Below are 922,746 nucleotides of genomic sequence, written 5' to 3'. Positions count from 1 at the left end.
CTTGAGGTTGTTCTGCTGCGCGTCGAAGATCACATTCTTGGCGCCCGCCAAGTCCAGTTTCAGGTTGCGTGGCTCGGAATGCCGGCATTCGTCGGCCAGGGCCAGGGCCGGTACCAGCAGCAGCGCGGACATCAGCAAGGTCTTGCGCATCATCGTGAACTCCATATGCAAAGAGGGAATCGGGAAAGGGAGAACGGTGCGGATCAGGCTTCGTCGCGCCAGCGGCGCAGATAGATCGCTGCGACGATGAAGGCCACGCCGATCGCCGCGCCGATCCAGATGTCGGCGCTCTGGAAGATGCGCCAGGCGTCGCTGAGTTGGATTGCGTTGGCCAAGTCCTGGGCACCGTCGATCTGCATCGGCGGCGCGCTCTCGCTGAGCACCGGCAGCCAGGTGCCCGGCAGCACGCTCAGCAGGCCGCGGTAGACCACCGTGTACCAGATCGCGTTGTGGTTCACGTGCAGCATCGGCAAGATGCCCATCATGCTCGCCATCACGCAGCCCAGGACCGGGATCAGCACCGCCCACAGGAACGGCTTGGTGCGCGCCCAGGCCGAGCAGAACATCAGCCAGCCGATGGTCGGCAGCGACCACATCACGTAGATCGGCAGGTTCGACAACACCCCGCCGATGATGCGCAGCGGATGCGAGTGGGTGAACACCGCGCTGCTCTGGGTGATGCCGTTGACCGAGATGGTCAGTGCGGTGATCACCCACAGGGCGACGCCGATCAGCAGACCGATGCCGATCGCCACGATCGGCGCCAGCAGCAGCGCCCAGACGGCCTTGGACAGCACCGTGCTCAGGTCCGACAGCGGCAGCGACTTCCAAAACAGCACGCTGCGGTCGCGGCGGTCGTCGTACAGCGAGCCCAGCGCGTAGAAGAACACCACGAAGCCAAGCACGATGCAGGCGATGACCACGCCGGCCAGCATGGTGCCGTCGCCGACCGCACCGACGATCTCGTGCAGCTTCTCCGGCCCGCCGTCGACGTTGATGCCGTTGCTGTCGTTGCCGTGGCCGGCGATGGTGCCGATCAGCGCCAGCACCGCGTACATCACGGTGACCACCGCACCGGCGATGACCGGCGCCCACAGGAAACCGCCGCGGTGTTCCCAGAATTCGCGCTTCAGCAGCCACTTGAAGGTGGACAGCGGCGAGATGGACTTGGCGGGTGCGTTCATGCGTAGGTCCCCTTCATGATGGCGACGAACAGGTCGGCGAGGCCGGGGTTGCGGGTTTCGCCCAGCGCGGCCAGCTGTGCCTGCGGCACGCCGTCGTACAGGAACACGGTCTTGCCGAACGGCAGGCCACGCTCGTCGATCGGCTGCAGCGCGCGCGCCGCGTCGATGCGCTCGGCCGGCACCAGCAGTTCGGTGTAGCGCGTGGCCATATGCTCCATGTCGGCGCTGAGCACGATGCGGCCGTCGCGGATGAACAGCACGTCGGTGAGGATGTGCTCGATCTCCTCGACCTGGTGGGTGGTGATGATGATGGTCTTCTGTTCGTCGAAGTAGTCTTCCAGCAGGCGCTGGTAGAACTCCTTGCGGTACAGGATGTCCAGGCCCAGGGTGGGCTCGTCGAGCACCAGCAGGCGCGCGTCGATGGCCATCACCAGCGCCAGGTGCAGCTGCACGATCATGCCCTTGGACATTTCGCGCACGCGCAGCTTCGGCGTGAGCTTGGTGTTGGCCAGGAAACGCTCGCACTTGGCGCGGTCGAAGCGCGGATGCACGCCGGCGACGAAGTCGATCGCCTCGCGTACCCGCATCCAGCGCGGCAGCACCGCCACGTCGGCGATGAAGCACACGTCGTTCATCAGCTCGTTGCGCTGCTTGCGCGGGTCCATGCCCAGCACGCGCAGTTCGCCCTCGACCGCGGTCAGGCCGAGCACCGCTTTCAAGGCGGTGGTCTTGCCGGCGCCGTTGGGGCCGATCAGGCCGACGATGCGGCCCGGCGCGATCGCGAACGAGGTATCGGCCAGCGCCGGCTTGTGGTTGTAGGTCTTGCGCAGCGAGCGCGCGGAGACGACGGATTCGGATGCGGCGACAGCGGCAGTCATGGTGTTTTCCCCGGTGGCAACAAGTCTTCCAGTGTCAGGCCCAGGCGCTGGATCCGTTCCAGCACCAGAGGCCACTCTTCGTTGAGAAAGCGGTCGCGTTCGCTGCCGCGCAGCTTCTTGGCCGCTTCCTCGGTCATGAACATGCCCAGCCCGCGGCGCTTCTCGACCAGGGCCTCGTCGGCCAGTTCCTGGTAGGCACGCGAAACGGTGATCGGGTTGAGCTGGTATTCGGCGGCGACCTGGCGCACCGAGGGCAGCGCATCGCCGGGCTTGATGATTCCATCCAGCATCATCGCGATCACGCGATCCTTCAGCTGGCGGTAGATCGGAGCGCCATCGCTCCAGTGGATATCGCTCATGGTCAGCTCCGTGGACGCAGCGTGTGCGCGAAGGAGAAATAGGGCATCGACAGCGATGCGCGCATCCGCCGTACCGGCGCGGGCGCGGCGGGAGGGGCGCGGCTGTCTTCCTGCGGCTCGCTGGCGCCATAATCGGGCGACCGTCCCTGGCTACCTTGGGCGCCGACCCAGCTCACCGAGAACAGGGCGCCGACGATGACCATGGCCGGAAGGCTGCGCTGCATGCGTTGGAGGTTCATCGTTTCCCCTGCTCTGGATGAGTGGTGTTGTATTTAACTATAACACCGTCACACGTCATGTCAACACAGCGACCACCCCAACTCATGGCCTAGTGCCTGCGCGTTTCCCTTTCTCCTTACGGTGCCCAGATGAAACTATCCAAACGCTTGTTTTTCCTCGCGATCCTGGCCGCTGCCGGCACCGTTGGCAGTGCCTGGGCGGCGTCGCTGCTGGACCAGGACTACCGTCCGCTGGCCGGCAAGGACAAGGTGAATCTGAACAAGACCTACGGCGGCAAGGTGCTGCTGGTGGTCAATACCGCCAGCAAGTGCGGCTTCACCCCGCAATACGACGGCCTGGAGCAGCTGCAGCAGCGCTACGCCGCGCAGGGCTTCAGCGTGCTCGGTTTCCCGTCCAACGACTTCAAGGGGCAGGAGCCCGGTTCGGAGAAGCAGATCCAGGAATTCTGCACGCTGACCTACGGGGTCAAGTTCCCGATGTTCGAGAAGGTGCATGTGCTCGGCACCGAGGCGACGCCGCTGTACCAGCAACTGACCAAGGCCACCGGCGTGGCGCCAGGCTGGAACTTCCACAAGTATCTGATCGCGCGCGACGGACGCGTGGTCGCGCAGTTCCCCAGCAAGATCGCGCCGGACGATCCGGCCCTGCGTGCGGCCATCGAACGCGAACTGAAAGCGCAGTCGGGATCACATTGAATCCGGGTCGATATCGTTGCCGCGCATGCGACAATGCGGCCTCTGCGCCATGGCGGCGCCTCTAATTCACTTCCAGGAAAGTAGCGAATGAAGATGGGAATGCGCGGCGCCGTGGCGTCGCTGTTGATGGGGATGGCGGTGGTGGCGGGCAGCGCGTCCGCGCAGGCGCCGGCTGCGGCCAAGCCGGCGGCGCTGAGCAGCGAGAAGCAGAAGGTCAGCTATGCGATCGGCATGGACGTGGCGCGCTCGTTCGAGCCCATCGCCCAGGACATCGATCTGGACGCCATGCAGCGCGCGATCGAGAACGCGTTCAAGGGCGGCAAGCCGTTGTTGTCCGACGAGCAGGCGCAGGCCACCGATACCGCATTGCGTACGCAGATGGCCGCGCGCGCCGGGCAGCCGATCCCGGGCATGGCGCCGGGCAGCCAGCCGCCGCCGGTGTCCAAGCAGAACGTGGGCCTGATGCTCGGCGATCGCGCGGTCGGCCCGTCGCTGGCGCGGATCCAGAACGAGATCGATCTGGGCATCTTGATGGGCGCGGTACGCACCGTGTTCGCCAAGGGCGACACCGCGATGACCCAGGAGCAGGCGGCCGCCACGCTGCAGGCCTACAGCGCCTCCAAGCAGGCCGCCGCGTCGACCGAGAACCGCGAGAAGGGCAACGCCTTCCTGGCCCAGAACAAGACCCAGAAGGGCGTGGTCACCACGCCGTCGGGCCTGCAGTACATGGTGCTGCGCCAGGGCAGCGGCGAACGGCCGATGCCGACCAGCAAGGTGCGGGTGAACTACGAAGGCAAGCTGCTCAATGGCGAAGTGTTCGACAGCTCGTACAAGACCGGGCAGCCGGCCGAGTTCTCGCTCAGCCAGGTGGTGCCGGGCTGGAGCGAGGGCGTGGCGCTGATGCCGGTCGGCTCCAAGTACCGTTTCTGGATTCCGTCGAACCTGGGCTACGGCCCGCAGGGCACGCCGGGCGGCCCGATCGGCCCGGATTCCATGCTCACCTTCGACGTTGAACTGTTGGGCATCCTTCAATAACCGAAAGGAGATTACATGCGCGTAGCGATATTCGGCACCGGCTATGTCGGGCTTGTCACCGGAACCTGTCTGGCCGAGGTAGGCCATCACGTGGTGTGCGTGGACATCGACCAAGCCAAAGTGGATGGGCTCAACAAGGGCGTGGTCCCGATCTACGAGCCTGGCCTCTCGCCGATGGTCAAGGCCAATCACGCCGCACGGAGGCTGTTCTTCACCACCGACGCGGCCAGCGCCATCGCGCATGGAGATATCGTGTTCATCGCCGTCGGCACGCCGCCGGACGAGGACGGTAGCGCCGATCTGCAGTACGTCCTCGCAGTGGCCCGCACCATCGGCCAGCACATCCAGGGACCGACCGTGGTGGTCAACAAGTCGACGGTGCCGGTCGGGACCGCCGACAAGGTGCGCGCGGCGATCGCCGCCGAGCTGGACAAGCGCGGCGAGACGATCGAGTTCGACGTGGTGTCCAATCCGGAATTCCTGAAGGAAGGCGACGCCGTCGCCGACTGCATGCGTCCGGACCGCATCGTGATCGGCAGCAGCAAGCCGGGCACCGCCGCGCGCCTGCGCCGCCTGTACGCGCCGTTCAACCGCAACCACGACCGCATCGTGGAGATGGACGTGCGTTCGGCCGAACTGACCAAGTACGCGGCCAACGCGATGCTGGCGACCAAGATCAGTTTCATGAACGAGATCGCCAACATCGCCGAGCGGGTCGGCGCCGACGTGGAGAAGGTGCGCCAGGGCATCGGCTCGGATCCGCGCATTGGCTGGCACTTCATCTACCCGGGCGCCGGCTACGGCGGCTCGTGCTTCCCCAAGGACGTGCAGGCGTTGGCGCGCACCGCGCAGCAGTACGGCCACGAGGCCAAGCTGCTGGACGCGGTGGAAGCGGTCAACGAGGCGCAGAAGGGCCATCTGTACGAGCTGATCCAGCGCCACTACGGCGGCCAGAGCGTGGCCGGCAAGACCTTCGCGGTGTGGGGCCTGGCGTTCAAGCCCAATACCGACGACATGCGCGCCGCGTCCAGCCGCCGCCTGCTGGCGCAGCTGTGGGAGGCCGGGGCGACGGTGCGTGCCTACGATCCGGAGGCGACCGAGGAAGCCAAGCGCATCTTCGGCGAACGCGGCGACCTGAGCTTCTGCGAGGATGCCTTCGCGGCGCTGGAAGGCGCCGACGCGCTGGTCGTGGTCACCGAATGGAAGCAGTTCCGCAGCCCGGATTTCACCCGGATGAAGGAACTGCTCGGCGACGCGGTGGTGTTCGACGGCCGCAATCTCTACGATCCGCAGGAAATCGAGACCTTCGGTCTCGCTTACTATGGCATCGGCCGCGGGCGTTCGATCAGTGAAGCATGATTTCTCCACCCAGGATCGACTACTGGAGAACCGGTTGATCGAGCTGGAGACGCGCCTGTCCTTCCAGGAACAGGCGCTGTCCGAGGTCAGCGATGCGTTGGCCGAGGCACGTGCCGAAAGCCAACGCAATGCCACGCTGCTGCGCCATCTGCTCGAAGACCTGGGCAAGGTGCGCAGCACGCTGTATGCCGACGCCGCCGACGAACCACCCCCTCCGCATTATTGATACCGATCCGATCCTGCCACGATGAGCGATACCCTCCGCGACCAGCTGCTGGGCCTGGGCTTCAAGCCTGTGCCGAAACCCGAACGCCCAGAGCGCAACGCCACGCCCGCGCAGCCGTCGCGCGGGCGGCCCGGCCAGCATCCGGCGCATGGCCACAAGCCGTCAGGCGCGCGTGGCGAACGCCCGCACGCCGCCGGCAAGCCTGGTGGCGCGCGCGCGCATGACGGCGCCGGCCGTCCGCGTGGCGACGGTGCCGCTCGTCCGCATCCTGCAGGCGACGGCCGTGGCCGTCCGCAGGGTGCGGGCAGGCCGCAGGGCGCGCCTGGCCAGCAGCCGGCGCGGCCGCACGCCGCACGGCCGCCGCGCACGCGCGAGGACATCGATCTGGCCAAGGCCTATGCGATCCGTGCGCAGCGCGAGAAGGACGAGCGCATCGAGGCCGAACGGCTCAAGCAGGAACAGGCGCGGCTGCGCCGCGAGGCGCGGGCCAAGCTCGACGACCTGCTCAAGGACCAGGCGCTGAATCACGCCGAGGCCGACATCGCCCGCCATTTCCCCTATGGCGGCAAGATCAAGCGCATCTACGTCACCGCCGAGCAGCTCAAGGCGCTCAATGGCGGCGAGCTGGGCGTGCTGCAGCAGAACGGCCGCTACCTGCTGGTGACGGCGGCGCTGCTGGATCAGGCCGAGGCGATCTTCCCGGCGTCGGTGGCGCTGCGGGTCGATCCCAACGCCACGGCCGAAGAAGATCCCTACGCCGATCCGAAGTACCAGATCCCCGACGATCTGGTCTGGTAAGCATGGCTTTCCCAGGGATGGGGAGCGCAGGGAGCGAGCGCCTGCGCCCGTCATCGCCCGCCCACGCGGCGGGCGGCTATCTGCCGTATATCGACGGACTGCGCGCGCTCGCGGTGCTGGCGGTCATTGCCTACCACCTAGATCCGGCCTGGCTGCCGGGCGGGTTCACCGGCGTCGACGTGTTCTTCGTGATCTCCGGCTTCGTGGTCAGCGCCTCGCTGCAGCGCTTGCCCGCGGCCGGCAGTTGGAGTGTGTTCGCGCAGTTCTATGCGCGGCGCATGCGCCGCATCGCGCCGGCACTGGTGGCGTGCCTGCTGGCGACCGCGCTGGCCAGTGGCCTGTTCATTCCCGACTCCTGGTTGAGCGAGACCAGCGCCAAGACCGGGCGCATGGCCTTCGTCGGCCTCAGCAACTGGGTGCTGGCTGCGACCGGCAACGATTATTTCTCGCCGAAGGCCGAGTTCAATCCGTACACGCATACCTGGTCGCTGGGCGTGGAAGAGCAGTTCTATCTGCTGTTCCCGTTGCTGTTCCTGGCCTGGAACCGTGGCGGCCGCGGCCGCGTGTGGTCGACGCTGCTGGTGGCGCTGGCCTCGGCCGGCTCGCTGGCGTATGCGCTGCTGCGCAGCCGCGGTGGCGGCGAGGCCGGCGATGCGTTCTACCTGACCACCGCGCGCTTCTGGCAACTGGGCAGCGGCGTGCTGCTGTACCAGGCGCTGGCGCTGAGCGGGCGCTTCGATGCCGGCGCCGCGCCAGCGCCGCGTGCGGCCTGGAACTGGCGTTCGCCGCTGTTGGCGCTGGCGCTGGGGGCGGTCGGTTACGGATTGTGGCGTGCGCGCCCCGGGTACTCGCCATGGCCCGATGGCCTGTGGCCGGTGTTGGGCACTCTGGGATTGCTGGGATTGCTGCACGGCGCGCCCGCCGGCTGGATCAAGCGGGCGCTGTCGCAGCGCGCGGTGGTGGCGATCGGCCGCGTTTCCTATTCGCTGTACCTGTGGCATTGGCCGGTCTTCGTGCTGTTCCGCTGGACCGTGGGCCTGGAGTCGGCGCTGGCCAAGGCGCTGGCGTTGCTGCTGGTGGCGGTGCTGGCGATCGCGTCGTACCGCTGGGTGGAACTGCCGTGGCGCAGCGGCCGCATCGGCAGGATGCGCACCCCTGCACGCACCATCGCCGCCGGGCTGGGCCTGATCCTGCTCGCCGCCGGCGCGCATGCTTTGTTGCTGGATACGCAGCGCTATTACTCGCTGAGCACGGTGAGCCGGCATCCGCTGGACTGGTACGCGTATGCCAAGGGCATGCGCAAGGAGTTCCCGCACTGCACGCTGAAGACCGGACGCGCGGATCTGCAGGTCGGCAGCGCCAAGCTGTTCGAGCGCGGCGATTGCGACTTGCATAACCGCGATGGCGGGCAGCTGTTCGTCGCCGGCGATTCGCATGCGCTGGCCTACAACGAACTGCTGCGCCGCTTCGCGCTACAGAGCGGCGTGGTGGTGCGCCTGTACGGCGTCGGCGGCTGTCCGATCGTCGGCCTGCAGGCCTGGCAGGCGACGCATGCCGGTTGCCAGGCCTACGAGCGCAGCACCCTGGCCGACGTGCAGGCGCAGGCACGCGACGGCGATGTGCTGTTCCTGCCCGCGCTGCGGCTGCTGCGCCTGGCCGAGCAGACCGAGCTGTTCGACGAGGCGGCGGTGATGGCCGAGCAGGACAGCGCGCAGGCGCAGGCGGTACGCGCCGCCGGCGAGGAGGCGGCGGTCGCGCTGCTGCAGCCGCTGGCGCAGCGCGGCGTGCGCATCGTGTTCGAAGCGCCCAAGCCGTTGCTGCGCGCGCCGCCGTACCGCTGTTCCGACTGGTTCAACCGCGGCAACGCGATCTGCGCGCGCGGCACGCAGATCCAGCGCGACACGATGGAACGCTACCGTGCGCCGGTGCTGCAGAGCCTGCAACGGATCGCCGCGCGGTTGCCGCATGCGTCGGTCTGGGACCCGTTGCCGGTGCTGTGCGAGCCGCAGCGTTGCGCCGGCATGCGCGACGGACACCCGCTGTTCTTCGATGCCGATCACCTCAGCGGCTACGGCAATCGGCTGCTGTTGCCGAGCTTCACGGCGCACTTCAAGGCAGTGCAGGCAGAATCGGGCACGACGCCGTGAGCGGCGGCGTCGCCCAAGGTTCCGGAGGCAAACAGCCCATGAGTACAGGCATTCCCGCCGCGCGGATGCGCGCGTGCGTTCGTATCCACGGCGTGTACGCGAGGCGTCGTGCGGCGGCGCTGATCCGTTGCGCGCCGGTCCTGCTCGGCGGCCTGGGTGCAACAGGCGTCGCCCATGCCGACGATGCGCCGGCATTCGACCGCCCCGGCATCGGCTTCGCATCGCAGACCCTGCCGGCCGGCGGCGTCGCCTGGGAGCAGGCGCTGTCGGACGTGAGCTACGACCGCAGCGGCGGTGTGCGCAGTACCGAATATGTGGCCGACAGCCGGCTGCGGATCGGCCTGAGCGCGCAGGCGGAACTGCAATTGGCCATTGACAGCCAGGTCTGGCAGCGCGTGCGCGGCACCGGCCAGGATTTCCGCGGGCATGGCGGCGGCGATGCCAGCGTCGGGTTGAAATGGGCCTTGCCGAGCACGCGCGACACGTTTTCCTGGGCCGTGCTCGGCACCGCCGCCGTGCCGGTGGGACGCGCGCCGTACGGCGACGACGGGCATCGCTACGACCTCGGCGTCAGCGCCGGCTGGGACCTGGACGGCGGCCGCAATGTCGCGCTGTACGCCAACCTCAGCGACAGCGACGACGGCCACGGCTGGACCGTGTCGCCGAGCTACACGTTCTACGCGCAGGGCAACCTCAGCGCCTATGCCGAAGCCGGCATCGGCGGCGGCGAGGACGAGATGCGCGCGCTCGGCACCGGGCTGACCTGGCTGATCGCCCAGCGCGTGCAACTGGACCTGTCGGTGCTGCGCGGCTTGTCCGCGCCGACCTCGGATTGGCAGGGCGGACTCGGCGTATCGGTGCTGCTGCGCTGAGCGCAGTTAGCCCCTGTCCCTGCGGGAGAGGGGTTGGGGTGAGGGTGCGGCGCGCAGCGTCTCGCTGAGTTTAGGTATGCGAGGCTGCGCCCGCGAAGCGTCTCGCTGAGTTGGGTATGCGAGGCTGCGCCCGTACCCTCATCCGCCCCTTCGGGCCACCTTCTCCCGATGGGAGAAGGAACAGCCGCTGCCCCTCTCCCGTCGGGAGAGGGGTTGGGGTGAGGGTGCGGCGCGCAGCGTCTCGCTGAGTTTGGGTACGCGAGGCTTCGCCCGTACCCTCATCCGCCCCGGCGGGCCACCTTCTCCTGATGGGAGAAGGAAACACTGCGTGGCATGCGTCCCGGTGGGAGAGGGACCTACGCCCCTCACTCCGGATCGTAGTCCAGGTTCGAGGCTAGCCAGCGCTCGGCCTGCAGCAGCGGCACGCCCTTGCGCCGTGCGTAGTCGGCGACCTGTTCCTTGGTCAGCCGCCCGACCACGAAATACTGGCTCTGCGGGTGGCTGAAGTAGTAGCCGGACACCGCCGCGGTCGGCAGCATCGCGAAGCTTTCGGTCAGCGACATGCCAGCATGGCGTTCTGCGTCGAGCAGCGCGAACAGGGTCTTCTTCTCGCTGTGCTCGGGGCAGGCCGGATAGCCGGGGGCAGGGCGGATGCCGCGGTACTTCTCGGCGATCAGCGCCTCGTTGTCCAGCGCCTCGTCGGCGACATAGCCCCAGAATTCGCGGCGCACGCGCTGGTGCAGGCGCTCGGCCAGGGCCTCGGCCAGGCGATCGGCCAGCGCCTTGAGCAGGATCGCGTTGTAGTCGTCGTGCTCGGCCTCGAAGCGCGCCACGTGCGGCTCGATGCCGATGCCCGCGGTGACCGCGAACGCCCCGATCCAGTCCTGCTTGCCGCTGTCCCTGGGCGCGATGAAATCGGCCAGGCAGAAATCGGGGCGCTCGACGGGTTTGTCGACTTGTTGGCGGAGGAAATGCAGGGAATGGGGAATGGAGAATCGGGAATGGTCGAAAGCCGGAGCGTCGTCGCCCGATTCCCCATTCCCGGTTCCCGATTCCCGGTCCGTCAGGACCACGACATCATCTCCCACCGCATTCGCCGGCCACAGCCCGAACACCGCCTTGGCGGTCAGCCACTTCTCGGCGACGATGCGCTTGAGCATCGCGCGCGCGTCGCGGTACAGCTCGCTGGCCTGGCTGCCGACGACCGCGTCGCTGAGGATCGCCGGAAACTTGCCGGCCAGTTCCCAGGCCTGGAAGAACGGGGTCCAGTCGATCAGCTCGATCAGCTCGGGCAGCGGATAGTCGTCGAACACGTGCAGGCCCGGCTGCTTCGGCACCGGCGGCGTGTAGGTGTCCCAGCCGCCGTCGAAGCGCTGCGCGCGCGCCTTCTCCAGCGACACCAGGCGCTTGGCGTCGCCACGGTTCTTGTGACGCTGGCGGATCTCGGCGTAGTCGGCGTCGTTGGCGGCGACGAACGCGGCGCGCAGATCCTTGGAGATCAGCGACTGGGCCACGCCGACCGCGCGCGAGGCGTCCTTGACCCACACCGTCGGCGCGCCGTAGTGCGGGTCGATCTTCAGCGCGGTGTGCGCGCGCGAGGTGGTGGCGCCGCCGATCAGCAGCGGCATCGAGAAGCCCTGCCGCTGCATCTCGCGGGCGACGTGGCTCATCTCCTCCAGCGACGGGGTGATCAGCCCGGACAGGCCGATGATGTCGGCGTTCTCGGCGCGCGCACGGTCGAGGATGGTCTGGGTCGGCACCATCACCCCCAGGTCGATCACGTCGAAGTTGTTGCAGGCCAGGACCACGCCGACGATGTTCTTGCCGATGTCGTGCACGTCGCCCTTGACCGTGGCCATGATGATCTTGCCGTTGGACTTGCCGGTGTCGCCGGTGCGCAGCTTTTCCGCCTCGATGTACGGCAGCAGGTAGGCCACCGCCTTCTTCATCACCCGTGCCGACTTGACCACCTGCGGCAGGAACATCTTGCCGGCGCCGAACAGGTCGCCGACCACGTTCATGCCGTCCATCAGCGGGCCTTCGATCACGTCCAGCGGACGCGTGGACAGCTGCCGCGCTTCCTCGGTATCGAGTTCCACGTAGGCGTCCACGCCGTGCACCAGCGCGTGCGCCAGCCGCGCGCGCACCGGCTTTTCGCGCCATGCCAGGTCCTCGACGCTGCTCTGGCCCTTCTTGCCCTTGTAGCGCTCGGCGATCTCCAGCAGGCGCTCGGTGCCGTCGCGGCGGCGGTTGAGGATCACGTCCTCCACGCGCTCGCGCAGGTCGGGGTCCAGGTCGTCGTAGATCGGCATGCCGCCGGCGTTGACGATGCCCATGTCCATGCCCGCGGCGATCGCGTGGTACAGGAACACCGAGTGGATCGCCTGGCGCACGGTCTCGTTGCCGCGGAACGAGAACGACACGTTGGACACGCCGCCGGACACATGGCAATGCGGCAGGGTCTTGCGGATGATGCGGGTGGCCTCGATGAAGTCCACCGCGTAGTTGTCGTGCTCCTCGATGCCGGTGGCCACGGCGAAGATGTTCGGGTCGAAGATGATGTCTTCCGGCGGGAAACCGACCTGCTCGGTCAGCACCTTGTACGCACGGCTGCAGATCTCGACCTTGCGCGCGCAGGTGTCGGCCTGGCCCTGCTCGTCGAACGCCATCACTACTGCGGCGGCGCCGTAGCGCAGCACCTTGCGCGCGTGCTCGATGAACACCGCCTCGCCTTCCTTCAGCGAGATCGAGTTGACCACGCTCTTGCCCTGCAAACATTTCAGTCCGGCCTCGATTACGCTCCACTTGGAGGAGTCGACCATGATCGGGATGCGCGCGATGTCCGGCTCGGACATGATCAGGTTGAGAAAGCGGGTCATCGCTTTTTCCGAATCGATCAGGCCCTCGTCCATGTTGACGTCGAGGATCTGCGCGCCGCTGGCGACCTGCTGGCGCGCCACCTCCACCGCCTCCTCGTAGCGCTCTTCCTTGACCAGCTTGCGGAACTGCGCGCTGCCGGTGACGTTGGTGCGCTCGCCGATGTTGACGAACAGCAGGTCCGGGGTCAGCAGCAGCGGCTCGAGGCCGGACAGGCGGGTAATGCGGACGGACATGGTCAGTCTTCCAGGATCGTTGCAGTGGGCGCGCAGGCGCGGCCGGCGGGCGCAGCGCACGCTATGCGGCGCGCCTGCGCTGCGAATGCGTAAAGGGGCAGGGAATGCGCGCGCATCTCAGGCCGCCTGTGCCTGCGCCGCCAGCGGCGTGCGCGGACGCAGCCCGCGCACCGCCTCGGCGATCGCCTGGATATGCGCCGGGGTGGTGCCGCAGCAGCCGCCGACCAGGTTGAGCAGGCCGGATTCGGCGAACTCCTTCAGCGTCGCCGCCATTTCCTCAGGGGTCTCGTCGTACTCGCCGAAGGCGTTGGGCAGGCCGGCGTTGGGGTGCGCGCTGACGTAGCCGTCGGCGATCCGCGCCAGGGTCTCCACGTGCGGGCGCAGGTCGCTGGCGCCGAGCGCGCAGTTCAGCCCCACCGACAGCGGCCGGCCGTGCGCGACCGAGGCGTAGAACGCTTCGGCGGTCTGCCCGGACAGGGTGCGCCCGGAGGCGTCGGTGATGGTGCCGGAGATCATCACCGGCAGGCGCCCGCCGCGCGCGTCGAACACTTCCTCGATCGCGTACAGCGCCGCCTTGGCGTTGAGCGTGTCGAAGATGGTTTCCACCATCAGCGTGTCGGCGCCGCCGTCGATCAGGCCTTCGACCGCTTCGCGATAGGTGCCGCGCAGCTCGTCGAAGCTGGTGTTGCGGAAGCCGGGATCGTTGACGTCGGGGCTGATCGAGGCGGTGCGGCTGGTCGGGCCGAGCACGCCGATGACGAAGCGCGGCTTGTCCGGGGTGAGTGCCTCGACCGCGTCGCAGCAGTCGCGCGCGACCTGCGCGCCGGCCTTGTTCAATTCGTAGACCAGGTGTTCCAGGTGGTAGTCGGCCTGGCTGATCGAGGTGGCGTTGAAGGTGTTGGTTTCCAGCAGGTCGGCGCCGGCGTCGAGATAGGCGCGATGGATGCCGGCGATGACTTCCGGCCGCGACAGCAGCAACAGGTCGTTGTTGCCCTTCAGATCATGGCCCTGCGGCGCGTGGTCGCAGCCGGGTCCGTGCACGTGCGCGCCGTCGTAGCCGTCGGCGAAACGCTCGCCGCGGTAGTCGGCCTCCTGCAGGTCGTGGCGCTGGATCATGGTGCCCATCGCGCCATCGATGATCAGGATGCGTTCGGACAGCGCCTGCAACAGCTTTTGCGTGCGCTGCGGATGCAGCCAGGGAATCTGGGACTGAGAAGAACCGTAAGAGATGCTCATTCGCTTGCTCCTGCTTTTGCCTTTGCGATTTCCGAATCCCCATTCCCGAATCCCGGCTTCACCGCAATCAACGAAATCACCTCGAAGTGCGGCGGCCGCTTTTCGCGGGTCACGGTTTCCAGGCTGGACACGTCCAGTCCGGCCTTGTCGACGAACTTGCGCAGCTCCTTGGAGGCGAAGCCCAGGTTGACGTGGCCGTAGGCCTGCACCGCGGCCTTGTGTTCGTGGCGGGCGAGGCTGCACAGCAGCAGGCGCCCGCCGGGGCGCAGCACCCGCGCCGACTCGGCCACCGCCTGCGCCGGCTTGGCCGCGTAGGTCAGCGCGTGCATCATCACCACCAGGTCGAAGCTGGCATCGGCGAACGGCAGCGCGTGCATGTCGCCTTCGCGTACTTCCACGTTGCTCAGGCGGCGCAGGCGTTCGCTGGCCGCGGCCACCACCCGTGCGCTGGTGTCGATGCACACGTAGCGGCGCGCATGCGGGGCCACCAGTTCGGCCAGCACGCCGTCGCCGGAGGCGATGTCGAGCACATCGCCGGTTTCCAGCAGCGGCAACGCGGTGCGTGCCAGCGCTTCCCAGGTGCGCCCGGGCGAGTAGTGGCGTTCCATGTCGCCGGCCACCGAATCGGCCCAGTTCTGGTCGGCGGCGCGATTGGCCAGCACCGCGGCCACGCGCTCGGCGTCCTGGCGCAGCAGCGGATCGTCGCTGCCGGTGCTCAGCGCCAGCCACAGCGCGCGCTGCGCCGGGTCCAGCTGCGCCTCGTCGAAGCGGTAGTAGGCCGACACGCCGGCGCGGCGGTCGCGCACCAGCCCGGCCTCCTTCAGCTTGGCCAGGTGGGTGGACACGCGCGGTTGCGCCAGCCGGGTGATCGCCGACAGCTCGGCTACGGTCAGCTCTTCCTGCTCCAGCAATGCCAGCAGGCGCACCCGGGTCGCATCGGCGAACACCTTCAGCCGGGTCGACCAGTCCTCCAGATCCATAATATCTTCCTATCGCGATATAGAGATATTCTGGTCCCGCGGGCCGATCGGGTCAAGTCGTGCACACGCCTGCGTATGGTCTGGGTGGCTACAATGGCGCACCAGACAGCCCGGGAGGGGTTCTACGTGGATTTCAGCTTTACTGAAGAACAATTGATGATCCAGGACGTGGCGCGACGCATCGCCCAGGAACGGATCGCCCCGAGCGCCGAGCATCACGACCGCACCGGCGAGTTCCCGCTGGAGAACATCCGCCTGCTCGGCGAGAACGGCCTGATGGGCATCGAGGTGCCGGAGGAGTACGGCGGTGCCGGCATGGACCCGATCGCCTACGTGCTGGCGATGGTCGAGATCGCCGCCGGCGACGCCGCCCATTCCACCATCGTGTCGGTCAACAACTCGCTGTTCTGCGCCGGCATCCTGAAGAACGGCAACGAGGCGCAGAAGCAGAAGTACGTGCGTGCGATCGCCGACGGCAGCCACATCGGCGCGTTCGCGCTGACCGAGCCGCAGTCCGGCTCCGACGCCACCGCGATGCGGTGCCGGGCGGTGCGCCAGGACGACGGTAGCTTCGTGGTCAACGGCAAGAAGAGCTGGATCACCTCCGGCCCGGTCGCCAAGTACATCGTGCTGTTCGCGGTCACCGATCCGGAGCAGGGTTCGCGCGGCATCACCGCGTTCGTGATCGACACCGACAAGCCCGGCTTCCATCGTGGCAAGACCGAGCCCAAGCTCGGCATCCGCGCTTCGGCCACCTGCGAGATCGAGTTCCAGGATTACGTCGCGACCCCGGACGAGGTGCTGGGCGCGCCGGGCGAGGGCTTCAAGATCGCGATGAGCGTGCTCGACGCCGGCCGCATCGGCATCGCCTCGCAGGCGATCGGCATCGCCCGCGCCGCCTACCAGGCCACCCTGGACTACGTGAAGGAGCGCAAGGCGTTCGGCTCGCCGATCGGCGCGTTCCAGATGACCCAGGCCAAGATCGCCGACATGAAGTGCAAGCTCGACGCGTCGCTGTTGCTGACGCTGCGCGCGGCATGGGTGAAGGGGCAGGGCCAGCGCTTCACCACCGAGGCCTCGGTGGCCAAGCTGACCGCGTCCGAAGCGGCGATGTGGATCACCCACCAGGCGGTGCAGATCCATGGCGGCATGGGCTACTCGAAGGAAATGCCGCTGGAGCGCTATTTCCGCGATGCCAAGATTACCGAGATCTACGAAGGCACGTCTGAAATCCAGCGCTTGGTGATTGCCCGCAACGAGACCGGGTTGCGCTGAGGCCGGGATTGGGGATTCGGGATTGGGGATTCGCCAGTTCCTGATCCGGTGAGGAACACGAAGAAGCGGCCGCAAGGCCGCTTTTTTTGCGGGAGGATAATGGTGGGTTCCAACCGGAGTGCATCGGGGTGGAAGCCCTGTGACGTCGCCAAGGCTTTTCACTAGAGGCTCGCGCCCCGAACCGTCCTGCCGAAATCCGACCAACAAAAAAGCGGCCTTGCGGCCGCTTTTTTGTAGCGATGAAGCGCGGGGTGTGCAAGGCGTGGAGATCCAATCCCGAATCCCCACTCCCCAATCCCGGCTCCTCACCTGTCCGGCTGGTTCCGGTTCTGCCCTTCCTGCTGGATCGCCACGTATTCCTTCGACGGCTCGTCCAGCTTGTCGCCGAGCATGCGCCGCACCACCACGAAGAACAGCGGGATGAACAGCACGCCGAGCAGGGTGGCGAACACCATGCCGCCGATCACGCCGGTGCCGATCGAGTGGCGCGCGTTGGCGCCGGCGCCGGTGGAGATCGCCATCGGCAGCACGCCGAGGATGAACGCGAACGAGGTCATCAGGATCGGACGGAAGCGCAGGTGCGCCGCCTCGGTGGCCGCTTCGCGCAGGGTCTTGCCCGCCGCGCGCTGCTCCACCGCGAACTCCACGATCAGGATCGCGTTCTTCGCCGCCAGGCCGATCACCGTGATCATGCCGATCTTGAAGTAGATATCGTTCGGCAGGCCGCGCAGCAGCGAGAAGGTGATCGCGCCGAGCACGCCGATCGGCACCACCAGCAATACCGAGACCGGGATCGACCAGCTCTCGTACAGCGCCGCCAGGCACAGGAACACCACCACGATCGACAGCACCAGCAGCAGCGTGGCGCTGTTGCCGGCGATGATCTCCTGGTACGACATGCCGCTCCAGTCGAAGCCGAAGCCCGGCGGCAGGTCGTTGTTGACGATCTCCTCCATCGCGCTCATCGCCTGGCCGGAACTGCCGCCCGGGGCCGGGTTGCCGACCACGTTGACCGCCGAGTAGCCGTTGTAGCGGCTCAGCGACGGCGAGCTGTAGATCCAGTTCGACTTCACCACCGTGCTCAACGGGATCATCTGCGGCAGGCCGTCGCTGTCGGTGGCGCTGCTGCTGGGCACGTAGAAGTTGCGCAGCGACTCCGGGCCGGTGCGGAACGGCGCGTCGGCCTGCATGTTGACGCGCTTGATGCGGCCTTCGTAGAAGAAGTCGTTGACGTACACCGGCGCCAGCATCATCTGGATCGACTGGTAGATGTCGCTGACCGACAGGCCCATCGACTGCGCCTGCACCCGGTCCACGCTCAGCTGCAGCTGCGGCGCGTTCTCCAGGCCGTTGGGGCGTACCCCGGCCAGCGCATCCTGGCGCGCGGCGGCCTTGCCGAGCAGGATGTTGCGCGCCTGGGTCAGCGCCTCCTCGCCGGCGCCGGTGCGGTCCTGCAGCCACATGTCGAAGCCGCCGAACTGGCCCAGCCCGTTCACCGTGGGCAGGTTGACCACGAAGATCTGCGCGCCCTTGATGCCGTAGAACATCCCGTTCAACTGCTGGATCAGGTCGGTGGCGGTGACGTCGCGGTCGGCCCACGGCTTGAGCCGGATGAAGCCCATGCCGACGTTCTCGCCGCGGCCCAGGAAGCTGAAGCCGGCCACCTGCAGCATGCCTTCCACGGCCGGCTGCTGCTGCAGCACGCCGCGCATCTGCGCGAACACCTCGTTGGTGCGGCCGACCGTGGCGCCCGGCGGCAACTGCACGATCGCCAGCGCGAAGCCCTGGTCTTCCTCGGGCAGGAAGCTGCCGGGCATGCGCGTGAACAGGAAGCCGCACAGCACCACCAGCAACGCGAACACCGCCATCCAGCGCGGCGCGCGGCGAATGGTGCCGCCGACCGCGCCGACGTAGCGGTTGGCCAGCTTGTCGTAGTACTTGTTGAAGTTGCGGTACACCCAGTTCGGGTTCTCGTTGTGGGTGGCCTTCAGGAACGCCGCGCACAACGCCGGAGTAAAGCTCAGCGCCAGGAACGCCGAGAACCCCATCGCCATGGCGATGGTGATCGCGAACTGCTTGTAGATCGCGCCGGCCGCGCCGGGCTGCATCGCCGAGGGGATGAACACCGCCGCCAGCACCACGGTGATCGCCACCACCGCGCCGGTGATCTGGGTCATCGCCTTCTGCGTGGCCGCCTTCGGCGCCAGGTGCTCTTCGGACATGATGCGTTCGACGTTCTCGATCACCACGATCGCATCGTCGACCACGATGCCGATCGCCAGCACCATCGCGAACAGGGTCAGCTGGTTGATGGTGAAGCCGATCACCCACATGCCCAGGAAGGTGCCCAGCAGCGCCACCGGGATCACCAGGGTAGGGATGATGGTGGCGCGGAAGTTCTGCAGGAACACCAGCATCACCAGGAACACCAGCACGATCGCTTCGGCCAGGGTCTTAACCACTTCCTCGATCGAGATGCGCACGAAGGTGGTGCTTTCGTACGGGGTGAACCAGCTCACGCCCTGCGGGAAGCTCGGCTGCAGCTCGTCCATCTTGGCCTTGACCGCCTCGGACACGCTCAGCGCATTGGCGCCGGGCAGCAGCTGGATCGCGAACGCGCCGGTCGGCTTACCGTTGTACTGGGTGTCGAAGCCGAAGCTGGTCGGGCCGAACGCGACCCGCGCCACGTCCTTCAGGCGCACCACGCTGCCGTTGCCGTCCGCGCGCAGGATGATGTTCTCGAACTGCTCGGGCGAACTGAAGCGGCCTTCGGCGGTGACCGTGGCGGTGAACGACTGCCCGGACGGGGCCGGATCCGAACCGATCGAGCCGGCGGCGAACTGCACGTTCTGCGCGCTGATCGCGTTGTACACCTGGCTCGGCGACAGGTGATAGCCCTGCAGCTTTTCCGGGTTCAGCCAGATGTCCATCGCGTATTCGGCGCCGAACTGCTGGGTGCTGCCGACGCCGGGCACGCGCGAGATCTGCTCCAGCACGCGCGAGCCGACGATGTCGTTGAGCGCGCTGCGGTCGATCGACGGGTTGTCCGAACGCAGCGCGATCACGCTGAGGAAGCCGGCGTTGGCCTTGGCCACCACCACGCCCTGCGCGGTCACTTCCGAGGGCAGGCGCGGCGTCGCCAGCGACACCTTGTTCTGCACCTGCACCTGGGCGATGTCGGCATTGGTGCCGGTCTCGAAGGTCAGGGTGACGGTGGCGGTGCCGCTGGAGGAGGACGAGGAGCTGAAGTACAGCAGGTGATCGATGCCGGTCAGCTGCTGCTCGATCACCTGGGTGACCGAGCGCTCGGTGGTGTCGGCGCTGGCGCCGGGGTAGGTCGCGGTGACGGTGACCTGCGGCGGCGCGATCGAGGGATAGGATTCGACGCCGAGGTTGAGGATGGCGATCACGCCGCTGAGCGAGATCAGGATCGCCACCACCCAGGCGAAGACCGGGTGTTCGATGAAGAACTTAGGCATGGCGGGGGTCCGTTACTGCTGCTCGGGCTTGGAATCGGCCGCGGCGGCCGGCGTGTCGCCGCTCGCTGCGCCCTGCGGTTGGCCGGCGGCCTTGTCCTGCGGCGCGGCGCCAGCGGGCGCCTGGCCCTGCGGCGCGGCGCCGCCCGGGGCCTGGCTCGGAGCGCCCGGGGTCCACGGCGTGGCCTTGGCCGGCGCGCCTTCCTTGGCCTTCTGCAGGCCGGAGACGATGACCTGGTCGCCGGCGGCCAGGCCGGAACCGACGATCCACTTGCCTTCCTGCTGGCCGACCGTGACCACGTCCTTGCGCAGCACCTTGCCGTCCTTGCCGACCACCAGCGCATAGGCGCCCTTGGCGTCGCGCTGGATCGCTTCCTGCGGGATCAGGTAGGCGTTGTTGCGCTGGCCCAGGTTGGCGGCGAAGCTGACGAACGCGCCGGGCAGCAGCACCCGGTCCGGATTGGGCAGCAGGGCGCGCAGGGTCACCGAGCCGGTGCTCGGATCGACCGCGGTATCGGAGAAGTCCAGCGTGCCGGACTGGGCATAGACGCTGCCGTCGCCGAGCTTGACCTGCACGGTCGACTTGCCCTCGTCGTTCAGCGCCACGTTGCCCTGGGTCTGCGCCTGGCGCAGCTGCGCCAGTTCGTCCGAACTCATCGAGAAGTTCACGTACAGCGGGTCGAGCTGGTCGATCGTGGTCAGCAGGGTGGTGTCGCCCTGGCCGACCAGCGCGCCTTCGGTGACCTGCTGCTTGCCGGCGCGGCCGGCGATCGGCGCGGTGACGGTGGCGTAGCCCAGGTTGATGCGTGCGGTGTCCACCGCGGCGCGCGCCTGCTGCACCGACGCGGCCGAGGTGCGTTCGGTGGCCTCGGCGGTGTCCAGGTCGGACTTGGACACGTAGGCCTGCGGCGCCAGGCTGCGCGCGCGGGTGGCGGCGACCTTGGCGTTGGCGTAGGTGGCCTCGGCCGCGGCCAGCTGGCCCTGCGCCGACGCCAGCGAGGCGCGCAGCGGCGCCGGATCGATCTGGAACAGCGGCTGGCCTTCCTTCACGTCGGTGCCTTCGGTGTACAGGCGCTTTTCCAGCACCCCGGCCACGCGGGCGCGCACGTCGGCGCTGCGGTAGGCGGACAGGCGCCCGACCATGTCGCGCTGCAACGGCAGCGTCTGCGGCTTGGCTTCCAACACGCCCACTTCCGGCGGCGGCATGGCCTGCTGTTCTTCTTGTTTCTTGCAGGACGCCAACACCACCACGACGGCGCAGGCCAGGGCGAGAGAACGCAACGGGGAGGTCATCGGGTGGTACTCCGGTCTGGTGTCGAAAACGAAAGGGAAGGGGCAGGGGGCGCGGCGAACGCGCGCAGGAAACCGTCGACGGCGAATTCGGCCCAGGCGCGCTGCGCGGCGGCGTCGCTGCGATGGGCGGTATGGAAGCGTTGGCGCTCGAAATCCATCCCGACGATCATGCTCAACAGCAGTTCGGCCATGAAGTGCGGATCGTCATGGCGCAGCTGGCCGGCGGCCACCGCCAGTTGCAGGCGCTCGCTCAGGCGCTGCATCAGCGCCTCGGCGCTGTCGCGGAACAGCGCGCGGACCTGCTCGGGGAAATGCCGCGATTCGGCCGCGATCAGCTGGCAGCTCTGCAGCACGCTCGGCTCGGACAGCTGCTCCAGGTACTCGCGGGCGAAGCGCAGCAGGCTGCCGCGCAGTTCGCCCTGCGCCGGACCCAGGTGCGTGGCGCTCAGTTCGGTATGGTCCTGCATCACCCGCTGCAGCAAGTCCTGCTTGCTGCGGTAGCGGCTGTACAGGGTCTGCTTGGAGCAGCCGGCGCGGGCGGCCACCGCATCCATGCTCAGGCGCATGCCGGCTTCGGCCAACAGTTCGCGCACGGCGGCGTACACGCGCTGATCGCGCGCCTGAGGCAGGCGGGACGGGGCAGGGGAGGCGGTCATTGAATGTGGACTATACCGTCCAGTTTAGAATTGGAACAGCCTTGACATCGGCGCGCCGATCGCGACAAGTCCGCGGCATCGGCGACGCTCCGCCGTACGAAGTTAGGACAGCGTGACGGCGGTGCGCGCGACTTTGCCCGATATGGCGTGTCGTTTCGTTCCCCGGCCCGGTTTGCGCCATGCAGCAAGGTAGTTGAACGCGCCACCGGTACAATTCTGGCTTTCCCAACGAGCATCGTTGTTGCTCCCCGTCATGAAACCCAAATCAGACGCTTCCCGTTCCAGCACGTCCTCGGCCGGATCCTCCAGCAAGTCCGCGTCCAAGCCCGCTTCCTCCTCGTCCAAGGCATCGGCCAAGCCGTCCGCCAAGCAGGCCAAGGCCGCCCCGGTCGCGAGCAAGCGCGGCGCGGCGCGCGCCACCGCCAATTCGCGGGTGATCGACGCGGTGCCGGCCACCGCCGGCGGCGGCTTCAGCCTGGAGCCGGTGTACGCGGCCCTGCGCCAGCGCTACCCGGGCGGCCGCCAGGCCGAGGCGCAGGCCTTCGCCGAGGAGTTCTACAAGCGCATGGAGGAGGACGAGTTCCCCCACCACAGCGCGCAGGAATGGGCGGCGCTGGCGGCGTCGATGCTGGAGTTCGCGCGCAAGCGCAAGCCGGGCACGTTCAACGTGCGGGTGTTCAATCCGAGCCTGAAGGAAGACGGCTGGGAGTCCTCGCGCACGGTGCTGCAGATCGTCAACGACGACATGCCGTTCCTGGTGGATTCGGTGAGCATGGCGCTGTCGGAGTTGGGCATCGGCGTGCACGTGCTCGGCCATCCGGTGCTGCGCATGAGCCGCGACAAGAGCGGCAAGCTGGAGACGGTCGGCGAGGGCAAGCCGGAATCGCTGATGCTGCTGGAGATCGACCGGCAGCCGCCGGAAGACATGCCGCGGGTGGATGCGGCGATCCAGCGCATTCTCGGCGAAGTGCGCAACATCGTGCGCGACTGGAGCGGCATGCGCGAAAAGATGCTGACCCTGGCCGACGACCTGACCACGCGGCGCCTGCCGGTGGACGACAAGGGCCGGCGCGAAGCGCAGGAGTTCCTGCGCTGGGCCGCGGCCGACCATTTCACCTTCTTCGGCTACCGCGAATACCGGGTCGAGAAGCAGGGCGGCGAAGACGTGCTGGCGCCGCTGGAGGACAGCGGCCTGGGCCTGCTGCGCGGCCACGACAAGTCGCCGTCGCGGCCGGTGCGCACGCTGGCCGCGCACGGCCTCAGCGAATCGGGGATCAAGGAAGCGCTGATCCTGACCAAGACCAATGCGCGCTCGCGGGTGCACCGCAGCGGCTACATGGACTACATCGGCGTGCTGGAATTCGACGCCAAGGGCCGCATCGTCGCCGAGCAGCGTTTCCTCGGCCTGTTCACCTCCAGCGCCTACAACCGCCGCCCGTGGGAGATCCCGCTGGTGCGCGAGCGCCACGACTACGTGATGCGCAAGTCCGGGCTGACCCCGAGCAGCCACAGCGGCAAGGCGCTGCGCCACATCCTGGAGACGCTGCCGCGCGAGGAACTGTTCCAGTCCAACGAGGAAGAGCTGTACCGCACCGCCATGGGCATCCTCGGCCTGCAGGAGCGGGTGCGCAGCCGCCTGTTCCTGCGCCGCGACAAGTACGGCCGCTTCATCTCCGCCTTGGTCTACATCCCGCGCGAGCGCTTCAACACCGATGTGCGCCTGCGCATCGAGGCCTTGCTGAAGGACGCGCTGCACGGCGAATACATCGACTCCAGCGTGGTGCTGGGCGAATCGCCGCTGGCGCAGCTGCACCTGATCGTGCGGCCCAAGCCCGGCGAAGCGCTGGAATTCGATACCACCGAGCTGGAATCGCGCCTGGCGCACCTGCTGCGCAACTGGCAGGACGACCTGCGCGAGGCGCTGGTCGCCAGCCGCGGCGAGCGCGACGGCCTGCGCCTGGCCGCCAACTACGGCCGCGCGCTGCCGGCCGGCTACATCGAGGAATCGACCGCGCAGATCGCCGCGCGCGACGTCGAACGCCTGGCCGCGCTGCGCGGTCCCGACGATCTGCACCTGAGCCTGCAAGCGCTGCGCCGCGATGGCGCCGACAGCCTGCGCCTGAAGCTGTACCGCCAGCGCGACGACCTGCCGCTGTCGGACGTGCTGCCGATGATGGAAAACCTGGGCCTGCGGGTGATTTCCGAACGCCCGTACCGGCTCACCGTGGACGGCACGCTGCTGTACATCCAGGACTTCGAAGTGGAGCCGCTGGCCGGCAGCATCGACGTCGAGCGCGCCGACGCGCCGCTGTGCGAGGCGTTCGTGCGCATCTGGCGCGGCGATGCCGAGAACGACGGCTTCAACCGCCTGATCGTCGGCGCCGGCCTTGGCTGGCGCCAGGTGGCGATCCTGCGCGGCTACTGCAAGTACCTGCTGCAGACCGGCGTGCCGTTCTCGCAGGCCTACGTCGAAGAGACCTGCACGCGTTATCCGCTGCTGGCACGGCTGCTGGTGGAACTGTTCGAGGCGCGCTTCGATCCGGCCACCGGCAGCGAGAGCAAGGCGCAGATCGCCGACGGCCAGGCCGTGCTGGCGGCGCAGCTGACCCTGCTGGCAGGCGGCGACGAAGGCGCGCTGAAGGCGCTGCAGCCGGTGATCGACGCGCGCCGCGGCGATCGCGCCGCGCAGCTGGACGCGGCCAATGCCGCGCTGCTGAAGCTGTTCGACCAGGTCGCCAGCCTCGACGAGGACCGCATCCTGCGCAGTTTCAAGGGCGTGATCGAAGCGACCCTGCGCACCAGCTACTACCAGACCGGCAAGGATGGCGGCCTGGGCCATTGCATCAGCTTCAAGCTCGATTCGGCCAAGGTGCCGGAGCTGCCCAAGCCGCGTCCGTACCGCGAGATCTTCGTGTACGGCCCGCGCGTGGAAGGCGTGCACCTGCGCTTCGGCGCGGTGGCGCGCGGCGGCCTGCGCTGGTCGGACCGGCGCGAGGATTTCCGCACCGAGGTGCTGGGCCTGGTCAAGGCGCAGATGGTCAAGAACACGGTGATCGTGCCGGTCGGCGCCAAGGGCGGCTTCTTCTGCAAGCGCTCGCCGGTCGGCGGCGACCGCGACGCGGTGCTGGCCGAAGGCATCGCCTGCTACAAGCTGTTCATCCAGGGCCTGCTCGACATCACCGACAACATCGTCGGCGGCAAGATCGTGGCGCCGCCGCAGGTGGTGCGCCACGACCAGGACGATCCGTACCTGGTGGTCGCCGCCGACAAGGGCACCGCCACGTTCTCCGACATCGCCAACGGGCTGGCGATCGACCACGGCTTCTGGCTCGGCGACGCGTTCGCCTCCGGCGGCTCGGTCGGCTACGACCACAAGGGCATGGGCATCACCGCGCGCGGCGCCTGGGAGTCGGTCAAGCGCCACTTCCGCGCGCTGGGCCGCGATTGCCAGAGCGAAGACTTCAGCGTGGTCGGCATCGGCGACATGTCCGGCGACGTGTTCGGCAACGGCATGCTGCTGTCGCGGCACATCCGCCTGCTGGCCGCGTTCGACCACCGCCACATCTTCCTGGATCCGACCCCGGATCCGGCTGCCTCGTTCGCCGAGCGCGAACGCCTGTTCAAGCTGCCGCGCTCCAGCTGGGCCGACTACGACGCCAAGCTGATCAGCGCCGGCGGCGGCCTCTATCCGCGCACGCTGAAATCGATCGAGATCAGCGCGCCGGTGCGCGAGGCGCTGGGCCTGGAGACGGGCGTCAAGCAGCTCTCGCCCAACGAACTGATGAACGCCATCCTCAAGGCGCCGGTCGACCTGTTCTGGAACGGCGGCATCGGCACCTACGTCAAGGCCGCCAGCGAGACCCATGGCGACGTCGGCGACCGCGCCAACAACGGCCTGCGGGTCAACGGCGGCGAGTTGCGCTGCAGGATCGTCGGCGAAGGCGGCAACCTGGGCCTGACCCAGCTCGGCCGCATCGAGGCCGCGCAGGTCGGGGTGCTGCTCAACACCGACTTCATCGACAACTCGGCCGGCGTGGACACCTCCGACCACGAGGTCAACATCAAGATCCTGCTCAACGACGTGGTGCAGGCCAAGAAGCTGACCGTGGCCGCGCGCAACACGCTGCTGGCGTCGATGACCGACGAGGTCGCCGAGCTGGTGCTGTGGGACAACATCCGCCAGAACCAGGCGCTGAGCCTGATGGAGCGGATGAGCGTCAAGCGCCTGGGCTCCAAGCAGCACTTCATCCGCACCCTGGAAGCGCAGGGCCTGCTCGACCGGCAGATCGAATACCTGCCGTCGGACGCGGAGATTTCCGCGCGCAAGGCCCGCGGCCAGGGCCTGACCCGGCCGGAGCTGGCGGTGCTGCTGTCCTACTCCAAGCTGGTCGCGTTCCAGCAGCTGCTGGAATCGGACATCCCCGAGGACCCGTACCTGTCCAAGGAACTGCAGCGCTACTTCCCGCAGCCGCTGCAGAAGAAGTACGCCGATGCGATGGAACGGCACCGGCTGAAGCGCGAGATCATCGCCACCGCGGTCACCAACACCACCATCAACCGCATGGGCGCGACCTTCCTGATGCGCATGCAGGAAGACACCGGTCGCAGCATCGGCGAGGTCGCCAAGGCATACACGATCAGCCGCGAGACGTTGGACGCGCGTGCGCTGTGGACGCAGATCGACGCGCTGGACGGGCAGGTGCCCGAGTCGGTGCAGATCGACGCGCTGGAAGTGATCTGGAAGCTGCAGCGCGCGTTCGTGCGCTGGCTGCTGTTCCGTCCCGGCCCGATGCCCGGCATCACCGCGGCGGTGGACCGCTACCACGAGCCGTTCAACGACATCCGCGTCGCCTCCGGCGTGCTGTCGGATTCGCAGCGTCCGCTGTACGAGGCGCTGGTGCAGGAATGGCAGGACAAGGGCCTGCCGCCGGCGCTGGCGCAGCAGCTGTCGGAATTGCGCTTCCTGGAGCCGGCGTTCGACATCATCGAGATGGCGCGCACCCGCAAGCTCAAGCCGGTGGAGGTATCGAAGGTGCATTTCCGCCTCGGCGAGGCCTTGCAGCTGCCGTGGCTGTTCGAGCAGATCGACGCGCTGGAGGTCAACGGCCGCTGGCATGCGGTGGCTCGCGGCGTGCTGCGCGACGAACTGGCCAAGCACCACAGCGCGTTGGCCGGGCAGGCCCTGGCGTTGCCGGGCGGCAATGCCGAGGCCAAGGTGCAGCAGTGGTTGCAGCGCGACGACAGCAGCCTGCGCTTCACCTTGAACATGCTGCAGGAACTGTCGGCGCAGAAGACGCTGGACTACCCGACGGTGTCGGTGGCGGTGCAGCGGCTGGGCCAGCTGGCGGCGCACGGCGTGTGATCCTCCGTGCGCGGGCCCGCGTTGCGGGCCCGGTGCGGAGGTCGGCAGCGCCGGGCCGTGTGGTCCGGTCGCTGCGGTTGTCGCCATGCCCCTTCCGGCGGAGCGGACATGGCGTCTGCCGCCATGCCGGCGCACCTCGCATGGTGCCGAAGGCCACGCTTGCGGCTGCGGCGCCGTTCGCGCTGGCGCCGGGCTGTTCGCTACCACGCGTGCCGTCCGCCTCGCGTTCCGCGGCTTCGCGCCGGCACAGACCATGATCTACCTTCTCATTCCCGCGTTCGTCGTGCTGCTGCTGGTGCTGCTGGCCCGGCGGCCGTCTTTGGAGGTGCGGCTGCAGCGTGCGCTGCAGGAACAGCGGCAAGGCAACCTGGCACCGCTGCGCGCGCTGTCCAAAGCGTCGTTCGGCGATGCCGCGTATGCGTGGTTCCAGCACCTGGACGCCAGCGGCGAGCAGGCCGCGGCGCTGGCCGCATTGAAGCGCGCGGTCTACGCCCGCACCTGGCTGGGCAATGGCTTCAGCGTCGCCTACCGGGAATACGGCCGCCGCTGTTTTCTGGGCGTGGGCACCGAGCCGGATCATGCCGCGCTGCTGGCGCAATGGGGCGAGCGCGGATGGCGCGAGGGCGCAGGCTGGGAGCCCGAACTGGCCTGGATCCAGGCCCTTGGCCCGCAATCATGCCGGGATGTCGCACGCGCCTGGTACTGGTTGTGTCTGGCCGATGCGCGGCAGAGCGAGGGCATGGGCGACATCAAGTCCGCGCCGCTGGCACAGCAGGTCCGCGAACGCCTGCTCGCCGTCGTGCCGGAGTCGGTGCGCCAGGACATGCAGGAACAGGCTGCGCGCACCGTCTACGACGATTACGCATCCGGACGCTAACGCCGGCGGCGCCTGCGTGGCCGCGCGCGCGTAACGGCGTGCCGGGTATGATCGCGGCATGAACGTTCCCGTCCTGCCGTCTTCTCCCCGCATCTGTTTCCTCGCCAGCACCGCGCCGGCCGCGCTCGCCGCGCGCGATCAGCTGATCGCACGCTATGGCGACCATGCGCCGGCCGACGCCGATGTGCTGTGCGCGCTCGGCGGCGACGGCTTCATGCTGCAGACCCTGCATCGCCACGGCGGCCTGGGCAAACCGGTGTTCGGCATGAAGCTGGGATCGGTCGGTTTCCTGATGAACCAGCATCTGGACGACGACCTGGTGGTACGCCTGGCGCAGGCCGAGCCGGCCAAGCTGCGGCCGCTGGAGATGCTGGCGCAGACCGAGTCCGGCACCACCACCGGCTCGCTGGCCTACAACGAAGTGTCGCTGCTGCGGCAGACCCGCCAGGCCGCGCACGTCAGCATCGACCTCAACGGCCAGACCCGGGTCGACGAACTGATCTGCGACGGGGTGATGGTGGCCACGCCGGCCGGCAGCACCGCCTACAACTCCTCGGCGCACGGGCCGATCCTGCCGCTGGGTTCGCATACCCTGGCGCTGACTCCGATCGCCCCGTACCGGCCGCGGCGCTGGCGCGGCGCGATCCTCAAGGCCGACACCGAAGTGCGCCTGCGCGTGCTCGATCCGTACAAGCGCCCGGTCAGCGTCACCGCCGACTCGCACGAGACCCGCGACGTGGTCGAAGTCACCATCCGCGAATCGCGCGATCGCCTGGTCACCCTGCTGTTCGATCCGGAGCACAACCTGGAGGAGCGGATCTTGAGCGAGCAATTTATGGTTTGAAAGCGGGGATTGGGGAGTCGGGATTGGGGATTCGCAACAGCGGGTCTTCCGCACCGACGCTTTACTCTTTTACGTTCCGATCCAGTACGCCGCTTTTGCCAATCCCGAATCCCCAATCCCGAATTCCTGCTCCCATGTCCGACAACTCCCCCCGCCTGCTAACCGTCGCGATCACCTCGCGTGCCCTGTTCGATCTGGAAGAGGGCCATGCCCTGTTCGAGAAGGAAGGGGTGGAGGCGTACAGCGCGTACCAGCGCGAGCGCGAGGACGATGTGCTGGCGCCGGGCGTGGCGTTTCCGGTGGTGCGCAAGCTGCTGGCGCTGAACCAGGGCACGCCGCCGGAGACGCCGCCGGTGGAGGTGATCCTGCTGTCGCGCAATTCCGCCGACACCGGGCTGCGCATCTTCAATTCGATCCAGCACTACGGGCTGGGCATCGTCCGTGCCACCTTCACCTCCGGCGAGGCCACCTGGCCCTACGTCAAGCCGTTCGGCACCGACCTGTTCCTGTCGGCCAATCCGGAATCGGTGCGGCGCGCGCTCAGCCACGGCATCGCTGCGGCGACGATCCTGCCCAAGCCGCCGGGCGAGCGTGCGCAGGAAGCCGCCGCCGCGGCCGGGGCGATCGATTCGGAGCGGTTGTCCACGCAGCTGCGCATCGCCTTCGACGGCGACGCGGTGATCTTCGGCGACGAAGGCGAGCGCTTCTCGCGCGAGCAGGGCGTGGAAGCGTTCGGCCGCTACGAGCGCGAGAACGCGCGCGAGCCGTTGACCGGCGGTCCGTTCCGCAATTTCCTGTCCGCGCTGCATGCCTTGCAGTCCGCGTTCCCGGCCGGCGAGGCCTCGCCGATCCGCACCGCGCTGGTCACCGCGCGTTCGGCGCCGGCGCACGAGCGGGTGATCCGCACGCTGCGCGAGTGGGGCGTGCGCCTGGACGAGGCGCTGTTCCTCGGCGGCCGCCACAAGGGGCCGTTCCTGCAGGCGTTCGGCGCCGACATCTTCTTCGACGACTCGCAGCACAACATCGACAGCGCCGCACGCGAGCGGGTGGCCGCCGGGCACGTGCCGCACGGCGTGGCCAACGTCATCGCCAAGCCGTGAGCGCGGCCTCCGGCGGCAACCGCGGCGCAGGCGGTCGCTGGGCCACGCTGCGCCAGCTGCTGCGGCCCGACCGTGCGCAGGCGCCGCGTCCGGGGCGGCCGTACGTGGAGCGCGGCTGGCGCTACACCAGCCTGCAGTTCAAGGGCGAGGTGACCCAGAGCCGGATGCTCACCTGGTGGCCGCACCTGCTGGAGGTGGGCTATACCCGCAGCATGCTCGGCGCGTTGCTGCTGCGGCCGGAGCCGCGCTGCATCGGCATCGTCGGCCTGGGCGGCGGCTCGCAGGCCAAGTTCTGTTATCGGCACCTGCCGCAGGCGCGGATCGAGGCGATCGAGGCCGATGCCGACGTGCTGGCGCTGCGCGACGCGTTCCATATCCCGGCCGACGACGCACGCTTCCAGGCGCTGCACGGCGACGGCGCGCACCTGTTGCCGCAGCGCCGCGGCCGCTACGATCTGTTGCTGCTCGACGCCTACGATGCCGACGGCATCCCCGCGGCGATGCGCACGCGCGGTTTCTACGACGATTGCCATGCCGCGCTGACGCCCGGCGGCGTGCTGGCGGTGAACCTGTACGACACCGACACCCGCCAGCACGTGGCGCACCTGCGCAAGATCTTCGACGGCCGCGTGCTGCGCATGGACGAGCCGGAGGGGGACAACCATGTGGTGTTCGCCTGGACCAGCGATGCGCAGGCGCTGGATGCGCGCGCCGCACTGGCGCGGCTGCCGTGGGCGGCGCGCTGGCAGTTGCGGCCGACGATCCGGCGCCTGCAGCGGGCGCTCGAGACGACCGCCTGGCGTCGCTGAGCTGCGCGTCGCTGCGACATGCCGTCCGTCACTGTGGGAGTGGGTTCAGTGGCGACGAGCGGAGGCGGGATACCCCCTCTTGGCTTCGGTACTTTGTCGGACGGATGCATCGAGCAGTCGGGACTGAAGTCCCTCCCACAGTGCAGCCAGCCGGCTTGCCGCAAGTGCTTGTGGGAGCGGCTTCAGTCGCGATGAGCGGAGGCGGGTACTCTCCTGGCTCCGGTACTTGTCGGTGGATGTATCGAGCAGTCGGGACTGAAGTCGCTCCCGCAGTGCACACAGCCAGTCCGCCGCAAGTCTTGTGGGAGCGACTTCAGTCGCGACGGGCGGAGTTGGAAGCCGCTATGGTTTTGGCAATCTGTGGGTGGGTGGGGTGTAAAGCCTGCACCCACCGGGTTGGTCGCAAGCTTCCTGTAGGGACTCCGGGTGGCCTCGTGTCATCAGTCGCGATGATGCTTCTTCCGGCGCCGATGTCGCGGCTGATGGCCCGAGGCCACGTAGAGCCGCTCCTACAACGGCAGCAGGATGTTGCTGAGCTTCCAGCGCAGCCCGTCGCGGGTGAAGACGCAGGGCACCGCGGTGCCGTCGGCGGTGTGGATGGTGGCGACGAAGCGCGAGGTCGATTCGAAGCGGTGTTCGGCCTGCCGCAACGGTTGCGGTGGACGCGGTGCGGCGTAGGTGTCGCCGCCGACGGTGTTGCCGCTGGCGCGCTTCCACAGCGCATCGCCCTGCAGCAAGGCGCCGATCCCGGCCGGGGTGACCATCGCATCCACGCCCATGCCGCTGACGCTGCCGGCCAGCGACAGCAGCGCGCCGCCGAACAGGCCGGCCTGCAGGTCCGGCCCGGCGCGACGCACTAGCGCATCGTCGACCTGCGCCTTCAGGTTGACCCGCAGGGTGGGGAAGTCGACGTAGCGCTCCAGCGCCGCCGCATCGCGCTGTTCCAGCGCCTGGCTGATGCCGCGGATCGCCAGGTAGGGTCCGGCGACGACATAACCGCCGAGGGCGACCAGGGCGAGGAACAGCAAGGCCAGCCATTTTTTCATTGTGTGCCTCGTTGGGTAGCAAGCTTTTGTAGGAGCGGCTTCAGCCGCGACGGCTTTACCGATAATGCCTGTCGCGGCTGAAGCCGCTCCTACAGGAAGCAAGGCCATCCTCAGAATTCCAGATCCAGCGCCGCGCACAGGTAGTCCACAAACGGGGCCAGCGTCTGCAGGTCGGCCGCCACCAGCGAGCGCAGCTTCGGCCCGGTCATGGTGGCGTCGTCGAGCTGGCGCCAGAACACCCAGTTCTTGTGCTTGAGGTCGTCGATGAACTCGAACTCGGCGGGGAAGCCGCGTGGTGGCCGCACCAGCATTTCCGTGGCCTCGAAATCGAAGCGGCGGCGCAGCTTCGGTGCGTGCGCGGCGGCTTTCCAGCTGCCTGGGTTGTCGAAGATGAACTGGCGCACCTTGCGCTGCGTGTCCGGTTCCGGATGCCACAGGCCGGCGCCGACGAAGCTCTCGCCCGGCTGCAGATGGATGTAGAACGACGGCGCCGGCACCTGTTTGCGCCGCTCGTGGAACAGGCGCGCGCCCTGCCAGGTCTTGTACGGCGACTTGTCGTGGGAGAAGCGCGCGTCGCGATGGATGCGGAACAGCGAGCCGCCGACCCCACGCGGGTCGGAGCGGAAATGTTCGCTGACCTCGGCCAGGTCCGGCTGCAGGTCGGTGATCAGGCGCAGGAACGGCTGGCGCACGTGCTCCTCGTACTTGTGCCGGTTGTCGTTGAACCAGGCCTTGTCGTTGTGCCGCGCCAGGGCACGCAGGAACTTGAAGCTGGCGTCACTGAAATAAGGGGTCATAGGGTGCGTTGCAGGTCCTGGCCCCAAGCGGCCAGCTGATCGAGCAGGGCTTGCTTGGTAGCATCATCGGAGTGAGCCAGACGTAAATCGGCGAGCTGCGCGTAGTAGCCGTCGAAGCCCAGTTCCGCCAGGCCGCTGTCGCCGTGCAGGCGCTGGCGCCGGTAGTCGTCCCAGCGGCTCTGTTCGGCGATGGACAGCGTCTGCGGCCAGTTGCGCGCGCGGTAGCGGAACAGCAGTTCGGGCAGGCGCGGATCGCGGAAGCCGGCTTCCAGCGGCGCCAGCTGTGCCGGCGGGGTCGCGCGCACCTGCGCCATCGCGCGCTTGTCGGTGTCGGCCAGGAAGCCGTCGTACAGCGAGGCGTCCACGTCGGCCGGGGCCGATGCGCGCTCGTTGCCGAACACGCGGCGAACCTTTTCGGCCAACTCCGGCCCGGCCTCGCGCAGGCGCGCGGCCTTGGCCAGGATCTGCGCCGGGTCGAGCTGCAGGCGGGCGAAATCCGGATCGCGCAGATGCGACCAGGCGACCAGCGCCGGCGCCTTGTTCAGATGCACTTCCTTCAACGGAATGCGCTGCTCGCCCTCGGGCAGGTCGGCCTGCGGCGTGTACAGGCGGTCGGCGATCTGCTCCGGGGTGTAGCGCAGCAGCGGCTCGACATCGCCTTCCAGGTCGAACACCAGCACCCGGCTGTCGATCCGCGGATGCCGCGCCAGCGGCAGCACCGGCGCCGCGCACAGGCGTGCGGCCGGATAGCGCATCGACACGTGCAGCACCGGCTGCATCGCCACCACGTCGAGCAGGCCGCCGCAGAAGCGCTTGTCGCGCAGTTTCAGCGCGTAGTCCCACAGCCGCGGCTGCCGCTCGCGGAACAGCCGCGCCATGCCGATGGTGGCGTAGACGTCGGACAGCGCCTCGTGCGCGTCGCCGTCGCGCACGCCGTTGGCCAGCGCCAGCTGCTCCAGCTTGAACGAGGTGGCGCCGTCGTCGCGCTGCGGCCAGACCACGCCGTCCGGGCGCAGCGCGTGCATCAGCCGCAGCATGTCCAGCAGGTCCCAGCGCGAATTGCCGCCGCGCCACTCGCGCTCGTACGGATCGTGGAAATTGCGGAACAGGCCGTGGCGCACGAACTCGTCGTCGAAGCGCAGCGAGTTGTAGCCCAGCGTGCAGGTCTGCGGCCGCGCCATCTGCTCGGCGATGCGCGCGAACGCATCGGCCTCGTTGACCCCGTCGCGCAGCGCCTGCTGCGGGGTGATGCCGGTGATCAACGTGGCGATCGGCGAAGGCAGCAGGTCGTCGGCCGGCTGCACGAAGAAGCTTACCGGCTCCTCGACCACGTTCAGCGCCGCATCGGTACGCACCGCCGCGAACTGGGCGATGCGCGTGCGCCGCGGATCGGCACCGAAGGTTTCCAGGTCGTAGAAGAGAAAGCTGTCGGGCATGGGAGATTGGCGGTGTGTGGTGGCAGAGCATCGGCCGCGGCTGCGTCGCCGCTTGCGTTACGCATGGGCCGGCTTGTGTAGGAGCGGTTTTAACCGCGACAGGCTTTATCGGTAATGCCGGTCGCGGCTGAAGCCGCTCCTACAGGGTAAGGCAGATCGCCTCAATGCGCGCCGTCCAGCGGCGTCAGGCGTTCGTGCACCGTGCGTTCCAGCCAGGCCCAGTCGATCCGCGACAGGTCGCTGTGGCCCTGCGTGGCCTGCACCAGGATCTGGCGCTGGATCTCGCTGCGCTCCAACGCCAACGCATACGGCGTGCGCAGGAAGGTGACCATGGTGTAGTGCGGCACGAAGCGGGTCGGGTGGCGCTCCTGCAGCGCCTGCTCCAGCTCGCGCTGCAGCAGGAAGCCGGCATCGCCGACGCGGTCGCGCATCTCGATGTAGTTCTCCAGCGCCATCTGCTGGATCGCGCTGGCATTGGGTTTGCGCTCGGCCTCGAACGCGGCGTAGGCGCGGCCCAGGTCCGGCTCGCGCTGCAGGTGCGCGGCCAGGGCCACGCAATCCTCGAACGCGCAGTTCATGCCCTGGCCGTGGAACGGCACCATCGCATGCGCGGCATCGCCGAGCAGCACCGCGCGCCCGTCCAGGTGCCAGCGTTCCAGGCGCAGCGTGCCGAGCAGGCCCGGCGGGTGCTGTTCCCAATGTTCGGCCAGTTGCGGCATCAGCGGCAGCGCATCGGCGAAGTCGCGTTGGAACAACGCCAGGGCTTCATCGCCGCTGCGGGTGGTGGCGAAACTGGGCTCGCCTTCGTTCGGCAGGAACAGGGTGACGGTGAAGGTGCCTTCGTCGTTGGGCAGGGCGATGCACATGTAGTGCCCGCGCGGCCAGATGTGCAGCGCGTTGGCCTCGATGCGGAAGCTGCCGTCGGCGTTGGGCGGAATCTCCAGTTCCTTGTACGAATGGTCCAGGAACTCGGTGTGCTCGGCCATCGGCGACTTGCGCTGCATCGCCGCGCGCAGCGCCGAGCCGGCGCCGTCGGCGCCGATCATGCTGCGGAAGCGGATGTCGTGCGGCTGGTCGTCGCGGTCGTCGATGAAGCGCGCGTAGCCGGCGTCGAAGTCCACCGTGTGCAGGCGCCGGTAGAAGTGGATCTGCGCGCCGGCCTGTTCGGCCAGCTGCAGCAGGGTGATGTTGAGGTCGTTGCGGTGCACCGACCAGATCACTTCGCTGTCGTCGCGGCCGTAGCGCTGCAGCTGCTGGCGGCCATCGGCGAAATGCACCATGCGCCCGCGCATCATCACCGCCTTGGCCATCACCGCGGCATCGGCGCCGGCCTGGCGCAGCGCATGCAGGCCGCGCTCGGCCAGCGCCAGGTTGATCGAGCGGCCGCGCTCGTAGTCCTGGATGCGCGGATCGCCGCGGCGTTCGTACACGGTGACGCGCCAGCCCTGGCGCGAGAGCAGGATGGCGAGCAGGGAACCGGCCAGGCCGGCGCCGATCAGGGTGATGCTGCGGGGGGAGGCGCTCAAGGAAAAGTCCGGCATGACGCGCGGCCGCGGCCGCGCAGGAGGGGGCGGCTCAGACGCCGGCCCAGGTTTCCGCTTCCTCGACGAAGCGGTAGACATCGCGATAGCGGGTGTACAGCGGTACCGGGCTGATCCGGATCACGTCCGGCTCGCGCCAGTCGCCGAGCACGCCGACCGATTGCAGGTACTCGAACAGCGCACGGCCGCGTTCGCGCCCGCCGATCACGCGCAGCGACAGCTGGCAGCCGCGCTGCGCCGGGTCGGCCGGGGTGACGATCTGCAGGGTCTCGGCCAGGCGCGCGCGGATCAGCGTTTCCAGATAGCCGGTGAGCTGCAGCGACTTGCGCCGCAGCGCCGGCAGCCCGGCGCGTTCGAACAGCTGCAGCGAGGCGCGCAGCGGCGCCATGCTCAGGATCGGCGGATTGCTCAGCTGCCAGCCGTCGGCGCCGGGCGCGGCGACGAACTCCGGGCGCATCTGGAAGCGGGTGCGCTTGTCGTGGCCCCACCAGCCGGCGAAGCGCGGCGTATCGCCGTGGCCGTGGCGCTCGTGCACGAAGGCGCCGGCGACCGCGCCGGGGCCGGCATTGAGGTACTTGTAGTGGCACCACACCGCGAAATCGGGCGCGGTGTCGTGCAGGGTCAACGGGATGTTGCCGACCGCATGCGCCAGATCGAAACCGACCGCGGCGCCGGCCGCGCGCGCCAGCCGCGCCACCGCGTCCAGGTCGAAGGCCTGCCCGGTGCGGTACTGCACGCCCGGCCACAGCACCAGCGCCAGGCGCGGGCCGTGTTCGCCAATGGCGCGCTCGATCGCGGCCAGCGACACGGTGCCGTCGGCGCCGTCGGGCTGCACTTCGATCAGCTCGGTGGCCGGATCGAAGCCATGGAAGCGGATCTGCGAGGCCAGCGCATGCTGGTCGGAGGGGAACGCGCCGGCCTCGATCAGGATCGCCGGGCGCTCGCGGGTGGGGCGGTAGAAGCTGACCATCAGCAGGTGCAGGTTCACCGTCAGCGTGTTCATCGCCACCACTTCGTGCGGCAGCGCGCCGACCAGCTGCGCCAGCGGCGCGGCCAGCAGCTCGTGGTAGGTCATCCACTGCGTGTCGCCGGTGAAGTGGCCTTCCACCGCCAGCGTCGACCATTTGTCCAGCACCTCCTGCACCGCGGCGCGCGCGCCGCGCGGCTGCAGGCCGAGCGAATTGCCGACGAAGTAGGCCTGGTCGGCGCCCTGGTGCTGCGGGAACAGGAATTCGCGGCGCAACTCGCGCAGCGGGTCGGCGGCGTCGAGCGCGGTGGCGTGGTTGCGGGTCAGGATCTCGTTCATCGGCAGTGGGTGACAGGACGAGGGCACAGTCTACCGGTCGCGGCGCAGCGCTTCGTCGGCGACCGTGGCGGTGGCCGGCAGCATGGCGCTGCGCAACAGGTGGGTGAGGGTGCCGACGCTGTCGGCGACGCGGTCGCCGGTGTCGGCCAGCGCGGCCAGCGCCGAGCCGTCGTTGGCCTCCTGCAGATGCGCGGCCAGCGCCTCGGCCAGGCGTCGTTCGTCGTTGCGCAAGGTCGCCTGCGGCGGCGGGGTGCCGCTGCGCAGGCTGTCGGCCAGTTGCGTCAGCGCCGCATGCGCCTGGCCCCGGAACTGTTCCAGCTCCGGCAGCGGCGGCAGCGATGGGCTGTCGCGCAGCACCGCTTCCAGCGCCAGCGAGGCGCGAATCAGGCGGTTGCCGTTGGCCAGCACCGATTCGGCAAGCTTCAGTTCGCGCAGGTTGCGCTTGCGCCGCGGCTCGCCGCGCAGGCGCTCGATCGAGGCCTGCACGTTGGTGCGCGCGGTGCGCGACGCGGCGCGGGTCTCCGGCAGCGCCTGCAGGCGGCCTTCGAGCAGTGCGGCGAGGTGGTCGCGATACGCGAGCAACAGCTGCGCCAGGGTGGCGCGGATATGCCGCCGCTCCCAGGTCGGCCACAGCGCGTAGGCGACCAGCGCCAGCGCGCTGCCGAGCACGGTGGCCTGGATGCGTTCGCCGATCGCCTCGCCCGGGGCCATGCCCTCGAACGACAGCAGCAACACCAGCATGCCGGTCAGCGAGGCCACGCCGAGGCCGTAGTTGACCTGGGTCAGCAGGCGGAAGCCCAGGCAGAACACGGTCAGCAACAGCAGCCGCACCACCACGCCATCCATCGTGAAGTGGGCCAGTACGGTGGCCAGCACCAGTCCGGCGAAGGTGCCGGCCACGCGCAGCGCGCCGAAGCTGAGGGTGCCGCCGAAATCCGGCTTGAGCACGATCGCGGTGGTCATCGGGATCCAGTAGCCGTGCGGGATCGCCTGCCAGCGCTCGAACAGCACCGCCAGGCTCAGGCACACGCCGCAGCGCAAGGCGTGCCGGAACGCGACCGAGGAGAAGCCGAGGTTGGCGCGCAGGGTCTGCAGCGGTGCCAGCGGGCGCAGTGCCGCCGGCAATCTTGCTTCGGCCAGTTCGGCCTGGATCTCGCCGCGGCTGCTGGCCCAGTGGCCGTTGCGCACCAGCGCGCGCAGCTGCCCGCCCAGGCCCTGCGCGCGAGCCGCGGCGATGCGCAGCAGGCGCCGTTCGCGGGTGTCCTGCGCTTGCGCCTGGGCCTGCGCCAGCACCTCGGCCAGATCGTCGAAGCCGGTCATCGATGCCTCCGCCGCGGCCGGATCTTCGGCGTTGTCCAGCGCGTAGGCGAGCTGGTCCAGCACCACCGCGCTGCGTTCCAGGACGCGCTCGATCGGCAACCGCGCGCCGGCGGCTTCGTCCAGGCGCCCGTGCAGGTCGGTCAGGGTCAGCAGTTCCAGCCGCGCGCGTTCGCACAGCTCGGCGATGATCCGGAACGACTGCACCGCCAGCCCGCGCGAACGGTGCTCGCCGTGCAGCATCACCATCGCCTCCAGCACCGCCTCGGTGGCTGGCGGCGCCAACGTCGCGCTCGGCCGCTGGCGGGCGATGCCAGCCAGCTGCCGCATCAGTTCGGCCAGCGCGAACCGCTCCGGGCGGTAGCGCTGCAGCGGCCAGGCGGCCAGCGCCATCAGCATCTGCAGCACGCCGCCGGCGAAGATCAGCGCGGCCACGCCGACGCTCTGCGCCGCCGGCAGGCGCACGTCGGCGCTGACCACCAGCAGGATCATGCTGGTCAGCCCGACCCGCGCCGCGACCGGACCCAGCGCCACCAGCAGGCCGCCGCCCAGGCCCAGCAGCAACGCCGCCAGCGCCAGCGCCGGGGTATGCGCGCCGATCAGCATGCCCAGCAGCGCCGCGCCGCCGGCGGCCAGCGCGGCCATCAGCATGCGCTGCATGCGCGCCCGGTACGGCCCGGGCTGGTCGGAGAACATGGTGTTCAGCGCGCCGGTGGCCATCGCCAGGCCGAGTTCGGCATGGCCGCCGGCCACGCCCACGGCGAGCGGGGCGACCACCGCGAAGGTGTTGCGCAGGGCGACGCGCAGCGGGACGTCGCGCGGCTTCAGCGCGATCAGGCTATGCAGCATCGCAGCCCGGCGCGACGGTCGGCGAGGGCGCGCTCACGGCGCGGCGACGGGCGCCGGCACCGGGTGCACCTGTCCGCAACGGCCGCAGGTGCGCAGCGCCTCGGAGGCGTAGAAGCGCGCGAACACCGGCGGAAAATCGGTCTCGATGTTGCGTAGCGGGAAGTACTCTTCGTACAGCAGGTGGTTGCAGTGTTCGCAATACCACTGCAGGCCGTCGTTTTCGTGCGGCAGGCGGCGGCGCTCGATCACCAGGCCCACCGAATCGGGTCCCCGCTGCGGCGAATGCGGCACCTTCGGCGGCAGCAGGAAGGTCTCGCCGGCGCGGATCGGGATCTCGCGCACCGCGCCGTCTTCCTGGATCCTCAGCACCATCTCGCCTTCGAGCTGGTAGAACCACTCCGGGCCTTCGTCGTAGTGGAAGTCCGAACGCGCGTTCGGCCCGCCGACCGCCATCACGATGAAGTCGCCGGCGTAGATGCACTTGTTGCCCACCGGCGGCTTCAGCAGGTGCCGGTGTTCGTCGATCCAGGCGTGCAGGTTCAGCGGGGCGGGGAGCATGCGGTGTCCTTGGGTGGTCGCGTCGGCGCGGGCGCCGGCACCGGATCAGCGATCCTCGCGGTCCTGGCAGATCCGCGCCAGTGCGGCATCGTAACGCGGCGCCAGGTCCTCGATCCGCTCCAGTCCCATGCCCAGGTCGTGCACGCGGCCGTCGCGCAGGCTGTAGACCCAGCCGTGCACGGTCAGCTCCTGACCGGCGGCCCAGGCGTCGCGCACGATCGAGGTGCGGCTGACGTTGACTACCTGCTCGAGCACGTTGAGTTCGCACAGGCGCGCGTGCTGCAGGCTCAGGTCGCCGGCCTGCTGCAAGCAGCCTTCGTGCTTTTCGGCCACGTCGGTGACGTGGCGGATCCAGTTGTCGACCAGGCCCAGGCGCGCGCGGGTCAGCCCGGCATGCACGCCGCCGCAGCCGTAATGGCCGACCACCAGGATGTGCCGCACCTTCAGCACCTCCACCGCGAACTGGATCACCGACAGGCAGTTGAGGTCGGTGTGCACGACCACGTTGGCGATGTTGCGGTGGACGAACACCTCGCCCGGCGCCATGTCGATGATCTGGTTGGCCGGCACCCGCGAATCCGAGCAGCCGATCCACAGGTATTCCGGAGTCTGCTGCTTGGACAGGCGGCCGAAGAAGTCCGGATCCTCGCGATTGATCCGCTCGGACCAGGCGCGGTTGTTGTGCAGTAGCTGATCGATTTTGCTCATAGCCGCGCATTATTCCAGAAGCCGGCGTGAGGATGCAGCCGCCGTGGCGCGGCCGCGCGCGCCGGTTCATCGGCCAGCCTGACGGGTGCCGGTACACACGCCTGCGTATGGCGGTCGATGCGCTTTTTGCGACGCGCGCAGCTCCGCGTCGTCGTGACGTGCAGCCTCAGTTTCTGTGCGCCGCCGTATCGGGTTTTTGCCGATCCCGCCGCATGCGCCCGCTCGCCACACTTCCTCCAAGCCCGCTGACGGGCGCACTTCCGGAGGATCGCAATGGCCGACTTCAACACGTTTTTTCCCACCTTGCTCAAGCACGAGGGCGGCTTCGTCAACGACCCGGTGGATCCGGGCGGCGCGACCAACAAGGGCATCACCCTGGGCACGTTCCGGCTGTATGCCAAGAGCCTGCTGCAGCTGGAACCGACCCTGGCCAACCTGCGCGCGCTCAGCGACACGCAGGCCGCGGTGATCTACAAGGCCTGCTACTGGAACGCGGTGCATGGCGACGAGATCGCGCTGCAGCCGCTGGCCGACATCCTGTTCGATTTCCAGGTCAACGCCGGCAACAACGCGACCAAGCTGCTGCAGCGCGTGCTCAACGACCAGAAGCCGGCGCTGCAACTGACCGCGGACGGCAAGTTCGGCGCGACCACCCTGGCGGCGCTGCTGGCCGCCGACCAGCGCGACCTGTACGCGCGCTACAAGCAGGGCCGCCGCGACTACTACCGGCGCCTGGTCGATGCCAAGCCCGCACTCGGCAAGTTCCTCAAGGGCTGGCTGGCCAGGGTGGACGCGTTTCCCTACCTGAGCTGAGCCGGCGCCGCCACGCCGCCGCCCGCGCCTGTCGCTGCCGGCGCGGCGGCAGCTGCCCGGGTCCGCCGGGCGACACCGATCCGCTGCCGTCGCCGACGGCATTCCCTTTCTCCAGGAGCGAACATGGCTGGGCAGACCGCATTGAATGACCTGATCGAAGCGTTGGCCGGTGCGGTGATCGAGGCGCAGGACCGCATCGAACAGCACCAGATGGCCAACCTCGGCGACTACTTCGACGAGTTCCATCGGCCCAAGAGCGTGATCATCCGCCTGCCGTCGCAGCACCCGCAGGCCGGCGAGGACGACGAGGATTACTACCGCGCGCCGCTGCTGCCGCTGGTCTCGACCAACGTGCTGCGGATCAAGGACGTGGAGATCAGTTTCGACGCGCAGCTCGGCGACATGGGCGGGCTGCAGTCCAGCGAAGGCTTCTTCGCGCCGCCGCCGGATCCCGCCGCGCCGCAAGGCGCCTGGCAGGCCAAGCGCACCGCGGCCAAGTCCAGCGTGCGCGTGGATACCAGCGCAAGCGCCAAGAGCCAGCGCCAGAGTGCCGTCCACGTGGTGTTGCGCGTGGAGGGGACCGAACCAACTGACGGAGCGGCCAGGCTGATGAATCACCTGGCGCAGACGCAGGGCGTGTTCAAGACGGTCATGGCCGACAGGCCGGCCGCCGCGGGCACGGACGATGTCACCAATCCACCTACCTAAGGAGTTACTGCAATGCCTGACGAACTCGTAAACATCTCCAGTCAGTTCAAGGGTCTGCCGATGGCCGACCTGATCGGCGGCCCGCTGGATGCGGCCTGCAACGCGCAGGTCAAGCTGGCCCGCGCCACCGCCGATTTCATCCGCGTCATCGGCTTCCTGCCGCCGGACGCCGGCAGCGCCGATCCGCAAGCCCTCGGCGCCACCCGCACCGCGAGCTTCCGCTTCAAGCGGCCGGTCGACGACCCGACCACCGCCGGCGGCATCGCCGAAGAAGAAGTGGAGCTGGAAGTGCCGTTGCTGGCGATCGTCAACGTGCCCAGCCTGAGCATCCGCACGGTGGACGTCACCTTCGACATGGAAGTGAAGTCGTCCTTCTCCGAGAAGTCCTCCACCGACGCGTCGGCCTCGCTGTCGGCCGACATGGAATTCGGCTGGGGCATGTTCAAGGCCAAGGTGCACATCCAGGGCTCGGTGGCCACGCACAAGGAAAACGCGCGCAGCTCCGACAACTCGGCCAAGTACCACGTCTCGGTGCACGCCGAGGACCGGGGCATGCCGGAAGGGCTGGCCAGGGTGATGGACATCCTGCAGAGCTCGGTGGCGCCGCGCAAGGTCGGCGCGCCGGTACCGGTCGCCGCGTAAGCCACTAGTTGGACCATCTCGTCGGGGGACTCGTCAACGATGTTCGACCTCACTGAAGTCAAGTTCGTCAAGCGGGTCGTGGTCGGCAGCGACAACCCGACGCAGATGCAAACGCCCGAGCAGGTCGAAGCGGCCCGGGCCTTGCTCAACCGCTGCCTGAGCGATACGCCGAAGGGCGCGATCATCGGCACCGAAAAGAATTTCGCCGTGCTGCAGGTCGGCGAGCACCAGGTGGTGATGCAGTGGCTGTGCTACCACGTGGGATTCCCGCGCAGGCCGGCCTGGCTGAAGGACGAATGATGCGTGCGCTGCGCTGCGATTTCGACCTGCTGCTGCATGGCCTGTCGGCGGCCTTGCTGGATGCGCAACAGCGCTGCCGCGCCCGCCACGACCGGCTGTTGCGGGCCTGCTTCGGCGGCGAAACCACGCTGCCGGTGGCGGCGGCCACGGCCGATGCGCCATCGCTGCAGATCCCGTTGTGGGAACTGCGCGCCTGGCAAACCCCGCAGATCGGGCAGCTGACCCTGGCGTTCGAAGTCGAGCTGGATGTGCTGGATATGCCCGACGAAGCGCCGCGTCTGCTGTTGCGGGTGTTGCCGCGCAAACCGCGGCGGCCCGGCCACCGCCTGCAGATCGTGTTCCAGGGCGCGCACGCGCCGCTGGGCGAAGTGCTGTTCGACGGACAGCTGCTGAAACTCTGGAACCTGCAGCGCCCGCCCGGCACGCAGGAACCGCATACGGAGCCAGACCATGCGTAGACACGGTTTTGTCCTGTCGCGGCGCGACACCGATCAATGGTGCCGGGACCTGCGGATCGACCTGCTGTCGCTGGCCCGCGCGCAGCGCCGGCGGCGGCGCCGGCGCATGGCGTCGGCCTTGCTCGCGGTACTGTCGGCATGCGCCGCGTTGCTGGCCATCGTCTATTTCCTCGAGCTGCCCTGGTGAGCGGCCGCAGATAAGCACCATCCACATCCACATCCAACAGGAGAGTCGCATGCCCATCCGTTCGCAGCGTTTCCCGCGCCCATGCCTGTGGCCGTCGCTCTGCCTGGCGCTGGCGCTACCGCTGACCGCCGCCGCGGCCCCGCCTTCGACCCCGGCCGCGCTGCCGGGCGGCGACTGGCGCGGCAGCCTGGCGCTGGATGCCCGGCGCATCGCCGCGGTGCGTCTGGAGCAAGCCGCCGGCAAGGCCAGCCTGCAGTTCGGCGCGCCACTGAACTGCACGCTGGCGTTGCTGCCGCAGGAGGCCGGCGCCTATCGCCTGGACTCGATCAACGGCGGCATCTATTGCGACCGGTTGCTGGGCCGGCGCCTGACCGCGCAGCGCAGCGCCGCCGACGACCTGCAACTGAGCATCGACGGCACGCCGCTGCCGGTACTGTTGCATACCGCGCTGGGTCCGGTGAGCGCGCTGCAGGGCAACTGGCGCCTGGCAGGCGGCAGCGGCGGCGGCCGCAACCCGGTGGCGTTGACGCTCGCGATCGCCGCCACGCCGCTGTCGCCCGGCGCGCCGCTGGCCAAGCTGCGCTACGGCAGTCCGCGCGATTGCCAGCTCGACGCGCGCTACGCCGGCATGCGCGACACCACGCTGGTGCTGTCGCTGACCGTGAACGACGCCGGCTACTGCGGCCGTCTCAGCGATGGCCAGGCCGAGCTGCAGCCGCAAGCGGACGGCAGCGCCACCCTGCGCATCTTCGACCGCCTCGGCACGCGCGCCGACGCCGGCACCCTGCAGCGCATTCCCTAAGGGCAGCGCCGCCATTTGTGCGGCATCGGCATCGGTGCCGCCGTCGCCATCGTTCGCGTCCAGGAGTGTTGCGATGAATGCAGGGATTCAGGCGCTGGGCACGGCCGTGCGGCGCTGGCTCGCCGGTCCGGGCATCGCGCCACGGCTGCCGCCGCCGGGCATCCTGCCGCAGCTGCGGGTGGAGTGCGAGGCGATGACGCGCTATGCGCTGGAGCAGGGCATGGCGGTGCCGCCGGAGCTGGTCGCGCGCCTGTCGGTGCTGTTGGACGGCAGCGTGCCCGGCGCCGCCGGCAGCGAACACTGTGCGCACGAACTGGCGGTGAGCCATCGCCGCCTGGCGCAACTGATTCGACCGGCGACGCCGCAGGCGGTGTTCCTGCTCGATGCCGAGCGCCGCCGCAGGCACTGGACGACCCTGCTGGGACCGCTGCCGCTGGTGCGCGCGCTGACCGCGACCTCGCTGCTGTTCCTGTTCTCGGTGGTGGCCTCGGCCTTGTCCGATGAGGTCAGCGCGGACAACGTGCGCCTGGGATTCCTGGATTCCTCCGGCAGCGTGCTGCTGTGGAACGCCTTGTTCCTGCTGTCCTGCGCCGGCCTGGGTGCATCGTTCTCGTCCCTGTTCCAGGTGCATCGCTACGTCGCCAATGCCACCTACGATCCCAAGTTCGATGCCTCCTACGGCGCGCGCATGATCCTGGGCCTGATCGCCGGGTTGATCCTGGTCGAAGTGCTGCCCGGCGACCTGTTCGAAAGCGGCGGCATGCGCACCTTCGGCAAGCCGACCCTGGCGATGCTGGGCGGCTTCTCCGCGACCGCGGTGTACCGGCTGCTGCAGCGCCTGGTCGATTCGATGGAGACGCTGGTGCGCGGCGACGCCGCGGCGCAGACCCAGGCGACGCTGGAGGTGCAGCGCGCCGGTAACGATGCCGAACGCATGCGCTGGCAGGGCGAACTGGCCGCGCAGCTGATGGCCCTGCAGCAGTCGATCGACGCCGGCACGCCGCCGGCCGCGGTGCAGCAGCGGCTCGCCGATTTCGCCCGCGCCATGCTGCAGGCCGACAACCCGGCGCTTCCGGCCGCGCCGCCGAAGCCGGACTGATCGCCACTTTCGCCGCGCCGCCGCCGGTGCATGCCGCGGCGTTTGTGGCGTGTTCGCGGGTATGCCGGCGGCGCGGCAGTCAGCGTGTTTTTCTCCGCTGCGCAGCACGCATTGCTCGCCGTTTCTACAGTGCCTGTCTACGCAGCGAGACGAATGCGCGAATCCATGCAAGTTCAGGTATGGCCGCCATCCATATCAGCCTGAGGCCGATGGCTGCGATTGCGCGGCGTGACAAGCTGATTGCGCCACGCAAGTGACGTAACGCTGTCGCATCGGTTCAAAAGGGGCGTGTCGCGCCGCGGGGAATGCGTGTTTCGCGCGGCGGCGAGCGTAGGGAGATCCATGGCGAGGACAACGGGTTGAGAATGAACACACGTATCGTGATTGCCGCCGACCGCAGCATCGTGCTGGAGGGCATGGTCGCCCTGTTGAACAACACGCCCGACATCGACGTGGTCGGCCATGCCGCCGACGGACTGGAATGCGTGCAACTGGTGACCAGGAGACAGCCCGACATCGTGCTGATGGACGTGATGCTGCCGGGCCTGAACGGGATCGAGGCCACGCGCCGGCTGCTGCAGCGCAGCCCGCAGAGCAAGGCGATCTGCATCGCCGCCTCCGATGCCGCAGCCAACGTGCGCGTGGTCATCGATGCCGGCGCCAAGGGCTACCTGGCCCGCAACAGCACCTTCCACGAACTGCTGCGGGCGATCCAGCAGGTCAGCAACGATCAGTTGTACATCAGCCCGGGCCTATCGCAATCGCTGGTCAGCGAGTACCGCCGCCCGCAGGGCGACGCCGTTTCAGCCTATACGCTGCTGACCTCGCGCGAGCGCGAAATCGTGCAGCTGCTGTCCGAAGGCCTGTCCACCAAGGAAATCGCCGCGCGGCTGCATATCAGCGTCAAGACCATCGGCACCCACCGCGAGCACATCATGCTCAAGCTCGGCATGCACGGCATCGCGCAACTGACTCGCTATGCGATCCGCGAAGGCTTGTCGCCGCTGGACGGCGGAATGGCGAACACCCTGCGGGCGGACAGCGAGCGGCAGCGGCTGGTCAGCAATTGCGGTTGAGCGGCGCAATCGGGTGCAGGGGAGGGGTGCTGGCGCCCTCCCTGCGCGCGCAGGCAGGGCGCATGGCGGCGTCGTGGTCGCGTTTCAGTGGACACCGCAAGGGTGGATTCCAGGTGGTCGCGTTCTCATCCTCGGCCGCTGATCGATGGCCGAGCATGCAGTGCAGCTGTTGAGTTGTGGGAACGCCCGCTTCAGCCCCTCTCCCATCGGGAGAGGGGTTGGGGTGAGGGTACGCAGCGAAGCCTTCGCGATGTTCGCTTGCGCGAAGCTGCGCACGTCCCCATCCGCCCCTCTAAAGGGAGCTATGGTCGCGACGGGAGAAGAACGATTGCAGTGTCGTGGACAGCCGCGTGCACCGACGGCAACGCCGCATGCGCAAGGCGCCTGCGCCGCTCAGCCGTGCGGCAGGCGCTCGCGCATCAACGCGGCCACCGCCTGCGCGCCAGGATCGGCCTGCGCCTGCAAGGCCGCGCTTACCGCCGCCACGTTCGCGGGCGGATGGTTCTGGCTGAGCTTGAATTTCAGTTCCACCCGCTCCGGTTCGAAACGGAAGCCGACGATGCCGCGCAACTGGTGCCGGTGCGCATCGTTGTGCGGCTCGTAGCGCCAGTCGCTGCCGAGCGCGCGCTCGTGGCGTTCGCTGAGCCGCGCCACGATGTCGGCCAGCAGCGCTTCGTCGTCGCTGACCTGCAGTTGGCCGTGCAGGTGCGCAGTGGCGTAGTTCCAGGTCGGCACGCGCGCCATCGCCTCCTTGTCCGGATACCAGCTCGGCGACACGTAGGCCTGCGGGCCGTGCACGATCAGCAACGCCGGGCCGGCATGGCGCGACTGTGGATTGGCGCGCGCCCAGTGGCCTTCGATCACGATGCGCGCGCCGTCGCGGCGGTACAGCACCGGCAGCGGCGTGGCGCAGGGCAGGCCGTCGGCGACGGTGACCAGGGTCGCGAACGGGTCGCGCGCGATCAGCGCGTCGAGCGCGCCCAGGTCGGTTTCGGCGAACGCCGACGGGACGTGCATCGGCCGCTCAGGCGCGCGCGCCGAGGGTCTGGGTCATGCGTCCGCGCAGCGCGGCATCGTCGTCGGCCTGCGGCGGCGCCACTTCGTGCAGCGAGAAGCCGCGTGCCAGCGCGTCGTCCTCGTCCAGGCCGTCGAAGGCGACGAATTCGGCGTCGAACAGCGCCGCCTGCGCGGTGTCCTCGCTGTCGTAGCTGAGCGTGTTGCCGTCGCTGTCCAGCACCTCGGCGGTGCCGGCGTCGCGCACGCGCAGGCGCGCCCACACCAGGATGCGGCCGAGGCTGGCCAGGTACCACCGATCGGCGGCGGATGCGTCTGAAGTCATGGAATCACCAGGGAAAGCAGCCAGAGCAGGGCCGCCATGCCCAGGCCGAAGAAGATGGTCAGCAGCGACAGCCAGGCCGGCGTCGCCAGCCCGGACAGCGAGCGGTCGTCGAGCGGGCGGTAGCGCCGCGCCAGCAACCAGCCCAGCGCCACCGGCTTGAGAAACGCGCCGGGGCCGAACACCGCGACCAGCGGCGGATGCCGGTCGCGGATATGCACCAGGGTCAGCGGCCAGAAGATCAGGAACGCGCTGAACCCGGCGATGGCAACGCCGACGAAGCACAGCGCGAAGAACAGGATCATGGCGTGGCCCCGGATTGCATCAGAACTCGGCGCTGCCCGGCGCGCGCGGGTAGGGGATCGCATCGCGGATGTTGCTCAGCCCGCAGATGTAGACCACCAGCCGCTCGAAGCCCAGGCCGAAGCCGGCGTGCGGCACCGTGCCGTAGCGGCGGAAGTCGCGGTACCAGCCGTAGTGCTGCGGGTCCAGGCCGAACTGCACCATGCGCGTGTCCAGCACGTCCAGGCGCTCCTCGCGCTGGCTGCCGCCGATGATCTCGCCGATGCCCGGGGCCAGCACGTCCATCGCCGCCACGGTCTTGCCGTCGTCGTTCAGGCGCATGTAGAAGGCCTTGATGTGCTCGGGGTAGTTGGTCACCACCACCGGGCGGCCGACGTGCTGCTCGGTCAGCCAGCGCTCGTGCTCGGTCTGCAGGTCCAGGCCCCATTCCACCGGGAACTCGAACTTGTGCCCCGACTTCTGCAGCAGCGCGATCGCGTCGCCGTACTCGATGCGCTCGAACGGCGAGTTGATGAACGCCTCCAGCTTGCTGATCGCGGTCTTGTCCACGCGCTCGGCGATGAACCCCAGGTCGTCGCCGCGCTCCTCCAGCACCGCGCGGAACAGGTACTTGAGGAAGTCCTCGGCCACCCGCGCGTCCTCGGCCAGGTCGGCGAAGGCGATCTCCGGCTCGATCATCCAGAACTCGGCCAGGTGGCGGGTGGTGTGGCTGTTCTCGGCGCGGAAGGTCGGGCCGAAGGTGTAGACCTTGCTCAGCGCCAGGCAGTAGGCCTCCACGTTGAGCTGGCCGGACACGGTCAGGAAGGTTTCCTTGCCGAAGAAGTCGCGGCCGAAATCGACCTGGCCCTTGCCGTCGCGCGGCAGGTTGGCCAGGTCCAGGGTCGACACGCGGAACATCTGCCCGGCGCCTTCGGCATCGGAGGTGGTGATGATCGGGGTGCTGATCCAGTTGTAGCCGTTCTGGTGGAAATAGCGGTGCACCGCCTGCGCCAGGCAGTTGCGGATGCGGGTGACCGCGCCGAACAGGTTGGTGCGCGGACGCAGGTGCGCGACCTCGCGCAGGAATTCCAGCGAATGCGCCTTGGGCTGGATCGGGTAGGTCTCCGGGTCCTCGACCCAGCCCACCACCTCGATCGCCTCGGCCTGGATCTCGAAGCTCTGGCCCTGGCCCTGCGAGGCGACCAGGCGCCCGCGCGCGATCACCGCGCAACCGGCGGTCAGCCGTTTCACTTCCGTCTCGTAGTTGGGCAGCTCGGCCGGCGCCACCACCTGGATCGGTGCGAAGCAGGAGCCGTCGCTGACGTTGACGAAGGACAGCCCCGCCTTGGAATCGCGCCGGGTGCGGACCCAGCCGCGTACCGTCACTTCGCCGCCCGCCGGGATCTTCCCGGCCAGCGCATGCTCAACGCTCACCACCGTCATGACTTGAATCCTCGCCGCAGCGACTCGATATGGAACGGGCAAGTGTACTGGCTGAACCGCAGCGCTTGCGAGGCGTGGCGCGCATCCGCCGCCGCGCTTCCTCCCTATAATGACCGTTCGCTGTTCCCGGAGTCGTTCGCCATGGCCATCCATCTCACTCCCGTCGCCTTCGAGCGCGTGCAGCGCTTCGTCGCCCAGACCCCTGGCGCGCTGGGCCTGCGCTTCGGCGTCGAACGCACCGGTTGCTCGGGCTGGGGCCACGTCACCGACCTGGCGCGCGAGGCGCACCCGGACGATGCGGTGTTCGAGCAGGATGGGGTGCGCATCTACGTCAACGCCGCCAGCCTGCCGCTGGTCGACGGCACCGAGATCGATTTCGCCAAGCAGGGCCTGGGCGAGACCTTCATCTTTCGCAATCCCAATGCCACCGCCGAATGCGGCTGCGGCGAGAGCTTCACCACCGACGCCGAGCATGCGGCGGCCGCCGCGCGCTGAGCGCCGGCGCCGCGCTCACCACGCGTAGTGGGTCAGCACCAGTTGCGAATCCAGGTCCAGGCGCGCGAAGCCGATCTCGCAGACTTGTCCTTCGGCGAACTGCGCGCATAGCGTCTCGGTAAGCCGTAGGCGCAGTTGCTGTCGCGCCAGGTCCACCCCGCACACGCGCGCCGCTTCGAAATCGAAGTAACGCCCGACCGCTCCGAACGCGGCCTTGAACAGACTCTCCTTGGCCGAGAACAGCGCGGTCAGCAGCGCATCGTGCGACCACTGCGGATCGGCCGCGGCGGCCAGCAGATCGGCCTCTTGCGCATCGATCGCCATGCTCAGCACGGCCTCGCGCGCGGCGGGCGCGAGCAGCCGTTCCAGGTCGATGCCGATGCCATTGGCCTGGCCGGTCGGCAGCGCCACTGCCGCCGCGCAGCCGCCGCTATGGGAAATGCTGCCCAGGCTGCCGGCCGGCCAGCGCGGCTCGCGCGCCGTACCGATCGCGATCTCCGCCTGCGCCTGCGCCGGGCCGAGCGCCTCGCCCAGCGCCAGCCGCGCGGCCAGGCGCCCGAACAGGAATTCCGCCTGGCGCTTGCGCACGCTGCGCGCGACGCTGTCCGGGCAGGCGATCGCCGCCGCGGCGAAGGCCTGCGGCTGGAAGCGTTCAGCGTCGAAGGCTAGCGCGTACAGCGGCGTGCCGTCGTCCAGCAGGTAGTGGCGTGCGCTGCGCAGCGCGGTGGCGACTGCCGGTGGCAGGTCCAACTGCAACGACTGGCCGGCGCTCAGGGCAGGGCTGGCGTGCAGGTGGGCGCTCAATGCGTGTCCCCGGTCGCCAAGCCGCAGATGCGGCAAGGGCGCGCGGCGCCGCGTACTCGCGCTGGCCCGGCTGCAAGCTCACGGCCTGGGGCAGCGGCCAGGCCGGGCCACCGCGCGGAAAGTGGCGTGGCTTCGGTAGCTGGGAGTGCGGGCTGTCTGCGGTTCATCCGGCGAGTGTCGCAAACCGGCGCCCATGCGGCGACAGCCTGGGCCGCCGCATTGTCTGCAGCAGGTGGTGCCCGCCATACATGCGCGTACGGCCGCCAACTTGCGGTGCGGCCCCTGCGCTGCCATACTTTCCGGCTTCCTGCGCCCGTCGTGGCGGGATCCCTTGCCCCACCGCACCCGTTTTGGGCCTCGCGGGGGGCTGTCCGGCCCTCGGGCCACATCCGAAAGGTATAACCACATGAGTCGTCATTACGAAATCGTGTTCCTGGTCCATCCGGACCAGAGCGAGCAGGTCCCGGCCATGATCGAGCGCTACAAGTCGCTGGTCGAGAACGGCAGCGGCACCATCCACCGTCTGGAAGACTGGGGCCGCCGCCAGCTGGCGTACCCGATCCAGAATCTGGTGAAGGCGCACTACGTCATGCTCAACATCGAAGTGGACCAGGCCATCCTCGCCGAACTGGTCGAGAGCTTCCGCTTCAACGACGCCGTGCTGCGCCACCTGGTGATCAAGCGCGACGGCCCGGACACCGAGCAGTCGCTGATCATGAAGAGCAAGGACGAGAAGGGCGACAAGCCCGAGCGTAGCGAGCGCCGTCGCCGCGACGACGAGGAAGGCGATGCGCCTGCCGCCGCCACCGAAACCGACGGCGACGCCGCCGAAGCCGCCTAAGGAGCACTGCCATGTCCAAGTTCTTCCGTCGCCGAAAGTTCTGCAAGTTCACCGCCGAGGGCGTCAAAGAGATCGACTACAAGGATCTCAACACCCTGCGCCAGTACCTCACCGAGAACGGCAAGATCGTGCCGAGCCGCGTGACCGGCACCAAGTCCAAGTACCAGCGCCAGCTGGCCACGGCGGTCAAGCGCTCGCGTTTCCTGGCGTTGATCCCGTACACGGACAACCACGATATTTGATGTGACCGCTCCGGAAGGACCCGCACGTCTGTGCGGGTCCTTCCGAGCGACAGCCCGCACATCCATGCGCGGGTTATTCAATAGAAGTCTGGCGATCGAAGAGTGCGGTGTTGGTTGGGGGTTTTGCGATTCCCGATTCCCGATTCCCGATTCCCGGCTTTTCCTATTCGGACAGCAAGCGTTGCGGGCGCCTTCGGGCGTGCGCTAACGAATAACGGAGCAACACCATGCAACTGATTCTTCTGCAGAAAGTGACCAACCTGGGCGGCCTCGGCGACAAGGTCGACGTCAAGCCGGGCTATGGCCGCAACTTCCTGGTGCCGCAGGGCAAGGCCGTGCCGGCCACCGCCGCCAACATCGCCGAGTTCGAAGCCAAGCGTGCCGACTACGAAGCCAAGGCGCAGTCGATCCACGCCGACGCCGAGGCCCGTGCGGCCAAGCTGGAAGGCGCCAGCGTGACGGTCAAGGCCAATGCGTCCACCGAAGGCAAGCTGTACGGCTCGGTCGGCCCGCGCGACATCGCCGAGGCGTTCACCGCCGCCGGCCTGCCGCTGGAAAAGGGCGAAGTGGTGCTGGGCGAAGGCGCGTTCCGCAACATCGGCGAGTACGAGGTGCTGGTGCGCCTGCACGCCGACGTCGAGACCACGGTCAAGGTCGTGGTCGAAGCCGAAGCCTGATCCACGGCTTCATGCTGTACCGAAACGGGCACCGCAAGGTGCCCGTTTCGTTTGCGGCCTGCGGCCCCGGCCCCTGCCGGCTGCCGTTATACTCATCGGTTCGTGCCTGTTTCCTGTCCGACGATCGTAGTCGTATCAAGGGCTTGAAAGCGGGACTTCACCTGGATATTCATTAGCGGCAGCGCGTGCCGGCCCGCCGGCCGCCGCCTGCCATGGATTGCCTGCCCCATGCGCCTGTCGACCATCAAGCTGTCCGGCTTCAAGTCCTTCGTCGATCCGACCACGCTGCACCTGCCGACCAACATGACCGGCATCGTCGGTCCGAACGGCTGCGGCAAGTCGAACATCATCGACGCGGTGCGCTGGGTGATGGGCGAAAGCTCGGCCAGCCGCCTGCGCGGCGACTCGCTGACCGACGTGATCTTCTCCGGCTCCTCGGCGCGCAAGCCGGTGTCGCAGGCCACGGTGGAGCTGATCTTCGACAACTCCGACCACACCATCTCCGGCGAGTACGCCTCGTTCAACGAGATCTCGGTCAAGCGCCAGGTCAGCCGCGACGGCAGCAGCAGCTACTACCTCAACGGCACCAAGTGCCGGCGCCGCGACATCACCGACCTGTTCCTGGGCACCGGCCTGGGCCCGCGCAGCTACTCGATCATCGAGCAGGGCATGATCAGCCAGATCATCGAGGCGCGCCCGGAAGACCTGCGCGTGTACCTGGAAGAGGCCGCCGGCATCTCCAAGTACAAGGAGCGGCGCAAGGAGACCGAGACCCGCATCCGCCATACCCGCGAGAACCTGGAGCGGCTGGGCGACCTGCGCGAAGAGATCGGCAAGCAGCTCGAGCACCTCAAGCGCCAGGCGCGTCAGGCCGAGCAGTACCAGGCGCTGCAGGAAGAACGCAAGGTCAAGGACGCGCAGTGGAAGGCGCTGGAATACCGTGGCCTGGACGGCAAGCTGCAGGGCCTGCGCGAGGCGCTGGGCCAGGAAGAGACGCGGCTGCAGCAGTTCATCGCCGAGCAGCGCGAGGCCGAGGCGCGGATCGAGACCGGCCGCGTGCGCCGCGAGGAGGCCGCCGACGCCTTGAGCAAGGCCCAGGCCGAGGTCTACCAGGTCGGCAGCACGCTGGCGCGCATCGAGCAGCAGATCCAGCACCAGCGCGACCTGTCGCAACGCCTGCACAAGGCGCGCGACGAAGCGCAGCTGGCGCTGGCCGAACTCGGCCAGCACATCAGCGGCGATGAGGCCAAGCTGTCGCTGTTGCGCGAGTCGGTGGACATCGCCGGGCCGCAGCTGGAGCAGTTGCAGGAAGACAACGAATACAAGCAGGAAGCCCTGCGCGACGCCGAGGCCAAACTGGCCGACTGGCAGCAGCGTTGGGAAACCCACCAGCGCTATACCGCCGAGGCCTCGCGCGCCGGCGAAGTCGAGCGCACCCGCGTCGATTATCTGGACCGGCAATCGCTGGAAGCCGAGCGCCGCCGCGAAGCGCTGGCCGCCGAGCGCGCCGGGCTGGACCTGGACGCGCTGGCCGCCGCCTTCGAACAGGTGGAGCTGCAGCACGAGACGCAGCGCGCCGCGCTGGACGGGCTCAACGAACAGGTCGAAACCCGCAAGCAGGCGCTGACCGCGCTGCAGGAACAGCAGCGCGGCGCGCAGGCCGAGCTGGCCGAGGTGCGCAAGCAGGCGCAGGCCGCGCGCGGCCGGCTGTCGTCGCTGGAAACCCTGCAACAGGCCGCGCTCGGCCAGGAGCAGGGCGCCGCGGTGGCCTGGCTGAAGGCGCGCGGACTGGATTCGGCGGCGCGCGTGGGCGAGCGCATCAGCGTCGAAAGCGGCTGGGAAAACGCGGTCGAAGGCGCGCTCGGGCAATTGATCGAAGGCGTGCTGGTCGATGCGCCGGAGACCCTGGTCGATGCGCTGGGCGAACTCGGCGAAGGCCGCATCGCGCTGGTCAGCAGCGACGAGGAGGCCGGCCACTTCGCGCCGACCTCGCTTGCCGCCAAGGTGCAGGGCCCGATCGCGATCCGCCGCCTGCTGTCGCGGCTGCACGCGGCCGAGGACCTCGCCGCCGCACGCGCCTTGCTGCCGCAGCTGGGCGAGGGCGACTCGATCATCACCCGCGACGGCGCGCGCCTGGGCGAAGGTTGGCTGCGCGTGTCGCGCTCCGGTGCGGCCAAGCAGGGCGCGTTGCTGCGCGAGCGCGAGATCCAGTCCTTGCGCGGCCAGATCGATACCCTGCAGGACCGCGAAGCGGAACTGGACCAGCGCCTGGCGAGCCTGCGCGAGCAGTCGCTGGCCGCCGAGCAGCAGCGCGAGGAAGCGCAGCGCCAGCTGTACCAGGCGCACCGCAGTGTGTCCGAACTGGCCGGGCAACTGCAGAGCCAGCAGGGCAAGGTGGACGCCGCGCGCACCCGCATCGAGCGCATCGAGACGGAGATCGCGCAGCTGCTGGAAACCCTGGACAGCAGCCGCGAGCAGGCGCGCGAGGCGCGTTCCAAGCTGGAAGACGCGGTCACCAGCATGGGCGACCTGGAAAGCACCCGGCACATGCTGGAGAGCGAGCGCCGCCAGCTCACCGAAGCGCGCGACCTGGCCCGCGATGCCGCGCGCCGGGTGCGCGAGGCCTCGCATGCGCTGGCCCTGACCCTGGAATCGCAACGCACCCAGATCGCCTCGCTGAGCCAGGCGCTGGAGCGCATGGGCAACCAGCGCGGGCAACTGGATTCGCGCCTGGGCGAACTCAGCGCGCAGCTGAGCGAAGGCGATTCGCCGGTGCATGCGCTGGAAGCCGAGCACCAGGCCGCACTCAGCGAACGCGTGCGCACCGACCGCGCGCTCGGCGAGGCGCGCGCGTTGCTGGACGGCATCGACAACGAATTGCGCGGCCTGGAACAGACCCGCCAGCAGCGCGACGAACAGGCCCTGGCGCAGCGCGAGCGCATCGCCCAGCGCCGTCTCGACCAGCAGGCGCTGGTACTCAGCGCCGAGCAGCTGTCGGCGGCGGTGGTCAAGGCCGGTTTCGTGCTCGAGGACGTGATCAACGGCCTGCCCGAACAGGCCGATCCGGCCGAATGGGAGCAGGCGGTGCAACAGATCGACGGACGCATGCGTCGCCTGGAGCCGGTCAACCTGGCCGCGATCAGCGAATACGGCGAAGCCGCGCAGCGCTCTGAGTATCTGGAAGCGCAGGACATCGACCTGAACACCGCGCTGGAAACCCTGGAGGACGCGATCCGCAAGATCGACCGCGAGACCCGCGGCCGCTTCAAGGACACCTTCGACCGGGTCAATTCCGGCGTGCAGGCGCTGTATCCGCGCCTGTTCGGCGGCGGCCACGCCTATCTGGAACTGACCGGCGAAGATCTGCTCGACACCGGCGTGGCGATCATGGCGCGCCCGCCGGGCAAGCGCGTGTCCAGCATCTCGCTGCTGTCCGGCGGCGAGAAGGCGATGACCGCGGTGGCGCTGGTGTTCGCGATCTTCCAACTCAACCCGGCGCCGTTCTGCCTGCTCGACGAGGTCGACGCGCCGCTGGACGAAGCCAACGTCGGCCGCCTGGCGGCGATGGTCAAGGAAATGAGCGAGAAAGTGCAGTTCCTGTTCGTCAGCCACAACAAGGCCACGATGGAAGCGGCGCACCAGCTCAGCGGCGTCACCATGCGCGAGCCGGGCGTCAGCCGCCTGGTCAGCGTGGACCTCGAGGAAGCCGCGCGTTTGGCGGGCGCGGCCTGACGTGACATGCTAAATACCTTGTCTTCCCCCTACGCACCCCTGCCGGAGTAACCCCCGAATGTCCGACATGGCAATGCTGCGCATCGGCATCCTCGCCGCCGGTCTGTTGTTGATCGCGGCGATCTTCCTGTTCGGCCGCCCGAAGAAACCGACCCAGGGTCGGCGCGTGGAGCCGGCCGACCCGGCCGCGCCGCGGCGCGAGCCCTCGCTCGGCGATGCCGCGGTGGCTGCCGACGGCGACGCGATCGCCGTGCCCGACCAGGACGGCGCCCTCGGCCAGCCCGAGCTGGGCCTGTCCGCCGCCGAAGCGGCCAATGCCGACCTCGGCAAGCGGCCGAGCCAGGACTTCGACAAGATCGTTTCGCTGTACGTCGCCGCGCGCGCCGGGCAGGTGCTGCGCGGCGAGGACATCGTCGTCGCGGCCGAGAAGACCGGGCTGGTGTTCGGCCACATGAGCGTGTTCCACCGCCTGGTCGAAGGCCATCCCGAGCGCGGCCCGATCTTCAGCATGGCCAGCATCATGAAGCCGGGTAGTTTCGACATGGCCCACATCCGCGAGATGGAGACCCCGGCGATCGCGTTCTTCCTGACCCTGCCGGCGCCGCTGACCGCGCTCGACGCCTGGGAAAAGATGCTGCCGACCGTGCAGCGCATGGGCGAACTGCTCGACGGCGTGGTCCTGGACGACAGCCGCAACGCCCTCGGCCGCCAGCGCATCGCCCACATCCGCGACGAACTGCGCGCCTACGACCGCCAGCATCAGGCGCCGCCGTTGACGAAAGCCCCACGCTGGTAAGCGTGGGGCCGGGATTGGGGAGTCGGGATTGGGGATTCGTAAAAGCTGGCCCCCCTTCTCCCATCGGGAGAAGGTGCCCCGAAGGGGCGGATGAGGGTACGGGGGCCGATGAGGTTATGGGCCGATGAGATAAGCGGCGAAGCCAGCTTTTACGAATCCCCAATCCCGACTCCCCAATCCCAAAGCGCGCTACTTGCGCGCTTTCAACACCGCCTCACGAAACCGCAGCATCTCCGCTTCGGTGCCGACGGTGACCCGCACCAGCTTCGGCCAGATCGGCCAGCTGCGGCCGATCATCACCCCTTGCTTGGCCATCGCCGCGGCGAACGCCTTGCCGTCGCGCTTGACGTCGACCATGAAGCAGTTGGCCTGCGACGGCAGGCACTTGTAGCCCTTGCTCTGCAGCCAGGCGATGGTTTCGTTGCGGATCCGCGCGTTCTCCGCGCGCCGTGCCGGCACCAATTGCACGTCGCGCAGGCTGGCGATGCCGGCGGCCACCGCGGTGATCGCCGCCGGGTTCTCGCCGAACGCCGCCAGCTTGGTCAGCAGCCCCGGCGAGGCCACCGCCAGGCCCAGGCGCAGCCCGGCCATGCCGTACAGCTTGGAGAAGGTGCGCAGCACCAGCAGGTCCTGGCGCTGGCCGATCAAATCGATCACCGAGGGCTGCTCGCTGTAGTGGATATAGGCCTCGTCGACCAGCAGCACGCTGGAGGCGGGCTTGTTGGCCAGTAGCCATTCGATGTCGGCGCGTGCGGTGATCGAACCGGTCGGATTGTTCGGGTTGCACAGATAGATCAGCCCGGCGTTCGGATCGGCACTGGCCATCGCCTTGACGTCGTGCCCGCCGTCGGCGCGCAGCGGCACCCGCCGCACCGGCGCACCGTGCGCGGCGGCGACATCGGCCACCGCTTCGAAGGTCGGATCGGCCACCACCACGCCGGCGCGGGCCGAGGTGAACGCGCGCGCGGCGCGGTTGAGCGGGTCGCTGGAGCCGGGATACACCGCGACGTGGTCGCTGGGCAGCTGATGCTCGCCGGCGAACAGCGCGATCAGGTCGTTCTGCAGGTCGAACAGGTAACGGCCGGCGCGCGGCAGGATCGCCTGCGCCGCGTCCAGCGCGGCCGGTGCCGGACCCAGCGGACATTCGTTGAAGTTCAGATAGACCGGGCCGGCCGCCGGCGCCACGCCGGGTGCCGCGACCGCCGCCGCCTTGCGCTTTGCCGCCTCCGCAGCGGGCGCCAGGCCCAGTGCACCGACCGCCAGGCCCGAGGTGGCGAGGGAAAGGAAGGAACGGCGCGAAACCGGTAGCGACACGGGCACTCTCCAGCGAAACGTCAGGGCAGGGAGGCAAACCTAATGTTTCCTTAACGTTTCGGCAAGTTTTCTGAATCGGGTTCGAACAGGGGAATGGGGAAAGGAGAATGGGGAATCGGAAATGCGCCGCGCCGCGATCGGAGCGTCCGCTTAAGCCCCTCTCCCCCCGGGAGAGGGGTTGGGGTGAGGGTACGGCGCGCCGCGCTACCGGTCCCCCATCTTCAGAGCCCTAATCCGAATCCCCAATCCCCAATCCCGGCCTCACCCGCATTTCCCCTTGCCAGGCACCCAGTTACTATCGCCCCTCTTTCCGTCACCGGACTCTGGCTGCCGCGCATGACCGCTCCATCCGATCTCCAGCGGCGCGTCGCCGAACTGCGCCAACGCATCGAAGACGCCAACGACCGCTACTACGTGCACGACGATCCGTCGATCACCGATGCCGAGTACGACGCGTTGATGCGCGAACTGGAAGCGCTGGAAGCCGAGCACCCGCAGTTGGCGCGCGACGACTCGCCGACCCGCACCGTCGGCGCGCGGCCCGACGGCGGCTTCCCGGAAGTGCGGCACGCGATCCCGATGCTGTCGCTGGCCAACGCGTTCGAGACGCCGGGCGTGGCCGAGGATGCCGACGACCGCGAACGCTTCGCCGAAGTCGCGGATTTCGAGCGGCGCATCGAACGCGCGCTGGACCTGGCCGCGCCGATGTTCTCGGTCGAGCCGAAACTGGACGGCCTGGCGATCAGCCTGCGCTACGAGGACGGCGTATTCGTGCAAGGTGCCACCCGCGGCGACGGCAGCACTGGCGAGGATGTCACCGCCAACCTGCGCCAGGTGCGCTCGGTGCCGCTGAAGCTGCGCGACCTGGGCACGCCGTTTCCGGCCGTGCTCGAGGTGCGCGGCGAGATCTACATGCCGCGCGCGGCCTTCGCCGATTGGAACGCCAAGGCGCTGGAGCGCAACGAGAAACTGCTCGCCAATCCGCGCAACGGTGCCGCCGGTTCGCTGCGCCAGCTCGATCCGGCAGTCACCCGGCGGCGGCCGCTGGCGTTCTTCGCCTATTCGGTCGGCGAGGTGCGCGGCCTGGAACTGCCCGAGACCCATTCGCAGACCTTGGCGCTGCTGCGCCGCTACGGCTTCCCGGTGGCGCCGGAAGTTGCGACGGCGACCGGTTTCGATGGCCTGATCGCGTATTTCCGCCGTATCGGCGCGAGGCGCGACGCGCTGCCGTACGACATCGACGGCGTGGTCTACAAGCTCGACGACTACGACCAGCAGGCGGCGATGGGCTTCGTCTCGCGCGCGCCGCGCTGGGCGCTGGCGCACAAGTTCCCGGCGCAGGAGCAGTCCACCGTGCTGCGCGCGATCGAAGTGCAGATCGGCCGCACCGGTGCGGTCACGCCGGTGGCGCGGCTGGAGCCGGTGCAGGTCGCCGGCGTCACAGTCACCAACGCGACCCTGCACAACGCCGACCAGATCGCGCGACTGGACGCGCGCGAAGGCGACACCGTGATCGTGCGCCGCGCCGGCGATGTGATTCCCGAAGTGGTGCGGGTCATCGAAGAACGCCGTCCCGCCGGCACGCGGCCGTGGACGATGCCGGCCACGTGCCCGGTGTGCGGCTCCGACATCGTGCGCGAAGAGGACGCTGTGGCCTGGCGCTGCAGCGGCGGTCTGGCCTGCGCGGCGCAGCGCAAGGAAGCCGTGCGCCATTTCGCCTCGCGCCGGGCCATGGACATCGAGGGCCTGGGCGATCGCCAGGCCGATGCCCTGGTCGAATTCGGTTTCGTGCATTCGCTGGCCGATCTGTACGCGTTGAGCGTCGAAGACCTGGTGCGGATGAAAGCGGCGCTGGACGCGGCCACGGCCGCCGACCTGGTGCAGGCCGTGAACGACAGCAAGGGCGCGCTGACGCTCGATGCGCAAGCGCAGCCGCTGCTGGCGCAGGAATCCCCGGACTGGAAGCGCGCCGACTTCCTGCGCGCGCATCTGGCCGTGGATCTGGGCGGCAAGCTGGCCACGAAATGGGCGGAGAACCTGGTCGCCGGCATCGCCGCCAGCCGCAACACCACCTTGCCGCGTTTCCTGTTCGCGCTCGGCATCCCGCACCTGGGCGAGACCACCGCCAAGGCGCTCGCGCACTGGCTGGGAGCGCTGGACTTCGTGCGCAGCACGCCGGCGGTGCTGCTGCAGGCGCTGCCCGATATCGGCGGCGAGGTGGCGCGTTCGATCGCGACGTTCTTCGAACAACCCGGCAACGCCGCGGTGGTCGATGCGCTGATCGAGGCGGGCATCCGCTTCGCCGACGAGGGCGCGCCGCCGGCGGAACTGCGCGAGCGGCTCGACCTGGCGCACCTGCTGACCACGCTGCCGGTGGACAAGCTCGGTGGCAAGAGCGCGCAACGGCTGGCCGCGACCTACGGCACGCTCGATGCGCTGCTGCGCGCCAACGAAAGCGGCTGGACCGGCGCCGGGCTGTCGACGGCGGGCGCGGCCAATCTCGCCGCCTATCTGGCCGATGACGCGCAGCTGCAGGCCTTGCGCGCCGCCGACGCGGCGATGCGGCGCCTGCTCGACGCGGCGCCGGCGCAGGCCGAGCGCCGCGCCGCGCCGCTGGACGGGCAGACCGTGGTGCTGACCGGCACGTTGCAGCAACTCAGCCGCGACGCGGCCAAGGCGCGGCTGGAAGCGCTGGGCGCGAAGGTCGCCGGCAGCGTGTCGAAGAAGACCAGCTTCGTCGTCGCCGGCGCCGAGGCCGGTTCCAAGCTGGACAAGGCACAGGAGCTGGGCGTTGCGGTCTGGGACGAGGCGCAGTTGCTGGCCTTGCTCGGCGAGCACGAGGGGAAGGGGTGAGCCGGCTTCCGGGCGCGACGCACCCGATCGGATCGCCGCGATGAGCGACGCCGTGGACATCGCAGCGCTGCGCCTGCGCGCCGCGCTCAACGCGCGCATCCGCGCCTTCTTCGCCGCGCGCGACGTGCTCGAGGTGGAGACGCCGATGCTGTCGGCGGCCGGCAACACCGAACCCAACATCGACAGTTTCCAGACCCGCTTCAGCGGCCACGTCGATGCCGGCCCGGCGCTGCGCTGGCTGCGCACCTCGCCCGAGTACCCGCTCAAACGCCTGCTGGCCGCCGGCGTCGGCGATTGCTACGAACTCGGCCGGGTGTTCCGCAATGGCGAGGCCGGCGGCCGCCACAATCCCGAATTCACCATGCTCGAGTGGTACCGGGTCGGCTGGAATCACCTGCAACTGGTGGACGAGACCGTGGCGCTGGTGCGCGAGGCGCTGGCGCTGGTCGCGCGCACGGCGACGCTGCATGTGGTCACCTATCGGCAACTGTTCCTGGATACGCTGGGCATCGATCCATTGCTGGCGCCGCTGGATGAGTTGCAGCAGCCATTGCGCGATATCCGCATCGACGCTGCAGGGCTGACCCGCGACGACTGGCTCGACCTGGTGATTACCCATCGCCTGCAATCCGTATTCCCGGCCGACCGCATCACCGTGGTCCACGACTGGCCGGCTTCGCAGTGCGCGCTGGCGCGCATCCGCGACGTGCAGCCGCCGGTGGCCGAGCGTTTCGAGCTGTACCTGGGCAGCTACGAGCTGGCCAACGGCTACCACGAACTCAACGATGCGGCCGAGCAGCGGCGCCGCTTCCTGCGCGATCACGCGCTGCGCCGCGAGCGCGGCGCGCAACTGCCGCCGCTGGACGAGCGTTTGCTGCAGGCCTTGCCGGCGCTGCCCGATTGCGCCGGCGTGGCGGTCGGCGTGGATCGCCTGCTGATGGCGATGCGCGGCACCGCGTCGATCGGCGATGTGCTCGCCTACGATTTCGCGCGAGCCTGAACCGTGCGCCGTTCATGTAGCATCTTCTTGCTTTGTCGACATCGATGATGGTTTGATCCAGCCCTGCATGCGGTCGATGCGCGATATCGGTGGAGTGGTCTTCGTTGTTCAGGTTCCACGCATAGGGGCAGAGCCAAGCATGAAGTGGTCGTACGGGCTCGGGAGCTGGTGTTGGTTGGGGTTGGCGGTATCCGCGTGTCCGGCGAAGGCGTTTGCGCAGGCGCCGGACGGCTATGACGCCGCGGTGGTGCGTTGCGAATCGCGCGACATGAGCTGGGTGCATTGCCCGATGCCGACCGAACAGGGCGTGGAATTGATCCGCCAATTGTCCGACAACGACTGCATCCGCGGCAGCGAATGGGGCTCGGACGGCACCGGGGTGTGGGTGACGCTGGGTTGCCGCGCCGAGTTCCGCTCCAATCCGCCGCAGCCCACGCGCAGCGCGATGCGCCGCGTGTTGCGCTGCGAATCCGACGGCCGGGTCGAAAGCTGCCCGGTGATGCTGCGCGGCGCGCCGGTACGGCTGATGCGCCAGCTGTCCTCGGTGCCGTGCCGCGAGGAGCGCAGCTGGGGCGTGCGCCGCAACGAGATCTGGGTGTCGCGTGGTTGCCGTGGCGAATTCGAGATCGGCGCCAGCGACGGGTCCGGCTTTCCGGTCGGCGCGCGTCCGGTGCTGTGCGAATCCAAGGGCCGCTCGCGGCGCCGCTGCGGGGTCAGCATCCACAGCAGCGTGCAGCTGCGCCGGCAGCTGTCCGGCACCGCCTGCGTGCAGGACGACAGCTGGGGCTGGGACCGCGACGGCATCTGGGTGGACAAGGGCTGCCGCGCGGAATTCAGCGTCAACTGAGCGGCCCCGTCGCTGCGCACACGCCAGGCCGCGCGCCCATGGCCACCGCCGCACCGCTTCTGCTAATCCCCAATCCCCAATCCCCAATCCCGGCCGTTAAAATATCCGGATGAACGCCGACCTAGATATCGATTACGCCCGCTACGACCATATCCGTCCGATCCTGTGGACCGGCGAGGCGCTGGAACTTCTCGACCAGCGCAAGCTGCCGTTCGTGGTCGAGCACGTGCAGTGCACCGACAGCGACCAGGTCGCCGATGCGATCCACACCCTGGCGGTGCGCGGTGCGCCGGCGATCGGCATCGCCGCCGGCTGGGGCGTGGTGCTGGCTGCGCGCGACGTGCAGGCCGACGACGGCGCCCAGGCGCTGGCCAAGCTGGAACCGGCGCTGCAACGGCTCAATGCGGCGCGGCCGACCGCGGTGAACCTGGCCTGGGCGCTGATGCGCATGCGCACCGCGCTGGCTGCGGCCGGCGCCGACTGGCGCCAGGCGATCGCCCGCGAAGCGCAGGCCATCGCCGAGGAAGACCTGGCCGCCAACCGCCACATGGGCGCGCTCGGCGCGGGCCTGATCGCGCCCGGCAGCGGCGTGCTGACCCACTGCAATACCGGGTCGCTGGCCACTGCCGGCTTCGGTACCGCGCTGGGCGTGATCCGCGCCGGCATGGCCCAGGGCCGCATCGCCAAGGTGTTCGCCGGCGAGACCCGGCCGTGGCTGCAGGGTGCGCGGCTGACCGTGTGGGAACTGCAGCAGGACGGCATCGACGCGACCCTGATCGCCGATTCGGCGGCGGCGCACCTGATGAAGACCGGCGCGGTGCAATGGGTGATCGTTGGCGCCGACCGCATCTGCGCCAATGGCGACACCGCCAACAAGATCGGCACCTACCAGCTGGCCATCGCCGCACGCCACCACGGCGTCAGGTTCATGGTGGTGGCGCCGTGGTCCACCGTGGACATGGACACCGCCGACGGTGCGCAGATCGAGATCGAGCAGCGCGACCCGGGCGAGCTGTTCGGGGTGGGCGGGGTGCGTACCGTGGCCGAGGGCATCGCTGCCTGGAACCCGGTGTTCGACGTGACCCCGGCCGAGTTGATCGATGCCATCGTCACCGAACGCGGGGTGATCGAACGGCCGGATCCCGAGCGCATGCGCGCCGCGTTCGGCGGCTGAGCCGCGGCAACCGCGCCAGACCCCCTGCACGGCCCCGCAAATCCACGCAAGTGCTTGTTCGGGCCGGCAAAAACCGGGCATTCGCGCGCCTGTCATGATAGAATCCGGCGGTTCGATCGACCGCTGTGCGCCGTAGATTTTCGGTGCCGGCAGGCCCGCTTGCCGCGGGCCGGCGTCCTGGTCGATTAGCCACCAGACTTACGGAACCCGAATGGCAGAATCCGCCAAGGAAATCATCCAGGTCAACCTGGAAGACGAGATGCGCAAGAGCTACCTCGATTACGCGATGAGCGTGATCGTGGGGCGTGCCCTCCCGGATGCGCGCGACGGCCTCAAGCCGGTGCATCGCCGCGTGTTGTTCGCGATGAACGAGCTGGGCGCGCACAGCAACAAGCCCTACTACAAGTCGGCGCGTATCGTCGGCGACGTCATCGGCAAGTACCACCCGCACGGCGACCAGTCGGTGTACGACACGCTGGTGCGCATGGCGCAGCCGTTCTCGCTGCGCTACCTGATGGTGGACGGGCAGGGCAACTTCGGCTCGGTCGACGGCGACTCCGCGGCGGCGATGCGCTACACCGAGGCGCGCATGTCGCGCCTGGCCCACGAAATGATGGCCGACATCGACAAGGAAACCGTCGATTTCCAGCCCAACTACGACGAGAAGGAACTGGAGCCGACGGTCATGCCGACCCGGTTCCCGAGCCTGCTGGTCAACGGTTCGGCCGGCATCGCGGTGGGCATGGCGACCAACATCCCGCCGCACAACCTGACCGAATCGATCAATGCCTGCCTGGCGCTGATCGACAATCCGCAGATCGACGTCGACGGGCTGATGGAATACATCCCCGGCCCGGATTTCCCCACCGCCGGCATCGTCAACGGCACCAGCGGCATCGTCGCCGGCTACCGCACCGGCCGCGGCCGCGTGCGCATGCGCGCCAAGGCCGAGATCGAGATCCAGGACAACGGCCGCGAAGCGATCGTGGTCAACGAGATCCCGTACCAGGTCAACAAGGCGCGGCTGATCGAGAAGATCGCCGAGCTGGTCAAGGAAAAGAAGCTCGAAGGCATCAGCGAACTGCGCGACGAGTCCGACAAGGACGGCATGCGCATCTACATCGAGATCAAGCGCGGCGAAGCCGCCGATGTGGTGCTGAACAACCTGTACCAGCAGACCCAGATGGAGTCGGTGTTCGGCATCAACATGGTGGCGCTGGTCGATGGCCGCCCGCAGCTGATGAACCTCAAGCAGATGCTGGAGGCGTTCATCCGCCACCGCCGCGAAGTGGTCACCCGCCGCACCATCTTCGAACTGCGCAAGGCGCGCGCCCGCGCGCACATCCTCGAAGGCCTGACCGTCGCGCTCGCCAACATCGACGAGATGATCGAGCTGATCAAGACCTCGGCCAACCCGACCGAGGCGCGCGAGCGCATGCTGGCCAGGCGCTGGGACGCGGGCCTGGTCGGCGCGCTGCTCGGCGCCGCCGGCGCCGATGCCTCGCAGCCGGAAGACCTGCCGGCCGGCGTCGGCCTGCTCGCCGACGGCTACCAGCTGACCGAAGTGCAGGCCTCGCAGATCCTGGAAATGCGCCTGCACCGCCTGACCGGGCTGGAGCAGGAGCGCCTGACCGAGGAATACAAGCAACTGCTGGAGGCGATCGCCGGGCTGATCCGGATCCTGGAAAACCCCGACGTGCTGCTGCAGGTGATCCGCGAGGAGCTCATCAGCATCCGCGAGGAATACGGCGATGCGCGCCGCACCGAGATCCGCCACAGCGAGGAAGACCTCGACATCCTCGACCTGATCGCGCCGGAAGACGTGGTGGTGACGCTGTCGCATGCCGGCTACGCCAAGCGCCAGCCGGTCAGCGCCTACCGCGCGCAGCGCCGCGGCGGCCGCGGCCGCAGCGCGGCGGCGACCAAGGAAGAGGATTTCATCGACCAGCTGTGGCTGGTCAACACCCACGACACGCTGCTGACCTTCACCAGCAGCGGCAAGGTGTTCGCGCTGCCGGTGTACCAGTTGCCGGAGGCCGGCCCGAACGCGCGCGGCCGCCCGATCATCAACTGGATCCCGCTGGAGAACGGCGAGCGCGTGCAGGCGGTGTTGCCGGTGCGCGACTATGCCGGCGGCCGCTACGTGTTCTTCGCCACCCGCAACGGCATGGTCAAGAAGACCCCGCTCAGCGACTTCGCGTTCCAGCGCAAGGCCGGCAAGATCGCGATCAACCTCGACGAGGGCGACGCCCTGGTCGGCGTGGGCCTGACCGACGGCGAGCGCGATGTGCTGCTGTTCGCCTCCAACGGCAAGACCGTGCGCTTCTCCGAACGGCCCAAGGACGACGAAGCCGAGGACGGCGCCCTCGACGAGGGCACGGGCGAGGACAACGGCGACGATGAGGTCGCGCTGGCCGAGGCCGTCGAGGACGGCGACGACGCGCGCAGCCCGCGCCGCAAGAGCCGCGGCGGGGTCAAGCCGACCGGCCGCAGCAGCCGCGGCGTGCGCGGCATCCGCCTGGCCAAGAGCGAATACGTGGTCAGCCTGATCGTGGCCGAGCCGGCCGAGGGCCAGGACGAGGATGCCGAGGACATCGAGACGGCGCCGGAGACGGATGCCGACGTCGATGCCGAGGCTGTGGTGCGCAACGGCGACGAGCCCGATGCCTACATCCTCACCGCCACCGAGAACGGCTACGGCAAGCGCACCCCGCTGGCCGAGTACCCGCGCAAGGGCCGCGGCACGCAGGGCGTGATCGGCATCCAGACCAGCGAGCGCAACGGCAAGCTGGTCGGCGCGGTGCTGCTGAGCACCAAGGACGAGGTGCTGTTGATCTCCGATGGCGGCACCCTGGTGCGCACCCGCGCCTCGGAAATCTCCCGCGTCGGCCGCAACACCCAGGGCGTGACCCTGATCCGCCTGTCCAAGGGCGAGAAGCTGCAGGCAGTGGAGCGCCTGGACGGTTCGCTGGTCGAGGAAGAGCCGGTGGAGCCGATCGGGGGCGAGGACGGCAGCGCCGAGATCGCCAGCGAGCTGCCGCCGGAAAGCTGATCGCGCGAGCAAGCGGTATACGACGACGCCGGCGCAATGCCGGCGTCGTCGTTTCTGCAGATGGCGACACCGCCGGGCGCTGCGGCAGCATCATGCAGAAGCGGACGCGTTGCGGCCTGACGCATGTGTGCCGGCATATCCCTGATGGAACGCAGCATGTCGCCTTCTGTGCCGCGATAGAACGCGCAGCGTTCACTTCCCGCTTGGGATAACGGTCCGCGGCGCGATCGCGCCCCATGCCGCGGCGGATGTTCCGCGCGGTGCTTTCCTGCGAGGAATTTTTCCATGAACGATCTTGATCAAACGCAGCGCCGCGGCGGTTGGCCGCTGCTGCTGCTGGGCGGCGCATGCGCGCTGATCGGCCTGGTGCTGGCGGCCGGCGGCGCGTGGCTGCTGGCGCTGGGCGGCTCCTGGTACTACCTGTTCGGCGGCTTGGGCCTGCTGTTGTCGGGCGTGCTGCTGGCGCGCGGACGGCGCAGCGGTGCGCTGTGGTTCGCGGCGACCTTCGCGCTGTCGCTGCTATGGGCGGCGTGGGAGTCCGGCGCCGATTACTGGCGCTGGGTGCCGCGCATGGGCCTGATGGTGTTCCTGGGCCTGCTGCTGGCGCTGGCGTTGCCGCGCCTGGACCGTCCGTTCTCGCGCAGCGTGTCGCGCGGCCTGGCCGGCGCACTGGCGCTGGTGTTCGTGGGCGCCTTCGCGCTGGCCTTCGTGCCGTACGGCGTGACCGAGGCCGACGGCATGCTCGCACACGCCGCCGGCATGGCGGCGGCGATGACCGTGCCGCGCGCCGGTGCGCAGCCGGCCGAGGCCCCGGCCGACGCCGACTGGGCCGCCTACGGCCGCGATAACGCCGGCAGCCGCTACAGTCCGCTGCGCCAGATCACCCCCGGCAACGTGGCGCAGTTGCGGACCGCATGGACCTTCCGCACCGGCGACCTGCCGGCCAAGCGCTGGGGCGCGGAGACCACGCCGCTGAAGATCGGCGACAGCCTGTACCTGTGCACCGCGCGCAACCAGCTGATCGCACTGGACGCCGCCACCGGCAAGCAGCGCTGGCGCTACGATCCAAAGGTCGCGGACAAGGCGATCCCGTACACCGCCGCCTGCCGCGGGGTCAGCTATTACGAGGTCCCAGAGGCGACGAATGCGCCGCCGACGCCTGCGCCGGGCGGCGGCGTGGCGCCGGTTGCGCTGGCAGACCAGCCGCGCGCCTGCCGCAGCCGCATCATCGAGGGCACGCTGGACGGCCGCCTGATCGCGGTCGACGCCGCCAGCGGCAAGCCCTGCGAGGACTTCGGCACCCATGGCCAGGTCGACATCACCGTTGGCATGGGCGACACGCCGCCGGGCTATGTGTCGATCAATTCGCCGCCGACCATCGTGCGCGGCGTGCTCGTCACCGGCCACCAGGTGCTGGACGGGCAGCAGCGCTACGAGCCGTCGGGCGTGATCCAGGGCTTCGATGCGGTGACCGGTGAGCTGCGCTGGGCCTGGGACATGACCCACCCGGAATGGAACGGCGCACCGCCGCCGGGCCAGAGCTGGACCCGCGGCACGCCGAACATGTGGACCTCCGCGGCCGGCGACGAGCAACTCGGCTATGTCTACCTGCCGATGGGCAACTCCGCCGCCGACTACTGGAGCAGCTCGCGTACCGCGCCCGAGGACCAGTACGCGACCTCGCTGGTGGCGCTGGACGTGACCACCGGCAAGCCGGTGTGGAACTTCCAGACCACGCACATCGACGTCTGGGACTACGACCTGGGGTCGCAGCCGACGCTGGTGGATTTTCCGCACGACGGCGGCAAGGTGCCGGCGGTGATCCTGCCGAGCAAGCAGGGCGAAATCTACGTGCTGGATCGGCGCAGCGGCAAGCCGTTGGTCGGCGTCGAGCAACGCGCGGTGCCCGGCGGCGGGGTGGAGCCGCAGCGCCGCGCCAAGACCCAGCCGTTCTCGCTGTACCACACGCTGCGCAAGCCGGACCTGACCGAACGCGACATGTGGGGCATCACCCCGATCGACCAACTGGTGTGCCGCATCCAGTTCCGCAGCGCCAGCTACAAGGGCATCTACACGCCGCCCGAAGCCGATCGCCATTCGATCGAATATCCGGGCTACAACGGCGGCTCGGACTGGGGCAGCGTGGCGGTGGATCCGCAGCGCGGGGTGATCGTCGCCAACTACAACGACATGCCCAATTACAACCGACTGGTGCCGCGGGCCAAGGCCGACAAGTTGGGCTGGGCGCCGCGCGACCAGGTGCGCGGCGACGCCGGCGGCGCCGAAGGCGCGGGCGATCCGCAGGCGGGCACGCCGTACGCGATCAACGTCAACGCCGGCTGGCGCCTGCCGTTCACTGGCCTGCTGTGCAAGCAACCGCCGTACGGCGGCATCCGCGCGATCGACCTGGCCAGCGGCAAGACCCTGTGGGACCGCCCGCTGGGCAGCGCCCGCGGCAACGGCCCGTTCGGCATCCACTCCGGCCTGCCGATCGAGATCGGCACGCCCAACAACGGCGGCGCGGTGGTCAGCGCCAGCGGCCTGATCTTCATCGCCGCGACCACAGACGACATGATCCGTGCAATCGACCTGGCCACCGGCAAGCGCGTCTGGGAGGCCAAGCTGCCGGCCGGCGGCCAAGCCACGCCGATGCTCTACGCGGTCGACGGCCGCGAATACCTGGTGATCGTGGCCGGCGGCCATCACTTCATGGAGACCAAGAAGGGCGACTACGTGATCGCCTACGCGCTGCCGGCGTCATAGCCTGCGCCAAGGCAGCGTTGTGCGGCGTGCGGGATTCGTCCTGCCGTGCGGTGATGTGCGGTGCGCCATGTGCGGCAGAGACGTTGCCGCGCATGGTGCGCGTCGCATGCGGGCGCGGCAAAACGAAGAGACGGCAAAACCGTGTCGATGCCGCAGGAGAACGCGAGTCAGCGTGCGCCGTGACAGCGTCTCGATCGGAGAGTCACGGTAAGCGACAGCGTTGTGGGAGCGACTTCAGTCGCGACGGGCTCTACCGGTAGCGCCTGTCGCGACTGAAGTCGCTCCCACAGGTGGGCCTGCACGCGAACTGTGGCGGCACGTGTTAAGCGCCGCGCTACTCCAACTGCTCGCGCGCGAACGCCGCGTCCAGCGCTTCCATTGCGTCGCGCGGCTTGAGCTTGGCCGCCTTTTCGAATGCGCCGGCGGCGGCGTCCTCGCGCTTGTCGCCATGCAGCAGCAACAGCACGTTGGCGTATTCGACATGCGCGATCGGCGCATCCGGGGTCAGCTTCAGCGCTTGCTGGATATGCTGCTCGGCGGTCGCGGCCTTGGCGCCGTAGGTGAGTCCGCCGATCATCGCGCCGACCTTGCCGATGATCTCGGCGTGGTACAGCGCCAGCGCCATGTGCGCCTCGGCGTGCTTGGGCTCCAATTCCAGCGTGGCCTCCAGCGATTGCCGCACCTTGCCGGCGATGCCTTGCTTGAGCGCCTTGACGATGCTCAGCCCCTGGCTGTAACGGCCCAGCGCGAACGCGTGGCGATAATGGCTGTTGGCCTCGTCAGGCAGCGCGGCGATCGCCGCTTCGGCCAGTGTCGCGGCCTGCTGCAGGCGCTGCAGTTTTTCCTTGTCGTCGTCGACCAAGTAGCCGGCGTGGATGCCCAGCGCCTTGACCGCGACCGAAGCGCCGAATACGCCCAAGGCCTGTCCGGCGCTATAGGCCTGCTGGAACTGGCCCTGGTGGAAGGCGCGCCAGGCCTCGATCAGCGCCGCCGACAGCGTCTGCGCATCGTGGCCCTTGCCGGCCTTGCCGGCGGCGGCGAGCAGCGCCTGCGCGCGCGCCAGGTCCGGGTACGGCTCGCGGTCGCCGGCGTGCAGCTTGGGCCAGGCTTTCTTCAGCGCCTCGCCTGGGTAGGCGTAGGCGGTGGCGTCGTACGGAAACGGCGCCCATGCGGTCGGTTTTGCTGCCATGCCTGGCCTCCCTGGAGTTCGCGCCGAGCATGGCGCCGCGATGGCTGGCTGGCAAGCTGCACTGCGGATAGTGTGTTTGCTCAAGCCGCTGCCGCCAGCATGCGTCGCATCGGTGCCGCTGTCGGCACCCAAGGAGAGCTGCGATGGCGACCAAGAAGCGTTCCACCTCCGCCCCCCGGCCCGAAACCCTGGCGCCGCGGCACCTGTGGCTGGCCGGCCTGGGCCTGGTGTCGTTGACCCGCAAGCGTGCGCTGGCCGCGGCCGCCGATGCCGCCAGCGGCGCGAACACGTTGAAGGCGCTGGTGGCGCAACTGGCCGACGACGCTGAAAGCAGCGTGCGCGAAGGCGCTGCGGCGCTGCGCGGCCAGGTGCAACCGTTGAGCGCGGAGGTCGAGGCGCGGCTGCAGCCGGTGCTGGTCAAGCTCGGCCTGCAGCCCAAACCGCGTGCCACGCCGCGCAAACGGCCGGCGGCGACCAAGACCGCCAAGCGGGCGACCAAGAAGACCGCTGCGCCGCGCCGCGCGGCGAAGCGCAGCGCACGCTCGCAGTAACAGCGAACGGCACTGTTGCCGGATGTGGGATCGCTTCGGATGCGGTCACCGCGATCGGAGTGCCGCGTGCTGGATTCTGTCGCGGCTGAAGCCGCTCCTACAGGGGCTTGCGGCAAGCTTGCCGGTGCGCTGTGGGAGGGGCCTCAGTCCCGACTTTGACCGGAAAGGTGTTCGTCATCGCGACGGAAATTCCGCAGGCGCTGGCAGACGGGCAGCTGTTCCCGTCTCCCATCGGGAGAAGGTGGCCCGCAGGGCCGGATGAGGGTACGGGCGCAGCCTCGTGCATTCAATCGAACATCGTGCCGCTGCGCTGGCCGCGGCTGACGTCGCGTTTGAAAAGACGGTTGCCTGCAGGGTAGAAGACGATATCTACAGATGAGTTGCCGCGGGCTTGCCGGACGCGTTGCGGGAGGAATAAGCCTACTCGGTCGATCCGCCAATGCGCCGATGGATGCGGTCTACAACGTCGACGAGCTAGCGTGGTGTCCTGACCATGCGCTCAAGCAGATGCTCGACCACGCGCTCGGGCTGGTCGGTGCGGCCGACGTGCGCCGAGGACATCTGGATGATCGAGCTGCGCCGCGCGGTCAGCCAGTGGAAGCGCGCGCGCGGCGGCAGCAGTGCGATCGGGCCGGCATCGGCGTCGCCGCGGCAGATCGCCGGGATCGCATCCAGGTAGGGGCGCAGGCGTTCGATGTCCAGGGTCGGGTCCAGCGCGTGCAGCCGCGCCGGCTGCAGTTCGATCGCCGCATGCAGCAGCTTGGAGGTCGGGCACGACACGATCACCCCGACGTTGACGAACTCCTCGCGCTCCACCCGCGGCACCACGCGGATCACCGCGTAGTCATACGTGTGCAGCGTGGGCATGGAGCGCCTCCTCGACGAATGCGGCGCGCAGCGCCAGCCGCCGTTTCAGGTAGTCGGCATAGGCCTGGCGATGCGCGTCCACGTGCTCGAAGCTGGCCTCGGCCTGCAGCCAGGCGTCCGGGATCTGCGCGACGATGGCGTCGATGACCGCATCGGTCAGCCGTGGCGCCAGCGCCGCGTCGGCCTCGGCGATGGTGCTGGCATAGGGCAGCAGCACGTGGTCGCGGATGCGCGCGAACGGCGAGGCGCAGGCGCTGCCGGCATGCTCCCAGTCGTGGTGAAAATACAGCGCCGCGCCGTGGTCGATCAGCATCAGCTTGCCGTGCCAGACCATCAGGTTGGTGTTGCGCGCGGTGCGATCGACATTGGTGACGAAGGCGTCGAACCAGACGATCGCCGAGGCCAGCGCCGGGTCCGGACGCAACGCGGCCGGGTCGTAGTTGATCGCGCCGGGCAGGTAGTCCAGCGCCAGGTTCAGGCCCTCGCTGGCGCGGATCAGATCCTGGATTTCCGGATCCGGCTCGGTGCGCGCGAACTCGCGGTCGAGCAGCACGAACACCAGTTCCGGCATCGGCAGGCCCAGCGCGCGCGCCAGTTCGCCGCCCAGCAGTTCGGCGATCAACGCCTTCGGGCCTTGTCCGGCACCGCGGAACTTCAGCACGTACATGCCGTCGTCGTCGGCCTCGACCACCGCGGGCAGCGAGCCGCCTTCGCGCAGCGGGGTCACGTAGCGGGTGGCGACGACGGTTCTCACGCGGATTCCGGGCGGCGAGGGCAGGGCGGCAAGCCTAGCCGATGCCGGCGGCGCTTGGCGAATCGATACGTACGGCGCACTAGGCATCCAGCGTCGTTGCCTACCGGGGACGCGTCCCCGCGCTCAGTCCAGATAGGCCTGCATCAGCGTGGCCAGGTGCGTGCGCTCGGCCTCGCGCAGGAACGGGCTGATCAGCAGCATCACCTGCACGATGCCGTGGCGGATCGCCAGTTGTTCGTCCTTCTCGCCACGGGCGGCGGCGTAGTTGAGCCAGAACGTGGCCACCACCAGCACGTTGGTGGCGATGCCGCCCAGCTCCTGTGCGGTGGCGCGCATCGCTCCGGCCTGCGCCAGCCCCTGGAACACCGCCTGGGTGCTGTCGTCGGCGCGGCGCAGGATGCGCGCGAAACGCAGGCGCAGGCGCCGGCTGCGGCTGAGGATCTCGATCAGGTCGCGGTACAGGAAGCGGTAGTCCCAGATGCACTCGAACACCAGGTGCAGCTGCAGCCAGATGTCCTCCAGCCCGGGCAGACGCGCGCTCGGCAACTCCAGCGCCGCGTCCATGCGCTCCTCGTAGCGCGCGAACAGGTGCTCGATGATGTCGTCCTTGTTGCGGAAGTGGTAGTACAGATTGCCCGGGCTGATCTCCAGCTCGTCGGCGATATGGTTGGTGGTGACGTGCGGCTCGCCCTGCGCGTTGAACATCGCCAGGGCCGTGTCGAGAATGCGCCGGCGGGTGTCGCGCGCCATCAGGCCAGCAGCTTCTTCACCAGGTCCACGTACTTCTTCTGCGCCTCGGCCTGCGGCATGCCCTTGAGCTTGGCCCAGGCCTCGTACTTGGCGGTGCCGACGAAGTCGAAGAACCCCGGCTTGGCGCCGGCGACGTCGCCTTCCGCGCCCTGTTTGTACAGCGCGTACAGGCGCAGCAAGGTGTCGTTGTCGGGACGCTCCTCGCGCTGCTTGATGTCCTTGGCCGCTTTTTCGAAGGCCGCCTTGATGTCTGCCATGTCGCTGCTCCCGCCCTGATCGGGACGCATCACAGCACGCGCGACCGGTCCGGTCAACGCGGGCGCCGGGCTCGCCAGCCCGCCCGAGCGTGGTGTTTCAGGCGACCGGCGCCGCCTGCAGCTGCGCGCTGGCCTGCGTCTGCGTCTGCGTCTGCGCCTGTCGCGCCAGCGAGGCCTTGGCGGCGATCGAGCGGATGGCGTCGGTCACATCGGCGAGCGGGACGTGGCTGCTCAGCCGCTGGAACGTGTCGCGGCTGTTGTAGCCGGAGCCGTCCTTCAGATATTGCTCGTACATCGACAGCAGCTCGGTGCAGGCGGCGGTCAGGGTGTCCACGTTGCCCCTGGCCAGGGCGTGGCCGATCTGATCCAGGCTGTGCAGGCAGTCGGAGAGCCAATGCAGGTCGTAGCGCGCGCTGCTCAGCTCCGGCGCGTTGTGGCCGCGGCTGTAGGCGCTGTAGCGGCGGATGCTCCTGGCCACCCGCGCCACGTGCGCGAGCAGCGTGCCGATCTCCGCGGAAATGTCCAGGCGTTCCATCACCAGGATCGGCACCGGTGGCCGCTCCACCGCCTGCTCGGCCGGCAAGGCTTCCTGCGTCTGCAGGTCCAGCGTCTGCCGCAGGCTGGCGTAGGCCTGTTGCAGCGCCTCCAACTCCCGCGCGCTGACGACTGCACGCGCCTTCATCTGCGACAGCGCGGCCTGGTGGCGGGCGAGGCTGTCCTGCACGCTCGCCTGTTGCCCTTGCTCGCGGCGCATGCGGCCGAAGAAGATCCAGGCAAGAACGGTGGCGGTGATCGCCCAGAGCACGACGGCGGGAGTCAGGTAGATCAGGATGCCCATGAAGGCTCCTCGAAACGTTGCATCTCTTGTCGGCGTCGGTTCGACGATCTTGAGCCCGACTGTCGCGATGCGTGACGGCGGTCCGGCTACGCGCCAGTCGGCGCGCGTTTCATTGCGTTTGCGCTCGCTCGAATGCGTGGACCGGCATGCAACGCATCCGGCGCAGATCTGGTCCGTTGCGGGCGGCTGTCGAGCGAGCTCGATGCTACGGAACGGGCTTCGACAGCGCCTTCGACTTCGCGTACAGCGCCTTGGCGATCTCGGCATCGCCCAGCGCAGCGTGGCATTCGGCCAGGCTGTCCCAGGCGTTGCCCGAGTCCGGATACAGCTCGGTATTGAGGGTGAATACCTTCAGCGCCCTGCCTGCACCGAGACTCTCGCGGATGGCGTAGCCGCTGGCATTGATCGCGCGTTCCCGTTCATTGGCGGGGACGCCGTCGCCGTCGCGCAGCCACGCACGCATGGCGTCCGCAGCTGCGGCGCTTGCGTCCATCGCATAGGCGATCAGGCGTTCGGCGAGAACCGCATGCGGGAACTCCTTCGGTGCGACCTGCGCCATCGTGCTTTCCACCAGCGTGCTGGACCAGACATTGCGGGCGCTGCCGTTGGTGAAGTACACGAATACCCAGTAGCCGCTGGCCAGGGTGCCCTTGTAGGCCAGTCTCGCGCGCACGCGGGTGCCGCCATCGTGGCCGACCTGGGTGTAGCCATCGCTGCGGGTGGTATCCCAACCGGTGGAGAAGAAGTTGTTGCCGCCGCCGCTCAGCGTCTGCGGTTGCCACAGTCTTTCCAGGGTTGCCGTGCGCACCAGCTTGCCGTTGGCCAGCGCCTGCAGGAAGCGGTTGATGTCGCCGACGGTGGTCTGCAGATCGGCGTGGCCCCAGCCGTAGTTCGGCCAGGGGTCTTCATCGGCCGGCTGCAGCGTGCCGTCCTTGCCGATGTACGGCACGGCCGCGCGATCCGGCGGGACGCTGGCCAGACCCCACGACGTGCTGCGCATCTTCAGTGGCTGCAGGATGCGTTCGCGTGCGATGGCCGGGTAGGGCTTGCGGTAATGCGCTTCCAGCAGGGCAGTCAGCACCAGGTAGTTGGCCTGCGTGTACTGCGCACGGCTGCCGGGGGCGAACTGCATCGGTGCCGCGCCGGCAACCTTCAGCGCAGCGGCGAGGTCGGGCGCCACGCCGGGGTAGCCCTTGCTCACCCAACGGTCGTCCACACGGGCGTAGTACTCGGCAATGCCGGAACTGTGATTGAGGAAATCGCGCACGTGGATCGCCTGCCACGCGGCCGGCAGGTCCGGCACGTAGCGGCTGGCTGGGGCATCCAGATCCACCTTGCCCTGATCCACCAGTTGCATCACCAGCGTGCTGGTCAACAGCTTGGCCATCGACTGCGCGGCGAAGATGGAATCGACGGTGGCTGGCGCGTGGGTGGCCGGATCGCGTTCGCCGCTGGCGCCCTGGTAGAGCACCTGGCCGTTGTGTGCGACCAGCACCGCCTGACCGGCGATGCCATAGCGTTCGCGGTTGGCCTGCAGTTGGGCGTCCAACTGCGAGGCGAGGTTGAGCGGCGTATCCCGGGCCGACGCAGGCAGGCTGCCAAGCAGGGTGCAGAGCAGTGTGGCAGCAAGGACGCGATACATCGCGGTGATCCGTCAGTGGCGATGGCGCATCATCTTCACGACAGGGGACAGGGTCAAGCGTGTGTAGCCGAGCCTTTGCTCGGCTGCTCTTGCATCAGATACCGTGCACCTGGACACATAGAGCCGAGCATGCTCGGCTCTACAGAAAGCAGGCGGTTGCCGGCCAGTGACCTGCAACCGCCCGGCGGCACGCGATCAGCCCAGAATCCCCGGCAGATCCAGTCCCTTCTCCTTCGCGCATTCCACCGCGATCTCATACCCCGCATCCGCATGGCGCATCACACCCGTCGCGGGGTCGTTCCACAACACGCGCGCGATGCGCTTGGCCGCCGCCTCGCTGCCGTCGCAGACGATGACCATGCCGGCATGCTGGGAGAAGCCCATGCCGACGCCGCCGCCGTGGTGCAGCGAGACCCAGGTGGCGCCGCTGGCGGTGTTGAGCAGGGCGTTGAGCAGCGGCCAGTCGGAGACCGCGTCGGAGCCGTCGGCCATGGCCTCGGTCTCGCGGTTGGGCGAGGCGACGCTGCCGGAATCCAGGTGGTCGCGGCCGATCACCACCGGCGCCTTCAGCTCGCCGCTTGCCACCATTTCATTGAACGCCAGGCCGAGCCGGTCGCGATCGCCCAGGCCGACCCAGCAGATGCGCGCCGGCAGGCCCTGGAACTTGATCTTCTCGGCGGCCATGTCCAGCCAGCGGTGCAGGTGCGGGTTGTCCGGGATCAGTTCCTTGACCTTGGCGTCGGTCTTGGCGATGTCCTCCGGATCGCCGCTCAGCGCCGCCCAGCGGAACGGGCCGATGCCGCGGCAGAACAGCGGGCGGATGTAGGCGGGCACGAAGCCGGGGAAGTCGAAGGCATTCTCGACCCCTTCTTCCAGCGCCATCTGCCGCAGATTGTTGCCGTAGTCCACGGTCGGCACGCCGAGCGCGTGGAAGGCGAGCATGGCGCGGATGTGGTTGGCCATCGAGTCGCGCGCGGCCGCTTCCACTTCCTTCGGTGCGCTCGCGCGCTTTGCGTCCCACTGCTCGACGCTCCAGCCCTGCGGCAGGTAGCCGTTGACCGGGTCGTGCGCGGAGGTCTGGTCGGTCAGCAGGTCCGGCTTGACCCCGCGGACCAGCAGCTCGTCCAGCACGTCGGCGACATTGCCGAGCAGGCCGACCGACAGCGGCTTCTTCGCCGTGCACGATTCCTCGATCAGGCGCAGCGCTTCGTCCAGGTCGTCGGTCCAGGTGTCGAGATAGCCGGTGCGCAGGCGCATGTCGATGCTGCTCTTGCGGCATTCCACCGCCAGGCACGAGGCGCCGGCCATCACCGCGGCCAGCGGCTGTGCGCCGCCCATGCCGCCGAGGCCGCCGGTGAACAGCCACTTGCCGGCCAGGCTGCCGGCGTAGTGCTGGCGGCCCATCTCGACGAAGGTCTCGTAGGTGCCCTGGACGATGCCTTGCGCGCCGATGTAGATCCAGCTGCCGGCGGTCATCTGCCCGTACATGGCCAGACCCTTTTTATCCAACTCGTTGAAGTGGTCCCAGGTGGCCCAGCGCGGCACCAGATTGGAATTGGCGATCAGCACGCGCGGCGCGTCGGCGTGGGTGCGGAACACGCCGACCGGCTTGCCGGACTGCACCAGCAGGGTCTGGTCGTCATCCAGGCGCCTGAGCGCGGCCACGATCGCGTCGAAGGATTCCCAGTCGCGCGCGGCGCGGCCGATGCCGCCGTACACCACCAGTTCCTGCGGGCGCTCGGCCACGTCCGGGTGCAGGTTGTTCATCAGCATGCGCAGCGGCGCTTCGGTCATCCAGCTCTTGCAGGTGAGGGTGCTGCCGGTGGGCGCTTGGATCGTGCGAGTGGGGTCGAGGCGGGTCATGCGGCGCTCCGGGAGTGGGCGAATTCAAGGCAGGACGCGAGCACCTGCTGCAGCGTGCGGCGCAGCGGTGCGGCGTGGTCGGGGTCCAGCGGCGTGGGCCAGCTGTGTTCGTCCACGCACGCGGGTTCGTGCATGTAGCCGCGGCAGGCCAGTTCCATCTGCAGCGTGTGCACGCCGCCGGGAATGTCGCTGTAGTGGCGGGTGATGTAGCCGCCCTTGAAGCGTCCATTGCGCACGTGGCGCATGCCGCTCGCCGCGCATACGGTCTCGACCGCGTCGGTGAGCGCGTTGTCGCAACTGGTGTCGGGCGCACCGGACGCGCCGGCGCTGCCGATGTTGAACTGCGGCAGCTCGCCCGCGAACAGGTGCGGGATGTGCGAGCGGATCGAGTGTGCGTCGTACACCACCACGGTGCCGTGGATCGCGTGCAGGCGGGCGATCTGCGCGGCCAGTGCGGCGTGGTAGGGCGCGAACCAGGTGTCGCGGCGGCGTGCGATCTCCTCCGCATCCGGGCCATGTCCGTCGCGGTACAGCGGCTGGTTGTCGAAGGTGGTCAGCGGGCACAGGCCGGTGGTGTTCTGGCCCGGGTACAGCGAGACGCCGCTCGGGTCGCGGTTGAGATCGATCACCGAGCGCGACACCGCCGAACGCAGCGTGGTGGCGCCCATGTCGCGGGCGAACGCGTACAGCTCATGCACCCACCAGTCGGCATCGCGCCGTGCCAACCAGGGGGAGACGAAGCGATCGGCTAGCGCTTCCGGCAGCTCGGTGCCGGTATGCGGAAAGCTGACGATCAGCGGCGCGTCGCCGCGGTGGAGAGTGAGCCAGTCGGGGAGGGTGGTCATGCAGGGCCTCGCTTTTTTGTAGGAGCGGCTTCAGCCGCGACCGGATGTCACTGGTGACGCCCGGTCGCGGCTGAAGCCGCTCCTACTGGGGTCATGATCCGGACGCTGCATCGGGGAGGGATACGTCGACAGCCGCCGCCAGCGTGCCATCGCGCACCAGCGCCGTGGCGGCCAGCATGTCCGGATGGAAATAGCGGTCGTCCTGCAGCGCCGGCACCTGTGCGCGCAGCAGCGCGCGCGCCGCTTCCAGCGCGGCGCTGGAGGTCAGCGGCGCATGGAAGTCGCAGCCCTGCGCGGCGGCGAGCAGTTCGATGCCGACCACGTTGGCCGCGTTCTCGGCCATCGCCAGCAGCCGTCGCGCGCCGTGCGCGGCCATCGACACGTGGTCTTCCTGGTTGGCCGAGGTCGGGATCGAATCGACGCTGGCCGGATAGGCGCGCTGCTTGTTCTCCGATACCAGTGCCGCGGCGGTGACCTGCGGGATCATGAAGCCGGAGTTGAGCCCGGGCTTCGGAGTCAGGAACGCCGGCAGCCCGGACAGCGCCGGATCCACCAGCATCGCCACGCGGCGTTCGCTGATCGAGCCGATCTCGCACACCGCCAGCGCCAGCATGTCGGCGGCGAAGGCCACCGGCTCGGCATGGAAGTTGCCGCCGGACAGCGCCTCGCCGGTCTCGCTGAACACCAGCGGATTGTCGGACACGCCGTTGGCCTCGATCGCCAGCGTGGTCGCGGCCTGGCGCATCACGTCCAGCGCCGCGCCCATCACCTGCGGCTGGCAGCGCAGGCAGTACGGATCCTGCACGCGCACGTCGTTGTCGCGGTGCGAGTCGCGGATCGCCGAGCCGTGCATCAGCGCGCGCAGCGCGGCGGCGGTGGCGATCTGCCCGTGCTGGCCGCGCAAGGCGTGGATGCGCGGATCGAACGGGGTGTCCGAGCCCTTCGCCGCCTCGGTGGACAGCGCGCCGGCGACCAGCGCGGCATGGAACACGCGCTCGATCTCGAACAGCCCGGCCAACGCGTAGGCGGTAGAGAACTGGGTGCCGTTGAGCAGCGCCAGGCCTTCCTTCGCGCCCAGCGCCAGCGGCTGCAGCCCGGCCTGCGCCAAGGCCTGCGCGGCCGGCAGGCGCTCGCCGCCGACGAAGGCTTCGCCGACGCCGATCATCACCGTGGCCAGATGCGCCAGCGGCGCCAGGTCGCCGGAGGCGCCGACCGAGCCCTGGCACGGCACCACCGGGATCACGTCGTGCTGCAACAGCGCTTCCAGCAGCGCCAGCGTCGCCGGCCGCACGCCGGAGGCACCTTGCGCCAGGCTGGCCAGCTTCAGCGCCAGCATCAGCCGCACCACCGGCACCGGCATCGGCTCGCCGACCCCGGCCGCATGCGACAGCACGATATTGCGCTGCAGGGTGTCCAGGTCCTCGCGCTCGATGCGCACGCTGGCCAGCTTGCCGAAGCCGGTGTTGATGCCATATACCGGCGCGCCCTTGGCGACGATCGCCTCCACCGTCTGCGCGCTGCGCAGCACCGCCTCGGCGCAGCCGGAATTCAGGCGCACGCCGGCGCCGCTGTACACGGCGCGCCACTGCGCCAGGCTCACTGCGCCCGGGCGCAGCACGATCTCGTTGTTCATTGTCCCCTCCAGATGCGCGCATGCAGCGGGTTGAAGCCCATGCGGTAGACCAGTTCGGCCGGTTGTTCGATGTCCCAGATCGCCAGGTCGCACTGCAGCCCGGCGCGCAGCCGGCCGACCTGTTCGTAGCGTCCGAGCGCGCGTGCCGCCTCGCGGGTGAAGCCGGCGATGCATTCGGCCACGCTCATGCGGAACAGCGTCGCCGCCAAATTCATCGCCAGCAGCGGGCTGGTCAGCGGCGAGGTGCCGGGATTGCAGTCGGTGGCCAGCGCGCGCGGCACGCCGGCGGCGCGCAGCGCGGCGATCGGCGGCAGTTGCGTGTCGCGGGTGAAATAGAACGCGCCCGGCAGCAGCACCGCGACCGTGCCGGCGGCGGCCATCGCGGCGACGCCGGCGTCGTCCAGGTACTCGACATGGTCGGCCGAGCGCGCACCGTAGCGCGCCGCCAGCGCCGCGCCGCCCTGGTTGGACAGCTGCTCGGCATGGATCTTCAGCGCCAGGCCATGCCGCTGCGCGGCCTGGAACACCTGCTCGGTCTGCGCCGGGGTGAAGGCCAGGTGCTCGCAGAACACGTCCACCGCATCGGCCAGGCCTTGCGCGGCGACGGCGGGAATCATTTGTTCGCAGACTTCGTCGATGTAGGCCTGCGCCTCGGCGCCGGGCGGCACCGCGTGCGCGCCGAGGAAGGTGGGCGACACCGCGACCGGGCGCAGTTCGCCCAGTCGCCGCGCCACGCGCAGCATGCGCAGTTCGTCGTCCAGGGTCAGTCCGTAGCCCGACTTGATCTCCACCGTGGTCACGCCTTCGGCGAGCAGCGCGTCCAGCCGCGGCAGGCTGGCGGCGAGCAGCGCGGCTTCGTCGGCGGCGCGGGTGGCGCGCACGGTGGCGACGATGCCGCCGCCGGCGCGGGCGATGTCGGCGTAGCTGGCGCCGAGCAGGCGCTGCTCGAACTCGCCGGCGCGGTTGCCGGCGTAGACCAGGTGGGTATGGCAGTCGATCAGGCCCGGGCCGATCCAGCGCCCGCCGCAATCGACGCTATGCAGCGCGGCCAGCGGTGCCGGCAGCGCCGCGGCGGCGCCGGCATAGACGATGCGCCCGTCGCGGCAGGCGACCACGCCGTCGCGGACCAAGCCCAGCCCGCCGTCGTCGGCGTCCAGGGTCATCAGGTGAGCGTTGTGCCAGAGCGTGTCGCAGGGCATGGTCACGGGCGGGCTCGTCGGTTATTTTGTATATACAATATTGTGGTCGACGGAGGGTGTCCAGTGCAGACCCTGGCGCAGCAGCAGGTGGGCGGGAACGAGGCAACCAGCGCTTTCTGGTGCGCGCAGGCGCTGTTGCCGGAAGGCTGGGCGCGCTACGTGCGGATCGAGGTCCGCGGCGGGCGCATCGCCGCGCTGCAGTCCGGCGTGGCCGCGGCGTCCGGCGACCAGACGCTGGCGATCGCGGTGCCCGGGCTGGGCAACCTGCACAGCCACGCCTTCCAGCGCGGCATGGCCGGGCTGACCGAAGTCGGCGGCCGCAGCGGCGACAGTTTCTGGAGCTGGCGCGAGCTGATGTACCGCTTCCTGCAGCGGCTGGACCCGGACAGCATGCAGGCCATCGCCGAACAGGCCTACGTGGAGATGCTCGAGGCCGGCTTCACCCGCGTCGGCGAATTCCATTACCTGCACCACGCCGCCGATGGCCGGCCGTATGCCGACCGCGCGGAGATGGCGCAGCGCCTGGCTGCCGCCGCCGATACCAGCGGCATCGGCCTGACCCTGCTGCCGGTGTTCTATGCGCACGCCGACTTCGGCGGCGCCGCGCCGAATCCGGCGCAGCAGCGGCTGATCCACGACCTGGACGGCTACGCCGAACTGCTCGACGGCAGCCGCCGCGCATTGCGCGGCCTCGACGATGCGGTACTTGGCATCGCCCCGCACAGCCTGCGCGCGGTGACCCCGGACGAACTGGTCGCGCTGCTGCCGCTGTGCGACGGGCCGGTGCACATCCACATCGCCGAGCAGACCCGCGAGGTCGAGGCCTGCCTGGCCTGGAGCGGGCAGCGGCCGGTGCAGTGGCTGCTCGCGCATGCGCCGGTGGATGCGCGCTGGTGCCTGGTGCATGCCACCCACGTCGATGCCGACGAAGTGGGGGCCATCGCCGCCAGCGGCGCGGTGGTCGGCCTGTGCCCGATCACCGAGGCCAATTTGGGCGACGGGCTGTTCCCGATGCGCGCATTCGTCGATGCCGGCGGGCGTTTCGGCGTCGGCTCCGATTCCAACGTGCTGATCGACGCGGCCGAGGAGTTGCGCCTGCTCGAATACGGCCAGCGCCTGCAGCTGCGCGGGCGCAACGTGCTTGCCGGCGACGCCGCGCAATCCAGCGGCCGCTTCCTGTTCCAGTCTGCGGCGCAGGGCGCGGCGCAGGCGCTGGGCGTGACGCAGGGCCTGCAGGTGGGCGCGCCGGCCGATCTGGTCGAACTGGATCCGGCGCATCCGGCACTGTGCGCGCGCAACGGCGACGCCTTGCTCGATAGCTGGATCTTCGCCGCACGGCGCGGCGCGGTGCGTTCGGTCTGGCGCAACGGCCGCGCGCTGGTGCGCGATGGCCGCCATCATCGCCGCGATGCGGTCGCCGCGGCCTATACGCGAGCGCTGACCGCGCTGCTGGAAGCATGATCCGCCATCGTCTGCGGCACGCTGCCGCGCGGCAGCGCCGATGAGCCAGTCCCCGCGCGCGGCGACGCTCAACCACCGTATCCGCAGCGATATCGAAGGCCGCATCCGCAGCGGCGAATGGCCGCCGGGCCATCGCATTCCGTTCGAGCACGAGCTGATGGCGCAGTACGCCTGCTCGCGGATGACGGTCAACAAGGTGCTGGCGATGCTGGCCGACGCCGGCATGATCGAGCGCCGCCGCCGCGCCGGTTCGTTCGTGGCGCGGCCGCATCCGCACATGGAGCAGGTGGCGCTGGAGATCCCCGACATTCCGGTCGAGGTCGCCGCGCGCGGCCATGCCTATCGCTTCGAACTGCTGGAACGGAGCCAGCGTGCGCCGCGCGCCGAACTGCCGCAGGAGGCCGAGGTCGCCGCCGCCGGCACGCTGCTGTCGCTGCACTGCCTGCATTTCGCCGACGGGCGCCCGTTCGCGTTGGAGGAGCGGGTGATCAATCCGGTGGCGGTACCGGAAGCGCTGCAGATGGATTTCGCGGTCGTCGTGCCCGGCAGCTGGCTGCTGCAGCACGTGCCGTGGACCCGCGCCGAGCATCGCATCAGCGCGGTCGGCGCCAACCCCGCGCAGGCGGCGCGGCTGCAGGTGGCGGCCGGCACCGCCTGCCTGCTGATCGACCGCCAGACCTGGCGCGGCGAACAGGCCGTCACCTTCGTGCGCCAGGTGTTCCTCGGCGACACCTACGACCTGGTCGCGCGCTTCTCGCCAGGCGCGCGTTGAGCGCCACGCGGCAGGCGAAAACCGCCGTGTCGCGGGCCGCCGATGCTGCGTTGCCGCACGCTGCGCGCAGCCGCCGTACCCCTGCGTGCGTTTGTCCTGCCTGCCGCACTCTGGCAAGTTAGCGGCCAGGGACGGGGCGAGGGGCCGCGGCCGCAGCACGAGGAATGGTTCGGCATGACGTATTTCGTTACGGGCGCCACCGGTTTCATTGGCCGTTATCTGATGGCCAACCTGATGCGGCGCAAAGGCCTCATCCACGTCCTGGTGCGCAAGGAGTCGCAACGCAAGTTCGATGCGCTGGTGCGCGAGCAGGGCTGGGACGCCAAGCGCCTGGTCGTGTTGCACGGCGACGTCGGCGCCGACTGTTGCGGCCTGGACGAGGCGCAACGCAAGGCGCTGCACGGCAAGGTCAAGCACTTCTTCCATCTTGCCGCGCTGTACGACCTCACCGCCAAGGCCGAGGCGCAGCGCGTGGCCAATCTCGATGGCACCCGCAACGCGCTGGAGCTGGCGGCGCAGATCGGCGCCGGCATCTTCCACCACACCAGCTCGATCGCGGTGGCCGGGCTGTACCCGGGCATCTTCCGCGAGGACATGTTCGAAGAGGCCGAAGGCCTGGACGATCCCTACCTGCGCACCAAGCACGATGCCGAGGCGCTGGTGCGCGCGGAAACCCGGATCAAGTGGCGCATCTATCGCCCCGGCATGGTGGTCGGCGATTCGCGTACCGGCGCGATCGACAAGATCGATGGGCCGTACTACTTCTTCCCGCTGATCAAGAAGCTGCGCCAGCTGCTGCCGCCATGGGCGCCGATGCTGGGCATCGAGGGCGGACGCATCAACCTGGTGCCGGTGGATTTCGTCGCCGATGCGATGGACCATATCGCGCACAAGCCCAAGCTCGACGGCCACACCTTCCACCTCACCGATCCGGAACCGCTGCGCGTGGGCGAGGTGCTCAACGTGTTCTGCCGCGCCGGCCATGCGCCGGAGATGACCTTGCGGGTGGACGCGCGGATGTTCGCGTTCGTGCCGGCGGGCATCCGTGCCGCGGTCGGCGGGCTGCCGCCGATCCGCCGCTTCACCGGCATGCTGCTGCGCGATTTCCGCATCCCGCGCGAGGTGCTGAAGTTCATCACCTATCCCACGCGCTTCGACAGCCGCGAGACCGAGCGCGCGCTGAAGGGCAGCGGCATCGCCGTGCCGCGGCTGGAAGACTACGCCTGGCGCCTGTGGGACCACTGGGAACGGCACCTGGATCCGGACCTGTTCGTGGACCGCACGCTGAAGGGCAAGGTGCGCGGCAAGGTGGTGCTGATCACCGGCGGCTCCTCGGGCATTGGCCTGGCCACCGCGCAGCGCGTGGCCGAAGCCGGCGCCACCACCATCATCGTCGCCCGCGGCGAGCAGGAGCTGTTCGCCGCGCGCGATGCGATGAACGCCAAGGGCGGCAAGGTGTTCGCCTATACCGCCGACCTGTCCGACTTGGCCGGCTGCGATGCGCTGCTCAAGACCGTGCTCGACGCGCATGGCCACGTCGACGTGCTGATCAACAACGCCGGCCGCTCGATCCGCCGCTCGATCGAACTCAGCTACGACCGCTTCCACGATTTCGAGCGCACCATGCAGCTGAACTACTTCGGCAGCCTGCGCCTGATCATGGGTGTGCTGCCGGGCATGACCGGGCGGCGCAAGGGCCACATCATTAACGTCAGCTCGATCGGCGTGCTGGCCAATTCGCCGCGCTTCTCCGCCTACGTGGCCTCCAAGGCGGCGCTGGACGCATGGAGCCGCTGCGCGCAGGGCGAGCTGTCCGGCAAGGGCATCAGCTTCACCACGGTCAACATGCCGCTGGTGAAGACGCCGATGATCGCGCCGACCAAGATGTACGACAGCGTGCCGACGCTGAGCGTGGAGGAAGCCGCCGACCTGATGGTCAAGGCGATCATCGAGCGCCCGAGCCGGGTGGCGACGCGGCTGGGCATCTTCGCCGCGCTGGTCAACGCGGTGGCGCCGAAGGCCTACGAGGTGGTGATGAACACCGCCTTCGAACTGTTCCCGGATTCGGCCGCGGCCAAGGGCGACCGCAAGGCGCTACGCGAGGCCAAGCCCAGCCAGGAGCAGATCGCGTTCGCGGCGTTGATGCGTGGAGTCCATTGGTGATGAGCCGGGATTGGGGATTTGGGATTCGGGATTCGTAAAAGCGGATTTGCCGCGCCGGATGCAAACAGCGGGACGATGGACTCGCAGCTGCCAACGCTCTTGCGAATCCCCAATCCCGAATCCCTAATCCCGGCTCAAAACGTCCTACATTGCCGCCAGCGCACCGGCTCGTCGTGGTCGGGGCGCGGGTTGAGCTGGATGCGCACGGTGCGCAGCGAGGGATAGCGCTCCACTTCCTTGCAGATCCGTGGCCAGACCTGCGCATCGTCGCCGCTGCGGTCGATCACCAGCGTCAGCTGGGTCTGCCAGATGCCGCGGATCACGCCGGGCGTCTTGGCCAGGGCCTTGGACACCGACTGGCGATAGTCGGCTTCGGTGGCGGCGTCGGGCGCTGCGCTGGCCGGTTCGGCCTCGGCCACAGGCACGGTTGCCGGCGCTGTCGCGGCGGCGGGTGGGGTGTTCAGCGCGGGCGGCGCTGCTGCCGGCTTGGGTTGAGCGGGGACGGGGAGCGCCGCGACGGATGTCGCGTCGTTGCTGCGCTGCTGCAGCGCCAGCCCGCCCAGTCCCACCAGCAGGCCCAGGGTCACGGCGGCCAATGCTGCGATCGCGGTATGCCGCTGTGCGCGCCGGCGGCTGGCACCGATCACACCGTCTTCCAATTCGCTGGGCAGGTAGCGCTTGAGCATCGGCCAGATGCGGCGGCCGTCGAGGATCTCCACCGACTGCTTGTCGGCCGCGGCGATGCCATCGCGCTGCACCTTGCCCTCGGTGACCAGGATGCCGCCCTGCGCGCCCATCAGCCGTGCCGCTGCGCCCAGTTCGTTGACCGCGGCCGAGCCGATCCGGTAGGCGCGGCCGTGCTTGCACGACAACAGCCAGCGCGCGTCGCCGCGGGTCATCACGAAATCGCTTTGCGGTTCCTGGGAAACGTCCTCGTCGGCGACCACGTCGTGCAGGTCGCGTTGCTCGCGCATCGCGCGCCGCACCATGCGCGAGAAATCGCGCCAATGCAGTCCGGCCAGGGCATGCAGCCCGGCGGTGGTCTCGTTCTCGCGGCGCCGGACCACCCACAGGTAGAGCGTGGCAGCGAGCCATGCTCCAACTGCCAAGACCGTTGCCGCTATCCAGGAAAACATGCTCGCACCCGCGTAACGCTATTCGATGACGCCAGTTTATCGCCAGCGTGTCACAGCGCCGGCAAGGCGACAGCGGGGAACGGCGGACAGGAGAAGACCCGCCAGTCCGAAGCCGAGAGGGGAGGGGAGCAAACGGTCTTCAGATGGACTGGCGGGTCCGTCCCGATTGTCGGAAAAAATCTGCTGCTTTGCAACAAAGTGTCATTCAGCTGCTGCCGGCGCCGCTGCGCGCTTGCGGCTGGCGCGTTTCGGCGCGGGCGTGGCGCTGGCCACCACCGGACCGGCACGGCGCCGGGCCGGCGCTGCCTGCTTGGCCGGGCGGGATTTGGGCGCGGCGGTCTTTGCCGCCTTCTTGGCTGCTGGTGCCTTGGCCGGCGCCTGGCGTGCGCGGCGGCCGCTGCCCAGGTTACGCAGTTCGGCATTCAAAGCGTCTACGCGATCGACCAGGGTGCCGAGGTCTTCGCGGCTGGGCACTTCCAGTCTGCGCAACGCGCGCTGCACCCGGTCCTCGAACACTTTCTCAAGCCGGTCCCAGGTATCGGCGGCGCGTTCGCGCGCCTGGCCGACCCGGTTCTCCACCACGTCGCGCACCGCCTCGACGCCGCCGCCGGCCAACTTGCGCGTGCTCTGCTCCAGGGTCAGGCCTTCCTTGACCAGGGTTTCGAACAGCTTGCCGCCTTCGGCCTGGGCGCGGCCGAACGCGCCGACCCCGGCCAGCCACACCTGCTGCGCGGATTCGCCCAGGCGCTTGGACAGCTTTTCCGCCTGCGCCTGCAGGCCCTCGTCGGCGGCGGCAGTCTTCTTCTTGCGTGCGGATTTTTTCAGGGTGGCCATGACGGTGCGGTTCCTTCGGCGGTTGGGTGGCTGGATTCGAGACTCACGGCGTTGGTTAGAGTAATCACACCAGCGTCGGCGTCTCAGTCGGCGGAAAGCGGCGGCGCGCGCCGCGTGCGGCGGGTGGCGCGGCGCCGGGCGATGACCTGGTCGACGTCGTCGAGCGCGCGGCGCAGGCGTGCGGTGGCTTCGGTGGTGCGCCCCGGCTGCACGTCCACGCCGTCGATGAAGGTGCGCTTGCGATCGTTGAGGATCTGGTGACGCAGGGCGATGCCATGCGCGGCCAGCATCGGCTCCAGCACTTCGGCGTTGCGGCGCAGGTCGGCCAGGGTGTTGCGATAGGCCATTTGGCAGACGCGGTGGCGCGCGGCATAGCTGAACAGATTGGTGAAGAACAGTTCGCTGTTGTCGGCGTTGGGCTCGAACACCAACTGGTCCACCCGCGGGTATTGCCGCGCGTACTTCTCCAGCCCGACCTGCATGCGCGACTGCAGCAGGGTGCGGAAGGTCTGCGACAGCACCGCCGGCAGGCCGCCGCTGAGCAGCCGCGCACGGTCGATCTGGCCGTTGCGGCGCGGTGCGTGGGTGGCGTCGTACGGCACCAGCGGGTTGATCCCGATCATCAGGTCGATGCCGCGCTCCAGCAGGGTGGAGGCGTGCATCGTGCGCCGCAGCGCGCCGTCGACGTAGTGGCGGCCGTCGATCTCCACCGGCGGATACAGTCCCGGCAGCGCCGCGCTGGCCTGCACCGCCAGCGAGATCGGCACCTGGTCCATGCCCGGTTCGCCGAAACGCACGGTGCGGCCGCTGTCCAGGTCCACCGCGACCACGAACAGGTCGGTGTCCAGCGCGCGGAAATCGTTGCTGCGGCCGCGCCGGCTGAACACGTCCTGCATGAAACGCTCGACCCCGGCGTTGTCGAACAGGCCGCTGGGCACCAGCCCGCCGAAGCGGGTGATCAGGTCCGACCAGCGGGTCTTGCGCGGCTCGGTCAGCAGGTCGTGCCACCAGCCGTAGGCGAGCTTGGGCAGGGTCGCGGCGCGGCGCAGGTATTCGTAGACGTTGGGGCGCAGGAAATCCTCGGGCCGGAAGTGCGCATCGTCGCTGTTGCCGGTGACGAAGATCCGGCAGATCTCCGCGCTGCTGATGCGGTTGGCCAGGCCGGCGGTCAGGAACGCGCCGGAACTGACGCCGACGTAGCAATCCAGCCGGGTCAGGTCGAGCCCATCCAGGGCCTCGTCCAGCGCGCGCAGAGCGCCGAGTCCGTACATGCCGCCGATCGGGCCGCCGCCGGCGATGGCCAGGCCGATACGGCCGTGGGAACGGGGGCGTGGCGAGGCGCTGTGGAGGGAAAGCATGCGCGGTCCGCGAAGGGCGTTGGCCGGAGTGTAGCCGAGCGGCATGATGCTTGCGGTCACGCCCGGCGACCAGCATCATCGGCGCCCATGGCGCGCAGCAATCCCGTCCTGGAACGACTCGGCCGCCGACTGGCGTGGCATCAGGCCGTGCACGATCCGGCGCACGAGCCGCGCAATGCGCTGCGCTGGCTGCAGGAACTGCGGCGCTGGCAGACGCAGCGGCTGGAGCGCAGCTTCGAGCACTTCCTGGAGGACCCGCAGCGGCGCCCGGCGGCGATGTTCTTCCTGACCGACGTCTATGGCGACCGCGATTTCAGCCGGCGCGATGCCGACATCGTCAAGGTGCTGCCGATGATGCAGCGGCTGATGCCGGCCACGCTGCTGGACACGGTCGCCGACGGCATCGAGCTGGGCGTGCTGACCCATGCGCTGGACCTGCGCATGGCCGAGGCGCTGCAGGCGCTGGCGCCGCGCCGCAAGCGCCTGGACGACGAGCTGTACGCCGAGGCTTATCGGCACACCGGCCTGCGCCGCCTGCGCCTGCATCAGATCGACCTGATCGCCAGCGTCGGCCTGGGCCTGGCCGCCGCGGTGCACACCCCGGGCGTACGCATGCTGCTGCGCTTCGCCCGCGGCCCGGCCAAGGCGGCGGGGCTGTCGGAGCTGCAGGGGTTCCTGGAACGCGGTTTCGACGCGTTCTCCAAACTCGGCGATGCCGAAGGTTTCATCGGCGACATCGAGACCACCGAGCGCGAAGTCTCGCGGCGCCTGTTCGCCGGACACCCGCAGCCGTTCGCCTTCGACTGAGCGGGCCGCGGCTGTTCCTTCTCCCGCCGGGAGAAGGTGGCGCGCAGCGCACCCAAACTCTGCGAGACGCTTTCGCGCCGTACCCTCACCCCAACCCCTCTCCCGGTGGGAGAGGGGCTATGGCTGTTCCCTTCTCCCGTCGGGAGAAGGTGCCCCGCAGGGGCGGATGAGGGTACGGGCGCGGCCTCGCGCACCCAACTCCACGAGTCGCTGCGCGCCGTACCCTCACCCAAACCCTTCTCCCGAGGGGAGAGGGGTTATTGCTGCTCAGGCCAGCTTTTCCGCCAGTACGCGGCGGATCTCGCTTTCCACCGTGCCCTTCAGTGCCGACAGCAGGAAGCCCAGTTCGGCGGTGACGTGCACCTGCTTGGGCAGCAGTTCGATGCGCCCGTCCACGCCGGAGCGCGAGAACAGCAGCGCATCGCCGTCCCAGCGCGATTCCAGGTCGAAACGTTCGGACAGTTTCTTGGCGGCGTCTTCGATCGCCTTGCGCGCCTGTGCGGGGGTCTTGCCGTGGTCGTGGCGGATGTCGATGCTGGACATGCTGGCTCCTGTGCGGGCGTGCGGCCCGCGGAAAAGATCAGGCATTGTGCGTATGCGCGGAGTGTTGTCCAGCCGCGGCGCGCTTCTTCAAGCGCGGGCAACCTGCTAGGCTCCCCGCCGTGCCCGACCTGCAAGTCCATTTCAGCAACCGCCAGCAACCCGACCGGCCCCTGCGCGCGGGCGTGCACCGCATCGTGCGGCAGGCGTCCGGGCATGTGCGCGTGGTCGAGGATACCCAGGGCGCCTTGCTGCTGGCGCAGTTCTGCCTGGACCGGCGCGGGCTGTGGCTGCAGGTGGCCAACGGCGCCCGCGGCATCCACGTGAACGGGCGTCCGGTGCGGCGCATGGCGCTGCTGCGCGCCGGCGATGCGGTCTATGCCGACGGTGTGGAAATGCTGGTGCTGGGCGTGTGCGAGCCGCTGCAGCGCCTGCCAGATGTGGCGGAAGGCGAGGGCGACGATCCGCGGCTGGTGCTGCGCGGCGTCGGCGGCCAGCACCATGGCCGCAGCTACACCCTGGACCGGGTGCGCAGCATCGGCCGCCTGCGCGACTGCGACATCTGCATCGACGACCCCGCCTTCGCCGAACGCCACGCGCGGCTGGAGCGGCATGGCGAACGCGTGCTGCTGCGCGGGCTCGGCGATGCGCAGACCCAGGTCAACGGCCATGCGGTACGCGATTGCTGGCTGCAGCCTGGCGACCAGCTGGTGTTCGACACGCAGCACCGCTTCGTGCTGGAAGTGCCGCAGGCCGCGCCCGGCGAGCCGCTGAAGCACGATCCGGCCAGCGTCCCGCTCGCCGCCGCAGCGGAGCCCGCACCGCGCCCGGCCACCGCGCTGCGCTGGCCGTGGCTGCTGCTCAGCGCCTTGCTGCTGGCGGCCGCGCTCAGCGGGCTGCTGTGGTTCGGCGCGCGCTGAGCGCCCGCCAGCCGCGCCAGCCCAGCAGCAACGCCAGGATCGCCGCGTACAGCAGCGGTTCGCGGATGTCCGATTTCACCAGCCACCAGAAGTGCAGCACCGCCAGCACGCCGATCGCGTAGATCGCCTTGTGCAGCTTGCCCCAGTTGCGCTTGAGCCGGCGCATCCAGCCCTGGGTGGAGGTGACCGCCAGCGGGATCAGCAGCAGCCAGGCGATGAAGCCGACGGTGATGTAGGGACGTTTGACGATGTCCTCGAAGATCTGCGTCCAGTAGCCGCGCAGATCCAGGCCCAGGTACATGCCCAGGTGCACGCAGGCGTAGAAGAACGCGTACAGCCCGAGCATGCGCCGGAACCGCAGCAGCACCGATTGCCCGCTCAGCTGCCGCAGCGGGGTGATCGCCAGCGTCAGCAACAGCAGGCGCAACGCCCACAGCCCGGTGCGGTGCTCGATCTCGGCCACCGGATCGGCGCCGAGCGCATCGCTGCCGCTCTGCCACACCTGCCAGAACTGCCAACCCAGATAGGCCAACGGCGCCAGCGCGAGCGCATGCACCAGCGTCTTGACCGCGATCAACGAAGCGGATGTCTTAGCCATGCGGTCTCGGTAGGTTAGCAGCGGCGAGGCAGATCGGACGCGAGTTCGAAGGCCGCACAGCAGCCGTGCGCTCCCAATCCCGAATCCCGAATCTCCAATCCCGGCTCAATACCATTTCTTCAGATCCATCCCCGCATACATCCCCGCGACCTGCTCGGCATAGCCGTTGAACGGGCGGGTCGGGATGCGTTCGGCGAACAGCTTGCTGGCCTTGCCGGCGATGCGGCGTTCGGTCTTCTGGCTCCAGCGCGGATGGTCCACCGCCGGATTGACGTTGGAGAAGAAGCCGTACTCGGAGGCCTGCAGCTCGTGCCAGGCGGTTTCCGGCATGCGCTCGACGAAGCGGATCTCGACGATCGACTTGATGCTCTTGAAGCCGTATTTCCACGGCACCACCAGCCGCAGCGGCGCGCCGTTCTGCTGCGGCAGCGGCTTGCCGTACAGGCCGGTGGCGAGCAAGGTCAACGGGTTCATCGCCTCGTCGATGCGCAGGCCTTCCTTGTACGGCCAGTCGATCGAGCGGTAGCGGATGCCGGGCATCTGCTGCGGATCGGCCAGCGTGGTGAAGGCGACGTACTTGGCCTTGGAGGTCGGTGCGAAGCGCTTGAGCACCGCGGCCAGCGGTACCCCCAGCCACGGGATCACCATCGACCAGCCTTCGACGCAGCGCAGTCGGTAGATGCGTTCCTCCGGCGTGTTGCCCTTGAGCAGGTCGTCCAGCGCCAGCGTGCCGGGCTTATCGCATTCGCCGGACACCTTCACCGACCATGGCGCGGTGCGCAGGGTCTTGGCCGCCTTCGATGGATCGGTCTTGTCGGTGCCGAATTCGTAGAAGTTGTTGTAGCTGGTCACGTCCTCGTAGCGGGTCAGTTCTTCGCTGGTGCGAAAACCGCTGCGCGCCTGTTCCGGCGTCACCACGGTCTTCGGCGGGGCCGGCGGCTCGGCCTCGGCGCAGCCGACCAGGCCCATCGCCGGCGCCAGCGCCAGGGCCTGCAGCAGGCGCCGCCGGTCGCGGTAGACCGCCTCGTCGGTGATCTCGCGGCTGGGAATGTTGAGTGCATCGCGCAATGACATGGCTGACTCCTGGGGGGCGGGCGACCGCTGGCGGCTTCTTGGCAAAGACTACGCTTGCGCCGGGCCAATGGATGCAAATGCAACCTAAATTGCCCGGGCCGCAAGCTGGTGCGCTGCGGCATACTAGGCGTCTTGTCCGATAGGTGCCCCATGACACGCGCGTTCAATTTCAGTGCCGGCCCCGCTGCATTGCCGGAATCGGTCCTGCGCCAGGCGCAGGCGGAGATGTTGGAGTGGAACGGCGTGGGCGCCTCGATCGTGGAGTTGAGCCACCGCGGCGCCGAGTTCATGGCGGTGGCGGCCGAGGCCGAAGCCGACCTGCGGCGCCTGATCGGCATCTCCGACGACTACGCGGTGCTGTTCCTGTCCGGCGGCGCCACCACCCAGCAGGCGCTGCTGGCGCTGAATTTCGCCGCGCCCGGGCAGACCGTGGACTACGTGGTGACCGGGCACTGGGGCAAGACCGCGATCAAGCAGGTCGCCCCGTACGCCAACGTGCATGTCGCCGCCAGCAGCGAGGCCGGCGGCTTCCATGACATCCCGCCGCGCGCGAGCTGGCAGCTCAGCGCCGATGCCGCCTACGTGCACATCACCGCCAACGAGACCATCCACGGCGTGGAGTTCCGCGACGCGCCGGACGTGGGCGCGGTGCCGCTGTTCGCCGACTTCAGTTCCAGCATCGCCGCCGAGCCGATCGACGTGTCCAAGTACGCGGTGATCTACGCCGGCGCGCAGAAGAACCTGGGGCCGGTCGGGGTGGCGGTGGTCATCATCCGCAAGGACCTGCTGCAGCGCAGCGGCCAGCCGCGCGCCGACATCTTCGACTACCGCTCGCACGCCGCGCGCGATTCCATGCTCAACACGCCGCCGACCTGGAACTGGTACCTGGCCGGGCTGGTGTTCAAGTGGATGCTGGCCGAGGGCGGGGTGGAAGAGTTCGCGCGCCGCAACCAGGCCAAGTCGGCACTGGTGTACGCGGCGATCGACGGCTCCGGCGGCTTCTATCGCAACGCCGTGGTGGCAGATGCGCGCTCGCGGATGAACATCCCGTTCTTCCTGCCGGACGAGACCCTCACCGCGCGCTTCGTCGCCGAATCCAAGGCCGCCGGATTGCTGGCGCTGAAGGGCCACAAGGCGGTCGGCGGCATCCGCGCCTCGCTGTACAACGCGATGCCGGTGGCCGGCGCGCAGGCGCTGGTCGCCTTCATGCGCGACTTCCAGCAACGCAACGGCTGAGTCATCCCCACTGTAGGAGCAGCTTCAGCCGCGACCGGATCGCCCGCAGCACTCCGGAACATCGAGGAACCACGATCCATGGCCGCAAAGCCGAACAAATCCCGAACCGCAGACGCCGAATCGAGCAAGCCGGTCAAGACCAAGCCGGCCGAGCCGAAATCGACCGCCATCGCCAAGCCCGCGGCCGCGGCGCCGGCGCTGGCCGACGTGCGCGCCAAGATCGACCAGATCGACCGCACCATCCAGGCGCTGATCGCCGAGCGCGCGCAGTTCGCGCATCAGGTCGGCAAGGCCAAGGGCAAGCTCGCCGCGGCGGTGGACTACTACCGCCCCGAGCGCGAGGCACAGGTGCTGCGCATGGTGGTGGACCGCAACCAGGGCCCGCTCAGCGACGAAGTGCTGGTGCACGTGTTTCGCGAGATCATGTCTGCCTGCCTGGCGCAGCAGGAGCCGCTGAAGATCGGCTATCTCGGCCCGGAAGGCACCTTCAGCCAGCAGGCGGTGCTCAAGCATTTCGGCCGCTCGGCGGTGGGCCTGCCGATGGCGACGATCGAGGAAGTGTTCCAGGAAGTGGAGAGCGGCAACGCCGATTTCGGCGTGGTGCCGGTCGAGAATTCCGGGCAGGGTACGATCCAGGTCACGCTGGACATGTTCCTGACCTCGAACCTGAAGATCTGCGGCGAGACCGAGCTGCGCGTGCACCAGTATCTGCTGTCGCGCACCGGCCGGCTCGATGCGATCGAGCGCATCTATGCGCATCCGCAGTCGTTCGCGCAGACCGCTGGCTGGCTGCGCGCGCATCTGCCGAAGGTGGAAAAGATCCCGGTGTCGAGCAATGCGGAGGGCGCGCGGCGCGCGCGCAATGCGGAGGATGCGGCGGCGATCGGCGGGGAGAGTGCGGCGCATGTGTACGCGCTGAAGAAGGTGATCATGAAGTCGATCGAGGACGACGACGACAATACGACGCGCTTTCTGGTGATCGGCCGGCAGATCTTTCCGCCGTCGGGGCACGATCGCACGTCGGTGTTGGTGTTCATCCACGACAAGCCGGGTGCGCTGTTCGATGTGCTCAGTCCGTTCGCGCGGCATGGGATCAGCATGAACCGGATCGAGTCGCGGCCTTCGCATCAGGCGAAGTGGGAGTATGGGTTCTTCATCGATCTGGCCGGGCATGTGGAGGACGAGTCGATGAAGCAGGCGCTGGCGGAGTTGAAGGCGCATTCGGCGCAGATCAAGGTGTTGGGGTCTTATCCTGTGGCGGTGCCTTGATCGTTCTGATGCAGCTGGCGTAGCTGCAGAACCGAAGCAAGGGCAATAGCAAGAGCTTTCGCGCGTTGCGCGACTTACTTTTCTTTGTACGGCCAAAGAAAAGTAAGCAAAAGAAAGGCCGCCCCAGTCGGGTCGCCCCGCGCTGCGCGCGGGGTCCGCGAGCAACCTGGGATTTTTCGATGGCACATCCATGTGCCAGCGAAAAACGACGCGCATCCTGCGCGCCGCCCCTGCGGGGTTGTTCCCAGGCTGCTCGCCGACCCTCAATGGGGACCCCTGAAGAGCAAACGGCAACAGCTGCAGCAACGGCAACGTCAAAATCAACGGCAGTAGCAAGATCAACAGCGAGGCCCGCTTGCGGGTGACGACGGCAATCTCAGGAACGGTGATGAGCAACGAGCAGTACTGGATCGCGACGAAGGGCTCTGCTTTGCAGGGGACGTTGAATGTGCCGGGCGATAAGTCGGTCTCGCATCGGGCGGTGATGTTCGCGGCGCTGGCCGATGGGGTGTCGCATATCGATGGGTTCCTGGAGGGCGAGGACACGCGCTCGACCGCGGCGATCTTCGCCAGGCTCGGGGTCAGGATCGAGACGCCGTCGCCGTCGCAGCGGATCGTCCACGGGGTCGGCGTCGATGGCTTGCAGGCGCCGCAGGGCGAACTGGATTGCGGCAATGCCGGCACCGGGATGCGGCTGCTCGCCGGCTTACTGGCCGCGCAGCCGTTCGATAGTGTGCTGGTCGGCGACGCGTCGCTTTCGAAGCGGCCGATGCGCCGGGTGACCGAGCCGTTGGCGCTGATGGGCGCGCGCATCGATACCGATGCCAACGGCGTGCCGCCGCTGCGTATCCATGGCGGGCAGCCTTTGCATGGCATCGAGTTCGTCTCTCCCGTAGCCAGCGCCCAGGTCAAGTCGGCGGTGCTGTTGGCCGGGCTGTATGCCGATGGCGTCACTTCGGTGCAGGAACCGCATCCGACCCGCGACTACACCGAGCGCATGCTGTCCGCGTTCGGCGTGGAGATCGCGTTCGAACCCGGCCACGCGCGCCTGCGCGGCGGCCAGCGGCTGCGCGCCACCGACATCGCGGTGCCGGCCGATTTCTCCTCGGCAGCGTTCTTCATCGTCGCCGCCAGCATCGTTCCCGGTTCGGACATCACCCTGCGCGCGGTCGGCCTCAATCCGCGCCGCACCGGCCTGCTCGCGGCGCTGCGGCTGATGGGCGCGGACATCGTCGAGCACAATCACAGCGAACATGGCGGCGAGCCGGTGGCCGACTTGCGCGTGCGCTACGCGCCGCTGCGCGGGGCACAGATTCCCGAAGCGGTGGTGCCGGACATGATCGACGAGTTCCCGGCGCTGTTCGTCGCCGCGGCCGCCGCGCAGGGCCAGACCTTGGTCACCGGCGCGGCCGAGCTGCGGGTCAAGGAATCCGACCGCTTGGCCGCGATGGCCACCGGCCTGCGTAGCCTGGGCATCGTGGTGGACGAGACGCCCGACGGCGCCACGATCCATGGCGGTCCGCTGGGTGGCGGGGTGATCGAAAGCCATGGCGACCATCGCATCGCGATGGCGTTCGCCATTGCCGGCCAGCTGGCCGATGGCGAGGTGCGGATCAACGATGTGGCCAACGTGGCGACCTCGTTCCCGGGCTTCGACACGCTGGCGCGCAATGCCGGATTCGGGTTGGTCGCTAGCGAGTGAAAAATGGCCGCGGCCTGCAGAGCGCAGGCCGCGGCGCGTAAATCTCACGGAATCGATTGCCAGGCGAATGGCGAAACTAGTGAGTGCGCGGCTACGGAGCGCGCGGCGGATCGTTGGCGGGCGTCGCCGGGGCCGGGGTATTGGCGGGGACCTGGTCTGCGCGATCGCGGCTCAGCCACCAGCCGCCGGCCGTCAGTACCAGCGCGACCACAATGATCCATGCCCAAGGTGAGCCGCGATGGGCATGCGAACGTACCCCGGCATCGGTTTCCCGCGAGCGCGAGTACAACTCCTGGGTATCGTGCGGTCTCGACATAGTCGTGCTCCTGCGTCTTGAGGACGCGACCAGTCTTGCCTCGATCCTGTTCAGGATGTGTCAGCCACCTGTGAACGCGCGGCGCGCGCCACAAGCTTGGTTCAGCTTACTGAGTCGGCTTGAAATCGAACGGAATCTCGAGGCTGCCGGCGACCGCCTGACCCTTCTGCTGCGCCGGGCGGAAGCGCCAACGGCGCACGGCTTCCATCGCCGCGCGATCCAGTTCGCGCGAACCGCTGCGCTTGACCAGGGCTACGCCACCGGGGGTGCCGCTGGCGTCCACCTCTACCCGCACCACCACCGTACCGCTGTCGCCACGGCGCAAGGCCGCCGACGGATAGCGCGGCGGCGGTTGCCCTTCCAGCGGCACCGGACGATCGCCCGGCGCCAGCGCGGTGCCGTTCGTCCCCGCAGCAGCGCCTTCGGTGCCGCCCGGCACCGGCGCCATCGCATCGGCGGGAGGCGGGGCAGGCGGCGCGGTCTCGACCAGTTTCGGCGCATCTTCCGCTGCCGGCGGCTTGGCCTGCGGCATGTCGCTGGCGCCGCTGCCGGCGGGCAGGGGTTCGGGCAGCGGCTTGATCTCCGCCGCATCCTGCTGCACCTGCGCCGGCTGCGGCTTGTAGAAGTCGTTGTCCTTGCGCCCGACCAGCCATACCGCCAGGAACAGCAGCAACCCTGCGCAGAAGGCGATGCCGACGATCACGAGGAGGCGGCGCGGCACGCGCAGCACGATGCCGGTGTTGGAGGACGGAGGCGACGTGGACATGGGACTCACCGTAGGGAACCGCTGGATTCTGGCATAGCCGCGGTTAATCGGGTGCGCAGCGGGGCGCGGCCTCCTTAGTTTCGGCAAAAGCGCGGCCGACAGGCGATAATGCGCGGCTCCGATCCATCCACGTGCCGCGCCCATGCTCGATCCCGTCCTGCTCCGCCAACAGCCCGCCGACCTCGCCGAGCGCCTGCGCACCAGCCGCGGCTATGCGCTGGACGTGGCCGTCCTGGAAGCCCTGGAGGCCGACCGCAAGCGCATCCAGGTGCGGACCCAGGAACTGCAGAGCCTGCGCAACAGCCGTTCCAAGGCGATCGGCCAGGCCAAGGCCAAGGGCGAGGACGTGGCCGCACTGATGGCCGAAGTCGCCGGATTCGGCGACGAACTGAAGGCCTCCGAACAGCGCCTGGACGAGATCCGCGCGCAGTTGGACACGCTGGCGCTGGAGATTCCCAACCTGCCGCAGGCCGACGTGCCGGCCGGCAAGGACGAGGCCGACAACGTCGAGGTACAGCGCTGGGGCACGCCGCGCACCTTCGATTTCGAAGTCAAGGATCATGTGGAACTGGGCGCGCGCCACGCCTGGCTGGACGGCGAGACCGCGGCCAAGCTGTCGGGCGCGCGTTTCACTGTGCTGCGCGGACCGATCGCGCGCCTGCACCGCGCGCTGGCGCAGTTCATGCTCGACCTGCATACCGGTCCGCACGAATACCAGGAAACCAACGTGCCGGTGATCGTCAACGCCGACAGCCTGTACGGCACCGGCCAGTTGCCCAAGTTCGAAGAGGACATGTTCGCCACCCAGTTAGGCGAGCAGAAGCGCTACCTGATCTCCACCTCGGAAATCTCGCTGACCAACCTGGTCCGCGACGAGATCGTCGAGGCCGAACGCCTGCCGCTGCGCATGACCGCGCACTCGCTGTGCTTCCGCTCCGAGGCCGGCAGCGGCGGCCGCGACACCCGCGGCATGATCCGCCAGCACCAGTTCGAGAAGGTGGAACTGGTCAGCATCTGTCGCCCCGAGGACAGCGCCGCCGAGCACGAGCGCATGACCCGCTGCGCCGAGGTGGTGCTGGAGACGCTGGGGCTGCCGTACCGCAAGGTGCTGCTGTGCACCGGCGACATGGGCTTCGCCGCGACCAAGACCTACGACCTGGAAGTCTGGCTACCGTCGCAGCAGACCTACCGCGAGATTTCCTCGTGCTCCAACTGCGGCGACTTCCAGGCGCGGCGCATGCAGGCGCGCTGGCGCAATCCCGCCACCGGCAAGCCGGAACTGCTGCACACGCTCAACGGCTCCGGCACCGCGGTCGGCCGCGCGATGATCGCGGTGATGGAGAACTACCAGAACGCTGACGGCTCGATCGACGTGCCCGACGCGCTGCGTCCGTACATGGGCGGTATCGACCGCATCGGTTGAGCCGCAGGCCCTGCGCACGCTGCGCAGCGGCCGGTCTTGCAGCAAAGTATCCGGCGGTATCTGTGGGAGCGACTTCAGTCGCGACGGGCATTACCGAGAAAGCCTGTCGCGGCTGAAGTCGCTCCCACAGTCGTTGCCAGTTGACGAAAACCGCTTCGGCTCGGCATCCCGTGCTCGGCCGCTGCGCCGATGCCGTGGCTGCGCATTAGCTCATCCCCAGGCTAGATTTCCATCCGACCTGCCATCTCCGGCACTTCGATCGTCTGCGTCCGGGGCCAGGCGCGTTCGATCGTATCGGCGCACCGGCAACCAAGACGCCGTTGCCGCTCCATGCTTGAATCGCTGCGAACGGACCTAGCAGCCAAAGAACAGGCCGGGGCAGGGCACTCACGCGATCGCGCTGTCGCGAAGCGGGAGGCCGCTGCGTCGTTGCTGCCGGAACGGGCCCACGGCTGCGCCTGCGAACGTGCCATGCCAGTCCGGTCCGATTGCACAGCCTTGATCGTTGTGGGAGTAGAATGACCCCAACGCGATTTCATCCATCGTTCTAAATATCGAAAGAACATGCACGATCTCAACGACCTGTACTACTTCGCGATGGTGGTCGATCACGGCGGTTTCGCCGCCGCCGAGCGCGCCCTGGGCATTCCCAAGTCGCGCCTGAGCCGCCGCATCAGCCAACTGGAAACCGATCTGGGCGTGCGCCTGCTGCAGCGCTCCACACGCCGCTTCGCGGTCACCGACCTGGGCATGAGCGTGCATCGCCACGCGCAGACGATGCTGGCCGAGGCGCAGGCCGCGCGCGAGGTGGTGGACCGGCTCAGCGCCGAGCCACGCGGCCTGGTGCGGGTCAGCGTGCCGGTGTCGCTGGCGCAGATGCAGCTGCCCAAGCTGCTGCCGATGTTCCTCGACCAATACCCGAAAGTGCGCCTGCAGCTGAACATCAGCAACCGCCGCGTGGACATCATCAACGAAGGCTACGATGTCGCGCTGCGCGTGCGCTCGCGCCTGGACGACGACGGCAGCCTGGTGATGCGCAGCTTCGGCCAGGTGCAGGAACTGCTGGTCGCCAGTCCCAAGTACCTTGACCGCGCCGGCCGTCCGAAGGATCCGGAAGAACTGGCTTCGCACGTGACCTTGAGCATCAGCGAGGACGAGGCAAGGCAGCGCTGGGAACTGCACGGACCGGCCGGCGAAGTGCGCCGCGTCGACCTGCAGCCACGCGTGGCCGGCTTCGACTTCCCGCTGTTGCAGTCGATGGTCAAGGACGGCTTCGGCATCACCCTGCTGCCGGAAACGGTCTGCGCCGACGCCGTGCGCAACGGCGAACTGGAAGTGGTGCTGCCGGAATGGTCGCTGCCGCAGGGCATCTGCCACGCCGTGTTCGCCTCGCGCCGCGGCCTGCTGCCGGCGGTACGCGTGTTCATCGACTTCCTCGCCGAGCACCTGCCGCGCCAGATCGAGGCCTCGCGCCTGGACTGCAGCGGCTGCCCGGAACGGATCAAGGTCAAGCATTCGACCCTGGGCGCGATGGCGGTCGAGGCCGGCTGAGCAAAACCGGCGCGGCCGTGCGAAAATGCGCGGCCGCACGCTGGCGCAGCATCGCGATGTCTTTGGCGATGCGGCCGCCAACGTTGCACGATGATGTTGCGGCTGAAAGAGCAGGGCACGGGCACTATCCTGCATGCGTTCGTCCAGCGTGACGCAGTCTGGTTGCAATCGGAGAGATGGCCGAGCGGTTTAAGGCACCGGTCTTGAAAACCGGCGAAGGGTCAAACCTTCCGTGGGTTCGAATCCCACTCTCTCCGCCAATAATAATCTATAAGTAATTGATTTATAAAGAAAAACGGCCAGATTAATCTGGCCGTTTCCGTGTCTGTTTCCGTGTTTTATTGGACGGGTGTTACGGAGTCCACCCACGCTTCAACCTCGGCGCGCCGCCAGCTGACCCGCCCGCCTCGCCGCACAGGCAGGGGGAAGCGCCCAGCCGCCATTGCGCGGTAGAGCGCGCCGACGGACAGGCCGGTACGCTGGATGACCTCAGGCAGCTTCACGGGCGGTGACCTGAGCTTGGCACAGGGCGAGACGCGGCTCGCCAGCTGTGATGTTGCGGACCTGACGCTCGGTAATGTCGTGCATCCATGCCACCCAGCGAGCGCTTAGCGTGGAGTTGCGCCAGTAGTCACGGACGCTGGCATCACGTACCCGGTTTACAAGGGCAGCGCACGCCCCAAAGCGCAGTTCGCTGCCACCCAGGGCATGAACCAGCGCGCGTGCTGATTCTTCGCCGACAATGCTCGACAGGCGGTCGAAATTTCGCCCGCGCGGCGAAGCAGGTATGTACACGCGTCCGTGGCGGCCGTTGCGCTTGCCATCCGCGCAACGGTCCCTGCTATGGAAAACCTCGCCAGCAAGCAGCAGCGCCAGGTGGCGGCCGATCACGGTCGCTACCTCCCGGACTGATTGCGGAAGAAGAAATTCCGATGCCGGCTCAATCATGCCGAGCCGTCCACGGCGAGCGAAAACGTCACCGTGGTGACGCCGACCGAACCGGAAGATACCCGCTTGATTCGGATCGTGATCGACGTGACCGAGTCGCGCGAACCGGCACTACTGCCATACGGGCCGAGCGCCGCAGTGATTGCACGTGCGGTTGTCAGCGCCTGGTATGCAGATGCTTCGTTCGTGATGGTCGCTGCTGTGCCTGAAGCGGCTGTGGCTTCGAACTGAATCTGAAAGTCGCTTGCGCTACTCCCAGATGGAAGCCACGATCCTGTAGTGACGGCGCCGTTGCCGCCGTGGCTGCGCACCGGGGTCACCGCGAAGGTGCCATCCGGATTTGCGCGGAAAGTGATTGCGCAGCTGCCTGTTGCCAGGTTCGGAACTGTCTCGCCAATTGAGAAGTTCTGCCCGTTGATCGGCAGCGATCCGACACCCGCGCCCTTCGGTAACCATAGGTTTGACACGTCAGACCCGTTGTAGCGGTAGCCGACATCGGGGCGCTTTGCGCTGCTGCCGAGCGCCGCGTACCGAAGCGGAACGCCCCCGGATCGCGCGCTAGGGACGGCGGTGCCACTAGTCCCGGCTTCGAACAGGTCGTCGAAGTCCACTCCACCGCTGCGATATCCGGAGGCCATTAGCGAACCTCCCTCAACGCGGCAAGAGACAGTTGACCGATGCTCACGGTTCCAGGCTTCCGCCGAACGCGCAGTTTCGCCTGTGCGGCAGATGGTTTCCGGGGAGCTGGCTGGGATAAGCCAAGCGCCTTGCGCACAGGACCGGTGACCGCTTCCGCCAATCGGGCCAGTTCATCGACAAGCGCACCAGCAGCTTTAGCTGTGATATCGGGATTCGCCTTTCGGACGCGGAGTAGCGCACGGTTTGGCGAGAACGTCCAAGCCTTCCGGCCGATGCCGATCACGACAGCACGGACCTTACCGCGTGGTTGTAGCTGGGCTACGACGATGTAGTTCACCGGGCACCCCACATACGCAGTTCCCACGCCAGATTCATTGCCGCCCAAGCGATATAGACGATCATCGTGCGGCCTCCGCGTCGTGAGCGTCGAAGCGCCAGTCGTTGACCCAACCACGCGGGCGATGGCTCTGCTGGTCGTCGCCACGCGACGGCCGCAGCAACGCGGCGTGCACACGTGCATCGATATGCGCCAGCACGCGCTGGACTTCGGACTTGGGAAGTTCGGGCCACGCAGCGCGAATGCGGCGCTCCATTTCGGCGCGCGCTTCGGTGTCCTGGCGCCACATCAAGGAGGCATTGCCGCCCAGGTGGAAAGCGACACGCGGACCCTCTTCATCGTCGGCCAAGCGGGACACGGTTGCGCCGGCTATTGCACTGTGCGCGAACGCTGCCACGCTGCGTGCATCAACCTCGCCGCCGCCCAGGAAGGCGCGGCGGGCCGCGTCCAGGCGCTGAAGCAAAGTGCGGCTCATGCCGCCACCCGCCAGAACTGCGCCGGGTCAGGCACCAGGCCCACGGCCGACGTGAATACGCTGACCTGCATGTCACCGGCAAGACCAACTTTTTCGGCGGAAACATGGACCTCGCGGTCGAAAAGCACACCGCAATTCCGGAAGTCGCCTGCGAACGTCTCTGCGCCGGCATCGCTGAGTTCGGCGGGCACGCCGGACGCGCGCAGTACGCCGTCGGCACCGACCGCCGCACCAGTTGCCGCGGTGCCAACCACTGCGCGGAGGTCGCCGAACGTAGCGCCTGCGGAGGCAGCGGCGGGGAGGCTGAAGCTGCCGAGGTTCGCTGCTGCCAGCGCGCGCATGATCGCCTGATCGGCGACGCGGCCGAGGCCTGCAACGATGGCGGCTCCCAGAATTTCGGCTAGCGTGCCTTCCAGCAGCCGCTGGCGGAAATCCGCGCGCGAAATCCGAAGGTAGCTCGCATACGACGGCGCCAAGGTCGCGTCGGACCAGTCCGCCAGGGCGGTGACAACGGGCAATTCGCTTGTGGTCGGGGTTTCGGTGCCATCGGCAACGATTTCGAGCTTCAGCGGCCGGATCATGCTCAGGCCGGAGGTTTCAGCAGACAGCGCGCCGAGGCCCTGAACGCCGACGCCTGGCGGCGCAATCGGCGGTTCGCGCAGCAGCAGCTGGGCACCGAAAGCGGCCAGACGTGAGTGCGCGCGCGCGGCGGCCAGCACGTCGATGCCGGCCACGCCGTAGCTGTTGCTGCGACCCGCAGGGATGCGGCGCAGACGGCCTTCGGAGTCAAAGTAGGCGGTCAGCAGCGGCAGCGGCGCGCCGAGGTCGATGGCGGTCGAGCGGGTTCGGGAAACGGTTTCCACGAACGTGGGTTCAGTGGCGCCGACCGGCAGATGCGTGCGCGTGCCGGTTGCTTCGCGTGCAGCTGCGAAAAGACTTTCGATAATATCCATTTTTCTGCGGGTTCTCGGGTAAAAGGGAATTGCCGACATTTTGTCGACGCGTCCAGTTTCCGATTCGCAGGGCATCGTTTCCACTTGCGGAATTTCCGCGGCGCGATCCATGCTAGATGCAAGCGAAAGATGGTGGATGTAAAGCAGTCTTTACACCGCGGGGCGTGGTAAGTGAGGAAAAACGCCTTGAGCTATTCCATTCTTTAATTCACGGTGTAATGAGAAAGACAGTTTCGGAATGGCACGCAGATTTAAGATTCCGCGGTGTCGGCGACCCCGCAGGCCGTACCCCTCTAGGAAGGACCCACGAAAAAGCGCCCGAACACATGGGCGCTAGATGTTGCTCTATCATTTGCTAGGTTGCGAGACAACCCTGGCGAGTAACAAGGATGAAGTTCCTGTCGCTTTGCGAATTAATATATTAAAGTTCTTAAATACAACTTCGGCCCGCTTCGCCGAGGCGATTTGCTGTCCTGAAAACAGGAAGAATTTATATCTACCTTCAATCTCTGCAACTATTGCCGGCCCTTTTTCAGTGACCACCACACTTAGATGGCTTAATTTCTTCCATTTCTTATCAGGAAAATCTGCGTCAGGCTCCCATACATAGTCATCGGCTATCGTGAGGCAAATGTCCGTCGAGTCATCGTGGGCAGTCCATAGTGGAGAATCGAAGCTACCCGTCAGGTTGAGTAGATATCTTCCTTCGTTTGGAATTTCCACTTTTATATGCCAGTGATCTTCAATGAATAACAGACTCCCATTAGCGGCTGCGCCAATGGTTATTGTCTTGAATGCATGCAATTCCATTTTTTGACTCCCTTGCGCCTAGGTATAACGCTCGCTGAATCTAACTCATGCCGCCAGTGGTAGCCATTCAGGCGCGTAGACACCTCGCAGCCAGAATGCCGTGGACCGCGCCCCGAAGGTACGCCCCAGTCCGGCCCGCTGCGCCGTACAGGCCGGCTGCGCTCGGCAATGCTCCACGATCAACCGCGCCGCCTCATCGCCGCTCAGACGCCGGCCGATGATGTCCCGGCGGACGGCAAGCCAGTACCGGTCATCCGCGGTTTCGCACGCAACCCTGTCCAGCACCCGTCGTGTATTGCGGCGCGCAGCAAGCTCGGCTGTTCGGGACCAGGACTCGGTCGTGACCTCGTACCACCGATTTCGCTCCAATCCACCCCCAAAAGTGGCGTAACAACCTAAGGTGTTTGGACCACTTTTGGGGGTGGGCGTTCCCTCCCGGCGCCGCAGTTCCAGGCCGAGACGTGCGAACAGATCGGTAACCGCCCGAGTGGCCGCATTACCGGCCGGCGACGCGAATCGCTCCCCGGCCCATTTGGCGGGAACGATATGCAGCACCGCCAGCAACTGCCGCCGAGCGAATGCCCGCTGCACTAGCACTTGCGCGACTTCAGCGGTCACCCGGAACCCCGGCCCCAGCCGGAACCCGGCGAACAGATCCGCGTACGCGCCGACCCGCGCCCGAGCGAACCGACGCCGAGTCAGGTCGGCAACTCCCGGTTCCATGCTTGCATCCGCAAGGCCGGCCGTGGCCGCCGTGAACCGGTCCCACGCGCGTGGCCCGCGCCCACTGTCCCAAGCGTCAAGGTCGGCGTAGCACGGCCCTTCCTGCAAACCCAGGTCGCGCACGATCCGATGCCGCAGCAGCGCCGCACGGTCTGCCTCGCTGATCGCTGGACGCTCGCGTAGGCGGCGGGCTTCGAAATCGGAGAGGTCACGCGCCCCAAGGATCGCGTCGCGCTGTTCGCGATCAATCTCGGCGCGAAGGAGCGTCAGCCCTTCGGCTGACACCTCGCCGTCGCCCGCGATAACCATCGGATGAACCTGGTAGCCAGCTTCCTGCGCAAGCCACCAAAGCCCGCCAGCGAAATCCGCCCGCTGTCGCGCGTCGCCGGCCTCGATGTCGGCAACGATGCCGTCTAGGTCACTAGGAAGCGTGGCGCGGCCTTCCAGTTCGGCGGCCTGCGACAGACCAATCAGGATCGCGTCGGCGTAATCAATTTCAGAACGGCTCGACGGCGTGACCACCGCAGTCAGCCGGCGCACGTAGCGCACGCGCCGGGCCATCTGCATTGCATCCGAGGGGACCACAGTCGCGCCCGACGCAACCACGAACACGCGGTCGAACCACGGCATGCCGCGATGCTCAACGGACACACCCGACGAAATCACCGGACTGGCGACCACCGCGTCGTACAAGCGGCTCATGCGATCAGGCTCGGCCAGGAACGCGGCTTGCTCGCGATTGCCGCTGTTGTCGGAATGGACCAGCATCACCCGACGCCCCGAAGACTCAAGCAGTCGCGCGCACTCGATTGCGCGGGACTTCTCACCGCACGCGACCCACAGTCGGCGAGCGTCAGCGAGTTCCGCGAGCATTTCGCCGTAAACGTGGCGCAGCGCATCCGGTCCGAATCCGAAGTCGCAACGCAACGGTTCGGCCCGTAGCGCATCCACGTCGATCATGCGGAAGTGCTCGCCGGGGCGGCAGGATTCCAGGAAGCGAATTGTTCGGTCGTCGATGCCGGCATCCGCCACGATCACGCATTCGGCGCGTGAAACAAGTTCGCGCAGCGCGGCCAGGACATCCGCCATGGTCTTGCGGTCGGCGACAGTGACGCGTGCCGCGAGGCTGCGCACGACCTGACTGATTTCGTCGACGAACACCCAGCGCGTTTCGCGAAAAATCTGTGCGTGGTCGGCCTTGGCGATGCTGGGCAGGCAGGTAGCCAAAGAATCAACGTGCACGGCGTCATCGCCTGCTATGCGCTGGTAGTGGTCGCACCCCAAGCGGGTCGCAAGCTCCGCGATGAGGCTTTGGCGGTGTGCGAGCGCCACGAAGCGCCCGTCCTGCCGCCTGGCCCATTCCGAGAACGGAATGCCGACGCGCTGGGTTTTGCCTGAACCCATCGGGGCGCGCACGACAATCACGCCGCGATAGTCTCCCGCGCCGAGGTCGGGCAGGGTCGGGAAGTGCTGCACGTCGTGGCCTGCCAGGGCGGCAGCGGACGGGCGCACCGCAGCCAGCGCCGAAGACCGCCGACGCTCAGCGATCCAACGCAGCGCGCTAGCGAACGCATCAACGGTGTCGCCTGCCAGCACATGGCGCGGCAGCACATCGCGCAAGGTGGCCGCAACGGATTCGACCGTCTCGCCGCGCGCAGGAATAGCCAGCGCCAGTCGCTTTGCCAATGCCCACGCGAAGGCGGCGGCGTCAGTTGGGTCGGTGATTCGCCCGAGCGCGCGCAGTGCGTCAGCGCGGCACGCCGGGACTTCAACAGGCGACAGATCGAACGGCCGCACGAACGCAGGCGCTTCGGGCAGCGGCGGCAGGCGCAGGTTCATCAGGGCCGCGCGCACGGCGTCGATGCTTTCGCGCTGGTGCAGGTCGTTGAAGTCGTCGCCAGCCTGCGGCGGCAACGCCCAGGGAAGCCCGGTTGCTTCTGCCGCCCGCTGGCCTGCGCCATTGGTATCGTGGTCGGCGGCGACGATATCGGCCAGACCGACACAGTGCGCCATGTTGCCGGCATCGAACGCCACGACGACAGCTTCACCCGTGGCGGCGTGCACGCTGGCGCCGGTTGCCGCGCCCTCGCAAAGCCAGGTGCGGCCAGTGCCCTCGATACGGAAGAACGTTCCTCGCTTCTGGCCGCCGCGCAGAAATAGCTTTCGACCGCCCGCGTCGATGCGCTGCACATTGACCAAGCGCCCGTCTGGCAGGTGCATCGGCACCAGCAGATCGCCGCCACGCACGACGATGGCGTCATCGATCCAGCGGCCGCGCTCCACGTCCCAAAGCCGCGCGCGCAGGGTTTCGCTCGCGATGCGCAGGCCGTAGGAGCGCACGCCCTTGCTTTTGAGGTACGGGTGCGAGTCGTTGGCCGGCGCAGCAGCGTCCCACGCAGCGCGCGCGGCATCGACAGCGGCGGTGCGGCCTAGTTCGTCAGCGGCGGCGCGTTCTACGGCGCGCTGCTGCGCAAGGTCACGTGCCTGACGGGCGCGCTCGGCGTACCGCGTAAGTTGTGCGCCGTCCAGGCCAGCTGCGGCATCGCCCGCGCTCCGGAACAGCTGCCATGCGGCATCGCGTGGTTTCCAGAAAGCGAACGCGCCGCCGTGTTTAAACGATTTGAAAGTTAGCGCGGGCCACACCGTGCCGTCTGGATCAGTGGTCGCAGATGCGATTACGAACTGTCGCTTGTCACGGCGTCCGCTAAGGGCAGGCAGGTAATTGCGCGCACCATCAAGCGCGGGAAAGTCCGTCAGCAATACGCCAATTTCAGCTGCGGCCGCTTGCGCATCGCCGAAGAACTCGGCAAGCGCATCCTCGGGCGTCGGCCAGCGTGCGGCCACGAAGTCGCAGAAACGAATTGCAGGCATCGTCTGGACTCAACCCCACATGATGTGCGCAGCCGCACTGCAAAGCTCGCGAACATCCTTAGCCCGGAACCGGACGCGCAGCCCGCTTGTCGCGATGGCTGACGCAAACATAGCTTGGCCGTACTCAACGAAGTGCGAGCCGATGCCGCGTGTGTAGCAGGCCCACCGGATAGCCCAGGCCCGCAGATGGTGCTTCAGTTCACCGACGCTGCGCGCGTGGTGCGCGCGATCCAGGTGCCACGCCGCCGAACGTTTGAAAACGTCAGGCGGAAAATGCGCAAGGTGTTCTTGGGCAGCGAGCGATGCATTCTGTTCGTGAGCTTCTTCGCGGTGGCTCGGGTTTTCGGGATTACTAGACGCCACGGCCGCCTCGCCGTGGCGTTTTTTTTGTGCGCTCATCGGGAGGATGCCTCCGCGGTTTCAAAGCGCGCAGCAATCCATCGATCAACGGCGCTGGGGTCCCAGCCTATAGCGCGCGGGCCGATCTTAGAGGGGGCGGGGAATCGGCCTTCCGCGATATCGCGATAGAGGCTTGCGCGGCTGCGGCCGACGCGCGCCAGGACCGATGGGAGGCGTTCAACTTGAAGGCGGTGTTCTGACATGTGCTAGATGCTCCATTTATCGCCCAAGTCGTCTCAGGCGTGGCAGCATCATTGCGCGGGGGTTCCCGCTTGAGAAGTATTCACATTAGGGAATGGTCTTTCAGATCAACAGGTTAGATGGGGGTATTCACATGGCGATTTTGCATGTGAATACCTGTGTTACGCCGATGGCGACGCGAAAGCGCACCAGTCTTCCATAAGAACACGCCGCTTCCTCAGTAGATCGCCACGGGCGTAAGCGGCTTCGGCCTTGTCTTTCAGTTGGTGAGCGAGGGCATGCTCGATAACCTCGCGCGGATGATGAGTCTCTTGGCCCGCCCAATCACGGAAGGAACTGCGGAATCCGTGTGTCGTCAGATCAGTTCGCCCCATACGCTTCAGGGCTGACAGCATCGCCATGTTCGACAGCGACGCACCTGGCTTCGCGCCAGGAAACACGAAGCTCGCGGCGTCATTTGAAGTGAATTCCTGCATCTGCGTAAGCACTGCCATAGCCTGCCGTGACAGTGGGACACGATGTTCCTTGCCCGCCTTCATGCGCTCAGCGGGGATGACCCAGGTTCGTTCCTGTAGATCGAATTCGCCCCAGCAAGCCCCTAGCACTTCGCTAGTGCGTGTGGCCGTCAGGATAGCGAATCGAAGTGCTGCCGCGCCTATGCCAACCTGCTGTGCAAGGTCGGCCATGAATTGCGGCATGTCGCTGTAGGGCAGGGCGGCATGGTGCTGAACCCGCTTGGCCTGCGCTGGGGCTGCGAGGGCTTCTGAGAGATGCCCGCGCCACCGAGCGGGGTTTTCGCCTGAGCGATGCTTGTTCACCGTTGCCCAGGCGAGAACCCGTTCGATCCGACCGCGCACACGGCTGGCTGTCTCGTTCTTAGTGAGCCAAATCGGCTCCAACGCAGCCAGGATATGCGGGGTGTCGATCTGCTTTACATCGAGCGCACCGAAGACCGGATGAGCATATGTCTCAAGAGTGTTTCGCCACTGCGCCTTGTGCTTGTCGTTCTTGAAAGCAGCAACCTTGCTGGCAAGGTACTTTTCAGTGGCCTGCTCAAAGGTCAGGCCAATAGATGCCTGGCTCCTGGCGCGCGCGGTAGTGGGCATGATGCCTGCCGCCAGGTCTACCCGGAACTGCGCTGCGCGGGCGCGCGCCTCGGCTAGCCCTACGATGCCGGCTGACCCGAGGCCCAACTCGCGGCGCTTACCTGCACGCACGAATTCAAATGTCCAGGAGACGGCGCCGCCTGCCCCGACACGTAGGGCGAGATTGCCGCCGTCTGCGTAGCGGCCAGGCTTTGCGGTTCCTTTAATGGCCGACCTAACGAAGGTGGCGGAGAGGCGATGCAGGGTTCGGGCCACGTCTCGTTCCGTGAATTTTCCGTGTTTTATGGCGCGATGCTATCAGCTTTTCAGGGGCGCCGTGAGACGATTTCGGAAAATTTATGCAAGTAATATCATGTATTTACGTGAGTATTGATGTTCGAGCATGATCCGGCGTTAACTGCGTCCGGCGGCCACTCTCTCCGCCACTTTGGGAAGCCAGAAGTAAATCGGGAAACGAGCCGATGCATCTTCGCTTGCCTTCCCGGCTGTGCGTCTTCCAGTTGAAAACCGCCGAAGTCCCTCAGCGCTCCGGATCCACGGAGAAGTAGTCGCTCGGCGAACGTCCAAGCGAGCGCCGGAACGCTGCGGAAAATGCGCTCGGGCTGTCGTAACCGCATTCGAGCGCGATGCCGAGGATGCCGCGTCCGTCGGCCAGTAGGGTCAGGGCATGCAGCATGCGCGCCTGTTGTCGCCAGCGGCCGAAGCTCATGCCGGTCTCGCGCTGGAACGCGCGGATGAAGGTGGCCCGGCTCATGTTGAGCGTGGCCGCAGCCTCCACGATGCTCATCTCGCCCGACGGATCGCCGCGCACGCCTTCGCACAGTCGCGTCAGTCCCGGGTGCCTCGGCGCAGGCAGGTTGAGTGCCTGCGCCGGCAGGAACGACAGTTCCATGAGCAGCAAGCGGATCACGGCCACCGCCATGTCGTTGCTAGCGTGCTTGCCGGCGAGCTCGGCGAGCTTCAGGATCAATTCGCGCAACAGCGGCGTGACCTCGACAACCATGCATTCGTCGGGAAGCCCTGCGATATCCTTGCCGCCGATCAGCAGCGAGCGGAAGCGGATCCCCGAATGCGTGGCAGTCGTGTGCTCCATGTGCGGCGGCAGCCACACGGCGCGGCTGGGCGGCACCACCCAGGTTCCGCGCTCCGTCGTTACCGAGATGACGCCGCTGATCGCATAGAGCAGTTGCGCCTGGGCGTGGCGATGCTTCCCGCTCGTGTAGCGGGGGCCGTCATGGGCGATGACCGCGATTGCGTCGGTGACGTTGACGCCGTCTTTCACGCTGTGATCCTTTTGCGATGATCGTTGATCTTAGCGCGAAGGAATATCAGGCGCGCAGCCAATAGAGTGGTTTCTCCTCGAAAGCACGAGGTCTCGCTGGTGGTCGTAGCAACGCACTGCTTCGATAAGTTTGGGACGTCGCGTCTTGCGGTACCGCCGGCCGTGCCGTGGTCGCGCGTTCCACTTCCTGCATACGCTGCGACGTTGGCTTCGGTCGTCGGGAAATGACCGTTACTCAACGCGCGCCCGTTCGCAGCGTGCCTGCATTCCGCCATTTGCATTTGCCAAGCGACCGATCACGCCATGTTGAACAATCCTGAAGCCAAGTATCGTCCCTTCGTCTCGACCATCGAGCTGCCCGACCGCACATGGCCGGCGCGGACGTTGACGCAGGCGCCGCGCTGGCTGTCCACGGATCTGCGCGATGGCAACCAGTCGCTGGCCAATCCGATGGATGTCGAGCGCAAGCTGCGTTTCTACACGCTATTGCTCGACGCGGGCTTCAAGGAAATCGAGGTCGCGTTTCCATCTGCTTCGCAGACGGATTTCGATTTCGTACGGACGTTGATCGAACAGGACCGCATTCCCGACGATGTGAGCATCCAGGTGTTGACGCAAGCGCGCGCCGATCTGATCGCGCGCACCTTCGCGTCGCTAGCGGGCGCGAAACGGGCGATCGTCCACCTCTATAACGCGACCGCGCCGCTGTTCCGGCGCGTGGTGTTCGGCATGCAACGGCATCAGATCGTCGATCTCGCCGTAAGCGGCGTCACCGCCATGCTGGAAGAGAGCCTGCGGCGACCGCAAACCGAGTGGACGTTCGAATATTCGCCGGAAACGTTCTGCTTCACCGAGCCGGAGTTCGCGCTGGAGATCTGCGAACGGGTGCTCGACGTATGGCAGCCGACAAGGGAGCGCCCGGCGATCCTCAATCTGCCGGCGACGGTGGAAGTGGCGATGCCGAACGTCTATGCCGACCAGATCGAGTGGTTCTGCCGGCATATTTCCCGGCGCGATGCGGTAATCATCAGCGTGCATCCGCACAACGACCGCGGAACCGCGGTGGCCGCCGCGGAACAGGCGATGCTCGCCGGTGCGCAGCGTGTCGAAGGATGCCTGTTCGGCAATGGCGAACGCACCGGCAACGTCGATCTGGTCACCCTGGCGCTGAACCTTTACACCCAAGGCATCGATCCCAAGTTGCATTTCCCGTCGATCCGGAAGGTGGTGGAGACAGTGGAATATTGCAACGGATTGCCGGTGCATCCGCGTCACCCCTATGTCGGCGAACTGGTCCACACCGCGTTCTCCGGCTCGCATCAGGACGCGATCAGGAAAGGCTTCGCCGCACGCGAAGGCCGCGTCGATGGCGTGTGGGAAATGCCTTATCTGCCGATCGATCCTGCCGACATCGGCGAGAGCTACGAGGCGGTGATCCGCGTCAACAGCCAGTCCGGCAAGGGCGGCGTCGCCTGGGTCATCGAGCAGGACAAGGGCCTGCGGCTTCCGCGCGCAATGCAAATCGATCTGAGCAAGCGCGTGCAATCGCTCGCCGAGCGCATGAATCGGGAATTGTCGGTCGAAGACATCTGGGCCGAGTTCGTGCGCGCTTACCATCTGGACGATGCCGACACGTATCAGCTCGTCGACGAACAAAGTGGGCAGAACGCAGATTCCGGTCCGGAGCGGATGTTCTCCGGTCGCATCCGCCATCGCCATCGCGGTCGCGATATCCGCGTCACCGGATGCGGCAACGGTCTCTTCCCGTCGATGCTCTCCTCGCTCGCAGAAGCGTTCGGCATCGCGCTCGACGTGGTGGATCACCAGGAGCATGCGCTGCGGCGTGGTGGGGATGCACAGACGGTGGCGTATCTGCAGTGCGTGCGCCCCGACGGTGGCCATGTGTTCGGCATCGGGATCGATGCCGATGCCGCAACAGCAAGGGTGAGGGCAGTGCTCAGCGCCGCGAGCGCAGCGGCATGAACCGACTGCGCGTCGGAATTTCCTTGCGCGTAGCGCACAAGTTCGTCCGAATCGAAATAGTCCACGCTTGAACGGCTGTGCCGCCCCAGCGTTCCGCATGCTGGAAACGTTCGCATGTCGAGGGCCGCCACGCTGCCGGCGACCATGCGTGTGGGAGTGTCGGGCGCAACGCGCGGCGCGGAGTCGGAAAATGCCGGTCCAGCGTGCCGCGCGACTGCTGTATCTCCATTCGGATTTGGCGTCGAGCGAGGTCAGGGAAATCTGACCCGACATCAGGCTTTGTCCTGATAACGTTGTCGCCGGCTGATCCGGATACTGTGCCTGCCTGACGCAGGTACCGCCGCGCTTTCCTAGAGGAGCGAACAGGCTGGTCACTCGCCCTGCGTGCCGCGCCTTGAGTAAGCGCGGTGTGGTGTTTTTTTCAGCATGATGACAAGACCGCACGTCTAGCTGAGCAGGCTGTGAAGGTTGGATGATTTGTCTACAAATTTTTGTTGCCCTGAACAATTCACGCCGCTAGTCTGACTTTGCGGCGTTCGCTGCGTTGGGGTTATACGAGATGGCCATTAGAGTTTTTTTGGTCGACGATCACGCTCTTGTCCGTACCGGCATGAAGCTGATCCTTTCGAATCAGACCGATATCGAGATCGTCGGTGAGGCCGAGAGCGGCGAGGCCGCGATGCCGCAGATCCGCCAGCTCAAGCCGGACATCGTGCTCTGCGATCTGCACATGCCTGGCGTCAGCGGGCTCGAGGTCACCGAGCGCATCGTCAAGGGCGACCACGGCACCAAGGTCATCATCGTGTCGGTGCTGGAAGACGGCCCGCTGCCCAAGCGCCTGCTCGAGGCCGGCGCGTCAGGTTATGTGGGCAAGGCGGGTGACGCACAGGAGCTGCTGCGCGCGGTGCGCGACGTGGCGATGGGCAAGCGCTATCTCGGTGCCAACATCGCGCAGAATCTGGCGCTGGCCAATCTTGAAGGCGGCGGTTCGCCATTCGATTCGCTGTCTCCGCGTGAGCTGGAAGTCGCATTGCTGCTGACCCGCGGGCTGCGCCAGGAAGACATCGCCAAGCGTTTGAGCCTCAGCGCCAAGACGGTCAACACGCACAAGGCGCGGTTGTTCGAGAAGGTCGGCATCCACGACAACATCGCGCTGGCACGGCTGGCGACGCAGTACGGTCTGCTGGATCCGGCGCATCCGCTGTAGCGACAGGATTTTCCTTGCGCAAAGGAAAGCGACCTGACAGGTCGCTTTTTTTTGTGCCCGTCGTGTGCCTGCGGTGCCGTCGGACGTCGCCAGTTTGCAGGGTTTGCTTCGGGTGTCCGCCCGCGCCATCATCCGCGGCATGCAAACTGTTGCCTCCATCCTGTGGCGCAGGCTCGACGCACCGGGCCATGATGCTTGCCGGCTCCAGCGCAACGCTAGCGCATGGCAGCTCGACGGCGCCGCCGTGTTCCGCCTCGAACACGGCGGCATCGGCCAGTTGCAGTACCGCGTGCAATGCGACCTGCACTGGCACACACAATGGGGCACTGTGCGCGGCTGGCTCGGCGGCGGGACGGTCGACCTGGCGATCGCGCGCGATGCGCGTGGCCACTGGAAGCTCAACGGCCGGCCGGTGGCCGACCTGTCGCACTGCATCGACCTCGACCTCGGCTTCACGCCGGCCACCAACCTGCTGCAACTGCGCCGGCTCCGCCTGGCCGTGGGCGAGGGCGCCGACGCCCCGGCCGCCTGGGTCGACCTCGACGGCGGCGGCACGCTCAGCGAGCTCATGCAGCGCTACGAGCGCACCGCCGACGATGCCTACGCCTACCAGGCGAAGCGCTTCGGTTATGCGGCGACGCTGTGTGCGACCGGCGAGGGCTTCGTGCGCGATTATCCGGGGCTCTGGACCGCAGAGGCCTGAGCGGTCGCTCCAACTGCGAGCGTCTCCCCCCAGCAGTTCCCGATTCCGTTTTCGGCCCGCGCCGGCAGCGTGCGCCCATGCTGCCCACGGCCCGGATGTGGTGCGCGAATAGAGATGGATCCACGCCCAGACAAAAAAAGCGGCCCGAAGGCCGCTTTTTTTTGCTGCGAAGGACGGCGCCGGATCAGCTGGCGCGGTCCTTGTGCTCCTTGTCGTCGCTTTCGCTTTCGCCGGACTTGCTGGCATGCGGCTGGTGCTGGGCGACGCTGACCGGAGCGTCTGCCGGAGCGGCGGGCGGCGCATCGAACAGGCCGTTGCCAGCGGCAGCGGCAGCTGCAGGTGCCGGTTCGGCATCGCCGACGTGGCGGCTTTCGGCGCTGTCCGACACAGGCGCGGCAGCGACCGGCGTGTGCACCGGCGTCGGTGCGACCGCAGCGGCCGGCTGCTCTTCATGGAAGACGTCCAGCAGCGTGGTCTGCACCGGCACGTAGGCCGGCTTGCTGGGCGCTTCTTCTTCGGCGAGCGGTTGCTGCGTCGTCGTGGCGTCCTGTTGCGGCTTGCTGTCCGTCGTGGATGCCGTGACCGGCTCCTCGATCGGCGCGGCCGACGCTGCAACGGTTTCCATTCCGGCGTCGCGCTTGGTCGTGGCGACCGGGACGGGCTGCTCGACGATCGGCGCCGGTGTCGGCTGCAGCGCGTCCTCGATGGTCTCCGGCGGTGCCGCTTCGGAAGCGGCCGACTCGGTGACGATCGACGCAGCAGGCTCCGCGGCAGGCACTGCCTCGGAACGCGCCGCTGGCGCCTCGGCGACGGGCGGCAGCGGTGCTGCCACTACCGGCGCCACCGTTTCCGCCTGCGCGGTGGCGACCGGTGCCGCGTCGACCGCTGCCGTTTCGGCAACGGAAGGCGCGGTTGCGATCGCTGCGGCTGCGGCCACCGGCGCGGCCTGCACTTGCGCAGTGCCATCCTCGGTCTGCGGCGCTGCGGTTGCGGCTACCGGTGCGGCCTGCTGCGCCGGCAAGGCCTCGCTCTCGGCCTGCGGCACCACGCTTGCAGCTGCGACGACCGGCGTCGGGGCGTTAGCGGTCTGCTCGTGCCGCGGCTGGCGCGGCTCGCGCTTCTCCCGCGGCGGACGCGGCGCTTGCTGCGGCTTGGCCTCGGCGGCCTCGGCGGGCGCTGCGTCGTCGTCGAAGTCGAACTCCGGCTGACTGCGGCTCGGCGCCGGCGCGGTTTCGCCGTCGCTGTCGCTGTCGCCGGCATCCAGGTCGTTGTCGTCGAACGCTGCACCCTCGCTGCCGCTGCCGGCTTCGCCATTGCCGCGACGACGGCGACGGCCGCCACGACGGCCACGACGGCGGCGGCCACCGGCCTCGCCATTGGCGTCGTCGGCGTCGCCGTTCTCGCCGACCGGCACCGCCTGCGCGGTTTCCGCGGCGCTCTCGCGCTCATCGACGTCTGCCGGTGCCGGGTTCGGTTGCGCCGCAACCGGGGCCGAGGCCGTGGTGTTGGCCTCGCTGGCCGGCGCATCGCCGCTCAGCGCGACGGCACCGCTGGCCACGGCAGCGGCCGCGATCGTGGTGGCGTCCTGCGTCGCAGCGGCAGGTGCGGTGACGGGCTTGGCCGCGACCTCGTCCTGGCGCGGTTGACGCTGCGGCTTGTCGCCCTGCAGCGCGGCCTGGGCCGGGTCCTGCTGCGGCTTGGGCTGACGCGGCGGGTTCTGCGGCTGCTGCTGCTTCGGTGCCTTCGGCTGCTGCTGCGGGTTCTGCTGCTGCGGCTTGGCCTGCTGCGGCGCCTGCTCGTTGCGCGGCGGCTTGGGCGCGAGGTTCTGCTGGCCGCCCTGCGCGTTGCCGCCGCCGTTGCCCGGACGGCGCTCGTCGCGGCGCACGTTGCCGCCGTTGCCACGTGCGGCATTGCCGCCCTGGCCGCCGTTGCGGTTGCCGTCGCGACGCGCGTTGCGGTCGCCGCGGTCGTTGCGATTGCGGTTGCCGTCATGGGCGCGTTGACGCTGCGCCGGTTCGTTCGCGGTCGGCGCCGGGGCCGGGCTTTCGCCAGCACCGAAGATCCGCTTCAGCCAGCCGACCACGCCGGTGGCCGGAGCCGCGACCGGGGCGGCGGCCGGGGCCTGGACCTGCACGGGTGCAGCGACCGGTTCGGGCGTCTCGACCACTTCGCGCACCGGGGCCGGCTGCGAGTGCTTCACGTTGGTCACCGCCGGCGCCGGAATGTTCAGCTGCGCCTTGGTCAGCGCATGCACCGGCAGCTTGCGCGGGGTATTGCGCTGGTAGCTGGGCTTGGCGCTTTCCTCGCCGAGCTCGTTCTCGCGCAGGCGGGTCACTTCGTAGTGCGGGGTGTGCAGCTGCTCGTCGGCGACGATGACGATTGGCGCGTCGTGGCGCTTCTCGATCTCGCTGAGCGCGCGGCGCTTCTCGTTGAGCAGGTAGTTGGCGATCTCCACCGGGGCCTGCACCAGCACCTGTCCGGTGTTCTCCTTCATCGCATGCTCTTCGGCGACGCGGATGATCGACAGCGACATCGACTCGACGCTGCGCATCCGGCCATGGCCGTCGCAACGCGGGCAGACGATCTGGCTGGACTCGCCCAGCGACGGACGCAGGCGCTGGCGGCTCATCTCGAGCAGGCCGAAGCGCGAGATGCGGCCGATCTGCACCCGCGCGCGATCGTACTTGAGCGCGTTCTGCAGGCGGTTCTCGACTTCGCGCTGGTGCTTGTTGGAGGCCATGTCGATGAAGTCGATGACCACCAGGCCGCCGAGGTCGCGCAGGCGCAGCTGGCGGGCGACCTCTTCGGCCGCCTCCAGGTTGGTCTGGAACGCGGTGTCCTCGATGTCGCTACCCTTGGTCGCGCGCGAGGAGTTGACGTCCACCGCGGTCAGCGCTTCGGTCTGGTCGACCACGATCGAGCCGCCGGACGGCAGGCGCACGCTGCGCTCGTAGGCCGCCTCGATCTGCGATTCGATCTGGAAGCGGTTGAACAGCGGGATGTCGTCGGTGTAGTGCTTGAGCTTGCGCAGGCTCTGCGGCATCACCTGCTGCATGAACTCCTGGGCATCGCCGTACATCTCGGGGGTGTCGACCAGGATCTCGCCGATGTCGGCGCGCAGGTAGTCGCGCAGGGCGCGGATGATCAGCCGCGATTCCTGGTAGATCAGGAACGGCGCCGGCTTGGCCAGCGCGGCCTCGGCGATCGACTTCCACACCTGAAGCAGGTAGTCCAGGTCCCACTGCAGCTCTTCGGCATCGCGGCCGACGCCGGCAGTGCGGATGATCACGCCCATGTCGTCGGGGATGTTCAGCTTGTCCAGCGCTTCCTTCAGCGCGGCGCGGTCCTCGCCCTCGATCCGGCGCGAGACGCCGCCGGCGCTGGGCGAGTTCGGCATCAGCACCATGTAGCGGCCGGCCAGCGAGATGAACGTGGTCAGCGCGGCGCCCTTGTTGCCGCGTTCTTCCTTGTCCACCTGGACAACGACCTCCTGGCCCTCGCGCAGCAGTTCGCGGATCGTCGCCTTGTTGTGGTCGACGCCGGCCTGGAAGTAGTCGCGGGAGATTTCCTTCAGCGGCAGGAAGCCGTGGCGCTCGCCGCCGTATTCGACGAAGGCGGCTTCGAGCGAGGGTTCGAGCCGCGTGATCCGGCCCTTGTAGATGTTGGACTTCTTCTGTTCCTTGGACGGCTGCTCGATGTCGATGTCGTACAGGGTCTGGCCGTCCACGATGGCCACACGCAGTTCTTCCGCCTGCGTGGCGTTGATCAGCATTCGCTTCATTGTTGCGTTCCTCGCGCTGCTACCGCGCGGAACGCCATGGGGTTTCGCTTCTGGTCACGCTTCGCCGCCCATCGCGCAGGCGCGGGGAGGGCGGCTTGGGTTTCCAGCGCTACGACACCACGGCGAGCCGCGGGAGCGCTTCTTTCTTTTAGGTGGTTCAGGACCGGCGGCGACTCCAGCCAGGCTGGGCGCCGCACGGGGCATGTTCAGCGCGGATGCTTGTGGCATCCGGCGATGGCCGGGTAGGCCGGTGAGCCGCTAACATGGCCGCCCCGGGGGCGGTGGTCGCGCACTGTGCCGGAATCGTCGCAAGCCGGGCTTCTGGCCCTGAGCTAACTTCCAACGAAATCAAACCCTTATCTCGCCCCCCGAGTGTAACAGAATAAACTGCCTGATGACTTCCTCCCCGATCCCTCCCAAGCCGCGCGACGTCGCGACCAGCGCGGTGCGCATTCTCAAGGTCCCGGAAGACAGGGCTGGACAGCGCGTAGACAATTTCCTGCTCGGCCAGCTCAAGGGCGCGCCGCGCAGCCTGATCTACAAGCTGATGCGCAGCGGCCAGGTCCGGGTCAACGGTGGCCGTACCAAGGCCGAGCGCAAGCTGGAGGCGGGCGACGAGGTGCGCATCCCGCCGGTGAAACTGCACGAGGAGGGCGAGAAGACCGCGCCGCCGGACGCGTTCATGGCCCGGCTCGAGGCGGCGATCGTCTACGAGGACGCGCGGTTGCTGGCGCTGAACAAGCCGTCCGGGGTCGCCAGCCATGGCGGCAGCGGGATCAGCTTCGGCGTGATCGAGACCTTGCGCGCCCTGCGCCCGAACCAGACCCTGGAACTGGTGCACCGGCTCGACCGCGATACCTCCGGGCTGCTGATCGTGGCCAAGAAGCGCTCGGCGCTGACCGAGATGCAGGCGCTGATGCGCGAGGACGACCGGGTCGAGGGCCGCGGCATCAGCAAGCGCTACCTGACCCTGCTGGTCGGGCGCATGCCGGACGGAGTGATGAGCGTGGATGCGCCGCTGCATATCGGCCTGCGCCAGGGCGGCGAGCGCCATGTGCAGGTGAACGCGTCCGGCAAGGCCTCGCTGAGCCATTTCCGGGTGCTGGAACGGCGCGGCGGGCATTCCTATTGCGAGGTGCGGATCGAGACCGGCCGTACCCACCAGATCCGCGTGCATGCCCAGCACCTGGGGCATGCGGTCGCCGGCGACGACAAGTACGGCGATCCGGCAGTCAACAAGCGCCTGCGCGAGCAGATCGGGCTCAAGCGCCTGTTCCTGCACGCCGCGTCGCTGGAATTCACCCTCGATGGCGGCAAGACCCCATATCTGCTGAATGCGCCGCTGGCCGACGAGCTGGCCGAGGCGCTGAGCCGCCTGAGCGGCTGAACCACGCGCGGCGGGGCGGGGCGGTGTCGTCCGCCGCCGCCCCGCCGGTGCCGTCTATCCGTTGTGCTTGTCGTGGTCGTGCGCGTGGTGCGGCTCGGAATGCGCTTGCTGTGGACGCGGAGCGGGGCGCGGCTCGGCCGCGTGCATCGGCTGCGGCCGCTCGATCCGCGCCATGCGCTGTTCCTGCATCTGCGGCCGCTGCTGTTCCTGTCGCGGCATGGCCTGAACGCGCTCAGGGAACTCCCGCATCGGCGCCTCCCGGTGCGCGGGGGGCGGCTGTTGGGCAGTGAAGGCGGCGACCTGGTGCGGCGCCGGCCGCGACGGCTCGGGCTGGGCGAATCGGGCCTGCTGCGCACGCGGATCCTCGCGGTGCGGTGCCGGCATGGACATCGCCCGCGGCTGTGCTGCATGCGCCATCTGCACGTTCCCCATCGGCATCGGCGCGTTGGCGCGCGGCGCCTGCGGCATCTCGTGCCGCTGCATTGCGGCAGCGTTGGCCACCGGCATGGCGTGGCGGGGATCGGCCGCGGACATCGGCATCGGCGCGTGCGGCGATTGCGCGAATGGCGGCTGCGCACGCGGATCGCGTGCAGCACCCGTTGCGTTCGGGCCGTTCAGCCCGGGCAGCGGCGGCCGCTGCGCCGCGTTCGCCACGACCGGACGGCCCGGCTGCAGCATCCGTTCGTTGAAATGCGGCGTGGACAGCTGTGCATAGTCGACTGGGTGGCGCGGCGCCGCCGCCGGGGCGAACTGCGGCGCGGGGCCGTGCGGGTTCTGGGCCAGACGCGGCGCCAGCGCGGCAGCGGCCGCCGCCGTAGGCATCGCCGCCAGCGCCGCCCGCTGCGCAAAGCCGCGGTTGTCGTTGTGCACGAAGCTGCGCGCGTCGATCCGGTTGTTGCTGATGTTGTTGGTGATGTTGTTGTTGATGATGGTGGTGCGCGGCGCGTAGACGCGGTTCTGGTAGACCACGTAGTGCGGTGCCGAGGGTGGGGCGTTCCAGTTCATGCCCCAGCTGTTCCAACCCCAGCGGTGCCAGGCCGGTTCCGGCTGCAGCCAGCCCAGCGGGCCGTGGTGGTGGTGTTCCAGCGCGTCGCCGACCAGCACGCCGACGCCGAAGGAGATGATGCCGGCGGTCACCAGGTCGCCTTCGCTGTAGTAGCGCGGGTGGTAGCGGTACTCGCGGTACACGTCGACCGGTGCGCCGTAGACCACGTCCGGATCGTAGCGCGGCACATAGACGACATCCGGTTGCGCCGGCTCGATGACGATGGTCTGGCGCGGCGGCGGGATCCGGTCGTCTGCGTAGGCCGGCTCCACCACGGTGCGTTGCACCACCTGCACCCGTTGCTGTGGCGTGCTGCGCAGATGGCCCTGCGCCTGCGCGCGCCCGCGCATGACCTGGATCGCGTCGAGCACCTCGTTGGGATCGTGCGCATAGGCATCGCCGAGTGCGCGGGTCCAGTCGCCGTTGCCGGCCAACTGCTCGACCACGTCGGGAAAGGCGATCAGCGCCTTGACGCTGGGATCCCATGGTTGCGCAGCCGCCGCCTGCAGACGGTCCGCCGCGGCCAGGCCGCTGTTGCTGTGCAGCCAGCCCTGGGCATCGCCGACCTGGTCCGGATACACCGAGGCAGCCAGGGTCTGCGCGAGCAGCTTGTCGGGAAACAGCGCGATCGGCGCGACCAGCTTGTACAGCTGATCGGCGCTGGGCGGCACGTAGGGCGCGGGTGCGGGTTCGGCGGCTGTCGCCGCGGCCGGCGCCGGTGCAGACGTCGGTTGCTGTTGGCACGCACTCAGCGCCAGCACGCTCACGGCGGTGACCAGCGCCAGCGTCAACTTCGTTGATGGCAGGGAGCGGATATCCATGCTGCACCTTTTCCACGTGGCGTTCGGAAGTTGCGCGCAGGATGCTCTGTGTTGCATGTCTGCAAGCTTTCTGCGAAGCGCCGCAACACGCTAGCGCCAGCGTCCGTTCAGCCGGGGCGCCGCCTCAGCTCAGGGCGTGGTGGACAGGCGGAACAGCACCAGGCTCAGCGCCAGCGTGGCCATGCCGGCGACCAGCCCGTACACGGTTTCGTGGCCCTTGGCGTAGCGCTTGGCCGCCGGCAGCAATTCGTCCAGGGCCAGGAACACCATCACCCCGGCAATGACCCCGAACACCGAGCCGAAGATCGCCTCGGACAGGAATCGCGACAGCGCCACGTAGCCGATGATCGCGCCGATCGGCTCGGCCAGGCCCGACAGCAGGCTGGCGGCGAAGGCATAGGATTTGCGCCCGGTGGCGTAGTGCACCGGCACCGCGATGGCGATGCCTTCGGGGATGTTGTGCACGGCGATCGCGAACGCCAGCGGCATGCCCACGGTGGGGCTTTCCAGGGTGGCGAAGAAGGTCGCCAGGCCTTCCGGAAAGTTGTGCGCGGTGATCGCCACCGCGGTCAACAGGCCGACGCGCTTGACGTAGGCGCGGTTGTCGGCGCGGAACAACGGGTCCTGGGCATTGAGGCTTTCGTGTGGGTTAGGCACCAGCCGGTCGATCACCACGATCAGCGCCATGCCGGCCAGGAACGCCAGCGTGGCATAGGCGTAGCCCAGGCGCGGATCGAACGCCTGGCTGAAGGAGGCGACCGACTTGCCGAGGATCTCTGTCAGCGATACGTACACCATCGCGCCGCCGGCGAAGGCCAGGCCGAAGGCGAGCACGCGCGGATTGGGGCCTTTGGTGAACAGCACCAGCACGCTGCCCAGGCCGGTGGCCAGACCGGCGGCCAGGGTCACCGCCAAGGCGACCCAAACGTTGTGCGACGGAATATCCAGCATGCGCCAGGCGGCTCCTGTGTCGAGACGGCAGATGAAAGCGGGCGCGAGGCTGGCGGAGTGTGAAGGCGGCGCAGCGCCGCGGTCGGCGCTGCGCGCGCAAGCGGCCGGTGGGCCGCGCTCAGCTGGAGCGGTGCGCCTGCGCGTCGAGCGCGAAGCAGCGGTCCGGCCGCGGTTGCGGCGGATTGAAGTTGACCGGCACCTGGATCGTGCGCGGCACCGCCTTGCCGTCGCGCGTGGCGGGATTGAAGATCCACTCGCGCACGCGCTGCTGCGCCGACGCGTCGAGCTTGGGCTGGCCGCTGCTGCTGACCAGCTGCACGTCGGTGGGCTTGCCCTGCACGCCGACCACCACGCTCAGCACGGCCTTGCCGCCGAGTCCGGCGCAGGCCAGTTCGATCGGGTAGTCCGGCGGCGGGGTCTGCACCGCGGCGACTTCGGTCGGCGCGGCGGCCACGCGCTGGGTCTGCGATTGCCCGGACTTGCCGCAGCCGCCGAGCAACAGGACGGCGGCGAGCGGCAGGCAGGCGGCGGCGAGGATGGAACGGCGGGATGCGGCTGGCATGGGGGTCATTCCGGTAGGGCCGAGGCTTTGGCGGCGCAGATGAAGTCGTTTTCGCTGAGGCCACCGACGTCGTGGGTGGAATAGCGCACCACCACGCGGTCGTAGTGCACGCCCAGGTCGGGGTGGTGGTCTTCGCGGTGCGCGATCCAGGCCAGCGCATTCACGAACGCCAGCGTGCGGTAGTAGTCGGGGAAGCGGAACGTGCGGCTGATCGCCATGCCGTGTTCGACCAGCTCCCAGCCGGGCACCTGCGGCAGCAATTCGGTCAGGCGCGCCTGAGTGAGCTTGTATTCGCTGCCCTTGCAGGGCGAGCAATGGGCCTGTGCTAGCGGGATCAGGTCGTTCATTCTTGGAGCCTCCGCGGCAGGCTGGCTGAACGCGCCGCCGATGGGAAAAGTTCGCGATGAGCCGGTCGCGTGGAAGCGCTAGAATAACCGCATGATCCAGATCTCCGACAACGCGCAGACCCATTTCCGCAAACTGCTCGAACGCGAGGCCGTGCCCGGCATGGGCGTGCGCCTGAGCGCGGTCGACCCCGGTACCGCACGCGCCGATGCGCGGCTGGAGTTCGCCGAACCGGCGGACCTGGCCGGCGACGAATGGGCGATCGATTGCGCCGGTTTCACCTTGTACGTGGCCGCCGACAGCGTCGGCTGGCTGGACGGCGCCGAGATCGACTACGTCACCCAGGGCACCGGCCAGCAGTTGACGATCAAGGCGCCGAAGATCAAGGGCGAGGCGCCGGGCGAGGCCGCCTCCTTGGTCGAGCGGGTGCGCTGGGTGGTCGAGAACGAGGTCAATCCGCAGCTGGCCCAGCACGGCGGCCGCGTGGCAGTGCAGGAAGTGTCGGCCGAGGGTGTGGTGCTGCTGCGCTTCGGCGGCGGTTGCCACGGCTGCGGCATGGCCGACGTGACCCTGAAGCAGGGCATCGAGAAGACGCTGATGGGGCGCGTGCCGGGCATCACCGCCGTGCGCGACGCCACCGACCACGACAGCGGCAGCGCCCCGTACATCCCGCGCGATTCCGCGGCCTGATTCCTCCGCTACGCCGGTGACGCGCGCCGCCGACATCCTCGCCGCGCTGTTGGCGCGCTCGCCGCGCAAGCTGCTGCGCGATCGCCGCACCGGCTTGCCGTACGGCTGGGCGCACTGGATTTCCTCGCAGCCGGCAAAGCCGCGCCCGTTCGTCTCCTCCGAGTTGATCGCGGCGCTGCCGCAGCCGCTGCCGGCGCCGACCTCGCGCCTGCCCGCGCTGAGCCCATGGCAGGCGTTCCGCCGCCTGTGGTGGCAGGACTGGGACCCGGCCCCGTACGACCAACGCTGGTGGCGGCGGATCGCGGCGCTGGTCAGCCTGGCCTTGCATCTGCTGTTCGCGCTGTTTCTGCTGTGGGTCGCCTTCGTGCGCCTGCTGCCGCCGAGTCCGGATGCGAGCGAGGCCGGGCGCGTGCAGGTGGAATTCGTCGGCCGCGGCACCCCGGCCGAAACCGGTGGCGGCGCGGCCGCGCAAGATGCGGCCGCCGCTGCCGCCGCTGCCGCCGCGCAGCAAGCCGCAGCGGCAAGCGCGCAGCGGGCCGCGGCGGCGACTGCCGCGACGCAGCCTAAGACCGCAGCCGCGGCGCCGGCCGCCTCCGCCACGCCAGCGGCGAGCACCGCGCAGACGGTGACCAGTCCACCGCCGCCGCCGCCGGATCAGCCCCTGCAGGTCACCGAGACCGCGCAGCCGAGCAGCGATTTCGTGCTGCCGCCGCCCAGCGTGCGCGAACCGACCCTGACCCTGCGCGAGATCGCGCCGCCGAGCGTGCAGGTGCCAGAGCGCGAAGTCGAAGTGGTCACCGAGGTTCCGACGGTGGCGCAGATCCGTCCGCGCGAAGTGCCGGTGCCGCGCCCGTCCGAGCCACAGTTGCAGGTACGCGAGCGCGAAGTGCCCGAGCCGCTGCCGCAGGTCCAGGTGCAGATGCCGCAGATCCGCGCGCGCGATCCCGCACCGACGCTGCGCACGCCGGAGGCGCCGCAGGTGCGGCAGATCGAACTGCCGACGCCCGCCACGGCGGCGACGCCGACGCCTGTAGCCACCGCGCAGCCCGAGGCGCCGGCAAGCGCGCCGGCGGCTGGCGCGGCCTCGGCGCAGGCGACGGCTGAGACCAGCGCCGCGGCGCAAGGCAAGGCCGAGACCCGAACGCCAGCTGGCAGCGGTGCCGCACCGCCCGGCAGCCAGGCGGCCGCGCCGGGCAGCGGTCCGGCGGTCGCGCACGACGGCGGCTGGGCGACGCCGCAGCGCGGCGACGACTGGGGCGCATCGGCGCGCAACCGCGCCGGAGATGCCGGTGCCGGCGCCAGCCAGCGCAATGGCATGTTCAACGGCGATGGCAGCGTGCGCGTGCCTGGCGGCGAAGGGCAGGGTAAGGCGCCGCCGCGTGGCGCGCCCGGCAGCGAGACCGACAGCTGGTCGCGCGACCAGATCGCCAATGCCGGGCAGTGGCTCAAGCGTCCGCCGTACGACTACAAGCCGACCTCGTTCGACAAGTACTGGTTGCCGAACGCGACGCTGCTGGAAGAGTGGGTGCGTCGCGGCATCAAGACCGTCAACATCCCGATTCCCGGCACCAGCAGCAGCATTTCCTGCGTGGTCTCGATCCTGCAGCTGGGCGGCGGCTGCGGCATCACCGATCCGAACCTCAACGACCAGCCCGCCGGCGCGCGGCCGCCGCCGGCGGTGCCGTTCAAGCCGGGCCTGCAGGAAGACAACGGCAGCGTGAAGTAAGCGCCGGCAGTTCGCGCATCTGCGCTGTGGCGTCCAGCCAGCGGTGATTGCGGCATGCATGCGGCAGCGATCCGCCAACGTGCAGACGCCCGCATTGTAGGAGCGGCTTCAGCCGCGACAGGTGTTACCGGTAGATTCTGTCGCGGCTGAAGCCGCTCCTACAGGATTCGCGGCCGACGCGTTGATTGCACTGTAGGAGCGGCTTCAGCCGCGACCGATCGCCGAAACCGGCGCAATGCCGAATTGCGTTCGTTGCGCCCAACGGACTGGCTGTGGGAACCGGCGCCGGCTAGATGCCGGCGCGCCTGTCAATTCGGGTTGTGCAGGTCGTGCAGCTGGGTGGCGCGCGATCCGAAATACGCCGCCAGGTCGGCGATGTCCTGGTCGCTGAGCGGCGCCGCCTGCGGGGTCATCAGCGGATGCTGGCGATCGCCGGCGCGGTACGCCTGCAGGGCATGCGCGACATAGTCGCCGTACTGGCCGCCGAGCTTAGGGTAGCTCGGGTCGATCGGCGCGTTGCCGTCGGCGCCGTGGCAGTCGATGCAGCTCTGCCCGGTGGCCTTGCCCTTGGCATGGGCCAGTTTCTCGCCGGCGGCGGCACGCCCGCTCGGCAGGCCGGCGGACGAGCCGGACCCATGTTCGCCACTGGCGTGGCCGGGGTCGCCGGCGGACTGACTGGTGGATTCCACCTGCGATTGCGAACACGCCCCCAGGCACAGGGCAGCAAGCAGGACGATGGCGGGACGCAATGCGTGCGCGGCTTTCGGCATGGGATGGCTACTTGAGGGTGGTCAGGTAAGCGGCGATGTCGGCGATGTCCTGGTCGGAGAAGCTCTCCGCCTGGGCCTGCATGGTCGGATGCTTGCGCTTGCCGAGCCGGTATTCGGTCAGCGCCTGGGTCAGGTACTGCGCCGACTGGCCGCCGATCTTGGGAACGCGGTAGCTCGGATAGGCATTCTTGTAGCCGGTGATGCCGTGGCAGCCCTGGCAGGTATAGGTCAGCGTTCTGCCGTTGTCGGCATGGCCGACGGCGGCAGCGGGCGCTTCCGGGGTAGCGGCCGGGGCGGGGGCGGTGGGCGCCGGCGCGGTCTGCGCCACTGCCGGGGCGACCCCGAGAGAAACAAGTACGGCCAAAGCAAAACAAGCGGCTAGCGGCTGCGTGCGCATGGTTTCGTGGTCCGGAGGACGGGACTGGGCGTTCCGGCGTGGGGGAACACGGAACGACCCGAGTATAGCCTGGCCTTTCGCGGCTCCGAAACAGGCCTTGGCAATCGCCACGCTGCGCCACGCGGCGGACCATGACCTTTGGCTCATTCACCTGAGCGTCATCAGGTGATCTACTTACCTACAACACCATTCACGCCATCCACCAGGGACACGACGATGACGCGATATTCCACGCGCCGACGCACCGCCAGCTGCGCCGCCGCGCTGTTGATCACCTCCACACTGCTGCTCGGCGGCTGCAAGCCGGCGGCCGGCGACGCGCAGGCCAAGGCCAAGGAAGCCGAGAAGGCGCCCGACGCGGTGCCGGTCGAGGTGGCCAAGGCCAGCCGGCGCGCCGTGGCGGCCAGCTACAGCGGCACCGCGGCGCTGGAGGCGCGCGCCGAATCGCAGGTGGTGGCCAAGACCTCCGGGGTGGCGCTGGCGGTGCTGGCCGAGGAGGGCCAGCAGGTCCGCGCCGGGCAGCCGCTGGTGCGGCTGGACCCAGACCGCGCGCGGCTGGCGGTGGCGCAGAGCGAGGCGCAGCTGCGCAAGCTGGAGAACAACTACCGGCGCTCGGAACAACTGGTCGGCCAGCAACTGGTCAGCGCCGCCGACGTCGATCAGATCAAGTACGACCTGGCCAACGTGCGCGCGCAGCACCAACTGGCGTCGCTGGAACTGTCCTACGCCACGGTGGTCGCGCCGATCTCCGGGGTGATCGCGTCGCGCTCGATCAAGACCGGCAACTTCGTGCAGATCAATACGCCGATCTTCCGCATCGTCGACGACTCGCGCCTGGAAGCCACGCTCAACGTGCCCGAGCGCGAGCTGGCCACGCTCAAGGCCGGACAGCCGGTGACGCTGCTGGCCGATGCGCTGCCGGGCAAGCAGTACCTGGGCAAGGTCGATCGCATCGCGCCGGTGGTGGATTCGGGCAGCGGTACGTTCCGCGTGGTGTGCGCGTTCGAGGAAGGCGCCGAAGCCTTGCAACCGGGCATGTTCGGACGCATCCGCATCGACTACGACCAGCGCGCCGATGCGCTGGTGGTGCCGCGCCTGGCGCTGCTCGACGACGGCGAGCCGGCGGTGTTTCGGGTCAATGCCGGCAAGGTGACGCGGGTGCCGGTCAAGCTGGGCTATTCCGAAGGCCCGTGGGTGGAAATCCGCGACGGCCTGCAGCCCGGCGACCAGGTGGTCACCGCCGGCAAGGTCGCCCTGCGCGACGGCAGCCGCGTGCAGGTGATCGCGCCGCAACGCGAGGTCGCCGAGATCGGCGGCGGCGCCGCGGTCGGAGCGCACTGATGACCAGCGCCGGTTCCGATCACGGCAGCGATCCGCACGAACACGCGCCGCCCGGCGTGCGCGGCGGCGGGCTGGTCGAATTCGCCACACGCCGCCGCGTCACCATCGCGATGGCCACGGTGACGTTGCTGCTGTTCGGCGTGATCGCGCTGAACAGCCTCAAGGTCAACCTGTTGCCCGACCTGAGCTATCCGACCCTGACCGTGCGCACCGAATACACCGGCGCGGCGCCGTCGGAGATCGAGACGCTGGTGACCGAGCCGGTCGAGGAAGCGGTCGGCGTGGTCAAGAACCTGCGCAAGCTCAAGTCGGTGTCGCGCACCGGGCAGAGCGACGTGGTGCTGGAGTTCGCCTGGGGCACCAACATGGACCAGGCCAGCCTGGAGGTGCGCGACAAGATGGAGGCGCTGGAGCTGCCGCTGGAAGCCAAGGCGCCGGTGCTGCTGCGCTTCAATCCGTCCACCGAACCGATCATGCGTCTGGTGCTGGCGAGCAAGGCGACGCCGGCCAGTGATGCCGATGCGGTGCGCGCGCTGACCCAGTTGCGCCGCTATGCCGACGAGGATCTGAAGAAGAAACTGGAACCGGTGGCCGGCGTGGCCGCGGTCAAGGTCGGCGGCGGGCTGGAAGACGAGATCCAGGTCGACATCGACCAGCAGCGGCTGGCGCAGCTGAGCCTGCCGATCGACAACGTCATCACCCGGCTCAAGGAAGAGAACATCAACATCTCCGGCGGGCGCCTGGAACAGGGCTCGCAGCGCTACCTGGTGCGCACGGTCAACCAGTTCGCCGACCTGGACGAGATCCGCAATCTGCTGCTGACCACCCAGGGCGCGGGCAGCAGCGCCGCCGACTCGGCGATGCAGCAGATGTACGCGATCGCCGCCTCGACCGGTTCGGAAGCGGCGCTGGCCGCGGCCTCGGCGGCGCAGAGCGCCTCGTCCAGTTCCACCACTACCATCGCCAACGGCATGCCGGTGCGGCTCAAGGACGTGGCCGAGGTGCGGCAGGGCTACAAGGAGCGCGAGGCGATCATCCGCCTGGGCGGCAAGGAAGCGGTGGAACTGGCGATCTACAAGGAAGGCGACGCCAACACCGTGTCCACCGCGGCGGCGCTGCGCAAGCGCCTGGAACAGCTGAAGACGCAGATCCCGCCGGACGTGGAATTGACCACGCTGGAAGACCAGTCGCGCTTCATCGAGCACGCCATCGGCGACGTCAAGAAGGACGCGGTGATCGGCGGCCTGCTGGCGATCCTGATCATCTTCCTGTTCCTGCGCGATGGCTGGAGCACGTTCGTGATCAGCCTGTCGCTGCCGGTGTCGATCGTGGCCACGTTCTTCTTCATGGGCCAGCTGGGCTTGAGCTTGAACGTGATGTCGCTGGGCGGCCTGGCACTGGCCACCGGCCTGGTGGTGGACGATTCGATCGTGGTGCTGGAGAGCATCGCCAAGGCGCGCGAGCGCGGCCTGAGCATCCTCGATGCGGCGATCGCCGGCACCCGCGAGGTGAGCATGGCGGTGGTCGCCTCGACCCTGACCACGATCGCGGTGTTCCTGCCGCTGGTGTTCGTCGAGGGCGTGGCCGGGCAGCTGTTCCGCGACCAGGCCTTGACCGTGGCGATCGCCATCGCGATCTCGCTGGTGGTGTCGATGACCCTCATCCCGATGCTCAGTTCGCTGAAGGGACGCCCGCCGATGGCGTTCCCGCCCGAGCCCGAGCAGCCGCAATGGCAGCCGCAGCGCGGTTGGCTGAAGCCGGTGGCGTGGGGCCGGCGCGGTGCCGCCGCGGCGGTGCGCGGCGGTTTCTTCGGCGCGGCATGGTTGGTGGTGCGGCTGTGGCGCGGTGGCGTGGCGGTGGTCGCGCCGGTGATGCGCAAGGCCAGCGACCTGGCGATGGCGCCGTATGCGCGTGCCGAACGCGGCTATCTGCGGTTGCTGCCGGGCGCGCTGGCGCGGCCGTGGCAGGTGCTGGGCCTGGCCGCGCTGGCGTTCGCGGCGACGCTGGCGGTGGTGCCGATGCTCGGCGCCGACCTGATCCCGCAGTTGGCCCAGGACCGCTTCGAGATGACGGTGAAACTGCCGGCCGGCACGCCGTTGCGGCAGACCGATGCGCTGGTGCGCGAACTGCAGGAAACCCACGGCAAGGACGCCGGCGTGCAGGCGCTGTACGGCGTCAGCGGCAGCGGCACCCGGCTCGACGCCAGTCCCACCGAAAGCGGCGAGAACATCGGCAAGCTGACCATCGCCATGGCTGGCGGCGGCAGCGCGCAGTTCGAGGCGCAGCAGAGCGACCGCATGCGCGCGACGATGCACAGGCATCCGGGCGTGCAGGTCGGTTTCAGCCGCCCTGAGCTCTTCAGCTTCTCCACGCCGCTGGAAATCGAGCTGCGCGGCCAGGACCTGGAGACCATTCAGCACGCCGGGCAGAAGCTGACCGCGATGTTGCGCGGCAACGGCCACTACGCCGACGTGAAATCGACGGTGGAAGAGGGCTTCCCGGAAATCCAGATCCGCTTCGACCAGGAGCGCGCCGGTGCGCTGGGCCTGACCACGCGGCAGATCGCCGACGTGGTGGTGAAGAAGGTGCGCGGCGACGTCGCCACCCGCTACAGCTTCCGCGACCGCAAGATCGACGTGCTGGTGCGCGCGCAGCAGAGCGACCGCGCCAGCGTCGACAGCATCCGCCGGCTGATCGTCAATCCCGGCAGCAGCAAGCCGGTGACGCTGGATGCGGTCGCCGACGTGGTCGCCACCACCGGGCCCAGCGAGATCCATCGCGCCGACCAGATCCGCGTGGCGATCGTGTCGGCCAACCTGCGCGACATCGACCTGGGCGGCGCGGTGAGCGAGGTGCAGGACATGGTCGCGCGCGAGCCGCTCGGCGCCGGCGTCGGCATGCACATCGGCGGGCAGGGCGAGGAACTGGCGCAGTCGGCCAAGTCGCTGTTGTTCGCGTTCGGCCTGGCGATCTTCCTGGTGTACCTGGTGATGGCTTCGCAGTTCGAATCGCTGTTGCACCCGTTCGTGATCCTGTTCACCATCCCGCTGGCGATGGTGGGCGCGGTGCTGGCCCTGCTGCTGAGCGGCAAGCCGGTGTCGGTGGTGGTGTTCATCGGCCTGATCCTGCTGGTCGGGCTGGTGACCAAGAACGCGATCATCCTGATCGACAAGGTCAACCAGCTGCGCGAGGAAGGCGTGGCCAAGCGCGAGGCGCTGATCGAAGGCGCACGCTCGCGGCTGCGCCCGATCATCATGACCACGCTGTGCACGCTGTTCGGCTTCCTGCCGCTGGCGGTGGCGTCGGGCGAGGGCGCCGAAGTGCGCGCGCCGATGGCGATCACCGTGATCGGCGGCCTGCTGGTGTCCACGCTGCTCACGCTGGTGGTGATCCCGGTGGTCTACGACCGCCTGGATCGCCGCGCCGACGGCTATTACGCCGAGCGCGGGCAGCGCGCGCGGCGGCGTCTTGAAGGGCTCGGCCACGGCACTGGCACGGGTGAGCCGGCATGAGCGTCGCCGAGTTCAGCATCCGCCGTCCGATCACCACCATCATGTGCTTCGTGTCGCTTGTGGTGGTCGGCTTGATCGCGGCGTTCCGGCTGCCGCTGGAGGCGTTGCCGGACATCTCCGCGCCGTTCCTGTTCGTGCAGTTGCCGTACAGCGGCTCGACCCCCGACGAGGTCGAGCGCAACCTGGTGCGGCCGACCGAGGAAGCGCTGGCGACGATGACCGGGATCAAGCGCATGCGCTCGACCGCGACTGCCGACGGCGCCAACATCTTCATCGAGTTCTCCGATTGGGACCGCGACATCGCCATCGCCGCCTCCGACGCGCGCGAGCGCATCGACGCGATCCGCGCCGACCTGCCCGACGACCTGCAGCGCTACCACGTGTTCAAGTGGTCCAGCAGCGACGAGCCGGTGCTGAAGGTACGCCTGGCCGGCGCGGCCGACCTGACCGGCGCCTACGACATGCTAGACCGCGAGTTCAAGCGGCGCCTGGAACGCATCCCCGGCGTGGCCAAGGTGGAGGTGTCCGGCGCGCCGCCGAACGAAGTGGAGATCGCGATCGCGCCGGACCGGCTCAGCGCGCACAACCTCAGCCTCAACGATCTCACCGATCGCCTGGGCAAGCTCAATTTCTCGCTGTCGGCCGGGCAGATCGACGACCACGGCCAGCGCCTGCGGGTGCAGCCGGTCGGCGAATTGCGCGACCTGCAGGAATTGCGCGATCTGGTCATCGACGCCAAGGGCCTGCGCCTGGGTGACATCGCCGACATACGCCTGAAGCCGACCCGGATGAACTATGGCCGGCGCCTGGACGGGCGCCCGGCGGTGGGCCTGGACGTGTACAAGGAGCGCAGCGCCAACCTGGTCGAGGTGTCGCGCGCGGTCCTGGCCGACGTGGAGCAGATCCGCAAGCAACCGGCGCTCAGCGACGTGCAGGTCAAGGTCATCGACAACCAGGGCAAGGCGGTGACCTCGTCGCTGACCGAACTGGCCGAAGCCGGCGGGGTCGGCCTGCTGCTGTCGGTGACGGTGCTGTTCTTCTTCCTGCGCCACTGGCCGTCGACGCTGATGGTGACTCTGGCGATCCCGATCTGCTTCACCATCACCCTGGGTTTCATGTATTTCGCCGGGGTGACCCTCAACATCCTGACCATGATGGGCCTACTGCTGGCGGTGGGCATGCTGGTGGACAACGCGGTGGTGGTGGTGGAGAGCATCTACCAGGAACGCGAACGCATGCCGGACCAGCCGCAGCTGGCCTCGATCATCGGCACCCGCAACGTGGCCATCGCGCTGTCGGCCGGCACCCTGTGCCACTGCATCGTATTCGTGCCGAACCTGTTCGGCGAAACCAACAACATCAGCATCTTCATGGCGCAGATCGCTATCACCATTTCGGTGTCGCTGCTGGCCTCGTGGCTGGTGGCGGTGAGTCTGATTCCGATGCTGTCCGCGCGCATGCGCACGCCGGCGCTGGTCCGCTCCGAGCGCGGGCTGATCCCGCGCCTGCAGCGCCGCTACGCGCGCGTGCTCAGCTGGTCGTTGGCCCACCGCGGCTGGAGCGTCGCCGCGATCGCGCTGATCACCGCGCTCAGCGTGATCCCGATGCTGCAGACCAAGAAGGACATGTTCGGCGGCGACGGCGGCGAACAGATCTTCATCGGCTACCAGTGGAAGGGCTCGTATACGCGCGAGCAGCTGTCCACCGAGGTCGCCAAGCTCGAACGCTTCATCGACGCGCGCCGCCAGCGCTACCACGTCACCCAGGTGTATTCGTGGTTCAGCGAAGTGGAAGGCAGCAGCACCACGCTGACCGTGGACCTCAAGCAGGTGCGCGACATGCAGGCGCTGATCGAACAGATCCGCAAGGATCTGCCGCGTTCGGCGCTGGCCGACTACAGCGTCGGCAGCAATGGCAACGGCAACGGGCAGGGCAGCGGTGCGCAGAGCGTGCAGGTGCAACTGGTCGGCGATTCCACCCAGACCCTGCGCGCGATCGCCGACGACGTGGTGCCGCTGCTGGCGCGGCGCAAGGAATTGCGCGACGTGCGCGTGGACACCGGCGACCGCACCACCGAGCTGGCGGTGCGGGTGGATCGCGAGCGCGCATCGGCGTTCGGCTTCAATGCCGAGCAGGTCGCCAGCTTCGTCGGCCTGGCGCTGCGCGGCGCCTCGCTGCGCGAGTTCCGCCGCGGCGACAACGAGGTGCCGGTGTGGGTCCGCTTCGCCGGCGCCGAGGAAACCACGCCCGAAGACCTGGACAGCTTCAACGTGCGCACCAAGGACGGGCGCAGCGTGCCGTTGCTGAGCCTGGTCGACGTGCAGACGCGGCCGGCGGCGACCCAGATCGGGCGCACCAACCGCCAGACCACGCTGACCATCACCGCCAACCTCGGGGTCAAGGTCACCCCGGCCGAGGCCAAGCAGGCAATGGAGGACACGCTGAAGGGCGTCAGCTTCCCGGCCGGCTACCACTACAGTTTCGACGGTGCCGATGGCCAGGACGACGACAAGGCCGGCCAGCAGATGATGTTCAACCTGCTGATCGCGCTGCTGATGATCTACGTGGTGATGGCCGCGGTATTCGAATCGCTGCTGTTCCCGGCGGCGATCATGAGCGGCGTGCTGTTCTCGATCTTCGGGGTGTTCTGGCTGTTCTGGATCACCGGCACCAACTTCGGGATCATGGCCTTCATCGGCATCCTGGTGCTGATGGGCGTGGTGGTGAACAACGGCATCGTGATGATCGAGCACATCAACAACCTGCGCCGGCGCGGCCTGGCCCGGACCGAAGCGCTGGTGGAAGGGTCGCGCGAGCGCTTGCGGCCGATCATGATGACCATGGGTACCGCGATCCTGGCGATGGTGCCGATCTCGCTGACCACCACGCAGATGTTCGGCGACGGCCCGGCCTACTACCCGATGGCGCGCGCGATCGCCGGCGGCCTGGCGTTCTCCACCGTGGTCAGCCTGCTGTTCCTGCCGACCATCTACGCGATCCTCGACGATCTCAGCGGCGGCGTGGCGCAGCTGGTGCGGCGTGCCCGCGGCGGCCGCGGTGTGCCGGCGCCGCAGGTGTCCTGACCAGGGGCGCGGTGTCGCGCGCCGAATGGCTGGCGCGCGCTTGTCTCGCTTGCTGCATCGCGTGGAAAAAGTTGTGGGAGGGGCTTCAGTCCCGACGCCTTTACCGACAAGGCGTCGGGGCTGAAGCCCCTCCCACACTGTTTTACGACACGGTGATCATGCGATGGGGCAGGGCGCATGGCCCTGCCGCCGCGTTGCGCTCAACCGGCCAGCTTGCCGAAGATGCGGAATCCCGCCAGCCACACGCCGATCATGCTGCCGAGGTTGGTCAGCAGGAAGGTCAGCACCACCCGCGAGACGCGGTTGCGGTACCAGCCGCGCAGGTTCTGCGCGTCGTCGCGCAGCGCCAGGAAGTCGCCGTAGGCCGGCTTGCGCATGTGCACCTCGACCAGCGCGCTGAACGCGCCGGCCGGCACGCCGGGCCGGAACGGTTTCAGCGGCGCGGCGATGGCGCCGGCGATGATGCTCAGCGGATGGCCGCCGGCCAGCAGGCAGCCCAACCCGGCCAGGCCGCCGGTGAACAGCACCCACTGCAGCAGCAGGTCGGTGCCCAGCGCGAAGCCGCCACGCCAGTAGCCCCAGGCGACGCCGCCCAGCACCAGAGCGGTCAGGGTCAGGGTGATCCACGGCACCTTTTTCTTGGTCGGCACGTCTTCCAGCGACTTGCGCAACGTGGCCGGATCGTCCTGATCGTCCTGCAGGTGCCTGGCCAGGCCGGCCAGATGGCCGGCACCGACCACCGCCAGCACGTCGCGGATGCCCTCGGCGCGTGCGCTATCCAGATAGTCCGGGGTGGCGATCGGCGTCTGGCTGGGCACGGCCCGCTGCGCATGTTCCTCGCGCAGGCGGGTGGCCATGTAGCGGTCGCGCTCGGCGATGATGGTGTCGTACAGCGCCGGGCTTTCGCTGGCGAAGTCGCCGAAGCTGGCCTCGAGCATGTCGCCCTGCTTGAGCTTCTCGATCTCCGCCTCGCCGACCTCGTCGGAGGCGAACAGGCCGCCGAGCAGGCCGCTGCCGAGCTTGAGCTTGCCGAAGAAGCCGAGCCGGCCGGAGGCGCGCTTGAAGGTCAGCCCGACCTCGCGGTCGATCAGGTACACCGGCAGCTGCCGCTCGCGCGCCAGCAGCACCGCGCGCTTGAGTTCGGCGCCGGGTTCGATACCCAACTGCTCGGCTAGGCGCCGCTGGTAGGCGGCCAGCGCCAGGTTTGCTGCGAACAGCGCCACCCGGCCCTTGCGGATCACCTGCACCAGGTCCAGCTTGGTCAGCGCATCCGGGTCGGTCAGCGCCTGCAGCCGTTGCGGGTCCAGCTCCACCGCGACCGCATCGAAGCGGCCGCTGTCGATCGCCCGTTCCACGGCGGCGACGCTGGCCAGCGACACATGCGCGGTGCCGAGCAGGGTGTAGCGCACGCCATCGCGCTCGACGATGCGGTACGGCTGGCCGGCGAACAGGGCGTCGTCGCCGGCCTGGGAAAGTTCGTTCATTCCATCACTCATCGGAGGGCGCCTCGTCGGCGCCGGAGCCCAGAGGGCGTTGCATCTGTAGTGTGTCCAGCCAGCGGCCATGCTTGCGGCCGAGCCCAGTGAATACGCCGACCTGGATGAAGCCATGGCGTTCGTGCAGGCGGATCGAGGCCTGGTTGGTCGAGTCGCCGATCACCGCCACCATCTGCCGGAAGCCGTGCGCCTCGCAGTCCGCGATCAGCGCCTGCAGCAGCGCGGAACCGATCCCGCGGCCGTGTAGCGCCGGGGCCACGTAGATCGTGTCCTCCACGGTCCAGCGGTAGCCGATGCGAGCACGGTAGCCGCTCGCGTAGGCATAGCCGGCGAGGCCGCCGTCGGCGGTCTGCGCGATCAGATAGGGGTAGCCGCGTGCGACGACGTCCTGCATCCGCCGCAGCATTTCCGCCTGGTCCGGCGCATCGTACTCGTAGGTATTGACGTTGCAGCGCACCTCGTCGGCGTACAGCGCGGCGATCGCGGCAATGTCGGCGGCCTCGGCGGCACGCAGCTGCAGGTCGTCCAAGAGGCGGCTCAATCGATGTAGCGCTTCAGCAGATCGCCATAGGCATCGATGCGGCGGTCGCGCAGGAACGGCCAGATCCGCCGCACGTGCTCGCTGCGCTGCAGGTCCACGTCGCAGACCAGCACGGTCGGTTCGGCGCCGGCTTCGGCGACGAACTCGCCCTGCGGGCCGAGCACGTGGCTGTTGCCCCAGAACTGGATGCCGGCCGCGCCCACCACGCCATCGGCGGCCAGCGGCGAGGCTTCGTGGCCGACCCGGTTGCAGCTGAGCACCGGCACGCCGTTGGCCACGGCATGGCCGCGATGGCTGAGGATCCAGGCGTCGCGCTGGCGCTCCTGCTCGGCCTGCTCGTCGCTGGGATCCCAGCCGATCGCGGTCGGATACAGCAGCAGTTCGGCGCCGGCCAGCGCCATCAGCCGCGCCGCTTCCGGATACCACTGGTCCCAGCACACCAACACGCCGAGGCGGCCGACCGAGGTCTGGATCGGGGTGAAGCCGAGATCGCCCGGGGTGAAGTAGAACTTCTCGTAGAAGCCCGGATCGTCCGGAATATGCATCTTGCGGTACTTGCCGAGCAGGCTGCCGTCCTTCTCGAACACCACCGCGGTGTTGTGGTACAGGCCGGCGGCGCGGCGCTCGAACAGTGACGCGACCAGCACCACGCCATGGCGCTTGGCTAGCGCGCCGAGGCGCTCGGTGCTGGGACCGGGAATCGGCTCGGCCAGATCGAATTCGTCCACCGACTCGTGCTGACAGAAGTAGGCGCCGTTGTGCAGTTCCTGCAGCAGCACCAACTGCGCGCCCTGCGCCGCGGCCTCGGCCACGCGCGATTCGATGACCGCCAGATTCGCCGCGGCATCGCCATGGTTGCGCTCCTGGATCAGCGCGACGGAAAGAGTGTTTCGGCTCATTGCGGAAGGATGGTCGGCGAAAGCGCGCATGGTAACGCGGATGGCGCCGCGGCAGGTTCCCGGCAGATGAATGCCGCCCGGCGCGGCGTGGGCATGTTCCGGTGGCTCGGTGTTGAAGGCGCCAGCGCCGCGCGACGCCGAATGCGGTGCGCTGCCCGAGTTCCACAGAGGGATCGGAATCCCGGCGTTCTGCCGCCATCGCCGCCTCGGGAGCGGAGTTCTCCGGCGGCGCGTATGGCGATTCCTGCGGGGCGGTGCGACCCGGCGAAAGCCTGCAGTCGATCCTATGCTTATGCGCCTTCGATCAGCGAACGCGGATCAGGCGGCCAGTACCAGTACGCCCTCGGGCAACTGCATGGTGATGCAGTGCAGGCTGCCGTTCTGCCAGATCAGCGCGCGGCACGGAATCGGCACGATGTCGTGCTGCGGGAACGCCTGCGCCATCACCGCCTGCGCCTGCGCATCGGCCGCATCGCCATAGGCCGGCATCAGCACCGCACCGTTGACGATCAGGAAGTTGGCGTAGGACGCGGCCAGGCGCCGGCCGTGGTCGAGCACCGGCTGCGCCCACGGCAGCGGGAAAAGCTGGTACGGGCGACCGTCGGCGGTGCGCAACGCGGCCAGTTCTGCGCCCATCGCCTGCAGCTCGGCGTAGTGCGAATCGCCGGCGTCGTCGCAGGCCTGATAGACGATCGCGTCTTCGCTGGCGAAGCGGGCTAGGGTATCGATATGCGCGTCGGTATCGTCGCCTTCCAGGTAGCCGTGGTCCAGCCACAGCACGCGCTGTTGCGCCAGCCAGTCGGCCAGGTCGTGGCTCAGCGATTCGCGCGAGCGCTGCGGATGGCGTTCGTGCAGGCACTGCCAGGTGGTCAGCAGGGTGCCGGCGCCGTCGCTGTCGATCGCTCCGCCTTCCAGCGCGAAATCGATGCTGCGCACATCGCTGCCGGCGAACAGCTGCTGCGCCGCAAGCGCGCTCACCAACTGGTCGTCGCGGCTGGCCTGGAACTTGCCGCCCCAGCCGGTGAAGCGGAAGTCCAGCAACTGGAAACCGCCGCCGGCCCGGGCCAGGGTGATCGGGCCGGAATCGCGCAGCCAGGTGTCGTCGTACTCGGCCTCGACGAACCGCACGCGCTGCATGTCCACCCGCGCCGAGCGCAGCCGCGCCTCGGCGTAGATCTGCAGGTCGGCATCGGCGACGCAGATCAGCACGCGCTGGTAGCGCACGATCGCCGCGACCAGCGCGATATAGGTCTCCTCGACCTCGGCCAGGCGCTCGGCCCAGTCGGTACCGGCATGCGGCCAGGCGATCAGGATGGCGGACTGGGGCTCCCATTCCGCGGGAAGGCGAAGGCGATCAGTCATTGCGACCACTACTCACGTCGTGCCCAAGCCGAAGCTCAGGCTTTTCATTTGATCCCCGCACATGGATGTGCGGGCTCTTGCGAAGGGACTCGCATAAAAACTCTTGCGAGGGACTCGCATACCGACTCGCATCACCGAATCGCAGGCTTGGGTCCAACCTCGTTGGCATCGGCCTTGTTGGCGACCACGTCCACCACCTTGTGCTTCTCGAAGTACACAGTGAAGGCCGGATACACCCAGCGGTTGATCGTCGGCCACTGCCGCTTCTGTCCGCCGCGCGGTTCCAGCTTCGACTGCGGGGCGCCGTAGCGCGCCTCGACCTCGCCCATGCTCAGCCCGCGCGCCGGCATCGCCGCCACGGGTTCCTGCTTGACCCGCTCGACCAGCAGGGTCTCGGCGTGGGCGCCCCCGGCCAGGCCCAGGACGACCAGCAGCGGCAGTACGGACAGACGGTGCTTCATCACGGTGTGCTCCCCAGAGGACGAACGGCGATTACAGCAAATTTCGGCAACAAAAAACCGCCCGAAGGCGGCTTTCGTCGATGACCCGCAACCGTGCGCGCGGTGCCGCAGGGCGGGCCGTCGTCGGATCAGCGCTGGCGAGCCTTGAAACGCGGGTTCGACTTGCAGATCACGAAAACCTTGCCGCGGCGGCGGACCACCTTGCAGTCGCGGTGACGGGTCTTCGCCGACTTCAGGGAGGACAGGACTTTCATGGCACACCTCGGCGTAAACTTGTGGATTAGAGAAGGGTACGGCGTGGCGAAACCACGTCGCTGGATCAGTAAGCCGGCGAGTATAGCCTGGTTTTCTTCATGGTTTCAACTGCTTGCGCCAGCCCGGCCGGCGCCGGGGCTACAATGCGCCGCCCCCCGTCCGAGGAACCGCATGAACGACCCCGCTCCCGTCCTGACCATCGATGGCCCTTCCGGGGCCGGCAAAGGCACCGTCAGCCGCATCGTCGCCGGCAAGCTGGGCTGGCATTACCTGGATTCGGGCGCACTGTACCGGGCGGTCGGCGTGGCCGCCAGCTGGGCCAACCTGGACATTTCCGACGCCGCGGCGCTGGTGCGCTGCACCTTCGATACCCATGTCACCTTCGAGGACGTGGCCGGCGGCGGCCTGCGGGTCAGGATCAACGAGGTCGACGCCACCGACGAGCTGCGGCTGGAAACCACCGGCGCGGTGGCCTCGGCGATCGCCGCGATTCCGGAGGTGCGCGCGGCGCTGAAGCAGCGCCAGCGCGCCTTCCGGCGCCTGCCGGGGCTGGTCGCCGACGGCCGCGACATGGGTACGGTGATTTTCCCGGATGCCCCGTACAAGGTGTTCCTGACCGCCAGTGCCGAGGAGCGCGCCATGCGCCGGCATAACCAGTTGAAGGAAAAAGGAGTTTCCGTTATATTCGACGACCTGCTGCGCGAGATCATGGCCCGCGACGCACGCGATGCCCAACGTTCGGTGGCGCCCCTGAAGCCGGCAGACGATGCCGTCCTCCTGGATACCACCGGCATGGACATCGAACAGGTGGTCGGCCGCGTCCTGGAATTGCTGCCCACCTGAGGGCCGCGCCGGGAGTAGGGCAGCAGCATGGCGCCGCTTCGGTGGCATCCAGGCGATGTATCCGCAATCCGCTTCACACGTAACGCCGCACTACCGTTGTTCCACGCTCCGCCGCGCAATGTCGCGCTGCGGTTTTTCCCATTTCACACCCGGCCGCGGTTTTGGGCCGACTAACCAGGTGGGCAGTTCGCCGTTTCCAGAAGAAACGCACTGTCCGTGTGTCCACGAGAGTAATTTCAATGACCGAATCATTTGCCGAACTGTTCGAAGCCAGTCAAACCAATCTGGCCAAGCTGAAGCCGGGCTCCATCGTCACCGGTATCGTCGTGGAAGTCCGCGGCGACGTGGTGGTGATCAACGCCGGCCTGAAGTCCGAAGGCATCGTGCCGATCGAACAGTTCCGTAACGACGCTGGCGAGATCGACGTCGCCGAAGGCGACCTGGTCAAGGTCGCCCTCGACTCGCTCGAGAACGGCTTCGGCGAAACCGTGTTGTCGCGCGAGAAGGCCAAGCGCGCGATGGTGTGGGACGAGCTGGAAGAAGCGTTGGAAAAGAACGAGACCATCACCGGCCGCATCAGCGGCAAGGTCAAGGGTGGTTTCACCGTGGACATCAAGGATGTCCGCGCGTTCCTGCCGGGTTCGCTGGTCGATGTGCGCCCCGTGCGCGACCCGGCCTACCTGGAAGGCAAGGAGCTGGAGTTCAAGCTCATCAAGCTGGACCGCAAGCGCAACAACGTGGTGGTCTCGCGTCGTGCCGTGGTCGAGAGCGAGCACTCGGAAGAGCGCGAGCAGCTGATGGACAAGCTGCAGGAAGGCGCGATCCTGAAGGGCGTGGTCAAGAACCTGACCGATTACGGCGCGTTCGTGGACCTGGGCGGCATCGACGGCCTGCTGCACATCACCGACATGGCCTGGAAGCGCGTGCGCCATCCGTCCGAAGTCGTGAACGTCGGCGACGAGCTTGACGTGCGCGTGCTGAAGTTCGACCGCGAGCGCAACCGCGTTTCGCTGGGTCTGAAGCAGCTGGGCGAGGATCCGTGGGACAACATCGCGCGTCGTTACCCGGCCAACAGCCGCGTCTACGGCAAGGTCTCCAACGTCACCGATTACGGCGCGTTCGTCGAGATCGAGCCGGGCGTGGAAGGCCTGGTGCACGTGTCGGAAATGGATTGGACCAACAAGAACGTCAACCCGTCCAAGGTCGTGCAGGTCGGCGACGAGGTCGAGGTCATGGTCCTGGACGTGGACGAGGAGCGTCGCCGCATCTCGCTGGGCATGAAGCAGGTCGCCGCCAATCCGTGGGAAACCTTCGCGGCCACCCACAAGAAGAACGACAAGGTGTCCGGCCAGATCAAGTCGATCACCGACTTCGGCATCTTCATCGGCCTGGACGGCGGCATCGACGGCCTGGTGCACCTGTCGGACATCAGCTGGAACACCACCGGCGAAGACATCGTGCGCAACTTCAAGAAGGGCGACACGCTGGAAGCCGTGGTGCTGGCGGTGGATCCGGAGCGCGAGCGCATCAGCCTGGGCGTCAAGCAGCTGGAGCAGGATCCGTTCGGCCAGTACATGGCGGCCAATCCGAAGGGTTCGAAGGTCGAGGGCGTGGTGCGTGAAGTGGACGCCAAGGGCGCCACCATCGACCTGGCCGACGGCATCGAGGGCTACGTTGCCGCGCGCGACATCGCCAACGAGCGCGTCGACGATGCGACCCAGCACCTGAAGGTCGGCGACAAGATCGAAGCCAAGTTCGTGGGCATGGACCGCAAGGGCCGCACCCTGCAGCTGTCGATCAAGGCCAAGGACGATGCCGAAATGCGCGAAGTGCTGGAGGAATACCAGTCCGCGTCGGGCGGCACCACCCAGCTGGGCGCGCTGCTGCGTGCGCAGTTGAACGGCAACAAGTCCGAGTAATCCGCCACACGCAGCGTTTCTGGCACGGCCCGGTTAATCCGGGCCGTGCCGGGTTGCGACCCCACCGCACGAATCCGAATGACCAAGTCCGAACTGATCGAAATCCTGGCGCGCAAGCAGGCGCATCTGAAGGCGGACGACGTCGATCTGGCGGTGAAATCGCTGTTGGAAATGATGGGCAGCGCGCTGTCCGGCGGAGACCGCATCGAGATCCGCGGTTTCGGCAGTTTTTCCCTGCATTACCGGCCGCCTCGCCTGGGACGCAATCCCAAGACCGGCGAGTCCGTCGCGCTTCCCGGCAAGCACGTGCCGCATTTCAAGCCCGGCAAGGAATTGCGCGAACGCGTCAGCGGCGTCGTTCCGGTCGAGTCCGACACGCCCTGATACGCCCCGAGCCTGCGCCTTCGCGTCCCGGACTTTCCCGGAACCTGCGCCTGTTCGGCTAATCTAGTGTCTCCCGACGCTGGAGAGCTTCATGAAAATTGCCCGTCTGCTGATATTGCTGGTGTTCCTGCTGGCCGGTCTGGTCATCGGATCGCTGAATTCGCAGCAGATCGTCATCAATTTCGGTGTCGCCGGCATCAACACCACCTCCGGTATCGCCATCATCGTTTCGCTGTTCGCCGGCGTGGTGATCGGCGCGGCGCTGGTGCTGGCCACGTTGGTGATCCCGCTGTACGCCAAGCTGCGCCGCGCCAACAAGGCCGCGATCGCCGCTGCCGCGCCGGTCGTCGTACCGGTACCGACCTATACCCCGCCTGTGGACGGACGCTGATCTTCGATGGACTTCCTGACCGAGTGGTTCTGGTTCTTCCTGTTCCTGCCGCTGGCGGCGCTGAGCGGATGGGTGATCGGCCGCCGCGGTGGCCAGCGCCACGGCGACACGCAGGTCAGCCGGCTTTCCAGCACGTATTTCCGCGGCCTGAACTATCTGCTCAACGAAGAGCCGGACAAGGCGATCGAGCTGTTCCTGCACATCGCCGAGCTGGACAAGGAAACCTTCGAGACCCAGGTCGCGCTCGGTCACCTATTCCGCCGCCGCGGTGAAGTCGACCGCGCGATCCGCCTGCACCAAGGCCTGGTGCAGCGCGCCGATCTCAGCGATCCGCAGCGCGTGCAGGCCTTGCTGGCGCTGGGCGAGGACTACATGAAATCCGGCCTGCTGGACCGGGCCGAGACCGTGTTCACCGAGCTGGCGCAGATCGACCAGCGCGCGCCGCAGGCGCTCAAGCACCTGATCGGCATCTACCAAGCCGAGCGCGACTGGGAAAAAGCGATCGACAACGCCACCCGCTACGAAGACGTGACCGGCGAGCCGATGGGCAAGCTGATCGCGCAGTTCGAATGCGAACTGGCCGACCGCTACCGCGCATCCGGCAAGCCCGAGCTGGCGCGCTCGGCGATCGCGCGCGCCTACCAGGCCGACGCCACCTCGGTGCGCGCCGGCATCCTGGAAGGGCGCATCGATGTGGACGACGGCAACGACGAGGCCGCGATCCGCGCCTTCGAACGTGCCGCGCGGCACGATCCGGACTACCTGCCGGAGATCATGCCGGCGCTGATGGATTGCTATCGCCGCCGCGGCAACGATCTCAGCGGCGCGCGCGCCTTCCTGTCGGAAATGACCGAGCACTATCGCGGCATCGCCCCGGTGTTGGCGCTGACCCGGCTGATGGAGTCGCAGGAAGGCGTGTCTGCGGCGCGCGCCTACCTCGGGCGGCAGCTGAAGGATCGGCCGTCGGTGCGCGGTGAGTCGGCGTTGATCGACCTGACCCTGGCCGAGGGCGCCGATTCCACCGCCACCCTGCAGGACCTGAAGCACATCACCGACCAGTTGCTGGTGCGCAATCCCAGCTACCGCTGCACGCGCTGCGGCTTCGGCGCGCGCACCCATCACTGGCAATGCCCGAGTTGCAAGGAGTGGGGCACGGTCAAGCCCTTGCTCAACTACGCGGTGGTGTAGATGCAGGTGGCAGGGTGGGTGCTGCTCGCCGCGCTGGCGACGTTCAGCGCGGTCGGGACCTGGTTGTCGCGCCGCTATGCCCTCAAGCGCAAGCTGATGGACGCGCCCGGCGAGCGGCGCAGCCATACGGTGGCGACGCCGCGCGGCGGCGGTGTGGCGATCGTCGCCGCGGTGCTGGCGGCCTGCGCGTATTCGGCGACGCTGTGGCCGCAGCAGGGCATGGCCATCGCGGCGTTCGCTGGCGGACTGGTGCTGGTCGCCGGCATCGGCTGGTGGGACGATCACCGCCCGCTGTCGGCCGCGCTGCGGCTGCTGGTGCATGCGCTGGCCGCCACGCTGCTGGCCGGACTTGTCTACCGATTGCACCAGAATCCCTGGCTGGCCGCGTTGACCTGGCTGGCGACGATCTCGCTGATCAACATCTGGAACTTCATGGACGGCATCAACGGCTTGGCGACCAGCCAGGCGATGCTGGTGGCGCTGGGTTTCGCCATGTTGCTGCCCGCGCCGCTGCGCTGGCCGTGCTGGGTGCTGATCGTGGCCTGTGCCGGCTTCCTGCCGTTCAACTATCCGCGGGCGCGTATCTTCCTTGGCGACGTCGGCAGTGGCGCGTTGGGGTATCTGGTCGCCGCGCTGTTCGCGCTGGGCAATGTTGCGACCGAGCTCACGCCATGGTTGCTGTTGATACCAATATCCGCGTTCGCCATCGACGCAGGCTTCACGCTGCTGTCGCGCATGCTCGCCGGCGAACGCTGGTGGCAACCGCATGCGCAACATTTTTACCAGCGTTGGGTACATACAGGCAGGAGCCACACGGTTGTGACCTTCGCCTATGCCCTGTTCAGCATTGTCGCGATTACAATCGCCTGGTTCGGTGGAACGTTGCGCACCGGGGGGCAGGTTGGGTTGGCGTTGGCCTGGTACCTATCGGCGAGCGCACTTTGGCTGACTTCACGCAAGGGATTGCGCTGAACTCTCATGGATAACTGATGCTTTCGATTCGCGACCGCTTTACCGAGCTGTTCCCCAAGGCCTCCGTGGTCGTGCACGATCTGGCGATCGTCTGGATCTGCTGGCAGCTGCTGCATGCGGCGCGCTACACGATGCTGCCCGGCGAGCACCCCTTGCCGTTGTGGAACCTCAACACCGCCATCGTGCTGGGGGCGCAGGGCCTGGTGTTCTGGAAGGTGGGCCTGTATCGCGGGTTGTGGCGCTTCGCCAGCGTTCCGGATCTGCTGAACATCTTCAAGGCCAGCTTCTACGGGCTGGTCGCGATCGTGCTGGGGCTGGCATACAGCCGCTTCGATTCCATTCCGCTGTCGGTGCTGATGGTGTATCCGTTCGCGCTGTCGGCGCTGCTCGGCGCGCCGCGACTGCTGTACCGCGCGTGGAAGGACTACCAGATCGCGCATTCGGACGAGACCGCGCGGCGCGTGCTGATCGTAGGCGCCGGCCGTGCGGCCGAGGCGCTGGTGCGCGACCTGCGCCGGTCCGGCGCCTACCATCCGGTCGGCTTCGTCGACGACGCCGGCCATCTGCATGGGGCCAAGCTGCAGGGCCTGCCGATTCTTGGCCGGATCGACGAAGCCGGCGCGATCGCCAAGGAAACCGCGGCCAAGCTGCTGGTCATCGCGATCCCGTCGCTGGATGCGGCCGGCATGCAGCGGGTGGTGGCGATCTGCGAAAGCACCGGGCTGCCGTTCCGCACCGTGCCGCGCCTGCTCGACGTGCTCGAAGGCCACTTTCTGCCGGGCGAACTGAAGGAGGTCGCGATCGAGGACCTGCTCGGGCGCAAGCCGGTGACCCCGGACTGGAAGCTGATCAAGGGCTGGTTATCCGGGCGTACGGTGATGGTGACCGGCGCCGGCGGGTCGATCGGTTCGGAGCTGTGCCGGCAGTGCGCGCGCCATGGCGCGCGCAAGGTGGTGCTGCTTGAGATCGACGAACTGGCGCTGATCACCATCCATGCCGATCTGCATCGCACCTTCCCCGATCTGGAGATCGAGTGCGTGCTCGGCGACTGCGGCGATCCGGCCGTGACCCGCCATGCGATGCGCATCGCCGAGCCGGATGCGGTGTTCCATGCCGCGGCCTACAAGCAGGTGCCACTGCTGGAGCGGCAGTTCCGCGAGGCGGTGCGCAACAACGTGCTGGCCACCGAGAACGTGGCCCGCGCCTGCGTCGCGGCCAAGGTGTCGACCTTCGTGTTCATCTCCACCGACAAGGCAGTGAATCCGGTCAACGTGCTCGGCGCCTCCAAGCGCTATGCGGAGATGGTGTGCCAGTCGCTGGACGACCAGACGGTGGGCACGCGCTTCGTCACCGTGCGCTTCGGCAATGTGCTGGATTCGGCCGGCAGCGTGGTGCCGTTGTTCCGCGAGCAGATCCGCCAGGGCGGCCCGGTCACCGTGACCGATCCGCAGGTGACCCGCTATTTCATGACCATTCCCGAGGCCTGCCAGCTGATCGTGCAGGCCGCCGCGTCGGCCTCGCACGGCGCGATCTACACGCTGGACATGGGCGAGCCGGTGCCGATCCGGCTGCTCGCCGAGCAGATGATCCGCCTGGCCGGCAAGCAGCCCGGGCGCGACATCGCGATCGTCTACACCGGGCTGCGTCCGGGCGAGAAGCTGCACGAGACCTTGTTCTATTCCGACGAGAACTATCGCCCCACCTCGCATCCGAAGATCCTGGAAGCCGGTGCGCGCAGTTTCTCGCGCGAGAACGTGTTGCAGGGTCTGCAGCAGCTGCGCGCGGCGGTGGCCGAATACGACAGCGACGCGATCGAGAAAGTGCTGCGCACCACCATGCCCGAATTCGCGCCGCTGCGACAACAAGCCGGTCAGGATAGCTCCGCTACAATCGTCCCATTCCCCGCACGCGAGGCCAGAAGGCTCTGATGAGCAAGAGAATCCGCAAAGCAGTTTTTCCGGTTGCAGGTCTGGGTACCCGCTTCCTTCCCGCCACCAAGACGGTGCCCAAGGAAATGCTGCCGATCATCGATCGGCCGTTGATCCAGTACGCCGTGGACGAGGCGATCGAGGCCGGTTGCGACACCCTGATCTTCGTCACCAACCGCTACAAGCACGCGGTTGCGGATTACTTCGACAAGGCCTACGAGTTGGAGCAGAAGCTCGAGCGCGCCGGCAAGCTCGAGCAGCTGGAACTGGTACGCCATGTGCTGCCCAACGGCGTGCGCGCGATCTTCGTGACCCAGGCCGAAGCGCTCGGCCTCGGCCATGCGGTGCTGTGCGCCAAGCCGATCATCGGCGATGAGCCCTTCGCGGTGCTGCTGCCCGACGATCTGATCTGGAACCGCGGTCCGGGCGCGCTGGCGCAGATGGCCGACGTGGCCGAGCGCTCCGGCGCCAGCGTGATCGCGGTGCAGGACGTACCGCACGAGAGCACCGGCAGCTACGGCATCGTCGCCACTGAGGCGTTCGACGGCAGCGAAGGCAAGATCACCGCGATCGTCGAGAAGCCCAAGCCGGCCGATGCGCCGAGCGACCTGGCCGTGGTCGGCCGCTATGTGCTCAGTTCCAAGATCTTCGATCTGCTGGAAAAGACCGTGCCGGGCGCCGGCGGCGAGATCCAGCTGACCGATGCGATCGCCGCGCTGATCGAGAGCGATCCGGTGCATGCGTACCGTTTCGAGGGGACCCGCTTCGACTGCGGTACTCATATCGGCCTGATCGAGGCGACCATCCGCTATGCACTGGACCACGAGAAGCTGAGCAAGCCGGCCCAGGACATGATGCGTCGCGCCTTGGCCGACGTGGACGCCGGCAGCAAGTAAAAACGCGGCAACGCTGCCGGAGCGCGCGGGTCCGCCGCGTCGCGTACGGGGTTCGGCAGCGCAAACCGCCGCGCACGAAAAAGGGCAGCCTAGGCTGCCCTTTTTCGTGGTCTAGGCGAGGCGTTCAGAGCGCTTCGATGATGCCCGCCGCACCCATGCCGGTGCCGATGCACATGGTGACCATGCCGTACTTCTGCTGGCGGCGGCGCAGGCCGTGCACCAGCGTGGCGGTGCGGATCGCGCCGGTGGCGCCGAGCGGATGGCCGAGCGCGATCGCGCCGCCGAGCGGATTGACCTTGGACGGATCCAGGCCGCTGTCGCGGATCACCGCCAGCGACTGCGCGGCGAAGGCTTCGTTGAGTTCGATCCAGTCGATCTGGTCCTTGCTCAGCCCGGCCTGCTTGAGTGCCTTGGGGATCGCCGCGATCGGGCCGATGCCCATCACTTCCGGGCGCACGCCGGCGACCGAGAAGCTGACGAAGCGGGCGAGGGGAGTCAACCCGTAGTCCTTGATCGCCTGCTCGGAGGCCAGCAGCACCGCGCCGGCGCCGTCGCTCATCTGCGAGGAGTTGCCGGCAGTCACGCTGCCGCCGAACTGGCCGTTGCGGAACACCGGGCGCAGCTTGGCCAGGCCTTCGATCGAGCTGTCCGGGCGCGGGCCTTCGTCGGTGTCGACCAGGCGCTTGCGCAGCGCGATGACGTTGCCGGCCAGGTCGGGCTGGTGCGACAGGATTTCGTACGGGGTGATCTCGTCGCGGAATTCGCCGGCGGCGATCGCGGCGATGGCCTTCTGGTGCGAGGCGAGCGCGAACGCGTCCTGGTCCTCGCGCGACACCTTCCACTCTTCGGCCACCTTCTCGGCGGTGATGCCCATGCCGTAGGCGATGGCGACGTGATCGTCGGCGAACACGCTCGGCGACAGCGCGACCTTGTTGCCCATCATCGGCACCATCGACATCGACTCGGTGCCGCCGGCCAGCATCAGGTCGGCGTTGCCCAGGCGGATCTGGTCCGCGGCCAATGCCACGGCCTGGATGCCGGAAGAGCAGAAGCGGTTGATGGTCTGCCCGGCGACCGAATTCGGCAGCCCGGCCAGCAGCACGCCGATGCGCGCCACATTCATGCCTTGCTCGCCCTCGGGCATCGCGCAGCCGATGATCGCATCGTCGATGCGCGAGAGATCGATGCCCGGCGCCTGCGCGACCACCGCGCGCAGCACGTGCGCCAGCATGTCGTCCGGACGGGTATTGCGGAACACGCCCTTGGGCGCCTTGCCGACCGGGGTACGGGTGGCGGCGACGATGTAGGCTTCCTGGATCTGTTTGCTCATGGCTTTCTCCGAAAGCCGGGATTGGGGATTCGGGATTGGGGATTCGTCAAAGCGAATCCCGGTGCCCCGAATGTACTTATGCCCGGCGGATGAATTGTTGGAGGGAATCGTTGGAGGATAGGGAGCCGCGGTTGCGAATCCCCAATCCCCAATCCCGAATCTCAGTTCCTCAACGGCTTACCCGTCTTGAGCATGTGCCCAATCCGCGCCTGGGTCTTTTCCTGCTGTGCCAGTTCGACGAAGTGCTTGCGCTCGAGCTTGAGCAGCCATTCCTCGTCCACCAGCGCGCCGCGATCGACTTCGCCGCCGCACAGCACGGTGGCGATGCGGGTGGCGATCTCGTAGTCGTACTCGCTGATGAAGCGGCCTTCCAGCATGTTGACCAGCAGCATCTTGAAGGTGGCGATGCCGACGTCGCCGGCGACCTGGATGCGGCGTGCCGGCAGCGGCGGGCGGTAGCCGCTGTCGGCCAGCGCGCGCGCTTCGGCCTTGGCGATGTACAGCGCCTCGTAGCTGTTGAACACGACCTTGTCGGTGCCGCGCAGCAGGCCCAGTTCCTTGGCGTTGACCGCCGAGGTGGAGACCTTGGCCATCGCCACGGTCTCGAAGGTCTTCTTCAGTTCGGCGAACACGTCGCCGCCCGGACCGGCCGCCTGCGAGGCGCGCACCGCGATCTCCTTCAGGCCGCCGCCGGCCGGCAGCAGGCCGACGCCGGCCTCGACCAGACCGATGTAGCTCTCCAGCGCCGCCACGGTCTTGGCGCTGTGCATCTGGAATTCGCAGCCGCCGCCCAGGGCCAGGCCGCGCACTGCCGCGACCACCGGCACCAGCGAGTACTTGATGCGCTGGCTGGTGGCCTGGAAGTTGGCGACCATCGCTTCGAACGCATCGACCTTGCCCGCCTGCAGCAGGCCCAGCGCGCCAGCCAGATCGGCACCGGCGGAGAAGGGTTCCTTGTGCTGCCAGAGCACCAGGCCCTTGAAGTCCTTCTCGGCGCGGCCGACCGCTTCCTGCAGGCCGTCCAGCACCTGGTCGGACACGGTGTTCATCTTGGTCTTGAAGCTGACCACGGCGATGTCGTCGCCGTCGTGCCACAGGCGCAGGCCGTCGTTTTCGAACACGGTCTCGCCCGGTGCGAACTTCTCGCCGAGCAGCGGATCGGGGAAGCGCTGGCGCTGGTACACCGGCAGCGCCGAGCGCGGCAGCTTGGCGTTGCGCGCCGGGCTGTAGCTGCCTTCGGCGGCATGCACGCCGTCGCGGCCGTCGAACACCCAGTCCGGCAGCGGCGCGCTGGACATGGCCTTGCCGGCCACGATGTCGTCGGCGATCCACTGCGCCACCTGCTTCCAGCCGGCGGCCTGCCAGGTCTCGAACGGGCCCAGCGACCAGCCGTAGCCCCAGCGGATCGCCAGGTCCACGTCGCGCGCGGTTTCGGCGATGTCGGCCAGGTGGTAGGCGCTGTAGTGGAACAGGTCGCGGAACGTCGCCCACAGGAACTGCGCCTGCGGGTGCTGGCTCTCGCGCAGCTTGGCGAACTTCTCCGCCGGGTTCTTGATCTTCAGGATCTCGACCACTTCCGGCGCCGCGCTGCGGTCGGCCGGGCGGTAGTCCTGCTTCTGCAGGTCCAGCACCACGATGTCCTTGCCGACCTTGCGGAAGATGCCGGCGCCAACCTTCTGGCCCAGCGCGCCCTTGGCGATCAGCGCGTCCAGCCACTTCGGCGAGGCGAAGTACTGGTGCCACGGATCGTCGGGCAGGGTGTCGGCCATGGTCTTGATGACGTGGGCCATGGTGTCAAGGCCGACCACGTCGGAGGTGCGGTAGGTCGCCGACTTCGGCCGCCCGACCAGCGGGCCGGTCAGCGCGTCCACTTCGTCGAAGCCCAGGCCGGACTGCGCGGTGTGGTGGATGGTGGACAGGATCGAGAACACGCCGATGCGGTTGCCGATGAAGTTCGGGGTGTCCTTGGCGTAGACCACGCCCTTGCCCAGGGTGGTGACCAGGAACGCTTCCAGGCCTTCCAGCACCGCCGCATCGGTGCCCTTGGCCGGGATCAGCTCGGCCAGGTGCATGTAGCGCGGCGGGTTGAAGAAATGCACGCCGCAGAAGCGGTGGCGCAGCTGCTCGGGCAGCACGTCGGACAGCGCATTGATGCCCAGGCCGGAGGTGTTGGAGGCCAGCACCGCGTGATCGGCCACGAACGGGGCGATCTTCTTGTACAGGTCCTGTTTCCAGTCCATGCGCTCGGCGATGGCTTCGATGATCAGGTCGCAGCCGCGCAGCTGCTCCAGGCCCGATTCGTAGTTGGCCGGGGTGATCGCCTCGGCCAGCGTGGCGCTGGCGAGCGGGGCGGGGCTCAGCTTGGTCAGGTTGGCGATGGCCTTGAGCACGATGCCGTCGGGATGGCCGTCCTTGGCGGGAAGGTCGAACAGGACGGTGTCGACGCCGGCGTTGGTCAGGTGCGCAGCGATCTGCGCGCCCATCACGCCCGCGCCCAGGACGGCGGCACGGCGGACTAGCAGGGGGTTGGACATAGCGATCAGCCTCTGTGGGTCAACGATTGCGGGATATGGACAGAACGGTTCTTGCGCAATTACGGCGCGGAGCGGGCCAGGAAGCCCGCCTCGGCGAAACGGATGAGCTCGCGCGCGGCGTGGGCGCGATGCGCGCCTTCGCTGACGCCGGCGGGGCGCTTGATCAGGCCGAAGTCGGCCATGGCATAGGTCAGGGCGCCGGCCAGGAAGTCCAGGCGCCAGTACAGTTCTTCCTTGCTCAGCTCGGGCACGCAGACGGCGATGGCCTTGCCGAACTCGCGCAGCACGTGGCCGTAGTGGTCGGACAGGAACTGACGCAGGCTGTCGTTCTTCTCGGCATAGGCACGGGCGATCACGCGCACGAAGGCGCCGCCGCTCTGACGGTCCTGGGCCATCGCCAGTGCCGGCTCCACGAACGCCGCCAGCACCGGGCCGAGCTGGCCGGGATGCTGGCGTTGCGCGGCTTCCAGTTGCGACAGGCGCGCGGCGGTCATCTCGTCCATGCGCCGCCGGAACACCTCGTTGACCAGATTTTCCTTGGAGCCGAAGTGGTAGTTCACCGCGGCGATGTTGACGTCGGCCTGGCTGGTGACCTGGCGCAACGACGTGCCGGAAAAGCCGTGCTGGGCGAACAGTTCCTCGGCCGCGCTGAGGATGCGGTCCTTGGTCGAGAAGTGCGCTTGCTTTGCCATGCGGCCGCCAGAATCAATCAAACGATTGTTTGAGTCTAGGCCTGGCGCTCGGGCGCGTCATGTTGCAATGCAGCATGATTCAGCCGGCGGCCGTGCAAAGCCCGCTGCGATTGGATAGAATTGTCCATCGCAATTCTGGCTAAGCCCGCGTTTTGACGCGGGTTTTTTTCATGCTAACCTCGGGCCATCTAGTCTAGTGGCCCGCCCAACGGAGAAATTCCCATGGCGCTGGAGCGCACCCTGTCCATCATCAAGCCCGATGCCGTCGCCAAGAACGTCATCGGCGAGATCTATTCGCGTTTCGAGAAGGCCGGCCTGAAGGTCGTGGCCGCCAAGTACAAGCAGCTGTCGCGCCGCGAGGCCGAGGGCTTCTACGCCGTGCACCGCGAGCGTCCGTTCTTCAACGCGCTGGTCGAGTTCATGATCTCCGGCCCGGTGATGATCCAGGCGCTGGAAGGCGAGAACGCCGTGGCCGCGCACCGCGACCTGCTCGGCGCCACCAACCCGAAGGACGCCGCGCCGGGCACCATCCGCGCCGATTTCGCCGACTCGATCGACGCCAACGCCGCGCACGGTTCCGACTCGGTCGAGAACGCCGCCAACGAAGTGGCGTATTTCTTCGCCGCCACCGAAGTGGTTTCGCGCTAAGAGGTCATCGTGAACGAGGTCGTCCACACTCCGTTGGCGCTCGCCGATCCGATCCGGACCGGCGGCGCGACCAAGCAGAATCTGCTCGACCTCGATCGCGAGGGCCTGGAGCGTTTCTTCGCCGACACGCTCGGCGAAGCGCGCTACCGCGCCCACCAGGTGATGAAGTGGATTCACCATCGCTACGTCACCGACTTCGACCTGATGACCGACCTCGGCAAGGCGCTGCGCGCCAAGCTGCAGCAGCATGCCGAGGTCGTCGTCCCCAACATCGTGTTCGACAAGCCTTCCACCGACGGCACCCACAAGTGGCTGCTGGCCATGGGCACCGACGGCAAGAACGCGATCGAGACCGTGTACATCCCCGACAAGAGCCGCGGCACGCTGTGCGTGTCCTCGCAGGTCGGCTGCGCGCTCAATTGCACGTTCTGCTCCACTGCCACCCAGGGCTTCAACCGCAACCTGTCCACCGCCGAGATCATCGGCCAGGTGTGGGTGGCGGCGCGGCACCTGGGCAACGTGCCGCACCAGCAGCGCCGTCTCACCAATGTGGTGATGATGGGCATGGGCGAGCCGCTGATGAATTTCGACAACGTCGTGCGCGCGATGAGCGTGATGCGCGACGACCTGGGCTACGGCCTGGCCAACAAGCGGGTCACGCTGTCGACCTCCGGCCTGGTGCCGATGATCGATCGCCTGTCCACCGAGAGCGACGTGTCGCTGGCGGTCTCGCTGCATGCGGCCGACGACGCGCTGCGCGAGACGCTGGTGCCGCTGAACAAGAAATACCCGGTCGCCGAGCTGATGGCCGCGTGCGCGCGCTACCTGCGCGCCAACAAGCGCCGCGAGTCGGTGACCTTCGAATACACGCTGATGAAGGGCATCAACGACCAGCCCGAACATGCGCGGCAGCTGGCGCGGCTGATGCGCCAGTTCGACAACGCGGTGCAGGCCTCGAACGCCGGCAAGGTCAATCTGATCCCGTTCAATCCGTTCCCGGGCACGCGCTACGAGCGCTCCGGCGAAACGGAAATCCGCGCGTTCCAGAAGATTCTGCTCGATGCGCAAGTGCTGACCATGGTGCGGCGCACGCGCGGCGACGACATCGACGCGGCCTGCGGCCAGCTCAAGGGGCAGGTGCTGGATCGCACCCGGCGCCAGGCCGACTTCCAGCGCCAGTTGCAGACCCAGGCGGACCGGGATGCCGCGGCCTAAGCATTTTCTTTCCATCGTTGCGTTGGCTGCGGCACTGCTGGCGTTGTCGGCGTGCGCCGGGCACGGCACCACGCCGGGCAAGCTGCGCAACGTCGAGCAGGTGGCACCGGAATACGACTTCCGCGACAGCGGCGAGGTCAAGGCGCGCTACGCGCTGCAGGAACAACTTGGCCTGGCCGGCAACCGGCTCAGCGGCGGCGATCTTGCCGGCGCCGAGGAACATGCGCGCAAGGCGCTGGCGCTTGCTCCGGATTCGGTGCAGGCGCACACGCTGCTGGCGGTGGCCGCTGGCCGCCGTGGCGATACGGCCACGGCCGGCGAGCATTACCGCAAGGCCGCCGAACTGGCGCCGAACCGCGGCGAGTCCTTGAACAACTACGGCGCCTGGCTGTGCGCGAACGGTGCCGCCGCCGACGCGCTGCAGTGGTTCGATCGCGCGCTGCAAGCGCCGGGCTACGCCACGCCGGCGTCGGCCCTGGCCAATGCCGGCGGTTGCGCGTTGCAGATCGGCCAGCGCGAGCGCGGCGTACGCGACCTGCGCAAGGCGCTGGCGCTGGAGCCGGGCAATGCCTACGCGCTGGAAGCGATGGCGCGCGACGAAGCGGCGCAGGCGCGCTTTTTCGAGGCGCGGGCCTTCTCGGAACGGCGTCTGGCGGCTGCGCCGGCCACGGTATCCGTGTTACAACTTGCTATTCAGATTGAACAAGGGCTGGGCGACATGGCTGCTGCCGGCCGTTACCAACAGCGGTTGCGCAAGGAGTTTCCCGATGCCGCGACCACGACTCCCGGGGCTAGTGCATTGTGATCAGTGATTCCAATCCGAACGCTTTCGACGGCGCCAAAGGTTGCGGGCAACAGCTCCGCGAAGCGCGCGAAGCGGCGGGCCTGAGCATCGACGAGGTCGGTGGCCGCTTGCGCATGCCGGTGCGCGTGATCAGCGCGCTGGAAGCGGAGCAGTGGCATAGCCTCGGCGCGCCGGTGTTCGTGCGCGGACAGCTGCGCAGCTACGCGCGCCTGCTCGGGGTGGACCTGGGGCCACTGCTGGAGAGCGCGCAGATCGCGCCGGTGCAGCCGGTGGAGCTGATCAGCCATACGCATACCCCGCCGCTGCGGCGGATGCTCGAGAGCGCGACCCGGCGCATGGTGTACGTGGTGATCACCGCCGGACTGGCAGTGCCGGTCTGGTACGCCACCCGCACCCATTTCGCCGACGACGGCCCGAGCACCGCGTCGCTGGACGTGGTGCCGGCGACTCCGGGCGACGCCGCGCAGCCCGCGACGGCCGGCGCCGGCGGCACCCCGGCCCCGGTCGCCGCGTCGGGCAATCGCCCCGCGCCGCCTGCGGCGCCGTACATCGCCTCGCTGACGCCGCTGCCGCGCGCCTCCAGCGAGGCGGAAAAGCCCGGCCTGAGCCTGTCGTTCCAGGGCGACAGCTGGGTGCAGATCATCGCCCCGGACGGCACGCCGCTGGAAAAGGCGCTGCTGAAAGCCGGCGAAAAGCGCGACTACGCGCCGGGTCAAGTGGGCCGCATCGTGCTCGGCAATGCGTCGGCGGTCCAGGTTCAGCAATCCGGTAGTACCGTGGATCTGACTCCGTACAAGCGCGCGAACGTGGCCCGCTTTGCGGTATCCTCTGACGGTTCCGTGGTGCCAGCGTCCGAGTGACGGCGGCGCGGTTCCTCAATCTCAACATTCCATGTCCCGTCGTTGCGGCGGGGCGAGAGTACGCATGGCGATCGACGACCTGCTCGACGAGCACGAACAAAGCGAACGCGTCCGCACTTGGCTCAGGAAAAACGGCGCCGGCCTGATCGGCGGCATTGCCCTGGGCATCGGCGCGATCATTGGCTGGCAGTGGTGGACCAAGCAGCATTCCAACGATCTGGCGCTGGCCAATTCCCACTACGACGCCGTGCTCAAGAGCATCCAGGCCAAGCAACTGGACAAGGCCAGCAAGGACATGGCGGCGCTGCAGCAGGGCCCGGCCAACATCTATGCCGAACTGGCCGCGCTGCGCCTGGCCAAGGCGCAAGCTGACGACGACAAGTACGACCAGGCCCTGGCGACGCTGCGCGGCCTCAAGGCCGAGGGCGAGCTGAAACTGCTGATCGACCAGCGCGTGGCGCGGTTGCTGATCCAGACCGGCAAGAGCGACGAAGCGCTGAAGCTGCTGGCCTCGGCCGACGACAACCAGAGCCTGGAGATCCGTGGCGATGCGCTGATCGCGCAGGGCAAGCGCGATGCGGCACGCGAAGCGTATGCCAAGTCGTTGACCACCCTGGACGTGGCGGCGCCGCAACGGCGACTGCTGGAAACGAAGTTGATGGATGCGGGCGGCACCGTGCCGAATCCTGCGGAGCCGATCTGATGAAGGTAGTCATGTTCAAGCGCATCGCGACCATCGCGCTGCTGGGTCTGGCGCTGTCCGGTTGCAGCACGGTCAAGGGCTGGTTCGCGGGCAAGGACGCGGCCGCCAAGAAGGCCGCCGAGCCGGCCGAGCTGGTCGATTTCAAGCCGTCGGTGAAGATCGTCAAGCTGTGGTCCACCGATGCCGGCAAGGGCGAGAAGCGGATCGGCGTGCGCCAGCATCCGGCCGTGGCCGACGGCAAGGTGTACCTGGCCGCGGCCTCCGGTTCGGTCTACGCGCTGGACCTGCAGACCGGCAAGACGCTGTGGGAATACGACGCCAAGAAGGCGCGCAAGGAGCGCCTGTCGCAGGTGCAGGAGCAGCCGGAGAGCCAGGTTGAGGGCGAGTCCAGCAAGGGCCTGTCCAAGGACGAGCGCGCCGCCTACAAGCAGCGCCTGCGCAACGAGAAGCAGCAGGCCAAGGAGCGCAAGCGGCTGGAGAAGAACCGTCCGCTGCCGCGCTTCGCCGGCGGTCCTGGCGTAGGCGAGGGCTTGGTCGTCGTCGGTGGCCTGAATGGCGAAGTGATCGCGCTCGACGCCGCCAGCGGCACCGAGAAGTGGCGTGCCAAGGTGCCCAACGAAGTGATCGCCGCGCCGGTGGTCTCGCAGAACATGGTGTTCGTGCGCAGCAACGACGGCCACGTCACAGCATTCGATGCGGGCACCGGGCAGCAGCGTTGGTTCCATGTGCAGGAACTGCCGACCCTGACCGTGCGCGGCAACGCGCCGGTGGTGGCCGGCCCGGGCGTGCTGTTCATCGGCAACGACGACGGCACCCTGGCGGCGCTGGCGATGCAGGACGGGCGTGTGCTGTGGGAGCAGACCATCGGCGTGCCGGAAGGCCGCACCGAACTGGAGCGCATGTCCGACGTGGACGGCGCACCGGTGCTCGACGGCACCACCGTGTACGCGACCAGCTTCAAGAATCAGACCGTGGCGCTGGAAGGCCCGAGCGGGCGTCCGCTGTGGACCCGCGATCATGGCGGCGCCGGCGGTGTCGCGGTCAATTCCGGCAGCGTGGTGGTGGCCGACAATGCCGGCTCGGTGTGGGCGCTGGACAAGGCCTCCGGCTCGGCGACCTGGTCGCAGCCGGCGCTGGCGCGGCGTTCGTTGACCGGCGTGGCGATCCAGGGCGACTACGCCGTGGTCGGCGACTACAAGGGTTATCTGCATTGGTTGAAGCTCGACAACGGCGAGATCGCCGCACGCGAGCGAGTGGGACGCAAGGCGCTGGTAGCGCAGCCGGTGGTAGCCGATGGCATCCTGCTGGTCCAGAACACGAAAGGCGACCTGACCGCGTTCCGGTTGGGTCAATAAAGGAAGGGAATTCGCGATGCTGCCGCTGGTCGCCCTGGTTGGACGGCCGAATGTCGGCAAGTCCACGCTATTCAATGCGCTCACGCGCAGCCGCGACGCGCTGGTCCATGACCAGCCCGGCGTCACCCGCGATCGCAACTATGGGGTCTGCCGGCTGGAGCCGGACACCCCGTTCGTGATCGTCGACACCGGCGGCATTTCCGGCGAGGAAGAAGGCCTGGCCGGCGCGACCGCCGACCAAGCGCGCTCCGCTGCCGGCGAAGCCGATCTGGTGCTGTTCGTGGTCGATGGCCGCGAGGGGTCCTCGTCGCTCGACGACGAGATCCTGGCCTGGCTGCGCAAGCTGGCGCGGCCGACGCTGCTGCTGATCAACAAGATCGACGGTACCGACGAAGACCAGGTGCGCGCCGAGTTCGCGCGCTATGGCCTGGGCGAGGCCATCGCGGTGTCCGCGGCGCATCGCCACGGCATCGACGACCTGCTCGAGGAAGTGCTGTCGCGCTTGCCGGAAGAGGGCGCCGGCGAGACGCTGGACACCGATCCCAAGCGCATGCGCATCGCCTTCGTCGGCCGGCCCAACGTCGGCAAGTCGACGCTGGTCAACCGCTTGCTCGGCGAGGAGCGGATGATCGCCTCCGAAGTGCCGGGCACCACCCGCGATTCGATCGCGGTCGATCTGCAGCGCGAAGACCGCCTGTACCGGCTGATCGACACTGCCGGCCTGCGCCGTCGCGGCCGGGTCGAGGAGGCGGTGGAGAAGTTCAGCGTGTTCAAGACGCTGCAGGCGATCGAGCAATGCGAGGTCGCGGTGCTGCTGCTCGACGCCACCGAAGGCGTCACCGACCAGGACGCCAGCGTGCTCGGCGCGATCCTGGACGCCGGCCGCGCGCTGGTGGTGGCGGTCAACAAGTGGGACGGGCTGACCGACTACCAGCGCGAGCAGGCCGAGGCGCTGCTGTCGCGCAAGCTCGGCTTCGTGCCGTGGGCCGAAGCGGTGCGGATCTCGGCCAAGCACGGCTCCGGCCTGCGCGAGTTGTTCCGCTCGATCCACAGCGCGCATGCCTCGGCGATCCGCGAATTCAGCACCAGCGAAGTCAACCAGGCGCTGGAAGTGGCCTACGAGACCAATCCGCCGCCGAGCATCCGCGGCCACGTCTCCAAGCTGCGCTACGTGCATCCGGGCGGCAGCAATCCGCCGACCTTCATCGTCCACGGCACGCGCCTGAAGGTGCTGCCGGAGTCGTACAAGCGCTATCTGGAGAACTTCTTCCGCAAGCGCTTCAAGCTGGTCGGCACGCCGGTGCGCTTCATGTTCCGCGAAGGCGCCAATCCGTACGAAGGCAAGAAGAACGTGCTGACCGAGCGCCAGATCGCCAAGAAGCGGCGCTTGATGAAACACGTCCGCGGCAAGTAGCCGATGGACGCGCGGCGCGAGGTCACGCTGGGCATCCTCGCCGGCGGCCGCGCGCAACGCCTGGGCGGCTGCGACAAGGCCTGGCTGCAACGCGACGGGCAAGCGCTGGTGCAGCGCCTGGCGCAGGCCTTGGCGCCCGCCGTCGCCGCGGTGCTGGTCAGCGCCAACCGCGACCTGCCGCGCTACGCCGCCGCCGGACTGCACGCGCTGCCCGACCGGATTGCCGCGCCGCCTGGCGCCGAACGCTCGCTGGGGCCGATCGCCGGCCTGGACGCGCTGGCCGCGGCCTGCGCCACGCCGTGGCTGCTGACCCTGCCGGTGGACCTGTGCCGGCTTCCGCCTGCGCTGCTGGACAGGTTGATCGACGCCGGTGGCGATCGCGATGGCGCCTATGCCGAGGACGACGACGGCCTGCAGCCGCTGGTGGCGCTGTACCGCGTCGCCAGCTTGCGTCCCGCGCTGGCCGCGGCGCTGGAGGCCGGACGCTACGCGCCGCGCGCCTTGCAGCGGCAGTTGGCGCTGGCCTGCGTGCCGCTGCCCGGGCTGACCCTGGGCAACCTCAACACGCCGCAGGACCTGCGCGCAGCGGGTATCCTGCCGGCGCCATGAACGACTATCCCTCCCGTATTGCCTATTCCGAGGCGCTGGCCATCGTCGCCGCCGTCGCCCTGTCGCGCCCGTTGCCGGCCGAACGCCTGGCGTTGCCGCGCGCCGACGGCCGCATCCTGCTCGAACCGCTGGACGCGCCGATCGACCTGCCGCCGTTCGCCAACAGCGCGATGGACGGCTTCGCGCTGCGCCACGCCGATCTGAACCCCGATGCGCCGACCATGCTGCGCCTGGCCGGCGAGCAGTTCGCCGGCGAGGACCTGCGGCAGGCGATCGGCGTCGGTGAATGCCTACGCATCACCACCGGTGCGCCGCTGCCGGCGGGTGCCGATACGGTGGTGATCAAGGAAAACGTCATCGAGCGCGACGGCCAGGTACAGGTGCCGGCCGCGCCGGTCGCCGGTGCGCACGTGCGTGCGCGCGGCGAGGACGTGCGCGCCGGCGAGCGCGTGCTCGAAGCGGGCGTGGCGTTGACGCCGTCACGGATCGGCCTGGCCGCCGCGCTCGGCGTGGCGCAGGTGGCGGTGGCATCGCGACCCACCGTGGCGGTGTTCGCCACCGGCGACGAGCTGGTCGAGCCGGGCATGCCGCTCAAGCCCGGGCAGATCTACAACAGCAATCGCGACATGCTGATGGCGCAGCTGCGCCTGCTCGGCCTGGAGCCGACCGCGTGGCCGACGCTGCCCGACGATCCGCTGCGGATCGACAGCATGCTCAGCGATGCGGCCTCGGCGTTCGATGTGGTACTGACCTGCGGCGGCGTCTCCGCCGGCGAGAAGGACTACCTGCCGCGGCTGCTGGCCGAGCGCGGCCGCATCCATTTCTGGAAGGTGCGCATGCGCCCGGGCATGCCGCTGCTGTTCGGCGAACTGGACCGCGCCCTGTTCCTGGGCCTGCCGGGCAATCCCGTGTCGGTGCTGGCCACGTTCATGGCGATCGGACGGCCGCTGCTGGACGCGCTGCAGCAGCGCGCCGAGCCACGCCCGCAATGGCGCGCGCGGCTGGCCTCGGGTTGGGACAAGCGCCACGACCGCCTGGAGTTCCTGCGCGGGCGCATGCGCTGCGACGCGCACGGACAGCTGTGGGTGGAGCCGAACCCGGCCGACGGTTCGCACCGCCTGCGCGGCGCCGCCGACAGCGACGTGCTGCTGCGCCTGGACGAGGGCGCGCGCCGTTTCGATGCAGGCGAGGTGGTCGAGGTGTTTCCGTACTGAGCCGCGCGTGTGCGTTTCTTGGCGAAGGACGCACCACGGGTTTGCGCCGATAATGCACGCATGAGCATTCGAGAACTGACTCCGCAGCAGGCCCGCGCGCGCATCGCTCAGGGCGCGCGGTTGATCGATGTGCGCGAGGAGCACGAGCGCGCCGCCGGCATGGCCGAGGGCGCGCTCGGTGTGGCCCGCGCGCAGCTGCAGGACGATCCGGCCACGCATCTTGGCGCGGCCGATGCCGAGACGATCCTGATCTGCCAGAGCGGCAAGCGCTCGCACGAGGCGGCGCTGTTCCTGCAGCAGGCAGGCTATTCCGCGGTCGCCTCGGTACTGGGCGGCACCACGCGCTGGCAGCGCGACGGACTGCCGCTGCAGCAGCCGGCGCTGGCGCCGGAGCAGCAGGATTTCTTCGAGCGCTATTCGCGCCATCTGCGCCTGCCCGAGGTCGGCGTCGACGGCCAGCGGCGGCTGCAGGCGTCGCGCGTGCTGCTGGTCGGCGCCGGCGGGCTGGGGTCGCCGGCGAGCTTCTACCTGGCCGCGGCCGGGGTCGGCCAGCTGCGCATCGCCGACGACGATATGGTCGATCGCAGCAACTTGCAGCGGCAGATCCTGCATACCGAAGCGCGGGTCGGGCAGCCCAAGGTGGCGTCGGCGGCCGCGGCGCTGGCCGCGCTGAATCCAGGCGTGCAGGTCGAGCCAATACGCGAACGGGTGACCTCGGCCAATGTCGAACGCCTGCTGCAGGACGTGGACGTGGTGCTCGACGGTTCGGACAATTTCCCGGCGCGCTATCTGCTCAACGACGCCTGCGTGAAGCTGGGCAAGCCGCTGGTGTACGGCGCGGTGCAGCGTTTCGAGGGCCAGGTCAGCGTGTTCGACGCCGGCCGCCGGCGCGGGCAGGCGCCGTGCTACCGCTGCCTGTTCCCGGAGCCGCCGCCGCCGGAGTTCGCGCCCAGTTGCGCCGAGGCCGGCGTGCTCGGCGTGCTGCCGGGCATCGTCGGCCTGCTGCAGGCCAACGAGGTGCTGAAACTGCTGCTGGAGATCGGCGAGCCGTTGCGCGGCCGCCTGCTGTATTTCGACGCGCTGGCGATGCGCTTCCGCGAAACCCGCCTGTCTGCCGATCCGCAATGCCCGGTATGCGCGCCCGGGCTCGCCTTTCCCGGCTATATCGACTACGCGAAGTTCTGCGGCGCAGAGCCATAAGCCCCTCTCCCCCCGGGAGAGGGGTTGGGGTGAGGGTACGGAGCGAAGCCCTCGCGCTGTTCGATCGCAGAGCTTCGCCCGTACCCTCATCCGCCCCTGCGGGGCACCTTCTCCCGCAGGGAGAAGGGAGAGTTGTCGGCATGCTGCAGGCCAATGAAGTGCTGAAGCTGCTGCTGGAGATCGGTGAGCCGTTGCGCGGCCGCCTGCTGTATTTCGACTCACTGGCATCGACTACGCAAAGTTCTGCGGCGCAGAGCCATAAGCCCCTCTCCCCTCGGGAGATGGGTTGGGGTGAGGGTCCGGAGCGAAGCTCTCGCGCTGTTCGATCGCGAGGCTTCGCCCGTCCCCTCATCCGCCCCTGCGGGGCACCTTCCCCCGAAAAGGGGGCCATGGTCCCGGTGGGAGAAGGGAAGGGCGATCGCCGCCGTCGTTGGCATCACGGTGCCCTCCATGGCCGTGATGCGTCACGCACTACGGCACGGCATGCACGCGCCGCAGTACTCCGCCCGCCATGCCGCATGCCAATGCATGGGGTCGCCGCGGCCTTGTGCGTAGAATCTGCGCATGACCAGTGCAGCCGACAGCAGTGAATTGATCAAGGTGGTGGCGTTGCTCGGCGCCGCGGTGGTGGCGGTGCCGGTGTTCCGCCGCCTGGGCCTGGGCTCGGTGCTCGGCTACCTGGCCGCGGGCCTGGCGATCGGGCCGTTCGGATTCGGCTGGTTCGCCGATCCGCAGGCGATCCTGCACGTGGCCGAGCTGGGCGTGGTGATGTTCCTGTTCGTGATCGGGCTGGAGATGCGGCCCTCGCACCTGTGGAGCCTGCGCAAGCAGATCTTCGGCCTGGGCACGGCGCAGATCGTGGTGTGCGCGACGGTGCTGACCGGGGTCGGGCTGGCGCTGGGACTGTCCTCGCCAGTGGCGTTCATCGCCGCGTCCGGCTTCGTGCTCACCTCCACCGCGGTGGTGATGCAATTGCTCGGCGAGCGCGGCGACATCGCCTTGCCGGCGGGGCAGAAGATCGTCGCGATCCTGTTGTTCGAGGACCTGCTGATCGTGCCGCTGCTGGCCGTGGTGGCGTGGATGGCGCCGGTGCCGGTTGCCGCCGATGCGCCTTCGCGCTGGATCGGCATCGGCGTCGGCGCGGCGGCGATCGTCGGCCTGCTGGTGGCCGGGCGCTGGCTGCTGAACCCGCTGTTCCGGTTGCTGGCCGCGGCCAAGGCACGCGAAGTGATGACCGCCGCTGCGCTGCTGGTCGTGCTGGGCGCTGCATTGCTGATGCAGCTCGGTGGGCTGTCGATGGCGATGGGCGCGTTCCTGGCCGGGGTGCTGCTGTCCGAATCCACCTTCCGCCATCAGATCGAAGCCGACATCGAGCCGTTCCGCGGCATCCTGCTGGGGCTGTTCTTCCTCGGCGTGGGCATGGCCCTGAACCTGGCGGTGGTGGCGGCGAACTGGACGCTGATCCTCAGCGGCGTGCTCGCGTTCATGGCGGCCAAGGCCGCGTGCATCTACCTGGTCGCGCGGCTCACCGGCAGCGGCCACGCGCAGGCGCTGGACCGCGGCGTGCTGATGGCGCAGGGCGGCGAGTTCGCGTTCGTGCTGTTCGCCGCCGCGGGCGCGGCCGGGGTCATCGACGCGCAGGTCAACGCCAACCTGACCGCGATCGTGGTGCTGTCGATGGCGCTGACCCCGCTGTTCGTGCTGCTGTACCGGCGCTGGGCGCCGGTGGAAGCACCGTCGCTGGACGGCGTGGAGGCCGCCGACGGGCTCACCGGCAGCGTGCTGATCATCGGCTTCGGCCGCTTCGGCCAGGTCGCCAGCCAGTCGCTGCTGGCGCGCGACGTGGACGTGACCATCATCGACAACGACATCGAGATGATCCAGAGCGCGGCCGAGTTCGGCTTCAAGATCTACTACGGCGACGGCACCCGCCTGGACGTGCTGCACGCCTCCGGCGCGCACAGCGTGCGCGCCATCGCGGTGTGCATCGACAACCGCGAGGCGGCCAACCGCATCGTCGAGCTGGCCACGCAGGAATTCCCGCACGCCAAGCTGCTGGTGCGCTCCTACGACCGCGAGCATGCGCTGAAGCTGATCGCCGCCGGCGTGGACTACCAGATCCGCGAGACCTTCGAATCGGCGGTGGAATTCGGCCAGGCCGCGCTGATCGAGCTGGGCATGGCCGAGGACGAGGCCGCGAGCATCGCCCGCGAGATCCGCCGTCGCGACGCCGAGCGCCTGGAGCTGGAGATCGCCGCGGGCGATGTGCGCGCCGGCAGCGGCCTGATGTACGGCAACATCGCCCCGGCGGTACCCAAGCCGACCCCGTTCACCCCGCCGCGGCGCGAGAGCCGCACGCTCAATCCGGAAGCGGTGCCGGCGGCGGAGGCGGTGGACGAGCGTCGTAACGACTGAGGCGCCGCTGATCTGTAGGAGCGGCTCTACGTGGCCTCGGGCCATCAGCCGCGACCTGATCTCTCCGGAAATGTTCCTGTCGCGGCTGAAGCCGCTCCTACAGTGTCCCCGCGGACTGCGAATGTCCGAGTTGAAGCGCTTCAGCGCAAAAACGCCCGCAACGCCTGCGCATAACGTGGGTCGGCGCTGATGTCGTCGTGGCCGGCGCGGGGCATCGCGACCACGGTGGGCGCCTGCGCCAGAGAATCGAGCAGCCGTTGCGTGCTCGCCGCCGGCACCACCTGGTCGCGGCCGGCACGGAGCACCAGCAACGGTCCGCGATAAGCGCGCAGCGCGCTGGCCGAGTCGTAGCGGTCGCGCAGTAGCCAGTGCACCGGCGCCCACGGGTAATGCGCCTGCGCGGCCGAGGCCAGGCTGTCGAACGGAGTCACCAGCACCAGCCGCGCCAGCGGCCGCCGCGCCGCCAGTTGGCTGGCGACGCCACTGCCCAGGCTGCGCCCGAGCACGGCGATCTCGGCCTGCGGCTGCGTGGCACGGACATAGTCGTATAGCGCCAGCGCGTCGCCGATCAGCGCCGCCTCGTTCGGCGTGCCGTCGCTGGCGCCGTAGCCGCGGTAGGCCAGCAGGTACACGCTGTAGTCGGGCAGCAGCGGCGCCAGCTGCGCGCGCGCCTGGCGCAGGTCCTCGGCGTTGCCGCCGAAGTACAGCAACACCTTGTCGCGGCCGGGATTGACCCGCCAGCCGCGCAGGCGCAGCGCCGGGCTGCGCTGCAACGTGAAGTCGGTCTGCGCCGCTTCTACGCGGGTCGCCTGCGGGAAATACAGCAGTTCGCGCTGGCCCAGGTAGAGCAGGGCGCAGACCACCAGATAGGCGACGACCGCGATCGCCGCGACGATGCCCAGGTGACGCAGCATCTATCCGTGCCGGCGTTGCGCGTCGGCGAAGGCCGCCAGTTGTTCCGGCGTTGCGTCGGCCTGGAACTGTGCCTTCCAGTCGGCGAACGGCATGCCGTAGACGCGTTCGCGCGCCTGTTCCTTGCTCAGCGTTTCGCCTTCGGCGGCCGCCGCGTCGCGGTACCAGTCGGCCAGGCAGTTGCGGCAGAAGCCGGCCAGGATCATCAGATCGATGTTCTGCACGTCGCTGCGGTCCTGATTGAGATGCTGCAGCAGCCGCCGGAACGCGGCGGCTTCGATGCGGGTGGTGTCGGTCATGGCGGAATCGGGGACAATAGGGGTCCCCAGACTCTACACCCGCTCGCCTCGATGACCGATTCCGCGCCCGTCTCCCCCGTTCCGGCCCGCATCCTCGACGGGCGGCGCATCGCCGACGAACTGCTCGACCAGCTCAAGCTGCGGGTCGATGCGCGGCTGGCGGCAGGGCAACCGCGGCCGGGCCTGGCGGTGGTGCTGGTCGGCGGCGATCCGGCGTCCACGGTGTACGTGCGCAACAAGCGCCGCGCGGCGGAAAAGGTCGGCATCGAGGCGTTCGACTACGACCTGCCGGGCGGGACCGGCGAAGCCGAACTGCTGGCGCTGATCGACCGCCTCAATGCCGATCCCAAGGTGCACGGCATCCTGGTGCAGCTGCCGCTGCCGGGCATTCCCGACGCCAGCCGGCTGATCCACCGCATCGACCCGCGCAAGGACGTGGACGGTTTCCATCCGGAGAACGTCGGCCACCTGGCGCTGCGCGAATTCGGCCTGCGCCCGTGCACCCCGCGCGGCATCGTCACCCTGCTCGGGCATACCGACCAGCCGGTGCGCGGGCGCAACGCCACCATCGTCGGGGTCAGCAACCACGTCGGCCGGCCGATGGCGCTGGAACTGCTGATCGCTGGCTGCACGGTCAGTTGCTGCCACAAGTTCACCCCACCGGAGGTGCTGCAGGCGCGGGTGCGCGATGCCGACATCCTGGTGGTGGCGGTGGGCCGTCCCGGCCTGATTCCGGGCGAGTGGGTCAAGCCTGGCGCGGTGGTGATCGACGTGGGCATCAACCGCCTCGACGACGGCCGCCTGGTCGGCGACGTCGGCTTCGACGAGGCCGCGCAACGCGCCAGCTGGATCACCCCGGTCCCTGGTGGCGTCGGGCCGATGACCGTGGCCACCCTGATGCAGAACACCATCGAGGCCGCTGATGCGGCTGGGATTCGGGATTCGGAATTCGGGATTCGTTAAAGGCAACGGCAAAGCACGTGCGTCGGTCGATCGCGGTCACTCCGAGATCGGCCGGCCGTTGGCGTCCAGGCAAACATGCAAACGGCCGGCTGCGGAAGGCTTCGCCGTTGCGAATCCCGAATCCCAAATCTCCAATCCCGGCCCCAAATGCGTTAAAATGCCGCGCTTCCCCACATTCGGGTCCGCCGATGCTGCGCATCCAGGCTGAAGCTTTAACCTACGACGACGTTTCGCTCGTCCCCGCCCATTCGATCGTCCTGCCGAAGGACGTCAGCCTGGAAACCCGGCTGACCCGCGACCTGCGCCTGAAACTGCCGCTCCTGTCGGCGGCGATGGACACGGTGACCGAACACCGCCTCGCGGTGGCCATGGCCCAGCTCGGCGGCATCGGCATCATCCACAAGAACCTGACCCCGGAGCAGCAAGCCGCGGAAGTGGCCAAGGTCAAGAAGTTCGAAGCCGGCGTGATCACCGAGCCGTTCACCGTCGGTCCGGAAACGACCATCGGCGAAGTGCTGAAACTGACCCGCGCGCGCAACATCTCCGGCGTGCCGGTGGTCGACGGCAGCGAACTGGTCGGCATCGTCACCAGCCGCGACATGCGCTTCGAGAAGAAGCTCGACGATCCGGTCCGCCACATCATGACCAAGAAGGATCGCCTGATCACCGTGCGCGAAGGCGCCAGCGACGAGGAAGTGCTGCAGCTGCTGCATCGCAACCGCATCGAGAAGATCCTGGTGGTCAACGACAGCTTCGAGCTGCGCGGGCTGATCACAGTCAAGGACATCCAGAAGAAGACCGACAACCCCAACGCCGCCAAGGACGCCGCCACGCGCCTGCTGGTCGGCGCGGCGGTCGGCGTCGGCGGCGATACCGAGCAGCGCATCGAACTGCTGGCCGCGGCGGGCGTGGACGTGGTCATCGTCGATACCGCGCACGGCCACTCGCAGGGCGTGATCGACCGCGTGGCCTGGGTCAAGAAGACCTATCCGCAGCTGCAGGTGATCGGCGGCAACATCGTCACCGGCGATGCCGCGTTGGCGCTGATGGACGCAGGCGCCGACGCGGTCAAGGTCGGCGTGGGTCCCGGCTCGATCTGCACCACGCGCGTGGTCGCCGGTGTCGGCGTGCCGCAGATCACCGCGGTGGACATGGTCGCCGAGGCGCTGCAGGACCGCATCCCGCTGATCGCCGACGGCGGCATCCGCTATTCCGGCGACATCGGCAAGGCGCTGGTCGCCGGCGCCTCCACGGTGATGGTCGGCGGTCTGTTCGCCGGCACCGAGGAAGCCCCGGGCGAGGTCGAGCTGTTCCAGGGCCGCAGCTACAAGAGCTACCGCGGCATGGGCAGCCTGGGCGCGATGGAGAAGGGCAGCAAGGACCGTTACTTCCAGGACGCCTCCGACGCCGACAAGCTGGTGCCGGAAGGTATCGAAGGCCGCGTGCCGTACCGCGGCCCGCTCAGCGGCATCATCCACCAGCTGATCGGCGGCCTGCGCGCCACGATGGGCTACGTGGGCTGCGCGACCATCGAGGAAATGCGCACCAAGCCCAAGTTCGTCACCATCACCGGTGCCGGCCAGCGCGAGAGCCACGTGCACGACGTGCAGATCACCAAGGAACCGCCGAACTACCGCATGGGCTGATGCCCATGCGCGGGAGTGGGGATTCGGGATTGGGGATTCGTAGTAGCCCGCCGCGTCTCCACCGGCAGTGCACATCGCCGCCATCCCGCTGTTGCGAATCCCCAATCCCGCATCCCCAATCCCGGCCCCAATGACCAACATCCACAGCGACAAGATCCTCATCCTCGATTTCGGCGCGCAGTACACGCAGCTGATCGCGCGCCGTATCCGCGAGCTGGGGGTCTACTGCGAGATCTGGGCCTGGGACCACGATCCGGCGCAGATCGCCGGCTTCGGCGCCAAGGGCATCATCCTGTCCGGCGGTCCCGAGTCGACCACGCTGCCGGGCGCGCCGGTCGCGCCGCAGGAAGTGTTCGACAGCGGCCTGCCGGTGTTCGGCATATGCTACGGCATGCAGACCATGGCCGCGCAGCTGGGCGGCGCCACCGAGGCCGCCGACCAGCGCGAGTTCGGCCATGCCGAAGTGGATGTGGTGGCGGCCGATGCCTTGTTCTCCGGGCTGACCGACCATGCCGGCGCCGCGCGTCTGAATGTGTGGATGAGCCATGGCGACCATGTCTCGCAGGTGCCGCCGGGCTTCACCATCAGCGCCGTGACCGAGCGCATCCCGGTCGCGGCGATGGCCAACGAGGCCAAGCGCTGGTACGGCGTGCAGTTCCATCCGGAAGTCACCCACACGCTGCAGGGCCAGACCCTGTTGCGCCGTTTCGTGGTCGACGTCTGCGGCTGCGAGACCCTGTGGACCGCGGCCAACATCATCGACGACCAGATCGCGCGCGTGCGCGCCCAGGTCGGCGAGGACGAGGTGATCCTGGGCCTGTCCGGTGGCGTCGATTCGTCGGTGGTCGCCGCGCTGCTGCACAAGGCGATCGGGGACAAGCTGACCTGCGTGTTCGTCGATACCGGCCTGCTGCGCTGGCAGGAAGGCGATCAGGTGATGGCGATGTTCGCCGAGCACATGGGCGTCAAGGTGATCCGGGTCAATGCTGCCGACCGCTACTTCGACGCATTGGCCGGGGTCAGCGATCCGGAAGCCAAGCGCAAGATCATCGGCAACCTGTTCGTGGAGATCTTCGACGAGGAGTCGAACAAGCTGGCTAACGCCAAGTGGCTGGCGCAGGGCACGATCTATCCGGACGTGATCGAGTCGGCCGGCAGCAAGACCGGCAAGGCGCACGTGATCAAGAGCCACCACAACGTCGGCGGCCTGCCCGAGCACATGAAACTGGGCCTGGTCGAGCCGCTGCGCGAGCTGTTCAAGGACGAAGTGCGGCGCCTGGGCGTGGAGCTCGGCCTGCCGCGCACGATGGTCTACCGCCATCCGTTCCCCGGTCCCGGGCTGGGCGTGCGCATCCTCGGCGAAGTGAAGCGCGAGTACGCCGAGCTGCTGGCCAAGGCCGATGCGATCTTCATCGAAGAGCTGCGCAAGGCCGACCTGTACGACAAGACCAGCCAGGCGTTCGCGGTGTTCCTGCCGGTCAAGTCGGTGGGCGTGGTCGGCGACGCGCGCGCCTACGAATGGGTGATCGCGCTGCGCGCGGTGGAGACCATCGACTTCATGACCGCGCACTGGGCGCACCTGCCGTACGACTTCCTCGGCACCGTGTCCAACCGCATCATCAACGAATTGCGCGGCGTCTCGCGCGTGGTCTACGACATCTCCGGCAAGCCGCCGGCGACGATCGAGTGGGAGTGACCTCGGGTTTTTTGCGGGGAAGGCCGGATCATTTTCGACGCGGCGCCAGCAGCGTCCGCAGTCGATCCGGCCGCCCGGCGATCCGCTCCAGACGCGGGTAGCGCAGCGTTCCGCGGTAATCGAGGATGCGCGTGACGGTGCGGCCGTCCTGCTCGAACGTCATGCCGATCGGCGTTTCTTCTGCATGGCACACCGCTTCGATCAGCGCCTCGCGCGTAAACGGCACGCCGCCGACCGATACGATCTTCGTCCTTGGGCCGATTCCCGCACGGTAGGCCGGGCCACTCCACGCGATCGCACGGACCATTCCGCTGTCGGCCACCGTCAATCCGATCGAATAGGAAAGATCGGTCGCTTCGAGTTCCTTCTCATTCTGGCGGTACGTCGCGGTCGCGGTGTCGGTGTAGACCAGCCGCCATCCCTGTTGCGCGAGACCCTCGGACACGTCGAGATCCTCGTGACCATCGATCCAACGCCGCAGGAAGCCGGCCCAGTCGTATGGCGCGACCGCGTTCAGCGCCTTGGCCACATCGTCGAAGACGTAGGTCCGCGTCGGCGCATCGGGCGCGGCGCCCGCGAAAAAGACTCTCGCAAAATCATCGATCCCGCGCTGTCCGCCGCTCTGCTTGCGCAATAGGGCATCGACGTCGAGCCACAGCAGGACGCCTTCCAGATAATAGTCCCGGCGGCGTTGCCAGTCGCGCCACGGCACCGCCTTGCGCAGCATGAACGCGGGATAGTTGACGTCGTCCGCCAGCGATCGCCAGGCACGGCCCGGCCGGTTGACGATTTCGGCCGCATCGAGCGCCAGCTTGTCGAGGGTCTCCTCGCGCGTGCGCAGCCCCGATCGAGCGGCAAGCACGCGGCCCCAGAACTCCGTCTGGCCTTCGTACACCCAGAGCAGGCTGCCGCCCTGCGGCGCGTTCGGCGTCGGCGCCCACAGATCGGCGGGCGTCCGATACAGGCCGTTCCAGGCATGGACGAATTCGTGCGCGAGGATATCGCGGTTGTTGAGCTGCCACTCCCAGTCGGAAAAGTAGGTCGAGGGCAGGGAAATTTCGCTCGACCTTCGGTGCTCGGTTCCCCCCGCAGATCCGTCGTCCTCCATCCTGGCAAGGAAGGTGTAGCGCTCGAACGGCGCAGCACCGAACACCGCGCCTGCCTGCTCCACCATACGGCTCAGGGCATCGATTCGCTCCGGCGCCACGGCCAGATCGTCGGGCCGGCGCGCGATCAGGTCGATCGAAACCGGTGCCTGTCCCCGCGCGGACAACGGCAGCTGCCGAGCGTAGCGCGCAGCGTAGACCGGCGCGTCGAGCAGGGTTTCGAGCGAGACCGGTGCGAACCGCGATCTGCCGTCGCGGGTGTCGAGCAACGCGAGCGAGGTGATCGGGTGCAGTCCCACCGGGAACGTCACCGTCGGGGCAATGCTCAAGTTGCGCGCGTACCAGCCGGCCGGGTAGAGGATCAGCCGCTGCCAGGGCACGACCACCAGATCCGGCGAGAGCGCATCGTCGGCGCCCACGATCTGAAACCGCACCTCGATCGTCCGCGTGCCAACGGGAAGCTCCAGATCGAAGGCGTGCGGATCGAGCGGGTTGCGGCGCCACGCCAGCGGCTGGCCGTCGGCCTCCACCTTCAGCCCGGCGAGATCGACCACCGACAGGCTCGGTCCATGGCTCGCCGCCTCCCAGCGTGGATAGAGCAGGGTCATGGCGCCCGCCCGCTGTACCGGGATGCGCTCGCGAACGAGGAACAGCTTGTGTGCGACATCGGTCTGTTCGACCTCGAGTTCGATCGTGCCGGCAAAGAGGTGGTCGACTGGCTGCGCAATCGATGGACTCTCCAGCGTCTGCACCGGGAGCGTCGCCGTTTCCCCGGCGGCCGTGGAAACGCCGGCAAGACACGTCGTTCCCGCGACGATCAGCCCCCAAGCGCGTCGCCAAGCGAACGCTGCTGCACTCATGTCATAACTCCTTCGATGATGTACGCCGGCTCGGGTAAGGAAGCCAAGTGCGGTTTCGAATCCGCCGGTCTCGCGCTCGCAGCGCCCGACCTTCCTGGAGCGCGTCCGAGATCAGCGGCTCCAGCCGCAGCGAATTTGCGGCGAACGTTACCGGCGATGCCTTCGGCTTGGGTCGCTGCGGATCGGGACATGCAAATCCCACGGCCAAGACGTCGAATACCGTGCGGTAGCGCGTGCGGGTTTTCGGATCTTCGTCGATCACGGACGAAGATCGCGCGGACCATCCGCAAGCCGAGCGGACCCTCGAGGAGGCCGAGCGCCGATCCGATCAGCGCGCTGGCGTGTCAACACTGTCGCTCGACCGATTCGTCAGGAGGGTGCCGGCGATCATGTCGAAGAGATGGTCGGCCCGCGGCGCGAATCCGGGTTGGCCGACCAGCCAGGCGAGCGCCGACATGAGCGCGAACAGGTCGGTCCCGTCCATGTCGGCACGCGCCGTTCCCTCGGCCTGAGCGCGTAGCAACAGGCGCGCGCCTGCCGCGTGCACCGCCGCGCATGTCGCGTAGAGCGCAGACTCCGGATCCGCGTGGGCGCTCGCCATCAAGGCGACGACGCCGCTGTAGCTATGGGTGAATGCCACCCCTTCGCGAAACCAGGACACGAGCGCTTCGTCGGGTGGGCTCGACGCTTCGAGTTCGCCTGCCTTCTGCGTCAGCGCCTCCAGATTCATGCGCAGCAACGCTTCGAACAAGGCTTCCCGCGTCGGGAAATGACGCAGCAGCGTGGCCAATCCCACCTCGGCGCGACGGGCGATATCGCGCATGGACGCGTCGGCACCATGCTCGGTCACGACGTCCCGCGCGACGGCAAGGAGATGGCTGTAATTTTTTCTGGCGTCGGCGCGCATGGGTTGCCTTGACAAATGGATCAGCGATCCGGAGGATGCGGTCGCATGTGGATCAGTGATCCATAAGATACCGCGCGCTTGTGCAAATTGAAACAAAAGACCCGACGTCGTCTCCCTGCGTTTGACAAACGGATCAGTGATCCATATAGTTGGATCACTGATCCGGATCGAGCGAGCCAGAAGTCCTGGCTCAGCGCACCGCACAGACACAGCGCACTTCTGCCAACCGGGCAGACACGCTGTCCGACACGACAGGAGAAGGTCATGGGAAAGCTTGAAGGTAAGGTTGCAGTCATCACCGGCGGCGCTACGGGCATTGGCCGCGCCGCGGCGAAGCGCTTCGTCGAGGAGGGCGCCTTGGTCTTCCTCTTCGGCCGCCGGCAGGAAGCGCTCGACGCCGCTGTGGCCGAGCTCGGGCCCAATGCCCGCGCGGTGCAGGGCTCGGTTGCGGACGAGGCCGACCTCGATCGGCTCTACGCAGCGGTGAAAGCCGAGCGCGGGACGCTCGACATCGTCTTCGCCAATGCAGGGGCGGGAAGCCAGCTTCGGCTCGGCGAGATCACCGTCGCGCACATCGACGAAACCTTCGACACCAACGTGAAGGGGACGATCTTCACGGTGCAGAAGGCGCTGCCGCTGATGGGCGAGGGCGGTTCGATCATCCTGACCGGATCGAGCGCCGGCACCACGGGCGCCCCGGGAATGAGCGCCTACAGCGCGAGCAAGGCGGCGGTGCGCAACCTCGCGCGGACCTGGGCGGAGGACCTGAAGGGCACCGGGATCCGGGTCAACGTGCTGTCGCCCGGGGCGACGGCGACCGAGCTGGCGAAGGCGGCGCTGGGCGAGGAGGGCCAGAAGGTCTTCGCGGCGATGACGCCGCTGCAGCGCATGGCCGATCCGGCCGAGATCGGCGCCGTGGCCGCCTTTCTCGCGTCGTCGGACAGCAGCTTCATGACCGCCAGCGAGGTCGCCGTCGACGGCGGCCTGGCGCAACTCTGACGCGCTGCGTCCGGCGCTCGCTCCATTCGACAGTCGGAGCCCGCAGGGCGCGGTGAACCAACAGGAGGATCCATGAACTACGCAATCATCGGCTTCGGCAATGTCGGCCAGGCGCTGGCCAAGGCGTTCGCGCGCAACGGCATCGAAGTGTCCATTGCCACCACGCGCGCTCCGGAAAATTTCGCGTCCGCTGCGGCCGCGATCGGCCCCACGATCATCCCCAACACGCTGGCGGAAGCGGTCAAGGCGGACATCGTCTTTTTGGCAGTCCGTTTCGAGTCGCACCCGGATGTCGCCAAAGCCCTCCCCAACTGGCAGGGGAAGACCATCGTCGATGTGACCAATGCCTACGGCGTGCCCACCGAGGAACTGGGGGGACAGCCTTCTTCCAAGGCCGTCGCGCAAGCCTTCTCTGGTGGGCGGCTGGTCAAGGGCTTCAATCATCTGGGCGCCGCGGTCCTCGCCCAGGCCCCCGCGGTACATGGCGGCAGGAGAGTCGTGTTCCTGGCGAGCGACGATGACGCTGCCGCAGCGGAAATCGCTGCGCTTGCGGAAGAACTCGGTTTCTCGCCAGTCAAACTTGGCGGGCTTTCGGAAGGCGGGCTGCTGGTCCAGGCACGCGGGAACAGCTGGGGTCCACTGATCTTCAAGGACTTGGTCACGTTCGACCGATGAACACGGCGTCCCCACCCAGCGGGGCGGGACGCCCGCGGACGGATCGAGCGCGATGCGATCCGGAGCAAAGGAGACATTCCCATGAGTACCGAGAAGAACATCCAGACCGTGAAGGACTTCTTCGCCGCGCTCGGCCGCGGCGACAGGCAGGGTCTGCTGGCGCTGGTCGCCGAAGACATCGAGTGGATCGTCCCGGGCGAAAACTGGCCGCTAGCCGGAACGTATCGCGGACACGCGGGGCTGGCGGATTTGCTTGAGACGGCATCCAGGTCGATGGAAACGTCCACGCAACCCCGCGAGTTCGTAGCGCAAGGCGACCGGGTTCTGGTCGCCGGCTTCGCCAGCGGGAAGATCAAAGCCACCAACAAGACGTTCGAGGACGACTGGATCTTCGCCATCACCGTCCGCGCCGGCAGACTGGCAAGCATCCGCGAATACATCGACACCCAGGCACTGGCGCGGGCCTCGCGGGTGGACGCGTCCGGGCTCGCGTAGCGCCGGCTACGTGCGGCCGCCGGGTCCGGGCAAACGGTGAATCGGCCGTGGATCGCCCACTCGCAGGTCACGCACTGGCCCAGTACCCAACCGTAACGGAGATCGCGATGTACGACCAAGCCAAACTATCCGAGTTGATCCGGTTCGCACGCGTCGATGCAGGCTCCACTGTCATCGACATCTACCCAGGCGACGGCGACTGGACCCGTCTGTTCTCCGACATCGCGGGACCCGCAGGACGGGTCTACAGCGTCGTGCCGGCCGAAGTCGCGCACTTCAGCAACGATCCGGTCGGCCGCATGCGCGCGCTTGCGAAGGAGCCGGGCCGAGACAACGTCGAAGTCGTCTCGGCGGACCTCGTGGCGATGCCGGAGACCATGCAGCCGGCGGATGTGCTGTGGCTGCACCTGTTCTATCACGATCTGCATACCGCATTGATCCAGTCCAGGGGCGCGACCGCGGCGCGCTTCAATCGAGCCGTCTACGCGCGGCTGCGGCCCGGCGGGTCCTACGTCATCGTCGATCATGCCGCCGCCGTCGGTGCGGGTACGCGCGAGGCCTCGTCGCTGCATCGGATCGAGCCTGCATCCGTCCGCGAGGAGGTGGAGGCGGCCGGCTTCGTGCTGGAGGCGGAAACCGGCCTGCTCGCGAACCGCGACGATCCGCACTCGGTCAAAGTGTTCGATCCCCTGGTAAAGGGCGAGACCGATCGCTTCGCCTATCGATTCGTGAAGCCTTGATCAGCGCGAAGGTTCCGGCCTGATCCGGAACCAGATGGAATACATGGCCGGCAGGAACACCAGGGTCAGAACCGTCCCGGCGAAGGTGCCGCCGATCAGCGTGTAGGCGAGGGTGCCCCAGAACACCGAATGGGTCAGCGGGATGAACGCCAGGATCGCGGCCAGCGCGGTCAGGATCACCGGCCGCGCGCGCTGCACGGTGGCTTCGACGACCGCATCGAACGGGCTCAGCCCTTCGCGTTCGTTGTGGTGGATCTGCCCGATCAGGATCAGCGTGTTGCGCATCAGGATGCCCGACAGCGCGATCAGGCCGACCAGGGCATTGATGCCGAAGGGCTGCTGGAAGATGAGCAGCGTCGGTGCGACACCGATCAGGCCGAGCGGACTGGTGGCGAACACCATGACCATGGCCGCGATCGAGCGCACCTGCAGGATGATGATGAGCAGGGTGAGCGCGACCATGATCGGGAACAGCGGCAGCATCGCCTTGGTGGCCTTGCCGGCCTCCTCGATCGAGCCCGCCTGTTCGATCCGGTAACCGGGCGGTAGCGTGGCGATGATCGGCTGCAGCTGGGCCATGATGGCGGTGGAAACGTCCGGAGGCTGCAGGCCTTCGGCGATGTCGCCGCGCACGGTGATGGTCGGCGTGCGATCGCGGCGGCGCAGGATGGGATCCTCCATGCGCACATCGACGCTGCCGGCCTGGGACAGCGGAATGCGCTGGCCTGCCGCCCCGACCAGCGTGAAGCCGGCGATCTTCGCAGGATCGAAACGGATCTCGCCGCCTGCGCGTCCCACTACCTGCACCGAGCGGATGTCCTCGCGCACCTCGGTCAGCGGCACGCCGCTCAGCAGGAACTGCAACTGCGAGGCCACGGCGCTGGAGGTCAGCCCGACGGCCTGGAGCCGGTCCTGGTCGAGGGTGAAGCGCAGGGTGGGGACGCGCGGTCCCCAATCCGTATTGACCGTGCGCATCATCGGGCTGGCATGCATGACATCGGCGACGTCGCTTGCGATCTTGCGCAGCACGTCCGGGTCGGGCCCCATGACGCGATACGCCACCGGAAACGGCGAAGGCGGCCCGAATACGATCTGGGTGGCGCGCACCTGTGCCTCCGGCACCAAGCCATCGGCCACGGCCCGGCGCAGCCTGAACTTGAGCGCTTCGCGTTGCTTGTCGTCGCCGGCGAGCACCACGATCTTGGCGAACGACGGATCGGGCAGTTCGGGCGACATCGCCAGGAAGAACCGTGGCGCGCCCTGGCCGATGTAGGAGGTTACGATCCGCGCCTCCTTCTGTTTCGCCAGCCAGGCTTCGACCTTCGCCGTCGCCGCACTGGTCTGCTCGATCGAGGTGCCGTAGGGCATCTGTACCTCGACCAGCACCTCGGGCCGGTCGGAGGTCGGGAAGAACTGCTTGTTGACCACGCCCATGCCGACGATGGACAGCGCGAACAGCCCGAGCACCGTGCCGGCGACCAGCCATTTGCGCGCGATGACGCGCCCGAGCACCTGCCGGAAGCGGTTGTAGTGGCGGGTGTCGTAGATGGCGGCGTGGCCGCCTTCGATCTTCTTGATGTCCGGCAGCAGCTTCACGCCCAGGTAGGGAGTGAACACCACCGCGACGACCCAGGACGCGATCAGGGCGATGCCGACGATCCAGAACATGTTGCTGGTGTATTCGCCGGCCGTGGAGCGCGCGAATCCGTTGGGCATGAAGCCCACGGCCGTGACCAGCGTGCCGGACAGCATGGGCGCCGCCGTATGGCTCCAGGCATAGGCCGAGGCAGCGACGCGGCTATAGCCTTCCTCCATCTTCACCACCATCATTTCGATGGCGATGATGGCGTCGTCCACCAGCAGGCCCAGCGCCAGGATCAGCGAGCCGAGCGTGATGCGGTCGAAGTTCTTGCCGCTCGCGGCCATGACCACGAATACCGCCGCCAGCGTCAGCGGTACCGCCGCCGCGACCACGAGGCCGACACGCCAGCCCATGCTGACGAAGCACACCACCATCACCACCAGCAGGGCGACGAAGAACTTGACCATGAACTCGTCGACCGCCGAACCGATGTTGACGGCCTGGTCGGTCACCTTGCTCAGCGCCATGCCCAGCGGCAACCCGGCGTTGACCTTGGCCACTTCCGCCTCCAGCGCCTTGCCCAGATCCAGGCCGTTCCAGTCCTCGCGCATCACCACGCCCAGCAGCAGCGCCGGTTCGCCGTTGTTGCGGACCAGGAAGGTGGCGGGATCCTCGTAGCCGCGTTCCACGGTCGCCACATCCGACAGTTTCAGCGTCCGTCCCTGGGCGACGATCGGGGTCTGCCGGATCTTCTCCAGGCTGTCGAACGCGCCATCGACACGGAGGAAGACCTGCGGTCCCTTGGTCTCGATGGAGCCGGCCGGGGTCAGCACGTTCTGGCTGTTGAGCGCGGCGAAGATGTCCTGCGGCGCGACGCCCAGCGTGGCCAGGCGGTCGTGGGAGAAGGAGACGAAGATGCGCTCGGGCTGCTCGCCGATGATGTTGACCTTCTTCACGCCCGGAACGTGCAGCAATTGCTGGCGCAGCGTCTCGGCGTCGCGCACCAGCAGCCGTTGCGGTTCGCCCTTGGCCTTGAGCGCGAACAGCGCGAAGGTCACGTCGGCGTACTCGTCGTTGAGCATGGGGCCGATGACGCCGGCCGGCAGTTTCCTGGCCTCGTCGCCGAGTTTCTTGCGGGCCTGGTAGAACTCCTCCTGCACCTGCGCAGGCGGGGTGCTGTCGAGCAGCGAAATCATGGTGAAGGCCAGGCCTGGACGCGTATAGGTTTCCGCGCGGTCGTACCAGCGCAGTTCCTGCAGGCGTTTTTCCAGCGGTTCGGCGACCTGGTCCTGCATCTCCTGCGCGGTCGCGCCCGGCCAGGCGGTGACCACCGTCATCTGCTTGATCGTGAACGGCGGATCTTCCGCGCGTCCGAGCTGGAAGAACGCGAGCACGCCGGCAACGGAGATCAGGAAGATCAGGAACAGCGTGATCGAACGCTCGCGCACCGCCAGCGCCGACAGGTTGAAACGCCCCTCGCTCATGGACGCGCTCCGCCGGCCAGCGCCTGGCCATCGATCGGCCTGACCAGTTGGCCTTCGCGAAGCAGGTGCGCGCCCAGCGACACGACTTGGTCGCCAGCCTGGAGATTGCCTTTCACCTGCGCCACCTCGTCGGTCAGGCCGAGCACCTGGACCGAGCGCCAGACGGCCTTTGCAGGCTTGCCCTCGACGGCCCATACGCCCGGACCCTTGCCCGGATCGAATACGGCGCCGATCGGGACTTGCAGCGAAGCGGCGGCGTCCGTGCCGGTCGGAATCTCGACGGTGACGGTGGCGCCCAGCGGCGCCCGCGCCAGCGCGCCGTCGAGCACGTACCTGGCCTCGTAGGTGCGGGTCAGCCGATCGGCCGCATCGGACAGCTGCCGCAAGGTCGCCGGCACCGCGGCCTGGCGATCGCCGTACAGCCGGGCATGCGCCAGCGAACCTGCGGCCGGCCGCAGCGTCTCGGGCAATTGCACGATGGCTTCGCGCTGGCCCGCATGCGCCAGGCGCATCACCGGTTGCCCGGCGCCGACTACTTGCCCCGGCTCGGCCAGCGTTTCCACGACCACCCCATCGGCGTCGGCGAGCAGGACGGCATAGCCGGACGCGTTCCTGGCGACGCCGGCTTGCGCCTCTGCCGCCTTGAGTTGCGCCCGCGCCGTGTCGGCGGCGGCCTTGATCTGATCGTAGGCGGATGCCGAGACGGCTCCTTCTGCGACCAGGTCGCGATAGCGCGCCGCATCGTCGGCGGTCTGCGTGGCGCGCGCCCGGGCTGCGGCGACCGTTTCCTGCTGCGCCTGCGCCTGCAGGCCCAGGTCGATCGGGTCCATGCGCATGAGCGCCTGGCCGCGCTTGACGGTCTGGCCGGTATCGACTAGGCGCTCGAGCACCTTGCCCGGCACGCGAAACGCCAGATCGCTTTGAATCCGGGCCGCGACGACCCCGGTGAACGACCGCGGCGCATTGGCACCGCCGTGCACGGCCCCGATCCTGACCAGCGGCGCCTCCGTGCGCGGATCGGCGGCGTGTTCGTTACCGCATGCCGCTAGGACAAGAGGCAACAGGCAGATGGCATACGCAACAAACTGGCGCCGAAGCATGGGAACCCTTCCTGACGGGATAGGGCACCTATTCTATACTTGTGACCAATATGGTCAATAGTCACAAAGAAAGAATCAGGGCGACAGGCTGCGCAGGATCAGGCCGGACAACTGACCCGTCGCCTCGGCGGCGTTGTCCAGGTTGTGCTGCAGCAACAGCGGATTGATGAACGGGCGCATGACCAGGTAGATGGCGCCGGCCGTCTCGTCCAGCGGGGTCTTGCGCTCGAATTCGCCGGCTTCGCGACCGTCGCGCACGATCTGCAGGACCAGGGCCTTGATGTGCTCTTCGTAGGCGCGGGCGGAGGGCCAGGATTCGGCGGCCGAGGTCCTGGCGATGTCGTAGAGCTTGCGATCGTCGAAGAACAGTTCGCTGCCGGACTCCACAAGAGCCTTGAAAACGCGTCTCAAGCGCTCGGAGGCGGAAGGCGCGCCGGCGACGGCTTCGTCGACCGCGGCCATGATCGCGCTGAGGCGATTGGAGCAGATGACCTCGCCGATCGCCTGCTTGGAATCGAAGAACTTGTAGATGTAGGCCTTGGAAAAGCCGATCGCTTTGGCCAGGTCGGAAACTGTCGTCTTGTCGTAGCCGTACAGGCCGAAATATTCGGTCGCCGCCTCGACGATCTGGTCTCGGACATCGTGGTCCGAAGGTCCCCTGGGTTGGGGCGCGGGAGAAGGGGTCTTGGTCATGGCCACAGGGTACCGCGCGGCCCGTGGATTTGACAAAAAGTGACCATTTCGTAATATGGTCACATCAGCCGGCTTTCAGGATCGCCATGCAGTTCCGTCGCTCTCTCTTCCTTTTGCTCTGCGCCGGCGTGACGGCCGGCTGCGCGGTCGGCCCCGACTACCGCCGACCCGAGGCGCCGCTGCCCAGCCACTACGTCGGGCAGACGCAGGCCGGGCAGGCCAGTGGCCCGTCTGCGGTCGACCTGGCGGCATGGTGGCAAGGCTTCGACGACCCGCTGCTGACGCACCTGGTGGCGTCGGCGCTCGAGCAGAACCTGGACCTGGCGCAGGCGGCCGCGCGCGTCGCCCAGGCACGCGCCGGGCTTGGCGCGGCCAACGCGGCCCTGCTCCCGTCGGCAGCCGTCAGCGGTTCGGCGGCGCGCGCGCGCCAGTCGCTGGAAACCCCGTTGGGGCAGGTGCTCGATGCCGCGCCCGGATACGACAGATTGGGAAGCGCCTACGAGTTGGACCTGGAGGCAGGCTGGGAGGCGGACGTGTTCGGCGGCCTGCGGCGCGGCCATGAGGCGGCATTGGCCGACTATCAAGCTTCGCAAGCCGGTGCCGGGGCAGTGCGGCTGGCGGTAGCCGCGCAGACCGCCGACATCTACATCACCATCCGCGGCCTGCAGACGCGCCTCGACATCGCCCGGCACCAGGTAAGGACCCAGCAGGACTTGCTGGCGAAAGTCGGCCTGCTCTACAAAAAGGGACTGGCTGCCGAGTACGAAGTGCGGCAGACGGAAGGCGCGCTGTCGCAAGTGCAGGCGACGGTTCCCGGCCTGCAGACGGGCCTGGATGCGGCGATGAATGCCTTGGATGTGATGCTGGGTGTCCCGCCTGGGACGCATCGCGCCGAACTGGAAGCGGCCGCGCCGATTCCGGCGACGCCAGCAATCGCCGGGATGGGGTCCCCGGCCGACCTGCTGCAACGTCGCCCCGACCTCGTCGTCGCAGAACGCCGGCTCGCGGCGGCCAATGCCCGCATCGGCGAGGCGGTCGCCGAGTATTACCCGAAGTTCTCGTTGAGCGGCTTGCTGGGAAGCGCCACCGCGGTATCCAGCGGCAACCTGTTCACCAGCGGCGCCAGCCAGACGGCAGGTGTGTTGGGACTGCGCTGGCGGCTTTTCGATTTCGGCCGCATCAATGCGCAGATCGATCTGGCCAAGGGTCAGGATGCCGAGGCCTTGGCCGCCTATCGCCAAGCGGTTCTGCGCGCGACCGAGGATGTCGAGAACGCCTTTTCGGCATTGGTCAATCGTCGGGACCAGACCACGATATTGAAGCAAGGCGAGGCATCGCTGACCCGTGCCAGGGGATTGGCGTTTACCGCATACCAGCGCGGGGCCGCGAGCCTGATCGACGTGCTGCATGCCGACGCATCGCTGTTGAACGCGGCCGACGCGAGAGCGCAGGCGCAGACCGAATCGGCGCGAGCCGCCGTCGCCGCGTTCCGCGCGCTCGGTGGCGGCTGGCAACCGATGTCTTCCGACGCGGTAGCGGCTCGTGGACCGTGAGGCACGAATGACTGCTTGACGGTCATGCCATCAAGGCCGATCGCAGGCATGCTGCCTCCGCGGGCCGATGCGATCCCATGGGCCGGGACCGCATGGATGCAGTTGCAACCTTCGGTTGATCGCGCGAGCGCATCGCGTACACTTTTTTCGGAAAGCGAACGCTATGCGCGACGAGGGAGCGGCACATGCGGATAGGGCGACACAGGTTTCTGGCGGCGGCGCTCCTGGCCTTCGGGCTTGCGGTGTCCATTCCGGCATCGCTCGCTGCCGGTGCGAAGCAGGCTGCAAGCGCGACGGAAACCGGCCTGGATGCGCGCGGCCATCTGCGTGCTGTCGCGGCCGGACGCGGCGAGTCGTTCGCGTATACGCGGCTGCAGCAAGGGGTCCAGGTCCGCATCGGCCAGATCGCCAAGAACGTGATCTTCTACGGGCCGCAGACCGTGCGCGTGAACGCGAACCTGGGAGAGAACTACTGGACCGCTCCCAGCCTGGCGGTGATCGGCAAGCCGCAACCCATCCCCTTCGCCACCAGCGAGACTGCGGACACGCTGACGCTCAAAAGCGCCGCGCTGCGCGTTGAAATCAGCAAGAAGACCGGCGCGGTGCGTTTCCTCGACGCTGCGGGCAAGCTCTATACAGAAGAAAAAAGCAACGCGCCGCAGACCTTGAAGAAGGTCGTGGTGTCGGGCGCGCCGACGTTCGAGGCGGCCAACAGTTTCATTTTGCGCCCGGACGAAGCGCTCTACGGCCTGGGTTTCCTCGGCGAGCAGAGCAGCAATCGGCGCGGCAAGGAACTGCTGCTGGTGCAGACCAACGTGGGCATCGTCATCCCCGTGCTCATGTCCTCGCGCCGCTACGGGATCCTGTGGGACACCTACTCGCAGATGCGCTTCAAGGACGATGCGGACGGCGCATCGATGTGGGCCGAAAGCGCGCCCGGCGGCGTCGACTACTATTTCATGGGCGGCGACACCCCGGATGCGGTGGTCGCGGCCTACCGGGCGCTGACCGGCCAGGCGCCGATGTATCCCAAACAGGCGTTCGGCCTGTTCATGAGCAAGGAACGCTACAAGACCCAGGAGCAGCTGCTCGACGTCGCCCGCAGCTTCCGCAACGACGGATTCCCGCTCGACTACATCGTGCAGGACTGGCAGTACTGGGGATCGGACAAGGACGGCAGCTGGAGCGGCATGACCTGGGATCCGGTCCGCTATCCGGATCCTGCCGGCATGGCGCGCCAGGTGCACGACATGCACATGAAGCTGATGGTGTCGATCTGGCCCTCGGTCGGCGACGATACCGCGCTGGCCCACGAACTGGACCAGCACCAGTTGCGTTTCGCGCCGCTGCACTGGATCTCCAAGCACGCGCGCGTGTACGACGCCTACAGTCCGCTGGGGCGGCAGATCTATTTCAAGCACATCAAGTCGGGCCTGCTCGACAAGGGTGTCGATGCGCTGTGGATGGATGGGACCGAGATCGAAGTCAGCAGCGCCATGTGGAACGCGCAGGACAATATCCGCGACACCAAGGCGCTGGGGTCCAATGCGCTGGGCGACTTCACCCGTTACCTCAATCCCTATTCGCTGCTCACCACGCAGGGCACGTACGACGGCCAGCGCGCCACCAGCGACAAGCGCGTGTTCACGCTGACCCGCTCGGCGTGGGCGGGCGCGCAGCGCACCGCGGCGGCGTCCTGGAGCGGCGACATCTACGCCAGTTGGAAGACGCTGCAGCAGCAGGTCGCCGAAGGCGTCAATGTGACGGTGACCGGCAATCCCTACTGGACGCAGGACACGGGCGGCTTCTTCGTCGCCGACTTCCCCGGCGGCGAAGACAACCCGGCCTGGCGCGAGCTCTATGCGCGCTGGCTGCAGTTCTCGGCGTTCAATCCGCTCATGCGCATCCACGGCACCAACGTCGAGCGCGAGCCGTACCGGTTCAAGTCGACGGACCCGGCGGTCTATACCTCGCTGCTCAAGAGCACGCAGCTGCGCTATCGCCTGCTGCCCTACATCTACAGCCTCAGCTGGAAGGTGACCGCAGACGGCTACACGCTGATGCGGCCGCTGATGATGGATTTCCCCGACGACCGCGCCACCGACGCCATTGACGATACCTTCATGTTCGGCGGCGCCTTTCTGGTCCATCCGGTGACGCGGGCGATGTACCACGTCGAGCCGCCGCCGGCGACGACCATCCCGGGCGAGGTGCTGCGCACGCCGGACGGGAAGCAGGGCCTGGCTGGCCAGTATTTCGAAGGCGAGAATTTCCAGACGCCCAAGAGCCGCTTCGTCGATCCGAAGGTGGACCACACCTGGCCCGATCCGCCGCTGGCCGAGGTGCCGGCCGGCCTTTCCGGCCTGAAGCACTTTTCCGCACGTTGGCAGGGCACGCTGACCGCGCCTGAAGAAGGGGAATACGAGATCGGGGTCGAAGGCGACGACGGTTTCCGGCTGATGCTCGACGGCAAGACCGTGGTGCAGGATTGGGACGCCGGCGCTGCGCGCTACAAGGCAACGACGGTCGCGCTGCGCAAGGGCCAGGTGGTCAGGCTCGGACTCGAGTACTACCAGGGCGATGCCGAGCGCACGCTGCGCCTGGCGTGGAGAACGCCGAGCGAGCGGCAGGCGCTGAACGCGCCGCGCGCCGCCCTCGACGACAACGTCGACACCTATCTGCCCAAGGGCGCGGACTGGTACGACTTCTGGACCAACCAACGCTTCGATGGCGGCCGCCACGTCGTCCGGCGCACGCCGCTGGATCTGTTGCCGCTCTACGTGCGGGCCGGATCGATCGTGCCGATGGGGCCGCAGGTGCAATACGCCACGCAAGCACCGGGGGCGCCGTACGAGGTGCGGATCTATCCGGGCGCGAACGCGCGCTTCACCCTGTACGAGGACGACAACGAGACCTATGCCTATGAAAAGGGCGCCCATGCCACCTACGATCTGGTCTGGAACGATGCGGCCAGAACGCTGAGCATCGGCGCGCGGCGAGGCAGCTTTCCCGGCATGACCGCGCAGCGCGAACTCGACGTCGTGTTGGTGGACGGCGCCGCCAGCGGCGGCATGGAGCCGGCAGCGGCCACCAAGCGCATTTCCTACACCGGCGAACCCGTCACCGTCCGGTTCTGACATCTTGCTGCGTCGTTGCCCGGAGGAGTCCGCCGTTGTCGAAACCCGCCATTTTCGCCGCGCTGGTCCTCGCCATCGGCCTGCCGCTGGCGACGGCGCGCGCCGACAACCCCATCGTGCAGACCCGGTTCACGGCGGACCCGGCGCCGCTGGTCCACGACGGCGTCCTGTATCTCTACACCAGCCATGACGAGGACGATGCCGCCGGCTTCAAGATGCTCGACTGGCGGCTGTACCGTTCCACCGACCTGGTCAACTGGACCGACCGCGGCGTGGTCGCCTCGCTCAAGACCTTTCCGTGGGCGGTGCAGAGCAACGATGCATGGGCGCCGCAGGTGGTCGCGCGCGGCGGCAGGTTCTATCTCTATGTGCCGATCAGCGTGGCCGGTTCGCCCAAGAACGTCATCGCGGTCGCCGTGGCCGACACGCCCGACGGGCCGTTCCGCGATGCGCTGGGCAAGCCGCTGATCGCGCCGGCCGAGGGCTTCTTCGACCCGACCGTGTGGATCGACGACGACGGCCAGGCGTACCTGTACTGGGGCAACCCGGAGCTGTGGTACGTCAGGCTCAACCCGGACATGGTGTCCTATTCCGGCCCGATCACCAGAGTGCAGAGCAAGCCGGCGGACTATCAGGAGGGGCCATGGTTCTACAAGCGCGGCGGCCACTACTACATGGCCTACGCGTCGACCTGTTGCCCGGAAGGGATCGGCTATGCGATGAGCGACGGCCCGACCGGTCCGTGGGTGCACAAGGGCAAGATCATGGACCCGAACCAGGGCTCCACCGGCAACCATCCCGGCATCGTCGATTACAAGGGCGGCTCCTATCTGTTCGGCTTCAACTACTGGCTCAACTTCGAAACGACGCCGATCCATCACGAACGCCGCTCGGTCACCGTCACCAGGTTCCAGTACCGGCCAGACGGCAGCATTCCCAAGCAGCCGTGGTGGGACCGCAACGGGGTGGCGCAGCTCGGTACCGTCGATCCGTACGCGCGGGTGGAGGCCGAGACGATCGCCTGGACGTCGCGGCTCAAGCGCGACCGCGACCGGCCGTACGACTGGGCGCCGGGCGTGGACACCGCCGGCGACGCGGCTACCGGTATGTACGTCACGCGCATCGCCGACCGCAGCTACATCAAGGTCGCCGGTGTCGACTTCGGCACGCCGGGCGCCAAGCGTTTTGTCGCCAGCGTGGCCAACGCGGTTGCGCAATCGTCGATCGAACTGCGGCTCGACGGCGTGGACGGTCCGCTGATCGGCACGCTGCAGGTCGGCGCGAGCGATGCCGCGGGTCGCTGGCAGGAACGCACGGCGTCGGTATCCGGCGCTGCCGGCACGCACGATCTGTACATGCTGTTCAAAGGTGGCGCGGAGCCGTCGCTGTTCGATTTCGACTATTGGCGTTTCGCACGTTGAAGCCTCGCCTGCGGCGGCACTGGCGTTGGACGGTCCGCGGCATGTGTGTTGCGGCGCTATCCGACTGGACGCTCGCGCAGCAGTCGCGATCGCTAGCCGCCGCCGCCGGGTACGGGCATCCGAGCCCGGCATCGTCAGCCGAGCCACGCCGTGCGGGTTCCGCAATGACGGAACTGCGGGGCGCAGCGAGGTGGGCGGCGCTACGCAGCGAAAGAGCGGCGCAGTCCACAAAAAACTAACAAATGGCTGGCTATTTTGGGGCGGACTTCACTGCGTCACCTGGCTTGAATGCGCACTCCGCTTGCAACCGAAGCAGACCGTCTGCTCTTGCAGAGCGTGACCGACTACGCGATCTACATGCTCGACCCGGAAGGCTTCATCCTCAGCTGGAACACCGGCGGCCGCCACATCAAGGGCTACGAAGAGGCCGAGATCGTCGGCCAGCACTTTTCCAGGTTCTACACGCCGCAGGACGCCGCCGCCGGCTTGCCGCGCAAGGGGCTGGACGCGGCCAGGCGCGAAGGCCGCTACGAGGCCGAAGGCTGGCGGGTGCGCAAGGACGGTTCGCAGTTCCGTGCCAGCGTGGTCATCGATCCGGTCTGGAAGGACGGCGCGCTGGTCGGCTATGCCAAGGTCACCCGCGACGTCACCGAGAAGTTCAACGCCGCCGAAGACCTGCGCAAGGCCGAACGCGCCCTGGCGCAGGCGCAGAAGGTGCAGGCCATCGGCCGCCTGACGCTGGGCATCGCCCACGATTTCAACAATCTGCTGGCGGTCATCGTCGGCAGCCTGGACCTGCTGGCCAAGACCCAGCACGATGCGCGCAGTCAAGTGCTGATCGGAGCGGCGACCGCTGCGGCGGAGCGGGGCAGCAGGTTGTCGCAGCAGATGCTGGCCTTCGCCCGCGGGCAGGACCTGGTCCCCGAGCCCAACGACGTCAACGCGCTGATCGTCGAGGCCGCCGAGCTGTACCGACGCGTGGCCGGCGACGCCATTACCTGCGAGTTCGCGTTCGCCGATGCGTTGCCGACGGTGGTGGTCGACGCCAGCCAGTTCGAAGCGGCGCTGATGAATCTGGTCGCGAACGCGCGCGACGCGGTACTGCAGGGCCGCATCGTGATCTCCACGCGGCTGTGCCGCTCCGACCTGTCCCTGCACGCCGAAGCCAGGCCCGATCAGGACTACGTGTGCGTGGCGGTGCAGGACGACGGCCCAGGCATGTCAGAGGAGGTGCGGCTGCGCGCCATGGAGCCGTTCTTCACCACCAAGGATGTCGGCAATGGCAGCGGCCTGGGACTGAGCCAGGTGTTTGGATTCGCCGGCCAGTCCGGCGGGTTCGCCACCATCGAAAGCGGGCAGGGGCAGGGCGCCGTGGTCACCATGTACATTCCGGTTGCGACGACGCCATGAGCACGAGAAAGATCCTGTATGTCGAGGACGACGCGCTGCTGCGGATGGTGACGGTCCTGGCCCTGAAGGACGCCGGGTTCGACGTCCTCGAAGCGGCCAACGGCATCCAGGCGCAGGCGGAACTGGCCAGCGGGCGGTTCGATTGCGTGATCAGCGACATCAGCATGCCCGGCGGTGTCAGCGGCATCGAGGTCGTGCGCACCGCGCAGGCGATGAATCCGGCCTGCGTGACGATCCTGCTGTCCGGCTATGCGCTGTCGCAGTTGCCGCCCTTGCCACCCACGGCGCGCTTCCTGTCCAAGCCGTATCGCATGCACGACCTGCTGGGGACGCTGGATCCAGAAGGCCACGCATGACAGGCGCTCGCCGGACGTTCCGGGTCTTGGCGAACCGCAAACCGGCTCGGGCGGATCGGTTTCGCGACCAGGCCACAGGGGAGTATCGGGGCCTGGCCGTTGATCGACGGCGTTCGCGGCCCTGTTTTCCGCACTGCACGGCGCTGGCGGGGACTGGTCCGACACGGGCCGTGTCTACACAAAAGCATCACTTTGCCGAACGTAGTGTGCTTTGGCCTCACCGAATCGTGAGCGTTGCGCCATGCCAAGGTGAGCGAGCGCCGGTCGCGGCATCCATGCAAGGCGTGCTGGCGAAAGGAGGCTGCTGATGCGAGTTGCTGTAAGCGGCCCTTGCAAGACAGCGGCAACACCTTACCTTCGATCCACACGCAACCTTCAAGGACACCTATGATCGCCCACCGGCAATCCGATCACGCGTACGGCGACGACCCGCCGCGCATCTCGACCGGCAGTGCGGGTCTGGACAATATCCTCGGCGGCGGCGTCGACCCCAACCGCCTCTATCTCTACGAAGGCCGCCCCGGCACCGGCAAGACCACGATCGCCCTGCAGTTCCTGCTGGAAGGCGCGCGGCATGGCGAACGCGCGCTCTACATCACCTTGTCCGAGACCCAGCGCGAGCTGAGCCTGGTGGCCGCCCGCCACGGCTGGAGCATGAACCAGATCGATGTGTTCGAACTGGTGCCGCCGGAGATCGTGCTGGATCCGGAGCGCGAGCTCACCGTGTTCCATCCGGCGGAAATGGAGCTGACCGAGACCACCAAGCTGATCTTCGACAAGGTCGAGCAGCTCAACCCGGCGCGTGTGGTGCTGGACAGCCTGTCCGAGTTGCGCCTGCTCGCGCAGAGTCCGCTGCGCTATCGCCGCCAGGTGTTGGCGCTGAAGCATTTCTTCGCCAGCCGGCAGTGCACGGTGATCCTGCTCGACGACCTGTCCTCGCAGCAGAACGACCTGCAGTTGCACTCCATCACCCATGGCGTGGTGTTGCTGGAACAGCTCGCCATCGACTACGGCGCCGAACGCCGGCGCCTGCGCGTGGTCAAGATGCGCGGCATCCAGTTCCGCGGCGGTTTCCACGACTTCACCATCGAGAAGGGCGGCCTGGAAATCTATCCGCGCCTGATCGCCAGCGATTACAAGCACCACCATATCGAGGAGGTCGTCCCCAGCGGCAATGCCGAACTGGACCGGCTGCTCGGTGGCGGGCTGGAGCGCGGCACCAATGCCTTGCTGTTGGGCGCGGCCGGCGTGGGCAAGTCCTCGCTGGCGCTGACCTATGCCATTGCCGCGGCCGAACGTGGCGAACACAGCGTGTTCTTCGCCTTCGACGAGGGGCGCAGCACCGTGGAGGCGCGCTCGCGCACGCTGGGCTTGCCGCTCGACGAAAAGCTCGACAATGGCCTGATCCGTTTTCAGCAGATCGATCCGGCGGAGATGTCGCCGGGCCAGTTCGCCGCCAACGTGCGCCGCAGCGTGGAGGTGGACCATGCGCGGGTCATCGTCATCGACAGCCTCAACGGCTATCTCAATGCGATGCCGGACGAGCGCTTCCTGATCCTGCAGATGCACGAATTGCTCAGCTACCTGGGCCAGCAAGGCGTGCTGACCATCCTGGTCCTGGCGCAACACGGCTTGGTCGGGCCAATGGAAACTCCGCTGGATCTCAGTTATCTCAGCGATTCGGTGCTGATGCTGCGCTATTTCGAGGTGGACGGCACGGTGCGCCGGGCGCTGTCGGTGGTGAAGAAGCGCAGCGGTAGCCACGAGAACACCATCCGCGAGTTCCGGCTCAGCAGCAAAGGACTGGACATCGGTCCGCCGATCACCCAGTTCAGCGCCATCTTCTCCGGAACGCCGCGCTACAGCGGAAACGATCTGCCGTTCACGAGCTCCGTCGCGCATGAGCAGCAGTGACGCCAGCGAAAGCCGGGTCCTCGTCTACGCGCCGATCGGGCGCGACGGCGGGGCCTCGGTGGAACTGCTGCGGCGTGGCGGTGTGGTGGCCTGCAACTGCGTAGATCTGGACAGCGTGGTACGCGAACTGAACATCGGTGCCGCGGCGGTGTTCATCGCCGAAGAAGGCCTGTTCGGGAAGGATGCGAGCGCGCTGTTCGCCTGGGCCGACGCGCAGCCGACTTGGTCCGATCTGCCGTTCGTGGTGTTGACCAGCCATCAGGAGCAACCGTCCGTGGTGACCTGGCGGCGCAAGCTGGTGGCTTCGCTGCGCAACGTCGCCTTGCTCGAGCGGCCAGTGCAGGCCATCACCTTGACCAGCACCATCAAGGCCGCGCTGCGCGCCCGCACCCGTCAGTACGAAGTGCGCTCGCTGTTGCGCGAACAGGCGTCGGCGGCGCAGAAGCTGGAGGCGCAGGTGGTGGCGCGCACGCGCGAACTGGAGCAGGCCAATCGCCTGCTGCGCACGCAGATGGACGAGCGCGCGCGGGTCGAGGAAACCCTGCGCCACGCGCAGAAGATCGAGGCCATCGGGCAATTGACCGGTGGCGTCGCGCACGATTTCAACAATTTGCTGATGGTGATCTCCGGCGGCCTGGCGATGCTCGACACCCAGGCCGATCCGGGCGTGCGCAAGCGGCTGATGGATGGCATGCAGAAGGCCGCGCAGCGCGGCGCCGGGCTGACCCGGCAGTTGCTGGCGTTCTCGCGGCGGCAGGAGCTCAAGCCGGAGCCGGTCGATCTGACCCGGCAGATCGGCGGCATGCGCGAACTGCTGGACCGCAGCCTGCGCGGCGACGTGCACGTGGATTTCGATTTCGCCGACGGCCTGTGGCCGATCGAAGTGGATCCGGGCGAGCTGGAGCTGGTGGTGCTCAATCTGGCGGTCAATGCGCGCGATGCGATGCCCAATGGCGGCACCATCGTGGTGCGGGCGCAGAACATGGCGGGTGCGGGCAAGACCGATCCGGACTTCATCCGCCTGTCGATCATCGACACCGGCGTCGGCATGGCGCCGGAAGTGAAGGCGCGGGTGTTCGAACCGTTCTACACCACCAAGGACATCGGCAAGGGCTCGGGCCTGGGCCTGGCCCAGGTACACGGGTTCGTGCAGCAATCCGGCGGCTCCATCCACATCGACAGCGAACTCGGGCAGGGCACCGCGATCCATCTGCTGCTGCCGCGCTCGTTCCGCGCGCCGGCGCCGGACGAGCGGCATCTGGTGGACCTGCAACAGGTGGCGCGCCGCGCCCCGGGCGAGGCCGGCTACGTGCTGCTGGTCGAGGACGACGACGAAGTCGCCGCCCTGGTCGGCGAAATGCTGCGCCAGCTGGGCTACCAGGTGACCCGCGTGGCCAGCGCGGCCGCGGCGCTGGGCGCGTTGGCCAACGAGCGCGTGGTGGACATTGTGTTCTCCGACATCATGATGCCCGGCGGCATGAACGGCCTGGAGTTGGTCCACGAGATCCGCATGCGGCGCCAGGAACTGCCGATCCTGCTCACCAGCGGCTACGCGGAAGCGGCGAAATCCGCGGCCGAGGCCGAAGGCGTGCAGATCCTGTCCAAGCCCTACCGGCTGGACGAACTGGCCACGGCGTTGCAGCAGGTGCGTGCCAATCCCGGCGCCCAAGACAAACCGGAAGCGGCGCCGCTGTATTCGTGAGCGCAGGCGCCGCTGGCGCCAGCCAGCGCCTGCGTAGAATCGCCCAGCCGCCGCGTCAGCGCGGTGCCTGAGTCTTTGCGCCGGCTCAGTGCAGCAAGGTATCGCCGAGCAGTTTCACGTTCAGCGCCACGATCAGCGCGGCGATGACCCACGACAGCCCGATCAGCCAGCGCGGCGCGACCAGCGCGCCCATCTTGCGTTTGTCGGCGACGAAGCGCACCAGCGGGATCACCGCGAACGGCAGCTGCATCGACAGCAGCACCTGACTCAGCACCAGCAGCTTGGCGGTGCCTTGCTCGCCGTAGAGCCAGGTCACCACCACCACCGGCACGATCGCCAGACCGCGGGTCAGCAGGCGCCGCGCCCAGGCCGGGATGCGCAGGTGCAGGAAGCCCTCCATCACGATCTGCCCGGCCAGCGTCGCGGTCACCGTGGAGTTGATGCCCGAGGCCAGCAGCGCCACCGCGAACAGGGTCGAGGCCAGGCCGACGCCGAGCATCGGCGCCAGCAGCTCGTAGGCCTGCTCGATCTCCTCCACGTCGGTCCGGCCGTGCGCATGGAATACCGCCGCGGCCAGCACCAGGATCGCGGCGTTGACGAATAGCGCCAGGCTCAGCGCGATGGTGCTGTCGGCCAGCGCCCAGCGCAGCGCCGAGCGGCGGCCGTCGTCGCTGCGTTCGTAGGCGCGGGTCTGCACGATCGACGAATGCAGGTACAGGTTGTGCGGCATCACCGTCGCGCCGATGATGCCGATCGCCAGGTACAGCGCGGCCGGATTGGTCACCACTTCGGCGCGCGGAATGAAGCCGGCCAGCACCTCGCGCAGCGGCGGCGCGGCCAGCACGATCTGCACCATGAAGCAGGCGAAGATCACCAGCAGCAGCGCGATCACGAACGCCTCCAGGGTGCGAAAACCGCGCCGCATCAGGTACAGCACCAGCAAGGCGTCGATCGCGGTGATGATCGCGCCCAGGGTCAGCGGGATGCCGAACAGCAGCTTCAGCGCGATCGCGGTGCCGATCACCTCGGCCAGGTCGCAGGCCACGATCGCCGCCTCGCAGGCCAGCCACAGCAGGAAGTTGACCGGCTTGGAATAGTGTTCGCGGCAGGCCTGCGCCAGGTCGCGGCCGGTGGCGATGCCCAGCCGCGCCGCCAGCCCCTGCAGCACGATCGCCATCAGGTTCGACAGCAGGATCACCGACAGCAGCAGGTAGCCGAAGTGCGAGCCGCCGGCAATGTCGGTGGCCCAGTTGCCCGGATCCATGTAGCCCACCGAGACCATGTAGCCCGGCCCCAGGAAGGCCAGGAAGCGGCGCCAGCCGAGCCCGCCGCTGGGCACGGCGACGCTGCCGTTCATGCGCCCCAGGCTGCGCCGCGGTGGCTCGCTGGCCTGCGGCCAGGCGGCGTTGGACTCGGGCAGGGGCAGGGGATCGGCCATGGCGGGAACGTGCGTGGGAGGAGCGCGATCGAGTATATAGCACTTGCTATTCTAGTTAGCATTGGCAAATCGAATCGCTGCGATAGGCGCGATTTCGGCCAGAATAGGCAGCGGCCGGCGTTCGCCGGCACCGGACAAGGGCGTTGCGATGCAGAAAAGCGGGAAGTTGACGGCACCGGGGGCGGTGCTGCTCGACGCCGAAGTGCAGGTCGAGAGCTTCCGCCAGGTGCGCGAGGCGCACCGCCTGGAGCTGATCGAGGACTATGTGGAGCTGATTTCCGACCTGCTGGCCGACGGCGGCGAGGCGCGGCAGGTGGACATCGCCGCGCGCCTGGGCGTGGCCCAGCCGACCGTGGCGAAGATGCTCAAGCGGCTGGTCAAGGGCGGCTGGGTGATCCAGCGGCCGTATCGCGGCGTGTTCCTGACCCCGGACGGCGAAGCGCTGGCGGCGGCCAGCCGGCAGCGGCACCAGACCGTGGAGCAGTTCCTGCTGGCGCTGGGCATCGACGAGGACATCGCGCGGCGCGATGCCGAGGGCATCGAGCACCATGTCAGCGAAGCCACGCTGGCGGTGTTCGCCGAGTTCGTGCGCAAGCACGCCGCGGCGCGATGAACGCCGACAGCGACACCGCCGCGCGCGACGAGCGCTGGATGCTGCACGCGCTGGCGCTGGCCGATCGCGCGGAGCGCGAGTTCGACGAGATTCCCGTCGGTGCGGTGCTGGTCTCGGCCGACGACGAGGTGCTGGGGGAGGGCTGGAACCTCAACATCGCCGAGCACGATCCCAGCGCGCATGCCGAGATCGTGGCGCTGCGCCAGGCCGGGCGCCGGCTCGGCAACCACCGCCTGGTCGGCAGCACCCTGTACGTGACCCTGGAGCCGTGCGCGATGTGCGCGATGGCGGTGGTGCATGCGCGCGTGGCGCAGCTGGTGTTCGCGGCCGCCGATCCGAAGACCGGCGCCTGCGGCAGCGTGTTCGACCTGGTTGCCGATCCACGCCACAACCATCGGGTGCAGGTGCGCGGCGGGGTGCTGGCGGCGCCGGCCGGGCTGCGCCTGACCAACTATTTTCGCGCCAAACGCGGCAAACCGCTGCTCGGCGGTTGAACGCCACGGCGCTGGCCAATGTGAAGCCGCCGGGTCACGCGCGGTATCATGCACGACCGATACGAAACCCCCGCGCCGGCAGCGCCGCCGCGAACGACTGGATGGTGATATGGCGGAACCGCACGTGGACAACGATCGTCTGATCTGGATCGATCTGGAAATGACCGGATTGGATACCGACAAGGATTCGATCATCGAGATCGCCACGGTGGTCACCGACAGCCAGCTCAACGTGCTGGCCGAGGGCCCGGAATTCGCTATCGCGCATCCGCTGCAGACGCTGCAGGCGATGGACGAGTGGAACCGCAACCAGCATCGCCATTCCGGGCTGTGGCAGCGCGTGCTCGACAGCAAGACCACCCTGGGCCAGGCCGAGGCGCAGACCGTTTCATTCCTGGCGCAGTGGTGCAAGCCGGGCGCGTCGCCGATGTGCGGCAACTCGATCTGCCAGGACCGGCGCTTCCTGCACCGGCAGATGCCGCGGCTGGAGCGCTTCTTCCACTACCGCAACCTGGACGTGTCCACGCTGAAGGAACTGGCGCGGCGCTGGGCGCCATCGGTCGCCTCGGGACTGAACAAGACCTCCTCGCACACCGCGCTCAGCGACGTGCACGACTCGATCGATGAACTGCGCTACTACCGCCCGTTCATGGGCGCGCTGAGCGGGCAGGGCAACGGCGCACGCTGAGTCGCGCTGCGCGACACGCAGGCCGCGCCTGTCCGGCGCGGCCTCGCGCAATGATCTGCGTCAACGGGCCAGCGGCGGCCCTTGCTTGGTCTCGCCGTCGTCGGTCACGCCCTTCAGTAGCAGCTCGGCGATCGGACGCCCATCGGCATCGTGGTGGTACACGTGCAGATCGCGCTGCGGATAGGGAATGCTGAGCCCGTTCTCCAGCAACTGGTTGCGGATGTTCTCCAGCGTGCTGCTCTTGGCCGCGCCGAAGTCGCCGTTCCTGGCGTAGGCGAACAGCATCAGGTCCACCGTGCTCTCGCCCAGGTTGGTGACCTGCACGAACGGCGCCGGCGTCTCCAGGATGTTCGGATTGTCCTGCGCGATCTGCAGCAGCAACTGCTGCGCCTTCTTCAGATCGTCGCCATAGCCCACGCCCACCGTGATCTCCAGACGCCGATTGGGCAGGGTGCTGTAGTTGACGATCGGCGCGGTGGTGATGGTGCTGTTGGGCAGAGTGATCATGCGCTCATCGAAGCTGCGGATGCGGGTCTGGAAGATCCGGATCTCGTCGACGATGCCTTCCTGCCCGGCCACCACCACGTGGTCGCCATCGCGCATCGGCCGCAGCACGATCAGCATCACCCCCGAGGCGATGTTGGACAGCGAATCCTTCAGCGCCAGACCGACCGCCAGGCCGGCCGCGCCGAGCACCGCGAACAGCGAGGTCGGCGGCACGCCGATCTTCTGCAGCGCGGTGACGAACACCAGCACCAGCAGCAAGGCATAGGCGACGTTGCGCAGGAAGTTGCTGAGCGTGGTCTCCACCCGCGCGCGAACCAGCGCGCGGTGCAGCCACTGGCTCAGGCGCTTGGCGATCCACATCCCGAGCACCAGGATGACCAGCGCCACGCCCCAGTTGAGCGCGTACTGCGCCCAATCCAGGTCTCGCCAGTTGAACGGCTGCTGTGTCCGTGCCGCCGGTGCGGTGGCGGTCGCCGCCGCGACTGCCGCCAGCAACGTTGCTGCCGTGCCCATCAGCTGGCGGCTTTCAGCTTGGCCAGGCGCAGCCAGGTATCGACCACGGTGTCGGGATTCAGCGACACCGACTCGATGCCTTCCTGCATCAGCCATTCGGCCAGGTCAGGATGGTCCGAAGGACCCTGGCCGCAGATGCCCACGTACTTGCCCTTGGCGCGCGCGGCCTTGATCGCCATCGACAGCAGCTTCTTGACCGCGGCGTTGCGCTCGTCGAACAGGTGCGCCACGATCGACGAATCGCGATCCAGGCCCAGGGTCAGCTGGGTCAGGTCGTTGGAGCCGATCGAGAAGCCGTCGAAGATCTCCAGGAACTCGTCGGCCAGCAGCGCATTGGACGGCAGCTCGCACATCATGATGATCTTCAGGCCGTTCTCGCCCTGCTTGAGCCCGTTCTTCTCCAGCACCTCGATGACCTTGCGGCCTTCTTCCAGGGTGCGCACGAACGGGATCATCACCCACATGTTGTCCAGGCCCATCTCGTTGCGGACCTTGAGCACCGCCTTGCATTCCAGCGCGAACGCGGCCGAGAAGCTCGGATCGACATAGCGGCTGGCGCCGCGGAAGCCGATCATCGGGTTCTCTTCGTGCGGCTCGTAGTTGCTGCCGCCGATCAGGTTGGCGTACTCGTTGGACTTGAAGTCCGACAGGCGCACGATCACCGGGTTCGGCGCCACCGACGCGGTCAGCGTGGCGATGCCTTCGGCCAGGCGGTTGATGTAGAAACTGACCGGGTCCGCGTAGCCGGCGATCTTCTCGTCGATCTTCTTCTTGGTCGCCGCGTCCTGCTTGGCGTATTCCAGCAGCGCATTGGGATGGATGCCGATGTGCGCGGCGATGATCATTTCCAGCCGCGCCAGGCCGATGCCGGCGTTGGGCAACTGGCCGAAGTCGAACGCGCGCTCCGGGTTGGCCACGTTCATCATGATCTTCAGCGGCGCCGGCGGCATGTTGCCCAGATCGGTGGTGGTGCGGTCGAACGGCAGCAGGTCGGCGTAGATGAAGCCGGTGTCGCCTTCGGCGCAGCTCACCGTCACTTCGCGGCCATCCTCGATCAGCTCCATCGCGTTGCCAGTGCCGACCACTGCCGGCACGCCCAGCTCGCGGGCGATGATCGCCGCGTGGCAGGTGCGGCCGCCGCGGTTGGTGACGATCGCCGAGGCGCGCTTCATCACCGGCTCCCAATCCGGATCGGTCATGTCCGCAACCAGCACGTCGCCGGGCTGCACCCGGCTCATGTCGTCCAGGCTGCGCACTACGCGGGCCACGCCGGCGCCGATCTTCTGGCCGATGGCGCGGCCTTCGGCGATCACCGTGCCGCGCTGTTCCAGCGCGAAACGCTCGATCTGGGTGGCATGGCCGCGCGACTTCACCGTCTCCGGGCGCGCCTGCACGATGAACAGCTTGCCGCTGACGCCGTCCTTCGCCCACTCGATGTCCATCGGCCGCTGGTAGTGCTTTTCGATCACCAGCGCCTGCTTGGACAGTTCCTGCACGTCCTCGTCGCTGATCGAGAAGGTGTTGCGCAGCTCGGCGGGGGTGTCTTCGATGCGCACGCGCTCGCCGGGCACGTCCGAATACACCATGCGGATCATCTTGCTGCCCAGCGAGCGGCGCAGGATCGCCGGCTTGCCGGCGGCGAGGGTGGGCTTGTAGACGTAGAACTCGTCGGGATTGACCGCGCCCTGCACGACCATTTCGCCGAGGCCGAAGCTCGAGGTAACGAACACCACGTCGCGGAAACCGGACTCGGTGTCGAGCGTGAACAGCACACCGGCGGCGCCGACGCCCGAGCGCACCATCAACTGTACGCCGGCCGACAGGAACACGTCCTCGTGCTTGAAGCCGTGGTGCACGCGATAGGCGATGGCGCGGTCGTTGTACAGGCTGGCGAAGACTTCCTTGACCTTGTGCAGCACATCGTCGGCGCCGGTCACGTTGAGGAAGGTCTCCTGCTGGCCGGCGAAGCTGGCGTCGGGCAGGTCTTCTGCCGTTGCAGACGAGCGCACTGCCACCGCGACTTCGCCGCCGCCGTTCTCGGCGCATAGCTGCGCGTAAGCCTCGCGGATCGCCTGGTCCAGCTCGGGCTGCAGCGGCGCCTCGGTGACCCAGCCGCGGATTTCCTTGCCGGCCACGGTCAGCGCGCCGACGTCTTCCACGTCCAGCGTCGCCAGCTTGTCGAAAATGCGCTGATAGAGATTGTTGTGGGCGACGAACGCCTTGAACGCTTCGGCGGTGGTGGCGAAGCCGCCGGGTACCGAGACTCCCAAACCTGCCAGGTTGCCGATCATTTCGCCGAGGGAGGAGTTCTTGCCGCCGACGCGGGCCAGGTCGGTCAGGCGCAACTCGTGCAACCAAAGGATGTTCTCGTTCAAGCGCGATGCTCCGTTGGGCCATCGCCCGAGGCGGGCAGAGTGGCCGCGTCCGTGGGGGAAGAAGCCGATATCATGCAGTGCGCACCCGAGTCGGCACAAGCGCGGCCGGGGGCATCCGTTGGGTTTCAGCAAGGAGAATCCAGGCAATGTCGACGATCCGACCGGTGTTCTACGTGTCCGATGGAACCGGTATCACCGCTGAAACCATTGGGCATAGCCTGCTCACCCAGTTCAGCGGTTTCAGCTTCGTCACCGACCGCATGTCGTTCGTAGACGATCCGGAAAAAGCGCGCGAGGCGGCGCAGCGTATCCATGCCGCCGGCGAGCGCTATCAGGTGCGGCCGATCGTGGTCAATTCCTGCGTCGATCCGCAGCTGAGCATGCTGCTGTCGGAAAGCGGGGCCTTGATGCTCGACGTGTTCGCGCCGTTCATCGAGCCGCTGGAGCGCGAGTTGAACGCGCCGCGGCATTCGCGGGTGGGGCAGGCGCACGGCCTGGTCGATTTCGAGACCTATCACCGGCGTATCAACGCGATGAACTTCGCGCTGACCCACGACGACGGCATCGCGATCAACTACGACGAGGCCGACCTGATCCTGGTCGCCGTCTCGCGCGCCGGCAAGACGCCGACCTGCATCTACCTGGCGCTGCACTACGGTGTGCGTGCGGCCAACTATCCGCTGACCGAGGAGGATCTGGAGCACGACCGGCTGCCGCCGCGCTTGCGTCCGTATCGCAGCAAGCTGTTCGGGCTGACCATCGATCCGGATCGGCTGCAGCAGATTCGCCAGGAACGGCGGCCGAATTCGCGCTATTCCAACCTGGAGACGTGTCGGCGCGAGGTGTCCGCGGCCGAGACCATGTTCAGGATGGAGCGGATCCCGACGCTGAGCACCACGCATACCTCGATCGAGGAAATTTCCAGCAAGGTGCTGGCGACGCTGGGGCTGCAGCGCGAGATGTTCTGAGCGCGGCAGCGTGGATCGTGGCGCCTGCGTGAAATCGGCCCATCTGTGAGGCGATCGCGCCTCGGTGCCGAGACTTCCAAGGTAGGCCGGCGCGGGCGATCCGTCAATGCTGCCGCGGCGGCGTTGCAGCGTGTAGCATCGGCTCCATGCAACACGCCCTGACCCGCAGCGAACGCATCCCCCGGCTGAGCCGATTCGGCTGGCTGATGGGGCTGTACGCCGAGAACTTCGTGCACCTGAACCGGCTGTTCGTGCCGTCCGACCTGGCCGTGGGCAGCTACCTGTCCTCGATCGGCGACGGCCTGGACCTGCGCCTGGACGTGATCGAACACCACCGCTACACGGTGGAACTGCGCATCACCTACGACCTGTGCGACCCGCTCACCGGCGAGCCGGATCCGTCGGCCTACGTGCGCCTGTACCGCGACGCGCGCCAGGCCGAGACCACGCATTGCTACGTCGGCCGCCGCTGGCAGGACGTGATGGGGCTGTATCCGCCGCCGGCGGAACTGATCAGCCACCGCATGCGCATGAACACCTTCCTCAGCAAGTGGCTGGAATACCTGGCCGAGCGCGGCCATGGCGTGGCCACGCTGAAGCCGGCCGGGCCGCTGCGGCGCCCGGCCGAGGACACGGCGGCGCCCGCGCCCTGATCGTTGGCCGCGGCGGATGCGGCATACTGCGCGCCCGCCGACTCGCCCGCCTGCCGCATGCCTTACACCCCGATCGTCGCCACGCTGGGCTACGTGCTGTCGCCCGACCGCTCCAAGGTGCTGCTGATCCATCGCAATGCGCGGCCCGGCGACCACCACCTGGGCAAGTACAACGGCCTGGGCGGCAAGGTCGAGGCGGACGAGGACGTGCTGGACGGCATGCGCCGCGAGATCCGCGAAGAAGCCGGCATCGAATGCGATGCGCTGCAACTGCGCGGCACGATCAGCTGGCCCGGTTTCGGTAAGCATGGCGAGGACTGGCTGGGCTTCTTGTTCCTGATCAGCGCCTACAGCGGCGAGCCCTTTACCGAAAACGCCGAGGGCACATTGGCCTGGGTGCCTGTGGCGGAGATGGACGCGCTGCCGCTGTGGGAGGGCGACCGCCACTTCCTGCCGCTGGTGTTCGACGGCGATCCGCGCCCGTTCCACGGGGTGATGCCGTACCGCGACGGGCGCATGCTGTCTTGGCGCTATTCACGGGTCTGAGCGGCATCGCGCCTGCGCCGCGCTTGTCCACAGCGGCTGTGGATCGATCCTGCACAAGCCTGTGGGCAAGCGTGGCAAGTCGCTGAAACTGCTGCCCGATTTTTGTGGGTGGCGAAAATTTCGCCAGTACCGGCTGCGTTTCTCCACAGCGGGTGTGGATGGAACCGGCCAAACGCTGTGGATAAGACTTCGATCGCGTTGCAGCGCAACGCCTGTCGCCAGGCTGGCGAAAAATTCGCCAGCATCGATTGCGGTATCGGCCGGCGTCGGTGTTGCCGCAACGCGGCGCGCCGCTACTGCGCGGTCCAGCCGCCGTCGATGGCGATGGTCTGCGCGGTGATGTTGCGCGCCGCCGGTGAGGCCAGGAACGCGACGCAGCCGGCCAGTTCGTCGTAGTCGATGAACACGCCCTTGGGCATTGGCTTGAGCATCACCTGCGCGATCACATCGGCTTCGGAAATGCCGCGGGTGCGCGCCTGGTCGGCGATCTGCTTGTCCACCAGCGGGGTTTTCACGTAGCTGGGGCACAGCGTGTTGATGGTGATGTCGGTGTCGGCGGTTTCCAGCGCCACGGCCTTGGAGAACCCGACCAGGCCATGCTTGGCGGCGACGTAGGCGCTCTTGTACGGGCTGGCGACCAGCGAATGGATGCTGCCGATGTTGACGATGCGGCCGAAGCCGCGCGCGCGCATGCCCGGCAGCACGGCCTGGGTCAGGCGCGCCACGCCGGTCAGCATCACCTCGATCAGCAGGCCCCACTTGGCCATCGGGAACTCCTGCAGCGGCGCCACGTGCTGCAGCCCGGCGTTGTTGACCAGCACGTCCAGCGGCCGCGAGATCGCCGCCAGCGCCGCGCCGATGCTGGCCTCGCTGGCCACGTCCAGCGCCACCGCCTCGGCCGAGCCGCCGGCCGCGCGCAGTTGCGCGGCCACGGCTTCCGCCGCGCCCGCATCCAGATCGCTGACGACGATGTGGCGGCCGCCGGCGGCCAGTTCGCGGGCGATGCCGGCGCCGATGCCGCTGGCGGCACCGGTGATCAGGACGGTCTGCATGGGAAGCACCTGTCGGGAGGGAAGATGCGCAGCGTAGCAGCGCCGGGCGAGGGCGCCATGGCGCCGGTCCTCGCCAGTGCGGTGGCGCCACGCTACCCTGTGCCGGTCGCACTCTTCTCACGCCGGATCCGCCACGCTATGCCGATGAAACGCCACTTTTCGATGCTGCGCGAATTCCAGTTGGCCGACTGGTTCACCCTGGCCAATGCCTTCTGCGGCACCGGCGCGGTGTTCGCGTCGATGCGCTTCCTGCAGGAGGGCCGGCGCAGCGACCTGCTGATCGGCATGGCGCTGATTCCGCTGGCGTTCGTGTTCGATGCGCTGGACGGGCGCGTGGCGCGCTGGCGCAAGTCCTCGTCCACGCTCGGCCGCGAACTGGATTCGCTGGCCGACGTGATCTCCTTCGGCGTCGCCCCGGCGGCGCTGGCCTATGCCTGCGGCATGCAGGGCGGCTGGGACTGGCTGGTGCTGAGTTTCTTCGTGTGCTGCGGGGTCAGCCGCCTGGCGCGCTACAACGTCACCGCCGAGCAGCTGGCCGGCGACGGCGACAAGGTGCCGTATTTCGAAGGCACGCCGATCCCGAGCAGCCTGGCGCTGGTGATCGTGCTCGCGGTGGCCGCGCACCTGGGTCATCTCGGCGATGCGCTGTGGTGGGGCCAATGGCGGCTGGGGCCGTGGCTGCTGCACCCGCTGGTGCTGCTGTTCGCGCTGTCCGGATCGCTGATGATCAGCAAGACCCTGCGCATTCCCAAGCCTTGAGCGGCGGCAGGTTGCTATCATCCCCGTCTGACCTGGGAGGGTGGCGATGAAGGCTAGCGGCGGCAGCGGTGCCGGCGATTTCGAAGCGTTGGCGCGGCAGTACTGGGGCGCGTGGAGCGACGCGTTGCGCCAGGGCGGCGGCGCGGCCGCGCAAGCGCCCGCCGACGGTGCCGGCCACGGTTCGTGGCGCGAGGCGATCGACACCTGGGCGCAGTGGTTGCCGCGCGGTACCGGCGCGCAGGCCGAGGACGCGGTGTCGCAGTTGCAGCAGCAGGCCGGCGAGTGGTTCGGCGCGATGCAGCAGGTGGCGGCACAGTTCGCCGGGCGCGATGCCAGCAGTGCCGACGTGGCCGACGCCTGGAAACAGCAGGTGCAGGGCCAGCGCGAGCAGATGCTGCAATGGCTGCTCGGCGCGGCGCGCGGCGCCGGCCAGGCCGGCGTGGATCCCTGGTTGCAGCAGGCGGCGCAATGGCTGCAGGGCTGGCAGCGCGACAGCGGGCCGTGGCTGCAGATGCCGGGCTTCGGTCCGGGCCGCAATCACCACGCGCGCTGGCGCGCGCTGGCCAAGGCGCAGCAGGATTACCAGGCGCAGTTGCAGGCCTACCTGGGCCAGTTGCAGGGTGCGATCGACCGCGCCTTCGGCGTGTTCGAGGCCAAGCTGCGCGAGCACGAGGATCCAGGCCGCCAGTTGACCAACGCGCGGGCGATGTTCGACCTGTGGATCGATGCCGCCGAAGAGGCCTACGCCGCGTCCGCGCTGTCGGAAGAATTCCGCGAGGTCTACGCCGGCTTCGCCAATGCGCAGATGCGCCTGCGCGCGCTGCTGCAACGCGAGACCGAGCAGCTGTGCGAACAGTTGGGTCTGCCCACCCGCACCGAGCTGGATGCGGCGCATCGGCATATCGCCGATCTGGAGCGGCGGCTGCGCCGGTTGGAGCGGGGCGCTGCGCCGGCCGCTGCGGCGGCGCCCTCGGAGCCGACCGCGAGCGGCAAGGCCGCACCGCGGCCGCCGTCGCGATCCAGGCCTGCGGCCGCTGCGGCGTCCAAGGCGGCTGGCGCGAGGAGCAAAGCCGCTTCCAAGCCGTCCACTGCGCGTTCTGCTGCCACTCCCAAGCCGCCGATCAAGTCCAAACCTGCCGCGAAGTCGAAGTCCAAGCCTGGTGTGAAGTCCAGGCCTGCCGCGAAACCCAAGCCCGCTGCGGCCAAGCCGGCGCGTGGCAAGTCGGCTGCGGCGCCGCGTAGGAGCCGCGCATGAAAGGGCCGTTGAGCTTCAGCAGCGACGACCTGCTGCAGGAAACCCTGGAGCTGCAGCGCAAGCTCATGGAAGGGCTGCGCGTGCTGCCGGGACTGGACGAAGTGCAGTACGGCGTCACCGAGCGGCAGGAAGTGTGGCGCGACGGCAAGGTGGTGCTGTACCGCTTCGTCGGCGAGCGGCCGCCCACCGCGAAGGTGCCGCTGCTGATCGTGTATGCGCTGGTCAACCGCCCGTACATGGTCGACCTGCAGGCCGACCGCTCGCTGGTCAAGGGCCTGCTGGCGCTGGGCGAGGACGTGTACGTGCTGGACTGGGGCTATCCCGACCGTTCCGAGCGCTACCTGACCCTGGAAGACTATCTGCTGCGCTACATCGACGGCGCGGTCGATCACCTGCGCGACGCGGCTGGCGGTGCACCGATCAACGTGCTCGGCATCTGCCAGGGCGGCACCTTCTCGCTGTGCTATGCGGCGCTGCAGCCGCACAAAGTCCGCAACCTGGTGACGATGGTGACGCCGGTGGATTTCCATACCCCGGACAACATGCTGTCCAGCTGGGCGCGGCAGGTGGACGTGGATCTGTTCGTGGACACGCTGGGCAATGTGCCGGCGGACCTGATGAACGCCAGTTACCTGATGCTCAAACCATTCCGGCTGAACCTGCAGAAGTACGTCGGGCTGCTGGACATCCTCGACGATCCGCGCGCCCTGGAAGATTTCCTGCGCATGGAAAAGTGGATCTTCGATTCGCCCGACCTAGCCGGCGAGACCTTCCGCGAGTTCGTCAAGCAGTTCTACCAGGACAACGCGCTGATGCATGGCCGCGCGCGCATCGGCGAGCACGCGGTGGACCTGGCCAAGGTCGCCATGCCGGTGCTCAACATCTACGCCGAACAGGACCACCTGGTGCCACCGGACGCGTCGCGCGCGCTGCGCGGCCTGGTCGGCAGCGACGACTATGCCGAGCTGAGTTTCCGCGGCGGCCACATCGGCATCTACGTGTCCGGCCGCGCGCAGCGCGAAGTGCCGGCGGCGCTGCACCGCTGGCTGGCCGAGCGCGATGGCGGCGAGTGAACGCGTGATGCGGCGCGCCGTGCGATTCCCGCGCCGGCTCGGTGTGCGCTTGCTGGCGTTCGGCCTGGCCTGCGTCTACACGGTCGCCGCCGCGGCGGCGCCATCGCCGGTCGCCGAGCGCGAAATCGGCGCGCTGCTGGCGGCCTTGCAGGCTTCGCCGTGCCGGTTTCAGCGCAACGGCAACTGGTACCCGGCGGCGGACGCCAAGGCGCATCTGCAGCGCAAGTACGACTACCTGCGCAAGCGCGACCTGGCCGCCAGCGCGGAGCAATTCATCGAGCGCGGCGCCAGCCGCAGCAGTAGCAGCGGGAAGGCCTATCGGGTGGCCTGTCCGGGCCAGCCGGAGCAGGACGCGGCGACCTGGTTCGCGCAGCAACTGGCCGCGCTGCGCCGTCACGCCGCGTCCGCGGCGCCGCGCCCAGACTGAGCGCGCCTTCGCCGCAGGAGCCGCCGCCATGTCCCAGTCCACCCCCACGCTGTCGCGCTCGCTCAACGACCGCATGCTCGCCGGCGTGATCGGCGGCATCGCGCATCGCTTCGGCTGGAGCGCGACGCTGCTGCGCGTGGTCTACGTGGTCGGTTCGATCGCCTCGGCCGCGTTTCCCGGCATCCTGGTCTATCTGATCCTGTGGCTGCTGATTCCCAACGAAGCCGATTGACCCGGCCGGCGCTGGATGCGCTGCGCCTGGCCGGTTTCGCGCTGGGCGCGCTGTGGACCTCGCCCAATACGCTGCTCGGCCTGATCGCCGGATGCGCCGGCATGCCGTTCGGCGCGCGCGCGCGGATCAGTCGGCGCGAACTGGCGCTGGTGTTCGACCGCTTCCCCTGGGGACCGCGCGGGGCGTTGACGCTCGGCAACGTGATCCTGGTCAGTGCCGACGACCTGGATGTGGCGTGCGCCACCTACGAACATGCCGCCGGCCGCTGCTGGCACCCGAACGTGCGCCTGGGCGATCACGAACGCGCCCACGTGCTGCAATACCTGCTGCTCGGCCCTTTGTTCCTGCCGCTGTACTTCGCCTGCGGCGGGGTCGGCGTGCGCAATCCGTTGGAGCGCGCCGCCGACCGCTATGCCTTGCACGGCCACGGCTGGTGGCCGTGGCGGCGCTGACGCTCAGTCCAGCCGCGCGAAACCGAACAGTTGCTTCAATGGATGCGCGCGGCGCTCGATCTGCGCGCGCAGCAGGCCCGCGCCGAGCATGCTGTAGGTGATGCCGTTGCCGCCGTAGGCCATCGCGAACTGCATGCGCGGCCCGTGCTGCGGGTGCGGGCCGAAGAACGGCAGGCCGTCGGCGGTCTCGGCGAAGGTGCCGGCCCAGGCGAAGGTCGGCTGCAGTTCCAGCCCCGGCATCGCCTTGGCGATCTTGCGGCACAGCTTGCGCGCCTTGCTGTCCACCCGCGCGTCGCGGCGCATCGGGATGTCGACGCTGTCGTCCTCGCCGCCGGCGACGATGCGGCCGTTGCCGGTGCTGCGCAGGTATAGATAGGGGCGCGCGCTTTCCCACACCATGGTGTCCTTCAGTACGCCGAGCTGGGCGTCGTCCAGCGGATCGCTGACGAAGGCGTAGCTGCTGCGGTTCTTGGCCACGCGCTGGTCCAGCCAGCCCTGGCTGGCATAGCCGGCCGCCATCACCACGTGGCCGGCGCGCACCTGCATGCCCTGGTCGGTGCGCAGCGTGGCGCCGCGGCCGCTCACCTGGATGTCGGCGATGCGGGTGCGGTCGTAGACGCCGGCGCCACGCTTGTGCGCGCGGCCGAGCAGGCGATAGGTGAGGCGATACGGATCGACCCGCGCGGCCTGGTGGCTGAGGATCGCGCCGTGCGCCTCGACCCCGTACCCGGCGCGCAACGCCTGTGCGTCCAGCCATTCCACTTCCAGGCCGTGTCGCGCGCGCAGCTGCAGTTCCTGCTGCAGCACGCGCACGTGGCGACGGCGGCTGGCGTAGTACAGGCTGTCGTTCCAGCCGAAGTCGACGTCGCGCAGCGGCCGCGCCAGCGCACGCAACTGCTCCAGCGCCTGCGCGCAGGAACGGTAGGCGAGGGCGGCGGCGTCTTCGCCATAGCGCTTGGCCAGGTCGAGCATGTGCGTGTCGATCTCGTATTGCAGCAGCGCGGTGCTGGCCGCGGTGCTGCCCCAGCCGATGTCGCGTTGCTCCAGCACCGCGACGTCATGGCCATGCGCGACCAGTTCGTCGGCGATCAAGGCCGCGGTGATGCCGCCGCCAACGATCGCCACGTCGCAGCGCAGGTCGCTATGCAACTGCGGGAAGCTCTGCATCAGGCCATTGCGCACCGACCAGAAGGGATAGCCGCTCTTGAGATCCATACATGCCGGTTGCCGTGGAGGTGCGCGACTAATGCCTAGATCCGGTTAAGCCGGCGTGAGGCAGGCGCAAGTCATTTGCGGGCAAACAGCCGCGATTAACCTGCGTGGAGAGCGCCCTCACGACGCGCTGTGTAGGCTGCGCGCCAGTTCCACGAATTCCCAGCAGAGGAAGCGTCATGTCGGTCGTTCTGTATATCGGTGGCAGCAAGGATGGCCAGAAGGGCGTGATGCCCTATGGCTTCAGCAAATCGATGAAAGAGACCGACCAGGGGCCGGAGATCTATGTCGAGCGCGTGCTCGCGCTGAGCGATCGCCGGGTCCGGATCATGGCGCTGGAATCGCTGCAGGACGAGATCGTCGTGGAACGCTTGCACCAGTATTATTCGCGTTGACACCGGCATGCGAACCCCGGTGTGGTCGCCCGCCTAGCCGGGCCAGCAGCGGTTCGCATCGATCTCTCCTCGACCATGCCCGCACCCGACTCCAGCAATTCGCGCGTCACCGTCCACGAAAGCACCACCGCCGATCTGTCCGAGCACCGCAGCGATATCTTCTTCGCCGCGGTGGAAACCACGCGGATGCCGATGATCGTCACCGATCCGCGGCAGGCGGACAATCCCATCGTGTTCGTCAACCGCGCGTTCCTGGAAATGACCGGCTACAGCAGCGAAGAGCTGCTCGGCAACAACTGCCGCTTCCTGCAGGGACCGGACACCGATCGCGACACTGTGGATAGCGTGCGCGAGGCGATCGCCGCGCGTAACGAAGTGGCGGTGGAAATCCTCAACTACCGCAAGGACGGTTCCAGTTTCTGGAACGCGCTGTTCATCTCGCCGGTCTACAACGAGCACGGCGAACTGGTCTATTACTTCGGCTCGCAGCTGGACGTCAGCCGCCGCCGCGATACCGAAGACGCGTTGCGCCAAGCGCAGAAGATGGAGGCGCTGGGCCAGCTGACCGGCGGCATCGCGCACGACTTCAACAACCTGCTGCAGGTGATGTCCGGTTACCTGGAACTGATCGAGCATGGCCTGGAACGCGAGCCGCTGGATCCGGCGCGGCTGCGCAAGAGCGTGGAGCGCGCGCGCGACGCGTCCGGCCAGGCCGCGCGGCTGACCCAGCAGCTGCTGGCCTTCGCGCGCAAGCAGAAGCTGGAAGGGCGCGTGCTCAACCTCAACACGTTGGTCGCCGGCATGAGCGACGTGGCCGAGCGCACCTTGGGCGACGGCATCGTGTTCTCGCTGGACCTGGCGCCGGACCTGCGCAACTGCCGGATCGATCCGACCCAGGCCGAAGTGGCGCTGCTGAACATCCTGATCAACGCGCGCGATGCGATGGCCGAGCAGCCCGCACGGCGCCTGGTGATCCAGACCCGCAACGTCTCGATCCGCGCCGACGAACCGACCACCTACGACAATTTGCTGCCCGGCCACTACGTCTGCGTGTCGGTCACCGACAACGGCAGCGGCATGTCCGCGGACGTGCTGGCGCACGTGCTGGATCCGTTCTTCACCACCAAGGACGAGGGCAAGGGCACCGGCCTGGGCCTGTCGATGGTCTACGGCTTCGCCAAGCAGTCCGGCGGCGCGGTGCGGCTGTATTCGGAGGAGGGCCACGGCACCACGGTGCGGCTGTACTTCCCGATCGACGACAACGTCGAGAACCCGGCGCCGCGCGACTCGCGCGCGCGCCGCGCCTCCGACCGGCAGGGCAGCGAGACGATCCTGATCGTGGAGGACCGGCCGGACATCGCCGAACTGGCGCGGCTGTTCCTGGAGGACCAGGGCTACGCCACCCATGTCGTGCACAACGCGCGCGAAGCGCTGGAACTGCTCGACAAGGGCGTGCAAGTGGACCTGCTGTATTCGGACCTGATCATGCCCGGCGGCCTCAACGGGGTGATGCTGGCGCGCGAAGTGCGGCGGCGGCGGCCGAAGATCAAGGTGCTGCTGACCACCGGCTACGCGGAGACCTCGATCGAGCGCACCGACGCCGGCGGCACCGAATTCGACGTGCTGTCCAAGCCCTACAACCGCCAGGAGCTGGTCCGCAAGGTGCGCATCGTGCTGGACGGCCCCACTGGCGTGAGCTGATGCCGACAAGTCGGCCTGCGGCGTGAGCCGACGCCGACAGGTCGGCGCGCCCGTGTCAACGGGTTCCCGGACGGCGCCGGCGCTGCGAAAATGGCGTTTTCCGCAAGGCGGCTTCGGCCGGATGCAATGCACGACACTCAGCTCGCCCAGCAGATCGCCAATACCATCGCCGCCGAGATCGGCGCGCAGCCGGCCCAGGCCCGCGCCGCCATCGCCCTGCTCGACGAAGGCGCCAGCGTTCCGTTCATCGCGCGCTACCGCAAGGAAGTCACCGGCGGCCTCGACGACACCCAGCTGCGCAACCTGGAAACCCGCCTGACCTATCTGCGCGAGCTGGAAGACCGCCGCGCCGCGGTGCTGGCCAGCATCGACGAGCAGGGCAAGCTCAGCGCCGAATTGCGCGCGGAGATCGTCGCCGCCGATACCAAGTCGCGGCTGGAAGATCTGTACCTGCCGTACAAGCCCAAGCGCCGCACCCGCGCGCAGATCGCGCGCGAAGCCGGCCTCGAGCCGCTGGCCGATGGTCTGCTGGCCGATCCGTCGCTGACCCCGGACAGTGTCGCCGCCGGCTTCGTCGATGCCGAGAAGGGCGTGGCCGACGTCAAGGCGGCGCTGGAAGGCGCGCGCGCGATCCTGATGGAGCGCTGGGGCGAGGACGCCGCGCTGGTCGGCGAACTGCGCGGCTGGCTCGCCGACGTCGGTGTGATCCGCGCGCGCGTGGCCGAAGGCAAGGAGCAGGAAGGCGCCAAGTACCGCGACTACTTCGACCACGCCGAGGCGCTGGCCAAGATTCCCTCGCACCGGCTGCTGGCGCTGTTCCGCGCACGCCGCGAGGAAATCGTCTATCTGGAACTGGACCCGGGCAGCGATGCCGAGGCCGGCCACCAGTACGCCGAAGGCCGCGTCGCGGTGCGTGCCGGCATCGCCAACCAGGGCCGTCCCGGCGACCGCTGGCTGCTCGACGCGTGCCGCCTGACCTGGCGCGCCAAGCTGCACATGCACCTGCTGCTGGACCTGTTCAACCAGGCGCGCGAGAAGGCCGAGGCCGAGGCGATCGCGGTGTTCGGCGACAACCTGCAGGACCTGATGCTGGCCGCGCCGGCCGGCGCGCGGGTGACCCTGGGCCTGGATCCGGGCATCCGTACCGGCTGCAAGATCGCGGTGGTCGATGCCACCGGCAAGCTGCTCGCCACCGACACCATCTATCCGCACGAGCCGCGCAAGCAGTGGGACCAGTCGCTGCAAACGCTCCGGCAGTTGTGCGCGCAGCATGGCGTGGAGTTGATCGCGATCGGCAACGGCACCGCCAGCCGTGAGACCGACAAGCTCGCCGCCGACCTGATCAAGCAGAACCCGCAGCTGACGCTGGAGAAGATCGTGGTCAGCGAGGCCGGCGCGTCGGTGTATTCGGCGTCCGAATTCGCGGCCAAGGAATTCCCGCAACTGGACGTGTCGCTGCGCGGCGCGGTGTCGATCGCGCGGCGCCTGCAGGATCCGCTGGCCGAACTGGTCAAGATCGAGCCCAAGGCGATCGGCGTGGGCCAGTACCAGCACGACGTGGACCAGTACCGCCTGGCGCGGGCGCTGGATGCGCGGGTGGAGGACTGCGTCAACGCGGTCGGCGTGCACGTCAACACCGCTTCGGCGGCGCTGCTGTCGCGCGTGTCCGGGCTGTCGGCCAGCGTGGCCGAGAACATCGTCCGCCACCGCGACGACAACGGCCCGTTCAAGCGCCGCAAGGACCTGCTGAAGGTGCCGCGGCTGGGCGACAAGACCTTCGAGCAATGCGCCGGCTTCCTGCGCATCGCCGATGGCGACGAGCCGCTGGACGCCTCGTCGGTGCACCCGGAAGCGTATCCGGTGGTGGAGCGCATCGTCGGCGCCACCGGCAAGCCGATCAAGGCGCTGATCGGCGACGGCGGGTTCCTGCGCGCGCTCAAGCCGGACCAGTTCACCGACGAAAAGTTCGGCGTGCCGACCGTGCGCGACATCCTCAAGGAACTGGAGAAGCCAGGCCGCGATCCACGTCCGGAGTTCAAGGCCGCGCGCTTCGCCGACGGCGTGGAGGACATCAAGGACCTCAAGCCGGGCATGGTGCTCGAAGGCGTGGTCAGCAACGTGGCCGCGTTCGGCGCCTTCGTCGATATCGGCGTGCACCAGGACGGCCTGGTGCACATCTCCGCGTTGTCCGACAGCTACGTCAAGGATCCGCGCGATGTGGTCAAGGCCGGCGATATCGTCAAGGTCAAGGTGCTGGAAGTGGATGTGGCGCGCAAGCGCATCGCGCTGACCCGGCGCCTGGACGATGCGCCTGCACCGGCGTCGGCGCGTAGTGGAGAGCGCGATGGCGGCGCGCGTCCGGCGCCGGGCGCGCCGCGGCGCGAGCGCGATGCGCGCGGCGGCAATGGTGGCAGTGGCAACGGCAAGCCGCGCGCACCGACTGCGCCGCCATTGAACAGCGCCTTGGCCGACGCGTTCGCCCGCGCCAAGCGCAACTAAGCGGCCGCGTGCCGCGGCGGCCGCGGCACGCGTTCGGCGCCGTGGCGCCGCGCCGGCTCAGGCCGGTTCGGCTTGCGCGTTCGGGTCCTGTTCGGTGGCGCTGTGCGGCTGCGCCAGCGAGGCGGCCAGCGCGATCAGTTTGACCGGATCCACCGGCTTGCCCAGATGCGCGTTGAAGCCGGCCTCCAGCGCCAGCGAACGATCCTCGCCGCGCACGTACGCGGTCAGCGCGATCGCCGGAATGCGGCTGACTGCGCCGGCGCCGCGCGCACGCACGCTGCGGATCAGGCTGTGGCCGTCGCGGCGCGGCATGCCCACGTCGCTGACCAGCAGGTCGTACGGACGCTCGCGCAGCAGCGATTCGGCATCGTCGGCGGACACCGCGGCATCGACCACCGCACCGGCTTCCTGCAGAAAACGCTGGGTGACGCCGCGCGAGTCCATGTCGTCGTCGACCACCAGCACGCGCATGCCGTTCAAGCGGATCCCGCCGCGCTGCAACGCGGCGGCGGCGTTCGCCGCGCCGTCGTTGCGTCGCGCCGGATGCAGGCTCTGCGGATCGTTGCGCGGCAGCAGCAGGGTGAAGGTGGCGCCCAGGCCGACGCCTTCGCTGCTCACCGACAGCTGGCCGTGGTGCATTTCGGTCAATTGCTTGGCGATCGCCAGGCCCAGGCCCAGGCCGCCGGCGCTGCGCGTGCTGCTGGCGTCGGCCTGGCGGAAGCGGTCGAACACATGCGGCAGGAACAGCGGATCGATGCCGACGCCGCTGTCGCTGACGCTGATCCGCAGGTGGGTGGCGCTGTTGTCGAGCGTCACCGCGATCTTGCCCGCGCTGGGGGTGAACTTGATCGCATTGCCGATCAGGTTGGTCAGCACCTGCTGCAGGCGCACCGCATCGCCGAGATAGGGCAGGACCGGGGCGTCGCTGCACGGGGTCAGGGCGATGTCGATGCCTTTGCTCTCGGCGCTGGGCCGCGCCGCATCGATCGCTTCGCCGACCAGCGCGCACAGATCCAGTTCGGTGGCTTCCAGCCGCACCTTGCCGGACAGGATGGCGCTCATGTCCAGCAGGTCGTCGATGATCTGCGCCTGCGCATGGGCGCTGCGCTCGATCACTTCCAGGCCCCGGCTCAGGTCCTTTTCGCGTACCGCATCGCCCTGCATCAGCCGCGACCAGCCCAGGATCGCGTTGAGCGGGGTGCGCAGTTCGTGGCTCAGCGTGGCCAGGAATTCGTCCTTCATGCGGCTGGCGCGCTCGGCCTCGCCGCGCGCGCTCTGCTCGGCGGCGAGCAACTGTTGCAGGCGCTGATCGGTTTCGCGGCGTTCGATGATGATGCCGGCCAGGTGCGAGGCCGAGCGCGCCAGGTCCTGCTCGTGCACGGTGGGGTAGTGCACGAACGGGTGGTACAGCGCGACCACGCCCAGCACCTGGCCGTCGCTGGCCAGGATCGGCGTGGAGCAGCAGGCCACGATGTCGGCTTCGGTGGCCGCGACCAGATATTCCTGCCAGTTCGGGTCCACGCGCACGTCGCTGCACAGCACCTGCCGGCGCAGGAACGCGGCGCGCCCGCAACAGCCGCTGCGCTCGCCGATCGGCAGGCGGTGCACCATCTTGCGGAACGCCGCGGGCATGCTCGGCGCGGCGCCTTCCAGCAGGCACTGGCGGTGTTCGTCGACCAGCATGATGGTGCAGCGCAGGCCCGCGTCGCTCTGCGCCTCGATGCCGCGCGCGATCGATTCGAGCACCGCGCCCAGCGGCTTGCCGGTGGTGATCATCTCCAACGCCGCACGCTCGGCGGCGGTGGCGTTCTCGATGCGCTTGCGCTCGGCGATGTCCAGCAGCGAGCCGATGAAGCCGAGGAACTGGCCCGACGAACTGAAGCGCGGCGAGGCGGTATCCACGCACCAGCGGTACTCGCCGTCGTGGCGGCGCAGCCGGTATTCGATGCTGAAGGCGCGGCGATCGGCGGCGGCGCGGGCCAGCGTGCGTCCGACCGCCGCGGCGTCGTCGGGGTGGATCTTCTCCATCCAGCCCGAGCCCATCGCCTCCTGTTCGGTCTGTCCGGTGAACAGGTACCACTGGCGGCTGACGTATTCGCAATCGCCATCGGCGTTGGCCATCCAGATCAGCACCGGCGCGTTGTCGCACAGGTTGCGGAAGCGCAGTTCGCTTTCCTGCAGGCGCTGCTCGACCACACGACGATCGTGGATGTCGGTATTGGTGCCGATCCAGCGCACGATCCGGCCGCCGTCGTCGCGGATCGGAAGCGCGCGGCCCAGGTGCCAGCGATAGCTGCCGTCGTGGCGGCGCAGCGGGTATTCGATTTCGTAGGGCTGGCCGCTGCGCACCGCGTCCGGCCAGGCCTGCATCGCCCGCGCCAGGCCATCCTCGGTATGCACCTTGCGCCAGCTGTCGTAGCTGGCTTCGCCGACCGGCAGGCCGGTGTATTCGTACCAGCGGCGGTTGAAATAGTCGACGTCGCCGTCGGGCGTGGCGGTGAACACGATCTGCGGCATCGCATCGGCCAACTCGCGCAAACGCGCCTCGCTGCGCGCCAGGTCCGATTGCGCGCTGGCGCGCTCCATCGATTCCCAGCAGCGCGCCGCGACCAGCCGCACCAGTTCGATTTCCGCCGAGGTCCAGACCCGCGGCCGCAATTGGTGCACGCCGACCACGGCGACCAGGCGACCGGCCTTGTGCAGGGGCGCGCTCAGCAACGCGCGCATGCCCAGGCGCCGGTAGCCGGCATTGTCGAAGTGCGGCGGCGGCGAATAGGTCTCGCTGTCCTGCACCACCCATGGCCGGTTCTCGCGCATGCATTCCAGCAGGTCGCTGCCGAAGTCGCTGAGGCGCGAGCGCCCGGTCAGATGCGCGGTGCCGTCGGCATAGTCGGCGCGTACGTCGAAGGTATCTTCGTCGGCATCGACGATCGCGTACGCGCAGCGGTTCGCCTGCAGGTGCCGGCCGAGCAGCGCGGCGCCGGTCTCGCAGATGGCCTCGGCGCTGTCGAGGTTCTGCAGCGCATCCTCGAGCATCAACAGGAAGCTGTCGTGGGCCTGCGCGCGCGTCTGCTCGGTGCGGTCGATGCCGTGGACCAGCACCCCGGTGACCTTGCCTTCGGCGTCGCGCATCGGCTGATACACGCATTCCAGCGTGGTTTCCGAGACGGTTTCATGCGGTGTGCGGCGCAGGTTGAAGGTCATCGACTCGCCGGTGAAGGGCAGGCCGCTGGCGCGCACGTTGTCGAGCAGGCGGATGAAGCCCTGCTGCTGGATCTCCGGGATCGCCTCGGCCAGCGGCTTGCCGACCACCTCGCGCGGCCCGACCAGTTGCTGGTAGCGGCGGTTGACGCTTTCGACCACATAGTCCGGGCCGCGCAGGATCGCCAGCGCCGCCGGCGACTGCTCGAACGCATCGGCCATCTGCGTGCGCTGCGCATCCAGCGCCTTCAGCAACGCGTCGCGCTCGCGTTCCAGCTTGATCCGGGCGGTGTCCTCGGTGCACACGCACAGCACGCCGCCGATGCCGCCGTGGTCGTCGAACAGCGGGCTGTAGGAAAAGGTGAAATACACCTCTTCGCTGTAGCCGTTGCGCATCATCACGAATGGGACGTGCTCGTTCCAGGTCGACTCGCCGGTGGCCATCACCTGTTCGGCCTGCGCACCCACCGCCGGCCACACGTCGGGCCACACCTCGGCCGCCGCGCGCCCGAAGGCGAAGGGATGGCGCATCCCCAGGATCGGGATATAGGCGTCGTTGTAGAGATTGATCATCCGCGTGCCCCAGCGGATCACCATCGGGAAGCGCGAGCTCAGGCAGATCGACAGTGCCGAACGCAGACTCTGCGGCCATTCCTGCATCGGTCCCAGCTCATGGCTGGACCAATCGATGGCGCATAGCAAGTCTCCCGTGACGCTGTTGGCAGGTAGCCAGACAGGAGGGGGCGATCGGTTGTGAGCGTTGATGGCGAAATCCCTCGAATCGATCCCTGCGGGGCAGGCTCCCGATCCGGGATTCTCAAGGGCGAGCGGTCATTTTCGCGTGAGCATCGCCCAGCGCCTTGATCAGCTGTTCCGACAGATAGGGCTTGGTCAGCACCACTCCGGCGGCGAAACCGGCAGGAAGCGATTCGGCCGCGACGCCGGTGGCCAGCACATACGGGATCGCACGCTCGGTCAGCATCCGCGCGACCGCCTCGCTGGTCTCGCCGGCGGCCAGGCGGAAATCGAGCACCGCCCGATCCGGCCGCTCCTGGTCGATCAGCACAAGCGCTTCCCGCACCGATTCCGCCGGGCCGATCACGTCGGCGCCGGCTTGGGCAAGCTGCAATTCCAGCAGCGTGGCGTTCATTTCGTCGTTCTCGACCACCAGGATACGCAGGCCCCGCAATGCCGACATCGCTTGCTCGTTAAGGTTTGGGAACGGAAATTATAGCGGCAGCCGCGCTGACCCTGGTTGGATCGCGATCCCAACGAAGATGAAGGATTTACCCCTGTCGCAGCCGGTTGCGGTCGGCTATACTGCGCGGCCGCGCCGAAGTGGCGGAATCGGTAGACGCAGCGGACTCAAAATCCGCCGCCCTTAAAAGCGTGTGGGTTCGAGTCCCACCTTCGGCACCAGGACCTACGGCAGCTTCGGCTGCCGTTTGTTTTTTGCGCGATCGGGTTTGGGACTCCGCACCGGCATGCCGCCGCGCCGCGGTGTCTGGCCGGGAGGATCGCATCTGCACCGAAGCCGGCGTCGATCGCCTGTGCTTGCTGGAGGCGGGCAGGGCATCCCTTTGCTTCCCATCGATGCTTGCCTGCCCGGAACTGGAAGTAATGACCTGTCCCGGTCCACGCTGCGGCGCGGACGAACTGGTGCGGGAAGCCGATAGCGACTTCGCCTTCCTTGGCTATCTATCTATAGGTGATGTGCGATTCGGCCTTTCGCGCTCGGCGCGACTGTCTGGCCCGCACAACGACAGTGGCCAGCTTTCGGCAATCGAATGCGATCGAACGCGATTGCGTCGATGCGATGGATGCAGACGATCGGCGCGTGCGACCGCCGAGCGCCGAATTCGCCTGCGCTGCGTTGTTAAAAAAACTTCAAAAAACGCTTGCGCAGGCAGGGCGCCATCGCTAATATTCCGCTCCTCGCAGCACACGTGGGGCCATAGCTCAGCTGGGAGAGCGCTTGCATGGCATGCAAGAGGTCGCCGGTTCGATCCCGGCTGGCTCCACCAACTTTTTCGGGCACTAGGCCTGTCCGCAGAAGCTACATCGTTATCAGCGTCCCCATCGTCTAGAGGCCTAGGACATCACCCTTTCACGGTGGCGACCGGGGTTCGAATCCCCGTGGGGACGCCATTTTATTTGCAAGAAACCTGAAGTCCGGCACTGCCGGACTTTTTTTGTGCGGGGTTTGTACATGCCGGCAAAATCGAGTAAGATTCCGCTTCTGCCAGTACACGTGGGGCCATAGCTCAGCTGGGAGAGCGCTTGCATGGCATGCAAGAGGTCGCCGGTTCGATCCCGGCTGGCTCCACCAACTTTTTCGGGCACTAGGCCTGTCCGCAAAAGCTACATCGTTATCAGCGTCCCCATCGTCTAGAGGCCTAGGACATCACCCTTTCACGGTGGCGACCGGGGTTCGAATCCCCGTGGGGACGCCATCTACAAGAAGACACCCGGCATTGCCGGGTGTTTTTTTGTCTGCGTTTCGCGCGGCGCTTCGCATCTGGTCCGCAGCTTTGTCGCTTACCGCTGCGCGGTTCAGCGCAGCAGCTTGCGGATCTGCAGGATGGCCTGCGGGGTTTCCTGCACGCTGTGCCCGGAGGTGATCACGGTTTCCGACGCTGCGCCATCCAGGTGCGCGCTCCAGTAGGGCACGAAGCCGTCGTCCGATTGCGCCAGCGGCACGCGCGGAACGCGGCGGGCGATGATCGAGTGATAGGTCACCTGCCGCGCGATCTTCAGCTCCGCTGCGGCCTCGACGAAAGCGTCGTGGTCGTTGAGATTGTCCATGCTGGTCGGCAGCTTGCCGACCAGGCCGGTGCCGGTAATGTCCTGGAATTGGTCGAGAATGCGCGCGGGCAGGCCGATCAGGCCGCCCACCAGGCTGCCGAGCATGCCGGTGGCATGCGGGGTTCCGCGATGCGGCGAGGCCAGGAAGATCGCCTCGGAGACTTCCGGCATCGGTTCGAAGTGCAGCATCGGCGACAGCTTGTCGCGCAGCGTCTGCATCGCCTGCGGCGCGAGCGTCGCGTTGCCGAACAGGCGCTGCCAGAGACGGTCGCCGTCGCTGGAGGACACCATCAAGCGCGCCAGCACGCCGCCCATGCTGTGCCCGACCAGCACCATGTCGTGCGCCGAGGCGCTGCGCCGTTGCGGATCGAAATGGTCCAACGCCTGCTCCAGTCCCTTGCGGATCTGCAGATGGTTGTAGGCGATCGGCAGGTTGGTCGGGTAGTAGACCAGCCAGATCTGATAGCGGGCGCGCAGGTGTTCGTCGCCCAGCAGTTCGTTGGCCAGGTTCACCCAGGCCTCGGGACTGCTGGCCAGGCCGTGCAGCAGCACCAGCACCCGGCGGTTGGGATCGTAGGGCTGGGTCAGGAAGATGTGCGGCCGGTCGATGCCATGGGCCATGCCGAACAGCGTGCGCAGCGATTGCTCGGCGAAACCCGAGCGCGCCATCCACACCCCATAGCCTGCGCTGAAGTCGCCGGCCAACGGTACCGTGTAGCCGCCTAGCGTGGCACGTGCGCTCAGGTAGGGATCGTAGGCTTCCACCCGCACCGCGCGGCTGGCCAGCACCTTGGCCAGCGTGTCGCCATCGAAGCGCAGAAGCACGGTCAGGCTCGGTGTAGGCATTGCGCTGTAGGCCGGGCTTGTCGCGTCCGACTCGCTCGCCTCGTTCTGCAGCGACGTCGCGTTCGGCAGCATCGCGACCATCTCCGAGCCGAACCCGTCGCGCCGGTACACGCTGCGCAGCCCGGTGAAGCGCAGGCCGCTGGCCGGCAACATCGCATCCGGCATCGGCATGTCCTGCAAGGCGCCCAATTGGCTCACGTCCAGCGCGATCTTCCAGCCGGGCAGGGCCGACAGTTCGGCCGCGCTGTCGGCCTGCTGGCCCTGTTGCTGGAAGCGCACGAACAGCGCCGACACCGCTTGTTGCACCGCGTAGTTGTAGTAGTCGCGCACCTGGGTCTGGCGATCTTCGAAGGCGCGCTCGCTGGGTGCGCGCTCGCTGAAGAACAGGTAGGCGTAGGCATAGCGCGCCGTCTCCAGCCAGGCGCTCAATGCGGCGTCGCTGCGCGGCTGGCGCTTGGCCAATTGCAGCGAGGCCTGCAGCCACAGTTCGGCGACGGTCGCCAGCTTGCGTTCCTGGGCCACGCCATCGTTGTCGAGCAGCTGCTTTGCGCAGCGCCGGGTATGGGCGCTGCAGGCGCTTTCGTCCAGGCCGAGCACGGTGAGCGTTTCGATCGCAGCGGTGCTGAGGTGGCCGCTGCCGAGCGGGTCGCCGCGCTTGGCCTGGATGTATTCGGCCGCGCTCACCGGTTTCAGCGTGACAGTGGAGCAGCCGCCAGCGCCCAGCGCCAGGCACAGCATGGCGATCAAGCGCAACGCCAGGCGGCGTCCGCGCTGGCCGATCACGCCGCCGCCTCCGCCGCCTCCGCCGTGTGCGCCTCGCTGCGGCCGTTGCGCAACGAGAACAGCAGGTCGTACAGCACCGGGATCACGCCCAGCGTGACAAGCGTGCCCAGCGCCAGGCCGCCGATCATGGTGATGGCCATGCCGGTCCACAGCGGGCCGGCGAACAGCATCAGCGGGACCAGGCCGACGATGCAGGTCAGTTTGGTCATCACGATCGGGCGCAGGCGCTTGACCGCCGCGGCGATCACCGCGTCGTGCCGGTCCAGGCCGTCCGCCAGTTCGGCATCGATGCGCTCCAGCAACAGCACCGCGTTGTTGACGATGATGCCGGCCAGCGCGAGCAGGCCGAAGGTGGCCATGAAGCCGAACGGGTAGCCGGTGACGAGCAACGCCAGCGCTGCGCCGATCAGCACGAACGGAACGCTGGCGACGACGATGAACAGCTTGCGGAACGAGTTGAATTGCCAGATGAACAACAGCAGGATCGCGCCCAGCGCATGCGGCATGTACTGCAGCAAGGCCTGGTTGGCCTCGGCCGAATCCTCCAGTTCCCCGCCCATCTCGATGCGGTAGCCCGGCGGCAGGCGCAGCGCGGCGACCTTGCCGGCCAGCGCGGTCACCACTTCGTCGGTGGTCATGTTCGGGTTGTGCCCGGTGACGGTGATGGCGCGGCTCAGGTTGCGGCGCTGGATCGCCGACGGCTCCGACGACAGAGCGATCTCGGCGATCGCCGACAACGGCACGGCGGTGCCGCCGGACGCAGGATAGAGCAGGGTGCTGCCCGGATCGCTGGCCGCGGCGCGTTCGTCGGCGCCGCCGCGCAGCACGATCGGCACGTTGACGCTGTCGTCGCGGATCAGCGAGGCGCCGATGCCGCTGTAGCGCAGTTGCAGGGCCTGGGCGATGTCGTCGCTACTGACCCCGGCGCGTCGCGCCTTGACTTGATCGACGCGGACGTCGTAGCGGGGAATGCGGATCTCCCAGTCGTCGCTGACATCGATGGTGCCGGGCAGCTGGCGCAACGCCTGCGCGATCCCGGCGGCGATGCAGCGCAACTGGGTTTCGTCCGACCCGACCACCCGGTAGATCGCCACGCCGGATTCGGTCGAGCCCATCGAGAAGCGCTTGGGCTCGGCGCGCACGGCGGGATAGCTCTGGCGGATATGTTGGCGAACGCGGGCGATGAGTGCGTCGAGGTCGGTGCCGGGGCGCACGCTGACGGTGAAGTAGGCGATGTTGGCGGCGGCCTGCGGCGGATTCAGGCCCAGCACGATGCGCGGTCCGCCGTCGGCCACGTAGCCGATGCTGTCCACGATCTCGGGATTGCGCTTGCGATCGGCCAGCCAGGCGCTGATCGATTGCACGGTGCGCAGGGTCTGGCGCGAATCGCTGCCCGGCTGCAGGGTCACCGGCATCTGGAACTGCAGGCGGTCGGACTTGGGCAGGAAGCTGTAGGGAATCGAGCCCAGGATGGTGGCCGCCCCCGCCAACAGCAGCAGCATGCTGCCCAGGAACAGCGCCTTGTGCCCGAGCAGGGTTTCGATGATGCGCCGGTAGCCGCGGTACAGCCTGGAATCGTAGTGGTCGGCATTTTCGCCAGCGTCGGCATGCGTGGTGCGGTGCGCCCGCGCGAAGTACATGCACAACAGCGGGGTCACGGTGACGCTGAGCAGCCACGAGCCGAGCAGGGTCACCGCCAGCACGATCGCCAGCGAACGCATGTACTCGTTGGTGCTGGTCTGGCCGAAGAAGAACGGCGAGAACGCGAGCACGATGACCAGCGAGGAGGTCAGCAACGGCAGCGCCAGCGTGCGCCCTGCGGCTTCGCAGGCTTGCCTCCGTTCTTCGCCGGCGGCCAGGCGGCGCTCGATGTCTTCGGCGATGACGATGCCGTTGTCCACCAGCAGCCCCAGCGCCAGGATGATCGCGGCGATCGACACCGTCTGCAGTTCCACGCTCAGCGCCCGCATCGCGATCAGCGTGCCGAGGATGGTCAGCGGCACGATCGCGCCGACGATCAGGCCGGTGCGCCAGCCCAGGAACAGCATCACCACCGCCATCACGATGAGCACGGTCTCGCCCATGACGTGGTGCATCTTGCCCATTTCGCGTTCCACCACGTCGGCCTGGAACGTGACCACGTGCTGCGAAAAGCCGACCGGCAGCATCCGCGCGGTCTCGCCGAGCTTCTGCCGCAGCGCCTGGCCGACTTGCGCGATGTTGTAGCCGGGCGCCATCGACACCGCCACCACCACCGCCGGCTGGCCCTGGTAGATCGCGGCGCTGTCCGGCGGATCGGCCGGCATCAGCTCGATGCGCGCCAGCTGCGACAGCGGGATCTGGCGCGCGCCATCGGCACCGGAAACCGAGATCAGCGTGTCGCGCAGTTCGTCCAGGGTGCGGATCTCGCCGGACGTGGTGACGGTCATCGCCAGCCCGGACGCGGCGATCTGGCCGCCGCTGGCGACCACGTTCTGGGTGCGCAGCTGTTGCGCGACCGCGCTGGGCGTCAGCCCGGCCTCGCTCAGCCGGGTCCGCTCGAAGGCGACGTAGATGCGGTCCTCGCGCAGCCCGTGGAAGCTGACGCGTTCCACCCCGGGCACGGTGTACAGCTGCTCGCGCATCTGCCGCAGCGGCGCGCGCATCTCGCTGGTGGCGAAGCCCGGCGCGGTCACCGCGATCGAGGCGATCGCGACGCGGCCGAAATCGTCGTCGACGAACGGCCCCTGCGTGCCCGGCGGCAGTTCGGCGCTGGCATCGGCCGCCTTGGTGCGCACCCGCTGCCACAGCGCGGGCAGGTCGTCGACGTCGTCGCGGGCGGTGAGCTGCACGATTGCGCTGCCCGGCCGCACCGTGGTGACGATCTTCTTGATGCCGGTCAGTTCGCGCAGGTGCTCTTCGAGCGGGCGCGCGATCATGTTCTCGACGCGCTCGCTGGGCATGCCCGGAAACGCGACCTGCACCACCGCATCGCGCACGGTGACGCTGGGTTCTTCCTGCGACGGAAAACCCAGGAAGGTGACGATGCCGCCGATCAGGATCAGCGCGGCGGTGAACAGCGCGAAGCGGCTGGAAGCGAGGGTGGCGCGGGTCAGGTTCATGGCGAGGCGGTGCCGGTCAGGCGCGTAGCGGGATGGAAGGGGACGACGGTCTGTCCGTCGCTGAGGAAGGCCGCGCCGGCGGCGACGATGCGTTCGCCGGCGCGCAGTCCCTGGCGCACCTGCACGCGGTCGCCTTCGGCATTCCCGGTCACGATCTGGCGCCGGCGCACGCTGGCGTTGCTGTCCTGGTAGACGAACACCATCGGCTTGCCGTTGGCCATGCTCGGCACCAATGCGCTGAGCGGGACGCTCAATGGCCGTGTCGCGTCGTGGGGCAGGGCCAGCAGCAGGTTCTCGCCGCTGCGCAAGCCGGCGGCGTCGTCCGCGGTACTTTCGAACAGCGCCTGCACGGTGGCGCCGCCGTCCAGGCGATCGGACACACTGCGCAGCCGCAACGGCAGCGCCTGCTCGGGTACGCCGGCCCGATACGCCGTCGCCGCCTGGCCGGGATTCAGCGACGCTGCCAGCGCCGACGGCAGCGCGACCGTCACCTGTGCACGCCCGCGGCCTTCCAGCTGCAGCACCGGCTGGCCCGCTGCCACGTTGGCGTCGGGCTGCTGCAGCCGAGCCACCACGCTGCCGCCGAACGGCGCACGCAGCTCGGCCTGGCGCAGGCCGCGACGCGCCAGCGCCAGGTCCGACTGCGCGCTGCGCAGGCGTGCCTGTGCGCTGGCGAAGGCGGCCTTGGCGGCGGTCAAGGTGGTGGCCGATGCAGCGCCGTCCTCGAACATAGCCTGCTGCTGGGCCAGTTGAGTCTGTTGCTGTTGCAGGTCGGCGGCGGCGATGTGGACGTTGGCTTCGGCCTGCTCGGCACGCAAGCGCTTCGGTTCCGGATCCAGCCGCGCCAGGATCTGGCCCTGGCGCACGCTGTCGCCGACATCCACCTCGACCGAGGCGATGCGGCCGCCGCCTTCGAAGCCGAGTTCGGCGCGCTGCGCCTGGCGCACCTGGGCCACGAGGCGATCGTTGGTGCCGTCGGTGCTGCCGACGGCCTCCAGCTTCACCGCACGCGGCGCTTCCGCAGTCGGCGTCGCGTCGCGGCTGCAGGCGGTCAACGACACTGCTGCCAGCGGCACGCAGACGCAGAGGAACATCGCAAGACTCGGTTTCATGGGCATTCTATGTGGCGGGTCAGAAGGTGTAGGTCACGGCGCCGATGGCGCTGGCGAAGGCGCGGCGCTGCACGATCGGGCTGCCGTCGGCGTTGTCCACATAGCGCGTGCCGGCGACGGTCAGCGAGGTGCTCCAGTGCCTGGACAGCGCATGGTCCCAGTTGGCGGCGACCGAATAGGCGTACAGCCCGGAGCCGGTGCGGTAGGCGGCAAACCCGCTGCGTGCGCTCTGCGCATCGGTGACCCCGAAATAGGCCTGGTTGTAGCGGCGATCGCCCCAGTGCGCGTCCAGGTTCATGGTCAGCGTGTCGCGGTCGTTCTGCAGCAGGGTGAACTTGGCGCCGGCGCGATAGTTGTTGCGGCGCGCACCGTCCTTCAAGGCGAACTCGGCTTCGGCGTCCAGCATCAGATACGAGGTGAACTGCTGCGCGATCATGCTGCGGCTGGTGATCGACCCGGGCACGTCGCCCATGCCGGCCAGGGTCCTGGAACCCGGGCGCCAGCTGCTGTTGCGGTCCAGTCGGCCCAGGTCGTAGCCGAACGACTGGCTGACGTAGAAGCCGCCATCGCTCTGGAATTGCGCGCCGAGGCCACGCACGCTGTCGAAGAACAGCAGGCCGCTCTGGGCCGCGAGCACGGGGGTGAATTGCACGCGGTCGTCCCTGGAGCCGAAGTAGCGCGGCGCCGCCACTGCGGCGGCGCCGATGCTGAGTTCGGTCTGGTGGCCGAACAGGCGGAAGCCGGAGGCGTCCGCATCGGCGGCGTTGGCCACCAGCGGCGATACGGCGCAGGCCAGGAGCGGGAGCAAGGCGATGGTTTTCATGAGCGGTCTCTTCGACGTGGGGGATCAGGAGGCGTGCAGCAGTTGCACGCCATAGAAAGCGCGGAACAGCGCGATGCGGTTGAGGATCAGCTCCTGGCGGGCCTGCAGGTGATCCAGTGCGGCCTGCTCGGCGGCGATGCGTTCGCCGAGCAGGGCGGGGCGATCCTGCAGGCCCTGCGCGACGCGCCGGTCCATGCGTTGGATGCGTTGCCGTTCGCGTTCACTGTTGGCCCGCTCGCGCTGTTCGCGTTGCAGCAGGGCCGGGCCGGCGTCGAGCGCATCGGCTACCTCGCGGAACGCGGATTCGATCGCCTTCTCGTAGTCGGCGACGCCGGCCTGCTTGCGCAGCTGTGCGATGTCCAGGTTGGCGCGGTTGCGGCCGAAGTCGAAGATCGGCATGGTCAGTTGCGGAACGAAACTCCAGGTGCGGCTGCCGGCGGCGAACAGGCCGCTGAGCACGTCGCTGGCGGTTCCCAGCGAGGTGCTGAGCTTGATCGACGGGAAGAACGCGGCACGCGCGGCGCCGATGTCGGCATTGCGCGCGCGCAACTCGGCTTCGGCCTGCTGGATGTCCGGACGCTGCAGCAACACCGCCGAGTCCAGATCGCGCAGCGCCATACTGCCTGCATCGGCCGGCAGCAACTCTTCGATAGCGCCGGTGCTGGCTGGCGCATCGTAGCCGGCGACCAGTTGTAGCGCGCGGCGCGCGGCGGCATGGTCGCTGGCCGCCTGCAGGGCACGGACCCGGGCCTGGTCGGTCTGATGGCGCTGGCGATCGAGCGCGTCGGTGGAGATCAGCCCGACATCGTGCTGGTCGTCGGCGAATGCCAACAGCGCGCCGCTGTCGTCGGCGATGGCCTGGAAACGCGCCTGCGCCTGGGCGGCGGCGCGTTCCAGCGTATAGGTACGCAGCACCTCGGCGACCAGTGCGCCACGCGCGGCCTGCTGGCCGGCGCTTGATGCAAGGTAGCGCTGCTGCGCGGCAGCGGACAAGGAGGCCAGCTTGCCGAACAGATCAAACTCGAAATCGTCGATGCCGACCGCTGCGGTGACCAGCTTCTGCCCGTAGCGCTCCTGCTGCCGCGGATCGTCGTAGCTCTGCCGGGCCTGCTGCGCATCGATGCCGATCTGCGGCAACTGCTGTGCGCGCTCGATCCGGTACTGCGCGCGGGCCTGCTGCACTTGCAGGACGGTGTTGCGGAAATCCGGATTGTGCGCCAGCGCCTGCTGCAGCAGCGGCGCGAGGTCGTGGTCCGGCGAGAATGCACGCAGGAACCGCTGTTCCTGCTCGGACAGCGCTATCGAGGAAGCCGTGTTCGCCTGCGGCAGCGGCGGCGCCGCTGCGCCGCCCAGCGTGCTCGGCACGGTGGCCTGCGGGCGCTCGTAGACCGGCGCCAGCGAGCAGCCGCCGAGCAGCACCGCCAGCGCGGCGACAAGGAGGCGAGGGCGGTACGGACGCTTGCCTGCGGACGATACAATCATGGGGGTCAGTCGGGGGTGGCCAATCTCGAGTGATAGAGTCGGCCGGCAAGTTCAAGCTGGCTTTTAGGAATCTTCAAGATTTCGTCAAGACGCGCGACAAGGGCGGCACAGGGCATGAGTTCCAAGAAGATTCTTGTCGTCGAGGACGACGCCGACAGCGCCAGCATCCTCGAGGCCTATCTGCGCCGCGACGGATTCGACGTCGCCATCGCCAGCGACGGCGCGCGCGCGATCCAGCTGCACGCGCAGTGGAAACCGGACCTGGTGCTGCTGGACGTGATGCTGCCCAAGCTGAGCGGGACCGAGGTGCTGTCGACGATCCGCCGCAGCAGCGACACGCCGGTGATCATGGTGACCGCGATGGGTGACGAGCCGGAAAAGCTCGGCGCGCTGCGCTACGGTGCCGACGACTACGTGGTCAAACCCTACAGCCCGAAGGAAGTGGTCGCGCGCGTGTACGCGGTGCTGCGCCGCGCCGGGCCGGCCAGGGCGAGCGAGGAGCCGCTGAAGTACGAGCGGCTCACCGTCGACACCAACGCGGTGATGGCCACGGTGCAGGACGCCGACGGCAACGACGTGCCGCTGGATCTGACCCCGACCGAATTCAACATCCTGGCCACCTTGCTGAAGACGCCGTTCAAGGCCTATACGCGCAGCGAGCTGCTGGAAATCTGCCTGCCGGAAAGCGACGCGCTGGAGCGGGTGGTGGACGCCCACGTGCACAACCTGCGCAAGAAACTGGAAGGCGAGCGCATCACCGATGTGCTGGTGACGGTGCGCGCGATCGGCTACCGCTTCCGATGAAATGGCAGTGGCCATTCGCGCGGCGTCACGCGCACGCGCCGCTGTGGCAATGGGTTGGCCTGCGCATGAGTGCGTTGGCGGTGTTCACGGTGCTGGTGATCGCATTCGGCATGTGGCTGCGTTTTGCGATCTGGGATATTGCGACCCTGTACAAGCTGCCGCCGGCGGCGCGACAGGAGATGCTGGCGCTGCGCGAGGACCCGCACAGCAATGCACAGCGCCTGTGGCAACTGTTCGAGCGCTATTACGACGTCGCCGATTTCCTGCCGGGATTGGCCAATCGCGACTGGTTGCTGCTGGCGGCCTTGTTGATTGCCTCGATCCCGGTCATCGTCGTGTGCGGACTGCTCGCGTCGCGGCCGTTGTCGCGCCAGTTCTCCAATGTGGCGGAGGCGGCCCGGCGCATCAGCGATGGCGACTTTTCCGCGCGCGCCAAGGTAATCCCTTCCGCGCCGGACGAACTGGCCAGCTTCGCGATGGACTTCAACAGCATGACCGCGCAGCTGCAGCAATACGAGCGCGAGGTGCGCGATTCCAGCGCGATGCTGGCGCACGAACTGCGCACGCCGTTGAACGCGGCGATGGGCCGGGTGCAGGGCATGCTGGACCAGGTGTTCCCGTGCAGCGACGAGCAACTGCAGATGGTCCATCGGCAACTGGAACAGATCAATCGCCTGGTCGGCGACCTGCATTTGTTGTCGATGGCGCGCGCCAATCAGCTGATGCTGGAGCCGCACACCTTCCCGATCGACGCGCTGATCCGCGAGCGCCTGGCCTGGCTGGCGCAGCCGCTGCAGGCTGCGCAGATGGAGGTGGAATTGCGCGTGCCGGGCGGCGTGTCGATCAGCGCCGACCGCGACCGTCTCGGCCAGGTGCTGTCGGTGCTGATCGACAACGCGTTGCGCTATGCCGCGGCCGGCAAACGCCTGCTGATCGAAGTGAGCACCGGGGCCAGCGAGGTGCTGATCTGCGTCAGCGATCGCGGACCGGGCGTGGCGCCCGAACTGTTGTCGCGGATGGTCGATCGCTTCTGGCGCGCCGAGGACTCGCGTGCCCGGCACTCGGGCGGCAGCGGCCTGGGCCTGTCCATCGCCGCGGCGATCTGCCATGCCCATGGCGGCGCGCTGGAGTTCGGCAACCGCGAGGGCGGCGGCTTGTGCGCGCGGGTGCGGTTGCCGCGGGGGGCATGAATCGGACTCGGCAGCCCCGGACACTGCGGTCGAAAGACCGTTCCAGAGCTACACTTGCCCACCCACCCTAACGCTGTTAGATTTCGCCAACTAACAGCGTTATGGTAGGCATGCGCAAGCCCCTCGGGCGCGAACAGATCGTCCACGCGGCCTTCCAGCTCCTGGACGCAGCCGGCATCGAAGGCGTGAGCCTGCGCAAGGTGGCCTGCCAGTTGGGCATCCGCGCGCCGTCGCTGTATTGGCACTTCAAGAGCAAGCAGGCTTTGGTCGATGCCATGGCCGATGCCTTGATCGAACAGGTCGCCCGCGACATTCCTGCCGATCAACCGTGGCGGGCGACCCTGCTGCAGATCGCACATGAGCTCCGATCCGGTTTCAAGGCGCACCGCGACGGCGCGCGCGTCTATGCGGGCACCTACATCGCGAGCGAGAACGTGCTGCGCCTGGGCGAAGCGATGATCAAGGCATTGGCCGAGGCCGGCGCACCGGTCGGCTTCGCCGCCACTGCGGCGATGGATCTGGCCTATTACGTCATGGGCTTCGTCATCGAGGAACAGGCAATGCCCGACTATCGCCAGCTCGAGGACGTGGGCAAGGCGTTCCTGGCCCTGTCCCAGGCGCGTTTTCCCTACTGCTGGCAGGCCAGGCATCTGATGACCGAGCCGGATTTCGATCGGCGCTTCGAGCAGGGCCTGGGATTGATGCTGGACGGCATCGAGCACTGGCTGGCCCAGGCCGACGCGCAACGCGACCAGCAAGGGGCCCTACCTGCCCAGGCGCGGACCGCCGCTGCGCCATGACCGCCATCGCGTCCCGCTTTCCCTCCCGCCAGCCATCGCCAGCGTCCACTCTTCCAGCGCCCGTTCACTGCGGGCTACAGGCGTCCTCCATGCGTATCCACATCCTGCGTTGTTCTTCCCTGATCCTGATCGGCGCGCTGCTGTCGGCCTGCGGCGGCGCGGACAAGACACCCGATGAGGCGGGCACCGCGTCCGCGCTTGCGGTCACCGTGGCGGCCGCGCAGACGCAGACGCTGGCACGCACGGTGGTCGTGTCCGGCCCGGTCGCGGCCTACGAGGAAATGCAGCTCGGGGTCGAACTGTCGGGCCAGCGGGTGACGGCGTTGAAGGTGGACGTGGGTGAATGGGTCAAGCAGGACCAGGTGTTGCTGGAACTGGACCACCGCACCCTGGACAGCGAACTGGCGCAGGCGGACGCCGCGCTGCACCAGGCGCAGACCGCGCAGGAGCTGGCGCGGCTCAACTACGAGCGCGGCGCGAAACTGGCGGCCGAGCGGCTGGTCAGCGCCAGCAGTCTGGACGAATTGCGCGCCACGCGCGTGGACGCCGAGGCGCAGACCGCCACCGCCCGCGCCAGGCGCCAGGCGGCGCAGCTGCAGCGCGACTTCGCGCAACTGCGCGCGCCCGCCGACGGCGTGATCTCCAAGCGCCTGGTGCAGGCGGGGCAGGTGGTCGCGGCGGGCAACGAACTGCTGCGCTTGATTCGCGATGGCCGGCTGGAATGGCGCGCGGAACTGTCCGAGGCGCAGCTTGCCGGCGTGGCCGTCGGCAACAGCGTCGAACTGCCGTATGCCGGGCAGACCATCGCCGGCCGCATCCGCGCGGTCAGCCCCGGCGTCGATGCGCAGACGCGCACCGGCACGATCTATGCCGATCTGCCCGCGCCCGGCCCGCTCAAGCAGGGCATCTACGTGGAAGGACGCATCGTCACCGGCGATGGCCGGGCGCTGACCATCCCCAGCGCCGCGATCGTGCAGCGCGACGGGCACAGCTACGTGTTCACCGTGGATGCCAAGCAGCACGCGCAGCGCCGGCGCGTGCGCAGCGGCCAGACCGTGCAGGGGCGTACCGAGATCCTGGAAGGATTGAAGGAGGGCGACCGGGTGGTGGTGGACGGCGCCGGTTTCCTGGGCGAGGGCGACCGCGTGCGCGTGGTGGCCGCTGCGAAGGCGGCTGCGCGATGAATATCTCCGCCTGGGCGATCAATCGCCCGCTGCCCGCGATCCTGATCTTCTTCGTGCTGTGCGTGGCCGGCCTGTGGGGCTTCCACCAATTGCCGGTGGCGCGCTTCCCGGACATCGCCTTCCCGATGACCACGGTCACGGTCACCCAGCCGGGCGCCTCGCCCAGCCAGCTGGAGGCCGAGGTCACGCGCAAGATCGAGGATTCCGTGGCCACCGTGACCAACGTCAAGCGGGTGATGTCCACCGTCAGCGAAGGCGTCAGCACCACCACCATCGAATTCCAGCTCGAGGCCGACCTGGCCACCGCACTGGACGACACGCGCGATGCGGTGACGCGCATCCGCACCGACCTGCCGCAAGACATCCAGGAACCGGTGATCTCCAAGGTCGACATCGGCGGCTCGCTGATGACCTACGCATTGGTGGCGCCGCGGATGACGCCCGACGAAGCCAGTTGGTTCGTCGATCGCGAGATCTCGCGCGCCATGTACGGGGTACCGGGCGTGGCCCGGGTCACCCGCGTGGGCGGCGTGCAGCGCCAGGTGCGCGTGGACCTGGATCCCAACGCCTTGCTCGCCTTCGGCATCACTGCCGGCGACGTGTCCAAGCAGCTGGCGCAGATCCAGGTGGAGCGGGCAGGCGGCAAGGCCGAACTCGGCGGTGCGCAGCAGACCATCCGCACCCTGGGCACCGTGGCCGACGCGCAGGCTCTGCGCGATTTCTCGATCAGCCTGCCCGACGGGCGCGCGGCGCGCTTGTCCACGCTGGCGCGGATCACCGACGCCGCCGCCGATCCCGCCGAAGCCGCCTTGCTGGACGGGCGCGACGTGGTCGCCTTCTCGATGTCGCGCACCCGCGGCTCCAGCGAGATCAAGGTGGAGGCGGGCGTGCACAAGGCGCTGGACGAGATCAAGGCCGCGCATCCGGGAATCGATTTCCGCCTGGTCACCACCGCCATCGACGAGACCCACCGCTCCTACGAATCGTCGATGACCATGCTCTACGAGGGCGCCGCGCTGGCGCTGCTGGTGGTGTGGCTGTTCCTGCGCAACTGGCGCGCGACCTGGGTCTCCGCGCTGGCGCTGCCGCTGTCGATCATTCCCACCTTCGCGGTGATGCACCTGTTCGGTTTCACCCTGAACATGATCACCTTGCTGGCGCTGTCGGTGGTGGTCGGCATCCTGGTCGACGACGCCATCGTGGAAATCGAAAACATCGTGCGCCATCTGCGCATGGGCAAGCCGCCGCTGGAAGCGGCGCGCGACGCCGCCGGCGAGATCGGCAACGCGGTGATCGCCACCTCGCTGACCCTGGCCGCGGTGTTCGTGCCGGTCGCGTTCATGCCCGGCATCGCCGGCAAGTTCTTTCGCGAATTCGGCTGGACCGCGGCCACCGCGGTGCTGTTCTCGCTGCTGGTGGCGCGCCTGCTGACGCCGATGATGGCCGCCTACCTGCTCAAGCCGCACGGCGAAGAACAGGTCGATTCGCGGCTGATGCGCTGGTACCTGGGCTGGGTCGACGCGGCGCTGCGCCATCGCGCGCGCACCTTGTGGATCGCCACCGGCCTGTTCGCCGCCTCGCTGGCGCTGGTGCCGCTGATCCCGGCGACCTTCATCCCGCAATCGGACCTGGGCCGCAGCAACTTGAACCTGGAATTGCCGCCCGGCACCCGGCTGCAGGAAACCGTCGCCGTGACCGAGCGCGCGCGCGCCTTGCTCAAGGACATTCCCGAACTCAAGCAGGTCTACACCGCGGTCGGCAGCGTGCTCGACCTCGGCGATCCGAACGCCACCGGCGTGGGCGAGGCGCGCAAGGCCACGCTGGTGCTGGACTGGGGCGTCGCCGACCACCGCGAGCGCGACCAGCGCGTGCTCGAGCGCGATGCGCGCGCGCGCCTGGCCGACATGCCCGGCGTGCGCGTGAGCTACGTGAGTTCGGAACCGGGCAACCTGTTGCAGCTGGTCCTGGCCGGCGACGACCCGCAGCACCTGCAGGACGCCGCCACCGCGCTGGAGCGCGACCTGCGCGGCATCGCCGGACTGGGCAGCGTCACCTCCACCGCGTCGCTGCTGCGGCCGGAGATCCAGATCGTCCCCGATCCCGCGCGGGCCGCGGACATGGGCGTAGCCACGGCCACCATCGCCGAGGCCGCGCGCATCGCCACCGCCGGCGACTACGAGCAGCGCCTGGCCAAGCTCAATCTGCCCGACCGCCAGGTCCCGATCCGGGTCGGCTTCGCCGAATCCACCCTCGCCAATCCGGCGCTGATCGGCCAGTTGCGCGTGCCGGGCCGCTACGGGCCGGTGCCGCTGGCCGCGGTGGCGGAGATCCGCATGGGCAGCGGCCCGTCGCAGATCTCGCGCTACCAGCGCCAGCGCAACGTCACCCTCACTGCCGAGCTCAACGGCCGGCCGCTGGGCGAGGTGATGGACCAGGTGCAGCAGCTGCCCAGCGTGAAGCAGTTGCCGCCGGGGGTGAGCTTCCTCAACACCGGCGACGCCGAAGTGTTCGTGGAGCTGTTCGTCGGCTTCATGCTGGCGATGGCCGCCGGCTTGGTCTGCATCTACATGGTGCTGTTGCTGCTGTTCAACCATGCGCTGATGCCGATCACCATTCTGGTGGCGGTGCCGCTGTGCGCCGGCGGCGCGTTCGGGGCCTTGCTGCTGACCCAGAACATGCTCTCGCTGCCGGCGCTGATCGGCTTGCTGATGCTGATCGGCATCGCCACCAAGAACTCGATCCTGCTGGTGGACTACGCGGTGATGGCCGAGGACGAGCACGGCATGAGCCAGCACGACGCGCTGATCGACGCCTGCCGCAAGCGCGCCCAGCCCATCGTCATGACCACGCTGGCGATGGGCGCGGGCATGATGCCGATCGCGCTGGGCTTCTCCGGCGATTCCAGCTTCCGCGCGCCGATGGCGATCGCGGTGATCGGCGGCCTGATCACGTCCACGCTGCTGAGCCTGATCGTGATCCCGGCCGCGTTCACCCTGGTCGATGACCTGGGCGAGTGGATGTCGCGGCGCTTCCGCCGCCGGTCGTCGCATTCGGCGGCCGGTTGAGCGCGGCGGCCCAGGTGCGCGCTACGTGCTCTCGTGTTCGCGTGGCCGCACAACGTCGGTGCGCGAAGCGGACTTCAACGGCGCCCCGATCGAAGCGGATTTGGCGGTAAAGTTGTGCCTGGCCGATGCAAGCGGCCAACCTGGATTTCCACGACCGGACAAACGCATTGACTGCAAAGCGCCCAGCCGGCCCAGCCGGCCCGACCGGCACGACCCCTTCACAGTGGCAGGCGATCGAGCGAGCCGCGGAAGAGGAACTGCAGCGCCGCACGCGCGAGGCGCATGCGGCGATCCTCGCATTGCTTCAGCGCCATGCCCAGGATTTCAGCCCGCGGCAGATTGCAGGGCTTCAGCGACGCTTGCGCAAAGGGCGTTGAGCGGCAGGAGCGGGCGCACGCATCGATTGGCGCGGAAGCATCGCGCCATGGAGGGATCGTCGGGTCGAAGCGGTGCATCTCGGGCCTGCACCGCCGCCGTGACCCTTTGGCGCGGCATGGAGCTGGACAGCGCCTCAGCCGGTGTCCCGCTGCACGCGCGCCCGGTAAGAGCGCACGTTGCTGCCGCTGATGTACCGGTCCTGCGTGCCCGTCACCGTCCCCACCTTGCTGTCCGAGCCGGTCACCGGCTTGGCCTCGACGCTCGTCTCCCGCTCGAAGGCGTGCGATTTGTCGGTGTTGCGGTAGTACCGGTACAGGGTCCAGTACAACGCGCTCGCGCCGGCCGGACCGGCCAGCAGCAACCAGAGTCCACTGTCGTCGCTCATGAGGTGGTCACCACGATCCAGAGGGCGATGGCTTCGATGACGCTGCCGGCGGTGAGCGCGGCCAGCAGCAGCTTCCACTGCTGCACCGGCACGCTGCCCATGGTCTCGCCGGTGCGGCCGTTCACCGCGATGTAGTGCAGCATGCCGCCGTTGCGGCCGGGCTGGTGGTACGAGTACAGCCACACCGGCAGGTACATCGACACCCAGCGCGTGCCGTGGACCTCGAGCCGTTCGTGCTCCCAGCGCACGCCGCGGTCGTAGCGGTCGACGGAGTCCTCGACCTGGGCGCGGGCGATCGACAGCAACTGGTCCTCCAGCCGCGGACGCAGATGCTCGACGTCGCGGTTGCGCTTTTCCGAGGTGAAACCCGCCAGGTACGACGCGTTCCACTGCACCGCGTTCTTGGTGTCGAACGGCAGGATCGTGTTGATGATGTTGTTGGTGTTGGCCTGGGCGTCCAGGTTGCCGCGTTCGGAAGACGATTCCAGCGGCAGGTCGTCCACGGTGAAGTCCACGTGCCGTTGCACCTGGTAGACGTCGGCGTCGTAGTAGGTGGTCTTGTTCTTCTCGGTGCCGCGCGTGTATTCGCGGGTCATGATCTCGCCCTTGCCGGCCACGCTGGCGCTCACGTTGCCGTCGACGATCATGTAGGGCAGGTAGACGCCGACCACGTTCTCGGGCGTGAACTGCTCCTTGAAGGCCTTCAGCGCGAACAGGCGCCGCTTGTCCACGAACTGGCGGATGCGCGCGACCGCATCCTCCTTCTTGATGTGGAAGGGCAGCACCGCATCGGGCACCGCGCCGTTGGCGATCTGCTCGTTGACCCCGAACACGTGCCGGCACCAGTGGCAGCGTGCGGTCATCGTGCTCTCGGTGTTGACCGTGACTTCGGCGCCGCAGCCGCTGCACTTGAAGCTCATCAGGCTGGCGGCGTCGGCGGCGATGTCGCGCGCGCCCGAGGCGATGACCGTACCGTGCAGCTCGCCGATGCCGGCGCCGAAGCCGAATACCTCCTCGACCCGCGCGCCATGCCATTCGTTGCGGCAGTACTGGCAGACCAGCAGGTCGGTGCCGAGCTTGGGGCGGATGTCGGTGGCGCCGCATTTCGGGCAGCGGTTGAGGCCGTCCTTCAGCTGGTTGGCGGCGGTGTCGATGGCGAGCGGATCCGGCGCCTGCAGTTCGTCGCGGATCGGAGCGGGCAGGGTGGCCGGATCGAGCGGAAAACTGCCCGGCAGGGGCGGCACGTCCTGCGGCGAGCCGGGCCCGGTCACGGCCGCCGCAGGCAAGGGCGGCGGCACCGGCGGCAATGGCGGCGGGGTTCTGGAGTCGGACATGATCGTGGCGTCCGGCAGCTTACAGACCCAGCGCCTTGGCCTTGGCCGCGTCGTAGTCGCTTTGGGTGATCAGGCCCAGGTCCAGCATCTCCTTGGCCTTCTTCAGCTTGGCGACCGCATCGTCGGCGGCCGGCGCGGCAGGTGCGACCGGCTGCTGCAGACTGCCCACGCCGCCGACCATGCCCGTGGCCATACCGACCCCGACCAGGCCCGCGGCGCCGCCATGCTCGCCCGCCGACTGGATGCCCTGGGCGACGCTCGCCTGCAGGTTGGAGTTGCCGCGCGCGCCGGCCAGCGCATCGGCGCGCTGCACGGTCTTGAGCAGTTCCCGGGTATTGGCGTCGTACTCGATCGACACGATCGCGGTCTTGACGATGGCCAGACCGCGCTCGGAGCGCCACTGGTACGCCTGCTCGACCGCATCGGACAGGCTCTTGGCGAAGCCGAGCGAGTCCTGCTGCAGCTTGGTGATGCGGTTGCCCTTGCCCGGGTCGTTCGTGTACAGGCTGAAGGCCGGCGCCAGCGAACCGATCACCTCATTGAACAATTGGTTGGCGGCAGCGTTGTCGAGGTCGGTGAAGTCGAACACCTGGCCCGGCTGCAGATAGCGCGCCGGCAGGAAGTTCTTCACGAACAGGATCGGATCGACGATCTTCAGCGTATACGCGCCGCGCGTCACCGCGCCGACCTGGGTGCCCAGGAAACCGTCGTCCCAGTAGATCTCGGACTGCGTGCCGAAGCGGTTGTCGGGCAGCTCCTTCAGCGACACGAAGAACGCGGCCTGCTGCGACCCCGGCTGGCCGCCGAACTTGAAGCGCTCCCAGCTCTGCCGGATGAGCGGCGCGACCAGGCCGTCGCCGGCGAAGATGGATTGCGAATTCGGATCGTCGGAGCGCCATTCGTAACCGCCCGGCTCGGCGACGAAGCCGGTGATCGCGCCGTCCTGGATCAGCAGCAGCCCGTAGCCCTCGGGCACGACGATCTTCGACCCGTTGCTGATGATGTTCGACGACGCGCCGGTGTTGGAGCCGCGCCCGGCATTGGTGCCGTGCGGCACCGCTGCGAACAGCGCCGCCGTCGCCGGCAGGCCCGTCGGCACGGTGTAGAAGTCCTTCCACTGATCGGCGAGAACGCCGCCGACTGCACCTGACACCGCCTGGACAAGACCCATGACAACTCCGTTTGATTCGTGGACGGGCACCATGCCCATCGTGACCGCCGGACTATATCAGTAGCGGGCGACGGGCGAAGGAGGGGCTGGCCTGGTCCAGGCGTGCGCTGGCCTTGTGCCGAAGCGGCCATCGCGGTATGCCGCACGCCGCACGCCGAAAAACAAAGCCCCGCGGGAGCGGGGCCTTGTTCGGTGAAGGAGTTTCAAGGCGCGGACTGGTGCCGCGCCGGTAGCAGCCTTACGGCAGATTGCACTTGAGCTTGCCGTCCACGTAGTAGGGTTTGGGAACATCCGGGTTCTGGCTGGTCTTCTCGAACACCACCTCGAACGACTCGAGATCCGGCGTGCCTTTGCGCGAGGTGCAGGCGTCCTGCAGCTTCTGCTTCACCGCGGCGATGCCGGCGTCGCGATTGGCGCCATCGGCGCTGTTGGTCAGGTTGACGACCTCGGCGGAGGCCAGCGGGCTCAGGCCGAGCAGGCAACCGGCGAACACGAGTACGTGCAGCTTCTTCATAGAGTCTCCTTTGCGATGTCGATGTCCGTTGGCGGCCGGCGACGTGGCCTGTGCTCCACAGATCTGCGTGAGAGCGTGGCAGGCGTCGTCCGGCGCTTCGGTAGGATAGGGGAAAGGAGTTAAGGCTTCGTGGGGACGGGAAGGCGCTATAGGATTTCCCATTGAGTCGCACGCCAGCTACGCGTATCGGATCAATGAGCGGGATCTGGTGATCGAGTGTGTAGTCAAGCGGGTAGATGCGATCAGGGCGGCGTTATCGCAGTTAGGCACTGCCTGCGGACAGGCAGCGCCACCATCGACCACCGCGCATATGGTGAATGATCGTTCTATTGCTGGTGGTCGCCGCACCGCGCGTTCGCAGCAGCCATCCTTGCAATTCGCTCACTCCCAGACGGTCTGCATGGGAATGAACCAACCAAATGCCGTTGGCCGGGGACGGCCGCATCGTGCATGCGAGCCGGTTCTTCGCACGGTATGTTTTTTCTCCCGCGCTATTTGTCCAGAAAAGAAACGAGCGCAGGAATTGTCTGCTCCGGTGCCTCCTCCATCAGCCAGTGGCCCGAGCCCTTGACGATGACGCCGTCGACATCGGTATCGACCAAACGCGCCTGGTCGATCAGGAACTGGCCACCGGCCTTCTCGCCGGACAGGACCAGCATGGGGACATGGATCGGGGTCCGGGCGAAGTCGGCGAAGTCCTTCGCGTCCTGCTCGAAGTTACGGAAGTATTCGAAGCCGGCGCGCATGCCTCCCGGCTTGGCGTATTGCGCGGCGTAGAACTGCCGGTCCGCTTCGGAGATCGAACGCGCGCGATCGGCAGCGAAGTCGTTCCAGAAATGCTCGAAGTAGATGCGTTCGCGTCCATCGACCAGCTTGAGCGGCACCTCTCCATAGAAGTGGAAGTGCCAGAGGTCGCGCAGCAGCCAGACCTTGGTCCAGTCGCCTACGCCCGGCAGGAAGGCATCCATCAGCACGACACTTTCGACCTGGTCGGGGTACTGGGCTGCGTAGGCGTAGGCGACCATCAGGCCAATGTCGTGGCCGACGATCTTGACCTTGGCATAGCCAAGCGACTGCACCAGCGCATGGATGTCCTGGGCCATGGTCTTCTTGTCGTAGCCGCCTTGCGGTTTCGAGGACGAGCCCGCACCGCGCAGGTCGGGTGCGATCACAACATGGCGATCGCCCAGTTGGCTCATCAGCGGGCGCCACATATGGCTGGTCTCGGCATAGCCGTGCAGCAGCACGACCGGCGTACCGGTGCCATGGCCGGCCTGCAGGTAATGCAGCGTGACGCCATTGGCGTCGGCCATGTGGCTCTGAATGGGATCGTTGGCCGCATAGGCGGTGGATGCGGTGAGGAGCGTCAGCAATGCGATGACGGCATGCCGGAAGGAGCGAAGCAGCGTTTTCATGGGAATTCCTGGTTGGGAGCGTTGCGGGAGGAGGATTTCCTCCCGGTCATGCGGGCGCCGTTGCCGGCGGAGAAGGAACGGGGTCATGGATCGGGGGCGAAGGGCACGCGTGCCAGGAACTCACGCGTCGTCAGCAGCGCATGGGCATAGGTGGGGCCGTTGATTTCGTGCGCGTAGAACATCGCGTCGTGGCTCAAGGCCGCGGTGGCATCGGTGACCAGGGTGACGTGGTAACCCAGCTCGCTGGCGTGGCGGGCGGTGGTTTCGACGCAGAGATTGGCGATCAACCCGACCACGACGACGTGGCTGATGCGCTGTTGCTTGAGCAGCAGATCCAGATCCGTGCTGACGAAGCCGTTAGCGCCCCAGTGTTCCTTGGCCACGGTGTCGCCCGACGCCGGCGTGAAGTCCGGATGCCACTGGCCTCCCCAACTGTTCTTCAGGAATTCCTGCGCTTGCGAGCTTGCCTTTTGGTAGGGGGTGGGGTGCTGCCAAAGGTCGAAGTCGTTGCATTCCGCGCGGTGATGGGGGACGAAGAACAGCGGCCATCGGGCGCAGCGGATCGCCTGCCGGATCCGGCGCAGGTTCTGCAACAGGTCGACGGCCCCGGCAACTTCGGCCAAGCGTGGCCAGAGTTTTCCGCCATCGGACAGCACATCGTTGTAAGGGTCTACCAACAGCAGAGCGGTATGGCCCGGTGGATAGAACGGCCCCAGCGAATCCATGGCAGCTTCTCCGGGCGCGCCGTTGCGCCCACGACGCCAGCATCGGCCGCTCGTCGCATGGGGGCATCGCGGATAACGGTGGCTTGCGCGTCCTCCATTTGGGGGATCCCGCTGTCGCCCCGGGTTTGCTGTACATTGCACCGCGAACGACAGCGGCAGGCGTAGCGGAGCTGGGCATGGCCATCCGGATACTGACCATCGACGATCATCCACTGGTACGGGAAGGCATTTCCGCCATGCTGGAGATCGAGCAGGACCTGATCGTGGTAGGCGAGGCCGGCGATGTCGAAAGCGGCCTGGAAACGTTCCGCCGCCTGCTGCCGGATATCGTGCTCGTGGACCTGCAGATGCCAGGCTGCAACGGCATCGAGTTCATTCGCAGGCTGCGCGGGGAGTTTCCCGCGGCCAGGGCGGCAGTGCTCACGACTTACGGCGGGGATGGCAATGCGCGCGAGGCGATGGCGGCGGGTGCGTACGGCTACCTGCTGAAGAGCTCGTTGAGGGGCGAACTGATCGACGCGCTGCGCAAGATCGCGCAGGGAAAGCGCTGCGTGTCTGCCGAGGTATCGCAGGAGATTTCCCGGCACATCGGCGAGGAGGCGCTGACGGCTCGCGAACTGACGATCCTCACGGCGCTGGCGCGCGGCTGGGAAAACAAGCGGATCGCCAATGAGATGGGAATCTCGGCCGAAACCGTCAAGTCGCACCTGACCCGCATCTTCGAAAAGATCGATGCCAGCAATCGGACCGAGGCATTTCAGATCGCGCTGCGCCGCGGCCTGGTGAGGCTCGACGATTGAACGGTCGCCCCGTACGGACTACGAGGGCGACCGCAGCCTGCGTCTCAAGGTGATTCCTCGTCGCTGATCGCAGGATGCCGATGGACGGCGCGGCTTCCTGGCCTTGGTCGATTGCGACTGGCAGCAGCGTGACCAAGATCGGCCAGCGCTGCCGCGTCAGCGCAGTCTTCCCGCCAGTTCAGACAATGGAACGCACCACGCCACCATCTACGCGCACGGCCGCGCCGGTAGTGGCCGAGGCCTGCTCCGAGGCAAGATAGACGCTGAGATTGGCGACTTCTTCGACCGTTGCGAGGCGTTGAATCAAGGACGTCGGGCGGTGGCTGGCAATGAAGTCCTGTTCGACCTCGGCCTGCGAAATTCCCTTCTCCGCGGCGATTTTCCCGAAGAAATCGCCAACCCCTTCGGATCTGGTGGGGCCCGGCAAAATGGCGTTGACGGTGACCCCAGTGCCGGCCAGCGATTCGGCGAGGCCGCGCGACACGGCGAGCTGCGCGGTTTTGGTCGTGCCGTAATGCACCATCTCCACGGGAATCTGCACGCCTGATTCGCTGGAGATGAATTGGATGCGGCCCCAGCCACGCCGGGCCATTTCCGGGGCGTAATGCCTGGCAAGGCGAACGCCACTCAGCACATTCACTTCGAAGAATCGCATCCAGTCGTCGTCAGGAATATCGAAGAACGCCTTCGGTTCGAAGATGCCCAGGTTGTTGACCAGTATGTCCGTCGCCGATACGGCAGCGATCAGTTCCTGCGCGCCCTTGCTTGTCCCCAGGTCGGCGGCGACGCCCGACACCTCGGCATGCGGAACGTTGTTGGTAATGGCAACGATCGCGGCGTCCACGCGCTGCTGGGTGCGTCCAGTGACAATCACTCGCGCGCCAGCAGCGGCCAGGCCATTGGCGATGGCAAGTCCAATGCCGGCCGTCGAACCCGTGACGATGGCGGTTCTGTTGTTCAAGTCGATCTGCATGGAAATCTCCTCTAGAGGTTTGACAAACGTTGTTCTGGGCTTGCGGTGGCTCATGAAGCTTTGCATTGCAGCGCCGCGGCGTCGAGCGCTCCCTCTGCGGGCACCCGGGGGCGGACTCAGTGCTTGGCTCTCGGAGCATCCACGGGATTCTCGTAGACCGTGTCCGTCGGCCCGAAACCGGTGATGAGCACGGTGACCGCTTCGTCACCGGTTTGCGCGAAATGCGCGGCATTTGCCGGCTCGGTGTAGACCGAACCGGGCGTCAGTGTTTTGAGCTTGCCTGGATCGAACTTCTGTCCGTAACCGAAATGCCACGTGCCCGACAATACCGTCCCGGCGCGGTCGCCCGCATGATGATGCGCGGGAATGGAAGCATGCGGCGCCACGCGAAGCAGTTGGCTGTAAGGGCCGGGCTGCGATGGATCGCCGAGAATGGTCACGACCTGCACTTTCGCATTGCCAGAGCCGCCTGCGCCGCCGGTGGGGGAAATGGCAGAGAGTTCGCTGGGCGTCTTTGCATAGTTGTCCGAGAACGTCGGAACATTCGTCTGCTGCGCATGTGCATCCACGGCAAGCGCAACCAAGAAAGCAATCATCGGCTTGTTCATTTCGTCTCGTCCTTTCGTTGATGTTCGGTTTCTTTGCGCCCGTCATTGGCGACACGGACGCCAAGTGCACGCGGAAGCCTGGCGTACCGTGTCGCGCCGGATCGGGTTCCGCGTGGCACCGTCGGCGGGGCCACGCGCCTACCGACGCCCCGCTTGAGCGGTTGCGTTACTTGCATGAGTCGGCCCGAGGTGACCACCGCTAATCTGGAAGGGCTCTGGGAGAACGCGTGGCCCGGTGAACGGACTGGCCGCAGCGAATCCATGGCAGGTGCTCCAGGCACGTGCCGTGGCGTTCACCACACCAGCATCGGCCGATCGTCGCAGGGCGACATCGCGAGAATCGGTTGGTCGCCCGTCCTCCATTTGGGGGATTCCCCGTGTTGCCCGCGTTCGCCGATCGCCGCTAGCAGGCGGATGCAGCGCTTCACCTGCTGCGCCATACTCCTGAAGTCCATCCGGCGTGGGAGATCGCCGGGCACATCCCTCCGACTGCGACCCACCCATGGCCCTTCTGGTCCCCGTCGTGCCGTCCTTCCGGTTTGGCGAGCCGGGCAGCGTGCGCCGTCTCCTGCATGGCGGCTTCGCCTTGCTCCTGCTCGGCTTGTGCGCAACCGCGCACGCCCTTGCTCCCGATCGCGCCCTGTCGCAGCTGCGGCATGACCGATGGACTCCCGACCAGGGGGCGCCGGCGCAGGTCATGTCGATCGCGCAGACGCCGGATGGCTTCCTCTGGCTGGGATCGCGGCAGGGCTTGTACCGGTTCGATGGGCTGCGCTTCGAGCGGATCACGCAAATCGCAGGCAAGCCCATGAGCGATGACGACATCCTCAACCTGTTCGCCGACGAAGACGGCAGCGTCTGGATCGGCTATGTCAGCGGCGGCATGAGCCGCATGGGCGGACCACGCCCGGCGAACTACGCCTATCAACGCGACGATGTCCCCGTCGGTTCGGTGATCGGATTTGGACGGGACGCAACCGGACGGTTGTGGGCAGCCACGTCGGGCACGATCGTGTACCTGGACCTTGCCACGGATACGTGGAAGGCCTCCGCGGACATGGATTTCGATCCGGCGTGGTCGCCGCGGCGCCTGTTCGTCGATCGCGAGAAGGGCGTGTGGGTGGCCTTTTCGAATGGAGCGCAACACGGTATCGCGCACCTGGCGCCCGGCGCGACGCGGTTCGAGCGCGTGCCGCAGTCCATTGAGACTCCATTTTTCGACCAGGCGCCAAACGGCACGCTCTGGGCGGTGGACGAATGGGGCGTACGTCCGCTTGCGCAGGCGATGCCGCTGCCCGGACGCGCCGGGGCTACTACGGTCAGCTGGCTTGCATCGGATTTCAAGGGCGCCGGCCTTCGCTTCGATCGCGACGGCGTAATGTGGCTCGCCACCGCGGATGGAATCGCGCGCGTACGCGATCCCGCCAAGCTGCATGCGCCGGACAAGACCCATCCCGCGCCGTTGCCGGAATACTTCGGCACCGCGCAGGGACTGACCTCCGAGGTGGTGTGGACGCTGTTCGAGGATCGGGAGGGCAACATCTGGACCGGCACGGCCAACGGTCTGGACCGCTTCCGGGAGAACGCGTTGGCCGCGATCCGCCTGCCGCGGCGCGAGCAGGCATTTTCCGTGGAGGCGGATCGCTCGGGCCGCATCTGGTCGGGCAATCCTGATCAGGGGCCGATGCGCGTCACCCCGGATGCCGACCAAGCTACCGGTGCGCTCGTGCAGGAAATCGGGGGCGCGGACGACGGCGTTACCGCACTGCATCGCGACGGCGCCGGAAACCTCTGGGTCGGAGACGCCGACGGCGGGTTGTGGCGCAGCGACGGGGCAGGGCTCCGGCCTGTCCCGCTGCCGCCGGAGGTCGCCGGTGGCGGCAGGATCGTGACCATGGCCAGCGATCGCGCAGGTGGACTATGGCTGAGCAAGGTCAATGGCGGATTGCTACGGTTCCACGAGGGAAAGTGGGAAGCACAGAACGCCAAGTACGGCATGGACGCGGGGACTGCGCCGCGGGCGCTGGTGGAGGACGCGCAGGGCCGGATCTGGTCCGATGCGGGACAGACGATCCGGGTGTTCGAGCATGGCGGACACCACGATTTCGATGAGGATGGCCCCGGTGTCGGTCGCATCGCGGTGTTGCGCGCCTGGAAGAGCGAGCTCTGGATCGGCGGCGTGCAGGGCGTGGCGGCACGCATCGGCGAGCACTTCCAGCGCCTGCTGGGCCGCGGTGGCGAGACGTTCGAGCGCACCGCCGGGATCGTGATGCTGATCAATGGCGAGGCGTGGTTCATCGGGCGCCCCGGCGTCACCCGGGTGCCCGCGAGTGAGATGGCGCGCTGGCGTGTGCAGCCTTCCTATCGGGTCGCCTTCGATCGATTCGGGGTGTTGGATGGCCTGCGGGGCGCAGCAGAGCAGAGCGGCGCCTCGCCGGTCGCAGTGGCCGACGGTCAGGGCCGGGTATGGTTCGCGACCAGTCGCGGCGTCCACTGGATCGATCCGCGCGAGCTCCAGCGCAGCAATGCAAGTCCAGGTGCCGAGCCCGTCGTGCTGGCCCTGCACGTGGATGAGAAAGAGCTACCGCTCGCATCGTCGCCGACCCTGCCGGCCGGCAGCCGGGACCTGCGGATCGGCTACACGGCGCCATTCCTGCGCAGGCCCGAGCAGGCCCGGTTCCGCTACCGCCTGGATGGACTGGACGATGACTGGCACGACGCCGGCGCCCGACGCCAGGCCTTGTACAGCCGCCTGGCCCCGGGCAGCTATCGGTTCCGGCTCATGGTCAGCGACGGGGCACAAGCCTGGTCCGGACGGGAAGCGGCGTTCACCTTCGAAGTGCTGCCGGCGTTCTGGCAAACCTGGTGGTTCGCACTGGCCTGCCTGGCGGTCACGCTGCTGCTGGTGTGGTGGCTGGTGCGTTGGCGCGTCGCGATCGCGCGCGAAGGCCTGCAGCGGGCGTACCGTGCCCGCATCGGCGAGCGCGAGCGGATCGCACGCGATCTGCACGATACGCTGCTGCAATCGATGCAGGCGCTGGTGTTCCTGGTGGATGCCGCGCGGGGACGGCTCGAACGCGGTGACGGCGAGGCCGCCAAGACCGGGCTTTCCCGCGCGATACGGGAAGCCAATGCCGGGCTGGTGGAAAGCCGTGATCGTATCCGCGACCTGCGGCAGCAGGGCGCGGAACCCCAGGACCTGGAAGCGGCCCTGCGCGACCTGCCGAAGAAACTCGACATGCCGCCGGATTTCGCCTATGAATTCAGTACGCGGGGCAGGCCGGTCCGCTGGCATGCGCCGGAGCAGGACGAGGTGTATCGAATAGTGCGCGAGGCGGTCGCCAACGCGGTGCGCCATGCCGGTGCCAGGCATATCCGCGTGCGCGTGACCGGTGGATGGCTTGGCGTCCTGGTGGAGGTCGAGGACGATGGTTGCGGGATCGAAGCGAACCTCCTGGCACGCGGCAACCGCGATGGCCACTGGGGGCTGACCGGCATGCGCGAACGGGCGAGACTTTTGGGGGCGACGCTATCGGTAACCTCCAGGCCGGCGGAGGGCACTGTGGTGCGGCTGCGGCTGCTACGTTGGCGCGTGGTTAGAGGCATTGGAGTGTAGGTCGGGTTTCGGCTCTATCTACTCAACTAGGGGGCGTCGTCACTAATACCTCCCAACAACCATGAGTCCTGCAGCTGTATCCGACCTCGGCTATCATCCTCCGCAATCTGATGTGAGTACGGATATGGAAGTGCGACTCACGCGCGAGCAGGTGCTCGCGCTTGCGCCCGATGCATCGTCAAGCAAGGCGGCCGGTGGTCTGGCTACAGATGGAAAATGGGGCCTGCTCGGTGCAGATGCCGAAGCCCTATGGGGTGAATGCCAAGGCAGCGGCGCCAAGCCATACCAGACCCAAGTGGAGCTGACCACGCTGGTGAGCCGCTGCTCGTGCCCCAGCCGCAAGTTTCCTTGCAAGCATGGCCTGGCATTGCTGTTGCTGTATGCCGCCGGCAATCCGCGCTGCGTGCCGGGCGCGCGCCCAGCCTGGGTGGAGGAGTGGATGCAGGGCCGCCGCGCCCGCGCGGTCCGGAAGGAGGAAGCCGCTGCCAGCGCATCCCCGCCGGATCCGCAGGTGCAGGCCGCCGCTGCCGCCAAGCGCGAACAGGCGCGCTGGTCGCGCATGGAAACCGGTGCGGCAGAACTGCAGCGCTGGGTGGCCGACCAGTTCCGCCAGGGGCTGGCCAACCTGGGCGCGGGCTTCGAGCAGGAAGCGCAGCGCATGATGGCACGCATGGTGGATGCCCAGGCCCCGGGACTGGCCAGTCGGCTGGAACGAGCGCTGGGCGAGGGCGGGCGCGACCTTGCCCAGCTGGCCGAACTGGGCGAATGCCTGGGGTTGTTGCAACTGCTCACCCAGGCGGTGCCCCGCATGGACAACTTCAGCGCAGCGCGTCAGGCGGACCTGCGCACTGCGCTGGGTTGGCCGATGGAGCGCGAAGCGGTGCAGCGGGAGGGCGAGGCCGTGCGCGACCGTTGGCACGTGCAGGGTCAACACGTGATTGAACAGCCGGGCAACTTGCTCGAGCGCCGCGTGTGGCTGCACGGCCTGGAAAGCGGGCGGGCCGCGCTGTTGCAGGACTACAGCCACGCTGGGCGCGGTTGGGAGCAGCACTGGCGCAACGGCCATGTTCATGCGGGCACGCTGCATTTTCACGCGGGCACGGTACCGCTGCGCGCGGTGCCGGGCGAGGTGGAAGCGGGCATGGACGCCGGTACGGCGCTGCCGCGCGAAGACACGCTGGACGCCGCCGCGCAGGCGTATGCCGTCAACCCATGGCTGCCGCAGGTACCCATGCGCCTTGGGCAGGCGCATGTGGCGCACGATGGCCGCAACGCTTGGGTGCAACACGCCGAGGGCACGCTGCCGCTTCGGCTTCCGACGATGCAGGGCTGGGCGCTGATGGCATTTGCCGGTGGCCACCCGCTGTGCCTGATGGGCGAGTGGGACGGCCAGGCGCTGCTGCCACTGACCGCCTGGAACGCGCCGGGCGAGCGCTGGGAAAGGAGTGGGGCATGAGCGAGGCATGGTTGAAGCCGGCCCTGCTGGGCATAGACCGCCCGCAGGCCATTCCCGCCACAGGCGCGCTCGGCGAAGTGCTCGCCGACGTGGCCACGCAGAAAGATGCAGCGCTGGGCTACAGCCGGCAGGTGGGCGTCTTGGCCGCCTGCCGGCGCGCCGCCTTGCGCATGGTCGCGCCGGTCGCGCTGCCGCCGCCTGCGGAAGTCGATCCTCTGGCGCTGCCCACCGGCCACGCCTGGGCACCGTTGTTGAAGGGGCTATTCGGCAATGCACAGCCGTCGCCGTGGATGAAGCGCGCCCGTTACGAGGCCTGCTTGCAACTGGCCGCACACAACCGGCACCTGCCGGTGGCGGTGCTGCCGCAGGCGCTGGAAGCCGGTGTCCGTCTGAGCGCGTTGCGCCCCGGCCTGCGCCCGGTGCTGGGTGTACGCGGCCGCTGGCTGGCGGCCCGCAATGCAGACTGGGCCTACGCGGCAGATACAGCGGTCGAAGCGGATGCGCCGATGGACATGGAGCAGGTGTGGAACGAAGGCGCGTTCGATGCGCGCCTGCTGGCCTTCCGGCAACTGCGTACGCACAACGCCGAGGACGCCCGCGCGCGTTTGCAGGGCACGCTGAAAGACCTTTCCGCGCGCGAGCGGGTGGACTTCATCATTGCGCTGCAGCCACAGCTGAGCGAGGCCGATGCGCCGCTGCTGCAGCCGCTGTTGAAGGACCGCAGCCGCGAGGTGCGCATGCTGGCGGGTCCGATGCTGGCCCGGCTGCCGTCCACGCCGCACGCGCAATACGTGCAGGCGCAGATGCTCGCCGTGCTGCAGCACCAGCCTGGCGGACTGATGCGCCGTATGACCTGGAAGCTGGAAGCTCCCGCGGCGGCCGATGCCGGATGGGCCGAAGCCGCCATCGACAGCAAGCGCCCCAACAACGATATGTTGGGTGAGCGTGCCTGGTGGCTCTATCAGCTGGCGCGCCAGCTGCCGCTGGCCTGGTGGTGCCATACCCTGGAAAAAGCGCCAGCGCAGGTGCTGGCCTGGGCTCGCGGCACGGACTGGCATGACGCGCTGCTGCGCGCCTGGCTGGAGCGTGTGGACGCCAGCGAACCAGAATGGGTGGAAGCCCTCATCGGTGTGGAGCAACGGCACATGAGCCTGGGCGATCTGCTGGCAATGCTCCCGCCGGCGCAACGCGAACGGCATTGGCCCACCAGTGCGGCCGAACTTCAACAGAAGCGCCTGTTGGGCGAAGTGCTGGACAGCACCGGCCTTGGCCAGACTCTCAGCGCCGCTTACTCGCGGCAACTGGCTGCCGGGCTAGGCGCACTGTTCGGCGAAGCGTCCCTGCGTTATGACTACACCCTGCGCGACGCGCTGCTGGAATTGTTGGCCGTGCTTCACCCCTCCGTGCTGTCGCACGTGCAGGTGGCCGACGCACAGGCCGATGCCACCGAGGCCATGCGCGACTGCGTGCACCAGGCACGCCAACTTCTGGCCTTGCGCCAGACCCTGCATTCCGCTTTCTGATCATCACGCCCTTTCATTGGAGCCAACATGAGCACTGCCGTCCTGCGCCAGCACGCCGAACACCAATACGCAGAAGAGTTGGAAGAACTGCGCCGCCAGGACACCCGCCAGCGCCCGGCCAACTGGATCCTCTCGCCGTGGGCGGTGGTGACCTATCTATTGGGCGGCACGCTGGAAAACGGCTTTGTGGTCAGCCCCAAGTACATCGGCGAACGTCGCCTGATGGAAGTGGCCGTGGCCACCATCGCCACCGATCGCGCCCTGTTGCTGTTCGGGGTGCCGGGCACGGCCAAGTCGTGGGTGTCCGAGCACATGACCGCGGCCATCAGCGGCGATTCCACCCTGCTGGTGCAAGGCACGGCCGGCACCAGCGAAGAGCAGATCCGCTACGGCTGGAACTACGCGCAGTTGTTGGCCCACGGCCCCAGCGAGAAGGCGCTGGTGCCCAGCCCGATGATGAACGCCATGCGCCTGGGCAAGATCGCTCGCATCGAAGAACTCACCCGTATTCCTGCGGATGTGCAGGACGCGCTTATCACCGTGCTTTCCGAAAAGACCCTGCCGGTGCCGGAACTGGGCAGCGAAGTGCAGGCCGTGCGCGGCTTCAGCGTGATTGCCACGGCCAACAATCGCGACAAGGGCGTGAACGAACTTTCCAGCGCGCTAAAGCGCCGCTTCAACACGGTGATCCTGCCGGTGCCCTCCAGCGAAGAAGACGAAGTGGCCATCGTGGTCAAGCGCGTGGCCGAAATGGGCGTAGCGCTGGACCTGCCGGCCGAACCGCCGGCGCTGCAGGAAGTCGCGCGGGTGGTACGCATTTTCCGCGAGCTGCGCAACGGCGTTACCGAAGACGGCAAGGCCAAGCTGAAGAGCCCCAGCGCCACGCTTTCGACCGCCGAGGTCATTTCGGTGATCAACAACGGCATGGCCCTGGCCGGCCACTTCGGCGATGGCGTGCTGCGCCCGAGCGACATGGCCGCCGGCATGATCGGTGCCATCGTCAAGGATCCGGTGCAGGACGCGTTGGTGTGGAAGGAATACCTGGAAACCGTGGTGAAGGAACGCGACGACTGGAAAGACCTGTACCGCGCATTCCGCGAGCACGTCTGAGCGGCCCGCGCCAATGAGCGAAGGCATCTCCCTTTTCGGCATCCGCCACCACGGACCGGGCTGCGCACGCAGCTTGCTGGCTGCGCTGGAGGCGCTGCAGCCGGACTGCGTGTTGATTGAAGGCCCGGCGGGTACCGAGGCGCTGCTGCCGCACGTGTTGGAGGCGGGCATGCAGCCGCCGGTGGCGTTGCTTTCCTATAGCGTGGACGACCCGCAGCTGGCGGTGTTCCATCCCTATGCGCTGTACTCGCCGGAATGGCAGGCGATGAGCTGGGCGCTGCGCAACGGCGTGCCGGTGCGCTTCATGGACGTGCCCCCGGCGCTGACGCTGGAATGGCAGGCGCAGGCCCGCGCGGACCGCCTGGTGCCGGAGGCCGCCGAGGCGCCGGACGCAGCGGATGAAACAGCGGTGCAGCCCCACGGCCACGCCGGATCTGCCGCCGAAGAAGACGCCGAAGCCCGCCCGGCCGACCCACTGGACTGGCTGGCGCGCGCCGCCGGCCACGCCGACGGCGAGGCCTGGTGGAACTACATGGTGGAAGAGCGGGGCAACGGGCAGGGGCTGTTCGACGCCATTGCCGAGGCCATGGCAGCCGTACGCGAGCACACACCGGAATACCCCGGCCTGCGCGGCGAGCACGAGGCCGTGCGCGAGGCGCACATGCGCATCGCATTGCGCAGCACCAGCAAGGAATTCGCGCGCGTTGCCGTCGTGTGCGGGGCCTGGCACGTGCCGGCGCTGCAGCCGGCCGCCCTGATTGCCAACAGCGCCACGGCAGACAACCGCCTGCTCAAGGGCATGCCCAAGCGCAAGACGCAGAGCACCTGGGTGCCGTGGACCTACCGCCATCTGAGTGCCGAAAGCGGATACGGTGCCGGCGTGGAGGCGCCGGGCTGGTACGACCACCTGTGGCGCAACGCCGGCGCGCACGACCAGCGCACCGTGGGCTGGTACGCCCGCGTGGGCCGGTTGCTGCGCGAGCACGGGCTGGACTGCTCCCCGGCCCATCTCATTGAAGCCACGCGCCTGGCCGATACCCTGGCCGCGCTTCGCGGCCATCCTTCGCCGGGGCTGGAAGACATTGCCGAAGCCAGCCGCGCCGTCATCTGCAATGGCGACGACGCGCCCATGCGGCTCATCCGCGAACGCCTCATGGTGGGCGACGCGCTGGGCCAGGTACCCGAAAGCGTGCCGGTGGTACCGCTGCAGCGCGACCTGGAAGCCCAGCAGAAACGCCTGCGCCTGAAACCCGAGGCGCTGGAAAAAACGCTGGATCTGGACCTGCGCAAAGAGAACGACCTGGCGCGAAGCCACTTGCTGCACCGCCTACGGCTGATCGGCATCGAATGGGGTAGGCTTACGCGCACCGGGCATTCGGTGCGCGGCACCTTCCACGAGGTCTGGCAGTTGGCGTGGCAACCGCACTTCCTGGTGGATCTGGTGGAGGCCAGCCGCCACGGGCAGACCCTGCTGGACGCCGCTTCCAGCAAGGCCATCGCGCAGGCGCGCAAGGCCGAAGCGCTGCCCGAGCTTTCCGGACTGGTGGATCAGGTGCTGCTGGCCGATCTGCCGCAGGCGGTGCGCGCCATTGCCGCCGAACTGGAGGCGCGCGCAGCCACGGATGCCGATCCGCTGGCCCTGCTTGGCGCACTGCCGCCGCTGGCCAACGTCCACCGCTACGGCAACGTGCGTCAGACCGAGGGCGTGCAGGTGGCGCACCTGTTCGACAGCATGCTGGAACGCGCGGTCATCGGCCTGACCCTGGCCCTTTCCGGCCTGGACGAAGCGCGCGCCGAACAGGCCCGCACCGTGGTGCTGGATGCCGACCGCGCCATTGGCCTGCGTGACGACGCAGGCGGCAGTGCCGGCTGGCAGCAAGCATTGCAGCGGGTTGCGCTGTCGTCTTCGTGCAGCGCGCTGCTGCGCGGCGTTGCCCTGCGTTTGCTGTTCGACACGCAGGCGGTGGCGGCCGAAACGGTGCACTTACAGCTGCAGCAGCAGCTTTCGCCGGGTGCCGAGCCGCTGCAAGCCGCGCAGTGGCTGGATGGCTTCCTCAACCGAAACGCCACCGTGCTGCTGCACGATGATGCGGTGTGGCGGATGATCGACGAATGGGTGGTGGCGCTGGACGAGGCGCAACTGTTACGCGTTCTGCCGCTGGTGCGGCGGACCTTTGCCGCCTTCGAGGCCGCCGATCGGCGTGACCTGGGCACTCGCGTGAAGCGGGCACCCATGCAGAAACCCGTGGCCGTGCTGGCCCCGGACTGGAACGTGGCACGCGCCGAACGCGCGTTGCCGATGCTGCGCGAACTGCTCGGGCTGCCCGCATGACCGATACCACCGAAGCACTGGACACCCCCACCTCGCGCGAGCAGCGCTGGCGATTGATCCTAGGCCAGGAGGCCGAGCGCAGCTGCGGCGCGTTGCCCAAGAACCTGCAGGGCATCGACAAGGCCCTGGCCGCGCTGTACGAACCTGATGGCCCCGGCGGCCTGGGTCGCCGCGGTGGGCGCGGGGCGTCTTCGCCGAATGTGGCCCGCTGGCTGGGCGACATTCGCCGTTATTTTCCGTCATCCGTGGTCCAGGTGATGCAGCGCGATGCCCTGCAGCGGCTGGACCTCACCCAGATGCTGCTGGAAAAGGAAATGCTGGAGCAGGTGCAGCCCGACGTGCACATGGTGGCCAACCTGATCGGCCTGAGCCGGGTGATTCCGGCGCAGACCAAGGACACCGCACGCATGGTGGTGCGCAAGGTGGTGGACGACCTGCTGCGCCAGCTCGAGGAGCCCATGCGCTCTGCGGTGACCGGCGCACTGGACCGCGCCCGCCGCAACCGCCGCCCACGCCTGGCCGAGATCGACTGGCACCGCACCATCCGCAGCAACCTGCGCCACTGGCAGCCGGAACTGCGCACCGTGGTGCCGCAGGAGTTGGTCGGCTATGGCCGCAAGGCAAGAAAGCCGCAGCGGGAAGTGCTGCTGTGCATCGACCAGAGCGGTTCCATGGCGGCATCGGTGGTGTACTCGAGCATCTTCGGCGCGGTGATGGCCTCGTTGCCGGCGGTGGCCACGCGCCTGGTGGTGTTCGACACCGAAGTGGTGGACATGAGCGAGCAACTGGACGATCCGGTGGATCTGCTGTTCGGCGTGCAGTTGGGCGGCGGCACCGACATCCACCGCGCGGTGAGCTACTGCCAGGGCATCATCCGTGAACCGCACAACGCCATCCTGGTGCTCATCTCCGACCTGTACGAGGGCGGGGTGGAAGACAGCCTGCTGGCCCGCGCCCGCGAGCTGCTGGAGGCTGGCGTGCAGTTCATCGTGCTGTTGGCACTCAGCGACGAAGGCGCGCCGTCCTACGATCGAAGCTTGGCCGGCAAGCTGGCGGCACTGGGCGTACCGTCCTTCGCCTGCACGCCGGATGCATTCCCGGGGCTGATGGCCGCTGCGATCCGCCGCGATGACATCAACCAATGGGCAGGCGGGCAGGGGCTGTTGACGACGCGTTGAGGCCTGCACTGGATCGCGCAGCAAGGGATGGTGCACAGACGGGGCAGGGCAGCGCGAACGCAGTGCGATTAGGGAGGTTTGACGCTGGATGCGCGGAAGGTCGCAGCGTTGCCGACACCGCGCGCCGCAACGCGCTCGCCTTGGTCGACACGTCGGCGGCGCGGAAGCAGGCGATCGACCCGCCGATGCGTTCGGCCGAATTGGATGCAGGCGGGTAGGACCATGCCTGGCAGTGGCAGTACCTCGGCTGGTGGCCGACGGCATTGCGATGACCTCGGTGATTGCACGTTGCGGCGACATCCTGCAAATCGAGGCGGGCGATCACGGCTTGCGCCGTTGAGCGCGCGGGCCGATGGCATGATCGGACGCGCACCGGGCAGACAAACTCTGCTCGAGCCTTGAAAGCACGCGCCTTCAGGGCGACGCCAATGCGCCAGGAACTACTCGGTGCGCGGCGCCTTGTAGTCCTGGCCCGGCTGAAGCGTGGTGACGTAGGGGCCGTTCCAGTCGCGGTCGAAGATGTGCGTCAGCGTCTCGGCCGGGCCCTTGCCCTTGACGAACACCGAGGCGTCCACCGCGGTGTTGAAGTAGCTCCACTCCCAGTTGCCGGTGCCGATGAAGCTGCTGCGATCGTCGGCCACCGCGTACTTGGCGTGCTCGACGCGCGCATACGCAATGAAGCCTTCCGGCGCCGGCGGCAGGCTGCTGAACTTCACCGTGATGTTCGGGAGTACTGCCAGGCTTTTCAGATACGCCTGCATCGGTTCGCGCAGCGCCCAGTCGGCGACGATGATGTGCACCTGCACGCCGCGCGCCGCGGCATCGCGCATGGCGCTGTCGACCGGCGCCCACCAGCCCTCGGGTCCGAAGCTGCGGATCGCCGAGAGCGTCATCACCTGGATGCGTAACGCATGCTGGCTGGAGCGGATCATATCGACCAGGGCCGGCTCCTCGGCGGTGACCCACGCGGGTTGCAGCGTCGGCGGGCTGAAGGCAGGGAAGGCGATCAGCGGCGCGTCGCTGCCGGCATCCAGCAGCACCGGATCGCTGGCGGTGGCCGGGGCGAAGTCCGGCGGCTGCACGCCGCGCGCCTGCGCCTTGGCCAACTTGCCTTCGTCGGCCAGGCGCCAGCTGAAATCGAAGCTGGCGGCGAAGGTTTGGGCGAAGCGTGCATCGTCGATGCGCGCGCCGATCTCGTGGATCTGCTCCAGTGCACGCCAGTCCCAGTTCTGGCTGCCGACGAACACGCTGGCGTCGTCGATGACCATGTACTTGGCGTGCAGCACGCCGCCGGTCAGCGTATCGACCGGCAACACGCGCACCGTGATGCCCGGCACCTTGCCCAGCCAGGCGACGCTGTCCGGGTTCTTGGCCAGGAAGCTGTGGTCGACCAGCAACTGCACCGTCACCCCGGCGCGGGCGCGGGCGGCCAGTGCGTCGAGCACCGGGGTCAGGCCGGTACCGGGTTTTTCGGAGAGATAGAACGCGGCGATGTCGATGCGGCGCTTGGCACCGTTGATCATCGCCAGCCAGGTCTGCTGGGTGCGCGGCACCCCCGGCTCGCCGTAGACGCTTGCTTCGGGCACGCTTTCGACGATCTGGAACTGCGAGGGCTGCGGCCGGGCCTCGATGCCGGTCGCTGCCGACAGCAGCAGGCAGGTCAGGGCGGCGTGCAGGGAGCGGCGCGCGGGACGCGCGCGGACGGGGGACGAAAGAGGCACGTTGGGAGTCCTTGCGATGACGTGGGAAGTGACGCCATGCGGGCGTGCGCTCGCACGCTGCCGGCGTCACGGGTATTGGCCCTATCGCACCGGTGGCTGCAGCGCGTCGGCCAGTGCGGTGGCGTTGTAACGCATGAGTTCCATATAGGTCGGTGCGGGCCCGTCCCCAGCCGACAGCGTATCCGAGCCAGCGCGACCCGCGGCGCGGCGCCCAGCAGCAGCGGGTCGTCGGCGTGCAACGGTTCAGGCGACGGCGCGGTGGCCGCGGGCAGCTAGGGATGGCTCAGGCGCGACCGTCGGCGCGTTCGGCGTGCGCCTGCGCAAACCATTGCAGCACCTGCTGGCGAAGCGGCTCGCCCCAGCAGCGCACGAACTGCTGGGTGTGGTGGTCATTGTGGTCGTTCAGCGCGGCGATGCGTTGCTCGATATAGGCCTGGTGCAGGCTCAGATCGCATTCGACCTCGATGCAGTGGCGCCAGGCGGCGTAGCTGTCGGGGATGACGAGGAGAGACATGGGGATGTCCTTTGCTTACGGCGCCAAACGAGGGCATGTGCCCGCCGTGCTGCGCGGTCTGGTTGTGGCCGGAGGCGAACCGCGGCTGACTGAGTGCAGCGTCAGCTTGCATCACCTGCCTACTTTTCAAGTAATGTAATATTATAACTTAACTTGCGTGGTCCGTATGCGACATCCCATTCCGCTGTTCCTGCTGCTCGCCTCGGCCAGCCTGCCCGTCGCTGCCAACGCGGTCCGTCATCACGGCCCGCACGTGCATGGCCAAGCCAACCTGGATGTCGCCGTGGATGGCACGGCCTTGGAGGTTCAGCTCAGCGCACCGGGCATCGGCATCCTCGATTTCGAGCATCCGGCGCGCGACGCCGACGAGCGCCAGCGCCTGGATGCCGCGGTCGCCACGCTGCGCGGTGCCCGCTGGCTACAGTTTCCGGTCGCTGCGGCCTGTTCGCTGCGCAGTGCGCAGGTGAACACCGAGGGCTATGACGTGGCGATGGCGGACCCGGACGAACCCGGCCATAGCCATGCCGAGTTCCACGCCCATTACGCGTTCCAGTGCGCGCATCCGGCCCGGCTCGATCATCTGCAGGTGCTGCTGCCGCAGCGCTTCGCGGGGCTGCACAAGGTGGTGGTGAACGTCGCCACCGCGGCCGGCCAGGACCGCACCGAGGCGGTGGCCGGGCAGACCCGGGTGAACCTGCCGGGATGAGCCTGCACCACGTCGTCGAAATGAGCGATGTGCGCTTCGGCTATCCCGGCGCCGCCGCACCGGTGCTGGAGATTGCCACGTTCGCGCTGCCGCGCGGGCAGCAGTTGTTGCTGCGCGGCGCCAGCGGATCGGGAAAGAGCACCTTGCTGGCGCTGATCGCCGGCGTGCTGCAGCCCGATGCCGGTTGGGTGCGCGTCGCCGGGCAGGACCTGGCGGCGTTGCGCAAGGCGGCGCGCGACCGTTTCCGTGCCGACCATTGCGGCGTTGTGTTCCAGCAGTTCAACCTGCTGCCGTTCCTGAGCGCGCGCGACAACATCGCACTGGGCCTGCAGTTCTCCGCGCGCCGCGGCCGGCTGGCGACCGGCACGCAGGCGCTGGATGCGGAGATCGAACGGCTGATGGCTGCGCTGGGGCTGGACGTGGCGGCGCTGTGGTCGCGGCCGGCCAGCCGCCTCAGCGTCGGCCAGCAGCAGCGGGTGGCCGCCGCGCGCGCGTTGATCGCGCGGCCGCCGTTGCTGCTCGCCGACGAGCCGACCTCGGCGCTCGACCCGGTCGCGGCGCAGGCCTTTCTGCAGCTGCTGTTCGCCGAATGCCGACATGGCGGCACCAGTTCGATCGTGGTCAGCCACGATCCGTCGATCGCGCCGCTGTTCGACGCCCAGGCCGACCTGGCCACGCTCAACCGCGCCAGCGCCGGAGGTGCGCGATGACCCTGTTGAAGCTGGCCCTGGCCAGCCTGCGCAGCCGGCGCCTGGGCGTGGCGTTGACCGTGCTGGTGATCACCCTGAGCGTGACCCTGCTGCTTGGCGTGGAGCGCATCCGCGCGCAGGCGCACGAGGGCTTCGCCAGCACGGTGTCGGGCACCGACCTGATCGTCGGCGCGCGTTCGGGCCCGGTGAACCTGTTGCTGTATTCGGTGTTCCACATCGGCGACGCCACCAACAACGTGTCGTGGAAGAGCTACCAGGACCTGACCGCGATGCCCGAAGTGAAGTGGGCGGTGCCGCTGTCGCTGGGCGATTCCTACCGTGGCTACCGGGTGGTCGGCACCAGCACCGGATTCTTCGCGCACTACCACTACGGCGCGCGGCATGCGCTGGCGTTCGCGCAGGGCAGGGCGTTCGCCGATCTCTACGATGCGGTGATCGGCGCCGACGTGGCCGCCGCGCTTGGCCGCCACGTCGGCGACGAGATCGTGCTGACACATGGCACCGGACGGATCGGTCTGGCCACCCACGCCGACAAGCCGTTCCGGATCGTCGGTCTCCTGCGCCGCACCGGCACGCCGGTGGACTCCAGCGTGCTGGTGTCGCTGCAGGCGATCGAGGCGATCCATATCGACTGGCATTCCGGCGTCCGCCTGCCAGGCCGGCACGTCAGCGCCGAGCAGGCGCGGACGATGGACCTGACCCCGGACAACATCACCGCCTTCATGCTCGGCCTGAAGACCCGCATCGCCACCTTCTCGGTGCAGCGGCAGATCAACGAATACCCGGAGGAGGCGATGCTGGCGATCATGCCGGGCGTGACCCTGCAGCAGCTGTGGAGCACGCTGGGCACCGCCGAAGGCGCGCTGCGCATGATCGCCTCGCTGGTCGTGCTGCTCGGCCTGGTGTCGATGGTCGCGCTGCTGGTGGCCACGCTGCAGGGGCGCCGGCGCGAGATGGCGATCCTGCGCGCGGTCGGCGCGCGGCCGCGCGACATCGCCTGGCTGCTGCTGTTCGAGGCCGGCCTGGTCACCCTGGTGTCGTGCGCACTGGCGCTGCTGGTGGTGAGCGCGGCCAGCTGGCTGGCGCGCGGCTGGGTGCTCGACCATTTCGGTCTGGCGATCAACCGCATCGCGCCCAGCGCGGTGGAATGGGGCTGGCTTGGCTGCGTGCTGCTGGCCGGCGTACTCGCCGGCATCGTACCGGCCCTGCTGGCCTATCGCCGCACCTTGGCCGATGGCCTGTCGCCGGAGCTGTGACCATGCGCCGCTGGATGCTTCCGATGCTGGCGCTCGCGCTGCTGTGCGGCTGCGGCCGTCAAACCGCCACCCCAAAGGCGCAGGAGGCACCGGCGGCGCAGCCGGCGCCGGTCGCCGACGCGCCGATCGAGCCGCCGCTGGGCGAGCCCGACGCCGACGGCTATCGCGAGCTGGACTGGACCGCGATGCTGCCGCCCGCCGACCTGCAGGCAATGGAAAACGGCGGCGAACCGCAGGTCGACCACAGCGGCAATCATGCGATGCCGCAGACCGGCACCTACCACACGGTGGCGGCGGTGCTGGCGCGCAAGGTGCGGCTGCCGGGCTACGTGGTGCCGCTGGACAGCGACGACGCCGGCCGCGTGCGCGAGTTCCTGTTCGTGCCGTATTACGGCGCCTGCATCCACGTACCACCGCCGCCGCCGAACCAGATCGTGCATGTGCGCCTGGACATCCCGATCGACCCGCCCGACATGTACAGCCCGTTCTATCTGTCCGGCCAGTTGCGTGCCGAGACCCTCCACGGCGAACTCGCCGGCACCGCCTACACGATGGAGCAGGCCCGTCTGCATCCCTATGAAAAAGATTGATCGCCATCTACCGCTGGCCACGGTGCTGTGCCTGCTGGCCGCCTGCCACGGTCACGACGGGAAGCCCGGCACGAGGCCCGAACCGTCGGCGGCAGCGGCGAACGCGACCGCTGCGGCCAGCGGTGTCGCCGACACGGTGGAGCGCTGGGAACAACTGGCGCCGGCCAACGACATCTACCAGCGCCCGCCGCCGCGCATCAGTGCGGGCTGGAGAGGGGATAGCACCGCGATGGATCAGGCGGCCGGCGACGATGGCCCCTCGATGGTCAACGGCATGCCGATCGACCACTCCGGCACCCAGCGCGCCGCGCAGTTCGGTTCGTCGGAAGTGGTGAAGGCGTTGGAAGGCAAACGCTTCGCCCTGGACGGCTACGTGGTGCCGCTGGAAAGCGACGACCAGGGCAAGGTCAGCGAACTGCTGTTCGTGCCGTTCTATGGCGCCTGCATCCACGTGCCGCCGCCGCCACCGAACCAGATCCTGCACGTCGTGCTGCGCACGCCGATCGACGTGCCGGAGCTGTGGGACCCGTTCCATCTGCAGGGGCGGCTGCATCTGGCCAGCTTCAAGGCGCACATCGCCAATGCGACCTATGACGCCGAGGACGCATCGATCACCCCAGTGAAGGGCTGAGGGCTCGGATCGATGCAGCCGACGTCGCCAAGCATGCGTTGGATCGCGCTCGCCGCATGCGCGCTCGCCGTCGCTGGCGGTGTGCTGCTGGCGTTGCGCGCGCACCGGCAAGCGGGACCGACATCGGGCGCGGCGACCGCGGCGGTCCGCACGCCGGTCGCCCTCGCATTCCATGTCGCGCCATTACCCGACGATGCGGCCGGCAAGCGCATCGCCACGCTGCTGCACAGCGATGCCGCGTTCGCCCGCGACGTGGCGTTCCTGCTGACGGCCAGCGTGCGCGAGCGCTGCGCGCCGGCACATGCCGGCGAACTGGCGAAAATGGCCAACCGCGCGCGCCTGCCGGTGTTGGCCGCGACGTCCGAGGTGACTGCGCGCGAGCAGGACCTGGACCAGCCGATCTACCAGGCGATCCAGCGCATCGCCGCCGCCGCACCGTGCGGGCGCACGCTCGACCTGGCGGCGACCGGCCTGCCGCTGCAACTGGACCCGGAGCGCTACTCGGCCGCGTTCCCCGACAGCTATTACCAACCGACGCTGGACACGGTACCGCACGAGTACGCCAGCCAGCCGCTGGGCGCACGCGCCGCGCAGGAATGCCAGTCGATCGCCTATGCGGTGCTGCCGCTGGGCCGCAGTGGCTGGCAGTGCAGGGCGCTCTGGGCCAGCACGCGCCCCCGGATCGTCAAGGCCTGCGAACAGGCGCGCAGCGAAAGCGGGCAGGGGGCTGGCGAAGCGATTCCGGCCGAGGTCGCAAATCGGTTGACGCCGGTGGTGGCCGGCATGCTGGACAGGTTGCCCGACTCCTGCCGCTGAGTGCTGTTGCTGCTGTTTCTGCGAAAGCAGACTATTGCGAATGGCATGGTGTTGGCCAAGACAGAGGCTCGCGGAGCAGTGGATTAGGGATATTTATCGGGGGTAGGGCGAATGTCCGCTTCGGCCGGAAGCTGACATTCACGGCCTTGCCCTGTCAGTAAGGAGACGACGGCGTCAATAATCTTCGTGGGGTATTCGATCTTCCTGGCATCGCCAAATCGTATCCAGGGGGAAATTAGTATCCGTCAACTCCGAATAATTTATCTACCATGTTGTGCGGCCCTACAATATTGATACCTACTCCCCTGCCTGGATTGATATGGTGAAGGAGAACGTCTACGGGTCGGTCAAGAACGTCGGTGTCATCTTCATTCTTGAGATGAGCCTGATACCAACGCATGCATAGACCTGCGACGATATCTGCCAATTGAACTCCATTACTTTCAGGTGACGCCTTGAAAAATAGATCTGAAATTTGCTTGAAATTATAATCGGAGCAGGGCGGCTTGAACTTATCAAATCTGATATTGACTTTCTCGGCTTGACGTTTTGCAGCAGCAATAATTTCATCGAAATGCGTCTGCTCATCATGGAAGATTCTAGTGCCTTCTAAATTTCTCGAAAGAAATAAATTCATGCGAGCATAGATGTTGGTAAAAGAAGAGTAGTTAGGAAGTAACCAGACCTCCTGTTCGCGCTTGCCTATGTCTGGAATGGGGAGAAAGCGCCGGTGTGCTCTACCACCTTCCTGTTCGATCATTATGCGAAAGTCGTCCTTGCTTTCGTCAACCTGAGACACGATGCCTTTGGCTACGTCGTGAGAGTCTTGGCTGACAAATTCTTTGAGAAGGCCAAAATATGCGGCTGTGTTCTCATTAGAAGGAAAGTTCATGCACTGAACAAAAGCAAAGAAAACTTCATTCGAGAGATTTTGATAGAGATAGTCCGCAAAGATGTTCTTGAGCCACACGGTATTTTGTGATTCTTCCGTGTTGAAGTAGGGAGGCCAGATGAATCCGTTGGTGATGCTCGCCGCAAGCTGGTATTTCTTGTCTACAATTTCAACGAAGAATGGGAAATCGTTCTTGACTAGAAGCTCAACTGCATCCAAAGCAAAAGCAGGCTTGCGCTTCAAAATCTTGCTGAGTTTGAGTTCGGCTGCCTGAACGTTGTGCTTCCTCCTTAGCGCAGCTAGTTCTTCTGTGAGAGATTCTTCGTCCTCAAAGCCGATTGCGGCCAAACTGAAAACAGCCTGCCCACCGAAATCAAGGGTTGGGCCTGTTCGTGCCAAGTCGCCCGTGTTGCCGCTCTCGTCTATGTAGAAATCCATGCACTCCCTCATGCTCATGTGTTGTCAAGAATAAATATCGGAAATGATGTTATGGGCAGGAGATGCGCCCAATTCAGCCCACGATTTTAGTCCATATGGAATCAATGCCGAATGGCCACTTATGGACGAAAACAGGCGCTGAACAGGGCAGGGGATTAGCAGGATTTATCGGGGGGGGGTAAGAGTGTAGTTGACGATTAGGAACAAACATCCAGTGGAATGGCGCGCATGGTTGCACATCCCGCCAGCCGCTTGGCGGTGCCCTTGACATACTCATTGATGATGACGATCACGCTGCGCTACACGACATTCCTTTGTCCCCATTCTCTGCAGGAGCTTCGCCAAGCGCTTGTCACTAGAGGATGCTCGGGACGCAAAATTGTTAGCATAAGAGGCATGTTTCAAGAGATCGGTAGCTCCCACGTAGAGGATCGAATCGGGTGCTGGTTCATCGAGGTCCACTCCCATTTTTTCCAGATCGGCACGCCATCCTTAGCTAGTAGCCCCTCAGACAGCTTGTCGTGAACCGCCTTGGTAATCCAGGTAGGACTCTCCGTACTGAGCGTAGTCAGTTTGGCCGCGTAGTTGGCAGCCCGCCCTACCCAGACCAGATCGTTGTCCCCGCGCACGCCCGTCCTAACCGCATGTAGGTCTGAGATATCAATACCTACGGTATGACGGGCTATAAAATCTGTGTTATATCGCGCCTTGATTGCCGGATTTATTATGTTTCGCACTGCCCAATTGATCCGCAATGCGGCTCTGACTGCCGCGTCGCCCCCGTTAGTTTCAAAGAAGATTGCCATGATCCGATCGCCGTCATAGGCGGTGATTACGCCACCCTCCGATTTGACGATTTTGGCCGCTGCATTAAGGAAGTTCTTGTAGACCTCGGCGCTGAACCACCAATATTTGGTGTCTACCATGGCTGTGGACCCGTCAAGATCTGCGTAGAGCACCACCGCTTGCGACAGATTCTTGGCTGCATTACCTAGCCCAATATCTATCGGAGCGGGGACCACGCGCGCGGCGACTACGTCCCATTTGGTGGCATGTACTATCGCGCAGCTGGCAATCAGGTCATCTTTGAGTCCCATCTGTGTTAACCCTCTCGGCGCGGGCCTGTGTTCATGATGTGGTCACGCAGTTCATTGCATGCCGGCGCGATCATGGCCTGCTTGTCTGCGCTGGCCTTGTCGAACCGATAGGTGATGGTCGTGACGCCGGCTAAGTCGCTAGGAAGCTTGACTTTGTTATTGCGTGGCTCGAGTAAGATGGCGCGCTGACGGCCCAGTCGTCCCATGAATAGGCCAAGTTCGAAGATTACATTGTCGCGCGGTGCTGGCCAGTCCTTTTCACAGTACTCGACGATGTCGTCCGCATGAGCGATAGCGATGGCGAAGTCGGCCCTATCGACTTCGTCCTCCAGCGTTTGGAGCGTGTAACCGGTTGCCTTGAAAGCCCCCTCCTGCCAAGGAATAACATCAAAAGCGTCATAGGAAAACGCGTTATGGACGGCACGGGCGATCGGCATGGACTCACGCGAGCTGATCAGAAAGACGCGTATCTTGGAGTGTGTAGCACGCACCCGATCGTTACGCTGCTTCAGCTTCTGGCCCATCAAGACCGCAATGTGCCGAAATACTTCCGGGTGGACGGCGGAAACCTTTGATAAATCCTCTTCTGTCAGCGCGGCGACCAGCCCTTCGGTCACTGCGAATACATCCGCCGTGCGCCGCATTGTTGGGTCGACTGCTGCGATCTCTCCTACCACGTCGTTGATCTTTCTCTGTGCAACTTTTGTGCCTTTCACGACAATGTCGAACGTGCCATCAAGCACGAGGTACAGATCGTTGTCAGCCGCGTTCTCTACGATGAGCGGCTCTCCTGCTTCCAACTGACGTAGTTGGACGAGATCGGCCAGCATCTCAGCCAGCGCCATATTGCCCCCCACCATTTTTTGGTGGATTAGTGCACCGACAAGCAGTCGTCGACCGGCGTCACCTCTAAAACGATCAATCATTTTCATGCATCCCCCTTGAGCTGTAATCCCATAAGTGGCACCGCCACCCAAAGTCGCAGCGCCAATATAGAGTCAAACTACCTGATTAGATGTGCATACTTGAAGCTATCTCATACCTGCAAGCGAGGCTACTTTGGAGGCGGCGGCAGTACGGTGATGAGTGCCATCCATGGAGCTATGGCCACTACAGTGGCGCGATAGGAATACTTTAAAGACTGGAACTTGAGCGAAAGTACCTTGGAGTTCCGCCAGCACTGACCCAGGATGTCGCTCTCAAATTCGCTCAATGTTCTCTTCGAGCACGCCGCTATGAAGTCCGACTCGCTCAGGCGGGCTATTCGAACGAAGTAGATTAGCGAGTCAGATCCACCGCGCATGTCCGGGAAGTATCCCCACCATAGATGCCAGAAGCTTACGGTGAGCGGGGCGAGGAAAAGCACCCCAATGACTGAGATCAGTAACGTTAGCTCATCCACCTTGGGCAGTCGGGTAGCAATCATGGCGAGCATGCCCAAGTTGATGCCAAGCCCAACCGAAAGTTTCGTATCTACGCGCGAGAAGAATCCAAGCACGAGCTGGAGTTGCTGCCATGCAGCGTTAACGCGGTCGCTTTGATTTGGCTGGTGGCAGCCAGTATTTTGAAGTTCTTGCACGCTGAGAGCTCTCTTTTTTTGCGGATGAGGCCTGCTTGCGCCGGATGGCTTTCCGAAGTCCGCATTCTTCAAGCGTGCCACAGCAGATATCACCTGCTGCAGCGCATTGGTCGAGGTAAGCCTTGTCCGCCACCACGCAGCGATGCTGTTCAAGAATGAATGTTGCCAAAGCTTCGGCATGGTCACTGCATGTATCTATTTCGCACTCTGGACTGGACCCACAGGGGCAGGGCAGCCGTTCGGCTAGCAGGGTTTTGCTGCGAAGTGAAACGCGCGCAACCAGCCGATTGGCCCGCCAGAGTTCCAGTCGATGTTTGTTGGGGCGCACATCCTCACGCACCAAAAAGTTACCCATACTGGCCGCAGCCTTGAACTCTGCACCCAGACGTTCTGCTGCTCGCTCGGCAATGGCTTGGTGCTTGGCAGCATCGCCATGAGCTCGACCGTTCTCTGCGCCGGGGAAGACCCCGCGGGCGTTCGCGCTGGCTTGATGGGTCAGGAACTGGTAAACCGTAGCCCACCACTGCCTAGCTGCAACTTCGTCGATGATGCGGCTAGGATTGCCGTCCCCCCAGCCTAGGCAGAAGCTTTGGTCATGGTTGATATGGCGATCAGGGCAGAATTTTGGCAGTAGGTGATGGTCGGGTGCTTCTCGCGCAAACACATGTTCCCCGGCGATTGTGAGGTGGAGCTTGAACGCACGCACTGTTCCGCCTGGGCGGGTGACTGAGATGTCAACCAGCCCGCCTGTTGCGCCAGGATACAGCGTGGCACCGTATTCGGTTGCCACGCTCTGCAGCAGTTCAAATGGCGACGCCATCAACGGGCGACGACGTGGGGGCGAATGGGTTGCGCAAGCGCCGGCGCGACCGCGGGAGCCACCTCAGCATAGTGCGCCGCCAAGGCTTCCTTGGCTACTCGGTCTCCAGAGGCCGCAAGCTCTTCTACGGCCGCAGCGTAGTCGAGGTTGGCCACCTTCCGCTCAGTGGTAAACACCCTACGAACTGCTTCGGTTCCGGCCTTGTAGGCCTTTTCGCCAATAGCGGTCTGCACGCCATCACAGCCCTTCTGTTCGGCCTCCGAAATCAAAACGGCTCGGCCAGTTGCGCAGCGCAAGAGGCTTCCCTTCATGCCCAGTCGGGAAATCGCAAGTGGACCCAGTTCGAAGCCAATGGCCAGACCCAACTCATCAGTTTCCGAGCCTTCCGAATTCAAGTGCTCAATAGCCGCGGAGAAGCTGCTCCGCAGCGCCCCCGCACATTGAACGGCGCTACTGACTGTCGCCTCCGAATCCGTCGCGTGTGCCGTTCCTTCCAATAGAACTCCGTGCAGGCAGTCACCGATGAAGCGAACGCGGCGCCCGCCGAAGTCGGAATGCACTACCGCGTCAAGCTCAGAGCGCAGGACATGCAAGGCGCGAACAAGATGCTCCGGGTCGTCTTCCAAGTGCCTATCCACGAAGTTGGTAAACCCATCAATGTCCGCATACATCGAGACACCATCGAAGCGCTTCGACTTTGCCGCGCTAAGCAGGCTGAATTCCAGATCTGAAAGCGGCGGGGTGGGTCGGCTGAACTCAAACTCACCAATGGGGATGTCCTTTTGCTCATCCTTCCAGAGCTCGATGATGCGCGCCTTGGAAACGCCCAGTGCGGCCCCCTCTACGCAGGCCGCAATCTGTTCCTCGGTGAGCGGGGTGCTGCGGTCTTTGTCTCCGCTCAGAGCCGGCAGTTCCAGCATGGCTCGGGCGCTGTGCGTGAGGTAGATGCCCTCCGTCGTGCCATACCCGGCGCACTTGGCGGCCTGGTTGGCCGGAGAGCCAAGGAAGAGCGGCTCACGACTCGCGCGGCGGCCGTTGTTGACGGCCAGCGCCATCCCGCTGTCAATACCGACGCGAACCTGGGCATTGGCGATGTGCTCATCCGCACTGCCGGTTTCGGCCAGCACGTCGATGGTGAGCTTGGCGATGGCGATGGCGCGCTCGATCCGGGCGCGCTCCTCGGCAGCGCCATAGGGCTTAGTCACCACCGCGTGGAGGCGCTGATTGTGAAAATCGACGCGGACCACCTCGCTCTCGAGGAGGATGCGATGCACGGCCCGGTAATGCTGATTCAGGAAGCGAAGAGCGCGCTTGTGGCAAATCTCGCCCTCGACGCTGGTGCAGTTGAGCATGTCCTGCAGATTGACGATGTCGATATAGACATGCGCGCCGTTAACCCGGTAGGCACGGCTGACGGGGATGTCATCCAGCGAGGTTTCCCGCTTGTAGTCGCGGATGTCCACCTGGCGAACCTCCTCGTAACGAGTTGCGAGGCGCTTCTTGGTGCGATCTTCGTTCCAGCTATGTCCCATCATGGTGCTCCCAGCGGCCAAGTTTAGACCAGGCCGGAGTGGGTCGCGTCGCCCTCAGCCTGTGTGCCAGTCGGAGTTCGGCTGGTTCCTTTTGCCGTATATTGCGACTCACTTCACGCTTTCAAGGGGCGTAGGAGACCTGGCACCCAAGGCCAGGGCAGCCCATTGAGGGGTGAAACTGCACCGCTCTCGACGGCTGAGACAGCGGTCGGCTTGCTGCGCGACAACGCCACGCGCGATGGTATGCGCAATTTCGCATAATGTATATTATGTTAAAATCGCCGTGCAGCTACGTTGCGTTGCTACCGTTCTTGCTGCTCTTGCCCCTGGCAACCCTAAAGTCGGCTCCATCTCGCCTTACAGGTGGATTGATCGCAGGATAAGGAATACACAGTGGCAAGCCCCGCCCCGGTCATCGACCAATGGATATCGCCGGCAGCTCTACCGAGGGTCGACAGCGCAGATAGTTACGCTGCTGATCGAGCGCTTGCTCCCAGCCATTGCCCACTCTGCGGATCACACGGCCCTCGGAACATGAGACGCCGGAAGCCTTGGCTTCAGCGGTACCAAGTGCAGGGATATCGAGAAGAACCGAAGATGGCCGAGGACGTCCCCAGGCGCGGGACATGCCGTCCTGCATCGCGAAGTCGACATGCTCGCAATATGCATGTACCCATGGCCGAGGATCGCTAGCAAGAAGCTTGCGACAATCGAGCTTCGGAACCGCAGTGACATTGCGATTCGGGTTCACACGCTCGATGCCACGGCCAGCGGCTGAGCGCGTCTGCGCAGACAAAGCGGACGCCGAAAGCAACAAGAACAGCCCTAAGACACGAACATCCATGCTCACCCCCCGTGGCAGAGATGATATGTGAGGAGTGAAGCGCACGCTTAGACAGATGCAACGCCCGATGTCAGGCGGCATGTACGGCCATCGTTCGCGCCAGCACCGCAAGCAGCGCCAGATGCCCCACGTAGTAGAAATAGAACGCCCAGCGCGTCCGGGGAATGGGGAAATTGCGGTTCACCAGCAGCGCCATCAATGGCAATGCCAGCAAGGCCCAGCCGTTGCCGTTCCACCAGCACAGCGGTCCGAACGCCACGACGAGTATGGCGATGCGCGCATAGCGGTGTTCGACCACGTAGCGGACGCCGTGCCGCATGGCTTCCTGGCGTGGCGCCTGCGGCACCGCGCGCAAACGGAACACCCACCAGGCTGCCAGCACCAGAATCAGTCCGGCCCAGTTGTAGTCCACCAGCGGCGGCGCCGCCAGGACGCACATGCCGAGCAAGGTCCACTGCCGTTGCTGGATACTCCAGATCGCCGCCGCCGCCAGGGCGAAGCTCAGCAGCACGTTGAACGGCACCCAGTAGCCGAACGCCAGTCCACACGCCGGCTGGGCCAGGATTCCCCACAGCAGCAGCCTGCGCACGGACTTGAGCACGTCGGCGCCAGGCTGGGCCAGGTTGTAGGCCATGACCAGGGCGAACAACGGGAACGCGACACGGCCGAGTTCGGACACGACCGGGAGGTAGCCGTCGTCGAGCACCTTCGCCACGTGATCGCCGGTCATCAGCAGCAAGGCGATCCATTTCAACAGTTCCCGGGCACCGCTGGTCATCGTGTCGTTCAGAACGCCGCTCCTGGCGGCCAGGTGTCCGCCCTGCCCCTACCTTGCGCCATCGCCTGTGATGGGCGATGCGGTGCGTAGGGCGGTGATCCGGCGAGCAGCAGGCGCGCATGCTGTCGAGGCCATGGACGGTAGACGGTTCCGTGCAATGCAGCAATACGGGCCATCGCTTTTCGCAGCGCGGCGCGCCAGCGCGGATCGCGCCCGCATGCGGCGCAGGTCAGAGCGGCTGTTGTGCCATCGGCAGCGGCGCCGATGCCGGGCGCGCCATGTGCAGGCAGCGGTCGGCCACGGCCGACAGGCTGGTCCGGTGCGACACGACGACCAGCGCGGTGCGCGGCAGGCGTTGCCGCAGCGTCGACAGCACATGCTTCTCCGAGACCGCGTCGAGTGCGCTGGTGGCTTCGTCGAGCAAGGCGATCCGCGGCTGCCTGAGGATCACCTGTGCCAGCAGCAAGCGCTGCAGTTCGCCGCCGGAGAGTTTGGCGGCGGCGCTGTTCAAGGTAGTGTCCAGGCCCTGCGCGCCAGCCTGCAGGCGTGCGGCCAGGCTGACGTCGCGCAGCGCCTGCCACATCGCCGCTTCGCTGGCGCCCGGCTCGGCCCAGGCGAGGCAGTCGCGTACCGTGTGCTGCCACGGTCGCACGCTCTGACCGACATAGGCGCCATGCCGGACCAGGGCGCGGTACGCCGCGAAATCCAGCGTTTGCCCATCGCATTGCGCGGCGAACTCGCGCGGTTCGACCATGCCGGCGAGCACGTCCATCAGGCTGCTCTTGCCGGCACCGGAGTGTCCGCAGATCAAGGTCATGCTGCCGGGCGCCAGGATCAGTTCGCCGATCGCGACCGCGGCCAGCGGCGGCGCCAGGCCGATCCGGTGGATCCGCAGCGGGCCATGCATGGGCGCGGCCGCGCGCGGCGTTGCCGGCACCGCCCTCGCCGTCCCCAGGCCCACATAGTGTTGCCATAGCTCCAGCGCCGGTGCTGCCGATCGCAGTTGCTGGAAGCTCTGCCGGGTCGAGACCAGATATGGCAGCAACCGCCCCAACAATAGGCCTACGGTGATCAGCGCGCCGCGGTCGATGCCGTGCCAGAGGCCGGCCAGCAGCATGATCGCGGCGATGGCGGCGACGGCGCTGAGTTCGAGCAGCAGTCGGCCCGAGGCGACCAGTGCCTGTTGCCGCCAGTAGCCATGGCTGAGCCGGCTGGAGATCGCGTCGTAACCGCTTTTCTCCAGGTCTTCGCGTTCGAACGAACGCACGTGGCGCAGGCGCCGCGGGAAATCCTCGCTGAGCCAGAACAGCCGGGTCATGTCGACGACGTACTGGCGGCTGACCCGGGCCTGTTCGTGGCCGGAGATGCGGAACGCGAGCACGGCCAGGCCCAGCAGCGGCGGCAGCGCCAACACCAGGATGGGCGACACCAGAAAGGCGATGCCCAGGCTGACGCCGGCGGTGATAGCGGCTACCAGCAACTGCAGCAAGGCGCTGAAGCCCTGGACGATGATCTCGATGTTGTAGGTGAGGACGTTGGCGATTTCCGCCGAGCTGGCGTCGACCAGCGCCGGCAGCGGCGCGTCGAGCAGGCGCGCGTGCACCATGCGGCGCAGGCGCACCGCATGGCCGCTGGCCAGGTCAGCGGCCAGCCGTGCGCCGGTCCAACGCAGCAGGGCGAAACCGGCGCTGGCGACGACGAAGATTGCCGCCTGGGCCAGGATCCCGTCGGGCAATGCGAGCACGTGGCCGCCGAGGGTCAGTGCATGCCCGGGTTGCACCAGCGGCACCAGGGCGACCGTGGCCACGGCGCCGGCCAGCGCGCAGACCAACGACAGCACGACGTAGAGACAGATGCGCATCCGCTCGCCACGATCCAGGGTGGCGATGAAGGTGCGCAGCAGCGGCGGCGCTTGGTCGGGCGCGGTGGTGCGTGCGGTCATCGGTGACAGCCCGGGGACGTAGCCCGTTCGCCGATCAGCACGGCGCGCTGCGACGCGCCGGGCACGGAAGCAAGCTCCGCGCCTCTCATGCGATCCGAAAGGTAGCGTGCAGGAGGCTTGCCCACCGCCTTGCGGCACCGCGACGTCTCCGTTCTCATGGCCGGCATACGCTCGTCGTCGCCGCACTCATCGCAGCAACTGCAGCACGGCGTCGACCGAAGCATCCGGATGCGTGCCGCGTTGCAGCTCGTACACGCCCAGCCTTTGCAGCTGGCGTGCGAACAGCGACCATCCCGGTTGCGCGGCGGCGTACGGCTGGTCGGCGGTCAGGCGTTCGAGCACCTCGTGTTCGGCGATGGGCCGCAACAGCTGCTGCGGATCCGCGGCAACCGTGCTGGAGACGAACACCGCACCGGCAAGCTGCAACGGCGCGGGCGCCAGGCATGCGCGACCATTGCGGATATCGACTTCGTGCTTGACCGCGCCGCTGCGGCGCCGGATCGTCGGCGCGGCTGCGATCCAGGCGCGGGTCTGCTCGTCGACCAGCCGCAGCAGATCCGGCCGCAGGTGCAGGAAGTTGCCGATGCCGGTGGCGAGCATGCGCTGCGGCTCGACGAACAACGCGTCCTCGGCTAGGAACTCCAGCCCGCGCAGCATGCTGTGCAGGGCCAGCGTGGACTTGCCCGCACCGCTGGCGCCGAGCAGCAACACACCGCGCCCGCCAGCGCCGACACAGGCGCCGTGCAGCGGCACCAGGCGCATCGCGCGCGCCGCCAGCACGAACACCGCGAACTCGATCAGTTCGTAGCGCACATGGTAGGGATGGGCGAGCATGTCTTGCGACACCACCAGCAGCGCCCTGCCCTGGTCCGGCATCAGCACCATGTAGTTGTCGGCGTCGATGACCCCGCACAGCGCGCCCGCGCCGGAATGGGTCTGCACCGGCGGCGGCTGCAGCGCGAACACATAGGGTGCGTCGTGGCGCGCGACCAGGTTCAGCTCGATATGGAAGTCGGCTGCCTCCGGCAGCTGGTGCGGCGGTACGCCGCCGAACGCCGCTTCGACCAACTGCAGCAAGGCCTCGCTATTGCTTTCGAAGCGGAAGCGGCCACCCAGCAGTTGCTTGCTGAGGACGTGGTCGCGCCGCAGCCGGTCGTGAAACGGATCGGCGGCAACCCCAGCCTGGGTTGCGGCAGTGCCGGCCACAGGCTCCCAGCGTTGCGTGCGCACGGTCGAGAGCTGCATCGGGGATGGGTCCGTGGGGTCGATGCGCGTGAGTGCGTGCAGCGGCAGCAAAGGTTGCGCGGGTCGCGCGCCGACGTGCCTGCACAGCGCGCACAACCAAAGACGCCGCCAGCGGCACTTACGGCACGGCCACCTGTGCGCGGCCACTGCTGCATGCGCCGCGGCATCTGTCGCCGGCGCCGAACGAGACCCTTCCGCCGATGCCAAAGATCCAGGTCAGCCACTCCTATTTCCTGCGCTACGATCCCAAGCAATGGGAGCGCGGCAAGCCGTATCCGCCGCTGGCCACGCTGCAGGTGGCCACGCTGCTGCGCCGGCATGGGCACGAGGTGACGCTGTTCGACGCGATGCTGGCCGACGGCGTGGAGGACTACCAGGGCTCGCTGCGCGCCGCGCAGCCGGACCTGGTGGTGTTCTACGAGGACAACTTCAATTTCCTGACCAAGATGTGCCTTAGCCGGATGCGCGAGGCCGCCTGCCGGATGATCGCCGAGGCGCGTGCCGGTGGTAGCCGGGTGATCGTGGCCGGCTCCGACGCGTCGGACCATCCCGAAGCGTTCCTGGCCGCCGGCGCGCACGCGGTGCTGATCGGCGAAGGCATCGCGCCGCTGCTGGAACTGGTCGAGCGGCTGCAGCAAACGCCCGACATCGATGCCGCGGCCTGGGTGGCGGACGTGGCCGATGTCGCCACCGCCGCGCTGCCGCAGCTCAAGCGTGCGCAGATCGGCGCGCGGCCACCGGATCCGCGCCTGTCCGGCCTGGCCGCCTGGGACCTGGTCGATATCGAACGCTACCGGCGCCTGTGGCTGCAGCGGCATGGCTACTTCAGCCTGAACATGGCCGCCTCGCGCGGTTGCCCGTTCCGCTGCAACTGGTGCGCCAAGCCGATCTGGGGCAACCACTACAAGCGCCGCAGCGCGCCGGAAGTGGCCGCGGAAATGATCCACCTCAAGCGCGCCTTCGCCCCCGACCATATCTGGATGGCCGACGACATCTTCGGCTTCCACATCGAATGGGTGGAAGAATTCGCCGCGGTGCTGGCCGCGGCCGATGGCTCGATTCCGTTCACCATCCAGACCCGCGCCGATCTCGGCAGCGAACGCATGGCCGCCGCGCTGGCCCGCGCCGGCTGCGCCGAGGCGTGGATCGGCGCGGAAAGCGGCAGCCAGCGCATCCTCGACAAGATGACCAAGGGCACCGCGGTGGAGGACGTGATCGCCGCGCGCCAGCGTCTGGGCGCGCACGGCATCCGCGTCGGTTTCTTCCTGCAGCTCGGCTACCTGGACGAGCAACTGGACGACATCCTGGCCACCCGTGCGCTGGTGGCGACGGCGCGCCCGGACGACATCGGCGTCAGCGTGTCGTATCCGCTGCCCGGCACCAAGTTCTACCAGCAGGTGAAGAACCAGCTCGGCCGCAAGACCCATTGGCAGGACAGCGACGATCTGGCGATGATGTTCCATGGCGCCTACGACTCGGAGTTCTACCGGCGGGTGCGCGATCTGCTGCACCGGCAGGTGGACCTGCAGCGCACCGAAGCCACGCGGCCGCCGCAGGACTATGCGCAGGACTGGGCGGCACTGGATGCACAGTGGGACGCATTGATCGCCAGCGAAGGCCAGCACCGGACCGACGCCGCCCTGCCGGCCGCAGCCATCGCCTCCGACCGCCGCATCCCGCTGGCGCAACGCCAATGAGCGCGCACGCGCCGCCGCAAGCGCATGCGCCCTCCTCCGCCGATCCCTTCATCGATTCATTTGCCGAGCGCGCGACGCAGCCTGCGTTGAAGCAGGTCGGCCGCGGCTTGCGGCTGGCGACCGAAACCCTGGCGCACGAGCTGGCGCGGCCGGGCAACCCGATGCCGCAGTGGAACCGGCTGCAATGGCAGCTGGCCGCGGCGGCGACCGCCGCGCACGGCATCGGGCCGTTGCTGAGCCGGCTGTCGGTGTGGCCTGATCGCGACTGGAGCGCGTTCCTGGCCGAGCAGCGCGAGCACGTCGCCCACCGCTACCGGCGCATCGCCGCGCTGCTGGAGCGGATCGATACGCTGGCGCAGGCCGCCGGCGTGGCGATCGTGCCGCTGAAGGGCGCGGCCTTGCACGCACAAGGCCTGTACCTGCCTGGCGACCGGCCGATGGCCGACATCGACCTGCTGGTACGCGCCGAAGATGCGGCGCAGGTGGGTGCGTTGCTGGAAGAGCTCGGCTATGTGGCCGAGTTCGCGCAGTGGAAGCACCAGACCTTCCGCCCGGCGCAGGCGCAACCCGTCGCCAGCCTGGGCGAGCATCGCGACACGCCGATCAACATCGAGCTGCACCTGCGCATCCAGGAGCGGTTGCCGCTGGCCACGGTCGATATCAGCGAGCGCATCTTCCCGCGCGACAGCCGCCCGGGGCTGAACCCCTACCCGTCCAATGGCGCGCTGATGAGCCATCTGCTGCTGCACGCGGCCGGCGGCATCTGCAGCCGCAGCCTGCGCTTGATGCATCTGCACGATATCTCGCTGCTGGCCACGCGGATGAGCGGCAAGGACTGGCGGGTGCTGTGCGATGACGCCGATGGCGCGCCGTGGTGGGCGCTGCCGCCGTTGCAGCTGGTGCTGCGCTATTACCGCACGGCGATTCCGAAGCCGGTGCTGGCGCAGTTGCGCGCGCAGTGCCCGCCGCTGCTGCGGCTGGTCTCGCGGCGGCTGGATTTGACCCGCGTCTCGTGCTCGCAGCTGTGGCTGCCGGCGCTGCCCGGGATCGAATGGGCGCGCTCGCCCGGCGAGGTGCTGCGCTATCTGCGGCAGCGGCTGCAGCCTTCGCAGGAAAGCAAGCAGGAGCGCGCCGACATGATCCGCACCCAGCTGTGGCTGCAGGGCCAATCCTGGGTCGCCCTGCCGCAGCGGCGGCGCGTGCTGCTGCGCCTGCTGCGGCCGGTACCGCGCATGGATACGCTGTATGCGGTGCGCAGTGCCTTGCAGGGGTATGCGGCGCCGCGTTGAGTTATGTAGCTCTCTGTAGGAGCGGCTTCAGCCGCGATAGGCATTGCCGGAAGAGCTGTCGCGGCTGAAGCCGCTCCTACAGGGAAAACGTATGTTCACGCGCGCGCCGGGCACAGCCGGCGGTAGATCGCACCGAAGCTGCGCACGGTGTGTTCGGCGTCTTCGCGCACCGCGCGGCATTGCGCGGACCAGGCCAGGCGCAGGCGCAGTTCGTCGTCGGCCAGGACCTGGCGCAAGGCTTCGGCCAGGCCCGCCCAGTCGCCGGTCGGCACCGCCAGCGCAGCCGACGGCGCCCATTCCAGCAGGTGCCCTACCCCGGTGCCGACGGTGGGCACGCCGGCCACCGCCGCTTCCAGCAGTACCATCGGCCCGGCTTCGTGCAGCGACGACAGCACCAGCAGATCGGCGGCCTCCACCAGCGGGCGCAGCTCGCGCTGGGTCTTGAAACCGAGGAAGCGCACTTGCTGCGCCAGCCCGAGCTGCGCGACCAGGCGCTGCATCTCGCCGTCGAGCGTGTCCACGCCGACGATGTCGATGCGGAACGCGACCCCGGCCCGCGCCAGCGCCGCCAGTGCGCGCAGCAGCGTCGGCTGGTCCTTGACCCGGTTGAGGCTGGCCACGTGCAGCAGCTGCGCGGTGCCGCCATCGCGGCGGCGCGGCTCGCGCTGCGGCCAGGCGCGCAGGTCCACGCCCAGCGGCACGCGTTCGGCGGCGATGCCAAGCGCCTGCAGGGCATCGACGATCGGCGCGCTGGCCGCGGTGACCGCGTCCGCCAGCCGCAGCACCAGCGCCTCGCGCAGCCGGCCCTGCCATTTGCGCCGTCCGCCGTAGCCGATGGAATGCAGCGCGACCAGTTCGCCGCCGGCGATGTGCACCAGGCTCGGCCGCCGCAGCAAGCGCGCGGCGGCCACCGCGACCAGGCTGCAGTGGCCGGAGAAGATCGATTGCACCAGGTCGAACGGCGCCAGGCGATGCTCGGCGCGGATCGCGGCGAGCGCACGCAGACGGGTGCGGCCATCTCCGATGTTGTGGATGCGCGCGCCGAGCAACTCCCAGCATGCCGGCGCGGGCTCCTGGTGCAGCACGAACACATGCAGCTCGTGGCTGCGCGCCAGGCGTTCGATCAGGGTCAGCAGCACCGGGATCACCCGGTACTCGCCGCTGCGGTCCACCCCGCCGGGCACCACCAGTGCCAGCTTCATGCCTCGCTCCGCGCGGCTTGCTCCAGCAGTTGCGCATAGGCGCGCGACCAACGCCGGCCCACCGCCGCGAACGACAGCTGCGCATCGAAATGCGCGCGGATCTGCTCTGGCGTCGGCCGTTCGGCGGCGGCATGCACCAGCGCCTCGGCGAGCAGGCCGGCATCGCCGCACGGCCACAGTTCGCCGACGCGGCCGCAATCGGTGAGCGCGCGGAACGACGGGATGTCGGTCAGCACCGGCAGCGTGCCGCAGGCGAAGGCTTCCAGCGCCGCGTAGCCGCAGCTTTCGGCCAGGCTGCCCGACACGAACAGATCCGCCGCGCGCATCAGCGTCTGCACCTGCGCATGGTCGACCTTGCCCAGCAGATGTACGCGCCCGCGCAGACGCGGATCCTGCTGCACGCGTTGCTGGACCACCTCCAGCAACGGCGCGCTGCCGTACGCGCAGAACAGCTGCAGTCCGGGCAACCGCGCGGCGGCGCGGGCCACGCCTTCGAGCACGGTCAACGGATCCTTGCCGGCGCTCAGGTGTCCGACCCACAGCACGCAGGGCGCGCCATGCAGGCCGCTCTCGCGCCGCGCCTGGTCACGATCGCCGGGGGTGAAGCGGCAGCTGGATTCCGGAATCGCAAACAGCCGGGTGGACGGTGCGAACAGCCCGGCATGCACGAACGAGCGCGCCAGATCGAGCGAGGTGAAGGCGATGCCCGCCGCGGCCGCGTACCACTGCCGCCACTGCGAGCGGCGCCACCAGCGCGGCGGGCGATTGGCATGGTCCTGCAGCAGGATCGGCACCTGCGGCAACTGCCGCGCCATCGCGCAGGCCTCGCGCGCGAACTCCAGGCCGTGCACGTGGACCACGTCGGCGCCGATCGCGTGCACGATGCCGGCGATGCGCCGCGCACGGCTGCTGGTGCCGGCATCGCCCGGATCGGTGAAGTGATATTCCACGCCGTTGCGCAGCAACTGCTCCGATGCGTCGGCGGCCTGGATCACCGACACCCGGGTGCCGGCACTGGCCACCGCTTCGGAGATGTCGGCCAGCGACGGCCAGTGCGCGAACACCTGCGCCGGCGCCAGTCCCGGCGGCGTGCGGACGAAATTGATCTGGACGACGTGCATGGGGTTTCCGCGGGGAGGCGACACGCCTAGATGCCCGAGACCTGCGGCCGGCGCAGGCGCACCAGCCAATTGGCCAGGTTCAGTTCCCACGGCCGGTCGTAGCGCCGGTAGCGGTAGCGCCACGCCGCCATCGCGCTCAGGCCGCGCTTGGCCCAGCGCGGCGAGCGCAGGTCCTGCGCTGTGGGATAGCGGCAACCGAGCACGGTGACGAAGTCGCGGATGCGCTGGCGCAGCGCGTCGTCGAGCCAGGGCGCGTCGGCATGGCAGGCGTAGTCCACCCATTGCGGCTGGGTCCACTCCTCCGGGGTGCGCGGGAACTCCACCGGCGCGCCGTGCAGGTCGCGCAGCGGCATCGATGCGCGCTTGCCGCGGTCCTTCTCGTGGCGGCTGGCTTCCGGCAGCGGCGTGTACACGTAGACGATGATTTCCGACTGCGGATTGATCTGCTTGAGCTCGCGAATGAACTCGAAGGTCTGCTCGGTCTCGTGCACGGTGTCCTGCGGCGGCGCGACCATGAACGACAGCTCCGGGATCACCCCGTTGCGCCGGCACAGCTCGGCCACCTCCAGGGTCTGGTCCGGGCGCGTGCCCTTGCGGATTTCCTTGAGCATCGCCCCGCTCGGCGATTCGGCGCCGATATAGGCCATGCGCAGCCGGCTCTTGCGCACCAGCTTCCAGGTGCTCTCGGACAGGTTGAGCAGCGCGTCGGCGCGCGCATAGCACCACCACGGCATCTCCAGCTTGGCCATGACCTCCAGCAGCGGGATCATCTCCGCCTCGCGGTCGAAGAAGTTGTGGTCGAAGAACTGGATAGAATCGGCGCCCAGTTCCTCTTTCAGGTAGCGCAGCTCGCGCTCCAGCCGCGCCGCGGTGGGCAGTGCGGTGGCGCCGCCGAACATCGCCGCCACGCCGCAGAAGGTGCAGCGGAAACGGCAGCCGAGCGCGGCCTGGTGCGAGGCGGTGCGGCGGCCGAGGAAGCTGCGGCCCAGGTACTGGCGCGGATCGCCGAGCTTCGCGTAAGGAAGCGCCGGCGCCGCCTCGCCGCGGCTGAAGCCGCGATTGCGGTTGTGCACGATCGCGCCGTCCTGCTTCCACGACAGTCCGTCGATCTGCGCCAGGCCGGGGCCCTCGCCGCGCAACGCCGCGACCAGTTCCGGCAGCGTGTCCTCGCCCTGCGCGCGGATCGCGTAGTCCACGTACGGCGCGCTCAGCGCGGTGTCGGTGTACAGGGTCGGGAAATAGCCGCCCCAGACGATCGGCATGGCCGGGAAGCGTTCGCGGATCGCCGTGGACAGCGCGATCGAGGGCGCGATCTGCGGCCCACCCATGACGCTGATGCCGACCGCGTCGTAGCGTTGTTCCTGCAACGCCTGCAGCGCGCTGTCGATGAAGCCGCGATCGACGTTGCCGTCGATGATGCGGCTGTCGCCGCTGCGGTCCAGCGCCGCGGCCAGGTTCAGCAGCGCCAGCGGGAAGCGGGCGTTGCCGCGCGAGGTGATGGTCGGATTGACCAGCAGCGTGTTCGGTGTGGAAGGCATGGGAGAAGACCGCAAGGCGAGGCTCACGGCAGGCGCCGCAGCCGGAACACCAGCGCCACCGGAACCTGCAGCGCGGCAGGATCGAAGTGCGCGCCGGCGGGAATGTCGGCAGGGTCGAGCATCGGTTCGCGTACCGCCTCGATCGCCAGCCCGAGCGCGGCGCAGGCCGCATGCCAGTGGCTGTAGAGGTGCTGGGTATGGCGCACGGCGTAGCGCTGGCCAGCGGCCTTGAAATCGCGCTTCCATCCCAGCGCGTGGCCGATCGGGTGCACGTCGCTGCACAGCACGCTGCCGCCCGGGCGGGTGGCGCGGTGCAGTTCGGCCAGCGCCGGCTGCAACTGCGGCAGATGCCCGACGGCCAGGGCGCAGATGCTCAGGTCGGCCTCGGCATCGGCTACCGGCAGCGCGTCCAGGCTGCCTTCGCGCAGCGTGTAGCGATTGCCGGCGCCGGCCGCATCCAGTTCGCGCGCGGCGCGACCGAGCATCTGCGGCGACAGGTCCACGCCAGTGGCGTGCGCGGCGTGGCGCTGCAGCGCATGCAACAGATAGCGTCCGCTGCCGCAGCCGGCATCGAGCACGCGCTGGCCGTGCAGCGCGGGCGGCAGCAGTGCCAGCATGGCGCGCTGCTCGGCCTGCATCACCGGGTTGTGGGCATGCGCCGGATAGCTCGCCGCCCACAGCGCATAGGCCTCGAACGGGTCCAGGATCGGCACGGCGCTCATGCGCGGCGCGCCTGCAGAGCGGACGGCTCGGCCGCACGAAGCGCATCGCCCTGCAGCTCCAGCCCGGGTTCGAGCGCGAGCAGCGCGGGGTCGGCCAGCTCGGCGGCCAGCAGCTTCGGTACGCCGTCCAGCGTGACCGGCACCGCCGCCACGCCGGTGGCCTCGAACCAGTCGGCGAAATCGGGATCGGCGATGCGCGGGCGTCCATCGCGCACCACCGCACGCAGTTCGCTGCGCGCCAGCCCGACCAGGCTATGCGCCGGATCGCCGCCGCGGTCGCCGACGATGAGCAGATCCGCGGCGGTGCCAACCGCGAGACTGCCGCGTCCGGGCAGGCGCAGGATGCGCGCTGCGGCGGTGGTCGCCAGCGCCAGCGCTTGCCCTGCATCCACGCCGTTGGCGGCGGCCACCTGCAGTTCCTCGAGCAGGTCGCGCGCGCCGCTCAGGCGCGAATCGCTGCCCAGCGCCAGGCGCCCGCCCGCGTACAGCCGGCGTGGATCCAGCGTGCGCCCCAGCAGCGCCAGGTTGCTCGACGGGCACCACACCACGGCGGCGCCGCAGGCGAGCACGCGCTCGACGTCGGCCGCGCTCAGGCCCACGCCGTGGATCAGCACGCTGTTGGCGGCCAGGCAGCCGCGCCGGTCCAGTTCGGCCAGTTCGCCGGCGGCGACCGCATCGGTGCCCTCGGCCAGGTGGATCATCCACGGGCGGTCGGCGGCGGTCGCGGCGAAGCTCTGCGCCAGCGGCGGGCCGTAGTCGGGGCCGTGCAAAGCGTAGCTCCAGCCGAACTCGCGCAGCAGCACGACCGGGAAGTCCGCCGCGTCCAGCTCGGCATGCCACGGATCGTGGTGGGCGACGCAGGTGACGCCGGCGAGCAGGTTCTTCAGCGCGCCGTGGCGCAGGCGCAACGCTTTCGGCAGTTGCAGCGCGGCGACGACAGCGGGGTCGCGGAAATGCGCAGCGAATGCCTCGATCCACGCGTAGCTGTTGGCGAACGGCGCGGTCTGCGGCAGCGGCGGCACCGCGTTGACCTGCAGGTGCTCGTGCGCATTGATCAGCCCCGGAAACACCAGGTGCCCGTGCACCGCGATCCGGTACGCCGCGGTGGCCGGCGCGGCGGCGATGCGTGCGCCGCGCAACGCCAGCGAGGCGCGCACCGCGCCGGCCGGCGTGGCCAGGCGCGCGCCGTGCAGGCAGGTCTCGGCGGTGGCGGAAGGCGTGCGCATCGGTCAGCGCTTGCGCATCACGATCAGGAAGTGATCGCCCATGTCGCGCAGCAGCGGCCAGCCGCCGATGCGGTCGTCCAGCCGGCCCAGGCGCTCGCCCCAGCGCGGGTGGCGGCGGTAGTGGTCGACCAGGTACGGCGGCGGCAGGCACAGGCTGAGCGCGCGATAGGATTCCAGTTCGAAATGCGCGGAAAAGGCGCGATAGAACTCGCGCGGCAGGTAGTACCAGGTCCAGATCGTGTGCCCGTTCATGCCCACCGCGGTGACTCCGCGCGCGCCACGCACCGCGGCGCGGCGGAAGCGCCCGCGCAGCGCGTAATGGCCCACTTCCCACGGGCACAGGCGCCCGATCACCGAGAACACCAGGCGCCCGTCGCGGCGCAGCAGGCGCGCGCATTCGGTGGCCACCGCGGGCAGGTCCGGCGCGCAGTTCAGCGGGCCGAAGTTGGAATACATGCCGTCGAACTCGCCATCGAGGCGGTCCAGTTGCTGGATGCCGACGTGCGCCGCGCTGAGCCGCCCCTGCAGCGCCGGGTCCTGCGCACGCTGCCAGGTACGCTCCACCATCTGCGGCGACCAGTCGGTGGCCAGCACCCGGTAGCCGCGCTGCGCGAACTCGTGGGCATCCAGGCCGGTGCCGCAGCCCAGGTCGATCAGCCGCGCGCCGACCGGCAACTGCGCCGCCACCGTGTCCCACAGGGTGGTGCGCATGCGCTGGATCAGTTCGTTGTTGCCGCGCGGGCCGTCGTAGTCGGCGGCGACGCTATCGAAGGCGCGCTGGGTCTCCAGCAGCAGCGCCGGATCGATCGTCGCCGCGCGCGCAGCGGCGCCGGGCTTGCCATTCGCAGTCACATCCACTCTCCACTCGCCTGCCGTCGTCGTCGGGATTGCCGTGCCGTCCGCAAGCGCGGATCGCACGGTATGCCAGTGAGTGCGGGTGGCGGGCGGTTTGGTTGAATCGCCGTGCGCGGCGTCGTGCGTATTGGCGCTTATGCGCCGCTAAGGGCCTGCTGAGGCTGCGGCATGCGTGCGGCCTGCCGGCGCCGCAGCGCGTTGCGGACGATCGCGGCGAACACGCCAAGCCCGGCGCCCAGCATCAGCGCCACCGCCAGCACCAGCACCGGATTGGGAAATGCCGGGCGATCGGGCACGTAGGCCGCCCATGGCGCGGAAGTGTCGTAGGTATAGCGCGCGCCGAGCCGGGCGAGCAGGTCGTCGCGCTCGGACTTCAGGCTGCGGATGGTCGCGTTCTTTTCCGACAGCAGCATGTTGCCGAGCAACTGCTGCTCGACGCTGCCCTTGCCCTCGGCCTGCTGTTGCAGCAGGCGCGCGCGCTCGGCCTGGGTCGTGGCGAGTTCGCTGCCGATGTCCTGCAGGCGTTCGCGCGTCTGCTGCATCGGCACGGCCTGGATGCGCCGGTGCAGCGCTTGCAGCTGCGCCGTCGTCGCCGCGGCCAGGGCGCGCGCCTGCTGCGCCGAATCGGCACGCAGGCTCAACTCGATCAGGTTGGCATAGGGATCCGGGTCCAGCTTCAGGCTGCTGCGGTACAGCGCCGCCTCGCGCCCGTTCAACGGCAGGCCCAGGCTATGCAGCACCTGGTCCTGGAACAGCCGGGTCTTGATCCGCTCGATCACGCGCTGGAACGGCTCCAGCTTGGGATCGCGCCCGGCCGGGGTCGGGCCGAATTCGCCGACCTGCACCCACGCGGTGGCCTGCCACTGGCGCGTGGCCACATGCAGGAAGGCGAACGCCAGCGCCAGCGCGGCGAGCAGCGGCAGCACGCACCATCTCCACTCGCGCCGCAGGATCCGCCACAGGTCGATCAGGTAGATTTCGTCTTCTTTCATGGCAAGGCACTTCCTGGAGAAAAAGGTGGCGGCGCCTGCCCCGCCCTGCCCGGTGCCGCCCGCGTCGCGCGGCGGTTCGGCAACAGCGCGCTGCAGGCGTGCAGGACCAGGCACAACGCGATGAAGCCGGCATTGGTCCAGGTGAAGGCCTGCGGCGCGAACGGCGACATCAGGCAGGCGTAGGCGATGCGCAGGAACACCAGCAGGTTGAACAGCGACACCGTGCTGCCGAGCAGGCGCACGCTCCACAGCAGCGCCGCGTACAGCGCCAGCATCGCGGCCAGCGCGGCGCCGGCGCCGCCGGCGAGCAGGAACGGGAAGAATTCGGTGCCGACGTTGATGTTCGGCGCATCCAGTGGAATGCCGGTGCCGGCGGTGGCGATCGAGCCGCTCAACGGCACCAGCTGGTTGACCAGGAAACTGGCGTTGACGTAGTCCTTGGCCAGCATCGCGCCGAAGTTGTAAGGGCCGGCGCCGATGTACAGCAGCAGCCACTTGATGCCTTGCGGCGCGGCGCGGTACAGCGCGCCGAACGGCAGCGTCACCGAATCCAGCGAGCCCGAGCGCAGCGTGCCCAGCAGCGAGAACGCCGCGCCGCCAGCGACCAGCAACGCCACGATGGCCTTCCACGGCACCGGCCGCGCCGGATCGCGCCGCAACAGCAGGAGCAGTGCGAAGCTGAACAACCCGGCGAAGATGCGGTTGCGGTCGATCACCAGCACCGGGAACACGAAACCGGCGACGATCATCGCGTTGCGCAGCGTCTTGTCGCGCACGCACAGCAGCGCGATCGGCGGCAGGATCCAGCACATGTTGGACAGGTGCCGCACGTGCGAATGCAGCGGCGTCAGGTCGGCATACGCGGATGGATTGGTGAACAGCGGGATCGGGAACAGCGCCAGGTCCAGCACGCAGAACACGCCGACCAGCGCGGCCAGGCACAGCGCGACGAAGGCCTCGCGGGTGCCGGCATAGCGGCGCGCGCGAAACGCGGCCAGCGACGGCAGGCGGATGCCGTGCAGCGCATCCAGCAGCAGCGTGGTTGCGGCCGCGGCGGCCAGCAAGGCGATGCCGTCGGCATAGCCGGGCGGCAGATCGAAACTGAGCAGGGTCAGCGCGCAACTGAACAGCAGCGGCAGGCCGAAATAGCTCGACGGCAGGCGCAGCAGGCGTTTCATGCGCGCTCGGCCAGCGGCGCCGCTGCGGCCGGCCGCAGGCGTGCCAGCAGCGACAGCCAGGCATGCGCCAGCAGGTGCCCGCCCAGCACCGCCGGCTGGCGCCGCAGGAATGCGATCTTGGCCGCGATGTAGTGCGCCTGCGCATGCAGCAGCGTGCGGCACGGCGCATCGAACAGCGCCGCGCGGCGCAGCGCCACCTGTCGCGACTCGGTCAGGTTTGCCAGGCGACTGGGCAGGTGCCGGGTCCTGCTGGCGTTGGCGCCGTGCAGCCGGTACGCGCAGACACCGACGTCGATGAAACCCAACGCGTCGCGCGCGACCAGGCGCAGGAAGAAATCCCAGTCCTCGATGTGCAGCTCTTCGTCCCAGGCCACGCGCGCCTGCAGCGCGCTGCGCCGGACCAGGGCCACCGCCCCGCTCACCGCCCAGTGCCGGATCACCGCGCGACGGATGCCTGCGTCGCTCAGGTACAGGCGTTTGTCCACGCCGTGCAGGTCGCGCATGCTGCTCTGGTGCAACAGGCGCCCGTCCGCATCGACCACCACCGCATCGCCGATCACCGCGGTCTTGCCCGGCGAAGCGCGCAGATAGGCGACCTGCGCGGCCAGGCCGCCCGGCAGCAGGTAGTCGTCGCTGGCGCCCAGGCGCAGGAACTCGCCGCTGGCCATCGCCACCAGATGGTTCAGCGTGGCGGCGATGCCGCGGTTCTCACGCGGCCAGAACCGCACCGGGATGCGCTGCCCATGCAGCGCGATCCACTCGGCGATGCGCGCGGCGGTGGCGTCGCTGGAGCCGTCGTCGACGATCACCAGTTCCTTGTTCGGATACGGATCCTCCAGCACGCTGTCCAGGCAGCGCTGCACGAAGCGTTCGTGGTTGAACGCCGGCACCAGCACCGACACCAGCGGCATGTCGCCGCGCAGTTCGCGTTCATCCATCAGCGCAACCCTCCCAGATAGCGGCGCACCACCACGACGTTGAACGCCAGGTACAGCGCATAGTTGACCGCGAATGCGTATGCCGCCCCGATCAGGCCCATGCGCGCGGTGAACAGATAGACCAGCCCCAGATAGCTTGCCGCGAACGCGCATTCGGAGATCACGAACAGCCGCGTCATCGCCTTGGCCAGCATCAGGTACGAAAGGACGAACGAGGCGATCTTGATCACGTCGCCGACCAGCTGCGGCGCGTACAGCGGCGCGGCGGCGGCGAAGTCGGCGGCGAACAGCAGCCGCGTGATCCAGTCGCGGCACAGATAGATCGCCGCGGCCAATGCGGTCACCGCCGGCAGCACGTAGCGGTAGGCGGTGCGCAACTCCAGCAGCAGCCCGGCGCGATCGCGCAACGCCGCCAGCTTCGGCAAGTAATAGACGTTGATCGCGGTGGTGAAGAACAGCAGATAGGCCTCGGAAACCTTGCTCACCGCCTGCCAGTAGCCGACCTGCTGCCAACCGAAGGTCTCGGCCAGATGGTCGCGCACGCCGATGTTGACCAGCAGCGGCAGCAGCGCCGAGGTCAGGGTCATCACCGAGAACGCGGCTAGCCGCCGGGTCATTTCCGCATCGAAGCGGATGCGCAGCATGTCGCGGCGGAAGTACGGGCTGCGCCGCAGCGCCGGCAGGCCGGCGCACAGCCACAGCACCTGCCCGGCGACCAGGGCCAGCAGCGCGCCGTACAGCTGCAGCCAGCGCGACAGCCACAGCACCACCAGCACGCTGAGCACCGAGCCGGCGACCTGGATGAAGGCCAGCCGGCGCACGTCCATGAAACCGTTGACCACCGCCAGGATGTAGTTGACCAGGGCGATGCCGAACTGGGCCACGGCCAGCACGCAGATCAGGCTCTGGTACTGCGGATCGCCGAGCAGGCGCTGCGCGATCTGGCGGCTGAACAGCATAGCGACCAATCCCATCACGCAGGCGGCGCAGCACGCATAGCCCAGCGCCGCGCCGAGCAGCCGCGCCAGTTTCTGCGCATCGTCGCGGTACTCGGCCACGTACTTGACGATGCCGGCACCGATGCCGCCGCCGGCCAGCACCGCCAGTAGCGACATCAGGCTGGTGAACTGGCCGAGCCGGGCCACGCCGGCAGGCCCGGCATACACCGCGACCAGCTTGAGCACCAGCAACGCGGCCAGCAGCTTGGCCGCGGTGGCCACGCCGCTGTACAGGCCGCTGCGCAGCACGTTCATGCCGCGCTGGCCTCGAACGCCTGGCAGGCGTCGATCACCCGCTGCACCGCGGCTGCATCCAGGGTCGGCCCGATCGGCAGGCTCAGCACCTCGCGATGCAACTGCTCGCACAGCGGCAGGCTGCGTCCGCTCAGCCCGGCATAGGCCGGCTGCCGGTGCGGTGCCACCGGATAGTGCACCAGGCAGTGGATGCCGCTGGCCAGCAGATGGCGCTGCAGCGCGTCGCGCCGTGCGCAGCGCACCACGAACAGATGCCAGGCGTGCGCCGCCTCGTCGGGCACCTGCGGCAACTGCAGCTGCGGATGCACGATGCCGGCGCGGTAGCGCCGCGCCACATCGCGGCGCAGGGCGATGTCGGCATCCAGGTAGTGCAGCTTGACCCGCAACAACGCCGCCTGCATTTCGTCCAGGCGCGAGTTCACGCCCTGCACCAGGTGCCGGTACTTGATGTCCGACCCGTAGTTGCGCAGCATCCGGATCTGCGCGGCCAGCGCGTCGTCGTCGGTCGTCACCGCGCCGCCGTCGCCGAGCGCGCCCAGGTTCTTGCCGGGGAAGAAACTGAAGCCGGCGGCGTCGCCGAAACTGCCGGCGTGGCGTCCGTGCAGGCGCGCGCCGTGCGCCTGCGCCGCGTCCTCGATCAGCAGCAGGCCATGCTGCCGCGCCAGCGTCCGCAGCGCGGCCATGTCCGCCAGTTGGCCGTACAGGTGCACCGCCATGATCGCCCGCGTGCGCGGGCCGATCGCCCGCTCCACGCTGGCCGGATCCAGGTTGAAGCTGACCGGGTCCGGCTCCACCGGCACCGGCAGCAGCCGGTTCTCGCTGATCGCCAGGAAGCTGGCGATGAAGGTGTTGCCCGGTACGATCACCTCGTCGCCGTCGCGTAGCCGGCCCAGTTCGCGGTAGCCGCGCAGGATCAGGGTCAGCGCGTCCATGCCGTTGCCCACGCCGATCGCATGCGCGGTGCCGCAATAGGCAGCGAACTCGCGCTCGAACGCGTCGAGCTCCTCGCCCAGCACGTACCAGCCCGAGTCGATCACCCGCGCCGCCGCGGCCTTCAGTTCGTCGGCATAGCGGGCGTTGAGCGCGCGCAGGTCCAGGAACGGCACGCTCATCGCAGGTCCCAGGCGTAGAAATCGTGGACCACGCCGCGCGCGCCGAAGCGCTCCTTCTGCGTGACCAGACCGTCGTTGAGCACCTGGCCCTGCTGCTCGGTGGAAATGCCGAGGCTGAAGTACTCGCGCTGCGCGTAGCGGTGTTCGATCAGGTCGGCCAGCAGCAGGCTCAGCGCGTCCACGCGCCGGCCCTGCTCGGAACAGGCCAGGTACTGCGTGTGCACCACGCGGCCGAAGTCGTACAGCAGCGTGCCAGCAAGCAGCGCATCGCCGTCGCGCACTTCGTACAGCACCAGCTGTTCCGGGAAGCGCCCGCACAACAGGCGCAGTTCCTGCAGGCTGTGGGTGGGCGTGGCGCCGTGGCGCTGCAGCACCTCGCTCAGCAGCGCATGGAACGGGGCAGGATCGTCGCTGCGCTGCACGCGCAGGCCGGCCTTGCGCGCCTTGCCGATCGAGCGCCGCCGTTCGGCGGCGAAGCGCAGCGGCTCGCGCAAGGCGATGGCCGAGGACAGGTCGCGGCGTTGCAGCCGCGCACCGAGCCGATGCAGGGCGTAGAGATCCTCTTCCGCCGGCGACGCATGGAACAGGTGCGGCACCGCCTTGTACAGCAGCTCGTGCACGCCGAGGGCACGGTAGTGCGCAGCGATCTGTTCGAACACGTCCAGCGTCGCGGCCGCGCGCAGGCCATGCGCGGACAGCAGCCCGGCATAGCTCAGCCCGGCATGGCTGACCACGCGCGCGCCCTCGATGTTGGCCGGGAACACCGCAAGCAGCGCACCGCCGCGTTCGACCAGCAGCGAGGCGTCGACGAAGCGCTCGGCGTGGTAGTCCATGTAGCCGCGCCGGTGCAGCAGGTTGCCGTTGCGGGATTCGGCGATCAACGCGTCCCAGGCCGGCGCGTCGGCGGCGGTATACGGCCTAACCGAAATCATCGCCACTCCCCTCGCCTGCGCCCTGCGCCAGCGGCGCCACCGCCACGCCGAAGCCGTCGCGGCCCATGTCGTTGCCGTTGTAGAACATCAGCACCCGGTCCCGGTGCCGGATCAGCGCCGGATAGCACAGCGTGCGCGCATCCCAGCCGCCGGGCGAAAGCGCCATGCCGAAGGCCTCGTCGCAACGCTGCCAGTGGTGGCCGTCGTCGCTGCGCGCCACGCCGGGGAAATACGCCCCGCCGACATTGCCGCGGGTGAAGTACATCAGGTAACCGCCCTGGTGGCGGTATACGCGCGGGCGGCCGATGCGGTATTCGCTGCCCTGCGGCTGCAGGCACAGGGTGTCCTGGCGCGGGATCGCCTGCAGGTCGTCGGTCTCGGCGTAGCGGATGTGGTAGCGCGGGAACGGCGTGCCGTCGATGTGCTCCCAGTCGTCGCCGACCGCGTACCACAGCCGCCAGCGGCCGTCCTCGTAGCGTGCCGAATGCACCGCGGCGATGGTGCTGCGCCCGGGCGCGCGGTCCAGCAGCGGCGTGTCCTGGCGGCGCTGGAACGTCTCGCCGCCGTCGTTGGACACCGCCAGCCCGGTGAAGGCCAGGAACTTGGCCTTGGCCACGCGCTGGAAGCCGACATAGAACATGTACAGCCCATCCGGCGCGGCGACCACGTCGCCGAGGATCATGCCGTTGTCGTCGAAGCAGCCATCGCGGCCGATGTCCAGCACCGGCGTGGCGCTCACGCGAACCACCCGGGTCGGATCGTCGCCGCGCACGTCGACGTAGCCGATGCGGCTGATCCCGGCATCGTCGCGGAAGCCGGCGTAGACGCGGATCAGCTCGGCGTCCAGGCGATACGGCGTCGGCGTCAACGCCGAATGCCGCATCCAGCCGCCGACGCCGTCGCGTGCGGTGGCGAACGCCAGGCCGCGCTTGCTCCAATCGAACATGGCGTCAGAGCGTCACGTCGAAGCTGGACTTGCCGGCCACCGCGCGCGCCGGCGCACCGACGTAGACCCGGCCCGGTTCGGTGTCGCGGGTGACCAGCGCGCCGGCACCGATCACGTTGTCCGCAGCGACCTTGACCCCGTCGCTGAAGGTGGCATTGACCCCGATGAAACTGCTCTGACCGATCTCGCAATAGCCGGAAATCACCGCATGCGAGGCGACGAACACGTGATCGTGGATCACCGTGCGGTGGCCGATGTGGTTGCCGCTCCACAGGATGCAGTTGTCGCCGATGCGGGTGAACGGCTGCACCACATTGCCTTCGAACACGAAGCAGTTCTCGCCCAGCTGCGCATTACGCCAGACGAAGGCGCGCGAACTGACGTAGCTGGCCAGGCGATAGCCGCGGCGCTTGGCGTCGAGAAAGAAGCGCGTGCGCAGGCGGTTGAGGCCGCTGGCGGGAATCGCCACGAACGCCTCGATCTCGCCAGGCGGGTACAGCCGCTCCAACTCCTCGTACGCCACCACCGGGCGCTCGGCCAGGGTCGGTGCGGCGATATAGTCGCGCTCGGCGCTGAAGGCCAACACTTCGTAGTCGCTGTCGTGGCTGAAGTATTCGCAGGCGATCTGCGCCATTTCGCCCGCGCCGATGATGACCAATGGTTTCGCCATGGCGCTACGCCTCCTGCCGGCGTTCGCCCGCGGCTTCGCGCAGGAAATCGTCGTAGTCGAGGATGTAGTCGGCCGGATCGTAGGCCTGGTCGGCCAGCACCATCAGCACGCAGTCGGCGCTGAAATCGTACAGGTCGCGCCACACCATGCTGCCGAGCAGCAGGCCCTGGGAAGGGTCGTCCAGCACCACCTGCACCGGTCCGCTGCCGTCGTCGAGCAGGAACGACACCGAGCCATGCAGGGCCACCGCCAATTGATTCAGATGGCGGTGCGCGTGCTGCCCGCGGTGCACGCCGTGCTTGGTCGCGAACAGGTAGTACACGCGCCGGATGTCGAAGGGCACGTCGCGTTGCTGCTCCAGGGCCACGAGCAGACCGCGCTCGTCGCCGTGCGTACGCAACTGGATTCGTTCGATTGCCATAGTGTGTCCGACACGGACTCCGACGCGGAGTTACCAGGCTGAGTGCCGCCGGCCGGCGCAAAGGTTGCGCCGTGCCACACGCGGCGCCGCTGCGAAGGCCGCCGCCACGCCGACGCAACCTTTTGCCGCGCCCCCGGCACCCATCTGCGACCACCACTGCGCCGGCCATTGCGCTGCCCGCGGGTGGCGCAGCACGACGCCGCGAACGGCAGCGCGCATTCCATCGACACGACCTGGACAGGGCACGCCACCATGACTTCATCCACGCAGGCCGACGACGGCACCTCTCTCTCCGGCGCACCGGAGCATCCGCCGCGCACATCCGCAGCGGCAGGGTTGCCGCGGCCGATGGTGGTGCTGCACTGGCTCACCGTGCTGTGCCTGGTGCTGGCGGCGAGCCTGATCCTGCTGCGCGAAGAGGTCGAAGGCCGCGCCGTACGCCAATGGTTGCTGGAGGGACATCGGCATTTCGGCCTGTTCGTGCTCGGCCTGTTCTTCCTGCGCGTGGCGCTGCGCCTGCGCCTGGGCAAACGCCACGATCCCGACGCCACCTCGCCGCTGCTGCGGGCGCTGGCCGGGCTCACCCATGTGGTCATGTACGCGCTGCTGCTGACCCTGCCGGTGCTGGGCTGGGCGCTGAGCCAGTCCATGGGCAAGCCGGTGCACCTGTTCGCCGCCACGCTGCCGGAACTGGTCGCCCCCGATCCGGATCTGGCCGACACGCTCGGCGCCTGGCACGTGTATGCCGCCTGGGCGCTGCTCGGCCTGATCCTGCTGCATATCGGTGCCGCGCTATGGCACCACTTCGTGCGCCGCGACGACACCCTGCGGCGAATGCTGCGCTTCCGCCGCGGCTGAGCCGCGCCTTACGCCCTTCCCTCGTCCGCCGCCGCGCCGACCCGCTCAAGGACCCATCGCATGCAGACCACCCCGTCTCCTTCTTCTCTCTTCCGTCCCGGCACGCTGCGCGGCGCCGAGCAGGTCCTGCTGTGGTCCACGCTCGGCTCGCTGTTGCTGCTGGCTAGCCCGCGCGCCGCGGCGGTGCCGGCGTTCGCGCGGCAGACCGGCTCGTCCTGCGCGGACTGCCACATCGGCGCCTATGGCCCGGCGCTGACCCCGTACGGCATGCGCTTCAAGCTCAACGGCTACACCGACAGCGACGGCAACGGGACCAAGATCCCGGCCTCGGCGCAGCTCACCGGTACCCGCAGCGTGCCGGTACGCGGCAAGACCAACAACCAGCTCAGCGAGGGCGACCTGTACCTGGCAGGGCGTGTCACCGACAACATCGGCGGCTACATCAAGGTCTCCAGCACCAATAACGGCAAGGACAAGTTCACCACCAAGCTGGACAACGTGGACCTGCGTTTCGTCGCCAAGACCTTCAAGCTCGGCGGCAAGGACGCCCTGCTCGGGGTCAGCGTCAACAACAACCCGGGCAGCCAGGATCCGATCGGCGTGCTGCCCAACGCCTCCGGCCTGGGGCCGGCCTCGGCCTACGCCAGCTCCACCACCTTGCTCAACCAGTCGTCGCTGTCCAACCGGGTGATCGGCACCAGCGTCTACGGCGTCTACGACCGCAACTGGTACGGCGAGATCGGCACCTACAACGCGCTGCCGGTCTCCACCCAGGACGACCTCGGCTACGCGGTCGGCGGCGACCCGGGCAAGCTCAGCGACACCGGCTACCTGCGCCTGAGCTACATGAAGGACATGAAGAAGCAGTTCTTCTCCGCCGGCGTGGTCGCCCTGACCACCCATCGCCAGCTGCCGCGCGGCACCGGCCCGCGCGACGACTTCACCGACCTGGGCTACGACCTGAACTACCAGTTCCTCGGCACCCGCGAGCACATCCTCAAGCTCGGCTATCTCAACATCTACGAACGCCGCCGCTACGGCAGCGCGCTGATCGACCCGGCCGATCCCAGCGTGGCCGGACTGCGCCGCGGCAGCATCCGCGACCAGTCGATCAACCTCAGCTACACCTACAAGCAGAGCTATGGCCTGCTGCTGGCGCACTTCATCAATACCGGTTCGGACGACGCGTTCCGCTACCGCCCGTACGCCGCCCCGGACACCACCAGCAACCTGATCAGCGCGTCCTGGGCGCCGTTCGGCAAGGACGACTCGTTCACCTCGATCGCCAATATGCGCCTGTCCGCCACCTGGTTCCGTTTCAGCAAGTTCAACGGCACCACCGGCAACGTGTTCGGCGCCCTGCCGGAGACCCGCCCGCACGACCTGAACCAGTTCTCGCTGGCCCTGAGCCTCGCGTTCTGAGCACACCTTTCCCCCCAAGTACGGATCGCCATGAAAGCAGCCAACCCATTTCCCCTGTGGTGCACCCTGATGGCCAGCCTGCTGCCGCTCGGCGCCACGCTCGCGCCCGCCGCGCAGGCCGGCGGCGGCCTGCCCGGCGCCGGCGTGTTCGCCACCGAATGCGCCGAATGCCATAGCGCGGCGCCGGGCAAGAACAAGAAAGGCCCGACCCTGTTCGGCGTGGTCGGACGCAGCGCCGGCAGCGTGCCCGACTACCACTACTCGGACGCGATGAAGAAGACCCAGTGGACCTGGAGCGACGACAAGCTGCGCAGCTACCTGGCCCAGCCCGCGTCCAAGGGCGTGCCCGGCGCCAACATGAAGTACGACGGGCTCGACGACAGCAAGCAACTGGAAGACCTGATCGCCTATCTCAATACCCTGCATTGAAGTCGGCACCCGGCCCCGGCATAGTCGAACCTGAACCCGGCGTCCGCCGCCGGGCGTCCGCCGTGTCGCCGCCAGTGCGCAATGCCGATAATGGCGATCGTCCACGCGGCGGGCGCTCCAGCGTTGCCGCTGGCACGTGCCCCAGCGTCCCCTGCGATCCGACCTGCGACCATCGAGCGCCCGTGCACAACCGCCCTTCTGCCGCCGGCTCCCTGTCCCCGACCGCCCTGCCCGCGACCGCGATGGGCCGCCGCCGCAGATGGGCATCCCGACCGGCATGACCACGGCCGCAGGTGACCTGGCGCAGCGCGTCGCGTGCCTGCGCCCGTTGCCCGGCACGCTGGCGCTGGCGGCGGCGCTGTGCCTGCCGGGCACGGCGTTGGCGGCCAAGCTTGGCGGCGCGGTCGGGCTCAGTTCGCAATTGGTCGATCGCGGCATCGCGGTGACCGCCGACACCCCGTCCCTGCAATTGGCCGGCTACTGGCTGCCGGCGCCGGGCTGGTCGCTCGGCGCGTCCGCCAGTACGGCGCTGGACGCACCGGGCCACCAGTTGCTGACCACGATCGAGCTGTCGCGCAGCTGGACACTGTCCGACAGCTGGCAGATGCAGGCCGGGCTGCTGCGCTACGACTACCCCGGCAACCGCATCAATCGCCTGTTCAACCGCAACGAGGCCAGCCTCGGCTGGTCGTACCGGGACCGGCTGAGCGTGTCGCTGGCCGCGTTCGAGCTGCCCGACAGCTACCGCGGCCGCTGGTACGGCGCCGCCGACCTCACCGTGCACCAGCCGCTGCCGGGGCAGCTGTCGCTGTCGGCCGGGATCGGCATCAGCCAGGCCCCGCCGGCGCTGTACGGGCTGGACTACGCCGACCACTACAGCTACGGCCACGCCGGGCTGATGTGGAACGCCGGCACCTGGAGCGTGGAGGTCGACCGCGTGTTCAGCGACGCGCGCAGCATCTACGCCAGGCGCGGCAACGGCATCTGGCCGTGGGTGGTCACCGTGTCGCGCGCCTTCTGATCCGCACGCAACCTTTTCGTGCCGACCCGGCACATACCGGTGCCCGTTGCCAAGCCAGCCCTCCATGACCGACACCGATCCACTAGGCGATGCCACCGACCGCATGCTGCTCCGGCGCATGGCCGGCGGCGACCGCGATGCGTTGGCCACCCTCTACCGCAACTACCACGGGCGCCTATGCCGGTTCCTGTCGCGGCTGACCCGGCGCCCGGACATCATCGAGGAGGCGATCAACGACTGCTTCTGGATCGCCTGGCAGAAGGCCGGCGATTTCCGCGGCGACTCGCAGGTCTCGACCTGGATCATGGGCATCGCTTACCGCTGCGGGCTCAAGGCGATCCGCCACCACAGCGACGAGGCGATCGAGGACGGGGTGAGCGCCGAAGAGCATTTCGGCTCCTCTTCCGACCCGGACGAGGACCGCGAACTGCGCGACTGGCTGGGCAAGGGCCTGGAGCGGCTGTCGGCCGACCAGCGCCTGGTGGTCGAACTGGTCTATGGCCTGGGCCACAAGCTGGAAGAAGTCGCGGCGATCATGCAGTGCCCGGTGGGCACGATCAAGGCGCGGCTGTTCCATGCCCGGGTCAAGCTGCGCAACGTGCTGCCGGGATTGGCCGGCGGTGCTTCCCCTCTGACGGAGAGCATGTCATGAAGACAGGCTTCAACGAGCCGGGCAACGAGTGCTCGCATGCCTGGGAACTGATGCCGTGGGTGCTGCAGGCCAGCGCCACGGAAGAACAACACGAGTGGCTGATCGCGCATCTGGCCAAGTGCAGCTTCTGCAGCGCCGAGTTCGCGCAGCAGAGCCGGCTGCGCATGGCGATGTCGCTGCCCAGCGACGTGCCGGTGGATGCCGAGGCCGGGCTGCAGCGCCTGCTCGGCCGCCTCGACGCGCCCGAACCGCAGCGCCTGCCGGCGCGCGTGCGCGCCAGCTGGACCACGCGGGCGCTGGTCGCCGCGGCGCTGGTGCAGGCGGTCGGGCTGGGCGTGCTCGGGGTCAGGCTGTCCGCCAGCGACCAGGGGCATGGCAGCGGCTACCGCACCCTCAGCGAGGCCGCGCAGCCGCTGGCGAGCGACGCGATCCGCGTGGTGCCGGACGCGCGCATGACCCTGGCCGACTGGGACGCGGTGCTGCGCAAGCTGCAGCTGCGCGTGGTCGGCGGCCCCAACGGCGCCGGCGCCTACACCGTGGTGCCGGTCCAGGCCGGATCGCCAGCGCAGCCGCAGCGCAGCGTGCAGCAGCTGCGTGCGACGCCCGGCATCCGCCTGGCGGAGCCGATTTCCGCACCATGAGCCTGCGTCGCGCCTGCCTGCTCGTCGCTTGCCTCGCGCTCGGCGCCTGCGCCCATGGCGGGCGCGGTGCCGCCGACGTGCCTTTGGCGGCCGCGGCGACGCCTGCGAAGACGCCGACCCTGGACGCCTCGCCGGCCTTGGACAGTCAGCGCCAGATCGTGCTCGCGGTGGCCAACCCGATGGCCGCGCCGGGCCGGCATGCCGGCTCCAACCTGATCGGCTATGCCTCGTCCAAGTATTACGGTGCCGGCACCCAGGCGGCGGCGACGCTGGACGCGCTGACCCAGCGCTACGGCCTGCGCCAGGTGACCGGCTGGCCGATCAAGCCGCTCGGCGTGTACTGCGTGGTGTTCGAACCGGCGCCGGGCGCGCAGCGCGACGCGCTGCTCGCCGAACTGGCCAAGGACGAACGCGTCGCGCTGTCGCAGCCGCTGCAGGAATTCGCCACCTACGCCGACGCGGCGCCGCCGGCCCAGCCCGCGCAGCCGCTGCGCTACAACGATCCCTACGTGGACATGCAGCGCGGTTTCGCCGCGACCAACGCCGCCACCGCGCAGGTGCTGAGCCAGGGCCAGGGCGTGGGCGTGGCCATCGTCGATACCGGCGTGGACACCGCGCACCCGGACCTGCAGGGCCGGTTGCGCGAGGTGCGCGACATGGTCGGCGCCGACCCCACGGCGTTCAATCGCGACCACCACGGCACCGAAGTGGCCGGGATCATCGCCGCCGGCAGCAACAACCATCTCGGCATCGTCGGCATGGCGCCCAAGGCCATGCTCGACGTGTACAAGGCCTGCTGGTATCCGCAGCGCGCCGGGGCCGGCGCCGGCTGCAACTCTTTCACCCTGGCCAAGGCGCTGGTCGCGATCGGCGACACCCGCGCGCGCATCATCAATCTGAGCCTGGGCGGCCCGGCCGATCCGCTGCTGCGCAAGCTGCTCGAGCAATTGCTGCGGCAGGGCCGCATCGTGGTCGCGGCGATGCCGCCGGACGGCCGCCTGGACGGCTTTCCCGATGCCACCCCGGGGGTGATCGTGGTGCGTACCAGCAGCCCCACGCCGTCGCCGCCGGGCGTGCTCAGCGCGCCGGGCGAGGACATCCTGACCACCCAGCCCAACGGCGGCTACGACTTCACCTCCGGCTCGTCGATGGCCACCGCGCACGTCAGCGGCGTGGTCGCGCTGCTGCTGGCGCTGGCGCCGCAGCTGGACGCGCGCAGCGTGCACGAGCTGCTGCGCCGGACCAGCCGGCAACGCGACGGCTTGCTGCAGGTGGATGCCGCCGCCGCGGTACAGGCGCTGCCGCGCACCGCCGCCACGGCGCGCTGAGCGTTGCGCATGGCCAAGTGGATTCCGCACTGGATGCACCGGCTGGCCTCGCCGCCGACGTTCTACCGCGTCGCCGGCGTGGTCCGGCCGTGGGCGCTGGGCGCGGCGCTGCTGCTCGGCGCGGTCGCGTTCTACGGCGGGCTGGTGCTGGCGCCGCCGGACTACCAGCAGCACGATGCCTACCGGATCATCTTCATCCACGTGCCCAGCGCCTGGATGAGCCTGTTCGTGTATGTCGCGATGGGCGCGGCCGGCTTCGTCGCCCTGGTCTGGCGGCTGAAGCTGGCGGAAGTGGCGTGCATGGCCTCCGCCTCGATCGGCGCCGCGTTCACCTTCATCACCCTGTGCACCGGGTCGCTATGGGGCAAGCCGATGTGGGGCACGTGGTGGACCTGGGACGCGCGGCTGACCTCGGAATTGGTGCTGCTATTCCTGTACCTGGGCGTGATCGGCCTTTACCGCGCGATCGAGGATCCGCGCCAGGGCGCGCGCGCCGCGGCGCTGCTGGCGCTGGTCGGGCTGATCAACCTGCCGATCGTACATTTCTCCGTGGTCTGGTGGAACACCCTGCACCAGGGCTCCACGGTGCGCGTGCTCGGCCCGTCGAAGATGCCGCTGGCGATGCTGTGGCCGCTGCTGACCGCGGTGCTGGCGAGCAAGTGCTACTACCTGGCCAGCCTGCTCGGGCGCATGCGCACCGACCTGCTGGCGCTGGAGCGCGGCAAGGGCTGGGTGCGTGCGCTCGCGCTGGCAGCACCCGCATCCGCGGCGGCGCAGGCGACGACGGCCATGCCGGCGGAACGCGCGGCATGAGCGGCTTCTGGGCGATGGGCGGCTACGCCGCCTACGTATGGACCGCCTACGCGCTGTTCCTGCTGGTGCTGCTGCTGGACACGCTGCTGCCGCGCTGGCGGCAGCGGCGCCTGCTCGCCGAGACGCGCGCGCAAGTGCTGCGCGAACAGGCGCGACGCCAGCGTGGCGCCTCTTCCCGCTTGCCAGGTATCGACCATGAATCCCACCCGTAAGCGCCGCCTGCTGGTCGTGCTGCTGGTGCTGGGCGCCGCCGCGCTCGCCACCGGCCTGTTCGTGCTGGCCCTGCAGCACAACATCAGTTACCTGTTCACGCCGAGCCAGGTGCAGGCCGGCCAAGCCGACGGCTACCGCGTGTTCCGCCTCGGCGGCATGGTCAAGGCCGGCTCGATCCGGCGCAGCGCCGATTCGCTGCGGGTGGAGTTCACCGTGATCGACAAGTCCGGCGCCACCGCGGTCGCCTACACCGGGATCCTGCCCGACCTGTTCCGCGACAACCAGGCGGTGATCGCCACCGGTTCGCTGCATGGCGCCGGTTTCGTCGCCACCGAGGTGCTGGCCAAGCACGACGAGACCTACATGCCGCAGGAACTGAAGGACGCGATGGCGCAGGCCCACGAGGGTCGCACCGCGGCGGCGGTTTCCGCGTCGGCCGCCACGTCCGCGACGCCATGACGCGGATGCTGACCTGCCGCACCGCGCTGCGCTGGCCGCGTTCGGCCGCGCTGCCGCGATGACCGCCGAACTTGCCCAGCTCGCGCTGATCCTGGCCCTGCTGCTGGCGCTGGCGCAGGGCGTGCTGCCGCTGCTCGGCGCCTGGCGCGGCGATCGCGCATTGATGGCGGTGGCGCGGCCGGCGGCCTGCGCGCAGGCGCTGTTCGCCTGGCTGGCCTTCGCCCTGCTCGCGTATGCGCTGCTGCGCCTGGATTTCTCGGTGCGCTACGTGGCCGCCAACGCCAACCTGGCGCAGCCCTGGTACTACCGGCTGGCCGCGGTATGGGGCGCGCACGAAGGCTCGCTGCTGCTGTGGATCGCTATCCTCAATCTGTGGACGGTGCTGCTGGCACGCAGCAGCCGGCACCTGCCGGAGCCGTTCGCCGCGCGCGTGCTCGGCGTGCTCGGCCTGATCGCCGCCGGCTTCCTGGCGTTCGTGCTGTTCACCTCCAACCCGTTCGCGCGGCTGTCGCCGATGCCGCTGGACGGCAACGAACTCAACCCGGTGCTGCAGGATCCGGGCATGGTGTTCCACCCGCCGGTGCTCTACACCGGCTACGTCGGTTTCTCGGTGGCCTTCGCCTTCGCCATCGCCGCCCTGCTCGGCGGCGAACAGCAGCAGGCCTGGGTGCGCTGGGCACGGCCATGGACCAATGTCGCCTGGGGCTTCCTCACCGCCGGCATCGTCGCCGGCAGCTGGTGGGCCTATGCCGAGCTGGGCTGGGGCGGCTGGTGGTTCTGGGATCCGGTGGAGAACGCCAGCTTCATGCCGTGGCTGGTCGGCGCGGCGCTGATCCACACCCAGGCGGTCACCGAAAAACGCGGCGCGCTGGGTGCCTGGACCCTGCTGCTGTCGATCCTCGCCTTCTCGCTGTCGCTGCTGGGTACCTTCCTGGTGCGCTCGGGCGTGCTGACCTCGGTGCACGCCTTCGCCGCCGACCCGCGCCGCGGCCTGTACATCCTCGGCTTCCTGATCGTGGCGGTCGGCGGTGCGTTGCTGCTGTACGCGCTGCGCGCGCCGCGGCTGGCTGCCGGCAAGCCGTTCGCCGCCCTGTCGCGGGAAACCGCGATCCTGGTCGGCAACCTGATGCTGACCGTGGCCGCGGCGATGGTGCTGCTGGGGACGTTGTTCCCGCTGCTCGGCGATGCGCTGCGCTTGGGCAAGGTCTCGGTCGGCCCGCCCTACTTCGGCCTGCTGTTCCCGCTGCTGATGCTGCCGGTGGTGCTGCTGCTGCCGTTCGGCCCGTACCTACGCTGGGGCCGGACCGAACCCGGCGCGCTGCAGGCGGTGGCCGTGCGCGCGGTGCTGGCCGCACTGGCCTGCGCCCTGGTCGCCTTCGTGCTGACCGACGGCTCGGCCCGTGCCGTGGCCGGCGTCGCCGCCGCCACCTGGATCGGTGTCGGTACCGCCTTGTATACGTACAAGCGCCTGCGCGAAGCGCCGTGCGGGCGCCGTTTCCCGGCGGAGCTGGCCGGCATGTTGCTGGCCCATGCCGGCGTGGCGGTGTTCGTGGCCGGCGTGCTGCTGTCGGAAAGCCTGTCGATCGAGCGCGACGTGCGCCTGGCGCCTGGGCAGAGCGAACAGATCGGCGGCTATGCGTTCCGCTTCGACGGCGTGCGCATGATCGACGGCCCCAACTGGAAGGCCGAGCAAGGCACGCTGACGGTGAGCCGCGATGGCACGGCGGTGGCGGTGTTGCATCCGCAGAAACGCCTGTATTCCAGCGAGCGGATCCAGACCGAGGCGGCGATCGATGCCGGCGTCACCCGCGATCTGTACGTCGCGCTGGGCGAGCCGATGGACGACCAGCACATCGAGAACGCCTGGACCCTGCGCCTGTACTACAAACCCTTCATCCGCTGGATCTGGCTGGGCGGCCTGCTGATGATGCTCGGCGGCTTCGTCAGCGCCTGCGCGCGCCGGCTGCGTGCGCCGCATGCGGTCGCGCTCGACCCGGGCCTTGTCGCGCCTGCCGCCCCGGCAACAGCGGGCGTATCGCCATGAGCCGGCTGCTGCCCCTGCTCGGCTTCCTGCTGCTGGCCGCGTTGTTCGGCTTCGGCATCTACTGGAGCCGCGCGCACGACCCGCGCGAAGTGCCCTCGCCGCTGATCGGCAAGCCGGCGCCGGCGTTCTCGCTGCCGCGCCTGGACGATCCCGCGCAGCGCGCCGGCAGCGCCGAATTGCGCGGCCGGCCGTACCTGCTCAACGTGTTCGGCAGCTGGTGCCTGGCCTGCGGCGAAGAGCATCCTGTGCTGCTGGCGCACGCCAACGACCTCGGGGTCGCACTGATCGGCTACGCGTACAAGGACGACCCGCAAGACGCGCGTGCCTGGCTCGCGCAGCGCGGCAATCCTTATGCGCTGGTGGTGGTCGATGAGGACGGACAGCGCGCGATCGACTTCGGCGTCTACGGCGCCCCGGAAACCTTCCTGATCGATGCCCAGGGCGTGATCCGCTACAAGCATGTCGGCGTGCTGACTCCTGCGGTGATCGCCGAAGAACTGCGCCCGGCGATCGCCGCGCTGGACGGAGCGCAGCGATGAACGTGCCCTTTGCACTGACGCTACGCGGCCGGCCATGGACCAGACCGTGGCTGGCGTTGCTGGTTTTGCTGCTGCTCGCCCACGCGTTGCCGGCAGCGGCGCAGGCGGTGGATCCGCTGCCGTTCCAGGACCGGCAGCAGGAACTGCGCTTCCAGCGCCTGACCGCGCAATTGCGCTGCCTGGTCTGCCAGAACGAGAACCTCGCCGACTCCAACGCCACGCTGGCGCGCGACCTGCGCCACCAGGTGTTCGCGCAGTTGCAGGCCGGTCGCAGCGACGCGCAGATCAAGCAGTACATGGTCGATCGCTACTCGCAGTTCGTGCTCTACGACCCGCCGCTGGCGCCGGCGACCTGGCTGCTGTGGTTCGGTCCGCTGCTGTTCCTGCTCGGCGGCGCGGCCATGGTCGTGGTCACGCTGCGGCGCCGGGCCGGCGCCGCGGCGCACGCGCCGCCGGAACAGGAGCCGGAAGAACAATGGTGACCGCCGGCTTCTGCATCGCCGCCGTGCTGATGCTCGGTATCGCGCTGGGCGTGCTGCTGTGGCCGCTGCTGCGTCGGCGTCCGGGCGCGCGCAGGTTGCGGCTTGGCGCCGCGGCGCTGTTGGCCGTGGCGCTGCCGCTGGCCAGCGCCGGCCTGTATCTGCTGGTCGGCGATCCGGCCGCCCTTGCCGGCGTGCCCGTGCAGGCCGCGCCAGCGCCCGACCAGCGCGCGGCGCAGCGGGCGCTGCAGCAATGGCTGGACCAGGCCGCGGCGGCCGTGCAGGCAAAACGCAGTGCCGAAGCGCGCGACGCCTATGCGCAGGCGCTGCGGATCGATCCGGACAACAGCGACGCGCTGCTCGGCTGGGTCGAGGCGGACATGGCCGAGCAAGCCGATTTCGCCGTCGGCACGACCGCGCACGGCATGCTCGAGCGCGTGCTCGCGCAGCAACCGGACAACCAGCGCGCCCTGTGGATGCTCGGTATCGGCGAATTCCAGCAGCGCCGCTACGCCAACGCCGCGGCGCAGTGGCGACACCTGCAAGGCCTGCTGCCCGAGGCTTCCCCGCTGCGCGACGCGGTGGCGCAGAAAATCGCCGCCGCCGAAGCGATGGCCGCGACGCCCACGCCTGCGCCCTCCGCAGCGCGCTGAAGCGCCATTGCTTGCGCGACCTGTCGCACGGTCTCGGCATCCAGATGCCGCCCGCGCTACCCTTCGCCTTTCAACGAGAATGCGAACCGCACTGTGGAGCCCCCTATGCCGGTTTCCGCGACAAACCCGAACAGCCGCATCTATCGGATCAGGCCGACGGCAAGCAAGCTCGGCGCATGCGGCCTCGCGCTGACCGCGTTGCTCGCGAGCGCCATCTGGCCGCGCGACGCGACGGCGGAGGTCGCGATGACGCCGGGCGTCACCGGGCACCTGCTGGTCCCGGTGTTCGTCAACGGCAAGGGACCCTACAAGTTCATGCTCGACACCGGCGCCGACACCAGCGCGGTCTATGCCTGGTTCGCGGCGGAACAGCATCTCCCCTCCGGCAAGACCGCAACCATCAGCGGCGCGACCGGAGATGTGGAGGAAACGACGACGCGGGTAGAGTCGCTCTCCCTCGACGGCAGGGCGATCCAGCATCTCGATGTGGACACCATTCCCGACCGGACCGACGGCGTGAAGATCGCCGGAATCGTCGGCGCCGATTTGCTGATGGACCGCCTCACGGTGATGGATACCGGGTGCCAGACCGTTTCGCTGCTGCCGCGCGGCAAGAATGCAGCACGGCTCGCCGGACGCAGCGCGACCTTGATCGAGGCAGGTTCGATCAAAAACGGCAAGCAATTGACACTGCCGGTCACCGTCAACGGCGTGGCCGGCGTGGCGACGCTCGACAGCGGCGCCCGCTCGTCGATGATCAACACCACCTTCGCCAACGCCGCGCAGATCGATCCCGGCTCGGCAGCGTTCCGCGACGGGCCGCCCGCGCGTGGCGCCGTCCAGACCCCCATCCCTTCGCGTATCGGCCCGATTGGCACAGTGAGCTTTCCGGGATCGACCCAGCGCAACGTCGTGGCGCGCGTCGTCGACCTGCCGGTGTTCGACGATGCCGGGTACTCCAACGGGCACGCATTCAACATCGGCGTGGACATGCTCCAGGCCATGCACATCACGCTCGATTACAGTGCGCGCCGGGTATGGATTGGCCCGTCAAGCTGTGCTGCCAAGTCAGGCAGCCGCTGACTCCCCCTCAGGCCACGCTCTCGATCGATCTTTCAAAAACAGACCAATCCCACCTTCGCCGCGACGTGTCCCAACGCTGGCGCATCGGCCAATCGCCGAAAACCGGTCAGAGCACGGCCTTGATCTTGGCTTGCAGCGTCTCGGCGTTGAAAGGCTTCACGAGGTAGCCGTCCGCCCCCGCATCCTTGAGCGCGATGATGTCGTCCCGACTGTTGTCGGCGAGGACCATGATGAACGGCGTGCTTGCTATCGCGCGGTCCCTGCGGATCTCGCGCAGGAGCTGCAAGCCGGTCATCGGCTGCATGTTCCAGTCGCACAGGACCAGGCCGACCTTGTCCGCACGCAACGTGGCCAGCGCCGACGCGCCGTCGGCGGCCTCGGCCACGTCGTCATAGCCGAGCCGGTTCAACAGGTTCTGGATGACACGCCGCATCGTTCGGTAATCGTCGACGATCAGAATCTTCATCTATCGCGTCTCCGCAGTGGTCTGTCGCCGGCATCCACCGGCCATCGGGCGCATCCGGTGCGGGACTGCGTCGTGACGGGAACGCGGCAACGGCCGCCCTCCCTTGCGCTCCACATCGTTCGCTTGGCCCAATGGTGCCAGCAGTACGGGAAGGATTGCAGCGCCAGAACTTGCCACGAGGCCGTCATTTGCCTCGCGGTGCCGTGGCCTGGACTGCCACGTCTGCTACCTGTGACCACGGCATCAGGTACGCCAGGAATAGTCGACCACCGTCGCCGCCGATCGGCGGCGAGCTTCCTGGCCGACACTGCGGTCGCTACACGCGCTACCGGAGCATTGCGCAGCAAAGATAGGAATGCGTATCATTAACGTTTTCGGCAGGATTCATCGCCGCCACGCTCCCGCCTAGCCCGATGCCAAGCCGGTGCCTTTTCCCGACAGGCTCCCATGCATCCAGTTGCTCCCGCCCCTCTGTCCGATCCCCACGCCTCGCGCACGCCCGCTGCGTCGCGGCGTCCATTGCCGCCCTGGTTGGGCGTGCTGTCGCGCACCCTGGCGGCGATCTTCGGCGGCTATGCGCTGGCCGCGGCGACCTCCGCGCTGTTGCCGCTGCTGTGGCCGACCCTGCGTGCGCAGGCGGTGCTGAGCGGCATGATGCTGGGCATCCTGGTCTGCGCCTGCACCGCGTTATCGGCGTTCGCCACGCGCAGCGCCACCCGCGCGTGGCTGGGGATCGCCGCGCTGCTGGCGCCGATGGCCCTGGCCATCGCCTGGCTGCAGCGGCACGCGCCATGAAGCAGGGATTCCGCCAGTCGATGGCCTGGCTGCACACTTGGACCGGGCTGCTGGTCGGCTGGGTGCTGCTGCTGATCTTCATGGCCGGCACCGCCAGCTATTTCCGCGACGAGATCAGCCGCTGGATGCGCCCGGAACTGCCGCGTGCGCCGCTGAGCACGGATGCCGTCGCCGCGCGCGCGGTCGCGCTGCTGCAGCGCGAAGCGCCGCAGTCGCCGCAATGGACGGTGTCGCTGCCGGGCGCACGTTCCTCGTTCACGCAACTGTTCTGGCGCAATCCGCCGCCGGCCGACGGCAGCGCCCAGAGCCGCAATCAGATGTTCGGCGACGCGCTGCTGGATCCGCTCAGCGGCCAGCCCAGCGCCGCGCGCGACACCCGCGGCGGCGAGTTCTTCTATCGCCTGCACTTCGATCTGCACTACATCCCGGTGCTGTGGGCGCGCTACATCGTCGGCTTCTGCGCGATGTTCATGCTGGTGGCGATCATCAGCGGGGTCATCACCCACAAGAAGATCTTCAAGGACTTCTTCACCTTCCGCCCGGCCAAGGGCCAGCGCTCGTGGCTGGACTTCCACAACGTCAGCGCGGTGCTGGCCCTGCCCTACCACGCGATGATCACCTACACCGGGCTGGTCACGCTGATGCTGATGTACCTGCCGTGGGGCATCAAGGTCGCCTATCCGAATGCGGAAGACGCGTTCTATGCCGAAGCCTTTTCGCAGCCGGAAAACACCCGCGAAGCCAGCGGCCGGCCGGGCACGCGCCTGCCGATCGCGCGCCTGCTGGACGTGGCCCGCGCCGAATGGGGCGCGCAGGCGCCGATCGCCGGGTTCTCGCTGTACAACCCGGACGATGCCGCGGCGGTGATCGAGATCCGCCAGGGCGAGGGCCGGCGCCTGGCCTACGACCCGCCGTCGCTGCTGCTGGATGCCGGCAGCGGACAGGTCCTGGCGCGCAGCGGCAGCCCCGGCGCGGCCGCGCAGACCCGCAGCACGCTGTACGGCCTGCACCTGGCGCACTTCGCCGGATCGGGGTTGCGCTGGCTGTTCTTCGGTTCCGGCCTGCTCGGCTGCCTGATGGTGGCCAGCGGCGTGATCCTGTGGGCGGTCAAGGAACGGCCCAAGCACGCCAAGGCCGGCCGGATCGGCGTCGGCCTGCGCCTGGTCGATGCGCTGAACATCGGCACGGTGGCCGGCTTGCCGATCGCCTTCGCCGCCTACTTCTGGGGCAACCGGCTGATCCCGGTGCAGGTGGCCGAGCGCCCGGAGCAGGAAGCGGCTGCGTTCTTCCTGGCCTGGGCGGCGGCGCTGCTCGCCGCCTTCGCCTGGCCGAAGCGTGCGATGTGGGCCTGGCAGCTGTACCTGGGTGCCGCCCTGTTCGCGCTGCTGCCGCTGCTCAACGTAGCGACCAGCGACGCGCACCTGGGCAACAGCCTCCCGGCGCGGGATTGGGCGCTGGCCGGAGTGGATTTGGTGTGCTTCGGGCTGGGCTGCGTGCTGGCGCTGGCCGCACGGCGCATGCAGCGCTGGCAACCGCCGCTGTCGGCGGCCGAACGCCGCGCACGCGAACGCGCGGCGGCGCAGCCGGTTACCACCGCGGCGCTGGAGACGCCATGAACCTGCTCGGCCTGGGCCTGGCCTTTTCCGGCTTCGTCGCGCTGTGCCTGGCGATGGAGAAACACCAGCTGGAACTGTACGGCGCGCAGCGCGCCGCGCCGGCGCGGATGCGCCAGCTGCGCGTCGCCGGCTGGCTGCTGCTGGCCGCGGCGTTCGCCTGCTGCGTGACAGCGCGGGGCTGGACCATCGGCGCGGTGCTGTGGCTGGGCACGCTCAGCGCCAGCGCCGCGCTGCTGACCTATGGCCTGCTGCCGTACCGGCCGCGCGCCATCGTGCCGCTGGCGCTGGCCGCGCCGCCGTTGGGGCTAGCTGCGGCGCTGCTGTCCTGAGCCGCGCCGGCGCGGTTCAGTTGGCCGCGCTGGCCGACGGCGGGCGCAATTCCGTGGCCACGCGGGCGCCGCCGATCACCAGCAGCAGGCCCGCCGCCAGGGTGATCGCCAGGTACAGCGGCACCATGCCGCCGCGCCCGTTGCGCAGGAACACCAGGCTCTCCATCATCAGCGAGGAAAACGTGGTCAGCCCGCCGAGCAGGCCGACGATCAGCAGCGCCCGCCAGTACGGCGCGCTGGCGCCCTTGCCTTCGATCCAGACCAGCAGGAAACCGCCGAAGAACGCGCCGACCAGGTTCACCGTCAGCGTGCCCCACGGAAAACCGGCCCCGTAGCGCTGCAGCAAGGCGCTGCCGACGGCGAAGCGCAGCCCGGAGCCGACCGCGCCGCCGGCCATCGCCAGCAGCAACTGCTGCCACCACACGGCGAAGTTCATGCGCGGCCCCGCTGCGCGGCGGCGCGGTGGCGTGGGAAAACGAAGTGCGGCATCGTGGTCTCCAGATCGGGCGATGCCGGGGCGCAAGCCTGCCGCCCCGGCGGGGGTTGGGCAGGCATCATCAGCGCGCAGGGACTGCGGGCGGTTCGAGGAGGAATGCCATCTCCTTGCTGCCGATTATGAGCGCGTCGGCTTGGCCTTGTCAGCCCGCGCCTGTTCGCGCGCGGCGCGCAGCCGGTCGAGCTTGTCCTTGAGCTTGATCTCCAGGCCGCGCTCCACCGGCCGGTAGTACACGCGCTCGCCCATCGCATCCGGAAACCCGGTCTGGTCCAGGGCGATGCCGCCCTCGGCGTCGTGGTCGTACTGGTAATGCTCGCCGTAGCCGAGGTTCTTCATCAGCTTGGTCGGCGCGTTGCGCAGATGCAGCGGCACTTCCTCGGTGCCGCTCTCGCGCACTTCGGCCTTTGCCTGGTTGAACGCGGCGTAGCCGGCGTTGGACTTGGCGGTGCTGGCCAGGTACAGCACCAGTTGCGCGAAGGCCAGCTCGCCTTCCGGGCTGCCCAGCCGCTCGTAGATGTCCCAGGCTTCCAGCGCCATCTGCTGGGCGCGCGGATCGGCCAGGCCGATGTCCTCGATCGCCATGCGGGTCAGGCGCCGCGCCAGGTAGGCCGGATCGCAGCCGCCGTCGAGCATGCGCGTCAGCCAGTACAGCGCCGCATCCGGGTTGGAGCTGCGCACCGACTTGTGCAGCGCCGAGATCTGGTCGTAGAACTGCTCGCCGCCCTTGTCGAAGCGGCGGGTGCGGTCGGCCAGCACCTGCAGCAGGGTCTGCGGGGTGATCTCGCCGTCCTCGCCCTGGGCCAGCTCGGCGGCGATCTCCAGCAGGGTCAGCGCGCGCCGCACGTCGCCGTCGGCGGCGCTGGCGATCTCCAGCAGCGCCGCGTCCGAGACCCGGATCGCCTCCTCGCCCAGGCCGCGCTCGCTGTCGTGCAGCGCACGCTGCAGCGCTTCGACGATGTCCTGCGGCGACACCGATTCCAGCACGTGCACGCGACAGCGCGACAGCAGCGCCGAGTTCAGCTCGAACGACGGGTTCTCGGTGGTGGCGCCGACGAACAGGATGGTGCCGCGCTCGATGTGCGGCAGGAACGCGTCCTGCTGCGCCTTGTTGAAACGGTGCACCTCGTCCACGAACAACACCGTGCGGCGCCCGTCGGCGAAGCGCTGCGCGGCCTCGGCCAGCACCAGCCGCACCTCCGGCAGGCCGGACAGCACCGCCGAGATCGCCTTGAATTCGGCCTCGGCGTAATGCGCCAACAGCAGCGCCAGGGTGGTCTTGCCGCAGCCCGGCGGCCCCCACAGGATCATCGAATGCACGCGCCCGGACTCGACCGCGCGGCGCAGCGCGCTGGCCGGCGCCAGCAGGCGTTTCTGCCCGACCATCTCGTCGAGCGTGCGCGGACGCATGCGCTCGGCCAGCGGGCGCATCGCATCGCGATCGACGCTCAGCAGGTCGGGGGTATCGGGGGCGAGGAGTCTGCGCTTGGCCACCTGCGCATTCTATCGCCGGCGTGTGCAGGCCGCGCGTTGCCGGTGGCGCCGGCAGCGCAAATCGGCACCGCGCTGTCGCTACAATCCGTTGCGTTCCCCTGCCCTGCGAGTGTCCCGATGAGCCACCACCGCACGCTGGATGCCTTCACCCACGCGCACGACTTCCTCGGCGATCGCCACGAGCGCAACGCGCGCCGGACCTGGGCGGTGGTCGCGCTGACCGCGGTGATGATGGTCGTGGAAATCGTCGCCGGCTGGTGGACCGGCTCGATGGCGCTGCTCGCCGACGGCATGCACATGGCCACCCACGCCGGGGCGCTGTCGATCGCCGGCTTCGCCTACTGGTTCGCGCGCCGCCACCGGCACGATCCGCGCTTCAGCTTCGGCACCGGCAAAGTCGGCGACCTGGCCGGGTTCTGCAGCGCGCTGATCCTGGCCCTGATCGCGCTCGGCATCGGCGTGGAGTCGGCGCTGCGCCTGGCGCAGCCGGTGCGGATCGCCTACGACGAGGCGATCTGGATCGCCTCCCTGGGCCTGCTGGTGAACCTGGTCAGCGCGTGGATGCTCGGCGCCGACCATCACCATGGTCACGACCATGGCCATGGGCACGCGCATGACGATTCCAGCCACGGTCATGCAGCCGCCGTGCAGTGCCACGCACACCACGACCACGACCACGACCACGACCACGACCACGACGATCATGCCCACGGGCACGCTCATGTCCATGCCCTCGCGCCCGAGCGCACGCATGCCGCCGCGGACCACGCCGCGCACGCGCATACCGACAACAACCTGCGCTCGGCCTACGTGCACATGCTGGCCGACGCGCTGACCTCGGTGCTGGCGATCGTGGCCCTGCTGCTGGCCAAGACCCTGGGCTGGCTATGGATGGACGCGCTGATGGGCATCGTCGGCGCCGTCGTCATCGCGCGCTGGTCGCTGGGCTTGCTGCGCGATACCGGCGCGGTGCTGCTCGACGCGTCGGCGCCGGCCGCGTTGCAGGCGCAGATCAAAGCACGCCTGGAACAGGACGACGAGCGCATCGCCGACCTGCACGTGTGGCGGATCGGCCCCGGCCAGCATGCGGCGATCGTGTCGCTGGTGACCCACCGGCCGCGGCCGGCGGCGTTCTACCACGCGCGCCTGGAGGGCGTGGCGACGCTGGGGCACGTCAGCATCGAAGTGCAGACCTGCCCTGATTGAGCCGGCCCGGCTGAGCCGGCCCGGCGTGGCCGCGGCCGGCGTTCGGCGCCTCAGCGGTCGCCGACCACGTCAACGTCCTTGTCCGGCACGTAGCGGAAGGTGCCCGCGGCGAAGGCCGGGTTGCGCTTCCAGTCGCTGAAGCTGATCTCGGTGCGCTGGCCGACCGCATCGACCACCTCCATCCGCGCCAGGCCGCCGCCATCGAAGCCGAGCTTGGCGATCTGGAAGCTGGCCTCGGTGTCCACCTTCGGCGTCATCGACAGCCACTGCAGGCCGTCGCGCGCCACCGCTTCCTCGCTGACGTCGTACTGGCGGTCCAGCTTGCCCGGGTCGATCAGCGCGGTCAGCGGGCTGTTCTGCTCCTCGGCGCCCTGGGTGCGCACCGTGGCCTGTTTCAGGTCCGGATCGTAGACCCAGACCTTGGCGCCGTCGGCGACGATCAGCTGCGTGTAGGGCTTGCGGTATTCCCAGCGGAACAGGCGCGGCGCCGACAGCGCGACGCGGCCGCTGGCGGTTTCCTTCAGCGCGCCCTTGCCGTCGTAGACCTTCTGCGCGAACTGGCCGTCCAGGCCCTTGAGCCCGCGGGTGAAGGTGTTCAGGTCGTCGCGCGCGCCGGCGAAGGCGCTGCCGGCCAGCAGCGCGCTGGCGAGGACGGTATAGCGGAGTGTGCGAAGCATGCGGATGGAGTTCCGGATGGAGTGTGGGAAGTGTGCCGCGAACAAGCTGAATAGGCGATCAGACGGTGAGGCGCTCAGTGCCCGGTCTGCATGCGGCCGAGGTCGCCGTACAGGATCTGGCTGCGGAAGCCGCGCCGCACCTGCTGGTACAGCTCGCGGAACGCGGCGTAGTCCTGCGGCTGGCACAGCGCCTCAGGGCCATGCACCGCGCGCCGGTGCAGCGTGTGCGTGGCGACCACGGTCTGCCCGTCGCGTACCCAGGTCGCGGCGTATTCGCCGGCGGCGTTGCGGAAATGGGTGTCGGCCGGAATGGCGATGATCGGCACGCTGTCCGGGAAGGTCAGCCGGTAGGTCTCGCTGCGCGCGTTGTCGTTGCAGTAGAACGGGGTCAGGTTGCGCTCGGCCGAGGTGGTCGCATACACCCCGCGCACCGAATCGGCGCCGGGCATCTGCGGCAGGGTCATGCCGCCGACCACGCCGAAGTCGACGTAGTCGCTGGCGCGGAACTTGTAGGCGTAACCGAACGGCCGGCTCAGGTCCTGCGGCGCGCCCTGCAGCTCCAGTTCGCCGCTGCCGTCGAAGCCGGACGCGGCCAGGATCGATTCCTCGATGCGGGTACGGTTCTGCGTATTGAGCTGCACGAACATGGTGCGCAGGCCGATCTCGCCGATCTGGCCGCTGTCCAGCCTGGTGGTGCCGCTCAGGCTGCCGTCGGCGGCGAAGCGGTAGTCGGCCTCGGCCTGGTACAGGTTCACCCGCGCGTCGTTGGCCGGAGTCCGCGCCACGCTGCCGTCCACGGTGTGCAGCACCGGCACGCCGAGATCGCCGGCCGGCAGCTGGCCGAAGCGCGCGTAGGGATTGGTCGAGTCCACGTACAGCTTGAACTCGGGCAGATAGGTGATGGCGTGGTTGAAGCGGCCGAGCACCGGCACCTCGGGCAGGGTCGGCCCGCCTTCGGCGCCGATCAGCACCGGCGTGCTGGCGATGCCCTTTGCCGCCAGCAGCGCCTCCAGCACCACGGTGTGGTCCTTGCAGTCGCCGTAGTGGTTGTCGAGGATGCTGTCGGCGCTGTTCGGCTCCAGCCCGCCATTGCCCAGGTACACCGCCACGTAGCGGATGTTGCGCGCCACCCACTCGTACAGCGCGGCGGCCTGCGCGCGGCGCTCGCCGATACCGGCGGTGATCTGCTCGGCGCGCGCGCGCACCTTCGGCGTGACCTGCGCGGCCACGCCGCTGCTGCGCTGGTAGGCCTCGCCCATCTGCGACCAGCGGCGGAAGCTGCTGGCCATGATGGTCGGGCTGAATTCCCAGGTCGCCGCCGCCCAGTTCTGGCTCTTCATCGGCTCGCGGCGCTGGTAGCGCCACTCCCAGCGCGCCTGCGCGCCGTCGATCTTCGGCTTGTCGGCACCGTCCACGCCGCGCGTGGACACGTGCATCGGCATGCGCCGCGGCGCGACCAGGGTCACCGTGGCGTCGTCGTACTGGGAGAACACGCTGAAGGTCTCCCACAGGCTGAAGTAGCCGGGGAAATACGGCACCGTCTGGGTGCGGCGCACCCGGTACACCAGGCGCGTGCCCGGCATCAGGTTGGGGAACACCACCACCTTGACCTTGCGGTCGGCGTACATCGCCGCCGAGGCGCTGGAATAGCTTTCCTGGGTGTAGATCTTGTCGGCCGGCACGTCGTGGCGCAGCCCGTCCGGGGTGATCGCGTAGGCGGCCAGCACCTCCAGGGTCTCCAGCTTCTCGCTGTAGCTCAGCCGCACCTGGCTGAACTTGTCCACGCCGGCCTTGGTCTTCAGCAGCAGCTCGTACTCGTCGGTCTCCACGCTGCTGGCGTCGTCGCGCACCTCGTAGTCGGCGCGGTAGCGCACGTAGCTGTAGTTGTTGGCGACTTCGGGCGTGGCCGCGGCCGGGCTGGCCGCCGCGGCTGGTGGCGGCGCGGCGGCAGCGGACCCGGCCACGGCCAGGACGGCGCACAGCAACAGGCGCAGGGTGCAGGCGGTTCGGGACATCGGCAACGGCAGCGAGCGGGAACGGCCGCCAGCATCGCATGCGGCGCTGCGCCGGACGGTGCCGGTGGCCGTGAACCGGGATGCGGGCCGCGTCGCGCGTCTCACTTCGGCGGCGGCGGCGCCAGCACGCTGCGGTCGCCGTTGTGTTCGGGCGGGCTGACCACGCCGGCCGCTTCCATCGCCTCGATCAGCCGCGCGGCGCGGTTGTAGCCGATCTTCAGCCGCCGCTGCACGCCGGAGATCGACGCGCGGCGGGTCTCGGTGACGATGCGCAAGGCTTCGTCGTACAGCGGATCGGACTCGTCCCCGCCGCCGCCGCCGCTCTCCGGCAGGCCGGTGGCGCCGACCACGGTGCCATCGCCCATGGTCTGCACCTCGTCCAGTACGCCCTCGATGTAGTCGGCCGGGCCGCTGGCCTTGAGGTGCTCGACCACGCGATGCACTTCCTCGTCGCTGACGAAGGCGCCGTGCACGCGGTCGGGCATCGCCGTGCCCGGCGGCAGGTACAGCATGTCGCCGTGGCCGAGCAGGGTCTCGGCGCCGGACTGGTCGAGGATGGTGCGCGAATCGATCTTGGAACTGACCTGGAACGCGATGCGGGTCGGGATGTTGGCCTTGATCAGGCCGGTGATCACGTCCACCGACGGGCGCTGGGTGGCCAGGATCAGGTGGATGCCGGCCGCACGCGCTTTCTGCGCCAGGCGCGCGATCAGCTCTTCGACCTTCTTGCCGACGATCATCATCATGTCGGCGAATTCGTCGATGAAGATGACGATGAACGGCAGCGTGTCCAGCGGCCGCGGTGCCTCGGCCAGGTCCGGGTTGGGCTTGAACAGCGGGTCCATCATCGGCTGCCCGGCGTCCTGCGCGTCCTTGACCTTCTTGTTGAAGCCGGCCAGGTTGCGCACCCCGACCGTGCTCATCAGCTTGTAGCGGCGTTCCATTTCCGCCACGCACCAGCGCAGGCCGTTGGCGGCCTCCTTCATGTCGGTGACCACCGGCGCCAGCAGGTGCGGGATGCCCTGGTAGACGCTCAGCTCGAGCATCTTCGGGTCGATCATCAGCATCCGCAGTTCCTTGGCCGAGGCCTTGTACAGCAGGCTCAACACCATCGCGTTGACCGCCACCGACTTGCCCGAGCCGGTGGTGCCGGCGACCAGCAGGTGCGGCATGCGCGCCAGGTCGGCCACGGTCGGGCGGCCGGCGATATCCTTGCCCAGCGCCAGGGTCAGCGGGCTGGCCGACTTGTCGTATTCCTTGGAGCGCAGCAGCTCGCTGAGATAGATCATCTCGCGGCTGACGTTGGGGATCTCCAGGCCGACCACCGACTTGCCCGGGATCACGTCGACCACGCGCACCGACTTCACCGACAGGCCGCGCGCGATGTCCTTGTCCAGCGAGCTGATCTGGCTGACCTTGACCCCCGGCGCCGGCTCGATCTCGAAGCGGGTGATCACCGGGCCCGGATAGGCGCCGACCACCTGCGCCTCGATGCGGAAGTCCTTGAGCTTGAACTCGATCTGCCGCGACAGGGTCTCCAGGGTTTCCTCGGAATAGCCCTTGGTCTGCGGCTTGGGATCGTCGAGCAGGGCCAGCGGCGGGATGCCGGACTGGTCGCCGCCGGTGCCGTGGAACAGCGGGATCTGCTGCTCGCGCTTGGCCCGCTCGCTCTTCTCCACCACCGGCGCCGGCGGCGGCTCGATTTTGACCGGCTCGCGCTTGGCGCGCTGCACCGCATCGACCTTGCGCACTTCCTCGCGTTCCTCGCGCATGGCGCGGGTCTGCTGCCATTCGTTGGCCTGCTGGCTGCCGCGCCGCGCCAGCGTCGGCAGGGTCATCACCGCGCGGCCGATGCGCTCCATCACCGCGAACCAGGACAGGCCGGTGGCCAGGGTGATCGATACCAGCAGCAGCACCAGCACGAACAGGTTGCTGCCCAGCGCGCCGAAGCCGGCGGTCAGCGAACTGCCGACCAGCTTGCCGAGGATGCCGCCGGCGCCGGCCACGTCGCCGCTGAACAGGCGCAGGTGCAGCAGCCCGGTGCCTGCGATCAGGAAGCCGACGATGCCGACCAGGCGCAGCGCCGGGCCCAGGTCGGCCTCGCCGTCGCCATCGCTGTCCATGCCGAACAGCGCGATCCAGGACACCGCGCCGATCACCACCGGCAGCAGGAACGCCACGTAGCCGAACAGCTGCAGCAGCACGTCGGCGATCCAGGCGCCGAACTTGCCGCCCATGTTGTGCACCGGCGCGATGACGCTGCCGGTATGCGACCAGCCCGGATCGGTCGCCGAATAGGTGGCCAGGCTGGCCAGCAGGTACAGCAGCAGCGGCGCGATCGCGATCAGCGCCAGGTCGCGCCACAGCTTCTGCCGGCGCGGATTGGCCGCGGCGGCCTGCTTGCGTGCGGCCGCGTTGGCGCCCTGGGATTTGCCGCGTTCCGGAACCTGCTTCGCCACGCTATGACCAGACCTTAGAAATACACCGTTAGTGTTTGATAATAAACGAATCGGATTGGCATTTCAGCAGTCGGCACCGGATCGGCAGGCGAAGCCTGAAGCGTCCAGGGCCCGCTCCTGCCGCGACGCGGCGGCATGGACAACGCGGCTTGCGCAAGGCGGCACGCTGAGCGCAGGCCGCAGCGTTCTCGCCACGCGGCTTGATTCATCCCAGGCCGGCCGCCACTCTATGCGACTAAGCCGGAAGCCGCGCAATGCCGCGAATCCGCCGCCATTTCCACCTCTTCGCGAGTATACATGAGCTCTTCTGTCGCCAATTCCGCCAAGCATTCCCGCCTGCTGATCCTGGGTTCGGGCCCGGCCGGCTGGACCGCCGCGGTCTACGCCGCGCGCGCCAATCTCAAGCCGGTGGTCATCACCGGCCTGCAGCAGGGCGGCCAGCTGATGACCACCACCGAGGTCGACAACTGGCCCGGCGACGCCCATGGCCTGCAAGGCCCCGACCTGATGTCGCGGATGCAGGCGCATGCCGAACGCTTCGACACCGAGGTGATCTTCGACCACATCCATACCGCCGACCTGTCGCAGCGCCCGTTCAAGCTCAGCGGCGACAGCGCCGAGTACACCTGCGACGCGCTGGTCATCGCCACCGGCGCCACCGCCAAGTACCTGGGCATCCCTTCGGAAGAAGCGTTCAAGGGCCGCGGCGTGTCCGCCTGCGCCACCTGCGACGGTTTCTTCTACAAGGACCAGGACGTGGTCGTGGTCGGCGGCGGCAACACCGCCGTGGAAGAGGCGCTGTACCTGTCCAACATCGCCCGCAAGGTCTACCTGGTGCACCGCCGCGACACCTTGCGCGCCGAGAAGATCATGCAGGACAAGCTGTTCGCCAAGGTCGCGGCGGGCAAGATCGAGACTGTCTGGCACCACGCCATCGACGAAGTGCTGGGCAACGAGGCCGGCGTCACCGGGGTGCGGGTCAAGTCCACCCAGGACGGCAGTACCCGCGAGATCGAAGCGCACGGGTTCTTCGTGGCCATCGGCCATCACCCGAACACGCAGCTGTTCGACGGCCAGCTGGCGATGAACAACGGCTACCTGGAGATCCGCTCCGGCCTCGGCGGCGCGGCCACCGAGACCTCGGTGCCGGGCGTGTTCGCCGCCGGCGACGTCGCCGACCAGCACTACCGCCAGGCGATCACCTCGGCCGGCTTCGGCTGCATGGCCGCGCTGGATGCCGAGCGCTATCTGGACAAGGGTGCCTGAGCGCGCAGCCACACGCCCGCTGATGCCATCCGCAACGCACAAGCGCAGGCTGGCATGAGCGGCGTGCGCTGGCTGCACCGGCTCGACGAGGTCGCCGCCGCCGACTGGGACGCCCTGCACGACGGCCGCAACCCGTTCGTCGCGCACGCGTTCCTGGCCGGCCTTGAACGGCACGGCTGCCTGCGCCCGGACTGGGGCTGGAATCCGCTGCATCTGACCCTGTGGGACGGCGACACGCTGGTCGCCGCCGCGCCGGGCTACCTGAAGACCAACTCGCATGGCGAATTCGTGTTCGACCATGCCTGGGCGCATGCCTATGCGCGCTACGGCCAGGACTACTTCCCGAAATGGCTGTGCGCGGTGCCGTATTCGCCGGTGACCGGGCCGCGCCTGCTGGCGCGCGACAGCGCCGGGCGCCAGGCGCTGCTGGCCGCGATGCAGGCGCTGACCGAGGCCAGCGGCCTGTCCTCGGCGCACGTGAACTTCCACAGCGCGGACGATGACGCCGCATTCGGCGACGACTGGCTGGCGCGCTGCGACGTGCAGTACCAGTGGCACAACGAGGCCGGCTGGGCGGATTTCGATGCCTATCTGGCGGCGATGGACCACAAGCGGCGCAAGAACATCCGCCAGGAGCGGGCCAAGGTGCAACGCGCCGGCATCGGCTTCCGCGTCGTGCACGGCGACGAGGCCAGCGCCGCCGACCTGCAGGCGATGTATGGGTTCTACCTACGCACCTTCGACGACTACGGCAACTCGCCGGCGCTGACGCTGGAGTTCTTCTCGCATCTTGCGCGAGAAATGCCGCGTAACTTTCTGATATTCCTGGCAATGATGGATGAAACGCCCGTGGCCGGGGCGCTATGCCTGCGCGGCGGCGACACCTTGTACGGCCGCTACTGGGGTGGCGACACCCTGCCCGGCCTGCACTTCGAGACCTGCTATTACCAGGGCATCGACTACTGCCTGCGCGAAGGCCTGACCCGCTTCGAACCCGGCGCGCAGGGCGAGCACAAGATCGCACGCGGCTTCCTGCCGCGTCTGGTGCGCAGCCGCCACTGGATCGCCGACCCCGGCTTCCGCGCGCCGCTGGCCGACTGGTGCGCGGAGGAAGCGGCCGCGGTGCGCCAGCATGCGGCGACCCTGCTGCGGCACTCGCCGTTCCGCCAGGACTGAGCCGCCCGCCCGATCGGCTACGCTTCGCCGATGCGCCGTCTCCCTGCCCTGCTTGCCACCGATCCGGCCGCCCCGTTCCCGCCCGCGGCGAGCGCGTTGCGCGAACCGGAAGGGCTACTCGCGATCGGCGGCGACCTGACCGCGACGCGCCTGCTCAATGCCTACGCGCACGGCATCTTCCCCTGGTACTCGGACGGCGATCCGATCATGTGGTGGAGCCCGGACCCGCGCACCGTGTTCCGCAGCGACGCGGTGCGGCTGTCCTCGCGCTTCCGCCGCTCGCTGCGCCACTCGCCGTGGCGGGTGCGCGCCGACACCGCGTTCGCGCAGGTGATCGCCGCCTGCGCGCAGGCGCCGCGCCGCGGCCAGGACGGGACCTGGATCACCGCCGAGATGAGCGCCGCCTATGTCGCCCTGCATCGCGCCGGGCACGCGCACTCGGTGGAAGTGTTCGACGGCGAGGCACTGGTCGGCGGCATCTACGGCGTGGCGTGCGGACGCATGTTCTTCGGCGAAAGCATGTTCAGTGCGCGCAGCGGCGGTTCCAAGGTGGCGCTGGCGGCATTGGCCAGGCGCCTGCATGGCTGGGGCTGGCCGCTGATCGATGCCCAGGTCGAGAACGACCACCTGCTGAGCCTCGGCGCGCAGCGCTGGCCGCGCGCGGCGTTCCTCGACGCGGTCGCCACGCTGGTGGCCAAGCCCGCTCCACCTGGCCCGTGGACGCCGCATTTCGGCGAACTGGCGGCCGCGGAACTGGCCTTGCCCTGAGCGGGGTTAACGCAAACTTTGCATGCGGCGGCCGAGGCGAGTAAAATCCCCGCTCTTAAGGCCTTTGGCCGCACGCGAAATCGCACAGGAATACATGTCGAAAGACGACTCCATCGAATTCGAAGGCACCGTCAGCGAGACGTTGCCCAATACCACCTTCCGGGTCAAGCTGGAAAATGGGCACGAGATCATCGCCCACATCTCCGGACGCATGCGCAAGAACTACATCCGCATCCTGACCGGCGACCGGGTGAAGGTCGAGATGACCCCGTACGACCTGACCAAGGGCCGTATCACCTACCGCATGAAGTGACCGCCTCGCAGCGGTCGTGAAAAAGGCGGCCATCGGCCGCCTTTCGCTCGGTGACATCGCAAGGCGACTGCAAGTGCTGCAGCCGCCTTTTGTCGTGCCTGGCGTTCTAGCTAGCCGTCGTCACTCGACGGTCGCCGGCAGCAGGCGCTCCGGCTCGGCCTGGGCATCCACCACCAGCTCGCCCTCGCGCACGTCGATGGTGACGCGGCCGCCGCCGACCAGCTTGCCGAACAGCAGTTCGTCCGCCAGCGGGCGCTTGACCTTGTCCTGGATCACCCGCGCCATCGGCCGCGCGCCCATCAGCGGGTCGAAGCCGTGCTGGGCCAGCCAGTCGCGCGCGGTCGGCGTGGCCGACAGCGACACATGCTTCTCCTGCAGCAGCATCTCCAGTTCGATGATGAACTTGTCGACCACGCGCAGGATGTGGCTGAACGCCAGCGGCTGGAACTGCACCACCGCGTCCAGGCGGTTGCGGAATTCCGGGGTGAAGCTGCGGCGGATGCTCTCCATCGCGTCGGTGGAATGGTCCTGCTTGGTGAAGCCGATCGAGCGCCGCGAGGCCTGGGTGGCACCGGCATTGGTGGTCATCACCAGGATCACGTTCTTGAAGTTGGCTTCGCGCCCGTTGGTGTCGGTCAGCACGCCGCGGTCCATGACCTGCAACAGGATGTTGAAGATGTCCGGATGCGCCTTCTCCACCTCGTCCAGCAGCAGCACGCAGTGCGGGGTCTTGACGATCTTCTCGGTCAGCAGGCCGCCCTGGTCGAAGCCGACATAGCCAGGGGGCGCACCGATCAGGCGGCTGATCGAATGCGGCTCCATGTACTCGGACATGTCGAAGCGCACCAGCTCGATGCCCAGCTGCAGCGCCAGCTGCTTGGTCACCTCGGTCTTGCCGACGCCGGTGGGGCCGGCGAACAGGAAGTTGCCGATCGGCTTCTCCGGATTGGCCAGGCCCGAGCGCGCCAGCTTGATCGACGAGGCCAGCGTCTCGATCGCCGGATCCTGGCCGAAGATCACCATCTTCAGGTTGCGCTCCAGGTGCTGCAGCACGTCCTTATCGGTGGCGCTGACCTGCTTGGCCGGGATCCGCGCCATCTTGGCGACGATGGTCTCGATCTCCTCAATGTCGATCAGTTCCTTGCGCACCCCTTGCGGCAGCAGCCGCTGGCGCGCGCCGGCCTCGTCCATCACGTCGATCGCCTTGTCCGGCAGCAGGCGGTCGCCGATGTGCTTGACCGACAGGTCCACCGCCGCCTGCAGCGCGTCGTCGGCGTAGGTCACGCCGTGGTGCGCCTCGTACTTGGGCTTCAGGCCCTGCAGGATCTCGAAGGTCTCGCCCACGGTCGGCTCGACGATGTCGATCTTCTGGAAGCGCCGCGCCAGCGCGCGGTCCTTCTCGAAGATGCCGCGGTATTCCTGGAACGTGGTCGAGCCGATGCAACGCAGGTCGCCCGACGCCAGCGCCGGCTTGATCAGGTTGGAGGCGTCCATGGTGCCGCCCGACGCCGAACCGGCGCCGATGATGGTGTGGATCTCGTCGATGAACAGCACCGCGTTGGGCACCTTCTTCAGCGAGGTCAGCACGCCCTTCAGGCGCTTTTCGAAGTCGCCGCGGTACTTGGTGCCGGCGACCAGCGCGCCCAGGTCCAGCGAATAGATGACCGCGTCGGCCAGCACCTCGGGCACGCTGCCCTCGACGATGCGCTTGGCCAGGCCCTCGGCGATCGCGGTCTTGCCGACACCGGCCTCGCCCACGTACAGCGGGTTGTTCTTGCGCCGGCGGCACAACACCTGGATGGTGCGCTCGATCTCGTCGGCACGGCCGACCAGCGGGTCGATGCGGCCGTTGCGCGCCTGTTCGTTCAGGTTGCTGGCGTATTCGGCCAGCGCGTCGCCCTTGGCCTCGCCCTCGCCCGCCTCGCCCTTGGCCTCGCCGTCGGACGGCGCCGGGCTTTCGCCCTCTTCGCCGAGCTTGGCGATGCCGTGCGACAGGTAGTTGACGATGTCGAGCCGGGTGATGTCCTGCTGATTCAGGAAATACACGGCATGCGAGTCCTTTTCGCCGAAGATCGCGACCAGCACGTTGGCGCCGGTGACTTCCTTCTTGCCCGAGGACTGCACGTGGTAGACCGCGCGCTGCAGCACCCGCTGGAAGCCCAGCGTGGGTTGCGTGTCGCGGCCGTCGTCTTCGGCCAGGCGCGACACCGAAGCCTCGATGGCTTGCTCCAACTCGCCGCGCAGGCGCTCGGTATCGGCACCGCAGGCTTTCAGCACCGCCTGCGCCGAAGGGTTGTCGAGCAATGCCAACAACAGGTGTTCGACCGTCATGAACTCATGGCGGGCTTCCCGGGCGCGCTTGTAGCACTGGCCGATGGTTTGCTCGAGATCTTTGCTGAACATGGTTCACTCCGACGTCTGTTGCCAACAATATGCGGCTGGAGTTGCGAATTTCCACAACCCTATCGGATCAGTGTGTTCAGACCGCGTTAGTCCGGGCAAACCGGTGACCGACGCTTACCAATATCAGGCTTTTTCCATCGTGCACAACAGGGGATGCTGGTTCATCCGCGAAAACTCGTTCACCTGAGCTACCTTGGATTCAGCCACTTCGCGGGTATACACGCCGCAGACGCCGCGGCCGCGGGTATGCACGTGCAGCATCACCTGCGTGGCCTTCTCCAGGTCCAGCGAGAAAAACTGCTGCAACACGGTCACCACGAAGTCCATCGGGGTGTAGTCGTCGTTCAGCAACAGCACTTGGTACATCGGCGGGCGGGCGACTTCGGGCTTGCCGGTCTCCACCATTACGCCGTGGTCGTGGTCTGAAGAATTCTTGCGAGGCATGTGCCGATTATATACGGCCGCTGTCGGCCCGGATTGGACGATCGCCGATCCTGCCCGCACAATTCCCCTCCTTTGATGGCGCAACGCATGCATTCGACGAATTTCCGCACGGCCGCCCTGCTCGCCGCGCTCCTGGTGGCCTCGCTGCCAGCCGCCGCCGCGCCGGACCAGGCGCTTGGCAAGCGCCTGAAGGCGATGGGCTACGACGTCCAGGCCGATGCCGACGGCGACTACCAGTTGCTGTTCGGGCTTCGCGAACAGGGCCGCGAGCGCCAGCAGCTGATCTACGTGCGCTCGCCGGTGGAAAGCTTCGGCAGCTACCGGATCCGCGAGATCTGGTCGCCGGCCTACCAGGCCAAGGGCGACACCCTGCCCGCCGCGGTCGCCAACCGCCTGCTGGAAGACGCGCAGGCCGACATCCTCGGCGGCTGGGTGCGCCAGGGCGGCACCGCGGTGTTCGTGGTCAAGGTGGCCGCCGATGCCGACGACACCGCCTTGCGCGAGGCGCTGGAAGCGGCGGCGCGCGGCGCCGATGCGATGGATGCCGAACTCAACGCCGGCAAGGACGCGTTCTGATGGCGCTGGCTCCCGGCCCCTGGCAGCCCGATGTGACCGTGGCCACGGTGGTGGTCCGCGACGGCCGTCTGCTGCAGGTGGAGGAATCCATCGCCGGCGCGCTGGTGCTTAACCAGCCGGCCGGGCACCTGGAGCCGGACGAGAGCCTGCTGCAGGCGGCGCTGCGCGAGACGCTGGAGGAAACCGGCTGGCAGGTGCGGCTGACCGCGTTCATCGGCGCCTATCAATGGAAGGCCGACAACGGCCGCCACTACCTGCGCTTCGCCTTCGCCGCCGAGCCGGTCGCGCACGACCCGCAGCGGCCGCTGGACGACGGCATCGTGCGCGCCCTGTGGATGACCCCGGCCGAGCTGGAGGCTGCCGCGCCGCGCTGGCGCAGCCCGCTGGTGTGGCAGGTGGCCGCCGATTTCCTCGCCGGCAAGCGCTATCCGCTGGACCTGGTGCAGCAACTGGCATGAACGGCGCGCGGATCATGGTCGGCGTCTCCGGCGGGGTCGATTCGTCGGTGGCGGCCTGGCAGCTGGTGCAGCAAGGCGCCGACGTGGCCGGCCTGTTCATGCAGAACTGGGCCGACGACGGCAGCGGGGATTGCCGCGCCGAGGACGACCGCCGCGACGCGGTGGCGGTGTGCGGCCTGCTCGGCATGCCGTTCCACTTCCGCGATTTCTCCCAGGAATACTGGCAAGGCGTGTTCGCGCACTTCCTGGCCGAATACGCCGCCGGGCGCACGCCCAACCCGGACGTGCTGTGCAACCGCGAGGTCAAGTTCAAGCATTTCCTGGACGCGGCGCGCGAACTCGGCGCCGAACGCATCGCCACCGGCCACTACGCCCGGGTGGTCTTCGCCGACGGTCGCTGGCGGCTGCTGCGCGGGGTGGACCGCAACAAGGATCAGAGCTATTTCCTGCATCAGCTCGGCCAGGCGCAGTTGGCCGCGACCCTGTTCCCGGTCGGCGAGCTGCCCAAGGAACAGGTACGGCGCATCGCCCGCGAGGCCGGCCTGCCGACCCACGCGAAGAAGGACTCCACCGGCATCTGCTTCATCGGCGAGCGCGACTTCCGCGAATTCCTCGGCCGCTATCTGCCGGCCCGGCGCGGCGAAATCCGCGACCCGCAGGAACAGGTCGTGGCCGAGCATCCGGGGGTGTTCTATTTCACCCTGGGCCAGCGCGAGGGCCTGAACATCGGCGGCGTGCGCGGCCGCGCGGCGGCGCCCTGGTACGTGGTCGGCAAGGACGTGGCGGGCAACGTGCTGTACGTGGACCAGGACCGCGACAGCCCGCATCTGATGTCCACGCAGCTGCAGTCCGAAGCCGCGCACTGGATCGCCGGGTCGGCGCCGGCGCGGCGCTTCGACTGCACCGCGCAGACCCGTTACCGCCAGGCCGATGAGCCGTGCATGGTCGAGGTGGCCGACGACGGCACCCTGGCGGTGCGCTTCGCCCGCCCGCAGCGCGCCGTGACCCCCGGCCAGTCGCTGGTGCTGTACCAGGGCGACGAGTGCCTGGGCGGCGCCGTGATCGCCACCACCGATGCCCCGCTGCAACGCCGTCTGGCGCAGCGCACCGATCTACATGAGGAAACCACCCGATGACCGATTCCATGGACGCGCGCGTGCTGGCGCTGGCCGGCGTCGCCCAGGCCCTGCAGCAGGTGCGGCGCATCGCCGAGACCGGGCAGTCCGAGGCGTCGCTGGTGCGGACCCTGCTGGACAGCGTGTTCCGCACCGACGCCGACACGCCGGAGGCGGTCTATGGCCGGGTCGGCGACGTCGCGCCCGGGCTGCGCCTGCTGCACAACTATTTCCGCAACCAGGGCCAGGACGAGGCGCTGCCGCGGCTGGCGCTGGCGGTGCTGCAGCTGGAACGGCGCTTCGTGCGCGACACCGAGACCAGCGCCAAGGTCACCGCCGGCATCGCCCGGATCGCGCCGATGCTGGGCGAACACGCCGACAGTGCGCATCCGGAGATAATCGGCGCGCTCGGCCAGCTGTATGCGGACACCATCAGCCACCTGCGCCCGCGGGTGATGGTGCAGGGCAATCCGCATTACCTGGGCCAGGCCGGGGTAGTGGCGGAGATCCGCGCGCTGTTGCTGGCCGCGGTGCGCTCGGCGGTGCTGTGGCGGCAGATGGGCGGCAGCCTGTGGGATTTCCTGCTGGCCAAGCGGCGCATGATCGACGCGGTGGACCGCGCGCTGGGCTGAGCGTTGGCTGGCGGGGCGCTGGCGCTGCCGGCAGGGGCTCGATGCAGCGCACGTTTTTTTACCGCGCCGACGCGATCCGCTCCATCTGGCGGCTAAAGACCGAGGGGGTACGGCCGATACAGCAATTGTGAATCTGCCGAGAACGTCCATGTACTCACGCCTCCTAATCCGTCTGGCCGCCCCGCTCGCCCTGACGCTGCTGTTCCCCATCGCCGCCGGTTTCGATTGGCCGGCCCCGGTCCGTTGGGCCATCCTCACCACGATGACGTTGAGTTGGCTGGGCTTCGCCGCCTGGACAGCCTACAGCCAGAGCCGGCGCTCGCCGGAGCAGTCCAAGATCATGCGCGAGCAGGATCAGCTGCTGTCGGAGTTGCGCAACTTCGTCGGCAACGAGATCGAGGGCTCGCGCAGCGAAATCGAACGGGCCCGCGAACTGATCCGTCAGGCGGTCAGCGGCCTGGGCGGCAGCTTCGAGGCGATGAACCGCAAGTCGCGGCAGCAGAGCGTGGCGCTTGCGCGGATCGTGGACCGCGCCGGCGACGACGGCGGTGCCGGGGTCGACGTGGCCCGCTTCGCCCAGCATGCCAGCCACCGCATGGAGCAATTGGTCGAGGCGCTGGAACAGGTCAGCGGCCAGAGCAGCGCCACGGTGCATTACATCGACGACATGTCGCAGCACCTGGACGGCATCTTCGCCCTGCTGGAGGACGTCAAGTCGATCGCCGACCAGACCAATCTGCTGGCGCTGAACGCGGCGATCGAAGCGGCGCGTGCCGGCGAGGCGGGCCGCGGCTTCGCGGTGGTCGCCGACGAGGTGCGCAACCTGTCCGAGCGCTCGACCACCTTCAACGAGCAGATCCGCAAGCTGGCGCACAGCTCCAAGGACGCCATCGCCAAGGTCCGCGAGACGGTTTCGCACATGGCCTCGCGCGACATGGACCGTTCCCGCGAGGCGCGCGCCGAAGCCGCGTCGATGCTGGACAACGTGGCGGCGATCAACAATTCGCTGGGCGAAGGCATGCGCGAGATTTCCGAGTGCGGCCGCGCCATCGACAGCAGCGTCGCCGAAGCGGTGCGTTCCCTGCAGTTCGAGGACATCGCGACCCAGGCCCTGGGTGGCGTGCATACCCACCTGGACCGCCTGACCGCGATCAACCGCGAGGCTGTGGGCCTGCAGGAACTGCTGCATCGCAACGGTGGCGTGTTCGACAACGAACTGGTCGAGGCCCTGCAGCGGGTCGGCACCCGCCTGCGCGAGATGCGCGTGGAGTGGGAGCGTCCGCCGCACAAGGCGGTGGCGCAGCAGAGCATGGGCGCCGGCACCGTCGAGTTGTTCTGACCGATACCGCGTGCACCCCGTCCTACGATGAAACGACCAGTCCCCGGCCCTGTCCGGGGCTTGTCGTGTCTGCCCTCCTCCGACCGTTCGAGCCGATGCCTTTCCAGTCCCAGTCCCGAGTCGAGGCTATGTCCTGCGACGACCTGAGCGCCGAGCACGGCGTCCTGCCCGCTCACGCGCACCCGGCACCGGGTGCGGCCGCCAACGTCACGCCCGTCGTGGCGCGGCGGCAGCCGGGCAGCGCGCTGCGGCAGATGGAAATGCTGGCGCAGGACGAACTGCGGCAGATGCTCGGCGGGCGTGGCCCGACGGCGCAGAGCGATAGCATCGCCGACCTGATCTGGGCCGGACTGGCCTGGGACATGGGCCTGAGCGGCGCCGCCATCGCCGCGGCCGGCACGCCGCAACCGCTGCCGGGCTATGCGGCGCTCGCCGACAACGACTGAAGCGATCTGCGCGGGCTCTGTCCGAGCGCCGCAAAGCCCTGTAGGAGCGGCTTCAGCCGCGACAGAATCTATCGGTAACACCTGTCGCGGCTGAAGCCGCTCCTACATGGGCGCTGTCGCCTTGCGCATCGACGAAGTCAGCTGGGATTCTCCAGCGAGAACAGGTCCGCCTGCTTGTCGTAGGCGAAGTACTCGGCGTAGCGCGCCCAACTGATCACCGCCTGCACGGTTTCGGCCGCATAGTCCTCGGACATGTGGTCTTCCAGTTCGTCGCGGAAACGCCGCGCCGGCGCATGGTGGGTCGGGCGTTCGTCGAGCACGCGGCGGATGTGCGCGGCCAGCGGCACGTAGGTGGCCAGGTGCTGGGCGAACATCTGCTTGCGCGCGTCGGTGCCGAGTTCGGCGAAGCGCTGCCCGGCCGGGGTCAGCTGCAGGTCGCCCTGCTCGAACACAGCGAAGCGCAGCAACTGCAGGGTTTCGGCGATCGGGAACAGTTCGTCCACCTCCAGCTGCAGGCTGGCGGCCAGCGGCGGCAGGTCGGCGCGGCCGTGGTACGGCTCGGCCGCCACCGCCTCGACCAGGCCAGCCAGAAGGTTGCTCGACACCCGCGGCAGCACCATGGCGATGCCGCTGCCGGGGAATACGCCTTCGCGCGCCTGCGGCCGCTGCGGGCTGGCGGTCATGCGTGCGTAGATGTCGTCGACCAGGGCGCGGAACGCTGGCGCCAGGCGGTTGCGCGGCTGCGGCAGGGTGACCTGGATCTCGCCGATCACCCGGCCCGGATTGGCCCCGAAGATCACGATGCGGTCGCACATCAGCACCGCTTCCTCGATGTTGTGGGTGACCATCAGGATCGACTCGATCGGCATGCGCCCTTCTGACCACAGGTCGAGCAGGTCGGTGCGCAGGGTCTCGGCGGTCAGCACGTCCAGCGCCGAGAACGGCTCGTCCATCAGCAGCAGCTTCGGCCGCACCACCAGCGCACGGGCCAGGCCCACGCGCTGGCGCATGCCGCCGGACAATTCCTTCGGATAGGCACCCTCGTAGCCGTCCAGGCCGATCAGGTCGATCGCCGCCAATGCACGCCGGCGGCGTTCGTCGGCCGCCACGCCGCGCGCCTCCAGGCCGACCTCCACGTTCTGCAGCACGGTCAGCCACGGGAACAGCGCGAAGCTCTGGAACACCATCGCGATATCGTCGATCGCCTGGGTCGGGGTGGCGTCGCGGAACACGATGCTGCCGGCGCTGGGCTGCAGCAGCCCGGCGATGGCGCGCAACAGCGTGGACTTGCCGGAGCCGGAGCGTCCGAGCAGGCCGACGATCTGCCCCGAATGCAGGGTCAGGTCGACATCGTCCAGCACCACCAGCGGCGTCGCCCCGCCCTTGTCGTAGCTCTTGCGCACGCCGTGGACGCGGACCAGCGGGGCGCGCTCGGGCGCGCTTGCGGAAAAGGTCATGGTCGGAATCTCCAAGGAGGGTCAGTCGAAGCGCAGGCGGCGTTCGGCGAAGGCATACAAGCGCCGCCACACCGCGCGGTTGAAGACGGTCACGAACAGCGACATCACCGCCACCCCGAGCAACACCCGCGCGCCATCGCCGGCGGCGGTGGCGCGGGCGATGTAGGAGCCGAGCCCGTAGGCCTGCACCTGGGTATCGCCCCAGCTGGCGAGTTCGGCGACGATGCTGGCGTTCCAGGAACCGCCGGAAGCGGTCAGCGCACCGGTGATGTAGTACGGGAAGATGCCCGGCAGGATCACCCGCCGCCACCAGGTCCACGAGCGCAACTGGTAGACCGTGGCCGCCTCGCGCAGGTCGGTGGGAAACGCGCTGGCGCCGGCGATCACGTTGAACAGGATGTACCACTGCGTGCCCAGGATCATCAGCGGCGACAGCCAGATGTTCGGATTGGCGCCGGTGGCCACGATCGCCAGCACCGCGAACGGGAACAGCACGTTGGCCGGAAACGCGGCCAGGAACTGCGCCAGCGGCTGCACCCGCTGCGCGACCTTCGGGCGCAGTCCGATCCACACCCCGATCGGCACCCACACCACGCTGGCCAGCGCGATCAGCACCACCACCCGCAGCAGCGTGGCCAGGCCGCCGCCGAACGCTTCGGCCAGGTCGTGCAGGCCAAGGTGCTGGCGGCCGTAATCGAACGCGAACCAGGCCGCAGCCAGACCGGCGATGGCCAGCGCCGCGCTCCATAGCCGGTCGCCCCAGACGTTGCCGCTGGCGTCGTGCACGGAAGCGGCCGCCGGACGCGGGCGTCGCGGCGCCCAGCGCAGCAGCAAGGTGCGCTGCCAGACCCAGGCCAGCGGCGCGACCAGGCGCTTGGCCAGGCGCGTGCGCCGCAACAGGTCGTACAGCCACGATTGCGGCTTGTCCTGCGAGGCGGTGAGTTCGGCGCGGAACTTGTCCGACCAGGCGACGATGGGACGGAACAGCAACTGGTCGTACAGCACGATCAGCACACCCATCGCCAGCACCGCCCAGCCGACCGCGGCGAAGTTGCGCTGCGCGATCGCCAAGGCGAGATAGGAGCCGATGCCGGGCAGTTCCAGGGTGTGGTCGCCGACCGTGATCGCCTCGGAGGCGACCACGAAGAACCAGCCGCCGGACATCGACATCATCATGTTCCAGATCAGTGCCGGCGTCGCATACGGCGCTTCCAGCCGCCAGAAGCGCTGCCACGAGGACAGGCCGAAACCGCGCGTGACCTCGTCCAGGTCGCGCGGCACGTTGCGCAGCGACTGGTAGAACGAGTAGGCCATGTTCCAGGCCTGGCTGGTGAAGATGGCGAAGATCGAGGCCAGCTCCGCGCCGATCTGGCGGCCAGGAAACAGGCCCAGGAAGAAGGTCACGGTGAAGGTCAGAAAGCCCAGCACCGGCACCGACTGCAGGATGTCCAGCGCCGGCACGATCAGCCGCTCGGCGCGGCGGCTCTTGGCCGCCAGGGTCGCCACGACGAAGGTGAACGCCAACGAGGCGGCCATCGCCGCGAACATGCGCAAGGTGGTGCGCAGGCCATATTCGGGCAGCTGGCGCAGATCCAGCGAGACCGCTTCGGTGCCCGGCGGCGGCAGCGGCGCGCGCATGTCGGCGGCGCCGTGCAACAGCAGCACGCCCAGCGCCAGCAGCAGCGCGAACACCGCCAGATCGTGGAAATTGGGCAGCACGCCGGGGCGTGCGGCGACAGTGCCGGGCGCGTTGCGGTCGCGGGGGAATAGCACCATGGGAAGGTTCCGGCAGGACGGCGGCGCCAGCTGCGGCGCACGGGTTGGGAGGAGTGAGGGAAACAGGCGCAGGACGACCGCTCAGTGTGGCGGGCGAATATGCAAGCCAGGCGTCAGCCGCTGCTTTGCCGCGTTCGTGGTGCGCCGAGAGGCCATCGGCCCGATGCCGGTCGCGGCGTTGATCGCAGTGGGCGCGCCGGCGTCGGCCAGGGCCGCGGCGCGTTCGCGACGGCACGCGCCCAGCCAGCTCGGTTTGCCTTCGACACGACCGGTAGGCGTGCAGTGAGGATCGAGCAGCGGCTGCTGCATGCGCCGCCGCGAACCATGGATCGGTTCCGGCACGCACAGGCGGAACCGGCAGCGACTACACGGCGCATGGCGACAACGACGACAGATGCATGAGCGGCTCCGGAATGCGGAAACGCCAGGGGCCACGCTCGGGGTCCTCGCGGATCGGGCTTGCGTACTGCGGGAGTGTCTTGCCAGCGCCGGTGCGGCGGTGGCGAACGATCCCGTCCTGAGCGGACGGGACCCATCTGGGACGAACCCAGACCTTGGCGGTCCTGTCAGCTCGACAGCTGCAGCGTCGGTCTAGGATGACTGTCCAAGGAAGTGGCCTCTGGCCGGGAACGATGGGCGCGAAGTATAGCCAGCAACCGCGGCGCCGCAACGGCGTGTGGCGAATAGCGGCAACGCGCGTTCACTGACCAGCAAGCACCAGCCGTGGCAGCGTCGCCGGCGTCTCGGCCTGGCGCGCGCGCAGCCAGGCTGCCAGCTCGCGCGGCGGCAGCGGCCGCGAGTGCAGATAGCCCTGGATCTCGTCGCAGCCCTGCTCGCGCAGCAGCGCCTCTTCCTGCGCCGTCTCCACGCCCTCGGCCACCACCTGCATGCCCAGCGCATGGCCGAGCTGCACGATCGCCTGGGTGACCTTGGCGGTACCGGTGTCGATGAGCATGTCCTGCACGAAACTGCGGTCGATCTTCAGCCGCTGCACCGGGAAGCGGTTGAGGTAATGCAGGTTGGAGAAGCCGGTGCCGAAGTCGTCCACCGCCAGCAGCACGCCTTCCTGCTCGAACAGTTCGAAGCAGCGGCGCAGCGATTCGGTGTCGCGGATCAGCGCCGATTCGGTCAGTTCCAGTTCCAGCCGCTTGGGCGACCAGCCGTTGCGCTGGCACAGTTCGATCACCCGTTCGGCGAAGCCGCGGTCGCGCAGCTGCATCGCCGAGACGTTGACCGACACGCGGTCGAAACTCAGCCCCGCCGCATCCCAGGCCGCGGCCTGGCGGCAGGCCTCGTTGATCACCCAGTCGCCCAGGCGCACGATCTCGCCGCATTCCTCGGCGATGGGAATGAACTCGGCCGGGTTGCAATGGCCGTGGCCGGGGCGGTGCCAGCGCAACAGCGCCTCGACCGCCGGCGCGCGTTCGCCGGCCGCGTGCACCAACGGCTGGTACACCAGCGAGAACTCCTCGCGGTCCAGCGCGCCATGCAGCGCATGCTCGATCTCCAGGCGCCGCTGCGCGCGCAGCAGCACGTCCTGGCTGTAGTAGTGGCAGGTGTTGCGGCCGGATTCCTTGGCCGCGTACATCGCCGCATCGGCGGCGCGCAGCAGGCTGTCGAAGTCCTGGCGCCCGTCTTCCATCAAGGCGATGCCGATGCTGGCGCCGATCTTGATCACGTTCTCGCCGTTGTGCAGCGGCTCGGCCAGCGCCGCGATCAGCTTGCGCGCGACATGGCCGGCGTCGCCCGGCTCGGCCAGGTCGCGCAGCACCACCAGGAACTCGTCGCCGCTGAAGCGCCCGAACAGGTCGCTGGTGCGCAGTTGCTGGTGCATGCGCGTGGCCGCCAGTTTCAGCAGCGCATCGCCGGTGGCATGGCCGAAGGAATCGTTGATGCTCTTGAACCCGTCCAGGTCGACGAACAGCATCGCCAGGGTGCTGCCGCGCTCCACCGCGTCGTGCATCGCCGCTTCCGCCTGCTCGCGCAGCAGTTGCCGGTTCGGCAGCCCGGTCAGCAGGTCGTAGTGGGCCAGCAGTTCGATCCGCTCGCTGGCCTCGCGTTCGCGGCTGATGTCGCGGAACAGCACCACGAAGCGCGGCGGCAGGCCGTCGCGGTCGTCCAGTTCGATCAGCACCTGCACCCATACCCGGTGCCCGGAGGGCCGATGGAAGCACAGGTCCAGTTGCTCGGGCAGGCCGCCGTGGGCGATCCGCGCCAGCGCCGTTTCGAACGCGTCGCGCGAATCCAGGGTGTACAGCGCCAGCGCCTGGTCCAGGTCGATGTTTTCCTTGCGCAGGCCGTGGATGCGGTAGCACTCCTCGGTCCATTGCATGCGCCGGGTGCCGACCTCGATCTCGCAGCCGCCGATCTTGCCCAGCGCGGAGACGCGGTTGAGCAGTTCGGTGCGCCAGCGGATCAGCGCGTCGGTCTGGCGCTGCTCGGTGATGTTCTGCACCTGGCCGAGCACGCGCTGCACGCGGCCGTCCGCTTCCAGCTGCGGCTGCGCCCACACCCGCAGGTGCAGCGGCGCCTCGCTGCCGCGCACCAGCTCGACCTCGAAATTGGCCTGCTTGCCGTCGCGCTGCATGCGCCGCCAGGTGGAGATCACCTGCGCCGCCGACTCGCGGCTGAGCAGGCGTAGCCAGCCGCGGCTGCTCGGCACCTGCTCCTCGGTCAGGCCGGTAACGCGCAGGAACTCGCGCGACCACCAGATCCGGTTCTGCAGCGGATCCCACGACCAACTGCCCATGCGGGTCATGCGCTGCGCCTCGCGCAGCAGGGTCTGCTGGTCGCGCAGGCGCTGCTCGAGCAGCTTCTGTTCGTGGATGTCGGTATGCGTGCCGACCATGCGCAATGGGCTGCCATCGGCGGTGCGGGCGACGATGCGGCCGCGGTCCAGGATCCAGCGCCACTGGCCGTCCTGCTGGCGCAGCCTGAATTCGCACACGTAGGTCGCGCTGCGGCCTTCGAAATGGGCGCGGATCGCCTCGCGCAGGCGCGTCTGGTCGTCGTTGTGCACCAACGGCAGCAGCGTGTTGAGTCCGTAGTCCGGCGCGTCGCCCTCGTAGCCGAGCATCTGCTTCCAGCGCTCGGAACGGAAGATCCGGTCGCTGGGGATGTCCCAGTCCCACAGGCCGTGTTCGGCGCTGTCCAGGGCGATTTCCCAGCGCGTGGCGCCGTCGCTGCCGACTGGCTCGGGCACGCTCAGGGTATAGGCCAACAGCGCGCCGGCGTCGTCGCGCACCGCGCGCAGCCACCCGTCCAGGCGCCGCCCGGCGGTGCCGGGCAGCGCGCAGGCGAGCATGCTCTCGCCGTTGAGCAGGCGCTCGCGCACGTCGCGCATCAGCTCGGCATAGGCCTCCACCGTGCGCGGCAGCTCCAGCGCCTGCGCGGCCCGGTTCGCGGCCAGCGGCCGCCCTTCGGCGTCCAACAGGACCACGGCCGAGGTGAGCGGATGCTGCAGCAAGCTTGCGATGACGCCTTGATCCACGCCGAGGTGCTCCGTTTCTGCCGCGCTGGTGCTGGCGGACGAAGGAGATAACGGCACCCGGCGGCATTAATTGAGCGCCGGGCCGGCCGTGGCGCCGGGCGCGCTGGGCCGCAATGGCCGCTTGCCGGTAAGATGGCGGTGGACGAATACCGCCGCATCGGGCTGTCGGGGCATGCAACCACAACGCGATCTCTCCCCGACCTCCCCGTCCGCGGGCATGCGTCTGGCGCAGCGGCTGGACCGGGGAATCTGGCGGACCGCACTGCTGTACCTGCTGATCGGCCTGATCTGGTCGCTGGGCAGCGACCTGCTGCTGGTCCGGTTCGTGAACGACACGCACACCCTGGCCGTGCTGCAACTGGTCAACGATGCGGTGTTCCTGCTGTTGACCGCCATCGCCCTGTACTGCCTGCTGCGCCCGCTGGTGCGCGGCGCCGTTCAGGTGCATGCGCAGCTGGCGCTGTCCGAGGCCGGCTACCGGCAGATGTTCCAGGCCAATCCCAGCCCGATGCTGGTCTACGATCCGGAAACGCTGCGGGTGGTGGACGTCAATCCGGCGGCGATCGCCTTTTTCGGCTGGCCGCACGACAGCTTCGTCGGCCTGGAACTGGGCCGGCTATGGCCGGCCGACGCCGCCGAGCGCATGAGCGAGGTGATCCAGGCGATCCGCGACGCCCCCTCCAAGGTCTGCGTGGTGGCCGAGCCGCTGCGCCTGCGCGACGGCAGCCAGCGCATGGTCGAAGCGCGCAGCACAGGCCTGGACTACCGCGGCCGCGGCGCGCGACTGGTGGTGATCAGCGACCGCAGCGCCGAGCACGAGGCACAGCAGCGACGCGATCAGGCGCTGCTGCGGCTGGAGGAAGCGCAGGCGATCGCCCGCCTCGGCTCCTGGCAACTGGACCCGGGCAGCGGCCTGGGCCGCTATTCCGACCAGGTCTACCGGATGCTCGGCCGGCGCGCGCCGGAGGCGCCGCGCCAGCATCGCCTGGAGGAATTGCTGATCCCCGCCGACCTGGCGTCGCAGGCGCGCATCCAGCGCATGCTCGAGGATCTGTGCGGCGCCGCGCCGGTGCAACTGGACATGCTGCTGCCGGTGCTGGCCGCCGACGGCCAGGCGCGCATGCTGCACCTGCGCGCCGAATCGGCCAGCGACGACGATGGCGCGGCCTGCGTGCGCGGCACCCTGCAGGACGTGACCGAGCACGAACGCTCGCGGCGCCTGCTGCACGAGCGCGAGGAGCAGTTCCGCGAACTGGTGCGGGTGCTGCCCGACGGGGTGGCGATCCTGCACCAGGAGCACGTGCTGTACGCCAATGCCGCCTGCGCCGGGCAGTTCGGCTACGAGGGCGAGAACCTGCTCGGCGAACCGCTGCAGGGCCTGGTCTATCCCAGCGATCTGCAGCAGGTGCGCGAGCAGATGCGCGATGCCGGCGACAAGGGCGAGCGCGGCGCCGCCGCGCGCATGCGCCGGCGCGACGGTTCGCTGTTCCATGCCGGGCTGTCGTTCGGCAAGGTGCGCTACAGCGGCCGCGACTGCAAGCTGCTGATCGTGCGCGACCTCAGCGAGCCCGAGCGCATGCGCGACGCGCTGGCGCTGAGCAACCGCGAGCTGCAGGCGATGGCGCGGCGGCTGTTCTCGCTGCAGGAGGACGAGCGCCGCGCGATCTCGCGCGACCTGCACGACGACATCGGCCAGGCGATCACCGCGATGAAACTGTCCGCGCACGCCGCGCTGGACGAAGCCGATGCCGAGCGCCGCCGCGAAGACCTCAACGAGATCGTGCAGCTGGCCGACAGCAGCATCACCAAGCTGCGCAACCTGTCCACCCTGCTGCGCCCGCCGCAGCTGGACGCGCTCGGCCTGGAGGCGGCGCTGCGCTGGCAGGCCGGCATGCTGTTCCGCGCCTCGCCGGTGCGCCTGCAGCTGGAGATCGCCACCCTGCCCGCGCGGCCCAGCGGCGAGGTCGAGCAGGCCTGCTTCCGCATCGCCCAGGAAAGCCTGACCAACGTGCTGCGCCACGCCTGCGCCGGCGAAGTGCGCATGGCGCTGAGCGACGAGCAGCACCGCCAGCTGCGCCTGGAGGTGGTCGACGACGGCGACGGCTTCGATCCGGCCGGACCGCGCGGACTGGGCCTGATCGTGATGCGCGAGCGCGCGCAGAGCGCAGGCGGTACCCTGCAGATCGACACTGCGCCCGGTGCCGGCACGCGGGTGACGCTGTGCCTGCCCTATACGACGGCGGCGACGCCGACGCACCCACCTGGACCCTGAAACGATGTGGAATCCCGCTGTCCCCGTGCCGCCAGACGACGAACTTCCGTCGCGCCTGGGCGCAGGCCACCCCGCGCTGACCGGCATGATCGCCGAGTCGCTGGCCGGCGGGCCGGGGGTGATGCTGCTGCACATCGACATCGACCACTTCGCCTCGATCAACGAGAACATGAGCGCGGAAGTGGGCGACCACGCGCTGGCGCTGCTGGCGCATCGGTTGCAGGCGCACCTGCGCGGGCGCGGCCTGTTGTGGCGCCACGGCAGCGACGAACTGGTCATGGCGGTGCCGCGCACCGCCGACGTGCCGCCGCCGGAGGCCTTCGCCGAAGAGATCCGGCAGCAGATCGAGCTGCCGCTGTCGGTGCTGCCGTACACCTTGTTCATGACCGGCAAGATCGGCGTGAGCCTGTGCCCGGAACACTCCACGCGCCTGTCCACGCTGCTCGACTACGCCGAGGACGCGGTCTACCAGGCCGCGCGCGAAGGCGGCAACATGGTGCGCCTGTACGCGGCCGACGGCCCGCCCAGCGCGCACAGCGAGAGCATCATCTCGCGGCAGATCGTCGATGCGATCCCCAACGGCGAGCTGCGCCTGCGCTACCAGCCGATGGTCAGCGCCCGCGACGGACGCGTGGTCGGCATGGAATCGCTGCTGCGCTGGCAGTCGCCGACGCTGGGCATCCTGGTGCCGGAACGGTTCATGCGCACCGCCGAGCGGCTGGGCGTGATCGTGCAGATCGGCACCTGGGTGATGGAAGGCGCGCTGCGCCAGGCGCGGCTATGGCGCGACCAGGGCTTCGACGACTTCACCATCGCGGTCAACGTCTCCACCTTGCAGCTGCTGCGCCCGACCTTCTTCAACGAAGTGATGTCGGCGCTGCAGGCGGCCGGCGTGCCGCCGCAGATGATGGTGCTGGAGATCAACGAAAGCGCGCTGACCAACAACGTCAACTTCGTCCACGAGACCCTGGCCAACCTGTGCCGCGAAGGCATCAGCCTGAGCCTGGACAACTTCGGCACCGGCGATTCCAGCCTCAGCGCGCTGGTGCGCTATCCGGTGGACAAGCTGAAGATCGACCGCAGCTTCATCAAGAGCGCGCCGGCCGGCAACCGCGAGGCGGCGATCGCCCGCGCCATCATCGCCATGGGCCACCAGCTGGGCATGGTGGTGATCGCCAACGGCGTCGAATCGCAGGCGCAGCTGGGCTTCCTGCGCCGCAACGACTGCGACATCTTCCAGGGCTACCTGTTCGGCGAACCGATGTCGGCCGAGGCCGCGGGCATGGCGCTGCGGCGCCGCTACCTGCGCCCGGAATCGTTCACCGAGACCCGCCCGGACCGCACCCTGCTGCTGCTCGACGACGAGGAGAACGTGCTGCGCTCGCTGGTGCGCCTGTTCCGCCGCGACGGCTACCGGATCCTGGCCGCCGGCAACGTGCGCGACGCCTTCGACCTGCTAGCCACCAACGACGTGCAGGTGATCCTGTCCGACCAGCGCATGTCCGACATGAGCGGCACCGAGTTCCTGGGCCGGGTGAAGATGCTCTACCCCGACACCATCCGCCTGGTGCTATCCGGCTACACCGACCTGGCCACCGTCACCGACGCGATCAACCGCGGCGCGATCTACCGCTTCCTGACCAAGCCCTGGAACGACGACGAACTGCGCGAACACATCCGCCAGGCGTTCCGCACGCACGACGAACAGCGGCGGGATGCTGGGCCCTGACGGGCCGGGATTGGGGATTCGGGATTGGGGATTCGCAAAAGCAGCGATTCCGGCTTTTCCTCGACACGCACGGACTGGAACAGCAAGCGCAAAACCGCTCTTGCGAATCCCCAATCCCGAATCCCCAATCCCGGCTCCTACTTAGGCTGCCGAACCGGAATCACGATCCGGAAGCTGGAGCCCTCGCCGACGGTGCTGGTCACGTCGATGCGGCCGTGGTGCTTGTTGATGATGCCGTAGGAGATCGACAGGCCTAGGCCGGTGCCGCTGCCGACCGGCTTGGTGGTGAAGAACGGGTCGAAGATGCGCTGCAGCAGGTCCGCCGGAATGCCGGCGCCGGAGTCCTTGAACTCGATCCAGACTTCCTCGCCGTCCTGGCCGGTGCTGACCACGATGGTGCCGCGCTCGCCGATCGCCTGGCCGGCGTTGAGCAGCAGGTTCATGTACACCTGGTTGAGCTCGGACGGCAGGCATTCGACCAGCGGCAGGTTGCCGTAGTGGCGGTCCAGGGTGACCTTGTACTTGAGCTCGTTCCAGATGATGTTGATCGTGGACTCGAGCCCGGAATGCAGGTCCACCAGCTTCCAAGATTCCTCGCGGCCGGAGTACGAGAAATCCTTGAGGTCGCGCACGATCCGCGTCACCCGCTCGATGCCTTCGCGCGACTCGGCCATCAGCTGCGGCAGGTCGCGGCTGATGAAGTCGATGTCGAAGCGGTTGCGGATGTCGTCGATTTCCGGGATCAGCGCCTTCGGATCCGGCGCGCGCAGGGCGCGCTCGTAGGCTTCGATCAGGGTGAACAGGCTGCGCAGGTATTCCTGCAGGCTGCCCAGGTTGGAATGCACGTAGCCGATCGGGTTGTTGATCTCGTGGGCGACGCCGGCGGCGAGCTGGCCGATCGAGGCCATCTTCTCCGACTGCAGCAGCTTTTCCTGCGCGCCGTTGAGGCGCAGATAGGCCTGGCGCAACTCGGCGTGGCGCTGTTGCAGTTCCTGTTCGTAGTCCTGCTGGCCTTCGATGCCCTGGATCAGCACCAGAAAGTGGCCATCGTCGCCGTCGGCATGGAAATACAGATGCGCCAGCACCACGTGTTCTTCGGTCGGCAGGCTGCCGCTCCAGCGGCCGTTGCTGCGCGCCTGCGACAGCGCATCGCTGGGCAGCCACTGCGCCAGGCGTTCGCCCAGGGCGCAGTCGTCGAAGACTTCGGCATTGCACAGGTGGCCGCGGGCGGCACTGTTGGCCAGCAGCAGACGGCCGTCGGCGCGGAACAGCACCAGACCTTCGTCGATCAGTTCGCTCAGCGCGAGCAGGCTCTTGCGCGAAGGCAACGGCACCGTGTCGGTGTAATCGGGATCGGCAAAATTCACGAAAGGCAACGGGTAACGAGCGGACGCTCAATATACGCCGATGCCATCGCCAGGTGCGAAGATGCCGGCACATGGCCGGCGGTGCCGCGATCGGCGTCTCAGGCGATCGCCAGCGGGCGGCTCATCCGCAATGTGCTGGACTGGCCCTTGGCATCGTAGGACGAGGCGCTCTCGCTGCGTCCCAGGTGCCGCAGCGCCCAGTTGACCTCGCGCCGCCGCCGCGACAACAACGCGCCGTTGGCGCGGTTGGCGTCGGCCAACTGGCGCAGCAACGACTCGGCCTCGGCACCGGCCGGCACGTTGGCTTCCAGCGCCCGCAGCGCGGCCAGCTTGTCGCTGGTCGCCTGCATCAGGCCTTCCACGTTGTGATCCAACAACGCCTGCCGTTCGCCGGCGAGCGCGTCGCTGAGCTGCTGCAAGGGGTTGGTCACGGTCGTGTTCATGCGCTGAGCTGCTGATCCATCTCCAGCATGCGGCTGGCGATCGCGTCGGGGTTGATCTTGTAGCTGCCGCTCTGCAGCGCGCTGCGCACCGACTCGACGCGGTTGCTGTCCACTGCCGGCGCCGCCGCCAGCTCGCGCTGCAGGCTTTGCAGCCCGGACGCTTCGCCGGTCAGGCGCAGGCTATCGGTTGCGGCCGTGGCGCCCACCGCACTCGTCTTGCCGTCCTCGGACGCGCCGGAGGCGGCCTTGGTGTTGACGGTCGAAGTACGAAGGGTGGCCTGGGTCGGCGAATTCCCTTCAATTTTCTGGCTCATGACGACATCCTGCTACGGGTTCGGTGTAGGTAACGGCCCTACACCGACGAACTTTAGGCCAGATCTCAACGCGTCACAAAAACGTCGCCATTTTGTGACACGGTTCCCTGAACGACGCGGCGAGACGACAGGTTTTCGACGGTCACCCGCTCGTTCTCGCCGCCGTCGCTGAGCGCGCGGCCCGCCATCCGCACTTCCAGCGCGCCGTTGCGCGCCACCAGCGCCACATTGTCGCCGCGCCGCACCAGCCGCTGCGCGACCAGATCGCTGGCCGACAGCAAAGTGCCTGCCGGCAGGGTCCGCCGCACCACCCTGCCGATCGCCGCGGCCGGATCGGTCATTGCCGCACCGACGATCCGCGCCGCGTCGCGCTTCTCGACGACCATATCGGCGGCACCGACGGTTTCTCCAGCGGCCAGGCCGCGGCCCAGCACCAGCACGTTCTGCAGGCGCCGCACCTTGACCGGCACGAACAGGCGCCAGCCGGCCTCGCGCGGGCAACTCACTTCCACCGTCGTGGTTCCGGTCGGCTGCGCCTGCAACGACACCGGACACAGCGGCACACGCACCGACGGGTCCAGGGTCGCCTCGGCTTCGGCATCGGGGCCAAGGGTGGACAGCGCCGCGGCGCGGATCGACTCCACCGGTTGGAATTCCGCGGCCCAGGCCGGCATCGCCGCCAGCAGGACCACTAACAGGATCAGGCGCATGGCCATCTCTCTAATGAAGGTGTCGCCAGTCCCATGCAAAGCCCGTGCCGCAATTCGCACCCCGCGCGCCGACAGCCCGGCCTCAAGTTCCGCCGCGAAGGCGCCGATATGAACCCCATGTCTCATGACCTGCTCAACCGAATCGACCAGCGCACCCGCTTGGCGGGCCACAATCGGCTTGCCCTGCTGCTGTTCCGGCTGGGCGGCCGTCAGCTTTTTGGCGTGAACGTCTTCAAGGTGCAGGAAGTGCTGCGCCGGCCGGAGCTATTCCAGGTGCCAGGGCTGCCACTGCAATTCTCCGGGGTCGCCGATGTGCGCGGCCGTTCGGTGCCGGTGCTCGACCTGGGCCTGGCGATCGGCCATCCGGAACGCGAGACGCAGGCCGACAAGGCGCCCGGCTACCTGGTGGTCACCGAGTTCAACCGCTCGGTGCAGGGCTTCCTGGTCAGCGGCGTGGAGCGCATCGTCAACATCGCGGTGGAGGACATCCATCCGCCGCCGGAACTGGGTGCCGAATCCAGCTACCTGACCGCGGTGACCCGCTTCCAGGGCGAACTGATCCAGGTCATCGACGTGGAAAGCGTGCTGGCCGACATCGCCCAGAACCGCACCGAGGCGCTGATCGACCCGGCACTGGCGCTCACCGGCTCGCAGCTGCAGGTGCTGGTGGTGGACGACTCGCGTGTGGCGCGGCAACAGATCCGCAGCGTGCTCGACCAGCTCGGGGTCGGCGCCACCCTGCTGTCCGACGGCCGCCAGGCCCTGGACCATCTCTTGCAGATCCATGCGGGCGGCGAGAATCCGGCCGAGCGCTACGCCATGGTGATCTCCGACATCGAGATGCCGGCGATGGACGGCTATACGCTGACGACGGAAATCCGGCGCCACCCCGGCCTGGCCGGCCTGTACGTGCTGCTGCACACCTCGCTGTCGGGGGTGTTCAACAACGCCATGGTCGAGCGTGTCGGCGCCAACGCCTTCGTCGCCAAGTACAGCCCGCACGAACTGGCCGACTACGTGCTGGCGCGGCTGCGGGTGGTCGCCGAGGCCCAGGCCGCCTAGCGTTCCGCGGTGCCCGGCGCGACGCCGGGCACCCAGCAGCACGCCTTCCGCCGCAATGGCGAAGGCCGTTCCCCGCGCCGCACGGCGCGCGCATCCCGGTTCTGGCACAGACCTTGCCTGTACTCCTGCAACGAACCGCGGGAGCGCGCCATGCCCAATCTGATTTCATCCTACCTAGGTGTCCACGGCGACGCCCTGCCGCTGCGCGAGCAACGGATGAAGCTGATCGCCAGCAACCTCAGCAATGTCGACACGCCCGGCTACAAGGCGCAGGACCTGGATTTCGACGCGGCGATGCGCGCCGCGCAGGGCCAGCGCGACGGCAGCCAGATGCAGGTCACCGACGGCCGCCACATCGCGGTCGGCGGCACCGGCAACGGGCTCAATCCGTTCCAGGTCACCCGCGAGGCCAACCAGCCCAGCCTCGACGGCAATACCGTCGATGCGGACACCGAACGCGCCGCCTACGGCCGCGCCGCGCTGGAATACCGCGCCTCGCTGAGCTTCGTCGAATCCAAGGTGCGCAGCATGCTCACCGCGATCACAGGCCAATAAGCATGAGCAATCTGCCGATTTTCGACGTCGCCGGCTCCGCGCTGCAAGCGCAGTCGGTGCGCCTGAGCACCATCGCCAGCAACCTGGCCAACGCCGATTCGGTGGCCGGGTCGGCCGAAGCGGCCTACAAGCCGATCGAGCCGATCTTCCAGGCGGTGCGCAACCCGCACGACAGCAGCCTGACCGCGGTCAACGTCAAGGAAATCACCCAGAGCAAGGATCCGCCGATCAAGCGCTACGAGCCCGGCCATCCGCTCGCCGACGCCGACGGCTACATCTACTCGCCGGACGTGGACCCGGTATCGCAGATGGTCAACCTGATCTCCGCCTCGCGCAATTACCAGGCAGGCGTGGAAGTCCTCAACACCGCCAAGGAACTGGCGTTGGCCACCTTGTCCATGGGCCGCTGAGCCCCCTCTCCCGCCGCCTAACGGCCTAGGACGTACCGATGAGCACCGTTTCCAGCGATATCTATTCCAGCCTCGGATTGACCGGTTCCAGCACCAGCAAGACCACCGACAACAAGTCGTCGTCGCTGAACCAGGCCGACTTCCTGAAGCTGATGACCGAGCAATTGCAGCACCAGGACCCGCTCAAGCCGATGGACAACAGCCAGATGGTCTCGCAGATGGCGCAGCTGTCCACCGTGCAGGGCATCGGCGACCTCAACAAGACCGTGACCGCGCTGTCCAGTTCGATGAGCACCGACCAGATCCTGCGTGGCGCGCAGCTGGTCGGACACAAGGTGCTGGTGCCGTCGGCGACGATGCCGCTGGGCAGCGAAGGCGGCGCCACCGGCGTGATCGCCGCGCCCGGCGCCGGCATCGTCAACCTCACCGTCACCGACGCCAACGGCAACGCGGTCAAGCAGATCAGCGTCAGCGCCAGCAAGGCCGGCGAAGTCAATTTCAGTTGGGATGGCACCAACACCGCCGGCGAGCGCATGCCGGCCGGCGCCTACGGCGTCACCGCCACGCATACCGACAGCAAGGGCACCAACACCGCGCTGTCCACCTACGTCCAGGCCCCGGTCGAGAGCGCCACCATCGGCTCGGACGGCATCTACCTCGACCTGACCGGGCTGGGCACCGCCCCGCTCGCCAACGTGCTCCGCGTCAGCTGAGCCGGCCAATCCACAGGAGTCCACCATGGGTTTCAATACTTCGCTGTCCGGTATCAAAGCGGCCAACTCCGACCTCAACGTCACCGCCAACAACATCGCCAACGTCAACACCACCGGCTTCAAGGAATCGCGCGCCGAGTTCGCCGACCTGTTCTCCGCCACCGGCTACGGCCTGGCGCGCAACGCGATCGGCGCCGGCGTGCGGGTCAGCAACGTCGCCCAGCAGTTCTCGCAGGGCAACGTCGACCCGACCGGGCGCAACCTGGACCTGGCGATCTCCGGCGACGGCTTCTTCACCCTGACCAACAACGGCGCCAAGGTGTATTCGCGCGCCGGCAACTTCCAGACCGACGACAACGGCTACGTGGTCAACCCGCAGGGCGCCAAGCTGCAGGTGTTCCCGCCGGCGGCCAACGGCAACGGCTTCGCGGTCGGCACCCTGACCGACCTGCAGTTGCTGACCACCGACAGCTCGCCCAAGCAGAGCGAGACGGTGAACCTGATGTTCACCCTGCCCGGCAATGCCAGCGCGCCGACCGTGACCACCTTCTCGCCGAGCGACGCCAACAGCTACAACCACTCCACCGGCGGCATCACCGTCTACGACTCGCTGGGCGTCAGCCACACCCAGACCTCGTATTTCGTCAAGACCGGCAACGCCAACGAGTGGCAGGTGCACAACTACGTCGACGGTACCGCGGTCGGCACCCCGACCACGATCCAGTTCGACGGCAACGGCAAGCTCACCACGCCCGCCGACGGCAGGATCGCGCTGAGCACGTTCACCCCCAGCACCGGCGCCGGCACCCTCAACCTGACCCTGGACGTGAGCGGCTCGACCCAGTACGGCGAGGCGTTCGCGTTGCGCGACGCGCGCCAGGACGGTTACGCCAGCGGCAAGCTCAACTCGATCAGCATCGATGCCAACGGCGTGGTCTACGCGCGCTACTCCAACAACGCCGACAAGGCGCTGGGCCAGGTGGCGATGACCAACTTCGTCAATCCGCAGGGGCTGAGCTCGCTCGGCGACAACGTGTGGGCGGAAAGCTCGGCCTCGGGCAACGCGCGCACCGGTGCGCCGGGCACCTCGGATTTCGGCGGCGTCCAGTCCGGCGCGCTGGAAGCCTCGACCGTCGACCTGACCGAGCAGCTGGTCAACATGATCGTCGCGCAGCGCAACTTCCAGGCCAACTCGCAGATGATCTCGACCCAGGATCAGGTCACGCAGACCATCATCAATATCCGTTGATGACCGCCGGGAATCGGGAACAGGGAATCGGGAATCGTAAACGCGGTTCCCGGCGCCGAGCTTCCGCTTTCCTCCATTCCCGATTCTCTATTCCCGGTTCCCATCCATGGACAAAGCACTCTACGTCGCCATGACCGGCGCCCGCGCCTCGCTGCAGGCGCAGGGCACGGTCTCGCACAATCTGGCCAACGTCGATACCGCCGGTTTCAAGGCGGCATTGGCCAATACCGAGGCGTTCCGCATCAAGGGCGCCGGCTATCCGTCGCGGATCGATGCGCTGCACATCGACCAGGGCTTCAATCGCGATGTCGGCGCGCAGCAGGTGACCGGCAATGCGCTGGACGTCTCGCTCAGCGCCGACAACTGGCTGGCGGTGCAGGCCAGCGACGGCAAGGAGGCGTACACACGCGGCGGCGAACTGGCAGTGACCCCGAACGGCCAGCTGGTCACCTCCAGCGGCCGCGCGGTGCTCGACGACCAGGGCAATCCGATGGCGATCCCGCCGCACCAGTCGCTGGAGATCGGCGAGGACGGCTCGGTGTCGATCGTGCCGCTGGGCGAAGGCCCGCAGGCGATGGCCGTGGTCGGCAAGATGAAGGTGGTGCAGGCGCCGGCCGAACGCCTGGAACGCCGCCCCGACGGGCTGATGCGCAACATCAGCGACGATCCGACCCAGGCCTTCGCCCTGGCCACCGGCAGCGCGGTCCACACCGGCGCGCTGGAGGGCAGCAACGTCGATGCGGCCGGCGCGCTGGTGCAGATGATCCAGCTGCAGCGCCAGTTCGAGATGCAGGTGAAGGTGATCAAGCACGGCGACGAGAACGCGCAGTCGGCCAACACCATGCTGCGCCTGAACGGCTAAGCCCGCCACGGGCGCCGCGCCGCTGCCGACGAAAAGCCGGCGCATTTGTGGCACGGCACATGCATCAGTCCCCCTGCCCCTCGCGGATCTGGGGGCCACCATCAGAGGAATCGGGTCATGAATCAGGCTTTGTGGGTCGCCAAGACCGGACTGGATGCGCAGCAGACGCGCATGTCGGTCGTGTCCAACAACCTGGCCAACACCAACACCACCGGCTTCAAGCGCGATCGCGCCAGCTTCGAGGACCTGCTGTACCAACAGGTGCGTCAGCCTGGCGGTGCGACTTCGGCGCAGACGCAGTTGCCCTCGGGCCTGCAGCTGGGTACCGGCGTGCGCGTGGTGTCCACCTCGAAGGATTTCGAGCAGGGCAATCCGCAGCAGACCGGCCGCGCGCTGGACGTGATGGTCAACGGCCGCGGCTTCTTCGAAGTGCAGATGCCCGACGGCACCTCGGCCTACACCCGCGACGGCAGCTTCCAGATCAACTCGCAGGGTGAGCTGGTCACCAACAGCGGCTATGCGATCCAGCCCGGCATCCAAGTCCCGGAAGGCGCGCAGTCGCTGACCATCGGCACCGACGGCACGGTCAGCGTGCAGGTCGCCGGCACCGCCGCGGCGCTGGAGATCGGTTCGTTGACGCTGACCGATTTCATCAATCCCTCGGGCCTGCAGGCCAAGGGCGGAAACCTGTATGCGGAAACCGCCGCCTCCGGCCCGGCGCAGAACGGCACGCCCGGCCTCAATGGCCTCGGCACCACCGTGCAGGCCTCGCTGGAAGGCAGCAACGTCAACGTGGTCGAGGAGCTGGTCAGCATGATCGAGACCCAGCGCGCCTACGAAATGAACGCCAAGGCGATCTCCACCACCGATTCGATGCTCGGCTATCTGAACAACAACGTCTGATCCCGACACTTCTTCTGGAAACCGCCATGTCGCGTCCGTTCTCCTTCTCTCTCATCGCTGCGCTGGTCCTGCCCACGCTGCTCGGCGGCTGCGCCGGCCTGGGCATCGCCGCCGGCGACGTGCGCCCGTACGCGCCGATGGCGCCGATCGTGCCGGTGGTGGCGCAGGCCGCGCAGCCGACCGCCGGGGCCATCTATGCCGCCGGCCCGAGCCTGTCGCTGTATTCGGACCGTCGCGCGCGCGACGTCGGCGACCTGCTGACCATCATCCTGGTCGAAAGCACCAACGCCAGCACCACCGCCAATACCAGCATCACCAAGAAGGACGCGGTGACCATGGCCACGCCGACCCTGCTCGGCGCGCCGCTGACGGTCAACGGCGTCAACGTGCTGAACAATTCCACCAGCGGCGACCGCAGCTTCGCCGGCAAGGGCAACACCGCGCAGAGCAACACCATGCAGGGCAGCATCACCGTGACCGTGATGCAGCGCCTGCCCAACGGCAACCTGGTGATCCAGGGGCAGAAGAACCTGCGCCTGAACCAGGGCGACGAACTGGTGCAGGTGCAAGGCATCGTGCGCGCCGCCGACATCGCACCGGACAACACCATTCCTTCCAGCAAGGTCGCCGACGCGCGCATCGCCTACGGCGGCCGCGGCGCCGTCGCCCAATCCAACGCGATGGGCTGGCTGAGCCGCTTCTTCAACTCGCGCATCTCGCCGTACTGAGGCCTGCCATGAACCTTCTGTCCCTGTCCTGCCGCCTGCTCGCCGCGTTCGCGCTGTGCGCCGGCCTGGCCGCCCCGGCCGCCGCCGAACGCATCAAGGACCTGGCCCAGGTCGGCGGCGTGCGCGGCAACGCGCTGGTCGGCTACGGCCTGGTGGTCGGCCTGGACGGCAGCGGCGACCGCACCAGCCAGGCGCCCTTCACCGTGCAGAGCCTGAAGAACATGCTCGGCGAGTTGGGCGTCAACGTGCCGTCGAACGTCAATCCGCAGCTGAAGAACGTGGCCGCGGTGGCGATCCACGCCGAACTGCCGCCGTTCGCCAAGCCCGGCCAGCCGATCGACATCACCGTGTCCTCGATCGGCAACGCGGTGTCGCTGCGCGGCGGTTCGCTGCTGATGGCGCCGCTGAAGGGCGCCGACGGCCAGGTCTACGCGATCGCCCAGGGCAGCCTGATCGTCGGCGGCTTCGGCGCGCAAGGCAAGGACGGCTCGCGGATCTCGGTCAACGTGCCCAGCGTCGGCCGCATTCCCAACGGCGCCACGGTGGAACGTGCGTTGCCGGACGTGTTCGGCAGCAGCGGCGAGATCACCCTGAACCTGCACCAGAACGATTTCACCACGGTGTCGCGGATGGTCGCGGCGCTGGAGAGCACCTTCGGCCCCGGCAGTGCGCACGCCGTCGACGGCGGCACCGTCGCGGTGCGTTCGCCCACCGACCCGAGCGCGCGCATCGGCCTGCTGGCACGGATCGAGAACGTGGAACTGTCGCCGGGCGCGGCGCCGGCCAAGGTGGTGGTCAATGCCCGCACCGGCACCGTGGTGATCGGCGCGCAGGTGCGGGTCAGCCCGGCGGCGATCTCGCACGGCTCGCTGACCGTCACCATCAGCGAAGGCACCCAGGTCAGCCAGCCCAACGCGCTGAGCAACGGCCAGACCGTGGCCTCGCCGAAATCCACCATCACCGCCACCAACGAAGGCAGCCGCATGTTCAAGTTCGAGGGCGGCACCTCGCTGGACCAGATCGTGCGCGCGGTCAACGAAGTCGGCGCCGCGCCGGGCGACCTGATCGCGATCCTGGAAGCACTGAAGCAGGCCGGCGCGCTGAGCGCGGAGCTAGAGGTCATCTGACATGCGCATCTCGGCCTCCCCCATCGAACTGAACGCGACCACCCAGAACGATCCTGCGCGGATCGACAAGGTGTCGCGCCAGTTGGAAGGACAGTTCGCGAACCTGCTGGTCAAGAGCATGCGCGACGCCAGCTTCGGCGATTCCCTGTTCCCGGGCGAGAACCAGACCTTTCGCGACATGTACGACCAGCAGATGGCCAAGGCGCTGACCGAGGGCAAGGGGCTGGGCCTGGCGGCGATGATCGCCAAGCAACTGGGCGGCGGCAAGAGCGCCGACGCGCCGGCCACCAACACGTCCATCGGTGCCGCCTCGATCGGCGCCGCGCAGGCGGCCAAGGCGTATTCGCTGGTATCCGGCCAGGGCGGCGGCAGCGCCGGCAACAGCGCCAGCGCCGGTGCTTCTGCGCTTGCCGATAGCGGCGCGGTCGCCGGCGTCGGCGCCGCTGCCTGGGGTGGCCTGGACGCCGACGCGCCGCAGCACCAGGTCTCACGCGTGCTCGACCTGATCGCCGGCCGCGAGACCAGCGCCATGCACGAAGCGATCGGCAGCAATCCTGCCGACGGCAGCGCCAGCCTGGCCTGGACCGGTGCGGACGACCGCTGGTCGGATCTGGCGACGACGGCGGCCGACGACAGCGTCGGCATCGATGCCAGCGCCAGCGCCGCCGCCAAGGCGGCCGCGGCCAGCCTCGGCGAGCGCACTCCGGAAGGCTTCGTCGCGCAGATCTGGACCCATGCGCAGAAAGCGGCCAAGGAATTGGGCGTGGATGCGCGGGCGCTGGTCGCGCAGGCCGCGCTGGAGACCGGCTGGGGCCGCCGCGGCATTTCCCGCGGCGACGGCGCCAGCTCCAACAACCTGTTCGGGATCAAGGCCACCGGCTGGAGCGGCGAGCGCGTCACCACCGGCACCCACGAATACGTGGGTGGGGTCAAGCAATCGCAGACCGCCGATTTCCGCGCCTACGCCTCGCCGGCCGAAAGTTTCGCCGACTACGTGCGCCTGTTGAAGACCAATCCGCGCTACCAGCAAGCGCTCAATGCCGGCACCAACATCCATGGTTTCGCCCAGGGCCTGCAGCGTGCCGGCTATGCCACCGATCCGTCCTACGCGGCCAAGATCGCCGCGATCGCCGGCGGCCCGACCATCGGCCGCGCCGTCGCCGCGATCGGCAACGCCGCCGCCAGCGGCATCGAACGCGCGTTCGCCAGCACTTCCGATCCGTCCAACAGCGTCCTGCGCTGAGGTAGCCGCCCATGTCCGTCCTGTCCACCGGCACCAGCGCCCTCATCGCCTTCCAGCGCGCCCTGGCGACCGTGAGCCACAACGTCGCCAACATCAACACCGACGGCTACAGCCGGCAGCGGGTCGCATTCGCGACCACCACGCCGACCCAGTACGGCTCGGACTACATCGGCAACGGCACCAAGATCACCGACATCTCCCGCGTCGCCGACCAGTTGGCGACCTCGCGGCTGCTGGACAGCGGCGGAGAACTGTCGCGGCTGAAGCAGCTGTCGAGCCTGTCCGACCGCGTCGACGGGCTGTTCTCCGACAAGGCCACCAACATCTCCGGGCAGTGGTCGAATTTCTTCGACGCCACCACCGGCCTGTCGTCCAACGCCTCGGCCACCGCCACCCGGCAGAACGTGCTGGACAACGCCGTCTCGCTGGTGACCCGCTTCAAGCAGCTCAACGGGCAGATGGATTCGCTCGGCAACGAGGTCAACAACGGCCTGCTCTCTGCCACCACCGAAGCCAACCGCCTGGCCAGCGAGATCGCCAAGATCAACGGCCAGATCGGCGGCGACTCCAGCTCGGCCGCGCCGGACCTGCTCGACCGGCGCGATGCGCTGATCACCCAGCTGGTCGGCTACACCGGCGGCAACGCGATCCAGCAGGACGGCGGCGCGATCAACGTCTACACCTCCGGCGGCCAGGCGATGGTGGTCGGCACCACCGCCTCGACCCTGACCACGGTCACCGATCCCTACCAGCCCGGGCGCCTGCAGGTCGCGCTGAAGGCGCAAGGCACCACCATCACCCTGGGCGACAGCGCGCTGGGCGGGCAGATCGGCGGCCTGCTCGAGTTCCGCAGCAGCGTGCTGGACCCGACCAAGGCCGAACTGGGGCGCATCGCCACCGGCCTGGCAGTCACCTACAACCAGCAGCACAAGGCCGGCGTGGACCTGTACGGCAACCTGGGCAGCGACTTCTTCTCGCTGTCCGCGCCCAGCGTCAATTCCAATGCCGCCAACACCGGCAACGCCAGCTTCAGCGCCAGCGTCGGCGACCTGAGCAAGCTCGACGGGCAGAACCTGCTGCTGAAGTTCGACGGCAGCACCTGGACCGCCAGCCGCGCCGACACCGGCGCCAGCGTGGCCATGACCGGCACCGGCAGCAGCACCGATCCGTTCGTGGTCAACGGGGTGACGCTGCAGGTGTCCGGCAGCGCCGCCGCCGGCGACAAGTTCCTGCTGCAGCCCACCGCCAACGCGGTGACCGGCCTGGCGGTGGCGATCACCGACCCGTCGCGCATCGCCGCGGCCACGCCGGTCACCGGCAGCGCCGACCTGGACAACCTGGGCACCGGCAAGCTCAGCAACGTGCGCGCCACCAACGCGAGCAACGCCAATCTGCTGACGCCCTCCAGCATCGCCTTCATCGACGCCAACCAATACACCATCGACGGCGCCGGTCCGTTCGCCTATACCGCCGGGCAGACCATCAGCGCCAACGGCTGGAGCATGACCCTGGACGGCGCGCCGGTGGCCGGCGACACCTTCGCGGTCAAACCCACCGGCGCCGGCTCCAGCAACAACGGCAACGCGCTGACCCTGTCCAACCTGGACGATGCCAAGGCGTTCAACGGCGGCACCATCACCCTCAATGGCGCGGTGTCCGGACTCACCACCACGATCGGCTCGGCGGCGCGGCAGGCGAGCTACGCGGCCGACGCGCAGGACGTGATCCACACCAGCGCGCAGGACGCGCGCGATTCGGTCTCCGGCGTCAACCTGGACGAGGAAGCCTCGGACATGTTGCGCCTGCAGCAGGCCTACCAGGCCGCCTCGCAGTTGATCTCCACCGCCGACACGATGTTCCAGTCCATCCTGGGTGCGATCCGATGAGCAACCGTATTTCCACCGGCATGATGTTCAGCCAGTCGGTCAACAACATGCTAGGCAAGCAGGCCAAGATCTCGCATCTGGAACAGCAGCTGGCGACCGGCCAGCGCCTGGTCACCGCCGCCGACGACCCGGTCGCCTCCGGCACCGCGGTCAACCTGGACCGCGCTGTAGCGGAGCTGGAGCGTTTCGGCCAGAACGCCAACAACGTGCAGAACCGCCTGGGCCTGCAGGAGAACGCGCTGTCGCAGGCCGGCGACCTGATGGCGCGGGTCAACGAATTGACCGTGCAAGCCAACAGCTCGGCGTTGACCACCGACAACCGCAAGGCGATCGCCTCCGAACTCAAGTCCTTGCACGCCAGCCTGCTCAGCCTGTCCAACAGCACCGACGGCAGCGGCCGCTACCTGTTCGCCGGTGCCGCCGACGACAAGGCGCCGTTCGCGGTGGTCAACGGCAGCGTGGTCTACAGCGGCGACCAGACCCAGCGCAGCGTGGAGGTGGCGGCCGACACCCAGGTCGCCGATGCCCTGCCCGGCAGCGAGATCTTCATGCGCATCCGCACCGGCGACGGCACCGTCGATGCGCATGCGGCCAGCACCAACACCGGCACCGGGCTGCTGCTGGACTACAGCCGCGACTCCGGCGCCGGCGGCTGGAACGGCGGCAGCTACAGCGTCGCCTTCACCGCCACCGACGCCTACGAAGTGCGCGACGGCACCGGCACCGTGGTCACCACCGGCACCTATGCCGCCGGCGAGACGCTCAGCTTCGGCGGCCTGAAGATGCGCCTGGACGGCGCGCCGGCGGTCGGCGACAGCTTCCAGATCGGCGCCTCCACCAACAAGGACGTGTTCTCCACCATCACCGATCTGGTCAACGTGCTGAACTCGGACCCGCTCACCGCCACCGACAAGGCGGCGATGCAGAACACCTTGCAGTCGTCGATGCGCGACATCAGCCAGGCCTCGGCGAAGATGATCGATGCGCGCGCCGCCGGCGGCGCGCAGCTGGCCGCGCTCGACAGCGCCGCCGAACTGCGCGAATCCAACGAAGTGACGCTGAAGACCACCCTGTCCTCGCTGCGCGACCTGGACTACGCCGATGCGATCGGCCAGTACCAGCTGGAACAGGCCGCGCTCAAGTCGGCGCAGACCATCTTCACCCAGATGCAGTCGATGTCGCTGTTCAACATGATCCGCTGAATCCCGACTCCACTCTATAAGCGAAGGCCCGGAGCGCGGCGATGCCTCCGGGCTTTTGCCGTTATACCGAGTTCGTCATCGCTGCCGGGTCTTGGAAACGTCATCAACGGACCGCTAAAGTTTGGCAAAGCGCGGCCGAAACAAGCTCTTCGCCGCGCGTGCCACAGGCTCCCGGTTCGCCGCATCGCGATAATTTCCGCAGCGAATCGCTAAAGGTTGTTGACATCGCGCCGTTATTTATCTCAGCAGCGGCAACGGCCAATTGATGGCCCCCCTGCGGAGGCTCCAGGCACCGATGGGTTGCCGGATAAATCGCTTAGAGGAGATATCAAAATGGCACAGGTAATCAACACCAACGTAATGTCGCTGAACGCTCAGCGTAATCTCAACAGCACCAGCGCGAGCATGGCGACGACGATTCAGCGTCTGTCCTCCGGCCTGCGCATCAACAGCGCCAAGGACGACGCCGCCGGTCTGGCGATCTCCGAGCGCTTCACCACCCAGATCCGCGGCCTGGACGTCGCCTCGCGCAACGCCAACGACGGCATCTCGCTGGCGCAGACCGCTGAAGGCTCGATGGTTGAAATCGGCAACAACCTGCAGCGTATCCGCGAGCTGTCGGTGCAGTCGGCCAACGCCACCAACTCCGCCACCGACCGCGAGGCGCTGAACTCGGAAGTCAAGCAGCTGACCTCGGAAATCGACCGCGTCGCCAACCAGACCAGCTTCAACGGCACCAAGCTGCTGGACGGCTCGTTCTCCGGCGCGCTGTTCCAGGTCGGCGCCGATGCCGGCCAGACCATCGGCATCAACAGCATCGTCGACGCCAACGTCGATTCGCTGGGCAAGGCCGGTTTCGCCGCCACCCAGACCGGCTCGGCTGCCCTGGCTTCCGGCACCGCGACCGCCAGCGGCAGCTTCTCCGGCATGTCGGTCAACGGCGCCAGCATCGCCTCGGTCGCCGTCGCCGTCGGCGACACCGGCAGCGACATCTCCAAGAAGATCGCCGCCGCGATCAACGACAAGCTGGACCAGACCGGCGTCTATGCCTCGGTCGACAGCACCACCGGCGCACTGAAGCTGGAATCGCTGAAGGCCGGCAAGGACTTCTCCTTCACCGCAGGCTCGGCCACCGGCGCCACCGGCGTCACCTTCAGCAGCGCAGGCATCGCCACCTCGGCCACCGCCGTCGCCGGCACCACCAGCACCCTGGAGGACCTGGACATCTCCACCTTCTCCGGTGCGCAGAAGGCCCTGGAAATCGTCGACAAGGCGCTGACCGCGGTCAACTCCTCGCGCGCCGACATGGGTGCGGTGCAGAACCGCTTCACCTCCACCATCGCCAACCTGAGCTCCACCTCGGAGAACCTGTCGGCCTCGCGTAGCCGCATCCGCGACACCGACTACGCCAAGGAAACCGCCGAACTGACCCGCACGCAGATCCTGCAGCAGGCCGGTACCGCGATGCTGGCGCAGGCCAAGTCGGTCCCGCAGAACGTGCTGAGCCTGCTGCAGTAACAGCCCGCTCGACACCGGCAAGACCAAAAGCCCCTCCGCAAGGAGGGGCTTTTTTGCGTCTGGCCGCCCGCAGGCACAGGATTTGCATGACCTCCCGGGCATCGCCGACGCGTGCGCGGCCTCAAGAACTGTCGTCCGCCGCCGATACCCCTATCTACCGCTGGCCTCCGTGCCCGCTATCGTAAGGAAGCCCACCCATGGCTACTTCATCGCTGTCTTCCGTCGGTTCCGGCATGGACGTCGCCGCAGTCGTCAAAACCTTGGTCGCCGCCCAGCGCGCACCGCAGGAAAACCGGATCAACGCCGACGGCACCGCGTCCAGCGCCCAACTTTCGGCGCTGAGCACGATCAAGGGGGCGCTGTCCAACCTGCAGACCGCAATGAACGCGATCGCCAAGAGCGCCGACAAGAGCGCGGTCAAGGCCACCGTCGCCGACGGCGCCGGCTATACCGCCAGCGTCACCGAGAGCGCCACCGCCGGCAACTACAGCGTGGAAGTGGTGAAGCTGGCCGAACGGCAGAAGCTGACCTCGGCCGCCTATGCCGACGACGCGGTGGTCGGCGACGGCACCTTGACGATCGGCTATGGCGACAAGACGCTGAACGTCACCGTTGCCGAAAACAGCAAGCTCAGCGACATCGCCGCCGCGATCAACAAGGCAGCCGGCGGTAGCGGCGTGACCGCCAGCGTGGTCAGCGCCGACGATGGCGACCACCTGGTGCTCAACGCGGTCGATTCCGGCACCAAGGGCGCGCTGACCATCACCAGTGCCGGCGGCAACGGCGGACTCGCCGCGCTGACCTACAGCAGCGGCAGCAGCGGCGGCCTGACCCAGACCGTGGCCGCGGCCGATGCGGTCGTGCGCGTGGACGGCTTCGAGCGCACTTCCAGCAGCAATGCGATCGCCGACCTCGTGCCCGGCGTCACCTTGAACCTGACCAAGGCCGCGGAAGGCACCAAGTACAGCCTGAGCATCGCCAACGACAGCAGCAGCCTGAAGGCGAACCTCACCGCGTTCGTGACCGCCTACAACACCGCCAACACCTTGCTGAAGTCCTCCAGCGCCTACGACGCAACCAACAAGAAGGCCTCGGCGCTGACCGGCGACTCGATGGTGCGCGGGCTGCAGCAGTCGCTGCGCAAGCAGGTCAGCGACAACACCGTGGATCTAAAGGCGATGGGAGTGACCATCGACAAGAACGGGACGATGAGCTTCGACAGCGCCAAGTTCGACAGCGCCATCGCCAGCGACCCGGCCTCGGCCAAGGCGATGTTCGGCACCGACGGTAGCTTCACCGCCGGTGTGACCACGCTGCTGAACAGCAATCTCGACGTCACCAGCGGCACCATCACCCAGCGCACCGCCACGCTCAACAAGCACATCACCGACCTGACCGACCAGCTCAGCGACCTGGACAAGCGGATGGACACGCTGACCACCAACTACACCGCCAGGTTCACCGCGATGGACACCATCGTCGCGAAGATGCAGACGATCAGCCAAAGCCTCTCCCAGCAGTTCTCTTCGTAGCGGCAACGGCATCGGAATGAAAGACGCTGCCGGCGCTCAAGTCCGACCGGGCAGCGGCCGATATCTTTAGCATCGACAGTCATTCCGGACTGGCAGCACGTACCGCCGCCGCGGCGCCTTCGCCGTCCGGCGCGGCAGCGCGGCACCAGGCCACCCGAGGGAGTTTTCCATGCACGGTTCCAGTCGCCAATACGCCGAGCAATACCGCAAGATGAGCGTGTCCACCAGCATCACCGATGCCGATCCGCACAAGCTGGTGGCGCTGCTGTTCGCCGGCGCGTGCCAGCGCATCCGCCAGGCCCAGGCTTGCCTGGCGCAGGGCGACCAGGCGCGCAAGGGCAAGGCGATAGGCGAGGCCTGCGCCATCGTCGGCCACCTCAACGGCTCGCTGGACCACGAAGCTGGCGGCGAGATCGCCAACAATCTCTCGGCGCTGTACGACTACGTGATGCACCGGCTCACCGAAGCCAACCTGCACAACGACGACAGCGCGCTGGTCGAATCGCTGGAACTGCTCAGCGAGATCGATGCGGCGTGGAACGCCATTCCCGTCCAGCAACGCGAACTCGCCGCGGTCGCCGCCGTATGATCGCGGTCAGCATCGAAGCGCTGCACGCCGAACTGCAGCAGTTGCAGCTGGTGCTGCAGGGCGACGACCACGCGCTGGCCGAGCGCATGGTCGCCGAGCACGACCAGCACCTGCGCGAATACCTGCAGCAGGCCGGCAATGACGTCTCGCGCGAAGGCATCGGCTCGCTGCTGAAACTGCAGCAAGCGGTGATCGCGCAGATGCTGCAGGCGCGCGACGAGGCCGGCAACTGGCTGCGCGCCAACCGCCTGTCCAACAATGCCGCGCGCGCCTATTCGCAGGCCGGATCGCTGAGATGAACAGCGCGTCCGACGGCGCCGTACACCACCCTGCCGAAGCCGAGCTGTTCCACGACACCCTCAGCTGCGAACTGGCGTTGCCGGCCGACTTCAAGCTGGGCAACGGCATCGGCCGCTTCGGCGCCGGCGAAGCCCTGCTGCGCGGCCTGGCCCAGGTCGAAGACCTGCGCAGCGAGGACGGCGGCGAAGAGCGCAGCGACCAGCCGCTGCAACTGCAGCGCATGGACGCCAAGCTCGACCTGATGCTGGTGCTGCTCGGCCGCCTGGCCCGGCAGCACGAGGAAGGCCTGCCGCTGCGCCCCGTGCGCTGGTCGCGCCGCGGCCTGAGATTGGAACTGGGATCGCGCTCGGGCGCGCTGCCGGGCGCGGCCGGCTTGCTGCGCCTGCAGCCCTCGGACTGGCTCCCTGATCACCTGGAACTGCCGGTCCAGGTACTGGCCGAAGCCGCCGCTGGCGGTGGTTTCTATCTCTGGCTACGATTCGAGACACAGCCGCCAGGCCTGGAAGAGGCCCTGGAACGGCACCTGTTCCGCCTGCACCGGCGGCAGATCGCCGACAGCCGGCGCGCGCGCTGAATCGCCCGCGGCCGCCCCGCCGCGGAACCGCGTGGTTGGCGGCGACGGCGCGCTCGGCTAAGGTGCGGTACTAGAGTAGAGAGATCTTCCCACTGTGCGAGTCATCATCGTCGACGATCACACCCTGGTCCGTGCCGGCCTGAGCCGGCTGTTGCAGACGTTCGCGGACATCGACGTGATCGCCGAGGCGAGCAACGCACAGGAAGCGGTGGACCTGGCCAGCCTGCACCGCCCCGATCTGGTGCTGATGGACCTGTCGCTGCCCGGGCGCAGTGGCCTGGACGCCCTGACCGACGTGCTGCACACCTCGCCCAAGACCCGCGTGGTGATGATGTCGATGCACGACGACCCGGTGCATGTGCGCGACGCGCTGGACCGCGGCGCCACCGGCTTCGTGGTCAAGGATGCGGCGCCGCTGGAACTGGAACTGGCGCTGCGCGCAGCCAGCCTCAACCAGGTGTTCCTGAGCCCGCAGATCTCGTCGAAGATGATCGCGCCGATGCTGGGCCGCGAACGCCCGGTCGGCGTCGCCGCGCTGTCGCCGCGGCAGCGCGAGATCCTGCGCCAGATCGGCCGCGGCCAGAGCAACAAGGAAATCGCCTCGGACCTGGGGATCAGCGTCAAGACGGTGGAGACCCACCGCGCACGAATGATGGAATCGCTGGGCTGCCGTCGCGCCAACGATCTGGTCCTGCTGGCCGCGCGCCACCAGAACGAACTGATCTGAGCGCAGCCGGGAACGGGTTCCCGACGCACCGCACTGGCATGCGGCTTGCCTTAACCGCTCAGCTGCCGCCGTGAAACCGTCGAAGCCCGCCAGCGTTGACTCTGCAGCGCCGATCGACCGGCGCCCCCTACGCCGATGTAGGGATTTTCCCCACATGCTGTCGGGAATTTGACTACCCCGCTCAGGAACGCCCTGATTCTGTTACCGTCAGGTGGCAAGCACTATGCATTCCACGGGCGCCAGAGGGTTGGCGCCAAACCGAGGAAGTTCGCATGAAGCCGACCGTCTCCGCCCAGCTTGGCCAGCAACTCCACCTGACCCCGCAATTGCTGCAGTCGATCCGGCTGCTGCAACTGGACGGGATGCAATTGGAAATGGAAATCCGGCGCGCGCTGGAAACCAATCCGTTGCTGGAACTGGAAGAGCCGGAAGGCGTGCTCGAGCCGGTGGTAAACCACGACGACACACTGGAAACCGCCGCGTTCGACGAGTTGCCCGAATCCTCGATGTGGGACATCTCCGCCGCCGGCTGGAGCGAGGGCGAAGACGACCGCATGCAACGCATCGCCGCCGGCGAGTCCACCGATCCGCAGCTGCGCGTGCTGCAGCGCCTGGCGCTGGAACTGGACGAGCGCGACCTGGAAGTGGCCGCGTTCTGGCTGGAGCACAGCGACGATGCCGGCTACCTCGACGGCGCGCTGGACACGCTGACCCTGCTCGCCTGCGCGCGCTTCGACCGCTCCGCCGCGCAGGTGGAAGCGATCCGCCAGCGGCTGCTGCACGGCGACCCCGCCGGCTTGGCCGCCTGCGACCTGCGCGAATGCCTGAGCGTGCAGCTGGCCGCCCTGCCCGGCCGCGTCGCCGGCCGCCATCTGGCCGCACGCGTCCTTGCCGGCGATCTGAACCTGCTCGCCAGCCACGATTACCCGCTGCTGGCGCGCCTTCTGGACGCCGAAGCCGACGACGTGCGCGAAGCGGTGCGGCTGATCCTGTCGCTGCAGCCGCGCCCCGGCGACAGCCTGCTGCCGGAGAACCTGGGCCACGTGATCCCGGACGTGGTCGCCTGGCACAGCGACGGCACCTGGCGGGTGGCACTGAACCCGGCCACCACCCACCGCGTCACCGTCAATCCGATGCACGAGCGCGCCCTGGCCGAGGCCGGCGAGGCGGCGGCGCCGTTGCGCGAGATGCTGCAGGAGGCGCGTTGGCTGACCCGCGGCCTGTCGATGCGCTACGAGACCCTGCTGCGCACCACCCGCACCATCGTCGAACGCCAGGCCGCGTTCCTGGTCAGGGGCGAGGAAGCGATGGCGCCGCTGACCCTGAAGGAAGTGGCCGACGCGATCGGCATGCACGAATCCACCGTGTCGCGCATCACCACCGGCAAGTACCTGCAGACGCCGCGTGGTACCTTCGAACTGAAGCATTTCTTCGCCGTACGCCTGGAAGGCGCCGCGGTTTCGGGACAGGCGGTGCGCGCGATGGTGCGGCGCCTGATCGAATCCGAGCCGTCCGGGCGGCCGCTGGCCGACGAGGCGATCGCCGGCCTGCTGTCGCGCCAGGGCGTGAACGTGGCCAGGCGCACCGTGGCCAAGTACCGTGAACAACTGGATATCGCCCCCGCCCGCGAACGCCGTCGCGCCAAACCGCTGCTGGCCCGCGCGGGCTAAGGAAACAATGCACATGAACAAATTGTCCGTGCTTCTGGTCGACGACCACGAAGGTTTCATCAACGCCGCGATGCGCCACTTCCGCAAGCTGGACTGGATGGAAGTGATCGGCAGCGCCGCCAACGGCCTGGAGGCGATCGAACGCTCCGAGTCGCTGCGCCCGCAGGTGGTGCTGATGGATCTGGCCATGCCCGAAATGGGCGGCCTGCAGGCCACGCGCCTGATCAAGACCCAGGACCAGGCCCCGTACATCGTGATCGCCAGCCATTTCGACGATGCCGAGCACCGCGAGCACGCCATGCGCGCCGGTGCCGACAACTTCGTCAGCAAGCTGTCCTATATCCAGGAAGTGATGCCGATCCTGGAGGGCTTACGCACAGAGGGAGTACCGGCATGAGCGAATCGCGCATCCTGGTGATCGATGACGACGCGGTCCGCGCCGAACGCACGGTAAGCCTGCTCGAATTCATGGACCTCAACCCGCGTTGGGTGACCGACGTGGCCGACGTCAATCCCGGCCGTCACCGGCAGACCGAGTGGATGGCGATCCTGGTCGGCGGACTCGACGACCAAGCCCAGGCCGACGCGTTCTTCGGCTGGGTCGCGCGCAGTCCGCTGCCGCCACCGGTGCTGCTGCTCCACGGCGAGGCGCAGGCGTTCGCGCAGCGCCACGGCCTGCACGAGGCCAACGTATGGCAGCTGGAAGCGCCGCTGCGCCATGCGCAGCTGGAAACCCTGCTGCGCCGCGCCAGCCTCAAGCGCCTGGACGCCGAGCACCAGGCCGGCGCGGTGCAGGACAGCGGCCCGACCGGCAACAGCGCCGCGGTGGTACGGCTGCGGCGGCTGATCGACCAGGTCGCCGCGTTCGACACCACCGTGCTGGTGCTGGGCGAATCCGGGACCGGCAAGGAAGTGGTCGCACGCGCGATCCACCAGCAATCGCCACGCCGCGATGGCCCGTTCGTGGCGATCAACTGCGGCGCGATTCCGCCGGATCTGCTGGAAAGCGAACTGTTCGGCCATGAGAAAGGCTCCTTCACCGGCGCGCTGTCGGCGCGCAAGGGCCGCTTCGAGATGGCCGAGGGCGGCACCCTGCTGCTCGACGAGATCGGCGACATGAGCCTGCCGATGCAGGTCAAGCTGCTGCGCGTGCTGCAGGAGCGCAGCTTCGAGCGGGTCGGCGGCAACGTCACCATCCGCTGCAACGTGCGCGTGATCGCCGCCACCCACCGCAACCTGGAAGAGCGCATCGCCGGCAACCAGTTCCGCGAGGACCTGTTCTACCGGCTCAACGTGTTCCCGATCGAGATGCCGGCGCTGCGCGAGCGCAGCGACGACCTGCCGGCGCTGGTCAACACCATCGCCGCGCAGCTGGCGCGCACCGGACGCGGCGAAGTGCGCTTCTCCGAAGAAGCCCTGCAGGCGCTGCGCGGCTACGACTGGCCGGGCAACGTGCGCGAGCTGACCAACCTGGTCGAACGCCTGGCGGTGCTGCATCCCAGCGGACTGGTGCGGGTGCAGGACCTGCCGGCGCGCTACCGCGGCGACTTCGCCTCCTCGATCGACGTGTCGGCGCCGCTGGCGCCGATCGCCACGCCCGATCCGCGCCGCGTGCCCAACGTGGTCGACCTGCATGTCGGTCCCAAGGCGTTCGCCGATCCGTCCGAAGCGGCCGCGCAGACCGCGTCGACGCTGCCGGAAAGCGGCCTGGACCTGCGCGGGCACATGGCCAACATCGAGTTGGCGCTGATCAACGAAGCGCTGGAGCGCACCCAGGGCGTGGTCGCGCATGCGGCGCAGCTGCTGGGCCTGCGTCGCACCACGCTGGTGGAGAAACTGCGCAAGTACGGCATCGACCGCGACCAGACCGAACTTGCCGGCTGAGCGCGCGTTCGCGATCCGCGTCGTCGCGCGCTTGCTGCGCTACGGAACGACCGCGGCTAGAAACTGAAGTACCCTCCCCTCTACGCATCGCATGCTTTCCGGACGCGCGTCCGGCCGGCCCGATGCGGCTGTGTCGCGAACGATGGGGATCGTCGCGCGCTTCCCGCAGGCGAACGCGGAAGCAGTGGACACGTCTGTTGGCATATGGCTTGCTTTCAGAACAGAACCCCGTCGCAACGATCCGCGCCGCGGATTCTCACACGCACCCACGCAGGCCACCATGCCCATTCCCGTCACCAGTCCGCTGCTGCCTCCCCTGGACGAGTTCGTGCCGTACCTGGAGAAGATCTGGAGCAGCCGCATCCTGACCAACGGCGGCGACATGCACCGGGCGCTGGAAAAGGCGCTGGCGGAGTACCTGGGCGTGGGACACCTGGCCTTGCTGACCAACGGCACGCTGGCCCTGCTCACCGCGCTGCAGGCGCTGCGCGTCACCGGCGAGGTGATCACCACGCCCTACTCGTTCGTGGCCACCGCGCATTCGCTGCTTTGGAAAGGGATCAAGCCGGTGTTCGTGGACATCGACCCGGTCACGCTGAACCTGGATCCGCAGAAGATCGAGGCCGCGATCACCCCGCAGACCACCGCGATCATGCCGGTCCACTGCTACGGCACGCCGTGCGACACCGCCGCGATCGAGCGCATCGCCGACACCTACAACCTCAAGGTCATCTACGACGCCGCGCACGCCTTCGGGGTCAAGGACGACGGCGGCTCGATCCTGCGCCACGGCGACCTCAGCGTGCTCAGCTTCCACGCCACCAAGGTGTTCAACACCTTCGAAGGCGGCGCCATCGTCTGCCCCGACGCAAAGACCTACCAGCGCATCAGCCGGCTGAAGAACTTCGGCTTCGTCGACGAGACCACGGTGGTGGCCACCGGCATCAACGGCAAGATGAGCGAGGTGAACGCCGCCTTCGGCCTGCTGCAACTGCAGCACATCGATCGTGCGCTGGCGCAACGCCGCGAGATCGACGCCGACTACCGGCGGCGCCTGGCGCAGGTCCCCGGCGTGCGTTGCCTGGCGCCGCGCTCGCCGGAACTGGCCAACTACGCCTCGTTCCCGATCCTGATCGAGGACGACTTCCCGCTGAGCCGCGACGGCCTGCATCAGCTGATGCGCGAGCACGAGATCCTGGTGCGCCGCTACTTCTATCCGCTGATCAGCGATTTCCCGATGTACCGCGGCCTGCCCTCGGCCGCGCCGGCCGGGCTTCCGGTGGCGCGGCAGGCATCCGAGCGGGTGCTGTGCCTGCCGATCTATCCCGGCCTGAGCGCCGGCGACGTGGAAACCATCGCCAACCTGATCGCCGGCGCTACTGTGCCAGCCGCTGCAAAAAGCGGTCGCCCTCCGGCGACTGTTCCCTCCTCCGCCCACCCTGTGGAACAAGAATGAGCCAAGCAACGTTTATCGAGAATTTCCTGTCGGCGACCGATTTCCAGACGCCGGTCGAGGTGACAACGGACACCGTGCTGCGCGAGCTTCCCGAATGGGATTCGCTCGCCGCGCTCGGCGTGATCGTGATGTTCGACATGGAATACGGCAAGACCATCACCGGCGAGCACCTGGCCGCCGCTGTCACCGTGGGCGACCTCTACCAGCTGACCGAGGCGTAGCATGCCGACTTCCACGCTGCACAACGTGCGCTTTGCCGGCATGGCGACCTGCGTGCCCAAGCGCATCGTCTCCAACCTGACCGATTGCCGGCCGCAGATCCGTTCCGAGCGCGAGCGGCTGGTGCGCAACATCGGCATCGAGACCCGGCGCATGGCGCAGGAGTGGCAGTGTTTTTCCGACCTGGCGTTCGATGCGGCGCAGGTATTGATCGAACGGCTGCAATGGCAGCGCGAGGAAATCGATGCGCTGATCGTGGTCACCCAGTCGCCGGACTATCCGATCCCCGCGACCGCGATCATCCTGCAGGACCGGCTGGGCCTGTCGCATGCCACCGTCGCCTTCGACGTCAACCTGGGCTGCTCGGCCTATCCGTTCGGCATCAACCTGCTGGGCTCGATGATCGCCGCCGGCGGAGTCAAGAAAGGCCTGCTGCTGGTGGGCGACCGCAGCGCCAACCTGGAGGACCCGATCTTCTCCGATTCCGGCACCGCCACCGCGCTGGAATTCAGCGCCGACGCCGCGCCGATGTATTTCGACCTCAACAGCGACGGCAGCGGCTACAAGGCGATCATCCTGCCGGTGGGCGGCCAGCGCGAGCCGGTCGGCATCCAGCACCTGATGCCGTTCCGCGCCGACGAGAACGATGCCTGGCACCGCGGCATAGACCTGCAGTTGGACGGCGTGGCAGTGCTGAGCTTCTCCACCCAGCGCGTGCCGCCAGCGGTGCAGAAACTGCTCGACTACACAGGCGTGTCCAAGGACGAGATCGACTATTTCGTGTTCCACCAGGCCAACCGGATGATCAACGAAACCATCCGCAAGAAGCTCGGCCTGCCGGTGGAAAAAGTGCCTTCGACCCTGCGCGACTTCGGCAACACCAGCGGCGCCTCGCTGCCGGTGACCATGACCGCACGCATCAACAAGGAACTGGAATCGGGCCGCAAGCGCGTGCTGCTGTGCGGTTTCGGCATCGGCTTGTCGTGGGGTACCTGCCTGATTGATATCGAAGGCGCGGTGTTTCCTGATCTGATCGAGTCGTGACCGTGACCGCCACCATCTCCACCGAGGCCTTCGACCTGACCGGCAAGGTCGTGCTGGTGACCGGAGCGTCCTCGGGCATCGGCGCCGCCACCGCCACGCTTTGCGCCCGACTGGGCGCCAGGCTGGTGCTCAATGGACGCGACCCGGAGCGACTGCAAACGGTGTCCGCCGCGCTGGACGGCAGCGGTCACAGCGTGGTGGCAGGCGATCTGAGCGAGGCGCCGACCCGCCAGCGATTGCTCGATGCCGCCGACGGCTACGATGGCCTGGTCTCCTGTGCCGGCGTGGCAGCGCTGGTGCCGTTCCGAATGGCTGCCGAGAAACACCTGCAGCAGATGCTGGCGATCAATTACCTGGCACCGATCACGCTGACCCAGCAACTGCTGTACAAGCGACGGCTGCGCCAGGGCGCCTCGCTGGTGTTCGTTTCGGCGCTGGCGGCCCGTGCGGCGCCGCAGGCGGCCACCGGCTACGCCGCCGCCAAGGCCGCCCTGGAGGCGGCCGTGCGCACACTGGCACTGGAGCACGGCAGGCAAGGCATCCGCGCCAACTGCATCGCCCCAGGTTATGTCGACACGCCGATGCTCGATGGGTTGCGGCAGGCCGCCAACATGGACACCAATATCGGCCTGACCCCGCTTGGACTCATCGCAGCGGAAGACGTCGCGCAGGCTGCCGTCTACCTGCTGTCCGCCGCGAGCCGTTGGGTCACGCGCAGCACCATGACCATCGACGGCGGACTCTCACTGATGATGCGCCTATGACTGCGGAGACCGACATGACAGCTAGCCACGCCACCGGCACGCTGCTGCGCGAGATGTTCGGGTTGCAGGGCAAGACGGTACTGGTCACCGGCGCTTCGAAAGGAATCGGCGTCGCCGTCGCGCAGACCTGCGCAGCGGCGGGAGCCAGCGTGATCGTCAGCGGACGCGACGCCACACGGCTGACCGCCACGCTGGATTCGCTGGAGGGAGAAGGCCATCGCCTGTTCGTCGGCGATTTGAGCGAGGCAGCCACCCTGCAGCAGTTGGCAGCGCAGTGCGGTGCGATCGATGGGCTGGTGCACAGCGCCGGCATCCGCGGCCTGGCGCCGATGAAGCTTGTCTCCGAGTCCTTCCTCAAAGAAGTAATGGACATCAACTACATCGCGCCGGTGATGCTGACCCGGCACCTGCTCGCGCGTCAGTCCATTCGCCCAAGCGGCTCCATCGTCTTTCTCTCGTCCATCGCGGCGTTGACCGGCACTGTCGGCGTCGGTCCTTATGCCGGTTCGAAGGCCGCACTGCTGGGTACGCTGCGTCCGCTGGCGCTGGAACTGGCGCGCCGCAAGATCCGCGCCAACGCATTGTGTCCCGGACTGGTCGAGACCACGCTGATCACCGAGGACAAGGCCTGGTTCGAGGAGAACCAGAAGCGCTATCCGCTGGGCGTGGGCAAGCCGCAGGACATCGCCCTGGCATGCCTGTATTTTCTTTCCGATGCCAGCAGCAAGATCACCGGGCAGGCCGTCAGCATGGATGGAGGCATCGAATTCGTGTGAGCAGCGGCGTCCACACAACACCCTCGCACGTCGTGATCGTCGGCGCAGGCGGTTTCGGCCGCGGCATCGCGGCCATGGCCTGTCACGACGATCCCGAACATGGGCTGCTCTGGGACATCAAGGGTTTCCTGGATAGCCGCAGCGAGCTTGGCCGGACCACGCGCTGGCCCATCGTTGGGGATCCTGACAGCTACCAGCCCGTTGAGGGCGACATCTTCGTGTGCGCGCTGGGCGATCCTGCCGCGCGCCGCCGCTACAGCCAGCCTCTGATCGCGCGCGGGGCGGACTTCATGGTGCTGCGCCCGCGCCTGCGCGAAGCCTCGGCCACCCCGATCGGGCGCGGCAGTGTGTTCGAAGTCGGCGTCTCGATCGGCGCCGATAGCCGCATCGGCGAATTCGTCACCATCTTGTCCACCACGATCGTCGGTCACGACGTGACGATCGGCGACTACGTGCAGATCGGCAATTTCGTGTTCATCGGCGGCGGCGTCAGCATCGGCAGCGATGTGGTCATCCACCCGCATTCCACGCTGATCCCGGGGATCAGCGTCGGCGATGGCGCGGTGATCGGCGCCGGCAGCGTGGTGGTCAAGGACGTTCCGCCCAACGTCACCGTGGCCGGCAATCCCGCACGCACCATCTTCAGCAGGTAGCAGGACCCGCACCATGACCCGCCACGCACTCGATGCCGAGCACTACATCAGCGAGCACACCCTGCGCCTGGAACAGCAGCGGCTGTTCGGCAAGCTGTGGAATTTCGTCGGCTTTTCCTCGATGGTGCGGGAACGCAACCAGTTCTTCTCGCGCCAGGTGGCAGGCATACCGGTATTGATCCAGCGCACCGACGCCGGTATCCGTGCTTTCCTCAACCAGTGCCCGCACCGTCAGTCGGCGATCCAGATCGAACGCCAGGGCAAGCGTCCGCTGGTCTGCCCCTACCACGCCTGGTCGTTCGGCGCGGAAGGCGAGCTGCGCGGACTGCCCAATTCCGGGCTGTACCAGTTCAGTGCCGAAGAAAAAGCCGGCATTTGCTTGACCCAGTTCCGTCTGGAACAGATCGGCCAGTTACTGTTCGTGAACTTCTCGGACGATCCGCTGCCGCTGCAGGAGCAGTTCTCGCCCGAGTTTCTGGAGGATATCCGCGCAGCGTCGATGCACCTGGATTCGCAGATCATCTACAGCTGCCACCGCGTGCGCTACAACTGGAAGTTGAACATGGAGAACGTCAAGGACTACAACCATGTTCCGTTCGTCCATCCCAAGACGTTCAGCCCGCTGATGGCGGACGCACGTAAGCCTTCCGCTAATGTGGAGCGCCCGGCTAACGTTCCGTCTCACATACAGGAGCTTCTACAATCGCGTATGCGCCCTGCCCTGAGCGAACTGAGCTTCCCCGCAAAAGCGTCGATCACGCCACATGCGAATTGGTATAGCGCGCTTTGCGATGGCTACGGCGAGGAATCGGCCTTCTATAACTGGTTCATTTACCCTAATGTGAACTTTTACAGCGTGCGTGGCGACAGTTTCGTGCTGCAACAATACGATCCAGTGTCCGCGCACGAAACCGACTACCACCTGTGGGTGATGACCGCTCGCCGAAAAAGCGAACGCACGGACTTCACCGCCTTGCTGAGCGCGCTGATTCGCATCGAACACGAGGTCATCGCCGAAGACACCGCGGTACTGGAGCGCATGCAAGCAGTTCTCGGCCCCCATTCCCGGAAGTTCATGCACGGCGATTACGAAACCCAACTGGTGCTGCAGCATCTGTGGTATCGCGCCAACGTGCTGGGAGAGCCGACATGAAGTCGCTCGTATTGCTGGGCGAAGGCGCTGCGCTGGAACAGGCGCAGCGTACCGCGCAGGACTGCGGGCTTGTCCATACGCGTCTAGCGCTGACGTCGGCCGACCACTACAACTTCGATCTTGGCCAACTGCTGGCGCGCTACGTTGCCAGCACCACCGAGGTGTTCATCGCGCTCGACGAACGCGCGGTCAACCATGCGCGGCATAAGTTGCTGGCCGACGTGCGCCTGGCCGGCTATCGCACGATCAATCTTGTCTCGCCGCATGCCCACGTCGATACCGACGTGCGCTTGATGGGCAATGTCTATGTCGGCCCCGGCTGCAACCTGGCTTTCGGCAGCAGCATCGGTCCCGGTAGCTGGCTGGAGCGGCAAGTGATCGTCGAGCAGAACGTGCGCCTGGGTGCTTGCGTCACCTTGCAGGCAGGCGTCCTGCTGGGCCACGACGTGGAGATCGGGCAATGCAGCACCCTGGGCCGGGGCTGCATTGCCCCAGCCAAGGCCAAGATCGGCCGCCATTGCGAGTGGCTGTTGCCTAGCATGCTGCCGGCTGCCCTGCCGGATCGCTGCTTTCATGATGCCTTGATGCCTCAAGGCGCACATATTCTCAACGGCGGACGACCATGACATATACCAGCCAACACGATACAGACTTGCTGGAAGCCTGCATGCGCGCGGAAACGATCGTGTTTCTGGCGCCGAGTTCCACCCTGGGAGATTTCGTCAGTCTCCTCGTGGGGGAACTGCGGAAACGATCCGCAAAGCTCCGCCTGATCGCGGCGGACGACTACCTCCATGCCAATCGCGACAAGGCCCCTGACTTCGACGAGATCCGCACCGTCGCCGCCCACTTCTCAAGCCCGCAGCAGCCGAATTCCATTGCGGTGAACTGCGCCTTCTTGCTGTCGACGTGGCTGTATTTCGATCACCTGGCGCGTACGCTGCCAGGCAGAGTAGTCGATCTGCCAGAACTGCTCTATGCCCTGGACCGGCAGTGGATCTATCAGACGGGAAAGCTCATGCGCGCGCAGACGCAAGAGCACGCAGCCGATTTCGCCGCATTGAGATTGCGTCTGCAAGACGAGCTCAGTCGCGCCACGCTGGACGCGGTACTGCGCCTGCGCATGACCGGCAACAGAGCGGAATTGCTGGATGTGATCTGCCCGATAGAACAGGAATACTTTTCCATGTATTCCTCCAGCGACACGCCGATCGTGCTGCACGACCACGAGCACTACGTCGACATCGGCGCCTACGATGGCGATACGGTCGGCAAGTTCATGACCGCGGCACGCCACCGCTACGCATCGATCCACGCCTACGAACCGGACCCGCGCAACTTCGCCGCCCTGCAACGCCGCCTGCAGTCAACATCCGGCCCGATCTTTCTTCACAACGAGGCCGTGTCCGATTCCAACCAGCCCTTGTCGTTCCTGGCCAGCGGCACCATGGGCAGCCGGGTCGAGGCCGACGGCGATATCCAGGTGCCCAGCGTGCGCCTGGACGACGTGCTGGAGCAGATCACGCTGCTCAAGATGGATGTGGAGGGCTTCGAGCCGCACGTCCTGCGCGGTGCGGCCAAGCTGATCGGCCGCTGCCGCCCGCGGATGGCGATCACCTGTTATCACCATGCGCTGGATCTGCTGGACATCGTGGCCGTGCTCGATGAGATCTATCCGGACGCCCAATTCCGGCTGCGCCACTACTCGATGTATTTCTTCGACACCATTCTCTACGTGGAGTGAGGCCACAGGACACGCGGCCACCATTGGCCGCGGCCGCTCCAGTAGCCAAGCACCAAGGCTTTCGCTCGCCCAACGCTCTGCCGCGGGCATCGCCTCCGGCCACGGCCAGCGGTTGGGCTTGGCGCGGTGTCTCCGGTTGCCGCACCGCTCAGCACCGGCCGCCGCCCGGCTCGAGCAACGCCGACAGTAAACCTGCGCTTAAGCACGCTCTTTTCTGCTTCCTGGACGCTGCGCTCACCGCTGCCGCCACGGCTATAGCATGCCGAATCGGATCAATTTACACGTGTAGAGCACTGGAGAGCCTGCGCACCGACTGGATCGAGGTCGTGTACCGTCGGGACAGCGCACCGACACCGGGCAACCCTGGGCAGGCCACGCGCTAGCGAGATGGAGCCGGTCGCTCGCGCCCCGGCACGCATGTTGCATAGGCATCGGATCGGATGCGGCATCCGCCAGACGCTGGCGCCAGATACCACCGCCGCTGCGGCTTTTCTTCTTCGAGACGGTCAATCCTGCATGAGTTCCCACGCGCTGGTCAGCATCGTCATGCCGACCTACAAGTTCCGGTACTTCGAGCGGACGCTCGACAGCGTGCTGGGCCAGACCTATCCGGCGCTGGAACTGGTGATCTGCGACGACAATCCCGATGGCGCGATCGCCGCGGCGGTGGAGCGCAAGCGCGCAAGCGCGAGCTTCCCGATCCGCTACGAGCGCAACCCGTTCCGTCACGGCGAACTCGGCAGCACCATCAAGGGCATCGGCCTGGCGCAGGGCGAATACGTCAAATTCCTGCACGACGACGACGTGCTGGAACCGGATTGCATCGCCGCGCTGGTGCGGGCCATGCAGGCCAGCCCCAACGTGGTGCTGGCCTCCTCGCGCCGGCAGCGCATCGATGGCGACGATGCGCCGCTGCCGGACATTCACGCCACCAGCTTCCCGTTCGCAGGCGACGTGCTGCTCGACGGCCCCGAACTGCTGTCTTTCCTCGCCGACCACACCATCAACTTCATCGGCGAGCCCAGCTGCGTGCTGTGCCGGCGCCAGGATCTGCTGGAGATCGGCGACCAGCTGATGATGCTCGACGGCAAGGTGATCCATTGGGTCGGCGACCTGGCCCTGTACGCCAAGCTGCTGCACCGCGGCAACCTGGCGCTGCTGGCCAGGCCGCTGACCCGCTTCCGGGTGACGCAGGACCAATTCAGCCAAGCCGGCCGCGACCAGCCGGGGATCGGCGACCAGGGCCACGACGATTTCCGCCGAGGCGTGCGTGCCATGGGCTGGTACCGCGGCGACGGCGACGTGCGCCTGGTCCATGTGACGCCACTGGACGGAGGCAACGCCGAACCGGTCGATCTGCTGCAGGCGATCCAGGCCGCGTATGCGCGCGGCCGCGCCCAGCTGGCGCTGCGCGACTGGCAGGCGCAGCGGCAGCTGCCGCCGGCCAAGCGCGCCCTGTTCGACGCGCGCCTGGCGGAACTGGGCGGCGGCGCGCGGATCGCGGTGCTGCTGGATGCGCGCAACGCCGACGCGGCCGCGCTGCAAGCCAGCCTGCACAGCCTGCTGCTGGACGGCGCCGCCTTCGCCACGCTGAGCGTGGCCGTGCTCGGCGCCGCGACGGCCACGCCGTGGCCGGATCCGCGGGTCCGGCATCTGCCGCTGGCGTCCGCCGACGAGGCCGCCGACCTCAACGCCGCGCTGGCCGAACTCGGCGATGCCGACTGGTTTCTGCGCGTCGTCGCCGGTACCCGTTTCTGCCAGGGCGGCCTGCTGCGGCTGGTGTTGGAACTGGCGCAGCAGCCGCACTGCAGCGCGCTGTATGCCGACGAATGGCTGGCGCTGGACAGCCAGACCTTGGCCCCGGTGCTGCGCCCGGATCCGGATCTGGACCTGTTGCTGGGCAATCCGCTGGCGACCGCCGGGCATTGGGTGTTCCGCCGCGCCCTGGTACAGGAGCTGGGCGGGTTCGATCCCGACCACGATGGCGCGCTGGAACTGGAACTGATCCTGCGCCTGTTCCAGCGCGACGCCGGCGCCAGCCTGGCGCATCTGCCCGAGCCGCTGCTGATCGCGCCACCGGCTGACGCCGCCGCGGGCGCCGAGGCGCGTCAGCGCGCCGTCGCCAGCCACCTGCGCGCACGCGGCTATGCCGACGCCAGGATCGACACGCTGCCCGGCGGACTGCATCGCATCGACTATGGCCATGCGCAGCAGGCGCCGGTCTCGATCGTGACCATCGCCCAGGACAATCTGCCGGCCCTGCAGCGCCTGGTGGTCGGCCTGCTCGAACACACCGCCTACCCGGCCTACGAATTGCTGCTGGTCGACAACGCCAGCGACGCGCCAGCGGTCGGCGAATGGCTGCAGGCGGTGGCCGAACTGGGCAACGGCCGCATCCGCGTGTTCGCGCTGGAGCAGCGCGTGGCCCAGGCCGAGGCGCGCAACCTAGCCGCGACCCAGGCGCATGGCGACTACCTGCTGTTCCTGGACGCCGACAGCGCCGTGGTCCAGGGCCGCTGGCTGCACGAACTGATGAACCATGCGCAGCGCCCGGAGGTCGGTATCGTCGGTCCCAAGGGCGTGTCCGCGGATGCCACCATCACCCATGCGGGTCTGCTGCCCGGGCTGTTGCCCGGCGCCGGCCACGCCTTCGCCGGCGAGCCGATGGCGCAGGCTGGCTACATGGGCCGGCTGCAGGTGGCGCACCGCTACAGCGCCGTGTCCGAGCGCTGCATGCTGGTGCGGCGCGAACTGTTCGAGCGGTTGTCCGGGTTCGACGCGGGCGGCTTCGCCGACGGCGGCGCCGACGTGGACCTGTGCCTGCGCGCCGCGGCGCTGGGCGAATGGACGGTCTGGACGCCGGACGCGCTGCTGCTGCAACCGCCCGCGCCGTCACGGCCGGAAACTGCGGACGACGCGCTGCTGCAACGCTGGCTGCCGGTCATGGCGCACGATCCGGCCTACTCGCCGAGCCTGGGCCTGGAGCAGCCGGGCGGCTTCAAGCTGGGCGAATCCGAGTTCTCCTGGCAGCCGCTGGCGTGGAAGCCGCTGCCGCGGATCCTGGCGCATCCCGGCGACGCGTTCGGCAGCGGCCACTACCGAGTGATCCAGCCGTTCCAGGCGCTGGCCGAGGCCGGGCAGATCGACGGCGTCTACTACGCGCGCCTGCTCGATCCGGTGGAGATGCAGCGCATCGCCCCCGACGCGGTGGTGGTGCAGCGCCGGGTCGGCGACGTCGAACTGGCGAAGATGGAGCGCATGCGCCGCTTCTCCACCGCGTTCAAGGTCTACGAGCTGGACGACTACCTGCCCAACCTGCCGCTGAAGAGCGTGCATCGCGAGCAGATGCCCAAGGACGTGCTGCGCTCGCTGCGCCGCGCCGCGACGCTGGTGGACCGGGTGGTGGTGTCCACCCCTGCCCTGGCCGAGGCCCTGGCCGGCCTGCATGCGGACATCCGCGTGGTCCACAACCGGCTGGATCCGCGCATGTGGGGCGATCTGCCCGCGCCGGCCAGGACCAGCGCCGGCGCCGGCGCCAAGCCGCGGGTCGGCTGGGCCGGCGGCGCCAGCCACACCGGCGACCTGGAACTGATCGCCGACGTGGTGCAGGCGCTAGCCGGCGAGGTGCACTGGGTGTTCATGGGCATGTGCCCGGAGCGGCTGCGCCCGCATGTGGCCGAGGTGCACCCGGGCGTGGATTTCGAACGCTATCCGCAGGCCCTGGCCGCGCTGCGCCTGGACCTGGCACTGGCGCCGCTGGAAGACAACCTGTTCAACCGCTGCAAGAGCAATCTGCGCCTGCTCGAATACGGCGCCTGCGGCTACCCGGTGGTGGCCAGCGACCTGCCGCCCTACCAAAGCGGGTTGCCGGCCACCCTGGTCAAGAACCGCTTCCGCGACTGGGTCAACGCCATCCGCATGCACCTGGCCGATGCCCCCGCCCGTGCCGCAGCCGGCGACGCGCTGCACGCGGCGGTGCGCCGCGACTGGATGCTGGAAGGCGCCAACCTGCAGGCCTGGCGCGCGGCCTGGCTGCCGGACTGAGCGCAGCGGCCGCCGGAACCGGCACCAGGATTGCATCCTGATCCGGGCCAGGACCCACGCCGGCGCGACGCGTCAATCGGCCGACACCGACGGCCGAGACCCTCCGCCGAGCCGCGCCGGGAAGCCGACGCATCCGGCGCCGACCGTCGCACGTACGCGCCCCCCTTCTCCCTGCGGGAGAAGGTGCCCCGAAGGGGCGGATGAGGGTACGGGCGAAGCTCCGTGTCGTTGCGATGCGCCGCGCATTCCGCCGTCCTGCCGCGTAGCAGATCGGCACCCGCCGGATTTCGGCACACCGCTTGCATCCATCCCGGGTAGCCGCCCCGGCATGGACATCCCCGTATGAGCGACTCCATCAGTTCCATCCTCTCGCAGATCCGCAGCTACCAGAGCCAGGTCGGCCAGGCCGCGCCTGCGCAGGTGGCCGATGCCGGGCGCAGCAATGCGATCGAGGGCCTGACCGGGACCCAGGGCACGCAGGCCCCGAGCTTCAGCGAAACCCTGCGCAGCGCGATCAGCGGCGTCAACGAAACCCAGCAGAAGGCCGGCGATCTGGCCAAGGCCTTCGAAATGGGCGACCCCAACGCCGGCCTGGCCAAGGTGATGATGGCCGCGCAACAGTCCCAGGTGGCGTTCCGCGCCACCGTGGAAGTCCGCAACCGACTCGTCCAGGCGTACCAGGACGTGATGAACATGCCGCTGTAAGGTAGACAACGATGGCTCTTGCGCTCAGCAAAGACACTCTCAGCGGCGAAAAGGCAGGCGCCTGGTTCGATCGCCTGCAGAGCCTGCAGATCACCCGCCGCATCGGTCTGATGGCGATGATCGCCGTGGCCGTGGCGGCGGGCCTGTTCGTGTTCTTCTGGTCGCAGAAGCCCGCGTACACCCCGCTCTACACCGGCCTGGACGAAAAGGGCACGGCCGAGGCCACCGACCTGCTGCGCACCGCGCAGATCCCGTTCAAGCTCGACCAGACCACCGGCGCGATCACCGTGCCGGAGGACAAGCTCTACGACGCGCGGCTGAAGCTGGCCGGCTCCGGCCTGACCGAGAACGGCGGCAACATGGGCTTCGAGGTCATGGAGAAGGACCCGGGCTTCGGCGTCAGCCAGTTCGTCGAGAACGCGCGCTACCAGCACGCGCTGGAGACCGAACTGGCGCGCACCATCGCCAGCCTGCGCCCGGTGCGCGAGGCGCGGGTGCACCTGGCCATTCCCAAGCCCAGCGCGTTTACCCGCCAGCGCGACGTGGCCAGCGCCTCGGTGGTGCTGGAACTGCGCGGCGGCACCACCCTGGAACGCAACCAGGTCGATGCGATCGTCAACATGGTCGCCTCCAGCATCCCCGACCTGACCCCGGAGCGGGTCACCGTGGTCGACCAGAGCGGGCGCATGCTGACCATCGCCGACCCGAACAGCGACGCGGCCCTGAACGCGGCCCAGTTCGAGCAGGTGCGGCGCCAGGAAAGCTCCTACAACCAGCGCATCCGCGAACTGCTGGAGCCGATGACCGGCCCCGGCCGGGTCAATCCGGAAGTCAGCGTGGACATGGATTTCTCGGTCACCGAGGAAGCGCGCGAGCTGTACAACGGCGAGCCGCCGAAGCTGCGCAGCGAGCAGGTCAGCGACAGCAGCACCGCCGCGGCCGGCCCGCAGGGCGTGCCCGGCGCGACCAGCAATTCGCCGCCCGGCGCCGCCGCGCCTGGACAGCCTGGCGCCGCCGGCACCCCGGGCGCTACCCCGGCCAACACCCAGCAGGCAGCCGCCGCAACCCCGACCGAAAGCTCCAAGAGCGCCACCCGCAACTACGAGCTGGACCGCACCCTGCAGCACACCCGGCAGCCGCCGGGCCGGATCAAGCGCGTGTCGGTGGCGGTGCTGGTCGACCACGTGCCGCGGCCGGGCGCCAAGGGCAAGATGGTCGAGCAGGCGCTCAGCGCCGCCGAGCTGACCCGCATCGAAGGCCTGGTCAAGCAGGCGGTCGGCTTCAACGCCGAGCGCGGCGACACCGTGTCGGTGATGAACGCCCCGTTCGTGCGCGAAGCGCCGGAAGCGGCGGACAAGCCCGGTTGGTGGGAAGATCCGCGGGTGATGAACGGCCTGCGCCTGCTGCTCGGCGCGGCGGTGGTGCTGGCCCTGCTGTTCGGCGTGCTGCGCCCGGCGCTGCGCCAGATCGCCGGCCCGGCGCCGGCCAAGAATGCCGGCAAGGACAAGTCCGAGCCGCACAATGCCAATGTGTCGATGCTGGACGACGAGGACCCGCTGCTGCCGTCGATGGCCGACGATACCGCCAGCATCGCTGGCGGCAGCCGCCCCGCGATCGCCCTGCCCGACGCCTACGAAGAGCGTCTGCGCCTGGCGCGCGAGGCGGTCAAGCAGGATTCCAAGCGTGTCGCGCAAGTCGTGAAGGGATGGGTCGCCAGTGAAGCCTGATACGTCCGCAATGAACGGAACCCAGCGCGCCGCGGTGCTGTTGCTGTCGCTCGGCGAGAGCGACGCGGCCGAGGTGCTCAAGCACATGGACCCCAAGGAGGTGCAGAAGATCGGCATCGCCATGGCGACCATGAGCGGCATCTCCCGCGACCAGGTCGAGAAGGTCATGGACGAGTTCAACAGCGAACTCGGCAGCAAGACCTCGCTGGGCGTGGGCGCCGACGACTACATCCGCAACGTGCTGGTGCAGGCGCTGGGCGCGGACAAGGCCGGCGGCCTGATCGACCGCATCCTGCTCGGCCGCAACACCACCGGCCTGGACACGCTGAAGTGGATGGACCCGCGCGCGGTCGCCGACCTGGTGCGCAACGAGCACCCGCAGATCATCGCCATCGTCATGGCGCACCTGGACAGCGACCAGGCCGCCGAGGCGCTGAAGCTGCTGCCCGAGCGCGTGCGCGCCGATGTGCTGATGCGCATCGCCACCCTCGACGGCATCCCGCCGAACGCGCTGAACGAACTCAACGAGATCATGGAGCGGCAGTTCTCCGGCAACCAGGGCCTGAAGTCGTCCAACGTCGGCGGGGTCAAGGTCGCCGCCAACATCCTCAACTTCATGGACAGCGGCCAGGACCAGGGCGTGCTGGCGGCGATCGGCAAGATCGACGCCGAGCTCAGCACCCGCATCCAGGACCTGATGTTCGTGTTCGACAACCTGGTCGAACTGGAAGACCGTGCGCTGCAGACCCTGCTGCGCGAAGTCAGCGGCGACCGCCTCGGCCTGGCCCTGCGCGGCGCCGACATCAAGGTGCGCGAGAAGATCACCAAGAACATGTCGCAGCGCGCCGCCGAAATCCTGCTCGAGGACATGGAAGCGCGCGGCCCGGTGCGCCTGGCCGACGTTGAAGGCGCGCAGAAGGAAATCCTCGGCATCGTGCGCCGGCTGGCCGATGAAGGCGTGATCAGCCTCGGCGGCGCCGGTGCGGAGGCGATGGTATGAGCGGCAACGTGGTGCGCTGGTTCGCGCCGGAGCTCAATGCCGCGCCGCTGCCCGAGCCGCAGTTCGAGGAGGCCTTGCCCGAAGAGCCGGTGTTGCGCCCGCCGAGCCTGGAAGACATCCAGGCGATCGAGGCGGCCGCGCAGCTCGAAGGCTTCGAGCGCGGCCACAGCGAGGGCCTGGCCCAGGGCCAGGCCGAGATCCGCCGCCTGACCGCTCAGATCGAAGGCATCCTGGACAACTTCTCGCGGCCGCTGGCGCGGCTGGAAAACGAAGTGGTCGGCGCGCTCGGCGAACTGGCCGTGCGCATCGCCGGCAGCCTGGTCGGCCGCGCCTACGAGGCGGACCCGGCGCTGCTGGCGGACCTGGTCGGCGAAGCGCTGGACGCGGTCGGCGGCGCGCGCCGCGAGGTCGAGGTGCGCCTGCACCCGGACGACATCGCCGCGCTGACCCCGCTGCTGGCCTCGATGGCCGACGGCACCCGGCTGGTGCCGGACCTGACCCTGAGCCGCGGCGACCTGCGCGTGCATGCCGAAGCGGTGCGCATCGACGGCACCCTGGAAGCGCGCCTGCGCGCGGCGCTGGAGACGGTGATGCGCAAGTCCGGAGCGGGCCTGTGAGCGCGCTGTCCGGCACCCATCCGGCCGACTGGCTGGACGCGCGCAACCTGCGCCTGGCCTCGCGCCTGGGCAAGCTCGATCTCGACGCCGCCGCCGGCCGCGGCCTGATCCGTGAAGGCATCCTGCGCCGCGCGGTCGGGCTGACCCTGGAAGCGGTCGGCTGCGAGGCGCCGATGGGCGCCACCTGCAAGGTCGAGGTCGACGGCGGCTGGGTCGATGCCGAAGTGGTCGGCTTCTCCGGCGAACGCACCTCGCTGATGCCCAGCGCTGAAACCCATGGCCTGCTGCCCAACGCGCGGGTGGTGCCGGTGCGCCGCCGCGGCGGCGTGGAAGTGGGCGAAGGCCTGCTCGGCCGGGTCATCGATTCGGACGGCGTGCCGCTGGACGGCAAGGGCCCGATCCGCGCCGAAGGCTCGGTCGGCATGGCCGGCATTTCGATCAACCCGCTGGCGCGCGAGCCGATCACCATGCCGCTGGACGTGGGCGTGCGCGCGATCAACGCGCTGCTGCCGATCGGCCGCGGCCAGCGCGTGGGCCTGTTCGCCGGCTCCGGCGTCGGCAAGTCCACCCTGCTCGGGATGATGACCCGCTACACCGCCGCCGACGTGATCGTGGTCGGGCTGATCGGCGAACGCGGCCGCGAAGTGCGCGATTTCGTCGAGACCACGCTGGGCGAGGAAGGCCTGCGCCGCGCCGTGGTCGTGGCCGCGCCGGCCGACCGCCCGCCGCTGGCGCGCCTGCACGGCGCCTACCGCGCCACCGCCATCGCCGAATGGTTCCGCGACCAGGGCCTGAACGTGCTGCTGCTGATGGATTCGCTGACCCGCTTCGCCCAGGCGCAGCGCGAGATCGGCCTGTCGGTCGGCGAACCGCCGACCACCCGCGGCTACCCGCCGTCGGTGTTCGCCAAGCTGCCGGCGCTGGTCGAGCGCGCCGGCAACGGCGCCAAGGGCCGCGGCTCGATCACCGCCTTCTACACCGTGCTGACCGAAGGCGACGATCCGCAGGATCCGATCGCCGACGCCGCCCGCGCCATCCTCGACGGCCACATCCTGCTGTCGCGGCGCGTCGCCGACAGCGGCCTGTATCCGGCCATCGACGTCGAATCCTCGGTCAGCCGCGTGGTCCAGGACATCGCCGACGAGCCGTGGCGGCTGCGCATCCGTGCGCTGAAGCGGCTGGTCTCGGCGTATTCGTCCAACCGCGACCTGATCACCATCGGCGCCTATCAGCGCGGCAACGATGCGGCCGTGGACGAGGCGCTGGAGCGCTGGCCGGAAATCATGGAATTCCTCGGACAGGATGTCGCCAAGGCCGCAGATCTGCCCCACAGCCAGGCCGCGTTGAAGCGCCTGGTCGAACGTGAGAACTAAGCCATGATGCAATCACAGCGTATCGATCCCCTGCTCCGCCGCGCCCAGCAGCACGAGGACGAGGTCGCCCGCGATCTGGCCGAGCGGCAGCGCGCGCTGGAGACCCACGAGTCGCGGCTGGAAGAACTGCGCCGCTACGCCGAGGAATACGCCAACAGCCAGATGGCCGCGACCAGCCTGGCGCAACTGGCCAACCGCCGCGCATTCCTGGATCGCCTGGAAAGCGCGGTGCAGCAGCAGTGCCAGACCGTGGACCGCAATCGCGAGAAAGTGGAGATGGAGCGCAGCCGGCTGTTGCTGGCCAGCCGCGACAAGCAGGTGCTGGAACAGCTGGCGGCCAGCTACCGCGCCCAGGAACGCAAGGTCGACGACCGCCGCAGCCAGCGCGAGATGGACGACCTCGGCGCGCGCCGGGTGCGCCTGGCGGTGGCCGCAGCCGACAGCGACAACGACAACGGAGACAGCCGATGAGCAACCTACTTTCCGCGCTGGGCGGCAACGCCCGCGCCAGCGCCTCCGGCGGCAGCGCCGACATGCAGGGCCAGGACCGCAGCGGCGGCCAGGACTTCGACAAGCTGCTCGGCAACGACAGCGCGCGCGCCGCGCCCAAGCCGGCGCCGCGGCCCAGCGCCAAGCCGCAGCAGGCATCCGCCGACAAGGACCCGGCGACGAAGCGTCCGGAAGGTTCGGAAGACACCGCCAGCGAGCCGGCGCGTAGCGCGCAGGCCGGCAGCCAGGCCGCGCGCGACACCGAAAAGAGCAGCGAAGACACCAAGGCCCCGAGCAAGGGCAGCAAGGCCGACGCCAAGAAAGGCGAGGACAGCGAGGAAGACGCCGGCTGGCCGCCGGCCGGTCTGGCCGGCATCGGCATGAGCCTGTTGCCGACCCTCGCTGCCGCGCTGCCGGCGGCGAGCGCCGGCCCGCTGGGCGCGGCCGGGCTGGCGATCGGCGTCGCCGGTGCCGCCGCCCAGGGCGTGGCCGCATTGCTCGGCGGCGACACCCTGGCCGCGGCGGCGGGCGCCGACACCGCAGCCGCCGGTGCGGCCGCGACCGCCGCCGCGCCGGCGACCGCCGCGGCCACCACCGGCGCCAGCGCCGCCGGCGGCTTCGGCGGCATGCTGGCGCAGGTCGCCGGGGCCGCGGCGCAGGCCGCCAGCGGCGGCGACGCCAGCGCCCCGGTCGCCGCGCTGGCCGCGCTGGCCACCGCCAGCGACAAGAGCGCCGACAGCGGCAGCGATGTCGCCAGCACCGGCACCGATCCGATCAACCTTTTGGCCACGGCCGGGATCCACTCGCCGGCACGCAGCGCCGACAGCGCCGCGCCGTTCACCGGCTCGCCGACCCCGACTCCGAACCTGCACGGCGACAACTTCGACGACGAACTGGGCACGCGCATGAGCTGGCTGGCGGACCAGAAGATCGGCCACGCGCACATCAAGCTCAGCCCGGCCGAGCTGGGCCCGGTCGAGGTGCGCCTGCATCTGAACGGCGACCAGGTCAACGCCAGCTTCAGCAGCGCCCAGCCGGAAGTGCGCCAGGCGCTGGAGAACAGCCTGCCGCGGCTGCGCGACATGCTCGGCCAGCACGGCTTCCAGCTCGGCCAGGCCGACGTCGGCCAGCAGCAACAGCAGGCCTCGCAGAACGCCCGCCAAGGCGGCGGGCCGAACGGCGGCAATGGCAGCAATGCCGGCGGCGCCGGCGACGAATTGCTGGGCAGCGTCGGGATTCCGTCGGTGGTGCTGCGCCAGCGCGGCCTGCTCGACGCCTACGCGTAACCCAACGGCACCGCCGCGTCTGCGGCGGCGCCAACCGCTCCCTGTGAGAGGAGCTTCAGCCCCGATGGGCGGCAACGAAAACGCCCGCCGGGCCTGAAAGATCCGGTCCGCACAAGGCCGCATGGCGAGCCGCCGCGGCCACCGTCAAATATCCGGCGAGCCCAACCCGCCGTTTCGGCACACCGATTGCATCCTTAGGGGCAGAGACCCCCTTCAAGGAGCCAATCCGTGGCAGCAGCAGCCGACAAATCGAAGAAATCCGCCGACGCCAAAGAGGCCCCCGAGGGCGGCAAGTCGAAGAAGAAGCTGCTGATCATCGTCATCGCCGCGGTGCTGGTGCTGGGCGGCGGCGGCGCCGGCGCCTGGTTCTTCCTGAAGAAGCCCGATGCCGCGCACGGCAAGGCCGCGGCCAAGACCGCCGAGCTGCCCAAGCCGGCCCAGTATTTCGCGATGGACCCGGCGTTCGTGGTCAATCTCAACGGCAGCCCCGACGAGGGCCCGCACTACCTGCAGATGGAAGTGCAGCTGATGACCCGCGACCCGGAAGAACTGAAGCTGATCACCGAGAACGCGCCGGCGATCCGCGCGCACCTGCTGATGCTGTTCTCGCAGGTGCAGGCGCAGGACATCGCCGACATCGCCGGGCGCAAGAAGCTGCAGGCCGCGGCGCTGGCCGACGCGCAGAAGCTGATGACCGCCGAGACCGGCAAGAAGTGCGTGGAAGACCTGCTGTTCACCAGTTTCGTGACCCAGTAAGGCGCCGCCGCGATGACCGACCTGCTTTCCCAAGACGAGATCGATGCGCTATTGCATGGCGTCGATGCCGGTGCGGTGGACACTGGACCGGCGCCGCCGGCTCCCGGCGAAGCGCGCCAGTACGATTTCTCCAGCCAGGACCGGATCATCCGTGGGCGCATGCCGACCCTGGAGATGGTCAACGAGCGCTTCGCGCGGCTGTGGCGGATCGGCCTGTTCAACCTGATCCGGCGCTCGGCCGACCTGTCGGTGCGCGGCATCGACCTGATCAAGTTCAACGACTACATGCACTCGCTGTACGTGCCGAGCAACCTGAACCTGATCAAGTTCAAGCCGCTGCGCGGCACCGGACTGATCGTGTTCGAACCGACCCTGGTGTTCACCGTGGTCGACAATTTCTTCGGCGGCGACGGCCGTTACCCCACCCGCATCGAAGGCCGCGAATTCACCCCGACCGAGATGCGGGTGATCCAGCTGATGCTCAAGCAGACCTTCGCCGACCTGCATGAGGCCTGGGCGCCGGTGATGGAAGTGGACTTCGAGTACATCAATTCCGAGGTCAACCCGCACTTCGCCAACATCGTCACCCCGCGCGAGTACGTGGTGGTCAGCCGCTTCCACGTGGAGCTGGAAGGCGGCGGCGGCGAGATCCACATCACCCTGCCGTACTCGATGCTGGAGCCGATCCGCGAGCTGCTCGACGCCGGCATCCAGAGCGACCGCGTGGACCGCGACGAGAGCTGGAACATCATGCTGCGCGAGCAGCTCAACACCGCCGAGGTCACCATCTCCAGCGTGCTGGCGCAGAAGCAGATGACCCTGCGCGAGCTGACCCGGCTGAAGATCGGCGACGTGCTGCCGATCGAACTGCCCAAGCAAGTGCCGCTGTGCGTGGAGAACATCCCGGTGTTCACCGGCGAGTTCGGCATTTCCCGCGGCCAGAACGCCGTGAAGATCACTTCGACCCAACCCCCGGGCGCGCTGCGCCGCCGCCCCGCCCTTCAGGAAGACGCGTCATGAGCCAGAACGAAATCCCCGAGCCGGTCCCGGCCCAGTTCGACAGCCTGCAGCCGGAATCGGGCAGCGACAGCAACGAGCTGAACCTGGACATGATCCTGGACGTGCCGGTGACGCTGTCGCTGGAAGTCGGGCGCAACCGCATTCCGATCCGCAACCTGCTGCAGCTCAACCAGGGCTCGGTGGTGGAACTGGAGCGTGGCGCCGGCGAACCGCTGGACGTGTACGTCAACGGCACCCTGATCGCGCATGGCGAAGTGGTGACGATCAACGACCGCTTCGGCGTGCGCCTGACCGACGTGGTCAGCCCCAGCGAGCGCATCCGGAGACTGCGGTGAGCCTATTGCTCGCGGCCGCCACCCAGGCGGCCAAGTCCGCCTCGGGCGTCGGCAGCGCCGCGCCCTCGCCGCCCAGCCTGATCGGCGCGGTGTTCGCGCTGCTGCTGGTGCTGGGACTGATCCTGGGCATGGCCTGGGTGCTCAAGCGCCTGCCCGGCAGCGGCTTCCGCCCGGCCGAAGGCCTGCGCGTGGTGGCCAGCCTGGCGGTCGGCGCCAAGGAGCGCGTGGTGGTGCTCGAGGTCAACGGCGAGCAGTTGCTGCTCGGAGTGTCGCCGGGCGGTGGGGTACGCACCTTGCATCGCCTGCCCGAGCCGCTGCCGCAAGCGCCGGCGCCGTCGCTGCCGAACCTCAAGCAGCTGAAGAACCTCCCCGATTTCGCCCAGTTGCTGGCGCAGAAGCTGCGCAAGGACAAATGATCATGCTGCCTCGTTGGAACCGTTATGCGCGCGGCCTGCGCCTGCTGCTGATCCTGCTGACGCTGAGCCTGCTGCCGGCGCTGGGCTGGGCCCAGGCCGCACCGAGCGCGCCCGCCGCGCCGGCCGCGCAGAACGCCGCCCCGACCCTGCCCTCGCTGCCGGAAGTGAACGTCGGCAAGGTCGGCGCGCAGCCGGTGAGCCTGCCGCTGCAGACCCTGCTGCTGATGACCGCGATCACCCTGCTGCCGTCGATGCTGCTGGTGCTGACCGCGTTCACCCGCATCACCATCGTGCTCGGCCTGCTGCGCCAGGCGATGGGCACCGGGCAGACCCCGTCCAACCAGGTGCTGATGGGCCTGGCCCTGTTCCTGACCGCGCTGGTGATGATGCCGGTGTGGGAAAAGGCCTGGGGTCAGGGCATGAGTCCCTATCTCAACGGCCAGATCGACTTCCAGACCGCGTGGACCCTGACCACCCAGCCGCTGCGCGCGTTCATGCTGGCGCAGGTGCGCGAGGCCGACCTGATGACCTTCGCCGGCATGGCCGGCAACGGCACCTACAGCGGCCCCGACGCGATCCCGTTCCCGGTGCTGGTGGCCTCGTTCGTGACCTCGGAGCTGAAGACCGCGTTCGAAATCGGCTTCCTGATCTTCATCCCGTTCGTGATCATCGATCTGGTGGTGGCCAGCGTGCTGATGTCGATGGGCATGATGATGATGTCGCCGATGCTGATCTCGGCACCGTTCAAGATCCTGCTGTTCGTGCTGGTCGACGGCTGGGTGCTGACGGTCGGCACCCTCGCCGCCAGCTTCAACGGAGTCTGAGCCGATGAGTCCCGAACTGGCCCTGACCGAACTGCGCGGCGGCCTGATCACCGTGCTGTGGGTGGCCGGTCCGTTGCTGCTGTCGATGCTGGTGGTGGGCGTGGTGATCGGCGTGTTCCAGGCCGCCACCCAGCTCAACGAACCGACCATCGGCTTCATCGCCAAGGTCATCACCCTGACCGCGATGCTGTTCGCCACCGGCAGCATGCTGCTGGCGCACCTGGTCGAGTACACCACCATGCTGTTCCAGCGCATTCCGCATCTGATCGGCTAGCGGGACAGGAGCCCGACGGCAATGGATTCGGCAACGCAAATGGTCATCGATGGCCAGCAGGCCTTCGCGATGGTCGGCGCGATCCTGTGGACCATGCTGCGCATCGGCGCGATGCTGATGGCGATGCCGCTGGTCGGCACCCGCGCGGTGCCGGCGCGGGTGCGGGTGATGCTGGCGGCGACGCTGGCGATGGCGCTGGCGCCGCTGCTGCCGCCGGTGCCGGACTGGAACGGCTTCGATGCCGCGGTGGTGCTGAGCGTGGCGCGCGAACTGGCGGTCGGCGCGAGCATGGGCTTCATGCTGCGGCTGATCTTCGAAGCCGGCGCGCTGGCCGGCGAACTGGTCTCGCAGAGCACCGGCCTGGGTTTCGCGCAGATGGCCGATCCGCTGCGCGGGGTCACCTCCGGGGTGATCGGGCAATGGTTCTACCTGGCCTTCGGCCTGCTGTTCTTCACCGCCAACGGCCACCTGGCCGTGGTGCAGCTGCTGGTGGACAGCTACAAGGCGCTGCCGATCGGCAACGCGCTGCCGGACGCGCAGGCGATGGCCTCGGTGGCGCCGAATTTCTTCATGAGCATGATGCGCGGCGCGGTGACCCTGGCGCTGCCGGTGATGGTGGCGATGCTGGCGGTGAACCTGGCGTTCGGCGCGCTGGCCAAGGCCGCGCCGGCGCTGAATCCGATCCAGCTCGGCCTGCCGGTGGCGGTGGTGATCGGTCTGGCGCTGCTGGCGGTGCTGGTCGGCGAGATGGGGCCGCCGGTACAGCGCCTGTTCGATGCCGCCTTCGACGCCGCGCGCCAGGTCACCGCCTAGAATCCGCTGGCGCAAGCCCCGGGCCTTGAACCATTCAAGCCTCGGGCGACGGCGCCGATAGTCTCTTCAATGGTGTTGCACGTGCAGCACCCACCATCGCGCAGCGCCTTCCGGGGACGCCAGTCATCGCCGTGCCGAACAGCCACCCGCCGCTGTCGCCCTCCCCGTCGCGCGGCTTCGCATGGCGGCTCGCCGCGCTGCTCGCGCTGTGCGCCTGGGTCGGCGCCGCCGTGGCGCAGGAATACAGTTTCCGCGACTACGCGCAGGCCGACGGCCTGCAGGGCCTGAGCATCAATTGCCTGTACGCCGATCGGCACGGCGTGATCTGGGCCTGCACCGAGTTGGGCCTGCACCGCTACGAGCGCGAACGCTTCGAACAGGTCGGCAGCGATGCCGGCGTCGGCAGTCCGCTGGTCTATGCGATCGCCGAGGATCGCCGGCAGCGCATGTGGGTCGGCGCGTCCAATGCGCTGTACGTCGGCGACGGACGCCGCTTCACCGCCGTGCCCGGCGCCGACGGGCGACGCCTGCGGATCGACCAGGGGCAATCGCTGGCGGCGTTCGGCGACGCCATCGTCGCGCTCAACGACAAGCAGCCGCTGCGGATCTCCGCAGGCGCCGATGGCGGCTGGCAGGTCGCACCGCTGCGCGCGGCCGACGGCGCGCCGCTGGCCGATGTCTCCAGCGTCACCGCAATCGGCGAGGCGCTGTGGCTGGGCTGCGGCCACCAGCTGTGCCGGCTGGACGCGCAAGGCGGCCTGCAGCGGCTCGGCCGTGCCGACGGCGTTCCCGACGACAACTGGCTGGCGCTGCTGCGCGACCGCGACGGCACGCTGTGGGCGCGCGGCATCCATCACGTGCTGGCCTGGCCGGCCGGCGCGGCGGGTTTCGCCGAACGCCCGCCGCCGCCGGGCAGCAGCCTGTCGACCATGGCGGTGGGCATCAACCTGGTCGAGGACGCCGCCGGCCGGGTACTGACCCGCAGCGATACCGGCGTGCTGCGCTGGGAAGCCGGGCACTGGCGCGCGTTCGAGCGCGCGCAGGGGCTGGGCGCGCTGGCGGCCAACATTTCGCCGATGCTCAGCGATCGCCAAGGCCGCCTGTGGATGGGCACCCGCGGCCGCGGCGTGCAGCGCTGGCTGGGCTATGGGCTGATCCAGCATTGGGAAGAACCGCAGGGACTGGCGACCGGGCCGACATGGTCGATCCTGCGCAGCCGCGGCGACGGCCGCCTGTACGTCGGCAGCGAAATGGGCGCCAACGTGCTCGACCCCGACAGCGGCCGCATGCGCCCGCTGACCGACGGCGACGGTCAGGCGCTGCGGCAGACGGTGCAACTGATCGATGCCGCCGACGGCACGCTGTGGCTGGGCCAGTCGTCCGGGCGGGTGTTGCGGCTGGACCGCGGCAGCGGCCGCATGCTCGAGCAGACCAAGGTGCTGTCGGCGATGAAATGCATGTTCTTCGACGATGCCGGCACCCTGTGGATCCTGACCACCCGCGGCCTGTTCCTGCTGCCGGCGGGCGAACGCAGCGCGCAGCCGGCGCGCGACCTGCCGCGCGACCAGTTCGTCGGCGGCGGCTACGATGCGCGCGGCCGCTTGTGGCTGGTCGGCAAGAACGGGCTGTACCTGCGCCAGGCGCAGGGCTGGCAGTCGATCCGCCTGCGCGGCCCCGCCCTGCCGGATGCGGAGCTGGACAAGTTCAGCATCGGCGCCAGCGACGACCTGTGGCTGTCGTTCGGCGATGTCGGGGTCTGGCGCGGGCGTTTCGAGCCGCGCAGCGCCAGCGTGTCGCTGCGCAAGGTCGACGACCCGCTGCTGGCGCGGATCGTGCCCTACGTGTTGCGCCAGGACCGGCAGCAACGGCTGTGGGTCGGCAGCAGCCAGGGCCTGGACCTGTGGTCGGGCGGGCGCTGGATCCGGGTCACCCAGGCCGATGGCCTGCTGTGGGACGACACCTCCGAATCGGCGTTCTTCGAGGACAGCGACGGCTCGGTGTGGATCGGCAACAGCAAGGGCGTCAGCCAGATCCTGGAGCCGGCGCGGCTGTTCGCCGCGCGGCCGCTGCGCCTGCAGTTGCTGCGCGCCACCCGTGCCGGCAAAGCGGTCGTCGCCGGCGCACAGTTGCCGTGGTCGCAGCAGCCGATCGAATTCGCCTTCTCCGCCCCCGGCGCGGTCGGCGGCAGCGACACCATCGGCTTCCGCTACCGCCTCGAGGGCCTGCAGGAGCAATGGGCCAGCACCCAGCAGGCGCATCTGACCTACACCCTGCTCTCGCCCGGCCGCTACGCGCTGGAGGTACAGGCGCTGGACGAACGCCAGCGCGCGCGCAGCAATGTGGTGCGCCTGGAGTTCACCATCCTGCCGCCCTGGTGGCGCAGCCCGCTGGCGTGGATGGCGTATCTGCTGGCGGCGGCATTGCTGCTGACCGTGGTCTGGCGCTGGCGGGTGAAACAGTTGCTGGTGCGCGAGCGCACCCTGGCGCGGCTGGTCGCCGAGCGGACCCAGGAACTGGAGCACGACAAGCGCGAACTGGAGCAGGCGCGCGCCGCGCTGGCGCTGAAGTCGGTGCGCGACGACCTCACCGGCCTGCTCAACCGGGTCGGCATCCTCGACGCGCTGGCGGTGCAGATCCAGCGCTGCCGCAACGACGGCAGCCCGTTGGCGGTGGCGATGATCGACCTGGACCACTTCAAGCAGATCAACGACCAGCACGGCCATCTGATCGGCGATGCGGTGCTGGCACGGGTCGGGCGACGCATGAACGCGAACCTGCGCGGTGCCGACCTGATCGGCCGCTACGGCGGCGAGGAACTGCTGGCGGTGCTGCCGGGCCTGCTGCCGCCGGCGCAGAACCGGCTGCGCGCCCTGCACCAGGTGATCGGCGCCACCCCGTTCCTCACCGACGCCGGCCTGCTCGAGGTCACCGCCTCGATCGGCGTGGCCTGGTACCGCGAGGGCGAGTCGGTGCAACAGTTGCTCAGCCGCGCCGACGACGCCCTGTACCGGGCCAAGCATGGCGGCCGCAACCGGATCGAACTGCACCTGGACCCGGCCCTGGGCGCCAGCATGCCGCGCTGAGCGGCGCCGGCTCAAGCCCGGCCGCCGCGCTGCCGATAACAGACAGTGAGCTACGCGTCCCGCGTGTAGCGCCATGGCCGCCGGCCGCCGCGAACACGGCATGCAACCGTCGCTCTCCTTCTCCACTTCTTGCCCGGTGCCGCACGCGATGTCGGATTTCTTGCCAGTCCCCGCCGATGACTGCCGCGGCGCACGCGGCGGCTGAGGGGGCCGGCATGCGCGCGCGCCGGCGCGGCCTGCAGTCGCTGCAGGCCCTGCTGCTGTGGCTGGCCGTGGAGCTGCTGGCGGCCGGGGTCGCCCGCGCGCAGTCGATTCCCTTGCGCCGCTACGCCCACGACCAGGGCCTGCTCGGCCTGGCCGACACCTGCCTGCTGCAGAGCGGCGACGGCAGCCTGTGGGTGTGTACCGAGAGCGGGCTGTACCGCTTCAATGGCCATCGCTTCGAACAGGTGCCGCTGCAGGGCCAGCGCGGCCATTCCATCAGCGCCGCGAGCGAGGACGCCGAGCACCGGTTGTGGGTGGCCACCTTCGACGCGCTCTACGTCGACGACGGCACCCAGCTGCGTCGGCTGAGCGCGCAGGAGACCGGGCCGCTGCACAAGAACAAGCTGCGCCTGGCCAGCACGCCCTGGGGCATGGTGCTGCTCAGCGGCCAGCAGGCGCTGCGCGCGGTGGCTGGCCACGACGGACGCTGGCAGCTGCGGCCGCTGTTCGACGCGGCGACCCTGGCGCGGCTGCCGCAGCTCGGCAAGCTCGCCGCGGCGCAGAGCGAAGGCGACGATCTTTGGCTGGGCTGCGACCAAGAGCTGTGCCGGGTCGCCGCCGATGGCTCGGTGACGGTCTACGGCCAGGCGCAGGGCCTGCCGCCCGATCGCTGGCGGCATGTCGTGCGCGACCGCGGCGGCGCGCTGTGGCTGCGCGGCGACCAGCACGTGATGCAGTTGCCGGCCGCGGCCGAGCGTTTCGTCGCGCGGCCCCCGCCCGGGGTCGGCCTGCGCCAGGTGGGCGGCCAGATGCAGATCCTGCTCGATCCGCAGGGGCGCGTGCTGATCCGCACCGGTCAGGGCCTGGCGCGCTGGGAACACGACCGCTGGCGCCAGTTCGACCGCGGCAACGGCCTGCCCGACGCCGGCATCCTGGTGCTGCTGTTCGACCGCGCCGGCGACCTGTGGATGACGGTGGACGGCGAAGGCGTGGTGCGTTGGAACGGCTACGGCTGGATCGAGAACTGGGACGTCTCGCAAGGCATGAGCACCGCGCCGACCTGGAGCATCCTGCGCAACGGCGACGGCGCGCTGCTGCTCGGCAACGAAGCCGGCATCAACCGCCAACGCCGTCCCGACCAGCGCTTCCAGCCCTGGCTGGCGGACGCCGGGTTGCAGGTCATCAGCCTGCAGAGCGCGGCGGACGGATCGCTGTGGAGCCTGGGCTCGCTGGGCGAGCTGCGCCACCACGACCGCCAGGGCCGCCTGCTGCGCAGCTATCCGCGCCTGGGCGCCACGATCAGACGGCTGTTTCTGGATGCCGGCGGCCGGATCTGGATCCTCTCCGCGGATGGCCTGTACCTGCTGCAGCGGCCGCAGTCGGACGACCTGCCGCAGCGGGTGCAGGCGCTGCCTGGCGGCGAGTACTCGGACATCCAGCAGCGCCGCGACGGCAGCCTGTGGCTGAGCGGCGCGGCCGGCGTGTTCCGGCTGCGCGGCAACACCTGGACCCCGATCCGGCTGCAGCTGGACGGCAAGCCGGCGCAGCCATGGGTCAGCAAGCTGCTGATCCAGGAAGACGGCCAGGTCTGGGCCGCGCTGTACAACCCGGGCGTGTGGCAGGGCCGGCTCGACGGCGACACCCTGCAGTTGCGGCCGAGCGCGCAGTCCGAACAGCGCGAGCTGCAGATCTACCTGATCCGGCGCACCCGCAACGGCTGGATCTGGATCGGCCACAACCAGGGCGTGGACGTCTACGACGGCCGCCGCTGGTCGCGCCTGACCCAGTCGCAGGGACTGCTGTGGGACGACATCTCCGAATCGGCGTTCTTCGAGGACCACGACGGCTCGGTGTGGATCGGCACCAGCAAGGGCGTCAGCCACATCCTGGCCCCGCAACGCCTGTTCCAGGCCAACGCGCCAGGGGTGACGCTGAGCGAATTCAGCCGCGGCGGCCATCCGATCGCGGCCGGCGCGCGCCTGCCCTGGAATGAGGAGCCGCTGCACATCGAGGCCGGATCGCCGGACCTGTACGACGACCGCAACCGGGTCTCGCTGCGCTACCGCTTCGAAGGCGCGCATACGCAGTGGATCTACACGCCCAACTTCGAGATCGAGCATCCGCCGCTGGCGCCGGGCGACTACAGGTTCGAACTGCAGCTGCTCGACGCCTACCGGAACAGCGCCTCGGCGCCGGTGCGGGTGGCGTTCTCGGTGGCGCCGGTGTGGTGGCGCAGCCAGACCATGCTGGCGCTGTACGCGCTGCTCGGCGGCGGGCTGGCGATCGCCGCGCTGCACTGGCGCGAGCGCCGCCTGCGCCAGCGCGAGCGCCACCTGGCCGAGCTGGTCGCGCTGCGCACCCAGGAACTGGAGCACGACAAGCGCGAACTGGAGATCGCCCGCGCCGCACTGGCGGTGAAGGCCTCGCACGACTCCCTGACCGGCCTGCTCAACCGCGCCGGCATCCTCGATGCGTTGGCCGCGCAAATGCGCCACAGCCTGGCCGAGCAGCAGCCGCTGGCGGTGGCGATGATCGACCTGGACCACTTCAAGCGCATCAACGACACGCACGGCCACCTGATCGGCGACGCGGTCCTGACCAAGGTCGCGCAGCGCCTGAACGCCAATCTGCGCGAATCGGACCAGATCGGCCGCTACGGCGGCGAAGAACTGCTGGGCGTGCTGCCCGGACTGCCGCCCCCCTCCCACGAGCGCTTGCAGAACCTGCGCGTGGCGGTCTGCGGGCATCCGCTGCGGGTCGGCACGCAGCACCTGGCGGTCACCGCCTCGATCGGCGTGGCCTGGTACCGGCACGGCGAGAGCCTGCAGCAATTGCTGGCCCGCGCCGACGAGGCCCTATACCGGGCCAAGCACCTGGGCCGCAACCGCGTGGAACTGCAGCAGGACTAGGCTGCGTCGACGCGGCGGAGCGCGCCGCGGGCCGGCCGTCCGGCGAACGGTACGGTCCTTGCAGGAGGCTGGGTTGAATCCCCTGCCCGGCGCGCCTCACCGTCATGTCCGAAAACGAAGAAGGCACCGAAAAAACCGAACAACCGACCGAAAAACGCCTGCGCGAGGCGCGCGAGCAGGGCAACATCCCGCAGTCGCGCGAACTGGCGACGGCGGCGGTGTTCAGCGCCGGCATCTTCGCCCTGATGGGCATGTCCGGCTCGCTGGCGGCCGGCGCGGCGAACTGGATGAAGGCCGCGCTGCGCCCGGATCCGCGCCTGCACGACAACCCGGACGCGCTGTTCGGCCACTTCGGCGAACTGCTGCTGGGGCTGCTGTGGGTGACCCTGCCGCTGGTCGGCATCTGCGTGGCGGCCGGCTTCGTGGCGCCGATCCTGATGGGCAGCCTGCGCTTCTCCGGCGCGGCGCTGATCCCCAAGTTCGAACGGCTCAACCCGATGGCCGGGCTGTCCCGGCTGTACGGCCCGGAAAGCCTGGCCGAACTGTTCAAGTCGATGCTGCGCATGGGCTTCGTCGGCGGCGCCGCCGCCCTGTGCATCTCCAACAACGTGGACGGCCTGCGCAGCCTGATGCGGCAGCCGCTGGAAACGGCCATCGGCGACGGCCTGGGCTTCACCCTGCACCTGCTGCTGTACACCGCCGGCGCGCTGGCGCTGCTGGCCGCGATCGACGCGCCGTACCAGAAGTGGAACTACACCCGCAAACTGATGATGACCCGCGACGAAGTGCGCCGGGAAATGAAGGAAAGCGAGGGCAGCCCGGAGGTCAAGGGCCGCATCCGGCAGATGCAGATGCAGCTGTCGCAGCGGCGGATGATGGAGGCGGTGCCCAGCGCCGACGTGGTGGTGGTCAACCCCACCCACTACGCGGTGGCGCTGAAATACGAAAGCGGCCGCATGCGCGCCCCGACCGTGGTCGCCAAGGGCGTGGACGAACTGGCCTTCCGCATCCGCGAGATCGGCGAACAGCACCGCGTCGCAGTGGTGTCTGCGCCACCTTTGGCACGCGCCTTGTATAGGGAAGGGCAACTCGGCAAGGAAATTCCCGTGAGACTGTATTCGGCGGTGGCGCAGATCCTCTCCTACGTGTACCAGCTGCGCGCCTGGCGCAGCGGGCCGATGCCGCCGTTGCCGCCGCTGGAGGTCGATGAATTCGCCCCGGGGAGCAAGCCGTGAGCCAGCCCGCCGCGCAAATGAACACGCGCAAGATGATGGACATGATCAAGCACGGCCTCGGCGCGCCGGTGATCGTGATGGCGATGCTGGCGATGGTGGTGGTGCCGCTGGCCGCGCCGGTGCTGGACGCCCTGTTCACCTTCAACATCGCGATCTCGCTGATGGTGCTGCTGGCGGTGGTCTATGTGAAGCGGCCGCTGGAGTTCAGCATCTTCCCGATCGTGCTGCTGATGACCACGATGCTGCGCCTGGCGCTGAACGTGGCCTCCACCCGCGTGATCCTGATCAACGGCCAGGACGGCCACGGCGCCGCCGGCAAGGTGATCGAGGCGTTCGGCCAGTTCGTGATCGGCGGCAACTACGCGGTCGGCATCGTGGTGTTCGCGATCCTGACCATCATCAACTTCGTGGTCATCACCAAGGGCGCCGGGCGCGTGTCGGAAGTGACCGCGCGCTTCATCCTCGACGCCATGCCCGGCAAGCAGATGGCGATCGACGCCGACCTCAACGCCGGCCTGCTGACCCGCGAAGAGGCCAAGGCCCGGCGCGAGGAGGTCCGCGAGGAAGCCGACTTCTACGGCTCGATGGACGGCGCCAGCAAGTTCATCCGCGGCGACGCCATCGCCGGCATCCTGATCCTGTTCATCAACTTGATCGGCGGCATGGCGGTCGGCGTCCTGCAGCACGGCATGCCGGTGGGCCAGGCCGCGTCCACCTATACCCTGCTGTCGATCGGCGACGGCCTGGTGGCGCAGTTGCCGGCGCTGCTGGTGTCCTCGGCGGTGGCGATGCTGGTCACCCGCGCCTCGCGCTCGCAGGACATGGGCGCCTCGATGATGGGCCAGGTATTCGGCCAGCACAAAGCGCTGGCGGTGGCCGCGGCGATCCTGGGCCTGGTCGGCCTGGTCCCGGGCATGCCCAACGTCGCTTTCTTGACGCTGGCGCTGATCCTGGGCCTGCTGGCCTGGAAAATGTGGAAGCGCAGCCTGCTGCCGGAAGAAGCCAAGCCGGATCCGGCGCAGCAGGCGGCCAGCGCCGGCGCGCAGGCCAACGCCGAACTGGGCTGGGACGAACTGCGCCCGATCGATCCGCTGGGGCTGGAGGTCGGCTACCGGCTGATCCCGCTGGTGGACAAGACCCAGGGCGGCGAACTGATGGCGCGGATCAAGGGCGTGCGCCGCAAGCTGACCCAGGACATCGGCTTCCTGATCCCGCCAGTACACATCCGCGACAACCTGGAGCTGCCGGCCAACGCCTACCGCCTGCTGGTGCACGGCGTGCCGGTGGCCACCGCCGACATCCACCCCGATCGCGAACTGGCGCTGGACCCGGGCGGCGCGCTCGGCAAGATCGACGGCATCGCCGGCAAGGACCCCGCGTTCGGCCTGGACGCGATCTGGATCCAGCCGCACCAACGCGCCCAGGCCGAGACCATGGGCTACACCGTGGTCGACCCGGCCACGGTGATCGCCACCCACCTGTCGCACCTGATCCGCGAGCACGCCCCGGAACTGCTCGGCCACGAAGAGGTGCAGCAGCTGCTGGCCACGCTGGCCAAGAGCGCGCCGAAGCTGGTCGAGGACCTCACCCCGAAGGCGTTGCCGCTGTCGGTGGTGGTGCGCGTGCTGCAGAACCTGCTGATCGAGAAGATCCCGGTGCGGCAGCTGCGCAAGATCGTCGAGGCGCTGGTCGAACAGGCCCCGCAGAGTCAAGAACCCGGCGTGCTCACCGCGGCGGTGCGCAACGCGCTGGGCCGGTTCATCGTCCAGGAAATCTCGGGAATGTCCGCCGAACTGCCGGTGTACACCCTGGCCCCGCAATTGGAACGTGTCTTGCAAGACTCTACCCAAGGCAACGGTGCCGCGCTGGAACCCGGCCTGGCCGAGCGACTGCACCAGAGCCTGGCCGAGTGCGTCAGCAAGCAGGAAGCGCGCAACGAACCGGCGGTGGTGCTGGTACCGGCGCAAGTCCGCGCCGCGCTGGCCAGGCTGGTCCGCCACAGCGTCCCCTCGCTGTCGGTGCTGTCCTACAGCGAGGTACCGGAAGACAAGCGGCTGAAGCTGGTGGGAACGATCAGCTGACAGGCAGGGATTGGTGATTTGGGATACGGGATTCGCAACAGCGGACCCCGCGAGCGGAGAGAGACAGCAGTGAAACGATCGAAGACAACCAGAGCAAGGCGACCGGATACCAGCCACGTAACGGCGGCATCCGCGACCAATCCCCAATCCCCACTCCCGAATCCCGGTTTCCACCCATGAAGATCAAACGCTTCGTAGCCCCCGACATGCGCACCGCGTTCCGCATGGTCCGCGACGAGCACGGTCCGGATGCGGTGATCCTGTCCAACCGGCGCACCGACGAAGGCATCGAGATCGTCGCCGCCAGCAACTACGACGAAGCCCTGGTGCAGCAGGCGCTGGACGCGGCGCGTCCGGAAGAGGCGGCGCCGCGGCTGCAGGTGTCGGCGGCCAATCCGGCGCCGCGTGCGGCCAAGGCCGCCGCCAACCCGGCAATGGCGATGATGGCCGCGATCAGCGAGCGCCGTGCCCCGGCCGCCGCCATGGCCAGCGCCGGCAGCGCGAGCGTGGCGCAGGCCGCGCCGGCACGGCCGCTGACCCAGCCCGCCGCGATCGCCGCCTCGGCGATGCCAGCCGGCACCGCGCCGGCGCCGAGCCGTCCCGCCGCCGCGCCGCGGGCCCCTGCCCCGGTCCCCGCCGACGCCCCTTCGCCGAATTCCGCATTCCCGAGGACGTGTTCCGCAACGCACCGATCAGCGTGCCGATGCCCAGCCCGTTCGCCGCCCCGGCCGCCGCCGCCAGCGCCGCCGCGACCGCCGCCGAGGTGCCGGCCTGGCTCGAAGACATCGCCGCCGTGTCGCTGACCCCGGCCGCCGCGACTAGCGCCGCGAACGTCGTGCCGCTGCCGGCCACCGCGCCTGCGGCCAGCGCCGGGATCCCGGCGCCGCCGCCGCTGGCGCCGGTGGCCAACTTCCCCGTCGCGCAGAACGACGAACAATTGACTCAGCTGCGCGACGAACTGGCGCTGATGCGGCAGATGATCGAGCGCGAGATGAACCGGCTCACCGACGAACGCCTGCGCGGCTCGCCGGTACGCGCCCAGGCGCTGGAGCTGATGGACGACTACGGCTTCGACAGCGGCCTGACCCGCGACGTGGTGATGCAGATCCCCGCCGACCTGGAACTGCACCGCGGCCGCGGGCTGATGCTGGGACTGCTGTCCAAGCGCCTGCCGATCGCCCCGCTGGACCCGATCGAGGAAGGCGGCGTGATCGCCCTGATCGGCCCCACCGGCGCCGGCAAGACCACCACCATCGCCAAGCTGGCCTCGCGCTTCCTGGAGCGCCACGCCGCCCGCGACGTGGCCCTGGTCACCACCGACACCATCCGCGTCGGCGGCCGCGAACAGCTGCACAGCTACGGCCGCCAGCTCGGCATCGCCGTGCACGAGGCCGACAGCGACGCCGCCCTGCAGCAGCTGCTGGAGCGCCTGCGCGACTACAAGCTGGTGCTGATCGACACCGCCGGCATGGGCCAGCGCGACCGCGCCCTGGCCGCACAGCTGCACTGGCTGCGCGCCTCGCGAGTGGTCCGGTCCTTGCTAGTACTCCCTGCCAACGCTCATTTCTCCGACCTGGACGAGGTGGTGCGCCGGTTTGCCGGCGCCGATCCGCAGGGGGTGATCTTGACCAAGCTGGATGAAACCGGGCGGTTTGGCAGTGCCCTGTCGGTGGTCGCGGACCACCGGCTTCCCATCACCTGGGTGACCGATGGTCAGCGCGTGCCGGACGACCTGCACCGCGCCAACGCCGCCAGCCTGGTATTGCGCCTTGAAGATTTGCGGCGCGCTGCCGATAAGCCCTGTACTCCGGAGCAGAACCATGCCGTCGCGTGATTACGCCAATCTGACCAATGCCTTCCCCCTGTCGGCAACGCGCAGCGAGCCGCTGGGCCCGGTGCGCACGATCGCCGTGACCGGCGGCAAGGGCGGCGTCGGCAAGACCAACATCTCGGTCAACCTGTCGATGGCGCTGGCCGACATGGGCAAGCGCACCCTGCTGCTGGACGCCGACCTTGGCCTGGCCAACGTCGACGTGCTGCTCGGGCTGACCCCCAAATTCACCCTGGCCGACCTGGTCGCCGGGCGCTGCACCCTGGAAGAGGTGCTGATCGACATGCCCAACGGGCTGATGGTGGTGCCCGCCGCCTCCGGTCGCCGGCACATGGCCGAGCTGCCGCCGGCCCAGCACGTCGGCCTGGTCAACGTGTTCTCCGAGCTCAAGCGCGAGCTGGACGTGATGATCATCGACACCGCCGCCGGCATCACCGACAGCGTGCTGACCTTCTGCCAGGCCGCGCAGGACGCGGTGGTGGTGGTCTGCGACGAACCGGCCTCGATCACCGACGCCTACGCGCTGATCAAGGTGCTGTCGCGCGAACGCGGCGTGGACCGGGTGCAGATCGTGGCCAACATGGTCCGCGACCTCAACGAAGGCCGCCTGCTGTACGACAAGCTGAGCCGGGTGTGCGAAAAGTTCCTCGGCGACGTGTCGCTGAACTACCTGGGCTGCGTGCCGCAGGACGACTGGCTGCGCCTTGCCGTGCAGCGCCAGCAGCCGGTGGTCAAGGCCTACCCGTCCAGCCCGTCGGCGCAGGCGATCGCCGAGATCGCCCGCCGCACCTCGCGCTGGCAGGCGCCGACCGTGCCGCGCGGCAACGTCGAGTTCTTCGTCGAACGGATCATCCAGCGGGGGGTCGCCGCATGAACGCCGCCGCCCAATACCGCGCCGTGCAGCGCAACAGCTCCAACGACTACATCGCCCAGCATTCGGACCTGGTGCGGCGCATCGCCCACCACCTGGCGGCGCGACTGCCGGCCAGCGTCGAGATCGACGACCTGATCCAGGCCGGCATGATCGGCCTGATCGAGGCCTCGCGCAGCTACGACGCCGACCAGGGCGCCTCGTTCGAGACCTACGCCTCGATCCGCATCCGCGGCTCGATGATCGATGAGATCCGCCGCGGCGACTGGGTGCCGCGTTCGGTGCACCGCCGCGCCCGCGACGCCGCCTCGGCGATCCGCAAGATCGAGCAGAGCACCGGCCGCGCCGCCGCCGCCAACGAAGTGGCCGCCGCGATGGACATGCCGCTTCCCGAATACCTGCGATTGATGGAAGATGCCGCGCGCGGCCAGGTGCTGAGCCTGGAATCGCGGGTCGAAGACCACGGCGAACTGGACACCATCGCCAAGGGCGGGCCCAATCCGCAGCAGATGCTCGAGCGCAGCGAGTTCGGGCGCGAACTGGGCAAGGCGATCGCGCTGCTGCCCGAGCGCGAGCAGCTGGTACTGTCGCTGTACTACGAACAAGAATTGAACTTGAAGGAAATCGGCGCGGTGCTCGGTGTCAGCGAGTCGCGCGTCTGCCAGATCCACGGCCAGGCCACGGTACGCTTGCGCGGACGCTTGAAAGCGTTCGAAGCGGCAGACGCCGGCCTGGAAGACGAAGAATAAGACCCAAGGGAGTTAGCGGTGAACAAGAACATGCGGATTTTGATCGTGGACGATTTCTCGACGATGCGGCGCATCGTCAAGAATCTGCTCGGCGATCTGGGCTTCACCAACACTGCAGAGGCCGAAGACGGCAACAGTGCGCTGGCTGCGCTGCGCTCGGCACCGTTCGAGTTCGTGGTCACCGACTGGAACATGCCCGGCATGACCGGCATCGACCTGCTGCGCAACATTCGTGCCGACGACAAGCTCAAGCACCTGCCGGTGCTGATGGTGACCGCCGAGGCCAAGCGCGAGCAGATCATCGAGGCGGCGCAGTGCGGCGTGAACGGCTACATCATCAAGCCGTTCACCGCGCAGACGTTGCAGGAGAAGCTGGGCAAGATCTTCGAACGCCTGGGAGCGACCGCCTGATGCAAGCCACCGCCGAACGCAGCGCCCTGATCGAACGCCTGCAAGGTGCGCTGGACGCACTGGAGCGTGGCGACGAAACCGCCTGGCGCAAGGAAATCGACACGCTCGCCGCCTGGCGCACGCGGCCGATGATGCAGGGCCTGAGCCGGCTGGCGCGCGACCTGGGCCAAGCGCTCGGCGAGCTGCCGGTCATTCCCAGCGAAGCCGGCGAACTGGACGACGCCTGCTCGCGCCTGGACCACGTGGTGGAGATGACCGAGAAGGCCAGCCACCGCACTCTGGACCTGGCCGAGGAATGCCGCGCGCTGGCCGAACAGCTGCGCGCCGGCGGACTGACCGGCGACCAGGGCGAGATCCTCGACAAGATCCGCCACAACCTCACCGAGATGGCCCTGGCGCAGAGCTTCCAGGACCTGACCGGGCAGATCATCCGCCGCGTGGCGACCATCGTGCGCCGCGTGCACGAGGGCTTCGGCGCGCTCGGCCTGCCGCCGAAGGAAGACAAGAAGCCCGACGGCAGCCTGGCCGGCCCGGCGCTGGCCGGACTGGACCGCCACGGCGTGTCGCAGAACGACGCCGACGACCTGCTGTCCGGACTGGGACTGTAATGCCATGAGCGCCGTCCCCGACGACATCGCTGCCGACTTCATCATCGAGGCCCAGGAAATCCTGGACCGGCTCGGCGAGCAGCTGGTGTCGCTGGAGCAGGCGCCCGAGGACAGCGACCAGCTCAACGCGGTATTCCGCGGTTTCCACACGCTCAAGGGCGGCGCCGGCTTTCTGGCGATCAACGCCATGGTCGAGCTGTGCCACGCCGCCGAGGACACCCTGGGCCAGGCCCGCGCCGGCCAGGCCACCTTGCAGGCGCGGCACTTCGACGCCGCGCAGCAGTCGCTGGACTACCTGCAGTCGATGCTCGACGCGTTCGGCAGCGGCAGCGAACCGCCGCGCGCGCCGCAGCAGCTGATCGCGCAGTTCGCCACCAGTGGCGAAGAAACCGCCGCGCCCAGCGCCAAGGCCGCCGTCGCCGCGCCGCTGCCCGCCGCAGGCGGCAACAGCGACATGATCGACGACGACGAATTCGAAGCGTTGCTCGACCAGTTGCACGGCGGCGCCGCGCCGGCCGCGCTGCCGGTACCGGCAGCCGCGCCGCGGCCGGCGCCGAGCGCCAAGCCCGCAGGTGCGCCCGCCAAAGCCGCCGAACCCGAACACACCGTGCGCGTGGACACCAAGCGCCTGGACGCGATCGTCAACCTGATCGGCGAACTGGTGCTGTCGCGCAACCGGCTCAAGACCCTGCGCGTGCGCCTGCGCGACGAAGAACTGGACCGCGCGGTCAGCAGCCTGGACATCGCCACCTCGCGCCTGCAATCGGCGGTGATGCGCACCCGCATGCAGCCGGTCGGCAAGGTGTTCTCGCGCTTCCCCAAGGTGGCGCGCGACGTCGCCCGCTCCCTGAACAAGGAAGTGGACCTGGAACTGATCGGCGCCGACACCGAACTGGACCGCAACCTGGTCGAGGCGCTGGCCGATCCGCTGGTGCACCTGGTGCGCAACGCGATCGACCACGGCATCGAGACGCCGGCGCTGCGCGAAGCCACCGGCAAGCCGCGCGGCGGCCACGTGCGCCTGTCGGCGCAGCAGGAAGGCGACTACGTCAGCATCGAAGTGCAGGACGACGGCGCCGGCATCGACCCCGAACGCCTGCGGCAGAAGGCGCGCGAAAAGGGCCTGATCGATCCGGAAGCCGCCGCGCGCCTGACCACCGAGGAATGCCTGCACCTGGTGTTCCTGCCCGGTTTCTCGACCAAGTCCGAAGTCACCGACATCTCCGGCCGCGGCGTCGGCATGGACGTGGTGCAGTCGCGCATCCGCGAACTCAGCGGGCAGATCCAGATCCAGTCCGAACTGGGCCGCGGCAGCCGCTTCCTGATCCGCGTGCCGCTGACCCTGGCGATCCTGCCGACCCTGCTGGTGCAGGCCGGCGACACCGTCTATGCGCTGCCGCTGGCGCGCGTGGTGGAAGTGCTGCACGCGCCGCGCCGCGCGCTGGGCTGGTTCGACGGCCGCGCCGTGCTCGACCGGCAATCACATACCTTGCCGCTGGTGGACCTGCGCCACTGGTTGAACATCGAAGCGCCGGAACTGCCGCTGCTGACCGTGGTGGTGCTGCAGGCCGGCGAATCGCGCATGGGCCTGGTCGTGGACCAGGTCCGCGGCCGCGAGGAAGTGGTGATCAAGCCGCTGCCGCGCGCACTGCGCGGCCTGCCCGGCTACGCCGGCGCGACCCTGATCGGCGATGGCCGGCTGGCGTTGATCCTGGATGTGGATGGGTTAAAGAGCTGATAGAGCCGGGATTGGGGAGTCGGGATTGGGGATTCGCAAAAGCGGGATCCCGCAGGCCGCCCGTCATCGCATCGCTCCTTGTAGGAGCGGCTTCAGCCGCGACCCGGTGATGCCGGGATTGGGGATTGGGGATTCGCAAAAGCGGCGCCTGTTGCCTTCCGACAGCTTTCTGCATGTCCTGCGGCCACCGCCACGCTGCACCGCGCCCGAAACTGCTGCCACAGCAACCCGACCAAATGTCGGCACCCGCGCTTTTACGAATCCCGAATCCCCAATCCCGGCCCCACCCCCATCAAGTCCCAAGCCCGCTGGCCGATACCTCCTGCATGGACAAACTCAGTCTCATTGGCTTGCTGTTGGCGATCGCCTCGCTGGTCGGCGGCAGCATCCTCAAGGGCGCCGGCGTTTCCGCGCTGTGGTCGCCGGCCGCGTTCGTGATCGTGATCGTCGGCACTGTCGCCGCGATCCTGGTGCATACCCCGCCGGCGGTGTTCAGGCGCGCGTTCCAGATCGCCAAGTGGATCCTGCATCCGCCGGCCAGCGATCGCCAGGCGCTGCTGCAGCAGATCGTGGAGTGGAGCAACATCGCCCGCCGCCAGGGCCTGCTCGGCCTGGAGAACCAGGTGCAGCAGCAGCCCGACCCGTTCGTGCGCAAGGGTTTGCAGATGCTGGTCGACGGGGTGGAGCCGGAATCGATCCGGCACATGCTGGAAATCGACCTGGACGGCCAGGAACACTGCGATCTGGCCGCGGCCAAGGTGTTCGAAGGCATGGGCATCTATGCGCCGACGCTGGGCATCATCGGCGCGGTGCTGGGCCTGATCGCGGTGATGAAGAACCTTGCCGACCCGAGCAAGCTCGGCCACGGCATCGCCGCCGCGTTCACCGCCACCATCTACGGCATCGCCTCGGCCAACCTGCTGTTCCTGCCGATGGCCAGCAAGCTCAAGAGCGTAATCAAGCACAGCAGCGGCGAGCGCGAAATGATCATCGAAGGGCTCATCGCCATCGCCCAGGGCGAGAACCCGCGCAACATCGAATCGAAGCTGGCCGGCTTCTTGCATTGACCCACCACTATGGCCCGCAAGCGTCAGCACGAAGATCACGTCAACCATGAGGCATGGGCCATCCCCTATGCCGATCTGATGACGTTGCTGCTCGCCTTCTTCGTGGTGATGTACGCGCTGTCCACGGTCAACGAGGCCAAGTACCGGGTCATGGCAGACGCGATGAGCACCGCCTTCGGCGGCGCGCCGCGGACGATGAGCCCGGTGCAGGTCGGCGATCACCTGATGCAGGGCCAGGGCGGCGCGCGCCCGACCCCGATCAAGTCCAGCCCGGCGCTGTCCCTGCCCGACCCGAACCGGCTGCCCTCGGCCTCGCCACTGCGCTCGCCCAGCGCGCTGCGCGACGAGGACCAGCTGCGGCGCGCGCAACGCCAGCTCGACGGCATCGCCGACCGGCTTGGCGCCGCCCTGGCGCCGCTGATCCAGAAGAAGCTGATCACCGTGCGCCACGCCGGGCTGTGGATCGAAGTGGAGATCAACAGCGACATCCTGTTCGGCTCCGGCTCCGCGTCGCTGGACCAGAGCGCCCGCGCCACCCTGGCGCAGCTGGCGCAGGTGCTGGTGCCGGTGCCCAACGGCGTGCGCGTGGAGGGTTATACCGACAACAGCCCGATCGCCACCCTGCAGTTCCCGTCGAACTGGGAACTGTCGGCGGCGCGCGCGGCCAGCGTGGTGCACCTGTTCGCCGACCAGGGCCTGCAACCGTCGCGGCTGTCGATGATCGGCTACGGCGAGTTCCGTCCGCGTGCCGACAACGACAGCCAGGCCGGCCGCAACGCCAACCGCCGCGTGGTGCTGGTGATCCTGGCCGACGCCGGCGGTCCCGACAGCGGCAGCGACGCGGCGCCCATCGCCGCCACCGGCACGCCGTCGCCGCAAGACCGATTGACCAATACCGCCGGCGCCGCGCCGGCGACCCCGCTACATGCCGCCGCGGTGGCTGCCGGCCATGCCGGCCAGCCCCGCGCGGTACCTGCCGCCATTGAAGGAGTGAACTGATGCGCATCTGGGCGATTGCCAACCAGAAGGGTGGCGTGGGCAAGACCACCAGCACGCTGGCGCTGGGCCGTGGCCTGGCCATGCTCGGCCACCGCGTGCTGATGCTGGATCTCGATCCGCACGCCTCGCTGACCCGCGCCTTCGACGTGCCGCAGGATCCGCCGCCGAGCGGCGTGCTGGACCTGTTCGCCACGCCGCCGAGCGACCTGGCCGCACTGGCCCGCGACAGCGCCATCGAGCGCCTGAGCTACGTCTGCGGGCAGACCGCGCTGGCCACGCTGGAGCGGCGCAGCGCCAACCAGCCCGGGCTGGGCCTGGCGTTGCAGCAGGCGATGGCACGGCACGCCGGCCAGCACGACTACATCCTGCTCGATTGCCCGCCGACCCTGGGCCTGCTGATGATCAACGCGCTGGCCGCGGCCGACCGGGTGATCATCCCGACCCAGGCCGAGCCGCTGGCGCTGCACGGCCTGGCCAGCATGGTCCGCACCGTGGACATGGTCGAGCGCTCGCGCCGCCGTCCCCTGCCCGCCTCGATCCTGCCGACCCTGTTCGACAAGCGCACCCGCGCCGGCAACGACACCCTCAAGCAGATGCAGGACAGCTACGGCGAGCGGGTCTGGGAAGACGCGATCCCGGTCGACACCAAGATCTGCAACGTCAAGGCATTGACGGTGGCCGGCGTTCCCGGCGACTACCCCGGCCGCGGCCTGGCCGCCTACCGCCGCGCGCTGGAATGGTTGATCGCCAGCGACGCCGTGCCGATGGAGCAGGCCGCATGAACACGCCCGGAGTCATCGACGACTATCTGGAAGGCCTGCTGCACGACGTGATCGCCGAAGAGCGCGACGCCGAACGCCAGGCCACGCTCGCCGCGGCCAGCACCGCACCGGCGCCGGAACCGGCGCGCGCCGTCGAGGCGCCCGCGCCGGTGGTCCCCTCCGCGGAGGAAATCGCTATCGCTGTACTGGCCGAAGCCGATTCCGATCCGGCCCTGGCCGGCATCATGTCGCAGCAGGTCCTGGCGCCCAAACCGGCCGGCCCCACCCCGGAAGAACTCGCCGCCGCGGTCCTGGCCGAAGCCGACGCCGATCCGGCCCTGGCCGGCATCATGTCGCAGCAGGCCCTGGCGCCCAAGCCGGCTGGTCCCACCCCGGAAGAACTTGCCGCCGCAGTCCTGGCCGAAGCCGACGCCGATCCGGCCCTGGCCGGCATCATGTCGCAGCAGGCCCTGGCACCCAAGCCGGCCGGCCCCACCCCGGAAGAACTCGCCGCCGCGGTCCTGGCCGAAGCCGACGCCGATCCGGCCCTGGCCGGCATCATGTCGCAGCAGGCCCTGGCGCCCAGGCCGGCTGGTCCCACCCCGGAAGAACTTGCCGCCGCGGTATTGGCCGAAGCCGACGCCGACCCAGCCCTGGCCGGGATCATGTCGCAGCAGGCCTTGGCGCCCAGGTCGGCTGGTCCCACCCCGGAAGAACTCGCCGCCGCGGTATTGGCCGAAGCCGACGCCGACCCGGCCCTGGCCGGCATCATGTCGCAGCAGGCGCCGTCCGCCGCCGAGCGCGACGCCGATCTGGAGGTGGTCGCGGCGATGGAGATGCAACGCGCCGCCGCACCGCCGCGCGACCTGGCCGCCGAAGACGATGCCGCCTCCGCGCGCGCGACCAAGCGCCCGCCGATGGCAGTGCCGCCGGAACGCCGCGTCGAGGCCGAGCGCGCGCAGGCTGCGGGCGCGCGGCTGCCGCCCAACCTGCAGGCGTTCATGGCCCCGAGCACGCCGCACGAAGCCTCCCCGCACCAGCGCCGCGCGCCGGACCGCAGCACCCGCTGGCTGCGCCTGCGCTGCGGCGAACAGGCCTATGCGCTGGAACTGCTGAAGGTGCAGGAAGTGGTGCTGCCGGTGCCGCTGCTGGCGCTGCGCGGCACCCCGACGGCGATGCTGGGGATCATGAACCTGCGTGGCCAGGTGGTGCCGGTGATCGACCTGGGCATCCACCTGGGCGCCGCGCCGATCGAGATGGACATGCTGACCCGGGTGGTGGTGCTGGAAGAGAACGGCGAGACCCTGGGCCTGCGCGTATCCGCGGTCGAGGACGTGGCCAGCCTCACCGACCAGCAGATCGAGCCGCCGGACAATGCCCGCATCTGCCGCATCTCCAACCACCTGTTCCGCGGCGTGGCGCGGCTGGGGCAGCAGCCGATGATCCTGCTCGACGCCGAGCAACTGCTGCACTGAACGCGTAAGGACCGGCCCGCCTTGCTTGCGCACGTGCGCGGCAAGTCGGGCAGGAAAGGGAGCTTGTGCCAACAAGCGCCTAGCAACGACGCAGTGCCGTACGCGCCCAGGCGCCGCACTGCCAGTGGCCGCGTGCGGCGCGGCCCAATCCGGGGCCCGCGCCAGCGGCGATGCGCCACGGCGGCGGCCCGGCAACTGCCAACCCTGCCGCACTTTCCCGATGCGCCGCTAAAGCTTCCCGCGCATTGGCCGTTATCTGCCCTAGAACCATTCCGTGCGGAGCAATGATGAGCACAGTGACCCTTGGCGAAGATCTCGGCATCGAGACCAGCGCCGACCTGAAACAACGGCTGACCCCGTTCCTGGCGTCGGACGACGAGCTGCAGCTGGACGCCGGCGAGGTCCGCCGTATCCATACCGCATCCGTGCAGGTGCTGTGCGCATTCGTCGATGCACGTCGCAAGGACGGCAAAAGCACCGTGTTCGCAACCTGCAACGACACGTTCCGCGACGCGGCACGTCTGCTAGGGGTCAGCGCATCGCTGGGCCTTCCTGCAACCCCTGACAACCTGAAATCTGTGGAGAACGCCGCATGAGCGCACGTATCTTGGTGGTGGACGATTCGGCGTCGATGCGCCAGATGGTCTCCTTTGCCCTCACTTCGGCCGGTTTCGCGGTCGAGGAAGCCGAAGACGGCCAGGTCGCGCTCGGCCGCGCCCAGGGCCAGCGCTTCAACGCGGTGGTCACCGACGTCAACATGCCGAACATGGACGGCATCTCGCTGATCCGCGCGCTGCGCCAGCTGCCGGACTACAAGTTCACGCCGATGCTGATGCTGACCACCGAGTCGGCGGCGGACAAGAAGTCCGAAGGCAAGGCCGCCGGCGCCACCGGTTGGCTGGTCAAGCCGTTCAACCCGGAACAGCTGATCGCCACCGTCCAGAAAGTCCTGGGCTGATTTCCTCTCCACCCTTTTTCCGGATTCCCCGCCCATGAGCATGGACCTGCAACGTTTCCACGCCACCTTCTTCGAGGAAAGCCGCGAAGGGCTGGACGCGATGGAAGCCGGATTGCTGTCGCTGGAAGAAGGCAACCGCGATCCCGAAGTGATCAACTCGGTGTTCCGCGCCGCGCACTCGATCAAGGGCGGCGCCGCCACCTTCGGCTTCGAGGCGATGGCCGGCCTGACCCACGTGCTGGAGACGCTGCTCGACGAGCTGCGCTCGGGCAAGCGCGAAGTGGAAGCGCACGCGATCGACGCGATCCTGGGGTCGGTGGACGTGCTTCGCGCCTTGCTGCGCGAAGCCGAGCACGGCACCCCGGCCGATCCGGTCGCGGTCAAGGCGGTGCACGACCGCCTGCAGCAGGCCCTCAACGGCAATGCCGCCGCCGCGCCCGTCGCGACCCCGGCCGCCAACCAGCCGGCCGAACCGGAAGCCTGGCAGATCGGTTTCACCCCGGCGCCGTCGCTGTTTATGAGCGGCAACGACCCGCTGCGCATCATCCGCGAACTCGAACACCTCGGCCCGCTGCAGGTCGCCTGCCGCACCGCGCGCCTGCCCGGCTTCAGCGACCTCGACCCGCTCGAGGCCTATCTGGCGTGGGACCTGGGCCTGGTCGCCAAAGTGCCGCGCAGCGCGATCGAAGACACCTTCGCCTGGGTGATCGACGATTGCGAACTGGACATCCGCGCCGTGCCGCCGCCGAGCCTGGCCAACGCGCCCGCCCCGACCCTGGCGCAGCCGCCGGCCAGCGCCACCGCCGCGCCGGCCGCCGCCGTCGCCGCCAATGCGCCGGCCGGCAACGCCGCCGCCGCGCACGAAGCGGAAAGCTCGATCCGGGTCAGCGTCGACAAGGTCGATGCGCTGATCAACCTGGTCGGCGAACTGGTCATCACCCAGGCCATGCTCAAGCAGGTTTCCGGCGACCTCGACCCGGCCCACGCCGAACGCCTGTTCGCCGGCCTGGACCTGCTCGAACGCAATACCCGCGACCTGCAGGAAGCGGTGATCGGCGTGCGCATGCTGCCGGTGGACGCGGTCTTCCGCCGCTTCCCGCGCCTGGTCCGCGACCTGTCCACCCGCCTCGGCAAGCAGGTGCGGCTGCGCACCATCGGCGAAGGCACCGAACTGGACAAGGGCCTGATCGAAAAGATCGCCGATCCGCTGGTGCACCTGGTGCGCAACTCGATCGACCACGGCCTGGAAATGCCGGAAGCGCGCCGCGCCGCCGGCAAGGACGAGACCGGCACCATCACCCTCGCCGCCTCGCACCAGGGCGGGCATATCGTCATCGAAGTCAGCGACGACGGCGCCGGCCTCAACCGCGAACGCATCCTGGCCAAGGCCGCCGAACGCGGCCTGGCGGTCCCGGACAACCCGACCGACGCGCAGGTGTGGGACCTGATCTTCGCCCCCGGCTTCTCCACCGCCGACGCGGTCACCGACCTGTCCGGCCGTGGCGTGGGCATGGACGTGGTCCGCCGCAACATCCAGGGCCTGGGCGGCGAAGTGCAGCTGGAAAGCAACTCCGGCCGCGGCACCCGCGTGCTGATCCGGCTGCCGCTGACCCTGGCGATCCTGGACGGCATGACCGTGTCGGTCGCCGGCGAGACCCTGATCCTGCCGCTGGCCTATGTGCTCGAAGCGCTGCAGCCGCAGCCCGACGACATCCGCAGCATGGCCGGCGAAGGGCGCGTATTGCGGGTCCGCGGCGAATACCTGCCGATCCTCTCGCTCAGCGATTCGTACGGCTACGGCCGCACCGAGCAAGCCGACCCGCTGGTGGTGGTGGTCGAGGCCGATGGCCAGAAGATCGCGCTGGAAGTGGACGAACTGGTCGGCCAGCAGCAGGTGGTGGTCAAGAACATCGAGAACAACTACCGGCGCATCGGTGGTATTTCCGGCGCCACCATCCTCGGCGACGGCCGCGTCGCCCTGATCGTGGACATCGGCGGGCTGGTGCGTTCGCTGAAGGTGCCGCAAGCGGCCTGATTGTTCCTGACGGATCGCCGCGCGCTGCGCGGCCAGCAAGACCCAAGCCCCGGCAGCGATGCCGGGGCTTTTGCGTTTTGGCCACGCCTGCGCGTGCACGCCTGCAACAGCCATCCAGCCAGCAACAGAGAGTGCCGCACATCGCGGAAGCGGCGGACGGCGTCGCCAGGCAGGCGGCACAGCGCGGCCGGATCCCGACATCGGCAACGTGTACCAGATGATCGAGCCGCCTAAAGGTCCAGAGGGCAGCGCCGCTATAAAGTAGACAAAATGCGACTCACTTCGCAATTTCATAAAAATATTATTGCTTAGTGAAAGAAATTTGATTGCCCCTCAAGGAGTCAGCTACATGACCGCATTCCTGCAGCGCTATAGCGTCGGCAATCGACTCTCCACCGCGTTCGGCATCCTGATCCTGATTTCCGGGATGCTGGTTGCCGCCGGCCTGTTCGCGATGTCCGGTGCGCGCAAGCAACTGGATGGCATCGTCAATTCGAACATCCAGAAAATCAACTTGTCCAACAGCATGCTCGATGCGAATTCCGCCATCCTGATCGCGCTGGGCACTTACGCAGCACAGATCGGCGAAAGCGAAGCCGAAAAGTCGCTTGCGCTCATTCTCGCCGAACGCAAGCACTACAACGAAGAGCGCGAAAAGCTCTACGCCATGCCGACCAACGACGCCGGCAAAATCCTGCGTGCCGAAATCGATGCGCTGCTGCAGGTCGCGCGACCGTTGAACGACGAGGTGATGACACTGATCGGAGCAGGCGACTATCCGCAGGCGCAAAAGGTGTTCCACGAGAAATCGCGTCCCGCCATGCTCGCCTGGCAGGCCAAGATCCGGCAAAACGTCATCTTGCAGAACCAACTCAGCCAGCAAGCCTATGCCACCGCGATCGGCCACACCGAGCGCGGCCGCGCGATGCTGATCGGCGGCGGCATCGCCGCGGGGCTGGTCAGCAGCCTGCTGGCCTGGCTGATCACCCGCAGCCTGACCCAGCCGCTGAACCGCGCCACCCGCGCCGCCGAGGCGATCGCCGACGGCCGCCTGGACAACAACGTGCGCACCGAGGCGCGCGACGAACCAGGTCGCCTGCTCAATGCGATGGACAAGATGCAGACGCAGTTGCAGCGCTTCTCCAGCGAGACCGCGCTGATGATCGAACTGCATGCCGACAAGGACATGGCCCATCGCATGCCGCTGGATTTCCCCGGCGTGTACGGCGACCTGAGCAAGGGCATCAACACCATGATGTTCGAGCACCTGGACGCCATCGTCGATGCGATCGCGGTGCTCAACGAATACGCCAACGGCGACCTGCGCCGCGACGCCCGACGCCTGCCCGGCAGCCGCGCGGTGCTGCACCAATCGATGGACGCAGCCAAGGCCAGCCTGTTGGCGATCAACACCGAGATCAAGCGCCTGGCCGCCGCCGCAGCCGCCGGCGACTTCACTGCGCGTGGCGATGCCGAGCACTTCCAGCACGACTTCCAGGCGATGGTGCAAGGCCTCAACGCGATGATGGAGGTCAGCGACCACACCCTCGGCAAGCTGTCGCAGCTGCTGCAGGCCATCGCCGCCGGCGACCTGACCGCACGCATGGATGGCGAGTTCCATGGCGTGTTCGCCAGGATGCGCGACGACGCCAACGCCACCGCCGACCAGTTGACCGGCATCGTCGGCCGCATCCAGACCGCGGCGGTCAGCATCAATGCTGCGGCCACCGAGATCGCCGCCGGCAACGACGACCTGTCGCGGCGCACCGAGCAGCAGGCCGCCAGCCTGGAAGAAACCGCCGCCTCGATGGAAGAATTGACCTCCACCGTCAAGCAAAACGCAGAGCATGCGCGGCAAGCCAATCAGCTTGCGGTCGGTGCTGCCGCGGTCGCCTCGCAAGGTGGCGATGTGGTCGGCCAGGTGGTGACCACGATGAGCGGCATCGAGACCTCCTCGAAGAGGATCGCCGACATCATCAGCGTCATCGATGGCATCGCGTTCCAGACCAACATCCTGGCGTTGAATGCGGCGGTGGAAGCGGCGCGTGCCGGCGAACAGGGCCGCGGTTTCGCGGTGGTCGCCAGCGAAGTGCGCACCCTCGCCCAGCGTTCGGCCGGTGCGGCCAAGGAGATCAAGAGCCTGATCGACGAATCGGTGACCCGCGTCAGCGAAGGCTCGACGCTGGTGCGCCAGGCGGGCCAGACCATGACCGAGATCGTGTCCTCGGTGCAGCGTGTCACCGACATCATGGGCGAGATCTCCGCTGCCTCGCAGGAGCAGTACGCCGGCATCGAACAGGTCAACCAGACCGTCACCCAGATGGACGAAGCGACGCAGCAGAATGCGGCGCTGGTGGAAGAAGCCACCGCGGCAGCGCGCTCGATGGAAGACCAGGCCGGCCAGCTCACCGCAGCCGTGGCCGTGTTCAAGATCGAGGCGGCCAACGCGGCGTCTGCAAACCGCGCCGCCCTGCGCAGCCAGCCGGCACAGCCGGCGCAGTTGCGTCAGGCATAACCGCAAGGGCGCGGGCCACACCGTAATGGCGGCGACCGAAACCCGGCTGCCGCCTGACCGGAGCGCAACGCAACACCAGTCGGCCGCGGAATCCCCGCGGCCGAGTCGCGTTCTGGGATGCAGTGCCAACCATGGCCTGCCGTGATACGTCACACGCGTTTTCTGTGGCACAGACCACAAACGCACCGCATGGCGGGTCTGAACCCGCCAAATCCAAGCCACCGCATAGCAGAACATCCAATAACGATTGACTGAGACTATCTATTGCGGTCGAGAAATCGATTGAACTTGGCCATGGCCCGGCCGTTACAGAGGACATGGATGCGGCGATCGGCATCCGCCGCGCTGCCGTCCTCCTTTCACAGCCCGTTTCATCCTCAATTTCGGGATCCATCGATGAAGACCAAGAATTTGCCCCTGTCGGCCCAACTCGCCATCGGCTTCGGCGCCGTCGTGCTGGTGCTGCTCATCGTTGGCGCGATCGGGCTGCGCAGCCAGTTCAAGCTCAACGACGCTGTCGCGATCAACGAGCACACCTTCAAGGTGCTGGCCACGGGCGAACTGATGCAGGCCAATGTACTGAACGTGCAGACAAGCACCCGCGGCTATCTGCTCTCGAACAACAAGGATTATCTGCAGCCCTTCGCTCTCGGCCAGGCCGGCTTCGACAAGAGCTTCGCCGAGGCCAAGCGCCTGACCGCGGACAATCCGCGGCAGCAGGCGCGCCTGGCGCAGCTGCAGGCCGAGTATCAGGAACTGCTGCAGAGCGAACAGCAGATCATCGCCCTGCGTGCGGCGCCCAACAGCCAGGATCAGGTGCTTTCCGCATTCGGCGAAGGCCGCGACCGCGCCGCGATGGGCAAGATCCGCTCGCTGCTCGGCGCATTCGCCGACGAGGAAAACGGCTTGCTGGTCAAGCGCAGCGAACAGTTGGCCGCGGTGCGCGCGCAGGGCACTTGGTCGGTGCTGCTCGGCAGCCTGGTCGCGATCCTGGTCGCCGTGGGCATGGGCCTGCTGATCCGCCAGCAGATGGTCAAGCGCCTGGGCCAGGCCATCTCGGTCGCCGATGCCATCGCCTCGGGCAAGCTGGACAACCACATCGATACCCAATCGCGCGACGAAACCGGGCGCTTGCTGGCCAGCATGGGCATCATGCAGACCCAGTTGCGCGCAGTGCTCGCCGCGCAGACCGAGATGGCGCAGCGCCACGACGCCGGCCAGATCAGCTATCGCATGGACGAGAGCGCCTTCCCCGGCGACTACGGACGCATGGTCCGCGACAGCAACGGCCTGGTCGCTGCGCATATCGCGGTGAAGATGCGCCTGATCCAGATCATGGGCCGCTATGCGATCGGCGACTTCAGCGAGGACATGGACCGCCTGCCCGGCGAGAAGGCCGTGCTGAGCACGACGATGGACACGGTCAAGCAGAACCTGGGCGCGATGAACCGAGAGATCGGCCAGCTCGCCGATGCCGCGGCGGCCGGCGACTTCAGCGTGCGCGGCGATGCGCAGCGTTTCCAGCACGACTTCCGCGCCATGGTCGACAGCCTCAACCAGCTGATGACCACCGCCGACGGCAACCTCGACGCACTGTCCACGATGCTGCAGTCCATCGCCGCCGGCGACCTCACCGCACGCATGCACGGCGACTTCAGCGGTGTATTCGCCAGGATGCGCGACGACGCCAACGCCACCTCCGAACAGCTGGCCAGCATCGTCGGTGGCATCCAGACCGCCGCGCTCAGCATCAATGCCGCGGCCAGCGAGATCGCCGCCGGCAACGACGATCTGTCGCGGCGCACCGAGCAGCAGGCCGCCAGCCTGGAAGAGACCGCCGCCTCGATGGAAGAGCTGACCTCCACGGTCAAGCAGAATGCCGAGCATGCGCGCCAGGCCAATCAGCTCGCGGTCGGTGCGGCCGCGGTCGCGGCGCAAGGCGGCGACGTGGTCGGTCAGGTGGTGACCACGATGAGCGGGATCGAGGCGTCGTCGAAGAAAATCGCCGACATCATCAGCGTCATCGACGGCATTGCCTTCCAGACCAATATCCTGGCCTTGAATGCGGCGGTGGAAGCGGCGCGCGCCGGCGAACAGGGCCGCGGCTTCGCCGTGGTCGCCAGCGAAGTGCGCACCCTCGCCCAACGCTCGGCCGGTGCCGCCAAGGAGATCAAGAGCCTGATCGACGACTCGGTCAACCAGGTGTCCAACGGCTCGGTACTGGTGCGCCAGGCCGGCCAGACCATGACCGAGATCGTGTCCTCGGTGCAGCGCGTCACCGACATCATGGGCGAGATCTCCGCCGCCTCGCAGGAACAGTACGCCGGCATCGAGCAGGTCAACCAGACCGTCAATCAGATGGACGAAACCACCCAGCAGAACGCCGCCCTGGTCGAGGAAGCCAGCGCCGCCGCCCGGGCGATGGAAGAACAGGCCGGCCAGCTCAGCGGCGCCGTGGCGGTGTTCAAGATCGAGGCCGCCAACGACGCCGTCGCTCCGGCCCGGCCGGTCCTGCGCAGCGCAGCGGCCACGCGTCCGCCGCTGCGCCAGGCGCCGCGGCCGCGTGCGCTGGCCGCGGTGGGCACGGCGACCGAATGGCAGGAGTTCTGAGTCCGGCGGCAGCGAGCGCCGCCGCATGAGGGTCCGATCGGCCGCAGTGTTCCTGCGGCCGATTCAATTTCCGGGACGCAGTGCCGATAAGCATTCGACACAGGATAGTTCCGGGCCGCTCGCGCCGCGTACTCGACGTCGCACCGCAGCGTGGTGAATGGATCGGCATCCGTGTCTTTCTCTATTCCTGCCAGTCGATGAACCCCATGAGCCAGACTCCAGCCCCCCGCTTCACCAGCGTCGCCACCCGCCTGATGCTCGGCGTGGCCGCGATCGCCCTGCTGTGTTTCGGCGTGACCGCCGCGATCATCTACGTGCGCAGCAGCGATGCGCTGCTCGCCTCGGCGAAAGCGGGCATGACCGATGCCGCCCACCTGGAAGCGCAACGTGTTTCCAGCGACATCGGCGCGGCCTTCGTGTCCAACCAGGTCTTCGCCAACAGCCTGCTGGCGCAGCGCAACCAGGACGGCAAGGTGCGCGAGACGTTCAGCGATATCGTGCTGCGCGAATTGCGCCAGCATCCGGACTGGACCGGCCTGGGCACGCTGTGGGAGCCGCAGGCGTTCGACGGCAAGGACAGCGCCTATGCCAACGCCGAGGGCCACGACGCCAGCGGCCGCTACATGGTGTATTGGGCCTGGCAGGGCGACAAGCAGGTGCGCGAGCCGCTGCGCGACTACGAGGTGCCCGGCTCCGGCGACTGGTACCTGAAAGCGCGCCAGCAGCGCCGCCCGACCGTGGTGGAACCCTACGTGTACGAGATCGGCGGCAACAAGGTGCTGATGACCACGCTGACCACGCCGGTGCTCGAGGACGGCAAGTTCCTGGGCGTGGTGACCACCGACTTCGGCCTGGCCAAGCTGCAGGAACGCCTGTCCAAGCTGCGCCCGCTCGGCGCGGGCCGCGTGCGCCTGCTGTCGCCCGGCGGCGCGATCATCGCCGATCGCGACGCGGCCAAGGTCGGCAAGAAGCTGGACGATCCGGCCACGCGCGCCCTGCTGGCCGCCATCGCCAAGGGCGAGAGCGTGACCCGCGAAGTCGCCGATGCGCAGACCGGAGCCACCGACATCGAAGTGTACGTACCGCTGCAGATCGGCCAGGCACAGGAGCGTTTCGCGCTGGGCGTGGCGGTGCCGCGCGCGCTGCTGATGGCTCAGGCGCGCTCGCTGCTGTGGACCATCGTCGCGGTCGGCCTGTGCGCGGCGCTGCTGCTCAGCGCCGGTCTCTACATCCTGCTGCGGCGCCTGGTGGTCACCCCGCTGGCAAATGCCGTCGACGCGTCCGGCGCCGTCGCCGCCGGGCGCCTGGACAGCCGCATCCACTACCAGCGCAACGACGAACTGGGCCGCTTGTTCGGTTCGTTGCAGCGCATGCAGGAACAACTGCGCGCCGTGCTCGATGCGCAGAAGGAAATGGCGCAGCGCCACGACGCCGGCCAGATCAGCTTCCGCATGGACGAGAGCGCCTTCCCCGGCGACTACGGGCGCATGGTCCGCGACAGCAACGCGCTGGCCGCTTCGCACATCGCGGTGAAGCTGCGCCTGACACAAATCATGGGCCGCTACGCGATCGGCGACCTCAGCGAGGACATGGACCGCCTGCCAGGCGAAAAAGCCGTGCTGACCGCGACCATGGACACGGTCAAGCAGAACCTGACCGCGATGAACCGCGAGATCAACCAGCTCGCCTCCGCCGCCGCCGCGGGCGACTTCAGCGTGCGTGGCAACGCCGACAGTTTCCAGTACGACTTCCGCGCCATGGTCGACAGCCTCAACCAGCTGATGGCCACCGCCGACGGCAACCTGGAAGCGCTGTCCACGCTGCTGCAGGCCATCGCCGCCGGCGACCTGAGCGCGCGCATGCACGGCGAGTTCAATGGCGTGTTCGCCAGGATGCGCGACGACGCCAACGCCACCGCCGAACAGCTGGCCGGCATCGTCGGCCGCATCCAGACCGCCGCATTGAGCATCAACAGCGCCTCCAGCGAGATCGCCGCCGGCAACGACGACCTGTCGCGGCGCACCGAGCAGCAAGCCGCCAGCCTGGAAGAAACCGCCGCCTCGATGGAAGAGCTGACCTCCACGGTCAAGCAGAATGCCGAACACGCACGCCAGGCCAATCAACTCGCCGTCGGCGCGGCCGCGGTCGCCTCGCAGGGCGGCGACGTGGTCAGCCAGGTCGTCACCACGATGAACGGCATCGAGACCTCGTCGAAGAAGATCGCCGATATCATTTCGGTGATCGACGGCATCGCCTTCCAGACCAATATCCTCGCGTTGAATGCGGCGGTGGAAGCGGCGCGCGCCGGCGAGCAAGGCCGCGGTTTCGCGGTGGTCGCCAGCGAGGTGCGCACCCTCGCCCAGCGCTCGGCGAGCGCGGCCAAGGAGATCAAGGGCCTGATCGACGACTCGGTGACCCGCGTCGCCGACGGCTCGGTGCTGGTCGATCGCGCCGGGCAGACGATGCAGGAGATCGTGTCTTCGGTGCAGCGCGTCACCGACATCATGGGCGAGATCTCCGCCGCCTCGCAGGAACAGTACGCCGGCATCGAGCAGGTCAACCAGACCGTCACCCAGATGGACGAGGCCACGCAACAGAATGCTGCGCTAGTGGAAGAGGCCACCGCCGCGGCGCGCGCGATGGAAGAACAGGCCGGCCAGCTCACCCAGGCCGTGGCCGTGTTCAAGCTCGACAACGCGGCCGTCTCCACGCCGGTAGTGGCCAGGCCCAGCCTCGCGGTCGCTGCGCCAAGGGCGAAAGCCAAGAACGAGCCGACAAAGCGCAGCAACGTGCCGATCCGCGCGCTGCCAGGCAAGCCGGCGAGCGCCAACGACACGCAGTGGCACGAGTTCTGAGCCGCTGCGGTTCGGCGCATTCCTGCACTGGCCGGGGATGCGCCGGACCGGTCTGGGCGGCTGTGCTTGCCTGCATAGCCCGTCGCCGACCGTCCATCGCGTCGCCATCGGTTGAGCCCCTCCCCCTCCGGCGAGCGAAGCAAGTCCCTGTGGAGAGAGGGTTGAAGTTAAGACGCGACAAGCACGCCAGGCCGACCGCCGTTCCGCTGGCTTTTCGATGGCTTGCGCAAGCCTTCAGTCGGACATGTTTAAAGATACTTGGCGCCCGGCCGTTAGCCTGTATGACATTTGGCTGACCGCGTCTTGGGGGACGCGACAGCCGGTCCAAACGGACCATGCGGCCAGCCCGGGACACCACCGCAGGCGCATGCGTTTCACGGTCGACCGTTCACGGGGAACACAATGAAGCCTATCGTTCTTGCCAGCTGCCTGACCTTGTTCGGCATCGCCAGCCTTGCGCACGCCGAAGAGGAGCCGATCGCCACCGATCGCCCCGACTTCGTCGAATCCAGCCTGACCGTCGGCGACCACCGTCTGCAGGTGGAAACCAGCGTCGCCTGGGAACGCGACGACGGCGTCGACGGCTATGCCACGCCCACCCTGTTCCGCTACGGCCTCGGCCCGACCTGGGAACTGCGCCTGGAAACCGACGGCTGGCAGCACAACGACGTGCCCGGCGGCGATGGCGATATCTCCGGCTTCGCCGACGTCTCGCTCGGGGTCAAGCATCATCTTGCCTCTTCCGACGACGGCGGCGCCTCGCTGGCGTGGCTGCTGCACGTGGACCTGCCCAGCGGCGCGCGCCGCCTGCGCGGCAACGGCGCGCGGCCCTCGTTCCGTCTGGTCGCCGAATGGGAGCTCAGCGACAGCCTCTCCGCCGGGGTGATGCCGGGCGTGATCTGGGACGAGAACGAGGACGGCCACCGCTACGCGGCCGGCATCTTCGGCGTGGTGCTCGGCAAGTCGTGGACCGAACGCAGCCGTTCGTTCGTCGAACTGGCGCTGCCGCAGATCGCCAAAAGCGACGACGGCGGCACCGTCGCCCTGCTCGACGTCGGCTCGGCCTGGCTGCTGAGCAACGACGTGCAACTGGATGTGGCCTACAGCTACGGCCTCAACGAGCGTTCGCCGGATCACGCGCTCGGCGCCGGTTTGTCCTTCCGCTTCTGAACCGAACCAGGCGATACCGATGAAGATCATGCACATGCTCGCGATCCTGGTGCTGGTGGCGGTGCTCGCCCTGCTGGCGCTGGGCGGCGTCGGCTACAGCGCCCAGCAAGGATTGCTCGGCGCGGTCGCCGCGCAGGTCACCTCGTCCGATGCGCTGCGCAACCACATGCAGGCGGACATGATGCACGACGCCTTGCGCGGCGACGTCACCACCGCGCTGCTGGCCGCCTCGCGCCAGGACGATGCCGGGATCAAGGACGCACGCGCCTCGCTGGCCGAGCACGCCGCGGAATTCCGCCAGGCCGTGGCCGACAACCGCAAGCTGCCGCTGGATCCGGCCCTGCGTCGCGAACTGGATACGGTCGCGCCGGCGCTGCAGGGCTACATCGACGCCGCGAGCCAGGTCGTGAGCCTGGTCGAAAAGGGTGCGGACAGCGCCGCCGCCTACGCCGCCTTCACCGAGAAGTTCGAGCAGCTCGAAACCCGCATGGGTTCGATCAGCGACCGCATCGCGGCACTGAACGAGGCCAATCGCAGCGCGGCCGAGCAGTACAGCCGCCGCGTAACCTGGCAACAGTCCGCTGCGGTGGTGCTGGCGATTCTGTGCCTGGGACTGGCCGCCGGCTGGATCCTGCGCTCGGTCTCGCGCCTGCTCGGCGGCGAGCCGCGCGTGGCGATGGCCGCCGCCCAGCACATCGCGGCGGGCCGCCTGGACCAGCCGATCCCGGTCGCCGCCAAGCACGCGAACAGCCTGATGGCCGCGCTGGCGCGGATGCAGCGCGAACTGCGCGAGCGCATCGAACGCGAGCGCAGCGTCGCCGCCGAGAACCTGCGCATCCGCACCGCGCTGGACAACGCCTCGACCGGCATGTACATCGCCGATCCCGACCTGACCATCGTCTATGCCAACGGCGCGCTGCAGAAACTGCTGCACACCTACGCCGACGACATCCACGCCTGCGCGCCGGCCTTCCAGCGTTCCAGCCCCCTGCTCGGCCAGCCGGTGTCGTTGCTGGAAGTGGGCAACTCGCAGGACGCGGAGATCTACCAGCAGCTCGACCGCCAAGGCGTCGCGCAGCGCGAGGTGCGCTATCGCGATGCCTGCATCGCGCAGGAGATCTCCGCGATCCGCAACGAGGTCGGCGCCCACGTCGGTTTCGTCTGCGAATGGCGTGATCGCACCGCCGAGGCCAAGGTCGAAGTGGACGTGGCCGAGGTGGTGCGCAGCGCCGCCGCCGGCGATCTGTCCAAGCGTATCGACAGCGACGGCAAGCAGGGCTTCTTCCTGTTGCTGGCGCAGCAGCTCAACGGCCTGCTCGACGCTAATTCGGTCAGCATCGCCGAAGTGTCGCGCCTGCTCAGCGCATTGGCCGACGGCGACCTGAGTGCGCGCATGCGCGGCGAGTTCCACGGCGTGTTCGCGACCATGCGCGACGATGCCAACGCCACCGCCGAACGGCTGGCCGGCATCGTCGGCCGCATCCAGCAGGCCGCCGGCAACATCAATACCGCCGCCAGCGAGATCGCCGCCGGCAACGACGATCTGTCGCGGCGCACCGAGCAGCAGGCCGCCAGCCTGGAAGAAACCGCCGCTTCGATGGAAGAGCTGACTTCCACGGTCAAGCAGAATGCAGAGCACGCGCGCCAGGCCAACCAGCTCGCGGTCGGCGCCGCGTCCGTCGCCTCGCAGGGCGGCGCCGTGGTCAGCCAGGTAGTGACCACGATGAGCGGCATCGAGACTTCCTCCAAGAAGATCGCCGACATCATCAGCGTCATCGACGGCATCGCCTTCCAGACCAACATCCTGGCGCTCAACGCGGCGGTGGAAGCGGCGCGCGCCGGCGAACAGGGCCGCGGCTTCGCTGTGGTCGCCAGCGAAGTGCGTACCCTCGCCCAGCGCTCGGCCGGTGCGGCGAAGGAGATCAAGGGCCTGATCGACGAGTCGGTGACCCGCGTCGCCGAAGGCTCGGCGCTGGTCGACCAAGCCGGCCGCACCATGCAGGAGATCGTGTCCTCGGTGCAGCGCGTCACCGACATCATGGGCGAGATCTCCGCCGCTTCGCAGGAACAGTCGTCCGGGATCGAGCAGGTCAACCAGACCATCACCCAGATGGACGAGGCCACCCAGCAGAACGCCGCGCTGGTCGAGGAAGCCACCGCCGCGGCGCGCGCGATGGAAGAACAGGCCGGCCAGCTCAGCGAGGTCGTCGCGATCTTCAGGCTCGACGGCAGCGCGACGGGCGCGGCGCTACCGAGCCGACCCGTGGCTGCGGCGCAGACGCAGGCAAAGCGGCCCCAGCCGGCGAGTGGCGCGCGCAAGCCAGCCATTCGCGCGATCCCCGGCAGTCGGGCCGCCGCCAATACCGCGGCCGAGACGGATTGGCAGGAGTTCTGATGCAGATCCAGCCGGACGGTTCGCCCGGCTGCGCCTTCGGTACCGATGTGACGTGAACAACGATGCGCGATGGAGAACTTTCCGCGTGTAGGGAGTAACCCGGCCAAGGTCGGGAATCGCCCTACGCCCATCGTTTCATGGATAAACCGGCTTCCGTGCCGATAGAGCTTTGAGGCGACGGCACGGCAGCCGCACAGCAGTACAACGAAACAGTTCAATTCTCGCTCCACTTGCTTACCGCCACGTCTCGCCGCTCCAGGTTTGTCTTCGGCATGGTCCACGCGTGGGCGTCGCCTAGCGAACCGCGACAGCCAACCTTCGGTAATTCAAAGAGGTCAGCCATGAATTCGTTCCTGCAACGCTACAACGTCGGGCACCGCCTGGGTGGCGCCTTCGGCCTGCTCATCCTGCTCTCCTGCCTGCTGGTGGCCGCCGGACTGATGTCCATGTCGCGCGCCAATCACGAACTCGACAACATCGTCAAGGTCAACGTCGAGAAAGCCAGGATCGGCAACGGCATGCTGGATGCCAACACCAATATCCTGGTCGCGCTGGGCACCCTGTCCATGATCACCAGCGAGGAACTCAATCAGCAGGCGCTGGCCGAGATCAAGAAGCAGCGCCAGCGCTATACGGACCTACGCAAGCAGCTGGACGCGTTTCCGCCAAGCGAGAAGGGCAAGGCGCTTCGTGCCGAGATCGACGCCGCACGCGCCACCGCACGCACCATGAACGATGAAGTCATCGCGCTCGCCACTGCCGGTCGCAACGCCGACGCGCAAACCGCGCTGAGCGAGCGCTCGCGCCCGGCCACCCTCGCCTGGATCGCTAAAATCCGCGAGAACGTAGACCTGCAGGACCAGCAGCTGCAGGCGGCCTATGTCCAGGCGACGCAGGCGATGGCCAACGGCCGCAATATGCTGATCGCCGGCGGCGTGGCCGTGCTGATCGTCAGCAGCCTGCTGGCCTGGGCCATCACCCGCAGCCTGACCCAGCCGCTGAACCGCGCCACCCGCGCCGCCGAGGCGATCGCCAATGGCCGCCTGGACAACGATGTGGGCACCGATGCGCGCGACGAACCCGGCCGCCTGCTCAACGCGATGGACAGGATGCAGACGCAGCTGCAGCGCTTTTCCAGCGAAACTTCGCAGATGATCGAGCTGCATGCCGACAAGGACATGACCCATCGCATGCCGCTGGACTTCCCCGGCGTATACGGCGACCTCAGCAAGGGCATCAACACCATGATGTTCGAGCACCTGGACGCCATCGTCGATGCCATCGCGGTGCTCAACGAATACGCCAACGGCGACCTGCGCCGCGACGCCCGGCGCCTGCCCGGCAGCCGCGCGGTACTGCACGAATCGATGGACGCGGCCAAGGCCAGCCTGTTGGCGATCAACACCGAGATCAAGCGCCTGGCCGCCGCGGCCGCGGCCGGCGACTTCAATGCGCGTGGCGATGCAGAGCACTTCCAGCACGACTTCCAGGCGATGGTGCAAGGCCTCAACGCGATGATGGAGGTCAGTGACCGCAACCTCGGCAAGCTCTCCGCGCTGCTGCAGTCCATCGCCGCCGGCGACCTGACCGCGCGCATGCACGGCGAGTTCCATGGCGTGTTCGCGCGCATGCGCGACGACGCCAATGCCACCGCCGACCAGTTGACCGGCATCGTCGGCCGGATCCAGACCGCGGCGGTCAGCATCAATGCCGCGGCCACCGAGATCGCTGCCGGCAACGACGACCTGTCGCGCCGCACCGAGCAACAGGCCGCCAGCCTGGAAGAAACTGCCGCCTCGATGGAGGAACTGACCTCCACCGTGAAGCAGAACGCCGAGCATGCACGTCAGGCCAACCAGCTCGCAGTCGGTGCGGCTGGCGTCGCCACCCAGGGCGGCGATGTGGTCGGCCAGGTCGTCACCACGATGAGCGGCATCGAAGCCTCGTCCAAGAAGATCGCCGACATCATCTCGGTCATCGACGGCATCGCGTTCCAGACCAACATCCTGGCGTTGAATGCCGCGGTGGAGGCGGCGCGCGCCGGCGAACAGGGTCGCGGCTTCGCGGTGGTCGCCAGCGAGGTACGGACGCTGGCCCAGCGTTCGGCCGGCGCGGCCAAGGAGATCAAGGGCCTGATCGACGAATCGGTGACCCGCGTCAGCGAAGGCTCGGCCCTGGTCGACCAGGCCGGCAAGACCATGCAGGAGATCGTGTCCTCGGTGAAACGCGTCACCGACATCATGGGCGAGATCTCCGCCGCCTCGCAGGAGCAGTACGCCGGCATCGAGCAGGTCAACCAGACCGTGACTCAGATGGACGAGACCACCCAGCAGAACGCCGCGCTGGTGGAGGAAGCCACGGCCGCCGCGCGCTCGATGGAGGAACAGGCGGGGCAGCTCAGCGAAGCGGTGGCCGTGTTCAAGATCGACGAGGTTCCCGCGGCAGCGCGCCGCCGTCCCGCGGTCAGCGCGCCGGAGGTGGCCGCCGTGGTCAAGGCGCAGGTCGCAGCGGCGACGCGTGCGGTGCGCAATGCGCCCAAGCGCGCGGCAGGCGGTGGCGGCGACGCCAGTTGGCAGGAATTCTGAGGCCTCAGCCGCCATGCCGCTGACGCATGGCGGCTGCAGTCCAGGCCGGTCGGCAGGCGTTCTGTCGCACCGGCACTGCGTGATGATCGGCAAGCCCGAATCGCAGGTTCGGGCTTTTCATGTCCGCGGCACGAACGTTCGCCATGCGCGGCGGCAGTCTCGAACAAAGCGACGTTTCATCGCAGTGATCGACGGGCCAGGTAGAGATGCCCCGGATCGTCAAAGGCATCGCACGGCGGCAGCCGCGGCGGCGCGAAGCATGGGAATGATTCTCATGTGGGCAAAAAGGACCCTGATCCAGCCCTCAAGTTTCTGGGATGAGCATCCTGAGCCGAACATTTTTCCGATGGCACCCTAAAGTCCGTCCGGCAAATGCCGTTAAAAGTCTCAATATGAGAATTTGTCTAAAAAATACTACTAAAGTTTTCGCCCTTTCCTGCTAGGGACTGCCGCCGTCCGACAGGCGGACCTCCACGTCTGTGGGCCAGACGAACAGCGCTAACAGCCTCTCCTGCACCCGCGTCACGTCTGCTGAGCTCCGGCACCATGCAGACCGCTCACTCTCCCCTGCCGGGCACATACCTTCGTTCGATCACTCGTTCACCTGACCCGGTAGAGCCACATGACTTCCAAGAATCCATCCATCTCCACTCAGCTCGCCATCGGCTTCGGCGCCGTGGTGCTGGTCATGCTCGTCGTCGGCGGCATCAGCCTGAGCAGCCAGTCCAAATTGAACAGCGCCATGGCGATCAACGAGCACACGTTCAAGGTGTTGGCGACCGGGCAAGAAATGCAGGAGAACGCACTCAATATCGAGACCGGCACCCGCGGCTACCTGCTGTCGGGCGACAAGCAGCATCTGCAGCCCTTCGAGAAGGGCCGGGCCGCGTTCGAAAAGGGCTATGTCGACGCCAAGCAGCTGACCGTGGACAATCCCAAGCAACAGGCGCGCCTGGCCGAGGTGGACAAGGCATACCAGCAATTCCTGGCCGTGGAAAAAGACACCATCGGCATACGCGAAGGGGACAACGGTGCCGAACAGTCCCTGGCCGTGTTCCGCGAGGGACGCGACCGCGTGTCGATGGGCAAGATCCGTCAGCTGCTGAGCGATTTCGCCAACGAAGAGAGCAGCCTGCTGGTCACGCGCAGCGCCGAGCTGGAAGCGGTGCGCACCCGCGGCAAATGGTCGGTGCTGATCGGCAGCCTGATCGCAGTGCTGGTCGCCGTGGGCATGGGCCTGCTGATCCGCCGCCAGTTGGTCAAGCGGATGGGGCAAGCGATCACGGTCGCCGACGCCATCGCCTCGGGCAATCTCGACAATGCCATCGACACCCGCTCGCGCGACGAAACCGGCCGTCTGCTGATCAGCATGAACAAGATGCAGACGCAGCTGCAGTCGGTCCTGGCCGCGCAGACCGAGATGGCGCAGCGCCATGATGCCGGCCAGATCAGCTACCGCATGGACGCCAAGGCGTTCCCGGGGCAATACGGCCGCATGGTGCACGACAGCAACGAACTGGCGGGATCGCATATCGCGGTGAAGCTGCGCCTGGCGCAGATCATGGGCCGCTATGCGATCGGCGACTTCAGCGACGACATGGATCGCCTGCCGGGCGAAAAGGCCGTGCTGACCGAGACCATGGACAAGGTCAAGCAGAACCTGACCGCGATGAATCGCGAGATCAGCCAGCTGGCCACGGCCGCGGCGGCGGGCGACTTCAGCGTGCGCGGCGACGCCGACAGCTTCCAGTACGACTTCCGTGCCATGGTCGACAACCTCAACCAGCTGATGGCCACCGCCGACGGCAACCTGCAGTCCTTGTCCGCGCTGCTGCAGTCGATCGCCGCAGGCGACCTCACCGCACGCATGCACGGCGAATTCCAGGGTGTGTTCGCGCAGATGCGCGACGACGCCAACGCCACCTCCGAGCAGTTGGCCGCCATCGTCGGCCGCATCCAGACCGCCGCGTTGAGCATCAACAGCGCCTCCAGCGAGATCGCCACCGGCAACGACGACCTGTCGCGCCGCACCGAGCAGCAGGCCGCCAGCCTGGAAGAAACCGCCGCCTCGATGGAAGAACTGACTTCCACGGTCAAGCAGAACGCCGAGCACGCGCGCCAGGCCAACCAGCTCGCGGTCGGTGCCGCCGCGGTCGCCTCGCAGGGCGGCGATGTGGTCGGCCAGGTCGTCACCACGATGAGCGGCATCGAGACCTCGTCGAAGAAGATCGCCGACATCATCAGCGTCATCGACGGCATCGCCTTCCAGACCAACATCCTGGCCTTGAATGCCGCGGTGGAAGCAGCGCGTGCCGGCGAACAGGGCCGCGGCTTCGCCGTCGTTGCCAGCGAGGTGCGTACCCTCGCCCAGCGTTCGGCCAACGCCGCCAAGGAGATCAAGAGCCTGATCGACGACTCGGTCAGCCAGGTGTCCAACGGCTCGGCACTGGTGCGCCAGGCCGGCCAGACCATGACCGAGATCGTGTCCTCGGTGCAGCGCGTCACCGACATCATGGGCGAGATCTCCGCCGCCTCGCAGGAGCAGTACGCTGGCATCGAGCAGGTCAACCAGACCGTGACCCAGATGGACGAGGCCACCCAGCAGAATGCGGCGCTGGTGGAAGAAGCCACGGCCGCGGCGCGCTCGATGGAAGAGCAGGCGCGCGAGCTCACCGAAACCGTCGCGGTGTTCAAGATCGACGATGCTCCCGCAACGACGGCACCGGCGAGCCGGCACCAGGCGATCGGCGCACCGGCCGTGACCGCGGTGGTCAAGGCAAAGGTGGCGGCGGCGACGCGCGCCGTGCGCAGCGCGCCCAAGCGCGTGGCGAGCGGTGGCGGCAGCGATACCAGCTGGCACGAGTTCTAAGCAGCACAGCCATCGCCATGCCGCATCCGGCATGGCGATGGCGCTTGCGGAAAGCCGGAAAGACCCTGGTCGCCTGCAAGACATGCATGCGCTACACATTGTCTCCGCGACCGGCGCAACCTGCCCCGATCGCACGGCGCATCGCCAGCGGCGACGGCGCCGCCTGGAGCGCAGTGCAGCTTGCGACGGCCAGCACATCGACACATGCGCAGCAATACGGCAAATCCGCTGCAATCAAATCGTCACGGCAAAGCGACAAAGGTAACGCCACCTGACCCGGATGCTGGCGTCGCTTCAACAATCCGGCCGGTGCGCCGCTAAAGCATCCACTTCCAAACGTATCCGCAGACAGCCATCGCCATGAGGTCTCCCAAATCGCGCTGCACACTGTCTGTACCGCTGCCATTGGCGGCCGTCCTGCAACGGCCGGCAGCGCATGCCAGACGATTGCGGTCGCGGACCGTCTGATCTGTCACCCCCGATGACGCTCAGAGACTTTTCATGACGCTGTCCACCCAGGCCGACGCCGGCCATCCCCTTCCCCCTTCCGGATCGCGCCGACCGCTGCGCGTTTGGCACGATCTCGCCATCGCCAGGAAGCTCAGCATCATCGGCATCCTGGTCCTGCTCGGGCTGGTGATCCCGGTCCTGCTCTACAGCGACAAACTCGACGAAAGCGTCGGCATCAGCCGCAACGAACTGCGCAGCTATGCGCCGCTGCGCGAGATGCTGTCGCTGCTGGGGGCGCTGCAGGCCGAACGCGTCGAAACCGGCGCCGCCGCTGCCGATGCGGCGCGCGCGGCGGACCGGTCCCTGGCCGATCTGCAGCGCACCGTTCCAGCGCTGCCCGGCTTCGAACGTAGCGACAAGGCCTTGGCTGGCTTGCGCAAGGCGCTGGCGAACGGGCGCGGCGACAGCCGCGCGGTCGCCGAACAGGCCGCCGCCGCGCTGGATGCGCTGCGCGACGACAGCCAGCTGGTCTATACCCCGTATGTGGAGAGTTACCACCTGGTGGTGGCCAGCCTGATCTACGGCCCCGATACCAGCGAAGCGCTGACCCGCCTGGATGCGGCAGCGGATCCGTCGCAGGCCGGTGCGGATGCGCCAGTGCTGCGCGAACAGATCGCGCAGATCGCGCGCGACCATGCGCGGCTGCGCAACGAACTGGAAAAGGCGGTCGGCCTGCTCGAGCAACCGGATCCATCGCTGGCCGCGGCCGTGGCGACCGAAGCGGGCCGCGCCGACGAGGCCTTGCAGCAATTGTCCGCCGCACTGGACAGCGGCGCGCCCGACGCCGATCGCCGCTGGAACCGCGCGCTCGACACATGGGGCCATGCGCTGCAAGCGCTGAGCGCGACGTCGTTGCAGGCCCTGCAGCGGCAGTCGGCACGGCATCTGGCCGATGCGCGCGGCGCGATGTGGTGGACGATCGCCGGGCTGAGCCTGCTGACGCTGCTCATCGTCGCCTTGTGCGTCCACACCCTGTCGGTGCTGACCCGCAACGTCCGCAACGCCGCCAGCGTCGCCGCGCAGATCGCGCAGGGCCGCCTGGACACCGCGATCGCGGTCTCCAGCCGCGACGAAAGCGGTCAGTTGCTCGCAAACATGCAGCAGATGCAACAGCAGCTGCAGCGCGTGCTGGCTGCGCAGGTCGAGATGGCGCAGCGCCACGACGCCGGGCAGATCGGCTATCGCATGGACGAAAGCGCCTTCCCCGGCGACTACGGACGCATGGTCCGCGACAGCAACGCGCTGGCCGCGTCGCATATCGCCGTCACCCTGCGCCTGGCGCAGATCATGGGCCGTTACGCGATCGGCGACCTCAGCGAGGACATGGAGCGCCTGCCCGGCGAAAAAGCCGCGCTGACCGCGACCATGGACACGGTCAAGCAGAACCTGACCGCGATGAACCGCGAGATCAATCAGCTCGCCTCCGCCGCCGCGGCCGGCGACTTCAGCGTGCGTGGCGATGCGCAGCGCTTCCAGTACAACTTCCGCGCCATGGTCGACAGCCTCAACCGGCTGATGGCCACCGCCGACGGCAACCTCGAGGCGCTGTCCGCGATGCTGCAAGCCATCGCCGCCGGCGACCTGACCGCACGCATGCACGGCGAGTTCAACGGCGTGTTCGCCAGGATGCGCGACGATGCCAACGCCACCTCCGAGCAGCTGGCCGGCATCGTCGGCCGCATCCAGAGCGCCGCGTCGAGCATCGACAGCGCCTCCAGCGAAATCGCCGCCGGCAACGACGACCTGTCGCGCCGCACCGAGCAGCAGGCGGCCAGCCTGGAGGAAACCGCGGCCTCGATGGAAGAGTTGACCTCCACGGTCAAGCAGAACGCCGAGTACGCGCGCCAGGCCAACCTACTGGCGGTGGGCGCCGCCTCGGTCGCCGCGCAGGGTGGCGACGTGGTCGGCCAGGTGGTGACCACGATGAGCGGCATCGAAACCTCCTCCAAGAAGATCGCCGACATCATCTCGGTCATCGATGGCATCGCGTTCCAGACCAACATCCTCGCGCTCAACGCCGCGGTGGAAGCGGCGCGCGCCGGCGAGCAGGGCCGCGGTTTCGCGGTGGTCGCCAGCGAGGTGCGTACCCTCGCCCAGCGCTCGGCCACCGCCGCCAAGGAAATCAAGGGCCTGATCGACGACTCGGTCGGCCAGGTGGCCAACGGCTCGGCACTGGTGCGCCAGGCCGGCGAGACCATGACCGAGATCGTGTCCTCGGTGCAACGCGTCACCGACATCATGGGCGAGATCTCCGCCGCCTCGCAGCAGCAATACGCCGGCATCGAGCAAGTCAACCAGACCGTCAACCAGATGGACGAGGCGACGCAGCAGAACGCCGCGCTGGTCGAGGAAGCCGCCGCCGCGGCGCGCGCGATGGAAGAACAGGCCGGACAACTCACCGAGACCGTCGCCCTGTTCAAGATCGACGCGTCCCATGCCACGCCATCGCCGAGGTCCCGCTCCGCTATGGCAACCACGGCACCCGAACGCAAGCCGCAGCCAGCGTATGCCAGCCACGGCAGCGCGGCGATGGCAGGGCCGTAACGCCCTTGGTCCAACGGCGCCTGGCCCATGCCATGAGCCGACCCGCATCGGCCGCGGAGCGTCTCCGCGGCCGATGCCGTTTGCGTCGCCACCCGAACGAAGGCGGGCCGGCGGCGAAGGCGTAGCGCAAGCGCCCTTCCCTGCTTCCGGCATCCGAGTCGGCAATCGCCTAAAGCCAGCCCCGTTCCTGTCGATAACGTGAAGAGCCGGTGATTGTCGGCGCAGCGCCCATCGGGAGGCCCATGCACGATGCCACCATCGCCGAGGCGAATCGTCCGCGCCGGCTTGCGCCGTTGCCGGTCGGCCTGCTGTTGCTCGCCGTCTGGGCCGCGTGGTCGGCGGCCGGCCTGGTGTACCTCGCCAAGCCGCCGTCCGGCGCCGACGCCGACGCCGACGTCATCCATCGGCAATTGCTGGCCTTCGCATCCTCCGCGCCACCGCGTGGCCAGGCCGTGGCGTTCCAGTTGCGCGTGGCCGAATGCGGCTGCACGTCTCGCGGCCCCGCGCCTGCGCTGCCTGGCCTGCTCAACATCGATCTGAGCGACCGGCCGGCGCCCGCGGCGCTGCCCTACCCGCTGATCGTGCTCGCTGCCGACGGCCGCCTGCTCTACGCCGGCCCCTCGCGCATCGAGGGCTGCGGCACCGCCATTGCCGCCGCGTCGCTACTGCCGCGCCTGCTCGCGGCCGGCAATGCGCCGCCGCTGATCCTTTTCACCCACTGTGCATGCCCAAAGGAACCATCCGCATGAGCGCCTCCACCACCCAGGGAAGCTTTCTCGTAGGCAACGAACGCTACGTCTATCTGCAAAAACTGGCTGCGGAGGCCGACCGCCTGTTCCTGGTGGTGGCCGCGTTCACCGGCATCGTCAGCCTCGCCGCCGCCTGGCACCAGGGCGTATGGACGCCGTGGCTGGCGGTGGCGCTGCCGACCCTGGCGATCATCGCCCTGCAGGTGAAGCTCTATCCCGGCACGCTGCTGAGCCGCTGCACCGTGGCGCTGGGCCTGATGGTGCTGGCCGCCGTGCTGATCCAGCAGGCCGGCGGCATGGCCGAAGTCCATTTCGGCGTGATCGTGCTGATCGCATTGCTGCTGTACTACCGCGACTGGCGGCCGATCGTGGTCGCCTCCGCCGCCATCGCCGTCCACCACGTGCTGTTCTTCTGGCTGCAGCATCGCGGCGTGCCGCTGCAGGCATTCGCGGCCGACGCCGGGATCGGCATCCTGGCCACCCACGCCGGCTATGTGGTGGCCGAAGCCGGAATCCTGGTGGCGATGGCGGTGCAGATGCGCAAGCAATTGCTGGACGTCGGCCACGACCCGCGCGACCTGGCGCTGCTGGCGCGCGCCATGGCCCGCCAGCAACCGCTGCCGGCCTCGATCCGCGATCTGACCCTGCCGGAAGGCTCGATCGCGCATACCCTGGTGGTGGCCAGCGAGCAGTTGCTGAGCAGCCGCGAACAGGACGCGGAGATCCAGCGCGAGAGCCTGCGCATCCGCACCGCCCTGGACAACGTCACCGCCAACGTGATGATCGCCGACGCCGAGCGCAACATCGTCTACGTCAACAAGCCGCTGGCGCGGATGCTGTCGGCGGCGCAGGACAACATGCGCCGCGAGCTTCCGGGCTTCGATGCGAATGCCCTGCTGGGACGCAACATCGACATCTTCCACAAGCGCCCCGAGCACCAGGCCAAGCTGCTGGCGGCGCTGCAGCAGACCCACACCGCGCAGATCCGGGTGGGTGGGCACACCATGCGCCTGATCATCAATCCGATCGTCAGCAGCGCGTCCGAGCGCCAGGGCTTCGTCGTGGAGTGGGCCGACCGCACCGACGAAATCCAGGTGGAAGAGGAAGTGACCCAGATCGTGCGGGCCGCCGCCGCTGGCGACCTCGACAGCCGCATCGGCCTGCACGGCAAGCAGGGTTTCTACCTGCTGCTGGCGCAGCAGCTCAACACGCTGCTGGACAACAACGCCGACGGCCTGGCGCGCATTTCGCAGCTGCTGTCGGCGCTGTCGCAGGGCGACCTCACCGCGCGCATGGACGGCGATCTGCATGGCGTGTTCGCCCGCATCCGCGACGACGCCAACGCCACCGCGACCCAATTGGCGACGATCGTGCGCCAGATCCAGGGCGCCTCGGATGCGATCAACACCGCCGCCGGCGAGATCGCCGCCGGCAACGTCGACCTGTCGCGGCGCACCGAGCAGCAGGCCGCCAGCCTGGAAGAGACTGCCGCGTCGATGGAAGAACTGACCTCCACCGTGAAGCAGAATGCCGAGTATGCGCGGCAGGCCAACCAGCTCGCGGTCGGTGCCGCGTCCGTCGCCTCGCAAGGCGGCGACGTGGTCGGCCAGGTGGTGAGCACGATGAGCGGCATCGAGACCTCCTCGAAAAAGATCGCCGACATCATCAGCGTCATCGACGGCATCGCCTTCCAGACCAACATCCTGGCGCTCAACGCCGCGGTGGAAGCGGCACGTGCCGGCGAACAAGGCCGCGGTTTCGCCGTGGTCGCCAGTGAAGTACGCACCCTCGCCCAGCGTTCGGCCACCGCCGCCAAGGAGATCAAGGGCCTGATCGACGCCTCGGTCGGCCAGGTCGCCAACGGTTCGGCATTGGTGCGCCAGGCCGGGCAGACCATGAGCGAGATCGTGTCCTCGGTGCAGCGTGTCACCGACATCATGGGCGAGATCTCCGCCGCCTCGCAGGAACAGTCGTCCGGCATCGAGCAGGTCAACCAGACCGTGACCCAGATGGACGAGGCCACCCAGCAGAACGCCGCCTTGGTGGAAGAAGCCAGCGCCGCGGCGCGCACGATGGAGGAACAGGCCGGGCAGCTGGCCGATGCGGTCGCGGCGTTCAAGCTGTCCGACGCGGCAACCACGCCCACGCTCCGCGCGCATCCTGCCGCAGCGTCTCGCCCTGCCATCAAGCCGGCGGCGTTGTCCGCAGTGCGCACTACACCGATCGCCCTCGCCAGGGGCACCGAGTTGCGCGAATTCTGATCCGGCGCAGCGCCGTCGCCCGGCCTGCCGCACACCGACATCCCGCGCTCACCGCAGCGCGGGGACGCATAGCGCTTCGACGCGTATGCGTCCCCATGCGATACGCATTTGCCGCAGGCCGGGTGGCCCGACCGCCTCGCGAATGTCTCGACCCTGTCCTTGAACTGTCCCGAGACAGGCGAAAACGCCGGGAAATAAAGCCATCAATGGCCATCGAACGGTCAATTTTTCGTCACCGCCGCCGATAGGAATTCACGCGCCGCTCACATAGGCGTTCTGTTCCCGCATAGGCGCCCCATGAAAAAGTTCAGCCATCTCTCGGTCGGCACCAAGCTGTCGGCCCTGCTCACCCTTGCGGTCAGCGCCGCGCTGGTATTGCTGGCCACCCTGATCTACCGCCAGTCCGCCACCAGCCATGAGACCCAGGTGCTCAAGGAACTCGAGTCGTCCACCACGCTGATGCAGCAGTCGGTGGCGATGTACGACCGGGTGCTGAGCGAGGAAACCGACCGGATGGGGCAGCTGTTCGCGACCATGCTGCCCGCCGGCGCGCCGCAGCTGGAGCCGGCCAAGACGGTGCAGATCGGCGACGTGCAGACGCCGACGCTGCGCATCGGGCCGCATGTGCTGAATCTCGATTTCGCCTCGGTGGACCATTTCGCCGACGCCAGCGGCGGCGTGGCGACCGTGTTCGTGCGCAGCGGCGACGATCTGGTCCGGATCGCGACCTCGCTGCACGACCAGTCCGGCGCGCGCGTGGTCGGCACCGTACTGGACCATGCGCATCCGGCCTATGCGCTGCTGCTGCAGAACAAGCCCTACACCGGGCCGGCGAATTTGTTCGGCAACGACTACATGACCCATTACCGGCCGCTGCACGACGCGCAGGGCAACCTGGTCGGCGCGCTGTTCGTCGGCCGCAACTACACCCAGGGCCTGGCCGCGCTGCAGGAACGCCTGCGCAGCACGCGCATCGGCGAAGACGGCCACTTCATCGCCGTGGACATGCACCCGGCGCGGCGCGGGCAACTGCTCGCGCACCCGGTCTCCAAGGCCGCCAACGTGGAGGCGCTGGTGGTGGAAGCGGACAAGCCGTTGCTGCAGGCCTTGCTCGAGGGCAAGCAGGCCAGCGCCACGCTGCGGCTCAAGCGCGACGCAACTGCGGACGCGGCGGCCGAGCCGTTCCTGGTCACCGCGCAGGCCTACCGGCCGTGGCAATGGGTGCTGCTCGGCGCACAGCCGCGCAGCGCCATCGAGGCGCCGCTGCAGGCCTTGATGCGCAACATCCTGGCGTTCTCCGCCTTGATGCTGATCGGCTGCGCCGTGCTGGTGTTCGTGCTGGCGCGGCGCATGGTGTCGCGGCCGCTGGCGGTGGTCGAGCAGGTGATCGGCGACATCGCCGCCGGGCGCCTGGAAAGCCATATCGAGGTCGGTCACGGCCAGGACGACGTGAGCCGGCTGCTGCACGGCATGCGCCGCATGCGCGACGATCTGCGCGAGCGGCTGCGCACCGAGCGCGTGGTGGCCGCGGAGAATCTGCGCGTGCGCGTCGCGCTGGACGATGTCAGCACCAACGTGATGATCGCCGACGCCGATCGGCGCATCGTCTACGTCAACCGTCCGCTGGTGAAGATGCTCGGCGACGTGCAGGACGACCTGCGCCGCGACCTGCCGCACTTCGACGTGCAGACGCTGATCGGCAACACCATCGACGTGTTCCATCGCCACCCCGAGCACCAGGCGCGCCTGCTGGCCGAGCTGAAGGGCACCTACCGCGCGCAGATCCGCGTCGGCGGCCACACCATGCGGCTGATCGTGAATCCGGTGATCGACAGCGACGGCAACCGCCTCGGCTTCATCGTCGAATGGGCCGACCGCACCGACGAAGTGGCGGTGGAAGAGGAAATCGCCGGCATCGTGCGCAGCGCGGTCGTCGGCGAACTGGACGGCCGCGTGCGCCTGGACAACAAGCAGGGCTTCCTGCTGTTGCTGGCCGAACAGATCAATGCCCTGCTGGAAGCCAGCGCCTCCGGCCTGGGGCATATCCAGCACATGCTGCAGGCGCTATCCGCGGGCGACCTGTCCACCCGTATCGACGCCGACCTGCAGGGCGTCTACGCCAACATGAAGGACCACGCCAACACCACCGCCGAGCAGTTGGCGACCATCGTGCGCCAGATCCAGGGCGCCTCGGATGCGATCAACACCGCCGCCGGCGAGATCGCCGCCGGCAACGACGACCTGTCGCGCCGCACCGAGCAGCAGGCGGCCAGCCTGGAGGAAACCGCCGCATCGCTGGAAGAGCTGACCTCTACCGTCAGGCAGAACGCCGAGAATGCGCGCCAGGCCAACCAGCTGGCGGTCGGCGCCGCGGCCGTCGCCACCCAGGGCGGCGACGTGGTCGGCCAGGTGGTGACCACGATGAGCGGCATCGAGACTTCCTCCAAGAAGATCGCCGACATCATCAGCGTCATCGACGGCATCGCCTTCCAGACCAATATCCTTGCCTTGAATGCGGCGGTGGAAGCGGCGCGCGCCGGCGAACAAGGCCGCGGCTTCGCGGTGGTCGCCAGCGAGGTGCGCACCCTCGCCCAGCGTTCGGCCAACGCCGCCAAGGAGATCAAGAGCCTGATCGACGACTCGGTCGGCCAGGTGTCCAACGGCTCGGCGCTGGTGCGCCAGGCCGGCCAGACCATGAGCGAGATCGTGTCCTCGGTGCAGCGCGTCACCGACATCATGGGCGAGATCTCCACCGCGTCGCAGGAGCAGTCGGCCGGCATCGAACAGGTCAACCACACCGTGACCCAGATGGACGAAGCCACCCAGCAGAACGCGGCCCTGGTCGAGGAAGCCACCGCCAGTGCCCGCTCCATGGAAAGCCAGGCCGGCGAGCTGGCGCGGGCCGTGGCCTCGTTCACGCTGGACCAGCGCCCGCCGGCCGGCAACATCGCCACATTGCATTCAGGCTACAAAAAAGCCGGACACGGCCGATAGCATCGTGGGACGGGCGGAATGCGCCGCCCCGCCCCATCCACGATCCCGTTGCCCACCCATGGCCGAAGGCATTCCCAGCGACTCCCCCGAACCGTCTGCGCACGAGGCGACGGAACAGGACGACCGCTTCCTGCTGACCAACCCGCGCCAGATCCGGCAGCTGCTGCAATCGCTGATCAACCAGCGCTCGCAGATCAGCGCGCATGTGGGCGGCCGCGACCAGTCGTTCTCGACCGCGCTGCTGGAGCTGGACGAGGACAGCCTGCTGCTGGACCTGAGCATCAACGAGGCCAACAACCGCATCGCCGAGCAGGCCGAGTACCTGTTGTGCTTCGCGCAGCTGGACAAGGTCCGGCTGCGCTTCCGCATCGCCGACCTGGAACGGGTCGACAGCGACGGCACGCCCGGCTTTCGCGCGCCGCTGCCCGATTCGCTGTACTACCTGCAGCGCCGCGAGCACTTCCGCCTGGAGACGCCGATCACCGAATCGCCGATGTGCGTGCTGCGGCTGGACGACGCCAGCCCGCCCACCGAACTGGTACTGCGGGTCATCGACATCAGCGGCGGCGGCGTGGCGGTGGCGCTGGTCCCCGGCCAGCCGGTGCCGGAGCAGCGCCACAGCTACCCGCGCTGCGTGCTGCAGTTGCCCGACGCCGATGCCATCAAGCTGACCCTGCAGGTCTGCAACATGTATCCGCACAAGCTGGCCAACGGCCAGGACACGCTGCGGGTGGGGCTGCGCTTCGCCGACCTGCCGCGCGGCGCCGACGCGGCGATCCAGCGCTACATCTTCCGCATCGAGCGCCAGCGTAGCGCACGCAAGAGCGGCGTGCTGTCCTGAAAGGCACCTCGACCGCACAAAGCCCCCTGTAGGAGCGGCTTCAGCCGCGACCAGGCATTACCAGGAAAACCCCGGTCGCGGCTGAAGCCGCTCCTACAGGTCACGCCATCTTTATCGGATGCCCCATGCCGGCTAAGACGGTTACAGCATCGCTAAAGTTCTGCCCCACCACGCCGATCTAGTGCAAGAGCCGCATGTCCCGCTTCCCGCCATCCCTCCGCAATTCCGTGCGCACCAGGAGCACACGATGAACGACAAGAACACCTCTGCCTCCGGTGCCACCGGCGGCGAATTCCTCAGCTTCACCCTCGGCGAAGAGCATTACGGCGTCGACATCCTGAAGGTGCAGGAAATCCGTGGCTACGACTCGGTCACCCGGGTGCCGGACGCCCCGGAGTACATCAAGGGCGTGATCAACCTGCGCGGCACCATCGTGCCGGTGATCGACCTGCGCCTGAAGCTGCGCCTGAAGGAAGCGCGCTACGACGCCTTCACCGTGATGATCGTGCTCAACGTCGAGGACCGCGTGGTCGGCATCGTCGTGGACAGCGTCTCCGACGTGATCCCGTTGAACGAGGACCAGATCCGGCCGACGCCCGAATTCGGCGCCGCGGTGGACACCCGCTTCATCTCCGGCATCGGCACCCAGGACGACAAGATGCTGATCCTGCTGGACATCGAGACCCTGCTCGACAGCGCCGACCTGAGCCAGCAGGCGCACGTCGACGAAGCCGCCTGAGCCGGCTCGAGCCGCGGCCACGCCGCGGTTTCGCACGCAATTCCCGACCCGCCGTCCATTGGCGGGTTTTTTCTTTCGGAAATGCGAACTGCTTATCACTTGCGCCGATCAAGTTCGTCGTTACCACGCCGATAGCTGATAGGTGGCCCGATCCAGTACCTGGGCCGACCTATTTCGCCCACCCCTAAAGGAGTTTCCCCCTATGAAACCGAGCTTTCCTCTGTTGCTGGTCCTGCTGCTTGCCGCCAGCCCGAGCGCCTTCGCCCAGTCGCAGCAGATGATTCCGCCGGAGATGGCGGCCCGCTTCGTCGGCAAGGACGGCATGGTCTGCGGCAAGGTCGAGAAGGCCAAGTACGCGCAGAACTCCGAAGGCGAGCCGACCTTCCTGTACATGGGCGGCATGTTCCCGCGCCACACCTTCTCCGCGCGCATCGCCGGCGCCGACCGCGGCAAGTTCGGCTTCGCGCCGGAAAGCCTGGAAGGCAAGGACGTGTGCGTGATCGGCAAGATCGAACGCGACAGCTCGCGCGCCGAGATCCAGGTCAGCGCGCCGTCCAGCCTGAAGCTGGCCACGATCAAGTAAGACCACGAAGCGTCGCCGCGCCGGAGCCCATGCGCTCCGGCATGGCGGCGCTTTTGTTTTTCTGATGCTACGCCGCCGTTATCGAACCAAGGGGAAATGCGTTCATGCAGTGGATAAAGAATATGAAGCTGATGCCGAAGCTGATGCTGGCATTCGGTCTCGTGCTCGCCATCATGTTGATACAGGGGCTTGCCGCCTATAACGGGCTGCATTCGATCAACGGCGTGGCCGAAATGGTTTCCAAGAATGTGGTGCCGAGCGTGCGTACCGGTGGCGAGATCCGTGGCATTCTCGGCGAATACCGCAATGCGGCGTACCAGAGCCTGATCCGCAGCAGCGACGCGCTGAAGAAGGAGTCGGAGGCGCGCAGGGTCACGCTGGCCAAGCAACTGGACGAGATCCTGGCCAAATACCCGCCGATGATCGGCAGCGACAACGAGCGCGCGATCTACCAGCGCACGGTCGCCGATTGGAAGAAGGCGAAAGCCTCCTATCAGTCCGTGGACGAAATGGTGCAGCTGGAGCTGCATGACGATGCGATCGATACGTTCACCAGCGAGACGCGCACCCTGCACAACAAGGTCGTCGACGATGTGATCGCGCTGATCGCGGAGAACGATCGCCAGGCCAAGCTGGCCGCGGAAACCGCTGGCAGCACCTACGGCAAGGCGTCGGCCATGCTGCTGGTCTGCCTGCTGATCGGCGTCGGTGGCGCAGTGGGCATGGCCTGGCTGTTCGGACGGATGCTGGCCAACAGCGTGGGCAGCGCGGTCAAGGTGGCCAACGAAGTCGCCAGCGGCAAGCTCGATGGCCATATCGACGCCAGCGGCCAGGACGAGGTCGGCGAACTGCTGCAGGCGCTCAAGCGCATGCAGCAGGACCTGCGCGAGCGCACCGAGCGCGACGCGGCGGTGGCGTCGGAGAACCTGCGCATCCGCACCGCGTTGGACAACTCCTCCACCGGCATGTTCATCGCCGACCTGGACTACACCATCGTCTACGCGAACCCGTCGATGCAGGGCATCGTCGACAAGTATGCCGACCATATCCGCAAGGTCGCCCCCGCGTTCGACTCGAGCATGCCGCTAGTCGGTTCCTCGTTGTCGGTGCTGGAATACGGCAACCAGATCGACACCCGCACCGTCGCCGCGATCGAGAAGCAGGGCGTGACCGAGCGCGAGATGGCCTACGGCCATGCCCGCATCGCCCAGATCGTCTCCAGCATCCGCGACGCGCACGGCAGCCATGTCGGTTTCGTCTGCGAATCGCGCGACCGCACCGTCGAGGCCCAGGTCGAAGAAGAAGTGGCCAAGATCGTGCAGGCCGCCGCCGCCGGCGACCTGTCCGGGCGCGTGGCCACCGACGGCAAGCAGGGCTTCTTCCTGCAGCTGGCGCAGCAGCTCAACGGCCTGCTGCAGGCCAACGGCGACAGCATCGGCGAAGTCTCCAAGCTGCTGACCGCGCTGTCGCAGGGCGACCTGACCGCACGCATGCACGGCGAGTTCGACGGCGTGTTCGCGACCATGCGCGACGACGCCAACGCCACCGCCGAGCAGCTCGCCTCCATCGTCGGCCGCATCCAGACCGCCGCGGTCAGCATCAACGCCGCCGCCGGCGAGATCGCCGCCGGCAACGACGACCTGTCGCGCCGCACCGAGCAGCAAGCGGCGAACCTGGAAGAAACCGCCGCCTCGATGGAAGAATTGACCTCGACGGTCAAGCAGAACGCCGAGCACGCGCGCCAGGCCAACCAGCTGGCGGTCGGCGCCGCGTCCGTCGCCTCGCAGGGCGGCGCCGTGGTCGGCCAGGTGGTGACCACGATGAGCGGCATCGAGACCTCCTCCAAGAAGATCGCCGACATCATCAGCGTCATCGACGGCATCGCGTTCCAGACCAACATCCTGGCGCTCAACGCCGCGGTGGAAGCGGCGCGTGCCGGCGAACAGGGCCGCGGCTTCGCGGTGGTCGCCAGCGAGGTGCGTACCCTCGCCCAGCGCTCGGCCAATGCGGCCAAGGAGATCAAGGGCCTGATCGACGCCTCGGTCAGCCAGGTCGCCAACGGCTCGGCGCTGGTGCGCCAGGCCGGCCAGACCATGAGCGAGATCGTGTCCTCGGTGCAGCGCGTCACCGACATCATGAGCGAGATCGCGGCGGCGTCGCAGGAGCAGTCGTCCGGCATCGAGCAGGTCAACCAGACCGTCACCCAGATGGACGAGACCACCCAGCAGAACGCCGCGCTGGTCGAAGAAGCCACCGCTGCCGCACGCTCGATGGAAGAGCAGGCCGGGCAGCTGACCGAGGCGGTCTCGATCTTCCGCGTGGAACAGTCGCCGGTCAGCGCGCCGGCGCCGGCGCCGCGTCATGCGCAGGTGCACTCGATCCGCACGGTGGCGAAGAAGCCGGTCGTGGTCCCGTCGGGCAAGCCGGCGCTGGCCACCGGCAGCAAGAAGTCCGTACCGGCCCTGGCCGATTCGGACTGGCAGGAGTTCTGACGCGCCGGCGCTCGCGGCATTCAGGCACTTCCCGATCCCCGGCCATGCGCCGGGGATTTTTTTTGCCGGCCATTCCACGGTCGCGACCACGACCGCTCGCTGGGCCAGGCGAGTTTGTCTCAATTTTGTTACAGCCGCGCCGCTAAGACCTTCGAGAACCACTCGAAGGTGCCCATCCAATGTCGTCTCCGTCGCTTATCGCGCGCCTGTCGGATCTGCCGCTGCGTCGCAAGTTCGTCTGGCAAACCCTGCTGCTTGGCGGCGGCATCGTGCTGCTGGCGATCATCGCTGCGCGCATGCAGTACGTGGATATCCGCAACACCCGCGAGCAGGCGCTGAAGAGCCAGATCGAACTGGCGGTCGGCGTGGTGCAGGCCTATGCGGCCAAGGCCGAGGCCGGGCAGATGCCGCTGGCCGACGCGCAGCGCACCGCGCTGGCCACGCTGGAGTCGATGCGCGCACGCGACGGCGTGGACTATTTCTACGTGCACGACATGCATCCGACCATGCTGATGCACCCGACCCGCCACGACCTGGTCGGCAAGGACATCGGCAACGTGCTCAGCGCCGACGGCAAGCCGATCTTCCGCCAGTTCGCCGCCGCTGCCGCGGCTGGCGGCGGCTATGTGGACTATCTGTGGCCAAAGCCCGGCAACGAGGAGCCGGTCGAGAAGGTGTCCTACAACGCACCGTTCAAGCCCTGGAACTGGGTCATCGGCACCGGCGTGTACATGGACGACGTGCAGGCGCAGGCGCTGCTGTTCACCGGCGTGATGACCGTGGCCGGCGGCGTGCTGGTGCTGATCACCTTCGGCATCAACTGGCTGATCGGCAGCTCGGTGCTGGTGCCGGTATCGCGCACGCTGCAGGCGATCCGCGCGGTCTCCCGGGGCGACCTGAGCGTGCGCATCGACAATCCCGGACGCGACGAGACCGGGCAGATGCTGCGCGCCACCGGCGAAATGATCCAGATGCTGGAACGCTTCTCCAGCGAGGCGGCGAAGATGGCGGTACTGCACGCCGACAAGGACATGTCGCACCGCATGCCGCAGGACTTCCCCGGCGTGTACGGCGAGCTCAGCAAAAGCATCAACACGATGATGTTCGAGCACCTGGACGCCATCGTCGATGCGATCGCGGTGCTCAACGAATACGCCAACGGCGACCTGCATCGCGATGCGCGGCGCCTGCCCGGCAGCCGCGCGGTACTGCACCAATCGATGGATGCGGCCAAGGCCAGCCTGCTGGCGATCAACACCGAGATCAAGCGCCTGGCCGCTGCGGCTGCGGCCGGCGACTTCAGCGCACGCGGCGATGCGGCGCACTTCCAGCACGACTTCCGATTGATGGTGCAGGACCTCAACGCGATGATGGAGGTCAGCGACCGCAACCTGGGCCAGCTGTCCACGCTGCTGCAGGCCATCGCCGCCGGCGACCTGAGCGTGCGCATGCAGGGCGAGTTCAACGGCGTGTTCGCGACCATGCGCGACGACGCCAATGCCACCGCCGACCAGTTGGCCGACATCGTCGGCCGCATCCAGAACGCGGCGCTGAGCATCAACACCGCGACCACCGAGATTGCCGCCGGCAACGACGACCTGTCGCGCCGCACCGAGCAGCAGGCCGCCAGCCTGGAAGAGACCGCCGCCTCGATGGAAGAACTGACCTCCACGGTCAAGCAGAACGCCGAGCATGCGCGCCAGGCCAACCAGCTCGCAGTTGGCGCCGCCGCGGTCGCCTCGCAAGGCGGCGACGTGGTCGGCCAGGTCGTGAGCACGATGAGCGGCATCGAGATCTCGTCAAAGAAGATCGCCGACATCATCAGCGTCATCGACGGCATCGCCTTCCAGACCAACATTCTCGCGCTCAACGCGGCGGTGGAAGCGGCGCGCGCCGGCGAACAGGGCCGCGGCTTCGCCGTGGTCGCCAGCGAGGTACGTACCCTCGCCCAGCGTTCGGCCGGTGCGGCCAAGGAGATCAAGGGCCTGATCGACGAATCGGTGACCCGCGTCGCCGAAGGCTCGGCGCTGGTCGACCAGGCCGGCCGCACTATGCAGGAGATCGTGTCCTCGGTGCAGCGCGTCACCGACATCATGGGCGAGATCTCCGCCGCCTCGCAGGAACAATCGTCGGGCATCGAGCAGGTCAATCAGACCGTCACCCAGATGGACGAGGCTACCCAGCAGAACGCAGCCCTGGTCGAGGAAGCCAGCGCATCGGCGCGGGCGCTGGAGGAAGAGGCGCGCAGGCTGAGCGAGGCCGCGGCTGTGTTCCGGCTCGGCACCGGCGGCGGGAGCTCTGCTGCGGCCACGCCCGTTCGCGCCGCCCCCGCGCGCGCACCGTCGCGTCCGGCGACGGCCAAACCGGCTCCGCGCCAGGTGGCGGGCAAGCGCGCGGCAGTGGCCGAAACGGACTGGGCGGAGTTCTGAGCGCAGCGCTGCGGCCGGACACTCAACCGGACTTGCATCACAGTTGCGCCGGTCACGGCACCTGCGGTCTCAAGCGGCAGGCGCGGCAGTCGATATCGGATTAACGAAGCGTGAATGCGATCGCCGCAGCCACCTCGCCATTGCCGCCGCTTCGGGAGCCTGAGATGCCGCGCTACACCGATCTGAAATCGTCTCTGCTCGTGTCGCTGCTGTGCGTGCTCGGCTGCGCCGCGGTGATCGGGGTGGCGCATCTGAGCACCCGCAGCCTCGACGACTCGCGCCAGCACCTGCTGCAGTTGCAGACCCGGCAAGCGCCGTCGGCCATGGCCTTGCGCGAGCTGCGCGCGCAGCTGGCGGAATTGCGTCTGTATCAGTTATCGCTGATCGCCGCGACCGGCAATACCGCGGAAGTGGCCGACTACGACCGGCGCATCGAACGCTCGATGCGCGGCGCGCGCACGCAAGTGGCGCGGTACATCGCCACCGCGCCGAGCGAAGACGAACGCCGCCGCTTCGCCACTGTCCAGGCCGAGCTGGATGCCTACCTGCAGCTGCACCGGCAGATCAGCAGCGCGGTGCATGCCGGCGATCGCGAACGCGCCCGCCAGCTGTCCACGCAACAGGCGCTGCCGCAGCGCCGCGCCCTGTTCGCCGACCTGGAACAACTGAGCCGTATCAACGCCGCGCACGCGCTGCACCCGGACCTCGACGCGCCCACCTACGTCGCCCGCTAGCCCAACTGTCTTACCGCCTCGCCATCGCCCAATCCGTTGCACGGAAACGCCAATGAATGTATTCAAACAACTGAAAATCCGCGACAAGCTGATCTTCGCCTTCGCCCTGACCTCGCTGCTGACGGTGATCCTGGGCGTGTTCACTTATTCGCGCACCACCTTGGCGATGTCCGAGCTCAAGCGCATCGAGCTGGATTGGGTGCCGGCCACGCAGGCGCTGGCCGAAGTACGCGCGCAGCTCGGCGAGTTCCGCACCTACGAACTGGCGCAGATCGCCCGCGCCAACGACCCGGAAGCGATGGCCGACTATTTCAAGCGCATGCAGAAGGTGCGCGCGGAAGTGGCCAAGAACCAGGCCATCATCGAGCGGGTGATGCTGGAAAAGACCCAGCGGCAGATGTATGCCGGGGTCAAGGAAAAACTGGACGCCTACCTGCAGACCAACACGCTGATGGGCGATGCGCTGCGTGCCGGCGACGTCGCCGCCGCGCAGACCATCTCCGACAAGCAATCGCGGCCGCTGCGGCGCGAACTGTTCGAACGGATCGTGGCGCTGACCGACTACAACGTCGCCCAGCTGAACCAGGAAATGGACACCATCAACGCGCAGCTGACGCGCACCAAGCTGCTGATCCTGAGCCTGCTCGCCCTGGCGGTCGCGGCCGCAGCCAGCGTCGGCTGGATGATCTCGCGCGGCATCGCGCGCCAGCTCGACGCGGCACGGCAGCTGTCGCAGGCCATCGCCCGCGGCGAACTGGACAGCAACGTGCGCACACGCTCCAGCGACGAAATCGGTCAGCTGATGGGCGATATGCTGGACATGCGCAGCCGCATCCGCGAGGTGATCGACGCGCAGAACCTGATGGCGCAGCGCCACGAACAGGGCACGATCAGCTACCGCATGGACGCGACCGCCTTCCCCGGCGAGTACGGGTACATGGTCAAGGCCACCAACGACCTGGTCGCCTCGCACGTGGCGGTGAAGCTGCGCCTGGTGCAGATCATCCAGCGCTATGCGATCGGCGACCTGTCCGACGACATGGATCGCTTGCCCGGCGAGAAAGCCGCGCTGACCGACGCGATGGATACCGCCAAGGCCAACCTGAGCGCGATGAACGTACAGGTCAAGCAGCTGGCCGAGGCCGCGGCGGTCGGCGACTTCAGCGCGCGCGGCGACGCCGAGCGCTTCCAGTACGATTTCCGCGCGATGGTGCAGAACCTCAACGCGATGATGGAGGTCAGCGACCACACCCTCGGCAAGCTGTCGCAGCTGCTGCAGGCCATCGCCGCCGGCGACCTGAGCGTGCGCATGCAGGGCGAGTTCCATGGCGTGTTCGCCAAAATGCGCGACGACGCCAATGCCACCGCCGAGCAGTTGGCCGATATCGTCGGCCGCATCCAGAGCGCGGCCGCCAGCATCAACGTCGCCTCCTCGGAAATCGCCGCCGGCAACGACGACCTGTCGCGCCGTACCGAGCAGCAGGCCGCCAGCCTGGAAGAAACCGCCGCCTCGATGGAAGAGCTGACCTCCACCGTGAAGCAGAACGCCGAGCATGCGCGGCAAGCCAATCAGCTTGCGGTCGGTGCGGCCGCCGTCGCCTCGCAGGGCGGCGATGTGGTCAGCCAAGTCGTCACCACGATGAGCGGCATCGAAACCTCGTCGAAGAAGATCGCCGACATCATCTCGGTCATCGACGGCATCGCCTTCCAGACCAACATCCTCGCGCTCAACGCCGCGGTGGAAGCGGCGCGTGCCGGCGAACAGGGCCGTGGTTTCGCGGTGGTCGCCAGCGAGGTGCGTACCCTCGCCCAGCGCTCGGCCGGTGCGGCGAAAGAGATCAAGGGCCTGATCGACGAATCGGTGACCCGCGTCGCCGAAGGTTCGGCCCTGGTCGACCAGGCCGGCCGCACCATGCAGGAGATCGTGTCCTCGGTGCAGCGTGTCACCGACATCATGGGCGAAATCTCCGCCGCCTCGCAGGAGCAGTCGCTGGGCATCGAGCAGGTCAACCAGACCGTGACCCAGATGGACGAGGCCACCCAGCAGAACGCCGCGCTGGTCGAGGAAGCCACCGCCGCTGCGCGCACGCTGCAGACCCAGGCCGGCCAGCTCAGCGCCACCGTCGCCGAGTTCAAGCTGGACCCACAGGCCAGCGCACCGGCGCCGCAGGCCGCGCCGGTCGCAAAGGCCAGGCCGTCCGTGCGCGCCAAGGCCTCGCCGGTGGCGACCGCAGCGCGTGCGCCTGCGCGCATCCGCAGCGCGGCAGGCACGGCGCGCGCCAGCGCCGCCGAAGACCAGTGGCAGGAGTTCTGACGGCACAGCGGCAGCGGCGTAGGCCGCATCTTGTTCCGGCGTCAATTTCGCGCGGCGCCGGCCGATAACCCGATAGACCGATCACCGCTGCGAGCCATGGCCACTCCAACGTCTTCCCTGCCCCACCCCGGTTCCGACAATCGCGACTTCGAATTCAGCGATCGCGATTTCAAGCGGGTCTGCGACCTGATCTACCAGAAGGCGGGCATCGCGCTGGCCCCGGCCAAGCGCGACATGGTCTACGGCCGCCTGTCGCGGCGCCTGCGCACGCTGGGCCTGCGCTCGTTCCGCGAGTACCTGGACTGGTTGGAACGCGACGGCGGCGACGAGTGGGAGGCATTCACCAACGCGCTGACCACCAACCTGACCTCGTTCTTCCGCGAGCCGCACCACTTCGAGCGCCTGCGCGAGGAGCTGCAGAAGCACGCCGCCTCGGCGCCGGTAAAGATCTGGTCGTGCGCCGCCTCCACCGGCGAGGAACCGTATTCGCTGGCGATCACCGCCTGCGAGGCGTTCGGCACGCTGACCCCGCCGGTGCGGATCCTGGCCACCGACGTGGACACCCAGGTGCTGGCGACCGCCTCGCGCGGCGTGTACGCGGTCGATCGCATCTCCAGCCTGGACCCGGCGCTCAAGCGCAAGTACTTCCAGCGCGGCAGCGGCGCCAACGAAGGCCAGTGCCGGGTGGTGCCGGCGCTGCGCGAGCTGCTCGAGTTCCGCCAGCTGAACCTGCTGGAGCCGCGCTACGACGTCAGCGGCCCGTACCTGGCGCTGTTCTGCCGCAACGTGATGATTTATTTCGACAAGCCTACGCAACGTGGCATTCTGTCGCGGCTGATCCCGCATCTGGACGACGAAGGCATGCTCTACACCGGCCATTCGGAAAACTACCTGCATGCGGCCGACCTGATCCAGCCCTGTGGCCGCACGCTGTACCGGCGCGCCACCAAGGCACGCGCATGAGAGCCGCCACGGTGGTCGCGGATCAGGTGATGCGCTACCACGACACCCGCTTCCAGACCATTGCGGCCAAGCTGTTGCCGACCCAGTACCTGGTGGTGGACGACGACACCGCGCTGACCACCATCCTCGGTTCCTGCGTGGCCGCCTGCATCCGCGACCCGCTGCTGAAGATCGGCGGCATGAACCATTTCATGCTGCCCGACGGCCAGGCCGGCGACGGCGCACCGGCGCGCTACGGCAGCTATGCGATGGAAGTGCTGATCAACGACCTGCTCAAGCGCGGCGCCAGCCGCAGCCGCCTGGAAGCCAAGGTGTTCGGCGGCGGCAACGTGCTCAAGGGTTTCACCAACAACCCGGTCGGCACCCGCAACGCCGAGTTCGTGTTGCAGTATCTGAAAGCCGAGCAGATTCCGGTGGTGGCCGAGGACCTGCGCGGCATCCATCCGCGCAAGATCTGGTTCTTCCCCACCACCGGCCGCGTGGTCGTGCAGCGCCTGCCGCATGCGCACGAAGAAGCCGAAGTCGCCGCCGCCGAATCGGCGGTGCGTGCCCGCCTCGCCAAAGCGCCGGTCACCGGCGCCGTGGAGTTGTTCGAATGACCTCAGAAATTCCCTGTCGCGTGCTGATCGTCGACGACTCCGCGGTCGTGCGGCAGATGCTCACCGAGATCCTGTCGCGCGCGCCCGGCATCGAGGTGGTCGGCTCGGCCGCCGATCCGATCCTGGCCCGCGAGAAGATCAAGCGACTCAATCCGGACGTGATCACCCTGGACGTGGAAATGCCGCGCATGGATGGCCTGGCGTTCCTGGAAAACCTGATGCGGCTGCGGCCCACGCCGGTGGTGATGATTTCCTCGCTGACCGAGCGCGGCGCCGACACCACGCTGCAGGCGCTGGCGCTGGGCGCGGTCGATTTCATCTCCAAGCCCAAGCTCGACGTGGCCCGCGGCCTGGAGGAATACGCCGAGGAAATCGTTGGCAAGGTCAAGGCCGCGGCCAAGGCCAAGGTCCGCGCACTCGACCGCCCGGCTGCGCCGCGGCCTGGCGGCAACACCGTGATCACGCCCAGCGCCGCGTCCACGCTGAAATTCCGCACCACCGACCGGCTGATCGCCATCGGCGCCTCCGCCGGCGGCACCGAGGCGCTGCGCGTGGTCCTGGAAGGCATGCCGGCCGATGCGCCGGCGGTGGTGATGACCCAGCATCTGCCGGCCGGCTTCAGCACCGCCTTCGCCGACCGCCTCAACCGGCACTCGGCGATGGCGGTGCGCGAGGCCAGCGAAGGCGAAGCGATCCTGCCCGGCCACGCCTACCTGCCGCCCGGCGGCAAGCACCTGCAGGTGGTCCGCGACGGCGCGCGCTGGCGTTGCAAGATCGACGACGGCCCGCCGGTCAACCGGCACAAGCCGGCGGTGGACGTGCTGTTCCAGTCGGTGGCGCGCAACGCCGGCGCCAACGCGATCGGCGCGGTGCTGACCGGCATGGGCGACGACGGCGCGCGCGGCCTGCTGGAAATGCTGCAGGCCGGCGCCAGCACCCTGGTCCAGGACGAGGCCACCAGCGTGGTCTGGGGCATGCCCGGCACCGCGTTCCGGCTCGGTGCCGCGCAGGAAGTGTTGCCGCTGGACCGGATCGCCGAACGCCTGATCGCCTTGTCCAACCAGGCCCGCTAGCCCCATGCCGCGCCAGCGCGTCCGCACCCCGAACGCGCCTGGCGATGCCGTTGCCGCCACGGTTCCGGGCCTGGCCACGCTGACCGATTCCGAGCAGGCCCTGCTGAGCTGCCTGCAACAGGCGCCCGACGGGGTGGTGGTGATCGACGCGGACGCACGCATCCTCGCCTTCAATCAGACCGCCGAGGCGCTGTGGGGCCTGTCGCAGGCGCAGGTCCTGGGGCGTTCGCTCGGCGAGCTGGTGCCGGACGAGGCGCGCGCGCCGTTCCTGGCCAGGTGCATGCGGCAGCGCACCGACACCCCCGGCGACGGCTACGAACTGCAGTTGCCCGGCAACGACGGCGTGCAGCGCTGGGTGTCGGTCAGCGCGGCCACGGTGCCGCAGCAAACGGCGCCGCTGTACGTGGTGTTCGTGCGCGACATCAGCGCCGAACGCGAGCGCGACGCCAAGATGCGGCTGCTGTCGCTGGCCCTGGACCGCAGCGACAACGCCATCGTGGTCTGCGACCCGCAGCTGGCGATCCTCTACGTCAACGCCGGCTTCGTGCACATGTTCGGCTATACCGCCGAGGAAGTGCGCGGGCTGCTGCCCAGCAGCGTGCTGCCCGGCGTCGGCACCGACATGCAGGCGGTACGGCTGACCCGCGAACGCGTGGTCGGCGGCCTGGGCCACCAGACCGATCTGCTGGTCTACCGCAAGGACGGCTCGCCGCTGTGGACCACGCTGATGGCCAATCCGATCGCCGACGCGGACGGCGGCATCCAGCACTACGTGGTGTCGTTCACCGACATCACCCAGAGCAAGATGCACGAGATCTTGCACAAGAACGTGCTCGACGCGCTGGTCCGCGAACAGCCGCTGGTCGACGTGGCCGCGCTGATCTGCAGCGAAGTCGAGCGCGTCGCCCCGCAGGTGGTGGCCTCGATCATCAGCGTCGATGGCGACGGGCGGCTGCACCCGCTGGCTTCGCCGAGCCTGCCGACCGCCTTCAACGCCGCGGTCGAATGCATGCGCGTGGGTCCCACCGCCGGTGCCTGCGGCGCGGCGATCTGGCGCGGCAAGCAGGTGCTGGTGCGCGATGCCGCCACCGATCCGCTGTTCGCCGAGTACCGGCCGCTGGTGCAGCAGCTCGGCCTGGGCAGCTGCGTGGCCAGCCCGATCAAGTCCAGCGGCGGGCGCGTGCTCGGCAGTTTCGCGCTGTATTACCGCGACGTGTGCGAACCGCAGCCCTGGCACCTGCGGCTGATCGAGCTGTGCCTGCACCTGTGCGCGCTGGCGCTGGAGCGCGAGCAGACCAAGGCGCGCGTGCACCAACTGGCGTTCTACGACTCGCTGACCGGCCTGCCCAACCGGGTCATGTTCAGCGCACGTGCCGAGCAGGCGCTGGCCGCCGCCGAGTACCACGCGTTTCCGGTGGCGATCCTGTTCGTCGACATCGACCGCTTCAAACGCGTCAACGAGACCCAGGGCCACGCCGCCGGCGACGGCATGCTGCGCGACATCGCGCGGCGCCTGGGCGAGACCTTGAGCGCGACCGACCTGATCGGGCGCCAGGCCGGCGACGAGTTCGTGCTGATGCTGCCGCAGTGCGGCGCCGAACAGGCCGCCGGCGTGGCCGAACGGCTGTTGCTGGCGCTGGCCGATCCGCTGGTGGTCGGGCACGTGACCCTGCACCCGGGCGCCAGCATCGGCGTGGCGATGTTCCCCGACGACGGCCGCGACATCGAGACCCTGCTGCGCCACGCCGACCTGGCCATGTACCGGGCCAAGAACGAAGGCGGCGGCAGTTTCCGCTTCTTCAGCGCCGACATGAACCGCATGGCGCAGGAACGCGTGGCGCTGGAGACCGCGCTGCGCGAGGCGTTGCGCCGCGACCAGCTGCAGTTGCACTACCAGCCGCAGTTGCACAGCCAGCCGCCCTACGCGCTGTACGGCGTGGAAGCGCTGCTGCGCTGGCAGCACCCGCATCTGGGCGACATCTCGCCGGCGCGCTTCGTGCCGATGGCCGAGGAATGCGGGCTGATCGACGAACTCGGGCATTGGGTGCTGCGCCAGGCCTGCCGGCAGATGGCCGATTGGCGCCTGCGCGGCGTGCCGGTGCCGCGCGTGGCGGTCAACCTCTCGGCCAGCAACTTCGCCGACGCGCAGTTGCCGGCGCGCGTGGCCAAGAAACTGAGCGCACATGGGCTGGTGCCCAGCGACCTGGCGCTGGAGATGACCGAGAGCGTCATGCTGTCCAACGCACCGGCGGTGCTGGCCAATCTGCGTCAGTTGCAGGCCAGCGGCGTACGCCTGTCGCTGGACGACTTCGGCACCGGCTATTCCAGCCTCAGCCATCTGCATCAGTTGCCGGTCAACGAACTCAAGCTGGACATGAGCTTCGTCCGCGACCTGGAACACAGCGAGACCGCGCGCGCACTGACCACCTCGGTGCTGCGCATCGGCGAGAGCCTGCGCCTGCATACCGTCGCCGAGGGCGTGGAAACCGAGGCGCAGCGGGCGTTCCTGTCGTGGCTCGGCTGCGACGTGCTGCAGGGCTTCCTGTTCTCGCCGGCGCTGCCAGCGACGCAGCTGGAACGCTGGATCGGCGCGCATCAGGCCGACCCGGAGGCGGCCGCGCCGCCCGCAACGTCCGGCGCCGCGCCCCACTAGCCGGTCGCGGCACAATTATTGCTTGATCCGCAGCACGTTTTTTCAGCCCCCGCCTGGCAATGCCGATCCGCTTCCTGTTGTCGCTGCTGCTGTGGTCCGTCAGTGCTGCGCTCGCCGCGCAGACGCTGCGTCCTGCCTATCCGGACGTCGTGCGCCGGTTCTCCACCCACGACGGCCTGCCGCAGAATTCGGTGAACGCGATCGTGCAGGACCGCGACGGTTTCCTGTGGCTGGGCACCTTCGGCGGGCTGGCGCGCTTCGACGGCAGCGAGTTCAGCGTCTACCGCAGCCTGGCCGGCAGCGGTCCGTCCAGCGACCGGATCCTGCAACTGCTGGAAGACGAGCGCGGCCAGCTGTGGATCGGCAGCGAGGACGCCGGCGTCAGCGTCTACCGCGACGGCCGCTTCCTGCGCCTGGACGTGTGCGGCGGCCGCTGCCTGATCCGCCGCTTCGTCGCCGCGGCCGACGGCAGCGTGTGGGTCCTCAGCAGCGCCGGCGCCTACCGGATCGACACGCGCACCCTGCGCACCCTCGAACAGCAGCCGCAGGCGCTGGACATGGCCGCCGCGCTCGGCGGCGACGGGCAACTCTACCTGGGTGGGCAAGGCCTGTGGCGGCTGCGCCACGGACGCCGCGAAGCGGTGCCGTTGCCGGCCGCGGAAACCCGGGTCAGTTCGCTGCACAGCGAAGGCAGCGTGCTGTGGGTCGGCGCCGGCGCGGCCCTGTACCGCTACGACACGCTGCGCCGGCAGTGGCTGCCGACAGCGGCACCGATACGCGGCGCACAGGCGCTGGCGCGCGATGCGCAGCACCGGCTGTGGGCGGTCGATGTCGATGGACAGCTGTTCCGCGACGACGACGATGGCGGCGGGCTACGTCCGTTGGCGACCCCGGCGCTGCCGGCGTCGCGCAGCCTGCTCAGCGACCGCGACGGCAACCTGTGGCTGGGCAGCAACGCGCGCGGCCTGCTGCGCATCGCGCGCTCGCGCATCGGCCTGCTCAACGACCCGCAGCAGGGCATGGACCTGCCCGGGCTGCCGGTGATCGGCGACGGCAGCGGCGGGCTGTGGCTGGGCACCGTGTGCGGCGGCCTGCGGCACTGGGACGCGCCCAGCGGACGCCTGCGCCGCTGGTCGCTGCAATCCGCGCTCGGCAACGAATGCGTGTGGTCGCTGCACCGCGACGAGGCCGGCGGCGTGTGGATCGGCACCGTCGATGGCCGCGTCGGCTATCTGCCGCCCGACGCGCAGGACGACCACGCCGACCGCGACAACGACGCCTACCGCAGCCAGGCGCCGCGGCTGGTCGCGCAGTGGCCGGACCAGTTGCCGATCCGCGCCCTGTACCGCACCGCCAAGCACAAGCTGCTGGTCGCCAGCGGCCACGGCGTGTACGCGATCCCGGTCGGCGCCGGCGGCGAGACCGGCACGCCGCAGCGCCTCCCCGGCCTGCCCGGCAGCGTCACCCTGATCCAGCCGGCGCAGCAGGGCGGCCTGTGGCTGGCCGGCGGCGAAGGCGTGGTGCGCTGGCGGCGGCAACGGGTGGTGGAACGCTGGAACACCGGCAACGGCCTGTCCAGCCGCTTCGTGCGCTCGCTGTACGAACAGCCCGACGGCACGCTGTGGATCGGCACCTATGGCGGCGGCCTCAACCGCATCGGCAACGGCCGCGTGCAGCGTTTCGATCGCGGCAGCGGCCTGTTCGACGACGTGGTCTCGTGCATGGTCGCCGACGCGCGCGGCGGGCTGTGGCTCAGCGGCAACCGCGGCATTTCCCTGCTGCTGCCGGAGGAACTGGCCAAGGCCGCCGCCGGCAGCGAGGAGTTGAGCGCGATCGGCTTTTCCGAAAGCGACGGCCTGGAACCGGCCGAAACCAACGGCGGCGGCCAGCCGGCGTGCCTGCGCGACGCCGCCGGCAAGCTGTGGTTCCCGCTGATTTCCGGCTTCGCCGAGATCGATCCGCTGGCGCTCGGCCAGCGCCGCGTGCAGGCGCCGCCGGTGCGGATCCAGTCGCTCGACGTCGGCGGCCGCAGCGTGCCGCTGGCCACCGAGCTGCGCCTGCCGCCGCACAGCCACGACATCGAAGTGGGCTTCACCGCGATCAACCTTAGTGCGCCGGAGAAGACCCGCTTCCGCTACCGGCTGACCCGCCCGGGACAGGACCCGGCGTGGACCGACATAGGCGCGCAGCGCAGCCTGCACTTTGCGCTGCTGCCGTGGGACGACAGCACCCTTGAAATCATCGCGCGCAGCGATACCGGCGCCTGGTCGACCACGCCGGCGCGGCTGCGCTTCCGGCAGCCGTCGCCGTGGTATCTGTCGCCGCTGAGCTGGGGTGCCGCAGCGGTGGCGCTGATTTCCGCGCTGCTGCTCGGCTGGCGCGTGCACGGCTATCGGCTGCGCCGCCAGCGCGACCTGCTGGCGCAACTGGTGAGCACCCGCACCCAGGAACTGGAGCAGGCCAACCGCCGCCTCGCCGACCAGGCGCAGCGCGACCCGGTCACCGGCATCGCCAACCATCGCCACTTCGTCGAAAGCCAGCAACGGCTGTGGCAACAGATGCAGGCGCAGCAGCGGCCGTTGGCGCTGCTGATGATCGACATCGACGAATTCAAGCGCTTCAACGACCACTACGGGCATCTGGCCGGCGACGACTGCCTGCGCGTGGTGGCCCTGGCGATGGCCGCGCAACTGCGCGAGGACGGCGTGCTGGCGCGCTACGGTGGCGAGGAATTCGTGGCGCTGCTGCCCGGCTGCGACAGCGAGGCGGCGCATGCGGTCGGCGAACGGCTGCGCCAGGCGGTGCTGGGCTGCGCGGTGGCGCACGCCCCGGGCGCACACCATCGGCTGGTGACGGTCAGCATCGGCTGCGCCAGCAAATGGCCGCGGTCCGACCTGTCGAGCACGCGCCTGACCAACCTCGCCGACCAGGCGCTGTACCGGGCCAAGGAACACGGCCGCAACCGGGTGGAAAGCGCCTGAGTGCTTGTCGTTACGCAACCGGTTGCAGTTGAACCTCTCATACAGAGAGCATGCTGGGTGCACTGTAGGAGCGGTTTCAACCGCGACCAACGAAGTCGGAATGCCGGCCAGCGCTGCGATAGATCCAGATGCGAACCGCTCCGGCAGCACGACGCGACCGAACCGAAGGGAGGGATGAGGGTACGCGCGAAGCCTCATGTACCCAAACTCAGCGAGTCGCTTTCGCGCCATACCCTCACCCCAACCCCTTTCCCGAGGGGAGAGGGGCCAAGCGGCTGTTTCCTTCTCCCTTCGGGAGAAGGTGCCCCGAAGGGGCGGATGAGGGTACGGGCGCAGCCTCGTGCACCCAACTCCGCGAGACGCTTCGCGCCGTACCCTCACCCCAACCCCTCTCCCGGGGGGAGAGGGGCTTTGGATCAGCAGGGCGGTGCCGGTGCGACCTTCGGCGTCGGCGCCAGTATTTTCGCCGCATCGGCATGGCCCTGCTGCAGGGCCAAGCGCAAACGAAAAAGCCCGGCATCGCCGGGCTTTTTCGTTACAGCGTTCGAGCGCCTAAATCAGGCGGCGACCGTATCGGCCACGTCCTGGTATTCCTGGATCTGGTCGAAGTTCATGTAGCGGTAGATCTGCTCGCCACTGGTCTTGATCACGCCCACGTCGGCCATGTACTCGTCCTTGGTCGGGATGCGGCCCAGACGCGAACAGATCGCAGCCAGTTCCGCCGAACCCAGGTACACGTTGGTGTTGCGGCCCAGGCGGTTCGGGAAGTTACGCGTGGAGGTGGAGAACACCGTGGCGCCCTCGCGCGCCTGCGCCTGGTTGCCCATGCACAGCGAGCAGCCCGGCATTTCCATGCGCGCGCCGGCCGCACCGAAGGTGCCGTAGTGGCCTTCCTTGGTCAGCTCGGAGGCGTCCATCTTGGTCGGCGGCGCGACCCACAGGCGGGTCGGGATGTCGCGCTTGCCTTCCAGCAGCTTGGCCGCGGCGCGGAAGTGGCCGATGTTGGTCATGCACGAGCCGATGAACACCTCGTCGATCGCCGCGCCGGCGACTTCGGACAGCGTCTTGACGTCGTCCGGGTCGTTCGGGCACGCCACGATCGGCTCATGGATATCGGCCAGATCGATCTCGATCACCGCGGCGTACTCGGCGTCGGCATCGGGCTCGAGCAGCTGCGGATCGGCCAGCCACTCTTCCATCTTCTTGATGCGGCGGCCCAGGGTGCGCGCGTCGGCATAGCCCTCGGCGATCATCCAGCGCAGCAGGGTGATGTTGCTGGTCAGGTATTCGATGATCGGCGCCTTGTCCAGGTGCACAGTGCAGCCGGCCGCCGAACGCTCGGCCGAGGCATCGGACAATTCGAACGCCTGCTCCACCTTCAGGTTCGGCAACCCTTCGATCTCCAGGATGCGGCCGGAGAAGATGTTCTTCTTGCCCTGCTTGGCCACGGTCAGCAGGCCATCCTTGATCGCGTACAGCGGGATCGCGTTGACCAGGTCGCGCAGGGTCACGCCCGGCTGCATCTCGCCCTTGAAGCGCACCAGCACGCTCTCCGGCATGTCCAGCGGCATGACCCCGGTGGCGGCGGCGAACGCGACCAGGCCGGAGCCGGCCGGGAACGAAATGCCGATCGGGAAACGCGTGTGCGAATCGCCGCCGGTGCCGACGGTGTCGGGCAGCAGCATGCGGTTGAGCCAGCTGTGAATCACGCCATCGCCCGGACGCAGCGACACGCCGCCGCGGGTGGAGATGAACTCAGGCAGGGTGTGGTGGGTCTTGACGTCCACCGGCTTCGGATACGCGGCGGTGTGGCAGAACGACTGCATCACCAGGTCGGCGGAGAAGCCCAGGCAGGCCAGGTCCTTCAGCTCGTCGCGGGTCATCGGCCCGGTGGTGTCCTGCGAGCCCACCGAGGTCATCTTCGGCTCGCAATAGGTGCCCGGGCGCATGCCCTCGCCTTCCGGCAGACCACAGGCGCGACCAACCATCTTCTGCGCCAGCGAGAAGCCCTTGCCGGTATCCGGCGGCACCATCGGCAGGCGGAACAGATCCGAGGCCGGCAGGCCCAGGAACTCGCGCGCCTTGGCGGTCAGGCCGCGGCCGACGATCAGCGGAATGCGGCCGCCGGCGCGCACTTCGTCGAACAGCACGTCCGACTTCATCGCGAACTCGGCGATCACCTGCCCGTTCTTCAGCGCCTTGCCGTCGTACGGACGCAGCTCGACCACGTCGCCGTGCTCCATCTGCGACACGTCCAGCTCGATCGGCAGCGCGCCGGCGTCTTCCATGGTGTTGTAGAAGATCGGCGCGATCTTCGAACCCAGGCACACGCCGCCGAAACGCTTGTTCGGAATGAACGGGATGTCCTCGCCGGTCCACCACAGCACCGAATTGGTCGCCGACTTGCGCGAGGAACCGGTACCGACCACGTCGCCGACGTAGGCGACCAGGTGGCCCTTGGCCTTGAGCTCGGCGATCGCCTGGATCGGGCCGCGCTTGCCGTCTTCTTCCGGCACGAACGCGGCGCCGTCGCGCTTGTTCTTCAGCATCGCCAGCGCGTGCATCGGGATGTCCGGACGCGTGGTCGCGTCCGGCGCCGGCGACAGGTCGTCGGTGTTGGTCTCGCCCGGCACCTTGAACACGCTGACGGTCAGGCTCTGCGGCACTTCCGGCTTGCTGGTGAACCACTCCGCGTCGGCCCAGCTCTGCAGCACCGCCTTGGCGTGCGCGTTGCCGGCTTCGGCCTTTTCCTGCACATCGTGGAACGCATCGAAGATCAGCAGCGTGTGCTTGAGGCCTTCGGCGGCGACCGCGCCGAGTTCGGCGTTGTCCAGCAGCTCGATCAGCGGGTGGATGTTGTAGCCGCCGAGCATGGTGCCCAGCAGTTCGGTGGCGCGCTTGGGCGAGATCAGCGCGCACTGCTCGCTGCCGAAGGCGAGCGCGGCCAGGTACGAGGCCTTGACCTTGGCCGCGTCGTCGACGCCGGCGGGCACGCGCTGGCTCAGCAGTTCGACCAGGAACTGCTCTTCGCCGGCGGGCGGCTGCTTCAGCAGCTCGACGACCTCGGCGGTCTGCTGCGCGCTCAGCGGCAGCGGCGGGATACCGAGCGCGGCGCGCTCTGCGACGTGGTGGCGGTAGGCTTCCAACATGCGGGTTCTCCGGAAATTTCGGTAGGGGTGAGCGGTAAGCGGGAAACGAATGGCGGCGTCAGGCGGACGGCTTGGGCACGATGATCTTCAGGCCCTTGAAGTAGTCGCGGAAAAAGCCGTCGTCGCGGGTGATCAGTCCGTCGCATTGCAGCAGCGCGTGGGCACCGATCAGGAAATCGGCCACCACCCGCTCGCGCTGGCCGCCGCGGGCGCGGAAACGGCGCTGCATCTCGCCGGCGCGCAACGCCGACTTGGCCTCCAGCGCATTGAAGCGGATGCTCATGTCCTCCAGCACCGACAGCGCCTCGGCGCCGTCGCGCAACGCGCCGCAGACTTCGGCCAGGACGATGTCGCACACCACCACCGGGCCGGTGCTCAGGCATTGGCGCAGGCAGGCTTCGGCGGCATCGGCCTGCGGGCCGTCGGCCAGCAGGTCCACCAGCACGGACGAGTCGATCGCGATCATGCCTTGGGGTCGGATCCGAACGGATCGCCCGGCGCGCGGCCGCGGATCGCGCGCATCGCCTCGTCGGTGCTGGCGAAGCCGTCCAGCTTGAAGCGGCCGCGGGCGCGCGAGATCGCATCGTCCACGCTCTTGCGCAGGATGATGCGGCCGCCGTCCAGCTCCACCTTCAGGATGGTGCCCTTGCTCAGTCCCAGCGCATCGCGTACGGCCTTGGGCAAGGTGATCTGACCGCGCTCGGCGACGGTGGCTTCCATGGGCGAACTCCGCAAGGTATGCACGAATTTTACATACTTGAAGCGTCATACTCAAGCCCGCATACAGTCCCGGTCACACCCTCCGTACACACTGAATCGGTCAGAATGACCGCAGTCCCTACAGCCGCGACGCCATAGGAGTTCCGTGATGAGCGATTCCTTTTCCACCCGTGCCTCGCTCGAGGTCAACGGCAAACGCTACGCCTACTACAGCCTGCCCAAGCTCGCCGAGCGCTTCGACATCGGCCGCCTGCCCTACTCGCTGAAGATCCTGCTGGAAAACCTGCTGCGCCACGAAGACGGCGGCGTGACCGTGGGCAAGGACCATATCGAGGCGGTGGCGAAGTGGGATCCCAAGGCCGAGCCCGACACCGAGATCGCGTTCATGCCGGCGCGGGTGGTGCTGCAGGACTTCACCGGCGTGCCGTGCGTGGTCGACCTGGCCGCGATGCGCGATGCGGTGGTCAAGCTCGGCGGGCGCCCGGAGCAGATCAATCCGCTGATCCCCTCGGAACTGGTGATCGACCATTCGGTGCAGGTGGACGTGTTCGGCAAGGCCGATGCGCTCGACCTCAACGGTAAGATCGAATTCCAGCGCAACAAGGAACGCTACGGCTTCCTGCGCTGGGGCCAGAAGGCGTTCGACAACTTCAAGGTGGTGCCGCCTAACACCGGCATCGTGCACCAGGTCAACCTCGAGCACCTGGCGCGGGTGGTGATGACCGGCGAGCACGACGGCGAGACGATCGCCTATCCGGACACGGTGTTCGGCACCGACAGCCATACCACCATGATCAACGGCATCGGCGTGCTCGGCTGGGGCGTGGGCGGCATCGAAGCGGAAGCGGCGATGCTCGGCCAGCCCTCGTCGATGCTGATTCCGCAGGTGGTCGGCTTCAAGCTGACCGGCAGGCTGCCCGAAGGCGCCACCGCCACCGACCTGGTGCTGACGGTGACGCAGATGCTGCGCAAGCACGGCGTGGTCGGCAAGTTCGTCGAGTTCTTCGGCGAGGGTCTGCAGCACCTGCCGCTGGCCGACCGCGCCACCATCGGCAACATGGCGCCGGAATACGGCGCCACTTGCGGCATCTTCCCGGTCGATGCCGAATCGCTGACTTACCTGCGCCTGTCCGGGCGCAGCGAGGAGCAGATCGCGCTGGTCGAGGCCTACGCCAAGGCGCAGGGCCTGTGGCACGACGCCGACACCGCGCACGCCGCCTACAGCGCCACGCTGGAACTGGACATGGCCGAGGTCAAGCCGTCGCTGGCCGGGCCCAAGCGGCCGCAGGACCGGGTGCTGCTGGAAGACATGCAGCGCAATTTCCGCGACAACCTGGTGCCCTTCGCCGAAGCGCGCCACAAGCGCCATAGCGACCTCAAGCAGGAAGACCGGCTCAAGAACGAAGGCGGCGGCGGCACCGCGGTCGGCGCCAAGGCCGCGCAGGCCGAGACCGCCGAAGACAGCGGCGCCGGCTGGCAGCTGCGCGACGGCTCGGTGGTGATCGCCGCGATCACCTCCTGCACCAATACCTCCAATCCGGCGGTGATGCTCGGTGCCGGCCTGCTGGCGCGCAACGCCGTGGCCAAGGGCCTGAAGGCGCAGCCGTGGGTCAAGACCTCGCTCGGGCCGGGCTCGCTGGTGGTCACCGATTATTTGAAGAAGGCCGGGGTCATGGACGACCTGGAACGACTTGGTTTCTACGTGGTTGGCTACGGCTGCACCACCTGTATCGGCAATTCCGGCCCGCTGCCGGACGACGTGTCGGCGGCGATCGCCAAGGACGACCTGGTGGTGGCCTCGGTGCTGTCGGGCAACCGCAATTTCGAAGGCCGCGTACACCCGGAAGTGAAGATGAACTACCTGGCCTCGCCGCCGCTGGTGGTCGCCTACGCCATCGCCGGCACCACCGACATCGACCTGAGCCGCGACCCGCTCGGCACCGGCAGCGACGGTGAGCCGGTGTACCTGCGCGACATCTGGCCGAGCAACAAGGAAATCGGCGACACCATCGCCGCCACCGTCGGCCCGGAGATGTTCAAGCAGAACTATGCCGATGTGTTCAAGGGCGACAGCCGCTGGGCCGCGATCGCCTCGCCAGACGGCGAACTGTACGCCTGGGACGCGGCGTCCACCTACATCAAGAACCCGCCCTACTTCGACGGCATGACCATGCAGGTCGGCACTGTCGACGACGTGCACGGCGCGCGCGTGCTCGGCCTGTTCGGCGACTCGATCACCACCGACCACATCTCCCCGGCCGGTAACATCAAGAAGGACTCGCCGGCGGGCCGCTTCCTGCAGGAACGCGGCGTGCAGCCGGCCGACTTCAACAGCTACGGCAGCCGCCGCGGCAACGACGACGTGATGGTGCGCGGCACCTTCGCCAACATCCGCATCAAGAACCTGATGTTCGGCGGCGAAGAAGGCGGCAACACGCTGTACCGCGGACCCGATGGCGCGCAGCCGCAGAAGCTGGCGATCTACGACGCGGCGATGAAGTACAAGGCCAACGGCGTGCCGCTGGTGGTCGTGGCCGGCAAGGAATACGGCACCGGCTCCTCGCGCGACTGGGCGGCCAAGGGCACCAACCTGCTCGGGGTCAAGGCGGTGATCGCCGAGAGCTTCGAGCGCATCCACCGCTCCAACCTGGTCGGCATGGGCGTGCTGCCGCTGCAGTTCCTGGACAACGAGAACGCGCAGTCGCTGGGCCTGGACGGTTCGGAGGTGTTCGACATCACCGGCTTGCAGGACGGCGCCAGCAAGCGTGCCACGGTCGATGCGAAGAAGGCCGACGGCAGCGTCAAGCAGTTCCAGGTCAAGGTGCTGCTGCTGACGCCGAAGGAAGTGGAGTACTTCAAGCACGGCGGCCTGCTGCAGTACGTGCTGCGCCAGCTGGCGGCGCGCAAGGCGGCCTGAGCGGCCATGGCATGCGCGGCGTCCTGCACGGGCGCCGCGCATGCGCGCGCGGGTATGCACTGCCGCTCGCGCGCACGCCCGCTCATCTGCATGGCGTTTGGAAATAACGGGTCTTTGCCCGCCACAACGACAGCATTGAAGGCGCCCCGTTTCCCGAACGGGGCGATTGCGGCTTCGCCCTACCCGCGGCTCGCTACGGCACCGCACTCCAATGCGCATGCCGCAGCCGCCAGCGCCCGTCCTGCTCGCGCCAGCCGGTGACCACTGCGTAGCGCTGCATCCGCTCCGACAGCAAACGCGCGTCGCCGCCGCTGACCACCGCGTCGAACCGCACCGTAGCGTCGTCGCCCTGCAGCGCGATCGACAGCGGTCCGGTGTTCACTCCGATCCGCGCGTTGGCCAGGAATTGCGCGCGCAACAGGTTGTGCAGCGCAGCACGATCCATCCCCGCCTCGCCCGCGAAATCCTCGGCCACCGCGGCCATCGCATCGCGCAGGCGATGTTCCTCCACCGCCTCCTGCATCGCGGCGATGTCCTTGCGCAGCCGCTGTTCCGCCGAATCGCGCTGGCAGCCGGGCAAGGCCAGCAGCAACGCGCATCCCCATCCCCACGCCCATGCCTGTCGCATCGGATTTTCTCCAGGTTTCGCCTTTTCCATGCGGGACGGTATCCTGCCACTCGCCACGCCGCAGCGTTGCGTCGGCGTGCGGCAGCATTCCACACGAGGGGGGAGTACATGAGTCAGGAACGTCCGTGGTTGCAGAGTTATCCGGCCAGCATTCCCGCCGAGATCGACGTCAACGAGTACCGATCCGTCGCCGCCGTCTTCGAAACCTCCGTCGCCAAGTTCGGCGACCGTCCGGCCTACTGCAACTTCGGCAAGACCCTGACCTACCGCGAGGCCGGCGAACTGGCCCGGCACTTCGCCGCCTATCTGCTGGGCGAGTTGCAGCTGAAGAAGGGCGACCGCGTCGCGCTGATGATGCCCAACTGCCTGCAGTACCCGATCGCCACCTTCGGCGTGCTGCTGGCCGGCATGACCGTGGTCAACGTCAATCCGCTGTACACGCCGCGCGAACTGCGCCACCAACTGATCGACTCCGGCGCCAGCGCGATCGTGGTGATCGACAACTTCGCCAAGACCGTGCAGGACGTGCTGGCCGACACGCAGCTCAAGCAGGTCATCACCACCGGCCTGGGCGACATGCTCGGCTTTCCGAAGGGCGCGCTGGTCAACTTCGTGCTCAAGTACGTCAAGAAGCTGGTACCCGACTACGATATCCCCAACGCGGTGCGCTTCCGCGACACGCTGACCCTGGGCCGCCTGCATACGCTGCCGCAACTGGACATCGAACCGGACGACATCGCCTTCCTGCAGTACACCGGCGGCACCACCGGCGTGGCCAAGGGCGCGATGCTGACCCACCGCAACCTGGTCGCCAACATGCTGCAGGCCGGCGCCTGGATCGCGGCGACCGGCAAGCTGGAGGAAGGCAAGGAAGTCATCATCACCGCGCTGCCGCTGTACCACATCTTCGCGCTGACCGCGAACGGCCTGGTGTTCATGAAGCTCGGCGGCCTCAACCACCTGATCAGCAATCCGCGCGACATGCCCGGCTTCGTCAAGGAGTTGCAGAAGACCCGCTTCACCGCCTTCACCGGGGTCAACACGCTGTTCAACGGCCTGCTCAACACGCCCGGCTTCGACAAGGTGGATTTCTCGACGTTGAAGTTCACCCTGGGCGGCGGCATGGCGGTGCAGCGCGCCGTGGCCGAGCGCTGGAAGCAGGTGACCGGGTTGACCCTGGTCGAGGCCTACGGCCTGACCGAGACCTCGCCCGCCGCCTGCATCAACCCGCTGACGCTGCAGGAATACAACGGCGCCATCGGCCTGCCGATCCCGTCCACCGACGCCTGCGTCAAGGACGACCAGGGCCAGATCATGGCGCCCGGCGACGTCGGCGAGCTGTGCATCAAGGGCCCGCAGGTGATGAAGGGCTACTGGCGCCGCCCCGAGGAAACCGCCGGCGCGATCGATGCCGACGGCTGGCTGCACACCGGCGACATGGCACGGATGGATCCGCAGGGCTTCTTCTATATCGTCGACCGCAAGAAGGACATGATCCTGGTCTCCGGCTTCAACGTGTACCCGAACGAGGTCGAGGACGTGATCGCGATGATGCCCGGCGTACTGGAAGTGGCCGCGGTCGGCGTGCCGGACGAGAAATCCGGCGAAGTGGTCAAGGTGGTCATCGTCAAGAAGGACCCCAACCTCACCGCCGAGGACGTCAAGGCCCACGCCCGCGCCAACCTGACCGGCTACAAGCATCCGCGCATCGTCGAGTTCCGCAAGGAACTGCCCAAGACCAACGTCGGCAAGATCCTGCGGCGGGAATTGCGCGACAGCCCGCCGGCCGCCTAGGTCGCCACTGGCGTGGACTCCAGGTCCACGCCGCGCGGCGGGCGCAGGCCAGACACACTCCGCCGTTACCCTCGCTTCTCGGCCCTGCCGCCAAGACGCATGGCTGTGGCCAGCCATGCCCGCCACAAGACGTGAATTTCTCCGTCCAAGGCGCCATCAGTCCTCTGTTTCCGTAGGTGTAGCATCGGCTCGCGCGCCGTCCCCCCGGCGCCGCGCACGCCGTTCCGCTGCCAACCAAAACACCGAGGAAATCCCATGAACGTTGACAAACGCTTCTTCAACCCGAGCTTCCCCACCATCCGCGTCGAGTCGAGCGCGGATGGCAACGCGCATTGGATGTTCATGCACAACGATGCGGCCGTCGGCGCCCGCCCGTGCTTCAGGGACGATCTGCTCGACGACATGTGGAGCTTTACCGATGCGATCACCCTGAGCGGCGGCAATACGCTGCAGCGCGGGCAACTGCGGCACTTCGTATTGGCCTCGGATGCGAACGTGTTCAACCTCGGCGGAGACCTGGAACTGTTTACCCAGCTCATTCGCTTGCGCGACAGGGACAGCTTGCTCGCCTACGCCAAGCGTTGCGTGGAAGGCGTGCATACCCTGCATACCGGCCTCGGCGGCGACGTGCGGACCATCGCGTTGCTGCAGGGCGACGCCCTGGGCGGCGGCCTGGAGATGGCGCTGGCATGCCACACCATCGTGGCGGAGGAAGGCGTCGGCATGGGCTTGCCGGAGGTGATGTTCGGCCTGTTTCCGGGCATGGGCGCCTACTCCTTCCTGTGCCAGCGCGTATCGCCGCAGCTGGCCGAGAAGATCATTCTGGAAGGAACGGTCTACAGCAGCGAGCAGATGCATGCACTCGGCGTGGTCGACATCCTGGTACCCAGGGGCGAGGGAAAGGCGGCGGTCGAGGAACTGATCCGCATCCAGCAGCGCAGCAAGCTGTCCTATCTCGCGATGAACGCGGCGCGCCGCATTTCGCAACACGTGTCGTTGCGGGAACTGATGGCCATCACCGAAGTCTGGGTAGACGCGGCGCTTGCGTTAGACGACAAGTCGCTACGCATGATGGACCGATTGGTGCGGGCCCAGACGCGGCGCGCGCACAACGTCGCCGCGCTCGCCTAGAAGACTCAGACCGGAAGGGGGCCCGGGCCCGGCCGAATGCCGGGCTTTCCCTCAGCGCAGTTCGTTGCCGTCCTGCTGGCTGCTTCGCAGCGCCCGCAGGTCCAGCACCTCCCTGCCCTCGGTCAGGCTGGCATTGAGCGTCGCCAGGCATTGCCGCCACTCGCTGCGCATCTGCCAATCCGCCATGCGCATCAGTTCGCCGCCAAGGTTGGCCATCTTCACCAGCCCCAGGTTGCTCGCCACGCCCTTTACCGCGTGCGCATGTTCGCGCAACCGCTCCCAATTCTCGGACTCGCCCGCCATCTGCATTCCGCCTAGGCAGCCATCGGCATCGTTGAGGCATTGGGAAATGAATTCCCGCTCGAATCCGTCACCCATGCCCAGGCCAGCCAGCTCGTCGAGTACGGACGAATCCAACACCCCCTCCTTGGCAAGCCGCGATTGCGGTTCGGCCGGGCGCAACCTGCCGTCCGTGGCGATATCCGTCAGCGTGTCCAGCAGCCGCGAGGCGACCACCGGCTTGGCCAGGAACGTATGTGCGCCGGCCTGTTCGCAGCGGTGAATCGACTCAGGCGTGACGTCCGCGCTGAGCACCACGACCGGTGTGCGCGAACGGCCGGCCTGCATGATCCGCAAGTGCTTGAGCATGTCCAGGCCACTCATCCCCGGCATGTGCAGATCGACGATGACGGCATCGAAATCGGTCTCGGCAAGCGCATCGAGCACCGCTTCCGCACCATCGAGACAGATCGCGCGATGGCCGGCCTTCTGCAGCAGGCGCTGCAGCACCATGCGGTTGGCCGCATGATCGTCGGCAACCAGGATGCGCATGCTACGCACCCGCGCGCGATGGCGCAGGAACGGATCCGTGAACGCGATGATGTTGCCGCTCGGCGACGGTTCTTCTTCGCTTGCGCCATCCCGAGCGTTGCTGGTCAGCGGCGCGGCGGCTGCGGCCTCGAACGGCAGCTCGAACCAGAAGCGGCTACCGCGCGGAGGACTCTCCTGGTAACCGATGCTGCCGCCCATCGCTTCGACCAGTCCCTTGGCGATCGTGGTTCCCAGGCCGGTGCCTTCGTAACGCCGGGACAGGCCCACGTCCGCCTGTTCGAACGCCTCGAACAGGCGCGGGCGCATCGCGGGCGGCACGCCGATCCCCGTGTCGACGATGTCGAAACTCAACCGGAACGGCTCGCCGGCGTCGTTGCGCTGTATCCGGACACGGATATCCACCCGCCCCATGTTGGTGAACTTGATCGCGTTGCCGGCCAGGTTCAACAGGATCTGCCGCAGGTGCCCCGCGTCGCCACGCACATGGTCGGGCACATCGGCCGCGACCTCCAGGTGGTAGCCGAGCGCCTTGGCGCGCGCCTGCGGCTGCAGGATCAAGCCGATCTGCGCCAGAGTCTCGCGCAGCGAAAAATCATGCTTCTCGGTGCGGATCTTGCCCGCCTCGATGGCGGAAATATCCAACACCTCTTCCACCAGGGACAGCAGACTTCGCGCGGACGCCTGGATGGTGCCCACGCACTCGCGCTGTTCCGCGTCCAGCTTGGTGGTGGCCAGGACTTCGGTCATGCCGGACAAGCCGTTCAACGGGGTCCGGAACTCATGGCTCATGTTGGCAAGGAATCGGCTCTTGGCTTCGCTGGCGCGCCGCGCCTCCGCGGTCGCCTGGGTCAACTGCCGCAGCAGCCCCGACAGATACATGGGAATCGCAATCAGACCGGCCCACAGCCCGGCGCTCAGCGTGACGTTCTCGCGCCAGTAGCCATTGAGCAGGACCACGCAACCGAAACTGATGCAGGCGGATACCACCGCGCCGATCAGATAACGGTTTCCGTAGCGAAGGCCATTGCCGACCGTGACCCACATGATGATGACGTAAAGCCAGGCCAGCGGTTCTCCCTGCAGGATCATCGCCACCGTCATCAGGCCATAGTCGGTCACCATGCCGATGACGCGCCGCACGTTCGACTTGCCTGGCCGCGCCAGAATCGCGGCGAACAGCGCCAGGCCGACAAGAACGCCCACGCCGCTCATCAGCACCGACGTCAGGTACACATCGGGCGCGAGCTGACCCAGCCTTTCGGCGATCGTCATGCAGACGATGACGCACAGGAAGATGCCGACCCGGATCAGCGTCTGCCCGTGTTCGGTATCCGTGCGCTGTCGCAAGCGGGCCCGGATCCATTCCAGCCGCGGTTTCACAGCGCGACCCCCGGCCGGACCGACGCGCTCGAAAACTTCTCGCAGATCAGATGCAGCTGCTCGCGCCCGCGGAACAGCGCGTCCACGCAGCGCGGGTCGAACAGGCGGCCGCGTTGCGCGTAGAGATAGGCGAGGGTCGCATCCATGGTCCAGGCTTCCTTGTAGGGACGCGGCGAGATCAGCGCGTCGAAGACGTCGGCGACCGCCACGATCCGCGCCTCCAGCGGGATCGCTTCGCCGACCAGTCCGTCGGGGTATCCGCTGCCATCGTAACGCTCATGGTGGCGCAGCGCGATCAGCGCGCCGACCTGGATGAAGCGGTTCTGGCTGCCGCTGAGCAGTTCATAGCCGATGCGCGGGTGCATGCGCATCACCGCTATCTCTTCCTCGTTGAGCTTGCCGGGCTTGAGCAGCACCGCATCGGGAATGGCGATCTTGCCCATGTCGTGCAGGCTCGCGGCCATCTCGATGACCCGCACCTCGTCCTCGGACAGGCCCAGCTGCTCGGCGATCAGGCCGGCCACGTGCGCCATCCGCTCCAGGTAGGCGCTGGTGCCGGCGTCGCGGTACTCGATCGCCCGCGCCAGCCGCGACAGGGTCTCGCGCTCGCGTTCCTCGACCTCACGCATGCTGGCCAGCAGGCGTTGCTCCAGCGACATCGCGCGCTGCTTGATGTTCTCGCTCTGCAGCCGCAGCTGCAGCAGGTTGTGGCAGCGCGCGCGCAGTTCGCGCGGGCGGATCGGCTTGACCAGGAAGTCGATGACCCCGGCTTCCAGCGCGGCCTGGCGGATCGGCTCGTCGCCGACCACGGTGATCAGGATGATCGGAATGTCGCGGTGCTTGGGCAGGCGCCGCAGCCGCCGCGCGAATTCCAGCCCGTCCATGCCGGGCATGCGGTAGTCGAGCAGCAACAAATCGACCTTGCCGGCCTCGCACCAGGCCAGTGCGGCCTGCGAGTCGCCGAAGTCGCGCACGGTCAGTTCCGGGGCGATGTCCTCGATCACGTGGCGCAGCATGGTGCGCGCAGACGTCTGATCGTCGACGATGACGATGTTCAAGCGATTGTCCGCCCCCTCCGCCCAGTCCGGGCGGTCGCTGCTGGAGGATACTCCGGACAGGCTCATGCTGGCATCTTGCATCTGCGATCCTCTCGCCCACGGGCTTCGGGCTGCTGAGACAATAACGGGAAACGCTCCGGCGCCGGCTATGCCGACCCAACCGCCTCACTTCCGCTTGCTTGCCAACCGCTTGCTTGCCGACGCCCGATACGAGAACCCCACGCCTACGAGAACCCCACGCCAAGGCTACCGCCGCCTTCGGCTAGATTAAGCCTCCGGGCGCATGTACGGGAACAGCAGCACGTCACGGATCGAATTGCTGCCGGTAAGCAACATTACCAGCCGATCGATGCCCATGCCCATGCCGCCGGTGGGCGGCAGGCCGACCTCCAGCGCACGGATGTAGTCGGCGTCGAAGTGCATGGCCTCGTCGTCGCCGCCCTCCTTCGCCGCCACCTGGGCCTGGAACCGGGCCGCCTGGTCTTCCGGATCGTTGAGCTCGGAGAAGCCGTTGGCGATCTCCTTGCCGTTGATGAACAGCTCGAAGCGGTCGGTATAGCCGGGTTCGGTGTCGCTGGAACGGGCCAGCGGCGACACCTCGACCGGGTGGTCGGTGATGAAGGTCGGCTGGATCAGGGTGTGCTCGACGGTCGCCTCGAAGATCTCCAGCAGCAGCTTGCCCCAGCCGTAGGACGGCTTGGTGCGGATCTTCAGCCGCTCGCAGTGGCGCAGCAGCGCGGCGCGGTCGGTGCAGTCTGCGGCGCTGATCTCGGGGTTGTGGTGACGCACCGCCTCGTCCATGCGCCAGCGGCGGAACGCCGGGGCCAGGTCGATGTCGGCGCCGTCCCAGTGCACCTGGGTGGTGCCGAGCACCTCCTGGGCCACGTCGCGGATCACGCTCTCGGTCAGGTCCATCACCTCGTGGTACGTGGCGTAGGCCTCGTACAGCTCCATCATGGTGAATTCGGGATTGTGCCGGGTGCTGACGCCTTCGTTGCGGAAATTGCGGTTGATTTCGTAGACCCGTTCCAGCCCGCCGACCACCAGCCGCTTCAGGTACAGCTCCGGCGCCACGCGCAGGTACAGGTCCAGGTCCAGCGCGTTGTGGTGGGTGGTGAACGGCTTGGCGGTGGCGCCGCCGGGGATGTAATGCATCATCGGCGTCTCCACTTCCAGGAAACGGCGCGCGTCCAGCCAGGCGCGCATCGCGCGGATAATCTTGGAGCGCTTGACGAACACCTCGCGCGCCTCCGGCGACACGATCAGGTCCACGTAGCGCTGGCGATAGCGCTGCTCCACGTCGGACAGGCCGTGCCACTTGTCCGGCAACGGGCGCAGCGCCTTGGTCAACAGCCGCAGCGCCGTCGCCCGCACCGACAGCTCGCCGGTCTTGGTGCGGGTCAGCCCGCCTTCCACGCCGATGATGTCGCCGATGTCCCAGCCCTTGAACGCGTCGTAGGCCGGGCCCAGCGCGTTGGCCTGCAGGAACAGCTGGATGCGCCCGGACTCGTCCTGCAGCTGCACGAAGCTGGCCTTGCCCATCACCCGCTTGGCCAGCAGGCGCCCGGCCAGGCTTAGGTTGCGGCCCTCGGCCTCCAGCGCCTCGGCGCCCCAGCGCTCGGCATCGGCGAACTCGGCCTGCAGGTCGCCGGCGTAATCGTTGCGGCGGAAATCGTTCGGATAGGCCACGCCCTGCGCGCGCAGCGCTCCCAGCTTGGCGCGGCGTTCGGCGATGAGGCCGTTCTCGTCGACGGGAAGGGACGGCGCGGGGGTCTGCTCGGTCATGGGAATGGGTACGCGGAGAAGAAGGGAGAGGATGCAGCAGATGCGCGGGCTGCGCCGCGGGGCCGGCCTCCGCCACGGTGGGCGCAGGCCGACGGTTCAGGCGTCGCTGCGTTTGGCGCCGACTTCCAGGCCGGATTTGAGGCTGGCCTCGACGAATTCGTCCAGGTCGCCGTCGAGCACCTTCTGCGTGTCGGTGCGTTCGATGCCGGTGCGCAGGTCCTTGATCCGGCTCTGGTCGAGCACGTAGTTGCGGATCTGGCTGCCCCAGCCGATGTCCGACTTGGTCGCCTCGACCGCGTCGCGCTCGGCGTTGCGCTTCTGGATCTCCAACTCGTACAGCTTGGCGGCGAGCATCTTCATCGCGTTGTCGCGGTTCTGGTGCTGGCTGCGCCCGGTCTGGCAGGCCACGACGATGTTGGTCGGGATGTGGGTGATGCGCACCGCCGACTCGGTCTTGTTGACGTGCTGACCGCCGGCGCCGGAGGAGCGATAGACGTCGGTGCGCAGGTCGGCCGGATTGATCTCGATGTCGATGTTGTCGTCCACTTCCGGCGACACGAACACCGAGGTGAAGCTGGTGTGGCGGCGGTTGTCCGAATCGAACGGCGACTTGCGCACCAGCCGGTGCACGCCGGTCTCGGTCTTCAGCCAGCCATAGGCGAAATCGCCTTCCACGCGCACCGTGGCCGACTTGATCCCCGCGACTTCGCCGCCGGAGACTTCCATCAGTTCGGTCTTCCAGCCGCGCGATTCGCACCAGCGCAGGTACATGCGCAGCAGGATCTCGGCCCAGTCCTGGGCCTCGGTGCCGCCGGCGCCGGCCTGGATGTCGACGAAGGCGTTGCTGGCGTCCATCTGCCCGGAGAACATGCGCTGGAATTCCAGCTTCTCCACATGCGCCTGGAAGCGATCGACATCGGCGACCACCGCCAGCGCAGTGTCCTCGTCGTCCTCGCTCTCGGCCAGCTCCAGGAACTCAAGCGCCTCGTTCAGCCCGTCGAGCACGCTGGCGATGCCGCCGACGGTCTTCTCCAGGTTGGAGCGCTCGCGGCCCAGGCCCTGGGCGCGCTCGGGGTCGTTCCACACATCGGGATTTTCCAGCTCCCGGGTGACTTCCTCTAGGCGTTCTTTCTTGACGTCGTAGTCAAAGAAACCCCCGGAGCGACAGCACCCGATCGGACAGATCGGCGATGCGGTGGCGGATGGGATTGAGTTCGATCATGGCGGCATTCCGGCAAACGGCAAACAAGAGCGCGATTCTAGCAATTCCGGCCGCCGCGCCACAGCGCGCGCGCTGCCGCGCCCGGGCCGGGCCGGGCCGGGCCACGATCACTCGGCGATCGCCGCCTCGCCCTCGCCGGCCGCCGTGCGCAGGGCCGCGCGGTAGCGGCGGCTGCACGGCACATGGCTGCCGTCGCGCAGGTGCACGCGCGCTTCGCCGGCCTCCAGCGGCTCGATCGAGACCACGCAGCCCAGGTTGACCATGTAGCTGCGGTGGATGCGCACGAACACGGCCGGGTCGAGCCTGGCCTCGATCGCGGCCATGGTGCTGCGCAGCGGGTAGTCGTGGCCGCGCACGCGCAGGTTGACGTAGTTGCCCGAGGCCTGCAGCCATTCGATATCGGCGGCGGCGACCAGGAAATCGCGGCCGAGCTTGCGCACCAGGAAGCGCTCCGGGCGCTCCAGCGACTCCACCGGCGGGCCTTCGTCGGGCGCGCCGAGCAGGGCCGCCTCGCCCTGCCAGCGGCGCAGCAGGAAGCGATACATCTCCACGCACAGCAGCATCGAGGCCAGGCTGCGCACGTCCTTCAGGTATTCGTAGGCCAGCCCCTGCGGCCACGGGCCGAAGTCGTAGTGCTGGTCCTGCAGCCGGTACACCACGCTGCGGACCGCGACCATGCCCAGCACGTGCAGCACCGACAGCGCGACACTGCCCAGCAGATAGGCCGGCAACCGGCGCCGCCAGTTGTCCCAGTGCAGCGGATAGCGCCGGGTCAACAGCACCACGATCGGCACGATCAGCAGGAACACCAGGCCGCTGGACCATTCCCACAGCGCCGGCTCCCACGCGGCGAAGTGCAGCCCGGTGCGGCGGATGTCGATCAGCACGGTGATGCTGTTGGCGATGCCGTTGACCAGGGTCAGCGCGACCCAGAAGCCGATCTCGAAACTGCGGCGCCACGGCAGGAAACGGGAATAGACGCTGGTGGCTGGCGATTCGGACATGGCGCATTTTAGCGCGCCGGCCATTCGGTAATGGCCGGCGCGCGGACGGCCTCAGCGCACCTCGAACTCGCCGACCAGGATCGTCTCCTTCTGGTCCTTCAGCCGCAGCGTCACCTGCTGGTCGCGCTGCGTGGCGCCGCCCCAGCCGGTGCTCAGCTGCAGGTGCAAGGTGGTGGCGCCGGTGACCAGCGGCTGGCGGTCGCCGAAGAAATTCGCTTCCACCTTGTACTTGCCCGGCTTGGCCCGGCGCAGCGAGAACTCTTCCGGCCCGTAGCCGCCGGTGAAGTCCTGCGACAGCTGCCCGCCCTGGTAGGTCGAGCGGTGCGCGTAATAGCAACGCTCGCCGTTGGGATCGGTCACCCACAGGTCCATGTCGCTGTTGTCGCTGTCCCAGTTCAGTACCACGCGCAAGTCCAGCGGCAGGTTGCGCTGCAGGCGTGGGTCGATGAAGCCGGTCTGCAATGGCTGCTGCGACCGCGCCACGATCGCGTTCAATTCGTTCAAGGCGATCAGCGCCACGCCGTCGAAGCGGCTGTCCCAGTCGCGCGCGACCACCTGGTACAGCTGTTCGATCGCGGCCTGCGCGTCGCCGCGCGCGGCGTAGGCCAGGCCCAGGTCGCGGAAGCTCTGCGGCTCTTCCTCGCCCAGCCGCAGCACCTGCTCGAACACCGGCACCGCCAGGTCCGCCCTGCCCGCCTGCAGCAACCGGTAGCCGAGCACGCGCAGCACATGGCGATTCTCCAGTTGCAGTTCGGCCAGGTTCGACAGCACGCGCAGCGCCAGTTCGTGCTGGCCGCGTTCGAACAGCACGTCGGCCACGTCCAGGTAGAACGCAACGCTGTCGGCGTGCGCGGCGCGCTCGCTCAGGTACAGCGGATAGACCGCTTCCGGCGCGGCGGCGCGCAGGCGCCGGGCGTAGGGCGAATCCGGCTGCCACGGCTGCAATGCCAGGGAAATCGTGGTGGACGCGGGCGCGCCGGCACGCGCATCGGCGTTCGCCTCGGCGTCCGCCGGTGCCGCAACCGCGGCGCTGACGGCCATCGCCTCCAGCTCAGCGGGCTCCGCTGCCGGCATCGGCGCGGCGGGTGCCGGTGGTGGCGCCATGGCCATCACCGGTGCGGGCCGCGAAACCTCATCCCGCCGTTCCCGACGGGCGTCCCCGCCCTCGCCTTGCGGCTTGGGCTGCGGCGGCGCGTTCTTCGGGAACGTGCGCTGCCACCAGGCCACGCGCTGGGCGAAATCCTCGGCGACGCGATCGATGCGCTGCTTGCGCTGCTCGCCCTGCTCTTGCTGGCGCTGCGCCTGCGCGCGTGCCACCGCCTCGCGCAGCGCCGGCGGCGGCGCGATGTCGTAGCGCACGTAGTCGTCCACGTTCTCCAGCACCAGCAACGAAGTGTCGGCGCTGACCAGGCCGAAGCGGCTGGCCAGCTGCTGGCGGCGCGCGGCGTCGCCGAGCGGATCGGCGGCCAGGCGGCGCAGCATGGCTCGCGCCCAGGCGCCTGGCACCAGATCGCCCGGCACCTCGCTGGCGTCGCGCAACGGAAGGCTCAGGCGGCGCGTGCTGGCGGCGGTGGCGATTTCCAGGTGCAGCGTCGCATCGTCCGCGAGCAGGCGCCCGGCGATGCGCAGATAGCCGTCGTCGGCGTAGCGCGAATCTGCGACCAGATCGGCGACGCCCTCGCCCTGCAGCGCCACCAGTTCGCCGCCACGCTGCAGCAGCCGTTCGCTGGCCTGCTGCACGCCCTGCATGCCCTGCAACTCGATCAAGCGGCCACCGCGCGCTTCCGCCGACGATGCCAGACGTGCCGCATCGGCATGGGCGCCAGCTGAATCGATTGCGTACAGGCGCTGGCCCTGCGCCAAGGTCGGCAAGGCCTGCGCGCCGTAGTTGCCGAGGCCATCGCTGAACAACAGATACTCCTGCACGTCCGCTGTCGGCCGCCAATCGCCCAGCGCGCTGGCGCCGTCCGGCTGCAGGCCCTGCAACGTCGCTTTCAACGCGCTCCACTCGCCAGCGCGCACCTGGAAACGGCGCGGCGCCTCGGCGCGGTCGCGCAGCACGATCAGATCGACCTGCGCGTTGCCCAGCGCGGCGAAATAGCGCTGCAGCAAGGCCAGTTCCGCAGGAATATCGCGCTGCCGCGCCGAACCCGATGCATCCCACAGCAGGCCGATGCGCTGCGGCAACGGGCGTGCGCTGTGCAGATCGGCGATCGGCAGCAGCGCCTGGAAGTAGCGTTGGCCGTCGTGGCTGCCGACCGCGACGCGTGGATCGCTGGCCGCGCGCAGCGACAGCGCCAGTTCCCTGGGCAGTTGTGCTGGCGTGCCCGACCACGCCGCCGCGTAACCGCCGGGTGCCGGCGACAGGCGCAGGCCCGCAGGCAACGCCGCGGTGTCCACCGGCGCGGCCTGCGTACTCAACTCCAGGCGCAACGCCTGGGCGCTTGCCGCATACCCCAGCGGCAGCCGCCACTGCCAACCGGCGGCGGTGCGCGGCAGCGACTCGCGATAGACCAGGCGCACGCGGCGGCTGCCGTGCGCGGGAATCGGATAGAGCCGCAGCTGGAACTGGTTGCCGGCGGTCTGCTCGACCAGGCCCGGGTCCACGCCGCGCCGCTCAATCGCCTCGAACACCTGCCGCCCGCGCGCCTTCGGCACCGGTACCGCGTCGCGCATCTGTCCGTCGATGTCCAAGGCGAAGCCGCTGATCTGCTGACCGTCGCGCAGCGGAAACGCCAGTTGCCCTTCCAGCACGCGCGCATTGGGGTTGAAGAACAGCAGGTCCACGGTGGTTTCGGCCAGGCCGGCCGCAGCGTGCGCGCTCACCGTCGCCGAGCGCAGCTCGACCGGGCGCTCGCTGCGATCGGTCTTCAGCAGCGGGGCCAGGAGTTGTCGCTGCGGCGCGATCTGGGCCAAGGCCGGCACGGCGGCGGCCGACAACAGCGAGAACAACAGCAGGCACAGGCCTTTGCGCGCGACGTACGGCATGGATCACTCCTTGATGGGTCGGTACAGCTTGAACGTCCGTTGTGGCGCTGTGGGGTTAGCCAGAATCTTCGTGCGGTGTGCTTGGGTCGCTTAGTCTTGCATCGATGCGGCTGATCCTATCTTCAGCCAACCCGTCTCCCGGGAGAGCGGCTGGCTTGTTCCCTTCTTCCAACGGGAGAAGGTGGCCCGCAGGGCCGGATGAGGGTACGGGCGCAGCCTCGTGCACCCAAACTCAGCGAGTCGCTTTCGCGCCGTACCCTCACCCCAACCCCTCTCCCGGTGGGAGAGGGGCTAATCGGCTGTTCCCTTCTCCCACCGGGAGAAGGTGGCCCGCAGGGCCGGATGAGGGTACGGGCGCAGCCTCGCGCACCCAAACTCAGCGAGTCGCTTTCGCGCCGTACCCTGACCCCTCTCCCGGTGGGAGAGGGGCTAATCGGCCGTTCCCTTCTCCCCTCGGGAGAAGGTGCCCCGCAGGGGCGGATGAGGGTACGAGCGCAGCCTCGTGCACCCAAACTCCGCGAGTCGCTTTCGCGCCGTACCCTCTCCCCAACCCGTCTCCCGGGGGGAGAGGGGCTAATCGGCTGTTCCCTTCTCCCACCGGGAGAAGGTGCCCCGAAGGGGCGGATGAGGGTACGGGCGCAGCCTCGTGCACCCAAACTCAGCGAGACGCTTTCGCGCCGTACCCTCACCCCACCCCCTCTCCCGAGGGGAGAGGGGCTAAGGACGCTGGATCAGCCCGACAGGCTCCGACAGTGCTCCACCACCAGTTGCACCGCTTCGCCGCCGCGATAGTCGTCGGCGACCAGGCGGTAGGCGATGTGCACGCGGCGGCCGGGTTCGTCGCCGTGCCAACCGTTGAAATGGATCGCGTTCAACGGCTCGCCGCGGCCGGCGCAGCGCAGGCTCAGTTTGAGGTGGCGCTCCTTCAGCAGGCGCCACTGCAGCACCTCGAACTCGCCGTCGAACAGCGGCTCGGGGAAGCCTTGCCCCCATGGCCCGGCTAGGCGCAGCGCCTCGGCATGGCGATGGTCCAGCTCATGCGGATCCAGCGCGCCGTCGCTGAGCAGTTCGGCTTGCAGCAGCGCCGCGTCCAGGCTGGCCAGCGCATGCTCGCGGAACAGCTGTTCGAACTCGGCCAACGCGGCGTGCGGCAGGCTCAGGCCCGCGGCCATCGCATGGCCGCCGAACTTGTCCATCAATCCGGGCCGGCGCGCCTCCACTGCGGCCATCGCGTCGCGGATGTGGAAGCCGGGAATGGAGCGCGCCGAGCCGCGCAACTGGTCGCTGCCCGGCTCGGCCGGGGCGAAGGCGATCACCGGGCGGTGCAGGCGGTCCTTCATCTTCGAGGCGACCAGGCCGATCACGCCCGGATGCCAGTCGGCATCGAACAGGCACACCGCCACCGGCGGCGCGTCCGGCGCGGCCAGCAGCGCCTGCGCCACGGTGGCCTCGGCCTCGTCGGTCATCTGCTGCTGCACCGCGCGGCGCTCGCCGTTGATCTGTTCCAGCGTGGCGGCGATCTCGCGCGCCTGCTGCGGGTCCTCGCACAGCAGCAGCTCGATACCCAGCGCCATGTCCTCGAGCCGGCCGGCGGCATTGAGCCGCGGCGCCAGCGCGAAACCGATGTCGCTGGCGCTGAGCCGCGCCGGATCGCGGCCGCTGGCTTCGATCAAGGCGCGCAGGCCGATGCAGCCGTCGCCGCGCTGCAGGCGGCGCAGTCCGGCCGAGACCAGCGCGCGGTTGTTGGTGTCCAGCGGCACCAGGTCGGCGACGGTGCCGACCGCGACCAGGTCCAGCAGCACCGTCAGATCCGGTGGCTGGGTGGCGAACGCGCCGCACTCGCGCAGGTGCCGGCGCAACGCCAGCAGCACGTAGAAGATCACCCCGACGCCGGCCAGCATCTTGCTCGGGAATGCGTCGCCGGCCAGGTTCGGATCGACGATCGCGTCGGCCGGCGGCAACACGCTGCCCGGCAGGTGGTGGTCGGTGACCAGCACCTGCCAGCCCAGTGCCTTGGCCGCGGCGACGCCGGCATGGCAGGCGATGCCGTGGTCGACGGTGACCAGCAGGTCCGGCTGCAGCGGCGCCAGCTCCGCGACCAGCGCCGGCGACAGGCCGTAGCCGTGGACCATGCGGTTCGGCACCGCGTGCAGCACCTGCGCGGCGCCTAGCAGGCGCAGTCCGCGCACCGCGACCGCGCAGGCGGTGGCGCCGTCGCAATCGAAATCGCCGACGACCAGAATCCGTTTGCCGGCAGCGATCGCCGAAGCCAGCAAGGCGACCGCCGCGTCGATGCCGCTCAGCGCATCCGGCGGCAGCAGTTGCGCCAGTTTCGGCTGCGCCAGGCTGGCGTCGTGCGCGCCGCGCGCGGTGTAGATGCGGCGCAGCAGCGGCAGCACGCTCTGCGTCCACGGCCCGCCCTCGGCGGCCGGCCGCCGGGTGATGCGCAGCGGCGGACTCATGCGTCCAGGCGCGCCAGCGGCCGCCGCCAGAAGCGCCAACGCTGCTCGCGCCCGATCCAGAAACGCGTGCCATCCTCGAAATCCAGCAGCAGTTGCTGCAACTCGCCCAGACGCAGCGCTTCGAGCAGCGGCTGCATCACCTCGCCGACGAACTGCTCGGGCGCGCGCAGCTGGCGCAGATCGACCAGCGCATCGACGCGCGGCGTTTGTTCGGCATCGATGCCGGCGGCCTGGGTCAGCGCGCGCAGCAGCGGCTCGCGACTGCGCACCTGCGCATGCGCGGTGCTCACCGTGGCCGGCAACGCGCCGCCGCCCCAGAACCACAGCGAGTTGATCGCCGGCTGTCCGCGCGCGCTGCGTTCGCGGTTCCACGGATGCTGGTGCAGCAGCACCTGCGCCTCGGTCAACAGCGCCCGCCAGCGCCGCCCGCCCTCGCCCTGCGGCAGATGGTCGAACAGATCGGCGCCGAGCACCTGCGCTGGTGCGGCGAACGCGGGCAGCACGCTGTCCGACGCCAGGCGCAGATACCAGCGGGTGGGTTCCGGCGCGTCCAGCACCAGGCCGGACTCGGCGAACAGGTCCTGCAGCGACGGCAGCAGCGCGGCCAGGTCGATGGCGTCGATCGCGAGCATGTCGCCATGCGCCATCAACCGCGCGCCCTGCATGTCCGGCACCACGTAGGCCGGATCGGCACGCAGCCACACCGCGTCGCCGGCGTCGCCGGCGTCCAGCTGCCGGGTCAACGCCGCCACCGGCCATTGCCCGGGCGGCAGCGCGAAATGGCGGCGCAACTGCGCTTCGGAGCCTGGTTCCAGGCGCTCGCGCTCGGCGCGGCCGAACGCCCGCGCCACCTCGCCGGTCAGCGTCGCGGCGGCCAGGCGCGCGCGCTCCGGCAACAACAAGGTGGCGACCGCCACGGCGTCAGCCGACGTATTCGACGCTGACGATCTCGTACTCGCGACGGCCGGCCGGAGCGTCGATGCTGACGCTGTCGCCTTCCAGCTTGCCGATCAGCGCACGCGCCAGCGGCGAGGAGATCGCGATCAGCCCCAGCTTGATGTCCGCTTCCAGATCGCCGACCAGCTGGTAGCGCTTCTCTTCGTCGTTTTCCACGTCGGCCAGGGTCACGGTCGCGCCGAACACCACCTTGCTGCCGACCGCCAGCTTGCTGACGTCGATGATCTCGGCATGCGACAGCTCGCTCTCCAGCTGCTTGATGCGGCCTTCGATGAAGCTCTGCTGCTCGCGCGCGGCGTGGTATTCGGCGTTTTCCTTCAGGTCGCCGTGCGCGCGCGCCTCGGCGATCGCGGCGATGACCTGCGGCCGCTTGACCGACTTCAACTGGTCCAGTTCCTCGCGCAAACGCAGCGCGCCTTGCATGGTGATCGGGGCTCTCACGCTTCCAGCTCCTTGTGCAGTTCCTGCAGCGCCCAGACCGGACCGGTGCCGCGGAATTCCAATGAATGCACCAGCGCGCGGGCGCCGGCGACGGTGGTCGAATAGGTCACGCGATGTTGCAGGGCTTCGCGCCGGATCGAGAACGAATCGGAGATCGCCGCGCGGCCCTCGGTGGTGTTGACGATATACACGATTTCGCCGTTCTTGATCAGATCGACGATATGCGGGCGGCCCTCGGCCACCTTGTTGATCTGGTCGCACTGCAGGCCGTGCTGGCGCAGCCACGCACAGGTGCCGCTGGTGGCCACCAGGGTGTAGCCGCGCTCGACCAGCGCCTGCGCCACCGGCAGCACGCGCTGCTTGTCCGGGTCGCGCACCGACAGGAACGCCTTGCCCAGCGGCGGCGCCTTGATCCCGCCGGCTTCCTGCGCACGCGCGAACGCGGCACCGAAGCTGCGGCCCACGCCCATCACCTCGCCGGTGGAACGCATCTCCGGGCCGAGGATCGGATCCACGCCCTGGAACTTGGCGAACGGGAAGATCGCTTCCTTCACCGAGTAATAGTCGGGCACGATCTCCTTCAGCGCGCCCTGCTCGGCCAGGGTCTTGCCGGCCATGCAGCGCGCGGCGATCTTGGCCAGCGCCATGCCGGTGGCCTTGGACACGAACGGCACGGTGCGCGAGGCGCGCGGGTTCACTTCCAGCAGGAACACGATGTCGTCGCCGGCCTCGTCCACCTGCACCGCGAACTGGGTGTTCATCAGCCCGACCACGTTCAGGCCCTTGGCCAGCATCACCACCTGGCGGCGCAGTTCGGCCTGGGTCTTGGCCGACAGCGAATACGGCGGCAGCGAGCACGAGGAATCGCCCGAATGCACGCCGGCTTCCTCGATGTGCTCCATCACCCCGCCGATCAGCACGTGGCCGTCCTTGTCGGCGATGATGTCAACGTCCACTTCCACCGCGTTGTCGAGGAAGCGGTCGAGCAGCACCGGCGAATCGTTGGAGACCTTGACCGCGTCGCGCACGTAGCGCGCCAGGTCCGATTCGCCGTAGACGATCTCCATCGCGCGGCCGCCGAGCACGTAGCTCGGGCGCACCACCAGCGGATAACCGATCTCGCGCGCCAGCACCAGCGCCTCTTCAGCGTTGCGCGCGATGCGGTTCGGCGGCTGCTTCAGGCCCAGCTTGTCGACCAGCTGCTGGAAGCGCTCGCGGTCCTCGGCCAGGTCGATCGAGTCCGGGCTGGTGCCGATCACCGGCACGCCGTTGGCTTCCAGCGCGCGCGCCAGCTTCAGCGGGGTCTGCCCGCCGTACTGCACGATCACGCCCTTGGGCTGCTCCAGCTCGACGATCTCCAGCACGTCTTCCAGGGTCAGCGGCTCGAAGTACAGGCGGTCGGAGGTGTCGTAGTCGGTGGACACGGTCTCCGGGTTGCAGTTGACCATGATGGTTTCATAGCCATCCTCGCGCAGCGCCAGCGCCGCGTGCACGCAGCAGTAGTCGAACTCGATGCCCTGGCCGATGCGGTTGGGGCCGCCGCCGAGGATCATGATCTTGTCGCGATTGCTCGGCTTGGCCTCGCACTCGTCCTCGTAGGTCGAATACAGGTAGGCGGTGTCGGTGGCGAATTCGGCCGCGCACGAGTCCACCCGCTTGTACACCGGGCGCACCTTGTGCGCGCGGCGCAGCGCGCGCAGCGCCGCCTCGTTGGTGCCGCACAGCTCGGCCAGGCGCGCATCGGAGAAACCGGCGCGCTTGAGCGTGCGCAGGCGCGCGGCGTCCAGCGAACCCAGGCCGTCGGCGGCCAGCTGCTTCTCCTGCGCGATCAGGTCCTCGATCTGGTCCAGGAACCACGGATCGATGAACGACAGCGCATGCACCTGCTCCACGCTCATGCCGGCGCGGAACGCGTCGGCGACGTAGAACAGCCGCTCCGGACCGGGCGCCTTCAGCTCGCGCTTGAGCGCGGCCATGTCGTCTTCGCTGCCCAGGTCCAGCCCGGTCGGGTCGAGCCCGATCTTGCCGGTTTCCAGGCCCCGCAGCGCCTTCTGCAGCGATTCGGAGAAGGTGCGGCCCATCGCCATCACCTCGCCCACCGACTTCATCTGCGTGGTCAGGCGCGCATCGGCCTGCGGGAACTTCTCGAACGCGAAGCGCGGGATCTTGGTCACCACATAATCGATCGACGGCTCGAACGAGGCCGGGGTCAGGCCGCCGGTGATCTCGTTCTTCAGTTCGTCCAGGGTGTAGCCGACCGCCAGCTTGGCCGCGACCTTGGCGATCGGGAAGCCGGTGGCCTTGGAGGCCAGCGCCGAGGAGCGCGACACGCGCGGGTTCATCTCGATGACGACGACGCGGCCGGTCTGCGCGTTGATGCCGAACTGCACGTTGGAGCCGCCGGTGTCCACGCCGATCTTGCGCAGCACCGAGATCGAGGCGTCGCGCAGGCGCTGGTATTCCTTGTCGGTCAGGGTCTGCGCCGGAGCCACGGTGATCGAGTCGCCGGTGTGCACGCCCATCGGGTCCAGGTTCTCGATCGAGCAGACGATGATGCAGTTGTCCGCGGTGTCGCGGACCACTTCCATCTCGAACTCCTTCCAGCCCAGCACCGACTCTTCGACCAGCACTTCGCTGGTCGGCGACAGCTCCAGGCCGCGGCCGACGATCTCGATCAGCTCCTCGCGGTTGTAGGCGATGCCGCCGCCGCTGCCGCCAAGGGTGAAGCTGGGGCGGATGATGGTCGGATAGCCGACCCGGGTCTGGATCTCCAGCGCTTCCTCGAGGGTGTGCGCCACCGCCGCCTTCGGGCATTCCAGGCCGATCTCGCCCATCGCCACGCGGAACAGCTCGCGGTCCTCGGCCATCATGATCGCTTCGCGCTTGGCGCCGATCAGTTCCACGCCGTACTTTTCCAGCACGCCGTGGTCGGCCAGGTCCAGCGCGCAGTTCAGCGCGGTCTGTCCGCCCATGGTCGGCAGCAGCGCATCGGGCTTTTCCTTGGCGATGATCTTCTCGACCGTCTGCCAGTTGATCGGCTCGATGTACACGGCGTCGGCCATGTTCGGGTCGGTCATGATCGTGGCCGGGTTGCTGTTGACCAGCACCACCCGGTAGCCCTCGTCGCGCAGCGCCTTGCACGCCTGCGCGCCGGAGTAGTCGAACTCGCAGGCCTGGCCGATGACGATCGGGCCGGCGCCGATGATGAGGATGGTTTTTAGATCGGTGCGCTTGGGCATTTCTTTCTCGAGGTCTGGACTAGCGGCGCTTTGAGGCGGCACGGCTAAAGTCGTTCAGGAAAAATCACGTTCGGACAATTTGCATCGATGGGAAAGCTCGTCTCCCAGCGACGCCTGCTGCTCTTTAGTCATCGCAGGCGGAGCAAGTGGTGGCGCTGCGCTAAATACCATCCCCGCAGGCGACGACATGAACTCAAGCGTCTGTACGGCCTGGTCTGGCTTCATTCCAAGCAGCAACTCGGACCGGTCGGGCTTAGGTCGATCAAGAAAAACTGCAGTTGCATTGGCAGCCACGTACTGCATATAGCGCTGACCAGCAGGAGTCTTGGAGAAAGCAATCCAGCTTCCGGCTTTAGCGCTATTTCCAAAAATAGTCTTCAGTCGCGCCCTGGTGTTTGAGCCTAAATTTTCTTCCAAAAGCCCTGCGACACAACCTCGTTGATCGGAAGCAAGCTTTTGAAACAGCGGCTGCGCTGCGATCGAATCCACAGAGTAGATAGAGACCGCTTCTTTTAAGCCGAGCAATTCAAAGAGCTGTGAAGCTTGCTCGTCCGATACTTCGGCAGCATTTGCCACTCCACTGAACAGGAGCGCCGCAATCATCGCCAGCTGGCGAACACTCATGCCCCTGCTACCGCCATCGACGCCACAAACCGATCGAACAGCGGCGCCACGTCGCGCGGGCCCGGCGAAGCTTCCGGGTGGCCCTGGAAGCTGAAGGCCGGCGCGTCGGTCAGTTCGATGCCCTGGTTGGTGCCGTCGAACAGCGAGCGGTGGGTCACCCGCACGTTGGCCGGCAGAGACGCTTCGTCGACCGCAAAACCGTGGTTCTGCGAGGTGATCATCACCCGGCCGCTGTCCAGGTCCTGCACCGGATGGTTGGCGCCGTGGTGGCCGTGGCCCATCTTCAGGGTCTGCGCGCCGGCGGCCAGCGCCAGCAGCTGGTGGCCCAGGCAGATGCCGAAGGTCGGGATCTTGCTGGCCACGATTTCCTTGATCGCCGCGATCGCGTAGTCGCACGGCGCCGGATCGCCCGGACCGTTGGACAGGAATACGCCGTCCGGCTTCATCGCCAGCACCTCGGCGGCGGGCGTCTGCGCCGGCACCACGGTGACCTCACAGCCGCGCTCGGCAAGCATGCGCAGGATGTTGAGCTTCACGCCGTAGTCGTAGGCCACCACCTTGTACTTCGGCGCGGCCTGGGCGAACGCGTTGCTGTCCAGGTCGAGCTGGCCGTCGCGCCACGGATAGGCCTTGCCGGTGGAGACCACCTTGGCCAGGTCCATGCCCTTGAGCCCGGGGAACTTGCGCGCCGCTTCCAGCGCGGTGTCCACGTTCACTTCGCCGGCCATCAGCGCGCCGTTCTGCGCTCCCTTCTCGCGCAGGATGCGGGTCAGCTTGCGGGTATCGATGCCGGCGATGGCGACCACGCCGCGCTGGATCAGCCAGTCCGGCAGCGACACCTGACTGCGCCAGTTGCTGGGACGGCGCGGTACGTCGCGCACGATCAGCCCGGCCGACCAGACCTGGGCGGCTTCGTCGTCGTGGTCGGTGCAGCCGGTGTTGCCGATATGCGGGTACGTCAGGGTGACCAGCTGACGGGCGTAGGAGGGATCGGTGAGGATCTCCTGATAGCCGGTCATCGCGGTGTTGAACACCACTTCGCCGACGGACAGGCCGGCGGCGCCTACGGATTCGCCCTCGAACACGGTGCCGTCTTCAAGGACAAGGATTGCGGGTTGAGTCACGGGGTTCGCCTTGGGGAGAGAGGAACCCTGCCCCACCAACTTGCGGCTGCAAGAAACCGCGAACTCGGCGCTTCTCCGGGTCCGTGGCGATGGGTAACAGGCGAGCGAGAATTGTACCGACGCGGACCTGTCCGCGCCAGACGTTTATGTGAAAGCGCCGTTCAGCCGAGCAGATCGCGCAGCCGGTAGGCCCCGGGCGCGCGGCCCGGCAGGCGCGCGGCGGCATGCAGCGCGCCGCGGGCGAAGATGTCGCGGTTGCTGGCGCGGTGCACCAGTTCCACCCGCTCGCCGAGTCCGGCGAACTGCACCAGGTGCTCGCCGACGATGTCGCCGGCGCGCAGGCTGGCATAGCGCGGCTGCGCGCCGCCGTGCGCGGCGGCCTCGCCCAGGGTCAGGGCGGTGCCGGACGGGGCGTCCTGCTTGTGCACGTGGTGCGACTCGACGATGTCGCAGTCCCAGCCCGGCAGCGCCGCCGCAGCGCGTTCCACCAGATCGTTCAGCACCGCTACGCCCAGGCTGAAGTTCGACGCCCAGATCAGCGGGATGCGCGCTGCCGCGTCGGCCAGCGCCTGCCGCTGCGCCTCGTCCAGGCCGGTGGTACCGGACACCAGCGCCGCGCCGCGCGCCACGCACAGCGCCAGCACCGGGTCGAAGCCCTGCGGCAGGCTGAAATCGACCGCCACGTCGAACGCCGGCGCGCCGTTCAGCTCGGCCGCGGCGAAGTACGGCACCCCGTCGACGACCCGCTGCGCCGGCGCCCGCCGGATCACCGCGGCTGCCACCTGCAGCGCGGGGTCCTGCGCGGCCAGGCGCAACAACGCCTGGCCCATGCGGCCGGATGCACCATGAATCAACACACGTACGGGGGAAGTGGTCATCGCCACAAGGTAGCGGTTTGTCGCGATCCGCGACAGGGGTGTGGTGCTGCGGCGGTGGTTAGCGACGGAGGCGGTTTAGGTGTTGACTGCATCCGACAGCGGAAGGTCTGCCGTCCTGTTCGTCGCGACTGAAGTCGCTCCCACAAGGCTCTTGTGGCTCTCTTGCAAGGTGCACTGAGGAGCGGCTTCAGCCGCGACAGACAAGCAAATCGCCAGGCTTCCTGACATCGTTTGTCGCGGCTGAAGCCGCTCCTACAGGGACTTGCGATCAGCGTGCCGGGTGCACTGTAGGAGGGGCTTCAGCCCCGACATCATCCATCCGCAGCCGGAAATTCCACCGTTACGCTGGTCGCGGCTGAAGCCGCTCCTACTAAGGCTCGCGGCCAACCCGTCGGGTGCACTGTGGGAGGGACTTCAGTCCCGACGGCCCAGCGGCCGGAAGGACCATGACCCCTGCTTCGCGGCAAGAAGTCGCGCGCGCCTACTCCGCTGCCGGCTGCCCCAGCAGCCTCTTGTCCCAGCACTCGACCTCGCGCTGGGCCAGGCGCCGCTCGAACAGGACGCGCCAGTTCGGTACCAGCGGCAGCGCCAGCACCTGCTCCAGCTGCGCCAGGTCCACCTCGCGCCGATACAGCAGTTGGATCAGCCGGGCCAGCGACCAGGCCGGATACGGCCGCTCCAGCAGGACCAGCCGGTCGCCGGCGGCGATCTCGCCCGGCTGCAGCACGCGGTAATACCAGCCGGTGCGGCCGCTTTCCTGCACGCGCCGCGCCAGCGCGGCCACGCCGAAACGGTCGGACAACTTCCAGCACGGCTGCCGCGATTGCGAGACCTCGACCAGCGCCGTGCCCAGCCGCAACCGGTCGCCCAGGCACAGGTCGGCCTCGGTGGCGCCGAGCGTGCTGAGGTTCTCGCCGAACGCGCCCGGCGCTTCCAGCAAGGCGTGCGCGCCCAGCTCCTGGCGCCAGGCCGCGTAGTGGTCGCGCGGATAGTGATGCAGCGCCTTGTCCGGACCACCGTGCACGCGGCGGTCGCCCTGCTCGTCCAGTTCCAGGCCTTCGATCCCGATCCGCAACCGCCCGGGCAACGGCCGCTTGTCGATCGCGCTGCGGCTGCCGGGCCGGGTGAAGTCCTGCACGCGGCCAACCAGCACCGCATCCACGCCCAGGTTCAGGTCCAATGCCGCAGCCGCGTGCATGCGCAGGCGCCCGGGTGCCGAATCAGGCCGCCGCGCCGCGATGCGCGGCGATCTCGGCCTGCAGCAGTTCGCCGAGGATGCGCACGCCGCTCTCGATGCGTTCTTCCGGCACGGTCACGAACGACAGGCGCAGGGTATTGCGCTGCGGCTCGACCGCGTAGAACGGCGCGCCCGGCACGAAGGCGACGTTGCGCTCGATCGCCTTGGCCAGCAGCGCGCCGCCGTCCATGCCTGCCGGCAATTCGACCCAGATGAACATGCCGCCGGCAGGACGGTTCCAGCGCACCTGCGACGGAAAGTACTTCTCCAGCGCCGCCAGCATCTGCTGGCAGCGGCTCGCGTACAGGCTGCGGATGCCGGGGATGTGCGCATCCAGGAAGCCGTCCTGCACCGCCTCGTAGACGATGCGCTGGCTGAACGAGGGCGTGTGCAGGTCCGCCGCCTGCTTGGCCTGCACCAGCTTGGCGTGCACCGCCTCCGGCGCCACCACGAAGCCCAGGCGCAGGCCCGGCGCCAGCACCTTGGAGAACGAACCCATGTAGATGGCCGCGTCCGGATTCATCGACAGCAGGCTCGGCAGCGTGTCGCCGCTGTAGCACAGCTCGCCGTAGGGGTCGTCCTCGACGATGGGCACGCCGGCCGCGGCCGCGCGCGCGACCAGCGCCTGCCGCCGGTGCAGCGGCAGGCGCCGCCCGGTCGGGTTCTGGAAATTCGGCAGGCAGTACATGAAGCGCGCGCCGGCCAGTTGCGCATCGTCCAGCGCGTCCACCACCAGCCCGTCGTCGTCCGACTGCATCGCCGCGAACGCCGGCTGGAACAGCGAGAACGCCTGCAGCGCACCGAGATAGCTCGGCGTCTCCACCAGCACCTTGCTGCCTTCGTCGATGAAGACCTTGCCGAGCAGGTCCAGGCCCTGCTGCGAGCCGGTGGTGATCAGCACCTGGCTGGGGCGGATGCTGGCGCCGTCGCGGCTCACGCGCGCCGCCACCCATTCGCGCAATGGCAGATAGCCTTCGGTCGGGCCGTATTGCAGCGCCGCCTGCGGCGCCTCGCGCAGCACCTTGTCGCAGGCGTACTGCATGCGCGCCACCGGGAACGTGTCCGGCGACGGCAGCCCGCCGGCGAAGGAGATCACCTCCGGGCGTTCGGTGACCTTGAGGATTTCGCGGATCGCCGAACTGGTCAGCGCCTGCGCACGGCGGGAGAACTGGAAGGAGGTCGTCATGGCCATAGCATAGCGGCAGCATGGCCGCACTCCACTGTGCGGCGCAGCGCAAGCGACAGCGATGGTCCGCGATAGACCGGGCCGACCCAACCGGCACGGGGATAGGTCGGCCAACGTCGACGCACGATGGTGTTGTGGCTAAGCGTGGTGGTCCGCAGGGCCGAGTGACCAGGGTGCAGCGCGCCTCGACCAGCGCCCAGCACTTGTCCGGCGCGATCCCGGCGCCGAGGATGGTGTGATTGTATGAGTAGAGTTCGCTGCGCCGATCAGCGATTCCCACACATGCTCGGAGCGGTCGCGATCTTGCCGGCCTGGTGGCCGGCTATTGACCCGCGCCGACCACCTGGCCGAACCGCTGACGCTCGGCGCTGGACGCCGAGGGGCGCGCGACGGCGCTGGCGAGCGTGGACCTGAGCGTAGGACTCAGTTGCACGTCGCCGCTGGCGACGGCATCGAGCGTGGTCATCACCAAGGGGCTGGTGGCGCCGCGTGCGATGTAGTTCACCGCCACATCCGCGGCGGCGTCCGGGGCGGAAAGGCGGTAGATCTTCTGCACCGCCATCGCGCGCACCAAGGCGTCGCCGTTGCCCGAGGCCAGCGAGTCCATCTGCGCCACCGCGCTGCGCTTGAGCGCGTCGGCGCCGGGCGCGACGTCGTTCTCGATGGTGCCGATGAAGTTCAGCGCGGCCACTGCGGTGCGCTGGTCGGTGTCGCGTGCGTCCAGGGTCGCCAGGGCATCGGCATAGACCTCGCGCGTTGCCTGGCCAGGCAGGTTGGAATAGGTCTCGTACATTTCTCCGTAGAGTCCCTTGTCCTTGCTGGCCCAGATCTGGTTGGCCTCGTCGAGCACCAGCGCGCGCCCCTGCGGCGAGGGCACCAGCATGCCGCGCAGCATGTCGCGCTCCATCGCCTGGCTTGCCGGCATGGCCCGGTAGGCCTCGGCCACCGCCTGTCTCGCCTCGGCGCTGCCATCGACCGCTGCCAGCAGCCGTGCCGCGAATGCGTCCTGCTCGGCGCGCGACGGCGGCGGGTTGGCGTTCACCCGGGCGAAGAACTCCTGCAAGCGGCGCTGGATCTCGCCAGCCTCGAACGGCATTGCCGCATCGGCGATGCCGGCATGCGTGGGCGCATCCTCGACCACGGGTCGGGTGGGTCGATAAGGATTGGCCGCACTGAGGCCCGTGCCAAACCGATCTGGGACGGAGGCGTCTGCCAGCGCGGCGGTTTCGCTTTCCGCGCCGGACAAGCGCCCGTGCCCACCCTGATAGAAATACAACGCGGCACTGGCGAACAAGCCGCCAACGATCACCAGCGGTAAATACCCTCGATATACGGAACTATTGATCTTCATTGGGATTGCCACGAGCCTGGAAAACAACGACACAACCCCGTGCTTGCCCGAACAAGCGCAAGCACGGGAACCTGCTACCGCAAGGCGCGCTTAGATGCGCTCGTAGTCGCAGGTACTGCCGCGCCATTCCGGCAGATAACCCTGCCGGGAATAAGTGCCGCCGTTATATCGACAGGACCAACCGTAGCCACCTTCCCAGTTCGACTTCCAGCCTGCCGGGCAGGAAGACTGCAAGGTGACGTAATAATTCGGATCGCCACCGACCACATTGACCGTGCCGACACGCTCGCTGAAGATGATCGCAGCGCGGCCTTTCCAGCCGGGTTTCGGCGAACAGGTCACGGTTTCCGAGCGTACGTTGCACGCCGACCACGAGTTGTTGTAGCCGCCGTTGATTTCCATCGAGCCGACCCGGGTGGGAACCGCCCATTTGATACCGATATTGAATCCCCGGGTGACGCAGGAGCTGTGGCCCGTGGTCAGCGCCACCGAACCGCAGGAACCGCCCTGGTTGCTGAAGCAGTAATGCCAGTCCGATCCGTCGATATATTCGGAACGCTGCTGCTTGCCGATCCAGCCACCGAAGGTGGTTTTCAATTGCGTAGACGGATCTGCAGAGGCGACGCCACTGAACAAGAACAGGACCAACGAGAACAAGATGATCCTTAATTTAAATTTCGACATACCACTCTCCCTAATAAATAAGCCAGCCCAAGATGTAGACAAAATAGCGCCACTGCGTCACACACGATCATCCTGGAAAACGCAGCGAAACCTCCGCGCATGGCGTGCGAAGTATCTCGATCGACGTTTACCGAGGAATCCCAGCCGGAGTGACGGTGCGCAGAGCCTACCCAAGCAATGCTACATATTGGTGGCACGCAAAATTAACTAAATGCAGCAAATCAAATTGCATGAATATTATAATATTGAACGAATTTGAAACTTCGGTCGGCCGGCCCCGAGCTTGCGCTGGCAGCGACCGCTGCCCCACCTTCCCGCCAGATCGCATCTGAGCCTTCTACGTTGCTTATCACGCAGGCATGGCAGTAGCACTTCAAAGCAGCGCCAGCGCAGAGCGCATCGTGCGGCCAAGACGCTGCGGCGAGACCGCTACGCGAACCGGTCTCGCGCTCGCGCGGATGCGGGCAGGCTTTTTTGGGCACAACGCGATGTCGGCAACAGCCATCGCCGCAGGCGCAACTGGACGGCGCAGCCTCACGGCAGCAAGTTTCGCCTCACCCATTCCGCCTGCCGGCAAAGTCGATGCCGCCGCGACGGTGACAGGCCTCAGCAGTCGCAGCCGCCACCATGGCGGCCGCCGGACAACGGTCCGCGGGTGCCGGCATCAAGCCTGTGCTGCGACGCCCAACAATTGCCCCAGCGCGGCATGCGTATACAGACGCACATCCGAGATGGCGGGGAGTGTCGCCGCCGCGAACAGCGCCTCGTCCAACTGCAGGATCGGGCCGTAGGCGATCGCGGTCTGCGCACCGATGGAGGACAGGCGGCGCAGCACCGTCAGCCTATAGCCCTGCCCCAGGTAATAGCGGGTGCCGCCGTCGGCCGGCAATGGCGCTTCGGTATCGATGCGTGCGTGCAGCGGCGCGCGGCCAGCCGCGACGGCGCGGAAATCGGCATCGGCCTGGCGCAATGCGTCGCGCTGCGGTGGGGCAAGCGCCTGCAGCTCCAGGCCGAAGAAGGCGCCGGCGTGTGGCGACATGGGGAGCGACAGATCGCTCATGGCAGCCGGTTTCGCCTCATCTTTTCCGCCCGCCGCTTCAGCTCAATGGCGACGCGGCGGTGCCGGACCGCAGTTGTCGCAGCCGCCGCACGCGCCGGCACCGGCGGTGGCCGCAGGCGCGATCTTGCGGCCCATCGCCTGCAGCCAGGGCGCGCGGCCCGGCTTGAGCAGGCGCACGGCGATGGCGCCGCGCAGCTTGCGCGCGGTGCCGGGAAATTGCTTCTTCAGCACCACCCAGGCGCTGAGCAGGACCGCCAGCGCGATCACGAGGTACTGCAGCAGCAGCGACGTGCTCATCTCAGCCGGCTCCCAGCGCCGCCGCGACCTGGTAGGTGACCAGCGAGGCCAGATACGCCAGCGCGAACAGGTAGAACGCGGCGAAGCTCATCTGCTTCCACGAGTTGGTCTCGCGCTTGATCGTGGCCAGGGTGGAAATGCACATCGGCGCATAGATGTACCAGACCAACAGCGACAGCGCGGTGGCCAGCGACCAGCCATTGTGGATCAGCGGCGACAGCGCCTGCGCGGCGGCATCGTCGTCGGCCGCCGCCAGCGCGTACACCGTCGCCAGCGACGCCACCGCCACTTCGCGTGCGGCCAGGCCGGGGATCAGCGCGATGCAGATCTGCCAGTTGAAGCCCAGCGGCGCGAACACCGTGGTCATCGCATGGCCGATGCGGCCGGCGAAGCTGTAGTCGATCGCCGGCAGCGTGGCGTTGGCCGGCGCGGCCGGGAACGACAGCAGGAACCACAGCAGGATGGTCAGCGCCAGGATGATGCCGCCGACGCGCTTGAGGAAGATCGCCGCGCGCTCCCACAGGCCCAGCGCCAGGTCGCGCAGGTGCGGCACGCGGTACGAGGGCAGCTCCAGCAGCAGCGGGTGCTCGCCCTTGTCGCGGCGCCACTTCTTCATCGTCCACGATACCGCCAGCGCGCTAGCGATCGCGGCGAAATACAGCCCGAACAGCACCAGGCCCTGCTGGTTGAACACACCCCAGACCTTTTTCTGCGGGATGAACGCGCCGATCAGCAGCGCGTACACCGGCAAGCGCGCCGAGCAGGTCATCAACGGCGCGACCAGGATCGTGGCCAGGCGGTCGCGCGGATCCTGGATGCTGCGCGTGGACATGATGCCGGGCACCGCGCAGGCGAAGCTGGACAGCAGCGGGATGAACGAACGCCCCGACAGTCCGGCCGCGGCCATCATGCGGTCGAGCAGGAACGCCGCGCGCGGCAGGTAGCCGGATTCCTCCAGCGCCAGGATGAAGGCGAACAGGATCAGGATCTGCGGCAGGAAGATCACCACCCCGCCGAGGCCGGCGATGATGCCGTTGACCAGCAAGCTGTTGAGCGGACCCTCCGGCAAGGTGCTGCCGACCCAGGCGCCGAGCGCCTTGCTGCCGCCGTCGATCAGGTCCATCAACGGCGCCGCCCAGGCGTACACCGCCTGGAAGATCAGGAACATCACCAGCGCCAGGGTCAGCAGCCCGGCAACCGGGTGCAGCAGCCAGCGGTCCAGCGCGTCGTCGATGCGCGAGGTGCGGGTCGGCATCGACACCGCGGCGGCGAGGATGCGCCGCACCTGCTGATGGTAGTCGCCCTGCCCTTCGGCCGGCGCCACCGCCGGCGGCAACGCCGGGGCCAGCGCGTCGAGCCGCTCGACCAGGGCCTTGGCGCCGTTGCGGCGCACCGCCACGGTCTCGATCACCGGCACGCCGAGCGCATCTTCCAGCGCCTGGCGGTCGATCTGGATGCCGCGGCGCTGCGCGGCGTCGACCATGTTCAGCGCCACCAGCATCGGCTTGCCCAGTTCGCGCAGCTCCAGCACGAAACGCAGGTGCAGGCGCAGGTTGGTGGCGTCGACCACGCACACCAGCACGTCCGGCGCCGGCTCGCCCGGATAGAAGCCGCGGCACAGGTCGCGGGTGATCGCCTCGTCCAGGCTGGCCGGCTGCAGGCTGTAGGCGCCCGGCAGGTCGAGCACCGCGAAGTCGCGCCCGGACGGCGCGCGGAAGCGGCCTTCCTTGCGCTCGACGGTCACGCCAGCGTAGTTGGCCACTTTCTGCTTGCTGCCGGTGAGCTGGTTGAACAGCGCGGTCTTGCCGCAGTTCGGATTGCCGACCAGGGCCAGGCGCAGCGGAACGGCCTCCGCGCTCATGACTGCGCCTCGGTGGCGGCAACGACGCTGACCTGCACCCGCGCCGCTTCGCTGCGGCGCAGGGCGAAACGGGTATAGCCGACCTGCACCAGCAACGGCTCGCCGCCGACCGGGCCGCTGGCCAGCACCTGCACCTGCTCACCCGCGACGAAACCCAGCTCGCGCAGGCGGCGCGCGATGGCGTCGTTGGGCTGGCGGTCGTGCACGGTCTCCACGGTGGCGGTGCTGCGCAACGGCATATCGGACAACGTCACGGAACGTTCCGTCGAATAAGAATGGTTATCAATTGTAGCACCGTCGCAGTGCGTCATGGCGTGGCCGGCGCGGCCCGCTATGATTCCCATATGGCTGCCGTTATCCCTCCGTACGAGAACTGCCGATGAGCGATGCATTGCTGCTGGAGCGCTCAGGCAAGGTCCTGACGCTGCGGCTGAACCGACCGGACGTGCGCAACGCGTTCGACGCCGCGCTGATCGCGCGGCTGACCGAAGCGCTGCAGCAGATCGGCGCCGATCCGAAGGTCAAGGTGGTGGTGCTGGCCGGCGCCGGCGCCGCGTTCTCGGCCGGCGCCGACCTGCAATGGATGCGCTCGATGGCCAGCGCCAGCGAGGCGGAGAACCTGGCCGATGCGCTGGCGCTGGCGCAGCTGATGCGCACCCTGGACGAACTGCCCAAGCCGACCGTGGCGCGGGTGCATGGCGCCACGTTCGGCGGCGCGGTCGGCCTGGTCGCCTGCTGCGACATCGCCGTGGCCTCCACCGATGCCCGCTTCGGACTCAGCGAGAGCCGCCTGGGCCTGTTGCCGGCGGTGATTTCGCCATATGTGATCGCCGCGATCGGCGCGCGCCAGGCGCGGCGCTGGTTTGCCAGCGCCGAAGCGTTCGATGCGGCCACCGCCACCCAGATCGGCCTGGTGCACCAGACGGTGGCGCCGACCGCGCTGGACGCGGCGGTGCAGCGCCAGGTGGAGCTGCTCGGCCAGGCCGGCCCGCTCGCCGCCGCCGGGGCCAAGGCACTGGTGCGCCGGGTCGCCGCCGGCGGCGACAACGCCACGCTGGACCGCGACAACGCGGCGCTGATCGCGCGGCTGCGGGTCTCGGCCGAAGGCCAGGAAGGTCTGAGCGCGTTCCTGGACAAGCGCGACCCCAACTGGCTGGGATTCTGGTGAGCCCGCTCGATCACATCGGCCTGCGCTGCGTCGAGCTGGAGCGCAGCCTGGCGTTCTACCGCGCCGCGCTGACCGCGCTCGGGCTGGACATCGTGATGGAGGTGAGCGCCGAGCAGAGCGGCGATCGCCGCCACATCGGTTTCGGCCGCGACGGCAAGCCCAGCGTCTGGCTCACCGATGGCGCCACGGCTACCGGCGGCGGATTGCATCTGGCCTTCGTCGCCGCCGACCGAGCCCAGGTGGATGCCTTCCATCGCGCCGGGCTCGCCGCCGGCGGTCGCGACAATGGCGCGCCCGGGCTGCGGCCGCATTACCACCCCAACTACTACGGCGCCTTCCTGCTGGATCCGGATGGGCACAACATCGAAGCGGTCTGCCAGCGGCCGGCGAGCGCCTGAGCGGCGCCCTGCACTGACGATCGCACTTCGCGCGGGCGGCGGCCTGCGCCGCTCGGCGACGGCGCGCAGCCGTCCACTCCAAGGAATGCATGTGACCGCCAATTCGCCGTTTCCGCCTTGCCCCGCGCGGCCTCTGCCGATCGCGCCCGCTTGCGCGACGCGCTGCAGGTGCCGCCGATGAGCGACTTCGTCCGCCTGGTAGAAGTGGGACCGCGCGACGGCCTGCAGAACGAGAAGGCCTGGGTCGCCACCGCCGACAAGATCGAGCTGATCGCGCGGCTGTCGCGCACCGGCCTGCGCAGCATCGAGGCGACCAGTTTCGTCAGCCCCAAATGGGTGCCGCAGCTGGCCGACGCGGCCGAGGTCTACGCCGGCATCGTGCCGGCGCCGGGCGTGGACTACCCGGTGCTGGTGCCGAACCTGCAGGGCTACGAGCGCGCCGCAGCGGTCGGCGTGCGCGAGATCGCGGTGTTCACCGCCGCCTCGGAAACCTTCAACCGCACCAACACCAATGCCGGCATCGACGAATCGCTGGCGCGCTTCGCGCCGGTGCTGGCGCGCGCGGCGGCGGACGGGATCAAGGTGCGCGGCTACGTCTCCACCGTGCTCGGTTGCCCCTATCAGGGCGCGGTGCCGCTGGCCGATGTGGTGCGGGTGGCGCGGCAGCTGCACGCCATGGGCTGCTACGAGATCTCGCTGGGCGACACCATCGGCGTCGGCACCCCGGGCAAGGCGCGGGCGATGCTGCGCGCGGTCGCCGCCGAACTGCCGATGGCGGCGCTGGCGGTGCATTTCCACGACACCTACGGCCAGGCCCTGGCCAATATCGCCGCGTGCCTGGAGGAAGGCGTGCGCGTGGTCGATGCGGCGGTGTCCGGCGCCGGCGGCTGTCCGTACGCCAGGGGCGCCAGCGGCAACGTGGCCAGCGAGGACGTGGTCTACCTGTTGCACGGCAATGGCGTGGCCACCGGCATCGACCTGCAGGTCTTGGCCGCGACCGGACACTGGCTGGCGCAGAAACTCGGCCGTCGCACCGGCAGCAAGGCCGGCCAGGCGCTGGCGGCGGCGTGAACGCAACGGCCACGCGTGCCGCGAGCGGCGCGGCAGCGGCCAGCCGCACCGCGTCGGTCCTGCCCGCATCGTCCGGCGTCGCTGCAGATCGGCACGATCGCCGGGCGGATTCGCGCGGCGGCTGAACCACCGAAACGCGCGCCTCGGCTAAAATGCGCGCTTTCCTGGGAGGGAACACCATGCAACTTGCCGATATCCGCGCGGTCGTCACCGGCGGCGTTTCCGGCCTCGGCCTGGCGGTCGCGCAGCGCATCGTCGCCGACGGCGGCAAGGTCGCGCTGTTCGACCTCAACGACGACAAGGGCGCGGCCGCGGTCGCCGCGCTCGGCACCGCGCAGGCGCGCTATTTCCGCACCGACGTCAGCGACGAGGCGCAGGTGGCAACGCAGCTCGGCGCGGCGCGCGACTTCCTCGGAGGGCTCAACGCCGCGATCAACTGCGCCGGCATCCTCGGCGCCGGCCGCGTGCTCGGCAAGGAGGCGCCGATGCCGCTGGCCACGTTCCAGGGCACGGTGATGGTCAACCTGGTCGGCAGCTTCAACGTCGCCAAGGCCGCCGCCGACTTGATGCAACACAACCCGCCGGGCGAGGACGGCGAACGCGGCGCGATCGTCAACACCGCCAGCGTCGCCGCCTACGAAGGCCAGATCGGCCAAGCCGCGTATGCCGCGTCCAAGGGCGGCGTGGTGGCGATGACCCTGCCGATTGCACGCGAACTGGCGCGCTTCGGCATCCGCGTCAACACCATCGCCCCGGGCATCTTCTGGACCCCGATGGTGGACGGAATGCCCGAGGCGGTGCAGCAGTCGCTGGCCGCATCGATCCCGTTCCCGCCGCGGCTCGGCCGCCCCGAGGAATTCGCCGACACGGTGATGTTCCTGCTGCGCAACCGCTATCTCAACGGCGAGGTCATCCGCCTCGACGGCGCGGTACGCTTGGCGCCTAAATAGCCGGGATTCGTGATTCGGGATTGGGGATTCGCAAAAGCGCCCCGCCCCCTTCGCTCCCCGCCTGCTCTTTACCAATCCCGAATCTCCAATCCCCAATCCCGGCTCCCAACCCATGAAAGCCAACGAAATCAAGAAAGGCAACGTCGTCGAGTACAACAACGGCGTCTATCAGATCCGCGACATCGAGCGCAGCTCGCCGCAGGGCCGCGGCGGCAATGTGCGCTTCCGTTTCGTGATGTACAGCGTGCCGGGCGGCAACAAGCTCGATGCCAGCTTCGACGGCGACGACGACCTGCGCGAAGTCGAGCTGAGCCGGCACCAGGCCACCTTCTCGTACAAGGACGGCGAGGCGTTCGTGTTCCTGGACGACGAGGACTACACCCCGTACACGCTCGATGCCGACGTGATCGGCGACGACGCCGGCTACATCACCGAGGGCCTGACCGGCATCTACGTGCAGGTCATCGACGACCAGCCGGTGGCGGTGCAGTTGCCGCAGAGCGTGACCCTGGAAGTGATCGAAACCCCGCCGGAGCTGAAAGGCGGCACCGCGACCAAGCGGCCGAAGCCAGCCAAGCTCAATACCGGGCTGGAGATCATGGTGCCGGAGTACATCGGCAACGGCGAGCGCGTGCTGGTCAACACCACCACCGGCGAGTTCGCCGGGCGCGCGGACTGATCCGATGCGTGCGCGCTGCACCCTCGTACTGGCGACGCTGCTGATCCTGCCCGGCCTGGCCGCGGCCAAGCCCGCGGCCGCGGAGCAGGGCGCGGCCGCCTGCACGATCCCGGAGGAGGTGGATCCCGAGCACCACGCCGGCTTCTGCGCGCTGCCGCAGGAGATCCGTGCGTTCGTCGCGCGCCAGGACGTGTGCAACCACTTCGCCGGGGAGGAACCCTACGATGCGGCGCGACGCAGCGAGCTGGACAAGGCGATGGCGAAGTACTGCGACGGCAACGAGGCGACCTGGGCCAGGCTGCGCGCGAAGTATCGGCAGGATCCGGTGCGCGATGCCTGGCTGGATCGCTATGGCGAAGACGTGGGTCTGGATTTGCCGTAGCAGTGGCGGAGTGGCGGCAGCGGGACGCGTGTTACTTGCGCTCCTGAGTCTTCATCGTGGTCGGCTCGCGATGTTCGATTGAACGAGGCTTTGCCCCTACCCTCATCTTTCGCTGCGGCGCCCTCGTGATGTTCGATCGCGCGAGGCTTCGCCCGTACCCTCATCCGCCCCTTCGGGGCACCTTCTCCCGATGGGAGAAGGGAACTGCGCTTTTAGCCCCTCTCCCACCGGGAGAGGGGTTGGGGTGAGGGTCGGGAGCGAAGCGCCTCGTCCAATCAAGACACCAGCGGCTTTTGGTCACGGCTGACAGTTGGCTGCTAGCCGATGTCCTGAATGGCCGCAACTCCGTCATGCAGGAGCGAATTCCATCGCGCGACCTTTTCCAGATGGGCAAGTCCCGCGAATCCGACGCTCAAGCAATTGCTGTCGCGATCGAACCGCCTCCCCATCATTGCTTGCCGGCAGGCTGCAACACTGAAGGCGAAACCAGCTGCAGTCCGCCGCTGTCGCGGTTGAGATCGCGCAGCCGCGCGCCCAGCGTCGCCAGGTTCGCATCGATCTGCTGCAGCTCCGCGCGCAGCGGTGGCGGCAGCAAGGCATGCAGGCGCGCCTGCAGCGCGACGCCGTCGCTGCGCAGTGCGTCGATCCGCGCTTGTCCCTGACGCTGCAACCATGCGCGCTCCTGCGCCTGCGGCAACCCATAGCCGGGCTGGCCCTGCAGCAGCGTCGACGGTTGGCTCAACAGACCTTGCTGCGCCAACATCGCGCGAACTGCGGCAGCGGCATCCTGGGTCTGGGCATCCGTCGCGTCGGCGACCGTGGTGCCATCACCATCACCATCACCGGCATCAGCACCAGCACCAGCGCCAGTACCGGCCCCTGCTCCTGCTCCGGCGTCGACTCCGGAACCGGCATCGGCAGACGCAGGCGCAGACGCAGGCAGATGCGCCCTGGCCAGATAACGCCGCTTCAAGGCATCGCGGCCGCGCTGCTCCTGGCGCCGGCGCGCGGCGTTCTCAAGCAACAAAAGTGCGGCGCTGGCGCGCAGGTCGCCGCGCTGCAGCCAGGGCGCGCGCTGCGCCGCCGGCAGGTCCAGCCAGGTTTCCACGCTGCGCGCCGGCAATGCCAGCTGCGCGCGCGCGACCGCGAACATCGCCGCGTAGTGCGCGCTCGCCGGCGCGAAGTAGTAGCCCTGGCGCGTGGCGGCGTCCGCATCGTCCAGCACCGCGGTGTCGGCGATGCCGGCGCGGGCCAGGCGGCGCAGCAGGCCGGTCGGGCTGATCCCGGCCAGGCGCGCGCCGGCCAGCCGCGGCACGCCGTCGTGCAGCAGCTTGTAGGTTTCCACCGCGCAGTTGTTGCTGAGAAAGTAATAGCGCCCGTCGTAGCTCCAGTGCAGCTGCGCGGCGCGCTCCAGCAGCGCCACGCGCTCGTCCGCGCTCAGCCGCAGCGGAATCGACTGCAGGCCGCGCAGCTGCACCTGGGTGTAGTCGTCCACCACCTGGCGCAGCGGCAGCACGAACAGCCGCGACGGATACGAACCGACCAGGCCGCGCATGTTGGAGATCTGCACGTCGTCGACGAACGCGCGGAACGACAGCACCTTGTGATACGCCAGGTCCAGGCGGCAGTCGGGACCGGGCGCGCGTCCCGGCGCGCAGATCACCAGCCGCAGCATGCTGTGGCCCCAATGGCTCATCGGCTGCGCGTTGCCCTCGGCCAGCAGGTAGTCGATCGCGTAGACCCGCGCCGGATCCAGTTGCAGCAGCGCCGCCTCGTCGGCCAGCGGATCCTGCAGATAGGCCATGCCGGGCGCGCACGCCGTCGCCGGCGGCGACCAGGCCAGGCGCTGCGCGAAATACCGCGCCAGCGCCGGGCGCCGGCACGCGTAGTCGGGATCCAGCAGGAAATGTTCCAGATTGACCGCGACGAATTCCGTCGGCGACTCAAGTTCGTACCGGTCCGGGCTGCGCTCGCTGAAGGCATTGCGACCCACGCGCAGGCCCAGCCGCATCGGACTGACCTGCCAGCCGGCCAGATCCAGCAGGCGCGGATCCGACGATAGCTGGCCCGCCGCGGAGCGGTCGTAGAAATGCGCCAGTTCGTGCAGCAGTGCGGCGACCGCCGGCCGCCTCGCCGGGTCCGCTGCGCCATCGTCGGCGGCACCGGCGGCAGGCTGCGCCATCCACGCGCGCAGCAGGGCCTTGTTCAACAGCAGGTGCCGCGCCTGCGCCCTGCCGTGCACCTGTTCGGGCAGGTCGTCGCGCCATTGCAGCGTCAGCGGCGTCGCGATCGCCGCGCTCCAGGCCGGCGGCAGCTTCGGCAGCGTCGCGTCGAGCAGGGCCTGGCTGGCCGCGCGTTCGGAAGCGCTCAATCCGCCCGCATCGACCTGCAACCGCACTGCCTGCGCAGGCAGTGCGCACGCCAACCCAAGCAGCGCCAGCCACGCCAGCCGGCGCAGCCGCCGGCGCGGCATCACAGCGCCAGGATGGCCTGCGCCAGTTGCAGGTCGCTGGCCTGCTGCGCCTGCGGGTTGCGCTCGCGCAGCACGCGCAGCGCCGCCTCCAGTTGCACGCCGCGGATGCGGCCGGCACTGGCGACGAAACCGGCCGCGTCGTCGCGCGCCTGCAGCACCAGTTTGTCGTCGCCGGAGCTGCTGTCCGAAGACGCGGAACTGCCGGCAGAACCGGCCGAGGCGGAACCGGCGGAACTGCCGGCGAAGCTGGAAGCCTGCGCGAACGCGGGGACGGACAGGATCAACAACAGGGCGCAGCGCGCGGTCACTCGGTTCATCGCATCGGTTCCAACGGGATCGGGAATAGAGAAGCGGCCATGGCCGCGTCGGCATAGCCTAGCCGGCCGCCGCCGCAAGCGCGAGCATCGACGCCGCGCGCATGCCTGCACGGCGTGCGCGCGGCTCAGGGATCGAACAGCTTGCCCGGATTGAGCAGCCCTGCCGGATCGAACACGCGCTTGACCGCGCGCATCAGCGCGATCTCCTCGGCGCTGCGGGTGCTCTCCAGATACGGCTTCTTGACCAGGCCGATGCCGTGTTCGGCGGAGATGCTGCCGCCATGCTCGGCCAGCACCTGCGCCAGCAGCTTGGTGACCTGTTCGCAGGCGGCGATGAAGTCGGCGTCGGCGCTGGCGTCGGGCTTGAGCACATTGATGTGCAGGTTGCCGTCGCCGATATGGCCGAACCAGACCACGTCGAACTGCGGATAGGCTTCGCCGAGCAGGGCCTGGGTCTGCGCCAGGAACGCTGGCATCGCCGAGATCCGCACCGACACGTCGTTCTTATACGGCTTGTAGCGCGCCACCGCCTCGGTGATGCCTTCGCGAAGGCGCCACAGCTGCGCCGCCTGCGCATCGCTCTGGCTGATCACCCCGTCCAGCACCCAGCCCTGCTCCATGCACGCCTCGAACGCGGCCAGCGCCGCGGCTTCCTGCGCCTCGTCGCCGCTGGCGTACTCGGTGACCACGTAATACGGATAGACCGTGTCGAACGGCGCCTGCGCGCCATGCGCCAGCACATGTTCCAGCGCGCGGTCGGTGAAGAATTCGAACGCCTCCAACTGCAGGCGGCCGCGGAACGCGGCGAACACCTGCATCAGCACTTCGAACGACGGCAGCGCCAGCAGCATCACGTTGCTCGGCGGCGGCGGATCGGTCAGCCGCAGCGTGGCCTCCACGACGATGCCGAGGGTGCCTTCGGAGCCGATCAGCAGCTGGCGGAAATCGTAGCCGCTGGAATTCTTGATCAGCCCGCGGTTGAGTTCGAGCAGCTCACCGCTGCCGGTCACCACCTTGAGCCCGGCGATCCATTCGCGGGTATTGCCGTAGCGGATCACGCGGATGCCGCCGGCATTGGTGGCGATGTTGCCGCCGATCGAACACGAGCCGCGCGCGGCAAAATCCACCGGATACACCAGCCCGTGCTCGCGCGCCGCGTTGTGCACGGCCTCCAGCGGCATGCCGGCCTGCACGGTGAGGGTGCGATCGACCGCATCGAACGCCAGCGCCTTGTTCATCCGCTCCAGGCTCAGCACCAGTTCGCCGTGCGCGGCCACCGCGCCGCCGGACAGGCCGGTGCGGCCACCGGAGGGCACCACCGCCACCGCATGGTCGTTGGCCCAGCGCAGCACCGCCTGCACCTCGTCCACCGTGGCCGGCAGCGCGATCGCCAGCGGCGCCGGCGTCCAGCGCCGGGTCCAGTCGCGGCCGTAGTGCTCCAGGTCGGCGGGGTCGGTCTTCAGGCGCAGTCCGGGAACGGAGTGCGTAAGGGCGTCCAGGCGCGGGTCGGTCATCGGCTCAGGGTCGGGGCGAAGGCAAGCGTTCAAGCGTGCCAGCGTTGTGCGGCGGCGTCCAGTTGGGCGCGGAACCAGTGATTGGGGATTGGGATTGGGGGCTGATCCACGAAACGGGCGAACGTCTGGGCGCCATCCCCGAATCTCGAATCCCGAATCCCCGCCCAAACATCGATGCAACTGAAACCTTTGCCGGCGTTGCGTTTGCACGACCCCGGCGTCCTATTGCGACGCACCAAAGCGCGGACGCATCTGGCATAGTGACCGACCCTTTCGCTTCGCCTCGCCGCCGCAATGTCGCCCAAGAAAACCTCGTTTCCGAAGCAGGACATCCGCGTCCTGCTGCTCGAAGGCATCAGCCAGACCGCCATCGACGTGTTCCGCGCCGCCGGCTACTCGCAGATCGAACTGCACGCCAAGTCGCTGCCGGAAGAGGAACTGAAGGCGCGCATCGCCGAGGCGCACATCGTCGGCATCCGCTCGCGCACCCAGCTCAGCGCCGAGGTGCTGGCGCAGGCCAAGCGCCTGATCGCGGTCGGCTGCTTCTGCATCGGCACCAACCAGGTGGACCTGGACGCGGCCGAGCTGGCCGGCATCCCGGTGTTCAACGCGCCCTACTCCAATACCCGCAGCGTCGCCGAGCTGGTCATCGCCGAGGCGATCCTGCTGCTGCGCGGCATTCCGCAGAAGAACGCCGAATGCCACCGCGGCGGCTGGTCGAAATCGGCCACCGGTAGCCACGAGACCCGCGGCAAGGTGCTGGGCATCGTCGGCTACGGGCATATCGGCACCCAGGTCGGCGTGCTGGCCGAATCGCTGGGCATGCAGGTGATCTTCCACGACATCGAGGCCAAGCTGTCGCTGGGCAACGCGCGCGCGGCGACCGACCTGGACGACCTGCTGACGCGCTCGGACGTGGTGACCTTGCATGTGCCGGAAACCGCAGCGACCAAGGACATGATCGGCGCAGCGCAGATCGCGCAGATGAAGCCCGGCGCGCACCTGATCAATGCCTCGCGCGGCACCGTGATCGACATCGCCGCGCTGGACGCGGCATTGACCTCCGGTCACATCGGCGGCGCGGCGGTGGACGTGTTCCCGGTCGAGCCCAAGGGCAACGGCGACGTATTCGAATCGCCGCTGGCCGCGCACGACAACGTGATCCTGACCCCGCACGTGGGCGGCAGCACGCTGGAAGCGCAGGACAACATCGGCGTGGAAGTGGCGGCCAAGCTGGTGCGCTACAGCGACAACGGCAGCACCCTGTCGGCGGTGAACTTCCCCGAGGTCACCCTACCCGAGCACGCCGAGAGCCTGCGCCTGCTGCACATCCACCGCAACGTGCCGGGCGTGCTGTCGCAGATCAACGAACTGTTCTCGCGCCACAACGTCAACATCGACGGCCAGTTCCTGCGCACCGACCCCAAGGTCGGCTACGTGGTGATCGACGTCGCCGCCAGCGAAGAACTGGCGGCGGTGCTGAAGGACGAGCTGGGACAGATCGCCGGCACGCTACGCACGCGCATCCTTTACTGAGCGGAACTCGGGACCGGGGACCCGGAACAGCGGCGGCGCTGGCGAGCCCCTTCTCCGACTGCGATCGGGCTTGGAGTGTTTTGCGGCTACGACGCAAACGCGCGCGGGTGCGAAGGCTTGAATCAAGCGCGGTAAAGTGGATCACGCGGCACACGCTCTTGCGAATCCCCAATCCCAAATCCCGAATCCCCGCCCCTCAGGGCTGCAACTCGCCGCGCAACCCCTCGCTCAACAGATAGTCGTCGGCCTTCAAATACCACCGCTCCGGGCCGGTGGTGACCGCCTCCATGTACAGGCCGTCGCCGTCCTCGCGCGGCGGGCGCTGCAGGCTGACGATCGCCACGCCATGCGGCGGCCCGCTCAACGCCAGCAGCGCCCGTTGCACGGTGCGCGCCAGTTCGGCCGAATCCATCCGGTCGTCGACCGGGCGGAACGCCAGGCGATAGGTGAACGAAGCAGCGGTGCGGGACATGGGCATGGACAGGCAATGGGCGCCCAAGGGTACCCAATCCCGCCATGCCCGCCCAGCCAACGGACGCTCGGCGCCCGCGCAAGCCGGTCCGGCAGCGCCCGGCGCCGGCGCATCAGCTGCCGCCGTGCGCCAGCCACTTGCCGGCCATGCGCCGCAGCGACGGATCCAGGTCCGGTTCGGCCAGCAGTTCGGCGATCGGGCGCCAGGCCAGGGCCAGCGATTCGGCGCTGACCGCGAACGCCTCGTCGGCGCCGGCGCGCACCACGTAGCGCGCGTCGAAATGCCAGTGCCCCGGCACGTCCTGGCGCTCGGGGATCCAGTGCCGGTCCAGGTCGAACAGTACGCCGTCCTCCAGCGCCAGGCCGGGCAGCCCGGATTCCTCCTCGGCTTCTTTCAGCGCCACCAGCGCCAGGTCGCGGTCGCCGTCGGCATGCCCGCCCAGCTGCAGCCAACGCTGCAGCTTGCGGTGGTGGGTCAGCAGGGTGCGGGTGCCGTCGGCGCTGACCAGCCAGGCCGAACCGGTGAAATGGCCATCCAGGCGTTCGCGCACGAACGGGTCCTGCGCATCGTCCAGCAACGCCAGGAATTGCGCGGCAAGCTCGGCCTCCTGCGGCCAACGGGCGGTATAGGCCTGCAACTGGCGGCGCAGGGAAAGGTCCGGCATGGGCGGTTCTCGCAATCAGGGACCGCCATTATCGCCGCCGACGGTGCGGCGCGGCTTGTGGCGGCCGTCCGGCTTTGGCATGGTACGACGCTTGCGTGGCCTGCTTGGGCCTAGCGCACCATCTTTACCGGGGCACGACAGCCCCGCTCGCCACCCAGGGGATCCACCGCATGCTGAAGTCTCTGTTGAGGGTCAAGCCGATCGAACCGGCCGGGCACGTCGATGCCGGCGAACCGTTCGAAGGCAGCCTGGAAGGCGAAGCCACGCTGAAACGGACCCTCACCGCCAAGCATCTGATCATGCTCGGCATCGGTGCGGTGATCGGCGCGGGCATCTTCGTGCTGACCGGCCAGGCCGCGGCCAACCACGCCGGACCGGCGGTGATGCTGTCGTTCGTGTTCGCCGGCATCGCCTGCGCCTTCGCCGGCCTGTGCTACGCCGAGTTCGCGGCGATGATGCCGGTCTCCGGCAGCGCCTATTCCTATTCCTACACCACCCTGGGCGAAGGCGTGGCCTGGTTCATCGGCTGGTGCCTGGTGCTGGAATACCTATTCGCCGGCTCGAGCGTCGCGGTCGGCTGGTCGGCCTACCTGATCAGTTTCCTCACCGGCACCCTGGGGCTGCCGTTCCCGGCCGAACTGGCCGGCGCGCCGCTGGCCTGGACCGGCCACACCTTCGTCGCCTCCGGCAGCATCGTCAATCTGCCGGCGGTGCTGATCGTGGTCGCGGTCAGCGCGCTGTGCTACGTCGGCGTCACCCAGTCGGCGTTCGTCAACGCCATCGTGGTGGCGATCAAGGTGCTGGTGATCTGCCTGTTCGTCGGCTTCGGCGTGTCCCACGTCGATCCGGCCAACTGGCATCCGTTCATTCCCGAGAACACCGGGCCGGGCCAGTTCGGCTGGAGCGGCATCTTCCGCGCCGCCTCGATCGTGTTCTTCTCCTACATCGGCTTCGACGCGGTCTCCACCTCGGCCGGCGAAACCAAGGATCCGCAGCGCAACATGCCGATCGGCATCCTGGTGTCGCTGGCGGTGTGCACGGTCATCTACATCATCGTCTGCGCGGTGCTGACCGGCCTGCTGCCCTACACCCAACTTGGCACCGCCAAGCCGGTGGCCACCGCGCTGGAACACTACCCGAGCCTGGCCTGGCTGAAGACCGCGGTGGAGATCGGCGCGATCGCCGGCCTGTCCTCGGTGGTGCTGGTGATGCTGATGGCGCAGCCGCGCATCTTCTACACCATGTCGCGCGACGGCCTGCTGCCGAAGCTGTTCGGCAAGGTCCACCGCAAGTTCCACACGCCCTACGTCGGCACCATCTTCGTCGGCGTGGTCGCCGCGCTGCTGGCTGGGCTGATCCCGCTGGACGTGCTCGGCGAACTGGTGTCGATGGGCACCCTGCTCGCCTTCGCCACGGTCTGCATCGGGGTGATGGTGCTGCGCTTCACCAAGCCCGACCTGCCGCGCCCGTTCCGCGTGCCGCTGGCGATGGTGATCTGCCCGCTCGGCGCGCTGGCCTGCCTGTTCCTGTTCCTGCAGGCGTTCCAGGAACACTGGAAGGTATTCGTCGGCTGGACGGTGATCGGCCTGTTCATCTATTTCGGCTACGGCATCCGCCACAGCCGCCTGGCCACAAAGGCCTGATTCTCCCCCCGAAGACCGGCGCCCGCGCCGGTCTTCGCGTTCGTTCCTTCTTCCATCGCGCGCAGCGCCAGGCTGGAATCGCTCCATGTTCAAACAACTCTGGGCCACCAAACATCCCCATGCCGCCCACGAGGACGCCGGCGGCCTGGGCCTGCAGCGTGCGCTCGGGCCCTGGGGCCTGACTGCGCTGGGCATCGGCGCGGTGATCGGCGGCGGCATCTTCGTCATCACCGGACAGGCCGCGGCCAACCATGCCGGCCCGGCGATCATGCTGTCGTTCGTGCTGGCCGCGCTGTGCTGCGCGTTCTGCGCGCTGGCCTACGCCGAGTTCGCGGCGATGGTGCCGGTATCCGGCAGCGCCTACACCTACACCTACGCCACCTTCGGCGAGCTGGCGGCGTGGTTCATCGGCTGGATGCTGGTGCTGGAATACGGCGTGTCGGCCTCGGCGGTGGCGGTGAGCTGGACCGGCTATTTCCTCAGCCTGCTCGACCATTTCGGCATCCACCTGCCCGCGGCGCTGGTCAACGCGCCGCTGGACGGCAAGCTGCAGCGCACCGGCGCGATCGCCAACCTGCCCGCCGCCGGCATCGTGCTGCTGCTGACCTGGCTGTGCTACGTCGGCATCCGCAAGTCCTCGGCGATGAACATGGCGATGGTGGTGCTGAAGACCGGGCTGATCCTGCTGGTCATCGCGGTCGGCTGGAAGTACGTGGACACGGCCAACTGGCACCCGTTCATCCCGGCCAACGAAGGCCCCGGCAAGTACGGCATGGACGGCGTGCTGCGCGGCGCGGCGATGGTGTTCTTCGCCTACATCGGCTTCGAGGCGGTGTCGGTGGCGGCGCAGGAATCGCACCGCCCGCAGCGCGACCTGCCGATCGGCATGATCCTGTCGCTGGTGATCTGCACCGTGCTGTACATCGCCATGGCGGCGGTGATGACCGGACTGGTGCCGTACACCCAGTTGGGCACCGACGAGCCGGTGGTGACCGCGGTGGCCGCGCATCCGCAGCTGGCGTGGCTGCGGGTGGTGGTCGAGGTCGGCGCGCTGATCGGCCTGTCCTCGGTGGTGCTGGTGATGATCATCGGCCAGCCGCGGATCTTCATGATCATCGCCCGCGACGGGCTGCTGCCGCCGCTGTTCACCCGGATCCATCCCAAGTACCGCACCCCGCACATCAACACGGTGATCACCGGCATCGGCATCGCGCTGCTGGCGGCGCTGTTCCCGCTGGACGTGCTCGGCGAACTGACCTCGATGGGCACGCTGATCGCCTTCGCCGCGGTCTGCGCCGGAGTGCTGATCCTGCGCCGCACCCAGCCGGACCTGCCGCGCCCGTTCCGCATCCCGTTCGCCTGGCCGATCTGCATCGCCGGGGTGCTCAGCTGCATGGCGCTGCTGTCGGCGATGACCGCGCACAACTGGCTGCTGATGGCCGGCTGGACCGTGCTCGGCCTGCTGATCTATTTCGGCTACGGCTTCCGCCACAGCCGTCTGCGTGCCACACAGGCTCGCTAGAATAGGGGCATGAACGCACAGCCCTACGATACCGAACGCCTGCGCACGCTGGCCCAGCTGCTGATCGGCAACATCCGCGAACTGTCGGCGGCCGGCTGGACTCCGGCCACCAGCAGCAACTTCTCGCACCGGCTCGACGCCGCGCATGCCGCGATCACCGTGTCCGGCCGCGACAAGGGTCGGCTGGTCGAGGCCGACATCATGGTGGTGGACTTCGACGGCAAGGCGGTCGGCAGCGATCACCGGCCCTCGGCCGAGACCCTGCTGCACACCCAGCTGTACCGACGCTTCCCGGAAATCGGCTGCGTGCTGCACACGCACTCGCCGGTGCAGACCATCGCCTCGCGGCTGTACGCCGGCGCCGGCCACGTGCGCCTGGAAGGCTACGAATTGCTGAAGGCGCTGCACGGCAACCAGACCCACGAGACCGCGGTGGAGTTGCCGGTGTTCGCCAACACCCAGGACATGACCGTGCTGGCCGCGCAAGTGGACGCGCTGCTGGACCGCGCGCCGCTGTGGGGCTACCTGATCGACGGCCATGGCCTGTACGCCTGGGGCCGCGACATGGCCGAGGCGCGCCGCCACCTGGAAGCCATCGAGTTCCTGCTGCATTGCGAACTCGAACTGCGCAAACTGCGCGCCACCAGCTGAGCCGCGGCGCACAGCGCCGGCGCGACAGCGTTCCAGCGCCGCAACGGCGGCTTACCCGCCAGCTGCTACCCTTTTCCTCCCCTCCACGACGCCCTCGCCCGCCGCCATGAGCCGACTCCGCATCTTCGCCGAAACCACTCCCGACGCGCCGCTGTTCGACAGCCGCGATGGCGACGCGATCGCCGCCGAACTGCGCAAGATCGGCGTCACCTTCGAGCGCTGGCAGGCCGACCAGCCGATCGAGGCCGGCGCCACCCCGGAAGCGGTGATGACCGCCTACAAGAGCGACATCGACCGCCTGGTGGCCGCGCACGGCTTCAAGACCGTGGACGTGGTCAGCATCGCCCCGGACCATCCGCAGCGCGAGGAGATGCGCAGGAAGTTCCTCGAGGAGCATTTCCACAAGGAAGACGAAGTGCGCTTCTTCGTCGCCGGCTCGGGCCTGTTCACCCTGCACGTGGACGGCAAGGTCTACGAGATCGAATGCGTGCAGAACGATCTGATCGCGGTGCCGGACGGCACCCACCACTGGTTCGACATGGGCCCGGAGCCGCGCTTCATCGCGATCCGCTTCTTCACCGAGCCGGACGGCTGGGTCGGCCATTTCACCGGCACCGACATCGCCCAGCGCTTCCCGCGCTACGAAGCGGCGCTGCGCGGCGAGGCGAACTGAGCGATGGGCAACCCACGCGTGATCCTGACCGACATCGAAGGCACCACCAGCAGCATCTCCTTCGTCAAGGACGTGCTGTTCCCCTACGCGCGTCGCGCCCTGCCCGAGTTCGTGCGCGAACACGGCCAGCAACCGCAGGTGCGGCAGTGGCTGGACGCGGTGGCGACCGAATCCGGCGGCATCTGCACCGATGCGGTGATCGTGGAGACGCTGCAGGGCTGGATCGACCAGGACCGCAAGCACACCGCGCTGAAGGCGTTGCAGGGCATGATCTGGGAGGCCGGCTACCGCGACGCCGACTTCGCCGCGCACATCTACCCCGACGCCGCGCCGGCGCTGCGCCGCTGGCATGCCGACGGCCACCCGCTGTACGTGTACTCGTCCGGCTCGGTGCCGGCGCAGAAACTGTTCTTCGGCCATAGCGACGCCGGCGACCTGACCGGGCTGTTTTCCGGCTGGTTCGACACCGAGGTCGGCGCCAAGCGCGAAGCGGCCAGTTACGTGCGCATCGCCGAGGCGAGCGGCGTGCCGGCCGCGCAGATCGTGTTCCTGTCCGACGTCGTCGCCGAACTCGATGCCGCGCGCGAGGCGGGGCTGGACACGGTGCTGGTCGATCGCCGCGAGGACTATCCCGAACCGCGCCTGGGCGATGCCTGCAACGGCCACCGGCGCGTGGAGAGCTTCGCCGAGCTGGCGCTCTGAGCGCCGCGGCAGCCGCCGCACGCGACCGCCTCCTTTCTCCGCCGCAGCCGCCGCCCATGCCTTCGTTCCTGCGCAGCCTCCGCGTGCCGCACCGCCGCCTGGCCCTGGCCCTGCTGCTGGCGCTGCTGCTGCCCGCCTGCCATCCGGATGCCGGCGCGGCACAGGCGCAGGCCGATGCGGCGGCGCCGGTCGATCCGATCGACCAGGCGCAGCTGCGCAAGGCGCTGGCCGCGCTGCAGCCGCAGCGGCCGGGCACCACCGACCTGTACGTGGTCGGCTTCGCCGGCGACGCCAGCGAGGACGTGTTCCGCAACGAGACCCAGTACCTGCACCAGCTGTTCGCGCAGCGCTTCGACGCGGCGGGACGCATCGTCACCCTGATCAACCACGCCGACAATCTCGGCGCCCAGGCCTACGCGCCGCAGGCCTCGTACGACAACCTGGCCGACACGCTGCAGCGCATCGGCAAGCTGATGGACCGGCGCGAGGACGCGCTGCTGCTGTTCCTGACCAGCCACGGCACCGAGCAGCACGAACTGTATGTGCAGTTCGGCCCCGGCGAGGACGCCGACTACGACACCATCACGCCCAAGGAATTGCGCGGGCTGCTCGACGACGCCGGCATCCGCAACCGGGTGATCGTGCTGTCGGCCTGCTATTCGGGCGGCTTCGTGCCAGAGCTGAAGAGTCCGGACACCCTGATCATCACCGCCGCGCGCCGCGACCGGCCCTCGTTCGGCTGCGGCAACACCGCCAGCGCGACCTATTTCGGCCGCGCCTGGCTGATCGACGCGCTGGCGCGCACCACCGATTTCGTCGAGAGCTATCGCCTGGCCACGGCCGAGATCACCGCGCGCGAACAGGCCGAAGGCGAAGCGCCGTCGTATCCGCAGCTGTACGTCGGCGCGCGCATCGCGCCGCTGCTGCAGCGCTGGCGTGCGCAGCTGCGGCCGGTCGCGGCGCCGGCGTATCCCTATGCGGAACCTGATGCAGAGATGGAGTCGGAGACAACAGCAACGCCGGACACAGCGGCCGGCGGCAAGGCTGGGCAATAGCTAAGCCGGGCAAGACTTCGGATCCGAATGCCGACGACGAAGCCGAGACGGCAGGTTCGGTGCGCGCGCGACAGCATTCGAAAGGATGATGAGGTGACTTCGCCCTGACCCTCAGCTCCGCCCACTCTCCCACGGGGGACTTCCTTCGGTCGCGGGGGAGAGGAGCTTCAGTGTGGTGATCGGCATCGCACTCCGCGGTCGTACCCATCATGGGCGTCGCGCGACGACAGCCGCGCAAGACGATCCGACAAGTACGCAGTGCGGCATCGAGCGCATGTCTTGTGTGCGTCGCCTTGCGTAGATGAGAGTGAGTCGCGTTTGATCGCCGAATCGTGGCACTCGCTAAACTTGGCCTCGCAGCAAGCCCGCCAGCCTCACGCCAGCCAGCTGCGCCCGATCCTTCCGCCCGCTCGCCTTCGCTCGCCAGCCAGGATCACCCGCTTTCGACAGCCTCCCGCGCGGAGGCGTCTTTGTTTTTGGGATTCGGAAAATCCACTTGCTGGTCTTGTGTCTTGGCTCAACGGTGCCGGCAAATCCACGGGCTCTGAAGAGTTTGCTACTCGCGCTCGTCGCGAATGAAGTCGTTCCCACAGGATTTCGCGGCAAGCCAGCCTGGTGAACTGTAGGAGGGGCTTCAGCCCCGGCAGTTCGCTTGCGGAGCCGACCAGTTTGCCGACGCATTCGTCGCGGCTGAAGCCGCTCCTACAAAGGCGCGCAGTAGCGGGCTGGATGCAGTGTGGAGGGACTTCAGTCCCGACAGCTGACGAAGCCACCCATCTCGCTGCCACATTTGTCGTTATCGGGACATCTCCTACAGAAAGCGCAGAAAGCCAGCGTGAGCGCACTGTAAGAGGGGCTTCAGCCCCGACAGTTCGCTTGCAGGGCCGACCAGTTTGCCGGCGCATTCGTCGCGGCTGAAGCCGCTCCTACAAGGGCGCGCAGCAGCGGCCTGGATGCAATGTGGGAGGGACTTCAGTCCCGACGCAGGAAGCCTGACCGTTCGCCGTTCGCCGCTTCTTGCAGCGGCTAGGCGCCCGTTGCATCAACGCGCCGACCCGCGGCGCGTACTCAGGGCGTCGCGTCCTGCAGGCGATAGCCGGTGCTCGCGCGCTGTTCGCCGCGCCAGCGGTCGAAGGCACGGACTTCGATGCGGTGCGCGCCGGCGCCCAGGTCGGTCGGCAAGGCTCCGCGCCACAGGTGCTGCGACGGGGTCGCTTCCGGCGAGCGGTCGTAGCCGCGCAGGGTCTCGGCGGCATCGTCGCGTGCGTTCTCGGCGAGCAGGTCCGGATCAGGCTGCTGCACGCGGGCCATCGGTTTCCACGCGCCATCGTCGATGCGGTATTCCACGCGGCTGTCGTCCTGGCCCATGAACACGTTCGCGTACACCGCCCAGGCCGGATAGGCGCCGCGGCGCAGCGCCTTCGGCGCGTGCAGGGTCATCGGCGCATCGTCGGCCGCGCGCGCGGCGTGGTAAGCCAGCGCGTAGCGGCCATCGCGCTGCAGCGTCAGCAGCGCATAGCCGTTCGGGGTGCCGTCGGCCATCGTCGCGTCGGGAATACCGTCGGCATCCTTGGCCCCGGACCAGAACGCGCCGCAGGCCGCGCCCACGTTGTACTCATGCAGCGGCTGCGCGCCGTGCCAGCCGTCGTCGGCACCATGGTAGTAGTGGCGCTGGGTGTGGCTGTGGCCGCTGAGCACCAGCACGTGCGCGAACGGTTGCAGCAACGCGAACAGGCGCGCGCGTTCGGCATGGCGGAAGGTCTCCTTGCCCGGCGCGGCGTCGAATAGCGGGATATGCATGCCCAGCACCAACAACCGCTCTTTTGGCAGCGTGGCCAGGTAGGCCTGCAGGAACGCGAACTGGTCCTCGCGCAGGCCGCCGATGTAATTGGGTTTCTGCTGCGGCTGGTAGACCACATCGTCGAGGAACACGAAGCTGGCGCCGCCCTCTTCCACCGCGTAAGTATCCGGGCCATAGATCGCGCGCCAGCTGGACAGCGAGCCAGCATCGTCGGCCGCATCGAAATTCAGATCGTGGTTGCCGGGCACATGGAACCACGGCACGTCGAGCTTGGCGGTTTCGGCATTCAGCGCCGGATACAGCGACAGGTCGTCGCTGACCACGTCGCCCAGGGTGGTCCCCAGCCGCGCGCGGGTCTTGCCGAGTAACGGCGCGACGATGTCGCGCGCGTAGTAACCGACATCGGTCGCCGAGGCGGTCTGGGTGTCGGCGAACACCAGCACCTCGGTGCTGGCCGCCGGCGCTTGCGCGCGCAGCGCGAAATCCCAGCCGCTGGTGGCGCCGTGGGTCGGCGCGATGCCCGGATACTTGAGCTTGGGCGATCCCGCCGGCGCGTAATGCCGCCAGTAGGCCGGCAAACCGTTGCCGGCGCTGGCGAAGGCGTAGCCGTCGGGCTTGATCACGAACACCGTGCGCCCCGGCTCCACCGCCAGGCTGTAGCGGCCCTGCGCATCGGTGCGCACGATGTGTACGCCGTCGGAGACCTGCACACCGGCGATGCCGCGCTCGCCGTTGCTGAGGCCCGCGTGGCCGTCGCGCTCCTGGTAGACGCTGCCGCTGATCGTCGCCGGCTGCGCCAGCGCGGGCGCCGCGGCGGTCAACAGGCAGGTAAGCACTACGGCGCGCAGCAGCATGCGGGACATCCGGCAATCGACAGAAGCCGCGATTGTAGCCACCCGCCACGGCACGACGGTGACCGCCGTCGCGTCGGACTACTTGTGCCGCGCCTCCAGCACCGCGACCGCGTCGGCCAGCGCCAGGCCGCGCGCGCGCAACAGCACGGTCAGGTGGTACAGCAGGTCGGCCGATTCGCCGAGCAGCGCTGCATCGTCCTGCGCCACGCCGGCCAAGGCGGTCTCCACGCCTTCCTCGCCGACCTTCTGCGCAATACGCCGGGTGCCCTTCTCGAACAATTGCGTGGTGTAGCTGCCCGGCGGACGCTCGCGTTCGCGTTGTTCGACCAGGCGGTCGAGCGCGCCCAGGAACTGGCCCGGCGCCTGCGGGAAGCAGCTGCTGCGGCCGAGGTGGCAGGTCGGGCCATGCGGATGCGCCAGCACCAGCAGCGTGTCGCGGTCGCAATCGGTCTCGATCGACACCAGGTCCAACGTGTTGCCCGAGCTTTCGCCCTTGGTCCACAGGCGCTGCTTGCTGCGGCTGTAGAAGGTGACCTTGCCGCTGGCGCGGGTCGCGGCCAGGGCATCGGCATTCATGTAGCCGAGCATCAGCACGCGCAGCGTGGCCGCGTCCTGCACCACCACCGGCAGCAGGCCATCGCCCTTGCTCCAGTCCAGCGTGCTCCAATCAAACGTGTCCCAATCAAACGCCGCATCCGCGGGCACGGCGGCGGTTTCGTGCTCATGCGCCATCGCGCACCTCGATCTGTCGTTGGCGCAGGAAGCGCTTGAGGTCGGGAATCGGAATCGCGCCGCTGTGGAACACGCTGGCGGCCAGCGCGCCGTCCACGTCGGCCTGTTCGAACACGTCGGCGAAGTGCTGCATCTCGCCGGCGCCGCCGGAGGCGACCAGCGGCACCTTGCACAGCGAGCGCACCTCGAACAGCTGTGCGATGTCGTAGCCGCGGCGCACGCCGTCGTTGTCCATGCAGTTGAGCACGATCTCGCCGGCGCCGAGTTGCTGCGCCTCCACCACCCAGTCCACGGTGCGCACGCGCAGCGCCTGGGTCTTGTCCGGGTCGCCGGTGAAGCGGCGCACGCGCCACTGGCCGTCGTCCTCGCGGATCGAATCGATGCCGACCACCACGCATTGCACGCCGAACGCTTCGGCCAGTTCGGCGATCAGCGCCGGCCGTTCCAGTGCCGGCGAGTTGATCGAGATCTTGTCGGCGCCGGCATGCAGCACCGCGCGTGCGGTGGCCACGTCGCGGATGCCGCCGGCCACGCAGAACGGGATGTCGATCAGCCGCGCCACCCGTTCCACCCAGGCGTAGTCGACCGAGCGCCCTTCCGGGCTGGCGCCGATGTCGTAGAACACCAGTTCGTCGGCGCCCTGGTCGCGGTAGCGCAAGGCCAGTTCGACGATGTCGCCCATGTCGACGTGGTCGCGGAACTTGACGCCCTTGACCACGCGGCCGTCGCGCACGTCCAGGCACGGGATGATGCGCCGGCTCAACATGCCAGCGCCTCGTCCAGGCGCAATCGCCCTTCCAGCAGCGACTTGCCGAGCACCGCACCGGCGCAGCCGACCTCGCGCGCGGCGCGCACGTCGGCGGCGTCGCGGATGCCGCCGGAGGCCTGCACGTGCACGCCCGGCGCGATCCGGCGCAGGTAGGCATACAGCTCCAGGTTCGGCCCGGACAGCATGCCGTCACGAGCGATGTCGGTGCACAGCAGGTGTTTCAGCCCGGCCGCGGCGTAGTCGACCGCCAGCGCTTCCAGAGTCAACGAGGAGGTCTCGGTCCAGCCCAGCACCGGCAACCGCCACACGCCCTGCGCGTCCTGGCGCGTGTCCAGCGCCACGGTGATGCGCTCGGCGCCGAACTCGGCCAGCCATTCCAGCACCGACTCGCGGTCGCGCACCGCCAGCGAGCCGATCACCACGCGCGCGGCACCGGCGTCGAGGATGCGCTGCACGTCGGCGCGCGAGCGCACGCCGCCGCCGGTCTGCACCTGCAGCCCGGTCTGGGCGCCGATCTGGCTCAACAGCGGCGCCAGGGTGTAGCCGCCGGCGCGCGCCGCATCCAGGTCCACCAGGTGCATCCAGCCTGCGCCGGCGTCGGCGAAGGCCTGCGCGCGCGGCAGCGGATCGTCGCCGTAGTGGGTTTCGCGGGCGTAATCGCCCTGCGCCAGCCGCACCACGCGGCCGTCGCGGATGTCCAGCGCGGGATAGACGATGAAGCTCATGGAAAATCGGTCTCGAGGAAGTTGCGCAGGATGCGCGCGCCGGTGCTGGCCGAGCGCTCGGGATGGAACTGCGCGCCGCAGCGGCGGCCGTGCTGCACCACCGCGGTGAACAGGCCGCCGTGATCGCAGGCGGCCACGGTGTCGGCGGTGACCGGTGCGGCGTAGCCATGCACGAAGTACGCAGTGGCAGTGTCCGGCAGACCCTCAAGCAGCGGCGAGGCACGCATCGGCAGCAGCCGGTTCCAGCCCATGTGCGGGATGCGGATGCCCAGCGCCGGCGGCATGTGCCGGACCACGCCGGTCAGCAGGCCCAGGCAATCGACGTCGCCTTCCTCGGAATGCTCGAACAGCAGCTGCATGCCCAGGCAGATGCCGATCAGCGGCACCTCGAGCGCTCGCAGCGGTTCGATCAGGCCTTGCTCGCGCAGCCGCGCCATCGCATGCGGCGCGGCGCCGACCCCGGGCAGGATCACCCGGTCCGCGCCCTGCAGCCCGGCCGCGTCGCGCACCAGCCTGGCTTCCACGCCCAAACGCTCCAGCGCGTAGCGCACCGAGCCGAGGTTGGCGCCGCCGGCATCGATCAGGGCGACGTCGGTCATCGCACGCTCCCCGCAGAACACGCGCGCATCACAGCACACCCTTGGTCGAAGGCAGCGCGACGCCCTCGCGGCGCAGCGCCTGGCGCAAGGCGCGCGCCAATGCCTTGAAGCAGGCTTCGACCTTGTGGTGGTCGTTGTCGCCGTGCACGCGCAGGTGCAGGTTCAGGCCCGCGGCATCGCACAGCGAACGGAAGAAATGCGGCACCAGTTCGGTCGGCAGGTCGCCGACGCGCTCGCGCTTGAACTCGCCTTCGAAGACGAAGTACGGGCGGCCGCTGAAATCCAGCGCGGCGCTGGCCAGGGTCTCGTCCATCGGCAAGGTGAAGCCGGCGCGGCCAGCGGCGTCGGCGGCCGGCCACGGGCTGTCCGGCGGATCGAAGCCGTAGCGGCCGATGCCGCGCTTGTCGCCCAGCGCCTGGCGCAAGGCCTGGCCCAGCGCCAGGCCGGTGTCCTCGATGGTGTGGTGTTCGTCGATATGCAGGTCGCCCTCGGCGCGCACGTCCAGGGCGAAGCCGCCGTGCTTGCCGATCTGCTCGAGCATGTGGTCGAAGAACGGCAGGCCGGTGGCGCAGTGCGGATCGCGCGCCAGGTCCAGATCGATCTCGACGCGGATCCGGGTTTCCTTGGTATCGCGCTGCACGGTGGCGCGACGCGGCGCGTCGGCCAATTCGTGGGCGATGCCGACCCAGTCCCAGTCGCCGCCGAACTGCTCGGTCTTCAGCTGGAAGCCGCGGATGCGCAGGTTCTCGGCGAACTGGATGTCGGTGAGGCGGTCGCCGACCATCGCCGAACGCACCCAGTCGATGCTGCGGTCCTGCAGGTACGGCAGCATCAGGCCGATGCCGGGCTTGCGCGTGGGCGCGTTGTCGGCCGGCCAGCTGCGGTCGATCAGCACCTCGCGGAAGGCGATGCCCTGGCTGGCGAAGATCTGCAGCATCAGGTCGTTGGGGCCGTCGAACGCGGCCTGCGGATAGGCGTCGCTGCCCAGGCCGTCCTGGTTGGTGACGATGACGAACTGGTAGCCGGCATCGCGCAATTTCAGCATCGCCGGGATCACGCCCTGCACGAAGCGCAGCTTCTCGTAGGCGTCGATCTGGAAATCGGCCGGCTCCTCGATCAGGGTGCCGTCGCGGTCGACGAACAGGATCGGGGTCATGCCGCCGCCCTCCCCGCCTGCAGCGCACCCAACACGCGCTGGTTCTGCTCCGCGGTGCCGAGGGTGATGCGCAGCGCATCGCCCAGGGTCGGCGCGGCGCGCTGGTCGCGCACCACCACGCCAGCGCCGAGCAAGCCGCGGAACGCGGCTTCGGCATCGTCGAAGCGCAGCAGCAGGAAGTTGCCTTGCGAAGGATACACGCGGCGCACGCCGGGCAGCGCGCCCAGCGCGGCGGACATGCGCTCGCGCTCGCGGCGGATCTCGGCCACGCGCGCCGCGGTCTGCCGCAACGGCTCGGCCTGCAGCGCGGCCAACGCCAGCTGCGTGCACGGTGCCGGAATCGGGTACGGCGCCTGGCAGCGGCGCAGCACCGCGATCAGCGCCGGATCGGCGATCACGCAGCCGATCCGCACCGCGGCCAGCGCATGCGCCTTGGACAGCGTGCGCAACACCGCCAGGTTGGGATACCGCGCCAGCAACGTGGTCGCCGACGGCACATCAGAGAATTCGCCGTAGGCCTCATCGACCACCAGCAAGGCGCGCCCATGCAGGCGTTCGGCGGCACGTTCGATGTCGGCCAGCGGGATCGCCGCCCCGCTGGGATTGCCCGGCGAGCACAGGAACACCAGCTTGGCCATCTGGCTCAGCGCCGCATCGACCACCGCATCGACGTCGGTAACCAGTCCGGTCGCATCCTCGCGCAACGGCACGTCGACGATGCGCGCGTTCTGCAGCCGCGCGCACACCGCATACATGCCGAACACCGGCGGGGTGATCACGATCGCGTCGCGGCCCGGCTCGCACAGCGCGCGCAGCAGCAGGTCGATGGCCTCGTCGCTGCCACGGCCGAGCAGCAACTGCTCTGGCGCGCAGGCGTACAGCGACGCCAGCGCCGCTCGCAACGCCGGCGGTTGCGGATCCGGATAGCGGCGGTTGCCGGCGTCGCGGTCGGCGGGGTTGGCCCAGGCCGATTCGTTGGCGTTGAGCCAGACCTCGCCGTGCAGCGCGCTGCTGCGCGCCGAGGAATAGCCGGCGAAGTCGCGCAGGTCGTGGCGGACCAGCGCCAGCATCGATCCCGGCATCTGCGTGTCGTTCGGCGCGCTCATGCCGCCTTCTCCATCCGTAGCGCCACCGCATTGGCATGCGCGTCCAGGCCTTCGGCGCGCGCCATGATCACCGCACAGGCGCCGATCGCGGCGATGCCGGCGCGGCTGGCGCTCTGCACGCTGACGAAGTTCTGGAAGCTGGCGACGCTGACCCCACTGTAGGCGCGCGCCGCGCCGTTGGTCGGCAGCACGTGGTTGGTGCCGCTGCAATAGTCGCCCAGCGCTTCCGGGGTGAAATCGCCGAGGAACACCGAGCCGGCCGCCTCGACCCGCTCCAGCCAGCCGCGCGGCTCGCGCAACGCCAGGATCAGGTGCTCGGGCGCATAGCGGTTGCTGATCGCGAAGGCGTCCTCGAGCGTACCGACCTGGATCAGCCGCGAGGCGGCCAGCGCCTGGCGCGCGATCGCCGCACGCGGCAGCGTCGCCAGCTGGCGCTCGATCTCGTCCTCGACCGCATCGATCAGCTCGGCGCTGTCGGACAGCAGCAGCACCTGCGAGTCCGGGCCGTGCTCGGCCTGCGACAGCAGGTCGGCGGCGACGAACGCGGCGTCGGCGCCGCCATCGGCGATCACCAGCACCTCGGACGGCCCGGCCGGCATGTCGATCGCCGCCGCGCCGGCCTGTGCCACCTGCTGCTTGGCCTCGGTGACGTAGCCGTTGCCCGGCCCGAACAGCTTGTCGCAGGACGGCACCGACTCGGTGCCGAAACCCATCGCCGCGATCGCCTGCGCGCCGCCGAGCTTGAACACGCGATCCACGCCGGTCAGCTTCGCCGCGACCAGCACCGCCGGATCGGCCGAGCCGTCGGCGCGCGGCGGCGTGCACAGCACCACCTCGCGGCAACCGGCCAGCGCCGCCGGCACGCACAGCATCAGCGCGGTGGACGGCAGCGGCGCGCTGCCGGCCGGCACGTACAGGCCGACCCGGCCGATCGGCCGCACTACCCGCTCGCAGACCACGCCCGGCGCGGTTTCCACCGCATAGGGCTGCGCCATGCCGGCGCGATGGAAGGTCTCGATCCGCGCCGCGGCCTGCGCCATCGCCTCGCGCAGCACTGGCGGCACCGCCGCTTCGGCGGCGGCGAACTCGTCGGCACCGACTTCGAAACTCTGCAGCACCACGCCGTCGAAACGCGCGGTGATCTCGCGCAATGCGGCATCGCCGCGGCCGCGCACGTCGTCCAGCAGCTGCGCCACCGCGGCGCGGGTCTGCGCGGCGACAGTCTGCGCCGGCCGGGTCAGGGCCTGCGTGCGCGCCTGCGCGTCGAGCGAATTCCAATCCAGTCGGTTCATGCCAGCGAGCGCTCCACCGTCAACACCATCAGCCCCTGCGCGCCGGCGCGCTCCAGTTCCTCCATGCGCTGCCAGGTGATCGCGCCGTGGCACATGGTCTGCAACTGCAGCGGGCCATCGCCGTCGCCGGGCAGTTGCACCAGCGGGTCGGCATCGGGCAGCAGCCGGGTCAGTTCGGCGACGTGATCGCGCGAGGCGCGGAACATCAGCAGCTTGCTGTCGCGCAGCTTGAGCACGCCGTCGAGCCGGCGCAGCAGCATCGCCGCCAGCGCGGCGCGGGCGTCGCCCGGTTCGCGCACCGGCCCGGCCAGCACCGCCTCGCTTTCCAGCAACGTCTCCACCGGCTTGAGCTGGTTGGCGGCCAGGGTCGCGCCGCTGGACACCAGGTCGCAGATCAGGTCGGCGGTGCCCAGGCGCGGCGCGATTTCCACCGAGCCGGACAGTTCCACCACCTGCGCGTCGAGGCCGCGCGCTTCCAGCCAGTCGGCCAGCACCGCCGGATAGCTGGTGGCGATGCGCTTGCCCTGCAATTGCTCCGAGCCGGTCCACTCCCAGCTGTCGGGCACCGCCAGCATCAGCCGGCACTGGCCGAAGTTCAGTCCGCGCAGCGCGCGGTAGGCTTCCGGCAGGCCGTTGCGGCGGCGCTCGCCGGCCTGCTCTTCCAGCTCGTTGCGGCCGACGATGCCGAAATCGCAGACGCCGTCGGCGATCAGCCCGGGGATGTCGTCGTCGCGCACTAGCAACAGGTCCACCGGCAGCGACTCGCCGTAGCAGAACAACTTGTCGCGGCTCTCGCGCCAGCTCAGCCCGCAGGCGGCCAGCACCGCCCGCGCCGGCTCGGCCAGGCGGCCGCTCTTCTGGATCGCGATACGCAGCCGGTCACGCGCCGGCGCTGCCAGGGAAGCACTCATCAGGACATCTCAATGGGAATCGGAGGGGCGCGCCGCTTGCCGGCGCAGCGCCGTGGCATAGCCGCCGGCGCCGTATTCCAGGGTCCGCGCGACGCGGCCGATGGTGGTCACGCTGACCTGGGTCAGCTCGTGGATCTCGCGGTACGGGACGCCCTTGAGCAGCAGCGGCACCACCCGCCAGCGGTCGGACATCGCCTCCAGCTCGGCCGGCGTGCACAGGTCCTGCAGGAACGCGGCGACCTCCTGCGGCTTGCTCAGGTGGGCCAAGGCGCGCGAAAGCGCCTTGAACGAGGTGTCGCTGTCGCGATCGGGTTGCGTGGCGGGTCGTTGTTTCATTGCGATAATGTAATAGCGTGTTAGTACATTAGCGCGATTGGACAGGCCGGGTCAAGCCGCGGCGTGCAGGGGCGTTGTGTGGATGTGTTCGATCACCGATGAGCGCGAGGGCGCCATGCGATCTGTCGCGGCTGAAGCCGCTCCTACAGGGGGCGGCGTGTGCGCGCTTTCGTGCACTTTGTAGGAGCGGCTTCAGCCGCGACAGGCACTCACACCCACCGCATAGGCCCAAAGGCGCAGGAGCGGCTTCAGTAGCGACAGGCCCTGATCATCCGCGTCGCGACTGAAGTCGCTCCCACAAGGGACATGCGGCGCGACCGTCCCGGTTGCGCCACACCACGCTCGGCAAACCCGCTCAGGGCATGACCTTGGCCTGCTCCAGCTCGACCAGCAGGGCGCTGGCCAGTTCGTCGCGGGCGACCTCGAACTGCTGCTCGCGCACCAGGTCCTTGACCGCAACCACGCCGCGCGCCAGTTCGTCGTCGCCGGCCAGCACCACGAAGCGGATGCCGGCGCGTGCGGCGTACTGGAACTGCTTACCGACCTTCTTCGGCTCCATCTGCACTTCGGTATTGATGCCGCCGACGCGCAGCCGCCGGGCGATGTCCAGCGCGTCGTCCAGCTTGGCCTCGTCCATCAGCGCCACCATCGCCTGCACGCTGCTGGAGGCGATGCCCTCGATCAGCCCGGCCTCGCGCAGTTGCCAGAACAGGCGGGTCAGGCCGATGGAGATGCCCACGCCCGGCAGCTTGGACTTGCTGTAGTGGCTGGCCAGGTCTTCGTAGCGTCCGCCCGAGCAGATCGAGCCGATCTGCGGGTAGTCGGTCAGCAGGGTCTCGTAGACGGTGCCGGTGTAGTAGTCCAGGCCGCGGGCGATGGAGAAGTTCAGGCAGTACGCGGTTTCCGGCACGCCCAGCGCCTTGACCAGGGCCAGCACCTCGCGCAGCTCGGCCACGCCCTCGCGCAGCGTCGCGCTCGAGGCGGCCGCCGCGTCCAGCGCATCCAGCCGTGCCAGCGCGTCGTCGTGGCCGCTGGAGCGCACCGCGACGAAGGCCAGGATCTGCTCGACCTGCTCGGCCGGGATGGCGAAACCCTCCCCGGCCAGCGTCTCGCGCACATAGTCGGCGCCGCGCTTGTCCAGCTTGTCGACCTCGCGCAGCACCGCCAACTGGCGCTCGCCCTCGGCCACGCCCAGGCTCTCGAAGAAGCCGCGCATCAGCTTGCGGTTGTTCAACTGCACCGCGAACGCGCCGATGCCCAGTTCGGCGAACACCGCGTGGATCACCGCCAGCACTTCGGCGTCGTAGCGGATGCTCAGCGCATCCTTGCCGATCACGTCGATGTCGCACTGGTAGAACTCGCGGAAACGGCCGCGCTGGGCGCGCTCGCCGCGGTACACGCGCTGCATCTGGTAGCGGCGGAACGGGAAGCTCAGCTCGTGCTCGTGTTCGGCCACGTAGCGCGCCAGCGGCACGGTCAGGTCGAAGCGCAGCGCCAGTTCCGGCAGCCCGCCCTCGCCGCTGGCCTCGGCATTGGCCAGCGCGCCGGTGGACTGCACGAAATACACCTGGCGCTCGGTCTCCCCGCCGGACTTGGTCAGCAACACGTCGGACAGTTCGAACACCGGCGTCTCCACCGGCAGGAACCCGAACCGCTCGTAGTTGCGGCGGATGACGTCCAGCATGCGCTGGAACGCGATCTGCTCGCGCGGCAGCAATTCCATGATGCCGGGCGGCGTACGGGGCTTGATCACGTGCAAAACTCCTGCGTCTTGGGGGCAAACAGACGCCAATTCTAGCCGTACCGGGGTGCCGGCGAACGTATCGGCGTATCATCCCGGCGTGACCACTCCGCCCGCCAAGCGCATGCACCGGACCGTCCCCGGCTTCGCCCTGCCCTATGCCGAACCCGCCGCGGCCCGCGATCCGAACGCGCACGAATGCATGCATTGCGCCGTGCGCCACCTGGCGATCTGCTCGGCGCTGGCCTGCGACGAAGTGCAGGCGCTGGAGCAGGTGACCACCTCGCTGTCCTACGCCGCCGGCGCCACCCTGGTCCGCACCGGCGAGGCGCGGCAAGCGGTCTATACCGTCACCTCCGGCGCGCTGCGCCTGGTCCGCACCCTGGCCGACGGCCGCCGCCAGGTGGTCGGCTTCGTGCTGCCGGGCGACTACGTGGGCCTGAGCGAATCGGAGAAATACCGCAACGACATCGAAGCGATCGCCGACAGCCGCGTGTGCCGGGTTTCGGTGGCGAATATGCGACTGCTGCGCACGCAGTACCCGCAGCTGGAACGCAAACTGCTGCAGCGCGCCTGCCTGGAACTGGACGCGGCTCAGGATGCGGCGCTGTCGCTGGCGCGCCTGCAACCGATGGAAAAGCTCGCCGACTTCCTGCTGAAGCTGGCGGCGCGCACCGCCAGCCGAGGCGATCCGGGCAACACCGTGACCTTGATGATGGGCCGCGGCGATATCGCCGACCATCTCGGCCTTACCATGGAAACGGTCAGCCGCACCTTCACCAAGCTGCGCCAGCAAGGCCTGATCGCGCTGCCGCAGCTGCACGTGGTCGAGATCCGCGACTTCGCCGCACTGCACCGGCTGGCGTCCGACGAAGCGTGAGCCGATGGACGGCGGCGATTTTTTCGCCAGTCCCTGTCTACGCCTTGCACCACCACGCCCGCACCGACTTATCCACAGGTTTCCAGGGCAACGCTCCACATGCGCTGTGGACAACCCGGCGGGCCGCGACAGCTTTCGAACCGCGGAGCTGGTTGTAGCCTGAGGGCGCGGCCCAAGCGGACCGACGCTCGCGGACCGGTGCAGACCCTGTCCGCCGCCCATCCGTGAATGCTTCAGACCGCGGCCATGCCTTGCCACGCGCCCAGGCATAGACTTGCGCCGCGATACACCTGCGGCGCCGCCGCGGTGCCGGAGGGGGGAACCACTGGGAGGGCAACCATGCTCGTCGCCATCGATGTGCTGCACGACCCACGCGCCTGCGTGGTGCTGGACCGCGAAAGGGAGCTGGATTACTGGAAGGCGCATTTCGCCCAGGCCCCGTTCCACCAGCCCGGGCATACGTTCACCGACTACGAGCCGGCGCTGAAACTGGCCTACGACGCCTACCTGAAGTACCACGGCCAGCGCTTCGAGGATGTCGCCCCGCAGCTGCGCGACGTGTTCCTGCGCGACCACCCGCGCTCGCGCCTGGACTGGCTGCAGGTCCGCAGCGTGGTGCAGGCCGCCTGGTTGCGGCTGCAGCCGCAGGATCAGGACTGACTCTGCGCCGCGGACCGCGCGCCGCCGTGCGCGCGGAGCGCAGGCTGCAGCGCGGCGGCCCGGACAGCGGCGCCGCCGCTGCCGGGTCAGGCGGCAGCGGCCGGTCTCAGCCGGCCAGCAGGCGCGCGCGCAGCGTCGCGTAGTCCGGCGCGATCGGCTCGGCGTGCGCCGGCCGGTGCAACAAGGCGGCCAACGCCGGCGGTACCGGCACCGGCTGGCCGATCAGCGGCTCGACCACCGCCTCGAACTTGGCCGGATGCGCGGTCGCCGCCACCGCCCAATCGCCGGCATCGGCCTCGGCGCCCTCGGCGCGGATCTGCTGCAACACGTGCAACGCGGTGGCGGTATGCGGGCAATGCACTTCGCCGTAGCGGCGGAAGCGCTCGCCGATCAGCTGGCGGATCTGCGCATCGTCCACCGAATAGGACTGGAACTGCGCGCGCAACGCGGCATCGTCGCCGCGGTACAGCCAACGCAGGCGCTCGAAATTGCTCGGCGCGCCGACGTCCATGGCATTGGCGACGGTGGCCACGCTGGGCTGCGGCGCGTAGTCGGCGCCGGCGAAATAGTCCGGCAGCACGTGGTTGGCATTGGTCGCCAGCACGATGCGGCCCAGCGGTACGCCCAGCCCGCGCGCCAGGATCGCCGCCAGCGCATTGCCCAGGTTGCCGGTCGGCACCACCAGGTTCAGCGGCTGCGCACGCCCGGCGTAATGCACCAGCGCGCTATGCGCGTAATAGCTCATCTGCGGCAGCAGCCGGCCCAGGCTGATGCTGTTGGCCGAACTCAGCGGCGCCTGCGCCTGCAGGTCGACATCGTTCAAGGCCTGCTTGACCAGCGCCTGGCAGTCGTCGAACGAGCCGGCCACGCGCAGCGCCTGGATGTTGTCGCCGAAGCAGCCCAACTGGTGCGCCTGCCGCGGCGACACGCGCCCGTCCGGATACAGCACCACCACGCGCAGCCCGGGCTGGCGATGGAAGGCGGCGGCGACCGCGGCGCCGGTATCCCCGGAGGTGGCGACGAGGATGGTCAGCGGCGTGGCGGCATCGCGGCGCAACCGCGCCAGGCAGGCGGCCAGGAAGCGCGCGCCGAAGTCCTTGAACGCGGCGGTCGGCCCATGGAACAGCTCCAGCGCATGGTCGCCGGGCGTGGCCAGCGGCTGCAGCGGCGCATCGAAATCGAAAGCTTCGGCGCAGATCGCCAGCAGCTCGGCGGCGAGCGCGTCGCCGTCGAAGAACGGCGCCAGCAGCGTCGCGGCGGTCTCGGTCAGGCTGGCGCCAGGACGCAGTTCGCGCGCCGGCGGCATGCGCTCGGGCACGTACAGCCCGCCATCGGGCGCCAGGCCGGCGGCGATGGCTTGGCTGAGGCTGGCGGCAGGCGCGGCATTACGGGTGGAAATGAAGTTCATGGTGGTTCCATCGGCAGGGGGAATTCGATCGCACTGTCATCCGTGACTGTGGCACTGCTTGGTTATTGCTCTTGTTGTTGCTCTGCCCTTGCTTCGGCTGTTGCTTTTTTTGCTTTTCGATCTCCCGTGAGGCGCGGCAAGCAGGATGGGTACAACCCCCGAAGGGGGCGACGCGCAGGATGCGCGTCGTTTTCGGCAGGCACATGGATGTGCCTTCCGAAAATTCCCATCCTGCTTGCGCACCCGTAGCGCGCAGCGCGGAGGGCGCGCCGCCCGGGTGTGCTTTCTTTTGGTTACTTTTCTTTGCACAAGCAAAGAAAAGTGACCCGCGTCAGCGGAAGCTTTGCTCTTGCTCTTGCTTTGAATCTTCAGACCAAAGCAAAAGCAGAGGCAAAGGCTTTCGCCTTGCGGCGAGTCACTTTTCTTTGCTCGCGCAAAGAAAAGTAACCAAAAGAAAGCGCGCCCTGCCTAGCGCCCTCCGCGCTGCGCGCTCCGGGTCCGCGTCCATGACGGGGATTCGCGGAAGGGGCATCCTGCCCCTGCCGCGAACGGCGCACATCCATGTGCGCCGCCCCTTCGGGGTTTTTCCCCGCCATGGCCGCCGCTTCGGAAGGGAACCCGGTACGGCAACAGCAAAAGCAACAACAAGAGCAACAGCAAAAACAACCTCGAAAGCAACAGCAACAGCAACAGCGAGCTACGCGCCGCTACAGCAATCGGGCGCCCGGACACTGCAGCGGCGATACCCAATGCTGGCTGTCGAAGCCGGCTGCCGCGAATGCCGTCTGCACCGCCGGCGCGGCCGCCTCGGCCGCCGCGCGCGTCGGGAACCAAGCGAACACGCTAGGGCCGGCGCCGGAAATGCTCGCGCCCATCGCACCCGCCGCCAACGCGGCCTCCTTGGCCGCATCGAAACCGACGATCAACGGCGCACGCCGCGGCTCGATCAGCACGTCGCGCAAGCCCGCGCGCACCAGCGCCTCGTCGCCGGCATGGCAGCCCGCCAGCACCAGCGCCAGATTCGAACTCTGCGCCACGAATTCGCCGAGCCGGTACTCGCCGGCCAGCGCCTCGCGCGCGCGGCGCGTCTCCAGTACCGCATCCGGATGCACCAGCAGACTGTGCCAAGCCGCAGGCACCGGCACCGGCACCATCCGCTGCAGCGTGGACAGCACCAGCCCGCCCAGGAACATCGGGCCGAGGTTGTCGCCGTGGCGGCTGCCGCTGGCCACCGCCTCGCCCTCCAGCGAATACAGATAAAGCTGCTCGCGCGACAACGGCGCATCCAGCAATGCATTGGCCGCCACCAGCGCAGCAACGCACGAGGCCGCCGAACCGCCCATGCCGGAGCTGAGCGGGATGCCCTTGTCGATCTCCAGCTCGAAGCCGAACGGCAGCGCCAATGCCTCGCGCAAGGCGATCAGCGCCGCGCCGGCGGTGTTGCGCGCAGCCTCCAGCGGCAACGCCACCGTGGTGCCGCGGATCGCGGCGATACGCACCTCCGCCGCATCGATGCGGCGCACGCTCACCGTGTCGCCGACACCCTCCACCGCATAGCCCAGCAGATCGAAACCCACCGCCACATTGGCCACCGAGGCCGGCGCGAAGGCGCGCGCCTCGCGCGGCACGGCGCGGGCAGCGGACTGCGGCGCCGGCGAGGTCTGCGCCTGGCTCACAGCCGTGCGCCCTCGCCCGCCGCCACCCGCAGCAGGTCGGCGAACACGCCGGCGGCGGTGACTTCCGGACCAGCACCTGGCCCCTGCACCACCAGCGGATTGTCGCAATAGCGGCGGGTGGTGAACTGCACCACGTTGTCGGTCAGGCGCAGGTTGGCGAAGGCATGCTCGGCCGGCAATTCCACAAGGCCGACGCTGGGCGCGCGGTCCGGCGCCAGCTGCGCCACGTAGCGCAGTACGCAGCCGCGCGCCCTGGCCGCCTGCAGGCGTTGCGCGAACGCCGCATCCACTTCGTGCAGCCGCGCCATGAAATCCTCCACGCTGGCCTGGCGCAGCGCCTCCGGCACCAGGCTCTCCACCGCCACGTCCTCCAGGCTCAGTTCGCGCCCGGCCTCGCGCGCCAGGATCACCAGCTTGCGCGCCACGTCGGTGCCGGACAGGTCGTCGCGCGGATCCGGCTCGGTATAGCCCATGCCGCGCGCGTCGGTGACCAGTTGCGAGAACGGCACGCTGCCGTCGTACTTGTTGAACAGCCAGGCCAGGGTGCCGGAGAAGATGCCCTCGATCGCGGTGACTTCGTCACCGGTATCGACCAGGTCGCGCAGCGTGGTGATCACCGGCAGGCCGGCGCCGACCGTGGCCTCGTAGCGGAAACGCGCACCGCTGCTCTCGGCGGCGGCACGGATCGCATGGAAGCGCGCCAGCGGCCCGGCGCCGGCCTGCTTGTTCGGGGTGACCACATGGATGCCGGCGGCGAGCCAGCCGGCGTAGCGGTCGGCGACGTCAGCGCTGCCGCTGCAATCGATGATGACCGCATGCGGCAGGTGCGCCGACAGCAGGTGCGCGGTGAACGCATCCAGGTCGGTGGGCTGCGGGCCGCTGGCGAAGGCCTGCCGCCAGTCGCCGGTGATCGCGCGGGTTTCCAGGCGCATCGTGCTGCGCGAGGCGATCGCGCGCAGGCGCAGGTCGAGGTTGGCCTTGGCCAACAGTTGCGGCTGCGCGACGCGCAGTTGGTCGAGCAGCGCCGCGCCGACGTTGCCGGGGCCGATCACCCCGACCGAGAAGGTCTGCGGCGACAGCCAGAACCCGGCATGCGCCGCGCGCAGCGCCTTGGTCGCGTGCGCGCTGTCGATCGCCACCGAGATGTTGCGCTCCGACGACCCCTGCGCGATCGCCAGGATGTTGACCTGGGCGCGGCCCAGCGATTCGAACAGGCGCGCGGCCACGCCCGGCTGCCCGGCCATGCCGTCGCCGACCGCGGCCAGCACGCTGATGCCGGTAGTCAGCTGCACGCGCTGCACCTGCCCGACCACCAGCTCGTGCGCGAACGCCGACAGCAGCGCATCGCGCGCGCGTTCGCATTCGTTCTGCCGCACCACGCAGCAGATCGAATGTTCCGAGGAACCCTGCGAGATCATCACCACCGACACCCGCGCGTTGCGCAGCGCGGCGAACACGCGCTCGGCGGTGCCGGGCACGCCGATCAGGCCGGTGCCTTCCAGGTTCAGCACCGCCAGGTCCGGGCTCAGGGTCAGGCCCTTGATCGGGCCGCTGCTGGCGCTGCTGGCGGTGATGCGGGTGCCCGGATGTTCGGGCTGGAAGGTGTTGCGGATGATGATCGGCAGGCCGCGCTCGATCGCCGGCGACATGGTCTGCGGATGCACCACCTTGGCGCCGAAATAGGCCAGCTCGCAGGCCTCGTCGTAGCTCAGCGTTTCCAGTTGCACCGCTTCGGGCACCACCCGCGGGTCGGCCGACAGCACGCCGTCCACGTCGGTCCAGATATGCAGTTCGTCGGCATCGAACAGGGCGGCGAAGATCGCGCCGGAGTAGTCGCTGCCGTTGCGGCCAAGCGTGGTGATGCGGCCCGCGCGGTCGCGGGCGACGAAGCCGGTGACCACGACGCGCTGCTGCGGATGCTGCTCTCGCCACGCCGACAGGCGCGCCGCGCTGGCCTCCCAATCCACGTCCACGCCCAGTTCGCCGCGATCCACCACCAGCACCTCGCGCGCGTCCAGCACCGCGCAATCCTCGCCCAGCGCACGCAGATGCTCGCCCAGCAGTTGCGCCGAGTACACCTCGCCCAGGCCCTGCACCCGGTCCAGCACCTCGCGCGGCAGTTCGCCGATCACCGCCAGCGCGCCGAGGATCTCGGCGAGATGATCGAAGCGCGCATCCAGCCACTCCACGGTGATGCCGGCGTGCTCGCCGAGCAGCGACACCGCCGCGGCGCGGTGCCGCGCGCGGGTCTCGTGCCAGCGTTCGCGCCAGTCGCTGTTCTCGCTGGCGGCCAGTTCGGCCAGCCCGATCAGCGCATCGGTGACGCCCTTCATCGCCGAGACCACGGTGATCTGCAGGGTTTCCGGGCGCGCCAGCAGCAGCTGCGCGACATGGCGATAGCGTTCGGCATCGGCCACCGAGGTGCCGCCGAATTTGTGGACGACGGTGCGCGCGGCGAGCGCGGGGTCTGCGGCGGGAGCGGAAGCGACTGCGGGGGACGGCATGGGAGACCTCGGAGTGGAGGCCCCGCTCGCATCAGGCCGACGGGTTCCCCCGCATCCTGATCCGGGTGCGGGGCCGTGGGTTTCGACAGTTACGCGAAAACGACGGGCCGCACCGGGCGAATGGTGTGGGTGGTAATACCGGTGGTAATGCCCGCGCAGCATGCGGCCGGGCGCCGAAGCGCGGGCGGCACGAAGCTGGTGACGAGGGCGAGAACGTTGGGCATGGGCGCAAGAGGACATCATGCGCCGGGGTGCTGTCAAGCGCTGTCTGCCGCAAGGCGGCATGCGCGTCGCACCCGGATGGATCCGTTGCAAAAGTTACTATCCGACGCCGACGCGGCGGAAGCTTGCTAGCGGCGCTGCGGCGCTCACTGGCGCGGCCGGGCCAGGTGACCGGACTTGCCACGCCGCCAGGTCGATCGTCGCGGCTTCGCCGAATGGCGTAACCATTCCACGATCTTGTCCACCATCCTGGACAGTTCGGACGCGACCAGCGCGACCACTGTCAGGAGCATCATGCCGAGCGCAGCGAATACGGGATTCATGCGTCGCACTGTAGAAACCCGTTTGTGCGGTCTCATGTTCGCACCGACAAAAACGGCGTGCGGTTGCGTTGTGTTCAGTGGCGTGGCTATGCCCTTCGACCGCACGGTTCCGGGTAGCGGACAATGGACGGAAGGCACCCGAGGTCGGAGATCGCGCAAGGCGCGCGGATTCTTCGTCCGCGCGCCTTGCACCTTCGTCAATGCTGCTGATTGTCCGCCGGCGGCTGTTGCTGTTGCTGCGGATCGCTGGTCGGCGACTGCGGATCGGTGGTCGGTGTGGTGGGCGTCGCCGGGGGCGTCCCCTGGCTCGGATCGGTACCGGTCGCCGTGCCGGTCGCGTCGCCGCTGGTAGCGGCCGGCGGCGCGCTGCTGCCGCCCGCCGGGCTACCGTCGGCCGCCGCTGGCGGCGTCGCGGCGTTCTGGTCCTGCGTGTTCTTGTCGCCATCACGATGGCAAGCGGCCAAGGCCGCCAGCATCGAACCGATCAACACAAGCTTCAAGGCTCTATTCATTGGCTTACTCCTGCTTCGCATTCGCGGGTGGGCTTAACACGGCCGCCATCGACGGTCGGAACGAGGTGGAGCCCGCCATCCGGGATGTGGACACGCAACCAGGCCGCATCGTGATGCGGCGCTGCGGCCGATTCAGGCGGCCGCAAGCTGCAACAAGGCAAACCCGTCGTCGCACATCCAGCCATGCAGGAGCCGGCACCGCGTCTGCATCCGCTCCTGCATTGGCGGACATGGTGCAGGTTACGGAGCGAGGCGCTCAGCCGACGTCGACGAGGGGTGTAGACGGTGTTAGGCCAGGACGGCGCCGCATGGGCGGCAGCGGCGTGACGGCCGTTGCCATGTCGCAGCATCGAAGGCAGTGCCTGCATGCACTACCGGCATCGGCGATTCGCCGCGCTTGCGCACATGCCCACTGCGGTGGTGACCCCGGCGCGATTCGAACGCACGACCTGTCCCTTAGGAGGGGACCGCTCTATCCAGCTGAGCTACGGGGCCTTGGCCGGGCGCATTGTCGCACGATCGCCGCGCTTGCCAAGCCCGCCGCGGCGCGCGGCGGATGCGGCCGGGCCCGCCCGGTCTGCTAAAATTGCGGGCTAATCGCGTCCCGCGTCCCCCGCCTGCGGTCGCCCTCCCTGTCGCAACGAACCCCAGGAGATTCCATGTCCGCTGACCTGCTCAAGGCGCTCGGCCTGACCGCGTCCAATTCCGGCACCTATCTCGGCAACGGCGAGTGGTCCACGGCTACCGGCGCCGGCGTGCTGCAGCCGCTGAACCCGTCCAGCAACGAAGTCATCGCCGAAGTGCAGGCGACCACCGTGCAGGACTACGAGACCGTGGTCGCCCGCGCGCAGGCCGCGTTCAAGGTGTGGCGCACCACGCCGGCGCCGCGCCGCGGCGAGGCGGTGCGGCTGTGCGGCGATGCGCTGCGCAAGCACAAGGACGCGCTGGGGTCGCTGGTCGCGCTGGAAATGGGCAAGAGCAAGCCCGAGGGCGACGGAGAAGTGCAGGAGATGATCGACATCGCCGATTTCGCGGTCGGCCAGAGCCGCATGCTATACGGCTACACGCTGCACTCCGAGCGTCCCGGCCACCGCATGTACGAGCAGTACCAGCCGCTGGGCCTGGTCGGCATCATCAGCGCGTTCAACTTCCCGGTCGCGGTGTGGGCGTGGAATGCCTTTCTGGCGGCGATCTGCGGCGACATCTGCCTGTGGAAGCCGTCCAACAAGACGCCGCTGACCGCGATCGCGTCGATGAAGATCTGCAACGAAGCGCTGCGCGACGCCGGCTTCCCGGACATCTTCTTCCTGATCAACGACGCCGGCACCGAACTGGCCGAAACCCTGGTCGAGGACAAGCGCATCGCGCTGATCAGCTTCACCGGCTCGACCCAGGTCGGGCGCAACGTCGCCGAGAAGTGCGCGCGGCGCCTGGGCCGCTGCCTGCTGGAGCTGGGCGGCAACAACGCGATCATCCTCGACGAGAGCGCCGACCTGAAACTGGCGATCCCCGGGATCGTGTTCGGCGCGGTCGGCACCGCCGGCCAGCGCTGTACCACCACGCGCCGGCTGATCGTGCACGAATCGATCTACGACACCGTGCTGGCGACGCTGCTCAAGGCCTACAAGCAGGTCGAAGGCAAGATCGGCGACCCCACCGACCCGGCCAACCTGATGGGGCCGCTGAACAGCCGCGGCGCGGTCGAGCAGTTCCTGGCCTCGATCGAGAAGGCCAAGGCCGCCGGCGGCACCGTCGAGACCGGCGGCACCGCACTGGACCGGCCGGGCAACTTCGTGCTGCCGGCGATCGTCACCGGCCTGCACAACGGCGACGAGGTGGTGCAGCACGAGACCTTCGCGCCGATCCTGTACGTGATGAAGTACAGCAGCCTGGACGAGGCCATCGACCTGCAGAACGGCGTGCCGCAGGGCCTGTCCTCGTCGATCTTCACCCAGAACCTGAAGGCGGCGGAGAAGTTCCTGTCGGCGGCCGGCAGCGACTGCGGCATCGCCAACGTCAACATCGGCACCTCCGGTGCGGAGATCGGCGGTGCGTTCGGCGGCGAGAAGGACACCGGCGGCGGCCGCGAATCCGGCTCGGACGCGTGGAAGGTGTATATGCGCCGGCAGACCAACACGATCAACTACTCCGACTCGCTGCCGCTGGCGCAGGGCATCAAGTTCGACCTGTAAGCGATGCGCCTCGCCGCCCTGTCCGACATCCACGGCAACCTGCCCGCACTGGAGGCGGTGCTTGCGGATATCGGGCGGCGCGGCGTGGAGCGGATCGTCAATCTCGGCGATATCGTGTCCGGTCCGCTGTGGCCGCGCGAAACCGCCGAGCGGCTGCTGCCGCTGGCGCTGCCCACGGTGCGTGGCAACCACGAGCGCCAGCTGCGCGACCTGGTGCCCGCGGCGATGGGCGCCAGCGATGCCTACGCGCATGCGCAGCTGACGCCGGCGCAACGGCACTGGCTGGACGGTCTGCCTGCGACGCTGTCGCTTCCGCAGGCGCTGCTGTGCCATGGCACCCCGCACGACGACCTGTGCTGGCTGCTCGACGAACTGGTCGCACCGCAGCTGCTGCCGGCCAGCGCGCAACGCGTGCGCGAACGGCTCGGTGCCGCACCGCCGGCGCCGCTGGTGCTGTGCGGGCACAGCCATGTACCGCGCACGCTGCGCCTGGACGACGGGCGGCTGCTGTGCAATCCGGGCAGCGTCGGTTTGCCCGCCTACGCCGAGGCGCATCCGCAGCCGTACCGGGTCGAAACCGGCACGCCGCAGGCGCGCTACGCGATCCTGGAACAGCGCAACGGCCGCTGGGATGCGCAGCTGCTAGCGGTCGACTACGACCACGCCAGCGCCGCGCTGCAGTCCGAACGCAACGGCCAGCCGGCGTGGGCACATGCGTTGCGCCATGGCCGCGTGCGCGGATGAACGGCGCACGGCAGGCGCGCTTCTGGGATAATTCGGGCACCGTGCATGCGAGCGAACCCGCTGCCCCCTTCACGAGGATCCGCACATGAGTGGCGTACGCGAAACCAATTCCCTCGCCGTGGTCAGCCTGGTCGCCGGCATCCTCGGCTGGACCCTGATGCCGGTGCTCGGCAGCCTCGGCGCGATCATTACCGGACACTTGGCACGCGCCGAGATCCGCCGCCAGCCGCAGCGCTTCCAGGGCGACGGACTGGCGGTCGGCGGGCTGATCCTGGGCTGGGCCGCGGTGATTATCGCGATCCTGTCGGTGCTGGCGTTCGTGCTGTTCTTCGGCGGGCTGGCCTGGTTCGCCAGCACCCAGGCCTGAGCCGATGGACGCCTCCGCTCCGCGCGAACGCTTCAGCGACCGCGTCGCCGACTACGTCCGCTACCGCCCCGACTATCCGCCGGCGCTGCTGGACTGGGTGCACGGGGAACTCGGCGTGGCGCGCGACGCGCAGGTCGCCGACATCGGCGCCGGCACCGGCATTTCCACCCGCATGTTCCTGCAGGCCGGGCATCCGACGCTGGCGGTGGAGCCGAACGCGGCGATGCGCGCTGCCGCCGAGACTCTGCTGCGCGACCTTCCCGGCTTCACCGCGGTCGACGGCAGCGCCGAGGCCACCACCCTGCCCGCCGCCAGCGTCGACCTGATCAGCGCCGCGCAGGCCTTCCACTGGTTCGACCTGGACGCGGTCCGCCGCGAATGGGCGCGCGTGCTGCGTCCCGGCGGGCTGGCCCTGGTGTACTGGAACTCGCGCCTGCTCGACGGCACCCCGTTCCTGCAGGACTACGAACAATTGCTGCTCGACTACGGCACCGACTACAGCGCGGTGGCCGAGCGCTACCACGACGATGCGACGATGCAGCGCTGGTTCGGTGCCGGGCTGCGCGGCACCGCCCAGTTCCCGAACGTGCAGAAGCTGGACTACGACGGCCTGCGCGGGCGCCTGCTGTCCTCCTCCTATGCGCCGCTGGCCGGGCATCCGCGCCACGCGCCGATGCTGGCCGCGCTGCGCGCGCTGTTCGATCGCCACCAGGTCGATGGCCTGGTCGATGTCCACTACCGTACCCGTGCCTTCGCCGGCACGTTGAACTGAGCTGTGCCCATGTATTCCCTCGCCCGCCCGTTCCTGTTCGCCTTCGACGCCGAGCGCGCCCACGCGCTGGGCCTGCGCGCGATCGAGATGGCCTACCGCACCGGCACCAATCCGCTGCTGGCCAGGGCGATCGCGCCGATGCCCACGCGCGCGTTCGGCCTGGAGTTTCCCAATCCAGTCGGGCTAGCCGCAGGCCTGGACAAGAACGGCGAGCACATCGACGCGCTGCTGGCGCTGGGCTTCGGCTTCGTCGAAATCGGCACCATCACCCCGCGCCCGCAGCAGGGCAATCCGAAGCCGCGCATGTTCCGGCTGCCGCGCGAGCAGGCGGTGATCAACCGCATGGGCTTCAACAACCTCGGCGTGGACGCGCTGGTGCGCAACGTCGAACGCGCGCGCCGCCGCCACGGCCTGCTCGGCATCAACATCGGCAAGAACAAGGACACCCCGAACGAGGACGCCGCGTCGGACTATCTGCATTGCCTGGAAAAGGTCTACCCGCTGGCCGACTACGTGACCGTCAACATCTCCTCGCCGAACACCGCCGGCCTGCGCGAGCTGCAGGAGGAACAGGCGCTGCGGCAGCTGGTGTCGCAGCTGCGCGAGGCGCAGGAAGCGCTGGCCGCGCGCCATGGCAAGCGCGTGCCGATGCTGGTCAAGGTCGCGCCGGATCTGAGCGACAGCGACATCGACGCGGCGGCACGGGTGCTGTCGGACCTGCAGGTGGACGGGGTCATCGCCACCAACACCACCGTCGCCCGCCCCGGCCTGGACCACAACGCGCTGGGCGCCGAAGCCGGCGGCCTGTCCGGCGCGCCGCTGCTTGGCCAGTCCACGCTGGTGCTGCGCCGGCTGCGCGCGCGCCTGCCCGAGGCGATCCCGCTGATCGGGGTCGGCGGCATCCTCTCCGGCGCCGATGCGGTGGCGAAGATGGCCGCCGGCGCGGCGCTGGTGCAGTGCTACAGCGGGCTGGTGTTCCGCGGTCCGGAGCTGATCGGCGAATGCGTCGAGGCGATGCGCCGGCGCCGCGAAGCGCCCAGCCGCGGCGCGGTCGCCGCGCTATGAGCAACGCCTGGTCGCTGACCGCCAATGCGCCGCTGCAGGCGCTGAACACCTTCCATGTCGCCGCGCAGGCACCGTGGCTGCTGCAGATCTTCGCCCCCGAGGCACTGCCCGACGCGCTGCTGGCGCCGCAACTGGCCGGCGCGGCGCTGCTGCCGCTGGGCAGCGGCAGCAACATGCTGTTCGCCGGCGACGCGCCCGGCGTGGTGCTGGCCTTCGCCAACCGCAGCATCGACACGCTCGAACACCGCGCCGACTACGCCATCGTCCGCGCCGGCGCCGGCGTGGGCTGGCACGAACTGGTGATGTGGTCGCTGGCGCAGGGCCTGTCGGGCCTGGAAAACCTGGCGCTGATCCCGGGCACGGTCGGCGCCGCGCCGATCCAGAACATCGGCGCCTATGGCGCGCAGGTCGGCGAATTCGTGCACGTGGTCGAGGCCTACGACCGCGCCGACGCGCGCTTCGTGCGGCTGGACGCGGCCGCCTGCGAGTTCGGCTACCGCGACAGCCTGTTCAAGCGCCAGCCCGACCGCTACCTGATCGCCGCGGTGGAATTCAACCTGCCGCGGCTGCATGCGCTGCGCCTGGACTACGCCGGCATCGGCGAGGAACTGGAAGCGCTCGGCATCGCCATGCCCGGCGCGCCCGACGTGGCGCAGGCGGTGATCAACATCCGCCGCCGCAAGCTGCCCGACCCGGAGGTGCTCGGCAACGCCGGCAGCTTCTTCAAGAATCCGCTGCTGCCGGACGAACAGGCGCAGGCACTGCAGCACGCGTACCCGGCGCTGCCGGTGTTCCCCGGCGACGGCGAGGACCAGCGCAAGCTGTCGGCGGCGTGGCTGATCGAGGCCTGCGGCTGGAAGGGCCACCGCGACGGCGATGCCGGCGTGTCCGCCGCGCACGCGCTGGTGCTGGTCAACCACGGCCAGGCCAGCGGCGCCGAGCTGCTGGCACTGGCGCGGCGCATTTCCGCCTCGGTGCTGGAGCGCTTCGGCGTGATCCTGGAGCCGGAACCGCGCATCGTCGGCGCGTCCTGGTGAAGCAGCCGGTGTCGCTGCGCGCGGCCGCGCTGATGCTGGCCAGCACGCTGTCGTTCGGATTGATGGTGATTGCGATCCGGCTGGCCTCCGCGCACCTGTCCACGGTGGAGATCGCCTTCTTCCGCAACCTGTTCGGCCTGCTGTTCCTGCTGCCGATGCTGCTGCGCCCAGGGCAGTCGCTGCCGCGTACCGCACAGTTGCCGCGCTACCTGCTGCGCACCGCGATCGGCCTGGTGTCGATGCTGGCCGGCTTCTGGGCGATCGGCCATCTGCCGCTGTCGCAGGCGATCGCGCTGTCCTACTCCACGCCGCTGTTCGTGACCCTGGCCGCGGCGTTCTGGCTGGGCGAGAACGTGCGCCTGCGGCGCTGGATTGCGGTGCTGTGCGGCTTCGTCGGCGTGCTGATCATCCTGCGTCCCGGCGCGGCCACGTTCAGCGCCGGCACCCTGATCGCGCTGCTGGCGGCGGTGATGGGTGCGCTGGTGGCGATCCAGATCAAGCAGCTGGCACGGGTCGATTCGGCCAACACCGTGGTGTTCTACACCTATGCGTTCTGGGTGCCGATGTCGCTGCTGCCCGCCCTGTTCGCCTGGACCTGGCCGCACGGCATCGACTGGTTGTGGCTGCTGGCCACCGGCCTGTTCGGCACACTCGGGCAACTGCTGTGGACGCGCGCGCTGCGCATCGGCGAAGTCTCGGCGCTGACCCCGATCAGCTTCATGCAGCTGCCGTTCGTGGCGCTGCTGGGCTGGTGGCTATTCGCCGAGGCGATCGCCCCGCATACCCTGCTCGGCGCGAGCATCATCATCGCCGCCAACGTCTACATCGCCCATCGCGAATCGGTGCTGGCCAGGCGCGCCGCCACGCATGCGCCACTGGAAGGCGCCAAGCCCGGGGAATGAGCGCAGCCGCGCCAGGCCGGGCAGCCGCCATAATGGCCGCACGATCCAACTCGACCCACGCCATGCGCGCCTTCCGCCTGCTTGCCATCGCCACGCTCATCCTGCTGCTGTGGCCGGCGGTTTCCGCGCTCGCCATCGAGATTCCTGCCTACACGCCCGACGTGGTCGATCCCAGCGGCCAGTTGAGCGCATCGGACCGGCAGCGGGTGAATGCGTCCCTGCAGCAGCTGCGCACCGACCAGGGGATCTGGGGCGCGGTCTACATCGTGCCCGCGCTGGACGGCGACAACATCGAGAGCCTGTCCGAGCGCGCGTTCAAGACCTGGCGGCTGGGCCAGAAGGACGTCGACAACGGACTGCTGCTGGTCCTGTCGATGCAGGACCGCCGCTCGCGCTTCGAGGTCGGCTACGGACTGGAAGGCAGCCTGTCCGACGTGGTCAGCAAGCACGCGCTGGACGACTACCTGGCGCCCAGGATGCGCCAGGGCGATACCGCCGGCGCCATCATCGACGCCTTCGGCTTCATGGCGCGCGTCGCCGCGCAGGACCCGACCAGCCTCGAAGAACTGTCGCGGCCGTCGGCCGCGCCCGCTACCGAAGTGCGCCACTGGGAACGCGGCGCGATCGCCTGGGCCGGGCTGGTGGCATTGATCTGGCTGCTGCCGCTGCTGCGCCGGCGCTGGATGCGGCACCTGCGCGCACGGTTGCTGCGCCAGCATCCGCAACTGGCCGGCCAGGCCGAGGACATCGCCGAATCGACCCGCCGCTCGTGGTTCCTCGGGGCGTTCATCAGGCTATTCCTGACCGTCAACCCCGGGGTGTTCGTGCTGGTGCTGTCGGCGCTGTTCCCGCTGGCGTTCGTGCTCTCGCTGGCCATCGAGCTGCTGGTGCTGGGACTGGCGCTGGCGATGGCAGGCCGCCGCTATTCCTCGCCCGAGTATTTCCGCGACTTCCTGCGCGAGCAGGCGAGCGAGCGCCAGGCGTTAATGCGCAAGGGCCACGTGGTCGCCACCGCGTCCGGCGGCTACGCCTATACCCCTGCGTACTACGCCAGCCGCACGTCGACTTCTTCGTCTTCCTCCTCCTCTTCCTCGTCGTCCAGCGGTTCGAGTGGCGGCTCATCCTCCTCCGGCGGCGGCAGCTCCGGCGGCGGCGGCGCCAGTTCGAGTTGGTAGCGCTGCACGCGTCCCGCTGGCGGCGCCTGGTGATGCTCCACCACGGAGAAGGCGTGTTCGCGAAGAAGATCCGTGTGGCCTTGGCTAACGTACGTGCGCTTGCGGGCCGCATGAGCGCAGAGCCAGTGCCGAAGCGAGCGCCGTGACCAACGCGGACTGGCCGTTGCGCGCGCGTATGCTTGCCGTGTGCGCAGCCATTTCGGTTGCCGTCCGGAAAGCGGAATGAAGACCATCGGCCTGATCGGCGGCATGAGTTGGGAATCCACCGTGCCCTACTATCGGCACATCAACGAGACGATCCGCGAGCGGCTGGGCGGGCTGCATTCGGCGAAGATCCTGCTGTACAGCGTGGACTTCCACGAGATCGAGCAGTTGCAGCAGGCCGGCGACTGGGACGCGGCCGGCGCGGCGATGGCCGCCGCGGCGCGCGCGCTGCACGCCGGCGGCGCCGATTTCCTGGTGCTGTGCACGAACACCATGCACTGCGTCGCCGATGCGATCACGGCCACGGTGCCATTGCCGCTGTTGCATATCGCCGATGCCACGGCTGCCGCCCTGCACAGCGCCGGGATCCGCAGGGTGGGCCTGCTGGGCACGCGCTTTACGATGGAACAGGCCTTCTACCGCGAGCGGCTGCAGCGCCACGGCTTCGATGTGCTGGTGCCGGCGGCGGCAGAGCGCGCCGAGGTGCACCGCATCATCTACGAGGAGCTGTGCCAGGGGATGATCCGCGACGCATCGCGGGCGCGCTACCGCGAGGTGATCGGCGCGCTGCAGGCGCAAGGCGCCGAGGCGGTAATCCTGGGCTGTACCGAGATCTCGCTGCTTGTCGGCGCCGCCGACGCGCAGCTGCCGCTGTTCGATACCGCCGCGCTGCATGCGCACGCGGCGGCATTGCACAGCCTGGCGTAGCGACGCGGCAGCATCCGCTCAGGAAGCGCGGCGTTGGCGCCAGCGCGGGCGCCGTTCGCCGCGGAACATCAGCAGGTACAGCCCCAACACCCAGACCAGCGCCGCACACCAGCCGCCGAGGATGTCGGAGGGGTAATGCACGCCCAGGTAGATGCGCGACACGCCGACCAGCAGCGCGAACGTGCTGGCCAGCAGCAGTACCGGCCAGCGCCAGCGGGTCCGCCACGCCAGCGCGATCAGTACCGCGGCCAGGGTCATCGACCCCATCGCGTGGCCGCTGGGGAAACTGAAGGTGTGCTCGGGCGCGATCGACTCCCACAGGCTGGGCCGGTCGCGCTGGAAGAACTGCTTGGCGCTCATGTTCAACAGCGCCGAACCGACGAACGAGAACGCGGCGAACATGGCCTCGCGCCAGCGCCGCAGCGCCAGCAACAGCAGCACGATCAGCGTGTCCAGCGGGATCACCCCGTACTGGTAGCCGGCCTCGGTGACCACGCTGAAAAACCGGTCCCAGCCCGGCGAGGCCAGCCCGCGCATGCTCCACAGCAGCGGCTCGTCGAAGTAGAAGTTCTCCAGCTCGTGGACCTCGTCGGCCAGCGCCACGAACACGCCCATCGGCAGCAGCACGCCGGCGAACAGCAGGCCGATGCGCCAGGCGTTGCGGCGCAACCAGTGGCGCACGCCGGCGGCGCGCTCGGCCGGGGTCTCACCCGGCGCGGCGGACATACTTGGTTTCGACGTAGTCGTCGATCAGCGCGACGAACTCGTGGGCGATGTTCTCGCCGCGCAGGGTGACCGTCTTTTCGCCATCGACGAACACCGGCGCCGACGGCGCCTCGCCGGTCCCCGGCAGCGAGATGCCGATGTTGGCGTGGCGCGATTCGCCCGGCCCGTTGACCACGCAGCCCATCACCGCCAGGGTCATGTTCTCGGCGCCGGGATGGCTCACCTTCCACTCCGGCATCTTCGCGCGGACGTGGTTCTGCACCACCTTGGCCAGTTCCTGGAAGAACTCGGAGGTGGTGCGGCCGCAGCCCGGGCAGGCCGTGACCAGCGGGGTGAAGGCGCGCTGGCCGGTGGTCTGCAGCAGTTCCTGGGCCACGATCACTTCCTGCGTGCGCGACTGTCCCGGCTCGGGGGTCAGCGAGATGCGGATGGTGTCGCCGATGCCTTCCTGCATCAGCACCGCCAGCGCCGCGCTGGAGGCGACGATGCCCTTGCTGCCGATGCCGGCTTCGGTCAGGCCCAGGTGCAGCGCGAAATCCGAGCGCTGCGCCAGGTCGCGGTACACCGCGATCAGTTCCTGCACGCCGCTGACCTTGCAGCTGAGCACGATGCGGTCGCGGCCCAGGCCCAGTTCCACCGCGCGTTCGGCCGAATCCAGCGCCGAGCGGATCAGCGCCTCGCGCAGCACGCGGCCGGCGTCCCACGGCGTCTCGCGGCGCGAATTCTCGTCCATCAACTGCGCCGCCAGGGCCTGGTCCAGCGAGCCCCAGTTGGCGCCGATGCGCACCGGCTTGTCGTACTTCAGCGCGAACTCGATCAGCTGCGCGAACTGGGTGTCCTTCTTCTTGCCGAAACCGACGTTGCCGGGATTGATCCGGTACTTGGCCAGCATCTCGGCGCAGGCCGGTTCGGCGGCCAGCAGCTGGTGCCCGTTGTAATGGAAGTCGCCGATCAGCGGCACCTCGATGCCCATCATCCGCAGCTTGTCGACGATGCGCGGGATCGCCGCGGCCGATTCGGCATTGTTGACGGTCAGCCGCACCAGCTCCGAGCCGGCGCGCCACAACTCGGCCACCTGCTTGACCGAGGAGGCCACGTCGGCGGTGTCGGTGTTGGTCATCGACTGCACCACGATCGGCTGGCCGCCTCCCACGACGACGCCTCCGACGCGGACCGGCTGGGTGGAACGGCGCGCCCAGGGCGCGGCGTCGCTGGGGGGGGTGGGTCGGCTGACGGCGTCGTACATGCGCGCATTTTAGCGTGAGCGGGCGTCCGCGCCCTACTCCGGCGCCGGGGACTGCGACGGTTTGTCGCAGACAGCCATGAGCGCCAGCGCATACGATGCGCCCATGAACTCCACCGATGCCTCGTTCCTGCGCACCCTGTGCAGCCTGCGCTGGCTGGCCACCGCCGGGCAGGCGGCGACGATTCTGGTCGCGACCTGGGCGATGCGCCTGCCGCTGCCGCAGCTGCCGCTGTGGTCCGGCGTGGCCGCGTTGACCCTGTTCAACCTGTATGCGCAGCTGCGCCTGCGCCATGCCGACACCGCCGCCCCGGCCACCGCCTTTGGCCACATCCTGGTCGACGTGACCGTCCTGACCTGGATGGTCGGCTGGAGCGGCGGCATCGGCAACGCCTTCGGCTCGCTGTTCCTGGTGCTGATCGCGCTGGCCGCGCTGGCCCTGCCGCTGCGCTGGGCGCTGGCGGTCGCGGGGGCCTGCGTGGCCGGCTACGCGGTGAGCGCGCTGTTCGGCCTGCCGCTGCCGCGTGGCCCGCACCAGGCCCTGGACCTGCAGCGCTGGGGCATGGCCGCCAACTTCCTGCTGTCCACCATCGTGGTGCTGGTGTTCTCCACCCGCCTGGCGCTGGCGCTGCGCGCGCGCGAACGCGAGCTGGCGCTGCTGCGCGAGCGCTTCACCCGCAACGAAGGCATCGTCGCCCTGGCCACCCACGCCGCCTCGGTCGCGCACGAGCTGAACACGCCGCTGGCGACGATGACCCTGCTCACCGACGACATCGTCGAGCAGAGCGAGCAGCCGGAACTGCGCGAGGACCTGGAAACCCTGCGCGAACTGCTGGTGCAGTGCCGCGAACGGGTGCTGGCGCTGGCCGCGCCGGCGCAGCGCGCCGGCGGCGGCACGGTGTCGCTGGCGCACGTGCTGCACCAGTGGCAACTGGTGCGCCCGACCGTGCAACTGCGCCGCAACGACGACGCGCCGCTGCAACTGCGCCTGGAGAGCGCGATCGGCCACCTGCTGCAGGTGTTGCTGAACAACGCCGCCGACGCCGGCGAACGCGCCGGCCGGCCGCAGGTGGACCTGAGCGTGCGGGTCACCGGCAGCGAACTGATCGGCGAGGTGCGCGACTACGGCGGCGGCTTCGACGCCAACCAGGTCGCGCTGCCGGCCACGCTGTTCCGCAGCGGCAAGCCCGACAGCATGGGCGTGGGCCTTGCCCTGTCGCATGCCACCATCGAACGCCTGGGCGGCGAACTGTGGACCCAGCCGGCGCCGGACCACGGCGCACGGGTCGGTTTCCGCCTGCCGCTGCTCGCCCTGGAGACCCCCGCATGAGCACCGACGCCCCGCTGGGCCTGCTGGTCGACGACGACCCGCTGTACCTGCGTACCCTGCAACGCACCCTCGCCCGCCGCGGGCTGGAGACGCTGACCGCAGACAGCGGCGCTGCGGCGCTGGCCCTGGCCACGGCGACGCCGCCGGACTACGCGCTGATCGACCTCAAGCTGGGCGACGAATCCGGCCTGGCGCTGATCCAGCCGCTGCGCGCGATCCGCGCCGACATGCGCATCCTGCTGGTCACCGGCTACGCCAGCATCGCCACCGCGGTGGAGGCGATCAAGCTCGGCGCCGACGACTACCTGCCCAAGCCCGCCACGGTACAGATGATCCTGCGCGCGTTGAGCCTGGAGGCGGACAGCGCCGAGGACGACGACGCAAGCGAACTGCCGGATGCGATGACCCCGCTGAGCCGGCTGCAGTGGGAACACATCCAGCAGGCCATGCACGAGACCGGCGGCAACGTCTCGGCGGCCGCGCGCCTGCTCGGCATGCACCGCCGTTCGCTGCAGCGCAAACTGGCCAAGCGGCCAAGTCCGCAACGCGAGCCGCCGCGCTGAGCGTGGCGCAGTTGCGCATGCGTCGGCGTCTACCGTCGTACACACAGGCTTCACTTTCCCGACCCGTGGCTGTTCGCCATCGGCGCGCCGCCTCAAGTCGCCCGGGCAGGCGCCGTTAAATTCTGTATGCGCCCTTCTTCTCATCCGCTGCCGCCCGACGAATCGAAGAGGCTGGCCACCCTGCGCCAGCTATGTCTGCTCGACACCCCGGCCGACCGCGTCTTCGACCTGATCACCCAGCTGGCCGCGCGCACCCTGCGCACCCCGATCGCCCTGGTCTCGCTGATCGACGAGCAGCGCCAGTGGTTCAAGTCCCGAGTCGGCCTGGACGCGCCGCAGACGCCGCGCAGCCAGGCCTTCTGCGCGCACGCGATCCATAGCCCCGAGCTGCTGGTGGTGGCCGACGCGCGGCAGGATCCGCGCTTTCGCGACAATCCGCTGGTCACCGGGCCGCCGTTCATCCGCTTCTACGCCGGCGCGCCGCTGATGCTGGCCGACGGCACCGGCCTGGGCACGCTGTGCGTGATCGACAGCGAACCGCGCAGCGAGTTCGACGCCGACTCTCGACGCACCCTGCAGGAGCTGCGCGACCTGCTGCTGCTGCGGATCGAGACCCTGCGCAACACCGGCTACGTCGATGCGCTGACCGGCCTGCCCAACCGCAGCCGCTTCAACGAAGACCTGACCATGTGGCTGTCGCTGCAGAGCGCGGACCACCACGACACCGGCGTGGCGATCGACGTCTGCGGCACCGAATACTTCCGCGACATGGTCAAGGCCCTGGGCTGGGAATACGCCGAGGGCTACCTGCTGGCCGCGCGCGACCGCCTGCTGCAAGCGCTGGATGGGTTGCCGGCCTACCGCATCGACACCACCAGTTTCGCCTTCGTGGTGAAGGGCAACGACCCGGCACAGCTGGCGCAGTGCTGCGAACGCGTATGCAGCGCCTTCGCCGAGGCGATCGAGCACCAGGGCATTCCGCATGCCGCGACCCCGTCGCTCGGCGCGGTGCGCCTGGACGGCGTGCTGAGCGCCAACCACACGCTGCGCTCGCTGACCACCGCGGTGGACATGGCGCGCCAGCGCGGCCTGCCGTGGAGCCTGTACGAGCGCAGCCACGACGCCAGCCAGCGCAACGCATTCCGGATCCTGGCCGCGCTGCCGGAAGCGCTGAGCGCACGCGAACAATTGAGCCTGCACTACCAGCCGCGGGTCAGCCTGCGCAGCGGCGAATGCGTCGGCGTGGAAGCGCTGCTGCGCTGGGAGCACCCGCTGCTCGGCGCGGTCGCGCCCAACGACTTCATCCCGCTGGCGGAAAAGACCGCGCTGATGAGCCGGGTCACCACCTGGGTGCTGCGGACCGGCATCGCCCAGGCCGCGCTGTGGCAGCAGCAGGGGCATCATTTCAGCGTTTCGCTGAACGTGTCGGCGGTGGACCTGGAGCAGGCCGACTTCATCGCCACGCTGCGCGAGTTGCTGGCGCTGCACGCGCTGGAGCCGGGCCGCATCGAGATCGAGTTCACCGAGAGCGCGATGATCCGGCATCCCGAGCGCGTGGCCGAACAGCTGCAGGAGATCAGCGCGCTGGGGGTGAAGATCGCCATCGACGACTTCGGCAGCGGCTACAGCAACCTCAGCTACCTCAAGCGCATTCCCGCCAACGCGCTGAAGATCGACCAGTCGTTCATCCGCTCGCTGCCGGGCAGCCGCAAGGACTGCATGATCGTGCCGTCGATGATCCGGCTCGGCCACGATTTCGGCCAGCAGGTGGTGGCCGAAGGCATCGAGACCGAGCAGATCTACGACATGCTGCGCGACTGGGGCTGCGACGAGGGCCAGGGCTACTGGATCGCGCGGCCGATGCCGGCGGCGGCGCTGGAGGCCTGGCTGGCCACGCCATGGCGCGAAGCCTGAGCGCACGCGACCGAACCCGCAGCGACCGCTAGCGCGCGGCCGCTGCGGCGATGCTCAGGCCGCGCTCACCAGAACACCGTGTACAGCGCGATCAGGATCGCGACCACGCCCACCGCCCCGATCTTGAAGCCGAGCGTGGTGGCGTAGCCGACGTCGTCGGTGCGGATCAGGTCGCGCGCCTGCGTGGCCGGGGTCAGCAGCGACACCACCACCGCCAGCACCAGCGCCGCCACGAACACCACGCCGATGCGGTCCATGAACGGCAGTTCCGGCCAGGCGAACTTGAGCGCGAACGACAGCACCACCGACCCGATCGCCGCGGTCAGCGCGCCGGCTTCGTTGGCCCGCTTCCAGAACAGGCCGAGCATGAAGATCACCACCACGCCCGGGGTGAAGAAGCCGGTGAATTCCTGGATGAACTGGAAGCCCTGGTCGAAGTTGCCGAGCAGCGGCCGCGCGGTGAGGATGCCGATCAGCACCGACGTCACCGCGGCGATGCGGCCCACCCGCACCAGTTGCTTCTGTCCGGTCTGCGGGCGGAACTTGGCGTAGAAGTCCAGGGTGAAGATGGTCGCCACCGAATTGATCTTCGACGCCAGCGAGGCCACGATCGCCGCCACCAGCGCGGCGAACACCAGGCCGAGGATGCCGCTGGGCAGCAGCTGCATCATGGTCGGGTAAGCCTGGTCGGGCTTGGCCAGGTCCGGCGCCAGCACCACCGCGGCGATGCCCGGGACCACGATCACCAACGGCATCAGCAGCTTCAGAAACGCGGCGAACACCATGCCCTTCTGCGCCTCGCCGATGTTCTTGGCGGCCAGCGCGCGCTGGATGATGTATTGGTTGAAGCCCCAGTAGCTGATGTTCATCACCCACAGCCCGCCGAGCAGCACGCTCAGGCCCGGCAGGTCCTTGTAGAACGGGTTGTCCTTGCTCAGGATCATGTGGAAGTGCTCGGGATGCGCATTCCACAGATGCTTGAACCCGGCCAGCACGCCGGCACCGTCGCCGATGCGCGACAGGGTCAGCCCGGCCACCAGCAATCCGCCCAGCACCAGCAGGGTGACCTGCACGATGTCGGTCAGCGCCACCGCCTTGAGCCCGCCGTACAGCTGGTAGATCAGCGCGAACACGCCGATCAGGGCCAGCGCCAGGGTCTGGTCCATGCCGGTGACCTGGCTCACTGCGATCGAACCCAGCCACAGGATCGAGGTCAGGTTGACGAACACGTACAGCAGCAGCCAGAACACCGCCATCAAGGTGCGGATCCACTTGCCGTAACGCTGCTCCAGGAACTGCGGCATGGTGTAGATGCCGTTGCGCAGGAAGATCGGCAGGAAGAACTTGCCGACGATCAGCAGGGTCAGCGCCGCCATCCATTCGTAGGACGCGATCGCCAGGCCGATCGCATAGCCGGAACCGGCCATGCCGATGATCTGCTCGGCGGAGATGTTGGCCGCGATCAGCGACGCGCCGATCGCCCACCACGGCAGGGTCTTGCCGGCCAGGAAGTAGTCCTCGGCGCTCTTGCTGTGCCCGGCCTTTTCCCGCGATACCCACTGCGCGAGCACGAAGATGCCCGTCAGGTAGACCAATACGATCGCAATATCCAACGTCGCCAGACCCACTGCACTTCTCCCACGGGCCGCAGCCCTTTCGCCTGTGTATCGATGCGCCCATCCGCACGGGACGGGTGCTGTCTTTGTATGGCCGAATGCGACCGCGCGCGGCCGCTGCCGCCGTGCCATCGCGCACCGGTCGTCGCGCGAAGCGTTTGTCGCGGCGCGTCCTGTCGCCCGATGCCGCTTCTGCGGCCGCTGCCGCCGCAGCGGCTGGCGCTATCCGCCTTCGCCGCAGCTCTGGCCTCCCGCCCTGCCCCCGCTGTATCGGCGCAGGCGACGCCATCCGGCGACGGCGCCGCTGGCGTTCTGGTCAGGCGCGCATCAGCGCACCGGGCAGTCGACCACGCTCTGCGCGTCGTTGCTGGCGCCCAGCGCGATCCGCGACAGCGCCAGGTCCAGCGTGCCGTCGCTCTCGATCACCGGCAGCCGCTCCAGCTTGGAGACGTCGGCGCCGGCGACGCTGAAGCACTTCAACGGCACGCCCAGCGTGCGCCATTCGCCCTTGGGCAGCGCCGCCAGCGCCTTGCCCAGATCGACCTGTGCCGCCTTGCAGCCGTTACCGCAGGTCACGCCGATGCGGGTATCGCCGCTCGGCGCCGCGTCCACCTTCAAGGTCAGGATCAGCTGCACGTCGCCGTTGCTCTCGCGCGACACGTCCAGCGGCCTGGGCAGCACCAGCGCCATCGCCGCCTTGCCCTTGCCCGACCACTCCAGACGGCGCGCATCCTCCTGCGCCTTGTGGTCGACCGAGGTCATCTTGAGCGACCCGTCGGCCAGCGCCGCCGGTGTCGTCACCGCCGGCAGATTGGCCTGACTGGCGCCTTGCAGGATCATATTGATGCCCGCCGCCGGCTTGCCGCGCTCGAAGTACACCCCGCCCACCGCCTGCGCGCCGGACACGCCGGAGACTTCCGACAGGCGGGCCAGATCGCCCTTGTCGGCGTAGCGCAGGCCATAGCCGAACGCGAACTGCGGGTTGTAGTTCTTCTGCCCGACGTTGTTGGCGTACTGGGTCGCGCTGCGCGGCCAGGAGAAGCTGAGCTTGCCGTGGAAGTCGGACTGGATGCCGCCATCGGGCTTGCGCAGCAGCACGTCGGCGATGCCGCCGCCTTCCGAACCCGGCAGCCACGCGGCGACGAACGCATCGGCGGCATTGATCTCGCGGTTCACCCACAGCGGACGCCCGCTCAGGAACACCGCCACCACCGGAATGCCCTCGGCCTTGAGCTTCTTGATCAGCTGCAGGTCGCTGTCGTCGCCGGGCTTGTACAGCAGCGTGGCGATATCGCCCTGGAACTCGGCGTAGGGATTCTCGCCGAATACCACCACCGCCACGTCCGGCTTGGCCTGGTACTTGCCGTCGATCGCCAGCTCGGCGCTGCCGCCGGCGGCCTTGACCTGCTGCTGCAGGCCTTCCCAGATCGTGTTGCCGTTCGGGTAGTCGGCGCGCTTGGTGCCGGTGCCCTGCCAGTTCAGCGTCCAGCCGCCGGACTGCTTGCCCATGTCGTTGGCGCCGTCGCCGGCGACCAGCACCTTGCTCTGCGGCTTCAGCGGCAGCAGCTGCTTCTGGTTCTTCAGCAGCACCAGCGACTCGCGCACCGCCTGCCGCGCCACCGCGCGGTGCTCGGGCGCGCCGAGCAGTTCGAATTTGCCGCCGAGCGGACGCTGCGACGGCTTGCCGGCCTCGAACAGGCCCAGCCGCAGCTTCACCCGCAGGATCCGCCGCACCGCATCGTCCAGCCGCGTCATCGGGATCTCGCCCGACTTGACCGCCTTCAGAGCGCTCTCGTAATAGCCCTTCCAGCTGTCCGGCGCCATCAGCATGTCCACGCCGGCATTGAACGCGGCCGGGCAGTCGTCGTTGCGGCACCCGGACACCTGGCCATGGCCGTTCCAGTCGCCGACCACGAAGCCGCCGAAATGCATCTGCCCCTTCAGCACGTCGGTCAACATCGGCTTGTTGCCGTGCATCTTCACGCCGTTGAAGCTGTTGAACGAGGCCATCACCGTCTGCGCGCCGGCGGCGATCGCCGGCGGATAGCCGGCGCCATGGATGTCGCGCAACTGCTGCTCGCTGACCCGGGTATCGCCCTGGTCCTTGCCGTCGGTGGTGCCGCCGTCGCCGAGGAAATGCTTGACCGAGGCGATCACGTGCGAGCCGTCGAGGAAGCCGGGCTGCCCGGGCACGCCCTGCAGGCCTTCGACCACCTTGCCGGAGAAGCTGGCGACCACCTCGGGCGATTCGGAATAGCCCTCGTAGGTGCGGCCCCAGCGATCGTCCTGCGGCACCGCCACGGTCGGCGCGAAGGTCCACTCCATGCCGGTGGTACGGGTCTCGGCGGCGGTGACCGCGCCGATCTTGCGCATCAGTTCCGGGTCGCGCGTGGCGCCCAGGCCGATGTTGTGCGGGAACAGCGTGGCGCCGACGATGTTGCTCTGCCCGTGCACCGCATCGATGCCGAAGATGATCGGGATCGCCAGGCCGCCGTTGCCCTTGTCCATCGACGCCGCGTAGTAGGCGTCGGCCAGCTTCAGCCACTCCGCCGGGCTGGCGTCGTACTTGCCGCCGGGATCGGAATTGCCGCCGGCCAGCACCGAACCGATGTGGTACTTGCGCACGTCGTCCGGGGTCATGCTGGCGATGTCGCCCTGCACGATCTGGCCGACCTTCTGCTCCACCGTCATCTGCGCCATCAGCTTGGAAATGCGCGCCTCCAGCGCCGCATCGGCGGCCAGCGGCCAGGCCGGCGACGGCCACAGCTGCGGATGGATCGCCGGCGGCGCGGCGGCGGCGGCCGGAGCCGATTGGCCGGGGCCAGCCGCAGCCAGCGCCAGCAGGCCCAGCGCGGCGGCGGTGGCCAGCGCATTGCGAATCGGCGCGGACACGCCAGCGGACTGTTTTTGCAAGGTCTTCCCTCCCAGGGACGGCAAACGCGCGACATACGGCGGCCACGCTCCCTCCCGAGACACGCGACCGGCGCCTACGCTTCATTAATCGCCCCGATGCTGTCAACCACGCCGCCAGGTATGCCTGACCCTGCTACGGATATCGGATTGCGCTATAGCGATGGAATACCGGCAAGGCCGGCCCGCCGCGTGATCGCAGCATCGTCAGCCGCTGCCATGTTCGCGTCGGCAAACACGCTTGCTGCGCCGCAACACTGCCCTGTCGGAGAACTGCGCAACTCTGCCGCGGGGATGGCGCCCTCTTCGGACAGTCTGCGGCGTCGCGCGACGCAGCGTTTTTAGCGCCGATCCAGTTGGACGATTGCTGTGCGCATCTCCGCTCGTCGCGATTGAAGTCGCTCCCGCAGACTTCTCTCCGCTATCGCGCGTCGGGTCAACCGGCAAGCAATGTGCGTGAGCCCGCTCCGGTTTTTTGAGCGATCAGTCGAAGCATGCTGTGCAGGACGAGTCCGCTCACGGATACCGAAGGCGTAGCGCGCGGCAAAAACGAACGGGGCCCGAAGGCCCCGTTGCATGACACCCGAAAGCGCGCCTCAGCCGCGCAAGCGCGCCAGCACTGCGCGCGTCACCGGGTCGGCGACCTCGGTGGTTTCGCCCTGCAGCGCCGGCAGCAGCTGGCTGGCCAGTTGCTTGCCCAGTTCCACGCCGAACTGGTCGAAGGCGTTGATGCCCCAGATCACCGACTGCACGTAGACGCTGTGCTCGTACATCGCGATCAGCGCGCCCAGCGCCTGCGGGGTCAGCGCGTCGAGCAGGATCAGCGTGCTCGGGCGGCCGCCCGGATAGTCGCGGTGCGGGTCGTCGCTGCCCTGCCCGTTGGCCAGCGCCTCGGTCTGCGCCAGCAGGTTGGCCAGCAGCGCCTGGTGGTTGACCGTGTACGGATCGTCGTTGCGGATGCAGCCGATGAAATCGGCCGGCACCACGCTGGTGCCCTGGTGCAGCGCCTGGAAGAAGCTGTGCTGCACGTCGGTGCCGGCGCCGCCCCACCACACCGGCACGGTATCGGCCTGCACCGGGCTGCCGTCCAGGCGCACGCGCTTGCCCAGGCTCTCCATCACCAGTTGCTGCAGGTAGGCCGGCAGCAGCGCCAGGCGCTGGTCGTAGGTCATCACCGCCTGCGTGGCGTAGCCGAGCACGTTGCGGTTCCACAGCGTGGTCAGCGCGTGCAGCACCGCCACGTTGCGCGGCAGCGGCGCGGTCAGCGCGTGTTCGTCGAACTGCGCGGCACCGGCCAGCAACTGCTCGAAGCCGTCGGCGCCGATCGCCAGCGCGATCGGGAAGCCCACCGCCGACCACAGCGAATAGCGCCCGCCGACCCAGTCCCACATCGGCAGCACGCGGCCGGCGGCGATGTCGAAGGCCTTGGCGGCGCGCTCGGGGTTGGCGCTGACGGCATACAGGCGCTCGCTGCCGCCGAGCCAGTCGCGCAGGATCTGGCCGTTGAGCAGGGTTTCCTGGGTGCCGAAGGTCTTGGAGATCAGCACGCCGGCGGTACGCGCCGGATCCAGCGTGGCCAGCGTGCGCTGCATCGCCGCGCCATCGACGTTGGAGACGAAATGCACGCGGAAGCGCGCGCCTTCGACCGGACGCAACGCGTCGGCGACCAAGCGCGGGCCCAGGTCGGAACCGCCGATGCCGACGCTGACGATGTCGGTGACCTCGGTCTGCGCCAGCGCGTCGATCAGCGCGCGCATGCGCTGCTGCACGTCGCGGGCGCTGGCGTTGGCCTCGGCCGCGACCGGCGCGCCGCTGAGCTCGCCGCGCAATGCGGTGTGCAGCGCGGCGCGGCCTTCGGTGACGTTGACCGTCTCGCCGCGGAACAGCCGCTGGAACGCGCCGGCCACGTCGTGCTCGGCGGCCAGCGCCAGCAGTGCGTCGAGCGCGGCGCGGTCGTATTTCTGCCGCGCGAAGTTGAAGTACAACGGCCCGACCTGCAGCGCCAGGTCTTCGACCCGGCCCGGCTCGGCGGCCAGCAGTTCGGGAAGGCGCGCCCCGCGCAAGCGCTGGGCGTGGGAATGCAGTGCGTCGAAACCGTTGGACTGTGTCATGCGGCCTGCTTCGGGATGCTGTGGTTGGTATGGGTGATCTTGTTGGCGCCGTCCACGTAGACCAGGGTCGGCTGGAAGCGCGCGGCTTCCTCTTCGCTCATGCCGGCGAAGGCGGCGATGATGATCAGGTCGCCGACCTGCACGTGACGCGCGGCGCCGCCGTTGAGCGAGACGATGCCGCTGCCTTCGTCGGCGCGGATCGCGTAGGTGCTGAAGCGTGCGCCGTTGGTGACGTCCCAGATGTGCACCTGCTCGAACTCGCGGATGCCGGTGGCGTCCAGCAGCAGCCCGTCGATGGCGATCGACCCTTCGTAGTTGAGCTCCGAATGGGTGACGGTGGCGCGGTGGATCTTGGTCTTCAACAGGCTCAGTTGCATGCTCGCGGTGCTGCGGTAGGGAAAGACGCGCAGTTTAACAGCCGAGGGGTTAAGCGGCAGTGGCAGCAAGGCTTGGCGGCGTATGCACGGCGTTGTCCGCTGCGCGTCCCGGCGTGCCGAGCGCAGGACAGGACGTGACTGCTCGATGCGGCACTGCGTGGTGCGAGCGACGCCAACCGCGGCCAGCCGCGCGGCGGATCCTGCGGTTGCGGATGGCGTCGCGAAGCGGCAGGCCTGACGGCTTCGGACAGCGTCGGGGCTGAAGCCCCTCCCACAGTGCACCCAGCCGGCTCGCCGCAAGTCCCTGTAGGAGCGGCTTCAGCCGCGACGAACGAAGTGGTGAACCCGACGACTGCAGACACCGGTCGGGACTGAAGCCCCTCCTACAGTGCACCCAGCCGGCTCGCCACAAGCCCTGTAGGAGCGGCTTCAGCCGCGACGAACGAAGCGGCGGGCTCGACAGCCCCTGTGGGAGCGACTTCAGTCGCGACGCGCGAAGCCAACAGGCGATCCGCCACCTCGACGGTATTTGGCACATTGCCGGCGCCGACGCCGCGACAGCCGCAATGCGCTGCCGCGCTCAAAACTCCAGATTGTCGATCAACCGGGTGCGCCCCAGGCGCGCGGCGATCAAGGCCACGCGCGGGCCTTCCTGGTCCTGCGGCTCGCTCAGGTCGGGCAGGCGCAGCACGGTGTAGTCGACCTCGAAGCCGACCTCCTGCAGCTGTCTGGTCGCCGCCGCCTCGATCTCGGCGCGCGGCCGCCCGGCGACATGCCCGTCGCGCATCGCCAGCAAGGTCTGGCGGATCTGCGCCGCGCGCGGCCGCTCTTCGGCCGACAGGTACTGGTTGCGCGAGCTCATCGCCAGGCCGTCGGCCTCGCGCACGATGCCGCCGCCCAGGATCTCGATCGGGAACGCCAGGTCGGCGACCATCTGCCGGATCACCGCCAGTTGCTGGTAGTCCTTCTTGCCGAACGCGGCCAGGTCCGGCTGCACCTGGTTGAACAGGCGCGCGACCACAGTGCACACGCCGTCGAAATGCCCCGGCCGGCAGGCGCCTTCCAGCGCTTCGCTGACGCCGGGCGTGTGCATGCGCAGCGCCAGCTCCACGCCCAGCGGGTACATGCTCTCCACCGTCGGCAGCCACAGCACGTCGCAGCCGGCGCCTTCCAGGCCGCTGGTGTCGGCCTCGGGGGTGCGCGGGTAGCGGGTGAAGTCCTCGTTCGGGCCGAACTGGGTCGGGTTGACGAACACGCTGGACACCACCCGGTCGGCGTACTGCCGGGCGAGCATCACCAGCGAGAAATGCCCGGCATGCAGGTTGCCCATGGTCGGCACGAAGGCCACGCGCAGGCCCTGCCGCTTCCAGCCGGAAACGACGGCGCGCAGCCGGGCCAGGTCGGTGATGGTCTCGATCATTTGGCGTAGGCGTGTTCGGCGTCGGGGAAGGTACCGGCGCGCACCGCGTCGGCGTAGGCGCGCACGGCGCCGGCGATGGAGCCGCCTTCGGCCAGGAAATCCTTGACGAAGCGCGGCCGCCGGTGGCCGCTGTCCAGGCCCAGGAAGTCATGCAGCACCAGCACCTGGCCGTCGCAGTCGGGGCCGGCGCCGATGCCGATGGTGGGGATGTCGATCGCCGCGGTGATCCGCGCGGCCAGCGGCGACGGCACGCATTCGAGCACCAGCAGCGCGGCGCCGGCCGCGGCCACCGCCTTGGCGTCGTCGAGCAATTTGGCCGCGGCGGCCTCCTCGCGGCCCTGGATCTTGTAGCCGCCGAAGGTCAGCACCGACTGCGGGGTCAGGCCCAGGTGCGAACACACCGGGATGTCGCGCTCGCTGAGGAAGCGGATCACCTCCAGCTTGTACCCGGCGCCCTCCAGCTTGACCATCTCCGCGCCGGCCTGCAGCAGCCGGGTCGAGGCGTCCAGCGCGCGCTCGGGGGTGGCGTCGGACTGGAACGGCAGGTCGGCCACCAGCAGCGCGCGCTGCAGCACCCGCGCCACCGCGGCGGTGTGGTAGACGATGTCGTCCACGGTCACCGGCAGGGTCGAGTCGTGGCCCTGCACCACCATGCCCAGCGAATCGCCGATCAGGATCAGGTCCACGCCGTTGGCGTCGAACGCGCGCGCGAAGCCGGCGTCGTAGGCGGTCAGCATCACCAGCTTCTGCTGGCGGCGCTTGGCCTCGGCCAGGGCGGGAACGGTCCAGGGCTTGCTGTCGGCGTGGCTGCTCATAAGCTCATGCGGTGCGGTGATAAGCCGGGCATTATCTACCGATTGCCACGATCCCGTCGGTTTCGATGCGGTCGCGTATGTCACGCACCGTTCCATGGCCGGGGATGGTCGCCTCGGCGGCGATCTCGGCCAGCGGCAGCAAGGCGAAGCCGCGCTGGTGCAGGTGCGGGTGCGGCACCTGCAGCCCGGGCAGGTCGATCACCGCCTCGGCGTACAGCAGCAGGTCCAGGTCCAGGGTGCGCGGACCCCAGCGTTCGCCGGGGGTGCGCTGGCGGCCGTGGCGGCCTTCCAGCGCCAGCAGCGCCTGCAGCAGCTCCAACGCCGGCAGCGCAGTGCTGAGCACGGCCGCGGCGTTGATGAAGTCAGGCTGCGCCTGGTTGCCCCAGGCCGGGCTGCGGTACAGCTGCGAGGCGCGCAGCAGGCGCGTGTGCGGCAGCGTGTCCAGCTCGATGATGGCCGTGCGCAGGGTCGCGACCGCATCGCCGAGGTTGCCGCCCAGGCCGATGCAGGCCTGCACCGGCGCGGGACTAGGCGACACGCTCACTCGGCCGGTGCGGCGGCATCCGGACGCCGGCGCCGGCGCCGGCGGCGCTTGGGGGTTTCCTCGCTGTCGGCCGGGGCCATCGCCACCTCGTCGCCGACGTAGTCGACCTCCGGGTCGAAGCCGCGCGGCGGCGGCGCGTAGCCGGGCTGCTGCTGCAATTCGCGCCAATAGGCGATGTCGGCCTCGTGCTCGGCCGAGGCCGACTGGCGCAGGATCAGGAAATCGAATGCGGCGCGGAAACGTGGATGCGACAGCGTGCGCACCACCCGCTTCTTCTGGCGCGAGGTGAAGCGCGACTGCAGCAGCCAGATTTCCTGCATCGGCAGCGAGAAGCGCCGCGGCAGCGCGACCGTGCTCAGCTGGTGCAGGGTCACCCGGTCGGCGGCGCGGCGCTGCGCCTCCTCCAGCTGCATGCCCTGCTTCTGCAACGCCATCAGCGCGCGGCAGTAGGCCGGCCACAGCAGCAGCGCGAACAGGAACGCCGGCGACACCGGCTCGTCGTTGGCCACGCGCGCATCGGTGTTGCGCAGGCCTTCGATCAGCATCCGCCGCAGCGCGCCGCTGCGGTTGGAATTCAGCGCCGCTGCGCTCTCCGGGAACAGCGCGGCGAGCAGGCCGTAACGCTCCAGGCCTTCGAAGCTGGCCACGCCGTCGCCGGACAGGAACAGCTTCAGCACTTCCTCGAACAGCCGTGCCGGCGCCGCTTCGGCCAGCAGCCCAGCCAGGCGCGGGATCGGCTCGGCGGTGCTCGGCTCGATCTCGAAGTCCAGCTTGGCGGCCAGGCGCACCGCGCGCAGCATGCGCACCGGGTCTTCGCGGTAGCGCTGCTCGGGGTCGCCGATCATGCGCATCAGCCGCGCCTGCACGTCGGCGAAACCGCCGGTGTAGTCGCGTACCGAGAAATCCTCGATCGCGTAGTACAGCGCGTTGCAGGTGAAGTCGCGGCGTACCGCGTCGTCCTCGATGCTGCCGTAGACGTTGTCGCGGACCAGGCGGCCGTTGTCGAGCTCGCGGTCGCCGCTGCCGTCGTCGACGTTGGCGCGGAACGTGGCCACTTCGATGATCTCGCGGCCGTACACCACGTGCGCCAGGCGGAAGCGGCGGCCGATGAGGCGGCAGTTGCGGAACAGCTGCTTGACCTGCTCGGGAGTGGCGTCGGTGGCGACGTCGAAGTCCTTGGGCTGCAGCTCGACCAACAGGTCGCGGACCGCGCCGCCGACCAGGTACGCGCCGAAGCCGGCTTCGCGCAGCCGGTACAGCACGCGCAACGCATTGGGACTGATGTCCTTGCGCGAGACGTTGTGCTGATCGCGCGGGATCAGCTGCAGGGTGAACGGCACAGGAACTGGCGGATTGATGATGGCGCTTCCGTATCGAGTTGCGGGATTGCCGCCGGGCGGCTAGCCCCATATACTAGCGCCCTGCAATCGATGCGACCAACCTGCTCCCTTCGTCTAATGGTTAGGACGTGGCCCTCTCAAGGCTAAAACAGGGGTTCGAGCCCCCTAGGGAGCACCATCGTCGCCTTGCCTGCAGCGAAAACCACAAAAGCCCCGCCCTGGCGGGGCTTTTGCGTTGTGGGGCCGGCCGATGCGGCGGCCTGCCCTGGGCGCAGCCACCGCACGCTGCGCAACGGGCCGTGGCCGCGATCCGCCCCGCCGGCGGCCGTTCGTTCGGCACCGGCGCGGCCTGGACCGCGCCGGCGCGGACTCAGCCCTGCATCTGCTCCAGCTCGCGGCCCTTGGTCTCGTACACGTACTTGAGCACGAAGAACACCGAGATGAACGCGGCCACGGTGTAGATGCCGTAGGCGCCGGCCAGGCCGATGCTGCCCAGCAGGATCGGGAACGAGACGGTGATGGCGAAGTTCGAGGTCCACTGCGCCGCGCCCGCCACCGCCAGGCCGGAGCCGCGGATCTGGTTCGGGAACATCTCGCCCAGCATCACCCACATCACCGGGCCCCAGGACATGTTGAAGAAGATCACGTAGACGTTGGCCGCAACCAGCGCCAAGCGGCCCATGCCCGGCGACATCGCCAGCTTGCCCGCCGCGTCCAGCGAGGCGCTGGCGAAGGCCAGGGTGACCAGCGCCAGCGACACCGCCATGCCGGCCGAGCCGATCCAGAGCAAGGGTTTGCGCCCGATCTTGTCGATCAGCATCACCGTGATCAGGCAGGCGCCGATGCTCAGCGCGCCGGACAGCACGTTGATCAGCAACGAATCGCTTTCGGAGAAGCCCACCGCCTGCCACAGCACCGCGCCGTAGTAGAACACCACGTTGATGCCGACCAGCTGCTGGAAGGTGGCCAGGCCGATGCCGATCCACACGATCGGGCGCACCTTGCCGGTGACCTTGCTGACCAGGTCCGACAGCTTGGGCTTGTGCTGGTCGGCCGCCAGCGAGGCGGAGATCTCGGTGAGCTTGGCCTGCGCCTCGCGCGGGCCGTACAGCCTGGTCAGCACCGCCAGCGCATCCTCGCGACGGCCCTTGACCACCAGGTAGCGCGGGCTTTCCGGGATCGCCAGCAACAGCAGCAGGAACACCAGCGACGGGAATGCCTGCATCCAGAACATCCAGCGCCATGCGGCCTGGCCCAGCCACAGCGGCTCGGTCGAGGCGCTGGCCAGCTTGACCAGCACGTAGTTGCTCAGGAATGCGGTGAACAGGCCGCCGATGATCGCGATCTGCTGCACCGTGGCCAGGCGCCCGCGGTAGCGCGCCGGCGCGACCTCGGCGATGTAGGCCGGCGACATCACGCTGGCCGCGCCGACCGCGAAGCCGCCCATGACCCGCGCGAAAACGAAGAACATCGAACTGTGCGAGGCGCCGGCGCCGAGCGCCGACAGCAGGAACAGCACCGCGGAGATGATCAGCACCGCACGGCGGCCGAGCCGGTCGGCCAGCCAGCCGGCGAAGAACGCGCCGAACGCGCAGCCCAGCAGCATCGAGGCGACCTCGAAGCCGGTGCCGGCGGCGCTGGAATGGAAGGTCTGCTTGAGGCCGTCGACGGTGCCATTGATCACGCCGCTGTCGAAGCCGAACAGGAAGCCGCCGATGGTGGCGACGCAACTGATGAGGATGATGAGGCGCGTGTTCTCGCCTGCGCCATGGGCGCGGTCTAGGGATACGCTGGACATTGAGTCACCTGGTGTCGTGCAGAAAGGAAGGCCGCCATCGGGGAAGGACAGCACGGCCGGCGGCAAGGGTGCCGCCGGCCGTCGCGCGCATCAGCGGATCAGGTACTGGTTGATCAGGTTCTCGTAGGCTTCCTGGCGGCCGCTGACCTGCTTGGGCGCGCCGGCCTTGGCCGCGTGCGCCGCCAGGTCCGCCAGCGTGCTGCTGCCGGCCGCGAACGCCGCGCCGGCGCCGCTGTCGAAGCTGCTGTAACGCTCGGCGCGCCATTGCTCCAGCGGCGAGGACGTCAGCAGCGCATGGGCCACTTCCAGCCCGCGCGCGAACGCGTCCATGCCGCCGATGTGGGCCAGGAACAGATCCTGCGGATCGGACGACTCGCGCCGCACCTTGGCGTCGAAGTTCAAGCCGCCCGGCGCCAGCCCGCCCTGCCGCAGCACCACCAGCATCGCGCCGACCGTGTCGTACAGGTCGGTCGGGAACTGGTCGGTGTCCCAACCGTTCTGCGGGTTGCCGCGGTTGGCGTCGATGCTGCCAAGCAGCCCGGCATCGCTGGCCACCTGCAGGTCGTGCTCGAAGCTGTGGCCCGACAGCGTGGCGTGGTTGGCCTCGATGTTGAGCTTGAAGTCCTTGTCCAGGCCGTGCTGGCGCAGGAAACCGATCACCGTGGCGCTGTCGAAGTCGTACTGGTGCTTCATCGGCTCCATCGGCTTGGGTTCGATCAGGAAGTTGCCGGTGAAGCCGATGCTGCGGCCGTAGTCGCGGGCGATGGTCAAAAAGCGCGCCATGTTGTCCTGCTCGCGCTTCATCTGTGTGTTGTGCAGGCTGGCATAGCCTTCGCGGCCGCCCCAGAACACGTAGTTCTCGCCGCCCAGCTCCACCGTGGCGTCGAGCGCGGCCTTGACCTGCACCGCCGCGCGCGCGACCACGTTGAAATCCGGATTGGTCGAGGCACCGTTCATGTAGCGCGGATGCGAGAACAGGTTGGCGGTGCCCCACAGCAGCTTGATGCCGGTGTCGGCCTGGCGCTGCTTGGCGATGCCGACCATGTGCGTGAGGTTCTTCTCGTACTGGCCGACGTCGTCGGCGTCCGGCGCCAGGTCGATATCGTGGAAGCAGTAGTACGGCACGCCGAGCTTGGTGAAGAACTCGAACGCCGCATCGGCCTTGGCCTCGGCGCGGCCCAGCGCGTCGCTGCCGGCGTCCCACGGATAGGCGCGCGTGCCCGGGCCGAACGGATCGGCGCCGTTGCCGCAGAAGCTGTGCCAGTACGCCACCGCGAAGCGCAGGTGCTCGGCCATGGTCTTGTCGCCGATGCGCTTGGTCGCGTCGTAGACCTTGAAGGCGAGCGGGTTGTCCGAGGCCTTGCCTTCGAACGCGATGCGGCCGATGCCCGGGAAGTATTCCTTGGCGCCGATGTAGACGGAGTTGCTCATGACGAAATCCTGCTGTGCGTTTGCGGGGGAAAAAGTGGATCAGCCGGCGTAGAGCGGGCCAATGGCATGCAAGTGTTTCAAGAAGGTCTGGTAGTGCGCCTGGTACTGCGCACCGCGTTGCGGATCGGGCTGCGCCGACAGCGTCGCTTCGTCCTGCTGGTGCTGCAGCACCACCTCGGCCAGGCTGGCCTGGTCGCCCTGCGCGTGGCCGTCGGCCCACAGCGCCTGCAGCGCGGCGCCGAACGCGGCCCCCTCGGCCTGCGCCGGCACGTGCACCGGCAAGCCGAACAGGTCGGCGATCAGCTGCCGCCAGCCGGCGCTCTTGCTGCCGCCGCCGGTGACGTAGATCGAGTCGAACGCCAGCCCGGCATCGACGAAGGCGTCGAAGCCGTTGCGCAGGCTGTAGCTGGCGCCTTCCATCGCCGCGCGGTAGAAATGCGCCGGGGTGGTGTTGTGGAGGTCCATGCCGGTCATGCAGCCGCGCGCGGCCGGCAGGTTCGGGGTGCGCTCGCCGTTGAAGAACGGCAGCAACACCAGCCCGCCAGCGCCGGGCGCGGTGGCCTCGAGCAAGGCCTCACCCTGCCCGGTCTTGATCCCGAACAGGCGCGAGATGGTCTCGGTGGCCACGGTGCAGTTCATCGTGCAGATCAGCGGCAGCCAGCCGCCGCTGGACGAGCAGAACGCGGCCCAGCGCGCGGCATCGTCCACCACCGGCCGATCGGCGTACGCGAACAGCGTGCCGGACGTGCCCAGGCTCATCGTCAGCCGCCCGGGCACCACGTTGCCGGTGCCGATCGCGGCCATCATGTTGTCGCCGCCGCCGGTGGCCACGCGCACCTCGCGCGGCAGGCCCAGGGTCTGCGCCGCGGCCGCGGACAGGGCGAAGGTGGTTTCGGTCGGCACCAGCGGCGGCAGCGCCGCGGCCAGGTCGCGCTGCGGATCGATCGCCTGCAGCAGCGGCGCCGACCACTGCCGGGTGCGCACGTCCAGCCAGCCGCTGCCGGAGGCGTCGCCGAACTCGGTGTAGCGCTCGCCGGTGAGCCAGAAATTGACGTAGTCGTGCGGCAGCAGCACCGAGGTCATGCTGGCGTACGCGTCGCTGCGGTGCTTGCGCGTCCACGGCAGCTTGGAGGCGGTGTAGCCGGCCAGGATCGGATTTCCGGCCAGCTCCACGCAGCGCTGTTCGCCGCCGGCGGCCTGCATGATCTCCTCGCACTCCAGTTGGGTGCTGGTGTCGCACCACAGCTTGACCGGCGCGGTGACCTGCCCTTGCGCATCCACCGGCACGAAGCCGTGCTGCTGGCCGGAGACCGAAATCGCGCGCACCTGCGCGCGCTGCTCGGCGCTCAGTGCGGCGAAGCAGGCGACGATGCCGTCGATCCACCATTGCGCCTGCTGCTCGCGGGTGCCGTCGTCGCGGCTGATCAGTTCCAGCGCATGGCCGTGCGTGGCGACCACGCGCCGGCTATCCGCATCGTAGGCGAGCAGCTTGACGCTCTGCGTGCCCACGTCCAGGCCGATGTACAGACTCATTGCCGCACCAGCCGATCGTCGTGCAAACCCAGTTCCATCGTCGCTCCAGGAGAAAGATCGGCGGTCAGGGACTGCCCGCCGTAAACCAAAGTGTAGTGCCCGCCACGCTCGCTGCTCAGTCGCGCATGCTGCAGGCGGCCATCGCGCCAGGCCAGATCCACGCCTGCCGCGCCGCGCACGCGCAGACCGCGCACCTGCCCCTGCGGCCAGGCCTGCGGCAGCGCCGGCAACAGCCAGATGCTGTCGCCCCAACTCTGCAGCAGCATTTCGGTGATGCCCGCGGTGCCGCCGAAGTTGCCGTCGATCTGGAACGGCGGATGCGCGTCGAACAGATTCGGATAGGTGCGCTCGGGCGACAGCAGCATCGCCAGAATACGATGCGCATGCTCGCCGTCGCGCAGCCGCGCCCACAGGTTCAGGCGCCAGCCGAGGCCCCAGCCGGTAGCGCTATCACCGCGGAGCTGCAGCGAGCGCCGGGCGGCGGCGGCCAACTCAGGGGTGTCGCGCAAGTTGATCTGGCTGGACGGATGCAGCGCATACAGATGCGAGACGTGGCGATGGTGGATTTCCGGGGCCTGCATGTCCCAGTCCTGCTGCCACTCCTGCAGTTGCCCCGCGCCGCCGATGCGGTCCGGCGGCAGCTGTGCGCGCAGCGCCGCCAGGCGCTCGCCGAAGGCTGCGTCCACGCCCAGCAAGCGGCCCATTTTGATGCACTGCGCAAAAAGATCGCGCAACAATTGCGCGTCCATCGCCGGGCCGGCGCACAGTGCGGCGCCGAACGGATGCCGGTTCTCCGGCGACATCGATGGGTTGGTCACCAACGCGCCGCTCTGCGGATCGCGCACCAGGGTGGCGACGAAGAACTCGGCCGCGCCTTTGAACAACGGATAGATGCGCTGCAGGTAGGCGCGATCGCGGCCGTAGTCCCAGCGGTCCCACAGTTGTTGCAGCAACCAGACGCCGCCCATCGGCCACAGGCTCCACTTCACGCCGTCGACCGGCCCGGCCTGGCGCCACAGGTCGGTGTTGTTGTGCACCACCCAGCCCGGTGCGCCGTACATCGCCCGCGCAGTGCGGGCGCCGGTTTCTGCCAGATCGAACAGCATGGCTTCCAGCGGTTCCACGCACTCGTGCAGGGCGTTGGCCTCGCTGGGCCAGTAGTTCATCTCGGTATTGATGTTGACCGTGTACTTGCTCTCCCACGGCGGCTGCATCAGGTCGTTCCACACGCCTTGCAGGTTGGCCGGCTGGCTGCCCGGCCGCGAACTGCTGATCAGCAGGTAGCGGCCGTACTGGTGGTAAAGCGCGGCCAGCGCCGGATCGTTGCCGTCGGCGTAGCGGCGTACGCGTTCGTCGGTGGGCAGCTGCGCGGCGGCGCTGCTGCCCAGGTCGATCGCGACCCGGCGGAACATGCGTCGGTGTTCGGCCAGATGCCGCTGCAGCAACTGCGCATAGGGCAGCGCCGCCGCCTTGCGCAGCTGCGCGGCGCTGCGCGCGAGCGGATCGCCACCGACGTCGTCGTAGCGCCGGTAGCTGGTGGCGGCGGTCAGCAGCAGCACCACCTCGTCGGCGTTTTCGATGCGGATCCGCCCGCGCTCGATGCGGGTCTGGCCGCCAGTGGCCTGCGGCAGCACGCGCAACGCGAAGCGCAACCCGCCGTCGATGCCGGCGAAACCGGCGTTGCGCCCGGCGAACAGCAACGTACCCTGCTCTTCGGTGACCTCGCCGGCCTGTGGGCTGTCGATGCCGATGCGCAGCGAGATGCGGCCGGGGTGATCGCAGGACAGACGCACCACGATGCACTGTTCGGTTGGCGAGACGAACACCTCGCGGACATGCGTGGCGTCGCCCGAGACAAAGCGGGTGCTGGTCAGCGCGGTGTCCAGATCGAGTTCGCGCCGATAGCCGTCGATGCCATCGGCACGGTCGTAGTCGAGCAGCACATCGGCCAGCGGCTGGTAAGGCATCTGCTTGCGCGGGCGCGACAGCATCTTCGCATCGGCCAATGCCTCAGCTTCGGCATAGCGACCGGCGAAGATCAACGCGCGTACCTGCGGCAACGCCGCCAACGCCTCCGGCGAGGTGGCATCGTGGGGCTGGCCCGCATACAGCGTGTCTTCGTTCAACTGCAGGCGTTCGTGGGCGATGCCGCCCCACACCATCGCACCGAGCCGGCCGTTGCCGACCGGCAGCGCCTCCACCCATTGCGTGGCCGGACGCGGGTACCACAGCTGCAGCGCGGCCGGTTCGGCGGCGGCTGCCGGTACCGGCGCGCGCGCTGTCTCCACATCGGCATCGGCAGCGAGCGCAGCGCCTGGCACCGCGAGACCGGCGACCAGGCCGCCGCCGATCGCCTTGCACAGCTCGCGGCGGGTCAACGCAATGCGCATCTTGCACTCCCGATCGCCTGCGGCGGACGCACGCGCGGCCACGCGCGGCGAGCACAGGCCGCCCGCCCACACCGGCCCCATAGCGAATCCGGGCGCGAAGCGGCACCGCTCGCGCCGCAAACGCGCCGCAACGCCACCCGCGCCACGGCACCGTTCCCGCCCGGGTTGCCGCGTACCGCGGCCATCACTTCGCCTTGCTGCGCTTGGCACCCTTCGCGGCCTTGCGCGCCACGTTCAAGGGCTTGCCGCTGTATTGCACGCTGGCGTCGGCCTTGGGCTCCAGTGCTCCGGTCTCCTCGCGCACGCCATCGACGAAGCGCACGTTGATGGTGCGCTTGGCCAGCATGCCCGGCCAGCTGCCTTCGCGCGCGCCGATGGTCAGCACGCCCTTGGCCTGGTTCCAGCGCAGCGGAATGCGGCTGAACTCGCCCTTCTCGTAGCCATAGCCCTTGCCGTCGTCCTCGTACAGCGAGAACTGGCCGTCGGCGCCGGTATAGACGACCACGGTCAGCGGCGCGTTCGGCACCTCGTCCACGTATTGCTGCACGGTGGTGGTGGGCACGATGGCACCGGCGCGCACGAACAGCGGCATGCGCTGCAGCGGCGCGGCGGCGTCGATGCTCTGGCCGCCGTCGTAGCGCTTGCCGCTGTTGAAGTCGATCCACGAGGTCCCGGCCGGCAGGTAGACCTGGCGCGAGGTGGCGCCGAAACGGGTCACCGGCGCGACCAGGAAGGACGGTCCGAACAGGTACTCGTCGTTGATGTCGGCGACCTTGGGATCATGCGGGAAGTCCATCGGCAGGCCGCGCATCATCACCCCGTCGTGGTGATAGGTGTCGCCGGCGAGCGTGTAAATGTACGGCAGCAGCGCATACCGCAGGCGGCTGTAGTAGGCCATGCTCGCGTAGTACGGCGTGCCTTCCGGGGCGATGTTCCAGATCTCGCGGAACGGGAACTGGCCGTGCGAGCGGAACAGCGGCACGAACGCGCCGAACTGGAACCAGCGCGTGTTGAGCTCGCGCCATTCGCTCTGGTGCGCCGGGTCCTGGTCCTCGTAACGCTTCTCCACCGCGAAGCCGCCGATGTCGAAGGTCCAGTTCGGCAGGCCGGACATGGAGACGTTGACGCCGGCGGAGATCTGGTCGCGCATGTCGTCCCAGCGCGAGACGATGTCGCCGCTCCACACCGCCACCGCATTGCGCTGGGTGCCGGCATAGCCCTTGCGCGAGAGGATGAACACGCGCTTGCCGTCGGCGGCGCGGTCGCCCTCGTACACACCATGCGTGTGCGGCAACGGGTAGGAATTGAAGAACTCGGTGGACGGGCCCAGCGCGGTCGGCGTGGTGCGCGCCTTGCGCTCGCCGATGTCCAGGTTGGAGTGCACGTCCGGCTCGTCGGCGTCCATCCACCACGCATCGAAGCCCTTGCTGTTGAGCTTGTCGTTGATCTGCCGCCAGTAGATCGCCTGCGCATCGGCCGAATACGGGTCGTAGAACGAGTTCTTGTAGCCCTTGCCGATCCAGTCCAGTTCGCCGACTTCGACGTTGCGCCTGTACATGTGCCCGGCGGCGTCGAGTTCCTTGTAGTTGGCGGTGGTCGGATAGAACTTCGGCCAGATCGAGATCATGATCTGCGCGTGCATGTCGTGCACCGACTTGACCATGCCATCCGGATCGGGGAAGTGGGCCTTGTCGAAGTCGTGCGAACCCCAGGCGTTCTCCGGCCAGTACGACCAGTCGAGCACGATGTTGTCGATCGGCAGCTTGCGCTTGCGGTATTCCGCCAGCGCGGCGACCAGTTCGTCCTGGCTCTTGTAGCGCTCGCGGCTCTGCCAGAAACCGTAGGCCCACTTCGGCAGCAGCACCGCCTTGCCGGTCAGTTCGCGGTAGCCGGCGATGACCTGGTCGGCGTCGGCGCCGGCGACGAAGTAGTAGTCGATCATCTGCCCGGCCTCGGACCACAGCGACAGGTCCTTGGCCTCGGCCGCCGGCAGCGGGTCGCGGTGCAGCAGCGCGATGTAGCTCGGGTCGATCAGGTCCCACTCGACCTTGATCTTGTGGCGCTGGCCCGGCTGCAGCGCCAGGGTGAACTCGTTGTGCCACGGGTTCCAGTTCTGGCGCCAGCGGTCGACCACCAGCTTGCCGTCGACCCACAGCTTGGCGTACTCGCTGGAGTACAGCGAGAAGCTGTGCTCGCCGCCGCTCCTGGCCTCGATCTCGCCTTCCCAGCTGACCTGCATGCGGCTCTTGTCGCTGGGCTTGGCCTTGGCCGGGAACTTGGCCAGGTCCTTGATGTACTGGTAGTTGAGCTCCTTCTCGCGGCGCTCGACCACCTGCTTGCCGTTGACCGAATAGCGCGCAGTCAGCGCACCCGGCTTGCCCTTGGCGTCGTACAGCTTCAGCGAGGCCGGCAGCGGCTGCAGGCCGCGCGGGTCGCCCATGCGGGTGATCGAATTGTTGTCCCACAGGATGCCGTAGTTGCGGCTGGACACCAGGTACGGCACCGCCAGGTCGATATTGCTCTGCAGCAGCTCGACATTGCGGCCCTTCTGGTTCATCCAGCCCTGCTGGTGCTGGCCCAAGCCGTAGAAGGCTTCGTCGTCGGGCGAGGCGAAGCGCTGGCGCGTGCTCAGGTAGGAGGTGCCCTCCACCTTCAGCGGCGCGAAGCTGCGCCCGCCCGCCGCTTCGGCCAGCAGCGGCTTGCCGTCGGCATCGGCGAAACTGACATGGCCATCGACCGTGGACACCTGCGCGGTGACCTTGGCGGTCCTGACCCGCACCGTGTCGCCCTGCTCGTCGAACTGGTAGGCGGTGTCGCCCTGCACCGGCACCCGCATCAGGCTCGGGGTGCGCTTGAAATCGCCATCCGGATCGGCGCTGACGCGGATGATGCCGCTGTCCACCACCTGCAGCCGCACCGGCGCGGCGCCCTTGGCGCTGGGGTGCACGGTGACGCCGTCGGCGTCCTTCTTCACTTCCTGCGCGTGGATGCCGGCGGCGAGCAGCGCCAGCGACAAGGCCAGCAGGCGCGGCAGCGGCTTCATCGCCGGGCGGACGGGACGGTTCGCGTTGTACATGTTCACTCCCTCTGTAGCGGGTGACGGCGCCGCACGCTGGCGGCGCCGAGGTGTCAGTAGGTGGCCAGCGTGATCTTCAGCAATTGCGGCACATCGGAGAAATTGACGCCGTAGTCGGTCTGATCGCCGTTCCAGTTGCGCTGGAACCGCCACTGCGTGTCATCGTAGAAGCCTTCCTCGACCCGGTCGTAGACCATGTTCGCGGTCGCGGCGCTGGCCGGGTGCAGGGTCACCCGCACGTGGTAGCCGGTGACCAGGAATTCGTCCGGGCCCAGTTCGGCGATCAGCGCCGCGCCGGTCGGCTCGGGATTGCCGGGCGGCGTGCCCTTGAACCAGAACTGCGGCACGCCGTAGGTGATGGTCGCGCTCCAGCGTTCGTTGAGGCGCAGCTCCTGCACCGGCTGGCCCGGCTCCTCGGCGGTGCCGTGCAGCTTGCCTTCGGCGGCGGCCTTGGCGAACGGACGCATGCCCATGCCCACCGCCTTGAAGCCCAGCGCGAACGGGGCCATGGTCGGCTCGTCGACCACCTTGGCGCCGAGCGGATAGTTGGAATAGCGGGTGTAGTCCATGCCGAACGTGGACCAGCCGATGCCGTCGTGGCCGAGCGCGGCGTACAGGTAGCGCGCGTATTCGGGCCGGTTGCCGGTCTCGGCCACGAACAGCGCGTTGTCCGGCCGCGCGTAGCGCTCCAGCACCGTGGTGTACGTGCGGTACTCGGGCATGTAGATGTCCGGCGCCAGCAGGTCGATGTGCGGCGCAGCGGCCTTCCACACGTCGAGCACGTTATCGGTGGGGCCGCCGCTGGCGTACTGGCCAGGCTGGCCCGGATTGAACGGACCGCGCAGCGCCGCGTTGACGTACATCGGCAGCGGGTACTCGGCCTTGCCGGCCGCGGCCACCTGGTCGATGAAGTGGCCGATATGCCAGGCGTGGAAGAATTCGTCGGCGTCGGCGCCGAACACCTGCGCCCAGCTGCCCGGCGGCTTGCCCAGTTTCTGCAGCAGCGCCTCGGGCACCGGGCCGTCGAAGGCCTGCTGCGCCAATGGCGAGAAATCGCGCACGCTGCCGTAGGTGCCTGGCTCGTTCTCCGGCTGCACCATCAGCACGGTGCGCTGCGGATCGGCCTGCTTGAGGTGCTTCATGAAGGCGACGAAGGCCTTGCGGTCGGCGTCCAGTGTGGCCGGCGCCAGCGGCGACAGCGAACCCAGCGCCTTGCCGTCGCGGGTGACGACCCGCGGGAAGCGCACGTTGTCGGTCTTGACCCAGTGCGGCGTGTAGGCCGGGCCGTTGTTCTTCCAGGTGCCGAACCACAGCAGCACCAGCCGCACCTTGTGGGCGCGCGCCTGCGCCAGCAGCGTGTCGACGAAGGAGAAATCGAACTTGCCCTCCTCCGGTTCCACCTGCTCCCAGGCGATCGGCACCTGCACGGTGTTGGGGCCGAGGAACTGCATCGCCGGCCACACCTTGTCCAGGGCGGCGGGATAGTTGCTGGAATTGTTGACCTGCGCGCCGAGGATCAGGAACGGCGCGCCATCGACCAGCAGCGCATGCTTGCCGTCCTTGCTGAGCAGTTGCGGGATCGGCGCCGGCGCCACGGCCGCTGCGCCAGCAGGCTGGCCCGCGGCGGGTGTGGCAGCATCCGGCTTGGCCGTCCCGGCATCGATGGGCGCCTGCTCAGGCGCGCACGCGGCCAGGCCGAGCGCGAGCGCCGTGGCCAGCAGCGGACGCCAGCGGCGGCGTGCGGGGAGCGTGCGGGAAGCGAGGGAATGCATGCGGATCGGACTCCGTGTCACCAGGTATCGGTTCGGAAGGGGGAAACGGGCAACTGCTCGCGGTTGACCAGGTTGGCCTCGGCCGGGTTTTCGCTCCAGGCATAGCGCACCGCCTGCGGTTGCGCCACCTCGGCACTCTCGACCACGACCCGATCGCCGTCGATGCGCGCCTGCGCCGGATGGAAACGGCGGTCGGCGCCGGCCACGCTGAAGCCCAGCAACGGGCCGCCGCCGCGTACCGCCAGCGCACTGCCCATCGGATCGAAACGCAGCGCGACCGCATGCCCGCCGAACTCGGCCTGCGCGAACACCGGCGCGCTGTAGACCAGCCGTTCGCCATAGGCCACATGCCGCGCGGCCAGCGCCAGGCGGTGGCCGACGTCCTGCTTGTCGGTCGGATGGATGTCGCCGGGCGTACCGATGTCGATGGTCACCGCCTGCGCGGTCGCTGGCAGCGCCAGGGTCCTGGACTGCGATTCGCGCAGCTGCGCCCACGGGCTCAGGTCGCCCTTGTCGGACCCGGCCTGGAAATTGGCCAGTTGCACCCACAGGAACGGCAACCGCGGCTGTGCGCGCTCCTCGCGCCAGCTGCGGATCAGCGTCGCGAACTGCTCCCGGTAGCGCAGCGCGCCGCCTTCGTGGGCATTGCTCTCGCCCTGATACCAGATCACGCCCTTGAGCGGGAACGGCTGCAGCGGATGGATCATGCGGTTGTACAGCAGGGTCGGTTGCTGGTTCCTGCCATCGTCCAGGGTCACGCTCACCTTGGCCGGGCGGAATTTCCATTCCCGCAACGGGCGCTTGGTGCCGTCGCCGAGTTGCACGAAGCGTTCGCTGTCGTCGCCGTGCAGGCCGCCACCGCCGCTGAGGTCGGTCACCTGCACCGCGATGCGGTTGACGCCGGCCGTCAGCGCGGCCGCGGGCACGCGGTACACGCGCGGCAGGTTCCAGCGCTGTTCGGTATGTCCGACCGGCTGGCCGTTGACGTAGGTGACGTCCGAGTCGTCGACCTGGCCGATCCCCAGGGCGATGCCGGCCTTGGCTTCCTCCGCGCTGAGGGTGAAGGCGGTGCGGTACCAGGCGATGCCGTCCATGCCGTCGTAGCCGCTGGCCTCCCAGTTGCGATCGACCGCGATCCGGTCCCAGTCGCTGTCGTCCAGGTCGGCGTCGCGCCATTGCTCGGCGCCATCGGCCACCGCCGGCCAGCGCGCGATGCGCTGCCGCACCGCAGCCAGGGTCTGCGCGTCCTTGGCCTGCAGCGCGGCGATGCTGTGTTCGGTCTGCGCGGCATCCATGCCCAGCGCCGCGGCATCCATCCATGCCTCGATCGCGCTGCCGCCCCAACTGCTGTCGATGATGCCGATCGGCACCCCGGTGCTCCTGCGCAACTCGCGCGCGAAGAAATAGCCCACCGCGGAAAACGCGCCGGCATCCTGCGGTGTGGCGGCTTTCCACTCGCCACCGGCCAGTTGCCGCTGCGGCTGCGGCGACCACGACTTGGGTACCTTGAAATGGCGCAACTGCGGATCGTTCGCCGCGGCCACCTCGCGCGCACCGTCGCGTGCCTGCGCCAGCGGCCACTCCATGTTGGACTGGCCGCTGGCCAGCCACACGTCGCCGACCAGCACGTCGCCGATCCGGCGTTGCGCGCCGTCGCCCTGCACCTCCAAGGCATACGGTCCACCGGCCGCATGCGCCGGCAGCTGCGCCTGCCAGCGCCCGTCCGCGGCGGCGACGGCGGTCGCCGCGGCGCCGTCCAGACGCACCTGGATGCGCGCGCCCGGCGTGGCCCAGCCCCACACGCGCATCGGCACATCGCGTTGCAGCACCGCGCCATCGGCGAACAGCAACGGCAGCTGCAACTCCGCCCAGGCCGATGCGGGCAACGCCGCCAGTGCCACTACGGCCAGCCATCGCAGACAACGGGTCGGGCGTGCGTTCATCGGATCGATCCTGGGTTGTTGGGTGCGGCCGGCGTCGGTGCGCACGGCGAGACAGACCATGGCACAGCGCCGCCTGCGCGTGCCGGCGCAAGGACGCGGACGCTGCGTTGGCCGCAAGGATTACGGTGCATCGCCATAGAAAATGCCTCGACCGCCGGTGGCGAAGTAGACGCGGCCGACCACGCGCGGATCGCCGGTGACGGCGTAGGGGCGGCCGAAACGGTGCGCGTCGTCGTCGATCCGCTGCCAGTGCCTGCCCTCGTCTTCGGAACGGAACAGCCCGCCGACGCCGTCCACGCTGCCGGCGAGGAACAGCATCGGCGCGGCGCCATCGCGCGGCGCCCGGCCCAGGCCCAGCGACCGCGCCTCGTCCACCTTCGACAGCACGGTCAGACGGCCGTCCTGCCAGCGCATCACGCCGTGGCTGGGACTGGCCAGGTAGACCACGCCGGCACGCGCCGGATCCGGGCGCAACTGCGGGCGGGTGCGCTCGGCAGCGGACGGCGCGCCGACCTCGACGCCGCTGTCGCGGAACCGGCGGCCGCCGTCCTCGCTGAGAGAAAAACGGCCGCCGGCCGCATCCACCGCGTACCAGCGTTGCGGATCGACCCGGTCGGCCTCGATCAGCAGGCTGCCTGAGGAGCCTTCCACACGCTGCCACTGCTGGCCCCAGTCGTCGCTGGCCCAGGCGCTGCCGCCGTTGCGCGGCGACCAGATCACGCGACTGCCGTCGGCGTTGATCGCGATATGCCCGGCGCCCTCGCCCACCGGCGGCTCGCTGGCGAATGCCGTCCAACTGGCGCCGCCATCGCGCGACCATGCCGCGCGCACCTCGCCGTCGCGCCGCTCGCGCAGTGTGCCGCTGCGCACCACCAGCTGCGGCGCCTGGCCGGCGGCATCGATGCTCTCGCCGTTGGTCAGCCGCGGCCCGGCGAACTGCGACTGCGCGCGGTCCAGGCGATCGTGGCGGAAGCCATCGATGTCGCCGAGCGCGCTGAGCAAGTGCGCGCCCTGCGCCGGGCTGAGCAGGTCCAGCGGCACCGTTTCCTCCAGCCCGGCGTCGGCGAACCACCACTGCACCACGCCATCGGCGGCATCGAACGCGCGCAGGTTGCGCGAGGCCCAGATGCCGTAGCCGGTGACGAACAGCGCGCGGTCGCTGTCGAACGGATCGATCGCCAGCGACGCCATCCAGTGCGGACGGGCCTGCGCGGTCCACGGCGCCGCGTCGTGCGCGAAGCGCGAGCGCGGGAACAGCGGCGCCCAGCTGCGCCCGCCATCGGTGCTGCGGTAGATGTCGTCGCCCGGCTGGTAGCGGCGGAACGTGCTGGCGATCAGCGTGTCCGGCTGGCGCGGGTCCACCGCCACCGCGCCCCAACCGAAGCCCGGCCCGCTGCGAGGTTGCGGCACCGGAGTGATGTCGGTCCAGCGTGCCGCGGCCGGTTCGTACTTCCAGACCGCGCCGTCGGCCATCAGGTCCGGACCCGGTTGATCGCCGTAGCTGAGGTAGTAGATGCCTGCGCTGGAACGCACCATGTGGCTGGGACGCAACCCGGTCGGCTGCCCCGGCAGCGGCCGCCAGCTGCGCCCGCCATCCGCGGACTCGAACAGGCTCTGTTCCGGCGTGGACACGCCGACGTAGATCCGTTGCGAAGCGCCACCGCCGGCGGCGCTGGCCGGGTCGAACAGCACGAAGGCGATGCCCACCTGCTGGCGGTGTCCGGCATGGTTCACCGCGCTGGCCGACGGCCCGGTGGCCACCGCCGGAAAGGAATTTACCCGCTGCCAATGCGCGCCGCGGTCGGCGCTGCGCCACAGGCCGGCATTGCGCGAACCGAGCAGCAATACGCTGCCGTCGTTGGGGTCGACCGCGAGCCGTTCGCCGTTGCCGCGGCCCAGTTCGTTGCCGCCCAGCTTGAACGGCAGATCGGTGCGCACGAAGCTGCGCCCCTGGTCGTGCGAACGCAGGATCGCGGCGTTGCCGGCGCGCGGGTGCAGATAGGTACCCGCGGCCAGGTACAGCGCCTGCGGATCGTGCGGGTCGATCGCGAACGCATCGATGCCCATCAGGTTCTGGTCGTCCGGCCCGAGCCAGTCGGTCAAGGCGACCCAGTGCGCGGACGCGGCGTCCCAGCGGTAGGCGCCGCCGACGTCGGTGCGCGCATACAGCAGGCCCTGCTGCGCCGGATGGAACAGCAGGCCGCTGACGAAACCGCCGCCGCCGATGGCGACGCTGCGGAACTGGTAAGGCAGCGATGGCGCCGCGAACGCCGGAACCGCGCTGCACAGCAAAGCCAGCAGCAGCACCCGCCAGGCCAAACGCAGCCGCCCGGCACGCTGCGACATGCCAGGCACTGCGTCGAATCCCAGCAAGCGATGTTGCCGCATCGTGCGCCCTACTCCGATTACAACCGACGGCCACGCCATCGGCAGGAAAGCCCCCGCTCCGGCCACGCAACGCGGGCAGGAGCGGATCGACTGCGCCGCGCTCAGAAGCTGGCGCGCAGGGTCAGGCCGTAACGGCGGTCGTTGATCACGAAGTCGCGGTAACGCGATTCCACGCCCAGGTAGCTCTCGTTGCGGGTATCCAGCAGATTGACCCCATCCACCGACACCGACCACACGTCGTCGATGTTGTAGCGCACCGACGCGTCCAGCTGACCGAAGCCCTTGTTGTACACCGGCAGATTGCCGGTGCCGTTGCCGGCCGTGGTCACCAGCCAGTCGCTGCGCCAGTTGTAGGCCACGCGCGCCTGGAAGCGCGACATCTCGTAGCTGAGGATCAGGTTGTAGCTGTTCTTGGACAAGCCCTGCAACGGCACCGTCAGCGCCTGGCCGTTGGTGTCGGTGGCGGTCGGGCTCGGCGCCTCGCTGTCCACGTAGGTGTAGTTGGCCTGCAGGCCGAAGCCGCTCAGCCAGCCCGGCAGGAAATCGAAGAACTGGGTATAGCCCAGCTCCGCGCCCTTGATCCTGCCGTCCTTGCCGTTGACCGGGCGGGTGATCTCCCAGGTCTGGCCGCCATAGACTTCCTCGAACACGGCATCGGCGATGAAGCCGTCGACCTTCTTGTAGAACACCGTGCCGTACATCATAGAACCCTTGCCGAAGTACCACTCCAGCGCGGTGTCGAACTGGTCGGCCTTCATCGGCCGCAGGTCGGGATTGCCGGCCGAGCCGGTGCGGCGGGTGGTGCCGTCGCTGCCGGTGGCGGTGCCCAGGCTCAGGTTCGGGTTGAGTTGGTTGAGGTCGGGGCGCGAGATGCCGCGCGAGGCGGCGAAGCGCCACTGCAGCGTGTCGGTGAGCATCCACCGCAGATTCAGGCTCGGCAACACGTCGGTGTAGGTCTGCTGCACGTCCACCGGCAGCAGGCCGCCGCCCTCGGCATCGGTGCCGGTGCGCACGCCCTGCGAATCGACCTTGGTGCGCACGATGCGCAGGCCGATGTTGCCGTCGAACGGGATCGCGCCGCTGTCCACGCCGAAGCGCAGCACGCCGTAGGCGGCGTAGGTCTTCTCGCCCTGGCCGTTGATGTTGTTAGGCGCGAAGCTCAGCGGCGAGGCGCCGAACACCTTCAACGCTTCCGCGTAGTTGTCGACCAGCGTGTCGGACGGGGTCAGCCTGGGACCGAAGGTCTGCGAATCGCCGCGGAAGAAATCGGTGATCGGATTCTGCATCACCTGCGCCTCCGGGTATTGCGAGAACGGCGCGCCCAGGTACATGTAGCGCCACACGTTGCCCTTGTTCTGCGCATCGCGGTCGGTATAGCGCACGCCGGCCTTGAAGCTGCGCGCGAAACTGTCGTCGAACGCCAGGTCCATGTCGCTGCGCCAGGCGAACTCGGTTGCCTTGTTGTCGTCCTTGTTGTCCAGATGGAACTTCCAGCCGCTGTAGTTGGCCTGGTCGGCCAGGTAGCCCGGGTTGCCGGCGGCATCGGTCACCGACAGGCGCGGCAGGTCGCCGCGGAAGTCGATGGTGTACAGCGGCGTGGTGTCCATGCCGGTGCCGAGGATGTAGCGCGTGCCCTTGGTGGTGGCATCGATGTACTGGAAATCGGTGCTCAGGGTCAGGTTCGGCGACACCGTCCACTTGGCGCCCAGCGCGTAGTCGGTGGTCACCGAATGGCGCTCGGTCAGGCTGGTATTGGAATCGGCCGGGGTGTTCTGGAACGTGCCGCTGACGAATTCGTTACGGTCGTTGACCACGATGTCGTCGTAGCCCTGCATCGGGTTCTGCCCGCTGTAGGCGAAGAACGAATAGTCGTGCCAGCGGAAATCGTAGTCCGAGCGCAGCACCTGCGCGGTGACCTCGACGTCGTCGTTCGGCCGCCACTGCAGCGCGAACGCGCCGGTCTTGCGCTTGCGCTCGCCGACCGTGGTGTTGGTGCCGGCGCCATGCGGCACCGAGATGCCCTGGCCTTCGTAGCCCGGCAGATCGGTCTGCGTGTACCACGGCTCGATGGAGATGGTGTCCTGGCGGAACGGGCTGGTCTGCTGCGAGTAGTTCACCAGCAGGCCGATCTCGCCGATGCCGGTCTGCCAGCGGTCGCTGTACATGCCGGAGAACGCCGGCTTGCTGTCGTCGGCCAGGTCGTAGTGGTTGTACTGCACGCTGCCGGCGATCTTGCGCGCGTCGTAGTCGAACGGCAGGCGCGTGCGCAGGTCGACGGTGCCGCCCAGGCCGCCTTCGATCATGTCCGCGGACGGATTCTTGTAGACGTTGACGCCAGCCAGCAGTTCCGCCGACACGTCTTCGAAGCTCAGGCCACGGCCGTCGTTGGCGGTGAAGATGTCGCGGCCGTTGAGCTCGGTGCGGACCTGGGTCAGGCCGCGAATCGCGATGCTGCTGCCCTCGCCGTAGTTGCGCGCGATCTGCACGCCGGAGATGCGCTGCAGCGCCTCGGCGACGTTGTTGTCGGGCAGCTTGCCGATGTCCTCGGCCACGATCGAGTCGACGATCTGCTCGGAATTCTGCTTGACCAGCTGCGCCTTGGTCACGCTGCTGCGGGTGCCGCTGACCTGCACCGTATCCAGTTGGGTGGTGGCAGCGTCGGCCTGCGCAGGCGCGGCCTGCTCGGCCTGCTGGGCCTGCGCGGCGGACGCGGCGACCAGCGCAGCGACGGCCAGGGCAATGGCGGAACGGCGCACGCCGCAGCCGGAAATCGAACGGGTAGCACGGGGCGCCACGGTCCGCGCAGGCGGACAATGGTGATGGGGCGCTGACATGGTGTTTCCCTCCCAGGACACAATGTGCAAACGATCTGGCGATCGCGCCAAGGGCAACGTCGCCGCTTCTAGTTGTCCGGCCGCACCGGTCGAAATGGAGTGCTGGCCGCAAGTCCGGACGCGCACGGGATGATCGCGACGCGCACGCGATCGAAAGCGATCACGACTCGGAGGTGAGAATAGGTCGCAGTCGCCCACGCCAACCAATGAAATATTTACAGTTAGCTATACTTTTTTTACATACGAAACACGTGCACAACCATGAATAGCGGCGCACCTGCAAGGCAGCGCCGGTTTCGGCGCGGCGGCACGAAAAAGCCCGCATGCGCGGGGCGCATGCGGGCCAGGAAAACGCCTTGGCGGATGCCGCTTACCAGTTGCCGCGCAGCACCAGCGAGTAGCGGCGGTCGTTGACGAACCAGCTGCGCGTGTACAGGTGGTTGTCGACCTCGCCGTCGGCATAGGAGGTCGGCCCCATCAACACCTTGGTCACGGTATTGGTCAGGTTGTTGGCCTGGACACCGAGCTGCAGGTGCGGGGTGAAGCGATAGAACACCGAAGCGTCGAGCTGGCCGTAGTCGTCCGACCAGGTCGGCAGCTTGGTCGACACGTCGCTGGCGGTCAGCAGGTAGCGCGAACGCCAGTTGTAGGCCAGGCGCACCGACAACGGTCCCTTCTCGTAGATGCCGGCGAGGTTGTAGCTGCGCCGCGACAGGCCTTCCAGCGGCAGGCTCACCCCAGTGACGGTGGTCTGGGTGTAGGGATCGGTCGCGGAATTGACGCCGCCGCTGCTGTCCACGAAGGTGAAGTTGGCATTGACGCCGAAGCCGCTCAGCCAGCCCGGCAGCGAGTCGAAGAACTGCGTGTAGCCGTATTCGAAACCGCGGATGCGGCCCTTGGACATGTTGAACGGCCGCGTCACCAGCCAATCCTGGCCGCCGTAGGTCTCGGTGGTGGTTTGGGTGGAGATGTAGTCCTTGACGCTCTTGTAGAACAGGGTCAGGTACATCATGTCGCTGGTGTCGAAATACCATTCCAGCGCGGTGTCGTACTGATTGGCCTTCATCGGCTTGAGGTTCGGATTGCCCGCGGTGCCGGTCCACTTGGACACAGTGCCGTCGTCCTCGGTGGTCGCCGCCAGCAACAGATACGGCTGCAGCTGGGTGTAGTCCGGACGCGACATCGCCTTGGACGCGGCGATGCGCCATTGCAGCGCATCGGAGAACTTGAAGCGCATGTTGAAGCTCGGCAGCACGTTGGTGTAGCTGCCCTGCGCGTTGTTGGGGAAGTACTGCCCGGTGTACTGCGCCTTGAGCGCGTCCGACCCCGCGGTGGCCGACAGGTCAGGGAACTGGCCGTAGCCGGTAGCCTCGGTCTTGGTCTGCACGATGCGCACGCCGACGTTACCGTCCACCGGCACGCCCAGTGCGTCGTCGTTGCCGAAGTACAGCACCGCATAGGCCGCCTGGGTACGCTCGAACTGACGGTTGGTGTCCTGCAACTGGTACTGGTCCGGCGCCCAGCCCCAGCCGCGCAGCGCCACCAGCTGCTGGATCAGCTTGGAGGTGCCGGCATAGTCCTTGACCGCGGCGTTGCTGGGGAAGTACAGGCTGTTGGGCACGTTGACCTTGCCGCGGAACAGGTTCGAATACGAATACAGCTCCGAGGACTCCGGCGAATAGCTGGCCAGGTCGGCCAGGCCGGTCCCGTTGGCGGTACCGGGAATCATCGCCCAGTTGTCGCTGATCACGCCCCAGTTGTAACCGGAGTTCTTGTTGGTCTGGGTGCGGTCGGTGGCGCGGATACCGGCGCGGAAGGTGCGCAGCCACGGATTGTCGTCGTAGGTGTATTCCAGGTCGAAGCGCGTGGCCAGTTCGCGGCCGCGGTTCTTCGCCAGGTGGTCCATCGCCGCGCTCCAGAAATAGTTGGAGGGGTTGGACGTGTAGCTGGTATCGGCGATCGACACCGCCGGGTACTTGTTGCTCAGGTCGAAGTTCAGGCCCGGCAGGTAGATCGAACTGAACACGGTGAAGTCCAGCGAATCGCTTTCCGACTGCACCAGCTGCATGTCGCCGCGCACGGTCAGGTTGCTGGTGAGCTTGTGGCTGAAGCCGCCGGACAGGTCGGAGGTGGTGGTGCTCTGCTGCGCGTAGCGGTTGTCGGTGTAGAAGCGCACGCCATCGTTGCCGGTGACGTTGCCGCGCCAGGAACTGGACACCGGCGAGCCGCTGACGAAACGGCCGTCGGCGTCGTAGGTGAAGGTGGTGCCGGGGGCGGGACTGATCGCGTTGGTGTCGTCGTTGAAGAACGCCGCGCGCTCCTGCCAGTTCATGTCGTAGGTGGAACGCATGTACTGCACGTAGATTTCGGTGTCGTCGCTGGGCCGCCACTGGAACGCCCCTGCGACGCCCTTGCGCTTGCGCTCGAAGTCCAGCTGCCGCCAGTTGACGCCGCCGGGCACGTAGACCTTGTCGAAATCGGTGCCGGCCAGCAACGCCGGATCGGTGCGGCGCACGAACGGCTCCACCTGGATGCCGTCGCTGCGGGTGGCCAGTTCCGAATAGGCCACGTCCAGCATCAAGCCCATTTCGCCGACACCGGTGTTCCAGCGATCGCTGAACAGCAACGAGCCGGACGGCTTGTAGGTCTTGCTGAAGTCGCCGTAGTTCTCGTCGGCGGTGAAGCCGATCACCCGGCCGGGCTGGTCGAACGGCATGCGCGTGCGCAGGTTGACCGTGCCGCCGAGGCCGCCTTCGATGATCTCGGCCGACGGGTTCTTGTACACGTCCACGCCGGCCATCAGTTCGGCCGGCACGTCCTCGAAGCTGAGTCCGCGGCCACTGGCGGCGCTGAAGCTGTCGCGGCCGTTGAGCTCGCCGCGCACCTGAGTCATGCCGCGGATCATCACGCCACTGCCTTCGGCGGAGAAATGGTCGGGATCGTTGCGTGCCATGAAATGGTCGATGGTCACGCCGCTGACCCGTTGCAGGGTCTCGGTGACGCTGCGGTCGGGCAGCGCGCCGATGTCCTCGGCACTGACCGAGTCGACGATCTGCTCGGCATCGTGCTTGATCGCCTGCGACTTGATCAGGCTGGCACGCACGCCCTTGACCTCGATCGCGTCGAGCTGGGTCACCGGATCGGCGCTCTTCTTCTTGCTGCTGTCCGCGGCGTCCTGTGCCATCGCCTGCGCGCTGAGCAACAGGCCGATGCTCAGCGCCATGGCCGAGCGACGCAAAAGACAGGTATGACGAACCGCTGCGGTCGGCGAGGCCGGACCACGGTAGTGACGCGATGACATGATGTTTCCCTCCCAGGACACATGCACACACGGATGACGGTCGCGCGTACGCGCCGCCTTGCTGGTTGTGACGGCGGCAAGCCAATGGCTCGCTGCCGTATCGCTAGGCGTGGCGGGCGTCGCAATGAGCGGCGCGCCGCGACAGCGGTCACGATCGACTGAGCCTAGAAGTGAATTTCGCGTTAAGCAAATGAAAAATTCACGCCAAGCTATATTTTTTTCGACTAGCTGGATGGCATTTAGAAAGGTCGAACCAGCAGACCTTGAGTCGAACGTAACCACGCTCCGCACCGCATGCCGACAGTCGCCGACCCACGGCACACCTTCCGCCCGATCGCCCGCCCGGCATCAGAAGCTGGCGCCTCCGCGGTCTCCGCTCAGCCCGGCGCGCGCTCCGGATACAGGCGCTTGGCCGCGTTGCGCAGCGCCAGCAGGACGCGTTCGGCGCCGGGCGGCAGCATGTAGTCGCGGCGGCGGATGATGCCGAACGACTCCATCCGCACCCCCAGCGCGATCGGCAGCACGGTCAGCAGCTTGGCCTGCACGTACGGCGCCACCGCGTCGGCCGGCAGCGCCGCCAGCAGGTCGCTGCCGCGCAACAGGCTGGTCATCACCGGCAACGACGAGGTCTCGATGACGTTCTGCGGGGGCAGCACGCCGTGCTCCATGAACATCGCGTCCAGCCGCGCGCGCAGCACGCTGTCCACCGGTGGCAGCACCCAGCCGTAGCGCGCCAGATCGGCATGGCGCAGGTCGGTGCGCGCCGACAGCGGATGCCCGGCGCGCGCCACCACCGAATGCGGTTCGTCGGCCAGCGGCTCGAACTCCAGCTCGTCGCCGCCGTACGGGCCGAGGATGCGGCCGATGACGATGTCGAGCTGGCCGTCCAGCAGCTTGGCCACCAGCGGCCGGCTGTAGTCCATCTCCACCCGTACCAGGATGCCGGGGAACTCGCGCTTGACCTCGGCGATCGCCTGCGGCACCAGGTTGGTGCCCGGATTGACCACGGTGCCGATCGAGACCTGGCCCATGCGCCCCTCGCGCAGCGCCGCGATCTCCTCCTGCGCGCGGCCGATCTCCGACATCGCCGAACGCGCGCGGCGGATCAGCACCTGCCCGTACCAGGTCGGCTCCACCCCGCGCGCATGCCGCTCGAACAGCTTGACCCCGAGCAGATCCTCCATTTCCGCCAACAGCTTGGACGCCGCCGGCTGGGTCATGCTCGCCGCCTCGGCCGCGCGCAGCACCGAGCGGTGCTCGTGCAACTGCAGCAGCAGCAACAGATGCCGGGTCTTGAGGCGGGCGGCGTTGAACCAGGGATTGACGGCAGCGGTCATAAACGGAAAGCGTCCTGAGCGAGAAGATGCGTATTCACCACCGGAATAGCATATGTCTAAAATTTCATTTGCCGAGCATATCTTCGCGCGCGCAGGCTATCGGCCAGTCGCGACTTCGGCCGCGACGCCGTCCCACCGCCACACCCGCCTCGTGAAGGCGCCGGCGCACCGCGCCAGCGTCGATGAGCAGGACGATCCGCCAGCGCACCGGTCGATGGCGTCCGCCCGTTCGTCGCCAACGGGACGGTCGCTCACCTGCGCGCCACTGCGGCCGCGCGATGACGACGTCGCAGTGGACGCCTTTCGCTCCACGCACGTTGCCAGGTAAGCCGATGTCCGCCGTCTCCCCGTTCCAGTTTCCCCTGATCGCGATCCTGCGCGGCCTCACCCCCGACGACGCGCTGGACCATGTCGGCGCGCTGGCCGAGGCCGGTTACGACGCGATCGAGATCCCGCTCAACTCGCCGCGCTGGGCCGACAGCATTGGCGCGGCGGTGCAGGCGTTCGGCCAGCGCTGCTGGATCGGCGGCGGCACCGTGCTGAAGATCGCCGACGTCGACACCCTCGCAGATCTCGGCGCGCGCTTCATCGTCACCCCGAACACGCGGCCGCCGGTGATCCGCCATGCGGTCGCGCGCGGCCTGCAGGTGGTGGCCGGCTTCGCCACCGCCAGCGAAGCCTTCGACGCGCTCGACGCCGGCGCGCAGATGCTCAAGCTGTTCCCGGCCGCCACCTACGGCCCCGGCCACCTGCGCGCGTTGCGCGCGGTGCTGCCGCCGACGGTGCCGCTGTTCGTGGTCGGCGGAGTCAACACCGACACGCTGCGCGACTACCTGGCCGCCGGCGCGATCGGCGCCGGCATCGGCGGCGAACTGTACCGGCCCGGGCAGGCGCTGGCGCAGACCCAGGCGCAGGCTGCCGCCTTCCGCCAAGCCTACTTGGACCACGCATGAAGATCGTTCGCCTCACCACCTATCACGCCGCGCCGCGCTGGCTGTTCCTGAAGATCGAAACCGACGAAGGCATCACCGGCTGGGGCGAACCGGTGATCGAAGGCCGCGCGCGCAGCGTCGACGCCGCGGTGCATGAACTGAGCGGCTATCTGATCGGCAAGGATCCGTCGCGGATCAACGACATTTGGCAGCTGCTGTACCGCAGCGGCTTCTACCGCGGCGGCCCGATCCTGATGAGCGCCATCGCCGGCATCGACCAGGCACTGTGGGACATCAAGGGCAAGGCGCTGGGCGTGCCGGTGTACGAACTGCTCGGCGGGCTGGTGCGCGACCGCATGAAGACCTATCGCTGGGTCGGCGGCGACCGCCCGTCGGCGACCATCGCGCAGATCCAGGGCTACCGCGAGCTGGGCTTCGACACCTTCAAGTTCAACGGCACCGAGGAAATGAAGCTGATCGACGGGCCGCGCGCGGTGGATGCGGCGGTGGCCAAGGTCGCGCAGATCCGCGAGGCGTTCGGCACCAGCATCGACTTCGGCATCGATTTCCACGGCCGCGTCGCCGCGCCGATGGCGCGCGTGCTGCTGCGCGAACTGGAGCCGTTCAAGCCGTTGTTCGTCGAGGAACCGGTGCTGCCGGAACTGGCCGAATACTATCCGCGCCTGGCCGCGTCCACGCCGATCCCGCTCGCGGCCGGCGAACGCATGTTCTCGCGCTTCGACTTCAAGCCGGTGCTGCAGGCCGGCGGCCTGTCGCTGCTGCAGCCGGACCTGTCGCATGCCGGCGGCATCACCGAATGCCTGAAGATCGCCAGCATGGCCGACGCCTACGACGTCGGCCTGGCGCCGCACTGCCCGCTCGGCCCGGTCGCGCTGGCGGCCTGCCTGCAGGTCGATTTCGTCTCGCACAACGCGGTGCTGCAGGAACAGAGCATCGGCATCCACTACAACGAAGGCGCCGACCTGCTCGACTACGTGATCAACAAGGAAGACTTCGCCTGCGACGACAGCGGTAGCATCGCCGCATTGCCCAAGCCCGGCCTGGGCGTGGAAATCGACGAGGAGCGCCTGCGCCATGCCAACGAAAATCCGCCCGACTGGCACAATCCGGTCTGGCGCCACGCCGACGGCAGCATCGCCGAATGGTGAGTGAGTCCATGAACGCTACGTCCTCCCCTGCCCACACCGCCACGCTGGCGGTGGACAGCCGCTGCACCCACGGCGAAGGCGTGGTCTGGTGCGAACGCCGGCAAGCGCTGTTCTGGGTCGACATCGACGGACGCCAGCTGTGGCGCCACGATCCGGCCAGCGGCGCCACGCGGCACTGGGCCCTGCCCGACCGCCCCGGCTGCCTGGGCCTGTTCGACGACGGCCGCCTGCTGCTGGCGCTGGCCAAGGGCGTGTACGCCGCCGATCCCGACGCCAGCGCCGCCGACGCGAGCGACCTGCCGCTGCACAAGCTCGCCGACCTGGAACCGGAGCGCGACGACACCCGCGCCAACGACGGCCGCGCCGACCGCCACGGCAACTTCGTGTTCGGCACCATGAGCGAGCGCGCCGACCAGGCCCCGGTCGGCAGCTTCTACCAGTGGTCCGCGCGCCACGGCCTGCGCCGCCTGCCGCTGCCCGGCGTGGCGATCCCCAACGCGATCTGCTTCAGCGCCGACGGCCGCACCCTGTACTACTGCGACTCGGTGCGCCCGCAGATTCTGTGCTGCGACTACGACGCCGCCAACGCGCAGACCAGCAACAGCCGCGTGTTCGCCGAACTCGACCACCCCGGCGCCGAACCCGACGGCGCCATCGTCGATGCCGAAGGCCACCTGTGGAACGCGCAATGGCGCGCCTGGCGCGTGGTCCGCTACCGGCCCGACGGCAGCGTCGAACGCAGCGTCGCGCTGCCGGTCAAGCACCCCACCTGCCCGGCGCTGGGTGGCGTCGACGGCCGCACCCTGTACCTGAGCACCTCGCGCATGGACCACGCCGACGACGAACTGTTGAGCACGCCGCAGGCCGGCGGCCTGTTCGTCGCCGCGGTCGGCATCGCCGGCCTGTCCGAAGGACGCATCGCCAGCGCATGATCGCCATCGATTGGGGCACCAGCAGCCTGCGCGGCTACCGGCTCGCAGCCGACGGCCGCGTGCTCGAGCAGCGCCGCAGCGACCAGGGCATCGGCGCCTGCCAGGGCCGCTTCGCCGCGACCCTGGCGGCGCTGATCGACGGCTGGCCCGGCGACGTGGTGCTGTGCGGCATGATCGGCAGCCGCAACGGCTGGATCGAACTGCCTTACGCGCCCTGCCCGGCCGACGCCGCCGCGCTGGCCGCGGCGATGCAGCCGCTGCAGGACCCGGCCCTGCCCGGGCGCACGCTGTGGTTCGTGCCCGGCGTGGCCAGCAGCGCCGAGGCGGTGCCGGACGTGATGCGCGGCGAGGAGACCCAGCTGATCGGGCTGCTCGACGTCCTCGCCCAGGACGCGCCGGGCGCGGGCGGCCACAGCGTGTGCCTGCCTGGCACCCACAGCAAATGGGTCGATCTGCAACACGGCCGCATCGCCGCCCTGGCCACGATGATGACCGGCGAGCTGTACGCGCTGCTGCGCCAGCACAGCCTGCTGGCACGCCTGATGGAGGCCGACGACGCGCACTTCGACGGCGCCGGCTTCGACGCCGGCCTGCAGCGCAGCGGCGAGCCCGGCGGCCTGCTGCACCACCTGTTCGGCGTGCGCAGCCTGGGCCTGTTCGAGCGGCTGAGCGCGGCCGCCGCGCCGTCCTACCTGTCCGGTCTGCTGATCGGCCACGAACTGCGCGCGCGCCTGCCGCTGGCGCCGAGCGTGCACCTGATCGGCGGCAGCGGCCTGCTGAACCGTTACGCGCATGCGCTGCGCGCGCTGGGCAGCGCGGTCCACAGCCACCCGGAAGACCTCGCCGCGCGCGGCCTGTACCGCCTGGCGCAACGCCGCGGCGGCATCGGCGACTGATCCACGCCCCCGGCGCCGCCTGCACGCCATGCCGCAAGGCCTGCCGTCCGCGGCGCGGCGGGACCCGTGCCGGCACCGCCAACGCGCATTCTCCACGCGCCGGCGCCGACTGCTTTAGAATTGCGCGCTTAACCGCCGGATCGAACCATGCCTTTTGTCGTCACCGAAAACTGCATCAAGTGCAAATACACCGACTGCGTGGAAGTGTGTCCCGTGGATTGTTTCCACGTGGGTCCCAATTTCATGGTGATCGATCCGGACGAGTGCATCGACTGCACCCTGTGCGAGCCGGAGTGCCCGGCCAACGCGATCTACCCCGAGGACGACGTGCCGGCCGGACAGGAAGGCTTCGTCGCGCTCAACGCGGAGCTGGCCAAGGCCTGGCCGGTGCTGACCACGCGCCAGGAACCGCTGCCCGACGCCGCCGAATGGGACGGCAAGCCGAACAAGCTGCCGCTGCTGCTGAAGTAGCCGTCGAGGCAGAGCGGTTGTTGTAGGAGCGGCTTCAGCCGCGACAGGCTCCATCGGTAACGCCTGTCGCGGCTGAAGCCGCTCCTACAAGGGTTTCCTGGAACCGCGCCAGCATCCTCTCCAAAACGAAACGGGCGCCCTGCGGCGCCCGTTTCTGTTTATCGCAACAGCCCGGCGCGAACGCCGGCCGGCGGCGCCGGCTCAATGGCCGAGCTTGGCCTTCAGCGCCGCGATCAGCTTGACCGGGGCATCGCCGTTGGCCGGCATGCCGCGCGGATCGACCGCCGACACGTACACGCCGGCATCCACCGCCACCACGCGGACCAGGAAGTTGCTGCCCTCGTAGGCCACGTCGTAGGAACCCAGCACCTGCGCACGGCTGGCGATGGTGACGCCCTCGATGCCGCCCAGCGCGTCGCCGACCTGGCCGAACACCTGATCGCGCGCGCCCGGCACCACGAAACCGCTGTTCGACGCCGCCGGCGCCTGGCCCGGCGCGCTGCTGGCGCCGGGGCGCTGCGTGGCCGAGGCCAGCGCCGGCACCTTCATCGCCGCCGAGGTGTCCGGCGCGGTCAGATCCGGCGGCACTTCCAGCGGACGCGCTTCGGGAGCCAGCGCATAGTCGCCGCGCGGCTTGCCCTTGTGGAACCAGCTGCAACCGCTGGTGGCCGCGACCATGGTGGTCGCCAGCACGGCGGCCGACAGCACGCGGACGTAGGGAACGGAAGCACGCATCGATAAATCTCCTGAGGGTCAGGCCGCGAGCGTTTCGCGGCTGGATAGTTCTTCCAACGCGGCTGCGTCGGTGGCGAGACGGTCGGCCGTGGCGTGGTGCGCCGCGGACAGCGGCAGCAGCGGCAGCCGCAGCCCCTGGCCGATACCGGCGCGCTGCAGCAGCGCCTTGACCGGGATCGGGTTGGATTCGATGCCGCAGAAGGCGTGGAACGGCTGCAGGCGCGCGTCCCAGGCCTGCGCCGGCTCGGCCTGGCGCGCGCGCGCCAGGTCGCACAGGCGGCGGTAGGCGGCCGGCAAGGCGTTGGAGGCGACCGAGATCAGCCCGTCGTAGCCGCCGAGCATGGCCTGCGCGGCGCTGCCGTCGTCGCCGCTGAGCACGGCGAAGCCGTCGCTGCGCAACGCCAGCAGCGCGGCGATGCGCTGCGGATCGCTGCTGGCTTCCTTGATGCCGACGATCTGCGGATGCTGCGCCAGCTGCGCCACCGTCTCCGGCAGCAGATCGCAGCCGGTGCGCCCGGGCACGTTGTACAGCACCACCGGCAGGCCGCCGTGCTCGGCCACCTGCAGGTAGTGCGCGAGCAGGCCGGCCTGGGTCGGACGCACGTACGGCGGGGTCACCACCAGCGCGTACTGCGCGCCGTTGGCCGCGGCGCGGCGGGTCAGCGCGACCGTCTTGGCGGTGCCGGACAGGCCGGTGCCGGCCAGCAACGGCACGCGTCCGCCGAGCGCCTGCGCCGCCTCGCGCAGGATCAGGTCGTACTCCTCGTCCAGCAGCGTGGCCGCCTCGCCGGTCGATCCCGCCACCACCACGCCCTGCACGCCGCCGTCCAGCTGCCGTTTGAGCAGGCGCTGCCAGGCGTCGAGGTCGAGGTCGCCATTGCCCTGGAAGGGCGTGGCCAGGGCGGTGATGATGCCGGAGAGGGACAAGATGCCTGATGCTCGCTGTGTAGATAGAAAGGGCCGCATGCGGCCCGCACGGACGTCGATTCGTCCCGCATGTTACTTGCGGCCCGAAAGCGCGGGCAAGTATGCTGCATACTGCACCGAGCGACCGCCCGGACGCCGTTCAGCCTTACGCAATCCTACGCAATGCCGGAAGCCCCTTTGACAGACACCACGCCCCGGCCCGCGCCGACCGAAAACCACCTCCTGATCAACGCCTATACGACGCATCCGGAGTCGCCGCTGTTGCCGGTGACGCGGCGTATCGCCGACAGCGGCTGCAATCTCGTCGATGCGCGCCTGGCCACGGTCGGCCGCGACGTGTCGGTGACCGCGCTGGCGACCGGCTCGTGGGACGCGGTGGCCAAGCTCGAAGCCATGCTGACCCGGCTCGACCGCGAGGAAGGCATGAAGCTGGTGTGGTACCGCACCGGCGCCAAGCAGGCGCAATCCAACCTGCTGCCCTACATCGTCGAGGTCATCGCCGCCGACAAGCCGGGCATCCTATTCCAGCTGGCGGACTTCTTCGACCGCCAGGGCATCACCATCGAGAACCTGCAGAGCACCCGCTACCGCGCGATGCAGACCGGCGCGGAGATGTTCTCGGCGCAGGTGACGATCGGGGTGCCGGCGAACATGCACATCGCCGCGCTGCGCGACGATTTCCTCGAGTTCTGCGACCACCTGAACCTGGACGCGATCATGGACCCGATGAAGTTCTGATCCGCGCTGGACATCGACGCAGTGGAACGCAGATGATGGCGATGCACGCGGAGGACACCCCATGAAGGACGGCGACACCCTGGACCGCACCACGCTGGCATTGCCGCTGGCGTTGTCCGGCGGCGCCAGCGCCACGCTCGGCGATTACGCCGGCCGCTGGCTGGTGCTGTATTTCTATCCGAAGGACAGCACCCCCGGCTGCACCACCGAGGGCATCGACTTCAACGCGCTGCTGCCGCAGTTCGAGCAGGCCAACGCCGCCGTGCTCGGCGTCTCGCGCGATTCGCTGAAGTCGCACGACAACTTCTGCGCCAAGCAGGGCTTCCGCTTCCCGCTGGTCAGCGACGCCGACGAGGCCCTGTGCCGCGCGTTCGACGTGATCAAGGAAAAGAACATGTATGGCCGCCAGGTGCTCGGCATCGAGCGCAGCACCTTCCTGATCTCGCCCTCGGGCCGGCTGCTGCGCAGCTGGCGCAAGGTCAAGGTACCCGGCCACGCCCAGGCCGTGTTCGACGCGCTGCAGGCCGCCGCCCAGCAGTGATCATTCGCGTTTCCCGCACGTCGCATCACCCTGCCCTGCGCAGGCGGTGATGGTTTTTCCCTGTCCCATTCCCAGGAATCCACGATGACCCGAGGCAAGCGCATCTACGTGCTGGATACCAACGTGCTGATGCACGACCCGACCGCGCTGTTCAAGTTCGAGGAGCACGACGTGTTCCTGCCGATGCAGGTGATCGAGGAGCTGGACAACGCCAAGAAGGGCATGTCCGAAGTCAGCCGCAACGCGCGCCAGGTCAGCCGTTTCCTCAACGAGCTGATCGAGGGCGCCGGCGCCGAGCAGATCGAGTCGGGCATCCCGCTCAGCCATCCGCAGGGCATCCAGCTCAAGAGCAGCGGCAGCATCGGCCGGCTGTACTTCCAGACCCGTCCGGTCGAGCCCGGGCGCAGCTTCGGCACCGTGGCGCCGGACAACAAGATCCTGGCCGCGGTGCTGGCGCTGCGCGAGGACGGCCCGGAAACGCCGGTGATCCTGGTGTCCAAGGACATCAACCTGCGAATCAAGGCGGCGATCAGCGGCCTGAGCGCAGAAGACTACGAGAACGACCGCGCGCTCGACGATTTCAGCCTGCTGTATACCGGCGCGATCGAGCTGCCGGAGGATTTCTGGCAGAAGCACAACCAGGACCTGCGCAGCTGGAGCGACCGCGGCCGCACCTGCTACGAGATCGCGCTGGCCGACGACGAGGACTGGCATCCGAACCAGTACCTGTACCTGCCCGGCGACGACGAAGTGGAACTGCGCGTGGTCAAGGTCAGCGGCGAGCGCAAGGCGACGCTGGCGCTGGTCGACGATTTCCGCAGCGGCCAGCACGCGGTGTGGGGCATCGCCGCGCGCAACCGCGAGCAGAACTTCGCGCTCAACGCGCTGATGGACCCGGAGATCGACTTCGTCACCCTGCTCGGCACCGCCGGCACCGGCAAGACCCTGCTGGCGCTGGCGGCGGGCCTGGCGCAGACCATGGACCAGCAGCGCTACCGCGAGATCATCATGACCCGCGCCACGGTCAGCGTCGGCGAGGACATCGGTTTCCTGCCCGGCACCGAGGAAGAGAAGATGACGCCGTGGATGGGCGCGCTGACCGACAACCTGGAAGTGCTGACCCACAACCAGGAAGGCGGCGCCTGGGGCCGCGCGGCGACCAACGACCTGCTCGCCAGCCGGATCAAGATCCGCTCTATGAACTTCATGCGCGGACGCACCTTCCTGTCGCGCTACCTGATCCTGGACGAAGCGCAGAACCTGACCCCGAAGCAGATGAAGACGCTGATCACCCGCGCCGGCCCCGGCACCAAGATCGTGTGCCTGGGCAACGTCGAGCAGATCGACACGCCGTACCTGACCGAGACCACCTCGGGCCTGACCTATGCGGTGGACCGGTTCAAGGCCTGGCCGCACAGCGCGCACGTCACCCTGCGCCGCGGCGAGCGCTCGCGCCTGGCCGACTACGCCTCGGAGGTCCTGTGAACGCCGCCAGCGCACGCCGCCTCGGCGGCGCCGCGCTGGCCCTGGCCCTGCTCGGCGCGTGTACCACCACGCGCGGACCGGCCAGCGTGCCGACCGCGATCAAGGCCGGTCAGTCGTGGATCGTCACCCGCAACAGCACCGCCGCGCAGGTGCTCGACACCTGTTCGCGCGACAGCCCGGCGCGCCACGACGGCGCGGTGAGCGGCTATTGGGCGCCGAGCGTGGAGCAGGTCGCGCAGCTGGAAACGCGGCTGGCGCAACTGCAGCCCGCGATCGCCGATCCGGGCAGCTACGACCGCCAGTACGTCGGCATCCTCTACCGCGGCAAGCAGGCGATCTACGTCAACGCATTCAAGCCGCGCGACGACAGCGAGCTGGATCCCAGCGTCGATGCGGTGCGCGTGTGCGGCGGCGGCGGCAGCTTCTGGGGCGCGGTGTTCGATCCGGCCAGCGGCACGTTCTCCGAGATCGCCGCCAACGGCGCGAAATAGGCCGCGACGCATGCGCCGGCCGCCCTCGCCCAGCCCGTCGCGCCCCGCGCGGCGGCGCCGCCGCGGCGCATGAACTTCGAACTGCCGCGCTGGGCCTGGGCGTTCGCCGGCGCGCTGGCCTGCGTCGCCGGCATGGTCAACGTGGTCGGCTACCTGGGCTTCGAACACCAGGCGGTGACCCACCTGACCGGCACCACCACCCTGCTCGGCGCGGCGCTGGCCGATGGCGACCTGCGCGTGATCGGCAACCTGCTGGGCGTGGTGCTGGCTTTCCTCGGCGGCGCGGTGCTCAGCGGCATCGTGGTGCAGGACAGCCGGCTGCGCCTGGGCCGCCGCTACGGCGTGGCGCTTGCCTTGGAAGCAGTGCTCCTGCTGGCAGCGATGCAGGCGTTCAAGCAGCAACAACTGCTCGGCGCGCTGTTGGCGGCCAGCGCCTGCGGCCTGCAGAACGCGATGACCACCACCTACAGCGGCGCGGTGGTGCGCACCACCCACCTGACCGGCATGTTCACCGACCTGGGCATCGGCCTGGGCCAGGCGTTGCGCGGCCTGCCGCTGCCGCGGCGGCGCATCCGCCTGAGCCTGCTGATCATCGGCGGCTTCCTGCTCGGCGGCGTGCTCGGCGCCCGGGCCTACCGCCATGTCGGCTTCGATGCGCTGCTGGCGCCGGCGCTGCTGACCGGCGTGGTCGGCACCATCTACGCGCTGCAGGCGCACTACCGCCGCCAACAGCGCTGAGTCCGCGGTCGCCAAGCCGCGGCAGGCGCTGCACAATCGGCGCATGAGCGAACCCACCGTCGTATCCGCACTGAGCATCGCCGGCACCGACTCGGGCGGCGGCGCCGGCATCCAGGCCGACCTGAAGACCTTCGCCGCGCATCGCGTGCACGGGCTGTCGGCGATCGCCGCGCTGACCGCACAGCACACCCGCGGGGTCAGCGCCGTGCACGTGCCGCCGCTGGCGTTCCTGCGCGCGCAGATCGACGCCTGCTTCGCCGATTTCGACATCGGCGCGGTCAAGCTCGGCATGCTCGCCAACGCCGCGGTGATCCACCTGGTGGCCGATGCATTGGAGGAATACCGCCCGCCGTTCGTGGTGCTGGACCCGGTGATGGTCGCAACCAGCGGCGCCAAGCTGCTCGAAGACGACGCGCTGGATGCGCTGCGCCGTCGCCTGCTGCCGCTGGCGACACTGGTCACCCCGAACACCCCGGAAGCGCAACTGCTGCTGGGCCGTGCGATCGAGAACGCCGACGATGCCGAGCACGCCACCGCCGCGCTGCTCGAGGCCGGTGCGCAGGCGGTGCTGCTCAAGGGCGGCCACCTGGACGAAGGCCATCGGGTCATCGACCGCTACGACGACGGGGTCAGCCGCAGCGAATTCAGCCATGCGCGGCTGCCGCTGCAGGCGCACGGCACCGGCTGCACGCTCGCCTCGGCGATCGCCGCGCAGCTGTGCCAGGGACTGGCGCTGCCGGTGGCCTGCGAGGCGGCGATCGACTACGTCGCCCGTGCGCTGCAGGGCGGCTACCGTCCCGGCCGCAGCGAAGTGATGGTGCTGGACCACTTCGGCGCCGCGCGCCACGCATGAGCACGCACGCACCGGCGAGCGAGGCGCTGCCGGCCAGCGCCGGCGACGGGCACCGCTGGACGCTGCTCGCACGCATTCCCGCGGCGCCGCGCCAGGCGCTGCTGTGGCTGCCCGCGCTGGGCGTAGCCGCGCGCCACTACCTGCCGTTCGCCGAAGCGCTGGCCGCGCAGGGCGTGGCCGTGTTCCTGCACGAATGGCGCGGCAACGGCAGCAGCACGCTGCGCCCGTCGCGCACGCAGGACTGGGGCTACCGGCAACTGCTGTGCGAAGACCTGCCGGCCAGCCACGCCGCGATCGCGCGGCACGGCGCGCTGCCGCTGGCCATCGGCGGCCACAGCCTCGGCGGGCAGATCGCCTGCTGCTATGCCGCGCTGCATCCGCAGGCCTTCGCCCAGCTGTGGCTGGTCGCCAGCGGCACGCCGTACTGGCGACATTTCGCCGCGCCGCGCCGGTATCTGCTGCCGCTGGCGTACCGCTTCCTGCCGTGGCTGGCGCAGTGCCAGGGCGTGCTGCACGGGCGCAGGCTCGGCTTCGGCGGGACCGAAGCACGCTCGCTGATCGCGGACTGGGCGCGGGTGGGCCTGAGCGGCCGCTATGCGGCCGCAGGCCTGGCGGCGGACCTGGAAACGCTGCTGGCGCAGTTGAGCGCACCGGTGCGCGGCGTGGTGTTGCAGGACGATTGGATGGCGCCGCAAACCTCGCTGCGCGCCCTGCTGCGCAAAATGGCGCCGCGCACGCTCGATCTGCGCTCGCTGGATGCGGCGCAGCTGGGCACCGCGGCCGACCATTTCGCGTGGATGAAGCGGCCGGCAGCCGTGGCGCAGGCCCTGCTCGGCAGCGCAGACTGAATTTTTTCCGCGAAGGGCATTGACGGGTCCGGGCGACTCGGTAATAATTCCGCTCCTGACGACGCGCCCGTAGCTCAGTTGGATAGAGTACCTGGCTACGAACCAGGCGGTCGGGAGTTCGAATCTCTCCGGGCGCACCAGTCAGATAAAAAACGACAAACTCGGTTTGTCGTTTTTTTTTGCGTGTTCGCCAGCCATTTTGCAGGCATGCGAGCGCAATGTTGCGCGCAGCCAGACGGCGCTTTTGCACATCGGCGCACGCCGCTGTAGACGAATCGGCAGAACTCGGGAATAATCCCGCGCCTGACGACGCGCCCGTAGCTCAGTTGGATAGAGTACCTGGCTACGAACCAGGCGGTCGGGAGTTCGAATCTCTCCGGGCGCACCAGTCAGATGAAAAACGACAAGCCTGCGCTTGTCGTTTTTTTTGCCCTCCGTTTGCCCCTGCCCGCGCCGCAAGCGCGCGCGCTTACGCGGCGACCTTGCCGCCGATGTCCGACGCCTGCGCTGCCGCGCCGCCATCCAGCTCGATCACCGCATAGCCCGCCGCACGCCACGCATCCAGCCCGCCACGCAGCGGCACCACGTCCTCGTAGTGACGCTGGCGCAGGCGCGTGGCCAGCACCGCCGCCGACACCTCGTTCGGACAGGCGCAGTAGATGACGATCTTGCGGTCGCGCGGCAACGCCGCGACGATGGCGTCGATGCGGCGATCGTCCACCTCCAGCGCACCGGGAATCGCGAACGGCTCGATCGCCCGATAGCCCGGCGCGCGGATGTCCAGCAGCACCGGCACCGCCTCGCCCTGCATCAACGCGTACAGTTCGTCGACGTCGATGCGCAACGTCTCCATCGACTTCAGCAGCGCATGCCGGCGCCAGGCGCGATAGCCGATATAGAGCACCAGCAGGCCCGCCAGCAGCAGCACCGCGCGGGTACCGAGTAGGCTCAGCCAGTCGAGCACGTCCTGCACCTGGTCGGCGAACGCCAGGCCCAGCAGTAGCCCGCAACCGGCCCACAGCGCCGCGCCCAGCGCGTCGTAGCGCAGGAACGCGCCCGGCCGCACCCGCATCGCCCCGGCCATCGGCACCGACACCATCGACAGGCCGGGCACGAACTTGGCCACCGCCAGCACGCGCACGCCCCAGCGCGTGTAGAAGCGCTCGGTCTGCTTCATGCAGGTATCGCGCGACAGCGACAGGCGGCACAGCGACTGCAGCGTGCGGTTGCCGTAGCGGCGGCCGGCGCCGAACCAGACCAGGTCGCCGATCAGGCTGGCCACGATCGACACCGACAACGCGGCCAGCAGGCTGCTCCACACCGCGCTGCCATCGAGCAGCGCATAGGTCGCACCGACCAGGATCAGGGTCGGCAGGGCCGGCACCGGCAGCCCCAGCGACAACGCCAGCACGTTGACGAAGACCAGGCCCAGGCCGTAACGCGCGATCAGTTCCTGCATGGCCGTGCCTGCGCCTGGAAAAAGGGGATGCGCCATTATCCTCCCGGTATCGCCAGCCGGTGCGGGCAATGGCGCACCACCAGCGGAACAGACCCGCCCACGCTCAGTCCAATCGCGCCTGCAGCCGCGCCAGCCACGCCTCGAACACCCCGGGCTGGCGCATGCGCGCGCGCCACCAAGCCAGCGCCGCGCCCTCCTCGCCGCTGCGCCACGCCAACTGGAACACCTCGTCCGGCTTCGGCTCCTCGACCTGCTTGCGCAGCAGCGCGCCGCGCGCCAGCGCCGCCCTCGCGTAGGGTTCGGGCAGGAAACCGAAGCCCAGCCCGGCCACCTGCAGCAGGTACTTGCTGCGCATGTCCGGCACGGTCAACGCGTCCTGGCCGAACAGCAGCCCGACCGTGCGCGGCAGCAGCCGCCGCGCCGAATCGGCGACCGCGATCGCGCGATGCTCGGCCAACTGACTGCGGCCCAGCGGCTCGGCTTCCTGCGCCAGCGGATGGGTAGGCGCGACCACGAACACGAACGGCAGCGTGCCGAACGCTTCGGCCACATAGCCGCCGCCGCTGGGCCCCTCCCCGGCCGCGCCGACCAGCAGGTCCACGCGCCGGTCCAGCAGCGCCTCCCAGGTGCCGGACAGCGATTCCTGCACGATCCGCAGCCGGGTTCGATCGGCGACTGCGTAGAACGCGGCGATGTCCTCGGCCAGACAGTCCGGCGCGAACACCGAATCCAGGCCCAGCGCGAACTCGGTCTCCCAGCCGGAGGCGACACGGCGTACCCGCAGCTCCAGATCGCCGGCCGCGCGCAGCAGATGCCGGCCCTCGCGCAGCAACTCGGCCCCGGCCGCGGTGAGCGCCACCTTCGGCCCCAGGCGGTCGAACAACTGCACGCCCAGGTCTTCCTCCAGCTTGGCCACCGTGTAGGAAATCGTGGACGGCACCTTGTACAGCGCCTTGCCGGCCGCCGAGAACGAGCCGCGGCGGTCGATGGCGTCGATGATCTGCAGCGCGTCGAGGCTGATCTTGAGCATTCGAATTTTTCGATGATAGGTGCCGAATCTATCCGTTTTTCAAACCCGGCAACAGTGCGGATACTTGCCCTCACCGCAAGGCAGCCACGAAATCAAGCAGATATCGCCGCTGCCCTGCCTATCGATCCACTTGCACATACCGCCACTACCAGGAGCTTTCCATGTTGCAGATCCGCACCAGCGATACCCGTGGCCGCGCCGAGCACGGCTGGCTGTCCTCGCGCCACACCTTCTCCTTCGGCCACTACCACGATCCGCGCCACATGGGCTTCGGGCCGCTGCGGGTGATCAACGAGGACCGGGTGCAGCCGGGCCAGGGTTTCGGCACCCATGCGCACCGCGACATGGAGATCCTCTCCTACGTGCTCGACGGCGCGCTGGAGCACAAGGACAGCATGGGCAACGGTTCGGTGCTGCGCTACGGCGACGTGCAGCGCATGAGCGCCGGCTCCGGGGTCACCCACAGCGAGTTCAACCACTCCGCCAGCGAGCCGGTGCACTTCCTGCAGATCTGGCTGTTGCCGGAACGCGCCGGGATCGAACCCGGTTACGAGGAAAAGCACTTCGCCCCGGAGACCAAGCGCGGCCAGCTGCGCCTGATCGCCGCGCCGCAGGGCGAGGACGGTGCGGTACGGATCCACCAGGATGCGCGCATCTACGCGGCGATCCTGGACGGCGCCGAGCGCGTCGACTACGCGCTGGCGAACGGACGCGGTGCCTACGTGCAGGTCATCCGCGGTTCGCTGACGGTCAACGGCCAGGCGCTGCAGGCCGGCGACGCGGCGCAGACCGTCGACGAGGCCGAGCTGCACTTCGCCGATGCGCAGGACACGGAATTCCTGTTGTTCGACCTGCCGCGCTGAGCCGCGACGCCAGCCGATCGCTGCCGCAGCGCGGGCAGCGCACGAAGAACCCGCCCGATGGCGGGTTCTTCGCGTTGGCGCAATGCACTCGCACATTCGCGATGCGGCATCGGCTGTTCACTCCCCCAATGCCTCTGCGCCGCACATCCCCGGCGCCACCACACGCGGAAGCGGCGCCGTACGGCGCGCTCCTCACGCCTCTCTGGGAATGCCATGACGCGTCCTGCACGGTACCCGCGTCAATGCTTGCGCTCTTTCCCTACGCCGGCACGCCGGCCGAGAGCCCTCCCCCGATGCGACACCCCGCCAGCGCCATCTACGCCACTCCCTCGCGCATCCGCCAAGGACGCCCCTTTCCCCGCGGCGCCGTGTTCGATGGCCAGGGCACCAACTTCGCCCTGTTCTCGGCGCACGCCACGCGCGTCGAGCTGTGCCTGTTCGACGAATCCGGCACGGAAACGCGGCTGGACCTGCCCGAGTACACCAACGAGATCTGGCACGGCTACCTGCCCGACGCCAAGCCCGGCCAGCGCTACGGCTATCGCGTGCATGGCCCGTACGCGCCCAGCGAAGGCCATCGCTTCAATCCCAACAAGCTGCTGCTCGACCCCTATGCCCGCGAAATCGAGGGCGACCTGGTCTGGGCCGACGAACTCTATGGCTACACCGTCGGCCACCCGGACGGCGACCTCAGCTTCGACGAACGCGACAGCGCGCCGTTCATGCCCAAATGCGTGGTGGTCGAGGACACCTACGACTGGGGCGACGACGCCCGGCTGCTGACCCCGTGGAGCGACACCCTGGTGTACGAGACGCACGTGCGCGGCTACACCATGCGCCACCCGCAGGTGCCGCAGGAACTGCGCGGCACCTGCGCCGGACTGGCGCAGGAACCGGTGCTGCGCTACATCAAGGAGCTGGGCGTCAGCGCGGTGGAACTGCTGCCGGTGCACGCCTATCTCGACGACCAGCACCTGCTCGACAAGGACCTGCGCAACTACTGGGGCTACAACACCCTGGGCTTCTTCGCGATCAAGTCGCGCTACCTGGCCAGCGGCCATCGCGACGAATTCCGCGACATGGTCAAGGCCATGCACCGCCAGGGCCTGGAGGTCATCCTCGACGTGGTCTACAACCACACCGCCGAAGGCAGCGAACTCGGCCCGACCCTGTCGTTCCGCGGCATCGACAACGCCAGCTACTACCGCCTGGCCGAGGACAAGCGCTACTACATCAACGATACCGGCACCGGCAACACCTTGAACCTGAGCAACTCGCGGGTGATCCAGTTCGTCAACGACTCGCTGCGCTACTGGGCCGGCGAGATGCACGTGGACGGCTTCCGCTTCGACCTGGCCACCATCCTCGGCCGCGAACCCACCGGCTTCGACCAGCGCGGCGGCTTCCTGGATGCGTGCAACCAGGATCCGTTGCTGTCGGAAGTGAAACTGATCGCCGAGCCCTGGGACTGCGGCCCGGGCGGCTACCAGGTCGGGCATTTCCCGCCGGGCTGGTCGGAGTGGAACGACAAGTTCCGCGACAACGCCCGCGCCTTCTGGAAGGGCGACGACGGCATGCTGGCCGAATTCGCGACCCGCTTCACCGGCTCGGCCGACCTGTTCGATCGCCGCGGCCGCCGTCCGTGGGCCTCGGTCAACTTCATCACCGCGCACGACGGCTTCACCCTGCGCGACCTGGTCAGCTACAACGAAAAACACAATGAGGCCAACGGCGAAGACAACCGCGACGGCTCCAACAACGACGGCTCCTGCAACTACGGCGCGGAAGGCGCCAGCGACGACGCCGAGATCCTGCAGCTGCGCGAGCGGCAGAGCAAGAACCTGCTGGCCACGCTGCTGCTGGCGCAAGGCACACCGATGCTGCTGGCAGGCGACGAGCGCGCGCAGACCCAGGGCGGCAACAACAACACCTATTGCCAGGACAACGAGATCACCTGGCTCGACTGGGACAACGACCTTACCGAGGGCCGGCTGACCGCCTTCGTGAAGGCGCTGAGCGCATTGCGCAAGCGCTACCAGATCCTGACCCGCGGGCGATTCCTCAACGGCCAGTACAACGAAGAGGCCGGCCTACGCGATCTCACCTGGCTCAATCCCGGCGGCACGCAGATGGAAGACGCGCATTGGACCGATCCCGGCGCGCGCTCGGTCGGATTGTTGCTGGAAGGCAAGGCGCAGACCTCCGGGGTCAAGGAACTGGCCAACGACGACACCTTGCTGATCGTCATCAACGCCTACCACGAAGGAGTGAACTTCACCCTGCCCTCGTCGGAGGAGGAACTGCACTGGAAGCTGGTGCTTTCCACCGACGACGCCTTACAGATCGACAGCATGCCCGCAGGCGCCAGCGAATTCCTGGCACCGCCGCGCAGCGTCAGCGTGTTCGAGTGCCAGACACCGTAGTTGCTTGAATGAGGCGACGCCTTGGCCGGAAGCGGGAGGCTGGCCATCGCATGCGATGTGGTGCGGCCCGATAGAACGCAGCCTGCGTGCAGGCTGCGGGATGGGAAGATGGCCCTTCGCAGCACACCGTCATCGCGCCACTCGTATCGAGTGTCCAGGACCGATAAAGAAGGGAAAGAGCGGCGAACGGGCCATCGCCGGCCTTGTCCAAGGCTGGCGGATTGCAAGGCAACGTGTTCAAGCATTCGAGCATCGCGGATCACCAACTCTGCCTGTCGAAATACCTCTAAACCCTATCCAGGCAAGTGTTCACGATCCAAAGCTTCGTCCCAGATTTGGACAAGCTCGATGCGCCACGGCAGCCCCCATTTCCCTCGCCTTGGAGGCTGGATGCACTCATGAACGGCGCATAGTCCAAATTTACCAAAATGGTAATTTTGGAAGTAGACTCGACCCTATCCCGTCCTCCGGTCCGCCCCCATGGAACTTCCCCTGGACTTCCCCGATCTGGAAAAAGCCCCGGCCAGCGACATCAAGACCAAAGGCTGGCCCGGACTGATGCGCAAGGTCCGTGCGAACGGCGCCGTCGTGGTCACCAACCACAACTATCCCGAAGCGGTGGTGGTGGACGCGGAGGAATACCGCCGGCTGGTGACCGAAGCGAGCGCAGCATCCACGGCCATTGCCCGCACCCAGTCGCTCAAGGCGCTGCAAACGAAATTCGACGAGCACCTGGCCTCATTGAAGGACGGCAGCGGCTTGAGCCGGGCACTGGACCGCCCCGCCCGACGCGGCAAGAAAATCACTCTGGGCAAATCCCTGTAAGCGGTGGGCAGGATCCTGGTCCTGGCCGGCGTCAACGGCGCCGGCAAAAGTTCGCTGCTGGGTGCGATGCTGCAAGAGGATCAGGCGACCTGGTTCAATCCGGATTCCTTCACTCGAGCGCTGACCGAACAAGGATGGCCGCTCGAGGAAGCCAATGCCCAGGCCTGGCATGAAAGCAAGCGACGACTGGAGCGCGCTCTCGCCGAAGGCGCGGACTACGCGTTCGAGACCACGCTCGGCGCGAACACGATCCCCGCGCTGATTCGCCAAGCTTGCGAGCGGCACGAGGTGACGATCTGGTTCTGCGGCCTGGCGAGCGTGGAGCTTCACCTGCAGCGCGTGGCCGCCCGGGTGGCACGTGGCGGGCACGACATCGCGGAAGCCAAGATTCGCCAGCGCTACGACGCCTCCCGCGCCAACCTGATCGCGCTGATTCCCCATTTGAGCACCCTGCACGTATACGACAACAGCAGCCCTGCGGACGCAGACGGCCAAGCCGCTCCCCTGTTGGTGCTGGAAATGGACAGGTCCGGCATCCACTGCCCGCTCACCGCCGAGGAATTCGAGCAAGTGCCGGAATGGGCAAAGCCGATCGTGATGGCAGCCCTCGACGCGCGCGCACCTTCAATGCCGCAGCCATCCTGATCGTCAAACGCCTGCAGGCAACAGTGCAGTCGCGCGCCACAACTTCGCATCGCCCCGGCACTCGAACTTTCCAGGAGCTAAACCGGCGCGCTCGACTGCGCCAAACCTTCACTCGCGGCATACCGCGCTGCGCGCAGCTTGGCGATGCCCACTCAAGGGCGCTCACTTACTCGCGGAGTCAACGATGGACAAGAATCGCACCGAAGGCGCAAAGAATCAGGTCAAGGGCAGCGTCAAGGAAGTCGTCGGCAAGGTCACCGGCAACAAGCTGAAGGAAGTCGAAGGCAAACTGCAGAAGGGTGCCGGCAAGGTCCAGAGCGCAGTCGGCAAGGCGCGCGACAACGCCCGCAGCTGAAGAGCGATGCAACGCCTCCCGGATCTTGCAAGGAGTTGGACGCAAGTCTTTTGATCGAGGGCCTTCGAGGCGCATTTTGGCTGGATCCCAAGCAGACGGTTTCGAATACGGCAGCAAGGGTTAGGCCATCTGCGCTTCGGCGAGTCCCACAGCCAGGCGCTCAAACAGAGACTTATAGCTAATGGCCTGGGCGTGGCCGGGGCGGAGAATCGCCTCCAAACGCCCGATGCTGTGTCATCGATCGGCAAATAGGCAGAGATCGCTGTTATCGCTGATTCGACGGCTCGAAACGGCACCCGCTCCCGCTGGTTGCACAGCTTTGAATGCAAGCCCCAGGACCGACTTTCCCTGAGGCGCTTCAAGCGCTCATCCAGCCCCGATCGGTCCTGCCAGCCCGATGGCTGCGGAGGCAGCAAGCACGCATCGCCCTGCGGCAACAGCAGTGCGCAACAGATCGCAACGTGGCCGACAGCAGCACGCAGCCACGTGCCTATCGCCGAAGCTCTGGACTTTGTATTGCATTTGCAGACATTGACCCGAAGCGCGGCGGCCGCAGCGGCCCGAATGCGCAAACGAACGTAGTAGCGGCCGGTCTCGCCGCGGGTGAGGTAGTGCGCTACTCGCATGGAAGTGTCCAAGCGAGTGTCAAAGGTCGGGAAAAAGAAAAACGCCCGCAAATCGTTGATTTGCGGGCGTTTCCTTGACACTGGCGGAGTGAGAGGGACACAATTTAAATTCCTCTAACCCATTGATGCCGATCGTCTTTTCCCACCTGGACACCCGCAAATTGTGTCCAAGGGATGGTCCTGCGTCCGGGATCCTAGCCGAGGCGGAATGCAATGTGGATCCCCAGGCCTAGGCCGCCCGTTGTCCGGGCGAGCAGGCCATGCCCCACCAACGGCACCTGATCGGGAGCAACAGCGCCTACCAGAGCCGGCGCACCGGCGTTGCCGATTTTTGACCGCTTACTGACCCCTTCTAGGTATCCATGGACATGGGAAAGCCAACTTTGCGGCGCCTATTAATATTTGTGAAATAGCGCAGGAATTTGCGCTTGCGGTATGCCGGCTTGGTGCTTGGATGAGGGCTCCCCCACAGGCTCCAAGGAGCAACAATGCAATCCGAACTGACCCTTCATATCGCCAGTCGTCTCATCACCGGGCTTCTTTGCCAGGAGCGGCATTGCCGCCTGCCCGACCGCATCGACGACATCCGGCACGCGCTGGACGTGGCCGCCGAAATGATGCGCCAGCACGGCGGAGGCAACGCCGCGCCTCCGGTGCACGACCACGCCCCACCCAAACCCGCCCCTACGGTGCCGCCACCAGCATCGCCATCCCCACCGCAGGCACCGCGCCTGCAGGAGATTCGAACCCGGGAGGCGATCGTGGTGCGCGACATGCCGTCCGTCGAAGAGTGGCGCAAGAACCGCCGGCGCAAGGAAGCCCCGGATCCAGTGGCGAACAAGAAGAAGCCGACGCTTCACTGATACGCACCGCCTCCCTAACAACAAAGTGCCCCGCAAGCGGGGCACCGTTGTTTCAGTGGAGGCGTGGGCGCGGTGGACGGGGGCCGCTCGGTGCACGGTCCAAGGCTGGCGGGTCGTAGAGCGCATCGGATTGAGCGTCCTGGGTGCCGAAGACCAGCGGTCGGTCGAACTCGAGGGGATAGCGCCCCAGCATCCCCTGGCTCCAGGTCTCCAGATGGCGGCAACACTCTTCGGCCTCCTGCTCGCAAAACGCTTTTTGCTCGGGGGTGACCCGAGCCCGAGCCTCCGCCAGCTCGGCCGTCCGCTTCTCCAAGGTGCTCAAGCGCCATGCCCGCCGTTGCTTCCAGCTCTGCTCTGTCCAAGATGTGCCGGGCTGGGGATGGTTGACGGTGAACTCCTCCCAAGACCGCTCCGCGAGATGGCGGAGCTTGGAGGCGCGTTGCTCGGCCTGCAGGCGCCTTCCGAACCTCGTCAGGCTGGCCTTGAAGCGGCGCAACCGCCGGGCCAGCTCCAACACGTCCGTGCGGAACCGGGTGTGCTCGGCGAACGCCGCAGCACGCTCAGTCACCCAAGCCAAGAGCTGGCGGGTGGCATGGAGTGCCCGCGCCACGCTCTCGTGGCGCAATGCTCCCCACTCCTGGCTCAGCTCCGCGACGAGCGCCGGGATGGACAGCGGCTCCGGGCGTGGCGCCCCAGGAGCGCCCTCCTCCAGCAGCCCCAGCCGTTGGGCGATGGCTCCCATGCTGCGAGACATCTCAATGCGCCCTGCCCCGCGACCCAGCGGCAGGGACAGCACGGCCGGAGGCCGGCGGAACTCCCGTTGGGCCTGTTCGTGGCTGTGGCCATCGGGCACTTCTGCCGCGCACCCATCGTTTTCGAACACGGCGATGAGTTTTTGAAAGGTCTCCTCGTTGCCCTCCTCGATCCGGCGGTTTGCCTCCGCGCGATCAGAGGCCTGGCCCCGGCGAGCGATGGCCGTCGCGTTCTTGCCCAGATGCTTGGTCGGCTCGCGCGCGAGCACGGCAGCGGCGACTAGGTCGCCGCGCGCCAGGGCCTCGCCGGCCTGGGCCTCAAGGCTGCGGTGGTCCACCTGGATTCCTAAGCCAGCCGCCTCGAGGTAGGCATTGATGGTCGTGGCGATCAGTTCGCGCACCCATTGCACCTCGGTCCTGCCTGAGGGTCCGCCGTCGAGCTCACGCGTTTTGTCTACAAAACCGTCCGGCCCGATGCGCCGCGTCGTGGTCAGGACGTGGACGTGCCAGTTCAGCCCGTCCTTTGAACCCGGGCTGTGGATGCTGGCCTGGGCCGCGAAGCCATAGCGGGCGACGAGGGCGCGGGTGACCTCCATGGCCAGCGCCGATCGCTGCGCCTCGTCGAGTTCGTGGGGCAACGCAAACTCGAACTCACGCGCGATGGTGGCGTCTTTTCGGCGCTCGGCCGCCTCGGCCGCCGGCCAGAGCTGAGCGGGGACGACGGCCCAGTCCGGGGCGTCCTCGGGGGCGATGCAGCGCGTTTCGACCACGCCGTCCCGACGGCGGTAGTCGTGGCGCTGCCCTGTCTTCTCGTCCTCGAGAAGCAGGCCAGCGCGGTAGGCAGCCGCAGCAATGGACGAATGTCCTTTGGCGCGGCTGAAGGTTTTTACGTTGGCGTGGTAGATGGCCATGAGGCGGCGGCTCCGAAGCAGTGGGGTTGCTTGGTTTATGCCTCGGCTTTGGATTTGCGCAAGCGCCTCCGGCGCTTGGGGTTCAAGGGGCGAAGCCCTTTGCGCACGCGTTCCGTAGGAACGCCTAGGTGCGCTCTTACTTCTTTCTTTTAAGCCTTGTTTTTCAGATCTTTTCGATTTCGAGGGAGTCCAAATTTCAAGCCGGCAAGAACTTGACGCGAGCCATTTGTTTGGTTGACTCGTAAGGGCACAGAGGAGAAATCAGATGAGCGCGACAAACCACTACCACGACCGAATCCACCGAGCCACCGAACGACTGGCGCAACTTCAAGCGCGCGAGCTTTTAGCGAGCCAGCGCCAAGCGATAAAGGCGAAGGAAACGCAACGCCGCGAAGAGGCTAAGCGACGCACGCGGGTCGCAGAACTTGTGTTCTTGGCCGGTGCCGAAACGCTGGAGGATGCTGAGTTGGTCGGCGCGCTGTTGAGCTATGTAGAAAGCCGCAATGACCATGATGTCCGCAACCAAGCACGCTCGCACGGGACCTTACGGCTGACAACGGCAGATGCAGAAGACAGCCAAATCAGGCACTGACCTGACTCTTCATTGTTCGCACTTGCTCGCTGCCTTCGAGTTGCGGCGGTCTTAGAGTTGAGCTAAAACATGTTTACCGGTCGCTGAGCGTCGGTGTTGTGCCCGCATGCCGAACGGCTCCGGGTGCCCGAGGTTCTCCTTAGGAGGCACGGGAATCCTTCGATTCCGGAGCCTCCCATGAGCAACAGACGCCTCAAAACCCTTCGTGTCTACGCCTTCCACGCCCAAGCCGGCCGCTGTTTCTATTGCGGCCTCCCCATGTGGCTCTCCTCGCCTGACGAACTAGGCTTGCGCCCCCGCTCGTCCCGCGCCTACCAATGCACGGCCGAGCATCTCCAGGCTCGCCAAGACGGTGGCAAGGACGTGGCCGACAACGTGGTGGCCGCGCATACCCGCTGTAACCAAGGACGCCACAAAAGGTCTGGGCCGCCCCTCACTCCCGACGCATTCCGGGCACTGGTTCAGAGGCGGCTAGCAGCGGGAAGATGGTGGTCCACACTGCCGCCAAGGATTGCGCATGCTCCTGTATGACCTTATTGGGCTCCACGAGCCTCGTTCGACCCGAAACTGACCAAGGCTCACTTGGCTCGCTACAACGCCGTGGATCACCCCATCAATGTCTATAAGCACGGGAGTTGGATGAGTGGCAGAGGTGGCAGAGGTGGCAGAGGTGGCAGAACGGCAATAACTTCAATCGCCTCTTGGTGAGCCTCATCCAAGCCGGCTCCACTACACACTGGATGTTCGCTTGCCTTTCCGCCCACCCCAGGCCTTGAGCTCAACCAATTCCTATTGGCACATGGTCAATCTGCACTAGAAGTCTTTGACTTTTTTTAGCCAACCAGCTCACCGGCATTTTTGCTCCCAATCCCCACGAACACGGGCACGCCAGTCAGTTTACGAAGTTAGTCTCTTCTCAAGATGGACAAGTAAATCCAACACCTCGCGAGTTGTGGCCTTTGCATTCAGTTTCCCTTGAACACCCTTGCTTAACTCATTGTCATAGCCGAGCTTATCAGCCAAGGCTTTTACATCTTTTGGGAAGCTCTTCAGCCCGGCAATCTTTGCCACTTCTGATACACCCTGCCCTCCTGCGGAATTACTCACCAAAAGGACACCGTAAAGATCAGATACATATAATTTGAACTTCTCAGGAAACAACGGAACGTGGTCTGGACGATGCCCGTCAAGAAGATGACCGAATGGAGCCCCGTAAGCTACTTCCTTCCCATTTTCTTCGCGCGTGTGTGCGTAGCTATCACCAAACGCATGGATAACCACCCCAACCTTCCATTCGGCCTGCTTACTTGCGAGCATTTCACTGATGTAAGTCTTGAGTCCTGTACGCCTCTTCTGGACGTCCCCTCCGTGTAGAGAGTGAAGGACTCGCATGATCCTCTTCGGCTCTTCACCTTCAAACCAATCAAGAGCTCGATCCACCGCTTTGAGGTCGTCGTAAACATCAGGCAGTTGAGAGCCCCAACTTAGCTCCAGGGCCTCTGAAACATCCCAACCAGCAAGGCGCGCCACAACAAAAGTCGTGTAACGGTGCCCATCCTCATTGTAAGTAATCATATTGATTGCCATACTTTCCCCTCAGGTTACAGTGAGACTTTGAGAGCGGTGCTGGAGTCTAGCGCGCCTAAGGATACCAATGTATCAAAGCGAAATGGGTGGAAAACACAAAATTGAGCCCAAGGTGGTTTTGGACGATTGCTGTCCTAACGGCAGAGTTAACCACAAGTCTTCCCTAAGTATTAGCCCGTCACTGTCGGCTCCATCCCTAATTTTGGCAAACCGAGATTTCCCGCGGGACTTGTGGCAAGAGCGAGTCCAAAACACCCTTAGCCCGAAGATCCGCGACCTTGGAGCCTGGCAAACAGGCGGGCGGTTACCGCCGGCCGTCGGCACACTGGCATTAAATCTCCGGTCACTTCACTCGCGATGGCACTGTCGACCACGCCGCCATTGCTCGTAAAAGATATGCTGCTTATCGTCCAGAAATTCGAACAGTTCTTACTTGTAGTGCCATTTTTTAGTTTAGCGAGGCTTGCACATCTCGGGATTGAGGTTGGCGACGGCTTGATCATCTCCAGCAGATGCCACTTCAGGTGAGTCGCGCCCTAAAAGAGCAAGTCACCATTAACTCTACTAAACATCCTAATCGCTCTCAGGTATCGCTATCACAAAGATTAAATCAAAGCCTCCTTTAATCCCACCTGACCATTCAGAGAGCTTCAAGCTCACCAAGTGACCACGGTAAGTGGTGGCCCGCCCGACTTCAATCTCAAAGGAATCGTCATGGGCGTTGGCGAAAGGAAGAGCTCTTCTTAGAAGATTGTTGCATAGCGCAACAAAAGCCTCGGTCGCACTCTCTTGGTCCTCAGGCTGATTGACATTGAGTTTTAACCTCAGCTCTTTCACCGTGAACTCATCACCCGTCAAGTAGTAAGCCACATTGTTCGGCATGATGCCCGAGCCTAGCTCGACCATCGCTGATGCAGCGCGCCATTGATCCTCATAGTCCCGATAGTAGGGCCGAGTTTGTAAGCCTTGTTGGGCAAGGAAACCTATGGCTGCGTCGGGCAGCCAGCCGATCACGGGTTGGACGCGATATGGATTTCGCTGGCGTCGTCGAGCCTTCTTGATTTCTAAGACCGATTCGTCCACTTCGACAAGGCTCGCTGGCGGAAACCTGCCCACATGACGCTGCCACTGCCTCCATCCGGGCATATCAAGCCCCATATGCCTAAGAAGCTTCACGCCAGCATGGAGGGCAAGCTTGGAATCTTTACTTTGACGCTTGAACACGCCCAATGCACTTTCAGCCACCATGTAAGCATTGAGCATAAACAAGAAGGGCAACAGCAACAAGCCCAGAATTATTGGCAAGAAGAAATCGCGAACCGTCTTCACACTTGCGAAGTCGTTGAAATCAGTTGTGATATGAAAAATCGACTTCCCAAGCATGAGGAGGCCAAGCGCGGTCAGAAGGACTGCTGTCCCGCGATGCACGACCCTTAGAGAAGGATCTTTGGCGCTCACCACATTCATCGAAGCCAGAAAAAACGTGCTGCCAAAGATCAGCATTTCCACCCAAAGAGCGAAAGTATCGACGGCGGTTAGGAAGTCCACCACCACCGCAACGCCCATTACCTCTCCAAGCGCGCGACGAAAGAAATTCGCTTCGACCTCAACTTTATTGACGTTGAACACCGCCACACACGCCGAACCTAAAGTCCAAATAAGCGTGGTTTTGAGGTTACCAATCCCCCACCACCCTAGATGCCAAAGCGCCACAACGAGAAAAGCGACATAAGCAAACAGGAGCGCCAAAATAAAAACAATGCTCCGCCTGAATAAAATACCAAGCAACGCCTTTAATGCGCGCCTGCTATTGGCATATCTAAGCACCCAAACCAGCGCAATGGCAAGCCAGATCACCAATGCCCATTCACGGTTGTCCAATGCCATCGATCGAGCACCCCAAAATTCAGTTCGTGCCTGCCCCAACTAACAGCTTGACCAATATCCATAGCAGACTTCGCTAAAATTTATTTCGATATCAAACACGGAATGGTGAGATAGCCGCATCAGCATCGCCAAAATTAATCGTGAAGTAGTCGTCGTCCAAGCCATCCATTTCTTCTATCTCTATTCCGACAATCATCCTCCCTTGAGCCAAAGCATCGGAGAAATAGCTTGCTATGTTTGGTGATCCTGGACGTTCATGCGCGATGATGAATTCCTTTTGCGTCACGGCACCAGAAATAAGACCCATTAAACCACGCGAAGAAATACTGACTTTACTCACATTACCACCCTCTACTGTCAATTGATACGCCCCCATTTGACTGTGACCAACACCAGGCTCTAGGCATCTCCGAATTGCGTTATAAGGCGCCTTCTGCGGCGCAGGAAAGTGCTTCATAGCCCCGCGCATCAACTCATCCAAAAGAGCATAGTTCTTTGAAAATTTATCGCCGGGCAGCTCCCTACCCTTCACACTGACATTGAACCTTAGCTTCCGATACGTCTTTGGATCCAGGGCCGTTCTACGCTCCTCTATACTTATCAAGGCGACAGCGTCTATGCCAGAGTGCTTCGAAAGGAAGTGATCGACGATTTGAAGTGCACTATAGGTTCCGGGCGTCCGTGACGAGGAAGAAATATTGTGCAAAAGGGCCGAGTCACCATCGCAAGCGACCAAAATTTTAAGCGCCTGCTCTGGCGCGCCAATGAGCTGATCCTTTTTAGCCTTCAGCGCCTTATAAAGCGGATTCTTCTCCCGAGAAGCCGCAACGTCGTAGCTTAGATAGCTGCCTGTTACGGAAGATGCACTCGGATCATATGCAATCGAAAACCTCAAGCTCTCGTCTACTGGCTTGTAAACGTGCCGCTCTTCTGGCGCTTGGCGCACGCCCTGAAGCCAACCGGCAACTTCGGTGCGGAGAAGCTTGATCAACTCACCGCGCTTTGGAAGACCTAGTTGTATCCTGCCATCCCCATAGTGGCCAGTATGTTCCCCCTCGACCTTATAGCCGAGTTTTACTGGATCGACGCCATACTTTCGTGCTATTTCTGGGACCGTCTCAAATAGAACATCCACTGGATTTTGCTCATCCAGACCCTTGTCAGAGACAGCTAAGACATCTCCAACGACAAGCAAGACCTCTCCATTCGGAGAAAAGTATGTCAGCTCAAGATCAGGTCTCCTGCCACTTGGAAGCGGGACCTCATGCCTAAGCTTAGCCTCTTGGGAGAATGCATCCAAAACGACGACCTCCCACATCGCAGGCAGCCGGTTCCAGCCGGGTGTGTTCAGCCGGTTTACAATCTCCACAATCTGGTCTTCAGACAAGACCCGCTTAAGACGATCGATTCGGCTTTGCAAATCGCGTCGGGCAAAGATGAAGTTCGTCATTGCGTAATCTGCCCCGAGAAAGTCAGTAATTTCTATGACGGCACAAGCAAGACTTGCAGGGGATCACCTTGCGAGTGTCATCCAAAGCGTCCGCCCTCGCTCAGCGCTGATGTCCGCGAACTCATCAGGCTCCCAGTGGGTGTGGGTCAATAACACCCCCAATTCCGCCAGTATCTTCAGGCATCGGTCGCCAAAGTCAAAAATTCCTTGGTATGTCAGTTGCAGTGTGCTGATGTCGAATGGCTTGGGCTCTTCACCCAGCTTCTGCATCTCCCAGTGCGCATGGTGTTTGTCTCGAAAAGTTCTGACGCTGATAGTCACCGGATCGCTTTCCAGTTCCTTCATGGCTTGGTTGACCGCGCTCCATCTCTCATCGAACTGGGCCATGTTTTCGTCACGATCTCGCTGGCGCCACTTCTCCCTGGTCTCCTCGCCGATGTATTCCGCGGGGCTATCCTGAAGGGAGTCAAACATGCCGCCATAGCTCGTGCGGTAGTGCTCCCGCATACCGGGCACCTGCAGCTTGCGCCAAATGTTGGTGAGGCTGCCGGTCTTGTCCCCCTTATCAAGGAACAATCGAGCCAACTCGCGGATGAGATCTTGGCCAAGCAAAGGCGTCAAGTGGTTCCAGAGACCTGCACCTGGGGTCTTATCAAGCTTGGTCTTCATCGCCGCCTTCACCTCTTCATCGAGAACCAAAGGCTTGAGCAAGTATGCTCTCTCGTCCAGGAAATGCGCCTCACTGGTCAGAGCCCGAATGAACCCATCGATCTGTCGGATGCGGTTCTCCAGCGTGTCTACGTTCGTCATCGTTGCCTCAAAATTTGCTTTTCAGCATCCACAGGCACCCTGTGGAAGTTCACATTCAAGCGTTTGATGAGCGCCTTGGTCTTCTTGCCAGGTGCCCTTGGGCACACAAGCACCGCCTCACCGTTGGGGATCTGGCATGTCGCCAACTGCTCGGCGCGCAGGATGGCCCGGTATTTCACGCACTGGTAAACGCCACGCATGAGCTCATCCTCCGAGCACTTGCTGGTCTTCACTTCCACGGCCAAACGCCGGCGATTATTGTCGAACAACACGTCTAGCCGGTCGCCGCTGCTCAACACAACTTCATTTTTTCCAGGCTCGAAGGTGCCAAAGTCAAGCAGTTCCTCGGGATGCTCTCGCACCCAGTGCTTCAGCGCCTGGTGCTCGGCACTCTCTGCGCCGCCGCCTGCCTGGACTCGTGGTAGCGGCAGCACCTCGCCCTGGTCCGCCTGGACTTCGCCTGCCTCAGGCTCCAACCAGGCCACACCCAGGGCCTCAGCGATCTGATCCCATTTGCCGTAGTGGTAGACCGCATTCATGGCGGCATCGAGGTAAGCGAGCCGGTCTGCGGCCATGCCGGCGCCGTTGTCCTCGAAGAAGTAGTAGGCAATCTCGTCAGCGCCCCCGCTCGGATAGCCCGTGCTCTTGCTGACGACGATAGTGTTGATCGGCGGGATCCGCTCGCCCTGCCACTCCGGCCGTTGGCCAAGCTGCTCAATGGCCTGACCGACCGCCCCCACAGGAGGGCCATAGACGGTTTTGCGAGCCTTTGGTTCGTGCCCGAACTCCGACTCCAGTTGCTCGGCCAACTCGCCGTAGAAGATAGGCCGGCCTTCCTTCGCTCGGCGAATCAGGATCGGGAGGATGTCGGCCACGACCTGGATGCGCCAAGGGGTATTGGCGAGGGGAAGCTGGGACCAATCGAATGCCATGAGTGTCCATCCTCCGGGGTCTGAAGCACGCTCTACCACCGCACAAGGTTCTCTGTAAGCGACCTACCCCGCAACAAGTCGCCACAGGAGCAACAGGCCTCCCAGGATCAACAGGGAGAGGCATCCACTTTTGGAAGAAGATGCCGGGCGTGCTGGCGGCGGCGAGGGACGTGGAGGCAAGGAACGTGTAGGCGTGTGCCGCGGAGGCGCAGAGACCTGCGGTGTTTGACGCTGCATCCCGGTAAGAAGTTGCTGGTTGCGTGTTTGAACGGGAGGTAGGGAAGGCGGCTGAGGCGGTGGCAGCTTTGTTCCAGAAGCACCTTTACCCACCATATCGATGAGGATGTCGCTATTGCGGCTGCTGCTGGCTGACATGCCCCCAGCAACTGGTTTTCCAGCAACCGCAAGACGGAACTTGGCGTCCTTCTCGGGTAACTGCTGAAGCTGGCCAGGTGCCGTGATAGTGATGGATAGGCTGGGGTAACCACTCTTGCTATAGGGAGGATTCACCAAGCCCGCCACGGACACCCAGCGCCCTACCCACGATGCGTCAGGAACATGCGGTTTAATTGCATCAATGCCGTCCACCCAAATTGTCAATCTAACCGATTCCCCTCTCCAATCCGAGAAATTAACGAAGACGTATGGCCTCCTGTTCTTGGTATTGGTCCATCCATTTTTAACCGAATGGATCTTTCCCACTAACTCGACGCGATTGCCCACCATGCCCAGCACCTGAGCATAGTTGGTGGCATCGCAAACCACGTAGGGCCCCTGATAAACCACCGCCGCATTGTTGGGACGGATGGTGATTGGTCCGATCGGGATTCCCTTGCCTTGTTGGAAATCGGCCAGTGACGGAATGCCTGCAAAACTTCCCGCTGCGACCTTTCCCAGGTTCTCAACGTGTGACTTGAGTCCAGCAATGGCCACCGCTTCTTGGAACACAGCGGAAGCGCCGAGGTTGATAAAATCGTTGCGGCGAAACACTACAGCGCTGGGCTCGGATCGGGACGTAGCCCAGATCTTCGGCGAAGCCATCAACGCTTGAAGTGCGACGTCTAGTGTGAGGAACGAAAATCGATCCAGCGTGGAGCTGAAGTTGTCCGCTGAGCGCTGGGGATGCTGGAAGTTTAGCTGTCCCAGCTCGGTTGCTTTAGCCCCGTTGAGGGACTCAACGAACATACCATCGTAGTCAATCAGCTGGATGGTCGCCCCATCCGCACTGACCATGACGTTCTCCGGCTGGATGTCGCCGTGAGCAAGGTTGTTGTTCTCAAGAAATGCGGCCAAAGCCGCTAAGGCGCTACGTAACTTCCGGAGCGCTGCGATGTTGCGATGCTCGGCTTCGAGGAACTCGGCCAGCGTGCGCCCGCTGGCCCAAGCCATCTTGACGATGGGATACGCATTGCCCTGGATGCGAATGCCGTTGGGGTTGAACTCAAACGGCAAGAAGTAAGGGCTATTGAGCTGCTTCAGACGAGCCGAAATCGCCTGGTAACGACGTTCCAGTTCGCGCGATTCCTTGTGAAAGCAGCGCAGCGCGAACTTCCTGGTGCCCACTGTGACTGTGTAGGTCAGCGCAAACCCGCCGCAAAGTGCCAACGGTAGTCCCAGGCCTGTGGTTTTCAGCTTCCCTTGCTTCAGCTCTGGGTCTTGCAGGACAAACTGCGGCGACTGAAGGGCCTCGTTGTATTGCTCCAAGGATGGGTAAGCCATCTTCAAACACCCTAAGACCGGGTAACGGAAACGATGACCAATGTAGAGTCATCGCGTCGAAGGCGTCCGGCGCCGCGCTCCCGATCCACCAGTTTCACAAGCTCCTCAACCTCTCGGATCCCACAAAGCACTTCCAGTGCAGATTGGTCGTCTTTTTCTTGATGGGCCAAGAGCCAAGCACCCAATGCATCGGTCATGCACAGCAGCAACCGGTAACCTTGCTCTTCGTAACCCCATTGCCAAGTGCTGGCTTGCTCGTCGCCCGCAGGGTTCAAGGAGAGGCGAGTCGCCAAAAGCAAGGGCTTCTCTTGGAATTGCTCGGAATGTGTATACGGAGCAGAAGCCAGCAATTGCCCCCCATCAACCCACACCGCCAAGCTGTCGCCCGCCGCGGTGATTTGAACCATGTTCCGTTCGGGATGGTCCTGGGCGACAAGGAGCGTCGCAAAGCTGCCGCGCTCGTAGGCAGCTGCTTTGGACCAAGAAAGGCAGCTAACGTCATGCAAGGCTTCGTAGCCCTCCAAGCAACTGGCTACAGCCTCCGGTGACAGCTCTTCTTCCATCATCCGGTCTACGAGCAACCGAGCCCAGTTCCGAGCGTCGAACGACTCGGATGCTCCATCAGACACCACCACACGGCCCCGCTCTGGGTCCGTGAGATAGGCATCCTCGTTGTCGTCAGGCGATTCAACGTGCTTGGGCACAGTCCCCTGAAAGAGGAAGGTCAGCGCCATAATCAGCGCAGCTGCGCAGCCCGGGTTCCAATGTCGAAGAAGTCCACGATCTCGGTAATCTCACCGTTGAACACAAACCCCCTGGACTCCATCGTGGCCTTGATGCCCTTCTCCTCCGCGACCTTCTGCAAGTGTGGCGGTAAGGCACTAGACATACGAAACAGCAGCTTGGCATAGGCGTCACCCAAACCCGCATCAGAGGTCGGGAACTTGACCGGATCGCTGCCGCTGGTGCTGACGTGAAGATTGAACAGCAGCACGTTGCCGTCGTTCGTGCTGATCTGCTGAAGCTGTTTTGCCAGCGCTTCCGGATCGCCATCTGTCGACTCGCCGTCGGTGACATGCAAGACGGTCGGAGGATAGCTGTCAGGGTGCGCATCGCACCAAGCCACTAGTTGCTCCGCCGCGGCCGTGATGGCCGTGCACATGGGAGTGCCGCCCGATGCCTTGGCTTCAAACCATACAGGGAACTTGATGGATTGGTCGACCAAACCGCCAGCACCATCGTCAACCCGCTTGGTGCGATTTTCCACCCGAAGCGGGTTGGCTTCGATCTGGGAGATGGGATGGAGCACGGCTGAGGCAAGGCCGCCTGTCAACCCATTCTCCGCGGAGCTGCCCATGTAACCCAGCACGCCGACCTCAAAATAGTCACGGGTGCCTTCGGACTTGGTGCATCGCGTGATCAGCGTGGCTAGGGTGCGATTGAGCACGTCTGCTACGAACTGCGCCTTAGACTTCCCATTGCCCATCGTGTCCTGCATCGAGCCGGACTGATCGACGAGGAAGAGAAAGGCGGTCGGGCTTGTTCTGCTGATCTCGGCGGTGTAGCTCATGGATATCCTCTACGCTGGGAAGATGGGGTATGGACCACCTCACGTCGATAGCGCAAAGTCCTTCCCCTTGATCCATCATGCCGTGCGACGAATCAAATCTCCATAGCTCACTCGAAAGTCATAGGTCAGATTTTCCCTACCCCCTACTCCCATGAAATTTGTCTACAAAATATTCTTGCCTTTGGATATGCAATACCATAAGGGGGCGCGGAGCCGACCAATTTTGCTCTAGCCGTCCCAGTCGCAATCAGAAGATAGCGATACACCACCATTCGGAACCGACATCAAGGTCTCTATTGTGAAGTTCCTATGGAACGATTGGTTCAAGGATCGGCATCCACGTCGATTAAAAAGAGGCGGATAAGATGATGCGCGACCTCATCAAGCTCTACCCGAGCGAGCACGACCAAGCGTTACTGCAGGCTTTTAAGGGACGTAAGAGCGTCACGAAAACTCGCGTCCATTCTCTTCTCGCTCATCAGGCAACACGTCGATGGCGGCCAACGCCTCCTGCCCGGGCAGGCATTGAATGCACATCATGTAGGACCATTGGAGCGCCACTTCCTCGCGCAGACGCCTTCGCCTAGTCCTCCCTGGCACTGTCTAGCAACACGTGAACGGCCGCGATGACCTTTCCTTATGGGGACAGGCGCCCCTTCTTCTTCGTAAACAATGCCTGCATATTTAAGCCTTCGGTTGTGGAGAGCGCCAGTGTTCGAGCGCCTCCAGGAAACTTGTGACACCGCCCTTGCCCATGGCAAACGCTTGGGCCAAGGGCATGGTGACGCCCGACTGGGCAATGCGGTCGCGAAGCGCCTGAACCCTTTTTGCCCAAACAGTGTCCAGCAGCACCAGGTCGCAATAGTCCACCGCATCCACTGTATGCATTAGGTCGATAGCGTCGTTGCGCGTGAAATTTGCCTTGGGGTCGAGCACTACAACTCGCAGCAGTTCCCCGGAAATAATCTGCTTGCGGCTGCGGCCATCTCTGGGATGCGCTGCCTTTGCTCGGCTCCGGTATGCAAGAAGCTGCCGACTTTGAGTCATGGTCACCACCAACTTATCAGCGATATCGTCCAAGGTCTCAGCCATTTCCATTCGTCTTTCGTGGACCAACTGGAAGACTCCACTGAAGGCGCCAGTAAACGACTGCGCCTGCGCCCACCGGCGCGAGAAGTAATCCATGTTCCGACGATCAGCCGGTGGCGTCGCTCGCTTGGCGGGGTCAGTCTCTCCCCGACTATCTTGCGCATCAGCCGGATCGCTCCAAAAGAAGTAGACGTGGGGCACCACCTGAGCAAGCAGCCGTTCCGCCCGCTCAACGTGACGGGGATCGGCGAAGTGCGCGAATTCGCTCATTGATAAGGACGAGAGCAACCAGGTGCCACCGTGCGCCTTGAGGCCTTCCGCGAACCTTGTGGAGAGCTCGTCGTTCTTTGCAATCTCGCGCACGCCGCATGTATCGAGGTAAACGGTCGGCGACTCAAAGCGCTGCGTCCAGACAATGTCATCGCCGTCGAAAGAAAACGAGATTGGCATATGCCATATTCCCTAGCATTGGCATCCTAGCGCAGAAAATCAAATCCAACGAGATGCTCGACCGTCTCTAAGAACAGCATTGAAAGCCTCACCAATTGCTTGTTCAGTCTCTTTTATTTGAACAAGAGCGTGCTTTAGCTTTTCATGCATTTCATCATCGCCAACCTGATCGGACGTTTCTGCGAATAGCCTCCACATGGTATGCAAACGAGTGGTTTGAGAAAAAGCCCAAGCCAGTCGATTTGATGTGAACTGCCCGAACACATCGGCTTTATCGAGGAACTGCGCGGGAAGCTCAAATTTAACTTGAAAAGCCTTTTTTGCAAAATCTCTACGCGCCTCCTGGCTATTTATAAGCCCTAAAAGTATCGACTGATCTTCAGCCGATGGAACAACCAGCGTTCTGAACTGAGCGATTTCGATTTGAGCAACGCCAACCGGCGTGGTCATGATCTGCGCGAGAAGGCGACGAGTAGCAGCCCTTTCCTTGCGACGACGCCAACCATCGACCATCCATATGATCAGTGCGATTATGGCGGCAACAGCGGTCCAGTCGATTCTTGAGCCTTCGCAAATCCACATGACGCTGCCGCCCCCATTTATCTATATGACTGGTTTTTCAAAAAGACCTGCCAAGTCCTATTTGAACTTGTGTATTTTGTTGCTGACTCATCTCTAGCTGCTGCTGACGCACCTGATCCTGCTTGATGACCTCAGCCTGCACCAGGTTCTGCTCCGCCGGCTGCTGAGCCGCCTCCCGCCCATCCACCCGAGCGTGGAAGATCGGCAGCTTGTCGCCAAACGGTGCGTAGACCGCCAGCACGTTCTCGGCTCCGTCCTTGCCTAGCGCACCGGTCACCCGGTCCACCCGCTTCACCAGCGGGTCTTCGGTCTGCTGCTTGTAGAGCGCTGCGGTGACGTTCCGGCTCTCCTCCTCGTTCCAGTTCCCCGTTCCGCTGACCCAGGAATGGATCGTCTGGTAGGTGGGGTGGTCCGGGTGCGCGGGGTTGTCGGCCAGCATCGGCCCCTGCGCCGCCTTCTCCTGCGCCGGTTCGGCGTCCTGCTCTTTGCTGCGGCCTGGTGCCGACACGGAGACCGTCGCCAGCGTTGGCACGTGCGCCATGGCGGGCTGGCCCAGCTCGGCCTTGGCCTGGCGCAACTCGTCGGAGGTAGTCACCGCGACCTGGTGGGCCACCCCGTCTTGGCCGACCTGGTAGTGCACGATCGGGCTGTCGTAGCCGTATTGGCCCTGCTCGTTCGGCTTCAGCCGTTGCACCATCCGGCCGGTGAGGCCTTCGGCTTCTTGCGTGCGCTGGGTGGCAAGCTTCACTGCCTCTAAGTTGTTCTCTTGTGCGTTGAGGTCGATGCCGACAGCCCGGTAGCGATGCAGGAGCTCGTTGTGCTCCATCTGCGCCGCCGTGGGCGCGGGGCGAGCCTCAATGGCCGCCAAGTTCTCCTGGGCGCGCTCCAGCGAGGGCTGGCGTATCTGGTTGGTGAGCTCCAACTCGACCGCCAGATTGCCGCTAGCTACCCCGTCCTTGCCCGCCCAATGCCCCTCAGCAGTGCGCTGGTAGAGCTGGCCGTCGTGTCCCTGCACCTGGTCGGGCTTGGCCCGGGCGTTCTCCACCGCGGCGGGCACCCCCACGCCGTAGTCCTGCCCGCGCTGGGCGGCATGGCTCTCCAGGTAGGCCTGGGCGATGGCCTCGCGGCCGGTGGCGATGTTGCCCTCGATCCGAGCCAGAGCCTCCTGATTCAGGCGCTGCGTCTGGTCCGCGTTTGCGATTTGTGGCTCGTAGACGCCGCGATCATCAGCCCCCGTCACGCCGGTCTTGACCTGGCGCTCCCAGGACTCGGTGGCCGGATTGCGATGCCAGTTCTGGTTGTCGAGGCCCGTCCGGTCGTCGGCCTTGGCTGGGAGGTTGAACGGATCCTGCGGCGGGGGCGCTTTGCCCAGCGCAAACTCGGCCGCCTTGGCATTGGCCATCGCCCCCAGCTCCTGGGACTTGGCGTAGCTGGCCACCACGTCCTGCTCAACCGCCTTGCCCTGCCCCTCTTGCAGCTGGCCCTGGCGGTCCCAGTTGCGGCCGTTGAACTGCCAGTCCACCCCGGCCTTGTCGGTCTGGTGGAAGATGTCGCGGTTTTCTTTGAGGTCCACGGCCTTGTCGAAGGCCTTGCTCATCAAGACAGCGTCGCCCACCACCAAAGCCGCGGGCACAAAGCCGCTGCTGCTGCCCAGCGCGGCCGCGGTGGACGCACCGCCGGCCCAGCCGCCCGCGTTGCGCGCAATGGCGTGCTGAACCTCCGACTGCGCAGCCGTGGTGTTGCCCTGCTCCATCAACGCCGATGCGGCGCGGGCGGTCATCACCGCATCCGCGCCCGTGGCCAGGAGACCGCCGGCACGGGTCAGGCCGCGCGCGGAGGCTTCGCCCATCAACAGCTGCATGGCGACTTCACCACGCTGGCCGCGGGGCACGCGAAGGTTCTGTGCGGCCTCCTCGCCCAGGGTGTTCTCGACCACTGCCACACCGCTTGGCGAAATGGTCAACCGGCCGTCGTGGTAAGCACTGGAGATGGCCTGGGACAGCCCATGGCGCTGAATATCGAGGTTGCCGCCCCCTAGCAGCGGCTGTCCAGAGCTGTGGAAGTGCTGCAACGTGGAAACGATACGGCCTTCGCTGTGTGTCACCCCGCCCCATTGGCGTGCATTGGCACTGGCCTGGGCGTGTGCGTCCAACTGCGTCGCGTTCTGGGCGGCGTAGCCGTTCGGGTCCACAAAGAATGCCTGGGTGACAGACCGCGTTTGGTCCATCGTCTGTCCCAGCGCAATGTTCGTGCGCAGGTCGCCATTGATGAGAGCCACCTGCGCGGTGTCGCTCAATCGCTGGACCTTGAGGGCCACTCGATCTAAGGCGTCCGGATCTTCCATCAATGCCGCCTGACCATCTTTCGTGGTAGCCAAGCGCTCAAGGACATAGTTCAAACCGAGGCCATAATCTTTGATTGGACGGCCCGTATGCGGCGTAACCCCGATGGCGTGAGCAAGCGCCTTGTCGTTGGGCAAGTTGATCAGATTGGTGGCCGCGTCCTTATTGAACCGACCGGTATCCACAAGCACCTGTAACAGAGGATCGCGCGTAAATGCTTGCTGTTCGATGGCGTGGTGCGGTTGGAAGAGGGGCTTGTCTGGCATGTTCTAGGATCCTTCCTTATCGCCTGGTGGGATCAGAGGTCCGACGCGTCAATAAAAGAGATCCCACTGACTTCTGCGTCGTCAGGTATCCCAGCATCGTGAACCGCACCCTTGAACTCCCGATCGCAGAACACCGACGGGTTGAACGGCAACCGGAATACGCGTGAATCCCCCAGAACCTCACGCCGGAAAGCAAGGCTGGCTCCCCCACCGAAGTAATAGAACTTCCCGCGCACAAACTCGTCATCGACCTCGATCTTCAGCCGCGATGACTCTTCGTCCAAGGCGTCCAGCTCTCGAACCACGTCGCACAGGAAGTGCGGCGGGCCCTTGATGCCATCGGCCAAGCGGTAATCCACCTCGATGAACGCAAATGCGCGGGGATCAACCGAGCACATGACGTCATGGAGTCGCTCGGACACCAACCAATAACCGCCGAACCCTGGCTCCAGATCACGAGGCTCGGGGCCTGCGCTGGGGTCATAGGTCATCTGCGGTTGTTCGAGCATTGAAGGAAAGCCGCCCCCTTCCGGACGCAGGATCACTCGGGGTGGCGACCGCAGCTGGCGGAGGTTGTCGAACCTCACCCCGCAGGGCTGCCTGTTGCTCTCCATGTCCGATACGACCATGTAGAAGGCACCCGGCTTGGGCTGATTGGTCATCGTTGTGTCCACGCGTTGCATTCCATCCATAGGGTCATTGCCTTCGGATCACTGCGACAGAGTCTAGCTCTACCATTACTGTGTGTGCTTCTCGTCTGGATTTGACGTGGTTGTGGTCTTGGAAAAGAGTTCCGCGGCTAGACATGGATCGACTCCTTCTTGCTGCCTTTGTTCTCGACGCAGCAGTTCACCGTGTCATATAACCAAAGCCCATTGGACTTGCTACGCGTGACAATGCGCGCTGCCTGAACAGCCTCCTTGAACGTTCTATCGCAGAAGACACCGCCATGGAAAGACAACCTGAAAACATGTGCCGAACCCAGAACATCCCGTCTGAAGGCCAGCCGGATGTTGCCGGTGAGGTCATAGTATTTACCCGCTTCGAAATCGTCACTGATCTCGATGTTGAGCTCAGACGCTTCTTCGTCCAAAGCATCCAAGGTGCGAACCACATCGCAGAGGAAGACAGTCGGACCTTCGGAACCATCGGCCAAGCGATAGTCAGCCTCAGCGAAGACGAAGGCGTCCGCATCCACTGATTCCATCACACGGCGCAACCGTTCGGAAACCAACCAATAGCCGCTGAAGCCTCCCTCCAGGTCCTGAGGCAGCACGCCCTCATTGGGGTGGTAAACCAAGCGTGGGGTTTCGCGCAATGGCGGGAACCCGCCTTCCTTTGGCTTCACGATGAGGCGCGGCGGCGTTCGCAGAACGTTCTCGTTTTCAAAGACCACACCGTGGCCTTTGCCCCCACGCCGGGCGTCCGGCAACAGTTCGAAGAACTCCCCCTTCATGGGCTCACCGGTGGTCATCGTTTCCATGCGTTGCGTCCCATCCATAGGCTCACGTCCGTCGAATTACTGTGACCGGAGTCTAGCGCCATCAGCGGCTGCTTGGGCAGACAAATGGGCGCGGCCTTCGCCTTGGTGCCGCAGCTCCTAATGCGCCCGAAGAGCTCAGCGCTTTGCCGGCTGCCACCCTGCCCGAGCTGCCTCCTCAGGACGACAGAACATGCGCTCGCCGTAGCTCAGGTCGATGCTGGTCCGCTCGTAGTCCCGCTGGCCGGGCACGTGGTAGATCTTCTTGCCTTGGCGGGAGATGTTGCCCTTCATGCGGCATCCGCTGGACACCGGTCGCGCGGCCGCTGGCGTTTGGCTTGCCGTCTGATCGCGCTTGCTGCGGCGGTAGTCCACGGGCATCTGAAACGGCCCTTGCCAGAGGTTGCGCTGGTGCTGGCGCGCGTCGGCCTCGTCTGCAATGAATGCCGTCGCGTATTGGCGATACGCGACCGCCCAACCGGAGCTCACCATCCAGCGGTTGACCGACTGCCCTTGGACGAAGCACTCGGCCACCACTCGGCCGTAGCGGTCCGTGTCCTTGGGCTGGCACCGAACGGTCTTGTCCAGCACATAGCCGTCCAACGCTGCGGCGGACCGCCGACCACATGGCCAGGAGCGCCCGTCTTTGGTCGAACATTGCTGGGCGCTTTCCGGGGCATCGATGCCCCACAGGCGGATGCGCTGCTTCGCCACGGTCAGGGTGTCCCCGTCCGTGACGGTCGCGCGGCCGACCAACTCTGCTGCCACGCCAGGAACCGAAGCAAAAACCAAAAACAGAACCAACAGACCCTTCAACGCCATCAACAACGACTTCCTCTAAGCGCACGCTCGGGTGGCGAGCGCCAGTTCAAACAGGGTCCGACACTTTAGCGGAATCCGCAGAGGGAGGTTACGGGCAAACTACCCGACTTCAATCCCAAGTGTCATACCAAAGCGGCTGACCATCCCACGGGGTGTAGTAGCGGCGCTTTCCCCAGTAGTGAACCCTACTATCAGTCACCTTTCGAATCGCCCGAAAAACTGCACCCCCTGGCATTTCCTCGACCACCTGCCCGTCAAGCACAGGCATCTTGGCACCCCGGTGCAGATCGCCCGCAACCAGCACTGAGGGGATGTGCGCCAGCAATGCCCCGGTAGCATTTTCTTTGAGCACGACGCAAAACGACGTGGTTTCACTACACGCCACAAGGCGGTCGTATGCCACCCCTTCCCGTATCCGGTGAAGTAGCGGCAAGAGGGATTCCAATGCCAACGCATGGGCGCGCTCCTTCATTGCAAGATGCGATGCTTCGCGGCACCACTCCCGAAGATCAGACGTGTCTGCTAGCTGGAGCACGCTTTCACGGCCTGCCCAGTCATGAACGCCCGGCAGATACCGGGACGTGGTGATGAACAAGCCGTTGGCCTGCTCACGCTTGGAATGTGCTTCAAGTGCTGCCACTGCTTCAAGCCCAATGGGTTGGTGCTTGGCATACCGCTTGGCCTGGATCAGCGTGAGGTTGTCATCCAATGGTGATTCTTGCCAGATCCGAACGTCCACGCCCTTGTCTCCGCTCCCAGGACCCACGCGCGTTTTCCAGCCTCGCGCAGCAAAAATGCTGCTGATGAGCTCTTCGAATGCTCGATGTGGGAGTCGATGAAAGTCCTCAGGGTTTTGTGCGAAGTAAGAGTAGATGTCACCGGATACGTCCGCAGTGTCGGCTTCAATCAAGCGGCAAGTCCACTTCCACTGGGCCAAGGCATCAAACTGTCGCTGGAGCTCAGTCTCTTGATCGATCAGGTAGTAGTTGGCCGTGACTGAGTCGTCCCACTCCAGGAAGACACCTAGCTTCTCAAGCTCTTCTAAAAGTTCGTCGGCCTCTTCATATCCCTCGTAGAGCACCCTGCGCGCGTCGCCTTCAGACCAAAAAGTCAGCAAGGGCTCACCTTCACCCGGCTCAGAGTCGTAGTGCTTCAGCGGATCTTTGTGCCCCGAGTCGTGAAGGAAGTCATGCTTATTTCCCCACGCCTCCGTCACCGCCCGGACTTGGGCGACCAACTTCTCCAAGTGAGCATCAGGCTTGGTTGGATTAGCTTTCACTCGACCGCTCCTCGCAATCGGTTGACAACAAAGGAGCAACCGACAGTTCTGGAGGCTGCTGCGGCACCTCAGGCGCTCCGAACTCTCTATGGAACTCGCCTCCCAACTGATCCCGCCGGGCAAACCCATAGCTCGATAGGGGAGGATTTGGGGCGAGAACAGTCTCCAGGCAACCGGCCAACACACTGAAGAGATCAGCGCGGATCAGCATCAGCATCACGTCGCCTTCTGTCCAACCTGGCCCGATTCTGCGATTGAGCTGAGGTGTCCCACCATGCGCATAATTGTGGAGCCACTTCGCAGCGCCCCCCTTCTTGAACCCATCTACCAAGCCTTGGATGAGCGGAAACGTGGTGGCCAACTGAGCGGCAATGGCTGCCAGCATCGGGACATCATCAATGGGGTTGTCAGACCCATCCAGTTGGAGACCCTGAATCTCCTCGCATGACGCCACGTAGACGAACCAAAAGCCAATCGTGGAGGCTTCCAAGATAGGACGCAGCAAGGCACCAGCGGAGCCGTATTCGCCCGCCTCGACCACACGAATAAGCGCGGAGTGATGCTCAAGTGCTAAATCGATGGCGCATCTGGCAAAATTCACTCGCAACGAGGTCGGGACTGCTTCGGGCAGCAGGGACCTGAAGCGCTCGTTCTGCTGACGCGACTCGACACAGCGGGCAAGAATGACCTGGAGAGAATTGATGTCCATGGCTTCAGCGGTGAGGGTTCCTAGAGTCCTGCCATCCAAGCATGATCAAAAGCCGGGCACCACCTTCCCGGCCCATAGAAACCGATGGGTGCACTGCCCGGCCCGTGTCGCAAGGAGGCGATCTCCTAACTATGCTCGTCTTGTCGCGCTTACTACTTACTCGGCGCGCATTGAGACGCCTTCAGAAATGACTCTCTATTACGCCCTGCAGACGGGACCGCGTAACCAATACCGACGTAATCGCACGCACGCTGGAATTCGCACAAAAGGGTTGGCTGTCCAAGACGATCAAGCCCTTGACAGATGATGTATGCCCTTATCTTGAGATTACTTCTGATCATCCCCTCCGACCAGTAACATCCCATCCCAGAGCAATCAAAATTTCTTTCGACATCATCGAATCGCTTGGCCTCATCCGCCTCCATCTCAGCAATGGACATTGACGATCGACGAATGCGCTCTGCCTCGCACCACTCCTCAAACTTGGCAGCCGTTACTTTTGCAACCGCCATTCCGCTGGAATACTCCTCAGGATCCAAGCCAGCGCCAATTTTATATATCCAATAAAGAGCCCCCCACTCCTCGAGGCTGACAATGCCGGCACCACCATCTTTTACCATCAACCGCTGAAATAGATCTGACTTAACCTCAGGAAGCGGAACCTCAATGCCCACCTTGATAGACAACCATGGTTTACTTTTAATGACACTCAACGCCAGATCGAACTGCCGCTTGGTAAGTTGCGGAAGCGCTTCCATTTCCTTTCGATGGATGACATCCAGAATCTCCTTGTTCCACACGGAATTAAGAGGAAGGCGGTCCGCGAGTTCCGCAAGCGCCTGCCGGCTGTAAAATTTTGTGCCACCACCAATTTCCAGCTCATCGAGCTCGAACCCGACAATAAATAGAAGATCGTTTATATATCTCCTATTTTCATCGAACCATGATTGGAAAGTGTCAATATTGACTATTTTCGGCATGTTAGGGTGCATCACATCGCCCTTAGTCGCCGCATACCTAAAAGCATCTCCATCCGCATCTACTTTTGCAAGCTCGCAGATCATGGGCCGAATCTCTTGTATATATGGAACCAGATCCGGGGCAAATTGATTTGCTCGATCCACAAGGATTTCCAAGAGCTTGGTAAGTTCATGCGTTCCAGGCGCTGTTATTTTAGCTTTGCCGATCACCCCCACCCTTCGAATCATCCGCTTAAGACTGAGCTCCACATAGTGGCGCGCACAGAATACTTGGGGATAGATAACGGCATCCACCATTATGTCGGTCCCCGGGCATGGTTGCTCCCCGCCTCGCGCAACATGCCTAGCCGCCGCAGTTAGAGCGCCGACCGCCGCCTCGTATCCCCAAATGTAGGCCAATTCATCTGGAACAAATGGATGTTCTCCAATGCTCGCGTTCAATGCCCAATCTTTGCCTTCGCCAAACGGCCCACTCAAGCTTCCTTTAGACATCCAACTGCTCCTTTCTTCGCAAGATTAAGAATTAGAAGCGCATCCGAGGACAGAATGCTAACACCCCCCGTTGCATTCAGGCTGCGCTAATTATTGCAGGTGAGATAGTTAAATTAATTGCGTTAAACAGTACCATCAGACCTTTCAACACCATCAACAACGACCCTCTAAGCGCAGGCCCTGGCGCCGAGCGCCAGTTCAAACAGGGTCCGATACTCTAGCGGAAGTGGAAAAAGGACGCCGACCAACTCGTCAATCCTTCAATCCCAACTTGCGTTCCTGGTGTGGTCGCCGTCGGTCTCCTCTACGACAACGAAGTCGCTCACCAGCCAGCCGTATGCATCGCTGAGCGCATCGGCGATGCCCTCTTCGTTCCCGCATTCAACTGTGGCTTCGGCCGGCAACGCAGGACGCTTGCCATCGGTCTCCCAGACAATCCCTCGCACGTGAAACGCTTTCATTCCTGCTCCATGGATGTGCATCTGCCTTGGCAGTCTAGCTTCGGCAGACCGCATAGGTGAAGGGGTGGGCTATGCCCACCCCCTGCTGGCCAGGCTGACGTGCTGCCGGCCACCGATGACCAGGTGGTCGAGGACCCTGATGTCGAGAAGCGCCAGCGCCTGCTTCAGGCGCTCGGTGACTTGGCGGTCAGCTTGACTGGGTTCCGGGTTCCCGCTCGGGTGGTTGTGGAAGAGGATGACGGCGACGGCGTTGAGGTCGAGGGCGCGCTTGGCGACGACCCGGTTGTGGACTTCGCATGCGTCGATGGTGCCGGTGAAGAGGTGCTCAGTGGCCAAGACGTGGTGTTTGGTGTCGAGGAAGACGACACCGAAGACTTCGTGCGGCAGGTGGGCGCAGCGGGCGACCAGGTAGCTGCCGGCCTGCTCGGGGCTGTTGATGCGGCCCAGCCGCTGGAGGCGTTGCTCTAGGATGGTGGCTGCTGCGAGCAAGATGCCCTCCTCGTCCATCTGGAGTTGGTATTGGGCCTTCCTGTCTTGGGTGCGCTTCATCGGTTCTTCTCCACCAGCGCGTTGTGCGCCTCGTGGGAACCGGCAGGCGGAGCGTCCGGCCCTACCGCACCCGGCAGTGAGCACCGCTTGCGGCGCACAACGGAGGGCCGGAACAACGTGGAGGAGGCCTGTCCTTGCGGTCGGGACAGCGGAGCTAGGATTCCCTTTAAGAGGCCCAGCGCTGGTGGAGATAAAAGGCGTTGAAACCCAACCCTCTGCAAAGAGAAAAGCCCTTACAGTGGACTAGCCAGAGCAATCCAAGGATGAGAAAGATGCCCAAATACGATCTTGTAAGCCAGAAAGACGAATGGGGTTGCGCCGCTGCTTGCGTGGCGTCCCTTTTGAACATCCCATACTCTCGAGCAAAGCGTCTTCTAGAAAGAGAGAAGCGCGCCGGGATAGATGATGAGCCAGAGGGATTTGAGATCGATGAAATCGCCAAGGCTCTTTACAGCAAAGGCGTAAAAGTCATCGCTGACTGGAACCCTCCTTCGAAGCTTCCCAGCGGCACCATCGTGTGCGTCCACAGCCGGGTCAGATACGCAAGCTATCACTACCTGCTCAAGGTCCCTGGCGGCTACATGGATCCGTGGTTCGACCTCATAGAGGATTGCCGAGAGGCCAAAGTGCGCAAGGACATCCCAAAAGGGGCCAAAATTGTTGTCGCCCTTATTCCAACGAAAAAGTCAAATCAAACTAACAAAAATAAGCTAACATTTATCTTTGGTTAATTTTCAGATTTCGCATTTTCTTTGTTTTAGTTAGCTTATTTACTGCAAACAGTACACAAATGACTGCGATAAATCGACCCAAATTTCCTCGCAGGCCTTGGTATATAAGGATTTCTGCCAGGTAACGAATTGGCGAATCCGGGAAGCACCCCAGAGGGGACACCCCAACACCTTAGGACTGCGCTGGCAACGCAGATTTTTGTATCGCCCCCGTTGACGAATTTTCGTCCTGTCATATCCCTACTTCCATCTTTCGATGGAAGTGACCCATGACCAGCAACCCCTCCGTAACCCTCAACGATTACATCGCCTCGCCCTTCGGCCTGCTGCATTTGGAAGGCATCCACATCGGCCGGTTCCGCATCGACCGCGCCATCATCCGAGGTCGGGAAGCCGCCATCAACCTGCAAGAATGCATCCTCGCCGCGCTCGACGAAACCGGACGAAGGAGCGGCATCAAAAACAGCACGCGCTACCCCGCGCAGTTGCCCATGGGCACGCCGGCGCGCCCTCTGGCCAAGGAGATCGAGGATCATCTGGAGGACATGCGTCGCCGGCAACTGGAGCCCAAAACCATCCAGTCCACCGAGCGCACGTTGAAGCTGCTGCTTCTTACCTGCGGCAACATCTCCGCGGCTCGAGTGGACTATTACCACATCCAGGCGCTCTGGAAACTGCTGCGCTGGGCCCCAAGGAACCTGGTGTCGGATCCGCTGCTGAAGGACCTCTCCTTCGACGAAGCGATCGCGCTGGGGAAAGAGCAAGACGTGCCGCCGCTCTCGCCTGCCACGGAAGAGCGTCACCGCCGATTCCTTGTTGCCTTCTTCAATCACTTGGTCAACGGACAAGCCATCGACTTGTCTCCGATGAAGGCCTTCCGGAAGCCCAAGGAAGATCACACCATCAACCCCGACAAGGCGATCCGCTTGTTCGAGGATGCAGACCTGCAAGCCATTTTTGACCCCGCAACATTCATCCCTTGGGCCAAGAAGCCGCAGTATTGGTGGGCACCGATGCTCGGCTTGTATACCGGTGCCAGGGTCAACGAAGTCTGCCAGCTGAAGTTGACCGACATCATTGAGGAACGCGGGGTGTGGTGCATCGCTTTCCAGAAGACGTTGGACCAAGACTTGGCCGCAGACCCGAAGCGACGGCGGCGCAGCCGGCAAAGCATGAAAGGCGCGGGCTGCATGCGCATCATCCCCATCGCGAAGCCGCTCTTGGAGGCAGGCTTCTTGGAGTTCGTGGAGGACATGAAAGCGATCGGCCATCCTCGGCTGTTCCCGCTGCTCTCCGCTGGCGTGAACCGCACCACCGGGGAAACCAACGCGCGTTACAGCCAGCAGTTTGTCGTGGACTTCGGGCGCTACCTGAAGACCCTTGGGTTCGAGAAAGGAATCGGTTTCCACGCCTTCCGCCACACGCTGGCGACGGAGCTCGATGTCAACGATGTTCCAGAGAAAGAGATTGCCCTGGTCACAGGCCACAGCACCGATCCTCGCGACCGGGTTCAGGTCCTACGCAGGCACTACCTTCACAAGAAGCCGCAGGTGACGCGTAGCAAGCAGATCAGCGCACTGGAGCTGTATCAGCCCAACGTGGAGCTGCCGCGCTACCAGCGGGGGCAGTTCGCCAAATGGCTGGCCGATCCGCGCAAGTTTTATCCTTGAGACATCAGAGTCTGACTTTGCTGGTGACACTGGCTTGGCGAGTGCTCCACTTTTGCTGCAAATCTTTCCAGACTTTGCTAACAAGGAGCGCGCACCTGCTTGGTGGGCGGTCCACGGCGCGTAACCCAACCTATCCTCCAGGCGGGGCACTACACGGCGGCGACAGTTGCAGAAGCAGTTGCGCGCCCCAAGCAACTCTACCCTTGAGTTTGCTGCCGCTGGAATGTCAGCGGATAATGCTATGTCCCCTTGAGGCAACTGGATGAACCTCCCAAAGTCGCAGACGACAGGACGCCTTGCTGAGTTGGCTGCGGAACGCGCTTTCACCGCCTGGGGCTGGAACGTCGGGCAAGATCACACCGACATGGGCTATGACCTTTTCGTAACCCCTGACTACGACACCTATCAAGGCGTCCGCTTTCTGGTTCAGGTCAAGGGCACAGCGTCCTTTGCGGAGAAGAATCCCAGCGCGCCCGTTTTTCGAAGCCGCCTGCGCCAATACGCCACAGATATGCTTCCGGTGTTCATTCTCAGAGTCGGGGCCGACTCGACGATTTACTGGATTCACGCTCAGGCATGGGCTGTCAAGAATCAAAAGGTTTTGAAGGGCGAAGGCAAGGGGCGGGTCAACTTCGTCCCCTCCCAAACCCTCGCGGATAGGGCCGGCTTTGAAAGGTATCTCGCGGCAGTTTGCGAACCTCTCCGTCAATGGAAAGACCGCCTATCGGTCGAACGCGACGAGCACTCCTTAGCTCCAAAGGGCCTTGGACGGACGATTGCTGGGCAAATCCCCTCTCCCGTAATCCAGGACCAACCACCTACTGCCCATTTCTCGTTTCAACCCGTGCGAACCGTAGAGAACATGGCTCTGCTTCGGGATGCGTTCTACTACGGCCTACCTCGATCTTTCGACGTTGAAAGCTTCAACATTGAGCCGCCTGCCGGGTTCCCCGACCTTCTCAAGCCTCTGAATTTGTCGCAGGGAAAGCTGACAATGAAGCGCCACCAATCCGTGCCAGGGCACGTGTTCATCTGCTCTGGCTGGGACTATTCGGTCTTGTCGCAGGAGCTGAAAGTGGCTGCCGACCTCTTCACTGGAGAGAAAGGCATTGGCATCACAAATGAGCTCCATCTCTCGCCGCTTGATTTAACGCTGCGCATTGCTGAAGAAAACTCCCGATTCAAAGCAGACGTCAACCTGGCTATCAGGGCAAAGGCAATGTATGGAAAACCCTTGCGACAATTCCATGACCTGGCTCCGCTTGCCAGTTGGGCTGACCATATTGCCGCAGAGGATGCCATGGTCCTTTCACTGGATTTCGGTGGCACTAAAGAAGAGCTCTCGACTTCTATAAAGTCACTTTCAAACATGCTTCCGGTGTTTCAGCGCATCCGGAGCTTGAGCCGGCTGCACATGGTCGCCCGCGCGCTCAAATCCGATTTCACCTTGATGGATGCCGACACCTTTTCCGTAGAAGATTTCCAAGACATCGACTTTGCTTATGAGCTTCTTCGAGGCTCTCGGCAGGCGATCAGCCTCGGTCCCATGGAAGTCGATCCCATCAGCCCAGAAGCATGCGACATCGTGAACGCCCCTGGCGCTTTGTATTGCATGACGCAGTGGCTATTCGAGGTTGCAGGGCGGCCGGTGGGCGAAATTCCTCTCGAGATCGATATGACCGGCTATGTCCTGGAAAAGATGGAAGGAAGCAATAAGGTCCTCATCTCCAAGGGTGAAGGCGCTCAGGCTTGGGTGATGCATGAAAAGCACACCGACACAACGGGTCGTATCAGGCGTAATCGCGCCTCCTAGCGCTTGTTTCCGCTATTTGCCATCTTTCGGAGGTGTTCCAGCGCATCTTTCTGCTTTGCTGCAGGAAGCTTGGCGACCAGCAGGATGACCTCGGCGAGGGTGTCAGACGTCGCATGAAAGTAAGCCACAGGCAGGCCGAGCGCCTTGGCCAAAGCTTCAGAAGTGGCTGGGTCCGGGTCATGCTGACCTGTTTCATAGCGGCTCACGCGCGTTGCCCCTGAGACGTTGTCCACCATCCCAATGCGCTCGGCCAGTTCGGCCTGGGTCCACCCCATAGCCATCCGCGCACTCCGCAGGCGCATGCCATAGACCGTGGCCGGTGTCTTGGGTTTGGGCATCGAGAAGATTGCACGAAAGCTGAATTCCCTCAGTGTGCCGCTTGGATGCGGGCTTCTCATCTGCGATTATCGTAAATGCCGCCAGGCCGGCGGTCTACAGGGGCTTTTCCTATGAAGCACGCAGGACAAGGAGCGTTCGCTGCGCTCCTGGCATTGACGTTGGCCGCTCCCACCGCCGCCCAGGCCCAGGACACCCAAGCCCAGAAGCCTGGCTTCTTCCGCCAGCTCGGCGGCAGCCTCAAGGACGCCGGCAAGCAGATGGTGGGCATCAAGCCGAACGCAGCGGGCAAGTCCACCGCCCAGGCCGGCAGTAGCGGCAGCGGTCCTCTCTACACGCCCCTCAGCGGCGCCAGGAAGCTTCCCGGGCTGTTCAAGGGCGACAACCACCAGGCCGCGCAGGCAGGCCGCCTGGAATGGCCCCGAGTGGCGTTGACCTTCACCGAGTGGGGCGCTTCCCTGCCCTGCTGGACGGTGGAAGCGCGTATCTGGACCGGCCCCGCGGCTTCGAGCGTTGAGACCTTCCGGGCCTGCGCCGACGCCCCGCTGACCGAGACCGACGACCTGGGCGAGACGGCCGAGCTCAACACGTCCGCCCTCTGGAAAGGAAGGGACACCCTCAACGGCGTTCGCGTGCTGCCCAGCAAGCCGAACACCGGCGCGCAGCACTCCACCGGTCCCAACCCGCCAGCTCAGCCCTTCGTGGTCAACGTGAGCCGCCCCGGGGTCGCCGATCGTGCCGTCGACGTCGCCCTGCGCGTGGCCTGGGTCTCCGGGTTCATCCAGACCGCCGATCTGCATCCAGGCCCCTCGGGAATGCTGACGCCGTTCAAGGACACCCGGCTCTGGATTGCGGGCTTCAAGCCGGACGGGAACCGCGACCGATAGTTTCGCGACGCTCAGCCCCTACCTGGGCGGCAGGCTCCTGCCGCTCTACTCAACCAATCAAGGAATGACCCATGAAAGCAAGGTTTCCCCTGGCCGGTTTGGCCTTTGCATTGACCCTGTCCGGCTGCGGCGGCCCGCCGTCCAATGACGATGCCGAAAAGGCGTTGGCAGCGCTCCTCACCCAGAGCGGCGCAGGTCAGATCACCGGCATCCAGGAGTTCCAGTTGTCCGGGTGCGTGGAGGCCCAAGAAATGGAGGGCTACCGGTGCGACACCACCGGAAAAGTCTCCATCGACATTGGCGGCCGGCAGGTGCCGCTCCCCGTCAGCAAAAATCTTCGCTATGCGAAGGCAAACGGCACATGGAGGGCCTACGCCAAATGACGCCCCAGACTGATCCGATCACCCCCGCGTCGATGCGCGTGGTCAACCCGCTTCCCGGCGTCGGTGCGCCGCACGCCGCCCCCAAGAAGGTGATGACGCCCCACACGAGGTTCTTCCGGTGGTTCTCGTTGAGTCTGCTGCTGCTCGGCCCGTTTGGCTTCATCGTCGGGCCGCTGATGGCCAGGCGAGGCCTGCGGAAAGCGGAGCGCCTCTACCCGCAAGAAGCCTACGCGGCTCGGCAGCGCGACCAGGGGTTCACCGCTGGGCAGTGGTGGGTCATGACGCCGCTGGCCCTGATGGGAGCCTTCTGGGTCTTCTCGCTCCTGAGCGGGCTGCCGATGGTGTTGCTGGTGCTGTGGGTGCAGCTGACCAGTTGATTCCGATAGAGCATCCGCATCAAAAAGCCCGGCAATCCGGGCTTTCTTTTTGCTCCATACCCTGCCCTTGTTGCATCGCTGTGGATGCCGGTTTACAGCGATGACGTCTTGGGACCAGGTCACACCTTGGCCAATCCGCGGTTGACCCCGGCGGCGCTCTGTTAGATACCTGTGATCACCGCGTGCCACTCCGTGGCAAAGGGGCGCGGTGGTTGTATCCCCCACCACACTGGCCAACGAGCCAGCTCTCGCTGTCTGCTTCACCTCCGTCAACTTGCGCGTCCTTCAAGGGGCAACGGCATCGCCCGTGCCTGCAGGGTTCGTGCGTCCCCAAAACACATGGAGATGTGCCGCTATGCGATTCCGGATCTTTCTCACTCTATTCCTGCTCACTACGTTCAGCGCTGCTGCCCAGGCCCAAGTCGTCACCCTCAACAAGGGCGGCTACACCCTGACCTACGACTGCACCGCCCACACGGCCACGCGCTACGAATACTCGCTCAACGCGGACACCGGCTCCGCGGCTCGTCCGTCCGACTTCAACCTCGACACCACCCTGCCGAGCGGCTGCGGCGGCCAAACCTCGACCAAGTCCTACGCCAGCGTGCGCTCGGGCTACGACCGCGGGCACCTGGTCACGTCCAACCACATGGACTACAACGCGACCTACATCGTTCGCGCCAACCTGATGTCCAACATCGTGCCGCAGGTGTCTGGCTTCAATCAGGGGATCTGGGTGCAGGCCGAGAACGTGGCCGAGTGCTACCGCGACATCAAGCCGGTGAAGGTCTACGGCGGCGTGGTCTTCGGCGACACGTCCAACGACTACTTCCTGTCCAGCCACGGCATCCGGACACCGGAATACTTCTGGAAGACCATCATCACCACCGACCCGAGCACGGGCGCTGAGAAGGCCATCAGCTGGATCATCCCGAACGAAACCGGCCTGGGTAGCCTGGACGACTACATCGTCTCGATCGCCGACCTGGAAGAGCTCATCGGGGCCAGCAACGTCGCCATCACGGCCTCGGCTACGGTGAAGAACATGTTGCCGAACTCGACGTGGGCGCTGCCGAGCAACTGCGATCTGAGCTGAGCACGCGCCGGCTTCGCAACGCGTTTCCTCGAAAGCCCTAGGTCACGACCTGGGGCTTTCTTTTTTACTCGTAAGGGATAGCTCCAAGGAGAGACCGGCTCAATCCGGGAACGTCCCCTCAACTGGCTGCGTCGCCCTTGAGCACGGGCAGCGGCTGGCCCGCGGCCGAGCCGATGGGCAAGCGCGATTCAGCGCCGGGGGTTACTACGATGACCGTGATGACTTCGTCCAGCGCCGAGTTGATTTGGACGAACTTGAGGCCGGCCTTTTCGAAGGTGTAGGCCTTGAACAGCGGCGACAGGCTGACGTTTTCTTTGCCGGCGGGGATGCGCTCCCCCATGCCCTCGATAACGTCGGCTGGGTTCATCACCTGGTCCGCTGCCTTGGCGACCGGAGAGAGGCCAGCTGCCAGCCCGGCCAATCCAAGCAATGCGCCGGAGAGGGTTTTCATCGTTCATTCCTTGACGAGAAAGCGTCGCCAAAACGCTACTGCTGGCCAGATGAGTGCGCAAGCGCAAGCCCCATGGCCGCTCAAAACGTCTACGAAGATAGACAAATGTGTGCCGGACGGCGGCCCTTGCTACGGCATTTCCAGCTTCCCCTAGACGCAAAAAGCAAAAGGCCTCGCATTCGAGACCCCTGGTTGTCGACGTCCGAGTGAAGGATTCCTGCCCCTTCCTGTAGTGCTTTCACGCGAGGGACGCGATGGCGTTTTCAGAAAGGCTGGCCCGCGTCAGGACTGATGCCGCTCCAATCGCTTCGGGAGCTGGCTTTAAACAAACAACAACTTCGAGGAATGCAGCGATGTGGAACTACGACGACGACGAAGGCTTGTGGACCGACCAGAACTCGGGCTACTCCTACAATCCGATCGATGACAACTTCATGGAGGGCGAGGACATCGTCGCATTGGATGATGTGCCATTGGCAGTTAGACAGGCCCTGGAAACCACCGCGGACAACGCCATCAAGCAAATCATCAGCGGCGCCAATCCAATCCTTCAACGCGGTGAGGTGGCGTTCACTGACGAGTTCGAGCAAGACCAAGAGGTGGTAGGCATTGAGCTGGAGGCGGCAACGGTGTTCGGGAGCGTTGGCGCCGGGCCGTGCCTTATCGTATTCGCCACGGGCCCAAACGCCGATGGGAATGGCGTCTACGCGAATGGAGCACATCGCGACAATGCCTTCCTGCTGGGCGAGGAATTTTTGGACGAAATGAGCGCTGACATTTTGGGTGCACCAACCTTCTACGTGCTCGGCGGGGAAGTCGGCAGCCACACGGGCGTCGAGGGCGCCACCATGGACTATTCTCGTTACTACCCCTTCTTCCTTGCCTGCGAGCAATCCAACGTCGTGTTTGGCGGCGTGACGTTTCCCTCCAACCCTACCGCCGATGATGCTACTTCCGCAGCGCTTACTCTAGTGGACAATGCCCCACAGGTTGGCTACTGGCTCTGATGCTGGTCCCCGCCCAGTCAAGCAATCTATAGGCACAAAAAGCAAAGGCCTCGCATGCGAGGCCTTTGGTCGTCGGCGCTTAGGTGGAGGTTCTGGCCCCCGTCCCCCAGCCATGGTGGGTGAAGTGGCCTGGACGACGGATACAGGTTGCCATGAGGAGCACGGACGTGCGATCAGTTGAAGGCTGACCGCAGCATCAGAAAACTCCTACGCGCATGCTCCACTCGTTATTGGCCGATTGGCAAGGAGGCAGATCCGCCCCTTGGAAATATGTTACGAACCAAATTCAATCAGAAAAATTCAGAGCCGAAACGACCTTACAGGAAGAGCAGGAAAAGTATAGAACCTGAACAAAATCATTTCCTACAAACCCTTCGTCGGTTGAATAATTCTTGTTCCCGACAGAGGCAATTACCGTCATCTCTTTTTTGCACACAGGGCAGTCCTTCCTGACACGCTCCGTGTCTAGCAAATAAGGAACTCCGCCAAACTGATGCTGAGGCACAGAAAGCATTGAAGGGAGTGCACCAGAAAACTTATAGCCCCCATCAACATCGGGCGCATTCAATCTTTCAATAACAGCCATTTCCTCATCACTAAGACGACGAATACCCACAGAGACCTCGTTAAAGACCTCGGGGTAGTTCGGATAGGGAAAACCCTCGTAGTCGTCGCTGCCAGTCGTGTATTCGACCACCTCGATCGAACCATTGATGTATCTATAGCTAAAGTCGCCCTTATGGATGTCGCACTTCCAGCTATAAAGAAGGTGCAACTCGGGCTCATCGAACCCTGGAACCGCAAATCCATCGCGCGATTGAACCACTCTTGCAAACTGAGTGAGGGGCGCACCTGTATTGGGCGATACCGCGCCAGGCAGGGGGCATCGCCCCCCAATATAGGCCTCATGCGAGGAATTTTCCGAACTTTCCGCAACAACATACCCAGGCGAATTGATGAATTTCATAAATGCCTCACGGCACAAAAATTAAAGGTTCGACAACCACTGGCTCCACCATCGGCTCAGCTACCGGAACCGGCATTTCTGCCATCTCCGGGAGTGGCGCGGTTTCATCCGGCATTGTCAACGCCTCACCGGATTCAACCTGACCGTTGAACCTACTCAGTTCCGGATTGTTACCCAAGTAGTCCAAGAACTCTTGTGCAGAATCCTTCGACATATTCCTCAAATCTGTGCCAGCCTTCTCGCAGAAATCATCCCACGCCCTCCGGGCAATGCGATTGTAAGCAGCATGCTCTTTGCTGTATCCATGCCTAGTTGCCGGCTTTACTACAGCCCTATCAAAAAGCTGCCTGACATCCTGAGATAGATTATCCAGACCGCGCCAAATTGACTGCGGGAAAACATGATGACCTGCGGAAATAAGGCCAAATTGGTCATAAGAATACAGTGGCTTTGATTCGACGTATGCCCAAGTGTTGATGCCGCCACTCAGCCCGATCGGATCGCTTTGCCCATACCGCCCACTGATGGTGTCGTAATCCCGGAAATAGTTCTGGTTGAGTCCCGTGGCGCTGTCGTAACGCTGTCCCGGGGAGCGCATGTTGAACACGAACGCGGTCCCGTCGTTGTCTGGGTCTTGGTTCGGCGGCGTGTTGCCGAACGCCTCACCCTTGATGTCCCAGGTCCAAATTGCGACGTCGCGCGTCGGGTCGATCACCGTCCGCGGCGCGCCAAGGTGGTCCGGCTGCACATAGTTCAAGGCCGTGCCGGCCAGCACGCCCACCGGCAGATTACCGAGCCAGATGACTTGCTGGAGCGCTTTGCCGTTGGTGTCGTAGTCGCCCATCCAATGGCCGGCCTCATCGTAGACCGTGTAGGTGTTGGTCGTGCCGAGGAAGCGTCGCACCTGCTCGCCGCGGTCGTTGTAGCGATACTCCATCGCAAGCGTGCCGCTGCGCTTGGCCTGGCTCAGGCGCCCGGTCGCGTCGTAGGCGAACTCGCGTGCGGTGCCGTCGATGGCCGTGGTATTGCCTGCCGCGTCGTAGCTGCGCGCGGCGCCGGCCACGCTTGCCAGGCGATGGCTGTCGGTCGGGTAGCTGTAGGTCTGGGCGCTGCCGTTGACCTGAGCGCTGAGCCGGTTGCCGGTAGCGTCGTAGCTGTAGCCGTCGATCACCGTGCCGGTCGGGCCGTCCTTGAACGCGGTCAATCGGTCCAGGTTGTCATAGCTCAAAGTGACCACGGGTGCCGTGTTGCCTGGAGCGGTCAGCGCAGTGAGATTGCCGACCGGGTCGAAGGCGAAGCCGATGTTGAGGCCATCGCTGCGGCTGTCCTGGATCGCCTGCGGGCGGTAGTCCTGGTCCAGCACGCGCTGCAGTGGCCGGCTGTTGCCGTAAGACCAACCGGCGCTGGGGCCGAACGGATAGTAGGTGGCGCCGCTCAGCAGCTTTTGCCGCGTGCCGCCCGCAGGCGTGACGCCCACTTCCGTGGCCTGCCCCAGCGCGTTGCGCACGTAGTCCACCACCGCGCCGTCCGGATAGGTCACCCGGCTCAAGCGGCCGCCCTTGGTGTAGGCGTAGCGCAGCGCGAACGCCTTGCCGTTGGTGGTCTGCACCTTGCGCACGACGCGTCCGAACCGGTCATAGCAATACTGGGTCGTGCCACTGCCGTCCTGCAGCTTGCTCAAGCGCCCCAGCGCAAATGTTTCCCCGGCCGCGCACACGTTCTGGCTGGCATCGTAGGTGTAGGTCGCGATCAGCGCCTTGTCCGCGTAGGTCGCCTTGGCCAGACGGCCGAGCACGTCGAAGACGTAGTTGGTCTTGGTGCCGCGCGCATCGGTTTGTGTGGCCGGGTTGCCGGCGCTGTTGTAGGTGTAGCTGGTCACGCCGGTGTCGGGGCTGGTCAGTTTGAGCAAGTCGCCCAGGCCGTTGTATTGGTAACTCGTGGTCAGGCCCTTGGGATCGGTAACCTTGGTGATGCGGTCCAGTGCGTCGTATTCGGCCTGGGTCTTGGCGGCGATCCCGCCCACATCCTGTGTCGTCTGCTTGACCCGGTCCAGCGGATCGTAGTCGGTCTGGTTCTTCCGCTTGAGTGCGTCGGTGACCAACTGCACATTGCCGTTGTCGTCGTAGCCGAAGTCGGTCGGGTCGGCTTCGGCGGTGGCCTGCGTGGCCAGCTGGCCGAGCTTGTTGTAGATCCGCGACAGCGTGCGCTTGAGCGTGCCGGACGCGTCCTTGGTGTCTTCCTTGAACCGGTTACCGGACGCATCCAGCGAGTAGTGGATGTTGTTGCCGGCGCCATCGGTCACGTCGGTCAAGCGATGCGCAGCGTCGTAGCCGTAGGTGACGAAGGTGCCGTCGGGGTCGGTCACCTTACTGACGCTGCCCACCTCGTCGTAGGCGACGATGGTGGCCTGATCCTGATCTGACGGCGTGCCGTCGGCATTCGCGCGCAGGGTGCTTGAGGCCATCCAGCCGCGCGGGGTGTAGGCGAGGTCGCGGATCAGGCCATTGGCGTCCTGGGTGCGGGTGGGACGGCCGTTGCGGTCGTAAGCCACATAGGTCGTGGCACGGCCCAGCGCATCGACCACCTGATACAGGTCCCCGGCGCGGTGGCAGACGCCGCCAGCGTTGGCGCAGCCGGATTCGTCGGCGGTCAGGTAATAGCGATAGGTCGTGGTGTCGGCGACATCCGTGCGCGGGCCATCCTGGCTAAGCACCAGGCCGATCTGCGGGCACTGCGTGCCATCGACGGTATCGCAGTAGCTGGTGAGCCACTGCCGCACGCCGGCTGGGGCTTTGGCCGCGCTGCCGCAGCTGTAGCTCATGGCGGTGGACACGGACGGATCCACCTGGCAACGCGCGGTTTGCTGTCCGCGTGCGTTGTAGGTCCATGCCGTCTTGGCAGCGGTCGCGCCCGCTGCATCGAGCACGGTGCGGGTCAGCGGCACCCGTAGGCTGGTATTCCACGTGGTGTTGGTGGTGCGCTGCTGCGTTGTGCCCGAGGCCTCTATCTGTTGGGTCAGCAGGCCGCCAGCCGCGTAGGTCGTCTTGGTGACGGTGCCCTTGAAGTCGGTCGTAGACGCCGGGTAGCCATTGGCGTCATAGGTCAGCGACTTCCACGGCTGATTGCATTGTTGACCACACGCCACACTGGCACCGGTCGGCTTCAAAGCGCCATAGCCGCTGTCTGTATAGCTCATGTAAACCTGGGTTCCCAACGGCGAAGTCACCGTGGCCGGCACGCCCCAGTTCTGGGTGTAATTCGCATAGTCGACACTGGTGGCATCGACGTTGCCGGCAAAGCTCGAAGAATTGGCCTTGCCGTTGGCGTCGTAGCCGGTGCTTTCGAAGCGCACACCCTTCTCGTCGATCACTCCGGTCAGCGCCGTGGGCCGATTGACCTTGGACGTCAGCGTTTGCTCGTTGTAGACGTATTGGCGGGTCTTGCCATCCGGATACTGCACGGAAGCCAGGTTGCCCGTGGTGTCGTAGGTATAGGTCAGCGCGCCGCCATCGGGGAGGGTCACCGTCTTCAGACGGCTGTCGCTGCCATAGACGAACGCGAGTGCGCGGCCACCTGCGTCGGTGACGTGCAGCAGCAGGTTCGGCTTGGGCGCGATTGCGACCGGCGTCTGCGCGTCGCTGTAGTCCAGGGTCAACACAGTCTGGCCCATCCGGTCGAACGCCGAACGCAACAGGCCATTGCTGTCGTAAAGCTCGGTCTGCTGCGTAGCTGCGACCGCCAGGGAGTAGCCCAGCAACAGACCGGCGCTGTCGCGGCGCTCGGTCAAGGTGTCGGGCATGTCCGGATCCGTCGTCCAGACGCCGCTCTTCAACTGGAACCGTTCCACACCGCCATCCGGGCGGCGTGCGTCGATGATGCTTCCACCGTTGGGAGCCGTGGCCACCATCACGTCCAGGGTGCGCTCGAACGAGTGGCGCCACTGCTTGCCAAGCGCCACCGAGGTGACGAAGGTCTTGCTGTTGTAGAAGCGGCGCAGCGTCAGCCAGGTCGGCGAATCGTAATCGGTGTCCTGGCGGAACATGTTGCCGGTGGCGGTGTTGATCGGGTCGCCCTCGAATACGCTACCGCGATGCGCCCCGCCCTGTTTCAGAGCCGCGTCGCCGCTGCTGCCATGGGGACCGGTGTTGTCGCCTTTCTGCCCCAGGCCGCCACTACACATCGTGTTGCAGCTGCCCGCGTTCTTGGGCGGATAACCCACGACGTTGTCGGTGGCCTCGATGTAGGAATCGGTCTGGCCGTTGACGTAAAGAATCGCCGCTGTGAAGCCAGAGCCATAGCTCACGGAGAAGGTAGGCGGATTCACGCATCCCTTCGGTCCCGACTCGCATAGCGCCATGATCTGGCTTTCGAGAAATTGGACGACTTCATTGACTGTGGGATACGTCGCCACGCCATGACTGGAGGAGGTCGTATAGGGCGGACCATATTGGTGTTGCGGCGTCGCTTGGCTCAGCGGCGCAACCAACATGCCGACAAGCAGCAACAGGCAGGCCATGCCGATACGGCGGGAAAGGCGAACGTGGGGGTTCGACATGGCGTCATCCTTGAGCTTGGATAGAGTTGTGGGCGGGCAACCGCGGTGCGTGGGCATTGCCCGGCGCCAACAAAGCGTATCGCTGGTTTGTTGCAAATTTTGAGACGGCCAGAACTTTGTTTATTTGCCGTCCAGCCCATCTAGCAGCTGGTCACCCCACCCCCCTAGCACCCCAGCTCGACCCTTGGCCTCTGGCGACGTCTACCACCTGCCAGGCTCACAGATAACCTGTGAGCCTGCGCTCTACCGAAGCTGGCTTCCTGGAACGTTGCCACCGCTCAGCCCGGATATTTCGGGAACTTCTCGTCCGGGTGACCAGCCTTCCATTGCTTGTAAGCAGCCGTCCCCTCCCAAGCAGTGAAGGCACGCGGAGGACGGCCCCGTCCACTCCAGGTCTCATGGGTATGGGGCAGCCAATACTTGGGGGCGACTTCCTTCTTGGCCTGGGTCGAAGCGGCCTTGGGACCGCGGCCCGGGCTGCTGGCGCCGATGGCAACCGCCAGCTCGGCTTTCTGCTTCGGGGTGAAGTATTCGCTGTATTGAGACAGCAGGCCGACAATTTCCGCTACAGCGGCGGCGGCCTGTTCTTGGCGGAGTGCGGCTTCCTGTTCTTCAAGCTTGCGAAGCTCCTCTTCGATCTTGGCCTTGGCAGAGGTGATCGATTCCAACGTTTTCTTACTCATTCAGCACATCGCCTGTTAGGAACATGGGTCTTATCCCGGAACTTAAAGCTTAATTCAAATCCGCCCGCAGATCAGCGCCGATAAATTTCAGCATATACCAATCATACTCAACATCATGAAAACCTAACCACAAGAAATAATCTCATTCAGTAGGGCAATCACATAGCCAACCCAAATAGTAAATTTTTCGTAGAAATTTAAAAACTCAAGACACTTATCTATCTATTTTTTCAATGGCAGGATTTTTTCTTAAAAAATCAATCCACTCAGGATCATTGATAAGCTTGGAATAGGGCCTGCTTGACGTTCTTTCCAGCTTTATCGAGACCTTATGCTCGTGCCAAATCGCATAAACACGACCCAACTGATGGCGATGATAAGATTGCCAGCTTAACCCGTGAATGATTTTTCCAAATCGCCGATGCAACTCAAGCGCAGCATTCTGAAATGGCAGGTAAGTACTATCCAACTTACCACCACTCCACGACAGCCCAAGTAAGTCACGATTATCGCCATCAATCGGAATGAAAAGCGCTGGCTCTGAAAATTCATAGCGGACGACTGAGTATTGCTCTGCCAAATCCTTCGACCACTTAAAGCTGTCATCCTGAGCGTTTACCTGCAGCACCCGGCATTCCATTGCCACTGCTGGCAAAGTATCAGCGGTATACAGCACAGCAAACTGGTCCTTAAATCCATCCGGAGGGTCAACGCGGAGTTTACGAAACTTGACATCTGGCGGATCCCAGTCCATTCCATCATAACGAAACAGCCGGACCAAAGGCCGGCTGTTCGGATCAAGCAAATGGATTTGTATTTCGTCAGCAGAAAACGTCATAGATCTGCCCTTCATGGCCCCAAGACATAAGCGTTGGCGGCCCCAATGACGGCCTCTAGTCGCGCAGCTGGCGCCGAAGCCATAAGCTGATCGGCACCGCCAGCGCTCAGGTCACGAACCGATAGGAGGGCACCGCAAAGCAATTCTACCGGAGTTAGATCATACAGAAGTTCATTAGGCGAAACAAAGAAACCATAGGTTGCAGAACCCAACTCCGGGTCCAGCGCCGCCAAGACTTGAGTCAACGGCGCTCCAACGATTCCGGGCCATGCTTGAAAAGCCGGATATTCACGGCCGCGCTTGCGTCCCGGTCGAAGTATCGAGAACACTTCACGTTCATCTTCGCGCCGACGCACGGTTTCGTCACTGATACCTAGTTCCCTTGCGAACTCAACAGCAGATAGAAATTTACTTGCATCGCGCCCGCTTATAGGAAAGACCCCCGTCGGCTTAACATCTGCCACACGGCTTACCAGACGGTCAAAATCCAACTGCCGCTGCAGTACACGGCCCTCAACTTGAACCTCGACCCAAGACTTCAGTATGTCCAGCACTGTAGGTGCAAGCCCTGCTTTCTTCAGCGCGACGGCATGTGCATCACTGCTTTGCTGTAACGCAGCCTCAAGCCGACTATCGGTGCGTAGGCGCCGAGCCTCCGACTTCACGAGTTCGAACGAAAGATTCGACGAAGAGACAAGTACGGAGCTAGCCAAGCTCAAGTCAGCTAGATATCCAGGAATATGTTCCGCCCCCTGCAGACCAGGCTGGATCTCCGACAACGCGATGGCAAGCGAGCGCTCCAACATGTCCAGCCTATCCTTAGGCTGCCGTAGATCGTGGTCTGTAGAAACGACCTCATCCCAAGGAAATGGCGTAGACATAAATGAACTCCGCTTTTGACTAATGCAACAATAGCCACTGAGGACACACATGTCAAGTATGGCCTATATGGCTTAATCAATGGACTTAGACCACCAGCTGGATAGACCACATCATCGCCGGGTGGCATGCCTCAGCCAGCACCCTCGGACTGAACTCCGTCTCATACGCATGGGCATGCTCCTGCCGGTCCGACAACTCATGCCCTGTGTATTCCTCCCGCATCTCCCGGTGGACCCCAGCGGCCTTCAACGCGCCGATGACCGTATCCCGGAAGCTGTGGTGCCCCACCCTGCCGCCGCCGCGCGCCTTGATGCCCAGCTTGACCAGGTAGCGTGAAAACGCGTGCTGGGTTCGGCCGGCCGGGCCGTTCTTGGCATCGAAGCTGAGTTCGGGGAAGAGCTTCGTCTCGCCGGCCGCCTTGAGCCGCTCCACGCGCTCCCACAGGCCCAACTTGATGAGGTCCGGGTGCACGGGGGTCTTCCGATCGCTGGCATCCGTCTTGAGGCTCTTGTCCTCGCCCATCCAGGTGAAGTGGAAGATGGGGATGCCGTCTTCCTCTCGGCAGTCCTCCAGTTCCAGCCTAGCCACCTCATTGGAGCGCGCGCCGGTGTAGAGCAGGATGAGCGGCAGCCACCGCGCCGCATCGCCCTTCAACTGCTTGAAGTTCTCCGGGTCGAAGATGCGCTTGACCTGGTCGGGAGTGAACGCCTGTGAGCCATGGCTCTTCGCCCGCTGCTTCTTCAGCTGCTTGGGCACGGAGGCGTGCCCGGAAGCCGGGTTGTCGCCCTGCGGGTAGTGCCCGGCCGTCTGCGCCCACTTGATGAAATCCGCGCAGGCCGAGAAACGGTTGGTGATGTAGGTGATGACCCGCTTCTGCGCAGTCTCGTGCAGGAACCACTCCGAGAAGTCGGTGCGCGTCAGCTCCTTCAGCAACACGGGACGCTTGCCTTTGCGCTGGCTGGCCACGAAGACCTCCAGGTCCTTCAGGGCCCGGGTTTTCTGAACGATGGTCTTGGCGGTGTTCTTGCCCTGGATGCTGACCAGATACTTGTCGCGCGCATCTGCGAGGGTCAGGCCGACAGGGCGAGCCTCACCGATGGGCTTGACGACCCTGCGCGGCGGGAACGGTGTAGACGACGGCATGGACACCGAGTGCTGCGCCGCCAGTCGCTTGAACAGCGACAAATCCTTGTCGTCGTTGATCTCCACCTGCCCGAACGATGCCCCGCCCGGCAGCTTCACGTCCTTGAGGATCAGTTCGAGCGACGACGTGCCCTCCAGGCTCCTCAAGAGCTCATCCAGCTCCGATCCCATGCTGCCGTTCCTGATGGCTGCGAAGGCTCGAGCATAGCGCTGCTGCATCAGCAACGCGTAGCCAAGCGCGGCGCGATCGCACGTCGTGCCGGTGCTGCGCTTGACGACTTTTCGGCCGAAGCGCGCCTGCAGATCGGCAGGAATGCGCAAACGAACGTAGAAGCGGCCGGTCTCGCCGCGGGTGAGGTAGTGCGCTACTCGCATGGAAGTGTCCAAGCGAGTGTCCAAGGTGGTCGAAAAGAAAAACGCCCGCAAATCGTTGATTTGCGGGCGTTTCCTTGACACTGGCGGAGTGAGAGGGATTCGAACCCTCGATAGAGCTTTTGACCCTATACTCCCTTAGCAGGGGAGCCCCTTCAGCCGCTCGGGCATCACTCCGGATCTAGACGCTGCGGATATTCCGCGACCGGGCGCGAAGGATAACGGTTTGTAGGGTCTCAGGTAAACCCTTTCGACGCATCAATCGGAAGATTGATCGCCATGGCCGCCGCCATGCGAGGTCGGCTCGTCGCCGCGTTGGATGCGCTGATAGATTTCTTCGCGGTGCACGGCGACATCCTTCGGCGCGGTGATGCCGATGCGCACTTGATTGCCCTTGACCCCAAGCACCGTCACGGTGACCGAATCGCCGATCATCAAGGTTTCGCCTACCCGGCGAGTCAGGATCAACATTTTTAAAATTCTCCAGGGAACCGGTGATTCCCACCGGTACGGCATCCCGAGCCGGGACGCCCCATCACGAAAGGGAAAAGAAGATCGATGTTAAGGGAAGCCGCGCCCTGCCAGCAAGGCGGCGCGAGTTCGTGTTCAGGGGAGATGTTGCTTGACCCAGTCGGGTACGCCCTCGAGCGCAAGGGCAAGGGCGGGCCCGTCCTCGCCACCACCCTGGGCGAGGTCCGGGCGGCCGCCGCCCTTGCCCGAGATCTGACCGGCGATATGGCTCAGCAGTTCCCCGGCCTTGACCCGGCCCATTGGGCTGCCGTTCACCCCGGCGACCAGCGCCGCTTTGCCCTCGCTGGCACCGGCCAGCACGATCACGCTGTCGCCCAACTGCTGCTTCAGGCGGTCGATCGCCTCGCGCAAGGCCTTTGCATCGAAGCCTTCCAGGCGCACGGCGAGCACCTTCACCCCGGCCACCTCGACCGCGGCGGCGGCCAGGTCGGCGGTGGCGCCGGACGCCAGCTTGGCCTTCAGCGCCTCCAGCTCGCGCTCCAGGCGCTTGTGCTTGTCGCCCAGCTGGCGAATCTTCTCGACCACGTCGCCGGCGCTGCCGCCGACCAGTTCGGCCGCCTCGTGCAGCTTGGCCTCTTCGGCCGCCACATGGTCCAGGGCGCCCTGCCCGGTCACCGCCTCGATCCGGCGCACGCCGGCCGACACGCCGCCCTCGCTGGTGATCTTGAACAGGCCGATGTCGCCGGTGCGCGCCACGTGCGTGCCGCCGCACAGCTCGGTGGAGTAGTCGCCCATCTTCAGCACGCGCACGCGTTCGCCGTACTTCTCGCCGAACAGCGCCATCGCGCCGAAGTCCAGCGCTTCCTGCATGCCCATGTGGTGCACTTCGACCGCATGGTTGGCGCGCACCTGCGCGTTGACCTTGCGCTCGACCACCGCCAGCTCCTCGGCGCTCATCGGCTGGAAGTGCGAGAAATCGAAACGCAGCCGGTCCGGCGCGACCAGCGAACCCTTCTGCTGCACGTGCGTGCCGAGCACCTCGCGCAGCGCGGCGTGCAGCAGGTGCGTGGCGGAATGGTTGAGGATGGTGGCGCCGCGGCGGTCGCTGTCGACCTGCGCCGACAGCGTGGCGCCGACCTGCAGGCGGCCGCTGCGCAACTGGCCGACATGGCCATGGAACTGGCCGGCGAACTTCTGCGTCTCCTCGACCTGGAACAGCACGCCGTCCGCGCTCAACTGGCCCAGGTCGCCGACCTGGCCGCCGGATTCGGCATAGAACGGAGTGCGATCGAGCAGCACGATCGCCGCATCGCCGGCCTCGACCGACTCGACCGGGCGCCCATCCTTCAACAACGCGACCACCTTCAGCGCATCGGCCTGCAGCGCGTCGTAGCCCAGGAACACCGTGGGGACCAGCTGCGCCACTAGGTCGGCCGGCAACGTGGTGCCGCCGCCGAACTTGCCGGCCGCGCGCGCGGTCTCGCGTTGGCGCTCCATCGCGCTTTCGAAACCGGCCATGTCCACGTCCATGCCGCGCTCGCGGGCGATGTCGGCGGTGAGATCGACCGGGAAGCCATAGGTGTCGTACAGGCGGAAGGCGTCCGTGCCGGGGATCGTGCCGCTGACGCGGGCGGCGATCTCGTCGAAGATCTTCATGCCCGAATCCAGGGTCTCGGCAAAGCGCTCCTCTTCGGCCTGCAGCGCCCGCTGCACGGTGGACAACGCCGCCGGCAGTTCCGGATAGGCTTCGCCCATCAGCTCGGACAGGGTGGCCGCCATCTTGTGGAAGAATGGCTGGCGCACGCCGAGCATCCAGCCATGGCGCAGGGCGCGGCGGATGATCCGGCGCAGCACGTAGCCGCGGCCTTCGTTGGACGGCAGCACGCCGTCGACGATCAGGAACGAACAGGCGCGGATGTGGTCGGCGATCACGCGCAGCGACTTGTTCTCCAGGTCGGCCATGCCGGTCAGCTCGGAAGCATGACGGATCAGCGTCTGGAACAGGTCGATCTCGTAGTTGCTGTGCACGTGCTGCAGAATCGCGGCCAGGCGCTCGAGGCCCATGCCGGTATCCACGCACGGCGCCGGCAGCGGCACCAGGGTGCCGTCCGGCTGGCGGTCGAACTGCATGAACACCAGGTTCCAGATCTCAATGAAGCGGTCGCCGTCCTCGTCCGGCGAGCCCGGAGGACCGCCGGCGATATGCGCGCCATGGTCGTAGAAGATCTCGGTGCACGGGCCGCAGGGGCCGGTGTCGGCCATCTGCCAGAAGTTGTCCGAGGCATACGGCGCGCCCTTGTTGTCGCCGATGCGCACGATCCGCTCCGGTGGCACCCCGATCATGTCGCGCCACAGCTCGTAGGCCTGCTCGTCGGTGTGGTAGACGGTGACCAGCAAGCGTTCGGCGGGCAGCTTCCAGACCTGGGTCAGCAGTTCCCAGGCCCAGGCGATCGCCTCTTTCTTGAAGTAGTCGCCGAACGACCAGTTGCCCAGCATTTCGAAGAAGGTGTGATGGCGCGCGGTATAGCCGACCGCATCCAGGTCGTTGTGCTTGCCGCCGGCGCGCAGGCAGCGCTGCACATCGGCCGCGCGCACATAGCTGCGTTTCTCGGCGCCGAGGAACACGTCCTTGAACTGCACCATGCCGGAATTGGTGAACAGCAGCGTCGGATCGTTGCCCGGCACCAGCGGCGCGGACGGAACGATGGTGTGGCCCTTCCCGTTGAAGAACTCGAGGAAGTCGCTGCGGATCTGGGAGGTGGAGAATTTGGCGGGTGCGTTCATGGGCTGGCTATAGACGAGCGGACGGGTTTCCGGGCGTACCCCCTCAAGATAAGGGCGTGCGGAAACCGGACAAGACAATCCGCCAAGGTTAGCAGGCCCGGCCCGCTCAGTCCTCCGGCTCGTAGCGCGTGGCCGCGCGGATGCTGTCGCCATCGAAACCGCGCCGCGCCAGCAGATCGGCGGCCTTGCGCCGCTGCGGCAGGTCCACCGGTCCGGCCGCGCCGAAGCGGCGCTGCACCAGATCGCGAGCGTTTTCGCTCCAGTCGCCGTCGAAGGCGGCCATCGCTGTGGCGATGGCCTCGCTGTCCAGGCCATGGGTTCCCAGTTCGGCGCGTATGTGCAAAGGCCCGTAGCCGGTATTGGCACGGCTGCGCACCAGCAGTTCGGCGAAGCGGCCATCGTCCTGCCAGCCCTCGCCCGCCAGGCGTTCCACCGCGGCGGCGGCGGCATCCGGCTCCACGCCGCGTGCCCGCAATTTGCGGGTCAGTTCCTTGCGCGAGTGTTCGCGGCGTACCAGCAGGCCCAAGGCCCGCTGCAGCGGCGTCTGTTCCGGCTGCCGGCGGCGCCGGCGCGGTTCCTGTACTTGTTCGTCGTCAGCCATGCAGGCTCACCCCGCCACGATCGTCAATGTGCCGTCCTTGGCACCTGCCCTCCTGGCTTGCTCAAGACTGCCGAGGGAGACGAGCGGCACTGACTCCACCGCTCCCCCGGCAGAAGACCATCACGCCTCGGCGTCTGCGTCGGCGTCCTCGGCTTCGGCCGCGCTCGGCGCGACTTCCGTCGGCTGGAACTTCTCGCGCAGCTCGCTTTCCAGCTTAGCTGCCACCTGCGGGTTGTCGCGCAGGTATTGGCGCGAATTGTCCTTGCCCTGGCCGATGCGCTCGCTGCCGTAGCTGTACCAGGCACCGGCCTTCTCGACCAGCTTGGCTTCCACGCCCATGTCGATCAGTTCGCCTTCGCGGCTGATGCCCTCGCCGTACAGGATCTCGGTAATGACCTGCTTGAACGGCGGCGCCAGCTTGTTCTTGACCACCTTGATCTTGGTCTGGTTGCCGATGATCTCGTCGCCTTTCTTGATCGCGCCGATGCGGCGGATGTCCAGGCGCACCGAGGCGTAGAACTTCAACGCATTGCCGCCGGTGGTCACTTCCGGGCTCTGCCCGGGCATCATCACGCCGATCTTCATGCGCAGCTGGTTGATGAACACCACCAGCGTGTTGGAACGTTTGATGTTGCCGGTCAGCTTGCGCAGCGCCTGGCTCATCAGGCGGGCCTGCAGGCCCGGCAGCTGGTCGCCCATCTCGCCTTCGATTTCGGCCTTCGGGGTCAGCGCGGCGACCGAGTCGACCACCACGATGTCGACCGAGCCCGAACGCACCAGCATGTCGGCGATTTCCAGGGCCTGTTCGCCGGTATCCGGCTGCGACAGCAGCAGTTCGTCGACGTTGACGCCGAGCTTGCCGGCATAGATCGGGTCCAGCGCATGCTCGGCATCGATGAAGGCCGCGGTGCCGCCTTTCTTCTGGCACTCGGCGATGGCCTGCAGGGTCAGCGTGGTCTTGCCCGAGGATTCCGGACCATAGATCTCGACGACGCGGCCCTTCGGCAAACCGCCGATGCCCAGTGCGATATCCAGCATCAGCGAGCCGGTCGGAATCACCTCGACGGCCTCGATGATGCGATCGCCCATCCGCATCACCGAACCCTTGCCGAACTGTTTCTCGATCTGGCTCAGGGCAGCAGCGAGCGCGCGCTTCTTGTTCTCGTCCATTTTGGTGTCCTTCGGAGGTGAGGATGATTTGCGGGGTAGGTTCAATTTAGCGGCCTGGTATCGCACGGGCTGAGACAGTGCGGGGCAAAGAAAAAATAATTCGTCCGGGCAGGTCTACAGCAGCGGCGAACAGCGATGTTGCGGGTCGGGAAAATCCGGCCTGCGGTGTAGTGCAATATCCAAAATCAACGGTTGGGGCGCAGCAGGCCGCAGTACAGGCCTTCGATGGCGAAATCCTGGTCCGGCAGCACTTCGATCGGCGCGTAGTCCGGGTTGCGCGGCAGCAGGCGGATGCGGTCCTTGCCGATCTTCAGCAGCTTGACCGTGATCTCCTCGTCGATCCGCGCCACCACGATCTGCCCGGAACGGGCGTCGCGGGTGCGGTGCACGCCGATCAGGTCGCCGTCGAAGATGCCTTCGTCGCGCATCGAGTCGCCCTGCACTTTCAACAGGTAGTCCGGCGCCGGCGAGAAGAACACCCGGTCCAGCACCACGAAATCGTCCGAACCGATGTCCGCGCCGATCGGCAGGCCGGCGGCGACCCGCCCCAGCACCGGCAGGCGCAGGATGTCGGCGCTGTCCACCTGCGGCGCCGGGGCCGGCGCGGCCGCGCCGGTCACCAGGCGGATGCCGCGCGCCTGGCCCGGCACGCGGCGGATCGCGCCGGCCTGCTCCAGGGCTTCCAGGTGGTATTGCGCGGCGCGCACGCCCTTGAAGCCGAAGGCGCGGGCGATCTCGGTCTGCGACGGCGGTGCGCCGTCGTGCTCGATACGCTGGGCGATCAGGTCGAGAATCGCTTGCTGGGTTTCGGTCAGTTCCATGGTTAGTAGTAATACTACTAAAAACGGAAATGGGCAACCACTGCGTGATTGCACCAAGGATGGCTGCCGTTCCGCGGATCGCCACGCCCACGCTGGGCTGGCTGCCACGCGTTCGCACACCGGACTTGGCTCGCAGCGACAAGCGCTCCGCTCAGCGGCCGCTGCGCCAGATCGAGATCAGGATCCACACGCCCGACAGCGCCGCGCCGATGAAGCCGCCCACGCCGATCGCCAGCAGCCAACGGCTGGAGACGCCGCCGACGCTATTCATCACGATCGAGGAGCCGATGATCAGCGCGGCGGTGACGATGCCCATGGTCAGCCGATTCGCGGCGCGGTTGACCTGGTCGCCGAAGCCCTTCAGCGACGTCGTCTCGACGTTGAGCTGCAGCCGTCCGCGCCGCGCCGCCTGCAGCAGCCGGCGGGTGTCGCGCGGCAGATCGCCGAGCAGTTCCAGCGCGCCGAGCACGGTACGCCGGCCGCGCTTGGCCATCGCGCGCGGGGCGAAGCGCTGCAGCATCACCCGCTCCAGGTACGGTGCCGCGGCACTGGCCATGTCGAAGTCCGGATCGAGCTGGCGCCCTACCCCTTCCAGGGTCAGGAAGGTCTTGATCATCAGCGCCAGGTCGGCCGGCAGCGCCAGCGCGTGCTGGCGCAGGATCGCGGTGACGTCGCCGAGCATCGCCCCGACCCGCAACTCCTTCAACGGCACGCCGCGGTACTGGTCGACGAAGCCGGCGATCTCCAGTTGCAGCCGCGCCTCGTCGATCTCGGCGTCGCCGTCGGTCCATTCCAGCAGCACGTCGGTGACCGCCTCGGCCTCCTGCGTGACCAGGCCATGCAGCAGTTGCACGACCTGGTAGCGGCGCTGCTCGGAAATGCGCCCGACCATGCCGAAATCGATCACCGCGATGCGCTCGCCAGTCAGGTAGAAGATGTTGCCCGGGTGCGGATCGGCGTGGAAGCAGCCGTCCTCGAGCACCATCTTCAGCACGATGTCGGCGCCGACGCGGGCCAGCTGGCGGCGGTCCAGGCCGGCGGCATCCACACCCGCCAGGTCGCGCCCGCCGATGCCGGCGACGAAGTCCTGCACATTGAGGGTTTCGCAGGTCCACTGCCAGTGCACGCGTGGGATCAGGATCTCGTCGTGGCCCTGAAAATTGGCGGCGATGCGCTCGGCGTTGCGGCATTCGCCGGCGAAATCCAGCTCGCGCCGCAGCGACACGGTGAATTGATGCACCACCTCCGCCGGGTGGTAGCGCTTGAGGTCGGCCGCGCGCGCCTCGACGATCTCGGCGAGCCGCGCCAGCAGCCGCAGATCGGCCTCGATCACGTCGCGGATGCCGGGGCGGCGCACCTTCATCACCACCGCGGTGCCGTCGTGCAGCCAGGCGCGGTGGGTCTGCGCCAGCGACGCGGCGGCCAGCGGAGTCTCCTCGACCTGGGCGAAGATCGCCGACGGCGCCTCGCCCAATGCCTCGAGCAGTTGCGGCAGGATCTGTTCGTAGGGCAACGCCGGCGCCGCGTTCTGCAGTTCGCCGAGTTCGTCGATCCACTCCGGTGGCAGCAGGTCCACGCGCGTGGCCAGCACCTGGCCGAGTTTGACGAAGGTCGGGCCGAGATCCTGCAACGCGCGCCGCACCCGCTGCGGCGCCGACATGCGCAGCATCTCTTCGGCGTTATGCCAGTGCAGCAGGCGCCCGGCGCGTTCCAGCACGTCGGCCATGCCGATGCGGCGGACCACGTCGCCGAAGCCGTAGCGGATCAGCACCGAAGCGATTTCCTGCAAGCGCCCCAGGTCGCGGACCGTGCTCAGCGCCTCCCACATCGCGGTCGCCATCTAGAGTGAGCCGGCGCTCACAGCAGCGCGCCGAGACCGCGCAACGCGGCGGCCACGGTCTGTCGGCGCACCGCGTCGCGGTCGCCGTCGAAATTGAACAATTGCGCGCTGGCGTAGCCGCCGCGCCGTTTCCAGCCGACCCACACGGTGCCGACCGGCTTGTCGGCCGAACCGCCGCCGGGGCCGGCGATGCCGGTCACCGCTACCGCGATGCTGGCGCCGGAATTGACCAGCGCGCCGGACACCATCTCGATCACCGTCTCGCGGCTGACCGCGCCGTGGTGCTCCAGGGTTTGCGGACGCACGCCGAGCAACGCCTGCTTGGCCTCGTAGCTGTAGGCGACCATGCCGCAGTCGAACCAGTCCGAGGAGCCGGAGATGTCGGTCATCGCCTTGGCGATCCAGCCGCCGCTGCAGCTCTCGGCGGTGACCAGGCGTTCGCGCCCGCTGCGCAACTGGTCGCTGAGCGCAGTGGCGAGTTGCAGGAGTTGCGGATCGGTGGGGACGGTCATGGCGCTGCTCGGGAAACCAATGCGCTTTGTAGCCCAATTCGCCACGGCTGTCGCGCCTGCGCGGCGCGACGTCGGGCATGGCTTCAGCGATGGTGGTGCAGGCGGGATGGCTGTCGCCGGTGCGGCAGATACGGCCTCGCTGGCATGGTGCGCCAGCATTGGCTTGGCGCCGCACCGAAGAAGAAGAATAGCGGCTTGCTGTGAGACGACGACATCTGTAGGAGCGGCTTCAGCCGCGACAGGCGTTACCTGTGCGGTCTGTCGCGGCTGAAGCCGCTCCTACAGAAACTGCGCAAGCTGTAAACGCCTTAGTCGAAGATGCACCCAGGCGACGACAGCGGCGGCTAACGCCGCTGCCACTCCTCCTCCTCGCGCGACGGCAGCAGCGCGCGGATCGGCGCACCGTCGGCGCTGGCGGCCAGGCGTTCGGCCTCGGTGATCGGGATGTCCACCTGCAGCAGCCAGCCGTCTTCGTCGGCCTGCTCGCTGCGGATCACCTGCAACTGGTGCAGCTGCGAGCGCAGGCGCCCGGCGCTGGATGGCAGGCGCAGGCTGCCCTGCACGTGCTGCAGCCCCAGCCGCTGGCCGAGCACGCCCTGCAGCAGTTCCAGGCCACGTTCGTCGCGCGCCGAGATCCACACCCGCTCGCGGCGCGCCTCGTCCGGCACGCCGTCCTGCGCATCGTGGCGCACGTCGGCGCCTTCGATGCGGTCGATCTTGTTGAACACCAGCAGCTGCGGTAGATCGCCGGCGCCGACCGCATGCAGCACCTCGTCGACCTGGGCGATGCGCTCTTCGCGCAACGGATCGGCGGCATCGACCACGTGCAGCAGGAAATCGGCCTCGCGCGCTTCGGACAGGGTCGAGCGGAACGCGGCGACCAGTTCGTGCGGCAGGTTGCGCACGAAGCCGACGGTGTCGGCCAGCATCGCATTGCCGCCCGGTAGCGCGATGCGGCGTACGGTCGGGTCCAGGGTCGCGAACAGCTGATCGGCGGCGTAAGCCTCTGCGCCGGTCAACGCGTTGAACAGGGTCGACTTGCCGGCATTGGTGTAGCCGACCACCGCGATCCGCGGCAGTTCGCTGCGCACCCGCGCACGGCGCATCTGGGTGTGCTGCACCTCGACCTTTTCCAGCCGCTTCTGCAACTGCTCGACCCGCTTCTGCAGCAGCCGGCGGTCGGTTTCCAGCTGGGTTTCGCCAGGACCGCGCAGGCCGATCGAACCGCCGCGCTGGCGCTCCAGATGGGTCCAGCCGCGTATCAGCCGCGTGGCCATGTGCCGCAGCTGCGCCAGCTCGACCTGCAGCTTGCCTTCGTGGCTGCGCGCGCGCTGCGCGAAGATGTCCAGGATCAGCCCGGTGCGGTCGATCACGCGCCGCTCCAGGTACTTTTCCAGGTTGCGCTCCTGGCCCGGGCTCAGGGCATGGTTGACCAGGATCAGATCGGCGCCGCTGGCCTCGGCCGCAGCCTTGACCTCTTCCAGCTTGCCGCTGCCGATCAGCGTCGACGGACTGGGCTTGTCGATGCGCGCGGTCAGCGTGGCGGCGATGCTGGCGCCGGCGGAGCGCGCCAGGTCGGCGAACTCCTCCAGCACGTCGTCCTCCAACGGTCCACCGGCATAGGGCTGGATCAGCAGCGCGTGTTCGCCGCGGCGGGAACGATCAAACACCCGCGGCTCCGGTCTTCAACAGCGTCTTACTCGGCTTCGTCATCTTCCGCACTACCACCCTCGTTCTGCTGCACATAGCCACCGCCCGGTCCGACGCGCACGTTGCGTGCCGGCACCACGGTGGAAATGGCGTGTTTGTAGACCATCTGGCTCACGGTGTTGCGCAACAGCACCACGAACTGGTCGAAGGACTCGATGGTACCTTGCAGCTTGATGCCGTTGACCAGGTACACCGAAACCGGCACCCGTTCGCGACGCAGCGCGTTCAGGAAAGGATCCTGTAAGGATTGCCCCTTGGACATGCTTCACTCCCGTTTATTGTTTTTATGTGCCCGGGTCGGCACTGCAGCTCCCCTGCCGTGGCCCGGACCGTCGATGTTACACAACCGCGGGCTTCAGCACAGCGCGGCGTGTAGCCAAATCAGCCAAGAAAGTCCGCCACTGCGACATCCAGGCGCGCGCCGTCGCATTCGGGGTCGAACCAGCGCGCGTCCAGCTCCCCGCGCAGCCAGGTCAGCTGGCGCTTGGCCAGTTGGCGGGTAGCGAAGATCGCGCGATCGCGGAACGTCTCCGCATCGCTGGCCCCATCCAGGTGTTCCCAGGCCTGGCGGTAGCCGACCGCGCGCACCGCCGGCAGCTCCAGCGGCTGCGCCACCTGGCGCAGCGCCGGCAAGGCGCGCAGCGCGCGCACCTCGTCGAGGAAGCCCTGCGCCAGCATCGCGTCGAAGCGCAGTTCGATGCGCCGGTGCAGCATCGCGCGCTCGGCCGGCGCCAGCACCAGTTTCAGCACCCGCAACGGCAGCCGCGGCGGCCCCGGCTGCGCCTGCCATTCGCTGATCGGGCGGCCGCTGAGCTGGAACACTTCCAGCGCGCGCTGGATGCGCTGCGCGTCGCCGGGCCGGATCCGCCGCGCGGCCAACGGATCGACCTGCTGCAGCTGCGCGTGCAGCGCCGCCCAGCCGTCGGCCTGCGCGCGTGCGCCCAGCGCCGCGCGCAGTTGCGGATCGGCAGGCGGCATCGGCGCCAGGCCTTCCAGCAATGCCTGGAAATACAGGCCGGTGCCGCCGGCCAGGATCGGCAGGCCACCGCGGGCGACGATCGCATCCAGCGCGGCGCGCGCGTCCAGCGCGAATTCGGCGGCCGAATACGGTTGCCACGGATCGCGCAGGTCCAGCAGATGGTGCGGCACGCGCGCCAGCTGCTGCGCGTCGGGCTTGGCCGCGCCGATGCTCAGGCCGCGATACACCAGCGCCGAATCGACGCTGACGATCTCGCCGCCGTAGCGCTCGGCCAGGGCGATCGCCGCGGCGGTCTTGCCAGACGCGGTCGGCCCCATCAGTGCGATGGCGCGCGGGCGCCGGTCGGCCGGCATCAGTCCTCGTCCGGCCAGCGGATCGTGGCGGGCGCGGCGCCGCTGCGCGGCAACGGCACCGCCGCCAGCGCCTGCCAGACCTTCAGCGCGTCCACCGTGGCGGCGACGTCGTGCACGCGCAGCAGCAGCGCGCCGCGCTGCGCCGCCAGCAGGTGCGCCGCCACCGAGCCGGCCACGCGCTGCTCCGGCGCGGTGCGGCCGGTCAGTTCGCCGATGCTGCGCTTGCGCGACAGCCCGGCCAGCACTGGCACGCCGAGTTCGACCAGGCGCGCCAGCTGCGCAAGCAATTGCAGGTTGTCGGCGGTGCCCTTGCCGAACCCGAAGCCCGGATCGACCAGCAGGCGGCGCTTGTCGATGCCGGCCATTTCCGCGGCGAAGATGCGCTCGGCCAAGAAGCGGTGCACCTCGCCGACCACGTCGTCGTAGTGCGGCGCGCTGCCGGCGGCATAGGCATCGTCGGGCATGTGCATCAGCACCACCGGCACCCGCAGTTCCGCCGCCGCGTCCAGTGCGCCGGGCCGGCGCAAGGCCTGGATGTCGTTGATCATGCCGGCGCCGGCGGCGACCGCCGCGCGCATCACCTCCGGCTTGAAGGTGTCCACGCTCAGCGGCACCGCGGTCTGCGCCGCCAGTCGCTCGATCACCGGGATGACCCGGCGCAATTCTTCTTCCACTGGGACCGGGGTGGCGCCGGGGCGGGTCGACTCGCCACCGATGTCGAGCAGGTCGGCCCCCTCCTCCACCAGGCGCAGGCCGTGCGCGACGGCCGCTTCCAGCGTCGCATGCGCGCCGCCGTCGGAAAACGAGTCGGGGGTGACGTTGACGATGCCCATCACCCGTGGACGATCCAGCAGCAGGCGTCGTCCGCCGCAGTCCAGGCTCGGCGAGGTGTCGAACATCAGCGGTGCTCCTGGGCGTTGCCGCGGCGCATGTGGATGCTGCCTGTGTCTTCGGTTACAGCCTGGGCGGCAGTCGTGGCGACGACGGCGTTGGCACCCGGCGGCAGCGATGGACGAGCGAGCGATGGCATGGGCGACGGACAGTGGATGACGGAACGCCATTGTCGCCCAGTCGTAGTGCCTACGACGACGCGGCGGTGGGATGCATGCAAACGATCGGCCGCAGCGACGCGATCGCCGCTCCGGCTACCTGCCCTGCACCGCCGGGGATATACAAAAGGCACCGGCAACAAAAAAGCCAGGGATCGCTCCCTGGCTTTTTTCTGATCGACCCGAGCGGGCGCTTACAGCTGCTCGGCAGGCCCCGTGATCGGCGGCAGCGGGCGCGAACTGCCCTTGTCGTTGCCGCCGTCCTTGCCATCCTTGCCGGACTTGTTCCAGCCCATCGGCGGCGGCGGATCGCGGCCTTCCATGATCGCGTCGATCTGCGGCACGTCGATGGTTTCGTACTCCAGCAGCAACTTGGCCATCACGTGCAGCTTGTCCAGGTTCTCGGTCAGGATATGCGTGGTCTTGGCATAGGCCTTGTCGAGGATCGAACGCACCACTTCGTCGATGCGGCGCGCGGTATCGTCGGACACGCTCTTATGCTGGGTCACCGAACGGCCCAGGAACACCTCGTCGTCTTCCTCGCCGTAGGCGATCGGCCCCAGCTCGTCGGACAGGCCCCACTTGGTAACCATGTTGCGCGCCATCTTGGTCGCGCGCTCGATGTCGTTGGAGGCGCCGGTGGTGACCTTGTCGGTGCCGAAGATCAGCTCTTCGGCGACACGACCACCGTACAGCGAACACAGCTGCGACTGGATCGCGACCCGGTTGATCGAGTACTTGTCGCCTTCCGGCAGGTACATGGTCACGCCCAGCGCACGCCCGCGCGGGATGATCGTGACCTTGTAGACCGGATCGTGCTCCGGCACCAGGCGGCCGACGATGGCATGGCCGGCTTCGTGGTAGGCGGTGAGCGTCTTCTCTTCCTCGCTCATCGCCATCGAACGGCGCTCGGATCCCATCAGGATCTTATCGCGGGCACGATCGAAGTGGTCCATGCGGACCTCCTTGACCGTTTCGCGCGCGGCGAACAGCGCCGCCTCGTTGCACAGGTTGGCCAGATCGGCGCCGGAGAAGCCCGGGGTACCGCGCGCGATCACCATCGGCTCGACGTCGTCGGCCAGCGGCAGCTTACGCATGTGCACCTTCAGGATCTGCTCGCGGCCGCGCACGTCCGGCAAGCCGACCACCACCTGGCGGTCGAAACGGCCCGGACGCAGCAGCGCCGGGTCGAGCACGTCGGGACGGTTGGTCGCGGCGATCACGATCACGCCTTCGCCGCCCTCGAACCCGTCCATTTCCACCAGCAACTGGTTCAGGGTCTGCTCGCGCTCGTCGTGGCCGCCGCCCAGGCCGGCGCCGCGATGACGGCCGACCGCATCGATTTCGTCGATGAAGATGATGCACGGCGCATGCTTCTTGGCCTGCTCGAACATGTCGCGCACGCGGCTGGCGCCGACGCCGACGAACATTTCGACGAAGTCGGAACCGGAAATGCTGAAGAACGGCACCTTGGCCTCGCCGGCGATGGCCTTGGCCAGCAGCGTCTTGCCGGTGCCGGGCGGGCCGACCATCAGCACGCCGCGCGGGATCTTGCCGCCGAGCTTGGTGAACTTGGTCGGATCGCGCAGGAAGTCGACCAGTTCGCCGACTTCTTCCTTGGCCTCGTCGCAGCCGGCGACGTCGGCGAAGGTGATCTTGATCTGGTCCTCGCCCTGCAGCTTGGCGCGCGACTTGCCGAACGACATCGCGCCCTTGGCACCGCCGCCGCCGCCCTGCATCTGGCGCATGATGAACAGCCAGAAGCCGATGATCAGGATGACCGGCAGGAAGTTCAGCACCAGCGACCAGAAGCTCGGGCCGTTGGCCGGCTTCTGCCGGGTCATTTCCACGTTCTTGCTGTACAGCACGTCGACCAGCTTGTCGTCGCGCGGCCCGTAGACCGTGCTCTCGCTGCCGTCGCTGCGCTTGAAGCGGATCGCGGTCACCGACAGCCCGGTGTCGTCGGTGAAGTCGACCGACTTCACCCGCCCGCCGTCCACTTCCTTCAGGAACTGGGTATAGGTCACGGTGTCGTTGCCGGGACCGCCGGCCAGCCGTGGCGAGAAGCTCTGGAACACCACCATCAGCACGACGGCGACGACTACCCACAGCAACAGATTCTTGGTCAAGTCGTTCATCCTCATTGGCTCCGGTGTCCCTTCAACTCTTTCTCGATGCGTGATGCGACGGGTTCAGCTTACTTGATCTGGGCACGCTTGCCCTGTCCGAGGACATAGACCTCCGGCGAGCGCTTGCGCGATGCCGCCGGTTTGCGGATGGACACCTTCTCGTAACGGCGGCGCATCTCGCGGATGTAGTCGTCGGACCCGACGCCCTGGAACAGCTTGATCAGGAACGCCCCGCCCGGTTTGAGGTGGGTATCGGCGAACGCCATCGCCAGTTCGGCCAGATGCATCATCCGCGGCTGGTCCACCGCATCCATGCCGCTTTTATTGGGGGCCATATCCGACAGCACAAGGTCTACCGGGTTGTCGCCCAGCATTTCCTCGAACTGCGATAGCACCGTTTCTTCCCTGAAGTCGCCGTGAAGGAACTCCACGCCGGCCAGCGGCGGCATCTCCAGGATGTCCAGCGCCAGCACCCGGCCGCGCTCGCCCAGCGACTTGCGCACCTGCTGCGACCAGCCGCCCGGCGCGGCGCCGAGATCGACCACCAGCATGTCCGGCTTGAGCAACTTGTCGCGCTGCAGCAGCTCTTCCAGCTTGTAGGCGGCACGCGAACGCATGCCTTCGGCCTGGGCCTTCTTCACGAAGGGGTCGGCGAAATGTTCGCGGAGCCAGCGTTGGCTGCTTTTGCTGCGGGTTGCCATGGGATCGCGGTCGTGGTGGGCGGCCATGATACCCTGATCGCCCTTGGCAACCCCGTTCCCGCCTGCATGTCGATCAGCCTGACTCCGTCCCAGAACCGCTTCCTGCGCGGCCTGGCGCACGACCTCAAACCCCTGTTGCAGATCGGCGGCAAGGGCGTCACGCCGGCCTTCCTGGCCGAACTGGACGAGGTGCTGGAGCGCCACGAACTGGTCAAGGTGAAGGTCGGCGGCGACGACCGCGAGGCCCGCGACGCGAGCATCGCCAGCCTGGTCGAGCAATCGCACAGCGTGCTGGTGCAGCGCATCGGCCACACCGCGATCCTGTATCGCCCGGCCAAGGAAGACCGCCAGATCGTGCTGCCGCGCGGCTGATCCGCTTTCCGGTGCCATCATGCAGCTGACCCAGGACCTGCCCGACTACGCCTACACCCTGCGCATGGCCGATGGCCGCCAGGCCAAGGTGAACGACCGCCTGCTCACCCGCAGTTTCATTCTCGCCCCGGATGCCCTGGTCGAGACGTGGGAAGTGCCGGTGGCGGCCGAGCTGCAGCCCCAACACCTGCAGCCCTTGCTGGAAATGAACCCGGCCCTGGTGATCCTGGGCACCGGCGAACGCCAGGTCTTCCCCTCCGCCGCCGCGCTGGCGCTGTTCCTGACCCGCGGCATCGGCATCGAGGTGATGAACAATGCCGCGGCGGCGCGCACCTACAACGTGCTGGCCGCCGAAGGCCGGCGCGTGGCGGTCGGGTTCCTGCTGGAAGGCTGAGCTTGACACCGCACGGCGCGGTGTCTGATCTACGAGTTCGCCGCCACGCTTTTTTGTAGGGGCGGCTTCAGCCGCGACCGACCATCACAGGTAATGCCCTGTCGCGGCTGAAGCCGCTCCTACAAAAGCAAAATGGCAACGGTTACGCGCTGCGCCGCGGATTCGGCCGCGCAATGAACACCGGATTATTTCGGCGGCAAGTACAGCAGCGGGTCGACCGGTTTGCCGTTGTAGTGGGCGAAGGGGGCCGCTTGCGGTCCACCGGACCGCGCGCCGCTGAGCGCCCGGTGCGTTGCGCCGGGCCGGGGATCCGCCCGACTGCCGAAGTGGCGATTACTTGCTCGGCAAGTACAGCAGCGGGTCGACCGGCTTGCCGTTGTAGCGAATCTCGAAGTGCAGCATGTCGCGTGCGGCGCCGCTGTGGCCCATCTCGGCGATCTGATCGCCGGCCTTCACGTTCTGGCCTTCGTTGACCAGGCGCTTGCGGTTGTGGCCGTAGGCCGACAGCCATTGCTCGTTGTGCTTGATGATGATCAGTTCGCCGTAGCCGACCAGGCCGGCGCCCGAGTACACCACCACGCCATCGGCGGCGGCACGCACCGCCTGGCCGCTGCTGCCGGCGATGTCCACGCCCTGCTTGGTGGTTTCGCCGACCACGAAGCGGCTGACCACCGCACCGTCGGCCGGCCAGCGCCAGCTGAAGCCGCTGCTCACCGGCGTCGGCGTGGCGACCGGCGGCCGCACGGCGGTTCCGGCGGAACTCGGCGGCGCTACCGCAGTGCTGCCGGGCCGCGCGCCCCCCGTGCCGCTGCCACTGCCGCCGCCCGGCGGATACAGCTTCAGCGACTGCCCGGGGTAGATCGTGTACGGCGGCGGCAGCCGGTTCCAGGCGGCCAGGTCCTGCGGATTGATGTTGTTGACGCGGGCGATCGCGTACAGCGTGTCGCCACGGCGCACGGTCGCGCTGACCCCGGGCTTGGGCACCGACGGCCGTGGCGCCGAAGCGCTGGGCTTGCCGGGCGCTCCGGACGTACGCACCACGGTGGCGCTGCTGCACGCGCCCAGTCCTGCCGCTACCAGCAACCACACGCTGCAACGCAGGCCGTTGCGCACCACCCGATCGACGCTCATCCGTACTTCGCTCTCCATATGACCCACACCACCAGCAGCGCCAGGATCGCCATCGCGACCCAACCGAGCGGTTCGATCCAGCGCCGCAACGCGGCTTCCGCACGCGGCCCGCCGAGGCGGATCGCGCCGGCCACCAGATACACGCGCTTGCCGCGACCGACCAACATGCTCGCCAGGAACGGTAGCAGCGGGATTCCAACGATGCCTGAGGCCCAGGTAAATATCTTCAGCGGGATCGGGGTGAAACCGGCCAGCACCAGCAGCCAGAACGCACGCCACGGCGACTCGGCGACCACCTCGCGAAGATGGCTCACCTGCGCATCGATCTTCTGCGTCCAGCCCAGCCATTCGATCAACGGCTGCACCGCGGCGAAGGCGAAATGGCCGAGCATGTAGCCAACCAGCGCGCCGGCCAGCGAGCCCATCAGGCTCAACGTGGCGAACCACAGCGCGCGCCGCGGCTGCGCCAGCGACATCGGCGCCAGCATCACCTCCGGCGGCACCGGAAACACGATCGCCTCGGCGAAGCTGAGCCCGGTCAGGAACGCCGGCGCGCGGCGGTGGCGCGACCACCCGATGGCGCGTTCGTACAACGGCCCGAATATCTTCATCCAATACAGCTCCGGTGCTTCAATCCAGGGTGCTTCAATCCAGCATGCCCGACAGCAGCGGGACGAAGGTCACCGGCGCCAGAATGTCTTGTTCGATGCGGCCTTCGGCATCGCGGCGCAGGCGCACCAGCGATTGCGACGAGGGGCCGCCGACCGGCGCCACCAGGCAGCCGCCCGGCGCCAGCTGCTCGACCAACGCGTCGACCAGCGCCGGCGCTGCGGCGGTGACCACGATCGCATCGTAGGGGCCGTGCTCGGCCCAGCCGATGCGGCCGTCGTCGTGCTTGCTGCGCACGTTCATGCCGAGCTGGCGCAAGCGCTTGCGCGCCTGCCGCAGCAGGTCGCCGATGCGTTCCACGGTATAGACCTCCAGCCCCAGCGCGGCCAGGATCGCGGCCTGGTAGCCGGAACCGGTGCCCACTTCCAGCACCTTCTTCGGTGCCGCCTCAAGCACGGTCTCGGTCATCCGCGCCACCACCCACGGCTGCGAGATGGTCTGGCCGTGGCCGATCGGCAGCGCGGTGTCCTCGTAGGCGCGCGAGGCCAGCGCCTCGTCGATGAACAGGTGCCGCGGCACCGTGCGCACCGCGTTGAGCACGGCCTCGTCGCGAATACCGGACTCGCGCAGGCGCTCGACCAGGCGGTCGCGCACGCGCTGCGAGGTCATGCCGATGCCGATCGCTTCCGGTTGCAGGCGCAGCCGCGGGGTCATGCCGGGTTGTCCAGCGCGGCGGTGAGGCCGCCGACCCAGCTGGCGACCGTCTCCAGCGCCTGGTAGCGGGTCAGGTCGACCTGGATCGGGGTGATCGAGATGAAGCCGGTGCGCACCGCGTGGAAATCGGTGCCGGGGCCGGCGTCCTGCTCGCGGCCGGCCGGGCCGATCCAGTACACGGTGCCGCCGCGCGGGTCGGGCTGCGGCAGGCACGGTTCGGAGCGGTGGCGGTTGCCGAGCCGGGTGACCTCGAAGCCCTTGATCTCGCCCCACGGCAGGTCCGGCACGTTGACGTTGAGGATGGTGTCCGCCGGCAGCGGATCGGCCTTCAGCCGCGCCACGATTTCCACCGCGGCGCGCGCAGCGGTCTGGAAGTGCTTGGGTTCGTGGTTGTGGGTGACCAGCGACATCGCCACCGCAGGCAGGCCCAGGAAGCGGCCTTCCATCGCCGCCGAGACGGTGCCCGAATAGATCACGTCGTCGCCCAGGTTGGCCGAGTTGTTGATCCCCGAGACCACCATGTCCGGTTCTTCGTCGAGCATGCCGGTGAGCGCCAGGTGCACGCAGTCGGTGGGCGTGCCGGCGACGCTGCAGGTTTGCGGGTCGATGCGCTTGATCCGGATCGGCAGATCCAGGGTCAGCGAGTTGCTGGCGCCGGAACGATCGCGGTCGGGCGCGACCACGGTCACTTCGTGGCCCGCGCTGCGCAGTTGCTCGGCCAGCATCTTGATGCCGGGGGCGTCGACGCCGTCGTCGTTGCTCACTAGTACGCGCATGGGACTCCTCGGATAACCCGACCATGATACCGGATGCGTCCCTCGCCTTCCGCCCTCATGCACGGCTTGCGCTGCTTGCGCCGCGTGACTGGCGGGTTACGCTGTGCGCCATGTCGCATCCCGAAGACGAAGATCCCGCCGCCCTGTTCCGTGCGGCGATCGGCGCGGTCACGCCGCTCAACGCGACGCCGCCGGCCAATGCCAAGCCGCGGCCAAAGCCGCGCGCGCGCATGGCCGAGCGCGACGACGCCGAAGCGCAGAGCGAATTCCAGCGCCTGCTGCGCGACAGCGCGCCGCTGGAGGCCGGCGACGTGGCCAGCTACCGCCGCGAGAACGTGCCGGCGCGGGTGTTCCAGCGCCTGCGCCGCGGCCAGTTCTCCGCCCAGGACGAACTGGACCTTCATGGCGCCAACGCGACGCAGGCCGAGGCGCTGCTGCGCCAGTTCATCGCCGAGGCGCATGCGCACGAGTTCGGCTGCGTGCGCATCGTCCACGGCAAGGGCCTGCAGTCCGGCGGTATCCCGCTGCTGAAGAATCTGGTCGACCGCCTGCTGCGGCAGCGCAACGACGTGCTGGCGTTCCATTCGGCGCCGCCCACGCAAGGCGGTACCGGAGCGATGCTGGTGTTGCTGGCGCGGCGCTGAAACGGCGCCGCGCGACTCACTCCTGCGCTGCCGGCTCGGCCTGCGCGTCCTGCCCGGCATCGACGACATCGCCCAGCTCGTGCAGCAGCGCTGTGGCGTAGCTGCCCGGCGGCAGTGTGAAACGCAGTTCCAGCACGTCCTCGTGCGTGTCCAGCCAGCACCACTGCAGCTCGGCCGCGCGCAAGCGGGTGGCGCGCCGTTCCTGTTTCAGGCCTTCGCGCTCCAGGCCTTCGCGCAAGCGCACAGACGTCGCATCCTCGAGCGCGGCCAGTTCCAGCGCGCGCGCCGCGTCGGCGCTGCGCAACTCGCCCGCGCCCCACAACGGCGCCGAAGGGTGGATGTCGAAACGCTGCAGCCGCTCGGCCAGGACCTCGGACCAGGGCTCCGGGCCGAACACGCTGCGGCTGCCGTCGAGCAGCCACACCTCGCCGTCCAGTGGGGCATCCCAGTTGCCCGCCACCACGCGCGCGGCCAGGACCCGGTTGAACAGTTCCGAGCGCGCCGCCGACAGCAGCAGCGAGCGCTGCTCGCGCCGCACCCGGCGCCCGCCGAACATCGCCAGCGCGTTGCCGACGTTGCCGCCGTCGCGGCCGAAGCGCTGTTCGCCGAACCAGTTGGGGATGCCGCGCGCGGCTATCTGCGCCAGCCGCGCCTCGATCGCGGCGCGCTCGCCGCGCACCTCGCGCAACACCAGCACGAAGCCGTTGCCGGCCAGCGCGCCGCGCGGCAGCTTGCGGTTGTGCCATTGCGACTGCACGACCTGCAGGTCCTCGCTGTGCAGCGCCTCCAGCGCCGGCGCCACGCGCTTGGGCAGGTGCACCGAGAAGCGCTGCGTGGTGACCGCATGGCGGTCCTTCATGCCCGCATAGCCGATCGCCATCTCCGCCACGCCGGCCCACTGCGCCAGGCGGCGCGCGGCGAAGGCGGTGTTCATGCCGCGCTTGCGCACGGTCAGCAACAGGTGCTCGCCCTCGCCGCTCGGCTCGAACGCGGGCATTTCGTCGACCTGGAAATCCTCGGCCACGCTGCGCAGGCGCGCCTGCAACGGCGCGGCGCCGAATGCACGCGGCAAGTCGCTCACAGCGCCACCAGCAGCACCGCCGCCTGCGCCGCGATGCCTTCGCCGCGGCCGGTGAAGCCGAGTTGCTCGCTGGTGGTGGCCTTGACGCTGACGCGCTCGATGCCGACCTGCAGCAACTCGGCCAGACGTTCGCGCATCGCCAGCGCATGCGGGCCGACCTTGGGCCGCTCGCAGATCACGGTGACGTCGGCGTTGCCGAGCTGCCAGCCACGCTCGCGCAACAGCTGCTCGCAATGGCTCAGGAACTGCGCGCTGTCGGCGCCCTTCCAGCGCGCATCGGACGGCGGGAAATGCTGGCCGATGTCGCCCAGCGCCAGCGCGCCGAGCAGTGCGTCGCACAGCGCGTGGATCACCACATCGCCGTCGCTGTGCGCGAGCACGCCGCGCGTATGCGGCACGCGCACGCCGCCGAGCATCACGTGGTCGCCGTCGCCGAAGGCGTGCACGTCGTAGCCCTGGCCGATACGCAAGGGAGGAAAGTCAGGCATAGGCATCGCAGATCAAAAAAGGAAAAAGGAAAGGCATCGGCGGCGCGAGGCCGCAGCGCGGCGCGGCCGCTTCACGGCTGCCGCGCGCGCAGAAACAGCTCGAACTCGAAGCGCGCCAGGTCGGCCGGGGTGGTGACCTTGAAGTTGTCCTCGGCACCCTCGACCAGCAACGGCCGCAGGCCCAGCAACTCCATCGCCATCGCATCGTCGGTGACCTCGACGCCGGCGGCCGCGGCCTGTTCAAGCGCCCGAGTCAGCTGCAGGCGCCGGAACAACTGCGGGGTCAGCGCGCGCCACAGGCGCTCGCGCGGCTCGGTGGCGTCGATGCCGCCGTCGTCGCCGGCGCGCTTGAGCGTGTCGCGCACCGGTGCGGCCAGGATCGCGCCGACCGGATCGCCGCGCCCGGTTTCCAGCAGCCGGTCCAGGTCGGCCAGGGCCAGGTTCGGGCGCGCCGCATCGTGCACCAGCACGAAATCGTCGGCCTTGACCGAGTCCGGCAATGCCTGCAACGCGGCCAGCACCGAGCCGGCCCGGCTGGCGCCGCCGACGCAGGTCAGCACCGGCTTGCCGTCCAGTTCGTTCCAGCCCGGCCAATCGGCATCGTCGGCGCCGATCGCGACCATCGCCCCGGCCACCGCCGGATGCGCCAGCAAGGCCTGCAGCGCATGCGCGATCAACGGCTGCCCGCCGGCCTGCAGATACTGTTTGGGCAGCGGACTGCCGAAACGGGTGCCGCGCCCGGCGGCCGGCACCACCGCCCAGACCGTGGCCATCAGGGTTGCTCGCTCGGCGGGGCCGGCGCCTGCGCCGGCGTGCCGTCGGCGGCCGGTGCGACGGGCACCGGCGCATCCTCGACGACGCGGTAGAACTTCTCGCCCGGCTTGATCATGCCCAGCTCGCTGCGCGCGCGTTCCTCGATCGCCGCCTCGCCGTCCTTGAGGTCCTTGACCTCGGCGGCGAGTGCGGCATTGCGTTGCTGCAGGCCTTCGTTATCGCGCTTCTGGTGCTCGACCTGGCTCTCGAGCACCAGGACTTCGCCGGAATTGCCCGGACCGAGCCAGAAACGGTACTGCAGCCACGCCAGCAGTCCCGCCAGCACCAGCAGCAGCCAGCGCCAGTTGCGCACGGCTTACCGCTTGAGCGAGACGAATGCGTCGCGCCCCGCGTAGCGCGCGCCGCTACCCAGCGCTTCCTCGATCCGCAGCAGTTGGTTGTACTTGGCCACGCGGTCGCTGCGGCACAGCGAGCCGGTCTTGATCTGGGTGGCGGTGGTGGCCACGGCGATGTCGGCGATGGTGGTGTCCTCGGTCTCGCCGGAACGGTGCGAGACGATCGCCGCGTAGCCGGCGGCGTCGGCCATGGCGATCGCTTCCAGGGTCTCGGTCAGGGTGCCGATCTGGTTGACCTTGATCAGGATCGCGTTGGCGGTGCCGGACTCGATGCCCTGCTTGAAGATCTTCGGGTTGGTCACGAACAGGTCGTCGCCGACCAGCTGCACCTTGCTGCCGAGGCGGTCGGTCAGCAGCTTCCAGCCGGCCCAGTCGTCCTCGGCCAGGCCGTCCTCGATGCTGACGATCGGGTACTGCGCGGCCCAGTCGGCGAGGAAGTCGACGAACTGCTCGCTGGTCAGGCGCTTGCCCTCGCCCACCAGGTGGTACTTGCCGTTGTCGTAGAACTCGCTGGAGGCCACGTCCAGGCCCAGCAGCACGTCTTCGCCGGCGGTGTAGCCGGCCTTGCCGATCGCCTCGAGGATGGTGTCCAGCGCTTCCACGTTGCTGCGGAAGTCCGGCGCGAAGCCGCCTTCGTCGCCGACCGCGGTGGACAGGCCATGGCCCTTCAGCACCGCCTTGAGCGCGTGGAAGATCTCGGTGCCGGCGCGCAGCGCTTCGGAGAACGATGCGGCACCGACCGGCAGCACCATGAACTCCTGGAAATCGACGTTGTTGTCGGCATGCGCGCCGCCGTTGATGATGTTCATCATCGGCACCGGCAGCGCGACGTTGGCGGTGTTGGCACCTGCCAGGTACTGCCACAGTGCCTGCTTGCGCGAGGCGGCGACCGCATGCGCGTTGGCCAGCGACACGCCGAGCAGCGCGTTGGCGCCAAGGCGGCCCTTGTTCTCGGTGCCGTCCAGGTCGATCAGGCGCCGGTCCAGGCCCTGCTGGTCGGCAGCGTCGAAGCCCTGCAACGCGCTGGCGATCGTGGTGTTGACGTTCTCCACCGCCTTGCGCACGCCCTTGCCCAGGTAGCGGGTCTTGTCGCCATCGCGCAGCTCGACCGCTTCCTTGGTGCCGGTGGAAGCGCCCGACGGCACCGCGGCGCGGCCCAGCGAGCCGTCGGCCAGCGTGACTTCCGCTTCGAGCGTGGGATTGCCGCGGGAATCGAGAATCTCGCGGGCGTGGATCTTGGCGATAGTGGTCATAGGTCCGATCGGTTACCAGTAAGGGGGAAAGTACACCGGAAACAAGCTGCCGGATTATCGCCGTACACCGGCCCGTTGCCAAATCGCAAGGGGCTGAGACGCGCGACGGGCCGGCCAGCGCGGCGCTAGGCCCTCAAGCCCAGCGCCGACAAGCCAAACAGAAGCAACAACACCAGCAGCAGCGCAAGCGCGATGGCCGCTGCGACAGGCTGGCGACGCAGCCAGAACGCCGCCGGGCTGGCGATGAGGCACGCCACGGTCAGCAGCGCGCCCGCCACCAGCGTGACCAGCATCGGGATCCGCGTGGCCTGCATTGCGTGGCTGCCGTCGCCCGGCATGCCAATGCTGGCGGCGACCAGGAAGGCCATGACGGCCAGACAGGCCCAGACACCGATCGACAGGGCCAACGCCACCCAGCCCCAGGGCCAATGGCGCCAGTGCCGGCGCTGCCGGCGCGACGCCGCCAGCGCCCATGGGTCGGACCTCATGCGAAGCGTGCGAACCCGTGCTTCTTGGTCACTGCATCGAGTTCCATCAGCGTTTCCAGCAATTCTTCCATGCGGTCCAGCGGCCAGGCATTGGGGCCATCGGACAGCGCCTTGGACGGATCCGGATGGGTCTCGGCGAACACGCCGGACACGCCCACCGCCACCGCTGCGCGCGCCAGCACCGGCACGAACTCGCGCTGGCCGCCGGAGGTGCTGCCCTGCCCGCCCGGCAACTGCACCGAATGGGTGGCGTCGAACACCACCGGGCAGCCGGTCTCGCGCATCACGCTCAGCGAACGCATGTCGCTGACCAGGTTGTTGTAGCCGAAGCTGGCGCCGCGCTCGCAGACCATGATCTGCTCGTTGCCTGTGGACTTGGCCTTGTCCACCACCGGCTTCATGTCCCACGGCGACAGGAACTGGCCCTTCTTGATGTTGACCGGCTTGCCGGCGGCGCAGACGTTCTTGATGAAATCGGTCTGCCGCACCAGGAACGCCGGCGTCTGCAGCACGTCGACCACCGCCGCGACCTCGTGCATCGGCGTGTATTCGTGCACGTCGGTCAGCACCGGCACGCCGATCTGCTTCTTCACCGCCTCGAGCACCTTCAGCCCTTCTTCCAGGCCGGGACCGCGGAAGCTGGTGCCGGAAGTACGGTTGGCCTTGTCGAAGCTCGACTTGAAGATGAAGTTGATCCCCAGCCTGCCGGTGATCTCCTTGAGCTTGCCGGCCACGTCCAGCTGCAGCTGCATCGACTCGATCACGCACGGGCCTGCGATCAGGAACAGCGGCTGGTCCAGGCCGACTTCGAAGCCACACAGTTTCATCGGATCACCTATTGGGTTGAGCCCCTCTCCCATTGGGAGGGGGTTGGGGTGAGGGTACGGGCGAAGCTTCGAGGAATTCAGGCGCGCGAGGCTGCGTCCGTACCCTCATCCGCCCCTGCGGGGCATCCTCTCCCGATGGGAGAAGGAATGAATCAGGCTGCTGCTTGCTTTGATAACTTGCCGCCGCCCTATTCATGACACCGCCTATGGAGTTGAGCCCCTCTCCCATTGGGAGAGGGGTTGGGGTGAGGGTACGGGCGAAGCCTTGAGGAATTCAGGCGCGCGAGGCTGCGCACGTACCCTCATCCGGCGCTTCGCGCCACCTTCTCCCGATGGGAGAAGGAAGTTAGGCGCGCGCTTCCTTCAACAGCTTGCCGCCAGCCTTCTTCTCGCGCGCGGCGCGCACGAAGCCGATGAACAGCGGATGGCCGTCGCGCGGCGTGGACAGGAATTCCGGGTGCGCCTGGCAGGCCAGGAACCATGGATGCACTTCGCGCGGCAGTTCGACCATTTCCACCAGGGTGTCGTCCATCGACTTGGCGGAAATCACCAGGCCGGCGTCCTCGAGCTGGGTGCGGTAGCGGTTGTTGAACTCGTAGCGATGGCGATGGCGCTCGGACACCACGTCCTTGCCGTACATCTCGCGCGACAGCGTGCCGGGCTTGAGCCGTTGTTCCTGCAGGCCCAGGCGCATGGTGCCGCCCAGATCGGACTTCTCGTCGCGCTTCTCCACATCGCCGCTGGCGGTGCGCCACTCGGTGATCAGGCCGATCACCGGATACGGCGACTGGCGGTCGTTTTCGGTGCTGTTGGCGCCGTCCAGGCCGGCGACATGGCGCGCGTAGTCCACCACCGCTGCCTGCATGCCATAGCAGATGCCGAAGTACGGCACGCGGTGCTCGCGCGCATAGCGCGAGGTCAGCACCTTGCCTTCGAAGCCGCGATCGCCGAAGCCGCCGGGCACCAGGATGCCGTCCACGTCGGCCAGCGCCGACAGGTCGCTGCCTTCCAGCTCCTGCGCCTCCAGCCACTTCAAGGTGACCTTGGTACGCTGGCGCAGGCCGCCGTGCTTGAGCGCCTCGCCGACCGACTTGTACGCGTCCTGATGGTCCACGTACTTGCCGACCACGGCGATGGTGACCTCGTCGAGCGGATGCTTGGTGGCGTCCACCACCGCTTCCCATTCGGACAGATCGGCCGGGCCGACCTTGTCGCGCAGCTTGAACTGGTCGATGACGATCTCGTCCAGGCCCTGCCGGTGCAGTTCCAGCGGCATGCCGTAGAGCACGTCGATGTCGGCGGCGCTGATCACCGCGCGCTCGGAGACATTGGTGAACAGCGCGATCTTGCGCCGCTCCGAATCCGGAATCGCCTGCTCGGAGCGGCACAGCAGCACGTCCGGCTGGATGCCGATCGAGCGCAGTTCCTTGACCGAGTGCTGGGTCGGCTTGGTCTTCAACTCGCCGGCGGCGGCGATGTACGGCACCAGGGTGAGATGCATGAACAGCGCGCGCTCGGCGCCGCGTTCGGTGCGCACCTGGCGGATCGCTTCCAGGAACGGCAGCGACTCGATATCGCCGACGGTGCCGCCGATTTCCACCAGCGCCACGTCGAATCCGGCGGTGGCTTCGTCCACGCAACGACGGATTTCGTCGGTGATGTGCGGGATCACCTGCACGGTGGCGCCGAGATAGTCGCCGCGACGCTCCTTGCGGATCACGTTCTCGTAGATGCGGCCGGTGGTGACCGAATTCTTGCGCGACAGGCGGGTGCGCACGAAGCGCTCGTAGTGGCCCAGGTCCAGGTCGGTCTCGGCGCCGTCGTCGGTGACGTACACCTCGCCGTGCTGGAACGGGCTCATCGTGCCCGGGTCGACGTTGATGTACGGGTCCAGCTTCATCATCGTGACCGACAGGCCACGTGCTTCGAGAATGGACGCAAGCGAAGCGGCCGCGATGCCCTTGCCAAGCGAGGACACTACGCCGCCGGTAACGAAGATCAGGGGGGTCATGGCTCGAAGGCCTCCCGGAAAGCCATAGTTTAACGGGTGAAGCCGATTTGCCCAAGCGCTTTCGGACCGATCGGCTCCACAAAAAGAAGACGCCCCGGCATCAGCCGGGGCGTCGCAGGTCGCAACAGGGCGCGCGCTCAGGGCTTGCGCGCTTCCTCTTCTTCCTCTTTCTTCGGCGCAGCCGCGTCCTTGCCGGCCTTGTGCTCGGCCGCCGCAGCGGCGCGGCGCTTGGCCTTGGCATCGGCCTCGGCCTTCTCCTTCGCGACCTGCGCCTCGTAGGCGGCGGCGCCGGAGGTGGCCGGATCGGGGCTCTGCGCCTGGGCCATCGCGACCGGGATGGCCACCGCAGCAGCGACCAGCGCGGCCAGGGTCAACAGCTTGCGAACGTTCATGGCGTACTCCTGTGTAAGGCTGCAACGACAATGGGGATGCCGTCGCGGATTTTCCAGTGCAAGGCTAGCGCGCCGCCACGGCACTGGCCCTGAACACCGGCGACGTGCAAAAAGCCGCCGCACACCGCACACTTCCGGATCTGCTTCGCGCCACCTGTTGAGACGCATGAATACCCGCTACAACGCCGCCGACATCGAAGTTCTCTCTGGCCTGGACCCGGTCAAGCGCCGGCCGGGCATGTACACCGACACCGCACGCCCCAACCACCTGGCGCAGGAAGTCATCGACAACGCCGTCGACGAGGCGCTGGCCGGCCACGCCCGGCACATCGAGGTGACCCTGTTCAAGGACGGCAGCTGCGAGGTCTCCGACGACGGCCGCGGCATGCCGGTGGACATCCATCCGGAAGAGAAGATCTCCGGCGTCGAACTGATCCTGACCCGGCTGCACGCCGGCGGCAAGTTCAACGACCGCAACTACACCTTCAGCGGCGGCCTGCACGGCGTCGGCGTCAGCGTGGTCAATGCGCTGTCGAAGAAGGTGGAGCTGTTCATCAAGCGCGACGGGAACGAATACCGGATGGAATTCGGCGACGGCTTCCCCGCCTCCAAGCTGGAGATCGTCGGCAGCGTCGGCAAGAAGAACACCGGCACGCGCCTGCGCTTCTGGGCCGATCCGAAGTACTTCGACACACCGAAGTTCGCCGTGCGCGCGCTGCGCCACCTGCTGCGCGCCAAGGCGGTGCTGTGCCCCGGCCTGACCGTGAAGCTGCACGACGAGGCCACCGGCGAGCAGGACACCTGGTACTTCGAGGACGGCCTGCGCGACTACCTCAAGGGCGAGCTGGCCGAGCGCGAGCTGCTGCCGGCCGACCTGTTCGTCGGCAACCTGAAGAAGGACCGGGAGATCGTCGACTGGGCGGTGGCCTGGGTCGCCGACGGCGAACTGGTGCAGGAAAGCTACGTCAACCTGATCCCGACCGCGCAGCACGGCACCCACGTCAACGGCCTGCGCAGCGGCTTCACCGATGCGCTGCGCGAGTTCTGCGACTTCCGCAACCTGCTGCCGCGCGGGGTCAAGCTGGCGCCGGAAGACGTCTGGGACCGGGTCACCTTCGTACTGTCGCTGAAGATGACCGACCCGCAGTTCAGCGGCCAGACCAAGGAACGCCTGTCCTCGCGCCAGGCCGCCGGCTTCATCGAAGGCGCCGCGCACGACGCCTTCAGCCTGTGGCTGAACCAGAACGTGGAAACCGGCACGCGCATCGCGCAGATCGCGATCGATCGCGCCAGCGCACGGTTGAAAACCGAAAAGCAGATCACCCGCAAAAAGGTCACCTCCGGCCCGGCGCTGCCCGGCAAGCTGGCCGACTGCATCAGCCAGGACCTGTCGCGTACCGAGCTGTTCCTGGTGGAAGGCGACTCGGCCGGCGGCAGCGCCAAGCAGGCGCGCGACAAGGATTTCCAGGCGATCCTGCCGCTGCGCGGCAAGATCCTCAACACCTGGGAAGTGGCCTCCGGCAGCGTGCTGGCCTCCGAGGAAGTGCACAATCTGGCGATCGCGATCGGCTGCGACCCGGGCAAGGACGACATCAGCGGGCTGCGTTACGGCAAGGTGGTGATCCTGGCCGACGCCGACTCCGACGGCCTGCACATCGCCACCCTGCTCACCGCGCTGTTCCTGCGCCACTTCCCGACGCTGGTGAAGGCCGGCCACGTGTTCGTGGCGATGCCGCCGCTGTTCCGCGTCGATGTGGGCAAGCAGGTGTTCTACGCGCTGGACGAGGAAGAGAAGCGCTCGCTGCTGGAGAAGATCGCGCGCGAGAAGATCAAGGGCCAGCTCAGCGTGACCCGCTTCAAGGGCCTGGGCGAGATGAACCCGCAGCAGCTGCGCGAATCCACCATCCACCCGGACACGCGGCGGCTGGTGCAGCTGACCATCGCCGACGGCGACGAGACCGGTTCGCTAATGGACATGCTGCTGGCCAAGAAGCGCGCCGGCGATCGCAAGCAGTGGCTGGAGACCAAGGGCGACCTGGCGTCGCTGGAGGTCTGAGGAGCCGGGATTGGGGATTCGGGATTGGGGATTGGCCCAGCCCGATAGATTCCATGCGCTGCCCGCGCTGCCACTGGTGACGGGCTCGCGATTCGGTTGGAGCGGAGCATGGCGGCCTGGGCCATCGAGCACTGCGCTGCGCGCCGACCATGCCTTTGTGCACATCCGCGCGCGCCGCGCCGCGGCCTAGCATGCCGGCTTCCCTTCTGCCGAGCGCCCTCCCCGTGCCGAACCTGTCCAAGCCGCTGCTGGCGGCGTTGTTGCTGGCCGTCCTGCCGATCTCCGCCGCACTCGCCGCCGATGCCGACGCTGCCGACAAGCCAGACAAAACCGACAAGGCCGACAGCGCCGAGCCGGCCAGGCCGGCCGCGTTGCCGGCCGATGCGAAGGTGCGCCAGGTCACACACGTGGACGGCAAGTCGCTCAGCTACACCGCCACGGTCGGCACGCTGCCGGTGAAGGACGCGCAGGGCAAGACCGTCGCCGACGTGGTGTTCACCGCCTACACCGTGGACGGCAAGGACCGCCCGGTGACCTTCGCCTTGAACGGCGGCCCCGGCGCGGCCTCGGTGTACCTCAACCTGGGCGCGATCGGGCCGAAGGTGGTCACCTTCGGCAGCGAAGGCGACAGCGCCTCGGCGCCGGCGACGCTGCACGACAACCCCGGCACCTGGCTGGACTTCACCGACCTGGTGTTCATCGATCCGGTCGGCACCGGCTTCAGCCGTTCGCGGGTCGCCGACGAGCAGGCCAAGAAGCTGTTCTACAACCCGCAGGCCGACATCGAATACCTGTCGCGCACGATCTACGACTGGCTGCTGAAAAACCAGCGCCTGCAGTCGCGCAAGTACCTGGTCGGCGAGAGCTACGGCGGCTTCCGCGGGCCGCGCATCACCCATTACCTGCAGACCCAGCTGGGCGTGGCGATGAACGGCGTGGTGCTGGTCTCGCCGTACCTCAACCCGACCCTGGACGACAACGGCGACGTGTCGCCGCTGGCGTGGATGCTGACCCTGCCCTCGATCGCCGCCGCGCACCTGGAGCGCGAGCAGCGACTGACCCCGGAGGCGATGCGCCAGGTGATCGACTACACCCGCGGCGACTACGTCACCGCGCTGCTGCGCGGGCGCTCGGACGCGGCCGGCAGCGAACGCATGATCCAGCAGGTGGCGACGATGACCGGGCTGGACCCGGTCTATGTGCGCCGCGCTGGCGGCCGCCTGGAAACCCAGGCCTACCTGCGCGAAGTGTTCCGCGACAAGGGCCAACTCGGCAGCCGCTACGACTCCAACGTCACCGCGTTCGACCCGTTCCCGAACGCGCCCGAGCAGCGCGCCAACGATCCGCTGCTGGACAGCATCATCGCCCCGACCACTACCGCGATGGTCGATTTCGTGACCCGCGTGGTCGGCTGGAAGGTGGACGCGCGCTACCAGGCGCTGAACTACGACGTGAACAAGCTGTGGGACTGGAACGACGAACTGCGCAAGGGCTCGGTGACCGAGCTGCGCCAGGCGGTGGCGATCGACCCCAAGCTGCGGGTGCTGATCGTGCACGGCTGGAACGACCTTTCTTGCCCGTTCATGGGTTCGGTGCTGACCGTGGACCAGATGCCGGTGATGGGCAACGACCCGAGCCGGGTGCAGGTCAAGAACTATCCGGGCGGGCACATGTTCTACAACCGCGCCGACAGCCAGCGCGCGCTGCGCGGGGATGTGCTGGCGATGTATCGGGCCAACTAGCCGGGATTCGGGATTGGGGATTCGGGATTGGCAAGAGCGGGGTTTCGGCGCGCGCCAGACCCGCTTTTACGAATCCCTAATCCCGACTCCCCAATCCCTCACGTCCAACCAAACAGCGCAAACAATCGGAAAATCAAATACGCCACGCCGGCAGCGGCCGGGATGGTCAGGATCCAGGCCCAGACGATGCGCTCGATCACGCCGAAGCGCAGCGAGCGCGGGTTCTTGGCGAAGCCCACGCCCATGATCGCGGTGGAGATGCTGTGGGTGGTGGACACCGGCATGCCGAAGTGCGCGGCCAGGGTCAGGATCGTCGCCGAGCTGGTTTCCGCGGCGAAGCCGTGGATCGGGTGCAGCTTGACCATCTTGTGGCCCAGCGTCTTGATGATCTTCCAGCCGCCCGAGGCGGTGCCGGCGGCCATCACCACCGCGCAGGTCAGCACGATCCAGGTGGCGATGCCCTGGCCCTGACTGGCGGCCGGGTGCAGGAACGCCAGCCACAACGGCAGCTCGTCCAGCGCGCCGGTGCTCTGCGCGCCGACCAGGGTCATGGCGATGATGCCCATGGTCTTCTGCGCGTCGTTGTGGCCGTGCGCATAGCCCATGTACGCGGCCGAGGCGATCTGCGCCTTGCCGAAGAAGGCGTTGACCCAGCGCGGCCGCGCCAGCCGGCCGATGCGGCCGCCGACCTTGGACAGCCCGGCGATCATCGCCCACAGCAGCAGCATCACCGCGATGCCGAGCAGGAAGCCGGCGATCGGCGAGGTGATCATCGGCACGAACACCTTCCACAGCAGGCCCTTGTTCTTGGCCCAGTCGCCGACGTTCTGCGACCAGATCAGCGCGCCCCAGTTGTTGTGCGCCGCGGCCAGGCCGGCGCCGCACAGGCCGCCGATCAAGGCGTGCGAGGACGAGGACGGCAGGCCTTTCCACCAGGTGATCAGGTTCCAGACGATGCCGCCGAGCAGGGCGCACAGGATCACCTGCGGGGTGACCGTCACCACGTCGGTGTTGAGCAGGCCCGAGGCGATGGTCATCGCCACCGCGGTGCCGGTCAGCGCGCCGATCAGGTTCATGCCGGCGGCCAGGATCACCGCCCAGCCGGGGCTGAGCACCTTGGTCGCGACCACCGTGGCGATGGAATTGGCGGTGTCGTGGAAGCCGTTGATGAACTCGAACACCAGCGCGGCCAGGATCACGATCAGGACCAGCGTCAGCATCGTGCGCTCCTCGCCTCACCCATGGCGGCCGCGGCGGCGGGCATGGCGGCGCAGCCGCGCATGCAGCGGATCCGGACCGTGCCCATTACGAATTCTTCAGCACGATCTGGTAGACCACCACGCCGGCCTCGCGGCAGCGGTCGATGGCCTTCTCCAGGATCTCGAAGAATTCCTTGAGCAGGAACATCTGCAGGTTGTCCAGGCGCCCGGAGTAGATGTCGCGGTACAGCTCCAGCATCAGCCGGTCGGCCTCGTTCTCCAGCGAGCGCAGCTTGTCGTTGAGCGCGCTCATCCGGTCCAGGTGCATGTTGCGCAGGTCGTGGACCATCTCCACCACCACCGCCGCGGCCTGTTCCAGCATCGCCGCGCGCGGGGCGAAGTCGATGTGCTCCAGGTGCTGCACCGCCAGCGAATAGCGGTCGGCGAACTTCTCCACCTGCTTGGGGATCTTGTACAGCGCCGAGCCCAGCGCCTCGATGTCCTCGCGCTCGATCGGGGTCATGAAGCTGTCGACCAGCGCCTGGCCGATCTTGTCGGCGGCGGCGCGCTCGCGCAGTCGCGCCAGCTTGAAGGCGTCCAGCGCCGGCTGCCGGTCCGACGATGCGCGCATCATCGAATGCAGCGCCTTGGTGCTGTCGTAGGCGGCCTGCGCCGCTTCGTCGAGCAGGGTGTAGAACTGCTTGCCGGAACCGAAGATGGTCTGCAACGAGAACATGAAACGCAATCCCGCCGTCGCGGGAGGGACGGCACCGGGGCGGAATTATGACCGTTTGCTGACAAAACGGGGGAATCGGGCGACCGGCGGCAGCGGGTCGGCGTCGCGTGGACGCGGCCGCCACCCGGGTTTGCTACCATGCAGCCGCGCCGTCGCTAGGCGCACCCTATGGACGACCACCCTAGCCCCCCTCCCCCGCGCCGCCTCGGCGCCCATGTCCCCGCTTCCCTTGCCGCCAGGGAGCGCGCGCATGCTTGAATTATTGGTCGTGGCAGCCCTGGTGCTGCTGAACGGCTTCTTCGCGATGTCCGAGATGTCGCTGATGACCTCGCGCAAGAGCCGCCTGAAACAGATGGCGCAATCCAGCACGCGTGCGGCCAAGGCGCTGGCGCTGGCCGAGAATCCGGAAAACTTCCTATCCACCGTGCAGATCGGCATCACCGCGATCGGCATCCTGACCGGCGTGTTCGGTGGCGAGGCCATCGGCGAGGCGATCGCGACCAAGCTGCAATCGCTGTTCCCGGCGCTGTCGGCCACCTTCAGCCTGATCGGGCAGCCGCAGCCGTACTCGGCGGTGATCGGCAAGACCCTGGCGATCGTGCTGATCACCTTCCTGACGCTGATCTTCGGCGAACTGGTGCCCAAGCGCCTGGCGCTGACCCGCTCGGAAGTCATCGCCGGCTTCGTCGCGGTGCCGATGGGCTGGCTGGCGCTCGTCGCCGCGCCCGCGGTGTGGGTGCTGTCGCGCTCGACCCGGCTGGTGCTGCGGGTGCTGGGCCTGGGCAACGAGCAATCGGCGTCGGTGACCGAAGAGGAGATCCGCATGCTGGTGGCCGAGAGCCACGAGGCCGGCGTGATCGACAGCCACGAGCGCGACATGATGAACCGGGTCATGCGCCTGGGCGACCGCACCGCCGACAGCCTGATGACGCCGCGCAACCGCATCGCCTGGCTCGACGCCAACGCCGAGGCGGAGCGCAATTTCCAGACCATGCGCGAGCACGAGTTCTCGCGCTATCCGGTATACCGCGGCAGCGACCAGGACATCGCCGGCGTGCTGGAAGTGAAATCGCTGGTCACGCGCATGGACGGTGATGCCACCCAGTTGTTCCAGAGCCTGCGCGAGACCCTGTTCGTCTCCGAATCCACCCACGCGATGAAGCTGCTGGAGATCTTCCGCGAGGAACAACAGTCGATGGCGCTGGTGGTGGACGAGTACGGCGAGATCCAGGGCCTGGTCACGATCAGCGACCTGATGGGCGCGGTGGTCGGGCGCCTGCAGTCGGTGGACAACGCCGACGAGGACGCGCTGGTGGTGACCCGCGCCGACGGCTCGCTGCTGATCGACGGCTCGCTGGCGATCGAGGATCTGCGCGAGCTGCTCGGCGGCGCCGAACTGCCCAACGCTGAGGAAGGCGACTACAACACCCTGGCCGGCCTGTGCATCTACTACTTCGGCCGCATTCCGCACGCCGGCGAGTTCTTCGACTGGGCCGGCTGGCGCATCGAGATCGTCGACCTGGACGGCGCGCGCGTGGACAAGCTGCTGCTGAGCAAGCTGCAGGACGAGAACAGCGATGACATCACCGGGTGACGCGCCCGACGCGGAGCCCGGCCACGGCTACAGCGCCGAAGGCATCCGCACCCTGCTCGACACCTTCCTGCTCGGCGATCCGGACGAGCAGTTGCGGCTGCGCACGATCCTGGCCGACCTGCAGCACAGCGCGTTCGGCGTGTTCCTGTTCGTGGCGATCCTGCCGGCGTTCCTGCCGGTGCCGGGCCTGGCCGGCGGCCTCAGCGGGCCGCTGGTGACGCTGATCGGCGCGCAGATGCTGATCGGCCTGCGCAAGCCCTGGTTGCCGCGCTTCATCGGCGAACGCGGCCCGCGCCGGCGCACCATGCAGCGCTTCGTCGGGCGCATCGCACCGTGGCTGCGGCGGCTGGACAAGTTGCTCAAGCCGCGCCTGCCGGCGCTGGTCGAGACGCTGCCGGCACGCGCGTTCAGCGGCCTGCTGCTGGTGGTGCTGGGGATCCTGCTGTCGCTGCCAATCCCGTTCACCAACTACGCGTTCGGCGCGATGCTGCTGCTGTTCTCGCTGGCCCTGCTGGAACGCGACGGCGGCCTGATGCTGGTGTCGTGGCTGGGCGGCATCGCGGTGGCGTTCGGCCTGGGCCTGGCCTCGGACCAGGTGGTGGACCTGAGCCGCGAGTGGATGCACAAGCTGTAGCCCGCGCTCCCCACCGAAAAAGTTCGCGCCGAAGCGGTGCCGCGCGCCTCGGGCACGCTTCTGGCGCGACGCAGCGCTACTCCGCGACCGACGCTTCGGCGAACACCTGCCTGCGCATCGGCTGCGTCGCCCCGGCGGCGTCCGGCGCGCGTTGCAGACGTTGCAGTTGCAGCGCGAGCTGATGCAAGACGGCCTCCAGGCCGCAGCCGCGCGCGGCCGGCGGCAGGTACTCGGATTCCATGTGACGCCCCCTGTTTCGATCCATTGATGCGTGGCGCCGACCGGCGCGATGCCGGGTCCTGCCGCCACGTGCGCGCCAGCCCCTGGCACGCCATCCGAATCTGATCCAAGGCCCCGGCAAGACGAAGTGAAAACCGCCGCTGTCGCCGCGACTTGTCTACGCTGCGCGCCAAGGTAGTCCAGACGCGGCCGTGCAGTGCGTGGCCACGCCTGCCGATGCCTATGCGGCGGCCGCCTGGGTCCATGCCTCGGCGGCGATCGCGAACGAGCGCAGCCGCGCCGCGTGGTCGTGGATGTTGGCGGTCAGCAGCAGTTCGTCCGGGCGATGGCGGGCGACGAACGCGGCCATGCCGCGCGCGACCTCGGCCGCATCGCCGAGCACGGTGCAGGCCAGCGCGCGCTCCACGCCGGCCTTCTCGTGCGGCTGCCAGAACGCCTCGATGTCGTCGATCGGCGGCGGGATCAGCCCCGGGCGGCCGCGGCGCAAATTGACGAAGCTCTGCTGCTGGGTGGTGAACAGGCGACGTGCCGCGTCCGCAGACTCGGCGCCGACCACGTTCAACGCCAGCACCGCGTAAGGATCGCGCAGCCGCGCCGAGGGGCGGAACTCGCGCCGGTAGACCGCCAGCGCCTCGTCCATCGCATCCGGGGCGAAGTGCGAGGCGAACGCGAACGGCAGCCCCAGCGTCGCCGCCAGGCGCGCGCTGAACAGGCTGGAGCCGAGCAGCCACACCGGCACCTCGATGCCGGCGCCGGGCACAGCGCGCACCAGCTGGCCGGGTTCGGCCGGCTCGAAATAGCGCAGCAGCTCGGCGACGTCGTGCGGGAACTGGTCGGCGCTGTCGAAGTAGCGGCGCAAGGCGCGCGCCGTGGCCTGGTCGGTGCCGGGCGCGCGGCCCAGGCCCAGGTCGATGCGCCCTGGATACAGCGAGGCCAGCGTGCCGAACTGCTCGGCCACCTGCAGCGGCGCGTGGTTGGGCAGCATGATGCCGCCGGCACCGACCCGGATCCGGCGCGTGCCGCCGGCCACGTGCCCGATCAGCACCGCGGTGGCGGCGCTGGCGATGCCGGGCATGTTGTGGTGCTCGGCCAGCCAGTAGCGGTGATAGCCCCAGCGCTCGGCGTGCTGCGCCAGGTCCAGCATGTTGGAGAAGGCCTGGGTGGTGTCGCTGCCTTCGCAGACCGGGGCGAGATCGAGGATGGAGATCGGCATCATGGAGAGCGGGTTCCTGCAAAGCGATGCAGTGGAAATGGGGACGGACGGGCCGATTGCAGCGGCCGGGGCCGGAACGCTGATTTGCGGTGGCGGCATGGCTGCGCCAGGGTTTGCGTGCGGACGTACCCTCACCCCAACCCCTCTCCCGGTGGGAGAGGGGCTCAAGCAAGCCAGCGCCCCCTTCTCCCTCCGGGAGAAGGTGCCCCGAAGGGGCGGATGAGGGTACGGGCGCCCCGCTGTCTGTCGACACCCACACACAGCCGCGACGACGGCAACGCCGACTGCACGGCCGCCTGGCTACGCTGTACTCCCGCCCCGCACGGTCGTCCGCCATGTCCCTGATCCCGCCGATACCCACCACCCCCGCCCTGCCGCTGCGCGACCGCGTGATCCTGGTCACCGGCGGCGCGCAGGGCATCGGCCGCGGCGTGGTGCAGGCGGTGCTGGGCGCCGGCGGCCGGGTCGCGTTCGGCGATCTGGACGCCGAGGCCGGGCGCGCCTGCGTCGCCGAACTCGATGCCGGCGACCGGGTGTTGTTCCGGCGCCTGGACGTGGCCGCCGAAGCCGGCGTGCGGCGCTTCGTCGACGCAGCACTGGCGCAGTTCGGCCGCATCGACGGCCTGGTCAACAATGCCGGCGTCGCCGATCCGCACAGCGGCCCGCTGGAGCGCCTGGCGCTGCGCGAATGGAACCGGCGCCTGGGCGCAAGTCTGGGCGGCGCCTTCCTGTGCAGCAAGCACGCGCTGCCGGCACTCCGCGACAGCCCCGGCGGCGGCGCGATCGTCAATATCGCCTCGACCCGCGCCCACCAATCAGAACCCGACAGCGAAGCCTACGCGGCGGCGAAAGGCGGCCTGCTGGCCTTCACCCATGCGCTGGCGATCAGCGCCGGGCCGGCGGTGCGGGTCAACTGCATCAGCCCCGGCTGGATCGCCACCGATGCCTGGCGCAAGCCCAGCGCGCGGCGCAAGCCGGCGCTGTCGCGGCAGGACCATGCGCAGCATCCGGCCGGCCGGGTCGGCACGCCGCAGGATATCGGTGCGTTGGCGGTGTATCTGCTGTCGGGCGATGCCGGGTTCGTGACCGGCCAGGACTTCGTGGTCGATGGCGGGATGACGCGCAAGATGCAGTACGCCTGACGGCGTTGGGATTGGGGATTCGGGATTGGGGATTCGCCAAAGCGGCTTCTGCCTTGCCAGAGGGGCCGAGTGCGCCATCGCGCCACTGGCTTCCTGCTCCTGGAGAACACTACGGCTCGGAGCGCTGACCGGGCGCTTGCCAGGCCAGACCCGTTTTACGGGATTCGTCGCTGGGGATTGGGGATTCGCTAGAGAGGATTCCTTTGAGGCGCTGATATGACGCGGCGGCGACCCAGCTTGCAGAGCGCAAATTTTTGGTCAGTCGCGTGGCAGACCGCCTTTGCCAATCCCCAATCCCGACTCCCCAATCCCTGCCGCGGCAATCAATCGCTCACCGGCGCCGCGACATCCACCAGCGGCTGCAGCTGCGGGTCCAACGCCACGCGTTCGTCGAACACGAAGCAGCGGCCGGCGTAGCCCTCGCCGCCCACTTCCTCGAAATAGCCGAGGATGCCGCCGTCCAGTTGCAGCACGTTGTCCATGCCGTCGGCGCGCATCCACAGCGCCGCCTTCTCGCAGCGAATGCCGCCGGTGCAGAAGCTGACCACGGTGGCGTCGGCCAGGTCGGCGCGATGCGGCGCCAGCGCCTCGGGCAAGTCGGTGAACTTGACGATCGGCAGGGTCAGCGCGCCCGCGAACGTGCCGTAGTCCACTTCCTGGGCGTTGCGCGTGTCCAGCAGTACCACGCGGCGGCCGGTGTCGTCGTGGCCCTGGCGCAGCCAGCGCTGCAGCGTGGCCGGCGCCACTGCCGGGGCGCGTTCGGCGGCCAGCGGCGAGGCGGCATCGCGGCGGAAACTGATGATCTCCGGCTTGACCTTGGTCTTCAGCCGCGCGAACGGTTGCTGCGCGCTGCTGCTGGTCTTGACCCGCAGCGCGGCGAAGCGCGGGTCGGCACGCAACTGCGCGTAGAAGTCGTCGATCGCCTCCGGCGCGCCGGCCAGGAACAGGTTGATGCCCTCGCCTGCGACCAGGATGGTGCCGCGCAAGGCGCCGGCCTGCGCCCGGTCCTGCAATAGCGCTGCAAGCGCGTCGGGATCGGCGATGGCGACGAAATGGTAGGCGGCGGTATTGGCGATCATCCGCGCATTTTAGCGTGCGGCGTGCGGCCGGGGCTGGCAGCGCGAGGGCGATGGCGACGGCGTCGCCGCGCTCATGCGCGAGGGCAAGAGAGCAACGAGGCCCAATGCGCCGCCTGAGGCGCCGAGCGACGATCCTTCCGGGACACGCCCAGCCACGTCACGCCGGTTGCCGCGCCCTCTCCCAATCGCCGGCTGGCTTCAGCCGCGCAACAGGAAGAACGGCAGCAGCACCAGCGAGGCGATCAGCAGCATGCCCAGCAGCGTCGCCAGCACGAACAGCGGGCGCCGCCGCAGCAGCGTGGCGAAGGTCTCGGCGCTGCCGTCGCGCAGCGCCGCGGCACGCTCGGCGCGGGCGCGTTCGCCGCGCTGCGCCTGGTAGTCGGCCAGCAGCGCCTTGGCCCGCGCCTGCTCGGCGTCCTCGCGCAGCCACACGCCACCGGCGGAAATGCCGAAGGTGCCGGGGCGGGTTTCGTAGTAGTCGATGCGCGCGGCATCGAGCAGTGCACGCACCTCGGCGAGTTCGTCGTCGGGCACGTGGCGCAGGTTGAGCAGCAGTTTGGCCATGCGCCGATGATAGCCGCTGCGGCGATGCGCTACCCTTGCACGCCCTGTTCGCCCATGGATGACCGCATGCGCCGTGTCCTGCTGCTGTTGAGCCTGTCGTTGCCTGCCTGGCTGTTGAGCGGCTGCACGCCGCCGGGCCCGCCGCCGGGCGGCAGCATCGCCGCTTTCCAGATGATCGACGAGCAGGTCGGCAGCGGCGCCGAGGCGCGGCCCGGCAACCAGGTCACCGTGCACTACACCGGTTGGCTGTACGACGAGGCCGCCAAGGACCAGCGTGGCGAGAAGTTCGACGCCTCCGCCGACCACGGCCAGCCCTTCAGCTTCACCCTCGGCGGCGGCCAGGTGATCCGCGGCTGGGACGAAGGCGTGGCCGGCATGCGCGTGGGCGGCAAGCGCAAGCTGATGATCCCGTCGGAATACGGCTACGGCGCCAGCGGCGCCGGCGGGGTGATTCCACCGAACGCCTCGCTGGTGTTCGAGGTCGAACTGCTCGACGTCAAGCCGCGTTGAGCCGTTGCCGCCGATGCCCGCCAACAAGCTCGCCGCCGCCGTGCGCGGCCGTATCGCCATCGTCGGCGGCGGCCCGGCCGGGCTGATCGCCGCCGAGACTGCGCGCGCGGCCGGCGCCGAGGTCGATGTGTACGAGGGCAAGGGCTCGGTCGGGCGCAAGTTCCTGATCGCCGGCAAGGGCGGGCTCAACCTGACCCACTCCGATCCGTTCGCGCTGTTCGTGTCGCGCTATCGGGAGCGTGCCGCTCAGGTCGGCGCATGGCTGGCCGACTTCGACGCCGATGCGCTGCGCGCCTGGGCGCAGGCGCAGGGCGTGGAGACCTACGTCGGCAGTTCCGGCCGGGTGTTCCCGCTGGACCGCAAGGCCGCGCCGCTGCTGCGCGGCTGGGTGCGGCGGCTGAAGGAAGCCGGGGTACGCTTCCACGTGCAGCATCGCTGGCAGGGTTGGGACCACGACGGCGCGCTGCGCTTCGCCAGCGCCGACGGCGAACGCCTGGTGCATGCCGACGCCTGCGTGCTGGCGCTGGGCGGCGGCAGCTGGCCGCAGCTGGGTTCCGATGGCGCCTGGCAGGACACGCTGCGCGCGCGCGGCGTCGACCTGGCGCCGCTGCAGCCGGCCAACTGCGGCTTCGATATCGACTGGAGCGCGCATTTCCGCGAACGCCATGCCGGCGCGCCGCTGAAGCCGGTGATCGCGCACTGGCACGATGCGCAGGGCCGCGAACACGCACTGCAGGGCGAATGCGTAGTCGGCGAACACGGCATCGAGGGCAGCCTGGTCTATGCGCTGTCGGCGGACCTGCGCGAGGCCATCGCCGCGCACGGGCCGACCGCGCTGTGGCTGGACCTGGCGCCGGGCCGCGATCTGGCGCGGCTGCAGGCCGAACTGGGCAAACCACGCGGCGGGCGCAGCTTCGGCGAGCACCTGCGGCGCCAGGCCGGCATCGACGGGGTCAAGGCGGCGCTGCTGTTCGAGGTCCTGGGCAAGCAGGCCGGCGACGATCCGGCGCGCGCGGCGGCCACGCTGAAGCGGCTGCCGCTGACCCTGCTGCGCCCGCGGCCGCTGGCCGAGGCGATCAGCAGCGCCGGCGGCGTGCGCCTGGAAGCGCTGGACCCGGCGCTGATGCTGCGCGCCCTGCCCGGCACCTTCTGCGCCGGCGAAATGCTCGACTGGGAAGCGCCGACCGGCGGCTACCTGCTCAGCGCCTGCTTCGCCAGCGGCCTGCGCGCCGGGCGCGGCGCGGTGGCGTGGTTGGGGCGAAATGGATGAATGGCGCGGGATTCGGGATTCGGGATTCGGGACTCGGGACTCGGGACTCGGGACTCGGGACTCGGGAAAGCTTGCGCTCTTGCCACGGGCCCAGGGACTGGCGCTAGCGAAGTGCTGAAGCGGCTACCGCGTTCAGCGAGATCGCACGCAATCGCTGTTCTCGCGCGTCGGCATGCTTCGAGCGAATGCGCGTGCCGCCATACAGAGGCGACCACGTCGTGCTGTTCGCATTCGCTACCGGCACCTCATGCGCTCGACGCCGCTGCGGCGAGCTTTTCCATATAGACGCAATCGAGCGCCATCCCGCTGGGATGCGCGTAGCTGCCCTGCTGCAGCACCGTGTAGCCCTGTGCGCTGTAGAACGCGACCGCATTGAGCGCCGCCGCCAGATGGATGCGTGTTGCCGCTGGCAGCTTCGCCTCCAGCGCACGCAACAGGCGTCCGCCCAGGCCGGTGCCTTGCGCCTCCGGCGCGACGAACAGGCCATCGATCTCGCTGCCGGCCAGATCGACCATGCCGAAGCCGAGCAGGCGGTCACCGGCGTCCTCGGCGAGCACCGCGCCGCCGCTGGCGATCAACTGCGGGTACGTCGCCGGTGCCGGCGATGCGGCCCAGGCCTCGATCACCGCCGGCGGATAGTGCGAGCGGCACACTTCGCGCACGCAGCGGGTGCGCAGCGCCCACATCGCATCGATGTCCGCCAGCGTCGCTGGCCGCAGCTCGATCCGCGGCGCCACGCCATTACCGGCACTCCCAGTACCGGCGCTCATCGCGACTTGCTGTCGCGCAGGCTGCGGATCCGCGCCGGCGGCTGGAACGAATCGCTGCGCGCATCGGCCCAGTACTCCTGGAACACCGCATGGTCGGGCACGCCATCGTGCAGCAGTTCGCCCGGTTCCAGATAACGGTACAGCGAGGCCAGCGAACGGATCTCGACCTGCGAGATACGCCGCAGGATGTGCTCCGGCCCCAGTTGCGACGGATCGGCTAGGCCGGCGGCGCTGAGCAGTTCGCGCAGCGCGCGCAGGGTGTTGGCGTGGTAGTGCTCCACCCGCACCGCCTTGTCGGTGGGATCTAGGTGCTTCCAGCGGCGCTGGTCCTGGGTGGCGATGCCGGTCGGGCAGCGATCGCTGTGGCAGCTCAGCGACTGGATGCAGCCCAGTGCGAACATGAAGCCACGCCCGGCGTTGCACCAGTCCGCGCCCAGCGCCAGGGTGCGCGCGATGTCGAACGCGCTGGTGATCTTGCCGGCCGCGCCAAGTTTGACCCGGTCGCGGACGTCCAGCCCGACCAGGGTGTTGTGCACCAGCAGCAGCGCCTCGTGCATCGGCACGCCGACATGGTCGATGAACTCGGCCGGCGCTGCGCCGGTGCCGCCTTCGGCGCCGTCGACGACGATGAAATCCGGGTACAGCCCGCTTTCCTGCATCGCCTTGGCGATCGCGAACCACTCCCACGGATGCCCGATCGCCAGCTTGAACCCGCTCGGCTTGCCGCCGGACAGCTCGCGCAGCCGGGCCACGAACTGCAGCAGTTGCAGCGGCGTAGAGAACGCCGAATGCCGCGACGGCGATACGCAGTCCTGGCCCATCGCCACGCCGCGGGTGGCGGCGATCTCGGCGCTGACCTTGGCCGCCGGCAGCACCCCGCCGTGGCCGGGCTTGGCGCCCTGCGACAGCTTCACCTCGATCATCTTCACCTGCGCCAGGGTGGCGTTGGCGACGAAACGTTCCTCGCTGAAGCGCCCATCCGCATCGCGGCAGCCGAAGTAGCCCGAGCCGATTTCCCACACCAAGTCGCCGCCGCATTCGCGGTGGTACGGCGAGATCGAACCTTCGCCGGTGTCGTGGTAGAAGCCGCCGCGGCGCGCGCCTTCGTTGAGCGCGCGGATGGCGTTGGCCGACAGCGCGCCGAAGCTCATCGCCGAGATGTTGAACACGCTGGCCGAGTACGGCTGCGCGCAGCCGGCGCCGATGGTCACGCGAAAATCGTGGTGGGCGATCTCGCTGGTCGCCAGCGAGTGGTTGATCCACTCGTAGTCGGTGGCGTAGGCGCTGCGCAGGGTGCCGAACGGCACCACGTCCATGACGTTCTTGGCGCGCTGGTAGACCAGGGCGCGCTGCTGGCGCGAGAACGGCGCCTCCTCGATGTCGCTCTGCAGGAAATACTGGCGCATCTCCGGGCCGACCGATTCCAGCCCATAGCGGAAATGCGCCAGGATCGGATAGTTGCGGCGCAGCGTGCTGCGGGTCTGCAGCAGGTCCCAGGTGCCGAGCAGCGCCAGGACCGCGAAGGCGGCCACGCCCCAGCCCCACAGCGGCCAGATCGCGCACAGGGCGATGGACAGCGCCAGCAGCACGCAGCTGGCGACATAGGCTAGGTAGCGGTGCATCGCGTTCCTCGCGAGATTCGGAAGGCGCGAGTGTAGGCGGTGCAGGCCGGCAATGGCGCTGGCGCCGCCTACCGCCCGCTTGGGCGGCGTACAGCTTGGCGATGCACAGCGTGCGGCGTTTTCGGTTACAGGCGGTCGTCCACCGCGGCGCGCGGCCACACCGACTTGACGTCGTAGACCACCAGGTTCGGCGTGCCCAGCGCGCGGATCTGCGCGGCGTCGAAGCCGCGGTATTCGTCGTGCGCCACCGCCAGTACCACCGCGTCGTAGCGGCCGGCGACCGGCGCCGGCAGCAGTTCCACCCCGCCATGGTCGCGCGCCAGCTGCGGCTCGGCCCACGGGTCGCAGGCATCGACCCGCGCGCCGCTGGCGGCCAGCGCCTGCACCAGTTCCAGCGCGCGGCTGTTGCGCAGGTCCGGGCAGTTCTCCTTGAAGGTGACGCCGAGCACCAGGATCGCGGCCTCGGCCATGTTCACGCCCTTGTCCGCCAGCAGCGCCTGCACCCGCGCGGCGACGTGCGCGCCGACCCGGTTGTTGACCTGGCGCGCGGTGTGGATCAGGTCCGGGTGGTAGCCCATGCTCTCGGACTTGTGCAGCAGGTAGTACGGATCCACGCCGATGCAGTGGCCGCCGACCAGGCCGGGGCGGAACGGCAGGAAGTTCCATTTGGTACCGGCTGCTTCCAGCACGTCCTGGGTATCGATGCCGAGGCGGTCGAAGATCAGCGCCAGTTCGTTGACCAGGGCGATGTTGACGTCGCGCTGGATGTTCTCCACCACCTTCGCCGCCTCGGCGACGCGGATCGACGGCGCGCGCCAGGTGCCGGCGCCGATGATGCTCGCGTACAGCGCATCGACCGCGTCGGCGGCCGCGGCGCTGGAGCCGGAGGTGATCTTGCGGATGTCGGCCAGGCGCCGCTGGCGATCGCCCGGGTTGACCCGCTCCGGGCTGTAGCCACAGTGGAAGTCTTCGTTGAAACGCAGGCCCGAACCCTGTTCCAGCAGCGGCACGCAGACCTCTTCGGTGGTGCCCGGATACACCGTGGATTCGTAGATCACCAGATCGCCGCGCTTGAGCACGCCGGCGAGCAGTTCGCTGGCCTGGCGCAGCGGCTGCAGGTCGGGCTGTTCGTAGGCGTCGATCGGGGTCGGCACGGTGACGACATAGACGTTGCGGTCGCGCAGCGCGGCGGCATCGTCGCTGTAGCGCAGGTGCACGCCGGCGCGCAGTTCGTCCGGTTCCATTTCCAGGGTCTGGTCGTGGCCATCGCGCAGTTGCGCCACGCGTTGCGCATCGATGTCGTAGCCGAGCGTGTCGTAGCGCGCGCCGAACGCCACCGCCAGCGGCAAGCCGACATAGCCCAGGCCGATGACGCCGATGCGCAGTTGCGCGGGATCGAACACGATAGCGACGGGCATGCCGTTCCTTTCAGGGCGCCGCGGCGGCGGTGCGAGCCGGCGCCGCGGGTGGTCGCGGAAGTGCGGATGTCCGCGGCGCGGACCCGCCGCCATGGTAAGCGCCGCGGCGGCGCGCTCCAAGCGGAGCCGGACGTCTTGCAAGCCGCGTTCCCGTCGCACACGCGGCATTGCGCATGTCGCGACTCTTGCCACCGCCACGACACCAGTGTGACCTGGTCTTTACGCGGCGCGTCTTAGTGTATGGAAACGGTTCCGCGCAAACACCGGAACGGCCCTTATCCCATATGCCCCCAACCCAACAGGAGAACTCGCCGTGAGCCATGCTCCGAGCTTGCTCGTGGATGTCGAAGCCGAACTGGCGCATTGGAAGATGCTGCACGGGGAAGGCAAGCTGGGCCCGCAGTCCTTCAGCGAGCATGCGCGTCTGATCAAGATGGCCTGCGACGTATTCCTGCAGTTGCCGCGCGAGTCCAATGCGGTGCGCATCCAGCGCCTGCGCCAACGCTACGACGCCGAGCATCCGTGGCCGCGCATCGCCTGGAGCGACGCCGAGGCCTTGGTGCTGGGCTGCTGGGCCAGGCTGGACGGTTCGGAGCGGCACGATATTTATCCCGATCCGACCCCCGCCCCCGCCTGACCCTGGAGACACGCATGGCCAGTACCTCCAACCGCGAGAACGCGCACAGTTCCCAGCAGCGCAGCCAGACGCCCGACAAGCTGCACAACGACGATGCGCAGTGGAAGGACCGCGACCAGCCCGACAGCGATCCCGAACGCAATCACGCCGACCCGGAACGCGACTACCCGCGGCCGGACGGCAGCGAATAGCGCAGTAAACAAACCGCGCCGCCCTCGGTGGCGCCACACAGTCAGCGCAGGCTCGACCCGCGCACGATGCAACGCCCGCTCAGCACCACCTTGCGCATCGGCAGGGTCGGTGCGTTCAGCCGTTCCAGCAGCAATGACATCGCGGTGCGGCCCATGTCCTCCACCGGCTGTTCGATCACGGTGATGCCCGGCTCGACCAGGTCGGTCCAGCTCTCGTTGTCGAAGCCGGCCAGCGCCAGGTCCTGCGGAATGCGCAGGCCGGCGCCGCGCGCGGCCTTCAGCGCGCCCATCAGCAACAGGCTGTTGCTGGCCACCAGCGCCTCGGGGCGCTCGGGCTGCGCCAGCCACGCCTGTACCTCGGCGGTCGCCGCCTCCGCGCTCGGCGCCACCTCGCGATAGTCCGGCGCCAGGCCGTGCGCCTGCATCGCCGCCAGGTAGCCGTCGCGGCGCTCGGCGGCGGTGCTGCTGGTCTTGCCGAACAGCCCGCCGATGCGGCGGAAACCACGCTCGGCCAGGTGCTCGATCAGGCTCGCCATCGCCGCGGCGTTGTCCAGCACCACGCTGTCGTGCACCCCGGCCTTGCCGGCGCGGTCGAGCAGCACCACCGGATAATCGAAGTTCAATTTCGGCAACTGGCTCTGGGTGGTGCGGGTTGGCGCGAAGATCAGGCCGCTGACCCGCTCCTCCTGCATCAGCTGCAGGTACAGCGCCTCGCGCTGCGGATCCTCGTCGGTATTGCACAGGATCACCCGCATGCCAGCGCGATAGGCCACCTCCTCGACCGCACCGATCGCCGCGGTGAAGAACGGGTTGCGGATGTCGGCCACGATCAGCCCGACGATCCCCGAATGCTGCGAGCGCAGCCGCCGCGCCATCAGGTTCGGCCGGTAGCCGGTCTCGCGCACCGCCGCCTCGACCCGCGCCCGCACGTCCTCGCTGACCGGACCGTGGCCCAGCGCCCGCGACACGGTCGAGGTCGAGACCCCGGCCACCCGCGCCACATCGTGAATGCTGACCGTCACTGGCAACGTTCCCGCAAAATTCCCACTGCAACCCCCTTCCAAGTGGCCAAATTCGATAGTAGCACCGGGATTTCCCGAATAAATTGTGCAGTGCACATTGACGCAGCACTGGGAACGTTCCCACACTGCGCCCACTCGCCGCCCCAGCCCTTCGAAGGATGCCCCGCGTGACCCAGACGAATCCCCCCGTATTGGTCGCCAGCGAACTGGTCCGCGTCAACGTCCAGGTCCGCGACAAGGCCGACGCCATCGCCCAGGCCGCACAGCTGCTGGTCGCCGCCGGCTGTGTGCCGCCGGCCTATGCGGCCAGCATGCTGCGCCGCGAGGCGCTGGCCAATACCTTCCTCGGCCACGGCGTGGCGATCCCGCATTGCACCGGCGAGGACCGCCACCTGGTCCAGCGCGACGGCATCGCGGTGCTGCAGATCCGCGACGGTGTGGAGTGGAATCCCGGCCAGACCACCCACCTGGTGGTCGCCATCGCTGCGCAGTCCGATACCCACATCACCCTGCTGCGGCGCCTGACCCGGCTGATCCAGGACCAGCCGCGGCTGGACGCGCTGTTCGCCAGCGACGACCCGCAGGCGATCGTCGACGCGCTGAGCCAGGATGCGGTCGCGGCGGCAAGCGGGAAGCCGGTCGCCGACCTCGGCGAGCGCTTCGACTGGACCGTCGCCTACCCCACCGGCCTGCATGCGCGCCCGGCCACGCGCTGGGTGGAAACCGCGCGCGGTTTCGCCGCCAGGATCCAGGTGCGCGCCGGCGAACAAACCGGCGATGCCAAGAACCTGGTGTCGCTGCTGCAGTTGGGCCTGCATGCCGGCGACACCGTGACCATCTCGGCCGAAGGCCAGGACGCGGTTGCCGCGCTGGCGCGGCTGCGCAGCGTCATCGACGGCCTCACCGCACAGGAGAAAGCCGACGCACAGGCCGCGGCGCAGCGCCGTGCCGCCCCGGTGAGCGGCTGGACCCCGCCGCAGGCGCAGCCGGCCATCGTCGGCATCGGCGCCAGCCCGGGCCTGGCGATCGGCGTGGTGCACAAGCTGGCCGGCAACGACGGCCCGGTGCCGGACGCGCCGGTGCCGCTCAGCGACGGCGGCGCGCTGCTGCACGACGCCTTGCTGCGCACCCGCCAGCAACTGCAGGCGATCGAGGACGACACCCGGCGCCGGCTCGGCGCCGGCGACGCGGCGATCTTCCGCGCCCAGGCCGAACTGCTCAACGACACCGACCTGATCACCCTGGCCTGCCAGCTGATGGTCGAAGGCCACGGCGTGGCCTGGTCCTGGCAGCAGGCGGTCGAGCGCATGGCCAACAAGCTGTCGGCGCTGGGCAACGCGGTGCTGGCCGGGCGCGCCAGCGACCTGCGCGACGTCGGCCGCCGGGTGCTGACCCAGATCGATCCGAGCCTGGCCAGCGGCAGCCTGGAACACCTGCCCGACCGCCCGTGCATCCTGCTCGCCAGCGACCTGTCGCCGTCGGACACCGCGCACCTGGACACCAGCCGCGTGCTCGGCCTGGCCACCGCGCTGGGCGGGCCGACCTCGCATACCGCGATCCTGTCACGCACCCTGGGCCTGCCGGCGCTGGTCGCCGGCGGTGCCGACCTGCTCGACCTGGACGACGGGGCCACCGTCATCGTCGACGGCAACAGCGGCCGTTTGTATCTGGCGCCGTCGGAGGCCGACCTGGCCTCGGCCCGCGCCTACATCGAAGAACAGCGCCAGCTGCGCGAGCGCGAGGCCGAGCAGCGCAACCAGCCGGCGCAGACCCAGGACGGCCACCGTGTCGAGATCGGCGCCAACGTCAACCTGCCCGAGCAGGTGCCGATGGCGCTGGCGCAAGGCGCCGAAAGCGTCGGCCTGATGCGCACCGAGTTCCTGTTCCTGGAGCGCGGCAGCACGCCGAGCGAGGACGAGCAGTACGACACCTATATGGCGATGGCCAAGGCGCTGGACGGACGTTCGCTGATCGTGCGCGCGCTGGACATCGGTGGCGACAAGCAGGTCGCGCACCTGAACCTGCCGCGCGAGGACAACCCGTTCCTCGGCGTGCGCGGCGCGCGCCTGCTGCTGCGCCGCGCCGACCTGCTGCAACCGCAGCTGCGCGCGCTGTACCGCGCGGCCAGGGACGGCGCCAAGCTGGCGATCATGTTCCCGATGATCACCTCGGCATCGGAGATCGTCGCGCTGCGCGCCGCGTGCGAACGCCTGCGCGCCGAGCTGGACGCGCCGGAAGTGCCGCTGGGGATCATGATCGAAGTGCCGGCGGCGGCGATCCAGGCCGACGCGCTGGCGCGGCATGCCGACTTCTTCTCGATCGGTACCAACGACCTGACCCAGTACACGCTGGCGATCGACCGGCAGAACCCGGACCTGGCCGCCGAGGCCGACAGCCTGCACCCGGCGGTGCTGCGCCTGATCCGCACCACGGTCGAAGGCGCTGCGCGCCACGGGCGCTGGGTCGGCGTGTGCGGCGGCCTGGCCGGCGATGCGTTCGGCGCGGCGCTGCTGACCGGGCTGGGCGTGCACGAGCTGTCGATGACCCCCAACGACGTGCCGGCGGTGAAGGCGCGCCTGCGCGGCAGCCGCCTGGACGCGCTGCAGGCATTGGCCCTGCAGGCGCTGGACTGCGAGAGCGCAGCCGACGTGCGCGCGCTGGACGGAGCCGGCGCATGAGCGTGCAGGCGGTCAGCGTCAGCCTGAATCCGGCGATCGACCTGACCGTCGCGATCGACCGGCTGCAGCCCGGCCAGGTGCATCGCGCCAGCAGCGCGCACGCGATCGCCGGCGGCAAGGGCATCAACGTCGCCGCCTGCCTGGCCGATGCCGGCATCGCCACGGCCGCGCTCGGCGTGCTCGGCGCCGGCAATGCGCACCTGTTCGAAACCCTGTTCACTGCGCGCGGCATCGACGACCGCTGCCTGCGCGTGCCCGGCGACACCCGCACCAACCTCAAGCTGGTCGCCGCCGACAGCGGCGCCACCACCGACATCAACCTGCCCGGCCTGCCGCTGGGCGCGGCCGAGCTGCACGCGGTCGGTGCATGCCTGGCCGAACTGCTGCGTCCGGGCCTGCCGGTGGTGCTGACCGGCAGCCTGCCGGCCGGCCTGGCCGAGGACAGCTGGCGCACGCTGCAGGCGCAGGCCGCCGCCGCCGGCGCGCGGGTGCTGCTGGACACCAGCGGCGCGCCGCTGCGCGCCGCGCTGGCCGCGCCGCGCGCGCAGCTGCCGTTCGCGATCAAGCCCAATCGCCACGAACTGGAAGACTGGGCCGGCACGCCGTTGCACGACACCGCCGAGGTGCTGGCGGCCGCGCGCGCGCTGCTGGCCAGCGGCATCGCCCTGGTGGTGGTGTCGCTGGGCACCGACGGCGCGCTGTTCGTGGGCGGCGAGCAGGCGCTGCTGGCGCACCCGCCGCAGCTGGCCGGCGGCAGCAGCGTCGGCGCCGGCGATGCGATGGTCGCCGGCCTGGTCGCCGCGCTGCTGGCCGAGGCCGACCTGGCGACCTGCGCGCGCCAGGCCACCGCTTTCGCCGTGGCCACGCTGGGCAGCGGGGCAGAACGCCGGCTGCCGCGCGACCAAGTCGCCGGCATCGCCGCCGCGGTGCGCATCGAGGCGCTGCAATGAACCCCTCGCCGAACCCCATGACCTCGAACTGCATGTTGTCGAACTGCATGTCTTCGAACCGCACGTCATCGAACCGCACGCCGCCGCCATCGCGCGCGGCGTCCCCCTGCGTCCATCGGGAGCAAGCATGAATCCTATCTTCGTGGTGATCGTCGCCGGCGAGCGCAGCACCGAAGCCGTCCTCGCCGCCGAAGCCTTGCGCCATGCGGCCAGCGCGCGCGGCGCGGTGCTGCACGCCGAGGTGCGCACGCCGCAGGGCGTGATCGCGCCGCTGGACCTGGCCGCGGCCGGCAGCGGCTATCCGCTGCTGCTGGTCGGCGATGGCGATGCCGATGCAGCACGCTTCGCCGGCGCCGCGCCGCTGCGCGCCAGCCTGGATGCGGTGCTCGACGATGCCAGCGGCGTACTCGCGCCGCTGCTGGCCGCGGCCGATGCCGCGCCAGCCACGACCGCCAACGCTGCCACGCAAACGGACGGCACCAAGCGCATCGTCGCCGTGACCTCCTGCCCCACCGGCATCGCCCACACCTTCATGGCCGCCGAAGGCCTGCAGCAGGCGGCCAAGACCCTGGGCCACCAGATACGGGTCGAAACGCAAGGCTCGGTCGGCGCGCAGGACACGCTCAGCGATGCCGAAATCGCCGACGCCGACCTGGTGCTGATCGCCGCCGACCGCGAAGTGGACCTGTCCCGCTTCGGCGGCAAACGCCTGTTCAAGAGCGGCACCAAGCCGGCGATCAACGACGGCCCCGGGCTGATCCGCAAGGCGCTGGCCGAGGCCGGCGTGCACGCGGCCAGCGGCAACGGCGCCGCACCGGCGAGCAGCGAACGCGGCAAGTCGGCCGGCCCGTACAAGCACCTGATGACCGGCGTGTCGTTCATGCTGCCGTTCGTCACCGCGGGCGGCCTGCTGATCGCGCTGGCGTTCGCGCTGGGCGGCATCTACGCCTTCGACGACGCGCACAAGGGCACCCTGGCCTGGTCGCTGTTCCAGATCGGCGCCAAGGCCGGCTTCACCCTGATGGTGCCCGCGCTGGCCGGCTACATCGCCTACTCCATCGCCGACCGCCCCGGCATCGCCCCCGGCATGATCGGCGGCATGGTCGCGGCCAACCTCGGCGCCGGCTTCATCGGCGGCATCTTCGCCGGCTTCATCGCCGGCTACGGCGTGGCCGCGCTGAATCGCGCGATCAAGCTACCGCGCACGCTGGAAGGATTGAAGCCGGTGCTGATCCTGCCGGTGCTGGGCACCTTGCTGGTCGGCCTGACCATGCTCTACGTGGTCGGCCAGCCGGTCGCCGAGGCGCTGGCCTGGCTCACCGACTGGCTGCGCGGCATGCAGGGCAGCAGCGCGGTGCTGCTGGGCCTGCTGCTGGGCGCGATGATGGCCTTCGACATGGGCGGGCCGGTCAACAAGGCCGCGTATGCGTTCTCCACCGGCCTGATCGCCAGCCAGGTGTACACGCCGATGGCCGCGGCGATGGTCGCCGGCATGACCCCGCCGCTGGGCATCGCGCTGGCCACCTGGGTATTCCGCAACCGCTTCACCCGCGAGGAGCGCGGCACCAGCGCCGCCACCGGCGTGCTCGGCCTGGCCTTCGTCACCGAAGGCGCGATCCCGTATGCGGCGCGCGACCCGCTGCGCACCATCCCCGCACTGATGCTGGGCTCGGCGCTGGCGGGCGCGATCTCGATGGCCGCCGGCGCCGAACTGAAGGTGCCGCACGGCGGCGTGTTCGTGCTGCCGATTCCCAACGCGGCCACCCATCTGGGCATGTACCTGATCGCGCTGCTCGCCGGCACCGTGTTGACCGCGCTGGCGCTGCGCGTGCTGAAGAAGCCGGTCGCCGAATAAGTCCTGCGCCGGCGCGCCGCCGGGGGCGATGTCCCCTCCCCCGTCGCCCACGGCGACGCGCCGGCCTCCACCACACCCCAGGAGTCTCTGCCATGTCCCTCCCCCTCACCCGGCGCCTGTCGCTCACCGCCCTGGCGCTCGCCCTCGCCCCGCTGGCCCATGCCCAGGACGCCAGCGATGCGTTCAAACTCAAGCTCGCCTATACCGGCGAAGCCGCGGTCTCGCTGGACGGCGGCAAGGAACAGGGCAGCGCCTACGCCGGCCAGCTGATGCTCGGCACCGACGTCGACCTGCAGCGGCTGATGGGCTGGAACGGCGCCACGCTGAAGGTCTACGCGATCAACCGCCACGGCACCAACCTGGCCAACAGCGACATCGGCAACAGCACCTCGGTGCAGGAAATCTACGGCGGCCAGGGCACGCGCCTGGCCAACTTCACCATCGCGCAGAAACTGTTCAACGACCGCCTGGAACTGGAGGCCGGACGCAGCGTGGCCAACATCCATTTCCTCGGTTCGGACCTGTGCGGCTACTTCCAAGGCAACTCGGCCTGCGGCAACCCGACCTTCGTGTTCCGCACCAGCAACTTCACCTACTGGCCGGTGTCCAGCTGGGCCGCGCACGCCAAGGCCTGGGTGACCCCGAACGTGTACGTGCACGTCGGCGCCTACGAGGTCAATCCGACCCAGGCCGAAGACGGCGAGCATGGCCTGAACTGGAGCAGCCGCGACCGCACCGGGGTGATCGTGCCCTACGCGGTCGGCTACAAGACCGAAGCGGCCAGCGTGCGCTTCCCGGCGATGTACGAACTGGGCGGCTGGCAGGACAACTCCGACTACAGCGACCCGCTCACCGACCGCAACGGCAACCCGGCGCGGCTCAGCGGGCTGGACTACGCCACCCGCAACGGCCGCTCCGGCGCGTTCTTCCGCTTCGAGCAGCAGGTCACCCGCCCCGACGCCGACAGCGCGCGCGGCCTGGTGCTGTTCGGCTCGGTGCTCAAGGGCACCTCCGGGCAGCTGATCGAAGACCATTTCCTGGAGCTGGGCCTGGTCCAGCGCGGCACCTTCGCCAGCCGCGACCAGGACAACATCGCCTTCGTCGTCACCCAGCAGCGCTACAGCGACGACGCGCTGAAAGACCTGCGCCTGGCGCGCGCCGCGGCAGGCGGTAGCGGCACCCCGCACAGCTCGCAGTACATGATGGAACTGAGCTACGGCATCCAGGTCACCCCGCAGCTGCGCATCGCGCCGAACCTGCACTACATCGTGCATCCGGACCAGTTCAACGACCCGTCGCGGACCCGCGACCTGCCGAATGCGTTGGTCGCCGGCATGCGCGTGGATTGGGCGTTGTAGGGCCGGGATTGGGGATTCGGGATTTGGGATTCGTCGCGCCGCGGATGCTGATGGCGGCATTTGCAGGTCGCGGCGTTTCCACAGCGCTCGGGCAGCGGATCGCCGCGATGCCGGGCGGCAGGATCGAAGCTACCGCGCTAGCGGCGATCCTGCTTAGTTAACGAAGCCACGGTCCAGCGGATCTCGCGAGACGAAGGATGGCCCTGGGACGGATGCATAGCCAGCTCCCAACAGTTGCCATGCGATGTCGGTTCCTGCATCGGGGCGACCTCCAGACCGTCGCCACCAGCCTGGTGTGCCGCGAAGCGCGGCAAAGCAACATGCACCCAAACGCACGACGCCCCGGCATGCCGAGGCGTCGTGCGTTTCGTCCGTGTCACTCCGCTCGCATGCAGATGCGCCAGTCCGTCGGCGCATGCGGGATCGAAATCGGGTGGCCGGCGAATCGAGATCCGTTCGATTCCGTGCAAGCGCGCATCCCTGGCGCGGGAGCGATGACGTTGCCGACAGGGAGATGATGCGCGCCGGCGCGGGCGCTGACGATCGGCCGACCCCGCGCCCGGCTGTAGGACTTTTCCGACGCCGGACATGCCTGTCCCGGCAGGTCCGCGGCACGCTTGCCGCGCAACGGTCACCGCCGCTACATAAACGGATCCCATCGTAGCGGCCTCGCCACCGCCGATTACGACGGTTTTCCAACATCCGCGTTGCAAGCATCTCGCGCCATGCGCATCCTGGTTGCCGAAGACGATACGTCCATTGCCGTTGCGTTGCGCGACTCGCTCGCCGAGTGCGGGCACGTGGTGGACCACGTCAACGACGGCGCCGCCGCCGAGCGCGCGCTCAGCGCCGAGTCCTACCACCTGCTGGTACTGGACCTGGGCCTGCCGCGGCGCGACGGCCTGCAGGTGCTGCAGCGCGTGCGCGAGCGCCGCGACGAGGTGGCGGTGCTGGTGGTGACCGCGCGCGACAGCGTGGAAGACCGTATCCGCGCCCTCGACCAGGGCGCCGACGACTACCTGATCAAGCCGTTCGAACTGTCCGAGTTCCTGGCCCGTACCCGCGCCCTGCTGCGCCGGCGCAGCAGCGGCGGCATCCCCGAGCTTGCCCTGGGCCAGTTGCGGATCAACCTGGCCGGGCGCCGGGTGTGGCTGCAGGACGAACCGCTGGAACTGACCGCGCGCGAGTTCGCGCTGCTGGAAACGCTGCTGATGCGCAGCGGGCGCGTGGTCAGCCGCGGCCAGCTCACCGACGCGCTGTGCGACTGGCAGCACGAGATCACCGACAACGGCCTGGACATCTCCATGCACCGCCTGCGTCGCAAGCTGCACGGTTCCGGCGTCGGCATCCGCACCATCCGCGGCCTGGGCTACCTGCTGGAAGAATCCCGCACCGCAGAAGCCGACGCCGACGCCGCCCACGACCCGCAGGCGTCGTGAGCGCGGCCGTGGCAGCCGGAACGGCGGGCGCGCTGCCCGCCCATCCCAGCCTGCGCCGGCGCCTGCTGGCGTTCCTGCTGATCCCGACCCTGCTGCTGATGCTGGTGGTCTCGGCGCTGTTCTACCTGCTGATGCTCAAGTACTCCAACCACGTCCACGACATGGACCTGAAGGAGGACACGCTGGGCCTGGCCAAGGCGGTCAACGATGCCGGCGCCAGCCTGCCGCTGCCGCTGCAGGCGCGGCGCCTGCTCGAATACAGCAGCGACGGCCGGGTGTTCTTCGAAGTGCGCAGCCGCGACCACGGCGTGATCAGCAACAGCGCGCAGCCGATTCCGGCGCACGACGCGCCGGCCACGCTCGGCCGGGTGGCGCTGCGCGACGAACGCATGGCCGACGGCACCCCGGTGCGCGTGGCCAGCCTGATCGTGCCGTCGGCCTGGGAGGCCAGCGACCGGCTGACGATCTCGGTGGCCGAGACCCTGGACGACCGCCACCGCCGCGCGCGCGAGATCCTGATGCTGATGCTGCCGATCGAACTGCTGCTGACCTGCTCGCTGCTGGCGCTGGTCTGGCACGGGGTGCGCGTCGGCCTGCGCCTGCTGCAACCGGCGGTGCGCCGGCTCGACGACAGCCAGCGCGACCTGAGCCCGGTGTCCGGCCCCGACATCCCGATCGAGGTGCTGCCGCTGACCCAGGCCATCGACGGCCTGCTCGGCCGGCTCAAGCAGCTGATGGCCTTGCAGGAGCGCTTCGTCGCCGACGCCGCGCACCAGCTGCGCACACCGCTGGCCGGACTGAGCATGCACGTGCAGCGCGCCCAGGCCAGCACCCGCCCGCAGGACACCGCGCAGGCGCTGCAGCACATCCGCCAGCTGACCGACCGCGCGATCCGCAGCTCCACCCAATTGCTGGCGCTGACCCGCGCGCAGGCGCCGCGCGAGAGCATCCGCCCGCTGCTGCCGCTGGACCTGGCCGCGTGGCTGCCGCAGGCGCTGGCCGAGCGCATTCCCGACGCGCTGCTGGCCGGGGTCGACCTGGGCTACGACGACGACGATCCCGAGGGCGGACCGGCCTGGGTCGCCGCCGATACCTGGTCGTTGCGCGAACTGCTCGACAACCTGCTCGACAACGCCTTCAAGCACGCCGCCGGCGGCATGGTCACGGTGAGCCTGCGCCGGCAGCCGCGGCACCTGCAGCTGGCGGTCGACGATGCCGGTCCGGGCGTGGACGAGGCCTTGCTGCCGCGCCTGGGCGAACGCTTCTTCCGTGCCCCGGATGCGCCCGAAGGCGGCACCGGCCTGGGCCTGGCGATCGTCGCCAGCATCGCCGCACGCCACCACGCCGCCCTGCGCTACCAGCGCTCGGCGCTGGGCGGCCTGCGCGTGGAACTGGACCTGCCCGCCAGCGCGGCGCCGTCCGCATGAGCCGGCGCCACGCATCCCGGCTGGCCGGGCTTGCCGTGCTGGGCGCCGCGGCGCTGGCCGGCTGCGTCAGCACCCCGCTGCCGGACCTGGCGCAACCGCTGCCGCCGCAATGGAGCGCGCTGCCGGCTGCGGCCGCGCCACGGCCGGCAGGCAGCGCCTGGTGGCAGGACTTCCACGATCCGCAGCTCGACGCGCTGGTCGCACAGGCGCTGCGCGACGATCTCGACGTGGCCCAGGCGCTGGCCAGGCTGCGCGCGGCGCGGCGCATGGACGGCGTCGCCACCGCCGATTTGAAGCCGCAGTTGCACGCGCGCACCGAAGAACCGATCGACCCCGACGCCAGCGCCTCGTTCCTGGTCGCCGGCTTCGACGCGGAATGGGAGCTGCCGCTGTTCGGGCGCGGCGAAGCCGCCCGCCGCATGAGCCGCGGCGACCTGCAGGCCGCACAGGCCAGCCTGGAACAGGTTCGCACCGCCACCGTCGCCGACGTGGCGCGCAACTGGATCGAACTGCGCCACGCGCAACAGGCCGAACAGGTGCTGCAGCGCATCGCCGACGCCCGCCAGCGGCAGGCGACGCTAAGCGCCGCCCTGGTCGAGCTGCGCCTGGCGCCGCCGGCCACCGCCGCGCAGGCGCAGGCCGCGCAGTTGCAGGCGCAAGCCGCGCTGGGCGAACCGCGCACCGCCAGCGCCGCCGCCGCGCAACGGCTGGCGGTGCTGCTGGCGCGCAGTGAACCGGACCCGGCGTGGAGCGCCGCCGTTGCATCACCGGCCGCGGCGGAGACAGCGCCACCGAGCCTGCAGATCGGCGCGCTAGACGCAGTGCCCGCCGATCTGCTGCGGCGGCGCCCGGACATCGCTGCACGCGAAGCCGAGGTGCTCAGCGCGGCCGGCGAACTGGGCATCGCCCGCGCCGACCGCTACCCGAGCATCGGCCTGGGCGGCGCCATCCACTGGTCCACCAACCTGCTCTCGCACCGCCGCACCGCCACCCCGCACGAAATCGCCTCGCTGGGGCCGCTGATCGATATCCCGCTGTTCGACTGGGGCCTGCGCCAGGCCCAGGCACAGGCGCGCGGCGACCTGCTGCAGGCCGCTGCGCTGGCCTACCGCCAATGCGTGCTGGAGGCGGTGGCCGAAGTGCAGAACGCGCTGACCGCGCTGGAACAGCAGCGCCAGCGCGCGCTGGCGCAGCAGCAGGCACTGCAGGCGTTGCAGCAGGCCGCCGACGCGGCGCAGGCGCGGCGCAAACTGGGCCTGGGCAGCGATCTGGACATCGCCACGCAACAGGCCGCACGCGACCAGGCCGCGCTGGAACTGCTCGACGCGCAGCGCCAGCGCGATCTCGACTACATCGCGCTGCAGACCGCGCTGGGCAGCGCGGACACGCAGGCCGCCACCGAAGCCGGCGCGACAGGCGCGGCGCCCTGATGGTCGCGCTGGCCCGCCAGACCCTGCGCCACGAATGGCGCCGCTTCCTGCCGGTGGTGGTCTCGGTCGGCTTCGCCAGCCTGTTGCTGCTGCTGCAGACCGCGCTGGTGCTGGGCATCTTCGGCAGCGCCAGCGTCTACGTATCCGGCTCCGACGCCGATCTGTGGCTGGGCTATCCGGGCACGCAGAGCGTGGATCAGGGGCGTCCGATCGATCCCGATGCCGCCACCGCGCTGTACCTGGACCCGCGGGTGCTGCAGGTCGAACCGTTCGTGTGGTTCGACGGCGACTGGCGCGGCCCCGACGACACCGGCGCGGTGTCGATCTACGTCTCCGGCATCGACACCCGCAGCGACGGGCTGATGTTCGCGCGGCTGTTGAGCCCCGCCCTGCGCGCGGCGCTGCGCGAACCGGACACGGTGGTGGTGGACCGCGCCGAACTGGACAAGCTCGGCGTCGGCATCGGCCGCAGCGCGCGCATCAACGGCCACCGGGTGCGGGTGATCGGGGTCGGCCGCGGCCTGCGTGCGCTGGGCGGGGTCAACGTGCTGGCCTCGCTGGAAACCGCGCGCGCCTTGAACACCGATGCCGCGCACCCGGACTGGCCGACCTACGTGGTCGCGCGGCTGCGGCCCGGCACCGACGCCGCGGCGGTGGCGCGCGGCCTGGTCGGCAGCGCCGCGCCGGCACGCATCGAGGCCTGGAGTGCAGCGGAGTTCGCCCGGCGCAGCATCCTGTTCTGGATGTTCGACACCGGCGCCGGCTCCGGCGTGCTGTTCCTCGGCGGCATCGTGCTGCTGGTCGGCGTGGCGATCACCAGCCAGACCCTGCTGGCCACGGTGCTCGGCGCCGCACGCGAGTACGCCACGCTCAACGCATTGGGCGTGAGCATGCGCGCGCTGCGCTGGGTGGTGCTTGAGCAGGCGGCCTGGGTCGGCGCGCTGGGCCTGCTCGGCGCCAGCGCGCTCGGCGCCGCGCTGGTGGCGCTGGCGCGTGCGCACGACGTGCCGGTAGCCTTCGACGGCAACGGCTGGGCCGCGTGCGTGGTCGCGGTGATGCTGCTGACCCTGCTCTCGGCGCTGGCCGCGCTGCGCGGCTTGCGCCGCGCCGATCCGGCGCTGTTGCTGCGATGAACCGTGCCGCCGTTCCCGCCGCGCTGTTGCCCGATGCCGCCACGCTGCACGGCAGCGGCCTGTGCAAGAGCTTCGTCTCCGGCAAGCTGCGCACCGACGTGCTGCGCGAGGTGACGCTGCAGGTGTGGCCCGGCGAACTGACCCTGATCTCCGGACCCTCGGGCTGCGGCAAGAGCACCCTGCTGTCGATCCTCAGCGGCCTGCAGCGCGCCGACCGCGGCCGCGTGCAGGCCTTGGGCGAAGACCTGGGCGCGCTCGACGCGAGCGCGCTGGAACGCTTCCGCCTGCGCCATACCGGCTTCATCTTCCAGGGCTTCAACCTGTTCCCGGCGCTGAGCGCGCTGGACCAGGTGCGGCTGCCGCTGCAGTACATGGGCCTGGCCGCGGCCGAGGTGCGCGCGCGCGCCGAAGCGGCGCTGGCCGAGGTCGGCATCGCCCACCGCCAGCAGCTGCGCCCGGCCGAGCTGTCCGGCGGCGAGAAACAACGCGTGGCGATCGCGCGCGCGCTGGCCAAGCACCCGGCGCTGCTGTTCGCCGACGAGCCGACCAGCGCGCTGGACGCCGGCAACGGCCAGATCGTGATCGACCTGCTGCACCGCATCGCCCGCAGCCACAACACCATGGTGCTGTGCGTCAGCCACGATCCGCGGCTGATCCGCCACGCCGACCGCGTGCTGTCGATGGAGGACGGCCGCATCCTCGACGACCGCCGCCTGGCGCCGCCGCCCTCGCCTTCTTCTTCGCCCCGGATGTCCGCACCATGAAAGCGCTCCTCGCCGCTCCCCTGCTGGGCCTGCTGCTGGCCGCCTGCGCGCGACCGCCGCAGGCCGCGCCCGCGCCCAACGCGGCGCCGGCCTACCTGGCGGTGGCGCGCGGGCGCATCGACGTGGAAGGCGGGCTGCTGCGGCTGAGCCTGCCGGTCGCCGCGACGTTGCAGCGGGTGGCGGTGCACGAAGGCGATGCGGTGCGCCGCGGCGCGCTGCTGATCGCAGCCGACGACCGCGCCGCGGCGCTGGACCTGGACATCGCGCAGACCCGCGCGCAGGCCGCGAACGCGCACGTTCACCAGTTGCAGCAGCGACTGGCGCACGCGCAGCAGCGCCAGCAACGGCTGGCCGAGGCGGCGCGGATCGGCGCCGGCGACGGCCAGAGCGCCGACGATGCCGGCGACGCCAGCCAGACCCTGGCCGACGCGCTGCAGGCCGCGCGCAGCGACGCCACGCTGGCCACCGAGCAGGTACATCAGGCGCAACTGCAGCGCGACCAGTACCGCCTGTACGCGCCCGCCGACGGCCGCGTGCTGCAGCTGGCCGCCGCGGTCGGCGCGCGCAGCGACGGCGGCGCCACGCCGCTGCTGACCCTGCTGCCGGACGCGCCGCGCCTGGTGCGCGCCGAATTGAACGAAAGCTACGCCACTGCGGTGCGCCCCGGCATGCAGGCCGAGGTGATCAGCGACGACGGCCGCCAGACCGCGCTGGGCAGCGCGGAGGTGCGCTGGCTGGCGCCGGCGTTCGGCCCGGCGCAACTGCACGACGACGCCGATGGCGCCAGCGCCGGCAACGACCGCAGCGTGGCCTGCGTGCTGGCGTTCCGGCAACCGTCGGCGCTGCGCCTGGGCCAGCGCGTGCTGGTGCGCTTCCGCAACCCTTCCGCACCGCAACGCTGACGAAAGGCTGCTGAAACGCCTGTCCGCCACGCTGCGCGCGTGCTTCCGCTGCCGACGCCGTGCCGCCATGATCCAATCCGCCGAATTCCACTTCCAGGGCGGCCGCCACGGCGTGCTGCTGATCCACGGCCTGACCGGCACGCCGAGCGAGATGCGCCTGCTCGGCAAATCGCTGAACCGGGAGGGCTTCAGCGTGCACGGCGTGCAGCTGGCCGGGCATTGCGGCAATGAGGACGACCTGCTCGCCACCGGCTGGCGCGACTGGACCGCCAGCGTCGAACAGGCCGCGGCGCAGATGCGCCCGCAGGTGGACAAACTGTTCGTGGCCGGGCTGTCGATGGGCGCGCTGCTGGCGCTGCAACTGGCCGAAGAGCGGCCGGAGTGGATCGATGGCGTCGGCGTGCTCGGCGCCACCTTCCGCTATGACGGCTGGAACATCCCGCGCCGTGCGCGGCTGGCGTTCCTGCTGCCGTGGTTCAAGCGGCTGGGCATCGGCCGCCGCCGCATGTTCCTGGAAGAACCGCCGTACGGCCTGCGCGACGAGCGCATCCGCGCGCAGATCAGCGGCGCGATGCTCGGCGGCGACAGCAGCGCCGCCGGCCTGCCCGGCAATCCGTGGCACGCGCTGGCCGAGATGCACCTGCTGTCGCGACGGGTGCGCCGCAACCTGGCCAAGGTGACCGCGCCGTGCCTGGTCGCGCATGCGGCCGAGGACGACATCGCGCATCTGCGCAACGCGCAGTTGGTGGTGGCCGGCGTGTCCGGACCGGTGGAATTGCTGCTGCTGCACGACAGCTATCACATGATCACCCTGGATCGCGAACGCCGCGTGCTCGGCGCGCGCCTGGCGCAGTTCTTCGCCGCGCAGGCCGCGCCGCGCCAGGCCGCCTGATGGCGCTGCAGGCGCCCGTGGTCGGCGTGTGGCTGGCGACGGTGGCGCTGGACACGGTCGGCCAGCTGGCCTTCAAGCACGTCGCCAGCGACCCGCTGGCGAGCGGCGCGGCGCGCTGGCGGCGCATGGCGCGGCAGCCGTGGCTGTGGCTGGGCATCGCCTGCTACGCATTCGAATTCCTGGCCTGGACCGCGTTCCTGTCGCTGGTGCCGCTGGGCCGCGGCGTGCTGCTCGGCTCGATCAACATCGTGGCGATCATGCTCGCCGGGCGCTGGCTGTTCGGCGAGCGGCTGGGACGCATGCAGGTGGCCGGGATCTGCCTGGTCAGCGCCGGCGTGGCCGTGGTCGGACTCGGCACATGAGCCGCCCGCCGCTGCAACGCTACGCCGTGGGCTTCGCCCTGCTGCTGGGCTTCGACACCCTGGCCCAGTTCGGCTTCAAGCTCGGCGGCGCGCACGCGTTCCCGCCGCAGGCCGAGTGGACCTGGGTGCTGCGCCTGCTCGCCAGTCCCTGGCTGTACGCCGCGCTGCTGGGCTATGTCGGCGCGTTCTTCACCTGGATGAAACTGCTCGAGCACGCGCCGATCGGCCCTGCCTTCGCCGCCTCGCACCTGGAGATCGTCAGCGTGCTGCTGCTGTCGGCGTGGTGGTTCGGCGAGCCGATCGGCATGCTGCAGGCGCTCGGTGCGGCGCTGATCGTGGCCGGCATCGTCTGCCTCGCGCTCGGCGAGCGCGCCGCGCCGGCCGATGCGCACTGAGGTTCCGCCCACCGCCGGGTTGCCGCTGCGCTGGCGCGACCTGTGGCCGGCGCGCACGCCGCAGCGGCTGGCCGCGCAACTCGGCTTTCCCGATGCGCTGCTGACCTGCTCGGGCACCGCCGCGCTGGTCATCGCGCTGCGCACCCTGGCCGCCGGCAGCCGCCGCCGGCAGGTGCTGGTGGCCGCCTACACCTGCCCGCTGGTCGCGCTGGCGGTGGCCCATTGCGGCCTGCAACTGGTGCTGTGCGATCTGCTGCCCGACTCGATCGAACCCGACCCTGCGCAGCTGGCGCAGCGCTGCGGCAGCGACACCCTGGCGATCGTCGCCACCCATCTGGGCGGACGCCTGACCGACCTGGAGCCGCTGCGCCATGCCGCCGCGGCCTGCGGCGCCATGCTGATCGAAGACGCCGCGCAGGCGCTGGGCGGCGTGCATGCCGACGGCCGGCCGGCCGGCCTGGGCGGCGACATCGGCTTCTGCAGCCTGGCGGTGGGCAAGGGCCCAACCCTGTACGAAGGCGGCCTGCTGATGTCGCCGCACGCGCCGTTGCGGCGCAGCCTGGCGGCGATGGCGGCGCGCCTGGGCCAGCCCGACTGGCGCCGGGAACTGCAGCGCAGCCTGCAGTTGCTCGGCTACGCCGCGCTGTACCGACCACTCGCCTTGCGCTGGGCCTACGGCGCGCCGTTGCGCCGCGCCTTGCGCCGCGGCGACCGCGTGGCCGCGGCCGGCGATCAATTCGATGCGGCGATCCCGCAACACGCGGTCGGCGCCTGGCGCGAAGCGGTCGGCGTGCGCGCCAGCGCGCGCTGGCCGGCGTTCCTGGCGCAGGCGCGTGTACAAGGTCTGCGCCGCACCGAACGCCTGGCCGCGATCGCCGGGCTGCGGGTCGTCGCCGACAGCGCCGGCGCGCAGGGCAGCTGGCCGGCCCTGCTGGTGCTGCTGCCGGACGCGGCCGCACGCGAACGCGCACTGGCGCAGCTGTGGCCGCGCGGGCTCGGCGTCGGCCTGCTGTTCGTGCACGCCCTGCCCGACTACGCCTACCTGCACGGCATCGTCGATCCCGCACCGATGCCGCACGCGCGCGACTTCGCCGCGCGCTGCCTCAGCATCAGCAACAGCCCGTGGCTGGACGAGGATGGATTCGAGGCGATCGTTACGGTGCTGCGGCAGGTGTGTGCGGAGCGAATGGTCTGATCCCACAACACTGTCGCACCCTGCACAATCCTGTAGGAGCGGCTTCAGCCGCGACAGGATCCATCGGTAACGCCCGTCGCGGCTGAAGCCGCTCCTACACGGACCAGCGTCGAGCATGCGCTACCGCGGCAACCCGGCCTCGGCCAACGCCTGCAACAACCGCAGGTTCACCTCATGCTGCTGCGCCTGCCACGCCGATAGCGATTGCGGCGACGGCACCGGCTGCGCATCCAGCGCCGCCAGGCGCCGCTTCCACCACTGCGGATAGCGCGCTTCCGACACTTCGCCGGTGATGTCGCTGCCGAGCAGTTGCCCGTGCAGGTAGGCGATGGCGGTGAGCAGGTGCGGCACCCGCAGTTCGCCCTGGTCCCAGTTGGTGCGCGCGTCCTGCGGATCCAGCACGTCCTTGTCCAGCGACAGATAGGTCGGCATCGGCGTGCTGCGCAGGTGCTGCAGGAAGGCGTCGATCATCTCCATGCTCGAGCCGAAGCCGCGCACCGCCCGCCCCAGTCCCAGGCGCCGCGCCCAGCCGACGTCCACGCCGCTGCACCAGTAGCGCAGCTTGCCGCGGTACAGCGGCCGCAGATGGTTTTCCCAGGCATGCGGGGCACCGACATCGCCCGAGGTGATGCCGACCACTTCCACCCGCGCCACCTGCGGCAGCGCCGCCACCCGCCACACCCACGAGCCGCAATGCACCGCGAACGGGAAGCGCATGTTGTCCGGATGGTTGTCGAACACCACCACCCGCAGCGGCACCTGTGCGCGCTGCGCCTGGCGCACGATCAGCGGCAGGCTCAGGTGATGGAAATCGCCGCTGCCGAGCAGCACGGTGCCGTGCCGTGCCGGCAGCACGCCGTCGAGCGCGGCGCCGAAGCGTCGCAGCCTGCGCAGCGAACAGGCGAAGCGCAGCCCGTCGCACCACTCGTGCAGTGGCAGGCGCAACGCGCCCGGCACCGTGCCGAGCGAGTCGTCCAGGTCCAGCAGTACCGGTGCGCTCATGTCATTCCGCCGCGTCGGCGTCTGGGTCTGGAGTGCCGACATCGTCGGCTTCGAACAGCGGCCGCAGCCGCCGCAGCGCGATGCGCAGCAGCGGGTTGCGCAGGTACACCGCATGCCAGGTGTAGGTGAAGCTGGCGCCGAGTTGCGCCTTCACTTGCGGATCGGTCCAGCCGGCGACATAGGCGCGCAGGCCATGGCGGCAGGCGTAGTCCAGGTTGTGCATCCAGCTCAGCGCGTACAGGTTGTGCTCGCGCGCCTGCGGATAGTGCAGGCCGATGTACTTGTCGACCAAACGTCCCTGGTGCACGTAGCACAGGTTCCAGCCGATCAGTCGGCCCTGGTGACGATAGGCGAACACCAGGCCGCCGGAGTCCGCATCGGTCAACAGCGCGTCGAAGAACGCTTCAGTCAGCAGGTCGAAATGCACCTCGCTCTGCGCGTAGACCTGCAGGTACAGCGCATAACACTGCGCGCGCAGCGCCGGGTCGGCGAAGGCGGCGCCGGTCGGCAGTTCCTCGATCTGCAGATCGGCGCGTGAGCGCAGCTTGCGGCGGATGTTGCGGCGGCGGCCGCGCGACAGCCGCGCTAGGTACTCGTCGATGGAGGCGAAATCGATCGGCACCCAGGCCAGCGCCTGCCCGCGCAGCAGCACGTAGCCGCTGCGCGCGCAGGCCTCCAGGAACACGTGCGCCCAGGCGTTGTCGGTGGCATCGAGCAGCGGCGAGTGCTGCGGAATGTCCTTGACGATCAGCAGCGGGCGCTCGCGCCCCAGTTGCGCCCGCCACTGGCCGGGCAACTGCGCCGGGTCGGCCGCGCGCGGCAGCCAGGCGTACTCGCTGACGGTGCTGCCGACGAAGCTGGTGCGCGGGCGCAGCCAGCGCCGCCACAGCCGCTGCAGCGGCCAGCCGGCCACGCGCGCGCGCAGTGCCGGGTCGGCGGTGGTGAGCAGGTCGAACACGGCGTCGAACGCAGGCACGCCGTGTTCCAGCGTCCGCGCCTGGAAATCCTGCGGAGGATGCGCGAGGAACTGCCGCTGCAGCGCCTGCGGTTCGAGTTGGCTTACGAAAGGCATCTGCAAGATTGACCGGCTAGCGTGGAGGATGGACGCCGCAGCCGTGGGCCGCGGCATGCCTTCCACCGGCGGCACCCGCCGCGCGGTGGCCATTCATTTCGCGGAGGACTGCCATGACCCCGTCTATCGAGACACAGATCCACAGCATCGTCGCCAAGCATGGCGAGATCGATCCCGCCGGCCTGACCGCCGACACCAAACTGCAGGACCTGGGCGTGGATTCGCTCGAGGCGATCGAAATCCTGTTCGACATCGAGGAGCACTTCGACATCACCTTCCCGCAGCGCGATCCGAACCTGGACGACGGCTCCCTGGGCAAGCTGGCCGAAGCGGTGCATCAGGCGCTGGTCGCCAAGGCCGCGGCCGCGGCGCTGGCACCGGCGCACTGAGCCGGCATGCACCGCTCGGCGCAGGGACACCGCGTCGTCGTCACCGGGATGGGCGCGGTCAGCGCGCTCGGCCTGGGTGCCGATGCCCTGTGGCGCGGCATGTGCGAGGGCCGCAGCGGCATCGCCGCACTGGCCTCGCCCGATCCGCAGGCCACGCTGAAGATGCGCCTGGCCGCCAGCGTGCCCGGGTTCGCGCCGCAGGCGGCGCAGTTGGGCGGCATCGCGCCGGGCCAGCTGGATCGCATGACGCAGATGGCGCTGGTCGCGGCCTGCGAGGCCGTGGCGCAGTCCGGCCTGGTATTGGACGGCGCCGGCGCGGCACGCGGCGCGGTGGTGATCGGCACCGGCGTCGGCGCCGAACTCAGCCGCGACGAACAATCGCGGCGGCTGTACCGCGAGCAGGCCGAGCGCCTGCATCCGCTGACCATCGTGCGCAGCATGAACAACGCCCCGGTCAGCCAGATCAGCATCGCCTTCGGCCTGCGCGGCCCGGCCTTCGCCGTGTCCAGCGCCTGCGCCTCGGCCAACCACGCGCTGGCGCAGGCGGCGTTGCTGATCCGCCACGGCCTGGCCGATGTGGCCATCGCCGGCGGCGGCGAAGCCTGCCTGAGCCTGCCGCTGATCCGCGCCTGGGAAGCGATGCGCGTGGTCAGCGATGACACCTGCCGGCCGTTCTGCGCTCAGCGCAGCGGCCTGGTGCTGGGCGAAGGCGCCGGCGTCTTCGTGCTGGAAAGCGCCGCGCATGCGGCCGCGCGTGGCGCGGTCCCACTGGCCGAACTGGCCGGCTTCGGCATGAGTGCCGATGCGCACGACATCGTCGCGCCCAGCACCGACGGCGCCGCCGCGGCGATGCGCCTGGCGCTGCAGGACGCAGAACTGCAGCCGCAGCAGATCGACTACATCAATGCCCACGGCACCGGCACCCTGGCCAACGATCGCTGCGAGACGCAGGCGATCCGTGAGGTGTTCGGCAGTCACGCCGATGCGCTGGCGGTGAGTTCGACCAAGGCGGTGCACGGCCACGCGCTCGGCGCCGCCGGCGCGCTGGAACTGGTTGCGGCGATCGGCGCGCTGCGCGAGCAGCGGGTGCCGCCGACCGCGAACTTCCTCGATGCGGATCAGGATTGCGACCTGGACTACGTCCCGAACCAATCCCGCGCGCAACGGGTGCGCGCGGTGCTCAGCAATTCCTTCGCCTTCGGCGGCCTCAACGCGGTGCTCGCAGTGCGCGAGGCGCGCTGAGGCGCAGGCCGCGGCGGACGGGAGGCAACGCGGCGCCAACGCGCTGTCTCCCGCCATCTCATGCCACCCGCTTGGCGCGGGTCAGCAACTGGTCCAGCAGCGACAGGCCCAGATCGATCTCGTCGTGGCTGATGTGCAGCGACGGCGCCAGGGTGATCACGTTCTTGTAGTAGCCGCCCACGTCCAGCACCAGGCCGATGCGCTTGCCGTTGTGGCGCAGCTCGCCTTCCAGGCCCATGTCCACCATCGTGTCGAGCAGCTTGCGGTTCGGGGTGAAGCCGTCCGCCTGGCAGATCTCCGCGCGCAGCGCCAGGCCCAGGCCGTCGACGTCGCCGATTTCCGGATGGCGCTTCTGCAGGTCGCGCAGGCCGTCGAGGAAGTGCGCGCCCTTGGCCATGACCATCGACTCGTAGTCGGTCTCGGCCAGCATCCGCATCGTCTCCAGGCCCACCGCGGTGCCGAGCGGATTGGAGGCGAAGGTGGAATGGGTCGAACCCGGCGGGAACACGGTCGGGTTGATCAATTCCTCGCGCGCCCAGACCCCGGCCAGCGGATTGAGGCCGTTGGTCAGCGCCTTGCCGAACACCAGCACGTCCGGGGTCACCCCGAAATGCTCGATCGCCCACAGCTTGCCGGTGCGGAAGAAGCCCATCTGGATCTCGTCCACCACCAGCAGGATGCCGTACTTGTCCAGCACCCGCTTCAGGCCGGTGAAGAAGTTCGGCGGCGGGATCACGTAGCCGCCGGTGCCCTGGATCGGCTCGACGTAGAACGCGGCGTACTCGCACTGCCCGGCCTTGGGATCCCACACGCCGTTGTACTCGGTCTCGAACAGGCGCTCGAACTTGGCCACGCACTGCTCGCCGTACTCTTCCTTGGAAATGCCCTTGGGCCCGCGGAAGTGGTACGGGAATTCGATGAACTGGGCGCGGTCGAAATGGCCGAAGCGGCGCCGGTAGCGGTACGAGGAGGTGATCGCCGAGGCACCCAGGGTGCGGCCGTGATAGCCGCCCTCGAAGGCGAACATCAGGCTCTTGCCGCCCGTGGCGTTGCGCACCAGCTTCAGCGAATCCTCCACCGACTGCGCGCCACCTACGTTGAAGTGCACGCGGCCCTTGCGGCCCCACTTGCGTTCGGCGTCCTGGGCGATGGTCTTGGCCAGTTCGATCTTGGTCGGGTGCAGGTACTGGCTGGCCACCTGCGGCAGGCTGTCGATCTGCCGCTTCAAGGCACCGTTCAGGCGCGGATTGGCGTAGCCGAAGTTGACCGCCGAATACCACATCTGCAGGTCCAAGTACGGCACGTCTTCGGTGTCGTACAGATAGCTGCCATCGCAGTGCGCGAAGATCCGCGGCGGCTCGCTGTAGTGCACGGTGTCGCCGAACGAGCAGTACTGGGCCTCGTCGGCCAGCATCTGCGCATCGCCGAGCGCGGCGTGGTAGGCGGGGCCGGTGCGCAGCAGCGCGTCCGGATCGGGCGAGGCCGGCTGCAGGTCGTCGTGCGCGGCCAGATCGAGCGTGTCGAGATCGCCGTGGAGCGGCGCAAGCGCGGTGGGGAGCGGAACATTCCGATTCATGGGGATCAGGCTCGTTGGGGAACGGGGAGTGGGAGGCGCGCGCTGGCGACGGCAGGCGCGGCGAGTTCGTGCAGCAGCGCGATGGCGTCGTCGAAACCGTCGATCGCGCGGTGGGCGATGCCGCTGGCGCGGCAATGGCGTAAAAGGCCGTCCTTGGCGAAGACGAGGTCGGCCTTGCCGGCCACGCAGAAATCGGAGCGGCCGTCGCCGATCAGCAAGGTGGAACGCGCCGGTTCCTGCTGGGCCATGACCGCGCATTTGCAGGTTCCGCTGGCGCAGCCAGGCTGCGCGTGCGGCGAGGCCATGCGCCATTGCCCGGCGTCGGTGCGCAGCAGGCGGTTGGCGATGATCGGCAGCTGATGCAGGCCGTGCCGCGCCAGGATCCGCGCGATCGGGTAGTCCAGGCCGTCGCTGACGATGCTCAGCGGCATGCCCAGGTCGCGCGCCAGATCGACGAAGCGCACGAACGCCGGATCGATGCGGACCTCATCGAGCACCCGGTGCAGCGCGTCCACGTCGCCGTCGAGCAGCGCCACCTGGCCGCTCATGCACTCGCGCGCGCCGATGCGCCCGGCCACCCAATCCTCTTCCAGCGCGCGCCAGCCCGGCTGGCCGAGACGCTCGAGCAAGGTATCGGTCACGTCCTGCAGCGACACGGTACCGTCGAAATCGCAAAGAATTTTCCACTGGGCGCGCAAGGCGGCTCTCCGGCTAATTCGGGCAGAGCCTAGGCGGGCTGTCTTTCGTGCTCCTTTCGGGCAGATCTCAAGCCGGCGCAACCGCGCCTGATGCCGCGGCGGCGGCAAGCGCGGTTCCCAATTCGGACGCAATCAGGCACGCTAGCGGCACCAGGCCCGGATGGCGAAACTGGTAGACGCATCGGACTTAAAATCCGCCGGGGGCGACCCCATGCCGGTTCGATTCCGGCTCCGGGCACCATCGCGTTTCGACGTGAGCAGCCGCAGATGCAGGCCTGCGCCGCGCTCGCACGCCGCAGTCGACGGCCATGCAAGTAGCCGCAGCGTCACAAGCGCCAGACAAAAGCCCCGGTATCGCCGCCACGACGAGACCGGGGATGCCACTCGGCAAACAGTGAACCTGTCGGCGGGCGGCGCTCAGATCGCCCGCGAATAACGTGCCGGCTGCGCCGGCTGGCGCAGGTAGCGGTCGAAGCACATCGCAATCAGGCGCAGCAGCGGGCGCCCGCGCGCGGTGGCATGGATCGTGCCGTCGCGGTAGTCGGCCAGGCCGTCGGCGCACAGCGGCGCCAACGCCTGCAACTCCTCGTGGAAATAGCTGGCGAAGTCGATGCCGTGGCGCTGCTCCAGGGCGGCGACGTCGGCGCGGCCCTGGCACATCAGCTGCTGGATCAGCTCCGCGCGCAGCGCGTCGTCGGCGCTGAGCTGCAGGCCGCGCAGCACCGGGCTGTCGCCGGCGTCCACCGCCGCCTCCCAGGCCGGCAGCTCGCGCTGGTTCTGGCTGTAACTGGCGCCGATGCGGCTGATCGCGCTGACGCCCAGGCCGAGCAGGTCGGTGTCGGCATGCGTGGTGTAGCCCATGAAATTGCGGTGCAGCCCGCCCTGGCGCTGCGCGCGCGCCAGGTCCTCGTGCGGCAGCGCGAAATGGTCCATGCCGATGTACTGGTAGCCGGCCGCCGACAGCTTGCGCACCGCCAATCCGAGCAGCGCGAGCTTGTGCTCGGCGTCGGGCAGCTCCGCATCGGCGATGCGCCGTTGCGCCTTGAACAACTGCGGCATATGCGCATAGCCGTAGACCGCCAGGCGATCCGGGCGCGCCGCGATCACCGTCTCCAGCGTGCGCTCGAAGCCGGCCAGGGTCTGCCGCGGCAGGCCGTAGATCAGGTCCACGTTGACCGAGCGCATGCCCTGCACGCGGCAGGCGCGCAGGATGTCCAATGTTTCGGCCACGCCCTGGCGGCGATTGATCGCCTGCTGCACCAGCGGGTCGAAATCCTGGATGCCCAGGCTGGCGCGGTTGAACCCCAGCGCCGCCAGCGCGGCGATGTCCTGCGGCGTCACCGTGCGCGGATCCAGTTCGATGGAGATGTCGCGATCCGGCGCGTCGCTGAAACGGAACAGCCCGCGCAGGCCTCGCAGCAGTTCGCCGAGCAGTTCCGGCGCCAGAAAATTCGGCGTACCGCCGCCCAGATGCAACTGCACCACCTCGCGCTCGCTCTCCAGGCAGGCGGCCATCATCGCCGCCTCACGCAACACGCGCTGCACGTAGGCGCGGCCCTTGCCGGCGTCGCGAGTGATGACCCGGTTGCAGCCGCAGTAAAAACACGGATTGCGGCAGAACGGCACATGCACGTACAGCGACAGCGGCCGCGCCGGATCGCTGGCCTGCACCGCCGCGAACAGCTGCGCCGGGCCGAAACCGGCCTGGAAATGCGGCGCGGTCGGATACGAGGTGTAGCGCGGGCCGGGACGGTCGTAGCGGCGCAGCAGTTCGGCGTCGAAGGTCGAGGTGGCGGCGGGATCGGAGGCGGTCAGGATGTCCATGGAGGTCAGCATGCGCGGCCAGATGGCAGGCCGCCTTGACCTGGATCAATCCGCGGCATCGATTCACTGCATCACTCTGCAGGCGGCCACGGCAGCGACGGTTCGAACGGCCGCCAGCGCATTTGATGGCGGCGCCGGCTGTTCCCTTCTCCCACCGGGACCATGGACCCCTTTTCGGGGGAAGGTGGCGCGCAGCGCCGGATGAGGGTACGGGCGAAGCCTCGCGCACCCAAACTCAACGAGACGCTGCGCGCCGTACCCTCACCCCAACCCCTCTCCCGACGGGAGAGGGGCTATGCACGCACACTGCTTTTCCTTCTCCCACCGGGAGAAGGTGGCGCGCAGCGCCGGATGAGGGTACGGAGCGAAGCCTCACGCACCCAAACTCAACGAGACGCTGCGCGCCGTACCCTCACCCCAACCCCTCTCCCGACGGGAGAGGGGCTATGCACGCACGGCTGTTCCTTCTCCCGTCGGGAGAAGGTGGCCCGAAGGGCCGGATGAGGGTACGGGCGAAGCCTCGCGCACCCAAACTCAACGAGACGCTGCGCGCCGTACCCTCACCCCAACCCCTCTCCCGACGGGAGAGGGACTATGCACGCGCACGGCTGTTCCTTCTCCCATCGGGACCATGGCCCCTTTTCAGTGGCATGCATGTCAGTGCTCCTGCTCGATGGCGCCAGTCTCCGCAGCCGCCGCGGCCCGGCCTTGATCAGGATCAATGTCGCCACGCGCTGCGCTGCCTAGTCTGCGTGGGCGACATGCGCCTGCGCCGACGCCGACGGGGAGCGGCGGCGCGACCGCGTGCGGGCGGCGCCAGCCCATGCGTGGCACCACCCAGGCGCATGCCGCACCTCTTCTTCCGCGATGGAGCCCGCCCGCCATGACGCCCAGCGACGATCCCCTGCTCGACCCGCTCGATGCCACCGCGCCGCGCCCGCTGGTGCAGCGGCTGGGCGTGATCCTGTGGCCCAGCTTCCTGGTCGCCGGCGCGATGAGCGTGCTGTTCTTCGCCCTGGTCGATCCGCTGGCGCTGCGCGACATCACCTTCCCCGGCCGCCCGCTGAGCCGCGAACTCGGCTACACGCTGGGCTTCTTCATGTTCTGGTTGGCCACCCTGAGCTCGAGCATGCTGAGCGGGTTCTTGCTGCGGCCGGCGCCGCAAGCCGCTGCAGACGACGACGAACTGTTGCCGTGAGCGGAACGCCCATGCCCCGCCGCATTCCATTGCACACGCTCGGCGCCCAAGCCGCAAACGCCGCCGCCGATGCCGATGCGGCGGCAGCGCCGCACGGCCGCTACGCGCGCCTGCGCCGTTACAGCCTGTGGCTGCTGTTCGCCGCGTTCTACCTGCTGCCGTGGCTGCGCTGGGACGGCCGCCAGGCGCTGCGCTTCGACCTTCCCGCGCGACGCCTGGACCTGTTCGGCTGGACCCTGTGGCCGCACGATGTCGGCTGGCTGCTGCTGGCGCTGTTCGCCGCAGCCGCCGCCTTGATGGTGACGACCACCCTGGCCGGACGGGTGTGGTGCGGTTTCGCCTGCCCGCAATCGGTCTGGAGCCACGCCTTCGCCTGGCTGGAACGGCGCTTTGCCGCCTGGCCGACAGCCGCGCGGCATGTGGTCTGGGCGGCGCTGGCGCTGTGGACCGGGATCAGTTTCGTGGGTTACTTCGCGCCGATCGCCGACCTGGTCGCGCGGCTGCGGCCGTTCGCCTGGAGCGGCTGGGAAACCTTCTGGGTGCTGTTTTACGCGCTGGCCACGTGGGGCAATGCCGGCTTCCTGCGCAGCCAGGTGTGCCGCTACCTGTGCCCCTACGCGCGGCTGCAGCCGCTGCTGTGCGATCGCGACACGCCCTTGATCGGCTACGACGCGATGCGCGGCGAACCGCGCGGCGCGCGCGCCTGTGGCCAGGGCAGCGTCGCCCAGCGCGGGCGGCGCCTGCTCGACGCCGGCACCGCGCGCGACTATGCGCTGCGCGCCAGCATCGCCTGGCGCGCCGGCCAGGGCGGCCAGCGCGGCGACGCGCTGGTCAACTATGCCGGCACCCTGCCCAAGTTCACCGCCGCGCAACTCGGCGACTGCGTGGACTGCAGCGCCTGCGTGGATGCCTGCCCCGCGCGCATCGACCTGCGCAACGGCCCGCACTACGCATGCACTGCCTGCGGCGCCTGCGTGGACGCCTGCGACCGCAGCATGGACCGCCACGGCTTCGCCCACGGCCTGCTGCGCTGGACTGGCGCCAACGCGATCGAGCGCCAGCCGCGCCGAAGGCTGCGACCGCGGCTGCTGGCCGGCGCCGCATTGCTGCTGGTGGCCTTGCTGGCGGCGTTGCTCGCGGCTGGTTGACCGGCACGCGCTCGGCGGCGAGGAAGAACAGGCATCGTGAGCAAGCAACAAAAGGCCCGGCACGCGCGACGGCGCTCCACCTAGGCGAGCGCCAGCCAGATCGTCGGGCAGCCACAAACGCAAACGCCCGGTAGATCGTAGATCTACCGGGCGTCGAATTGCAGATGGAGGCCTGGGTCGGAATTGAACCGGCGTACGCGGATTTGCAGTCCGCTGCATAACCACTCTGCCACCAGGCCGGTGGACTGAATTCTAGCCGAAACCGCCAACAGCGGTGTCCGACAAAACAAAGCCCCGCTGACGGGGCTCTGTCTGAATCTGGAGCGGGAAACGAGACTCGAACTCGCGACCTCAACCTTGGCAAGGTTGCGCTCTACCAACTGAGCTATTCCCGCTTGGGAGCCAGCCATTCTACAGCCCTCCTGCGCATTGCGCCAGCCTTCGGGCAAAAAAATCCGGCAGCGGTATTCGCGTGGCCGGGAGTACGGTACGACGGGCCATCCGCACCGGAATCCGCGACGCACGGCGGCGCCTGTCAGGGCGAGGACCGCTGCCGCATCGGCAGCGCCGCCGGCGCGAACGCGGACTGGAATCTCCACCACAGCGGTTCGCCCGTCGAGGTAGACAAGTGTCCCAACGCACATGCGTCACCGCGCACCTGAGCCGGCCGTGGCCCTAGCATCGGAACCACATCCATACGAGGGATCGCCATGAACCGATGGACACGCTGCAGCGGCGCGGTGCTTTGCCTGATCGCGGCCGGCGCCGCGCAGGCGCAATCCTGCCGGCTGCAGACGCAGACCCTGCCCTTGCCGCTGGCCTCGCAGAACATGCCGAAATACGCCTATCAGGTGCGGGTGCAGGTCGGCACGCCGCCGGCCTCGGCGAACTCCGCCGCCGCCAGCCAGGTCCTGGAAGTGGACACCGGCTCCACCGGTGTGGTCGTGCCGCTCAGCGCGGCGATCCAGCAAGCCTGGGACGCCTCAACCAAGCTCGGCTACATCTTCTATTCCAGCAACAGCCAGTACCACCCCGGCAAGTACGTGCAGGTGCCGATGCGACTGGGCGTGTCGGCCGACGGCAACAGCGCCGTGGCGAGCATCGACTCGATCGAAGTCCTGGCCGCGCAATGCAGCTGCGACGTCGCCGCAATCAAGCCGGGAACGCCGTCTGGTTCGGCGAAGACGCTGACCCAGGCGCCGAATAACTGCGCCGCCTACAACACCACCCTCGCATTGAGCAGCAACGGCAAGCAGACCTTGAAGAACTGCAAAACGATCCCTTCCAACTTCGGCATGATGGGCGTGGGCTACGACCGCGGCGTCGACAAGGCACGCAATCCGTTCCTCAACATCGTACAGATGCATGCCGGCAGCATCAGTCCGGGCTACATCATCAGCGCGTCCGGCATCACCCTGGGCGTCAGCGACCAGGCGCTGCAGGGCTTCTCGCTGATCCCGCTGCAACGCGAAGCGGCGAACGCCGCCGGCGGTGCCGACTGGCAGGCGCCGAACGCGTGCGCCAGCTTCCCGGCCAGCGGCAGCGACTACCAGGTCTGCGGCAAGCTGCTGCCGGATACCGGCATCACCTACATGATGCTGACCCCTACCAAACAGCCGCCTGCGCCGGCAAAGTTGCAGCAGATGCTCACTAAGCCCGCAAAGCCTGCAAGCGCAGCGTCCGGGCAGACCTCCGACACCAGCGCGAGCACCTCGCTGGTGGTGCCGGAAGGGACGCCGATGACCCTCGCCATCGGCCCAACCGGGCATCCGGTATTCAGCTACGACTTCAAGGTCGGCGGCGCCACGCCGGCGACACCGGACGGCGTGCAATGGCGGGCAGCGCTCGACGTGCCGCCCGCGCATATCAACAGCGGTCGCCATGTGCTCGCCGCGGCGGACTATGCCTACGATGCCGCCTGCGGACGGGCGGGATTCCGCGAGGCGGCGACGTCGCCCTGATATAACGGCCGGGTACCGTGCGGTTGCGACAGGCGTTACCGGTAACGCCCCGTCGCGGCTGAAGCCGCTCCTACACGGCCAGGCCCATCGACAGACCGCGTCCGCAACGAACGCTCCGTCTCTCCAGCGCCGCCGGCACGCGTTCAGCGGCGCCGGAGCAGGAACAGACCTACGCGGACAGCGGCCAGCGCCTTCTTCAATGTGTTGGGCAGTGAGACCTTGCCGAAGGACTCACGATCGGCGCTGCCAGCCAGGTGCTGCTGCAGGCGGCGGAAGCTGTCGACCTGCCGCGCAAGCGCGTCGATATCGACGAGGTCGCCTTCGCACTCGGCGAGCAGGTACTCGGGGCCGGTGACCAGCGCGACCGCAGGAATCCTGCGCTCGAACAGCGGCTCGCCTTCGCCGAAATGCAGCAAGGCGCCGGGCTTGACCGGGGTCGCCGCGTCGACGACGGCACAGCTCCACAGCGCGCGCGCGAGTCGGGCGAGTTCAGGGGTGGTGGCGTACAGCAATTCGGGTTCTAGTGAGCCGTCGGACGCATAGCGTCCTTTGTCCGAATCGATGCGGAGATGCCTTGCGCCCAGGTGTTCGATGACCAGGCCGGCGACCGCGGTGTAGCCGCCGGGTGTTCCGGCCCACAGCGCGCAGTGGGCATCCAGCCAGGCCGTGGTGGCCTGGCCGTGCGCGGTGACCGCAGGCATGCGCAGATGGCCTGCGGTATAGACGAACACGATGCTGCGTTGGTGGGGCGCGGCGACCGCGTCCCGCGCCAGCGCGAGCAAGCCGATGTGGCCGTTCTCTTCGACCGCGTTGCCGCCGTCGCTGTGGGTGACGACCAGCACCGACTCGCTGGCCCGCGGACCGGTTCCCAGCGACGGCCCAGAGCGTCTCCATGCGCGCATTCGTGGTCTTGCTCGCGCTCAAGGTCAACGTGGCCACAGCGCCGCGTCCGGCGGCGGCGAGCAGCTGCGCGCGTTCGCTTTCGGCGACCCAGACGGCCGGCAGGCCCTGATAGCCGCGGGTGAAAAGCAGATACTGACCCGCGGCGACCGCATCGAGCAGGCCGCGCCAGACCGCGATCACGCCGAGAACCCCAGCCTGCTTCGCCTTGGCCAGATCGGTGCCGGCGAGTTCGGAACTGATGATCGGGTTGGAGACCCGGTCGAACGGAAGCGGCCCGTCCCAAGTCTCGACCAGCAGCCTCGTCGGCACGGCAACGTGCGGCACTTCGATCACTGCGATCTTGCCCGCAGCCGCGCGCCATCGCTTGCGCCGCCCGCGCAGCAGAACCAGCGGCGCCGTCGTGCCTGCGCGCGGAGTCTCGCCGGAATAAGGCCACGCCGAGGCGATCGCGATGCGGCGTTCGCCCACCTGCAGCGCCAAGGCATCACCGTCGACGTCCCAGCGTTCGAACGTGTGCGGGTCGCGCTGCACGTCGAGGCCGAGCGCGGCCAACGCGTTCGCCCCCCTGTCGATCAACGCGTTGTGGGCCTGCGTGCCGGACGCGCGCGGCCCCAACTCGGCCAGATAGCGAATCTGATCCGCGTAGGCGGCATGGTCGGCACTCACTTCCGCGATTTTTTCTCTCGTCTGCGCCACCGCAGTATATCCAGCGGCGCATGACACCTTGATCGTGCGCGCGGAGATGCGAGCGGAGTGCAGCCCGCCACGTCCGCCGCCAGACCTGGCGGCGGCGCACTGCCGCCGTGCCGAATCGCGCTAACGCAGCGGATCCGCGGCACCGCGCTGCGCATAAACGGTGTCGTAGATCGTCTTGGCGCCAGTGAAGGTCGGATCCACGTCTTCTTCCTGGCCGTCCTGGCCATGGTCGTTGTCGAGCCTCCAGCTGAACATGCCGCGCAAGCCGTTCTGCAGCGCGTAATTGGTCCAGGCCGCGGTGTCTTCGAGCGAGGTCTGCACGTTGCCGTTCTCGGTGGCCACGCCGCCCATCAGGATGTCGGCGCGGACGCCGGCCTGGATCCACACCTGCGCATCCTGCGGCGTGCCGGAGGACGAATAGTCCTGCAATTCGGCGGCATCCACGTACTGGTTGAACGCCGCCACCGCGCCGTCGCCGTACAGCGCGACAGGGCCGCCGGCGGGCCACGGCACCGACACCGCGATGCCGAGCCCGGCCGCCTTGAAACTCGGGCTGAGCTGCGTTACCAGCTCCACGACCGAGGACATGCCGTCGCCTTCGGAATCGATGCTGATGCCGTTGAGCCCTTGCTGCTGCAGATAGGCCACGATATTGGCGGTGGAACGATTGGCGTTGTCGCGATTGTCGGCCACCGTCGCCACCAGCCCGGTGTCGCCGACGCCGGCGTAGATCAGCGCGCTGGGCGCCTGCGTCTTGATCTGGCCGAGGTTCTGCGCGGCAAATTGCGCATTGAGGTCCAGGGTATAGCCGTTGCCGGTCTCGGCGAAGACGCCGAAGGCCAGGTTGTAGCGGCTGGCATAGCCGAGCGGCACCTTGCCCTGCGCAAGATTGTCGGCACCCGTGCCGTTCCATGTGTCGTACCAGGTCGCGATCTCGAAGTTCATGGTGGCTCCTGCAGTGGTGGGATGGATGTGCGCCGAGGGCGACCGGCATTCGCGCATGCGCCCGGCGCCGCGACCGCTCCGGTCCCGGCGCAAACGTCTGTCGTGTCTTGCTCGTGCCGGTCTCTGCGACGGCAACGCCGCTGCGTCCTCCGCTCGTCCGCACGCGATGCGATGCCCCTTGGCCGAACCTAGCGCAGATCGCAGCGCGCGCGGTCGACACTCCGCGGCTTCGGAACAGCCATCCCAGTCGCGATGCCGGCGCGCGTGCCGGCGGGCGGCGCCGGTCTCAGTAGCCCACGCTCACCTCGTCCTGCAGGCCGAAGGGTTCGCCGGCGAGGACCTGCAGCAGCATCGCCACTACCCGCGCACATTCACCATCGTGTCGGCGCTGCGCAGTCCGCGCGTGGTGGACGGTACCGGGGCGCTGCAGATCGAGAAACTCGCCGGGTGTGGATCGAACCATCCATGCAACCGGCAACCCGACACCGCACAACACGCCGATAGCGGGCGTGATAGACGCCACAATCCGGCGCTGCACCACTCCCGACTGCGATGCTCCGCACGGCATCCTGCGGACTACTGCATGGTTGGACAAATTCGGAAGCGCTATGCTCGAAGCGCATTGCTTATGTCATCGACGGGACCGGTAAGGACTCGTGCAGGCGCAGGAAACGCGCCGATGTATCTTCAATGGAGTGCGAACTTGAGTAATTCGGCCAGCGAACCCCTTCGCGTCCTCGGTTTTTGGCGCGATCTGGAAGTCTTCAATATCCCTACCGCGCCTTCGGCCCGGGATGCCACCGATCAGACCAAGATCACAACCCTTCGCCACGGCCAGCCGCTGCCCTGGCGCAGCAACGATTTCAGGCCCACGGCAGAACACGGCTACGTCCATGTGGTCTATCTCGGCGTCGTGGATACCGAGGATCTGTCCCGCCTGCTGTTGCGCGCGATCTTCCCCGACCGCGACCTGAGCGAGCGCGAGCGTCAACGCGCCACCGGCAACGGCTGGCTGGCCGCTTTCGTCGTCGACGAGCACGGCCGTCCCAAGCCTGATAGCTACCTGGCTGCCAGCTTCGCCCACGGCGTGCAGGCATTGCGGCAAACCAACGCGCTGGAGAACGTCAATGCGCGTCTTGGCCGTGCGCGCGACGAGTTCGCCCAGCGCTGCCACCGCCTCGAAGAGATCGACGATGCCTCCGCTCCCGGCACGGCGAGCGAAAGCGCGACAGCCTTGTCGCTGACCTGGGATGAGCTGGAGACCGAGTTGCAGTTGGTGCGCCAGTTGCTCGGTAACAACACCGACGAGACAGCCTTGGATTGGCGGGTGGTTGTGCGCAGCAGCCGGGTCAAACGCCGCTACCTGAGCGACAGCCTGCAGGCCGCCACCGATTTCCTGAATTCGTTCTACCTGGACGACCTCGATCGCCTGATTGCCCAGGCACAGAACGGCCGCCCCTTCGGCGCGGCGTTGAGCGCCTATCTGGGATCTGCGCTTGAGCAGCATCAGCGTACCGACATCCTGGTACAGCATGCCGCAATGGCCAGCCTGGTGAGCGCGGCGCATCTGCCCAGCGCCCGCTGGCCCGCGCCGTCGCGGCACCCCTTGGTACTGGCGCAGCAAGCCGCGGTCGCGCAGGTGTTGCATACGCTCGGAACGGCCGATGGCGTCATCGGCGTCAATGGACCTCCCGGCACCGGCAAGACCACCCTGCTGTGCGATGTGGTCGCCGACATCGTCACCGAACGCGCCCGTCGGATTGCCGCGCTCGATCGCCCTGCGGCCCTGTTCGAGGACAAGATCAGTGTGGCCGGCAAGAGCTTCTTTCCGCTCAAGGCTTCGGTGGTCGCCGGCACCTCCATCGTGGTGGCCAGCACCAACAACAACGCGGTCAAGAACATCACCCAGGAGTTGCCGGCACGCAAGAAAATCGCCGACGAGTACGGCCCTGTCGATTATTTCGCCGAGGTCATGACGGAGATATTCAAGGCGCAGAAGGTCGTGGACGACAACGATCAGCCGCTGCAAGGCTGGGGCGTGATCGCCGCGGCGCTGGGCAACGCCGGTAATCGGCGCTCGTTCGCCCAGGGGTTCTTCCGCGACGACTATGTGCCGCGGGTCGAGGCAACTGAGGCAACCGGCGAAGATGCGGAATCGACGCAGGAGCAAGTTGAGGTATCAGCTGGCGCCACTCCACCCGCCACACTGCCGCCGTCGATGAAGCAGCTGCTCGAGATCGCCGCCAACGCCGACTACCGACGCCATCAGGAAGAATGGCAAACCGCCAAACGCGGTTTCCTGCAACTGCTGTCCGAGTTCGAGCAACACCGCGAGGCGTTGCTGAGCGCAGAGCGAGCGGCCCAGGCGCTGGACGCCGAGCGTGGCGACCTGGACGCCCTCCAGGCCGACATCGATCGCATGACCGGCGACATCGCCGAGCGCGCAGAGATCCTCTCCCGACAGCAGGCAGCGCTGTCGGATCAACGCGCGATGCTGGAGGCCCACAAAGCCCTGTTCGCGCAGCGGCAAGCGGCAGCGACGCCCAACCTGCGCGATCGCCTATCGAGCTTGTTCGGCCGCCAGACGCAGCGGATGGCGGCATTGCGCCAGGCCCTGGAAGAGCCCGCCAGGCGTCTGGCCGAGTCCGCCGAGACCTTTGCGCAGCAAGCCAAGGAGGTCGCCCAAAGCCAGGCAGAGCTGGATCATCGGCACGAGCGCCTGAAGTTGCTGTCCTCCAAGCGCGCCAAGTTGGACCAGGAACTGCAACGGCACAGACAGGCGCTGGAGGCCGGCTACGCGCTGGGCGCCAGCCACTTTCCGGACCGCAGCCTGTGGGAACTGCAGCCCGCCGACCTCCAACGCGCCAGCGTAGCGGTCCATGCGGAGCTTGACCAACTGCGGGCACGCGTCTTCCTGCAAGCGGTGGAATTGCACAGGCTGAGCATTCTGGCCAACGCCGGCAAATTCATCGCCAACCTGCGCGCGGTCAACGGCATGCTGATGGGCTCGCTGCGGGACAAGCTCCCCATCGAACAACGCCCCACGCTGTGGGATGCGTTCTTCTTCGTCGTGCCGGTGGTGTCCACCACCCTCGCCTCCTTCGACCGCTTGTTTCTGGGCATGGGCCAGGACAGCCTGGGCTGGTTGCTGCTGGATGAAGCCGGCCAGGCCACGCCGCAGTCGGCGGCAGGCGCCCTGTGGCGCAGCCGCCGCGCCGTGATCGTGGGCGACCCGCTGCAGATCGAACCCGTCTTCACCGTGCCGCTCAGCCTCGCCGAAGACCTGCGCCAGCGGCATGGCGTCGACCGTACCTGGTCGCCGATCGACGAATCCGTGCAGACGCTGGCCGATCGCATCACCCCTTTCGGCTCATGGGTCGCGATGGCATCCGATCCCGCCGCAGCCGATTCGCCGGAACGCCTGTGGACAGGCATGCCACTGCGCACACATCGGCGCTGCGACGACCCGATGTTTTCCGTTGCCAACGACATCGCCTATGCAGGGCAGATGGTGCAAGGCCGGGTGGACAAGCAGGGGCAACCCAAGCCCATCGCGTTCTCCTGCATTCTGGGCGAGAGCGCCTGGCTGGACGTCCGATCCAGTCAGATCCAACACCCGGTCTGCATCGACGAAATCGCTCACCTGCTCGCGTGCCTGGAGCAATTGCGGCAGACGCCGGCACGCGTGCTGTCGGGATCGCCGGATGAGCCGGACACGCAGGCCAAGGTGTTCGTCATTTCGCCCTTCCGCAAGATCGCCCAGGCCTGCAGGAGCCGCATCAAGCAGGCCGGCTTCAGCGGCATCGAATGCGGCACCGTGCATACGTTCCAGGGAAAAGAAGCGGATATCGTGTTCTTCGTCCTCGGCACCGCGCCGGGCCCGCAGGGTGCAGGCGCGCGTGCTTGGGCCGCAGGCAAGCCGAACCTGTTGAACGTGGCGATCACGCGCGCCAAGTGCCGCCTGTATGTGCTGGGCGATGTGCAGCAATGGGGTGGCCTGGACTATTTCCGGCAATTGCGCGAAGCGCTGCCGGTGCGGCGTATCGACGCGACGACAGCATCGACGCCGTAGCGGACGGCGCGTCCGCTCGCGTAATGGCGCTCGCCAGGCGCAGCGCCGTGCCGATGGGTGGAGCGTCGTCGCGCAAGCGCATTGCGCTGCAATCGGCCAAAAACGAAAAAAGGACCCGAAGGTCCTGATTTCATCGTTTCGCCGGTATCCGCTGGATGCCTGCAAAACCGTCTGGAGCGGGAAACGAGACTCGAACTCGCGACCTCAACCTTGGCAAGGTTGCGCTCTACCAACTGAGCTATTCCCGCTTGAGGCCGCGAATTTTACCGGGAACCGGCAGGCTGTCAACCATTGCCTTCGATTTTTTTCGCATTCTTGTCCGCGACCGCGGCGCGCTCGTCGGCGCGCAGGCTCGGCCAGGCCGCATGCAGGTACTGGATGCCGGACAGCAGGGTCAGGATCGAGGCGATCGCCAGGGTCCAGTCGCCGATGTGGAAGATGAACAAGCCCATCCACACGCTCTCCGGCGGCGAGCCGTCGGGCATCACCGAATACAGCAGGCACAGCAGCGCCACCATCTGCGCGGTGGTCTTGACCTTGCCGATCATCGCCACCCGCACCTTGGCGCGCTGGCCGATCTCGGCCATCCATTCGCGCAGCGCCGACACCGCGATCTCGCGGCCGACGATCACCGCCGCCCAGAACGCCATCCACGGCGTCGGGTGGCCCTGCACGATCAAGAACAGCGCCACCGCCACCATCAGTTTGTCGGCCACCGGATCCAGGAACGCGCCGAACGCGGAATACTGGTGGTAGCGTCGCGCCACCCAGCCGTCCAGCCAGTCGGTGAACGCGGCCAGGCCGAAGATCGCCGCCGAGGCGAAGTTCGTCCACGTGTAGGGAAGGTAGAACACCAGCACCAGCACCGGAATCATCACGATGCGCAGCAGCGTCAGCCAGGTGGGGATGGTCAACTTCATTGCGCTGCTCTACTCGCCTGCCGGATCGGGCACCGGCAGCCCGTGCAGGTTAGCGTAGATTCGCGCAGCGAGCGCGTCGTTGATGCCTTCCACGCGCGCGATCTCCGCTTCGCCGGCGGCCTTGAGTCCGGCCAGTCCGCCGAAATGCTTCAACAGGCTGGCGCGGCGGCGCGGACCGATGCCGGGAATGTCCTCCAGCTTGCTGGTCATGCGCGCTTTCTGGCGCCGCCCGCGGTGGCCGGTGATGGCGAAACGGTGCGCCTCGTCACGCACCTGCTGAATGAACTGCAATGCCGGCGACGCCGCGCCGGGGCGCAGTTCGCGCCCGTCCGGCATCACCAGCGTCTCGTGCCCGGCGCGGCGCTCGGCGCCCTTGGCCACGCCGATCACCAGGATGCCCTCCACGCCCAGGTCGGCGAGCGCGGCGTTGGCCTGCGCCAGCTGGCCGGCGCCGCCGTCGATCAGCAGCACGTCGGGCAGCACCACGTCGGCCTTGTCGCCCTCCGCGGCGCGGCGGAAACGGCGTTCGATCGCCTGGCGCATCGCCGCGTAGTCGTCGCCCGGCTCGATGCCGCTGATGTTGTAGCGCCGGTACTGGCTGCGCACCGGGCCGCTGGCGTCGAACACCACGCACGAGGCCACGGTGGCCTCGCCCATGGTGTGGCTGATGTCGAAACACTCCGCGCGCCGGACCGGCTCGGCCAGTCCCAGCATCTCGCGCAAGGCCTCGCTGCGCGCGTGCTGCGCGTTGCGGCTGGTCAGTTCGGTGACCAGCGTGGCCTGCGCGTTGCGGCTGGCCAGTTCCAGGTAGCCGGCGCGCTCGCCGCGCACGTTCCAGCGCAATTGCACCTTGCGCTCGGCGGCCGAACTCAGCGCCGCTTCGATCAGCTCGGCATCGGCGATCTCGCGATCCAGCAACACTTCGCGCGGCGGCGCGTGCTCGGCGTAGTACTGCGACACGAACGCGGCCAGCACCTCGGCGGCGCTGTCCTCGCCGTTGGTCTTGGGGAAGAACGCGCGGGTGCCGAGATTGCGCCCGTCGCGGAACGCCAGCAGCAGCACGCAGGCGTTGGCGCCCTGCATCGCGCAGGCGAGCACGTCCAGGTCGGCGGCGCGGCCGTCCACGTACTGCCGGCTCTGCATGCTGCGCAGCGAGCCGAGCAGGTCGCGCAGGCGCGCGGCGCGTTCGAATTCCAGCTGTTCGCTGGCGGCCTGCATCGCCTGCACCAGTTCCTCGCCGAGCTGGTCGCTGCGCCCGTCCAGGAACATCGTCGCGCGGCGCACCGATTCGGCGTAGTCGTCGGCCGGGACCAACGCCACGCACGGCGCACTACAGCGGCCGATCTGGTACTGCAGGCACGGCCGCGAGCGGTTGCGGAACACGCTGTCCTCGCAGCTGCGCAGCTTGAACAGCTTGTGCATCAGGTTCATCGTCTCGCGCACCGCGGTGACGCCGGGATACGGGCCGAAGTAGCGCCCGGGCAGCGCGCGCGGGCCGCGGTGCAGCGCGATCCGCGGCCATTCCTCGCGGGTCAGCAGCACGTAGGGATAGCTCTTGTCGTCGCGCAACGACACGTTGTAGCGCGGCGCCAGCGACTTGATCAGCTGGTTTTCCAGCAGCAGCGCCTCGCCTTCGCTGCGGGTGACGGTCACGTCCATGCGCGCGACCTGCGCCAGCATCGCCATGGTCCGCGCGTTCTTCGGCGAGGCGCTGAAATAGCTGGACACGCGCTTGCGCAACGCGCCGGCCTTGCCGACGTAGAGCAAGGTGTCGTCGGCCGCGTACATGCGGTAGACGCCGGGCGCGGTACTGAGGTTGGCGGCGAAGGCCTTGCCGTCGAACGGGGGCAGTGCGGATGCGGTCATTCGTTGATCGGCACGTCGCTCAGTTCGCCGCTGGCGATGTCGTAGCGCAACACCGCGTGGGCATCGGTTTCGGCGATCCACACCGTGCCGGCGCTCACCGCCAGCCCGGCCGGGCCGTGCAGGCGCCGCGGCAAGGCCGTGGTCGACAGTTCGCCGCCGCCCAGGCGCAGGCTGCGCAGGCTGCCGTTGCCGCTGTCGGCGATCCACAGCAGCGGCGATTCCGGACTCAGCGCGATCGCCTGCGGGAACTGCAGGCGCGCGCGGCTGCGCGGGCCGTCCTCGTTGCCGAAATCCCACGGACCCTGGCCGCCGAGCAGGGTCTGCACCAGGTCGCCGCGCAGCTGCAGCGAGCGCACCGCCGAGCCCAGCGCGTCGCACACGTACAGCGCCTGCTGCACCGCGGCCAGGCTGCACGGCTGCGCGAACGCGGCCAGATGGCCGCTGCCGTCGCGCAATTCCAGCGCGCCCGCGCCGGCACGCCAGCGCAGGGTGCGGTTGCCGAGTTCGTAGCTCCAGATGCGGTTGTCGCCGGCCATCGCGATATGCACCTGGTTGTCGGCCACCACCACGTCCTGCGGATGGTTCAGCGGCGCCTGCTGCGCGTGCTGCACCGGCCCTTCGACCGGTTCGCCGGCGCGGCCGTTGCCGCACAGGGTATCGACGTGGCCGCTGAGCAGGTTGATCCGGCGCAAGGCGTGGTTGCCGGTATCGGCGACGTACAGCACGCCGCGTTCCAGCGCCAGGCCGCGCGGACGGTGGAACGCCGCTTCGCCGATGCCGCCGTCGATGAAATCGGCGGTGCCCAACCCGAACTGGCGCAGCACGCGGCCGCCGGTGGTGCATTCGAGAATGCGGTGGTGGCCGCTGTCGGCGATGTACAGGCGATCGTCGGCGACCGCCAGGCCGACCGGGAAGCGCAGGCTCAGGCGCGGCTCCGGCTGGGTCTCGCGCGCATCGCGCAGTTCCTCGTCCAGCGGCAGCGATTGCCCCGCGCACAGCGCATTGAGCGCCTTTTCCAGATCGGCGCCGCCGATCCCGACCAGGCGCTCGCGCTCGTAGCCGCCGGCGTCGAGCAGCACCAGGGTCGGCCACGCCTGCACGTCGAAACGCTGCCAGGCGGCCCAGTCGGCGTCGAGCAGGATCGGCGCCGACACGCCCTGGCTGCGCAGCAGCTTCAGCGCCCGCTGCGGTTCGCGTTCGCTGTCGAAGCGCGGCACCTGCACCACGATCAGCTGCAGGCGCCCCGGATTGCGCGCCTGCCACTGGCTGAGTTCGGCCAGGCGCTGCGCGCACCACACCGAGGCGGCGTTGACGAAGGCCAGCACCAGCGCGCGGCCCTGCTGCTCGCGCAGCGTGGTCGGCGCGGCATTGAGCCAGGTGCCGGGCTGCGGCAGTTCCAGGGCGGCGATCGAGTTCATCGGCCGATTATGCCGGAGCCGCCGTCGGCGGACAGTCGCGCCACGCTGCCGGCGGCGGCTTCGTCTACCAGGCGCCAGACCTCCTCGAAGTGGTCGCTGCCGCCGGTGTACGGGTCGGGAATCTCGCGGCGCCCGTCCAGGCCCGCCCACGGCAACCACAGCGCCACCCGCTCCAGCGCGGCGGCCGGCGCGCGCTGGCGCACGTCGCGCAGGTTGGCCGCATCGGCGCACAGGATCCAGTCGAAGGCGGCGAAGTCGGCCGTGCGCAGTTGCCGCGCGCGCAGCCCGGCGATGTCCACGCCATGGCCGCGGGCGCAGGCGATGGCGCGCCGGTCCGGCGGCTCGCCGCTGTGCCAGTCGCCGGTCCCGGCCGAATCCACCTGCACCTGGCCGGCCAGCGGCGAGCGCTCGAGATGGTGGCGCAGCGCGCCTTCGGCCATCGGCGAGCGGCAGATATTGCCCAGGCAGACCAGCAGCAGCTTCATGCCAGGGCCTGCAGGTGCGCCTCGGCGCGGGCCAGGTCCTCGGGCGTGTCCACCCCCGGCGGGAACGGCTCAGGCGACAGCGCCACCGCGATGCGGAAGCCTGCCTCCAGCACCCTCAGTTGCTCCAGCGCCTCCACTTGCTCCAGCCCGCCCGGCGGCATCGCCGCGAAACGGCGCAGGAACCCGGCGCGATAGGCGTAGATGCCGATATGGCGCAGCCAAGGACCCGGCGGCAGCAGTTCGCGCGAGGCGGCGAACGCGTCGCGGTGCCACGGGATCGGCGCGCGGCTGAAATACAGCGCATCGCCCTGCGCGCTGCGCACCAGCTTGACCACGTTCGGGTCGAACAGGCTGTCGGCCGACTCGACCGGCGTGCCCAGCGTGGCCATCTCGGCGCCGCTGTCGGCCAGCGCCTGGGCCACGGCGACGATGCCGGCGGCGGGCGCGAACGGTTCGTCGCCCTGCAGATTGACCACCAGGGTGGCGTCGTCCCAGCCGGCGATGTCGGCGCATTCGGCCAGGCGATCGGTGCCGGAGGCGTGCGCCGCCGAGGTCAGGGCGACGTGCACCCCGTCAAGATCGGCCACCGCCGCGGCGATGCGCGGATCGTCCGCGGCCACCCAGACCTGCTGCGCGCCGGCGCCGAGCGCACACCGCGCCACGTGCCGCACCAACGGCTCGCCGCCGAGCATGCGCAATGGCTTGCCGGGCAGGCGCGAGGCGGCATAGCGCGCCGGAATGGCGACCACGAACGGCGGCGGCATGGCATGTGCGGCGCTCATGCCGCGCCCGCTGCGCTGGCGATGGCTGAACGCTGAAATTCACGAAATTCGAACATGAATTGATCTTTCCCCGCTATTTATTGAGAATAGTTCGTATTCGCCATGGTCCAGCGGCCGGCCATTGCCGGTTGTCTCGCCGCAGCGCGCTGCGCAGCTCGGCGCTGCGCCCATGGCCTCTCGCCTCCCTCCATTCTATAGACCCCCACCGATGAACCTTCCCGCCCAGTCCACGTGGTCCGCCGCCCAGCCGACCCGCGTCCCCGTTCGCCGCCAGGCGCTGTGCCTGGCGCTGGCCGCCCTGCTCGCACCGCTGGCGGCCAGCGCCGCCGCCGCGGAAGCGGCATCGGCCGCCGATGCGGCAGCCGATGCCGCCAGCGCGCCGAAGCTGCTGGACAAGCTCGACGTGGTCGCGCAGCGTGCCGACGGCTACACCGCGCCGGCCAGCGCGACCGGCACCGGCCTGCTGCTGAGCCCGCTGGAAACGCCGCAGTCGGTGAGCACGATCAGCCGCGAGCAGATGGACGATTTCGGCCTGGACAGCGCCAATGCGGTGCTCGCGCTGGCCACTGGGGTCAACGTCGAGAAGATCGAGACCGACCGCACCTACTACACCGCGCGCGGCTTCGACATCCTCAATTTCCAGGTCGACGGACTGGGCCTGCCGTTCACCAACGGCGGCGCCGAAGGCGACCTGGATACGGCGATGTACGAGCGCGTGGAGGTGCTGCGCGGCGCCAACGGCCTGCTGTCCTCGACCGGCAACCCGTCGGCGACGATCGACTTCGTGCGCAAGCGCCCCACCGACGAACTGCAGGCCAGCGCCGGCGTGACCGTGGGCAGCTGGGACACGCGCCGCGTCGACGCCGACCTGTCCAGCCGCCTCAACGCCAGCGGCAGCGTGCGCGGGCGCTTCGTCGCCGTCGGCCAGGACGGCGACAGCTACCTGGACCGCTATGCGCTGAAGAAGCAGAGCTTCTACGGCATCGTCGAAGCCGACCTCGGCGACAGCACCCGCCTCAGCGTGGGCGCCAGCTACCAGAAGAACGATTCAACCGGCGGCATGTGGGGCGCGCTGCCGCTGTTCTACAGCGACGGCAGCGCCACCGACTACGCCCGCTCCACCAGCACTTCGGCCGACTGGTCGTACTGGACCACGCAGGACAAACGCGCGTTCGTGGAACTGCAGCAGGCGCTGGGCGCGGACTGGCAGCTCAAGGCCGCATTGAACTACCGCAAGCTCGACAACGACAGCCAGCTGTTCTACGTCTATGGCACCCCGGAGCGCGGCACCGGCCTGGGCTTGTACGCCTACCCGTCGCAGTACGGCAGCGAAGAGACGCAGAAGTACGCCGACGTCTACGCGAGCGGCCCGTTCGCGCTCGGCGGCCGTACACACGAGCTGGTCGTCGGCGTGAAATGGGGCCGCGTGCAGGCCGATCAGCTGTCGTGGTACGGCAACGACATCGGCACCGCGCTGCCGGCGCTGGAAGGCTGGAACGGCGACTATCCCAAGCCGAGCTTCGACGCCTATTCCGACAGCGCCGACTTCGACATCACCCGCCGCAGCGCCTACGCCACCGCGCGCTGGAACCTGAGCGACGCGCTGAAGCTGATCACCGGCGTCAACCACACCCGGATCGAGAGCCGCGGCCAGAACTACGGCGTGCAGCACGTCTACGACGACAGCAAGACCACCCCGTTCGTCGGCGCGGTCTACAACTTCGACCCGAACTACGCGCTGTACGCCAGCTATGCGGAGATCTTCAATCCGCAGACCGAGCTGGACCGCAACCTGCAGGTGCTGGACCCGATCACCGGCAGCAACGCCGAACTGGGCATCAAGGGCCAGTGGCTGCAGCAGCGGGTCAACGCCTCGTTCGCGCTGTTCCGCGCCAAGCAGGACAACACCGCCGAAACCAACCTCTACATCGGCAACGTGCAGACCTACAAGGCGGTGGACGCGACCTCCACCGGTTACGAGTTCGACCTCGCCGGCCGGCTCGGCGACCACTGGCAGCTCAACGCCGGCTACACCCAGCTGAGCCTCAAGGACGATGCGGGCCGCAACGTGCGCACCTACGTACCGCGTCGCAGCTTCAAGCTCGCCACCACCTACACCGTTCCACAGTGGGAGGCGCTGAAACTGGGCGCGACGCTGACCTGGCAGGGCGATATCTACCGCGACCAACAGGCGCTGGACACCAGCGGCAACGAGATCTTCACCCGCCAGGGCAGCTATGCGCTGCTCGGGCTGATGGCGCACTACGACTTCACCCCGCAATTCAGCGCCACGCTCAACGTCTACAACGTCACCGACCGCAAGTACATCAACAGCCTGTACTGGGCACAGGGCTACTACGGCGCGCCGCGTAACACCTCGCTGTCGCTGAACTACAGATTCTGAGCGGGCCTGTTGCAAGTGGGCAAGGCAGGCGGACAGCGCAATGCGCCGATGTCCGCCTTGCCGAATGGCGATGGCGAGCGCAGACAATTTCTCGGCACGCGGCCACACGTTGGCGCTGCAGCGCTGCGGCGTGTTCGAGGTCGCGGCAATCAGGTCGGCCGCGGCATGGAAACGAACAGCAGGCCTGCCTGCAGGCGGGACATGCGGCAGCAGCTGCGCATGCGCCGCCACGCCAGCGGTCTGCGCGTGGCAGCGATCGCGACGATCGCGGCGATGACACGGTTATACCGGCGGGCACACCCGCAGATACTCAGCTGCTGCGCGTGATCCAGGCGGCACTTGCGGCGCATCGCGACAGCGAGCTGTGGCCCCTATCCTATCGAGGCGTGATCGCGATCGGGCCAGGCGCAATCCGGACAGCCGAAGCCGCCGGGCTGGTTGGCGTTCACAGGGTTTTGCCCCCTGCACCGCCTCTCCAGTCTTCACTGGCTGCGCATGCACGCGGCGCAGCGTCCGCCGCTATTCGCTGGCGTCGCCGCTGCGCCCGCGCAGCTTGTCCAGCCGGTCGAGCAGGCCGATCCAGAATGCGGCCGGCAACTCCGCCAGCAGCGGCACGCTGAAACACCAGTCGTCGACCAACTGCGCGCACTTGACCGCGTCTTTCTCGGTCATCAGCACCGGCAGTTCGCTGCCGAACGACAGGTCGGCGGCGCGGTAGCGGTGATGGTCGGGAAACGCGTGCGGCACCACGCCGATGCCGTGCGCGCGCAGCATGTCGAAGAAGCGCTGCGGATGGGCGATGCCGGCGACGGCGTGCACGCGCTGCCCGGCGAAGCTGCGCAAGGCGCGCGCGCGGCCGCCCTGCAGCGGTTGCGCGCTGTCGATGCGCAGGCGCATCGCCCATTCGCCGAAACCGGCCTGGACCTCACCGACGTCGCTGGCCTGGCCCAGGTTGATGACCCGGAAATCGCATTCGCGGCCGCGCGCCACCGGCTCGCGCAGCGGCCCGGCCGGCAGCAGGCGGCCGTTGCCGTAGCGGCGCTGGCCGTCGACCACTTCGATCTCGATGTCGCGCTGCAGGCGGTAATGCTGCAGGCCGTCGTCGCAAACCACGATGTCGCAGCCGGCCTGCAGCAGCGCGCGCGCGGCGGCGACGCGGTCGCGGTCCACCCGCACCGGCGCGCCGGTCTTGTGCGCGATCAGCACCGGCTCGTCGCCGCCCAGTTCCGGCGTGGTCCCCGCTTCGATCCAGCGCGCGACCTGGTCCTGGCTGCGGCCGTAGCCGCGGGTGGCCACGCCCGGCTTCCAGCCGGCGTCCTGCAGCTTGCGCACCAGGGCGATGGTCAGCGGGGTCTTGCCGGTGCCGCCGGCGGTGAGGTTGCCGACCACGACCACCGGCACCGCGATGCTGTAGCGCTTGCGCCAGCCGCGCCGGTACAGCGCGCGGCGCAGGCCGATCGCCGCCGCGTACAGCGGGGTCAGCACCTGCGCGTACAGCGGCGGCGTGCCCTGGCCATACCAGTAGCCAGGCGTGTGTGGCCCGCGACCGCTCATCAAGGCTGCCTTTCGCGGAACTGCATGCTGTGCAGGTGGGCGTACAGGCCGCCCTGGGCGAGCAGCGCGTGGTGGGTGCCGCGCTCGACGATGCGGCCGTGGTCCATCACCAGCACCTGGTCGGCATGTTCGATGGTGGACAGGCGGTGCGCGATGACCAGCGTGGTGCGCTCGGGCATCAGCCGGTGCAGCGCGTCCTGCACCAGACGCTCGGATTCGTTGTCCAGCGCGGCGGTGGCTTCGTCCAGGATCAGGATCGGCGCGTCGCGCAGGATCGCGCGGGCGATCGCCAGGCGCTGGCGCTGGCCGCCGGACAGCAGCGCGCCGTTCTCGCCGACCGGGGTGCGCAGCTGCAGCGGCAGCCGCTCGATGAACTCCCAGGCGTTGGCCGCCTCGGCCGCGGCGCGGATCTGCGCGTCGCTGGCCTGCGTGCCATAGGCGATGTTGGCGGCGATGGTGTCGTCGAACAGCATCACCCGCTGCCCGACCAGGGCGATCTGCCGGCGCAGGTCGTGCAGGCGGTAGTCGTGCAGCGCCACCCCGTCCAGGGTGATGCTGCCGCCGCTGGGTTCGTAGAAGCGCGGCACCAGCCGTACCAGGCTGGTCTTGCCGCTGCCGGAACGGCCGACGATGGCAGTGACCGTGCCCGGCTTGGCGGTGAAGCTGATGTCGTCCAGCGCCAGTCCGCTGTCCTGGCGGTAGCGCAGCATCACGCCGTCGAACGCCAGTTCGCCGCGCACGCGCTGCACCGACACGGTGCCGCTGTCGCGCTCCTCCGGCGTGTCCAGGATCGAGAACAGGCGTTCGGCCGCGGCCACGCCGCGCGAGATCGAGGTCTGCACGCTGGTCAGCCGGCGCAGCGACGGGATGATCGCCATCATCGAGGTCATCAGCGCGATGAACTGGCCCGGGTTCAGGCGCCCGGCCAGCGCTTCGCGGGTGGAGACCCAGACGATCGCCGCCAGCGCCACCGCGGCCAGGAACTGGACCATGCTCGAGGCCAGCGCGCGGGTGGTCTCGACCTTCATGTTCAGGCCCAGCATGCGGTTGGCCAGCACCGCGTAACGCGAGATCTCCAGCGACTGGGTGCCGTGCACCTTCACTTCCTGCTGCGCGCTCAGCGATTGCTCGGCGCTCTGCGCCATCGAGCCCATGCCGTCCTGGATGCCGCGGCTGATCTTGCGGTAGCGCTTGCCGACGTAGGACACGATGACCCCGATCAACGGCGCCACCACCAGCAGCGCCAGGGTGACCTTGACGCTCATCTGCAGCATCACCACCAGCATGTAGAAGATGGTCAGGGTGTCGGCGACGATGGTCTTCAACGCATCGGCGGCGGCCTGGGTGACCTGTTCGGTATCGAAGTTCAGCCGGCTGACCATCACCGGCGTGGCCTCGACGTCGAAGTGCGAGGACGGCAGGTGCAGGTACTTGGCCAGCACCTGCTCGCGCAGATCGCGCACCACGCTGCGCCCGGTGCGCGCCATGCAGTAGTCGCCGACGAAGGTGGCGAAGCTGCGCATCACGAACAGGCCCAGGATCGCCAGCGGCAGCAGCACCGCCATGCGCGCCTCCGGATTGACGAAGCCGCGGTTGACCAACGGGTCCATCAGCCGGGTGAAGAAGTAGCCGGCGGTGGCTTCCACCACCATCGCCACCAGCGCGGCCGCCAGCATCACCCAATAGGCGCGGGTATATCCGAGCAGCCGACGGTAGATCGGCCAGACCGGTGCCATTTTGCCGCTCACCGCTTGACTTCCGGCGCGTTGACTTCCGGCGCGGTGGCGATGGCGATGCGGCGGAAGCCGAGCTGGCCCAGCGCGTCCTGCGCGGTGACCACGGCCTGGTAGGGCGTGCGCGCATCGGCGCGCAGCAGCACCGGCTGCTCGCGGTCGTCGCCGGCGACCTGGGCGATGCTGCGCTTGACCGACTCCACGTCGGTGCGCAGCACTTCCTGATCGTTGATGAAATAGTGCCCGTCGGCGTTGACCAGCACGCTCAGCGCACGCGGCGGCGCCGGGTTGTGCTGGTCGCTGGCGTTGGGCAGCTGCAGCTGCAGCGTGGAACGGGCGTCGAAGGTGGTGGTCACTACGAAGAAGATGATCAGGACAAGGATGACGTCGATCAGGGGCACCAGGTCGATATGCGGCTCGTCCTGGCCGCGGTCGTCGCGGATCCGCACCGGCTCAGCCCTTGGCCGGCGCAGCGGCGCCGCCGCGCGCAGCCGGGCGCGGCGCGGCCGGGGTCGGCGCACCGGCACGGCCGTGGCCGTCGAGGACGTCGCTCAGAGCGGTGGCTTCGCGCTCCATCTCGATGATGTAGCCGGCGATGCGGCTCTTGAAATAGCGGTGGAAGACCAGCGCCGGCACCGCGATGATCATGCCGGTGGCGGTGCACACCAGCGCCTTGCCGATGCCGCCGGCGAGCTGGTTCACGTCGCCGACGCCATGGTCGAGGATGCCCAGGAACATCTGGATCATGCCGACCACGGTACCGAGCAGGCCGAGCAGCGGCCCGGCCGAGGCCACCGTGCCCAACGCGTTCAGGAACCGCTCCATGCGATGCACGACGTGGCGGCCGGTGTCCTCGATGCGTTCGCGGACGACCTCGCGCGGCCGGCTGCGCACGTCCAGGCCGGCGGCGAGCAGCTCGCCCAGCGGCGAATTGCGCCGCAGCGACTCGATGTGGGTGGGGTCGAGCTTGCCGCGCGTGGCCCAGTTGCGCACTTCCTGGCCCAGCCCCGGCGGCAGCACTTCGCTACGGCGCAGGCTCCAGAACCGCTCCAGCACGATCGCCAGCGCGACCACGCCCAACAGCAGCAACGGCACCATCGGCCAGCCACCGGCCTTGACCAGTTCCCACACGTTGCAACCCTCCGGCACGTTCGGCCGTTCGTTCACTGGCCGATAGGATAGCAGCCGCCCGCGCCCGCTCCGCGGCATCCCACAGCCGCGCCCGCCACGGCCGCCGTTCGCGCAGCTGCAGGCCGGCGCGTCCCAGCCACACGCGCAGCGCGCCGCCTTGCGGGGTGGTCGCGACCTCGGCGCCGGACGCCTGCCAGCGCGCCACCACCGCCGCGCGCGGATGGCCGAAGCGGTTGCCCTCGCCGGCCGAGATCAGCACCAGCCGCGCGCCGGTGGCGGCGACGAAGGCCGCCTGCGAGGAATGCGCGCTGCCGTGATGCGGTGCCAGCACCACCTCGGCGCGCAGGTCCTGCGGCGCCTGGCGCAGCAGCCGGCTTTCGATGACATCGCCGATGTCGCCGGTCAGCAGCATCGCGCCATGCGCGCTTTCCACCCGCAGCACGCAGCTCGACTCGTTGTCCAGATAGGGAAAGCCGGGCGCTGGATGCAGGAAGCGGAAACGCACCCCGTCCCACTCCCAGAAGGTTCCCGCCAGGCACGGCCGGTCCACCCGCACCGGCGCGCCGGCCGGTGCCTCGGCCAGGCCGACCGGCAGCGCCGCGCGCACCGCCTCGAAGCCGCCGGCATGGTCGTTGTCGCCATGGCTGATCACGGTCCGGTCCAGGCGCGCCACGCCGAGCGCGTGCAGCGTCGGTACCACCGCGCGCTCGCCGGCATCGTAGCCGTCCTTGATCGCCGGGCCGGCGTCGTACAGCAACTGATGTCGTGCGGTGCGCACCAGCACCGACAGGCCCTGGCCGACGTCGATCATCACCAGTTCCACCTCGCCCGCCGCCGGCCGCTCCAGCGGCGGCCAGAACAGCGGCAACCACAGCAGCGCCGCCAGCGGCTTGCCCGGCACCGCGCGCGGCAACAGCAGCCAGAACGCGCCGAGCAGCGCCAGCGGCAGCGCCCAGTCGCGCGCCTCCGGCAGCCACCACAGCGCAAAGCGGCTTTCGCCCAGTGCGGTGAACAACGGCCAGGTCAGGTCGAAGCATGCCGCCGCCGCGCGCCATGCCCACACCCCGGCGCCGGCGTGCACCGCCTCCAGCGCGGTGCCGAGCAGCGCCAGCGGCACCACCACCAGGCTCCACCACGGGATCGCCAGCAGGTTGGCGAGCGGCCCGGCCGCCGAGGCCTGGCCGAACAGCATCGTGCTCAGCGGCAGCAGGCCCAGCGTGGCCACGCCCTGCGCCGACAGGAATTCGCGCAGCTTGTCGCGCCAGCCGCTGCCCGCGACCGGCATGCACCAGGCCAGCCAGGCCACGCCGAGGAAGCTCAGCCAGAAGCCCGCGGACAGCACCGCCAGCGGGTCGAACCCGAGCATGACGATCGCCGCCAGCGCCAGCGCATCGACCACCCGCACCGGGCGCCGCCACAGCCGCGCGACCACGACCACCGCGATCATCAGCGCGGTACGCACGGTGGGCAGCGCCATCCCGGACAGCACGGTGTAGCCGCCGGCACCGAGCACCGCCAGCAGCGCGGCGGCCTGGCGCCGTGGCCAATGCCGCCCCAGCGGCGGCCATAGCCGCCAAAGCCCGCCGCCGAGCAGCGCGAACGCGCCGGCGACCAGGCCGACATGGAAGCCGGAGATGGCGATCAGATGGGTCAGGCCGGCGGCGCGCAGGATGCGCCAGTCGCGATCGTCCAGGGTGCGCGTGTCGCCGAGCGCCAGCGCCTGCACATAGCGCGCCGACGCGGTCGGCACCGCTGCCGCGATTCGCGCCGCCAGGCGTTCGCGCCAGGCATCGATGCCCTGCCCCGGCGCCAGTTCGACCGCCTCGTGCGGCGCGGTCACGTAGCCGCTGGCGCTGATCCGCTGCGCCAGCGCATACGCCTCGGCATCGAAGCCGCCCGGATTGCTGAGCCCGCGCGGCGCGCGCAGGCGCACGCTCAGACGCCAGCGCGCGCCGGCATGCAGCGCCGTGCGCGGCCCAGCGACCTGCGCACCGAAATCGTCGTACCAGGCCAGCTGCAACAAACGTCCGCGCAACGGCGCCGGCTGCGTGGGATCGGCGTCCACCCGGAACATGAACCGCGTGCGCCGCACCTCGGCCTGCGGCAACTCCACCACCTGCCCCTGCAGCGTCGTCACACGCTTCTCCCAGTCGGCAGGCAGTTGCCGCGCCAGCACCATGCCGGCGATCAGCCCCAGCCAGCCGCCGCCCACGGCGAAGGCGCCCAACCAGCGCCAGCGCGGCCTGCCGATGCAGACCGCGATGCCGCCGAACAGCAGCGCCAGCGACAACGGCCACGGCGCCAAGCGCGGCAGCCACAAGGCGGCCAGCACGCCGGCGGCGAGGCTGGCGGCGACGGCGATGCCGAACGGGGCGACCGCGCTACGCGGCGGCGGCGCAGACGTCGGCGCAGACGCCTGCGCCAGGTCCGCATGGTCATTCGCAGATCCGGGACACTGCTGCATGCGATCGCCACTCCTTGGCGCGGACAGGGTACGAATGGAGACATAACAGCGGCCAGCGCGAACGATTGCGCGACCATGATCCAACTGCCTGGACAGCCTCGCCTACCGCTGTTACCTCCTGCTATCGGCCAAGTCCTGCAGGGGAGGTAGGAATTCGCCTCTTAACGCGTGGCCGGTGCCGCATTCAAGGCGCTTTTCGCCGCATGTTCATCGGCCTGCGGCTAGCGTGCGCGGTTTACGTCGTAAGGAAATCCGCACATGCGCAAGGGCACCGCATTGGTGGTCGGGGTCACCGGCATCTCCGGCTACAACCTGGCAAACGTTCTCGTTGCCGAAGGCTGGACCGTCTATGGGCTGGCGCGCCGCCCGGTCCCGCAGGAAGGCGTGATTCCGGTCGCGGCCGATCTGCTCGACCGCGATGCGACCATCGCCGCGCTGCGCGGACTGCCGATCAGCCACGTGTTCTTCTGCACCTGGACGCGGCGCGACACCGAGAAGGAAAACGTCGCCGCCAACGGCGCGATGCTGCGCCACCTGTGCGAAGGCCTGGACAGCGCAGCGCTGCAGCACATGGCGCTGGTCACCGGCACCAAGCACTACCTGGGGTCGTTCGAGCACTACGGCAGCGGCAAGGCGGAGACGCCGTTCCGCGAAAGCGAGCCGCGCCAGCCCGGCGAGAATTTCTATTACACGCTGGAAGACCTGCTGTTCGACGCTGCCGCACGCCACGGTTTCGGCTGGAGCGTGCACCGCTCGCACACCATGATCGGCCAGGCCAACGGCAGCAATGCGATGAACATGGGCGTGACCCTGGCGGTGTACGCCACGCTGTGCAAGCACAGCGGGCAGCCGTTCGTGTTTCCCGGCTCGCGCGCGCAATGGGACAGCCTCACCGACCTCACCGACGCCGGCCTGCTCGGCCGCCAGCTGGCCTGGGCCGCGACCAGTCCGGCCGCGCGCGACCAGGCGTTCAACACGGTCAACGGCGACGTGTTCCGCTGGCGCTGGATGTGGGGCGAGATCGCCGCGTTCTTCGGCCTGGAAGCGGCACCGTATCCGGATGCGCCGATGCCGCTGCAACCGCGCCTGCAGCACACCGCCCCGGCGCAGTGGCGAGAGATCGCCGAACGCCATGGGCTGGTGCAGGCGGACGTGGACCAGTTGGCGTCGTGGTGGCACACCGATGCCGACCTCGGCCGCGAGATCGAGTGCGTCAACGACATGACCAAGAGCCGCGACCTCGGCTTCCTCGGCTACTACGACAGCCGCGCGTCGTTCCTGGAACTGTTCGCACGGCTGCGCGCGCAGCGGGTGATTCCCTGAGGGTCGCAGAGTCGCAGCATCGGCGGGTTGGCTGCTGCCGCTGCGAGAGCCGCGATGCGGGATTGTCGAATTGATGGGATTTGAGGGTCTTCGTCCGGTGGGTCTAGGAGCGACTTCGGTCGCGACGAGCGAAGCATTGGAGATGCCGCGACCGGACCGCGTCGGGACTGAAGTCCCTCCCACAGTGCAGCGCCCTCGTTGTGGGGCGACTCCACGTGGCTTCGGCCCATCGGGCCACCGGGTGTTCCATGACCGGAAAAACTCCGGCTTCGTTCGTCGCGGCTGAAGCCGCTCCTACAGGGGGCGTGGCCGGCGGCTGGGTGCACTGTAGGAGCGGCTTCAGCCGCGACCGATCGCCGGAACCGCCATGGTCCCAGGATGCATTCGTCGCTACCGAAAGGCCATGTCCATGCCGACGCGCATTCCACGCCGGCACGCGGCCGCTATACGTCGGCAGGCGCCAGTTCGCGCAGCTTGCCCTGGTGCAGTTCCAGCACGCGGTCGAGCTTGCGCGCCAGGCTGCGGTCGTGGGTGACCAGAGCCAGGCTGGTGCCGTGCGCGCGATTGAGATCGAGCATCAGCGCGAACACGTTGGCGGCGGTCTTGTCGTCGAGGTTGCCGGTCGGTTCGTCGCCGAGCACGCAAGCCGGGCGGTTGACCAGCGCGCGCGCCACCGCCGCGCGCTGGCGCTCGCCGCCGGACAGCTCGCCGGGCTTGTGCTCCAGGCGATGGCCCAGGCCCACCGATTCCAGCAAGGCACGCGCGCGCGCGTCGGCGTCCTTGACCGCGGCGCCGCCGAGCAGCACCGGCATCATCACGTTCTCCAGCGCGGTGAATTCCGGCAGCAGGTGATGGAACTGGTAGACGAAGCCGAGCGAGCGGTTGCGCAGCTGGCCGCGCGCCGCGTCCGACAGCGCCGACATGCGCTGCCCGGCCACGTACACCTCGCCGGCGGTGGGCACGTCGAGCCCGCCGAGCAGGTGCAGCAGCGTGCTCTTGCCGGCACCGGACGCGCCGACGATGGCCACGGTCTCGCCCGGCGCCACGCTCAGGTCCAGCCCGTCGAACACCGGCGTGCGCATCTTGCCCTCGGCATAGGTCTTGCCCAAACCCTCGGCACGGATCGCCGCGTCTGCTTGCCGTGACTTGTGCACTTCCGAGTCCCGAGTCCCGAGTCCCATGTCCCGATGCTCATTCATAACGCAGCGCCTCCGCCGGTTGCGTGCGCGCCGCGCGCCAGGCCGGATACAGCGTGGCCAGGAAGCTCATCAGCAGCGCGACGATGGTGATCACCACCACGTCGTGCGGCTGCATGTCGGTGGGCAGGCCGGTGATGTAGTACACGTCCTCCGGCAGCAGCTTGATGTTGAACAGCGCCTCGATGCCAGCCAGGATCCGCTCCAGGTTCAAGGTCAGCAGGATGCCGCCGATCACCCCGGCGATGGTGCCGAACACGCCGATCAGCGTGCCCTGCACCATGAATACCTGCATCACCCCGCCCGGGCTCAGCCCCAGCGTGCGCAGGATGGCGATGTCGGCCTGCTTGTCGGTGACCAGCATCACCTGCGAGGACACCAGGTTGAACGCGCCCATCGCGATGATCAACGACAGCAGGATGCCCATCACCGTCTTTTCCATCTTCAGCGACTGGTACAGGTTGGCGTTCTCGCGGGTCCAGTCGCTGACCATGTACGGGCCATGCAGGTTCAGCGCCAGGTCGCGCGCCACGTCCCAGGCCAGGTCCATGTTGTGCAGTTTCAGGCGCACGCCGGTGACGCCGTCGCCCATGCGCAGCACGCGCTGCATGTCCGGCATGCTGGTCACCGCCAGGCCGCGGTCGATCTCGTTGTAGCCGGCCTCGAAGATGCCGCTGACGGTGAAGCGCTTGTAGCGCGGCACCATGCCCATCGGGCTGGCCTGCGGTTCGCCGAGCATCACCACCACCTTGTCGCCGACGCCCACGCCCAGCCACAGCGCCAGTTCCTGGCCGAGCAGGATGTTGTAGGAACCGGGGGTCAGGCTGTCGATCGAACCCTGCTTCATCTTCTGCGCCAGCACCGAGACCTTGGCCTCTTCGCTGGGCAGGATGCCGCGCACGATCGCCGGCTGGTTGCGCTGCCCGGTGAGCAGCGCCTCTTCCTCGACGTACGGCGCGGCGCCGGCCACGCGCGGATCGCGGGTGGCCACGTCCACCGCGTGCTGCCAGTTCTCCATCGGCGCGCCCTGCGCGCTGACCGTGGCATGCGCGGCCATCTGCAGCAGGCGGTCGCGGATCTCCTTCTGGAAGCCGCTCATCACCGCCAGCGTGGTGATCAGCACGGTCACGCCCAGCGCGATGCCGAGGATCGAGGCCATCGAGATGAAGGAGATGAAGTTGTTGCGGCGCTTGGCGCGCAGGTAGCGCAGGCCGATGGCCACGGGTAAGGGTTTGAACATGCGCAGCCACCATCCAGGGAGCGCTATGGTGCCATCTGCGGCGGCGCAGACGAAGCGGCACGGGCCTGAGCGGCCAGACGCAGTTCACGTCGTGCCGGCGGCGGCAGCGTGTCCGGCCACCAGGCCAGGCGCCCTGCCCGGCCATCCGCGTCACGCCAGCGCACGAACGCCAGCGGCCCGCGCCAGTCCACCTGCAGCGCCGCGACCGGCCGGCTATCGACGCTTGCCGCCACGCTGCCCTGCGCCGGGATCAGCAGCGCATGCGGCGCCCGCCGCGCCTCACGCCGCAGCAGCCATGCCGCGTACAGCGCGGCCAGCGCCGCCGCCGGCCAGGCCCAGGCGCGCGGCATATCCGAACCCAGGATCGACAACGGCGCCAGCACGCTCAGCAGCGCCAGCGCCGCCAGCAGCCAGCGCGAGGGGCGCCACTCAAGCCGGCATGGCGCGGATGGTGGCGATGAGATCGGCGGCGCGTGCATCGGGACAAGCCTCGTAGCCCATGAACCAGCGCCACAACTTATCGTCCTCGCATTCGAGCAGGTATAGGAAAACCCCGCGCTCGGCCTCGGAGGCCTGCGCCCAGCGCCGGTCCAGGTAGCGCCCGAACAGCTGGTCCAGCTCGCGCATGCCGCGCCGGCAGCGCCAGCGCAGCTTCTTCAGTTCGGTGGCTTCGTCCATCGCATCGCACCCTTGTCTTGGTGGGCGGACGCCTGCTGCGGCGACCGCCGAAAACGCGCGCGGCACCGAACCCGAGAGCCGGTGCCGCGCAAGTCGGACGGGCCTGCCGTCCGTAGTGGAACGCTAGCCGATCAGGCGCGGCGCGCCATCATCAGCTTCTTGATCTCGGCGATGGCCAGCGCCGGGTTCAGCCCCTTCGGGCAGGTCCGCGCGCAGTTCATGATGGTGTGGCAGCGATACAGCTTGAACGGATCTTCCAGATCGTCCAGGCGCGCACCGGTGTCCTCGTCGCGCGAGTCGATGATCCAGCGGTAGGCCTGCAGCAGGATCGCCGGGCCCAGATAGCGCTCGCCGTTCCACCAGTAGCTCGGGCAGCTGGTCGAGCAGCACGCGCACAGGATGCACTCGTACAGGCCGTCGAGCTTCTTGCGGTCTTCCGGCGACTGCAGCCGCTCGCGGTCCGGCGGCGGCGGGGTCTGGGTGCGGATCCACGGCTTGATCGACGCGTACTGCGCGTAGAAGTGGGTCAGGTCCGGCACCAGATCCTTGATCACGCTCATGTGCGGCAGCGGATAGATCGGCACTTCGGCCTTGCCGCAGTCGGCGATCGCCTTGGTGCAGGCCAGGGTGTTGGTGCCGTCGATGTTCATCGCGCACGAACCGCAGATGCCTTCGCGGCAGGAACGGCGGAAGGTCAGGGTCGGATCGATCTCGTTCTTGATCTTGATCAGCGCGTCCAGAACCATCGGGCCGCACGCGTCCAGATCCACCTCGTAGGTGTCGGTACGCGGATTGCTGTCGTCGTCCGGATTCCAACGGTAGACCTTGAAGGTGCGTGCATTCTTCGCGCCGGTGGCGGGAAAGTGCTTGCCCTTGCCGATCTTGGAATTCTTGGGGAGGGTGAACTCTGCCATGGCTTTTAAAATCCGGGATTGGGGATTAGGGATTGGGGAGGCGTTGAGAGCAGGAAACGAAGTGCTTCGAATCCCGAATCACCAATCCCCAATCCCGGCTTTGGTCAGTACACGCGCGGTTTCGGCGGCACCACGTCGACGTCTTTGCTGAGCGTGTACATGTGCACCGGGCGGTAGTCGAAGCTGCACTGGCCCTTGTCGTCGACGTTGACCAGGGTGTGCTTCTGCCAGTTGACGTCGTCGCGGTCCGGGAAATCCTCGTGCGCATGCGCGCCGCGGCTTTCCTTGCGCTGCTCGGCCGAGTTGATCGTCGCCACCGCGTTGAGCAGCAGGTTGTTCAACTCGTAGGTCTCGATCAGGTCCGAATTCCACACCAGCGAGCGGTCGGAGACCTTCACGTCCTCGAAGGTGGCGTAGATCTCGGCCATCTTGTCCACGCCTTCCTTGAGCGTCTTGCTGGTGCGGAACACCGCCGCGTCGGACTGCATGGTGCGCTGCATCTTGTCGCGGATCACCGAGGTCGGCGTGCCGCCGTTGGAATTGCGCAGCTTGTCGAGCAGGCCCAACGCCTTGTCGCAGGAATCGCTGGGCAGGGTCTTGTGCGGCGCGCCGCTCTTGATGGTCTCGGCGCAACGGATCGCCACCGCGCGGCCGAACACCACCAGGTCAAGCAGCGAGTTGGAGCCCAGGCGGTTGGCGCCGTGCACCGACACGCAGGCCGCCTCGCCGATCGCGTACAGGCCCGGCACCACCGCATCGGGGTTGTCGCCGTCCTTGCGCACCACTTCGCCGTGGTAGTTGGTCGGAATGCCCCCCATGTTGTAGTGCACGGTCGGGATCACCGGGATCGGCTGCTTGGCCACATCGACGCCAGCGAAGATGTGCGCGCTCTCGGCGATGCCGGGCAGCTTCTCGTTGATCACTTCCGGGCCGAGGTGGGTCAGGTCGAGCAGGATGTGGTCCTTGTGCTCGCCGACGCCGCGGCCTTCGCGGATCTCGACGGTCATCGAACGCGACACCACGTCGCGCGAGGCCAGATCCTTGTAGTGCGGCGCGTAGCGCTCCATGAAGCGCTCGCCGTTGCTGTTGCGCAGGATGCCGCCTTCGCCGCGCACGCCCTCGGTGATCAGGCAGCCGGCGCCGTAGATGCCAGTGGGATGGAACTGCACGAACTCCATGTCCTGCATCGGCAGGCCGGCGCGCATCACCAGGCCGCCGCCGTCGCCGGTGCAGGTATGCGCGGAGGTGGCGCTGAAGTAGGCGCGGCCGTAGCCGCCGGTGGCCAGCACCACGCCGTGGGCGCGGAACAGGTGCAGCGAGCCTTCAGCCATGTCCAGCGCGAGCACGCCGCGGCACACGCCTTCCTCGTCGAAGATCAGGTCCAGCGCGAAGTACTCGATCATGAAGCGCGCGTTGTGCGCCAGCGACTGCTGGTACAGCGTGTGCAGCATGGCGTGGCCGGTGCGGTCGGCGGCGGCGCAGGTGCGCTGCGCGGACGGGCCTTCGCCGTACTTGGTGGTCATGCCGCCGAACGGACGCTGGTAGATCTTGCCGTCCTCGGTGCGCGAGAACGGCACGCCGTAGTGCTCCAGCTCGATGATCGCCGGGATCGCCTCGCGGCACATGTACTCGATCGCGTCCTGGTCGCCCAGCCAGTCCGAACCCTTGATGGTGTCGTAGAAGTGGTAGCGCCAGTCGTCCTCGCCCATGTTGCCGAGCGCGGCGGAGATGCCGCCCTGCGCGGCCACGGTGTGCGAACGGGTCGGGAAGACCTTGGTCAGGCACACCGTCTGCAGGCCCTTCTGGGCCAGGCCGAAGGTGGCGCGCAGGCCGGCGCCGCCGGCGCCGACCACGACCATGTCGTACTTGTGTTCGGTGATCTTGTAAGCGGACATCGAAATGGGGGTTCCTAGAGGGGGCGCCGGCGGATCAGGCGATGCCCAGCGCGATGCGCGCCACGGCGAAGATGCTGACGATGGCGCCGAGCACGGCGACGAAACGCACGATGGTCTGCGCCGCGAGGGCCAGCAGCGAGGTGTGCACGTAGTCTTCCAGCACCACCTGCATGCCCAGCTGCGCATGCCAGAACGCGGCGATGAGGAAGCCGACCAGCAGGATCGCGTTCCACGGCTTGGCCACCGCCTCGGTGGCGGCGACGTAGTCCGACCCCATCAGGCCCAGCACGAAGATCAGGAACCAGATCGACAGCGGCACCAGCGCGGTGGCGGTCAGCCGCTGCACCACGAAATGCTCGGTGCCGGTCTTGGCCGCGCCCAGGCCGCGGACGTTCTTCAACGGGGTACGGTAGCGGTTCATGCGGAAGCTCCCAGCAGCACGTAGGCCCACACGGCGGCGGTCAGCACCAGGCTGAGGATCACCGACAGCCAGCCCATGGTGACGAAGGCGCGCACCGCGTAGCCCTGGCCGAAGTCCTGCAGGATGTGGCGCAGGCCGCCGAACAGGTGGAAGGCGAAGCTCCAGGTCCAGCCGAACAGGAACACCTGTCCGTACCAGGCGCCGGCGATATCGCGGAAGAGGTTCCAGGAGGACGGGCCGAGCATCAGCGCCAACAGGCCGGCGGCGATGACCAGGGCTCCGATCGACAGCACGATGCCAGTGGCTCGATTCAGGATCGAGGTCACCATCTGGATCTGCCAGCGATAGACCTGCAGGTGGGGGGAAAGAGGACGTTCGCGGGTCGCCATTCGCTGGGCTCGTTGTCTCGGCTGGGCGGCGTGCTTAAGGCCGCGTTGGCTCAAAGCTGCTCAAAAATCGATGCAGCGTCCGTTTTTCTCCCAGTCGCCGTAGCGCGTCGGCTCGAGGCCGCCGCGACCGCCGATTTCCCGCGGCGCAGGCGTCGCTTCCGGAGTGTTCTCCTCGGCGGGTCGCTGCGTTTCGGGATCGGACTCGGGTGTGGGGGTTGGTTGGCCTATCATGCGGGTCTCACAACAGCGTAATTTTAGTCCTCCCCCTCGTGCCTGACAACCTGAATCTCACTTCCGCCGGTTTTTCCGCGCTCCCAGACCTGCAATACGTGGCGTTGAGCGGCGCGGATGCAGTCGCTTTCGCCCAGGCGCAGTTCGCCAACGACGTGCAGGCGCTGCGCAACGGCCACTGGCAATGGAACGCCTGGCTCAGCGCCAAGGGCCGGGTGCTCGCGCTGTTCGCGCTGCTGCGCCGCGCCGATGACGACTTGCTGGTGCTGCTGCCGGACGGTGGCGCGGCGGAACTCGCCACGGCGCTGAACCGCTTCGTGTTCCGGCGCAAGGTGCGCATCACGGTACGCGAGGATCTGCATGGCTTCGGGCGCTTGAGCATGCCCGAGCAGGCCCGGGGCGCGACGTCTGCGCCTGGTGACCACGGCGTGATCGAGCTGGACATGGGCGGCGACGCGCTGCCGCGCACGCTGCTGCTGGCGCCGACGGCCGATGCGGGCCCGGCCGATCCTGCATTCGCCGCGGCGTGGCGCCAGGCAGATCTGGCGCTGGGTCTGGCGCGGCTCGATCCCGGCCAGCGCGAGCAATGGACCCCGCAGCAGCTGGCACTGGACCGGCTGCACGCGTTCAGCGTGAAGAAGGGCTGCTATCCGGGCCAGGAGATCGTGGCCCGCACCCATTTCCTGGGCAAGGCCAAGCGCGCGCTGCAATTGCTGAAAGTGGACGGCGTGGCCGAGGTCGGCGCGCAGGTGCTGCGCGATGCACAGCCGCTGGGCAGCGTGGTCAGCGTCGCCGGCACGCTGGCGCTGGCGGTGCTGCCGCTGGAGGAGGCGCCGCCGACCGGTTTGTCGATCGACGCACATCCGGCGCACTGGCAGCCGCTGCGCGACGGTCTGGCACGCTGAGCGAGCCTCGCGGCTCGCCTTCCCTGCCCTCCTCGGCAGCGCACTGCGTCGGCGCGGCGGCTCTCTCGAACGCGCCGCGGCCGATTGACGCGATGACTCAGGCCGGCGACAAACGCTCGCCGCTCTCCGGATCGAAGAAGTGCAGCGCCTCGCCGCGCACCGCCACGCGTAAGCGCTCGCCCAGGCCGGGCAGCGCGCGCGGTGCCACCCGCATCACCAGCGGCTGGCTGCCGTAGCTGAGGTTGACGAAGATCTCGTTGCCGACCGGCTCGATCACCTCGATCGTGGTCTCGAACCCGCCCTGCCCGTCCTCGCTGGGCTGCAGGTGTTCCGGGCGCACGCCGATCGCGATCGGCCGGCCCAGCCATTGCGGCGCGACATGCGCGCCTTGCAGCGGAACGCGGCTGCCGTCGGCCAGTTGCAGCTGCTGCAAGCCGCCCTCTTCGACCAACTGGCCCTGCAGCACGTTCATCGCCGGGCTGCCGAGGAAGCCGGCCACGAACAGGTTGGCCGGGCGGTCGTACAGCGCCATCGGCGTGTCGATCTGCTGGATCAGTCCGTCCTTGAGCACCACGATGCGCTGGCCCAGGGTCATCGCCTCGACCTGGTCGTGGGTCACGTAGATCATCGTGGTGCCGAGCTTGCGGTGCAGCTGCGCGATCTCGGTGCGCACCGAATGGCGCAGCTTGGCGTCCAGGTTCGACAGCGGCTCGTCGAGCAGGAACACCGCCGGCTCGCGCACCAGCGCGCGACCCAGCGCCACGCGCTGGCGCTGGCCGCCGGACATCGCCCGCGGCAGCTTGTCCAGCATCGGGGTCAGGCCCAAGGTGTCGGCGGCAGCGGCGACGCGGCGCGCGATGACCTCCTTGCTCTCGCCGCGCAGCTTCAGCCCGAACGCCAGGTTCTCGGCGACGGTCATGTGCGGGTACAGCGCGTAGCTCTGGAACACCATCGCGATGTCGCGGTCCTTCGGCGCCACGTCGTTGACCACGCGCTCGCCGATGCGCAGCTCGCCGCCGCTGATCTCTTCTAGGCCCGCGATCATCCGCAGCAGCGTGGATTTGCCACAGCCCGAGGGCCCGACCAGCACCATCAGTTCGCCGTCGGCCACTTCGAAGCTGGCCCCGTGCACGGCGACCTGGCCGTTGTCGTAGACCTTGCGGATGTTGTCCAGTTGTACTTTCGCCATGGTGCGGTATCCGGTTTCCGGCTGGAGAGACGGGCTGCCGCCGGTCCCTCCCGAAGGCAGTGCATACGAATGCGCTTCGCATCGTGCCAGCGACACAGGCAACAATGGGATCGCAATGCGGTATTCTGCCATGTAACCGTTTTCACGGGGCAACATCGACGCCTGGGAGGGCTTGCGATGCGAACCGCCAGCCGCCGCCGTCCCGGCGTGCGCCGAGCGCCGGCTCTGATGCTTGAGGCATTAGACAGGTATGCTCAGAGGTCTGGCAGTCGTATTCATCTCCCGGATCGTGCGGTCCCGCCTGGCGGTCGTCATCGCTATGCCCACGCGCGAGCTGCAGGACGGATACAGGCCGCTTCCGCCGCTTGCTTACCAACGCCACGTCACTACTAGCCCCCAGGTGATCGACGAAATGTCACCCGAAACCGAAAACCGGTCGATGCACGATACGTTCCTGCTGTTTGGCGCCACCGGCGATCTGGCCCAGCGCTACCTGTTCCCGTCGCTGCTGCGCATGCTCGACGACGGCTTCCTGCCGGAAGACTTCCGCATCCGCGCGCTGGCGCTGTCGCCGCACGACACCGCCAAGTTCCACGAGATCCTCAAGCCGCGGCTGCAGGCGGCGATGCCGCAGGTCAGCGAGGCGGTGATCCAGTCGCTGCTGGATCGCACCGACTACCGCTCGGTGGACCTGCGCAACGCCGAGTCGGTGGCCGACGCGGTGCGCGAGCTGGCCTCGCGCAAGTGCGTCAGCTACCTGGCGATCCCGCCGGGGCTGTACATCAGCACCTGCCAGGGCCTGGCCCTGGGCGGCGCGCTGGCCGCGCCGAACCGGCTGATGCTGGAGAAGCCGATCGGCCACGACTCGGCCAGCGCGCGCGAGATCCTGCAGGCGATCGGCGCGCTGATCGACGAGGACCGCGTGTTCCGCCTGGACCACTACCTGGGCAAGGCGGCGGTGCAGAACCTGATCGCGCTGCGCTTCGGCAACACGCTGCTGGAGGCGGTGTGGAACCGCAACTACATCGAGTCGGTGGAGATCCTGGTCGCCGAGAGCGAGGGCGTGGACGGCCGCGACGCCTACTACGCGCGTTCCGGCGCGCTGCGCGACATGGTCCAGAGCCATATCCTGCAGCTGCTGTGCCTGGTGGCGATGGAGCCGCCGGCCTCGCTGGAGGCGGACCGCATCCGCGACGAGAAGGTCAAGGTGCTGCGCGCGCTGCGTCCGCTGCAGGCCGTGCACGCCGCGCGCGACAGCGTGCGCGGGCGCTACACCGCCGGCACCATCAACGGCCAGCAGGCGCAGGCCTACCAGCCGCCGGAAGGCAGCGACGTGGAGACCTTCGTCGGCGTCACCGCCTACATCGACAACTGGCGCTGGGCCGGGGTGCCGTTCCGGCTGTGCACCGGCAAGCGCCTGGCCGAGCGCACCACGCGCATCGTGGTCACGCTCAAGCCGGTCACCCACTGGCTGTTCGAGCGCCCCGACGCGCAGCACGTGGCGCCGAACCGGCTGACCTTCCAACTGCAGCCGCAGGAGAACATCGAACTGGGGCTGATGAGCAGCCTGGCCGGCCCGGAATGGGGCGCGCTGGAACTGCAGCCGCTGGAACTGGAACTGTCGGTGCCGACCGGCCTGCATCGCCGCATCGCCTACGAGCGGTTGATGCTGGACGCGCTCAACGGCAACCACGCGCTGTTCGTGCGCGACGACGAAGTGCGCGCGGCCTGGGCCTGGATCGACAGCGTCAGCGATGCCTGGGCACAGGCGCAACTGCCGCTGCTGCCCTACCCGGCCGGCAGCTGGGGTCCGCAGGAAGCCGAACGCTACGTGTCCGCCGACGATGCCAGCGCCGTGCAGCGGGACACGCCGTGAGCGCGCCGCTGCGGCCGGTGCTGGTCGCCGACATCGGCGGCACCAATGCGCGCTTCGCGCTGGCCGACCTCGGCGCCTCCACGCCGCTGCTCGACGACAGCACCCAGACCTATGCGGTGGTGGAATTCCCGTCGCTGGGCGACGCGGCGCGCCACTACCTGCAGCAGACCGGGGTGGACGCACGCAGCGGCGTGTTCGCCGTGGCCGGCCGCGTCGACGGCGACGAGGCGCGGATCACCAACCATCCGTGGGTGATCTCGCGTTCGCGCACCCGCGCCATGCTCGGCTTCGACGAACTGCACCTGATCAACGACTTTGCCGCGCAGGCGATGGCGATCAGCCTGCTGCAGCCGCAGGACGTGGTCCAGGTCGGCGGCGCGGCGTGGCAGCCGGCACCGATCGCGCAGCCGCGCAACTATGCCGTGATCGGCCCGGGCACCGGCCTGGGCGTGGGCGGCCTGCTGATCCGCGGCGGCCGCTGCTACCCGCTGGAGACCGAGGGCGGCCACGTCAGCTTCCCGCCGGGCACGCCCGAGGAAATCCGCATTCTCGAGCTGCTGTCGCAGCAGTTCGGGCGCGTGTCCAACGAACGCCTGATCTGCGGCCCCGGCCTGGTCAACATCCATCGCGCGCTCAGCGAGATCGCCGGCGACGACCCGGGCCCGCTGCAGCCGGCGGACATCACCGCGCGCGCCGCGCAGGGCGACTACCGCGCGATGCGCACCATCGACGTGTTCTGCGCGGTGTTCGGCGCCATCGCCGGCGACCTGGTGCTGATGCACGGCGCCTGGGACGGCGTGTTCCTGACCGGCGGGCTGGTGCCGAAGATGCTCGACGCGCTGCAGCACTCCGGCTTCCGCCAGCGCTTCGAGCACAAGGGCCGCTTTTCGTCGATCATGGCGCGGGTGCCGTCGCTGGCGGTGATCCACCCCCGTCCCGGTCTGCTCGGCGCCGCCGCCTATGCGGTCGATGCCGAACGCGAATCCCCAGGAGTCGTTGCATGAGCCCCACGTTGTCCGATCGCATCACCCTGATCCGTTACGACGATCCCGACGAATGGATCGACGCGGCGGCGGCCGAGATCGGCGACGCGCTGCGCGCGGACATCGAGCTGCGCGGCAACGCGCGGCTGCTGCTGTCCGGCGGCACCACGCCGGCGCCGGTGTACCAGGCGCTGGCCGAGCTGCCGCTGGACTGGAGCAAGCTGGAAGTGGGCCTGGTCGACGAGCGCTGGCTGTCGCCGCAGGACAGCGACAGCAACGCCTATCTGGTGCGGCAGAGCTTCCTGGAGCGTGCCGAAGGCGCGCGTTTCGAGCCGCTGGTGCGGGTCGGCAAGCCGCTGCAGGATTGCGTGCACGCCGCCAACCTGCATGCGCAGCACGCGCCGGCCGCGTGCATGGCGGTGCTGGGCATGGGCGGCGACGGCCACACCGCGTCGCTGTTCCCCGGCGCCACCGACCTGAACAAGGCGCTGGCCAATCCGCTGCCCTATGCCGCGCTCGACGCCACCGGCTGCCCCGGCGCCAATACCTGGCCGCTGCGCATCACCCTGACCCCGGCCGGGCTGGCGCCGATCGGCCAGCGCATGCTGCTGCTGCGCGGCAAGCAGAAGCTCGACGTGCTGGAGCGCGCGCTGGCCGGCAGCGATCCGCACGAATTCCCGATCCGCGTCGCCTTCGACACGCCCGGTGCGCGCTTGCGCGTGCATTGGTGCGAGTGAGGCCGGGATTGGGGATGCGGGAGTGGGGATTCGTAACAGCAAAGCGCTGCCGCATTCCCGCTCTTTCGAGTCCCGAGTCCCCGGTCCCGAGTCCCGATCACAACACCCCCACACTTCATAGCCACGTCAGCCAATGAGCCTGCATCCGAAAATCCACGCGATCACCGAACGCATCCGCGCGCGCAGCGTGCCGTCGCGGCGCGCCTACCTGGCCGGCATCGACGCCGCATTGCGCGACGGCCCGTTCCGCAGCCGCCTGAGCTGCGGCAACCTGGCGCACGGCTTCGCCGCCTGCGGCCCGACCGACAAGAGCCGGCTGGAAGGCGGGATCACCCCGAACCTGGGCATCGTCACCGCCTACAACGACATGCTGTCGGCGCACCAGCCGTTCGAGCACTACCCCGAGATGATCCGCAGCACCGCGCGCGCGCTCGGCGCCACCGCGCAGGTCGCCGGCGGCGTGCCGGCGATGTGCGACGGCGTGACCCAGGGCCGCCCGGGCATGGAGCTGTCGCTGTTCTCGCGCGACGTGATCGCGCAGGCCACCGCGATCGGCCTCAGCCACGACATGTTCGACACCACCCTGTACCTGGGCGTGTGCGACAAGATCGTGCCCGGCCTGTTGATCGGCGCGCTGGCGTTCGGCCACCTGCCGGCGGTGTTCGTGCCGGCCGGGCCGATGACCCCGGGCATTCCCAACAAGCAGAAGGCCGAGGTGCGCGAGCGCTACGCCGCCGGCCAGGCCACCCGCGACGAACTGCTGGCCGCCGAATCGGCCTCCTACCACGCGCCCGGCACCTGCACCTTCTACGGCACCGCCAATTCCAACCAGGTGCTGCTGGAAGCGATGGGCGTGCAGTTGCCCGGCGCCTCGTTCGTCAATCCGGGCACGCCGCTGCGCGACGCGCTGACCCAGCAGGCCACCGAGCGCGCGCTGCGCATCACCGCGCTGGGCAGCGATTTCCGCCCGCTCGGCCGGCTGATCGACGAACGCGCGATCGTCAACGCCGCGGTCGCGCTGATGTCCACCGGCGGCTCCACCAACCACACCATCCACTGGCTGGCGGTGGCGCGCGCGGCCGGCATCGTGCTGACCTGGGACGACCTGGACGAGCTGTCGCAGATCGTGCCGCTGCTGACCCGCGTGTATCCCAACGGCGAAGCCGACGTGAACCATTTCGCCGCGGCCGGCGGCGTGGGTTTCGTGTTCCGCGAGCTGATGGACGCGGGGCTGATGCACGACGACCTGGCCACCATCGTGCCCGGCGGCATGCGCGCCTACGGCGACGAGCCGTGCGTGCAGAACGGCGCGCTGGCCTACGTGCCGAGCCCGGCCAAGAGCGCCGACGAAACCGTGGTGCGCCCTGCCTCCAATCCGTTCGAAGCGCAAGGCGGATTGCGCCTGCTGCGCGGCAATATCGGCCGTTCGCTGATCAAGCTGTCGGCGGTGAAGCCGGAATTCCGCACCATCGAGGCGCCGGCCGTGGTCATCGATGCGCCGCAGGCCTTGAACAAGCTGCACGCCGCCGGCGTGCTGCCGCACGACTTCGTGGTGGTGCTGCGCTACCAGGGACCACGCGCCAACGGCATGCCGGAACTGCATTCGCTGGCGCCGCTGCTGGGCCTGCTGCAGAACCAGGGCCGGCGCGTGGCGCTGGTCACCGACGGGCGCCTGTCCGGCGCCTCGGGCAAGTTCCCGGCGGCGATCCACGTGACCCCGGAAGCGGCGCGCGGCGGCCCGATCGCGCGCGTGCGCGAAGGCGACATCGTGCGCCTGGACGGCGAAGCCGGCACCCTGGAAGTGCTGGTGGATGCCGCCGAGTGGGCGGCGCGTGCGCTGGCGCCGAACACCGCGCCGGCCGCGCACGACATCGGCCGCAACCTGTTCGCGATCAATCGCCGCGTGGTCGGCCCCGCCGACCAGGGTGCGATGTCGATCTCCTGCGGCCCGCCCGCGGCCGACGGCGACGACTGGAACTACGACGCCGAGTACGACCTGGGCCGCAGCAGCGAGGCCGCCGACGCACCGCACGAGGCGAAGGACGCCTAAACCTGCGGCCGACCGGCGCCACACGGCGCCACGCCACCCCAGCGTCGGCCGCCTGCGGCCGATGCACTCCCGCCCTCATCGCGACTACGAGATTGCCATGACGATTGCCGAACACCAGAACACCGCCGAACAGCTCCTGCGCGCCGCCGGCATCCTGCCGGTGGTGACCGTGCACAGCCTGGACGAGGCGCGCCGCGTCTCCGCCGCATTGCTCGAAGGCGGCCTGCCCGCGATCGAGCTGACCCTGCGCACGCCGGTAGCGATGGACGCGCTGGCGATGCTCAAGCGCGAACTGCCGGACATCAAGATCGGCGCCGGCACCGTGCTCACCGACACCCAACTGCAGCAGGCGATCGACGCCGGCGCCGATTTCATCGTCACCCCGGGCACGCCGCCGGCGCTGGCCGACGCGCTGGCGCGGGCGCCGCTGCCGGTGGTGCCGGGCGCGGCCACCCCGACCGAACTGCTGGCGCTGATGGCGCGCGGCTTCCGCGTCTGCAAGCTGTTCCCGGCCACCGCGGTCGGCGGCCTGGCGATGCTCAAGGGCCTGGCCGGCCCGCTGGCGGACCTGAAGCTGTGCCCCACCGGCGGCATCGGCGAAAGCACCGCCGCCGAGTACCTGGCGCAGCCGAACGTGGTCTGCATCGGCGGCTCGTGGATGGTGCCGAAGGACTGGCTGGCCAACGGCGAGTGGGACAAGGTGCGCGAGAGCGCGGCGAAGGCGGCGGCGATTGTGCGCGGGATTAGAGATTAGGGATTAGGGATTCGCTAAAGCCCGGTTCCCCGCGATCGGGAAACAAAAAAGCGCCGGCATGCCGGCGCTTTTTTTGCTTTTGCTTTTGCTGTTGCGAATCCCGAATCCCCAATCCCGAATCCCGGCCTCAACGCACCTCAATCTGCACATCCGCCGGCAACGAACGGATCCGCAGCTCGCCGTTTTCCCACTGCGCCGCTTCGCCGTTGACCAGGGTGCGCCCGGGTTCGCCCGGATACGGCCACGGCAGCACCAGGCCGCCGCTGGGCACGCGCAGGCCGCCGCCGATGCCAAGTGTCAGGCGGTTCTTCTGCCGCCGCAGCTGGTAGCTCAGTTCGCCCTGCGGAGTGCGCAGGTCCTGGATCGCGATGCCCTTGCCGTCGAACCAGGCCGCCGGCACGCCGGCCGCCAGCACCAGGCTGTCGTCGATGTCGCGCGCATAGGCGAACATGTCCAGCGTCGAACGCACGAAGTCCGACGCCACCCAGGCGTGCGGCAGGTCGCCGACGAAGAACGGCTTGCGCGGCGTGCGCGAGACCACCTCGGCCCACTGGTTCCACGGCTGCGGCGCGCGGTCCTTGAAGAAGAACTGGGTCGCGTCCCAGGCGCGCTCGCGCCAGCCCAGGCGCACGAACGCGGCGACGTTGCGCCATTCGTACGGGGTGTAGTCCTTCCACTCGCGCTTGCCGTCGCGGCGGCTGGCGAACTCGCCCCAATAGCGCTCGAAGGTGTTGCCCAGCAGCTGCGGCGGCAGCCGGCCCTGCTCCCCGCCCGGCGCCAGCGCGATGGTGGTGGAGGTGGGATCGAAATCGCCAAGCTCGGCCGAACCGGGCAGGAAATCGATGTGGTGCTGCTGCGTGGCGGTCTGCAGCGAGGCGTACAGGTCCTGGCGGAACTCGTCGCGCGCGGCGGCGAAGCGCGCCGCATCGTCGACGCGCCCCAGCTCGGCGGCGATCTCCACCGCGTCCTTGTAGCCGCGCAGCGCCCAGAAGTTGTCCCAGTACGAATGCATCGGCTTGGCCGAATAGCCTTCGTGGCTGATCGACACCGGCATCATCCCGTAGAACGCCGGGTTGCGCGCCCGGTTCTCCTCGGTGCGTTCGCTCTGCCGCAGCTGTTCCATGTACTCGTACGCGGCCAGCACGTGCGGCCACATCTTTTCCAGGAACGCGCGGTCGCCGCTGTAGCGGTAGTAGTCGGCGACGCCGAAGATCAGCTCGCCGTGGCTGTCGTTCTCCGGCACCGGGTCGCTGCCGCGGTCGTCCACGCAGCACGGCACCATGCCGTTGGCGAACTGGTACGGCGCGTACCACTCCAGGTATTCGCGCGCCACGTCGGCGCGGCCCAGGCGCAGCAGGCCTTCGGAAATCATCGCGCCGTCGCGGATCCAGCTGCGCGAATACGAGCGCGTGCCCGGCTGCAGGCGCGGCCCGATCCGCGAGATCAGCATGTGCGCCAGCGCGGTGCGCAAGGTGTCGGCCAGCGGCTTGCCCTCGGCCGGGACGTTCACCTGAACCCGGTCCAGCTTCTCGCGCCACTGCTCGGCCACCTGCTGTTGCGCGCGCGCCGCGTCGAACCCGGACGGCAGCGCCTGCGCGCCGGTCTGCGGGATCAGCAAGGCCACTTCGCGCACTTCGCCCGGGGCCAGGCGCCCGCGGTACAACAGCGCGCCCGAGGCCAGGCCGTCGGCATCGGACGCCTGCTGCGGCAGCGCGGCGCTGTCGGCGGTCAGGCGCTCGATGTCGATGCCGGCGTCGAACGCGGTGGCATAGGCCGCGTCGGGCTTCTGCACCGCGAACACGCGCGGCTCGCCGTTGACCTGCACCTGGGCGCCGTCGAACGCCAGCAGATGGATCGGACTGACCCCGCCGACGGTGTTGAGGAACTGGCTGGGCGGATTCACCTGGAACGGCCGCACCGCCAGCGCCAGAGTGTAGTCGTGCGGCTTCTTGCTCGGGTTGCTGAGCCGGTAGCGCGCCACCAGCTGCGCCTGCTCCGGCGTGCCCTGCACGAAGGCGGTGATGCGCAGGCCGGCGTTGTCGTGGCTCCAGTCCACGCTGGGGATCGGCAGGTAGTCGTCCTGCAGGCTCTGCGCGGTCTTCACGTCGGCCCAGCTCAGGCGCTTGCCGTCCAGCAGCAGGAACGGCTCGATGCTGAAGCCGCCCTTGCCCACTTCGATCGCGCCGTCCTCGCCGACCAGGCCCTGCTCGCGGCCGCCGTCCAGGCCGACGATGGTCCAGTACGGCTGCTCGCCGCTGAAGCCGCGCGGGAACCAGCCGCGGGTGGAATCGGCCGCCACCGACTTGACGAAATCGTTCGGGGTGGCGGCGAAGGCCAGCGGCTGCAGCGCGATGTCGGCGATGCCGTAGCGGAAGCTGGGGCCGTCCTCCAGGTCGATGCGCACGTAGCGCGCCTCGGTTTCTGGCATCGGCAACCAGTCGGTGCCGCCGTTGCCGGCGGTGACGTTGCGCAGTTCGCGCCAGCTGCGGCCGTCGGCCGAGCCCTGCAGTTTGTAGCGCGAGGCGTACACGCCCGGCGCCCATTGCACCTTGGCGCCGCCGAACTCGCGCACCTTGCCCAGGTCGAGCATGATCGTCTGGGTCTTGGCGTTGCCGCTGTACCACACCGTGTCGGCCTTGCCGTCGGCGATGCGCTGCTCCAGCGCCGGCGCGGTGTCGGCGCTGACCTTCACCGTCAGCGGCGAAGTGTCCTGCGGCGGCAGCGGGGTCAGGGTCAGCTGATCGAAGCACACCGTGCCCTTGCCGCCGACCTGGTTGTAGATGGTGAACTCGACCTGCGCGCTGCGCTTGAGTTCCTTGTCCGGGCTCGGCCCCCAGGCCTTGTCGATCTGCCGCTTCTTGAAGCTGACCGTGCTCCACTGCTTGGGAAAATCGTAGCGCGGCCGGTTGACCCACCACACGTTGTCGCCACTGGCATCGACCAGCTTGAACTGCAGGTCGTTGCTCGGCGAATCGCCGCGCAGCTGGAACGCGAGCTGGTAGTTGTCCGGATAGTCGATCGGGATCGCGCGGCGGATCCCGGCGTAGCCGGAGACGCCGTTGAAGTCGTAATCCAGGCAGATCGCCTTGGCGCGGCCGCCGCTGGCGGCCTGCACCAGCCGGGTCGAGGCGGTGACCTGGTTGGAGACGACGATCTGCCAGTTGTCGAGATTGTTGAAGCCGTCCAGCGGGACCGGTGCGGTCGGCGCCGCGGCGAAGGCCTGCGCCGCCGCCAGGCCCAGGATGGCCATCGTCCACCGTCTGCTCGTCATCGCCGCTCCCGTCATGAACCTCGTTCCCGTTGTGTCGTTGGCTTGTTTGCAGGAGGGGCTTCGGCCCCGACGCGTGACCGGTAGGGCGTCGGGGCTGAAGCCCCTCCTGCAGCTACATCCTCAGCATGGCCGGCAGTTCAGCGCCGAGCGACGCAAGCGCGTTCCCACGCTCGTGCATTCCCCCATGCCGTCCATGGCGAAGCATACCGGCTCCGGATACGTCTGCCCGGCCATCCATGGCCGGGCGTTCGGGAACGCGCGAGCCAGCGGCTCGCAAGCGCGTTCCCTCACCCTTTGACGCTACCCAGCAGCAAGCCCTGGATGTAGTAGCGCTGCAGCGCCAGGAACAGCGCCAGCACCGGGATCACCGTCACCACCGCGCCGGCCATCATCATTTCCACGTCCATGATGTGCTCGCGCGACAGCGCCGCCAGCGCCACCGGCAAGGTGTAGTGCTCCTGGTCGGTCAGCACGATCAGCGGCCACATGAAGTCGTTCCACGCGGCCATGAAGGTGAAGATGGTCAGCGTCACCAGCACCGGCTTGAGCATCGGCAGCACGATCTGGAAGAAGATGCGCAGTTCGCCGGCGCCGTCGATGCGCGCGGCCTCCAGCAGTTCGTCCGGGATCGAGCGCGCGTACTGGCGCACCAGGAAGATGCCGAACACCGTCGCCAGCGCCGGCACCACCACCCCGCCGAAGTTGTTGACCAGGTGCAGCTGCTTCATCAGCAGGAACAGCGGCAGCATCGCCACCTGCGCCGGGATCACCAGCGCCGCCAGCAGCACCTGGAAGATCCGCTCCTTGCCGACGAAGCGCAGCTTGGCGAAGGCGTAGCCGGCCATGGTGTTGATCAGCAGCGAGCCGAAGGTGATCGCGCACGACACCAGCAGGCTGTTGGCGAAGTTGCGCGCCATGCCGGTCCGCGAAAACAGCTCGCCGTAGTTGGCCAGGGTCGGGCCGGTGGGCAGCATCGGTGGCGGGAAGCGGCTCGCCTGCCCCGCCGGCATGAACGACACCGACACCATCCACAGCAGCGGCGCCAGGCTGACCAGCGCCAGCACCAGCAGCCCGCCATTGACCAGCAGCGTGTTCCAGCGCGACGCGCCGATTTCGCGGCTCATACCAGGTCCTTCTTGCGGCCGAAGCGCAGCATCACGGAGGTCACTCCCAGGATGATCAGGAACAGCAGGAACGCCACCGCCGACGCGCGGCCGAGGTTCCACCACTTGAAGCCTTCCTCGAACATGAAGTACAGCACGCTGACCGTGCTTTGCAGCGGGTCGCCGCGGGTCATCACGTAGGGTTCGGCGAACAGCTGGAAATAGCCGGACACGGTGATCACCCCGACCACCAGCAACACCGGCCCCAGCATCGGCAGGGTGATGTGCAGGAACTGCCGCCACTTGGACGCGCCGTCGATGCGCGCGGCCTCGTACAGGTCCTGCGGGATGCCCTGCAGGCCGGCGAGGAAGATCACCATGTTGTAGCCGAAGTTCTTCCACACCGCGAACAGCATGATCGTCGGCATCGCCCAGTGCGGGTCGCCGAGCCAGTCGATCGGGCCGATGCCCAGATGGCTCAGGCCGTAGTTGACCAGGCCGTAGCTGGTATGGAACAGGTAGCGCCAGATCACCGCCACCGCCACCAGCGTGGTCACCACCGGCGCGAACAACGCGGTGCGGAACAGCGGCTTGAACCGCGCCACCGGCGCGTTGAGCAGCAGCGCCGCGCCCAGCGAGGCGCCGATCGACAGCGGCACGCCGACGATGACGAAGTAGGTGGTGTTCCACAGCGACTTCCAGAACATCTGCGTCTGCAGCAACTCGATGTAGTTGCCGAAGCCGACGAAGCGCAGGTGGTTGCTGTCGGCCAGCGAGTACAGATCGAAGTCGGTGACGCTCAGCGCCAGCGCCGACAGCACCGGCAGGCCGAAGAACACGCCGATCACGATCAGCGCCGGCCCGGCGAACAGCCAGCCGGCCAGGGAACCGCGCTTCATGGCGCCGCTCCCGCAGCCGGCGCGGCCGCTGCCTGCGGATGCTGCTGCTGGTAGATCCAGCGCCGCTTCTCCAGGATTTCGTCCACGCGCTTGTCCAGGTCCTGCACCGCCTTCTCCTGGCTTTCGCCGCCGCGCACCACACGCTCGGTGACCAGCCGCATTTCCTGCACGATGCGCTCCCACTCCAGCACCTTCGGCGCCGGCTTGACCCGTTCCAACTGGTCGCGGAACGCGTGCGCCAGCGGATCGTTGGCCAGCGACGGATACTCCCAGGTACTGCGCCGCGGCGGCATGTCGCCGATCAGCGCATGGAAACGCGCCTGGATCTGCGGCCGCGACAGGAACTCGATCAGCTTCCACGCCGCGTCCTTCTGCTGCGACTTGCGGAAGATCACCAGGCTGGTGCCGCCGGCGATACCGGCGCCTGGGCCGCTCGGACCCGGCAGCGGCATTGTGCCCCACTGCCCTTTCAGCGCCGCCGGCTCCAGTTTGCGGAACTCGCGGATATTCCACGGCCCGGAAATGTAGAAGGCGTAGAAGCCGTTGAAGAATTCGTCCCACACGTTGGAGATCTGGGTCTCGGACATCTTCGGCGCCCAGCCCTGTTCGAACATGTTGGCGTAAAAGCCGAGCGCCTTGCGGAAACCGGGGCTGCGGAAATTGCCGTAGTTGTTGTGGTCGCGCAGCAGCGGATCGTCCAGCTGCAGGCCCAGCGACAGTTGCTGCTCGAATTCGTTGATCGGCATCAGGATCGCGTAGCGCTTCGGCCCCACGTGCTTCTTCACCGCGGCCATGGCCTGCTCCCACTCGGCCCAGGTCTGCGGCAGCTTGTCCACGCCCGCGTCCCTCAGCATGTCCTTGCGATAGAACAGCAGGCGCGTGTCCACGTACCACGGCACGCCGTACAGCTGCCCGTCGATGACGCTGGTGTCCCAGATGCCGGCGAAGTAGTCCTTCGGATCGACCACCTTGGATTTATCCACGTAGGGCTGCAGCGGCTGCAGCGTATCCAGCGCGGCGAACTCGGGGATCCAGGTGTTGCCGAGCTGGCACACGTCCGGCAGCCCATCGGCGGCGAACGCGGTCAGCAGCTTCTCGTGCGCGGCGGTCCACGGGATGTTCTGGATGTCCACATGGATGCCGGGATTCTCCTTCTCGAACTCGGGAATCAGCTCGGCCACCACCTCGGCCTCGCGGCCCATCGCCCAGAACCGCACCACCTCGCCCTGCGGCGCGCGCGCGCAACCGCAGACGGCCAGCACCAGCAGGCCCAGCGACAACCACCGGCGAATCGGCAATGCGCTCATTGCGAATTCTGCTGTTGGCGTTGCGCGGGATTGGGCTGCGCTTCGGCGGACGCGGCACGCGACTCGGCGATACCCAGCGCGCGGGCCGTGGCGGCCTGCTCGTCCTTCTTCGGCAACGGCTGGGTCTCGCCCTCCGGGGTCAGCCAGCCGCCGCTGAAGCCGGCGCGTTCCAGGCCGGTGCGCAGGTACTTGTTCTTCTTCATCACGTTCCAGACGAATTCGTTGCGGTAGTTGGCGATCATGGTGACGATCGCGCCCTGGTCGATGCCGATGTAGTCGCCGGCGACCCAGCCGCGGTTGGGCAGCATGCGCCCGGTCTTGAGCGGGATATCGTAGTTGAAGCTGGGATTGAACGAATCCAGGAAACCGTAGCTGGAATAGATGTAGTCGCCGAAGCGCTTGTGCATTTCCTGGGTGGCCGGGATCACCACTTCCGGCGCGAACACGATCGAGGACACCGCCGCGGTCGGCGCGATGGTGCCGTCGTCGAAGGCTTCGAACAAGCCGGCGCCGCGGGTGCGGTAGTGGAAGAACTGGCGCTGTTCGCCGCGGTAGTCCTGGGTGGTGTTCTGCGGGCCGTCGCTGGCGGTCAGGCCCCACACGTTCTCGCCGTACTCCTTCCACTTCATCGGGTTGTCGATGGCGTACTCGCGCTGCGCGAGCGTGGCGCGGCGGCTGTTGAGGAAGTAGTCGATGCCGTGCTCGCGCATGTATTGGTCCTGGATGTCGCGGAAATCGATCCAGACGTGGTTGTACTGGTGCGCGAACAGCGGCCCGAACGCCAGGTATTCCTGGCCGTAGTACACGCCCCAGTCCTTGTTGTAGGTGCGGGTCCACTCCAGCCAGGCATCCGGTTCCACCGGATGGGTCGGCGAGCCCAGCGCCAGCAGGTAGACCATCATGCCTTCGTTGTAGCCCATCCAGTCGTGCTGGATGAAACCGCGCTCGGGGTACCAGCCCATCGTGATCAGCGGCGTGCGCTGCTGCATCCACTTCCAGTCCACGCGGCGATACAGCGTGTCGGCGATCTGGCGGATCTCCTTCTCGTCGGCGCTGTCGCCTTCGTAGTAGGACTGCGCGAACAGCACGCCCATCATCAGCAGCGCGGTGTCCACGCTCGACAGTTCCACCCACTGGTCGTAGCGCAGGCCTTTCTGCATGTCCAGGAAGTGGTAGTAGAAACCCTTGTAGCCGGCGCGGCCGGTGCGCTGCGGACCGACCGGCACATCGCGCAGGAAGCGCAGCGTGGTCAGGGTGCGTTGCACCGCCTGCTCGCGGCTGATCCAGCCGTTCTCGTAGCCGATCGGATAGACGGTGAGCGCAAACCCGATCGAGGCGATGCTGGCGAACGGGCGCGACGGATAGCGGTCGACCGCCAGGCCATTCTGCTCGTTGGTGGTGTCCCAGAAGAACTGGAAGGTGCGTCGTTCGATGTCGTCGAACAGCGGCGGCAATTCGGGCTTGACCAGCTTGGGGGGCAGTTCCGCTTCGATCAGGATCACTTTTACCGGCTTCTTTTCCGCTACGGAGGGCTCCTCGGTTTTCTTGCAGGATGCCAGCAGCGCGACCGCCGCCAGCAGCAGGACCAATGGTGAGCGTGCGACGCTGCCCAGTTTCATGCCTTCGACACCCCTGTGAAATCGTTTACATGCATGTGCGAAATTATCCTACTTCCCGCCTCGCCGCGACCACCCTAAACGTTCCGGGGTGGCCGCGGCAAAGCCTTTACCAATCCAGGCCCAGCGACAGCTTGGCGGTCCGGGTCGCGTACTGGTCGTAGCCGGTATAGGTGCCGCTGTCCCAATCGACGCTGTAGGAGTCGTAGTTCTTCCAGTTGAAGACGTTCAGCACATCCAGGCGCATCTTCAACTTGACGTTGGAACCGGTGTCCCACACCTTCTGCGCCGCCAGGTCCAGCTGCTTGATGCCCAGCGTGGTGTCGGGATGGAACTGGCGGATGCGGCACTGCCCGTCCGACGGGCAATAGGTTGTGTAGTAGTACTCCGGCGTGGACAGGGTCAGCTTGCCGGAGAACGTGGTGTCCCAGGGACCGTCGGCGACGCCGCTGACCACCAGGCGGTGCCGCGCGACGCCGCCGGAGGTGAACCAGCCGTAGCCGGCGAGCGTCGGGTAGTCCAGCGCATAGTGCTCGCCGAACTGGCGGTTCTCCTTGGCGTTGCTGTAGGTGTAGGCGAAGTTCACGCTCCACGGCGATTCGGAGGTGTACGGCTTCTCCAGGCTCAGCAGCAGCGAGTTGTTGCGCGTCTCCAGGCCGTTCATGCCCAGGATCAGCGAACCGTAGCCCGGTACGCCATTGCTCCACGGCGAACCGGAAATGGTGCCTTGCTCGAAGAAGCTGCCGTCGGGCAGGCGATTGCCGAGCAGGAACACCAACCCATCCTTGGACACGATGCGCTGCAGGGTCACCGAACTGTTCCAGTCGTAGCCCAGCATCTGGAACGTGTCGCGGATGCCGAGGCTGAACTGGTCCGAATACGGCACCTTCAGATTGTTGGCCAGCAGATCGACCTCGCGGCCGGCCGCCGAGTTGTTCGCCACCAGCCCATCGAGCGTGGACTGCTGCAGCAGCGCGTCGTCCCACTCCAGGCAATTGTTGACGCCGACCGTGCACGGATGCGCGGCGGTGTTGACCGAATAGCCGTAGCTGCCGTAGGTGGCCTTGGTCTGCTCCAGCGCCAGGTAGTCGAACAGGTTGCGGTCGTAGGAGCGCCCGGCGCCGCCGAACAGCACGTGCTTCTGGTCGCCGGTCAGGTCGTAGGAGAAGCCCAGGCGCGGCTGCCAGGCATCCTTGAACGCATGCCGGTTGCTGCCGTCGCTGATGTAGTTGGAGATGTCGATCCCGCCCAGCGCCAGCGTCTGCGCGTAGCTCTGTCCGGTCGGCGCGTTCGGATCCTGGCCGTAGATGGCCGCCACCACGTCCGGATCGGTCACGTAGTTCAGGTAGCTCGGGGTCTTTTCGTAGTCCCAGCGCAGGCCCAGGTTCAGGGTCAGCCGGTCGTTGACCTCCCAGTCGTCCTGGAAATAGAGGCCGAACTGCTTGTTCTTGGAGGTCAGCGCGCCCTGGCTGGTACCGGTGAGGCCGGAGGCGAAGCTGATGTAGTACGGCACCGTGGTGCTGTCGTTGATGTCGTAGTAGTACTGCGGGTTGTACGGCTGCTGCTCGAGCGTGGTCAGTTCGACCTGCTTGTACTTCACGCCCATCTTGAGGGTGTGGCCTTCCCAGCCGGAGAAGGTCAGGTCGTCCTGGAACGAGTGGCCGGTCTGGCCCTTGTGCTGGTAGCCGCCGGAACCGGCGCCGGTGGCCAGGATCACGTTGCCGGTGTTGCCGGCGCCGTCGGTCAGCACATAGCCGTCGCCGAAGTTCTTCGGCTCCAGCGACCAGAACGCCTTCTCGTAGGTCAGGTGCGCATCGTTGAGCCAGTCGCCCATGGTCAGCTGCCAGCGCAGGTCCACCCGGGTTTCGTCCACCTGGTTGTCGGTGGCATAGGACTCGGTGTTCTGCGCGCCGATGTTGCCCAGGCCGGTTTCCTCGCGGCGCTTGGCGGTCAATTCGAGCAGGTTGTTGTCGTCGATCGCCCAGTCGATCTTGCCGAAGTACAGGTCCTCGTGGAACGGCACGGTGCTGTTGCGCACCGCCGACTGCACCGACGCGGGCAGTTCGGCCACGGTATAGCCCTGGCCCGGATACACGTCCTGCGGCGCGGAGTAGTCCTTGCCCTCGTAGGTCACGAAGAAATGCGCCACGTCCTTGACGATCGGGCCGCCGAACGAGAAGCCGTACTGCTCGTCCTTGGAGCGGTCCTTGCTGCCCTGCTCCTTCTCCGACTCGCGCGCCGCGCGCCAATCGGAATTGCTGTAGTCCCAGAAGAAGCTGCCGTGGAAATCGTTGCCACCGGACTTGGTCACCGCCGACACCGCCGCGCTGCTGAGCTGGTCGTACTCGGCCTTGTAGTTGGAGGTGATGACCTTGTACTCGCCGATCGCCAGCTGCGGGAACGGATTGCCGCGGCTGGAGTCCTGCCCGGTGATGCCGCCGGCCAACACGTAGTTCTTCTGGCCGACGCCGTCGATGAACACGTTGATGTTGTTCGCGCTCTGCGCGCCGGACTGCAGCTTGGTCGAGCCGTCGCTGGGGCTGGTCTCGAACACCATGCCGGGCACGGTGTCGGCGAAGGCCAGGAAGTTGCGCGAGCTCTGCGGCAAGGCCTCGATCTGGCGCGTGGTGACGTAGGTGGCCACCTCGGAGGTCTTGGTTTCCACCGCCAGCGGCGCGGTGACCTGCACCGTGTCCAGGGTGGTGGCGCCGCCGCCAGCGGCAGTGCCGGCGCCACCGGCGGCGAGATTCAGCGTCGCCGCCTGGCCGACCTGCACGGTGATGGTCTGGCTGCTGGTGCTGTCGCCCGCCTGCACGTCGACCCGGTAGGTGCCCGGCGGCAAGCCAGCGACCGAATAACTGCCGGACGCGGTGGTCTGGACGCTGCGGCTGAAGCCGGTCGCCAGGTTGGTCGCGGTCACTTTCGCGCTGCCGGCAGCGGCCGAATCGGCCGTCACCTGGCCGCGAATGGTGGCGGCGGTACTCTGCGCGAGCACCGGCGCGGCGGCAAGCAGCAAACAGCCGGCCAGTGCGCAGGCAAGTACGCTGCGTTGCGGCCGGCACGTCGATTGAATGGAATGTTTCATGAAACCCTCCCGGGGTTCTTCATGTTCTGGTTGCAGAAAGAGCGAAGTGGCCGAATGCGAGAAAGAAAGAAAAATCCAACAAGTGACGCATCAGCAGCAGCGACACGGGCAGCGACGACGTTGCGCGGCCCATGTTTTTCCAACGTTTCCACCGGCACTGCCCACGACGCACGGCAAGGTCGCATCGGATCGCCGAGCGCTGATTCGCGCTGCGTCGGCACCGCATGTACGACAACGCGCTGTTTCGACCTCGTGCGCGTCCCGGCAATCGCGTGCATCCACACCAAGAACATGTCCCTGCAACCGCCGCGGCCCCGAACGGCGTCGGGAGCCGCGGCGGCTGGAATCACCAGTTCAGGCCGAACGACAGCTTGAACGTACGCATCGGCGACGCCAACACGCCGTTCGCGGAGCCGTACGACGTGTTGAGGTCGTCGTAGGTCCCGGTATCGGTGTTGTAGTCGGCGTAGTTGGTCCAGTTGAACAGGTTGATGACGTCGGCGCGCACGTTGAACTTGATGCCCGCGCCGGTATCCCATTCCTTGTTCGCCGCCAGGCTGAATTCCTTGTAGCCCAGCGTGGAATCCGGCTTGTACTGGATGATATAGCACTGGTCGTTGCCGGCCAGGCAGTTGGTGCCGTAGCGCGGCGTCTGGCTGGCCAGCGACAGCTTGCCGGACAGGGTGATGGCGTACGGCAACTCGTAGATGCCGGTCACCACCAGGCGGTTCTTCGGGATGCCGCCGGCCTCGCGCCAGCCATAGCCGGCCATCGACGCCTGGTCCAGCGCGTAGTGCTCGCCGTACTGGCGGTTTTCCTTGGCGTCGGAGAAGGTGTAGGCCACGGTCAGGCCCCAGCCCGACTCCTTGTCGTACGGCTTGTCCAGCTTCAGCGCCAGCTGGTTATTGCGCGTTTCCAGGCCGTTGGTGCCCAGCACGATCGCGCTGTAGCCGTTGGGCGAATCGGTCGGCACGCCGGAGGTGGTGCCGGGCAGGAAGAACGAACCGTCGGCACGGCGGTTGCCGCGCAGGAACACGAAGCCGTCCTTGCTCACGATCCGGCTCAGGGTCACGTCGGTGTACCAGTCGTTGCCCCACAGATGCACCATGTTGCGCATGCCGATGCTGAACTGGTCGGAGTACGGCACCTTGATGTTGTTGTCGATCAGGTAGATCTCGCGGCCGCCGCCGCCGGTGTTGCCCGACGCCAACCCGTCCAGGCCGGCCTGGGTGGCGTAGCTCTCGTTCCAGGGCACGCACGGGTCGCCCAGGCAGGCGTTGTTGGCGCTGTTGAAGTAGTAGCTGTACGACTTGAAGCTGTTGTTGAGCTGCTCCAGCGCCAGGTAGTCGAAGATGTTGCGGTCGTAGGCACGGCCGGCACCGCCATAGATCACGTGCGCCTGGTCGCCGAACAGGTCGTAGGAGAAGCCCAGCCGCGGCTGCCAGGCATCCTTGAACGCCTTGCGGTTATGGCCGTTGCTGATGTAGTTGGAGATGTCGTAGTTGGCGTTGTCCAGGTTGCTCCAGTTCTGCAGCGCGCTGGCAACGTCGCCCGGGGTGACGAAGTCGAGGAACGAGGGGGTCTTCTCGTAGTCGTAGCGCACGCCGAGGTTGAGCGTCAGGTGCTCGTTGACTTCCCAGTCGTCCTGCAGATAGATGCCGTACTGCTTGTTCTTGGACACCACCGAACCGCCGCTGGTGTCGCCCCAGCGCACCCGGTACGGCGTGTCGGTGTCGGTCAGGATGTTGTAGTAGTACTGCGGATTGGCCGGATTGATCTGGGTCGAATCCAGCTCGATGTCCTTGTACTTGAAGCCCATCTTGACCGTATGGCTGCCGTGCCAGTCCATGCTGTTCAAGGTCAGGTCGTCCTGCAGGGTCCAGCCTTCCTGCCCCTTGTTCTGGTAGCTGCTGCCGGCGCCGGCGGTGAGGATGGTGGTCTCGTTGCCGGCCTGCGGCACGTACGACAGCACATAGCCGCTGCCGTTGGTCAGCGGATCCTGGGTCCAGTACGCGCTCTCGTAGCTCAGGTTCAGATCGTTGAGGAACGCGGCGCCGGTGTACTGCCAGCGCAGGTTGGCGCGCTTCTCTTCCTGCCCGTTGGTGCTGCCGTGCTGGTAGGTGGTGGTCTCGCCGATGTCGGACAGTTCGTCTTCCTTGCGGTACTTGCCGCTCAGTTCGAACAGGCTGTTGTCGCCGATGGTCCAGTCGATCTTGCCGAAATACAGGTCTTCCTTGAACGGAGTGCTGTAGGTGGTGACCAGCGGCTGCAGTTCGCCCGGCAGCTGATCGACGCGATCGGCATAGATGCCGCCCGGGATCACCGTATTGGGCGTGGTGTATTCCTTGGCCTCGTAGGCGACGAAGAAGTGCGCGCGATCCTTCAGGATCGGGCCACTGAACGTCGCCCCGTACTGGGTCTCGGAGAAATCGTCGCGCTTGCCGGCCTCGCGTTCCAGCGGGCTCTCGGCGCGCCAGTCGTCGTTGGTGGTATCCCAGAAGAAGCTGCCGTGGAAATCGTTGCCGCCGGACTTGGTCGAGGCGACGATCGCCGCGCTGCTGACCTGGTCGAACTCGGCCTTGTAGTTGGAGGTGATGACCTTGTACTCGCCGATCGCCGACTGCGGGAACGGATTGCCGCGGCTGGAGTCCTGGCCGCTGACGCCGCCGGTCAGCACGTAGTTCTTCTGGCTGATGCCGTCGATGTAGACGTTGGTGCCGTTGGCCGAAGTCGCGCCGGAGCGCACCGTGGTGTTGCCCTTGGCGTCGCGCTGGAACTGCACGCTCGGCACGCTATCGGCCAGTTCCAGGAAGTTGCGCGTGGCCTGCGGCAGCTTCTCGATCTGCACGTTGGAGATGTAGGTGGCGTTCTCGGAGGTGCGGGTCTCCACCAGCACCGGCGGCGCAGTGACCTGCACCGCGTCGAGCGTGGTGGCGCCTTCGCTGGCGGTGGCGGCCGGCGCGGCGCCGCCGAGGTTCAGCGTCGCGGTCTGGCCGACCTGCACGGTGACGTTCTGCGAGGTGGTCTGGCCATTGGCGGTCAGGTCGATGCGGTACGAGCCCGGCGGCAGGCCGCCGACCGCATAGCTGCCGTTGTTGACCTGCACGGTACGCGACAGACCGGTCGCCAGATTGGTCGCGGTGACCTGCGCTTGCGCCGACGGCGCCGAATCCAGCGCGACCTGCCCACGGATCGTGGCGGCGGTGCTCTGCGCGAACGACGGCGCAGCGCTCAGCAGCAGGCAACTTGCCAGGGCACAGGTGAGAAGCTTGCGCGCAGGCCTAGCCGCGGTCTGAGAACGATGATGCATGAAACCTCCAGGGTGGTTCTTGGTTGGTGTTGCGATTGCTTGAAGCAAGCGAAAAAGTGCAGCAAGTGAAGCGTTACGAACGACATGGCGACACGGGCGACGACGATGTGGCGTCACCTATTCCTTACTGACCTTGCGACTGGAATCGCGCACGACGAGCAGCGGCGTCAGCGTCTGCCGCAGCCCCTCGTCGTTGCCCGGTTGGTCGATCAACTGCAGCAGGCGCCGCATCGCCTGCTCGCCGAGGCCGGCGATACTCACCTGCATGGTGGTGAGAGACGGGTGAACGAAACGCGCCAGCGGGATGTCGTCGAAGCCGGCCAGCGCGATGTCGTCGGGCACGCGCACGCCGGCCTGGGCGAAGGCGTACAGGCAGCCGAGCGCGGTCATGTCGTTGGCGGCGAACACCGCGTCGGGCAACGTGCCCGACTGCAGCATCGCCTGCCCGGCACGATGGCCCGAGGCTTCGTCGAACTGTCCGGGAAACTCCTGGCCCTGCACCTCGCCCGGATGCGCGGCGATCGCGTCGCGGAACCCGCGCAGGCGTTCGCGCGCATCGAAGTTCAGTTCCGGGCCGCCGACGAAGGCGATGCGGCGATGGCCCATCGCCAGCAGGTGCTCGGTCATCGCCATCGCGCCGGCATGGTCGTCGATGCTCAGCACCGGATATTCGGCGCCCGGCAGATAGGTGTTGATCAGCACCGTCGGCAGCGCCTGCGGCAGGTTGTCGGTGAGGAAACCAGGCCGCTCGGCGTACGGCGACAGCACCAGCAGGCCATCCACGCGCCCGCGCATGGCGCGCAGCGCGCGGCCCTGCTCTTCCGGATCGCCGTGGTAGCTGGACACCAGCAGATGCTGGCGGCGCGCGCGCGCCGCGCCGTCGATGCCACGGATCAACTCGGAGAAGAACTCGCCGTACAGGTCCGGCAGCACCACACCCAGGGTCTGGGTACGGCGACTGCTGAGGCTGCGCGCGGCCGCATGCGGGCTGTAGCGCAGCCGCTCGGCCACTTCCAGCACCAACTTGCGCACCGGCTCGGCGACGTTCTCGTGCCCGTTGAGCGCACGCGACACCGTGGCCACCGATACCCGGGCCTCGCGTGCGACATCTTTGATGGTGACCGCGCTCTTCGCCATCGTGCCGCCCTCCGCGGCCGAGACATTGAGAAACTGGCGCGGACTGTAATCGTTTTCAGGACGAGGCAGAAGCCTTTTGTTATTTTTTCAATAAAAACGTTTTAATTCAAATACTTGATTCGTTGCGAAATCACCGGAATCATGACGCGACGCAGCATAATTACGGCATGTATCCCGCTTTCCTCGGCACCCGCGGCATTGGCGCGGCGCACCGGGCGGTCCGCCACGAGTGGCCTGCGCGACCGATCAGGCGGCGTCGCGCGGCGCCTCGGCGCGGATCGACAGCGCATGGATATCGGTCTGCATCATCGTGCCGAGCGCGGCATAGACCGCGCGGTGCCGGGCCAGCGGCGCCATGCCGGCGAAGGCCGGACTGACGATGCGGACATTGAAATGACCGCGCCCGTCGCGCGCGCCGGCATGGCCGGCATGGCGGTGGCTGTCGTCCTCGACCTCCAGCGCCTGCGGCGCGAACGCGGCCTGCAGTGCGGCGCGGATGCGCTCGACCCGGCCCGCGGCCGTCTCGCTCAGGGCGGGCGCGCTCACGGCAACGTCTTCCGGAACGGCCGCACTTCGACCCGCGCGTAGACGCCCGCCGCCACATACGGATCGGCCTCGGCCCAGGCCCGGGCCTGCGCCAGCGAGTCGAACGCCGCCACCACCAGGCTGCCGCTGAAGCCGGCCGGACCCGGGTCCTCGGCGTCGATCGCCGGGCATGGACCGGCCAGCAGCAGGCGTCCGGCGGCCTGCAAGGCCTCCAGCCTGGCCAGGTGCGCCGGCCGTGCCGCCGCCCGCCGCGGCAGCGCATCGGCGCCGTCGTATCCCTCGATCACGTACCACATACCGCCACCCGCCCTTCGTTTCGCATATGAACCCCGCACAATTCTAGCGCCACGGCGCTGGACACCGACCCGGCTGGCGCATTACCCTTGGTTCCATTGCACGCGGCCGGATGCAGCGGCCCGTCGGTGATCGGCTCCCCCAGCCCCTTCCGACGACCGATTCGCTGCCTGACACCGCCCGCGCAGACGTCCTCCTCAAGCTGTTCCGTCGCCGCGACTCGTGCGGCGTACGCCTTGTGTCCTGTTGAAGTGTGGATCGCGTTGCGGGGATGACGCGACGTGAACTGCAGTACTGCTGGCAAGGCCCCGCGCCGGATCGCCCCTGCCCGGCCCTTCGCTACCGCAACACCTGATGTACCTGACGTCCAACTGATGACCTCCGAACTCGCGCTCGACGCGAACCCGCCAATCCAGCAGACCGCGCCACAGCAGCAGGAAATGCCGCTGGCGGTGGTGCATGGGCAGCCGGTCTTGCAGATCCCGCAGGACCTGTACATCCCGCCGGATGCGCTGGAAGTCATCCTGGATGCGTTCGAAGGCCCGCTGGACCTGCTGCTGTACCTGATCCGCCGGCAGAACCTGGACATCCTGGACATCCCCGTCGCCGAGATCACCCGGCAGTACGTGGACTACATCAACGTGATGCAGGAGCTGCGCTTCGAACTGGCGGCCGAATACCTGGTGATGGCCGCGATCCTGGCCGAGATCAAGTCGCGGATGCTGCTGCCGCGGCCGCCGGCGCAGGAAGGCGAGGAAGCCGATCCGCGTGCCGAACTGGTCCGCCGCTTGCAGGAGTACGAACGCTTCAAGCAGGCCGCCGAGGACATCGACGCGCTGCCGCGGCAGGACCGCGACACCACGCCGGTGCAGGCGCATGTGCCGGACCGCGCCGCGGTGAAGCTGCCGCCGCCGGTGGAGTTGAAGGAGATGCTGCTGGCGCTGTACGACGTGCTCAAGCGCGCCGAGCTGTTCAGCGGCCACGCGATCAAGCGCGAGGCGCTGAGCGTGCGGCAGCGGATGGGCGATGTGCTGAGCCGCCTGGACGACGGCCGCTTCTACCGTTTCGAATCGCTGTTCAGCGCCGAGGAAGGCAAGCTGGGCGTGCTGGTCACCTTCCTGGCCTTGCTGGAACTGGCCAAGGAACAGCTGCTGGACATCGTCCAGGAGCCGATGGATCAGGTCGTTCGCAACGGCGAACGGCTGCCGCTGGCGCCGATCTACGTCAAGTCGCTGGCGCTGGGCAACACCAACGAACCGCTGCAGTTCAACAGCGAGTTCGACGATATCGACGCCGCCAACGACCCTACCTGAGTTTTCGAAGACCCCCTTACGCATGGATCAAGCGCTGATCAACCGCATCGTCGAGGCTGCCCTGCTCGCCGCCAACCAACCGCTGCCGCTGGCCCAGCTGCACGGCCTGTTCCCCGAGGACGAGCCGGCACCGCCGGGCAGCATCGAGCGGGCGCTGGAGCAATTGCGCGAGGCCTGCGCCGGACGCGGCGTGGAACTGGTGGAAGTGGCTTCCGGCTTCCGCTACCAGGTCAACAGCGAGGTGCACCCGTGGGTGGCGCGGCTGTGGACCGAGCGCAAGACCCGCTACACCCGCGCCACGCTGGAGACCCTGGCGCTGATCGCCTACCGCCAGCCGATCACCCGCGGCGAGATCGAGCAGGTGCGCGGCGTGGCGGTCAGCAGCAACATCATCCAGGCGCTGGAAGAGCGCGAGTGGATCCGCGTGGTCGGCCACCGCGACGTGCCCGGCAAGCCGGCGCTGTTCGGCACCACCAAGGGCTTCCTCGACTACTTCGGGCTCAAGCGCCTGGACGAACTGCCGCCGCTGTCGGAACTGAAGGACATCGGCGAACTGGAACCGCAACTGCAGCTGGACCGCGACACCCTGCCGGTCGGCGACATGGCCCAGGCCGGAGCGGCCGACGCCGACGCGGACACCGACGCGGCCAAGCCGGCAGCGGATGCCGACGCAGCCGACGCGCCGCCCGCCGAGGCGAGCGTCGACAACGACACCACATCCGATCCGGAGACTGCACCCGATCCGGACGCACAGGCCGAAGCCGACAGCGCAGCCGATCCGCACGCTGCGGACGACAGCGCCGTCGCACACAGCGATACAGACACCGAACGCGAGACCGATGCAGACGCCGCCACGGCGACTGCCTCGTCTGCAGACACCGCCCCGACGGGCGAACCCGAAGCCGCGCCGGGCGAGCGCGCGGCGGATGCGAACGAAGCCGAAGACAACGCCGTCGCGACGACGACCGTGGCTGTTGACGATGCCGATTCCGAACCACAGGCCGACGCACCCCGCGCCGGCCGGAGCCAAGTAAATGAGTGACACCTCCCGCAAGCCGTCGTTGAACAAGCTCTCGCTCAAGCGCGATGCCGCCGAGCAGCCGAAACTGGAAGAACGCCTGCACAAGGTCCTGGCGCAGGCCGGCCTGGGGTCGCGCCGCGCGCTGGAGCAGCGCATCGCCGACGGCCTGGTCAAGGTCAACGGCGAGGTCGCGCAGACCGGCATGTCGGTCAAGAGCGGCGACAGGATCGAGCTGGACGGCCGCAGCTTCGTCGCCAGCGCGCTGACCGAGCCGGCGCGCGTGCTGATCTACAACAAGCCCGAAGGCGAAGTGACCACGCGCGAAGACCCCGAAGGCCGCCCGACCATCTTCGAGGCGCTGCCGGCACTGAAGGGCGCGCGCTGGATCGCGATCGGCCGCCTGGACATCAACACCACCGGCCTGCTGCTGCTGACCACCGATGGCGAAATGGCCAACGCCATGATGCATCCGTCCTACGAGATCGAGCGCGAGTACGTGGTGCGCGTGCGCGCCCCGGAAGGCGAGGACAAGGTGCCCGACAGCATGGTCGAGCGCCTCTCGCGCGGCGTGCTGCTGGAAGACGGCGGCGCCAAGTTCGACGAGATCGAACGCATCGGCGGCACCGATTCGCACGACTGGTTCCGCGTGGTGGTCAAGGAAGGCCGCAACCGCGAAGTGCGCCGGCTGTGGGAATCGCAGGGTTGCCAGGTCAGCCGCCTCAAGCGCACCCGCTACGGCAAGGTCGGCCTGCCGCGCGAGCTGCTGCGCGGGCAATCGCTGGAGTTGGCGCAGGACAAGGTCGAGGCGCTGCGCGCCGAACTGAAGCTGGAAGAAGGTACCCCGTCGGCGCTGACCCTGCAGCCGGTGATCGGCCAGCGCAAGGCGGCCAAGGCCACCGTGCAGGTCGGCCGCGGCGGCAATGCCTACGTCAACGGCCACAACGTCGCCGACGAAGGCCGCGAGCTGCGCCGCTTCGACAACTTCCGCGAGGACCGCGGCCGCGGCCGCGGCGGCAAGAAGCCGCACGGCGGGCTGACCGTCAGCGGCGAGATGGCCGCCCAGCAGGCGCAGAAGCCGTTCAAGCAGCGCACCCCGAAGGGGCCCAAGCCGCTGCCGGACGGCAACCCCGCCGCGTTCCGCACCTGGTACGTGCCCGACGGCGTCAGCACCGGTCCGACCGGCCACCGCAATGCCGGTCCCGCCGCTGCCCGTGGTCCGGGCCAGGGCCAAGGCCAAGGCCAGGGTCGTCCCTACGGCAAGCCGCGCCCCGCCGGCGCCGGTGCCGGCCAGGGCGCAGGCCAGGGCCGCGGCGGCCAGGGTCAGGGACAAGGCCAGCGCAAGGCGCACCCGTACGGGCATCCGGGCAATGCACCCAGCTTCCCGTCCGACCATGCCAATCCCGGCTTCAGCCCGTACGGCGCGGCACCGCGCTCGGCGCGTCCGGCCGGTCCGCGCGCCGACGGGCAGAAGCGCGGCCCGGGCGGTCCGGGTGGCCCCGGCGGTCGTCCGGGCGGCAATCGCCCCGGCGGCGGGCGTCCGGGTGGCGGCGGCCGTCCCGGCGGCGGCGGCAACCGCGGTCCGCGCGGCGGCGGCTGAGCACCACGCGGCCGGCACCCGTTGCCGGCCGCAGCAGCCAAGACCAAGGGCGCCTGCGCATGCGGCGCCCTTTTTGCTGGGCGCAGAGGCGGCAGGCGCTGCAGATCTCAGTAGCCAAGGCGGCCAGCGGCAGATGGAGCAAGCGCTGCCGGCACGCAGACGCGCGCCGCGGTACCACCAGCCAGGGCGTGTCGTCGCTTCACGAGTGAGTCGCTGGATCCGCCGGGTCGCCAGCCGGCACTGCCTCGCAGCGTCCGACTGGCGATCGGGTCATCACGCCGCGCGGTGTCGGCTGGCGGCCGGACAGGCCCGACCATCAGTGCCGCTGTTGCGCATGCGCGCTGCCGTATCAGCGCTCCGGCACGGACAACACGTGGTTCCCTTGCTGGCTTCGCCCCATGCAATGCAAGCGTGGCGCGATCCGCTCGTTGCTGGATGTCGCGCGCTAAGGCGAGCCGGGCCGGCATTCCTGGCTGTAGGCCACGACGTAGGATTTTTCCATGCACCGCGCCAGCCCTTCGACGACGTCCGCGTTCGGCGGCCAGCGCATCTTGATCACTTGCCCGTCCTGCATCGGCAGCTCGATGACGCCGTCCTTCAACGGCGGCAGGTCCGGTGCCGGCGGCAGCGCGTCCAGCGTCTTCTTTGCCGCCGCCAGGCCCTGCTTGTCGTGGGCGAGGAAGGCCATCGTCGCATCGACGTAGGGATTCCATCCGGTAGGGTCCTGCGGCGCGGGCTTCTTGGACGCCTGCATCAGCGCCATCGCGGCGGGATAGTCGCCGGCGAACGCGCGCAGTTGTCCTTCATGCCAATAGAGAAGGCTGGGGTCGTCGGGATGCGCCTTCCTGTAGTCGCGGATCAGATCGGCCGCGGCGGTTTCGCAGCCGGGACGCGCCGCCACGGCGCGCCAACCGCCGCCGGCACCGCGCACGTCCTGATCGAACTGTTGCCGATCCAGGGCCAGCAGCCCGGGTCTGTCGATCTCGCAGGCTTGCATGCCCTGCCCGGCCGCAGACGCCTCGCGCGCCGACAGCAGCGCCATGAACACAATCACCAGCCAGATCCTGCCCATCGATCGCCTCTCCTGCCTGCAGCATGCGCATACGCCGGATGTCGGTGGCGATCTTGCCATGGCAAGCGACTGCCTGCGCAACAAGCGTTCGACCGGTCTGCATCTGCGCAGGTGGACATGGCGCGCAGGTCCGCTACGGCATCCGCGCATGGCCGCACTCCCGAGGCGCCGATGCGCGAAGGCGGGGAAGCCGATATCCTGCGCATCCTGCGCTGCCCACTTCCGCGGCGGCGCGCCTACCGATCGGGAGATTCCATGTCACGGAAGATACTGCTGCCCCTGTTGATCGCCGCCGTGCTGAGCCTGGGCGCGTGCAAGAAAGTGCAGGAAGAAGTCGCCGCCGCGCAGAACCCCTATCCCAAGAGTTCGCCGCTGCACGAGCCGTTCGACCGCATGCTGCGCAAGCTGGTCAACGACCCGCGCTACGTGGCGCTGCTCAAGCAGGGCGACAAGGCGCAGGCGCAGCGTGCCGGCTTCGAGCTGGCGCAGAAGGGCATCACCCGGCTGGACCATGCCACGCTGGAACAGCGCCTGGAAATCCTCGCCGCGGTCAGCGAAAAAGTGGACGTGCCCAAGTGTGCGCTGCTGGCCCGCGGCGGCAACCCGAACGATGCGCAGGCGATGAGCGCGGCGATGCTGCAGGGGCTGGAGACGCTGCCGCCGGCGCAGATCGATCAATGGTTCGAGATTTCGCTCAAGGCGACCGACGCGCAGTTGAGCAACACGCCGCCGCAGACCGTGGCGCCGGACGCTGTGCAGGCGGCGATGACCACCCTGATCACCGCCCTGCCCTCCGACCAGCAGCAGCGCCTGCTGAAGGTGCTGCCGCAGATGGCGCAGGCCAGCGACGAAGACGCGTGCTGGGCCGCGCGTACGCTGTACAAGCAGGCCCTGGCCACCAAGGAACCGGTGCGCGGCCAGTTGGCCTGGGTGTTCGCTCAGCAGTGAGCGGACCTGCCGGCGCCGCGGCCTCCTGCGGGAAGCCGCAGCGCCCTGGCGCCGCTGCGATCGCAGACGGCGCCGCGCGGCTCAGCGCCGCTCGATGGTGAAACCGCCGACCGCCACGCCCAGGTCCCAGCCCTTGCCGGTGCCGGCCAGGGCCAGCGAGATATCGCCCTTGGTCATGACCTGCGCGTCGGAGGACTTGTCCGCGCCGGCATGCGCCTCGGCGGTGGCGTAGGTGCCGAACAGGTCGTTGAGCGTGTAGGCGCCGGTGAACCGACCGCGGCCGTCGACGATCTTCGACTTGCCCACGCTCAGGCCGCCGCCCTTGGCGCTGATCTTGACCGGGATCTTGGAGCCGTTGTCGCAGGTGATGGTGCCGGTGCCGCTGGCGGTCTTGTAGAACACCGACCAGCCCGAAAGATTGAAGCGCAGCTGGCAATCGATGTTGCCGGCGGCATGCGCCTGCGGCATGAAGGCGATGCCGGCGAGCAGCGCGGCGGTGGTCAACAGTTTGTTGTGCATGGCGACGCTCCGTGGATGGGAAACGCGCCGAGCCTAGCAGCGCGCCATGCAAGACGGCGTCAGCGATCGCGGCACGGCACGGCGCCGTTCAGCGATCGGCGTTGGCCGCGCCGAGGGTGAAGGCGTCGGCGTCGAGCATCGCCGGGAAGCGCGCGCGGTGCGCGGCCAGCGCCGCCGCCGAGATCGTGGTCGTGACCACCTGCTCGCGCTCGCGGATCTCCAGCTGCGGCTGGCCGAGGAAGTCGATCACCGCGCTGTCTCCGGCATAGTGCAGGCCGTTGCCGTCCTCGCCCACCCGGTTGACCGCGGCCACGAAGCACAGGTTCTCGATCGCGCGCGCGCGCAGCAGGGTGCGCCACGGGTAGGCGCGCGCCGACGGCCAGTTGGCGACGAAGAGTTGCAGGTCGAAATCCAGCTGGCCGGGACGCTCGACGTCGTAGCGGTTGCGGCAGAACACCGGGAAGCGCAGGTCGTAGCAGACCTGCGGATTGATCCGCCAGCCCTTCCACTCCACGCACAGCCGCTCGCGCCCGGCGGCATAGCGCTGGTGCTCGTTGGCGTAGCGGAACAGGTGGCGCTTGTCGTAGTGCTGCAGCGCGCCGTCGGGCGTGGCCCACAGCAGGCGGTTGAACACCTTCGCGACGCCGTCCTCGCCAGGCAAACGCAACTGCACGCTGCCGGTCACCGCCGCCCCCAGCCGCGCCGCCTGCTCGCGGATCCAGGCCACGGTCGGCCCGTCCATGCCCTCGGCCTGGTCCAGCGCCTCGTTGGAGAAACCGCTGGTGAAGGTCTCCGGCAGGATCACCAGATCGGTGGCACCGGCCAACGGCGCCAGCAGCTCGGCGTAGTGCGCGCGATTGCCGGCCGGATCGTGCCAGCGGGTGTCGCCTTGGATCAGGGAGATGCGGAGGTCGGTCATGGTGGGGCCGGGATTTGGGATTGGGGATTCGGGATTGGCAAAAGCGGGATTCGGAACTCGATTGGGGATCGGAGGGCTGGATTTATCAGCGGACTCTCCGCTTCTGCGAATCCCCAATCCCGACTCCCCAATCCCGGCGGCTCGTCAGAGCCGCTGCAACCGCTCGATCGCCGCATCCAGCGTCGCTTCGTTCTTGGCGAAGCACAGCCGGGCCAGGCGCTGGCCAGGCGGCGGGGTCTGGTAGAACGGCGACAGCGGGATCGCGGCCACGCCCTTCTCGATGGTCAGCCACTTCACGAACTCGGTGTCGGGCAGGTCGCTGATGGCCGAATAGTCGACCAGCTGGAAGTAGCCGCCCGGCACCGGCAACGGCTTCAGCCGGGTGGTCAGCAATTGTTCGCGGAAGCGGTCGCGCTTGGCCTGGTAGAACGCGCCGAGCTGTTCGTCGTGTTCGGGCTCGTCGCGAATCATCGCAGCGAAGGCGTACTGGGCCGGGCCGAAGCTGGTGAAGGTGTTGTACTGGTGGACCTTGCGGAATTCGGCGCTCAGCGCCGGCGGCGCGATCGCGTAGCCGATCTTCCAGCCGGTGCAGTGGTAGGTCTTGCCGAAGCTGGAGACGACGAAGGCGCGTTCGCGCAGTTCCGGCCAGCGCAGCACCGATTCGTGGCGGCGGCCGTCGAACACGATGTGTTCGTAGACCTCGTCGGAGATCAGGAAGATGTCGCTGCCGCGCAGCAGCTCGGCGACCGCCTGCAGGTCGTCGGCGCCGAGCATCGCGCCGGACGGGTTGTGCGGGCTGTTGAGGATCAGCAGCCGGGTGTGCGGGGTGATCGCCGCGCGTACCCGCTCCCAGTCCACCGCGAAGCTCTGCGGGTCCAGCGGCACGTGCACCGCGCGCGCGCCGGCCAGCTCGATCGCCGGCTCGTAGCTGTCGTAGGCCGGATCCAGCACGATCACTTCCTCGCCCGGCCGCACCACCGCATGGATGGCGTTGAACAGCGCCTCGGTGGCGCCGCTGGTCACGGTCACTTCGGTGTCCGGATCGACCTGCGCGCCGTAGCAGCGCAACGCCTTGCCGGCGATCGCCTGGCGCAGCACCGGCACCCCGGTCATCGGCGGATACTGGTTGTGGCCGTCGCGCATCGCCTGGGCGAGCGTGTCGATCAGCCGCGCCGGCGCGGCGAAGTCGGGAAAGCCCTGGCCCAGGTTGACCGCACCGTGCTCGGCGGCCAGTTGCGACATCACGGTGAAGATGGTGGTGCCCACCTTGGGCAGCTTGGTCTGCGGGTGCATGCGTCCGGGTACGGGAGCGGGAAAGCGTCGAGTGTACGCAAAGCCGCTTGCCGGCGATGCGTCGCCGCCGCGCAAAACAGCGTTCTTCGCGCGGCCCGCTGTGCCGGCACCGCAGTCGCCGCGGCGGCGCCCGCGCCGGGTGGCCGCATGCCGATACAATGCGCGCCTCCCGCACCCACCGCCTGCCGCCGCGCCCGTCCCGGTGCGGCACTCCGCCGATGACCGATCCGTTGCATTCCCCGCCGCCGCTGCTGGCCGCGCACGGGCTCACCTTCGCCCGCGACGACGCCGCCGTGTTCGGCCCGCTGGACTTCCATCTGGATGCGGGCGAGGCGCTGCTGGTGCAGGGCGACAACGGCGCCGGCAAGACCACCCTGCTGCGGGTGCTGGTCGGGCTGCTGCGCGCCGAGGCCGGGCGCATCGAGATCGACGGCCGCCCGGTGCGCCGCGGCGACCGCGCGCGCTACATGGCCTACCTGGGCCACCTGGGCGCGCTGAAGGCGGACCTGAGCACCCTGGAGAACCTGCACTACCTGTGCGGCCTGCAGGGCCGCCGCGCCAAGCAGATGCCGGGCAGCGCGCTGGCCATCGTCGGCCTGGCCGGCTACGAGGACACCCTGGTGCGGCAGCTGTCGGCCGGGCAGAAGAAGCGCCTGGCGCTGGCCCGGGTATGGCTGTCGCCGGCGCCGCTGTGGCTGCTCGACGAGCCCTACGCCAACCTCGACCTGGACGGCATCACCCTGGTCAACCGGATGATCGCCGCGCACCTGCGCAGCGGCGGCGCGGCGCTGGTCACCACCCACGGCGCCTATGCCGCGCCGCCGGTGCGCACGCGCATGCTGAGCCTGAGCGGGGTGGCCGCATGAGCCTGGCCGCACCGGTGCCCTCGTTGTGGCAGGCCACCCGCGCGCTGCTGCTGCGCGACCTGCGCCTGCTGTGGCGGCGCCGCGGCGATGCGCTGCAGCCGGCGCTGTTCGCACTGCTGATCGTGGCCCTGTTCGCGCTGGCGCTGGGCAACCAGCCGCGCCTGCTCGGCGAGGTCGCCGGCGCCGCGCTGTGGCTGGCGGCGCTGCTGGCCGGACTGCTGGCCCTGGACAGCCTCTTCCGCGGCGACGCCGAGGACGGCTCGCTGGAACAGTGGCTGCTGGCGCCGGTGCCGCTGGCCTGGCTGGTGCTGGTGCGGGTGCTGCTGCACTGGCTGACCACCGCGCTGCCGCTGATCGTGGCGACCCCGCTGCTGGGCGAATTGCTGCACCTGCCGCATGACCGCATGCCGGTGCTGCTGGCATCGTTGGCGCTGGGCACGCCGCTGCTGAGCCTGATCGGCGCGGTGGTGGCGGCGCTGACGGTGAGCATGAAGCGCGCCGGGATCCTGGTCGCGCTGCTGGCGCTGCCGCTGTACGTGCCGGTGCTGGTGTTCGGCGCCGGCAGCGTGGCGGCCGCGGCGCAGGGCCTGGATCCCAGCGGCGGCCTGCTGCTGCTGGCGGCCGGGCTGGTGCTGGGCTTGGTGCTGGCGCCGCTGGCGGCGGCGGCGGCGATCCGCATCTCGTTGAGCTGAGCGCATTTGGCGCAGCGCCGGCGCGGCGCGGGCCGTACCATCGTATTGTCCAGGTCCATCGTCGCACCGCTGTCGCCGCACCGTAGCAAGCCCCCCGCCCGCTAGAATCGACCGCATGTCCTCCGTCGTCCGCTGGTTCCACCAACTCGGTTCGCCCCCCGCCTTCGACCGCTTCGCCGCGCGCTGGACGCCGTGGTGCTATCTGGCCGCGCTGCTGCTGGGCGGGCTGGGGATCTGGCAGGCGCTGTTCGTGGTGCCGGCCGACCGCCTGCAGAGCGACGCCTTCCGCATCCTCTACATCCACGTGCCCAGCGCCTGGATGAGCCTGTTCGTGTTCGGGCTGATGGCGCTGTACGCGGCGATCGCGCAGGTGTGGCGGATCAAGCTGTGCGAGGTGCTGGCGATGGCCTGCGCGCCGATCGGCGCCGCCTTCACCGTGATCACCCTGCTGACCGGCAGCATCTGGGGCAAGCCGATGTGGGGCGCCTGGTGGGACTGGGACCCGCGCCTGACCACCGAACTGATCCTGCTGTTCCTGTACATCGGGGTGATGGGCCTGTACCTGGCGATCGAGGACCGCCGCAACGCCGCGCGCGCGGCCGGGCTGCTGGCCATCGTCGGCGTGGTGCTGCTGCCGGTGATCCGCTATTCGGTGGTGTGGTGGAACTCGCTGCACCAGGGCCAGACCATCCGCCTGTTCGGCCAGTCGAGCATGGACCCGAGCATGCTGCCGCCGCTGTGGCTGATGGTGGCGGCGACCAAGTTCTGGTTCGCCGGCTCGCTGCTGGCGCGCGCGCGCGCCGACAACCTGCGCCGCGAGGCCGGCAAGGACTGGGTGGCGAAACTGGCGGAGGCGCGCGGATGAACTACCTGCCCTACGTGATCGGCGCCTATGCGGTGTTCGTCGGCGTGCTGCTGGCCGACTTCGTGCTGGCGCGGCTGCAGCTGCGCGGCGCCCTGCGCGCGGCGCGGCTGCGCGCGCAGCGCAAGCAGCAGCCCAAGCCCGACCCGGCCACGCTGGACCTGAGCCGATGACCCCGCAACGCAAGCGCCGCCTGCTGCTGTTGATGGTGCTGGTGCTGGCCGCCGGCCTGACCACCACCCTGGTGGCGATGGCCCTGCAGCGCAACACCGCCTACCTGTACACCCCGGCCGAAGTGCTGGCCGGCAAGACCGCCGAGCACGCGCGCTTCCGCCTCGGCGGCATGGTCGAGAAAGGCTCATTTCAGCGCGCGCCCGGTTCGCTGCTGGCGCGGTTCCGGGTCACCGACGGCGATGCGCAGCTGACCGTCAGCTACGACCGGATCCTGCCCGACCTGTTCCGCGAAGGCCAGGCGGTGGTGACCACCGGCCGCATGCACGACGGCGTGTTCGTGGCCGAGGACGTGCTGGCCAAGCACGACGAGACCTACATGCCCAAGGAACTGGAAGAGAAGATGGGCAGTGCGCATCGCAAGCACGATGTGGCGGAGGCGGCGCGGTGACTGGAGTTTTTTGCGGGACGCGGGACTCGGGACTGGGGACGCGTAACAGCAAGACCGCGCGCGGCCTGAGCATTGGCTTTTCCGGGTCCCGAGTCCCGGGTCCCGCGTCCCGGCGCACGCCCCATGCTTCCTGAACTCGGGCAAGTCCTGCTGATCCTGGCCCTGCTCGCCGCGCTGCTGCAGGCGGCGGTGCCGCTGGCCGGCGCGCAGCGCGGCGACGCGCGCTGGATGGCGGTGGCGCGGCCGGCCGCGTTCGCGCAGCTGGCGCTGGTCGCCGGCGCCTTCGCGGTGTTGACCCATGCATTCCTGGTGCAGGATTTCTCGGTGGCCTACGTGGCCGAGAATTCCAACTCGCTGCTGCCGCTGATCTACCGCTATTCGGCGGTATGGGGCGCGCACGAAGGCTCGCTGCTGCTGTGGACGCTGATCCTGGCGCTGTGGACCGGCGCGGTGGCGCTGTTCTCGCGCAGCCTGCCGGCGCCGGTGGTGGCGCGGGTGATCGGCACGCTGGCGCTGGTCAGCCTGGGGTTCCTGGCGTTCCTGCTGTTCACCTCCAATCCGTTCGCGCGGCTGCTGCCGGCGCCGCTGGAAGGCCGCGACCTCAATCCGCTGCTGCAGGACCCGGGCCTGGTGATCCACCCGCCGCTGCTGTACGCCGGCTACGTCGGCTTCGCGGTGCCGTTCGCGTTCGCCATCGCCGCGCTGCTCGACGGCCATGTCGATGCGCGCTGGCTGCGCTGGACGCGGCCGTGGACCAACGTGGCCTGGGGCTTTCTGACCATCGGCATCGCGCTGGGCAGCTGGTGGGCGTACTACGAACTGGGCTGGGGCGGCTGGTGGTTCTGGGACCCGGTGGAGAACGCCAGCTTCATGCCATGGCTGGCCGGCGCGGCGCTGCTGCATTCGCAGGCGGTGACCGAAAAGCGCGGCAGCTTCACCGCCTGGACGCTGCTGCTGGCGATCGCGGCATTCTCGCTGTCGCTGCTGGGCACGTTCCTGGTGCGTTCGGGGGTGCTGACCAGCGTGCACTCGTTCGCCGCCGATCCCGGCCGCGGCCTGTTCATCCTGGTGTTCCTGAGCCTGGTGTGCGGCGGTGCGTTGCTGCTGTACGCGCTGCGCGGCGGGCGCGTCGGCGCCAGCGCCGGCGACGAACGCCAGCGCTTTGCCGCGTCCTCGCGCGAGACCCTGCTGCTGGCCAACAACCTGCTGCTGACCTGCGCCTGCGCGATGGTGCTGCTGGGCACGCTGTATCCGCTGCTGGCCGACGCGCTGGGACTGGGCAAGCTGTCGGTCGGCCCGCCCTACTTCGGCACCCTGTTCTTGGTGCTGATGGCGCCGCTGGTGGCGCTGCTGCCATTCGGCCCGCTGACCCGCTGGCAGCGCGAACAGCCGTCGCGGCCGCTGGCGCTGCTGGCGCCGTGGGCCGGGCTTGCCTTGCTGGCCGGCGTGCTCGGTTTCTTCCTGGCGCCGCAGGGACCGTGGAAGACCGCCGCCGGCGTGGCCGGCGCGGCCTGGGTGCTGCTGGGCACCGCGCGTTTCGTGTGGAGCCGCTTCCAGCTCAAGGGCAGCCGTTTCACCGCCGAGATGCTGGGCATGACCCTGGCGCATGCCGGCATCGCCGTGTTCCTGACCGGCGCGCTGCTGGTGGAAGCGCTGGACCAGCAACGCGAAGTGGCGCTGGCGCCGGGGCAGAGCCTGCAGATGGGCCGCTACCGCTTCGAGTTCCAGAGCCTGGACGAAATCCGCGGCCCCAACTACGTGTCCGAACGCGCGCACGTGCAGGTGCTGCGCGACGACCGCCCGCTGGCGCTGCTGCATCCGGAAAAGCGCGTCTACGCCAGCGGCGGACAGAGCCTGAGCGAGGCCGGTATCCATCCCGGCCTGTTCGGCGACGTCTATATCGCCCTGGGCGAACCGCTGGGCGGCAACGCCTGGGCGATGCGCCTGCATGTCAAACCGTTCGTTCGCTGGATCTGGCTCGGCGCGGCGCTGATGGCGCTGGGTGGCTTCGTCACCGCCGGCGACCGGCGCTTCCGTCGTTCCCCGGAGAAATCCTGATGTCCGCTCCTGCTCCACGCCGCCTGCCGCTCGCCGCCATCGTGCTCGGCGCCCTGTTCTTCCTCGGCCTGCTGGCGTTGATGTTCTATGCGGTGCAGCGCTCCGGGGTGGCCGATCGCGATGCGCTGCCATCGGCGCTGATCGGCAAGCCGGCGCCGGCGTTTGAACTGCCGGTGCTGCACGATGCGTCGATCCGCGTGCGCAGCGCCGAACTGCGCGGCGCGCCGTACGTGCTCAACGTGTGGGGCAGCTGGTGCGCCACCTGCCGCGAGGAACATCCGGTGCTGACCCGCTTCGCGCTGACCAAGCGCGTGCGGGTGATCGGCTACGACTGGAAGGACACTCGCGAAGATGCGCTGCACTGGCTGGAGCAGTTGGGCAATCCGTTCTTCGTGGTGCTGTTCGATCCGGAAGGACGCACCGCGATCGACTGGGGCGTGGCCGCGGCACCGGAGACCTTCCTGGTCGACGCGCATGGCGTGGTGCGCTGGAAGCATTCGGGCGCATTGACCGACCAGATCGTGCAGGACGAACTGCTGCCGGCGCTGCTGCAGGCCGAGCGCGACGCGCCGGCCGCCAAGCAGGGCCGGGCCGCACCGTGACGCGCCGTTGGCTCGCGCTGCTGCTGGTGCTGCTGGCATGCGCCGGGCACGCCGGCGCGCAGCCGGTGGCCGATCAGACCCCGCTGGCCTACCGTTCGGCGGCCGAGGAAGCGCGCTTCCATGCGCTGACCGCCGAACTGCGCTGCGTGCAGTGCCAGAACCAGTCGCTGGCCGACTCGCATGCGCAGATCGCGCTGGACCTGCGCCGCGAAGTGCTGCAACTGATGCAGCAGGGGCGTTCGGACGCGGAGATCAAGCGCTTCCTGGTCGATCGCTACGGCGAGTTCGTGCTGTACCGGCCGCAGGTGGAAGCGCGCACCTGGCTGCTGTGGTTCGGGCCGTTGCTGCTGCTCGGCGCCGGTGCGCTGCTCGTGGTCTGGGTGGTGCGCCGTCGCGCGCCGGCCGCCGCTGCGCCGCCGGCGCAGGAGGAACAGGAATGGTGAAGCGATGCTGAGCTGGGGCATGCATGCCGCCGCGGCGGTCCTGGCCGCGCTGGTGTTCGGCGCGGTGCTGTGGCCGTTGCGGCGCAGCCGCGGCGGCGCGCCGCTGCTCGCGGTCGCGGTGCTGGCGCTGGGCGTGGCCGCCGCCGCGTTGTATGCACTGGTCGGCACGCCGCGCGCGCTGCAGGCGCAGAACCGCGAAGCGCCGCGCAACCTGGAAGACGGGGTGGCGCAGTTGCAGGCGGCGCTGGCCAAGGATCCCAACCGCGCCGAAGGCTGGGCGCTGCTGGCGCGTTCGCAGATGTCGCTGGGCCGCCCCAACGAAGCCGCCGCCGCGTTCGCACGTGCGGTGCAGCTGGCGCCGGATGAAGCGCAATGGCTGGTGCAGGCGGCCGAAGCGCGCGCGCTGGCCACGCCGCAGCGCCAGTTCGATGCGCAAGGCATCGCCTGGCTGCGGCATGCCTTGCAGGTCGAACCGAACAACGAGCGCGCCGCCTGGTTCCTGGGCATCGCGCAGCGCCAGCGCGGCCAACATGCCGAGGCCGCGGCGACCTGGGAAGCGCTGCTGCCGCGCGTGGATGCCGCCACTGCCGCGGCGCTGCGTCCGCAGATCGATGCTGCGCGTGCCGATGCCGGCTTGCCGGCGCTGCCGGCCGCCGCACCAGGCGCAGCGGCGACGGCTGCGGCAAGCGCAACGGCCGCGCAGAACCCTGCCGCTTCGTCCGCAACCGCCGCTGCCGGCACGCTCACCGTTGCGGTATCGCTGGATCCGGACTTCGCCGCACGCGTGCGCCTGCGCGGCGACGCCAGCGTATTCGTGATCGCGCGCGTGCCCGGTGGCCCGCCGATGCCGGTCGCGGTGCAGAAACATCCGCTGCAATCGCTGCCGCTGCGCGTGACCCTGAGCGACGGCGACAGCCCGATGCCGACGCAGAAGCTGTCGCAGCTCAAGCAGGTGCAGGTGCTGGCGCGGCTCTCGAACAGCGGCAACGCGATGCGCCAGGAAGGCGACCTGGAATCGGCACCGGTGACGGTAACGCTGCCGACGGCGACGCCGGTGGAGTTGGTGCTCGGCAAGCCATAGCTCGGCGTCCCTGTAGGAGCGGCTTCAGCGGTGACAGCAATTTTCCGCAGCCGACATCCTTCCGGCGCCCATGTCGCGGCTGAAGCCGCTCCTACAGGGAGCATCGACCTCGCGCGCATCGCCTCCGCACCGTCCTTCGCCACGCCGCACGCACGCCGCGGCCGCCGCGGCACGGCTAGAATCGGCGCATGACCGAATTCATTCCTCCCGGCAGCCGCTTCCTCGCCCTGCCCTCGCCGTTCCCGATGAAGCGCGGCGGCCAGCTGCGCGATGCGCGCGTCGCCTACGAAACCTGGGGCACGCTGGCGGCGGACCGCAGCAATGCGATCCTGATCGTCACCGGGCTGTCGCCGGACGCGCACGCCGCCGCGCACGCCGACGATCCCAGCCCCGGCTGGTGGGAGGCGATGCTCGGTGCCGGCAAGCCGATCGACACCCAGCGCTGGTTCGTGATCTGCGTGAATTCGCTGGGCAGCTGCAAGGGCTCGACCGGCCCGGCCTCGCCGAATCCGGACGACGCGCAACCATATCGCCTGCGCTTCCCCGAGTTGTCGATCGAAGACGTCGCCGATGCCGCCGCACACGTGGTGCGCGCGCTGGGCATCGAGCGGCTGGCGTGCGTGATCGGCAACTCGATGGGCGGCATGACCGCGCTGGCGCTGCTGCGCCAGCATCCGGGACTGGCGCGCAGCCACATCAACATCTCCGGCAGCGCGCAGGCATTGCCATTCTCGATCGCGATCCGCTCGCTGCAGCGCGAGGCGATCCGCCTGGATCCGAACTGGAACGGCGGCGACTACGACGAGGCCACCTATCCGGAGTCGGGCATGCGCATGGCGCGCAAGCTGGGCGTCATCACCTACCGTTCGGCGCTGGAATGGGATGGCCGCTTCGGCCGCGTGCGGCTGGATTCGGACCAGGCCGACGAGGATCCGTTCGGCCTGGAATTCCAGGTCGAAAGCTACCTGGAAGGCCATGCGCGGCGCTTCGTGCGCCGCTTCGACCCGAACTGCTACCTGTACCTGAGCCGTTCGATGGACTGGTTCGACCTGGCCGAATACGCCGGCGGCCACGTGCTCGCCGGGTTGGCGACGATCCGCATCGAACGCGCGCTGGCGATCGGCGCCAACACCGACATCCTGTTCCCGGTGCAGCAACAGCAGCAGATCGCCGACGGCTTGCGCGCCGGCGGCGCCGACGCGCAGTTCCTGGGTCTGGACTCGCCGCAAGGACACGATGCGTTCCTGGTCGATTTCGCGCGTTTCGGGCCGGCGGTGCGCGAGTTCCTGGCGCAATGCTGAGCCGCGACACGCGCGATGTCCGTGCGATGCGCTATCAAGGACGCCTGAGCGATTGGAACGACGCCAGCGGTTTCGGCTTTGTCGTTCCCAACGGCGGCGGCACGCGCGCCTTCGTGCATATCCAGGCGTTCGAGCGGCGCGCGGGACGGCGGCCGCGCGACGGCGATGCGATCACCTACGAAACCGCGACCGATGCGCGTGGGCGCGTGTCCGCCGTGCGTATCCGCGCGGTTCGCGCCACGCTGCCGGGCGCACGCCGCGGGGCGGCGCATGCCGCGCCCTGGCTGCCGCGACGCTGGCTCGGTGCCGGCGCCTTGCTGGCCATCGTCGGTGCCGCAGCGAGCGGGCGCGTACCGGGGTGGCTGGCGGCCTGCTACCTGGGCTGCAGCGCCGCCGCGCTGCTGTTGTACGGCATCGACAAGTCGGCGGCACAGCGCGGCCAGTGGCGGACCCCGGAGACGACGCTGCAATTGCTGGCGCTGGCCGGCGGCTGGCCAGGCGCGCTGTTCGCGCAGGGGCAGTTTCGGCACAAATCGCGCAAGATCAGCTTTCAGTTCGTGTTCTGGGCCGCGGTGCTGCTCAACCTGTTCGCGCTGGCCTGGCTGCTGCTGGCTGCGGACGCGCAGGCGTTGCGCAATTTGCTGAGCGCGTGATCCGCGCCGCGGCGCGGACCGTGTGCGCCTGGCGCGGCGAACGCCTGTGCGCTGCGTTCGCCGCGGAGGGCACCAATGGCTGACCCGGCACGCTACCGGTGCGGCTCAGTTCAGCGGCACGAGCCGCCCCTGCTGTAACCGATAACGCGCGTGCACCACGCCGTCGGGCAGCGCGTCGTGGCTGATCAGCAGCAAGCTGCGCTGCCCGAGCGCGCTGGTCAGGTCGCGCAGCAAGGCCTGCGCCGTGTCCACGTCCAGGCCTTCGGTGGGTTCGTCCAGCACCAGCAGCGGTGCGTTACGCAGCAGCGCGCGGGCCAGGGCCAAGCGTCGCGCCTGGCCTGCCGACATGGTCGCGCCGTTCTCGCCCAGCCAGGCGTCCAGGCCGCCGACTTCGTGCAGCCACGCGCCCAGGCGTACGTCGGCGAGCGCGCGCTGCAAGCTGGCGTCGTCGGCATCGATCGCTCCCAGGCGCAGGTTGTCGCGCACGCTGCCGGCGAACACCGGCGCGCCCTGCGGCAGCCAGGCGATACGCTGGTGCCATTGCGCCTGGGCCAGCTCGCGCAGGTCCACGCCGGCATAGCGGACGCTGCCCTGCTGCGGATCCCACAAGCGCAGCAGCAGCGCCGACAACGTGGTCTTGCCGCTGCCGCTGTCGCCGCAGATGGCCACGCGCTCGCCCGGGGCGATGCGCAGGTCGATGCCGTCGAGCACGTGTCGGGTCTCGCCGGGCCAGGCGAAGACCACGCCGTCGAACTGCACGTCGCCGACATCGGGCAGCGGTTGCGGCTGCGCGGCGTCGGCCACCGGCGCGCTCTGGCCGGCGATGGCCTGCAGCCGCTGCGCGGCGACGCGGCCGGATTGCAGCGCCTGCCAGGCCAGGCCGGCGCCGGCCCAGACCTCGAGCAGGGCCACGGTAAGGAAGATCAATCCGGCCGCCTGCTCGGCGCCGATCAGATCGGCGCGCGCTGCGCCCAGCGCGATCCACAGCATCGCCAGCAAGCCCAGCGCGGCGCACAGCGCGTGCAGCGCATTGCCGCCGATCAGGCGCTGCCGCTGCTGGCGGTCCTGCGCGCGCAGGTCGTGCGCGCTGGCATCCACGCGCGCGATCCAGTCGGCCTGCGCGTCCAGCGCGGCCAGGTCGGCGGCACCTTCCAGGCCTTCGTAGGCCAGCGTGCGCAGCGTCTCGCGCTGCTGCGCGCGGCGCTGCTCGCGCACGCGGCCGCCGCGCGCGACCAGCCACGGCACGCCGGCGCCGATCGCTACTGCAAGCACCGCCAACAGCAGCGCCGCCGGCCAGTAGATTGCGGCGGCCGCGGCCACGCCGGCCACGCCGATGCCCAGCAGCGCCACCAGCGGCGCCAATGCGCGGACCACAAGGCCATCGACCTCGCCGATATCCGACATCAGGCGTGCCAGCAGTTCGCCGGTGCGGCTGGCGCCGAGTTTGGCCGGTGCCAACGGCAGCGCGCGGCGGAAGAACCACACGCGCAGGTCGCGGGCGATGCGCAAGGTAGCGTCATGGCCGACCAGCTTTTCGCCGTAGCGCGAAGCGATGCGCGCGAAGGTCAAGGCACGGATGCCGGCCGAGGGCGAGAAGAAGTTGAAGCCGCTGCCCATGCCGGCCACGCCGGCCAGCGCCGCGGCGGTCAGGAAGCCGCCGGACAGGCCGAGCAGGCCGACCCCGGCCAGCATCGTGCACAACAGCAGCAGCGCGGTCAGCAGCAGGCGGCCGAGGTGGCGGCCGAACACGCTGCGCAGGTCGTCGTCGCGCGCGGAGCCGCTCATGGTGCGGCTCCGATCGCGTCATCCGCCGTCACGCGCGCGGGCAGCTGCAGCACGCTATCGGCCCAGCGCATCGCGGCCTCGCTGTGGGTAGCGACGATCACGCTGCGGCCGTGGCTGAAGGCGGCCAGGGTGCGCAGCAGTTCGGTTTCGGTGTCCGGGTCGAGGAAGGCGGTGGGTTCGTCGAGCAGCAACAGTTCGGGATCGCGCAGCAGCAGCCGCGCCAGGCCGATGCGCCGCGCCTCGCCGCCGGACAGGCCGAAGCCGCGCTCGCCGATCACGGTCTCCAGGCCCAGCGGCAGATGCGCGGCGAAGCGCATGACCTGCGCCGCCTCGGCCGCGGCGTGCAGCTGCGCGGCGCTGGCCCGCGGAGCGGCCAGGCGCAGGTTGTCGGCGATGCTGCCATGGAACAGGTACGGGCGCTGCCCGGCGTAGCCGACGCGCAATCCGGGACGCAGTTGCAGGCTGCCGGCGCGCGGCGGCAGCCAGCCGGCCAGCGCTTCGAGCAGCGTGCTCTTGCCGCTGCCGCTGGGTCCGACCAGAGCAAGGCGCTGGCCGGGCTGCAGGCTGAAGGACAGATCCTGCAGCGCGTCGCAGCGCGCGCCTTGCGGGCGCAGCGTCAGTCCTTCGGCGCGCAGCAGCGGCTGCGTGGGCGCTGCGGGGACTGAAGGCTTTTCAGGCAATGCGAGCGTTGCAGGCACCACAGGCGTCGGCGGTGCTGCAGGCGTCGGCACTGCGTACCCATCGGGCGTTGCCGGCATCGCGGGCGCAGGTCGCACAGACAACGGCGGCGCCAGCGATGAGAGCGCCGGCGCGGCAACGGCCGGCGACGACACGCACGGCGCCAGCGCTACCGCCGCATCCGGCAGCTCGCCAAGCAGGCGCTCCACCTCGGCCGCCGCCGCCAGCGCGTTGGCGCGGTCGTGGTAGTGCGCGGCCAGGCGCCGCAGCGGCGCGTAGAACTCCGGCGCCAGCAGCAGGCAGAACACGCCCACGCCCAGGGTCGGCACTGCCGCATGCAGCGCGATCATGCCCAGGTAGCTCAGGCCCAGGTACATCGCCACCATCGCCACGCTGACCGAGGCGAAGAACTCGAGCACGGTCGAGGACAGGAAGGCGATGCGCAGCACCTTCAAGGTACGTTCGCGCACGCCCTCGGCGGCGGCGGCGATGCCGCGCAGTTCGTCCTCGCCGCGGCCGTACAGGCGCAGCAGGCCCAGGCCCTTGAGCCGGTCGGCGAAATGCCCGCCCATCCGCGCCAGCTCGCGCAGCTGGCGGCGCCCGGCGGCTTCGGCGCCCCAGCCGACCAGCATCATGAAGATCGGCACCAGCGGCGCGGTGAACAGCAGCAGCAGGCCCACCACCCAGTCGCTCCAGCCGACCGTGAGCAGGATCAGCAACGGCACCACGCTCACTTCCAGCCGCGCCGGCTGGTAGCCGGCGTAGTAGCCGTCCAGCGCGTCACCGTGGGCCAGCAGCAATTCGCCCAGTTCGCCGTTGCGCTGACCGCGCAGCCACAGCGGGCCGCGTTGGAGCAGGCGCCGGTACACGCGCCGGCGCAGTTCGAACTTCGCCGCATCGGCGACATCGCCGGCGGCGCGCTGAGCGCAGGCGCCGAGCAGCGCGCGCACGATCAGCACCAGCGCCAGGATGGCGAACGCGGGCAGCGCCTGCGGCAGTTCACTACCCTCCACCAGCAAGGCCTGCAGCAACCAGGCGATGGCGCCGGCCTGCACGATCAGCAGCGCCCCGGACAGGCTGATCGCGGCCGCGGCCAGCCGTTGCCGCCCACGCGCCGCGCTGGCCAGCGACGCCAGCCAGCGCACGCGTTGCTGCCGCAGGTGCGGCGACTCGGCAGGCGGTATGGCGGACGACTCGGCGGGATCGGTCAAAACGGACTCTGCGCGGCGAACGGGCCGCCATTGTAAGGCGGCATTGGGATGGGGACCGCCGCGTGCCGCCACGATGCCGATCGCGGCCGGCAAGGGCATTGATCTGGATCAAGGCCCCGCGCGCGGCGGAAGCGGAACATCGCCCTCAACCTACCGCCACCCGGCCACCCAGATGCACATTCCCCACGAGGTAGCACAGCCATGATCGACACCACTGTCGTAGAGCTGTCGCGGCTGCAATTCGCCATGACCGCCATGTACCACTTCCTGTTCGTCCCGCTCACCCTCGGCCTATCCTTCATGATCGCGATCATGGAGAGCGTGTTCGTCATGACCCGCAAGGAAGTCTGGCGGCGCATGGCGCTGTTCTGGGGCGTGCTGTTCGGCATCAACTTCGCGATGGGCGTGGCCACCGGCATCGTCATGGAGTTCCAGTTCGGCATGAACTGGTCGTACTACAGCCACTACGTCGGCGACATCTTCGGCGCGCCGCTGGCGATCGAAGGGTTGATGGCGTTCTTTCTGGAAGCCACCTTCATCGGCCTGTTCTTCTTCGGCTGGAACAAGCTGTCGCCGGTCAAGCACCTGATGGTGACCTGGCTGATGGCGCTGGGCACCAACCTGTCGGCGGTGTGGATCCTGATCGCCAACGGCTGGATGCAGAATCCGACCGGCGCGGTGTTCAACCCGGACACGATGCGCATGGAAGTGGTCGATTTCATGGCGGTGGTGTTCAACCCGGTGGCGCAGGCCAAGTTCGTGCACACGGTCAGCGCCGGCTACGTGACCGGCGCGGTGTTCGTGATGTCGATCAGCGCGCTGTTCCTGCTGCGCGGCACGCACCGCGACATCGCGCGGCGCTCGTTCGCGGTGGCCGCCGCGTTCGGCCTGGCGTCCTCGCTGTCGGTGGTGGTGCTCGGCGACGAGAGCGGCTATGCCGCCAACGAACACCAGAAGATGAAGCTGGCCGCGATCGAGGCGATGTGGGAGACCGAACAGGCCCCGGCCGACTTCACCGCCTTCGGCATTCCCAACCAGGCCACCGGCAAGAACGACTACGCGATCAAGGTGCCGTACCTGATGGGCCTGGTCGCCACGCGCTCGCTGGACACGCCGATTCCCGGCATCCTGGAACTGATCGGGCGCGCCGAGCACCGCATCCGCGGCGGCCAGATCGCCTACGGCGCGCTGGAACGGCTCAAGGCCGACCGCAACGACGTGCAGGCGCGCGAGGTGTTCGACCGCCACTGGCAGGACCTGGGCCACGGCCTGCTGCTCAAGCGCTATCGCGACGACATCCTCAACGCCACGCCGGAAGAAATCTCCAAGGCCGCGCTGGACACGGTGCCGCGCGTGCTGCCGCTGTTCTGGACATTCCGGGTCATGGCCGGCCTGGGCTTCTACCTGATCGCGTTCTTCATCGCCGCGATGTGGTTCTCGTGCAAGCACAACTTCGAGGACAAGCGCTGGTTCCTGAAGCTGGCGCTGTGGTCCCTGCCGGCGCCGTGGATCGCGATCGAATGCGGCTGGTTCGTCGCCGAGTACGGCCGCCAGCCGTGGGCGGTGGAAGGCGTGCTGCCGACGTTCTATGCCGCCTCCGGCCTGGCCCTGCACGAAATCCTGATCACCCTGGCCGGCTTCGTGGCGATCTACACCGTGCTGCTGGTCATCGAGATCAAGCTGATGCTCAAGGCGATCCGCAAGGGCCCGGACCACCTGCCCGCGCTGCTGCAGCCGACCCCGCGCCCCGCCGCGCCCCTTGCCGCCACCGCGGCCGCCGGTCAACTCTGATCCCGGCAGGAGAATGACGATGGACTTCATTGCATTGGACTACACCACGCTGCGCCTGATCTGGTGGCTGCTGCTCGGCATCCTGCTGATCGGTTTCGCGGTGATGGACGGTTTCGACCTGGGCGTCGGCGCGCTGCTGCCGTTCGTGGCCAGGAACGACGCCGAACGCCGGCTGGTGGTCAACACCATCGGCCCGGTCTGGGAAGGCAACCAGGTCTGGCTGGTGCTCGGCGGCGGCGCGATCTTCGCCGCCTGGCCACCGCTGTACGCGGTCAGCTTCTCCGGTTTCTACCTGGCGATGTTCGTGATCCTGTTCGCGCTGATCCTGCGCCCGGTCGGGTTCAAGTTCCGCGGCAAACTGCCCAGCCAGCGCTGGCGCAACGGCTGGGACTGGGCGCTGTTCGTCGGCGGCTTCATCCCGGCGCTGATCATGGGCGTGGCGGTGGGCAACGTGGTGCTGGGCGTGCCGTTCCACTTCGACGACACGCTGCGGGTGTTCTACACCGGCAGCTTCTTCGGCCTGCTGATGCCGTTCGCCCTGCTCGCCGGCCTGCTCAGCGTGAGCATGCTGGTGGCGCACGGCGCGGCGATGCTGGTGCTGAAGACCGACGGCCCGGTAGCCGAGCGCGCGGCCCGCTACGGCAGCGTGGCGGCGCTGGTGGCGTGCGCGCTGTTCGCCGCCGGCGGCGTGTGGGTGGCGCTGGGCCTGCCCGGCTATGAGGTGACCTCGCAAGCGGTCACCGACGGCGCCACCAACCCGCTGCTGAAGACCGCGGTGCTCGGCGAGGTCGGCGGCTGGATGCACAACTACCAGTCGATGCCGCTGACCGCGCTGGCGCCGGTGGCCGGCCTGCTCGGCCTGCTGCTCAGCGCGGTGCTGCTGCACAAGCGCCGCGGCGGGCTGGCCTTCCTCGCCTCGGGCACGGCCATCGCCGGCATCATCCTCACCGTCGGCTTTGCGATCTTCCCGTTCCTGCTGCCCTCCTCCAGCCAGCCCGGCTCCAGCCTGACCGTGTGGGACGCCTCCAGCAGCCGCCTGACCCTGTGGATCATGCTGCTGGCCACCGCGCTGTTCCTGCCGATCATCATCGGCTACACCACCTGGGTGTACCGGGTGCTGAAGGGCAAGGTCAGCGCCGCGTCGCTGGACGACAACCCCAACGCGTACTGAGCGCGTTCAACCCATTCGCATAGGAGATTGCAGCATGTGGTATTTCGCCTGGATTCTCGGTGTCGGCCTGGCCTCCACCGCCGCCATCCTCAATGGCATGTGGTTCGAGGCGCGCGAGGGCGCCGCCCCCAACGCAGCCGACTGAAATTTTTTCGCAAAGGATCTTGCCGAATGCGGGTGACCCCCGTATCATGTGCGGCTCCTTCGGGGTGTAGCTCAGTCTGGTAGAGCGCTACGTTCGGGACGTAGAGGTCGCAGGTTCGAATCCTGTCTCCCCGACCAGTTTCAAGGTCACAAGAAGCCTGGAAAACTTCAGTTTTCCGGGTTTTTTTGTGTCTGCGGCAAACCCCTGCGGACGCGGCTGGCGCTGGCGGCGCGAGGCCTGCGGCGGTGAACGCGGGGCGTCCGCTAGTCGTTGGTGAATGCGACCCGGACGTCGCCCCGGCCCAGTGCCTGCGCCAGCGCAGTCGGGTCGTCGACACGTCCCAGCCGCGTGTAGGAATAGGCGGAACCGAAGCTCGCATAGAACACGACCAGCGTCTGCGCGCCGTAGAGCATCAGGTCGCCGGCATGGATCGTGCCTGGCCGGCGCGGAGCCGCCGGCAGCGGCTGCGGCAGTTCGACGTGTTTCTCGTTGCCGTTGAGTTCGGCCATGTGCAGCACCAGCGGCAACTGCGCGGCGAACGCGCGGGCCGCTGCGTTGTCGGCCAAGGCGATGGCGAAACGGCGATCGCCGATGGTCATCCACATGCGTGCGTCCTCCGGAGTGATGGATGCCGCGGCGGCCGCGGGCGGCGCCGCCTCCGCGCGCATGCCGGCCGCAAAAGCGCCGAGTGCCGGCAAGCCGACCAGCAGTATCGGCCAGCGCAGCGCCCAGCGTCGCCTGCGATGCCCGAGGCCGTTGCCGGCGACAGGCCGCTGCGCGCCGGGCCTCGCCTCGCCATCGTCTGGTTGCCGGGTCATGGCCATGGCGCCGACCTGCGGCGATCGCGCCAGCTCATGCGCCGCGCGCCGCGTTCGCGCGCGATGCGCGCCAGGTCAGCGCGGCCGCGAGCAGCAGCAGCGCGGCGCTGGCCACGAAGGTCGCCGCGTAGCCATTGCGATCGAACAGCATGCCGCCGATGGTCGAGCCCAGGGCGATGGCCAACTGGATCACCGCCACCATCAAGCCGCCGCCGGCCTCGGCGTTGCCGGGCAGCACCCGCGCGATCCAGTTCCACCATCCCACCGGCGCAGCGGTGGCCAGCAATCCCCACAGTCCCAGCAATGCGGCCACGGCAGCGACGCGCGCGCCGAATGCAATCAGCAGCAAGGCGATCGCCGCCATCAGCAGCGGAATCGCGATCAAGGTGCGATACAGGCCGCGCTCGAGCGCGACGCCGACGAGCGTGGTACCGACGAGACCGGCCACACCGATTCCGAGCAGAAGCAGCGACAGCGTGGGCACGTTCGCCAGCGTCACGGTTTCCAGGAACGGGCGCACGTAGGTGAACAACGCGAACTGCCCCATGAAGAACGCAGCGCAGGCCGCCATGCCCAAAGCGACCGCTCGGTGTCGAAGCAACACGAACACGTTGCGCGCGCCTGCCGCGCGCGCCGCGGCCATGGCCGGCAGGCTGGCCCACTGCCAGGCGAACGCGAGCGCCGCCACCGGCACCAGGCACAGGAACGCGCCGCGCCAGCCGATCACCGCGCCCAGGTAGCTGCCGAGCGGAGCCGCGACCACCGTGGCCAACGCGTTGCCGCCATTGAAGATGGCCAGGGCACGCGGTACCTGCGCGGGCGGCACCAGGCGCATCGCGGTCGCGGCCGACATGGACCAGAAGCCGCCGATCACCACGCCGATGAGCGCGCGGCCGGCCATGTAGGTCGGATAGTTCGGGGCCAGCGCGACCACCGCGCCGGACACCGCCATCAGCCCAGTCAGCGCCAGCAACAGGCGCTTGCGGTCCATGGCGCCGGCCAAGGCGGGAATGGACAGGCTGGTGAGCACCGCGAACGCACCGGAGATGGCGATGCCGTAGCCGGCCAGGCCTTGGCTGACACGCAGATCGGCGGCCATCGGCGTCAGCAGGCTGACCGGCATGAACTCCGACGCGATCAGCACGAACACGCACAGCGTCATCGCGAACACGCCGCCCCAGTGCGCAGGCTGCGGCGTGGCGTCGCGCGGCCCGGGTCCTGCACTTGCCTGCAGCGGCGCACTCACCGCGCTGCGCCGTGGCGGCAGCGGCCAGCTGCATGCCTGAGTGCGGTCGGCGGCAGCGCCGGATGGCGGGCGCGGGCGATTCGTCATGCGTGCGCTCACGGCGCGCCCAGATGCTGCTTGAAGAAGGATGTCAGCTTGTCGAACGGGATCAGGTCGGTGCGGTCGTAGAGATCCACGTGGCCGGCGCCCTTCACCCAGTACAACTCCTTCGGCTGCCCCGCCAGGCGGAACGCGTCCTCGCTGAACTCCTTCGAGTGCGCCTGGTCGCCGGCGATGAACAACATCGGCCGCGGCGCGATGGTCTCGATGTCGGCGAACGGATAGAAGTTCATGAACTTGACGTTGCTGGTCAGAGTCGGATGCGTGGTGAGCGCAGGCGAAGAGCCCGCCGGGGTGAACTCGCCGCGTGCGGTTCGGTAGAAGTCGTAGAACTCGCGCTGGATCGGATGCGTCCGCGCATCGAGCGCATGCACCGTGCCGCCGGTGTACTCGGCCTTCCCGCCGCTGAATTCCACGTCGCGCTGTCGCGCCGCGGCGGCGATGATCTGCTTGCGTTGCTCGAGGGTCTGCGCGTGATTCAACCCATCGCGGTTGGCGGCGCCCATGTCGTACATGCTCACGGTGGCGATGGCCTTCATGCGCGGGTCGATCTTGGCCGCGCTGATGACGAAGCTGCCGCTGCCGCAGATGCCGAGCACGCCGATGCGCTCGCGGTCCACGAACGCCTGGCTGCCGAGATAATCCACCGCCGCGCTGAACGCCTCGGCATAGAGGTCCGGCAGCACCGCGTTGCGTGGCTGGCCCTGGCTCTCGCCCCAGAACGACTGGTCGATCGCCAGGGTAACGAAGCCCTGCTCGGCCAGCTTCTGCGCATAGAGGTTCGAACTCTGCTCCTTCACCGCGCCCATCGGGTGTCCGACGATGATCGCCGGATAACGGACGCCGCCCTTGCGCTGCTTGGGCACGAACAGGTTGCCCACGATCGTCATCCGGTACTGGTTGCGGAAGGAGACCTTTTCCGCGGTCAGCGTGTCGCTCTTGTAGAAGTTGTTCGCGCCATTGGCCATGTCTTGTCCCATCGCAGTGGATGCGCTGGCCGCCAGGGCCAGTATCAGCAGCAGTCGTTTCATCTGTCTCTCCGGTCAGGCGGCCAAGGTGGCGTTGTCGATGACGAAGCGATACTTCACATCGCCCTGCAGCATCCGCTCGTAGGCGGCGTCGATCTGGTCGGCGCGGATCAGTTCGATGTCGGCGACGATGTCGTGCTCGGCGCAGAAATCCAGCATCTGCTGGGTCTCGGCAATGCCGCCGATCATCGAGCCGGCCAGAGTGCGGCGCTTCAGGATCAGGTTGAACACCGCCGGCGACGGGTGCGGGCTGGCCGGCGCGCCGACCAGCACCATCGCGCCATCGCGCTTGAGCAGGGCCAGCAACGCGTCCAGATCGTGCGGCGCGGCGACCGTGTTGACGAGCAGGTCGATACTCTGCGCATGCGCCGCCATCTCCTGCGCATTGCGCGACACCACCACCTCGTCGGCGCCCAATGCGAAGGCGGCGTCGCGCTTGGCATCGGAAGTGGTGAACGCGACGACATGCGCGCCCATCGCGTGGGCCAGCTTCACGCCGACGTGGCCGAGCCCGCCGATGCCGACCACGCCCACCTTCTTGCCGGGGCCGGCGCCCCAATGGCGCAGTGGCGAATAGGTGGTAATGCCCGCGCACAGCAGCGGCGCCACCGCCGCCAGTTGCCGTGCCGGATGGCGGATGCGCAGCACGTAGTGTTCGTGGACCACGATCTGCTGCGAATAGCCGCCCAGGGTGTGGCCGGGCGCGTCGGCGGTCGGGAAGTTGTAGGTTCCGGTCATGCCGTCGCAGTAGTTCTCCAGCCCGCTGTCGCACTCCTCGCAGTGCCTGCAACTGTCGACGATGCAGCCGACGCCGACCAGATCGCCGGGCTGGAAACTGGCGACATGCGCGCCGACCGCTGCGACCCGGCCCACGATCTCGTGGCCCGGCACGCACGGGAACCGGGTGCCGGCCCATTCGCCGCGCGCCTGGTGCAGGTCGGAATGGCAGATGCCGCAGAACGCGATGTCGATGCGCACGTCGTGCGGGCCGGGGGGACGGCGCGCGATCCGCATGGGCTGCAGGGGTCTGTCGCCGGCGTAGGTGCCGTAGGCGTTGACGGACATGGTGGGGGGGTTCCGGTGGGACGGGAGGATGGCCATTGTCGGCACACCGCACCCAGCTGATAAGATGATGAATCCTTGCACCCCCTATTAGTCCAGCTAATCAATCGAACTGTCAGACTCGACCCATGGCACGACGCAACCTCAACGACCTGCTGGCCTTCGTCACCGTCGCCCGGGAAGGCAGCTTCACCCGCGCCGGCGCGGCGCTGGGCGTCAGCCAGTCGGCGCTCAGCCAGGCGATCAAGGCGCTGGAAACGCGGCTGGAGATCCGCCTGCTCACGCGTACCACGCGCAGCGTCTCGCCCACCGCGGCGGGCCAGCGCCTGCTGCAGGCCATCGGCAACCGCTTCGACGAGATCGAGTCGGAACTGGACGCGCTGACCGCCCTGCGCGACAAGCCCGCCGGGATCGTGCGCATCACCAGCGGCGACCACATCCTGCACACCACCCTGCTGCCCAAGCTGACCCCGGTGCTGCAGCGCTACCCGGACGTGCAGATCGAATTCGATGTCAGCTACGGCTTCCGCGACATCGTCGCCGACCGTTTCGATGCCGGCGTGCGCCTGGGCGAAAGCCTGGACAAGGACATGATCGCGATGCCGATCGGCCCGCCGCTGCGCATGGCCGCGGCCGCGGCGCCGGCCTACTTCCAGCAGCGACCGGTGCCCAAGCTACCGGGCGACCTGACCCAACACCGCTGCATCAACATCCGCTTCCCCACCCATGGCGGCATCTACGTGTGGGAGTTCGAGCGGCGCAACCGGCAGGTGAACGTGCGAGTCGAAGGCCAGGTGATCTTCAGCACCTCGCCGCCGATCGTGCGCGCCGCGCTGGACGGACTCGGCATCGCGTTCCTGCCCGAGCAGGAATTCGCACCCTATCTCGAAGACGGGCGCCTGGTGCGGGTGCTGGAAGACTGGTGCCCGCCGTTCTCCGGCTACCACCTCTACTACCCCAGCCGCCGCCAGCACTCGCCGGCGTTCTCGCTGGTCCTGGACGCACTGCGTCTGTGAGCCGGGCGCGCGGCGGCGCGATACGGCATGCCGCGCACACGGAATGCGCCGGCTTCGCCGGCGCTGCACACCCGCACGACCGCCCTGCAGCGGCGCTCAGCGCACCGGCAGACTGATGTAGCTCGCCTGCTGCGGCGTGTGCCAGATGCGCTGCGTGGCCTTCTGGTAGTCGCCCGGCTTGGCGAAGTAGATGTTGGGCACGTAGGTCTGCGGGTTGCGGTCGTACAGCGGGAACAGGCTGGACTGCACCTGCACCATCACCCGGTGGCCGCGCTGGAAGGTGTGGTTGGCGGTGGGCAGGCCGAAGCTGTAGGCCAGCGGCTGGTTCGGCGCGATCGGCTTGGGCGTTTCGAAGCTCTCGCGGTAGCGGCCGCGGAAGATCGCCATCGACACCGCCAGTTCGTAGCCGCCCAGTTTCGGATCGGACGCCATTTCGTCCGGATACACATCGATCAGCTTCACCACCCAGTCGCTGTCGCTGCCGCTGGTGGAAGCCTGCAGGTTCACCTCCGGCACGCCGGCGATGCTAAGCGGCGCATCCAGCGGCGCGCTGACGAAGGTCAGCACGTCGGGGCGGCCATCGACGAAGCGCTGGTCGTGCACCAGCCAGCTGGTCCACATGTCGCGATCGCCAAAATCGACCGGGCGCGGCACGAACGGCACCGGCTTGGCCGGGTCGGACACGTACTCCTCGTAGTCGCCCTGCCCGGCCGTGGGCGCGTCGAACGACAGCGTGCCGCCGGCGGTCAGGTACAGCGGCTTGCTGCGCGCCGCGCAGCCCTGTTCACAGCTGCGCGGCCAGGCCTGCAGGCGATCCCAGTGGTTCTCGCCCGTGTTGTAGATGAACACCGGCGGCGTGTCGGCCTTGGCCGCGCCGTCGACCAGGTACTGGTCGAAGAACGGCTTGAGCACGTCGCGGCGGAACTGCAGCGCGGTGTCGCCGTCGAACTTCAGCGCGCCCAGCGCCGAGCCGTCGTAGTTGACCTGGCTGTGCCGCCACGGCCCCATCACCAGATAGTTCCTGTCGTTGCCGGCGTCGCGCGGCTCCATCGCCTGGTAGCTGTGGATCGCGCCCCACATGTCCTCCTGGTCCCACAGGCCCTGCAGCCACATCGTCGGCACCTTCAGCGCGGTACGCGCCATCACCTTGTCCAGCGCCTGGCCCTGCCAGAACGCGTCGTAGGCGGGGTGTTCGGTGAGCTTGTGCCACCACGGCAACTGCTCCAGGCCCGCGGCCTTGGCGTAGTCGCCGGCCGAGCCGGCGCGCAGGAAATTGCTGTAGTCGTCGTGGCCGTGGCGCGGGATGCCGCTGCCCTTGCCGCGCTGGGTCAGCTGGCCGGTGAAGTAGTCGAAGTTGACCTGGCGGAACGCGCCGTAGTTGAGCCAGTCGTCGCCCATCCAGCCGTCGATCATCGGGCTTTCCGGCGCGGCCACCTTCAGCGCCGGATGCGGGTCGGTCAGCGCCATGACCACGGTGAAGCCTTCGTAGGACGAGCCGATCATGCCGACCTTGCCGTTGGACTCGTGCACGTTCTTGACCAGCCAGTCGATCGTGTCCCAGGCGTCGGTGGCATGGTCGACCTTGCTGCCGTTGAGCGGGCCGCGCAACGGCCGGGTCATCACGTAGTCGCCCTGCGAACCGTACTTGCCGCGGATATCCTGGAACACGCGGATATAGCCACCGTCGACGAACACTTCGTCGCCCTGCGGCAACAGGTCGCGCATATGCGGCGAGGCCATGCGGCTGGCGCGGCCGCTGGCGTCGTAGGGCGTGCGCGTCAGCAGCATCGGCGCGTGCTGCGCGCCCTTGGGCAGCACGATCACCGTGTGCAGCTTGACCCCGTCGCGCATCGGGATCATCACCTCGCGCTTGACGTAGTCGTTGGCCTCGGTCGGCGCGACGAAGGCCTTGCCGGTGACATCGGGGGTCATCGGCGCGGTCTGCGCCTGGGCGGCGGTGGCCAGCGCGGCGGCAATGACGGTGGCGAGCAAGCGGGCGGCGATGGGGCGCATGGAACCTCCGGACAGTGAGATCGCGACTGTAGGCGCAACCGCGGCCCTGGCGGAAGTGTCGCTCCCGCCTCGGCGCGCATGGCGGCTGCGTCGTGAACCTGAAGCGGCGGGCCGCAGCGCGGAAAGGCGTCGGCAACGCGCCCCGCCCACGTCGGAACAATGGGGGGATAATGGCGTTTTCCGATAAGGTCTGTCTGGCAGCCGCCCGCCAGTACAAGGCCTTCGTTGCCGCCATGGTCGATGTCCCCACGCTGCTCGGCTACACCACCGTGGTGCTGCTGTGCCTGTCGTTGCTGGTGCTGGTCGCCCGCCCGCAGGCGGGCAAGCGCCTGTGGCTGGCGATGCCGTTCTTCGCAGGCGCCTGCGGCTGCGCCTTCCTGATCCAGCCGCAGGCGTTTCCCGGCAGGCTCGGCCTGCAACTGGGCGCGTTCTGCATCACCCTCGCCTATGCGTTCGGCTGGCAGGCGATCCGCGCGTTCTACGACCGCCCGCCGCGCTGGGGCTGGCTGCTGCTGCCGGCGCTGCTGTGGCTGGGCCTGGCGATCGCCGTGTTCGACCGCTACGGCTGGGCCATGGCCAACGCGGGCCTGCGCGTCGGGCTGGTCTGCCTCTACAGCGCGCTACCGGCGAGAGAACTGTGGCGCCGGCGCAACGGCGGCCTTCCGTCGGCCAGGCTGCTGGCCATCGTGTTCGGGGTGGCCGCAGGGCTGGCGGCGCTGGCGGTGGCCTTCGCGCACTGGCTGCCGCAGCCATTGGGCGCGGCGCCCGCACAGACCTGGGCAGTGGTGTTCTACAACGTGCGGATCCTGCTGCACGTGCTGCTGGCGAGCGCGCTGCTGGTGGCCATGCACAAGGAGCGCGACGCGCTGCGCTACTACGACGACTCGGTGCGCGATCCGATGACCGGCCTGTACAACCGCCGCTTCTTCGAGCAGCGCGCGGAGCAATGGCGCGATCGCGGCGCGCGCCGCCGCTCGGTGCTGTTCTTCGACATCGACCATTTCAAACGCATCAACGACCGCCATGGCCATCGGCTTGGCGACGCGGTCATCGTGCTGGCCGCGCAGGTCGCGCAACGCAGCCTGCGCAAGGGCGACTGGATCTTCCGTTTCGGCGGCGAAGAGTTCGTCTGCGTGCTGCCGGACACCGATCTGGCGCAGGCCAACGCGATGGCCGAGCGGCTGCGCCTGGCGTTCATGGCCGACGCCAGGGAAGTGGAAGGACGCCGCATCGACGCCACCATCAGCATCGGCGTGGCGACCTCGGTCGGCGGCGTGCCGCGGATCGATGCACTGGTGGCGGAAGCCGACCGCATGCTCTACCGGGCCAAGGCCGCAGGACGCAACCGCGTGGTATCCAGCATCAACCACGATCCGCTGCCGACCGGATCCTAGGTGCTCCGCCTGCCGCGCCGTTACCGCAGCGCAGGCAGGTAGCAACGGTCAGTGCCGCACCTGCCCCGCGCCGCGCACCACGAAGCGCTCCACGGTCAGCGCTTCCAGGCCCATCGGGCCGTAGGCGTGCAGGCGCGTGGTGGAGATGCCGATCTCCGCGCCCAGGCCGAGTTCGCCGCCGTCGGAAAAGCGCGAGGAGGCGTTGACCATCACCACCGCCGCGCGCAGCGCCTGCACGAACGCCTCGGCGTTGGCCGCATCGGCGGTGGCGATGACTTCGGTGTGGTCCGAGCCGTAGTGGCGGATATGCGCGATCGCCGCGTCCAGGTCCGGCACCACGCGGATCGCCAGGATCAGGTCGAGGAATTCGGCGGCGTAGTCGGCATCGCTGGCCGCGTCGATGTCCGGCAGCAGGTCGCGGCTGGCGTCGTCGCCGCGCAGGGCCACGCCGCGCTGCTGCAGCGCCTGCGCCGCCAGCGGCAGGAAGCGCTCAGCGACGTCGGCGTGCACCAGCAGCGTCTCCAGCGAATTGCACGCGGCCGGGCGCGTGGTCTTGCCGTCCACCAGCAGCTTCACCGCCAGCGCCAGGTCCGCCGAGGCGTCCACGAACAGGTGGCACACGCCCTTGTAGTGCTTGATCACCGGCACCCGCGCGTGCTCGGCGACGAAGCGGATCAGGCCCTCGCCGCCGCGCGGGATCGCCAGGTCGACGATGTCGTTGAGCTGCAGCAGTTCCAGCATGGTCTCTCGGCGCAGGTCCTCGACCAGGGTCAGCGCGTCCTCGCCGATCCCGGCTTCGCGCAACGCGCGCCGCAGCGCGGCGGCGATCGCGGTGTTGGAATGGATCGCCTCGGAGCCGCCGCGCAGGATCACGCCATTGCCGGCCTTGATGCACAGCGCCGCGGCATCGGCAGTGACGTTCGGGCGCGCCTCGTAGATCATCGCGATCACGCCAAGCGGCACCCGCACCTTCTGCACGCGGATGCCGTTCGGGCGCACGTCGTCGCGGGTGACCTGACCGACCGGATCGGGCAGCGCCGCCACTTCGCGCAGCGCCGCAACGACGCCGGCCAGGCGCTTGCCGTCCAACGCCAGCCGATCGAGCATCGCACTGCCGACGTCCTTGGCCCGCGCCGCCTCCAGGTCGCGCGCATTGGCGGCGAGGATCGTCTCCGCATCCGCTTCCAACGCGGCCGCCATCGCCTCCAGCAAGGCCTGCTTGGCCGCCGAGGACAACTGCGCCAACGCCTGCGCGGCGTCGCGGCATTGCAGGGCTTGGATTCGGATCGTGCTCATGGATGGTTCCAGTTTGTTCGGGACTCGGGACTCGGGACTCGGGACTCGGGACTCGGAAAGGCTGTGCGGGCGGCGGGAACTGTCAAGCCATCGATGCGAAAGCGTTGGACTCGTTCTCGCATTTGCCGAAGGTGCGCGATGCGATGGCGTGTCGGCCTGCGCATGCGCCGGCCGGCCGCGCTTACACCGAGTCCCGGGTCCCGAGTCCCGAGTCCCGAATCACCACCAGATCGTCGCGGTGAATCACATTCTCTCCATAGCTATACCCCAGGATCGATTCGATGTCGCGCGAGTGGCGGCGGGCGATGCGGCGCACGTCGGCGGCGGAGTACTGGCTGACGCCGCGCGCCAGGCAGCGCTCGCCGGCGCCGTCGCTCAGGCGCACCTCGACCATGTCGCCGCGGCGGAAGTCGCCTTCGGCACCGGCCACGCCGCCGGGCAGCAGCGAGGCGCCCTTGTCGGCCAGCGCGGCGGCGGCGCCGGCGTCGACCAGGATCGCGCCGGGTTCCACCGGCACCTGGCGCAGCCAGTACTTGCGTGCGGCGATGCGGGTGCGCGCGGGATGGATGCGGGTGCCGCGCAGGCGGTCCTGGGCCAGGCCGCGCACCACCTCGGCGCTGCGGCCGTTGAACAGGTAGGTCTCGATGCCGGCGGCGCCGGCCTTGGCTGCCGCCTCCAGCTTGGTGCGCATGCCGCCGGTGCCGACGCTGCTGGCGCTGCCGCCGGCCATCGCCAGCACCGCCGCGGTCAGCTCGGGGACGTCGTCCAGCGGCTGCGCACGCGGGTCGCTGCGCGGATCGGCGGTGTACAGGCCGTCGATGTCGGTGGCGATGAACAGCGCGTCGGCATCGACCAGCGCGGCGACGATCGCCGCGAGATTATCGTTGTCGCCGAGCTTGAGCTCGTCCACCGACACGGTGTCGTTCTCGTTGACCACCGGCAGCGCGCCCAGCCGCAACAGCTCGCCCAGGGTGGCGCGCGCGTTGAGGTAGCGGCGGCGGTTGCGCAGGTCGTCGTGGGTCAGCAGCACCTGCGCCACCGGGCGCTCGAAGAAGCGCTGCCACAGCGCGATCAACTGCGCCTGGCCGAGTGCGGCCAGCGCTTGTCGCGCGGCGATCGCCGCGCCTGCCTCGGCGGCCCGCGGCAGGATCGCGCGGCCGGCGGCGACCGCGCCGGAGGACACGATCACCAGTTCGCGCCCGACCGCCAGATTGGCCGAGACGAACTGCGCCAGCCCCAGCGCGTAGCGCGGCGACAGCCCGCCGCCGCCATCGGCGGCGAGCAGGCTGCTGCCGACCTTGAGCACCGCGCGCCGCCACGGCGGCAACGCCTGCTCGACGAACGCAGATGCGCCAGCGGTCACGACATTCATCGCCGCCGCGCCCGACTCATTGCGCGTTCCATGCATACACGCTCAGTTCGGACGCGTCGGCGATCGCCAGCGGATCCTCGGCGACGATCGCCCGCGCCTGCTCCAGGCTGGCGACGTTCTTCAGCAGGTAGGCGCCGCCGCTGCCATCGCCGAAACCGCCGGCCAGTTCCAGCAGGCCGCGCGCGCGCAATGCGGCGAGAAAATCGCGGTGCGGCTGCACCACCGACGGCGGAAAGTCCGGCTTGCGCATCGCCATCACCAGGTACAACGTCATCCCGCTTCTCCTCGATCGACTACGTCACCACCCGGCCAGCGTGGCCGTCCGCCATTCCCGCAGCGCCTGCCAGCGGCCGCTGTCGACACTAGCGCACCACAGCCATGCGCGTCGCCGCGAAGTAGTGCAGCAGGCGCCGCATCTTGTCCTGCGCCGCAGCGTCGCCGCCATCCTCGTCCATCCAGCTGGCGTCGGCTTCGGGATGCGGACCGGTCAGCAGCACCGTGCCGGCGCCATAGCCGTAGCGGGCCATGGCCACGTCGCCGTTGCGGTAGTGGGCGATCGGCGCATAGCCCGACGCGGCGTTGCCGGTGAAATACGGACCGTCCTGATAGTAGACGCGTTCCAGCGTCCCGTCCCAGCGCACATCGATCGTATGGTCGCCCTCGTCGTCGATACCCGAGTCCGGGCGTCCGACCTCCGATAGCAGCGCCACGTCGACCAGCCCCATCCAGTCGCGGTCGGCGAGATAGGCGCCCATGCACAGGCCCAGGAAGCCCTTGCCGCCGCGCACGAACGCGCGGATCGCATCGGCACCGTCGTCGCCGATGGCGGCGTAGGCGGCGGGAATGTCCTGCCCGCCGCCGGGCTGGATGTACAGGTCGAATCCGCTCAGCGTGCGCGCGTTCACCTTGAGCGGCTCGCGCTCGCCGACATAGGCGACTTCGAGCTTCAGGCCGCTTCCGCGCAACGCTTTCACCACCATTTCCGAACAACCGCGGCAACCGGCCTTGCCCCGGTACACCGCCACCTTCAGCGCGTCACCGGCTGCGGCTGCCGCATGCGCCGGAAAGCACAGCGCCAGCAGCAGCGGCAACAGCAACGCCGCCAGCGCGGCCCAGCCAAGGCGCTTGGCTACCTGCGGCAGCGCGGTCGATCGGTTCATGCATCCTCCTTCCGATGAAAACCCATAAACCCAGCGCGGCAGCCTGCTGCCTCAGCCGGCCAGTGCGTCCCAGCGCGCCTGCAGTTCCGCCAGACGCAGATCCGCGGCGGCGCCGGGCGAGACCCGCGCGGCCAGGCTGCCTTCCGGCGTGCGCCCCTGCCCTGCGCTGGCGGCCGACGCAGCCGCCGCCTGGTAGGCCTCGCGGAACGGCACGCCGGCCAGCGCCGCCTCGACCGCGACGTCGGTGGCGTACATGCCCGAGTCGATCGCCGCGCGCAGCCTGTCTTCGCGCCACTCCAGGTTGGCCAGCAGCGCCGGCAGCAGTTCCAGCGCGGCCAGGCCGCGGCCGAAGCCGTGGAAGATCGCGCCCTTGCTGCTTTGCAGGTCGCGGTGGTAGCCGGACGGCAGCGACAGTAACTGTTCGATCTCGGTACGCGCCGCGGCCACGCTGGCGTGGGTCGCGCGCATCAGTTCGATCACGTCCGGATTGCGCTTGTTGGGCATGATCGAGCTGCCGGTGGTGTACTGCGCCGGCAAGGCGACGAAGCCGAACTCGCCGCTGGTGAACAGCGACAGGTCCCAGGCCAGCCGGCGCAGGTCCAGGGTCGCGCTGCCCAGCGCTTCCAGCGCGGCCATCTCGAACTTGCCGCGCGACAGCTGCGCGTAGATCGGACTGATCTGCATGCGCGCGAAGCCGAGCGCGGCGGTGGTGTGCTCGCGGTCGAGTTTCAGATTGACGCCGTAGCCGGCAGCGGTGCCGAGCGGGTTGGCGTCGATCAGACGCAGCGTGTCCTGGGCGCGGATCGCATCGTCGATGAAAGCCTCGGTCCAGCCGGCCCACCACATCCCCGCCGAGGACACTACGGCGCGCTGGATATGCGTGTAGCCCGGAAGAGGCAGCGCCTGCTCGGCCTGCGCGCGGTCCAGTGCGACCTTGGCGATCTCGCGGCTCAGCTGCGCCAGTTGCGCCAGCCGTTCCTTCAGCCACAGTCGGGTGGCGACCAGGATCTGGTCGTTGCGGCTGCGCCCGGTGTGGATCTTGCGGCCGGCATCGCCCAGGCGCTCGGTGAGCCGCGCCTCGATCGCCGAATGGCCGTCTTCGAAGCGCTCGTCGAGCACGAACGCGCCGCTGCGGAAATCCTCGGCCAGGATCGCCAGTTCGCGCTGCAGCCCGGCCAGCTCGTCGGCCGACAGGATGCCGATGCGCTGCAGGCCTTCGGCATGCGCGCCGCTGGCGGCGATGTCGTGCAGGAAGAATTCGCGATCCAGGATCACGTCGTCGCCAGCCAGGAACGCCTGGATCTTGGCATCGACGGCGACGCCGGGCTTTTGCCAGAGGAGATTGGTCATTTTTTGCGGGAATCGGGAATGGGGAATGGGGAGTCGAAAGCCGCGGCAAGGAAGCTCATTGGGTCCGCCCCACCACCGGAATCGCGGTCAGTTCGTCCAAGCCCAGCGCCAGGTTGAGGTTCTGCATCGCCTGGGTCGCTGCGCCCTTGAGCAAGTTGTCCAGGGTCGCCACCACCACCAGGCGCTTGTTGCCCGGGGCCAGGGTGAAGCCGCCGATCTGCACGCCGTGCTTGCCGGCGATGCGGCTGACCCAAGGCGCCTCGTCGAGCACCTCGATCAGCGGTTCGCCGGCGTAACGCTCGCGGTAGCGGCGCTGGATCGCGTCCAGCGCCAGCGGTTGCTGCAGCCACAGGTTCACGGTCATGGTGATGCCGCGGAAATGCGGCGCCACGTGCGGCATGAACTCCACCGGCACGCCCAGTTGCGTGGACACTTCGCGCTCGTGCATGTGGTCGGTCAGCGCGTACGGCATCAGGTTGTCGCGCAGCAGCTCGGGGTTGTTCTTGTCCGACGGCGTGGTGCCGGCGCCGGAATAGCCGGACACGCCGAAGCACTGCGGTGGGCCGGCCAACTGGTCGAGCAGCGGCGCGATCGCCAGCTGCATCGCGGTGGCGTAGCAGCCGGGATTGCTGATCCGCTTCTGCCCGGCATAACGGCCGCGGGTCAGTTCCGGCAGGCCGTAATACCAGCTGGAATCGAAGCGGTAGTCCGCCGACAGATCGACGACGATGGTTTCGGCCGCCACCGCGTCCAGCGCCGCCACGTAGGGCGCGGCCTTGCCGTTGGGCAGTGCCAGCACCACCGCATCGGCGCGCTTGGCCGCCACCGCCTCGGCGTCCAGATTTTCGTATCGCAGCTCGCCGTGATACCCCGCGCTGTGCTCGGCCACGCGTTGGCCGGCCAGCTCGCGCGAGGACACGAAGGCCAGGTGCAGCTGCGGATGCGCGGCGACCAGCTTGATCAGTTCGGCGCCGGTGTGGCCGCGTGCGCCGACGATGCCGACGCCATGGGTGTTGGAAGTCATGTATGCGAGTCCAGGCGGAACTGCAGGTGGCGTTTCACCCCGGCCCATTCCGTATCGATGATGGAGAACACCACGGTATCGCGCGGCGTGCCGTCGGCGTGGCGCTTGTGGTTGCGCAGCACGCCGTCCTGCTTGGCGCCGAGCCGGGCGATGGCGGCGCGCGAGGTGTGGTTGAACCAACTGGTTTCGAAGCCGACGCTGATGCACTGCAAGGTCTCGAACGCGTACTGCAGCAGCATGCGCTTGACCTCGGTATTGACCCCGCTGCGCTGCACGCGCGGCGCATACCAGGTGTAGCCGATCAGCAGCGTCGGCACCTCGGCGTCCAGGCCGTAGAAGCGGGTGCTGCCGACGACCGCGCCGGCCGCATCGCGCACCGCGAACGGCAGCACGCGGCCCTGCGCCTGCGCGTCCAGCGCCGCGGCCACATAGCCATCGACCTGGTCCGGCGCCGGCACGCTGGTGTACCACAGCCGCTCCAGGCCGCTGCCGTGCAGCGCCGCGCGCAAGGCGTCGGCATGCGCATGCTGCAACGGCTCCAGCGATGCATGCCGGCCCTGCAGGGTCGGCACGGCGCGCCACAGCGCAGGCAGCAGATCCAGGCTCATCGCGCTCAGCCCAGCAGGGTCGGCTTGCGCGTGGCGCAATGCGCCACGCAGTGCTGGATCTGCTCGAAGTTCTCCAGCCCGTACCAGAACACCTTCCACTTCTCCTGCTTGAAGCAGCCGTCGGATTCGGCGTAGTAGAAGATGTTGACCTGGTTGTTGTGGCGCGAGCGCCAGAACAGCTGCGGGGTCTCCTCGCGCATCACGTTCCACACCGCGCGGCCCAGGCCTTCGCCCTGCGCGTCGTCGAGCACCGCGAACTTGTCCAGGTAGGTGTAGCCATCCTCGTTGGTCAGGATCACCGCGGCGCGGTAGTTTTCGCTGACATAGGCGCGCAGCAGCCGGGTCTTGTCGAAATAGTCCGGCACCAGGGTGCGGCCGAAGCTGGATTCGATCAGCGACTTCAGCCGCTGCGTGTCCAGCTCGCTCCACGCCGTGGCGCGCAGCACCTTCTCGCCGCGCCGCACCAGCGTGCCCGAACCCTTGTGGGTGAACAGTTCCTTGGCCAGATCGGCCGGGCGCGTGATCGACACCGACGATTCCAGCGGCAGGCGGTCCAGCAGATCCTTGATCTGCTCGATCTTGACCCGCATGCCGCCGTTGATCCACGGCTGCTGCATCAGATGCGCATACTCGGTGGACAGGTTGATCGAATCGATCACCCTGCCCTCCTCGTCGAGCAGCCCGCCGGTGCCGGTGAGGAAGATGATCTTGTACGGCTGCAGTTCCTGCACCAGTTCGTTGGCGGCGAAATCGGCGTTGATGTTGAGGATCTGCCCGCTCGGAGTTTCGCCCAGGCTGGTGATCACCGGGATCGAGCCGGCCTGTAGGCTGGCCTCGATCGGCGCCAGGTTCACCGCCTTGACCTCGCCGACCAGGCCATAGGTGTCTCGGTCCAGATACTGCGCCTCGAACACCCCGCCGGTGATCGAGGTAGCGCGCGCGCCGTTCTGCTGCAGCGCTTCGACCAGCTTGAGATTGGAGGCCTGGAACACCTTGCGCACGATCGCCAGCGCTTCCGGCGAGGTCACCCGCAGGCCGTTGACGGTCTGCTTCTCGATACCGGCGGCCGACAGCTCCGCATCCAGCTGCGGGCCGGCACCGTGCAGCACGATCGGGGTCAGCCCGACTTCCTGCAGGAACGACAGCGACGAGGTCAGCGCCTCCAGATCGTCGCGCAGCACCGCGCCGCCGACCTTGACCACGGCGAAGCGCTTGGCGTCCAGCTGCGAAAAGCGCTTGAGGTACTGGCTGATCTCCTTGGCGCTGGCCATGCTCGAGAGCAGGCGGACGATGGTCTGGCGGGTTTGCTTGTTGGCGTGCATGGCGGTGATGGCGGTTCCGTGATCCGGGATGGAAGGGCCGTGGCCCCGGCGGCGCGCGCTTAGCGCACGCCGTTGATGATGCGGTCCACCGAGGTCGCGTAGCGCTGCAACTGCTGCAGCGTCACGAACTCGTCGGCGGTGTGCGCCTGGGCGATGTCGCCCGGGCCGTAGACCAGCGCGGTGTAGCCGCCGGCCGAGAACAGCGAGGCCTCGGTCCAGAAGTCCACCGCATTGCCGATCGGCAGGTGCAGCGCATCGGCGACGTCGCGCGCGGCCAGGCGCTTGTCCTCGGCGTGCGCGATATCCCCCGACGGCAGGCTCGGCCCGCGGAAGGTCTCCTCGAAGTGCGCGGCGGCCGGATCGGCGAAACCGGCGAAGGTCGCCAGCAGCGCGTCCACGTCCATCGACGGCAGCGGCCGGAAACCGAACCGCAACTCTGCGGCCGGCGCGATCATGTTGGCCTTGATGCCGCCCTCGACCCGGCCGATGTTGAAGCGCAAGCCGGTCAGGCCGCCGAAGCGCGCATGCGCCAGCGACTCGACATGGTCCAGCGCCTTGCCGCCCCAGCGCAGCGCCTGGTGCAGCGCGCTGGCCGACGGATCCTGCTTGCCCGACGCATGCCCGGCGCGGCCGGCGAAGCGCATCAGCACCGAACTGATGCCGCGATGCGCCAGTACCGCCTCGCTCATCGTCGGCTCGGCCACCAACACCGCCTCGTAGGGAATGCGGCGCTCCAGGAACGCGGCGATGCAGCGCGGATCGTTGGCTTCCTCGTCGCTGGAGAACAGGAACGCGGCATCGCCATCGCCGGCATTGGCCGCCGCCACCAGCGCCGCGGCCGCGCCCTTGATGTCGCACACGCCCAGGCCGATCACGCGGTCCTCGGTGCGGCGCATGCGATGCGGGTCGGCGCTCCAGTGCGGCGAATCCGGCACTGTGTCCAGGTGCACGTTGAACAGGTACCGGGGCGTGCCGCGCACCGCGTACAGGCTGACCGCGCCGGCGCCGTGATCGATCACCTCGACCTGGAATCCGGGCAGCTGCGCACGCAGGTAATCGAAGATGCCATCGGTGCCGATCGCGCGCGGCGGATTGCGGGTGTCGAAGGACACCAGCTGCTGCAGGTGCGCGAGGGTGGGTTCGAGCAGATCGGTCATGGCGGGTCAGGCAACCGTGGTGCTGGTGCGGTAGAGGTCGGGATGGGCGATTTCCATCAGCGACTGCGGACGCGCTGGCGCGGCGAAGCCGTGCCGGGCGTACAGCGCATGCGCGTCGGAGGTCGCGAGCATGAAGCGGCGCAGGCCCTGCAGCTGCGGGTGCGCCATCACTGCGGCGACCAGTTGCTTGCCGTAGCCGCGGCCGCGATACGCGTCGAGCACGAACACGTCGGCCAGATAGGCGAACGTGGCGAAATCGGAGATCACCCGCGCGAACGCCACCTGCCCGTCGCCCTCGACGTAGCCGCCGAAGCACAGCGAACCGGCGATCGCCCGCTGCACCGTGTCCAGCGGGATGCCCAGGCACCAATAGGCCTGTTCGCTGAGGAAACGATGGATCAGCGGCAGATCCAGTTCCTGCTTGTCGGTGCTGATACGCAGTTGGTGCATGGGTTCCATCACAGCAGCCCTTCTCCCATCGGGAGAAGGTGCCCCGAAGGGGCGGATGAGGGTACGGGCGAAGCCTGGTGAATCGAATCTCGCGCGAGCGGGTGAAGGTGCGGGGAAGCTTGCGCGGTCGAAACGTTGTGAGGCTGCGCACGTACCCTCACCCCAACCCCTCTCCCGACGGGAGAGGGGCTTTACCTTCAGCGATTGACCTGGGCGTACAGCGTCGAGCTCATCCCGAACAGCTTGATGAAGCCTTCCGCCTCGGCCACGCCCCAGTCCGCCGACTGCGCGTAGGTCGCGCCCTTGGCATTGAGCAGGTGCGGCGACTTCACCGCCACCGCATCGACGCGGCCGCCGCGGGTTTCCAGCGTCACTTCGCCGTTGACCTTGGCCTGCGAGGAATCCAGGAACGCCTCCAGGTCGGTCTTCAAGGGATCGTGGTAGAAGCCTTCGTAGACCAACTCCACCCACTTGCGCGCAACGTCCGGCTTGAAGCGGTTCTGCTGCTTGGTCAGCACCGCGTCTTCCAGCGCGCGGTGCGCGGCCAGCAGCGCGATCAGGCCCGGCGCCTCGAACACGATGCGGCCCTTCAGCCCGATCACGGTGTCGCCGGTGTACATGCCGCGGCCCACGCCGTACGGGGCGAACAGCTTGTTGAGCTTGGCCAGCAGCTTGGCGCCGTCCAGCGGCTTGCCGTCCACCGCCACCGCTTCGCCGTGCTCGAACTTCACCGTCACCGTCAGCGGCTCGATCGGCCACGCGCTGCGCGGCGCGCACCAGCCGCGGGTGCCCTCACCCGGCGCTTCCCAACAGTCGATCTCGCCGCCGGACATGGTCACGCCCAACAGGTTCTCGTTGATCGTGTACGCCTTCTGCTTGGCGCGCACGCCGAAACCGCGCTCTTCCAGATACTTCTGCTCGTAGGCGCGGGTCTGGGTGTGCTCCTTCTGGATCTCGCGGATCGGGGCGACGATCTCGTAGTCGCCCAGCGCCTTGACCGCCAGGTCGAAGCGCACCTGGTCGTTGCCCATGCCGGTGCAACCGTGCGCGATGATCCGGGTGCCCAGCTCGTCGGCGCGCTTGAGCGCGGCATCGACGATCAGGTAGCGGTCGGACACCAGCAGCGGGTACTGGCCCTGGTAGCCCTCGCCAGCCCACACGAACGGCTTGACGAAGCCGTTCCAGATCGCCGGGCCGCCATCGACGGTGACGTGGCTGGCCGCGCCCAGTTCGGCGGCACGCTTCTCGATGAAGTCGCGCTCCTCGTCGTCCACCCCGCCGGTATCGGCGAACACCGTGTGCACGGCATAGCCCTTGGCCTGCAGATAGGGAATGCAGAAGCTGGTGTCCAGGCCGCCGGAGAAGGCCAGGACGATGTCCTTGGTGCCGGGAGTCGGGATTGGGGATTCGGGATTGGTGGAAGCGGTTTGCTGCGACATGGGGGAATCTCTCTGCGGTTGACTAATTAAGAGCGGAAAGGGATGTCGCCGTTGCGAATCCCCAATCCCGAATCACGAATCCCGGCGGCCCTGGCCCGCCAGGGCCGCCATGATCGCCTTCTGCACATGCAGCCGGTTCTCGGCTTCGTCGATGGCGATGCAGTTCGGCGAATCCATCACCGCGTCGGTGGCCTTGACGTTGCGGCGCAGCGGCAGGCAGTGCGAGAACACGCCGTTGTTGGTCAGCGCCATCTTGCGCTCGTCGACGATGAAGTGCTGGTACTGGTCGCGGATCGGCTTCTCCGGGCCCCAGTTGCCGAAGAACGGCAGCGCGCCCCAGCTCTTGGCGTAGACCACGTCGGCGCCGGCGTAGGCGCTGTCGATGTCGTGGCTGACCTGCAGCGAGCCGCCGCTCTCGGCCACGTTCTGCGCCGCCCAGTCCATGTAGCGCTGGTCCAGCACGTAGTCCGGGGTCGGGCACAGCAGGGTCACGTCCATCCCCAAGCGGGTGGCAATGGTCAGCGCCGAATTGGCCACCGCGGTGTTCAGCGGCTTGGGGTGGTAGGTCCAGGTCAGCACGTACTTCTTGCCGCGCAGGTCCTGGGTGCCGAAATGCTCCTGCAGCGCCAGCGCGTGCGCCAGCTCCTGGCACGGATGGGTGATGGTCTCCATGTTGATCACCGGCACCGGCGAGTATTTTGCGAAGCTCTTCAGCACCTGGTCCTCGCGGTCCTTGGACCAGTCCACGAACTTCGGGAACGCGCGCACCCCGATCAGGTCGACGTAGCGGCCGAGCACCCGCGCCACCTCGGCGATGTGCTCCTCGGTGTCGCCGTCCATCACCGTGCCCAGGTCGAACTCGATCGGCCACGCGTCCTTGCCCGGCTGCAGCACCACCGCATGCCCGCCCAGCTGGAACGCGCCCAACTCGAAACTGGTGCGGGTGCGCATCGAAGGGTTGAAGAACACCAGCGCGATCGACTTGCCCTTCAGCTCGCTGCCCAGCTTGTTGCGCTTGAACAGCGCGGCCTGGGTCAACAGCGCGTCCAGCTCGGCCCGGCTCCAGTCCTGGGTGTTCAAGAAGTGCTTCAGAGACATCGGTCCATCCTTTGCTGCGTGGAGCCACCGCGGCGGTGGCGTGCGCGGGACGCGCGTTAGTCAGTTCTTTACGGGTGAAACCTTTCCGGGGTATGAAAACGAAAAAACCCAGCCTCGGGCTGGGTTTTTCAGAACGAACGGCACAGCGTTCCGGTTACCCAGCCAGGATGTGGGATTCCGGTCGACGCGCGCGCGACGTCATGCCCGAAGCCATGCGTGCGGCGCTGAGATCGTGCTGGGGCAGGTTCGCTTTCATCGGCGCGCATCCTCGCACGCGCACGCCGCAGGCGCAAGCGCGCGCGCTCATCGCGGCGGCACCACGACCGCGTCGGGCACGTACGGCGCCACCGACACGCGGATGCGCAGCCGGTTGCCCGGATCCTCCGGCAACCGCGAGCGGTACTTGGTGCCCTTGTAGACATAGTCCACGTCGTAGGCGATCGGACGCCGGAACTCGCGGCCGACCTCGACGGTGCGGCAGTTGCGCCCGCTCGACGCCGGCACAGGCGCGGCCGCGGCCGGCGCGGGCGCCTCCTCGTGGCGGCGGCTGAAGATGTCCTTGACCGAATCCATCAGCCGGTTCAGGCGGCTGTCGTCTTCCGGTTTGACCGGGGCTGGCGCCGGGGCCGGCGTCTGCACCGGGTCGCATTGCTGTTCGGTGCGGGTGGCGCGCAGGGTCTGGTAGACCGGCTCCACGTTCAGCACCTGCGCGTAGTCGAGCTTGACGTTCTCGATCACCACCACGCGGTTGCGCGCCTCGCTGTCCTGCGCCCAGGCCGGCGCGGCGCATGCGAACAGGCCGACCAGCGGCAACAACAGGTACGGACGCATCGGCACCAGGCTTCGAAGGACAGATCGATCAGTGTAGGCATCGCAGCTTGCGTCGGGCTGAACGCGAGCCTACGGTTCGGTGGCCTGTCCCGGCTTGGGGTGGGACATGTTCCGTTCCCGGGCAGGTCGCACCGATTTCGTGCGTGCAGCGGCAAGGAAGCGCTAGGAAGCCGACACTTTCGACAACGCGGCAGCCGGCGCGCGCAAGCGCGGTCCTGCGGGTCGTGCCTGGCAGGTCGCCAGCCGGCGCGACGCGACTGTACCTTGCCGCACCACACGACCCGGCCCAGCCCGGAAGGGATGAGACGCCCTGGGCCGCTGCCGGTAGAATCGCAAGGCTTCCCCACGCCCGATGCCGATGAGCCTGCGCCTGCACAACAACCTGACCCGCCGGGTCGATGCCTTCGAACCGCTGGATCCGGTCGCCGGTCCCACGCTGTATGTCTGCGGCCCCACCGTCTACAACTACGCGCACATCGGCAACGCGCGCGGCCCGGTGGTGTTCGACGTGTTGGCGGCCCTGCTGCGGCGCCGCTACGGCGCGCTGCGCTACGCGCGCAACATCACCGACGTGGACGACAAGATCAATGCCGCCGCGCAGGCGCAGGGCGTGCCGATCGCCACCATCACCGACCGTTTCGCCGCCATCTACCGGCAGGACATGGCCGCGCTAGGGGTGGCCCCGCCGGACCTGGAGCCGGAGGCGACCGCGCACATCCCGCAGATCGTGGCGATGATCGAGCGGCTGATCGGCAACGGCCACGCCTATGCCGCCGAGGGCCACGTGCTGTTCGCGGTGGCCAGCTTCGCCGGCTACGGCAAGCTGTCGCGGCGCGACCCGGAAGAGATGCTGGCCGGCGCCCGCGTCGAAGTGGCCCCGTACAAGCGCGACCCGGGCGACTTCGTGCTGTGGAAGCCGTCCAGCGACGACCTGCCGGGCTGGGATTCGCCGTGGGGCCGCGGCCGCCCCGGCTGGCACATCGAATGCTCGGCGATGGCCGCCGCGCACCTGGGGCCGACCATCGACATCCATGCCGGCGGCGTGGACCTGCAGTTCCCGCACCACGAGAACGAGATCGCGCAGAGCGAGTGCGCCCACGGCGGCGCCACCTTCGCCCGGTTCTGGCTGCACAACGGCATGCTCAACTTCAGCGGCGCGAAGATGAGCAAGTCGCTGGGCAACATCGAGACCGTGCACGACCTGATCGCCCGGCATCCGCCGGAAGCGCTGCGCTATGCGCTGTTGAGCGCGCACTACCGGCAGCCGCTGGATTGGTCCGATGCGCTGATCGAGCAATGCAAGAACACCCTGGACCGGCTGTACGGCACCTTGCGCGCGCTGGACGCGGTGCAGGCCACCGCGTCGATCCCGCAGGCGATCGAGGCCGCGCTGGAAGACGACCTCAACACGCCGCAGGCGCTGGCCGAAGTGGCGCGGATCGCGACGGTGGCGCGGCAGCTGCTCGCGCCGGCCGGCGGTCCTGAAACAACGCGCGACGCACAGCTGCAGGCGCAATTGCAGCAGGCCAAGTCCGACCTGCTCGGTGCCGGCCTGGCGCTGGGCCTGCTGCAGCAGACGCCCGAGGCCTGGTTCAACCGCGGCGTCGGCGACGGCGACGATGCGCGCATCCAGGCGCTGATCGACGAACGTACCGTCGCAAAGAAGAACCGAGATTTCGCCCGCGCCGACGCGATCCGCCAGGAGCTGGCCGAGGAAGGCGTGGTATTGGAAGACACCGCGCAAGGCGTACGTTGGAAGCGTGGCTGAGATTTTCCCTTCTCCCCTCGGGAGAAGGTGCCCCGAAGGGGCGGATGAGGGTACGGCAACACTCGATAAGGGTACGGACGAAGCGGCTGGCATCAATTTCTAACGAGGCTGCGCCCTACCCTCACCCCAACCCCTCTCTCCCACGGGGACTCCCTACGGTCGCCGGAGGGAGAGGGGCTTTACCGATTGATCTTGGATTTGCGATGACCGATACCGATTTCCCGCTCGAACCCACGCCCGCCGACGCGCAGGCCGCCATCGCCGAGGAATTCGGCTTCTTCGGCGACTGGTCCGAGCGCTACCAGTACCTGATCGATCTGGGCCGCAAGCTGCCGGCGTTCCCCGAGGAGTGGAAGACCGAGCAGCATCGCCTGCACGGCTGCCAGTCGATGGTGTGGATCGTGCCCGAGGGCGACGCGCAGCGGCTGGTGTTCCATGCGATCAGCGATTCGGCGATCGTCTCCGGCCTGATCTACCTGGCGCTGCGGGTCTATTCCGGGCGCAGCGCAGCGCAGATCCTGGCCACCGCGCCGGACTTCGTCGCCGCGATCGGCCTGGGCAAGCACCTGTCGCCGACCCGCAGCAACGGCCTGGCCGCGATCCTGGCGTTCATCCAGGACAGTGCGCGCGCGCAGGCATGAGCGCCCCGCTCCCGCCGCCTGCACAGAGCCTGCGCACGCTACTGGCCCATCCCGGTTTCGCGCTGGTGCTGGCCTATCGCATCTGCGCGATGCTGTCCTACCAGATCGTCGCGGTCACGGTCGGCTGGCACATCTACGAGATCACCCGCAATCCGTTCTCGCTGGGGCTGATCGGGCTGGCCGAGATCCTGCCGTTCTTCTGCATCGCGCCGTTCGCCGGCTACCTGGTCGATCACCTGCCGCGGCGCCGGCTGGGCATGCTCGCCAGCCTGGGCCTGGTCGCGACCGCGGGGGTGCTGACCGCGCTGACCCACGGCTGGCTGCCGATGCATGGCGTGTGGCCGATCTACGCGGCGATCGCGCTGACCGGCGCGGCGCGCGCGTTCCTGTCGCCGGTGTACAACGCGCTGTTCGCGCGCACGCTGCCGCGCGAGGCCTATGCGCGCGGCGCCAGCATCGGCAGCGTGGTGTTCCAGACCGGCATGGTGATCGGGCCCGCGTTGGGCGGGGTGCTGGTCGGCTGGGGCGGCAAGGGCCTGTCCTACGGCGTGGCCATGGCGGTGGCCGGCGTGGCGATGCTGTCGCTGTTGCTGCTGCGCGTGGCCGAGCCGATCAACGACGGCCCGCGCGCGCCGATCTTCCGCAGCATCGCCGAGGGCGCGCAGTTCGTGTTCTCCAACCAGATCATGCTCGGCGCGATGGCGCTGGACATGTTCTCGGTGCTGCTCGGCGGCGCGGTGTCGATGCTGCCGGCCTTCATCCACGACATCCTGCATTACGGCCCCGAAGGCCTGGGCATCCTGCGCGGCGCGCCGGCGCTGGGGTCGGTGCTGGTCGGGCTGTGGCTGGCGCGGCGCCCGCTGCAGCGCAATGCCGGCCGCATCCTGCTGCTGGCGGTGACCGGCTTCGGCCTGTGCACCATCGCCTTCGGCCTGTCGCGGCATTTCTGGCTGTCGGCGGCGATCCTGCTGGTCTACGGCATGTGCGACGGAGTATCGGTGATCGTGCGTTCGACCATCCTGCAGCTGGCCACGCCGGATGCGATGCGCGGCCGGGTGTCTTCGATCAATGGCATCTTCATCGGCTCGTCGAACGAACTTGGCGCGTTCTACGATGGGGTCATGGCGCGACTGATCACACTCGTGCCCGCGGTGGTACTGGGCGGATGCGTGACCTTGGTCGTGGCCGGCGTTACCGCCTGGAAAGCGCCGAAGCTACGCAAGCTGGACCTGCGCGAACTGCAATGACGGCCTAGACACTACCGCGTCGCGCTCAGTGCGTCGCGGCGGCGTCCAGGCGTTCGTCGGCGTCCCAGGCCGCCGCGCAGCCGGGCACGTTCGCCGGCTGGGTCAGCCCGCCCTTGCTGGCCAGGAATCGGCAGGTCGCCGCGAACACTGCCGGCACCGCCTTGGAGCGGATCGGCGAGGCCAGCACGTGATTGCCGGCGCCAGGAAAATCCACCGCCTGGCGCAGCGCCGGCGGCGTGCCCAGTTGCGCGAACATCGCCTGCATCGCCGCCACCGATACCGTCGCGTCCTGGTGCTGCGCGTCGCGATAGTAGTAGCCGAGAAACACCGGCACATGGATCCGCGCATAGGTCGCCGGCAGCATGCCGCCGCGGGTCAGCGCGGCCAGCGCGCGATAGCCGTCGACATGGGTGGCGTCGGCCCAGTAGCCGCTGTCGACCGGGTAGCGCATGACCGGATCGCCGCCGTTGCGCGACCACAGCAGCAGCTGCGCGCACCACGGCCACAGCATCGGCTGCAGCTGCTCGCCGTGTTCGCGCACCAGCGGCGACCACAGCACCAGGGCCTGCACCTGCTGCGGGTGCGCGGCCACGGTCTGCAGCGCCAGCGCGCCGCCCATCGAATTGCCGATCACCACCACCCGCCGGCCCAGCACCTTGGCGATCGCCAGCGCCTCGGCGGCGCCATCGAGCAGGCGCGGCGCATCGATGCCGCGCAAGGCGTCGGCGGCGACCAGCCCGTGTCCCGGCAGGCGCGGCAGATACAGATTGCAGCCGAAGCTGCGCGCCAGACGTTGGTGAGTCGGCGCACCCTCGCCCTGGCTGGCGGTGAAGCCGTGCAGGTAGACCATGGCGCAGTCGCGGCGTCCCGGATGCGCCGGGTCGGCCCAGACGATGCGCGCCTGGTTGTCCGCACGCAGCCCGGCGGTGGCGCGCTCGCGTGCGTCCAGCCAGACCTGCAGCGCGAGCGGATCCTGCGGCACCGCCGGCAACGCGACCTGCGGCAGCGCCGGGCTGACCCGTGGTCCCAATGCCAGCACCGCCAGCAGCACCAGCAAGAGCAGCAGCGGCCAGCGTGCATAGCGCCAGACGCGGGACGTGCCTGCGCGTAGCGGCGTCGCCGCGACGGAGACCGGTGTAGCGGTCATGCGCACATGTCCGCGGCCTGCCGCGGACGGCGCCGCGCCCGCGGCGACCGCAGCGGCGTGACTTGCTTAGCGCCCTCGGCGCCGGCAGCACGGACCCGCCACCTCGCAGGAGCGTGCACGGCCACGACGGCCGCGCGCTGCGGCGGACAGGGAAGGCGATTGGCGAGCATCGGCAGGCGGCGGCAACGTGGCCGTCCGCCACGCGTCCAGTCTGCGGCGGCGGCATGACAGGCGCATTTAAGCCCGATCGCGATCCGGCGTGCGCGGCAAATGCGTGAAATGCGTGAAATGCGTGACGGCGCAACCTCGCCCTTTTCGGCTTGCACCTGCGTCGCCGCAGGCAGGTCCAGCGCATTTGTCTACAGGATGCGCCGAGCCGCGTGCGCACGTCCGCTTGCGCTGCTGCGACGCCGATTTCCTTGCGTTGCGGCGGCGAAAGACGCACGCCGTCTCACTCGCTCGCAGCACCCGGCGCATGCGCACGCCATGGCCGGATCGCAGCGACGCGATACCGAAAGGTTCGCGAAAGCCATGCCTGGAACCGTTGCGCCCGGACCAGCCGCAGGGTCCTTGACGGAACGCCAGGTTCGCCGCCTGCCTGCATTTTCCCGTGCGAAGTTCATACGGAAAGAACTGAAATGGAAGGTTCGCTTTTTCGCAGCGAAGTGCTGGACGCCCCCAGCCAGGCATGGCTGGGAACAGTGCGGTTGGCCACGCCGGTCTCGACCCAGGCATGGACGGTCGCCGCGCTGCTCATCGGCGCCTCGATCCTCGCCTGGCTGTTCGCCGGGCACTACACGCAGCGCGTGCACGTCACCGGCCTGCTGGTGCCGCGCGCCGGCTTGATCAGCCTGACCGCCAACACCGTCGGCGTGGTCGACCACGTCGCCGCCGCGGAAGGCGATCGCGTCGTCGCCGGGCAGATCCTGGTGTCCCTGTCCGGCGAACACACCAGCAAGGCGCTGGGCAATACCGCGGCCGGCGTCAGCACGCAACTGCAACGGCAGGCCAGCAGCCTGCGCCAGGACATCGGCGATGCGCTCACCCTGCGCGACAAGCAGGCCGAGGACAACCGCACCCAGCAGACCCTGCTGAAGGATCAGCTGGCGCAGATCGACGCGCAGATCGCGATCGAGAAGAAACAGATGGCGCTGGTCCAGGACCTGGTGAACAAGTGGTCCGGGCTGGTGGCCGGCGGCTACATCCCGGCGCTGCAGGTCGAGCAGGAACAATCGGCCCTGCTCGCCGACGAATCGCAATTGCGCTCGCTGCAGCAGCAGCACGCCGGTACGCGCCAACAGCTGAGCGCGCTCGACGACCAGTTGACCCAGCTGCCGTTGGCGGTCTCGGCCAAGCTCAACGAACTGCGCCGGCAACTGGCGCAGGTCGAACAGGCGCTGGCCCAGAACGAAGCGAGCCGCGCCAGCGAACTGCGCGCGCCGGCCAGCGGCGTCGTGTCCTCGCTGCTGGTGAAGCCCGGCGCGTCGGTGTCGCTCGGGCAACCGCTGCTCGCCATCGTGCCCGACGGTTCGCGGCTGCAGGCGCAGCTGCTGGTGCCCAGCCAGGCGGTCGGCTTCGTGCATCCGGGCGTGGATGTCACCCTGCACTACCAGGCCTTCCCCTATCAGAAATTCGGCCTGCAACATGGCGTGGTGCGCAGCGTTTCGCGCAGCGCACTGATGCCCGGCGAAGTGACCCTGCTGCTCGGCGGCGGCACACCGCCATCGACCGACTCGCTGTACCTGGCGCATGTGGATCTGGCCAGCCAGAACGTGCAAGCCTACGGGCAGCAGCAGCCGCTGCGCCCGGGCATGGCGCTGGAGGCGGACATGCTGCTGGACCGGCGCCGCATCGTCGAATGGATCTTCGAACCGCTGTACGGCATGGGGCATCGCTGGAGCAGCGGTTCGTGAGTCTCCGCGCCGAGGATCGCAGCGCGAACGACGACAGCGTGCATGCCGCTCGCGCGCAGGGCACACCGCGGCTGCGTTTCTGGCGCTCGCGCGGCTTGCCGAACGTGCTGCAGTCCGAAGCGGCCGAGTGCGGACTCGCCTGCCTGGCGATGATCGCCGGCTACCACGGCCACCACACCGACCTGGCTGCGCTGCGCCGGCGTTTCACCCTGTCGCTGAAAGGCATGACCGCGCGGCGCCTGATCGAGGTCGCGCATGCGCTGGGGCTGCAATGCCGGCCGCTGCGGCTGGAGATGGACGAACTCGGCCAGTTGCAGACGCCGTGCGTGCTGCATTGGGACCTCGACCATTTCGTGGTGCTGCACGAGGTCGGCAGGAACAAGATCACCCTGCACGATCCGGCGGTGGGCGTGCGTATCCTGCCGCTGGCCGAGGTCGCGCGGCATTTCACCGGCGTAGCCATCGAGTTTTCGAAAGGCCCCACGTTCCAGCGCCAGCGCGAGGCGCCGCCGGTCTCGCTGCGCTCGCTCGCCGGCTCGATCCGCGGCCTGGGCCGCGGGCTCGCGCAGATCTTCGGCCTGGCGCTGGTGCTGGAACTGTTCGCCCTGCTCGCGCCGTTGTTCATGCAACTGGTGGTGGACCAGGTCATCGCCGACGGCGACCACGACCTGCTGACCTTCCTCGGGCTCAGCTTCGCCCTGCTGATCGTGCTGGAAACGCTGGTCTCCGCGTTGCGCAGCTGGACGGTGATGTGGCTCAGCACCCACTTCAACCTGGGCTGGACCGGCAACGTGTTCCAGCACCTGATGCGGCTGCCGCACGCCTACTTCGGCGCGCGCCACCTCGGCGACATCGTGTCGCGCTTCGGCGCAATCGACGCGATCCAGCAGACCCTGACCACGCGCTTCGTCGAGATCCTGCTCGACGGGCTCATGGCCAGCATCACCCTGGTCGTGCTGTTCGCCTACAGCCCGCTGCTGTCGGCCATCGTGCTGGGTGCGGTGGCCCTGTATGCGGGCCTGCGGCTGCTGTATTTCCGCATCTACCGCGAAGCCAACCTCAGCCAGATCACGGTGACCGCGAAACAGCACAGCCGCTTCCTGGAAGCGGTGCGCGGGGTGCAGACGATCCGCCTGCACAACCAGGAAGCCGAACAGACCGGGCGCTACCTCAATGCGGCGGCCGATACGCTCAACACCTCGATCGCGGTGCAGCGCCTGGACATGCTGTTCACCGCGCTGCAGGGCCTGGCCACCGGCGCGCAACGGCTGGGCGTGCTGTGGCTGGGCGCGTGGCTGGGGCTGAAGGGCCAGTTCACCGTCGGCATGCTGACCGCGTTCGTCGCCTACGGCGACCAGTTCAGCAGCCGCGTCGCCAGCCTGATCGATTACGCGATCGAACTGCGCATGTTGCGCCTGCAGGCCGAGCGCCTGGCCGACATCGTGCTGACCGCGCCGGAAGCCTACGCCAGCAGCGAGCACGTCGGCCCGCTGCCGGCACCCGGCGTGGCGTTCAACAAGGTCGGCTTTCGCTATGCCGACGGCGAGCCGTGGATCCTGCGCGAGTGCAGCTTCGAGGTGCGGCCGGGCGAATCGGTGGCCATCGTCGGCCCGTCCGGATGCGGCAAGAGCACCTTGATCCGGCTGCTGCTCGGCCTGCTCGATCCGCAGCAGGGATCGATCGAGATCGGCGGCATCGACCTGCGCCGGCTCGGCAAGTCGCGCTATCGGTCGATGACCGCCAGCGTCATGCAGGACGATCACCTGTTCACCGGTTCGATCGCCGAGAACATCAGCCTGTTCGACGCCCTCGCCACGCCGCAGGACATCGAGGACGCGGCGCGCCTGGCCGGCGTGCACGAAGACATCGTGGCCATGCCGATGGGCTATCACAGCCTGGTCGGCGACATGGGCTCTTCGCTCTCCGGCGGACAGCAGCAGCGCCTGTTCCTGGCCCGCGCGCTGTATCGCCGCCCGCAGATCCTGGTACTGGACGAAGCCACCAGCCATCTGGATGTCGCCCTGGAACGGCGACTCAACCACGCCATCAAGGCGCTGAACATCACCCGCATCGTCATTGCGCACCGGCCGGAAACCATCGCGCATGCGGACCGCGTCATCGAGTTGTGCGAAGGGGCGGCCATGATGCGTTCCCCGCCGCGCCACGCGGCTCCCGTCGCAGCGACGTCGTCCGTCGGAGACGCACCATGAGGCCAGGTCGGCTCTTGGCTTGCATCGTCGGCGCCGCGGCCCGGCATCGGCAGCGACGTGGCGCCGCAACCTCCGCCGAAAACATCAGGCGTTTGCCCATCCCCGCTCTTTTCGCCCTCTCCGAAACCATGAGGTAACGCCGTGTCGTCATCGGAAGCGTCATCCCTGAAGGTCGTCAACAACTTCGTCGACGTGCAGCATCTGCCGGAGCTGGCCAGTGGTCGCGGCGGCTGGGCATACGGCGTTTATCCGGGCCTGCTCGGCGACGCGCATCCGTCCTGGCACATCCACCTGTGCGGCAGCCGCAACGCGCAGGACCGGGCCATCCACGACGACGTGCTCAACGCCACGCCGGGGCTGGAATCGCTCAACGACGTGTGGCGGCACATCCGCGAAGAACTGGCGCCCGACTACGGCCTGGTCCGCGCCTACGTCAGCGGCCACACGCATGGACAGGACGGCGCCGCGCATCACTACGCCAAGCCGTCCGACCAGGAGCGGGTCGCCCTGCTCTACACCAGCACCGAGTGGAAGGACGGCTGGGCCGGCGAAACGGTGTTCTACGACGCCGCGCGCGAGTGCATCTCGATCCGCCCGCGTCCCGGCCGACTGGTGCTGTTCGACGGGACCATCGTGCGCGCGTCGCGCGCGCCGGCGCGCGATTGCCCGACGCTGTGCACCACCCTCGCGTTGCACATGCGGCGCATCCGCCGCTAGACCGGCCCAGCGAGAGACGACTTCCGATGCAGACCACCCTGCCACGCAGCGCGTTCGCGGCGGCGCTCCTGGCCTTCGCCCTGGCGCCGCACGCGGCTGCGGCAGACGCCTTCGGCCGCGGCCGCGGCGACTTGGGCGAACCGTTGCGGATCCCGATCGCCGACGACAGCGGACATCCCTGGACGCTGCAAGGGCGCCTGTGCCGTCCCGAAGGCGTGCAGCGCCCACGGCTGGTGGTGATCGCGCACGGCTCGCCGGCGAAAGCGGCGGAGCGGCCGGGCATGACGCTGGAGAGCTGCAGCGGCGAATCCGCGCAATGGTTCCTGCACCGGCACTACGCGGTCGCGCTGGTGCTGCGGCTGGGCTACGGCGTCACCGGCGGCCCTTGGACCGAGGGCTACGACGGCTACGACGGCTGCGACCGCGCCGACTACGCCAAGGCCGGCCTGGAGACGGCGCGGCAGCTCAAGACGATCGTGGATTTCGTCACCGCCCTGCCCGGCATCGCCCCTGGCGGCGCCGTCGTCGTCGGCCAGTCGGCCGGCGGCTGGGGCACGCTGGCCTACGACAGCATGCCGCATCCGAACGTCGCGGGCTTCGTCAACATGGCCGGCGGCCGTGGCGGCCACTTCCACGACCGCGCCAACAGCAATTGCGCGCCGGAAAAACTGATCGAGGCGGCAGGCCGCTTCGGCACCAGCGCGAGCACGCCGATGCTGTGGATCTACACCGGCAACGACAGCTTCTTCGACCCGGCGCTGGCCGCCGCGCTGCATCGCAGCTTCGTGCAGGCCGGCGGCCGCGCCGAACTGGTCGCGCCCACCGCTTACGGCGACGACGGACACCACCTGTTCTTCGGCCGCCGCGGCTCCGAGATCTGGGGACCGCCGGTCGATGCCTACCTCAAGACGCTGGACGCGGCGGCGTCCCCATGACCACCCCGACCCTCCGCGCAGAGCACACGATGACCATGCAATCGATCCGGGACATCATCCAGACCATCGGCCTGCATACCGCGGCCGAGAACATTCCGCTGATCACCAAGAAGGGCGGCGCCTACACCTGGCTGTTCGACCTGCGCCGGGTGTTCATGCAGCGCGAGGCGCTCGAGCAGATCGCCCACGCGTTCTGGGAACGCAACGCCGCGCGCGCACCGTTCCAGCTCGGCGGCCTGGAGACGGCGGCGATCCCGCTGCTCACCGCGCTGCTGCTGACCGCGCCGAAGGAGCGTGGCGCGGTCAACGGCTTCATCATCCGCAAGGACCGCAAGACCACCGGCCTGGGCAATGCGATCGAAGGCGAGGTGCTGGATCTGCCGATCGTTCTGGTCGACGACTCGCTCAACTCCGGCAATAGCGCCGAGAAGGCGCGCGCGGTCGTCGCCATGGCCGGCCACCCGCTTGCCGAGGTGTTCGTGGTGGTCGACTTCCTGTCCAAGGCCGGCATGCAATGGCGCAAGACCCACGGCATCGCCGTGCAATCGCTGTTCACCCTGAAGGACTTCGACCTTCCGCCGGACCACAGCACGCCGCACCCCACGCAGGGCTACCGCGAGCTGTGGCGAACCGCGACGCCGGGCGGCTTCGCCTATCACGTGGTCCCCAAGTCCGCGCCGCTGCTGGTCGGCGACACCATCTTCCGCGGCTGCGACGCGGCGAAGATGCAGGCGTTCTCCGCCGAGACCGGCGGACTGCTGTGGGAATACCAGGTCACCGGCGCGGCCTACACCAAGAAAGGCATCTGGTCGTGCCCCGCCTATCACGACGGGCGCCTGTACTTCGGCGCCTACAACGGCACCGTCTATTGCCTGGACGCGGAAAGCGGCGAGGAGATCTGGACGCATCCGGACGGCGACTGGATCGGCGCCTCGCCGCTGCTGCTGCCGCAGCACAACCTGCTGTATGTCGGCATCGAGTACGTCCGCCCCTGGGCGCAGGGCAGCCTGGCCGCCTACGACATGGGCACCGGCGAGAAGGTCTGGGAACATCAGGTCGAGAAGCTGCAGCACGGCTCGCCGGGCTATTGGGAAGGCGGCGACCTGGTGATCTGGGGCAGCGCCGATCACGAGACGCTCGCGCTCGAGGCCAAGACCGGCCGCATCGTGTGGCGCTTCCCGACCCGGCGCTCGGTGAAATACGCGCCCGCGGTCGACGAACAGCGCCGGCTGACCGCCTTCGCCTCCTTCGACAAGTCGATCTACGTCCTCGACGTGGCCACCGGCGAGAAACGCGGCGAATGGCAGACCGACGAGATCTGCTACACCACGCCGCTGTTCGCCGGCAACAAGCTGTTCTGCGGCTCCGGCGACCGGCATCTATACGTCATCGACGTGGACACGATGCAGTTGCTCAAGAAGATCAATCTGCGCGCGCGCGTGTACGCCTCGCCCAAGCGCGTGGGCAATCGCGTCATCGTCGGCAGCAACGGCGGCCGCGTCGTCGAGATCGACATCGACACGCTGGAAACCAAGGGCGTGCTGCAACTGCCGGATGCGGTCACCAACGGCGTCGCGGTCTCGCCGGACGGCCGGCGCATCTTCGTCTCCACCTACATGAACCATCTCTACGCGTTCGAGCGTTTGCGCGAGGCCGGGGAAAGCGCGGCCGGCCATGCGCTGGCCGCGTCGTCGTAAGCGCAGCGCGGCAGGATCGATCCAGGCGCGCGGCCAGGCACGGCGCGCGGCCGGATCAACCGAAGCGAGGACGGTTTTCCCCGCAACCTGTCAAAGGATCAACATGAGAACGCTCGATATCATCGAAATCGATATGGTCGCTGGCGGCACGCGCGCATCGATCGGCGCACACCCGTTGTCCACCTCGATCCACCACGCCAAGGCGCACAAGAAAGTGCATCACGCCAAGGCCAAGACCCATCACCACCACGCGGCGATGCACAAGTCGACGACGATGCAGCAGGTCGCCGAGTTCGACGCCCCGGTCGAGGCCGAAGGCGGCGGTGGTGAAGGCGGTGAAGGTGGGGAGGGCGGTGAAGGCGGCGAAGGTGGAGAGGGCGGTGAAGGCGGTGAAGGTGGTGAAGGCGGTGAAGGTGGTGAAGGCGGTGAAGGCGGAGAGGGCGGTGAAGGCGGAGAGGGCGACGGCGGAGGCGGTTACGACGACGGCAACGATGCTGACGGCAACGGACCGACCGACACCAACATAGGCAGCAGCCATCAGACGGACGATGGCAGGACCGTGTCGATCACCTACCAGAACACGCAGGACGGTTCCAGCAGCGACAATCCGGTCACGTCCAAGATGGCCTCGGCGTTGAACTCGGTGCTCGACAGCGACGATGGCGTCAACAGCATCGACATCTCCGCGACCACCAACGGCAGCCACACCCCCAATTCTGCCCACTACACCGGCAACGCCGTCGATATCAACATCATCAACGACGTGCATGTCGGAACCAGCGGCACCGGCTTCGACAACGCGCAGGCGCTGGAGAACGCCGCGATGAACGATCCCAACGTCAGCTACGTGGAAGGGCCCGCCGGCAATTTCATCAGGTCCAGCCCCACCGCGGACTGGACCGCCGCCAGCCGAGAAAGCGGCGACACGACGCACGTGCATATCAGCGTCTTCAAGTAAGCCCACTTCCCTCTTCCGGGCCGGAGCCACTCCGGCCCGGAAGACAATCACCTATCGGAGATTCCCCCATGAAGTCCCTCTGGCTGCCGCGCATGTGCATGGCGTCGCTTCTCGTCTTCGCCATGCAAGGATCGTTGCAGGCGATGCAATCCGCGCCCGGCAACGAAGCTCAACAGGCGCTCGCCTTTGTCCTGAAGAACGACATCGTCCTGTCGAGGACGTTCGGGGAGTGCCCGAACCTGACATTCACCCGCAGCGCGGCAAAGGGCGCCCACACGTTCCTGATCGAGGGCCGCTGCGACATCAAGAACAATCCCGAGGAAGATGCGGACTGTCCCGCCTACCAGGTGCACGCGAGCGGGACGATCGACGCGCCTTCGCATTGGACCGTCCGCCAGCTGGAGTTGAAGCTGGTGTGCTCCAGCGAAGGAGCGGCGGCGCAGCGGATGTGATCGTTCGGCACGCTGCTCGTCCCACCCGCGGAAAGCGCGATTGCCGGAGCCATGCATGGCACGCGGCGAGCGTTGCCAGGTGCCACCTCGCACCAGCATGCGACCGCAAGCGACGCTCGGCGTGGCGATGCCTCCAGTTCCCGGGACGCATCGGCATGCCGACCTGCATGAACCATCTGTACGCGTTCGAGCGTTGCGCGCAGCCGAGGAAAGCACGGCCGGCCACGCGCTTGTCGCGTCGCCGCAGCGCAGCGCGCGCGGCAGGATCGATCCGGACGCGCGGCCATGCGCCTGCGGCCGGATCAGCCGAAGCGAGGACGGCTCCTTCCCCGCAACATGTCAAAGGATCTACATGAGAACGCTCGATATCATCGAAATCGATATGGTCGCCGGCGGCACCCGCGCTTCGATCGGCGCGCACCCGCTATCCAGCTCGATCCATCACGCCAAGGCGCACAAGAAGGCGCACCACGCCAAGGCCAAGACCCATCACCACCACCACGCGGCGATGCACAAGGCGGTGGCGATGCAGACCGCCACCGAGTTCGACGCGCCGATCGAGGCCGAAGGCGGTGAAGGCGGTGAAGGTGGCGAGGGCGGTGAAGGCGGTGAAGGCGGTGAAGGCGGCGAAGGTGGCGAAGGTGGTGAGGGAGGCGAAGGCGGAGAAGGCGGAGAAGGCGATGGCGGCGAGGGAGATGGTGGCGACGGTGATGGCGATGGCGACGGCGGCGATGGCAGCGACGGTGGCGAAGGCGACGGTGGCGCCGGCAGCAACGCCAATCCAGCCACGTCCGCATCGGCCAGCGGCACCACGGTGACCTACACCGCCGCGGACGGCTCCACCCAGGAGGTCACCGGCACCCATCCGAACCGCGACAACAACCCGCTCGACATCCGTTCCGGCAACTTCGCCGACGACCACGGTTCGCTCGGCAACGATCGCGGCTTCGCGATCTTCTCCAATCCGCAGGCCGGACTCGACGCTGCGGTGGCCAACATGAACCGCATCAACGACAACAACAACGGCACCGCCACGCTCAGCCAGATCATCAGCACTTGGTCGCCGCCGAGCGAGAACCCGACCTCGGAGATGATCACCACCATCACCACCAATTCGGGCCTGAATCCGACCGACCAGTGGGGCTCGTTGACCAGCGCCCAGCAGAGCGCGTTCGTCACGGCCTATGGCCACCGCGAAGGCTGGCACGGCAACTAATTCAAGCAAACGGCGAGACCGGGATGCGCATCCCGGCCTCGTTCCCCACGACACGCCACGGAGATCCTCCATGACACCCCGATCCCTTTCGCTGTTCGGCCTGCTCGCCTTCGGCATGGCCATCGCGCAGGTCCACGCCGCCGGCAGCGACGCCGCCGCCTGCACGCGCGCGTTGCAGCAGGCCTTTGCCGCTTCCGCCAGCGCGGCGACCCTGCCCGCTCCGTGCACACGCATCGGCCCGGTCGCGCTGGGCATGCGCAAGCAACAGGTTCTGGCCGCGCTCGGCCGCCCGGACGTCACCCGCGCCGATGCCGCACACCCGCAGACGCTCAGCGTCGTGTACCTGTACCCGCGCGAGCTCAACGCGCAGCTGGCGCGCCATCCGCGTGCGGCCGGCACGCTCGTCCACAGCCAGTTGGCCGTGGGCTTCCGCAACGACCGGGTCACCAGCCTGATCGCCTTGGCCGATCCGAACGCCCCCCTGCCCTTCGACCTGCTCGGCCAGCCGGCCGGCACCCACATCGACCGCCTGCTGCAGGCGATCGGCGGCCGCCCGCAATGGAACGACAGCCGCGACTATGTGCAGTTCGCCGCCATGCCGTTGGGCGTGAACGTGGACCCGGACACCTCGGCCATCGTCGGGCTGAACATCGCAGCCAGCAAGGCGGACCTGGACAGCTTCGGCCTGCCCGGCCTGCAACTGCTCAAGGACGCGAAAAGCGGTCTGGTCAACGGCGTCCGCTGAATATCGCCGTGGTCCCGGCGGCGCGACGCCCGGCATGCGACGCAGCGTGGCGCGGGCTGCCGGCATCGGATCGGCGGCGTCGCGAAACCTGCGCACACGCCATAGCGGACGCATCAGGCGCAGCAGCCGCGCATGGCGCAGACGCCATCGCCACTGGGCCTCCGCCCACCGCCGCGGCGCCGCACCGGATCGCACGCTTGGCGGCAAATAGGCGGGCCGGCCGGATCGGCACGATCACCAGAAAGCACAAGGCCCCGCGCGAGCAGGGCCTTGGGCGAACGCAGACGCAGGCGTTGGCGAATCAGTCGCCCTGCTGCTTCTGCAGGTGTTCCCAGCGCTCCTGCGCATCGATGGTGCGCTCGGCGGTCAGGCGCGCCTCCAGGCGCTCCAGGCCGATCTCTTCGCCGGTATCCACGCAGTAGCCGTAGTCGCCGGCATCCAGGCGCTTGAGCGTGCTGTCGATCTTGCCGATCAGCTTGCGGTAGCGGTCGCGGGTACGCAGTTCCAGCGAGTTCTCGGTCTCGCGGGTGGCGCGCTCGGCCTCGTCGCCGATGTCGCGGACTTCGTCGCGCAGGTTCTCGATGGTCTGCTTGGATTCCTCGACCAGGTCGGCACGCCAGTTGAGCAGGCGCTGGCGGAAGTACTCCTGCTGCAGCGTGCTCATGTACTCCTCGTCGCCGGCCGGCTTGTAGCCCTTGGGCAGGATCGGACGGCCGGTCGCTTCGTCGGTCTTGTACTCGACCACCTTGTACTTGGCCGGCTTGGCCGGGGTGTTGGACTTGGCGGTCACCGCGACGGCGACCTTGCCGGTCGGCTTGGCGATCGGCGCCTTGGGGGTGGATTCGGATTTGGTGGGGGTTTTCGCGGAGGATTTCGAAACGGACACGGGATTCTTATGTGACGGGGCCGAGGGCGCAGCGGGCTTGGCGGCGACCGGCTGGGAAACCGGGGCTGCGGCGGGCGTGGCGGCCTTGGCCGGGACAGACTTGGCCGGCGCCGGCTTGGCAGCCGGCTTCGGTACGGATTTGGCAACCGCCGGCGCAACCGGGGCGGTGGCCTGCTTTGGTTTCACTGCGGGCGTGGCCTGCTTGGCTGCGGCTGCCTGCTTGGCGACCGGGGCGGCGCTGGATTTGGCGGCAGCTTTCGCTGGCTTGGCGGCCGGCTTGGCCGGAGCCTTCTTGGCAGGCGCGGCGGCAACCGGCTTGGGCGCCGGCTTCTTCGCCACCGCCTTGGCCGGAGCCTTCTTTGCCGGCGCGGGCTTGGCTGCCGGCTTCGCCACCGGTTTCTTCAGCGGCTTGGCAGCAGCGGACGCCGTCGCCTTCTTGGCAACGGGCTGGACGGGCTTCTTGGCGGCCTTGACGGCCTTCTTTGCAGGTTTTTTAGCAGCCACGAATCGCTCTTCCTTGGTTTCCCCGGGGCCCGGGAAAGCGGGCCTTTATAGCCTACCCTACCCCCAGCGGCAACCACACCGTCTACACGCTAGTGAACGGCAGGCCGGCGAACGGCGGCCCCGTTGCGCAACTGGCATATCATGGAGCGGTGATCGCCCGCGCTCTCATCGCCTTGCTGCACCTGTACCAGCGCTTCATCAGCCCCCTGCTGGGCCCGCGCTGCCGGTTCGTGCCCAGTTGCTCGGCCTACGCGGTCACCGCCATCGCCCGCTACGGCGCGCTGCGCGGGGGCTGGATGGCCGCCCGTCGCGTCGGCCGCTGCCATCCCTTCCATCCCGGCGGGTTCGACCCGGTGCCCGATCCCGCGGCGCCGCCGGCCTGCCGCTGCCCAGGAAAACACTGAATGTCCTCCTCCACCCTCATCGTCAACGCCCGCCTGGTCAACGAAGGCCAGGAAACCCAGGGCGACCTGCGCATCGCCGACGGCCGTATCGCCGCGATCGCCCCGCAACTGGCCGCCCGCGACGGCGAGACCGTGGTCGACGCCGCCGGGCGCTGGCTGCTGCCCGGCATGATCGACGACCAGGTGCACTTCCGCGAACCCGGCCTGACCCACAAGGGCGACATCGCCAGCGAGTCGGCGGCCGCGGTGGCCGGCGGCCTGACCAGCTTCATGGACATGCCCAACACCAACCCGCCGACCCTGGACGCGGCCGCGCTGCAGGCCAAGTACGACGCCGCCGGCGGCCGCGCCTGGGGCAACTACGGCTTCTACCTGGGCGCCAGCAACGACAACCTGGCGGCGATCCAGACCCTGGACCCGAAGACCGCGCCGGGGATCAAGGTGTTCATGGGCGCCTCCACCGGCAACATGCTGGTCGACAACCCGCAGACCCTGGACGCGATCTTCCGCGACGCGCCGACCCCGATCATCACCCACTGCGAAGACACCCCGACCATCGACGCGACCCTGGCCGCGTTCAAGGAAAAGTACGGCGACGCGCTCACCCCGGAGATGCATCCGGACATCCGTTCGCGCGAGGCCTGCCTGAAATCCTCGCAGCTGGCGGTGTCGCTGGCGAAGAAGCACGGCACCCGCCTGCACGTGCTGCACATCTCCACCGCCGACGAACTGGCGCTGTTCGCGCCCGGTCCGATCCAGGGCAAGCGCATCACCGCCGAGACCTGCATCCACTTCCTGCGCTTCGACCGCGCCGACTACGCGACGCTGGGCAACCTGATCAAGTGCAACCCGGCGATCAAGGACGCCAGCGACCGCGAGGCGCTGATCCGCGCGCTGGCCGAGGACGTGATCGACGTGCTCGCCACCGACCACGCGCCGCACACCTGGGAAGAGAAGAGCAAGCCGTATGCGCAGGCACCGTCGGGCCTGCCGCTGGTGCAGTACGCGCTGGTCGCGGCGCTGGAACTGGTGCACGAAGGCCGGCTCAGCGTGGCCCAGGTGGTGCACAAGTTCGCGCACGCGCCGGCGCTGCTGTTCGACGTGCACCAGCGCGGCTTCCTGCGCGAGGGTTACCACGCCGACCTGGTGCTGATCGACGACACCGCCTTCACCGTGCGCCGCGAGGACATCCTGTCCAAGTGCGGCTGGTCGCCGTTCGAAGGCCGCAGCTTCCGCTCCAAGATCGCCGCGACCTGGGTCAACGGCGAACTGGCCTGGGACGGCACCCGCCTGGTCGGCAGCCCGAACGGGCAGCGCCTGGCGTTCGACCGCTGATGCGGCGCACACGCGTGCCGGGTGCCGCGCTGGCGCTCGGCCTGCTGGCGTCGGCGCTGGCGATGCCGTCGCTGCAGGCGCAGACCGGCGCCGCCGCCAGCGCCGACACGCGCAGCGTGTTCCCGGCCAGTGCCTCGCAGGGCGCGCTGGTGATCGGCAAAGTGGCGCCCGGCAGCCGCGTGCAGTACGCCGGGCGCACGCTGCGGGTCAGCGGCTACGGCAGCGTGGTGTTCGGCATCGGCCGCGACGAACGCGGCCCGCTGCGGCTGCTGGTGCAGCGCGCCGATGGCGGCAGCGAGAGCATCGACATCGCGGTGACCCCACGCGACTGGCCGCTGGAACGCGTCAACGGCGTGCCGCCGAAGACGGTCAACCCGCCGCCGGCGATCGCCGAGCGGATCAAGCGCGAGCAGGCGCAGGTCGTCGCCGCGCGCGACCGCGACGACGACCGCACCGACTTCGCCGCGCCCTTCATCTGGCCGGTGCAGGGCCGCATCAGCGGCCGCTTCGGCAATGCCCGCGTGTACAACGGGCAACCCGGCGCCGGCCACTCCGGCATGGACATCGCCGTGCCCACCGGCACCCCGGTCAAGGCGCCGGCGGCCGGCGTGGTCACCTTTGCCGCGCCGGACCTGTACCTGACCGGCGGCACCGTGCTGCTCGACCACGGCTACGGGGTCAGCTCCAACTTCCTGCACCTGTCGCGGATCGACGTGATGGTCGGTGACCGCATCGCCCAGGGCCAGGTGATTGGTGCGGTCGGCGCCACCGGGCGCGCGACCGGGCCGCATCTGCATTGGGGGATGAACTGGTTCGATGTACGCATCGATCCGTTGTTGGTGCTGGAGCGGACGAAGTAACAGCCGGCAGTTCATCTCCAGCGGCACGCGGCGGCGCGTTCTTCATCTCCGTGGCCGAGTCGTTCGTCTTGCGCGGTTCGACGTGCGCATCGATCCGCTGTTGGTGCTGGAGCGGACGAAGTAACAGCCGGCAGTTCATCTCCAGTGGCGCGCGGCGGCGCGTTCTTCATCTCCGTGGCCGAGACGTTCGTCTTGCCCGGCTCGATGTGCGCATCGATCGGTTGCTGGCGCTGAAGCGCACGAAGCGACTGCTTTTTTGTGGGAGCGACTTCAGTCGCGACGGGCCTTACCGGTAGAGCCCGTCGCGACTGAAGTCGCTCCCACAGAAGTCGCCTCCACAAATATCGAGGGGCGTTCGCCCCTTTTGTAGAAACGGCTTCAGTCGCGGCCGGCGCAGCGGTGAACCTTCGGGCTTCGGACATGACATGGTCGCGGCTGAAGCCGCTCCTACAGTGCACACCGCAAGTACCCGCGCACCTTGTAGGAGCGGCTTCAGCCGCGACAGACACCATCCGCCAACGCACTTTCGCAGCTTACGAAACTCCTGCTTGAGCAGCCGGCGCTACGCCGGCGCATCCTCCGCCTGCAACAGCCGGCCCAGCACCACGTGCGAGGGGCTGTTGGCCAGATCCAGCGGCATCACCAGCTTGGGATTGGGATGGGGCAGCGGCGTTGGCGTTGCATCGGCGGCCGCCTCCACCAGCAGCGAACCGTCGTCCAGCGCTTGATTGGTGATCGGCAGCGGCTCCAGACCCAGCCCGGCGCGCACCGCATTGGCGCGCGTGGCCAGTTCATCGTCGCCGACCGCGGTCAGCGAGGCCGCCAGCATGCCCGCCGGCGCGCCTTCCACCGCGGCCAGGCGCTGCGCCACGTCGCCGAGCGCCTGCTGCCGCTGCGGGTGCAACAACTGCCACACCTCCTCCCACAGCGCCTTCCAGTCCATGTCCGGAAACGGCAGGTGGGTCGGTCCGCTGAGCACGATCTGCGGTGCCAGCCGTCCGCTCGGCTGCGCGTCGCATTCGGCCAGGGCGCGGTACACCACCTCGCTGCACACCATGTGCGAAGGGTTGTCGCGGACCAGATGGTCCAGCGCCTCGCGCACCACGATCCGCGCCAGCCAGTGCTGCGGCCACTTGCCGCGGATCGCCACCAGCACGCCCAGCGTGGCCAGGCTGTCCAGCGGATACGGCACGCCGAGCAGCGACTGCGCCTTGGCCAGCACGCTGGCGCGATCGGCATCGTCCAGCGCGACGCCGGCGTAGCTGAGCGGGCGGTAGGCGTCGATCAGCAGATAGTTACCGGTATCGGCCAGCCGCTGCTGCAGCGGATAGCGGCGCACGCCCTTGGCCGCGGCCTCGATGAGGTCGCCCTGGTCGGCCACGATCGCGGCATGGCTGTAGATGCTGTCGCCGCACCAGGCGATCAGTTCCGAAACCGGACCGCGGCCCAGCTGCAGCAGGATGTCGGCGACACGCAGTTGCGTGGGATCGATCGGGGAAACGGCGGGACCTGCAGTCATGGCGGCGACTCCTCGTGGATGGACGTGATCGGGGATACGCTGACCCGGTTTCGGCCGGCGGCTTTGCTGGCGTAGAGCGCGGCGTCGGCGCGCTGCAGCAGCGACTCGATGCTCTCGCCCTGCTGCCATTGGGCCACGCCGACGCTCAGCGTGCATGACAGCGTCTGCCCGCCGCGCTGCAGCGGCTGTTCGTGCAGATGCCGGCGGATGTCTTCGGCCACGCGCTGCGCCGCGGCGAGCGTGGCGCCCGGCATCAACACCAGCATTTCGTCGCCGCCCTGGCGGCCGAGCGTGTCGGTGCTGCGCAGGCGCGCGCGGGCGCAGGCGGCGACCCAGCGCAGGCAGTCGTCGCCGGCACCGTGACCATGCACGTCGTTGATGCGCTTGAAGTGGTCGATGTCGACATAGGCCACGGCCAGCGGCTGCGCGGCGGCCGTGGCGTCCAGCATCGCCTGTGCCAGGCGCTGCTGCATCGCCGCGCGGGTCAGCATGCCGGTGAGGCCGTCCACCGTCGCCAGCCGGTTCACCCGGTCGCGGTCGCGGCGCAGTTCCAGCATCTGCTCGGCCAGGCCGATCGTCACCAGCAGGCACGAAATGGCCAGCGCCAGGCTGATGCCGTGCGCCACCCAGGGCGTGGCTTGGTCCAGGCGCAGCCATCCGCTCAGCTCCAGGCAGCGCAGCACGCAGAACGCCAGCAGCGGCGCCCACGACGCCAGCAGGTGCCAGGCATAGCGCTGCCCGCGCAAGGCCAGCAGCAGCGAGCACGGCAGCAGCAACATGGCGCTGACGATCAGCGTGAGGTTGCCGAGCAGGCTCAGCCAGGACGCCGTCGAGACCACGCAGGCCGCGGCGATGCACAGCAGGAAGATGGCGCAGGCCCGCAGCACCCGGTCCAGCCGCGGCAGATGCCGGTACATTTCCAGCTGCCGGCGCTGGAAATTGATGATGAAGAAGCCGCCCAGCGCCGCCACGATCCGTATCGGCGCTGGCGAGGAAGCGAACAGCACGTCCAGGCCCGGCACCACCCGCGCTTCGCCGCCGATGCCCAGCAGGTACAGCAGCACGCACAGGACGTTGGCGGTGAAATAGCCGTAGACCCGTTCGCGCAGCCGCGCCCACAGCGCGATCGCCAGGATCGCCAGCACCGCGGTCGAGCCGATGATGAAGGCGCGCCAGCCGACGTAGTGCAGGTCGTCGCGGTGCACCTGCGCCAGCGGTGCGATCGACACCGGCATCGGGACCGCCGCCGGCGCGTGTACCCGCAGCCACACCGAGGCGCCCTGCGGCAGGCCGTGCGGCAGCGCGATGACCAGCGCGCGGGTCGAATAGCGCAGGTCGGCGTCGGCGCCGTACAGCGCGTGCCGGGTCGGCGTGGCCTGGCCCGGCACCCAGGCTTCCACCTGGGTCAGATACGGCGCCTGCAGCACCAGTTGCGGATCGCCGTCGCTGCCGATCGCGCGGTCGGCGCGGACGCGCCACCAGGTCGGCGTCTTCAGCGGCTCGTACAGGGCGCTGCCATGCGCACCGTCCTGCAATTGCGCCAGATGCGCCCCCGTCACCACCTCGGCGGCGGGCGGATCGGCCGGCAGGCGTTGCAAGTGCACATGCTGCGCGAACGCGGCTTCGGCCACGCACAGGCACAGCAACAGCAGCCAGCGCGAGCAACGGCACAAACGCGTCATACGTCGATCAGGGCCTGTCGGCGCGACGGGGCTGGGCCATGTCGCGGTGTCCGGCGTGCGACCGCTGGCGCCTGGCGCCGCAGCCGGCGCACCGCGCGTCGGCGACGCGCGCCCCCGCCTGGACGACGGCCACGGCAGACCGACGGAACGCGCTTGAGCGCGCCCGGTGCGGCGGCATCGTGCGCTCGCTCATCGGCCTACATCCCACTCGGTCTTCCTCGTCGCGTCCGCGCCAACACGGCGTTGCCCGTCCCGCACCGGACTGACGGCCCCCTGAAATCTGCACCCGAGCATAGCGCAGCCGCCGCCACCGATCGTATCCAAATGCGGCCGCGGACCGAACCTGCGGCAGCCATGCTGCTTTGCGGTATAACCGTAAAGCGGCCTGCGTAAAAACGGCCGGCCCTGCGCCGGCACAGGCGCGCAATGCGCAATCGCAGTCCCCGCGGTGGTTCGCCGCGGCGTTCGCTCTCCCTCCCCCCGTCCAGGAGATGTGCGCAATGACGATCGACAAGCTCAAACCCACCCTCGGCACCCTGCACCTGTGGGGCATCGCCGTGGGCCTGGTGATCTCCGGCGAATACTTCGGCTGGAGCTATGGCTGGGGCGCCGCCGGCACGCTCGGCTTCCTGGTCACCACCGTGCTGGTGGCGGTGATGTACACCTGTTTCATCTTCAGCTTCACCGAACTGACCACCGCCATTCCCAACGCCGGCGGTCCGTTCGCCTACAGCCTGCGCGCGTTCGGCACTGCCGGCGGGATGATCGCCGGCATCGCCACGCTGATCGAGTTCGTGTTCGCGCCGCCGGCGATCGCGATGGCGATCGGCGCCTACCTCAACGTGCAGTTCCCGACCCTGGACCCGCGCCTGGCCGCGGTCGGCGCCTATGCCATCTTCATGACCTTGAACATCCTCGGCGTCGGCATCGCCGCCACCTTCGAGCTGATCGTCACCGTGCTGGCGGTGATAGAGCTGCTGGTGTTCATGGGCGTGGTCGCGCCGGGCTTCAGCGTGGCCAACTTCGCGCGCGGCGGCTGGGCCGGGTCGGACACCTTCAGCCTGGCGGCGGTCGGCGGCATCTTCGCCGCGATCCCGTTCGCGATCTGGTTCTTCCTGGCGATCGAGGGCGCGGCGATGGCCGCCGAGGAAGCCAAGGACCCCAGGCGCACCATCCCGCGCGCCTACATCGCCGGGATCCTGACCCTGGTGACGCTGGCGTTCGGGGTGATGATCATGGCCGGCGGCGTCGGCGACTGGCGCACCCTGTCCAACATCAACGATCCGCTGCCGCAGGCGATGAAGGCGGTGGTCGGGCACAACTCGACCTGGCTGCACATGCTGGTGTGGATCGGCCTGTTCGGCCTGGTGGCCAGCTTCCACGGCATCATCCTGGGCTATTCGCGGCAGTTCTTCGCGCTGGCGCGCGCCGGCTTCCTGCCGCACGGCCTGGCCAGGCTGTCGCGCTTCCGCACCCCGCACCGGGCGATCCTGGCCGGCGGCGTGGTCGGCGTGGCGGCGATCTACAGCGACGGGCTGGTGCAGGTGCAGGGCATGTCGCTGACCGCGGCGATGATCACCATGTCGGTGTTCGGCGCGATCGTCATGTACATCATGAGCATGCTCAGCCTGTTCAAGCTGCGCCGCGCCGAACCGCAGCTGGAACGCAGCTACCGCGCGCCCGGCTATCCGCTGGTGCCGGCGCTGGCGTTGCTGTTGGCACTGGTGTGCCTGGCGGCGATGGTGTGGTTCAACGCGCTGCTGGCGCTGGTATTCCTGGGCCTGATGCTGCTCGGTGCCGGCTGCTGCGCGCTGAGCCTGCGCGGCAACGGCGGCATCGTCGCCGCCGAGGCCAGCGGCGAGGCATGATCGAGGACACGGCGCCCGCCGCGCGCGGGCGCCTGCAGGAGAACCCGGCATGAGCGGTTTCGCACACAGCGTCGGCGGCCAGACCTGGCGCTTCGACGACCTCAAGGACCTGCTGGCCAAGGCCACACCGGCGCGCTCGGGCGACCGCCTGGCCGGGCTGGCCGCGGCCAGCGAGCCGCAGCGGGTGGCGGCGCAGATGGCGCTGGCCGACCTGCCGCTGCGGCACTTCCTCGACGAGGCGGTGATTCCCTACGAAGACGACGAGGTGACCCGGCTGATCGTCGACAGCCACGACGCGGCCGCGTTCGCGCCGGTGGCGCACCTGACCGTCGGCGGCTTCCGCGACTGGCTGCTCAGCGAAGCGGCCGACGAGGCCGCGCTGGCGGCGCTGGCACCGGGCCTGACCCCGGAGATGGCCGCGGCGGTGTCCAAGCTGATGCGGATCCAGGACTTGGTGCTGGTGGCGCAGAAGATCCGCGTGGTCACCGCGTTCCGCAACACGCTCGGATTGCGCGGGCGCCTGTCCACGCGCCTGCAACCCAACCATCCCACCGACGACCTGGCCGGCATCGCCGCCAGCGTGCTCGACGGGCTGCTGTACGCCAACGGCGATGCGGTGATCGGGATCAACCCGGCCAGCGACAACACCCAGACCATCTGCGAACTGCTGAAGATGCTCGACGCGGTGATCGCCGGCTACCAGATCCCGACCCAGGCCTGCGTGCTGACCCACGTCACCACCTCGATCGAGGCGATCGAACGCGGCGTGCCGCTGGATCTGGTGTTCCAGTCGATCGCCGGCACGCAGAAGGCCAACGCCAGCTTCGGCATCGACCTGGCGCTGCTGCAGCAAGGCTACGAGGCCGGGCTGAGCCTCAAGCGCGGCAGCGTCGGCGACAATGTGATGTATTTCGAGACCGGCCAGGGCAGCGCGCTGTCGGCCGACGCGCACCACGGCGTGGACCAGCAGACCTGCGAAGTGCGCGCCTACGCGGTGGCGCGCCGCTTCAAGCCGCTGCTGGTCAACACCGTGGTCGGCTTCATCGGTCCCGAATACCTGTACGACGGCAAGCAGATCATCCGCGCCGGCCTGGAAGACCACTTCTGCGGCAAGCTGCTCGGCGTGCCGATGGGTTGCGACATCTGCTACACCAACCATGCCGAAGCCGACCAGGACGACATGGACGTGCTGCTGACCCTGCTCGGCACCGCCGGGATCAACTTCATCATGGGCATCCCCGGCTCCGACGACGTGATGCTCAACTACCAGACCACCTCGTTCCACGACGCGCTGTACGCGCGCCAGGCGCTGGGCCTGCGTCCGGCGCCGGAGTTCGAAGCCTGGCTGGAGCGGCTGGACATCCTGCGCCTGGACAACGGCCGCTTCCGCCTCGGCCACGAGCCGCCGGCCGCGTTCCGGCGCGCGCTGGCGCAACTGAGTTGAGCGGGCCGCGCATGCACGACGACAGCGACCGCCCTGCCCGCGCCGATCTCTGGGCCGCGCTGCGCCGGCTGACCCCGGCGCGCATCGCCCTGGGCCGCACCGGCACCAGCCTGCCGACCGCGGCGCAGCTGGATTTCCAGTTCGCGCATGCGCAGGCGCGCGACGCGGTGCACCTGCGCTTCGATCCGGCGCCGCTGGCCGCGGCGCTGGACGCGCGTGGCCGCGATCACGTCGCGCTGCGCAGCGCCGCGGCCGACCGCCACGTCTACCTGCAGCGGCCCGACCTGGGCCGGCGGCTGAGCGAGGACGCGGCCAGCGAACTGCGCGGCCGCATCGCCATGCAACGCCGCAGCTACGACCTGGCCGTGGTGGTGGCCGACGGGCTGTCGGCGCTGGCGGTGCATCGCCATGCCACGCCGATGCTGGAACGCATCGACGCGCTGGCCGCGGCCGAAGGCTGGACGCTGGCGCCGGTGGCGCTGGTCGAACAGGGGCGCGTGGCGATCGGCGACGAGATCGGCGAACTGCTGGACGCGCGCATGAGCGTGGTGCTGATCGGCGAGCGCCCCGGCCTCAGTTCGCCGGACAGCCTCGGCCTGTACTTCACCTACGCCCCGCGCGTGGGCCTCAACGACGCCTGCCGCAACTGCATCTCCAATGTGCGCGAAGCCGGCCTGAGCTATGCGCAGGCCGCGCACAAACTGGCCTGGCTGATGCGCGAGGCGTGCCGGCGGCAGCTCTCCGGCGTGCAACTGAAGGACCAGGCTGACACGCCGGCGCTGTCGGCCACCGACGAGGCCGCGCCCAAGTCGCTGGGCAATTTCCTGATCCCGGAGTGAGCCGCGCCCTGCCCGTCCGCGCGATGGACAGAGCCGGCGCAGATACATCGGTGCGCGCGCACGCCATGTCCAGGCAAGCATCGGCGCTGCGCGCGGCCCGGCTTGCGCAACGCGTCCTCAGCGACGCTGCCGGCGCCGGCGCCATCCCCCGAATCCTGGCCCGACACCCCTCAGGCGTCGCGCAGCGCCGTGGCGCAACGCAGCAGCCGGAGCGAAGCGCTAGCGCTGCCGCCGGCTGACCTGGGATCCGCTTCCGCCCAAGCATAGCAATCCATCACACAAGCAGTGCCGGCGGACGCAGTGCCTAGAAACGCCTACCGCGCCAAACCGTGATCGCTCCGCCACAACCGGGATTTGGCTGCGGCATCGAACGGCAGCGCGCCAAGGCGCGCCTAGCATTCGCGCCGGCCACGCCATGGCCGCCGATCGCCTCCCTGCGGCCACCGAATGACACCGGTATCAATCCGGTGTCGACGACGCTGCAGCCGGGGCGCAGCAGGTCCCATCCCAAACCCGAGAGCACACGCCATGACCGTATCGCGCTGGTTCCAGATTCCCGCCACCCTCGCCCTGGCCGGCGGCGCCATCGCCACCGCCTGGGCGCTGACCGGTACCGCCTCCCGGCCGCAATTGACCAGTTCGGAAGCGGCCAACCAGACCGTCGCCAAGCACCTGGCCCAGGCCGGCACCATCGGCGCACTGACGACCGACAACTGGAACCCCAGCGCCGGCGTCGCCCTGCTCACCGCCGACTACGCGGTCGCCGCCGACGGCTCCACCCGCTACCGCACTGTGCAGGCCGCGGTCGATGCCGCGGTCGCGGCTGGCGGCACGATGCGGCGCTACATCAGCGTCAAGCCCGGCACCTACAAGGAAGTGGTCTGCGTGCCCGCGGCGGCGCCGCCGATCACCCTGTTCGGCCTGGGCAGCGCGCCGGCCAACACCACCATCAGCTTCGGCAACGCCAACCCGACGCCGAAACCGAGCGGCAGCGCCACCCACCCCTGCGCCAGCAACGCGTCCAGCAGCACCGTCGGCACCTCCGACAGCGGCACCGTCACCGTGCGCGCGGCGCAGTTCCAGGCGCGCAACCTGGCGATCGTCAACAGCTACGTCGAGGACACCTACGCCAGCAGCAACCAGTCGGCGGTGGCGCTGGCGCTGCGCGGCGACAAGGCGGTGCTGGAGAACGTGGCGCTCACCGGCAACCAGGACACCCTGCTGGTCAGCGGCGGCAGCGCCAACACGGTGATCCGCGCGTTCTTCAAGGGCGGCAGCATCGAGGGCGACACCGACTTCATCTTCGGCTCGGGCGTGGCCGTGTTCTCCGGCAGCACCATCCGCTATACCGCCGCGCGCCGCGGCGCCAACAGCGGCGGCGTGATCTTCGCCCCCAGCACCCGCCCCGGCAGCGGCTACGGTTTCCTGGCCGTGGCCAGCACCTTCGATGCGATCGGCAGCCCGTCGGCGAACACCGTGTACCTGGGCCGCGCCTGGGACGAGAGCGTCGGCAGCCTGTCCAACTACGTCAACGGCAGCTCGCCCAACGGCAAGGTGGTGATCCGCGAGTCCAGCCTGGGCGCGCACGTGCGCAAGAGCGCGCCGTGGAACGCGTCCACGGTCGGCCGCCCGTATTGCAGCAGCGGCTGCACGCAGTCGGCCAACCGCTTCTTCGAGTACGCCAACAGCGGCGCCGGCAGCGCCAACTGAGCCGCGCGCCTGGATCGGCCGTGCCCGGCGCTCAGCCCAGGCCGGCCCACCAGGCGCGCCACAGCGTGGCCATCTGGCTCGGCGGCTTGCGCGCAGCGCTGGCCTGCTGCGCGATCCGCGCACGCGCCAGCGCCGACACGATGCGCCGCGGCCGCGGCCCGGCCACGCGCCGCGGCCAGCGCTGCAGCAAGGCCTGTGCCCAGCGCTGCTGCGCCTGCGCCGCCTCGCCGCCGCGCAGCGACAGCGGCACCGCGGCGATGCCGGCGTCGGCGAGCCGCTGCGCCAGCACCTGCGTGGCCAGCGCCGCCGCGGCGTCGCGCTGGTCCTCGAACACCTTGCATTCGACCTGCGCCGCGGCCAGCGCGAACGCCTCCAGGCGCTCGTAGGCATGCGCCGGATCGGCCGCGGCCGCGCGCGAGGCGAGCAGCCCCGGCAAGGCCTCGGCCAGTTGCGCCCATGGCGCGGCGACCGGCTCCAGCACCCGCCCCAGCGGATGCCGCGAGCGCTGCCCGGCCCAGCTGCGCAATTCCTCGCCCCACCACGCCAGCTTGGCGTCGGCCGGCAACGGATCGCCGGCGATGTTGAGGATGTCGTCGAATTCCTGCAGCAGCGCGAACCAAGCCACCGCGCGTATGCGCTGCGGCGCCGGCACGAAAGTCTCGGCCACCGTCCATTCCGGCCAGCGGCTGCGCCATTTGTCGAGGAAGGCATCCAGGGCGGAGGTACTGCTCATGCGATCGGAAGGTCCGGAAAGTCAGGGAAGCTGCGACGCGCCGGGCCAGGCGCTCGCATCGAGCAAGTCGGCAGGGGCGGCGACCAGCGCATCGGCGCGCCAGGCCAGCGGATCCTCGCCGTCCAGGCGATAGCCCCACAGCACCGCCACCGAGGCCATGCCGGCGGCGCGCGCAGCGAGGATGTCGCGTTCATCGTCGCCGACGTAGGCGACCTGCTGCGGCGGTACGTCCAAACGCTGCGCGGCGACCTGCAGCGGCAGCGGGTGCGGCTTGCGCTCGGCCAGCGTGTCGCCGCCGATCAGCACCGCGCAACGCCGTTCCCAGCCCAGCTGCGGCAGGATCAGCCGCGCCAGGTATTCGGGCTTGTTGGTGACGATGCCCCACACGCAGCCGGCATCTTCCAGCCGCTGCAGCAGCGCCGCGATGCCGTCGAACAGCTGCGAATGCCGGCCGATCCGCCTTTCGTACTGGCGCAGGAAATCGGGAATCAGCGCATCGCGCTCCGCGGCCGGCAACTCGGGAAAGGCGACGCCCAGCATCGCCCGCGAGCCCTTGGACACCACCGGACGCAGCTGCTCCAGGGTCAGCGCATCGCGCCCGCGGTCGGCCAGCAGCGCATTGGCCGCGGCCAGCAGATCCGGCGCGCTATCGAGCAGCGTGCCATCCAGGTCGAACAGCACCGCGCGCGGGAAATTCCGCGATGCCGTGGCCTGCGGCGGCTGAGCGCCGCGATCCTGGCTTCGGGAATCGGAAGGCATCACGCGCACGCACACATGCTTCTGCCAATCCCGAATCCCGACTCCCGAATCACGGCTTCACCGCACACGCCAGGTAATTCACCTCGGTGCGCGTGGACAGCCGCGCGCGGTTGCGCCACGGCTCGTACAGCATGCCGCTGACGTCGTGCAGCTGCAGCTCGGCCTGGCGCAGCCAGGCCGCCAGTTCGGCCGGCTTGATGAAATCCTGGTAGCGGTGGGTGCCGGTGGGCAACAGCCGCGCCACGTACTCGGCACCGACGATGGCCAGCGCGAACGCGGCCGGGGTGCGGTTGAGCGTGGACAGGAACAGCTGGCCGCCGGGCTTGAGCAGGGTCGCGCAGGCGCGCACGATCGCCGCCGGATCGGGCACGTGCTCGAGCATCTCCATGCAGGTGATCGCGTCGAAACTGCCCGGGCGCTCGGCGGCCAGGTCCTCGACCGACTGCACGCGGTAGTCGACCTCCACCCCGGATTCGAACTGGTGCAGCCGCGCCACCTTGACCAGTTCCGGCGACAGGTCGATCGCGGTGACCTGCGCGCCCTCTTTGGCCAGCGCCTCGCTGAGCAGGCCGCCGCCGCAGCCCACGTCGAGCACGCTGGCGCCGCGCAGCGGCAGCCGCTCGGCGACGTAGCGCAGGCGCACCGGGTTCAGCGCGTGCAGCGGCTTCTGCGGGCCGTCGGCGTCCCACCAGCGGGTGGCCAGCGCGCCGAACTTGTCCAGTTCGGCCTGATCGAAATTGGCGGACGTATTGGAAGCGGAAGCGGTCATGACGGCGTCTCGGTTGGGCCGCGCGCGGATCGCGGCACGGCAGTAAAGCGGATCAGGCGTGCACGCTGCGGATGCGTTCGCGCCATTGCCGCGCGTTGGCGACCAGCGCGTCGGTATCCATGTCCACCAGCACGCGCTGATCGAGCTTGCGCTGGCCGGCGATCCACACATCGCTGACCTGCTGCCGGCCGGCCGCATAGACCAGTTGCGACAGCACGTTGTGCAGCGGCTGGGTCTCCAGCGCCGACAGGTCCACGCAGATCAGGTCGGCCTGCTTGCCGACCTCGATCGAACCGATCTTCTCGCCGAAGCCGAGCGCGCGCGCGCCGCCCAGCGTGGCCGCGCGCAGCGTGGTCGCCGCGTCCAGCGCGGTGGCGTCGTTGGCCACCGCCTTGGCCAGGATCGCCGCGGTGCGGTTCTCGCTGAACATGTCCAGGTCGTTGTTGCTGGCGCAGCCGTCGGTGCCGATCGCCAGGTTCACGCCCGCGCGCTGCAGCGCGCAGGCCGGGCAGAAGCCGGAGGCGAGCTTGAGGTTGGATTCGGGGCAATGCACCACGCTGACCCCGCGCTCGGCGCACAGGTGGATCTCGGCGTCGGTGAGCTGGGTCATGTGCACCGCGATCAGGCGGTCGTTGACCAGGCCCAGCCGGTCCAGCCGCGCCAGCGGGCGCTGGCCGTACTGCTTGAGCGAGTCGGCGATTTCCTGCGCGGTCTCGTGGGTATGCAGGTGCACCGGCACGTCGAGCTGGTCGGACAGCATCCGCACCCGCTCGAAGTTCGCGTCGTTGACCGTGTACGGCGCGTGCGGGGCGAAGGCGATGCCGATCAGCGGATCGTCGCGCCACTGGTCGTGCACCTCGCAGGCGCGTTCGAAGTATTCGTCGGAGGTCTTGGCCCAGGCGGTCGGGAAATCGATGATCACCGTGCCCACACGCGCGCGGAACCCGTGCTGCTTGTACACCGCGGCCTGCACGTCGGAGAAGAAGTAGTTCTCGTTGGCGCAGGTGGTGCCGCCGCGCAGCATCTCGGCGATCGCCAGCGCGGTGCCGTCGGCGACGAACTCCGGGCCGATCACCGCGGTCTCCACCGGCCAGATGTGCTGCTGCAGCCACACCATCAGCGGCAGGTCGTCGGCGATGCCGCGCAACAGCGTCATCGGGTTGTGGGTGTGCGCGTTGACCAGGCCCGGCAGCAGCGCCGCGTCCGGGCGCGACACGGTGCGCGCGGCGGAAAAGCGCGCACGCGCCTCGGCGATCGGCAGCACCGCGACGATCTCGCTGCCGCGCACCGCCACCGCGTGGTCTTCCAGCACCACCGCATGCGGCTCGATCGGGACCACGTAGCCGGCTTCGATCAGCAGGTCGCAGGATTCGGGGATGGAGGTCATCGCAATGCTCTGGGAAAGGAAAGAATCAAGTCGCCGCGGCGGCCTGCAGGATGCGCCGCCGGTACACGCGCATCACCACCCACTGCAGCACGAACACCGCCACGAAGCCCAGCCGCCCGAGTACCGGAGCGACCATCGCCAGCGGGATGCACAGCGCGAACACCACCGGCGCGACCGCCACGCGCAGCGTCATCGCCCGCGCCTGCAGCGCGCCCAGCCGCTGCACCAGGCCTTCCTTGCGCACCGCGTAGGCATGCATCAGGTAGGCGGCCGCACCGATCGCGGCCAGATGCGCGCAGTACACCGCGAACGCCTGGTGGCTGCCGAAATAGTCCGAATACAGCGCAGTCGAAAACGGCAGCAGGCCGATCAGCAGCAGTTGCAGCACGTTGAGCCAGATCAGCCGGTCGTCGAACTGGCGGATATGCCGGCACAGCTGCAGGTGCGACTTCCAGAACAACGCGGTGACCAGGAAGCTGACCGCGAAGCCGATGAACAGCGGCAGCATCCGGTCCAGCGCGGCCAGGATGCCGCCGGCGGCCTCGACCTGGGCATGCCCCGGCACCTTGATCTCCACCGCCAGCAAGGTGATGGCGATGGCGAACACCGCATCGCTGAAGAACACGACGCGGTCGTGCGGGTACTTGGCGTCGGCGCTGTCGGCGTGGCTCATGGTCGCGGGAATTCCTGGAAACGGATCGGCCGCGCTCGCCGCACGGCGATTCGGCATTGCATGGGCATGGCGGCCGCACGCGGCGAACGCATGCGACCGGCTACCGTCCACCGCAGCCGCTGGCGGCGGGCGGCCACGTGCCGCCCGGGCGCGCGGGCCGTCGGCTTACTTGACGCGCGAGAAGTACTCGCCCGAGCGCGTATCGACCTTGATGATTTCGTCCTGGCCGACGAATAGCGGTACCCGCACCACCGCGCCGGTTTCCAGCGTGGCCGGCTTGCCGCCGCCGCCGGAGGTGTCGCCGCGCACGCCGGGGTCGGTTTCGACGATCTTCAGTTCGACGAAGTTCGGCGGGGTGACCTGGATCGGGGTGCCGTTCCACAGCGTCACCACGCAATCCTCCTCGCCCTTGATCCACTTGGCGGCGTCGCCGACGCCGGTCTTGTCGGCCTGCACCTGCTCGAAGGTTTCCTGCTGCATGAAGTGCCAGTACTCGCCGTCGGTGTACAGGTACTGCATGTTGGTATCGACCACGTCGGCCGCTTCCAGGCTGTCGGTCGCCTTCATGGTCAGTTCGACCACGCGCCCGGACTTGATGAAGCGGTACTTGATGCGGGTGAAGGCCTGGCCCTTGCCCGGCTTGACGTATTCGGTATCGGTGATGATCGCGGGCTCGCTGTTGACCAGGATCTTCATCCCGTTCTTGACGTCGTTCATGCCGTAGCTGGCCATCTGAAACTCCTCGGGTAAGGCAAACCCGCCGCGTTCGGCGGCCGGCCGGATAGAATGGAAAGCCCCGCCGCAACCGGCGGGCACTCGTTTTATGACCGCATATGATAACCGCAGCCCCCCGCCCGATGCAGCCGTCCCCGTCCCCCGCCGTCCTGGCCGCGCCGCGCTGGCAGCAGCTGTGGCGCGATGCCGTGCGCGACCCGCGCGAGTTGCTGGCGCTGCTGGGGCTGGATCCGCAGGCGCTCGGCGTCTCCGAACAGGCTGCGACGCAGTTCGCGCTGCGCGTGCCGCGCGGCTTCGTGGCGCGCATGCGCCATGGCGACGCGCACGATCCGCTGTTGCGCCAGGTGCTGCCGATCGACGCCGAACTGCGCCGGGTGCCGGGCTTCGCGCTGGACGCGGTCGGCGACGCGGCGGCCAAGAAGGCCGACGGGGTGATCCAGAAATACCGCGGACGCGCGCTGCTGGTCGCCACCGGCAGCTGCGCGGTGCACTGCCGCTACTGCTTCCGCCGCCACTTCCCGTATGCCGAGGAAACCGCCGCGCGCGACGGCTGGCGCGAGGCGGTGGCGGCGGTCGCCGCCGATCCGGATATCGACGAAGCGATCCTGTCCGGCGGCGACCCGCTGTCGCTGGCCACCTCCAAGCTGGTCGAACTGACCGAGGCGCTGGCGGCCATTCCACATCTCAAACGCCTGCGCATCCATAGCCGCCTGCCGGTGGTGCTGCCCGAGCGCGTCGATGCGCCGCTGCTGGCCTGGCTGCGCGCGCTGCCGTGGCCGGTGGCGTTCGTGATCCACGCCAACCACGCCAACGAATTCGACGCCAGCGTAGATGCCGCGCTGGCGCAGCTACGCGGCACCGGCGCGCAACTGCTGAACCAGGCGGTGCTGCTGCGCGGGGTCAACGACAGCGTCGCCGCGCTGGCCGCCCTGAGCGAGCGCAGTTTCGCCGCCGGCGTGCTGCCCTACTACCTGCACCAATTGGACAAGGTCGAAGGCGTGGCCCATTTCGAAGTGGACGACGCCACCGCGCGTGCGCTGCACCAGGCCCTGGCCGCGCGGCTGTCCGGGTATCTGGTGCCGAAGCTGGTGCGCGAGATCCCTGGCGATACCGGCAAGCGCGCGCTCTGAGGGGCCGGGATTCGGGATTTGGGATTGGGGATTCGGAAAAGCGGGTTCCGGTGCGCGATATCCTGGAAGAGCTGGGATTGGGGATTCGGGATTGGGGATTCGGAAAAGCGGGTTCCAGTGCGCGATAGCCTAAAAGGGCGCAAATGGCGTCTCTAATGGGGGGGCTTACCGGCTTTCGCTTCTCCGAATCCCCAATCCCGAATCCCCAAATCCCAGCTCTCAAAGGGACCTCGATGAATGCCTTGACCAAGACCTGGCGCCGCCGGCGCTGCCGTTTCGGACTCGTGGCGCTGCTTGCCGCGGCCGCAAGCGCAGCGGTCGCGGCGGAGCCGATCCCGGCCGCCGGCTCCAACCCGATCGTCCGCGACACCTTCACCGCCGACCCCGCGCCGCTGGTGGTCGGCGACACGCTGTATCTGTACGTCGGCCACGACGAGGCGCAGCGCGACGAGATGTTCACCATGCGCGAGTGGCTGGTGTATTCGACCAAGGACATGAAGACCTGGACCGCCCACGCCCCGATCATGAACGTCAAGGATTTCAAATGGGCCAAGCAGGATGCGTGGGCATCCCAGGCGATAGAAAAGAACGGCAAGTTCTATTTCTACGCGGCGGTGGAGCACGACGCCACGCATCCGGGCAAGGCGATCGCGGTGGCGGTGGCGGACACGCCGACCGGCCCGTTCGTGGACGCGCGCGGCTCGGCGCTGGTCACCAACGAAATGACGCCGAAGGGCACGCACAGCTGGGAAGACATCGACCCGACCGTGCTGACCGACGACGACGGCACCACTTGGATCGCCTGGGGCAACCGCCAGTGCTACCTGGCCAAGCTCAAGCCCAACATGATCGAACTCGACGGCCCGATCCGCGAGATCACCCCGCCGCATTTCGAGGAAGGCCCGTGGCTGCACAAGCGCGGCGATCTGTATTACCTGACCTATGCCTCGCTGGACCGGGCTACACAGCGCGATGAACACGTGTCCTATGCGACCGCGCCCGCCATCACCGGGCCGTGGACCTATCGCGGCGAACTGACCGGCTCGGGCAAGTACAGCTTCACCATCCATCCGGGCATCGTCGAGTTCAAGCGGCACTGGTACCTGTTCCTGCACAACGCGACTTTGGCGATCGGCGACTTGAACGGCGCCATCGGCCGGCGTGCGGTGACGGTGGAGTACCTGCATTACAACCCGGACGGCAGCATGCAACCGGTGCGGCAGAGCGAGGCCGGGGTGTCGACTCCAGACGTGACGCGATAATGCACCGCCTTTTGTAGGAGCGGCTTCAGCCGCGACGGGCGTTACCGACGATGTCTGTCGCGGCTGAAGCCGCTCCTACAAAAAAACGGGCGCGCTCGTGGGAATCGGGACCGCGCCTAGTCGCGTGGCATGCCCTCGTTGGCGAGCAGTTGCCGGAACTCGGCAGCGCTGAGCGGATGGCTGAGCCAGAAGCCCTGCCCCAGTTCGCAGCCGCGCTCGCGCAGCAGTTCGAACTGCACTTCCTGCTCGATGCCCTCGGCGACCACGGTGATGCCCAGCGAATGCGCCATGGCGATGATCGCGGTGGTCAGGGCCAGGTCGTCGGGGTCGCGCTGCAGGTCGGCGACGAAGCTCTTGTCGATCTTGACCCCGTCCACCGGCACCTGGCGCAGGTGGCTCAGCCCGGAGAAGCCGGTGCCGAAATCGTCCAGCCACACCTTGACCCCGGTGCGGTGCAGCCGCGCCAGCATGCTCGCGGCCTGCAGCTCGTCGCCGATCACCGCGGTCTCGGTCAGTTCAAGGTGCAGCTGCGCGGCCGGCAGCCCGGATTCGCGCAGGCAGTCGGCGACGATTTCCGGCAGATCGCCGCTGCGCAGCTGCCGCGGCGACACGTTGACCGACACGAACAGGTCGCGGCTGCCGTCGAAGCGCTGCCATTGCGTGGCCTCCATGCAGGCCGCGCGCAGCACCTTGGGGCCGATGCTCTCGATCAGCCCGCTCTGCTCGGCCACGTCGATGAACACCGTCGGCGAGATCGTGCCCAGCGCCGGATGCTGCCAGCGCAACAGCACTTCCACGCCGACCATGCGCCGGTCCAGGGTGCGGAAGATCGGCTGGTACACCAGCTTCAGCTCGTCGCGGTCCCAGGCGCCGCGCAACTCGTGCTCCATGTGCACGCGCCGCTCCACCGCATAGTCCATCGCGCGGCTGTAGAAGCGGTGGCAGTTCTTGCCGGCCAGCTTGGCCTGGTACATCGCGATGTCGCCGTTCTTCAACAGCGCCGAGGCGTCCTCGGCATCGCCGGGATAGACGGTGATGCCGATCGAGGTGCCCATGAACACCTCGCGGTCCTGGATCCGCAGCGGCTCGCGCAACTCCTGCACCAGGCGCTCGGCCAGGCCGGTGGCGACCTGCACCACGTGCTCGTCCTCGACCAGGATCACGAACTCGTCGCCGCCGAAGCGCGCCAGCAGCGCGTCATGCCCGCCCAGCTGATCCACCGCCAGTTGGATGCGCCGCGCGAACTGCAGCAGCGCCTCGTCGCCGGCCTCGTGGCCGAGAGTGTCGTTGATCCGCTTGAAGTCGTCGATGTCGGCGAACAGCAGCGCCAGGCGCCGGTGCGAGGCGCGTGCCGACAGCATGCGGTGGTCCAGCGCCTCGCGGAACGCGAGCCGGTTGGTCAGCCCGGTCAGGGCATCGGTATACGCCATGTGGCGCACGTCGCGGTCGTGGCGGGCGATCGCCTCGCTCATGCGCCCGAACGCGCGCAGCAGTTCGCTGACCTCGTCGTGGCGGCCGCTGTCGCGGCGCTCCACCACGTAGTCGCCGGCCTCGATCTGGCGCGCGGCCGCGGCCAGCCAGCGCACCGGCGCCACCAGCGTGCGCTGCACGTAGATCGCCACCATCACCGCGGTCAGCCCCAGCGCCGCCAGCAGCAGCAACAGCCAGCCCAGGTGGCGCTTGCTCAGCGCGTCCAGGCGTTGCGCCAGGTTCTCGCCGGCCTTGCGCTCGTAGACCAGCGCCCGCGTCCAGGACATGCCCACACGCACCCCGCCCACGCGCTGGTCGCCGATCATGATAGGCATCGACACGTCCAGGATCTCGTCGGACTCCTGCGCCAGCAGGCCGTTGGCCTTGATCGCCGCATCGGCCATCGGGCCGCGCATGCGCTGGCCGTAGCCGGGCAGATCGTCGCTGCCGTCGTGGATCAGGCGCCCTTCGGCGTCGTACACCAGCACGTAGGCCACCGCCACGTAGCCCAGCGCCGCGCGCACCTGGGTACCGATCGCGTCCAGGTCCGAGTAGTACACCGGATTGGCCAGCGAATCGGACAGCTGCCGCGCCAGGGTTTCGCCGCGGGTACGCATGCTGCGGTCGAACAGGCCGTGGATGACGTTGCCGCTGAGCGTGCGCACCTCGTTCTGCATCGCCGCCTGCCGCTCCAGCATCAACCCCAGGATCGCCATGATCAGCAACGCGGCCACGCCCATCGCCAGCAGGAACCTGGCCTGCAACCCGAAACGCAGCCTCTTCATTCGACTTCCAGCTTGACCTGCGCAACGCCGGCACGCAGCTGGTCCAGCCGCTTCTGCGAGGCCCGATCCACCGGGTAGAAGCCGGAGGTGCCGAAGAACTTGTGCAGCGCGGCGCTGCCCTGCGGGTCGTCGGCGGCTTCCAGCAACACCTCGCGCAAGCGCGCCTCCACCGGCGAGGCCAGGTCGCTGCGCACCATCTCCACCGCGCGCGGGAACGGCTCGGTGCGGTAGATCACCCGGAAATCGCGGCGGAACGCCGGCGGCACGCGGCGGTCGTCGTCCCAGTCCAGGTTGCTCAGCGCGCCGGCGTCCACCAGGTGCTTGTGCACGTAGGAGGCGATGTTGAGCTCGGAGCGCGCGAACACGTAGCCGACCGTGTTCGCCGAGGCCTGGTCTTTCGGCGAGAGCAGGATCTCCGGATGCAGATCGTGCTCGAACAGGGTCATCATCGGCACCAGGTAGGCGCTGGTGGACAAGGTGCTCTGCAACGCCAGGGTGCGGCCCTGCAGGTCGTGCAGGCTGTGCACCGGCCCATCGCGGCGCACGAAGAACACGGTGTGGTAGTCGCGCACGCCGCTGCGCTCGGTCAGCAGCAGCGGCCGCACCCCGCCGCGCTGTTGCAGCGCCATCGCGGTGGCCGCGGTCTCGGTGACCCAGTCGACGCGACCGCGGCGCAGGTAGCTGCTCATCTGCTGGCTGTCGCGGGCCATCAGGATCTGCCCAGAGGTGATGCCGACGTCGCGCATGCGCGGCACCACGTAGTCCAGCAACGGCTTCAGCTGCTCGTAGTGGGCCTTGGGATTGTCGCTGATGCGGCCCAGGACCAGCACCGTCGGACGCGCGTGCGCCAGCCCAGGCCAGCAGATCGCCAGCGCCAGCCACACCATGACGAAACGCCACCGCGAGTTTTGCAAACCACATTCCCCATGTAGAGGCTATAAGCCTAGCCGAAAGCGTCAGCCGGCGACAGCTGGTGAGGCCGGGAGTGGGGATTTGGGATTGGGGATTCGGGGCGATCATGCCCCGGCAAGGGAGAGAGCTTGCTGTGCGTTGCGCCAAGCGATCCGTCGCCGATGACCGGAATCCCTGCTTTGCCGAGTCCCGAGTCCCGGGTCCCGAAACTAGCTTCGCGCCTGTCCCGCCAGCCGCGCCATGCGCTGCGCATCGGACAGAATGCCGCGCAGCAACCGCACTTCCTGCTCGGTCAGCGCGTTGCGCAGGAACAGCCGGCGCAGCTTGCGCATCGCCGAATCCGGCGCGCGGCCCTTGTGGAAGTCGATGTCGTCCAGGGTGTCGGCCAACTGCCCGAACAGGCCTTCCAACTGCGCATGGCTGGCCGGCGCCTCGCGGAACCCGGGTTCGGCGGCGGCGGCCGGCTGCGCCGCCTCGCCGCGCAGCAGCGCCAGGCGCAGTTCGTAGGCCAGCACCTGCACCGCCGCAGCCAGGTTGAGCGAACTGAACGCGGGATCGGAGGGAATGTGCACCGCCGCGTGGCACAGCTGCAGTTCCTCGTTGGTCAGGCCGGTGCGCTCGCGCCCGAACACCAGCGCCACCTCGGCCTGCTCGGCGGCCGCAGTCACCAGGCGTTGCGCGCCGTCCGCCGGCAGCAGTTCTTCCAGCGACACCCGCCGACTGCGCGCGGTGCAACCGAGCACCAGTTGGCAGTCGGCCACCGCCTCGGCCAGGGTGGCCAGCACCGGCGCCTGCTGCAGCACGTCCTCGGCGCCGGCCGAGCGCCGGTAGCCGTCCTCGTCGAGCGCGCGCTCCGGCGCCACCAGCACCAGCCGCGCCTGGCCCATGGTCTTCATCGCCCGCGCCGCCGCGCCGATATTGCCGGGGTGCTGGGTACCGACCAGAACGAAGCGGATGTGGGCAGAAGCGGTCATGGCAGGAAGATGCGGAGCGAACGGGGCGTAGATGGTAAACTGCGCGGCCGGTCTTCGCGCCGGACTGTTCTTTTCCTCCGCCAGATCCTTCTCCGCCCTCTCGGGAGCCGTTGCCATGCAAAAACCCGCCGTCACCGTCATGGTCAAGGCCGCCCGCCTCGCCGGCAATGTGCTGTTGCGCCATATCAACCGGCTGGAAGCGCTGAACGTGGTGCAGAAGGACCGCATGGACTACGCCAGCGAAGTCGATGCCGACGCGGAGAAGGTGATCGTCAAGGAACTGCGCCGCGCCTACCCCGATTACGGGGTGATGGGCGAGGAAGGCGGCGTGCAGGGCGGCGGCCGCTACATGTGGGTGATCGACCCGCTCGACGGCACCAGCAACTACCTGCGCGGCTTCCCGCATTACTGCGTGTCGATCGCCCTGGTCGAAAACGGCGAGCCGATCGACGCGGTGATCTTCGATCCGCTGCGCAACGAGCTGTTCACCGCCAGCCGCGGCAACGGCGCGGTGCTCAACGACCGCCGCATCCGCGTCAGCGAGCGCAAGGAACTGAACGGGGCGATGGTCAACACCGGCTTCGCCCCGCGCGAGCGCAAGCGCACCAGCGCCCAGCTCAAGTGCGTGGACGCGCTGATGGTGCAGGCCGAGGACATCCGCCGCACCGGCTCGGCCGCGCTGGACCTGGCCTACGTGGCCTGCGGCCGCACCGACGCCTACTTCGAAGCCGGGGTGAAAGCCTGGGACATCGCCGCCGGCGTGCTGCTGGTACGCGAGGCCGGCGGCCGCATCACCGACTTCAAGGGCGCCACCCCGGGCCGCATCGACGACCGCGGCACCCCGCAGTACCAGATCGTGGCCGGCAACATCAAGGTCAGCGACGCGCTGCAGAAGCTGATCGTCAACACCGGGTATGCGGCGGAGTTCGACGCGAAGTTTTGATGGGCCGGGATTCGGGATTGGGGATTGGGGATTCGCAAGAGCGGCATCCCATCGCTGATCCCCTCCTCTTCCCAGAACGAAAAAGCCGCGCAGATGCGCGGCTTTTTCGTTGCAGAACCGGGAACCCGCTTTTGCGAATCCCCAATCCCCAATCCCGAATCCCGGCCCCTCAGGGCCTGCGCGCCAACGCCTCGACGTCCTTGGTCTTGGGCAGCAGGTCCTGCTTGGTGACCTGGAACGGGCCGATCGACAGCAGCGGCACCGCCACGATCACCGAGGACACCACCACGATGATCGCGCCGATCATGTGGGTCAGCGCCAGGCCTTCCATCGAGTTGCCGCCGTACAGGTACAGCGCCAGCGCCGACAGGAAGAACATCACCGCGGTGATCACGGTGCGCGACAGGGTCTGGTTGATCGAGCGGTTCAGCACTTCCACCGGCTCCACGCGCAGGCTGCGGAAGTTCTCGCGCACGCGGTCGAACACCACGATGATGTCGTTGATCGCAAAGCCCATCACCGACAGCAGGCCGGCCAGCACGGTCAGGTCGAACTCGCGGCCGGTGAGCGAGATGTAGGCCACCGTCACCAACAGGTCGAACAGCGCGGTCAGGCTGGCCACCACCGCGAACTTCCACTCGAAGCGGAAGCCGATGTAGATCAGGAAGCCGACCAGCATGAACACGGTCGCGTAGACGCCGTTCAGCGCCAGGTCCTTGCCGACCTGCGGGCCGACGAATTCGCCCGGCTTCACCGTCGCCGGGTTCTCCGCCGTGCTCACTGCCTTGCGCACCTGCTCGGCGAGGTTCTTGGTCACGTCTTCGTTGTTGTGCTCGCCCTGCGGTTGCAGGCGGATCACGATCTCGTTGCCGCTGCCGACGTTCTGCACCTGCGCGTTCTCGAAGCCGGCGGTGGCCAGCTGCGCGCGCACATGGTCGATGTCCACCGGCTTCTGGAAACTGGTCTGCACCAGCGCGCCGCCGGTGAACTCCAACGCGTAGTTGAAGCCCTTGGCGAAGATCACCCCGAGCGAGGCCACCGCCAGCACCAGCATCAGCACCAGGGTCGGACGCCGCCAACGCATGAAGTCGATCTTGGTGTCGTTCGGGATCAGATGAAGCGGGAAGATTTTCATGGAGACATGCTCTTCAATAATTTGGACCCCGCACATGGAGGTGCGGGCTCTTGCGAGGGACTCGCATTTTCGCCCCCCGCACATGGATATGCGGGCTCTTGCGAAGGACTCGCATTTTTCATCCCCTGCGCAACGCTGCGCAGGGTCTTGCGAAGGATGCGCGTGCGGCTCAGATCGCCAGCGACTTGAGCTTCTTGCGACGACTGTAGATCAGCGTCGCCAGCGCGCGCGACACGGTGATCGCGGTGAACATCGAGGCGAAGATGCCGATGATCATGGTCAGCGCGAAGCCCTTCAGCGGGCCGGTCCCGAACGCGTACAGGGCCACGCCGACGATCAGGCCGGTGAGGTTGGCGTCGAGGATGGTGCCGCCCGCCTTCTCGTAGCCGGCGACGATCGCCGACTTCGGCGGCATGCCCTGCCGCAGTTCCTCGCGGATACGCTCGTTGATCAGCACGTTGGCGTCCACCGACAGGCCGACCGACAGGGCCAGGCCGGCGAAGCCGGGCAAGGTCATGGTGGCGCCGAACAGCGACATCACCGAAACCACGATTAGCAGGTTCATCAGCAGCGCCACCGAGGTGATCGCGCCGAACATGCGGTAGTACACGCCGAAGAACACCAGGGTGAACAGGAACGCGTACAGCACCGCGGTGACGCCGCGCTCGACGTTCTCCGCACCCAGGCTCGGGCCGATCACGTATTCCTCGACGAAGTCCATCGGCGCGGCCAGCGAACCGGCGCGCAGCAGCTTGGCCAGGTTCTCGGCCTCGACCTTCTCCAGGCCGGTGGTCTGGAAGTTCTTGCCGAACACGCCGGCGATGCGGGTCGGCGCCAGGGCCTCTTCCTTGACCCGCACGCTGCGCACTTCCTTGCCGTCGACCATGCTCACGGTCGGGATGCGCTCGATGTAGACCACCGACATCAGCTTGCCGGTGTTGGCGCTGGTGTAGTCGAACATGCGCTGGCCGGCGACGTTGTTGAGCGTGACCGACACCGCCGGCAGCCCGTTCTGGTCGTTGCTGACTACCGCGCCGACCATCTGGTCGCCGGACACCAGCACGCGCTTGTTGAGCAGCACCGGGGCGCCGCTGTCGCGCAGGCGGAACACCTTGGCTTCCGGCGGGATGTTGCCGGTGCGCACCGCGTCCTCGGCGTTGCCTTCGACCACGCCACGGAACTCCAGCGTGGCGGTGGCGCCGATCATGCGCTTGGCCTCGGCGGTGTCCTGCACGCCCGGCAGCTCGACCACGATGCGGTCCTCGCCCTGGCGCTGGATGATCGGCTCGGCCACGCCCAACTGGTTGACGCGGTTGCGCAGCGTGGTCAGGTTCTGCTCGATCGCGCCGGCGGCGATCTGCTTGAGCTCGGCATCGGGCACGCCGACCGCGATGGTCTGCCCGGACACGGCATAGCTCAGGGTCGGCTGCGCCTTGCTCAGCGCGGCGCGCGCGGCATTGACGTCGGCGCCCTCGCCCAGCCCGACCTGGATGCTGTTGTCGGCACGACGCTCGACCGAGCGGTAGGGAATGCGGCTGTCGCGCAGCGTGGTGCGGATGTCCTCGGCGAAGGCATCCAGGCGCTTGTCCAGCGCCGCCTTCTGGTCCACCTGCAGCGCGAAGTGCACGCCGCCGACCAGGTCCAGGCCCAGCACCATCGGCTTGCCGCCGATCGCCGACAGCCACTGCGGCACGGTCGAGGCCAGGTTCAGCGCCACCGTGTAGTTCTCGCCCACCTGCTGGCGCAGGATGTCGTTGGCGCGGGTCTGCGCCTGCAGGCTCGGCAGGCGCACCATCAGGCTATCGCCCTCCTTGACCACCGACTTGGGAGTGATCCCGGCCGCCTTCAGCTCGGCGCTGACCCGCTCGCGCAGGGCCTCGTCGAGCTGGCCGCCGCGGCTGGCGGTGATCTGTACCGAAGGGTCCTTCTGGTAGACGTTGGGCAGCGCGTACAACGCACTGAACGCCAGCACGATCAGGATGAGGAAATACTTCCAGCGCGGAAACTCGAGCATTGCAGGACCCCGCGCGACGCCACGCCGGCGCCGCGCCTAGCAGTAAGAGAAATGAATCAGGCGGACTTCAGCGTGCCCTTGGGCAGCACGTTGCCTATGGCGCCCTTCTGCACGCGGATGCGCACGTTGTCGGCGATTTCCACGGTGATGAAGTTGTCGCCGATGTCGGTGACCACGCCGGCCACGCCGCCGGAAGTGATGACCTCGTCGCCGCGACCGAGTTTGTCCAGCATCGACTTGTGCTCCTTCTGCCGCTTCATCTGCGGGCGGATCATCACGAAATACATCACCGCGATCAGGATGATCGGCAGCAGGAACATCTGCATGCCGCCGCCAGCGGCAGGAGCGGCGCCGGCGGTCTGCGCCTGGGCCACGGGAATCAGGAAATCGAGCGGGTTCATCGGTGTGTCCTATGGTTTGGGCAGCCCGTCGCCGTTGAGGGCACGGACCGCTGGTTTGTCGCCGGAGGCGGCAAGCAGCCGCCGATTATGCCACGATCTCCCCTTGCCCCCGGAACGACCGTCGCGCCCTCCCTTCTTCCCTCGGGACCATGGCCCCCTTCTCGGGGGAAGGTGCCGCGCAGCGGCGGATGAGGGTACGGGCGCAGCCTCATGCGCCTTCGATGCTCGCGAGGCTGCGCCCCGTACCCTCACCCCAACCCCTCTCCCGACGGGAGAGGGGCTTTATCCCTGCTCCGAGGGCAGCGGTGTGGCTTCCGCCCCGCGCGCCGCATAAAAGGACCGCCGGAACTGGGCAAAGGTTCCCGAGGCGATCGCTGCGCGCATGTCGGCCATCAGTTTCTGGTAGTACCAGAGGTTGTGCAGGGTGCCCAGCATCGGCGCCAGCATCTCGTTGCAGCGGTCCAGGTGGCGCAGGTAGGAGCGGGTATAGCCGCCGCTGCAGGCATGGCAGCCGCAGCCCGGCTCGATCGGCGCCAGGTCGCGCTCGTAGCGGGCGTTGCGGATGCGCACGGTGCCGAACGAGGTGAAATAGTGGCCATTGCGCGCGTTGCGGGTCGGCATCACACAGTCGAACATGTCCACGCCGCGGGCCACGCCCTCGACCAGGTCCTCCGGCCGCCCTACCCCCATCAGGTAGCGCGGCCGGTCGGCCGGCAGCTGCGGATGCAGGTGTTCGAGCATCGCGTTGCGCTCGTGCTCCGGCTCGCCCACCGCCAGCCCGCCGATCGCGTAGCCGTCGAAGCCGATCGCCTGCAGGCCCTCGATCGAGCGGGTGCGCAGGTCCGCATGCACGCCGCCCTGGACGATGCCGAACAGCGCCGCATCGTTGTCCAGGCCGTCGTGCGCATCGCGCGAGCGCTGCGCCCAGCGCAGGCTCAGCTCCATCGAGCGGCGCGCGACGTCCTCGGTGGCCGGGTACGGGGTGCACTCGTCGAAGATCATCACGATGTCCGAGTCGAGCACCTTCTGGATCCGCATGCTCTCCTCCGGACCCAGGAACACCTTGGCGCCATCGGTCGGCGAGGCGAAGGTCACCCCCTGCTCGCTGATCTTGCGCCGATGCGCCAGCGAGAACACCTGGAAACCGCCCGAATCGGTAAGGATCGGCCCGTCCCAGCGCGCGAAGCCGTGCAGCCCGCCGTGGTCGCCGATCACGTCCAGGCCCGGCCGCAGGTACAGGTGGAAAGTATTGCCGAGGATGATCTGCGCGCCCAGCGCCTTGATCTGCTCGGGCAGCACGCCCTTGACCGAACCGTAGGTACCGACCGGCATGAACGCCGGGGTTTCCACCGTACCGCGCGGGAAGGTCAGGCGCCCGCGGCGAGCGGCGCCGTCGGTGGTGTCTAGCTGAAACTGCAATCGGGACATTGAAAGGCCGGGATTCGAGAGTCGGGATTCGGGATTGGCAAACGCACGGGCGGTGACGGGTAAGGGAGTGCTTCTACGAATCCCCAATCCCCACTCCCGAATCCCGGCCCCACAACAGCATCGCATCGCCGTAGCTGAAGAAGCGGTAGCGCTGTTCGATCGCATGCCGGTACGCGTCGAAGATGCGCTCGCGGCCGGCGAAGGCGGAGACCATCATCAACAGCGTGCTTTCCGGCAGGTGGAAGTTGGTGACCATCGCATCGACGCTGCGGATGCGGTAGCCGGGCAGGATGAAGATCTGCGTCTCGCCGGCGAACGGATGCAGTTCGCCGTCCTTCGACGCGCTCTCCAGCGCGCGCACCACCGTGGTCCCGACCGCGATCACGCGGCCGCCGGCGGCGCGCGTGCGCCGTACCTGCTCGACCAGGCTGGCGCCGACGTTGAGCCATTCGCGGTGCATCACGTGCTGCGCGAGCGCCTCCACCCGCACCGGCTGGAAGGTGCCTGCGCCCACGTGCAAGGTGACATGGCCGACGCTCACGCCGCGCGCCTGCAGCGCCTGCAGCAACGGCGCATCGAAATGCAGGCCGGCGGTCGGCGCGGCGACCGCGCCGGCCTCGCGCGCGAACACGGTCTGGTAGCGCTCGCGGTCGTCCAGCCCGGGCTCGCGGCGGATGTACGGCGGCAACGGCAGGCGCCCGGCCTGTTGCAGCCACGCCTCCAGCGTGTCGGGCACGTTGAAGTGCAGCACATAGAACTCGCCGTCGCGGTCAAGCACCTCGGCCTCGCCGCCGGCATCCAGGGCGATGCGCGCGCCGGCCTTGGGCGACTTGCTCACGCCCAGCTGCGCACGCGCACGCTGGGCGCCGAGCAGGCGCTCGATCAGGATCTCCACGCGGCCGCCGCTGCTCTTGTTGCCGAACAGCCGCGCCGGGATCACCCGGGTGTCGTTGAACACCAGCAGATCGCCCGGCTGCAGCAGCTCGGGCAGATCGCGCACCTGGCGGTCGGCGAACGGCGCCGGTGCCGGCGGCACCAGCAGCAGGCGGCTGGCGGAACGTTCGGCCAGCGGCGCCTGCGCGATCAGTTCCTCGGGCAGCTCGTAGCGGAAATCGGACTTCTTCAAGGCCGGCGTATCACAGTGCAGGTGGCCGGTCATTGTAGCTGGAGGGCCGGGATTGGGGATTCGGGATTAGGGATTCGCAAAAAGCGCAGCGCCTGGCTCCGCTTTACCCAATCCCTAGTCCCGAATCGCCAATCCCGGCCCCTCACCGCTCAAACTTGGTCGACAAGATGATCGACGAGGTCGTGCGCTCCACCCCGTCGACCGCGCCGATGCGGTCGGTCAGCACGTCCATGTCGTTGACCCCGGGCACCACGCCCAGCGCGATCAGGTCGTAGGAGCCGCTGACCGAATGCAGCACGCGGACCTCGTCGATCTCGCGCAGCGCCTTGACCACCGAGGTCATCTTCTTCGGCAGCACGGTAATCAGGATGTGCGCACGGATGTGGCCCTGCTCGAAGTCGTCCCGGGTGCGCACCGTATAGCCGCAGATCACGCCTTCGCGCTCCAGCCGCTCGATCCGGCTCTGCACGGTGGTGCGCGACAGGCCAAGCTTGCGGGCGATCTGCGCGGTGGAGGCGCGGGCGTCCTCGCGCAGCAGCGAGAGCAGGCGTTCGTCGGAGGAAGTGATCTTCATGCGTGGCCGGATTTCGTCGAATCGACGAAATTATCCGATTTCCTGCACAAATCAACTCTGCCAACCGACGATCCGGTCCCGATAATAGAAGGCCTATCGCTGAACGCCCCGCCTCCAGGAGATCCCGCATGACCGTACTCGGCCCCCTCGCCCCGCTGCGCGCCCATGCCGGCGAACGCCTGACCGCCGGCCTGGACGATGCCAGCATCGAACGCCTGGCCGCCTCGCACCCGCAGCTAGCCGCCGCGCTCGATGCCGCCGCGGCGGACCATCCGCGCCTGGCCGCGGAGTTCGCCGACCTGCTCGAACTGGACGAGATCGAGCAGATCCGCGCGCTGCAGGCCGGCTTCGTCAACTTCTACGCCGACGACGCGGTGACCCCGTACGTGGCGCTCGCCGCGCGCGGCCCGTGGGTGGTCACGCTGAAGGGCGCGGTGCTGTACGACGCCGGCGGCTACGGCATGCTCGGCTTCGGCCACACTCCGGAGGCGGTGCTGGAGGCGATGGCGCGGCCGCAGGCGATGGCCAACGTGATGACCCCAAGCCTGTCGCAGCTGCGCTTCGAGCGCGCGCTGCGCGCAGAGATCGGCCAGCAGCGCGGCGCCTGTCCGTACAGCAAGTTCATGTGCCTCAACTCCGGCTCCGAAGCGGTGGGCCTGGCCGCGCGCATCGCCGACATCAACGCCAAGCTGCAGACCGACCCGGGCGCGCGCCACGCCGGCGCCCGGATCAAGCGCATCGTGGTCAAGGGCAGCTTCCACGGCCGTACCGACCGTCCGGGGCTGTATTCCGATTCCAGCCGCAAGGCCTACGTGCAGCACCTGGCCAGCTATCGCGGCGAGGATTCGGTGATCGCGATCGCGCCCTACGACGTGGACGCCTTGCGCCGCGCCTTCGCCGATGCCGAGCACAACGGCTGGTTCGTCGAGGCGGTGTTCCTGGAGCCGGTGATGGGCGAAGGCGACCCGGGCCGTGCGCTGCCGCCGGCGTTCTACGCCGCCGCGCGCGAGCTGACCCGCGCCCACGGCAGCCTGCTGCTGGTCGATTCGATCCAGGCCGGGCTGCGCGCCCACGGCGTGCTGTCGGTGGTGGACTACCCCGGCTTCGAACAGCTCGACGCGCCGGACATGGAAACCTATTCCAAGGCGCTCAACGCCGCGCAGTACCCGCTGTCGGTGCTGGCGGTGACCGAGCACGCCGCGCAGCTGTACCGCAAGGGCACCTACGGCAACACCATGACCAGCAACCCGCGCGCGCTGGACGTGGCCAGCGCCACCCTGGCGCAGCTGACCCCGCAGGTGCGCGCCAACATCCGCGCGCGCGGCGCCGAGGCGGTGCAGAAACTGGAGAAGCTCAAGAGCGAGCTCGGCGGGCTGATCACCCAGGTGCAGGGCACCGGCCTGCTGTTCTCCTGCGCGCTGGCCCCGCAGTTCAAGTGCTACGGCGCCGGCTCCACCGAGGAATGGCTGCGCCAGCACGGGGTCAACGTGATCCACGGCGGCGAGAACTCGCTGCGCTTCACCCCGCATTTCGCGATGGACAGCGACGAACTGGACCTGCTGGTCGGGCTGATCGGCCGCGCGCTGCGCGAAGGCCCGCGCCTGGCGCAGGCCGCAGCCGCCTGAGGCCGGCTGGCGCATGCTGCAGGAACTGGCCGAGGCGTTCGCCCGGCCGCTGTTCGAACTCGTCCTGCAGCTGTTCGGCTACTGGAGCGGCCGCATGCTGCTACCGGTGCTGTCGCTGGGCTGGATCCGTGCCGAAGCCCGCCGCGACCAGCTACCGCGCCGGCCCGGCAAGCGCCGCCACGGCCAACCGTTGCTCTATCGCAACGCCAGCGGCAGCCTGATCGCCAGCGACGATGCAGTGATGATCCTGGGCCTGGCATGCTGGGCGCTGCTGGTACTGGCCGCATTCCTGCTCTATCGCCTGGCGCAGTGAGTTCCCGCTAGCACGGCTTCATGCGGCCGATTCGACCGCCGCCGCGCTGGCAGCTAGCATTCCCCCGGTTGTTTCACTTCGGCTGCCAAGGGGACGCATGAAATCCATCGCCATCGCGCTTGCCGCGCTGTTTGCATCGTTGGCGCCGGGTGTGCGCGCCGCAGCTTGGGAACCAGCGCCCGGACACGTGCAAGTCCCGATATGGCCCGGAACGCCGCCCGACGCACAGCCATTGCCGGGCACGGAGTTCGTGACGACGCGCAATAAGGTGGCCGGAAAACCATGGACAGCCGCCGAGCGCGTCTCGCGCCCGACGATGACGGTCTATGCGCCGAAGGGACACAACACCGGAGCGGCCGTCGTCGTCTTCCCCGGCGGCGGTTACTGGGTGCTGGCGATGGACCTGGAAGGGACCGAAGTGTGCGATTGGCTCACCTCGCGCGGCATCACCTGCGTGCTGCTGAAGTACCGCGTGCCGGGCGACAGGCAGCAGCCGCAGTCGGGGCCCTACCCGAAATCGCCCATGGCATTGCAGGACGCGCAACGCAGCATCGGCCTGGTACGCCAGAACGCAGCGCAGTGGCATATCGATCCGCACCGGATCGGCGTACTGGGCTTCTCGGCGGGCGGGCACCTGGTGGCGGCGATCAGCACGCATTTCGAGCGCCGGCTCTACCCCGCCGTCGACGCGGCGGACGAGCAGAGCTGCCGGCCGGATTTCGCTGTGGCCCTGTATCCGGGACACCTGTGGATCGACGACGACAAGTTCGAACTCAATCCGGATGTGCCGGTCGGCGAGCGGACACCGCCGACCTTCCTGCTGCAGGCCGAAGACGACCGCGTGGACGGGATCAATCAGTCGCTGGTCTATTACATCGCCTTGAAGAACGCCGGCGTTCCGGTGGAAATGCATCTGTATCCGCACGGCGGCCATGCCTTCGGCCTGCGTCCCAGCGAATTCCCGATCACCCGGTGGCCTGCGCTGGTGGACACATGGTTGCGCACGATCGGCATGACGTCCGGGTAGTTGCGATCCGATCCGATCCGATTCGCCCCGCTGCGCATCTCGCGGTCGCGCTGGACGACAAGCAGCACCGGAATACCTGGCCGCCGCCGCGCCGGCTGCGGCACACTGTGCGCATCCCCCTTGCGAGCGCGCCCATGAAGATCGTCGAAGTCCGCCATCCGCTGGTGCAGCACAAGATCGGCCTGCTGCGCGATGCCGCGCTGAGCACCAAGGGCTTCCGCGAACTGGTCACCGAACTGGGCACCCTGCTCGGCTACGAGGCCACCGCCGACCTGGAGACGGAGACGCACACGATGCAGGGCTGGGCCGGCCCCACCCAGGTGCAGCGCATCGCCGGCGCCAAGATCACCCTGGTGCCGATCCTGCGCGCGGGGCTGGGCATGCTGCCCGGCGTGCTGGCGCTGATTCCAGCGGCGCGGGTCAGCGTTGTCGGCCTGCAGCGCGACGAGGAGACGCTGCAGCCGGTGCCCTACTTCGAGCGCCTCACCGGCCGCCTGGAAGAACGCGACGCGCTGATCCTGGACCCGATGCTGGCCACCGGCGGCACCCTGATCGCCACCGTGGACATGCTCAAGCGCGCCGGCGCGCGGCGGATCAAGGGCATCTTCCTGGTCGCCGCGCCGGAAGGACTGCAGGCGCTGGAAGCGGCGCATCCGGACGTTGAGGTCTATACCGCCGCGATCGACGACCACCTCAACGACAAGGGCTACATCCTGCCCGGCCTCGGCGACGCCGGCGACCGCATCTTCGGCACCCGCGTGGGTTGAAGTCGTGTCGTCGCTCCTGCAGTAGGCAGCATCGCGGCCAGCAGGCAATCGACTGGCGCTGCTGTGTGCTGCGTCGAACGGCGGTTGGGTTAGGCCACGCGGCGCAGGACGCGATTGAATAGGCCCAGCCGCGCTTGGGACAGCGCAAGGAAGAAGAAGCCGGCTCCAGCAGCGGCCTAGCCCGATTTCGCCCCGCGCATGCTCAAGTGCAGACCGTCGTGCCCGCCCGCAATCGCATCGCCAGCCGCTGAGCTCACAACGCGGCAGCGCGCGCGTTCATCCCTTTAGCGCCCCATCGCAGGGGCGCCACCGGGATGGAGCCGCGCGATGCTTACCTGCAGGGAAAACCAGGTCCTGAACCTGATCGGCCGGCGCCTGCGCTGCCGGCAGATCGCGCGCGTGCTGGCGATCGGCGAATCGACCGTGCGCAAGCACCGCGCCAATATCTGCAGCAAGCTCGGCTTCCACCACACCGCGCAACTGGTCGCGCATGCGCTGCGCACACGCCCGACGGCGGCGGCCGATATCGGCAACGGTCCGTGGCAGACGCTGCGGCCGCGCGAATGCGAGATCGTGCGCGAACTCTGCCGCGGCCAGACCAGCAAGCAGATCGCGCGGCAACTGCGGATCAGCCATCGCACGGTGGAAAAGCATCGCCAGAACGCGATGCGCACGCTCTACGTGCACGACATGGCGACGCTGATGCGTCTGGCCGAGGACAACAACGGGAACGCATAGGCGGCACTCGCGGCAGTCGCCGATCGCGCAGGTATGCGTGGGAGTTAGGCGCGGCGCGCGTGCGGCTGTGCAAGGACGCGGTCCGCGCAAGGGGCTGATGCCCCTGGCATTTCGGAACCGATGCCGCAGACAGGAACACGTGGATGAAACGGACGCGCCGAAGCCGGCGCGTCCGTCGCGGATCAACGCGCCTCGACCCTGCCTTCCACGTCCACCGCGCGGGTCTGTCCGGGCCAGACGCCGAACAGATCGATGGTGCGCACGCCATTGAGCCACTGGCCGAGCGGCCGCTGCCAATGGAAGTGGCGGCGGTCGGTGGAGCGGATGCCGCGGAACCCCAGCTCCAGGCGCAGGTTGCTCGCATCCAGCGGAATGTCGCCGATGGTGGAGGTCAGCCCGCCGCTGATCGTCACCCGTCGCTGCTCCGCGCCGCGCGGCGTGTCGAACTGCAGATGCGCATCGACGATGTAGGTGCCGCCATGGTTGTTGCGCAGGATCAGGGTGAACGCGCCCAGATGGGTGATCCAGTTGGGCATCGGCAAGCGCTCGCCGAACGAGGCGAACGCGAAGGCCAGAGGCGCCTGCGTGTCGGCCAGCCGGCCGGCCTCGCTCGGCCACAGGTGCAGATCCACGCTGCGCTGCGCGCTGGTGGAGACGAACGAGCCGCGGCCGCGCACCTGGCCGAGCATCTTGTCCACCGCGCCGGCGTTGCCGGTGATGGAGAAACTGTTGTCGGCCGACTGCGATGCCACATTGACCCCGCTGCGCGCGTACAGCACGTCGGTGATCACCCCGAACCCCTGGGCGATGCCGTGGCCCTGCTGCATGCCCGCCTCGTGCGCGCGCGCCAGCAGCCAGTCCAGGTGCTGGGTCAGCAGCGCGGTCGGGTCGTTGAGCCCGACCGTTTCCTCCAGCGCGCACTGCGACACCATCGAGCCCTGCCGGCCGAAGCTCCAGGTGACCTTGGTGCCCGCGGTGATCTTGAGCCCGGTCTCCGGATCGGTGACCGAACCGTCCAGCTGCGCGGCCGCGCGCGTCTGCCGCACGTCGCTGGTCATCATGCTCCAGTCGATGCTGAGCGGCTGCCGACGCAACTGCGCCTCGCCCAGGCCCGGCAACGCCGCGGCGATGCGGCGGAAGCTGCCGTTGTGCGGATCGACGATGCCGACCGCGCCGGGCGCGATGTCCGGGCTCAAACCCCAGTTGCCCCAGTAGCCGGGATGGCTGTTGCGCACCATCTGCGTGAACTGCGAGTTCCACTGTGTCATGGCGATGTCCCTGCTCGATGCGAATTGCATCGCGGCCACGCTGGCATCGGCGGCAAGCGGTTTGAATTGCACCGAATGCGTAGCGCTGCGCCGTTGCTGGCGCGCTACGCATTCGGAAGAATTTATCGCGCAGGCCGACGCAGCCAAGCTTGCCGAGACGGCGAATGGCCGCCATTGCAGAGGAGCACGACATGCCCTACCAGTTCGAGCAGGCGAGCAGCCCGCAACAGATCGCCGAGCGCCAGTTCGCCTCGGTCTCGCTGGAAGCCGGCCCCACCACCGGCACGCTGTTGCAGTTCACCCCCTTCACCTCGTGCATCGGGGTGGCGGTCAACAACAACGGCATCCTGATCGGCGTGCACCTGTCGTTGTTCGGCGCCGACGGCACGCCGTTCTCGGCCGAAAGTGTGGATGAGGTGATGCGCCTCACCGGCAAAGATCAGCAGCCGGGCGCGCCGTGCATCGTGTTCGGGCAGACGGCGTACTGGGAGAACTCGCTGCCGGCCGCCTACCAGCTGCTGCTGCAGCAATTGCAGCCGAACGAGGTCTACGCGCTGGCCGACCTGACTCCGGGCGTCGGCGTGGACAACCTGGGCCGGCCGATCCTCACCGAGTACTGAGCGGCACGCGGTCGGGAATCGATGCACACGGTTCCTGGGGCGACCTGGATCGCCTGCCGATGCCGCGTCGCGATCGGGCGCCGCCATGCATCGCGCGGCACCCCGCCGACACCGACACCACTGAGCGCCGGCATCCGCGGGCGATGCCGGCGCTCAGCGTTGCAGGTTCTGCAGCGCTGCGCTCACGTACACCAGTGGCGCGTTCCAGTTGATCGCCACTTCGTTGCTGGCGTAGCTGCATTCCTGGTCCAGGTAGGACAGCGCCGGCAGCGACGAGGCGTAGGCGTGCTTGCACTCCTTGGCGTCCTGCTGGCCCGGCTGCGGACCGCCGACCAGCAGGCCCGGCACCGGCATGGCGACGCCGTCGGCGATGGAGATGCGATGGTGGATGTGCAGCGGCGAACGCGCGCCGATGCCGGTCACGAACGACATGCCCAGCGGATTGCGTCCCAGCACGTAGTCCAGCTGCGACTGCGCGGCCTGCAGGTACTCCGGCTTGCGTTGCAGTTGGTAGGCCTGCAGCAGCAGCATCGCCTGGTTCAGCGCGGTGCTGTTGCTGCCCCAGTGGAAGTCGCCCGGGGCCATCGCCACTTTCCACCCCGAGCCCTGCCAGGCATGCAACAGGTGCGTGGCCACGCTGTCGATCTCTTGCGCGATGCGCGCCTGGTCCGCGTGCGCGGTCAGCCGCGTGCGGTGCTGCGCCAGCGACATCCACGCCAGTCCGCCCACCGAACCCCAGTTCGGCACGCTGGCGTGCACGTTGCGCGCCAGCGCCGCGTCGTAGAACGCGTCCTCGCCGGTGGCCAGGTACAGTTCGGTGGCGGCCCAAGCGAACTCGTCGTCGAACTTGTCGTCGTTGTAGCCGCCGGTGTGCACGTCCGCAGGCTGCCGGTAGACCGCATCCGGATGCGCCTGCGCCCAGGCCCAGGCGCGGCGCGAGGCCTGCAGCATGCGCTTGGACACGCCGTCGAAGCGGTCGTCGAACGTTGCGTAGATGCGGCTGGCCTGGGCCATCACCGCCGCGAAGTCGAGCGTGGCCGCGGTGCTCTTCTGCACCACGTAGCGCGGCGCGCGCGCCTGGTCGGGCATCTGCATGCCGCCGAAATCCAGGTTGGTCAGCTTGTGGTAGACCCCGCCGTCGCCCGGATCCTGCATCGCCAGCAGCCACTGCAGGTTCCAGTCGACCTCGCGCAGGATGTCGGGCACGCCGCCGCCGCTATCCGGAATGCCTTCCTTCTGCGCGGCGAAGTAGGCCGGGAATTGTTCGTAGGCGGCCAGCAGCGTGTACACGGTGATGCCGGAATTGACCACGTACTTGTTGTAGTCGCCGGCGTCGTACCAGCCCTTCGGCGCGGAGATCACGGTGCCGGTCGGGCGCCCGGGCGAGGCCGCCGAGGCGTGGATCAGCACGTGGGTGTCGGGGTGCCCTTCCGCACGCGCGTGGCGGCCGGCGTACTCGCCGGGCAGCGCGGTGCTGGCACGGTTGAAGTAGTAGGCCTTCAGCGCCGCGCGCGTCACCCCATCGTAGGCATCGGCGGCGATGGCGAAGCTGTCCGATAGCGCCAGCCCGTCCACGCGCAGGCGATAGCGGCCCGGTTCGCGCAGCGCGGAGAAGTCGGCGATGCGCACCGTCTGCTGCGCCGGCGCCCAGGTCGCCGCCGGCCCCAGCGTGCCGCGCATCACCACCTTGCCCGAGTCGGCGCGTTCGACCGCGAAGGCGTCGCCGTGGCCATCGGGCACCACCGCGAGCTTGCTGGCGGCCGGCAGGTAGCCGACCTGGTTAAGCCGGATCGGCGACATGGCGGCATCCTCGGAACGCGAGGCGCAGCCACCGACGACCAGGCAGGCGAGAAGCAAGCAACGCAAGGCGGTAGGCAGGTTCATGCGCCGATACTGGCCGGCCGCGATGACGGCTGCAAGCGCCGCGCGGTGGGCTTTCAGCCGCCAGCCGGAATGCCGCGGTGCCTGCGGCGCGTCGGCACGATCGAGGGAGGTACCCTAGCCCGCCAGCGACCGCGCCTGCAGCGACGGCACCTCGTGCGTGGTGACGAAACGGCCCTTGCCGTCGCGCGCCAGTTGCGCCAGCGCGCAATCCGGGTCGTGGGTAAAGAACAGGTGCACGTTGCGCGCCAGCGCGTCCTCCAGAAACGCGCGCTTCTCGTCGATCAGCAGTTCGGCGTTGCGGTCGTAGCCCATCGTGATCGGCACATGCACCCAGGAGCGCCCCGGGATCAGGTCGGCGCAGAACGCGACGCCGCCATGCGCCTGTCCCTCGACCTGCTGCGCGCCGACGATCTCGGCCAGCATCAGCCCCGGCGTGTGCCCGTCGCTGAAACGGAAGCGCACCGCCTCGCCGAGGGCGCGCGAATATTCGCCGTCGACCAGCTCCAGGCGGCCGCTGGCCTGCAGCAGGCCGGGCAATTCGGGAATGAAGCTGGCGCGGTCGCGCGGATGCGGCTGCAACGCACGCTGCCAGTGTGCCGCGCCGACCAGGAAGCGCGCGTTCGGGAACAGCAGCTCCGGCGCAGCGCCCTCGCGCCATGGCGCCAACAGCCCGCCGGCATGGTCGAAGTGCAGATGGCTCAGCACCACCACGTCGATGTCGGTATGCGCGACGCCGGCCTCGTGCAACGAATCCAGCAGCACGTGGCGGTCTTCCTGGATCCCGTAGCGTTCGCGCAGCGCCGGCGCGAAGAACGCGCCGACGCCGGTCTCGAACAGCACCGTCTTGCCGGCCAGCGGGCACGCCAGCAATGCGCGGCAGGCCAGTTCTATGCGGTTGCTATCGTCGGGCGCGGCCCACTGCTGCCACATCGCCTTGGGCGCGTTGCCGAACATCGCGCCACCGTCGAGCTTCTGCGAATTGCCTTGGATCGACCAGAGTTTCATTGCAGGAATTCGGGATTCGGGATTGGGGATTCGCAAAAGCGGGCGGCGTGCGGCTCAGCGCGCTGGCGCGGCCAGTTGCAGGACCTCGGCGCTGCCGACCTCGTTGCGCGGGTCGCTGCCGCCGCTGAGCACGTTGTTGCGCTTGTCCCATTCCACCGTCTGCAGGTTGCCCCACACGTGGCTGGAACCGCGCCCGCCCTCGGCGCTGTCGCCGGGCAGCTTGAGCGTGTGGCCCATCGCCTGCAGGCCCTGCACGGTGGCCGCGTCGAAGGTGCCGGTCTCGGCCTCGATCACGTCCGGCAGCCACTGGTGGTGGTAGCGCGGCAGCGCGGCGACCTGCTGCGCGCTGAGGCCGTCGTCGTAACCGAGAATGCCGAGCAGGACCATGGTGATGATGCGGCTGCCGCCCGGGGTGCCGAGCACGATCGTCTTGTCGGCGTTCTCCATGAAGGTCGGCGTCATCGAGCTGAGCGGGCGCTTGCCCGGCTTGGGCGCGTTGGCGGCGTAGCCCATCACCCCGAACGCGTTGGGCGTGCCGGGCTTGAGCGCGAAGTCGTCCATCTCGTCGTTGAGCAGCACGCCGGTGCCCTTGGGAATCAGCCCGGAGCCGAACAGCAGGTTCACGGTCTGGGTCGCGCCGACCCGGTTGCCCTCGCCATCGATGATCGAGAAGTGGGTGGTCTCGTCGTCTTCCAGCGGCGTCGGCTGGCCCGACAGCAGGTCGCTGGGCGTGGCCTTTTCCGGATTGATGGTCGAGCGCAGGCCGATCGCATAGTCCTTGCTCAGCAGCACGCGCTGCGGCACCGCAGTGAAATCCGGATCGCCGAGGAAGAAGGTGCGGTCGCGGTAGGCGCGGCGCATCGCTTCCACCACCAAGTGGGTGCGGTGCACCGGATCCATCGCCTTCAGATCGTAGCCTTCCAGAATCTGCAGCATGCTGGCCAGGGCGATGCCGCCGGACGACGGCGGCGGCGCGGTGGTGATGGTCCAGCCCTTGTAGTCGAACCGGATCGGCGTGCGCTGCTTGACCGTGTAGCCGGCCAGTTCCTCGGCGGTCCAGTGGCCGCCGGCCTGCTTGACCCCGGCCAGCAGCTTCTTGGCGGTGGCGCCGCGGTAGAACCCGTCGAAGCCCTTGGCGCCCAGCAATTGCAGGGTGTTGGCCAGTTCCGGCTGCTTGAACAGGTCGCCTTCGGCGATCGGCTTGCCGTTGCGCAGATACACCTCGCGGGTGCCGGGATAGCGCTCCATCACCTTGCGCCGCGACTGGTAGCCCTCGGCCATGCGCCGGTACACCGGGAAGCCGTCGCGGGCGATGCGGATCGCCGGCGCCAGCGACTGCTGCAGCGGCAGCTTGCCGTGCTTGGTCGCCAGTTCCACCAGCGCCGCCGGCAGGCCGGGAATGCCGGCCGACCATGGGCCGTTGACCGAGCGGTCGCGGTCCAGCGCGCCCTTGGCATCCAGGAACTTGTCGGCGCTCGCCGATTCCGGCGCGACTTCGCGCGCATCCAGCATCACGTCCTTGCCGGTCTTGGCGTCGTGCAGCAGGAAGAAGCCGCCGCCGCCCAGGCCGGAGCTGATCGGCTCGACCACCGCCAGTGTCGAGGACACCGCCACCGCCGCGTCGAACGCATTGCCACCCTCGCGCAGGATCTGCAGGCCGGCCTCGGTGGCCAGGCGGTGGCCGCTGGCGACGGCGGCGCCGGGCGGATGCGCGGCAGCGGCAGCGACCGGCGCCTCGGCCCACGCCGACGGCGTCAGGACCAGGGCGAGCAGCAGGACACGGCGGACGAGCGTTCTCATGCGGCGGGGGGCTCCTGTCGGTAAAACTCGGGATGATCGCGCTGCAGCTGCAGCAGCTTGGCCAGCAACTGGTCGTGGCTCTCCGGGATCGCCGGATCCGGGTCGATGCATTCGACCGGGCACACCACCACGCACTGCGGCTCGTCGAAATGGCCGACGCATTCGGTACAGCGGGCCGGATCGATCACATAGATCGTCTCGCCCATCGCGATGGCCTGGTTCGGGCAGGCCGGCTCGCAGACGTCGCAGTTGACGCAGAGCTCGTTGATCTTGAGGGACATTTCGCTGGATTCGGCACTAACCGCGCCATCTTACCGGATCGGGCGCGGCGGCCCCGGCATCGCGGTCACGTCCAGCGGGACGCTGCGTCGCGCAGGCGACGGCTTGATGCGCCAGAAGGCCGGACCAGCGGCGCGGATACCCGTGGCAGTCGCCTGGGGCATCCCGGAGGAACGCAGTGCCCCCTGCTGGGACGAGGCGCGCGCAGGAGCCGGATCGGACGATGGATGCCGCTGGCCAGACGGAGACGCTGCCGGCAATGGCCGGACGGTCGTGGCCGCAGGCCAGCCGAAGCTGGCACTGCGTCGGCCGGCGTGCCCATGCAGGCACGCCGGCGCTATGGCGCTTACTTCGCTTCGACGAAGATGTACTCGGCACCGGTCGGCTGGATCACGGTCTGCACGCGCGCGTTGTCGGCGGCGTTGCCGATGTAGACCACGCGCACGCCCTTCATCGTGTTCGGCTCGACCTTGGCGAAGGCGGCGGCGATCAGGTCGGCCATCTTGGCCGAGGCCGAGGAGCCGAACGCCAGCATGTTGCCCGGCTGGATGCCGCGGCCGATGGCGGTGGTGGCGCTTTCGACCTGGCGATCGTACTTGGCCTGGAAATCCGCATCCGACTCCGGCGGCAGGTAGTACAGGAACGGGCTGTTGGTGATGGTGCCCATGTTCTGCAGCGCCACTTCCTGCAGGTACTTCTTCCAGCCGGCATCGTCGTCCTTGGACGGCGCGGTCAGCGCCGGCTGCGCGTCGGCGGCGGGCGCGGCGGCCTCTTCCTTCTTGCAGGCGGTGAAGCCCAGTGCCAGCGAGGCGATCAGCAGCACGCGTACGGTGTTCTTCATGGATGGCTCCCTTGTTTGTATGTGAATGACGGACGGCTCAGCGCTGCGCCGCGGCCTGGCGGGCCTGGACCAGCGCCTGCACCACCGACGGCGGCACGAAGCCGGACACGTCCCCGCCCAGCCGCGCGATCTCGCGCACCAGCGACGACGAAATGAAACTGTGTTGCTCGGCCGGGGTGAGGAACAGCGTCTCCACCTCCGGGATCAGATGCCGGTTCATGCTCGCCATCTGGAACTCGTATTCGAAATCCGACACCGCACGCAGGCCGCGCAGCAGCACCCCGCCGCCGACCGAGCGCACGAAATGCGCCAGCAGCGTGTCGAAGCCGATCACCTCCACGTTGCGGTGCCCGGCCAGCGCCTCGCGGGCCAGGTTCACACGCAATTCCAGCGGCAGCGTCGGCCCCTTGGACGGGCTCTGCGCCACGCCCACCACCACCTGTTCGAACAGCGGCGCGGCCCGGTTGACCAGGTCGATGTGACCGTTGGTGATCGGATCGAAGGTCCCGGGGTAGACGGCGATGCGGCTGTGGGCCACGGTCATGCGTTGGATACCGCGTGAAGGTCGCCGGGAAGTGTAGCAGCGGTGCGCCGGTACAGGGCAGCGCGGACCTCGCGGCTGCCGCCCTCGCGGTACAGCGCCCACGGCGCCGGCACGGCCGGCGCCTGCCCCGCCGGCGACTCCAGGTACAGCCAGGCGTCGGCCGCCAGCCGCGCCGGCAGCCGCTGCAGCACCGCCTCCCACAGCCCGTCGGCGAACGGCGGGTCGACGAAGGCGATGTCGACCGGGGCGTCGGTGCCCGGCGCCGCCAGCCAGCGTAGCGCGTCGTCCTGCACCACCTGGATCTGCGCCTGCGCCTGCAGCCTGGCGACGCTGGCGCGCAGGCCGTCGGCCAGCGCAGGGTCGCGCTCGACCAGGCAGGCCGAGGCCGCACCGCGCGATACCGCCTCCAGGCCGAGCGCGCCGCTGCCGGCGAACAGGTCCAGCACGCGCGCGCCGGGCAACGCCGGCAGCAGCCAGTTGAACAGGGTCTCGCGGACCCGGTCGGAGGTCGGGCGCAGCCCCGGCAGGTCCGGCACCGGCAGCCGCGTGTTGCGCCAGCGCCCGCCGATGATGCGCACCTGGCCCGCGCCGGCGCGGCTCATCGGCGGCCTCGCGACGGCCGGGAATCGGGAGGCAACGGGCACGGGATCGGCATCGACGGCGGCGGCACGGAACGGGGCCAGGATGATAGACCAGCGCCATGGCACCCGCGCGCGCCGCCTGGCGCTTGAAGCCGGGCCCTGCCGCCACCATGTCCGCTGGCAGAGTCGCGCCCTCCTCCGCGCGGCCAGCCATCACCCATGGAGCAAGCACCGATGAGCGTGGAAACCCAAAAAGAAACCCTGGGCTTTCAGACCGAGGTCAAACAGCTGCTGCAGCTGATGATCCATTCGCTGTATTCCAATAAAGAGATCTTCCTGCGCGAGCTGATCTCCAATGCCTCCGACGCGGCCGACAAGCTGCGCTTCGAGGCGCTGGTCAAGCCCGAACTGCTGGACGGCGATGCGCAGCTGCGCATCCGCATCGGCTTCGACAAGGACGCCGGCACCGTCACCATCGACGACAACGGCATCGGCATGAGCCGCGAGGAGATCGTCTCGCACCTGGGCACCATCGCCAAGTCCGGCACGTCCGATTTCCTCAAGCACCTGTCCGGCGACCAGAAGAAGGATTCGCACCTGATCGGCCAGTTCGGCGTGGGCTTCTACAGCGCCTTCATCGTCGCCGACCAGGTCGACGTGTACAGCCGCCGCGCCGGGTTGCCGGCCAGCGAGGGCGTGCACTGGTCCTCGCGCGGCGAAGGCGAGTTCGAAGTCGCCACCATCGACAAGCCCGAGCGCGGCACCCGCATCGTGCTGCAGCTGAAGGAGAGCGAGGACAGCTTCGCCGACGGCTGGAAACTGCGCGGCATCGTGCGCAAGTATTCCGACCACATCGCGCTGCCGATCGAGCTGCCGAAGGAACACCACGGCGAGGACAAGGACAAGCCGGAAACTCCGGAGTGGGAAACCGTCAACCGCGCCAGCGCGCTGTGGACGCGGCCGCGCACCGAGATCAAGGACGAGGAATACCAGGAGCTGTACAAGCACATCGCGCACGACCACGAGAACCCGGTGGCGTGGAGCCACAACAAGGTCGAGGGCAAGCTCGACTACACCTCGCTGCTGTACGTGCCCGGGCGCGCACCGTTCGACCTGTACCAGCGCGACGCCTCGCGCGGACTCAAGCTGTACGTGCAGCGCGTCTTCATCATGGACCAGGCCGAACAGTTCCTGCCGCTGTACCTGCGCTTCGTCAAGGGCATCGTCGATTCCAGCGACCTGCCGCTGAACGTGTCGCGCGAGATCCTGCAGTCCGGCCCGGTGATCGACTCGATGAAGTCGGCGCTGACCAAGCGCGCGCTGGACATGCTGGAGAAGCTGGCCAAGGACGAGCCCGAGCGCTACAAGAGCGTGTGGAAGAATTTCGGCCAGGTGCTGAAGGAAGGCCCGGCCGAGGACTTCGCCAACCGCGAGAAGATCGCCGGCCTGCTGCGCTTCGCCTCCACCCACAGCGGCGACGCCGAGCACAGCGTGGCGCTGGCCGACTACGTGGCGCGGATGAAGGACGGCCAGGACAAGCTGTACTACCTGAGCGGCGAGAGCTACGCGCAGATCAAGGACAGCCCGCACCTGGAAGTGTTCCGCAAGAAGGGCATCGAAGTGCTGCTGCTCACCGACCGCATCGACGAGTGGCTGATGAGCTACCTCACCGAGTTCGACGGCAAGTCCTTCGTCGACGTGGCGCGCGGCGACCTGGACTTGGGCAAGCTCGACAGCGACGAAGAAAAGCAGGCCATGGAAGAAGCGGCCAAGGCCAAGCAGGGCCTGGTCGAGCGCATCCAGCAGGCGCTGGGCGAGGACGTGTCGGAAGTGCGCGTGTCGCACCGCCTGACCGATTCGCCGGCGATCCTGGCCATCGGCCAGGGCGACCTGGGCCTGCAGATGCGGCAGATCCTGGAAGCCAGCGGCCAGAAGCTGCCGGAGAGCAAGCCGGTGTTCGAGTTCAACCCGGCGCATCCGCTGATCGAGAAACTGGACGCGGAAGCCGACGGCGAGCGCTTCGGCGACTTGGCGCGGGTGCTGTTCGATCAGGCTGCGCTGGCTGCGGGCGACAGCCTCAAGGATCCGGCTGCTTATGTGCGTCGGCTCAATAAGTTGTTGTTGGAGTTGTCGGCGTAAGCGGCTGGCGCTGCTTCTGACGTTGCGAAGCGAAGCGCATAAGGCGGCATAGAGACCGCGACAAATGAGGAGGGTTGCTCTTTTTGTCGCGATTGGTCACCAGCAGGGGAAGGCTACAGCCGCGGGAGGTGCAACCGCGGCCTTTATCACTGTCTCCGCAAACACGTTGTGCCAGCGGCTTTTCGGCGCAGACCAGTGGCAAGTGTCGCCGGTCAGCACTCTAAGTAGCCGGTGTGCTTAGTCATTGTTGCCTCACTCATGGCTCGTAGATGGAGGCGGCGACAATCGGTTTGGGACTGAAGTTCAACTACCAAAACTGATCCATATAAGATGCTTTCAGCAGCAAAAACGCTCAGCTGACTCACCACACAATCTGGAAGTAGGCCATTGCGCAATCGATCCAGCGATTTAGTCGTGCAATGTACTGGATACCCGCTTCGGGCAGGAGGACGCAATTGCTACTGCGGTTGCCGCTCTACGAGTAAGGATATAGCTCGGATCCCATCCGAATTATTTAAATTTCGAAAAATTTTCATCCAGCGGCTAATGAATCAGCAAGCCCTGTGACCAATAATGTCATAAACGAAAAAATTCCCAAATAAAGAAAAAGCACAGTTTTTTTTCTGCACCTCAAGGCGGAACTTGAAAGCACGGAATCGCCAAGCACTCCGGATTTCGATAGTTGCAAAGCTTTATACGCCGCTTGAATTTCGGTAACCCCAGTTTTCTTGACTTTCACCCATGAAACAGCGTTCTCATTTTTTATCATTATTCTGAATTCATTAAGGAAATAAAAATACATAGAATAGAAAATTACAACACCACATAAGGATGACATAAACAAGATGGCCATCATTAATTTCATTTTACAACTCCTTTTCTGCGCCGACATTAATCGGCGGCTTTACTATAAATTCACTGCCGAATCCGCCTCCAGCAGTTAAATTGAATACGCCACCATTATGGTCATTAAACGACCCTGAAAGTCCGATAGAGAGACCCGCACCGACTCTTAACTTATAGTAACCAAGCGGACTAACTTTAACTTTCCCCCCCGTTGTCCCATGTGTATCACCCCAAGAGAAGATCCTGAATTTTGCATTAGCTCCAAGATACGCCCCAGCGCCAAAGACCAAGAATCCGCCAACTTTATCTTTTTGCCATGGACGGGTAGTTTTTGTTGCCTCTAAATCTACCCCTAAACCTCCAGTAGCCACTGCACCGTCAGCTACAAAGCTGGTCCGCCTCACTACTCTTTCGTATGTATTGATAATTAAATCCTCCATACTTTCAGCGAGCGGAATTTGAGGCTCCTCACTTTCAGCACCCGAGCTAGACATGAATATATCTTTGCTAGTCGGAGGTAATTGATAGGGTATATATTTTGGTTCACGTGTTGCCAAGTCAGATCCTCCAGTCGTGAAATCTCCAGAGCTAACACATGTGCCATCGTCGTTTGCTATATGCGATCCGGTGCACCGACCATCCGAATCGAAAAATCTGTAAGGATTATTGCTGCCATACCAATATCGATTGAAGTTGTCACCGCTAATTGAATTAGCACTCACAGGATCTACCGACAGGAACCTTCCAACAACCGGATCATAGTACCGCTGCTGCATGTACGTCAGCCCGGTGGCCGCATCCTGCACATGCCCGGTGAAGCCGGGCCCATCGGTCAGCGGGCGATTGAGCAGCTTACCGTAGGGCTCGTACTCGCTGGTCTCGATCAGGTTGCCGCTGGCATCGGTGACGGCGATTGGGGTGCCCAAGGCGTCGGTGTGGAAGTATTCCACCGTTTCGGCCGCCGCGTTGAGCGGCAGCGCGAGGGCCAGCAGCCACAACAGCTTGATCAAGGGCTTGGCGCTTCCTTTCATCTCGTGTCCGATGCTCATTGGTTCGGCCCTCCCTCAAGCGGCGGAGTATAGGCGGCGGACCAGACGGAGCAGCCGTTCTCGTTGCACGCGCGGACTTGGACACTGTTACCGCTGCCGCTCTTGCTCAGGCGGGCGAAGGTCTTTGGTCCGGAGTAGCTGACCGCGCCGGTCACCTCATAGCGCGTGGCGCGGGCTCTCGGTGTCCAGTCCAGGTCGAACGTCGTAGGCGAGGTATTTAGGTAGCGGTAGCTGGGATTGAACGCTGGCATGGCCGGTGGCGAAGTGTCGACCACCGTGGTCTGCGTGTTGGAGTAAGGCCCGCAGCCGGCGATGTTGCAGGCCTTGGCCCGGTAGGCATAGCTGCCGTTGCCCTTGCCGGAGAACGCTTGATTGGTAGCGTTTGCGTTCTGTGTGGCGCTCCAGCCGCCGCCGTTGGCGCTCTCTTCCAGGGTATAGCTACTGGCAGTAGCCACCCCGCTCCAGCTCACCGTGTAGCCGTTGACGCCGGCGCTAGCCGGGGTGCTCAGGCTGGGCGCGCCGGTGGGGGCGAAGATCACCTGTGTGGAGGCATTGCCCGAGTACGGTCCACAGCCCGCCGCGTTGCAGGCCTTGATCCGGTACAGGTAGGTGCCGGCGCCACGCCCGCTGACGCCTGCGCTGGTTCCGGGTACCGAGGCGATCCCGCTCCAGTTGCTGCCGCCGTTGCTGCTCTCTTCGAGGTTGTAGCTGACAGTGGTCGCAACGGTGCTCCAGCTGAGCGTGTAGCTGCCGCTGGTGTTGGTCGCCGGGGCGCTGAGCGACGGCGCCGAACCTGGGGCATAGACCGCCTGCACTGTCCCTGTGCCTGAGTACGGTCCGCAGCCGGCCGGGTTGCAGCCGCGCACGCGGTAAGCGTAGCTGCCGGCGGCCTTGCCGCTATACGCATTACTCTGTGCGCCGCCGCTGTAGGACACGCTCCAGCCGCCGCCATTGGCGCTCTCTTCCAGGGAGTAGCTGGCCGCGCCGGTGACCGTGCCCCAGCTGATGGTGTAGTTGCCGACCACGCCGGTGCCGGGCACGCTGATGCTCGGGGCATCGCTGGGCGCGAACTGCACCACTGTCGTGCCGGTGGCGCTCCAGCCGCCGCAGTAGCTGCCCAGACAAGCACGGGCGCGATAGCCGTAGTTACCGGCAGTCTTACCGGAGACCGCCTGGCTGGTCGCGGCGCCGGAGTACAGCGCAGTCCAGTTACCAGCGTTGGCCTGTTCCTGCAGCTCGTAACGGTTGGCCGAGGCCACCGTCGACCACTGCACGGTGTAGCTGCCGGAGCTGCTGTAGCCGGGAACGGTCACGCTGGGCGAGGCCAGGGTCGGCAGGTTGCTGACCTTGGCCAGCAGGCTGCCGCCCAGGTACACGTACTCGGTGATCTTGCCGACGCGTTCATCGCGCTGGTAGCGCAACAAGCCGTCCTGCCCATACAGCGAGACGATATTGCCCAGGCTCGGGCTGTTGGCCAACACGCGACGGCCCTGCGCATCGTAGCGATAGGTCTCCACACCGGTGACCTCGCGCAGGCGGTTGCCCTTGTCGAACAGGTAGTGGAGTCCGTTCTTGTTGGACAGGTTGCCCTGCGCGTCGTAGCTCAGCCCGATCACCGCCGAACTATCGGAGCTGTTGTTCACGCTCAGCAGCTGCCGGTTGGCGTTGTAGAAGTAGCTGTAGTCGCGACTGCCGCCAACCTTGACCGCGGTCAGGTCGTCGAGCACGTTGTAGCTGTAGCGCGCCAGGTTGTCGCCGCCGAACATCGCCGACTGCGTGGTGGACAGGCGATCCAGCCCGTCGTAGCTCATGCTGCGGGTCTGCCGGCCACGCGCGTAGTCGGTGATGCCGCCGACGTTGCCGTTGGCGTCGTAGGTGTAACCCAGGTCCAGCGGATTGCTGGCGCCGCTGTCGCTGCTGCGCGCCGGCAGCTGCCGGGCGTTCTGCGCCATCGTGTGCACGATGCCGTTGCCGTAGGTGAACTGCTTGATCGCCCCGTTCGGGTAATAGCCGACGCCGAGCGCATAGCCGTTGGCCTGGGTGGCCTGGCCCAGTGCATTGGGCGCGTAGTTCAATGCCAGGCCCGAGGGATAGGTGACGCCGGCCGGATGGCCGTTGGCCGTATAGGCATAACCGATGCTCAGCGCGCTGGACCCCGGCTGGGTCATGCTCTCGCTCAGCAGCAGGCGCCGCTTGTTATAGGTATACGCGTTGACCACGGCATTGCCGCCGTTGCTGTTGTTGGTGGTGACCTGCGCGGGCAGGCCGTCGGCGGTGTAGACGAAGGACTGGTTGCCGACGCCGTCCGGGAACGCCAGCGTGGCCAGACGGTTGCGCGCGTCGTAGCCTCTGCCGACCTTGACGCTGGCGGCGACGTCGGCGCTGTTGCAAGACGAGGTCGCCGTGTAGCTCTGCCCGCTGGCCGACCAGGCCAGGTTCCCGACTGCGTCGTAGTCCATCACCGTGGCGCCGGTCTCCGGCTCGATGGTCTTGCACAGCTGCTGGTAGCCGTCGTAGACGTAGCTGCGCGTGACCGACAGCGACCCGTCGGCGTTATGGCGGCGGATCGACGTCGGCTTGCCGAATACGTCCAATGAGATATCGGTATTGGCGCCTTCCGGATGCATGATCCACACCGGCTTGGCGTAATCCGGCTGATCGAATATCTGGAAACCGCTCACCGTCTGCTGGCCGCGCGGATTGGTCACGCGGGTCTGGTTGTTGGGCAGATATTCGGTGCGCGTGGTCAGCAGGCCCAGTTCGCTGTCCTGCGACACGGAGGTGGCACGGCCCAGCGCGTCGTACTCGCTCCAGGTGCCGGTGCTCAGCGCATCGCTGGTTCCTGGATACGAACTGAAAGTGGTGCGGCCGGCGTAGTCGTAGGCGAACTTCTGGAAGCGCTGCGCGCCGCCGGTGTCGAACTCGTGAACCAACAGCGGTCGCCACAGCGCATCGAAGTAGGTCACCTTGCGTCCGTTGCCGGTGGCCACGGTCTGCCGCCAGTGGCCCGCATCCAGGCCGTACTCGCTGCTGGCAACTTGTTCGAAGGTCTGCAGGGTGGTGTTCCAGGCCACGGTGTCGTTAGACGGATAGGAGATGGCCCCCAGCCGGCCCATGGCGTCGTACCCATAGGTGGTGGTGTAGCCGTTCTCGTCGGTGGTCGAGGTGATCCAGCCGCTGTCGTTGACCGTGGCCGACTCGGTGGTGCTGTCGGCGTAGCGGATCGACTGCGGGACGCCACGCTTCCAGTTGGAGACGGTAGTCGTATTGTTGTTGCCGTCCTTCACCGTCGCCAGCGTGCCGTCGCTGTTGTAGCCAAGCGTCAGGCGCAGCTTGCCGAACGACCAGCGCTGCGACGGCATCGCATTGGCGTCGTAGCTGGCCTGCGATTCCACCAGACCGGTATTGGTGTTGGTGCTCTTGGCGCGTTGGCCGACGATCCACTTGCCCAGGTCGTCGTAGTACTCGGTCGCATCGGTGCGTGAGTGCCAGGGGCTGGCGCGGGTGACGCTGAGCGTGCGTGCGAACGCGTCGAAGCCGTTCGCCGTCCACGTGTAGCTGATGCCCTCCTGCTGTACCACCTTGCTGCGCAGCGGACGCAGCACATTGGTCAGGGGATTGGGGATGCCGAGCAGGGATTGGCCCATTTCTGCAGGGAAGGGCTGCGCGTCCACGTCGGCATCGGCGAAATAGGTGTTGCTGGTCTTGGACACCGTATTGCTATTGGCGTCCAGCGCCGTGGTACTCAGTAGGCGGCCATCGTTGAGGCCGTACATGATTCCGAATTCGTAAGCGGTGGCGGTGCCGTCCGGATTGGTCACCTTGGCCGTCTTGCTCGGCGTGCAGGTCGGGCAAGGATCGGTCGCTTTGCCCGACTTGTAAAATTGCGTTACGCCCTCGCCCGGCAGGTAATGCCAAACCTGCTGCGCTAGACCCGGACCCGTCACGATCTTCGACGTCAGGACATAGTTGTCGGAGTAGTTGGGGACATAAGGATTCGGCGGCTGCTGACCCGTCGGTAGAGCACACCGGATGATGGGGGTATGGCTCCGGTACTGACGTCGGTAGTCGAAGGCGAACACACCTACGGCACCGGAAGGATGGGTCACCTGCAGCGACACCGCACCATCCATGGGATCAGGCTCATAGACGCAACTGCTAGCACCACCGCCGGCTGGTGGCTCGCGCTTCGGCAGCATGTTGCCGCTGACGATGCTGTAGGTCCACTGCGAGCCATCGGGTTGAGTAACCGTCTTCAGGCGATAGGCCCCTTGTGCCGATGGATACGCGGTACTGAATTCGTACCCATACGTCCAGGTCTGGCCATTGGTCTGGATGCTGCTGATCAGGTCGCCGTTGTAGTTCAGCGCGATCGCGCGCCCATCGCTGGATTGGATGGAGGACAGCTTGTCGCCCGTATAGCTGTACGTCACCCAGTTGCCGAAGCGGTCTTCGACGCGGCTGGCCGCAAGCGCGACGCGGGCACGCACAGCGGGACTACCCGTGCCCGCCTGCTGATAGCCACCGATGGGGGTGACGATCGCGTAATCGAAGTAATACTTAACCCCGGCAGGCGAAATCGCCAGAAAGCCCTCGCCGCCATAGTTGATCGTATTGGCCAGACAACCCAAGCGCCACCCATCCTTGGTGATCCACGGACGCGCAAGGCCATCGGTCGGGCGCGGCGTCTTGGTCTGGTTGTCGACCAACAACTCCTGCTCGCCCGCACCTGGGATATGCAAATAATAGCCATGCCACATGTCATAAGCGCTGTACGCAACGCTTCCGATCGTCATCGCCGCATCAGGTATGGCAGGAATGGAACATCGCGCAGTAGGCGATGCGCCGTTTATCACCCAGCCTTTGTCAGCTCGGAACTCGCCATAGACGCGCGGCGTTTCGATTTCCCAGTCGCCGAAGCCTTTTGCCGCGTATACCGAACGTCGATTCATGACCTTGAATTCTCGTCCAACCGCGACGGGCAATCCGTTGTTGCCCGGTACGTCCACGTCGGCGGCGTAAAAGCTGACGCTCATGTTGTACAGACTGATGCTCTCGCCGAAGATGTCGTCCTTCAGCGGGCCAACCACCTGCGAGGCCTTGATCTTCTTCTCGTACTCCTCGTAGGGCCCCAAATCATCTGACGCGTGCGTACGCGCGCCCAGGCACAGCAGCAGCATGCCGATCACCAGTCGTACTTTGAACATCCGCCCGCCTCTTCCTTTTCAGCCCGTTGCGGGCCAAATTCCCTGAACGATCGCGAGACTCCCAGCCGCAAGTATCGCGATAACGAAAATCGTAAAAAACGCAATACGAATCCATCGCGCCAAGGCACGAGGCAATGAGTTGAACGGAAAATCCCCTGCGGGCCGGATCCCGGCCTTGTCGAATTATCGGACTAATTCAGGGATAGCTGTCAACAAAATTTTTCGGCACCCGACAAGCGGTATCGTCTCCTGAAACGTTCGACACCGTCAGCTTGGCCGCTGCGCAATTCGTGCATAGCCGAGTCATTACAACGTCACCTAAGTATGTCGGCGTCGCGTGTGGCGCGACGCTGACCGGCACGCGGATCAAGCTGCTCGGTACCGGGTGGCAGCCCGAGGGTTTTCACAAAGCGCGGCACGGGCGAGAATCCGGGTCACTCTCTTTCGTGCTTTTCCGATGAATGCCAGCGATACCGTCGCACTGTCCCTGGACCAGGCTACCGAGCTGGTCGAACGTATCCTGCGCCATGCCGGCTTCGGCCCGGCGCATGTGCGAACCCTCACCGCCACGATCGTCGCGGGCGAACGCGACGGCTGCGCGTCGCATGGGCTTTACCGCACCCTGGGCTGTGTGACGACGCTGCGCAACGGCAAGGTCGCTGGCGATGCCGAACCGGTCGTGCACGATCAGGCGCCCGGGATCGTTCGCGTCGACGCATGCGGCGGCTTTTCGCTGCTGGCGTTCGAGCGCGGCCTGCCCTCGCTGATCGAAAAGGCGCGCGGCAATGGACTGGCGGCGCTGGCGATCAACCATTGCGTGCATTTCTCCGCGCTATGGCCGGAAGTCGAACGCATCACCGAGGCCGGGCTGGTCGCGCTGATCTGCAATCCCAGCCATGCCTGGGTCACGCCGGCCGGCGGCCACACGCCGTTGCTGGGAACCAACCCGCTCGCGTTCGGCTGGCCGCGCGTGGACGCGCTTCCCTTCGTGTTCGATTTCGCCACCAGCGCGGTGGCGCGCGGCGAGATCGAATTGCACCGCCGCGCCGGCCTGCCGATTCCCGAAGGCTGGGGCGTGGACGCCACCGGCAAGCCGACCACCGATCCGAACGTGGTCGCCGGCGGCGGTGGTGCGATGCTGACCTTCGGCGGACACAAGGGGTCGGCGCTGTCCGCCATGATCGAATTGATCGCCGGGCCGCTGATCGGCGACCTCACCAGCGCCGAATCGCTGGCGTATGACGCCGGCGCCGGCGCTTCCCCGTACCACGGCGAATTGATCCTGGCCTTGGACCCGGTGCGCTTCCTGGGCGCGGAATGGGCCGTGCACATGGCACGCGCCGAGGCGTTCTTCGCCGCCTATCAGGGCACCGGTGCGCGGCTGCCCTCGCAACGTCGCTATCAGGCGCGCGCACGTAGCGTCCTTGAGGGTGTGCGGATTCCGTGCAACCTGCACCAGGACCTGCTGAAGTTGCTGGAGTAAGCCGGGGGCTACGCGGCTGCGCGGCGCGAGCGCCAAGTGCCGCCCGACGTCACGGCTGCGCAGGCAACAAGGCGTCGCACCAATCGATCCGAAAGCCGTGGCCGTCCAGCGTCAAGGACAACCAGACATAACGCCCATCGAAGGGATTGTCCGGATTCCTGCAGTCGCAGATGTACCGCAGCCTTGCACTCGCCGAACCAATAGTCGGCGCCGTCACGGTCGCGCGGCAGGCCGGCGCCATGAGCGTTGATCGCCACACCGTAGCGATCGTTCCACAGCACCCCAGGGGGATCTGCCCGGCGCCAGCGGCAGCCATATAAGGGCTGCCGCCGGCATCGCGCACCACTACATCGAGACACGCCTGCAGACGCCGACCGGAAACGGCATCCGCAACGACCCGGTTCGGACTGGCCGAACGCAGGCCTAGAACTTCACCGTCGCCCGCGCCCAGTAGTAGCGGCCGAGCAGATCGTAGGTGGCCACGTCGGTGTTGGCGTTGCCGACGTTGTTGGCGTAGTACAGCGGCGGCTGCTTGTCGGTGAGGTTGTCAACGCCGAACTCGACACGGGTGCGCCACTGCGCGAACTGATAGCCGACCTGCGCGCTGTGGTAGACGTAGGCGCCGATGCCACGCACCACGCTGGCCTCGCCGACGTCGGCCGACAGGTTCTGCCGCGCGTCGGCGCTGCCGATCTCGGTGGCGCCGATGTAGCGCATGCGGTAGTTGGCGCTCCAGTTGCCGAGGTTCCAGCCCAGGGTGCCCAGCGCGCGCCAGCGCGGGAAGTTGCCGTAGGCCTGGGTGTACTTGCCTGCGTTGTGGATGGTGACGGTGTTCGGGTCGGTGCTGTCCGGGTTGACGTCGTAGCGGATCGTGTAGGTGCCGTTGAGGCCGGCGTTGAAGCTGCCCCACGCGGTGTCCGGCAGACGGTAGTTGAGGCTGAAGTCGGCGCCGCTGGCCCACAGCTTGCCGAGGTTTACGGTGGGCTCGGCGACGTAGTTGATGGTGCCGTTGTCGTTGCGGTGGATCAGCGCGCAGAATGCGCTGCCCGAGTTGGCGTAGCACTGGTTGAACACGGTCTGCGCCGACACCTGGGTGATGGTGTCCTGCAGGTTGATCTTCCACAGGTCCGCGCTCATCGACAGGCCATCCAGCCAGCCCGGATCGTAGACCACGCCGAAATCGTAGGACTTGCCGGTCTCCGGCTTGAGCTGGTAGCCGGCCACCACCGCACCGGACGCCTTGGCGCCGATCTGGTTGTCGGCCTGCTGGTAGCTGCCGTCGGTGGGCACGTTGACGCAGGCGCCCTCGTGGCCACCGGTGTAGCCGTTGCACGGATCGTTGACCGTGGCCGAATCGCCGACCACGCCGGAATACAGTTCGTTGATGTTCGGCGCGCGGAACACCTGCGACACCGTGCCGCGCAGCAGCAGGTTCTCGATCGGACGGTACTCCAGCGAGACCTTGCTGTTGGTCTTGCTGCCGACGGTGTCGTAGTCGGAGAAGCGGCTGCCGATGGTCAGGTTCAGCGAATGCACCAGCGGCAGGTCGGCCAGCAGCGGGAACAGCGCCTCGGCATAGGCTTCCTTGACGCTGAAGCTGCCGCCGAGCACGGTGGCGCAGAATTCGATCACCCCGCACATGCCGTTCTCGTCGCCGGTCCACAGCGGATCGGCGGCGGTGGAGGTGCTTTCCTTGCGATAGGACACGCCCGCGGCCAGGCTCACCGTGCCGGCCGGCAGGTCGAACAGGTTGCCGTTGGCGTTGGCCTCGAACTGCTTGACCGTGTAGACGCTGGTGACGATCGGGTTGACCACCAGCGCTTCCAGCGCGGCCTTGTTGCTTTCGCTGTTGAGGTTGAACACGTCGATCGGGGTGCAGCCGGCGATCGCTGCGCCGGCGCTGCCGCACTTGACCGTGCCGTCGCTGTCCAGGAACGACGGCCCCACCGCGGCGTTGAAGCCGGCGTAGTCGAGGAAGCCTTGGTTGATCGACTTCTGCTTGACCTTGCCGTAGTTGACGCTGGCATCCCACTGCCAGGAGCTGTCGCCGAAGCTGCCGCGCAGGCCGGGATTGATCTGGAAATTGTAGGTGTTGTACTCGTAGCGGCGGTTGCCCAGCACCGTGGCGCGGCTGTTGAAGCTGTTGTACGAGGTCCCGGTGCTGCGGTCGGTGCCGAAGTTGACGCCGAACGGGTTGTAGTAGCTGCCGGCGGAGACCAGGAAATTGTCGCCGTTGGCGAAGATCGGAATCGGCGCGATGATCGAGGACGAAGTGGTCTTGCTGAAGTAGGTGTTGACGTAGCCTTCCAGGTGATCGTTGAAGCGGAAGCTGCCGATCACGAAGGCGTTGGTACGTTCCTGCGGGGTCTGCAGCAGGTTGTATGGCTGGTAGTTGTAGGAGTCGGCGGAGGCGTTGTAGCAGTGGTACTGGCTGGCATTGGTCGGGCTGCCGCTGCCGCCGTTGAAGGTGACCCGCGAGCAGCCGTTGCTCGCCGCCAGCGCCTTGGACTGGGCGGAACCTTCGTCGAAGCTGATGCTGCCGGTCGGCGTGGCCGAGGACCCCTGCTTCACCGGCACGCCGTCGATCAGCGACAGCGCATCCTTGGAATAGCCGCGCTCGCCGGCCGAGACCGGATCGATGTTGTGGTACGACAGGCCGGCGACGATGCTGCCGCGCTCGCTGGTCTTGCCGGCGGTCAGGGAGAAGTTGCGGCGGTTGCCGTCGCTGCGCGAGCTGGTGCCGAAGTCGGTGCTGGCCTCGATGCCGTCGAAGCCCTTACGCAGGATGAAGTTGACCACGCCGCCGATCGCGTCCGAGCCGTACACCGCCGAGGCGCCGTCGCTGAGCACTTCCACCCGCTCGATCATCGTCGCCGGAATCGCATTGACGTCGTTGCTGGCCAGGCGCGTGCCGTTGACCAGGATCAGCGTGCGCTTGTCGCTCAGGCCGCGCAGCGAAATGGTCGAGGCGCCGGTGCCGCCGCCATTGTTGGTGTTGGGATTGGTCGCGTTGCCGGCGATCGACGGCAGTTCCTGCACCAGATCGCCGAGCGTGGCCTTGCCGGTCGCCTCGATCTGCGCGCGGTTGATCGTCACCACCGGATTGGCGGTCTCGGTATCGACGCGGCGCAGGCGCGAACCGGTGACCACGATGCTGTCCAGGGTCTGGGTCTTGCCGTCGTCCGCGCTCGCCTCCTGTGCCAGCGCCGACCAGGAGCTGCCCAGCGACAATGCGGCGACCACGGCCAGTGCCAGCGGCTGTTGCACCGGTGCGCGGCGATGGGAAGGATGAGATGCGTGCGGGAACGACATGGAGATCTCCTGAGCGATGGCGACACGTGGCGTAAGCGAAAACGATGGGCCGAACGGCTCCACGCCGGCTTGCGCCAGCGACGGAACATGCAATGAGGACGACGCTGCACAGCGACGCCGGTGATACGCATCCTGCGCCGCGGCCTCAACAAGGCCGGACACAATCTCGGGGATGCTGGTTGTCCTTCGCACGCAGCGCGTGCGCAGATCCCCGGTCCTGCGGTGGGTGGCGAAGGGCGGTGGCGGATCCTGTCCCGCGCACCGGCCGCTGGGCCGGAAAACAAAAGGTCATCACGTTTTAACGATGCGATCACAATGTGCCCGGAACCACGGCCGGCGTCTTGTCGCAATTAGCGGTTCTGCATGCGGAATAACGCATGGTCGCGACACAGCGGCGCGATTGGGCGACCGACCGGCATGCATGCCCGTTGCTTTCCATTCAGCCAGGCAATCGGTGCACGCCGGCGCTTCGCTGCGTGCAACTCGGCACAATGTCGTCGAACTATGGCAATGGCTGCGATATATCGCCAAGCAACGCCACGCACGAAACAGGCAGGACGAACCACGCGCGTAATGGCGCGTCCTTCGCCCTCCCGTCGAACTCAATGCGGGCGCGCAGCAGCCGGTGGCGACAGCCGCAGCAACACCACGCCATGCGCGGCGACCTGCACGCTGCGCAGCTCGCCGGCAGGCCGGCTGCCGCCGCGCCACAGATCGCGCCAGCGGCGTCCGCGCAGCACGGTGCCGGCATCGTCCGCGGTCAGCGCCACGCGATGCGGCTGCGCATCGCGATTGAACACGCCGAGCGCGACGCCGCCATCGGCCAGCGGCTTGCGCCAGATCTCGATCGCGCCGTCCTTGCGCACCGCCCTGCCCTGCACGCCCAGCGCATCCTGGTCGATCGCCAGCACGTCGCGGTTACGCAGCAGCGCCAGCGTCGCCGGCGTCATCTGCCGCAGGTCGTTGCCGAGCAGCAACGGCGCCGCCGACAGCGCCCACAGCGCCAGGTGCGTGCGGTACTCATCCACGCGCATGCCGCCGTTGCCGACCTCGAGCATGTCCGGATCGTTCCAGCCGCCCGGCCCGGCATCGGCGGGATCGCCGTTGCGGTCGAAACCGATCGAGGCCATCTTCGCGTAGCTGTCCTCGATGTCGCCGGTGGTGCGCCACAGGTGGCCGCCGACCTCGCGCCCCCACTGGCCGACATGGTCGCGGCCGTACTGGCACAGGCTGTAGACGATCGGCCGTCCGGTTGCGCGCAGCGCCTGGCCCATCTGCAGGTAGGCGCGGCGCACCTGTAGCGGTTCGCGAAAGATGCCTTCGCCGGAGCACAGGTCGTACTTGACGTAGTCCACGCCCCAGCCGGCCCAGGTGCGCGCGTCCTGTTCGACGTGGCCGTAGCTGCCGGTGTAGCCGGCGCAGGTCTTGGGTCCGGGCGAGCTGTACAGACCCAGCTTCAGGCCCTTGCCGTGGACGTAGTCGGCCAGCGCGCGCATGTCGGGAAAGCGCGCGTTCGGCTGCAGGACGCCGTCGCGGTCGCGCTGGCCCTGCCAGCCGTCGTCGATGTTGACGTAGACGTAGCCGGCATCGCGCAGCCCGGAGGCGACCATCGCGTCGGCGATGCGGCGCACGGTGGCGTCGTCGATGTGCTCGGCGAAGCGGTTCCAGCTGCTCCAGCCCAGCGGCGGGGTCCGCGCCAGGCCATCGCTCGGTAGCGCTGCGTAGCCCGGCAGCGGCGCGACCGGGAATGCCAGCCGTGCCGCGTCGGCCTCGCTGCCGCGGCTTGCGCGCGCGTCGACCTGCTCGTCCCAGATGCGGCCGACCACGTGCAGCTGGCCGTGCTCCAGGGTCGCGGTCCACGGCTGCGCCGGCAGCCGCGGATTGCCGTTGTCGATCTGGAAATGGGCCACGTCGCCGTCGATGCGCAGTTGCTGCATCGGTACGTCGCCATACCAATCGGTGGTGATGCTGCCTTGGGCCTGGCCATCGCGCTGGACGATGCGCAGGTAGCGCGGACCGGGAAACGACGGCCCCTGCGCGATCACCCAGATGCCGTGCAGCGGGCTGGCCGGCGCAACGGCCGCGGCCTGCGGCGGCGCATGCGCGCAGCCGCCACTGCCGGTCACCGCGAGCGCGAGCAGGCCACGCCACAGCCAGCGGCGGGCGGGAAAAGCGAAGCGCGTGCCTGACGCCATCGATGGTGCCTGTCGGGGCGCGACGCCAGCGCCGCGTGCGTGCGCTGCCGCAGCCGTCACGCGCTCGCGGCCGGGATCAACCAGCCGCCGAACAGCGGTCCGGCGGTATCGCCGTGCTGCGGCTCGATGCGGAAGGTCAGCTGCTTGGCGCCGGTCAGCGCGGGCGGCAACACATAATCGCGATCGACGAAGTCGATGACCTGGCTGCGGTCCACCTGCACTTCCACCGCCAGCTTGCCGTCGATCAGGATGTTGAAGCGGCCCTTGTCGCTGCCCCAGAAACGCAGGCGCAACGCCAGCGGCTGCGCGCTGCCTTTCATCTGGAACTCGACGAAGCCCTTGCCGCGCACGTCGCGGCATTGCTGGCGGCGGTAAGCGCCGCCGAAGGAGGTATCGCTGCGCAGCTTGTGCGCCTGCTCGGAGGACTCGTCGCCGAACTGGATCATGTCCACCGCGGTGGCCTGCAGCGCCGCGCGCTCGGCCTGCTGGCGCGCGCGCCGCGCCGCTTCCTGCGCCCACTGCGCCGGCGCCAGGCGCTTGAAGTACAGCGCGCTGCGGCGTTCGTACTGCGCATAGAACGGCACGAAGGTCAGCCCCGGCGGCTGCGTGGCGGCAGCCAGGAAATGCCCGGATTGCGGCAACTCGGCGAACCCTGCCAACGGATCGGCCGCGGCCACCAGCGCCGGGTCCGGCGCATCGTAGGGCTCTGCGATCGGGCCGAGATCGGCGGCCAGCGCCAGCGGACCGCGCATCACCACCACCGTGTCGGCGTCGCCGGCGGCATGCTCCAGGCGCAGCGGCATCGCCAGGTCCAGTTCGATCACGTCGCCGCTGCGCCACTGCCGCTCCAGCGCCAGGTAGCCGTCGGCGGCGGTGCCGCGCTGGGTCTTGCCGTTGACGCGCAGCGTATAGCCACCCTGGCACCAGGCCGGCAGCCGCAGCAGCAGGCGGCGCGGCGTGCGTGCGCCGGCGCGGCGCAGTTGCAGCCGCACCTTGCCGTTGTCGGGCACGCCGCTGTCCAGCTCCAGCGCCAGGTCGCGCTCGGGCCAGTCCAGGGTCGAGGGGATGTACAGGTTGACGTAGAGCGAGGACGCGTCCTGCCAGTAGATCGAGTCGCCGAACTGCGCATGCGCCTCCATGCCGCTGCCGACGCAGCACCAGAACGAATCGAACTTGTCGGAGAAGCCGCGCTCGCCGCCGCTGATCATCGGCGTCATATAGGTGAACATGCCGGTGGCCGGATGCTGCGCGGCCATCGTGTGGTTGTGCAGGGTGCGTTCGTAGTAGTCGAAATAGCGCGCCTGCGGCGTCCACTGGTACAGGTGCCGGGTCAGCTTGAGCATGTTGTAGCTGTTGCAGTGCTCGCAGGTCTGCTCGGTCAGGAACGCGGCGATGGTGTCCGGTTCCTGGAAATACTCGCGGTCGGCATTGCCGCCGATGACATAGCTGTAGTGGCCGGTCACCGTCTCCCAGAAGAAACGCGCCGCCGCCGCCGCATCGGCATCGCCGGCGACCTCGAACTGGCGTGCCTCGCCGATGAACTTGGGTACCTGGGTATTGGCATGGATGTGCGGCAGCTCGTCGCGGCCGGCCGCAGCCGGATCGATCACCTTCTCGTGGCGCAGGCGCTTGCCCAGCGCGATCCAGCGCGGATCGCCGGTGCGCGCGCCCAGTTCGATGTAGGACTCGTTGAGGCCGCCGAACTCGGTGTCCAGCAGGGTCTGCATCTGCGCGTGGTCGAGCGCGTCGAACACCCCGCCCAGATAGCCGGCCAGCGGCAGCAGCACCTGCAGCGCCTGCGCGTTGCCGGCCAGTTCGTGCGCATCGAGCAGGCCGGCGAACAGCTTGTGCACCGTGTACAGCGGCGACCAGCTGCCGTTGAGATTGAACTTGCTGCCCTTGATGATGCCGCGGCGTACTTCCTCGAACACCACCTTGCCGTTGTCGATGGCGCCCTTGTCGTTCTTGCGGGTGAGTCCGCCGACGTAGCCGTCCGCGTCCTTGGCCTGCGCACGCGCCAGCTCGGCGACGATGTAGTCGATGCGCTGGCGCAGCGCCGCGTCGCGGGTCTGCGCATGCATCTTGGCTAGCGCGCTGAGGTAATGGCCGAGCGTGTGCCCCGCGATGGTGTCGCCCTCCCAGCCGCCGTAGACCTCGCCCTTGGGCGGCAGGCCGGCGTACTGCAGGAAGTTGTGCAGCAGGCGGTCCGGTTCCAGCTCCAGCAGATAGCGGCGATTGGTCTGCAGCGAATCCAGGAACAGCGACGGCTTGAGCGTGACCTGCTTCAGCGGCAGCGCCTGCACGGTACCGGCGCTGGACGCGGCGGCATCCAGCGGGAAGCGCAGCAGTCCCGCGGCCACCGCGAGCGCGCTCCATTGCAGGAAACGGCGCCGCGACGGATCCAGCGCCGCCATATCGGCGTCCGCGGACGCGCTATGCGCGCAGTGCGCGCTGTGGACGTGTCCGCAGCGCGCGTTCATCGGGCACCGCGCGAAGGGATGGCCACGGGGAACCGAGAGGAAATGCGAGATGGCATTGCTTGCTCCTTTGCGCTTGGCGGCGGCAGGCGCAGGCCCGACCGCGGCCACGAACGGGCGGCCTGTCGCCACTGTGTCATCGATACGTCATCGCGTCTTGTCGCCACGGCTGCGCGAACATGCGGATTTGTGCCGAATCGCACCCGCTCACAGCGCCAGGCGGATCCCGCCGTAGTACATGCGCCCGATCACGTCGTACACGCCGGCGTGGTAGCCCAGCTCGAAATTGGCGCCGCCCGCCTCCGCCCCCGGCACCCGCGGCGGCGCGCGATCGAACAGGTTGCTGACCCCGCCGAACACTTCCAGCCCCGACTTGAGCCGGTAGTAGCCGGACACGTCGCTGTAGAACACGTTGCCGGTCCACACCTTCTGGTACTCGGTATCGGTGACCTGGGTGCTGCTGCGCATCTTGGAGAAGTGGCGCAGCGACCAGGTCGCACCGGCATGCGCATTGGACCAGGTGCCGCGCAGCACGCCCTTCCAGGACGGCGAGCCGAACACGCCGGCGAAGCGGGTGACCTCCTCCGGCTGGTCCGGATCCAGGGTGTAGTCCTGGCGGATCAGGTGGGTGTAGTTCAGGTCGAACGACAGCGCGCCGGCATTCTGGCCCCAGCGCTCTGCCAGGTCGTAGCGGTACTGCGCGAAGAAGTCGACGCCGCGGGTCAGATAGCGCGACAGGTTGAGCTTCTGGGTGACCGCGTTGAGCAGGTTGCCGTCGGCATCGCGGCTGACGAAGGAGCAGAACTGGTTGTCCAGGGTCGGCGCGTCCACGCACTTGTTGATGATGGTCTGCGCCGGGAACGAATCGATCGCGCCGCGCAGGTCGATGTTGTAGTAGTCCACCGACAGCGAGAAATCCTTCAGGAAACGCGGGCGCAGCACGATGCCGACGGTGCGGGTCTTGGCGGTTTCGTTGGCCAGGTCCAGGTTGCCCTTGGTGATGATGTCGCGGTACAGCCAGTAGGTGCTCTTGTCCGACGGATTGAGCTGCGCGCAGTTGGCCGCGGTGTACTGGGTGCGGTCGGTGCGGTAGCGCTGGTTGTAGGTGTTGCACGGATCGGTGACCCACATGCCGCCGATGCTGCTGGCGGTGTACAGCTCGCCGATGTTGGGCGCGCGCACCGCCTTGCCGTAGGTGCCGCGCAGGGTGATGTCCTGGATCGGCGCCCAGTCGATGCCGAACTTGTTGGTGACGGTGCGGCCGGCGGTGTTGTAGTCGGACACGCGCACCGCCGCGTCCACGCCCAGGCGCTGCGCGAACAGCTTGTCGGCCAGCAGCGGCAGGTGCAGCTCGCTGTAGAGTTCCTTGACGTCGTACTGGCCGACCAGCGGCAGCTGGGTGGTGCCCAGGCTGGCGTTGTAGGCCGGATTGGCCGGATCGTACTGGGCGATCGCGCCGATGTCGTTGCGCTCCTTGCGGTACTCGCCGCCGAACGCGATCTGCGCCTCGCCACCGGGCAGGTCGAAGATGCCGCCGGAGGCGTAGGCCGACAGCACCTGCTGGGTCATGGTGGTGGTGGCCCAGTCCGAGGTGTAGCGCAGGTAGCCGATCTCCTGCGCGGTCAGGCGCTTGAACGGATTCAACGGCACGCAGCCGTTGCCCGGGTCGGTGAGCGTGCTGCGGCAGATCGCGCTGCCGTCGGCGGCCGTGGTGGAATCCACCGCAAGGTAATAGCGCTTGTAGGACACCGTATCGATGTCGCGGTTGCGCTGCTCGGTGCGGCCATAGGAGTAGTACGCGCTGTAGTTCCAGGCGCGCCCGCCCAGGCTGAAGTCGCCTTCCAGGCCGACCACGCCCTGCAGCAGCTGGCGCCGGTACTGGCTGCCGCCCTGCCCCAGTTCGTCGTCGAAGTGCCGCGCGAAATAGACCCCGTCGGTGATCGTGCCGCCGTTGGCCGCGCGCATTTCGTCGGTGATGAACGGGCTGTCGGCCGGCACCGCCTCGCTGCCGAACGCGCTCAGCGCGCGCCACGCCGATTGCGAGGTGGTACGCGAATAACCGACGTTGGCGAAGAAGCGCAGGCTGTCGCTGAAATCGAAGTTGAGCGTGGCGCGGCTGGCGAAACGATCCGACGGCACCGCCAGGTACCACGAGTCGTAGCGGCCGCCGTACTCGCCGCCGTCGGTGAGCAGGCTGCCCAGCGCGGTGGATGGATCGGCCAGGCTCAGCGGCACGCTGTTGACGTAGCCGCCCGGGCCGAGCACCGGCGCGCGCAGCTGGCCATCGGCGGTCATCGCATAGTGGCGGCCGCCGAGGATGAGCTGCGCGTCCTCGGCGTTGTTGATGTTGCGGTTGTTGTCGGAGATCCAGTAGCGCTGGTTGCGGTTGTTGCGCGTGTACATCGGGTAGCCGGTGGCGGTCCACGGCCGGTCCTGGCCGGACACCGAATCGGGCTCACGCTCGTAGAAACCGTAGACGGTGACATTGCCGCGGTTGTCGGCAAAGTTGTGCCCGAACAGCGCATCGACGCTGCTGCTGCGCATGTCGCCGCGGCTGGAGATGCCGTAGCGTGCGCTGGCGTCCAGGCCCTGGAAATCCTTCTTCAGGATGAAGTTGGCCACGCCGGTGACCGCGTCGGCGCCGTACAGCGCCGAGGCGCCGCCGGTGATGACTTCCACGCGTTCGACCAGGCTGGACGGAATATTGCTCACGTCCACCGCCGAGGTGCCCGGGATCGCCGGCACCTGGCGGCGGCCGTCGACCAGCACCAGGGTGCGCTGGGTGCCCATGCCGCGCAGGTCCAGCGCGTTGATGCCGGGATTGCCGGCCAGGTTGCTGGTCTGGCTGGTCTGGGTCAGCGCCAGGCTCGGCAGCTGGTTGACCACGTCGGCGATCTCGGTATAGCCGGACGCGCGGATCTGCTCGGCGCCGATCACGGTCAGCGGCGTGGGGCCATCCAGCGCATCGTTGCGGCGGATGCGCGAACCGGTGACGACCACGCTGTCCAGGGTCTTGGCGTCGGCGGCGCTGTCGCTGCCATCGGCCGCCGCGGTGGCGCCATCGCGCACGGTGGTCGCCTCCTGCGCCGCCGCCGGCAGCGCGGCAAGCAGCGCCATGCCGATCGCAGCGCACAGCAGCGTGCGCCCGTGTCCGCGTCGATCGCGACAGGCCGAGGCCGGAGGTATTGAAGGCAAACGAACGTCGCGCATGGGTTGTCTCTCGGTTGAGCGGCCTGCACGCAAAATCCAGGCCGCACGACGCCACGCCCTCGCCGCGCATGGCAACGAGAACCCGCATCGATCGATGGAGGCCGTGCATCCCCGCACGGCGCAGAATGCGGTGCGCGTATCGCGCATCGGAAAACCGTTGCGCGTCTCCGCGCCCCGGAAAAAAACCCGTTGCGCGTCGCTACGCACCGCAACTGCAGAGTTTCACGTCGGCACGGTCAGCGTCTTGTGGAAAAACGTCGCCTTTGACGTGGAAATTTGTCGATATGTTGCGCTGTGTCGCAGCGACGGCCACACGCCGCGCGCCACCTCACGCAGGCACGCGCGCAACCCTCAGTGCGCGACGGGCGCCGATGCCGCCGCCGGCCGGTTCCAGTCCGGCGTCGGCGCCTGTTGCAGCCAGCGCACGAAGAAGTCCGCCAAGCGGCGCCGGCCGTAGTCGCCGCCGGCGCCATGGTCGCCGCCCGGCACCACCAGCAGATCGAAATCCTTGCCGGCCTTGATCAGCCGATCGGCGACCTGGAAGGTGCTGGCCGGATCGACGTTGTGGTCCATGTCGCCGGTCACCAGCAGCAGATGCCCCTGCAGGCGCGCGGCGTTGTCGACATTGGACGAGGCCGAATACCACGGCCCCACCGGCCAGCCCATCCATTGCTCGTTCCACCAGATCTTGTCCATGCGGTTGTCGTGGCAGCCGGAATTGGCCACCGCGGCGACGTAGAACTCCGGATGGAACAGCAACGCGCCGAGCGCGCTCTGGCCGCCGGCGGAGGTGCCGTAGATGCCCACGCCCTGCTCGATCGCGTACCACGGATACTGCGCCGCCACGGCGCGGTGCCAGGCGATGCGATCCGGGAAACCGGCATCCTTGAGGTTGCGCCAGGCCACGTCGTGGAAGACGCGCGAACGGTTGTTGGTGCCCATGCCGTCGATCTGCGCCACGGCGAAGCCGAGCGCGGTCAGCGCCGGCACACGCGCGCTGAAGGTCTTGGGCACGAACGAGCCGTGCGGCCCGGCATAGATGTTCTCGACCACGCGGTAGCGCTGCCCGTCGGCTTGCGCCTGCGGCCGATGGATCACACCCCAGATCTCGGTCTTGCCGTCGCGGCCGGGCGTGTGGAACGGCAGCGGCGGCAGCCAGCCGGCCGCGAGTAGCCGGCTCAGGTCGGTGCGCTCGACCTGCCGCACCAGCGCGCCGTCGTCGCTGCGGCGCAGTTCCAGCACCGGCCCCAGGTCCACCCGCGAATACAGGTCGAGCAGCCAGCGTCCGTCGGGCGACAGCACGACCTCGTGGTCGGCCTGCGCCGGGGTCAGCGCGGTCAGCCCGCTGCCATCCAGGCCGATGCGATAGGCGTGACGGTAGTAGGGATCCTCGCCGGGCGTCATGCCCGAGGCGATGAAGTAGATCTGCTGCGCGACCTCGTCGACGCGCTCGACCTTGCGCACCACCCACTCGCCGCGCGTGACCTGGCGCGGGGCGGCGCCGCTGCGCGTGTCGTACAGGTACAGCTGCTCCCAGCCGTCGCGCTCGGAGGCCCACAGGGTGTGCGCGCCATCGGCGAAATCGTGGCGATAGCGTTTGCCGCCATTCTCGTGGGTGCCACTGAGATCGGAATACTCGATGAAGGTCGGCGAGGTTTCCTCGATCAGCGTGCGCGCCTGCGCACTGCGTCCATCCGCCTCGATCACCCGGTAGCGCTGATGGCCGCGTTCGTTGTACTCGAAGGTGAAGCCGCTGCCGTCGCTGCGCCACTGCGCCCAGCTCAGCGCGAACGCATTCGGGAACAGCGCTGCCGGCACTGCCTTCGCCTGCCGCGAGGCCAGGTCGAACAGCACCGGCTGCAGCACCGGCAGCGGATCGCCGGGCTTGGCGTAAATCTGCTGGTGCAGCTTGGGCTGCAACTGGTCCGGCGGCGCCGACTCGATGTAGTACACCGTGCGCGGCGCTGCCGGCTTGATGCGGTAGGCGACCAGCCGGGTCGAATCCGGCGACCAGGCGATGCTGTCCGCCGCGTAATACTCGGCGGTGCTGCCATCATGGCTGAGCGCGACCGGGCTGCCGCCAGCGGCCGGCGCGACCACCACGTTGCCGGCCTCGACCCAGGCACGCCACTTGCCGTCCGGCGACGCCTGCGCATACGCCGGACCCTGCTTCAACGGGATGCTCATGTCGTAGGAATCGGGCGGCAACGCGCCCATCTCGGTGCGCGTGCAGCGGTACTGCGGCAGATCGCACTGCCAGCGCACGCGATCGCGCTCGAACACCAGCCGCTGCGCGTCCAGCTTCACCTCGTCCAACCGCAACGCCGCCGCATCGACCGGCTTGCCGCTGGCCTCGGACATCGCCGCCGCCAGCCGCGCGTGATCGAACGCAGGTTCGTTGCGGCCGTCGGCGACCGCGACCCGGCGGTACTCGATCGCCGGTGCGGCGCCGCTGCGCGCGAGCGTACGCCGATACAGGAAATGCCCGGCGTCCAACCACAGCGGCTGCGACGGCTGGCGGTCGACCAATGCCTCGTAGCGTTGGCTCAGCGCCTGCGCGCGCTGATAGTCGTCCGCGCTCGGCGCGGCCAGCGCGCAGGGTGCCAGCGCCGCCAATGCGAGCAGCAGTAAGCCCGGTGCGGCGACGCGCCGCCCGTTTCGATCCGTCTTCATCCGTCGACCACCCGATGCATCAAAGCGTGTCGCAGCGCTGCGCATCCGCAACGCCGGCCTGGGCCAGGCGCTGCGCGCGCGTGGCCCACATTTCCCATTCCTGCACCGCCAGCGCGGCATAGCGGCCGTCGCCGCCGGAGGCATCGAACACCGCGCGCACGCAGCGCGTGGTCACCGGCGCGAAACGCAGCGTCTGCACGCGGTCGGCTACCGCGCCGCTCTTCGCCTCCGCCAGCGGCAGCCACTGCCCGTCCTTGCGGTATTCCAGATGCCAGCGCGCCGGCGGCGCCACGCCTTCGTTGGCGCCGGGCGGATGATCGGCCCAGAACACGATGCGGCTGCGCTGCAGCGTCACCGGCTGAGCCCAGCTGTACTGGATCCACTGCTGCGGCGGATTGTGCGCGGTCCAGCTGCCCCACATCTGCGGTGGCAGCGGATTGCGCTTGACCACGCCGTCGTTGAGCGCGGCGATCCAGTATTGATGCGGGATGTCCGGGCCGTTGGAAGCGCTGGCGGATGCGTAGCGGGCGACGTTGCGCTGCAGCGGCTGCGGCGGCTGCGGCGCGCGCGTGGCCAGCACCGGGCGAATGCGTGCCGGCCGCTGGGTGTCGTCCCAGTCCAGCCGGTCGATCGCCACGCTGCGGCGGAAGTGGCCGCCGCCCTTGGCATCGGCGGTGTGATAGACCAAGTACCACTGGCCCTTGAACTGCACGATGCCCGAATGCGAGGTGGTGGAGGATACCGGCGGCAGGATCACCCCGCGGTAGGTCCACGGCCCCAGCGGCGACGGCGCGCTGCCGTAGGCGATGCAGGCGTGATACAGCGTCGGCGTGCAGTCGGAGTCCGGCCCGGCGCGGTTGCCGGCGTAGGCCATGTAGTAGGTGCCGTTGCGCTTGAACAACCACGGCGCCTCGAAATAGCCGTCCAGCGTGGTCACCGCCACCGCCGCGCCCTTGGGCGTAACCATGTCGCGTTCCAGTTCGATCCCGAACAGCTTGCCGAAGGTGCCCCAGTACAGATACACGCGGCCATCGTCGTCGACCAGCACGGTCGGGTCGATGTTCTGGATCGTGTTCTTCACCGGCAGCGATTGCGACAGGATCGGCCCTTGCGGATGCGCATCGCGCCACGGCCCCAGCGGGCTGTCGGCGACCGCCACGCCGATCGCGAACGGATCGGCGTTGGGCGAATGCTTTTCTTCCACCGGTGCGTACAGGTAGTAGCGTCGGTCCGGTCCCTGCACGATTTGCGCGGCATAGGCGCGGCCCGCGGCGGCCCAGGCGAACACCTGTTCCGGACGCAGCAGCGCCGGATAGTGGGTCCAGTTGCCGCTGCCGACATCGTCGGTCGCCAGCATTTGCCAGCGCTGGATCACGAAGTCGTTGACGTCGGGCGGCGCCTCGTCGCGGCCGGCGATGATGTACAGCTTGCCGTCGGCGACCAGCGGCGCCGGATCGGCGGAATAGTCGCGGCCGTCGGCCAGGATCGGATTGCCGGCGCTGTGCACGCTGCGCGCGGGCAACGGTGCCGCCTGCGCGCCCGCAACGGCAAGCGCCAACAGCAGGCAGGCACCGATGCGCCGGGCGACACGCGCGGCGCGGCGCAGGCTCATGGCGCCACCGCCGCGTCGACCACGATCTGCAGCCGCACCGGCAACTGCCCGCTGCCGCCGCGTCCCTGCGCGCTGCCAACGATGCTGCTGGTGCCCGGCGCGGCATACGCAGCCGGCGCCAACGGCGGCCACTGCACCGGCACCCGTTCGCGCGAGCCGTCGTTGTACTGCACGCCGACGAAGGCTGGCAGCGCCGGCATCTGTCCGGCACGCACGTGCAGCGGCGGCGGCGCCTGCACCGTGTTGATCTGGCCCGGCGCGCTGGCGCGCACCCAGATGCTGGCGGTCACCGGCAGGCCGCCATCGGCCAGGCCCTGCAGCTGCACGCGGCCTTCGCCGGCCAGCGCCGTCGTGTCGAGTTGCGGCCAGCGCACGCCCAGCCAATCCCAGCTGCCGTCGGCGAAGTAAGCGGCGATGCGCTGCGGCAGCGCCGGCGTCTCGCCCGGCGCCACCCGCACGTCGATCGGCTCGACCGCATCGGCGCGCTCGGCGAACACCTGCCATTCGTCGATGCCGACCGCGGCATGGCCGTCGCCCTGCACCGCGGTTTCCAGCACCGCACGCAACGCGCTGGTGGTCACCGCTGCGAACGCCACGCGGCTGGCTTCGCCGCGCGCGGCAACCGGATAGCCGCCGCGCACCGCGATGTCGCGCCACTGCTCGCCATCGCGGTATTGCAGCTTCCACGCGCGCGGCGGCGCCACCCCGCCACCGGGCTGGTCGTCCCAGAAATACAGCGCCGCTGCGTTCAAGCGCTGCGGTTGCCGCCATTGGTACTGCACCCACACCGAAGCCGGTTGCGCGCGGCCCCAGCTGCCCCAGCGGCGATCCGCGGACGGCACTTGATCCGGCGCGGGCAGCAGCCCGTCGTTGAGCGCCTGCAGCCGGTGATGGCCGGCGGTGACCTGCGCGCTGGCCTCGGCCTCGCCCTGCACTTCCAGGCCCTGCCCCACCGGCGCCGGCACGGCGACCACGGCCACGTCGGCATGGCCTTGCAACGCGCCGTCGTCGGCCTGCAAGCGCAGCGTGTAGGCACCGGGCGCGGTGAAGCGCACGCTGCTGCTCGCCGCCTGCGGTTCCTCGAAGATCGCCGCGCCGCCCGGCGGCGCCTGCAGCACGCTCCAATGCAGCGCCAAGCTGCCGTTCGGCAGCGCGTCGTCGCCGACGCGGCCAACGACACGCAGCGCGCCGCCGCCAACACCGTCCTGCTGCCAGGCCTCGACCTGCGGCGCCTGGTTGGGCTTGGCCGCCGGTACCCGCGCGCCGCTGGCATAGGCCTGGATTTCCTTGATTCCCGTGCGCAGCGCGCCGGCATGGGTCACCAGCACGCGCAGCCGCTGCACGCGCAGAGCCGGGAAGCGCACGCGGTTGCGGTTGCCCTGCGCGATCGGCGCATCGCGCACCTGGCCGGGCACGGTCTTCCACGCATGCCCGTCGAAATACTGCAGCACGTACAGCCACGGCGGCGCGTAGCCGGCGCGGGTGCCGGAAGCAAAGCCGTGCTGCTCGCCGGGCGGCGAGGAGCTGCGGTAGAAGTACAGGCGCACGTCGTCCAGCAGTTGCGGCCGGCCCAGGTCGAGCTCGATCCAGTCGCTGCGCGACGGCGACCCGGCCGTGCCCCAGAACGGTTCGTTGGCGGTGCTGCCGTCCACCACCGCGCTGGCCGGGAAACCGTCGGCGGCATAGCTGGCGCTCACCGCCGCGCCCTGCGCGAAGTTGTGCGCGGTCGCCTGCAGCGTGGTGTCCACGCCGGCGTCGGCCAGCACCGCGGTGATCCGCGCATCGGCGGCGAAGCGCACCTGCGCCGGCGTCTGCACGGCGATGGCCTTCGAACCGAGCACACGCAACTGCGCGGCATCCGCATTGACCGCATCCGGCAGCGCCTGCACGCGGCCGCTGGCCGGGTCGTAGAGCACATGCGCCAGGCGATCGACGGTGAACGCCAGCTTCCCGTCCAGATACAGCGAATAGCCCTTGGGCACGGCGCCGCCGTAGTGGCGGCCGTCGCGGTCCCAGACGATGGACAGGTCGCGATCGCGGTAGCGCACCGCGTCGGCGGCGAAGTGGTCCCAACCGATGTCGATCGGATACAGCTCGATCTGCGCGTCGCTGCGCGGACGCAGGCCCATCGCATCCTCGATCACGGTGAAGTTGGTCGCGCCGAGCTGGGTGTGGTGGATCCAAGAGCGGTAGCCGATGCTGCCACCGTCGGCGGCGCTGCCCTGCGCCCAGAACTCGTTCTGGTCCGGATAGCGGTTGTCGCCGTCGATGTAGTGCGCCCAGGCGTTCCAGTACAGCAGCTTGCGGTAGCTGCCCGCGTCCAGGTACGGACTGGGATAGTCGCGCAGCGCGCTGCCGAGCAGGCGGAAGGCGACGGTGGAATTGATCACCGAGAAATTGTTGCTGCCGCCGGCGCCGCGCGCCTGCCGGTCGGCCTGGTTGGCGGTATAGAACGGGAAGATCGGGTATTGCCGCGTATCAGCGAACAGGCGCAGCGCGCGCACGTACTTCGGGTCATAGTCGGCATCGCCCTGCTTCGGCATCAGGCCGACGCTGAACGGGTAGTAGTTGTTGGTCTCCTTCCAGTCCACCGGCAGTCGCGCGCCATCGGCCTGGCGCTGCTTGAGCAGGTCGCCGTGCAGGCCCATGCCGTCGGCGGTCGCGCTGTGGTCCTGCCACAGCACAGCGAGCACGGCGCTGCGGATCTTCGCCGCCAGCGCCTGCATGCGCACCGCGGTGGCCGCATCGCCGGCGAGCTGCGCGGCCTGCGCCGCGGCCAATGCGTTGGCGTAGACGTAGGCGCTCTCGCTGCGGTCCATGCGGATCTGGCCGTGCTGCTTGGCCCAGTCGAAGGACACCGCATCGGCGTCGTTGCCGGTCATCGCTGCCCAGTCGTACTCGATCAGGCCGTTATTGTTGCGGTCGTAGGCGCGCAACAGCGCGTCCACGTCGGCGCTGGCGTAGCGCGCCAGCTGCGCCGCCACCGCCGGCGGCCCGCCGTGCAGCTGGTAGGCGCGCCAGGCGGCGGCGCTGAGGTATTGGGCGTAGGAATTGGACCAGTTCTCCGGCGCGCCGGGATTGTCCACGTACTTGCCGCCGCCGGCGGTCTCGCCGGCGCCCAGCCACGAGCCGTAGGCGTAGCTGGGATCGCGCAGGTACTTGAGGTCGTCGATGAACATGCCGGTGGTCAGCACGATCGCATTGTCGTAGCCGAGCACGCCTTCGATCGCCACCGGGAACTGGTAGTCGTTGCCGGGCACCGCGGCGTCGAGGAAATTGAAGCGGAGCAGCCACCAGCGATAGAACAACGTCTTGTCGATGTTGTCCTCGGGCGTGTCCAGGTACGGCAGGTTGTCGGCCCACCAGCGGTTGTAGGCGACCACGTGCTCGCGGTACGCCTGCTGCGGCGACTGCGCGGCGATGCGCCGGTATTCGCTCAGCGACGCCGGCAGTTCGTGCGTGACCAGCCCGAGCTGCACCTTCAGCGTGGCCGCTTCGCCGCTCGCCGGCAGCGCCACGCGGCGCGCGATGGAACCGCCCTCGACCGCGAAGCCGTCGCCCGACAGGCGCGGAAAGACCGTGGTGATCGCGTTGTGGGTGGCGAACGCGCCGGTGAGCTCGGCGCCGTCGGCATGCGTGGCCATCGGCGAGATCGCACGCAGGGTCAGCGTGCGCGCCACGCCGTCGCTGCTGGACAGCGTGGCCTCGGCCACGGCCACGTTCTGCTCGCTGATGAACTTGACCAGGCGCAGCCGCACGCCGGCGTCAGCATCGGCGTAGACGCTGCTGAAATAGCTCGGCGTCTGCCGCCGCTGCGCGCTGTCCTCGACCAGGCGCAGCGGCTTGCCGTCGATCTCCGCCTGCAACCGGAACAGCGCATCGTGGCCGGTCTTGTGCGCATAGGCGACATCGCCGACGAAACCCGGCTGCTGCGGCTGGTGGGTGTACATGTACGCGGCGCGGCCGCGGCTGAACAACCAGTTGTTGTCGTCGTCGAACCCACCGCCGGTGCCGCTGCGCGCGAGCATGCGGTCGATCCAGAAATCCTTGCCCGGCGCCGTGCCGGCGCCGGCCGCCAGATCGGCGGCGAACACCCGTTGCAGATGCCCGCCCGGCGCGAAGGCCACGCCGCTGTCCGGAATCGGTGTCGGCGTACCCTTGAAATGCGGATAGCCGAGCGAAGCGTTGCTGGCCTGCAATGCTTCGCCATCCGCGGCGGCGGCGCTGGCCGCCACCGCGCCGCATGCCGCACCCAGCAGCACCGCGAGCAATGCGGCGGCGGCGCGCGGCCGCCGCCATGCCGCGGCCACGCCGCTTACCCGCAACCTCAAAACTCGGTCCTGAGCCGCGCCCAGAAGTAGCGTCCCAGCGTGTCGTAGGTGAACGCGTCGGTATTGGCCGCGCTCGCATAGCCGTAGTACTGCGGCGGCTTGCGGTTGCCGACGTTGTTGGCGCCGGCCGACAGCGTGGTGTGCAGGCTCTCGAACTTCCGGCTCAGCGAGACGTCGTGGTAGGTCACCGTGCCGACCTTGAAGTAGACGCAGCTGCCGTCGGCGGCGGTGTTCACGCAGAAGTCCTCGTAGGCGCTGCCGACCGTGGTCGGGCCGAGCAGGCGGGTGTTCCAGCTGGCGTGCCACGGCCCGTTGTCCCAGGCCAGGTTGAAGCTGGCGCGCCAGCGCGGCATGTTGCCGTAGCTGGACATCTCGCCGACGTAGTTGTGGTCGTCGCCGCTGAACTTGTAGCTGGACAGGAAGGTGGCATCGATGCCGGCCTGGAAGTTGCCCCAGGCGGTATCGCGCAACGCGTACTTGATGCCGATGTCGTAGCCGCGGATATCGACCTTGCCGCTGTTGATCGCGAACGGCACGGTCACGTTGACCAGTTGCCCGCTGGCGTTGCGCTGGATCAACGGGCAGTACGCGCTCTGGCCGTCGTAGCAGTTCTGCAGCACCTGATCCAGGCCGGTGCCGTTGATCATGTCGTCGAGGGTGACCCGCCAGCTGTCCAGGTTCACCGACAGGCCATTCGCCCAGCCCGGATCGTAGACCGCACCGACGTTGTAGGAGCGGCCCTGCTCGGGCTTGATCGCGAAGCCGGCATTGGCCGAGCCGGTGGTCAGCACGTTGAACGAAGAGGTGTTGACGAAGCTGCCGTTGGTCGGCACGTTGGCGCAGGCCGCGGCGTTGCCGCCGCCGGTATAGCCGTTGCACGGGTCGGTGTAGGTGCCGGTATCGTCCACCACCGACTTGAACGGCGAACCGTACAGGTCGCCCAGCGCCGGCGCGCGGAACACTTCCGAGCCGGTGGCGCGGATCAGCAGGTTGTCGATCGGGCGCCATTCCAGCGCGATCTTGCTGTTGGTGGTGTTGCCCCAGTAGTCGTACTTGGAATAGCGCGTGCCCAGGTTGAGGTTCAGCGCCTGCGCGCCGGGCACGTCCTTGAGCAGCGGGATCAGCACTTCGGCGTAGGCTTCCTTGATCGTCTCGTCGTGGCCCTGGTTCATGATGCAGCCGTCGTTGTAGTCGCAACCGCCTTCGGGATCGGCGGCGGCGACCGGATTGCTGGTGCCCTGCGAGAACCCGTTCTTGCGGAACGACAGCCCGAACGCGGCCTGCACCATGCCCGCCGGCATCGCGAACAGGTCGCCGTTGACGCTGGCCTCGGCGAACTTCATGGTGCTCTCGTCGATCAGGTCGACCGCGCTCTGGGTGGCCTTGATCCCGGCGATGGTCGCCGGATCGTCCGGGTTGAACACGTTGATCGGGGTACAGCCGGAGATCACGTTGCCCGGCGTGCCGCACTTGACCACGCCGTCGCTGTCCAGGAACGAGGCGCCGACCGCGTTGTTCAGCGCCGAGGTGATCGAGAAGCCGTTGCGCACCAGGGTGTCCTTGTAGCGCGCATAGCCGGCCGCCGCATCCCACTGCCAGCTGGTGTCGGCGAACTTGCCGCGCAACCCGGCCACGATGTTGGTCTGGTACATGGTGGAGGTGTAGACGCGGGTGTTGGCCGCCTCCGAGCGCAGCAGGTAGCGCGACAGCTGGCTGCCGAACGGGTTGTAGTAGTTCTGCGCGGCGTTGGGCAGCTCCAGGCCGTAGGCGGTCAGCTGCGAGGTGGTCTCGCTGCGGGTCCAGAACATGTCCAGGTAGCCCTGCACGTTCGGGGTGAAATCGAAGCTGGCGTGGGCGGAGAAGTTGGTGCGCTGCACCGGGGTGATCAGGTATTGGCCGTAATAGGAGTTATAGCCATCGGTGGCACTGTTGTAGGTGCGGAAATCGCCGGCATCGACCGCGCCGGGCGCCAGGCCGCTGTTCGGGGTCAGCACGCTGCCGTCGCCGAGGAAGGCGCGGGTGCCGTTGCCGCGGCGTTCCACCACTTGGCCATTGAGATAGTTCACCGCGGTCTTGGCGTAGCTGCGGTCTTCGTCGTATAGCGCGTTCATCGAGCTGCGGCTCAGGCCCAGGATCAGCCCGCCGCGCTCCCAGGTCTTGCCCCACTCCACGCCTACCGAACGGCGGTTGCCGTCGCCGTGGGTGCTCTGGCCGTAGTCGACGGTCGCGGCGGCGCCGTCGTACTTGTCCTTGAGGATGATGTTGACCACGCCGGCGATGGCATCGGAGCCGTACACCGAGGACGCGCCGTCGGTCAGCACCTCGATGCGTTCCACCATCGCCGCCGGGATCGCGTTGATGTCCACGCCGGGCGCGGCGGACACGCTGCTGGCCGGTCCGGCCATGCGGTGGCCATTGACCAGCACCAGGGTGCGCTCGGCGCCGAGGTTGCGCAGCGAGACCAGCGCGCGGCCGTGGCTGAAGCCGGAATTGAGCGAGATGTTGGGCATGTTGCCGGCCATCGCCGGCAGTTGCTGCAACAGCTGGCCGAGCGTGTCCTGGCCGCTGTCCTCGATCCGCTGCCGGTCGATGGTGATCACCGGGCTGGCGGTCTCCGCATCGACGCGGCGGATATGGCTGCCGGTCACCGTGACCTTTTCCAGCGTGGTGGCGGCCGCGCCATCGGCGCTGGCGTCCTGCGCCAGTGCGGCCGGCGCCGTGGCGGCCAGCGCCAGTGCGGTACAGATCGCCGCTGTCAGCGGGCCCGGCCGCTGCGCACGGCGCCACGAAGACGGGAAGAGCGGCGCAGCGCGTTCAGACAAAGACGACATCGGATTCTCCTGGGCGGCGACGCGTGGCGATCGGCAGGGCCGGCATGCCCTTCCCCGGGCTGCCATCCCCATCGCCAGCGGTCGTTGGCGGGGCGGAACAGGGCGTCGTATGCAAGGCGCGACGGCAGCGCGAGCTGCCGCCGTCACCGCTGCGTGCGGCGCTGCATCGTGCAGGAATCTCCCCCGGAGACTTCATTGCACCGACACAATGTGCGCGTACTGTGATGGCGTCGTCTTGTCGTATTTATCGGTTAAACGTGCGGAATATCGCACTGCGCGACGCGCAACGGGACATTTCCGACTTTTTCGCCACTCAGCCGTAGGCGGCCGAAATCGTCATTTCCCGCGCCGCGCCGGCGGGCACCTGCACGCGCTCGTTGCGCGGCCCCGACAAGGCCACCGCGCGCCCATCGATCAGCACCTCGCGCAGCTGCGTGCCGGCCGGCACGCGCAGGGTCAGCCAGGTCCGCGCCGGCGCCTGCGCCGGCAGGGTCAGCGTGCCGTCGATGCGCTTGCGCGCCGGATCGCCGCGCAGCGTCAGCGACACCGCGCCCCAGCGGGTCGGCGCGGCGGCGATCGCGATCTCCTCGCCGCTACCCAGCCACTCGCGCGGCAGCGCACGCGCCAGGAACAGCTCTTCGCCGGCGCTGTCCTCGAACACCAGCATCCAGCGCAGCAGCAGCGGGATGGTCATCTGCGCCGGAATGCAGAACAGCGGCATGCCGCCGGTGATGCCGCTGACCTCGCCCGCGGTCCAGCTGCCGCGCGTGTGCACGTGGTAGCGGTGCGCGTACAGGAACAGCAGGTATTCCTCGATCCGGTCCAGGCGCAACAGCTGCTGCGCGTAGCCGTAGGAAATGAAACCGAGCAGGTCGCGCCCTTCCGGCGTCGGCGGCGCGATGTTGCCGACCACGCCAAGGCTGGTGCCGCCATGGCCGCGCACACAATCGATGACCAGGTGCGCGAGGTCGTTGGGCAGCACGTCGGCCTGCAGCAGTTCGGCATAGGCGCGGTGCGGCCAGCCCTGTTCGCTGGGGCTCTCCTGCTGCAGCGACTGGCGGAAGGTCAGCTTCACTCCCGGCAGCGGGCCGATGTAGGCCGGCTTGAGGTCACGACGGATATTGGCGCGAAGGGTCTTGTGCAGTTGCGCGGTCAGTTGCTGCGCGCGCCGCTGCCACTGCGTCGCGACAGCTTGCGCGCCCGGCCCGGCGATCGCGGTCCACACTGCGGCGATGTCCTGCCAGCCGCGGATCGCCAGCGCGCTGTTGGCGTAGTACGGCTTCCACCACAGGGTCGGATCAGGGAACAGACACGCATCGGATTCGTTCCAGCCATGGATCAGGCCGTACCCGGGCGTTTTGGCTGGCAGCTTGAGGCTGGCGTCGTGCAGCTCCAGCAGCACCTGCACCGTCGCTTCGATCTTGCCGCGGTGCTTGCGCAGCAACGCCGCATCGCCGGTGTAGCGCAGGTAGCGCGCCAGCAGCGACAGGGTCAGGCCGAACTGGCCGGTCTCCGCGCCGCGCATGTTGACCATGCCGTCGTCCTGCACGAAGTCGCTGAAGTAGCCGTCCAGCACCGCCGCGGCCTGGGCGAAGCGGCCCCACTCCAGGTTCGCGTACAGCGAGCTGGTGAAGGTGTCCTGGAAGCCGTCGTATTCGTTGCCGTAGTAGTCGCGATCGACCGCGCCGTACTTCGGATAGGTGCCGCCGGGGCGCACCACCAGTTCGCGGGCGAAGGCAAAACGCGCCATGTCGCTCCAGCTGGCGTCGGGCAGTTGCGCCTGCACGGTGTCGGCAAGCAGGCCCTGCCAGTAGCCGGCGAAGGCCAGCAGGCCGCGGTAGAAGTCCTCGGCGCTGCGCGGGCCGCGCCGCGGCGGATAGTCGGGATAGCTGTAGCCGTACACCACCTTGGTCACCTGGCCGTGCTCGACCAGCGCGCTGCGGTGCCAGGTCTGCACGATGAAGCGGTCGGTGGCGAGCACGTCGGCGAACAGCAGCACGTCGTAGTAGCGGCCCTCGCCGGCCGGCACCACCTTGCGCACCGCCGGCATCCAGCCGCCGATCAGGCCTTCGTGGCGGCGCGCGACCAGCTCGGCCTTGCCCAGCTCGGGAAAGGCGTGCAACGCGCGATAGGCGCGGGTGCGCCCGTCCGGATATACCGGCATGGTGTCGGCGCATTCGCGGGTGCCGACGAAGGTGGTCCACGGCAGGCGCCCGTTGTAGTCCTTGGGATCCAGTTGCGAGGCCGGCGGCGGCGCCGCATCGCGTACTTCGTCCATGCGCGGATCGCCGTAGCGCAGCAGGCGGTCGGCGAGCAGGTCGGCTTCGGCCATTGCGACGTCGGCCAGCTTCATGCCGAAGTACGGCGCCTGCGCGCTGGGGTAGACCGCTTCGGTGCGCTTGCCGAGCACCAGCGCGCCGCCGGGGCCGAGCAGGGTCAGGTCGCCATCGGCGCTGCGCAGATCTTCGTACACCTGCCACTGCGCGCCGGCCTCGGTGAAGCGGCACTGCAGGGTGTGGCCGGCGAGCGCATCGGCGGCCAGCGGTTGCAGGCGTGGCGCCGCCGGCGCTGGCGGCGTGGCCGGCGCGGCGTTGGCGGGCGCGGCGATGCCGCCGGCCAGGGCTTCGACACCGGCGACTGCGCCGACCGCCAGCCCCTGGCGCAGGAAATCTCTCCGATCCATGTACCGTCCCCCGATGAGCAATAGCGCATCATCGTGCGCCGCAGGGACGGCGACGTCTTGTGCGCTGTGTCGAGGATCGGTGCGGAAAATTGCATAGCGTTGGGTGGAGCGACGGTGGCTGCACCGGGCTTCGCGGGTACTTTCAGGGTTAAACACGAGCAGGTGCGCGAGGCTGCGCCCGTACCCTCATCCGCCCCTGCGGGGCACCTTCTCCCCGGAGGGAGAAGGGACAGCCTTAGCCCCTCTCCCACCGGGAGAGGGGTTGGGGTGAGGGTCCGGCGCGAAAGCGTCTCGCGGAGTTTGGGCGCACGAGGCTGCGCCCGTACCCTCATCCGCCCCTTCGGGGCACCTTCTCCCGGTGGGAGAAGGAACAGCCGCTAGCCCCTCTCCCATCGGGAGAGGGGTTGGGGTGAGGGTCCGGCGCGAAAGCGTCTCGCGAAGTTGGGTGCGCGAGGCTTCGCCCGTACCCTCATCCGCCCCTGCGGGGCACCTTCTCCCGAGGGTAGAAGGGAGAGCCGCTAGCCCCTCTCCCACCGGGAGAGGGGTTGGGGTGAGGGTCCGGCGCGAAAGCGTCTCGCGGAGTTTGGGCGCACGAGGCTGCGCCCGTACCCTCATCCGCCCCTTCGGGGCACCTTCTCCCGATGGGAGAAGGAAGAGCCGCGCAGCCTCAGGCCAGGACGTCGAGCAGGCTGCCGATGGTGTCGTCAGCCGCGCGCAGTACCCGCGCGTTGGCCTGGAAATCGTTGCGTGCGGACAGCCCGCCGACCATGTCGTCGACCAGGTCGCTGCCCTCGCCGCCCGCCGCCTGCACCTGCACGCTCACGCCGCCGCCGGGCGCTTCCTGGTTGGCCGTGACCTGGCGCTGGAAGCCTTCGGTGGCGGCGTTGGCGACATTGTTCGCGCGCGCCTGCAGGCCGGATGCGGCGGCGCGCATGCCGGACAGGGCGATCGAGGACACCGAGGCGATGGAACTCATGCGCGTTTGCTCGTCGGGCGGCCGCACTGCGGCCGCAAGGTCAGTAGGTTCCCACGGTCACCCGCAGCACGTAGGGATCGCTGCGCCGGAAGTTGAGCCCGTAGTCGGTCTCGTCGCCGTTCAACAGGCGCACGAACCGCCACTGGCCATCGACATAGCGGCCCTGCTCCACGCGCAGCAGTTGCCCGTACTTGCCATCGGCCCGGTCGCGCACAAATTCAACGCGGGAGTTGAAACCTGTGACCAGGAACACGTTCGGCTGCAGTTCCTGCACCAGCACGCGACCATCGTGCTGCGGCGTGCCGGGCAGGAGCGCCGGCGCCTCGCCCCAGCCCGGCGCGCCGAACGACACCTGCGCCTGCCAGGGCCCGAAGCGCAGGCTCTGCTTGGGCACCCCCGCCTTCTCCACCGCCGCCTGCAAGGTGCCGGCGAAGGCGCCGGCGGCCAGTTCGCGCTGCAACGGCGCGAGCAGCCCGAAGCCGGCCGCATGCGCGGCGATCGCAGCCTGGTTCTCCGGCGTGTCCTCGTTGCCATCGATGCCGAACACCGAGAAACCGATGCCGCCGCGGCCGAGCACGTGGAAGTGGTACGGCGCGGTGGCTGCCTCGAAACCGGTCTCCGAGACCCAGGCCGGGTTGTCGGCGCGCGCGTACTGGCCGACCACCTTGGTGTATTCGTCGTAGTCGCTGGTGTAGATGTCGGTGCCGATGAAGTCGATCGCCGGCGTGGCCAGGCGCCACAGTTCGAACACGTTCCAGGTGGCGCCGCCGGCCGGGTATTCCTCGCCGGGCTTGGTGCGGCCCTTGTAGCGCAGCCAGGTGTTCACGTACAGCGGCAGCGGGTACGCGGCCTTGCCTGCGGCGGCGACCTGCTGGATGTAGCTGGCGTTGCTCCAGGCGCTGAACATCTCCTCGGCATCGCTTCCGAACACCTGACTCCAGCTGCCGGCCGGCTTGCCCAGCCGCTGCAGCACTTCCGCCGGCACCGCGGCATCGAACGCGCGCTCGCCGGCGTCGCCATGGTCGCGCACGGTGCCGATCGCGCCGGGCTCGTTCTGCACCTGCACCGCGATCACCGTGTAGCGGCCGGCGTCGATCTTGCGCAGGTGCTGCATCAGCGCGGCGAAGGCGCGCGCGTCGGCCTGCACATTGGCCGGCGCATGCGGCGACAACACATCCACCGGCTCGCCCTTGGCGTCGCGCATGCGCGGATACGTGGCCGGATCGCGCTTGATCCATTCCGGCACGTAGTGCATCTGCCCGTTCTTCCAGGTGCCGAACCACAGCACGATCAAACGCAGCCCGCGCGCGCGGCTCTGCTCGACCAGCGCGTCGACGTTGCGGTAGTCGTAGCGGCCCGGCTCCGGCTCGAACTGTTCCCAGTACACCGGCGCCTCGACCGTGTTCGCATGCAGCGCCTGCACCGCGTCCAAGGCCTGCGGCAACACCTGCGGCCAGGCGCTGGAGTTGTGCAGCTGCGCGGCCATGATGCTGTACGGCGCGCCATCGACGAACAGCGCGTGGTGGCCGTCGCGGCTGACGTAGCGCGGCATGTCTTCGGCGTGGGCGAGCAGCGGCAGCAGCATGGCCAGCACGGCGTAGCGCACCAATGAGGCCGTTTTTTGTAGGAGCGGCTTCAGCCGCGACACCGGCGCCGAATGGATTCTGGTTTCGGAAACATCTGTCGCGGCTGAAGCAGCTCCTACAAAGGCGTGCGGATGGCGTTCGATCATTTCGCTCCTCCTGCGGAAATCGCATTCCAGCGCGGCGTCTGCGCGCCCAGCAGATGCCGTACGAAGAAGTCGTACTGGCGCCGCTGCACGTAATCGATCGGGCCAGTAGAGCGGCCTACCGTGTGCTCGCCGCCGGGCACGTTCAACAGGTCGAAATCCTTGCCGGCCTTGATCAAGGCATCCACCACCTGCGCGGTCGAGGCCGGATCGACGTTGCTGTCCTGCTCGCCGACGATCAGCAGCAATTCGCCACGCAGTTTGGCCGCGTTGTCCACGCCGGAGGCGGCGGCGTAGCTGGCGTCCACCGGCCAGCCCATCCATTGCTCGTTCCAGCTGATCTTGTCCATGCGGTTGTCGTAGCAGCCGGCGAACGCCACGCCCACCTTGTAGAAGTCCGGATGCCGTTCCAGCGCGCCGAGCGTGCTCTGCCCGCCGGCCGAGGCGCCGTAGATGCCGATGCGGGAGATGTCGTAGGACGGGTCCTTGGCCGCCAGCGCCTTGTGCCAGGCGATGCGATCGGGGAAGCCGGAATCGCCGAGGTTCTTCCAGGCCACGTCGTGGAACGCCTTGGAGCGGTTGGCGGTGCCCATGCCGTCGATCATCACCACGATGAAGCCCAGGTCGGCCTGCGCCTGCATGCCGATCTGCTTGTCGCCGCCGGAGTGGTAGCCGAACGGCCAGAAGGTCTTGGGCACGAAACTGTCGTGCGGGCCGGCGTAGATGTTCTCGATCACCGGGTATGTCTTGTGCGGGTCGTAGTCGCGCGGGCGCACCACCATGCCCCAGATGTCGGTGCGACCGTCGCGGCCCTTGGCCACGAAGGTCTGCGGCGCGCGCCAGCCGGCGGCCTGCAGCTTGCCGATGTCGCCGCGCTCCACCACCTGCAGCAGCGTGCCGTCGATGGCGTGCAACTCCATCAGCGGCGGCAGGTCCGGGCGCGAATAGGTGTCCACGTAATGGCGGCCGTCGTCGGCGATGGCCACGTCGTGGTCGGCGTCGGCGGTGGTCAGCCGGGTCAGGTGGCGGCCGTCGAAATCCACCGCGAACAGCTGCCGGTAGTACGGGTCCTTGCCCGCATCCATGCCACTGGCGGAAAACCAGATGCGGCGCTGCGCGTCGTCCACGCGCAGCACGTCGCGCACGATCCATTCGCCCTTGGTGACCTGCGCCTTGACCTTGCCGCTTTCGCCATCGAACAGATAGAGATGGCGCCAGCCGTCGCGTTCGGAGATCCACAGGATCTCCTTGCCGAGTCCGTCCACGTCGTGGCGATAGCTGCGGTCGGCGTAGACGAAGGTCCTGGCGTCCTCGCCCACCGCCACGCGCGCGCGGCCGCTGGCCGCGTCCACCGCGATCGCGCGCATGCGCTGGAAGCCGCGCTGCACGTAGTCGAACACGAAGCTGCGGCCGTCGGTGCGCCACTGGATCGGCGACAGCTGGTACGGATTGGCGAACAGCGCATCGTCGATGGCGATGCGCCGCGCGCCGGCGCCCGCGGACACGCCGGCGAGATCGAACAGCACCGGCCGCTCGATATCCACCGCGTCGCCGGGCTTGGGATACAGCTGGGTACGCACGCGCGGCTGGCCGCCGCCAGGCGGCGCCGCCTCCACCCGCGTCACCCGCCGCGCGAAACCCGGACGCACCTTGTACAGCGCAAGCCGCTGCGAATCCGGGGACCAGGCCAGCGTTTCCGGATCGTAGAAATCGTCGGCGCGACCGTCGTCGCTCAGGCGCAGCACGTGGCCGTCGGCGACGCTGCGCAGCACGATATCGTGACCGTCGGCGAACGCATCCCAGCGCCCGTCCGGCGAACGCCGCGGCGTGTTGTCGGCGGCCACCGCCGGATCGCGGACCACGCCGAAGCCGCGCGGCCGCGGCTGCGGGCCGGCATCGGCGCGCGCACAGACATAGTCGGCGAGCGTGCAGCGCCACGGCGCGTAGTCGATCTGGAACACGATCGCGGCGTTGTCGCGGCCGGCGTCGGCCGCATAGCTGAAGCGGTCGAACGGCAGCCGCAGCGCCGGGTACTCGGTCCCGGTCGCGGCGCTCAGCCCACGCGCCAGCCGCAGCGCATCGAACGCCGGCTGCTTGCTTTGCGTGGCCACGTCCTCGCGCACGAAGGCGAAGCCGCCGGGCACCGTCTTGCGGTAATAGAACGTGCCGTCGTCGCGCCATTGCGCCGGCCAGGCGACGTTCTCGGTCAGCGTCATCCACGCCTCGCGCAGGCCGAGCGAGCGCTGGTAGTCGGCGGCACTGGGCGCGGCCTGGGCATGGCCGGCGAAGGACACCGCGGCCAGCACGATCGATGCAGCGAATCTGTTCATTGCGTTCCCATTCCCCCTGAAACAGCTTTTTTTGTAGGAGCGGCTTCAGCCGCGACAGGATGTGTCAGCAAGTCTGTCGCGGCTGAAGCCGCTCCTACACAAGCGCGCACACCCTATTCCCCGTCGTCCTCTTCCAGCGCCAGCTCGTCGCTGCGCAACCCGGTGCGCGCGCCCCAGTGGTAGCAACCGAACGCGATCACCGCCACGCTCAGCGTGTCCCACGGATGCGCGATCTGGCCGGTGCCGCCGAAGGTGCCCAGGTAGGACACCAGCAACACCAGCACGAAGAACCCGATCAGCCACAGCGCGCCGCGCACCTGCCGCCACAGCTGCGCGCGTCCGGCCGCGCTCGGCAGCCGGTACAGCACATACAGCGCGAACATCGCGACCTGCAGGCCGAGCAGCCACGACAGCGTGTTCCAGGTGGACCAGTAGACGATCAGCGCGGCGACGATGAACGACAGCGGCCCGAGCACGGCGAAGCCGCGCAGCAGGAACGGCCGCGGCAGCTGCGGCGCACTGCGGCGCAGCGCGGCCACGGTCACCGGCGCCACCGCATAGCTCAGCACCAGCGCCGCCGACACCACCTGGATCAGCGTCTCCCACGACGGGAACGGCAGGGTCCAGAACACCGACAGCGCCAGGCTCAGCCACAGCGCCGGACGCGGGATGCCGGACTTGGCGTCGACCCGGGTCAGCACCGACAGGAAGCCGCCGCTGCGCGCCCAGCCGTAGACCACGCGCGGCGTGGCGTTCATGTAGATGTTGCCGGTGCCGCTGGGCGAGATCATCGCATCGCAGATCACCAGCGCCGCCAGCCAGCCCATGCCCAGGGCGAGTGCGATGTCGTGGTACGGCAGCGCGAACGCCTTGTCGATACCGCCCCAGCCCTGGGTCAGGTACGCGGCCGGCACGCTGCCCAGGAACGCCAGCTGCAGCAGCACGTAGATGACCGTGGACAGCGCCACCGACAGGATCAGCGCGATGGGGATGTTGCGCTGCGGATCGCGTACCTCGCTGGCCACCGACACGATCGGGGTCAACCCCAGGTAGGCGAAGATGATGCCGCCGGCCGAGATCGCCGCCTCCACGCCGGCCGCACCCGATGGCGCGAAGCCCTGCACGTGCAGGTTCTGCGGATTGAAGTGGGCCATCAGCAGCACGATCACCAGCACCGGCACCAGGAACTTGAACACGCTGACGATGTTGTTGGCGGTGGCGAAGGTCTTGACGCTGAAGTAGTTGAGCAGGAAGAACGCCACCAGCAGCGCCAACTGCAGCAGCCAGCCGGCCACGCTGGGATGGGTGCTGCCGGCCTGGTTCAACGACGGGAACCAGGCGGCGGCGTACTGCCGCGCCGCCTCGACCTCGATCGCGATCAGGCTGGAGAACGCGATCAGGGTGATGAAGCCCATCAGCCAGCCGAGCAGCGCGCCGTGCGAGTACTCCGGGTAGCGCACCACCCCGCCGGCACGCGGCAGCGCCGCGCCCAGTTCGCAATAAACCAGCCCCAGCAGCAGCACCGCCACGCCACCGGCGATCCACGACACGATGCCGGCCGGGCCGGCGATGGCCGACACATGGCTGGCCGAGAACAGCCAACCGGAGCCGAAGATCGAACCGAGCCCGATGAAGGTCAGGTCGGTCAGGCTCAGACGCTTGTGGAACTTGCCTTGTGTGGTCATGGTGCCCCCGTTTGAAAGGTTGTAGCCGATTCCCAACTACCTGCAGCTGTCCCCTTCTCCCCCCGGGAGAAGGTGCCCCGAAGGGGCGGATGAGGGTCCGGGCGCAGCCTCGTGTCGTTTCGATCGCATGAG

768 protein-coding genes, 16 tRNA genes, 1 pseudogene and 1 riboswitch (1 of these 786 running past the window's edge) are annotated in these 922,746 nt (G+C 68.0%); of the genes and pseudogenes, 399 read left to right on the top strand and 386 right to left on the bottom strand.

What is annotated here, in order from left to right; translation table 11 throughout:
- The 5 genes in view from HEP75_RS13410 to HEP75_RS13390 are tightly spaced (at most 53 nt apart) and all read right to left on the bottom strand, a layout consistent with a single transcriptional unit that may run on beyond the window.
- Positions 1-150: the 5' end (the start) of a DUF2807 domain-containing protein gene (locus tag HEP75_RS13410; RefSeq protein WP_185826602.1), read on the bottom strand. The gene continues 675 nt to the left of window position 1, outside the view; only the first 150 of its 825 coding nucleotides appear in the window; the start codon lies at positions 148-150; the stop codon falls past the left edge of the window.
- Positions 151-203: 53 nt separating this feature from the next.
- Positions 204-1,184, bottom strand: a complete 981-nt coding sequence (locus HEP75_RS13405) for an ABC transporter permease (RefSeq protein ID WP_185823021.1) — start codon at positions 1,182-1,184, stop codon at positions 204-206.
- Entirely contained in the window at positions 1,181-2,062 is an 882-nt protein-coding gene (locus HEP75_RS13400; RefSeq protein ID WP_185816198.1) for an ABC transporter ATP-binding protein, read from the bottom strand. Before HEP75_RS13400 ends, HEP75_RS13405 begins: the two co-directional genes overlap by 4 nt.
- On the bottom strand, positions 2,059-2,421 hold the full coding sequence (locus tag HEP75_RS13395) for a GntR family transcriptional regulator (RefSeq protein ID WP_185823858.1): 363 nt from the start codon (positions 2,419-2,421) through the stop codon (positions 2,059-2,061). The genes HEP75_RS13400 and HEP75_RS13395 overlap by 4 nt, the downstream gene beginning before the upstream one ends.
- A 2-nt stretch (positions 2,422-2,423) precedes the next feature.
- The gene (locus tag HEP75_RS13390) at positions 2,424-2,660 is read right to left on the bottom strand and encodes a hypothetical protein (protein ID WP_185816199.1); all 237 of its coding nucleotides are present in this window, start codon (positions 2,658-2,660) and stop codon (positions 2,424-2,426) included.
- Positions 2,661-2,789: 129 nt separating this feature from the next.
- Between HEP75_RS13390 and HEP75_RS13385 the strand changes: the two genes are divergently transcribed.
- The 7 genes from HEP75_RS13385 to HEP75_RS13355 all read left to right on the top strand — a co-directional run bounded on the left by HEP75_RS13385 (position 2,790) and on the right by HEP75_RS13355 (position 9,793).
- Entirely contained in the window at positions 2,790-3,356 is a 567-nt protein-coding gene (locus HEP75_RS13385; RefSeq protein WP_255423855.1) for a glutathione peroxidase, read from the top strand.
- Positions 3,357-3,443: 87 nt separating this feature from the next.
- On the top strand, positions 3,444-4,391 hold the full coding sequence (locus HEP75_RS13380; RefSeq protein ID WP_185823857.1) for an FKBP-type peptidyl-prolyl cis-trans isomerase: 948 nt from the start codon (positions 3,444-3,446) through the stop codon (positions 4,389-4,391).
- 15 nt (positions 4,392-4,406) lie between these two features.
- Positions 4,407-5,750 carry a UDP-glucose/GDP-mannose dehydrogenase family protein gene (locus tag HEP75_RS13375; RefSeq protein WP_185823856.1) on the top strand — a complete coding sequence of 448 codons (1,344 nt, stop codon included), beginning with the start codon at positions 4,407-4,409 and terminating at the stop codon, positions 5,748-5,750.
- A complete protein-coding gene (locus tag HEP75_RS13370) occupies positions 5,740-5,976 on the top strand; it encodes a SlyX family protein (protein ID WP_003481221.1) in 237 nt (78 codons plus the stop codon). The genes HEP75_RS13375 and HEP75_RS13370 overlap by 11 nt, the downstream gene beginning before the upstream one ends.
- Positions 5,977-5,997: 21 nt before the next feature.
- The gene (locus HEP75_RS13365) at positions 5,998-6,774 is read left to right on the top strand and encodes a DUF2058 family protein (protein ID WP_185823855.1); all 777 of its coding nucleotides are present in this window, start codon (positions 5,998-6,000) and stop codon (positions 6,772-6,774) included.
- A gap of 17 nt (positions 6,775-6,791) precedes the next feature.
- The gene (locus HEP75_RS13360) at positions 6,792-8,921 is read left to right on the top strand and encodes an acyltransferase family protein (RefSeq protein WP_185823854.1); all 2,130 of its coding nucleotides are present in this window, start codon (positions 6,792-6,794) and stop codon (positions 8,919-8,921) included.
- A gap of 38 nt (positions 8,922-8,959) precedes the next feature.
- Entirely contained in the window at positions 8,960-9,793 is an 834-nt protein-coding gene (locus HEP75_RS13355) for a transporter (RefSeq protein ID WP_255423854.1), read from the top strand.
- 365 nt (positions 9,794-10,158) lie between these two features.
- Here the strand turns inward: HEP75_RS13355 and metH are convergent, their stop codons facing one another.
- The 3 genes from metH to HEP75_RS13340 form a co-directional block, all read right to left on the bottom strand.
- Positions 10,159-12,906: a methionine synthase gene (metH, locus tag HEP75_RS13350; protein ID WP_185823853.1), complete on the bottom strand. Its 2,748-nt coding sequence runs from the start codon at positions 12,904-12,906 to the stop codon at positions 10,159-10,161.
- A 117-nt stretch (positions 12,907-13,023) separates the two neighbouring features.
- Positions 13,024-14,142 (bottom strand): homocysteine S-methyltransferase family protein, encoded by a 1,119-nt coding sequence (locus HEP75_RS13345; RefSeq protein ID WP_185823852.1) that lies wholly within the window; start codon positions 14,140-14,142, stop codon positions 13,024-13,026.
- A complete protein-coding gene (locus tag HEP75_RS13340) occupies positions 14,139-15,122 on the bottom strand; it encodes a metalloregulator ArsR/SmtB family transcription factor (protein WP_185816208.1) in 984 nt (327 codons plus the stop codon). Before HEP75_RS13340 ends, HEP75_RS13345 begins: the two co-directional genes overlap by 4 nt.
- 93 nt (positions 15,123-15,215) lie before the next feature.
- Here HEP75_RS13340 and HEP75_RS13335 point away from each other — a divergent pair, with 93 nt between their 5' ends.
- Positions 15,216-16,397, top strand: a complete 1,182-nt coding sequence (locus HEP75_RS13335) for an acyl-CoA dehydrogenase family protein (protein ID WP_185823851.1) — start codon at positions 15,216-15,218, stop codon at positions 16,395-16,397.
- Between the two features lie 305 nt (positions 16,398-16,702).
- On the opposite strand, the gene HEP75_RS13330 is transcribed toward HEP75_RS13335, so the two are convergent.
- The 3 genes from HEP75_RS13330 to HEP75_RS13320 are packed head-to-tail and all read right to left on the bottom strand — an operon-like array spanning position 16,703 to position 21,822.
- The gene (locus HEP75_RS13330; protein WP_185816210.1) at positions 16,703-19,876 is read right to left on the bottom strand and encodes a multidrug efflux RND transporter permease subunit; all 3,174 of its coding nucleotides are present in this window, start codon (positions 19,874-19,876) and stop codon (positions 16,703-16,705) included.
- 12 nt (positions 19,877-19,888) lie between these two features.
- Positions 19,889-21,166 (bottom strand): efflux RND transporter periplasmic adaptor subunit, encoded by a 1,278-nt coding sequence (locus HEP75_RS13325; protein ID WP_185823850.1) that lies wholly within the window; start codon positions 21,164-21,166, stop codon positions 19,889-19,891.
- Positions 21,163-21,822, bottom strand: a complete 660-nt coding sequence (locus tag HEP75_RS13320; RefSeq protein WP_185823849.1) for a TetR/AcrR family transcriptional regulator — start codon at positions 21,820-21,822, stop codon at positions 21,163-21,165. Before HEP75_RS13320 ends, HEP75_RS13325 begins: the two co-directional genes overlap by 4 nt.
- A gap of 253 nt (positions 21,823-22,075) precedes the next feature.
- Between HEP75_RS13320 and HEP75_RS13315 the strand changes: the two genes are divergently transcribed.
- The 5 genes from HEP75_RS13315 to HEP75_RS13295 all read left to right on the top strand — a co-directional run bounded on the left by HEP75_RS13315 (position 22,076) and on the right by HEP75_RS13295 (position 30,814).
- The gene (locus HEP75_RS13315; RefSeq protein WP_185823848.1) at positions 22,076-27,184 is read left to right on the top strand and encodes an NAD-glutamate dehydrogenase domain-containing protein; all 5,109 of its coding nucleotides are present in this window, start codon (positions 22,076-22,078) and stop codon (positions 27,182-27,184) included.
- A gap of 253 nt (positions 27,185-27,437) precedes the next feature.
- Positions 27,438-28,061, top strand: coding sequence for a hypothetical protein (locus tag HEP75_RS13310; RefSeq protein ID WP_185823847.1), 624 nt, complete (start codon positions 27,438-27,440; stop codon positions 28,059-28,061).
- Between the two features lie 73 nt (positions 28,062-28,134).
- On the top strand, positions 28,135-28,905 hold the full coding sequence (locus HEP75_RS13305) for an NAD kinase (RefSeq protein WP_185816567.1): 771 nt from the start codon (positions 28,135-28,137) through the stop codon (positions 28,903-28,905).
- 134 nt (positions 28,906-29,039) lie between these two features.
- Positions 29,040-30,005 (top strand): 5'-nucleotidase, encoded by a 966-nt coding sequence (locus HEP75_RS13300; protein ID WP_185816214.1) that lies wholly within the window; start codon positions 29,040-29,042, stop codon positions 30,003-30,005.
- Positions 30,002-30,814 (top strand): transferase, encoded by an 813-nt coding sequence (locus HEP75_RS13295; protein WP_185823846.1) that lies wholly within the window; start codon positions 30,002-30,004, stop codon positions 30,812-30,814. Before HEP75_RS13300 ends, HEP75_RS13295 begins: the two co-directional genes overlap by 4 nt.
- A gap of 509 nt (positions 30,815-31,323) precedes the next feature.
- Here the strand turns inward: HEP75_RS13295 and HEP75_RS13290 are convergent.
- The 8 genes from HEP75_RS13290 to can all read right to left on the bottom strand — a co-directional run bounded on the left by HEP75_RS13290 (position 31,324) and on the right by can (position 40,372).
- Positions 31,324-31,860, bottom strand: a complete 537-nt coding sequence (locus HEP75_RS13290) for a DUF2939 domain-containing protein (protein WP_185823845.1) — start codon at positions 31,858-31,860, stop codon at positions 31,324-31,326.
- A gap of 110 nt (positions 31,861-31,970) precedes the next feature.
- Positions 31,971-32,657, bottom strand: coding sequence for a DUF2461 domain-containing protein (locus HEP75_RS13285; protein ID WP_185823844.1), 687 nt, complete (start codon positions 32,655-32,657; stop codon positions 31,971-31,973).
- Entirely contained in the window at positions 32,654-34,093 is a 1,440-nt protein-coding gene (gene sbcB, locus HEP75_RS13280; protein WP_185823843.1) for an exodeoxyribonuclease I, read from the bottom strand. The genes HEP75_RS13285 and sbcB overlap by 4 nt, the downstream gene beginning before the upstream one ends.
- Before the next feature lie 161 nt (positions 34,094-34,254).
- On the bottom strand, positions 34,255-35,634 hold the full coding sequence (locus HEP75_RS13275) for an NAD(P)/FAD-dependent oxidoreductase (protein WP_185823842.1): 1,380 nt from the start codon (positions 35,632-35,634) through the stop codon (positions 34,255-34,257).
- A gap of 34 nt (positions 35,635-35,668) precedes the next feature.
- Entirely contained in the window at positions 35,669-36,940 is a 1,272-nt protein-coding gene (gene kynU / locus HEP75_RS13270) for a kynureninase (RefSeq protein WP_185823038.1), read from the bottom strand.
- A gap of 30 nt (positions 36,941-36,970) precedes the next feature.
- Positions 36,971-39,106 carry an FUSC family protein gene (locus HEP75_RS13265; RefSeq protein WP_185823841.1) on the bottom strand — a complete coding sequence of 712 codons (2,136 nt, stop codon included), beginning with the start codon at positions 39,104-39,106 and terminating at the stop codon, positions 36,971-36,973.
- A 33-nt stretch (positions 39,107-39,139) separates the two neighbouring features.
- Positions 39,140-39,664 carry a 3-hydroxyanthranilate 3,4-dioxygenase gene (locus HEP75_RS13260; protein WP_185823840.1) on the bottom strand — a complete coding sequence of 175 codons (525 nt, stop codon included), beginning with the start codon at positions 39,662-39,664 and terminating at the stop codon, positions 39,140-39,142.
- 45 nt (positions 39,665-39,709) lie between these two features.
- Positions 39,710-40,372: a carbonate dehydratase gene (gene can / locus HEP75_RS13255; protein WP_185816223.1), complete on the bottom strand. Its 663-nt coding sequence runs from the start codon at positions 40,370-40,372 to the stop codon at positions 39,710-39,712.
- A gap of 273 nt (positions 40,373-40,645) precedes the next feature.
- Here can and HEP75_RS13250 point away from each other — a divergent pair, with 273 nt between their 5' ends.
- The 9 genes from HEP75_RS13250 (at position 40,646) to HEP75_RS13210 (ending at position 46,457) form a co-directional block, all read left to right on the top strand.
- Positions 40,646-41,185 (top strand): glycosyl hydrolase 108 family protein, encoded by a 540-nt coding sequence (locus HEP75_RS13250; RefSeq protein ID WP_185823839.1) that lies wholly within the window; start codon positions 40,646-40,648, stop codon positions 41,183-41,185.
- A gap of 123 nt (positions 41,186-41,308) precedes the next feature.
- Entirely contained in the window at positions 41,309-41,893 is a 585-nt protein-coding gene (locus HEP75_RS13245; RefSeq protein WP_185816225.1) for a DUF2589 domain-containing protein, read from the top strand.
- A 12-nt stretch (positions 41,894-41,905) separates the two neighbouring features.
- On the top strand, positions 41,906-42,535 hold the full coding sequence (locus tag HEP75_RS13240; protein ID WP_185816226.1) for a DUF2589 domain-containing protein: 630 nt from the start codon (positions 41,906-41,908) through the stop codon (positions 42,533-42,535).
- Between the two features lie 39 nt (positions 42,536-42,574).
- On the top strand, positions 42,575-42,835 hold the full coding sequence (locus tag HEP75_RS13235; protein WP_003471826.1) for a hypothetical protein: 261 nt from the start codon (positions 42,575-42,577) through the stop codon (positions 42,833-42,835).
- A complete protein-coding gene (locus HEP75_RS13230) occupies positions 42,835-43,293 on the top strand; it encodes a hypothetical protein (RefSeq protein ID WP_185816227.1) in 459 nt (152 codons plus the stop codon). Before HEP75_RS13235 ends, HEP75_RS13230 begins: the two co-directional genes overlap by 1 nt.
- Positions 43,286-43,480, top strand: a complete 195-nt coding sequence (locus tag HEP75_RS13225; protein WP_185816228.1) for a hypothetical protein — start codon at positions 43,286-43,288, stop codon at positions 43,478-43,480. The genes HEP75_RS13230 and HEP75_RS13225 overlap by 8 nt, the downstream gene beginning before the upstream one ends.
- A gap of 49 nt (positions 43,481-43,529) precedes the next feature.
- Positions 43,530-44,282: a hypothetical protein gene (locus tag HEP75_RS13220; protein WP_185823838.1), complete on the top strand. Its 753-nt coding sequence runs from the start codon at positions 43,530-43,532 to the stop codon at positions 44,280-44,282.
- 193 nt (positions 44,283-44,475) lie between these two features.
- Positions 44,476-45,381 carry a hypothetical protein gene (locus HEP75_RS13215; protein WP_221899329.1) on the top strand — a complete coding sequence of 302 codons (906 nt, stop codon included), beginning with the start codon at positions 44,476-44,478 and terminating at the stop codon, positions 45,379-45,381.
- A 365-nt stretch (positions 45,382-45,746) separates the two neighbouring features.
- Entirely contained in the window at positions 45,747-46,457 is a 711-nt protein-coding gene (locus tag HEP75_RS13210; RefSeq protein WP_185823836.1) for a response regulator transcription factor, read from the top strand.
- Between the two features lie 393 nt (positions 46,458-46,850).
- Here the strand turns inward: HEP75_RS13210 and HEP75_RS13205 are convergent, their stop codons facing one another.
- The 4 genes from HEP75_RS13205 to asnS are packed head-to-tail and all read right to left on the bottom strand — an operon-like array spanning position 46,851 to position 49,518.
- Positions 46,851-47,474 carry an FMN-binding negative transcriptional regulator gene (locus HEP75_RS13205; RefSeq protein ID WP_185823835.1) on the bottom strand — a complete coding sequence of 208 codons (624 nt, stop codon included), beginning with the start codon at positions 47,472-47,474 and terminating at the stop codon, positions 46,851-46,853.
- A gap of 7 nt (positions 47,475-47,481) precedes the next feature.
- Entirely contained in the window at positions 47,482-47,796 is a 315-nt protein-coding gene (locus HEP75_RS13200; protein WP_185816233.1) for a hypothetical protein, read from the bottom strand.
- Positions 47,793-48,098, bottom strand: coding sequence for a hypothetical protein (locus HEP75_RS13195; protein ID WP_185823834.1), 306 nt, complete (start codon positions 48,096-48,098; stop codon positions 47,793-47,795). The genes HEP75_RS13200 and HEP75_RS13195 overlap by 4 nt, the downstream gene beginning before the upstream one ends.
- A 19-nt stretch (positions 48,099-48,117) precedes the next feature.
- A complete protein-coding gene (gene asnS, locus HEP75_RS13190; protein WP_185823833.1) occupies positions 48,118-49,518 on the bottom strand; it encodes an asparagine--tRNA ligase in 1,401 nt (466 codons plus the stop codon).
- A gap of 141 nt (positions 49,519-49,659) precedes the next feature.
- Here asnS and HEP75_RS13185 point away from each other — a divergent pair, with 141 nt between their 5' ends.
- On the top strand, positions 49,660-50,013 hold the full coding sequence (locus HEP75_RS13185; RefSeq protein WP_179565053.1) for an iron-sulfur cluster assembly accessory protein: 354 nt from the start codon (positions 49,660-49,662) through the stop codon (positions 50,011-50,013).
- 15 nt (positions 50,014-50,028) lie between these two features.
- Here the strand turns inward: HEP75_RS13185 and HEP75_RS13180 are convergent, their stop codons facing one another.
- Positions 50,029-50,817 carry a 4'-phosphopantetheinyl transferase superfamily protein gene (locus HEP75_RS13180; RefSeq protein ID WP_221899265.1) on the bottom strand — a complete coding sequence of 263 codons (789 nt, stop codon included), beginning with the start codon at positions 50,815-50,817 and terminating at the stop codon, positions 50,029-50,031.
- 406 nt (positions 50,818-51,223) lie between these two features.
- On the opposite strand from HEP75_RS13180, the gene rpsF reads away from it, so the two are divergent.
- From rpsF to zipA, 5 genes are all read left to right on the top strand, one after another.
- Positions 51,224-51,658, top strand: coding sequence for a 30S ribosomal protein S6 (gene rpsF, locus HEP75_RS13175; RefSeq protein WP_003473337.1), 435 nt, complete (start codon positions 51,224-51,226; stop codon positions 51,656-51,658).
- A gap of 11 nt (positions 51,659-51,669) precedes the next feature.
- The gene (gene rpsR, locus HEP75_RS13170; RefSeq protein WP_003473336.1) at positions 51,670-51,900 is read left to right on the top strand and encodes a 30S ribosomal protein S18; all 231 of its coding nucleotides are present in this window, start codon (positions 51,670-51,672) and stop codon (positions 51,898-51,900) included.
- 227 nt (positions 51,901-52,127) lie between these two features.
- Positions 52,128-52,577, top strand: coding sequence for a 50S ribosomal protein L9 (gene rplI / locus HEP75_RS13165; protein WP_185816238.1), 450 nt, complete (start codon positions 52,128-52,130; stop codon positions 52,575-52,577).
- 228 nt (positions 52,578-52,805) lie between these two features.
- On the top strand, positions 52,806-56,309 hold the full coding sequence (gene smc, locus HEP75_RS13160; RefSeq protein ID WP_185823832.1) for a chromosome segregation protein SMC: 3,504 nt from the start codon (positions 52,806-52,808) through the stop codon (positions 56,307-56,309).
- Between the two features lie 58 nt (positions 56,310-56,367).
- Complete coding sequence (gene zipA / locus HEP75_RS13155; protein WP_185823831.1) at positions 56,368-57,105, top strand: cell division protein ZipA; 738 nt, start codon at positions 56,368-56,370, stop codon at positions 57,103-57,105.
- 189 nt (positions 57,106-57,294) lie between these two features.
- Here zipA and HEP75_RS13150 read toward each other — a convergent pair whose 3' ends face one another.
- Entirely contained in the window at positions 57,295-58,419 is a 1,125-nt protein-coding gene (locus HEP75_RS13150; protein WP_185823830.1) for a pyridoxal phosphate-dependent aminotransferase, read from the bottom strand.
- Between the two features lie 336 nt (positions 58,420-58,755).
- On the opposite strand from HEP75_RS13150, the gene ligA reads away from it, so the two are divergent.
- The 6 genes from ligA (at position 58,756) to HEP75_RS13120 (ending at position 70,108) form a co-directional block, all read left to right on the top strand.
- On the top strand, positions 58,756-61,272 hold the full coding sequence (ligA, locus tag HEP75_RS13145; RefSeq protein WP_185823829.1) for an NAD-dependent DNA ligase LigA: 2,517 nt from the start codon (positions 58,756-58,758) through the stop codon (positions 61,270-61,272).
- A gap of 40 nt (positions 61,273-61,312) precedes the next feature.
- Positions 61,313-62,272, top strand: a complete 960-nt coding sequence (gene epmA / locus HEP75_RS13140) for an EF-P lysine aminoacylase EpmA (protein WP_185823828.1) — start codon at positions 61,313-61,315, stop codon at positions 62,270-62,272.
- Positions 62,273-62,411: 139 nt separating this feature from the next.
- Positions 62,412-63,119 carry a DUF3011 domain-containing protein gene (locus tag HEP75_RS13135; RefSeq protein WP_185816244.1) on the top strand — a complete coding sequence of 236 codons (708 nt, stop codon included), beginning with the start codon at positions 62,412-62,414 and terminating at the stop codon, positions 63,117-63,119.
- A 109-nt stretch (positions 63,120-63,228) separates the two neighbouring features.
- Positions 63,229-64,293: an S-methyl-5-thioribose-1-phosphate isomerase gene (mtnA, locus tag HEP75_RS13130; protein WP_185823827.1), complete on the top strand. Its 1,065-nt coding sequence runs from the start codon at positions 63,229-63,231 to the stop codon at positions 64,291-64,293.
- 211 nt (positions 64,294-64,504) lie between these two features.
- A complete protein-coding gene (gyrA, locus tag HEP75_RS13125; protein ID WP_185823826.1) occupies positions 64,505-67,345 on the top strand; it encodes a DNA gyrase subunit A in 2,841 nt (946 codons plus the stop codon).
- 285 nt (positions 67,346-67,630) lie between these two features.
- A complete protein-coding gene (locus HEP75_RS13120; RefSeq protein WP_185823825.1) occupies positions 67,631-70,108 on the top strand; it encodes a membrane-bound PQQ-dependent dehydrogenase, glucose/quinate/shikimate family in 2,478 nt (825 codons plus the stop codon).
- A 334-nt stretch (positions 70,109-70,442) separates the two neighbouring features.
- On the opposite strand, the gene HEP75_RS13115 is transcribed toward HEP75_RS13120, so the two are convergent.
- Positions 70,443-71,297, bottom strand: coding sequence for a hypothetical protein (locus HEP75_RS13115; protein ID WP_185823824.1), 855 nt, complete (start codon positions 71,295-71,297; stop codon positions 70,443-70,445).
- A 143-nt stretch (positions 71,298-71,440) separates the two neighbouring features.
- On the opposite strand from HEP75_RS13115, the gene HEP75_RS13110 reads away from it, so the two are divergent.
- The gene (locus HEP75_RS13110; RefSeq protein ID WP_185823823.1) at positions 71,441-71,848 is read left to right on the top strand and encodes a hypothetical protein; all 408 of its coding nucleotides are present in this window, start codon (positions 71,441-71,443) and stop codon (positions 71,846-71,848) included.
- A 474-nt stretch (positions 71,849-72,322) separates the two neighbouring features.
- Here the strand turns inward: HEP75_RS13110 and HEP75_RS13105 are convergent, their stop codons facing one another.
- The 10 genes from HEP75_RS13105 to hutI form a co-directional block, all read right to left on the bottom strand.
- Positions 72,323-72,715 (bottom strand): DUF3037 domain-containing protein, encoded by a 393-nt coding sequence (locus HEP75_RS13105; protein WP_185823822.1) that lies wholly within the window; start codon positions 72,713-72,715, stop codon positions 72,323-72,325.
- The gene (locus tag HEP75_RS13100; RefSeq protein ID WP_185823821.1) at positions 72,693-73,469 is read right to left on the bottom strand and encodes a HipA family kinase; all 777 of its coding nucleotides are present in this window, start codon (positions 73,467-73,469) and stop codon (positions 72,693-72,695) included. Before HEP75_RS13100 ends, HEP75_RS13105 begins: the two co-directional genes overlap by 23 nt.
- Before the next feature lie 123 nt (positions 73,470-73,592).
- A complete protein-coding gene (locus tag HEP75_RS13095) occupies positions 73,593-74,219 on the bottom strand; it encodes a TetR/AcrR family transcriptional regulator (RefSeq protein ID WP_185816253.1) in 627 nt (208 codons plus the stop codon).
- A complete protein-coding gene (locus tag HEP75_RS13090; protein ID WP_184410100.1) occupies positions 74,219-74,476 on the bottom strand; it encodes an acyl-CoA-binding protein in 258 nt (85 codons plus the stop codon). The genes HEP75_RS13095 and HEP75_RS13090 overlap by 1 nt, the downstream gene beginning before the upstream one ends.
- A gap of 97 nt (positions 74,477-74,573) precedes the next feature.
- Positions 74,574-75,314, bottom strand: coding sequence for a hypothetical protein (locus HEP75_RS13085; protein WP_185823820.1), 741 nt, complete (start codon positions 75,312-75,314; stop codon positions 74,574-74,576).
- A gap of 205 nt (positions 75,315-75,519) precedes the next feature.
- Positions 75,520-76,956: a serine hydrolase domain-containing protein gene (locus HEP75_RS13080; protein WP_185823819.1), complete on the bottom strand. Its 1,437-nt coding sequence runs from the start codon at positions 76,954-76,956 to the stop codon at positions 75,520-75,522.
- Between the two features lie 195 nt (positions 76,957-77,151).
- A complete protein-coding gene (gene hutU, locus HEP75_RS13075; RefSeq protein ID WP_185823818.1) occupies positions 77,152-78,819 on the bottom strand; it encodes a urocanate hydratase in 1,668 nt (555 codons plus the stop codon).
- A complete protein-coding gene (gene hutG / locus HEP75_RS13070; RefSeq protein WP_185823817.1) occupies positions 78,816-79,664 on the bottom strand; it encodes an N-formylglutamate deformylase in 849 nt (282 codons plus the stop codon). Before hutG ends, hutU begins: the two co-directional genes overlap by 4 nt.
- Positions 79,665-79,755: 91 nt before the next feature.
- A complete protein-coding gene (gene hutH / locus HEP75_RS13065) occupies positions 79,756-81,297 on the bottom strand; it encodes a histidine ammonia-lyase (RefSeq protein ID WP_185823816.1) in 1,542 nt (513 codons plus the stop codon).
- A complete protein-coding gene (gene hutI, locus HEP75_RS13060) occupies positions 81,294-82,496 on the bottom strand; it encodes an imidazolonepropionase (protein ID WP_185826598.1) in 1,203 nt (400 codons plus the stop codon). Before hutI ends, hutH begins: the two co-directional genes overlap by 4 nt.
- A 63-nt stretch (positions 82,497-82,559) precedes the next feature.
- Here hutI and HEP75_RS13055 point away from each other — a divergent pair, with 63 nt between their 5' ends.
- The 3 genes from HEP75_RS13055 (at position 82,560) to HEP75_RS13045 (ending at position 86,892) form a co-directional block, all read left to right on the top strand.
- On the top strand, positions 82,560-83,957 hold the full coding sequence (locus HEP75_RS13055; RefSeq protein WP_185823815.1) for a formimidoylglutamate deiminase: 1,398 nt from the start codon (positions 82,560-82,562) through the stop codon (positions 83,955-83,957).
- Between the two features lie 40 nt (positions 83,958-83,997).
- On the top strand, positions 83,998-84,729 hold the full coding sequence (gene hutC / locus HEP75_RS13050; RefSeq protein WP_185823814.1) for a histidine utilization repressor: 732 nt from the start codon (positions 83,998-84,000) through the stop codon (positions 84,727-84,729).
- A 174-nt stretch (positions 84,730-84,903) separates the two neighbouring features.
- Positions 84,904-86,892: an SDR family oxidoreductase gene (locus HEP75_RS13045; protein WP_185823813.1), complete on the top strand. Its 1,989-nt coding sequence runs from the start codon at positions 84,904-84,906 to the stop codon at positions 86,890-86,892.
- A 134-nt stretch (positions 86,893-87,026) separates the two neighbouring features.
- Here HEP75_RS13045 and HEP75_RS13040 read toward each other — a convergent pair whose 3' ends face one another.
- From HEP75_RS13040 to HEP75_RS13030, 3 genes are all read right to left on the bottom strand, one after another.
- Positions 87,027-88,028, bottom strand: a complete 1,002-nt coding sequence (locus HEP75_RS13040) for a restriction endonuclease (protein WP_185823812.1) — start codon at positions 88,026-88,028, stop codon at positions 87,027-87,029.
- A 201-nt stretch (positions 88,029-88,229) separates the two neighbouring features.
- Entirely contained in the window at positions 88,230-88,862 is a 633-nt protein-coding gene (locus HEP75_RS13035) for a phasin family protein (RefSeq protein WP_185823811.1), read from the bottom strand.
- A gap of 83 nt (positions 88,863-88,945) precedes the next feature.
- On the bottom strand, positions 88,946-90,220 hold the full coding sequence (locus HEP75_RS13030; RefSeq protein ID WP_185823069.1) for a patatin-like phospholipase family protein: 1,275 nt from the start codon (positions 90,218-90,220) through the stop codon (positions 88,946-88,948).
- Between the two features lie 87 nt (positions 90,221-90,307).
- Here HEP75_RS13030 and HEP75_RS13025 point away from each other — a divergent pair, with 87 nt between their 5' ends.
- Entirely contained in the window at positions 90,308-91,027 is a 720-nt protein-coding gene (locus tag HEP75_RS13025; protein ID WP_185816265.1) for a hypothetical protein, read from the top strand.
- 267 nt (positions 91,028-91,294) lie between these two features.
- Here HEP75_RS13025 and HEP75_RS13020 read toward each other — a convergent pair whose 3' ends face one another.
- Positions 91,295-91,570, bottom strand: coding sequence for a polyhydroxyalkanoic acid system family protein (locus tag HEP75_RS13020; protein WP_185816266.1), 276 nt, complete (start codon positions 91,568-91,570; stop codon positions 91,295-91,297).
- Between the two features lie 119 nt (positions 91,571-91,689).
- Here HEP75_RS13020 and HEP75_RS13015 point away from each other — a divergent pair, with 119 nt between their 5' ends.
- The gene (locus HEP75_RS13015; RefSeq protein WP_185823810.1) at positions 91,690-92,487 is read left to right on the top strand and encodes an FHA domain-containing protein; all 798 of its coding nucleotides are present in this window, start codon (positions 91,690-91,692) and stop codon (positions 92,485-92,487) included.
- Here the strand turns inward: HEP75_RS13015 and msrQ are convergent.
- Together msrQ and msrP are read right to left on the bottom strand one after the other, a co-directional pair.
- Complete coding sequence (msrQ, locus tag HEP75_RS13010; RefSeq protein WP_185823809.1) at positions 92,456-93,085, bottom strand: protein-methionine-sulfoxide reductase heme-binding subunit MsrQ; 630 nt, start codon at positions 93,083-93,085, stop codon at positions 92,456-92,458. The two genes, HEP75_RS13015 and msrQ, sit on opposite strands and share 32 nt — an antisense overlap.
- 105 nt (positions 93,086-93,190) lie before the next feature.
- On the bottom strand, positions 93,191-94,159 hold the full coding sequence (gene msrP, locus HEP75_RS13005) for a protein-methionine-sulfoxide reductase catalytic subunit MsrP (protein ID WP_185816269.1): 969 nt from the start codon (positions 94,157-94,159) through the stop codon (positions 93,191-93,193).
- A gap of 150 nt (positions 94,160-94,309) precedes the next feature.
- Between msrP and serC the strand changes: the two genes are divergently transcribed.
- The 3 genes from serC (at position 94,310) to aroA (ending at position 98,366) form a co-directional block, all read left to right on the top strand.
- Positions 94,310-95,395, top strand: a complete 1,086-nt coding sequence (gene serC / locus HEP75_RS13000; RefSeq protein ID WP_185823808.1) for a 3-phosphoserine/phosphohydroxythreonine transaminase — start codon at positions 94,310-94,312, stop codon at positions 95,393-95,395.
- Between the two features lie 78 nt (positions 95,396-95,473).
- The gene (gene pheA / locus HEP75_RS12995; protein WP_185823807.1) at positions 95,474-96,664 is read left to right on the top strand and encodes a prephenate dehydratase; all 1,191 of its coding nucleotides are present in this window, start codon (positions 95,474-95,476) and stop codon (positions 96,662-96,664) included.
- 388 nt (positions 96,665-97,052) lie between these two features.
- Positions 97,053-98,366, top strand: a complete 1,314-nt coding sequence (gene aroA / locus HEP75_RS12990; protein WP_185823806.1) for a 3-phosphoshikimate 1-carboxyvinyltransferase — start codon at positions 97,053-97,055, stop codon at positions 98,364-98,366.
- A 422-nt stretch (positions 98,367-98,788) separates the two neighbouring features.
- Here the strand turns inward: aroA and HEP75_RS12985 are convergent, their stop codons facing one another.
- Complete coding sequence (locus HEP75_RS12985) at positions 98,789-99,448, bottom strand: energy transducer TonB (RefSeq protein WP_185823805.1); 660 nt, start codon at positions 99,446-99,448, stop codon at positions 98,789-98,791.
- A gap of 142 nt (positions 99,449-99,590) precedes the next feature.
- Between HEP75_RS12985 and serS the strand changes: the two genes are divergently transcribed.
- The 3 genes from serS to HEP75_RS12970 all read left to right on the top strand — a co-directional run bounded on the left by serS (position 99,591) and on the right by HEP75_RS12970 (position 102,682).
- Positions 99,591-100,871 (top strand): serine--tRNA ligase, encoded by a 1,281-nt coding sequence (gene serS / locus HEP75_RS12980; RefSeq protein ID WP_185823804.1) that lies wholly within the window; start codon positions 99,591-99,593, stop codon positions 100,869-100,871.
- Positions 100,872-101,435: 564 nt separating this feature from the next.
- A complete protein-coding gene (locus tag HEP75_RS12975; protein WP_179564979.1) occupies positions 101,436-102,422 on the top strand; it encodes a LysR family transcriptional regulator in 987 nt (328 codons plus the stop codon).
- A 170-nt stretch (positions 102,423-102,592) separates the two neighbouring features.
- Positions 102,593-102,682, top strand: a tRNA-Ser gene (locus tag HEP75_RS12970).
- Positions 102,683-102,911: 229 nt separating this feature from the next.
- Here HEP75_RS12970 and HEP75_RS12960 read toward each other — a convergent pair.
- The 10 genes from HEP75_RS12960 to HEP75_RS12915 all read right to left on the bottom strand — a co-directional run bounded on the left by HEP75_RS12960 (position 102,912) and on the right by HEP75_RS12915 (position 113,166).
- Complete coding sequence (locus HEP75_RS12960; RefSeq protein ID WP_185823803.1) at positions 102,912-103,370, bottom strand: hypothetical protein; 459 nt, start codon at positions 103,368-103,370, stop codon at positions 102,912-102,914.
- Complete coding sequence (locus HEP75_RS12955) at positions 103,367-104,008, bottom strand: hypothetical protein (RefSeq protein WP_185823802.1); 642 nt, start codon at positions 104,006-104,008, stop codon at positions 103,367-103,369. The genes HEP75_RS12960 and HEP75_RS12955 overlap by 4 nt, the downstream gene beginning before the upstream one ends.
- 399 nt (positions 104,009-104,407) lie before the next feature.
- Positions 104,408-104,821 (bottom strand): hypothetical protein, encoded by a 414-nt coding sequence (locus tag HEP75_RS12950; protein ID WP_185823801.1) that lies wholly within the window; start codon positions 104,819-104,821, stop codon positions 104,408-104,410.
- Positions 104,818-105,885 carry a hypothetical protein gene (locus HEP75_RS12945; RefSeq protein WP_255423853.1) on the bottom strand — a complete coding sequence of 356 codons (1,068 nt, stop codon included), beginning with the start codon at positions 105,883-105,885 and terminating at the stop codon, positions 104,818-104,820. Before HEP75_RS12945 ends, HEP75_RS12950 begins: the two co-directional genes overlap by 4 nt.
- A gap of 237 nt (positions 105,886-106,122) precedes the next feature.
- Positions 106,123-106,584, bottom strand: a complete 462-nt coding sequence (locus tag HEP75_RS12940; protein WP_185823800.1) for a hypothetical protein — start codon at positions 106,582-106,584, stop codon at positions 106,123-106,125.
- Positions 106,585-106,629: 45 nt separating this feature from the next.
- On the bottom strand, positions 106,630-110,178 hold the full coding sequence (locus HEP75_RS12935; protein WP_185823799.1) for a plasmid replication protein, CyRepA1 family: 3,549 nt from the start codon (positions 110,176-110,178) through the stop codon (positions 106,630-106,632).
- 9 nt (positions 110,179-110,187) lie between these two features.
- A complete protein-coding gene (locus tag HEP75_RS12930; protein WP_185823798.1) occupies positions 110,188-110,577 on the bottom strand; it encodes a hypothetical protein in 390 nt (129 codons plus the stop codon).
- Positions 110,574-110,780 carry an AlpA family phage regulatory protein gene (locus HEP75_RS12925; RefSeq protein WP_185823797.1) on the bottom strand — a complete coding sequence of 69 codons (207 nt, stop codon included), beginning with the start codon at positions 110,778-110,780 and terminating at the stop codon, positions 110,574-110,576. The genes HEP75_RS12930 and HEP75_RS12925 overlap by 4 nt, the downstream gene beginning before the upstream one ends.
- A gap of 159 nt (positions 110,781-110,939) precedes the next feature.
- The gene (locus HEP75_RS12920) at positions 110,940-112,139 is read right to left on the bottom strand and encodes a site-specific integrase (RefSeq protein ID WP_185823796.1); all 1,200 of its coding nucleotides are present in this window, start codon (positions 112,137-112,139) and stop codon (positions 110,940-110,942) included.
- Between the two features lie 265 nt (positions 112,140-112,404).
- Complete coding sequence (locus HEP75_RS12915) at positions 112,405-113,166, bottom strand: helix-turn-helix transcriptional regulator (RefSeq protein WP_185816276.1); 762 nt, start codon at positions 113,164-113,166, stop codon at positions 112,405-112,407.
- Between the two features lie 303 nt (positions 113,167-113,469).
- On the opposite strand from HEP75_RS12915, the gene leuA reads away from it, so the two are divergent.
- The 3 genes from leuA to HEP75_RS12900 all read left to right on the top strand — a co-directional run bounded on the left by leuA (position 113,470) and on the right by HEP75_RS12900 (position 117,059).
- The gene (gene leuA / locus HEP75_RS12910) at positions 113,470-115,149 is read left to right on the top strand and encodes a 2-isopropylmalate synthase (RefSeq protein ID WP_185816277.1); all 1,680 of its coding nucleotides are present in this window, start codon (positions 113,470-113,472) and stop codon (positions 115,147-115,149) included.
- Between the two features lie 559 nt (positions 115,150-115,708).
- Complete coding sequence (locus HEP75_RS12905; protein WP_185816278.1) at positions 115,709-116,356, top strand: response regulator; 648 nt, start codon at positions 115,709-115,711, stop codon at positions 116,354-116,356.
- A gap of 112 nt (positions 116,357-116,468) precedes the next feature.
- Positions 116,469-117,059 carry a putative glycolipid-binding domain-containing protein gene (locus HEP75_RS12900; protein WP_221899263.1) on the top strand — a complete coding sequence of 197 codons (591 nt, stop codon included), beginning with the start codon at positions 116,469-116,471 and terminating at the stop codon, positions 117,057-117,059.
- A 184-nt stretch (positions 117,060-117,243) separates the two neighbouring features.
- On the opposite strand, the gene HEP75_RS12895 is transcribed toward HEP75_RS12900, so the two are convergent.
- Entirely contained in the window at positions 117,244-120,840 is a 3,597-nt protein-coding gene (locus tag HEP75_RS12895; RefSeq protein ID WP_185823795.1) for an Rne/Rng family ribonuclease, read from the bottom strand.
- 394 nt (positions 120,841-121,234) lie between these two features.
- Between HEP75_RS12895 and HEP75_RS12890 the strand changes: the two genes are divergently transcribed.
- A complete protein-coding gene (locus HEP75_RS12890; protein ID WP_185823794.1) occupies positions 121,235-122,227 on the top strand; it encodes an RluA family pseudouridine synthase in 993 nt (330 codons plus the stop codon).
- A 54-nt stretch (positions 122,228-122,281) separates the two neighbouring features.
- Here HEP75_RS12890 and HEP75_RS12885 read toward each other — a convergent pair whose 3' ends face one another.
- The 4 genes from HEP75_RS12885 to HEP75_RS12870 all read right to left on the bottom strand — a co-directional run bounded on the left by HEP75_RS12885 (position 122,282) and on the right by HEP75_RS12870 (position 125,953).
- Positions 122,282-124,093 (bottom strand): DUF3300 domain-containing protein, encoded by a 1,812-nt coding sequence (locus tag HEP75_RS12885; protein ID WP_185823793.1) that lies wholly within the window; start codon positions 124,091-124,093, stop codon positions 122,282-122,284.
- Between the two features lie 129 nt (positions 124,094-124,222).
- Positions 124,223-125,044 carry a zinc transporter ZupT gene (gene zupT / locus HEP75_RS12880; protein ID WP_185823792.1) on the bottom strand — a complete coding sequence of 274 codons (822 nt, stop codon included), beginning with the start codon at positions 125,042-125,044 and terminating at the stop codon, positions 124,223-124,225.
- Positions 125,045-125,162: 118 nt separating this feature from the next.
- Positions 125,163-125,606 carry an energy transducer TonB gene (locus HEP75_RS12875; RefSeq protein WP_185823791.1) on the bottom strand — a complete coding sequence of 148 codons (444 nt, stop codon included), beginning with the start codon at positions 125,604-125,606 and terminating at the stop codon, positions 125,163-125,165.
- A 5-nt stretch (positions 125,607-125,611) separates the two neighbouring features.
- A complete protein-coding gene (locus HEP75_RS12870) occupies positions 125,612-125,953 on the bottom strand; it encodes a 4a-hydroxytetrahydrobiopterin dehydratase (RefSeq protein WP_185823790.1) in 342 nt (113 codons plus the stop codon).
- Positions 125,954-126,044: 91 nt separating this feature from the next.
- Here HEP75_RS12870 and HEP75_RS12865 point away from each other — a divergent pair, with 91 nt between their 5' ends.
- On the top strand, positions 126,045-126,641 hold the full coding sequence (locus tag HEP75_RS12865) for an NfuA family Fe-S biogenesis protein (protein WP_003468698.1): 597 nt from the start codon (positions 126,045-126,047) through the stop codon (positions 126,639-126,641).
- Between the two features lie 16 nt (positions 126,642-126,657).
- Positions 126,658-128,367, top strand: a complete 1,710-nt coding sequence (locus HEP75_RS12860) for a hypothetical protein (protein ID WP_185823789.1) — start codon at positions 126,658-126,660, stop codon at positions 128,365-128,367.
- Between the two features lie 308 nt (positions 128,368-128,675).
- On the opposite strand, the gene HEP75_RS12855 is transcribed toward HEP75_RS12860, so the two are convergent.
- Both HEP75_RS12855 and HEP75_RS12850 read right to left on the bottom strand, forming a co-directional pair.
- Entirely contained in the window at positions 128,676-129,137 is a 462-nt protein-coding gene (locus HEP75_RS12855; protein WP_185823788.1) for a cytochrome c, read from the bottom strand.
- A gap of 7 nt (positions 129,138-129,144) precedes the next feature.
- Positions 129,145-129,534 (bottom strand): cytochrome c, encoded by a 390-nt coding sequence (locus tag HEP75_RS12850; protein WP_185823787.1) that lies wholly within the window; start codon positions 129,532-129,534, stop codon positions 129,145-129,147.
- A gap of 216 nt (positions 129,535-129,750) precedes the next feature.
- On the opposite strand from HEP75_RS12850, the gene HEP75_RS12845 reads away from it, so the two are divergent.
- From HEP75_RS12845 to HEP75_RS12835, 3 genes are read left to right on the top strand one after another with little or no spacing between them, the layout of a single operon-like run.
- The gene (locus HEP75_RS12845; protein WP_185823786.1) at positions 129,751-130,875 is read left to right on the top strand and encodes an efflux RND transporter periplasmic adaptor subunit; all 1,125 of its coding nucleotides are present in this window, start codon (positions 129,751-129,753) and stop codon (positions 130,873-130,875) included.
- Positions 130,875-134,387, top strand: coding sequence for an efflux RND transporter permease subunit (locus HEP75_RS12840; protein ID WP_185823785.1), 3,513 nt, complete (start codon positions 130,875-130,877; stop codon positions 134,385-134,387). Before HEP75_RS12845 ends, HEP75_RS12840 begins: the two co-directional genes overlap by 1 nt.
- Positions 134,384-137,470 (top strand): efflux RND transporter permease subunit, encoded by a 3,087-nt coding sequence (locus tag HEP75_RS12835; protein WP_185823784.1) that lies wholly within the window; start codon positions 134,384-134,386, stop codon positions 137,468-137,470. The genes HEP75_RS12840 and HEP75_RS12835 overlap by 4 nt, the downstream gene beginning before the upstream one ends.
- A gap of 200 nt (positions 137,471-137,670) precedes the next feature.
- Here the strand turns inward: HEP75_RS12835 and HEP75_RS12830 are convergent, their stop codons facing one another.
- The 6 genes from HEP75_RS12830 to ykgO form a co-directional block, all read right to left on the bottom strand.
- Entirely contained in the window at positions 137,671-138,954 is a 1,284-nt protein-coding gene (locus tag HEP75_RS12830; protein ID WP_185823783.1) for a TraB/GumN family protein, read from the bottom strand.
- A 4-nt stretch (positions 138,955-138,958) separates the two neighbouring features.
- On the bottom strand, positions 138,959-139,507 hold the full coding sequence (locus tag HEP75_RS12825; RefSeq protein WP_255423852.1) for a GNAT family N-acetyltransferase: 549 nt from the start codon (positions 139,505-139,507) through the stop codon (positions 138,959-138,961).
- A complete protein-coding gene (locus HEP75_RS12820) occupies positions 139,504-140,406 on the bottom strand; it encodes a carbon-nitrogen hydrolase (RefSeq protein WP_185816292.1) in 903 nt (300 codons plus the stop codon). The genes HEP75_RS12825 and HEP75_RS12820 overlap by 4 nt, the downstream gene beginning before the upstream one ends.
- A gap of 318 nt (positions 140,407-140,724) precedes the next feature.
- Positions 140,725-141,768, bottom strand: coding sequence for an agmatine deiminase family protein (locus tag HEP75_RS12815; protein WP_185823782.1), 1,044 nt, complete (start codon positions 141,766-141,768; stop codon positions 140,725-140,727).
- A gap of 131 nt (positions 141,769-141,899) precedes the next feature.
- Positions 141,900-142,229 carry a hypothetical protein gene (locus tag HEP75_RS12810; RefSeq protein WP_185816294.1) on the bottom strand — a complete coding sequence of 110 codons (330 nt, stop codon included), beginning with the start codon at positions 142,227-142,229 and terminating at the stop codon, positions 141,900-141,902.
- 128 nt (positions 142,230-142,357) lie between these two features.
- On the bottom strand, positions 142,358-142,483 hold the full coding sequence (gene ykgO / locus HEP75_RS12805; RefSeq protein ID WP_005913193.1) for a type B 50S ribosomal protein L36: 126 nt from the start codon (positions 142,481-142,483) through the stop codon (positions 142,358-142,360).
- Between the two features lie 172 nt (positions 142,484-142,655).
- On the opposite strand from ykgO, the gene cmk reads away from it, so the two are divergent.
- The 8 genes from cmk to galU all read left to right on the top strand — a co-directional run bounded on the left by cmk (position 142,656) and on the right by galU (position 151,005).
- Entirely contained in the window at positions 142,656-143,327 is a 672-nt protein-coding gene (gene cmk / locus HEP75_RS12800) for a (d)CMP kinase (protein WP_185816295.1), read from the top strand.
- A gap of 239 nt (positions 143,328-143,566) precedes the next feature.
- Positions 143,567-145,246, top strand: coding sequence for a 30S ribosomal protein S1 (rpsA, locus tag HEP75_RS12795; RefSeq protein WP_185816296.1), 1,680 nt, complete (start codon positions 143,567-143,569; stop codon positions 145,244-145,246).
- A gap of 78 nt (positions 145,247-145,324) precedes the next feature.
- Complete coding sequence (locus HEP75_RS12790) at positions 145,325-145,630, top strand: integration host factor subunit beta (RefSeq protein WP_179564946.1); 306 nt, start codon at positions 145,325-145,327, stop codon at positions 145,628-145,630.
- Between the two features lie 91 nt (positions 145,631-145,721).
- Complete coding sequence (locus HEP75_RS12785) at positions 145,722-146,021, top strand: lipopolysaccharide assembly protein LapA domain-containing protein (RefSeq protein ID WP_185823781.1); 300 nt, start codon at positions 145,722-145,724, stop codon at positions 146,019-146,021.
- A gap of 6 nt (positions 146,022-146,027) precedes the next feature.
- On the top strand, positions 146,028-147,209 hold the full coding sequence (gene lapB / locus HEP75_RS12780) for a lipopolysaccharide assembly protein LapB (protein ID WP_179564944.1): 1,182 nt from the start codon (positions 146,028-146,030) through the stop codon (positions 147,207-147,209).
- A complete protein-coding gene (locus HEP75_RS12775; protein ID WP_185823780.1) occupies positions 147,210-148,181 on the top strand; it encodes a glycosyltransferase family 4 protein in 972 nt (323 codons plus the stop codon). It begins immediately after the preceding gene.
- 17 nt (positions 148,182-148,198) lie between these two features.
- Entirely contained in the window at positions 148,199-150,109 is a 1,911-nt protein-coding gene (locus HEP75_RS12770) for a nucleoside-diphosphate sugar epimerase/dehydratase (protein WP_185823779.1), read from the top strand.
- A complete protein-coding gene (galU, locus tag HEP75_RS12765; protein ID WP_185816300.1) occupies positions 150,109-151,005 on the top strand; it encodes a UTP--glucose-1-phosphate uridylyltransferase GalU in 897 nt (298 codons plus the stop codon). The genes HEP75_RS12770 and galU overlap by 1 nt, the downstream gene beginning before the upstream one ends.
- Before the next feature lie 124 nt (positions 151,006-151,129).
- Here galU and HEP75_RS12760 read toward each other — a convergent pair whose 3' ends face one another.
- From HEP75_RS12760 to HEP75_RS12750, 3 genes are all read right to left on the bottom strand, one after another.
- Complete coding sequence (locus HEP75_RS12760) at positions 151,130-152,335, bottom strand: acetyl-CoA C-acyltransferase (RefSeq protein WP_185816301.1); 1,206 nt, start codon at positions 152,333-152,335, stop codon at positions 151,130-151,132.
- Positions 152,336-152,496: 161 nt separating this feature from the next.
- Entirely contained in the window at positions 152,497-154,869 is a 2,373-nt protein-coding gene (locus tag HEP75_RS12755) for a 3-hydroxyacyl-CoA dehydrogenase/enoyl-CoA hydratase family protein (protein ID WP_185816302.1), read from the bottom strand.
- A gap of 59 nt (positions 154,870-154,928) precedes the next feature.
- Complete coding sequence (locus HEP75_RS12750) at positions 154,929-155,561, bottom strand: TetR family transcriptional regulator (RefSeq protein WP_185816303.1); 633 nt, start codon at positions 155,559-155,561, stop codon at positions 154,929-154,931.
- A 222-nt stretch (positions 155,562-155,783) separates the two neighbouring features.
- Here HEP75_RS12750 and ndk point away from each other — a divergent pair, with 222 nt between their 5' ends.
- The 11 genes from ndk (at position 155,784) to HEP75_RS12695 (ending at position 167,999) form a co-directional block, all read left to right on the top strand.
- Positions 155,784-156,209 carry a nucleoside-diphosphate kinase gene (gene ndk, locus HEP75_RS12745; protein WP_002812972.1) on the top strand — a complete coding sequence of 142 codons (426 nt, stop codon included), beginning with the start codon at positions 155,784-155,786 and terminating at the stop codon, positions 156,207-156,209.
- Positions 156,210-156,242: 33 nt separating this feature from the next.
- Positions 156,243-157,424, top strand: coding sequence for a 23S rRNA (adenine(2503)-C(2))-methyltransferase RlmN (rlmN, locus tag HEP75_RS12740; protein WP_185826593.1), 1,182 nt, complete (start codon positions 156,243-156,245; stop codon positions 157,422-157,424).
- Positions 157,411-158,229, top strand: coding sequence for a type IV pilus biogenesis/stability protein PilW (locus HEP75_RS12735; RefSeq protein ID WP_255423851.1), 819 nt, complete (start codon positions 157,411-157,413; stop codon positions 158,227-158,229). The genes rlmN and HEP75_RS12735 overlap by 14 nt, the downstream gene beginning before the upstream one ends.
- The gene (locus HEP75_RS12730) at positions 158,226-159,089 is read left to right on the top strand and encodes a RodZ domain-containing protein (RefSeq protein WP_185823778.1); all 864 of its coding nucleotides are present in this window, start codon (positions 158,226-158,228) and stop codon (positions 159,087-159,089) included. The genes HEP75_RS12735 and HEP75_RS12730 overlap by 4 nt, the downstream gene beginning before the upstream one ends.
- Before the next feature lie 64 nt (positions 159,090-159,153).
- Positions 159,154-159,792 carry a tetratricopeptide repeat protein gene (locus HEP75_RS12725; RefSeq protein ID WP_185816305.1) on the top strand — a complete coding sequence of 213 codons (639 nt, stop codon included), beginning with the start codon at positions 159,154-159,156 and terminating at the stop codon, positions 159,790-159,792.
- Positions 159,789-161,147 carry an outer membrane protein assembly factor BamB gene (bamB, locus tag HEP75_RS12720; RefSeq protein WP_185826592.1) on the top strand — a complete coding sequence of 453 codons (1,359 nt, stop codon included), beginning with the start codon at positions 159,789-159,791 and terminating at the stop codon, positions 161,145-161,147. The genes HEP75_RS12725 and bamB overlap by 4 nt, the downstream gene beginning before the upstream one ends.
- A gap of 16 nt (positions 161,148-161,163) precedes the next feature.
- On the top strand, positions 161,164-162,561 hold the full coding sequence (der, locus tag HEP75_RS12715) for a ribosome biogenesis GTPase Der (RefSeq protein ID WP_185816306.1): 1,398 nt from the start codon (positions 161,164-161,166) through the stop codon (positions 162,559-162,561).
- Between the two features lie 3 nt (positions 162,562-162,564).
- Positions 162,565-163,170, top strand: coding sequence for an NTP transferase domain-containing protein (locus HEP75_RS12710; protein ID WP_185823777.1), 606 nt, complete (start codon positions 162,565-162,567; stop codon positions 163,168-163,170).
- Positions 163,167-164,384 carry a gephyrin-like molybdotransferase Glp gene (gene glp / locus HEP75_RS12705; protein WP_185823776.1) on the top strand — a complete coding sequence of 406 codons (1,218 nt, stop codon included), beginning with the start codon at positions 163,167-163,169 and terminating at the stop codon, positions 164,382-164,384. The genes HEP75_RS12710 and glp overlap by 4 nt, the downstream gene beginning before the upstream one ends.
- Before the next feature lie 60 nt (positions 164,385-164,444).
- The gene (moeB, locus tag HEP75_RS12700; protein ID WP_185823775.1) at positions 164,445-165,584 is read left to right on the top strand and encodes a molybdopterin-synthase adenylyltransferase MoeB; all 1,140 of its coding nucleotides are present in this window, start codon (positions 164,445-164,447) and stop codon (positions 165,582-165,584) included.
- A gap of 564 nt (positions 165,585-166,148) precedes the next feature.
- Positions 166,149-167,999 (top strand): monovalent cation:proton antiporter-2 (CPA2) family protein, encoded by a 1,851-nt coding sequence (locus HEP75_RS12695; protein ID WP_185823774.1) that lies wholly within the window; start codon positions 166,149-166,151, stop codon positions 167,997-167,999.
- 140 nt (positions 168,000-168,139) lie between these two features.
- Here the strand turns inward: HEP75_RS12695 and HEP75_RS12690 are convergent, their stop codons facing one another.
- Both HEP75_RS12690 and HEP75_RS12685 read right to left on the bottom strand, forming a co-directional pair.
- The gene (locus tag HEP75_RS12690) at positions 168,140-168,913 is read right to left on the bottom strand and encodes an alpha/beta fold hydrolase (RefSeq protein ID WP_185823773.1); all 774 of its coding nucleotides are present in this window, start codon (positions 168,911-168,913) and stop codon (positions 168,140-168,142) included.
- Entirely contained in the window at positions 168,914-169,210 is a 297-nt protein-coding gene (locus HEP75_RS12685; protein ID WP_185823772.1) for a DUF1244 domain-containing protein, read from the bottom strand.
- A 51-nt stretch (positions 169,211-169,261) separates the two neighbouring features.
- Between HEP75_RS12685 and folD the strand changes: the two genes are divergently transcribed.
- From folD to guaA, 3 genes are all read left to right on the top strand, one after another.
- A complete protein-coding gene (folD, locus tag HEP75_RS12680; protein ID WP_185823771.1) occupies positions 169,262-170,173 on the top strand; it encodes a bifunctional methylenetetrahydrofolate dehydrogenase/methenyltetrahydrofolate cyclohydrolase FolD in 912 nt (303 codons plus the stop codon).
- A 188-nt stretch (positions 170,174-170,361) separates the two neighbouring features.
- Entirely contained in the window at positions 170,362-171,819 is a 1,458-nt protein-coding gene (gene guaB / locus HEP75_RS12675; protein WP_185823770.1) for an IMP dehydrogenase, read from the top strand.
- A gap of 130 nt (positions 171,820-171,949) precedes the next feature.
- Positions 171,950-173,515, top strand: coding sequence for a glutamine-hydrolyzing GMP synthase (gene guaA, locus HEP75_RS12670; RefSeq protein ID WP_185823769.1), 1,566 nt, complete (start codon positions 171,950-171,952; stop codon positions 173,513-173,515).
- Between the two features lie 28 nt (positions 173,516-173,543).
- On the opposite strand, the gene HEP75_RS12665 is transcribed toward guaA, so the two are convergent.
- The 3 genes from HEP75_RS12665 to HEP75_RS12655 all read right to left on the bottom strand — a co-directional run bounded on the left by HEP75_RS12665 (position 173,544) and on the right by HEP75_RS12655 (position 176,388).
- Entirely contained in the window at positions 173,544-175,481 is a 1,938-nt protein-coding gene (locus tag HEP75_RS12665; protein WP_185823768.1) for a M61 family metallopeptidase, read from the bottom strand.
- 1 nt (position 175,482) lies between these two features.
- Positions 175,483-175,743: a hypothetical protein gene (locus HEP75_RS12660; RefSeq protein ID WP_185823767.1), complete on the bottom strand. Its 261-nt coding sequence runs from the start codon at positions 175,741-175,743 to the stop codon at positions 175,483-175,485.
- 66 nt (positions 175,744-175,809) lie between these two features.
- Complete coding sequence (locus HEP75_RS12655) at positions 175,810-176,388, bottom strand: TetR/AcrR family transcriptional regulator (protein WP_185823766.1); 579 nt, start codon at positions 176,386-176,388, stop codon at positions 175,810-175,812.
- Positions 176,389-176,652: 264 nt separating this feature from the next.
- On the opposite strand from HEP75_RS12655, the gene HEP75_RS12650 reads away from it, so the two are divergent.
- From HEP75_RS12650 to HEP75_RS12635, 4 genes are all read left to right on the top strand, one after another.
- Positions 176,653-177,387, top strand: coding sequence for an SDR family oxidoreductase (locus HEP75_RS12650; RefSeq protein WP_185823765.1), 735 nt, complete (start codon positions 176,653-176,655; stop codon positions 177,385-177,387).
- Positions 177,388-177,459: 72 nt separating this feature from the next.
- A complete protein-coding gene (locus HEP75_RS12645) occupies positions 177,460-178,062 on the top strand; it encodes an NAD(P)-binding domain-containing protein (protein ID WP_185823764.1) in 603 nt (200 codons plus the stop codon).
- A gap of 81 nt (positions 178,063-178,143) precedes the next feature.
- Complete coding sequence (locus HEP75_RS12640; RefSeq protein ID WP_185823763.1) at positions 178,144-178,557, top strand: nuclear transport factor 2 family protein; 414 nt, start codon at positions 178,144-178,146, stop codon at positions 178,555-178,557.
- A gap of 107 nt (positions 178,558-178,664) precedes the next feature.
- The gene (locus HEP75_RS12635) at positions 178,665-179,297 is read left to right on the top strand and encodes a class I SAM-dependent methyltransferase (RefSeq protein WP_185823762.1); all 633 of its coding nucleotides are present in this window, start codon (positions 178,665-178,667) and stop codon (positions 179,295-179,297) included.
- Here the strand turns inward: HEP75_RS12635 and HEP75_RS12630 are convergent, their stop codons facing one another.
- The 3 genes from HEP75_RS12630 to HEP75_RS12620 all read right to left on the bottom strand — a co-directional run bounded on the left by HEP75_RS12630 (position 179,298) and on the right by HEP75_RS12620 (position 184,156).
- The gene (locus HEP75_RS12630; RefSeq protein WP_185823761.1) at positions 179,298-182,363 is read right to left on the bottom strand and encodes an efflux RND transporter permease subunit; all 3,066 of its coding nucleotides are present in this window, start codon (positions 182,361-182,363) and stop codon (positions 179,298-179,300) included. It lies immediately after the preceding gene.
- Complete coding sequence (locus HEP75_RS12625; protein WP_185823760.1) at positions 182,360-183,463, bottom strand: efflux RND transporter periplasmic adaptor subunit; 1,104 nt, start codon at positions 183,461-183,463, stop codon at positions 182,360-182,362. Before HEP75_RS12625 ends, HEP75_RS12630 begins: the two co-directional genes overlap by 4 nt.
- A gap of 75 nt (positions 183,464-183,538) precedes the next feature.
- Positions 183,539-184,156, bottom strand: coding sequence for a TetR/AcrR family transcriptional regulator (locus HEP75_RS12620; protein WP_185823759.1), 618 nt, complete (start codon positions 184,154-184,156; stop codon positions 183,539-183,541).
- A gap of 86 nt (positions 184,157-184,242) precedes the next feature.
- Between HEP75_RS12620 and HEP75_RS12615 the strand changes: the two genes are divergently transcribed.
- The 7 genes from HEP75_RS12615 (at position 184,243) to HEP75_RS12585 (ending at position 195,649) form a co-directional block, all read left to right on the top strand.
- Entirely contained in the window at positions 184,243-185,709 is a 1,467-nt protein-coding gene (locus tag HEP75_RS12615; RefSeq protein WP_185823758.1) for an efflux transporter outer membrane subunit, read from the top strand.
- 242 nt (positions 185,710-185,951) lie between these two features.
- A complete protein-coding gene (locus HEP75_RS12610; protein ID WP_255423850.1) occupies positions 185,952-188,846 on the top strand; it encodes a TIM-barrel domain-containing protein in 2,895 nt (964 codons plus the stop codon).
- A gap of 35 nt (positions 188,847-188,881) precedes the next feature.
- On the top strand, positions 188,882-190,267 hold the full coding sequence (locus HEP75_RS12605; RefSeq protein WP_221899262.1) for a glycoside hydrolase family 43 protein: 1,386 nt from the start codon (positions 188,882-188,884) through the stop codon (positions 190,265-190,267).
- A 288-nt stretch (positions 190,268-190,555) separates the two neighbouring features.
- Positions 190,556-191,677: a PAS domain-containing sensor histidine kinase gene (locus HEP75_RS12600; protein WP_185823756.1), complete on the top strand. Its 1,122-nt coding sequence runs from the start codon at positions 190,556-190,558 to the stop codon at positions 191,675-191,677.
- The gene (locus HEP75_RS12595) at positions 191,674-192,033 is read left to right on the top strand and encodes a response regulator (protein WP_185823755.1); all 360 of its coding nucleotides are present in this window, start codon (positions 191,674-191,676) and stop codon (positions 192,031-192,033) included. Before HEP75_RS12600 ends, HEP75_RS12595 begins: the two co-directional genes overlap by 4 nt.
- Positions 192,034-192,420: 387 nt before the next feature.
- The gene (locus tag HEP75_RS12590; RefSeq protein ID WP_185823754.1) at positions 192,421-193,947 is read left to right on the top strand and encodes an ATPase domain-containing protein; all 1,527 of its coding nucleotides are present in this window, start codon (positions 192,421-192,423) and stop codon (positions 193,945-193,947) included.
- On the top strand, positions 193,934-195,649 hold the full coding sequence (locus HEP75_RS12585; protein ID WP_185823119.1) for a response regulator: 1,716 nt from the start codon (positions 193,934-193,936) through the stop codon (positions 195,647-195,649). The genes HEP75_RS12590 and HEP75_RS12585 overlap by 14 nt, the downstream gene beginning before the upstream one ends.
- Before the next feature lie 85 nt (positions 195,650-195,734).
- On the opposite strand, the gene HEP75_RS12580 is transcribed toward HEP75_RS12585, so the two are convergent.
- The gene (locus HEP75_RS12580; protein WP_255423849.1) at positions 195,735-197,087 is read right to left on the bottom strand and encodes an Nramp family divalent metal transporter; all 1,353 of its coding nucleotides are present in this window, start codon (positions 197,085-197,087) and stop codon (positions 195,735-195,737) included.
- 148 nt (positions 197,088-197,235) lie between these two features.
- Between HEP75_RS12580 and mntR the strand changes: the two genes are divergently transcribed.
- The 3 genes from mntR to orn all read left to right on the top strand — a co-directional run bounded on the left by mntR (position 197,236) and on the right by orn (position 198,882).
- Positions 197,236-197,700: a manganese-binding transcriptional regulator MntR gene (mntR, locus tag HEP75_RS12575; RefSeq protein ID WP_179564890.1), complete on the top strand. Its 465-nt coding sequence runs from the start codon at positions 197,236-197,238 to the stop codon at positions 197,698-197,700.
- Entirely contained in the window at positions 197,697-198,194 is a 498-nt protein-coding gene (gene tadA, locus HEP75_RS12570) for a tRNA adenosine(34) deaminase TadA (protein ID WP_185823753.1), read from the top strand. The genes mntR and tadA overlap by 4 nt, the downstream gene beginning before the upstream one ends.
- Before the next feature lie 109 nt (positions 198,195-198,303).
- On the top strand, positions 198,304-198,882 hold the full coding sequence (gene orn / locus HEP75_RS12565; RefSeq protein ID WP_185816332.1) for an oligoribonuclease: 579 nt from the start codon (positions 198,304-198,306) through the stop codon (positions 198,880-198,882).
- A gap of 60 nt (positions 198,883-198,942) precedes the next feature.
- On the opposite strand, the gene HEP75_RS12560 is transcribed toward orn, so the two are convergent.
- Complete coding sequence (locus tag HEP75_RS12560; protein WP_185823752.1) at positions 198,943-199,902, bottom strand: mechanosensitive ion channel family protein; 960 nt, start codon at positions 199,900-199,902, stop codon at positions 198,943-198,945.
- Complete coding sequence (ppsA, locus tag HEP75_RS12555; RefSeq protein WP_185823751.1) at positions 199,902-202,277, bottom strand: phosphoenolpyruvate synthase; 2,376 nt, start codon at positions 202,275-202,277, stop codon at positions 199,902-199,904. The genes HEP75_RS12560 and ppsA overlap by 1 nt, the downstream gene beginning before the upstream one ends.
- A gap of 146 nt (positions 202,278-202,423) precedes the next feature.
- On the opposite strand from ppsA, the gene HEP75_RS12550 reads away from it, so the two are divergent.
- The 3 genes from HEP75_RS12550 (at position 202,424) to HEP75_RS12540 (ending at position 204,444) form a co-directional block, all read left to right on the top strand.
- The gene (locus HEP75_RS12550; protein ID WP_039009881.1) at positions 202,424-203,245 is read left to right on the top strand and encodes a pyruvate, water dikinase regulatory protein; all 822 of its coding nucleotides are present in this window, start codon (positions 202,424-202,426) and stop codon (positions 203,243-203,245) included.
- A 146-nt stretch (positions 203,246-203,391) separates the two neighbouring features.
- Positions 203,392-203,898 carry a DUF1249 domain-containing protein gene (locus tag HEP75_RS12545; protein ID WP_185816335.1) on the top strand — a complete coding sequence of 169 codons (507 nt, stop codon included), beginning with the start codon at positions 203,392-203,394 and terminating at the stop codon, positions 203,896-203,898.
- Between the two features lie 57 nt (positions 203,899-203,955).
- The gene (locus tag HEP75_RS12540; RefSeq protein ID WP_185816336.1) at positions 203,956-204,444 is read left to right on the top strand and encodes an 8-oxo-dGTP diphosphatase; all 489 of its coding nucleotides are present in this window, start codon (positions 203,956-203,958) and stop codon (positions 204,442-204,444) included.
- Between the two features lie 293 nt (positions 204,445-204,737).
- On the opposite strand, the gene HEP75_RS12535 is transcribed toward HEP75_RS12540, so the two are convergent.
- The gene (locus HEP75_RS12535) at positions 204,738-205,496 is read right to left on the bottom strand and encodes a 3-hydroxybutyrate dehydrogenase (protein WP_185823750.1); all 759 of its coding nucleotides are present in this window, start codon (positions 205,494-205,496) and stop codon (positions 204,738-204,740) included.
- Positions 205,497-205,640: 144 nt separating this feature from the next.
- On the opposite strand from HEP75_RS12535, the gene HEP75_RS12530 reads away from it, so the two are divergent.
- The 6 genes from HEP75_RS12530 to HEP75_RS12505 are packed head-to-tail and all read left to right on the top strand — an operon-like array spanning position 205,641 to position 209,694.
- Positions 205,641-206,255: a phosphatidylcholine/phosphatidylserine synthase gene (locus tag HEP75_RS12530; RefSeq protein ID WP_185816338.1), complete on the top strand. Its 615-nt coding sequence runs from the start codon at positions 205,641-205,643 to the stop codon at positions 206,253-206,255.
- Between the two features lie 46 nt (positions 206,256-206,301).
- Positions 206,302-207,510, top strand: a complete 1,209-nt coding sequence (gene phaE / locus HEP75_RS12525; protein WP_185823749.1) for a class III poly(R)-hydroxyalkanoic acid synthase subunit PhaE — start codon at positions 206,302-206,304, stop codon at positions 207,508-207,510.
- Positions 207,507-208,583 carry a class III poly(R)-hydroxyalkanoic acid synthase subunit PhaC gene (locus tag HEP75_RS12520; protein WP_185823748.1) on the top strand — a complete coding sequence of 359 codons (1,077 nt, stop codon included), beginning with the start codon at positions 207,507-207,509 and terminating at the stop codon, positions 208,581-208,583. Before phaE ends, HEP75_RS12520 begins: the two co-directional genes overlap by 4 nt.
- A 49-nt stretch (positions 208,584-208,632) precedes the next feature.
- On the top strand, positions 208,633-209,010 hold the full coding sequence (locus HEP75_RS12515) for a DUF5329 family protein (RefSeq protein ID WP_255424103.1): 378 nt from the start codon (positions 208,633-208,635) through the stop codon (positions 209,008-209,010).
- A 28-nt stretch (positions 209,011-209,038) separates the two neighbouring features.
- Positions 209,039-209,242 (top strand): PspC domain-containing protein, encoded by a 204-nt coding sequence (locus HEP75_RS12510; RefSeq protein ID WP_179564868.1) that lies wholly within the window; start codon positions 209,039-209,041, stop codon positions 209,240-209,242.
- Positions 209,212-209,694 (top strand): hypothetical protein, encoded by a 483-nt coding sequence (locus HEP75_RS12505; RefSeq protein WP_255423848.1) that lies wholly within the window; start codon positions 209,212-209,214, stop codon positions 209,692-209,694. The genes HEP75_RS12510 and HEP75_RS12505 overlap by 31 nt, the downstream gene beginning before the upstream one ends.
- 3 nt (positions 209,695-209,697) lie before the next feature.
- Here the strand turns inward: HEP75_RS12505 and HEP75_RS12500 are convergent, their stop codons facing one another.
- The gene (locus HEP75_RS12500; protein ID WP_185823746.1) at positions 209,698-210,909 is read right to left on the bottom strand and encodes an FAD-dependent oxidoreductase; all 1,212 of its coding nucleotides are present in this window, start codon (positions 210,907-210,909) and stop codon (positions 209,698-209,700) included.
- A 176-nt stretch (positions 210,910-211,085) separates the two neighbouring features.
- On the opposite strand from HEP75_RS12500, the gene HEP75_RS12495 reads away from it, so the two are divergent.
- The 3 genes from HEP75_RS12495 to HEP75_RS12485 all read left to right on the top strand — a co-directional run bounded on the left by HEP75_RS12495 (position 211,086) and on the right by HEP75_RS12485 (position 215,501).
- Positions 211,086-211,301 (top strand): hypothetical protein, encoded by a 216-nt coding sequence (locus HEP75_RS12495; RefSeq protein WP_185823128.1) that lies wholly within the window; start codon positions 211,086-211,088, stop codon positions 211,299-211,301.
- Between the two features lie 75 nt (positions 211,302-211,376).
- Positions 211,377-213,002: a hybrid sensor histidine kinase/response regulator gene (locus HEP75_RS12490; protein ID WP_185816345.1), complete on the top strand. Its 1,626-nt coding sequence runs from the start codon at positions 211,377-211,379 to the stop codon at positions 213,000-213,002.
- A gap of 126 nt (positions 213,003-213,128) precedes the next feature.
- Positions 213,129-215,501, top strand: coding sequence for a Tex family protein (locus HEP75_RS12485; RefSeq protein WP_185823745.1), 2,373 nt, complete (start codon positions 213,129-213,131; stop codon positions 215,499-215,501).
- 57 nt (positions 215,502-215,558) lie between these two features.
- Here HEP75_RS12485 and HEP75_RS12480 read toward each other — a convergent pair whose 3' ends face one another.
- Together HEP75_RS12480 and HEP75_RS12475 are read right to left on the bottom strand one after the other, a co-directional pair.
- Complete coding sequence (locus tag HEP75_RS12480) at positions 215,559-219,362, bottom strand: PAS domain-containing protein (RefSeq protein WP_255423847.1); 3,804 nt, start codon at positions 219,360-219,362, stop codon at positions 215,559-215,561.
- Between the two features lie 157 nt (positions 219,363-219,519).
- Entirely contained in the window at positions 219,520-219,900 is a 381-nt protein-coding gene (locus HEP75_RS12475) for a response regulator (protein ID WP_185816347.1), read from the bottom strand.
- A 134-nt stretch (positions 219,901-220,034) separates the two neighbouring features.
- Here HEP75_RS12475 and HEP75_RS12470 point away from each other — a divergent pair.
- From HEP75_RS12470 to HEP75_RS12450, 5 genes are all read left to right on the top strand, one after another.
- Positions 220,035-220,121, top strand: a tRNA-Leu gene (locus HEP75_RS12470).
- A 529-nt stretch (positions 220,122-220,650) separates the two neighbouring features.
- Positions 220,651-220,726 (top strand) — tRNA-Ala (locus HEP75_RS12465).
- A gap of 48 nt (positions 220,727-220,774) precedes the next feature.
- Positions 220,775-220,850: transfer RNA gene (locus tag HEP75_RS12460), tRNA-Glu, on the top strand.
- Between the two features lie 105 nt (positions 220,851-220,955).
- Positions 220,956-221,031 (top strand) — tRNA-Ala (locus HEP75_RS12455).
- 48 nt (positions 221,032-221,079) lie between these two features.
- Positions 221,080-221,155: transfer RNA gene (locus tag HEP75_RS12450), tRNA-Glu, on the top strand.
- 100 nt (positions 221,156-221,255) lie between these two features.
- On the opposite strand, the gene HEP75_RS12445 is transcribed toward HEP75_RS12450, so the two are convergent.
- From HEP75_RS12445 to HEP75_RS12425, 5 genes are read right to left on the bottom strand one after another with little or no spacing between them, the layout of a single operon-like run.
- Complete coding sequence (locus HEP75_RS12445) at positions 221,256-223,136, bottom strand: alpha/beta fold hydrolase (RefSeq protein WP_345776764.1); 1,881 nt, start codon at positions 223,134-223,136, stop codon at positions 221,256-221,258.
- Positions 223,133-226,237: an efflux RND transporter permease subunit gene (locus tag HEP75_RS12440; protein ID WP_185823743.1), complete on the bottom strand. Its 3,105-nt coding sequence runs from the start codon at positions 226,235-226,237 to the stop codon at positions 223,133-223,135. Before HEP75_RS12440 ends, HEP75_RS12445 begins: the two co-directional genes overlap by 4 nt.
- A complete protein-coding gene (locus HEP75_RS12435; protein WP_255423846.1) occupies positions 226,234-227,349 on the bottom strand; it encodes an efflux RND transporter periplasmic adaptor subunit in 1,116 nt (371 codons plus the stop codon). The genes HEP75_RS12440 and HEP75_RS12435 overlap by 4 nt, the downstream gene beginning before the upstream one ends.
- A gap of 19 nt (positions 227,350-227,368) precedes the next feature.
- Entirely contained in the window at positions 227,369-228,172 is an 804-nt protein-coding gene (locus tag HEP75_RS12430) for a MipA/OmpV family protein (RefSeq protein WP_185823741.1), read from the bottom strand.
- Positions 228,173-228,196: 24 nt separating this feature from the next.
- On the bottom strand, positions 228,197-229,654 hold the full coding sequence (locus HEP75_RS12425; RefSeq protein ID WP_185823740.1) for an efflux transporter outer membrane subunit: 1,458 nt from the start codon (positions 229,652-229,654) through the stop codon (positions 228,197-228,199).
- 114 nt (positions 229,655-229,768) lie between these two features.
- Here HEP75_RS12425 and HEP75_RS12420 point away from each other — a divergent pair, with 114 nt between their 5' ends.
- The 5 genes from HEP75_RS12420 (at position 229,769) to HEP75_RS12400 (ending at position 236,697) form a co-directional block, all read left to right on the top strand.
- On the top strand, positions 229,769-230,458 hold the full coding sequence (locus HEP75_RS12420) for a response regulator (protein WP_185823739.1): 690 nt from the start codon (positions 229,769-229,771) through the stop codon (positions 230,456-230,458).
- Positions 230,455-231,648 carry an ATP-binding protein gene (locus tag HEP75_RS12415; RefSeq protein ID WP_185823738.1) on the top strand — a complete coding sequence of 398 codons (1,194 nt, stop codon included), beginning with the start codon at positions 230,455-230,457 and terminating at the stop codon, positions 231,646-231,648. The genes HEP75_RS12420 and HEP75_RS12415 overlap by 4 nt, the downstream gene beginning before the upstream one ends.
- Before the next feature lie 110 nt (positions 231,649-231,758).
- On the top strand, positions 231,759-232,448 hold the full coding sequence (locus HEP75_RS12410) for a TetR/AcrR family transcriptional regulator C-terminal domain-containing protein (RefSeq protein ID WP_185823737.1): 690 nt from the start codon (positions 231,759-231,761) through the stop codon (positions 232,446-232,448).
- An 89-nt stretch (positions 232,449-232,537) separates the two neighbouring features.
- Positions 232,538-233,632 carry an efflux RND transporter periplasmic adaptor subunit gene (locus HEP75_RS12405; RefSeq protein WP_185823736.1) on the top strand — a complete coding sequence of 365 codons (1,095 nt, stop codon included), beginning with the start codon at positions 232,538-232,540 and terminating at the stop codon, positions 233,630-233,632.
- A complete protein-coding gene (locus tag HEP75_RS12400; RefSeq protein WP_185823735.1) occupies positions 233,629-236,697 on the top strand; it encodes an efflux RND transporter permease subunit in 3,069 nt (1,022 codons plus the stop codon). The genes HEP75_RS12405 and HEP75_RS12400 overlap by 4 nt, the downstream gene beginning before the upstream one ends.
- A gap of 218 nt (positions 236,698-236,915) precedes the next feature.
- Here the strand turns inward: HEP75_RS12400 and HEP75_RS12395 are convergent, their stop codons facing one another.
- The 7 genes from HEP75_RS12395 to HEP75_RS12365 all read right to left on the bottom strand — a co-directional run bounded on the left by HEP75_RS12395 (position 236,916) and on the right by HEP75_RS12365 (position 242,619).
- On the bottom strand, positions 236,916-237,152 hold the full coding sequence (locus tag HEP75_RS12395) for a hypothetical protein (RefSeq protein WP_185823734.1): 237 nt from the start codon (positions 237,150-237,152) through the stop codon (positions 236,916-236,918).
- 56 nt (positions 237,153-237,208) lie between these two features.
- Entirely contained in the window at positions 237,209-237,460 is a 252-nt protein-coding gene (locus HEP75_RS12390) for a hypothetical protein (RefSeq protein ID WP_185823219.1), read from the bottom strand.
- On the bottom strand, positions 237,457-238,794 hold the full coding sequence (locus HEP75_RS12385; protein WP_185823733.1) for a TFIIB-type zinc ribbon-containing protein: 1,338 nt from the start codon (positions 238,792-238,794) through the stop codon (positions 237,457-237,459). The genes HEP75_RS12390 and HEP75_RS12385 overlap by 4 nt, the downstream gene beginning before the upstream one ends.
- Positions 238,795-238,813: 19 nt before the next feature.
- The gene (locus HEP75_RS12380; protein ID WP_185823732.1) at positions 238,814-239,965 is read right to left on the bottom strand and encodes an SPFH domain-containing protein; all 1,152 of its coding nucleotides are present in this window, start codon (positions 239,963-239,965) and stop codon (positions 238,814-238,816) included.
- A 238-nt stretch (positions 239,966-240,203) separates the two neighbouring features.
- Positions 240,204-240,479, bottom strand: a complete 276-nt coding sequence (locus HEP75_RS12375) for a hypothetical protein (protein ID WP_185816361.1) — start codon at positions 240,477-240,479, stop codon at positions 240,204-240,206.
- A 491-nt stretch (positions 240,480-240,970) separates the two neighbouring features.
- The gene (locus HEP75_RS12370; RefSeq protein WP_185823731.1) at positions 240,971-241,894 is read right to left on the bottom strand and encodes an alpha/beta hydrolase; all 924 of its coding nucleotides are present in this window, start codon (positions 241,892-241,894) and stop codon (positions 240,971-240,973) included.
- Positions 241,895-241,977: 83 nt separating this feature from the next.
- Positions 241,978-242,619 (bottom strand): isochorismatase family cysteine hydrolase, encoded by a 642-nt coding sequence (locus HEP75_RS12365; protein WP_185823730.1) that lies wholly within the window; start codon positions 242,617-242,619, stop codon positions 241,978-241,980.
- 176 nt (positions 242,620-242,795) lie between these two features.
- On the opposite strand from HEP75_RS12365, the gene HEP75_RS12360 reads away from it, so the two are divergent.
- Positions 242,796-243,419: a response regulator transcription factor gene (locus HEP75_RS12360; RefSeq protein WP_185823729.1), complete on the top strand. Its 624-nt coding sequence runs from the start codon at positions 242,796-242,798 to the stop codon at positions 243,417-243,419.
- A gap of 178 nt (positions 243,420-243,597) precedes the next feature.
- Here HEP75_RS12360 and HEP75_RS12355 read toward each other — a convergent pair whose 3' ends face one another.
- Positions 243,598-244,392 (bottom strand): SDR family oxidoreductase, encoded by a 795-nt coding sequence (locus HEP75_RS12355; RefSeq protein ID WP_185823728.1) that lies wholly within the window; start codon positions 244,390-244,392, stop codon positions 243,598-243,600.
- 116 nt (positions 244,393-244,508) lie between these two features.
- Positions 244,509-245,000, bottom strand: coding sequence for a cupin domain-containing protein (locus HEP75_RS12350; protein WP_185823727.1), 492 nt, complete (start codon positions 244,998-245,000; stop codon positions 244,509-244,511).
- A 502-nt stretch (positions 245,001-245,502) separates the two neighbouring features.
- Here HEP75_RS12350 and HEP75_RS12345 point away from each other — a divergent pair.
- The 6 genes from HEP75_RS12345 (at position 245,503) to HEP75_RS12320 (ending at position 256,215) form a co-directional block, all read left to right on the top strand.
- Positions 245,503-248,616, top strand: coding sequence for a two-component regulator propeller domain-containing protein (locus HEP75_RS12345; RefSeq protein WP_185823726.1), 3,114 nt, complete (start codon positions 245,503-245,505; stop codon positions 248,614-248,616).
- A 61-nt stretch (positions 248,617-248,677) separates the two neighbouring features.
- Positions 248,678-250,072, top strand: a complete 1,395-nt coding sequence (locus HEP75_RS12340) for an SWIM zinc finger family protein (protein WP_255423845.1) — start codon at positions 248,678-248,680, stop codon at positions 250,070-250,072.
- Positions 250,069-251,595, top strand: a complete 1,527-nt coding sequence (locus HEP75_RS12335) for a DUF5691 domain-containing protein (protein WP_185823725.1) — start codon at positions 250,069-250,071, stop codon at positions 251,593-251,595. Before HEP75_RS12340 ends, HEP75_RS12335 begins: the two co-directional genes overlap by 4 nt.
- A gap of 27 nt (positions 251,596-251,622) precedes the next feature.
- On the top strand, positions 251,623-252,705 hold the full coding sequence (locus HEP75_RS12330; RefSeq protein ID WP_185823724.1) for an AAA family ATPase: 1,083 nt from the start codon (positions 251,623-251,625) through the stop codon (positions 252,703-252,705).
- A 13-nt stretch (positions 252,706-252,718) separates the two neighbouring features.
- Positions 252,719-255,037 carry a DUF5682 family protein gene (locus HEP75_RS12325; RefSeq protein WP_185823723.1) on the top strand — a complete coding sequence of 773 codons (2,319 nt, stop codon included), beginning with the start codon at positions 252,719-252,721 and terminating at the stop codon, positions 255,035-255,037.
- Positions 255,034-256,215 (top strand): VWA domain-containing protein, encoded by a 1,182-nt coding sequence (locus HEP75_RS12320; protein ID WP_185823722.1) that lies wholly within the window; start codon positions 255,034-255,036, stop codon positions 256,213-256,215. Before HEP75_RS12325 ends, HEP75_RS12320 begins: the two co-directional genes overlap by 4 nt.
- Before the next feature lie 440 nt (positions 256,216-256,655).
- Here HEP75_RS12320 and HEP75_RS12315 read toward each other — a convergent pair whose 3' ends face one another.
- Together HEP75_RS12315 and HEP75_RS12310 are read right to left on the bottom strand one after the other, a co-directional pair.
- Positions 256,656-257,936, bottom strand: coding sequence for a phospholipase D-like domain-containing protein (locus HEP75_RS12315; protein ID WP_185823721.1), 1,281 nt, complete (start codon positions 257,934-257,936; stop codon positions 256,656-256,658).
- A 283-nt stretch (positions 257,937-258,219) separates the two neighbouring features.
- Positions 258,220-258,450 carry a hypothetical protein gene (locus HEP75_RS12310; protein WP_185823720.1) on the bottom strand — a complete coding sequence of 77 codons (231 nt, stop codon included), beginning with the start codon at positions 258,448-258,450 and terminating at the stop codon, positions 258,220-258,222.
- A 166-nt stretch (positions 258,451-258,616) separates the two neighbouring features.
- Here HEP75_RS12310 and HEP75_RS12305 point away from each other — a divergent pair, with 166 nt between their 5' ends.
- From HEP75_RS12305 to HEP75_RS12280, 6 genes are read left to right on the top strand one after another with little or no spacing between them, the layout of a single operon-like run.
- Positions 258,617-259,156 (top strand): DUF2796 domain-containing protein, encoded by a 540-nt coding sequence (locus tag HEP75_RS12305; protein ID WP_255423844.1) that lies wholly within the window; start codon positions 258,617-258,619, stop codon positions 259,154-259,156.
- A complete protein-coding gene (locus HEP75_RS12300; protein WP_185816374.1) occupies positions 259,153-259,866 on the top strand; it encodes an ATP-binding cassette domain-containing protein in 714 nt (237 codons plus the stop codon). The genes HEP75_RS12305 and HEP75_RS12300 overlap by 4 nt, the downstream gene beginning before the upstream one ends.
- 2 nt (positions 259,867-259,868) lie before the next feature.
- Positions 259,869-261,122, top strand: coding sequence for an ABC transporter permease (locus HEP75_RS12295; RefSeq protein ID WP_221893188.1), 1,254 nt, complete (start codon positions 259,869-259,871; stop codon positions 261,120-261,122).
- 2 nt (positions 261,123-261,124) lie between these two features.
- Positions 261,125-261,712, top strand: coding sequence for a DUF3299 domain-containing protein (locus HEP75_RS12290; RefSeq protein WP_185816376.1), 588 nt, complete (start codon positions 261,125-261,127; stop codon positions 261,710-261,712).
- A complete protein-coding gene (locus HEP75_RS12285) occupies positions 261,699-262,343 on the top strand; it encodes a DUF3299 domain-containing protein (RefSeq protein WP_255423843.1) in 645 nt (214 codons plus the stop codon). Before HEP75_RS12290 ends, HEP75_RS12285 begins: the two co-directional genes overlap by 14 nt.
- A gap of 33 nt (positions 262,344-262,376) precedes the next feature.
- The gene (locus HEP75_RS12280) at positions 262,377-263,159 is read left to right on the top strand and encodes a hypothetical protein (protein ID WP_255423842.1); all 783 of its coding nucleotides are present in this window, start codon (positions 262,377-262,379) and stop codon (positions 263,157-263,159) included.
- Between the two features lie 235 nt (positions 263,160-263,394).
- Here HEP75_RS12280 and HEP75_RS12275 read toward each other — a convergent pair whose 3' ends face one another.
- From HEP75_RS12275 to HEP75_RS12240, 9 genes are all read right to left on the bottom strand, one after another.
- Positions 263,395-264,489: a DUF3800 domain-containing protein gene (locus tag HEP75_RS12275; RefSeq protein ID WP_185823719.1), complete on the bottom strand. Its 1,095-nt coding sequence runs from the start codon at positions 264,487-264,489 to the stop codon at positions 263,395-263,397.
- Between the two features lie 401 nt (positions 264,490-264,890).
- Positions 264,891-265,586, bottom strand: a complete 696-nt coding sequence (locus HEP75_RS12270) for an adenylate/guanylate cyclase domain-containing protein (RefSeq protein ID WP_185816378.1) — start codon at positions 265,584-265,586, stop codon at positions 264,891-264,893.
- Between the two features lie 5 nt (positions 265,587-265,591).
- Positions 265,592-266,518, bottom strand: a complete 927-nt coding sequence (locus tag HEP75_RS12265) for a TIR domain-containing protein (RefSeq protein WP_221899261.1) — start codon at positions 266,516-266,518, stop codon at positions 265,592-265,594.
- A gap of 122 nt (positions 266,519-266,640) precedes the next feature.
- On the bottom strand, positions 266,641-267,165 hold the full coding sequence (locus HEP75_RS22165; protein WP_221899260.1) for a Pycsar system effector family protein: 525 nt from the start codon (positions 267,163-267,165) through the stop codon (positions 266,641-266,643).
- On the bottom strand, positions 267,110-267,985 hold the full coding sequence (locus HEP75_RS12260; RefSeq protein WP_185823718.1) for an E2 domain-containing protein: 876 nt from the start codon (positions 267,983-267,985) through the stop codon (positions 267,110-267,112). The genes HEP75_RS22165 and HEP75_RS12260 overlap by 56 nt, the downstream gene beginning before the upstream one ends.
- Positions 267,985-269,517, bottom strand: a complete 1,533-nt coding sequence (locus HEP75_RS12255; RefSeq protein ID WP_185816381.1) for an adenylate/guanylate cyclase domain-containing protein — start codon at positions 269,515-269,517, stop codon at positions 267,985-267,987. Before HEP75_RS12255 ends, HEP75_RS12260 begins: the two co-directional genes overlap by 1 nt.
- 914 nt (positions 269,518-270,431) lie before the next feature.
- Complete coding sequence (locus HEP75_RS12250) at positions 270,432-271,139, bottom strand: TraX family protein (RefSeq protein ID WP_185823717.1); 708 nt, start codon at positions 271,137-271,139, stop codon at positions 270,432-270,434.
- A gap of 229 nt (positions 271,140-271,368) precedes the next feature.
- Positions 271,369-273,081 (bottom strand): ABC transporter ATP-binding protein, encoded by a 1,713-nt coding sequence (locus HEP75_RS12245; protein ID WP_185823716.1) that lies wholly within the window; start codon positions 273,079-273,081, stop codon positions 271,369-271,371.
- 186 nt (positions 273,082-273,267) lie between these two features.
- A complete protein-coding gene (locus HEP75_RS12240) occupies positions 273,268-274,326 on the bottom strand; it encodes a serine kinase (RefSeq protein WP_185826585.1) in 1,059 nt (352 codons plus the stop codon).
- A 200-nt stretch (positions 274,327-274,526) separates the two neighbouring features.
- Here HEP75_RS12240 and HEP75_RS12235 point away from each other — a divergent pair, with 200 nt between their 5' ends.
- Together HEP75_RS12235 and HEP75_RS12230 are read left to right on the top strand one after the other, a co-directional pair.
- Positions 274,527-276,023 (top strand): radical SAM protein, encoded by a 1,497-nt coding sequence (locus tag HEP75_RS12235; protein WP_185823715.1) that lies wholly within the window; start codon positions 274,527-274,529, stop codon positions 276,021-276,023.
- Entirely contained in the window at positions 276,020-277,312 is a 1,293-nt protein-coding gene (locus tag HEP75_RS12230; RefSeq protein ID WP_255423841.1) for a nucleotidyltransferase family protein, read from the top strand. The genes HEP75_RS12235 and HEP75_RS12230 overlap by 4 nt, the downstream gene beginning before the upstream one ends.
- A 95-nt stretch (positions 277,313-277,407) precedes the next feature.
- On the opposite strand, the gene HEP75_RS12225 is transcribed toward HEP75_RS12230, so the two are convergent.
- From HEP75_RS12225 to HEP75_RS12155, 15 genes are all read right to left on the bottom strand, one after another.
- Positions 277,408-278,514: a glycosyltransferase family 4 protein gene (locus tag HEP75_RS12225; protein WP_185823714.1), complete on the bottom strand. Its 1,107-nt coding sequence runs from the start codon at positions 278,512-278,514 to the stop codon at positions 277,408-277,410.
- Entirely contained in the window at positions 278,511-279,635 is a 1,125-nt protein-coding gene (locus HEP75_RS12220; RefSeq protein ID WP_185823713.1) for a glycosyltransferase family 4 protein, read from the bottom strand. The genes HEP75_RS12225 and HEP75_RS12220 overlap by 4 nt, the downstream gene beginning before the upstream one ends.
- Before the next feature lie 26 nt (positions 279,636-279,661).
- The gene (locus HEP75_RS12215) at positions 279,662-281,173 is read right to left on the bottom strand and encodes a radical SAM protein (RefSeq protein WP_185820097.1); all 1,512 of its coding nucleotides are present in this window, start codon (positions 281,171-281,173) and stop codon (positions 279,662-279,664) included.
- Positions 281,174-281,196: 23 nt separating this feature from the next.
- A complete protein-coding gene (locus HEP75_RS12210) occupies positions 281,197-281,895 on the bottom strand; it encodes a class I SAM-dependent methyltransferase (protein ID WP_185823712.1) in 699 nt (232 codons plus the stop codon).
- Positions 281,892-283,121: an amidohydrolase family protein gene (locus HEP75_RS12205; RefSeq protein WP_185823711.1), complete on the bottom strand. Its 1,230-nt coding sequence runs from the start codon at positions 283,119-283,121 to the stop codon at positions 281,892-281,894. Before HEP75_RS12205 ends, HEP75_RS12210 begins: the two co-directional genes overlap by 4 nt.
- Positions 283,122-283,124: 3 nt before the next feature.
- A complete protein-coding gene (locus HEP75_RS12200; RefSeq protein WP_185823710.1) occupies positions 283,125-283,973 on the bottom strand; it encodes a class I SAM-dependent methyltransferase in 849 nt (282 codons plus the stop codon).
- Between the two features lie 137 nt (positions 283,974-284,110).
- Complete coding sequence (locus HEP75_RS12195; protein WP_185823709.1) at positions 284,111-284,968, bottom strand: Wzz/FepE/Etk N-terminal domain-containing protein; 858 nt, start codon at positions 284,966-284,968, stop codon at positions 284,111-284,113.
- Positions 284,965-286,146 carry a hypothetical protein gene (locus HEP75_RS12190; RefSeq protein WP_185823708.1) on the bottom strand — a complete coding sequence of 394 codons (1,182 nt, stop codon included), beginning with the start codon at positions 286,144-286,146 and terminating at the stop codon, positions 284,965-284,967. Before HEP75_RS12190 ends, HEP75_RS12195 begins: the two co-directional genes overlap by 4 nt.
- A complete protein-coding gene (locus tag HEP75_RS12185) occupies positions 286,143-287,084 on the bottom strand; it encodes a glycosyltransferase (protein ID WP_185823707.1) in 942 nt (313 codons plus the stop codon). The genes HEP75_RS12190 and HEP75_RS12185 overlap by 4 nt, the downstream gene beginning before the upstream one ends.
- The gene (locus HEP75_RS12180; protein ID WP_185823706.1) at positions 287,084-288,337 is read right to left on the bottom strand and encodes an O-antigen translocase; all 1,254 of its coding nucleotides are present in this window, start codon (positions 288,335-288,337) and stop codon (positions 287,084-287,086) included. Before HEP75_RS12180 ends, HEP75_RS12185 begins: the two co-directional genes overlap by 1 nt.
- On the bottom strand, positions 288,334-289,449 hold the full coding sequence (locus HEP75_RS12175) for a DegT/DnrJ/EryC1/StrS family aminotransferase (RefSeq protein ID WP_185823705.1): 1,116 nt from the start codon (positions 289,447-289,449) through the stop codon (positions 288,334-288,336). The genes HEP75_RS12180 and HEP75_RS12175 overlap by 4 nt, the downstream gene beginning before the upstream one ends.
- Positions 289,446-290,381, bottom strand: a complete 936-nt coding sequence (locus tag HEP75_RS12170) for a GNAT family N-acetyltransferase (RefSeq protein WP_185823704.1) — start codon at positions 290,379-290,381, stop codon at positions 289,446-289,448. The genes HEP75_RS12175 and HEP75_RS12170 overlap by 4 nt, the downstream gene beginning before the upstream one ends.
- Positions 290,368-291,327 (bottom strand): hypothetical protein, encoded by a 960-nt coding sequence (locus HEP75_RS12165; protein ID WP_185823703.1) that lies wholly within the window; start codon positions 291,325-291,327, stop codon positions 290,368-290,370. Before HEP75_RS12165 ends, HEP75_RS12170 begins: the two co-directional genes overlap by 14 nt.
- 4 nt (positions 291,328-291,331) lie before the next feature.
- On the bottom strand, positions 291,332-291,997 hold the full coding sequence (locus tag HEP75_RS12160; protein WP_185823702.1) for an acetyltransferase: 666 nt from the start codon (positions 291,995-291,997) through the stop codon (positions 291,332-291,334).
- Positions 291,998-292,001: 4 nt separating this feature from the next.
- Positions 292,002-292,418, bottom strand: coding sequence for an FdtA/QdtA family cupin domain-containing protein (locus HEP75_RS12155; protein ID WP_185816401.1), 417 nt, complete (start codon positions 292,416-292,418; stop codon positions 292,002-292,004).
- Positions 292,419-292,670: 252 nt separating this feature from the next.
- On the opposite strand from HEP75_RS12155, the gene HEP75_RS12150 reads away from it, so the two are divergent.
- From HEP75_RS12150 to HEP75_RS12080, 15 genes are all read left to right on the top strand, one after another.
- Positions 292,671-293,276, top strand: a complete 606-nt coding sequence (locus HEP75_RS12150) for a cytochrome b (protein WP_255423471.1) — start codon at positions 292,671-292,673, stop codon at positions 293,274-293,276.
- A gap of 60 nt (positions 293,277-293,336) precedes the next feature.
- Entirely contained in the window at positions 293,337-294,698 is a 1,362-nt protein-coding gene (locus HEP75_RS12145; protein ID WP_185823701.1) for a cytochrome C, read from the top strand.
- Positions 294,699-294,728: 30 nt separating this feature from the next.
- The gene (locus tag HEP75_RS12140) at positions 294,729-295,127 is read left to right on the top strand and encodes a c-type cytochrome (protein WP_185823700.1); all 399 of its coding nucleotides are present in this window, start codon (positions 294,729-294,731) and stop codon (positions 295,125-295,127) included.
- 277 nt (positions 295,128-295,404) lie between these two features.
- Positions 295,405-296,148, top strand: coding sequence for a hypothetical protein (locus tag HEP75_RS12135; protein ID WP_255423840.1), 744 nt, complete (start codon positions 295,405-295,407; stop codon positions 296,146-296,148).
- 64 nt (positions 296,149-296,212) lie between these two features.
- Positions 296,213-296,800 carry a sigma-70 family RNA polymerase sigma factor gene (locus tag HEP75_RS12130; protein ID WP_185823699.1) on the top strand — a complete coding sequence of 196 codons (588 nt, stop codon included), beginning with the start codon at positions 296,213-296,215 and terminating at the stop codon, positions 296,798-296,800.
- Positions 296,797-297,441, top strand: a complete 645-nt coding sequence (locus HEP75_RS12125) for a zf-HC2 domain-containing protein (RefSeq protein ID WP_185823698.1) — start codon at positions 296,797-296,799, stop codon at positions 297,439-297,441. Before HEP75_RS12130 ends, HEP75_RS12125 begins: the two co-directional genes overlap by 4 nt.
- Positions 297,438-298,769: a S8 family serine peptidase gene (locus HEP75_RS12120; protein WP_185823697.1), complete on the top strand. Its 1,332-nt coding sequence runs from the start codon at positions 297,438-297,440 to the stop codon at positions 298,767-298,769. Before HEP75_RS12125 ends, HEP75_RS12120 begins: the two co-directional genes overlap by 4 nt.
- A 9-nt stretch (positions 298,770-298,778) precedes the next feature.
- Positions 298,779-299,582 (top strand): heme ABC transporter permease, encoded by an 804-nt coding sequence (locus HEP75_RS12115; protein WP_185823696.1) that lies wholly within the window; start codon positions 298,779-298,781, stop codon positions 299,580-299,582.
- Positions 299,579-299,794: a heme exporter protein CcmD gene (gene ccmD, locus HEP75_RS12110; protein ID WP_185823695.1), complete on the top strand. Its 216-nt coding sequence runs from the start codon at positions 299,579-299,581 to the stop codon at positions 299,792-299,794. Before HEP75_RS12115 ends, ccmD begins: the two co-directional genes overlap by 4 nt.
- Entirely contained in the window at positions 299,778-300,254 is a 477-nt protein-coding gene (gene ccmE / locus HEP75_RS12105; RefSeq protein ID WP_185823694.1) for a cytochrome c maturation protein CcmE, read from the top strand. The genes ccmD and ccmE (HEP75_RS12105) overlap by 17 nt, the downstream gene beginning before the upstream one ends.
- A 58-nt stretch (positions 300,255-300,312) precedes the next feature.
- Positions 300,313-302,298 carry a heme lyase CcmF/NrfE family subunit gene (locus HEP75_RS12100; protein ID WP_345776763.1) on the top strand — a complete coding sequence of 662 codons (1,986 nt, stop codon included), beginning with the start codon at positions 300,313-300,315 and terminating at the stop codon, positions 302,296-302,298.
- Positions 302,295-302,837, top strand: a complete 543-nt coding sequence (locus HEP75_RS12095) for a DsbE family thiol:disulfide interchange protein (RefSeq protein ID WP_185816409.1) — start codon at positions 302,295-302,297, stop codon at positions 302,835-302,837. The genes HEP75_RS12100 and HEP75_RS12095 overlap by 4 nt, the downstream gene beginning before the upstream one ends.
- Positions 302,834-303,319, top strand: coding sequence for a cytochrome c-type biogenesis protein (locus HEP75_RS12090; protein WP_185823693.1), 486 nt, complete (start codon positions 302,834-302,836; stop codon positions 303,317-303,319). The genes HEP75_RS12095 and HEP75_RS12090 overlap by 4 nt, the downstream gene beginning before the upstream one ends.
- Positions 303,313-303,969: a cytochrome C biogenesis protein gene (locus tag HEP75_RS12085; protein WP_185823692.1), complete on the top strand. Its 657-nt coding sequence runs from the start codon at positions 303,313-303,315 to the stop codon at positions 303,967-303,969. The genes HEP75_RS12090 and HEP75_RS12085 overlap by 7 nt, the downstream gene beginning before the upstream one ends.
- A gap of 105 nt (positions 303,970-304,074) precedes the next feature.
- Positions 304,075-305,052, top strand: coding sequence for a retroviral-like aspartic protease family protein (locus tag HEP75_RS12080; protein ID WP_185823691.1), 978 nt, complete (start codon positions 304,075-304,077; stop codon positions 305,050-305,052).
- 106 nt (positions 305,053-305,158) lie between these two features.
- Here HEP75_RS12080 and HEP75_RS12075 read toward each other — a convergent pair whose 3' ends face one another.
- Positions 305,159-305,518, bottom strand: a complete 360-nt coding sequence (locus tag HEP75_RS12075; protein ID WP_185823690.1) for a response regulator — start codon at positions 305,516-305,518, stop codon at positions 305,159-305,161.
- A 447-nt stretch (positions 305,519-305,965) separates the two neighbouring features.
- Here HEP75_RS12075 and HEP75_RS12070 point away from each other — a divergent pair, with 447 nt between their 5' ends.
- The 3 genes from HEP75_RS12070 to HEP75_RS12060 are packed head-to-tail and all read left to right on the top strand — an operon-like array spanning position 305,966 to position 308,258.
- Positions 305,966-306,313 (top strand): DUF3649 domain-containing protein, encoded by a 348-nt coding sequence (locus HEP75_RS12070; RefSeq protein WP_185823689.1) that lies wholly within the window; start codon positions 305,966-305,968, stop codon positions 306,311-306,313.
- Entirely contained in the window at positions 306,310-307,929 is a 1,620-nt protein-coding gene (locus HEP75_RS12065) for a PepSY-associated TM helix domain-containing protein (RefSeq protein ID WP_185823688.1), read from the top strand. The genes HEP75_RS12070 and HEP75_RS12065 overlap by 4 nt, the downstream gene beginning before the upstream one ends.
- The gene (locus HEP75_RS12060) at positions 307,926-308,258 is read left to right on the top strand and encodes a DUF3325 domain-containing protein (RefSeq protein ID WP_185820122.1); all 333 of its coding nucleotides are present in this window, start codon (positions 307,926-307,928) and stop codon (positions 308,256-308,258) included. The genes HEP75_RS12065 and HEP75_RS12060 overlap by 4 nt, the downstream gene beginning before the upstream one ends.
- 16 nt (positions 308,259-308,274) lie before the next feature.
- Here the strand turns inward: HEP75_RS12060 and crcB are convergent, their stop codons facing one another.
- Positions 308,275-308,694, bottom strand: a complete 420-nt coding sequence (gene crcB, locus HEP75_RS12055) for a fluoride efflux transporter CrcB (RefSeq protein ID WP_185823687.1) — start codon at positions 308,692-308,694, stop codon at positions 308,275-308,277.
- A 105-nt stretch (positions 308,695-308,799) separates the two neighbouring features.
- Positions 308,800-308,870, bottom strand: a riboswitch (Fluoride riboswitch).
- Position 308,871: 1 nt separating this feature from the next.
- On the bottom strand, positions 308,872-310,182 hold the full coding sequence (locus HEP75_RS12050; protein WP_185823396.1) for a replication-associated recombination protein A: 1,311 nt from the start codon (positions 310,180-310,182) through the stop codon (positions 308,872-308,874).
- Positions 310,183-310,362: 180 nt separating this feature from the next.
- Between HEP75_RS12050 and dmeF the strand changes: the two genes are divergently transcribed.
- Complete coding sequence (gene dmeF, locus HEP75_RS12045; protein ID WP_185823686.1) at positions 310,363-311,451, top strand: CDF family Co(II)/Ni(II) efflux transporter DmeF; 1,089 nt, start codon at positions 310,363-310,365, stop codon at positions 311,449-311,451.
- Between the two features lie 50 nt (positions 311,452-311,501).
- Here the strand turns inward: dmeF and lolA are convergent, their stop codons facing one another.
- The 3 genes from lolA to HEP75_RS12030 form a co-directional block, all read right to left on the bottom strand.
- The gene (lolA, locus tag HEP75_RS12040; RefSeq protein ID WP_185816419.1) at positions 311,502-312,128 is read right to left on the bottom strand and encodes an outer membrane lipoprotein chaperone LolA; all 627 of its coding nucleotides are present in this window, start codon (positions 312,126-312,128) and stop codon (positions 311,502-311,504) included.
- 74 nt (positions 312,129-312,202) lie between these two features.
- Entirely contained in the window at positions 312,203-314,143 is a 1,941-nt protein-coding gene (locus tag HEP75_RS12035; protein ID WP_255423839.1) for a DUF3857 domain-containing protein, read from the bottom strand.
- Between the two features lie 101 nt (positions 314,144-314,244).
- Positions 314,245-316,602, bottom strand: coding sequence for a DNA translocase FtsK (locus HEP75_RS12030; protein WP_185823685.1), 2,358 nt, complete (start codon positions 316,600-316,602; stop codon positions 314,245-314,247).
- 297 nt (positions 316,603-316,899) lie between these two features.
- Between HEP75_RS12030 and trxB the strand changes: the two genes are divergently transcribed.
- The 4 genes from trxB to infA all read left to right on the top strand — a co-directional run bounded on the left by trxB (position 316,900) and on the right by infA (position 320,125).
- On the top strand, positions 316,900-317,868 hold the full coding sequence (gene trxB, locus HEP75_RS12025) for a thioredoxin-disulfide reductase (protein WP_185816421.1): 969 nt from the start codon (positions 316,900-316,902) through the stop codon (positions 317,866-317,868).
- Between the two features lie 54 nt (positions 317,869-317,922).
- Positions 317,923-319,044: a GNAT family N-acetyltransferase gene (locus HEP75_RS12020; protein ID WP_185823684.1), complete on the top strand. Its 1,122-nt coding sequence runs from the start codon at positions 317,923-317,925 to the stop codon at positions 319,042-319,044.
- Positions 319,045-319,074: 30 nt separating this feature from the next.
- The gene (gene aat / locus HEP75_RS12015) at positions 319,075-319,812 is read left to right on the top strand and encodes a leucyl/phenylalanyl-tRNA--protein transferase (protein WP_185823683.1); all 738 of its coding nucleotides are present in this window, start codon (positions 319,075-319,077) and stop codon (positions 319,810-319,812) included.
- A 94-nt stretch (positions 319,813-319,906) separates the two neighbouring features.
- Positions 319,907-320,125, top strand: coding sequence for a translation initiation factor IF-1 (gene infA / locus HEP75_RS12010; protein WP_004425677.1), 219 nt, complete (start codon positions 319,907-319,909; stop codon positions 320,123-320,125).
- A 120-nt stretch (positions 320,126-320,245) separates the two neighbouring features.
- On the opposite strand, the gene clpA is transcribed toward infA, so the two are convergent.
- Both clpA and clpS read right to left on the bottom strand, forming a co-directional pair.
- Positions 320,246-322,528 carry an ATP-dependent Clp protease ATP-binding subunit ClpA gene (gene clpA, locus HEP75_RS12005; RefSeq protein WP_185823682.1) on the bottom strand — a complete coding sequence of 761 codons (2,283 nt, stop codon included), beginning with the start codon at positions 322,526-322,528 and terminating at the stop codon, positions 320,246-320,248.
- Positions 322,529-322,651: 123 nt separating this feature from the next.
- Positions 322,652-322,972: an ATP-dependent Clp protease adapter ClpS gene (clpS, locus tag HEP75_RS12000; protein WP_046979857.1), complete on the bottom strand. Its 321-nt coding sequence runs from the start codon at positions 322,970-322,972 to the stop codon at positions 322,652-322,654.
- Positions 322,973-323,047: 75 nt separating this feature from the next.
- On the opposite strand from clpS, the gene HEP75_RS11995 reads away from it, so the two are divergent.
- From HEP75_RS11995 to HEP75_RS11970, 6 genes are all read left to right on the top strand, one after another.
- A complete protein-coding gene (locus tag HEP75_RS11995; protein WP_185823681.1) occupies positions 323,048-323,548 on the top strand; it encodes a hypothetical protein in 501 nt (166 codons plus the stop codon).
- Positions 323,548-324,006, top strand: coding sequence for an NUDIX hydrolase (locus HEP75_RS11990; RefSeq protein ID WP_185823680.1), 459 nt, complete (start codon positions 323,548-323,550; stop codon positions 324,004-324,006). The genes HEP75_RS11995 and HEP75_RS11990 overlap by 1 nt, the downstream gene beginning before the upstream one ends.
- Entirely contained in the window at positions 324,003-325,142 is a 1,140-nt protein-coding gene (gene mnmA / locus HEP75_RS11985) for a tRNA 2-thiouridine(34) synthase MnmA (protein ID WP_185823679.1), read from the top strand. Before HEP75_RS11990 ends, mnmA begins: the two co-directional genes overlap by 4 nt.
- A complete protein-coding gene (gene hflD, locus HEP75_RS11980; RefSeq protein ID WP_185823678.1) occupies positions 325,139-325,753 on the top strand; it encodes a high frequency lysogenization protein HflD in 615 nt (204 codons plus the stop codon). Before mnmA ends, hflD begins: the two co-directional genes overlap by 4 nt.
- Positions 325,754-325,901: 148 nt before the next feature.
- Complete coding sequence (locus HEP75_RS11975) at positions 325,902-327,092, top strand: methyl-accepting chemotaxis protein (RefSeq protein ID WP_185812878.1); 1,191 nt, start codon at positions 325,902-325,904, stop codon at positions 327,090-327,092.
- A 128-nt stretch (positions 327,093-327,220) separates the two neighbouring features.
- Positions 327,221-327,538: a hypothetical protein gene (locus HEP75_RS11970; RefSeq protein WP_185823677.1), complete on the top strand. Its 318-nt coding sequence runs from the start codon at positions 327,221-327,223 to the stop codon at positions 327,536-327,538.
- 137 nt (positions 327,539-327,675) lie between these two features.
- On the opposite strand, the gene HEP75_RS11965 is transcribed toward HEP75_RS11970, so the two are convergent.
- The 4 genes from HEP75_RS11965 to HEP75_RS11950 form a co-directional block, all read right to left on the bottom strand.
- A complete protein-coding gene (locus tag HEP75_RS11965) occupies positions 327,676-328,995 on the bottom strand; it encodes a nitrate/sulfonate/bicarbonate ABC transporter ATP-binding protein (protein ID WP_185812880.1) in 1,320 nt (439 codons plus the stop codon).
- A 21-nt stretch (positions 328,996-329,016) separates the two neighbouring features.
- Entirely contained in the window at positions 329,017-330,771 is a 1,755-nt protein-coding gene (locus HEP75_RS11960; RefSeq protein WP_185823676.1) for an ABC transporter permease subunit, read from the bottom strand.
- Between the two features lie 81 nt (positions 330,772-330,852).
- Positions 330,853-331,080, bottom strand: a complete 228-nt coding sequence (locus HEP75_RS11955) for a hypothetical protein (RefSeq protein WP_185823675.1) — start codon at positions 331,078-331,080, stop codon at positions 330,853-330,855.
- 391 nt (positions 331,081-331,471) lie between these two features.
- A complete protein-coding gene (locus tag HEP75_RS11950) occupies positions 331,472-334,261 on the bottom strand; it encodes a bifunctional diguanylate cyclase/phosphodiesterase (RefSeq protein WP_185823674.1) in 2,790 nt (929 codons plus the stop codon).
- A 172-nt stretch (positions 334,262-334,433) separates the two neighbouring features.
- On the opposite strand from HEP75_RS11950, the gene HEP75_RS11945 reads away from it, so the two are divergent.
- Together HEP75_RS11945 and HEP75_RS11940 are read left to right on the top strand one after the other, a co-directional pair.
- Positions 334,434-336,533, top strand: a complete 2,100-nt coding sequence (locus tag HEP75_RS11945; RefSeq protein WP_255423838.1) for a PAS domain S-box protein — start codon at positions 334,434-334,436, stop codon at positions 336,531-336,533.
- Between the two features lie 4 nt (positions 336,534-336,537).
- A complete protein-coding gene (locus HEP75_RS11940; protein WP_185812884.1) occupies positions 336,538-338,262 on the top strand; it encodes an EAL domain-containing protein in 1,725 nt (574 codons plus the stop codon).
- Between the two features lie 137 nt (positions 338,263-338,399).
- Here the strand turns inward: HEP75_RS11940 and HEP75_RS11935 are convergent, their stop codons facing one another.
- The 4 genes from HEP75_RS11935 to flgA all read right to left on the bottom strand — a co-directional run bounded on the left by HEP75_RS11935 (position 338,400) and on the right by flgA (position 341,096).
- Complete coding sequence (locus HEP75_RS11935; protein WP_255423790.1) at positions 338,400-339,596, bottom strand: ATP-binding protein; 1,197 nt, start codon at positions 339,594-339,596, stop codon at positions 338,400-338,402.
- A gap of 131 nt (positions 339,597-339,727) precedes the next feature.
- Positions 339,728-340,072 (bottom strand): flagellar protein FlgN, encoded by a 345-nt coding sequence (locus HEP75_RS11930; RefSeq protein WP_185812886.1) that lies wholly within the window; start codon positions 340,070-340,072, stop codon positions 339,728-339,730.
- A complete protein-coding gene (gene flgM, locus HEP75_RS11925) occupies positions 340,069-340,386 on the bottom strand; it encodes a flagellar biosynthesis anti-sigma factor FlgM (RefSeq protein ID WP_185823672.1) in 318 nt (105 codons plus the stop codon). Before flgM ends, HEP75_RS11930 begins: the two co-directional genes overlap by 4 nt.
- 65 nt (positions 340,387-340,451) lie before the next feature.
- Positions 340,452-341,096, bottom strand: a complete 645-nt coding sequence (gene flgA, locus HEP75_RS11920) for a flagellar basal body P-ring formation chaperone FlgA (protein ID WP_185812888.1) — start codon at positions 341,094-341,096, stop codon at positions 340,452-340,454.
- Positions 341,097-341,213: 117 nt separating this feature from the next.
- Here flgA and HEP75_RS11915 point away from each other — a divergent pair, with 117 nt between their 5' ends.
- The 86 genes and pseudogenes from HEP75_RS11915 to HEP75_RS11490 all read left to right on the top strand — a co-directional run bounded on the left by HEP75_RS11915 (position 341,214) and on the right by HEP75_RS11490 (position 452,791).
- Entirely contained in the window at positions 341,214-342,158 is a 945-nt protein-coding gene (locus HEP75_RS11915) for a chemotaxis protein (RefSeq protein WP_185812889.1), read from the top strand.
- Between the two features lie 150 nt (positions 342,159-342,308).
- A complete protein-coding gene (gene flgB, locus HEP75_RS11910) occupies positions 342,309-342,713 on the top strand; it encodes a flagellar basal body rod protein FlgB (RefSeq protein WP_185812890.1) in 405 nt (134 codons plus the stop codon).
- Positions 342,714-342,715: 2 nt separating this feature from the next.
- The gene (gene flgC / locus HEP75_RS11905; protein ID WP_145708233.1) at positions 342,716-343,123 is read left to right on the top strand and encodes a flagellar basal body rod protein FlgC; all 408 of its coding nucleotides are present in this window, start codon (positions 342,716-342,718) and stop codon (positions 343,121-343,123) included.
- A gap of 38 nt (positions 343,124-343,161) precedes the next feature.
- Positions 343,162-343,836 (top strand): flagellar hook capping FlgD N-terminal domain-containing protein, encoded by a 675-nt coding sequence (locus tag HEP75_RS11900; protein ID WP_185820139.1) that lies wholly within the window; start codon positions 343,162-343,164, stop codon positions 343,834-343,836.
- Between the two features lie 25 nt (positions 343,837-343,861).
- A complete protein-coding gene (flgE, locus tag HEP75_RS11895) occupies positions 343,862-345,085 on the top strand; it encodes a flagellar hook protein FlgE (RefSeq protein ID WP_185812892.1) in 1,224 nt (407 codons plus the stop codon).
- Between the two features lie 106 nt (positions 345,086-345,191).
- Positions 345,192-345,947 carry a flagellar basal body rod protein FlgF gene (locus tag HEP75_RS11890; protein WP_145708224.1) on the top strand — a complete coding sequence of 252 codons (756 nt, stop codon included), beginning with the start codon at positions 345,192-345,194 and terminating at the stop codon, positions 345,945-345,947.
- Positions 345,948-346,064: 117 nt separating this feature from the next.
- A complete protein-coding gene (flgG, locus tag HEP75_RS11885) occupies positions 346,065-346,850 on the top strand; it encodes a flagellar basal-body rod protein FlgG (protein WP_185812893.1) in 786 nt (261 codons plus the stop codon).
- A 26-nt stretch (positions 346,851-346,876) separates the two neighbouring features.
- Positions 346,877-347,578, top strand: coding sequence for a flagellar basal body L-ring protein FlgH (flgH, locus tag HEP75_RS11880; protein ID WP_185823671.1), 702 nt, complete (start codon positions 346,877-346,879; stop codon positions 347,576-347,578).
- Between the two features lie 8 nt (positions 347,579-347,586).
- Complete coding sequence (locus tag HEP75_RS11875; protein WP_185812895.1) at positions 347,587-348,705, top strand: flagellar basal body P-ring protein FlgI; 1,119 nt, start codon at positions 347,587-347,589, stop codon at positions 348,703-348,705.
- 1 nt (position 348,706) lies between these two features.
- Positions 348,707-349,948 (top strand): flagellar assembly peptidoglycan hydrolase FlgJ, encoded by a 1,242-nt coding sequence (flgJ, locus tag HEP75_RS11870; RefSeq protein WP_185823670.1) that lies wholly within the window; start codon positions 348,707-348,709, stop codon positions 349,946-349,948.
- An 11-nt stretch (positions 349,949-349,959) separates the two neighbouring features.
- A complete protein-coding gene (gene flgK / locus HEP75_RS11865; RefSeq protein ID WP_185823669.1) occupies positions 349,960-351,834 on the top strand; it encodes a flagellar hook-associated protein FlgK in 1,875 nt (624 codons plus the stop codon).
- On the top strand, positions 351,831-353,036 hold the full coding sequence (flgL, locus tag HEP75_RS11860; protein ID WP_185823668.1) for a flagellar hook-associated protein FlgL: 1,206 nt from the start codon (positions 351,831-351,833) through the stop codon (positions 353,034-353,036). Before flgK ends, flgL begins: the two co-directional genes overlap by 4 nt.
- A 333-nt stretch (positions 353,037-353,369) precedes the next feature.
- A complete protein-coding gene (locus HEP75_RS11855; protein ID WP_185820143.1) occupies positions 353,370-354,554 on the top strand; it encodes a flagellin in 1,185 nt (394 codons plus the stop codon).
- 197 nt (positions 354,555-354,751) lie between these two features.
- Positions 354,752-356,086: a flagellar filament capping protein FliD gene (fliD, locus tag HEP75_RS11850; RefSeq protein ID WP_185812900.1), complete on the top strand. Its 1,335-nt coding sequence runs from the start codon at positions 354,752-354,754 to the stop codon at positions 356,084-356,086.
- 169 nt (positions 356,087-356,255) lie between these two features.
- Positions 356,256-356,675, top strand: coding sequence for a flagellar export chaperone FliS (gene fliS, locus HEP75_RS11845; protein ID WP_185812901.1), 420 nt, complete (start codon positions 356,256-356,258; stop codon positions 356,673-356,675).
- Positions 356,672-356,974 carry a hypothetical protein gene (locus HEP75_RS11840; protein WP_185823667.1) on the top strand — a complete coding sequence of 101 codons (303 nt, stop codon included), beginning with the start codon at positions 356,672-356,674 and terminating at the stop codon, positions 356,972-356,974. The genes fliS and HEP75_RS11840 overlap by 4 nt, the downstream gene beginning before the upstream one ends.
- Entirely contained in the window at positions 356,971-357,549 is a 579-nt protein-coding gene (locus tag HEP75_RS11835) for a PilZ domain-containing protein (protein WP_185812903.1), read from the top strand. The genes HEP75_RS11840 and HEP75_RS11835 overlap by 4 nt, the downstream gene beginning before the upstream one ends.
- Before the next feature lie 94 nt (positions 357,550-357,643).
- Entirely contained in the window at positions 357,644-358,276 is a 633-nt protein-coding gene (locus HEP75_RS11830) for a response regulator transcription factor (RefSeq protein WP_185812904.1), read from the top strand.
- 272 nt (positions 358,277-358,548) lie between these two features.
- Complete coding sequence (rpoN, locus tag HEP75_RS11825) at positions 358,549-359,946, top strand: RNA polymerase factor sigma-54 (protein ID WP_185823666.1); 1,398 nt, start codon at positions 358,549-358,551, stop codon at positions 359,944-359,946.
- A gap of 13 nt (positions 359,947-359,959) precedes the next feature.
- Positions 359,960-360,343 carry a response regulator transcription factor gene (locus tag HEP75_RS11820; RefSeq protein WP_010341669.1) on the top strand — a complete coding sequence of 128 codons (384 nt, stop codon included), beginning with the start codon at positions 359,960-359,962 and terminating at the stop codon, positions 360,341-360,343.
- Positions 360,340-361,830 (top strand): sigma-54 dependent transcriptional regulator, encoded by a 1,491-nt coding sequence (locus HEP75_RS11815; protein WP_185820147.1) that lies wholly within the window; start codon positions 360,340-360,342, stop codon positions 361,828-361,830. Before HEP75_RS11820 ends, HEP75_RS11815 begins: the two co-directional genes overlap by 4 nt.
- A gap of 280 nt (positions 361,831-362,110) precedes the next feature.
- Positions 362,111-363,286: a DegT/DnrJ/EryC1/StrS family aminotransferase gene (locus HEP75_RS11810; protein ID WP_185823665.1), complete on the top strand. Its 1,176-nt coding sequence runs from the start codon at positions 362,111-362,113 to the stop codon at positions 363,284-363,286.
- Complete coding sequence (locus HEP75_RS11805; RefSeq protein WP_003466862.1) at positions 363,283-363,507, top strand: acyl carrier protein; 225 nt, start codon at positions 363,283-363,285, stop codon at positions 363,505-363,507. Before HEP75_RS11810 ends, HEP75_RS11805 begins: the two co-directional genes overlap by 4 nt.
- 1 nt (position 363,508) lies before the next feature.
- On the top strand, positions 363,509-364,549 hold the full coding sequence (locus HEP75_RS11800) for a ketoacyl-ACP synthase III (protein WP_185823664.1): 1,041 nt from the start codon (positions 363,509-363,511) through the stop codon (positions 364,547-364,549).
- A complete protein-coding gene (locus HEP75_RS11795) occupies positions 364,546-365,313 on the top strand; it encodes an SDR family oxidoreductase (protein WP_255423837.1) in 768 nt (255 codons plus the stop codon). The genes HEP75_RS11800 and HEP75_RS11795 overlap by 4 nt, the downstream gene beginning before the upstream one ends.
- 53 nt (positions 365,314-365,366) lie before the next feature.
- Entirely contained in the window at positions 365,367-366,089 is a 723-nt protein-coding gene (locus HEP75_RS11790; RefSeq protein WP_255424102.1) for an SDR family oxidoreductase, read from the top strand.
- The gene (locus HEP75_RS11785; protein ID WP_185823663.1) at positions 366,008-366,742 is read left to right on the top strand and encodes a NeuD/PglB/VioB family sugar acetyltransferase; all 735 of its coding nucleotides are present in this window, start codon (positions 366,008-366,010) and stop codon (positions 366,740-366,742) included. Before HEP75_RS11790 ends, HEP75_RS11785 begins: the two co-directional genes overlap by 82 nt.
- Positions 366,743-366,755: 13 nt before the next feature.
- Positions 366,756-367,895, top strand: a complete 1,140-nt coding sequence (locus tag HEP75_RS11780; protein WP_185823662.1) for an aromatic ring-hydroxylating dioxygenase subunit alpha — start codon at positions 366,756-366,758, stop codon at positions 367,893-367,895.
- Positions 367,896-367,906: 11 nt separating this feature from the next.
- Entirely contained in the window at positions 367,907-368,521 is a 615-nt protein-coding gene (locus HEP75_RS11775) for an acetyltransferase (RefSeq protein WP_255423836.1), read from the top strand.
- A gap of 41 nt (positions 368,522-368,562) precedes the next feature.
- On the top strand, positions 368,563-369,639 hold the full coding sequence (locus HEP75_RS11770; protein WP_255423835.1) for an FkbM family methyltransferase: 1,077 nt from the start codon (positions 368,563-368,565) through the stop codon (positions 369,637-369,639).
- A gap of 546 nt (positions 369,640-370,185) precedes the next feature.
- A complete protein-coding gene (locus tag HEP75_RS11765; protein WP_221899328.1) occupies positions 370,186-373,683 on the top strand; it encodes a glycosyltransferase in 3,498 nt (1,165 codons plus the stop codon).
- A 342-nt stretch (positions 373,684-374,025) separates the two neighbouring features.
- Positions 374,026-374,388, top strand: a complete 363-nt coding sequence (gene fliE, locus HEP75_RS11760; protein WP_185812917.1) for a flagellar hook-basal body complex protein FliE — start codon at positions 374,026-374,028, stop codon at positions 374,386-374,388.
- 11 nt (positions 374,389-374,399) lie between these two features.
- On the top strand, positions 374,400-376,115 hold the full coding sequence (gene fliF, locus HEP75_RS11755; RefSeq protein ID WP_185820160.1) for a flagellar basal-body MS-ring/collar protein FliF: 1,716 nt from the start codon (positions 374,400-374,402) through the stop codon (positions 376,113-376,115).
- 10 nt (positions 376,116-376,125) lie between these two features.
- Positions 376,126-377,115, top strand: a complete 990-nt coding sequence (gene fliG, locus HEP75_RS11750) for a flagellar motor switch protein FliG (protein WP_185812919.1) — start codon at positions 376,126-376,128, stop codon at positions 377,113-377,115.
- Positions 377,112-377,732: a FliH/SctL family protein gene (locus tag HEP75_RS11745; RefSeq protein ID WP_185812920.1), complete on the top strand. Its 621-nt coding sequence runs from the start codon at positions 377,112-377,114 to the stop codon at positions 377,730-377,732. Before fliG ends, HEP75_RS11745 begins: the two co-directional genes overlap by 4 nt.
- Positions 377,729-379,105, top strand: coding sequence for a FliI/YscN family ATPase (locus tag HEP75_RS11740; protein ID WP_185820162.1), 1,377 nt, complete (start codon positions 377,729-377,731; stop codon positions 379,103-379,105). The genes HEP75_RS11745 and HEP75_RS11740 overlap by 4 nt, the downstream gene beginning before the upstream one ends.
- Before the next feature lie 3 nt (positions 379,106-379,108).
- The gene (fliJ, locus tag HEP75_RS11735) at positions 379,109-379,576 is read left to right on the top strand and encodes a flagellar export protein FliJ (RefSeq protein ID WP_179564511.1); all 468 of its coding nucleotides are present in this window, start codon (positions 379,109-379,111) and stop codon (positions 379,574-379,576) included.
- Positions 379,573-380,880, top strand: a complete 1,308-nt coding sequence (locus tag HEP75_RS11730; RefSeq protein WP_185823658.1) for a flagellar hook-length control protein FliK — start codon at positions 379,573-379,575, stop codon at positions 380,878-380,880. The genes fliJ and HEP75_RS11730 overlap by 4 nt, the downstream gene beginning before the upstream one ends.
- A gap of 228 nt (positions 380,881-381,108) precedes the next feature.
- Positions 381,109-381,636: a flagellar basal body-associated FliL family protein gene (locus HEP75_RS11725; RefSeq protein WP_185812923.1), complete on the top strand. Its 528-nt coding sequence runs from the start codon at positions 381,109-381,111 to the stop codon at positions 381,634-381,636.
- 12 nt (positions 381,637-381,648) lie between these two features.
- Positions 381,649-382,656: a flagellar motor switch protein FliM gene (gene fliM, locus HEP75_RS11720; RefSeq protein ID WP_185812924.1), complete on the top strand. Its 1,008-nt coding sequence runs from the start codon at positions 381,649-381,651 to the stop codon at positions 382,654-382,656.
- On the top strand, positions 382,653-382,991 hold the full coding sequence (gene fliN, locus HEP75_RS11715; protein WP_185820164.1) for a flagellar motor switch protein FliN: 339 nt from the start codon (positions 382,653-382,655) through the stop codon (positions 382,989-382,991). The genes fliM and fliN overlap by 4 nt, the downstream gene beginning before the upstream one ends.
- Positions 382,988-383,407, top strand: coding sequence for a flagellar biosynthetic protein FliO (fliO, locus tag HEP75_RS11710; RefSeq protein ID WP_185812926.1), 420 nt, complete (start codon positions 382,988-382,990; stop codon positions 383,405-383,407). The genes fliN and fliO overlap by 4 nt, the downstream gene beginning before the upstream one ends.
- Positions 383,408-383,409: 2 nt before the next feature.
- Positions 383,410-384,231, top strand: a complete 822-nt coding sequence (gene fliP, locus HEP75_RS11705) for a flagellar type III secretion system pore protein FliP (RefSeq protein ID WP_185812927.1) — start codon at positions 383,410-383,412, stop codon at positions 384,229-384,231.
- A 4-nt stretch (positions 384,232-384,235) separates the two neighbouring features.
- Positions 384,236-384,505 (top strand): flagellar biosynthetic protein FliQ, encoded by a 270-nt coding sequence (locus HEP75_RS11700; protein ID WP_185812928.1) that lies wholly within the window; start codon positions 384,236-384,238, stop codon positions 384,503-384,505.
- A 21-nt stretch (positions 384,506-384,526) separates the two neighbouring features.
- Entirely contained in the window at positions 384,527-385,318 is a 792-nt protein-coding gene (fliR, locus tag HEP75_RS11695) for a flagellar biosynthetic protein FliR (protein WP_185812929.1), read from the top strand.
- A 131-nt stretch (positions 385,319-385,449) separates the two neighbouring features.
- The gene (locus HEP75_RS11690) at positions 385,450-388,401 is read left to right on the top strand and encodes a ligand-binding sensor domain-containing diguanylate cyclase (protein ID WP_255423834.1); all 2,952 of its coding nucleotides are present in this window, start codon (positions 385,450-385,452) and stop codon (positions 388,399-388,401) included.
- 215 nt (positions 388,402-388,616) lie between these two features.
- Complete coding sequence (locus HEP75_RS11685) at positions 388,617-391,514, top strand: ligand-binding sensor domain-containing diguanylate cyclase (RefSeq protein WP_255423833.1); 2,898 nt, start codon at positions 388,617-388,619, stop codon at positions 391,512-391,514.
- A 104-nt stretch (positions 391,515-391,618) separates the two neighbouring features.
- Positions 391,619-392,749 (top strand): flagellar biosynthesis protein FlhB, encoded by a 1,131-nt coding sequence (gene flhB / locus HEP75_RS11680; protein WP_185812931.1) that lies wholly within the window; start codon positions 391,619-391,621, stop codon positions 392,747-392,749.
- 17 nt (positions 392,750-392,766) lie between these two features.
- Complete coding sequence (gene flhA / locus HEP75_RS11675; RefSeq protein ID WP_185816590.1) at positions 392,767-394,830, top strand: flagellar biosynthesis protein FlhA; 2,064 nt, start codon at positions 392,767-392,769, stop codon at positions 394,828-394,830.
- A gap of 176 nt (positions 394,831-395,006) precedes the next feature.
- A pseudogene (gene flhF / locus HEP75_RS11670) lies at positions 395,007-396,664 on the top strand (flagellar biosynthesis protein FlhF).
- Positions 396,651-397,535, top strand: a complete 885-nt coding sequence (locus HEP75_RS11665) for a P-loop NTPase (RefSeq protein WP_179564490.1) — start codon at positions 396,651-396,653, stop codon at positions 397,533-397,535. The pseudogene flhF and the gene HEP75_RS11665 overlap by 14 nt, the downstream one beginning before the upstream one ends.
- On the top strand, positions 397,532-398,281 hold the full coding sequence (locus HEP75_RS11660) for an RNA polymerase sigma factor FliA (RefSeq protein WP_185812932.1): 750 nt from the start codon (positions 397,532-397,534) through the stop codon (positions 398,279-398,281). Before HEP75_RS11665 ends, HEP75_RS11660 begins: the two co-directional genes overlap by 4 nt.
- An 18-nt stretch (positions 398,282-398,299) precedes the next feature.
- Positions 398,300-398,692, top strand: coding sequence for a chemotaxis response regulator CheY (cheY, locus tag HEP75_RS11655; protein ID WP_010341542.1), 393 nt, complete (start codon positions 398,300-398,302; stop codon positions 398,690-398,692).
- Positions 398,692-399,300 carry a protein phosphatase CheZ gene (locus HEP75_RS11650; protein WP_185812933.1) on the top strand — a complete coding sequence of 203 codons (609 nt, stop codon included), beginning with the start codon at positions 398,692-398,694 and terminating at the stop codon, positions 399,298-399,300. The genes cheY and HEP75_RS11650 overlap by 1 nt, the downstream gene beginning before the upstream one ends.
- A gap of 4 nt (positions 399,301-399,304) precedes the next feature.
- Positions 399,305-401,038: a chemotaxis protein CheA gene (locus HEP75_RS11645; RefSeq protein WP_185812934.1), complete on the top strand. Its 1,734-nt coding sequence runs from the start codon at positions 399,305-399,307 to the stop codon at positions 401,036-401,038.
- Between the two features lie 326 nt (positions 401,039-401,364).
- Positions 401,365-402,105, top strand: coding sequence for a flagellar motor protein (locus tag HEP75_RS11640; RefSeq protein ID WP_185812935.1), 741 nt, complete (start codon positions 401,365-401,367; stop codon positions 402,103-402,105).
- Between the two features lie 9 nt (positions 402,106-402,114).
- Positions 402,115-403,104, top strand: a complete 990-nt coding sequence (gene motD / locus HEP75_RS11635; RefSeq protein ID WP_185823656.1) for a flagellar motor protein MotD — start codon at positions 402,115-402,117, stop codon at positions 403,102-403,104.
- Positions 403,104-403,886, top strand: a complete 783-nt coding sequence (locus tag HEP75_RS11630; RefSeq protein ID WP_185820169.1) for a ParA family protein — start codon at positions 403,104-403,106, stop codon at positions 403,884-403,886. Before motD ends, HEP75_RS11630 begins: the two co-directional genes overlap by 1 nt.
- Before the next feature lie 224 nt (positions 403,887-404,110).
- On the top strand, positions 404,111-405,340 hold the full coding sequence (locus tag HEP75_RS11625; RefSeq protein WP_255424100.1) for a chemotaxis protein CheW: 1,230 nt from the start codon (positions 404,111-404,113) through the stop codon (positions 405,338-405,340).
- Between the two features lie 287 nt (positions 405,341-405,627).
- On the top strand, positions 405,628-405,936 hold the full coding sequence (locus tag HEP75_RS11620) for an STAS domain-containing protein (protein WP_074375519.1): 309 nt from the start codon (positions 405,628-405,630) through the stop codon (positions 405,934-405,936).
- A complete protein-coding gene (locus tag HEP75_RS11615; RefSeq protein ID WP_003470902.1) occupies positions 405,933-406,298 on the top strand; it encodes a response regulator in 366 nt (121 codons plus the stop codon). The genes HEP75_RS11620 and HEP75_RS11615 overlap by 4 nt, the downstream gene beginning before the upstream one ends.
- A 34-nt stretch (positions 406,299-406,332) precedes the next feature.
- Entirely contained in the window at positions 406,333-408,333 is a 2,001-nt protein-coding gene (locus HEP75_RS11610) for a chemotaxis protein CheA (protein ID WP_185820171.1), read from the top strand.
- Between the two features lie 349 nt (positions 408,334-408,682).
- The gene (locus HEP75_RS11605; RefSeq protein ID WP_185823654.1) at positions 408,683-410,848 is read left to right on the top strand and encodes a methyl-accepting chemotaxis protein; all 2,166 of its coding nucleotides are present in this window, start codon (positions 408,683-408,685) and stop codon (positions 410,846-410,848) included.
- A 396-nt stretch (positions 410,849-411,244) separates the two neighbouring features.
- The gene (locus tag HEP75_RS11600) at positions 411,245-413,458 is read left to right on the top strand and encodes a methyl-accepting chemotaxis protein (RefSeq protein WP_185823653.1); all 2,214 of its coding nucleotides are present in this window, start codon (positions 411,245-411,247) and stop codon (positions 413,456-413,458) included.
- 206 nt (positions 413,459-413,664) lie between these two features.
- On the top strand, positions 413,665-416,313 hold the full coding sequence (locus HEP75_RS11595) for a methyl-accepting chemotaxis protein (protein ID WP_185823652.1): 2,649 nt from the start codon (positions 413,665-413,667) through the stop codon (positions 416,311-416,313).
- A 402-nt stretch (positions 416,314-416,715) separates the two neighbouring features.
- Positions 416,716-417,483: a transporter gene (locus HEP75_RS11590; RefSeq protein ID WP_185823651.1), complete on the top strand. Its 768-nt coding sequence runs from the start codon at positions 416,716-416,718 to the stop codon at positions 417,481-417,483.
- Positions 417,484-417,502: 19 nt separating this feature from the next.
- Positions 417,503-419,878, top strand: a complete 2,376-nt coding sequence (locus HEP75_RS11585; RefSeq protein WP_185823650.1) for a methyl-accepting chemotaxis protein — start codon at positions 417,503-417,505, stop codon at positions 419,876-419,878.
- 341 nt (positions 419,879-420,219) lie between these two features.
- Entirely contained in the window at positions 420,220-422,463 is a 2,244-nt protein-coding gene (locus HEP75_RS11580; protein WP_185823649.1) for a methyl-accepting chemotaxis protein, read from the top strand.
- Between the two features lie 622 nt (positions 422,464-423,085).
- Complete coding sequence (locus tag HEP75_RS11575; protein ID WP_185823648.1) at positions 423,086-425,332, top strand: methyl-accepting chemotaxis protein; 2,247 nt, start codon at positions 423,086-423,088, stop codon at positions 425,330-425,332.
- Between the two features lie 86 nt (positions 425,333-425,418).
- The gene (locus tag HEP75_RS11570; protein ID WP_185823647.1) at positions 425,419-425,607 is read left to right on the top strand and encodes a hypothetical protein; all 189 of its coding nucleotides are present in this window, start codon (positions 425,419-425,421) and stop codon (positions 425,605-425,607) included.
- A gap of 226 nt (positions 425,608-425,833) precedes the next feature.
- Entirely contained in the window at positions 425,834-428,386 is a 2,553-nt protein-coding gene (locus HEP75_RS11565; protein ID WP_185823646.1) for a methyl-accepting chemotaxis protein, read from the top strand.
- Positions 428,387-428,595: 209 nt separating this feature from the next.
- Entirely contained in the window at positions 428,596-429,135 is a 540-nt protein-coding gene (locus tag HEP75_RS11560; protein ID WP_255423832.1) for a hypothetical protein, read from the top strand.
- Positions 429,132-431,396 carry a methyl-accepting chemotaxis protein gene (locus tag HEP75_RS11555; RefSeq protein ID WP_185823645.1) on the top strand — a complete coding sequence of 755 codons (2,265 nt, stop codon included), beginning with the start codon at positions 429,132-429,134 and terminating at the stop codon, positions 431,394-431,396. The genes HEP75_RS11560 and HEP75_RS11555 overlap by 4 nt, the downstream gene beginning before the upstream one ends.
- A 297-nt stretch (positions 431,397-431,693) precedes the next feature.
- Positions 431,694-434,390 carry a Cache 3/Cache 2 fusion domain-containing protein gene (locus tag HEP75_RS11550; protein ID WP_185823644.1) on the top strand — a complete coding sequence of 899 codons (2,697 nt, stop codon included), beginning with the start codon at positions 431,694-431,696 and terminating at the stop codon, positions 434,388-434,390.
- Positions 434,391-434,448: 58 nt separating this feature from the next.
- Positions 434,449-435,231 carry a flagellar brake protein gene (locus HEP75_RS11545; protein ID WP_185823643.1) on the top strand — a complete coding sequence of 261 codons (783 nt, stop codon included), beginning with the start codon at positions 434,449-434,451 and terminating at the stop codon, positions 435,229-435,231.
- Between the two features lie 247 nt (positions 435,232-435,478).
- A complete protein-coding gene (locus tag HEP75_RS11540; protein WP_185820183.1) occupies positions 435,479-435,970 on the top strand; it encodes a chemotaxis protein CheW in 492 nt (163 codons plus the stop codon).
- 202 nt (positions 435,971-436,172) lie between these two features.
- Complete coding sequence (locus tag HEP75_RS11535; RefSeq protein ID WP_185812950.1) at positions 436,173-436,553, top strand: hypothetical protein; 381 nt, start codon at positions 436,173-436,175, stop codon at positions 436,551-436,553.
- Between the two features lie 104 nt (positions 436,554-436,657).
- Positions 436,658-439,045 carry a methyl-accepting chemotaxis protein gene (locus HEP75_RS11530; protein WP_185823642.1) on the top strand — a complete coding sequence of 796 codons (2,388 nt, stop codon included), beginning with the start codon at positions 436,658-436,660 and terminating at the stop codon, positions 439,043-439,045.
- Positions 439,046-439,224: 179 nt separating this feature from the next.
- On the top strand, positions 439,225-441,474 hold the full coding sequence (locus HEP75_RS11525) for a methyl-accepting chemotaxis protein (RefSeq protein WP_185823641.1): 2,250 nt from the start codon (positions 439,225-439,227) through the stop codon (positions 441,472-441,474).
- Positions 441,475-441,638: 164 nt separating this feature from the next.
- On the top strand, positions 441,639-442,208 hold the full coding sequence (locus tag HEP75_RS11520; RefSeq protein WP_185823640.1) for an MCP four helix bundle domain-containing protein: 570 nt from the start codon (positions 441,639-441,641) through the stop codon (positions 442,206-442,208).
- A gap of 52 nt (positions 442,209-442,260) precedes the next feature.
- Positions 442,261-444,522, top strand: coding sequence for a methyl-accepting chemotaxis protein (locus tag HEP75_RS11515; protein WP_185823639.1), 2,262 nt, complete (start codon positions 442,261-442,263; stop codon positions 444,520-444,522).
- Between the two features lie 96 nt (positions 444,523-444,618).
- A complete protein-coding gene (locus HEP75_RS11510) occupies positions 444,619-445,485 on the top strand; it encodes a CheR family methyltransferase (RefSeq protein ID WP_185820188.1) in 867 nt (288 codons plus the stop codon).
- A complete protein-coding gene (gene cheD / locus HEP75_RS11505) occupies positions 445,482-446,084 on the top strand; it encodes a chemoreceptor glutamine deamidase CheD (protein ID WP_185812956.1) in 603 nt (200 codons plus the stop codon). The genes HEP75_RS11510 and cheD overlap by 4 nt, the downstream gene beginning before the upstream one ends.
- Positions 446,081-447,157, top strand: coding sequence for a chemotaxis response regulator protein-glutamate methylesterase (locus HEP75_RS11500; RefSeq protein WP_185812957.1), 1,077 nt, complete (start codon positions 446,081-446,083; stop codon positions 447,155-447,157). Before cheD ends, HEP75_RS11500 begins: the two co-directional genes overlap by 4 nt.
- A gap of 4 nt (positions 447,158-447,161) precedes the next feature.
- Positions 447,162-449,810, top strand: a complete 2,649-nt coding sequence (locus tag HEP75_RS11495) for an EAL domain-containing protein (protein WP_185823638.1) — start codon at positions 447,162-447,164, stop codon at positions 449,808-449,810.
- A gap of 59 nt (positions 449,811-449,869) precedes the next feature.
- A complete protein-coding gene (locus HEP75_RS11490) occupies positions 449,870-452,791 on the top strand; it encodes a diguanylate cyclase (protein WP_185823637.1) in 2,922 nt (973 codons plus the stop codon).
- A gap of 557 nt (positions 452,792-453,348) precedes the next feature.
- Here the strand turns inward: HEP75_RS11490 and acnB are convergent.
- From acnB to HEP75_RS11475, 3 genes are read right to left on the bottom strand one after another with little or no spacing between them, the layout of a single operon-like run.
- Entirely contained in the window at positions 453,349-455,940 is a 2,592-nt protein-coding gene (acnB, locus tag HEP75_RS11485) for a bifunctional aconitate hydratase 2/2-methylisocitrate dehydratase (protein WP_185812960.1), read from the bottom strand.
- A 58-nt stretch (positions 455,941-455,998) separates the two neighbouring features.
- Positions 455,999-456,406: a type II toxin-antitoxin system VapC family toxin gene (locus HEP75_RS11480; RefSeq protein WP_185812961.1), complete on the bottom strand. Its 408-nt coding sequence runs from the start codon at positions 456,404-456,406 to the stop codon at positions 455,999-456,001.
- Positions 456,403-456,660: an AbrB/MazE/SpoVT family DNA-binding domain-containing protein gene (locus HEP75_RS11475; protein WP_185812962.1), complete on the bottom strand. Its 258-nt coding sequence runs from the start codon at positions 456,658-456,660 to the stop codon at positions 456,403-456,405. The genes HEP75_RS11480 and HEP75_RS11475 overlap by 4 nt, the downstream gene beginning before the upstream one ends.
- Positions 456,661-456,808: 148 nt before the next feature.
- On the opposite strand from HEP75_RS11475, the gene acnA reads away from it, so the two are divergent.
- Positions 456,809-459,577 carry an aconitate hydratase AcnA gene (acnA, locus tag HEP75_RS11470; protein ID WP_185823636.1) on the top strand — a complete coding sequence of 923 codons (2,769 nt, stop codon included), beginning with the start codon at positions 456,809-456,811 and terminating at the stop codon, positions 459,575-459,577.
- Between the two features lie 193 nt (positions 459,578-459,770).
- Here the strand turns inward: acnA and HEP75_RS22295 are convergent, their stop codons facing one another.
- The gene (locus HEP75_RS22295) at positions 459,771-460,205 is read right to left on the bottom strand and encodes a nuclear transport factor 2 family protein (RefSeq protein WP_255423830.1); all 435 of its coding nucleotides are present in this window, start codon (positions 460,203-460,205) and stop codon (positions 459,771-459,773) included.
- A 108-nt stretch (positions 460,206-460,313) separates the two neighbouring features.
- Here HEP75_RS22295 and HEP75_RS11460 point away from each other — a divergent pair, with 108 nt between their 5' ends.
- Positions 460,314-461,999, top strand: coding sequence for a long-chain fatty acid--CoA ligase (locus tag HEP75_RS11460; RefSeq protein ID WP_185823635.1), 1,686 nt, complete (start codon positions 460,314-460,316; stop codon positions 461,997-461,999).
- Between the two features lie 255 nt (positions 462,000-462,254).
- Positions 462,255-463,130: a crotonase/enoyl-CoA hydratase family protein gene (locus tag HEP75_RS11455; protein ID WP_185823634.1), complete on the top strand. Its 876-nt coding sequence runs from the start codon at positions 462,255-462,257 to the stop codon at positions 463,128-463,130.
- Between the two features lie 51 nt (positions 463,131-463,181).
- On the opposite strand, the gene HEP75_RS11450 is transcribed toward HEP75_RS11455, so the two are convergent.
- The 22 genes from HEP75_RS11450 to HEP75_RS11345 all read right to left on the bottom strand — a co-directional run bounded on the left by HEP75_RS11450 (position 463,182) and on the right by HEP75_RS11345 (position 491,053).
- Complete coding sequence (locus HEP75_RS11450) at positions 463,182-465,341, bottom strand: ATP-binding protein (RefSeq protein ID WP_185812966.1); 2,160 nt, start codon at positions 465,339-465,341, stop codon at positions 463,182-463,184.
- Complete coding sequence (locus HEP75_RS11445) at positions 465,338-466,480, bottom strand: two-component system response regulator (RefSeq protein WP_185823633.1); 1,143 nt, start codon at positions 466,478-466,480, stop codon at positions 465,338-465,340. The genes HEP75_RS11450 and HEP75_RS11445 overlap by 4 nt, the downstream gene beginning before the upstream one ends.
- A gap of 186 nt (positions 466,481-466,666) precedes the next feature.
- Entirely contained in the window at positions 466,667-468,184 is a 1,518-nt protein-coding gene (gene lysS / locus HEP75_RS11440) for a lysine--tRNA ligase (protein WP_185823632.1), read from the bottom strand.
- A 96-nt stretch (positions 468,185-468,280) separates the two neighbouring features.
- A protein-coding gene (gene prfB, locus HEP75_RS11435) for a peptide chain release factor 2 (RefSeq protein ID WP_185812969.1) occupies positions 468,281-469,406 on the bottom strand; the annotation gives its coding sequence in 2 pieces (ribosomal slippage) (positions 468,281-469,330 and positions 469,332-469,406; 1,125 coding nt in all).
- Entirely contained in the window at positions 469,329-469,517 is a 189-nt protein-coding gene (locus HEP75_RS11430; RefSeq protein ID WP_185823630.1) for a hypothetical protein, read from the bottom strand. Before HEP75_RS11430 ends, prfB begins: the two co-directional genes overlap by 78 nt.
- A complete protein-coding gene (locus HEP75_RS11425) occupies positions 469,514-470,410 on the bottom strand; it encodes a LytTR family DNA-binding domain-containing protein (RefSeq protein ID WP_185820197.1) in 897 nt (298 codons plus the stop codon). The genes HEP75_RS11430 and HEP75_RS11425 overlap by 4 nt, the downstream gene beginning before the upstream one ends.
- Before the next feature lie 51 nt (positions 470,411-470,461).
- Positions 470,462-473,398, bottom strand: a complete 2,937-nt coding sequence (locus HEP75_RS11420; protein ID WP_185823629.1) for a VIT domain-containing protein — start codon at positions 473,396-473,398, stop codon at positions 470,462-470,464.
- Positions 473,399-474,129: 731 nt separating this feature from the next.
- Entirely contained in the window at positions 474,130-475,860 is a 1,731-nt protein-coding gene (recJ, locus tag HEP75_RS11415; RefSeq protein ID WP_185823628.1) for a single-stranded-DNA-specific exonuclease RecJ, read from the bottom strand.
- Positions 475,857-476,777, bottom strand: a complete 921-nt coding sequence (locus HEP75_RS11410; protein WP_185823627.1) for a phosphoglycerate mutase — start codon at positions 476,775-476,777, stop codon at positions 475,857-475,859. The genes recJ and HEP75_RS11410 overlap by 4 nt, the downstream gene beginning before the upstream one ends.
- Positions 476,778-476,781: 4 nt before the next feature.
- The gene (gene greA, locus HEP75_RS11405) at positions 476,782-477,246 is read right to left on the bottom strand and encodes a transcription elongation factor GreA (RefSeq protein ID WP_170867603.1); all 465 of its coding nucleotides are present in this window, start codon (positions 477,244-477,246) and stop codon (positions 476,782-476,784) included.
- A gap of 8 nt (positions 477,247-477,254) precedes the next feature.
- The gene (gene carB / locus HEP75_RS11400) at positions 477,255-480,497 is read right to left on the bottom strand and encodes a carbamoyl-phosphate synthase large subunit (protein WP_185823626.1); all 3,243 of its coding nucleotides are present in this window, start codon (positions 480,495-480,497) and stop codon (positions 477,255-477,257) included.
- A 54-nt stretch (positions 480,498-480,551) separates the two neighbouring features.
- A complete protein-coding gene (locus HEP75_RS11395) occupies positions 480,552-481,121 on the bottom strand; it encodes a hypothetical protein (protein ID WP_185823625.1) in 570 nt (189 codons plus the stop codon).
- On the bottom strand, positions 481,118-482,245 hold the full coding sequence (gene carA / locus HEP75_RS11390; protein WP_185823624.1) for a glutamine-hydrolyzing carbamoyl-phosphate synthase small subunit: 1,128 nt from the start codon (positions 482,243-482,245) through the stop codon (positions 481,118-481,120). The genes HEP75_RS11395 and carA overlap by 4 nt, the downstream gene beginning before the upstream one ends.
- Positions 482,246-482,406: 161 nt before the next feature.
- Positions 482,407-483,123 carry a 4-hydroxy-tetrahydrodipicolinate reductase gene (gene dapB / locus HEP75_RS11385; RefSeq protein ID WP_185823623.1) on the bottom strand — a complete coding sequence of 239 codons (717 nt, stop codon included), beginning with the start codon at positions 483,121-483,123 and terminating at the stop codon, positions 482,407-482,409.
- 481 nt (positions 483,124-483,604) lie between these two features.
- Complete coding sequence (locus HEP75_RS11380; protein ID WP_185823622.1) at positions 483,605-484,321, bottom strand: MOSC domain-containing protein; 717 nt, start codon at positions 484,319-484,321, stop codon at positions 483,605-483,607.
- A gap of 22 nt (positions 484,322-484,343) precedes the next feature.
- Positions 484,344-485,552: a PLP-dependent aminotransferase family protein gene (locus tag HEP75_RS11375; RefSeq protein WP_185823621.1), complete on the bottom strand. Its 1,209-nt coding sequence runs from the start codon at positions 485,550-485,552 to the stop codon at positions 484,344-484,346.
- A 316-nt stretch (positions 485,553-485,868) separates the two neighbouring features.
- Entirely contained in the window at positions 485,869-486,897 is a 1,029-nt protein-coding gene (locus tag HEP75_RS22290; RefSeq protein WP_255423829.1) for a hypothetical protein, read from the bottom strand.
- A 90-nt stretch (positions 486,898-486,987) separates the two neighbouring features.
- Complete coding sequence (locus HEP75_RS11365) at positions 486,988-487,581, bottom strand: hypothetical protein (RefSeq protein WP_185823620.1); 594 nt, start codon at positions 487,579-487,581, stop codon at positions 486,988-486,990.
- Positions 487,582-488,245: 664 nt separating this feature from the next.
- The gene (locus HEP75_RS11360) at positions 488,246-488,641 is read right to left on the bottom strand and encodes a hypothetical protein (RefSeq protein ID WP_185823619.1); all 396 of its coding nucleotides are present in this window, start codon (positions 488,639-488,641) and stop codon (positions 488,246-488,248) included.
- Between the two features lie 42 nt (positions 488,642-488,683).
- A complete protein-coding gene (locus tag HEP75_RS11355; protein WP_185820208.1) occupies positions 488,684-488,938 on the bottom strand; it encodes a DUF6587 family protein in 255 nt (84 codons plus the stop codon).
- Position 488,939: 1 nt separating this feature from the next.
- The gene (locus tag HEP75_RS11350; protein ID WP_185823618.1) at positions 488,940-490,799 is read right to left on the bottom strand and encodes a ferrous iron transporter B; all 1,860 of its coding nucleotides are present in this window, start codon (positions 490,797-490,799) and stop codon (positions 488,940-488,942) included.
- Positions 490,796-491,053, bottom strand: coding sequence for a FeoA family protein (locus HEP75_RS11345; RefSeq protein ID WP_221899259.1), 258 nt, complete (start codon positions 491,051-491,053; stop codon positions 490,796-490,798). Before HEP75_RS11345 ends, HEP75_RS11350 begins: the two co-directional genes overlap by 4 nt.
- Before the next feature lie 125 nt (positions 491,054-491,178).
- On the opposite strand from HEP75_RS11345, the gene HEP75_RS11340 reads away from it, so the two are divergent.
- From HEP75_RS11340 to HEP75_RS11315, 6 genes are all read left to right on the top strand, one after another.
- On the top strand, positions 491,179-491,967 hold the full coding sequence (locus HEP75_RS11340; protein WP_185823617.1) for an enoyl-CoA hydratase-related protein: 789 nt from the start codon (positions 491,179-491,181) through the stop codon (positions 491,965-491,967).
- Positions 491,964-492,365 carry a VOC family protein gene (locus tag HEP75_RS11335; protein ID WP_185823616.1) on the top strand — a complete coding sequence of 134 codons (402 nt, stop codon included), beginning with the start codon at positions 491,964-491,966 and terminating at the stop codon, positions 492,363-492,365. Before HEP75_RS11340 ends, HEP75_RS11335 begins: the two co-directional genes overlap by 4 nt.
- Before the next feature lie 177 nt (positions 492,366-492,542).
- Entirely contained in the window at positions 492,543-493,436 is an 894-nt protein-coding gene (locus HEP75_RS11330) for a hydroxymethylglutaryl-CoA lyase (RefSeq protein ID WP_185823615.1), read from the top strand.
- 179 nt (positions 493,437-493,615) lie between these two features.
- A complete protein-coding gene (locus tag HEP75_RS11325; RefSeq protein ID WP_185823614.1) occupies positions 493,616-494,386 on the top strand; it encodes an SDR family oxidoreductase in 771 nt (256 codons plus the stop codon).
- 112 nt (positions 494,387-494,498) lie between these two features.
- Positions 494,499-495,065 carry an elongation factor P-like protein YeiP gene (gene yeiP / locus HEP75_RS11320; RefSeq protein WP_185823613.1) on the top strand — a complete coding sequence of 189 codons (567 nt, stop codon included), beginning with the start codon at positions 494,499-494,501 and terminating at the stop codon, positions 495,063-495,065.
- Positions 495,066-495,069: 4 nt separating this feature from the next.
- Positions 495,070-495,447 carry a hypothetical protein gene (locus tag HEP75_RS11315; RefSeq protein ID WP_185823612.1) on the top strand — a complete coding sequence of 126 codons (378 nt, stop codon included), beginning with the start codon at positions 495,070-495,072 and terminating at the stop codon, positions 495,445-495,447.
- Positions 495,448-495,895: 448 nt separating this feature from the next.
- Here HEP75_RS11315 and HEP75_RS11310 read toward each other — a convergent pair whose 3' ends face one another.
- From HEP75_RS11310 to HEP75_RS11300, 3 genes are all read right to left on the bottom strand, one after another.
- Positions 495,896-497,920: a DUF4105 domain-containing protein gene (locus tag HEP75_RS11310; protein ID WP_255423828.1), complete on the bottom strand. Its 2,025-nt coding sequence runs from the start codon at positions 497,918-497,920 to the stop codon at positions 495,896-495,898.
- The gene (locus HEP75_RS11305) at positions 497,920-498,237 is read right to left on the bottom strand and encodes a DUF2388 domain-containing protein (RefSeq protein WP_185812989.1); all 318 of its coding nucleotides are present in this window, start codon (positions 498,235-498,237) and stop codon (positions 497,920-497,922) included. Before HEP75_RS11305 ends, HEP75_RS11310 begins: the two co-directional genes overlap by 1 nt.
- A gap of 125 nt (positions 498,238-498,362) precedes the next feature.
- Positions 498,363-499,751, bottom strand: a complete 1,389-nt coding sequence (locus tag HEP75_RS11300) for an FAD-binding oxidoreductase (RefSeq protein WP_185823610.1) — start codon at positions 499,749-499,751, stop codon at positions 498,363-498,365.
- Positions 499,752-500,045: 294 nt separating this feature from the next.
- Here HEP75_RS11300 and serA point away from each other — a divergent pair, with 294 nt between their 5' ends.
- Positions 500,046-501,287, top strand: coding sequence for a phosphoglycerate dehydrogenase (gene serA / locus HEP75_RS11295; protein WP_185823609.1), 1,242 nt, complete (start codon positions 500,046-500,048; stop codon positions 501,285-501,287).
- 196 nt (positions 501,288-501,483) lie between these two features.
- Here the strand turns inward: serA and HEP75_RS11290 are convergent, their stop codons facing one another.
- Positions 501,484-501,765 (bottom strand): hypothetical protein, encoded by a 282-nt coding sequence (locus HEP75_RS11290; protein WP_011036994.1) that lies wholly within the window; start codon positions 501,763-501,765, stop codon positions 501,484-501,486.
- Between the two features lie 106 nt (positions 501,766-501,871).
- Positions 501,872-502,423: an NUDIX hydrolase gene (locus HEP75_RS11285; protein ID WP_185823608.1), complete on the bottom strand. Its 552-nt coding sequence runs from the start codon at positions 502,421-502,423 to the stop codon at positions 501,872-501,874.
- 170 nt (positions 502,424-502,593) lie between these two features.
- On the opposite strand from HEP75_RS11285, the gene HEP75_RS11280 reads away from it, so the two are divergent.
- The 6 genes from HEP75_RS11280 to HEP75_RS11255 all read left to right on the top strand — a co-directional run bounded on the left by HEP75_RS11280 (position 502,594) and on the right by HEP75_RS11255 (position 508,669).
- On the top strand, positions 502,594-504,066 hold the full coding sequence (locus HEP75_RS11280) for an amino acid permease (RefSeq protein WP_185812993.1): 1,473 nt from the start codon (positions 502,594-502,596) through the stop codon (positions 504,064-504,066).
- 85 nt (positions 504,067-504,151) lie between these two features.
- The gene (locus HEP75_RS11275) at positions 504,152-505,588 is read left to right on the top strand and encodes an amino acid permease (RefSeq protein WP_185823607.1); all 1,437 of its coding nucleotides are present in this window, start codon (positions 504,152-504,154) and stop codon (positions 505,586-505,588) included.
- A gap of 9 nt (positions 505,589-505,597) precedes the next feature.
- The gene (locus HEP75_RS11270) at positions 505,598-506,239 is read left to right on the top strand and encodes a methylthioribulose 1-phosphate dehydratase (protein WP_185823606.1); all 642 of its coding nucleotides are present in this window, start codon (positions 505,598-505,600) and stop codon (positions 506,237-506,239) included.
- 106 nt (positions 506,240-506,345) lie between these two features.
- Positions 506,346-506,912 carry an acireductone dioxygenase gene (locus HEP75_RS11265; RefSeq protein WP_185823605.1) on the top strand — a complete coding sequence of 189 codons (567 nt, stop codon included), beginning with the start codon at positions 506,346-506,348 and terminating at the stop codon, positions 506,910-506,912.
- Positions 506,913-506,915: 3 nt separating this feature from the next.
- On the top strand, positions 506,916-507,614 hold the full coding sequence (mtnC, locus tag HEP75_RS11260) for an acireductone synthase (RefSeq protein WP_185823604.1): 699 nt from the start codon (positions 506,916-506,918) through the stop codon (positions 507,612-507,614).
- Positions 507,615-507,670: 56 nt separating this feature from the next.
- Positions 507,671-508,669, top strand: a complete 999-nt coding sequence (locus HEP75_RS11255) for a C13 family peptidase (protein ID WP_185823603.1) — start codon at positions 507,671-507,673, stop codon at positions 508,667-508,669.
- Positions 508,670-509,737: 1,068 nt separating this feature from the next.
- Here HEP75_RS11255 and HEP75_RS11250 read toward each other — a convergent pair.
- The 11 genes from HEP75_RS11250 to hisS form a co-directional block, all read right to left on the bottom strand.
- Positions 509,738-511,324 carry a calcineurin-like phosphoesterase family protein gene (locus tag HEP75_RS11250; protein WP_185826574.1) on the bottom strand — a complete coding sequence of 529 codons (1,587 nt, stop codon included), beginning with the start codon at positions 511,322-511,324 and terminating at the stop codon, positions 509,738-509,740.
- A 78-nt stretch (positions 511,325-511,402) separates the two neighbouring features.
- Complete coding sequence (gene hisIE / locus HEP75_RS11245; protein WP_255423827.1) at positions 511,403-512,056, bottom strand: bifunctional phosphoribosyl-AMP cyclohydrolase/phosphoribosyl-ATP diphosphatase HisIE; 654 nt, start codon at positions 512,054-512,056, stop codon at positions 511,403-511,405.
- Positions 512,046-512,822, bottom strand: coding sequence for an imidazole glycerol phosphate synthase subunit HisF (gene hisF / locus HEP75_RS11240; RefSeq protein ID WP_185823602.1), 777 nt, complete (start codon positions 512,820-512,822; stop codon positions 512,046-512,048). Before hisF ends, hisIE begins: the two co-directional genes overlap by 11 nt.
- Complete coding sequence (hisA, locus tag HEP75_RS11235) at positions 512,816-513,550, bottom strand: 1-(5-phosphoribosyl)-5-[(5-phosphoribosylamino)methylideneamino]imidazole-4-carboxamide isomerase (protein ID WP_185823601.1); 735 nt, start codon at positions 513,548-513,550, stop codon at positions 512,816-512,818. The genes hisF and hisA overlap by 7 nt, the downstream gene beginning before the upstream one ends.
- A complete protein-coding gene (gene hisH / locus HEP75_RS11230) occupies positions 513,547-514,149 on the bottom strand; it encodes an imidazole glycerol phosphate synthase subunit HisH (RefSeq protein WP_185823600.1) in 603 nt (200 codons plus the stop codon). The genes hisA and hisH overlap by 4 nt, the downstream gene beginning before the upstream one ends.
- A gap of 28 nt (positions 514,150-514,177) precedes the next feature.
- Positions 514,178-515,305 (bottom strand): bifunctional histidinol-phosphatase/imidazoleglycerol-phosphate dehydratase HisB, encoded by a 1,128-nt coding sequence (gene hisB, locus HEP75_RS11225; RefSeq protein WP_185823599.1) that lies wholly within the window; start codon positions 515,303-515,305, stop codon positions 514,178-514,180.
- Positions 515,302-516,411, bottom strand: a complete 1,110-nt coding sequence (hisC, locus tag HEP75_RS11220; RefSeq protein ID WP_185823598.1) for a histidinol-phosphate transaminase — start codon at positions 516,409-516,411, stop codon at positions 515,302-515,304. The genes hisB and hisC overlap by 4 nt, the downstream gene beginning before the upstream one ends.
- Positions 516,408-517,703 carry a histidinol dehydrogenase gene (gene hisD, locus HEP75_RS11215; protein WP_185820230.1) on the bottom strand — a complete coding sequence of 432 codons (1,296 nt, stop codon included), beginning with the start codon at positions 517,701-517,703 and terminating at the stop codon, positions 516,408-516,410. The genes hisC and hisD overlap by 4 nt, the downstream gene beginning before the upstream one ends.
- Complete coding sequence (gene hisG, locus HEP75_RS11210) at positions 517,700-518,614, bottom strand: ATP phosphoribosyltransferase (RefSeq protein WP_185823597.1); 915 nt, start codon at positions 518,612-518,614, stop codon at positions 517,700-517,702. Before hisG ends, hisD begins: the two co-directional genes overlap by 4 nt.
- A 9-nt stretch (positions 518,615-518,623) precedes the next feature.
- Complete coding sequence (locus tag HEP75_RS11205; RefSeq protein ID WP_179564306.1) at positions 518,624-518,950, bottom strand: YerC/YecD family TrpR-related protein; 327 nt, start codon at positions 518,948-518,950, stop codon at positions 518,624-518,626.
- Positions 518,951-519,305: 355 nt separating this feature from the next.
- Positions 519,306-520,703, bottom strand: coding sequence for a histidine--tRNA ligase (hisS, locus tag HEP75_RS11200; RefSeq protein WP_185813007.1), 1,398 nt, complete (start codon positions 520,701-520,703; stop codon positions 519,306-519,308).
- Positions 520,704-520,815: 112 nt separating this feature from the next.
- Here hisS and HEP75_RS11195 point away from each other — a divergent pair, with 112 nt between their 5' ends.
- Entirely contained in the window at positions 520,816-521,571 is a 756-nt protein-coding gene (locus HEP75_RS11195) for a helix-turn-helix domain-containing protein (protein WP_255424099.1), read from the top strand.
- Between the two features lie 339 nt (positions 521,572-521,910).
- Positions 521,911-522,231: a hypothetical protein gene (locus tag HEP75_RS11190; RefSeq protein ID WP_185823596.1), complete on the top strand. Its 321-nt coding sequence runs from the start codon at positions 521,911-521,913 to the stop codon at positions 522,229-522,231.
- A 106-nt stretch (positions 522,232-522,337) separates the two neighbouring features.
- On the opposite strand, the gene thrC is transcribed toward HEP75_RS11190, so the two are convergent.
- From thrC to HEP75_RS11160, 6 genes are all read right to left on the bottom strand, one after another.
- Positions 522,338-523,639, bottom strand: a complete 1,302-nt coding sequence (gene thrC, locus HEP75_RS11185; RefSeq protein WP_185823595.1) for a threonine synthase — start codon at positions 523,637-523,639, stop codon at positions 522,338-522,340.
- A 707-nt stretch (positions 523,640-524,346) separates the two neighbouring features.
- On the bottom strand, positions 524,347-525,315 hold the full coding sequence (locus tag HEP75_RS11180) for a homoserine kinase (protein WP_185823594.1): 969 nt from the start codon (positions 525,313-525,315) through the stop codon (positions 524,347-524,349).
- Positions 525,312-527,819, bottom strand: a complete 2,508-nt coding sequence (gene thrA, locus HEP75_RS11175) for a bifunctional aspartate kinase/homoserine dehydrogenase I (protein ID WP_185823593.1) — start codon at positions 527,817-527,819, stop codon at positions 525,312-525,314. Before thrA ends, HEP75_RS11180 begins: the two co-directional genes overlap by 4 nt.
- Positions 527,820-528,187: 368 nt before the next feature.
- The gene (locus HEP75_RS11170) at positions 528,188-528,364 is read right to left on the bottom strand and encodes a hypothetical protein (RefSeq protein ID WP_185823592.1); all 177 of its coding nucleotides are present in this window, start codon (positions 528,362-528,364) and stop codon (positions 528,188-528,190) included.
- A gap of 197 nt (positions 528,365-528,561) precedes the next feature.
- Positions 528,562-528,876 carry a hypothetical protein gene (locus HEP75_RS11165; RefSeq protein ID WP_255423826.1) on the bottom strand — a complete coding sequence of 105 codons (315 nt, stop codon included), beginning with the start codon at positions 528,874-528,876 and terminating at the stop codon, positions 528,562-528,564.
- Positions 528,877-529,294: 418 nt separating this feature from the next.
- Positions 529,295-529,371, bottom strand: a tRNA-Arg gene (locus HEP75_RS11160).
- A gap of 164 nt (positions 529,372-529,535) precedes the next feature.
- On the opposite strand from HEP75_RS11160, the gene HEP75_RS11155 reads away from it, so the two are divergent.
- The 9 genes from HEP75_RS11155 (at position 529,536) to HEP75_RS11115 (ending at position 538,042) form a co-directional block, all read left to right on the top strand.
- Positions 529,536-531,068 carry an aldehyde dehydrogenase family protein gene (locus HEP75_RS11155; protein WP_185823591.1) on the top strand — a complete coding sequence of 511 codons (1,533 nt, stop codon included), beginning with the start codon at positions 529,536-529,538 and terminating at the stop codon, positions 531,066-531,068.
- Between the two features lie 3 nt (positions 531,069-531,071).
- Complete coding sequence (locus HEP75_RS11150; protein ID WP_185823590.1) at positions 531,072-531,812, top strand: metallophosphoesterase family protein; 741 nt, start codon at positions 531,072-531,074, stop codon at positions 531,810-531,812.
- 85 nt (positions 531,813-531,897) lie between these two features.
- The gene (locus HEP75_RS11145; RefSeq protein WP_185823589.1) at positions 531,898-532,179 is read left to right on the top strand and encodes a DUF4190 domain-containing protein; all 282 of its coding nucleotides are present in this window, start codon (positions 531,898-531,900) and stop codon (positions 532,177-532,179) included.
- Positions 532,180-532,183: 4 nt separating this feature from the next.
- On the top strand, positions 532,184-532,951 hold the full coding sequence (locus HEP75_RS11140; RefSeq protein WP_185823588.1) for a class I SAM-dependent methyltransferase: 768 nt from the start codon (positions 532,184-532,186) through the stop codon (positions 532,949-532,951).
- Positions 532,952-532,960: 9 nt separating this feature from the next.
- A complete protein-coding gene (locus HEP75_RS11135; RefSeq protein ID WP_185823587.1) occupies positions 532,961-534,016 on the top strand; it encodes a quinone-dependent dihydroorotate dehydrogenase in 1,056 nt (351 codons plus the stop codon).
- A complete protein-coding gene (murB, locus tag HEP75_RS11130) occupies positions 534,013-535,053 on the top strand; it encodes a UDP-N-acetylmuramate dehydrogenase (protein ID WP_185823586.1) in 1,041 nt (346 codons plus the stop codon). Before HEP75_RS11135 ends, murB begins: the two co-directional genes overlap by 4 nt.
- Before the next feature lie 32 nt (positions 535,054-535,085).
- On the top strand, positions 535,086-535,955 hold the full coding sequence (locus tag HEP75_RS11125) for a DMT family transporter (RefSeq protein WP_185826571.1): 870 nt from the start codon (positions 535,086-535,088) through the stop codon (positions 535,953-535,955).
- Positions 535,956-535,987: 32 nt separating this feature from the next.
- Positions 535,988-537,130, top strand: coding sequence for a TPM domain-containing protein (locus HEP75_RS11120; protein WP_185823585.1), 1,143 nt, complete (start codon positions 535,988-535,990; stop codon positions 537,128-537,130).
- Positions 537,131-537,352: 222 nt separating this feature from the next.
- On the top strand, positions 537,353-538,042 hold the full coding sequence (locus HEP75_RS11115; protein WP_185823584.1) for an aspartate/glutamate racemase family protein: 690 nt from the start codon (positions 537,353-537,355) through the stop codon (positions 538,040-538,042).
- 18 nt (positions 538,043-538,060) lie between these two features.
- On the opposite strand, the gene HEP75_RS11110 is transcribed toward HEP75_RS11115, so the two are convergent.
- Positions 538,061-538,768 (bottom strand): phosphatase PAP2 family protein, encoded by a 708-nt coding sequence (locus HEP75_RS11110; protein ID WP_185823583.1) that lies wholly within the window; start codon positions 538,766-538,768, stop codon positions 538,061-538,063.
- The gene (ispG, locus tag HEP75_RS11105) at positions 538,749-540,014 is read right to left on the bottom strand and encodes a flavodoxin-dependent (E)-4-hydroxy-3-methylbut-2-enyl-diphosphate synthase (RefSeq protein WP_185823582.1); all 1,266 of its coding nucleotides are present in this window, start codon (positions 540,012-540,014) and stop codon (positions 538,749-538,751) included. The genes HEP75_RS11110 and ispG overlap by 20 nt, the downstream gene beginning before the upstream one ends.
- A 103-nt stretch (positions 540,015-540,117) precedes the next feature.
- On the opposite strand from ispG, the gene HEP75_RS11100 reads away from it, so the two are divergent.
- From HEP75_RS11100 to HEP75_RS11090, 3 genes are all read left to right on the top strand, one after another.
- Positions 540,118-541,341, top strand: a complete 1,224-nt coding sequence (locus HEP75_RS11100; RefSeq protein WP_185823581.1) for an ATP-binding protein — start codon at positions 540,118-540,120, stop codon at positions 541,339-541,341.
- Entirely contained in the window at positions 541,338-541,904 is a 567-nt protein-coding gene (locus HEP75_RS11095) for a response regulator transcription factor (RefSeq protein ID WP_185813023.1), read from the top strand. The genes HEP75_RS11100 and HEP75_RS11095 overlap by 4 nt, the downstream gene beginning before the upstream one ends.
- Positions 541,905-542,030: 126 nt before the next feature.
- Complete coding sequence (locus HEP75_RS11090; protein ID WP_185823580.1) at positions 542,031-543,818, top strand: sensor domain-containing phosphodiesterase; 1,788 nt, start codon at positions 542,031-542,033, stop codon at positions 543,816-543,818.
- Positions 543,819-543,883: 65 nt separating this feature from the next.
- Here HEP75_RS11090 and HEP75_RS11085 read toward each other — a convergent pair whose 3' ends face one another.
- The 8 genes from HEP75_RS11085 to pcnB form a co-directional block, all read right to left on the bottom strand.
- Positions 543,884-545,446 carry a sodium/sugar symporter gene (locus tag HEP75_RS11085; protein ID WP_185813025.1) on the bottom strand — a complete coding sequence of 521 codons (1,563 nt, stop codon included), beginning with the start codon at positions 545,444-545,446 and terminating at the stop codon, positions 543,884-543,886.
- A gap of 315 nt (positions 545,447-545,761) precedes the next feature.
- Positions 545,762-548,347, bottom strand: coding sequence for an exo 1,3/1,4-beta-D-glucan glucohydrolase (locus HEP75_RS11080; protein WP_185823579.1), 2,586 nt, complete (start codon positions 548,345-548,347; stop codon positions 545,762-545,764).
- Positions 548,348-548,940: 593 nt separating this feature from the next.
- Positions 548,941-550,455, bottom strand: coding sequence for a glucose-6-phosphate isomerase (pgi, locus tag HEP75_RS11075; protein WP_185823578.1), 1,515 nt, complete (start codon positions 550,453-550,455; stop codon positions 548,941-548,943).
- On the bottom strand, positions 550,452-550,832 hold the full coding sequence (gene panD / locus HEP75_RS11070; protein ID WP_003470181.1) for an aspartate 1-decarboxylase: 381 nt from the start codon (positions 550,830-550,832) through the stop codon (positions 550,452-550,454). The genes pgi and panD overlap by 4 nt, the downstream gene beginning before the upstream one ends.
- A 580-nt stretch (positions 550,833-551,412) precedes the next feature.
- Positions 551,413-552,252, bottom strand: coding sequence for a pantoate--beta-alanine ligase (gene panC, locus HEP75_RS11065; RefSeq protein ID WP_185823577.1), 840 nt, complete (start codon positions 552,250-552,252; stop codon positions 551,413-551,415).
- The gene (gene panB / locus HEP75_RS11060; protein WP_185823576.1) at positions 552,249-553,067 is read right to left on the bottom strand and encodes a 3-methyl-2-oxobutanoate hydroxymethyltransferase; all 819 of its coding nucleotides are present in this window, start codon (positions 553,065-553,067) and stop codon (positions 552,249-552,251) included. Before panB ends, panC begins: the two co-directional genes overlap by 4 nt.
- A gap of 31 nt (positions 553,068-553,098) precedes the next feature.
- Positions 553,099-553,611 (bottom strand): 2-amino-4-hydroxy-6-hydroxymethyldihydropteridine diphosphokinase, encoded by a 513-nt coding sequence (gene folK, locus HEP75_RS11055; protein WP_185823575.1) that lies wholly within the window; start codon positions 553,609-553,611, stop codon positions 553,099-553,101.
- Positions 553,608-554,951 carry a polynucleotide adenylyltransferase PcnB gene (pcnB, locus tag HEP75_RS11050; RefSeq protein WP_255423825.1) on the bottom strand — a complete coding sequence of 448 codons (1,344 nt, stop codon included), beginning with the start codon at positions 554,949-554,951 and terminating at the stop codon, positions 553,608-553,610. The genes folK and pcnB overlap by 4 nt, the downstream gene beginning before the upstream one ends.
- 103 nt (positions 554,952-555,054) lie before the next feature.
- On the opposite strand from pcnB, the gene HEP75_RS11045 reads away from it, so the two are divergent.
- Positions 555,055-555,129, top strand: a tRNA-Glu gene (locus HEP75_RS11045).
- 192 nt (positions 555,130-555,321) lie between these two features.
- Here the strand turns inward: HEP75_RS11045 and HEP75_RS11040 are convergent.
- From HEP75_RS11040 to HEP75_RS10990, 11 genes are all read right to left on the bottom strand, one after another.
- Complete coding sequence (locus HEP75_RS11040; RefSeq protein WP_185823574.1) at positions 555,322-556,749, bottom strand: sugar porter family MFS transporter; 1,428 nt, start codon at positions 556,747-556,749, stop codon at positions 555,322-555,324.
- 90 nt (positions 556,750-556,839) lie between these two features.
- The gene (gene xylA / locus HEP75_RS11035) at positions 556,840-558,180 is read right to left on the bottom strand and encodes a xylose isomerase (protein WP_185823573.1); all 1,341 of its coding nucleotides are present in this window, start codon (positions 558,178-558,180) and stop codon (positions 556,840-556,842) included.
- Positions 558,181-558,219: 39 nt separating this feature from the next.
- A complete protein-coding gene (xylB, locus tag HEP75_RS11030; protein WP_185820259.1) occupies positions 558,220-559,713 on the bottom strand; it encodes a xylulokinase in 1,494 nt (497 codons plus the stop codon).
- On the bottom strand, positions 559,710-562,103 hold the full coding sequence (locus tag HEP75_RS11025) for a glycoside hydrolase family 95 protein (RefSeq protein WP_185823572.1): 2,394 nt from the start codon (positions 562,101-562,103) through the stop codon (positions 559,710-559,712). The genes xylB and HEP75_RS11025 overlap by 4 nt, the downstream gene beginning before the upstream one ends.
- A 184-nt stretch (positions 562,104-562,287) precedes the next feature.
- A complete protein-coding gene (locus tag HEP75_RS11020) occupies positions 562,288-565,179 on the bottom strand; it encodes a TIM-barrel domain-containing protein (protein ID WP_185823571.1) in 2,892 nt (963 codons plus the stop codon).
- A 53-nt stretch (positions 565,180-565,232) separates the two neighbouring features.
- Positions 565,233-566,951 carry a DUF5597 domain-containing protein gene (locus HEP75_RS11015; protein WP_185823570.1) on the bottom strand — a complete coding sequence of 573 codons (1,719 nt, stop codon included), beginning with the start codon at positions 566,949-566,951 and terminating at the stop codon, positions 565,233-565,235.
- A gap of 17 nt (positions 566,952-566,968) precedes the next feature.
- Complete coding sequence (locus HEP75_RS11010; RefSeq protein ID WP_185823569.1) at positions 566,969-568,894, bottom strand: sialate O-acetylesterase; 1,926 nt, start codon at positions 568,892-568,894, stop codon at positions 566,969-566,971.
- Positions 568,895-569,014: 120 nt separating this feature from the next.
- A complete protein-coding gene (locus HEP75_RS11005; RefSeq protein ID WP_185823568.1) occupies positions 569,015-571,240 on the bottom strand; it encodes a cellulase in 2,226 nt (741 codons plus the stop codon).
- A gap of 143 nt (positions 571,241-571,383) precedes the next feature.
- Entirely contained in the window at positions 571,384-574,116 is a 2,733-nt protein-coding gene (locus HEP75_RS11000) for a TonB-dependent receptor (RefSeq protein WP_185823567.1), read from the bottom strand.
- A gap of 370 nt (positions 574,117-574,486) precedes the next feature.
- Complete coding sequence (locus HEP75_RS10995) at positions 574,487-577,339, bottom strand: TonB-dependent receptor (RefSeq protein ID WP_185823566.1); 2,853 nt, start codon at positions 577,337-577,339, stop codon at positions 574,487-574,489.
- A gap of 455 nt (positions 577,340-577,794) precedes the next feature.
- Positions 577,795-578,754 (bottom strand): LysR substrate-binding domain-containing protein, encoded by a 960-nt coding sequence (locus HEP75_RS10990; protein WP_185823565.1) that lies wholly within the window; start codon positions 578,752-578,754, stop codon positions 577,795-577,797.
- A 332-nt stretch (positions 578,755-579,086) separates the two neighbouring features.
- Here HEP75_RS10990 and HEP75_RS10985 point away from each other — a divergent pair, with 332 nt between their 5' ends.
- The 5 genes from HEP75_RS10985 to fdxA all read left to right on the top strand — a co-directional run bounded on the left by HEP75_RS10985 (position 579,087) and on the right by fdxA (position 583,154).
- Positions 579,087-579,707 (top strand): 2-dehydro-3-deoxy-6-phosphogalactonate aldolase, encoded by a 621-nt coding sequence (locus tag HEP75_RS10985; RefSeq protein WP_185813044.1) that lies wholly within the window; start codon positions 579,087-579,089, stop codon positions 579,705-579,707.
- A complete protein-coding gene (dgoD, locus tag HEP75_RS10980; RefSeq protein WP_185813045.1) occupies positions 579,704-580,855 on the top strand; it encodes a galactonate dehydratase in 1,152 nt (383 codons plus the stop codon). Before HEP75_RS10985 ends, dgoD begins: the two co-directional genes overlap by 4 nt.
- An 8-nt stretch (positions 580,856-580,863) precedes the next feature.
- Entirely contained in the window at positions 580,864-581,787 is a 924-nt protein-coding gene (locus HEP75_RS10975) for an SMP-30/gluconolactonase/LRE family protein (RefSeq protein ID WP_185823564.1), read from the top strand.
- Positions 581,784-582,683, top strand: coding sequence for a 2-dehydro-3-deoxygalactonokinase (locus tag HEP75_RS10970; RefSeq protein ID WP_185823563.1), 900 nt, complete (start codon positions 581,784-581,786; stop codon positions 582,681-582,683). The genes HEP75_RS10975 and HEP75_RS10970 overlap by 4 nt, the downstream gene beginning before the upstream one ends.
- Positions 582,684-582,830: 147 nt before the next feature.
- Positions 582,831-583,154, top strand: coding sequence for a ferredoxin FdxA (fdxA, locus tag HEP75_RS10965; RefSeq protein WP_003475089.1), 324 nt, complete (start codon positions 582,831-582,833; stop codon positions 583,152-583,154).
- Between the two features lie 201 nt (positions 583,155-583,355).
- On the opposite strand, the gene HEP75_RS10960 is transcribed toward fdxA, so the two are convergent.
- Together HEP75_RS10960 and dapA are read right to left on the bottom strand one after the other, a co-directional pair.
- On the bottom strand, positions 583,356-583,889 hold the full coding sequence (locus HEP75_RS10960) for a hypothetical protein (RefSeq protein WP_185813048.1): 534 nt from the start codon (positions 583,887-583,889) through the stop codon (positions 583,356-583,358).
- A gap of 18 nt (positions 583,890-583,907) precedes the next feature.
- A complete protein-coding gene (gene dapA / locus HEP75_RS10955; protein WP_185813049.1) occupies positions 583,908-584,816 on the bottom strand; it encodes a 4-hydroxy-tetrahydrodipicolinate synthase in 909 nt (302 codons plus the stop codon).
- Between the two features lie 162 nt (positions 584,817-584,978).
- Between dapA and HEP75_RS10950 the strand changes: the two genes are divergently transcribed.
- The 9 genes from HEP75_RS10950 (at position 584,979) to HEP75_RS10910 (ending at position 590,898) form a co-directional block, all read left to right on the top strand.
- Positions 584,979-585,554, top strand: a complete 576-nt coding sequence (locus HEP75_RS10950) for a glycine cleavage system protein R (protein WP_003475101.1) — start codon at positions 584,979-584,981, stop codon at positions 585,552-585,554.
- A 61-nt stretch (positions 585,555-585,615) separates the two neighbouring features.
- Positions 585,616-586,095, top strand: a complete 480-nt coding sequence (locus tag HEP75_RS10945) for a peroxiredoxin (RefSeq protein WP_009604221.1) — start codon at positions 585,616-585,618, stop codon at positions 586,093-586,095.
- Between the two features lie 84 nt (positions 586,096-586,179).
- Positions 586,180-587,580, top strand: coding sequence for a PhoH family protein (locus HEP75_RS10940; RefSeq protein WP_185813050.1), 1,401 nt, complete (start codon positions 586,180-586,182; stop codon positions 587,578-587,580).
- Positions 587,577-588,071: a hypothetical protein gene (locus tag HEP75_RS10935; protein ID WP_185823562.1), complete on the top strand. Its 495-nt coding sequence runs from the start codon at positions 587,577-587,579 to the stop codon at positions 588,069-588,071. The genes HEP75_RS10940 and HEP75_RS10935 overlap by 4 nt, the downstream gene beginning before the upstream one ends.
- 69 nt (positions 588,072-588,140) lie before the next feature.
- Positions 588,141-588,809, top strand: a complete 669-nt coding sequence (locus HEP75_RS10930) for a YoaK family protein (RefSeq protein WP_185826444.1) — start codon at positions 588,141-588,143, stop codon at positions 588,807-588,809.
- Positions 588,810-588,852: 43 nt separating this feature from the next.
- Positions 588,853-589,662 carry a bifunctional hydroxymethylpyrimidine kinase/phosphomethylpyrimidine kinase gene (gene thiD, locus HEP75_RS10925; RefSeq protein ID WP_185826443.1) on the top strand — a complete coding sequence of 270 codons (810 nt, stop codon included), beginning with the start codon at positions 588,853-588,855 and terminating at the stop codon, positions 589,660-589,662.
- On the top strand, positions 589,659-590,510 hold the full coding sequence (locus HEP75_RS10920; protein WP_185826442.1) for an alpha/beta fold hydrolase: 852 nt from the start codon (positions 589,659-589,661) through the stop codon (positions 590,508-590,510). The genes thiD and HEP75_RS10920 overlap by 4 nt, the downstream gene beginning before the upstream one ends.
- Positions 590,511-590,573: 63 nt before the next feature.
- Positions 590,574-590,650 (top strand) — tRNA-Arg (locus HEP75_RS10915).
- Between the two features lie 171 nt (positions 590,651-590,821).
- A tRNA-Arg gene (locus HEP75_RS10910) sits at positions 590,822-590,898 on the top strand.
- Positions 590,899-590,979: 81 nt separating this feature from the next.
- Here HEP75_RS10910 and HEP75_RS10905 read toward each other — a convergent pair.
- Both HEP75_RS10905 and HEP75_RS10900 read right to left on the bottom strand, forming a co-directional pair.
- Complete coding sequence (locus HEP75_RS10905; RefSeq protein ID WP_185826441.1) at positions 590,980-591,969, bottom strand: DedA family protein/thiosulfate sulfurtransferase GlpE; 990 nt, start codon at positions 591,967-591,969, stop codon at positions 590,980-590,982.
- Between the two features lie 103 nt (positions 591,970-592,072).
- The gene (locus HEP75_RS10900) at positions 592,073-592,999 is read right to left on the bottom strand and encodes a LysR substrate-binding domain-containing protein (protein WP_185826440.1); all 927 of its coding nucleotides are present in this window, start codon (positions 592,997-592,999) and stop codon (positions 592,073-592,075) included.
- Between the two features lie 161 nt (positions 593,000-593,160).
- Here HEP75_RS10900 and HEP75_RS10895 point away from each other — a divergent pair, with 161 nt between their 5' ends.
- From HEP75_RS10895 to HEP75_RS10870, 6 genes are all read left to right on the top strand, one after another.
- Positions 593,161-593,862, top strand: coding sequence for a pirin family protein (locus HEP75_RS10895; protein WP_185826439.1), 702 nt, complete (start codon positions 593,161-593,163; stop codon positions 593,860-593,862).
- Positions 593,863-594,155: 293 nt separating this feature from the next.
- A complete protein-coding gene (gene glgX / locus HEP75_RS10890) occupies positions 594,156-596,285 on the top strand; it encodes a glycogen debranching protein GlgX (RefSeq protein ID WP_185826438.1) in 2,130 nt (709 codons plus the stop codon).
- A 480-nt stretch (positions 596,286-596,765) separates the two neighbouring features.
- Complete coding sequence (locus HEP75_RS10885; RefSeq protein WP_185826437.1) at positions 596,766-597,110, top strand: type II toxin-antitoxin system prevent-host-death family antitoxin; 345 nt, start codon at positions 596,766-596,768, stop codon at positions 597,108-597,110.
- A gap of 3 nt (positions 597,111-597,113) precedes the next feature.
- Positions 597,114-597,755, top strand: coding sequence for an AAA family ATPase (locus HEP75_RS10880; protein WP_185826436.1), 642 nt, complete (start codon positions 597,114-597,116; stop codon positions 597,753-597,755).
- A 184-nt stretch (positions 597,756-597,939) separates the two neighbouring features.
- Positions 597,940-598,110, top strand: a complete 171-nt coding sequence (locus tag HEP75_RS10875) for a CsbD family protein (RefSeq protein ID WP_185813061.1) — start codon at positions 597,940-597,942, stop codon at positions 598,108-598,110.
- A 1,114-nt stretch (positions 598,111-599,224) separates the two neighbouring features.
- Positions 599,225-599,599, top strand: a complete 375-nt coding sequence (locus HEP75_RS10870) for a hypothetical protein (protein WP_185826435.1) — start codon at positions 599,225-599,227, stop codon at positions 599,597-599,599.
- A gap of 52 nt (positions 599,600-599,651) precedes the next feature.
- Here the strand turns inward: HEP75_RS10870 and HEP75_RS10865 are convergent, their stop codons facing one another.
- A complete protein-coding gene (locus HEP75_RS10865; RefSeq protein ID WP_185826434.1) occupies positions 599,652-601,262 on the bottom strand; it encodes a MobA/MobL family protein in 1,611 nt (536 codons plus the stop codon).
- Positions 601,263-601,527: 265 nt separating this feature from the next.
- Here HEP75_RS10865 and traD point away from each other — a divergent pair, with 265 nt between their 5' ends.
- Both traD and HEP75_RS10855 read left to right on the top strand, forming a co-directional pair.
- Positions 601,528-601,854, top strand: a complete 327-nt coding sequence (gene traD / locus HEP75_RS10860) for a conjugal transfer protein TraD (protein ID WP_185826433.1) — start codon at positions 601,528-601,530, stop codon at positions 601,852-601,854.
- A 177-nt stretch (positions 601,855-602,031) separates the two neighbouring features.
- Positions 602,032-602,385 (top strand): HNH endonuclease, encoded by a 354-nt coding sequence (locus HEP75_RS10855; protein ID WP_185826432.1) that lies wholly within the window; start codon positions 602,032-602,034, stop codon positions 602,383-602,385.
- 366 nt (positions 602,386-602,751) lie between these two features.
- On the opposite strand, the gene HEP75_RS10850 is transcribed toward HEP75_RS10855, so the two are convergent.
- From HEP75_RS10850 to radC, 19 genes are all read right to left on the bottom strand, one after another.
- On the bottom strand, positions 602,752-603,441 hold the full coding sequence (locus HEP75_RS10850) for a hypothetical protein (protein WP_185826431.1): 690 nt from the start codon (positions 603,439-603,441) through the stop codon (positions 602,752-602,754).
- A 573-nt stretch (positions 603,442-604,014) separates the two neighbouring features.
- Positions 604,015-605,328, bottom strand: coding sequence for a hypothetical protein (locus HEP75_RS10845; protein ID WP_185826430.1), 1,314 nt, complete (start codon positions 605,326-605,328; stop codon positions 604,015-604,017).
- 91 nt (positions 605,329-605,419) lie between these two features.
- The gene (locus HEP75_RS10840; protein WP_185826429.1) at positions 605,420-606,778 is read right to left on the bottom strand and encodes a hypothetical protein; all 1,359 of its coding nucleotides are present in this window, start codon (positions 606,776-606,778) and stop codon (positions 605,420-605,422) included.
- Between the two features lie 63 nt (positions 606,779-606,841).
- Complete coding sequence (locus HEP75_RS10835) at positions 606,842-607,588, bottom strand: hypothetical protein (RefSeq protein ID WP_255424059.1); 747 nt, start codon at positions 607,586-607,588, stop codon at positions 606,842-606,844.
- Positions 607,585-608,520, bottom strand: coding sequence for a hypothetical protein (locus HEP75_RS10830; protein ID WP_185826428.1), 936 nt, complete (start codon positions 608,518-608,520; stop codon positions 607,585-607,587). The genes HEP75_RS10835 and HEP75_RS10830 overlap by 4 nt, the downstream gene beginning before the upstream one ends.
- Positions 608,521-608,583: 63 nt before the next feature.
- Positions 608,584-610,239, bottom strand: coding sequence for a protein kinase family protein (locus HEP75_RS10825; protein ID WP_185826427.1), 1,656 nt, complete (start codon positions 610,237-610,239; stop codon positions 608,584-608,586).
- 11 nt (positions 610,240-610,250) lie between these two features.
- Positions 610,251-610,973 (bottom strand): hypothetical protein, encoded by a 723-nt coding sequence (locus HEP75_RS10820; RefSeq protein WP_185826426.1) that lies wholly within the window; start codon positions 610,971-610,973, stop codon positions 610,251-610,253.
- A gap of 2 nt (positions 610,974-610,975) precedes the next feature.
- Positions 610,976-611,809, bottom strand: coding sequence for a vWA domain-containing protein (locus HEP75_RS10815; protein ID WP_185826425.1), 834 nt, complete (start codon positions 611,807-611,809; stop codon positions 610,976-610,978).
- A gap of 684 nt (positions 611,810-612,493) precedes the next feature.
- Positions 612,494-613,348, bottom strand: coding sequence for a hypothetical protein (locus HEP75_RS10810; protein WP_185826424.1), 855 nt, complete (start codon positions 613,346-613,348; stop codon positions 612,494-612,496).
- Between the two features lie 39 nt (positions 613,349-613,387).
- A complete protein-coding gene (locus HEP75_RS10805) occupies positions 613,388-613,930 on the bottom strand; it encodes a hypothetical protein (protein WP_185826423.1) in 543 nt (180 codons plus the stop codon).
- A 37-nt stretch (positions 613,931-613,967) separates the two neighbouring features.
- Positions 613,968-616,538, bottom strand: coding sequence for an XVIPCD domain-containing protein (locus HEP75_RS10800; RefSeq protein ID WP_185826422.1), 2,571 nt, complete (start codon positions 616,536-616,538; stop codon positions 613,968-613,970).
- 32 nt (positions 616,539-616,570) lie between these two features.
- Positions 616,571-617,200, bottom strand: coding sequence for a DUF1629 domain-containing protein (locus HEP75_RS10795; protein WP_255424058.1), 630 nt, complete (start codon positions 617,198-617,200; stop codon positions 616,571-616,573).
- A 137-nt stretch (positions 617,201-617,337) separates the two neighbouring features.
- Positions 617,338-618,039, bottom strand: a complete 702-nt coding sequence (locus HEP75_RS10790; protein ID WP_185826420.1) for a DUF1629 domain-containing protein — start codon at positions 618,037-618,039, stop codon at positions 617,338-617,340.
- 117 nt (positions 618,040-618,156) lie between these two features.
- Positions 618,157-618,840, bottom strand: coding sequence for a thermonuclease family protein (locus HEP75_RS10785; protein ID WP_185826419.1), 684 nt, complete (start codon positions 618,838-618,840; stop codon positions 618,157-618,159).
- Positions 618,841-618,949: 109 nt separating this feature from the next.
- Entirely contained in the window at positions 618,950-620,119 is a 1,170-nt protein-coding gene (locus HEP75_RS10780; RefSeq protein WP_185826418.1) for a restriction endonuclease, read from the bottom strand.
- Positions 620,109-620,828: a hypothetical protein gene (locus HEP75_RS10775; RefSeq protein ID WP_185826417.1), complete on the bottom strand. Its 720-nt coding sequence runs from the start codon at positions 620,826-620,828 to the stop codon at positions 620,109-620,111. Before HEP75_RS10775 ends, HEP75_RS10780 begins: the two co-directional genes overlap by 11 nt.
- A gap of 152 nt (positions 620,829-620,980) precedes the next feature.
- On the bottom strand, positions 620,981-622,300 hold the full coding sequence (locus HEP75_RS10770; RefSeq protein WP_185826416.1) for a hypothetical protein: 1,320 nt from the start codon (positions 622,298-622,300) through the stop codon (positions 620,981-620,983).
- A gap of 260 nt (positions 622,301-622,560) precedes the next feature.
- Complete coding sequence (locus HEP75_RS10765) at positions 622,561-622,761, bottom strand: hypothetical protein (RefSeq protein WP_185826415.1); 201 nt, start codon at positions 622,759-622,761, stop codon at positions 622,561-622,563.
- A 69-nt stretch (positions 622,762-622,830) separates the two neighbouring features.
- Positions 622,831-623,310, bottom strand: coding sequence for a DNA repair protein RadC (gene radC, locus HEP75_RS10760; protein WP_185826414.1), 480 nt, complete (start codon positions 623,308-623,310; stop codon positions 622,831-622,833).
- A 272-nt stretch (positions 623,311-623,582) separates the two neighbouring features.
- Here radC and HEP75_RS10755 point away from each other — a divergent pair, with 272 nt between their 5' ends.
- The 3 genes from HEP75_RS10755 (at position 623,583) to HEP75_RS10745 (ending at position 627,524) form a co-directional block, all read left to right on the top strand.
- Entirely contained in the window at positions 623,583-624,041 is a 459-nt protein-coding gene (locus tag HEP75_RS10755; protein WP_235444031.1) for a hypothetical protein, read from the top strand.
- A 269-nt stretch (positions 624,042-624,310) separates the two neighbouring features.
- Positions 624,311-625,711 carry a site-specific integrase gene (locus tag HEP75_RS10750; protein WP_185826413.1) on the top strand — a complete coding sequence of 467 codons (1,401 nt, stop codon included), beginning with the start codon at positions 624,311-624,313 and terminating at the stop codon, positions 625,709-625,711.
- A 262-nt stretch (positions 625,712-625,973) separates the two neighbouring features.
- The gene (locus HEP75_RS10745; protein ID WP_185826412.1) at positions 625,974-627,524 is read left to right on the top strand and encodes a DUF4365 domain-containing protein; all 1,551 of its coding nucleotides are present in this window, start codon (positions 625,974-625,976) and stop codon (positions 627,522-627,524) included.
- Here the strand turns inward: HEP75_RS10745 and HEP75_RS10740 are convergent.
- A complete protein-coding gene (locus HEP75_RS10740) occupies positions 627,521-627,862 on the bottom strand; it encodes a helix-turn-helix transcriptional regulator (RefSeq protein ID WP_185826411.1) in 342 nt (113 codons plus the stop codon). The genes HEP75_RS10745 and HEP75_RS10740 overlap by 4 nt on opposite strands.
- A gap of 111 nt (positions 627,863-627,973) precedes the next feature.
- Between HEP75_RS10740 and HEP75_RS10735 the strand changes: the two genes are divergently transcribed.
- The 4 genes from HEP75_RS10735 to HEP75_RS10720 all read left to right on the top strand — a co-directional run bounded on the left by HEP75_RS10735 (position 627,974) and on the right by HEP75_RS10720 (position 630,603).
- Complete coding sequence (locus HEP75_RS10735) at positions 627,974-628,747, top strand: hypothetical protein (RefSeq protein ID WP_185826410.1); 774 nt, start codon at positions 627,974-627,976, stop codon at positions 628,745-628,747.
- Between the two features lie 71 nt (positions 628,748-628,818).
- Positions 628,819-629,130 carry a hypothetical protein gene (locus HEP75_RS10730; protein ID WP_185826409.1) on the top strand — a complete coding sequence of 104 codons (312 nt, stop codon included), beginning with the start codon at positions 628,819-628,821 and terminating at the stop codon, positions 629,128-629,130.
- Between the two features lie 32 nt (positions 629,131-629,162).
- The gene (locus HEP75_RS10725) at positions 629,163-629,507 is read left to right on the top strand and encodes a hypothetical protein (protein WP_185826568.1); all 345 of its coding nucleotides are present in this window, start codon (positions 629,163-629,165) and stop codon (positions 629,505-629,507) included.
- Positions 629,508-629,862: 355 nt separating this feature from the next.
- Entirely contained in the window at positions 629,863-630,603 is a 741-nt protein-coding gene (locus HEP75_RS10720; RefSeq protein WP_185826408.1) for a DNA/RNA non-specific endonuclease, read from the top strand.
- 118 nt (positions 630,604-630,721) lie between these two features.
- On the opposite strand, the gene HEP75_RS22285 is transcribed toward HEP75_RS10720, so the two are convergent.
- A complete protein-coding gene (locus tag HEP75_RS22285; RefSeq protein ID WP_255424057.1) occupies positions 630,722-631,054 on the bottom strand; it encodes a hypothetical protein in 333 nt (110 codons plus the stop codon).
- Positions 631,055-631,407: 353 nt separating this feature from the next.
- Here HEP75_RS22285 and HEP75_RS10710 point away from each other — a divergent pair, with 353 nt between their 5' ends.
- Positions 631,408-632,061, top strand: a complete 654-nt coding sequence (locus HEP75_RS10710; RefSeq protein WP_185826407.1) for a hypothetical protein — start codon at positions 631,408-631,410, stop codon at positions 632,059-632,061.
- A 286-nt stretch (positions 632,062-632,347) separates the two neighbouring features.
- On the opposite strand, the gene HEP75_RS10705 is transcribed toward HEP75_RS10710, so the two are convergent.
- The 20 genes from HEP75_RS10705 to rlmE form a co-directional block, all read right to left on the bottom strand.
- A complete protein-coding gene (locus HEP75_RS10705) occupies positions 632,348-633,028 on the bottom strand; it encodes a hypothetical protein (protein WP_185826406.1) in 681 nt (226 codons plus the stop codon).
- A gap of 7 nt (positions 633,029-633,035) precedes the next feature.
- Complete coding sequence (locus tag HEP75_RS10700; RefSeq protein ID WP_255424056.1) at positions 633,036-637,583, bottom strand: DUF6531 domain-containing protein; 4,548 nt, start codon at positions 637,581-637,583, stop codon at positions 633,036-633,038.
- A gap of 278 nt (positions 637,584-637,861) precedes the next feature.
- On the bottom strand, positions 637,862-638,266 hold the full coding sequence (locus HEP75_RS10695; RefSeq protein ID WP_185826405.1) for an H-NS family nucleoid-associated regulatory protein: 405 nt from the start codon (positions 638,264-638,266) through the stop codon (positions 637,862-637,864).
- 214 nt (positions 638,267-638,480) lie between these two features.
- A complete protein-coding gene (locus HEP75_RS10690) occupies positions 638,481-639,104 on the bottom strand; it encodes an RES domain-containing protein (RefSeq protein WP_185826404.1) in 624 nt (207 codons plus the stop codon).
- A gap of 11 nt (positions 639,105-639,115) precedes the next feature.
- Complete coding sequence (locus tag HEP75_RS10685; RefSeq protein WP_185826403.1) at positions 639,116-639,910, bottom strand: hypothetical protein; 795 nt, start codon at positions 639,908-639,910, stop codon at positions 639,116-639,118.
- A gap of 160 nt (positions 639,911-640,070) precedes the next feature.
- Complete coding sequence (locus HEP75_RS10680) at positions 640,071-641,516, bottom strand: site-specific integrase (protein WP_255424055.1); 1,446 nt, start codon at positions 641,514-641,516, stop codon at positions 640,071-640,073.
- A 69-nt stretch (positions 641,517-641,585) separates the two neighbouring features.
- A tRNA-Ser gene (locus HEP75_RS10675) sits at positions 641,586-641,678 on the bottom strand.
- Positions 641,679-641,759: 81 nt separating this feature from the next.
- Positions 641,760-641,972 (bottom strand): carbon storage regulator CsrA, encoded by a 213-nt coding sequence (gene csrA, locus HEP75_RS10670; RefSeq protein WP_145700275.1) that lies wholly within the window; start codon positions 641,970-641,972, stop codon positions 641,760-641,762.
- A 135-nt stretch (positions 641,973-642,107) separates the two neighbouring features.
- Positions 642,108-644,756, bottom strand: a complete 2,649-nt coding sequence (alaS, locus tag HEP75_RS10665; RefSeq protein ID WP_185826402.1) for an alanine--tRNA ligase — start codon at positions 644,754-644,756, stop codon at positions 642,108-642,110.
- A gap of 106 nt (positions 644,757-644,862) precedes the next feature.
- Complete coding sequence (gene recX, locus HEP75_RS10660) at positions 644,863-645,357, bottom strand: recombination regulator RecX (RefSeq protein WP_185826401.1); 495 nt, start codon at positions 645,355-645,357, stop codon at positions 644,863-644,865.
- Positions 645,358-645,477: 120 nt separating this feature from the next.
- Positions 645,478-646,527, bottom strand: coding sequence for a recombinase RecA (gene recA, locus HEP75_RS10655; RefSeq protein WP_003471577.1), 1,050 nt, complete (start codon positions 646,525-646,527; stop codon positions 645,478-645,480).
- Positions 646,528-646,712: 185 nt separating this feature from the next.
- The gene (lexA, locus tag HEP75_RS10650) at positions 646,713-647,348 is read right to left on the bottom strand and encodes a transcriptional repressor LexA (protein WP_184414639.1); all 636 of its coding nucleotides are present in this window, start codon (positions 647,346-647,348) and stop codon (positions 646,713-646,715) included.
- 151 nt (positions 647,349-647,499) lie between these two features.
- The gene (locus HEP75_RS10645; protein WP_185826566.1) at positions 647,500-649,176 is read right to left on the bottom strand and encodes an AarF/UbiB family protein; all 1,677 of its coding nucleotides are present in this window, start codon (positions 649,174-649,176) and stop codon (positions 647,500-647,502) included.
- Positions 649,177-649,205: 29 nt separating this feature from the next.
- Positions 649,206-649,700 (bottom strand): CinA family protein, encoded by a 495-nt coding sequence (locus HEP75_RS10640; RefSeq protein WP_185813064.1) that lies wholly within the window; start codon positions 649,698-649,700, stop codon positions 649,206-649,208.
- Between the two features lie 344 nt (positions 649,701-650,044).
- A complete protein-coding gene (hflX, locus tag HEP75_RS10635) occupies positions 650,045-651,370 on the bottom strand; it encodes a ribosome rescue GTPase HflX (protein WP_185826400.1) in 1,326 nt (441 codons plus the stop codon).
- A gap of 26 nt (positions 651,371-651,396) precedes the next feature.
- Positions 651,397-651,672 carry an RNA chaperone Hfq gene (gene hfq, locus HEP75_RS10630; protein ID WP_009604477.1) on the bottom strand — a complete coding sequence of 92 codons (276 nt, stop codon included), beginning with the start codon at positions 651,670-651,672 and terminating at the stop codon, positions 651,397-651,399.
- Between the two features lie 119 nt (positions 651,673-651,791).
- The gene (miaA, locus tag HEP75_RS10625; RefSeq protein WP_185826399.1) at positions 651,792-652,742 is read right to left on the bottom strand and encodes a tRNA (adenosine(37)-N6)-dimethylallyltransferase MiaA; all 951 of its coding nucleotides are present in this window, start codon (positions 652,740-652,742) and stop codon (positions 651,792-651,794) included.
- On the bottom strand, positions 652,742-653,641 hold the full coding sequence (gene folP, locus HEP75_RS10620) for a dihydropteroate synthase (protein ID WP_185826398.1): 900 nt from the start codon (positions 653,639-653,641) through the stop codon (positions 652,742-652,744). Before folP ends, miaA begins: the two co-directional genes overlap by 1 nt.
- 344 nt (positions 653,642-653,985) lie before the next feature.
- Positions 653,986-655,929 (bottom strand): ATP-dependent zinc metalloprotease FtsH, encoded by a 1,944-nt coding sequence (gene ftsH, locus HEP75_RS10615; RefSeq protein ID WP_185820282.1) that lies wholly within the window; start codon positions 655,927-655,929, stop codon positions 653,986-653,988.
- A 59-nt stretch (positions 655,930-655,988) separates the two neighbouring features.
- Positions 655,989-656,621, bottom strand: a complete 633-nt coding sequence (rlmE, locus tag HEP75_RS10610; RefSeq protein WP_185823408.1) for a 23S rRNA (uridine(2552)-2'-O)-methyltransferase RlmE — start codon at positions 656,619-656,621, stop codon at positions 655,989-655,991.
- A 66-nt stretch (positions 656,622-656,687) separates the two neighbouring features.
- Between rlmE and yhbY the strand changes: the two genes are divergently transcribed.
- Both yhbY and HEP75_RS10600 read left to right on the top strand, forming a co-directional pair.
- Entirely contained in the window at positions 656,688-656,993 is a 306-nt protein-coding gene (gene yhbY, locus HEP75_RS10605) for a ribosome assembly RNA-binding protein YhbY (RefSeq protein ID WP_003471333.1), read from the top strand.
- Positions 656,994-657,012: 19 nt separating this feature from the next.
- Complete coding sequence (locus HEP75_RS10600) at positions 657,013-657,387, top strand: Mth938-like domain-containing protein (RefSeq protein WP_185826397.1); 375 nt, start codon at positions 657,013-657,015, stop codon at positions 657,385-657,387.
- A gap of 333 nt (positions 657,388-657,720) precedes the next feature.
- Here the strand turns inward: HEP75_RS10600 and HEP75_RS10595 are convergent, their stop codons facing one another.
- From HEP75_RS10595 to surE, 4 genes are read right to left on the bottom strand one after another with little or no spacing between them, the layout of a single operon-like run.
- Positions 657,721-658,536 (bottom strand): peptidoglycan DD-metalloendopeptidase family protein, encoded by an 816-nt coding sequence (locus HEP75_RS10595; RefSeq protein ID WP_185826396.1) that lies wholly within the window; start codon positions 658,534-658,536, stop codon positions 657,721-657,723.
- Entirely contained in the window at positions 658,515-659,129 is a 615-nt protein-coding gene (locus HEP75_RS10590; RefSeq protein WP_185813073.1) for a YqaA family protein, read from the bottom strand. Before HEP75_RS10590 ends, HEP75_RS10595 begins: the two co-directional genes overlap by 22 nt.
- 34 nt (positions 659,130-659,163) lie before the next feature.
- On the bottom strand, positions 659,164-659,841 hold the full coding sequence (locus HEP75_RS10585) for a protein-L-isoaspartate(D-aspartate) O-methyltransferase (RefSeq protein WP_179564149.1): 678 nt from the start codon (positions 659,839-659,841) through the stop codon (positions 659,164-659,166).
- Entirely contained in the window at positions 659,838-660,617 is a 780-nt protein-coding gene (gene surE, locus HEP75_RS10580) for a 5'/3'-nucleotidase SurE (protein ID WP_185826395.1), read from the bottom strand. The genes HEP75_RS10585 and surE overlap by 4 nt, the downstream gene beginning before the upstream one ends.
- A gap of 110 nt (positions 660,618-660,727) precedes the next feature.
- Here surE and HEP75_RS10575 point away from each other — a divergent pair, with 110 nt between their 5' ends.
- Complete coding sequence (locus HEP75_RS10575; protein ID WP_185813076.1) at positions 660,728-661,261, top strand: Smr/MutS family protein; 534 nt, start codon at positions 660,728-660,730, stop codon at positions 661,259-661,261.
- Positions 661,262-661,277: 16 nt separating this feature from the next.
- Here HEP75_RS10575 and truD read toward each other — a convergent pair whose 3' ends face one another.
- The 9 genes from truD to HEP75_RS10530 form a co-directional block, all read right to left on the bottom strand.
- On the bottom strand, positions 661,278-662,342 hold the full coding sequence (gene truD, locus HEP75_RS10570; RefSeq protein ID WP_185826394.1) for a tRNA pseudouridine(13) synthase TruD: 1,065 nt from the start codon (positions 662,340-662,342) through the stop codon (positions 661,278-661,280).
- On the bottom strand, positions 662,339-662,830 hold the full coding sequence (ispF, locus tag HEP75_RS10565; RefSeq protein ID WP_185826565.1) for a 2-C-methyl-D-erythritol 2,4-cyclodiphosphate synthase: 492 nt from the start codon (positions 662,828-662,830) through the stop codon (positions 662,339-662,341). Before ispF ends, truD begins: the two co-directional genes overlap by 4 nt.
- A gap of 71 nt (positions 662,831-662,901) precedes the next feature.
- Complete coding sequence (gene ispD, locus HEP75_RS10560) at positions 662,902-663,606, bottom strand: 2-C-methyl-D-erythritol 4-phosphate cytidylyltransferase (protein WP_185826564.1); 705 nt, start codon at positions 663,604-663,606, stop codon at positions 662,902-662,904.
- A complete protein-coding gene (gene ftsB, locus HEP75_RS10555; protein ID WP_185820288.1) occupies positions 663,603-663,956 on the bottom strand; it encodes a cell division protein FtsB in 354 nt (117 codons plus the stop codon). The genes ispD and ftsB overlap by 4 nt, the downstream gene beginning before the upstream one ends.
- Before the next feature lie 3 nt (positions 663,957-663,959).
- Positions 663,960-665,252 (bottom strand): phosphopyruvate hydratase, encoded by a 1,293-nt coding sequence (eno, locus tag HEP75_RS10550; protein WP_185826393.1) that lies wholly within the window; start codon positions 665,250-665,252, stop codon positions 663,960-663,962.
- Between the two features lie 125 nt (positions 665,253-665,377).
- A complete protein-coding gene (locus tag HEP75_RS10545) occupies positions 665,378-665,659 on the bottom strand; it encodes a hypothetical protein (RefSeq protein ID WP_345776776.1) in 282 nt (93 codons plus the stop codon).
- Between the two features lie 77 nt (positions 665,660-665,736).
- A complete protein-coding gene (kdsA, locus tag HEP75_RS10540) occupies positions 665,737-666,567 on the bottom strand; it encodes a 3-deoxy-8-phosphooctulonate synthase (RefSeq protein WP_185820291.1) in 831 nt (276 codons plus the stop codon).
- Positions 666,568-666,913: 346 nt separating this feature from the next.
- Positions 666,914-668,578, bottom strand: a complete 1,665-nt coding sequence (locus tag HEP75_RS10535) for a CTP synthase (protein WP_003474007.1) — start codon at positions 668,576-668,578, stop codon at positions 666,914-666,916.
- A 137-nt stretch (positions 668,579-668,715) separates the two neighbouring features.
- Positions 668,716-668,970 (bottom strand): hypothetical protein, encoded by a 255-nt coding sequence (locus HEP75_RS10530; RefSeq protein ID WP_185826391.1) that lies wholly within the window; start codon positions 668,968-668,970, stop codon positions 668,716-668,718.
- Positions 668,971-669,136: 166 nt separating this feature from the next.
- On the opposite strand from HEP75_RS10530, the gene parE reads away from it, so the two are divergent.
- Positions 669,137-671,026, top strand: coding sequence for a DNA topoisomerase IV subunit B (parE, locus tag HEP75_RS10525; RefSeq protein WP_185813082.1), 1,890 nt, complete (start codon positions 669,137-669,139; stop codon positions 671,024-671,026).
- Between the two features lie 191 nt (positions 671,027-671,217).
- Positions 671,218-672,768 (top strand): S10 family peptidase, encoded by a 1,551-nt coding sequence (locus HEP75_RS10520; RefSeq protein ID WP_185826390.1) that lies wholly within the window; start codon positions 671,218-671,220, stop codon positions 672,766-672,768.
- 98 nt (positions 672,769-672,866) lie between these two features.
- Here HEP75_RS10520 and HEP75_RS10515 read toward each other — a convergent pair whose 3' ends face one another.
- Positions 672,867-673,988, bottom strand: a complete 1,122-nt coding sequence (locus tag HEP75_RS10515; RefSeq protein WP_185826389.1) for an inorganic phosphate transporter — start codon at positions 673,986-673,988, stop codon at positions 672,867-672,869.
- Between the two features lie 85 nt (positions 673,989-674,073).
- Complete coding sequence (locus HEP75_RS10510) at positions 674,074-674,703, bottom strand: DUF47 family protein (RefSeq protein ID WP_185813085.1); 630 nt, start codon at positions 674,701-674,703, stop codon at positions 674,074-674,076.
- Between the two features lie 250 nt (positions 674,704-674,953).
- Between HEP75_RS10510 and HEP75_RS10505 the strand changes: the two genes are divergently transcribed.
- Positions 674,954-676,297, top strand: a complete 1,344-nt coding sequence (locus HEP75_RS10505) for a hemolysin family protein (protein WP_185826388.1) — start codon at positions 674,954-674,956, stop codon at positions 676,295-676,297.
- The gene (locus HEP75_RS10500) at positions 676,281-676,931 is read left to right on the top strand and encodes an exopolysaccharide biosynthesis protein (protein ID WP_185826387.1); all 651 of its coding nucleotides are present in this window, start codon (positions 676,281-676,283) and stop codon (positions 676,929-676,931) included. Before HEP75_RS10505 ends, HEP75_RS10500 begins: the two co-directional genes overlap by 17 nt.
- Before the next feature lie 76 nt (positions 676,932-677,007).
- Here HEP75_RS10500 and HEP75_RS10495 read toward each other — a convergent pair whose 3' ends face one another.
- Positions 677,008-677,172: a hypothetical protein gene (locus tag HEP75_RS10495; RefSeq protein WP_185826386.1), complete on the bottom strand. Its 165-nt coding sequence runs from the start codon at positions 677,170-677,172 to the stop codon at positions 677,008-677,010.
- A gap of 219 nt (positions 677,173-677,391) precedes the next feature.
- Entirely contained in the window at positions 677,392-678,387 is a 996-nt protein-coding gene (locus HEP75_RS10490; protein WP_185826385.1) for an LLM class flavin-dependent oxidoreductase, read from the bottom strand.
- A 332-nt stretch (positions 678,388-678,719) separates the two neighbouring features.
- On the opposite strand from HEP75_RS10490, the gene HEP75_RS10485 reads away from it, so the two are divergent.
- A complete protein-coding gene (locus HEP75_RS10485) occupies positions 678,720-679,526 on the top strand; it encodes an SDR family oxidoreductase (RefSeq protein ID WP_185826384.1) in 807 nt (268 codons plus the stop codon).
- Positions 679,527-679,849: 323 nt separating this feature from the next.
- Here HEP75_RS10485 and HEP75_RS10480 read toward each other — a convergent pair whose 3' ends face one another.
- Positions 679,850-680,605, bottom strand: coding sequence for a sulfurtransferase (locus tag HEP75_RS10480; protein ID WP_185826383.1), 756 nt, complete (start codon positions 680,603-680,605; stop codon positions 679,850-679,852).
- 198 nt (positions 680,606-680,803) lie between these two features.
- Positions 680,804-681,169, bottom strand: coding sequence for a DUF6164 family protein (locus HEP75_RS10475; protein WP_058360033.1), 366 nt, complete (start codon positions 681,167-681,169; stop codon positions 680,804-680,806).
- Positions 681,170-681,235: 66 nt separating this feature from the next.
- Between HEP75_RS10475 and HEP75_RS10470 the strand changes: the two genes are divergently transcribed.
- Positions 681,236-681,679: an FKBP-type peptidyl-prolyl cis-trans isomerase gene (locus tag HEP75_RS10470; protein ID WP_185826382.1), complete on the top strand. Its 444-nt coding sequence runs from the start codon at positions 681,236-681,238 to the stop codon at positions 681,677-681,679.
- A 13-nt stretch (positions 681,680-681,692) separates the two neighbouring features.
- Positions 681,693-682,949: a TIGR03862 family flavoprotein gene (locus tag HEP75_RS10465; RefSeq protein WP_185826381.1), complete on the top strand. Its 1,257-nt coding sequence runs from the start codon at positions 681,693-681,695 to the stop codon at positions 682,947-682,949.
- Between the two features lie 245 nt (positions 682,950-683,194).
- Here HEP75_RS10465 and HEP75_RS10460 read toward each other — a convergent pair whose 3' ends face one another.
- The 3 genes from HEP75_RS10460 to HEP75_RS10450 all read right to left on the bottom strand — a co-directional run bounded on the left by HEP75_RS10460 (position 683,195) and on the right by HEP75_RS10450 (position 686,759).
- A complete protein-coding gene (locus HEP75_RS10460; protein ID WP_185826380.1) occupies positions 683,195-683,719 on the bottom strand; it encodes a GNAT family N-acetyltransferase in 525 nt (174 codons plus the stop codon).
- On the bottom strand, positions 683,716-685,341 hold the full coding sequence (locus HEP75_RS10455) for an FMN-binding glutamate synthase family protein (protein ID WP_185826379.1): 1,626 nt from the start codon (positions 685,339-685,341) through the stop codon (positions 683,716-683,718). The genes HEP75_RS10460 and HEP75_RS10455 overlap by 4 nt, the downstream gene beginning before the upstream one ends.
- A 125-nt stretch (positions 685,342-685,466) precedes the next feature.
- Positions 685,467-686,759, bottom strand: a complete 1,293-nt coding sequence (locus HEP75_RS10450) for a nucleotide sugar dehydrogenase (protein ID WP_185826378.1) — start codon at positions 686,757-686,759, stop codon at positions 685,467-685,469.
- Between the two features lie 313 nt (positions 686,760-687,072).
- On the opposite strand from HEP75_RS10450, the gene HEP75_RS10445 reads away from it, so the two are divergent.
- Both HEP75_RS10445 and HEP75_RS10440 read left to right on the top strand, forming a co-directional pair.
- Positions 687,073-687,396, top strand: coding sequence for a transposase (locus HEP75_RS10445; protein ID WP_185820306.1), 324 nt, complete (start codon positions 687,073-687,075; stop codon positions 687,394-687,396).
- Positions 687,397-687,410: 14 nt separating this feature from the next.
- Positions 687,411-687,587 carry a hypothetical protein gene (locus HEP75_RS10440; protein ID WP_185820307.1) on the top strand — a complete coding sequence of 59 codons (177 nt, stop codon included), beginning with the start codon at positions 687,411-687,413 and terminating at the stop codon, positions 687,585-687,587.
- 41 nt (positions 687,588-687,628) lie between these two features.
- Here HEP75_RS10440 and HEP75_RS10435 read toward each other — a convergent pair whose 3' ends face one another.
- Positions 687,629-688,609: a LacI family DNA-binding transcriptional regulator gene (locus tag HEP75_RS10435; protein WP_185826377.1), complete on the bottom strand. Its 981-nt coding sequence runs from the start codon at positions 688,607-688,609 to the stop codon at positions 687,629-687,631.
- A 158-nt stretch (positions 688,610-688,767) separates the two neighbouring features.
- On the opposite strand from HEP75_RS10435, the gene ptsP reads away from it, so the two are divergent.
- The 14 genes from ptsP (at position 688,768) to HEP75_RS10365 (ending at position 705,389) form a co-directional block, all read left to right on the top strand.
- On the top strand, positions 688,768-691,287 hold the full coding sequence (gene ptsP / locus HEP75_RS10430) for a phosphoenolpyruvate--protein phosphotransferase (protein ID WP_185826376.1): 2,520 nt from the start codon (positions 688,768-688,770) through the stop codon (positions 691,285-691,287).
- The gene (locus HEP75_RS10425; protein ID WP_185826375.1) at positions 691,284-692,237 is read left to right on the top strand and encodes a 1-phosphofructokinase family hexose kinase; all 954 of its coding nucleotides are present in this window, start codon (positions 691,284-691,286) and stop codon (positions 692,235-692,237) included. Before ptsP ends, HEP75_RS10425 begins: the two co-directional genes overlap by 4 nt.
- Positions 692,238-692,364: 127 nt before the next feature.
- Entirely contained in the window at positions 692,365-694,092 is a 1,728-nt protein-coding gene (locus HEP75_RS10420) for a fructose-specific PTS transporter subunit EIIC (protein ID WP_185826374.1), read from the top strand.
- Positions 694,093-694,184: 92 nt separating this feature from the next.
- Entirely contained in the window at positions 694,185-695,450 is a 1,266-nt protein-coding gene (locus tag HEP75_RS10415) for a carbohydrate porin (RefSeq protein WP_185826373.1), read from the top strand.
- A 725-nt stretch (positions 695,451-696,175) separates the two neighbouring features.
- Positions 696,176-696,889: a response regulator transcription factor gene (locus tag HEP75_RS10410; protein ID WP_185826372.1), complete on the top strand. Its 714-nt coding sequence runs from the start codon at positions 696,176-696,178 to the stop codon at positions 696,887-696,889.
- Positions 696,886-698,316 carry a sensor histidine kinase gene (locus HEP75_RS10405; RefSeq protein ID WP_255424054.1) on the top strand — a complete coding sequence of 477 codons (1,431 nt, stop codon included), beginning with the start codon at positions 696,886-696,888 and terminating at the stop codon, positions 698,314-698,316. Before HEP75_RS10410 ends, HEP75_RS10405 begins: the two co-directional genes overlap by 4 nt.
- The gene (locus tag HEP75_RS10400) at positions 698,313-699,746 is read left to right on the top strand and encodes an efflux transporter outer membrane subunit (protein WP_185826370.1); all 1,434 of its coding nucleotides are present in this window, start codon (positions 698,313-698,315) and stop codon (positions 699,744-699,746) included. The genes HEP75_RS10405 and HEP75_RS10400 overlap by 4 nt, the downstream gene beginning before the upstream one ends.
- Positions 699,746-700,879 (top strand): ABC transporter permease, encoded by a 1,134-nt coding sequence (locus tag HEP75_RS10395; RefSeq protein ID WP_185826369.1) that lies wholly within the window; start codon positions 699,746-699,748, stop codon positions 700,877-700,879. The genes HEP75_RS10400 and HEP75_RS10395 overlap by 1 nt, the downstream gene beginning before the upstream one ends.
- A complete protein-coding gene (locus HEP75_RS10390; RefSeq protein ID WP_185826368.1) occupies positions 700,876-701,643 on the top strand; it encodes an ABC transporter ATP-binding protein in 768 nt (255 codons plus the stop codon). Before HEP75_RS10395 ends, HEP75_RS10390 begins: the two co-directional genes overlap by 4 nt.
- Positions 701,640-702,545: an HlyD family efflux transporter periplasmic adaptor subunit gene (locus HEP75_RS10385; RefSeq protein ID WP_185826367.1), complete on the top strand. Its 906-nt coding sequence runs from the start codon at positions 701,640-701,642 to the stop codon at positions 702,543-702,545. Before HEP75_RS10390 ends, HEP75_RS10385 begins: the two co-directional genes overlap by 4 nt.
- Before the next feature lie 67 nt (positions 702,546-702,612).
- Positions 702,613-703,437, top strand: coding sequence for an alpha/beta fold hydrolase (locus HEP75_RS10380; RefSeq protein ID WP_053840793.1), 825 nt, complete (start codon positions 702,613-702,615; stop codon positions 703,435-703,437).
- Complete coding sequence (locus HEP75_RS10375) at positions 703,437-703,799, top strand: EamA family transporter (RefSeq protein WP_185813109.1); 363 nt, start codon at positions 703,437-703,439, stop codon at positions 703,797-703,799. Before HEP75_RS10380 ends, HEP75_RS10375 begins: the two co-directional genes overlap by 1 nt.
- Positions 703,796-704,194, top strand: a complete 399-nt coding sequence (locus tag HEP75_RS10370) for an EamA family transporter (protein WP_185826366.1) — start codon at positions 703,796-703,798, stop codon at positions 704,192-704,194. Before HEP75_RS10375 ends, HEP75_RS10370 begins: the two co-directional genes overlap by 4 nt.
- Positions 704,184-705,389, top strand: a complete 1,206-nt coding sequence (locus HEP75_RS10365) for a DegT/DnrJ/EryC1/StrS family aminotransferase (RefSeq protein WP_185826365.1) — start codon at positions 704,184-704,186, stop codon at positions 705,387-705,389. Before HEP75_RS10370 ends, HEP75_RS10365 begins: the two co-directional genes overlap by 11 nt.
- 120 nt (positions 705,390-705,509) lie before the next feature.
- Here the strand turns inward: HEP75_RS10365 and HEP75_RS10360 are convergent, their stop codons facing one another.
- Positions 705,510-706,391 (bottom strand): arginase family protein, encoded by an 882-nt coding sequence (locus HEP75_RS10360; RefSeq protein ID WP_185826364.1) that lies wholly within the window; start codon positions 706,389-706,391, stop codon positions 705,510-705,512.
- 1 nt (position 706,392) lies between these two features.
- Positions 706,393-707,463: a GNAT family N-acetyltransferase gene (locus HEP75_RS10355; protein ID WP_185826363.1), complete on the bottom strand. Its 1,071-nt coding sequence runs from the start codon at positions 707,461-707,463 to the stop codon at positions 706,393-706,395.
- Positions 707,464-707,576: 113 nt separating this feature from the next.
- Between HEP75_RS10355 and HEP75_RS10350 the strand changes: the two genes are divergently transcribed.
- Both HEP75_RS10350 and HEP75_RS10345 read left to right on the top strand, forming a co-directional pair.
- Entirely contained in the window at positions 707,577-707,852 is a 276-nt protein-coding gene (locus HEP75_RS10350) for an acyl carrier protein (RefSeq protein ID WP_185826362.1), read from the top strand.
- 6 nt (positions 707,853-707,858) lie between these two features.
- Positions 707,859-709,094, top strand: a complete 1,236-nt coding sequence (locus tag HEP75_RS10345; protein WP_185826361.1) for a beta-ketoacyl-[acyl-carrier-protein] synthase family protein — start codon at positions 707,859-707,861, stop codon at positions 709,092-709,094.
- A 58-nt stretch (positions 709,095-709,152) separates the two neighbouring features.
- Here HEP75_RS10345 and HEP75_RS10340 read toward each other — a convergent pair whose 3' ends face one another.
- Together HEP75_RS10340 and HEP75_RS10335 are read right to left on the bottom strand one after the other, a co-directional pair.
- On the bottom strand, positions 709,153-710,508 hold the full coding sequence (locus tag HEP75_RS10340) for an aminotransferase class III-fold pyridoxal phosphate-dependent enzyme (RefSeq protein ID WP_221899326.1): 1,356 nt from the start codon (positions 710,506-710,508) through the stop codon (positions 709,153-709,155).
- Positions 710,509-710,675: 167 nt separating this feature from the next.
- On the bottom strand, positions 710,676-711,368 hold the full coding sequence (locus tag HEP75_RS10335; RefSeq protein ID WP_185826359.1) for an MtnX-like HAD-IB family phosphatase: 693 nt from the start codon (positions 711,366-711,368) through the stop codon (positions 710,676-710,678).
- A gap of 154 nt (positions 711,369-711,522) precedes the next feature.
- Here HEP75_RS10335 and HEP75_RS10330 point away from each other — a divergent pair.
- Positions 711,523-711,609, top strand: a tRNA-Leu gene (locus HEP75_RS10330).
- Positions 711,610-711,785: 176 nt separating this feature from the next.
- Here HEP75_RS10330 and hemN read toward each other — a convergent pair.
- Positions 711,786-713,192, bottom strand: coding sequence for an oxygen-independent coproporphyrinogen III oxidase (hemN, locus tag HEP75_RS10325; protein WP_185826563.1), 1,407 nt, complete (start codon positions 713,190-713,192; stop codon positions 711,786-711,788).
- 883 nt (positions 713,193-714,075) lie between these two features.
- On the opposite strand from hemN, the gene HEP75_RS10320 reads away from it, so the two are divergent.
- Together HEP75_RS10320 and HEP75_RS10315 are read left to right on the top strand one after the other, a co-directional pair.
- Positions 714,076-714,390, top strand: a complete 315-nt coding sequence (locus HEP75_RS10320; RefSeq protein ID WP_185826358.1) for a hypothetical protein — start codon at positions 714,076-714,078, stop codon at positions 714,388-714,390.
- An 11-nt stretch (positions 714,391-714,401) separates the two neighbouring features.
- A complete protein-coding gene (locus HEP75_RS10315; protein ID WP_185826357.1) occupies positions 714,402-715,538 on the top strand; it encodes a 4Fe-4S dicluster domain-containing protein in 1,137 nt (378 codons plus the stop codon).
- Between the two features lie 165 nt (positions 715,539-715,703).
- Here the strand turns inward: HEP75_RS10315 and HEP75_RS10310 are convergent.
- Together HEP75_RS10310 and HEP75_RS10305 are read right to left on the bottom strand one after the other, a co-directional pair.
- A tRNA-Cys gene (locus HEP75_RS10310) sits at positions 715,704-715,777 on the bottom strand.
- A gap of 80 nt (positions 715,778-715,857) precedes the next feature.
- Positions 715,858-715,933: transfer RNA gene (locus tag HEP75_RS10305), tRNA-Gly, on the bottom strand.
- A gap of 315 nt (positions 715,934-716,248) precedes the next feature.
- Between HEP75_RS10305 and HEP75_RS10300 the strand changes: the two genes are divergently transcribed.
- The gene (locus HEP75_RS10300) at positions 716,249-717,499 is read left to right on the top strand and encodes a hypothetical protein (RefSeq protein WP_185826356.1); all 1,251 of its coding nucleotides are present in this window, start codon (positions 716,249-716,251) and stop codon (positions 717,497-717,499) included.
- A gap of 143 nt (positions 717,500-717,642) precedes the next feature.
- Here HEP75_RS10300 and HEP75_RS10295 read toward each other — a convergent pair whose 3' ends face one another.
- Positions 717,643-718,341: a hypothetical protein gene (locus HEP75_RS10295; RefSeq protein WP_185826355.1), complete on the bottom strand. Its 699-nt coding sequence runs from the start codon at positions 718,339-718,341 to the stop codon at positions 717,643-717,645.
- On the opposite strand from HEP75_RS10295, the gene HEP75_RS10290 reads away from it, so the two are divergent.
- Positions 718,328-719,122, top strand: a complete 795-nt coding sequence (locus tag HEP75_RS10290) for a hypothetical protein (RefSeq protein ID WP_185826354.1) — start codon at positions 718,328-718,330, stop codon at positions 719,120-719,122. The genes HEP75_RS10295 and HEP75_RS10290 overlap by 14 nt on opposite strands.
- A gap of 96 nt (positions 719,123-719,218) precedes the next feature.
- On the opposite strand, the gene HEP75_RS10285 is transcribed toward HEP75_RS10290, so the two are convergent.
- Complete coding sequence (locus tag HEP75_RS10285) at positions 719,219-720,043, bottom strand: glycosyl hydrolase family 18 protein (protein WP_185826353.1); 825 nt, start codon at positions 720,041-720,043, stop codon at positions 719,219-719,221.
- 286 nt (positions 720,044-720,329) lie between these two features.
- Positions 720,330-720,506, bottom strand: a complete 177-nt coding sequence (locus HEP75_RS10280) for a hypothetical protein (protein WP_185826352.1) — start codon at positions 720,504-720,506, stop codon at positions 720,330-720,332.
- 240 nt (positions 720,507-720,746) lie between these two features.
- Here HEP75_RS10280 and HEP75_RS10275 point away from each other — a divergent pair, with 240 nt between their 5' ends.
- Positions 720,747-724,115, top strand: a complete 3,369-nt coding sequence (locus HEP75_RS10275) for an ATP-binding protein (RefSeq protein WP_185826351.1) — start codon at positions 720,747-720,749, stop codon at positions 724,113-724,115.
- 172 nt (positions 724,116-724,287) lie between these two features.
- Here the strand turns inward: HEP75_RS10275 and HEP75_RS10270 are convergent.
- The 6 genes from HEP75_RS10270 to kdsB form a co-directional block, all read right to left on the bottom strand.
- Positions 724,288-724,363: transfer RNA gene (locus tag HEP75_RS10270), tRNA-Gly, on the bottom strand.
- Between the two features lie 36 nt (positions 724,364-724,399).
- A complete protein-coding gene (pgsA, locus tag HEP75_RS10265) occupies positions 724,400-725,035 on the bottom strand; it encodes a CDP-diacylglycerol--glycerol-3-phosphate 3-phosphatidyltransferase (protein WP_003472804.1) in 636 nt (211 codons plus the stop codon).
- Positions 725,036-725,044: 9 nt separating this feature from the next.
- The gene (uvrC, locus tag HEP75_RS10260; RefSeq protein WP_185826350.1) at positions 725,045-726,901 is read right to left on the bottom strand and encodes an excinuclease ABC subunit UvrC; all 1,857 of its coding nucleotides are present in this window, start codon (positions 726,899-726,901) and stop codon (positions 725,045-725,047) included.
- Positions 726,898-728,319: a hypothetical protein gene (locus HEP75_RS10255; protein ID WP_185826349.1), complete on the bottom strand. Its 1,422-nt coding sequence runs from the start codon at positions 728,317-728,319 to the stop codon at positions 726,898-726,900. The genes uvrC and HEP75_RS10255 overlap by 4 nt, the downstream gene beginning before the upstream one ends.
- Positions 728,316-728,804: a low molecular weight protein-tyrosine-phosphatase gene (locus tag HEP75_RS10250; protein WP_185826348.1), complete on the bottom strand. Its 489-nt coding sequence runs from the start codon at positions 728,802-728,804 to the stop codon at positions 728,316-728,318. The genes HEP75_RS10255 and HEP75_RS10250 overlap by 4 nt, the downstream gene beginning before the upstream one ends.
- On the bottom strand, positions 728,801-729,568 hold the full coding sequence (gene kdsB / locus HEP75_RS10245) for a 3-deoxy-manno-octulosonate cytidylyltransferase (RefSeq protein ID WP_185826562.1): 768 nt from the start codon (positions 729,566-729,568) through the stop codon (positions 728,801-728,803). Before kdsB ends, HEP75_RS10250 begins: the two co-directional genes overlap by 4 nt.
- 226 nt (positions 729,569-729,794) lie before the next feature.
- Between kdsB and HEP75_RS10240 the strand changes: the two genes are divergently transcribed.
- Positions 729,795-731,990: a TonB-dependent siderophore receptor gene (locus tag HEP75_RS10240; RefSeq protein ID WP_255424053.1), complete on the top strand. Its 2,196-nt coding sequence runs from the start codon at positions 729,795-729,797 to the stop codon at positions 731,988-731,990.
- A gap of 519 nt (positions 731,991-732,509) precedes the next feature.
- On the opposite strand, the gene lpxK is transcribed toward HEP75_RS10240, so the two are convergent.
- The 5 genes from lpxK to HEP75_RS10215 are packed head-to-tail and all read right to left on the bottom strand — an operon-like array spanning position 732,510 to position 738,872.
- A complete protein-coding gene (gene lpxK / locus HEP75_RS10235) occupies positions 732,510-733,544 on the bottom strand; it encodes a tetraacyldisaccharide 4'-kinase (protein ID WP_185826347.1) in 1,035 nt (344 codons plus the stop codon).
- The gene (msbA, locus tag HEP75_RS10230) at positions 733,544-735,280 is read right to left on the bottom strand and encodes a lipid A export permease/ATP-binding protein MsbA (protein ID WP_185816609.1); all 1,737 of its coding nucleotides are present in this window, start codon (positions 735,278-735,280) and stop codon (positions 733,544-733,546) included. The genes lpxK and msbA overlap by 1 nt, the downstream gene beginning before the upstream one ends.
- Positions 735,281-735,288: 8 nt before the next feature.
- Positions 735,289-735,726 (bottom strand): biopolymer transporter ExbD, encoded by a 438-nt coding sequence (locus HEP75_RS10225; protein WP_185813130.1) that lies wholly within the window; start codon positions 735,724-735,726, stop codon positions 735,289-735,291.
- 4 nt (positions 735,727-735,730) lie between these two features.
- Positions 735,731-736,408, bottom strand: coding sequence for a MotA/TolQ/ExbB proton channel family protein (locus HEP75_RS10220; protein WP_185813131.1), 678 nt, complete (start codon positions 736,406-736,408; stop codon positions 735,731-735,733).
- Entirely contained in the window at positions 736,302-738,872 is a 2,571-nt protein-coding gene (locus HEP75_RS10215) for a DNA internalization-related competence protein ComEC/Rec2 (protein WP_185826346.1), read from the bottom strand. The genes HEP75_RS10220 and HEP75_RS10215 overlap by 107 nt, the downstream gene beginning before the upstream one ends.
- Before the next feature lie 258 nt (positions 738,873-739,130).
- On the opposite strand from HEP75_RS10215, the gene HEP75_RS10210 reads away from it, so the two are divergent.
- On the top strand, positions 739,131-740,195 hold the full coding sequence (locus tag HEP75_RS10210) for an SDR family oxidoreductase (RefSeq protein WP_185826345.1): 1,065 nt from the start codon (positions 739,131-739,133) through the stop codon (positions 740,193-740,195).
- A gap of 443 nt (positions 740,196-740,638) precedes the next feature.
- On the opposite strand, the gene lolD is transcribed toward HEP75_RS10210, so the two are convergent.
- The 9 genes from lolD to HEP75_RS10165 all read right to left on the bottom strand — a co-directional run bounded on the left by lolD (position 740,639) and on the right by HEP75_RS10165 (position 747,159).
- The gene (lolD, locus tag HEP75_RS10205) at positions 740,639-741,376 is read right to left on the bottom strand and encodes a lipoprotein-releasing ABC transporter ATP-binding protein LolD (protein WP_185826344.1); all 738 of its coding nucleotides are present in this window, start codon (positions 741,374-741,376) and stop codon (positions 740,639-740,641) included.
- A gap of 10 nt (positions 741,377-741,386) precedes the next feature.
- The gene (locus HEP75_RS10200) at positions 741,387-742,631 is read right to left on the bottom strand and encodes a lipoprotein-releasing ABC transporter permease subunit (protein ID WP_185813134.1); all 1,245 of its coding nucleotides are present in this window, start codon (positions 742,629-742,631) and stop codon (positions 741,387-741,389) included.
- 23 nt (positions 742,632-742,654) lie between these two features.
- The gene (locus tag HEP75_RS10195; protein WP_185826343.1) at positions 742,655-743,110 is read right to left on the bottom strand and encodes a hypothetical protein; all 456 of its coding nucleotides are present in this window, start codon (positions 743,108-743,110) and stop codon (positions 742,655-742,657) included.
- Positions 743,061-743,309 carry a succinate dehydrogenase assembly factor 2 gene (locus HEP75_RS10190; RefSeq protein WP_039006563.1) on the bottom strand — a complete coding sequence of 83 codons (249 nt, stop codon included), beginning with the start codon at positions 743,307-743,309 and terminating at the stop codon, positions 743,061-743,063. Before HEP75_RS10190 ends, HEP75_RS10195 begins: the two co-directional genes overlap by 50 nt.
- A gap of 131 nt (positions 743,310-743,440) precedes the next feature.
- Positions 743,441-744,223 (bottom strand): succinate dehydrogenase iron-sulfur subunit, encoded by a 783-nt coding sequence (locus HEP75_RS10185; protein WP_145700444.1) that lies wholly within the window; start codon positions 744,221-744,223, stop codon positions 743,441-743,443.
- 104 nt (positions 744,224-744,327) lie between these two features.
- Positions 744,328-746,118 (bottom strand): succinate dehydrogenase flavoprotein subunit, encoded by a 1,791-nt coding sequence (gene sdhA / locus HEP75_RS10180; RefSeq protein ID WP_185826342.1) that lies wholly within the window; start codon positions 746,116-746,118, stop codon positions 744,328-744,330.
- A 34-nt stretch (positions 746,119-746,152) separates the two neighbouring features.
- Positions 746,153-746,539 carry a succinate dehydrogenase, hydrophobic membrane anchor protein gene (gene sdhD, locus HEP75_RS10175; RefSeq protein WP_184411015.1) on the bottom strand — a complete coding sequence of 129 codons (387 nt, stop codon included), beginning with the start codon at positions 746,537-746,539 and terminating at the stop codon, positions 746,153-746,155.
- Positions 746,536-746,928, bottom strand: a complete 393-nt coding sequence (gene sdhC / locus HEP75_RS10170; RefSeq protein ID WP_185826341.1) for a succinate dehydrogenase, cytochrome b556 subunit — start codon at positions 746,926-746,928, stop codon at positions 746,536-746,538. Before sdhC ends, sdhD begins: the two co-directional genes overlap by 4 nt.
- Before the next feature lie 60 nt (positions 746,929-746,988).
- The gene (locus HEP75_RS10165; protein WP_185826340.1) at positions 746,989-747,159 is read right to left on the bottom strand and encodes a DUF1674 domain-containing protein; all 171 of its coding nucleotides are present in this window, start codon (positions 747,157-747,159) and stop codon (positions 746,989-746,991) included.
- A gap of 38 nt (positions 747,160-747,197) precedes the next feature.
- Between HEP75_RS10165 and HEP75_RS10160 the strand changes: the two genes are divergently transcribed.
- Entirely contained in the window at positions 747,198-748,064 is an 867-nt protein-coding gene (locus HEP75_RS10160) for a folate-binding protein YgfZ (RefSeq protein WP_185826339.1), read from the top strand.
- A 97-nt stretch (positions 748,065-748,161) separates the two neighbouring features.
- Here HEP75_RS10160 and ugpC read toward each other — a convergent pair whose 3' ends face one another.
- Complete coding sequence (gene ugpC, locus HEP75_RS10155; RefSeq protein ID WP_185826338.1) at positions 748,162-749,253, bottom strand: sn-glycerol-3-phosphate ABC transporter ATP-binding protein UgpC; 1,092 nt, start codon at positions 749,251-749,253, stop codon at positions 748,162-748,164.
- 412 nt (positions 749,254-749,665) lie between these two features.
- Here ugpC and zwf point away from each other — a divergent pair, with 412 nt between their 5' ends.
- The 5 genes from zwf (at position 749,666) to HEP75_RS10130 (ending at position 755,653) form a co-directional block, all read left to right on the top strand.
- A complete protein-coding gene (gene zwf, locus HEP75_RS10150; protein ID WP_255424051.1) occupies positions 749,666-751,129 on the top strand; it encodes a glucose-6-phosphate dehydrogenase in 1,464 nt (487 codons plus the stop codon).
- The gene (gene glk / locus HEP75_RS10145; protein ID WP_185826336.1) at positions 751,126-752,133 is read left to right on the top strand and encodes a glucokinase; all 1,008 of its coding nucleotides are present in this window, start codon (positions 751,126-751,128) and stop codon (positions 752,131-752,133) included. The genes zwf and glk overlap by 4 nt, the downstream gene beginning before the upstream one ends.
- Entirely contained in the window at positions 752,130-752,849 is a 720-nt protein-coding gene (pgl, locus tag HEP75_RS10140) for a 6-phosphogluconolactonase (protein WP_185826335.1), read from the top strand. Before glk ends, pgl begins: the two co-directional genes overlap by 4 nt.
- A 133-nt stretch (positions 752,850-752,982) precedes the next feature.
- A complete protein-coding gene (gene edd / locus HEP75_RS10135) occupies positions 752,983-754,899 on the top strand; it encodes a phosphogluconate dehydratase (protein ID WP_185826334.1) in 1,917 nt (638 codons plus the stop codon).
- A 97-nt stretch (positions 754,900-754,996) separates the two neighbouring features.
- Positions 754,997-755,653 carry a bifunctional 4-hydroxy-2-oxoglutarate aldolase/2-dehydro-3-deoxy-phosphogluconate aldolase gene (locus HEP75_RS10130; RefSeq protein ID WP_185826333.1) on the top strand — a complete coding sequence of 219 codons (657 nt, stop codon included), beginning with the start codon at positions 754,997-754,999 and terminating at the stop codon, positions 755,651-755,653.
- A 127-nt stretch (positions 755,654-755,780) separates the two neighbouring features.
- On the opposite strand, the gene HEP75_RS10125 is transcribed toward HEP75_RS10130, so the two are convergent.
- The 10 genes from HEP75_RS10125 to HEP75_RS10080 all read right to left on the bottom strand — a co-directional run bounded on the left by HEP75_RS10125 (position 755,781) and on the right by HEP75_RS10080 (position 772,223).
- Positions 755,781-758,924, bottom strand: coding sequence for a discoidin domain-containing protein (locus HEP75_RS10125; RefSeq protein WP_255424050.1), 3,144 nt, complete (start codon positions 758,922-758,924; stop codon positions 755,781-755,783).
- A gap of 287 nt (positions 758,925-759,211) precedes the next feature.
- Positions 759,212-760,048, bottom strand: coding sequence for a carbohydrate ABC transporter permease (locus HEP75_RS10120; protein ID WP_004426956.1), 837 nt, complete (start codon positions 760,046-760,048; stop codon positions 759,212-759,214).
- Positions 760,045-760,926, bottom strand: a complete 882-nt coding sequence (locus tag HEP75_RS10115) for a sugar ABC transporter permease (RefSeq protein WP_185813146.1) — start codon at positions 760,924-760,926, stop codon at positions 760,045-760,047. The genes HEP75_RS10120 and HEP75_RS10115 overlap by 4 nt, the downstream gene beginning before the upstream one ends.
- A complete protein-coding gene (locus tag HEP75_RS10110) occupies positions 760,923-762,233 on the bottom strand; it encodes a sugar ABC transporter substrate-binding protein (protein ID WP_185813147.1) in 1,311 nt (436 codons plus the stop codon). The genes HEP75_RS10115 and HEP75_RS10110 overlap by 4 nt, the downstream gene beginning before the upstream one ends.
- Positions 762,230-763,852: a glucoamylase family protein gene (locus HEP75_RS10105; RefSeq protein ID WP_185826332.1), complete on the bottom strand. Its 1,623-nt coding sequence runs from the start codon at positions 763,850-763,852 to the stop codon at positions 762,230-762,232. Before HEP75_RS10105 ends, HEP75_RS10110 begins: the two co-directional genes overlap by 4 nt.
- A 106-nt stretch (positions 763,853-763,958) precedes the next feature.
- Positions 763,959-766,934, bottom strand: a complete 2,976-nt coding sequence (locus tag HEP75_RS10100; protein WP_185826331.1) for a TonB-dependent receptor — start codon at positions 766,932-766,934, stop codon at positions 763,959-763,961.
- Between the two features lie 346 nt (positions 766,935-767,280).
- Positions 767,281-770,244 carry a TonB-dependent receptor gene (locus HEP75_RS10095; protein ID WP_185826330.1) on the bottom strand — a complete coding sequence of 988 codons (2,964 nt, stop codon included), beginning with the start codon at positions 770,242-770,244 and terminating at the stop codon, positions 767,281-767,283.
- A gap of 117 nt (positions 770,245-770,361) precedes the next feature.
- Entirely contained in the window at positions 770,362-771,381 is a 1,020-nt protein-coding gene (locus HEP75_RS10090; RefSeq protein ID WP_185826329.1) for a LacI family DNA-binding transcriptional regulator, read from the bottom strand.
- 246 nt (positions 771,382-771,627) lie between these two features.
- Positions 771,628-771,912 (bottom strand): BolA family protein, encoded by a 285-nt coding sequence (locus HEP75_RS10085; protein ID WP_185826560.1) that lies wholly within the window; start codon positions 771,910-771,912, stop codon positions 771,628-771,630.
- A gap of 11 nt (positions 771,913-771,923) precedes the next feature.
- Positions 771,924-772,223 (bottom strand): YciI family protein, encoded by a 300-nt coding sequence (locus tag HEP75_RS10080; RefSeq protein WP_185826328.1) that lies wholly within the window; start codon positions 772,221-772,223, stop codon positions 771,924-771,926.
- Positions 772,224-772,595: 372 nt separating this feature from the next.
- Here HEP75_RS10080 and HEP75_RS10075 point away from each other — a divergent pair, with 372 nt between their 5' ends.
- From HEP75_RS10075 to HEP75_RS10065, 3 genes are read left to right on the top strand one after another with little or no spacing between them, the layout of a single operon-like run.
- On the top strand, positions 772,596-773,534 hold the full coding sequence (locus tag HEP75_RS10075) for a ScpA family protein (RefSeq protein ID WP_185826327.1): 939 nt from the start codon (positions 772,596-772,598) through the stop codon (positions 773,532-773,534).
- Between the two features lie 22 nt (positions 773,535-773,556).
- Positions 773,557-774,576, top strand: a complete 1,020-nt coding sequence (gene scpB / locus HEP75_RS10070; RefSeq protein ID WP_185826326.1) for an SMC-Scp complex subunit ScpB — start codon at positions 773,557-773,559, stop codon at positions 774,574-774,576.
- Positions 774,569-776,152, top strand: a complete 1,584-nt coding sequence (locus HEP75_RS10065; RefSeq protein ID WP_185826325.1) for a pseudouridine synthase — start codon at positions 774,569-774,571, stop codon at positions 776,150-776,152. The genes scpB and HEP75_RS10065 overlap by 8 nt, the downstream gene beginning before the upstream one ends.
- A gap of 445 nt (positions 776,153-776,597) precedes the next feature.
- Here the strand turns inward: HEP75_RS10065 and HEP75_RS10060 are convergent, their stop codons facing one another.
- Positions 776,598-777,308 carry a hypothetical protein gene (locus HEP75_RS10060; protein WP_255424049.1) on the bottom strand — a complete coding sequence of 237 codons (711 nt, stop codon included), beginning with the start codon at positions 777,306-777,308 and terminating at the stop codon, positions 776,598-776,600.
- A gap of 171 nt (positions 777,309-777,479) precedes the next feature.
- On the opposite strand from HEP75_RS10060, the gene HEP75_RS10055 reads away from it, so the two are divergent.
- On the top strand, positions 777,480-778,172 hold the full coding sequence (locus HEP75_RS10055; RefSeq protein ID WP_185826324.1) for a hypothetical protein: 693 nt from the start codon (positions 777,480-777,482) through the stop codon (positions 778,170-778,172).
- 81 nt (positions 778,173-778,253) lie between these two features.
- Here the strand turns inward: HEP75_RS10055 and HEP75_RS10050 are convergent, their stop codons facing one another.
- The 3 genes from HEP75_RS10050 to HEP75_RS10040 form a co-directional block, all read right to left on the bottom strand.
- Complete coding sequence (locus HEP75_RS10050; protein ID WP_185813157.1) at positions 778,254-778,691, bottom strand: hypothetical protein; 438 nt, start codon at positions 778,689-778,691, stop codon at positions 778,254-778,256.
- An 88-nt stretch (positions 778,692-778,779) separates the two neighbouring features.
- Complete coding sequence (locus HEP75_RS10045) at positions 778,780-779,610, bottom strand: amidohydrolase (protein WP_185826323.1); 831 nt, start codon at positions 779,608-779,610, stop codon at positions 778,780-778,782.
- 144 nt (positions 779,611-779,754) lie between these two features.
- Positions 779,755-780,903 (bottom strand): pyridoxal phosphate-dependent aminotransferase, encoded by a 1,149-nt coding sequence (locus HEP75_RS10040; RefSeq protein ID WP_185826322.1) that lies wholly within the window; start codon positions 780,901-780,903, stop codon positions 779,755-779,757.
- A 218-nt stretch (positions 780,904-781,121) separates the two neighbouring features.
- Between HEP75_RS10040 and ccmA the strand changes: the two genes are divergently transcribed.
- The 11 genes from ccmA (at position 781,122) to HEP75_RS09985 (ending at position 790,083) form a co-directional block, all read left to right on the top strand.
- Positions 781,122-781,769: a heme ABC exporter ATP-binding protein CcmA gene (gene ccmA, locus HEP75_RS10035; RefSeq protein ID WP_047324868.1), complete on the top strand. Its 648-nt coding sequence runs from the start codon at positions 781,122-781,124 to the stop codon at positions 781,767-781,769.
- Complete coding sequence (ccmB, locus tag HEP75_RS10030; protein ID WP_179563973.1) at positions 781,766-782,461, top strand: heme exporter protein CcmB; 696 nt, start codon at positions 781,766-781,768, stop codon at positions 782,459-782,461. The genes ccmA and ccmB overlap by 4 nt, the downstream gene beginning before the upstream one ends.
- A 115-nt stretch (positions 782,462-782,576) precedes the next feature.
- Entirely contained in the window at positions 782,577-783,326 is a 750-nt protein-coding gene (ccmC, locus tag HEP75_RS10025) for a heme ABC transporter permease CcmC (protein ID WP_179563971.1), read from the top strand.
- A complete protein-coding gene (locus HEP75_RS10020; protein ID WP_003474125.1) occupies positions 783,323-783,496 on the top strand; it encodes a heme exporter protein CcmD in 174 nt (57 codons plus the stop codon). The genes ccmC and HEP75_RS10020 overlap by 4 nt, the downstream gene beginning before the upstream one ends.
- Positions 783,493-783,945: a cytochrome c maturation protein CcmE gene (gene ccmE, locus HEP75_RS10015; RefSeq protein ID WP_185826321.1), complete on the top strand. Its 453-nt coding sequence runs from the start codon at positions 783,493-783,495 to the stop codon at positions 783,943-783,945. The genes HEP75_RS10020 and ccmE (HEP75_RS10015) overlap by 4 nt, the downstream gene beginning before the upstream one ends.
- A gap of 123 nt (positions 783,946-784,068) precedes the next feature.
- The gene (locus HEP75_RS10010; protein ID WP_185813161.1) at positions 784,069-786,003 is read left to right on the top strand and encodes a heme lyase CcmF/NrfE family subunit; all 1,935 of its coding nucleotides are present in this window, start codon (positions 784,069-784,071) and stop codon (positions 786,001-786,003) included.
- Positions 786,003-786,605 (top strand): DsbE family thiol:disulfide interchange protein, encoded by a 603-nt coding sequence (locus tag HEP75_RS10005; RefSeq protein ID WP_185826320.1) that lies wholly within the window; start codon positions 786,003-786,005, stop codon positions 786,603-786,605. Before HEP75_RS10010 ends, HEP75_RS10005 begins: the two co-directional genes overlap by 1 nt.
- A complete protein-coding gene (locus HEP75_RS10000; protein WP_185820363.1) occupies positions 786,602-787,048 on the top strand; it encodes a cytochrome c-type biogenesis protein in 447 nt (148 codons plus the stop codon). The genes HEP75_RS10005 and HEP75_RS10000 overlap by 4 nt, the downstream gene beginning before the upstream one ends.
- 4 nt (positions 787,049-787,052) lie before the next feature.
- Positions 787,053-788,129, top strand: a complete 1,077-nt coding sequence (locus HEP75_RS09995; RefSeq protein WP_185826319.1) for a tetratricopeptide repeat protein — start codon at positions 787,053-787,055, stop codon at positions 788,127-788,129.
- Positions 788,130-788,317: 188 nt separating this feature from the next.
- The gene (locus HEP75_RS09990) at positions 788,318-789,430 is read left to right on the top strand and encodes a homoserine O-acetyltransferase (protein ID WP_185826318.1); all 1,113 of its coding nucleotides are present in this window, start codon (positions 788,318-788,320) and stop codon (positions 789,428-789,430) included.
- Positions 789,431-789,456: 26 nt separating this feature from the next.
- Positions 789,457-790,083 carry a cold shock and DUF1294 domain-containing protein gene (locus HEP75_RS09985; protein WP_185826558.1) on the top strand — a complete coding sequence of 209 codons (627 nt, stop codon included), beginning with the start codon at positions 789,457-789,459 and terminating at the stop codon, positions 790,081-790,083.
- A 105-nt stretch (positions 790,084-790,188) separates the two neighbouring features.
- On the opposite strand, the gene cydC is transcribed toward HEP75_RS09985, so the two are convergent.
- Entirely contained in the window at positions 790,189-791,868 is a 1,680-nt protein-coding gene (cydC, locus tag HEP75_RS09980; protein ID WP_185826317.1) for a thiol reductant ABC exporter subunit CydC, read from the bottom strand.
- Complete coding sequence (locus HEP75_RS09975; RefSeq protein WP_185826316.1) at positions 791,865-793,757, bottom strand: ATP-binding cassette domain-containing protein; 1,893 nt, start codon at positions 793,755-793,757, stop codon at positions 791,865-791,867. The genes cydC and HEP75_RS09975 overlap by 4 nt, the downstream gene beginning before the upstream one ends.
- Before the next feature lie 201 nt (positions 793,758-793,958).
- Between HEP75_RS09975 and HEP75_RS09970 the strand changes: the two genes are divergently transcribed.
- From HEP75_RS09970 to HEP75_RS09955, 4 genes are all read left to right on the top strand, one after another.
- Positions 793,959-795,548 (top strand): cytochrome ubiquinol oxidase subunit I, encoded by a 1,590-nt coding sequence (locus tag HEP75_RS09970; RefSeq protein WP_185826315.1) that lies wholly within the window; start codon positions 793,959-793,961, stop codon positions 795,546-795,548.
- Positions 795,549-795,567: 19 nt separating this feature from the next.
- Positions 795,568-796,719 (top strand): cytochrome d ubiquinol oxidase subunit II, encoded by a 1,152-nt coding sequence (gene cydB / locus HEP75_RS09965; RefSeq protein WP_185826314.1) that lies wholly within the window; start codon positions 795,568-795,570, stop codon positions 796,717-796,719.
- Between the two features lie 34 nt (positions 796,720-796,753).
- The gene (cydX, locus tag HEP75_RS09960) at positions 796,754-796,864 is read left to right on the top strand and encodes a cytochrome bd-I oxidase subunit CydX (protein ID WP_185826313.1); all 111 of its coding nucleotides are present in this window, start codon (positions 796,754-796,756) and stop codon (positions 796,862-796,864) included.
- A 60-nt stretch (positions 796,865-796,924) separates the two neighbouring features.
- Positions 796,925-797,001: transfer RNA gene (locus tag HEP75_RS09955), tRNA-Pro, on the top strand.
- A 126-nt stretch (positions 797,002-797,127) separates the two neighbouring features.
- Here HEP75_RS09955 and HEP75_RS22280 read toward each other — a convergent pair.
- From HEP75_RS22280 to HEP75_RS09935, 4 genes are all read right to left on the bottom strand, one after another.
- Entirely contained in the window at positions 797,128-797,682 is a 555-nt protein-coding gene (locus HEP75_RS22280) for a cyclophilin-like fold protein (protein WP_255424048.1), read from the bottom strand.
- 34 nt (positions 797,683-797,716) lie between these two features.
- Positions 797,717-798,844: an MFS transporter gene (locus tag HEP75_RS09945; protein ID WP_255424097.1), complete on the bottom strand. Its 1,128-nt coding sequence runs from the start codon at positions 798,842-798,844 to the stop codon at positions 797,717-797,719.
- 179 nt (positions 798,845-799,023) lie between these two features.
- Complete coding sequence (locus HEP75_RS09940) at positions 799,024-800,058, bottom strand: alpha/beta hydrolase (protein WP_185826311.1); 1,035 nt, start codon at positions 800,056-800,058, stop codon at positions 799,024-799,026.
- Positions 800,059-800,070: 12 nt separating this feature from the next.
- Positions 800,071-801,120, bottom strand: a complete 1,050-nt coding sequence (locus tag HEP75_RS09935) for an NAD(P)-dependent alcohol dehydrogenase (protein WP_185826310.1) — start codon at positions 801,118-801,120, stop codon at positions 800,071-800,073.
- A 125-nt stretch (positions 801,121-801,245) separates the two neighbouring features.
- On the opposite strand from HEP75_RS09935, the gene HEP75_RS09930 reads away from it, so the two are divergent.
- On the top strand, positions 801,246-802,133 hold the full coding sequence (locus HEP75_RS09930) for a LysR family transcriptional regulator (RefSeq protein ID WP_185826309.1): 888 nt from the start codon (positions 801,246-801,248) through the stop codon (positions 802,131-802,133).
- 96 nt (positions 802,134-802,229) lie between these two features.
- Here HEP75_RS09930 and HEP75_RS09925 read toward each other — a convergent pair whose 3' ends face one another.
- The gene (locus tag HEP75_RS09925; RefSeq protein WP_185826308.1) at positions 802,230-804,146 is read right to left on the bottom strand and encodes a CocE/NonD family hydrolase; all 1,917 of its coding nucleotides are present in this window, start codon (positions 804,144-804,146) and stop codon (positions 802,230-802,232) included.
- A 170-nt stretch (positions 804,147-804,316) separates the two neighbouring features.
- Here HEP75_RS09925 and HEP75_RS09920 point away from each other — a divergent pair, with 170 nt between their 5' ends.
- On the top strand, positions 804,317-805,540 hold the full coding sequence (locus HEP75_RS09920; protein WP_185826307.1) for a GGDEF domain-containing protein: 1,224 nt from the start codon (positions 804,317-804,319) through the stop codon (positions 805,538-805,540).
- A gap of 48 nt (positions 805,541-805,588) precedes the next feature.
- On the opposite strand, the gene HEP75_RS09915 is transcribed toward HEP75_RS09920, so the two are convergent.
- The 13 genes from HEP75_RS09915 to HEP75_RS09855 form a co-directional block, all read right to left on the bottom strand.
- Positions 805,589-806,836, bottom strand: coding sequence for a glutamate-5-semialdehyde dehydrogenase (locus tag HEP75_RS09915; RefSeq protein WP_185826306.1), 1,248 nt, complete (start codon positions 806,834-806,836; stop codon positions 805,589-805,591).
- 181 nt (positions 806,837-807,017) lie between these two features.
- Positions 807,018-808,208, bottom strand: a complete 1,191-nt coding sequence (gene proB, locus HEP75_RS09910; RefSeq protein ID WP_185826305.1) for a glutamate 5-kinase — start codon at positions 808,206-808,208, stop codon at positions 807,018-807,020.
- Positions 808,209-808,224: 16 nt separating this feature from the next.
- On the bottom strand, positions 808,225-808,482 hold the full coding sequence (locus tag HEP75_RS09905) for a hypothetical protein (RefSeq protein ID WP_185826304.1): 258 nt from the start codon (positions 808,480-808,482) through the stop codon (positions 808,225-808,227).
- Between the two features lie 88 nt (positions 808,483-808,570).
- Complete coding sequence (locus HEP75_RS09900) at positions 808,571-809,368, bottom strand: hypothetical protein (protein ID WP_185826303.1); 798 nt, start codon at positions 809,366-809,368, stop codon at positions 808,571-808,573.
- 51 nt (positions 809,369-809,419) lie between these two features.
- Positions 809,420-810,718: an argininosuccinate lyase gene (argH, locus tag HEP75_RS09895; protein WP_185826302.1), complete on the bottom strand. Its 1,299-nt coding sequence runs from the start codon at positions 810,716-810,718 to the stop codon at positions 809,420-809,422.
- 55 nt (positions 810,719-810,773) lie between these two features.
- Positions 810,774-811,742 carry an N-acetyl-gamma-glutamyl-phosphate reductase gene (gene argC / locus HEP75_RS09890; protein WP_185826301.1) on the bottom strand — a complete coding sequence of 323 codons (969 nt, stop codon included), beginning with the start codon at positions 811,740-811,742 and terminating at the stop codon, positions 810,774-810,776.
- Positions 811,739-812,350, bottom strand: a complete 612-nt coding sequence (locus HEP75_RS09885) for a GNAT family protein (RefSeq protein WP_185826300.1) — start codon at positions 812,348-812,350, stop codon at positions 811,739-811,741. Before HEP75_RS09885 ends, argC begins: the two co-directional genes overlap by 4 nt.
- A gap of 5 nt (positions 812,351-812,355) precedes the next feature.
- The gene (locus HEP75_RS09880) at positions 812,356-813,672 is read right to left on the bottom strand and encodes an acetylglutamate kinase (RefSeq protein WP_185820381.1); all 1,317 of its coding nucleotides are present in this window, start codon (positions 813,670-813,672) and stop codon (positions 812,356-812,358) included.
- Between the two features lie 59 nt (positions 813,673-813,731).
- Positions 813,732-814,829, bottom strand: a complete 1,098-nt coding sequence (locus HEP75_RS09875; RefSeq protein WP_185826299.1) for an acetylornithine deacetylase — start codon at positions 814,827-814,829, stop codon at positions 813,732-813,734.
- A gap of 6 nt (positions 814,830-814,835) precedes the next feature.
- On the bottom strand, positions 814,836-815,288 hold the full coding sequence (locus HEP75_RS09870) for a GNAT family N-acetyltransferase (RefSeq protein ID WP_185826298.1): 453 nt from the start codon (positions 815,286-815,288) through the stop codon (positions 814,836-814,838).
- A gap of 188 nt (positions 815,289-815,476) precedes the next feature.
- Positions 815,477-816,718, bottom strand: a complete 1,242-nt coding sequence (locus HEP75_RS09865; RefSeq protein ID WP_185826297.1) for an argininosuccinate synthase — start codon at positions 816,716-816,718, stop codon at positions 815,477-815,479.
- Between the two features lie 72 nt (positions 816,719-816,790).
- Positions 816,791-817,816, bottom strand: a complete 1,026-nt coding sequence (locus HEP75_RS09860) for an N-acetylornithine carbamoyltransferase (RefSeq protein WP_185826296.1) — start codon at positions 817,814-817,816, stop codon at positions 816,791-816,793.
- Positions 817,817-818,119: 303 nt separating this feature from the next.
- Positions 818,120-818,647 (bottom strand): hypothetical protein, encoded by a 528-nt coding sequence (locus HEP75_RS09855; RefSeq protein ID WP_185823420.1) that lies wholly within the window; start codon positions 818,645-818,647, stop codon positions 818,120-818,122.
- A gap of 358 nt (positions 818,648-819,005) precedes the next feature.
- Here HEP75_RS09855 and cysS point away from each other — a divergent pair, with 358 nt between their 5' ends.
- The 3 genes from cysS (at position 819,006) to HEP75_RS09840 (ending at position 822,303) form a co-directional block, all read left to right on the top strand.
- The gene (gene cysS / locus HEP75_RS09850; protein ID WP_185826295.1) at positions 819,006-820,415 is read left to right on the top strand and encodes a cysteine--tRNA ligase; all 1,410 of its coding nucleotides are present in this window, start codon (positions 819,006-819,008) and stop codon (positions 820,413-820,415) included.
- A gap of 203 nt (positions 820,416-820,618) precedes the next feature.
- Entirely contained in the window at positions 820,619-821,056 is a 438-nt protein-coding gene (locus HEP75_RS09845; RefSeq protein WP_179563940.1) for a SufE family protein, read from the top strand.
- Positions 821,053-822,303: an MFS transporter gene (locus HEP75_RS09840; protein WP_185826294.1), complete on the top strand. Its 1,251-nt coding sequence runs from the start codon at positions 821,053-821,055 to the stop codon at positions 822,301-822,303. The genes HEP75_RS09845 and HEP75_RS09840 overlap by 4 nt, the downstream gene beginning before the upstream one ends.
- A 25-nt stretch (positions 822,304-822,328) precedes the next feature.
- Here HEP75_RS09840 and HEP75_RS09835 read toward each other — a convergent pair whose 3' ends face one another.
- Entirely contained in the window at positions 822,329-823,450 is a 1,122-nt protein-coding gene (locus tag HEP75_RS09835) for an alpha/beta fold hydrolase (protein WP_185826293.1), read from the bottom strand.
- A 638-nt stretch (positions 823,451-824,088) separates the two neighbouring features.
- On the opposite strand from HEP75_RS09835, the gene HEP75_RS09830 reads away from it, so the two are divergent.
- From HEP75_RS09830 to HEP75_RS09790, 9 genes are all read left to right on the top strand, one after another.
- Entirely contained in the window at positions 824,089-825,363 is a 1,275-nt protein-coding gene (locus tag HEP75_RS09830; RefSeq protein ID WP_255424047.1) for an HlyD family efflux transporter periplasmic adaptor subunit, read from the top strand.
- Positions 825,360-827,573 (top strand): peptidase domain-containing ABC transporter, encoded by a 2,214-nt coding sequence (locus tag HEP75_RS09825; RefSeq protein ID WP_255424046.1) that lies wholly within the window; start codon positions 825,360-825,362, stop codon positions 827,571-827,573. Before HEP75_RS09830 ends, HEP75_RS09825 begins: the two co-directional genes overlap by 4 nt.
- Before the next feature lie 141 nt (positions 827,574-827,714).
- Entirely contained in the window at positions 827,715-828,290 is a 576-nt protein-coding gene (locus tag HEP75_RS09820) for a 2OG-Fe(II) oxygenase (RefSeq protein WP_185826291.1), read from the top strand.
- Positions 828,291-828,316: 26 nt separating this feature from the next.
- Positions 828,317-829,225, top strand: a complete 909-nt coding sequence (locus HEP75_RS09815) for a hypothetical protein (RefSeq protein WP_255424045.1) — start codon at positions 828,317-828,319, stop codon at positions 829,223-829,225.
- 35 nt (positions 829,226-829,260) lie between these two features.
- On the top strand, positions 829,261-830,922 hold the full coding sequence (locus HEP75_RS09810; RefSeq protein ID WP_255424044.1) for a PQQ-binding-like beta-propeller repeat protein: 1,662 nt from the start codon (positions 829,261-829,263) through the stop codon (positions 830,920-830,922).
- 103 nt (positions 830,923-831,025) lie between these two features.
- On the top strand, positions 831,026-831,880 hold the full coding sequence (locus HEP75_RS22275) for a hypothetical protein (RefSeq protein WP_255424043.1): 855 nt from the start codon (positions 831,026-831,028) through the stop codon (positions 831,878-831,880).
- Between the two features lie 68 nt (positions 831,881-831,948).
- Positions 831,949-832,332 carry a hypothetical protein gene (locus HEP75_RS09800; RefSeq protein ID WP_185826289.1) on the top strand — a complete coding sequence of 128 codons (384 nt, stop codon included), beginning with the start codon at positions 831,949-831,951 and terminating at the stop codon, positions 832,330-832,332.
- A 352-nt stretch (positions 832,333-832,684) separates the two neighbouring features.
- Positions 832,685-833,548 carry a hypothetical protein gene (locus HEP75_RS09795; protein WP_185826288.1) on the top strand — a complete coding sequence of 288 codons (864 nt, stop codon included), beginning with the start codon at positions 832,685-832,687 and terminating at the stop codon, positions 833,546-833,548.
- Between the two features lie 70 nt (positions 833,549-833,618).
- Entirely contained in the window at positions 833,619-834,293 is a 675-nt protein-coding gene (locus tag HEP75_RS09790) for a secreted signal peptide protein (RefSeq protein WP_185826287.1), read from the top strand.
- Positions 834,294-834,594: 301 nt separating this feature from the next.
- Here the strand turns inward: HEP75_RS09790 and dksA are convergent, their stop codons facing one another.
- Entirely contained in the window at positions 834,595-835,683 is a 1,089-nt protein-coding gene (gene dksA, locus HEP75_RS09785; RefSeq protein ID WP_185820394.1) for an RNA polymerase-binding protein DksA, read from the bottom strand.
- 131 nt (positions 835,684-835,814) lie between these two features.
- Between dksA and yidD the strand changes: the two genes are divergently transcribed.
- From yidD to HEP75_RS09770, 3 genes are read left to right on the top strand one after another with little or no spacing between them, the layout of a single operon-like run.
- Positions 835,815-836,087 carry a membrane protein insertion efficiency factor YidD gene (gene yidD / locus HEP75_RS09780; protein ID WP_185816621.1) on the top strand — a complete coding sequence of 91 codons (273 nt, stop codon included), beginning with the start codon at positions 835,815-835,817 and terminating at the stop codon, positions 836,085-836,087.
- A complete protein-coding gene (locus tag HEP75_RS09775) occupies positions 836,088-837,422 on the top strand; it encodes a dihydroorotase (RefSeq protein ID WP_185820395.1) in 1,335 nt (444 codons plus the stop codon).
- The gene (locus HEP75_RS09770; protein WP_185826286.1) at positions 837,422-838,282 is read left to right on the top strand and encodes a M23 family metallopeptidase; all 861 of its coding nucleotides are present in this window, start codon (positions 837,422-837,424) and stop codon (positions 838,280-838,282) included. The genes HEP75_RS09775 and HEP75_RS09770 overlap by 1 nt, the downstream gene beginning before the upstream one ends.
- 562 nt (positions 838,283-838,844) lie before the next feature.
- On the opposite strand, the gene HEP75_RS09765 is transcribed toward HEP75_RS09770, so the two are convergent.
- Together HEP75_RS09765 and HEP75_RS09760 are read right to left on the bottom strand one after the other, a co-directional pair.
- The gene (locus HEP75_RS09765) at positions 838,845-839,801 is read right to left on the bottom strand and encodes a hypothetical protein (RefSeq protein ID WP_255424042.1); all 957 of its coding nucleotides are present in this window, start codon (positions 839,799-839,801) and stop codon (positions 838,845-838,847) included.
- The gene (locus HEP75_RS09760) at positions 839,798-841,483 is read right to left on the bottom strand and encodes a diguanylate cyclase (RefSeq protein WP_185826285.1); all 1,686 of its coding nucleotides are present in this window, start codon (positions 841,481-841,483) and stop codon (positions 839,798-839,800) included. Before HEP75_RS09760 ends, HEP75_RS09765 begins: the two co-directional genes overlap by 4 nt.
- Positions 841,484-841,974: 491 nt before the next feature.
- On the opposite strand from HEP75_RS09760, the gene eat reads away from it, so the two are divergent.
- The 4 genes from eat (at position 841,975) to HEP75_RS09740 (ending at position 847,344) form a co-directional block, all read left to right on the top strand.
- Complete coding sequence (eat, locus tag HEP75_RS09755; RefSeq protein WP_185826284.1) at positions 841,975-843,351, top strand: ethanolamine permease; 1,377 nt, start codon at positions 841,975-841,977, stop codon at positions 843,349-843,351.
- Between the two features lie 49 nt (positions 843,352-843,400).
- Positions 843,401-844,795 carry an ethanolamine ammonia-lyase subunit EutB gene (locus HEP75_RS09750; protein ID WP_185826283.1) on the top strand — a complete coding sequence of 465 codons (1,395 nt, stop codon included), beginning with the start codon at positions 843,401-843,403 and terminating at the stop codon, positions 844,793-844,795.
- Positions 844,796-844,806: 11 nt separating this feature from the next.
- Complete coding sequence (eutC, locus tag HEP75_RS09745) at positions 844,807-845,634, top strand: ethanolamine ammonia-lyase subunit EutC (RefSeq protein WP_185826282.1); 828 nt, start codon at positions 844,807-844,809, stop codon at positions 845,632-845,634.
- Between the two features lie 528 nt (positions 845,635-846,162).
- Entirely contained in the window at positions 846,163-847,344 is a 1,182-nt protein-coding gene (locus HEP75_RS09740; protein WP_185826281.1) for a putative acyl-CoA thioester hydrolase, read from the top strand.
- Positions 847,345-847,375: 31 nt separating this feature from the next.
- On the opposite strand, the gene HEP75_RS09735 is transcribed toward HEP75_RS09740, so the two are convergent.
- The 6 genes from HEP75_RS09735 to efp form a co-directional block, all read right to left on the bottom strand.
- Positions 847,376-848,077, bottom strand: a complete 702-nt coding sequence (locus tag HEP75_RS09735; protein WP_185826280.1) for a squalene/phytoene synthase family protein — start codon at positions 848,075-848,077, stop codon at positions 847,376-847,378.
- 21 nt (positions 848,078-848,098) lie between these two features.
- Entirely contained in the window at positions 848,099-848,836 is a 738-nt protein-coding gene (locus tag HEP75_RS09730; RefSeq protein WP_185826553.1) for a phosphoglycolate phosphatase, read from the bottom strand.
- Positions 848,837-848,885: 49 nt separating this feature from the next.
- Complete coding sequence (gene ubiG, locus HEP75_RS09725) at positions 848,886-849,605, bottom strand: bifunctional 2-polyprenyl-6-hydroxyphenol methylase/3-demethylubiquinol 3-O-methyltransferase UbiG (protein ID WP_185826279.1); 720 nt, start codon at positions 849,603-849,605, stop codon at positions 848,886-848,888.
- Between the two features lie 52 nt (positions 849,606-849,657).
- The gene (locus HEP75_RS09720; RefSeq protein ID WP_185826278.1) at positions 849,658-850,992 is read right to left on the bottom strand and encodes a TRZ/ATZ family hydrolase; all 1,335 of its coding nucleotides are present in this window, start codon (positions 850,990-850,992) and stop codon (positions 849,658-849,660) included.
- 25 nt (positions 850,993-851,017) lie between these two features.
- Positions 851,018-851,665: a TMEM175 family protein gene (locus HEP75_RS09715; protein WP_185826277.1), complete on the bottom strand. Its 648-nt coding sequence runs from the start codon at positions 851,663-851,665 to the stop codon at positions 851,018-851,020.
- 165 nt (positions 851,666-851,830) lie between these two features.
- Positions 851,831-852,397, bottom strand: a complete 567-nt coding sequence (gene efp, locus HEP75_RS09710) for an elongation factor P (RefSeq protein ID WP_003466096.1) — start codon at positions 852,395-852,397, stop codon at positions 851,831-851,833.
- Between the two features lie 101 nt (positions 852,398-852,498).
- Here efp and epmB point away from each other — a divergent pair, with 101 nt between their 5' ends.
- Together epmB and HEP75_RS09700 are read left to right on the top strand one after the other, a co-directional pair.
- A complete protein-coding gene (gene epmB / locus HEP75_RS09705; RefSeq protein ID WP_185826276.1) occupies positions 852,499-853,530 on the top strand; it encodes an EF-P beta-lysylation protein EpmB in 1,032 nt (343 codons plus the stop codon).
- A 233-nt stretch (positions 853,531-853,763) separates the two neighbouring features.
- A complete protein-coding gene (locus HEP75_RS09700) occupies positions 853,764-854,792 on the top strand; it encodes a glycoside hydrolase family 43 protein (RefSeq protein ID WP_185826275.1) in 1,029 nt (342 codons plus the stop codon).
- A gap of 116 nt (positions 854,793-854,908) precedes the next feature.
- Here HEP75_RS09700 and HEP75_RS09695 read toward each other — a convergent pair whose 3' ends face one another.
- The 3 genes from HEP75_RS09695 to HEP75_RS09685 form a co-directional block, all read right to left on the bottom strand.
- A complete protein-coding gene (locus tag HEP75_RS09695; RefSeq protein WP_185826274.1) occupies positions 854,909-857,047 on the bottom strand; it encodes an EAL domain-containing protein in 2,139 nt (712 codons plus the stop codon).
- Positions 857,044-857,934, bottom strand: a complete 891-nt coding sequence (locus HEP75_RS09690) for a phosphate/phosphite/phosphonate ABC transporter substrate-binding protein (RefSeq protein ID WP_185826552.1) — start codon at positions 857,932-857,934, stop codon at positions 857,044-857,046. The genes HEP75_RS09695 and HEP75_RS09690 overlap by 4 nt, the downstream gene beginning before the upstream one ends.
- Before the next feature lie 234 nt (positions 857,935-858,168).
- The gene (locus tag HEP75_RS09685; RefSeq protein ID WP_185826273.1) at positions 858,169-858,933 is read right to left on the bottom strand and encodes an RNA methyltransferase; all 765 of its coding nucleotides are present in this window, start codon (positions 858,931-858,933) and stop codon (positions 858,169-858,171) included.
- A gap of 115 nt (positions 858,934-859,048) precedes the next feature.
- Between HEP75_RS09685 and HEP75_RS09680 the strand changes: the two genes are divergently transcribed.
- Positions 859,049-859,876 carry an inositol monophosphatase family protein gene (locus HEP75_RS09680; RefSeq protein ID WP_185813211.1) on the top strand — a complete coding sequence of 276 codons (828 nt, stop codon included), beginning with the start codon at positions 859,049-859,051 and terminating at the stop codon, positions 859,874-859,876.
- Positions 859,877-860,045: 169 nt separating this feature from the next.
- On the opposite strand, the gene secF is transcribed toward HEP75_RS09680, so the two are convergent.
- The 6 genes from secF to HEP75_RS09650 form a co-directional block, all read right to left on the bottom strand.
- On the bottom strand, positions 860,046-861,011 hold the full coding sequence (gene secF, locus HEP75_RS09675; RefSeq protein ID WP_185820410.1) for a protein translocase subunit SecF: 966 nt from the start codon (positions 861,009-861,011) through the stop codon (positions 860,046-860,048).
- A 169-nt stretch (positions 861,012-861,180) separates the two neighbouring features.
- Complete coding sequence (gene secD / locus HEP75_RS09670) at positions 861,181-863,025, bottom strand: protein translocase subunit SecD (protein ID WP_185826272.1); 1,845 nt, start codon at positions 863,023-863,025, stop codon at positions 861,181-861,183.
- A gap of 56 nt (positions 863,026-863,081) precedes the next feature.
- Entirely contained in the window at positions 863,082-863,426 is a 345-nt protein-coding gene (yajC, locus tag HEP75_RS09665; protein ID WP_145700623.1) for a preprotein translocase subunit YajC, read from the bottom strand.
- A 282-nt stretch (positions 863,427-863,708) separates the two neighbouring features.
- Entirely contained in the window at positions 863,709-864,854 is a 1,146-nt protein-coding gene (tgt, locus tag HEP75_RS09660) for a tRNA guanosine(34) transglycosylase Tgt (protein WP_185826271.1), read from the bottom strand.
- A gap of 73 nt (positions 864,855-864,927) precedes the next feature.
- Positions 864,928-865,980 carry a tRNA preQ1(34) S-adenosylmethionine ribosyltransferase-isomerase QueA gene (gene queA / locus HEP75_RS09655; RefSeq protein ID WP_185826551.1) on the bottom strand — a complete coding sequence of 351 codons (1,053 nt, stop codon included), beginning with the start codon at positions 865,978-865,980 and terminating at the stop codon, positions 864,928-864,930.
- Positions 865,981-866,122: 142 nt separating this feature from the next.
- Complete coding sequence (locus HEP75_RS09650) at positions 866,123-866,554, bottom strand: Lrp/AsnC family transcriptional regulator (protein WP_053837440.1); 432 nt, start codon at positions 866,552-866,554, stop codon at positions 866,123-866,125.
- Positions 866,555-866,682: 128 nt separating this feature from the next.
- Here HEP75_RS09650 and HEP75_RS09645 point away from each other — a divergent pair, with 128 nt between their 5' ends.
- The 5 genes from HEP75_RS09645 (at position 866,683) to HEP75_RS09625 (ending at position 871,024) form a co-directional block, all read left to right on the top strand.
- On the top strand, positions 866,683-868,179 hold the full coding sequence (locus HEP75_RS09645) for an aminotransferase class III-fold pyridoxal phosphate-dependent enzyme (protein WP_185826270.1): 1,497 nt from the start codon (positions 866,683-866,685) through the stop codon (positions 868,177-868,179).
- A gap of 13 nt (positions 868,180-868,192) precedes the next feature.
- Positions 868,193-868,492 carry a hypothetical protein gene (locus HEP75_RS09640; protein ID WP_185826269.1) on the top strand — a complete coding sequence of 100 codons (300 nt, stop codon included), beginning with the start codon at positions 868,193-868,195 and terminating at the stop codon, positions 868,490-868,492.
- A gap of 97 nt (positions 868,493-868,589) precedes the next feature.
- A complete protein-coding gene (locus tag HEP75_RS09635) occupies positions 868,590-869,519 on the top strand; it encodes an alpha/beta hydrolase (RefSeq protein ID WP_185826268.1) in 930 nt (309 codons plus the stop codon).
- 134 nt (positions 869,520-869,653) lie between these two features.
- Positions 869,654-870,286 carry a uracil phosphoribosyltransferase gene (gene upp, locus HEP75_RS09630; RefSeq protein WP_185820417.1) on the top strand — a complete coding sequence of 211 codons (633 nt, stop codon included), beginning with the start codon at positions 869,654-869,656 and terminating at the stop codon, positions 870,284-870,286.
- Positions 870,287-870,613: 327 nt separating this feature from the next.
- On the top strand, positions 870,614-871,024 hold the full coding sequence (locus HEP75_RS09625) for a LuxR C-terminal-related transcriptional regulator (protein WP_185820418.1): 411 nt from the start codon (positions 870,614-870,616) through the stop codon (positions 871,022-871,024).
- 182 nt (positions 871,025-871,206) lie between these two features.
- On the opposite strand, the gene HEP75_RS09620 is transcribed toward HEP75_RS09625, so the two are convergent.
- On the bottom strand, positions 871,207-872,292 hold the full coding sequence (locus HEP75_RS09620; RefSeq protein ID WP_185826267.1) for a hypothetical protein: 1,086 nt from the start codon (positions 872,290-872,292) through the stop codon (positions 871,207-871,209).
- Positions 872,293-872,483: 191 nt separating this feature from the next.
- Between HEP75_RS09620 and HEP75_RS09615 the strand changes: the two genes are divergently transcribed.
- Complete coding sequence (locus HEP75_RS09615; protein WP_185826266.1) at positions 872,484-872,912, top strand: hypothetical protein; 429 nt, start codon at positions 872,484-872,486, stop codon at positions 872,910-872,912.
- A gap of 153 nt (positions 872,913-873,065) precedes the next feature.
- Here the strand turns inward: HEP75_RS09615 and HEP75_RS09610 are convergent, their stop codons facing one another.
- The 7 genes from HEP75_RS09610 to rsmD all read right to left on the bottom strand — a co-directional run bounded on the left by HEP75_RS09610 (position 873,066) and on the right by rsmD (position 879,867).
- On the bottom strand, positions 873,066-874,796 hold the full coding sequence (locus tag HEP75_RS09610) for a glycoside hydrolase family 9 protein (protein ID WP_185826265.1): 1,731 nt from the start codon (positions 874,794-874,796) through the stop codon (positions 873,066-873,068).
- 114 nt (positions 874,797-874,910) lie between these two features.
- Positions 874,911-875,801, bottom strand: a complete 891-nt coding sequence (locus HEP75_RS09605) for an MBL fold metallo-hydrolase (RefSeq protein WP_185826264.1) — start codon at positions 875,799-875,801, stop codon at positions 874,911-874,913.
- Positions 875,802-875,855: 54 nt separating this feature from the next.
- The gene (gene ggt, locus HEP75_RS09600; protein ID WP_185813225.1) at positions 875,856-877,601 is read right to left on the bottom strand and encodes a gamma-glutamyltransferase; all 1,746 of its coding nucleotides are present in this window, start codon (positions 877,599-877,601) and stop codon (positions 875,856-875,858) included.
- A complete protein-coding gene (locus tag HEP75_RS09595; RefSeq protein ID WP_179563903.1) occupies positions 877,598-877,882 on the bottom strand; it encodes a YfhL family 4Fe-4S dicluster ferredoxin in 285 nt (94 codons plus the stop codon). The genes ggt and HEP75_RS09595 overlap by 4 nt, the downstream gene beginning before the upstream one ends.
- Positions 877,883-878,226: 344 nt before the next feature.
- Positions 878,227-878,721 carry a hypothetical protein gene (locus tag HEP75_RS09590; protein ID WP_185813226.1) on the bottom strand — a complete coding sequence of 165 codons (495 nt, stop codon included), beginning with the start codon at positions 878,719-878,721 and terminating at the stop codon, positions 878,227-878,229.
- A 37-nt stretch (positions 878,722-878,758) separates the two neighbouring features.
- Entirely contained in the window at positions 878,759-879,265 is a 507-nt protein-coding gene (coaD, locus tag HEP75_RS09585; protein ID WP_184411109.1) for a pantetheine-phosphate adenylyltransferase, read from the bottom strand.
- On the bottom strand, positions 879,262-879,867 hold the full coding sequence (rsmD, locus tag HEP75_RS09580; protein WP_185826263.1) for a 16S rRNA (guanine(966)-N(2))-methyltransferase RsmD: 606 nt from the start codon (positions 879,865-879,867) through the stop codon (positions 879,262-879,264). Before rsmD ends, coaD begins: the two co-directional genes overlap by 4 nt.
- 213 nt (positions 879,868-880,080) lie before the next feature.
- Here rsmD and htpG point away from each other — a divergent pair, with 213 nt between their 5' ends.
- Positions 880,081-881,985 (top strand): molecular chaperone HtpG, encoded by a 1,905-nt coding sequence (htpG, locus tag HEP75_RS09575; RefSeq protein ID WP_185826262.1) that lies wholly within the window; start codon positions 880,081-880,083, stop codon positions 881,983-881,985.
- Between the two features lie 532 nt (positions 881,986-882,517).
- Here the strand turns inward: htpG and HEP75_RS09570 are convergent.
- Genes HEP75_RS09570 through HEP75_RS09560 form a run of 3 tightly spaced genes read right to left on the bottom strand, consistent with a single transcriptional unit; the run spans position 882,518 to position 889,087 of the window.
- Complete coding sequence (locus tag HEP75_RS09570) at positions 882,518-882,850, bottom strand: hypothetical protein (RefSeq protein ID WP_185826261.1); 333 nt, start codon at positions 882,848-882,850, stop codon at positions 882,518-882,520.
- Between the two features lies 1 nt (position 882,851).
- Positions 882,852-883,880 carry an RHS repeat-associated core domain-containing protein gene (locus HEP75_RS09565; protein WP_185826260.1) on the bottom strand — a complete coding sequence of 343 codons (1,029 nt, stop codon included), beginning with the start codon at positions 883,878-883,880 and terminating at the stop codon, positions 882,852-882,854.
- Positions 883,877-889,087: an RHS repeat protein gene (locus HEP75_RS09560; protein ID WP_185826259.1), complete on the bottom strand. Its 5,211-nt coding sequence runs from the start codon at positions 889,085-889,087 to the stop codon at positions 883,877-883,879. Before HEP75_RS09560 ends, HEP75_RS09565 begins: the two co-directional genes overlap by 4 nt.
- 457 nt (positions 889,088-889,544) lie before the next feature.
- Between HEP75_RS09560 and HEP75_RS09555 the strand changes: the two genes are divergently transcribed.
- Complete coding sequence (locus HEP75_RS09555) at positions 889,545-890,570, top strand: Ldh family oxidoreductase (protein WP_185826258.1); 1,026 nt, start codon at positions 889,545-889,547, stop codon at positions 890,568-890,570.
- Between the two features lie 423 nt (positions 890,571-890,993).
- Here HEP75_RS09555 and HEP75_RS09550 read toward each other — a convergent pair whose 3' ends face one another.
- The 13 genes from HEP75_RS09550 to HEP75_RS09490 form a co-directional block, all read right to left on the bottom strand.
- Entirely contained in the window at positions 890,994-893,882 is a 2,889-nt protein-coding gene (locus HEP75_RS09550; protein WP_185826257.1) for a TonB-dependent receptor, read from the bottom strand.
- 602 nt (positions 893,883-894,484) lie between these two features.
- Positions 894,485-896,077: a glycoside hydrolase family 27 protein gene (locus tag HEP75_RS09545; protein WP_185826256.1), complete on the bottom strand. Its 1,593-nt coding sequence runs from the start codon at positions 896,075-896,077 to the stop codon at positions 894,485-894,487.
- A 56-nt stretch (positions 896,078-896,133) separates the two neighbouring features.
- A complete protein-coding gene (locus HEP75_RS09540; RefSeq protein ID WP_185826255.1) occupies positions 896,134-898,557 on the bottom strand; it encodes a glycoside hydrolase family 127 protein in 2,424 nt (807 codons plus the stop codon).
- A gap of 204 nt (positions 898,558-898,761) precedes the next feature.
- On the bottom strand, positions 898,762-901,671 hold the full coding sequence (locus HEP75_RS09535) for a TonB-dependent receptor (protein WP_255424040.1): 2,910 nt from the start codon (positions 901,669-901,671) through the stop codon (positions 898,762-898,764).
- Positions 901,672-902,115: 444 nt separating this feature from the next.
- The gene (locus HEP75_RS09530) at positions 902,116-904,437 is read right to left on the bottom strand and encodes a S9 family peptidase (protein ID WP_185826254.1); all 2,322 of its coding nucleotides are present in this window, start codon (positions 904,435-904,437) and stop codon (positions 902,116-902,118) included.
- A gap of 19 nt (positions 904,438-904,456) precedes the next feature.
- On the bottom strand, positions 904,457-906,049 hold the full coding sequence (locus HEP75_RS09525; RefSeq protein WP_185826253.1) for a family 43 glycosylhydrolase: 1,593 nt from the start codon (positions 906,047-906,049) through the stop codon (positions 904,457-904,459).
- Positions 906,046-910,284: an Ig-like domain-containing protein gene (locus HEP75_RS09520; protein ID WP_255424096.1), complete on the bottom strand. Its 4,239-nt coding sequence runs from the start codon at positions 910,282-910,284 to the stop codon at positions 906,046-906,048. Before HEP75_RS09520 ends, HEP75_RS09525 begins: the two co-directional genes overlap by 4 nt.
- Before the next feature lie 92 nt (positions 910,285-910,376).
- On the bottom strand, positions 910,377-913,211 hold the full coding sequence (locus HEP75_RS09515; protein WP_185826252.1) for a TonB-dependent receptor: 2,835 nt from the start codon (positions 913,209-913,211) through the stop codon (positions 910,377-910,379).
- Between the two features lie 313 nt (positions 913,212-913,524).
- On the bottom strand, positions 913,525-915,894 hold the full coding sequence (locus tag HEP75_RS09510; protein ID WP_185826251.1) for a Tat pathway signal protein: 2,370 nt from the start codon (positions 915,892-915,894) through the stop codon (positions 913,525-913,527).
- A gap of 667 nt (positions 915,895-916,561) precedes the next feature.
- On the bottom strand, positions 916,562-916,870 hold the full coding sequence (locus tag HEP75_RS09505) for a flagellar basal body rod C-terminal domain-containing protein (RefSeq protein ID WP_185813239.1): 309 nt from the start codon (positions 916,868-916,870) through the stop codon (positions 916,562-916,564).
- Positions 916,871-916,910: 40 nt separating this feature from the next.
- Positions 916,911-918,455 carry a DUF5597 domain-containing protein gene (locus tag HEP75_RS09500; RefSeq protein WP_255424095.1) on the bottom strand — a complete coding sequence of 515 codons (1,545 nt, stop codon included), beginning with the start codon at positions 918,453-918,455 and terminating at the stop codon, positions 916,911-916,913.
- Positions 918,456-918,598: 143 nt separating this feature from the next.
- Positions 918,599-920,929 (bottom strand): S9 family peptidase, encoded by a 2,331-nt coding sequence (locus HEP75_RS09495; protein ID WP_185826249.1) that lies wholly within the window; start codon positions 920,927-920,929, stop codon positions 918,599-918,601.
- Positions 920,930-921,042: 113 nt separating this feature from the next.
- Positions 921,043-922,614 (bottom strand): APC family permease, encoded by a 1,572-nt coding sequence (locus HEP75_RS09490; RefSeq protein WP_185820439.1) that lies wholly within the window; start codon positions 922,612-922,614, stop codon positions 921,043-921,045.
- Positions 922,615-922,746 lie beyond the last annotated feature (132 nt).

The organism is Xanthomonas sp. SI, assembly GCF_014236855.1.
Classification (GTDB): domain Bacteria; phylum Pseudomonadota; class Gammaproteobacteria; order Xanthomonadales; family Xanthomonadaceae; genus Xanthomonas_A.
Note: the sequence above shows the minus strand (reverse complement) of the source record. Positions and strands in the feature narration are given on the sequence as shown.

Excerpts from the sequence above, each read along its gene's own strand:
- HEP75_RS13405 (WP_185823021.1), bottom strand. The coding sequence starts at position 1,184 with ATGAACGCACCCGCCAAGTCCATCTCGCCGCTGTCCACCTTCAAGTGG.
- HEP75_RS13400 (WP_185816198.1), bottom strand. The coding sequence starts at position 2,062 with ATGACTGCCGCTGTCGCCGCATCCGAATCCGTCGTCTCCGCGCGCTCG.
- HEP75_RS13395 (WP_185823858.1), bottom strand. The coding sequence starts at position 2,421 with ATGAGCGATATCCACTGGAGCGATGGCGCTCCGATCTACCGCCAGCTG.
- HEP75_RS13390 (WP_185816199.1), bottom strand. The coding sequence starts at position 2,660 with ATGAACCTCCAACGCATGCAGCGCAGCCTTCCGGCCATGGTCATCGTC.
- HEP75_RS13385 (WP_255423855.1), top strand. The coding sequence starts at position 2,790 with ATGAAACTATCCAAACGCTTGTTTTTCCTCGCGATCCTGGCCGCTGCC.
- HEP75_RS13380 (WP_185823857.1), top strand. The coding sequence starts at position 3,444 with ATGAAGATGGGAATGCGCGGCGCCGTGGCGTCGCTGTTGATGGGGATG.
- HEP75_RS13375 (WP_185823856.1), top strand. The coding sequence starts at position 4,407 with ATGCGCGTAGCGATATTCGGCACCGGCTATGTCGGGCTTGTCACCGGA.
- HEP75_RS13365 (WP_185823855.1), top strand. The coding sequence starts at position 5,998 with ATGAGCGATACCCTCCGCGACCAGCTGCTGGGCCTGGGCTTCAAGCCT.
- HEP75_RS13360 (WP_185823854.1), top strand. The coding sequence starts at position 6,792 with ATGGGGAGCGCAGGGAGCGAGCGCCTGCGCCCGTCATCGCCCGCCCAC.
- HEP75_RS13355 (WP_255423854.1), top strand. The coding sequence starts at position 8,960 with ATGAGTACAGGCATTCCCGCCGCGCGGATGCGCGCGTGCGTTCGTATC.
- metH (WP_185823853.1), bottom strand. The coding sequence starts at position 12,906 with ATGTCCGTCCGCATTACCCGCCTGTCCGGCCTCGAGCCGCTGCTGCTG.
- HEP75_RS13345 (WP_185823852.1), bottom strand. The coding sequence starts at position 14,142 with ATGAGCATCTCTTACGGTTCTTCTCAGTCCCAGATTCCCTGGCTGCAT.
- HEP75_RS13340 (WP_185816208.1), bottom strand. The coding sequence starts at position 15,122 with ATGGATCTGGAGGACTGGTCGACCCGGCTGAAGGTGTTCGCCGATGCG.
- HEP75_RS13335 (WP_185823851.1), top strand. The coding sequence starts at position 15,216 with ATGGCGCACCAGACAGCCCGGGAGGGGTTCTACGTGGATTTCAGCTTT.
- HEP75_RS13330 (WP_185816210.1), bottom strand. The coding sequence starts at position 19,876 with ATGCCTAAGTTCTTCATCGAACACCCGGTCTTCGCCTGGGTGGTGGCG.
- HEP75_RS13325 (WP_185823850.1), bottom strand. The coding sequence starts at position 21,166 with ATGACCTCCCCGTTGCGTTCTCTCGCCCTGGCCTGCGCCGTCGTGGTG.
- HEP75_RS13320 (WP_185823849.1), bottom strand. The coding sequence starts at position 21,822 with ATGACCGCCTCCCCTGCCCCGTCCCGCCTGCCTCAGGCGCGCGATCAG.
- HEP75_RS13315 (WP_185823848.1), top strand. The coding sequence starts at position 22,076 with ATGAAACCCAAATCAGACGCTTCCCGTTCCAGCACGTCCTCGGCCGGA.
- HEP75_RS13310 (WP_185823847.1), top strand. The coding sequence starts at position 27,438 with ATGATCTACCTTCTCATTCCCGCGTTCGTCGTGCTGCTGCTGGTGCTG.
- HEP75_RS13300 (WP_185816214.1), top strand. The coding sequence starts at position 29,040 with ATGTCCGACAACTCCCCCCGCCTGCTAACCGTCGCGATCACCTCGCGT.
- HEP75_RS13290 (WP_185823845.1), bottom strand. The coding sequence starts at position 31,860 with ATGAAAAAATGGCTGGCCTTGCTGTTCCTCGCCCTGGTCGCCCTCGGC.
- HEP75_RS13285 (WP_185823844.1), bottom strand. The coding sequence starts at position 32,657 with ATGACCCCTTATTTCAGTGACGCCAGCTTCAAGTTCCTGCGTGCCCTG.
- sbcB (WP_185823843.1), bottom strand. The coding sequence starts at position 34,093 with ATGCCCGACAGCTTTCTCTTCTACGACCTGGAAACCTTCGGTGCCGAT.
- HEP75_RS13275 (WP_185823842.1), bottom strand. The coding sequence starts at position 35,634 with ATGCCGGACTTTTCCTTGAGCGCCTCCCCCCGCAGCATCACCCTGATC.
- kynU (WP_185823038.1), bottom strand. The coding sequence starts at position 36,940 with ATGAACGAGATCCTGACCCGCAACCACGCCACCGCGCTCGACGCCGCC.
- HEP75_RS13265 (WP_185823841.1), bottom strand. The coding sequence starts at position 39,106 with ATGCTGCATAGCCTGATCGCGCTGAAGCCGCGCGACGTCCCGCTGCGC.
- HEP75_RS13260 (WP_185823840.1), bottom strand. The coding sequence starts at position 39,664 with ATGCTCCCCGCCCCGCTGAACCTGCACGCCTGGATCGACGAACACCGG.
- can (WP_185816223.1), bottom strand. The coding sequence starts at position 40,372 with ATGAGCAAAATCGATCAGCTACTGCACAACAACCGCGCCTGGTCCGAG.
- HEP75_RS13250 (WP_185823839.1), top strand. The coding sequence starts at position 40,646 with ATGGCCGACTTCAACACGTTTTTTCCCACCTTGCTCAAGCACGAGGGC.
- HEP75_RS13245 (WP_185816225.1), top strand. The coding sequence starts at position 41,309 with ATGGCTGGGCAGACCGCATTGAATGACCTGATCGAAGCGTTGGCCGGT.
- HEP75_RS13240 (WP_185816226.1), top strand. The coding sequence starts at position 41,906 with ATGCCTGACGAACTCGTAAACATCTCCAGTCAGTTCAAGGGTCTGCCG.
- HEP75_RS13235 (WP_003471826.1), top strand. The coding sequence starts at position 42,575 with ATGTTCGACCTCACTGAAGTCAAGTTCGTCAAGCGGGTCGTGGTCGGC.
- HEP75_RS13230 (WP_185816227.1), top strand. The coding sequence starts at position 42,835 with ATGCGTGCGCTGCGCTGCGATTTCGACCTGCTGCTGCATGGCCTGTCG.
- HEP75_RS13225 (WP_185816228.1), top strand. The coding sequence starts at position 43,286 with ATGCGTAGACACGGTTTTGTCCTGTCGCGGCGCGACACCGATCAATGG.
- HEP75_RS13220 (WP_185823838.1), top strand. The coding sequence starts at position 43,530 with ATGCCCATCCGTTCGCAGCGTTTCCCGCGCCCATGCCTGTGGCCGTCG.
- HEP75_RS13215 (WP_221899329.1), top strand. The coding sequence starts at position 44,476 with ATGACGCGCTATGCGCTGGAGCAGGGCATGGCGGTGCCGCCGGAGCTG.
- HEP75_RS13210 (WP_185823836.1), top strand. The coding sequence starts at position 45,747 with ATGAACACACGTATCGTGATTGCCGCCGACCGCAGCATCGTGCTGGAG.
- HEP75_RS13205 (WP_185823835.1), bottom strand. The coding sequence starts at position 47,474 with ATGCACGTCCCGTCGGCGTTCGCCGAAACCGACCTGGGCGCGCTCGAC.
- HEP75_RS13200 (WP_185816233.1), bottom strand. The coding sequence starts at position 47,796 with ATGACTTCAGACGCATCCGCCGCCGATCGGTGGTACCTGGCCAGCCTC.
- HEP75_RS13195 (WP_185823834.1), bottom strand. The coding sequence starts at position 48,098 with ATGATCCTGTTCTTCGCGCTGTGCTTCGTCGGCGTTGCCATCGCCGGG.
- asnS (WP_185823833.1), bottom strand. The coding sequence starts at position 49,518 with ATGACGGTGGTGAGCGTTGAGCATGCGCTGGCCGGGAAGATCCCGGCG.
- HEP75_RS13185 (WP_179565053.1), top strand. The coding sequence starts at position 49,660 with ATGGCCATCCATCTCACTCCCGTCGCCTTCGAGCGCGTGCAGCGCTTC.
- rpsF (WP_003473337.1), top strand. The coding sequence starts at position 51,224 with ATGAGTCGTCATTACGAAATCGTGTTCCTGGTCCATCCGGACCAGAGC.
- rpsR (WP_003473336.1), top strand. The coding sequence starts at position 51,670 with ATGTCCAAGTTCTTCCGTCGCCGAAAGTTCTGCAAGTTCACCGCCGAG.
- rplI (WP_185816238.1), top strand. The coding sequence starts at position 52,128 with ATGCAACTGATTCTTCTGCAGAAAGTGACCAACCTGGGCGGCCTCGGC.
- smc (WP_185823832.1), top strand. The coding sequence starts at position 52,806 with ATGCGCCTGTCGACCATCAAGCTGTCCGGCTTCAAGTCCTTCGTCGAT.
- zipA (WP_185823831.1), top strand. The coding sequence starts at position 56,368 with ATGTCCGACATGGCAATGCTGCGCATCGGCATCCTCGCCGCCGGTCTG.
- ligA (WP_185823829.1), top strand. The coding sequence starts at position 58,756 with ATGACCGCTCCATCCGATCTCCAGCGGCGCGTCGCCGAACTGCGCCAA.
- epmA (WP_185823828.1), top strand. The coding sequence starts at position 61,313 with ATGAGCGACGCCGTGGACATCGCAGCGCTGCGCCTGCGCGCCGCGCTC.
- HEP75_RS13135 (WP_185816244.1), top strand. The coding sequence starts at position 62,412 with ATGAAGTGGTCGTACGGGCTCGGGAGCTGGTGTTGGTTGGGGTTGGCG.
- mtnA (WP_185823827.1), top strand. The coding sequence starts at position 63,229 with ATGAACGCCGACCTAGATATCGATTACGCCCGCTACGACCATATCCGT.
- gyrA (WP_185823826.1), top strand. The coding sequence starts at position 64,505 with ATGGCAGAATCCGCCAAGGAAATCATCCAGGTCAACCTGGAAGACGAG.
- HEP75_RS13120 (WP_185823825.1), top strand. The coding sequence starts at position 67,631 with ATGAACGATCTTGATCAAACGCAGCGCCGCGGCGGTTGGCCGCTGCTG.
- HEP75_RS13115 (WP_185823824.1), bottom strand. The coding sequence starts at position 71,297 with ATGGCAGCAAAACCGACCGCATGGGCGCCGTTTCCGTACGACGCCACC.
- HEP75_RS13110 (WP_185823823.1), top strand. The coding sequence starts at position 71,441 with ATGGCGACCAAGAAGCGTTCCACCTCCGCCCCCCGGCCCGAAACCCTG.
- HEP75_RS13105 (WP_185823822.1), bottom strand. The coding sequence starts at position 72,715 with ATGCCCACGCTGCACACGTATGACTACGCGGTGATCCGCGTGGTGCCG.
- HEP75_RS13095 (WP_185816253.1), bottom strand. The coding sequence starts at position 74,219 with ATGGCGCGCGACACCCGCCGGCGCATTCTCGACACGGCCCTGGCGATG.
- HEP75_RS13090 (WP_184410100.1), bottom strand. The coding sequence starts at position 74,476 with ATGGCAGACATCAAGGCGGCCTTCGAAAAAGCGGCCAAGGACATCAAG.
- HEP75_RS13085 (WP_185823820.1), bottom strand. The coding sequence starts at position 75,314 with ATGGGCATCCTGATCTACCTGACTCCCGCCGTCGTGCTCTGGGCGATC.
- HEP75_RS13080 (WP_185823819.1), bottom strand. The coding sequence starts at position 76,956 with ATGTATCGCGTCCTTGCTGCCACACTGCTCTGCACCCTGCTTGGCAGC.
- hutU (WP_185823818.1), bottom strand. The coding sequence starts at position 78,819 with ATGACCCGCCTCGACCCCACTCGCACGATCCAAGCGCCCACCGGCAGC.
- hutG (WP_185823817.1), bottom strand. The coding sequence starts at position 79,664 with ATGACCACCCTCCCCGACTGGCTCACTCTCCACCGCGGCGACGCGCCG.
- hutH (WP_185823816.1), bottom strand. The coding sequence starts at position 81,297 with ATGAACAACGAGATCGTGCTGCGCCCGGGCGCAGTGAGCCTGGCGCAG.
- hutI (WP_185826598.1), bottom strand. The coding sequence starts at position 82,496 with ATGCCCTGCGACACGCTCTGGCACAACGCTCACCTGATGACCCTGGAC.
- hutC (WP_185823814.1), top strand. The coding sequence starts at position 83,998 with ATGAGCCAGTCCCCGCGCGCGGCGACGCTCAACCACCGTATCCGCAGC.
- HEP75_RS13045 (WP_185823813.1), top strand. The coding sequence starts at position 84,904 with ATGACGTATTTCGTTACGGGCGCCACCGGTTTCATTGGCCGTTATCTG.
- HEP75_RS13040 (WP_185823812.1), bottom strand. The coding sequence starts at position 88,028 with ATGTTTTCCTGGATAGCGGCAACGGTCTTGGCAGTTGGAGCATGGCTC.
- HEP75_RS13035 (WP_185823811.1), bottom strand. The coding sequence starts at position 88,862 with ATGGCCACCCTGAAAAAATCCGCACGCAAGAAGAAGACTGCCGCCGCC.
- HEP75_RS13030 (WP_185823069.1), bottom strand. The coding sequence starts at position 90,220 with ATGCTTTCCCTCCACAGCGCCTCGCCACGCCCCCGTTCCCACGGCCGT.
- HEP75_RS13025 (WP_185816265.1), top strand. The coding sequence starts at position 90,308 with ATGGCGCGCAGCAATCCCGTCCTGGAACGACTCGGCCGCCGACTGGCG.
- HEP75_RS13020 (WP_185816266.1), bottom strand. The coding sequence starts at position 91,570 with ATGTCCAGCATCGACATCCGCCACGACCACGGCAAGACCCCCGCACAG.
- msrQ (WP_185823809.1), bottom strand. The coding sequence starts at position 93,085 with ATGGCTAAGACATCCGCTTCGTTGATCGCGGTCAAGACGCTGGTGCAT.
- msrP (WP_185816269.1), bottom strand. The coding sequence starts at position 94,159 with ATGTCATTGCGCGATGCACTCAACATTCCCAGCCGCGAGATCACCGAC.
- serC (WP_185823808.1), top strand. The coding sequence starts at position 94,310 with ATGACACGCGCGTTCAATTTCAGTGCCGGCCCCGCTGCATTGCCGGAA.
- pheA (WP_185823807.1), top strand. The coding sequence starts at position 95,474 with ATGGCCGCAAAGCCGAACAAATCCCGAACCGCAGACGCCGAATCGAGC.
- aroA (WP_185823806.1), top strand. The coding sequence starts at position 97,053 with ATGAGCAACGAGCAGTACTGGATCGCGACGAAGGGCTCTGCTTTGCAG.
- HEP75_RS12985 (WP_185823805.1), bottom strand. The coding sequence starts at position 99,448 with ATGTCCACGTCGCCTCCGTCCTCCAACACCGGCATCGTGCTGCGCGTG.
- serS (WP_185823804.1), top strand. The coding sequence starts at position 99,591 with ATGCTCGATCCCGTCCTGCTCCGCCAACAGCCCGCCGACCTCGCCGAG.
- HEP75_RS12975 (WP_179564979.1), top strand. The coding sequence starts at position 101,436 with ATGCACGATCTCAACGACCTGTACTACTTCGCGATGGTGGTCGATCAC.
- HEP75_RS12960 (WP_185823803.1), bottom strand. The coding sequence starts at position 103,370 with ATGATTGAGCCGGCATCGGAATTTCTTCTTCCGCAATCAGTCCGGGAG.
- HEP75_RS12955 (WP_185823802.1), bottom strand. The coding sequence starts at position 104,008 with ATGGCCTCCGGATATCGCAGCGGTGGAGTGGACTTCGACGACCTGTTC.
- HEP75_RS12950 (WP_185823801.1), bottom strand. The coding sequence starts at position 104,821 with ATGAGCCGCACTTTGCTTCAGCGCCTGGACGCGGCCCGCCGCGCCTTC.
- HEP75_RS12945 (WP_255423853.1), bottom strand. The coding sequence starts at position 105,885 with ATGGATCGCGCCGCGGAAATTCCGCAAGTGGAAACGATGCCCTGCGAA.
- HEP75_RS12940 (WP_185823800.1), bottom strand. The coding sequence starts at position 106,584 with ATGGAATTGCATGCATTCAAGACAATAACCATTGGCGCAGCCGCTAAT.
- HEP75_RS12935 (WP_185823799.1), bottom strand. The coding sequence starts at position 110,178 with ATGCCTGCAATTCGTTTCTGCGACTTCGTGGCCGCACGCTGGCCGACG.
- HEP75_RS12930 (WP_185823798.1), bottom strand. The coding sequence starts at position 110,577 with ATGAGCGCACAAAAAAAACGCCACGGCGAGGCGGCCGTGGCGTCTAGT.
- HEP75_RS12925 (WP_185823797.1), bottom strand. The coding sequence starts at position 110,780 with ATGTCAGAACACCGCCTTCAAGTTGAACGCCTCCCATCGGTCCTGGCG.
- leuA (WP_185816277.1), top strand. The coding sequence starts at position 113,470 with ATGTTGAACAATCCTGAAGCCAAGTATCGTCCCTTCGTCTCGACCATC.
- HEP75_RS12905 (WP_185816278.1), top strand. The coding sequence starts at position 115,709 with ATGGCCATTAGAGTTTTTTTGGTCGACGATCACGCTCTTGTCCGTACC.
- HEP75_RS12895 (WP_185823795.1), bottom strand. The coding sequence starts at position 120,840 with ATGAAGCGAATGCTGATCAACGCCACGCAGGCGGAAGAACTGCGTGTG.
- HEP75_RS12890 (WP_185823794.1), top strand. The coding sequence starts at position 121,235 with ATGACTTCCTCCCCGATCCCTCCCAAGCCGCGCGACGTCGCGACCAGC.
- HEP75_RS12885 (WP_185823793.1), bottom strand. The coding sequence starts at position 124,093 with ATGGATATCCGCTCCCTGCCATCAACGAAGTTGACGCTGGCGCTGGTC.
- zupT (WP_185823792.1), bottom strand. The coding sequence starts at position 125,044 with ATGCTGGATATTCCGTCGCACAACGTTTGGGTCGCCTTGGCGGTGACC.
- HEP75_RS12875 (WP_185823791.1), bottom strand. The coding sequence starts at position 125,606 with ATGCCAGCCGCATCCCGCCGTTCCATCCTCGCCGCCGCCTGCCTGCCG.
- HEP75_RS12870 (WP_185823790.1), bottom strand. The coding sequence starts at position 125,953 with ATGAACGACCTGATCCCGCTAGCACAGGCCCATTGCTCGCCCTGCAAG.
- HEP75_RS12865 (WP_003468698.1), top strand. The coding sequence starts at position 126,045 with ATGATCCAGATCTCCGACAACGCGCAGACCCATTTCCGCAAACTGCTC.
- HEP75_RS12855 (WP_185823788.1), bottom strand. The coding sequence starts at position 129,137 with ATGCCGAAAGCCGCGCACGCATTGCGTCCCGCCATCGTCCTGCTTGCT.
- HEP75_RS12850 (WP_185823787.1), bottom strand. The coding sequence starts at position 129,534 with ATGCGCACGCAGCCGCTAGCCGCTTGTTTTGCTTTGGCCGTACTTGTT.
- HEP75_RS12845 (WP_185823786.1), top strand. The coding sequence starts at position 129,751 with ATGACGCGATATTCCACGCGCCGACGCACCGCCAGCTGCGCCGCCGCG.
- HEP75_RS12840 (WP_185823785.1), top strand. The coding sequence starts at position 130,875 with ATGACCAGCGCCGGTTCCGATCACGGCAGCGATCCGCACGAACACGCG.
- HEP75_RS12835 (WP_185823784.1), top strand. The coding sequence starts at position 134,384 with ATGAGCGTCGCCGAGTTCAGCATCCGCCGTCCGATCACCACCATCATG.
- HEP75_RS12830 (WP_185823783.1), bottom strand. The coding sequence starts at position 138,954 with ATGAACGAACTTTCCCAGGCCGGCGACGACGCCCTGTTCGCCGGCCAG.
- HEP75_RS12820 (WP_185816292.1), bottom strand. The coding sequence starts at position 140,406 with ATGAGCCGAAACACTCTTTCCGTCGCGCTGATCCAGGAGCGCAACCAT.
- HEP75_RS12815 (WP_185823782.1), bottom strand. The coding sequence starts at position 141,768 with ATGACTGATCGCCTTCGCCTTCCCGCGGAATGGGAGCCCCAGTCCGCC.
- HEP75_RS12810 (WP_185816294.1), bottom strand. The coding sequence starts at position 142,229 with ATGAAGCACCGTCTGTCCGTACTGCCGCTGCTGGTCGTCCTGGGCCTG.
- ykgO (WP_005913193.1), bottom strand. The coding sequence starts at position 142,483 with ATGAAAGTCCTGTCCTCCCTGAAGTCGGCGAAGACCCGTCACCGCGAC.
- cmk (WP_185816295.1), top strand. The coding sequence starts at position 142,656 with ATGAACGACCCCGCTCCCGTCCTGACCATCGATGGCCCTTCCGGGGCC.
- rpsA (WP_185816296.1), top strand. The coding sequence starts at position 143,567 with ATGACCGAATCATTTGCCGAACTGTTCGAAGCCAGTCAAACCAATCTG.
- HEP75_RS12790 (WP_179564946.1), top strand. The coding sequence starts at position 145,325 with ATGACCAAGTCCGAACTGATCGAAATCCTGGCGCGCAAGCAGGCGCAT.
- HEP75_RS12785 (WP_185823781.1), top strand. The coding sequence starts at position 145,722 with ATGAAAATTGCCCGTCTGCTGATATTGCTGGTGTTCCTGCTGGCCGGT.
- lapB (WP_179564944.1), top strand. The coding sequence starts at position 146,028 with ATGGACTTCCTGACCGAGTGGTTCTGGTTCTTCCTGTTCCTGCCGCTG.
- HEP75_RS12775 (WP_185823780.1), top strand. The coding sequence starts at position 147,210 with ATGCAGGTGGCAGGGTGGGTGCTGCTCGCCGCGCTGGCGACGTTCAGC.
- HEP75_RS12770 (WP_185823779.1), top strand. The coding sequence starts at position 148,199 with ATGCTTTCGATTCGCGACCGCTTTACCGAGCTGTTCCCCAAGGCCTCC.
- galU (WP_185816300.1), top strand. The coding sequence starts at position 150,109 with ATGAGCAAGAGAATCCGCAAAGCAGTTTTTCCGGTTGCAGGTCTGGGT.
- HEP75_RS12760 (WP_185816301.1), bottom strand. The coding sequence starts at position 152,335 with ATGAGCAAACAGATCCAGGAAGCCTACATCGTCGCCGCCACCCGTACC.
- HEP75_RS12755 (WP_185816302.1), bottom strand. The coding sequence starts at position 154,869 with ATGTCCAACCCCCTGCTAGTCCGCCGTGCCGCCGTCCTGGGCGCGGGC.
- HEP75_RS12750 (WP_185816303.1), bottom strand. The coding sequence starts at position 155,561 with ATGGCAAAGCAAGCGCACTTCTCGACCAAGGACCGCATCCTCAGCGCG.
- ndk (WP_002812972.1), top strand. The coding sequence starts at position 155,784 with ATGGCGCTGGAGCGCACCCTGTCCATCATCAAGCCCGATGCCGTCGCC.
- HEP75_RS12735 (WP_255423851.1), top strand. The coding sequence starts at position 157,411 with ATGCCGCGGCCTAAGCATTTTCTTTCCATCGTTGCGTTGGCTGCGGCA.
- HEP75_RS12725 (WP_185816305.1), top strand. The coding sequence starts at position 159,154 with ATGGCGATCGACGACCTGCTCGACGAGCACGAACAAAGCGAACGCGTC.
- der (WP_185816306.1), top strand. The coding sequence starts at position 161,164 with ATGCTGCCGCTGGTCGCCCTGGTTGGACGGCCGAATGTCGGCAAGTCC.
- HEP75_RS12710 (WP_185823777.1), top strand. The coding sequence starts at position 162,565 with ATGGACGCGCGGCGCGAGGTCACGCTGGGCATCCTCGCCGGCGGCCGC.
- glp (WP_185823776.1), top strand. The coding sequence starts at position 163,167 with ATGAACGACTATCCCTCCCGTATTGCCTATTCCGAGGCGCTGGCCATC.
- moeB (WP_185823775.1), top strand. The coding sequence starts at position 164,445 with ATGAGCATTCGAGAACTGACTCCGCAGCAGGCCCGCGCGCGCATCGCT.
- HEP75_RS12695 (WP_185823774.1), top strand. The coding sequence starts at position 166,149 with ATGACCAGTGCAGCCGACAGCAGTGAATTGATCAAGGTGGTGGCGTTG.
- HEP75_RS12690 (WP_185823773.1), bottom strand. The coding sequence starts at position 168,913 with ATGCTGCGTCACCTGGGCATCGTCGCGGCGATCGCGGTCGTCGCCTAT.
- HEP75_RS12685 (WP_185823772.1), bottom strand. The coding sequence starts at position 169,210 with ATGACCGACACCACCCGCATCGAAGCCGCCGCGTTCCGGCGGCTGCTG.
- folD (WP_185823771.1), top strand. The coding sequence starts at position 169,262 with ATGACCGATTCCGCGCCCGTCTCCCCCGTTCCGGCCCGCATCCTCGAC.
- guaB (WP_185823770.1), top strand. The coding sequence starts at position 170,362 with ATGCTGCGCATCCAGGCTGAAGCTTTAACCTACGACGACGTTTCGCTC.
- guaA (WP_185823769.1), top strand. The coding sequence starts at position 171,950 with ATGACCAACATCCACAGCGACAAGATCCTCATCCTCGATTTCGGCGCG.
- HEP75_RS12665 (WP_185823768.1), bottom strand. The coding sequence starts at position 175,481 with ATGAGTGCAGCAGCGTTCGCTTGGCGACGCGCTTGGGGGCTGATCGTC.
- HEP75_RS12655 (WP_185823766.1), bottom strand. The coding sequence starts at position 176,388 with ATGCGCGCCGACGCCAGAAAAAATTACAGCCATCTCCTTGCCGTCGCG.
- HEP75_RS12650 (WP_185823765.1), top strand. The coding sequence starts at position 176,653 with ATGGGAAAGCTTGAAGGTAAGGTTGCAGTCATCACCGGCGGCGCTACG.
- HEP75_RS12645 (WP_185823764.1), top strand. The coding sequence starts at position 177,460 with ATGAACTACGCAATCATCGGCTTCGGCAATGTCGGCCAGGCGCTGGCC.
- HEP75_RS12640 (WP_185823763.1), top strand. The coding sequence starts at position 178,144 with ATGAGTACCGAGAAGAACATCCAGACCGTGAAGGACTTCTTCGCCGCG.
- HEP75_RS12635 (WP_185823762.1), top strand. The coding sequence starts at position 178,665 with ATGTACGACCAAGCCAAACTATCCGAGTTGATCCGGTTCGCACGCGTC.
- HEP75_RS12630 (WP_185823761.1), bottom strand. The coding sequence starts at position 182,363 with ATGAGCGAGGGGCGTTTCAACCTGTCGGCGCTGGCGGTGCGCGAGCGT.
- HEP75_RS12625 (WP_185823760.1), bottom strand. The coding sequence starts at position 183,463 with ATGCTTCGGCGCCAGTTTGTTGCGTATGCCATCTGCCTGTTGCCTCTT.
- HEP75_RS12620 (WP_185823759.1), bottom strand. The coding sequence starts at position 184,156 with ATGACCAAGACCCCTTCTCCCGCGCCCCAACCCAGGGGACCTTCGGAC.
- HEP75_RS12615 (WP_185823758.1), top strand. The coding sequence starts at position 184,243 with ATGCAGTTCCGTCGCTCTCTCTTCCTTTTGCTCTGCGCCGGCGTGACG.
- HEP75_RS12600 (WP_185823756.1), top strand. The coding sequence starts at position 190,556 with ATGCGCACTCCGCTTGCAACCGAAGCAGACCGTCTGCTCTTGCAGAGC.
- HEP75_RS12595 (WP_185823755.1), top strand. The coding sequence starts at position 191,674 with ATGAGCACGAGAAAGATCCTGTATGTCGAGGACGACGCGCTGCTGCGG.
- HEP75_RS12590 (WP_185823754.1), top strand. The coding sequence starts at position 192,421 with ATGATCGCCCACCGGCAATCCGATCACGCGTACGGCGACGACCCGCCG.
- HEP75_RS12585 (WP_185823119.1), top strand. The coding sequence starts at position 193,934 with ATGAGCAGCAGTGACGCCAGCGAAAGCCGGGTCCTCGTCTACGCGCCG.
- HEP75_RS12580 (WP_255423849.1), bottom strand. The coding sequence starts at position 197,087 with ATGGCCGATCCCCTGCCCCTGCCCGAGTCCAACGCCGCCTGGCCGCAG.
- mntR (WP_179564890.1), top strand. The coding sequence starts at position 197,236 with ATGCAGAAAAGCGGGAAGTTGACGGCACCGGGGGCGGTGCTGCTCGAC.
- tadA (WP_185823753.1), top strand. The coding sequence starts at position 197,697 with ATGAACGCCGACAGCGACACCGCCGCGCGCGACGAGCGCTGGATGCTG.
- orn (WP_185816332.1), top strand. The coding sequence starts at position 198,304 with ATGGCGGAACCGCACGTGGACAACGATCGTCTGATCTGGATCGATCTG.
- HEP75_RS12560 (WP_185823752.1), bottom strand. The coding sequence starts at position 199,902 with ATGGGCACGGCAGCAACGTTGCTGGCGGCAGTCGCGGCGGCGACCGCC.
- HEP75_RS12550 (WP_039009881.1), top strand. The coding sequence starts at position 202,424 with ATGTCGACGATCCGACCGGTGTTCTACGTGTCCGATGGAACCGGTATC.
- HEP75_RS12545 (WP_185816335.1), top strand. The coding sequence starts at position 203,392 with ATGCAACACGCCCTGACCCGCAGCGAACGCATCCCCCGGCTGAGCCGA.
- HEP75_RS12540 (WP_185816336.1), top strand. The coding sequence starts at position 203,956 with ATGCCTTACACCCCGATCGTCGCCACGCTGGGCTACGTGCTGTCGCCC.
- HEP75_RS12535 (WP_185823750.1), bottom strand. The coding sequence starts at position 205,496 with ATGCAGACCGTCCTGATCACCGGTGCCGCCAGCGGCATCGGCGCCGGC.
- HEP75_RS12530 (WP_185816338.1), top strand. The coding sequence starts at position 205,641 with ATGAAACGCCACTTTTCGATGCTGCGCGAATTCCAGTTGGCCGACTGG.
- phaE (WP_185823749.1), top strand. The coding sequence starts at position 206,302 with ATGAAGGCTAGCGGCGGCAGCGGTGCCGGCGATTTCGAAGCGTTGGCG.
- HEP75_RS12520 (WP_185823748.1), top strand. The coding sequence starts at position 207,507 with ATGAAAGGGCCGTTGAGCTTCAGCAGCGACGACCTGCTGCAGGAAACC.
- HEP75_RS12510 (WP_179564868.1), top strand. The coding sequence starts at position 209,039 with ATGTCCCAGTCCACCCCCACGCTGTCGCGCTCGCTCAACGACCGCATG.
- HEP75_RS12500 (WP_185823746.1), bottom strand. The coding sequence starts at position 210,909 with ATGGATCTCAAGAGCGGCTATCCCTTCTGGTCGGTGCGCAATGGCCTG.
- HEP75_RS12495 (WP_185823128.1), top strand. The coding sequence starts at position 211,086 with ATGTCGGTCGTTCTGTATATCGGTGGCAGCAAGGATGGCCAGAAGGGC.
- HEP75_RS12490 (WP_185816345.1), top strand. The coding sequence starts at position 211,377 with ATGCCCGCACCCGACTCCAGCAATTCGCGCGTCACCGTCCACGAAAGC.
- HEP75_RS12485 (WP_185823745.1), top strand. The coding sequence starts at position 213,129 with ATGCACGACACTCAGCTCGCCCAGCAGATCGCCAATACCATCGCCGCC.
- HEP75_RS12480 (WP_255423847.1), bottom strand. The coding sequence starts at position 219,362 with ATGCAGGAATGGCCGCAGAGTCTGCGTTCGGCACTGTCGATCTGCCTG.
- HEP75_RS12475 (WP_185816347.1), bottom strand. The coding sequence starts at position 219,900 with ATGTCGGCATTGCGGGGCCTGCGTATCCTGGTGGTCGAGAACGACGAA.
- HEP75_RS12440 (WP_185823743.1), bottom strand. The coding sequence starts at position 226,237 with ATGAACCTGACCCGCGCCACCCTCGCTTCCAGCCGCTTCGCGCTGTTC.
- HEP75_RS12435 (WP_255423846.1), bottom strand. The coding sequence starts at position 227,349 with ATGAAACCGAGTCTTGCGATGTTCCTCTGCGTCTGCGTGCCGCTGGCA.
- HEP75_RS12430 (WP_185823741.1), bottom strand. The coding sequence starts at position 228,172 with ATGAAAACCATCGCCTTGCTCCCGCTCCTGGCCTGCGCCGTATCGCCG.
- HEP75_RS12425 (WP_185823740.1), bottom strand. The coding sequence starts at position 229,654 with ATGATTGTATCGTCCGCAGGCAAGCGTCCGTACCGCCCTCGCCTCCTT.
- HEP75_RS12420 (WP_185823739.1), top strand. The coding sequence starts at position 229,769 with ATGAGTTCCAAGAAGATTCTTGTCGTCGAGGACGACGCCGACAGCGCC.
- HEP75_RS12415 (WP_185823738.1), top strand. The coding sequence starts at position 230,455 with ATGAAATGGCAGTGGCCATTCGCGCGGCGTCACGCGCACGCGCCGCTG.
- HEP75_RS12410 (WP_185823737.1), top strand. The coding sequence starts at position 231,759 with ATGCGCAAGCCCCTCGGGCGCGAACAGATCGTCCACGCGGCCTTCCAG.
- HEP75_RS12405 (WP_185823736.1), top strand. The coding sequence starts at position 232,538 with ATGCGTATCCACATCCTGCGTTGTTCTTCCCTGATCCTGATCGGCGCG.
- HEP75_RS12400 (WP_185823735.1), top strand. The coding sequence starts at position 233,629 with ATGAATATCTCCGCCTGGGCGATCAATCGCCCGCTGCCCGCGATCCTG.
- HEP75_RS12395 (WP_185823734.1), bottom strand. The coding sequence starts at position 237,152 with ATGCACCGCTTCGACCCGACGATCCCTCCATGGCGCGATGCTTCCGCG.
- HEP75_RS12390 (WP_185823219.1), bottom strand. The coding sequence starts at position 237,460 with ATGAGCGACGACAGTGGACTCTGGTTGCTGCTGGCCGGTCCGGCCGGC.
- HEP75_RS12385 (WP_185823733.1), bottom strand. The coding sequence starts at position 238,794 with ATGTCCGACTCCAGAACCCCGCCGCCATTGCCGCCGGTGCCGCCGCCC.
- HEP75_RS12380 (WP_185823732.1), bottom strand. The coding sequence starts at position 239,965 with ATGGGTCTTGTCCAGGCGGTGTCAGGTGCAGTCGGCGGCGTTCTCGCC.
- HEP75_RS12375 (WP_185816361.1), bottom strand. The coding sequence starts at position 240,479 with ATGAAGAAGCTGCACGTACTCGTGTTCGCCGGTTGCCTGCTCGGCCTG.
- HEP75_RS12370 (WP_185823731.1), bottom strand. The coding sequence starts at position 241,894 with ATGAAAACGCTGCTTCGCTCCTTCCGGCATGCCGTCATCGCATTGCTG.
- HEP75_RS12365 (WP_185823730.1), bottom strand. The coding sequence starts at position 242,619 with ATGGATTCGCTGGGGCCGTTCTATCCACCGGGCCATACCGCTCTGCTG.
- HEP75_RS12360 (WP_185823729.1), top strand. The coding sequence starts at position 242,796 with ATGGCCATCCGGATACTGACCATCGACGATCATCCACTGGTACGGGAA.
- HEP75_RS12355 (WP_185823728.1), bottom strand. The coding sequence starts at position 244,392 with ATGCAGATCGACTTGAACAACAGAACCGCCATCGTCACGGGTTCGACG.
- HEP75_RS12350 (WP_185823727.1), bottom strand. The coding sequence starts at position 245,000 with ATGAACAAGCCGATGATTGCTTTCTTGGTTGCGCTTGCCGTGGATGCA.
- HEP75_RS12345 (WP_185823726.1), top strand. The coding sequence starts at position 245,503 with ATGGCCCTTCTGGTCCCCGTCGTGCCGTCCTTCCGGTTTGGCGAGCCG.
- HEP75_RS12340 (WP_255423845.1), top strand. The coding sequence starts at position 248,678 with ATGAGTCCTGCAGCTGTATCCGACCTCGGCTATCATCCTCCGCAATCT.
- HEP75_RS12335 (WP_185823725.1), top strand. The coding sequence starts at position 250,069 with ATGAGCGAGGCATGGTTGAAGCCGGCCCTGCTGGGCATAGACCGCCCG.
- HEP75_RS12330 (WP_185823724.1), top strand. The coding sequence starts at position 251,623 with ATGAGCACTGCCGTCCTGCGCCAGCACGCCGAACACCAATACGCAGAA.
- HEP75_RS12325 (WP_185823723.1), top strand. The coding sequence starts at position 252,719 with ATGAGCGAAGGCATCTCCCTTTTCGGCATCCGCCACCACGGACCGGGC.
- HEP75_RS12320 (WP_185823722.1), top strand. The coding sequence starts at position 255,034 with ATGACCGATACCACCGAAGCACTGGACACCCCCACCTCGCGCGAGCAG.
- HEP75_RS12310 (WP_185823720.1), bottom strand. The coding sequence starts at position 258,450 with ATGTCTCTCCTCGTCATCCCCGACAGCTACGCCGCCTGGCGCCACTGC.
- HEP75_RS12305 (WP_255423844.1), top strand. The coding sequence starts at position 258,617 with ATGCGACATCCCATTCCGCTGTTCCTGCTGCTCGCCTCGGCCAGCCTG.
- HEP75_RS12300 (WP_185816374.1), top strand. The coding sequence starts at position 259,153 with ATGAGCCTGCACCACGTCGTCGAAATGAGCGATGTGCGCTTCGGCTAT.
- HEP75_RS12290 (WP_185816376.1), top strand. The coding sequence starts at position 261,125 with ATGCGCCGCTGGATGCTTCCGATGCTGGCGCTCGCGCTGCTGTGCGGC.
- HEP75_RS12285 (WP_255423843.1), top strand. The coding sequence starts at position 261,699 with ATGAAAAAGATTGATCGCCATCTACCGCTGGCCACGGTGCTGTGCCTG.
- HEP75_RS12280 (WP_255423842.1), top strand. The coding sequence starts at position 262,377 with ATGCGTTGGATCGCGCTCGCCGCATGCGCGCTCGCCGTCGCTGGCGGT.
- HEP75_RS12275 (WP_185823719.1), bottom strand. The coding sequence starts at position 264,489 with ATGGATTTCTACATAGACGAGAGCGGCAACACGGGCGACTTGGCACGA.
- HEP75_RS12270 (WP_185816378.1), bottom strand. The coding sequence starts at position 265,586 with ATGGGACTCAAAGATGACCTGATTGCCAGCTGCGCGATAGTACATGCC.
- HEP75_RS12265 (WP_221899261.1), bottom strand. The coding sequence starts at position 266,518 with ATGAAAATGATTGATCGTTTTAGAGGTGACGCCGGTCGACGACTGCTT.
- HEP75_RS12260 (WP_185823718.1), bottom strand. The coding sequence starts at position 267,985 with ATGGCGTCGCCATTTGAACTGCTGCAGAGCGTGGCAACCGAATACGGT.
- HEP75_RS12255 (WP_185816381.1), bottom strand. The coding sequence starts at position 269,517 with ATGGGACATAGCTGGAACGAAGATCGCACCAAGAAGCGCCTCGCAACT.
- HEP75_RS12250 (WP_185823717.1), bottom strand. The coding sequence starts at position 271,139 with ATGACCAGCGGTGCCCGGGAACTGTTGAAATGGATCGCCTTGCTGCTG.
- HEP75_RS12245 (WP_185823716.1), bottom strand. The coding sequence starts at position 273,081 with ATGACCGCACGCACCACCGCGCCCGACCAAGCGCCGCCGCTGCTGCGC.
- HEP75_RS12240 (WP_185826585.1), bottom strand. The coding sequence starts at position 274,326 with ATGCAGCTCTCGACCGTGCGCACGCAACGCTGGGAGCCTGTGGCCGGC.
- HEP75_RS12235 (WP_185823715.1), top strand. The coding sequence starts at position 274,527 with ATGCCAAAGATCCAGGTCAGCCACTCCTATTTCCTGCGCTACGATCCC.
- HEP75_RS12230 (WP_255423841.1), top strand. The coding sequence starts at position 276,020 with ATGAGCGCGCACGCGCCGCCGCAAGCGCATGCGCCCTCCTCCGCCGAT.
- HEP75_RS12225 (WP_185823714.1), bottom strand. The coding sequence starts at position 278,514 with ATGAAGCTGGCACTGGTGGTGCCCGGCGGGGTGGACCGCAGCGGCGAG.
- HEP75_RS12220 (WP_185823713.1), bottom strand. The coding sequence starts at position 279,635 with ATGCACGTCGTCCAGATCAATTTCGTCCGCACGCCGCCGGGACTGGCG.
- HEP75_RS12215 (WP_185820097.1), bottom strand. The coding sequence starts at position 281,173 with ATGCCTTCCACACCGAACACGCTGCTGGTCAATCCGACCATCACCTCG.
- HEP75_RS12210 (WP_185823712.1), bottom strand. The coding sequence starts at position 281,895 with ATGAGCGCCGTGCCGATCCTGGACCCGTTCGAGGCCTATGCGCTGTGG.
- HEP75_RS12205 (WP_185823711.1), bottom strand. The coding sequence starts at position 283,121 with ATGCGCACGCCTTCCGCCACCGCCGAGACCTGCCTGCACGGCGCGCGC.
- HEP75_RS12195 (WP_185823709.1), bottom strand. The coding sequence starts at position 284,968 with ATGAAAGAAGACGAAATCTACCTGATCGACCTGTGGCGGATCCTGCGG.
- HEP75_RS12190 (WP_185823708.1), bottom strand. The coding sequence starts at position 286,146 with ATGAAACGCCTGCTGCGCCTGCCGTCGAGCTATTTCGGCCTGCCGCTG.
- HEP75_RS12185 (WP_185823707.1), bottom strand. The coding sequence starts at position 287,084 with ATGGATGAACGCGAACTGCGCGGCGACATGCCGCTGGTGTCGGTGCTG.
- HEP75_RS12180 (WP_185823706.1), bottom strand. The coding sequence starts at position 288,337 with ATGAACGTGCTGCGCAGCGGCCTGTACAGCGGCGTGGCCACCGCGGCC.
- HEP75_RS12175 (WP_185823705.1), bottom strand. The coding sequence starts at position 289,449 with ATGAGCGTGCCGTTCCTGGACCTGCGCGCGCTCAACGCCCGCTATGCC.
- HEP75_RS12170 (WP_185823704.1), bottom strand. The coding sequence starts at position 290,381 with ATGATTTCGGTTAGGCCGTATACCGCCGCCGACGCGCCGGCCTGGGAC.
- HEP75_RS12165 (WP_185823703.1), bottom strand. The coding sequence starts at position 291,327 with ATGTTCGATTGGAGCAAGCGCGGCCTGGCGTTCGCCACCGCACGCGAC.
- HEP75_RS12160 (WP_185823702.1), bottom strand. The coding sequence starts at position 291,997 with ATGGCGAAACCATTGGTCATCATCGGCGCGGGCGAAATGGCGCAGATC.
- HEP75_RS12155 (WP_185816401.1), bottom strand. The coding sequence starts at position 292,418 with ATGGCAATCGAACGAATCCAGTTGCGTACGCACGGCGACGAGCGCGGT.
- HEP75_RS12150 (WP_255423471.1), top strand. The coding sequence starts at position 292,671 with ATGACTTCATCCACGCAGGCCGACGACGGCACCTCTCTCTCCGGCGCA.
- HEP75_RS12145 (WP_185823701.1), top strand. The coding sequence starts at position 293,337 with ATGCAGACCACCCCGTCTCCTTCTTCTCTCTTCCGTCCCGGCACGCTG.
- HEP75_RS12140 (WP_185823700.1), top strand. The coding sequence starts at position 294,729 with ATGAAAGCAGCCAACCCATTTCCCCTGTGGTGCACCCTGATGGCCAGC.
- HEP75_RS12135 (WP_255423840.1), top strand. The coding sequence starts at position 295,405 with ATGACCACGGCCGCAGGTGACCTGGCGCAGCGCGTCGCGTGCCTGCGC.
- HEP75_RS12130 (WP_185823699.1), top strand. The coding sequence starts at position 296,213 with ATGACCGACACCGATCCACTAGGCGATGCCACCGACCGCATGCTGCTC.
- HEP75_RS12125 (WP_185823698.1), top strand. The coding sequence starts at position 296,797 with ATGAAGACAGGCTTCAACGAGCCGGGCAACGAGTGCTCGCATGCCTGG.
- HEP75_RS12120 (WP_185823697.1), top strand. The coding sequence starts at position 297,438 with ATGAGCCTGCGTCGCGCCTGCCTGCTCGTCGCTTGCCTCGCGCTCGGC.
- HEP75_RS12115 (WP_185823696.1), top strand. The coding sequence starts at position 298,779 with ATGGCCAAGTGGATTCCGCACTGGATGCACCGGCTGGCCTCGCCGCCG.
- ccmD (WP_185823695.1), top strand. The coding sequence starts at position 299,579 with ATGAGCGGCTTCTGGGCGATGGGCGGCTACGCCGCCTACGTATGGACC.
- ccmE (WP_185823694.1), top strand. The coding sequence starts at position 299,778 with ATGAATCCCACCCGTAAGCGCCGCCTGCTGGTCGTGCTGCTGGTGCTG.
- HEP75_RS12100 (WP_345776763.1), top strand. The coding sequence starts at position 300,313 with ATGACCGCCGAACTTGCCCAGCTCGCGCTGATCCTGGCCCTGCTGCTG.
- HEP75_RS12095 (WP_185816409.1), top strand. The coding sequence starts at position 302,295 with ATGAGCCGGCTGCTGCCCCTGCTCGGCTTCCTGCTGCTGGCCGCGTTG.
- HEP75_RS12090 (WP_185823693.1), top strand. The coding sequence starts at position 302,834 with ATGAACGTGCCCTTTGCACTGACGCTACGCGGCCGGCCATGGACCAGA.
- HEP75_RS12085 (WP_185823692.1), top strand. The coding sequence starts at position 303,313 with ATGGTGACCGCCGGCTTCTGCATCGCCGCCGTGCTGATGCTCGGTATC.
- HEP75_RS12080 (WP_185823691.1), top strand. The coding sequence starts at position 304,075 with ATGCCGGTTTCCGCGACAAACCCGAACAGCCGCATCTATCGGATCAGG.
- HEP75_RS12075 (WP_185823690.1), bottom strand. The coding sequence starts at position 305,518 with ATGAAGATTCTGATCGTCGACGATTACCGAACGATGCGGCGTGTCATC.
- HEP75_RS12070 (WP_185823689.1), top strand. The coding sequence starts at position 305,966 with ATGCATCCAGTTGCTCCCGCCCCTCTGTCCGATCCCCACGCCTCGCGC.
- HEP75_RS12065 (WP_185823688.1), top strand. The coding sequence starts at position 306,310 with ATGAAGCAGGGATTCCGCCAGTCGATGGCCTGGCTGCACACTTGGACC.
- HEP75_RS12060 (WP_185820122.1), top strand. The coding sequence starts at position 307,926 with ATGAACCTGCTCGGCCTGGGCCTGGCCTTTTCCGGCTTCGTCGCGCTG.
- crcB (WP_185823687.1), bottom strand. The coding sequence starts at position 308,694 with ATGAACTTCGCCGTGTGGTGGCAGCAGTTGCTGCTGGCGATGGCCGGC.
- HEP75_RS12050 (WP_185823396.1), bottom strand. The coding sequence starts at position 310,182 with ATGCGCCCGCTGGCCGAGCGCATGCGTCCGCGCACGCTCGACGAGATG.
- dmeF (WP_185823686.1), top strand. The coding sequence starts at position 310,363 with ATGAGCCACCACCGCACGCTGGATGCCTTCACCCACGCGCACGACTTC.
- lolA (WP_185816419.1), bottom strand. The coding sequence starts at position 312,128 with ATGCTTCGCACACTCCGCTATACCGTCCTCGCCAGCGCGCTGCTGGCC.
- HEP75_RS12035 (WP_255423839.1), bottom strand. The coding sequence starts at position 314,143 with ATGTCCCGAACCGCCTGCACCCTGCGCCTGTTGCTGTGCGCCGTCCTG.
- trxB (WP_185816421.1), top strand. The coding sequence starts at position 316,900 with ATGAGCTCTTCTGTCGCCAATTCCGCCAAGCATTCCCGCCTGCTGATC.
- HEP75_RS12020 (WP_185823684.1), top strand. The coding sequence starts at position 317,923 with ATGAGCGGCGTGCGCTGGCTGCACCGGCTCGACGAGGTCGCCGCCGCC.
- aat (WP_185823683.1), top strand. The coding sequence starts at position 319,075 with ATGCGCCGTCTCCCTGCCCTGCTTGCCACCGATCCGGCCGCCCCGTTC.
- infA (WP_004425677.1), top strand. The coding sequence starts at position 319,907 with ATGTCGAAAGACGACTCCATCGAATTCGAAGGCACCGTCAGCGAGACG.
- clpA (WP_185823682.1), bottom strand. The coding sequence starts at position 322,528 with ATGTTCAGCAAAGATCTCGAGCAAACCATCGGCCAGTGCTACAAGCGC.
- clpS (WP_046979857.1), bottom strand. The coding sequence starts at position 322,972 with ATGCCTCGCAAGAATTCTTCAGACCACGACCACGGCGTAATGGTGGAG.
- HEP75_RS11995 (WP_185823681.1), top strand. The coding sequence starts at position 323,048 with ATGGCGCAACGCATGCATTCGACGAATTTCCGCACGGCCGCCCTGCTC.
- HEP75_RS11990 (WP_185823680.1), top strand. The coding sequence starts at position 323,548 with ATGGCGCTGGCTCCCGGCCCCTGGCAGCCCGATGTGACCGTGGCCACG.
- mnmA (WP_185823679.1), top strand. The coding sequence starts at position 324,003 with ATGAACGGCGCGCGGATCATGGTCGGCGTCTCCGGCGGGGTCGATTCG.
- hflD (WP_185823678.1), top strand. The coding sequence starts at position 325,139 with ATGACCGATTCCATGGACGCGCGCGTGCTGGCGCTGGCCGGCGTCGCC.
- HEP75_RS11975 (WP_185812878.1), top strand. The coding sequence starts at position 325,902 with ATGTACTCACGCCTCCTAATCCGTCTGGCCGCCCCGCTCGCCCTGACG.
- HEP75_RS11970 (WP_185823677.1), top strand. The coding sequence starts at position 327,221 with ATGTCCTGCGACGACCTGAGCGCCGAGCACGGCGTCCTGCCCGCTCAC.
- HEP75_RS11965 (WP_185812880.1), bottom strand. The coding sequence starts at position 328,995 with ATGACCTTTTCCGCAAGCGCGCCCGAGCGCGCCCCGCTGGTCCGCGTC.
- HEP75_RS11960 (WP_185823676.1), bottom strand. The coding sequence starts at position 330,771 with ATGGTGCTATTCCCCCGCGACCGCAACGCGCCCGGCACTGTCGCCGCA.
- HEP75_RS11955 (WP_185823675.1), bottom strand. The coding sequence starts at position 331,080 with ATGCAGCAGCCGCTGCTCGATCCTCACTGCACGCCTACCGGTCGTGTC.
- HEP75_RS11945 (WP_255423838.1), top strand. The coding sequence starts at position 334,434 with ATGCAACCACAACGCGATCTCTCCCCGACCTCCCCGTCCGCGGGCATG.
- HEP75_RS11940 (WP_185812884.1), top strand. The coding sequence starts at position 336,538 with ATGTGGAATCCCGCTGTCCCCGTGCCGCCAGACGACGAACTTCCGTCG.
- HEP75_RS11930 (WP_185812886.1), bottom strand. The coding sequence starts at position 340,072 with ATGAACACGACCGTGACCAACCCCTTGCAGCAGCTCAGCGACGCGCTC.
- flgM (WP_185823672.1), bottom strand. The coding sequence starts at position 340,386 with ATGAGCCAGAAAATTGAAGGGAATTCGCCGACCCAGGCCACCCTTCGT.
- flgA (WP_185812888.1), bottom strand. The coding sequence starts at position 341,096 with ATGCGCCTGATCCTGTTAGTGGTCCTGCTGGCGGCGATGCCGGCCTGG.
- HEP75_RS11915 (WP_185812889.1), top strand. The coding sequence starts at position 341,214 with ATGTCTCATGACCTGCTCAACCGAATCGACCAGCGCACCCGCTTGGCG.
- flgB (WP_185812890.1), top strand. The coding sequence starts at position 342,309 with ATGCCCAATCTGATTTCATCCTACCTAGGTGTCCACGGCGACGCCCTG.
- flgC (WP_145708233.1), top strand. The coding sequence starts at position 342,716 with ATGAGCAATCTGCCGATTTTCGACGTCGCCGGCTCCGCGCTGCAAGCG.
- HEP75_RS11900 (WP_185820139.1), top strand. The coding sequence starts at position 343,162 with ATGAGCACCGTTTCCAGCGATATCTATTCCAGCCTCGGATTGACCGGT.
- flgE (WP_185812892.1), top strand. The coding sequence starts at position 343,862 with ATGGGTTTCAATACTTCGCTGTCCGGTATCAAAGCGGCCAACTCCGAC.
- HEP75_RS11890 (WP_145708224.1), top strand. The coding sequence starts at position 345,192 with ATGGACAAAGCACTCTACGTCGCCATGACCGGCGCCCGCGCCTCGCTG.
- flgG (WP_185812893.1), top strand. The coding sequence starts at position 346,065 with ATGAATCAGGCTTTGTGGGTCGCCAAGACCGGACTGGATGCGCAGCAG.
- flgH (WP_185823671.1), top strand. The coding sequence starts at position 346,877 with ATGTCGCGTCCGTTCTCCTTCTCTCTCATCGCTGCGCTGGTCCTGCCC.
- HEP75_RS11875 (WP_185812895.1), top strand. The coding sequence starts at position 347,587 with ATGAACCTTCTGTCCCTGTCCTGCCGCCTGCTCGCCGCGTTCGCGCTG.
- flgJ (WP_185823670.1), top strand. The coding sequence starts at position 348,707 with ATGCGCATCTCGGCCTCCCCCATCGAACTGAACGCGACCACCCAGAAC.
- flgK (WP_185823669.1), top strand. The coding sequence starts at position 349,960 with ATGTCCGTCCTGTCCACCGGCACCAGCGCCCTCATCGCCTTCCAGCGC.
- flgL (WP_185823668.1), top strand. The coding sequence starts at position 351,831 with ATGAGCAACCGTATTTCCACCGGCATGATGTTCAGCCAGTCGGTCAAC.
- HEP75_RS11855 (WP_185820143.1), top strand. The coding sequence starts at position 353,370 with ATGGCACAGGTAATCAACACCAACGTAATGTCGCTGAACGCTCAGCGT.
- fliD (WP_185812900.1), top strand. The coding sequence starts at position 354,752 with ATGGCTACTTCATCGCTGTCTTCCGTCGGTTCCGGCATGGACGTCGCC.
- fliS (WP_185812901.1), top strand. The coding sequence starts at position 356,256 with ATGCACGGTTCCAGTCGCCAATACGCCGAGCAATACCGCAAGATGAGC.
- HEP75_RS11840 (WP_185823667.1), top strand. The coding sequence starts at position 356,672 with ATGATCGCGGTCAGCATCGAAGCGCTGCACGCCGAACTGCAGCAGTTG.
- HEP75_RS11835 (WP_185812903.1), top strand. The coding sequence starts at position 356,971 with ATGAACAGCGCGTCCGACGGCGCCGTACACCACCCTGCCGAAGCCGAG.
- rpoN (WP_185823666.1), top strand. The coding sequence starts at position 358,549 with ATGAAGCCGACCGTCTCCGCCCAGCTTGGCCAGCAACTCCACCTGACC.
- HEP75_RS11820 (WP_010341669.1), top strand. The coding sequence starts at position 359,960 with ATGAACAAATTGTCCGTGCTTCTGGTCGACGACCACGAAGGTTTCATC.
- HEP75_RS11815 (WP_185820147.1), top strand. The coding sequence starts at position 360,340 with ATGAGCGAATCGCGCATCCTGGTGATCGATGACGACGCGGTCCGCGCC.
- HEP75_RS11810 (WP_185823665.1), top strand. The coding sequence starts at position 362,111 with ATGCCCATTCCCGTCACCAGTCCGCTGCTGCCTCCCCTGGACGAGTTC.
- HEP75_RS11805 (WP_003466862.1), top strand. The coding sequence starts at position 363,283 with ATGAGCCAAGCAACGTTTATCGAGAATTTCCTGTCGGCGACCGATTTC.
- HEP75_RS11800 (WP_185823664.1), top strand. The coding sequence starts at position 363,509 with ATGCCGACTTCCACGCTGCACAACGTGCGCTTTGCCGGCATGGCGACC.
- HEP75_RS11790 (WP_255424102.1), top strand. The coding sequence starts at position 365,367 with ATGTTCGGGTTGCAGGGCAAGACGGTACTGGTCACCGGCGCTTCGAAA.
- HEP75_RS11785 (WP_185823663.1), top strand. The coding sequence starts at position 366,008 with ATGCCTGTATTTTCTTTCCGATGCCAGCAGCAAGATCACCGGGCAGGC.
- HEP75_RS11780 (WP_185823662.1), top strand. The coding sequence starts at position 366,756 with ATGACCCGCCACGCACTCGATGCCGAGCACTACATCAGCGAGCACACC.
- HEP75_RS11770 (WP_255423835.1), top strand. The coding sequence starts at position 368,563 with ATGCGCGCGGAAACGATCGTGTTTCTGGCGCCGAGTTCCACCCTGGGA.
- HEP75_RS11765 (WP_221899328.1), top strand. The coding sequence starts at position 370,186 with ATGCCGACCTACAAGTTCCGGTACTTCGAGCGGACGCTCGACAGCGTG.
- fliE (WP_185812917.1), top strand. The coding sequence starts at position 374,026 with ATGAGCGACTCCATCAGTTCCATCCTCTCGCAGATCCGCAGCTACCAG.
- fliF (WP_185820160.1), top strand. The coding sequence starts at position 374,400 with ATGGCTCTTGCGCTCAGCAAAGACACTCTCAGCGGCGAAAAGGCAGGC.
- fliG (WP_185812919.1), top strand. The coding sequence starts at position 376,126 with ATGAACGGAACCCAGCGCGCCGCGGTGCTGTTGCTGTCGCTCGGCGAG.
- HEP75_RS11745 (WP_185812920.1), top strand. The coding sequence starts at position 377,112 with ATGAGCGGCAACGTGGTGCGCTGGTTCGCGCCGGAGCTCAATGCCGCG.
- fliJ (WP_179564511.1), top strand. The coding sequence starts at position 379,109 with ATGATGCAATCACAGCGTATCGATCCCCTGCTCCGCCGCGCCCAGCAG.
- HEP75_RS11730 (WP_185823658.1), top strand. The coding sequence starts at position 379,573 with ATGAGCAACCTACTTTCCGCGCTGGGCGGCAACGCCCGCGCCAGCGCC.
- fliM (WP_185812924.1), top strand. The coding sequence starts at position 381,649 with ATGACCGACCTGCTTTCCCAAGACGAGATCGATGCGCTATTGCATGGC.
- fliN (WP_185820164.1), top strand. The coding sequence starts at position 382,653 with ATGAGCCAGAACGAAATCCCCGAGCCGGTCCCGGCCCAGTTCGACAGC.
- fliP (WP_185812927.1), top strand. The coding sequence starts at position 383,410 with ATGCTGCCTCGTTGGAACCGTTATGCGCGCGGCCTGCGCCTGCTGCTG.
- HEP75_RS11700 (WP_185812928.1), top strand. The coding sequence starts at position 384,236 with ATGAGTCCCGAACTGGCCCTGACCGAACTGCGCGGCGGCCTGATCACC.
- fliR (WP_185812929.1), top strand. The coding sequence starts at position 384,527 with ATGGATTCGGCAACGCAAATGGTCATCGATGGCCAGCAGGCCTTCGCG.
- HEP75_RS11685 (WP_255423833.1), top strand. The coding sequence starts at position 388,617 with ATGCGCGCGCGCCGGCGCGGCCTGCAGTCGCTGCAGGCCCTGCTGCTG.
- flhB (WP_185812931.1), top strand. The coding sequence starts at position 391,619 with ATGTCCGAAAACGAAGAAGGCACCGAAAAAACCGAACAACCGACCGAA.
- flhA (WP_185816590.1), top strand. The coding sequence starts at position 392,767 with ATGAACACGCGCAAGATGATGGACATGATCAAGCACGGCCTCGGCGCG.
- HEP75_RS11665 (WP_179564490.1), top strand. The coding sequence starts at position 396,651 with ATGCCGTCGCGTGATTACGCCAATCTGACCAATGCCTTCCCCCTGTCG.
- HEP75_RS11660 (WP_185812932.1), top strand. The coding sequence starts at position 397,532 with ATGAACGCCGCCGCCCAATACCGCGCCGTGCAGCGCAACAGCTCCAAC.
- HEP75_RS11650 (WP_185812933.1), top strand. The coding sequence starts at position 398,692 with ATGCAAGCCACCGCCGAACGCAGCGCCCTGATCGAACGCCTGCAAGGT.
- HEP75_RS11645 (WP_185812934.1), top strand. The coding sequence starts at position 399,305 with ATGAGCGCCGTCCCCGACGACATCGCTGCCGACTTCATCATCGAGGCC.
- HEP75_RS11640 (WP_185812935.1), top strand. The coding sequence starts at position 401,365 with ATGGACAAACTCAGTCTCATTGGCTTGCTGTTGGCGATCGCCTCGCTG.
- motD (WP_185823656.1), top strand. The coding sequence starts at position 402,115 with ATGGCCCGCAAGCGTCAGCACGAAGATCACGTCAACCATGAGGCATGG.
- HEP75_RS11630 (WP_185820169.1), top strand. The coding sequence starts at position 403,104 with ATGCGCATCTGGGCGATTGCCAACCAGAAGGGTGGCGTGGGCAAGACC.
- HEP75_RS11625 (WP_255424100.1), top strand. The coding sequence starts at position 404,111 with ATGTCGCAGCAGGTCCTGGCGCCCAAACCGGCCGGCCCCACCCCGGAA.
- HEP75_RS11620 (WP_074375519.1), top strand. The coding sequence starts at position 405,628 with ATGAGCACAGTGACCCTTGGCGAAGATCTCGGCATCGAGACCAGCGCC.
- HEP75_RS11615 (WP_003470902.1), top strand. The coding sequence starts at position 405,933 with ATGAGCGCACGTATCTTGGTGGTGGACGATTCGGCGTCGATGCGCCAG.
- HEP75_RS11610 (WP_185820171.1), top strand. The coding sequence starts at position 406,333 with ATGAGCATGGACCTGCAACGTTTCCACGCCACCTTCTTCGAGGAAAGC.
- HEP75_RS11605 (WP_185823654.1), top strand. The coding sequence starts at position 408,683 with ATGACCGCATTCCTGCAGCGCTATAGCGTCGGCAATCGACTCTCCACC.
- HEP75_RS11600 (WP_185823653.1), top strand. The coding sequence starts at position 411,245 with ATGAAGACCAAGAATTTGCCCCTGTCGGCCCAACTCGCCATCGGCTTC.
- HEP75_RS11595 (WP_185823652.1), top strand. The coding sequence starts at position 413,665 with ATGAGCCAGACTCCAGCCCCCCGCTTCACCAGCGTCGCCACCCGCCTG.
- HEP75_RS11590 (WP_185823651.1), top strand. The coding sequence starts at position 416,716 with ATGAAGCCTATCGTTCTTGCCAGCTGCCTGACCTTGTTCGGCATCGCC.
- HEP75_RS11585 (WP_185823650.1), top strand. The coding sequence starts at position 417,503 with ATGAAGATCATGCACATGCTCGCGATCCTGGTGCTGGTGGCGGTGCTC.
- HEP75_RS11580 (WP_185823649.1), top strand. The coding sequence starts at position 420,220 with ATGAATTCGTTCCTGCAACGCTACAACGTCGGGCACCGCCTGGGTGGC.
- HEP75_RS11575 (WP_185823648.1), top strand. The coding sequence starts at position 423,086 with ATGACTTCCAAGAATCCATCCATCTCCACTCAGCTCGCCATCGGCTTC.
- HEP75_RS11570 (WP_185823647.1), top strand. The coding sequence starts at position 425,419 with ATGCGCTACACATTGTCTCCGCGACCGGCGCAACCTGCCCCGATCGCA.
- HEP75_RS11565 (WP_185823646.1), top strand. The coding sequence starts at position 425,834 with ATGACGCTGTCCACCCAGGCCGACGCCGGCCATCCCCTTCCCCCTTCC.
- HEP75_RS11555 (WP_185823645.1), top strand. The coding sequence starts at position 429,132 with ATGAGCGCCTCCACCACCCAGGGAAGCTTTCTCGTAGGCAACGAACGC.
- HEP75_RS11550 (WP_185823644.1), top strand. The coding sequence starts at position 431,694 with ATGAAAAAGTTCAGCCATCTCTCGGTCGGCACCAAGCTGTCGGCCCTG.
- HEP75_RS11545 (WP_185823643.1), top strand. The coding sequence starts at position 434,449 with ATGGCCGAAGGCATTCCCAGCGACTCCCCCGAACCGTCTGCGCACGAG.
- HEP75_RS11540 (WP_185820183.1), top strand. The coding sequence starts at position 435,479 with ATGAACGACAAGAACACCTCTGCCTCCGGTGCCACCGGCGGCGAATTC.
- HEP75_RS11535 (WP_185812950.1), top strand. The coding sequence starts at position 436,173 with ATGAAACCGAGCTTTCCTCTGTTGCTGGTCCTGCTGCTTGCCGCCAGC.
- HEP75_RS11530 (WP_185823642.1), top strand. The coding sequence starts at position 436,658 with ATGCAGTGGATAAAGAATATGAAGCTGATGCCGAAGCTGATGCTGGCA.
- HEP75_RS11525 (WP_185823641.1), top strand. The coding sequence starts at position 439,225 with ATGTCGTCTCCGTCGCTTATCGCGCGCCTGTCGGATCTGCCGCTGCGT.
- HEP75_RS11520 (WP_185823640.1), top strand. The coding sequence starts at position 441,639 with ATGCCGCGCTACACCGATCTGAAATCGTCTCTGCTCGTGTCGCTGCTG.
- HEP75_RS11515 (WP_185823639.1), top strand. The coding sequence starts at position 442,261 with ATGAATGTATTCAAACAACTGAAAATCCGCGACAAGCTGATCTTCGCC.
- HEP75_RS11510 (WP_185820188.1), top strand. The coding sequence starts at position 444,619 with ATGGCCACTCCAACGTCTTCCCTGCCCCACCCCGGTTCCGACAATCGC.
- cheD (WP_185812956.1), top strand. The coding sequence starts at position 445,482 with ATGAGAGCCGCCACGGTGGTCGCGGATCAGGTGATGCGCTACCACGAC.
- HEP75_RS11500 (WP_185812957.1), top strand. The coding sequence starts at position 446,081 with ATGACCTCAGAAATTCCCTGTCGCGTGCTGATCGTCGACGACTCCGCG.
- HEP75_RS11495 (WP_185823638.1), top strand. The coding sequence starts at position 447,162 with ATGCCGCGCCAGCGCGTCCGCACCCCGAACGCGCCTGGCGATGCCGTT.
- HEP75_RS11490 (WP_185823637.1), top strand. The coding sequence starts at position 449,870 with ATGCCGATCCGCTTCCTGTTGTCGCTGCTGCTGTGGTCCGTCAGTGCT.
- acnB (WP_185812960.1), bottom strand. The coding sequence starts at position 455,940 with ATGTTGGAAGCCTACCGCCACCACGTCGCAGAGCGCGCCGCGCTCGGT.
- HEP75_RS11480 (WP_185812961.1), bottom strand. The coding sequence starts at position 456,406 with ATGATCGCGATCGACTCGTCCGTGCTGGTGGACCTGCTGGCCGACGGC.
- HEP75_RS11475 (WP_185812962.1), bottom strand. The coding sequence starts at position 456,660 with ATGGAAGCCACCGTCGCCGAGCGCGGTCAGATCACCTTGCCCAAGGCC.
- acnA (WP_185823636.1), top strand. The coding sequence starts at position 456,809 with ATGAGCGATTCCTTTTCCACCCGTGCCTCGCTCGAGGTCAACGGCAAA.
- HEP75_RS22295 (WP_255423830.1), bottom strand. The coding sequence starts at position 460,205 with ATGCGACAGGCATGGGCGTGGGGATGGGGATGCGCGTTGCTGCTGGCC.
- HEP75_RS11460 (WP_185823635.1), top strand. The coding sequence starts at position 460,314 with ATGAGTCAGGAACGTCCGTGGTTGCAGAGTTATCCGGCCAGCATTCCC.
- HEP75_RS11455 (WP_185823634.1), top strand. The coding sequence starts at position 462,255 with ATGAACGTTGACAAACGCTTCTTCAACCCGAGCTTCCCCACCATCCGC.
- HEP75_RS11445 (WP_185823633.1), bottom strand. The coding sequence starts at position 466,480 with ATGCAAGATGCCAGCATGAGCCTGTCCGGAGTATCCTCCAGCAGCGAC.
- lysS (WP_185823632.1), bottom strand. The coding sequence starts at position 468,184 with ATGACCGAGCAGACCCCCGCGCCGTCCCTTCCCGTCGACGAGAACGGC.
- HEP75_RS11425 (WP_185820197.1), bottom strand. The coding sequence starts at position 470,410 with ATGTCCGAATCGCCAGCCACCAGCGTCTATTCCCGTTTCCTGCCGTGG.
- HEP75_RS11420 (WP_185823629.1), bottom strand. The coding sequence starts at position 473,398 with ATGCCGTACGTCGCGCGCAAAGGCCTGTGCCTGCTGTTGTTCTCGCTG.
- recJ (WP_185823628.1), bottom strand. The coding sequence starts at position 475,860 with ATGAGTCCGCCGCTGCGCATCACCCGGCGGCCGGCCGCCGAGGGCGGG.
- carB (WP_185823626.1), bottom strand. The coding sequence starts at position 480,497 with ATGCCCAAGCGCACCGATCTAAAAACCATCCTCATCATCGGCGCCGGC.
- HEP75_RS11395 (WP_185823625.1), bottom strand. The coding sequence starts at position 481,121 with ATGAGTGTTCGCCAGCTGGCGATGATTGCGGCGCTCCTGTTCAGTGGA.
- dapB (WP_185823623.1), bottom strand. The coding sequence starts at position 483,123 with ATGACCACTTCCCCCGTACGTGTGTTGATTCATGGTGCATCCGGCCGC.
- HEP75_RS11380 (WP_185823622.1), bottom strand. The coding sequence starts at position 484,321 with ATGCACGCGGCTGCGGCATTGGACCTGAACCTGGGCGTGGATGCGGTG.
- HEP75_RS11375 (WP_185823621.1), bottom strand. The coding sequence starts at position 485,552 with ATGGCCATGACGACCTCCTTCCAGTTCTCCCGCCGTGCGCAGGCGCTG.
- HEP75_RS22290 (WP_255423829.1), bottom strand. The coding sequence starts at position 486,897 with ATGAAGATCAATAGTTCCGTATATCGAGGGTATTTACCGCTGGTGATC.
- HEP75_RS11365 (WP_185823620.1), bottom strand. The coding sequence starts at position 487,581 with ATGTCGAAATTTAAATTAAGGATCATCTTGTTCTCGTTGGTCCTGTTC.
- HEP75_RS11360 (WP_185823619.1), bottom strand. The coding sequence starts at position 488,641 with ATGAGCGATCTGTCGCTCCCCATGTCGCCACACGCCGGCGCCTTCTTC.
- HEP75_RS11355 (WP_185820208.1), bottom strand. The coding sequence starts at position 488,938 with ATGAGCACGTCGCTGCTGCTGCAGTACCTCGTGATCGCGCTGGCGGTC.
- HEP75_RS11350 (WP_185823618.1), bottom strand. The coding sequence starts at position 490,799 with ATGAGCGCGGAGGCCGTTCCGCTGCGCCTGGCCCTGGTCGGCAATCCG.
- HEP75_RS11340 (WP_185823617.1), top strand. The coding sequence starts at position 491,179 with ATGAGCGATGCATTGCTGCTGGAGCGCTCAGGCAAGGTCCTGACGCTG.
- HEP75_RS11330 (WP_185823615.1), top strand. The coding sequence starts at position 492,543 with ATGAGCGACTTCGTCCGCCTGGTAGAAGTGGGACCGCGCGACGGCCTG.
- HEP75_RS11325 (WP_185823614.1), top strand. The coding sequence starts at position 493,616 with ATGCAACTTGCCGATATCCGCGCGGTCGTCACCGGCGGCGTTTCCGGC.
- yeiP (WP_185823613.1), top strand. The coding sequence starts at position 494,499 with ATGAAAGCCAACGAAATCAAGAAAGGCAACGTCGTCGAGTACAACAAC.
- HEP75_RS11315 (WP_185823612.1), top strand. The coding sequence starts at position 495,070 with ATGCGTGCGCGCTGCACCCTCGTACTGGCGACGCTGCTGATCCTGCCC.
- HEP75_RS11310 (WP_255423828.1), bottom strand. The coding sequence starts at position 497,920 with ATGCCGCGCCGGCGGCTGCGCCGGCTGGCGTGGCTGGCGCTGCTTGGG.
- HEP75_RS11305 (WP_185812989.1), bottom strand. The coding sequence starts at position 498,237 with ATGAACCGAGTGACCGCGCGCTGCGCCCTGTTGTTGATCCTGTCCGTC.
- HEP75_RS11300 (WP_185823610.1), bottom strand. The coding sequence starts at position 499,751 with ATGACCGACCCGCGCCTGGACGCCCTTACGCACTCCGTTCCCGGACTG.
- serA (WP_185823609.1), top strand. The coding sequence starts at position 500,046 with ATGTCGCCCAAGAAAACCTCGTTTCCGAAGCAGGACATCCGCGTCCTG.
- HEP75_RS11290 (WP_011036994.1), bottom strand. The coding sequence starts at position 501,765 with ATGCCCATGTCCCGCACCGCTGCTTCGTTCACCTATCGCCTGGCGTTC.
- HEP75_RS11285 (WP_185823608.1), bottom strand. The coding sequence starts at position 502,423 with ATGCCGGACCTTTCCCTGCGCCGCCAGTTGCAGGCCTATACCGCCCGT.
- HEP75_RS11280 (WP_185812993.1), top strand. The coding sequence starts at position 502,594 with ATGCTGAAGTCTCTGTTGAGGGTCAAGCCGATCGAACCGGCCGGGCAC.
- HEP75_RS11275 (WP_185823607.1), top strand. The coding sequence starts at position 504,152 with ATGTTCAAACAACTCTGGGCCACCAAACATCCCCATGCCGCCCACGAG.
- HEP75_RS11270 (WP_185823606.1), top strand. The coding sequence starts at position 505,598 with ATGAACGCACAGCCCTACGATACCGAACGCCTGCGCACGCTGGCCCAG.
- HEP75_RS11265 (WP_185823605.1), top strand. The coding sequence starts at position 506,346 with ATGAGCCGACTCCGCATCTTCGCCGAAACCACTCCCGACGCGCCGCTG.
- mtnC (WP_185823604.1), top strand. The coding sequence starts at position 506,916 with ATGGGCAACCCACGCGTGATCCTGACCGACATCGAAGGCACCACCAGC.
- HEP75_RS11255 (WP_185823603.1), top strand. The coding sequence starts at position 507,671 with ATGCCTTCGTTCCTGCGCAGCCTCCGCGTGCCGCACCGCCGCCTGGCC.
- HEP75_RS11250 (WP_185826574.1), bottom strand. The coding sequence starts at position 511,324 with ATGCTGCTGCGCGCCGTAGTGCTTACCTGCCTGTTGACCGCCGCGGCG.
- hisIE (WP_255423827.1), bottom strand. The coding sequence starts at position 512,056 with ATGGCGCATGAGCACGAAACCGCCGCCGTGCCCGCGGATGCGGCGTTT.
- hisF (WP_185823602.1), bottom strand. The coding sequence starts at position 512,822 with ATGTTGAGCCGGCGCATCATCCCGTGCCTGGACGTGCGCGACGGCCGC.
- hisA (WP_185823601.1), bottom strand. The coding sequence starts at position 513,550 with ATGAGCTTCATCGTCTATCCCGCGCTGGACATCCGCGACGGCCGCGTG.
- hisH (WP_185823600.1), bottom strand. The coding sequence starts at position 514,149 with ATGACCGACGTCGCCCTGATCGATGCCGGCGGCGCCAACCTCGGCTCG.
- hisB (WP_185823599.1), bottom strand. The coding sequence starts at position 515,305 with ATGACCCCGATCCTGTTCGTCGACCGCGACGGCACCCTGATCGAGGAG.
- hisC (WP_185823598.1), bottom strand. The coding sequence starts at position 516,411 with ATGAGCGCGCCGAACGACACGCAGATGCCGGGATCGATGCTGGCGCTG.
- hisD (WP_185820230.1), bottom strand. The coding sequence starts at position 517,703 with ATGAACCGACTGGATTGGAATTCGCTCGACGCGCAGGCGCGCACGCAG.
- hisG (WP_185823597.1), bottom strand. The coding sequence starts at position 518,614 with ATGAGTGCTTCCCTGGCAGCGCCGGCGCGTGACCGGCTGCGTATCGCG.
- HEP75_RS11205 (WP_179564306.1), bottom strand. The coding sequence starts at position 518,950 with ATGAAACAACGACCCGCCACGCAACCCGATCGCGACAGCGACACCTCG.
- HEP75_RS11195 (WP_255424099.1), top strand. The coding sequence starts at position 520,816 with ATGCACCGGACCGTCCCCGGCTTCGCCCTGCCCTATGCCGAACCCGCC.
- HEP75_RS11190 (WP_185823596.1), top strand. The coding sequence starts at position 521,911 with ATGCTCGTCGCCATCGATGTGCTGCACGACCCACGCGCCTGCGTGGTG.
- thrC (WP_185823595.1), bottom strand. The coding sequence starts at position 523,639 with ATGAACTTCATTTCCACCCGTAATGCCGCGCCTGCCGCCAGCCTCAGC.
- thrA (WP_185823593.1), bottom strand. The coding sequence starts at position 527,819 with ATGCCGTCCCCCGCAGTCGCTTCCGCTCCCGCCGCAGACCCCGCGCTC.
- HEP75_RS11170 (WP_185823592.1), bottom strand. The coding sequence starts at position 528,364 with ATGAATCCCGTATTCGCTGCGCTCGGCATGATGCTCCTGACAGTGGTC.
- HEP75_RS11165 (WP_255423826.1), bottom strand. The coding sequence starts at position 528,876 with ATGAATAGAGCCTTGAAGCTTGTGTTGATCGGTTCGATGCTGGCGGCC.
- HEP75_RS11155 (WP_185823591.1), top strand. The coding sequence starts at position 529,536 with ATGTCCGCTGACCTGCTCAAGGCGCTCGGCCTGACCGCGTCCAATTCC.
- HEP75_RS11150 (WP_185823590.1), top strand. The coding sequence starts at position 531,072 with ATGCGCCTCGCCGCCCTGTCCGACATCCACGGCAACCTGCCCGCACTG.
- HEP75_RS11145 (WP_185823589.1), top strand. The coding sequence starts at position 531,898 with ATGAGTGGCGTACGCGAAACCAATTCCCTCGCCGTGGTCAGCCTGGTC.
- HEP75_RS11140 (WP_185823588.1), top strand. The coding sequence starts at position 532,184 with ATGGACGCCTCCGCTCCGCGCGAACGCTTCAGCGACCGCGTCGCCGAC.
- HEP75_RS11135 (WP_185823587.1), top strand. The coding sequence starts at position 532,961 with ATGTATTCCCTCGCCCGCCCGTTCCTGTTCGCCTTCGACGCCGAGCGC.
- murB (WP_185823586.1), top strand. The coding sequence starts at position 534,013 with ATGAGCAACGCCTGGTCGCTGACCGCCAATGCGCCGCTGCAGGCGCTG.
- HEP75_RS11125 (WP_185826571.1), top strand. The coding sequence starts at position 535,086 with ATGCTGGCCAGCACGCTGTCGTTCGGATTGATGGTGATTGCGATCCGG.
- HEP75_RS11120 (WP_185823585.1), top strand. The coding sequence starts at position 535,988 with ATGGCCGCACGATCCAACTCGACCCACGCCATGCGCGCCTTCCGCCTG.
- HEP75_RS11115 (WP_185823584.1), top strand. The coding sequence starts at position 537,353 with ATGAAGACCATCGGCCTGATCGGCGGCATGAGTTGGGAATCCACCGTG.
- HEP75_RS11110 (WP_185823583.1), bottom strand. The coding sequence starts at position 538,768 with ATGTCCGCCGCGCCGGGTGAGACCCCGGCCGAGCGCGCCGCCGGCGTG.
- ispG (WP_185823582.1), bottom strand. The coding sequence starts at position 540,014 with ATGTACGACGCCGTCAGCCGACCCACCCCCCCCAGCGACGCCGCGCCC.
- HEP75_RS11100 (WP_185823581.1), top strand. The coding sequence starts at position 540,118 with ATGAACTCCACCGATGCCTCGTTCCTGCGCACCCTGTGCAGCCTGCGC.
- HEP75_RS11095 (WP_185813023.1), top strand. The coding sequence starts at position 541,338 with ATGAGCACCGACGCCCCGCTGGGCCTGCTGGTCGACGACGACCCGCTG.
- HEP75_RS11090 (WP_185823580.1), top strand. The coding sequence starts at position 542,031 with ATGCGCCCTTCTTCTCATCCGCTGCCGCCCGACGAATCGAAGAGGCTG.
- pgi (WP_185823578.1), bottom strand. The coding sequence starts at position 550,455 with ATGACACAGTCCAACGGTTTCGACGCACTGCATTCCCACGCCCAGCGC.
- panD (WP_003470181.1), bottom strand. The coding sequence starts at position 550,832 with ATGCAACTGAGCCTGTTGAAGACCAAGATCCACCGCGCCACCGTCACC.
- panC (WP_185823577.1), bottom strand. The coding sequence starts at position 552,252 with ATGATCGAGACCATCACCGACCTGGCCCGGCTGCGCGCCGTCGTTTCC.
- panB (WP_185823576.1), bottom strand. The coding sequence starts at position 553,067 with ATGAGCAGCCACGCCGACAGCAAGCCCTGGACCGTTCCCGCCCTGGCC.
- HEP75_RS11040 (WP_185823574.1), bottom strand. The coding sequence starts at position 556,749 with ATGTCCAGCGTATCCCTAGACCGCGCCCATGGCGCAGGCGAGAACACG.
- xylA (WP_185823573.1), bottom strand. The coding sequence starts at position 558,180 with ATGAGCAACTCCGTCTACATCGGCGCCAAGGAATACTTCCCGGGCATC.
- xylB (WP_185820259.1), bottom strand. The coding sequence starts at position 559,713 with ATGAGTCTGTACATCGGCCTGGACGTGGGCACGCAGAGCGTCAAGCTG.
- HEP75_RS11025 (WP_185823572.1), bottom strand. The coding sequence starts at position 562,103 with ATGCGCATTGCGTTGACCCGCCGCGAGCTGTGCAAGGCGATCGGCGGC.
- HEP75_RS11020 (WP_185823571.1), bottom strand. The coding sequence starts at position 565,179 with ATGTACAACGCGAACCGTCCCGTCCGCCCGGCGATGAAGCCGCTGCCG.
- HEP75_RS11015 (WP_185823570.1), bottom strand. The coding sequence starts at position 566,951 with ATGCATTCCCTCGCTTCCCGCACGCTCCCCGCACGCCGCCGCTGGCGT.
- HEP75_RS11010 (WP_185823569.1), bottom strand. The coding sequence starts at position 568,894 with ATGAACGCACGCCCGACCCGTTGTCTGCGATGGCTGGCCGTAGTGGCA.
- HEP75_RS11005 (WP_185823568.1), bottom strand. The coding sequence starts at position 571,240 with ATGTCGCAGCGTGCCGGGCGGCTGCGTTTGGCCTGGCGGGTGCTGCTG.
- HEP75_RS11000 (WP_185823567.1), bottom strand. The coding sequence starts at position 574,116 with ATGTCAGCGCCCCATCACCATTGTCCGCCTGCGCGGACCGTGGCGCCC.
- HEP75_RS10995 (WP_185823566.1), bottom strand. The coding sequence starts at position 577,339 with ATGGCGCTGAGCATCGGCCTGTTGCTCAGCGCGCAGGCGATGGCACAG.
- HEP75_RS10990 (WP_185823565.1), bottom strand. The coding sequence starts at position 578,754 with ATGACCGCTGCCGTCAATCCCTGGTTCAACGCCGCCCGCCTCAAGACC.
- HEP75_RS10985 (WP_185813044.1), top strand. The coding sequence starts at position 579,087 with ATGTCCGCCGTCTCCCCGTTCCAGTTTCCCCTGATCGCGATCCTGCGC.
- dgoD (WP_185813045.1), top strand. The coding sequence starts at position 579,704 with ATGAAGATCGTTCGCCTCACCACCTATCACGCCGCGCCGCGCTGGCTG.
- HEP75_RS10975 (WP_185823564.1), top strand. The coding sequence starts at position 580,864 with ATGAACGCTACGTCCTCCCCTGCCCACACCGCCACGCTGGCGGTGGAC.
- HEP75_RS10970 (WP_185823563.1), top strand. The coding sequence starts at position 581,784 with ATGATCGCCATCGATTGGGGCACCAGCAGCCTGCGCGGCTACCGGCTC.
- fdxA (WP_003475089.1), top strand. The coding sequence starts at position 582,831 with ATGCCTTTTGTCGTCACCGAAAACTGCATCAAGTGCAAATACACCGAC.
- HEP75_RS10960 (WP_185813048.1), bottom strand. The coding sequence starts at position 583,889 with ATGCGTGCTTCCGTTCCCTACGTCCGCGTGCTGTCGGCCGCCGTGCTG.
- HEP75_RS10950 (WP_003475101.1), top strand. The coding sequence starts at position 584,979 with ATGCCGGAAGCCCCTTTGACAGACACCACGCCCCGGCCCGCGCCGACC.
- HEP75_RS10945 (WP_009604221.1), top strand. The coding sequence starts at position 585,616 with ATGAAGGACGGCGACACCCTGGACCGCACCACGCTGGCATTGCCGCTG.
- HEP75_RS10940 (WP_185813050.1), top strand. The coding sequence starts at position 586,180 with ATGACCCGAGGCAAGCGCATCTACGTGCTGGATACCAACGTGCTGATG.
- HEP75_RS10930 (WP_185826444.1), top strand. The coding sequence starts at position 588,141 with ATGAACTTCGAACTGCCGCGCTGGGCCTGGGCGTTCGCCGGCGCGCTG.
- thiD (WP_185826443.1), top strand. The coding sequence starts at position 588,853 with ATGAGCGAACCCACCGTCGTATCCGCACTGAGCATCGCCGGCACCGAC.
- HEP75_RS10920 (WP_185826442.1), top strand. The coding sequence starts at position 589,659 with ATGAGCACGCACGCACCGGCGAGCGAGGCGCTGCCGGCCAGCGCCGGC.
- HEP75_RS10905 (WP_185826441.1), bottom strand. The coding sequence starts at position 591,969 with ATGCAGGAACTGATCGCGCGTTACGGCCTGGGCCTGGTCTTCGTCAAC.
- HEP75_RS10900 (WP_185826440.1), bottom strand. The coding sequence starts at position 592,999 with ATGCTCAAGATCAGCCTCGACGCGCTGCAGATCATCGACGCCATCGAC.
- HEP75_RS10895 (WP_185826439.1), top strand. The coding sequence starts at position 593,161 with ATGTTGCAGATCCGCACCAGCGATACCCGTGGCCGCGCCGAGCACGGC.
- glgX (WP_185826438.1), top strand. The coding sequence starts at position 594,156 with ATGCGACACCCCGCCAGCGCCATCTACGCCACTCCCTCGCGCATCCGC.
- HEP75_RS10885 (WP_185826437.1), top strand. The coding sequence starts at position 596,766 with ATGGAACTTCCCCTGGACTTCCCCGATCTGGAAAAAGCCCCGGCCAGC.
- HEP75_RS10875 (WP_185813061.1), top strand. The coding sequence starts at position 597,940 with ATGGACAAGAATCGCACCGAAGGCGCAAAGAATCAGGTCAAGGGCAGC.
- HEP75_RS10870 (WP_185826435.1), top strand. The coding sequence starts at position 599,225 with ATGCAATCCGAACTGACCCTTCATATCGCCAGTCGTCTCATCACCGGG.
- HEP75_RS10865 (WP_185826434.1), bottom strand. The coding sequence starts at position 601,262 with ATGGCCATCTACCACGCCAACGTAAAAACCTTCAGCCGCGCCAAAGGA.
- traD (WP_185826433.1), top strand. The coding sequence starts at position 601,528 with ATGAGCGCGACAAACCACTACCACGACCGAATCCACCGAGCCACCGAA.
- HEP75_RS10855 (WP_185826432.1), top strand. The coding sequence starts at position 602,032 with ATGAGCAACAGACGCCTCAAAACCCTTCGTGTCTACGCCTTCCACGCC.
- HEP75_RS10850 (WP_185826431.1), bottom strand. The coding sequence starts at position 603,441 with ATGGCAATCAATATGATTACTTACAATGAGGATGGGCACCGTTACACG.
- HEP75_RS10845 (WP_185826430.1), bottom strand. The coding sequence starts at position 605,328 with ATGGCATTGGACAACCGTGAATGGGCATTGGTGATCTGGCTTGCCATT.
- HEP75_RS10840 (WP_185826429.1), bottom strand. The coding sequence starts at position 606,778 with ATGACGAACTTCATCTTTGCCCGACGCGATTTGCAAAGCCGAATCGAT.
- HEP75_RS10835 (WP_255424059.1), bottom strand. The coding sequence starts at position 607,588 with ATGACGAACGTAGACACGCTGGAGAACCGCATCCGACAGATCGATGGG.
- HEP75_RS10830 (WP_185826428.1), bottom strand. The coding sequence starts at position 608,520 with ATGGCATTCGATTGGTCCCAGCTTCCCCTCGCCAATACCCCTTGGCGC.
- HEP75_RS10825 (WP_185826427.1), bottom strand. The coding sequence starts at position 610,239 with ATGGCTTACCCATCCTTGGAGCAATACAACGAGGCCCTTCAGTCGCCG.
- HEP75_RS10820 (WP_185826426.1), bottom strand. The coding sequence starts at position 610,973 with ATGGCGCTGACCTTCCTCTTTCAGGGGACTGTGCCCAAGCACGTTGAA.
- HEP75_RS10815 (WP_185826425.1), bottom strand. The coding sequence starts at position 611,809 with ATGAGCTACACCGCCGAGATCAGCAGAACAAGCCCGACCGCCTTTCTC.
- HEP75_RS10810 (WP_185826424.1), bottom strand. The coding sequence starts at position 613,348 with ATGCCAATCTCGTTTTCTTTCGACGGCGATGACATTGTCTGGACGCAG.
- HEP75_RS10805 (WP_185826423.1), bottom strand. The coding sequence starts at position 613,930 with ATGTGGATTTGCGAAGGCTCAAGAATCGACTGGACCGCTGTTGCCGCC.
- HEP75_RS10800 (WP_185826422.1), bottom strand. The coding sequence starts at position 616,538 with ATGCCAGACAAGCCCCTCTTCCAACCGCACCACGCCATCGAACAGCAA.
- HEP75_RS10795 (WP_255424058.1), bottom strand. The coding sequence starts at position 617,200 with ATGACCAATCAGCCCAAGCCGGGTGCCTTCTACATGGTCGTATCGGAC.
- HEP75_RS10790 (WP_185826420.1), bottom strand. The coding sequence starts at position 618,039 with ATGGATGGGACGCAACGCATGGAAACGATGACCACCGGTGAGCCCATG.
- HEP75_RS10785 (WP_185826419.1), bottom strand. The coding sequence starts at position 618,840 with ATGGCGTTGAAGGGTCTGTTGGTTCTGTTTTTGGTTTTTGCTTCGGTT.
- HEP75_RS10775 (WP_185826417.1), bottom strand. The coding sequence starts at position 620,828 with ATGGACATCAATTCTCTCCAGGTCATTCTTGCCCGCTGTGTCGAGTCG.
- HEP75_RS10770 (WP_185826416.1), bottom strand. The coding sequence starts at position 622,300 with ATGTCTAAAGGAAGCTTGAGTGGGCCGTTTGGCGAAGGCAAAGATTGG.
- HEP75_RS10765 (WP_185826415.1), bottom strand. The coding sequence starts at position 622,761 with ATGAAAGCGTTTCACGTGCGAGGGATTGTCTGGGAGACCGATGGCAAG.
- radC (WP_185826414.1), bottom strand. The coding sequence starts at position 623,310 with ATGAAGCGCACCCAAGACAGGAAGGCCCAATACCAACTCCAGATGGAC.
- HEP75_RS10755 (WP_235444031.1), top strand. The coding sequence starts at position 623,583 with ATGCCCAAATACGATCTTGTAAGCCAGAAAGACGAATGGGGTTGCGCC.
- HEP75_RS10750 (WP_185826413.1), top strand. The coding sequence starts at position 624,311 with ATGACCAGCAACCCCTCCGTAACCCTCAACGATTACATCGCCTCGCCC.
- HEP75_RS10745 (WP_185826412.1), top strand. The coding sequence starts at position 625,974 with ATGAACCTCCCAAAGTCGCAGACGACAGGACGCCTTGCTGAGTTGGCT.
- HEP75_RS10740 (WP_185826411.1), bottom strand. The coding sequence starts at position 627,862 with ATGCCCAAACCCAAGACACCGGCCACGGTCTATGGCATGCGCCTGCGG.
- HEP75_RS10735 (WP_185826410.1), top strand. The coding sequence starts at position 627,974 with ATGAAGCACGCAGGACAAGGAGCGTTCGCTGCGCTCCTGGCATTGACG.
- HEP75_RS10730 (WP_185826409.1), top strand. The coding sequence starts at position 628,819 with ATGAAAGCAAGGTTTCCCCTGGCCGGTTTGGCCTTTGCATTGACCCTG.
- HEP75_RS10725 (WP_185826568.1), top strand. The coding sequence starts at position 629,163 with ATGCGCGTGGTCAACCCGCTTCCCGGCGTCGGTGCGCCGCACGCCGCC.
- HEP75_RS10720 (WP_185826408.1), top strand. The coding sequence starts at position 629,863 with ATGCGATTCCGGATCTTTCTCACTCTATTCCTGCTCACTACGTTCAGC.
- HEP75_RS22285 (WP_255424057.1), bottom strand. The coding sequence starts at position 631,054 with ATGAAAACCCTCTCCGGCGCATTGCTTGGATTGGCCGGGCTGGCAGCT.
- HEP75_RS10710 (WP_185826407.1), top strand. The coding sequence starts at position 631,408 with ATGTGGAACTACGACGACGACGAAGGCTTGTGGACCGACCAGAACTCG.
- HEP75_RS10705 (WP_185826406.1), bottom strand. The coding sequence starts at position 633,028 with ATGAAATTCATCAATTCGCCTGGGTATGTTGTTGCGGAAAGTTCGGAA.
- HEP75_RS10700 (WP_255424056.1), bottom strand. The coding sequence starts at position 637,583 with ATGTCGAACCCCCACGTTCGCCTTTCCCGCCGTATCGGCATGGCCTGC.
- HEP75_RS10695 (WP_185826405.1), bottom strand. The coding sequence starts at position 638,266 with ATGAGTAAGAAAACGTTGGAATCGATCACCTCTGCCAAGGCCAAGATC.
- HEP75_RS10690 (WP_185826404.1), bottom strand. The coding sequence starts at position 639,104 with ATGACGTTTTCTGCTGACGAAATACAAATCCATTTGCTTGATCCGAAC.
- HEP75_RS10685 (WP_185826403.1), bottom strand. The coding sequence starts at position 639,910 with ATGTTGGAGCGCTCGCTTGCCATCGCGTTGTCGGAGATCCAGCCTGGT.
- csrA (WP_145700275.1), bottom strand. The coding sequence starts at position 641,972 with ATGTTGATCCTGACTCGCCGGGTAGGCGAAACCTTGATGATCGGCGAT.
- alaS (WP_185826402.1), bottom strand. The coding sequence starts at position 644,756 with ATGAACGCACCCGCCAAATTCTCCACCTCCCAGATCCGCAGCGACTTC.
- recX (WP_185826401.1), bottom strand. The coding sequence starts at position 645,357 with ATGGCTGACGACGAACAAGTACAGGAACCGCGCCGGCGCCGCCGGCAG.
- recA (WP_003471577.1), bottom strand. The coding sequence starts at position 646,527 with ATGGACGAGAACAAGAAGCGCGCGCTCGCTGCTGCCCTGAGCCAGATC.
- lexA (WP_184414639.1), bottom strand. The coding sequence starts at position 647,348 with ATGGAACTGACCGAAACCCAGCAAGCGATTCTCGACCTGATCGCCCAG.
- HEP75_RS10645 (WP_185826566.1), bottom strand. The coding sequence starts at position 649,176 with ATGTGGGAGGCGCTGAGCACGGTCCGCGACCTGGGGCGCTTGCAGGAA.
- HEP75_RS10640 (WP_185813064.1), bottom strand. The coding sequence starts at position 649,700 with ATGACCGTCCCCACCGATCCGCAACTCCTGCAACTCGCCACTGCGCTC.
- hfq (WP_009604477.1), bottom strand. The coding sequence starts at position 651,672 with ATGTCCAAGGGGCAATCCTTACAGGATCCTTTCCTGAACGCGCTGCGT.
- miaA (WP_185826399.1), bottom strand. The coding sequence starts at position 652,742 with ATGCCGGCCGACCGGCGCCCGCGCGCCATCGCACTGATGGGGCCGACC.
- folP (WP_185826398.1), bottom strand. The coding sequence starts at position 653,641 with ATGTTCGACACCTCGCCGAGCCTGGACTGCGGCGGACGACGCCTGCTG.
- ftsH (WP_185820282.1), bottom strand. The coding sequence starts at position 655,929 with ATGAACGACTTGACCAAGAATCTGTTGCTGTGGGTAGTCGTCGCCGTC.
- rlmE (WP_185823408.1), bottom strand. The coding sequence starts at position 656,621 with ATGGCAACCCGCAGCAAAAGCAGCCAACGCTGGCTCCGCGAACATTTC.
- yhbY (WP_003471333.1), top strand. The coding sequence starts at position 656,688 with ATGTCGATCAGCCTGACTCCGTCCCAGAACCGCTTCCTGCGCGGCCTG.
- HEP75_RS10600 (WP_185826397.1), top strand. The coding sequence starts at position 657,013 with ATGCAGCTGACCCAGGACCTGCCCGACTACGCCTACACCCTGCGCATG.
- HEP75_RS10595 (WP_185826396.1), bottom strand. The coding sequence starts at position 658,536 with ATGGAGAGCGAAGTACGGATGAGCGTCGATCGGGTGGTGCGCAACGGC.
- HEP75_RS10590 (WP_185813073.1), bottom strand. The coding sequence starts at position 659,129 with ATGAAGATATTCGGGCCGTTGTACGAACGCGCCATCGGGTGGTCGCGC.
- HEP75_RS10585 (WP_179564149.1), bottom strand. The coding sequence starts at position 659,841 with ATGACCCCGCGGCTGCGCCTGCAACCGGAAGCGATCGGCATCGGCATG.
- surE (WP_185826395.1), bottom strand. The coding sequence starts at position 660,617 with ATGCGCGTACTAGTGAGCAACGACGACGGCGTCGACGCCCCCGGCATC.
- HEP75_RS10575 (WP_185813076.1), top strand. The coding sequence starts at position 660,728 with ATGTCGCATCCCGAAGACGAAGATCCCGCCGCCCTGTTCCGTGCGGCG.
- ispF (WP_185826565.1), bottom strand. The coding sequence starts at position 662,830 with ATGCCTGACTTTCCTCCCTTGCGTATCGGCCAGGGCTACGACGTGCAC.
- eno (WP_185826393.1), bottom strand. The coding sequence starts at position 665,252 with ATGACCACTATCGCCAAGATCCACGCCCGCGAGATTCTCGATTCCCGC.
- kdsA (WP_185820291.1), bottom strand. The coding sequence starts at position 666,567 with ATGAAACTGTGTGGCTTCGAAGTCGGCCTGGACCAGCCGCTGTTCCTG.
- HEP75_RS10535 (WP_003474007.1), bottom strand. The coding sequence starts at position 668,578 with ATGACCCCCCTGATCTTCGTTACCGGCGGCGTAGTGTCCTCGCTTGGC.
- HEP75_RS10530 (WP_185826391.1), bottom strand. The coding sequence starts at position 668,970 with ATGAACGTTCGCAAGCTGTTGACCCTGGCCGCGCTGGTCGCTGCTGCG.
- parE (WP_185813082.1), top strand. The coding sequence starts at position 669,137 with ATGAATACCCGCTACAACGCCGCCGACATCGAAGTTCTCTCTGGCCTG.
- HEP75_RS10520 (WP_185826390.1), top strand. The coding sequence starts at position 671,218 with ATGCCGGCTTCCCTTCTGCCGAGCGCCCTCCCCGTGCCGAACCTGTCC.
- HEP75_RS10515 (WP_185826389.1), bottom strand. The coding sequence starts at position 673,988 with ATGCTGACGCTGGTCCTGATCGTGATCCTGGCCGCGCTGGTGTTCGAG.
- HEP75_RS10510 (WP_185813085.1), bottom strand. The coding sequence starts at position 674,703 with ATGTTCTCGTTGCAGACCATCTTCGGTTCCGGCAAGCAGTTCTACACC.
- HEP75_RS10505 (WP_185826388.1), top strand. The coding sequence starts at position 674,954 with ATGCTTGAATTATTGGTCGTGGCAGCCCTGGTGCTGCTGAACGGCTTC.
- HEP75_RS10500 (WP_185826387.1), top strand. The coding sequence starts at position 676,281 with ATGACATCACCGGGTGACGCGCCCGACGCGGAGCCCGGCCACGGCTAC.
- HEP75_RS10495 (WP_185826386.1), bottom strand. The coding sequence starts at position 677,172 with ATGGAATCCGAGTACCTGCCGCCGGCCGCGCGCGGCTGCGGCCTGGAG.
- HEP75_RS10490 (WP_185826385.1), bottom strand. The coding sequence starts at position 678,387 with ATGATGCCGATCTCCATCCTCGATCTCGCCCCGGTCTGCGAAGGCAGC.
- HEP75_RS10485 (WP_185826384.1), top strand. The coding sequence starts at position 678,720 with ATGTCCCTGATCCCGCCGATACCCACCACCCCCGCCCTGCCGCTGCGC.
- HEP75_RS10480 (WP_185826383.1), bottom strand. The coding sequence starts at position 680,605 with ATGATCGCCAATACCGCCGCCTACCATTTCGTCGCCATCGCCGATCCC.
- HEP75_RS10475 (WP_058360033.1), bottom strand. The coding sequence starts at position 681,169 with ATGGCCAAACTGCTGCTCAACCTGCGCCACGTGCCCGACGACGAACTC.
- HEP75_RS10470 (WP_185826382.1), top strand. The coding sequence starts at position 681,236 with ATGCGCCGTGTCCTGCTGCTGTTGAGCCTGTCGTTGCCTGCCTGGCTG.
- HEP75_RS10465 (WP_185826381.1), top strand. The coding sequence starts at position 681,693 with ATGCCCGCCAACAAGCTCGCCGCCGCCGTGCGCGGCCGTATCGCCATC.
- HEP75_RS10460 (WP_185826380.1), bottom strand. The coding sequence starts at position 683,719 with ATGAGCGCCGGTACTGGGAGTGCCGGTAATGGCGTGGCGCCGCGGATC.
- HEP75_RS10455 (WP_185826379.1), bottom strand. The coding sequence starts at position 685,341 with ATGCACCGCTACCTAGCCTATGTCGCCAGCTGCGTGCTGCTGGCGCTG.
- HEP75_RS10450 (WP_185826378.1), bottom strand. The coding sequence starts at position 686,759 with ATGCCCGTCGCTATCGTGTTCGATCCCGCGCAACTGCGCATCGGCGTC.
- HEP75_RS10440 (WP_185820307.1), top strand. The coding sequence starts at position 687,411 with ATGGCCAGTACCTCCAACCGCGAGAACGCGCACAGTTCCCAGCAGCGC.
- ptsP (WP_185826376.1), top strand. The coding sequence starts at position 688,768 with ATGCCCCGCGTGACCCAGACGAATCCCCCCGTATTGGTCGCCAGCGAA.
- HEP75_RS10425 (WP_185826375.1), top strand. The coding sequence starts at position 691,284 with ATGAGCGTGCAGGCGGTCAGCGTCAGCCTGAATCCGGCGATCGACCTG.
- HEP75_RS10420 (WP_185826374.1), top strand. The coding sequence starts at position 692,365 with ATGAATCCTATCTTCGTGGTGATCGTCGCCGGCGAGCGCAGCACCGAA.
- HEP75_RS10415 (WP_185826373.1), top strand. The coding sequence starts at position 694,185 with ATGTCCCTCCCCCTCACCCGGCGCCTGTCGCTCACCGCCCTGGCGCTC.
- HEP75_RS10410 (WP_185826372.1), top strand. The coding sequence starts at position 696,176 with ATGCGCATCCTGGTTGCCGAAGACGATACGTCCATTGCCGTTGCGTTG.
- HEP75_RS10400 (WP_185826370.1), top strand. The coding sequence starts at position 698,313 with ATGAGCCGGCGCCACGCATCCCGGCTGGCCGGGCTTGCCGTGCTGGGC.
- HEP75_RS10395 (WP_185826369.1), top strand. The coding sequence starts at position 699,746 with ATGGTCGCGCTGGCCCGCCAGACCCTGCGCCACGAATGGCGCCGCTTC.
- HEP75_RS10390 (WP_185826368.1), top strand. The coding sequence starts at position 700,876 with ATGAACCGTGCCGCCGTTCCCGCCGCGCTGTTGCCCGATGCCGCCACG.
- HEP75_RS10385 (WP_185826367.1), top strand. The coding sequence starts at position 701,640 with ATGAAAGCGCTCCTCGCCGCTCCCCTGCTGGGCCTGCTGCTGGCCGCC.
- HEP75_RS10380 (WP_053840793.1), top strand. The coding sequence starts at position 702,613 with ATGATCCAATCCGCCGAATTCCACTTCCAGGGCGGCCGCCACGGCGTG.
- HEP75_RS10375 (WP_185813109.1), top strand. The coding sequence starts at position 703,437 with ATGGCGCTGCAGGCGCCCGTGGTCGGCGTGTGGCTGGCGACGGTGGCG.
- HEP75_RS10370 (WP_185826366.1), top strand. The coding sequence starts at position 703,796 with ATGAGCCGCCCGCCGCTGCAACGCTACGCCGTGGGCTTCGCCCTGCTG.
- HEP75_RS10365 (WP_185826365.1), top strand. The coding sequence starts at position 704,184 with ATGCGCACTGAGGTTCCGCCCACCGCCGGGTTGCCGCTGCGCTGGCGC.
- HEP75_RS10360 (WP_185826364.1), bottom strand. The coding sequence starts at position 706,391 with ATGAGCGCACCGGTACTGCTGGACCTGGACGACTCGCTCGGCACGGTG.
- HEP75_RS10355 (WP_185826363.1), bottom strand. The coding sequence starts at position 707,463 with ATGCCTTTCGTAAGCCAACTCGAACCGCAGGCGCTGCAGCGGCAGTTC.
- HEP75_RS10350 (WP_185826362.1), top strand. The coding sequence starts at position 707,577 with ATGACCCCGTCTATCGAGACACAGATCCACAGCATCGTCGCCAAGCAT.
- HEP75_RS10345 (WP_185826361.1), top strand. The coding sequence starts at position 707,859 with ATGCACCGCTCGGCGCAGGGACACCGCGTCGTCGTCACCGGGATGGGC.
- HEP75_RS10340 (WP_221899326.1), bottom strand. The coding sequence starts at position 710,508 with ATGCTGGCCGACGAGGCCCAGTACTGCTCGTTCGGCGACACCGTGCAC.
- hemN (WP_185826563.1), bottom strand. The coding sequence starts at position 713,192 with ATGGACATCCTGACCGCCTCCGATCCCGCCGCCACCTCGACCTTCGAC.
- HEP75_RS10320 (WP_185826358.1), top strand. The coding sequence starts at position 714,076 with ATGACGCCCAGCGACGATCCCCTGCTCGACCCGCTCGATGCCACCGCG.
- HEP75_RS10315 (WP_185826357.1), top strand. The coding sequence starts at position 714,402 with ATGCCCCGCCGCATTCCATTGCACACGCTCGGCGCCCAAGCCGCAAAC.
- HEP75_RS10300 (WP_185826356.1), top strand. The coding sequence starts at position 716,249 with ATGAACCGATGGACACGCTGCAGCGGCGCGGTGCTTTGCCTGATCGCG.
- HEP75_RS10285 (WP_185826353.1), bottom strand. The coding sequence starts at position 720,043 with ATGAACTTCGAGATCGCGACCTGGTACGACACATGGAACGGCACGGGT.
- HEP75_RS10280 (WP_185826352.1), bottom strand. The coding sequence starts at position 720,506 with ATGGTTCGATCCACACCCGGCGAGTTTCTCGATCTGCAGCGCCCCGGT.
- pgsA (WP_003472804.1), bottom strand. The coding sequence starts at position 725,035 with ATGAAGTTGACCATCCCCACCTGGCTGACGCTGCTGCGCATCGTGATG.
- uvrC (WP_185826350.1), bottom strand. The coding sequence starts at position 726,901 with ATGACCGCATCCGCACTGCCCCCGTTCGACGGCAAGGCCTTCGCCGCC.
- HEP75_RS10255 (WP_185826349.1), bottom strand. The coding sequence starts at position 728,319 with ATGAACTCGATCGCCGCCCTGGAACTGCCGCAGCCCGGCACCTGGCTC.
- HEP75_RS10250 (WP_185826348.1), bottom strand. The coding sequence starts at position 728,804 with ATGAAGCTGCTGCTGGTCTGCCTGGGCAATATCTGCCGCTCGCCGATG.
- kdsB (WP_185826562.1), bottom strand. The coding sequence starts at position 729,568 with ATGCCGCCGCCGTTCGTGGTCGCCATTCCGGCGCGCTATGCCGCCTCG.
- HEP75_RS10240 (WP_255424053.1), top strand. The coding sequence starts at position 729,795 with ATGAACCTTCCCGCCCAGTCCACGTGGTCCGCCGCCCAGCCGACCCGC.
- lpxK (WP_185826347.1), bottom strand. The coding sequence starts at position 733,544 with ATGAGCGGTCGCGGGCCACACACGCCTGGCTACTGGTATGGCCAGGGC.
- msbA (WP_185816609.1), bottom strand. The coding sequence starts at position 735,280 with ATGGCACCGGTCTGGCCGATCTACCGTCGGCTGCTCGGATATACCCGC.
- HEP75_RS10215 (WP_185826346.1), bottom strand. The coding sequence starts at position 738,872 with ATGCAGCAGTGTCCCGGATCTGCGAATGACCATGCGGACCTGGCGCAG.
- HEP75_RS10210 (WP_185826345.1), top strand. The coding sequence starts at position 739,131 with ATGCGCAAGGGCACCGCATTGGTGGTCGGGGTCACCGGCATCTCCGGC.
- lolD (WP_185826344.1), bottom strand. The coding sequence starts at position 741,376 with ATGGGACTCGGGACTCGGGACTCGGAAGTGCACAAGTCACGGCAAGCA.
- HEP75_RS10200 (WP_185813134.1), bottom strand. The coding sequence starts at position 742,631 with ATGTTCAAACCCTTACCCGTGGCCATCGGCCTGCGCTACCTGCGCGCC.
- HEP75_RS10195 (WP_185826343.1), bottom strand. The coding sequence starts at position 743,110 with ATGCACGCGCCGCCGATCTCATCGCCACCATCCGCGCCATGCCGGCTT.
- HEP75_RS10190 (WP_039006563.1), bottom strand. The coding sequence starts at position 743,309 with ATGGACGAAGCCACCGAACTGAAGAAGCTGCGCTGGCGCTGCCGGCGC.
- HEP75_RS10185 (WP_145700444.1), bottom strand. The coding sequence starts at position 744,223 with ATGGCAGAGTTCACCCTCCCCAAGAATTCCAAGATCGGCAAGGGCAAG.
- sdhA (WP_185826342.1), bottom strand. The coding sequence starts at position 746,118 with ATGTCCGCTTACAAGATCACCGAACACAAGTACGACATGGTCGTGGTC.
- sdhD (WP_184411015.1), bottom strand. The coding sequence starts at position 746,539 with ATGAACCGCTACCGTACCCCGTTGAAGAACGTCCGCGGCCTGGGCGCG.
- sdhC (WP_185826341.1), bottom strand. The coding sequence starts at position 746,928 with ATGGCGACCCGCGAACGTCCTCTTTCCCCCCACCTGCAGGTCTATCGC.
- HEP75_RS10165 (WP_185826340.1), bottom strand. The coding sequence starts at position 747,159 with ATGATAGGCCAACCAACCCCCACACCCGAGTCCGATCCCGAAACGCAG.
- ugpC (WP_185826338.1), bottom strand. The coding sequence starts at position 749,253 with ATGGCGAAAGTACAACTGGACAACATCCGCAAGGTCTACGACAACGGC.
- zwf (WP_255424051.1), top strand. The coding sequence starts at position 749,666 with ATGTCACCCGAAACCGAAAACCGGTCGATGCACGATACGTTCCTGCTG.
- pgl (WP_185826335.1), top strand. The coding sequence starts at position 752,130 with ATGAGCCCCACGTTGTCCGATCGCATCACCCTGATCCGTTACGACGAT.
- edd (WP_185826334.1), top strand. The coding sequence starts at position 752,983 with ATGAGCCTGCATCCGAAAATCCACGCGATCACCGAACGCATCCGCGCG.
- HEP75_RS10130 (WP_185826333.1), top strand. The coding sequence starts at position 754,997 with ATGACGATTGCCGAACACCAGAACACCGCCGAACAGCTCCTGCGCGCC.
- HEP75_RS10125 (WP_255424050.1), bottom strand. The coding sequence starts at position 758,924 with ATGACGAGCAGACGGTGGACGATGGCCATCCTGGGCCTGGCGGCGGCG.
- HEP75_RS10120 (WP_004426956.1), bottom strand. The coding sequence starts at position 760,048 with ATGAGCCGCGAAATCGGCGCGTCGCGCTGGAACACGCTGCTGGTCAAT.
- HEP75_RS10115 (WP_185813146.1), bottom strand. The coding sequence starts at position 760,926 with ATGAAGCGCGGTTCCCTGGCCGGCTGGCTGTTCGCCGGGCCGGCGCTG.
- HEP75_RS10110 (WP_185813147.1), bottom strand. The coding sequence starts at position 762,233 with ATGAGCGCATTGCCGATTCGCCGGTGGTTGTCGCTGGGCCTGCTGGTG.
- HEP75_RS10105 (WP_185826332.1), bottom strand. The coding sequence starts at position 763,852 with ATGAAACTGGGCAGCGTCGCACGCTCACCATTGGTCCTGCTGCTGGCG.
- HEP75_RS10100 (WP_185826331.1), bottom strand. The coding sequence starts at position 766,934 with ATGAAACATTCCATTCAATCGACGTGCCGGCCGCAACGCAGCGTACTT.
- HEP75_RS10095 (WP_185826330.1), bottom strand. The coding sequence starts at position 770,244 with ATGCATCATCGTTCTCAGACCGCGGCTAGGCCTGCGCGCAAGCTTCTC.
- HEP75_RS10090 (WP_185826329.1), bottom strand. The coding sequence starts at position 771,381 with ATGGCGAAGAGCGCGGTCACCATCAAAGATGTCGCACGCGAGGCCCGG.
- HEP75_RS10080 (WP_185826328.1), bottom strand. The coding sequence starts at position 772,223 with ATGTGGTACGTGATCGAGGGATACGACGGCGCCGATGCGCTGCCGCGG.
- HEP75_RS10075 (WP_185826327.1), top strand. The coding sequence starts at position 772,596 with ATGACCTCCGAACTCGCGCTCGACGCGAACCCGCCAATCCAGCAGACC.
- scpB (WP_185826326.1), top strand. The coding sequence starts at position 773,557 with ATGGATCAAGCGCTGATCAACCGCATCGTCGAGGCTGCCCTGCTCGCC.
- HEP75_RS10065 (WP_185826325.1), top strand. The coding sequence starts at position 774,569 with ATGAGTGACACCTCCCGCAAGCCGTCGTTGAACAAGCTCTCGCTCAAG.
- HEP75_RS10055 (WP_185826324.1), top strand. The coding sequence starts at position 777,480 with ATGTCACGGAAGATACTGCTGCCCCTGTTGATCGCCGCCGTGCTGAGC.
- HEP75_RS10050 (WP_185813157.1), bottom strand. The coding sequence starts at position 778,691 with ATGCACAACAAACTGTTGACCACCGCCGCGCTGCTCGCCGGCATCGCC.
- HEP75_RS10045 (WP_185826323.1), bottom strand. The coding sequence starts at position 779,610 with ATGACCGACCTCCGCATCTCCCTGATCCAAGGCGACACCCGCTGGCAC.
- HEP75_RS10040 (WP_185826322.1), bottom strand. The coding sequence starts at position 780,903 with ATGCACCCGCAGACCAAGCTGCCCAAGGTGGGCACCACCATCTTCACC.
- ccmA (WP_047324868.1), top strand. The coding sequence starts at position 781,122 with ATGACCGATCCGTTGCATTCCCCGCCGCCGCTGCTGGCCGCGCACGGG.
- ccmB (WP_179563973.1), top strand. The coding sequence starts at position 781,766 with ATGAGCCTGGCCGCACCGGTGCCCTCGTTGTGGCAGGCCACCCGCGCG.
- ccmC (WP_179563971.1), top strand. The coding sequence starts at position 782,577 with ATGTCCTCCGTCGTCCGCTGGTTCCACCAACTCGGTTCGCCCCCCGCC.
- HEP75_RS10020 (WP_003474125.1), top strand. The coding sequence starts at position 783,323 with ATGAACTACCTGCCCTACGTGATCGGCGCCTATGCGGTGTTCGTCGGC.
- ccmE (WP_185826321.1), top strand. The coding sequence starts at position 783,493 with ATGACCCCGCAACGCAAGCGCCGCCTGCTGCTGTTGATGGTGCTGGTG.
- HEP75_RS10010 (WP_185813161.1), top strand. The coding sequence starts at position 784,069 with ATGCTTCCTGAACTCGGGCAAGTCCTGCTGATCCTGGCCCTGCTCGCC.
- HEP75_RS10005 (WP_185826320.1), top strand. The coding sequence starts at position 786,003 with ATGTCCGCTCCTGCTCCACGCCGCCTGCCGCTCGCCGCCATCGTGCTC.
- HEP75_RS09995 (WP_185826319.1), top strand. The coding sequence starts at position 787,053 with ATGCTGAGCTGGGGCATGCATGCCGCCGCGGCGGTCCTGGCCGCGCTG.
- HEP75_RS09990 (WP_185826318.1), top strand. The coding sequence starts at position 788,318 with ATGACCGAATTCATTCCTCCCGGCAGCCGCTTCCTCGCCCTGCCCTCG.
- HEP75_RS09985 (WP_185826558.1), top strand. The coding sequence starts at position 789,457 with ATGCGCTATCAAGGACGCCTGAGCGATTGGAACGACGCCAGCGGTTTC.
- cydC (WP_185826317.1), bottom strand. The coding sequence starts at position 791,868 with ATGAGCGGCTCCGCGCGCGACGACGACCTGCGCAGCGTGTTCGGCCGC.
- HEP75_RS09970 (WP_185826315.1), top strand. The coding sequence starts at position 793,959 with ATGATCGACACCACTGTCGTAGAGCTGTCGCGGCTGCAATTCGCCATG.
- cydB (WP_185826314.1), top strand. The coding sequence starts at position 795,568 with ATGGACTTCATTGCATTGGACTACACCACGCTGCGCCTGATCTGGTGG.
- cydX (WP_185826313.1), top strand. The coding sequence starts at position 796,754 with ATGTGGTATTTCGCCTGGATTCTCGGTGTCGGCCTGGCCTCCACCGCC.
- HEP75_RS22280 (WP_255424048.1), bottom strand. The coding sequence starts at position 797,682 with ATGACCCGGCAACCAGACGATGGCGAGGCGAGGCCCGGCGCGCAGCGG.
- HEP75_RS09945 (WP_255424097.1), bottom strand. The coding sequence starts at position 798,844 with ATGACGCTGTGCGTGTTCGTGCTGATCGCGTCGGAGTTCATGCCGGTC.
- HEP75_RS09940 (WP_185826311.1), bottom strand. The coding sequence starts at position 800,058 with ATGAAACGACTGCTGCTGATACTGGCCCTGGCGGCCAGCGCATCCACT.
- HEP75_RS09935 (WP_185826310.1), bottom strand. The coding sequence starts at position 801,120 with ATGTCCGTCAACGCCTACGGCACCTACGCCGGCGACAGACCCCTGCAG.
- HEP75_RS09930 (WP_185826309.1), top strand. The coding sequence starts at position 801,246 with ATGGCACGACGCAACCTCAACGACCTGCTGGCCTTCGTCACCGTCGCC.
- HEP75_RS09925 (WP_185826308.1), bottom strand. The coding sequence starts at position 804,146 with ATGCGCCCCATCGCCGCCCGCTTGCTCGCCACCGTCATTGCCGCCGCG.
- HEP75_RS09920 (WP_185826307.1), top strand. The coding sequence starts at position 804,317 with ATGGCGTTTTCCGATAAGGTCTGTCTGGCAGCCGCCCGCCAGTACAAG.
- HEP75_RS09915 (WP_185826306.1), bottom strand. The coding sequence starts at position 806,836 with ATGAGCACGATCCGAATCCAAGCCCTGCAATGCCGCGACGCCGCGCAG.
- proB (WP_185826305.1), bottom strand. The coding sequence starts at position 808,208 with ATGAATGTCGTGACCGCTGGCGCATCTGCGTTCGTCGAGCAGGCGTTG.
- HEP75_RS09905 (WP_185826304.1), bottom strand. The coding sequence starts at position 808,482 with ATGACGTTGTACCTGGTGATGGCGATGCGCAAGCCGGACTTTCCGCCG.
- HEP75_RS09900 (WP_185826303.1), bottom strand. The coding sequence starts at position 809,368 with ATGAACCGATCGACCGCGCTGCCGCAGGTAGCCAAGCGCCTTGGCTGG.
- argH (WP_185826302.1), bottom strand. The coding sequence starts at position 810,718 with ATGACCAATCTCCTCTGGCAAAAGCCCGGCGTCGCCGTCGATGCCAAG.
- argC (WP_185826301.1), bottom strand. The coding sequence starts at position 811,742 with ATGACTTCCAACACCCATGGCGTCGGCATCGTCGGCGCACGCGGCCAC.
- HEP75_RS09885 (WP_185826300.1), bottom strand. The coding sequence starts at position 812,350 with ATGAGCCTGGATCTGCTGCCTGCGCTGTGGCGCGCCGTGCCGACCCTG.
- HEP75_RS09880 (WP_185820381.1), bottom strand. The coding sequence starts at position 813,672 with ATGCACGCCAACAAGCAAACCCGCCAGACCATCGTCCGCCTGCTCTCG.
- HEP75_RS09875 (WP_185826299.1), bottom strand. The coding sequence starts at position 814,829 with ATGACCGATCTGCTCGAACCCACCCTCGCGCACCTGCAGCAGCTGGTG.
- HEP75_RS09870 (WP_185826298.1), bottom strand. The coding sequence starts at position 815,288 with ATGGAACCCATGCACCAACTGCGTATCAGCACCGACAAGCAGGAACTG.
- HEP75_RS09865 (WP_185826297.1), bottom strand. The coding sequence starts at position 816,718 with ATGTCGCAGCAAACCGCTTCCACCAATCCCGAATCCCCAATCCCGACT.
- HEP75_RS09860 (WP_185826296.1), bottom strand. The coding sequence starts at position 817,816 with ATGTCTCTGAAGCACTTCTTGAACACCCAGGACTGGAGCCGGGCCGAG.
- HEP75_RS09855 (WP_185823420.1), bottom strand. The coding sequence starts at position 818,647 with ATGCGTCCGTACCTGTTGTTGCCGCTGGTCGGCCTGTTCGCATGCGCC.
- cysS (WP_185826295.1), top strand. The coding sequence starts at position 819,006 with ATGAGCCTGCGCCTGCACAACAACCTGACCCGCCGGGTCGATGCCTTC.
- HEP75_RS09845 (WP_179563940.1), top strand. The coding sequence starts at position 820,619 with ATGACCGATACCGATTTCCCGCTCGAACCCACGCCCGCCGACGCGCAG.
- HEP75_RS09840 (WP_185826294.1), top strand. The coding sequence starts at position 821,053 with ATGAGCGCCCCGCTCCCGCCGCCTGCACAGAGCCTGCGCACGCTACTG.
- HEP75_RS09835 (WP_185826293.1), bottom strand. The coding sequence starts at position 823,450 with ATGACCGCTACACCGGTCTCCGTCGCGGCGACGCCGCTACGCGCAGGC.
- HEP75_RS09830 (WP_255424047.1), top strand. The coding sequence starts at position 824,089 with ATGGAAGGTTCGCTTTTTCGCAGCGAAGTGCTGGACGCCCCCAGCCAG.
- HEP75_RS09815 (WP_255424045.1), top strand. The coding sequence starts at position 828,317 with ATGCAGACCACCCTGCCACGCAGCGCGTTCGCGGCGGCGCTCCTGGCC.
- HEP75_RS09810 (WP_255424044.1), top strand. The coding sequence starts at position 829,261 with ATGCAATCGATCCGGGACATCATCCAGACCATCGGCCTGCATACCGCG.
- HEP75_RS22275 (WP_255424043.1), top strand. The coding sequence starts at position 831,026 with ATGAGAACGCTCGATATCATCGAAATCGATATGGTCGCTGGCGGCACG.
- HEP75_RS09800 (WP_185826289.1), top strand. The coding sequence starts at position 831,949 with ATGAAGTCCCTCTGGCTGCCGCGCATGTGCATGGCGTCGCTTCTCGTC.
- HEP75_RS09795 (WP_185826288.1), top strand. The coding sequence starts at position 832,685 with ATGAGAACGCTCGATATCATCGAAATCGATATGGTCGCCGGCGGCACC.
- HEP75_RS09790 (WP_185826287.1), top strand. The coding sequence starts at position 833,619 with ATGACACCCCGATCCCTTTCGCTGTTCGGCCTGCTCGCCTTCGGCATG.
- HEP75_RS09775 (WP_185820395.1), top strand. The coding sequence starts at position 836,088 with ATGTCCTCCTCCACCCTCATCGTCAACGCCCGCCTGGTCAACGAAGGC.
- HEP75_RS09770 (WP_185826286.1), top strand. The coding sequence starts at position 837,422 with ATGCGGCGCACACGCGTGCCGGGTGCCGCGCTGGCGCTCGGCCTGCTG.
- HEP75_RS09765 (WP_255424042.1), bottom strand. The coding sequence starts at position 839,801 with ATGACTGCAGGTCCCGCCGTTTCCCCGATCGATCCCACGCAACTGCGT.
- HEP75_RS09760 (WP_185826285.1), bottom strand. The coding sequence starts at position 841,483 with ATGACGCGTTTGTGCCGTTGCTCGCGCTGGCTGCTGTTGCTGTGCCTG.
- eat (WP_185826284.1), top strand. The coding sequence starts at position 841,975 with ATGTGCGCAATGACGATCGACAAGCTCAAACCCACCCTCGGCACCCTG.
- HEP75_RS09750 (WP_185826283.1), top strand. The coding sequence starts at position 843,401 with ATGAGCGGTTTCGCACACAGCGTCGGCGGCCAGACCTGGCGCTTCGAC.
- eutC (WP_185826282.1), top strand. The coding sequence starts at position 844,807 with ATGCACGACGACAGCGACCGCCCTGCCCGCGCCGATCTCTGGGCCGCG.
- HEP75_RS09740 (WP_185826281.1), top strand. The coding sequence starts at position 846,163 with ATGACCGTATCGCGCTGGTTCCAGATTCCCGCCACCCTCGCCCTGGCC.
- HEP75_RS09735 (WP_185826280.1), bottom strand. The coding sequence starts at position 848,077 with ATGAGCAGTACCTCCGCCCTGGATGCCTTCCTCGACAAATGGCGCAGC.
- HEP75_RS09730 (WP_185826553.1), bottom strand. The coding sequence starts at position 848,836 with ATGCCTTCCGATTCCCGAAGCCAGGATCGCGGCGCTCAGCCGCCGCAG.
- ubiG (WP_185826279.1), bottom strand. The coding sequence starts at position 849,605 with ATGACCGCTTCCGCTTCCAATACGTCCGCCAATTTCGATCAGGCCGAA.
- HEP75_RS09720 (WP_185826278.1), bottom strand. The coding sequence starts at position 850,992 with ATGACCTCCATCCCCGAATCCTGCGACCTGCTGATCGAAGCCGGCTAC.
- HEP75_RS09715 (WP_185826277.1), bottom strand. The coding sequence starts at position 851,665 with ATGAGCCACGCCGACAGCGCCGACGCCAAGTACCCGCACGACCGCGTC.
- efp (WP_003466096.1), bottom strand. The coding sequence starts at position 852,397 with ATGGCCAGCTACGGCATGAACGACGTCAAGAACGGGATGAAGATCCTG.
- epmB (WP_185826276.1), top strand. The coding sequence starts at position 852,499 with ATGATAACCGCAGCCCCCCGCCCGATGCAGCCGTCCCCGTCCCCCGCC.
- HEP75_RS09700 (WP_185826275.1), top strand. The coding sequence starts at position 853,764 with ATGAATGCCTTGACCAAGACCTGGCGCCGCCGGCGCTGCCGTTTCGGA.
- HEP75_RS09695 (WP_185826274.1), bottom strand. The coding sequence starts at position 857,047 with ATGAAGAGGCTGCGTTTCGGGTTGCAGGCCAGGTTCCTGCTGGCGATG.
- HEP75_RS09690 (WP_185826552.1), bottom strand. The coding sequence starts at position 857,934 with ATGGTGTGGCTGGCGCTGGCGATCTGCTGGCCTGGGCTGGCGCACGCG.
- HEP75_RS09685 (WP_185826273.1), bottom strand. The coding sequence starts at position 858,933 with ATGACCGCTTCTGCCCACATCCGCTTCGTTCTGGTCGGTACCCAGCAC.
- HEP75_RS09680 (WP_185813211.1), top strand. The coding sequence starts at position 859,049 with ATGCAAAAACCCGCCGTCACCGTCATGGTCAAGGCCGCCCGCCTCGCC.
- secF (WP_185820410.1), bottom strand. The coding sequence starts at position 861,011 with ATGAAAATCTTCCCGCTTCATCTGATCCCGAACGACACCAAGATCGAC.
- secD (WP_185826272.1), bottom strand. The coding sequence starts at position 863,025 with ATGCTCGAGTTTCCGCGCTGGAAGTATTTCCTCATCCTGATCGTGCTG.
- yajC (WP_145700623.1), bottom strand. The coding sequence starts at position 863,426 with ATGAACCCGCTCGATTTCCTGATTCCCGTGGCCCAGGCGCAGACCGCC.
- tgt (WP_185826271.1), bottom strand. The coding sequence starts at position 864,854 with ATGTCCCGATTGCAGTTTCAGCTAGACACCACCGACGGCGCCGCTCGC.
- HEP75_RS09650 (WP_053837440.1), bottom strand. The coding sequence starts at position 866,554 with ATGAAGATCACTTCCTCCGACGAACGCCTGCTCTCGCTGCTGCGCGAG.
- HEP75_RS09645 (WP_185826270.1), top strand. The coding sequence starts at position 866,683 with ATGACCGTACTCGGCCCCCTCGCCCCGCTGCGCGCCCATGCCGGCGAA.
- HEP75_RS09640 (WP_185826269.1), top strand. The coding sequence starts at position 868,193 with ATGCTGCAGGAACTGGCCGAGGCGTTCGCCCGGCCGCTGTTCGAACTC.
- HEP75_RS09635 (WP_185826268.1), top strand. The coding sequence starts at position 868,590 with ATGAAATCCATCGCCATCGCGCTTGCCGCGCTGTTTGCATCGTTGGCG.
- upp (WP_185820417.1), top strand. The coding sequence starts at position 869,654 with ATGAAGATCGTCGAAGTCCGCCATCCGCTGGTGCAGCACAAGATCGGC.
- HEP75_RS09625 (WP_185820418.1), top strand. The coding sequence starts at position 870,614 with ATGCTTACCTGCAGGGAAAACCAGGTCCTGAACCTGATCGGCCGGCGC.
- HEP75_RS09620 (WP_185826267.1), bottom strand. The coding sequence starts at position 872,292 with ATGACACAGTGGAACTCGCAGTTCACGCAGATGGTGCGCAACAGCCAT.
- HEP75_RS09615 (WP_185826266.1), top strand. The coding sequence starts at position 872,484 with ATGCCCTACCAGTTCGAGCAGGCGAGCAGCCCGCAACAGATCGCCGAG.
- HEP75_RS09610 (WP_185826265.1), bottom strand. The coding sequence starts at position 874,796 with ATGAACCTGCCTACCGCCTTGCGTTGCTTGCTTCTCGCCTGCCTGGTC.
- HEP75_RS09605 (WP_185826264.1), bottom strand. The coding sequence starts at position 875,801 with ATGAAACTCTGGTCGATCCAAGGCAATTCGCAGAAGCTCGACGGTGGC.
- ggt (WP_185813225.1), bottom strand. The coding sequence starts at position 877,601 with ATGAGAACGCTCGTCCGCCGTGTCCTGCTGCTCGCCCTGGTCCTGACG.
- HEP75_RS09595 (WP_179563903.1), bottom strand. The coding sequence starts at position 877,882 with ATGTCCCTCAAGATCAACGAGCTCTGCGTCAACTGCGACGTCTGCGAG.
- HEP75_RS09590 (WP_185813226.1), bottom strand. The coding sequence starts at position 878,721 with ATGAAGAACACCGTACGCGTGCTGCTGATCGCCTCGCTGGCACTGGGC.
- coaD (WP_184411109.1), bottom strand. The coding sequence starts at position 879,265 with ATGACCGTGGCCCACAGCCGCATCGCCGTCTACCCCGGGACCTTCGAT.
- rsmD (WP_185826263.1), bottom strand. The coding sequence starts at position 879,867 with ATGAGCCGCGCCGGCGCGGGCCAGGTGCGCATCATCGGCGGGCGCTGG.
- htpG (WP_185826262.1), top strand. The coding sequence starts at position 880,081 with ATGAGCGTGGAAACCCAAAAAGAAACCCTGGGCTTTCAGACCGAGGTC.
- HEP75_RS09570 (WP_185826261.1), bottom strand. The coding sequence starts at position 882,850 with ATGAAATTAATGATGGCCATCTTGTTTATGTCATCCTTATGTGGTGTT.
- HEP75_RS09565 (WP_185826260.1), bottom strand. The coding sequence starts at position 883,880 with ATGAGCATCGGACACGAGATGAAAGGAAGCGCCAAGCCCTTGATCAAG.
- HEP75_RS09560 (WP_185826259.1), bottom strand. The coding sequence starts at position 889,087 with ATGTTCAAAGTACGACTGGTGATCGGCATGCTGCTGCTGTGCCTGGGC.
- HEP75_RS09555 (WP_185826258.1), top strand. The coding sequence starts at position 889,545 with ATGAATGCCAGCGATACCGTCGCACTGTCCCTGGACCAGGCTACCGAG.
- HEP75_RS09550 (WP_185826257.1), bottom strand. The coding sequence starts at position 893,882 with ATGTCGTTCCCGCACGCATCTCATCCTTCCCATCGCCGCGCACCGGTG.
- HEP75_RS09545 (WP_185826256.1), bottom strand. The coding sequence starts at position 896,077 with ATGGCGTCAGGCACGCGCTTCGCTTTTCCCGCCCGCCGCTGGCTGTGG.
- HEP75_RS09540 (WP_185826255.1), bottom strand. The coding sequence starts at position 898,557 with ATGAACGCGCGCTGCGGACACGTCCACAGCGCGCACTGCGCGCATAGC.
- HEP75_RS09535 (WP_255424040.1), bottom strand. The coding sequence starts at position 901,671 with ATGGCGCTGCTTGCCGCGCTGCCGGCGGCGGCGCAGGAGGCGACCACC.
- HEP75_RS09530 (WP_185826254.1), bottom strand. The coding sequence starts at position 904,437 with ATGAAGACGGATCGAAACGGGCGGCGCGTCGCCGCACCGGGCTTACTG.
- HEP75_RS09525 (WP_185826253.1), bottom strand. The coding sequence starts at position 906,049 with ATGAGCCTGCGCCGCGCCGCGCGTGTCGCCCGGCGCATCGGTGCCTGC.
- HEP75_RS09515 (WP_185826252.1), bottom strand. The coding sequence starts at position 913,211 with ATGTCGTCTTTGTCTGAACGCGCTGCGCCGCTCTTCCCGTCTTCGTGG.
- HEP75_RS09510 (WP_185826251.1), bottom strand. The coding sequence starts at position 915,894 with ATGGATCGGAGAGATTTCCTGCGCCAGGGGCTGGCGGTCGGCGCAGTC.
- HEP75_RS09505 (WP_185813239.1), bottom strand. The coding sequence starts at position 916,870 with ATGAGTTCCATCGCCTCGGTGTCCTCGATCGCCCTGTCCGGCATGCGC.
- HEP75_RS09500 (WP_255424095.1), bottom strand. The coding sequence starts at position 918,455 with ATGCTGCTGCCGCTGCTCGCCCACGCCGAAGACATGCCGCGCTACGTC.
- HEP75_RS09495 (WP_185826249.1), bottom strand. The coding sequence starts at position 920,929 with ATGAACAGATTCGCTGCATCGATCGTGCTGGCCGCGGTGTCCTTCGCC.
- HEP75_RS09490 (WP_185820439.1), bottom strand. The coding sequence starts at position 922,614 with ATGACCACACAAGGCAAGTTCCACAAGCGTCTGAGCCTGACCGACCTG.